Origin of the sequence: Leptospira limi (assembly GCF_026151395.1) — a bacterium.
GTDB classification, from domain to species: Bacteria; Spirochaetota; Leptospiria; order Leptospirales; family Leptospiraceae; genus Leptospira_A; species Leptospira_A limi.
The window spans coordinates 57,672-980,417 of sequence record NZ_JAMQPV010000001.1 but is presented as its reverse complement, the minus strand read 5'-3'; the positions used below and the strand labels follow the sequence as shown (position 1 = coordinate 980,417).

General features: G+C 37.2%; 854 protein-coding genes, 7 tRNA genes, 1 other RNA gene, 5 pseudogenes and 1 riboswitch (2 of these 868 running past the window's edge). Of the genes and pseudogenes, 437 read left to right on the top strand and 430 right to left on the bottom strand.

The genetic code is table 11. The annotated features are described in order from the left end of the window. Positions 1 to 308 carry the final stretch of a UDP-glucose 4-epimerase GalE gene (gene galE / locus ND812_RS04600; protein WP_265374464.1) on the top strand. The gene continues 661 nt to the left of window position 1, outside the view, so only the last 308 of its 969 coding nucleotides appear in the window; its start codon lies off the left edge, out of view; the stop codon is at positions 306 to 308. On the opposite strand, the gene ND812_RS04595 is transcribed toward galE, so the two are convergent. From ND812_RS04595 to ND812_RS04575, 5 genes are read right to left on the bottom strand one after another with little or no spacing between them, the layout of a single operon-like run. Continuing rightward, positions 303 to 1,091 (bottom strand): M15 family metallopeptidase, encoded by a 789-nt coding sequence (locus tag ND812_RS04595; RefSeq protein ID WP_265374463.1) that lies wholly within the window; start codon positions 1,089 to 1,091, stop codon positions 303 to 305. The genes galE and ND812_RS04595 overlap by 6 nt on opposite strands. A 26-nt stretch (positions 1,092 to 1,117) precedes the next feature. Next, positions 1,118 to 3,178 (bottom strand): ATP-dependent DNA helicase RecG, encoded by a 2,061-nt coding sequence (gene recG / locus ND812_RS04590; RefSeq protein WP_265374462.1) that lies wholly within the window; start codon positions 3,176 to 3,178, stop codon positions 1,118 to 1,120. Between the two features lie 5 nt (positions 3,179 to 3,183). Continuing rightward, a complete protein-coding gene (locus ND812_RS04585; protein WP_265374461.1) occupies positions 3,184 to 3,585 on the bottom strand; it encodes a hypothetical protein in 402 nt (133 codons plus the stop codon). Then, complete coding sequence (locus ND812_RS04580; protein WP_265374460.1) at positions 3,586 to 4,590, bottom strand: metallophosphoesterase family protein; 1,005 nt, start codon at positions 4,588 to 4,590, stop codon at positions 3,586 to 3,588. Then, entirely contained in the window at positions 4,591 to 5,271 is a 681-nt protein-coding gene (locus ND812_RS04575) for a hypothetical protein (protein WP_100725417.1), read from the bottom strand. It abuts the gene before it with no gap. A 56-nt stretch (positions 5,272 to 5,327) separates the two neighbouring features. Here ND812_RS04575 and ND812_RS04570 point away from each other — a divergent pair, with 56 nt between their 5' ends. Continuing rightward, entirely contained in the window at positions 5,328 to 6,329 is a 1,002-nt protein-coding gene (locus ND812_RS04570) for an NAD(P)H-dependent glycerol-3-phosphate dehydrogenase (protein ID WP_265374459.1), read from the top strand. Here ND812_RS04570 and ND812_RS04565 read toward each other — a convergent pair. From ND812_RS04565 to ND812_RS04530, 8 genes are all read right to left on the bottom strand, one after another. Further along, entirely contained in the window at positions 6,326 to 6,730 is a 405-nt protein-coding gene (locus ND812_RS04565; protein ID WP_265375902.1) for an MAPEG family protein, read from the bottom strand. The two genes, ND812_RS04570 and ND812_RS04565, sit on opposite strands and share 4 nt — an antisense overlap. A 100-nt stretch (positions 6,731 to 6,830) precedes the next feature. Continuing rightward, positions 6,831 to 7,649: an alpha/beta fold hydrolase gene (locus ND812_RS04560; RefSeq protein WP_265374458.1), complete on the bottom strand. Its 819-nt coding sequence runs from the start codon at positions 7,647 to 7,649 to the stop codon at positions 6,831 to 6,833. A gap of 32 nt (positions 7,650 to 7,681) precedes the next feature. After that, complete coding sequence (gene map, locus ND812_RS04555; protein WP_265374457.1) at positions 7,682 to 8,437, bottom strand: type I methionyl aminopeptidase; 756 nt, start codon at positions 8,435 to 8,437, stop codon at positions 7,682 to 7,684. Beyond that, positions 8,438 to 9,412 carry an arsenosugar biosynthesis radical SAM (seleno)protein ArsS gene (arsS, locus tag ND812_RS04550; protein WP_265374456.1) on the bottom strand — a complete coding sequence of 325 codons (975 nt, stop codon included), beginning with the start codon at positions 9,410 to 9,412 and terminating at the stop codon, positions 8,438 to 8,440. A 3-nt stretch (positions 9,413 to 9,415) separates the two neighbouring features. Continuing rightward, the gene (locus tag ND812_RS04545) at positions 9,416 to 9,754 is read right to left on the bottom strand and encodes an arsenosugar biosynthesis-associated peroxidase-like protein (RefSeq protein ID WP_265374455.1); all 339 of its coding nucleotides are present in this window, start codon (positions 9,752 to 9,754) and stop codon (positions 9,416 to 9,418) included. Between the two features lie 235 nt (positions 9,755 to 9,989). Continuing rightward, the gene (locus ND812_RS04540) at positions 9,990 to 10,766 is read right to left on the bottom strand and encodes an enoyl-CoA hydratase/isomerase family protein (RefSeq protein WP_265374454.1); all 777 of its coding nucleotides are present in this window, start codon (positions 10,764 to 10,766) and stop codon (positions 9,990 to 9,992) included. 1 nt (position 10,767) lies between these two features. After that, positions 10,768 to 12,816, bottom strand: coding sequence for an AMP-dependent synthetase/ligase (locus tag ND812_RS04535; protein ID WP_265374453.1), 2,049 nt, complete (start codon positions 12,814 to 12,816; stop codon positions 10,768 to 10,770). A gap of 68 nt (positions 12,817 to 12,884) precedes the next feature. Beyond that, on the bottom strand, positions 12,885 to 13,097 hold the full coding sequence (locus ND812_RS04530) for a hypothetical protein (protein WP_407658450.1): 213 nt from the start codon (positions 13,095 to 13,097) through the stop codon (positions 12,885 to 12,887). 166 nt (positions 13,098 to 13,263) lie between these two features. Between ND812_RS04530 and ND812_RS04525 the strand changes: the two genes are divergently transcribed. Beyond that, complete coding sequence (locus ND812_RS04525) at positions 13,264 to 13,494, top strand: hypothetical protein (RefSeq protein WP_100725929.1); 231 nt, start codon at positions 13,264 to 13,266, stop codon at positions 13,492 to 13,494. Between the two features lie 235 nt (positions 13,495 to 13,729). After that, positions 13,730 to 15,247 carry a MutS-related protein gene (locus tag ND812_RS04520; RefSeq protein WP_265374452.1) on the top strand — a complete coding sequence of 506 codons (1,518 nt, stop codon included), beginning with the start codon at positions 13,730 to 13,732 and terminating at the stop codon, positions 15,245 to 15,247. Positions 15,248 to 15,303: 56 nt separating this feature from the next. Here the strand turns inward: ND812_RS04520 and ND812_RS04515 are convergent, their stop codons facing one another. The 7 genes from ND812_RS04515 to ND812_RS04485 are packed head-to-tail and all read right to left on the bottom strand — an operon-like array spanning position 15,304 to position 24,448. Beyond that, on the bottom strand, positions 15,304 to 17,421 hold the full coding sequence (locus ND812_RS04515; protein WP_265374451.1) for an AsmA family protein: 2,118 nt from the start codon (positions 17,419 to 17,421) through the stop codon (positions 15,304 to 15,306). 7 nt (positions 17,422 to 17,428) lie between these two features. Continuing rightward, positions 17,429 to 18,385: an ABC transporter ATP-binding protein gene (locus ND812_RS04510; protein WP_265374450.1), complete on the bottom strand. Its 957-nt coding sequence runs from the start codon at positions 18,383 to 18,385 to the stop codon at positions 17,429 to 17,431. Further along, a complete protein-coding gene (locus ND812_RS04505; protein ID WP_265374449.1) occupies positions 18,378 to 19,367 on the bottom strand; it encodes an ABC transporter ATP-binding protein in 990 nt (329 codons plus the stop codon). Before ND812_RS04505 ends, ND812_RS04510 begins: the two co-directional genes overlap by 8 nt. Further along, complete coding sequence (locus ND812_RS04500; RefSeq protein WP_265374448.1) at positions 19,364 to 20,413, bottom strand: ABC transporter permease; 1,050 nt, start codon at positions 20,411 to 20,413, stop codon at positions 19,364 to 19,366. The genes ND812_RS04505 and ND812_RS04500 overlap by 4 nt, the downstream gene beginning before the upstream one ends. Next, the gene (locus ND812_RS04495; RefSeq protein ID WP_265358979.1) at positions 20,410 to 21,420 is read right to left on the bottom strand and encodes an ABC transporter permease subunit; all 1,011 of its coding nucleotides are present in this window, start codon (positions 21,418 to 21,420) and stop codon (positions 20,410 to 20,412) included. Before ND812_RS04495 ends, ND812_RS04500 begins: the two co-directional genes overlap by 4 nt. Before the next feature lie 3 nt (positions 21,421 to 21,423). Then, on the bottom strand, positions 21,424 to 22,470 hold the full coding sequence (locus ND812_RS04490) for a carotenoid 1,2-hydratase (protein WP_265374447.1): 1,047 nt from the start codon (positions 22,468 to 22,470) through the stop codon (positions 21,424 to 21,426). Further along, entirely contained in the window at positions 22,457 to 24,448 is a 1,992-nt protein-coding gene (locus tag ND812_RS04485; RefSeq protein ID WP_322113674.1) for a SpoIIE family protein phosphatase, read from the bottom strand. Before ND812_RS04485 ends, ND812_RS04490 begins: the two co-directional genes overlap by 14 nt. Before the next feature lie 131 nt (positions 24,449 to 24,579). Here ND812_RS04485 and ND812_RS04480 point away from each other — a divergent pair, with 131 nt between their 5' ends. After that, positions 24,580 to 25,035: a hypothetical protein gene (locus ND812_RS04480; protein ID WP_265374445.1), complete on the top strand. Its 456-nt coding sequence runs from the start codon at positions 24,580 to 24,582 to the stop codon at positions 25,033 to 25,035. On the opposite strand, the gene ispF is transcribed toward ND812_RS04480, so the two are convergent. The 3 genes from ispF to ND812_RS04465 are packed head-to-tail and all read right to left on the bottom strand — an operon-like array spanning position 25,032 to position 27,001. Then, a complete protein-coding gene (gene ispF, locus ND812_RS04475; protein WP_265374444.1) occupies positions 25,032 to 25,526 on the bottom strand; it encodes a 2-C-methyl-D-erythritol 2,4-cyclodiphosphate synthase in 495 nt (164 codons plus the stop codon). The genes ND812_RS04480 and ispF overlap by 4 nt on opposite strands. 1 nt (position 25,527) lies before the next feature. Then, the gene (gene nadA, locus ND812_RS04470) at positions 25,528 to 26,514 is read right to left on the bottom strand and encodes a quinolinate synthase NadA (RefSeq protein WP_265374443.1); all 987 of its coding nucleotides are present in this window, start codon (positions 26,512 to 26,514) and stop codon (positions 25,528 to 25,530) included. A gap of 19 nt (positions 26,515 to 26,533) precedes the next feature. Beyond that, on the bottom strand, positions 26,534 to 27,001 hold the full coding sequence (locus tag ND812_RS04465; RefSeq protein WP_407658449.1) for a hypothetical protein: 468 nt from the start codon (positions 26,999 to 27,001) through the stop codon (positions 26,534 to 26,536). 7 nt (positions 27,002 to 27,008) lie between these two features. Between ND812_RS04465 and ND812_RS04460 the strand changes: the two genes are divergently transcribed. From ND812_RS04460 to ND812_RS04450, 3 genes are read left to right on the top strand one after another with little or no spacing between them, the layout of a single operon-like run. Beyond that, positions 27,009 to 27,767 carry a hypothetical protein gene (locus ND812_RS04460; RefSeq protein ID WP_265374441.1) on the top strand — a complete coding sequence of 253 codons (759 nt, stop codon included), beginning with the start codon at positions 27,009 to 27,011 and terminating at the stop codon, positions 27,765 to 27,767. Positions 27,768 to 27,802: 35 nt separating this feature from the next. Then, a complete protein-coding gene (locus ND812_RS04455) occupies positions 27,803 to 28,381 on the top strand; it encodes a penicillin-binding protein activator LpoB (RefSeq protein ID WP_100719688.1) in 579 nt (192 codons plus the stop codon). Between the two features lie 16 nt (positions 28,382 to 28,397). Then, positions 28,398 to 29,807, top strand: coding sequence for a COG3014 family protein (locus ND812_RS04450; RefSeq protein WP_265374440.1), 1,410 nt, complete (start codon positions 28,398 to 28,400; stop codon positions 29,805 to 29,807). Positions 29,808 to 29,823: 16 nt separating this feature from the next. Here ND812_RS04450 and ftsZ read toward each other — a convergent pair whose 3' ends face one another. From ftsZ to ND812_RS04415, 7 genes are all read right to left on the bottom strand, one after another. Next, positions 29,824 to 31,014, bottom strand: a complete 1,191-nt coding sequence (ftsZ, locus tag ND812_RS04445; RefSeq protein WP_265374439.1) for a cell division protein FtsZ — start codon at positions 31,012 to 31,014, stop codon at positions 29,824 to 29,826. A 10-nt stretch (positions 31,015 to 31,024) separates the two neighbouring features. Further along, on the bottom strand, positions 31,025 to 32,263 hold the full coding sequence (ftsA, locus tag ND812_RS04440; protein WP_265374438.1) for a cell division protein FtsA: 1,239 nt from the start codon (positions 32,261 to 32,263) through the stop codon (positions 31,025 to 31,027). Position 32,264: 1 nt separating this feature from the next. Then, positions 32,265 to 32,996, bottom strand: a complete 732-nt coding sequence (locus ND812_RS04435; protein ID WP_265374437.1) for a cell division protein FtsQ/DivIB — start codon at positions 32,994 to 32,996, stop codon at positions 32,265 to 32,267. 112 nt (positions 32,997 to 33,108) lie between these two features. After that, entirely contained in the window at positions 33,109 to 33,474 is a 366-nt protein-coding gene (locus tag ND812_RS04430) for an LIC_10421 family protein (RefSeq protein WP_100719671.1), read from the bottom strand. A gap of 379 nt (positions 33,475 to 33,853) precedes the next feature. Next, positions 33,854 to 35,560 (bottom strand): caspase family protein, encoded by a 1,707-nt coding sequence (locus tag ND812_RS04425; RefSeq protein ID WP_265374436.1) that lies wholly within the window; start codon positions 35,558 to 35,560, stop codon positions 33,854 to 33,856. Between the two features lie 71 nt (positions 35,561 to 35,631). Then, positions 35,632 to 36,897, bottom strand: coding sequence for a DUF1574 family protein (locus tag ND812_RS04420; protein WP_265374435.1), 1,266 nt, complete (start codon positions 36,895 to 36,897; stop codon positions 35,632 to 35,634). Next, entirely contained in the window at positions 36,887 to 38,443 is a 1,557-nt protein-coding gene (locus ND812_RS04415; protein WP_265374434.1) for an MBOAT family O-acyltransferase, read from the bottom strand. The genes ND812_RS04420 and ND812_RS04415 overlap by 11 nt, the downstream gene beginning before the upstream one ends. Positions 38,444 to 38,556: 113 nt before the next feature. Between ND812_RS04415 and ND812_RS04410 the strand changes: the two genes are divergently transcribed. From ND812_RS04410 to ND812_RS04370, 9 genes are all read left to right on the top strand, one after another. Beyond that, positions 38,557 to 40,410, top strand: coding sequence for a RecQ family ATP-dependent DNA helicase (locus ND812_RS04410; protein WP_265374433.1), 1,854 nt, complete (start codon positions 38,557 to 38,559; stop codon positions 40,408 to 40,410). Positions 40,411 to 40,530: 120 nt separating this feature from the next. After that, positions 40,531 to 41,778: an amidohydrolase family protein gene (locus ND812_RS04405; RefSeq protein ID WP_265375901.1), complete on the top strand. Its 1,248-nt coding sequence runs from the start codon at positions 40,531 to 40,533 to the stop codon at positions 41,776 to 41,778. Then, positions 41,768 to 43,852 (top strand): sensor domain-containing protein, encoded by a 2,085-nt coding sequence (locus ND812_RS04400; RefSeq protein WP_265374432.1) that lies wholly within the window; start codon positions 41,768 to 41,770, stop codon positions 43,850 to 43,852. The genes ND812_RS04405 and ND812_RS04400 overlap by 11 nt, the downstream gene beginning before the upstream one ends. 42 nt (positions 43,853 to 43,894) lie before the next feature. Then, positions 43,895 to 46,294 (top strand): phenylalanine--tRNA ligase subunit beta, encoded by a 2,400-nt coding sequence (pheT, locus tag ND812_RS04395; RefSeq protein WP_265374431.1) that lies wholly within the window; start codon positions 43,895 to 43,897, stop codon positions 46,292 to 46,294. Between the two features lie 47 nt (positions 46,295 to 46,341). Continuing rightward, positions 46,342 to 48,303, top strand: a complete 1,962-nt coding sequence (locus ND812_RS04390) for a 7TM diverse intracellular signaling domain-containing protein (RefSeq protein ID WP_265374430.1) — start codon at positions 46,342 to 46,344, stop codon at positions 48,301 to 48,303. Positions 48,304 to 48,312: 9 nt separating this feature from the next. Further along, positions 48,313 to 48,885 carry a gamma carbonic anhydrase family protein gene (locus ND812_RS04385; RefSeq protein ID WP_265374429.1) on the top strand — a complete coding sequence of 191 codons (573 nt, stop codon included), beginning with the start codon at positions 48,313 to 48,315 and terminating at the stop codon, positions 48,883 to 48,885. Between the two features lie 57 nt (positions 48,886 to 48,942). Then, positions 48,943 to 50,157 (top strand): MFS transporter, encoded by a 1,215-nt coding sequence (locus ND812_RS04380; RefSeq protein WP_265374428.1) that lies wholly within the window; start codon positions 48,943 to 48,945, stop codon positions 50,155 to 50,157. Beyond that, entirely contained in the window at positions 50,150 to 50,764 is a 615-nt protein-coding gene (locus ND812_RS04375; protein ID WP_265374427.1) for a class I SAM-dependent methyltransferase, read from the top strand. Before ND812_RS04380 ends, ND812_RS04375 begins: the two co-directional genes overlap by 8 nt. 24 nt (positions 50,765 to 50,788) lie before the next feature. Next, positions 50,789 to 51,112 (top strand): DUF1330 domain-containing protein, encoded by a 324-nt coding sequence (locus ND812_RS04370; protein WP_265374426.1) that lies wholly within the window; start codon positions 50,789 to 50,791, stop codon positions 51,110 to 51,112. Here the strand turns inward: ND812_RS04370 and ND812_RS04365 are convergent. Continuing rightward, complete coding sequence (locus ND812_RS04365) at positions 51,109 to 51,618, bottom strand: acyl-CoA thioesterase (RefSeq protein WP_265374425.1); 510 nt, start codon at positions 51,616 to 51,618, stop codon at positions 51,109 to 51,111. The genes ND812_RS04370 and ND812_RS04365 overlap by 4 nt on opposite strands. 88 nt (positions 51,619 to 51,706) lie before the next feature. Between ND812_RS04365 and ND812_RS04360 the strand changes: the two genes are divergently transcribed. Both ND812_RS04360 and ND812_RS04355 read left to right on the top strand, forming a co-directional pair. Further along, complete coding sequence (locus tag ND812_RS04360) at positions 51,707 to 53,599, top strand: putative bifunctional diguanylate cyclase/phosphodiesterase (RefSeq protein ID WP_265374424.1); 1,893 nt, start codon at positions 51,707 to 51,709, stop codon at positions 53,597 to 53,599. Positions 53,600 to 53,697: 98 nt separating this feature from the next. Continuing rightward, on the top strand, positions 53,698 to 54,609 hold the full coding sequence (locus tag ND812_RS04355; protein ID WP_265374423.1) for a cation diffusion facilitator family transporter: 912 nt from the start codon (positions 53,698 to 53,700) through the stop codon (positions 54,607 to 54,609). Positions 54,610 to 54,866: 257 nt separating this feature from the next. Here ND812_RS04355 and ND812_RS04345 read toward each other — a convergent pair whose 3' ends face one another. Next, positions 54,867 to 55,523, bottom strand: coding sequence for a DAPG hydrolase family protein (locus ND812_RS04345; protein WP_265359006.1), 657 nt, complete (start codon positions 55,521 to 55,523; stop codon positions 54,867 to 54,869). 130 nt (positions 55,524 to 55,653) lie between these two features. Here ND812_RS04345 and ND812_RS04340 point away from each other — a divergent pair, with 130 nt between their 5' ends. After that, positions 55,654 to 56,319: a TetR/AcrR family transcriptional regulator gene (locus ND812_RS04340; RefSeq protein WP_265374422.1), complete on the top strand. Its 666-nt coding sequence runs from the start codon at positions 55,654 to 55,656 to the stop codon at positions 56,317 to 56,319. Positions 56,320 to 56,353: 34 nt separating this feature from the next. Here the strand turns inward: ND812_RS04340 and ND812_RS04335 are convergent, their stop codons facing one another. Further along, the gene (locus tag ND812_RS04335) at positions 56,354 to 57,430 is read right to left on the bottom strand and encodes an MltA domain-containing protein (protein ID WP_265374421.1); all 1,077 of its coding nucleotides are present in this window, start codon (positions 57,428 to 57,430) and stop codon (positions 56,354 to 56,356) included. A 210-nt stretch (positions 57,431 to 57,640) separates the two neighbouring features. Here ND812_RS04335 and rpmH point away from each other — a divergent pair, with 210 nt between their 5' ends. From rpmH to ND812_RS04295, 8 genes and pseudogenes are all read left to right on the top strand, one after another. Further along, positions 57,641 to 57,802, top strand: coding sequence for a 50S ribosomal protein L34 (rpmH, locus tag ND812_RS04330; protein ID WP_081431642.1), 162 nt, complete (start codon positions 57,641 to 57,643; stop codon positions 57,800 to 57,802). A gap of 26 nt (positions 57,803 to 57,828) precedes the next feature. Continuing rightward, positions 57,829 to 58,134: pseudogene (locus ND812_RS04325) on the top strand (ribonuclease P protein component); the annotation flags it as partial. Beyond that, a complete protein-coding gene (gene yidD, locus ND812_RS04320) occupies positions 58,131 to 58,358 on the top strand; it encodes a membrane protein insertion efficiency factor YidD (protein ID WP_015676762.1) in 228 nt (75 codons plus the stop codon). The pseudogene ND812_RS04325 and the gene yidD, both read left to right, overlap by 4 nt. Before the next feature lie 3 nt (positions 58,359 to 58,361). Next, positions 58,362 to 60,311 carry a membrane protein insertase YidC gene (yidC, locus tag ND812_RS04315; protein WP_265374420.1) on the top strand — a complete coding sequence of 650 codons (1,950 nt, stop codon included), beginning with the start codon at positions 58,362 to 58,364 and terminating at the stop codon, positions 60,309 to 60,311. A gap of 28 nt (positions 60,312 to 60,339) precedes the next feature. Continuing rightward, entirely contained in the window at positions 60,340 to 61,071 is a 732-nt protein-coding gene (jag, locus tag ND812_RS04310; protein WP_265374419.1) for an RNA-binding cell elongation regulator Jag/EloR, read from the top strand. After that, positions 61,064 to 62,449 carry a tRNA uridine-5-carboxymethylaminomethyl(34) synthesis GTPase MnmE gene (gene mnmE / locus ND812_RS04305; RefSeq protein ID WP_265374418.1) on the top strand — a complete coding sequence of 462 codons (1,386 nt, stop codon included), beginning with the start codon at positions 61,064 to 61,066 and terminating at the stop codon, positions 62,447 to 62,449. Before jag ends, mnmE begins: the two co-directional genes overlap by 8 nt. A gap of 81 nt (positions 62,450 to 62,530) precedes the next feature. Further along, positions 62,531 to 62,782 carry a hypothetical protein gene (locus ND812_RS04300; RefSeq protein WP_265374417.1) on the top strand — a complete coding sequence of 84 codons (252 nt, stop codon included), beginning with the start codon at positions 62,531 to 62,533 and terminating at the stop codon, positions 62,780 to 62,782. A gap of 75 nt (positions 62,783 to 62,857) precedes the next feature. Further along, positions 62,858 to 64,477 (top strand): hypothetical protein, encoded by a 1,620-nt coding sequence (locus ND812_RS04295; RefSeq protein WP_265374416.1) that lies wholly within the window; start codon positions 62,858 to 62,860, stop codon positions 64,475 to 64,477. A 50-nt stretch (positions 64,478 to 64,527) separates the two neighbouring features. Here the strand turns inward: ND812_RS04295 and ND812_RS04290 are convergent, their stop codons facing one another. Together ND812_RS04290 and ND812_RS04285 are read right to left on the bottom strand one after the other, a co-directional pair. Further along, positions 64,528 to 65,439, bottom strand: coding sequence for an ankyrin repeat domain-containing protein (locus tag ND812_RS04290; RefSeq protein ID WP_265374415.1), 912 nt, complete (start codon positions 65,437 to 65,439; stop codon positions 64,528 to 64,530). A 17-nt stretch (positions 65,440 to 65,456) separates the two neighbouring features. Beyond that, positions 65,457 to 67,190 carry a GMC oxidoreductase gene (locus tag ND812_RS04285; RefSeq protein ID WP_265374414.1) on the bottom strand — a complete coding sequence of 578 codons (1,734 nt, stop codon included), beginning with the start codon at positions 67,188 to 67,190 and terminating at the stop codon, positions 65,457 to 65,459. A gap of 26 nt (positions 67,191 to 67,216) precedes the next feature. Between ND812_RS04285 and ND812_RS04280 the strand changes: the two genes are divergently transcribed. Further along, entirely contained in the window at positions 67,217 to 68,353 is a 1,137-nt protein-coding gene (locus ND812_RS04280) for a DUF2804 domain-containing protein (RefSeq protein ID WP_265374413.1), read from the top strand. Between the two features lie 87 nt (positions 68,354 to 68,440). Here ND812_RS04280 and ND812_RS04275 read toward each other — a convergent pair whose 3' ends face one another. Continuing rightward, entirely contained in the window at positions 68,441 to 71,527 is a 3,087-nt protein-coding gene (locus tag ND812_RS04275; protein WP_265374412.1) for an efflux RND transporter permease subunit, read from the bottom strand. Positions 71,528 to 71,589: 62 nt separating this feature from the next. Next, on the bottom strand, positions 71,590 to 72,264 hold the full coding sequence (locus ND812_RS04270) for a DsbA family oxidoreductase (protein ID WP_265374411.1): 675 nt from the start codon (positions 72,262 to 72,264) through the stop codon (positions 71,590 to 71,592). Positions 72,265 to 72,316: 52 nt separating this feature from the next. On the opposite strand from ND812_RS04270, the gene ND812_RS04265 reads away from it, so the two are divergent. After that, a complete protein-coding gene (locus ND812_RS04265; RefSeq protein ID WP_265374410.1) occupies positions 72,317 to 73,501 on the top strand; it encodes an Acg family FMN-binding oxidoreductase in 1,185 nt (394 codons plus the stop codon). A 5-nt stretch (positions 73,502 to 73,506) separates the two neighbouring features. On the opposite strand, the gene ND812_RS04260 is transcribed toward ND812_RS04265, so the two are convergent. From ND812_RS04260 to ND812_RS04245, 4 genes are read right to left on the bottom strand one after another with little or no spacing between them, the layout of a single operon-like run. Then, a complete protein-coding gene (locus ND812_RS04260) occupies positions 73,507 to 74,310 on the bottom strand; it encodes an EAL domain-containing protein (RefSeq protein ID WP_265374409.1) in 804 nt (267 codons plus the stop codon). A 57-nt stretch (positions 74,311 to 74,367) separates the two neighbouring features. Continuing rightward, positions 74,368 to 75,330: a sulfite exporter TauE/SafE family protein gene (locus tag ND812_RS04255; RefSeq protein ID WP_265374408.1), complete on the bottom strand. Its 963-nt coding sequence runs from the start codon at positions 75,328 to 75,330 to the stop codon at positions 74,368 to 74,370. Positions 75,331 to 75,335: 5 nt separating this feature from the next. Next, positions 75,336 to 75,914: an LIC12231 family lipoprotein gene (locus ND812_RS04250; protein WP_265374407.1), complete on the bottom strand. Its 579-nt coding sequence runs from the start codon at positions 75,912 to 75,914 to the stop codon at positions 75,336 to 75,338. After that, on the bottom strand, positions 75,895 to 76,335 hold the full coding sequence (locus ND812_RS04245; RefSeq protein ID WP_100721321.1) for a hypothetical protein: 441 nt from the start codon (positions 76,333 to 76,335) through the stop codon (positions 75,895 to 75,897). The genes ND812_RS04250 and ND812_RS04245 overlap by 20 nt, the downstream gene beginning before the upstream one ends. Before the next feature lie 161 nt (positions 76,336 to 76,496). Between ND812_RS04245 and ND812_RS04240 the strand changes: the two genes are divergently transcribed. Beyond that, positions 76,497 to 76,910 (top strand): hypothetical protein, encoded by a 414-nt coding sequence (locus ND812_RS04240; protein WP_265374406.1) that lies wholly within the window; start codon positions 76,497 to 76,499, stop codon positions 76,908 to 76,910. Here the strand turns inward: ND812_RS04240 and ND812_RS04235 are convergent. Then, a complete protein-coding gene (locus ND812_RS04235) occupies positions 76,895 to 77,731 on the bottom strand; it encodes a YihY/virulence factor BrkB family protein (protein WP_265359024.1) in 837 nt (278 codons plus the stop codon). The two genes, ND812_RS04240 and ND812_RS04235, sit on opposite strands and share 16 nt — an antisense overlap. A 110-nt stretch (positions 77,732 to 77,841) precedes the next feature. On the opposite strand from ND812_RS04235, the gene ND812_RS04230 reads away from it, so the two are divergent. The 4 genes from ND812_RS04230 to ND812_RS04215 are packed head-to-tail and all read left to right on the top strand — an operon-like array spanning position 77,842 to position 81,391. Beyond that, a complete protein-coding gene (locus ND812_RS04230; RefSeq protein WP_012387307.1) occupies positions 77,842 to 78,003 on the top strand; it encodes a hypothetical protein in 162 nt (53 codons plus the stop codon). 51 nt (positions 78,004 to 78,054) lie between these two features. Then, complete coding sequence (locus ND812_RS04225; RefSeq protein ID WP_265374405.1) at positions 78,055 to 79,998, top strand: ABC-F family ATP-binding cassette domain-containing protein; 1,944 nt, start codon at positions 78,055 to 78,057, stop codon at positions 79,996 to 79,998. Continuing rightward, positions 79,998 to 80,339: a rhodanese-like domain-containing protein gene (locus tag ND812_RS04220; RefSeq protein ID WP_108960153.1), complete on the top strand. Its 342-nt coding sequence runs from the start codon at positions 79,998 to 80,000 to the stop codon at positions 80,337 to 80,339. The genes ND812_RS04225 and ND812_RS04220 overlap by 1 nt, the downstream gene beginning before the upstream one ends. 2 nt (positions 80,340 to 80,341) lie before the next feature. After that, positions 80,342 to 81,391, top strand: coding sequence for a 3-deoxy-7-phosphoheptulonate synthase (locus tag ND812_RS04215; RefSeq protein WP_265374404.1), 1,050 nt, complete (start codon positions 80,342 to 80,344; stop codon positions 81,389 to 81,391). Positions 81,392 to 81,433: 42 nt separating this feature from the next. Here the strand turns inward: ND812_RS04215 and panB are convergent, their stop codons facing one another. From panB to ND812_RS04200, 3 genes are read right to left on the bottom strand one after another with little or no spacing between them, the layout of a single operon-like run. Beyond that, positions 81,434 to 82,240 carry a 3-methyl-2-oxobutanoate hydroxymethyltransferase gene (gene panB / locus ND812_RS04210; RefSeq protein ID WP_265359027.1) on the bottom strand — a complete coding sequence of 269 codons (807 nt, stop codon included), beginning with the start codon at positions 82,238 to 82,240 and terminating at the stop codon, positions 81,434 to 81,436. Beyond that, positions 82,215 to 82,688 carry a 2-amino-4-hydroxy-6-hydroxymethyldihydropteridine diphosphokinase gene (folK, locus tag ND812_RS04205; protein ID WP_265374403.1) on the bottom strand — a complete coding sequence of 158 codons (474 nt, stop codon included), beginning with the start codon at positions 82,686 to 82,688 and terminating at the stop codon, positions 82,215 to 82,217. The genes panB and folK overlap by 26 nt, the downstream gene beginning before the upstream one ends. 4 nt (positions 82,689 to 82,692) lie before the next feature. Then, complete coding sequence (locus ND812_RS04200; protein WP_265374402.1) at positions 82,693 to 83,556, bottom strand: ATP-binding protein; 864 nt, start codon at positions 83,554 to 83,556, stop codon at positions 82,693 to 82,695. 233 nt (positions 83,557 to 83,789) lie between these two features. Here ND812_RS04200 and fcpA point away from each other — a divergent pair, with 233 nt between their 5' ends. After that, a complete protein-coding gene (gene fcpA / locus ND812_RS04195) occupies positions 83,790 to 84,692 on the top strand; it encodes a flagellar coiling protein FcpA (protein WP_100721484.1) in 903 nt (300 codons plus the stop codon). Positions 84,693 to 84,775: 83 nt separating this feature from the next. On the opposite strand, the gene ND812_RS04190 is transcribed toward fcpA, so the two are convergent. Next, complete coding sequence (locus ND812_RS04190; protein ID WP_265374401.1) at positions 84,776 to 87,319, bottom strand: ABC transporter permease; 2,544 nt, start codon at positions 87,317 to 87,319, stop codon at positions 84,776 to 84,778. After that, the gene (locus tag ND812_RS04185; RefSeq protein ID WP_265374400.1) at positions 87,316 to 88,104 is read right to left on the bottom strand and encodes an ABC transporter ATP-binding protein; all 789 of its coding nucleotides are present in this window, start codon (positions 88,102 to 88,104) and stop codon (positions 87,316 to 87,318) included. The genes ND812_RS04190 and ND812_RS04185 overlap by 4 nt, the downstream gene beginning before the upstream one ends. Before the next feature lie 555 nt (positions 88,105 to 88,659). On the opposite strand from ND812_RS04185, the gene leuS reads away from it, so the two are divergent. Next, positions 88,660 to 91,263 (top strand): leucine--tRNA ligase, encoded by a 2,604-nt coding sequence (gene leuS / locus ND812_RS04180; protein WP_265374399.1) that lies wholly within the window; start codon positions 88,660 to 88,662, stop codon positions 91,261 to 91,263. Between the two features lie 6 nt (positions 91,264 to 91,269). Here leuS and ND812_RS04175 read toward each other — a convergent pair whose 3' ends face one another. Genes ND812_RS04175 through thrC form a run of 3 tightly spaced genes read right to left on the bottom strand, consistent with a single transcriptional unit; the run spans position 91,270 to position 94,537 of the window. Next, complete coding sequence (locus tag ND812_RS04175; RefSeq protein ID WP_265374398.1) at positions 91,270 to 92,427, bottom strand: LIC10486 family protein; 1,158 nt, start codon at positions 92,425 to 92,427, stop codon at positions 91,270 to 91,272. Then, entirely contained in the window at positions 92,427 to 93,137 is a 711-nt protein-coding gene (locus tag ND812_RS04170) for a hypothetical protein (RefSeq protein WP_265374397.1), read from the bottom strand. Before ND812_RS04170 ends, ND812_RS04175 begins: the two co-directional genes overlap by 1 nt. 50 nt (positions 93,138 to 93,187) lie before the next feature. Then, positions 93,188 to 94,537, bottom strand: a complete 1,350-nt coding sequence (gene thrC / locus ND812_RS04165) for a threonine synthase (protein WP_265359032.1) — start codon at positions 94,535 to 94,537, stop codon at positions 93,188 to 93,190. A 95-nt stretch (positions 94,538 to 94,632) separates the two neighbouring features. Between thrC and lepB the strand changes: the two genes are divergently transcribed. The 3 genes from lepB to ND812_RS04150 are packed head-to-tail and all read left to right on the top strand — an operon-like array spanning position 94,633 to position 98,927. Then, positions 94,633 to 95,232, top strand: a complete 600-nt coding sequence (lepB, locus tag ND812_RS04160) for a signal peptidase I (RefSeq protein WP_265374396.1) — start codon at positions 94,633 to 94,635, stop codon at positions 95,230 to 95,232. 2 nt (positions 95,233 to 95,234) lie between these two features. Further along, positions 95,235 to 97,046, top strand: coding sequence for a penicillin-binding protein (locus tag ND812_RS04155; protein WP_265374395.1), 1,812 nt, complete (start codon positions 95,235 to 95,237; stop codon positions 97,044 to 97,046). Further along, positions 97,047 to 98,927: a motility associated factor glycosyltransferase family protein gene (locus ND812_RS04150; RefSeq protein ID WP_265374394.1), complete on the top strand. Its 1,881-nt coding sequence runs from the start codon at positions 97,047 to 97,049 to the stop codon at positions 98,925 to 98,927. On the opposite strand, the gene ND812_RS04145 is transcribed toward ND812_RS04150, so the two are convergent. From ND812_RS04145 to ND812_RS04120, 6 genes are all read right to left on the bottom strand, one after another. Beyond that, positions 98,917 to 99,984, bottom strand: coding sequence for an OmpA family protein (locus ND812_RS04145; RefSeq protein WP_265374393.1), 1,068 nt, complete (start codon positions 99,982 to 99,984; stop codon positions 98,917 to 98,919). The genes ND812_RS04150 and ND812_RS04145 overlap by 11 nt on opposite strands. Before the next feature lie 62 nt (positions 99,985 to 100,046). Beyond that, the gene (locus tag ND812_RS04140) at positions 100,047 to 101,543 is read right to left on the bottom strand and encodes a sigma 54-interacting transcriptional regulator (protein ID WP_265374392.1); all 1,497 of its coding nucleotides are present in this window, start codon (positions 101,541 to 101,543) and stop codon (positions 100,047 to 100,049) included. Between the two features lie 4 nt (positions 101,544 to 101,547). Beyond that, on the bottom strand, positions 101,548 to 102,675 hold the full coding sequence (gene prfB, locus ND812_RS04135; protein ID WP_265374391.1) for a peptide chain release factor 2: 1,128 nt from the start codon (positions 102,673 to 102,675) through the stop codon (positions 101,548 to 101,550). Between the two features lie 23 nt (positions 102,676 to 102,698). After that, positions 102,699 to 103,538, bottom strand: coding sequence for a hypothetical protein (locus ND812_RS04130; protein WP_265374390.1), 840 nt, complete (start codon positions 103,536 to 103,538; stop codon positions 102,699 to 102,701). After that, a complete protein-coding gene (gene purD / locus ND812_RS04125; RefSeq protein WP_265359037.1) occupies positions 103,539 to 104,816 on the bottom strand; it encodes a phosphoribosylamine--glycine ligase in 1,278 nt (425 codons plus the stop codon). It abuts the gene before it with no gap. After that, a complete protein-coding gene (locus tag ND812_RS04120; protein ID WP_265374389.1) occupies positions 104,806 to 107,490 on the bottom strand; it encodes a valine--tRNA ligase in 2,685 nt (894 codons plus the stop codon). The genes purD and ND812_RS04120 overlap by 11 nt, the downstream gene beginning before the upstream one ends. A 118-nt stretch (positions 107,491 to 107,608) precedes the next feature. Between ND812_RS04120 and ND812_RS04115 the strand changes: the two genes are divergently transcribed. From ND812_RS04115 to ND812_RS04090, 6 genes are all read left to right on the top strand, one after another. Continuing rightward, the gene (locus tag ND812_RS04115) at positions 107,609 to 107,758 is read left to right on the top strand and encodes a hypothetical protein (protein ID WP_012387282.1); all 150 of its coding nucleotides are present in this window, start codon (positions 107,609 to 107,611) and stop codon (positions 107,756 to 107,758) included. A gap of 31 nt (positions 107,759 to 107,789) precedes the next feature. Further along, complete coding sequence (locus tag ND812_RS04110; protein WP_265374388.1) at positions 107,790 to 108,236, top strand: thioredoxin family protein; 447 nt, start codon at positions 107,790 to 107,792, stop codon at positions 108,234 to 108,236. 13 nt (positions 108,237 to 108,249) lie between these two features. Beyond that, positions 108,250 to 108,777: a hypothetical protein gene (locus tag ND812_RS04105; RefSeq protein WP_244288748.1), complete on the top strand. Its 528-nt coding sequence runs from the start codon at positions 108,250 to 108,252 to the stop codon at positions 108,775 to 108,777. Positions 108,778 to 108,807: 30 nt separating this feature from the next. After that, the gene (gene wsfD / locus ND812_RS04100; protein WP_265374387.1) at positions 108,808 to 110,229 is read left to right on the top strand and encodes a glycan biosynthesis hexose transferase WsfD; all 1,422 of its coding nucleotides are present in this window, start codon (positions 108,808 to 108,810) and stop codon (positions 110,227 to 110,229) included. 194 nt (positions 110,230 to 110,423) lie between these two features. After that, positions 110,424 to 111,842: a flavin-containing monooxygenase gene (locus tag ND812_RS04095; protein WP_265374386.1), complete on the top strand. Its 1,419-nt coding sequence runs from the start codon at positions 110,424 to 110,426 to the stop codon at positions 111,840 to 111,842. After that, positions 111,799 to 112,584, top strand: a complete 786-nt coding sequence (locus tag ND812_RS04090; protein WP_265374385.1) for a M23 family metallopeptidase — start codon at positions 111,799 to 111,801, stop codon at positions 112,582 to 112,584. Before ND812_RS04095 ends, ND812_RS04090 begins: the two co-directional genes overlap by 44 nt. Before the next feature lie 5 nt (positions 112,585 to 112,589). On the opposite strand, the gene ND812_RS04085 is transcribed toward ND812_RS04090, so the two are convergent. Both ND812_RS04085 and ND812_RS04080 read right to left on the bottom strand, forming a co-directional pair. Further along, positions 112,590 to 112,901: a hypothetical protein gene (locus tag ND812_RS04085; protein ID WP_265374384.1), complete on the bottom strand. Its 312-nt coding sequence runs from the start codon at positions 112,899 to 112,901 to the stop codon at positions 112,590 to 112,592. Between the two features lie 80 nt (positions 112,902 to 112,981). Then, positions 112,982 to 114,643 carry a sodium:solute symporter family protein gene (locus ND812_RS04080; RefSeq protein WP_265374383.1) on the bottom strand — a complete coding sequence of 554 codons (1,662 nt, stop codon included), beginning with the start codon at positions 114,641 to 114,643 and terminating at the stop codon, positions 112,982 to 112,984. A 110-nt stretch (positions 114,644 to 114,753) separates the two neighbouring features. Between ND812_RS04080 and ND812_RS04075 the strand changes: the two genes are divergently transcribed. The 11 genes from ND812_RS04075 (at position 114,754) to ND812_RS04025 (ending at position 123,553) form a co-directional block, all read left to right on the top strand. Next, the gene (locus ND812_RS04075; protein WP_015677411.1) at positions 114,754 to 114,897 is read left to right on the top strand and encodes a hypothetical protein; all 144 of its coding nucleotides are present in this window, start codon (positions 114,754 to 114,756) and stop codon (positions 114,895 to 114,897) included. A gap of 118 nt (positions 114,898 to 115,015) precedes the next feature. Next, positions 115,016 to 116,188: an ACP S-malonyltransferase gene (locus ND812_RS04070; RefSeq protein ID WP_135662278.1), complete on the top strand. Its 1,173-nt coding sequence runs from the start codon at positions 115,016 to 115,018 to the stop codon at positions 116,186 to 116,188. Continuing rightward, a complete protein-coding gene (locus ND812_RS04065) occupies positions 116,188 to 117,144 on the top strand; it encodes a helix-turn-helix transcriptional regulator (RefSeq protein WP_265374382.1) in 957 nt (318 codons plus the stop codon). Before ND812_RS04070 ends, ND812_RS04065 begins: the two co-directional genes overlap by 1 nt. Before the next feature lie 10 nt (positions 117,145 to 117,154). Further along, entirely contained in the window at positions 117,155 to 118,066 is a 912-nt protein-coding gene (locus ND812_RS04060) for a 4-(cytidine 5'-diphospho)-2-C-methyl-D-erythritol kinase (RefSeq protein ID WP_265374381.1), read from the top strand. A 4-nt stretch (positions 118,067 to 118,070) separates the two neighbouring features. Further along, positions 118,071 to 118,146 (top strand) — tRNA-Gln (locus ND812_RS04055). Positions 118,147 to 118,173: 27 nt separating this feature from the next. Further along, positions 118,174 to 118,935: a sugar phosphate nucleotidyltransferase gene (locus ND812_RS04050; RefSeq protein WP_135639544.1), complete on the top strand. Its 762-nt coding sequence runs from the start codon at positions 118,174 to 118,176 to the stop codon at positions 118,933 to 118,935. Next, positions 118,932 to 119,873, top strand: coding sequence for a ribose-phosphate diphosphokinase (locus tag ND812_RS04045; protein WP_135639545.1), 942 nt, complete (start codon positions 118,932 to 118,934; stop codon positions 119,871 to 119,873). Before ND812_RS04050 ends, ND812_RS04045 begins: the two co-directional genes overlap by 4 nt. A gap of 17 nt (positions 119,874 to 119,890) precedes the next feature. Continuing rightward, a complete protein-coding gene (locus ND812_RS04040; protein WP_100719236.1) occupies positions 119,891 to 120,523 on the top strand; it encodes a 50S ribosomal protein L25/general stress protein Ctc in 633 nt (210 codons plus the stop codon). Positions 120,524 to 120,542: 19 nt separating this feature from the next. Continuing rightward, positions 120,543 to 121,106, top strand: a complete 564-nt coding sequence (gene pth / locus ND812_RS04035) for an aminoacyl-tRNA hydrolase (protein WP_100719237.1) — start codon at positions 120,543 to 120,545, stop codon at positions 121,104 to 121,106. Positions 121,107 to 121,133: 27 nt separating this feature from the next. Beyond that, positions 121,134 to 123,086, top strand: a complete 1,953-nt coding sequence (ftsH, locus tag ND812_RS04030; protein ID WP_135639546.1) for an ATP-dependent zinc metalloprotease FtsH — start codon at positions 121,134 to 121,136, stop codon at positions 123,084 to 123,086. Then, positions 123,086 to 123,553, top strand: a complete 468-nt coding sequence (locus ND812_RS04025) for an EVE domain-containing protein (RefSeq protein WP_265374380.1) — start codon at positions 123,086 to 123,088, stop codon at positions 123,551 to 123,553. Before ftsH ends, ND812_RS04025 begins: the two co-directional genes overlap by 1 nt. 4 nt (positions 123,554 to 123,557) lie before the next feature. Here the strand turns inward: ND812_RS04025 and ND812_RS04020 are convergent, their stop codons facing one another. The 3 genes from ND812_RS04020 to ND812_RS04010 form a co-directional block, all read right to left on the bottom strand. Further along, positions 123,558 to 124,412 carry a CAP domain-containing protein gene (locus tag ND812_RS04020; RefSeq protein WP_265374379.1) on the bottom strand — a complete coding sequence of 285 codons (855 nt, stop codon included), beginning with the start codon at positions 124,410 to 124,412 and terminating at the stop codon, positions 123,558 to 123,560. An 8-nt stretch (positions 124,413 to 124,420) separates the two neighbouring features. Beyond that, complete coding sequence (locus ND812_RS04015; protein WP_265374378.1) at positions 124,421 to 124,921, bottom strand: hypothetical protein; 501 nt, start codon at positions 124,919 to 124,921, stop codon at positions 124,421 to 124,423. 120 nt (positions 124,922 to 125,041) lie between these two features. Beyond that, positions 125,042 to 126,427: an SLC13 family permease gene (locus tag ND812_RS04010; RefSeq protein WP_322113673.1), complete on the bottom strand. Its 1,386-nt coding sequence runs from the start codon at positions 126,425 to 126,427 to the stop codon at positions 125,042 to 125,044. Positions 126,428 to 126,535: 108 nt separating this feature from the next. Between ND812_RS04010 and ND812_RS04005 the strand changes: the two genes are divergently transcribed. Further along, positions 126,536 to 128,956 (top strand): 1-acyl-sn-glycerol-3-phosphate acyltransferase, encoded by a 2,421-nt coding sequence (locus ND812_RS04005; protein ID WP_265374376.1) that lies wholly within the window; start codon positions 126,536 to 126,538, stop codon positions 128,954 to 128,956. 15 nt (positions 128,957 to 128,971) lie between these two features. On the opposite strand, the gene ND812_RS04000 is transcribed toward ND812_RS04005, so the two are convergent. The 4 genes and pseudogenes from ND812_RS04000 to ND812_RS03985 all read right to left on the bottom strand — a co-directional run. Then, positions 128,972 to 129,442, bottom strand: coding sequence for a DUF4442 domain-containing protein (locus tag ND812_RS04000; protein ID WP_265375900.1), 471 nt, complete (start codon positions 129,440 to 129,442; stop codon positions 128,972 to 128,974). Between the two features lie 5 nt (positions 129,443 to 129,447). Next, positions 129,448 to 130,344, bottom strand: coding sequence for a DMT family transporter (locus ND812_RS03995; RefSeq protein ID WP_265374375.1), 897 nt, complete (start codon positions 130,342 to 130,344; stop codon positions 129,448 to 129,450). Next, entirely contained in the window at positions 130,341 to 131,249 is a 909-nt protein-coding gene (locus tag ND812_RS03990; protein ID WP_265374374.1) for an AEC family transporter, read from the bottom strand. The genes ND812_RS03995 and ND812_RS03990 overlap by 4 nt, the downstream gene beginning before the upstream one ends. Positions 131,250 to 131,336: 87 nt before the next feature. Next, positions 131,337 to 132,971 (bottom strand): annotated as a pseudogene (locus ND812_RS03985) (acyl-CoA dehydrogenase family protein); the annotation flags it as partial. Positions 132,972 to 133,050: 79 nt separating this feature from the next. Here ND812_RS03985 and ND812_RS03980 point away from each other — a divergent pair. Next, the gene (locus ND812_RS03980) at positions 133,051 to 133,926 is read left to right on the top strand and encodes a molecular chaperone DnaJ (RefSeq protein ID WP_265374372.1); all 876 of its coding nucleotides are present in this window, start codon (positions 133,051 to 133,053) and stop codon (positions 133,924 to 133,926) included. Positions 133,927 to 133,956: 30 nt separating this feature from the next. Here the strand turns inward: ND812_RS03980 and ND812_RS03975 are convergent, their stop codons facing one another. From ND812_RS03975 to ND812_RS03960, 4 genes are read right to left on the bottom strand one after another with little or no spacing between them, the layout of a single operon-like run. Beyond that, positions 133,957 to 134,502: a YceI family protein gene (locus ND812_RS03975; protein ID WP_265374371.1), complete on the bottom strand. Its 546-nt coding sequence runs from the start codon at positions 134,500 to 134,502 to the stop codon at positions 133,957 to 133,959. A 22-nt stretch (positions 134,503 to 134,524) separates the two neighbouring features. After that, entirely contained in the window at positions 134,525 to 135,253 is a 729-nt protein-coding gene (locus ND812_RS03970; protein WP_265374370.1) for a hypothetical protein, read from the bottom strand. 26 nt (positions 135,254 to 135,279) lie between these two features. Next, complete coding sequence (locus ND812_RS03965; RefSeq protein WP_265374369.1) at positions 135,280 to 136,326, bottom strand: hypothetical protein; 1,047 nt, start codon at positions 136,324 to 136,326, stop codon at positions 135,280 to 135,282. Beyond that, the gene (locus ND812_RS03960) at positions 136,323 to 137,060 is read right to left on the bottom strand and encodes a SanA/YdcF family protein (RefSeq protein ID WP_265374368.1); all 738 of its coding nucleotides are present in this window, start codon (positions 137,058 to 137,060) and stop codon (positions 136,323 to 136,325) included. Before ND812_RS03960 ends, ND812_RS03965 begins: the two co-directional genes overlap by 4 nt. Between ND812_RS03960 and ND812_RS03955 the strand changes: the two genes are divergently transcribed. The 4 genes from ND812_RS03955 to ND812_RS03940 all read left to right on the top strand — a co-directional run bounded on the left by ND812_RS03955 (position 137,059) and on the right by ND812_RS03940 (position 141,030). Further along, complete coding sequence (locus tag ND812_RS03955) at positions 137,059 to 138,072, top strand: M23 family metallopeptidase (protein WP_265374367.1); 1,014 nt, start codon at positions 137,059 to 137,061, stop codon at positions 138,070 to 138,072. The genes ND812_RS03960 and ND812_RS03955 overlap by 2 nt on opposite strands. Further along, complete coding sequence (ligA, locus tag ND812_RS03950; RefSeq protein ID WP_265374366.1) at positions 138,073 to 140,088, top strand: NAD-dependent DNA ligase LigA; 2,016 nt, start codon at positions 138,073 to 138,075, stop codon at positions 140,086 to 140,088. 140 nt (positions 140,089 to 140,228) lie between these two features. Continuing rightward, complete coding sequence (locus ND812_RS03945) at positions 140,229 to 140,573, top strand: ArsR/SmtB family transcription factor (protein WP_265374365.1); 345 nt, start codon at positions 140,229 to 140,231, stop codon at positions 140,571 to 140,573. After that, entirely contained in the window at positions 140,560 to 141,030 is a 471-nt protein-coding gene (locus ND812_RS03940) for an SRPBCC family protein (RefSeq protein WP_265359059.1), read from the top strand. The genes ND812_RS03945 and ND812_RS03940 overlap by 14 nt, the downstream gene beginning before the upstream one ends. Positions 141,031 to 141,062: 32 nt before the next feature. On the opposite strand, the gene ND812_RS03935 is transcribed toward ND812_RS03940, so the two are convergent. From ND812_RS03935 to ND812_RS03925, 3 genes are all read right to left on the bottom strand, one after another. Beyond that, entirely contained in the window at positions 141,063 to 141,629 is a 567-nt protein-coding gene (locus ND812_RS03935) for a hypothetical protein (protein ID WP_265374364.1), read from the bottom strand. 102 nt (positions 141,630 to 141,731) lie between these two features. Then, a complete protein-coding gene (locus ND812_RS03930; RefSeq protein WP_265374363.1) occupies positions 141,732 to 142,181 on the bottom strand; it encodes a GNAT family N-acetyltransferase in 450 nt (149 codons plus the stop codon). A 38-nt stretch (positions 142,182 to 142,219) separates the two neighbouring features. Further along, on the bottom strand, positions 142,220 to 142,825 hold the full coding sequence (locus ND812_RS03925) for a YceI family protein (RefSeq protein ID WP_265374362.1): 606 nt from the start codon (positions 142,823 to 142,825) through the stop codon (positions 142,220 to 142,222). Positions 142,826 to 142,902: 77 nt separating this feature from the next. On the opposite strand from ND812_RS03925, the gene ND812_RS03920 reads away from it, so the two are divergent. From ND812_RS03920 to ND812_RS03905, 4 genes are all read left to right on the top strand, one after another. Continuing rightward, the gene (locus tag ND812_RS03920) at positions 142,903 to 145,131 is read left to right on the top strand and encodes an ABC transporter transmembrane domain-containing protein (protein ID WP_265374361.1); all 2,229 of its coding nucleotides are present in this window, start codon (positions 142,903 to 142,905) and stop codon (positions 145,129 to 145,131) included. 18 nt (positions 145,132 to 145,149) lie between these two features. After that, positions 145,150 to 146,487, top strand: coding sequence for an HlyD family secretion protein (locus tag ND812_RS03915; RefSeq protein ID WP_322113672.1), 1,338 nt, complete (start codon positions 145,150 to 145,152; stop codon positions 146,485 to 146,487). Beyond that, entirely contained in the window at positions 146,484 to 147,980 is a 1,497-nt protein-coding gene (locus ND812_RS03910) for a TolC family protein (RefSeq protein ID WP_265374359.1), read from the top strand. Before ND812_RS03915 ends, ND812_RS03910 begins: the two co-directional genes overlap by 4 nt. A gap of 77 nt (positions 147,981 to 148,057) precedes the next feature. Continuing rightward, positions 148,058 to 149,758 carry a cation:proton antiporter gene (locus tag ND812_RS03905; RefSeq protein WP_265374358.1) on the top strand — a complete coding sequence of 567 codons (1,701 nt, stop codon included), beginning with the start codon at positions 148,058 to 148,060 and terminating at the stop codon, positions 149,756 to 149,758. Between the two features lie 33 nt (positions 149,759 to 149,791). On the opposite strand, the gene ND812_RS03900 is transcribed toward ND812_RS03905, so the two are convergent. The 8 genes from ND812_RS03900 to ND812_RS03865 are packed head-to-tail and all read right to left on the bottom strand — an operon-like array spanning position 149,792 to position 155,501. Beyond that, positions 149,792 to 150,460 (bottom strand): DUF1003 domain-containing protein, encoded by a 669-nt coding sequence (locus ND812_RS03900; RefSeq protein WP_265374357.1) that lies wholly within the window; start codon positions 150,458 to 150,460, stop codon positions 149,792 to 149,794. A gap of 24 nt (positions 150,461 to 150,484) precedes the next feature. Beyond that, on the bottom strand, positions 150,485 to 151,225 hold the full coding sequence (kdsB, locus tag ND812_RS03895) for a 3-deoxy-manno-octulosonate cytidylyltransferase (protein WP_265374356.1): 741 nt from the start codon (positions 151,223 to 151,225) through the stop codon (positions 150,485 to 150,487). Between the two features lie 4 nt (positions 151,226 to 151,229). Then, a complete protein-coding gene (locus ND812_RS03890; protein ID WP_002972703.1) occupies positions 151,230 to 151,757 on the bottom strand; it encodes a flagellar basal body-associated FliL family protein in 528 nt (175 codons plus the stop codon). A 1-nt stretch (position 151,758) separates the two neighbouring features. Beyond that, complete coding sequence (motB, locus tag ND812_RS03885) at positions 151,759 to 152,592, bottom strand: flagellar motor protein MotB (RefSeq protein WP_012387231.1); 834 nt, start codon at positions 152,590 to 152,592, stop codon at positions 151,759 to 151,761. Between the two features lie 9 nt (positions 152,593 to 152,601). After that, entirely contained in the window at positions 152,602 to 153,384 is a 783-nt protein-coding gene (locus ND812_RS03880) for a motility protein A (RefSeq protein ID WP_265374355.1), read from the bottom strand. A 3-nt stretch (positions 153,385 to 153,387) separates the two neighbouring features. Then, the gene (locus ND812_RS03875; RefSeq protein WP_265374354.1) at positions 153,388 to 153,606 is read right to left on the bottom strand and encodes a flagellar FlbD family protein; all 219 of its coding nucleotides are present in this window, start codon (positions 153,604 to 153,606) and stop codon (positions 153,388 to 153,390) included. 21 nt (positions 153,607 to 153,627) lie between these two features. Next, a complete protein-coding gene (locus ND812_RS03870) occupies positions 153,628 to 154,707 on the bottom strand; it encodes a glycosyltransferase (protein ID WP_100719984.1) in 1,080 nt (359 codons plus the stop codon). Beyond that, a complete protein-coding gene (locus tag ND812_RS03865) occupies positions 154,707 to 155,501 on the bottom strand; it encodes an MlaD family protein (RefSeq protein ID WP_265374353.1) in 795 nt (264 codons plus the stop codon). The genes ND812_RS03870 and ND812_RS03865 overlap by 1 nt, the downstream gene beginning before the upstream one ends. Before the next feature lie 35 nt (positions 155,502 to 155,536). On the opposite strand from ND812_RS03865, the gene ND812_RS03860 reads away from it, so the two are divergent. The 4 genes from ND812_RS03860 to ND812_RS03845 are packed head-to-tail and all read left to right on the top strand — an operon-like array spanning position 155,537 to position 157,896. Next, entirely contained in the window at positions 155,537 to 156,553 is a 1,017-nt protein-coding gene (locus ND812_RS03860; protein ID WP_265374352.1) for a zinc-binding dehydrogenase, read from the top strand. Then, positions 156,543 to 157,079 (top strand): LEA type 2 family protein, encoded by a 537-nt coding sequence (locus ND812_RS03855; RefSeq protein WP_265374351.1) that lies wholly within the window; start codon positions 156,543 to 156,545, stop codon positions 157,077 to 157,079. The genes ND812_RS03860 and ND812_RS03855 overlap by 11 nt, the downstream gene beginning before the upstream one ends. Continuing rightward, positions 157,076 to 157,384, top strand: a complete 309-nt coding sequence (locus ND812_RS03850) for an LIC13255 family lipoprotein (protein ID WP_265374350.1) — start codon at positions 157,076 to 157,078, stop codon at positions 157,382 to 157,384. Before ND812_RS03855 ends, ND812_RS03850 begins: the two co-directional genes overlap by 4 nt. Positions 157,385 to 157,386: 2 nt before the next feature. Further along, on the top strand, positions 157,387 to 157,896 hold the full coding sequence (locus ND812_RS03845) for a hypothetical protein (protein WP_265374349.1): 510 nt from the start codon (positions 157,387 to 157,389) through the stop codon (positions 157,894 to 157,896). A gap of 7 nt (positions 157,897 to 157,903) precedes the next feature. On the opposite strand, the gene ND812_RS03840 is transcribed toward ND812_RS03845, so the two are convergent. Next, positions 157,904 to 158,839: an acyl-CoA desaturase gene (locus tag ND812_RS03840; RefSeq protein WP_265374348.1), complete on the bottom strand. Its 936-nt coding sequence runs from the start codon at positions 158,837 to 158,839 to the stop codon at positions 157,904 to 157,906. A 102-nt stretch (positions 158,840 to 158,941) separates the two neighbouring features. Here ND812_RS03840 and ND812_RS03835 point away from each other — a divergent pair, with 102 nt between their 5' ends. Genes ND812_RS03835 through ND812_RS03815 form a run of 5 tightly spaced genes read left to right on the top strand, consistent with a single transcriptional unit; the run spans position 158,942 to position 165,377 of the window. Next, positions 158,942 to 160,156: an aspartate kinase gene (locus tag ND812_RS03835; RefSeq protein ID WP_135653150.1), complete on the top strand. Its 1,215-nt coding sequence runs from the start codon at positions 158,942 to 158,944 to the stop codon at positions 160,154 to 160,156. 12 nt (positions 160,157 to 160,168) lie between these two features. Beyond that, positions 160,169 to 161,218 (top strand): putative peptidyl-prolyl cis-trans isomerase, encoded by a 1,050-nt coding sequence (locus ND812_RS03830; protein WP_265374347.1) that lies wholly within the window; start codon positions 160,169 to 160,171, stop codon positions 161,216 to 161,218. Continuing rightward, positions 161,218 to 162,768, top strand: a complete 1,551-nt coding sequence (locus ND812_RS03825) for a spiro-SPASM protein (protein ID WP_265374346.1) — start codon at positions 161,218 to 161,220, stop codon at positions 162,766 to 162,768. The genes ND812_RS03830 and ND812_RS03825 overlap by 1 nt, the downstream gene beginning before the upstream one ends. Beyond that, positions 162,743 to 164,362, top strand: coding sequence for a cytidylyltransferase domain-containing protein (locus ND812_RS03820; RefSeq protein WP_265374345.1), 1,620 nt, complete (start codon positions 162,743 to 162,745; stop codon positions 164,360 to 164,362). Before ND812_RS03825 ends, ND812_RS03820 begins: the two co-directional genes overlap by 26 nt. A 7-nt stretch (positions 164,363 to 164,369) precedes the next feature. Next, entirely contained in the window at positions 164,370 to 165,377 is a 1,008-nt protein-coding gene (locus ND812_RS03815; RefSeq protein ID WP_265374344.1) for a tetratricopeptide repeat protein, read from the top strand. A gap of 1 nt (position 165,378) precedes the next feature. Here ND812_RS03815 and ND812_RS03810 read toward each other — a convergent pair whose 3' ends face one another. Genes ND812_RS03810 through ND812_RS03800 form a run of 3 tightly spaced genes read right to left on the bottom strand, consistent with a single transcriptional unit; the run spans position 165,379 to position 167,749 of the window. Next, positions 165,379 to 166,050: a response regulator transcription factor gene (locus ND812_RS03810; protein WP_108960220.1), complete on the bottom strand. Its 672-nt coding sequence runs from the start codon at positions 166,048 to 166,050 to the stop codon at positions 165,379 to 165,381. Between the two features lie 11 nt (positions 166,051 to 166,061). Continuing rightward, positions 166,062 to 167,459 carry an NAD(P)(+) transhydrogenase (Re/Si-specific) subunit beta gene (locus ND812_RS03805; protein WP_265359078.1) on the bottom strand — a complete coding sequence of 466 codons (1,398 nt, stop codon included), beginning with the start codon at positions 167,457 to 167,459 and terminating at the stop codon, positions 166,062 to 166,064. Further along, the gene (locus ND812_RS03800) at positions 167,459 to 167,749 is read right to left on the bottom strand and encodes an NAD(P) transhydrogenase subunit alpha part 2 (protein WP_035983036.1); all 291 of its coding nucleotides are present in this window, start codon (positions 167,747 to 167,749) and stop codon (positions 167,459 to 167,461) included. Before ND812_RS03800 ends, ND812_RS03805 begins: the two co-directional genes overlap by 1 nt. Positions 167,750 to 168,228: 479 nt before the next feature. Here ND812_RS03800 and ND812_RS03795 point away from each other — a divergent pair, with 479 nt between their 5' ends. Beyond that, positions 168,229 to 169,932: a hypothetical protein gene (locus tag ND812_RS03795; protein ID WP_265374343.1), complete on the top strand. Its 1,704-nt coding sequence runs from the start codon at positions 168,229 to 168,231 to the stop codon at positions 169,930 to 169,932. 25 nt (positions 169,933 to 169,957) lie between these two features. Here ND812_RS03795 and ND812_RS03790 read toward each other — a convergent pair whose 3' ends face one another. From ND812_RS03790 to purF, 8 genes are all read right to left on the bottom strand, one after another. After that, entirely contained in the window at positions 169,958 to 170,746 is a 789-nt protein-coding gene (locus tag ND812_RS03790; RefSeq protein WP_265374342.1) for a PA domain-containing protein, read from the bottom strand. Between the two features lie 197 nt (positions 170,747 to 170,943). Next, positions 170,944 to 172,365, bottom strand: a complete 1,422-nt coding sequence (locus ND812_RS03785) for an SBBP repeat-containing protein (RefSeq protein WP_265374341.1) — start codon at positions 172,363 to 172,365, stop codon at positions 170,944 to 170,946. A gap of 81 nt (positions 172,366 to 172,446) precedes the next feature. Further along, on the bottom strand, positions 172,447 to 173,574 hold the full coding sequence (locus ND812_RS03780; RefSeq protein WP_265374340.1) for a DUF1574 family protein: 1,128 nt from the start codon (positions 173,572 to 173,574) through the stop codon (positions 172,447 to 172,449). Positions 173,575 to 173,583: 9 nt separating this feature from the next. Further along, complete coding sequence (locus tag ND812_RS03775; protein ID WP_265374339.1) at positions 173,584 to 174,834, bottom strand: MBOAT family O-acyltransferase; 1,251 nt, start codon at positions 174,832 to 174,834, stop codon at positions 173,584 to 173,586. 167 nt (positions 174,835 to 175,001) lie between these two features. Beyond that, positions 175,002 to 175,535, bottom strand: coding sequence for an SGNH/GDSL hydrolase family protein (locus tag ND812_RS03770; RefSeq protein WP_265374338.1), 534 nt, complete (start codon positions 175,533 to 175,535; stop codon positions 175,002 to 175,004). A gap of 99 nt (positions 175,536 to 175,634) precedes the next feature. Beyond that, on the bottom strand, positions 175,635 to 176,396 hold the full coding sequence (gene queC / locus ND812_RS03765) for a 7-cyano-7-deazaguanine synthase QueC (protein ID WP_265374337.1): 762 nt from the start codon (positions 176,394 to 176,396) through the stop codon (positions 175,635 to 175,637). Then, positions 176,397 to 176,771, bottom strand: coding sequence for a 6-carboxytetrahydropterin synthase QueD (queD, locus tag ND812_RS03760; RefSeq protein WP_012387208.1), 375 nt, complete (start codon positions 176,769 to 176,771; stop codon positions 176,397 to 176,399). It lies immediately after the preceding gene. After that, complete coding sequence (purF, locus tag ND812_RS03755; RefSeq protein ID WP_100719967.1) at positions 176,771 to 178,198, bottom strand: amidophosphoribosyltransferase; 1,428 nt, start codon at positions 178,196 to 178,198, stop codon at positions 176,771 to 176,773. Before purF ends, queD begins: the two co-directional genes overlap by 1 nt. A 41-nt stretch (positions 178,199 to 178,239) precedes the next feature. Here purF and ND812_RS03750 point away from each other — a divergent pair, with 41 nt between their 5' ends. The 7 genes from ND812_RS03750 (at position 178,240) to ND812_RS03720 (ending at position 184,931) form a co-directional block, all read left to right on the top strand. Next, complete coding sequence (locus ND812_RS03750; RefSeq protein WP_108960226.1) at positions 178,240 to 179,460, top strand: ribonuclease D; 1,221 nt, start codon at positions 178,240 to 178,242, stop codon at positions 179,458 to 179,460. After that, on the top strand, positions 179,460 to 180,086 hold the full coding sequence (locus tag ND812_RS03745; protein ID WP_265374336.1) for an NUDIX hydrolase: 627 nt from the start codon (positions 179,460 to 179,462) through the stop codon (positions 180,084 to 180,086). The genes ND812_RS03750 and ND812_RS03745 overlap by 1 nt, the downstream gene beginning before the upstream one ends. Positions 180,087 to 180,175: 89 nt before the next feature. Beyond that, positions 180,176 to 181,252 carry a vWA domain-containing protein gene (locus ND812_RS03740; RefSeq protein WP_407658530.1) on the top strand — a complete coding sequence of 359 codons (1,077 nt, stop codon included), beginning with the start codon at positions 180,176 to 180,178 and terminating at the stop codon, positions 181,250 to 181,252. Further along, positions 181,252 to 181,782 carry a tetratricopeptide repeat protein gene (locus tag ND812_RS03735; RefSeq protein WP_265374335.1) on the top strand — a complete coding sequence of 177 codons (531 nt, stop codon included), beginning with the start codon at positions 181,252 to 181,254 and terminating at the stop codon, positions 181,780 to 181,782. Before ND812_RS03740 ends, ND812_RS03735 begins: the two co-directional genes overlap by 1 nt. 78 nt (positions 181,783 to 181,860) lie before the next feature. After that, positions 181,861 to 183,072 (top strand): Crp/Fnr family transcriptional regulator, encoded by a 1,212-nt coding sequence (locus tag ND812_RS03730; RefSeq protein ID WP_265374334.1) that lies wholly within the window; start codon positions 181,861 to 181,863, stop codon positions 183,070 to 183,072. A gap of 48 nt (positions 183,073 to 183,120) precedes the next feature. Next, positions 183,121 to 183,426 carry an STAS domain-containing protein gene (locus ND812_RS03725; protein ID WP_265374333.1) on the top strand — a complete coding sequence of 102 codons (306 nt, stop codon included), beginning with the start codon at positions 183,121 to 183,123 and terminating at the stop codon, positions 183,424 to 183,426. Positions 183,427 to 183,590: 164 nt separating this feature from the next. Then, complete coding sequence (locus ND812_RS03720; RefSeq protein ID WP_265374332.1) at positions 183,591 to 184,931, top strand: adenylate/guanylate cyclase domain-containing protein; 1,341 nt, start codon at positions 183,591 to 183,593, stop codon at positions 184,929 to 184,931. Positions 184,932 to 184,973: 42 nt separating this feature from the next. Here the strand turns inward: ND812_RS03720 and gmd are convergent, their stop codons facing one another. From gmd to ND812_RS03705, 3 genes are all read right to left on the bottom strand, one after another. Then, positions 184,974 to 185,990 carry a GDP-mannose 4,6-dehydratase gene (gene gmd, locus ND812_RS03715; protein ID WP_100725525.1) on the bottom strand — a complete coding sequence of 339 codons (1,017 nt, stop codon included), beginning with the start codon at positions 185,988 to 185,990 and terminating at the stop codon, positions 184,974 to 184,976. A 203-nt stretch (positions 185,991 to 186,193) separates the two neighbouring features. Then, entirely contained in the window at positions 186,194 to 187,489 is a 1,296-nt protein-coding gene (locus ND812_RS03710; RefSeq protein ID WP_265374331.1) for a DUF1501 domain-containing protein, read from the bottom strand. Positions 187,490 to 187,498: 9 nt separating this feature from the next. Then, positions 187,499 to 189,334, bottom strand: coding sequence for a DUF1553 domain-containing protein (locus ND812_RS03705; protein ID WP_265374330.1), 1,836 nt, complete (start codon positions 189,332 to 189,334; stop codon positions 187,499 to 187,501). Positions 189,335 to 189,410: 76 nt separating this feature from the next. Here ND812_RS03705 and ND812_RS03700 point away from each other — a divergent pair, with 76 nt between their 5' ends. Genes ND812_RS03700 through ND812_RS03690 form a run of 3 tightly spaced genes read left to right on the top strand, consistent with a single transcriptional unit; the run spans position 189,411 to position 192,027 of the window. After that, on the top strand, positions 189,411 to 190,481 hold the full coding sequence (locus ND812_RS03700; protein ID WP_322113641.1) for a zinc ribbon domain-containing protein: 1,071 nt from the start codon (positions 189,411 to 189,413) through the stop codon (positions 190,479 to 190,481). 1 nt (position 190,482) lies between these two features. Next, complete coding sequence (locus ND812_RS03695) at positions 190,483 to 191,013, top strand: LIMLP_15305 family protein (protein ID WP_265374328.1); 531 nt, start codon at positions 190,483 to 190,485, stop codon at positions 191,011 to 191,013. Between the two features lie 15 nt (positions 191,014 to 191,028). After that, positions 191,029 to 192,027, top strand: coding sequence for an SPFH domain-containing protein (locus ND812_RS03690; protein ID WP_265374327.1), 999 nt, complete (start codon positions 191,029 to 191,031; stop codon positions 192,025 to 192,027). Between the two features lie 84 nt (positions 192,028 to 192,111). Here ND812_RS03690 and ND812_RS03685 read toward each other — a convergent pair whose 3' ends face one another. Together ND812_RS03685 and ND812_RS03680 are read right to left on the bottom strand one after the other, a co-directional pair. Next, positions 192,112 to 193,839, bottom strand: a complete 1,728-nt coding sequence (locus tag ND812_RS03685) for a patatin-like phospholipase family protein (protein WP_265374326.1) — start codon at positions 193,837 to 193,839, stop codon at positions 192,112 to 192,114. A gap of 15 nt (positions 193,840 to 193,854) precedes the next feature. After that, complete coding sequence (locus ND812_RS03680) at positions 193,855 to 195,186, bottom strand: MATE family efflux transporter (RefSeq protein WP_265374325.1); 1,332 nt, start codon at positions 195,184 to 195,186, stop codon at positions 193,855 to 193,857. 41 nt (positions 195,187 to 195,227) lie between these two features. Between ND812_RS03680 and ND812_RS03675 the strand changes: the two genes are divergently transcribed. The 9 genes from ND812_RS03675 (at position 195,228) to ND812_RS03635 (ending at position 202,942) form a co-directional block, all read left to right on the top strand. Beyond that, on the top strand, positions 195,228 to 196,538 hold the full coding sequence (locus ND812_RS03675; protein ID WP_265374324.1) for an amidohydrolase family protein: 1,311 nt from the start codon (positions 195,228 to 195,230) through the stop codon (positions 196,536 to 196,538). 30 nt (positions 196,539 to 196,568) lie between these two features. Beyond that, entirely contained in the window at positions 196,569 to 197,255 is a 687-nt protein-coding gene (locus tag ND812_RS03670) for a hypothetical protein (RefSeq protein ID WP_265374323.1), read from the top strand. After that, positions 197,252 to 199,069, top strand: coding sequence for a TrkH family potassium uptake protein (locus ND812_RS03665; RefSeq protein ID WP_265374322.1), 1,818 nt, complete (start codon positions 197,252 to 197,254; stop codon positions 199,067 to 199,069). Before ND812_RS03670 ends, ND812_RS03665 begins: the two co-directional genes overlap by 4 nt. A 4-nt stretch (positions 199,070 to 199,073) precedes the next feature. Next, positions 199,074 to 199,769: a potassium channel family protein gene (locus ND812_RS03660; protein WP_265374321.1), complete on the top strand. Its 696-nt coding sequence runs from the start codon at positions 199,074 to 199,076 to the stop codon at positions 199,767 to 199,769. 7 nt (positions 199,770 to 199,776) lie between these two features. Further along, on the top strand, positions 199,777 to 200,553 hold the full coding sequence (locus ND812_RS03655; RefSeq protein WP_265374320.1) for a cobalamin-binding protein: 777 nt from the start codon (positions 199,777 to 199,779) through the stop codon (positions 200,551 to 200,553). Between the two features lie 85 nt (positions 200,554 to 200,638). Then, positions 200,639 to 201,478, top strand: a complete 840-nt coding sequence (locus ND812_RS03650; RefSeq protein WP_108960242.1) for a MotA/TolQ/ExbB proton channel family protein — start codon at positions 200,639 to 200,641, stop codon at positions 201,476 to 201,478. A gap of 22 nt (positions 201,479 to 201,500) precedes the next feature. Further along, complete coding sequence (locus ND812_RS03645) at positions 201,501 to 201,920, top strand: ExbD/TolR family protein (protein ID WP_108960243.1); 420 nt, start codon at positions 201,501 to 201,503, stop codon at positions 201,918 to 201,920. A 1-nt stretch (position 201,921) separates the two neighbouring features. Further along, complete coding sequence (locus ND812_RS03640) at positions 201,922 to 202,344, top strand: ExbD/TolR family protein (protein WP_015677138.1); 423 nt, start codon at positions 201,922 to 201,924, stop codon at positions 202,342 to 202,344. 1 nt (position 202,345) lies between these two features. Continuing rightward, positions 202,346 to 202,942: an energy transducer TonB gene (locus ND812_RS03635; protein WP_265374319.1), complete on the top strand. Its 597-nt coding sequence runs from the start codon at positions 202,346 to 202,348 to the stop codon at positions 202,940 to 202,942. 261 nt (positions 202,943 to 203,203) lie between these two features. On the opposite strand, the gene ND812_RS03630 is transcribed toward ND812_RS03635, so the two are convergent. The 7 genes from ND812_RS03630 to ND812_RS03600 form a co-directional block, all read right to left on the bottom strand. Next, positions 203,204 to 203,587 (bottom strand): hypothetical protein, encoded by a 384-nt coding sequence (locus tag ND812_RS03630; RefSeq protein WP_265374318.1) that lies wholly within the window; start codon positions 203,585 to 203,587, stop codon positions 203,204 to 203,206. After that, entirely contained in the window at positions 203,584 to 204,114 is a 531-nt protein-coding gene (locus ND812_RS03625) for a hypothetical protein (protein WP_265374317.1), read from the bottom strand. The genes ND812_RS03630 and ND812_RS03625 overlap by 4 nt, the downstream gene beginning before the upstream one ends. Positions 204,115 to 204,198: 84 nt before the next feature. Further along, positions 204,199 to 204,600, bottom strand: coding sequence for a type II toxin-antitoxin system death-on-curing family toxin (locus ND812_RS03620; protein WP_265374316.1), 402 nt, complete (start codon positions 204,598 to 204,600; stop codon positions 204,199 to 204,201). Further along, positions 204,597 to 204,836 carry an AbrB/MazE/SpoVT family DNA-binding domain-containing protein gene (locus ND812_RS03615; RefSeq protein WP_265374315.1) on the bottom strand — a complete coding sequence of 80 codons (240 nt, stop codon included), beginning with the start codon at positions 204,834 to 204,836 and terminating at the stop codon, positions 204,597 to 204,599. Before ND812_RS03615 ends, ND812_RS03620 begins: the two co-directional genes overlap by 4 nt. Before the next feature lie 212 nt (positions 204,837 to 205,048). Further along, positions 205,049 to 205,894: an LBF_0142 family lipoprotein gene (locus tag ND812_RS03610; protein ID WP_265374314.1), complete on the bottom strand. Its 846-nt coding sequence runs from the start codon at positions 205,892 to 205,894 to the stop codon at positions 205,049 to 205,051. A 217-nt stretch (positions 205,895 to 206,111) separates the two neighbouring features. Next, the gene (locus ND812_RS03605; RefSeq protein WP_015677288.1) at positions 206,112 to 206,483 is read right to left on the bottom strand and encodes a phasin-related domain-containing protein; all 372 of its coding nucleotides are present in this window, start codon (positions 206,481 to 206,483) and stop codon (positions 206,112 to 206,114) included. 154 nt (positions 206,484 to 206,637) lie between these two features. Then, positions 206,638 to 207,930: a malic enzyme-like NAD(P)-binding protein gene (locus ND812_RS03600; protein WP_265374313.1), complete on the bottom strand. Its 1,293-nt coding sequence runs from the start codon at positions 207,928 to 207,930 to the stop codon at positions 206,638 to 206,640. Positions 207,931 to 208,064: 134 nt separating this feature from the next. Between ND812_RS03600 and ND812_RS03595 the strand changes: the two genes are divergently transcribed. Beyond that, positions 208,065 to 208,781 (top strand): MIP/aquaporin family protein, encoded by a 717-nt coding sequence (locus ND812_RS03595; RefSeq protein ID WP_265374312.1) that lies wholly within the window; start codon positions 208,065 to 208,067, stop codon positions 208,779 to 208,781. Positions 208,782 to 208,920: 139 nt separating this feature from the next. Here the strand turns inward: ND812_RS03595 and ND812_RS03590 are convergent, their stop codons facing one another. The 4 genes from ND812_RS03590 to ND812_RS03575 form a co-directional block, all read right to left on the bottom strand. After that, the gene (locus ND812_RS03590) at positions 208,921 to 209,352 is read right to left on the bottom strand and encodes an LA_2478/LA_2722/LA_4182 family protein (RefSeq protein WP_265374311.1); all 432 of its coding nucleotides are present in this window, start codon (positions 209,350 to 209,352) and stop codon (positions 208,921 to 208,923) included. A 103-nt stretch (positions 209,353 to 209,455) separates the two neighbouring features. After that, positions 209,456 to 210,193 carry a flagellar motor protein MotB gene (locus ND812_RS03585; protein ID WP_265374310.1) on the bottom strand — a complete coding sequence of 246 codons (738 nt, stop codon included), beginning with the start codon at positions 210,191 to 210,193 and terminating at the stop codon, positions 209,456 to 209,458. Further along, positions 210,190 to 210,846, bottom strand: a complete 657-nt coding sequence (locus ND812_RS03580) for an FFLEELY motif protein (RefSeq protein WP_265374309.1) — start codon at positions 210,844 to 210,846, stop codon at positions 210,190 to 210,192. The genes ND812_RS03585 and ND812_RS03580 overlap by 4 nt, the downstream gene beginning before the upstream one ends. A gap of 7 nt (positions 210,847 to 210,853) precedes the next feature. Next, positions 210,854 to 211,999, bottom strand: coding sequence for an LIC13341 family surface-exposed protein (locus tag ND812_RS03575; RefSeq protein WP_265374308.1), 1,146 nt, complete (start codon positions 211,997 to 211,999; stop codon positions 210,854 to 210,856). 97 nt (positions 212,000 to 212,096) lie between these two features. Between ND812_RS03575 and ssrA the strand changes: the two genes are divergently transcribed. Next, positions 212,097 to 212,446: a transfer-messenger RNA gene (gene ssrA / locus ND812_RS03570) on the top strand. Between the two features lie 356 nt (positions 212,447 to 212,802). Beyond that, the gene (locus tag ND812_RS03565) at positions 212,803 to 214,062 is read left to right on the top strand and encodes a hypothetical protein (RefSeq protein WP_265374307.1); all 1,260 of its coding nucleotides are present in this window, start codon (positions 212,803 to 212,805) and stop codon (positions 214,060 to 214,062) included. Between the two features lie 28 nt (positions 214,063 to 214,090). Here the strand turns inward: ND812_RS03565 and ND812_RS03560 are convergent, their stop codons facing one another. Then, on the bottom strand, positions 214,091 to 214,759 hold the full coding sequence (locus ND812_RS03560) for a DUF1554 domain-containing protein (protein WP_265374306.1): 669 nt from the start codon (positions 214,757 to 214,759) through the stop codon (positions 214,091 to 214,093). 397 nt (positions 214,760 to 215,156) lie between these two features. Here ND812_RS03560 and ND812_RS03555 point away from each other — a divergent pair, with 397 nt between their 5' ends. Further along, a complete protein-coding gene (locus tag ND812_RS03555) occupies positions 215,157 to 215,636 on the top strand; it encodes a hypothetical protein (protein ID WP_265374305.1) in 480 nt (159 codons plus the stop codon). Between the two features lie 165 nt (positions 215,637 to 215,801). Here ND812_RS03555 and ND812_RS03550 read toward each other — a convergent pair whose 3' ends face one another. Together ND812_RS03550 and ND812_RS03545 are read right to left on the bottom strand one after the other, a co-directional pair. Beyond that, positions 215,802 to 218,858 (bottom strand): chitobiase/beta-hexosaminidase C-terminal domain-containing protein, encoded by a 3,057-nt coding sequence (locus tag ND812_RS03550; RefSeq protein ID WP_265374304.1) that lies wholly within the window; start codon positions 218,856 to 218,858, stop codon positions 215,802 to 215,804. 127 nt (positions 218,859 to 218,985) lie between these two features. Beyond that, positions 218,986 to 219,468: a GyrI-like domain-containing protein gene (locus tag ND812_RS03545; protein WP_265374303.1), complete on the bottom strand. Its 483-nt coding sequence runs from the start codon at positions 219,466 to 219,468 to the stop codon at positions 218,986 to 218,988. A 268-nt stretch (positions 219,469 to 219,736) separates the two neighbouring features. Between ND812_RS03545 and ND812_RS03540 the strand changes: the two genes are divergently transcribed. Together ND812_RS03540 and ND812_RS03535 are read left to right on the top strand one after the other, a co-directional pair. Next, positions 219,737 to 220,288 (top strand): dihydrofolate reductase family protein, encoded by a 552-nt coding sequence (locus tag ND812_RS03540; protein ID WP_265374302.1) that lies wholly within the window; start codon positions 219,737 to 219,739, stop codon positions 220,286 to 220,288. 46 nt (positions 220,289 to 220,334) lie between these two features. Next, positions 220,335 to 220,835 carry a DUF1579 domain-containing protein gene (locus tag ND812_RS03535; RefSeq protein ID WP_265374301.1) on the top strand — a complete coding sequence of 167 codons (501 nt, stop codon included), beginning with the start codon at positions 220,335 to 220,337 and terminating at the stop codon, positions 220,833 to 220,835. 31 nt (positions 220,836 to 220,866) lie between these two features. Here ND812_RS03535 and ND812_RS03530 read toward each other — a convergent pair whose 3' ends face one another. Then, complete coding sequence (locus ND812_RS03530; protein ID WP_265374300.1) at positions 220,867 to 222,186, bottom strand: AAA family ATPase; 1,320 nt, start codon at positions 222,184 to 222,186, stop codon at positions 220,867 to 220,869. Between the two features lie 265 nt (positions 222,187 to 222,451). Here ND812_RS03530 and ND812_RS03525 point away from each other — a divergent pair, with 265 nt between their 5' ends. Beyond that, positions 222,452 to 223,042, top strand: a complete 591-nt coding sequence (locus ND812_RS03525) for a TetR/AcrR family transcriptional regulator (protein WP_265374299.1) — start codon at positions 222,452 to 222,454, stop codon at positions 223,040 to 223,042. Between the two features lie 47 nt (positions 223,043 to 223,089). Further along, positions 223,090 to 223,959, top strand: coding sequence for an alpha/beta hydrolase (locus ND812_RS03520; protein ID WP_265374298.1), 870 nt, complete (start codon positions 223,090 to 223,092; stop codon positions 223,957 to 223,959). A 24-nt stretch (positions 223,960 to 223,983) separates the two neighbouring features. Here the strand turns inward: ND812_RS03520 and ND812_RS03515 are convergent, their stop codons facing one another. Then, positions 223,984 to 225,549 carry a methyl-accepting chemotaxis protein gene (locus tag ND812_RS03515; protein WP_265374297.1) on the bottom strand — a complete coding sequence of 522 codons (1,566 nt, stop codon included), beginning with the start codon at positions 225,547 to 225,549 and terminating at the stop codon, positions 223,984 to 223,986. A 176-nt stretch (positions 225,550 to 225,725) separates the two neighbouring features. Between ND812_RS03515 and ND812_RS03510 the strand changes: the two genes are divergently transcribed. From ND812_RS03510 to ND812_RS03480, 7 genes are all read left to right on the top strand, one after another. After that, entirely contained in the window at positions 225,726 to 226,145 is a 420-nt protein-coding gene (locus ND812_RS03510; RefSeq protein WP_265374296.1) for a DUF3052 domain-containing protein, read from the top strand. Positions 226,146 to 226,391: 246 nt separating this feature from the next. After that, positions 226,392 to 228,065: a hypothetical protein gene (locus ND812_RS03505; RefSeq protein WP_265374295.1), complete on the top strand. Its 1,674-nt coding sequence runs from the start codon at positions 226,392 to 226,394 to the stop codon at positions 228,063 to 228,065. A gap of 11 nt (positions 228,066 to 228,076) precedes the next feature. After that, positions 228,077 to 228,556, top strand: coding sequence for an LA_3150 family lipoprotein (locus tag ND812_RS03500; protein ID WP_265374294.1), 480 nt, complete (start codon positions 228,077 to 228,079; stop codon positions 228,554 to 228,556). A gap of 278 nt (positions 228,557 to 228,834) precedes the next feature. Then, a complete protein-coding gene (locus tag ND812_RS03495; RefSeq protein WP_265374293.1) occupies positions 228,835 to 229,728 on the top strand; it encodes a bile acid:sodium symporter family protein in 894 nt (297 codons plus the stop codon). 1 nt (position 229,729) lies between these two features. Next, positions 229,730 to 230,695, top strand: coding sequence for an NAD-dependent epimerase/dehydratase family protein (locus tag ND812_RS03490; protein WP_265374292.1), 966 nt, complete (start codon positions 229,730 to 229,732; stop codon positions 230,693 to 230,695). Further along, complete coding sequence (locus ND812_RS03485; protein ID WP_265374291.1) at positions 230,685 to 232,466, top strand: Vgb family protein; 1,782 nt, start codon at positions 230,685 to 230,687, stop codon at positions 232,464 to 232,466. The genes ND812_RS03490 and ND812_RS03485 overlap by 11 nt, the downstream gene beginning before the upstream one ends. Beyond that, positions 232,463 to 233,662 (top strand): MFS transporter, encoded by a 1,200-nt coding sequence (locus tag ND812_RS03480; protein WP_265374290.1) that lies wholly within the window; start codon positions 232,463 to 232,465, stop codon positions 233,660 to 233,662. Before ND812_RS03485 ends, ND812_RS03480 begins: the two co-directional genes overlap by 4 nt. Before the next feature lies 1 nt (position 233,663). On the opposite strand, the gene ND812_RS03475 is transcribed toward ND812_RS03480, so the two are convergent. The 3 genes from ND812_RS03475 to ND812_RS03465 form a co-directional block, all read right to left on the bottom strand. After that, on the bottom strand, positions 233,664 to 234,893 hold the full coding sequence (locus ND812_RS03475) for a DUF2804 domain-containing protein (RefSeq protein ID WP_265374289.1): 1,230 nt from the start codon (positions 234,891 to 234,893) through the stop codon (positions 233,664 to 233,666). Between the two features lie 27 nt (positions 234,894 to 234,920). Continuing rightward, entirely contained in the window at positions 234,921 to 235,667 is a 747-nt protein-coding gene (locus ND812_RS03470; protein ID WP_265374288.1) for a methyl-accepting chemotaxis protein, read from the bottom strand. 153 nt (positions 235,668 to 235,820) lie between these two features. After that, complete coding sequence (locus tag ND812_RS03465; protein WP_265374287.1) at positions 235,821 to 236,165, bottom strand: hypothetical protein; 345 nt, start codon at positions 236,163 to 236,165, stop codon at positions 235,821 to 235,823. A gap of 133 nt (positions 236,166 to 236,298) precedes the next feature. On the opposite strand from ND812_RS03465, the gene ND812_RS03460 reads away from it, so the two are divergent. Together ND812_RS03460 and ND812_RS03455 are read left to right on the top strand one after the other, a co-directional pair. Further along, positions 236,299 to 236,463: a helix-turn-helix domain-containing protein gene (locus tag ND812_RS03460; protein ID WP_265374286.1), complete on the top strand. Its 165-nt coding sequence runs from the start codon at positions 236,299 to 236,301 to the stop codon at positions 236,461 to 236,463. 27 nt (positions 236,464 to 236,490) lie between these two features. Further along, positions 236,491 to 236,856 carry a TetR family transcriptional regulator C-terminal domain-containing protein gene (locus ND812_RS03455; RefSeq protein ID WP_265375898.1) on the top strand — a complete coding sequence of 122 codons (366 nt, stop codon included), beginning with the start codon at positions 236,491 to 236,493 and terminating at the stop codon, positions 236,854 to 236,856. A 20-nt stretch (positions 236,857 to 236,876) separates the two neighbouring features. On the opposite strand, the gene ND812_RS03450 is transcribed toward ND812_RS03455, so the two are convergent. Continuing rightward, a complete protein-coding gene (locus ND812_RS03450) occupies positions 236,877 to 238,079 on the bottom strand; it encodes an EAL domain-containing protein (RefSeq protein ID WP_265374285.1) in 1,203 nt (400 codons plus the stop codon). A gap of 229 nt (positions 238,080 to 238,308) precedes the next feature. Between ND812_RS03450 and ND812_RS18425 the strand changes: the two are divergent. The 3 genes and pseudogenes from ND812_RS18425 to ND812_RS03435 form a co-directional block, all read left to right on the top strand. Further along, positions 238,309 to 238,899, top strand: a pseudogene (locus ND812_RS18425) (ankyrin repeat domain-containing protein); the annotation flags it as partial. Next, positions 238,896 to 239,609, top strand: a complete 714-nt coding sequence (locus ND812_RS03440) for an RluA family pseudouridine synthase (RefSeq protein ID WP_265374284.1) — start codon at positions 238,896 to 238,898, stop codon at positions 239,607 to 239,609. The pseudogene ND812_RS18425 and the gene ND812_RS03440, both read left to right, overlap by 4 nt. Next, on the top strand, positions 239,599 to 240,240 hold the full coding sequence (locus ND812_RS03435) for an HAD family hydrolase (RefSeq protein ID WP_265374283.1): 642 nt from the start codon (positions 239,599 to 239,601) through the stop codon (positions 240,238 to 240,240). Before ND812_RS03440 ends, ND812_RS03435 begins: the two co-directional genes overlap by 11 nt. Before the next feature lie 2 nt (positions 240,241 to 240,242). Here the strand turns inward: ND812_RS03435 and ND812_RS03430 are convergent, their stop codons facing one another. Together ND812_RS03430 and ND812_RS03425 are read right to left on the bottom strand one after the other, a co-directional pair. Further along, positions 240,243 to 241,172 (bottom strand): response regulator, encoded by a 930-nt coding sequence (locus ND812_RS03430; protein ID WP_265374282.1) that lies wholly within the window; start codon positions 241,170 to 241,172, stop codon positions 240,243 to 240,245. Then, on the bottom strand, positions 241,169 to 242,785 hold the full coding sequence (locus ND812_RS03425; protein ID WP_265374281.1) for a sensor histidine kinase: 1,617 nt from the start codon (positions 242,783 to 242,785) through the stop codon (positions 241,169 to 241,171). The genes ND812_RS03430 and ND812_RS03425 overlap by 4 nt, the downstream gene beginning before the upstream one ends. A 100-nt stretch (positions 242,786 to 242,885) precedes the next feature. On the opposite strand from ND812_RS03425, the gene ND812_RS03420 reads away from it, so the two are divergent. Then, positions 242,886 to 243,959, top strand: coding sequence for a quinone-dependent dihydroorotate dehydrogenase (locus ND812_RS03420; RefSeq protein ID WP_265374280.1), 1,074 nt, complete (start codon positions 242,886 to 242,888; stop codon positions 243,957 to 243,959). Continuing rightward, positions 243,956 to 245,155 carry a 23S rRNA (uracil(1939)-C(5))-methyltransferase RlmD gene (rlmD, locus tag ND812_RS03415; protein WP_265374279.1) on the top strand — a complete coding sequence of 400 codons (1,200 nt, stop codon included), beginning with the start codon at positions 243,956 to 243,958 and terminating at the stop codon, positions 245,153 to 245,155. The genes ND812_RS03420 and rlmD overlap by 4 nt, the downstream gene beginning before the upstream one ends. Here the strand turns inward: rlmD and ND812_RS03410 are convergent. From ND812_RS03410 to ND812_RS03400, 3 genes are read right to left on the bottom strand one after another with little or no spacing between them, the layout of a single operon-like run. Further along, a complete protein-coding gene (locus tag ND812_RS03410; RefSeq protein WP_265374278.1) occupies positions 245,148 to 246,704 on the bottom strand; it encodes an FAD-dependent oxidoreductase in 1,557 nt (518 codons plus the stop codon). The two genes, rlmD and ND812_RS03410, sit on opposite strands and share 8 nt — an antisense overlap. An 8-nt stretch (positions 246,705 to 246,712) precedes the next feature. Then, positions 246,713 to 247,234, bottom strand: coding sequence for a hypothetical protein (locus ND812_RS03405; RefSeq protein WP_265374277.1), 522 nt, complete (start codon positions 247,232 to 247,234; stop codon positions 246,713 to 246,715). After that, positions 247,218 to 248,366 carry a nitrilase-related carbon-nitrogen hydrolase gene (locus ND812_RS03400; RefSeq protein WP_265374276.1) on the bottom strand — a complete coding sequence of 383 codons (1,149 nt, stop codon included), beginning with the start codon at positions 248,364 to 248,366 and terminating at the stop codon, positions 247,218 to 247,220. Before ND812_RS03400 ends, ND812_RS03405 begins: the two co-directional genes overlap by 17 nt. A gap of 81 nt (positions 248,367 to 248,447) precedes the next feature. Here ND812_RS03400 and ND812_RS03395 point away from each other — a divergent pair, with 81 nt between their 5' ends. From ND812_RS03395 to ND812_RS03370, 6 genes are read left to right on the top strand one after another with little or no spacing between them, the layout of a single operon-like run. After that, a complete protein-coding gene (locus ND812_RS03395) occupies positions 248,448 to 249,656 on the top strand; it encodes an argininosuccinate synthase (RefSeq protein WP_265374275.1) in 1,209 nt (402 codons plus the stop codon). Position 249,657: 1 nt separating this feature from the next. Next, entirely contained in the window at positions 249,658 to 250,140 is a 483-nt protein-coding gene (coaD, locus tag ND812_RS03390; protein ID WP_265374274.1) for a pantetheine-phosphate adenylyltransferase, read from the top strand. 18 nt (positions 250,141 to 250,158) lie between these two features. Then, positions 250,159 to 252,267 carry a cation:proton antiporter domain-containing protein gene (locus ND812_RS03385; RefSeq protein WP_265374273.1) on the top strand — a complete coding sequence of 703 codons (2,109 nt, stop codon included), beginning with the start codon at positions 250,159 to 250,161 and terminating at the stop codon, positions 252,265 to 252,267. A 42-nt stretch (positions 252,268 to 252,309) separates the two neighbouring features. After that, positions 252,310 to 252,723, top strand: coding sequence for a nucleoside-diphosphate kinase (locus ND812_RS03380; protein WP_012387121.1), 414 nt, complete (start codon positions 252,310 to 252,312; stop codon positions 252,721 to 252,723). 50 nt (positions 252,724 to 252,773) lie between these two features. Beyond that, on the top strand, positions 252,774 to 253,697 hold the full coding sequence (locus ND812_RS03375; RefSeq protein WP_265375897.1) for a polyprenyl synthetase family protein: 924 nt from the start codon (positions 252,774 to 252,776) through the stop codon (positions 253,695 to 253,697). After that, the gene (locus ND812_RS03370) at positions 253,678 to 254,451 is read left to right on the top strand and encodes a TlyA family RNA methyltransferase (protein ID WP_265374272.1); all 774 of its coding nucleotides are present in this window, start codon (positions 253,678 to 253,680) and stop codon (positions 254,449 to 254,451) included. The genes ND812_RS03375 and ND812_RS03370 overlap by 20 nt, the downstream gene beginning before the upstream one ends. On the opposite strand, the gene ND812_RS03365 is transcribed toward ND812_RS03370, so the two are convergent. After that, the gene (locus tag ND812_RS03365; protein ID WP_100716181.1) at positions 254,448 to 254,813 is read right to left on the bottom strand and encodes a response regulator; all 366 of its coding nucleotides are present in this window, start codon (positions 254,811 to 254,813) and stop codon (positions 254,448 to 254,450) included. The genes ND812_RS03370 and ND812_RS03365 overlap by 4 nt on opposite strands. Before the next feature lie 49 nt (positions 254,814 to 254,862). Here ND812_RS03365 and ND812_RS03360 point away from each other — a divergent pair, with 49 nt between their 5' ends. Further along, complete coding sequence (locus ND812_RS03360) at positions 254,863 to 255,096, top strand: ferredoxin (RefSeq protein ID WP_108960297.1); 234 nt, start codon at positions 254,863 to 254,865, stop codon at positions 255,094 to 255,096. On the opposite strand, the gene ND812_RS03355 is transcribed toward ND812_RS03360, so the two are convergent. Then, entirely contained in the window at positions 255,097 to 255,897 is an 801-nt protein-coding gene (locus tag ND812_RS03355; protein WP_265374271.1) for an alpha/beta fold hydrolase, read from the bottom strand. A 70-nt stretch (positions 255,898 to 255,967) separates the two neighbouring features. On the opposite strand from ND812_RS03355, the gene ND812_RS03350 reads away from it, so the two are divergent. From ND812_RS03350 to ND812_RS03335, 4 genes are read left to right on the top strand one after another with little or no spacing between them, the layout of a single operon-like run. Further along, positions 255,968 to 257,761 (top strand): ATP-binding protein, encoded by a 1,794-nt coding sequence (locus ND812_RS03350; RefSeq protein ID WP_265374270.1) that lies wholly within the window; start codon positions 255,968 to 255,970, stop codon positions 257,759 to 257,761. Beyond that, entirely contained in the window at positions 257,754 to 259,265 is a 1,512-nt protein-coding gene (locus tag ND812_RS03345) for a hybrid sensor histidine kinase/response regulator (protein ID WP_265374269.1), read from the top strand. The genes ND812_RS03350 and ND812_RS03345 overlap by 8 nt, the downstream gene beginning before the upstream one ends. 8 nt (positions 259,266 to 259,273) lie before the next feature. Next, positions 259,274 to 260,257: a phosphotransferase gene (locus tag ND812_RS03340; protein ID WP_265374268.1), complete on the top strand. Its 984-nt coding sequence runs from the start codon at positions 259,274 to 259,276 to the stop codon at positions 260,255 to 260,257. After that, on the top strand, positions 260,254 to 260,976 hold the full coding sequence (locus ND812_RS03335) for a nucleotidyltransferase family protein (RefSeq protein ID WP_265374267.1): 723 nt from the start codon (positions 260,254 to 260,256) through the stop codon (positions 260,974 to 260,976). The genes ND812_RS03340 and ND812_RS03335 overlap by 4 nt, the downstream gene beginning before the upstream one ends. Here ND812_RS03335 and ND812_RS03330 read toward each other — a convergent pair. Then, the gene (locus ND812_RS03330) at positions 260,953 to 262,305 is read right to left on the bottom strand and encodes a glucose-6-phosphate isomerase (protein WP_265374266.1); all 1,353 of its coding nucleotides are present in this window, start codon (positions 262,303 to 262,305) and stop codon (positions 260,953 to 260,955) included. The two genes, ND812_RS03335 and ND812_RS03330, sit on opposite strands and share 24 nt — an antisense overlap. 44 nt (positions 262,306 to 262,349) lie before the next feature. Here ND812_RS03330 and galK point away from each other — a divergent pair, with 44 nt between their 5' ends. Together galK and ND812_RS03320 are read left to right on the top strand one after the other, a co-directional pair. Beyond that, positions 262,350 to 263,519, top strand: coding sequence for a galactokinase (galK, locus tag ND812_RS03325; protein ID WP_265374265.1), 1,170 nt, complete (start codon positions 262,350 to 262,352; stop codon positions 263,517 to 263,519). Next, complete coding sequence (locus tag ND812_RS03320) at positions 263,516 to 263,908, top strand: STAS domain-containing protein (protein WP_135687561.1); 393 nt, start codon at positions 263,516 to 263,518, stop codon at positions 263,906 to 263,908. Before galK ends, ND812_RS03320 begins: the two co-directional genes overlap by 4 nt. On the opposite strand, the gene mtnP is transcribed toward ND812_RS03320, so the two are convergent. Continuing rightward, on the bottom strand, positions 263,905 to 264,768 hold the full coding sequence (gene mtnP, locus ND812_RS03315; RefSeq protein ID WP_265374264.1) for an S-methyl-5'-thioadenosine phosphorylase: 864 nt from the start codon (positions 264,766 to 264,768) through the stop codon (positions 263,905 to 263,907). The genes ND812_RS03320 and mtnP overlap by 4 nt on opposite strands. A 92-nt stretch (positions 264,769 to 264,860) precedes the next feature. Here mtnP and ND812_RS03310 point away from each other — a divergent pair, with 92 nt between their 5' ends. From ND812_RS03310 to ND812_RS03300, 3 genes are read left to right on the top strand one after another with little or no spacing between them, the layout of a single operon-like run. Beyond that, complete coding sequence (locus ND812_RS03310; RefSeq protein ID WP_265374263.1) at positions 264,861 to 266,294, top strand: DUF4139 domain-containing protein; 1,434 nt, start codon at positions 264,861 to 264,863, stop codon at positions 266,292 to 266,294. Between the two features lie 2 nt (positions 266,295 to 266,296). Then, positions 266,297 to 267,883, top strand: coding sequence for a phytoene desaturase family protein (locus ND812_RS03305; protein ID WP_265374262.1), 1,587 nt, complete (start codon positions 266,297 to 266,299; stop codon positions 267,881 to 267,883). 37 nt (positions 267,884 to 267,920) lie between these two features. Further along, positions 267,921 to 268,382 (top strand): MarR family winged helix-turn-helix transcriptional regulator, encoded by a 462-nt coding sequence (locus ND812_RS03300; protein WP_265359160.1) that lies wholly within the window; start codon positions 267,921 to 267,923, stop codon positions 268,380 to 268,382. A gap of 1 nt (position 268,383) precedes the next feature. Here ND812_RS03300 and ND812_RS03295 read toward each other — a convergent pair whose 3' ends face one another. Beyond that, the gene (locus ND812_RS03295) at positions 268,384 to 269,652 is read right to left on the bottom strand and encodes a formylglycine-generating enzyme family protein (protein ID WP_265374261.1); all 1,269 of its coding nucleotides are present in this window, start codon (positions 269,650 to 269,652) and stop codon (positions 268,384 to 268,386) included. A gap of 94 nt (positions 269,653 to 269,746) precedes the next feature. On the opposite strand from ND812_RS03295, the gene ND812_RS03290 reads away from it, so the two are divergent. After that, complete coding sequence (locus tag ND812_RS03290; RefSeq protein ID WP_265374260.1) at positions 269,747 to 270,358, top strand: hypothetical protein; 612 nt, start codon at positions 269,747 to 269,749, stop codon at positions 270,356 to 270,358. 3 nt (positions 270,359 to 270,361) lie between these two features. Here the strand turns inward: ND812_RS03290 and ND812_RS03285 are convergent, their stop codons facing one another. Then, positions 270,362 to 271,018, bottom strand: coding sequence for a hypothetical protein (locus tag ND812_RS03285; RefSeq protein WP_265374259.1), 657 nt, complete (start codon positions 271,016 to 271,018; stop codon positions 270,362 to 270,364). Between the two features lie 144 nt (positions 271,019 to 271,162). On the opposite strand from ND812_RS03285, the gene ND812_RS03280 reads away from it, so the two are divergent. Together ND812_RS03280 and ND812_RS03275 are read left to right on the top strand one after the other, a co-directional pair. Then, complete coding sequence (locus ND812_RS03280) at positions 271,163 to 272,446, top strand: homoserine dehydrogenase (protein WP_265374258.1); 1,284 nt, start codon at positions 271,163 to 271,165, stop codon at positions 272,444 to 272,446. Positions 272,447 to 272,450: 4 nt separating this feature from the next. Next, positions 272,451 to 272,822, top strand: coding sequence for an STAS domain-containing protein (locus ND812_RS03275; protein ID WP_265374257.1), 372 nt, complete (start codon positions 272,451 to 272,453; stop codon positions 272,820 to 272,822). Here the strand turns inward: ND812_RS03275 and hflX are convergent. Next, positions 272,809 to 274,365 carry a GTPase HflX gene (gene hflX, locus ND812_RS03270; RefSeq protein ID WP_265374256.1) on the bottom strand — a complete coding sequence of 519 codons (1,557 nt, stop codon included), beginning with the start codon at positions 274,363 to 274,365 and terminating at the stop codon, positions 272,809 to 272,811. The genes ND812_RS03275 and hflX overlap by 14 nt on opposite strands. 143 nt (positions 274,366 to 274,508) lie before the next feature. On the opposite strand from hflX, the gene ND812_RS03265 reads away from it, so the two are divergent. Further along, the gene (locus ND812_RS03265; protein ID WP_265374255.1) at positions 274,509 to 276,383 is read left to right on the top strand and encodes a HEAT repeat domain-containing protein; all 1,875 of its coding nucleotides are present in this window, start codon (positions 274,509 to 274,511) and stop codon (positions 276,381 to 276,383) included. Here ND812_RS03265 and ND812_RS03260 read toward each other — a convergent pair. The 4 genes from ND812_RS03260 to ND812_RS03245 are packed head-to-tail and all read right to left on the bottom strand — an operon-like array spanning position 276,370 to position 280,452. After that, positions 276,370 to 276,771, bottom strand: a complete 402-nt coding sequence (locus tag ND812_RS03260) for a response regulator (RefSeq protein ID WP_265374254.1) — start codon at positions 276,769 to 276,771, stop codon at positions 276,370 to 276,372. The genes ND812_RS03265 and ND812_RS03260 overlap by 14 nt on opposite strands. After that, the gene (locus tag ND812_RS03255) at positions 276,768 to 278,663 is read right to left on the bottom strand and encodes an ABC transporter ATP-binding protein (RefSeq protein ID WP_265374253.1); all 1,896 of its coding nucleotides are present in this window, start codon (positions 278,661 to 278,663) and stop codon (positions 276,768 to 276,770) included. The genes ND812_RS03260 and ND812_RS03255 overlap by 4 nt, the downstream gene beginning before the upstream one ends. Continuing rightward, positions 278,660 to 279,229, bottom strand: a complete 570-nt coding sequence (locus tag ND812_RS03250; RefSeq protein ID WP_265374252.1) for an anthranilate synthase component II — start codon at positions 279,227 to 279,229, stop codon at positions 278,660 to 278,662. The genes ND812_RS03255 and ND812_RS03250 overlap by 4 nt, the downstream gene beginning before the upstream one ends. A gap of 56 nt (positions 279,230 to 279,285) precedes the next feature. Next, positions 279,286 to 280,452 carry an acyl-CoA dehydrogenase family protein gene (locus ND812_RS03245; RefSeq protein ID WP_407658441.1) on the bottom strand — a complete coding sequence of 389 codons (1,167 nt, stop codon included), beginning with the start codon at positions 280,450 to 280,452 and terminating at the stop codon, positions 279,286 to 279,288. A gap of 123 nt (positions 280,453 to 280,575) precedes the next feature. Between ND812_RS03245 and ND812_RS03240 the strand changes: the two genes are divergently transcribed. Then, complete coding sequence (locus tag ND812_RS03240; protein ID WP_265374251.1) at positions 280,576 to 281,319, top strand: YebC/PmpR family DNA-binding transcriptional regulator; 744 nt, start codon at positions 280,576 to 280,578, stop codon at positions 281,317 to 281,319. A gap of 85 nt (positions 281,320 to 281,404) precedes the next feature. Here ND812_RS03240 and ND812_RS03235 read toward each other — a convergent pair whose 3' ends face one another. Beyond that, positions 281,405 to 281,650: a GlsB/YeaQ/YmgE family stress response membrane protein gene (locus tag ND812_RS03235; RefSeq protein WP_108960318.1), complete on the bottom strand. Its 246-nt coding sequence runs from the start codon at positions 281,648 to 281,650 to the stop codon at positions 281,405 to 281,407. Positions 281,651 to 281,738: 88 nt separating this feature from the next. Between ND812_RS03235 and ND812_RS03230 the strand changes: the two genes are divergently transcribed. From ND812_RS03230 to ND812_RS03215, 4 genes are all read left to right on the top strand, one after another. Beyond that, on the top strand, positions 281,739 to 283,088 hold the full coding sequence (locus ND812_RS03230) for an EAL domain-containing protein (RefSeq protein WP_265374250.1): 1,350 nt from the start codon (positions 281,739 to 281,741) through the stop codon (positions 283,086 to 283,088). Positions 283,089 to 283,095: 7 nt separating this feature from the next. Further along, positions 283,096 to 284,094, top strand: a complete 999-nt coding sequence (locus tag ND812_RS03225; RefSeq protein ID WP_265374249.1) for a response regulator — start codon at positions 283,096 to 283,098, stop codon at positions 284,092 to 284,094. Between the two features lie 36 nt (positions 284,095 to 284,130). Beyond that, positions 284,131 to 284,913, top strand: a complete 783-nt coding sequence (locus ND812_RS03220; protein WP_265374248.1) for an enoyl-CoA hydratase/isomerase family protein — start codon at positions 284,131 to 284,133, stop codon at positions 284,911 to 284,913. Between the two features lie 94 nt (positions 284,914 to 285,007). Beyond that, positions 285,008 to 286,972, top strand: coding sequence for a M23 family metallopeptidase (locus ND812_RS03215; protein ID WP_265374247.1), 1,965 nt, complete (start codon positions 285,008 to 285,010; stop codon positions 286,970 to 286,972). Here the strand turns inward: ND812_RS03215 and ND812_RS03210 are convergent. Further along, complete coding sequence (locus ND812_RS03210; protein WP_108960322.1) at positions 286,959 to 287,726, bottom strand: glucose 1-dehydrogenase; 768 nt, start codon at positions 287,724 to 287,726, stop codon at positions 286,959 to 286,961. The two genes, ND812_RS03215 and ND812_RS03210, sit on opposite strands and share 14 nt — an antisense overlap. Positions 287,727 to 287,834: 108 nt before the next feature. Here ND812_RS03210 and purB point away from each other — a divergent pair, with 108 nt between their 5' ends. Further along, entirely contained in the window at positions 287,835 to 289,139 is a 1,305-nt protein-coding gene (purB, locus tag ND812_RS03205) for an adenylosuccinate lyase (RefSeq protein WP_108960323.1), read from the top strand. A 141-nt stretch (positions 289,140 to 289,280) separates the two neighbouring features. Here purB and ND812_RS03200 read toward each other — a convergent pair whose 3' ends face one another. Both ND812_RS03200 and ygiD read right to left on the bottom strand, forming a co-directional pair. Beyond that, positions 289,281 to 289,937 carry an alpha/beta hydrolase gene (locus ND812_RS03200; RefSeq protein WP_265374246.1) on the bottom strand — a complete coding sequence of 219 codons (657 nt, stop codon included), beginning with the start codon at positions 289,935 to 289,937 and terminating at the stop codon, positions 289,281 to 289,283. Further along, the gene (gene ygiD, locus ND812_RS03195; RefSeq protein WP_265374245.1) at positions 289,937 to 290,776 is read right to left on the bottom strand and encodes a 4,5-DOPA-extradiol-dioxygenase; all 840 of its coding nucleotides are present in this window, start codon (positions 290,774 to 290,776) and stop codon (positions 289,937 to 289,939) included. Before ygiD ends, ND812_RS03200 begins: the two co-directional genes overlap by 1 nt. A 237-nt stretch (positions 290,777 to 291,013) precedes the next feature. Between ygiD and ND812_RS03190 the strand changes: the two genes are divergently transcribed. Beyond that, the gene (locus tag ND812_RS03190) at positions 291,014 to 291,415 is read left to right on the top strand and encodes an ester cyclase (protein WP_265374244.1); all 402 of its coding nucleotides are present in this window, start codon (positions 291,014 to 291,016) and stop codon (positions 291,413 to 291,415) included. An 87-nt stretch (positions 291,416 to 291,502) separates the two neighbouring features. Continuing rightward, on the top strand, positions 291,503 to 292,012 hold the full coding sequence (locus ND812_RS03185) for a VOC family protein (protein ID WP_265374243.1): 510 nt from the start codon (positions 291,503 to 291,505) through the stop codon (positions 292,010 to 292,012). 111 nt (positions 292,013 to 292,123) lie between these two features. Here ND812_RS03185 and add read toward each other — a convergent pair whose 3' ends face one another. Further along, positions 292,124 to 293,476 carry an adenosine deaminase gene (add, locus tag ND812_RS03180; RefSeq protein WP_265374242.1) on the bottom strand — a complete coding sequence of 451 codons (1,353 nt, stop codon included), beginning with the start codon at positions 293,474 to 293,476 and terminating at the stop codon, positions 292,124 to 292,126. Between the two features lie 156 nt (positions 293,477 to 293,632). Between add and ND812_RS03175 the strand changes: the two genes are divergently transcribed. After that, positions 293,633 to 294,826 (top strand): DegT/DnrJ/EryC1/StrS family aminotransferase, encoded by a 1,194-nt coding sequence (locus ND812_RS03175; protein WP_265374241.1) that lies wholly within the window; start codon positions 293,633 to 293,635, stop codon positions 294,824 to 294,826. Between the two features lie 3 nt (positions 294,827 to 294,829). On the opposite strand, the gene ND812_RS03170 is transcribed toward ND812_RS03175, so the two are convergent. The 3 genes from ND812_RS03170 to ND812_RS03160 all read right to left on the bottom strand — a co-directional run bounded on the left by ND812_RS03170 (position 294,830) and on the right by ND812_RS03160 (position 297,940). Further along, positions 294,830 to 295,516 carry a hypothetical protein gene (locus tag ND812_RS03170; protein ID WP_265374240.1) on the bottom strand — a complete coding sequence of 229 codons (687 nt, stop codon included), beginning with the start codon at positions 295,514 to 295,516 and terminating at the stop codon, positions 294,830 to 294,832. A 100-nt stretch (positions 295,517 to 295,616) separates the two neighbouring features. Next, positions 295,617 to 297,014, bottom strand: coding sequence for an NHL repeat-containing protein (locus ND812_RS03165; protein ID WP_265374239.1), 1,398 nt, complete (start codon positions 297,012 to 297,014; stop codon positions 295,617 to 295,619). Next, on the bottom strand, positions 297,011 to 297,940 hold the full coding sequence (locus ND812_RS03160; RefSeq protein ID WP_265374238.1) for a site-2 protease family protein: 930 nt from the start codon (positions 297,938 to 297,940) through the stop codon (positions 297,011 to 297,013). Before ND812_RS03160 ends, ND812_RS03165 begins: the two co-directional genes overlap by 4 nt. Before the next feature lie 185 nt (positions 297,941 to 298,125). Here ND812_RS03160 and cysE point away from each other — a divergent pair, with 185 nt between their 5' ends. Beyond that, a complete protein-coding gene (gene cysE / locus ND812_RS03155) occupies positions 298,126 to 298,842 on the top strand; it encodes a serine O-acetyltransferase (RefSeq protein WP_265374237.1) in 717 nt (238 codons plus the stop codon). Here the strand turns inward: cysE and ND812_RS03150 are convergent. Beyond that, the gene (locus ND812_RS03150; RefSeq protein ID WP_265374236.1) at positions 298,839 to 299,576 is read right to left on the bottom strand and encodes an SHOCT domain-containing protein; all 738 of its coding nucleotides are present in this window, start codon (positions 299,574 to 299,576) and stop codon (positions 298,839 to 298,841) included. The two genes, cysE and ND812_RS03150, sit on opposite strands and share 4 nt — an antisense overlap. A 31-nt stretch (positions 299,577 to 299,607) precedes the next feature. Between ND812_RS03150 and ND812_RS03145 the strand changes: the two genes are divergently transcribed. Beyond that, a complete protein-coding gene (locus tag ND812_RS03145) occupies positions 299,608 to 300,177 on the top strand; it encodes a hypothetical protein (RefSeq protein WP_265374235.1) in 570 nt (189 codons plus the stop codon). Beyond that, positions 300,152 to 301,375 (top strand): LIC10025 family lipoprotein, encoded by a 1,224-nt coding sequence (locus ND812_RS03140; protein WP_265374234.1) that lies wholly within the window; start codon positions 300,152 to 300,154, stop codon positions 301,373 to 301,375. Before ND812_RS03145 ends, ND812_RS03140 begins: the two co-directional genes overlap by 26 nt. A 40-nt stretch (positions 301,376 to 301,415) precedes the next feature. On the opposite strand, the gene ND812_RS03135 is transcribed toward ND812_RS03140, so the two are convergent. From ND812_RS03135 to ND812_RS03110, 6 genes are all read right to left on the bottom strand, one after another. Further along, positions 301,416 to 302,024, bottom strand: a complete 609-nt coding sequence (locus ND812_RS03135) for an anthranilate synthase component II (protein WP_265374233.1) — start codon at positions 302,022 to 302,024, stop codon at positions 301,416 to 301,418. Between the two features lie 9 nt (positions 302,025 to 302,033). Further along, positions 302,034 to 303,443, bottom strand: a complete 1,410-nt coding sequence (locus ND812_RS03130; RefSeq protein WP_265374232.1) for an anthranilate synthase component I family protein — start codon at positions 303,441 to 303,443, stop codon at positions 302,034 to 302,036. A gap of 113 nt (positions 303,444 to 303,556) precedes the next feature. Continuing rightward, positions 303,557 to 304,129: a superoxide dismutase gene (locus tag ND812_RS03125; RefSeq protein ID WP_265374231.1), complete on the bottom strand. Its 573-nt coding sequence runs from the start codon at positions 304,127 to 304,129 to the stop codon at positions 303,557 to 303,559. A gap of 106 nt (positions 304,130 to 304,235) precedes the next feature. Continuing rightward, positions 304,236 to 305,078: an inositol monophosphatase family protein gene (locus ND812_RS03120; RefSeq protein ID WP_265374230.1), complete on the bottom strand. Its 843-nt coding sequence runs from the start codon at positions 305,076 to 305,078 to the stop codon at positions 304,236 to 304,238. Positions 305,079 to 305,087: 9 nt separating this feature from the next. After that, positions 305,088 to 305,981 (bottom strand): LIC_10030 family protein, encoded by an 894-nt coding sequence (locus tag ND812_RS03115; RefSeq protein ID WP_265374229.1) that lies wholly within the window; start codon positions 305,979 to 305,981, stop codon positions 305,088 to 305,090. A gap of 21 nt (positions 305,982 to 306,002) precedes the next feature. Further along, on the bottom strand, positions 306,003 to 307,985 hold the full coding sequence (locus tag ND812_RS03110) for a beta-galactosidase (RefSeq protein ID WP_265374228.1): 1,983 nt from the start codon (positions 307,983 to 307,985) through the stop codon (positions 306,003 to 306,005). A 75-nt stretch (positions 307,986 to 308,060) separates the two neighbouring features. On the opposite strand from ND812_RS03110, the gene ND812_RS03105 reads away from it, so the two are divergent. Genes ND812_RS03105 through ND812_RS03090 form a run of 4 tightly spaced genes read left to right on the top strand, consistent with a single transcriptional unit; the run spans position 308,061 to position 312,265 of the window. After that, complete coding sequence (locus tag ND812_RS03105) at positions 308,061 to 308,915, top strand: Hsp33 family molecular chaperone HslO (RefSeq protein ID WP_265374227.1); 855 nt, start codon at positions 308,061 to 308,063, stop codon at positions 308,913 to 308,915. Further along, positions 308,912 to 309,370 carry a tRNA (adenosine(37)-N6)-threonylcarbamoyltransferase complex ATPase subunit type 1 TsaE gene (tsaE, locus tag ND812_RS03100; RefSeq protein WP_265374226.1) on the top strand — a complete coding sequence of 153 codons (459 nt, stop codon included), beginning with the start codon at positions 308,912 to 308,914 and terminating at the stop codon, positions 309,368 to 309,370. The genes ND812_RS03105 and tsaE overlap by 4 nt, the downstream gene beginning before the upstream one ends. Continuing rightward, on the top strand, positions 309,367 to 310,068 hold the full coding sequence (gene tsaB, locus ND812_RS03095; RefSeq protein WP_265374225.1) for a tRNA (adenosine(37)-N6)-threonylcarbamoyltransferase complex dimerization subunit type 1 TsaB: 702 nt from the start codon (positions 309,367 to 309,369) through the stop codon (positions 310,066 to 310,068). Before tsaE ends, tsaB begins: the two co-directional genes overlap by 4 nt. A 4-nt stretch (positions 310,069 to 310,072) precedes the next feature. Next, positions 310,073 to 312,265 (top strand): ribonuclease R family protein, encoded by a 2,193-nt coding sequence (locus tag ND812_RS03090; RefSeq protein ID WP_265374224.1) that lies wholly within the window; start codon positions 310,073 to 310,075, stop codon positions 312,263 to 312,265. A gap of 19 nt (positions 312,266 to 312,284) precedes the next feature. Here the strand turns inward: ND812_RS03090 and ND812_RS03085 are convergent, their stop codons facing one another. Then, positions 312,285 to 313,991, bottom strand: coding sequence for an alkaline phosphatase family protein (locus ND812_RS03085; RefSeq protein ID WP_265374223.1), 1,707 nt, complete (start codon positions 313,989 to 313,991; stop codon positions 312,285 to 312,287). 52 nt (positions 313,992 to 314,043) lie between these two features. On the opposite strand from ND812_RS03085, the gene ND812_RS03080 reads away from it, so the two are divergent. Beyond that, complete coding sequence (locus ND812_RS03080; protein WP_265374222.1) at positions 314,044 to 315,048, top strand: CapA family protein; 1,005 nt, start codon at positions 314,044 to 314,046, stop codon at positions 315,046 to 315,048. Here ND812_RS03080 and ND812_RS03075 read toward each other — a convergent pair. From ND812_RS03075 to ND812_RS03065, 3 genes are read right to left on the bottom strand one after another with little or no spacing between them, the layout of a single operon-like run. Next, the gene (locus tag ND812_RS03075) at positions 315,040 to 315,672 is read right to left on the bottom strand and encodes an L-threonylcarbamoyladenylate synthase (protein WP_265374221.1); all 633 of its coding nucleotides are present in this window, start codon (positions 315,670 to 315,672) and stop codon (positions 315,040 to 315,042) included. The two genes, ND812_RS03080 and ND812_RS03075, sit on opposite strands and share 9 nt — an antisense overlap. A gap of 11 nt (positions 315,673 to 315,683) precedes the next feature. Continuing rightward, positions 315,684 to 316,421: an SDR family NAD(P)-dependent oxidoreductase gene (locus ND812_RS03070; RefSeq protein WP_265374220.1), complete on the bottom strand. Its 738-nt coding sequence runs from the start codon at positions 316,419 to 316,421 to the stop codon at positions 315,684 to 315,686. Beyond that, positions 316,418 to 316,660, bottom strand: coding sequence for a hypothetical protein (locus ND812_RS03065; protein ID WP_265374219.1), 243 nt, complete (start codon positions 316,658 to 316,660; stop codon positions 316,418 to 316,420). The genes ND812_RS03070 and ND812_RS03065 overlap by 4 nt, the downstream gene beginning before the upstream one ends. A gap of 39 nt (positions 316,661 to 316,699) precedes the next feature. Here ND812_RS03065 and ND812_RS03060 point away from each other — a divergent pair, with 39 nt between their 5' ends. Further along, complete coding sequence (locus tag ND812_RS03060) at positions 316,700 to 317,275, top strand: Maf family protein (protein ID WP_265374218.1); 576 nt, start codon at positions 316,700 to 316,702, stop codon at positions 317,273 to 317,275. Here the strand turns inward: ND812_RS03060 and ND812_RS03055 are convergent. Beyond that, positions 317,259 to 317,489, bottom strand: a complete 231-nt coding sequence (locus ND812_RS03055) for a hypothetical protein (protein ID WP_100725605.1) — start codon at positions 317,487 to 317,489, stop codon at positions 317,259 to 317,261. The genes ND812_RS03060 and ND812_RS03055 overlap by 17 nt on opposite strands. A gap of 51 nt (positions 317,490 to 317,540) precedes the next feature. On the opposite strand from ND812_RS03055, the gene holA reads away from it, so the two are divergent. Further along, a complete protein-coding gene (holA, locus tag ND812_RS03050; protein WP_265374217.1) occupies positions 317,541 to 318,650 on the top strand; it encodes a DNA polymerase III subunit delta in 1,110 nt (369 codons plus the stop codon). Here the strand turns inward: holA and ND812_RS03045 are convergent. Together ND812_RS03045 and ND812_RS03040 are read right to left on the bottom strand one after the other, a co-directional pair. After that, the gene (locus ND812_RS03045; RefSeq protein WP_265374216.1) at positions 318,629 to 319,516 is read right to left on the bottom strand and encodes a helix-turn-helix domain-containing protein; all 888 of its coding nucleotides are present in this window, start codon (positions 319,514 to 319,516) and stop codon (positions 318,629 to 318,631) included. The genes holA and ND812_RS03045 overlap by 22 nt on opposite strands. Beyond that, positions 319,497 to 321,074: an LIC10012 family protein gene (locus ND812_RS03040; protein ID WP_265374215.1), complete on the bottom strand. Its 1,578-nt coding sequence runs from the start codon at positions 321,072 to 321,074 to the stop codon at positions 319,497 to 319,499. The genes ND812_RS03045 and ND812_RS03040 overlap by 20 nt, the downstream gene beginning before the upstream one ends. Before the next feature lie 129 nt (positions 321,075 to 321,203). Here ND812_RS03040 and ND812_RS03035 point away from each other — a divergent pair, with 129 nt between their 5' ends. Further along, the gene (locus ND812_RS03035; RefSeq protein WP_265374214.1) at positions 321,204 to 321,785 is read left to right on the top strand and encodes a lipoprotein LipL21; all 582 of its coding nucleotides are present in this window, start codon (positions 321,204 to 321,206) and stop codon (positions 321,783 to 321,785) included. A gap of 129 nt (positions 321,786 to 321,914) precedes the next feature. Here the strand turns inward: ND812_RS03035 and ND812_RS03030 are convergent, their stop codons facing one another. The 10 genes from ND812_RS03030 to ND812_RS02985 all read right to left on the bottom strand — a co-directional run bounded on the left by ND812_RS03030 (position 321,915) and on the right by ND812_RS02985 (position 334,080). Next, entirely contained in the window at positions 321,915 to 322,298 is a 384-nt protein-coding gene (locus tag ND812_RS03030; protein ID WP_100716261.1) for a PilZ domain-containing protein, read from the bottom strand. Between the two features lie 10 nt (positions 322,299 to 322,308). Next, the gene (locus ND812_RS03025) at positions 322,309 to 323,322 is read right to left on the bottom strand and encodes a tRNA dihydrouridine synthase (RefSeq protein WP_265374213.1); all 1,014 of its coding nucleotides are present in this window, start codon (positions 323,320 to 323,322) and stop codon (positions 322,309 to 322,311) included. Between the two features lie 15 nt (positions 323,323 to 323,337). Then, positions 323,338 to 325,869, bottom strand: a complete 2,532-nt coding sequence (gyrA, locus tag ND812_RS03020) for a DNA gyrase subunit A (RefSeq protein ID WP_265374212.1) — start codon at positions 325,867 to 325,869, stop codon at positions 323,338 to 323,340. Between the two features lie 19 nt (positions 325,870 to 325,888). After that, positions 325,889 to 327,808 carry a DNA topoisomerase (ATP-hydrolyzing) subunit B gene (gene gyrB, locus ND812_RS03015; RefSeq protein WP_265374211.1) on the bottom strand — a complete coding sequence of 640 codons (1,920 nt, stop codon included), beginning with the start codon at positions 327,806 to 327,808 and terminating at the stop codon, positions 325,889 to 325,891. A gap of 78 nt (positions 327,809 to 327,886) precedes the next feature. Further along, on the bottom strand, positions 327,887 to 328,210 hold the full coding sequence (locus ND812_RS03010) for a DciA family protein (protein WP_265374210.1): 324 nt from the start codon (positions 328,208 to 328,210) through the stop codon (positions 327,887 to 327,889). Further along, the gene (recF, locus tag ND812_RS03005) at positions 328,207 to 329,310 is read right to left on the bottom strand and encodes a DNA replication/repair protein RecF (RefSeq protein WP_265374209.1); all 1,104 of its coding nucleotides are present in this window, start codon (positions 329,308 to 329,310) and stop codon (positions 328,207 to 328,209) included. Before recF ends, ND812_RS03010 begins: the two co-directional genes overlap by 4 nt. Next, positions 329,310 to 330,428: a DNA polymerase III subunit beta gene (gene dnaN / locus ND812_RS03000; RefSeq protein WP_265374208.1), complete on the bottom strand. Its 1,119-nt coding sequence runs from the start codon at positions 330,426 to 330,428 to the stop codon at positions 329,310 to 329,312. Before dnaN ends, recF begins: the two co-directional genes overlap by 1 nt. Positions 330,429 to 330,674: 246 nt before the next feature. Further along, the gene (gene dnaA / locus ND812_RS02995; protein WP_265374207.1) at positions 330,675 to 332,000 is read right to left on the bottom strand and encodes a chromosomal replication initiator protein DnaA; all 1,326 of its coding nucleotides are present in this window, start codon (positions 331,998 to 332,000) and stop codon (positions 330,675 to 330,677) included. A gap of 217 nt (positions 332,001 to 332,217) precedes the next feature. Beyond that, positions 332,218 to 333,150 carry a hypothetical protein gene (locus tag ND812_RS02990; RefSeq protein ID WP_265374206.1) on the bottom strand — a complete coding sequence of 311 codons (933 nt, stop codon included), beginning with the start codon at positions 333,148 to 333,150 and terminating at the stop codon, positions 332,218 to 332,220. Positions 333,151 to 333,156: 6 nt separating this feature from the next. Further along, positions 333,157 to 334,080: a branched-chain amino acid transaminase gene (locus ND812_RS02985; protein ID WP_265374205.1), complete on the bottom strand. Its 924-nt coding sequence runs from the start codon at positions 334,078 to 334,080 to the stop codon at positions 333,157 to 333,159. A gap of 168 nt (positions 334,081 to 334,248) precedes the next feature. Here ND812_RS02985 and mnmG point away from each other — a divergent pair, with 168 nt between their 5' ends. Beyond that, positions 334,249 to 336,123 (top strand): tRNA uridine-5-carboxymethylaminomethyl(34) synthesis enzyme MnmG, encoded by a 1,875-nt coding sequence (gene mnmG / locus ND812_RS02980; protein WP_265374204.1) that lies wholly within the window; start codon positions 334,249 to 334,251, stop codon positions 336,121 to 336,123. A gap of 474 nt (positions 336,124 to 336,597) precedes the next feature. Here mnmG and ND812_RS02975 read toward each other — a convergent pair whose 3' ends face one another. Further along, positions 336,598 to 337,323: a hypothetical protein gene (locus ND812_RS02975; protein ID WP_265374203.1), complete on the bottom strand. Its 726-nt coding sequence runs from the start codon at positions 337,321 to 337,323 to the stop codon at positions 336,598 to 336,600. A 58-nt stretch (positions 337,324 to 337,381) separates the two neighbouring features. Between ND812_RS02975 and ND812_RS02970 the strand changes: the two genes are divergently transcribed. The 3 genes from ND812_RS02970 to ND812_RS02960 are packed head-to-tail and all read left to right on the top strand — an operon-like array spanning position 337,382 to position 339,779. After that, positions 337,382 to 338,125, top strand: a complete 744-nt coding sequence (locus ND812_RS02970; RefSeq protein ID WP_265374202.1) for an RsmG family class I SAM-dependent methyltransferase — start codon at positions 337,382 to 337,384, stop codon at positions 338,123 to 338,125. Beyond that, positions 338,118 to 338,879, top strand: a complete 762-nt coding sequence (locus ND812_RS02965; protein ID WP_135593212.1) for a ParA family protein — start codon at positions 338,118 to 338,120, stop codon at positions 338,877 to 338,879. Before ND812_RS02970 ends, ND812_RS02965 begins: the two co-directional genes overlap by 8 nt. Positions 338,880 to 338,882: 3 nt before the next feature. Further along, a complete protein-coding gene (locus ND812_RS02960; protein WP_265374201.1) occupies positions 338,883 to 339,779 on the top strand; it encodes a ParB/RepB/Spo0J family partition protein in 897 nt (298 codons plus the stop codon). On the opposite strand, the gene ND812_RS02955 is transcribed toward ND812_RS02960, so the two are convergent. From ND812_RS02955 to ND812_RS02940, 4 genes are read right to left on the bottom strand one after another with little or no spacing between them, the layout of a single operon-like run. Beyond that, positions 339,753 to 341,573: an ABC transporter transmembrane domain-containing protein gene (locus ND812_RS02955; RefSeq protein ID WP_265374200.1), complete on the bottom strand. Its 1,821-nt coding sequence runs from the start codon at positions 341,571 to 341,573 to the stop codon at positions 339,753 to 339,755. The two genes, ND812_RS02960 and ND812_RS02955, sit on opposite strands and share 27 nt — an antisense overlap. Before the next feature lie 4 nt (positions 341,574 to 341,577). Beyond that, entirely contained in the window at positions 341,578 to 342,048 is a 471-nt protein-coding gene (locus ND812_RS02950) for a YaaR family protein (protein WP_265374199.1), read from the bottom strand. Positions 342,049 to 342,056: 8 nt separating this feature from the next. Then, on the bottom strand, positions 342,057 to 342,410 hold the full coding sequence (locus ND812_RS02945; RefSeq protein ID WP_012390385.1) for a bactofilin family protein: 354 nt from the start codon (positions 342,408 to 342,410) through the stop codon (positions 342,057 to 342,059). Further along, positions 342,410 to 343,399, bottom strand: a complete 990-nt coding sequence (locus ND812_RS02940) for a M23 family metallopeptidase (RefSeq protein WP_100725620.1) — start codon at positions 343,397 to 343,399, stop codon at positions 342,410 to 342,412. The genes ND812_RS02945 and ND812_RS02940 overlap by 1 nt, the downstream gene beginning before the upstream one ends. Before the next feature lie 105 nt (positions 343,400 to 343,504). Between ND812_RS02940 and ND812_RS02935 the strand changes: the two genes are divergently transcribed. The 5 genes from ND812_RS02935 to ND812_RS02915 all read left to right on the top strand — a co-directional run bounded on the left by ND812_RS02935 (position 343,505) and on the right by ND812_RS02915 (position 349,539). After that, positions 343,505 to 344,314: a TatD family hydrolase gene (locus ND812_RS02935; protein ID WP_265374198.1), complete on the top strand. Its 810-nt coding sequence runs from the start codon at positions 343,505 to 343,507 to the stop codon at positions 344,312 to 344,314. Then, entirely contained in the window at positions 344,307 to 345,563 is a 1,257-nt protein-coding gene (gene serS / locus ND812_RS02930; RefSeq protein ID WP_265374197.1) for a serine--tRNA ligase, read from the top strand. Before ND812_RS02935 ends, serS begins: the two co-directional genes overlap by 8 nt. 303 nt (positions 345,564 to 345,866) lie before the next feature. Continuing rightward, positions 345,867 to 347,090, top strand: coding sequence for an OmpA family protein (locus ND812_RS02925; protein WP_265375895.1), 1,224 nt, complete (start codon positions 345,867 to 345,869; stop codon positions 347,088 to 347,090). A gap of 42 nt (positions 347,091 to 347,132) precedes the next feature. Continuing rightward, the gene (locus ND812_RS02920; protein ID WP_265374196.1) at positions 347,133 to 347,987 is read left to right on the top strand and encodes a substrate-binding periplasmic protein; all 855 of its coding nucleotides are present in this window, start codon (positions 347,133 to 347,135) and stop codon (positions 347,985 to 347,987) included. Between the two features lie 7 nt (positions 347,988 to 347,994). Next, positions 347,995 to 349,539, top strand: coding sequence for an alginate export family protein (locus tag ND812_RS02915; protein WP_265374195.1), 1,545 nt, complete (start codon positions 347,995 to 347,997; stop codon positions 349,537 to 349,539). 656 nt (positions 349,540 to 350,195) lie between these two features. On the opposite strand, the gene recR is transcribed toward ND812_RS02915, so the two are convergent. The 8 genes from recR to ND812_RS02875 all read right to left on the bottom strand — a co-directional run bounded on the left by recR (position 350,196) and on the right by ND812_RS02875 (position 353,977). After that, the gene (gene recR, locus ND812_RS02910; protein WP_265374194.1) at positions 350,196 to 350,804 is read right to left on the bottom strand and encodes a recombination mediator RecR; all 609 of its coding nucleotides are present in this window, start codon (positions 350,802 to 350,804) and stop codon (positions 350,196 to 350,198) included. Then, a complete protein-coding gene (locus tag ND812_RS02905; protein ID WP_265375894.1) occupies positions 350,782 to 351,147 on the bottom strand; it encodes a YbaB/EbfC family nucleoid-associated protein in 366 nt (121 codons plus the stop codon). The genes recR and ND812_RS02905 overlap by 23 nt, the downstream gene beginning before the upstream one ends. 20 nt (positions 351,148 to 351,167) lie before the next feature. Further along, positions 351,168 to 352,628 carry a DNA polymerase III subunit gamma/tau gene (gene dnaX, locus ND812_RS02900; protein WP_265374193.1) on the bottom strand — a complete coding sequence of 487 codons (1,461 nt, stop codon included), beginning with the start codon at positions 352,626 to 352,628 and terminating at the stop codon, positions 351,168 to 351,170. 131 nt (positions 352,629 to 352,759) lie between these two features. Further along, a tRNA-Ser gene (locus tag ND812_RS02895) sits at positions 352,760 to 352,846 on the bottom strand. A 45-nt stretch (positions 352,847 to 352,891) separates the two neighbouring features. Beyond that, a complete protein-coding gene (locus ND812_RS02890; protein WP_265374192.1) occupies positions 352,892 to 353,311 on the bottom strand; it encodes a nucleoside deaminase in 420 nt (139 codons plus the stop codon). Positions 353,312 to 353,333: 22 nt separating this feature from the next. After that, positions 353,334 to 353,407, bottom strand: a tRNA-Arg gene (locus ND812_RS02885). Between the two features lie 392 nt (positions 353,408 to 353,799). Then, a tRNA-Ser gene (locus tag ND812_RS02880) sits at positions 353,800 to 353,886 on the bottom strand. Between the two features lie 7 nt (positions 353,887 to 353,893). Then, a tRNA-Ser gene (locus tag ND812_RS02875) sits at positions 353,894 to 353,977 on the bottom strand. Between the two features lie 70 nt (positions 353,978 to 354,047). Here ND812_RS02875 and ND812_RS02870 point away from each other — a divergent pair. Beyond that, the gene (locus tag ND812_RS02870; RefSeq protein ID WP_265374191.1) at positions 354,048 to 355,205 is read left to right on the top strand and encodes a class I SAM-dependent RNA methyltransferase; all 1,158 of its coding nucleotides are present in this window, start codon (positions 354,048 to 354,050) and stop codon (positions 355,203 to 355,205) included. A gap of 63 nt (positions 355,206 to 355,268) precedes the next feature. Here ND812_RS02870 and ND812_RS02865 read toward each other — a convergent pair whose 3' ends face one another. The 6 genes from ND812_RS02865 to ND812_RS02840 all read right to left on the bottom strand — a co-directional run bounded on the left by ND812_RS02865 (position 355,269) and on the right by ND812_RS02840 (position 359,290). Next, positions 355,269 to 355,469, bottom strand: a complete 201-nt coding sequence (locus ND812_RS02865) for a YgaP family membrane protein (protein WP_108960377.1) — start codon at positions 355,467 to 355,469, stop codon at positions 355,269 to 355,271. Positions 355,470 to 355,512: 43 nt separating this feature from the next. Further along, positions 355,513 to 356,391, bottom strand: a complete 879-nt coding sequence (locus tag ND812_RS02860) for an alpha/beta fold hydrolase (protein ID WP_265374190.1) — start codon at positions 356,389 to 356,391, stop codon at positions 355,513 to 355,515. Further along, the gene (locus ND812_RS02855) at positions 356,372 to 357,391 is read right to left on the bottom strand and encodes a CE1 family esterase (protein WP_265374189.1); all 1,020 of its coding nucleotides are present in this window, start codon (positions 357,389 to 357,391) and stop codon (positions 356,372 to 356,374) included. Before ND812_RS02855 ends, ND812_RS02860 begins: the two co-directional genes overlap by 20 nt. Beyond that, on the bottom strand, positions 357,388 to 357,861 hold the full coding sequence (locus ND812_RS02850; RefSeq protein WP_265374188.1) for a WbuC family cupin fold metalloprotein: 474 nt from the start codon (positions 357,859 to 357,861) through the stop codon (positions 357,388 to 357,390). Before ND812_RS02850 ends, ND812_RS02855 begins: the two co-directional genes overlap by 4 nt. Then, positions 357,839 to 358,030 (bottom strand): (2Fe-2S)-binding protein, encoded by a 192-nt coding sequence (locus tag ND812_RS02845; RefSeq protein WP_100716258.1) that lies wholly within the window; start codon positions 358,028 to 358,030, stop codon positions 357,839 to 357,841. Before ND812_RS02845 ends, ND812_RS02850 begins: the two co-directional genes overlap by 23 nt. A gap of 162 nt (positions 358,031 to 358,192) precedes the next feature. Then, positions 358,193 to 359,290, bottom strand: a complete 1,098-nt coding sequence (locus ND812_RS02840; protein ID WP_265374187.1) for a glycosyltransferase family 4 protein — start codon at positions 359,288 to 359,290, stop codon at positions 358,193 to 358,195. 147 nt (positions 359,291 to 359,437) lie between these two features. Here ND812_RS02840 and folE point away from each other — a divergent pair, with 147 nt between their 5' ends. Together folE and acs are read left to right on the top strand one after the other, a co-directional pair. Next, positions 359,438 to 359,989 carry a GTP cyclohydrolase I FolE gene (folE, locus tag ND812_RS02835; protein ID WP_108960381.1) on the top strand — a complete coding sequence of 184 codons (552 nt, stop codon included), beginning with the start codon at positions 359,438 to 359,440 and terminating at the stop codon, positions 359,987 to 359,989. Positions 359,990 to 360,072: 83 nt separating this feature from the next. Beyond that, complete coding sequence (gene acs, locus ND812_RS02830) at positions 360,073 to 362,037, top strand: acetate--CoA ligase (RefSeq protein WP_265374186.1); 1,965 nt, start codon at positions 360,073 to 360,075, stop codon at positions 362,035 to 362,037. Between the two features lie 210 nt (positions 362,038 to 362,247). Here the strand turns inward: acs and ND812_RS02825 are convergent, their stop codons facing one another. Further along, entirely contained in the window at positions 362,248 to 363,279 is a 1,032-nt protein-coding gene (locus ND812_RS02825; protein WP_265374185.1) for a tetratricopeptide repeat protein, read from the bottom strand. A gap of 208 nt (positions 363,280 to 363,487) precedes the next feature. Here ND812_RS02825 and ND812_RS02820 point away from each other — a divergent pair, with 208 nt between their 5' ends. Then, positions 363,488 to 365,635, top strand: a complete 2,148-nt coding sequence (locus ND812_RS02820) for a sodium-translocating pyrophosphatase (RefSeq protein WP_265374184.1) — start codon at positions 363,488 to 363,490, stop codon at positions 365,633 to 365,635. Between the two features lie 167 nt (positions 365,636 to 365,802). On the opposite strand, the gene ND812_RS02815 is transcribed toward ND812_RS02820, so the two are convergent. From ND812_RS02815 to ND812_RS02775, 9 genes are read right to left on the bottom strand one after another with little or no spacing between them, the layout of a single operon-like run. After that, a complete protein-coding gene (locus ND812_RS02815) occupies positions 365,803 to 366,225 on the bottom strand; it encodes an Ig-like domain-containing domain (RefSeq protein WP_322113640.1) in 423 nt (140 codons plus the stop codon). A 21-nt stretch (positions 366,226 to 366,246) separates the two neighbouring features. Then, positions 366,247 to 366,672, bottom strand: coding sequence for a TRL-like family protein (locus ND812_RS02810; RefSeq protein WP_265374182.1), 426 nt, complete (start codon positions 366,670 to 366,672; stop codon positions 366,247 to 366,249). Continuing rightward, complete coding sequence (locus ND812_RS02805; protein WP_265374181.1) at positions 366,611 to 366,856, bottom strand: hypothetical protein; 246 nt, start codon at positions 366,854 to 366,856, stop codon at positions 366,611 to 366,613. The genes ND812_RS02810 and ND812_RS02805 overlap by 62 nt, the downstream gene beginning before the upstream one ends. Next, complete coding sequence (locus ND812_RS02800; protein ID WP_265374180.1) at positions 366,853 to 367,170, bottom strand: TRL-like family protein; 318 nt, start codon at positions 367,168 to 367,170, stop codon at positions 366,853 to 366,855. Before ND812_RS02800 ends, ND812_RS02805 begins: the two co-directional genes overlap by 4 nt. Before the next feature lie 6 nt (positions 367,171 to 367,176). Beyond that, positions 367,177 to 367,989, bottom strand: coding sequence for a hypothetical protein (locus tag ND812_RS02795; RefSeq protein ID WP_265374179.1), 813 nt, complete (start codon positions 367,987 to 367,989; stop codon positions 367,177 to 367,179). Between the two features lie 2 nt (positions 367,990 to 367,991). Next, the gene (locus ND812_RS02790) at positions 367,992 to 368,843 is read right to left on the bottom strand and encodes an SGNH/GDSL hydrolase family protein (protein WP_265374178.1); all 852 of its coding nucleotides are present in this window, start codon (positions 368,841 to 368,843) and stop codon (positions 367,992 to 367,994) included. A 2-nt stretch (positions 368,844 to 368,845) separates the two neighbouring features. Then, positions 368,846 to 370,102, bottom strand: coding sequence for a dicarboxylate/amino acid:cation symporter (locus ND812_RS02785; protein WP_265374177.1), 1,257 nt, complete (start codon positions 370,100 to 370,102; stop codon positions 368,846 to 368,848). A 39-nt stretch (positions 370,103 to 370,141) separates the two neighbouring features. After that, positions 370,142 to 372,985, bottom strand: a complete 2,844-nt coding sequence (locus ND812_RS02780; protein ID WP_265374176.1) for a DEAD/DEAH box helicase — start codon at positions 372,983 to 372,985, stop codon at positions 370,142 to 370,144. Next, complete coding sequence (locus ND812_RS02775; RefSeq protein WP_265374175.1) at positions 372,985 to 373,695, bottom strand: 7-carboxy-7-deazaguanine synthase QueE; 711 nt, start codon at positions 373,693 to 373,695, stop codon at positions 372,985 to 372,987. The genes ND812_RS02780 and ND812_RS02775 overlap by 1 nt, the downstream gene beginning before the upstream one ends. 75 nt (positions 373,696 to 373,770) lie before the next feature. Between ND812_RS02775 and ND812_RS02770 the strand changes: the two genes are divergently transcribed. Beyond that, positions 373,771 to 375,417: a VWA domain-containing protein gene (locus ND812_RS02770; RefSeq protein ID WP_265374174.1), complete on the top strand. Its 1,647-nt coding sequence runs from the start codon at positions 373,771 to 373,773 to the stop codon at positions 375,415 to 375,417. Positions 375,418 to 375,422: 5 nt separating this feature from the next. Here ND812_RS02770 and ND812_RS02765 read toward each other — a convergent pair whose 3' ends face one another. Together ND812_RS02765 and ND812_RS02760 are read right to left on the bottom strand one after the other, a co-directional pair. Next, positions 375,423 to 375,644, bottom strand: coding sequence for a transcriptional coactivator p15/PC4 family protein (locus ND812_RS02765; RefSeq protein ID WP_100716083.1), 222 nt, complete (start codon positions 375,642 to 375,644; stop codon positions 375,423 to 375,425). Position 375,645: 1 nt separating this feature from the next. Continuing rightward, a complete protein-coding gene (locus tag ND812_RS02760) occupies positions 375,646 to 376,569 on the bottom strand; it encodes an FAD-binding oxidoreductase (protein ID WP_265374173.1) in 924 nt (307 codons plus the stop codon). Between the two features lie 274 nt (positions 376,570 to 376,843). Here ND812_RS02760 and ND812_RS02755 point away from each other — a divergent pair, with 274 nt between their 5' ends. Next, positions 376,844 to 376,978 (top strand): hypothetical protein, encoded by a 135-nt coding sequence (locus tag ND812_RS02755; RefSeq protein WP_265374172.1) that lies wholly within the window; start codon positions 376,844 to 376,846, stop codon positions 376,976 to 376,978. 14 nt (positions 376,979 to 376,992) lie between these two features. Continuing rightward, entirely contained in the window at positions 376,993 to 377,517 is a 525-nt protein-coding gene (locus tag ND812_RS02750) for a DUF3015 domain-containing protein (protein ID WP_265374171.1), read from the top strand. On the opposite strand, the gene ND812_RS02745 is transcribed toward ND812_RS02750, so the two are convergent. The 4 genes from ND812_RS02745 to ND812_RS02730 form a co-directional block, all read right to left on the bottom strand. Beyond that, on the bottom strand, positions 377,514 to 378,158 hold the full coding sequence (locus ND812_RS02745) for a hypothetical protein (protein ID WP_265374170.1): 645 nt from the start codon (positions 378,156 to 378,158) through the stop codon (positions 377,514 to 377,516). The genes ND812_RS02750 and ND812_RS02745 overlap by 4 nt on opposite strands. Next, positions 378,133 to 380,295, bottom strand: coding sequence for a TonB-dependent receptor plug domain-containing protein (locus ND812_RS02740; protein ID WP_265374169.1), 2,163 nt, complete (start codon positions 380,293 to 380,295; stop codon positions 378,133 to 378,135). Before ND812_RS02740 ends, ND812_RS02745 begins: the two co-directional genes overlap by 26 nt. Then, positions 380,295 to 380,888, bottom strand: a complete 594-nt coding sequence (locus ND812_RS02735) for an HmuY family protein (RefSeq protein ID WP_265374168.1) — start codon at positions 380,886 to 380,888, stop codon at positions 380,295 to 380,297. Before ND812_RS02735 ends, ND812_RS02740 begins: the two co-directional genes overlap by 1 nt. 72 nt (positions 380,889 to 380,960) lie before the next feature. Continuing rightward, positions 380,961 to 381,527 (bottom strand): LIC20153 family lipoprotein, encoded by a 567-nt coding sequence (locus ND812_RS02730; RefSeq protein WP_265374167.1) that lies wholly within the window; start codon positions 381,525 to 381,527, stop codon positions 380,961 to 380,963. A 238-nt stretch (positions 381,528 to 381,765) separates the two neighbouring features. Here ND812_RS02730 and ND812_RS02725 point away from each other — a divergent pair, with 238 nt between their 5' ends. Continuing rightward, positions 381,766 to 384,222 carry a sensor domain-containing protein gene (locus ND812_RS02725; protein ID WP_265374166.1) on the top strand — a complete coding sequence of 819 codons (2,457 nt, stop codon included), beginning with the start codon at positions 381,766 to 381,768 and terminating at the stop codon, positions 384,220 to 384,222. 15 nt (positions 384,223 to 384,237) lie between these two features. Continuing rightward, complete coding sequence (locus ND812_RS02720) at positions 384,238 to 385,209, top strand: M23 family metallopeptidase (protein WP_265374165.1); 972 nt, start codon at positions 384,238 to 384,240, stop codon at positions 385,207 to 385,209. On the opposite strand, the gene ND812_RS02715 is transcribed toward ND812_RS02720, so the two are convergent. Then, complete coding sequence (locus tag ND812_RS02715) at positions 385,189 to 386,229, bottom strand: hypothetical protein (protein WP_265374164.1); 1,041 nt, start codon at positions 386,227 to 386,229, stop codon at positions 385,189 to 385,191. The two genes, ND812_RS02720 and ND812_RS02715, sit on opposite strands and share 21 nt — an antisense overlap. Here ND812_RS02715 and ND812_RS02710 point away from each other — a divergent pair. After that, on the top strand, positions 386,228 to 386,842 hold the full coding sequence (locus ND812_RS02710) for a hypothetical protein (protein WP_265374163.1): 615 nt from the start codon (positions 386,228 to 386,230) through the stop codon (positions 386,840 to 386,842). The two genes, ND812_RS02715 and ND812_RS02710, sit on opposite strands and share 2 nt — an antisense overlap. Before the next feature lie 94 nt (positions 386,843 to 386,936). Here the strand turns inward: ND812_RS02710 and ND812_RS02705 are convergent, their stop codons facing one another. Beyond that, complete coding sequence (locus tag ND812_RS02705; RefSeq protein WP_265374162.1) at positions 386,937 to 387,923, bottom strand: MBL fold metallo-hydrolase; 987 nt, start codon at positions 387,921 to 387,923, stop codon at positions 386,937 to 386,939. A 65-nt stretch (positions 387,924 to 387,988) separates the two neighbouring features. Continuing rightward, positions 387,989 to 388,561, bottom strand: a complete 573-nt coding sequence (locus ND812_RS02700) for a TetR/AcrR family transcriptional regulator (RefSeq protein WP_265374161.1) — start codon at positions 388,559 to 388,561, stop codon at positions 387,989 to 387,991. 166 nt (positions 388,562 to 388,727) lie between these two features. Between ND812_RS02700 and fliG the strand changes: the two genes are divergently transcribed. Further along, complete coding sequence (gene fliG, locus ND812_RS02695) at positions 388,728 to 389,741, top strand: flagellar motor switch protein FliG (RefSeq protein ID WP_004785217.1); 1,014 nt, start codon at positions 388,728 to 388,730, stop codon at positions 389,739 to 389,741. Between the two features lie 27 nt (positions 389,742 to 389,768). Here the strand turns inward: fliG and ND812_RS02690 are convergent, their stop codons facing one another. Then, positions 389,769 to 390,257 carry a helix-turn-helix domain-containing protein gene (locus tag ND812_RS02690; protein WP_108960404.1) on the bottom strand — a complete coding sequence of 163 codons (489 nt, stop codon included), beginning with the start codon at positions 390,255 to 390,257 and terminating at the stop codon, positions 389,769 to 389,771. A 362-nt stretch (positions 390,258 to 390,619) separates the two neighbouring features. Between ND812_RS02690 and ND812_RS02685 the strand changes: the two genes are divergently transcribed. Next, positions 390,620 to 391,576, top strand: a complete 957-nt coding sequence (locus tag ND812_RS02685) for a glycerophosphodiester phosphodiesterase (RefSeq protein WP_265374160.1) — start codon at positions 390,620 to 390,622, stop codon at positions 391,574 to 391,576. On the opposite strand, the gene ND812_RS02680 is transcribed toward ND812_RS02685, so the two are convergent. From ND812_RS02680 to ND812_RS02665, 4 genes are read right to left on the bottom strand one after another with little or no spacing between them, the layout of a single operon-like run. Beyond that, positions 391,573 to 391,917, bottom strand: a complete 345-nt coding sequence (locus ND812_RS02680) for a TRL domain-containing protein (RefSeq protein WP_265374159.1) — start codon at positions 391,915 to 391,917, stop codon at positions 391,573 to 391,575. The two genes, ND812_RS02685 and ND812_RS02680, sit on opposite strands and share 4 nt — an antisense overlap. Next, positions 391,914 to 392,240 carry a TRL-like family protein gene (locus ND812_RS02675; protein ID WP_265374158.1) on the bottom strand — a complete coding sequence of 109 codons (327 nt, stop codon included), beginning with the start codon at positions 392,238 to 392,240 and terminating at the stop codon, positions 391,914 to 391,916. Before ND812_RS02675 ends, ND812_RS02680 begins: the two co-directional genes overlap by 4 nt. Before the next feature lie 11 nt (positions 392,241 to 392,251). Continuing rightward, positions 392,252 to 394,894, bottom strand: coding sequence for an aminopeptidase N (gene pepN, locus ND812_RS02670; protein WP_265374157.1), 2,643 nt, complete (start codon positions 394,892 to 394,894; stop codon positions 392,252 to 392,254). A 13-nt stretch (positions 394,895 to 394,907) separates the two neighbouring features. Further along, positions 394,908 to 396,332, bottom strand: coding sequence for a peptidoglycan recognition protein family protein (locus ND812_RS02665; RefSeq protein WP_407658438.1), 1,425 nt, complete (start codon positions 396,330 to 396,332; stop codon positions 394,908 to 394,910). Here ND812_RS02665 and ND812_RS02660 point away from each other — a divergent pair. The 3 genes from ND812_RS02660 to ND812_RS02650 are packed head-to-tail and all read left to right on the top strand — an operon-like array spanning position 396,274 to position 400,046. Continuing rightward, a complete protein-coding gene (locus tag ND812_RS02660; RefSeq protein WP_174705058.1) occupies positions 396,274 to 396,780 on the top strand; it encodes a hypothetical protein in 507 nt (168 codons plus the stop codon). The genes ND812_RS02665 and ND812_RS02660 overlap by 59 nt on opposite strands. Positions 396,781 to 396,792: 12 nt before the next feature. Continuing rightward, positions 396,793 to 398,400, top strand: a complete 1,608-nt coding sequence (locus ND812_RS02655; RefSeq protein ID WP_265374155.1) for a GMC family oxidoreductase N-terminal domain-containing protein — start codon at positions 396,793 to 396,795, stop codon at positions 398,398 to 398,400. 44 nt (positions 398,401 to 398,444) lie between these two features. After that, positions 398,445 to 400,046, top strand: coding sequence for a tetratricopeptide repeat protein (locus ND812_RS02650; RefSeq protein WP_265374154.1), 1,602 nt, complete (start codon positions 398,445 to 398,447; stop codon positions 400,044 to 400,046). Positions 400,047 to 400,065: 19 nt separating this feature from the next. Here ND812_RS02650 and ND812_RS02645 read toward each other — a convergent pair whose 3' ends face one another. Genes ND812_RS02645 through ND812_RS02630 form a run of 4 tightly spaced genes read right to left on the bottom strand, consistent with a single transcriptional unit; the run spans position 400,066 to position 402,839 of the window. After that, the gene (locus tag ND812_RS02645) at positions 400,066 to 400,773 is read right to left on the bottom strand and encodes a type I 3-dehydroquinate dehydratase (protein ID WP_265374153.1); all 708 of its coding nucleotides are present in this window, start codon (positions 400,771 to 400,773) and stop codon (positions 400,066 to 400,068) included. Between the two features lie 5 nt (positions 400,774 to 400,778). Continuing rightward, positions 400,779 to 401,753 carry a KpsF/GutQ family sugar-phosphate isomerase gene (locus tag ND812_RS02640; RefSeq protein WP_265374152.1) on the bottom strand — a complete coding sequence of 325 codons (975 nt, stop codon included), beginning with the start codon at positions 401,751 to 401,753 and terminating at the stop codon, positions 400,779 to 400,781. After that, a complete protein-coding gene (locus tag ND812_RS02635) occupies positions 401,750 to 402,289 on the bottom strand; it encodes a UpxY family transcription antiterminator (RefSeq protein ID WP_265374151.1) in 540 nt (179 codons plus the stop codon). Before ND812_RS02635 ends, ND812_RS02640 begins: the two co-directional genes overlap by 4 nt. Continuing rightward, positions 402,276 to 402,839 (bottom strand): LIC_10042 family TonB-like protein, encoded by a 564-nt coding sequence (locus ND812_RS02630; RefSeq protein WP_265374150.1) that lies wholly within the window; start codon positions 402,837 to 402,839, stop codon positions 402,276 to 402,278. Before ND812_RS02630 ends, ND812_RS02635 begins: the two co-directional genes overlap by 14 nt. Here ND812_RS02630 and aroC point away from each other — a divergent pair. The 10 genes from aroC (at position 402,833) to ND812_RS02580 (ending at position 411,973) form a co-directional block, all read left to right on the top strand. Next, entirely contained in the window at positions 402,833 to 403,969 is a 1,137-nt protein-coding gene (gene aroC, locus ND812_RS02625) for a chorismate synthase (RefSeq protein WP_265374149.1), read from the top strand. The genes ND812_RS02630 and aroC overlap by 7 nt on opposite strands. A 15-nt stretch (positions 403,970 to 403,984) precedes the next feature. After that, a complete protein-coding gene (locus ND812_RS02620) occupies positions 403,985 to 404,725 on the top strand; it encodes a response regulator (RefSeq protein ID WP_265374148.1) in 741 nt (246 codons plus the stop codon). A 54-nt stretch (positions 404,726 to 404,779) separates the two neighbouring features. Further along, on the top strand, positions 404,780 to 406,228 hold the full coding sequence (locus tag ND812_RS02615; protein ID WP_265374147.1) for an NADH-quinone oxidoreductase subunit G: 1,449 nt from the start codon (positions 404,780 to 404,782) through the stop codon (positions 406,226 to 406,228). Next, complete coding sequence (locus ND812_RS02610; protein WP_265359262.1) at positions 406,215 to 406,742, top strand: NuoI/complex I 23 kDa subunit family protein; 528 nt, start codon at positions 406,215 to 406,217, stop codon at positions 406,740 to 406,742. Before ND812_RS02615 ends, ND812_RS02610 begins: the two co-directional genes overlap by 14 nt. Before the next feature lie 248 nt (positions 406,743 to 406,990). Next, positions 406,991 to 407,953, top strand: coding sequence for a hypothetical protein (locus ND812_RS02605; RefSeq protein ID WP_265375893.1), 963 nt, complete (start codon positions 406,991 to 406,993; stop codon positions 407,951 to 407,953). A 71-nt stretch (positions 407,954 to 408,024) separates the two neighbouring features. Beyond that, complete coding sequence (locus ND812_RS02600; RefSeq protein ID WP_108960419.1) at positions 408,025 to 409,239, top strand: acetyl-CoA C-acetyltransferase; 1,215 nt, start codon at positions 408,025 to 408,027, stop codon at positions 409,237 to 409,239. A 277-nt stretch (positions 409,240 to 409,516) separates the two neighbouring features. Next, on the top strand, positions 409,517 to 410,284 hold the full coding sequence (locus ND812_RS02595; protein WP_265374146.1) for an Lp29 family lipoprotein: 768 nt from the start codon (positions 409,517 to 409,519) through the stop codon (positions 410,282 to 410,284). A gap of 36 nt (positions 410,285 to 410,320) precedes the next feature. Next, complete coding sequence (locus ND812_RS02590; RefSeq protein WP_265374145.1) at positions 410,321 to 410,833, top strand: hypothetical protein; 513 nt, start codon at positions 410,321 to 410,323, stop codon at positions 410,831 to 410,833. 75 nt (positions 410,834 to 410,908) lie between these two features. Further along, positions 410,909 to 411,484: a hypothetical protein gene (locus ND812_RS02585; protein ID WP_265374144.1), complete on the top strand. Its 576-nt coding sequence runs from the start codon at positions 410,909 to 410,911 to the stop codon at positions 411,482 to 411,484. A 153-nt stretch (positions 411,485 to 411,637) separates the two neighbouring features. Continuing rightward, a complete protein-coding gene (locus ND812_RS02580; protein WP_265374143.1) occupies positions 411,638 to 411,973 on the top strand; it encodes a Zn-ribbon domain-containing OB-fold protein in 336 nt (111 codons plus the stop codon). A gap of 202 nt (positions 411,974 to 412,175) precedes the next feature. On the opposite strand, the gene ND812_RS02575 is transcribed toward ND812_RS02580, so the two are convergent. The 6 genes from ND812_RS02575 to ND812_RS02550 all read right to left on the bottom strand — a co-directional run bounded on the left by ND812_RS02575 (position 412,176) and on the right by ND812_RS02550 (position 422,813). Next, a complete protein-coding gene (locus tag ND812_RS02575; RefSeq protein ID WP_265374142.1) occupies positions 412,176 to 413,603 on the bottom strand; it encodes a TolC family protein in 1,428 nt (475 codons plus the stop codon). 1 nt (position 413,604) lies between these two features. Next, positions 413,605 to 416,805 carry an efflux RND transporter permease subunit gene (locus ND812_RS02570; RefSeq protein ID WP_265374141.1) on the bottom strand — a complete coding sequence of 1,067 codons (3,201 nt, stop codon included), beginning with the start codon at positions 416,803 to 416,805 and terminating at the stop codon, positions 413,605 to 413,607. Positions 416,806 to 416,815: 10 nt separating this feature from the next. After that, positions 416,816 to 417,928 (bottom strand): efflux RND transporter periplasmic adaptor subunit, encoded by a 1,113-nt coding sequence (locus ND812_RS02565; RefSeq protein WP_265374140.1) that lies wholly within the window; start codon positions 417,926 to 417,928, stop codon positions 416,816 to 416,818. Positions 417,929 to 418,020: 92 nt separating this feature from the next. After that, on the bottom strand, positions 418,021 to 418,374 hold the full coding sequence (locus ND812_RS02560) for a hypothetical protein (protein WP_265374139.1): 354 nt from the start codon (positions 418,372 to 418,374) through the stop codon (positions 418,021 to 418,023). A 256-nt stretch (positions 418,375 to 418,630) separates the two neighbouring features. After that, positions 418,631 to 420,259 (bottom strand): alpha-glucosidase, encoded by a 1,629-nt coding sequence (locus ND812_RS02555; RefSeq protein ID WP_265374138.1) that lies wholly within the window; start codon positions 420,257 to 420,259, stop codon positions 418,631 to 418,633. Between the two features lies 1 nt (position 420,260). Beyond that, a complete protein-coding gene (locus ND812_RS02550) occupies positions 420,261 to 422,813 on the bottom strand; it encodes a [protein-PII] uridylyltransferase family protein (protein ID WP_322113639.1) in 2,553 nt (850 codons plus the stop codon). A 30-nt stretch (positions 422,814 to 422,843) separates the two neighbouring features. On the opposite strand from ND812_RS02550, the gene ND812_RS02545 reads away from it, so the two are divergent. The 15 genes from ND812_RS02545 to ND812_RS02475 all read left to right on the top strand — a co-directional run bounded on the left by ND812_RS02545 (position 422,844) and on the right by ND812_RS02475 (position 441,898). Next, positions 422,844 to 423,314: a hypothetical protein gene (locus ND812_RS02545; protein ID WP_265374136.1), complete on the top strand. Its 471-nt coding sequence runs from the start codon at positions 422,844 to 422,846 to the stop codon at positions 423,312 to 423,314. A gap of 37 nt (positions 423,315 to 423,351) precedes the next feature. Further along, on the top strand, positions 423,352 to 424,551 hold the full coding sequence (locus ND812_RS02540; protein WP_265374135.1) for a glycoside hydrolase family 172 protein: 1,200 nt from the start codon (positions 423,352 to 423,354) through the stop codon (positions 424,549 to 424,551). Beyond that, positions 424,544 to 425,461, top strand: a complete 918-nt coding sequence (locus ND812_RS02535; protein ID WP_265374134.1) for a sensor domain-containing diguanylate cyclase — start codon at positions 424,544 to 424,546, stop codon at positions 425,459 to 425,461. Before ND812_RS02540 ends, ND812_RS02535 begins: the two co-directional genes overlap by 8 nt. 145 nt (positions 425,462 to 425,606) lie before the next feature. Then, complete coding sequence (hrcA, locus tag ND812_RS02530) at positions 425,607 to 426,638, top strand: heat-inducible transcriptional repressor HrcA (RefSeq protein WP_108960429.1); 1,032 nt, start codon at positions 425,607 to 425,609, stop codon at positions 426,636 to 426,638. An 11-nt stretch (positions 426,639 to 426,649) separates the two neighbouring features. After that, positions 426,650 to 427,222, top strand: a complete 573-nt coding sequence (gene grpE / locus ND812_RS02525) for a nucleotide exchange factor GrpE (protein WP_265359279.1) — start codon at positions 426,650 to 426,652, stop codon at positions 427,220 to 427,222. Between the two features lie 23 nt (positions 427,223 to 427,245). Continuing rightward, positions 427,246 to 429,180, top strand: a complete 1,935-nt coding sequence (gene dnaK / locus ND812_RS02520) for a molecular chaperone DnaK (RefSeq protein ID WP_265374133.1) — start codon at positions 427,246 to 427,248, stop codon at positions 429,178 to 429,180. 22 nt (positions 429,181 to 429,202) lie between these two features. Further along, the gene (dnaJ, locus tag ND812_RS02515) at positions 429,203 to 430,327 is read left to right on the top strand and encodes a molecular chaperone DnaJ (RefSeq protein ID WP_265374132.1); all 1,125 of its coding nucleotides are present in this window, start codon (positions 429,203 to 429,205) and stop codon (positions 430,325 to 430,327) included. A 24-nt stretch (positions 430,328 to 430,351) separates the two neighbouring features. Beyond that, positions 430,352 to 431,314, top strand: coding sequence for a Gfo/Idh/MocA family protein (locus ND812_RS02510; protein WP_265374131.1), 963 nt, complete (start codon positions 430,352 to 430,354; stop codon positions 431,312 to 431,314). Further along, positions 431,314 to 431,880, top strand: coding sequence for a YqgE/AlgH family protein (locus ND812_RS02505; protein WP_100720066.1), 567 nt, complete (start codon positions 431,314 to 431,316; stop codon positions 431,878 to 431,880). The genes ND812_RS02510 and ND812_RS02505 overlap by 1 nt, the downstream gene beginning before the upstream one ends. A 20-nt stretch (positions 431,881 to 431,900) precedes the next feature. Further along, positions 431,901 to 432,650, top strand: a complete 750-nt coding sequence (locus ND812_RS02500) for an SDR family NAD(P)-dependent oxidoreductase (RefSeq protein WP_265374130.1) — start codon at positions 431,901 to 431,903, stop codon at positions 432,648 to 432,650. 177 nt (positions 432,651 to 432,827) lie between these two features. Then, positions 432,828 to 434,252, top strand: a complete 1,425-nt coding sequence (locus ND812_RS02495; RefSeq protein WP_135594991.1) for a circularly permuted type 2 ATP-grasp protein — start codon at positions 432,828 to 432,830, stop codon at positions 434,250 to 434,252. Between the two features lie 9 nt (positions 434,253 to 434,261). Then, the gene (locus ND812_RS02490) at positions 434,262 to 435,230 is read left to right on the top strand and encodes an alpha-E domain-containing protein (protein ID WP_265374129.1); all 969 of its coding nucleotides are present in this window, start codon (positions 434,262 to 434,264) and stop codon (positions 435,228 to 435,230) included. Between the two features lie 2 nt (positions 435,231 to 435,232). Beyond that, positions 435,233 to 438,490 (top strand): transglutaminase family protein, encoded by a 3,258-nt coding sequence (locus ND812_RS02485; protein ID WP_265374128.1) that lies wholly within the window; start codon positions 435,233 to 435,235, stop codon positions 438,488 to 438,490. Next, positions 438,490 to 441,024 (top strand): circularly permuted type 2 ATP-grasp protein, encoded by a 2,535-nt coding sequence (locus ND812_RS02480; RefSeq protein ID WP_322113638.1) that lies wholly within the window; start codon positions 438,490 to 438,492, stop codon positions 441,022 to 441,024. The genes ND812_RS02485 and ND812_RS02480 overlap by 1 nt, the downstream gene beginning before the upstream one ends. After that, positions 441,017 to 441,898, top strand: coding sequence for a transglutaminase family protein (locus ND812_RS02475; protein ID WP_265374126.1), 882 nt, complete (start codon positions 441,017 to 441,019; stop codon positions 441,896 to 441,898). Before ND812_RS02480 ends, ND812_RS02475 begins: the two co-directional genes overlap by 8 nt. A 137-nt stretch (positions 441,899 to 442,035) precedes the next feature. Here the strand turns inward: ND812_RS02475 and ND812_RS02470 are convergent, their stop codons facing one another. After that, a complete protein-coding gene (locus tag ND812_RS02470; RefSeq protein WP_265374125.1) occupies positions 442,036 to 442,395 on the bottom strand; it encodes a Spx/MgsR family RNA polymerase-binding regulatory protein in 360 nt (119 codons plus the stop codon). A 50-nt stretch (positions 442,396 to 442,445) separates the two neighbouring features. Here ND812_RS02470 and ND812_RS02465 point away from each other — a divergent pair, with 50 nt between their 5' ends. From ND812_RS02465 to ND812_RS02440, 6 genes are all read left to right on the top strand, one after another. Further along, a complete protein-coding gene (locus ND812_RS02465) occupies positions 442,446 to 443,528 on the top strand; it encodes a UDP-N-acetylmuramate dehydrogenase (protein ID WP_265374124.1) in 1,083 nt (360 codons plus the stop codon). Between the two features lie 45 nt (positions 443,529 to 443,573). Beyond that, positions 443,574 to 444,596 carry an endolytic transglycosylase MltG gene (mltG, locus tag ND812_RS02460; protein WP_265359288.1) on the top strand — a complete coding sequence of 341 codons (1,023 nt, stop codon included), beginning with the start codon at positions 443,574 to 443,576 and terminating at the stop codon, positions 444,594 to 444,596. 38 nt (positions 444,597 to 444,634) lie between these two features. After that, a complete protein-coding gene (locus tag ND812_RS02455; protein WP_265374123.1) occupies positions 444,635 to 444,892 on the top strand; it encodes a hypothetical protein in 258 nt (85 codons plus the stop codon). A gap of 162 nt (positions 444,893 to 445,054) precedes the next feature. Next, positions 445,055 to 446,815: a hypothetical protein gene (locus ND812_RS02450; RefSeq protein WP_265374122.1), complete on the top strand. Its 1,761-nt coding sequence runs from the start codon at positions 445,055 to 445,057 to the stop codon at positions 446,813 to 446,815. A gap of 51 nt (positions 446,816 to 446,866) precedes the next feature. After that, entirely contained in the window at positions 446,867 to 447,436 is a 570-nt protein-coding gene (locus ND812_RS02445) for a hypothetical protein (RefSeq protein ID WP_265374121.1), read from the top strand. 107 nt (positions 447,437 to 447,543) lie between these two features. Then, a complete protein-coding gene (locus ND812_RS02440; RefSeq protein ID WP_265374120.1) occupies positions 447,544 to 450,528 on the top strand; it encodes a TonB-dependent receptor in 2,985 nt (994 codons plus the stop codon). A 59-nt stretch (positions 450,529 to 450,587) separates the two neighbouring features. Here the strand turns inward: ND812_RS02440 and ND812_RS02435 are convergent, their stop codons facing one another. Further along, a complete protein-coding gene (locus tag ND812_RS02435) occupies positions 450,588 to 451,415 on the bottom strand; it encodes a prohibitin family protein (protein WP_265374119.1) in 828 nt (275 codons plus the stop codon). A 24-nt stretch (positions 451,416 to 451,439) separates the two neighbouring features. Here ND812_RS02435 and ND812_RS02430 point away from each other — a divergent pair, with 24 nt between their 5' ends. Further along, complete coding sequence (locus ND812_RS02430; protein WP_322113637.1) at positions 451,440 to 451,934, top strand: ankyrin repeat domain-containing protein; 495 nt, start codon at positions 451,440 to 451,442, stop codon at positions 451,932 to 451,934. A 487-nt stretch (positions 451,935 to 452,421) separates the two neighbouring features. Here ND812_RS02430 and ND812_RS02425 read toward each other — a convergent pair whose 3' ends face one another. From ND812_RS02425 to ND812_RS02415, 3 genes are all read right to left on the bottom strand, one after another. Beyond that, complete coding sequence (locus ND812_RS02425; RefSeq protein ID WP_265374117.1) at positions 452,422 to 452,778, bottom strand: GNAT family N-acetyltransferase; 357 nt, start codon at positions 452,776 to 452,778, stop codon at positions 452,422 to 452,424. Between the two features lie 61 nt (positions 452,779 to 452,839). Next, positions 452,840 to 453,409, bottom strand: coding sequence for a class I SAM-dependent methyltransferase (locus ND812_RS02420; protein WP_265374116.1), 570 nt, complete (start codon positions 453,407 to 453,409; stop codon positions 452,840 to 452,842). A gap of 97 nt (positions 453,410 to 453,506) precedes the next feature. Further along, a complete protein-coding gene (locus ND812_RS02415) occupies positions 453,507 to 454,199 on the bottom strand; it encodes a nitroreductase (protein ID WP_265374115.1) in 693 nt (230 codons plus the stop codon). A gap of 148 nt (positions 454,200 to 454,347) precedes the next feature. Here ND812_RS02415 and ND812_RS02410 point away from each other — a divergent pair, with 148 nt between their 5' ends. The 4 genes from ND812_RS02410 (at position 454,348) to ilvD (ending at position 459,989) form a co-directional block, all read left to right on the top strand. After that, on the top strand, positions 454,348 to 454,929 hold the full coding sequence (locus ND812_RS02410) for a TetR/AcrR family transcriptional regulator (protein ID WP_265374114.1): 582 nt from the start codon (positions 454,348 to 454,350) through the stop codon (positions 454,927 to 454,929). Beyond that, a complete protein-coding gene (locus ND812_RS02405; protein ID WP_265374113.1) occupies positions 454,926 to 457,604 on the top strand; it encodes a TonB-dependent receptor in 2,679 nt (892 codons plus the stop codon). Before ND812_RS02410 ends, ND812_RS02405 begins: the two co-directional genes overlap by 4 nt. After that, a complete protein-coding gene (locus ND812_RS02400) occupies positions 457,601 to 458,242 on the top strand; it encodes a hypothetical protein (RefSeq protein ID WP_265374112.1) in 642 nt (213 codons plus the stop codon). Before ND812_RS02405 ends, ND812_RS02400 begins: the two co-directional genes overlap by 4 nt. Before the next feature lie 70 nt (positions 458,243 to 458,312). Next, positions 458,313 to 459,989, top strand: coding sequence for a dihydroxy-acid dehydratase (gene ilvD / locus ND812_RS02395; RefSeq protein WP_265374111.1), 1,677 nt, complete (start codon positions 458,313 to 458,315; stop codon positions 459,987 to 459,989). Positions 459,990 to 460,019: 30 nt separating this feature from the next. Here the strand turns inward: ilvD and ND812_RS02390 are convergent, their stop codons facing one another. The 3 genes from ND812_RS02390 to ND812_RS02380 all read right to left on the bottom strand — a co-directional run bounded on the left by ND812_RS02390 (position 460,020) and on the right by ND812_RS02380 (position 463,573). After that, entirely contained in the window at positions 460,020 to 461,045 is a 1,026-nt protein-coding gene (locus tag ND812_RS02390; protein ID WP_265374110.1) for a pirin family protein, read from the bottom strand. A gap of 53 nt (positions 461,046 to 461,098) precedes the next feature. Then, positions 461,099 to 462,247 carry a hypothetical protein gene (locus tag ND812_RS02385; RefSeq protein WP_265374109.1) on the bottom strand — a complete coding sequence of 383 codons (1,149 nt, stop codon included), beginning with the start codon at positions 462,245 to 462,247 and terminating at the stop codon, positions 461,099 to 461,101. 99 nt (positions 462,248 to 462,346) lie between these two features. Beyond that, positions 462,347 to 463,573, bottom strand: a complete 1,227-nt coding sequence (locus tag ND812_RS02380) for a PAS domain-containing sensor histidine kinase (RefSeq protein ID WP_265374108.1) — start codon at positions 463,571 to 463,573, stop codon at positions 462,347 to 462,349. A gap of 175 nt (positions 463,574 to 463,748) precedes the next feature. On the opposite strand from ND812_RS02380, the gene ND812_RS02375 reads away from it, so the two are divergent. The 7 genes from ND812_RS02375 (at position 463,749) to ND812_RS02345 (ending at position 472,223) form a co-directional block, all read left to right on the top strand. Then, positions 463,749 to 465,467, top strand: coding sequence for a hypothetical protein (locus tag ND812_RS02375; protein ID WP_265374107.1), 1,719 nt, complete (start codon positions 463,749 to 463,751; stop codon positions 465,465 to 465,467). Next, on the top strand, positions 465,464 to 467,482 hold the full coding sequence (locus ND812_RS02370) for a 7TM diverse intracellular signaling domain-containing protein (protein ID WP_265374106.1): 2,019 nt from the start codon (positions 465,464 to 465,466) through the stop codon (positions 467,480 to 467,482). The genes ND812_RS02375 and ND812_RS02370 overlap by 4 nt, the downstream gene beginning before the upstream one ends. A gap of 97 nt (positions 467,483 to 467,579) precedes the next feature. Next, positions 467,580 to 468,656, top strand: a complete 1,077-nt coding sequence (locus ND812_RS02365) for an alkene reductase (RefSeq protein ID WP_265374105.1) — start codon at positions 467,580 to 467,582, stop codon at positions 468,654 to 468,656. A 439-nt stretch (positions 468,657 to 469,095) separates the two neighbouring features. Continuing rightward, positions 469,096 to 469,449 carry an ArsR/SmtB family transcription factor gene (locus tag ND812_RS02360; RefSeq protein ID WP_265374104.1) on the top strand — a complete coding sequence of 118 codons (354 nt, stop codon included), beginning with the start codon at positions 469,096 to 469,098 and terminating at the stop codon, positions 469,447 to 469,449. 1 nt (position 469,450) lies between these two features. Beyond that, positions 469,451 to 470,419, top strand: coding sequence for an SRPBCC family protein (locus ND812_RS02355; RefSeq protein WP_265374103.1), 969 nt, complete (start codon positions 469,451 to 469,453; stop codon positions 470,417 to 470,419). A gap of 16 nt (positions 470,420 to 470,435) precedes the next feature. Beyond that, on the top strand, positions 470,436 to 471,827 hold the full coding sequence (locus tag ND812_RS02350) for an MATE family efflux transporter (RefSeq protein WP_265374102.1): 1,392 nt from the start codon (positions 470,436 to 470,438) through the stop codon (positions 471,825 to 471,827). Positions 471,828 to 471,848: 21 nt separating this feature from the next. Continuing rightward, positions 471,849 to 472,223 carry an iron chaperone gene (locus ND812_RS02345; RefSeq protein ID WP_265374101.1) on the top strand — a complete coding sequence of 125 codons (375 nt, stop codon included), beginning with the start codon at positions 471,849 to 471,851 and terminating at the stop codon, positions 472,221 to 472,223. A 414-nt stretch (positions 472,224 to 472,637) separates the two neighbouring features. Here ND812_RS02345 and ND812_RS02340 read toward each other — a convergent pair. Next, a tRNA-Gly gene (locus ND812_RS02340) sits at positions 472,638 to 472,708 on the bottom strand. Positions 472,709 to 472,790: 82 nt separating this feature from the next. Here ND812_RS02340 and ND812_RS02335 point away from each other — a divergent pair. Both ND812_RS02335 and ND812_RS02330 read left to right on the top strand, forming a co-directional pair. Further along, the gene (locus ND812_RS02335; protein WP_265374100.1) at positions 472,791 to 474,302 is read left to right on the top strand and encodes a carboxypeptidase M32; all 1,512 of its coding nucleotides are present in this window, start codon (positions 472,791 to 472,793) and stop codon (positions 474,300 to 474,302) included. Positions 474,303 to 474,321: 19 nt separating this feature from the next. Continuing rightward, positions 474,322 to 474,648, top strand: a complete 327-nt coding sequence (locus tag ND812_RS02330) for a hypothetical protein (protein ID WP_265356633.1) — start codon at positions 474,322 to 474,324, stop codon at positions 474,646 to 474,648. Here the strand turns inward: ND812_RS02330 and ND812_RS02325 are convergent. Beyond that, positions 474,624 to 475,052, bottom strand: a complete 429-nt coding sequence (locus ND812_RS02325) for a DUF423 domain-containing protein (RefSeq protein WP_265374099.1) — start codon at positions 475,050 to 475,052, stop codon at positions 474,624 to 474,626. The two genes, ND812_RS02330 and ND812_RS02325, sit on opposite strands and share 25 nt — an antisense overlap. 21 nt (positions 475,053 to 475,073) lie before the next feature. Between ND812_RS02325 and ND812_RS02320 the strand changes: the two genes are divergently transcribed. Beyond that, positions 475,074 to 475,409, top strand: coding sequence for a hypothetical protein (locus ND812_RS02320; RefSeq protein ID WP_265355745.1), 336 nt, complete (start codon positions 475,074 to 475,076; stop codon positions 475,407 to 475,409). Between the two features lie 11 nt (positions 475,410 to 475,420). Here ND812_RS02320 and ND812_RS02315 read toward each other — a convergent pair whose 3' ends face one another. Beyond that, positions 475,421 to 476,161, bottom strand: coding sequence for a hypothetical protein (locus ND812_RS02315; RefSeq protein WP_322113671.1), 741 nt, complete (start codon positions 476,159 to 476,161; stop codon positions 475,421 to 475,423). Between the two features lie 17 nt (positions 476,162 to 476,178). Then, a complete protein-coding gene (locus ND812_RS02310; RefSeq protein WP_265374097.1) occupies positions 476,179 to 477,078 on the bottom strand; it encodes a CPBP family intramembrane glutamic endopeptidase in 900 nt (299 codons plus the stop codon). Between the two features lie 78 nt (positions 477,079 to 477,156). Here ND812_RS02310 and ND812_RS02305 point away from each other — a divergent pair, with 78 nt between their 5' ends. The 5 genes from ND812_RS02305 to ND812_RS02285 are packed head-to-tail and all read left to right on the top strand — an operon-like array spanning position 477,157 to position 481,481. After that, positions 477,157 to 478,059: a peptidoglycan DD-metalloendopeptidase family protein gene (locus ND812_RS02305; protein WP_265374096.1), complete on the top strand. Its 903-nt coding sequence runs from the start codon at positions 477,157 to 477,159 to the stop codon at positions 478,057 to 478,059. Positions 478,060 to 478,105: 46 nt separating this feature from the next. Continuing rightward, on the top strand, positions 478,106 to 479,281 hold the full coding sequence (locus ND812_RS02300; protein ID WP_265374095.1) for an acyl-CoA dehydrogenase family protein: 1,176 nt from the start codon (positions 478,106 to 478,108) through the stop codon (positions 479,279 to 479,281). Between the two features lie 6 nt (positions 479,282 to 479,287). Beyond that, complete coding sequence (locus tag ND812_RS02295) at positions 479,288 to 480,319, top strand: phosphotransferase family protein (protein ID WP_265374094.1); 1,032 nt, start codon at positions 479,288 to 479,290, stop codon at positions 480,317 to 480,319. Next, the gene (locus tag ND812_RS02290) at positions 480,309 to 480,767 is read left to right on the top strand and encodes a hypothetical protein (RefSeq protein ID WP_265374093.1); all 459 of its coding nucleotides are present in this window, start codon (positions 480,309 to 480,311) and stop codon (positions 480,765 to 480,767) included. The genes ND812_RS02295 and ND812_RS02290 overlap by 11 nt, the downstream gene beginning before the upstream one ends. Next, the gene (locus tag ND812_RS02285; RefSeq protein ID WP_265374092.1) at positions 480,768 to 481,481 is read left to right on the top strand and encodes a histidine phosphatase family protein; all 714 of its coding nucleotides are present in this window, start codon (positions 480,768 to 480,770) and stop codon (positions 481,479 to 481,481) included. A gap of 14 nt (positions 481,482 to 481,495) precedes the next feature. Here the strand turns inward: ND812_RS02285 and ND812_RS02280 are convergent, their stop codons facing one another. The 4 genes from ND812_RS02280 to ND812_RS02265 are packed head-to-tail and all read right to left on the bottom strand — an operon-like array spanning position 481,496 to position 484,051. Beyond that, positions 481,496 to 482,191, bottom strand: coding sequence for a hypothetical protein (locus tag ND812_RS02280; protein ID WP_265374091.1), 696 nt, complete (start codon positions 482,189 to 482,191; stop codon positions 481,496 to 481,498). Between the two features lie 14 nt (positions 482,192 to 482,205). After that, positions 482,206 to 483,222 carry an aldo/keto reductase gene (locus ND812_RS02275; protein ID WP_265374090.1) on the bottom strand — a complete coding sequence of 339 codons (1,017 nt, stop codon included), beginning with the start codon at positions 483,220 to 483,222 and terminating at the stop codon, positions 482,206 to 482,208. 1 nt (position 483,223) lies between these two features. Beyond that, on the bottom strand, positions 483,224 to 483,511 hold the full coding sequence (locus ND812_RS02270; protein ID WP_100725711.1) for an acylphosphatase: 288 nt from the start codon (positions 483,509 to 483,511) through the stop codon (positions 483,224 to 483,226). A gap of 21 nt (positions 483,512 to 483,532) precedes the next feature. After that, positions 483,533 to 484,051 (bottom strand): RNA pyrophosphohydrolase, encoded by a 519-nt coding sequence (locus tag ND812_RS02265; protein WP_265374089.1) that lies wholly within the window; start codon positions 484,049 to 484,051, stop codon positions 483,533 to 483,535. 72 nt (positions 484,052 to 484,123) lie between these two features. On the opposite strand from ND812_RS02265, the gene sixA reads away from it, so the two are divergent. Next, positions 484,124 to 484,618, top strand: coding sequence for a phosphohistidine phosphatase SixA (gene sixA / locus ND812_RS02260; RefSeq protein ID WP_265356643.1), 495 nt, complete (start codon positions 484,124 to 484,126; stop codon positions 484,616 to 484,618). Positions 484,619 to 484,682: 64 nt separating this feature from the next. Beyond that, positions 484,683 to 484,754: transfer RNA gene (locus ND812_RS02255), tRNA-Pro, on the top strand. A gap of 91 nt (positions 484,755 to 484,845) precedes the next feature. Here the strand turns inward: ND812_RS02255 and ND812_RS02250 are convergent. Continuing rightward, a complete protein-coding gene (locus tag ND812_RS02250) occupies positions 484,846 to 485,136 on the bottom strand; it encodes an LIMLP_16025 family protein (RefSeq protein WP_407658435.1) in 291 nt (96 codons plus the stop codon). Positions 485,137 to 485,235: 99 nt separating this feature from the next. Between ND812_RS02250 and ND812_RS02245 the strand changes: the two genes are divergently transcribed. Then, positions 485,236 to 486,276 (top strand): arylesterase, encoded by a 1,041-nt coding sequence (locus ND812_RS02245; RefSeq protein ID WP_265374088.1) that lies wholly within the window; start codon positions 485,236 to 485,238, stop codon positions 486,274 to 486,276. A gap of 51 nt (positions 486,277 to 486,327) precedes the next feature. Next, positions 486,328 to 486,858, top strand: a complete 531-nt coding sequence (locus tag ND812_RS02240; protein ID WP_265374087.1) for a DUF1697 domain-containing protein — start codon at positions 486,328 to 486,330, stop codon at positions 486,856 to 486,858. Positions 486,859 to 486,936: 78 nt separating this feature from the next. Here ND812_RS02240 and ND812_RS02235 read toward each other — a convergent pair whose 3' ends face one another. Then, positions 486,937 to 487,527 carry a TetR/AcrR family transcriptional regulator gene (locus tag ND812_RS02235; protein ID WP_265374086.1) on the bottom strand — a complete coding sequence of 197 codons (591 nt, stop codon included), beginning with the start codon at positions 487,525 to 487,527 and terminating at the stop codon, positions 486,937 to 486,939. Between the two features lie 137 nt (positions 487,528 to 487,664). Between ND812_RS02235 and ND812_RS02230 the strand changes: the two genes are divergently transcribed. Further along, the gene (locus tag ND812_RS02230) at positions 487,665 to 488,414 is read left to right on the top strand and encodes an SDR family oxidoreductase (RefSeq protein WP_265374085.1); all 750 of its coding nucleotides are present in this window, start codon (positions 487,665 to 487,667) and stop codon (positions 488,412 to 488,414) included. Here the strand turns inward: ND812_RS02230 and ND812_RS02225 are convergent. Continuing rightward, the gene (locus tag ND812_RS02225) at positions 488,382 to 488,882 is read right to left on the bottom strand and encodes a crossover junction endodeoxyribonuclease RuvC (protein ID WP_265374084.1); all 501 of its coding nucleotides are present in this window, start codon (positions 488,880 to 488,882) and stop codon (positions 488,382 to 488,384) included. The two genes, ND812_RS02230 and ND812_RS02225, sit on opposite strands and share 33 nt — an antisense overlap. Before the next feature lie 134 nt (positions 488,883 to 489,016). Here ND812_RS02225 and ND812_RS02220 point away from each other — a divergent pair, with 134 nt between their 5' ends. From ND812_RS02220 to ND812_RS02210, 3 genes are all read left to right on the top strand, one after another. Beyond that, positions 489,017 to 490,693, top strand: a complete 1,677-nt coding sequence (locus ND812_RS02220; protein WP_265374083.1) for an acyl-CoA dehydrogenase family protein — start codon at positions 489,017 to 489,019, stop codon at positions 490,691 to 490,693. 122 nt (positions 490,694 to 490,815) lie between these two features. Next, the gene (locus tag ND812_RS02215; protein WP_265374082.1) at positions 490,816 to 491,685 is read left to right on the top strand and encodes a hypothetical protein; all 870 of its coding nucleotides are present in this window, start codon (positions 490,816 to 490,818) and stop codon (positions 491,683 to 491,685) included. 23 nt (positions 491,686 to 491,708) lie between these two features. Further along, on the top strand, positions 491,709 to 492,338 hold the full coding sequence (locus tag ND812_RS02210; RefSeq protein WP_265374081.1) for a hypothetical protein: 630 nt from the start codon (positions 491,709 to 491,711) through the stop codon (positions 492,336 to 492,338). A 60-nt stretch (positions 492,339 to 492,398) separates the two neighbouring features. Here the strand turns inward: ND812_RS02210 and ND812_RS02205 are convergent, their stop codons facing one another. Genes ND812_RS02205 through ND812_RS02195 form a run of 3 tightly spaced genes read right to left on the bottom strand, consistent with a single transcriptional unit; the run spans position 492,399 to position 494,830 of the window. After that, complete coding sequence (locus tag ND812_RS02205) at positions 492,399 to 493,085, bottom strand: START domain-containing protein (RefSeq protein WP_265374080.1); 687 nt, start codon at positions 493,083 to 493,085, stop codon at positions 492,399 to 492,401. Positions 493,086 to 493,087: 2 nt separating this feature from the next. After that, on the bottom strand, positions 493,088 to 494,344 hold the full coding sequence (locus ND812_RS02200) for a serine hydrolase domain-containing protein (protein ID WP_265374079.1): 1,257 nt from the start codon (positions 494,342 to 494,344) through the stop codon (positions 493,088 to 493,090). 12 nt (positions 494,345 to 494,356) lie between these two features. Beyond that, the gene (locus tag ND812_RS02195) at positions 494,357 to 494,830 is read right to left on the bottom strand and encodes a TIGR04452 family lipoprotein (RefSeq protein WP_265374078.1); all 474 of its coding nucleotides are present in this window, start codon (positions 494,828 to 494,830) and stop codon (positions 494,357 to 494,359) included. A 23-nt stretch (positions 494,831 to 494,853) separates the two neighbouring features. On the opposite strand from ND812_RS02195, the gene ND812_RS02190 reads away from it, so the two are divergent. Continuing rightward, positions 494,854 to 495,561, top strand: coding sequence for a class I SAM-dependent methyltransferase (locus ND812_RS02190; protein ID WP_265374077.1), 708 nt, complete (start codon positions 494,854 to 494,856; stop codon positions 495,559 to 495,561). Between the two features lie 114 nt (positions 495,562 to 495,675). Here ND812_RS02190 and ND812_RS02185 read toward each other — a convergent pair whose 3' ends face one another. Further along, positions 495,676 to 496,167 carry a tellurite resistance TerB family protein gene (locus tag ND812_RS02185; RefSeq protein WP_407658434.1) on the bottom strand — a complete coding sequence of 164 codons (492 nt, stop codon included), beginning with the start codon at positions 496,165 to 496,167 and terminating at the stop codon, positions 495,676 to 495,678. 120 nt (positions 496,168 to 496,287) lie between these two features. Between ND812_RS02185 and metG the strand changes: the two genes are divergently transcribed. From metG to ND812_RS02165, 4 genes are read left to right on the top strand one after another with little or no spacing between them, the layout of a single operon-like run. Beyond that, entirely contained in the window at positions 496,288 to 498,333 is a 2,046-nt protein-coding gene (gene metG, locus ND812_RS02180; protein ID WP_265374075.1) for a methionine--tRNA ligase, read from the top strand. A gap of 4 nt (positions 498,334 to 498,337) precedes the next feature. Further along, positions 498,338 to 499,630, top strand: a complete 1,293-nt coding sequence (locus ND812_RS02175; protein ID WP_265374074.1) for an adenylate/guanylate cyclase domain-containing protein — start codon at positions 498,338 to 498,340, stop codon at positions 499,628 to 499,630. Between the two features lie 2 nt (positions 499,631 to 499,632). Continuing rightward, positions 499,633 to 500,235 (top strand): phosphoribosyl-AMP cyclohydrolase, encoded by a 603-nt coding sequence (locus tag ND812_RS02170; RefSeq protein ID WP_265374073.1) that lies wholly within the window; start codon positions 499,633 to 499,635, stop codon positions 500,233 to 500,235. Positions 500,236 to 500,237: 2 nt separating this feature from the next. Continuing rightward, a complete protein-coding gene (locus ND812_RS02165; protein WP_265374072.1) occupies positions 500,238 to 500,594 on the top strand; it encodes a rhodanese-like domain-containing protein in 357 nt (118 codons plus the stop codon). 42 nt (positions 500,595 to 500,636) lie between these two features. Here ND812_RS02165 and ND812_RS02160 read toward each other — a convergent pair whose 3' ends face one another. After that, positions 500,637 to 501,110 carry a nuclear transport factor 2 family protein gene (locus tag ND812_RS02160; protein WP_265374071.1) on the bottom strand — a complete coding sequence of 158 codons (474 nt, stop codon included), beginning with the start codon at positions 501,108 to 501,110 and terminating at the stop codon, positions 500,637 to 500,639. 51 nt (positions 501,111 to 501,161) lie between these two features. On the opposite strand from ND812_RS02160, the gene ND812_RS02155 reads away from it, so the two are divergent. Beyond that, entirely contained in the window at positions 501,162 to 501,683 is a 522-nt protein-coding gene (locus ND812_RS02155; protein ID WP_265374070.1) for an SRPBCC family protein, read from the top strand. A gap of 12 nt (positions 501,684 to 501,695) precedes the next feature. On the opposite strand, the gene ND812_RS02150 is transcribed toward ND812_RS02155, so the two are convergent. After that, a complete protein-coding gene (locus ND812_RS02150) occupies positions 501,696 to 503,573 on the bottom strand; it encodes an alpha/beta fold hydrolase (protein ID WP_407658433.1) in 1,878 nt (625 codons plus the stop codon). Between the two features lie 91 nt (positions 503,574 to 503,664). Between ND812_RS02150 and thyX the strand changes: the two genes are divergently transcribed. The 4 genes from thyX (at position 503,665) to ND812_RS02130 (ending at position 508,071) form a co-directional block, all read left to right on the top strand. Further along, entirely contained in the window at positions 503,665 to 504,588 is a 924-nt protein-coding gene (gene thyX / locus ND812_RS02145; protein ID WP_265374069.1) for an FAD-dependent thymidylate synthase, read from the top strand. A gap of 69 nt (positions 504,589 to 504,657) precedes the next feature. Then, positions 504,658 to 505,353: a FecR family protein gene (locus ND812_RS02140; RefSeq protein WP_265374068.1), complete on the top strand. Its 696-nt coding sequence runs from the start codon at positions 504,658 to 504,660 to the stop codon at positions 505,351 to 505,353. Further along, on the top strand, positions 505,350 to 506,747 hold the full coding sequence (locus tag ND812_RS02135) for a hypothetical protein (protein WP_265374067.1): 1,398 nt from the start codon (positions 505,350 to 505,352) through the stop codon (positions 506,745 to 506,747). The genes ND812_RS02140 and ND812_RS02135 overlap by 4 nt, the downstream gene beginning before the upstream one ends. 10 nt (positions 506,748 to 506,757) lie before the next feature. Next, a complete protein-coding gene (locus ND812_RS02130) occupies positions 506,758 to 508,071 on the top strand; it encodes a protein-disulfide reductase DsbD family protein (RefSeq protein WP_265374066.1) in 1,314 nt (437 codons plus the stop codon). 59 nt (positions 508,072 to 508,130) lie between these two features. Here the strand turns inward: ND812_RS02130 and ND812_RS02125 are convergent, their stop codons facing one another. Both ND812_RS02125 and ND812_RS02120 read right to left on the bottom strand, forming a co-directional pair. Further along, the gene (locus tag ND812_RS02125; protein ID WP_265374065.1) at positions 508,131 to 509,072 is read right to left on the bottom strand and encodes an NAD(P)H-dependent flavin oxidoreductase; all 942 of its coding nucleotides are present in this window, start codon (positions 509,070 to 509,072) and stop codon (positions 508,131 to 508,133) included. An 18-nt stretch (positions 509,073 to 509,090) separates the two neighbouring features. Beyond that, positions 509,091 to 509,387, bottom strand: a complete 297-nt coding sequence (locus ND812_RS02120) for a hypothetical protein (protein WP_100725736.1) — start codon at positions 509,385 to 509,387, stop codon at positions 509,091 to 509,093. 36 nt (positions 509,388 to 509,423) lie between these two features. On the opposite strand from ND812_RS02120, the gene ND812_RS02115 reads away from it, so the two are divergent. Beyond that, complete coding sequence (locus ND812_RS02115) at positions 509,424 to 511,376, top strand: PP2C family protein-serine/threonine phosphatase (protein ID WP_265374064.1); 1,953 nt, start codon at positions 509,424 to 509,426, stop codon at positions 511,374 to 511,376. Between the two features lie 23 nt (positions 511,377 to 511,399). Here ND812_RS02115 and ND812_RS02110 read toward each other — a convergent pair whose 3' ends face one another. Both ND812_RS02110 and ND812_RS02105 read right to left on the bottom strand, forming a co-directional pair. Next, a complete protein-coding gene (locus ND812_RS02110; RefSeq protein ID WP_265374063.1) occupies positions 511,400 to 512,437 on the bottom strand; it encodes a zinc-binding dehydrogenase in 1,038 nt (345 codons plus the stop codon). Then, entirely contained in the window at positions 512,434 to 512,976 is a 543-nt protein-coding gene (locus ND812_RS02105) for a hypothetical protein (protein ID WP_265375891.1), read from the bottom strand. Before ND812_RS02105 ends, ND812_RS02110 begins: the two co-directional genes overlap by 4 nt. 161 nt (positions 512,977 to 513,137) lie before the next feature. Here ND812_RS02105 and ND812_RS02100 point away from each other — a divergent pair, with 161 nt between their 5' ends. From ND812_RS02100 to ND812_RS02070, 7 genes are all read left to right on the top strand, one after another. Next, positions 513,138 to 513,956, top strand: a complete 819-nt coding sequence (locus ND812_RS02100) for an adhesin OmpL37 family surface protein (protein ID WP_265374062.1) — start codon at positions 513,138 to 513,140, stop codon at positions 513,954 to 513,956. Positions 513,957 to 513,958: 2 nt separating this feature from the next. After that, positions 513,959 to 514,621: a rhomboid family intramembrane serine protease gene (locus tag ND812_RS02095; RefSeq protein ID WP_265374061.1), complete on the top strand. Its 663-nt coding sequence runs from the start codon at positions 513,959 to 513,961 to the stop codon at positions 514,619 to 514,621. Then, positions 514,621 to 516,063: an MDR/zinc-dependent alcohol dehydrogenase-like family protein gene (locus ND812_RS02090; RefSeq protein ID WP_265374060.1), complete on the top strand. Its 1,443-nt coding sequence runs from the start codon at positions 514,621 to 514,623 to the stop codon at positions 516,061 to 516,063. The genes ND812_RS02095 and ND812_RS02090 overlap by 1 nt, the downstream gene beginning before the upstream one ends. Positions 516,064 to 516,067: 4 nt before the next feature. Then, positions 516,068 to 518,518, top strand: coding sequence for a Rossmann-fold NAD(P)-binding domain-containing protein (locus ND812_RS02085; RefSeq protein ID WP_265374059.1), 2,451 nt, complete (start codon positions 516,068 to 516,070; stop codon positions 518,516 to 518,518). Then, positions 518,515 to 518,937 carry an NUDIX domain-containing protein gene (locus tag ND812_RS02080; RefSeq protein ID WP_265374058.1) on the top strand — a complete coding sequence of 141 codons (423 nt, stop codon included), beginning with the start codon at positions 518,515 to 518,517 and terminating at the stop codon, positions 518,935 to 518,937. Before ND812_RS02085 ends, ND812_RS02080 begins: the two co-directional genes overlap by 4 nt. Next, entirely contained in the window at positions 518,930 to 520,087 is a 1,158-nt protein-coding gene (locus ND812_RS02075) for a carbon-nitrogen hydrolase family protein (protein ID WP_265374057.1), read from the top strand. The genes ND812_RS02080 and ND812_RS02075 overlap by 8 nt, the downstream gene beginning before the upstream one ends. A gap of 99 nt (positions 520,088 to 520,186) precedes the next feature. Continuing rightward, positions 520,187 to 520,384 (top strand): hypothetical protein, encoded by a 198-nt coding sequence (locus ND812_RS02070; RefSeq protein WP_100725745.1) that lies wholly within the window; start codon positions 520,187 to 520,189, stop codon positions 520,382 to 520,384. On the opposite strand, the gene ND812_RS02065 is transcribed toward ND812_RS02070, so the two are convergent. Further along, entirely contained in the window at positions 520,381 to 521,508 is a 1,128-nt protein-coding gene (locus ND812_RS02065; protein ID WP_265374056.1) for a hypothetical protein, read from the bottom strand. The two genes, ND812_RS02070 and ND812_RS02065, sit on opposite strands and share 4 nt — an antisense overlap. Next, positions 521,505 to 522,125 (bottom strand): hypothetical protein, encoded by a 621-nt coding sequence (locus ND812_RS02060; protein ID WP_265374055.1) that lies wholly within the window; start codon positions 522,123 to 522,125, stop codon positions 521,505 to 521,507. Before ND812_RS02060 ends, ND812_RS02065 begins: the two co-directional genes overlap by 4 nt. A 67-nt stretch (positions 522,126 to 522,192) precedes the next feature. On the opposite strand from ND812_RS02060, the gene prfA reads away from it, so the two are divergent. The 3 genes from prfA (at position 522,193) to ND812_RS02045 (ending at position 525,628) form a co-directional block, all read left to right on the top strand. Next, on the top strand, positions 522,193 to 523,254 hold the full coding sequence (gene prfA / locus ND812_RS02055) for a peptide chain release factor 1 (protein WP_265374054.1): 1,062 nt from the start codon (positions 522,193 to 522,195) through the stop codon (positions 523,252 to 523,254). A gap of 76 nt (positions 523,255 to 523,330) precedes the next feature. Further along, entirely contained in the window at positions 523,331 to 525,022 is a 1,692-nt protein-coding gene (locus ND812_RS02050; RefSeq protein WP_265374053.1) for a S8 family serine peptidase, read from the top strand. Positions 525,023 to 525,025: 3 nt separating this feature from the next. Then, complete coding sequence (locus ND812_RS02045) at positions 525,026 to 525,628, top strand: hypothetical protein (protein WP_265374052.1); 603 nt, start codon at positions 525,026 to 525,028, stop codon at positions 525,626 to 525,628. Between the two features lie 25 nt (positions 525,629 to 525,653). Here the strand turns inward: ND812_RS02045 and ND812_RS02040 are convergent, their stop codons facing one another. From ND812_RS02040 to ND812_RS02030, 3 genes are read right to left on the bottom strand one after another with little or no spacing between them, the layout of a single operon-like run. Further along, a complete protein-coding gene (locus ND812_RS02040) occupies positions 525,654 to 527,264 on the bottom strand; it encodes an ATP-binding protein (protein ID WP_265374051.1) in 1,611 nt (536 codons plus the stop codon). Further along, positions 527,264 to 527,872: a chemotaxis protein CheX gene (locus ND812_RS02035; RefSeq protein ID WP_265374050.1), complete on the bottom strand. Its 609-nt coding sequence runs from the start codon at positions 527,870 to 527,872 to the stop codon at positions 527,264 to 527,266. Before ND812_RS02035 ends, ND812_RS02040 begins: the two co-directional genes overlap by 1 nt. Beyond that, the gene (locus ND812_RS02030) at positions 527,869 to 528,234 is read right to left on the bottom strand and encodes a response regulator (RefSeq protein WP_265374049.1); all 366 of its coding nucleotides are present in this window, start codon (positions 528,232 to 528,234) and stop codon (positions 527,869 to 527,871) included. Before ND812_RS02030 ends, ND812_RS02035 begins: the two co-directional genes overlap by 4 nt. A gap of 80 nt (positions 528,235 to 528,314) precedes the next feature. On the opposite strand from ND812_RS02030, the gene ND812_RS02025 reads away from it, so the two are divergent. Further along, on the top strand, positions 528,315 to 528,812 hold the full coding sequence (locus ND812_RS02025; RefSeq protein WP_265374048.1) for an MORN repeat-containing protein: 498 nt from the start codon (positions 528,315 to 528,317) through the stop codon (positions 528,810 to 528,812). Here the strand turns inward: ND812_RS02025 and metF are convergent. Both metF and ND812_RS02015 read right to left on the bottom strand, forming a co-directional pair. Next, the gene (gene metF / locus ND812_RS02020; RefSeq protein WP_265374047.1) at positions 528,777 to 529,664 is read right to left on the bottom strand and encodes a methylenetetrahydrofolate reductase [NAD(P)H]; all 888 of its coding nucleotides are present in this window, start codon (positions 529,662 to 529,664) and stop codon (positions 528,777 to 528,779) included. The genes ND812_RS02025 and metF overlap by 36 nt on opposite strands. 12 nt (positions 529,665 to 529,676) lie before the next feature. Beyond that, a complete protein-coding gene (locus ND812_RS02015; protein ID WP_265374046.1) occupies positions 529,677 to 530,492 on the bottom strand; it encodes an SDR family NAD(P)-dependent oxidoreductase in 816 nt (271 codons plus the stop codon). A 61-nt stretch (positions 530,493 to 530,553) separates the two neighbouring features. Between ND812_RS02015 and ND812_RS02010 the strand changes: the two genes are divergently transcribed. Beyond that, the gene (locus tag ND812_RS02010; RefSeq protein ID WP_265374045.1) at positions 530,554 to 531,309 is read left to right on the top strand and encodes a biotin--[acetyl-CoA-carboxylase] ligase; all 756 of its coding nucleotides are present in this window, start codon (positions 530,554 to 530,556) and stop codon (positions 531,307 to 531,309) included. Beyond that, positions 531,310 to 532,101, top strand: a complete 792-nt coding sequence (locus tag ND812_RS02005; protein ID WP_100725757.1) for a type III pantothenate kinase — start codon at positions 531,310 to 531,312, stop codon at positions 532,099 to 532,101. 3 nt (positions 532,102 to 532,104) lie between these two features. On the opposite strand, the gene ND812_RS02000 is transcribed toward ND812_RS02005, so the two are convergent. Genes ND812_RS02000 through ND812_RS01990 form a run of 3 tightly spaced genes read right to left on the bottom strand, consistent with a single transcriptional unit; the run spans position 532,105 to position 534,557 of the window. Next, positions 532,105 to 533,538 (bottom strand): ArnT family glycosyltransferase, encoded by a 1,434-nt coding sequence (locus tag ND812_RS02000; protein ID WP_265374044.1) that lies wholly within the window; start codon positions 533,536 to 533,538, stop codon positions 532,105 to 532,107. A 7-nt stretch (positions 533,539 to 533,545) separates the two neighbouring features. Further along, positions 533,546 to 533,884, bottom strand: coding sequence for an STAS domain-containing protein (locus ND812_RS01995; RefSeq protein WP_012390191.1), 339 nt, complete (start codon positions 533,882 to 533,884; stop codon positions 533,546 to 533,548). Positions 533,885 to 533,939: 55 nt separating this feature from the next. Continuing rightward, positions 533,940 to 534,557: a tyrosine-type recombinase/integrase gene (locus tag ND812_RS01990; RefSeq protein WP_265374043.1), complete on the bottom strand. Its 618-nt coding sequence runs from the start codon at positions 534,555 to 534,557 to the stop codon at positions 533,940 to 533,942. Between the two features lie 190 nt (positions 534,558 to 534,747). Between ND812_RS01990 and ND812_RS01985 the strand changes: the two genes are divergently transcribed. The 3 genes from ND812_RS01985 to ND812_RS01975 are packed head-to-tail and all read left to right on the top strand — an operon-like array spanning position 534,748 to position 537,501. Further along, positions 534,748 to 535,818 (top strand): toxic anion resistance protein, encoded by a 1,071-nt coding sequence (locus ND812_RS01985; RefSeq protein WP_265374042.1) that lies wholly within the window; start codon positions 534,748 to 534,750, stop codon positions 535,816 to 535,818. Between the two features lies 1 nt (position 535,819). Further along, positions 535,820 to 536,689: a magnetosome magnetite crystal formation protein family gene (locus ND812_RS01980; protein WP_265374041.1), complete on the top strand. Its 870-nt coding sequence runs from the start codon at positions 535,820 to 535,822 to the stop codon at positions 536,687 to 536,689. Then, positions 536,689 to 537,501, top strand: a complete 813-nt coding sequence (locus ND812_RS01975; RefSeq protein WP_265374040.1) for an inositol monophosphatase family protein — start codon at positions 536,689 to 536,691, stop codon at positions 537,499 to 537,501. The genes ND812_RS01980 and ND812_RS01975 overlap by 1 nt, the downstream gene beginning before the upstream one ends. Here the strand turns inward: ND812_RS01975 and ND812_RS01970 are convergent. The 4 genes from ND812_RS01970 to ND812_RS01955 are packed head-to-tail and all read right to left on the bottom strand — an operon-like array spanning position 537,482 to position 541,791. Next, positions 537,482 to 538,657 (bottom strand): glycosyltransferase family 4 protein, encoded by a 1,176-nt coding sequence (locus tag ND812_RS01970; RefSeq protein WP_265374039.1) that lies wholly within the window; start codon positions 538,655 to 538,657, stop codon positions 537,482 to 537,484. The two genes, ND812_RS01975 and ND812_RS01970, sit on opposite strands and share 20 nt — an antisense overlap. Before the next feature lie 2 nt (positions 538,658 to 538,659). Beyond that, positions 538,660 to 539,709, bottom strand: coding sequence for a glycosyltransferase family 4 protein (locus ND812_RS01965; RefSeq protein ID WP_265374038.1), 1,050 nt, complete (start codon positions 539,707 to 539,709; stop codon positions 538,660 to 538,662). Beyond that, positions 539,706 to 540,776, bottom strand: coding sequence for a glycosyltransferase family 4 protein (locus tag ND812_RS01960; protein ID WP_265374037.1), 1,071 nt, complete (start codon positions 540,774 to 540,776; stop codon positions 539,706 to 539,708). The genes ND812_RS01965 and ND812_RS01960 overlap by 4 nt, the downstream gene beginning before the upstream one ends. Position 540,777: 1 nt before the next feature. Further along, positions 540,778 to 541,791, bottom strand: a complete 1,014-nt coding sequence (locus ND812_RS01955) for an LIC_10202 family protein (RefSeq protein WP_265374036.1) — start codon at positions 541,789 to 541,791, stop codon at positions 540,778 to 540,780. A gap of 86 nt (positions 541,792 to 541,877) precedes the next feature. On the opposite strand from ND812_RS01955, the gene ND812_RS01950 reads away from it, so the two are divergent. Continuing rightward, complete coding sequence (locus tag ND812_RS01950) at positions 541,878 to 542,798, top strand: GDP-mannose 4,6-dehydratase (protein WP_265374035.1); 921 nt, start codon at positions 541,878 to 541,880, stop codon at positions 542,796 to 542,798. Here the strand turns inward: ND812_RS01950 and ND812_RS01945 are convergent. Further along, positions 542,756 to 543,952 (bottom strand): M48 family metallopeptidase, encoded by a 1,197-nt coding sequence (locus ND812_RS01945; protein WP_265374034.1) that lies wholly within the window; start codon positions 543,950 to 543,952, stop codon positions 542,756 to 542,758. The two genes, ND812_RS01950 and ND812_RS01945, sit on opposite strands and share 43 nt — an antisense overlap. A 3-nt stretch (positions 543,953 to 543,955) precedes the next feature. Then, complete coding sequence (locus ND812_RS01940; RefSeq protein ID WP_265374033.1) at positions 543,956 to 544,912, bottom strand: YjgN family protein; 957 nt, start codon at positions 544,910 to 544,912, stop codon at positions 543,956 to 543,958. Positions 544,913 to 545,079: 167 nt separating this feature from the next. Between ND812_RS01940 and ND812_RS01935 the strand changes: the two genes are divergently transcribed. After that, positions 545,080 to 545,364: an LIC_11321 family protein gene (locus ND812_RS01935; protein WP_265356700.1), complete on the top strand. Its 285-nt coding sequence runs from the start codon at positions 545,080 to 545,082 to the stop codon at positions 545,362 to 545,364. Then, positions 545,340 to 546,308, top strand: coding sequence for a patatin-like phospholipase family protein (locus ND812_RS01930; RefSeq protein ID WP_265374032.1), 969 nt, complete (start codon positions 545,340 to 545,342; stop codon positions 546,306 to 546,308). The genes ND812_RS01935 and ND812_RS01930 overlap by 25 nt, the downstream gene beginning before the upstream one ends. Here the strand turns inward: ND812_RS01930 and ND812_RS01925 are convergent. Both ND812_RS01925 and ND812_RS01920 read right to left on the bottom strand, forming a co-directional pair. After that, a complete protein-coding gene (locus ND812_RS01925) occupies positions 546,290 to 547,483 on the bottom strand; it encodes a pyridoxal phosphate-dependent aminotransferase (RefSeq protein WP_265374031.1) in 1,194 nt (397 codons plus the stop codon). The two genes, ND812_RS01930 and ND812_RS01925, sit on opposite strands and share 19 nt — an antisense overlap. A 1-nt stretch (position 547,484) precedes the next feature. Continuing rightward, complete coding sequence (locus tag ND812_RS01920) at positions 547,485 to 548,264, bottom strand: SDR family NAD(P)-dependent oxidoreductase (protein WP_265374030.1); 780 nt, start codon at positions 548,262 to 548,264, stop codon at positions 547,485 to 547,487. 87 nt (positions 548,265 to 548,351) lie between these two features. Between ND812_RS01920 and ND812_RS01915 the strand changes: the two genes are divergently transcribed. Beyond that, positions 548,352 to 549,575: an MFS transporter gene (locus ND812_RS01915; protein ID WP_265374029.1), complete on the top strand. Its 1,224-nt coding sequence runs from the start codon at positions 548,352 to 548,354 to the stop codon at positions 549,573 to 549,575. Between the two features lie 34 nt (positions 549,576 to 549,609). Here ND812_RS01915 and ND812_RS01910 read toward each other — a convergent pair whose 3' ends face one another. Together ND812_RS01910 and ND812_RS01905 are read right to left on the bottom strand one after the other, a co-directional pair. Continuing rightward, positions 549,610 to 550,530, bottom strand: coding sequence for a hypothetical protein (locus ND812_RS01910; RefSeq protein WP_265374028.1), 921 nt, complete (start codon positions 550,528 to 550,530; stop codon positions 549,610 to 549,612). Positions 550,531 to 550,533: 3 nt separating this feature from the next. Then, positions 550,534 to 550,998, bottom strand: a complete 465-nt coding sequence (locus ND812_RS01905; RefSeq protein WP_265374027.1) for a hypothetical protein — start codon at positions 550,996 to 550,998, stop codon at positions 550,534 to 550,536. 139 nt (positions 550,999 to 551,137) lie between these two features. On the opposite strand from ND812_RS01905, the gene ND812_RS01900 reads away from it, so the two are divergent. Both ND812_RS01900 and ND812_RS01895 read left to right on the top strand, forming a co-directional pair. Further along, on the top strand, positions 551,138 to 551,488 hold the full coding sequence (locus ND812_RS01900; RefSeq protein WP_012390172.1) for a VOC family protein: 351 nt from the start codon (positions 551,138 to 551,140) through the stop codon (positions 551,486 to 551,488). Positions 551,489 to 551,532: 44 nt separating this feature from the next. Further along, a complete protein-coding gene (locus ND812_RS01895) occupies positions 551,533 to 553,014 on the top strand; it encodes a hypothetical protein (protein ID WP_265374026.1) in 1,482 nt (493 codons plus the stop codon). On the opposite strand, the gene ND812_RS01890 is transcribed toward ND812_RS01895, so the two are convergent. After that, complete coding sequence (locus ND812_RS01890; RefSeq protein WP_265374025.1) at positions 553,011 to 553,703, bottom strand: LIC10067 family putative lipoprotein; 693 nt, start codon at positions 553,701 to 553,703, stop codon at positions 553,011 to 553,013. The genes ND812_RS01895 and ND812_RS01890 overlap by 4 nt on opposite strands. Positions 553,704 to 553,772: 69 nt before the next feature. Between ND812_RS01890 and ND812_RS01885 the strand changes: the two genes are divergently transcribed. Next, positions 553,773 to 554,546, top strand: coding sequence for an enoyl-CoA hydratase-related protein (locus ND812_RS01885; RefSeq protein WP_265374024.1), 774 nt, complete (start codon positions 553,773 to 553,775; stop codon positions 554,544 to 554,546). Between the two features lie 3 nt (positions 554,547 to 554,549). Further along, on the top strand, positions 554,550 to 555,074 hold the full coding sequence (dcd, locus tag ND812_RS01880; protein WP_100725779.1) for a dCTP deaminase: 525 nt from the start codon (positions 554,550 to 554,552) through the stop codon (positions 555,072 to 555,074). Positions 555,075 to 555,138: 64 nt separating this feature from the next. On the opposite strand, the gene ND812_RS01875 is transcribed toward dcd, so the two are convergent. From ND812_RS01875 to mpl36, 3 genes are all read right to left on the bottom strand, one after another. Continuing rightward, on the bottom strand, positions 555,139 to 555,663 hold the full coding sequence (locus ND812_RS01875; RefSeq protein WP_265374023.1) for a DUF2147 domain-containing protein: 525 nt from the start codon (positions 555,661 to 555,663) through the stop codon (positions 555,139 to 555,141). A gap of 226 nt (positions 555,664 to 555,889) precedes the next feature. Further along, positions 555,890 to 559,114 (bottom strand): SpoIIE family protein phosphatase, encoded by a 3,225-nt coding sequence (locus ND812_RS01870; RefSeq protein WP_265374022.1) that lies wholly within the window; start codon positions 559,112 to 559,114, stop codon positions 555,890 to 555,892. Between the two features lie 124 nt (positions 559,115 to 559,238). Next, complete coding sequence (gene mpl36 / locus ND812_RS01865) at positions 559,239 to 560,114, bottom strand: RlpA family plasminogen-binding lipoprotein MPL36 (protein WP_265374021.1); 876 nt, start codon at positions 560,112 to 560,114, stop codon at positions 559,239 to 559,241. Between the two features lie 108 nt (positions 560,115 to 560,222). On the opposite strand from mpl36, the gene ND812_RS01860 reads away from it, so the two are divergent. Continuing rightward, entirely contained in the window at positions 560,223 to 561,128 is a 906-nt protein-coding gene (locus ND812_RS01860) for a tetratricopeptide repeat protein (RefSeq protein ID WP_265374020.1), read from the top strand. 1 nt (position 561,129) lies between these two features. After that, on the top strand, positions 561,130 to 562,053 hold the full coding sequence (locus ND812_RS01855) for a tetratricopeptide repeat protein (protein WP_265374019.1): 924 nt from the start codon (positions 561,130 to 561,132) through the stop codon (positions 562,051 to 562,053). A gap of 71 nt (positions 562,054 to 562,124) precedes the next feature. Here the strand turns inward: ND812_RS01855 and folP are convergent, their stop codons facing one another. Beyond that, entirely contained in the window at positions 562,125 to 562,940 is an 816-nt protein-coding gene (gene folP, locus ND812_RS01850; protein ID WP_265374018.1) for a dihydropteroate synthase, read from the bottom strand. A gap of 93 nt (positions 562,941 to 563,033) precedes the next feature. Here folP and ND812_RS01845 point away from each other — a divergent pair, with 93 nt between their 5' ends. The 5 genes from ND812_RS01845 to ND812_RS01825 are packed head-to-tail and all read left to right on the top strand — an operon-like array spanning position 563,034 to position 568,957. Then, entirely contained in the window at positions 563,034 to 565,046 is a 2,013-nt protein-coding gene (locus ND812_RS01845; RefSeq protein ID WP_265374017.1) for an OmpA family protein, read from the top strand. A 1-nt stretch (position 565,047) separates the two neighbouring features. Next, positions 565,048 to 566,172: a DUF1577 domain-containing protein gene (locus ND812_RS01840; RefSeq protein ID WP_265374016.1), complete on the top strand. Its 1,125-nt coding sequence runs from the start codon at positions 565,048 to 565,050 to the stop codon at positions 566,170 to 566,172. Between the two features lie 27 nt (positions 566,173 to 566,199). Beyond that, positions 566,200 to 567,513, top strand: coding sequence for a histidine--tRNA ligase (gene hisS, locus ND812_RS01835; protein ID WP_265374015.1), 1,314 nt, complete (start codon positions 566,200 to 566,202; stop codon positions 567,511 to 567,513). Then, a complete protein-coding gene (locus ND812_RS01830; protein ID WP_265374014.1) occupies positions 567,510 to 568,043 on the top strand; it encodes a phosphatase PAP2 family protein in 534 nt (177 codons plus the stop codon). Before hisS ends, ND812_RS01830 begins: the two co-directional genes overlap by 4 nt. Beyond that, positions 568,040 to 568,957 (top strand): lysophospholipid acyltransferase family protein, encoded by a 918-nt coding sequence (locus tag ND812_RS01825; RefSeq protein ID WP_265374013.1) that lies wholly within the window; start codon positions 568,040 to 568,042, stop codon positions 568,955 to 568,957. The genes ND812_RS01830 and ND812_RS01825 overlap by 4 nt, the downstream gene beginning before the upstream one ends. A gap of 133 nt (positions 568,958 to 569,090) precedes the next feature. On the opposite strand, the gene ND812_RS01820 is transcribed toward ND812_RS01825, so the two are convergent. The 13 genes from ND812_RS01820 to ND812_RS01760 all read right to left on the bottom strand — a co-directional run bounded on the left by ND812_RS01820 (position 569,091) and on the right by ND812_RS01760 (position 581,886). After that, positions 569,091 to 570,218, bottom strand: coding sequence for a Re/Si-specific NAD(P)(+) transhydrogenase subunit alpha (locus ND812_RS01820; RefSeq protein ID WP_265355770.1), 1,128 nt, complete (start codon positions 570,216 to 570,218; stop codon positions 569,091 to 569,093). Between the two features lies 1 nt (position 570,219). After that, positions 570,220 to 571,152 (bottom strand): UDP-glucuronic acid decarboxylase family protein, encoded by a 933-nt coding sequence (locus ND812_RS01815; protein WP_265374012.1) that lies wholly within the window; start codon positions 571,150 to 571,152, stop codon positions 570,220 to 570,222. Between the two features lie 57 nt (positions 571,153 to 571,209). Further along, complete coding sequence (locus tag ND812_RS01810; RefSeq protein ID WP_407658425.1) at positions 571,210 to 572,091, bottom strand: M50 family metallopeptidase; 882 nt, start codon at positions 572,089 to 572,091, stop codon at positions 571,210 to 571,212. Between the two features lie 15 nt (positions 572,092 to 572,106). Further along, positions 572,107 to 574,476: a PP2C family protein-serine/threonine phosphatase gene (locus ND812_RS01805; RefSeq protein WP_265374010.1), complete on the bottom strand. Its 2,370-nt coding sequence runs from the start codon at positions 574,474 to 574,476 to the stop codon at positions 572,107 to 572,109. Then, positions 574,473 to 575,741, bottom strand: coding sequence for a hypothetical protein (locus ND812_RS01800; protein ID WP_322113635.1), 1,269 nt, complete (start codon positions 575,739 to 575,741; stop codon positions 574,473 to 574,475). Before ND812_RS01800 ends, ND812_RS01805 begins: the two co-directional genes overlap by 4 nt. After that, positions 575,738 to 576,892: a bifunctional glutamate N-acetyltransferase/amino-acid acetyltransferase ArgJ gene (gene argJ, locus ND812_RS01795; protein WP_265374008.1), complete on the bottom strand. Its 1,155-nt coding sequence runs from the start codon at positions 576,890 to 576,892 to the stop codon at positions 575,738 to 575,740. The genes ND812_RS01800 and argJ overlap by 4 nt, the downstream gene beginning before the upstream one ends. A gap of 51 nt (positions 576,893 to 576,943) precedes the next feature. Further along, on the bottom strand, positions 576,944 to 578,308 hold the full coding sequence (locus ND812_RS01790) for a HAMP domain-containing sensor histidine kinase (RefSeq protein ID WP_265374007.1): 1,365 nt from the start codon (positions 578,306 to 578,308) through the stop codon (positions 576,944 to 576,946). Continuing rightward, positions 578,301 to 578,975, bottom strand: coding sequence for a response regulator (locus tag ND812_RS01785; protein ID WP_265374006.1), 675 nt, complete (start codon positions 578,973 to 578,975; stop codon positions 578,301 to 578,303). The genes ND812_RS01790 and ND812_RS01785 overlap by 8 nt, the downstream gene beginning before the upstream one ends. A 71-nt stretch (positions 578,976 to 579,046) precedes the next feature. Then, positions 579,047 to 579,427 (bottom strand): hypothetical protein, encoded by a 381-nt coding sequence (locus ND812_RS01780; protein ID WP_265374005.1) that lies wholly within the window; start codon positions 579,425 to 579,427, stop codon positions 579,047 to 579,049. Between the two features lie 6 nt (positions 579,428 to 579,433). Further along, positions 579,434 to 579,790 carry a hypothetical protein gene (locus ND812_RS01775; RefSeq protein WP_265374004.1) on the bottom strand — a complete coding sequence of 119 codons (357 nt, stop codon included), beginning with the start codon at positions 579,788 to 579,790 and terminating at the stop codon, positions 579,434 to 579,436. Beyond that, entirely contained in the window at positions 579,774 to 580,256 is a 483-nt protein-coding gene (locus ND812_RS01770; RefSeq protein ID WP_407658422.1) for an RNA polymerase sigma factor, read from the bottom strand. Before ND812_RS01770 ends, ND812_RS01775 begins: the two co-directional genes overlap by 17 nt. Positions 580,257 to 580,342: 86 nt before the next feature. Continuing rightward, positions 580,343 to 580,717 (bottom strand): hypothetical protein, encoded by a 375-nt coding sequence (locus ND812_RS01765; protein ID WP_100716893.1) that lies wholly within the window; start codon positions 580,715 to 580,717, stop codon positions 580,343 to 580,345. Next, entirely contained in the window at positions 580,714 to 581,886 is a 1,173-nt protein-coding gene (locus ND812_RS01760) for a hypothetical protein (protein WP_265374003.1), read from the bottom strand. Before ND812_RS01760 ends, ND812_RS01765 begins: the two co-directional genes overlap by 4 nt. Before the next feature lie 12 nt (positions 581,887 to 581,898). Between ND812_RS01760 and ND812_RS01755 the strand changes: the two genes are divergently transcribed. Both ND812_RS01755 and aat read left to right on the top strand, forming a co-directional pair. After that, a complete protein-coding gene (locus tag ND812_RS01755; RefSeq protein WP_265374002.1) occupies positions 581,899 to 582,630 on the top strand; it encodes a hypothetical protein in 732 nt (243 codons plus the stop codon). Continuing rightward, on the top strand, positions 582,627 to 583,292 hold the full coding sequence (aat, locus tag ND812_RS01750) for a leucyl/phenylalanyl-tRNA--protein transferase (RefSeq protein ID WP_265374001.1): 666 nt from the start codon (positions 582,627 to 582,629) through the stop codon (positions 583,290 to 583,292). The genes ND812_RS01755 and aat overlap by 4 nt, the downstream gene beginning before the upstream one ends. Here the strand turns inward: aat and ND812_RS01745 are convergent. Both ND812_RS01745 and ND812_RS01740 read right to left on the bottom strand, forming a co-directional pair. After that, a complete protein-coding gene (locus ND812_RS01745; RefSeq protein WP_265374000.1) occupies positions 583,270 to 583,860 on the bottom strand; it encodes a hypothetical protein in 591 nt (196 codons plus the stop codon). The two genes, aat and ND812_RS01745, sit on opposite strands and share 23 nt — an antisense overlap. Position 583,861: 1 nt before the next feature. Continuing rightward, a complete protein-coding gene (locus ND812_RS01740; protein WP_100716889.1) occupies positions 583,862 to 584,197 on the bottom strand; it encodes an Mpo1-like protein in 336 nt (111 codons plus the stop codon). Between the two features lie 214 nt (positions 584,198 to 584,411). Here ND812_RS01740 and ND812_RS01735 point away from each other — a divergent pair, with 214 nt between their 5' ends. Further along, entirely contained in the window at positions 584,412 to 584,699 is a 288-nt protein-coding gene (locus ND812_RS01735) for an LIC10235 family protein (protein ID WP_265373999.1), read from the top strand. Position 584,700: 1 nt separating this feature from the next. Here the strand turns inward: ND812_RS01735 and ND812_RS01730 are convergent, their stop codons facing one another. After that, a complete protein-coding gene (locus ND812_RS01730) occupies positions 584,701 to 584,880 on the bottom strand; it encodes a DUF1289 domain-containing protein (protein ID WP_265373998.1) in 180 nt (59 codons plus the stop codon). 86 nt (positions 584,881 to 584,966) lie between these two features. On the opposite strand from ND812_RS01730, the gene flgN reads away from it, so the two are divergent. From flgN to ND812_RS01695, 7 genes are all read left to right on the top strand, one after another. Then, the gene (flgN, locus tag ND812_RS01725; RefSeq protein WP_265355780.1) at positions 584,967 to 585,479 is read left to right on the top strand and encodes a flagellar export chaperone FlgN; all 513 of its coding nucleotides are present in this window, start codon (positions 584,967 to 584,969) and stop codon (positions 585,477 to 585,479) included. Between the two features lie 9 nt (positions 585,480 to 585,488). Further along, a complete protein-coding gene (gene flgK, locus ND812_RS01720) occupies positions 585,489 to 587,402 on the top strand; it encodes a flagellar hook-associated protein FlgK (RefSeq protein WP_265373997.1) in 1,914 nt (637 codons plus the stop codon). A 5-nt stretch (positions 587,403 to 587,407) separates the two neighbouring features. Beyond that, on the top strand, positions 587,408 to 588,673 hold the full coding sequence (locus tag ND812_RS01715; protein WP_245918515.1) for a flagellar hook-associated protein 3: 1,266 nt from the start codon (positions 587,408 to 587,410) through the stop codon (positions 588,671 to 588,673). A 52-nt stretch (positions 588,674 to 588,725) separates the two neighbouring features. Next, positions 588,726 to 589,187 carry a flagellar assembly protein FliW gene (gene fliW, locus ND812_RS01710; protein ID WP_174705089.1) on the top strand — a complete coding sequence of 154 codons (462 nt, stop codon included), beginning with the start codon at positions 588,726 to 588,728 and terminating at the stop codon, positions 589,185 to 589,187. 3 nt (positions 589,188 to 589,190) lie between these two features. Beyond that, positions 589,191 to 589,430, top strand: a complete 240-nt coding sequence (csrA, locus tag ND812_RS01705) for a carbon storage regulator CsrA (protein ID WP_012390131.1) — start codon at positions 589,191 to 589,193, stop codon at positions 589,428 to 589,430. A 61-nt stretch (positions 589,431 to 589,491) separates the two neighbouring features. Further along, positions 589,492 to 590,166, top strand: coding sequence for a lysophospholipid acyltransferase family protein (locus ND812_RS01700; RefSeq protein WP_265373996.1), 675 nt, complete (start codon positions 589,492 to 589,494; stop codon positions 590,164 to 590,166). Then, complete coding sequence (locus ND812_RS01695) at positions 590,163 to 590,570, top strand: OsmC family protein (protein ID WP_265373995.1); 408 nt, start codon at positions 590,163 to 590,165, stop codon at positions 590,568 to 590,570. Before ND812_RS01700 ends, ND812_RS01695 begins: the two co-directional genes overlap by 4 nt. Here the strand turns inward: ND812_RS01695 and ND812_RS01690 are convergent. From ND812_RS01690 to ND812_RS01680, 3 genes are read right to left on the bottom strand one after another with little or no spacing between them, the layout of a single operon-like run. Continuing rightward, positions 590,567 to 591,394 (bottom strand): metallophosphoesterase, encoded by an 828-nt coding sequence (locus ND812_RS01690; RefSeq protein WP_265373994.1) that lies wholly within the window; start codon positions 591,392 to 591,394, stop codon positions 590,567 to 590,569. The genes ND812_RS01695 and ND812_RS01690 overlap by 4 nt on opposite strands. A 13-nt stretch (positions 591,395 to 591,407) precedes the next feature. Continuing rightward, entirely contained in the window at positions 591,408 to 593,642 is a 2,235-nt protein-coding gene (locus ND812_RS01685) for an alpha-glucosidase (protein ID WP_265373993.1), read from the bottom strand. Between the two features lie 60 nt (positions 593,643 to 593,702). Further along, positions 593,703 to 594,554 (bottom strand): sulfurtransferase, encoded by an 852-nt coding sequence (locus tag ND812_RS01680; RefSeq protein ID WP_265373992.1) that lies wholly within the window; start codon positions 594,552 to 594,554, stop codon positions 593,703 to 593,705. 172 nt (positions 594,555 to 594,726) lie between these two features. On the opposite strand from ND812_RS01680, the gene ND812_RS01675 reads away from it, so the two are divergent. The 5 genes from ND812_RS01675 to ND812_RS01655 all read left to right on the top strand — a co-directional run bounded on the left by ND812_RS01675 (position 594,727) and on the right by ND812_RS01655 (position 600,310). Then, entirely contained in the window at positions 594,727 to 595,602 is an 876-nt protein-coding gene (locus ND812_RS01675; RefSeq protein WP_265373991.1) for an LIC11113 family protein, read from the top strand. After that, positions 595,595 to 597,052: a S1C family serine protease gene (locus ND812_RS01670; RefSeq protein WP_265373990.1), complete on the top strand. Its 1,458-nt coding sequence runs from the start codon at positions 595,595 to 595,597 to the stop codon at positions 597,050 to 597,052. The genes ND812_RS01675 and ND812_RS01670 overlap by 8 nt, the downstream gene beginning before the upstream one ends. Then, positions 597,039 to 598,403, top strand: a complete 1,365-nt coding sequence (locus tag ND812_RS01665) for a PDZ domain-containing protein (RefSeq protein ID WP_265373989.1) — start codon at positions 597,039 to 597,041, stop codon at positions 598,401 to 598,403. Before ND812_RS01670 ends, ND812_RS01665 begins: the two co-directional genes overlap by 14 nt. Positions 598,404 to 598,465: 62 nt before the next feature. Further along, on the top strand, positions 598,466 to 599,371 hold the full coding sequence (locus ND812_RS01660; protein ID WP_265373988.1) for an ATP-binding response regulator: 906 nt from the start codon (positions 598,466 to 598,468) through the stop codon (positions 599,369 to 599,371). Positions 599,372 to 599,683: 312 nt separating this feature from the next. Further along, positions 599,684 to 600,310: a hypothetical protein gene (locus tag ND812_RS01655; RefSeq protein ID WP_322113670.1), complete on the top strand. Its 627-nt coding sequence runs from the start codon at positions 599,684 to 599,686 to the stop codon at positions 600,308 to 600,310. Here ND812_RS01655 and ND812_RS01650 read toward each other — a convergent pair. Together ND812_RS01650 and ND812_RS01645 are read right to left on the bottom strand one after the other, a co-directional pair. Next, the gene (locus tag ND812_RS01650; RefSeq protein WP_265373986.1) at positions 600,288 to 601,565 is read right to left on the bottom strand and encodes an oligosaccharide flippase family protein; all 1,278 of its coding nucleotides are present in this window, start codon (positions 601,563 to 601,565) and stop codon (positions 600,288 to 600,290) included. The genes ND812_RS01655 and ND812_RS01650 overlap by 23 nt on opposite strands. A gap of 3 nt (positions 601,566 to 601,568) precedes the next feature. Continuing rightward, entirely contained in the window at positions 601,569 to 602,576 is a 1,008-nt protein-coding gene (locus ND812_RS01645; RefSeq protein ID WP_265373985.1) for a phosphatase PAP2 family protein, read from the bottom strand. Positions 602,577 to 602,647: 71 nt separating this feature from the next. Between ND812_RS01645 and ND812_RS01640 the strand changes: the two genes are divergently transcribed. The 5 genes from ND812_RS01640 to ND812_RS01620 all read left to right on the top strand — a co-directional run bounded on the left by ND812_RS01640 (position 602,648) and on the right by ND812_RS01620 (position 611,951). Then, positions 602,648 to 603,469, top strand: a complete 822-nt coding sequence (locus tag ND812_RS01640; RefSeq protein ID WP_265375889.1) for a lysophospholipid acyltransferase family protein — start codon at positions 602,648 to 602,650, stop codon at positions 603,467 to 603,469. Positions 603,470 to 603,571: 102 nt separating this feature from the next. After that, the gene (locus tag ND812_RS01635; RefSeq protein ID WP_265373984.1) at positions 603,572 to 606,946 is read left to right on the top strand and encodes a methylmalonyl-CoA mutase family protein; all 3,375 of its coding nucleotides are present in this window, start codon (positions 603,572 to 603,574) and stop codon (positions 606,944 to 606,946) included. Between the two features lie 37 nt (positions 606,947 to 606,983). Beyond that, positions 606,984 to 608,684: a hypothetical protein gene (locus tag ND812_RS01630; RefSeq protein ID WP_265373983.1), complete on the top strand. Its 1,701-nt coding sequence runs from the start codon at positions 606,984 to 606,986 to the stop codon at positions 608,682 to 608,684. Between the two features lie 172 nt (positions 608,685 to 608,856). Next, the gene (locus ND812_RS01625) at positions 608,857 to 609,504 is read left to right on the top strand and encodes a hypothetical protein (RefSeq protein ID WP_265373982.1); all 648 of its coding nucleotides are present in this window, start codon (positions 608,857 to 608,859) and stop codon (positions 609,502 to 609,504) included. Then, positions 609,501 to 611,951 carry a C1 family peptidase gene (locus tag ND812_RS01620; RefSeq protein WP_265373981.1) on the top strand — a complete coding sequence of 817 codons (2,451 nt, stop codon included), beginning with the start codon at positions 609,501 to 609,503 and terminating at the stop codon, positions 611,949 to 611,951. The genes ND812_RS01625 and ND812_RS01620 overlap by 4 nt, the downstream gene beginning before the upstream one ends. A 43-nt stretch (positions 611,952 to 611,994) precedes the next feature. On the opposite strand, the gene ND812_RS01615 is transcribed toward ND812_RS01620, so the two are convergent. The 5 genes from ND812_RS01615 to gcvT all read right to left on the bottom strand — a co-directional run bounded on the left by ND812_RS01615 (position 611,995) and on the right by gcvT (position 617,892). Next, positions 611,995 to 612,771 carry a c-type cytochrome gene (locus ND812_RS01615; RefSeq protein WP_265375888.1) on the bottom strand — a complete coding sequence of 259 codons (777 nt, stop codon included), beginning with the start codon at positions 612,769 to 612,771 and terminating at the stop codon, positions 611,995 to 611,997. Positions 612,772 to 613,089: 318 nt separating this feature from the next. After that, positions 613,090 to 613,416 (bottom strand): (2Fe-2S) ferredoxin domain-containing protein, encoded by a 327-nt coding sequence (locus tag ND812_RS01610; RefSeq protein ID WP_265373980.1) that lies wholly within the window; start codon positions 613,414 to 613,416, stop codon positions 613,090 to 613,092. A 14-nt stretch (positions 613,417 to 613,430) separates the two neighbouring features. After that, on the bottom strand, positions 613,431 to 616,346 hold the full coding sequence (gene gcvP, locus ND812_RS01605) for an aminomethyl-transferring glycine dehydrogenase (RefSeq protein WP_265373979.1): 2,916 nt from the start codon (positions 616,344 to 616,346) through the stop codon (positions 613,431 to 613,433). Between the two features lie 16 nt (positions 616,347 to 616,362). Further along, positions 616,363 to 616,755, bottom strand: a complete 393-nt coding sequence (gene gcvH, locus ND812_RS01600; protein WP_135619853.1) for a glycine cleavage system protein GcvH — start codon at positions 616,753 to 616,755, stop codon at positions 616,363 to 616,365. Positions 616,756 to 616,779: 24 nt separating this feature from the next. Continuing rightward, positions 616,780 to 617,892 carry a glycine cleavage system aminomethyltransferase GcvT gene (gene gcvT, locus ND812_RS01595; protein ID WP_265373978.1) on the bottom strand — a complete coding sequence of 371 codons (1,113 nt, stop codon included), beginning with the start codon at positions 617,890 to 617,892 and terminating at the stop codon, positions 616,780 to 616,782. Between the two features lie 77 nt (positions 617,893 to 617,969). Between gcvT and ND812_RS01590 the strand changes: the two genes are divergently transcribed. Beyond that, positions 617,970 to 618,989, top strand: coding sequence for a synaptic vesicle VAT-1 family membrane protein (locus ND812_RS01590; protein WP_265373977.1), 1,020 nt, complete (start codon positions 617,970 to 617,972; stop codon positions 618,987 to 618,989). A gap of 333 nt (positions 618,990 to 619,322) precedes the next feature. On the opposite strand, the gene ND812_RS01585 is transcribed toward ND812_RS01590, so the two are convergent. Genes ND812_RS01585 through ND812_RS01575 form a run of 3 tightly spaced genes read right to left on the bottom strand, consistent with a single transcriptional unit; the run spans position 619,323 to position 621,343 of the window. Further along, positions 619,323 to 619,904 carry a hypothetical protein gene (locus ND812_RS01585; RefSeq protein ID WP_265373976.1) on the bottom strand — a complete coding sequence of 194 codons (582 nt, stop codon included), beginning with the start codon at positions 619,902 to 619,904 and terminating at the stop codon, positions 619,323 to 619,325. A gap of 60 nt (positions 619,905 to 619,964) precedes the next feature. Further along, on the bottom strand, positions 619,965 to 621,107 hold the full coding sequence (locus ND812_RS01580; protein WP_265373975.1) for a suppressor of fused domain protein: 1,143 nt from the start codon (positions 621,105 to 621,107) through the stop codon (positions 619,965 to 619,967). Next, entirely contained in the window at positions 621,107 to 621,343 is a 237-nt protein-coding gene (locus tag ND812_RS01575) for a hypothetical protein (RefSeq protein ID WP_265373974.1), read from the bottom strand. Before ND812_RS01575 ends, ND812_RS01580 begins: the two co-directional genes overlap by 1 nt. A 141-nt stretch (positions 621,344 to 621,484) precedes the next feature. Between ND812_RS01575 and ND812_RS01570 the strand changes: the two genes are divergently transcribed. Then, the gene (locus ND812_RS01570; RefSeq protein WP_265373973.1) at positions 621,485 to 622,090 is read left to right on the top strand and encodes an alpha-ketoglutarate-dependent dioxygenase AlkB family protein; all 606 of its coding nucleotides are present in this window, start codon (positions 621,485 to 621,487) and stop codon (positions 622,088 to 622,090) included. Here ND812_RS01570 and ND812_RS01565 read toward each other — a convergent pair. After that, positions 622,087 to 622,680, bottom strand: coding sequence for a DUF4269 domain-containing protein (locus ND812_RS01565; protein ID WP_322113669.1), 594 nt, complete (start codon positions 622,678 to 622,680; stop codon positions 622,087 to 622,089). The genes ND812_RS01570 and ND812_RS01565 overlap by 4 nt on opposite strands. A gap of 193 nt (positions 622,681 to 622,873) precedes the next feature. Then, positions 622,874 to 623,926 (bottom strand): SDR family oxidoreductase, encoded by a 1,053-nt coding sequence (locus tag ND812_RS01560; RefSeq protein ID WP_265375887.1) that lies wholly within the window; start codon positions 623,924 to 623,926, stop codon positions 622,874 to 622,876. Positions 623,927 to 624,284: 358 nt separating this feature from the next. On the opposite strand from ND812_RS01560, the gene ND812_RS01555 reads away from it, so the two are divergent. The 3 genes from ND812_RS01555 to trxA all read left to right on the top strand — a co-directional run bounded on the left by ND812_RS01555 (position 624,285) and on the right by trxA (position 627,548). Next, positions 624,285 to 626,147, top strand: coding sequence for a gamma-glutamyltransferase family protein (locus ND812_RS01555; protein ID WP_265373971.1), 1,863 nt, complete (start codon positions 624,285 to 624,287; stop codon positions 626,145 to 626,147). 10 nt (positions 626,148 to 626,157) lie between these two features. Continuing rightward, a complete protein-coding gene (locus ND812_RS01550) occupies positions 626,158 to 627,165 on the top strand; it encodes an MBL fold metallo-hydrolase (protein ID WP_265373970.1) in 1,008 nt (335 codons plus the stop codon). A 68-nt stretch (positions 627,166 to 627,233) separates the two neighbouring features. Then, a complete protein-coding gene (gene trxA, locus ND812_RS01545) occupies positions 627,234 to 627,548 on the top strand; it encodes a thioredoxin (protein WP_100716857.1) in 315 nt (104 codons plus the stop codon). Between the two features lie 11 nt (positions 627,549 to 627,559). On the opposite strand, the gene ND812_RS01540 is transcribed toward trxA, so the two are convergent. Next, positions 627,560 to 627,778, bottom strand: coding sequence for a hypothetical protein (locus ND812_RS01540; protein WP_265373969.1), 219 nt, complete (start codon positions 627,776 to 627,778; stop codon positions 627,560 to 627,562). A 236-nt stretch (positions 627,779 to 628,014) separates the two neighbouring features. On the opposite strand from ND812_RS01540, the pseudogene ND812_RS18420 reads away from it, so the two are divergent. The 4 genes and pseudogenes from ND812_RS18420 to ND812_RS01525 form a co-directional block, all read left to right on the top strand. Next, a pseudogene (locus ND812_RS18420) lies at positions 628,015 to 629,566 on the top strand (efflux RND transporter permease subunit); the annotation flags it as partial. A gap of 119 nt (positions 629,567 to 629,685) precedes the next feature. Next, positions 629,686 to 631,263: pseudogene (locus ND812_RS18415) on the top strand (efflux RND transporter permease subunit); the annotation flags it as partial. A 230-nt stretch (positions 631,264 to 631,493) separates the two neighbouring features. Continuing rightward, positions 631,494 to 632,168 (top strand): M15 family metallopeptidase, encoded by a 675-nt coding sequence (locus tag ND812_RS01530; protein WP_265373967.1) that lies wholly within the window; start codon positions 631,494 to 631,496, stop codon positions 632,166 to 632,168. A 22-nt stretch (positions 632,169 to 632,190) separates the two neighbouring features. Beyond that, on the top strand, positions 632,191 to 632,775 hold the full coding sequence (locus tag ND812_RS01525; protein WP_265373966.1) for a WG repeat-containing protein: 585 nt from the start codon (positions 632,191 to 632,193) through the stop codon (positions 632,773 to 632,775). 118 nt (positions 632,776 to 632,893) lie between these two features. On the opposite strand, the gene ND812_RS01520 is transcribed toward ND812_RS01525, so the two are convergent. From ND812_RS01520 to ND812_RS01505, 4 genes are all read right to left on the bottom strand, one after another. Next, complete coding sequence (locus ND812_RS01520) at positions 632,894 to 633,319, bottom strand: PH domain-containing protein (protein ID WP_265373965.1); 426 nt, start codon at positions 633,317 to 633,319, stop codon at positions 632,894 to 632,896. A 139-nt stretch (positions 633,320 to 633,458) separates the two neighbouring features. Next, on the bottom strand, positions 633,459 to 633,878 hold the full coding sequence (locus tag ND812_RS01515; RefSeq protein ID WP_100725826.1) for a MaoC/PaaZ C-terminal domain-containing protein: 420 nt from the start codon (positions 633,876 to 633,878) through the stop codon (positions 633,459 to 633,461). Between the two features lie 17 nt (positions 633,879 to 633,895). Beyond that, a complete protein-coding gene (locus ND812_RS01510; RefSeq protein ID WP_015676961.1) occupies positions 633,896 to 634,333 on the bottom strand; it encodes an FAS1-like dehydratase domain-containing protein in 438 nt (145 codons plus the stop codon). A gap of 13 nt (positions 634,334 to 634,346) precedes the next feature. After that, on the bottom strand, positions 634,347 to 635,213 hold the full coding sequence (locus tag ND812_RS01505; RefSeq protein WP_265373964.1) for an alpha/beta hydrolase: 867 nt from the start codon (positions 635,211 to 635,213) through the stop codon (positions 634,347 to 634,349). An 83-nt stretch (positions 635,214 to 635,296) separates the two neighbouring features. On the opposite strand from ND812_RS01505, the gene ND812_RS01500 reads away from it, so the two are divergent. After that, positions 635,297 to 637,630 (top strand): sulfatase family protein, encoded by a 2,334-nt coding sequence (locus ND812_RS01500; RefSeq protein WP_265373963.1) that lies wholly within the window; start codon positions 635,297 to 635,299, stop codon positions 637,628 to 637,630. Positions 637,631 to 637,678: 48 nt separating this feature from the next. Then, on the top strand, positions 637,679 to 638,947 hold the full coding sequence (locus ND812_RS01495) for a lysophospholipid acyltransferase family protein (RefSeq protein ID WP_265373962.1): 1,269 nt from the start codon (positions 637,679 to 637,681) through the stop codon (positions 638,945 to 638,947). Here the strand turns inward: ND812_RS01495 and ND812_RS01490 are convergent. Beyond that, positions 638,944 to 640,296 carry an OmpA family protein gene (locus ND812_RS01490; protein ID WP_265373961.1) on the bottom strand — a complete coding sequence of 451 codons (1,353 nt, stop codon included), beginning with the start codon at positions 640,294 to 640,296 and terminating at the stop codon, positions 638,944 to 638,946. The two genes, ND812_RS01495 and ND812_RS01490, sit on opposite strands and share 4 nt — an antisense overlap. A 106-nt stretch (positions 640,297 to 640,402) precedes the next feature. On the opposite strand from ND812_RS01490, the gene ND812_RS01485 reads away from it, so the two are divergent. Then, complete coding sequence (locus ND812_RS01485; RefSeq protein WP_265373960.1) at positions 640,403 to 641,320, top strand: phosphate ABC transporter substrate-binding protein; 918 nt, start codon at positions 640,403 to 640,405, stop codon at positions 641,318 to 641,320. 85 nt (positions 641,321 to 641,405) lie between these two features. On the opposite strand, the gene ND812_RS01480 is transcribed toward ND812_RS01485, so the two are convergent. The 5 genes from ND812_RS01480 to ND812_RS01460 all read right to left on the bottom strand — a co-directional run bounded on the left by ND812_RS01480 (position 641,406) and on the right by ND812_RS01460 (position 646,175). After that, positions 641,406 to 642,584 (bottom strand): right-handed parallel beta-helix repeat-containing protein, encoded by a 1,179-nt coding sequence (locus tag ND812_RS01480; protein ID WP_265373959.1) that lies wholly within the window; start codon positions 642,582 to 642,584, stop codon positions 641,406 to 641,408. A 434-nt stretch (positions 642,585 to 643,018) separates the two neighbouring features. Continuing rightward, the gene (locus tag ND812_RS01475) at positions 643,019 to 644,515 is read right to left on the bottom strand and encodes an adenylate/guanylate cyclase domain-containing protein (RefSeq protein ID WP_265373958.1); all 1,497 of its coding nucleotides are present in this window, start codon (positions 644,513 to 644,515) and stop codon (positions 643,019 to 643,021) included. Beyond that, positions 644,512 to 645,024 carry a hypoxanthine phosphoribosyltransferase gene (gene hpt / locus ND812_RS01470; protein ID WP_265373957.1) on the bottom strand — a complete coding sequence of 171 codons (513 nt, stop codon included), beginning with the start codon at positions 645,022 to 645,024 and terminating at the stop codon, positions 644,512 to 644,514. The genes ND812_RS01475 and hpt overlap by 4 nt, the downstream gene beginning before the upstream one ends. Then, positions 645,021 to 645,533 carry a SixA phosphatase family protein gene (locus ND812_RS01465; RefSeq protein WP_265373956.1) on the bottom strand — a complete coding sequence of 171 codons (513 nt, stop codon included), beginning with the start codon at positions 645,531 to 645,533 and terminating at the stop codon, positions 645,021 to 645,023. The genes hpt and ND812_RS01465 overlap by 4 nt, the downstream gene beginning before the upstream one ends. A gap of 45 nt (positions 645,534 to 645,578) precedes the next feature. Then, on the bottom strand, positions 645,579 to 646,175 hold the full coding sequence (locus ND812_RS01460) for a response regulator transcription factor (RefSeq protein WP_108960612.1): 597 nt from the start codon (positions 646,173 to 646,175) through the stop codon (positions 645,579 to 645,581). A 6-nt stretch (positions 646,176 to 646,181) separates the two neighbouring features. On the opposite strand from ND812_RS01460, the gene ND812_RS01455 reads away from it, so the two are divergent. Then, positions 646,182 to 648,614, top strand: coding sequence for an ATP-binding response regulator (locus ND812_RS01455; RefSeq protein ID WP_265373955.1), 2,433 nt, complete (start codon positions 646,182 to 646,184; stop codon positions 648,612 to 648,614). Here ND812_RS01455 and ND812_RS01450 read toward each other — a convergent pair. Genes ND812_RS01450 through ND812_RS01435 form a run of 4 tightly spaced genes read right to left on the bottom strand, consistent with a single transcriptional unit; the run spans position 648,606 to position 652,396 of the window. Then, entirely contained in the window at positions 648,606 to 649,178 is a 573-nt protein-coding gene (locus ND812_RS01450; RefSeq protein WP_265373954.1) for a DUF1569 domain-containing protein, read from the bottom strand. The genes ND812_RS01455 and ND812_RS01450 overlap by 9 nt on opposite strands. A 2-nt stretch (positions 649,179 to 649,180) precedes the next feature. Then, complete coding sequence (locus tag ND812_RS01445) at positions 649,181 to 649,918, bottom strand: TerC family protein (RefSeq protein WP_407658421.1); 738 nt, start codon at positions 649,916 to 649,918, stop codon at positions 649,181 to 649,183. An 18-nt stretch (positions 649,919 to 649,936) separates the two neighbouring features. After that, positions 649,937 to 651,430: a hypothetical protein gene (locus ND812_RS01440; protein WP_265373953.1), complete on the bottom strand. Its 1,494-nt coding sequence runs from the start codon at positions 651,428 to 651,430 to the stop codon at positions 649,937 to 649,939. Between the two features lie 27 nt (positions 651,431 to 651,457). Further along, positions 651,458 to 652,396: an RluA family pseudouridine synthase gene (locus ND812_RS01435; RefSeq protein WP_265373952.1), complete on the bottom strand. Its 939-nt coding sequence runs from the start codon at positions 652,394 to 652,396 to the stop codon at positions 651,458 to 651,460. A gap of 56 nt (positions 652,397 to 652,452) precedes the next feature. Here ND812_RS01435 and loa22 point away from each other — a divergent pair, with 56 nt between their 5' ends. The 8 genes from loa22 to ND812_RS01395 all read left to right on the top strand — a co-directional run bounded on the left by loa22 (position 652,453) and on the right by ND812_RS01395 (position 660,497). Continuing rightward, the gene (gene loa22, locus ND812_RS01430; RefSeq protein WP_207762644.1) at positions 652,453 to 653,025 is read left to right on the top strand and encodes an OmpA family outer membrane lipoprotein Loa22; all 573 of its coding nucleotides are present in this window, start codon (positions 652,453 to 652,455) and stop codon (positions 653,023 to 653,025) included. A 157-nt stretch (positions 653,026 to 653,182) separates the two neighbouring features. Then, the gene (locus ND812_RS01425; protein WP_265373951.1) at positions 653,183 to 653,536 is read left to right on the top strand and encodes a DUF3147 family protein; all 354 of its coding nucleotides are present in this window, start codon (positions 653,183 to 653,185) and stop codon (positions 653,534 to 653,536) included. A 67-nt stretch (positions 653,537 to 653,603) separates the two neighbouring features. Further along, positions 653,604 to 654,053 carry a DUF1801 domain-containing protein gene (locus tag ND812_RS01420; RefSeq protein WP_265373950.1) on the top strand — a complete coding sequence of 150 codons (450 nt, stop codon included), beginning with the start codon at positions 653,604 to 653,606 and terminating at the stop codon, positions 654,051 to 654,053. Positions 654,054 to 654,094: 41 nt separating this feature from the next. Beyond that, positions 654,095 to 655,048, top strand: coding sequence for an efflux RND transporter periplasmic adaptor subunit (locus ND812_RS01415; RefSeq protein WP_265373949.1), 954 nt, complete (start codon positions 654,095 to 654,097; stop codon positions 655,046 to 655,048). Beyond that, positions 655,048 to 658,167, top strand: coding sequence for an efflux RND transporter permease subunit (locus tag ND812_RS01410; RefSeq protein WP_265373948.1), 3,120 nt, complete (start codon positions 655,048 to 655,050; stop codon positions 658,165 to 658,167). The genes ND812_RS01415 and ND812_RS01410 overlap by 1 nt, the downstream gene beginning before the upstream one ends. Next, the gene (locus tag ND812_RS01405; RefSeq protein WP_265373947.1) at positions 658,154 to 659,440 is read left to right on the top strand and encodes a TolC family protein; all 1,287 of its coding nucleotides are present in this window, start codon (positions 658,154 to 658,156) and stop codon (positions 659,438 to 659,440) included. Before ND812_RS01410 ends, ND812_RS01405 begins: the two co-directional genes overlap by 14 nt. Before the next feature lie 179 nt (positions 659,441 to 659,619). Further along, the gene (locus tag ND812_RS01400; protein ID WP_265373946.1) at positions 659,620 to 660,087 is read left to right on the top strand and encodes a hypothetical protein; all 468 of its coding nucleotides are present in this window, start codon (positions 659,620 to 659,622) and stop codon (positions 660,085 to 660,087) included. 11 nt (positions 660,088 to 660,098) lie between these two features. After that, positions 660,099 to 660,497, top strand: a complete 399-nt coding sequence (locus ND812_RS01395; protein WP_265373945.1) for a DUF3703 domain-containing protein — start codon at positions 660,099 to 660,101, stop codon at positions 660,495 to 660,497. Between the two features lie 21 nt (positions 660,498 to 660,518). On the opposite strand, the gene ND812_RS01390 is transcribed toward ND812_RS01395, so the two are convergent. Both ND812_RS01390 and ND812_RS01385 read right to left on the bottom strand, forming a co-directional pair. Next, positions 660,519 to 661,115 (bottom strand): class I SAM-dependent methyltransferase, encoded by a 597-nt coding sequence (locus ND812_RS01390; RefSeq protein ID WP_265373944.1) that lies wholly within the window; start codon positions 661,113 to 661,115, stop codon positions 660,519 to 660,521. A 59-nt stretch (positions 661,116 to 661,174) separates the two neighbouring features. Then, positions 661,175 to 662,137, bottom strand: coding sequence for an LA_2444/LA_4059 family outer membrane protein (locus tag ND812_RS01385; RefSeq protein ID WP_265373943.1), 963 nt, complete (start codon positions 662,135 to 662,137; stop codon positions 661,175 to 661,177). A 152-nt stretch (positions 662,138 to 662,289) separates the two neighbouring features. Here ND812_RS01385 and ND812_RS01380 point away from each other — a divergent pair, with 152 nt between their 5' ends. Then, the gene (locus ND812_RS01380) at positions 662,290 to 663,903 is read left to right on the top strand and encodes a fumarate hydratase (RefSeq protein ID WP_265373942.1); all 1,614 of its coding nucleotides are present in this window, start codon (positions 662,290 to 662,292) and stop codon (positions 663,901 to 663,903) included. 111 nt (positions 663,904 to 664,014) lie between these two features. Next, complete coding sequence (locus ND812_RS01375) at positions 664,015 to 664,416, top strand: SRPBCC domain-containing protein (protein WP_265373941.1); 402 nt, start codon at positions 664,015 to 664,017, stop codon at positions 664,414 to 664,416. 61 nt (positions 664,417 to 664,477) lie between these two features. On the opposite strand, the gene fumC is transcribed toward ND812_RS01375, so the two are convergent. Continuing rightward, positions 664,478 to 665,857, bottom strand: a complete 1,380-nt coding sequence (gene fumC / locus ND812_RS01370; protein WP_265375885.1) for a class II fumarate hydratase — start codon at positions 665,855 to 665,857, stop codon at positions 664,478 to 664,480. A 140-nt stretch (positions 665,858 to 665,997) separates the two neighbouring features. Further along, a complete protein-coding gene (locus ND812_RS01365) occupies positions 665,998 to 666,330 on the bottom strand; it encodes a DUF2878 family protein (RefSeq protein ID WP_174705093.1) in 333 nt (110 codons plus the stop codon). Between the two features lie 162 nt (positions 666,331 to 666,492). Here ND812_RS01365 and ND812_RS01360 point away from each other — a divergent pair, with 162 nt between their 5' ends. Next, positions 666,493 to 666,933: a P-loop nucleotide/nucleoside kinase family protein gene (locus ND812_RS01360; protein ID WP_265373940.1), complete on the top strand. Its 441-nt coding sequence runs from the start codon at positions 666,493 to 666,495 to the stop codon at positions 666,931 to 666,933. Positions 666,934 to 667,040: 107 nt separating this feature from the next. Here the strand turns inward: ND812_RS01360 and ND812_RS01355 are convergent, their stop codons facing one another. Both ND812_RS01355 and ND812_RS01350 read right to left on the bottom strand, forming a co-directional pair. Continuing rightward, positions 667,041 to 667,304 (bottom strand): RNA recognition motif domain-containing protein, encoded by a 264-nt coding sequence (locus ND812_RS01355; protein ID WP_100716815.1) that lies wholly within the window; start codon positions 667,302 to 667,304, stop codon positions 667,041 to 667,043. A gap of 256 nt (positions 667,305 to 667,560) precedes the next feature. Further along, positions 667,561 to 668,052, bottom strand: a complete 492-nt coding sequence (locus tag ND812_RS01350; RefSeq protein WP_322113668.1) for an FKBP-type peptidyl-prolyl cis-trans isomerase — start codon at positions 668,050 to 668,052, stop codon at positions 667,561 to 667,563. A gap of 94 nt (positions 668,053 to 668,146) precedes the next feature. On the opposite strand from ND812_RS01350, the gene ND812_RS01345 reads away from it, so the two are divergent. Beyond that, entirely contained in the window at positions 668,147 to 669,823 is a 1,677-nt protein-coding gene (locus ND812_RS01345) for a Na/Pi cotransporter family protein (protein ID WP_265373938.1), read from the top strand. Positions 669,824 to 669,841: 18 nt separating this feature from the next. On the opposite strand, the gene ND812_RS01340 is transcribed toward ND812_RS01345, so the two are convergent. Together ND812_RS01340 and ND812_RS01335 are read right to left on the bottom strand one after the other, a co-directional pair. Beyond that, positions 669,842 to 671,818 carry a 7TM diverse intracellular signaling domain-containing protein gene (locus ND812_RS01340; protein ID WP_265373937.1) on the bottom strand — a complete coding sequence of 659 codons (1,977 nt, stop codon included), beginning with the start codon at positions 671,816 to 671,818 and terminating at the stop codon, positions 669,842 to 669,844. A 68-nt stretch (positions 671,819 to 671,886) separates the two neighbouring features. Further along, positions 671,887 to 672,213, bottom strand: coding sequence for an LB_289 family protein (locus tag ND812_RS01335; protein ID WP_108961011.1), 327 nt, complete (start codon positions 672,211 to 672,213; stop codon positions 671,887 to 671,889). Between the two features lie 125 nt (positions 672,214 to 672,338). Here ND812_RS01335 and ND812_RS01330 point away from each other — a divergent pair, with 125 nt between their 5' ends. The 9 genes from ND812_RS01330 (at position 672,339) to ND812_RS01290 (ending at position 681,048) form a co-directional block, all read left to right on the top strand. Further along, positions 672,339 to 672,809, top strand: a complete 471-nt coding sequence (locus ND812_RS01330; RefSeq protein WP_265373936.1) for an LIC_11090 family protein — start codon at positions 672,339 to 672,341, stop codon at positions 672,807 to 672,809. A gap of 85 nt (positions 672,810 to 672,894) precedes the next feature. Further along, on the top strand, positions 672,895 to 673,734 hold the full coding sequence (locus ND812_RS01325; protein WP_265373935.1) for an MbnP family copper-binding protein: 840 nt from the start codon (positions 672,895 to 672,897) through the stop codon (positions 673,732 to 673,734). 60 nt (positions 673,735 to 673,794) lie between these two features. Further along, positions 673,795 to 675,000: an MbnH family di-heme enzyme gene (locus ND812_RS01320; RefSeq protein WP_265373934.1), complete on the top strand. Its 1,206-nt coding sequence runs from the start codon at positions 673,795 to 673,797 to the stop codon at positions 674,998 to 675,000. An 11-nt stretch (positions 675,001 to 675,011) separates the two neighbouring features. Continuing rightward, on the top strand, positions 675,012 to 675,911 hold the full coding sequence (locus ND812_RS01315) for a hypothetical protein (protein ID WP_265373933.1): 900 nt from the start codon (positions 675,012 to 675,014) through the stop codon (positions 675,909 to 675,911). After that, positions 675,908 to 676,819, top strand: a complete 912-nt coding sequence (locus tag ND812_RS01310) for an LIC11086 family outer membrane transporter (RefSeq protein ID WP_265373932.1) — start codon at positions 675,908 to 675,910, stop codon at positions 676,817 to 676,819. The genes ND812_RS01315 and ND812_RS01310 overlap by 4 nt, the downstream gene beginning before the upstream one ends. A gap of 64 nt (positions 676,820 to 676,883) precedes the next feature. Next, positions 676,884 to 678,131, top strand: a complete 1,248-nt coding sequence (gene ccrA, locus ND812_RS01305) for a crotonyl-CoA carboxylase/reductase (protein WP_100716806.1) — start codon at positions 676,884 to 676,886, stop codon at positions 678,129 to 678,131. A 175-nt stretch (positions 678,132 to 678,306) separates the two neighbouring features. Further along, positions 678,307 to 678,738 carry a VOC family protein gene (locus tag ND812_RS01300; protein ID WP_265373931.1) on the top strand — a complete coding sequence of 144 codons (432 nt, stop codon included), beginning with the start codon at positions 678,307 to 678,309 and terminating at the stop codon, positions 678,736 to 678,738. A 98-nt stretch (positions 678,739 to 678,836) separates the two neighbouring features. Further along, positions 678,837 to 679,850, top strand: a complete 1,014-nt coding sequence (locus ND812_RS01295; protein ID WP_265373930.1) for a zinc-dependent alcohol dehydrogenase family protein — start codon at positions 678,837 to 678,839, stop codon at positions 679,848 to 679,850. Positions 679,851 to 680,130: 280 nt separating this feature from the next. Then, positions 680,131 to 681,048 carry a serine-rich family protein gene (locus tag ND812_RS01290; RefSeq protein ID WP_265373929.1) on the top strand — a complete coding sequence of 306 codons (918 nt, stop codon included), beginning with the start codon at positions 680,131 to 680,133 and terminating at the stop codon, positions 681,046 to 681,048. Positions 681,049 to 681,177: 129 nt separating this feature from the next. Here the strand turns inward: ND812_RS01290 and ND812_RS01285 are convergent, their stop codons facing one another. Both ND812_RS01285 and ND812_RS01280 read right to left on the bottom strand, forming a co-directional pair. Continuing rightward, entirely contained in the window at positions 681,178 to 681,594 is a 417-nt protein-coding gene (locus ND812_RS01285; protein ID WP_265373928.1) for a DUF2721 domain-containing protein, read from the bottom strand. Positions 681,595 to 681,735: 141 nt separating this feature from the next. Further along, positions 681,736 to 681,957: a DUF1858 domain-containing protein gene (locus tag ND812_RS01280; protein ID WP_012390037.1), complete on the bottom strand. Its 222-nt coding sequence runs from the start codon at positions 681,955 to 681,957 to the stop codon at positions 681,736 to 681,738. A 65-nt stretch (positions 681,958 to 682,022) separates the two neighbouring features. Here ND812_RS01280 and ND812_RS01275 point away from each other — a divergent pair, with 65 nt between their 5' ends. Together ND812_RS01275 and ND812_RS01270 are read left to right on the top strand one after the other, a co-directional pair. Further along, positions 682,023 to 682,427, top strand: coding sequence for a 6-carboxytetrahydropterin synthase (locus tag ND812_RS01275; protein WP_265375884.1), 405 nt, complete (start codon positions 682,023 to 682,025; stop codon positions 682,425 to 682,427). A gap of 452 nt (positions 682,428 to 682,879) precedes the next feature. Then, a complete protein-coding gene (locus ND812_RS01270) occupies positions 682,880 to 684,685 on the top strand; it encodes a PAS domain S-box protein (protein ID WP_265373927.1) in 1,806 nt (601 codons plus the stop codon). Between the two features lie 51 nt (positions 684,686 to 684,736). Here ND812_RS01270 and ND812_RS01265 read toward each other — a convergent pair whose 3' ends face one another. Further along, positions 684,737 to 685,354, bottom strand: a complete 618-nt coding sequence (locus ND812_RS01265) for a TetR family transcriptional regulator (RefSeq protein ID WP_265373926.1) — start codon at positions 685,352 to 685,354, stop codon at positions 684,737 to 684,739. Positions 685,355 to 685,508: 154 nt separating this feature from the next. On the opposite strand from ND812_RS01265, the gene ND812_RS01260 reads away from it, so the two are divergent. Next, a complete protein-coding gene (locus ND812_RS01260; protein ID WP_265373925.1) occupies positions 685,509 to 686,594 on the top strand; it encodes a flavin reductase family protein in 1,086 nt (361 codons plus the stop codon). Between the two features lie 41 nt (positions 686,595 to 686,635). Next, positions 686,636 to 687,817 (top strand): fatty acid desaturase family protein, encoded by a 1,182-nt coding sequence (locus ND812_RS01255; protein ID WP_265373924.1) that lies wholly within the window; start codon positions 686,636 to 686,638, stop codon positions 687,815 to 687,817. Between the two features lie 94 nt (positions 687,818 to 687,911). Here ND812_RS01255 and ND812_RS01250 read toward each other — a convergent pair whose 3' ends face one another. Continuing rightward, complete coding sequence (locus ND812_RS01250) at positions 687,912 to 689,624, bottom strand: acyl-CoA dehydrogenase family protein (protein ID WP_265373923.1); 1,713 nt, start codon at positions 689,622 to 689,624, stop codon at positions 687,912 to 687,914. 372 nt (positions 689,625 to 689,996) lie between these two features. On the opposite strand from ND812_RS01250, the gene ND812_RS01245 reads away from it, so the two are divergent. Next, positions 689,997 to 690,803, top strand: coding sequence for a dienelactone hydrolase family protein (locus ND812_RS01245; RefSeq protein ID WP_265373922.1), 807 nt, complete (start codon positions 689,997 to 689,999; stop codon positions 690,801 to 690,803). On the opposite strand, the gene ND812_RS01240 is transcribed toward ND812_RS01245, so the two are convergent. From ND812_RS01240 to ND812_RS01225, 4 genes are read right to left on the bottom strand one after another with little or no spacing between them, the layout of a single operon-like run. Continuing rightward, positions 690,752 to 693,862 (bottom strand): efflux RND transporter permease subunit, encoded by a 3,111-nt coding sequence (locus tag ND812_RS01240; protein ID WP_265373921.1) that lies wholly within the window; start codon positions 693,860 to 693,862, stop codon positions 690,752 to 690,754. The genes ND812_RS01245 and ND812_RS01240 overlap by 52 nt on opposite strands. 1 nt (position 693,863) lies before the next feature. Then, a complete protein-coding gene (locus tag ND812_RS01235) occupies positions 693,864 to 695,006 on the bottom strand; it encodes an efflux RND transporter periplasmic adaptor subunit (RefSeq protein WP_265373920.1) in 1,143 nt (380 codons plus the stop codon). Beyond that, positions 695,003 to 696,334, bottom strand: coding sequence for a TolC family protein (locus tag ND812_RS01230; protein WP_265373919.1), 1,332 nt, complete (start codon positions 696,332 to 696,334; stop codon positions 695,003 to 695,005). Before ND812_RS01230 ends, ND812_RS01235 begins: the two co-directional genes overlap by 4 nt. A 46-nt stretch (positions 696,335 to 696,380) precedes the next feature. Then, a complete protein-coding gene (locus ND812_RS01225; protein ID WP_322113634.1) occupies positions 696,381 to 696,776 on the bottom strand; it encodes a hypothetical protein in 396 nt (131 codons plus the stop codon). Between the two features lie 508 nt (positions 696,777 to 697,284). Between ND812_RS01225 and ND812_RS01220 the strand changes: the two genes are divergently transcribed. Beyond that, positions 697,285 to 699,243 carry an acetoacetate--CoA ligase gene (locus tag ND812_RS01220; RefSeq protein ID WP_265373918.1) on the top strand — a complete coding sequence of 653 codons (1,959 nt, stop codon included), beginning with the start codon at positions 697,285 to 697,287 and terminating at the stop codon, positions 699,241 to 699,243. Continuing rightward, on the top strand, positions 699,240 to 700,001 hold the full coding sequence (locus tag ND812_RS01215) for a hypothetical protein (RefSeq protein ID WP_265373917.1): 762 nt from the start codon (positions 699,240 to 699,242) through the stop codon (positions 699,999 to 700,001). Before ND812_RS01220 ends, ND812_RS01215 begins: the two co-directional genes overlap by 4 nt. A gap of 21 nt (positions 700,002 to 700,022) precedes the next feature. Here ND812_RS01215 and ND812_RS01210 read toward each other — a convergent pair whose 3' ends face one another. The 3 genes from ND812_RS01210 to ND812_RS01200 form a co-directional block, all read right to left on the bottom strand. After that, entirely contained in the window at positions 700,023 to 700,376 is a 354-nt protein-coding gene (locus ND812_RS01210) for a c-type cytochrome (protein WP_407658528.1), read from the bottom strand. Between the two features lie 50 nt (positions 700,377 to 700,426). Next, positions 700,427 to 706,339 carry a LamG-like jellyroll fold domain-containing protein gene (locus ND812_RS01205; RefSeq protein ID WP_265373915.1) on the bottom strand — a complete coding sequence of 1,971 codons (5,913 nt, stop codon included), beginning with the start codon at positions 706,337 to 706,339 and terminating at the stop codon, positions 700,427 to 700,429. A gap of 179 nt (positions 706,340 to 706,518) precedes the next feature. After that, entirely contained in the window at positions 706,519 to 707,493 is a 975-nt protein-coding gene (locus ND812_RS01200) for a cysteine synthase A (protein WP_265373914.1), read from the bottom strand. Between the two features lie 46 nt (positions 707,494 to 707,539). Here ND812_RS01200 and ND812_RS01195 point away from each other — a divergent pair, with 46 nt between their 5' ends. Genes ND812_RS01195 through ND812_RS01180 form a run of 4 tightly spaced genes read left to right on the top strand, consistent with a single transcriptional unit; the run spans position 707,540 to position 711,416 of the window. Then, positions 707,540 to 708,859 carry an MFS transporter gene (locus tag ND812_RS01195; protein ID WP_265373913.1) on the top strand — a complete coding sequence of 440 codons (1,320 nt, stop codon included), beginning with the start codon at positions 707,540 to 707,542 and terminating at the stop codon, positions 708,857 to 708,859. Between the two features lie 42 nt (positions 708,860 to 708,901). Then, positions 708,902 to 709,444, top strand: a complete 543-nt coding sequence (locus ND812_RS01190) for an SRPBCC family protein (protein ID WP_265373912.1) — start codon at positions 708,902 to 708,904, stop codon at positions 709,442 to 709,444. Positions 709,445 to 709,458: 14 nt separating this feature from the next. After that, the gene (locus ND812_RS01185) at positions 709,459 to 710,559 is read left to right on the top strand and encodes a family 43 glycosylhydrolase (protein WP_265373911.1); all 1,101 of its coding nucleotides are present in this window, start codon (positions 709,459 to 709,461) and stop codon (positions 710,557 to 710,559) included. After that, positions 710,556 to 711,416, top strand: a complete 861-nt coding sequence (locus ND812_RS01180) for a pirin family protein (protein WP_265373910.1) — start codon at positions 710,556 to 710,558, stop codon at positions 711,414 to 711,416. The genes ND812_RS01185 and ND812_RS01180 overlap by 4 nt, the downstream gene beginning before the upstream one ends. 8 nt (positions 711,417 to 711,424) lie before the next feature. Here ND812_RS01180 and ND812_RS01175 read toward each other — a convergent pair whose 3' ends face one another. The 4 genes from ND812_RS01175 to ND812_RS01160 are packed head-to-tail and all read right to left on the bottom strand — an operon-like array spanning position 711,425 to position 714,252. After that, complete coding sequence (locus ND812_RS01175) at positions 711,425 to 711,727, bottom strand: LIC_10421 family protein (protein ID WP_265356830.1); 303 nt, start codon at positions 711,725 to 711,727, stop codon at positions 711,425 to 711,427. Positions 711,728 to 711,781: 54 nt separating this feature from the next. Then, positions 711,782 to 712,798, bottom strand: coding sequence for a type I phosphomannose isomerase catalytic subunit (locus ND812_RS01170; protein WP_265373909.1), 1,017 nt, complete (start codon positions 712,796 to 712,798; stop codon positions 711,782 to 711,784). 11 nt (positions 712,799 to 712,809) lie between these two features. Next, the gene (locus tag ND812_RS01165; RefSeq protein WP_108960670.1) at positions 712,810 to 713,505 is read right to left on the bottom strand and encodes a DnaJ domain-containing protein; all 696 of its coding nucleotides are present in this window, start codon (positions 713,503 to 713,505) and stop codon (positions 712,810 to 712,812) included. Between the two features lie 27 nt (positions 713,506 to 713,532). Further along, complete coding sequence (locus ND812_RS01160) at positions 713,533 to 714,252, bottom strand: LIC_12936 family protein (RefSeq protein WP_108960671.1); 720 nt, start codon at positions 714,250 to 714,252, stop codon at positions 713,533 to 713,535. 119 nt (positions 714,253 to 714,371) lie between these two features. Between ND812_RS01160 and ND812_RS01155 the strand changes: the two genes are divergently transcribed. After that, the gene (locus tag ND812_RS01155) at positions 714,372 to 714,716 is read left to right on the top strand and encodes an STAS domain-containing protein (protein WP_108960672.1); all 345 of its coding nucleotides are present in this window, start codon (positions 714,372 to 714,374) and stop codon (positions 714,714 to 714,716) included. On the opposite strand, the gene ND812_RS01150 is transcribed toward ND812_RS01155, so the two are convergent. Then, on the bottom strand, positions 714,717 to 715,286 hold the full coding sequence (locus ND812_RS01150) for an LIC10729 family protein (protein WP_265373908.1): 570 nt from the start codon (positions 715,284 to 715,286) through the stop codon (positions 714,717 to 714,719). A 36-nt stretch (positions 715,287 to 715,322) separates the two neighbouring features. On the opposite strand from ND812_RS01150, the gene ND812_RS01145 reads away from it, so the two are divergent. Next, complete coding sequence (locus ND812_RS01145; RefSeq protein ID WP_265373907.1) at positions 715,323 to 716,255, top strand: bifunctional riboflavin kinase/FAD synthetase; 933 nt, start codon at positions 715,323 to 715,325, stop codon at positions 716,253 to 716,255. A 58-nt stretch (positions 716,256 to 716,313) separates the two neighbouring features. Here ND812_RS01145 and ND812_RS01140 read toward each other — a convergent pair whose 3' ends face one another. The 7 genes from ND812_RS01140 to ND812_RS01110 all read right to left on the bottom strand — a co-directional run bounded on the left by ND812_RS01140 (position 716,314) and on the right by ND812_RS01110 (position 724,589). Beyond that, on the bottom strand, positions 716,314 to 717,108 hold the full coding sequence (locus ND812_RS01140) for a hypothetical protein (RefSeq protein ID WP_265373906.1): 795 nt from the start codon (positions 717,106 to 717,108) through the stop codon (positions 716,314 to 716,316). Between the two features lie 8 nt (positions 717,109 to 717,116). Next, positions 717,117 to 718,631 (bottom strand): rod shape-determining protein RodA, encoded by a 1,515-nt coding sequence (gene rodA / locus ND812_RS01135; protein ID WP_100725883.1) that lies wholly within the window; start codon positions 718,629 to 718,631, stop codon positions 717,117 to 717,119. Continuing rightward, a complete protein-coding gene (gene mrdA, locus ND812_RS01130; RefSeq protein ID WP_108960677.1) occupies positions 718,631 to 720,568 on the bottom strand; it encodes a penicillin-binding protein 2 in 1,938 nt (645 codons plus the stop codon). The genes rodA and mrdA overlap by 1 nt, the downstream gene beginning before the upstream one ends. After that, on the bottom strand, positions 720,565 to 721,080 hold the full coding sequence (mreD, locus tag ND812_RS01125) for a rod shape-determining protein MreD (protein ID WP_265373905.1): 516 nt from the start codon (positions 721,078 to 721,080) through the stop codon (positions 720,565 to 720,567). The genes mrdA and mreD overlap by 4 nt, the downstream gene beginning before the upstream one ends. After that, positions 721,077 to 722,255, bottom strand: a complete 1,179-nt coding sequence (gene mreC, locus ND812_RS01120) for a rod shape-determining protein MreC (protein WP_265373904.1) — start codon at positions 722,253 to 722,255, stop codon at positions 721,077 to 721,079. Before mreC ends, mreD begins: the two co-directional genes overlap by 4 nt. A 70-nt stretch (positions 722,256 to 722,325) precedes the next feature. Beyond that, a complete protein-coding gene (locus tag ND812_RS01115; RefSeq protein WP_265373903.1) occupies positions 722,326 to 722,961 on the bottom strand; it encodes a hypothetical protein in 636 nt (211 codons plus the stop codon). 62 nt (positions 722,962 to 723,023) lie between these two features. After that, positions 723,024 to 724,589, bottom strand: a complete 1,566-nt coding sequence (locus ND812_RS01110) for a hypothetical protein (protein WP_265373902.1) — start codon at positions 724,587 to 724,589, stop codon at positions 723,024 to 723,026. Between the two features lie 691 nt (positions 724,590 to 725,280). Between ND812_RS01110 and ND812_RS01105 the strand changes: the two genes are divergently transcribed. Continuing rightward, the gene (locus ND812_RS01105) at positions 725,281 to 725,646 is read left to right on the top strand and encodes a lipocalin family protein (protein ID WP_265373901.1); all 366 of its coding nucleotides are present in this window, start codon (positions 725,281 to 725,283) and stop codon (positions 725,644 to 725,646) included. A 97-nt stretch (positions 725,647 to 725,743) separates the two neighbouring features. Here the strand turns inward: ND812_RS01105 and ND812_RS01100 are convergent, their stop codons facing one another. Beyond that, entirely contained in the window at positions 725,744 to 726,928 is a 1,185-nt protein-coding gene (locus ND812_RS01100) for a GAF domain-containing sensor histidine kinase (protein ID WP_265373900.1), read from the bottom strand. 359 nt (positions 726,929 to 727,287) lie between these two features. Here ND812_RS01100 and ND812_RS01095 point away from each other — a divergent pair, with 359 nt between their 5' ends. Continuing rightward, positions 727,288 to 729,498 (top strand): PAS domain S-box protein, encoded by a 2,211-nt coding sequence (locus ND812_RS01095; protein WP_265373899.1) that lies wholly within the window; start codon positions 727,288 to 727,290, stop codon positions 729,496 to 729,498. A gap of 96 nt (positions 729,499 to 729,594) precedes the next feature. Here the strand turns inward: ND812_RS01095 and ND812_RS01090 are convergent, their stop codons facing one another. Continuing rightward, on the bottom strand, positions 729,595 to 730,938 hold the full coding sequence (locus ND812_RS01090) for an adenylate/guanylate cyclase domain-containing protein (protein ID WP_265373898.1): 1,344 nt from the start codon (positions 730,936 to 730,938) through the stop codon (positions 729,595 to 729,597). Positions 730,939 to 731,509: 571 nt separating this feature from the next. On the opposite strand from ND812_RS01090, the gene ND812_RS01085 reads away from it, so the two are divergent. Beyond that, on the top strand, positions 731,510 to 732,784 hold the full coding sequence (locus ND812_RS01085; protein WP_265373897.1) for an adenylate/guanylate cyclase domain-containing protein: 1,275 nt from the start codon (positions 731,510 to 731,512) through the stop codon (positions 732,782 to 732,784). 133 nt (positions 732,785 to 732,917) lie between these two features. Here the strand turns inward: ND812_RS01085 and ND812_RS01080 are convergent, their stop codons facing one another. The 5 genes from ND812_RS01080 to ND812_RS01060 all read right to left on the bottom strand — a co-directional run bounded on the left by ND812_RS01080 (position 732,918) and on the right by ND812_RS01060 (position 737,157). Then, complete coding sequence (locus ND812_RS01080; protein WP_265373896.1) at positions 732,918 to 733,730, bottom strand: hypothetical protein; 813 nt, start codon at positions 733,728 to 733,730, stop codon at positions 732,918 to 732,920. A 31-nt stretch (positions 733,731 to 733,761) separates the two neighbouring features. Continuing rightward, positions 733,762 to 734,352, bottom strand: coding sequence for an LOG family protein (locus tag ND812_RS01075; protein ID WP_265373895.1), 591 nt, complete (start codon positions 734,350 to 734,352; stop codon positions 733,762 to 733,764). Positions 734,353 to 734,433: 81 nt separating this feature from the next. Continuing rightward, on the bottom strand, positions 734,434 to 735,249 hold the full coding sequence (locus ND812_RS01070; RefSeq protein ID WP_265373894.1) for a DUF4846 domain-containing protein: 816 nt from the start codon (positions 735,247 to 735,249) through the stop codon (positions 734,434 to 734,436). 2 nt (positions 735,250 to 735,251) lie between these two features. Then, entirely contained in the window at positions 735,252 to 736,274 is a 1,023-nt protein-coding gene (locus ND812_RS01065; RefSeq protein WP_265373893.1) for a zinc-dependent alcohol dehydrogenase, read from the bottom strand. Between the two features lie 55 nt (positions 736,275 to 736,329). Further along, a complete protein-coding gene (locus tag ND812_RS01060; protein ID WP_265373892.1) occupies positions 736,330 to 737,157 on the bottom strand; it encodes a hypothetical protein in 828 nt (275 codons plus the stop codon). A gap of 86 nt (positions 737,158 to 737,243) precedes the next feature. On the opposite strand from ND812_RS01060, the gene ND812_RS01055 reads away from it, so the two are divergent. After that, positions 737,244 to 738,884, top strand: a complete 1,641-nt coding sequence (locus ND812_RS01055) for an ankyrin repeat domain-containing protein (protein ID WP_265373891.1) — start codon at positions 737,244 to 737,246, stop codon at positions 738,882 to 738,884. Here the strand turns inward: ND812_RS01055 and ND812_RS01050 are convergent. After that, complete coding sequence (locus ND812_RS01050) at positions 738,881 to 739,306, bottom strand: ABA4-like family protein (protein ID WP_265373890.1); 426 nt, start codon at positions 739,304 to 739,306, stop codon at positions 738,881 to 738,883. The two genes, ND812_RS01055 and ND812_RS01050, sit on opposite strands and share 4 nt — an antisense overlap. Beyond that, positions 739,303 to 740,226, bottom strand: coding sequence for a hypothetical protein (locus tag ND812_RS01045; RefSeq protein ID WP_265373889.1), 924 nt, complete (start codon positions 740,224 to 740,226; stop codon positions 739,303 to 739,305). Before ND812_RS01045 ends, ND812_RS01050 begins: the two co-directional genes overlap by 4 nt. Before the next feature lie 66 nt (positions 740,227 to 740,292). On the opposite strand from ND812_RS01045, the gene ND812_RS01040 reads away from it, so the two are divergent. Further along, entirely contained in the window at positions 740,293 to 740,979 is a 687-nt protein-coding gene (locus tag ND812_RS01040; RefSeq protein ID WP_265373888.1) for a TetR/AcrR family transcriptional regulator, read from the top strand. Here the strand turns inward: ND812_RS01040 and ND812_RS01035 are convergent. The 3 genes from ND812_RS01035 to ND812_RS01025 are packed head-to-tail and all read right to left on the bottom strand — an operon-like array spanning position 740,954 to position 743,885. Continuing rightward, positions 740,954 to 741,538 (bottom strand): DUF6272 family protein, encoded by a 585-nt coding sequence (locus ND812_RS01035; RefSeq protein ID WP_265373887.1) that lies wholly within the window; start codon positions 741,536 to 741,538, stop codon positions 740,954 to 740,956. The genes ND812_RS01040 and ND812_RS01035 overlap by 26 nt on opposite strands. A 31-nt stretch (positions 741,539 to 741,569) precedes the next feature. Next, on the bottom strand, positions 741,570 to 742,505 hold the full coding sequence (locus tag ND812_RS01030) for an adenylate/guanylate cyclase domain-containing protein (protein WP_265373886.1): 936 nt from the start codon (positions 742,503 to 742,505) through the stop codon (positions 741,570 to 741,572). Positions 742,506 to 742,511: 6 nt separating this feature from the next. Then, on the bottom strand, positions 742,512 to 743,885 hold the full coding sequence (locus ND812_RS01025; RefSeq protein ID WP_265373885.1) for a PP2C family protein-serine/threonine phosphatase: 1,374 nt from the start codon (positions 743,883 to 743,885) through the stop codon (positions 742,512 to 742,514). Positions 743,886 to 744,142: 257 nt separating this feature from the next. On the opposite strand from ND812_RS01025, the gene ND812_RS01020 reads away from it, so the two are divergent. After that, positions 744,143 to 745,309 carry a GNAT family N-acetyltransferase gene (locus ND812_RS01020; RefSeq protein WP_265373884.1) on the top strand — a complete coding sequence of 389 codons (1,167 nt, stop codon included), beginning with the start codon at positions 744,143 to 744,145 and terminating at the stop codon, positions 745,307 to 745,309. Between the two features lie 19 nt (positions 745,310 to 745,328). Here the strand turns inward: ND812_RS01020 and ND812_RS01015 are convergent, their stop codons facing one another. From ND812_RS01015 to ND812_RS00995, 5 genes are all read right to left on the bottom strand, one after another. Then, positions 745,329 to 745,676 (bottom strand): slr1659 superfamily regulator, encoded by a 348-nt coding sequence (locus ND812_RS01015; RefSeq protein ID WP_100725912.1) that lies wholly within the window; start codon positions 745,674 to 745,676, stop codon positions 745,329 to 745,331. A 13-nt stretch (positions 745,677 to 745,689) separates the two neighbouring features. Further along, a complete protein-coding gene (locus ND812_RS01010; RefSeq protein ID WP_265373883.1) occupies positions 745,690 to 746,247 on the bottom strand; it encodes a slr1658 superfamily regulator in 558 nt (185 codons plus the stop codon). A 12-nt stretch (positions 746,248 to 746,259) separates the two neighbouring features. Next, positions 746,260 to 746,994, bottom strand: a complete 735-nt coding sequence (locus ND812_RS01005) for a class I SAM-dependent methyltransferase (RefSeq protein ID WP_265373882.1) — start codon at positions 746,992 to 746,994, stop codon at positions 746,260 to 746,262. 181 nt (positions 746,995 to 747,175) lie between these two features. Beyond that, positions 747,176 to 748,027, bottom strand: coding sequence for an LIC_13355 family lipoprotein (locus tag ND812_RS01000; protein WP_265373881.1), 852 nt, complete (start codon positions 748,025 to 748,027; stop codon positions 747,176 to 747,178). 40 nt (positions 748,028 to 748,067) lie between these two features. Beyond that, on the bottom strand, positions 748,068 to 748,700 hold the full coding sequence (locus tag ND812_RS00995) for a hypothetical protein (protein WP_265373880.1): 633 nt from the start codon (positions 748,698 to 748,700) through the stop codon (positions 748,068 to 748,070). Positions 748,701 to 748,769: 69 nt separating this feature from the next. Beyond that, a riboswitch (cobalamin riboswitch) is annotated at positions 748,770 to 749,016 on the bottom strand. A 146-nt stretch (positions 749,017 to 749,162) separates the two neighbouring features. Here ND812_RS00995 and ND812_RS00990 point away from each other — a divergent pair. After that, the gene (locus ND812_RS00990) at positions 749,163 to 749,924 is read left to right on the top strand and encodes a lysophospholipid acyltransferase family protein (RefSeq protein WP_265373879.1); all 762 of its coding nucleotides are present in this window, start codon (positions 749,163 to 749,165) and stop codon (positions 749,922 to 749,924) included. Here the strand turns inward: ND812_RS00990 and ND812_RS00985 are convergent. Together ND812_RS00985 and ND812_RS00980 are read right to left on the bottom strand one after the other, a co-directional pair. Then, positions 749,921 to 750,544, bottom strand: a complete 624-nt coding sequence (locus ND812_RS00985) for a TetR/AcrR family transcriptional regulator (RefSeq protein ID WP_108960707.1) — start codon at positions 750,542 to 750,544, stop codon at positions 749,921 to 749,923. The two genes, ND812_RS00990 and ND812_RS00985, sit on opposite strands and share 4 nt — an antisense overlap. A 283-nt stretch (positions 750,545 to 750,827) precedes the next feature. Next, on the bottom strand, positions 750,828 to 751,802 hold the full coding sequence (locus ND812_RS00980; RefSeq protein WP_265373878.1) for a sodium-dependent bicarbonate transport family permease: 975 nt from the start codon (positions 751,800 to 751,802) through the stop codon (positions 750,828 to 750,830). Positions 751,803 to 751,945: 143 nt separating this feature from the next. Here ND812_RS00980 and ND812_RS00975 point away from each other — a divergent pair, with 143 nt between their 5' ends. The 11 genes from ND812_RS00975 (at position 751,946) to ND812_RS00925 (ending at position 765,070) form a co-directional block, all read left to right on the top strand. Next, the gene (locus ND812_RS00975) at positions 751,946 to 753,520 is read left to right on the top strand and encodes a helix-turn-helix domain-containing protein (RefSeq protein WP_265373877.1); all 1,575 of its coding nucleotides are present in this window, start codon (positions 751,946 to 751,948) and stop codon (positions 753,518 to 753,520) included. A gap of 10 nt (positions 753,521 to 753,530) precedes the next feature. Further along, positions 753,531 to 755,138: a SulP family inorganic anion transporter gene (locus tag ND812_RS00970; protein ID WP_265373876.1), complete on the top strand. Its 1,608-nt coding sequence runs from the start codon at positions 753,531 to 753,533 to the stop codon at positions 755,136 to 755,138. A gap of 129 nt (positions 755,139 to 755,267) precedes the next feature. Beyond that, complete coding sequence (locus tag ND812_RS00965) at positions 755,268 to 756,110, top strand: TPM domain-containing protein (RefSeq protein WP_265373875.1); 843 nt, start codon at positions 755,268 to 755,270, stop codon at positions 756,108 to 756,110. 85 nt (positions 756,111 to 756,195) lie between these two features. After that, entirely contained in the window at positions 756,196 to 757,551 is a 1,356-nt protein-coding gene (locus ND812_RS00960) for a TolC family protein (RefSeq protein WP_265373874.1), read from the top strand. Then, a complete protein-coding gene (locus ND812_RS00955; protein ID WP_265373873.1) occupies positions 757,541 to 758,488 on the top strand; it encodes an efflux RND transporter periplasmic adaptor subunit in 948 nt (315 codons plus the stop codon). The genes ND812_RS00960 and ND812_RS00955 overlap by 11 nt, the downstream gene beginning before the upstream one ends. 3 nt (positions 758,489 to 758,491) lie before the next feature. Then, positions 758,492 to 760,438: an ABC transporter permease gene (locus tag ND812_RS00950; RefSeq protein WP_265373872.1), complete on the top strand. Its 1,947-nt coding sequence runs from the start codon at positions 758,492 to 758,494 to the stop codon at positions 760,436 to 760,438. Next, positions 760,435 to 761,061, top strand: coding sequence for a TetR/AcrR family transcriptional regulator (locus ND812_RS00945; protein ID WP_265373871.1), 627 nt, complete (start codon positions 760,435 to 760,437; stop codon positions 761,059 to 761,061). The genes ND812_RS00950 and ND812_RS00945 overlap by 4 nt, the downstream gene beginning before the upstream one ends. Positions 761,062 to 761,137: 76 nt before the next feature. Then, positions 761,138 to 763,111: a right-handed parallel beta-helix repeat-containing protein gene (locus ND812_RS00940; protein WP_265373870.1), complete on the top strand. Its 1,974-nt coding sequence runs from the start codon at positions 761,138 to 761,140 to the stop codon at positions 763,109 to 763,111. Between the two features lie 12 nt (positions 763,112 to 763,123). Further along, complete coding sequence (locus ND812_RS00935) at positions 763,124 to 763,435, top strand: PLDc N-terminal domain-containing protein (RefSeq protein WP_265356872.1); 312 nt, start codon at positions 763,124 to 763,126, stop codon at positions 763,433 to 763,435. Positions 763,436 to 763,451: 16 nt separating this feature from the next. Beyond that, positions 763,452 to 764,513 (top strand): multicopper oxidase domain-containing protein, encoded by a 1,062-nt coding sequence (locus ND812_RS00930; protein WP_265373869.1) that lies wholly within the window; start codon positions 763,452 to 763,454, stop codon positions 764,511 to 764,513. A gap of 2 nt (positions 764,514 to 764,515) precedes the next feature. Further along, positions 764,516 to 765,070, top strand: coding sequence for an SCO family protein (locus tag ND812_RS00925; protein WP_265373868.1), 555 nt, complete (start codon positions 764,516 to 764,518; stop codon positions 765,068 to 765,070). Here ND812_RS00925 and ND812_RS00920 read toward each other — a convergent pair. From ND812_RS00920 to ND812_RS00870, 11 genes are all read right to left on the bottom strand, one after another. Further along, positions 765,048 to 766,961 (bottom strand): sensor histidine kinase, encoded by a 1,914-nt coding sequence (locus ND812_RS00920; RefSeq protein WP_265373867.1) that lies wholly within the window; start codon positions 766,959 to 766,961, stop codon positions 765,048 to 765,050. The two genes, ND812_RS00925 and ND812_RS00920, sit on opposite strands and share 23 nt — an antisense overlap. Positions 766,962 to 766,966: 5 nt before the next feature. Next, entirely contained in the window at positions 766,967 to 767,620 is a 654-nt protein-coding gene (locus ND812_RS00915) for an energy transducer TonB (RefSeq protein ID WP_265373866.1), read from the bottom strand. After that, on the bottom strand, positions 767,617 to 768,018 hold the full coding sequence (locus tag ND812_RS00910; RefSeq protein ID WP_100728042.1) for an ExbD/TolR family protein: 402 nt from the start codon (positions 768,016 to 768,018) through the stop codon (positions 767,617 to 767,619). The genes ND812_RS00915 and ND812_RS00910 overlap by 4 nt, the downstream gene beginning before the upstream one ends. Positions 768,019 to 768,020: 2 nt before the next feature. Next, on the bottom strand, positions 768,021 to 768,635 hold the full coding sequence (locus ND812_RS00905; protein ID WP_265373865.1) for a MotA/TolQ/ExbB proton channel family protein: 615 nt from the start codon (positions 768,633 to 768,635) through the stop codon (positions 768,021 to 768,023). A 1-nt stretch (position 768,636) separates the two neighbouring features. Continuing rightward, positions 768,637 to 769,140 carry a hypothetical protein gene (locus ND812_RS00900; protein ID WP_265373864.1) on the bottom strand — a complete coding sequence of 168 codons (504 nt, stop codon included), beginning with the start codon at positions 769,138 to 769,140 and terminating at the stop codon, positions 768,637 to 768,639. Beyond that, positions 769,140 to 771,656, bottom strand: a complete 2,517-nt coding sequence (locus tag ND812_RS00895; RefSeq protein WP_265373863.1) for a TonB-dependent receptor plug domain-containing protein — start codon at positions 771,654 to 771,656, stop codon at positions 769,140 to 769,142. Before ND812_RS00895 ends, ND812_RS00900 begins: the two co-directional genes overlap by 1 nt. Next, positions 771,628 to 771,930: a hypothetical protein gene (locus ND812_RS00890; RefSeq protein ID WP_265375882.1), complete on the bottom strand. Its 303-nt coding sequence runs from the start codon at positions 771,928 to 771,930 to the stop codon at positions 771,628 to 771,630. The genes ND812_RS00895 and ND812_RS00890 overlap by 29 nt, the downstream gene beginning before the upstream one ends. 35 nt (positions 771,931 to 771,965) lie before the next feature. Further along, a complete protein-coding gene (locus tag ND812_RS00885) occupies positions 771,966 to 772,361 on the bottom strand; it encodes a hypothetical protein (RefSeq protein WP_265373862.1) in 396 nt (131 codons plus the stop codon). A gap of 15 nt (positions 772,362 to 772,376) precedes the next feature. After that, the gene (locus tag ND812_RS00880) at positions 772,377 to 772,751 is read right to left on the bottom strand and encodes an LIC20211 family lipoprotein (protein WP_265373861.1); all 375 of its coding nucleotides are present in this window, start codon (positions 772,749 to 772,751) and stop codon (positions 772,377 to 772,379) included. Positions 772,752 to 772,875: 124 nt separating this feature from the next. Then, on the bottom strand, positions 772,876 to 773,613 hold the full coding sequence (locus ND812_RS00875; protein WP_265373860.1) for a LytR/AlgR family response regulator transcription factor: 738 nt from the start codon (positions 773,611 to 773,613) through the stop codon (positions 772,876 to 772,878). 8 nt (positions 773,614 to 773,621) lie between these two features. Then, on the bottom strand, positions 773,622 to 775,547 hold the full coding sequence (locus ND812_RS00870) for a PP2C family protein-serine/threonine phosphatase (protein ID WP_265373859.1): 1,926 nt from the start codon (positions 775,545 to 775,547) through the stop codon (positions 773,622 to 773,624). Positions 775,548 to 775,636: 89 nt separating this feature from the next. Between ND812_RS00870 and ND812_RS00865 the strand changes: the two genes are divergently transcribed. The 3 genes from ND812_RS00865 to ahpF all read left to right on the top strand — a co-directional run bounded on the left by ND812_RS00865 (position 775,637) and on the right by ahpF (position 778,832). Beyond that, positions 775,637 to 776,554 carry a hydrogen peroxide-inducible genes activator gene (locus ND812_RS00865; RefSeq protein WP_265373858.1) on the top strand — a complete coding sequence of 306 codons (918 nt, stop codon included), beginning with the start codon at positions 775,637 to 775,639 and terminating at the stop codon, positions 776,552 to 776,554. A gap of 111 nt (positions 776,555 to 776,665) precedes the next feature. Beyond that, positions 776,666 to 777,229: an alkyl hydroperoxide reductase subunit C gene (gene ahpC / locus ND812_RS00860; protein WP_100744043.1), complete on the top strand. Its 564-nt coding sequence runs from the start codon at positions 776,666 to 776,668 to the stop codon at positions 777,227 to 777,229. Positions 777,230 to 777,272: 43 nt separating this feature from the next. Continuing rightward, a complete protein-coding gene (gene ahpF, locus ND812_RS00855; protein ID WP_265373857.1) occupies positions 777,273 to 778,832 on the top strand; it encodes an alkyl hydroperoxide reductase subunit F in 1,560 nt (519 codons plus the stop codon). On the opposite strand, the gene ND812_RS00850 is transcribed toward ahpF, so the two are convergent. Further along, on the bottom strand, positions 778,818 to 781,193 hold the full coding sequence (locus ND812_RS00850) for a PAS domain-containing hybrid sensor histidine kinase/response regulator (protein WP_265373856.1): 2,376 nt from the start codon (positions 781,191 to 781,193) through the stop codon (positions 778,818 to 778,820). The two genes, ahpF and ND812_RS00850, sit on opposite strands and share 15 nt — an antisense overlap. Positions 781,194 to 781,246: 53 nt before the next feature. Then, on the bottom strand, positions 781,247 to 781,675 hold the full coding sequence (locus ND812_RS00845) for a hypothetical protein (protein ID WP_265373855.1): 429 nt from the start codon (positions 781,673 to 781,675) through the stop codon (positions 781,247 to 781,249). 152 nt (positions 781,676 to 781,827) lie between these two features. Here ND812_RS00845 and ND812_RS00840 point away from each other — a divergent pair, with 152 nt between their 5' ends. Genes ND812_RS00840 through ND812_RS00830 form a run of 3 tightly spaced genes read left to right on the top strand, consistent with a single transcriptional unit; the run spans position 781,828 to position 790,692 of the window. Next, a complete protein-coding gene (locus ND812_RS00840; protein ID WP_265373854.1) occupies positions 781,828 to 786,897 on the top strand; it encodes an alpha-2-macroglobulin family protein in 5,070 nt (1,689 codons plus the stop codon). After that, positions 786,894 to 789,083: a transglycosylase domain-containing protein gene (locus ND812_RS00835; RefSeq protein ID WP_265373853.1), complete on the top strand. Its 2,190-nt coding sequence runs from the start codon at positions 786,894 to 786,896 to the stop codon at positions 789,081 to 789,083. The genes ND812_RS00840 and ND812_RS00835 overlap by 4 nt, the downstream gene beginning before the upstream one ends. Before the next feature lies 1 nt (position 789,084). Then, positions 789,085 to 790,692, top strand: coding sequence for a sulfatase-like hydrolase/transferase (locus tag ND812_RS00830; RefSeq protein WP_265373852.1), 1,608 nt, complete (start codon positions 789,085 to 789,087; stop codon positions 790,690 to 790,692). A gap of 1 nt (position 790,693) precedes the next feature. Here ND812_RS00830 and ND812_RS00825 read toward each other — a convergent pair whose 3' ends face one another. After that, positions 790,694 to 791,365, bottom strand: coding sequence for a TetR/AcrR family transcriptional regulator (locus ND812_RS00825; RefSeq protein WP_265373851.1), 672 nt, complete (start codon positions 791,363 to 791,365; stop codon positions 790,694 to 790,696). 158 nt (positions 791,366 to 791,523) lie between these two features. Here ND812_RS00825 and ND812_RS00820 point away from each other — a divergent pair, with 158 nt between their 5' ends. The 3 genes from ND812_RS00820 to ND812_RS00810 all read left to right on the top strand — a co-directional run bounded on the left by ND812_RS00820 (position 791,524) and on the right by ND812_RS00810 (position 794,009). Then, positions 791,524 to 792,201 carry an SOS response-associated peptidase gene (locus tag ND812_RS00820; protein WP_265373850.1) on the top strand — a complete coding sequence of 226 codons (678 nt, stop codon included), beginning with the start codon at positions 791,524 to 791,526 and terminating at the stop codon, positions 792,199 to 792,201. 46 nt (positions 792,202 to 792,247) lie between these two features. Further along, positions 792,248 to 792,655: a DUF5329 family protein gene (locus ND812_RS00815; protein ID WP_265373849.1), complete on the top strand. Its 408-nt coding sequence runs from the start codon at positions 792,248 to 792,250 to the stop codon at positions 792,653 to 792,655. Positions 792,656 to 792,833: 178 nt separating this feature from the next. After that, positions 792,834 to 794,009 (top strand): YncE family protein, encoded by a 1,176-nt coding sequence (locus ND812_RS00810; protein WP_265373848.1) that lies wholly within the window; start codon positions 792,834 to 792,836, stop codon positions 794,007 to 794,009. Positions 794,010 to 794,090: 81 nt separating this feature from the next. Here the strand turns inward: ND812_RS00810 and ND812_RS00805 are convergent, their stop codons facing one another. Then, complete coding sequence (locus ND812_RS00805; RefSeq protein WP_265373847.1) at positions 794,091 to 794,939, bottom strand: NAD(P)H-binding protein; 849 nt, start codon at positions 794,937 to 794,939, stop codon at positions 794,091 to 794,093. A gap of 165 nt (positions 794,940 to 795,104) precedes the next feature. Between ND812_RS00805 and ND812_RS00800 the strand changes: the two genes are divergently transcribed. The 3 genes from ND812_RS00800 to ND812_RS00790 all read left to right on the top strand — a co-directional run bounded on the left by ND812_RS00800 (position 795,105) and on the right by ND812_RS00790 (position 797,465). Continuing rightward, a complete protein-coding gene (locus tag ND812_RS00800; RefSeq protein WP_265373846.1) occupies positions 795,105 to 796,001 on the top strand; it encodes an AraC family transcriptional regulator in 897 nt (298 codons plus the stop codon). A gap of 722 nt (positions 796,002 to 796,723) precedes the next feature. Continuing rightward, the gene (locus tag ND812_RS00795) at positions 796,724 to 797,077 is read left to right on the top strand and encodes a hypothetical protein (RefSeq protein WP_265373845.1); all 354 of its coding nucleotides are present in this window, start codon (positions 796,724 to 796,726) and stop codon (positions 797,075 to 797,077) included. A 1-nt stretch (position 797,078) separates the two neighbouring features. After that, complete coding sequence (locus tag ND812_RS00790; RefSeq protein WP_265373844.1) at positions 797,079 to 797,465, top strand: hypothetical protein; 387 nt, start codon at positions 797,079 to 797,081, stop codon at positions 797,463 to 797,465. 141 nt (positions 797,466 to 797,606) lie between these two features. Here ND812_RS00790 and ND812_RS00785 read toward each other — a convergent pair whose 3' ends face one another. The 5 genes from ND812_RS00785 to ND812_RS00765 all read right to left on the bottom strand — a co-directional run bounded on the left by ND812_RS00785 (position 797,607) and on the right by ND812_RS00765 (position 803,844). Continuing rightward, positions 797,607 to 798,479, bottom strand: coding sequence for an RNA polymerase sigma factor (locus ND812_RS00785; protein ID WP_265373843.1), 873 nt, complete (start codon positions 798,477 to 798,479; stop codon positions 797,607 to 797,609). Next, positions 798,476 to 798,853, bottom strand: coding sequence for a DUF1304 domain-containing protein (locus tag ND812_RS00780; RefSeq protein ID WP_265356893.1), 378 nt, complete (start codon positions 798,851 to 798,853; stop codon positions 798,476 to 798,478). Before ND812_RS00780 ends, ND812_RS00785 begins: the two co-directional genes overlap by 4 nt. Before the next feature lie 88 nt (positions 798,854 to 798,941). Then, positions 798,942 to 800,549: a hypothetical protein gene (locus ND812_RS00775; RefSeq protein WP_265373842.1), complete on the bottom strand. Its 1,608-nt coding sequence runs from the start codon at positions 800,547 to 800,549 to the stop codon at positions 798,942 to 798,944. A gap of 280 nt (positions 800,550 to 800,829) precedes the next feature. Beyond that, on the bottom strand, positions 800,830 to 802,242 hold the full coding sequence (locus tag ND812_RS00770; RefSeq protein ID WP_265373841.1) for a hypothetical protein: 1,413 nt from the start codon (positions 802,240 to 802,242) through the stop codon (positions 800,830 to 800,832). 171 nt (positions 802,243 to 802,413) lie between these two features. After that, a complete protein-coding gene (locus ND812_RS00765) occupies positions 802,414 to 803,844 on the bottom strand; it encodes a glycogen/starch synthase (RefSeq protein ID WP_265373840.1) in 1,431 nt (476 codons plus the stop codon). A gap of 70 nt (positions 803,845 to 803,914) precedes the next feature. Here ND812_RS00765 and pckA point away from each other — a divergent pair, with 70 nt between their 5' ends. Next, a complete protein-coding gene (gene pckA / locus ND812_RS00760) occupies positions 803,915 to 805,507 on the top strand; it encodes a phosphoenolpyruvate carboxykinase (ATP) (RefSeq protein WP_265356897.1) in 1,593 nt (530 codons plus the stop codon). 120 nt (positions 805,508 to 805,627) lie between these two features. On the opposite strand, the gene ND812_RS00755 is transcribed toward pckA, so the two are convergent. The 8 genes from ND812_RS00755 to ND812_RS00720 form a co-directional block, all read right to left on the bottom strand. After that, on the bottom strand, positions 805,628 to 806,554 hold the full coding sequence (locus tag ND812_RS00755; RefSeq protein ID WP_265373839.1) for a hypothetical protein: 927 nt from the start codon (positions 806,552 to 806,554) through the stop codon (positions 805,628 to 805,630). Positions 806,555 to 806,731: 177 nt separating this feature from the next. Then, a complete protein-coding gene (locus ND812_RS00750; RefSeq protein WP_265373838.1) occupies positions 806,732 to 810,112 on the bottom strand; it encodes a chitobiase/beta-hexosaminidase C-terminal domain-containing protein in 3,381 nt (1,126 codons plus the stop codon). 198 nt (positions 810,113 to 810,310) lie between these two features. After that, positions 810,311 to 810,829 (bottom strand): DUF1993 domain-containing protein, encoded by a 519-nt coding sequence (locus ND812_RS00745; protein WP_265373837.1) that lies wholly within the window; start codon positions 810,827 to 810,829, stop codon positions 810,311 to 810,313. Between the two features lie 53 nt (positions 810,830 to 810,882). Beyond that, positions 810,883 to 811,821, bottom strand: a complete 939-nt coding sequence (locus tag ND812_RS00740; protein WP_407658418.1) for a hypothetical protein — start codon at positions 811,819 to 811,821, stop codon at positions 810,883 to 810,885. Positions 811,822 to 811,967: 146 nt separating this feature from the next. Continuing rightward, on the bottom strand, positions 811,968 to 813,545 hold the full coding sequence (locus tag ND812_RS00735; RefSeq protein ID WP_265375880.1) for a TPM domain-containing protein: 1,578 nt from the start codon (positions 813,543 to 813,545) through the stop codon (positions 811,968 to 811,970). A 132-nt stretch (positions 813,546 to 813,677) separates the two neighbouring features. Next, positions 813,678 to 814,487 (bottom strand): carboxypeptidase-like regulatory domain-containing protein, encoded by an 810-nt coding sequence (locus ND812_RS00730; protein ID WP_265373836.1) that lies wholly within the window; start codon positions 814,485 to 814,487, stop codon positions 813,678 to 813,680. A gap of 282 nt (positions 814,488 to 814,769) precedes the next feature. Next, positions 814,770 to 815,588, bottom strand: coding sequence for a carboxypeptidase-like regulatory domain-containing protein (locus ND812_RS00725; protein WP_265373835.1), 819 nt, complete (start codon positions 815,586 to 815,588; stop codon positions 814,770 to 814,772). Positions 815,589 to 815,607: 19 nt separating this feature from the next. After that, complete coding sequence (locus ND812_RS00720; RefSeq protein ID WP_265373834.1) at positions 815,608 to 816,429, bottom strand: LA_0442/LA_0875 N-terminal domain-containing protein; 822 nt, start codon at positions 816,427 to 816,429, stop codon at positions 815,608 to 815,610. A 230-nt stretch (positions 816,430 to 816,659) separates the two neighbouring features. On the opposite strand from ND812_RS00720, the gene eat reads away from it, so the two are divergent. Beyond that, on the top strand, positions 816,660 to 817,967 hold the full coding sequence (gene eat / locus ND812_RS00715; RefSeq protein ID WP_265373833.1) for an ethanolamine permease: 1,308 nt from the start codon (positions 816,660 to 816,662) through the stop codon (positions 817,965 to 817,967). Here the strand turns inward: eat and ND812_RS00710 are convergent. The 4 genes from ND812_RS00710 to ND812_RS00695 are packed head-to-tail and all read right to left on the bottom strand — an operon-like array spanning position 817,960 to position 823,522. Further along, a complete protein-coding gene (locus ND812_RS00710) occupies positions 817,960 to 820,035 on the bottom strand; it encodes an adenylate/guanylate cyclase domain-containing protein (protein ID WP_265373832.1) in 2,076 nt (691 codons plus the stop codon). The genes eat and ND812_RS00710 overlap by 8 nt on opposite strands. After that, on the bottom strand, positions 820,036 to 821,586 hold the full coding sequence (locus ND812_RS00705; protein WP_265375879.1) for an FMN-binding glutamate synthase family protein: 1,551 nt from the start codon (positions 821,584 to 821,586) through the stop codon (positions 820,036 to 820,038). Between the two features lie 41 nt (positions 821,587 to 821,627). Next, a complete protein-coding gene (locus ND812_RS00700; protein ID WP_265373831.1) occupies positions 821,628 to 822,026 on the bottom strand; it encodes a response regulator in 399 nt (132 codons plus the stop codon). Next, complete coding sequence (locus ND812_RS00695) at positions 822,023 to 823,522, bottom strand: PAS domain S-box protein (RefSeq protein WP_407658417.1); 1,500 nt, start codon at positions 823,520 to 823,522, stop codon at positions 822,023 to 822,025. The genes ND812_RS00700 and ND812_RS00695 overlap by 4 nt, the downstream gene beginning before the upstream one ends. 155 nt (positions 823,523 to 823,677) lie before the next feature. Between ND812_RS00695 and ND812_RS00690 the strand changes: the two genes are divergently transcribed. Further along, entirely contained in the window at positions 823,678 to 824,031 is a 354-nt protein-coding gene (locus ND812_RS00690) for a single-stranded DNA-binding protein (protein WP_265356909.1), read from the top strand. A 46-nt stretch (positions 824,032 to 824,077) separates the two neighbouring features. Here ND812_RS00690 and ND812_RS00685 read toward each other — a convergent pair whose 3' ends face one another. Continuing rightward, entirely contained in the window at positions 824,078 to 825,139 is a 1,062-nt protein-coding gene (locus ND812_RS00685) for a hypothetical protein (RefSeq protein WP_265373829.1), read from the bottom strand. 52 nt (positions 825,140 to 825,191) lie between these two features. Further along, entirely contained in the window at positions 825,192 to 825,698 is a 507-nt protein-coding gene (locus tag ND812_RS00680) for a DUF3332 family protein (RefSeq protein ID WP_265373828.1), read from the bottom strand. 129 nt (positions 825,699 to 825,827) lie between these two features. Between ND812_RS00680 and ND812_RS00675 the strand changes: the two genes are divergently transcribed. The 8 genes from ND812_RS00675 to ND812_RS00640 all read left to right on the top strand — a co-directional run bounded on the left by ND812_RS00675 (position 825,828) and on the right by ND812_RS00640 (position 833,098). Further along, on the top strand, positions 825,828 to 827,294 hold the full coding sequence (locus tag ND812_RS00675) for an MBOAT family O-acyltransferase (RefSeq protein ID WP_265373827.1): 1,467 nt from the start codon (positions 825,828 to 825,830) through the stop codon (positions 827,292 to 827,294). Positions 827,295 to 827,326: 32 nt separating this feature from the next. Then, positions 827,327 to 827,689 carry a PilZ domain-containing protein gene (locus tag ND812_RS00670; protein WP_265373826.1) on the top strand — a complete coding sequence of 121 codons (363 nt, stop codon included), beginning with the start codon at positions 827,327 to 827,329 and terminating at the stop codon, positions 827,687 to 827,689. Beyond that, positions 827,686 to 828,378 carry a Rossmann-fold NAD(P)-binding domain-containing protein gene (locus ND812_RS00665; RefSeq protein WP_265373825.1) on the top strand — a complete coding sequence of 231 codons (693 nt, stop codon included), beginning with the start codon at positions 827,686 to 827,688 and terminating at the stop codon, positions 828,376 to 828,378. The genes ND812_RS00670 and ND812_RS00665 overlap by 4 nt, the downstream gene beginning before the upstream one ends. Next, positions 828,375 to 829,127, top strand: a complete 753-nt coding sequence (locus ND812_RS00660) for a lysophospholipid acyltransferase family protein (RefSeq protein ID WP_265373824.1) — start codon at positions 828,375 to 828,377, stop codon at positions 829,125 to 829,127. The genes ND812_RS00665 and ND812_RS00660 overlap by 4 nt, the downstream gene beginning before the upstream one ends. 10 nt (positions 829,128 to 829,137) lie before the next feature. Then, on the top strand, positions 829,138 to 830,304 hold the full coding sequence (metK, locus tag ND812_RS00655; protein WP_100717569.1) for a methionine adenosyltransferase: 1,167 nt from the start codon (positions 829,138 to 829,140) through the stop codon (positions 830,302 to 830,304). 2 nt (positions 830,305 to 830,306) lie between these two features. Next, positions 830,307 to 831,272 carry a transketolase family protein gene (locus ND812_RS00650; RefSeq protein ID WP_108960760.1) on the top strand — a complete coding sequence of 322 codons (966 nt, stop codon included), beginning with the start codon at positions 830,307 to 830,309 and terminating at the stop codon, positions 831,270 to 831,272. Between the two features lie 16 nt (positions 831,273 to 831,288). Continuing rightward, positions 831,289 to 831,615 carry an ATP-dependent Clp protease adaptor ClpS gene (locus tag ND812_RS00645; RefSeq protein WP_108961024.1) on the top strand — a complete coding sequence of 109 codons (327 nt, stop codon included), beginning with the start codon at positions 831,289 to 831,291 and terminating at the stop codon, positions 831,613 to 831,615. A gap of 97 nt (positions 831,616 to 831,712) precedes the next feature. Further along, on the top strand, positions 831,713 to 833,098 hold the full coding sequence (locus ND812_RS00640) for a hypothetical protein (RefSeq protein ID WP_265373823.1): 1,386 nt from the start codon (positions 831,713 to 831,715) through the stop codon (positions 833,096 to 833,098). Between the two features lie 18 nt (positions 833,099 to 833,116). Here ND812_RS00640 and ND812_RS00635 read toward each other — a convergent pair whose 3' ends face one another. Continuing rightward, positions 833,117 to 833,995, bottom strand: a complete 879-nt coding sequence (locus tag ND812_RS00635) for a glycogen-binding domain-containing protein (RefSeq protein WP_265373822.1) — start codon at positions 833,993 to 833,995, stop codon at positions 833,117 to 833,119. A 155-nt stretch (positions 833,996 to 834,150) separates the two neighbouring features. On the opposite strand from ND812_RS00635, the gene ND812_RS00630 reads away from it, so the two are divergent. After that, a complete protein-coding gene (locus ND812_RS00630) occupies positions 834,151 to 837,813 on the top strand; it encodes a hypothetical protein (protein WP_265373821.1) in 3,663 nt (1,220 codons plus the stop codon). 3 nt (positions 837,814 to 837,816) lie between these two features. On the opposite strand, the gene ND812_RS00625 is transcribed toward ND812_RS00630, so the two are convergent. Then, positions 837,817 to 838,629 carry a WecB/TagA/CpsF family glycosyltransferase gene (locus ND812_RS00625; protein ID WP_108960765.1) on the bottom strand — a complete coding sequence of 271 codons (813 nt, stop codon included), beginning with the start codon at positions 838,627 to 838,629 and terminating at the stop codon, positions 837,817 to 837,819. Positions 838,630 to 838,755: 126 nt separating this feature from the next. Between ND812_RS00625 and ND812_RS00620 the strand changes: the two genes are divergently transcribed. The 3 genes from ND812_RS00620 to mtnC are packed head-to-tail and all read left to right on the top strand — an operon-like array spanning position 838,756 to position 841,902. Next, a complete protein-coding gene (locus tag ND812_RS00620; protein WP_265373820.1) occupies positions 838,756 to 839,781 on the top strand; it encodes a hypothetical protein in 1,026 nt (341 codons plus the stop codon). After that, on the top strand, positions 839,778 to 841,136 hold the full coding sequence (locus ND812_RS00615; protein ID WP_265373819.1) for an MFS transporter: 1,359 nt from the start codon (positions 839,778 to 839,780) through the stop codon (positions 841,134 to 841,136). Before ND812_RS00620 ends, ND812_RS00615 begins: the two co-directional genes overlap by 4 nt. A 37-nt stretch (positions 841,137 to 841,173) precedes the next feature. Continuing rightward, positions 841,174 to 841,902 carry an acireductone synthase gene (gene mtnC, locus ND812_RS00610; protein WP_265373818.1) on the top strand — a complete coding sequence of 243 codons (729 nt, stop codon included), beginning with the start codon at positions 841,174 to 841,176 and terminating at the stop codon, positions 841,900 to 841,902. On the opposite strand, the gene ND812_RS00605 is transcribed toward mtnC, so the two are convergent. Together ND812_RS00605 and ND812_RS00600 are read right to left on the bottom strand one after the other, a co-directional pair. After that, positions 841,899 to 842,129 carry a prokaryotic cytochrome C oxidase subunit IV gene (locus tag ND812_RS00605; protein ID WP_265373817.1) on the bottom strand — a complete coding sequence of 77 codons (231 nt, stop codon included), beginning with the start codon at positions 842,127 to 842,129 and terminating at the stop codon, positions 841,899 to 841,901. The two genes, mtnC and ND812_RS00605, sit on opposite strands and share 4 nt — an antisense overlap. A 13-nt stretch (positions 842,130 to 842,142) precedes the next feature. Continuing rightward, on the bottom strand, positions 842,143 to 842,715 hold the full coding sequence (locus tag ND812_RS00600; RefSeq protein WP_265373816.1) for a cytochrome c oxidase subunit 3: 573 nt from the start codon (positions 842,713 to 842,715) through the stop codon (positions 842,143 to 842,145). Positions 842,716 to 843,005: 290 nt separating this feature from the next. Here ND812_RS00600 and ND812_RS00595 point away from each other — a divergent pair, with 290 nt between their 5' ends. From ND812_RS00595 to ND812_RS00580, 4 genes are read left to right on the top strand one after another with little or no spacing between them, the layout of a single operon-like run. Further along, a complete protein-coding gene (locus ND812_RS00595; RefSeq protein WP_265373815.1) occupies positions 843,006 to 843,710 on the top strand; it encodes a c-type cytochrome in 705 nt (234 codons plus the stop codon). Positions 843,711 to 843,719: 9 nt separating this feature from the next. Further along, positions 843,720 to 845,069: a cbb3-type cytochrome c oxidase subunit I gene (locus tag ND812_RS00590; protein ID WP_265373814.1), complete on the top strand. Its 1,350-nt coding sequence runs from the start codon at positions 843,720 to 843,722 to the stop codon at positions 845,067 to 845,069. Between the two features lie 3 nt (positions 845,070 to 845,072). Next, positions 845,073 to 845,855, top strand: coding sequence for a CbbQ/NirQ/NorQ/GpvN family protein (locus ND812_RS00585; RefSeq protein WP_265373813.1), 783 nt, complete (start codon positions 845,073 to 845,075; stop codon positions 845,853 to 845,855). 9 nt (positions 845,856 to 845,864) lie between these two features. Then, positions 845,865 to 847,598, top strand: a complete 1,734-nt coding sequence (locus ND812_RS00580; RefSeq protein ID WP_265373812.1) for a nitric oxide reductase activation protein NorD — start codon at positions 845,865 to 845,867, stop codon at positions 847,596 to 847,598. Between the two features lie 38 nt (positions 847,599 to 847,636). On the opposite strand, the gene ND812_RS00575 is transcribed toward ND812_RS00580, so the two are convergent. The 6 genes from ND812_RS00575 to ND812_RS00550 are packed head-to-tail and all read right to left on the bottom strand — an operon-like array spanning position 847,637 to position 855,645. Continuing rightward, positions 847,637 to 848,863 (bottom strand): NnrS family protein, encoded by a 1,227-nt coding sequence (locus ND812_RS00575; protein ID WP_265373811.1) that lies wholly within the window; start codon positions 848,861 to 848,863, stop codon positions 847,637 to 847,639. A gap of 50 nt (positions 848,864 to 848,913) precedes the next feature. Continuing rightward, positions 848,914 to 849,498 (bottom strand): Crp/Fnr family transcriptional regulator, encoded by a 585-nt coding sequence (locus ND812_RS00570; protein ID WP_265373810.1) that lies wholly within the window; start codon positions 849,496 to 849,498, stop codon positions 848,914 to 848,916. Positions 849,499 to 849,553: 55 nt separating this feature from the next. Continuing rightward, a complete protein-coding gene (locus ND812_RS00565) occupies positions 849,554 to 851,557 on the bottom strand; it encodes a 7TM diverse intracellular signaling domain-containing protein (protein WP_265373809.1) in 2,004 nt (667 codons plus the stop codon). Beyond that, entirely contained in the window at positions 851,554 to 853,539 is a 1,986-nt protein-coding gene (locus ND812_RS00560) for a sensor histidine kinase (RefSeq protein WP_265373808.1), read from the bottom strand. The genes ND812_RS00565 and ND812_RS00560 overlap by 4 nt, the downstream gene beginning before the upstream one ends. Then, positions 853,536 to 854,459 (bottom strand): flagellar assembly protein FliH, encoded by a 924-nt coding sequence (gene fliH, locus ND812_RS00555; RefSeq protein ID WP_002973208.1) that lies wholly within the window; start codon positions 854,457 to 854,459, stop codon positions 853,536 to 853,538. Before fliH ends, ND812_RS00560 begins: the two co-directional genes overlap by 4 nt. 4 nt (positions 854,460 to 854,463) lie before the next feature. Beyond that, a complete protein-coding gene (locus tag ND812_RS00550) occupies positions 854,464 to 855,645 on the bottom strand; it encodes a FliG C-terminal domain-containing protein (RefSeq protein WP_265373807.1) in 1,182 nt (393 codons plus the stop codon). A gap of 113 nt (positions 855,646 to 855,758) precedes the next feature. Here ND812_RS00550 and ND812_RS00545 point away from each other — a divergent pair, with 113 nt between their 5' ends. The 5 genes from ND812_RS00545 to gatB all read left to right on the top strand — a co-directional run bounded on the left by ND812_RS00545 (position 855,759) and on the right by gatB (position 864,392). Then, positions 855,759 to 857,873 (top strand): adenylate/guanylate cyclase domain-containing protein, encoded by a 2,115-nt coding sequence (locus ND812_RS00545; RefSeq protein WP_265373806.1) that lies wholly within the window; start codon positions 855,759 to 855,761, stop codon positions 857,871 to 857,873. Further along, a complete protein-coding gene (locus ND812_RS00540; RefSeq protein ID WP_265373805.1) occupies positions 857,861 to 860,011 on the top strand; it encodes an adenylate/guanylate cyclase domain-containing protein in 2,151 nt (716 codons plus the stop codon). Before ND812_RS00545 ends, ND812_RS00540 begins: the two co-directional genes overlap by 13 nt. 85 nt (positions 860,012 to 860,096) lie before the next feature. After that, on the top strand, positions 860,097 to 861,572 hold the full coding sequence (locus tag ND812_RS00535; RefSeq protein ID WP_265373804.1) for an aldehyde dehydrogenase family protein: 1,476 nt from the start codon (positions 860,097 to 860,099) through the stop codon (positions 861,570 to 861,572). A 194-nt stretch (positions 861,573 to 861,766) separates the two neighbouring features. After that, the gene (locus ND812_RS00530; RefSeq protein WP_265373803.1) at positions 861,767 to 862,870 is read left to right on the top strand and encodes a bacteriohemerythrin; all 1,104 of its coding nucleotides are present in this window, start codon (positions 861,767 to 861,769) and stop codon (positions 862,868 to 862,870) included. A 58-nt stretch (positions 862,871 to 862,928) separates the two neighbouring features. Next, on the top strand, positions 862,929 to 864,392 hold the full coding sequence (gatB, locus tag ND812_RS00525; protein ID WP_265373802.1) for an Asp-tRNA(Asn)/Glu-tRNA(Gln) amidotransferase subunit GatB: 1,464 nt from the start codon (positions 862,929 to 862,931) through the stop codon (positions 864,390 to 864,392). A 7-nt stretch (positions 864,393 to 864,399) separates the two neighbouring features. On the opposite strand, the gene ND812_RS00520 is transcribed toward gatB, so the two are convergent. Genes ND812_RS00520 through cobT form a run of 3 tightly spaced genes read right to left on the bottom strand, consistent with a single transcriptional unit; the run spans position 864,400 to position 866,870 of the window. Then, positions 864,400 to 864,993 (bottom strand): histidine phosphatase family protein, encoded by a 594-nt coding sequence (locus ND812_RS00520; RefSeq protein ID WP_265373801.1) that lies wholly within the window; start codon positions 864,991 to 864,993, stop codon positions 864,400 to 864,402. Next, positions 864,978 to 865,805, bottom strand: coding sequence for an adenosylcobinamide-GDP ribazoletransferase (locus ND812_RS00515; RefSeq protein WP_265375878.1), 828 nt, complete (start codon positions 865,803 to 865,805; stop codon positions 864,978 to 864,980). The genes ND812_RS00520 and ND812_RS00515 overlap by 16 nt, the downstream gene beginning before the upstream one ends. Positions 865,806 to 865,811: 6 nt before the next feature. Continuing rightward, positions 865,812 to 866,870, bottom strand: coding sequence for a nicotinate-nucleotide--dimethylbenzimidazole phosphoribosyltransferase (cobT, locus tag ND812_RS00510; protein ID WP_265375877.1), 1,059 nt, complete (start codon positions 866,868 to 866,870; stop codon positions 865,812 to 865,814). A gap of 163 nt (positions 866,871 to 867,033) precedes the next feature. Between cobT and dnaE the strand changes: the two genes are divergently transcribed. The 3 genes from dnaE (at position 867,034) to ND812_RS00495 (ending at position 873,604) form a co-directional block, all read left to right on the top strand. Then, positions 867,034 to 870,531, top strand: coding sequence for a DNA polymerase III subunit alpha (dnaE, locus tag ND812_RS00505; RefSeq protein ID WP_265375876.1), 3,498 nt, complete (start codon positions 867,034 to 867,036; stop codon positions 870,529 to 870,531). 5 nt (positions 870,532 to 870,536) lie between these two features. After that, positions 870,537 to 871,643, top strand: coding sequence for a helix-turn-helix domain-containing protein (locus ND812_RS00500; RefSeq protein WP_265373800.1), 1,107 nt, complete (start codon positions 870,537 to 870,539; stop codon positions 871,641 to 871,643). Positions 871,644 to 871,714: 71 nt separating this feature from the next. Beyond that, the gene (locus tag ND812_RS00495) at positions 871,715 to 873,604 is read left to right on the top strand and encodes an AMP-dependent synthetase/ligase (RefSeq protein WP_265373799.1); all 1,890 of its coding nucleotides are present in this window, start codon (positions 871,715 to 871,717) and stop codon (positions 873,602 to 873,604) included. Positions 873,605 to 873,644: 40 nt separating this feature from the next. Here ND812_RS00495 and ND812_RS00490 read toward each other — a convergent pair whose 3' ends face one another. Beyond that, entirely contained in the window at positions 873,645 to 874,559 is a 915-nt protein-coding gene (locus ND812_RS00490) for a M23 family metallopeptidase (RefSeq protein ID WP_265373798.1), read from the bottom strand. Between the two features lie 45 nt (positions 874,560 to 874,604). Here ND812_RS00490 and ND812_RS00485 point away from each other — a divergent pair, with 45 nt between their 5' ends. The 4 genes from ND812_RS00485 to ND812_RS00470 are packed head-to-tail and all read left to right on the top strand — an operon-like array spanning position 874,605 to position 878,836. Then, positions 874,605 to 875,522, top strand: a complete 918-nt coding sequence (locus ND812_RS00485; RefSeq protein WP_265373797.1) for a sigma-70 family RNA polymerase sigma factor — start codon at positions 874,605 to 874,607, stop codon at positions 875,520 to 875,522. 36 nt (positions 875,523 to 875,558) lie between these two features. Continuing rightward, positions 875,559 to 876,269: a hypothetical protein gene (locus tag ND812_RS00480; RefSeq protein WP_265373796.1), complete on the top strand. Its 711-nt coding sequence runs from the start codon at positions 875,559 to 875,561 to the stop codon at positions 876,267 to 876,269. A 12-nt stretch (positions 876,270 to 876,281) separates the two neighbouring features. Continuing rightward, on the top strand, positions 876,282 to 878,099 hold the full coding sequence (locus ND812_RS00475; RefSeq protein ID WP_265373795.1) for a CHAT domain-containing protein: 1,818 nt from the start codon (positions 876,282 to 876,284) through the stop codon (positions 878,097 to 878,099). Next, a complete protein-coding gene (locus ND812_RS00470) occupies positions 878,096 to 878,836 on the top strand; it encodes a hypothetical protein (protein WP_265373794.1) in 741 nt (246 codons plus the stop codon). The genes ND812_RS00475 and ND812_RS00470 overlap by 4 nt, the downstream gene beginning before the upstream one ends. 6 nt (positions 878,837 to 878,842) lie before the next feature. Here the strand turns inward: ND812_RS00470 and ND812_RS00465 are convergent, their stop codons facing one another. Further along, the gene (locus ND812_RS00465) at positions 878,843 to 879,109 is read right to left on the bottom strand and encodes a sigma-54 down-regulated protein (protein WP_100717631.1); all 267 of its coding nucleotides are present in this window, start codon (positions 879,107 to 879,109) and stop codon (positions 878,843 to 878,845) included. Between the two features lie 122 nt (positions 879,110 to 879,231). Between ND812_RS00465 and mtnA the strand changes: the two genes are divergently transcribed. Continuing rightward, positions 879,232 to 880,305: an S-methyl-5-thioribose-1-phosphate isomerase gene (gene mtnA, locus ND812_RS00460; RefSeq protein ID WP_265373793.1), complete on the top strand. Its 1,074-nt coding sequence runs from the start codon at positions 879,232 to 879,234 to the stop codon at positions 880,303 to 880,305. Continuing rightward, positions 880,302 to 880,814, top strand: a complete 513-nt coding sequence (msrA, locus tag ND812_RS00455) for a peptide-methionine (S)-S-oxide reductase MsrA (protein ID WP_265373792.1) — start codon at positions 880,302 to 880,304, stop codon at positions 880,812 to 880,814. The genes mtnA and msrA overlap by 4 nt, the downstream gene beginning before the upstream one ends. 33 nt (positions 880,815 to 880,847) lie before the next feature. Here msrA and ND812_RS00450 read toward each other — a convergent pair whose 3' ends face one another. The 4 genes from ND812_RS00450 to ND812_RS00435 are packed head-to-tail and all read right to left on the bottom strand — an operon-like array spanning position 880,848 to position 885,108. Continuing rightward, a complete protein-coding gene (locus ND812_RS00450; protein WP_265356950.1) occupies positions 880,848 to 882,329 on the bottom strand; it encodes a DUF342 domain-containing protein in 1,482 nt (493 codons plus the stop codon). Between the two features lie 52 nt (positions 882,330 to 882,381). Beyond that, positions 882,382 to 883,419 carry an alpha/beta hydrolase family protein gene (locus ND812_RS00445; RefSeq protein ID WP_265373791.1) on the bottom strand — a complete coding sequence of 346 codons (1,038 nt, stop codon included), beginning with the start codon at positions 883,417 to 883,419 and terminating at the stop codon, positions 882,382 to 882,384. A gap of 6 nt (positions 883,420 to 883,425) precedes the next feature. Then, positions 883,426 to 883,941 carry a chemotaxis protein CheX gene (locus tag ND812_RS00440; RefSeq protein WP_135603726.1) on the bottom strand — a complete coding sequence of 172 codons (516 nt, stop codon included), beginning with the start codon at positions 883,939 to 883,941 and terminating at the stop codon, positions 883,426 to 883,428. After that, positions 883,942 to 885,108: a hypothetical protein gene (locus ND812_RS00435; protein ID WP_265373790.1), complete on the bottom strand. Its 1,167-nt coding sequence runs from the start codon at positions 885,106 to 885,108 to the stop codon at positions 883,942 to 883,944. 77 nt (positions 885,109 to 885,185) lie between these two features. Between ND812_RS00435 and ND812_RS00430 the strand changes: the two genes are divergently transcribed. From ND812_RS00430 to ND812_RS00395, 8 genes are all read left to right on the top strand, one after another. Next, the gene (locus ND812_RS00430; RefSeq protein ID WP_265373789.1) at positions 885,186 to 885,926 is read left to right on the top strand and encodes a class I SAM-dependent DNA methyltransferase; all 741 of its coding nucleotides are present in this window, start codon (positions 885,186 to 885,188) and stop codon (positions 885,924 to 885,926) included. A gap of 43 nt (positions 885,927 to 885,969) precedes the next feature. Then, positions 885,970 to 887,397, top strand: a complete 1,428-nt coding sequence (lpdA, locus tag ND812_RS00425) for a dihydrolipoyl dehydrogenase (protein ID WP_265373788.1) — start codon at positions 885,970 to 885,972, stop codon at positions 887,395 to 887,397. A 45-nt stretch (positions 887,398 to 887,442) separates the two neighbouring features. After that, entirely contained in the window at positions 887,443 to 888,150 is a 708-nt protein-coding gene (locus ND812_RS00420) for a YqjF family protein (protein ID WP_265373787.1), read from the top strand. 171 nt (positions 888,151 to 888,321) lie between these two features. Next, positions 888,322 to 888,666, top strand: a complete 345-nt coding sequence (locus ND812_RS00415; protein WP_265373786.1) for a winged helix-turn-helix domain-containing protein — start codon at positions 888,322 to 888,324, stop codon at positions 888,664 to 888,666. Further along, positions 888,653 to 889,201 carry a hypothetical protein gene (locus tag ND812_RS00410; RefSeq protein WP_265373785.1) on the top strand — a complete coding sequence of 183 codons (549 nt, stop codon included), beginning with the start codon at positions 888,653 to 888,655 and terminating at the stop codon, positions 889,199 to 889,201. Before ND812_RS00415 ends, ND812_RS00410 begins: the two co-directional genes overlap by 14 nt. A gap of 113 nt (positions 889,202 to 889,314) precedes the next feature. Next, complete coding sequence (locus ND812_RS00405; RefSeq protein ID WP_265373784.1) at positions 889,315 to 889,968, top strand: hypothetical protein; 654 nt, start codon at positions 889,315 to 889,317, stop codon at positions 889,966 to 889,968. A 284-nt stretch (positions 889,969 to 890,252) separates the two neighbouring features. After that, complete coding sequence (locus ND812_RS00400; protein ID WP_265373783.1) at positions 890,253 to 890,933, top strand: hypothetical protein; 681 nt, start codon at positions 890,253 to 890,255, stop codon at positions 890,931 to 890,933. A gap of 18 nt (positions 890,934 to 890,951) precedes the next feature. Continuing rightward, positions 890,952 to 891,521 carry a hypothetical protein gene (locus ND812_RS00395; protein WP_265373782.1) on the top strand — a complete coding sequence of 190 codons (570 nt, stop codon included), beginning with the start codon at positions 890,952 to 890,954 and terminating at the stop codon, positions 891,519 to 891,521. A gap of 238 nt (positions 891,522 to 891,759) precedes the next feature. Here the strand turns inward: ND812_RS00395 and len are convergent, their stop codons facing one another. After that, positions 891,760 to 892,404: a Len family endostatin-like outer membrane lipoprotein gene (gene len, locus ND812_RS00390; RefSeq protein WP_265373781.1), complete on the bottom strand. Its 645-nt coding sequence runs from the start codon at positions 892,402 to 892,404 to the stop codon at positions 891,760 to 891,762. 203 nt (positions 892,405 to 892,607) lie between these two features. On the opposite strand from len, the gene ND812_RS00385 reads away from it, so the two are divergent. After that, on the top strand, positions 892,608 to 892,910 hold the full coding sequence (locus ND812_RS00385; RefSeq protein ID WP_265373780.1) for a nucleotidyltransferase family protein: 303 nt from the start codon (positions 892,608 to 892,610) through the stop codon (positions 892,908 to 892,910). Next, on the top strand, positions 892,900 to 893,241 hold the full coding sequence (locus ND812_RS00380) for a HepT-like ribonuclease domain-containing protein (protein ID WP_265373779.1): 342 nt from the start codon (positions 892,900 to 892,902) through the stop codon (positions 893,239 to 893,241). The genes ND812_RS00385 and ND812_RS00380 overlap by 11 nt, the downstream gene beginning before the upstream one ends. A gap of 182 nt (positions 893,242 to 893,423) precedes the next feature. Here the strand turns inward: ND812_RS00380 and ND812_RS00375 are convergent, their stop codons facing one another. After that, a complete protein-coding gene (locus ND812_RS00375; protein ID WP_265373778.1) occupies positions 893,424 to 894,269 on the bottom strand; it encodes an alpha/beta fold hydrolase in 846 nt (281 codons plus the stop codon). A 48-nt stretch (positions 894,270 to 894,317) separates the two neighbouring features. On the opposite strand from ND812_RS00375, the gene ND812_RS00370 reads away from it, so the two are divergent. After that, entirely contained in the window at positions 894,318 to 894,707 is a 390-nt protein-coding gene (locus ND812_RS00370; RefSeq protein WP_265373777.1) for a DMT family transporter, read from the top strand. Continuing rightward, positions 894,704 to 896,545, top strand: a complete 1,842-nt coding sequence (locus ND812_RS00365) for a sulfatase (protein WP_265373776.1) — start codon at positions 894,704 to 894,706, stop codon at positions 896,543 to 896,545. The genes ND812_RS00370 and ND812_RS00365 overlap by 4 nt, the downstream gene beginning before the upstream one ends. Positions 896,546 to 896,602: 57 nt before the next feature. On the opposite strand, the gene ND812_RS00360 is transcribed toward ND812_RS00365, so the two are convergent. Then, positions 896,603 to 900,862: a beta strand repeat-containing protein gene (locus ND812_RS00360; RefSeq protein ID WP_265373775.1), complete on the bottom strand. Its 4,260-nt coding sequence runs from the start codon at positions 900,860 to 900,862 to the stop codon at positions 896,603 to 896,605. Between the two features lie 78 nt (positions 900,863 to 900,940). Here ND812_RS00360 and ND812_RS00355 point away from each other — a divergent pair, with 78 nt between their 5' ends. The 3 genes from ND812_RS00355 (at position 900,941) to ND812_RS00345 (ending at position 905,607) form a co-directional block, all read left to right on the top strand. Next, on the top strand, positions 900,941 to 902,134 hold the full coding sequence (locus ND812_RS00355; protein ID WP_265373774.1) for a CaiB/BaiF CoA transferase family protein: 1,194 nt from the start codon (positions 900,941 to 900,943) through the stop codon (positions 902,132 to 902,134). 75 nt (positions 902,135 to 902,209) lie between these two features. Further along, positions 902,210 to 903,301, top strand: a complete 1,092-nt coding sequence (locus ND812_RS00350; protein ID WP_265373773.1) for a metallophosphoesterase family protein — start codon at positions 902,210 to 902,212, stop codon at positions 903,299 to 903,301. After that, positions 903,298 to 905,607 (top strand): ATP-binding protein, encoded by a 2,310-nt coding sequence (locus ND812_RS00345; RefSeq protein ID WP_265373772.1) that lies wholly within the window; start codon positions 903,298 to 903,300, stop codon positions 905,605 to 905,607. Before ND812_RS00350 ends, ND812_RS00345 begins: the two co-directional genes overlap by 4 nt. Here the strand turns inward: ND812_RS00345 and tpx are convergent. After that, positions 905,591 to 906,106, bottom strand: a complete 516-nt coding sequence (tpx, locus tag ND812_RS00340; protein WP_108960817.1) for a thiol peroxidase — start codon at positions 906,104 to 906,106, stop codon at positions 905,591 to 905,593. The two genes, ND812_RS00345 and tpx, sit on opposite strands and share 17 nt — an antisense overlap. A 49-nt stretch (positions 906,107 to 906,155) precedes the next feature. After that, complete coding sequence (locus ND812_RS00335) at positions 906,156 to 907,283, bottom strand: LBF_2804 family protein (protein ID WP_265373771.1); 1,128 nt, start codon at positions 907,281 to 907,283, stop codon at positions 906,156 to 906,158. A gap of 56 nt (positions 907,284 to 907,339) precedes the next feature. On the opposite strand from ND812_RS00335, the gene ND812_RS00330 reads away from it, so the two are divergent. Beyond that, positions 907,340 to 908,428 (top strand): acyl-CoA desaturase, encoded by a 1,089-nt coding sequence (locus ND812_RS00330; RefSeq protein WP_265373770.1) that lies wholly within the window; start codon positions 907,340 to 907,342, stop codon positions 908,426 to 908,428. Positions 908,429 to 908,432: 4 nt separating this feature from the next. On the opposite strand, the gene ND812_RS00325 is transcribed toward ND812_RS00330, so the two are convergent. Then, a complete protein-coding gene (locus ND812_RS00325; protein WP_265373769.1) occupies positions 908,433 to 910,259 on the bottom strand; it encodes an ATP-binding protein in 1,827 nt (608 codons plus the stop codon). A 49-nt stretch (positions 910,260 to 910,308) separates the two neighbouring features. Between ND812_RS00325 and rsgA the strand changes: the two genes are divergently transcribed. The 4 genes from rsgA (at position 910,309) to ND812_RS00305 (ending at position 917,499) form a co-directional block, all read left to right on the top strand. Then, positions 910,309 to 911,262 carry a ribosome small subunit-dependent GTPase A gene (gene rsgA / locus ND812_RS00320; RefSeq protein ID WP_265373768.1) on the top strand — a complete coding sequence of 318 codons (954 nt, stop codon included), beginning with the start codon at positions 910,309 to 910,311 and terminating at the stop codon, positions 911,260 to 911,262. Positions 911,263 to 911,327: 65 nt separating this feature from the next. Further along, entirely contained in the window at positions 911,328 to 912,299 is a 972-nt protein-coding gene (locus tag ND812_RS00315; RefSeq protein WP_265373767.1) for a FecR family protein, read from the top strand. Next, entirely contained in the window at positions 912,296 to 913,909 is a 1,614-nt protein-coding gene (locus tag ND812_RS00310) for an LIC10124 family lipoprotein (protein WP_265373766.1), read from the top strand. The genes ND812_RS00315 and ND812_RS00310 overlap by 4 nt, the downstream gene beginning before the upstream one ends. Further along, positions 913,906 to 917,499, top strand: a complete 3,594-nt coding sequence (locus ND812_RS00305; protein WP_265373765.1) for a tetratricopeptide repeat protein — start codon at positions 913,906 to 913,908, stop codon at positions 917,497 to 917,499. The genes ND812_RS00310 and ND812_RS00305 overlap by 4 nt, the downstream gene beginning before the upstream one ends. Positions 917,500 to 917,575: 76 nt before the next feature. Here the strand turns inward: ND812_RS00305 and trmB are convergent, their stop codons facing one another. Then, on the bottom strand, positions 917,576 to 918,235 hold the full coding sequence (gene trmB, locus ND812_RS00300) for a tRNA (guanosine(46)-N7)-methyltransferase TrmB (protein ID WP_265373764.1): 660 nt from the start codon (positions 918,233 to 918,235) through the stop codon (positions 917,576 to 917,578). 48 nt (positions 918,236 to 918,283) lie between these two features. On the opposite strand from trmB, the gene ND812_RS00295 reads away from it, so the two are divergent. After that, entirely contained in the window at positions 918,284 to 919,231 is a 948-nt protein-coding gene (locus tag ND812_RS00295) for an MBL fold metallo-hydrolase (RefSeq protein WP_265373763.1), read from the top strand. Between the two features lie 16 nt (positions 919,232 to 919,247). On the opposite strand, the gene ND812_RS00290 is transcribed toward ND812_RS00295, so the two are convergent. Continuing rightward, positions 919,248 to 920,243, bottom strand: a complete 996-nt coding sequence (locus ND812_RS00290) for a hypothetical protein (protein WP_407658527.1) — start codon at positions 920,241 to 920,243, stop codon at positions 919,248 to 919,250. Positions 920,244 to 920,341: 98 nt separating this feature from the next. Continuing rightward, entirely contained in the window at positions 920,342 to 920,812 is a 471-nt protein-coding gene (locus tag ND812_RS00285; RefSeq protein WP_265373761.1) for an LIC_13246 family protein, read from the bottom strand. Here ND812_RS00285 and ND812_RS00280 point away from each other — a divergent pair. The 3 genes from ND812_RS00280 to ND812_RS00270 form a co-directional block, all read left to right on the top strand. Beyond that, the gene (locus ND812_RS00280) at positions 920,796 to 921,362 is read left to right on the top strand and encodes a hypothetical protein (protein ID WP_265373760.1); all 567 of its coding nucleotides are present in this window, start codon (positions 920,796 to 920,798) and stop codon (positions 921,360 to 921,362) included. The genes ND812_RS00285 and ND812_RS00280 overlap by 17 nt on opposite strands. Positions 921,363 to 921,408: 46 nt before the next feature. Further along, entirely contained in the window at positions 921,409 to 922,620 is a 1,212-nt protein-coding gene (locus ND812_RS00275; protein WP_100719767.1) for an NADP-dependent isocitrate dehydrogenase, read from the top strand. Positions 922,621 to 922,705: 85 nt separating this feature from the next. Continuing rightward, positions 922,706 to 922,746: the beginning of an adenylate/guanylate cyclase domain-containing protein gene (locus ND812_RS00270; RefSeq protein WP_265373759.1), read on the top strand. It continues 1,240 nt past the right edge of the window; 41 of the gene's 1,281 nt are visible here — the first part of the coding sequence; its start codon is at positions 922,706 to 922,708; its stop codon lies off the right edge, out of view.

Sequence of the window (922,746 nt, the reverse complement as noted above, 5' to 3'; positions counted from 1 at the left end):
ACTACATTCACGTAAGTGATTTAGCAAAAGCCCATGTTTTGGCTTTGAATTACATCATGTCAAAAAACGAAAGTTTAACGGTGAATTTAGGATCTGAATCTGGTTATTCCGTTAAGGAAATGACTGATTTATCAGAAAAGGTTGTTGGAAAACAAATTCCTCACAAAACAGGGCCTAGACGCTTAGGAGACCCTGCGAAATTGCTAGCATCTTCCAAAAAAGCAAGAGAACTTCTCAATTGGAAACCTATCTATAGTGATGCAGAAACATTACTATCGAGTATGTGGAATTTGTACAAAAATCTATAAATTCTGCGAACTGATTTTTTCACACTCCGGGTTGATGGACCTTACATAATCCAAAGCCCGGTCACCTAACACCTTAGCTCCCATAAAACTTCCGGCCAACTTGATCTCACCAGATTGAAATGATTTAACCCATTCTTTAGTGAGTTGGTTTGAGATGGGGGCATAAGACCAGTGCCATTTTTCTTCTTGGTAACCTTTGTTATTTCGTGTAGAAAGTGAACTGTATGGTTGGCAAAACCCATATTTGGAAGCATTTTCTTTTAGCCAATCATATAGAATTTTTCCCTTTCCGTTTGATTCAAAATAAGCATTATCCAAAGCATTTAAGTCAAAGTCGGTTCCCCAATGGTGACGAGATGTCCCAGGTGCACTTGAGAATTCTAAAATTAGATTAATGATTTCCTCTGGAGCCTTACCAGTGATCGGAACTCGCATCGCTTTTTTACCGGTGTATTTAGATTCCCAAATTCCTTTTTGGTGTGAAAAATTACGGAAACTAGATACTAAAAAAATATGTTGTTTATAAGAACTTGGCTTTGAGTCTTCGAAATCATTAATCATTTTGTGAAGTGCTTTTTTAACATCTGGTCTCAGGAAATGTTCTTTAGCATTTTCTTCTAATATAACAGGTGCTAATGGTCCAGGAGAATTGAATTTGCCGGTTAAATAGGAAACTTTATCAATACCCAAATACAAATCTGATTGAGTTTGTTTGACAGGTTTCTCCCCACATACACATAGTATTGAGAGCAAAAACAATAATAGATATTTCGTTCTGAACATAGTAAGGTTCATTTAAAAATTACCGATTAATTCGCAAATAAAAATTTGTCTTCACTGAATCGTATCCTGAGTTCAGATACCTCGCTTGGATCATCCAACGGAAGGGATGAAGCATCCTCTTTTGCTTCATCCAAAAGTTCACGGTCCACAACCAAATCAGCAATTTTAAACTCAGGAAGTCCACTTTGTTTGACTCCTAAAAGTTCACCTGGACCACGAATGGCTAGATCCTTTTCTGCCAAAAAATAACCATCGTTGGAAGTTACTAATGCTTCTAATCGATCTCTACCTTCATAACTGACAAAATCACCTGTCATTAAAATACAAAAACTTTCTAAATCACTTCGGCCCACTCGACCACGTAACTGGTGTAATTGGGAAATTCCAAATCGTTCCGCATGTTCCACTACTAAAATTGTAGCATTGGGTACATCCACTCCCACTTCCACAACAGTTGTAGTGACTAAAATTTGGATCTCTCCTGATTTAAATTTTTCCATAACGGATTCTTTCTCGACACTTTTCATTTTTCCATGTAATAATCCAATTTTCAGATCAGGGAAAATATTCGTGCGTAAGTTTTCATAAGCAACCGTACAAGACTCTAAATCGACCTTCTCCGATTCTTCAACGAGAGGGTATACGATATAACACTGTCTACCAGAGGTTACATACTTTCGAATTGAATTGTATACACCTGTTCTTCGGTCTTCTTTGTACCATCGTGTGTCGATGGGTTTACGACCTTTTGGTTTTGTTTTAATATTCACGAGTGTTAAGTCTCCATATAAAGTGAGACAAAGTGTTCTGGGAATAGGAGTCGCTGTCATCGCCAAAATATCGGGGTTTTTTCCTTTGGCACGAATTGTTTCTCTTTGGTCGACACCAAACTTATGTTGTTCATCAATCACTACCAGACCCAAATCAGAAAAAATAACATCTTCCTGCAACAAAGAATGGGTTCCAATGATGATATTAGATTCACCGTTTTTGATACGGCTTAATTTTTCTGACCTGGATTTTTTATTTTCACCACCTAATAACAGTTCAATCCCAAGGAATGGCATATTGCCCATAAATTTATAAATAGTTTGGTAGTGTTGCCTTGCTAAAATTTCTGTAGGTGCAAGAAAGGCCACTTGGATGTGGTTATCGATATAATGTAAACCTACAAGTAGTGCCGTAATGGTTTTTCCTGATCCAACATCTCCTTGTAACAGAAACGCTGAAGGTGAATCTGCGTTTGTTTTGGAGAGTATAGTCGTAACCGCTATTTTTTGATCTTCTGTTAATTCAAAAGGAAGATTTTTCTCTAAATTTACACGAGATGGTGAATTAGGGAGAGGCCACAACAATCGTTTTACTTTTTGGCGTTCTCTTTGTTTATACAATAAGAGTCTTTGGAAATAAAAAAACTCTTCATAGGCAAATCGTTTCCTGGAAACTTGGACTGTTTCCATCGTATCAGGAAAATGAATTTTACGAAATGCTTCATCACGACCGAGTAACTTTCGTTTTTTGATAAATTTAGAAGGAAGGTTTTCTCCGATCTCGCCACTTTCTAATACTTGGTGGATAAGTTTGCGTAAACCTTTTGAATCCAATCCTTCTTCTTTGAGTGCCTCAGTGGATGGATACAGGGGAATAATTCGACCAGCATGTATCGAATCCTCTGGATCATCCTTGTCTGATAAAAATTCATATTCCGGATGGATGATTTGATATCCTTTAAAATATTCCAATTTGCCAGAGATCACAACTTTTTTATCAATCGCGAAGAGTTTATGAAAAAAATTAACTCCACGAAAAAACACTAAGTTGATTCTTTCATTGTTTAAAGTACGAAAACCAACGAGTAATCGACTCTTTTTTCCGTGCACAATGTAACTATCTACAACACTTCCAAGTAAAGTGACATTATCACCTTGTTTTAAAATAATATCCTTTGTAAAATTACGGTCTAGATAACGTCTTGGAAAGTAAGTCAATAATTCGTAATACGTTGTAACTCCATGTTCCAACAAAACAGTTTTACGTTTCGGGCCAATGCCTTTTAAATTCGATAAACTTTGTGTGAGATCAAACATAGTATTTATATTTCATCCGTAGGTTTTGGTGGTCCAAATGGATTGTCATTCCCAACATTTGAATCAAGATTATTTTTTTCAGAATCTAAAATCAGATAACAATATTTGCATCCATATATTTGTGCCTGTTTTTTCCCTTCGCTGTTTGTATAAGTAGAAATTGCAGCATATAAATATTCATCTTTCCGAAGAACTGTTCCACAAACAGGACATAGGCGGAGTCTTGGCAAATTAGGATCTTTATCCTTACCATAAACCTTTCGTGGATCCCCCACGCGAAGATTTTCTTCTTTTTTAAGGCGTTCTTTTTCTTTATGGTTTAGAGATTGGTTGTCAACAGCAGAGAGCGCATATAAAAAAAAGGCTACAGTGAATAAAACGCCACAAATCGTCAGAAAGGTGACCATTTAATTTCCTCGAATGTAATCTTCAGAACTCACCGTTGAAATTGGATTTTGAGAAATGAGTTTTAATTGTTTTTCCGAACAATCCACTTCAATTAAGGTATGGCAAACATCTTCCTTTAATTGGCAAAGATTGGATTGTACAACATCTTTTCCTTCCATAAAAATTTCAGCATAATACCCACCTTCTTGGAAACCATGTAAAGAGTCCACAGCACCGAAGTTAGATGGATTGATAAAAACAGTATTTTTAGTTTTTTTAATTCCTTGGTCTTCGTGAACATGACCAGAGACAACAAGAGAAGGAGATTCATCATCTAAGTAACGACGTATCCCTTGGCTACCACACTTTCCTACTCCTGGAATGGTATCAAAATAACCATACGCTGGATTGTGTATCCAACAGATGTCAGGTAGTTCCTCCCGGAAAAAGTCCTCAGGTTCACTATAGTTTTTCCCATTTTTTGTATATTCATGAAATACAACTGTTAGTTTCTCAGGGATACCCGAAGTCCAAATGGGGGCACCACCATAACCAGAGACTTTAATGTTTTTAAAATCAAAACTTTTACGATGTAATTCCCTTTGGTACAATTCCGTGTATTGTAAATCCAAATCATAATTTCCCGGTAAACAATAAACAGGTGATTTTGCGTATTTCAAAATCAATTTTTCGATGATTTCATATTTTTCTTTCATCGTTTTGGCAGCTAACTTATACAAATCTCTATATTTTTGTGACTTTTCTACAATGGCAGTTGAATACTTTTCAGGAAAACGAATGGCATGAGTTGTGAAATCAAACGGAGTTGAGTCGTCTTTTCTTTCCGTTAACAAATAATACAATTCTTCTTGGACACCACAAAAATCGATGATACGATCAAAGGAAAAAAATGCTTTGTAGATGATATCTCCGGAAAAAAGGTACAAATCTGCTTCTGTTGATTGCAGAATTTTTTTTAGACCATGAAGTCCATCATGGATATCCGTAAGATAAATGATTTTCATTTATTCGTTTTCCCAAAGTAACATCTGAATATCCCTATCCTCTTCTATATAATCGATCTTAAGATATTCAGGACCAAAAAAATCTACTAAAGGTTTTAATATGGTAGAGGATCTCACAAAGATATACAATTCATTATGATCAGCGACAAGGTATTGGATTTCGATTTTTCCTGCTATGGTCGGAACCAAATTTAAAAAATAATTGAGATCAAATAATAATTCCCATTGTAAACCTGTGATCGATAATATATGGGGAGCCGCATGGATGATGGATTCAAATACCTTTTTTTTATGAAAAGGATCAATTTTTACAAACCACCTAACAAAATCAAAACGTCTCGGTTTTGTGTCCCATACACGGTATCCAACAATCTTTAACCGAGCCTTGTTATCTTTTACTAACACTGGTTTGAGTCGCACACGGTAACGAATCGAATTTACTTTTAGGATTCTTGCAATCCAAAGCCATTCCATCCTATAAGTCCCCGTTAAGATGACTTCCCCTTTTGCAGAGCCGACTTCCATACTTTCTAAATCGGGGTCTTCTGCGATGATTTCCGTTTGTATGACTTTTTTTAAGCTACCAAGTAATAAGGTAACCTTGTAATTACTCTTTGGGACCACTTTGGGTGGCAAAAAGAGATTGAGTGGGTTGAAACGGAAGAGATCCGTTAAAAGCATATATTAATTTTATTTTCTATTGCCTTTTTGGAAAGCAGATTTAGAATACTGAACTCATGAAGATTGGAATCATAGGTTCTGGAAGTTTTGGCACTGCACTAGGTAGTATTTTGGCAGATAAGGGTTACGACGTCACCCTTTGGACAAGAAGTGAGGAACAAGCACGTTCCATCAATGAAAACCATATGAATTCCAAACATATGCCTGATTTGGTGCTTCCAGAAAAATTGAGGGCGAGTACAGACCTCATCCAGGTAGTAAAAGACAAGGAAATGATTGTCTCCGCACCACCTAGCCATGCCTTATCCGGCATCCTAAAGGAAATTAAAGACCATATCCCGCATAAAGTTCCCATTGTTTCCGCATCAAAAGGGATTGAAAATGAATCCTTACGACTTGTCTCCGAGATTTTTGAATCAGAACTTCCAGGCCAATACCATTCTCAACTTTCCTATCTTTCGGGTCCCAGTTTTGCCAAAGAAATGGTAAAACGAGTTCCTACCATTGTTTCCATCGCTTCCAAAAACGAAGCAACCGCCAAACGTGTGCAAGAGATTTTTAGTTTCACATACTTTCGTACCTATTGGACTCCCGATGTAGTTGGTGTGGAAGTGGGTGGTGCTTTGAAAAACGTGATCGCCATCGCTGCTGGTGTTGCTGATGGCCTTGGGTTTGGTCAAAACACAAGGGCCGCTCTCATCACTCGTGGGTTAAACGAGATCACTCGGATGGGAATCAAAATGGGAGCAGATCCTATGACCTTTCTTGGGCCATCCGGTATGGGAGATTTAGTCCTTACTTGTTGCGGGGAAGCCTCCAGAAATCGAACTGTAGGTTTTCGATTGGGCAAAGGGGAGAAGTTAAAAGAAATTTTGGCATCGATGAACGAAGTAGCAGAAGGTGTCAAAACCACACTCTCCACCAAAAATCTCTCGGATAAATTGGGAGTAGAAATGGCAATCACTCAAGAAGTGTATCGCATGTTATACGAAGACAAAGACCCAAAAGAAGTTGTAAAAGCTCTAATGGGCCGTGACCTCAAACGGGAAGGTGTTTAAAGTAATTGGATTAGCAAAACAATGTATGTCACAATTTGGATCATATAAAATGTAAAACGGATGTTCACTGCAAGGACATTCGTTCCAATTAAATGAGTGAGGGATTGTAATACCCTTGCTCCTAAAATCACAAATCCTGCTTGGTTCACAAATTCATTTACCTTTCCTAAACTTACAGTTAAGAATACTACTGCTACAAAAAGTGGTAGGTTTTCCAAACTATTAAGATGAGCACGATTCAACCTCCAATTAAAATCACTTCCATGTTGTATACCTGCTGGAAATTCATTGGATTTTTTTTTACCAAGTAACACTTGTACACTTCGATACGTTATCAATGTAACTCCAAGACCCAAAGTCCAAAGAGTAAATAAAATCAATGCCAAATAGATGGGTCCCACAATTTCTCCTTTATCACCTTCCACCGATTCAGAGTGAAATGATACAGGCGAGAATACTAACTGACTCTGGTTCATTTGTAAACCAATTATTGAAAAAAATTTAACTGGGATAGGATTCTTTATCTCCCCATCCAATCGATTTGATCTGTTTCCAAATGGAAAGCCAACTCTTTGAAAAAAAATGATCAGGTGCTTCAAGAATTTCTACCAAACGCATATGATTTCGTTTTGCAAATTGGGATGTGAACTCTTTAGGAAACCATTTGTCCATTGCAGGTAAAAAAATTGTTATATCTGTTCTTTTTTCAAAATCAACGTTTTCCACCCGAAACCCTGGTAAAAACAAATTCTCTAAGAACTGAGCGAGTGAATCCAATTGTATCCTTGTATTTTTAACTGGAAAAGAAAGATGGTTTACCTTACCTGTTTCCAACCAAAGTGAAGTGGATAAAGTCTCTAATATTTGTTTGTTGGGAAATTCATCATCAGAAATGTTTGGTAAAAGTAACAAACGACTAAATTCTTCAATGGAATTTGATTCATACAAAAATTCTAAACTTTGGACACTATTTAGAATGGGAGATAATAAAAACAAATTTTGGAATTGTACTTGTTTTGCGTATAAAAGAAGTGCTGCGCCACCTCCACTATGTCCAATTCCATACAATGGTTTCCCAATATAATTTTGTTTCCTTAAATATTCATCTAACAGCGTAATGGCGGATTTTGGATCATATGTTCCATTGGAATCACCATGTGATGGTGGATTGAATCGGATTAATCTGAGTCCGTAATCGATAAGTTCTGATTCTCGTATACGAAAGGAACGTGCATTCCCACCTGTGCTCGGCCAAAGAATGAGAAAACCTTGTGCTTCTTCAGGTGGAACACCTTGTTCGATGATTTCTAGAGAAGACAAAGAATCTCCAATACCTTCAATCCAATCAAAAATTACAAAGTGGCAATGATGGGTTTACCATTTTGCACAATGACAGTATGCTCACATTGTGCTACGTAACTTAAATTTCCTTGACGGTTCCCTGCCACAAGGGTCCATCCATCTGCTTCTTCAAAAGCAGTTTGACTTCCTGTGGAGATAAAGGATTCGATTGCAAGGACAAGGCCATGGTTCAGTTTGCGATGGTCTCGTTTGTCTTCGTAAACCAACACTTGTGGTTCTTCATGCAGTTTTTTCCCAGTGCCATGTCCTGCTAAGTTTTTAATGACAGTGAATCCATTTTCTTTGGCAGCAGAATGTATCTCTTTTCCAATATTTCTTAAATAATTTCCAGTATACGCTTGTTTTGTGGCGCGCATGGTTCCTTCAATCGCGGTTTCACAAAGTTTTTCCAAATTAGGGTTTGTTTTTCCAACAACAAAGGAAATCCCAGTGTCAGCATAATACCCATCGAGTTTTGCAGACACATCCACATTCACCAAATCGCCTTCTTTTAAAATGGTTTCTTTTTTAGGAATTCCATGAGCAATTTCAAAATTAGTGCTGATACAAGTAAAACCAGGAAATTGATAATCAAACTTTGGTGCAGAATAAGCACCTGCTTTTTCAAACTCTTGTTTGGCAGCCATATCTAGTTCCAATGTAGATACACCTGGTTTTGCTAATAATTTTAAAAGTTCACGTACTTTTGCGACAAACTTGCCAGCTTTTAAAATCCCATGTAGGTCTTTTTCATTTTGAATCGACATTTATACAATTTCTCCACCACAACTAGAACCAGCTCCAGCTGTACAACCATAACAATGGTTTGCTACAACGATCTCTCGTCCTAGAAAGGAGTGCAAATCGAAATCTTTGATGTGTTTCACTTCTTTGGATTTTAAATCCAACATTTGGTTAAAATCACAATCGTAAACTGACCCATCATACCCAACTGATATTTGATCCAGGCACATGAGTCCATTCACTGTTGAAGGATTGTACGCATTTACCAATGTTTCCATATACATTTCAAACTTACCACTTCGGACAAGGGATCCTAAAAACCGATTGATGGGGAGGTTATTGATACAAAAGAGTTGGTTGAATACAATTCCATATTTTTTAGACAAACTGTCTTTGTATTCTTTTTCTAATTGTGTTTGTCCCGAACTTAAAAACAATCCATTGGGATTGTATACCAAATGGATGGGAAGTTTTGTGCCGTAACCAAGAGCATTTAACTTCTTTAAGGCGGTAATTGATTTCTGATAAACACCTTTCCCTCTTTGGTTATCAGTCACATTTTCCAACACCGAAGGTAACGACGAAACAATTTCAACCTCATTTTCTTTTAGAAATTCATACAACCATTCATAACCTGGTTCCTCTAAAATGGTGAGGTTACAACGATCCATCACTCGTTTCCCAAGGCGTTTTGCTTCCGTTACCAGATATTTAAAATGTGGATTCCCTTCTGGAGCACCGCCAGTGATATCCACTGTTTCGATCTCTGGAATTTTCGAAATGAGGTTGATACAAAGTTCCGCAGTACTTCTATCCATCATCTCTGTTCGAATAGGTGACGCATCCACATGGCAATGCCGACATGCTTGGTTACACCACTTGCCAACATTGATTTGAAATACCTTAATCGAACGAGCTTGGATTGGTTTTCCAACCGTTTTTAAAAATGGATTTCCGCTATAACCTTGTAAGGTGGAAAGTTGTTCGGTTAGTTCCATAGATCAAAAAGAAAGTTCGTCTATTTTGTTTTGCATTTGTACACTGTGAACTAAGTTGATCCCAGCAGCCATTGCCGCAGCTACATGCACCGCTTCATTCATTTGTGCTTCATCAGCACCTTTTTGGAGTGAGGTGGTTGTGTATGCATCGATACAATAAGGGCATTTCAGCGCATGAGCCACCGCCAGGGCAATGAGAGCCTTTTCTCTTTCTGTGAGTGCTCCTTCCGCCATCACAGCATTGTAATACCCAAAAAATTTATCAGCAAGAGCGCGATTTGTGCGCCCAATTTCTCCAAATTTTCCTAAATCTTTTGCATTGTAATAATGATTTTCTGCCATATTTTTCCCTTTCCGTATACTTTGGACGGATTCAAACCCAAGTCAAGGTTTGCCTTTTATTTAGAATGATTAAAAAATACGATTTGGTTTAAAATCTTAATCAAAAATTCCATTTGTTAAGGTCCAAAAAGTTATATTTTCGACTATCAATTCAATTTTTAAGAATAGTAGGAGTTCATTACAGCAAGACTGTATTTGACTTGGAATTCTGCCACATACGATTATCGATGTTCAATTAGGTTAAAAACTTGGGCCTACGTTTTTCGATGAGTGATAAAAATCCTTCCTGGCCATCGGGAGATAAAATCACTTTCGTGAATAAATCTGCATCCAATTGGAATAAGGATTCCATTTGTGTTCGGTATGGTTCTCGTAAGGCAGTTTTCATCCCACGGCTTGAATTGTATGTGAGTTTGGAGAGTGATTCGGCAAACTTCATTGCTTCAGGATATAAATCATCTGCACTAAACAATTCATCAACAAGCCCAATTTCCTTTGCTTCTGGACCTTTGATTTGTTTCCCTGTGAATAATAAATCTCGAGTGGCCTTTACTCCAACTAAGTCTTGCAATACGATGGTTGGAATCGAAGGAAAATTAAGACCTACAATTGCTTCTGAAAAACCAATCCTTCCTCCTTTGTCCACCATGTATCGGTAATCCGAAAACAAGGCAAATACAGCGCCAGCAGCCATACAATGACCGTTGATCACAGCAATGGTTGGAACTGGAAAATGAAAATAGGTTTGTGCCGTTCTTAACAACTGTTCAACGGAACGCCTGACATCAGATTCCGATTTTCCATACATGAGAGTGGGTTCAATCCCATTGGAAAAAAATTGTGTTTGTGCGGATGTAAATAATAAAACACGCAAGTTTGGGTTGTTTGCGTGTTTGTTTAAGATTTCTTGAAATGAAACAAAGGCTTCAAAATCAAATGTGTTCTTTTCATTGGACTGCATCTTGATTTCCAAGATGCGGTCTCCATGAAAGATCTCTGCAAAAGGAGTCATATTAACTGTTTTTGTAGAGCTCCAAAATTCTGTCTTTGTATTTTTCTGTAATCACATGTCGTTTCATCTTCATTAGGTTTGTGAGTTCATCCCCAACTTCAAATGGTTTTGTGATAAGAGTCACATATTGCACTTGTTCGAAGTTTTTGAATCCAGTTTTAACACTGTTAAAATTGCGAACTTCTTTTTTGTAGAAGTCCACTACCTTCGGATGAACAATGAGTTTCTCTGGACTTTTCTCTGTGATTCCATTTTCTTCTGCCCAAGGGATGAGAGCATCAAAGTCAGGAACAATGATTGCTCCGAGCACTTTTTGGTCTTGTCCCACAACCATCGATTGTTTGATGTAAGGTGACTCATCAATTTTGTTTTCGATTGGAACCGGTTCTACGTTTTCACCACCGAGTAAGACAATGGTGTCTTTTGCACGACCAGTGAGTGTAAGGGTTTTTTTGAAATTGATCATCCCAATGTCACCCGTATTCATCCAATTGTCTACGATGGTTTTTTTCGTGGTTTCAGGGTTTTTGTAATACCCTTTCATCACTTGAGGCCCTTTGATATGAACCACACCTTTGGCACCTAATTTACCGAAGATGATATTTCGTTTGTCATCAATATGGCAGAGAACATTCCCAGCATCATCTCGGATTTGCACTTGGCTGAGAGGAACAATGTCCCCAACAGAACCCATAATAGGTCGGTCAAACGTACGAGCCGAAATAACCGGTCCCGTTTCTGTCATTCCATACCCTTCGAGAACTGTAATTCCGATATCCATAAAAAAAGCATCTACGTGTTTTTGAAGGGCTCCCCCTCCCGAAAGTGTCGCACGTAAGTGACCACCCGTTGCTTGTCTGATTTTAGAAAGTACAATGCGATCAAGTGTGAAAGAGTTAAATAAAACTCCAAGACCAGCCAATACATAGAGTGGAGTTTTGAGAGCACTTTCTTCTGGTACCAAAAACTGAGAGGCAATAAGAGAAAGGATCGTCAGCGTAAACGGACCAGTTAACAACAATTTCACGACTGATACAACAGAATGAAACAATGATTGTAGGATATTTCTTCCTTCGTAATCCACTTCCCAACCTTTCAGAAATCGAATGGAAGCATGGTAGTGTTTGGAAAAAAAGTAAGCAACCTTAAACAAAAATCTTCTGACAGGAGGAGTTTGTTTCGGATCATTGATACGAGTGTAAATCCCGTTATAAATACTTTCCCAAACCCTTGGAGCAGAAGCCATAAAGGTAGGTCTTGCTTTTTGGATGTCATTACGAAGTTCTGTTACTTTTGTATAATAAGTGGATCCACCATTGATGATCGCAAAGTATTCCACAACTCGCTCAAAAATATGCCAAACAGGAAGGATGGACAACATACGATCATCTGGAGTTACCTTCGCAACACGTGGGACCACATAATGCATTTGGTGGATCATGTTGGAATGCATAAGCATTACACCTTTCGGCATTCCAGTTGTTCCTGATGTGTAAATGAGTGTGTACAAATCATCTGGTTTGATACCAGACATCCTTTTTTCCGCTTCTCGTTTTCCTTTGGAACGAAGTTCCCTTCCCTTTTCTAATAGGTCATAGAAGTGTAAAATCCCAGCACCTGACTTGAGTTTGGTGTCTTTGTCCATGATGATTACGGTTTTTACCGATTTCACCTGGGATTTGTTATTTTTGTATTTTTCGTAAACCTTATCGTTTTCCAAGAAAACAATTTTGGCTTCCGAGTGATTTAAAATGTAAACGATTTCCGAATCAGTGATATCAGATCCACGTGGAACGTTTGCTGCTCCAGCAGTTAACACAGCACAATCGGCTATGATCCATTCGACACGGTTGTCAGCTAATACGCCAACATGTTCCCTCGCTTTTACACCCAAATCAATTAGGGCTTCTGCAAGTGCGATACCATCTTCATAAAGTTGTTTATAGGTAAGTGCTTGGTAATCCTTTTGTGCATTTTTATACCAAAATGCTGGTCTTGGACCAAATTTTTCTGAGGATTCCTTATAAACTTCTGCTAGGTTATTTGCCATATCTCTCCATCTAAAAGCGGTCTTTATGATAGACTCTACTTTCAGATGGTCAAGAGAAATTTAGATGTTTAGTCCCAGTGGAACCCTTCGCGTTGGTGTCCTTTTTTCAGATGGCGTTTGCGTATTTCGTGGAGTTTGGTCAGTTGCGAAAGGTTCAGTAAGTTACGTGCCGCAAGTCCTTTTTGTGGGAGAAGGGATTCGTCTTCTGTGTTAGCAAAAAACTGGTTGGTTTTAACGAAGGAGCTTTTAAACTCCAAATTCATATCAGGATAGAAATCCATACAAGCCTCCGTGCTTTCCGGTTTCCGGGGTTTCTCTATTTTGAAGGTTCCCACCATCCGTGGTAGGTAGCCTCCCCCCAATATATGTATCGCCGAAATATGAATATCCTGAAGTAAAAAATTTTGCTTGTACTATTTTTTTTTCTCTGATTTTTGGTATTCGTTCATGACGATTCGATTAGAAAATTCTACAGGAAGACGAAGCGGGCGCTTTGTAGCTTACGAGTATGGAGAAGACCTATTTGGTACTCTGTATTTGGATAAGTTTTCTGGTCGCGAGAAAGGACGACTCATCGACAAATGGAGATTAAATGACTTAGGAAGTCTTATCCGAGTCCTCGATACTGAGATTTCTCGCAGGGAAGAAGAAAATTACGAACGACCACTTTTCCACTAATCCATCCTATGTTTTCCTTACTTTAAGGAAAAATAAATACAAATCCAAAATTCAGTTTTTATCCAACCGCCTTAGAATCGTTTCAATTTTTCGATTATCCACTTTCCTAATCTTTTTATTTGCCATTTCTTTTTGTTACCTAACCAAACTCACTTGGAAAGAATATGGATTATCCCTTCTCCCTTTATTTCCCTTTGTATACCTCGTTCGATTGTATTCAAATCGGAAGTCACAATTGGATTTTGCAAAACGTACCTTTCAATTTTTAGAGGAAGAACTACTCCGCCTTTCTGGAGATTATAAAAAATTAAAAACAAGAGAACTTTGGGAATATCCAATTGTTGTCAGAAACCATCCCCTATGCATTGATTTGGATCTTTGCACCAAACAAGGGTTTTTGGGAGTTTTTGACACCACCATCACAAATGAAGGGTTCCATACCTACTTATTCCGATTTTTACAAGAACCAATTGAAGATCAGTATACCATTCCAGACCAATCCTTTGTCAAAATGATTCTATCCAAAAAAAACAATGCTTTCCATTTGATGAGAAAGTATCTAGTTTTAGAGGGAGAACCAAACGAAAAATTTGAAATCCCTTCAACTAAGAACGAAGCCAATTTTTGGAACAAACGAAATTGGCTACGTTGGATCTTTCCTATATGGGGAATCTTCTCACCAATTTATATCACCTTGGGATTGTTATTTGATCTACCGTTCATTCCTATTTTATTACTCACCAATGGAATTCTATTTTTAAGTTATCGAAGAGAATCTACTTTGATTTGGAAGGAAATCAAAACATTAAGTCAGTCATCAGTTCGGTTTCAGAAAACATTTGTTTTTCTTTCGAAGGAAAGAAAATTCACAAAAAAAATGTTAACCAAAATAGCGAACCTTGGAGATTCTTCAGAACTTTTGGTTTCTCCTCTTCCACATTTGGTGTTAAATGTTCTATGTTTATGGGACCTTTGGAAAATCAAAACATTACAAAAATGGAAACAACAATATTCGTTCCATTGGAATGAATTACAAAACCAAATCATTAAAATTGATTCCATTCTCCCCATGGTCAATTTCGGATTTTTGAATCCAGAAGCAAACTTCGCAACAATCACAAATGATGGAACTCTTACATCAAATTCGCTTGTCCATCCAATGATTCCTAAAGGAAATCGTGTCTTTAATCCATTACCAAAAATGAATCCAGGGGATTTGATGATTGTCACTGGATCCAATATGAGTGGAAAAACAACATACATGCGATCGATCGCCATGTCTTTGTTACTTGCTGGATCAGGAGCACCTGTATTAGGGAATGGTTTTGAATACCCAGAGTTTCAAATCCATACCTTAATTCGTTCACAAGACTCAATGGAAGATGGGGTTTCCTTCTTTTATTCAGAAGTCAGAAGACTCGCTACAATCATACACAATGCAGACAATTCCAAGAAGGTCCCAATTTTATTTTTAGATGAAATTTTAAAAGGGACAAATTCAAAAGAAAGGTACATCGCCACACGTGAAATTTTGGCTGTCTTACGCGAAAAAAACTGCATCGTATTTTTAACGACACATGATCTGAAACTTGCTGAGATGAACTCTGCAAAACGATACCATTTCACTGAACTAGAAACCAATGGTAAGATGGATTTTGATTATCAGATCAGGGATGGAGTTTCTGGATCAACAAATGCTCTAAGGATTTTACAGAACGAAGGCATTCCCATTCGAAATGATAAGGAAAATTAAATTCAAAGAAGTGATTCAGGAAATTATGAACTAACTAATCACACAAAAAGAAAATGCTAAGGAGATTTCTCTTTGGTGTTTTCTTCTTTTTTCTCTCCTTCTTCCTTGCCACCAAATATAGATTTAATTCCTTTCCAACTCTTTTGTACACCGCCAGTTACGTTTTCCACTGCTCGGTTGACATATTCAGACATAGCAGATCCAGCTATACCTCCAACAGCTGCACCCGCTGGGCTTGCTAAAAAAATTGTGCCTGCATACACCGAACCTAACCAAATCGGATCAATGAAAGGTGAAGAAACTCCATAAGTTCCGCGGTAAATAATGGGAAGTTTTAATGCCTTACCTGCAACACCAGGAAGAGCAATCGTAAACTTCATATCAATGGCTTTGTTAAATCCAATTTTTCCACCACCTGAACCTGCGATGCCATCGGCTTTTAAGGCAAAATTTTTGATTTCAATGTTTTCATTGGCATACTGAAAATCAAACTTAAGTTCATTATAAGGGGTAGCTCTACTAAAATCGATTTTCTTTAAGTTAATCACACTACCAATGGAACTAATTGGTTTTAATATGTTTGTATAACTCAATAACTCTCCATTTTTTGCATTAATATTCCCAATGATTTGTAAATTATCAACTAAACCATCTTCGGTATCAGAAGGTGAAACAATTACAAAATCTGAATCGATACTTCCTGTAATTGGAGATATTTTAAAAATGTCTGATAAAACTGGCGCAATCGAAACATGTTTAATTTCACCTTTTAAAGTAAGGCCAACAGGTTGTAGCCAACGATATTCACCAGTACCGATTATATCTCCATCATATACTTTTAATTCGTATCGATTGATGTTTAATTTTCGTTTTGCATAATGAACATTTAATTTTAATGAATCTGCTTTAAAATCAACTATGGTTAGATTTCGAAAATGAAAGTTCAAATAAACATTCATTCGATTTACATATCCAGTATTTGGTAAACCACGGGTAAGGATTGATTTTTCAAAATCAGGATCGATCCAAATTTTACAAACTTTAATGAGACTAGGGACATCCAAATAATCGGAAGATCCTTCAAATGAAACAGTAGGTGAAAGTGGAGGTTTTAAAAAGTTTACGTAACCAGATCCATATAGTTTTGATTTTCCTTTCCATTCAACAATGATATTGGCAAAAGACAATTTATCTTCTTTACTATCATAATTCATAAGAGTCGATACATGACCATCAGCAAAAGTTTTACCATCTTTTAATGCCAAGTCTTGTACATGTAATTGATCAACTACTGCATAAATTTTTGATTCATCTCTTTTATAAAATGGGATTGAACCTGATGTTTTTACAAATCTTAAATCACCTCTTGTAAAAATGATTAAAATATCATGTAAATCGATACCTTTTACGTTTTGAAATTGGAACTCACCTTCTAATCTTAAAGTTTCATACGTTAATTTATCTTCGGTAAAAAGAATATCGACACTGAAAGTAATAGGTTCATTATTTAATTTTCCATACAAATAAAAATCAATATTCCGTAAATCATGGTCAAAACGAAGTGTGGTTCCCCAAAGGTATAAATTGATTTTTCGAGAATACAGTTTGTCATCGAATAAAATGGTAATGTTTTTAATTTCGATTTGATTTACTAAATTTGCAAAAGTCTTGGAAAAATAATGTTCTTCAGGTGTTTCTTCACTAATTTCATTTTGAACTTTGGATTTGTTTTTAGATGATAAATTTGTTTCCTCAAAAGTGTTTTCCGAAAGTTTCTCAAATAATGGAAAAGATTCATCTTTTTCTCTGGTGACTTCAATCGTGCCAGTATTTAAATATATTTTTCTTAACTCTAATGGTTTACCAACAAATACCCCATAATAAATTTCGATACGCAATTTTTGGACTCGGATAATTTCATCATCAGCTTTAGAGACTGTAACTTCATTTAACTCGATACCAGGGAAAGGGAAAAACACCGGTTCTGAACTTTTATAATTCACATTGAGTTGAGTCATTTTATAAGTAGACTCAAGAATTAGATTTTTGTAATAATCTGGATCAGCTAACAGCGGATACAATATAAAAAACATTGTCATTGATATGACAAAGATAAATGTTAAGAGTGTTTTCCCTATTACGCCTTTGATTGTATCTCGTAAAGATAATTTCACAACTAATTCATAACATCGGAAAGTGGCATTTCACACGATGTAGTTCTGAAGGATAAATTTCTTTTGGCTCTTCAGATTTGCAAATCTCTTTTGCAATCGGACACCTTGTATGAAACCGGCAACCTTTTGGCTGGTTCATTATACTTGGGATTTCCCCAACAAGAGGTTTTGAAATTTTGTTTCTTTGTTTTAAATCAAAACTAGCGGAAAATAAAGCTTTTGTATATGGGTGGAGAGGATTATTGCTGATTTCATCCCGGCTCCCTTCTTCTACGATTTGGCCTAAGTACATCACAGCTATCCGATCCGAAACATGTTTTACGATATTTAAGTCATGTGATATGAATAAATACGATAATCCATATTTTTCTCTTAAAAAAAGAAGGTTATTGATCACTTGGGCTTGTGTGGAAATATCCAAAGCAGATACAGCTTCATCACAGACAACTAAGTTCGGTTCCAAGATTAAGGCCCTAGCAATCGCAATCCTTTGCCTTTGTCCTCCACTGAATTCATGTGGGTACCGATGTAAGATGTCCGCTGGTAAATTAACTTCCGATAAAGCCTTGATTGCTTTTTCTTTTTTCTCCGCCAAACTCAATTTTGGAAAATGAATTTGTAAACCTTCTGTAATGATTTCTTCAATCGTAAAACGAGGGTTTAATGATGAATAAGGATCTTGGAAAACAACTTGGATTTTTCGTCTTAAAAGTTTTTGTTCTTCTTTTGAAATGTTTGTGATGTCTTGGTCTTCAAAATGAATGGAACCTTTGTCAATTGGCAATAAAGAAAGAATGGCACGACCAATGGTTGATTTTCCACAACCCGACTCTCCAACAAGTCCCAATATTTTTCCTTTCGGAATGGAAAAGTGAACAGAATCAACTGCTACCAGGCGTTTTGTCGAAAAGGAAAGAGATTGGGATTGTTTGTAAGAAACAACTAAGTCCGTTACATTAAGCACTTTCTTTTCCTCCGTATAAAAAACATTCCACTGTTTGTGAATCTGACACTATGGTTGGTTTCGGGATTGATGTAGTACAAATTTCTAATTTATCTTTACAGCGAGTGTGAAACCGACAACCACTTGGATACGATTTTGGTGAAGGAACAATTCCTTCAATAGTTACTAATTTTTTTCCAATATTTTCATGACTTGGATAGGCAGAGATTAAGGCTTTGGTATAAGGGTGTTTAGGAGAATCTATCACCATATCCACACTCCCTTGTTCCACAATTTTACCCGCATACATCACTGCAATCCTATCTGCAATATGGCTCACTAGACCAATATCATGTGATATAAATAAAACTGACATTCCATGTTCTTTTCTTAGTTCTTTCAGTAATTCGATTAACTGGAGTTGGATGGTGACATCTATAGCACTTGTAGGTTCATCTGCGATTAGGATTTTTGGATCACACATAAGTGCCATGGCGATACAAACTCTTTGTAACATCCCGCCAGAAAATTGGTTAGGATATTGTTCCAATCGATGTTTTGCATCTGTGATTCCAACTCGCTCCAATAGATAAATGGCCTTTTTCTCAGCATCTTCTCTAGAACCAAGTCCATGTAATAAAAAACTTTCAATTAACTGGTCTCCAATTTTGTGTAATGGATTGAGAGAAGAAAAAGGTTCTTGGAATACATACGCAATTTCCCTTCCACGAACAGACCTTAGTTTTTCACTTGATGATTCTAATAAATTGTTTCCTTCAAACAAAATGGAACCCATTGGATAAATGGTAGTGTTAGAGGGTAATAATTTGGTTAACGCCAAACATGTAATGGATTTTCCACAGCCGGATTCACCGACAAGTGCTAATGTTTCCCCTTTTTTTAAGTGAAAACTAATTCCGCTAACAATTGGCAATGTTCCATCATCCGTTTTGATTTGGACACTGAGATCCATTACTTCAATGGCTTTCTCATTGGGGTTCATTCGTAAACCACCTTATCTTTTGGATCAAAAGCATCTCGTAAACCCTCTCCCACAAAAGCAGAGAACAATATCGTTAAAAATAAGGCTACCGATGGAAACGTAATGAGCCACCAAGCAGTTAAACGTTCTCTTCCTTGCCCAATGAGTTCACCCCAAGATGGATTTGGAGCAGGGATTCCATATCCCAAAAAGTCCAAAGCTGATAAAACAGAAATCGCTGAGATCAAAATGAATGGTAAAAAGGTAACAAGAGGTGTAAGTGAATTTGGTAACAAATGACGCATGATGATGGAATAGGAAGAGGCACCTAAAGTTTTTGCCGCATCAACAAACTGTTGTTTGCGGAGCTTTAAAAACTCACCTCGCATATAATAACTGAGTCCAATCCAACTCAGTGATCCATAAGTGACGATTAGAACTAAAAATCCCCGACCAAAAAAAGAACCCATGATGAGGATCAAGTAGAGGAATGGAATTGCTGATAGAATTTCAATGATCCTTTGCAAAAATAAATCCAATCTTCCAACAAAATAACCTTGAACCCCGCCAATGAAGGATGCGAGTAAAATTTCAACGACGATGAGGATCAAACTAAATGTCATCGCCAATCGATACCCATAAACGATTCGTGTAAACACATCACGTCCACGATCATCAGTCCCCATCCAATGCCGAAATGTTGGTTTGGATGGAGGATTTGTTCCTTCTTCTAAACTATCTAAATTATCTTCATTCACACCAAATGGGATTGGTGGGAACACCATTCGATTGGAAGAATCTTGGAACCTTGGTTCTCGATTTAACTTTTTATAATTTGGTTCCGTTAAATTATTCCCACCAAATTTGGTTTCTGGATAAAACTGGAAAATGGGAAACGAGACTGAACCTTCATACAATACAAACAATGGTTTGTTGTTGATAAGAAGTGGGGAAAACAAAGAAATAAGATATGTATAAAAGAGCACAAGTAATGAATAATAGGCTCTTTTATTCTTTTTGAATTTTTCCCACTTACGAATGTTTGCTGGGTTTGATATAAATTTCATTCGAAATCAATCCTCGGATCGATCAAAATATAACAAAAATCAGAGACAATTTTGCCTATGAGACCTAAAAAACTTTGTGCGAGGAGTAGGCCCATCATTAAATCAGTATCCCTTTCTCGAACGGCTTCAAAGCTGAGTAAACCCATTCCATCAATGTTAAAAACAAGTTCAATGAATAAGGATCCAGAAAATATCAACGTTAAATTACTACCAAATCCCGTTGCAATGGGTATGAGTGAGTTTCGGAATGCATGTTTAAAAATGGAATCTGAAAAACTAAGACCTTTGGAAATTGCAGTGCGTACGTATTCTTTTGCAATTTGATCTAACAAACTATTTTTCATGAGTAATGTAAGAACTGCAAAACTACCAACCACATAACAAATCACAGGTAAAAACATATGAGCCAATCGATCTTTTACTTTACCCCAAACACTTAAATCCTCATAAAAATCCGATACTTCATGTCCCAATGGAAAAAAAGAAAAAACTTCTCCAGAAGCAAACAAATATAATAGTAACATCGCAAAGGCGAAAACTGGCAATGAATACGTAAAAAAGATAATAAAACTTGAAATGAAATCAAAATGACTGCCCTCTTTCAGTGCTTTTTGGATTCCAAGAGGGATACAAATAAAGTAGGTAAGAAAAAAACCTGAGAGTCCAAAAAACAAAGATACAGGAAGTTTTTCTACAATGAGATCAGAAACCTTTCTCGAGTGAAGTCTGGATTCTCCAAGGTCGAATTGAACAATTTGTTTTAACCAATAAAAATAGGCAACAGGGGCCGGTTTATCCAAATGAAGTCTTTTTTTGATGAGTTCAATTTCTTCTTGGGAAATTTGTTTGGTAGAAGCTCCCGCTAAATTACCCGCACCTTTGAGCTTTGCAATTTCACTATTTAATGGACCACCAGGTGCAAAATGTGAGATGAGAAAAACTAAAAATGTGATTCCTAATAGAGTCGGAAAAATTAATAAAAATCGTTTTAAAAAATATTTCCACATGGCTTAGAACTCCCACCAGTCTTTCGATTTTTGATAACCTTTCAATTCTAAATATCCTTTGGCTGACTTTTTTTCCGTTGGATCTTTGGCCAAAACCGCCCCTTCCCAATAGATGGTTTTTGTGGAATTACTACCATCAAACTCTTGTTCATTGAAAATGGGAGAAACAATCCACTCACCACCAGGGTATTTGATTTTCCAATGTAATGGGTATGTGATTTTTGATTGTTTACTCTTCCAGGGAGATCCAGTTGGAACCATTTGGATCTCTTTTGGATCATTCCAATAAGTTACATTACCGTTTGCATCACGATAGGTCCCAAATATTTCTGGTGTTTGTTCGGGTGATTCTCTAAACCGAAAAAATACATAATCACCACCCTTTTCATCCATGAGGCAAATCCAATCCCAAGCTGATTGGCCTTTTGCTAGAGTAGGAATGTTTTGAGATGATTTTTCACTCCATTCATGGTCCATCCATGAGTCTCCTGATAAAATGGTTTCTTGTTTCCCCAAAAAAACCAATTGGCCTTTGGTTTTTAGCCTCGGATAACTATAATAATACGAAAAGATATTTGGGTTTCGTTTTGATTTAATGGAAATTCCATTTTTCCCTTGGGACAAAACTTTTCCATTTCCTTCTAAAGTGAATTCAATTGCGATTTCATTTGATTTCGGTTTTGCTTTGATTAAGAATTTATCTTTGGAAAGAATTTGAAATTCGTATTCACCGCTAAAAATTCTACTTTGATTATAACCAGCAAGACCAGTTAAGTTCCGTTTAATGGTTTGTGCAGTTATATGTTTACGTCTCGTAAGATCTGAAATAGCAAAATGAACAGGAAATACTTCAGGATTCCAATTCTCACCATCAGAAAACTTCAATCGAAAAAAAGAAAGTTCGTATCCGTATGAATTTCCAGAGTCGGTCTGGAGTTGGCCTACAAAATAACACCACTCCAAACTAAAATCCGAATGGAAACTATGGTCTCTCGGAAAATTAAAATGAAATAAACAAAGAGAAAGTAAAATAACCTTAATTCGATTCATCAGGCAATGACTCCCACTTTTTTTCCAGTGGAAGGATATGTAAATACGTGGATTCAATGTATTTCATTTTATCAATCACATCTTTCATTTTTTGTTTTTGATTCAATTTGCGATAAAGTTGTGCTAAATTATATAAATTAGATAAGTTCGAATCATTAATGGAATAAGCTTTTTTCCATTCCAATTCAGCTTTTTCGTATTGTTCCACTTGGTAATAACAATAACCTAAAATTGCATGTGATTTAAAATGGTTGGTCTTAAATTTATTATAAGATTCCAACATCCCAATTGCTTCATCAAATTTTCCGTAGTATGCCAAAGCTTTTCCATATGCCAATTGGGTATTCAGTTCTCTTGGTAAAATTTGGTGTGCCTTTTCATAACAATTGACTGCAGAATTGTAATCTTTTTGATGATAGGCCTGATCACCTCGTCGTTTAATCTGATGAAACTCTTCCAGTCGTGGTGACAACTGTAATCCAAGTAAAGTGATGTCATCCATTGCATCTGTTCCCATCGTAAACTCTCTATGATGGTTCATGATGGATTCAACTGTCTCTTGGATTGAGGCATTTGCATTTTCTTCGATCAATTGTAAAAGTTTACTTTCTCCGAATGCATGACCAAGATCATTCTCAGCTTCTGTTAATCCATCTGTGTATAAGAATAATTTATCTCCAGGTTCTAATTGGAGGTGTAAGTCGCGGTATGTATCTCCAGCATCAGGAAACATTCCTAAAAATGTTCCTTCACCTTCGCAGACTTCTGCTTTGCCAGTTCGGTGGCGGAATAAAATGGGTCTTGGATGTCCTGCAATTGAATACACAACTTTGTAGTCAGAGTGGATGAGAAGGTAAACACAAGTGGTGTAACCTTGTTGTTTGACAAGGTCTAATAACTCACGATTGATTAATTTAAATGTTTCCGATGGTTTTGGCTTTTTAAAATTCGAAAATAACATCTTCGAAAGTGCAGTGATAAAGGCAGCTGGAACTCCGTGACCTGACACATCACAAACAGCAACACCTAACTTATCCGTATGGTATGGAAAATAATCGTAATAATCGCCACTCACTTCTTGCATCGGACTAAATCCTGTCCAAAATTGAATCCCATTCCAATCAGGGATAATTTCAGGTATCAAACCCTTTTGGATGTTTTTTGCAAGGCGAAGGTCCTTTGCCATGGAGAGTTGTTTTTTTTCTAACTCTTGTTTGAAAGACTTCAGTACTTCAACGGCTGCTTCCAAATCACGATTTTCAATCGCAAGTTCACGTGATTTACCAACAACATCTCTTACATCAACAATTGACATCTCTTCCAATGTTGTTTCTGAGCGAGAGGTAACCATTACACGATGGCGAGATGAAACATTTTCTTTTGTTAGATGTGATCTAGACAAATACAAAACTTCATCTTTCCATTCCAATTCGTATTCATTGGCGTCGGAACCAAATTGTATTTCCTCACCCAATTCTTTGTGAGAAACGTGGATGCCAAAAAGTTTGGTTTTTGTCATTCGGATATTAAATTCTTTGAGTTCAAAGAGAACAGCAAGGCCATTTAACATGCCTTGGAAAAACACTGCATCATACCATTTTTCTTGGAACTCAGGAAGGTATGTAAAAACGAATTTCACATGTTTGTCTGCAATAGGTTTTACATTTAAATAAACTGCTCTTGTTAGGCGACCAATCAATATAGGTAACCTATAGATCATTTCCAATAAATCAATCCTAGAATCATCATGTGGTAATAAATCGTAGGCATTGGTAATCAATGCTTCTGTCCCAACATGGTATAAAATTCCCGAAATATCCAAAGAGGAGGTAATTTGTTGGATGATTTTGTCTTCTAAGGACTGAGAAATCCAATAATTGGGATCTTTAAGAATACGATTGTAGGTGGTGTCATCTAAAATATCAGGAAAAGGGTTCGTGTGAATCGAAAGATTTTGTTCACGCTCATATACTTGGATGAGGCCTGATACTCGTTTTGATGATATTTCTCTAGCAGAATGCAGTGGCTAAACCCTCCCGAAGATTCCCCTTCGGTAGGAGAAAAATAAATTTCAATCGATCCCTAGGCAATAGATTTTTCAATGGAGATATGATTTGGTATCTAAGGGTTTTTGGAATCTTTCTCTTTGTTTTTGTTTTTGCTGTTTTAGGTCAAAAGGAAACTCGTCTGGAGCGTCATTGGGAGGTTAAATTAAAACCTGACCAAACCTTAAAGAATTTGTATGAATCCTTCCAACCTAAATCCTTTCGAGCCCCTGTAGTGGGTGAAGAATGGGAATCAAAATCTTTGGGGGAAACAGTGAAATGCAAAACAATTTCTGTCACAAATACACCGACAATTTCTTTCCAAATCGAAAGCCAAGGTTTCAAACATTACGAAGTGCTAAAAGAAACCTACCAACTGGATCCGACTGAGAACGGCGTTCGTATCCACGGAATTTTGGAAATCCAAACGGCTCCCAATTTCCTTTCTAAACTTTTGTTTTTATTCTTTAGCGATGCAGATTTAAACCACATCGCCACTTTGAAAGAAAAAAGATTTTAATGGTGTGTTTTTGTGCTCTCGATGAGCACAGTTGCCATCACCATCACACCTTCACTTCTACCTAAAGCTCCCATCCCTTCCGAAGTTGTCGCCTTAATGGAAACACAGTCTAACGGAAGTTTTGTGATTTTCGCCAAAGATGCATTGAGTTCAGCACGGATGGGATTTATTTTAGGATGATCACCAACATATGTACAATCTACATTGATGAGTTTGAATTTTTTTTCCTCTAGGAGTTCTAAACATTTATCAATGATCACAGAGGATTTCATATTTTTATACTGTGGGTCGGTGTCAGGGAAATGAACCCCAATATCACCAAGGGCCAATGCACCTAAAATAGCATCTGCCACTGCATGTAAAATTACATCCGCATCACTATGACCCAAAAAAGCAAATTCCGATTTCACTTCCACACCCGCAAGGACAAGGGGGCGAAATGGTTCATGGATTAATTTATGAAAATCGATTCCGTTTCCAACTTTAAACATATTATTTTTTATAACTCAACTCTAACATACGATTTACAGATTTTTGGGCAAGTGAAATCACTTCTGCATCCAAAAAGATTTCAAATTGTTCTTTTAGTAATGCATCTCTTACTTTTTCCAAAGTAATTTTTTTCATGTGAGGGCATGTTTGGCATGTAGAGACAAATTCTTTTTCAGGGAATTCAGCACGTAAATTATCTCCCATCGAACATTCTGTCACTAACATGATTTTATCAGTTTTACTCTTCCGAATGAAATCAACCATCTGCGAGGTCGAACCAGAAAAATCTGCTTCTTTAACGACATCTTCATGGCATTCAGGGTGAGTAATGACAGTGACTCCACCAGGAAACAAACGTTTTGTGGAGCGGATATCTTCTGGAGTGTACATTTCGTGAACCATACATCTGCCAGGATGTGAGATGATTGTTTTAGTCGTTTGGTTGCGAACATTGCCTGCTAAGTATTCATCCGGTAAAAAGATAACCGTATCCCCTTCCACAGCATTTACAATTTGTACGGCATTTGCTGAAGTACAACAAACATCCGTTTCTGCCTTCACTTCCGCCGAACAATTCACATACGTAACTACAGGTACACCAGGGTATTTTGCTTTTAACGCTTTGACATCCTCGCGTGTGATGGATTCAGCAAGAGAACAACCTGCTTTGGGATCAGCAATGAGTACTTTTTTTTCAGGAGATAAAATTTTGGCAGTTTCAGCCATAAAATGTACTCCATTAAACAATATCATTGAGGCGGTTGTTTCTTTCGCCATTTTGGAAAGATACAAAGAATCACCAATGATATCGGACACTCCCCAAAATACATCGGGTGTCATATAATTATGACCAAGGATCACGGCATTTTTTTCTTTTTTCAAACGGTTAATTTCTTCCGCCAATGGAAGTATGCGTTCTTCAATTTCATGAGGAAGGTAAATGGGATTTAATTTTTGAACCAATTGGTCATTTGTGACTAGTGACATTTTATACTCCTATTAACAATCATTGGAAAGGGTCAGACCCGAGTACGGTGTCTGTTTCACGAAGTCCCGAATCAACGGGTGGAACGGAATTCTCAAGAGAACCACACTGGTTCATTGCTTCTTGCCATGAAGTTTCCGCAGAGGAAGTTCCTGTACGTTGGACTCTTCTATATTCGGAATTGGAGGCAAATGAACTCTGGTTACATGCTTTTGCAATATTATAAGTTAAGTTGATTTTCGAAAAACAATCAAAATACAAGACAGCGACTGAATCCGTACTCAATTCTCTTGGCTGGATCTGTGCTTTTAATTTGGAGATTAGACCTGGGCAAACGTTTGTACTTATGTCAGCTACTGCCACACAATTTGCTTCTGTCAGAATAAATCTTTGACAAGCAGATTGCACAGGGCTCCCTTGAGTGAGTAACGTACTCAAAAGTTCTGAATTTGAATCTTCACTGGATTTTTTCGCACAGGCAAAGTCCATACACACAATGCCAATGAACAAAAAGAAAACCATCTTCATCCTATTCATCACAATTCTACTCTCCTTCTTACTTGGTGGTCTTGTCTATATCCTTTTTCTCAAAAAAGCCAAAGAGAATCCCAAAGAATCCTCCTTTGATTCACATTCCGAGATCTATTGGCAGAGGTTACAAAATCGCCCAGAGGTCCTAAAAGGGCCAGGGTATCCAAGTGACCTTAGGGATTTTTTGGAAACCATTCGAGGTAAGGAATCCTATCTATGGAATGGAGACAGAGAAGAAACATATCGTTATTTACTCCAAGAATTTCCAGATGAAAGAGGGCATGTTTTGTATGCTGTCTATGTCGCTTTTATGAATTGGAAGGACAAAAGTTTGGAAATTGAATCTTCTCCTTCCCTCTCCCAATATGAAAAACTAACGGCTGTAAATCGCCTAAAAGAAGAAATATTTCCCAAATTTTTAAATGAACTACTTTTTCCAAAACACCCCACTTCTCCACCTGTGATTTTATTGTCTTTTTTGGAAGATTACATTCAGAGAAATCCCTATAGTTATGCAAGAGAACGAAAACGAATTTTCCTTCGTAAAAAAGAAACACTTTACCAACAGGAAAAATGGGACATCCAAGCCTGGGAAAGCCCTTCCTTCTACCGACAGGTAGTCGAGTTACTCTATGAGAGGGAAATGAAGGAAATGTCCGAAGAGGAAAAAACTTTTTATCGTAGTTCTAAAATCGAGGAATTGAAATCGGATTTTTGGAATTGACAAGACATGTTTCCATCCCCCATATAAGTGGGGTTATGAAACAAATTCTATTCTCCTTTCTCTTAGTAGGATTCTTATTCCAATGCAGTTCCAGTCCCAAAAGACTCGACAATGCTGATGATTATATCTCCGACTCAGGTGGACTGACTAGCCAAGAATTGGTGAAAGCGGCCGAAAAATTAGCAGGCCAAATTGGGGAGTACTTCAAAGAAAACCCACATGAAGAAGGTGTTTTTGTGGCACACTTCCCTACACGTAACGATACATCAGAACAAATCCAAACAGAACTTTTTGACAATGCGTTTGTATCCAAACTCATCAAAAACAAAATTTACACAGTTCGTACCAAAACAAGAGAACAATCTCTCAATGAAATTCAGTTCAGTTTGTCCGGACTCACTTCCAATCGTTTATCCATTGGAAAACTGAAATCTCCTAACTTTTTTGTTCGCTGTGACATCAATGAAAACATGTTCACATCCAATGGAGAAAAAATCGTTGAACAGTCAATTAACATCGAACTTGTAGAAGTGGAAACCACCATTGCGGTTTGGTCAGAAAAGGTATCGTATAGAAAATTAGCAGTTCGAGGAAACAAAGGGGTTAGTTGGTAATCCCTTCCACTATTGCATGAAAAAATCATTTCTCTTTCTTTTTCTTCTCATTCTCGGTTGTGCCAGTGATTACAACAAAGTCATCCAAGCAACCGAATCAGCATACTACGGACAGGATTATGATTCTGCCATTCCTAAAATTAGAGAACTGTTTGAAGGTTCATCCAATAAGGACAAACTTCTATTTTTGATGGAAGCTGGTATGATCTTTCATACCAAAGGTGACTATGTCACTTCCAATAAAGTTTTCAAAGAAGCAGAAGACATTGCAGACAATATCAAAGTCAGTATGACGCGGTCTGGACTTTCGTTTATCCTATCCGATAACGAATCCAATTATACTGGGGAAGATTTTGAAAGGGTAATGATTAAGTTTTATATTGCGAACAATTACCTGTTACAAGGTGACACTAATAACGCAAAAATTTATTTCAGACGATTGGATTTTGAACTGAAAGAAATGCGTTTTTTGGCAGCAGAATACCGCCAAAACAATGCAGCTCGTCTCATCGATGCGTATGTATCTGAAAAACTTGGTCGTTATAATGATGCAAGAGTTCAATACAAAAATATGGAACAACTCATCGGCAAAAGCCAAAACCTAATTGCCGACAGATATATGTTAGCTTACCGCGAAGGAGATTCCTCAGACCAGTCAAGATACTCTGCAGGTCGATCTAGCTTACAAGCTTACAATCGTTCCATGCAAAGAACTTCACCTGAAAATGAAAAACTTTCAGAAGTCATCATCATTCACGAGGCAGGAAAATCTGCGATCAAGATGTCTAGGGGAAAACTCATTGAAGATGAATACTTTGCTGCTGCCCTTCGTGGTGCCGTAGAAGTTGGTCTTCGTGCAAAAGGAGCTGGTGCCTCCCTCGCTGGAGCCATTGCTGCGCTTTCTGTAGCAGAAAATCCAATTCCCATTTATAAAGAAAGAGACCCAAAAGGTTCCCTTCCCAAACGATATTACATCAATGGAGTGGATGTTGGGTATTCCGACATCATGAACAATTACTCCGAAACAGCGATGAACAATTTTAATGAGAACTACAAATCTCTCATTACCAAAAACTTAACTTCCTTATCTCTTAAGGTAGTGGCAGCCGTGATTGCTTCAGAAGCGATGGCAAGAGCCATTGAATCTGGTGGTAAAGGGAAAAATAATAATGACCTAGTTTCGAGTCTCATTCGTGTCGCAGCAGGGGCTGCCGCAGGTCTTGCGGTTTCACAAACCATTGCACCAGACCTTCGTTGTTGGAGGACCATTCCTTCCAATTTCCAAGTAAAACGGATCTTTTTAGCTCCTGGGGAATACGATTTTAAAGTAGAATCACCAGGTTCTGTTGTGACAAGTGCACCAAAAAAATTGTTAGTGGAAGAAGGAAAACCTTTATTCGTATCGGTGAGATCCTACTCCAACTAACAGTTCTTATTTTAAATTAATCATTTTTCCTACGTAAAAAAGCAGGAATATCATAATCCTCTCCATAATTTTGAAATGGGGAGGATTGTTTTTGTGCCCCAAAACTTCGATTCCCTTGGCGAATCCCTCTTGGGACTTCTGATTCTTTTGAAAATCCAGATTCTTTTTCATCCGATTTTTTGAGATAAACCATAGGGGAAATCGATTCTTCAGATCCAACTACCTTTTGTTCTCTCTGGTATTGTTTTCCTTTTTTAGAGAAACCTGTAGCAATCACAGTCACTCGGATTTGGTCGGATAGGCTTTGGTCTTCATTGAGACCAATGATGATATTGGCATCTGGATCTGCTTGTGCAGTGATAATTTGAGAAACTTCATTCCATTCATGGATGGTGAGATCGTTTCCACCAGTTACGTTGATGAGAAGTGATTTAGCTCCTTGGATGCTAGAATCTTCTAACAAGGTATTGTTGATCGCTTGTTCCACTGCCTCAGAAACACGTGTTTCCCCACGCCCTTCCCCTACTCCCAAAATCGCATCACCCGTGTCTTTCATAATGGTTTTTACATCGGCAAAATCCACATTGATAATTCCTGGATGGTTGATGATATCACTGATGCCACGAACACCATTTAACAAGATGTCATCGATCACCCGAAAGGCCATGTCCACGGGAGTATTTTTATCAACTACTTGGAAAATAGAATCATTACGAATGGTGATAAGGGTATCTACATTGGCACGGAGTTGGTCAATTCCTTGTTTGGCAAGTTCTGCTCTACGTTTCCCTTCAAATGAAAAAGGGACAGTCACAACACCAACCACTAAACATTTTAATTCTTTTGCAATGGCTGCAATGATCGGAGCAGCACCTGTTCCTGTTCCACCACCCATACCGGCAGTGACAAACACCATGTCGGCACCTTTTAAGGCAGCAACAATCCGTTCCTTATCTTCTAAAGCCGCTTTTTCTCCGAGTTCTGGATCACCACCAGCACCCATACCACGAGTCACTTTATTCCCCAATTGGATTTTGACTTCGACAGGAGATTTGAGTAATACTTGTTCGTCGGTGTTCATCACAATGAAGTCAACACCTGTCATTTTGGAGTGTACCATTCTTGTGACGGCGTTCATTCCACCACCACCAACTCCAATGACTTTGATAATAGCTGGGCTAGTTTTTTCTTCTTCTAGGTATAACATTCATTTTTCCTTAGAGATTATTCTCCATCCAACGACGAACCTTCTTCATCCATCCTTCTCCTTCGGAAACGGAATGCATGTTTTTTTGTTCTAAGTTTTGTATTTTTGAACTGTATTTGATAAGGCCAACCGCTGTTGCATATTCGGGGCTTGCAATTCTTTCCACAAGACCACTCATTCCTGCTGGTTTTGCACGACCTACAGATAATCGAAGTACTTCTTCTGCAGTGGATTCAATGCCTTGTAATAAAGAAGTGCCACCTGTTAAGATCACTCCTCCCGCCAAACTTGACTTATACCCTGATCGTACCAGTTCATGGTCGATCATTTCTAAAATTTCGCGAACCCTAGGTTCTAAAATTTCAACTAGTTCTTGGCGGAATACAGAACGAGATGGTCGACCTGATATGGATGGAATTTCAAATTTTTCTGTTGGGTCCACCATATCAATTCTTGTATGGCCATATCGTTTTTTGATGATTTCTGCTGTTTCTACAGTGGTTTTAAGACCAATGGAAATATCACTTGTGATATGAAATCCACCAAACGGTACAACGGAGGAAAATGCAATTCCTCCATCTACATAAATGATGATATCACAAATGCCTGCGCCAATATCAACAACTGCTGTTCCTAAATCTTTTTCACCAGCAGTCAAAATAGCTTCCGAAGAGGCAAGGCTTGATAATACCTTATCCATTTGCAAAAGCCCTGCTTGTTCCACACATCGATCAATATTATTGAGAGCAGTGTTTCCACAGGATACAATATGAACTTCGGCTTCTAAACGAACACCTGTCATCCCAATTGGATCTTTGATATTTACTTGGTCATCTACTTTGAATTCTTTTGTGAGGACATGAATCACTTGTTGGTCATTGGGAACATGTACAGCTTGTGCTGCTTCCACAACACGCATGATATCCATCTCACTTACAATCCGTTCTCTGTTGGTAACAGCAATGATTCCTTTTTCATTAAATCCATGTACTGATTTTCCAGAAACATTCACTACCACTGATGTTATCTCTTGGCCAGCCATGAGTTCTGCATCACCAAAGGCTTCTATAATCGACTTAGTTGTGGTTTCGATATTAACAATAGAACCGTTTTTGATCCCTGTAGAAGGATAAACTCCAGTTCCAATGATTTCAATTTCATGATCTCCTAATAGTCGTCCAATGACAACTTTGATAAGAGAAGATCCGAGATCCAAAGCAGTTATGATAGGTGCATCATCTTCAATCATATTAATGGTATACTGCGTCTTCTCCTCTTAAATCAATAGAGACTGCTTTGATGGATTCTGCTTCCATATAAGCAAGAGATGCATATAATTTACGAAATACGTTTAATTCTAATTTATCACCGATAAAAACTTTCATTGATTTTGGTGATTTTAAGTACATGGTATAATTACCGTCACGTTCAGCGACTAATTCAGAAATTCGAGTGAAAAGTGCAGGGTAAAGAGATAGGGCATATCGCATTTCTTTGGTAATATCAAAAATCTGTCTGCCTTCTAGTTTATGTTCTCCAACAACGAATGACCCGCTAATGACAATTAAATGGGTATTTAAAACTTGGTCTTTGGATAATATCTCCAAATTTTCATCCACTTCGTATAAAGAACTTCCTATATGTATGACAAATTCTGCGACTTTCTCCTCTATATGAACCAATAGAAATCCATCTGGATCTCTTGTGATTCGAACTTTTTTGATCCGAGGATGACGGGAGAGTTTTGTTTCCCAATCCTTCCAATCACTTATATTGGGTGACTCTGCATCCGTTCCTAAGTAAACCAAAAGGTTCGTTGGAGTCAGGTATTTTTGACCTTCCCATTCCACACGATCGACTGGTTTGACTGGCCTACCCCATCTAAATACCAATCCGAGAGCCAGAAGCCCTGAGAAAACAAGGAGGATCGGAATCACACGCCCAAATCGTTTTTCTTTGATTTCTTGGGGGGTGTCAACCATATATTGATTATGTCACATAGTTAGATAGTTTGGAAAGCATTTATCAGCAGGGCATAAAAAAAGGCCAGGCGAACCTGACCTTTCTCGCGAGACTCAATTGGAAATTGAGTGCTTAGTTGTGAGCTACCTGCATGGACTCTGCACGCATGTCCATAGAGACAGTTTGGTATTTTTTAGCTTCTTTTTCAAGAGCCTCAGCACGACGAAGAAGTTCTTTCTTCTCGTTCATTTGGCTAAGAGCTTTACCACCTCTAGTTGATCCAGCTCTATCACGAAGAGCTTGAGCCAATTCTGTTTTTTCTTTCGCAACACTTGCAAGGTATTCTGAAACTGCAGATTTTTGCGCTGGAGTTGTTGCTTGTTCAATCATAGCAGACTCCAAAAGCTCTAATCTTTCGTTTGTGTCTAAAGCATGTAGATTTGCTGTTGCAAGTCCCATTGCTAAGATCCCTGTTGCGATTATTTTTGTTGTTTTCATGTGATCCTCTCTAGATCTGGGAACCTCTTTTTCCGATTCCCTTTTTCTTTATGACTATACGATTCCAAAAATAAGGATTAATTTCAATCGTAAAAACTTCAAAAAAACCTCGATTTCACCGAAATCATGGAAAAATATTTCATTCTGGATTAATATTAATCAAATTCAGATTAATATTAATCATTTTGAGGGGTTTTGGGCTCAAAATGGATGGATACGAGTAAAATTGGTCCATTCTTTGGGTTAGGAACTATCAAAAAAAACACCGGCAGATGGGTGAAACTCTTGCCTCCCTAAAAAAAAGACCCTCGTTTGAGGGCCTTTTACCAAAGAACTTGGCTGGAAGGGACAGTTTCCTTCCCTTCCGCATTGGTTTGGATTAGTATTTGGTTTTGGTATAACTCAATTTTTTATTGAGGATGATCTCAACTGTTGTCACTTCCCCCGGTTTTACAACAATCTCAGAGTTTTCGAGTTTCATTTCTTCCATAAAACTGGCTCTGATTTCGTATTTCCCTGGTTTTAGATTGGTAAACCAAAAGTATCCATCCTTGTCTGTTGTGACCTTAAAGATTTGGTTCGTAGACACAACTGTTGGCATGTAAATTGGGTGTTTTTCAATCGGATTGTCCAACGTTTTGAAGAAAACTCTCCCCCGAATGGCACCAAATCCATCCATCGAACTCGTTGTATCGACTGTGACCGTTTGTTTCGGAATCACCGCAGTCGCTGTTTTGTAGATAGGGTAATTATCAGCACGGATTTCAATTTGGTGAACACCTGCCGGAAGGTTGTCTATCTTCACATTGTAGATATCGCCAGGGATCAGAGTTCCGTTCCTCGTGATAGAACCCCAAATCTTTGATTTTTCCGTTGTCACTTGTGCATTGTATTCCTGGTCATCCACTAACACTTTAATGGCACGCACTTTGCCTTCTGGAGTGGAAGACCTAAGTTTGCCTTGTTTGTTCAGTAGGTCATAAGGAGACTTCGTTGCTGCTCCGCCATACGACTTGTCTTTGATGATGGATGTCCGGATGAGGATGTTCCCAGTCGAGACAGAAGGAGGAGCTGGAGGTTCCACTTCCGTGATTGGTGGGATGACCACAGTCGTTTCATTCGCAGGGGTTGGTTCTGGCTCCGGTGTGACTGGAGTTGTGGTTTGGTTGTTGTTAGGTGTGGTTGTTTCCACAGGAGTGATGGGAACATTCACCACAACATTCGGTGGTTTTGGCGGAGGAGTTTGCGGTTGAGGGGCCCCAGAAAGAAAAATCCCTGCAGCATTCCCTGAAACTTGTGGGGTTTGTTCGTGGTTGAATTGACGAGCCATCCTCACAGTTTCTTCTTTTGCGACAAAAAATGCTTCTAAGGCAGTGACCACACTGTCTTTGTTGAGGTCGGCCTTTTCGAGTGCATTTCCAAAATTGTAAGTGAAGATACCATGGTTGATGGTTCCCCCTACTTCGATGGAAGTTTGGTCATCATCGGAAGAGGAAATGACGGCTTTGTCTTGGAAAAAATAATCTTCTGCATTTTGGCGGACAACCCCGTCATTGCCTTGGGCAATGGGAATTTCTGCGGCACCACGAGTGTTTTTTCCTTTTTTGGCAATCCCTCCCGAATAACAACAATCCATCACAAGGACTGTTTTGGGGGATTTGATATCTGTTAAAAATTCATTGAGTTCTTCATCGGAAATATGCGGTCGATCGTAACAAATTAAATAGTTACGCATTCCATTTTTGGCCTTCGCATCTTTCATGTACATCCCATGTCCAGAGAAATACAAAAATACAGAATCTTCTTTCCCAGCTACTTTTCCGATTTGGGTGATTGCATTTTTGACATTATCCCGAGTTACCATGGAACCTAACAGGACTTTGATATCCTTGAAGTTTCCTTTTTTTTGGATTTTCTCTTTTAAAAAATTCGCATCGGCTTCACAGAGATTCAACTCAGGGATTTTAGCAGTGTTCCCTTTGTAGTTAGTTCCTATGAACAACGCATAACGGTTCTGCGCTAGTATCGGTGATCCGATGAAATAGGCAGATAGAATACAAACAAATATGTTTCGAAACGAAAACATGATTGGGTTTCCTCTTATCCGAATGGAGTGCCTCATTCTCCAACACTCGAAATCGGAAATCAATTGGATTTTTATTTGGAAGATAAAAAACGAAAGACCTGAGGAAGAACAAATTGGCGGAATTCTTCGTTTACCCGTTTTTCTCCCCGGCAATCGTAATGGATATTATCTACAAAACGCTCTGCGGGGTAGGAAGATTCAGGAAAGAAGAAGAGTTTTGTAGCTGGATGGTTTTGGAAAAAAATGATTAACTTGGAAAGAAGAGCCTTCGATTCAGGAGACTCTTGGCGTTCTTTGATCCACGGCAAATATACCATTCCAAATTGAATGCCTTGTTCCTGTGTGTATCGGATCAAATCTTCTAATACGACAAAATCTGGATTAGGATCAAAATCAATGTTTGGATTTTTTAATTCCGCATCCAATTCCTTCCGAATCATTTCTTTTGAAAAAAGCACTAACTCTGGTTTCAATCGATTGGAAATATTATATTTCCCAAAATGACGAGTGATCTGGTCTTCGATGGTCAAATTGTCTTCGAGTTGGGAAGAGGATGGTTTGCATAAACCTGCTTCTATATTTTCACATGCTTCACAAAAGATGGATTTTTCTTTGTATTGTTTGTCTACTTTCCAATTGGATACACTAAGTGCATTTCGAATGGCACCGTGGAATCGGAAGGATTCGTACAAAAGTGGTGTGGCTTTCGATAAAATAAACAGTCGCTCTACACCAGAATATTGTTCTGCTAATTCGGCAAAGGTAAACTGGTGGAGGTATCTATGTCCAAAAAACTCCCAAAGGATTTGGTTGGCATCTTCTTGTTTCCCACTATAACTAATCACATTGGATTTTGTTTGTGGTCTAAAAAAGTTTTTTTCAATCCCTTCGTTCCATCTCCGTTTCATAAAGTTTGAGATGGTTTCATTTTCTTTCACAACCTTTGCGTCAGGATCGTACAAAGGAGGGCCGTAACCAGTTGCGTATAACTTTGGCGAGGCGGCAAACAAAACCATTTTTGGTTTTTCGTTTCCCTTTTTTAAGTATTTATCCAAAAAGAATCGGTAATATTTTGGTCCCATCGCAGGCAGACTATGGTTGTAAACAGAATACTCTGTTTTATTGTCTTTTGCATATCCGGCAAGTGCCATGGATCTTGAGTCACCTAACACGATGATATCGGCGTCACCTTTGCCAGATTCGACAAAGTTTTTCTTTAGATTGACAAAAAAGATTTCTGGTTGTTCTAAATAATGAATTCCCGTGACACGTACAGTGATTTCTAAAACCAAAAAGAATAAAAGAGTAAGACCTATGCCTAAAAATTTAGAACGCAAAGTAAATTACCTCTTTTCCGAATACTCCTCTTGTGAGGATGAGAAATGCCATAAATGATAGTACAAATGCTTGGATGAGTGGGTGTGTTAAAAAAATCCAATACCTTTCTTTTTTGAAATAAGTGATACCATCTAAGATAAGCAGTGGCAAAGAAATTTTGAAGTATTCTTCCCAAAGTCCAAACATATTTTTCACATTATTATTAGGAGAAAAGTCCCAAGTCCAAACACTTAAGGATTTCTGAAAGTAAACAAACATCATATTCGCGTCATAAGATCGAAATGCGACAGCACTAAATGCAATCAATGTTAAAACTAAGATTCGACTGAGTGTTCCCGTTAGGATCTGTGAAAGTTTAGAGGAAATGGAAATTGAGGAATCGATTGTTTTATCACCTAAATCTTCTTTCTTTTTTGCAAAGAAAATCAGATAAATCATGGTATACAAACCTTGTAAACAACCCCAAGTGATGAATGTCCAATTGGCTCCATGCCAAAGCCCAGACAAAAAGAAGATAACGCATAAATTTCGGTATTGGGCAAACTTTCCGTATTTACTGCCACCGAGTGAAATATAAATATAATCGCGAAACCAACGATTCAGTGTTACATGCCAACGATTCCAAAACTCTGTAGGTGTTTTAGAAAATTCAGGAGTTTCAAAGTTCACTGTAAGAGTCACACCAAGTAACCTAGAAATCCCTAGAGCAATAAAAGAATAACCAGCAAAATCACAATAAATTTGAGTCATAAATAAAAATCCGCCAGCAAATACTTGCGAGCCGTCCATAGACTGGATGATTGTTGGATTTTGCGTATAAAATGATTTGCCTGCAAAAAATACCTGATCTACATATGTAGCCAAATTATCAGCTACATATACTTTCATAAAGTAACCAAGTAGGATATCGTACAAACCTTTTTGTACACCATCTATGGTAGGAAACTTAGGTGCTTTGAGTTGGGGTAGTAAGTCTTGTGCCCTTTCAATTGGACCTGCTACGAGTTGTGGGAAAAAATTCACAAACAAAGCAAAATCAAAAAAATCTTTTTCAGCTTTGATTTGTTGTCTATACACATCAATCGTATACGACATTGTTTGGAAGGTGTAAAAACTAATCCCCACAGGGAGCACAATGTTTTTGAGTAAGTAGGTACTTGAATCTGTAGCCATACTACCTCCAAACCAAATGGCTATTTGGTTCCAAGAATCAACAAGATTCACTGCAAAAAAATCATAGTACTTCATGGTAAAAAGGAGGCCCAGATTGGCAAAAATCGAAACTGCTAAGTAGATCCTCCGAAACATTTGGTTTTGGGAGGATTCAATGGACCTTGCTGCCACATAATCAATGATGGTGCTGATTAAAATGAGGGTGAGAAAAAACCATTCCCACCATCCGTAAAAAAAATAAGAGGCAAACAGTAACCATAGGTTTTGTGCTCGGTATGCCCATTTTTGTTTTTTGGCAAACCAACCAAAACATAAAAAGACCGAATACACGATTAGAAAGAATAATAAAAATACAAAAGTGTTAAAAAGCATCGGTCTTCGTTACAATTTCAAGGTTAGCCGTTTCTGTAAAATTCAAAAATGAGCCCAAAAGGGAGAATCTTATCGTTGACCCGTTCCTATTTCCCATAAATCTAAGAGTTACTTTGGATCTTTTTTCGGAACTCAAAACCAAATTCGGTTTTTCAGAATTTCGCCCAGGCCAAAGGGAAGCCATTCAATCGGTTTTAGATGGTCAGGACACTCTTGCCATTTTACCGACTGGTGCTGGAAAGTCCCTTATTTACCAATTACCTGCTGCGATCCAAAAAGACAAACTAACGCTTGTTATATCTCCACTCATCGCCCTGATGAAAGACCAAATGGAAAGTTTACTTGCAAAAGGAATTCCAGCTGCCTTTTGTAATTCCACCCAAGACGAAGTGGAACAAATGACGATTCTTTCAAAAGCAGTCAGAGGGGAACTTCGTGTTTTACTCGTATCCCCCGAACGAGCACTCTCAAACGGGTTTTTACGAATTTTTCGTGAGATGAAACTATTTTCTTTGGTTGTGGATGAAGCACATTGTGTATCACAGTGGGGACATGACTTTCGGCCCGAATACCGCCAAATCCATGTTTTACGAGAAAGGCATCCGAATCCTAGTTTTCCCATCTTAGCTCTCACGGCAACAGCAACCGAAAAAGTACAAACAGATGTCCAGGCATCTCTTGGAATGCGTTCACCTAACGTTGTTTTATCTACCTTTTTTCGCCCCAATCTAAAATTCAGTGTGGAATACCCAAACCAAGAACGAGACAAAGCAGACCGACTGATGGAACTACTCGAACCTTGGAAGGATGGAAGAAAGTTTCCAGGTCGAGCCATTGTGTACTGTGCAACTCGAAAAAAAACAGACGAAGTGTATGATTTATTAAAAGACTTCGGGTTCTCAGTTGGAAAGTACCATGCAGGTCGAACGGATGGGATCCGAGAACGAACACAAAATGCCTATACTTCTGGAAAAGTTCCTATCTTAGTTGCCACCAATGCATTTGGGATGGGTATGGATCAACCTGACGTACGTTTGGTGATCCACTACCAAGTTCCTGCCTCACTCGAAGCATACTACCAAGAAGCAGGTCGTGCTGGCCGAGACAATTTACCATCGGAATGTGTTTTGTTTTACAAAGCAGGTGATGTAGCCACCCAAGTCTTTATGTTGTCAAAGGAGACAAACTTCAAAGGCGGAGACACTTTACTCAAATTTATCAAAGAATATGCAAACAATGAAATTTGTAGGCAAGTCCAACTTTGTTCTTATTTTGGAGAAACCATTTCTCCTTGTGGAAAATGTGATATCTGTACCGAAACAGGTGTTAGCATCAATCGAAGTAAATTTTTAGAATCTGAAAAAGTCAAAATTCAGAAAAAAAATGAAAAAAGAGAACACCCACTCTCAGAATGGGAAGAAGAAACCATTCAAAATTTTTTGAAAGAACACCCAGCAGTTTTTGGAAAAAACATCATTGCGAAAACTTTAGTGGGGAAACGAACTAAAGATGTATTACGTTATAGAATGGAACGAAATCCATTCCACGGCAAATTGGAAGGAATTCCTGAAGAAGCAGTTGTCGCAAAATTAGAAAATTGGGTAGAAGAAAAAAAAGTTTTGGTAGCTGGTGCTAAATACCCAAAATTATACCTTCCGAATTTTTCCAAAACAAAAGTGAAACAAGCATCATCTAACTCTGATGAGACGAATGGGAAACAAACAAAACTAAAAAAGGTTCCGACATTACATTCTCAAATCTTAAGAGAACTGATGAATTACCGTGATCGTAAAGCAAGGCAACTCAAATGGAAAAAGTTTATGGTCTTTCAAAATCCTGTACTCAAACGGATTGCAGAAAGAAAACCAAAAAACCTTTCAGAACTGGAAGCCACAAAAGGTGTTGGGCCTGCCAAGGTAGAACGATTTGGAAATGACATCATCGAAATTTTATCCAAGTGGGAATAATCCAATTCATTTCTCATTTACAAATCAACAATTGTCGATTTGAGATTTTCTTCCGTGAAAGTGACTGTAAATTCCCTTGAAACTTTCCTTCCCTCTTAGAATCTGCTGAATCAAAGGGTCATTATGGAAAAAATCGCAGGAAAAATCGTAACCCACGAGAGGGAATTTTTGGGTACGATCGAATTTGATGTCACAACCGGACTCATTACAAATGTTAAAGAAAATTTGGATCCGAATGCCCGTCGGTTTTCTGATGATTGTGTGATATTCCCTGGATTTGGTGACATTCACATTCACGCCAGAGAAGATGTGAGTGAAAAACATACTTACAAAGAAGATTTTTTATCAGCAAGTGCTGCTGCCATTAATGGTGGAGTGATCCATGTGGCTGATATGCCAAACAATCCAGTTCCACCCATCGATGATGAATCCTACTCCGCCAAACAAGCGCTCACCAAAAAAGCCCCTATCCACATTACATTATACGCAGGCATAGGTCCTCATACAAAACCACTCACAAAGAAAGTTCCTTATAAAGTGTTTATGGGTCCTTCCATTGGAGAACTTTTTTTCCATGACAACCCATCCCTCGAAGAAGTGATCAAACACTACCATGGACAGGATGTGAGTTTCCATTGTGAAGACCCAGAGATCCTCATCGCTAACCAAGACAAACCCACTCACGAAACAAGAAGGCCAAAAGAAGCGGAAACAATCGCAACTGATTTTGCTTTGTATTTGATTGAGAAATACAATCTGAAAGGAAAACTTTGCCATTACTCGACAAAAGATGGTCTTTCTAAGATCGTTTCAGCAAAAAAACGAGGAGTGAATGTTACCTGTGAAGTGACTCCAACTCATTTGATGTTTGATACGGAGATGTTAACAGAAACCAATCACAAATGGTTCCAAATGAACCCTCCACTCCGAGGCCGAGAAGATAGAGAAGCGATGGTGAAAGGGATACTTGATGGGCATATTGATTATTTAGCGACCGATCATGCACCACACTCCATCGAAGAAAAACAAAAAGGAACAAGTGGTATCTCACAATTGGATACATATGGACTTTTTGTCACATATATGATATTGAAATTAAACATTCCGATGACTTTAATAGCAAAAATCTGTTCCAAAAATCCAGGGGAGTTTGTAGCTCCTTATTTACCAAAACATTTTGGAAAGGGTGTTGGTATTATTAACGAAGGTTATGCGGCAAATTTTTCTATCTTAAATTTAAAAAAACCAGTTGAATTTAAAAAATCTATGATTAAAAGTAAGTCCGGATGGTCACCATTTGAAGGATTCCAATTTCCCGGATCCATCGAAGCGGTATATTATTTAGGCAAAGAAATACATGCGAAATGAGCCTTTAGGCAGTAAAATTCTCTCTGGTCTCACTGTTAAATCCCTTCTGACCGAATATCCCAATAGTTTCCAAGTATTGGATTGGGAAGGTAATTTTGTCTCTGTTACAGATCGTTTTGCCAGATTTTTAGAATTTGAACCTAAAGAAATTGTTGGAAAATCAATCCTTCATTTCACACAAGAGGACGACAAAGAAAATACTGAGAATACTTTCGAAAGTTTGGGCAAAAATCCGAATATTGTAAATTTCGAAAATCGCCTTGTGACCAAATCCAAGGAAGAAGTTTGGATCATTTGGTTACTTATCCCTTTGCGTGAGTCCAAAATCATTTTGGGTTTTGATCGTGATGTCACAATCCAAAAAGATATTTCCTTTGAATTTTTACTCCAACAACAAAAGTATAAGTCTATCTTTGACAACTTACCCATGGGCATCGCCATCACAGATGAAAAAGGTAAAATTGTTGAGACTAATAAAACAGCACGAACCTATTTTGACATCCAAGATGGGGAACTTCTCAATCGTACTCTCAACATTCGAAAGTACACTCTCATCCAACCAAACGGCACAAAAATTTACCCAAGAAAATCAAGTTTGATGCGAGCATTACGACACAAAGAAGTGATTCGTAATTTGGAAATCGGGATGATCAAAGAAGATAAAATCACTTGGTTTGATATTTTAGCAACACCGATTCCCATTGAAAACTTTGGACTTGCAGTTGCCTTTCTTGACATCACCCAAAGAAGGCATGCCGAAGAAAAAATTGCCTATATGGCATTTTTTGACCAACTCACAAACCTTCCTAATCGTAACTCTCTTATTGATAAACTATTTCCAATTTTCGAAGAAGCAAGACGACACGGTAATTTGGTCGGGATCCTTGCGATTGATTTGGACAATTTTAAAATCATCAATGATTCTCGAGGACATGACTTTGGGGACAAAATCATCAAACTTGTCGCTTATCGGATTCGTGAGAGCATACGTGTGTATGATCTCATTAGTAGACAAGGTGGTGATGAGTTTAATGTTGTATTACCTGACTTATCAAACGAACGTGATGCGGCTGTTATTTCGGAAGCAATCTTGGATGCAATGACCCATCCCTTTGTGATTGATGGGGAAAGGATTTTTGTTAATATCTCGATTGGGATCGCCTTATACCCAACAGACGGAAAAGATTCGAATACACTTCTTAAAAATGCTGACAGTGCATTAAACTTGGCAAAATCACAAGGGAAAAACTGTTATGTGTTTTTTACAGAAGAACTGCAGACAGTTGTAGCAGAACGTTTGGAAATCGAAAACCGAATGCGGATTGCCATCATTGAAAATCAATTTACTTTGATGTACCAACCCAAAATTGATTTGTATACAAAAAAACCTGTGGGTGTAGAAGCACTCATTCGTTGGCGCCATCCAGAACGTGGGCTCATCTCACCGAATGTATTCATTCCCATCTCTGAAGAAACAGGGATGATCCTTGCGATTGGTGAATGGGTGATCAAGTCTGCCATCCAAACGATGCGAGTTTGGAAAGATGCAGGAATCAAAGAGATTTCTATGGCTGTGAATATTTCCACGAAACAATTTAAACACGAAAGACTGATTTCTACAATCGCCGAAAATCTAAAATTATTCAAAGTGGATCCACATGATTTGGAAGTTGAGCTCACAGAAAGTTCAGTCATGGAAAATGCCGATGCCGCAGTTCGTACCATGCAAGAAATCCGAAAACTCGGGGCAAAAATTGCAATTGATGATTTTGGAACGGGTTATAGTAGTTTAGGTTACTTAAAAAAACTTCCCATTTCCTCTTTAAAAATCGATCGTTCCTTTGTATCCGAAATCACAACAGACAAAGACTCCAAAACCATCATCCATGCTGTCTCTAACTTAGCACATAACCTTGGTTTGAGTGTAGTTGCGGAAGGTGCCGAAACGGAAGAACAGGTGCAATTACTCGCCGAAAGTGGAGTGGACCAAATCCAAGGATTTTATTTTGCAAAACCGATGACTTCGGAAGATTGCCTGCATTTTCTGAAAACAGAACTTGGAATTTCGGATTGACCCGTTCGCTTTCCCACTGTTTTTAACAAATAAGGATTTCTCTTGAAACTTTCAGTTGATTGGTTAAACGAATTTACCCCGCTCTCCCAAATTCCTTTCGAAACGGTTTTGGAAAAAATTAATACATCGATTTGTGAAATTGACGATGTGGAAGAATACAAATCCCACCTAACATCAGTGATCACTGTCAAAATCAAATCACTGGAAAAACACCCCAATGCAGAGAAATTACAAACGACCATCGCTACCGATGGATCAAAAGACTACCAAATTGTCACTGCTGCCACAAATGTAAACGTTGGTGATATTGTTCCATTAGCTCTCCCTGGCACAAAATTGGATGGCAAAGAAATTTTGGATTCGGAGCTACGCGGAGTTCGTTCCCAAGGAATGTATTGTTCTGAAAAAGAATTGGGAATGGCATTAGAATCTTCAGGTGTTCTTATTTTTCCAAAGGACACAACTCTTGGTATCTCGGTTCGTAAATATTTTTTATGGGAAGATACAATTCTCACAATCGATAATAAATCCATTACACATAGACCTGATTTATGGAGTCATTTTGGTTTTGCAAGAGAACTCGCAAGCCAACTCCAAATCCCACTCCACCATTTTCCTCTCCAAGCAGATACAAAATGGAAATCAGGGAACGAAGGACTTACAGTAGAAACTTCCGAACATGCACATGCATATTACGTGACTTCTATCCAAAATGTAAACATCACAACATCGATTCCCAAAATCAAATCACGACTTGAAAAATGTGGGATTCGTTCCATCAATAATGTAGTAGATGTTTCCAACTATCTTTTGTTAGAACTTGGACAACCTACTCATTTTTTTGATCGATCCAAACTACAGTCAACTTCCTTTACTGTTTCCAAATCAAAAGATGGAGATAATTTAGCTCTCCTAGATGATACTTCTCCAACCTTACCAGGAAATATCCTTCTCATCCAAAATGGAACCACACCAGTAGCTTTAGCGGGAGTGATGGGGGGAAAAGATTCAGCAGTCACAGATGGTACAAAAAACATTGTGATGGAATCTGCTGTCTTCAAAAGGGAAGATGTTCGTTTTACCATTCGTAAAACCAATATCCGCACTGAATCAGCAGTACGTTATGAAAAAGGTTTAGATTCTTACACATGTTTGCCAGTCATCAAAAGAGCGGTTCAATTATTAATAGAAAACGGCAATCCGAATGTGAAGGTTTTCACTCCACAAGGTTTCAATCATACCGAATCCAAAACGGTAACCATAGAAACAAATTTACAATTTCTCCGCCATAAACTAGGAAAAAAGATCACTTTACCAGAAGTTTCTGACATCTTACAACGATTAGGTTTTGGAGTCACTACAAAAGAGGAATCCCTCTCAGTTGTTGTTCCTAGATACAGACAAAACTACGATGTAACAATTCCGGAAGACCTTGTTGAGGAAATTGGAAGGACAATTGGTTATGCTTCCATCCGAACGGAAGCTCTATCGATGGCAGTGGAAACTCCAATTCGTAATCCACTTCGAGAATTGGAACGTAGGGTCAAGAATTTCTTAGCCTTGGAAGTTGGATTTAATGAAGTTTACAATTATTCTTTTGCTTCTCCAACGGATGCAAAACTAGAATCAAATTTAGAATCCACTTCACTTAAAATTGCAAATGAAATGCCAGAGGAACATTCGATTCTCCGAAATAGTTTGTACCCAGGTCTCATCAAACAAGCAAAGTTAAACCAAGATCGATTTGAATCAGTCAACCTTTTTGAATTGGGGAGAACTTACCACAAACAAGGCAATGGTCCTGAGTTAGCAGATGAAAAACGTTGGATCTCCATTCTTTCCTTATCCAAACACAAACCAACTGACCTTGTTTCCATTGAACAAGAATTCTTAAAAATTAGAGAAACAATTACCGAACTTTTTTTATTCTTAAATTTACCAAAATTCGAATGGAAAAAAGAAACACGAAGCCATTTCCACCCTAATGCAAGTTTAGTGGTACATTATGATGGAAAAGAAGTTGTCGAACTTGGAATCCTTCATACTCGATTTGCTGATGTGTACGATATAAAACGTAGGGTCATTTTGTCAAAAATCAACATGGAAGTGTTAGCTGAAATTTGGGAAACCCATGGAAGGAATTCTCATTTCAATCCACCATCCCATTTTCCACAAGGTCAATTGGACCTTTCGCTTCTCATGAATGAATCGGATGCAACTGAATCCTTTGCCAACTTGGTCAAAACGTTACAAATTCCAGAATTAGAGTCTGTGTATGTCCAAACGATTTTCCAAGGTGAATCGGTAGGAGAAGGCAAAAAATCGGTTACGTATCGTTTCCGACTTATGTCCTATGATAAAACCTTTACCCAAGAACGTTTTAAAGAACTTTCAGACAGTTTGGTGACGACGGCAAAAGACAACGGTTATACCTTACGATAAATTTGCTTTGACAAATCCCAATTTTTATTGGGAAATCGTTCGAGTTTATGCGATTCATCTTTTTGATCATTCTATCGGGAACTTTGTTTTCCTGTTCCCGATGGGAGATCCAAAAGTCCATCAGTGACGAAAGTTTTACTCCCCAAAAGATTGATTATGCCATCCAATCTGGAAATGAAACCAACCAACAAAAACTCCGATGGACACCTATTTTCAAAAACACCTTAAGTTTAGGTTTCCAATCAGAACATGTGTACCTAAAAATAAAAGCCACAAATCTAACATCCGTTAATAAACTTATACTTGATTTAGGAAACCCACATTTAGATTTTATCCGAGTGTTTGAAGAAGGAAATCCAGAGCCCATCAAAGAAGGTGGAGATTTTATAGCTCATTCACATTGGGATGCATTTTCTAAATCCATTGCTTTTGAACTCAGTTGGCCAGCTGGCGAAACCAAAACACTCATTTTAGAAACTAAATCATCATCAAATATCAGTTATCTCATTCGCTTTTATTCCAAAGAAACTTTTTATCTAAAAGAGAATTTAGAAAATACAATTCTCGGTTTTTTTTATGGCACTATCTTTATCATGGTGATCTATAATTTATTCATATACTTTATCTTAAATGAAAGAGCCTACATCACCTATTCGGTTTCTATTTTTTGTAATTTATTGTTACAAATGTACCTAAATGGAATTTTAAATCAAATTTTCACTTTAGACCATCCAGAAATACACAATCGAATCGGTAGTATCATTGTGACTTGTTCTGCGATCACCGGTTGGACATTTGCCCAACAAACTCTAAACTTACGTGATTTTAATCCTTGGTCCAATCGACTAATCCAAGGTCTTAAATTCATCGTATTATTTTACATTTTAATTCCTTATGCCTATTTACCAATTGAGATCGCAGTTCGGATTGGAAATTTTATCGCACAATTATTCGTAGTATCCGTGTTAGTTGTAGCACTAGTAAACTACAGTACAGGAAATAAACAAGCTCGATTGTTTTTGTTTGGTTGGAGCACCCTACTTTTTGGAATTTTGATGTATACTTTGATGCAAAATGGAGTTCTTCCTGCCAATGTCTTCACGATTTATGGAAACCAAATTGGTTCCACTTTAGAAGCTGGCATTTTGTCTCTTGCGCTCGCGAATAAAATCAATGAGTTAAAAGAAGAAAAGGCAAATACACAAGCAGAAGCACTTGTTACTTTAGAAGAAAAGGTAAGAGAACGAACCAAAACCTTAGACGAATCATTGAACCTCATCAAAAAGGATTTAAACGTCGCCAAAAAAATCCAAAAAACTTTATTCTCTGATATCAAAACCAGTGATCCACGAATCCATTTCCATTCGTATTACCAATCTATGTCCGAAGTGGGAGGTGATTTTTATGACCTCACCCAAGTGAAAGCTGACTACTATCGAATTTTTGTTGCAGATGCAACAGGGCACGGAATCCAAGCAGCACTCATCACGATGGCGATCAAAGCAGAATATGAATCACTCAAAATGATTTATGATCATCCCGATGATTTGGTTTTTCATATGAACCAAATTTTCATCAATAAATACAGCAATATCCAAACAATATTTACATGTTCCGTCTGTGACATTGACTTAAAGAATAAACAGTTGTTTTATGCTTCTGCAGGACATCCAGACCAAATCCACCAAAGAATTCATGATATCAAACTTTTACCTAGAACTGGTAAAATCATTGGACTTATGGACCACACCCAATATAGGCTCATTGAACACCAAATTGAAGAAGGTGATCGGATCTTTTTATTCACTGATGGAATCTTTGAACAATTCAATGAAGAAAAAGAACTTTTCGGAGAAGATAGACTATACGAAATATTAAAAGAAAACTTAAAACTAAGCTTAGACCATACAATGGCAAAAGTGTTAAGTGAACTCTCATTGTTCACTGATGGACAAGCAAAACAAGACGACATTACATTTATCGGTTGCGAAATTCAAAGTCTCGGTTGACTTTGATCCATGTCCTACAATCAAATTCCTAATTTTGCAAAACCTTTCATCCATCCAAACGCCACAGCATTTGGAATGGTAGAATTTGGTAATTCTGTTTCGATTTGGCCTGGTGCTGTTGTTCGTGCTGACATGAACAAAATCAAACTGGGAGATTATGTGAATATCCAAGATAATTCTACTCTACATACAGATTCGACAAGTCCTATCTCTATCGGCGAATGGACATTAGTTGGGCACAATGTCATGATCCATGGATGCAAAATAGGAAGAGCTGTTCTTGTTGGAATCGGATCCATTGTTTTGGATAATGCTGAAATAGGAGATGGATCTCAAATCGCAGCTGGATGTATGATTCGTGGAGGGAAAAAAATACCACCACGTTCACTTGTTGTGCCCGATGGTTCCGACATTAAAATATTTCCAGGAAAAGCAAAACCAGAATTAACAGTAGCAGGTTGTATTGAGTATGCTCATCTTTCCGTACGTTTTGCACAAAATATTTTTGTACCATTTAAAAAAGAAGAAGAAGTACATTTTGTATCGCAAGCCAAAGAAATTCTGACAAAACTTGGAATTTAAACATGGATCGAATTGACTTTACTGCCTAAGGCTGAGAAATTTAAATTTTACTGATTCATGAATTCCTTTTTAAATAAAATCAAAGTTCTTGGTATCTTTTCCATTACCCAAACTGTATTCCAAATTGGGACAGTGATGATTATGGCAGTTTCTGCACTGGCAGGCCAAACCATAAGCCCATCTCCAGAATCCGCCTCACTACCCGTTTCGTTTGTGATCCTTGGAACTCTGATAGGTTTAGTCCCCGCCTCAAGGTTTATGAAATGGCAAGGGAGTAAATATGGACTTCTTCTTGGTACGATCATTGGAATCTTTGGTGCAATCCTTGCGGCGTATGCTATATGGGAAAAAAGTTTTGTTTTGTTTTCCATAGCTCACTTGTTATTTGGAATTCACCAATCGTTTATCCAATACCTTCGTTTTGTTGCAATGGAATCTGTGCCAAACCATGATAGGGCGAGTGCATTGTCTTGGATTTTAATCGCTGGAATCCCAGCAGCTTTTCTTGGTCCACTTGCAGGCTTACAAGGTAAAGAACTTTTTCCCACTTCCTTATTTTTGGGATGTTATTTAATCCTAATTGTTTCTCTTTCCCTACAATTTTTACTAATCACATTCTTACCTTCACCGAACAAACGTTTCACTACAGAAAACAAATCGGAACACCAAGAAAGAGAAAAAGTAAGGCCATTTTCCTACCATATAAAAAATTTAGGACTATGGGTTTCGATTCTCTCTACTTCTTTTGGATTTGGACTTATGGCAATGCTTATGACAGCTGTGCCCGTTGCGATGAAATCACATGGTCATGAAATGCATGCATCCACATTGGTATTACAATGGCATGTTTTAGGTATGTACATCCCTTCCTTTTTCTCTGGATTTTTAGTTCGTAAAATGACATCACCCTACTTGATCTTGTTAGGTGTTGCAGTCATGGGACTGGAATCAGTTTCTGCGATCCAAGGAACCGAATTTTTACCATTTGCAGTAGCACTGATATTACTTGGAATCGGTTGGAATTTTATGTATGTGGGTGGGACAAATTTACTTGTGGAACAATACCATCCAGCGGAAAAAAACACAATCCAAGCTGTTAACGATACGATTGTATATTCTATTGCCATCTTTTCCACATATAGTGCTGGTTATTTGGAACATAAAATAGGATGGTTGACTCTCAATCTAGTGAGTATACCATTCTTAGTGTTTGTATCCATCGTAACACTGTATTACATCCAAACCAAAAGAAAAACGATACACCATGAATAATCAAACACATTGGGAAACAATTTACACTGAAAAACAACCAAATGAAGTGAGTTGGACTCAGGAGATTCCAAAGCTCTCCTTACAATTGATCAATCATACAAATTTACCAACTTCAGCAAAAATCATTGATGTCGGTGGTGGAGAATCCAATTTAGTGGATCATCTTTTAGAGCTTGGTTACCAAAATCTAACTGTTTTAGACATTAGTCAAAACGCATTAAACCGATGCAAACAGAGATTAGGTGAAATTGGGAAAAATATTAAGTGGATTGTTTCAGACATCACTATATTCCAATCTGACATCAAATACGAACTATGGCATGACAGAGCAGTCTTTCATTTTTTAACAGATCCAGAATCCATTTTAGCTTACAAAAATAATTTATTAAAAGCTCTAAACAAAGATGGTGAACTCATCATAGGAACCTTTAGCAATGATGGCCCTAAAAAATGTAGTGGGCTTGAGATCAAACAATACACCGAAGAAACGTTAGCTGAAACCTTTTCCCCTGAATTTGAGCCCATTGAATTCCAAAGAGAAGACCACCATACACCTTTTGGTACAGTCCAAAATTTTGTCTTTGGTCGGTTTAAGAAGAAAATTTAGCTTAAAATATGTGAGAAAAACCTTATGCAAAAAGAAATTTTATCATTCGAAACGATTGTAGGCCTCCAAGTCAAAGATGAAAGTGTATATGCTGAATACCGAAACGCAATGAAAGGACTGTTGGAACAATATGAAGGTGGATTTCGGTATGATTTTAAAATTGCAGAAACTCTAAAATCCGAAACCGAAAATCCAATCAACAGAGTGTTTCTGATTTATTTCAAAACCAAAGAAAAAAAACTTAGTTTCTTTGCAGATCCTGAATATAAAAAGATTAGAGAAAAATACTTTGTTCCATCGGTCGAAAGTACAACGCAAATTGCAGAATATGATCGATATATAAATTAAGTAATCTTTCGACTCGCCTTAATTTTTGCTGCAAATTCTTTAGCCATTTCGATTCGCATTTTTCCTTCCGCAAACCTTCGTTTTTCGAGATCTGTTTCTAATTTTAACGGAGGCACTGGAGCAGGTTTTTTGTTCTCATCCAATGCAACAAACGAAAGATAGGCGGTAGTGGCTCTCACCATCTCTCCAGTGTATGGATTTTCTCGATTCACCTGCACACCCACTTCCATTGAAGTTGTTCCTACATAATTCACCATCGCTTTTAAATTGACATGGTCTCCAATTTGGATGGGTGTAATAAAATTGATTCGATCAATGCTGACTGTCACCGCTTCTCTTCCGGAATGCCTTTGGGCAGCCATGACTGCAATTAAGTCAATCCAACTCATGATTGCACCACCAAACGCGGTTCCGTAATGGTTGGCATCATTCGGAAGAACGACATGTCGAGTTTCTACGGCTGATTCTTGCGGTGACTTGGGAGATAATTCATTAGGAGAGGACACAATGAGGATAACTTAGTCTTGACGTTTTGTTTCGAAAAGACTTTTTTAAACATGCTGACCTTAGACAAATTTTGGAAGTAGAGGATAAATGATCACTGACAAACGAAATTACGTCTATTGGTTAAAATTCAGAAAGGACACAGGTCCCCTACTCAGGAGATTTTTAATCGCAGCATCTGGGCTATTTTTGGTTGCAGCCTGTTTGCATCTCACACCCCTCATTACGAAATCAGGTGAAATCGATTATATCTTTTTTGTTGTCGATTTAGGAATTTCAATCTTATTCATCATTGAATATTTATTAAAAAACAAAATTTCATTAGTCATTCGGGTTCTCACTTTAATCTTTACAGCAATCTTCATATCTGTTTTATCTTTTTTAAGAAGTGGATTACTCGGGACAGGTGAGATCTCTCTTGCCTTCATCATCATTTCTTTTTTTGTGTTTTTACCTCCCATTCCAAGCCTATTGTCAGCTTTATTCATTTCAATTGTCCCTGCTATTTTTGGAATATTTGTATACCAATCTATTGTTATATTTCCAGACGAGTTAGGAATACGGAATCAAAGTCCAAGAGAATGGTATTTTAAATCAGTAAGTTTAATCATTTTTTCCATACTTTCTGGTTTTTTGATCCAAAGGTTACGAGCAAAATTAATTAAAAATATTGTATATCTAAAAGAATCCAGAGCAAAGATTTTAAAATCAAAGCAATATATCGACAAACTTGCGTTTCATGACTCTCTCACACAATTACCAAATCGTTATTCATTTGAAGTATCCATTCAAAATAGAATCGATATTGGTTCAAAAGAAGCTTTTGTATTACTCATAAATATCAAAGGTATAAAAGTTATTAATGCATTACATGGAATCAGTTTTGGGGACCAGATATTAACACTAATAGGAAATATATTAAAACAATACACTTCTGAACGTCCAAATACAATCGTAGCTAGTTTAGGTGGAGATGAATTCATTTTATGGATCGAAAATTCTACCAGGAATCGGATTGAAGAAGCAATTGTCAAATTTGACTTAAATAATAACCAAACTCTAACACCAGATAGACTTGGCCATAGACTCCAATACCGAGTTTCTGGAATTCATTTTCCAACGGAAGCCAATCTTTTGGACGAGGTCATTCGAAAACTTTCCATTGCGATGAATGTAGCCCGGGAAAAGTCAATGAACCATTTGGTTTGGTTCGAACCAGAAATGGAAAAGAAAATCGAAAGGGAACAAAGACTAAAAAACCAACTGGAAAAAGCGATTGAGTTCAATCATTTTAAAATTGCCTACCAAGAAAAGGTAGATATTTCAAACCAATCTATTGTTGGGTTAGAGGCACTTGCCAGATGGACGGTGCCAGAATTAGGTGAGATATCTCCAGATGAATTTATCCCCATCATTACAAAATCAGATTTGATTGTTCCTTTCGGCAAAAAAATATTCGAAAAAGTAGTCAGTCAAATTCCAAGTTTACAGAAAGTATATGGCCATGAGATCAAAATTTCGATCAACATATCACCAATCTTCTTTTTATTTCCTAATTTTAATGATTATATCATCACCTATTTAAATCAAAATTCAATAAATCCAAAAAATCTAATCTTTGAAATTACTGAAGATATCTTTATAGATGAAATTGAAACCATCCAAAGTATAGTTTCTAACCTCAGGTCAAATGGAATCTCTGTTTCGTTAGATGATTTTGGTAAAGGATATTCATCACTACACTATATGCAAAAAATACAATTTGATGAATTAAAAATCGATAAATCATTTTTAGATGAAATTGCAACTTCCGATCGTAATTTTTTGCTTTTGGAATCAATATGCCATTTAGCAGACTCCTTGGGTTTAAAAACCATTGCAGAGGGAATTGAAAGAGAAGAACAAATCCAGTCTTTAAAAAAAACATCCTGTCATATCGTCCAAGGTTATCTTTACTCCAAACCTAAAATTCTATTTGAATGAAATCCAATTGCATTACTCACCTTAGAAATGTTTTCTAATCATTTTATCCCAACACTTTACTAGTTGCACACAAATTCAATCAGTGTTACATTAACCTTATGGGACATGGACACAATCATTCCAATCACAACCATTCACATACTGACATCTCTTCCTCTTCTAAAAACTTAGCTTGGGCTTTTTTCTTAAATTTATTCTTTTCCTTATTTGAATTGGTTGGAGGAGTTTATTCCAATAGCATCGCTATTATATCAGATGCGTTTCATGATTTTGGCGATGCTCTTTCACTTGCATTTGTTTGGTATTTACAAAAGGTTTCAACAAGACCAAATGATCTTCATTTTGATTATGGATACAGGCGTTTTTCGATATTAGGTGCCTTATTTATATCTGTATTGTTAACTGTTGGATCCATCTTTATGATCATTGAATCCATCAAACGATTTATTTCCCCTGCGGAATCAAAAGCTGATGCCATGTTTGTCCTCGCAATTGTTGGTGTTGTTGTGAATGGAATTGCGATGGTACGTTTAAATCGTGGATCTAGTTTTTCCGAAAAAGCTGTTTTTTTGCACTTCCTCGAAGATATTTTGGGTTGGGTTGCTGTACTCATTGGTAGTATTTTTATGTATTTTTGGAATTTACCTTGGTTTGACCCTTTGATGTCTCTTGGAATTGCAGTTTGGATTTTATTCAATGCTTATCGGAATACAAAACAAGTCATGCGTGTATTTCTGCAAGGAGTGCCTATCTCACTCAATCGATCCGAACTCATTGCACATTGGGAAAATATCAAGGGAGTCAAATCAGTTCACGATATTAAAATTTGGAGTTTAGATGGAAACCATCATGTTGCATCCCTTCATGTTTTGATGGACAAAAAAATAAACTTAAGTGAGTTTCAACTCTTAAAAGAAGAAATCAGAAAAGTTGCTTCTGAGTTTGAAATCATCCATACGACAATCGAACTTGAAACTGACGCAGAACAATGCAAACTCCAACCTAATTAAACTCAGTTTAGCTTCATAGGTTGGAATGAATCCATCGATTGTATCCTTTTAATCCACATGCGAATATTTGGATAACTTGTTAAGTCGAAACCGCCTTGATGAGCAACATGGGTATACGCAAATAAACTAATATCAGCAATTGTAAAAAGGCTTCAGTTTGTGTTTCTCCCTTTTTAATATTTAAATCAACCCATTCATATGGAATGTTGAGGAAAGAAGTTAGTAACTGAATTTTGTAACAATTACCTGATTGGTGATCACCGTAAACTTTCATTCTGACTCCTAAATAATTCGGGTAAAAAATTTTGGAACTGTCCCACTTCTTCAATATTATGTTTGATCCAATATTGACCATGTTTTCGATCAAAGAATAAAAATTCAAATACAGGTCTAAGAATTCGAAATGATATTCCCTTCCATCCAACAATCAAACAGTTTTCATAGAGTGTTCCATCCTTCGTTTCTTGGAATTGATATTCCATTCGGGCTATGGGAAGAATTCCATACAATTTAGGATTGTGGATAAATCCAGTTTCATCTAATTTTTCGATCGGACTGATGACATTCACCAAATATCGTTTTTGTCTTCCTAAGTATTCCACAATCCGTAACACCGCACCTGGCCCAATTTTACCCGATTCATTTGTTTTTTCATAACTGACATGAACATGATCTTCAGGATGCCAAACATGATATCGATCTAATACCTTACCTTGGTATTCCATTGTACCTTCCAAATGTTGGAACCACCAAACTAACATTCTTGGAAAAACACCTTTCAGGATATCATGTTTGATCCAATATTTGACCCTTCCATCTGCTAATATTTCCCGTCCCGATTCGGCTGATTCCATCGTCTTTGGATTCCACGTTATTCCACGATGAGGAGGTAACCCCAATTTTACAGATTTCATACCTGATTCTCCTTGGTATAGTGAATACTATACTTCCTTTCTTATAAGGTAAAGTAAACACTATACAAAAAATCAATCGAAAAAAATTCAGGTTAAGAAAAAATGATGTAAAACGAGATCAAAACCTAGAATGAAACTGACCTTAAAAATGCTACAAAGTGAATTTGCAGCGTATCAAAATCCACAATCTGAAAAAGAAAAAGAGATCGTAGATGCAGCAGAGGAAATTTTTGCCGAATTGGGATTTAGCGGTGCAACTACGGCAGAACTTGCTAAAAAAGCAGGTACTACAGAACGAACATTGTTCAAATACTTTCCGACTAAATTTGATTTATACAAACGTGTATTAGCTGGTCTTTTATTGTCGACTATTTTGCCAAATCATATGTCAGACTTAAAAGATAGAATCCAATCACAACATCGAAATTTTAAAGAATGGTTCATATCAATTTTAAAAGCTAGGTTTGAATCAGTTGCAAAAGAACCTCAAAAATTAAAACTTTTACTCGGAGCCATACTCTTCTCCAAAGACTTCGCTGAAATTTTTGGGCATTTATGGAAAACAAATTTATATGATACTTCGATTGAAGCTTATCGAAATTTTCAATTAAAAGGTGAGATCAAAAAGGATTTAGATCTCAATCAAATTGTCAGAGTCTCTTTTAGTTTAGGAGCCAGTTTTATCATCACAAAGTTTATATTAGCACCTAAGTTTCCGATTGATGTGGATCGTGAAATCGAATCTATATTTTCAATTTTTTACGAAGGTATATCCAACCGAAAGGAACAGAAATGAAGTATCATTTCAATAAACAAAGATTCGTTTGCTTTTACTTTTCTCTCTTTGGCACAAACAAAATGACTTTTCCCTTTGTGAGTAAATGATTGGCAATTTTGTCAACTCCGGTTTCATTACCCAAATAAAAATCAACTCTACCTTCTCCTTGGATGGCATTTCCTCTATCATGGACAAACACCAAATGATCGTTATATGTCTGTTGAATTGACTTAAAACTGACTAACACTGGAAATCCAAGAGGGATTTGTTTATCCATCGCAACAGAACGTTCGGGAACAAGTCGGATCCCTCCACTTCCCAATGGTCCGATCATTTGATCTGAAAGTTGTTTTTTCGGTAGGATCTCTTTTTCAAAGAAAATATATCTTGGATTTTTCCAAATGGCTTCGGAAACTTCTTTAGGATTTGTCTCCATACAAAATTTTAATTCATATGGTTTTAAACTTGGACAAACTCCTGTTAAATGAATAGCAGGACTCAAATAATCAAATCCATTGTCTGCGGCATAATTGATCCTAAATATTTCTTTTGTTTCTGTTTGGACAAGAGCAGATCCTTCCAATTGTGCTAAATGAAGATCGGTTAATGTTAGATACACAATCGGTTGGGAAACGGTTTTCCAATGGGATTCTTCTTTCCAATACTCTCTAGGATAAAATTTCGAATGAGTCTCTTTGGAATTCTCCTTTGGTGGGACAAGTGCTGGATACAAATAGTTTCCACTTGGTTTTGTTCTCCCTTGGATTCGCACTTCATAATAACCAGTGATGAGCGGAGATTCGGAATTGGGTTTCAATTCTACCTCTTTGAATTGTTTTCGAATCTCTTTTAGTAAATCTAAGTGTTTGTTTCCCTGAATTTGTTTTTGGATCTCTCTCAGTGGGAACAAAATATCATTGAGAGTAATGGTTTCCCCTTGGATTAAAAATTTTGTATCCATAGGGAGTTTTTGCAGGTATTGGATCGATTCTTGGATTGCAACTTGTAAGGCAATTGACTCTGACTTCTTATCTAGAATTTTATGATTTGGCTTTGTGGGTTTCGCAGGAAGGGTCCATAAAAACGGAACCAAATAAAGAGAGAATAGGCAAATGAGGAATCGTTTCATTCTGTCCATTGTTACAGGAATTGTTTCAACACGATGGAAAAAAGCGAGTCTAGTTTTATTGGCTAAAACCTGCGAAAATAGTCTTATGTCTCATAAGGTATGGAGTGTCCAATCATTTTTACCAATTCCCCTTGACTTCCATGGGGGTACCAAAAACCTTTCAAAAGACCTCATATTTTTGCGATCATATATAGATAAATTAGGTGTTTCATGAAACGTACATTCCAACCGAGTAAAATTAAACGCGTGAGAACTCACGGATTCCGAGCCAGAATGGCTACCCCAGGCGGAAGAAATGTGATAGCGAACAGAAGAAGAAAAGGACGCGCTAAGTTGACTGTTTCCGACGAAAAAATCGGGAGAAAGTTCTAATTTAGGAGCTTCCTTCGGAGACCCTTCGCGACCAAACCAGGATCCAGGAACTCTTTCGTCAGAATCGAAAAATGGGCAGGCCTCCACTTCGTTGGCTTGTTCGGAAAAACGGCCTTCCTTTTGCCAGTTTTTTATTTTGCCCCGATAAAACTCACAAAACTGCCGTTCTTCGCAACCGTTCAAAACGAATCCTCAGGGAACTGGTTCGGAAATATAATTCTGTTTTGCCAGTAGGATACGATTGTGCCCTACTTGTTCAGGTTGGATTTGCGAAGTTATCTAAGGAAGACCGAGAGGTTTTATTCCTTTCGGCACTAAAACAATTCCCATGAATCGGCTGTTTTTGTTTCTCATTTTCCTCTACAAAAAACTGCTCTCTCCACTATTACCTCCGTCATGCCGATTCACTCCTAGCTGTTCTGAATACGCCAAACAAGCGTTTGAAACCTATCCATGGTACAAAGCGTTTGTTCTTAGCATCATTCGAATTTCTAAATGCCACCCCTATCATGAAGGTGGACATGATCCTTTACCGAAATCTTATAACAAGAGTTAAACTATGCAAAACGATACCAACAACAGACAAGGTCGATTATTCCTCGCTTTATTTTTAAGTTTAGCAGTATGGATGGGAATCAATTATATCTTTTTTCCACCACAAACGCCGAAACCAAAAACTGTAACCGAAACCGCAAAAACAGAAGGTGCTGATAAAGAAAAAACAGCAACAACTGATCCAAAAGCAGAAATCAAAAAAGCCACAACGGAATCACCAAAACTAAAACCAGTCAAACCAGAAGAGGAAAAAACATTTTCTCTCAAAACTGATTCCTTCTTGGTTCGTTTCTCAAGTTTAGGTGGAAGGATCACAGAATACTATATCAAAGATCATAAAGAACCAGATGGTTCTGAATTTACGATCGCAAAAGATCCGAAATTCCAAATTGAATTTGATGGCCAAACAGAAAAAGCAGTGGAACTCACAAGAGGCCAAGGTTTTGACTTCAACATCATTGAAGACAAAGATACCATTCCTTATTCCGCATATAACCTCGTAAACTTTAGCTCAAATTATAATGCAGAAACAAAAACAGTTACATTCGAAGCACCATCGCTCGATGGTAAATTCACAATTCAGAAAAAATTCCAATTTTTCCCTTCTGAAAATTACTTTAAGTTCCATTTAACTTTAAAAAACAGAACTTCTGAGACCATTCACATCTCTCCAACTAAGTCTGATGTTTACTTTCGTTCCTTTAGTTCCCTTGGTCCCATCTTAAAGAAAAAAGAAGACTTCAATGACCGAGACAATGCACATTACTTCCGTTACTACTATTTAGATGGAAGTTTTAAAGACCATATTGATGGCACAACGACCCAAGGATTTTTTGATAATCTTTTTGGTTCCAATGAAGGTAAAGACCCTCGATATGAAATCAAAAAAGGTTCTAACGATAAAGTTGACTTCGTGGGAACAGGAAGCCGTTATTTCATTGGTGTCATTGACCCGCTAGATGATAAACCGGCCGGAGTCCTTTTAGATAACCGAAAAGGCAACGAAACTGGTGTCCTTCTTGTTTACGACAATTGGAAATTAGGACCTGGCGAGGAAGTAAACTTAGATTATGCAGCGTATGTTGGTGTTCGTGAGTTAGATGGAACAGCCTTCCGAGATAGCAAACTCGATCCAAAAATCAACAAAGACTCTGTATTTGCAGGTCTTAGTGAATCACTCGATAAATCCTTTAACCAAGGGATCACAACACCACTTCGAAACGGAATTGTTTGGATCTTAAAAAAGATCTATTTAGTGATTCCGAATTATGGATGGGCGATTGTCATCTTTGCAATTTTGTTTAAGTTAGCTTTTTATCCTCTGAACAAAAAACAAGCTGAGTCCATGAAAAAGATGCAAGAGTTATCTCCGCAAATCAAACTCATCAACGAAAAGTATGCGGATGATCCAAAACTCAAACAAGAGAAGACGATTGAACTTTATAAAAAGAATGGAACCAATCCTATGGCGGGTTGCCTTCCGATGCTCATTCAAATTCCGATCTTTATCGCTCTTTATACGGCATTCTCGGATACAGTAGACCTTTGGAATTCTCCTTTCCTTTGGATCAAAGATTTGAGTGAACCAGACACTGTGTTTACAACTCCAAAATTATCATTTATTGGGGCTCTTGCCATTAACATTCTGCCACTCATCATGGTCGCAACACAAGTCGTTCAGTCAAAAATGACAACTGTATCAACTGACCCTAACCAAAAGATGATGATGTATATGATGCCTGTCATCATGTTATACTTCTTCTGGTCAATGCCTGCAGGGGTTACTATGTATTGGACCATGCAAAACATTCTATCCATCGCTCAACAAGTGTATACAAACAAGTTTGTTAAGTCAGACGACAAAAAGCCAAATCCAAGTGGGCCAACACCTGCTAACAACACTTCTGCGGTTGCAAGACCAGGTTTTAGAAACCAAAACAAAAAGAAGAAATGAAATCATTGTTTAACAAGGAAGATCACAGATGAATAATTACATTTTCGAAGCCGAAGGAAAAACGAAAGGGGAAGCAGAAGATTTTACTCTCGAAACCCTTCGTCTCCAAGCAGGCGATTTACGATTCGAAGTAGTAGATTCCGGAAAGTCCGGCTTTTTAGGAATCACACAAAAAAAACCAGCCGTTGTACGCGCGTTTGTTGCTAACAACGATATCCCTTCTGAAAAAATCATACACGGTGTGATCATCACTATTTTGAAAAAAATGGGAATCCCCGCAGAAGTAGTGGGAATGGGTGATGTAGACGGAAAAATTTATGTCGAACTCACAAGCAAAGAATCTGGACTCATCATCGGAAAACGTGGAGGTACATTAGATTCACTCCAATTCCTCCTCAACTTGATGGTAGATCCAAAAATCCGACACAACCGAAAAATTGTTTTAGATATTGAATCTTATCGCGACAAACGCGAGTTATCTCTCATTCGATTGGCGAAGTCTATTGCAGCTTCTGTGATTAAATCAGGTAGATCAAAACTTCTCGATCCAATGAATCCTTTCGAAAGAAGAATTGTTCACATGGCGATCCAAGAAGACGAAAGAGTCTTCACAAGATCAGAAGGTAACGGAACATTCAAACGAGTCCGAGTGATTTCCGCAAAAGAAAAACATAAATACAAAGATTTGGAAGATCCTTCTAAAAAAGGTCTACCAGTGGAAGACTTTGCAGATGGAGTAGACCAAGAAGATCTTGATTGATACCATTGCGGCATTGTCCACAGCCCAAGGTCCCGGAGCGATTGGTATCCTTCGGGTCTCGGGTTCTTTGGTATTGCCCATCTCCCTTTCTGTTTTAGAAAAAAACGGAACTGCCCTCACAGAAACATTTTTACAAAACCAAAAACGCACCGCCATTTTTTGTGACTTTGTTGAAAATGGAAACCCCTTAGACCAAATTGTATTTTTTTATTTTCCAGCACCTAACTCTTACACAGGTGAAGATCTAGCAGAGTTCCATCTCCATGGAAATCCTATCTTATTAAAACGTGCCCTTCATGTCCTTTTTGATAAAGGAGCAAGACCTGCCTCGAAAGGTGAATTTACGAAACGTGCTTATTTAAATGGGAAAATCAATTTGTCCGGTGCTGAGGCCATTAGTCGACTCATTGAAGCAAGGTCCAAATACGAATTGGAACTCGCTCAAAAAAACGTATTTGGCGAAATCACAAAATTAAGTTCAAAAATCAGAAGTGATTTAATATCACTCAAAGCTGAATGTGAAGCAGAAATTGATTTTTCGACTGAAGACTTAACATTTGAAAGTTTAGAGCAAAGAAAAAACCGAATGGTGGATCTTAAAAATTTATGTTCTAAATTAATCAAAAACTCCGAACGAGCAGAATCTCTCATCTTACAATCGACTGTCGTATTATTCGGAGAACCGAATACTGGTAAGTCGAGCCTCATGAATTTACTCATCGGAAAAGATAGATCCATTATATCAGATGTACCTGGCACAACTAGAGATTATATCGCAGAAGAATTGAGTTTGGATGGAATCCCAATACGTTTAGTTGATACTGCTGGGATCAGAGAAACTACTGATAACATCGAACAAATGGGAATCGAAAGAAGTAAACGTGAAGCAGACAGTGCTAATGTGAAATTACTTTTGATCGATACTTCAGTTCCTTTCGAGATCGATTCGTTTCTAAATAAACATAAAGATCGTTTATTTGAATCAATTCTTGTAGCCAATAAAGTTGATGCAAAACATCCAACCTGGGATTTAAAAAATTTAGAAAACATCCAAAAAGAATACAACCTAACCATTTCAGAAATTTCCTGCAAAACAAAACAAGGAATTTCCGAATTACTGAATTTATTAAAATTAAAACTTACCTCTCAGGAGAATACGGAAGATTTAGTTTTGTTAGAAGACCGCCAAAGGTATCACATTCAAAAAATTGAATCTTGTTTATCCGAATCCATCCAACTCATGGAAAACAATGCTCCTGCTGAAATTTATATCCAAGAAATCAATCGGGCATTGTTAGAAATTGGTCAAGTAAATGGTGTCGTTGAAAATGAGGAAATTCTAGGGCGAATTTTTAGCAAATTCTGTGTCGGAAAATAATTCCGTGCAGATTTAAAATTTAATCTTGTATAATCATCGAATTAGTATCTAATTGGTCGCACATTCGATACGAGGTAAAAAATGAAAAAATTTCTTGTGATTCTCACTCTTTTCTCTTTCAGCAGTTTTGGTTTGTTTGCTCAAGCAGTGGCAGACGAAGAGCCTACTATGCAATCAGACGAGGCTTCTGAAACCGTTAAACCTAAGAAAGACAAAATGAACAATAAAGACGGTGAGAAAAAAGAAAAAAAGAATAACAAAAATGGCGAGAAAAAGGCTAAAAAAGCTAAGAAAGCCAAAAAAGAGAAAAAAGAAAAAAAAGACGCTGAGTAATCCTTTCTCTCTTAATCTTCAAAAACCCCTGGTTCCAGGGGTTTTTTTATTCCTCTATCCGATTTGAAACGAACCATGCATTATAAAAACCTAATTCTACCCGTATTCTTATTCTTTACACTCTTTCAATGTAACTCAACTCCCGAAAAAAATCCAGATTTGAAACTTCCGAATGAAGTTACATTTTCAATCAGACTAACATCAATTCCGCAAGAGTTAATAGGAGAAACCATTTCGTTATCATTCCAATTCTATCGTTGTCCAGACACAACAGCTAAAGAATGTTATGTTCCTATCTTAGAGAATAAACTTGAAATTGGAAAAATCAAATCGAATGTAACCACTGGAAAAACTAGTTTCACTTTGCCGAAAGCTTGGACACATTTCGCAATCCGAATCATTGGAATCGAAAGAGTGCATGGTAAATTTACACCTGGCCATAATCCATTTTGGTATTCACCCGCAAACATAGCAAAATCAGGTCCTAACATCACAAAAGAATTTCGATTTCTGTCGCAAGAGAACAAAATCCCAAACAGAATCCAAGAAGAGATTGCTAAAAAATTTTCTCCCATCCTTGTTTTCCATAAAGATAAGAAATACCTTCCGTCTAACATCGAAAAGTATTCCAAGTTCTTTGCTAAAAAAGAATACCCATTACCAGAAAAGGATATCCGCAGGAAAACCAAAGGGCAATCCACTTGGAACTACGTAGATTTTCCAGATTTTATACCAATCGAAAATCCAACCCATTTGTATTATCATGCTCGTTATGCACAATCGACAGTGTCTGGAACACAATCGGAAGCTTTACCTGGATTTCGAGATGATTTGAATTATTGGTACGAAGTTGGAAATGGGGATATAGTAATTTCCTATTGGATTTGGTATGATTGGAATGAAGGACCTACTCAATTTGGAAACATCCACCAAGGGGACTTGGAATCGTATGCACTACTCATTTCGAAAGAGGGAAAAGCAAAACGCATTTTACTCACAGGACACGATCATATTTTACTCGATACAGACTTTCGAAATATCAATTCCGTAAAAAATCATCCTATCCTGTACGTCGCAAAAGGAAATATGGGGGCTGATGGTGGAAACCCAACTTCAGCTTACGGTGGCTATACGGTAAAACTCAATGCTGGGAATTTTTTATTCAATTATATTTCAGATCCTTGGGACGTGTTTCCAACCTTTGACCCAAAGGAATCAATTCTTGTGATTCCAGCAGATCTTTCCGAAACAGAGTTAACATCTGTTAAAATAGGACCTGGAACACAAAAACCGAATCCTCAGAGCCAACCTAATTCAAATGAAATGGAAGGTTCTACAACTGTTTATGTGGATGCGCGGTTGATGGTAAAACAAAGAATCCAGAAACTTGTGATGTGGGAAGAACCAGGATGGGTGAACCAAAAAGCATTCCAAGACCCAGACGGCCACCATACAGTTGATCCATCTGTTGCATCGTTTTTTCAATTCCAAGGAAGGCTTGGCAAACACCCAAGGACTGTCTTAAAAATTACGGAACTCAAACAGTATGGTGCTTCACCAGAGAATGCACCTTTTAAAACCAATATCGAACAACATTTTACATTTGAACGTCCTAGAATGGAGCGAAACCATACAGACCGAGAAGGAAATTATGGTCCGAAATTTTATGGAGATGATTCCACTCCTCAAAAATGATAGGTTGATGTAAATTTAATTTAATTTAATTTAATTTGAATTCATTCAATTTAAATTAAATCCACTAACTTTGCTTTGGCGAGCTCTTCTGGTTTAAAGGGTTTTTCTACTTTGATGTATTGGATCATTTTCTCTCTTAGGGGATAAGAATCTCCTAAGATGGCCTTTTGGATCACAAAGTCTTTCCATGTTTTGAGACAATGCCCAAATTTTTCTCTGTCAAGTAACCTAGTAATCGATTCCTCATTTTCACCCCATACAAATGGATTTGCTCCCGCATAAAGAAGTTCCTTCAAAGACTCCACCCCATCACAAGAAGCAGATAAAAACAAAGCTGTGTTTCCAAATTGATCCTTTGTTTCTAAATTGAGACTATCATCTTCTAAAAGGATGGCACAAACTTCATCCAGATTCCTTTCTGAGGCTAAATGCAGTGCATTTTTCCCTTCTTGATCAAGATGGTCTTTCACTTGGGGAAAGGTTTTTAACAGATACAAGACAATCTCAAATCGATTCTCTACCACTGCTTCTAAAAAAATAGAACGACCGGCTTCATTCCGTAATGAGATCACTTCCTCAGTGATCCACGGATGGATGGACTCCCAAAGAGTTTCCATGGATTCCAAAACAGCGATATGAAAAATAGTATTCCCTTCTCTGTCTCGTGTGAGAAGGTTAGGTGAGTTTTTCCATATTGGTGAAGTAGTGATCAGTGCATTTAAAAATTGTGTGCGGTTTTGGCTGACCACATCAAAGATCACATTGCCAGGAGTTCGGTAAGGCGAATTGGGGTCTGCTCCCTTTGTGATCGCATGTTGGAACAAATCCACATTGTCAACTTTTAACATCCAAGTGAGAGCGTTAGTTCCATAAGAATCCAGTTCATTGGGATCGGCTCCTTCTTTTAGAAGTAAATCCCAATCTTCTATTGTACCTGACTTTGCAACATCAATGACACTCATTCTTGTAACGATAAAAGTTACTTAACTCTTGTCGATTTTTTAACCAGACGTTTAGTCGGTTTGAAACTAATGATTTTATCAAATCCGCGTTTCACTTCAAATTTTAAATAGGGAACGGATGTTTCCTTTGGTGGGATGAGGCTCATTGCTCTTTCGGACAATGCTGTGATGGTTAAACTTGGGTTCACACCTAAGTTCACAGTCAACATGGATGCATCGCAAACACGTAGGTTGTCATAACCAAACACTTTGTTTTCCAAATCAATCACACCTTTTTCGGGGGTTTCTGCCACGATACACCCACCCATGATGTGTCCTGTAACCGGAGCAGACAATAATGTTTCGTTGAGTGAACTTCGTGGAATCCCGCCAACAATCTCAGCCAATTTGCGAGTGAAGGCATTGGCGATCGGAATGTAAGTTGGGGTTGGTTCTCCAGTGGAAAGAGCGGATGTGATGGTCCTCTGGAAAGGCCAAATAAAACGACGTTTGCGAACAAGTCGTACGCTATTGTCCACAGTTTGCATGACAAGTAAGATGATTGAATTTTTTGCAAATCCAAATGGATTGTGAGCTTTGAGAAAGTAAATTGGATGGCGTAACATTGTCCAAAAAAACTTCAGTGGTCGCGGAAACTTCCCTCCACCATCAGTCATCACACTGGCAAGGACACCAAAAAAATCGGAGCCTTTCGAATACCTAACAGGTTCAATATGTGTATTTTCATCAGGGTGGACAGAAGAAGTGATGGCAATCCCTCGCGAATAATCTGCATGATTACTGGATGGGACTGTCACTGGTAAAACTGTTTCACTATTGGTTCGGACAGTATCACCTAACTTCTCAGACAAACGAATCATTTTGTTTTCCTGTTGCATTTTGAGAAGTAAACCAACAGTTCCCATCACACCTGCAGACAGAACAACTTGTTCGGATCGAAATTTTCGTTTTGGATAACCAAACCAACCTGTTGTACTGTTTGTTTCTAATTCATATCCAAATTCTCCACTAGCTTCTGGATCAGGAATTCCTTTTGCATTGAGTGGGATAAGAGAGGTAACTTTGGTTTCAGGTAAAATAACAGCACCTAACTTCTCAGCTAAATACAAATAGTTTTTATCGAGTGTGTTTTTAGCATTATGGCGGCAACCAACCATGCACCCACCACAATAATTACAAGGATCACGATCTGGACCATCACCATCAAAAAATGGATCCTTAGGATCATTTTTGTTACCAAAATAAATTCCAACAGGTGTTCTACGAAAGGTATCTTCTTTTCCAAATGATTTAGCAGTTTCCAACAATAAATGGTCAGGTTCCCATAATTGAGGATTTTCAGTTACGCCTAACATATGTTTTGCAACATCGTAAAAGGGCAATAATGCTTTTTCTCCACCCATTTTGGAATACAATGGTGAGTTTAAAACTTTACTAGAAGGAACATATAGAGTACAAGCATAGACAAGTGATCCACCACCTACTCCTGATCCACTCACAAGTAAAAAATCATTCAGTAGGTTGATCCTTTGGATTCCATAAAATCCAAGTTTTGGCATCCACAAATACTTTCGTAAACTCCAATTGGTTTTTGGAAAATCTCCAGCCTTCCAACGTTTGCCGGATTCAATGACCAAAACTTTATATCCCTTTTGAGAAAGACGATATGCAGAAACAGAACCACCAAAGCCTGAACCAACTATAATCACGTCGTAATCAAATTTTTGTTCTTTTGGAATGGTTTGGTTCATGGTTCGTTTTTCCTTGTTTGTGGAGAATGAGCGAATCCGATTCTCCGATTGAATTCATTTTCTGTCAATTCGCTCTTAGGAATTCTGAAAAAACTTCTGGTCGAATCAAATCATCGGTTTTGAATCGGTTCATGTCTGAAATCAAAAAACAAATTCCTCTGCTCAACTCCGATGGAACAATTACACAAGAAGGTTGGGCACGTTCACCCTATTGGACTTATAACAGAGAAAATATTGCCGCTTCAAAACTTAGGATTAAGGAATGGGATTATTATTCGGTGCTTTCTCCATCAAAAGAATACGGCATAACATTTACAGCGTCAGACTTAGGTTATGCGGGACTTTTTGCCATTTGTTATTTAGATTTTAAAAAAGGAATCTTCAAACAAATTGATACTTTATCGGTAATGCCACTTGGCAAAACTGGATTCCCAAGAGTGAATGATAGTGGAGTTGTTTCTTTCGAAGACAAAAAACTATCCTTACGTTTTGAAACGATTCATGGCAAACGAACCTTAGAATTTGAATCCAAAGATTTTGTAGCACCTGACGGCTCCCGTGGGATCCAAGGAAAAATTGAACTAACAGAACCAAAAATGGATACAATGAATATTGCCACCTCTTGGAAGGAAAACAGAAAGGCATTCTATTATAATACCAAAATCAATTGTATGCCAGCGACAGGTAATGTAGTCGTTGGAAACCAGACTCTCACATTTGATTCCAAAACAGATTTTGGTGCTTTGGATTGGGGGAGAGGTGTTTGGACATACAAAAATCGTTGGTACTGGAGTTCCGTTTCAGCTTGGATTGATGGAAAACCGTTTGGACTCAATTTAGGGTATGGTTTTTCAGACAGAACTCCTGCTTCCGAAAATGTCATTTTGTATGATGGTAAAATTCACAAATTGGATGAAGTAAAATTTATCATCAATACGAAAGATTATATGGCACCTTGGAAATTTGTATCCAATAACAACCGTTTGGATCTGGATTTCCAACCCATAGTGGATCGTAATTCATATATGAACTTTGTGGTCATTAAATCGGTGCAACACCAAGTCTTTGGAAAATTTAATGGAACAGTAGTATTGGATGATGGAAAAAAAATCAAACTAGAAAACGTTCTTGGATTTGCCGAAGATGTTCTCAATCACTACTAAAAAAGAAAGGGCGATCACAATTACTGTCATCGCTCTTTATCTTTTCTTTTTTAGAGTAATCGATCTATAGAAATCGAATCAGTCCGCTTATGCTCGTTTTTTTAATTTGTAATACGCAGAAAAACTAGCTGGGATAAAGATCAAGGAGCCAAATGTTCCAAACCCTAATCCCCAAGCCAGTGACAATGTCATCGGGATGAGGAGTGGGTCTGAACCTCCAATCGCATACGCTGTCGGAATCATCCCTGCCATGGTTGTCATCGTTGTTACAAGGATGGGCCTAAAACGTTCCGATGATGCTGTAATGAGAGATTCCAAAAGTCCCTCTCCTTTGGATTGGAATTCTTCAATCGTATCCACTAAGACAATCGAGGCGTTAACAATCACACCCGCAAGACCGATGATACCAATCATCGCAAGAAAACTGAGAGCCTTTCCAGAAATCAAAAATCCAAATACAACACCCACAAATCCGAGAGGGATCGATAATAAGATCAACACAGGTTTTTTGATACTATTAAAGATAATTGCAAGGATGGCAAAAATTCCAAAAAAGGCCAATACACCTGCAACTAACAAAGAAACCATTGATTTGGCAGTTTCTTCTTGTTCACCACGAAATTTGATTTTGTAACCAGGGTATTTTTTCCCGATATTTCCAAACTCATCTACAATTTTTCCATTTACGATGGATGAACTTGTAATCGATTCATTTACATCAGCAAGGACTGTAATTGCTTTTTCATAGTCATTGTGGTAAAGCGCTTCGATTCCTTGGACAGTTGTTTTTGTTGTGACTGCTGTAATCGGTGTTAGTAGACCAAATTTATTGGAAATTTGGATGGAATCTAAATCTTCTATTCCATCTCGAAAACGATCATCATTTTGGATGATGATTCGGACTTCATCTTTTCCTTTTCGTAAGTTAGAAGCTTCCAGACCTTCCATAGCAGTTCGCACATAATAGGCTGTGATCTCTGTATCAATCCCTGTGATCGCTGATGCAGTATCTTTTACACGGATTTGAATTTCTTCTCTACCTGGTTTATAATCATCATTGATATTGATGACACCTTCTTGTTTTCGAAGAAAGTCCTGCATCTCATTGGAAATTTGTTTTAATGTTTTGTAATCACGGCCTTCAATGGCAACGGTAACTGCGGCTCCAATCGGAGGTCCATTCACCACCAAATCCACCATGACCGAAATGGCATTCGGTAATTTTTTTAAATCAGGTTCCAGTTCTCCAAATATTTCTTGGGCGGTTCTTTTTCGTTCAGTTTCCGGAACAAGTATGATTTGTGCCATTCCCAATTGTTCCCCAATCCTTGTGAGTGGGTCAGTAGGATCCGTTTGTTGGATCCCAATTTTTAAAATGACACTTTGTACTTCTGATTTTGGAATTTTATCTAAAATGGGTTGGAAATATTGCAATTGTTTGGCGGTCTCTTGTGCCGAAAAGTCAGGCGGAAATTCTGCTCTTACCAGCACGTAATCAATCCCTTCTTTTGGGAATAGATTGAAGTTCATGAGACCTACTAAGCCACAAGATGACAAAAATACGATGAGGATACATCCAAGTGTTATGAATGGTCTTCCTACTACTTTGGTAATAAAATTTGTAAACTTTGTTTTTAAAGAATCAAAACCATTTTCCAAGATGGAACGAAATCGATCCCTATATTTGGATCTTTTTTTTGGTTCATTCGAAGTAAACTGTGCATACCGAACAGGTAATAAAAGAAAAGATTCAAACAATGATAAAGTCAGCGCAACGATCACCATAAATGGAATCTGCCAAATGAATTTTCCCATGATCCCGGACATAAATGCCATCGGTAAAAACGCTGCTACTGTTGTTAGATAAGATCCTATGATAGGAACAAACAATTCACTCGCACCTAAGACAGCTGCTTCTCTTGACTCAAAATTTTTCGAACGATACTTATAAATATTTTCAGAGATGATGATACTATTGTCCACGAGCATCCCAAGTGAAATGATGATCCCAAGCATCGAAACTAAGTTAAAGGATACATCAAAGATTGGAAATGCAATGGTGGTCGCAAATAATGTCAGTGGTAAAGATAAACTTGTTAAAAGTGAATCTTTAAAACTAAAAAACAAAATGAGTACTACAACAACTAAAAACAAACCTTGGAGAGAGTTTGTAATCACCACATCTAGTCGTTTGATTGCTCTTTTTCCTTCGTTATTTAATTCCGTAAATTGAATGTTTGCCGGAATTTGTTTCTTTAATTCTTCAATTCGACCTTGGACTGCTTCAACCGTTCGAATGATGTCAGCACTGTCTTTTTTAATGATTTGTAAAACATAAGCAGGCTCACCATTGACTACTGCGAGCACACGTGGTCTTTCATACGTATCTTTTACATTGGCAACTTGTGAAAGTAAAATTGAATTTCCCGTTTCATTTGAACGAATCGGAATGTTTTTGATATCATTGATTTCAGCAATCTCTCCAGTCACACGAATGTCTTGTGTGATGGGTCTTAAAAAAGAACCTGCAGGAACACTGATATTACGTTTGGAAATTGCATTGATGATATCAGAAAATCCAATGGTATATCGTTTTTTTAAATCTGGATCAACACGTATCCGCCATTCTTCTTTCCGTTTTCCAAACGCATCAACCCGAGAAACTCCAGAAACTTTTCGCATCTCATCTTCAATGAAACGCCCCATTTCTTGTAATTCCATTTCATCCATCGCACCATGGATTGCGATTTCTAAAACAGGAAAGTTCGAACTCTTTTGTTCCGTGACAATGGGTCGATCCTTTACTTGGGTTGGTAAATTGGTAACACGGTCCACAGCACGACGAATGTCATTCACAACACCATCAGGGTTGTTGTGTTCTAAATCGATTTTGATGCTAATATCGGATTCGGAATTTCGGGAAATGGAACGAACTGAATCAAGCCCTTCTACTTCGCGTAACTTCTCTTCAATGGGAATCGTTACTTTTTTTTCCACATCCACAGGGCTTGCACCAGGATACACTGTGAGAACACGCACTTGGCGAAAGTTGACACGAGGGAATGCTTCCCGTTTCATAGAAAGAACGGAAATGATCCCCGCAAGAAACAAAAATATAAAAACCAAGTTTGCAACTAACGGTTTATAAACAAAAAAATGGATAACTTTTCTCATAAGAACACTAATGAATACGAAATATTAAGATATTGACCAGCGAGTCAAGATGATTAGGAAATTTATTGACCTTTATTTCCAGATTCCCGCTCTTTTATGACGGTTTCGATCACTTCAACAAAAACGGAAGTATCCTGAGCGCCACTCACTGCGTATTTCCCACCAATGATAAAATACGGAACCCCACTAATCCCGTTTTGGTGGTAATATTGGATTTCTTGTTGGATATCGTTTTTCAATTTGGTATCTGAATAAATGGATTCGAATAAATTTCTATCTTTGTAAACGGGTTCGGCAACCTTCCAAACTGTTTCTTTGTCACTTAAGTCCAATGCTTCTGCGAAATTGGCAGCAAAAAACCTTTCCACTAAATTCTGTTGTGCTTCCAAACTGGGAAGGGCAGAAACAAGTGCATGTAAAACCAAAGTGTTTGTTGCCTTAGGTATGTTTTGGAATTGAAACTGAATCCCTACATCGTTTCCAATGTCAGTCAGTCGTTTCCAAGCTCCATCCAATCGATCTAAACTTCCAAATTTTTGTGTTAGGTGTAGTTTATAGTCAATCCCCTCTTCTGGAATTTCGGGTGATAACTGAAAAGGTCTCCATCGAATTTCAGGAGTGATGGTATTCCCTACAATTTGTAGCGCTTTTTCTAATTTCTTTTTGCCTACATAACACCAAGGACAGGCTACATCAGAAACAATATCGATTGGAAATAATTCAGAGTTGGTTGACATTTTAGATTAGACTCCACTTCATAATGGGAATGATTCTATATCCAGGAAAAAGATGAAACATAGTAGAGAAAGTTTTTTAAAAAAAAGTTTAGCGATTGGTAGTATCATTTCGTTTCCGTCGTTACAAAAAAGCCTATATGCCTTTGGGAGTGAAGAGAATCAAAAACACAGGGAAAATCCAATCGCATATGCAGAATCCTTAGGTTACACAAAACCCATCGATCAAATTTTGCTGACGGCAATTCTTGCACCAAACTCTCATAATTCTCAACCTTGGAAATTCAAAAAAACCTCAGATTCTGAGTTTTATCTCTATGGAGATGGGGACAAACAGTTACCAGAGATTGATCCTATCAATCGTCAATTTTACCATACACAGGGTTGTTTTTTAGAACTTTGTCACCTAACGGCAGATTCATTAATGTTTGATACTACGATCAAACTTTTTCCCAATGGAAAACCAAAATCAAATTCATTTTCCAAAACTCCAATTGCAAAGGTAACTATCCAACCCAAAACAGAATGTGTGCATGACTTTGTGTTTTCTGGTATTAACAAAAGGAGGATGAATCGATCTGTTTACTCTGGTGAACTTCTCGGAAATGCAGAACTTGAAGAAATACAATCCTTGGCTAGACCCTTTCTTCAAAACATACGCTGGACAAATGATCCTACTTTAATGAATTCCATCTTACCAATACTAGACGAAGCGTTTGCCATGGAAACCAATCGTTATGTATCCAATGAACTCAATCGCAAATGGTTTCGTTTAACGGAAGAATCAATGTTAACAAACCGCGATGGATTAACATTAGAAGGAAACGGATTGTCTGGTCTCAAACTTTGGTTTGCTAAAAAATTCTTTGTGGATTTATCGAAGGAAGCTTGGCATTCTGAAGATTCCAAAAAAGCAGGGATTGAAATGTTTCGTTCACAAGTGTATTCTTCAAAAGCGCTAGTATTTTTTTTGTCAGAGGGAAAGGACGATGAAACCACTTGGATCCAGACAGGAAGAGATTTTATGCGTTATACATTGTCATGCGGAGTCAAAAACATTGCCTTCCATACGATGAACCAAGCAGTGGAAGATTATCCTGAGAGCCGAGTTTTTACTAAAAAATTAAAACAAATTTTAAAACTAAAACCAAACGAGGAAATCCAATTGATTGCAAGGCTTGGTAGGAGTTCTTATCAGTTTGATTCTCTCAGAAGAGATTTAAAAAGTTTTCTGTTGTAAATGAATTACGAAAGAGAAGGGAATTGAATTTCGCCAGCGGATTCAAACGCTGGTTTTGAAAACAAATACCCTTGGTATAAATGAATCCCCATATCAACTAACACTTTCAATTCTTCCACAGTCTCCACACCTTCCGCAATGACGAGAATCCCTATCTCATGACAAACATCTGCGATGGCTTTTGTGAGTTTTCTGGCAACGGAATTGGTATGGATATTTCGAATGAGTTCCATATCCAATTTGATAAGATCTGGTTGGAATTTGGCCAGGAGGTTCAGACCCGAATACCCTGATCCAAAATCATCAATCGCAGTCAAAAACCCATATTTTTGGTAGGCTTTAAAGATATTGATAATATGATTGTGGTCTTGGACTTCTTCTCCCTCAGTTAGTTCGAAGACCAATCGGTTCAATGGAAAATTATATTCACGACTTGCTTCTAAAGTGGTGCGGATACAGGTCTCCGGTTGGTACACAGCATTGGGGAGAAAATTAATATTGAGTAAAGCTGGTATTTGGATTTGGCTTGCGAGTTGGATGGCTTTGATCCGACAAGACTGGTCAAACTGGTATCGATTGGTTTGGTTTACTTTGGAGAGAATCGAATACGCTGATTCCCCTTGTGTCCCTCGAACCAATGCTTCGTGTGAATATATTTTCTTTTGGTTCCAATCAATGATGGGTTGGAATGCCATGGAGAAGGCAAAATCCAGTCCAGCACCACTCCGGCATTCGGCACAACTGTATAACTTAGGCACTTTTCCATTGGGAGTGTCAATTAACTGAGCTTCAGGAAAACTTGGTCTCATCTTTTTAGGTTACCCAATTTAGACGGTATCGTCTAGATTGCAACTTTGTTTTAAAAATTAAAATTTAGGAAGTTTCATCACAAGATACCAAGTGACAACTAAAAATTGAAAGAAAGATGTTACGAATAAAATGGTATATGGTTTTGCCTTTACGGCTTTTAAAGAACCAATCCTCGCACCAAAGATCCCTCCAAAACTACCAATGAGCGCCAGTTCCCAATGCAATTTCCCTAAGATTAGGAATTGTACTGTAGTCCCAAACGATGTTAGAAAAATTCCTAGAAAGGATGTAGCAACGGCTTCTACAGGGCTCATTCGAAAATAATAAATAAATAATGGAACTGCTAAAAATCCTCCACCCACTCCGAACAAAGAAGAGAATAAACCAAAAAAAACACCTGCGAGTAAAACGACGAAAATTGATTGTTTCGTAAAATGAAATTCCGATGCCCCATGGGAAACAGAAGTTGTGTTCGTTTTAGAATCTGTTGCTGTTTGTGCACTCTCTTGTTTTACGACATGATTTTGATTTTCAAAGGATAAACTTTTGTAGTAAAGTTTCCTTTTATTGAATGCAGTGAATAAATTATAAACCGCAAGTAATCCCACAAAAATTGTAAACACAAACAAATATACAAATTCAGACAATGGAATTCCGTAATACAGTTGTTTACCGAGAGCCGTATCTTCAAACCTTCCAAATGCTAATGCTGCATATTGTGCAGATGGAATTGAGGTAATGAGCAATAATAAACCTTGTTTCCAAAGAATTTTATCATTTTTAAAATAAACATATAATCCAGACAAAGCAGAAACTGGCATTTGTGCAAGTGATACGGCAACAGCTTGAACAGCAGTTAGATGAAAAAAACTGTGAAAAAAGGGGGTGTAAATAAAACCTCCTCCCAAACCCAGAAAGGAGGCTAAAAACCCAACAAAAAATCCAACACTAAAAACTACAAAAATCCCTGGCCAAAATCCCCAGGCAAAGTGGTTAAAAATTTGAAAGGTTTCTTCCAAGTGGATTAAAAATATTCTTTTGCGTCTTCAAAGAACTTGAATGTCATTCGCTCAAATACCTCTTTCTCAGTCGCTGTCTCAAAGTTGTACCATGAGATTGGAACAAATAAAAGCCATTGTGCATAATTACGAAAGATGTGGTAATCATAAGTACCAACTTTTTTCCCATCTTTGTATAGTATGTACTGAACGTCGTAACCATCTTGTGTAGACCATGCTGGAAGTAGAGTTGCAGTAAGAGTTGAAACTCCTAAAAATGCAGTCGCTACAGGTGTGGGTGATCGGTAATTTACTTTTACGTTTACCAAATAACCAACCTTAGGTACATCAACACCTTCCACAGTTTTTTTAAATCTGGTTTTGTTTTCGAAGTAATTTTTTAAAGCTTCTCTTCCCCCTAAATTGAGTTGGGGAAATGTTGGTAGAACATATACAAAATTTGTGTCTAATGTTTTTTCTTCCGAAGGAAGGGGCAAAATTTTTGGATAATCTTTGTAGCTGATAATACAATTTGACACCAACAGGAAAAACAATACCGCTCCTGTGATGAATACAATATTTGATTTAGTTTTGGCTATGGTCATGTAAACCCTCCTCGTCATGCCTTCTTTCTAATTCTTCGTATAATTCTTCTTGGTCTTCCGTAAAAAATAATTCATATCCTATGCGCAAACATACTGGATCATCTTCCATCGAAACATTACTTGGTAAAATCAAGTTCATCACATAAAAGGTATTCGATTCTGCTTCTTCCAGAAACACTTCTGTTGCATCCCATTCATCAAATTCTTCTACATCTGGTTTCCGAAATTCCTTAAGGATTTCATCAAATGATTCTGTAATGTAGTTAAATTCGCCTGATTCGCTATCGATGATGAATTGTACATGGTGGCATCCAGGGCCCTCTTCTTCGAGAGGACTTAAAACCATACTTCCGCAGGCTGGACAATGAATTGTTGGGTCGATGGCACCACTAGGCCAGTTAATGTTGATGGTTTCGATCATAACTTACGAACCTCGAGTTCCCATGATAAGGACTTCACTTGTTTAGGAAACCTGAATTTGTTTCTCTTGGATTAAATTTGAACCCTATTAATCCAAACTCTTACAAAAAAAGAGATAGAGTTTGCCTAAAAAATGGGATTGTAAAATGAATTAAAAAAAGAATGGGAATAACAGCTGAATACCAATCTGCCTTCGCTTCCAGTTTTCAGGAATTTTTTGGAAATGCAAAAGACATTGGATGGGAATTATACCACCTAAACTCCGAACCAGAGAATGATTTTCCTTCTTGGTTAACCTTCACCATACGAAATCCGTTAGGTGGTAGAGCATTAGTCTTTCGTTACCACCATTTGGAACATAAATTTTATGCACATTTAAAAGTACAAGTAATCCCTGGAGAAGAAAATTGGAGTCTCGATCAGTTGTTCCATAAAAAAGGTTACACTGATTTAGATGCTGATGACATTTTATCGTCTGGAGGTGAATGGCTGTTTCATTCCTTGGCCAGACATTATTTTGGCATCATCATCTCTTATTGTCCACGGATACTGGAACCTGATTATTTTTTAGATTGAGATTTTTTCTTTCGATCATCCGAAAGAACTTGGTTCCACAAAAATCCCCAGATAAAAAATGTAGAGTTGATGTATGTATACAACATCAGTACTACCATTTTTGAAATTAAATCATACGCCAAAGAATAGTTCACACCTACGTTTTTCATTTTTAAATAAAATTGAAATCCAAAACTCATACCAAGAACAAGTAAGGATGCAAAAATGGCTCCTGGTAAATTTTCCTTTAACGTTGTTTTTGCTTTTGTGATATATGCATAATAAAAGGTAAATAAACCAATGCTATAAGGCAAAATGATGAGGGAAACTGAAAGATAAGGACTGTTTCTAAAAAAAGAAAACCGAAATGAACGGTATAACATTCGTTCAATGGAAACGATTCCATATGTCAGATAAAAATACAATACAAGTAAAACAAGTGAGATCACAAGGAGTCGAAAGTTAATCCACTGAGATGCAATAAACCCAACTTGAGTTTCATCCCTGGAAATGAATCGTAGTGCTTTGGAAATGGTTCCAAATATGGTCAAACTTGAAAAAAAGGAAATCGCGATACTAATCGCGATGACATTATAACTTTTTACCTTTGTTAGGTTTTCAACACTTTTGTCGATGGGTTGGAAAATGGGGGCTGGTAAAAATTTCCCAATTTGGTCCGTCATCAAATTGATGGTTTTTGGATCTTGGAGTAACCCAAGTAGGGTCACAAATACAACCAGTAAAGGAAATAGGGTCAAAAGAAAGGTAAATGAAAGTTCAGAGGCAAGGCCATGAACATCATACAAATACACTTCGCTGAAAAATCGACGGATCCGTTTCATGCGGTCAGTTTGCCAGTTGTCTGTATTTTTGTCTTATTTTTCTTGCCCTCTCCTATCTTACGGAAACTCTGGAAGAATCTCAGTGACGTACCTAAAAGGGGAAAACTTCCATGTCAGAAGAAAAAGAAAAGAAGAACAAAAAAATCGCGAAAATGACGGTTGAGGAAATTGACTCTGCCATTAAAAAGTCGGTTGAAACCATGAACGGCGAATCAAGCCTTTATGTGAAACACCTTCGCGAAAGAAAGGCGGAACTCCTAGCCAAGAAATAAGGTTAGTCCCTCCTAAATTCCCCGCCGAAACGGCGGGTTTTCGCAAACGCTTTGATCCAATTCATCCAAATCCACCAACACTTCGGTCCTAAAGTCCTCTTTGAGGGTTTTAGCTGGCATATCAAACCTGGCTGCCGCGTTGCCCTTGTCGGTCCCAATGGTTCTGGAAAAACCACACTTTTCCAAATGGCTGCAGGGAAACTGAAACCCGAATCGGGAGAAGTGATTCGTTCCAAACATACTGTTTTATCCCTCTTCCAACAGATTCCTGAATTTAATCCGGATACGTCTGTGATTGAAACCGTTCTCGATGAAAACAAATTGTATGCGGAATATGATGCCAAACGAAAGGCCATCGAATCCAAGTTTGAAACCACTGACCACGAAGATCCAGAATTTGAAACATTACTCCACGATCAGAGTGATTTAGAGGAATTTGCCCACTTACACGACTTACACGGTCTCGAAGCTCGCGCGAAAAAAATTCTATCGGGACTTGGTTTTGCCACTACAGACTTCACGAGAAAAACAAAAGAGTTTTCTCCAGGATACCACCATCGTATCGGTCTTGCGATTGCCCTACTCAATCCACATAATTTATTACTTTTAGATGAGCCAACAAACCATTTGGATGATAAAACCAAATCATGGTTAGCTGATTTTCTAGTTTCCCAAAACCAGGCCTTTGTACTTGTCACACATGACCCTGAATTTTTAAACCAAACAGTTGATACCATCATAGAAATCAATCCGCATGGAACGTTTGAATTCCAAGGAAGTTTAGAAGAGTTTTTTGAAGCCAAAAACGAAATCCAAGAAAAACTTAAAGTCCAATTTGAAAAAGAAGAAACATATTTAAAATCACGTATGGAATGGGTGGAACGTTTTCGAGCCCAAGCTACAAAAGCAAGACAAGTTCAGTCTGTCATCAAACGCCTGGAAAAACGGGACAAAGTAGACAATCCAGAAGATAGTTTTTGGAACCAAAAACCAGACTACCAATTCCAATTTGTCCCTTCCAGTAATATCATCTTACGATTAGAACATGCATCTTTCTCCTATCCAGACCGAAACACAGGTGAGAAAAAAACAATTTTTGAAAATGCAGAGATTGAAATTTCTGCTGGCGACAAAGTTGCGTTAGTTGGTCCCAATGGAGCAGGTAAATCAACCCTCATGCGCTGTTTGTTAGAACAACACAAACTTGATACGGGAAAATTGTACTATGGTCCCAAAACCAAACTTGGTTATTTTTCCCAAACCCACGGGGAAGATTTGGATGAATCACTGAACCTAGTGGAAACTGTCTTAAAAAAATACCCAGAACTGAATGAAGAAAAAGCAAGGACCCTTCTTGGGCATTTTGCTTTTCCTGGGGACGGAGTTTTTAAGTCCGTAAAACACTTATCAGGTGGGGAACAAAGTCGCCTACGTTTGGCACTTCTTGTCAATCACCCATCCAATTGTTTATTTCTCGACGAACCCACAAACCACTTGGACATCGTCATCCGAGAAGCCATCAAACGTGCTCTTATCGATTTTCCGGGAAGCCTACTCATCATCAGCCACGACCCCGATTTTATGAAGGGACTTTGTAACCGCACCTTCCAACTCTCAGGTGGAGAATTAAAAAACTTAAATTGTAGTTTTGACGATTACCTAAAATTCCACAAAGAAGACGAATTGGGTACAAATGCTAAGGACCAAACTTCCTCCAAATCAAAAAATGAGGAAAAAAAGCCCAATCCCCAAGCAAGCAAAAACAAACGAAAAAAATTAGAAAAAGAAATTTCCGATTTGGAAGTCCAAATAGAGAGACTGGAAAAAAATAAAAAAGACAAAGAAGAACTTTTACAGGACCCAGAGTTCTTTAAAAACAGAAGTTTTCAGTTGGAAATGGACACTTATAACGATATTAAAAGAGAAATCTCTCTCCTAACCAAACGTTGGGAGGAGGCAACACTAGAACTAGAGGAAATGGGCGGAGTTACATAATGGTACCGGAAATCGATGTTGTCAGTTTTAAAAAACGTCTGGATGCAAGAGCGGAAGGAAAGGATGATTTTTTTGTTTTGGATGTACGAAATCCGAATGAACAACAAATCGCACTCGTACCGGGTACAGACAAACTCATTCCCGTGAGTGAACTTGCAGCAAGGATTGAAGAAATCAAAAGCCAAATTGACAAAGAAATTTTGGTTTATTGTCGTTCTGGTGGAAGATCAGGGATGGCTTGCGGGATTTTGGCACAAGCTGGATTTAAATCTTATAAAAATGTTGCTGGGGGAATCCTTGCCTATTCTGACCTAGTTGATCCTAACATGCAAAAGTATTAATTATGAAACCAACAGCGAATTTAAGAATTTTAGAACAACACAGTCTCATTCCACCATCCGTTTTGATAGAAGAACTTCCTTTAACTGATGAAGCTTCTGATGTTGTTGTCAGAACCAGAAGTCAAATTTCAGACATCATTCACGGAAAAGACGACAAGCGTATGTTAGTTGTAGTAGGACCTTGTTCCGTTCACGACATTGGCGCTGTCATGGAATATGCAGAAAAGTTAAAACCAAAAATCAAAGAGTTTGAAAAAGAACTTCTCATAGTGATGAGAGTGTATTTTGAAAAACCTAGAACCACTGTTGGTTGGAAAGGTCTTATCAACGATCCTGATTTAGATGGATCCTTTCATATCAACAAAGGTCTACAACTTGCTCGTAAACTTTTACTCGATCTTAACAAAATGGGAATCCCTTGTGGAACCGAATTTTTGGATGTGATCTCGCCACAATACATCGCTGACCTCGTTGCATGGGGAGCCATTGGTGCAAGGACCACTGAAAGCCAAGTCCATCGTGAATTGGCTTCTGGACTCTCCGCACCAATTGGATTTAAGAATGGTACCGATGGGAATGTTCAAATTGCAATTGATGCCATTCGTTCTGCAAGTTCCAGCCACCATTTTCTATCTGTGACCAACCAAGGTAGCAGTGCGATTTTTAAAACTGCCGGAAACAAAGACACACATGTGATCTTACGTGGAGGGAACAAAGGACCTAACTTCGATGAGGCTTCTGTGAATGAAGTGGGTGCCCAAATTGAAAAAGCGGGTCTCCCACCAAAAGTGATGGTGGACTGTTCCCATGGCAATAGCCAAAAGGACTTTCGCAAACAACCGAGTGTTGTGGATTCTGTATCGGAACAATTTTCGAAAGGAAGCAAATACATTCTTGGTGTGATGGTTGAAAGTCATCTAAAAGAAGGAAACCAATCCATCGACGCCAAACCATTGACTTATGGGCAATCAATTACCGATGCTTGTGTGTCTTGGGAAACAACGGTTCCCATGTTTGAAAAACTAGCTGAGGCAGCAAACAAACGTAAGTAAGACTGCTTTCTCTCTCCGAGGTTTATGAATGTTTTTTGATGATTATTGATCTAAAAACACATGGGCTTCGGAAGGGTATTCTCTTTTCGTCACTTCCTTGTGATAGGCATTCACTGCTTCTTTCACGGCCCCACTTAAGTTCCCAAATTTCTTTAAAAACTTCGGATGGAAATCTTCATTCAGACCCAGTAAGTCTTGCATCACAAGGACTTGGCCTGAGGTATACTTTCCTGCTCCAATCCCAATGGTGGGAATGCGAATGGATTCCGTGATTTCTTTTCCGAGAGATTCGGGAACCATCTCGAGTAACAAAGCAAAGGCGCCAGCTTCAGCAATTTCTCTGGATTTACGGATCATTTTGTTCCGTGCCGCTTCTGTTTTCCCTTGGACACGGTGTCCTCCAAGGGTATGTACCGATTGTGGAGTGAGTCCCAAATGGGCAAACACAGGGATCCCAGATTCGGTCATCCGTTTTGTCAGTTCGATGATAAAGTCAGAGTCCCCTTCCAATTTCACACAGGAAGCATTGGTTTCTTTTAACACTCGGCCGGCAGAACGAATTCCTTCTTCGATGGAGGTTTGGTAGGACAAAAATGGCAAATCGGCAATGATCGTTTTGTCAGGAGCCCCTTTACAAACTGCCTTTGTGTGGTAAATGATCTCATCGAGTGTAACGGGAAGTGTGGACTGGTTCCCTTGGATCACCATTCCAAGCGAGTCACCCACAAGAAGGCAATCCACATCTGTGCGATTGAAAAGAGTCGCAAAGGTATAATCATAACAGGTGATGACAGAGATCGGTTCTCCGGCATCGTATTTCTTTTTATACTGTAGAATAATGTTTTTCATGGTTTAGTTCCGTAAAAAGGGCATAAACACCAATTTCACCCATATCTGTTAACAATTGTTTGATGAATGGTCTTGAATATAGTGAATGGTGGGGTAAATGTAAAAAATCAGTTTTCATCACAACAGCCTCATAAGTGAGAATGTCGATGTCAATTTCACGTGGTCCTTTCCAAGACCTACGTTTTCTTCCTAGTTTGTCTTCAATCCCTTGGAGTGAATCGAGTAAACATGGAAGTGTAAAGGCAGAAGATACCATTACCTTTACAATTTGGTTTAAGAAGTAAGGTTGGTTTGTGTTTTCTAACGGTGCGGTTTCCAATCGTTCAGATTGTTTTAAAATCTGTAACTCTGGTAAGGTGGAGATTTCCCATATTGCCTGGTCCATAAAATGGTGCCTGTCTCCGATGTTGGAACCCAAAGAAAGAAAGGCAATATTGGAATACTTCATGGTCTTACCTCTTCACAAACTTCGTACGATAATCAGGGCATTTTAATTCGATTTCTTTTGTCATTTCCATGAGTCGTGAGTAAATCCGACCTTGGCCACGGTCTCTCCATTCCACAAGAGAGTGATTGGATGTGAGAAGAGTGAGTTTTTCTTGTTCATAACGACTATCAATGAGGTCGTATAACTTTCGATTGTTGAATTCTGATTCCTTTTGGACACCAAAGTCATCGATCACAAGGACATCCACGTTTGCAAATTCCCGTTCGATGGAACGTTCTTGCCCGTGCGTTTCACTATCAGATTGGTAAGTATCACGAATCGCAGACAAAAAGTCTTTGTTTACTTTTGCATACTTACAAGTAATTCCATACCGAAACACAAGTTCGTTTAAGATCACACAAGCGAGTAATGTTTTTCCAGAACCTGTTCCTCCCCAAAGGTAAAATCCCTGTGGTGTAAAATCTGCATTCTTAAATTTATGAACGAGTTCGTTTGCCCAGTCGTGGGCAATGATAAATGACATATCAGGGTCGTTTGCAGTGTCCCCTATGTCAATTGTGGATAAAAATTGGAAACGGTACCTTGCCGGTATATTGGCTTTTTCTACCAGAGTTTCTAAATTGCGAAGGGAAAACCTTGCATTATGACAGACACAAGGGAGCATTTTGTCCAGTTTTCGATCAAAAGACATAAAAGGAGGTTGTCCTTTCGCCTCACATGTGTTACAGTCACTACCGATACAATGGCATAAAACAAGAGCTCCAGAACGAGATCCCCTCACATGTTCTGCTAAGGTAATGCCCACTCCTCCGCACGTTTTACACTGCGGATTTCCGTCTCGGATCGAAGTAATTTCGGATAAATTCATCTCCAATGAGCAATCTTCTTTAAATCACTAGGCTGTCAAGGAATGAGATTTTTTAGGTCTGGATCGACTTATGTCCCTTTAAAACCAAGAGTTTGAGAAGAAAAAGTTCACATTTAGGTTTTTTTCCTCTTTAATTCGTTATTATTGACTCATCCCAAACCGATACTTTCATTGAAGAAATAGATAAACCTATTTGTTCAAAATATTGAAAGAGACAAAAGGGTCACACGACTATGAAGATTATTAAGTATCTCCTTATTCTCCAACTGGTGTCCGGCTTTAGTGTGCTTTTCGCACAAACTCAGCCTGCGAACGCTCAAGAAAGCCAAGCGGCGAAAGACCAAGTCGACGAACTTCTCAAAGGCGAACTCGTTCCTGAGAATGACGATGCGGAACTCACTGAAGACCAAAAGAAAAGAAAGAAAGAAATTATGGAACAGGAATCTCTTTGGAAGAACCCTGATTTCAAAGGGTATAACAAAACTTTCCAAGAGTTACACCAACTTTCTAAAACTTTCGCGAACAACCAATTCCGTTTGGCTCTTTCAAACTACCAATCTGGTGTTAACACCATCATGAAAAATAGAGATTGGGTTGAACAGTACCGCAAAGAAGAAGCTGAGAAAAAGCGCTTAGATGAAAAATGGTACTGGCAAAAAGTAGATCGTAAAGCAAGAGAAGAGCGTGTTGTTTACCGTGAAAAAATGAAAGCGAAACAAGATGCACTTAACTACTTCTCTAAAGCGATCAATCACCTTGACGAAATTAAAAACCCTGACTTAAGAGAAAGACCTGAGTTCAAAAGACTTCTTTCTGATGTTTATCGTTCATGGATTATGGCTGAGTATGACTTACAAAACCTTCCTCAGTGTATACCAATTCTTGAACTTTACATCGAAATCGATGACAACGAGAAAGAATACCCTGCTCACAAGTATCTTGCAAGTGCATATAGCTTTGAAGAAAACATGATCAAAAAGACAAAAGGTCCAGATGATATGCTCTTCAAGTATCGTTACAAAAAGAACGTTCACTTATTACGTGCAACCGAGTTAAAATATGGAAAAGATTCTCCTGAATACAAACATATCGTTAACGTAATCAACCGAGATGAGGTTATTTCGGTAGCACAATAATCCCGAATACATCTCTTTCAATGAGAAAGCCCGGTTTCAAACCCCGGGCTTTTTTGTTTGGAGTGAATTGAATCGTTTTTCTACTATTTAATTTCCTTAAGCACCGTCTTTGTTGGCAATCGAAAGAAACTAAAAAGCCCTAAGCTATACAAAGTCACCGTCACAAAACAAATTCCCAAAAATACCAAACAAAGTTGTCCATAAGGATACACACTGCGAAGTTCCAACACGGATCGGTTTAATACTTCGTTGGATCCCACTGCATACACAAGTCCTAGGAAAAACGAAATCACGGAAACAAGGAATGCCTCTCGTAGGAAATGTTTTCCCATAAAACGACTGTTTGCTCCAATCACACGTAAGAGTGCAAATTCCCGTTTTCGTTCGGATTGGCTTGCATAGAGTGTGGTAAACACTAGAACAAAAGATGCAGCGAGGATAAACATCGTCATAAGCGCCATCATTTGTGTTACCTTCTCCAAAATTCCCATAAAGGCTTGGATTGTTTTTTCTGTATCAATCACAGTGATATTGGGAAACTGATTCACAATGACCTTTTGTAATTGGTAACGATCCGTTCCGTTGTCAATGAGTAACGATACAATATAAAACCTAGGAGCTTTTTCCAAAATCCCTCTGGAAAATAACACCACAAAGTTTGGTTTCATATCCGCCCAGTTCACCGAACGAAGGTTTGTGATTTTCCCAGTTACTTCTCTCCCTTGTACATTGAAGGTAAGCTCATCCCCGATGCCCGCTTGTAAATAGGTAGAAAAATCTCGTTCCACGGAAATTTCATTTTGGCTTGATTCTTTCCACCAACTCCCCTTGGTCACTTCTTCTGTATCATACAAAGAATCGCGGTAGGACAAAAAGTATTCGCGAGTTCTTGCTGTGGCTCGCCAGTTGCGGTCCATTGCATTTTTAATGGTGTCTTCTTTTTTGACAGGTTCTCCATTTACCTTGGACAAACGAGCTCCAATCACGGGAGCCACATATTGTTTTTCCACAGGGAACTTGGAGATGGCTTGGAGTAGTCCCTCTTTTTGTGTTTCACGGATATCGAGAAGGAACATGTTAGGCCTTCGTTCGATTTCTCTTGCTCCACTTAACTCAAGTAAACTTTCTTGTAAGATGAGAGAGAGTGTTAAGATAAAGAGTGCCGATCCAAGACCAATGATGGACAGGCGAAGGGCACCTGATTTACGTGTGACTTTTTTTGTAACAAGGCTCCACTCCTTCGATAACCATCCTAATTTTGAAATTTTTTGAAGGAAAGTTCCAAAGAGTATGTACAATCCGTACACAAGGAGAGGCAAGGTTAACAAAACAAGTGTAAAGAGGATGCCCTTAAAGATACTTTCTGTTTCTAAGATCGCAAGACTTGTAAAGAGAATGTATATCAAAACAAAACTACCAAATTGCCAATAGGAAGAGGATAAATTCCCACTTGTTTGTGATTCCACTTCTTTCAATGCTGCTAAAGGTTTTACCGACCTTGTTTCTAAGACGAGTGGAATCGAAATGAGGAGTGGCAAAATCACACCTAACACTAAACTCCATAAAAGAGACGATGCAGAAAGTCCAAGGATGACGTTTGTCCCTACCGACATGATCCCACTGATATCGGGAAATAAAGATTGGATGAAGATTCCAAGTAAAAGTCCAAAGACTGTTCCCAATATTGAAAGGATCAGAATTTCCGAAAATACTAACAAAAGGATGACATTGGGTTTGGCACCAAGGCACATAAGAATCGCAATTTCATTCCGTTTTTCAAGTAACCTTGTGCGAACTGCTGTATACACTGATATGGCTCCGAGAAAAAATCCGGCAAGAGCAAGAAGAGCCATATAATCAAATGTGTTTTTGATGAACTGTTGGGACCCAGAATTGACTTCTGTATTGTGATAAATGGTTAAGTCTTCTTTGATAAAGGACTCAAACTCTTTGTCCTTCCAATCCAAAGTATCGATGGATTCAGGGAATTGTAAATAGATCGTATAACGGATACGACTTCCTCGTTGCACAAGTCCTGTTTGGATCGCAGTGTCTTTTCGAATGATAGAACCAGGAGCCGAACCCACAAAGGAACCAACTGCACCTGGTTCTTTTATTACAACGCCAGCAAGTACAAGAAGGCTATCACCCAATCGAACTCGATCACCGAGTTTCAGTTTTAAGTTTTCAACAAGAGTTTGATCTAAGAGTACTTGGTTTGCTTTTAGATTGTGATACGCATTTTCTGGTTCGGTTTTCATTTCCCCGTAAAAGGGGTAATTTGTTTCGATTCCTTTTACGAAACTGAGAGAATTTTCAGAACCAGATTCATTGGAGATCATGGATAAAAATTGGATCGAAGCACTGGATTTAGCACCTTTTGGTAGGTGGTTTTTCAATAAATCCTTAGCATAATCAGTGATTTCCTGGGGGGATTGTAAGGCAAGATCGGCTCCCATAATGGATTTTGCCTCTTTCCTAATGGCATTTGCCGTATTGTCCTTATAGGAATGGATGCCAATCACAGAACCCACACCGAGTGTGATAGAGACAACAATGAGGATAGAATACCGAAACCGTGAAAAAAGCTCACGTTTTAAGTAAAAACGAAAGAGGGAAGCCTTCATCGACTCACCTTCTTTGTTTGTTTTGTCGTTTGTTTCTGTTTGGTGGCTCTTTTCAGAGAAGAGGAATTGGACTTAGAAGAATTTTTTCGACTGACCGACGATTTTTTGTTCTTCGAATCCGAGATGATCTCTCCATCTTTCATCTCGAGCACCCTGTCTGCTAGTTTTGCCACATCCGGATCATGTGTGACCACAACAAGAGTTGTTCCTTGTTTTTTGTTCCTATACAATAATAGGTCTAATATCGTTTTGCTATTTTTATAATCTAGGTTTGCAGTTGGTTCATCTGCAAAAATAATTTTCGGATCATTCACAAAACTTCGTGCAATGGCAATCCTTTGCTCTTCTCCACCTGACAGCTGTTTTGGGAAATGTGTTGCACGGTGAGACATAGACACAGATTCCAAAATGGTCTCTGCTTTATTTAAGACCTCTTTCTCTGAAAGTGATGATTTTAAGTACAATGGAATCCCAACATTTTCAATTGCATTGAGTCCTGGCAATAATTGGAAGTTTTGAAAGATAAATCCAATTTGATCGACACGTATATCTGCAAGTTTGGATTCATTTTGTTTGGTGAGATCAATTCCATCGAGTGAAACGATCCCTGTATCAGGTTTATCAAGGCCTGCTGCAACACCAAGAAGAGTGGATTTACCTGATCCAGAAGGGCCGATAATCGCTACAAATTCACCAGATTCCATACGAAATGAAATATTTTTCAACACATCAATCGTTTCTTCTTCGTTGTGAAATGATTTGAACACATTTTTAAATTCTAACACTAGGTTTTTCCCCCAAACAAATTACCATCTAACACATAACGCATGACTAATATCGGGCATTTATTCAATAAAATGCCACCTAACAACGATTTTTCAATTTTTTTTATAACAGTTATCTTTTTTTCAATTCTCATTTTCGTTCCAACTCTATTGCACCTCGGCAAAAAAAAACTTAGAAAAAATTCCTTATCTTTTTGTGTGTACATCCTAATTTTTTTTGACCCCAAAGGGTGGGTTTCATATAAAGTAACTTCATCGTAGTGTTTCCCCTCTCCCGTTTTTTGGGGATTTTTGGGAAGTTATGAACAGCACTGTCGATAAGCGGACTCATACAGGTAAATATAGAATGCTCGAATGCAATACAAAGATAAATACTGCAGACTTTATGAATGTGAAAATCAATAATGTTAAACCTTGTGCGGAATGTGGCTCCGTCACTACCCTTTATCAATACAATCTCTGCAAAGTTTGTTTGTCCAAGAGTTTCAAAAAGCTTGTAAAAATCATCGACTCCGTGAGAAAGTAGAATTAACTACACTTTCTCAACGTTAGTCGATGAATTATCCATTCCAAGATATTGAACAAAAATGGCAAAAATACTGGGACGACCACCAGACCTTTCGCACAAACGCACACTCATCCAAACCTAAATACTATTGTTTAGACATGTTTCCTTACCCAAGTGGTGCAGGTCTTCACGTAGGCCACCCAGAAGGATACACAGCCACTGACATTATCTCAAGACTCAAACGTATGGAAGGATACGAGGTTTTGCACCCCATGGGTTGGGACGCATTTGGACTGCCTGCAGAACGATATGCGATGACAACGGGCATTCACCCACGTACCACGACAAAAAATAACATCAATACCTTCCGTCGCCAAATTAAAAGCCTTGGCCTTTCCTATGACTGGGAAAGGGAAATTTCCACCACTCACCCGGATTATTACCGTTGGACCCAATGGATTTTTTTACAGATCTACAATTCCTACTTTGACAGGAAACAAAACAAAGCCCTTCCCATTGATACTCTCATCAAAACCTTGGAAACCGAAGGTTCTCAGTTTTTTGAAGGGATAGAACTTCCCAAAGGAATCCAATTTACAGGTTCTGAATGGAAATCCAAATCACGGAAAGAAAAAGAGGACATTTTGTCCCATTTCCGATTAGTGTATGAAGCCAATATCCCTGTGAATTGGTGTGAGGCATTGGGAACCGTTCTTGCCAATGAAGAAGTGGAAGAATGGACTTCCAAAGGGTATACAGTCGAAAGAAAACCCATGCGCCAATACATGATGCGCATCACTTCCTACGCCGAACGATTATTAAACGATCTTTCTCTCTGTGAATGGCCACCATCCACTCTCGAAATGCAAAGGAACTGGATTGGAAAGTCGGAAGGCTTGGAACTCAACTTTCACGTTCCTGCATTAAACAAAGACATCACGGTGTATACAACTCGCCCTGATACCATATTTGGTGCGACTTATCTGGTTCTTGCGCCGGAACATCCACTGGTCGCAGAACTCATAACTGCAGAACAGAAAAAAGCGGTAGAAACCTACCAAAAAGATTGTTCCTTAAAAAGTGATTTAGAAAGAACCGAACTGAATAAAGACAAAACGGGTGTATTCACTGGCTCTTATGCTAGTTTGCCAACGGATCCTTCCGTAAACGTTCCCATTTACATCTCTGATTATGTATTAATCTCTTACGGAACAGGTGCCATTATGGCGGTACCAGCTCACGACCAAAGAGACTATGACTATGCTGTAAAATTTCAACTCCCCATCAAACAAGTGATTGATGGAAAAATGGAACCAAACCTTGCTTTTGATTCCAAAGAATCTGTATGTATCAATTCTTCTTCCGCTGAAGTGCAGTTAGATGGAAAATCTTACAAAGATGCGTTCCAAACCATGGTTGTTTGGGCAGAAAAAAAATCGGTAGGCCGTAAAAAAATCCAATTCAAACTGAGAGATTGGCTTTTTGCAAGACAAAGGTATTGGGGAGAACCGATCCCTCTTGTCCATTTTGAAGATGGAACCCCAAAGGCATTATCGGATTCAGAATTACCATTGGTATTACCTGACCTTGAAGAGTTCAAACCTTCTGGCACAGGGGAATCTCCTCTTGCACTTGCAAAAGATTGGCTTGTGTATAAAGACCCAGTAACAGGTGAAATCGGCAAACGAGAAACCAATACGATGCCACAGTGGGCAGGTTCCTGTTATTATTATCTTCGTTACATTGATCCAAGAAACAATGACAAACTCATTGATCCAACACTTGAAAAGATGTGGATGCCTGTAGAAGTGTATGTGGGTGGAGCAGAACATGCCGTACTACACTTGTTATACTCTAGATTTTGGCATAAAATTCTTTTTGATTTGGGTCACGTATCCACACCAGAACCATTTAAAAAATTAGTCCACCAAGGTCTCATCCTTGGGGAAGACAAAGGCAAAATGTCCAAATCACGAGGAAACGTAGTCAATCCAGACGACGTAGTCTCTGAATATGGTGCTGATACTCTACGACTCTTTGAAATGTTTATGGGCCCATTTGAGATGTCCAAACCTTGGAGTAAAAATGGTGTGGATGGTGTGTTCCGATTTTTAAATCGTGTATGGCGACTCTTTCATTCAGGGGAAAATGAATCTTTTTTTGTGGAAGACATTGAACCAAACGAAGCAGAGCTCAAAACCCTTCACCGTACCATTAAAAAGGTTAAAGACGATATCGATGGTTTTTCATTTAACACTGCTGTTTCCCAAATGATGATCTTCATCAATGAGTTCACAAGTAATCCAAGAAAACCGAAAAAAGTATTAGAACCTTTCGTATTAGCATTGTCTCCATTTGCACCTCACCTAGCAGAAGAACTATGGGCAAAACTAGGACACAAAGAATCACTTGCTTACCATCCGTATCCAAAATGGGAAGAGAAGTATCTAGTGGATGCCAATATTACCATTGTTGTCCAAGTGAATGGCAAAATGCGTGGAGAATTTTTAGCACCTAGAGAAATTGAAGAAAAGGAAGCCTTATCCCTTGCAAAAGAAGTGGAAAAGGCAAAAGCTTTCTGGGTAGGAAAAGAAATCAAAAAAGAAATTTATGTCAAAGGTAAACTCGTCAACATCGTAGTTGCGGGTTAATTGATTTTACAAAATCACCATCACAAAAATCAAAACTCCAATGAGTACGATTGTGATGAATGCACCCATTAACATAAATAAGTTGGCACCTGAAGATTTTGTATCTTGTTGTGCATTCCCTACTTTTTTCTTTTGGGTTTGGCCGGCTCCTGTTTTGTTTCCTGTTCCAGCAATGGATGCAGGTTTTGGAATAGCTACCTTCACAGGATGTTCTTCAATCGAATGGAATAAATACTGATTTGGTCCTTCAGCAAAAATATGGTATTCGGTTTTGTTACTCGCAATCCCAAGGAATTTACCCACAACAGGTTCCTTTTTGATTTTACCTTCTTCGTCAATAAGACCCAATATCTGTGCATTTGTGAGTCCTTCTGGAGTTTCTGTTGGAACTCGAAATAAAATTTCCATACCTTCCATTAGGTTGTCGAACTCAACTCCATTAATAGGCGAGATAACCGTTTTCATATTGAGTTCTTTTGGAAAAGCGACACGAAATTGTGCAATTTGTCGATCCAAAGCAGAACCTTCACCTTTTGGAAGTTCGGTGGAAACAGAAGGAACAGAAGCATCTTGTGCGGCTGGTGCCTCGTCTTCTGGTTTTGGAATGGGAAGGATGACCCCTTTCATCGGATTTTCATATCGAAACTTTGCCGTCGAAATTTTATCTACTTCAGCTTGTAGTTTGATATTCCTTCCCTTGGTTGCCATAAGAATTGGATTTTCTAAAAGTTCTGTGATATGAGAAGGATCCTTCTTTTGCCAAAGGGGAAGGAGTTCCTCTAACTTCTCTTTGGTGAATGCTCGGTGAACAGCACGACCAATATTTTCAGAGATGGCAGGATCATAACCACCTGTTTTACCAATGTCACCTAAGTCTGTTGAAATTTGTACGTGATCCGCAAACGTTCGAATCCTACGAAAGGTAGGGGACGTTCCCACAACTGCATAGAGTTCCATAATGTGTTTACGTATGGAGGAAACTAAAATGAGAACCATTCCGTTCAAACTGTCCAAATCAATTTTTACTTTTACCAAGTAACCATCGGTGATTTTTCCTTGTAAAACTTCTTTGGCTTGTTCATCAGTAAACACGGCTTCTCTTGTTAAACCCAGAAGGTCTGCTTGTCTTTTTAATTGGTCTGCTTTTGTACTTAATTCTGACATTATTCTACAAACAGTTGTTCGATCATTCCATTTGATTTTGGTATTTCATGTAATGGAACTTCAACACGCGCGACTGTTTCCTTTTTCCTTTCTGATGAGTATATTGAAAATAAACGACGATCAAATCCAGATTGAGACAATAATATTTCTACCATTGTGATTCCCATTCCAGCTCCTTCTGTACTATCACCATGTTCCATAAAGAACTCGAATAGATTATCATACTTTTTAGCATTGATAAACTTTTCTTTTACCCTTTCTGCTTCAATTGGCAATAAAGGAAAATTATTTCGAATTTCTAAATCTATTTTGTCTTTTTTGTAAATACAAGTGATTTTAACAAAATGACCCGATTCTCTCATTTTTTGTTTATAAGTGGGAAATTTGCGTTCATTCAAACTCGATTTGAAGAGTTTCATTCCTTCTTCATAATCCTCTAATTTTTGGATGTTGAGTTGGAGTTCTTCGAAAATGATTCGTTTGATTGCTGCTTTCGTAGAATTGACAATTAATTCTTTTGCAGCAGTGTAGAAGAGTTCCATCAGGTCTTCACGATCCAGGGAACGCAAAATTCGTAACAAAATGTATTTGAGTTTTGCCTCACCTATGTCTCCCATCACATAGGTGATCATGGAAATTTTTTTCCCTGCCTCTACAGCCTGATCCACAGTTCGACAAAAATCTGGACTGAGAGAATTCTCTTGGGACATACCGGTAAACTTAAAAAAATTGCCAGTGAAGTGGAGATTTGTCTAGCGATTTATGTTTTCTTCAAATGTTTACCGAGGATTTCCATCACTCCCGATAAGGTTGGCTTACAAGGTAAAATCACATTCTTTAAGGTATCATCCACCTTTGGAATTTTCCCTTCGTGAAAGGCAAGTTTGAACTCGGTGAATTTGAGACCATTGGCAGTGGAGATCACAACAACAGACTCCCCTTGTTTGACTACTCCCGATTGGATTGATTTTAATAAACTAGCAAGTGCCACACCCGTGTGAGGATCATTATAAAGTCCGTACAAATCCCCTTTTGCACTTGCGTTCGCTAATTCTTCTTCCGTTGCCACCTCGACAATCCCATTGAATTTTTTCAGAACACGGATCGCTTTTTTCACGGAAACAGGGTCACCAATTTGGATCGCAGACGCTAAGGTTTTTTCTGCAGTGACTGGTGAGAACTCCGCAAAACCCTTCTTAAACGACTCATACAGAGGACTTGCATTTTTTGCCTGAGCAAGGATGATCCTTGGCAGTTTTTGAATGAGACCAAGTTCTAACATCATTTCAAATCCCATTCCAAGGGCAGAAACATTTCCTAAATTCCCACCAGGGATCACAACCCAATCGGGCACATTCCATCCGAGTTGTTGGGTGATTTCCACAGATATAGATTTTTGACCTTCGATGCGAAGGGAATTCATCGAATTTGCTAAGTAAATTGACTTTTCTTGAGTGAGTTCTTTTACAACTGCCATACAACCATCAAAGTCAGTTTCCAAGGCAAGTACAATGGCACCGTTGGAAACAGGTTGGATGAGTTGAGCCGTTGAAACTTTGTTAGCTGGAAGTAAAATAATGGCTGGAATTCCAGCTTTGGCAGCATAAGAAGCAAGTGCTGCAGAGGTGTCTCCCGTCGAAGCACAAGCGACTGCCTTAATGGGAACTCCATCGGCAATCATTTGGTTCACTTGGCTGACAAGAACGGTCATCCCTAGATCTTTAAACGAACCGGTATGAGAAACACCGCACTGTTTGACATGTAGGCTCTTTAAGCCAAGGTCCTTTGCAAAACGAGAAGCGTCGTATAAATGGGTTGTGCCTTCCCCTGAGGTGATGATGTTTTCCTCTTTGATTTCGGGGAGAACCCATTCTTTTTTGCCCCAAACCCCAGAAGCATTGGGAAATTGGCTGGAACGGAAGCGAGATTCAAAGGTAGACTTCCACTCTTCTGCTGGGATTTTTTTTAAGCTGTCTAAATCATGTTCAACATTTAGAAGTTCTCCACAACTGGAACAGGAATAGATGACCTGGTGGAGTGGGTATGTTTTGCGACAGGATTCGTTGGTGCATCGAAACTGTGCTCGGAATTGATATTTTGTAAGTGACATAGACTTCTCTAGGCTTCAGATTTACGGAAACTTCCTTTTCCATTCTTTGGAAAGGGGAAAAATGCACGAATGATTTTTATCGTTTTTTGATGGATATGGAAACAGAAACATTAGGCCCCCATTGGTGGAGTAAAATCAAACGTTACGTGAGAAGAAGCCTCTTTGTCTTCTTATTTCTCTGTTTCTTACTGTTTGTCCGAATCTTTTTATTCCAAATCTATTCTGTCCAAGGGAATTCCATGTTTCCTACCTTAGAACATGGATCTGTTGTTTTTGTCTGGAAGGGAGGGTATGCCATCTCTGCCAAATTTTTTGGAACGGAATTATTGTACACCGATCCAAGTATCAATAAATTAGACTTGGTCTTATTTGTGAGCCAAGAAGACGAACTTGTCGTCAAACGTGTGATTGGTTTACCTGGCGAATTTTATTCCATTGAATCAGGAAGGGTACTCATTGATTCCATGGAACTCTTGGAAAATTATCTGCCTAAAGGAACTTACACGAGTGAACCTTCTACTTCTGTATTTTTAAACAGACATTATTCTCCATTTCTTGCGATGGACAAACAAGGAAGGATCCCTCCTGGTTATTATTTATTACTTGGTGACAATCGTCAGTATTCAACGGACTCAAGATCCTTTGGACTCGTGCCAGTTGAAAGAATCAAAGGAAAGGTAATCTTTTATTTTTAACAATGACAGAATACAAACTTCGTTTTAAATACATCTTCTATTTTATCTTATCATTATTTGTCGTTTTGTTTTTCCGGGTTGTGTATCTCACTTACTTTAATGAAAACATCATCAATTTAAAAGCAAATAAATTTGTACAACGAGGAACCATTTACGATAGACGAGGCATCGAACTTGCGATCTCTCGAGAATCAGCAACCGTTGGAATTGATCCTTCTAATATTTATGATCCCGAACTTACCGCACAAGAGTTAGGTCCAGTTCTTGGAATTCCTACAAACAAACTGATAGAAACCATTCGAGACAAACAAAACTATTTTTTATTAAAAAGAGAAATTGAATTATCCAAAGCAGAAAAAATCAAAGCCCTTTCTCTCCCAGGTGTAAGAGTCGAAAAAGAATACAAACGAATTTACCCACAGGGAAGTCTTGCCGCTAGTTTACTTGGATTTACAGGTTATGATGATGATAAAGCCCTTTCTGGTCTTGAAATGTTATATAACTTGGAACTGTTATCCACACCAGATGCTGAATCTTCAAAAGGAAATAATGTTCACCTAACAATAGATAGCATCATACAATACCGATTGGAAAAATCCTTACAAAAAGCCTTTCTCCAAACCGCTTCCAAACGTGGAATCGGAATGATAATGGACACAGAAACTGGAAAAATCCTGGCAATGGCATCCTTTCCTAATTTTGATCCCAATCATTTCCAAGACTTTCCAGTGGAATCTCATACCAATTGGTCCATCCGGCATGTGTATGAACCTGGATCCACAATGAAAATTTTTATCGCATTGATGTTATTAAATGAAGGCAAAATTCTACCAGGAGAACGATTCCATTGTCCTGGATATATTGAAATTGGTAAAACGGTGATTCGTTGTACAGACAACCATGGCCATGTCAATTTAGATGAAATCCTTCAATATTCTTGTAATGTTGGAATTATCAAAGCGGCCCAAAAAATTGATGAGGCAACTTACTATCGTTATTTGGATAGTTTCAAATTTGGCAAAAGGACCAATTTTTCCATCCATGAAGCAAAAGGGTACCTCCCTCCACAAAACAAATGGAACAAAAGTACACCGTATTTTTTGTCGATAGGACAAGGAGTTTCGGTAACACCAATTCAGTTGATTACCGCTGCTGCTGCCGTCGTGAACGGTGGTATTTTATTTGAACCAAGTGTCGTTTCTCAAATTACCAATTCTTATGGTGAGTTGGTGCATGAATTTTCCACCAAATCTGAGTTAATAGGAATTAAGCCTGGTGCTGCTTCAAAAACATTAAATGCAATGGGTAAAGCAGTTTCCCAGGGAACAGGAAAAAAGGCCTATTTAGAAAACTACTTCATTGCAGGGAAAACGGGAACATCCCAAAAAGCGAAAGCAGGTGAAGGATACCAAGCGGGTTTGTTTACGGCAAGTTTCCTTGGTTTTTTTCCGGCCGACAAACCAAAGTATGTTGGTCTTATCGTATTTGATGAACCAGGTGGTGAGGCACATACAGGAGGAGGAATTGCTGCTCCCGTTTTTCGTGAAGTTGTAGAAAGTATCATTCCGATTGTAGAAAGAAGTGAAAAGGCATTGGTTTACCGATTACAGAACCAAAAAAACAAAATCTTTAAGGTAGATCCCAAACAAATGCCTGACATGACAGGCCTAACTGCATCGGAAGTAATCCAAGTACTAAAACAATTAAAAGTGAAGTATACTCTTGATGGATCTGGGTTTGTCAAATCCCAAGATCCAAAACCAAATACATCTCTTTCTCCCAATGTAAATGTAAAAATTGTCTTGGAACCATAAGTGAACGAATCCTTTCTTTCCAAAAATTTAGCCTGTTTACCTTCACAAGTTTCTGAGTTAATTCAAAATGATCACTCCATGTTGGAAGGTACTCATTACAAACGAGTCAAATCCAAAGTTGGTGATGATACTTTAGAAATTAATGGAGTCTGGATCCACAGCCAATTTGATCCGAAAAAAGAAGCAACACGTTTTGTTGCAGAACTCCCACACGATGGAACCGAACGTATTTATTTGTTGTTTGGTGCAGGAATTGGTTACATCATACCTTATTTATTAGAAAGATCCAAAGTAACGATCATTTGGATGGAACCTTTTTCGTTTCTTATACAAGAGACTTTGGCAAAGTTTGATTTTTCAGAAGCATTTTTAAGTGGTAAACTGGTTCTTGTTACAGGTGACAATTTAGAAGACCAACTTTCAGACGCAGTTAAGGGAAAGGGAACACATCCCATTAGTTTTGTTCCCCACCGTGGGTCTTGGCAATGGAAAGAATCAGAATACCTTAAATTGAAACTTATCGCCGAACAAATGTTCCATAAGAAGGACGTAAACTTAGCAACACTGACTCGGTTTGAAAAAATTTGGGCAAAAAACATTTGTTATAACCTACCTGAATTGTCAGGGTTTCGACCTGTAGCAGATTTATTTGGCATTGCGAAGGGAATCAAAGTTCTCATTGCTTGTGCAGGACCAAGTTTGTCCGAATCCATTCCTGAAATCCTTCGTTACCGAAACCAATTTTTGTTATTAGCCGTAGATACTGCAGTTCCCATCCTTACATCTTTTGGTGTAGATCCCGATTTAATTTATTCTGTAGATCCTCAAGCATTAAATAGCCAGTATTTGGAGGACTACACTGGTGAAGGGATTTTAATTTTTGATCCTACTTCCACATATATTAGCCTTAGATTGGAAAAGGGACCAAACAAAGGTTTTGTGACATCCTCTCCATTTCCATTACTCCAATTATTAGAAAAAACTGCATCTGGTGAAATTGGTTCCGTTCCCTTTGGTGGTTCTGTTTCCACAAATGCTGCAAGTCTTGGAACACTCATGGGTGCCGAGAAAGTGTATTTGGTCGGACAAGATTTAAGTTTTACGAAGGGTCTTGCTCATTCCAAAGGAGCAGTGTTAGAAGAAAGATTAAATTACTTAGAGTCTCGAAAGTTTCGGAGGGAAAAACACAATTACAAACAACTTTTTGCCCTTCCCCAAAAACAAGTTTCGGGAATTCAAAATGAAACCTATATAACCAACGAAAAGATGTTAATTTTTAAAAAATGGTTTGAAGATCATACCAAAGAAAACCCTTGGACCAACTTAACAAAGTTTGGTGCCAAATTAGAAGGGATGGAACATTCCAGTTTTCAAAAAGAATTTGAGAATACTTCCGATCAAAAACAAATCCAATCTGTAATGCATGTAAAAAAGTTGATCCAATCTAAATTAAAGGAAAATACTTCCTTTTTTGAACGATCATTACTCATCGAAGATATACAAAATACAATCACATCTTTAATCGAATTTCTGATCCTTGTGAGACAAGGCCTTACCGTTTCACAGAGGATATACCAACAAATCCAAAAAAACCAAATCAATCCAAAAACATTTTCAGAAGATATCAAACGAATGGATTTGATCGATGAGGAGGTATCTCAAAAAAAAGGATTAAATGAAATTTTGAGTTTGGGAATCCAAAGAGTGATTCTTACAATTACAGAAGGGTATGATGAACAATTGAGTTTGGAAGAAAAGGAAAATGCCCAACTAGGTGTAGCAAAAAAATCATTACTTTTATACGAAGGATTGTATGAGTCCATTCGTTCCACCAAACGGATGCTCACAAAATCCTTGTATCGTTTACAATCTAATCTTTAGGAAGGACTGATAATACAGTAAAGTCTACCCTTCTGTTTTTGATTCGGCCGGCTTCTGTTTGGTTCGTATCAATTTCTGCTGTTTCACCAAACCCTCGGTAGTCGAGTTGGCTTTGGTTCACACCATTTTTGATGAGTTCATCATAAATGAATTTCGCACGTTCGTCTGACAAAATTTTATTTTCGTCCATTTCACCGATGAAACAGGTATGCCCTTTGACTCGAATTTTAATTCCTGGATATGATTTTAGTGCTTCGGCAAGAGTTGCAATTTTATCAGAGGCAGTTTCTTCAGTTGCCATACTTTGTTTGATAAAACGAATTTGTAAATCATTGATATAACGAATGGCTTTGGCTTGGGAATCAAATCGATTTGAAACAGTTCCAGATTTTAAGCTAACACGTTCTAAAGACCGTGAACTAGACTCTTGTCTTTGTGATGTTACATTACCTGATTTGGAATCGTTAGCATTTGAATTACGATTACAACTTCGAATACCAAAGAATATGAGAAAAAGAAAAAATAATACAATCAGACCAATGACGATGAATTTTCCTAATTGGCTTTGTTTCGGAGTGATTTGGAATTTATTGAGTGCAACAAGTTCGTTGTATTCGGGAGTTGGTGCTACTTCGTAACCAGAGTCTTCGCTCGAATCATAAATTTCCATATAGGAAGATTCAGATTCATTTACAGAAATAGATGTTTTTTTGGTTCGAGTGGATTTTGATTTAGAAGAAGACTCTTTGGGATTCGAAGATTTGGATTGGCTTTTTTTCTTTGCAGCTGGAACAGAAATCTTAGCTGCCCACTTACGAATTTCAGATCGTAAGTATTCATCTGCATCAGGTGAAAATTTAAAATTGTCGCGGATGTGTTTTACAGTTCTTTTTTCAACATCAGTATAATCACCACCATCTTTGATGGCATCAAATAATGTTTTTGCGATGTTTTTGCCAATAGGAGCTTTGCTACGTTTGGTGGCCTTCTCAACGATTTCTAACAATTCATTGTCGTATTGTTTACCATTGATGGTACGGTAATAACTTTCTGCCACTTCGAAGCTCCTTTCTTATACTATCGACCAAAGTGGCCTATCGATCCATCCTTTTCTTAGGATCAAACGCTGAAACCGTCGAGAAATTGGTTATTTTTGAGCTTATATTGCAAAGATCCACGGCTGATCCCCAAAAGTTTTGCAACCTCTTCTTGGGTGGACGCCCTTTGGAAGGCTTCTTTGATCCAAATTGCCTCTAGTTTTTCAATCGCTAAATTCAAAGATAAGTTCTCACTTGGAGTGAGAATTTCTGTCCCCACACCGAATCCCGATACTTTCGTCCGTGTTTCTTCCTCACGTTTGCCATCTTGTTGGAAAGAATATGGCTCAAGCACTGTCTCTTGTGGAACAAGGACTGCATATTGAATGACACTTTGTAATTGTCTTACATTCCCACTCCACGGCATTCCTGTTAATGACTTTAGGGCTTCGGTGGAGAAAGATTTGTTTCTTCCATATTGTTTATTGTATTGGTATAAAAAATGGTGTGCAAGTAGTGGTATATCACCTCTTCTTTCACGTAACGGTGGCATACGAAGTGGAACTTCCGCTAGGCGGTAATATAAATCCATGGAAAACGTTTCTTTCTGAATGTCTTCCAAAAGGTCTCGTTTGCTACCTGTAAATATTCTGATATTTAGAACTTCGTCTTTTTTCTTTAAAGTTGGATTCGGAATGGTTTTATCACTTAAAGTTTGAAATAGTTTGTTTTGTAAATTGGAAGGTAAATCGCCAATTGATTCTATGTATAAGGAACCAGTATTGGATTGTTCCAATTTTCCTGGATTGAAGATTTTACCACTAAAACTTCCAAAAAGTTCTGCTTCCAATAATTCGTAACTGAGCCCAGAACAATCAACCGTGTGAAAGGGAGCATTTTTCCTTTGGGAAATATAATGTAGTGCCTTTGCTACTAATTTTTTCCCAGATCCCTCTTCTCCAATCATCATAACCGAAATATCGGAAGGACCTACTTGCCTAATTCTATGTTTCAAAAATAAAATGCTTGGATCATAACCTAAAATTTCTTCAACAGGGTCTTCTTCCCGTTTGGATTTTTCGAATGCTTCTTTTGCAATTCTTTCTTCTAAAATAACAATTGTTAATTGAGAAGCAAAGAGAGTAGCTTGGTTGATGATATCGGGTGAAAAAAAGTTTACTTTGTCTGATTCTAAATTGAGAACCCCTACAACAGAGTCTCTTGTAAGGAGTGGAATGGCAAGTTCTGAGCGAACCGTCTCAATGAGTTTTACATAATCTCTGTCTAATAAAACATCGGGAACATATGTGATTTCTCTTGTGGATGCAGCGCGACCAGTCACACCTAAGTTAAACGGTAGTTTTGCTGCAATTTTTTTCTCCCAGTCCATACCTTTGGCAGCAACAATGGTTAGGACTTTTTCTTCTTGGTCCATAATGGAGATACTTCCCGTTGAGGCACCAAATAAAGTAAGGGTCATATCCAAAATGAAATTCAATCGATCCGTAATATTCGGAAGTTGTTGGATTTCTTTTTGGATTTTCCTTAAGGCACCAGAAATATCCTGTTTCACAGACATGGGATTATACTTTAGCGTTTGCCTTCTGATTTGTCAGGTATTTTAAATAGGCAATGATAAAATCTTCCAGGTCACCATCCATCACCGCATGAACGTTTCCTGTTTCAAAATCGGTTCTGTGGTCTTTCACCAAGTTATAAGGATGGAACACATAACTTCGAATTTGTGAACCCCAAGCTATGTCACGTTTTTCCCCCGCTTTTTTGGCATTCTCTTCTTCCGCTTTTTGTTTTTCCATCTCATAAAGACGTGCTTTTAACATCTTCATTGCAGTATCACGGTTTTTAATTTGTGACCTTTCCATCTGGCAGGAAACAACAATTCCTGTTGGAATGTGTGTGATCCGAACGGCAGAGTCTGTGGTGTTCACGTGCTGACCACCAGCTCCCGAAGATCGATACACATCCACTCGGAGATCTTTTTCTTCGATGTTCACTTGGATATCATCATCCACTTCAGGTGTCACATAGACGGATGCAAAAGATGTATGCCTACGTTTATTGGAATCAAAGGGAGAAATACGAACAAGGCGGTGGACTCCCGATTCACATTTTAAATACCCAAATGGATGGTCCCCTTGGATGTAAAGTGTAGCGTTTTTGATTCCAGCGGTTTCACCCGGTTGGTAGTCCACAAGTTCTGCTCGGTATCCTTTTTGTTCACAAAACCTTGTGTACATACGAAGTAACATATCGGCCCAGTCTTGTGATTCAGTTCCACCCGCTCCTGGATGGATATTGATAAAGGCAGCTTTTCCATCATCTTTGCCAGAAAGAGCATCTAACATTTGCAAGTTTTCAAATGCCTCAAACATTCTTTCAAAATCATCGTTTAAAGATTTTAATCCAGATTCTCCCATCTCTTCCGAAGTGAGTTCGATTAAGTCTGGAAAATCTAAAAGTTCTTTTTTTAAATCCAACCATGGATCCAACTTTAATTGTAATTCGTTTCGTTTTTGAGTTACGTTTTTGGCTTGGTCAGGTGAATCCCATAATTTTGGATCGTTTGCCTTTTCAATTAAGGACACCAAACGATCATAATCCTCTTGGAAATTTTGTGCTGTCCAGTAGGTTTGAAATGTTTCTATCATTTCACTTGTTTGTTTTTTTAAGTCTTTTAATGATCTATCCATAATGCGTAAATCCGAAGTGTAGATTAAAACAAAGAATCTTTACGTAAACGTTCCACTTCCCATTGGAATGTGATTTCTCTCAGTTGAGGAGTATTTCCTTCTACAGTTCCCACTAGAGAATAACTCGATTCTTTTCCATAACTATCAGGTAACCGTTTCAGGATGAATTTTCCTGATTTGATGAGTTCGATTACATGAAGTAAAAATGGATCCTTTTCTTTTCGGCTCATCTCTTCCATTGCATAATAGAATGTAGATAAACCTTTATAAAACCAATCAATGTATTCGTTTTTGCCCCTTGGCCAAATTTGTTCCAATCGAATCTCTGATTCTTGTACAAGTGACTTACCTAAAAAAGGTTTTTGTAACACTCGGCATTGGAAATAAATTTCAAAATTTAAATCCCTGTCGCCACCTTTTTCAAAATCTACACCGATCCATCTGATCCAAGATTTTTTTTCTTTGATGGGAAGAGCAGGAATGAGAGCAAACAAATACCCTTGGTCTTTAAAAATCCTTTCATGAGCCAAATGTTCCAAAATTTCAAGTGGAATCATGTAATGACCCTTTGACCATTCAATCACATAAGGAATTGATTCTAATTGTAAATACTCTGGAGGAGTTTCCATGCGAGTGATATCACCAAACTGAGTTAAGATGAAGATGAAGGAAAGTAACTCTTGGCGACTTAGACTTGACAAAACACTGACAGAACCACTCAAGTTTTGTAGGGCTCTTCGGATCATCAAATGTTGTTGGAGTTGAGTTTGGTTTTCAGATAAAATAATCCCTAGGTGTTTTTCAAAATTGCGAAGTTTAGAACGTTCGCAAGATTTAAAATTTCCTGAGAGACTAAATGGCACTTACAGAGCTCTCCTACCAATATCTTTTCGATAAAATGTATTTGGTGCTTTTACTTTCGACAGAAATACATAACAATCATTAATCGCATCTTTTAAACTGGATCCAAACGATGTGATCCCAAGGATACGTCCACCACTGGCAAGGATCGTTTGGTTTTCTTTTTTTGTTCCTGCATGGTATACTACCACATTCCCTTCGTTTGGTGGAATTTCTAACACCATTCCTTTTTCAGGAGCATCAGGGTATCCTTTTGCCGCAAGTACAACAATTGCAGAAGACCCAGATTTCAATTTTAAATTCCTTTCTGGTAAATTACCTGTAGCAGATGCATAAAAAATCGGCAAAATGTCTTCATCAAGTAATCGTAACACACATTGTGTTTCAGGATCACCAAACCGACAATTGAATTCGACCACATTGGGTTCCCCTTCTTTTGTGATCATTAGACCCACGTATAATAGTCCTTTGTAAGGATGTCCTGCATTACGAAAGTCTTCTAACATTGGTTCGATGATTCTCGATTTAACTTTTGAAAGTACAACATCAGTCACAATTGGTGCTGGTGCATACGCTCCCATCCCACCTGTGTTTGGTCCAATGTCTCCATCGTAAGCACGTTTGTGGTCTTGGGCAGCAGGCAAACACATATACCTGTCTCCATCGGTAATGACAAATAAAGAAGCTTCTTCCCCTTCTAAAAAGGATTCGATGACTACTTTGTTTCCACTTTGACCAAATTTTGATTCTAAAAATATTTCATCTAATGCTCGTTTGACTTCTTTCAATTCAAAAGCAACTGTAACACCTTTTCCCGCTGCCAAACCATCTGCTTTGACAACCATTGGTAACATTTCTTTTTGAGCATAACTCCAAGCCGATTCATGGTCTGTAAATACAGCAAAAGAAGCTGTGGGAACTTTTGCTCGTTTCATCATTTCTTTTGCAAAATGTTTACTACCTTCTACCTGTGCACAATAGGCAGATGGACCAAAACAAGGGATACCAACTTCATCACACCAATCGGCAATTCCATTGACAAGTGGGTCTTCTGGTCCCACCACAACAAGATTTGTTTTGGAAATCTTTATATATTCTAAAAACTTAGATTTATCAGTAATGGAAATTTCATCTGCTCCAAGCAGGAGCTCAGTTGCAAATCCTCCATTTCCTGGGAATACCTTCAACGATTCCAAAGAGTTAGATTTTGAGATCACGTCCGCTAATGCGTGTTCTCTGCCACCACTTCCAAGAAGTAAAACTTTATATTTATGTTCCAATTTTTTCTAACGCCCTAATTGTACTTTCTAATTTCTCTTTCCAAGTATTGTATTTTTCTCTTTCTTTCTCAACTACATCTGGTTTTGCTTTTTCCAAAAAGGATGGATTGTTAATTTTGTTTTCTAACTTTTCCATTTCGGATTGGATTTGTTTTTTCTCTTTCTCCAATCTTTGTTTTTCCTTTTCGAAATCAAAAATCCCTTCGAGTGGAAGGATGATTTCTCCAATCGAGAATGCACCGACTGAGTCTGTGTTTTTTAATTCATAGGAATCTAAAAATTCCAAACTCTCTGCTTTGGATAATTGAAGGATGGATTTACTTTCTCGTTCCATCATTTCTTTTAATTCTTTATTTGCACATTTGAGGATGACCTTACATTTTTTTTCAGGTTTTACTCCGAGCTCAGCTCGCATGTTTCGAATTTTGGTAATGATCTCACGAACAAGTTCCATCCGAACCACAGCAGGTGAAGTTTCCGAAACTCCATAGGCTTTTGGAAATTCTGTTTTTGCGAGTTCCTTTGACTCCAGAAGGGAATGGATTTCCTCTGTGATGAATGGCATAAAAGGATGAAGGAGTCCGAGTGATTTTTTTAAAACACTTACAAGCACTTGGCGTGCTTTTTCCGCAGACTCTGGAGTGACATTTCCATACACACGAGCTTTGGTTAGTTCCAAATACCAATCGCAAAACGAACCCCATACGAAATCATAAATCGCATTCGCCATTTCAAAGAAAAGGTAACCAGAGTAAGCTTTTTCATATCGACCAAGCATCAAATCAAATTCATGTAAGATCCAAAGGTCAGTGTCTTCCAATGCATTTAAATCAGGTTCTTTAGGAGAAAAGTCCTCTGGCAAATTCATAAAAATGAATCGGCTGGAATTCCAAATTTTATTACAGAAGGAACGATAACCATCTAACCTAGATTCGTCGAAGAGAATATCTTTTCCTTCCGGTAACACTGCTGCCAAAAAGAATCGGAAAGAATCCGTTCCGTATTTGGACATCATATCCAAAGGATCTACTACGTTACCGAGTGACTTACTAAACTTCTTTCCGTCTTTGTCACGAACAAGACCATGAATAAGCACTTTATGAAACGGGACATCGCCCATAAATTTGAGTCCGTTCATAATCATACGAGCAACCCAAAAGAAGATGATATCAAATCCTGTGACGAGAACTGAAGTTGGGTAATACTGTTTGAGTTCTTCTGTTTTTTCTGGCCAACCAAAAACGGAAAATGGCCAAAGCCCAGAAGAGAACCAAGTGTCTAATACATCTTCGTCTTGTTTGATGGTGTCGGCAGTAATAGAGATTCCTTTTTTCTGAAACAATGAAATGGCTTCCTCTAAAGACTCAGCAACCACCATATCACCGTTTGGTGCATAGTAAGCAGGGATTCGGTGTCCCCACCACAATTGGCGAGAGATACACCAATCGCGGATATTTTCCATCCACTCAAAGTAGGTTTTTTCCCACATCTTTGGTTGGAACTGAACCTTTCCTGATTTGACAACTTCGATTGCTGGTTTTGCAAGGGTTTCAATTTTCACAAACCATTGTGTGGATAACAATGGTTCAATGACAGCCCCACCTCTTTGGTTATGGCCGACACTGTGGACATGGGTTTCTATTTTTTCAATATAACCTTTGGATTCTAATTCTTCTACAACACGTTTGCGTGCTTCAAAACGATCCAAACCATTGTACTTACCTGCATGGTCATTGAGTGTACCATCCAGATTCATTATGTTGATAGGTGTGAGCTTTAGTCGTTGGCCCGCTTCATAGTCATTCGGGTCATGAGCTGGTGTGATTTTCACAAGGCCCGATCCAAATTCTTGGTCCACAAAGGAATCAAACAAAACTGGAATTTCTTTTTCAGCGATTGGTAAAAAAACAAATTTATCTTTTAAAGCCGAATAACGTTTGTCATCTGGGTGAGCACAAACTGCCACGTCACCAAACATTGTTTCTGGCCTTGTTGTCGCTACAACAATGTATTCCCCTGCACTTAATGTTTTTGGGTCTTTGGATTTGAATTCAGCTTTTGGGTATTTGATATGATAAAGTTTGCCTTGTTTTTCCTTGTATTCTACTTCAATATCCGAAATGGCAGTTTTGGTAACAGGACACCAATTGATGATACGTTCCCCACGGTAAATCAAACCTTCATCAAATAATGTGCGAAATACTTTTATGACGGCTTTAGATAAACCTTCATCAAAAGTAAAACGTTCTTTGGACCAATCAACTGACTCACCGAGTAACCGTTGTTGTTTGGCAATCATTCCACCTGAGTGTGCTTTCCATTCCCAAACTTTTTCGATGAATCCTTCACGAGTAAAATCAGTTCTGGATTTTCCTTCTTTTGCCAGTTCGCGTTCCACAACAACTTGTGTCGCAATCCCAGCATGGTCCATCCCTGGAACCCAAACCACGTTTTTCCCTTTTTTCCGTTCAATGCGTATAATGATGTCTTGGATGGTATGATTGAGTGCATGCCCAATGTGTAAATTCCCAGTGACATTTGGTGGTGGGATGACGATGGAAAACGTTTCTTTGCGCGAAGTATCAGGAGCAAAGGTTTTTTTTTCTTCCCAGATTTGGTTCCACTTTGGTTCTACAGATTCAGGATCGTAACGGTCAGGTAGATGTGATTTCATAAGGTCGATCGATTTCTTGGACTTTACTATGTTTCGCAGTGAGTATTGGGGTCAAGGATGAAACAAAGTCTCTTAGGTTCGCATTGACAGAAAGCTGGACTAAAAGAATCTGGTCGGCATGAACGCAAAAACAGCAAAAATCCTCGGCAAATATGCAACCTTCAAAGGTGTTTCAGAGAAACAATTGAAACGTGATTGGTTGTCTCTTTCGCACATCGAGAAAGACAAAAAAAGACAAGAAATCTTAAAAGAAATCGCGAAAAAATAATCGAAGCGGAAGGATCCTTCCGCATTTTTTTATGGAACACCGATTCCAATCGATTCTCTCACTACTAATTTTGAGTATCACACTCTTACTTACTTCTCACTGCTCCAAACAAAGAGACATAATTCTCACCCAATACGAGTCGTCCTTAGCAAAAGCGAATTTGGAAAATCGGAAACTCATCGTTGTCTTTGGTGCCGATTGGTGTCCCGACTGTAAGGCATTAGATGGAATTTTTGCCGATCCAGAAACCAAAACTTTACTCGATTCAGAATTTGTTGTGATGAAGGTTGATGTTGGTCGATTTGACAAAAACTTAAGTCTCAATGAACAACTAGGAAATCCAATTCAAAATGGAATCCCATCACTTGTTGTTATTTCACCCAAAGGGGAATTCATAACCTCTACAAAAGGTGGTGAATTTTCTAACGCAAGTAAGATGACAAAAGAACAAGTACTCGCATATTTATATAAACTGTAAAAAGGGAAACATCATGAAACTAAATACTCCAATTTACCTCACTCATTCACTCTCAATTGGATTTAAACTCCTTTTCCTTTTTAACATTTTGGTTGTTTCTTCTCTCATAGCTGAAGAACCGACAATCCAAACTTTGAAAGTTGGTGACTCACTCCCTGAAATTCCTTATACCAACCAATGGGAAGAACCAAGTCCCATCCCAAAGGAAACCATTAAAGTATTCTTCATTTCAGATATGGATGCGAGTAAGATTATCCATCCCATCTTGGAGAAGGAAAACAAAGGGTATTTGGAATCCAAACAAGCAGTTCTCATTTCCGACATCCATAGAATGCCAAGCCTCATCACAAGATTTGTGGCACTTCCTAAAATGAAATCCTATCCATATACTCTTCGTTTGGTGAGAGAAGAAAAATTAGCGGATCCATTTCCTAGGACAAAAGGTTCCGTGACAATGATCCAATTAAAACAAGGGAAAATTACAAAAATTCAAATTTCGAATGTAGAAAAGGAAGTGAAGGATTTTTTAGAAAGTTTGTAATAGCCAAAAGTTAAGTAAATCCTATTCCAAATGGAAAAAATTTTTCAATCTAAGCTAAAAACTTATCTATATGATTCTATCCTTATCTTTTTTCTTATCAAATCTATATTCTTTCTTATTTCTTCACCGTTAAAAGGATATGCCAACAATTTTGATGCGAATCGATATACCAGATGTTATGCAGTTTTCCCAGTAGACAACTCACTGATCGAAAAAGCACATAGTAAACCGATCAGAGAATATGAATACAAAGGATTTTTTAACAATCCATTAATTGAATACGATTTTGACTCGTGTTTTGTTAGCACTGAACTCATTTTTCAATTCCCCACATTTTTATATTCATCCGTTTTGAATGAGAAATTTCAATTACAATCGATCGGTATCGTTCGTATTCTCTCTATCGTTATTTTTTTAAGTTTATTTCATTTGAAAAATCGACTATCTACTTTTCAGAAAGTCCAGATTTTAATATTAACGTTTTTAATTTCCGACCCAGCTGTTTTACTCTATTTTAATACATTTTATGCCGAACCCTCGGGTATCATCTTTTTAACACTTCTGTTCATTATCTTATCCCAACTTCAAATTAGTTATAACAATAAACTTAACTACTTTTTATTCTTCTTTGCCATTCTGCTCTTTTTTACGAAAAAACAATATTCTCCATTAGCCATTGTTTTTATAAGCGTAAGTATTTTTTATTTCCTTAAGAGGAATAAGACCAAAAGAAAAACACAACTTACAAAACATGTTACTATCTTAATCATAACTCTGGTTAGCAGTGTTTTACTTTATAAAAAAAGTCATTATGATGATTCATTTATTAAAGAAATTAATAAAACAAATACAATTTTAGGGTTTGTTTTTAAATATTCCAAACCAACACAAATTCAAGAAAATTTTCAATTAGACAAACAATGTGAGAATTACATTGGCAAAAATTGGTTTGAAGGCCAGTTCTGGAATGGTCATCCATGTCCTGAGATCAGGGACATCGGGTATTCAAAATTAATATTATTTTTAATGAAAAATCCAAATTTGTTTTTTGATTTAACCAATCAAGCACTCATTGAAACAAAAGGATGGATCAACTTTGAATACCAACAGACAGAAGAAGGTAAATTAGGGAAAGATATTTTTACTCTAAACCATCATATCATAGCATTACAAAGCAAGTATTTTACTTATTTATTCTATTTTCCTATATTTATCTTTATATTATTAAGTCCATATGTCCGGAAAAATTTTCCCGCCAAACATTACCTAATCACTATTCTGTTACTCTATCTTAGCTTTTATGCAACCATTTTCGGTGATGGGACCTTTGAGCTAACAAAACATTTGTTTGTTTTTTATTTTATCTTCTTATACTTTTATTGTTCCCTATCCTTCCAAATTTTATTTGTTTTTCTAAGGGAAACCAAATACCTATTTCGAAAGCCATTCTAATTCACATTTGATTTTTTTCTAACCATCGGGAATTTCACAATTTTACCTTTGGTTCAGGATCGATCTGTCGCCTATTTAAGCTCAATTAAGTTACTTTTTTCTATTATTGTGTAAAATCTACTTGATAACGATGTTCTTGATTCTAAACATTTGTCCCTAAAGTAAATCTGTAACAAGAGTAAGAGAGATCCCTTATGGCACTTCCTAAAGTATGTGTAATTGGAGCTGGTTCTTCTGGAATCACCGTCATCAAATCCTTAAAAGAACACGGCATTCCGTTTGATTGTTACGAAAAGGGAAGTGATGTTGGTGGCAACTGGCGTTACAAAAATGACAATGGCCTGAGTAATATTTATAAATCCTTACACATCAACACCCATCGGGACAGAATGGAATATCGTGATTTCCCAATGCCAACAAACTATCCCGATTATCCCAATCACGAGCCCATCCAACAATACTTTTTATCCTATGTAGACCACTTTGGGCTTCGCAAACACATCCAATTCAAAAATGGAGTGAAAAAAGTCGAACGTACAGAAGATGGTCTTTGGAGGATTACTCCAGAAAAAGGACCCACACAAATCTATGATGTGTTAGTTGTTGCGAATGGCCATCACTGGAGTGAACGTTGGCCCGACCCGGCTTTCCCGGGAAAATTTTCTGGACAAACCATCCATTCACATTCCTATGTAGACCCAAAAACACCTGTTAACTGCGAAGAAAAAAACGTAGTGGTTCTTGGCATGGGAAATAGTGCCATGGATATCTCGGTAGAATTATCGAGACCTGGTGTTGCTAAAAAAGTATTTTTGTCAGCAAGGAGAGGTGCTTATGTCATCCCCAATTATCTTTTTGGAAAACCATTAGACAAATTAACCGAATACACTCCGCATTGGGTTCCATTTTTCATCCAACAAACACTCGCTCACCTTCTGATTCGTTTTGGAGTGGGGAAAATGGAAGACTTTGGTTTACCTAAACCAGATCATAAATTTGGATCTGCTCACCCAACCATTTCCCAAGACTTACTGGTGAGACTTGGCCGAGGTGATATCAAACCAAAACCTGTGATCACCGAACTCCGTGGTAAAAAAATTGCCTTTGCCGATGGTACCGAGGAAGAAGCAGATGTTCTCATTTACTGCACAGGGTATAATATCAAATTTCCTTTTTTTGAAGAAGATTTTCTCTCTGCGCCAAACAATTATATCCCACTTTATTATAAGATGATGAAACCTGGAATTAACAATTTATTCTTTGTGGGCCTCATGCAACCGTTAGGTGCCATTATGCCACTAGCAGAATGCCAAGGGAAATGGATTTCTCAGTACCTAACTGGAAACTATGTTTTGCCATCCAAAGAAGAAATGGAAAGAAGCATTCTCAAAGATGAGAAGGCGATGAAAAAAAGGTATGTGAATAGTTCAAGGCATACCATCCAAGTGGATTATGATAGTTTTTTGTATGATATGAAAAAAGAAATGGAACAAGGTAAAAAAAGAGCAGCAAAGGAAGGAAACCATTTGCCAATCGAAGCACGTGCCATGTACCATTCAGAGAAGAGCCATGTTCTTTCTTCTCGCAAACAAAAACAATTGGTATCCAAGTAAAACAATCCATTTGTCACGTTCGTACAAACACACAATCTGTTTCCTAACACTTATTTTACTAGAAACAGGTTGTGCCTCCAAAGGGTATTCCTACCAAGGAAATCCACTTTTTGGTTGGATGGAAGCATCTGGGGAAGTGCGAACCACTGACCCTTTCCCCATCCTCAAACGGTATCCAACTTTCCATGCTATTGATTTTGAATTCCCTGTAGGAGGAAAGTATGCGGATGGGTATTACCTAGCGCAAAAGTTTGGAGCCGAAAATGCAAAGTTTGGTGGGAGAAAACACCTAGGTGAAGATTGGAATGCACTCACTGGTGGTGACTCTGATTATGCAGCCCCGGTTTATGCCTTTGGTAATGGAGTCGTTTCCGAAATTGCTGATTATGGTGGTGGTTGGGGAAAGGTGATTCGGATTGTCCACCAGCAGAACTTGCCAAATGGAAAATTCTATTATTTAGAAACAGTATATGCTCATCTCCACACAATCGATGTAGAACCAGGCCAACTTGTGAAAAAAACCGAATGGATTGGAACCATTGGCGATGCAGGGGGAAGTTATCCCGCCCACCTTCACTTTGAGTTACGATCCAAAATTGGTGCCCCGTTAGGTGGGGGTTATGGCCTGAATACGGACGGATTTTTACCACCAACGCGGTGGCTCATGCAATACGGTCCCAAAGAAAAGTCATTTAGCGAAGAGACATTCCAATGGATGGGAGAAAAAAACGGAACCCTTTGAAGGAATTAAAAACTCCTGATAAACTCCAACACTTCGTCTTCTTTTTCAGCATTTGTGTCATAAAAATTACAATGGATTTCGTATAAGTTTTCCTGATCTACTTTCTCAGACTTTAACGTTTTCACAAGAAAGTCAATTGAACCTGTCATCGAAATCATTTTTAAAGAAATTCTTAATATCGAAGGCACTTCAATGTCATAAGGATGGAAAAATTTGATTCCCCGTGCACTGATGTGTTTTTTCGAATCATAATCCTTTAATGATTCCAATTGAACTTCAAATGTAGAGGGAATTTCGGTATAATGATTTGGTTTCATGGTCTTCGTGTATACTGCAACAAACATTGGATACAGAATACTCGTATTCAATTACTATTTTGTTACGGATGTATAAATCTTTATGCAAAAACGACATTAAACCCAGCAAGTAAGACAAGTAAGATCACACCCCAAGCCAAAATCCGGGGATCCCAGAAGGCATTGGTTTTGTCTCTGTCTGCATACACTAACCCATGTAAGTCTCTATTTGGATCCTCATTTTCGATGAAACTGACAACAACCATCACTAGAAAACAAAACACTCCCGAATAAATAGCACCATAAAAATTGGATACCATATCCGATTTGTAAGATAACATTTTGTTAACATACAAAAAGTAATGCAAAAGCCCACTTGCCGTCCCCACTATCATCCCATAAAAGGCACTCCACTTTGATGCTTTTTTCCAAAACATTCCCAGTAAAAAAATCGAAATCAGTGGAGCATTAAAAAAGGAAAACAACAACTGAATGTAGTTCATGATGTTTTCAAATTGCATCGCAATGTATGAAGTAAATATGGCAAACACGACAGCAACCATCGTACTTTGTTTTCCTATTTTTAAATAGGTTTTGTCATCTTCGCCTTTGTTGATATAGGTTTGGTAAATATCGTAGGTAAAAATTGTATTCATTGCTGTGACAGAACTAGACATCCCCGCCATAAAGGCAGCGAGTAGTGCCGTTGTGCCAAGTCCTAACATTCCTGATGGATAAAAGTTCTTTAATAAAATCAGAAAACTTTTATTGTACTCTCCATTCATTTCTGAGGAATATTCAGCAAGTGCAATAAGACCTGGAATGACAGTGAGAAATGGTAAAAACAATTTAAACATCGCACCGATGAGTGGTGTTCTTCTTGCGGCTCTGTAATCTTTGGCAGCCATAGCCCTTTGCACCTCTGCAAACCCACAAGTCCAATAGGAAAAAGACAAAACAAATCCAAGTCCCACTGTGACACTAAGAACATCCCAACCAAGTTCATTTTGTCCACCAGGTAATCCTACCCACATATGTTTGTGAGACTCTGGTATTTTTTGCATGAGTCCATCCCAACCACCTAACCTTGTTAAACCGACAATGACCAATGGAAAGAGCCCGAGCACAGTAAGAAAAAACTGCATCACTTCTGTATAAATGGAAGAACTAAGTCCTCCGAAGTAAGTATAAATGAGAACAATGAGGGCACTAAATAAAATGGATAAGTGCGGGTTCCAACCAAATAAGGTTTCGAACACTAGGGATAAGGAATAGAGGTAAATTCCAGAACCTAACGCAAGTGATAACAAAGTGATGAGTGAATTTACGAGATGGGCAGGTCTGTTAAAACGGTAACGTAAGTATTCGGGAACACTTCGTATCTTTGTCGAATAATAAAACGGCATCATAAAGATCCCAAGAAAAATCATCCCTGGAATGGCACCTAAGTAATAAAAATGGAAGGTCAAAAACCCGTATTCTGCACCACTCGCACTCATTCCTAACAATTCTAAGGCGGAAATATTAGCCGAAATGAAGGCAATCCCAGTGATCCAACTGGGGATTTTCCGCCCAGCCAGTAAAAAATCCGTAGAATGGTTCATGGATCGTTTCAAAAGCATCCCAATCACCACCATAAAACCTACAAATACAAGGATAATCGCGTAATCAATGGGCTTTAAGGCAACAAACATAGGTTTGAAAGGGAATCCGAGAAAAAGACTTTGTAAAGTGGAAATCCCAAACTGGTGCCTTCCTCCCATATTTTCCTTAAAAATTTTCCAAAGTCGCCGACAAACCTAGTAACACTTTCTTTGAAAAAGACTTTTCGAATTATGTCACATTGATAGATTCGGAAACACCAGGAGGATCTATGTTCTACCTTCTCTTAGCCCTTCTCCATGAAGATTATGCTTCTGGGAGAATTGATTTTGCTACCTATTTTGAAAATACGGTCCTCCTTGCCCTCGACCACGAACGTATCAAATCCAATTTAGAACAAAGCAAAGCCGCCTAAATCGAATTCTCATATCCATATCCTGGGGGTGTACAACCAGTCCTTCCAGGAATTTTCTCCTTGTTCTGAGAAGTCCTCTCTGTACGGTAACAGAAAAATCATTTCTCAGGAAGATCCAATGACTTCGGCAAAACTCCTTACCGGTACCCTCCAAAATTCGCAAAAATTTTTCCTTCAATTCGGAGGACAGGGTTCCCCTTACCTCAAAGAACTCGTAAAATTGTATGCAGAACCAGAATTAAAAGAATTTTTCGAAACTAGTTTCAAAACTCTTGGTGAAATTGCGGCTCGAGATGGAAAAAACCCTCTCTTAAACGAAGGACTTGATTTTAAGTCTTGGATTGAAAATCCAGATGGAGCACCAAACGAAGATTATTTGGCTCGTGCACCTATTTCTGTTCCTGGGATTTTTATGACCCAAATTGCAAACTATGTTTTGGTTTCCAAACGTGGTTACCCTACAGCAGACCTCATGAAAGCAACGGGTGCAGCGAGTGGTCATAGCCAAGGTGTGATTGCTTCTGCACTCATCGGTCTTGGAAAAGAAGGTGCAGATTTCTTAAAAGCTTACTCTGACTTCTTAAAATTTGTTTTTTATCTTGGATTCAATGGACAAAAAGTATATCCTAACTTCCAAGTTTCCGAAGACATCGTCAAAGAAAACGAGGCAAACGGTGACAAAAACCCAGCACCAATGGTCGCGGTGATTGGTTACACAAAAGACGAACTCGAAGACCGAGTGAAAAAAACAAACGAATCTCTTGGACTCAAAGGACAAGACACAGTGTTTATCTCTCTTTACAACACTCCTGACTCCATGATCCTTTCTGCACTTCCATCTTCTCTTCTCGCCTTCCGTAAACAATGGAAAGCAGAAATGGACGAAAAGAAATTTAAGTTTGTCTACTTAAAAACTACTGCGCCTTTCCACTGCCCATTTATGGAATCTTCACTTGATAAGTTCAATGCAGAAGATGCTTCTGTGGTTCCATTCCCATACACTGGTGCTGATTTAAAGGTTCCTGTTTACAGCATCTATGATGGTCACAACTTACAAAAAGATGGAAACCTTCGTGACATCCTTTTCAAAATGGTACTCATTGAACCACTTTACTGGGATTTGGCGATCGCTCCTATTTTTAACGACAGTGCGATTACTACCATTATTGACTTCGGACCAAGTGTTGTGAGCCAAAGACTTACTGGTGGACATCTCAAAGCAAAAAACATCGAAAAACAATCTTTATGTGCTTCTAACGCAAAAGAACTAAAGGTGATTCTCGAAGTTTAATGAACCCTTCAACAGCTCGGGCCGCTTCTAAATTAAATCTAATCCGCCTTCTGGCTTCACATCCAGAAGGATTGTCATTAGAAGAAATCCAAGGAGTGACAGGACACAAATCCATATCCTCTCTCAAAAAAGATTTGGGAGAGTTGTATATGATTGAGATGTATCCTTACTCGCCAACTGATGCTGTGGATTTAGACTTTGATGGGGATAAGGTAAAAATCAGACTCCCCATTGCAGTTGATTCTGCCCTTCCCCTTTCCCCTAAAGAATGGGCAAACCTTCGCTCGTTACTTGTTTCTGATACAGGACAAAAAAATCCCTCAACCAAACAATCCATCTTACAAAAAATAGATTCTGTTTTGCCATCGGGAGAATGGTCACCTCATCAAAAAACAAAAGAGACCATCCAAGATGCCATTCGTTCCCAAAAAACTCTAACAATTGTTTATTGGAAACGCAACACTAAAGAAAAAGAAACTAGAACTCTTGCTCCATGGTTATTACTGGAAGAAAATGAATCTTACTTACTCGCGTATGATTTAAAAAAGGAAGGATTTCGTTCCTTCCGATTGGATTATATTTTAGATGTAACTCTTACCGATTTAGAATTTCCTAAAATACCAGAAACTGCTGGTGAGTTTTTAGTAGGTTTCCAACAAAAGTTCCAAAATGAAACAAGTTCCGAAACAAATGTAACTCTATGGGTGACAGACTCAGCTTCCTACCACTTAGGTCTCAAACTCCCTTTAAAAGAAACAGGGAAGACAAAACAAATTGGAAACACAATGTATCGACAGTTCCAAACTCCGATGCGAGATGAAAATTGGCTCATCCAAACCATCCTTGGGTATGGACCATCCGTTTTAGTCGCGGAACCAAAAGAAATCCAAGACTCCATCAAACTCCATTTACAATCCATTTCCCTTTTGAAACAAAACGAGTCCGTCTCACAATAGAGGTTATCTTTTGTTAACCACCACCCATGCAAAAATTAACATTGGTTTGGTGATTCCTTACAAAAGGGAAGATGGGCTACACGAAATCCGAAGTGTCTTTGTGCCGATTGACTTGGGTGATCCTATGGAAATCCAGATCCAATCCGTACCAAAAGGGGATGAATCTACATTTGAATTCCATTCCGTGAACCATTTACAAGGTTACCGGCATGCCTTGTTTGAAGCCGTTTCGGAACGAGGAGACCTTTCTCGGAATATCCTGACCAAATCCTTTGCAAAACTAAAACCCCATTTCAAAACACCTGTCCAAATCACCATCTACTTAGAAAAATTTCTTCCTCCGGAGGGGGGAATTGGTGGTGGGAGTAGCAACGCAGGTGTGTTTTTGCGCGAACTTTTCCCTTTTACAAATTTAAACCCGGAGGAACAGATCGGTTTTGCCAAATCCATTGGGGCCGATGTGCCTTTTTTCCTCCAAAGTTCTCCTTGTTTTGTGAGTGGGATCGGAGAGGTCTTGGAACCAATCTCAGTTGCCAAGGGTTATGGCATTTTGGCCATCCCTCCTTTTGGATTATCTACAGGTTCTATGTACGCAGGCCTTCAAAAAAGTTTACAAAAACCCTATGGTTCCGAAGTATGGAAATCTCTGGCAGAGGATTTAATTCGAAGTCTTCACGTCGGGGATTGGGCTTACCTGCAAAACAGGCTAGAGAACGAGTTTGAAAAAATCGCTTTCCAGACCCAACCCTTACTAAAGGAATTGAAATTAGGGTTCTTTGAGTCGGGAGCAGATTTTGCTTCTCTTTCAGGTTCTGGTTCTTGTCTATACGGCATTTACAAGGCAGAAGGGAAACGAAACGAGGCCCTTCCCAATGTTTCCAATCGATTCCCCGAAATGGAATTTCGAACGTTCTCTTTTTAGAAACTGGCCTGTAGCCAAGCGGTAAGGCAGCGGTTTTTGGTATCGCCATTCCCTAGGTTCGAATCCTAGCAGGCCAGCCAGTTTTAAAAGATCCGATAGAACGAACGATGAACCTACATAATACTGTAACTGCTGTTATTTTGGCGGCGGGGAAAGGAACTCGAATGAAGAGTGAGCTTCCCAAGGTTGCGGTTGTACTGAACGAATCTCCACTTTTACTCCACGTTCTTCGTAATATCGAATCCGCCGGCATCAACCGAAAGGTTGTGGTTGTCGGTTACCGCAAAGACATTGTCACAGACATTGCAAAATCTTTCCCAGGTGTTGAGTTTGCTGAACAAACAGAACAGCTCGGAACGGGACATGCAGTGATTTCTGCGGAGAAACAATTAGCACCATATACTGGTTATACGATTGTTGCTTGTGGTGATGCACCACTGATTTCTGCTTCCTCATTTTCTAATCTCATTGAACACCATAAAACAAATGGTTATGTGGCAACAGTTCTTTCTGCAAAAATGGAAAACCCTACTGGTTACGGTCGTATCATTCGTTCTTCTGATGATGGTAGTTTACTTCGCATCGTAGAAGAAAAAGATGCGAGTTCCGAAGAAAAAGCCGTAAACGAAGTGAATACCGGCACTTATTGTTTTAATACTGAAGATCTTTTTGGAGCACTCAAACAAATTGGAAACAATAATGCACAAAAAGAATATTACCTCACTGATGTGATTAAGATTTTCCGAAACGAAGGGAAAAAGGTTGGAGCACAAACTTTAACCAATGCTTTAGAAAGTCATGGAATCAATTCTCCAGATGATTTGGCACTTGCGAAACAATATATAGATAATGGGTTGGTTGGAGTATGAATCCTAGCGAAGTCGTAGTATTTTCTGGTAATGCAAATAGACCTTTAGCAGAAGAAATCTGCAAAAACTTAGGCATTCCAAATGGTCAAATCTCGGTGAAACGATTTTCTGACGGAGAAAGTTCTGTTAAAATCGAAGAAAACGTACGTGGCCGTGATGTATTTGTGGTTCAATCCATCAGTTATCCAGCAAACGACAGTTTGATGGAACTTTTACTCATCATCGATGCAGCAAGAAGAGCTTCTGCTCGTCGTATCACTGCTGTCATTCCGTATTATGGTTATGGACGCCAAGACAGAAAGGTAGAACCGCGGGTTCCCATTTCTGCTCGTATGGTTGCTGATCTAATCGAAACAGTTGGACCAGATCGTGTTCTCACAATGGACCTTCATGCGGACCAAATCCAAGGATTCTTTCGTATCCCTGTCGACCATTTGTATTTTTCACCAGTACTCGCAGAATACATCAACTCACTAAAGATGGATGATCTTGTGATTGTATCACCAGATTCAGGTGGAGCAGAACGTGCTCGTAATTTTGGTAAAAAAGTAAACGGATCTCTTGCCATCATCGACAAACGTAGACCAAAAGCAAACGAGTCAGTTGTGATGCATGTGATCGGTGACATCAAAGACAAAAACTGTTTGTTACTCGATGACATGATTGATACTGGTGGCACCATTGCCAAAGCGGCAATAGCACTCTATGAAAATGGAGCAAAATCTGTTTTGTGTTGTGCATCCCACGGAGTATTGTCTGGTGAAGCACCATCAAAGCTCAATGAGGCCAATTTTAAACAAATTGTTCTCTCCAATTCCATCGCCATTCCCGAGAGCAAAAAAATAAATCACTTGAAAACGCTCTCTATCGCCCCACTCTTTGCAAAAGCCATCGAGCGGATTCATAACGAAGAATCAATCTCTAGTCTGTTTTCATAACTTTAAGGAACATAATCATGGAAAAAATCACTATCAAAGCACAACCAAGAACTTCAACAGGAAAAGGTCCTGCCAGAAGAATGCGTGTGGAAGGTTTAGTACCGGCTAACATCATCGGAAACGGTGAGGCAAAATCGGCAAGTGTTGTCGAAAAAGAAATCCAAAGACTTATCGACTCCGGAATTCGTAAGGCAACTCTCATTGACCTTGAACTCGACGGAAAATCGGAAAGAGTTTTCGTAAAAGAAATCCAAAGATTTCCTCACACAGGACAAATTCGTCATATTGACTTTTACAAAGTGACTCCAGGTAAAAAAATCCAAACAACTGTAGCGATCAAAACTTCAGGTGTTGCAAAAGGATCAAAAGCTGGTGGTCAGTTCGAACACTTAGTTCACGAAATCAAAGTGAAGTCTACTCCAGAAGATCTTACTGACGTAATCACTGTTGATGTAAGTGGTCTTGATGTGGGAATGATGATTAAAGTTTCTGAACTTCCACACCCAAAATCATGGGAAATCTTAGTGAATGGTGATCCGATTGTTGCATCATGTAACAAAACGAAAGCGATCCTAGCAGCAGAACGTGCTGAAAAAGCAGAAGCTGATGCAAAAGGCAAACCAGCAGCTAAAAAAGCGGCTAAGAAGTAAGAACTACTTTTAAGAACCAATGAAGTTAATTGTAGGGCTGGGAAATCCTGGCGATAAGTATAACAACAATCGATCTAACATTGGTTTTAAGATTCTCGATGTCATTGCGAACAACATTGGCATCGAAATCAAAACTAAAAAGAAAAAATCACTCATTGGACGAGGCGACTTTGAAGGGGATGAAGTGGTTTTACTCAAACCACAAACCTTCAGCGAACTCTCTGGTGAGTCTGTCCTCTACATTGCCTCCTTTCTCAAAATCCAAGTCAAAGACATCGTTGTGATCCACGAAGATGTGGGACTGGAACTAGGCCAAATCGTAGTCACAAAAGGTGGCGAAAATGACACAAATCCTGGGGTAAACTCGATTTCTGTCTCATTACGTTCTCCTAACTTCATTCGCATTCGGATCGGCGTTCTTAATTCTAGCTACAATCCGAAAAAAAGAGAAGATTTTTTACGTGAAGATTTTGAGCCTTTAGAGAACCTGAGTTTGATACAGATCATCAATGACGCCGAAGCGGCGATTCGTTCGATTTCCATGGGGGATATCGACGAAGTGATTCAGAAATATCACCTTTGATTGTAGTCTAATCTTCGGAAGTCTTACATGAATAAAAACATCAAAACCGTATTCCTATTTTTACTCGTATTCCTTGTCATTTTGGCAACGGTTTACAAAGGCCAAGACTTTGCCGGTAAACCCGACGAAATCAGTTATTCCGATTTTTTGAATATGGTAGAACCCATTGAAGGAAAAAAACCCATTGGGAAAATCACTTCTAAAGATGGGAAAGACATTTCATCCAAACAACAAATCATCATTGATAAAGAACTCATTGAAGGTTGGTACATTCCTGAAAACAGTAAGGACAACAAACCAAAACCTTTCAAAACCAATGTAGCACAAGTGAACGATGATTTGGTGACAAAACTTCGTAAGTCACGCCTTAGTTTTACTGCAAAGTCCACTGAAGAAAATAAATTTTGGAGTGTTGTATCAGGTATCATTCCTTGGTTATTCGCTCTTGGGATCATTTGGTTTATCATGATGCGCCAACTCCAAGCATCTGGTAACAAAGCATTTACTTTTGGTAAATCTCGTGCCAAAATGAATGTGGATCCAAAAGTAAAAGTAACCTTTAATGATGTTGCTGGTTGTGAAGAAGCAAAAGTTGAACTTCTCGAAATCATTGAATTTTTAAAAGATCCAAAAAAATTCCAAGCCATTGGTGCAAGGATTCCTAAAGGAGTTCTCCTCGTTGGTCCTCCAGGTACTGGTAAAACCTTACTTGCAAAAGCTGTTGCTGGTGAAGCTGGTGTTCCTTTTTTCTCCATCTCTGGTTCTGACTTTGTGGAAATGTTTGTGGGTGTCGGTGCATCACGTGTGCGAGATCTTTTTGACCAAGGAAAGAAAAATGCACCTTGTATCATCTTCATTGATGAGATTGATGCAGTTGGTCGCCTTCGTGGTGCAGGACTCGGTGGTGGACACGACGAAAGAGAACAGACCCTCAATCAGATGTTAGTTGAGATGGATGGATTCGAAATGAATGAAGGTGTCATCGTGATGGCGGCCACAAACCGTGCTGATGTCCTTGACCCAGCCCTCCTTCGTCCAGGTCGTTTCGACAGACAAGTGATTGTAGACCTCCCAGACCTAAAAGGCCGTGAAGAGATCTTAGCCGTTCATGCAAAAAAAGTGCCTCTTGTTTCTGATATTTCTTTAAACTCCATTGCTCGCGGAACTCCTGGATTTACAGGGGCAGATCTTGCGAACCTCATCAACGAAGCAGCACTTCTTGCTGCACGTCGTAACAAAAAACGTGTGACCCAAGAAGAACTGGAAGAAGCTCGTGATAAGGTGATGATGGGACCGGAACGTAAGTCGATGTTCATCTCGGACAAAGAGAAAGAAATGACAGCTTACCATGAAGCGGGTCACGCTCTTCTTGGCACCTTACTGCCGTATACCGAACCAGTTCATAAAGTCACCATCATCCCACGCGGAAGAGCACTTGGACTCACTCAATCCCTTCCAGTGGAAGACAGACATTCCTATCGTAAAAACTATTGTTTGGATCGAATTGTGATGTCAATGGGTGGATACATCGCAGAAGAACTCATCTTTGGTGATCCTTCCAATGGATCTTCCAATGACATCCAACAAGCAACCAACATTGCACGACGTATGGTGTGTGAATGGGGTATGTCTGAAAAACTCGGTACCATCCACTATGGATCGGGTGAGTCTTCTCCGTTTATGGGAAGGGACTATGGGCATACTAGCAAACCATACTCAGAAGAATTTGCTGCCATGATTGACCAAGAAGTGAAACGTATCATCCAAACTTGTCTCGATAAAGGTCGTGATTTGGTGAAGAAAAACCAAAAGAAATTGGATGCAATTGCAAAGGCACTTCTTGCAAAAGAAACCATTGATGCACAGGAATTAACAGATATCGTACAACCTTCTTTTGATAAATTTTCTGATTCAAAACCAGGTGTTGGATCCAAAAAAGGAAAAGGATCTTCTGCTACAAAACCAGCTTATTCGGCTTAATGAAGTATTGGCTCTTTAAAACAGAACCAGATGTTTTTTCCATCGACGACCTAATACGAGAAAAACTTTCGTATTGGGAGGGAGTCAGAAATTACCAAGCACGTAATTACCTTCGCGATGAAGTGAAGTTAGGTGACTTGGTTTTATTTTACCACAGTCGCTTAGAACCCCCAGGTGTTGTAGGCATTGCAGAAGTGGCAAAAGAAGCAAGTCCAGACCCCTACCAATTTGATCCAAACCACAAATACTTTGATCCTAAACTGAAAGGTACGGAACCTCGGTGGTTTGGTGTTCACCTCAAACCTCATACAAAATTCAAAGAAATGATCTCGCTCGATCTTTTGAAAAAAACAAAAGGTTTAGAAAAGATGGTAGTGACCCAAAAAGGATCGAGATTATCGATCCAACCGGTCACCAAAAAAGAATTTGAGATTGTTACAAAACTAGCAGGCGTTACTGTAAAGTAACCAATTACGGTTTTCCTGTGAAAACCTGTACTGCTTTGACTTTGTCTACATCAAAGAATTTTTTATCCTTATAAAAATAAGCCCCTGCTCCCATATAATTAAACTCTGGATTGAGGATGTTCTTTCTATGCCCTGGAGAATTGAACCATACTTCCACCACAGCTTTTGCTAAACTTAAATAGGTATGGTTTGGAATAGGTGTTCCTGCCTTTGTGTAGCTGAAGAATTGACCACCATTTTGTGCGGGTGTGAAAACCGGTCGCCCACTTTGGTATTGGATTCCAAAAGCATTGATAATATTTTCAGCGGAATAAGTTTCTGAAACACCTACCAAATCCAATCGATCCTTTAGTGTTTCTTTTCCATTTACCGTGCTTGTATGGGAATAAAAATCATAAGTCACCATGTCTTGTGCATGTCCAAAGGCAGCTTGTTCACATCGTTCTGAATATTTAAATGGTCGCAAGCCCAATTGTTTTCTTTCTTTAGATGTTACATAAAAGATAGCAGCGTTTAACAAAGGATAGTCTACTTTTGCAAAATCAATTGTCGAATTTGCAGGGCCATAGGATGGAAATGTATCCTCATTAAAAGAATCATACTGTTCTACTTTCCATTTGTCGGAATCGGGAAGTTCCCTTCCATCTTCGATACTTTCTAAAAATGCTAAGTTAGGATCTTGTTTTTCAACAACTTGTTCTACCTTTTTAGGTTCTTCCACCACGACAACAGGAGCCTTTTTGACTTCTGGAGTTTTGCACAAAGTGAATACAATGAGAGCTAAAAAACTTATTCCAATAAGGGAAGTTTTTCTTCCTTTTTGTAGTGGTGTTTGGTTATTGTTTGTGTGTAATTTCATGGCAACTCCTATAAGTAACGGTTATAATCTTGTACGACATTATGAATTAGATTTTTTTCTTTATTGTATTGGATGGTTTTTGCTTCTTTGATTCCAGTTTCCCAGATAAACATAAATGGAATTCCAAACAATGTAGAGTGTTTTTGCCTATATTTTTCTCGGCCAATCAGTTTATCGTTTAAATAAAAATCTGCATGTAACACACGTTCTTTCGAGTAAATAGACGGTAATAATCCTGCAGTTCCTATCATAAAGATTGTTGATATCGACGAAACCCAGAAATGTTCGTATTCATTCACTTCACTGGTGTAAATGTCAATGTGATGGTTTGCTCTGACACCATCAGACAATACCCTTCCAAAATAACCAGTTTCTTCGAGGTACTTTGTATATAGTGCTGTGATTTCCCGTTTGTTTTTATTGTTTTCGGGAGTAGAAACTTTGATGGATAAAAGTGGGATTTGTTGATTAAAATCGGGCCTTGTGACAATGGGCACGTCTTCACTCATATAATTGTAACAAGATGAGAGAAAAAAAAGGGAACATAAGACTAGTAGTGCGAATTTTCGAAATCGAATCATAATTCGTGAGAAGGCTAACGGATGAGAAACCAAGGAAAAGTCTTTTTTTTAAAACCTAGAAAAATCCACAATGTGCAATTGGTGCAAAAGGATTCCTCCCACTACGGTAAAAAAGACCCATGCCACGATGGAAATGGACCCACCTATTTTTACCATTTCTAAACTCCGAATGCCACCATAACTGAAAGCCAATGCATTAGGAGGAGTTGAAACAGGCAATGGCATTGCGAGAGAGGCACCTATGGTTGCGCCTATGGCAGCCGGTAAAATGAGATCCGTAGGAAGTCCCATGGTAATGGGTAAGATCAAATTCGCAACACTTGTGTTACTAAGAAAACAAGAGAGAAATAAAGACAAAATTGAAAAAAATAAAAACAATCCTAACTGACTTGATTCACCTAACATTAACAAGGTTACGAAATGTTTGGCAAGTCCTGTTTCTTCAAATGCTTTTCCTAGGGCAATTCCACCTCCCATAAGGATTAAAACATCCCAGGATAAATTTCGAAATTCCTTTAGATCCAAAAGAGAAAATCCAAAAAAAACAATCACTGGAAATAATGCGACAGTTCCATTCGAAATTCCATGCCAATCAGAACTTATCCATCCGAGAATTGTGATGAGAATGATCATAATCGAGATCAGTTTTCTCTGGGAAGAAACAGAAGTGTTCTCTTCTCGCACTTGGATCAATCGAATTGATTGGATGGATTTTTCTTTTTTTAAGTACACAATGTACAAAATTCCAGCAAGAGCCAAAACGGAAAGGATGAAGACTGGAAATGCAAACGCCATCCAATCTAAAAATCCAATGTGAAACCCTTTTTCTTGTAAATAGGCAATGCCAATCACATTGGGAAGGGTTCCAACTGGTGTTCCAATCCCACCTAAATTTGCGGAAAAAGGAACCATAAACAAAATTGATTTTCGTAAAGGGCTAGTCTCATCCAAGGATTTCATCATGGAAGAGACTAGTCCTAACATCATGGCGGCAGTTGCAGTATTATTCATCCAGCAGGACAAAAAAGCAGTGGCAAAACCTAATGATAAAACTAATAAAAATGCTGAACCTTTCGTATTTTTGATCACAAATTTAGCAATGCTCACATCAAGACCATAAAAACTGATCGCACTGGAGATCACAAACCCACCTAAGAAGAGTAAGATGGTCTCCGAAAAATAACAAGATAAAAAAGTAATCGTTTTTGGAGCACCTGGACCCCAACCCGGAATCAACCAGACCAACTCTAAAAAAAGAACCAAAAATCCTGTGACATATAGTGGAATGAGTTCTGTGACCCAAAGGAAGGAAACAACCAATGCAATTGCTAAATTAATTTCTTGGGCGGGGGTGAGTCCGAGCCACGATTGGTATAAGCCAAAGATGGCTGGAAAAATGGAAAGAGTCGAAAATAGAAGGCCTGCTCGAATCATTGTGACTTGACGATTTACACTCACCTGATACTTTTTCGATAGACTCAATTCGTTTCAAGCAAACAAATACAATGAGACTTTCCCGAAATTTTTAAATGTTAATTTTTTATGCAAATAACCTATAACGACTTAAAACAAGCAGTTTTGGGTAGTGGCCCAATGGGTATCATTATCGCTTCCATACTGGCTGAAAAGTATGATTCAATTACTTTATGGATTCCTGACAAAGAATTTGTGGAACTCCTCAAGAAACGCCGCCAAACAGAAATTATGGGAAAGACAATTGAACTTCCCGATCACATTGACATCGTGTCAAGTTTAGATGCATTTGGGCGAGATGATTGGGCATTTCATATAGCTGTTCCTTCCCGATCATTTTTGGACAGTGTCCACAGTCTCATTGAAGTATTGGAACCATTTAATAATTATGTATTTTCCTTTTTGACCAAAGGAATTTTAGATTCTAAAAATCGTAAAAAAACAGGATTCATCACATACTCTCAATATTTACAAAACTACTTAAGTGAAAGGAATTTTAATAACGCTTCAGTGGCCGTTGTTAACGGACCTTCTCTTTTGGGCGAAATCTTAGAAGAAAAATTCAGTTTTTTTAATATTGGATCATCTGATAAATTCACAGCTGAGTATTTAGCTGAAGTTTATACATCCCATTTCATTAACACTTCAGTTACTGACGATGTGATTGGTATGGAAATTGTGGGAGTGGCAAAAAATCCAATGGCGATTGCCAGTGGGATTGTATCCTTACTGCCTCGTTATGGATCCAACTTACTTGGCGAAATTCTCTCAGTGGGTTTCCAAGAAGTAAGAGACCTTGCTATGCGTTATGGTGCAAGACCTGACACTGTAATGGGTAGGTCTGGACTCGCAGATTTTATTACAACTGCAACAAGTAACAAAAGTCGAAACCGAGGGTTTGGTCAAAAGATTGTCGGCGAACTTTTATCAGGTGGAGAAAAATTAAGTATCAAAGATCGAATTGAAATCTTTTTTGCTCCTCGTTCCTTCATTGAAAGAGAATCCACCAAATGGCATGATAACGTAGAAGGAACCTATGCACTCAGCATTCTCATCGAACTTGCCAATGAAATTCGCCTTCCCTTTACCCTTCATCGAACTTTATTCGATGTATTAACCCGTAAACAACCACCTGGTTCACTTATCGATTTAATCTGCGGCAAAAAAACAGAAGCAAAGAACATTCCACTTGTTGTTCAAAAAAAAGTTGGGCTCAATCTTACCTCTGGAATTGATTTTCATAATCTATTAGTAGATCGAATCCTAAAACAAATCAGCAATGTTCCAGGTACCATTAGCAGAGTGAAAAAACAATCTTCTGCTGTGATTGAATCCACTCAAAAACGACTTACAAAAGCGAAACGTAAAAAACAAAAACTAGAAGAAGTTAAGTTTGAATCAGAAATCGAAATTTGGCAACGATTCCAAAATTGCCAAAAAGATGAAGAACTCACTTCCATCAAAGAGTTGGTTCGTTTTTATGTAAATGAAATCGCCGATAATTATAGCCCGACAGTACGTGAGTCTGTTTTACGATTTGTTGCACCGATTCGATTGTTTTCTGGTGGTTTTCTCAAAGGTTCCATGATCCCACATATCGGTGGTAAAACGGAAGTTGTAAAAGCTCTCTCTTCCAAGTACAATTTGTTATATGCACCGACTCACAGATCACATTTAGATTCGGTTGAAGTTGCCTATTCACTATTTCATTTAGGATTACCTGTTCCTCGTTATGCGGCAGGCATCAATTTAATGTCCAATCCATTCTGGGAATGGATGTTAAAATCGTTGGGAGCTTATGCAGTGGATCGCGAACGAACTAGGAATAGTTTGTATCTTGAATGTTTGACACTATATTCACAAGTGATGCTTGAACAAGGAATTCCATCTTTAGTGTATCCTGAAGGAACTAGATCAAGAACAGGTGCAATTGTACCAGTAAAAACTGGTCTCCTAACTACAGCAGTAAATGCATTCCGAAGTTCCGGAACAGAGATTGTGATTGTACCGATCTCTGTCTCATATGAAACAGTTCCTGAAGATAACCAGTTTTGCAATATACCAGAAGAACTTGGGATGGCAGGATTTTTAGCAAAACGATCCAATGTTTACGTTGAATTTTGTGATCCGATTCCGATTTCGGAATATGCTCATACAGAAGATCCGACCATTGAATTGAGTTATCGCATCACAAAAGGTTGGAAACAATACCATAAGATTTTACCAAATCAAATCGTTGCAAAGATCATAGTGGAGAATGATTATTCAGTAGAAGTTTCTCAGAGTACAATGTTAATTGAAGACTTTATTTCAAGACATGAAGGTAATTATTTGATCCGAGATCCTGAAGAAATTTGGGAGAAAGGTAAAAAGATTTTAGAAAAACGTAAAATGATAGAAGAGGCAAACCGAATGGTTCATTCTAAAAATGACGCTCTTCTACTGTATTACGCTAGTATGATTCCTGAAGATGAAGACAAAAAATACTAATTATCTTTAGTTTGACTAAACATTTTGAATCGGAAGTTTTCCTCGTTTCCGAATGTAGATAGTTTTATCTAGTGTAGCAACTACACTATTCGATTCATCCAATATATTTGTGGTAAAATGAAATTCTCCTTTTCGTTTAACCTCAATTTCAGATTTGATCCTTTGGATTTCCTCATCTGGAATCAAAAATCTGGCTTTTACCTTTCCCTTACCTGGTTTGATAAAGGTCATTGATCCAATTTTATCCCAAACAATATAATCAGAACCTAGTGTTTCTAATAAAATTAACATAAAAAAAGGATCGCACATTGAGTACAAAGAACCACCAAAATGTACACCAACGTAATTTTGATTGTAAAAACTTAACTTCATTTCCACTTCGAATGAAGTTAAATCCTTTGCTATTTTTTTAATCCGTATTCCTGCACCAAGGTAAGGTGGGTAAAAATTATATAACCAAATTTTAAATCTTTTTTTCCAAGAGATAGGTCTCATGAAATAATTGATTCCTTCTTTTTGTGTTTTGAGTTGATAAGATAAACGGCTAACATTGCCAATGCACCACCAATGATAACTGGGATTTGTACCACTTCATCTAAAATGAAATAACTACTCAAATAAGCAGACAGAGGAACGATAAATATAAAACTACTCGCAATTTCGGATCCAAGCCTTGTTGCTGCATAAAAATAAACAGTTGTTCCAAAGGTAGTTGAGATCACTGTCAGATAAAAAATTGCTAACCAAAAGTTATAACCAAAATCCCAAACCTTCCAAAAGTTAGGGTCATTCCAACAGAATAAAAGTTCTATAATGGATCCAACTGCATAGACATAAAAACTATAAGTAATCGGAGACATTGATTTCCCTGTTTTTTGACTATTGAGTGAAAGTGTTGCCCAAACAAAGGAACATAACAAAAAGAATAAGTTACCAGATAACAAAAGATAATCGATACTTATTTTCCAAACCTGAAGAATTACCAATCCACCAATAAAACCAAAAAATAGTCCTAAAACTTGGCGTTTACTGATAGATTTTTTTTGAACTAAAAATACTATAAAAAACGTTACAATAGGATTTAAAGTTGTAACAAGTACACCACCTGCACCTGGTAATCCATTCTTTAAACCCAAAAAGAAAAATTGATTGTACAATGTGTAAATAATACCACCGATAAATACATTCCAATAATCTTTTCCTGATTTTAATCGGATTGGTAATCGCATAACAAACAAAATTGGGATGACTGATAAAAAGGTAGCAAGGAACCTCCAAAACACTAATACATGTACGGGCACAGAACCAGCAATTATTTTAGCAATGGGCCATGAGAATCCCCAAGAAACCATCGCAAGGATCAGAAGTAATAAAAATTTAATGTTCAAATGAAGTTTCCTTTAATTAAAAAATTCAAACAATATGTCGTTAGAAAAGACAGTGGAATTCCAATTCCTAACATAAGACTCGCTAAATGTGGTGAAATGTTTTTTTCAATGGTAATAACAGTTGAAGTGACCATAGGTGCCATGGCTGATTCCAAAAGTATGGTTTGGAATAACAATTGATCGTTTTGGATTGGTCTATACACGTAATAAACAAGAATAGGAGCAAATACCAATTTAAATCCTAATCCTAACAGTAAATACTTCCCATGGCCCGCAATTGTTCTCAGATCTAACATAAATCCAACTGAGACCAAAGCAAGAGGTGTCAAGGTATCACCTAGACGTAGTAATACAATTTTTAAAGAATCTGGATATACGATTTGCCTAGTTACTATGGCAAAAACCAAAGCATAAATAGGAGCAAATCCAAGGACTCGTTTGACCAAAGTTATGATATCCCATTTACCATCCATTGCAATGGAGGCAAGTATGATCCCAGGAAAACTTAATACCATAAAAGTACCAAGTTGGTCCGCAAGTATTCCATACCCTAACGATTCCTTACCAAGATAAGTTTCTAATAATGGAAATCCAACAAAGGAAGTATTTCCAAGTCCTGCTGTTAATACCAAACAGACAGTTGTTGGAAATGACATGATTTTAAGTTTGTACAAAATCAAAAAAAACACCAATGCAAATCCAAATACCAACCATGGCATTGAGGTTGGCATAATTGCAGAAACGTTGATTTTTAATTCATGGACATGGTATAAAACCAATGAAGGTAAAGAAATGAATAGGATAAATCCATTTAAAACTTTGGGAGTGTTTTCGGGAAACTGCGGTAGTCTACGAAAGAGTAATCCTAGACCAAAACAAATTCCTAATAATAAAAAATTTTCCATTCTATTTTAAAAAGAAAGGAAGGTCTCAAGCGCTTTAGGATCAAAAAATACTCCATCTTTTTGTCTTGGTGCTTCGATTCCATCACGAACCATTTCCGCATATCCTTTCGCAAAATATAAGTATTTTGTAGGTAGGTTTGCCTTAACGTCATGAACAGTTTGTTCTATCCATTCTGCCAATACGAATACTTGGTAAGTTAAATCTGCGATATAGACACGATTCATATCTTTCCAATCTTTGGACTCCTCTTTTAAACAATACGTTAATTCTTTTCGTTTTTCTTGGAAGATTGAATGAACAGTTTTTAATTCTGAAATGTCTCCCACATGAGTCGTTAATCCATCAAGTAGTGATTGGAATGCAGCATATACTTTTGGTTTTTGTAACGCATGCAAACAATGATCTGTAATGATCAAATGTGTTCCTTCCCAAGTTTCATTGATAATGGAATCATTATGTAATCTTGGCAATGGAGAAAAATCTCCTATAATACCATTTCCACCTAACGTTAAAATTGCTTTTTGTGTAATATAACTTGCTTGGGAGGAAGATTTGTATTTGAGAAGTGGAACTGTGATTTCTGCTGCATCATGACCTTTTTCTGTCAAATCCACCGATCGAAAATTGACAAAACTATTTGCAGTTTGTAAAATTTGCATCTCAGCAAGAGTTTTCACAAAGGATGGAAATTCTAAGATTTTTTTCCCGTAAGCCGTTCTAAACTTTGCATATTCGGATGCTTCCATTACAGATCGCCTAGCATTTCCACAGGAACCAAGACCTACATGAAGGCGTGATGTTTTGATGATATATCGAATTAAATTGACAAGTCCATGGCCTGGACGTCCAAATTCTTCTGCTTCCACTCGATCATAAATGATCTCTACCGTAATTTTTCCTCGAGAACCAATGATGTCTTTTTTGCGAAGGATATGATGGCCATTCAGTTCTCCATTCTCTTTGATCCTCGGAACTAAAAACATTCCTACAGTATTGGTTCCTTCCATTTTCGCAGTTGTTACCCACAAATCACCAGGATTGGAACAAAACCATTTTTCTCCAGTTAACTCCCATTTGCCGTTGGGAAGTTTTTTGGCAATGGTTCGGTTGGCAGATACATTACTCCCACCGACTCGTTCGGTCACATATTGTCCCGCCATAAAGTGAGAGGCACTACCTTTTCCAGCAACGAGAGGTAAGTATTTTTTCTTTTGTTCTTCTGTTCCTATTTTTTTCAATGCAAGGATCATTCCATCCGTCATTGCCAATGGACAAGCAACTCCACCTTCTCCATTTAGATTCATCAAATAAGTCAACGCATAACGATGGATATGTGTGAAGTCGTATTTCCATTCTGGGTGGAAGTCTAAATTGACAACACCATGGTCATAGGATATTTTCCGTGCTAATTTTTGTTCTTCAGAGTATTTTATAAAATCAATTCGTTTTCCTGTTCGATCATATTTGATCACTTCTCCATACTTTCCTTCTTTATGGCACTCTTCTGTGAGTTCATCTAAAATGCCACCAACCAACTCCCCGTATTTTCGAATGTGATCGACCATCGCTTCTTTGTGAGATGGACTGTATGATTCTGAATACCTTTCAACCATCCGTTGTAAGGCAGGATCCATATCGTAAAAATTCTTACCTCGTAGTCCTTTGTACTCGGAAATATCAAAAGGTTGTAAAGATGGATGTTCAGAAATATGGTGACTCATATCTCCAGTTCAGAAAATGGAATAGGATTCACTAGCAAAAAAGTCACCCCGATATGGAATTGGTTTAAGAGACAAATTTATGGTCCAAAAAACGGAAACAAAAAAGTCCAAACAGATTTTGCATGATGTCATTTTTGAACTGCAAAACGTTTCCGAAGCCATGCAGTGGTTTTTGTCATATGACCGACTTTCAGAACTTTTAGAAATCCGGAAGGAAGAATGCCTACGCAAAGTTTACCAGTTTAAATCGGCCAAACCGCAAATGACACTTTCTGGTGGATTCCATGAAGTTGATGGTGACTTACTAGTCGATTTTTTAGCTTGGAATTTAGAATTAGATGAAGTTGCGGAAGAATTTTTAAAGGGGGGTATTTTTTTTAGCGAACGACCGTTATATGAACTTCGAGAGTCTTATAAATCTCTCATCCAAAAAACAATCGCTAACCACAAATTGGACCAAGAACTTTTGCTTTTACTGACTGCTGCAACTATCGATTTTGATGATGCAGTGGATTCTTATTTGATGGATAAGTTTGAAATTGATTTTTTTGTTCGTAGGTCCATCCATCAATTTTTAGAAAAATATGAAATCCATCCAGAATTTGGTGCCGAAGAATTTTTGTATGAATATTTAAAAAGCCTGATCCCTACAAAAATTCTGAACTTTCGTGACATCACTCGAGAATTCCGAGATCGCACCTATTATGAATTATATGGTAGATTTAGAGAAACCAAAAAGAAAAAGAAGAAAAAAGCCGTTCAATCTGTATCTACAGAAGTAAAGGATTTACTCGCATTTTTTGATTTAGAACCTGGTGCAACAATTGTTGATGTAAAAAAGAAATTCAAAGAATTATTAAAAAAATACCATCCAGATATCAACAAAAAGGGAGAAGAGATGACCAAACGAATTATATTAAAATACAATCGTTTGGTAGAGTTAATTGGTAGCTAATTAATTCCAACTGAAAGATTCAAAACTGTTTTATTTGAATTGGAAAAGATACTTCACCTGAATTTCATCTTTTGCTTTCATAAAGAGTAACGATGGATTTTCCAAATCAAATTCAGAAAATTTTACGACGACAACACCATCCACTTGGAACTCACCTGCTTCCAAAACTTTTACATTCGCATCAGATGAAAAATCCCTAGTATTTCCATGGATCGTCAATTTACCTTTGATGGTATAGATTTGTTCGTTTGTTTTCGAAGGTAAAATCGATTCTATTTTAACTTGGATGAGAGGTGTATCGGGATAACCCAAAATTTCTTGCATATGGGAATCACGATTGGAATCACCAGATGAAATTTTTAAAATTGGAATTTTGATTTCAAACGGACTCTTAAGATTGTATTTTCCATTTGAAATTTGTAGGTTGGGATTGCCCATTTGTATTTCAGTGCAAACACCTGTTACATTTTTAGTTGTATGTTCGACTAAAAACTCAATCTTTTTTTTTGAAACTTCAAATGCATGTAATTGGAATCCAGACCATAAAATGATGAGTGTTATGATTAACTTTTTCATTCGAAAAACCATTTCCTTTCCTTTAAAACGTAATCACAAGCAATGCAATCGACATAGCACCAAATCCCGCCCAACCTACTTGTTCCATTTGGTGTGCTGCTCTCGGGCCTTCTTTTTCGATTCTTGCACCTAGTCCAGGTAAGAGTAACATGGAAGCTAAATGGATCGGTATCATTGCTTTGTGTGCAAAGATTGGACTATAAATTCTTGGACCATCGGTTTCGTTTTCAACATCCGTGTCAATTTTTGAAGGAGAAAAAAATGCCAAACCTGCCGTAATGGCATACATACTAAACGTTGCCATCGCTAAGTTTTTATGAAGATCACCAGAACGTTTTGCTTCCCATTCTTCATTTGCTTTTAAGGCAAAATACAATCCGGCATTATTGGTTGGGTCTTTGAGGAGAAAATAATCAGCGGCGATGCTATGCCGATTGAGAGGACTCAGTGCCACCAGATACATTGGATCGTTTGCCGCGTATTGTGGGTTTGCGAGAAGTAGACCTTGTGCATACTGGTCTGATTTCCGATACAGAGATTCAGACGCTTTATCACCTTCCAAATTGGTGGCTAACCAAAGGGCTAAGGTTGTTAGGCCAGCAATTTGGTGCCATTCTAAAAGATTCCTTCTCCTCTTCAGTGACTCTTTTGTGACAATTGGTTTTTGGTCGTTTTGTAAGTATGGTATGGACTGCGCAAATACTGTGGATGTATAAAATATACAAACCAACAGAACAAAGTATACTCTCATGATTTAATTTTTTGCAAAGGAACTCTTTATTGTAAATAGATAATCTTACCATCCCATTTATAAAATAGTGGGTACAATTTGCAGAGGATGGGTGAGCCAATCGAGAACAGAATCCAAATTCTTTTTTCCATGATGGATGCCGATTGCCAATTTTGAATGGAAAACAATAGCAGAATGGGTGTGGATAGGATTGCAAAAACACGCCCTGTATCATATGTCATCATGGAAAGGAGATAACAAAAAACAAATCCTAATAGAGAGATTGGCATTCGGTACATGATGTAAACCACCAGGGGCCATAGTCCATGGAATAGTCCAACTGTTCCAAGAAAAAATTCCGATTGGTTCATGCGGATAAATTCATTCCCCCACATTTGTGAAAATACAGAAACACGTGTTTGGTTCCAACCGATGGGTGTATACGTAAAAATAGAAACTAAAAACAACGTATATAAAACACTACTAAAGACAAAGGAATCAAATAAAATTTTGGCCTGATTTTTATGATAAGCCAGATACAATACATTCACAAGTAACACGAGTGACAACATCTGAAATAGATGATTGGTCATTCCTAAAAATAAAACCAAAGATAAACACAAGGTTTTTACCTTCGGTAAAAATTCCGAATGCAAAAGAATCAAATACAATGTTATCAGTAAAAATGTAAATGGATCAGAAAAACCAATCCAAGTTTGAAAGATTAAATATAGTGGGGAAGATGAGAGAAGGAAACAAACAGTTAAACCTAATAACCAATCAAATTGATAGGAAATCAATGCAACAAGAATGACCCCAGATAGGATTGTAATACAATTTAAAATGAAAACGAGATCCTCTGGTTTTGAAATGAAACCAGAAACCCATAAAATCCAAGGTGTCAAAAATTGATCCCATTGTGTATTTTCAGTCCAAGGATTCAGACTCAAGTGATACATACCAAAATTCAAAACTTTGGCTTCAAGCTTAGCAGCAAACAATAGTGGTGGTAACTTCAGTAAGATAACAAAAGTAACAATGCTCACTAAGAAAGTTTTGGTCCATCGGAAGGACAGTGTTAAGTGAAACTTCATTTTGGAATCGAGACTGGTATTGATCCTTTCCAAGTGCTCATTCCACTCCCTTCAATAGAATAGGGTTTTCCTAAATACTTGGGAGGTGTGTCCCATTGGATGTCCCACCAAGCAAGCATCCTTGCTGAAAATTCTCGAAAGAGATAATAGGTTTCTTTTTTATAGGTTCGTAAATTGCATTCGTAACCGTATAACTCTAGTTCTAACTCTTTTCCAAGATACATCGCTCTAGGTAAAAAAAAGGATTGGCTTACAAAAATTGCTTTGGTTACCAAAAATACTTCTTTTGCTCGGATGAGTGTATCCAAAGTCCGAAAACCAGCATGGTCCACAAAAATATCATCAGGTTTCACTTGGTGGGACAACATGTACTCGAGCATCGGACGAAGTTCGTTATAATCTGTTTTTCCATTATCACCAGAGAGTAAGATTTTTTTGACCTTACCCGCTTTGTAGAGCTCTAATCCGCAAGCCAAACGGTCCATGAGGATAGGAGATGGAGTTTTTCCATACACGGCAGCACCAGGAACAATGGCAACATCTGCCTCAGGGATTTCCGAAGGATGATTGGTGTGAACTGAGTTTTCATACAGAATCCAAAATCCCAAATTGGATGCCAATGTGACAAAACTAAGAATTCCAAAAATAACCAACAATCCCAGAAACAGGGATTTCCACTTGACCCGTGAAAGGAATCGGAGCGTCTTATTTATGTAGGAATCGCGGTTCGTCATGAAGAAAAAAATTAAAGAGATTACGTCTGTTTTTTCACAAGACAATCCGAAAATCAAGAAACAGATTGATAAGGTGAAAGAAAAAGGTCACCAACGGATGACCATTCTTGTCATCCCCCATGGTTACGATAGTTCCTTCCACTTCCAGATTTCACACTTTACCATCCTATTTTTTTTAGGCCTCACTTTAGGTCTATTGAGTTTAGCAATTTATGGAATTGTTGGTTCCAATAATACACAAACTCAAATCAACCAACTTTCCAAAATTTACGGAACGTATTTTGATACTTATATCACTCATGCCAATCAATTAGAAGAAATGAAGGAAGAGTATTCAAAACTCAACGAAAACATGTTGGAACTCTTTACTTTGATAGATGGGAATGATGATGAACTCTTAAAAATTCCAGCAGAAGATTGGATTGAATCATCAGCCATCGAATCCTTACAAAAAGAAGAAAAAGAAGACAAACAATTGGATGTAGGTCGTAAGTATCTAAGTGAAATTTACGAATTAAGACAATTAAAACATCGAATGGATAATTACCAACGATTGGCAGAAGCAAATTTTCAATTTTTATACCAAAGGTCTGATATCTTATCTCGTTCTCCATTGTTTAATCCAATGTATTCCTATAATTTAACATCTCCATTTGGAATGCGTAAATCACCTACTACTGGTTATTGGGAATACCACGATGGTTTGGACATGGCAAATGCTGTTGGAACACCTATCTATGCGTCTGCACCAGGGAGAGTGGTTCGGGTCACATACTCCAACGTGGGATACGGACACCATATTATCATCCAACATGATTTCGGCTTTAGTACGTTATACGGTCATTGTTCTAGAATTTATGTTCGTTCAGGACAAGAAGTAAAAGCTGGAGAACAAATTGCAGAAGTTGGAGCAACAGGAAATGTAACTGGCCCTCACCTTCATTATGAAATCTTTATTTCGGAAGAAGGAAAAACGGATCCAGAACAATACATGCAAGCGGGAGTATACTGATTGCCTAAAAAAACTAAAGCCGAAGATCCAAAAAAACGAATTTTGGAACTTCGTAAAGAAATCAATCGTCACAATGATTTATATTATAAAAACAATGCTCCGATCATTTCTGACAAAGAATTTGATCTACTTGTTAAAGAACTCCATAAATTAGAAAAAGAAAATCCCCAATTAGCAGATTCCTCATCACCTACAACACAAGTAGGTTCAGACCTTAGCCCTCAATTTAGTAAATTCAAACACAAAGTTCCTGTATTATCTTTAGAAAATACCTATAATGAATCTGAACTTTCCGAATGGTTAGAAAAAACTGGGAAGGAAGAAACCTATTCTTTGGAATGGAAAATCGATGGCGCCTCCATATTGTTATACTATGAAAATGGAAAACTTACACATTGTGTAACAAGGGGAACCGGTGGAATTGGTGATATCGTCACAGAAAATGTGAAAACCATTTCTTCCATTCCACAAAACTTATCTGAACCTATGAACCTCACAGTTCGTGGCGAAATTTTTATGACCTTCGCTGATTTTGAAGAATTTAATGAAGAGTATGGTGGAAAATTTGCGAATCCTAGAAATTTAGCCGCAGGTTCAATCAAACAAAAAGATCCACTCGAAGTCGCAAAACGCCCATTACGAATTTTTGTTTATGATGTTTATTTTTCTAGTTCAAGAAAAGGAATCAATTCTCATAAAGATATTTTAAATGTTTTAAAAAAAGAAAAATTCCCTTTGGCTCCGGACACAACCATACTTTCTGGAACTAAATTAATCAAAGAAATTGAATCGTTCCGTAAGAAAAAAGACAAAATGCCATTCCCAGTGGATGGACTTGTCATCAAACTTGATTCCTTAAACTTACGGGAAAACCTCGGAGAAACAAGCCATTCCCCTCGTTGGGCAAGAGCCTTTAAATTTGATGCTCTTCTAAAAGAAACTACGATAGAAGAAATTGATTTTGCCATAGGACGTACTGGTAAAGTCACTCCAAGAGCAAGAGTGACTCCGATTTCCCTTGCTGGAACTACAGTTACTTACGCCACCTTACACAACCAAGACTATATCGATCAACTTGGCGCTGGAATCGGTGCCAAGGTACTCATCTCCAAACGTGGTGAGATCATTCCCGCGGTGGAAAAAGTAACGTTTCCTCCCAAAACTGTTTTTGTTTTACCTAAAGAATGTCCGTCGTGTAACACAAAATTAACGAAAGTCGATGATTCCGTTGATTTGTTTTGTACAAATCGTCATTGCCCAGAAAGGAAACTCAACCAACTCATCTTTTTCTGTAGCAAAAAACAAATGAACATCGAAGGACTTGGCGAAAGGCAAATTCAGATTTTTTTTGAAAAAGGTTGGGTAAAAGACATTCCTGACTTATATACTTTAGAAAAATACAAACCTACCATACTAGAGTTAGATGGTTTCGGAGATAAATCTGTAAAAATCATATTTGATGCTATTGAAAAATCCAAAGAAAAAGACTTTCGATTCACACTTCCTTCCATTGGTCTAAATGAAGTTGGTCCAAAGGTGACTGAAATCCTCATAGAAAATGGTTATGATTCTTGGAATAAACTGCTCACTTTAGCTAAATCAAAATCAGCAACCGAAGAACTTACGGCGATCCATGGCATTGGACCACGAACCATAGATGCATTACTCACCCACCTCAAAGACAAAGAAACTTTAAAACTGGTAAACACCCTCATCAAACTTGGTCTTAAATTTGAAGCAGACCAAACCGAAAAAAGCGAATTACAACCGTTTGTTGGGCAAAGTTGGTGTGTCACTGGAAGTTTCGAAAATTTCCAACCTCGTGACCTAGCCATGGATCTCATCACAAAACATGGTGGTAAAAAAGTAACAGGGGTTTCCTCCAAAACTACTCACCTACTCTATGGGCCAGGTGCTGGATCCAAACTAGACAAAGCAAAAGAACTAGGCGTGAAATTGGTTTCGGAATCTGAGTTTTTGAGTTTATTGAAACAAGAAGGGATTAGCATCTCATAACTGGTTCATATTGCTTTCCCACCAACTATAGGCCAAAGATAACTCACTCCACCTAAACTTTTGTGACAATCCCAACACTTTGCACTTAAAGTTCAAAAATCTCCTTGACATGCAGGTATTTACCTGCATAATAAATTTACGTGCAAAAAGAAGGAAAAGGGACAGACCTCATTTTCAAGGCAATGGCAGATCCGAACCGGAGAAAGGTTCTAGACCTTCTATTCTCTAAAAATGGACAAACTCTGACCCAACTCTGCGAAAAACTCGACATGCAAAGGCAATCGGCAACCCAACACATTGAGATTTTGGTCAAGGCAAACTTGGTAACAGTGGTTTGGAAAGGAAGAGAGAAACTTCATTTTCTCAATCCTGTTCCGATTTACGAAGTTTATGAACGATGGGTACGTAAATTTGAAGAGAATCGTTTAGGATTTTTACACGAAATCAAAACACAATTAGAAGGAGAAAGCCATGGAACAATATAACTTTGTTTATGTGACATTTATTCTAAGTACACCAGAAAAGGTATGGAATGCAATCACCGATCCAGAAATCACAAGTAAGTATTGGTCAGATCCTTTGTCCAAAAATCCTGCTCATATCAATGTATCAGAATGGAAACTTGGATCGGAGTGGAAACATGTGAAGATGGATGAAACAAAAACCGTTGATATCGTAGGTAAAGTTTTGGAAATAGATCCTCCTAACAAATTAGTGATTTCATGGTCACGACCGAAAGATAAAGACGATGAATCAAAACACTCTCGAGTCACGTTCGAAATTTCCAATTATGCAAATGGACTTGTTCGATTGACTGTCACTCACTTAGATTTAGACCCACAAATGTTTAATGGCATTTCGTCTGGATGGCCAAGTGTTCTTTCCAATCTAAAAACGTACTTAGAAACAGGTAAGCACTTAGCAGGACATATCCATTTGTGAATCAGTTAGGAGTTATTCCATAAAAAATTGATTTAGTATTTATGAAATTCATTCACAAGTATCACATGCGTGTTTGAAAATTCATCGTAGGTAGCATGTAGTACAAATAATCCTACTAAATCTCCAAGTTTCGCTTCCGATCGTAAATAAGGAACCAATTGGGATTGGAAAATGAATAAAAAATTTTGGTCTTTGTATTTAAATTTTAACTTAGAATCATAAATGTGAATGATGGCTTTCATATTTGGATAAAAAAGCGCAAAGGTATCTCTTCTTCCAATTTCATCCGAATCCAAATTTTTTGTTGGATACGCCATCAGTTTTAAAATGATTTTGTTTCTCGAATTGAATATTTTCATTCCCTTAGAATTTTCTTCACTAAAACCGCGTTCAAGGAACTCATCAAACGAAATTGGAAGGTAACTGGAATATTGAAATCCAGGAGAATTGGGAGGACTGAGTAAATCGGGACCTTTGTAAAGATCCGATTCACTGAGCTGAATGGTATCGTTTTCATTTGAATTCTTTTGGTGATTGGTTTTCTGCTGTGTGTTACACCCAATCACAATTAGGAATAAGAATACAAAAATATATTTCATAAAATGCCTCGTAATGGCTTACAATCATTCTATTCCAATTTTATGTAAACAAATTCATAGAGAGGAAGTTTCTCAATTAGAGAACTAAAAAAATGAAAAGAATTAATTTAAAGGATACGTGAAGTGAATTACCTCTTCTGGAAGACCACCAGTAGATCTGTAAAAATCTAATGCATACTCATCGGCCAAATCTGCTTGGACAAATACTTCTTCCATCCCTTCTTTTTTACAATGTTCATTGATCTTTTTGATTAACGATTTACCAATTCCGTTTCGTTGCCATTTTGATTGTACTGCCAAATCAAAAATATAAACGAGTGGTCTTTCAGAATAATACTGTCTCAATAGATAAGCAGTGAGTCCAGCGATTACCTTTCCATCAAGTAATGTAACAAAAACAAAAAAATCATCTCGAGATAAAAGAGATTGAAGGTAACTCTCGTTTGGCATTTGAAACTGTTTCATTTCAAATACTTCTTCAAAAACTCGAATGAGTGCGACAAATTCATCCAACTCATTCGAGGAAAGTTTTTTTATCTTAATATCTAACATGAGTTAACAAAATATTATTTCTTTAAATCAAAACGATATTACTTACAAACTTTTTTCAATGTGGAAACTACTTTCACATCAACTGTAGGCCAAAGTTTACTCACTCCATCTGCATCTTTGTGTAAATCATTACACTCTGCATTTAATTTAGATAAACCTTGTGTTAAACCAAGAGTTGCCACATCCACTGTTCCCACTACTTCTACCGTATCATCTTTCCATACAAAGTTTACGGGAACTGATGTTTTGAATTTTCCAAATTGTAGGTGTAATTTTGCAGTGCCAGTTTCTCCCGATGTGAGGTCTGAAAAATGACCTGTTAATTTTTGATTTCCTTTTACAGATCCAAAGAAAAACTTTTTGATTTTGGCATCGCGATCTGGATTGGATGAGTTCACGGACGAACTGTCAATTTGGAATCGAATTTTTTCTGCGACACCAAACTTTGATTTGTCTTTCGTTTTTCCCGTAACTTGAATGTTATCAAATTTACCTTTAACACCTGTTTTTTCAGTAAACTTGAACGCTGTCCATTCTAAGTTGGTTTTGTTGGGATCATACACATATTCACAATTTTCTTCTGCAACAATTGGCCCCAAAATGCCGACAATGAATAAAGCTAAAATAGAATAAAAAATTTTCATAGAATCCTCTATCCAAAAATAGAAAATCAAAAACTAAGTTTTGTCAAGAGGAGTCTAAAGCACGAATTGAAATTCACATGTTAAAATTAATAAAATCGTTGCTTCGCCATTTCCGAAGCCAACTCTTTAAAGCAAAGGAAATCGAACTTCCAATACGACTTTCGACTGGTGAGTCTCTTGCTCAGTCCATTTTAGACTTTTTAGCCGAATCTTTAAGCATTCAATCAGTCCCAAGTCAAATATTGGAAGGTTTTCGATCCCTTCGCAGTAAATTCCCGCATGAAGCAAAACTGGAATTTCTGGATTACTTAATTGCAGCTTCTCACCAATACCAAATTAAACTTAACTTCGTCCAAAAATCCATTTTGGAAATTCGGAGTAATATCACCAAAGAAGCACCTTTTTTATTTCAAATTAAAAATAAGGAACTTGGTCTTCCTGAATTTTATGCGATTTTAGGATACCATGCATCCTCATACCTCATCCGACCGCTTCACAATCATATTGGTGATGAAGAATGGATTTCAGAAAAAGAGTTTCTTAAACTATTTGAAATTAAATCAACGAAGGATGTTGTGGATTGGATTGTCGCAGAACCATTGTTTCCTTTTTCATCGCAAAAGGAAACTCATTCCACATCTTCTGCAGTCAAAAATGCAATCAAACAAATTTATCATCTCATACGCATTGAGTCAAAAGATGTTTGGATTGTTTTTATTTATGGAATTGGAATTGGAATTTTATCATTAGTTGTTCCAGTTGCTACATCTTCCTTAGTCAATATTGTTGCCTTCGGAGTTTTATTACAACCAGTCATCATTCTAACTTTCTTAGTTGTCTTTTTCTTGGGTTTTGCTGGGGCAATGCAAACCATTCAGATTTATGTGGTAGAAATTTTACAAAGAAGAGTGTTTGTTAGGATCGCCACTGAGTTTGCTGTTCGTTTTCCAAGGATCAAACAAGATGCCTTGGACAAACACCATAATCCTGAACTTGTGAATCGATTTTTTGATACGATGACGATCCAAAAATCTATACATTCCCTTTTGGTTGATGGATTAGCTGTTGTGCTAACAACCGTTATTGGGTTTGTACTCATCTCATTTTACCATCCAATTTTTATTGTTTTTTCTTTGTTTATATTGGTTGTAGGTGGTTACGTTGTTATTTACCAATTAGGCAAACCTGCTTCTGAAAACTACATCAAAATTTCAAAGGAGAAGTATAAGGTAGCTGCATGGCTCGAGGAAATTTCAAGACATTCAGCTTTATTCCATTCTACGTTTGGATCTCATTTTGCGATTGAAAAAGCAGATTCCATCATACGTGACTATCTTTTTGCTCGCAAAAAATACTTCTCTGTTTTTATCAAACAAATCATAGGACTTGTCGGTATACAAGCGTTAGCAAGTGCAATCGTATTAGGGATTGGAGGGTATTTGGTCATTCATAGACAATTGACAATTGGACAATTAGTCGCCGCAGAGTTAGTGATTGCAAAGGTTCTCAATGATATATCCAAGTTTGGAAAACAATTGGATAGTTTTTATAGTTTAATAGCAGCCGTTGATAAAATTAATTCTGTTTTCCATTTGCCAACATTAACCGCCAAAACGGTTCCTTTTGAAATTCCGGAAGGCCCAATCCAAGTTCAATTATCAGGTGTCGATTATTCACTAGCCAATGGACATAAAATATTCAATCAATTCAATCTTAAAGTCCAAGCAGGAAAAACAATAGGTGTCACTTCCAATACACCTTACGATGCGCATATCTTACTTGATTTACTCAGTGGATTAAGAGAACCAAACTCAGGGATCGTTGAATACAACCATCAAAATATCCATGAAGTTTCAAAAGAGCAGATTCAATCGTATACAGTTCTCATCAGAGGGAATGAAATTTTTGAAGGAACGATTTTGGAAAATATCAGAGTGGGACGAGAAGAAATTTCTCTGATTACAATACGAGATCTTTTAGAAGATTTTGGACTTTGGAAAACAATTCAAACATTACCACAAGGAATCCACACACAACTGTTGACCTTTGGGCATCCATTTGACAATGTCCAATCTGCATTGTTAATGCTAACAAGAGTTATCATTGGAAATCCAAAGCTGATCCTGATCGACGGAATTCTTGACCAATTACCTCCACCTTTGTTAACTTCTTGTTTGAAAGTTTTGCTCCAGAAAAATCGGGAATGGACTCTATTCATTGTATCCAAATCACCAACTATTCTTGGACAAATGGACCAAATCCTAAGGTTAGAAGATGATTCTCATTCCTTAAAGGTTAATTCATAAATCACTATGAAAACAAATATGTCACCCAAATGGAAACTTCGCAAAAATCTGCCATCATATCGATTGGTACAAACTGCACTTCCGGCACAAAGTTTAGCCTATATCTTAACTGTTATTTTTTTTCTTAGTGTTCTCATCTTACTTTATGTTCCATGGCAACAAACCACTATGGGTTTTGGCCGGGTGGTGGCATATGCCCCGCTGGATCGCCAACAAGTAATTGAATCTCCAATAAGTGGTAGAGTTGTTAAATGGCATGTCCATGAAGGTACTCGTGTGAAAAAAGGAGATCCGATCATTGACATATCAGACAATGATCCCAATTTTATCACTAGGATCCGAGAAGAAAGAAATGCACTCTTACAAAGACTCGAAGCTGCACGTTCCAGAGAAGATAACATCCGTTCTAGGATTTTAAGTTTACGTTCGTCAAAAGGTAGTGCTGTGAGTGCAGCTGATTCTCGTATGATGATGGCAAGAGACAGAGTCCGTGCCAGCGAACAAGCCGTAGATGCAGCGAAGGCTGCCTTAAAAACAGCAAATCTCAATTTAGACCGCCAAAAACAATTATGGGAAAAAGGTTTAACCTCCAAACGTACATTGGAACTTGCAGAACTTGACCATACAAATGCGGAAACCGGTCTCGATCGTGCAAGGGCAACTTATGATGCTGCTGTCAAAGAGGAACGAGCGTTAAATAGTGATACAGGCAAAGTCCAACAAGATGCAGAAGCATCTATCAATGATGCAAAAGCATCACTTGCATCTGCACAATCTGAAGTTGCGAGAGTCTTAGAAGACCTTCCAAAATTAGAAGCTAGGTTATCAAGACAAGAAAACCAAGAAGTGTTTGCTCCAAGAGATGGAACCATCATGAGAATCCTTGTGAATCCTGACACACAACAAGTGAAAGAAGGTGATGGAGTTGCCATCCTTGTCCCCGATGCGGAAGACAAAGCTGTAGAATTATTTATCTCAGGAAACGATATTCCATTAGTTGGTGAAGGAAGAAAAGTTCGATTACAATTCCAAGGGTATCCAGTTTTACAAATCAGTGGTTGGCCCGAAACTGCTGTTGGAACTTTTGGAGGAGTAGTCAAACTTGTAGACATCACAGACAATGGATCTGGAAATTTCCGTGTCCTTGTGATCCCTGATAATGAAGATCGTCAGTGGCCATCGAGTCGTTACCTCCGACAAGGGGTAAGAGCAAAAGGATGGATTTTTCTAAATCGAGTTAGTGTTGGTTATGAATTGTGGAGAAGGTTCAATGATTTCCCTCCAAATTTACCAATGGATGATCCTGAAATGAAATCATTGTTAGATGAAAATGGAGGAGGAGAAAAGACAAAATGAAAACGCTATTAAATCGATTTTTATTGGCGTTGTTATGCCCTTTTGGGATGTTTTTTTCTTTTTTATTGGAAGCGGATCCAACAAAGGATCCCTTCGAATCCTTACATGGACCCAATATTTATACACAAGATTATATCAACCAACAACCTGGAGTATTAACTCTTTCTGAACTATTACGGTCGGTTGAGAAATCCTATCCTCTTGTTCTAGCTGCTGAAAAACTATTAACAGAAACAGAATACAATTATTTAGCGGCCGAAGGTGCTTTTGATTTACAATTCAAAGCTATGGGCACAACAAAACCAATTGGTTATTACACAAATAATGGAGCGGACACTGTGTTCGAAAAGCCAACTCCGCTTGGTGGGACATCTTTTTTTGCTGGATACCGCATTGGTCGTGGAAAATTCCCTGTTTATGATGGAAGAAGAGAAACCAATGATTATGGAGAAGTAAGAGCTGGTGCTGTTGTTCCACTCATGAGAAACCGTGAGATTGATAAAAATAGGGCCGACCTCAGGAAAGCAGACATTGATCGTAAACTTGCTGAGTTATCAATCCAAAAGTTAAAAATTGAAGTAATCAAAGAAGCCACCAAACGGTATTGGAAATGGGTTGCAAGTGGCCAAGAATACTTGGTCAACAAAGACTTGTTAGAGATTGCAAAGAACAGACAACAACAAATAGCCCAAAGAATCAAGTTAGGTGACATTCCCAAAATGGAAGGCACTGATAATGATCGCGCTATTTTACAAAGGGAGTCACAATTTGTATCTGCTGAACGTGAAATGCAAAAAGCAGCAATTGATTTGTCTCTATTCTTACGAGCTGCAGATGGAAATTTGATTTTACCAACCACAGACAGATTGCCCATAGGATTTCCAAAACCCATCGATTACAAAGGTCTTGAATTAGACAAAAGCATCAAAATTGCATGGAAGTTCCGACCAGAAATCCAGGACTATGAATTCAAACGAGAGAAAGCTCGAGTGGACCAGGACATGGGTTATAACTCACTCAAACCGCAAGTGGATTTGGTGGTAGCAGGATCTCAGGACTTAGGGCCTGGTTCAGTCACAAGGTCTAAGCCGGAACTAGAAGCTTCACTAGTTTTGAATGTTCCCATCCAAACAAGAAGGCCTCGTGGGATGATTGGAGCGGCAGAAGCAAAAATTGCCCAACTTGACCAAGAATTACAATTCTCAAAAGACAAAATCAAAACCGAAGTACAAGACGCAATCTCAGAAGTCATTGCTTCAGCCAAACGAGTGAACGTCACACAAAATGAAGTAGAACTTGCCAGAAAACTAGAAGAGATGGAACGGGAACGTTTTGCCTTGGGAGATTCTACACTTTTATTTGTGAATATTCGCGAACAGACAAGTGCGGAAGCTGCAGTGCGTGAAATTAAGGCATTGTACGATCATCATGTCGCGGTTGCCAACTTCCAGGCGTCTACGGCAACGATTTTGCAAAATTCTCCTTCTCCTTAGTCGTATTTCTTATGTAGAAAAAAAAACGACTTTCACATCTCACTGAATTCCTAAAATTTTCCCTAAAGAAGGTATCTATGCACGGGGAAGAGTCACTTTTACAAGACATTGGTCTCAGTATTATATTTGCTACAGTTTTGAGTCATATTGCTCGCATTCTCAAACAGCCGTTAATCCTAGGTTACATTATCGGTGGTGCGATGCTTGGGAAAGAGATGGGATTCGAACTCGTTACCAACGAAGCAAGTATTGAACTCATTTCCGAAATTGGACTCATCTTACTTCTTTTCATCATTGGTCTTGAGATCAATCTTGCGGAACTCGCTAAAATGGGAAAGGCGATGTTCACACTCGGTATCTTACAATTCACTTTATCTGTTGCTTTTGTATATTCTGTATTTCCATTTTTTGGTCTTTCTATTGGTTCTGAAAAATTTGACCTTCTTTATATTGCCGTTGCTCTCTCCTTAAGTTCGACATTAATCGTTGTTAAACTATTACAAGACAAGGTAGAAATCAACACTCTCTCAGGTAAATTAACCGTTGGGGTTTTGGTTTTCCAAGATATATGGGCCATTTTGTTTATGGGTGTACAACCCAACCTAAACAACCCTGAAATTTTAAAAATTCTATCTTCTGTTGGAATCATTGTACTACTGATTGCGTTTAGTTTTAGTGTCAGCCGTTATGTTTTAGCTAAGTTATACAAAGCATGTGCCAGTAGCCCCGAGTTAATACTTCTAACATCAATTATGTGGTGTTTTTTGGTTTGTGGGATCGCTGGAGAAGCTGGTCTTTCCAAGGAAATGGGAGCTCTTGTTGCAGGTATGAGTATTGCAGCTTTTCCTTATGGTGCCGATGTGATTTCCAAACTGATTGGTATCCGAGATTTTTTTGTGACTCTCTTTTTTGTGGCTCTTGGACTAAAAGTTCCGCTTCCCAGTTTAGAAGTGATTGGACTTTCTGCTGCGATTATCGTGCTGATGTTATTTGTTAGGATGATCACCATTGCCCCAGTCATCATCAAACTGAACAAAGGTGTAAGGAATGGGTTTCTTACGGCACTAAACCTTGCTCAGATATCTGAATTCTCCCTCGTAATCTTAGCGTTAGGTGCCGGTTTCGAACACATTACTCCCAAACTACAAGCAGTCATTTTAACTTCAACCATCATAGCATCCGTTTTATCTACTTACATCATTATGTTTAACCATAATATTGCAGCAACCTTCGAACGATTACTCGCTCGAGTGGGAATCTCTGACCAAACAGAAGACGCTAGTAATGAAGAGAAAGTCGGTCATGGTGGCCACGGTGGTCATGGAGACGGAATGGTGAGAGACATTATCGTACTTGGATACTTTCGGATTGCTCGTGCCTTTGTCGAATACTTAGAGGACTTATCACCATCCCTCATCAAACGGATCATCATTGCTGACTACAACCCTGCTTTCAAAGACGAACTCACGAACAAAGGGTTCCAGTGGGCGTATGCTGACCTTGCTCATCCCGATTCCTTATCACATATTGGGCTTCATGATGCTTCGATGGTCATTTGTACCATCTCTGATTCCTTTCTCAAAGGAACAAATAACAATCGTTTGCTTTCCACTCTTAGCAAATTAGCACCGAATGCAAAAATCATTTTGACGAGTGATGAACCGGGTGAAGCAAAAAAGTTAGTCGCTGACGGTGCACAAAAAGTAATTATCCCCGGTGTGATCACTGGTGAATTTTTATATGAATACATTTCGCGAGGGATGCGAAATAACAACTAAGAGAATTGGATGATCAAATGAAGTTTCAGAACCTTATCTGATTTTACTTCGAATTTCACTGAGAATTTCGATTTGAATCGCTTGGATTTTCATCATTTTTGACCATTGGTCCAGTAAAAGATGATCCACTTTTTCATGTAAGGTTCTGATTTCAATTTCAGATTTTAGATTAATTTTGTAATCATTCTCTGAACGAATTCTATCTTTCACCTCTTGTCTGTTTTGGCTCATCATAATGATGGGTGCTTGTATGGCAGCAACACATGACAAAATTAAATTCAATAGTATAAATGGGTATGGGTCAAAGGCATTGAAATAAAGATAAAAACTATTTCCTAAAATCCAAAGGATTAAGACAGAAAAAAAAGCGATAATAAATTTCCAACTTCCACCGAAGGATGCAACTTTGTCTGAAATTTTTTCACCCCATGTGATTGCTTCCGTTTTTAACGAGGTATCTATCGTCAAAATTTCGTTATCATTAATACTTTTGATAACTTCTCTTTCTAAATTTTCAATATTACCTTTTTCTTCTTCAACCAAATTGGTAATATACTTCATTCGAAATAGATTAAAATCATTTTTACAAATTTTACTTTGTTCATTCCAACCGGGAAAATCAGAATGAATCAATTCTACTATTTCTTCACCAATTCCAATGGCGCTGATCAATTGATTTTCTCGGAATGATTTTTGACACACAAAACAAATGTTATTTTCCATGGACTAAATCAGACCTTTCTCTTGGAACTCTCGCTTCACAACTTCTAAATCGGCAGGAGAATCCACTCCTAAATTGGCTTTCTCTGCAAGAAACACTCCTATCGTTCCACCATTTTGTAAGGCACGAAGTTGTTCCAAAGACTCAAAGGTTTCCCAATCAGAAGGAGGTAATTGGTTATAAGACATTAAAAAATCACGTTCATACGCATAGATACCAAGATGGCGATGGTATTTGGCATCACCTTTAAAGGAAGCAGGGATAGGAGAACGAGAAAAGTAATTGGCTCTTGCGTTTCTATCGAAGACCACCTTTACTTTGTTAGGATCTTTAGGATCTTCTGTAGGAGAAAAAGGAACAGCAGCAGTAGTCATTTCCCAATTGCGGTGTTTGGTTTTTAAATTCACCACTCCATCAATAAGGTCTGTTTCCATTCCCGGTTCATCCCCTTGGATGTTTACAATGATTCCGTAATTAGGAAACGTTTCTGCGACTTCAATGATTCTATCAGTTCCTGTCGGATGGTCGGGGCTTGTGAGAACAGACTCACCTCCAAATCCCAAGACAATATCATGGATTCGTTTGTCATCTGTTGCTACCACCAAACGGTGGAAAGACTTTGATTTTGAGGCATGTGTATAAGTCCACTGGATCATTGGTTTTGTGCCAATGAGGGCCAGTGGTTTTCCAGGAAATCTTGTACTCGCGTAACGAGCAGGAATCACACCGAGAATCTGGTCGGACATAGTCCTAGTTTACCAAGAACTCGGTAAAGTAAACCTCTTTGATTTTTCCGTTCGTCAAAATGTGATTTAAGTGGGCTTTGATTTCCTCACGTAAATCCAATTGATTCGTAATGGATTTTAGATCATCTTTTGTTTTACGAGCTATCACCAAGTTGATAATGTTTTGCATTTGAGCCACACGTGCCGCAAGTTCTGCAGAAAGTGCTGGTTGGCCTGATTCAAATCCAAGAGACATCTTCAACTTCACAAAGTGTGACTCTCCAACATCAGAAGTATTCACTCGGAACTCTTCCTGAAATGTGTAAACTTCCAAAGGAGGTGGAGCTTTCACAAGTGAGATATTCTTTTGTTGTTTGAAAACACTTGTTGCTGTTTTCTGAGCAACAAACATCGATATTACGGTTACAATGATAATTCCAAAAATGGCCGCAGCGATGTACAATAACCATTTGACAATGGGGGACATCCCAGCAGAGGCGGAACTACCTTCGGCTAACCCACCTTCTTCTTCATCTACTTCACGGTCACCCATGTTAAAATTCTCCTTCTACATTTGTTTCAGTGTTCGGTAAACGAGTGTCAGGTAGTCCGTATTTACTTTCTCCTGGTCCTCGTTTTGTAGACTTCTCAGTTAAAATGATGATATCCACTCTTCTGTTAAAAGCCTTTGCTTCAGGTGTACCTTCATTTTCCAATACAAGAGGTCTGTAGGATCCAAAACTTACTGCTTGGAACCAACTAGGCTCAATTTCTTCTGCATTGATCATAAATACAGTGGCGTTCACTGCCCTCGCTCCCGCCAAATCCCAGTTATTGATATATTCTCTTTCTTCACGACCAGGTCGACTCACTGGATTCACAGCATCATCATCACTATGCCCTTCCACGCGAACAAATCGTTCGAGTCCTTTGATAAGACCTGCAGCTTTTCTTAACGTTTCTCGGATAGCAGGCGTTAGGATAGCGGACCCTGGATAAAAATAATCAGCACCTACAAGAGATATCACAAGGCCTCTTTCGTTTTCCGAAATTCGCACCTTCCCTGCTTCTACTTCTGGTTTGAAAACTTCTTGTGCATCTTTTTTAGATTTGGATAAGTTACGACCTACCACTTGGGATGGCAAAGATTCAATTTGCATCCCCATTTCTTCCAAAGATCCTTTTGATAATGTTTGTCCACCTGTGAAAAATCCTGTGGTGGATTTAAATGCCGAGAGGATGATTTGCATTTCCTTTGCATCTGTTTTCCCTGTTGTATACAGAAGGATAAAGAAACAAAGGAGAAGAGTCACCATATCCCCGTAAGTTGCCATGAACTCAGGCACTTTTTGGATACATTCAGGGCATTTTTCTTTTTTGGAAGCCATGGTTAAGGATTAATCTCCATCATCTTTTAAGGCAACACGTTCTGCAGGAGTTAAGAAACTCGCAAGTTTCTCTTTTACAATCCTTGGGTTATCTCCCGACTGGATTGATAATGTACCTTCCACCATCACTTGTTTGATCACAAGTTCATCTTCTGATCTACGTGTTAACTTTCTTACTACTGGTGCTGCAAATAAGTTCTGTGCAAGAGATCCGTATAATGTTGTAATAAGAGCTGTCGCCATACCTTGTCCAATGGCACTCGCATCCCCACCACCTAAGTTCTTTAACATCCCTACAAGACCCACTAGGGTCCCAAGCATTCCGAACCCTGGCGCAAAACCAGCGTAAGCATCCCACCAACCACGACCATACGCATGACGTGATGCAGTGTTTCCAATTTCTGTTTCCATGATGTTACGGACAAGTTCGGGATCGGTTCCATCCACTACGAGTTGGATTCCTTTCTTTAAAAATTCTTCTGGTAATTCGTTGATATCATCTTCTAAGGCAAGTAAACCTTCTCGACGAGCTTTTTCAGAGAAACTAACAAGTGTCGTGATGAGTCCAGGTAAATCCGAAGGTGGATTTTGAAAGGCTTTTTTAGTCACCGCACCCACACCGATCGTGGATGTCCAAGGGAAAGAGATGATGGTAGCAGCAGCTGCCCCACCGAATGTAATCATGACGGATGGAATATCAATTAGGTCGGTGAGTGCAAGACCCCCCGAAACAACCCCAAGTAACATCAAGGCCACTCCTAGGGCCAAACCAATGACTGTAGCTATATCCATTTCTTATGTTTCCTCAGGCCTTTTATCACTCACTCGAGGCAGGTTGTGGATTCTCGTTTGGTAAGTGATTACCTTTTCCACAACGTCCGCAACAGACTCTTGTACAATGAATTTCTTTTCATTCACAAGAGTGATGATCGTATCTGGATTGGCTTCAATTGTCTCAATCAAATCTGCATTGAGAACAAATTCAGCCCCTTTGAGTCGGTGTAAAATGACCAAGAGATCCCCCTTCAGAGATTTCTATTTATGTCTATCGACTACCTTTCGAATTTCGCTTACGAATTTTTCTTCCGTGAATCGATTGATGGAATTTTGGAAATCCCAACGTTTGAATTGGATTTTTTCTGCCCGTTTGATGGCGTCGTTTAAGGATTTTACGGTCTGTTCTTCAAAAAAGACACCAGTTTTGCCATCTTTTACCGACTCGAGTGCCCCACCCTTTCCATAGGCGATGACCGGAGTGGCGTAAGCCTGGGATTCCACTGGTGTGATCCCAAAGTCTTCCATTCCTGGAAAAATGAACCCACGTGCCTTTTTGTAGAGTTCTACGACTTCCTGGCGCGGTAATCCTTTTTTCCATAGGATGTTTTTTGGGAGATTTTTTGTGAGTTTCCCCTCTTCCTGCCCCCCACCTACAAGGATGAGAGGTTTTCCATTTTCACGGAAGGCTTCGATGGCTAAGTCAATTTTTTTATAAGGAGCAAAGGCAGACACCATCAAATAATAATCATCTTTGGAATTGTCATGCACTCGAAAGTCTTGTGGCAAACATGGTGGATAAATGATTTTATAATCTCGTCTGTAATACTTTTGAATTCGTCTTCCCACAAAATGAGAGTTACATGTAAAATAATCCACACGGTTGGCAGAGGCAGCATCCCATGTTCGGAGGTAATTAGCTATGGATTGTAATAGGAAAAATTTAAAACCCTTCCTTGCCGGGAAATAATCATAATACATATCCCAGACATAACGCATGGGACTATGAACATAACTCAAATGAAATGTATCCGGGTGAGGGATCACTCCTTTTGCAACACAGTGAGAAGAACTGATGACAACATCATACCCTTTTAGGTCCAATGTTTCAATCGCTGTCGGAAATAAAGGCAAATAATATCGATAGTATTTTTCTTTGAACGGTAAATTGTTTGTGAAAGCTGTTGTGATCTTTCGATTTTCAATTCTTGCGTTGAGTTTGCCTTTTGAGTAAAAAAGACTAAACAAATCTGCTTCTGGATAAGCTTTTAACATACTATCGAGGACAACTTCTCCTCCTCGCATTCCAGTGAGCCAGTCATGTATAATTGCAACTTTCATTATTCTTGTGGTCCAATCCTTCTTCCTGTAATCGGCGTTGTACGGCCGTAATACGAGGCTGTTATTAAAAATGGTATAGGCATGGTGTTCTCCAAATTTCTAGAACTTTCCATATACCTTCTTCCTTCTTTTCCTATCGTTTCTGCGTCTTTGATGGTCGCAAGAAGTTCATCATACATCTCAGTACTTCCAATGATTTTGGGAATTGTACCTTCTGTTTGGTTTAATTTATCGGTGATGGACCGAAAATCCAATGTGATTTGTCGGAGGTCAGATCGATTTTCTTCCATCGTGGCAGAAGTTGCTTTGAAAAAATCATCAAAATACCTTGCGGATGGTAAGTAATCAGGAGATTTTTCCCCTTCACGAAACGTGGGTTTAAAAAAGGGACGTTTTCCGTCGGAACTACCTGGGTTGATATTGATAATCCTTCCTGAAAATAATGTCACTGTTTGGAAATCCACTTCATAATTATCCCAAAGGGTAAGTGGGTCCTCGAGTGCAATGTGTAATTCGATCGCATGATCGATGTTATGGTCAAGGAACCGTCTGTCAGGAACATCCATCAGTGGCCTTGAGTCAATATGGGCAACATACCCTTTTTGGATCCCAAGGATTCTAACTTCTGTCCCTTCTTTGATCCCATCGATACGTGAATAAAATAACGAAAGTCGGTAAGGGTATTTTTTAGTGGGTCTGTCTGGTTCTATGACAGTTGTAAAAAATGCAAAAACTAAAATCGAAAAAAAAATGATACCAGTGATGGTTTCGTTATTTAATTTTTTTGATTTCACGGGGTACTCAAAGTACTTTCCCTCAAAAGAAAGAGTTGGCAAGCAGATTTTCCGTGAGTGAATGGGATGAGATGAAAGCAGTCACCATCCTCAAATACGATGAAATCGAACCACAATTGGAACTCCGTGAAAAAGAAATTCCAACACCAAAAGAAAACGAAGTCAGGATCAAAATCCACCTCTCTCCCATCAATCCATCGGATTTGATGTTCATTCGTGGTTTGTATGGATTCAAAAAAAAAGCACCTGTCTCTGCAGGATTTGAAGCCAGTGGAACCGTCGATGCAGTAGGAAGTGCCATCAAAACTTTAAAAGTGGGGATGCCTGTTTCCTGTGTGGCCCCTCAAAATGATGGCTCATGGGCTGAGTATATGATCACAACGGAAGACAACTGTTTACCGTTAGTGGATGGTGTCACACTTGACGAAGGTTCTAGTTTTTTTGTAAACCCAATGACCGCTTGGGCGATGGTATCCCGATGCCAAAAAGAAGGACACCAAGCAATGATCCAAACGGCAGCTGCAAGTGCCCTTGGCAAAATGGTGGTTCGCCTTTGTAAAGAGAAAGGAATTCCACTCATCAACATCGTTCGAAAAAAAGAACAAGAAGATACCTTAACTGAAATTGGTGCAGAACATATTTTAAATTCCAGTTCACCAAATTACCAAAAAGATTTATTCAAACTTTCTAAAAAACTAAACGCAACATATGCTATTGATGCAGTCGCTGGGGAAACAGCACAATCCTTAGTAGAATGTATGCCTTATGGGGCAAAAATAGTTTGTTATGGTGCCTTGTCTGAAAAACCATTTTCTGTGAACTCAGGGATCATTCTTTTCCAAAACAAAAAAATTGAAGGATTTTGGCTGTCTTCATGGATTTATGAAATTGGATTGGAAGAGTTTCAGAAACAAGCAAAAGAAGCACAAAAATACTTAAAGACTGTATTCCAAACAAAAATTAACAAACGATTTAAGTTTGAAGAATACAAAGAAGGTTTAGAATTTTATAAACAACATATGACCGAAGGGAAGGTAGTGTTTGGTCCGTAACGTTGTAAAACAATTTGGAATCTATTTTTTTGGTTCATTGGTACTGATCAATTGTATCAGTGATACCAAAAAAAATTTAGAAAGCCTAAAGGCGTGTAAGTTTGATTTGGTGGACGTTCGTGTTGAATTGAAACCGAATCCTAGTTTTCCATTGATACCACTTCTTGATTTGTACCCCCAAGTATCTGTTACAAATCCAAATCCTACAAAAGTCAGCATTTACGAATTTGATTTGGATATCGAACTCGTAACAAACCAAGGCAAAGAATATATTGGAAAACTCCAAAATCAAACTCCTGTGGAAGTAGAACCAAATTCAGAAACACTTGTTGTTTTAAAACTAGTTCCCGAACAAAAAGGTTCCCTCCTTCCCAAATTACTTTTGTTAGCAAAACAATTGGGAGAGGCTGCAAAAAAAGGGGAAGAAGCAGAGTTTGAAATTTATGGAACCGTACAGATAGATAGTGTATTTGGAAAATTACCAGTCCCTGTTCGGGAAGTTTCTCGGATCAAACTGAAACGATGAACCAAAAACTTCTCTCTATTATTCTTCATTTTAACATCACTTTGGTGTTCTATAGTTGTATCCAACAACGAGATGATTTATTTTATTCTGCGCAAGAAGGGAACCAAAAGATTTTTGAAAAGTATACTTTAAAAAACTCAGCATGTGGTTCTAATAAATTACCTGGCGCACTTGCTTTAGGCAGAGTCAAAATCGACGATGCAAATCTTTGTTTTAGAGCCATTGAACTTACAACTTGCCCAGCTTGGAATACCGAAGGGTACACTCCCGATTCTTGTAAGGCGATTGGAACAAGTTTTCGTTAACTATGTGGCGTTATTTATTTGATTTATCAACTGCAGAAATGTTTCTGTTCGCAGCATTGGGACTCGCTGGTGTCTTTTTACTTTTATTTGGAAAACTTAGAAAAAAAGAATCAGCCTCCAATCAAAAATCAAAATCCAACTCCACTTCCTTAGAAAACAATCGAAACTCCGATGGAAAATCGAAAAAGGATCCCAAATCACCAAAAGATAACAACCTAAAGGTGATGGAAATTTTTGATTATAATGGTACAAAAATCCTCCACCAAGATGGAGCCTATACAGTCAATGACCAAGGTGTTGTTACCAATTATATGAATTGGAATCTACTACCATCAAAATACCAAATGATGGTGAAAGAACTCGACAATCGTTCGTTAGGGGAAAAAGGACAGGATTATTTTTTGGAAATGATCAATGGTTTTTATTATGTATCTCTGCCAGGAGGAAAAAAGAAAAGATACGACTCGATCCAAAGTATCCCAGCAGACATACGCAAACGATTGGGTGTATGATTTTAACTTAAGTCGATAACACTTCCACTTTCTTTTTGGTTTTAATTTCTTGTTTTTGTTTTCGAACAAGTGCCATCTCTTCTTTCTTAAGACGGTCTCTTTGAATGCCTTCTTCAATCACTTTTTTAGGTGGTTTTTTTAAGTCCCAAACAATCCCAAACCAACTTAATACTTTTAGAATGTAATACGTTATATCTATTTCATACCAATAAAAACCTTGGTTCACCGACGAACAGTAGTAATGGTGGTTATTGTGCCAACCTTCACCCATTGTGAGCAGTGCCAACCAAACATTGTTTTTACTTGTATCTCTAGACTCAAAGCGAACCGACCCATATACGTGAGAAAGTGAATTGATGGTCCATGTGGCATGGCCTAGGATAAAAGTGGATACAGCATAACCATACACAAGCCAAGCCCAACCACCAACAACATACAATAGAATTGCATAGGTAAGAGGAGGGATCCAGTGGTTACGATCGAGCCAACGTAATTCTGGGTATTTATAAAAATCGGGGATCAGTTTGGCTTCATAATCATTGTAATCATCTCTTAGAAACCAAAACATATGCGAATACCAAAATCCCTTTCGGCTTGGGGAGTGGATGTCTTTTTCGGTATCAGAATACTTGTGGTGGTTTCTGTGGTGAGCTGCCCACCACAAAGCACCTTTTTGCATGGACATGGACCCGATCCAAGCAAGGACAAATTGGAAAACTCGGGATGTCTTAAACGATGCGTGGGAAAAATAACGATGGTAAGCACCTGTGATTCCGAACATACGAAGGAAATAAGAACCAACCGCAACCAAAACTAGAGTCCAGGAAAACGGGACGGTAAATACCGTTAAGACAGTCGCTTGGACGAGAAAAAATAAAACGAGGAAAAGTAAAGGTGCCTGTTCTTTGACAACAGGTTCCACCGAAGAAGATGCAGAATTCATTCAATAACCTATACTTATTGGAGTCTTTCCAAAGGGTTTGGTTGCAAAAAAATTCATTCTACTTGATTCCCGATTTGCCTCTCCTACCCTGTCCATAAACCCATGTCATCGAAAATCGTTGTCCAAAAATATGGTGGAACCTCTGTTGGTGACACCACCAAAATACAAAATGTGGCGAAACGCATCAAACGTTACCACGACGAAGGCCAAAAGGTTGCTGTTGTAGTTTCTGCAATGGGACATACTACAGACGAACTGGTGGACCTTGCTGATCAAATTTCGAAAAACCCGCCAAAACGGGAAATGGATATGTTACTTTCTACTGGGGAACAAGTATCCATTGCCTTACTTGCCATTGCTCTCAACGAATTAGGAGTTCCTGCACAATCTTTTACAGGTTCTCAATTAAAAATTTTAACAGATGGAAACTTTTCCAATGGTAAAATTGAAATGATCGACAGGTCCAGAATCGACGAAGCCTTTAACAAAGGAAAGGTGGTAATCGTTGCTGGTTTCCAGGGGATCGATAAAGACGAAAACATTGTCACCTTAGGACGAGGTGGAAGTGATACTTCTGCTGTGGCTCTAGCAGCAGCCCTCGGAGCAGACGAGTGTGAAATTTATACGGATGTGGACGGTGTTTATACAGCCGATCCAAGAAAAATCCCAACTGCCAAAATGCACAAACAAATCACTTATGAAGAAATGTTGGAACTAGCAAGTTTAGGAGCTGGTGTCTTACATTCACGAAGTGTTGAATTAGGAATGAACTATAACGTGGTCATCCACGTTCGATCAAGTTTCCATGACAAACCGGGAACTTTAGTAATGAGTGAGGATAAAATTATGGAAAAAATGAAAGTGAGTGGAGTAACAGCAAAAAGTGACCAAGCGCGTGTTACGATTGCGGATGTAAAAGACAAACCAGGAATTGCTGCTGATCTTTTCACTCAACTATCCAACAAAGATGTCATCGTAGATGTCATTGTACAATCCTCACCAAGAGATGGAATCAATACCATTTCCTTCACGATTGCCAAAAAAGATATTGGTGCGACAAAACCAATCATCGAAGCCTATGCCAAAGAACACGGAAACGGTAAGGCAGAAATTGACGAAAATATTTCGATAGTTTCTGCAGTCGGTGTTGGAATGAAATCACATGTGGGTGTGGCTGCAAAAATGTTCCAATCCCTCGCAGAAAAAAACATCAACATTGAAATGATTTCCACATCTGAGATTAAAATCTCGTGTGTCATCAAACAAAACCAAGCGGAAGATGCAGTAAAAGCTTTACACACTACCTTTATTGGGTAGTTTTATGACCGTATGCAAAAAAGAATTCGAATCTCGCGTAACTTCGTTTTAGTTTTTGCAGCGGTTGTTTGTTTTGCTCTCGCTGTTCCCACAAAACCTCTCAACTCCTATGAATCACTCAATGCAGTTCTCGCCATTGTTGGTCCAAAATCCATATCCACTTTGGATTATGAAGAAGGTGTAGAGAGGTATAAAAACCTTTCTCGATTTTTCCCAAATTACCGCAAAAAAGGTTCTCTCCATTCGCAGGTGATCGACTTTCTCATTGATCGGGCTGTGGTTGATATCGTTGCTGAAGAAGAATCAATCCAAGTGAATGAAAAACGAATCGAAGCAGAAATTCAAAAAAGAATGGATGCTCAAGGGATCAGTGACTTAGAACAATTTAAAAAATCGGTTCAAAACCAATTTAATTTGCCGTATGACATTTGGTTGGATGACCTTCCTTACCAAATTAAAAAAGGACAACTATTACAAATTAAAGTAAGTCCTCCACTTCCTTCAGAACAAGAAGTACAATCATGGTATAACAAAAATAAGTCGAAGGTTGGAAATGAATTTAAGTTTCGTGAGCTTGTTTTTTCACCAGCCAATGGTTCCATTGAAGAAGAATCTCGTTTATTTAACGAACTCACTGAGATTAGAAACAAATCTATGAATGACCCTTCCTTTTTTAAGCTTGTGGCATCTGGTCCAAGAAATGAGTCTCGTTACCGATTGAATGGAGGACTTGTTAACTGGGTGCCTACATTTGAATTGTACAAAACCCAACCTTCCACTGCTTCTGTGTTAGCACAAGTCGGTGGACAAGGAAAATTCTCTGAAGTATTCCGTGACGATAGAAAACGATACTGTTTAGTATATATTGAAGGAATGAGACCAACACCTCTCGATGCTGTTAGAAAAGGGATCCAGGGATTTTTATTTCGTGAAAAGGAACAAACTTCTTTCGAAGAATGGGTTGTTGTCACACGCAAAAATATGGCAATCACAATCTTTGATCCAATTTACATCAAAGAACATAATATAAATAATCCCGAAGAAAAGTACAATTCAGATTAATGATCAATCGCAAAGAATACAATCCAAGTTTTGCCGTTGTTTATTTAGACACCCAAACACTTTCATTTTTAGAATCTAATTTTGATATAAAATTATTTGAAACATTTGTTTCAAAACTTCACAAAGTGTTTCCCAATTTAAATCTCCACATAAATGTGAATGATTCCGTTAAATCAAAGTTATTTGGTTCAAAATTCGTAAATTCATTTGTTTTTTACGAACCAAATATAACAGAAATTGAATTCTTCAAACAATTTGGAAGTTTATTACCAGAATCAGTTTTTAAAGATCCAGAATGGGACGAAGTTTGTTTTTTATATTTTACTGGAATTTCACCTTTACTCAACACATCGTTAACTGAAAAAATTTGGAATCGCCATAAAAACTTTTTTTCACAGTATTCTTATTCGGAAAACATTCCTCCTGGCCTAATTCCAACGGTGATCACTAGAGAATTTTTGAGTTCATTACCAGACCAACTAACAACCGATATTCATTCCTTTTTTCTTAAAAATATCAACCAATATGATGTAGATATTTTTTTCCAATCTCCTGATTTACGACAATTACGTTTGGATTTTCGTTATCATTCGGTACGCTCCAATATTCTCATCAACGGATTACTTGCAATTGCAGATGAAATTCCATACGAAGATTTACACTCCACTTTAAAACAAAATCCCGAATTGTTTCGCAGTTCCCCATCTTATATGGAATGGGAAATTTATAAGGGATGTGAACTGTCCTGTGTATTTTGCCCACGCGAGTTCGTTGATAAATCAAATGATGGAAGTTTTGTTCCACTCACTTCTGTAAAAACAATGGTTTCAAAATTCCAAAAGGAATTAACTTCTCCTATCACCATCAGTTTATCAGGAAATGGGGAACCACTTTTACACCCTGAGTTTACCTCAATTATAAAAGAAATCCTCACTCTTCCCCAACTCAAAGAACTCATCATTGAAACAGCACTATACAAAAATGTTGATGTTTTGGTTTCTCTCATCCAGGAACTAGACCAAACAAACAAAGAAAAACTTTGTATCATTACTAATCTCAGTACCTTAAAAGAAGAAACATACCTAACATTATATGGCAAAAAAGGACTTACTACTGTTTTAGAATCAGTAGATACTCTTTCTAAACTATTACCAAAAAATTCTTTATATGTGCAAATGATTAAGATGAAAGAAGTAGAAGATGAAATTGATCCTTACTTTACTTCATTTGAAAAAAAAGGAATCAACATCATTTTACAAAAATACAATCGTTTTGCCAATCAACTACCAGAACGAAGAGTCAGTGACCTTACGCCAATCCATAGAGACTTTTGTTGGCATTTAACACGCGATTTATATGTATCTGTAACAGGTGATGTTTCAATTTGTAAACAAAACCAAACTAAAATCATTGGAAATCTCTATACTGAATCCTTATCTGATGTTTGGAAAAAAGGCCATGACTCCTTTCGCCTAAGTTTTAATGGCGAACATGACAAAATCCCTGCACCTTGTTTGAATTGTGATGAGTGGTATACATTCAACGCATGATAGTTTTGCCTTCATTCAGGCAAGACTAGGCTCAACACGATTTCCAAAAAAAATATTAAAATCAATTCCTGAGGATTCAGGAGTCACATTTTTAGATCATATCCATCGGCGATTGTCAACCGTATTTGAACACAACCAAATCATCTTCCTCATCCCAGAATCAGATGAAGAGTCCATTCGATTTCTAAACTCCAGAGGTTATCTTTATTTCTGCGGATCTGAATTGGATGTTAGGGATCGATTTCGCAAAGCGGCAAAACATTTTGGTGCAAAACATATTTTTCGACTAACGGCTGATAATCCATTTATAGATATCAATTCAATTCGTTATTTATATGAAGCAATTTTAGAAATCAAGGACACTTATTATAGTTTGTCAATGAGTGGGTTACCTCTTGGAATGGGTGTGGAATGTTTTTCAACGGCTTCATTGTTTTATGATTCAGAAGAAACCCAATTGGAAAGACATATAGAACATGTATCCTTACACATAAAGGAATTCCCAGAAATTCATAAACAATATCGACTTTCTCCACCCCATTTACAAACACTAGACATCTTTCGAAAATTACAAAACGGTGAGATATCACACCTCAGGATCACAGTTGATGAGAAAAAAGATTTTGAAATGATCTGCAACATTTGGATTCAACTGGGAGAAACGAATCCTTTTTTTGGAGCAGAAGAAGTATTACAATTATATGATTCTAATCCAAATATTTATGATTTGAATGCAAACGTAGAACAAGTTGTATTTACACTTCCCAAAACAAAAAAAAACAAAAGGAGGGTTAATGTTTTATATGGGAACCCAATCCAATTCGGATACGGACACTTTGAACGTTGTAAATCCTTATCAATTTACTTACAACTGAATGGTTATGATGTTCAACTCATAGATTCATTTTTAGAAAAAGAATCAAACATTCCCCATATATTTGATACAAGGGAAATCGAATACCCAGTTCAAAATGCTTTTTATATCGATAACTTCAATCATCCACCGAACACAACCAATTCTACTTTTTTTCTCCCACACCCTTCCATTTCTATTCCGAATGAGGTTTCACTTTCCTACTATAGTTCACCATTGTCTGAACTCAAATCAACAATTCCAGAATCATCTGGAAAATTATTGGTTTATGCTGGACAATTGGATGAAACCGAATCAACACAGCTTGATGAATTTTTATTAAGGTTCCACCAATCCAAAAATCAAGTGAATCCACATTTTCATTCCATTGTGCGCATTGGTGGAAAAAAACCAAAGGATTCAAAAATTGAATACCAACCAAGAATTTCGTATTCAGAATTCCTCAGAGAAATTGATTCATCAGAATGGGTTTGCACATATTTTGGTCAAACGATGATCGAAGGAATGGCAAAATCCAAAAAGGTATGTTTAATTGGAATTTCTGAAATCCATGAAACTCTTGGTTTGTTTGCCGAACAAAAACTAGGAATTCCATACATTGCTTCCTTATCCAATCTGAATCAAATCGATCATTTTCCTACCAAAACGGACTCAAAGAAAATCAAATTGGTTCGCGATGCTCATACAAAAATTCTAAGTTGGTTAAATTCCATTAATTAAACACGATATGAAAATAAAACTTAAGCTCATCTTCACCCTATTCTTCTTTGTAAGTATTCAATATGCCTTAATTGCTGAGGATCAGGAATCGATTGAGATCAACGCAAAAATTGAAATCGAAAAGGTAAGTCGAAATATCATCAATGCTTTACGTTATGGAAAATTTGGTTTAGCAGATGCAGAGTGGAAAAAAATCCAATCAGAAGTTTACAAATCATATGCTGAGTACGATTATTTAAACGGAAGTTTGTTATATTCAAGAATGGAATGGCAAGAAGCCAAAGAAAGTTTAAATCGAACTCTAAAAAAAGAACCGAATCATGAAGCCGCAAGTTTCTTACTAGGTATGATTTATGCGCAAGAGGATAGTTGGTCTGAAGCAAAGGAAACTTGGTTAGAAACAAACCAAATTTCACCCTATAATCCTTTTTATCATTATAACTTAGGATTAGCGTACTACATTTTAAAAGATTACAATAATGCCATTATTTCTCTCAGCAAATCTTTGGAATACAAAGCCAATTATAATGAAGCAAAACTTATTTTAGCAAAAACCTATTTGGAACTTAACCAAGTAGAAAAAGCAAAAACAGAACTCGCTGCTATTTTAGAACAAGATCCAAAACATATATTAGCATCTCATTTAATGGGACGAGTGGTGTATTTACTCGAAAAAGATCCAAAAAAATCTCTTACCTACTTAAAAAATCCAAGGGCATTGGGTTGGAGAGAAAAAAAGGTATACGCTCGTTGTTATTTTGAAATGAGAAAATGGAGAGAAGCGGAGAATTTACTCAGACCAATTGCGTATTCACCGTTTGCTGACGAATACGATCAAAGTTTTTATCTTAACTTACTTCTCAATCTTGGCTTTGATGAAAGGGCTAACGACTTTTTTCATTTCATCCAAAAACAATCTCAAAACGAATCGAAAATTGCAGAAGCGTATAGAATGTTACTCTCTTCCCGTGAAGGAAAAGATTTACTCTATCACTACTTTAAATTGCGATATTAGATTACGAAACGACGATATCGGTTTTGGCTTGGGTGTATTTCCACTCCACTGCCACACGAATCAATTTTTCGTTTTCTGTGATGCTCAGTTTGGATTTGATTCTGGAACGTAAGGTTTCAATTGTAGAAGGTGCAAGTCCCATATTGGCTGCAATTTCCTTCACAGGCATCCCTTCTCCAATCATAAGAAATACTTCCAACTCTCGATTGGACAATCGATCAATTGGATCCTTTTCGTCTTTTTGAGAAGCACGATACAAATGCCCAAGTAGTCTTGTCGCTTGGGAAGAACTTACAAAATAATCACCCTTTAGTACGGTGTGAATTGCTTCTACAATTTGTGTGGTTGTATCTTCTTTGAACACGTAACCCATAGCACCTAGTTTGAATGCACGATCCACAAAGGTATCGTCCGTCAACATACTGATGATGATGACGGCAATATTTGGAAAAGTTGTTCGAAGTTTCTTCAGAAGTTGTAAACCGTTTTGGTTTTGTTTGAGTTGGATATCAATCAAAACAAGTGTAGGTTGCATTTGTTCTATATCGTTAAAGGCTTTTTCAATATTATCTGCACTTCCAATACACGCTAAATCATCAGATTTAGCGATTAGGTTTTGTAATGCATCTACTACAAGAGGATGGTCATCAACGATATAGACTTGTTTTTTCATAACTTCCGGCTCTAAGATTCTTTTAACGCTGCAATCATCTCTTGCGTAGCTTTTTTACCATCACCAAACAACATCAAACAGTTATCAGCAATGAAGAGTGGATTGGGAACTCCCGCAAATCCAGCACTCAAACTTCTTTTGATCACAACTACCGTTTTTGCATTTCCAACATCCAAGATCGGCATACCAGCAATTGGTGATTTTGGATCTGTTTTTGCAAGTGGGTTCGTTACGTCATTAGCGCCATTAACGATTACAACATCAACATTTTCGAAAGTACTATTGATCTCGTCCATCTCTTTCAATCGATCATAAGGAATATCTGCTTCAGCGAGTAGTACGTTCATGTGACCAGGCATACGACCTGCTACTGGATGGATTGCAAAAGTAACATCGATTCCACGAGCCGTTAAGAGTTGGTATAAATCTCTTACTGTATGTTGTGCTTGTGCCACAGCCATACCATAACCTGGAACAATTACGACACTTCTTGCAACATCAAGTAACATTGCCACTTCTTCTGCACTCGTTGATTTGACTTTACCTGAGTAAAAATCGCCATCATCTTTCATTTCTGTAGCGACAGCCCCGAATCCACCAAAGAGAACATTCGTCAAACTTCGGTTCATCGCTTTACACATGATTTGTGTCAGAATGATTCCAGATGCTCCTACAAGTGATCCTGAAATGATAAGCACATTATTATTGAGAACAAATCCTGTTGCAGATGCCGCGATCCCTGAGTAAGAGTTAAGAAGGGAAATCACAACTGGCATATCAGCTCCCCCAATTGGAATCACAAGGAAAATTCCAAGTAGTAAACTCACACCACTTAAGATCCAATAAATAGACTCATCTGTTGGTTCCATACAACCATACACACCAAGTCCAACTGCAGTGAGTCCGACTAAGATCTTAACAAGTTGGTCACCTGGGTAACGAACTGCTTTTTCAGTGATAAAACCTTGTAACTTTCCGAAGGCGATAAAACTTCCAGAGAAAGTAATCCCACCTACGATGGCAGAGAAAACAATCGAAACAATTTCCTGGTAATTCACTGCTGTCGCATATTTTGGAATCGACAATTGTAATGCAGCACCTGCTACGAAAACAGAAGCAATACCACCGAATCCATTGAGAACTGCCACAAGTTGAGGCATCGCAGTCATTTGGATTTTGATTGCGAGGATAATTCCAATCACAGATCCAATGAGAACACCAACAGCGATCCATTCATAAGAAAGTATTTCCCTGTCAAAGAGTGTTGCGACAACGGCGATGAGCATCCCCAGTGCACCGAGTAGGTTTCCCCGAGTGGCTGTCTTTGGATGTGCTAATTGTTTGATACCAATGATGAATAGGATGGAAGCAACGAGGTAGGCTAAATTTAAAATGCTGATGAGTTCCATTATTTCGGTGCATCCTTTTTCTTGAACATTCCAAGCATTCTATGTGTAACGAGAAATCCGCCCACAACGTTGATGGTAGCAAAAATAACAGAGAGTAAGCCCAAAATTTTGGTGATATTGCTCTCTTGGATTCCAGCAGCATACAATGCACCGATGAGGGTGATGCCGGAAATGGCGTTCGAACCCGACATAAGTGGGGTGTGGAGGATGGGAGGGATTTTTGTGATGATTTCAAATCCCACGAAGATCGCTAAAACGAAAATCGTGACGGCTGTAACAAATATTTCCATAAACTAGTAGTAGTTATGGAAAAAATGGCCATTTTGGAAACAATATTTTCGGGAATTTTACGTAAACTAGGGCCTCGTCCAGACTTTTGAACCAAATGTCCTGGGTTTGGAATGTGTTACTTAAATCAAATTCAGTACCAAATCCTCAGATTCCCTAAAAATCAAACAACGATTTTGAATTTCCAAGGAGCAAAAACATAAATGTTCCGAGTGATCCTGTGTGGAATCTGAAAATTTCATTGGAACGAATGGGAAAGATCTCAAATTGTATCCAGAACTCTTCAGAAGAGATACATAATAATTGTTAACTTTATTTTCCAGCAATGTCATTTCTACAGGTGGAAGTTCTGGGTATGGAAGTACAAGAATTATCTGTGTAGAACAATCATGTTAAAACCAAAGGTTCTTTAGGAAAAATAGATTCGTTAATTGTTTTGACAGAATTATAGGAACCACTACCCTCTTTGGTGGTTCCTAAGATGAAATTCTATTTCTTCCTTTTCCTTTTTTTATACCAATGCCAAATCAGCTGGTACCACACCCGAGTTTCAAAAGATAAAGGACATGAAATTCCAATTTCCGAAAGTGAATCAGTGTTTGCAAGAAACGGTGTTTCTTGTTTTATCTCAAGTATCCCCTTCCAGATGGAATCGGAAAATTCACAGACCTATTTGGCTTCGGAAAAACAAATCGATTTCCAATTCATCGAGAACATTCGAACCAATTTAAAACTCAAGAATACAAACTCAAGACACATCAAACAAATATATGGAATTCCTAATTCTTGGCCGTATTTAAAAGAGTTAGAATCGTTTCGTTCTAACAAAACATTCGAACGATTCAAACGAATCGAAAACTTGAATGGGAACCCAACCGATAAAAAAACTTTGTCCAAATATGCTGAAATCGTCGATGCAGACACATTTTTTTATACAAATGACCAAACTTACTTAGATCATGAAATAGAAAACTGTGATACATACTATCAATTGAATTATGCAAAAAAAGAAATCGATGACATTAACTCACTTTTATTTGTATTCACATTAGGTGTCATTCCAGCATTACAATATGAAAATCATTATTTTGTCGTTTCCAAAAGAAAATCATTAGAACCGAATCCAGAAATAACGACATACAAATTTGGTTTTAGAAAAGTAATCTCTTGGCTTTTTTTACCGACATTCAATCTTTTTAATGAAGTTATACCGTATAACCAAGATTATAGATTTTTTGACCATTCTAAAGACCAGTTTTTGGATTCACTAGAAAACAAATACAGCAATCCACTACCAATCAAATATTTAAATCCGGTATATGGAGACATTAGAGGGGATATTTATCGATCAGACTCTGGTTTATTTGAAACAATGATTCCTGTAGATGTAAGGTTTGCCGTGCTAAGAGATGGAAAAGAAAAAGTAAGTTTTTATGATCCAGTCCGTGGTCTCTACAAAATCCAAGCGATCAAAGTTGATGAGAAAATTGAAGCAGATGTGGTCTCCAATGGACTTGAATTTACATTGAAGAGTTTCATTAAAACAAAGTTAGTTGATAAAATCCAAAGACAATTCCCTCAATCAAATATCAAACATGAATCTTTCACACCTGAATACCGAAACGGAACTTACACATTTTTACTAGAAATTGACAAACCAGAATCAGCTTACGAAAGTGCCAAGAAAGAATTGTTTATTTTCTCTTGTTTTAAATTAGAAGACCGGATCTTCATCCTTTCAAAATCGTTACCGAATGTATCCAATGAACCAATTTCACAACAACTTGCAGAATCAGAAATCTTAAGTTTTTATGCGATCACCAAATTCCGTGCCAAATATAAGGAACCCAAACCAATCAACTTGGAAGTCAGTATGAATGATGCAAAAGGTAAATCATTAACAGATGTAGAAGATGAAAATGACGAAGAGGAAGAAGATGATGAAGAGGATGATGAAGAAGAGGAATTACCTGGATCTATTACTTCAAGTGAAATAGATTTGAATGGATTATTTGCCTTGTTAAAAGCAAGAACTCATATTCCTAAGGGAAAACTAGATATCAAACCTGGTCGTTTTAAATTCAACCAGGCAAGGATGCGTTCTCCTAAAATCACTCGTTCCAAATTCAATATAAAACCTGGACGAAGTAAAAATTTTTCGAGACCAGCCAAATGGAGAAAGTAGGAAAGACATTTACCAACGAATTCACCTATCGACGCATCGTTGCATTCGTGTTAAATGTTGCTAAATCATTCACAAGCGTAGTCCCAGCATTACCTGAAATGACGGTTGAGGGAATTGTGATCGAATTCGGTGTCGGATATGCATTTACAGCTGGAATTGTGTTCGATGCAGTATTATCATAATGGATGACAGCAATAGCTCCTGCATTTTGTGCGAAGATTACTTTTTCTTGAAAATTACAAGTTCCTCTTCTGATAATAGCAATTTTTCCCGTGATTTCATTTTGAATCGCAGAACATCCATCAGCTGGAATCGTATGAGTAAGCTGCCCATTTACATTGTAAGTGTAATTTGGTCCAATTGGCCTAGATGGAATTGTTTGATTCAATCGATCATTATTTAAGTGACTAATTCCAAAGCTAATTCTCACAGTTTTGCTTTTTTGATTTTTTTGTCCCGTAATATCATAGTCCGTTTTTGCTACATAACTCGTGGCAGTTCCTGATATTTCACCAGTTGAAACATTAATGCTTAATCCTGCAGGTAAATTTGGAGTGACTGAGAAAGAAACTCCAGTGGAAGGTTGTAAACCAGTAGGCAAAATTGATTGTGATGTACCGGTTCCTATATCACCCACTGAATACGAGAAATCAACATTCACATCCGGTTGTTCATTGGAAGTATCTCTATCGGAACTTGTATTGGAAGGTACATTCAATAATGCGATTAAAGAACTTAAATCCTCTCCGTTCTTTGTATTGCAATTTCCGAATATAAAAAAACTCGTCAATATTATCCATATACTTTTTTTCATCTAGGCACCACCTAGCATAGTAAAGTGTAAAGTTACCAATTTTTTCAAGACTTTTGATTTGATGTTTCTGAACTCAGAACGTTTGTTATGGTTTAAATCAATTTTTAGAACGTTTTTAGCGGTATTTTACAAATTTTTTCAAAAACTAAGGATTATCTTAATTTGAGCTGCTTATTTAAAATGAAATTGTATTCCAATCATTCATATTTGATGAGAAATGCATCGTATGTTCCAAGTTTGTTTTGGCCATCAAAACTACCGGTTGTAAATCCTGTGACATACAAAACACCGAAACGATCCGAGGAAATCCCTCGTCCCGTCAAATCAATGGATGTATTCCCTGATAATCGAATCCATTCTAAATTTCCATTTGCATCATATTTCGATAAATACGCATCATTATTTCCTAATTTGCTCACACCTAATAAGTTACCATTTGTTTTACCAAAACAATAAATATGACCGGAATTATCTGCGGAAAGGCCACTTACAAGTGTGACACTTGAACCACCCCCACCTAACAGTTTTGTCCAAATTTTATCTCCAAAAACATTCAAACGAGTTAAAAATTGAACTGAAGCTCCATCTATGGTATTTCCTTCCAAATTACCATTGGTGTCACCTGAGACGTAAATAGATCCTCTTTGGTCAACAGACATAGTTCGAATTTGGGTTGCAAAACCTGTTCCACCTATCAATTGTACCCATTTCAAATTACCATTTAAATCAAATGATACGATATATGAATCAGTGATGGAGCCAGGAGGAGTTTTATTAAAAAATTGAGCTGTTGCACTAATTTGCCCAGACACAATTAAAGACTGAGTTGTGGCTTCATACTGAATGCTTTGCCCATAGGAATTAATCCCACTGCTATCAAAAAGTTTAGTCCAAACTAAATCTCCTACAGGATTATATTTAAAGATGAAAGTATTTCGTGCACCTGCCGCAGATTGACCATTTAGCAGTTGTTCTTCTGTGTTTCCGGTAATGTATACATTTCCCCATGGGTCAGATGTGACTCCATATCCCAATGTTTCCCCACCAGTAGGGACAACTCTTGTCCAAAGAATCACTCCAGAACTATTAACTTTGATTAACAATGAACCAGCTCCAATTGATCCAAGTTCATTGAATGGAGTATTGGCAGATCCTATCAGGTATAAATTACCAAATATATCGATATGAGACAACTCCACATAAGTCGAACTTGTAACAGTGCTACCTGTCTGTTTTGCCCAAATCAATTGGCCATCTGGTTTGAATTTTGCAATCAGAAGATCGTTCTCTAAAGTGGGTGATATTTTGGTTTGTCCAAAAATAGATCCAGTGGTAGTTCCTACCATGTATACATTTCCACTTCGTTCTACTGCAGTTGAATTTCCAAATGTTTGGAAAGTACCGGATTGACCAAAAATTTTGGTCCACTGTTTATTACCTTGATTGTTTTGTGGTAGCTCAATACAATCCAAACCATTCAATATGCATTTTAAAATCTGTGTTTCCAAAAATGATTTTGATTGGAGATCAGCAGGATTATTCAATACGGATGGTTTACATTGAAATATAAAACTAATAAGGATAAAAGAATAGAATATGGAAATATACATTCTTATCATTCTCTGTCATTCCATGCTTAAATCTAGTCAGTTTTAAGAATATAACTTCTCAATTACTTACAAGTAACAAAATCTACCATTTTACTTCGGAATCCCTAAAACATTCGCCGTGATTTCAGGTAAACATCTGCCAGAAATATGGGCAGCATCTTGGTAATAATCACACTGCACTTTGCCTGATTCATTCAAATCCACAAAACGGATTTGTTTTTCATTTGCTATTGTTTCTATTTTTTGTTTCCATTTCGGATAAAAAGTAGCCGTGTCATAAAAATCATTTAGCTCTTTGTGAACTTTCGGAATCCATAAGATCACTTTGATATTATTTTTTTGGCAGCGGTCAATGATGTGAGATAAAAATTGGAAGTTGTTATCATTTTCCGTATAATTTCCATAAAATTCTTTTTTTAAAACATCCACTAACATAGATACTTTGATGTACTTGTCTGTATCATTAGAAGGAAAATTTTTAAAATCATTGAATTGATCAGGTTTATAAGGGGCTTCTTCTCTGTTTGCTTTTGTATCGAATGCGGCAGCAAATGGATCCACTGATCCAGCATTAGCTGGGAGAAATGTTTTTAACATTTCCATATTTTTATCTTTGGTTCCAAGTACATTGGCAGAAATCGCCTTAGTAGAGATTTTATAACGACTCAATGCAAATAATCGGGAAAAGAAAAATTCGTGAGCAAACTCTTTTGGTAACTCATCGAAATGTGCCAAAGCAAATTCTAAAGGCATACCTTCTAACAAAGTAATATGATAGAAACGATTATTTTTATTAAACGAAAAGGCTGATACTTCTAAAAAAACTATATCTGGTTTGTAGTTTTGTTCTAACAATTGATTGAATCGAGTATAATAAACCAAGGGATTGGATCCTGGTGCAGCATAAGTATAAATTTTATACTTTTCTAATTCTTTTTTCTGTTGTGATGATATAAATTCTGAATTTTGAAAGTAAGGCAATGATGCATATTGATAAAAATTCATCGAACGAGAAGTGCCAAATGCCCAAATTTTCTTTTTATCTTGGTATTTTACATTTCCTAAATAATCCGCACTCAAATTTTTAAGAGATTCAACATATGGATTTCCAACCTCTTCACCTATTAGGAAAGTTTTTATAGGAGGAATCAAGACCAATTTATCGATGGAAAAAAAGAGTAAAAATAAATATAAAATTCGGAATTTTCTAAGCTTCATGTGTCCGACCTAAAATTGAAAGTATATAAACTGAGTTGAATTTGATGACAATGTGAGAACCAAAATCCCACAAACGATTGCTAAACTTGGTAAAAATAGTTTTCGATATTGAAACTGAATTGCGACATTACGTTGAAAATATTCGTATGTATGGAGTAAAAATCCAACTGCTATCAATCGATATAACTTTGGAATCTCGGCAATATCGATACCTGATTGATTGTATATATTCTGGTAAATTGATTGAAAATCTTGGATTTTTTCAATTCTAAAAAATAACCAAGCAAAACACACCAAATGAAATACTACTAATCCTTTTATGATTCTGATAAGATAAGAAGAAGATTCTTTGTGCGGTTTGGAAATAATTCTTTCGAAGATCAAATAAAAACCATGAAGGGCACCCCATACTAAAAAAGTATAATTAGCACCATGCCATAAACCACCTAATACCATCGTGATCACTAAATTAAAATAAGTTCTCAAATTACCGAATCGATTTCCACCTAACGAAATGTATAGGTAGTCACGTAACCATTGAGAAAGTGTGATATGCCATCTTTGCCAAAACTCCTTAAGAGAAGTGGAAAAATATGGTGCATTGAAGTTTACAGGAATGTCATAACCCAGAAGTAATGCCAATCCTCTCGCAATATCACAATACCCAGAAAAATCGCAATAGATTTGAATCGCAAATCCATATACGGACAGTAGAGCGCTTAGGCCACTGTATGTTTCGGGATGGCTAAAAAATGGTTCGATGACAGGCGAAATATTATCAGCGATGATGACTTTCTTCAACACTCCTAGTAATATGAGATATCCGCCAGCATTGAATGGTAACTCGAGAAATCGTTTTTTGCTATGTAACTGTTTAAAAAAATCAGTATGCCTCATGATTGGTCCCGCAATCAACTGAGGGAAAAACATAATAAAAATAGTAAAATCAACTGCTGAAACTACAGATTGAATTTTCCCTCTGTATACATCGATTTGAAATGCAAGGATCTGAAATGTATAAAAACTAATTGCTAATGGTAAAACAATATTAGGGATAACGGATGTTACTTCTGAGATTTGTTGGAATCCAAAGATGTCCTGGATGACATTTACTAAGAAGTAAAAATACTTAAAAAAGACTAAGTTTAGTAAATTTAGGACAATGATCCCAGTAATTTGGATTTTGTTAAATTGATAACGAAAGAATTTATAAAATAAATAATTGAGAAGTACAACTAGAACAAAGTGGCATAAAAACAAGAGATCCAACAAGGATTGTCAATTTTTGAATTTTTGAGTTAACTTGCCAATAAATGGTGTAAAGGAAGACAAAAAATACGACAAAAACGAAAGAGTTAAATAACACAGAAATATCCTAATATTTAGTTAATACTCTAGATACGCTGACCTCGAGTAAATACATTTTATCATCTAGGTAAAAAATCGATCCATGGAATACGTGTTCGAAAATGCTCTAATGTTTTATCTGAAAGTTTTTGATACCCTCTCTCTGTTAGATGGTCCCCATCCAATAAGTCAGAACTTTTGATCCAAGTTTCTGGATCCAATCTTGGAACAAACTGAACCCTTTCCTTCATTAAAACATTCAGCCTTGATGCGGCTTCCATAGGCCAAGGTAATTCAACATACCAAATATTGATCGCAAGAATCTGATCACATCTAGTCTGGAGGTGTGTGAGAGCACGAATTTGATTTTGCACTGTAAATTCTAATTCAGATTGTTGTGGTGTAAAATTCCCTAGATAATCGTTCACACCCCCGTTGTATATACAGGCATTATATCTAGATTGGTCATTTTCAATTGCAAATAAGATATCAGTCGTTTTTCGAACGGGAAAAGCATTTTTAATCACAACAAATGGTTTTAGTTGTTCTTCTGCTGGCCATAAAGCCATAATACTATCACCAAACATCCCTAAAGTTGGTCGAACAAGGCTCAATAAAAGTGTTTCGTTGCGATTTTTTGAGTGATCACAATGGATAAGAAAGAAAAAAAGAAAGATGAATTTATATCTGCGCATGTTTCCTTTCTCATCTAATCAAACAAATTTCTTAGACAGAGCTGGATCCGGAATTCCCATTTCTAAAAATCCTTTTGCTCTTAAAATACAAGAATCACATTTTCCACAAGGTTTCCCAACAACAGGATCATAACAAGAATGCGTTAGGTGGAGAGGTGCGTTTACATGAATTCCCAGCTCGATAATTTCTTTTTTCCCGAGATGAAGTAGGGGTGTTTTAATTTGGATGGAATCCCCAATACCACTTACCCCTTTTTTGGTTCCGAGATTTGCCATCTTTTGAAAGGACTCGATAAACTCAGGCCGACAATCGGGATACCCAGAATAATCTAAAGCATTCACTCCAATGTAAATGGAATCATACCCATGTCCTTCCGCGAGCGACAAAGCAAACGATAAAAACAAAATATTACGACCCGGTACATAGGTATTCGGAATTTCCTTATCATTACCACTAAACAGTGATTTGGCGTTTTTTCTCACTTTGATCTTTTTTTCGGTGAGAGAACTTCCTAAAAAAAATCCTGGATCCAATTTTTGGATCACATGTTTGACTCCGAGTTCTTTTGCTATTTTTTTACTTTTGATGAGTTCAATTTTATGTTTTTGGGAATAATCGAACGAAAGTGCGAGGATTGGTAGTTTTTTGTTTTTGGGGAATCCAAATTCCTTTGCTGCAACATAAAGACAAGTAGTAGAGTCTAGTCCACCTGACAACAGTACGACGGCACCTTTTTTTTCAGATTGGGATTTGTTTGTGGAATCCGAAACGGAGACCATTTATTTTTTTGGCCCTCTATACACACAAGAACTTGTGCAAGTTTCGTAGAGAGTGATTTTATCGAGTAGTGGAAGTTTTGGTTTGAGTTGGTTCCAAAGCCAAACCGCAATGTTTTCACTTGTGGGATTTTCTAGGCCAGGCACATCATTTAATACATAATGATCCAAATGTTCGTCTAAGATTGGTTTGACGATGGATTTCAGTTCGCCAAAGTCCATAATCCATCCAGTATGAGGATCGATTTCACCCTTTAGATACACGGCAAAACGAAAACTATGTCCGTGCATTCGTTTGCATTTATGTCCTTCTGGGACATTTGGTAAAAAATGAGCAGCTTCAAAACCAAAGGTTTTGGAAAGTTCGATCTCTTCCATCACTCTTCCGTTGCGTATTCCGTAAAGAGTGACTTTTGGTTTCCCGCATGGTCTTGGAATTCTACTGGGTAATTAGATGTAAAACACGCATCACAAAAACCACCACCTTTATGACCTTCCACTGCCTTATGCATTGTATCCAATGTTAAATAGGCAAGTGAATCCACACGAAGGTACTTTTGAATTTCTTCAATTGTATGTGTAGATGCGATGAGTTCTTTGTGAGTTGGAATATCAATTCCATAATAACATGGGGCAACGGTTGGTGGTGCCGATACGCGGAAATGGATTTCTTTGGCACCAGCATTCCGGATCATTTTGATGATCTTACGGCTAGTGGTCCCACGCATTACCGAGTCGTCAATGATGACAACACGTTTCCCATTCACAACTTCCTTTACCACATTGTATTTAATCTTGGCACCGAAGTCGCGGATCTTTTGGTCTGGTTCAATGAAGGTTCGACCAATGTAATGGGAACGAACAAGTCCACTTTGGTAAGGAATGCCTGACTCTTCACTGTACCCAAGAGCTGCAATATTAGCAGAATCCGGCACTGGTATGATGACATCTGCTTCCACTGGCATAACACGTGCAAGCTGGCGACCAAGAGACTTTCTTACTTTATAAACCGACTCTTCAAAGATATACGAATCAGGTCTTGCAAAGTAGATGTATTCAAAAATACAAAGGCTAGGTTTTGCTTTTGGGAATGGATAAAGCGACCTCATTCCAGTATGGTCAATCACAACCATCTCACCAGGTTCCACATCCCGAACATATTCCGTTTCGGTAATGTCAAACGCACAAGTTTCCGATGCGAACACAATTGCTCCGTCAGAACGTTTCCCCATCACAAGAGGGCGAAATCCATTCGGATCACGAACGGCAATCAGGTATCTTGGAGTTAAAACTAACAAAGAATAGGCCCCTCGCACTTGTGCAAGAGATTCACAGAGAGCTTCAAGAAGGTCTGTTTTATGGCTTTTCGCCATTAAGTGGACAATCACTTCGGAATCGATAGTGGTTTGGAAGATCGATCCGTCTCTTTCGAGCTTATTTCGAATGTCCCAAGAGTTGACTAAGTTTCCATTATGGGCAAGTGCCACAGGACCCAAGTGAGATTCCACGCGGATCGGCTGTGCATTCCGAAGAAAACTCGCTCCCGTTGTGGAATACCGGTTGTGGCCAATGGCCGAATCCCCAATGAGCTCTTTGATCTTCGGTTGGGTGAAGATATTTGCCACAAGACCCATATTGGCATACCGGTATAAGTGTGATCCATCGGTTGAGACAATCCCACTGGACTCCTGGCCACGGTGTTGCATCGAGTACAAACCTAGGTAGGTAAAATTAGCAGCTTCCTTGCTATTGTAGATGCCGAATATGGCACATTCTTCTTTTGGTTTGTCAGATTGGAGAATCATTGTTAGAATGACAATTGCAGTATTTCCAAAATCCCAATTAGATGCAAATCAATTCCAACTATATTCTCGTCGATACAGCAAAAGCGTTAGATTTGGCCCTGATCAATCTAAGACAGTCCAAAATCATGTCGATTGACACAGAGTCTTCGGGTTATTACACATATTACCCCAAAGTTTGTCTCATTCAGATCAATTCCAATGGCAAAAACTACCTAATTGACCCACTAAAGATCACAAATTTGTCAGCTTTGGGTCCATTGTTTGAAGATCCCAATATTCTGAAAATCTTCCATTCTGCACAAGATGACATCAAAGCCCTCAAACGCGACTTTGGGTTCAAATTTGTGAACACGGCAGATACAATGATCAGTTCTCGTTTATTGTCTTTAGAACAAAGTTCGTTATCATTTGTCGTGGAACATTACCACAAAGTGACTCTCTCCAAAGTGGAACAAAAGTCGAATTGGGAAATCCGTCCCTTACAAAAACAACAACTTAAATATGCTGCTCTCGACACTGCCTATTTAGAATCCATTTGGTTAAAAATGGAAGAGGAACTCAAACGAAGGACATTATACGAAGAAGCAAAGTCAGAATTTGAATTCATTGCTTCTGAAGATTACGTGGCGAAGGAAGGAGAAGGATTTTCTCTTGGAAAATTTCCAGACATCCTCAACTTCACACCACTCGAACGAAGGAAAATTTTAGAACTCCTTCGTTACCGAGATGAAAAAGCAAAACGAATTAATAAAGCAAGTTTTCGTGTCTTTAATAATGATCGATTGTCACAAGCGGTTAAGGGACATCCAAACGAAGAAAAATGTGTGGAATGGTTTGGAAAAAAAGATGGAACCGAAATTTTCAAACTTTTGACAGCTGAATACAATGATCCTATTGATACTTCTGAACTATCAAAACGACATGGTGAAGACTTAAACGAAGACGAAAATCATAAATTCGAAAATGCTAAAAAATGGCGTCTCCGCATTATGCGTGCTAGACGAATGGAACATTCACTTCTACCTTCGAATAAACAACTCATCACAATTCTAAAAGCCGCTCCTAAAGATTTAGAAGAGTTAAAAGCCCTTCATGTGTTTTCCGATTGGAAAGTACAAAACTATGGCCCAAGTTTACTCGCTGCCATCCAAGGACTTCCTTTTGATTCGATGATCAACCGTTTGGTGGCGATTCGTTCCAAAGAAGCATTTGTTGCCAAACGTAGGAAAAAACAAAACCAAAACTCGAAAGACGAGGGTTGATGTTACCCTACGAGTCCTTTGTCGAAAAACTTTCAAGGGACTTTGATTCGATCCCAGAGACATCGGAAATTAAATCCGGTGTCATTTTCCCTTTGTTTGGTTCGAACACAACCGCCGAGGGGATCATCCTCACTGAACGTGCTAAACACTTAAAATCCCACCCTGGTCAAATTTCGTTTCCAGGTGGTGTGATGGAAACATCAGATTCCAATTTGCTTGTCACTGCTCTACGGGAATGGGAAGAAGAGATGGGTGTCAAACAAACCACTCTTGATGTACTCGGCAAATTAGAAGGACTCCACACACGCACGGGGTTTCATATCACTCCCTTTTTAGCGAAATACAATGGGGATTTTTCTTTTTCCAAAAACGTAGATGAGGTGGAACGAGTGATCCTCCTTCCCTTTTCAGAACTTTGGATAAAACCTTTTTATGCAATTGAGATTCCCAATCGAGAACCAAAACATTTTGCATATTATTTTGATTTGCCAGATGGACTTTTGTGGGGAGCAACCTGTGAAATGATCCTTCGTTTTTTGAAAGCCCATTCTTCCTTTGACCGAACACCCAAATTAGTCAAACCGAACCTGGCAAAACCTCCTTTTTTAGATCCCAAATCCCTCTAAGGTCATTTCTCGTTTTCGCCGATGATGTACAGGTGCAAAAACGAAAAGGTAAGAATTCAAAAAATTTACAGACTCATCCATCGGGAAGGTTGGTTGTATTATTACTTTTTTTGTTTTTTTCCTATTCATATTCCATTGATCCTCAAGTCTCAAATAACAAACGCTATGTGTTTATTTTAGATGCAAGTGGTTCCATGTCCGAAAAATGGGATGGCAAAACACGAATGGCCGTCGCCAAAGAAAAACTCATTCAAGTTTTAAGTGGACTGCCTAAAGATGCAAGTGTAGGTCTTGTGGCGTATGGAAATCGAATTGCCGGTTGCCAATCGGCAAGATTGTATCACCCCATCCAAAGAGGAGGAGCATCCGTTGTGAGCCAAAAACTTGCCACGATTGTCCCTGCCGGCTCTACTCCTATCGCACAAACCTTGCAAGTCGTAGGCGAATACTTGTTAAATGACCAAATTGAAACTGAAATTATTTTTATCTCCGATGGAGTTGAAAGTTGTGAAGGAGATCCGAAATCTGTTTTGTACAATTGGCGCCAATCAGGAAAAAAATTTCGCCTCCAGATCCTTGGCATCGACATTGATCCGAAGGGAGAAGAAGATTTAAAACGCCTATCCATTTTAGGAGAAGGAAATTATTTTCCATTAAAAGGACCAGAAGACTACGACCGTTCTTTCCGAAAGATATTTTCCCATTTGCAAACCACAGAAACAAATGGAAACTTCACAAACATTCCTTTAACACTACCAATAGATTCCTCACTCCCAACAACTCCAAACACTGGTAAAATCCAAATCGTCAATATCTTACCGTATGAAGATGGATCCGAAAATGGGTATATCGTAAATTATGAATATTCTGCAACCCAACCTACTGAATACATGATCCAATTTTATCTCTACCCTGCGGATGAAAAACACAGGAGTTTTCCCATCCCTCCACTTCGGGAAAGGCGAATGGGAGACCTCGTTAGCCAAAAAATCGAATTGAAGTTGGGCAAAGAAGGAAAAGGAAAATTTGTGGTCCCCTTACCTCCTGGAAAACGAATGAAATCATCCCTCGAACTCTGGGATATGACAGGGGTTCCCAAAATTATTGCCCTATCAGAAGAAAAACCCATTCACGATAAATCCAATTTTGACCGAAATGAAAAGTAATGAGACAGAATTCTAATATTCGGAAGTGTTTTGTTCTGGGAATTGTATGCCTTTTCTGTTTGGGATTGGGAGTTTTCCATCCCCTTCTCGCTGAACGTTCCACCCAATCTGTTTTTGCCAAAGAAAGGGACAAACAAGCAGACCTTCTCTACCAAAAAGCAAAAGAATTTTTAGAAGACCGTAACCATTACCAATCAGTCGAAACTTGCAAAAGTTTTTTGATTTTGTACCCTGGGCATCCCAAAACGAGAGAGGTTCGAAAAACCTTAAGTGCCAATTACCGAATGACTGGGGACACTTTGGCTCTCGCAGAGAATGAACTCAAAATCTACAAAGAATTTCCCAATACAGAAGAAGGTTTAGAATCATATTTATTGTCTGGGAAAGCCTATGTGCGTATGGGCAGAGAAGACAAAGCGTATCAGATTTTTCAGGACATTATCAAAAATACGTATTCGAGTAAAATTGCCCAAGAAGCAGAATTAGAACTGACTCAGATGGAAATTTTAGGAGAGAGTAAAAATAAGTAATTTTTACGAAAATATTGCCCTAGGGATCTCCGATAATAAACTAGGCACGTTGAGCAAAAAGGGTCCAGAGATTTAAGAATGTCGTTTTTTCAAATGGTTACTTTCCCAGCGAACTCCTACATCATTGTAGAGGGGAAAAAGGATGCGAACAATTTCTATATCATCCGTGAGGGGAAGGTACGTGTCACTCGTGAGACAGCTGTTGTTGGTGAGGACCCCAATCAGGTTTTAGGACCCGGTGACTTTTTTGGTGTTGTGGCTGCAATGAGCCAACACCCACAGATCGAATCTGCTACTTCCCTTACCAATGTATCTTTAATCTCTGTTAGTTACGACCAATTTGGAACTCTCATCCAAAAATCAACTGCAGTTGCGATGAATATCATTCGTTTCTTCTCCATGAAGTTACGACAATTTGATACAACAATTACCAGGTTATCCTTTCGAAATGCTGTTGAAGAAGATCCAAACGAACTTTTTAAAATTGGGGAATATTATTTCCAACAGCAAAATACATCACACGCAACCTTTGCTTACCAAAGTTATTTAAAACACCTTCCCAATGGTCAATTTGTTCCGCAGGCAAAACTGCGATTACAAACCATAAACCAACCTTTCCAATCAGCTCCCATTGATTATACAAAGTTCAATCGAAATTACAAAGACAGTGAAATGATCTTTTGTGAACATGAGCCTGGTAAAGAACTCTTCATCTTACAAAGTGGAAAGGTTAAAATTTCAAAAATCGTAAACCAAAACGAAGTGATGCTCGCGGTGCTTCAGGCCGGGGACATTTTTGGTGAGATGGCAATCTTAGATAATAAACCACGTTCTGCTTCGGCAGTGGCTGCGGGTGATGTGGAACTTCTTGCCATTAACAAAGCCAACTTCGAAGGCATGGTAAAAGCGCAACCACAACTTGCGACCCGACTCATCACACTTTTGTCCGAACGGATTTGGATTGCTTACAAACAATTAGCAAACCTTCTCCTCAAAGACCCACAAGGTCGAATTGTGGACACACTCATGACCCTCGCAGAAAAAAATCGAATCAAAGTGGCGCCGAAACAAGCCTATAATTTTGAGATTGGAACCAAAGACCTTCTGAAGATGGTGGGACTCACTGATCCGAAGGACGAACTAATCATATCCGATATCATGAAAAATAATAAATTTATTCGAATGGATATGGGAAAAATTGTTTGTTCCGACATGGCAGAATTAGAAAAACTCGTCCAATTCTATCATAAAAAGGCTAATATGGAGAATAAGCTCAAGAAGTTGAAATAACTTCTTGCCAAACGATTTCTCCTGACCTATGTTAGAGGCCAAAGAAATATGAGCGATAAGATATTAGTGGAAGAAAAGGGAAACACGATCCGTGTTCGCTTTATGGACCAAATCCTAGATGGAAATGCACCCGAGTTGCGGGAAATTTTAGCGGAGATTTTGGAAAAGAATGTCCAAGAAATTTATTTGGATTTGGAGAAGGTTGTCATCGTGAGTTCCCTCGGGATCTCTCGTCTCCTTTCGTTTAAGAACAAAGCTGACGAAAAGAAAATGACAGTTAAAATTGTAAACATCCAAGACAAGTTAAGAGAAACTCTGAAAAAATTGATGTTAGATCAGTTTTTTGGAATTTAATTCACAACAACAATCCACTCTTTTTTAAAACCCCACTCGGTATTCCAAACACATCTCATCGTTTGGAATTCCATTGGGGAAGTTTGCGTTTTTAGCAACTTCTTAACGATTCACTTCACATTTTGAATTGATTTTCTTACTGTTTCCTTTTTGATTCAATCCCTATGTCCAGACGCGTTCAGAAACTTTTATACCGGATACAACTTACACACCTCACCAAAGGTTTGAATGATGAAACTGCCCGCGCGTTACGAGTAAATGCGACATTCCAAGTGGTAATGTTTTTATTACCAACTCTTCTTATTCCCGTCATCATCTTTACGGAACCTAAAGAGACTCATCTCACATCTTTTATTTCTTACTTTTTACTCGTGATTCCTCTAGGTATTGCTCGTATTTTACTCTATCGAGGTAAATTTACTCTGAGTGCTATCATCACTTTGTTAACTAGTAATTTTCATATTCTATCACTAACTTATTTCCAAGCAGATGATCCCGCACCCTTGGGATTTTTACTTTTTTCAATTATCCCCTTTATCATGATTCCGAGAAAAAACAAATACATTCGTATTTTCTTTGTTAGCTTGTCTTCATTTTTATTTTTAGGTTCAATGTATTATTATAGAGTCATGGGTGGAGAGGGACTCTATGGTCCACCAAAATGGATTGTGCCTGCTGATTATCTAATGCCTCCACTCGTTATGGTTGTTTACTTTTTTATACTTTTAATCAATCAATTTGTAAAAGCAGTAAACAAAGCAGAAGACAAACTCATTGCAGAAAATCATAAATCTGAAAGTTTATTGTTAAATATTTTACCAATGGATGTCGCACGAGAATTAAAACAAAATGGTGTGAGTAAACCAAAACATTTTAAGTCTGCCACTGTTTGTTTTACTGATTTTGAAGGATTTACTAAAATTGCAGAGACATTAACACCGACAGAACTTGTAGAAGAATTGGATCGATGTTTTTCCTATTTTGATAGCCTTATGGAACGCCACAATTTGGAAAAACTCAAAACCATAGGAGATAGTTATATGTTTGTTGGTGGAATTCCAAAACCAAACAAAACACATGCTGTTGATTCTGTCCTTGCCGCACTTGAAATCCAAGCCTTTATGAACCAAATGAAGGAAATCAAAGAAGGACAAGGATTACCTTATTGGCAACTTCGACTTGGAATCCATTCAGGAGAACTCATCGCTGGTGTGATTGGCGATAAGAAATTCGCATACGACGTATGGAGTGATACAGTCAATACGGCAAGTCGGTGTGAATCTTCTGGAATGACTGGAAAAATCAACATTTCAGCTGAAACCTATACTTTGGTGAAGGATTTTTTCCAGTGTGAATACCGAGGAGAAATTCCAGCAAAACACAAAGGTCAAATCCAAATGTATTTTGTCGAAGGATTACTTCCCGAATTACAAAGGGAAGGGCATTCCAAAATTCCGAATCAAGAATTTTTCAATCGATACAAAGCACTCGGAGATAAACCCTAAGATTAGTTCTTTTCTCTTAGGATTTACCTATGTGGACTGTGTTTAAAAACCTTGTGCTTTTAAATCTGCTTCCATCATAATTTTCACAAGTTCTTTGAACTTTACTTTTGGTTCCCAACCTAATTGGCGTTTTGCTTTCTCAGGATTTCCAATGAGTAGTTCTACTTCGGTTGGTCGGTAGTACTTTGGATCAATTTTGACAAGGACTTGGCCAGTTTTTTTGTCCTTTCCAATTTCGTTATCTTCCTTTCCTTCCCAAACCACTTCATACCCAGCAATTTTGTAAGACTCTTCAATGAATTCACGAACTGTGTGAGTTTCATTGGTAGCCACAACATAATCATCTGGTTTCTCTTTTTGTAACATCATCCACATCATTTCAACGTAGTCAGGAGCATATCCCCAGTCACGTTTTGAATCAATATTACCCATCGTAATGAAAGGGAGTTTGCCAGCTTTCACTGCAGAAACTCCAAGAGTGATTTTTCTTGTAACAAATGTTTCTCCACGTCTTGGAGATTCATGATTGAATAAAATTCCATTCGATGCGTGCAAATTGTACGCTTCTCTGTAATTCACAACTGCCCAATACGCATATAATTTGGCGACTGCATATGGGGATCTTGGATAAAATGGTGTTTTTTCTGTCTGTGGAACTTCTTGGACAAGTCCATATAATTCAGATGTGGATGCTTGGTAGAATCTTGAGTTAATGCCTGTTTGTTTGATAGCATCTAAAATTCTTAATGTTCCAACCGCATCTACTTCTGCTGTGTATTCAGGTACTTCGAAAGACACTTGAACATGAGATTGAGCAGCTAAATTGTATATTTCCGATGGTTGGATTTTTTCAAGAATACGATTGAGATTGGAAGAATCAGTGAGATCCCCATAATGTAAATGGAGTTTTGGGTTTCCATGAAGGTGTTCAATGCGGTTTCGATTGAATAAACTCGTTCTGCGGACGATACCATGGACTTCGTATCCTTTTTGTAAGAGGAGTTCTGCTAAGTAGGAACCATCTTGGCCTGTGATTCCTGTGATAAGTGCTTTTTTCATAGATCAGTGAACAGTTTTTCAAAATTCTTTCGAAAGAAAAGGAAAAATGGAGAAAGTCTGGCGAATAATCCCAAATTTCCCACCAAAACAAACCATGTTCCCTTCGGTTTTGGGGGATACGGAACAAAACTTCCAACAAATTTGATAGGGTTTCTGTGAAATGGGCAGGATGGGAAACAAAACTGCCCAAAATGAGGACTGGTTCAAAACAAGTCTTCGATGATTTTGGCTTTTTTCGTTGTGAGTAAAAAAGGTCGTCCAAAGGAATTGGTAAGTTCTGCCTCTGGGTCCACTCCACTTGCTTTGTAAATGGTTGCGATGAGATCCCTTAGATGCACGGCTTCATTTGGTTTTGTTGGTTTGGCACCCAGTTCATCTGTTTCTCCAAACACAAATCCTTTCTCAATGGGACCACCTCCCAAAAGAGTGGACCACACTTTGGGATGGTGATCACGTCCATCCCTCGATCCAACATCTGGTGTACGTCCAAACTCACTTGTTAAAACAAATAACGTTTGTTTGATGAGGCCGGTTTGGTTTAGGTCTTCGAGAAGAGCTGCAATTCCCATATCAGTATCTTTCATAATTTTTGTGATTTGAGCTTTGTTACCTGTATGGGTATCCCAACCTCCAATCGAAATATGGATGAAGGGAACTTCTTGTTTGGCGAGGCGTTTCGCAAGTAACATTGCCTTTCCTTGCCAGGTGGTTCCGTAACGGGCTTTTGTTTTTTCGTCCTCTAAACTAATTCGAAAACTATCAATGTCTTTTGAATTTCGAAATTCTTCTGCTGCCATTAACATTTTTTTCCAATGTTTTGTTTCCTTCGATGGATATGTTTTTGAAAATTCATCGTTCATAAAGGAAACTAAGTCTTTTCTTCTTAAAAGCCTTTCATCAGAAAATTTACCATACGAAGGATTAAGATGTTGGATGGGTTCATCCACATTCCCCACATGATAACCAGAATAGTTGATTCCTAAAAATCCAGAATTTCCATTTTTGCCACCTCTCCCACCAATCGACACATAACTTGGAAAATACGAAGATTTAACTTTTGATTTTTTGGCATAGGCAATCACAGATCCAAAATGAGGAATGTCGGGAAATCCCATCGCTTCTGTCATTCGGTAACCAGTTCCAAGTAACATTTGTGCAAATCCATGATCTCCATCTTCACTCCAAGTAGAGCGAATGATACCTATCGAATGGAGTTGTTTTGCAGTGAGAGAAAACGGTTCGAGTAAGGAAAGGCCGGAGATACTAGAAGGTACTTTGCCAAAAGCACTATTTGGTTTTGGATCCAAGGTATCCACATGGCTCATCCCTCCCATCATCTCTATAAAGATAACTGATTTTACCTTTGATGGCAGTGTGATGGATTCAGGTTCTTTTTCATCTTCATCAGCACGAAGAGAAACAAATGGATTTTGGGAAAAAAGAAACGATCCCATTCCAAGACTCAACATTGTTTTATTTAAAAATTCTTTGCGATCCATTATGGTTCCTTAATTGATATGTTGGAATTCTTGACTATTTAAAAGAGCCCAAAAGAGATCTTGTAATAAATCTTTGTCAAAGACTGTATCAGGTTTTGTTTGGTAGGTTTTGATTTTTTCAATTTCCCCTTTTGTTGGAAAACGTCCTAACAATCGAAAGTACAAATTTTGAATCACTAGATTCATCGATTTGGACTGATCAAATTCGGCCTTTACAAGGGATGGGTTATTGCCAAAATCCCAAACTAATTTGCCAACCACTCGTCCATTCATTAAAGTTAACATCTGTTCGATTGTGAGTTCAGAAATGTCATCCGATATATCTACTCTTTGACCAGAACCAAATACAGCAAGGATGGAATGATACGGTGCAGGCCTTTCGACTTCCACTGCGTTTGAAATTTCTTTTGGGTTGTCTAAAGGAATTCGAATGGTACCTACTCCTGTTAAATCATATGGTTTTTGGCCCATGAGATTGGTAAAAAAGGAAAGATTTCGTTCTCTGATGTTCCCTACTTTTTGTAAGTCAGAAACTCGTATAAGAGAGTTAAGGAGTTGGTCACTGTCCAAACGTTTTGGAGTAAAAAATTGGATTGGATCATCCTTTCCCGATTGGTTTGTGACACTACGCATGTAAGCATTGGAAGTAACGATGTACAATACCAATTCTTTTAGTTGTAGTTTGTTTGCTAAAAAGTATGAGTCCAAATGGTTTAGAATCTCTTCTCCTTGGACCACTGTATCTTCATTCCAATCATCAAGTGGTGTAAAAAAACTCCATCCCATAAGTTCAGTCCAAATACGGTTAATGATTACCTTTCGGAACCTGTCATTCGATTTGTCGGTTAACCATGACGCAAAAACCTTTCTTCTATCCTCACCTGGTTTTAGCTTTGCTTCCTTACCATCTAAAAACTTAGGTCTTACCAGATCTCCTCCAGGTGCATCATCAGTATGAGGGAAACGAAGGCCCAACTTAGGTTCGAAATACAAAGTAGCATATTCAAGTTCGTGTTTTTTTTGGTAGTCTTTCCTCTGTTCGTCGGTCCATTTGTTCCAATTGTCTCGGTTCCATTCATTATTTTTATCTTGGAGGTTTTTTTGTTCCTCCATTGGCAAATGAACTTCTAACTCTCTCGGAACATAACTGATTGATTTTCCATATCGATTGGCTTCCCAACTACCATCTCGAAAGTATTGTTGGCTAAAAAAAGCAGCGAGTGCATAATAATCCCTTCTCGTAAAATCGGGTATATAGGGATGGTCATGGCACCTTGCACATGCCACTCGTTTCGCATAAAATAGTCTACCAACATACTCTGCTGTTTGTAAAGGATCTGCTCCATCACGAATGTAAAAGATGGTGGCCGGAGATTCTTTCACTGAACCAGTGGAAAGAAACATTTCTGTTACCAACTGGTCGTATGGTTTATTGGAATGAATGGAATTGGCTAAGTATTGGAAAAAAGTTCCTGTTGGGATTTTTCTCCCTTTGGATTTATCACGGAACATGGCAGCAAATTGATTCCCCCAATATTCGGCAAATTCTGGCTGTTTTAAAAAACGAACCACAAAAGATTCTAATGTTTCCTCTTTAGAATTTTCTAATTCACTCCATTCCGAAACATTTGGAATCACTCCACGTAAATGTAGAGATAATCGACGGAAGATTGTTTTTTTGTCCGCCTTTTCTATATTAGGTGATATCTTAAGATACAAATGATCCAATGGATGAACTGCATTCTGTTTTGAACGTGAAAAAACATAACTCAAAGATCCAACGAGGAACAACACAGATGGAATGAGTAGAAAGTAATTTCGGATTGGAAGGAATACCATTCTCATATGGCAAAGATTCTATGTTGGATTTTGGGAATTGAAAATATTTTTCTTGCAAAAGTCAATTTTTTGCGGATAAACCTTGGTTGCGATGGCAGAAGAAAAAATCTATGAAATGCTTTGGGACTGCGAATTTTGCGGTTCTAAAAAGTTACTGGGAAAAACACATAGGCACTGTCCAAATTGTGGAGCCACTCAAGACCCAAACCGAAGGTACTTTCCCAAGGAAGAGGATAAAGTTGCCGTCCAAGACCATATCTATTATGGTGCTGATAAAGTTTGTCCCTTTTGCCAAACTGCGAATGGAGCCAAAGCAACCTTTTGTGGGAATTGTGGTGGTTCATTAGATGGTGCCCAAAATGTAAAACTTCGTTCCGAACAAGATGGTGTCACAGAAGACTCTGTCCAAAAAGCAAAAGAAGATTTGGCATTCCAAAATTCTGAATGGGTCAAACCACATCCCAAAACACCTAAATGGGTTCTTTGGATGCTTGGTTCTATTTTGTTTGGTGGAATCGGTTTTGTATGTTTGGGTATCTTGTGGACTGAAAAAGTCGAACTCCAAGTCACTCACCATGAGTGGTCTCGCACCATTGCCATAGACCAATTCAAGCCAGTATCCGAATCAGATTGGTGTGATTCGATGCCAATGGGAGCCTATAGTGTTTCCAGAAGTCGGCAGATCCGAAGTTATGATAGTATCCCTGATGGCGAAGATTGCCATACAGTTCGTAAGGACAAGGGTGATGGTACTTTTTCCGAAAGTGAAAGTTGTACAACCAAGTATCGAAAAGAACCTGTATATGATTACCATTGTAGTTACCGTATTGATAAATGGGCCTTCGATCGTAATGCAGTAGCAAAAGGATTTGGCACAACACAGGAACCATATTGGCCTACGCCACAAATCAAAGAATGTGCAAGCACTTCCATTGGTTGTGAACGGCTTGGTAAAAAAGAAGAGAAGTATTTGGTTTATTTTGTTGAATCCAGTGGGGAAACCAAAGGTGAAAAACATGACTGTGAGTATGATATGACAAAATGGAAATCAGTTCTACCGAAAGCACAATACCAAACAGAAAAAAGTGTCATTTTTAATTATATCACTTGTGACAGCATACAGATGTTAGATGAAAATGGAACAGAGGAATAAAATGGACCAAACTTGGTTAAAGACAACTTTAGAACGGTTTAAGAATGAACAAGATCCGATTCGGAAGTTTTTAAAAGAAACAAAACTATTTGAAGAGGCACTTGCCAACCAAGAGTTTGAGAAAACAGATTTACTAATCCGAAAGGAACTTGGTGGTTTACTGACAACATTCAAAGAAAGTTTTCGAAAACTGGAAGAAGGTTTTGTTCAAAAAGCCCAAATCCAAAACATCGGTAAAACCAATTCCGCGACAACCCTACTCGATCGAATCATCATGAAAGTGACTTCTGCAGGGTATGGTCTGAATGGACTAGGGACAGGAGTTCAAGCCACTTCCGCTGAAATTGAAAAGGTTCTCAATCACGACTTTTCAATGTTGGAAAAAGTTGGGGTTTTACAAAAAGAAATTTTAGAAACGTTACCAACTTCATTTGCCACAAACCCAGAAGCAGCGATTGAAGCGATTAACAAACTCTTACTCGATTTTGAATCACAATTCGAAGCAAGAAACTCAATCTTTTTAAAAATATAAAATAAGGAACAAAACATGGCACTAATAGATAGAATTAAGTTTGAAGGAAATCCAAGTGAAATCGTTTGGAAATACCCATCTGATGAAATCAGCACGGCGGGACAACTTGTAGTCGATGAAAACCTAGAGGCAATTTTTTTCAAAGAAGGAAAGGCTCTGGATACATTTGGACCTGGAACTCATACTTTAAAAACAGGGAATATCCCCATTTTGGAAGCTCTCGTCAATCTTCCGTTTGGTGGGAAAACACCTTTTACAGCAGAAGTGTATTTTGTAAATAAAGCGATTATGGCCCTAAAATGGGGAACCACCACACCGATTCCACTTGAAGACCCAAAGTATAAAATTGTTCTCAATATACGGGCATTTGGTGATTATAAATTCCGTATCAAAGATTCAAGGTCGTTTTTACTGAATGTAGTCAAGGGTGGAAATCGAACAACCAACGAAGCGATTGATGAATTTCTAAAACCAAATATCGTACGTGGGATTGGTGATTTTATTTCAGAAGTTATTTTGAATAATAATACTTCTGTTGTAGAAATCAATAAATACCGCGATGAGAGTTCAACTGCTGGCCGAGTGAAACTTGCTCCCGAATTTGAAAAGTATGGGATTGATCTTACGGAATTTAACGTATCTTCGGTGAACTTTGACCAAAACGATCCAAACTACCAAAGGATCCAAAAAATCATCACAGACAAATTTGAAATTGATATGTTAGGTGATAAGTACCAACAGAAAAAAATGTTCGATATTGGCCAAGCTGCTGCAGAAAACGAAGGCCAAGGTGGTGGTGCCATGGGTGCAGGAATGGGCATGGGTATGGGTATGAACATGGGCCAAATGATGGGCAATATGATGAACCAAGGTGGACAAAACCAAGCTGGTGGAGCACAAGCAGCTAACGATCCAGCGGCAAGGATTGCGAAACTCAAAGGTTTACTCGACCAAGGCCTCATCAGTGCAGAAGAGTTTGAAACCAAAAAGAAGGAGATCCTTTCTTCTATTTGATCCTACAAATTGCTTTCCTTTAAATTTTCCAATCCTACCTTACAACTCGCTTTGTTTGAGTTAGGTGGGATTGGGAATCTAAATTTACGAAAACAATTGTTTGATTTCGGCTAAGTTGGCTTCTGCTTCTCTTTCCCCTTTATCGATGATCTCTTGGTATCTTGCAAAATCAAATAACTGAAATTCTTCCAAATGGAAATGAACAAATAAATCCATCTTGGGACGTTTGAGTCGAGTGATCTCTCTACCCTCTAAGGTGATGGTCCTTGTCATAATCTGTAAAATGGGTGGGTATTTTAAAGTATCCCAAATATATCGGAAAAAACCTTTTTCAGTGGTATTGCGGTCTTCAAACAGTTTCACTGGGACAATTTCCTGTAAAGGAGAGACGTTAATTCCCATGACAACATCAGCACCTTTGGAACGGATGAGATTTTCAGGGACATTATTGATCATACCACCATCGACTAACAACTTTTCGCCGAGTCGGTATGGTGGGAATGCACCTGGTAAACTCATTGCACTTGTAAGAGCTTCTGTAATTGGACCTTGGTCAAAGATATGTTCTTTTCCTGTTTGTAAATCGACTGCAGACGTAGCAAAAGGAAGTGGAAGTTCTTCAATCCTTTGGTCTCCAAAACCTTTTTTGAGCATTCGTTTCATACGTTTGCCCTTAAAAAAAGCAACCACTGGAAGTGTTGGATCAAATGCACTTTCAAGACCACCAAAGAAATTTTTTATCATCTCTTCGATTTCTTCAGGACTATTTTTCCTTGCATACAATGCAGCAATCACGGCTCCCATGGAAGCACCCGAAACAAAATCAAAATGAATGCCTTCTCTATGTAAGACTTTAAGAAGTCCCACATGGGCAAGTGCTCTTGCTCCTCCACCACCCAAAGAAAGTCCTCTCGTTTTTGAAACTAAGTAACGTGCTAACGTATCTTTTTGGTAAAATGTTTTGAGCGATTGGTCTTGTGGAAGGTAACTTTTTCGCACTCCACTTTCCATCATACGAATGGCACGACCTTCAAAATTACGAATCCGACTTTTCCAAAACTGAATGATCTCTTCTTTTTCTTTGTAAAACTTTTCAGGTTCATCTTCCCAAAATACTAAAAAGTCTGACTGAACAACTAAGTAATGTAAGTCGACTCTAGAAGTGGATTCGTCAAAGTAGATATGAAGAAGAGGTGTTTTATTTCTTAAATTGGAGAGATATTCAGAAATTTGTGTGGGGTCCATTCCCTTAAATGTAGAAATCGGAATGGCAGAAGATAGTTTTTTAGTGACTTCTCCATATTCGTCTAAAAAGGTTTTTACCTTTTCACCAAAATGGTATTCTGGTTCTAAAGGAATATGAACACATAACCTTCGTAAGCCTGTGAATTTATCTTTAGCATTGGATCGGTCTAAATTTTCACGCATCCTTGTTCCCATCATTTGGATGATGTTTTGGGCAAAGATTTTTTCTTGGGATGCAAGTTGGAGGAATAATTTACCGTTTAACACATACACAAGTGTATCAATAACAGCAATGGCGGAAGTAGAATGATTAGAACTGGAAATGAGTGAGTTTTCAGCTAAGACTTGGCCTGAACCTACATTTTCTAAAAGGATTTCCCCATACCGTACGATGTAGATGGATTCCGAAGACTCTCCCTTGTAATAAAGAGCTTCGTGACTTCGGATGAGTTTTTCTTGGACATTGTTGGCAAGTCTTGTCAAAACAGATGTGGGAAGTTTTTTGAAAAGCTCCACAGATTTTAAAAATTTCTGTATCGCTTGTCGCTCTAATTCTGTTCGTTTCATTCTTCCCTCACCTTATTAAATTCGTATACTTACCCACTCCTTTCTACGAAATTTTCCGACAAAAAGCACTGCCATGAGTAAAATCCAAATAAAAAACGCAGACCAGATCCCAATCGTTCCCCATGCTAGGACAATCCCGAATAAATAAGCAAGAGGTAACATGATGAGAAAAGATACTATCAAATAAACATACATCACATAGTACATCATCCCTGCACTTCGAAGTGCTGATCCAACGACCATATGATAGGCATCACCCACTTGGATGAGTGCCACAATGCACAAAGCAGGGTATGCTTCCTTCATAACTGTGGGAACATCGGTAAATAAACTGATGAGCCATGGCCCACCTACGATAAAAAAGAGCCCCATACTTCCCATCACAATTGCTGAGAAAGTGGCAGAGCGCATTGTACCTTCATAAGCCAAACGAATTTTCCCTTGGCCCATCGCTTGGCCAAGAATTGTAGTAGCTGCAATTCCAAAGGAAAAACCTGGCATAAAAGACAAACTAAGACACGTTAACACAACACTCGCGGAAGCTAGTGTTGTTGTGCTGATCATACCAGCAATTTTATAAAAACCAGAGAATGCAAAGTTTACGAGTGTGCCTTCCAATGCAGGTGCAAAACCAACTATACATAGTTCTTTTATAATTTCGTAACTAGGTGAAAATATTTGGTAACGAAAGAACTTGATCACGTCCTTTCGAAAGAAATAAAATACAACAACAAGGAGAGATGGCACCGAACTCAAACTAGATGCAATCGCCGCACCTTTGACTCCCAAAGCAGGGAATCCCCAGTTTCCAAAAATCAGTAACCAGTTAAAAAAGATATTCGTAACAGCAGCGACAATTGAGGATATCATTCCAACTTGTACAATACCAATTCCGTCAAAAAATCCGCGTAAGGCGAATCCAACAAAAAATAAAACTGTTCCGACAAATCGATATGATAAATATACTCCAGCAACCTCGATCACTTCTGGATCATCACCAATCCAAGCCATTAAATTTGGAGCATAAATGTATCCGAAATATGATAATAAAGAACCCAAAACCAATGATAAATAAATTGAATTAACAAGGGTGATTCCAACCCCTCTTTCATTTTTCTCACCAAATCTTCGTGCTACGATGATTTGAACTGCCATGGATCCACCCATGAGAAAAGCAAAAATGGAAAAGTAGACCATACCACCAAATCCGACAGAGGCAAGAGGCACTTCCCCTAACTTACCTACCATAGCAGTATCCGCTACCATAATGGCTGTATAACTGATCATTCCAAAAAAAACAGGGATTGCTAAACTAAGAATTTTCTGATTGAGTCTAGTTGGCTTCAAGATGCGTCTAATTTTGTGAAGCATAGTTTTGTCATTTTTATATGTATATCGATCTACACAACCACCTTTATGGATGTTTACCCCCTGAAACATTGTTTCGAATTGGAAAAAATAACCCTAACCCAAGATGGCATCTATATCTAGAGTCATTTGAAAAAGCATATGGAATTAAAATTCGTCCCTCTACCTTCTTTGATGATTATGCGGACATAAAAGAATTTTCGAAACTATATCATTTTAAAGAAAAAGCCCCATTTTTGCATTTCCAAGCAAAGTTTAATCTGATTATCGCCTTAGTAAAGTTTGATGAAAGGGAAATAACAGAGGTCTCTCATGATGTCGTTTTTTCAAATAGTTTAGAAGACATAGGTTATGCCGAATACCGATTGATGTTTGGAAAAGAAGAGCCTAAAGAAAGTTTTTATACCAAACTAATGGCTTCACTTGAAGGTTTGAAAAAAGGAGAAGAGTCAGCAAAAAAAGCAGGAAAACCGATCCAAGCAAAACTTGTGATGTCTTTACATAGAGATCTAAATTTTGAAAGGCATTATGATTGGATGAAAAACTGGATGGAAAAAGAATCTCTCATTCGAGATGGACTTGTTGGCATTGACTTCTGTCATATTGAAGAAGGATTTCCTCCAAAAGATAAACAATCTTTTTTTCATTCGATCAACAAAGACAACAAAGCAGAACCTAAAACTGCATTGTCGATCCTCTACCACGTAGGCGAAAGTTTTCGAGACAAAACTCCATTTTCTGCAGTACGTTGGATCGTCGAATCGGCTGAATATGGGGCACATCGACTTGGACATGCTCTTGCACTTGGTATTGGTTCTGATTATTTTTTAGGAGAGGAACGCACAGAACTTGTTTCTGAAGCAAAAGACCAAATAGAACACGAACTAATGTTTTATGACGAAATCACCACCTATGGTCCGTTTTATGCAAAAGAAGAACTAGAACTAAAACGAAAAGAAATCAAATCAAAACCTGATACAGAAATAATGACGATTCCTTTTGATGAAACTCAGTCCCAATACCTTCACACCTTTCAAAACTATGCGATGTCAAAAATAGCAAAAACAAATGTTGTGATCGAATGTTGCCCATCTTCGAATTTGTATATAGGAATGTTAGAATCCCATATCGATCATCCTATCACTCGGTTTTTACAAAACGATGTCAAAATTACGATTGGATCGGATGATCCTGGTTTATTTGGTACAACCATGGAAGAAGAATACAACCATGCACATACGGCAGGAGTATCAAAAAAAGACTTAGAGTTGATACGTTCTGTCTCATTGGACTACCGTTCCACGAAACTTTCCGGGCGTGATTTGGATTGACCCTCACAAGGATCAAGTAAACTGGAATGTATGCGGATTTTTTCCCAATTTTTTGTGCCTATGATTGTTTTTACTTTGGTGTTTGGACCCGTTTATGGGCAAACCAAAGAAGGATTTTACGACACAAATAATTATGACCTAAGAAACATCCCAAATTCCGATCCCGAATCAAATATTCTGAAGGATGTCACTCTTCCTCCAAAATTTGAAACACCAGTCCTTGCTACACCTAAAAATGTTAAAACACAATACAGTGGGATCGATTCTATACCAGGAGCGGGTTCCCTAATGAACTCTCGAACCACTGGTAATTCCAGTCAGAATGCATCCAATCCTTATAGTCTGACCAATGCTCAAAATTCTCCGATCAATCCTCTTACCGGTGAAATCAATGAGCAAGCCTTACAAAACCAATTGCAAAAAAGTAGAACCAAACAAGAGTTAAAGAAAAAACAAAAAGAAGAATTTGATGAAGATGCAGTTTATGAAGAAACAAAATTTCGTCGAGGTTACATCATATTCTTCTTAACTTTACCTTTTGCACTTGGCGCATCGGCCGCAGTTGCAGGAGCATTTGCAGTGGAAAAAACAATTGTTGGTAGTATCATTCTTATTGGTGGTTCTACGGGACTTTCTGGTACCAATGTATATCTAGATCAAAAAAGACTCGAAGAACATCGAGAAAAGAAAAAGCAATTAGCAGACGTTAAACCTTGAAGTCCAAACGTATTTTTGTTTTTTTACACCATCTAATTCAATACTTACAAGTCCAAAGATATGAAATTCGTAAATTTTATATGGAATACATTCGGCCGATAGGCAGAGTGTTTTATATTTTTTTTGGTTTTTTATCGGTTACTATTTTAATTTTAGATTTTGGTTTTTATTATCCGGAAGAATGGAAACCATATGTTACTATCTCCATCCGAACTCTCGTCAGTTTTTTTATCTGTTATGAAACTTTACACTTAACTTTTACAAATAAAAAATGGAAGGAATATTTAAACATACATAAGATTGAACTTACCATTTTATTGATGTTAGGTCTAGAAATGATCTATGAAGAAAACATCATTCAAATCTTAAAATCCTATCACATTTCTGGTAATGACACTACATTGATTTTTTTATCAGCAAATCAGTTTTTATTTCTATTTTCCAATTTAGCTCACTTCTTTCGTTTATCCAAAAAAAGAGATTCCAAAAAACTCAACCCATCCATCGTTTTTGTCATTTCTTTTGCATTTATCATTTTTGTTGGAGTGTGTTTTTTACATTTTCCTAAATCAACTCTCGTACATGTAAATACAATCGATATCATATTTACTACGATAAGTGCAACTTGTGTAACAGGATTATCGACGGTTGATATTAGTAGTCAGTTTACACTCACTGGTCAGCTTGTGATTTTACTTCTCATTCAAGTTGGTGGACTAGGACTCATGACTCTAACCAGTTTTTTTTCCATTTTTTTAACTGGAAAAGGTTCCGTAAGTGATACCTTGATGATTAAAGATCTTCTTTCAGAAGAAACAATGGGTCGTGCAAAGGAAATTTTAAAACAAATTACATTACAAACTTTATTCATCGAAATGATTGGTGCTCTATTTCTTTTTTATAGTTTTCCTGAAGACTATCCTCTTCCTTTACCTGAAAAAATTTATTATTCAGTGTTTCATTCGATTTCTGCATTTTGTAATGCTGGTTTTAGTTTAATGCCAAATGGATTGGCAACAGATGCTTTTAAAGAATCGGAAGGGTTTTTATCAGTTATTATGTTACTCATTGTATTTGGTGGTTTGGGTTTTCCCGTTATCTACCAATTAAGAACAAAATTATCAAATCCATTTGATCCTAAGTTTCGCTGGTCAATTACATCTAAACTTGTTTTTTTCGTAACGGGATTCTTACTCTTATTTGGAACAGTAAGTTGTTATTTCCTCGAAAGTCAATTATCCTTAAATGGTTTACCGATTGAGAAACAGATATTTCATTCTTTATTTTATTCGGTGACCACTAGGACAGCTGGTTTCAATACTTTTGATTTATCTTTAATGGGATATCCGATGACATTCATTTCATTTTTTCTAATGTGGGTTGGTGCATCTCCAGTTTCAACTGGTGGAGGGATCAAAACAACTACACTTGCAATCTCATTTATGAATATTAGCAATCAGGTTCGAGGGAAAGAAAAAATGGAAATTGGGCACCGAATGATTGCTCATTCAACAATTGCAAGAGCAAGTGCAACGATTGTCTTATCTTTATTTGTTATTTTTATAGCGATCTTTTGTCTTTTACTTACAGAAAATGCAAATTTTATCGACTTATGTTATGAAGTGGTTTCCGCTTTTGGAACTGTCGGGTTAACAAGAGGTTTGACTCCTCATTTATCGGATTTTGGAAAAATCTTAATTTGTATAGTGATGTTTGTAGGAAGAGTAGGAATCTTAACTCTACTCATTGCCTTTTCTAAGAAAGTAGATCATATTTCTTACGAATATCCAAAAGAATATGTAGTGGTTGGTTGATACTATGCAAAGAAAAAAAATTGCAGTGATTGGAATTGGAAGTTTTGGGAAACTATTTGTTCGTTATCTTTTTGAGGATGGACACGAAGTCATTGCTATAGATAAAGATCCAATCGTTATAGATTCGATAAAAGATTTTGTAACAGTAGCTGTTACTTTGGATGCAACAGATGAACATGCTCTCCGTTCTCAAGGAATTGGCGATGTTGATTATGCTGTAATTGCATTAGCTGACGATTTTGAAACTTCCATCATTTGTGCTGATAGTTTAAAAAAATCTGGAGTTAGTTTAATTTATGCAAGATACCAAACTGATCTTCAAAAAAAAGTATTAGAACTATTAGGTATACACGATTTATTCAATCCGGAAGAAAGAGCAGCAAAAAGTATGGCAGAAACTTTTTCATTTGCAGGAATGCGATCGAGTTTTCTATTATCAGATGAATATAGCGTAGTCGAAGTTACCGTTCCCAAAAGATACATCAACAAAACAATTGCGGATGCAGACCTAAGACACAAATACAACATCAATGTGATTACAATCAAACGACCAACAACAAATAAAGATTCAAAACGCACATCTGATTCAAAAATTGAGAAAATATTAGGGATTCCTCATGGAAATACTGTTCTCCGCGAAGATGACATTGTTGTTTTATTTGGATCCCAAACAGATCTTACAAAATTTTTAGAGACTTAAAAATCAAATGGGTCCAGAAAGAATCATCTGTTTAACAGAAGAACCAACAGAGATGATTTATCTGTTAGGCGAAGAGCGGCGAATTGTAGGAATCTCTGTTTATACGGAAAGGCCTGTCCGTGCCAAAGAAGAAAAAACAAAAGTTTCCGCTTTTATCAGCGGCAATATCAAAAAAATACTCTCTCTTGAATCAGATCTTGTCATTGGATTTTCTGACATCCAAGGCCAACTCGCAAAAGATCTCATTGAACGCGGGTTAAATGTCCTTATTTTCAACCAACGTTCTATCAATGAAATTATCTGCAATATGCAAATCATCGGAAACCTTGTAGGTCAGTCTGAAAAAGCCAAATCCATCACGGATGGCTGGCAGAAACAAATCCAAACATGGCAAAAGGAAAACGAATCCATTTCTAACAAACCCACTGTGTTTTTTCAGGAATGGGACGAACCCATCATCACAGGGATCCAATGGGTAAGCGAAGCCATCGCACTGGCAGGTGGGATTGATAGTTTCTCCCACCTAAAAGATCGCAAATTAGCGAAAGACCGTATCATCCAAGCAAATGATGTAAGAGACGCAAACCCAGACATTTATGTTGGCTCATGGTGTGGGAAGGATATGGACAGGGATTGGGTGAAAAACAAACCCGAATGGCAAACAACAGGTTTTATCCAAAACAACCGAATTTATGAGATGGACCCAAGCATTATATTACAACCAGGCCCTGCTTTATTTTTAGAAGGCATTCCAAAACTCAGAGATCTATTTTCAAAAGCTTAATTACCCTCTTTGTCATCCAGCTGTCATCTAAATGTAACAGAGATATTCTAGATTTGAAACATATCAATCAGATATGGAGACATTCATGAACGTTTCATGTAACCTGGCAAAGAAAAATATCACTTTGTCCTTTGTGATCGCACTTATCACAATTTTTACAATTGTTGGAAAAATCGAAGCACAAGCGAATCCTACAACACCTAGCACAGAAACTACGCAAACAACGGAAGCACCACAGGAAACCCCTGCACCAGTAGCACAAGCACCAGAACAAACTCCTACGCAAGATTCAGAAATCGGACTCGTAAAATTATTTGTAACTGGTGGATGGTCCATGTGGCCACTCTTACTTTCTTCTATTGTTGGTTTCGGAGTGATCCTCGAAAGGATGTACTTTTTCTTCACCGCAAAATTAATTAGAAAAGGTTACAACCAAGACTTACAAGATGCCATTGATGCTTCTGGTATGCAAGGTGTTGATGAATTCTTAAAAGCAAACGAAGGCCAAAAAATCACTGACGTATTAAAAAATGGAATGGAAGTTTCTCAAAACGATCCTGAAATTTTTGCTGCTGGTATCGAAAGAGAAGCAGGTGAAGTGATGACACTTTTAGAAAAAGGACTCACTGTTCTTTCTGCAGTATCAACCATTGCACCACTTGTTGGATTCCTTGGAACTGTATCTGGTATGATCAATGCATTCGATGCAATAGCAAATGCTGACCAAGTAAACGCAAAGGTAGTTGCTGGTGGTATCAAAGAAGCCCTCATTACAACTGCTGCTGGTCTTATCGTTGCGATTCCTGCAATGACATTCTACCAATACTTACAAGGCCGAGTTGGTTTTTTTACATCTGAAGTAGAAGAAGCAGCAAACAAAATCTACAAAGAATACTTAAAACTTAAAGCCGGAAAAAAAGCTTAAAACATACGGTAAGAAACTAACCATGATTAAGTTAAAGAAAAAACAAGAACTAGAGGAAATTTCGGCAGCATCCATGTCGGATATTGCCTTTCTACTCTTGGTATTTTTTATGGTAACAGCAGTATTCTTTGTAAAGGAAGGATTGAATATTTCCCTTCCACGCAAACAATCCGAACCACAGCCATTTTTACGTAAAAATGTATATGAAATTTTAGTCACACAAGACAGATACAAGATGCGTAACCCAGCTTTTGGAACCAAAGAATATGTTAGTTTACAAGAATTTCGTGATGACCTGAACCAAATGGAAATCCCAGATCTTAAAAACAAACTAGCACTCATTGTTACAACCGGTGATACCAAATATGCAAAGATGTTGGATGCTTTATCAGCAGTGCAACTTCGCGGATTTGAAAAAATCTCAGTGAGAAAGAAGAAATAATATGTTACGAAGAAAGAGAGTCGCACCTTCAGTTCCAGTAAGTTCGATGGCAGACATTGCCTTCTTACTTCTCGTGTTCTTTATGGTAACCTCCGTACTAGATTCCGATCCTGACCTTCCTATTAATTTACCAGATGTTCCTGGTGGAGAGCAGTTAAACAAAAAGATCGCCAATCTTTACTTAACGGCAGATGAAAAAAGAACTGTTTATTTCAATTCAGTGAAGATGGAATTAAACGAAGCGATGAGTGAAATCAGAGCCAAAATTTCCACAACACCTGATCTTAAGGTTTTGATCCATGCCGACCAAGACTTAACTTATGAAGAATTAGACAATGTTTTTGAAACTCTCCGAGAGATTGGTGCCTTAAAGGTTTCTCTTGTTACCAAGACCACCCAAGGTGGCGGATTAAAAGGTAAGTAACGTGAGCGGAACAGTTGTTACACAAAAAAGATCCAAACGAGAAAGAATCCATAGATTCATTGATCGTTACCGTATGGAAACGGGTCTTGGAATTTCTGCCGTTATACAGGCGTTAATCATACTTTTTTGGTTCACACCTCATTTGGAAACTGATAGTTTGGATGATCTTGTGGAAGAAGTTGCCTTTATCGACAACGTCCAAATCCAAGAACCCACAACCGATTCCAAACCAACTGATGGTGACTTTGATCTAACTGACAAAGAGAAAGAAGAAAAAAAAGAAGACCCACGTATCGCAGGAGCCTCTGATCCAATTGTATCTGGAGCTACCTCACCAGTTGATTTATCACCGAATGTGCGCCCCGAATATACTTCTGATGCAAAAGCTTTAGGTGTGACGGGAACCATGACATTAGAAGTGATCATCTCCAATACAGGGGAAGTACTTCGTGTTAGATCCGTAGGTAAACAGTTAGGTGGTGGATTGGAAGAAGAAGCGATTAAAGTCTATCGCAGAAAACGTTTTTCCCCATCCGTATTAGAAGGAAAACCAATTACTGTAAAAGTACTGGTTCCAATTCGTTTTACGTTGAATTAAAAGGAAAGCCACTGGTAAAATTGAGTAGTGGCTTTTTTTATCATTATTGGCCTAAATGTGATGATCAGATTAGATTGATCATTATCACTTGAATTGCTTTGTCTCCCAATCTTGGATGATTTCAACTTTCATTTGATTCATGATTTTAAACCTTAAGGATGAATAGCCAAAATATAAATCTTTATACCGTATAGCTTCATAAGTATTTTCATCTTCCTTTCTAAGGTAATCTATATCTCCGCTTAAATGAAAACAATTCTTTCAAATTGGACTTATTGAATATTCCAAGAAACATAAATTTTCGGAAAAGGCGAGGTAATAAAAAAAGCGACCATCATCAAAATTGTTTAATTGTACCAAGTAGTCATCTTGTAATGATTTTTTGTCTTCAATAACTGCATAATCTTTGAAACATTTTTCTGTGTCTTTTTGCAAAATGAATAATTCTTTTGATAGTGTCCCCATCCCAAAGAATAATTTGGAACTCAGATAACCAACATTCCATTCGTGATTAAAATCAATCTGGTTGATTACATTTAAATTTACATCTAGACAACTATTTTTACGTCTATTTGATACTAGAATCCTGTTATCATAAAGAAATATTTGCATGGATGAATCAGTATCCATTTGAAATTTACTCATAATTTCCCCATTTTATTTACCTTTAGTAACTCACCTCCATACCCATCATTTTCAGATCCAACACTACCGAAACGAAGAACATATATATCTTTCCCAGATCCTTGGAAAATTCCAATATATCTCTCCCCTTTATCTTCCGAGCAATTTACATTATCTATTTTATTATAGTTTAAATCTTTTTTCTCACCAATTATATGAATTCTACAACCATCAGCGACTAATAAGGTCTCATCTCCAATGGTCAAAAATTTGCTACCTCGATTTGATCTTATTGCGGATAAATCATTATATTCACCGATGTGGATCAATTCTTGATTCTTTCCTATTATAAAAAAATCATCTATCGTATCATAATCTTGCATAATTCCGTTTAATAAATTTCTATTGATTTTTGCCCTTTTCAATACGACTACTTGATTCTGGCTTGAAACATAATATTTATCAAAAGGTATGTAGACTACTCCCTCTGCTCTTATCGTTCCGCAGTTAAGCAGAAATAGAAAAAGAAACGTCTTTAATATTTTCATATACATTCGAGTTACCATAAAATTAAAAAGATTATAATCTTACACTTTCATTTTGAACGCCAAATCATTTCATCAATCCAATACTTACCGTTCGTTTCTAACCTTCGATACCTGTTGCAACCACTTGGCCAACTCATCCTCTTTCATCGAACCATCTGCTACTTTTAAAATCGTGATCACAACGTCTTCTTCCGAAGTGTCTATCAGGTAACCATTCATCGCAAGGAATACATACATCAAAAGAAACGATGTTCTTTTGTTTCCATCCATAAAGGGGTGATTTTTAGCGATGCCAATTCCAAGGGATGCTGTGAGTTCGAAAATCGAAGATTCTGGCTTGTAATGCCACTGGTTCTTTGGTCGATCCAAAGCCGATTCAAGTAAACCTATATCACGAGTGCCTAATGCACCACCGTGTTGTTTGATTTGGTCTAAATGGATTGCTTCTGCAATGTTTCGGTTTAACCACTTAGGTTCCCGTTTCATTTCGCCAATTCTTTCAAGGCATTCCGATATTTTTTAGAAGCGTCTTGGTACAATTCCATGGCTGATTCAAACTCAGGATCATAGGGAGACAAAAGGATGCCGTTTTCTGTTTCAACAAGAAAGACAGTGTCCCCTTCATGGAGGTTGTATTTTTCCAAAATGATTTTTGGGATGGTTGCACCAGATGAATTCCCAATTGCGCGAATCGTCGTTTTTTTGACAGCTGAACTATCCATGGTTATAACATTAGTAATAACAAAAAAGGATTCAATCGATTTTTGGGGTATTTACAATTTAATCTTCGATTCGCGTTTTCCAAATGCAATCATCTAAGATTTGTTTGGGGCGAATCCACCACTGTTCCAGTGGTGGACCGGGCTCTACGCTTCAATCTGCAAGGAATGCAGGATTTCCGCTACGATCCCTTTCGCAAACAGGTTTAAGGAACTTACTTCCCAGGCTCCGGTAATTCTAACACCTTATCTACTTCTTCCATAGGTTTCACAGGAATTTCGATTTTTTCGATTCGGATTTCATGTACAAAATCTCCATCTTCAAATTTATCTAAGATGGAAATCCTTCTTGGGTATTGTTGGTTGTTCCATGGTTCATAAAATCCATATTTTAAAACACCTTGGTAAAATCCGAATAATTCTCGGTAGGTAAATTCCATCCATTCCAAAGCACCACTTTTTTTCTCAAAGTATCCTACATATTGATCCGTATCAGGATTGGCATTCATCTGCACTGATGTGAAATAAACTACTTCGTAACTTTGATTTAACTTCTCTTTTGTGCCTGCATATTGGATAATTGAGTAATCTTTTAATCGCCATGGCAAAGTGAGATAAAGGCGTAATGATTCTAAATAGATTCTAACTTCCGTATCATCGCTATACACCTTACCAGTGTCAGCTGCGATTTGGTAGGTGGTTTTTTTTTCTAATCCATAAATCAGGCCTTTTTTTTCTCCGCCAAGAAACTCAACCTGCATGGCATCTGCTTCAAAATCAAGATGCACTCGCATCCTCACTTCAGGCTCTTTGATGGGAGTAAAAAAACGAACAAAGTTAGAATGCCAAACATCCTTAATGGTAAATTGAACTTGTTTGTATTGTTTCCAATCACCAGGGGTTAATTCTTTGATGGGTGGGTTCGTAACAACTGCTAGGCCTTTCTTTTTCAATTCCAAATCCACTTTGTCATATGACAAATGAGGTGGTCTTAAGTCTGCTGTGCCACAAGAAACAAATAAAACGAGAGAAAATAGGATCAGAAAATTAGAACGAAACATAAAGGTAACTTGCATCATAAATAGAAAGATGTCAATAGGGAAAGTGAAAGGAAGTAAACCTTATGACAAAGGTTCATTCACATTTCATATGCATCTTACATTGTTAGACTGGATATGGTTAATCAGTTGGAAGTGATTGGGGAAAGAATGAGTTGAAAAAACAAAGAAGAAAGAAGAGAAAAGGCCGGAGATCCGACCCTCTCTTTGTAAATGATGATTATGCTTTTGCAGCACCTGTTTTTTTGATCGATTCTGCAACTTCATTGATTTTTGCTTTTACAGATTCAATTTTTCCTTCAGGCATTTTTGCTTTGATTTCTTCAGCAATTTTGTTGTAGTTTTCTACGATTTTAGAACGAGTTTCGTCGTAGTTTTTTCCAGCAACACTAGAGAATTCTTTAATGTCTGTTAGGATTTTGTCCACAGATTGGCGGATTTTTACTGATTCCTCAGTATTGTCCAAAGCACCTTTAGAAACTAACTCATTGTAAGTAGATTCCAATTGTGTTTTTGCTTTTTCTAAACCTTCTTTTCCAGATTGAAAAAGACCGATTCCAGCGTTAAGAATGTCCATGATTTGTTTTTCCATAATTTAGCTCCTGGTTTTCACCTATTTGTGCAATGCACAATACAGTTATGTGCGTTGCACAAATTTAAACAAGTATTTTTTCTAGGGTAGATCGTTTTTTTTGAAAATTTTTTCAGATCTCGGAGGAGGCTCTAAACGAAAGGAATCACCAGGTTTAGATTTCTAAAGCACTGATAGGTTCTTTTTGTTGGGCCATGATGGATTCCAAAAACTTCACGTATGCTTCGCGACCAGGGTATTCCACTTGGTTGACACCGGTTTTGACAGCAGCTTCCGCCACGGCAGGTGCTACATGGTATAACACGCGTTCGTCTAAAGGTTTTGGAATGATGTAATCTTCCCCAAATCGAATTTCCAATTGGTTATACGCTTCACATACTTCAACAGGAACAGGGATTTTTGTGAGTTCACTGAGAGCATATGCGGCGGCTAATTTCATTTCCATGTTTACCACTTTTGCACGGACATCAAGTGCCCCACGAAAGATAAAAGGAAACCCGAGTACGTTATTCACTTGGTTAGGATAATCACTGCGACCCGTTGCCATGATGAGGTCTGGTCTTGCACGTTTTGCATCTGGATAAGGAATTTCAGGGTCTGGATTGGCAAGAGCAAACATCACAGGTTTCTCAGCCATTGTTTTCACCATCGCTTCTGTCACAACGTTAGCAACAGAAACTCCAATGAATAGATCGGTTCCAGGAAAAATATCTTCTAGTGTTTCTGCTTCTGTGTTACGAACAAATGGAAGTTTTGATTCATGTAAATTGGTACGTTTGTGATTGATAACACCACGAGAATCTAACATAAAAATAGATTCGTGTCTCACTCCAATATGAGTTAACATCTCTGCAATGGATATGGCTGCAGCCCCTGCACCATTGATAACAACTTTTAAATTTTCTGCTTTTTTACCAGTAATCACAAGTGAATTGAGAAGTGCCGCAGTGGATATAATTGCGGTTCCATGTTGGTCATCATGGAAGACTGGGATCTTCATACTTTGGTCCAAAGTTTTTTCAATGTGAAAACATTCCGGAGCACGGATGTCTTCCAAATTGATCCCACCAAACGTTGGTTCGAGGGCTTTTACAATGGTGATGAATTTTTCAGGATCTGTTTCGTTGATTTCAATATCAAACACATCGATGCCTGCGAATTTTTTAAATAAGACTGCTTTTCCTTCCATCACTGGTTTCCCAGCGGAAGCTCCAATATTGCCAAGACCCAAAATGGCAGTTCCATTGGTGATGATCCCAACTAAATTTCCACGGTTGGTATATTCATAAACGAGATCAGGTTGTTTTTCAATTTCAAGGCAAGGGTATGCGACACCAGGTGAGTATGCCAGTGACAGGTCATAACTGTTCTCCGTTGGTTTTGTCGGAACTACTTTGGTTTTTCCTTTCGGAAACCTAGAGTGATACTCAAGCGCGTGATTTTTCATGGTCTATTTTCCCATGATTTATGATTCAATGGAAAATCCTAGAATAAATTGAGGGTGTAACCCTTCAAAAAAGGTTGTCAGTGGTTCTCTGTCCCTTTAGATAAAGTCCTCACCTTTGGCGTGAGGAGGGTATTTTGGAACTGGTTGGCGAATTTTTTGGAACTGCTGTTTTGATTTTATTAGGGGATGGAGTTGTCGCAGGTGTTTTATTAGAAAAATCCAAAGCCAAAGATGGTGGTTGGATAACCATCACCTCTGCTTGGGCTTTGGCTGTTTGTTTTGGAGTCCTTGTGGCAAAATCACTCGGAAGTCCCGGAGCCCACTTGAATCCAGCAGTGACTCTCTCTGTTTGTATCCAGTCGGGTGATTATTCGATCTTATTACCCTATAGCATCGCTCAAGTCGCAGGTGCTGCCCTCGGAGCCTCTCTTGTGTACTTACATTACCTTCCCCATTGGAAAGAAACAAAAGACTCGGGGAAAATCTTGGCCGTCTTTTCGACGGAACCTGCCATCAAACACACTCTTTCCAATGTGATCAGTGAAGGATTTGGAACTTTCCTTCTCATCCTTGGAATCCATGCAATCTTTTCTCCCGCAAACGGTGGGGCAAATGGAATTGCGGGTACGGGTTTTGTCGCCCTTCTCGTTTGGGCGATTGGACTTTCCATGGGAGGAACCACTGGGTATGCGATTAACCCTGCTCGTGACTTAGGCCCAAGGATCATTCACACCATTCTTCCCATACCCAATAAAGGAAATTCAGGTTGGAAATATGCATGGCTTCCCGTAGTGATTCCGTTAGTTGGCGCGGGAATTGCGGCTTTGCTGATTCGATATTTTATTTTCTAAATCTGATAAAGAAGTCACAATTACTATGCTTGTGAAACTCTAAAGTTAGATCCTAATAATCAGTATGTGTTAGAGTTTTTATTATGAATAAAATTCAAACATTCTTATAGATTTTCTTTTAATGACGAAATTTAATAAATTATCGATTTTGAATTTGTTGGAATGTAACACAGGCATTGATGGAATCCATTTTTCCAGATTGTAAATCCGAACAAGTCATGGCCATTACCAACTTGTGACATTCTACGTAAGACGATTGGATTAACTTAGGATCGTTACCTATCAATTTGTATGCATTACTTTCACGGAATCGTTTTTGGCAGTTTGATTCTTCCAATCGACCTTCCGTAAATTTTTTTAAATTTTCAGGAATTGATTTCCATTCTGTGTCGGCACATTCACGAAATTTTTTACATAATTCAGATGTTAAACCCAAGGATTCATTTTGCCATTCAATGTGATTGATACCTTTTTCTTTTTTGCAAGTTACAAAGAGTAACAACAATAGACATAAACTTGCAAATTGTTTCAAATTGATTCGGTGTTTTGTGACAATTAAGATTGGATTCATTGTGTTATGCCTATAAAGATTCTGATACAAAAATGATTTGGAACTGCTTTGCTATCGTTTTATTCTTTCTAAAATTGAAAAGAAAATTTGTTAACATTTTCTATCATTTCGCATTCTCTACTGTTTCTTTTTTTCGAATTAAAATTTCGATCCGTTCTTCATTCGCTTTTTTTTCAGGTGTGTCGGAAGTTTTAGATTTTTGAAACATCGCATAACCTTGTACAGATACTTTTTCCTTTGGAATTCCGTATTCGTTTACCAACTTTTCAGCGAGTAAGGAAGCACGATTGGAATGATAATCCCAAGAGTTTTGGAATTTGGATTTATCAATTTGTGATTCGTAAGGAATATGAACACGAACAACAATATCAATATCCATTCCTTTGGATAAAATAGCCAACTGTTCAAAGGCAAATTTGAGATCGGGATCGGTTTTGAGTACGTCATCCGAAGCTAGGTCGGAACCGGCAAATGTTAATTTTAGCTCTTCTGTTTCAGCAAGGCCCAGTTTTAATTTTGCCTTTTCTTTAAGAGTTTTAAGTGCAAAACCAATTCTTTCCCAAAGTCGAAATACTTCCGATTTTGGTACCATCGTATCATCTTCTAAAATCCCTGAACCACCATCAAGAAGTGCACCTACGGAACTTACATTCAATCCAAATCCTAGTTTGATGTCTTTAGCCACTTCGTTCAATCGTTTGGAATCTACTTTACTCACGGCATAAAGAATGATGAACAATCCCAATAGAAGTGTAATCATATCAGCATAGGTTAACAACCAACGATCGTGAGCTTCTACATGTTCTTCTTCTTTGGAAACAAAACGGGATCGTCTTCTCATAATTCCTCTTTAAGAGATGGAAAGGCTTGGAATAAAAAATCCCACTCTTTCTCTTTGACCAAAACATAAAATTCGTCGAATAACGTCTGATTGACGGGCAAAGTTGCATAATAACCTTGTTCTACTTTTTTAAAAAGTGGGTATACACCAAGTAGTTTAGACATCATCGCAGCAGGTTTGATGATATAAGCACTAACAGGTTTATGCGCAAGTTCGTAAAATTTTTTTAAATTGAACAGTACCACTTCTAATTGTTTTTTACGAAGTTCTCGTTTGTCCAATTCGCAAAACAATTGAAAGTATTCGTCTTGGCTAATTTCGTTTCCATAGACCCAACCTTTTTTTAATAAAAGTTTTGCCATTTGGATATCTAATTCATCTGTAATTGAGTTTAATTCCATCAACCTTTCGATACTTTCACGAGTGCCTTCTTTTAGCATGTTTTTCACTTTGTCATAAGTTTGGAATGCTAAGTTTTCCCATTCTTCCTTACCATCCAAATTATATACCGTTTCAAAGAAAAACTTTGCCATAGCAATTGTTTCTGCTCTGTGGAAAAAATCAGTATAAAACAACTGAAATCGTTCCACTTGGACTCGAACAATTTCTCGCCTCGCTACTAAGATTTCCTCTGTGATTTTGTTTGATTTCATCTCAAAATTAATTTGTCATCCCATTCAAAATGTAAGATGGAAATCCTTGTTGGTCTCTCTCAAAAGGTGCGATTGAATATTGATTGGGAATCGAAATGATTTCTTGGTAAAACTTATATGTTGAACGAAATAAAATTCGAGGAATTTCCTTAGAACTTGGAGTGTAATAAAATTTTACACCATAACGAAAGTTATTTGCCCATCCTTCCTTTGTAACTTCTAATAATGGATATTCCGCTGGGATTTTTTTATTTTGAACCACATTGTATACAATATCTCCCTTTTTATACAATCGGACACCTTGTGTTTCATTTGCCAACCGAAGAGATCCAGAATCTGGAAAAGAAAGAGAGAGATATGTTAAACTCACATAATTGCCCCTGTTCTTAAGTTGTAAGGTCACAAGAGATTCTTTTCCTATTTCAAACTTTGGTTCTACTTCTAAGGATACAAAAGAAGGAACAGGTTGCATTGGAAGGTTTGCAATCATTTCCCATCCATTAAACACAAATTCTTGTGAATAATTCGGATTGGTTGGAAAAATTCGAAATGACTTGTCTTTGGCACTGTATTCAAACTCAACACGTTTGCTACGTTTCAATTCTTCATGTTCCTTGAGTTGGTAACCGTCCCAAATTTTTTTGCCCTTACGATATCCCATTGGAACTGAAAATAAACCTAACGGAGGTTCCTCGGACAAAACTTCTATGAATACAGAATTAAAATTATCTCCAGGCAGTTCTGCAACGACAACACGTCTCAAACAATCACCAGCAAACGTTGGTTTTTCTTTTCCTGAAATGGATCCAGCCAACCATTTGTTTTGTTTGCCGTCATAATACATAGGTCCTAAATCTTTTAGAAAAAATTCTAACTTCCATAAAAAGGTCCAACTTGATCCCTCTTTCCGAAATGCGGACAACACTTCACTTTGCCCAGACTGGAACAAAACAAGCGTTTCCATTTCTTGTGTTTCATCCAAATTGATTTGTTTTTGCCCAAGGATACGGATGGGATCTCCCTCTTCCTTTCCATAAACAGCCAAGCGGATTTCCTTATCGGAAGGGTGTTCCTTTTGGGAACAAAACGGAAAAAAAATCAGGAGAAAAAAGAGAAAAGACAATGAATAGAAGTAAGAACGGGAAAAATTCATAAGGATACAATCATTCCAGCACACTAAAACCTCAATTCAACCTTTTTTGCTTTTCGGTACAATCCAGACGATTATCATCGTCTAAGTAGTAAGAATTGGGGACGACATTGGTTTCGACTGTTGTTGGCTTGGATTCAGTGGCACGTAGGGGTGAGGGACCTCTTAAAAACCTTCAAAACAATAACTGCAAATAACGAATTTGCTCTAGCAGCTTAATTTTAAGCTCTACGGTTTCGGTGGCTGTTTCCTTGGGTGGCCTAGAAACCGACACCTCTCTAAGGACCTTTCGGATTTGTTGCCCGCTTCGAACCGGATTGAACTCTAAGTAGGATAGGAATTAGTCCCCCGTTTGTAGGGTAAGTCTTTCCGAAATTTATTTGCAAACTAAACGTGTAGAAGCTGCGTTTGAGGACGATAGGACCCGGGTTCGACTCCCGGCGTCTCCAAAGTTTCATTTTAAATATTTTACAAATCAATTTCATCTAACAAAAAAATTACGACGGGAGTCGAACGACCGCAGCAGAGAGAAATGGTAGCTCGCGGACTGGGACACCCCTGTCTGCGTGCGTTAAGCCATTTCGTCCTGAGCACACGATGTGCGAAGGCTGATGCGGGACGGGCTGGAACGTGTTCGACCTGGACGGGAGAACCGTCGAAGCCGACTCACCGAGCGTCTCCAAAGTTCGGATATTCATTGCTCGCGTTCGCCTGGCCCTCCCTGGCCAGAGCTCCCGCCCGCACCCATCCATGGGTGCTTTTCGCAATAAACACCCTCACAACGGTTATCACACTATCGAGTTTAAGTGATTTTTAATGAATACGTAAGGATTTTTACCAATAGAGTTTATAACCTAACGCAAAAATATGCTGGTTATTTATTCATTCGTTTGAAACATGCGTTAGTGGAAACTTTTTTTAGATATATTATCTTTTCATTATACTTATTCTCAATTCCGATATTATCCCAAGAGACAAACCAAAAACTTCCGGCAAAAAATCTAAATTCAAAACTTTCCAATGATGGCGTCCAAGAATTAAAAATTAAGTTTCAAAATGATCAGACAATCATTCCTCTTACACCAAAAAAACCATATGAACCACCGAAGGAATTTTCGTTAAAGAAGGAAAATGGTTCCCGTTTCCTTACCTTTTATCCTGGTGTACAAGCAAATTTAACGGACCTTACCATCCAATCCGATACAGGTGGAAATGCAGTCATGAAAGATGACCAAAGGATGGACCAAAATCTAACCTTTCTTTACGACTTAAAATCTCCTGAATGGCAAATAGGTGAAAATTGGGGTTTATTCATACTAAATCGTAACGTAAACTTTAGACAATCAAAACAAAAAATAACAGATGTCGTTGCTACCAACAGTTCATCAAGTGAAGATTCGAATTCTTCCAAGGACTCATCTCCTATCAAACAATACACCAATAAGGATTTAGGAACAGAAACGTATGGTAGTTACCACATGTTACTTCCTGCAATCTATTTTGGAAAAAAAGGGAACGACCACTTTCGGTTAGGTGCTGGTTTTGGATATTCAAAAGTCAATATCCAAGGTACTGCAGATTTTAATGATGGAAATGGTTATTTTAACAATTTTCTCGTATTTAGTTCAGGTCGAAATTTAGATGAAAAAATCGATAATATGGGAAGGTATTCATTGCTTAATAATGGTAACATTGATGCAGACCCATACCGTGTTTACCTATTGTCACATTTGTCTTCTGGAAATAACTTAGAAGCACTTGGTCTTTATACTCTGTTAAAAGGTGATGTGAATCCTAAATCAATAGATCCATTACTCGCTTTGTTCTATTCTCAACTCACAGGAAACCAACTGAATCCTCTCGAATTGTATGCTCTTTTGACATTAGGAATAGGACGTGTGAACTCTTCCTCCAATTATGCAAAAAGTTTTTATGTATTTTGGGAAATACCAATTGGAGTAATCAATTGGCGATTAGGTATTGGTGGACCATTTTATAATCAAAATGGTTATAAAATTTCACTTACTACCATTGAAATGTCTTTTTATACTCCAATCGAATTCTAAACCTCATTTGATTGAGGTGAGCCTTTTTTTATTGTTCCACACAAAGGATAACGGAAAGTGCATTACAACTCCCTAATGTAGAAGTAAAAATTGATGTGCCCGTTGCTGCAACACCAGAATTGTTTGTACCGGTTCCATCTGTCCAACGATTGCAATGGTTATTTGTGCGTGTTGTCCAACCACCGGTTGCAAGACCAGTATGTATGCTTGATAGTGCATTTACATCAACATCTAATAATTGTGAAGTAAAGATTCCAAAATTATCAGTTACCGCAAACTTTTGGGAATCCGCAGCTCTATAATAAGAAGTATTTGGCTTTAAGATCCAATCTTTATGTTCTGTATTTCCACCTGTGGTACAATTTGAAGTTGTACAGGCAATACGGTTCAGATCATCCACAAGGAAGGCCTTATAGACGGCTCGACTTGGAAGTGGTGGTTTTTTAGCATCACTCATACAGATTGCATCAGCACCAGTAATCCCTTCTCGATTTCCAACATACGTTGAACTTGTTGTATAAAACCTACATTCAGTACAGACAGGAACGGGGATGTTACAAGTAGAAAGTTGCCCCGTGAGGCACAGAAGTGTTTCATTTTCCTTAAATGCATCGGATTGGATGTCACTCGGATTGTTGAGTGTTGGCTGTGTGCATTGGAAAAAAAGGAAAATCAAACTCAAAAACAAATAATGCATACTTTGATTATAAGCACATATGTTTTCGAATCAACTACGAAATCGTACCTTTCTAAATCATTTTGATTTCAAACAATATTTGGAATCAAACAAAAATCCGAAACAATCGAATGAGAAAATCAACAATTGTTTAGAATCAACTTAAGATCGCTGTTCATGATCTATTGATTGTTAGCTGGAATCAGTAACGTTATCTTTGATAGAGACATTTGTTGAGTGATTAAGATCAACTTGTTTTACGTTCGATTCCAGTCCCTTCTAAACTAATCTTGACAATTTCTCTTAAGGATTTTATTGATTGGAAACGGAACCAATATGCCTTTTGATCTCATCATCCAATGCCCTTGGTGCAAATCACAATACATAGACAAAAGTTTGAGTAACTGTAAAAACTGCGGTGGGACGGACACTTGCCTATTCTTACAACTCTGACGAACTTGGAACAGAACCTCCCAAAACACCGAGAGCCCTACCCAATCAATTTGTAAGAAGGATCAAATACACAGGGAATGTGATGACCCTCATTGGAATTTTTTTTACGATCCCATTTTGTTGGACAATTCTTTTACCTATCATTGGAATCTTTTGTTGGCGAAAGGGATTACAAACTGCCAAAGACGAACTGCTACCATTAGAACTTGGTACAGCAACGGTAGGTGAAATCACAGAAATACGAAAAGATTACACTCAGTCACTAAACGGAAAATCACCCACTGTTGTGGAATTTTTATTTGAAGCCAATGGCCAAAAACATGTCGGAAACGTTGGTAATATTTATGAATCAGTCCATCTAACAAAAAAAGTCGGTGATAAACTTTGGGTTGTTTATATGCCAGATGAACCGACCAAAAGTAGTGTTTGGCCACCGTTGGTTTGAACAATTTAGCGAACGTTCGCAGATGCTTAGATTTGAGGTATTTTGTTTCAAATACAAATAGATAAGGAATCTATATTAGGTAATTCAAAACAAACAACAGCACCTTAAAAAATTAAAATGCTATTGTTTGCATTGACTGAGATTCTTAAATTGAAAATCGATTTGTTACGGATACGGATTTGTTACAGTAATCAAACCAAGTTTGTCTAAAGTAAATTCAAGTTCTGGATAATAATTTCCCATTAAATTTCTATTGGACCCACTTCCATTTATATCGCAATAAGTATAATTTAACCCTTTATCAATAGAAAATCTTGCTACATAAGATCTGGATCGAAGACCTCGATACACATTCAATTTTGCCATATACTCAGCGTTATTGGTATCCATACTCCATTCGGTCTTATTGTATTTGGCAGGTGTAAAGTACCAAAATGGATTTGTGCGAGGATCGGTTCCTGTTGGACCCATGCCAATTTCACCAGATACAGCTGTATTTTCTACTGTACTACTTGTGAGTCCCGGATAATAAACACGCGCATAAATCATCTCAGTATCTCCAGGCACAGGCATTGTAATAGAAGATGGATATTGAATGTTGCAGTATGGAATTTCTCCATTCGCTTCCCCTGCTCCGTTTTTTACAGCTGCCATTTTAAATTTACTATAATATCGGAAAGAATGAAAAGGTAAATTTTCTGTAACAATTAAATCCATCAAATATCCATTACCAACATTGATCGGTGTAAAATTGCATGCGTATTTAAGATTGTATTCGTTCCAATCTTCGGCCTTTGCACATGTAATCGGAATATTACCATTAGGTGTTTCAAAATGAAATTGTGCCTGTTCACTAAACCAACCCATCAGAAAGAGTTTGTATTGTGTAGATATACCAATCACATCTGGAGAGATTACACCATGAAGCCAAATCGTATAAATTTTGTAATCAACTCGAGTTCCAGTTGGGCTGATTACAGTTAGTTCGCCTGAAAGCATTCTACCTTCCGATAAATTAACTCTAATCATCTCATCTGCAGGATTGAATGGAACTAGTTGAGGAAGTGCAGCTGTATATACAACTGCAGTAGTATTTTCAGTCGTGTAGGTCGGTATAAGGAAAGGATTCTTAAGAGTATTTGGAATATTTAATGTAATTGATTTTTCTGTTTCATCAATAACACCTTTTGTTCCAGATTCTGGAACTTCAAACGATGTAAATTTAGGTATCAATTCCCCAATCGTAAAATTTCTTACAAGTTCATTAGAAACATTTCCTGCATGGTCTTTTGCCAAAAACCGATATTCAATCACAGTATTGTTAGGTGTGATGATTGATCCTGTATATAATTGGCCATTCTGAATGGTTCCTGATCCATCAAACGATGGACTAGTTCCGTTTGTTGTGTAAATGATCTCTTGGCAACCTGAATGAAGGTCATCACAATTGATTGTCAGTGATTGTGGGAGAGTATAGGTACCATTGTTAACAGAAGCTGTGATGACTGGATTAGAAAAATCTAAAACATATGAAACGGAAGACGACCCATTTGTTCCGATTAAATTCGCCACACAAACCAAAACTGTTTTGTTCCCTTCAGCACCTAACGACGCAACTGGAATTTCAGTTGTAACTGATTCATTGGCCGCCACTGTTCCTGAAACATTTGTTCCTACGAGAGGAGTTCCCGCTGCACATGAAGTGCCAAGTTTCAAAAGATAATTTCCTGCCTTATCCGACTTCCAATTGATTGTAGCGGTTTGTCCAGATTTTAAATAGGTAGAAGGAAGAACACTATTGATTGTGATTGTTGGAACAACAGTATCCACCGTATAAGTTTCACTATAAACAACCGACTGGTTTCCTGCTTGGTCGCAAGTCCTTACTTTAAATGTTGTAGTGGTTTGATTTGGAGTTGGGATTGAAGTTGTGTATACACTACCAGAATTTACTGAACAGTTGGCACCAAATGATGGTGTAGTTCCATTTGATGTATAGATCACTTTGGAACATCCTGCACCACCAGTATCAGAACAATTCAATACAATTGATTGTACAGATCCATAATTTCCACCAGATGGGAAAATTGTGACACCAGGAGCTGTGTCATCTCGGTTAACCGTTGCAACACCAAAACCTGTTATTCCACTGCTTGTCACACATATCCGAAGTGCATTTGAACCTAAATTTAATGATGAAGCAAGTATTGAACCAGAAGTTTGGTTCACATTAGCTGTCACACTTCCTGAATATAAAACAGTTCCCGAATTACAATCAGCTGCATTCTTTCGAATGGAATATGTCCCTGTTTTTGAAGATTTCCATTGGATCTCTGTCGATAATACGGAACCAGAGAGTGTACTTACATTTTGTGCCGAAATTGAATTTACAGTGATGACGGGTCCAAGTGAAGGTACCATCGGGTCTTCAAAGTTAGGTGCTCCATCTCCGTCAAAATCTGCCGTAGGAAAAGCAGCAGTGATCGGATCTGTTCCCAATACTGCTACTATTTGATTGATAAAAGGTCCAAGAATTCCCGCATTGGCTTGGTAATACTCGCTAACACTTGCATATCCGTAGTCAGCAAAATTTGCCAATTCCTCTATCACTTTATCAGCAACGTTGGAAACTGGATTGGGATTGGTTATGATTCCACTCGAAACTAGCCAAATTTGAATGTTCAATCCAACTCCGAATGAAAAATGAATCACCTCCACCTTCATTGTATTAGATGAATAATCCACAGATACTTTTTTCATTTTCTCAAGAGTGGAATCATCTTTTATGTAATACATACCAACACTACGTTCTTCGATACCAGCTTCTGGCAATCGTCCTTGTTCGTAGTTAATTGTTAAATAAGTGGGCTTTAAGAACTTTAACCCTTCAGGCTCAAATTTAAAAACAGGACTTGTTGCTCCATATTCGGAAGGAATGGAACCATTAGGGTTAACATTCCGAGAAATAGTGATGACCTTTGTTTCTGAAAGTGCACCAGCCGGAATTTCAAATGAGAAACTACCATCAGTAGCTTGTAATGTACCACCACTCGGTCCAACCTCCCCAGATACACTTCGAGATGATACTGGATTGGAACTAAAAAGTCCTAAAAAGGAGGCTAAAAAAGAAGGTTGGTTTTGTTTCTCTTGCGGGAGTAAAAAACCGATACAACGAAATGAGGAGATACCTAATAATAGAACGATCAGTATTTTTGAATTCATTTTTCAATTCCTTTTCAAATGTGCGTGTTTGTGCCGCGGGTACTCAGAGTCTTTCTGATACTAGCTATTGTCAACGAATTTGTTAGGTGATTGTAAGTTCCAAAACTCCATCAATTTCTCAAGGTATCTACGTTGTGTGCTGAATCGGAATATAAACCATTTCTTCAGATTCTGGATCGTCGTTTCTATATTTCTCTCCCATCACTTCAAAATGAGGACGATTGTCTAATTGGAAGCCAGAATTAGGTAACCAATTCATAAAGATCGAATGGAAAAAAGGTCCTGCGTCACTCGGTAATCCTTTGTAAACAAATTCTGCATACAATCCACTCACAAGTGTATATCCTTCTGTTTCCGGAGGCAGGTCGGAAAACTTCGAAACTTCTACGACTGCCCATTTTTGGAACTTGGAATTGGGATCAAACGATTGAAAATAATTCGTCGGATATACTGAGAGAGAAATGAGTTCATTTGAATTTCGATGTAAGATTATAGGGATGATCGGTTTAAACGATTTCCATAGTATCGGAGTTAATGGATTGGCTAGAGACATCTCCAATTTTTTCCCAACCAAATACTTTTGTTCTATTGTTACGATCTTTGTTTCCATCCAATTCGATTTCCATACTCGTTCCTAAAAAAGCAACTACCATTCAAAGCGAAAAATAATCGAATCAATTAACATCGATTTGAGATGATAATATATCTTTTTGAAATAAAAAATTTACGCTATGTTTGTAAATGAATTCCCTACACATTGCAAACTTCTTGACTTCAATTCAAAAAACAGATATACCTTTTGGAATGAAAGTTGATATGATACATTTTGTAACATTCATAACAATTACCATTTAAAATCAGTATAAAAGAAGGTCATGATGAGAAAATTAATTATGTGGAATTTAATAACCTTAGATGGATACTTCGAAGGTGAAAAAAATTGGGACCTTAGTTTCCATGGGCTTGCTTGGGGAAAAGAACTCGAAGACTTCATTTTAACACAACTGCGATCAATCGAGATTCTTGTGTTTGGTGCAACAACTTACCAAGGAATGGCTGATTATTGGACAAATGCTCCAGAAGATGAAGGAGAAGTTGCAAAATTCATGAACAATCTCCCTAAACTTGCATGTTCCACAACGCTCCAATCTGCAAATTGGAAAAATACCACTATCGTCAAAGATGCAGTGAAAGAAATATCAAAATTAAAAAACGAAGGTTCAGGGAATATGTTTGTCTTTGGAAGTGGAATCTTATCGGCATCTTTGATGAAAGCAAATCTATTCGACGAATACAGGATTTGCATCGCACCTGTATTTTTGGGAAAGGGAAGAAAATTATTCCAAGAAGGCATACCAAACATTCCTTTAAAACGAATTGAAACAAATTCATTTTCCTCTGGTGCAGTGATCCTTCGTTATACACCTTAGATATATTGCAAATTTAACAAACAAAATCCAAAAAGGAAAATTCATTATGACCACTAACAAATTCAATATTTCTTTAGAAGAAGGAGCACATAAACATTTAAAACAACTCATTGGGCAATGGCAAGGAACCACAAAAACTTGGTTTGAAAAAGATGAATTGGCTGATGAATCAGCAGCAGAAACCACCATCACAAGCATATTAGGTGGTCGGTTTATTTGCCTAGATACCAAAGGTAGTTTAGAAGGGAAACCAATCGAAGGAAAAATGATCGTCGGATATGATATCCCTTACCAACGTTATACGAGTTCTTGGATTGATAGTTTTCATATGGGAACACAAATCATGTTGTCTAGTGGACCACAAAAGGGAAATGGATTCGTTATGACAGGATCGTATGGTAATCCAGAATATGGAGAAGACCTTTGGGGTTGGAGGACAGAATTTCAAATCCTAGGTGAAGCAGAATTTTCACTCACAACCTATAATATCAGCCCAAAAGGAGAAGAGGCAAAAGCAACGGAGACATTTTATAAAAAAGTAAATTAATGATCACAAGGATTGTATTTAACTTTTTGGTTTAAATTCCAAAAAGTTTTCCTATCACTTCTTCATATTCTTTAAATGCTTTCGAGTTTTTGTTTTTTAAAGTATAGGGAGATGGTCCATTTTGATCAATGTGTAGAAAAAGAGAAGTTGAAATTTCGTGATGGTGTTTGATTTCAATCACTTCATCAAATAGTTTTAAATACCATTTATCTTTTGTTAATTTTCTAATCTCATCACGCCTTACATCATCAAAATGTTTTTTACTCGTTTGATCCGTATATGCATTATTAAAAAGAATGGGTAAAACTTCTGGCCCATTCCCATTTCTCTCATACCATACTTCTGGAATAAATTTCTCTATTACTTGAACTGCATTATGGATTGCTTGGGCTGCTTGGTAGTTTACAGGTATTAAAACTGCATCCGAAACAGAAACACCCATTTTACTAAAAAAACTCCAGTTTGTCGGACAATCGATCAAGATATAATCAAATTTACCTCTGCTACTAAACATCTCCAATAACTTTCTAAATTTCTTAATCATAGAAAGGCTTATTGATTTAGTCGCATACGTAGAACTATCAAAACGTTCATCACCTTTGATGATGTGTAAATTTTTTCTGATTGGAATTGTTTTGATTCCCTCCTTGATTTCTTTACCAAGTAAAATATCAAAGATACTTGTGGATGAATCCATCTTTTTATGATCAATTTTAAAAGAATCGGTTAGATCTCTTTGTTGAGGGTCTAAATCAATGAGTAATACATTTTTCCCTTTTTCCGCTAGTACTCCTGCAAAGTTACCTGTTGTGACTGTTTTACCAACTCCACCCTTATTATTATAAATAGCAATAATTGCAGAATTAAAACTTTCTTCGTATTGAAATGGTTTTTTTAAATATTTTTTTAAGGTGGAAATCGATTTATCTGTATTTGATTCTAAGTTTAAAATTTCAGTTAAGGGGAAAATAATATTTTCTTTCCTTTTGAAAATCTGTGCGTTTTTGCCATTGATCAATAATCCAAATGGAACCTGCTGCAATTCTTTTGAACGCATATATTCAAATAATTGAAATTTAGTATCCAAGTAAGGTTTTCCGTTAGGATCAGATAAATTTACTGAATTTGATTTTGTTTCAATCACTAGAAATGGTTTTTGATCTACATAACAAACAAAGTCTGCTTCACCACAATTTTTTAAGGATACTTTATCTCGAAAGTTTTCATTGTTAAAACCGAACAACTGAATTAGTGGTAATACCAATCGAGTTTCTACTTCTGATTCTCTTCCATTTTGTTTGAGTGATTTTATAATATTTGAAAATTCGTGATTCTTTTTTTGTGATGCCATACGATGGTGTTACAAGATACTAACTGTCATTATTCTAAGATTCCAAAAGAAAAGGCAAAACATATTTCTACCAAATTCCCACACCAATGTCCCTGATAAACCGAATCTCCGCGCCAGGGACTGTAGCGGACATCCTTTCGAGAAACGAAAGATGGAAGCGTAAGGCCCGGTCATGTTTCAATTGGATCTGAAATTCCTACCTTTTGAGGCACCCCAACCTCAAAAAAAGAGTTTACAAAATTAAACGAACGATCGTACTAATATTATGAGCAAGGGCGAAGAGACAAAATCATTGATTTTAGACCGGGCTGTTCAAATTGCAAGTGTGCATGGTTTGGAAGGGCTTACCATTGGAACACTTGCGGAAGAATTGGGAATGTCCAAAAGTGGGCTCTTTGCTAAATTTTCTTCGAAAGAAAATCTCCAAATCGATGTTTTGCGAAAAGGGAGTGAACTTTTTCGACGTTATGTGTTATACCCCGCTTTAAAATCCAAACCAGGAATGACAAGATTACGGAATGCGTTTGTAAGTTGGCTTGATTGGTCCAATCGTTCTGATTTGCCTGGTGGATGTTTGTTTTTGGCATCAAGTTCTGAGTTTGATGACAGACCTGGGATTGTGCGTGATCATTTACGAAAAATCCAACTCTCATGGCACTCTTCCTTAAAACAATTTGTGGAAGAAGCCAAAGAAAAAGGAGAGTTAGATCCGAAAACAAATGTGGAGCAGTTGGTCCAAGAAATTTGGGGGCTTGTCTTATCCTTTCATTTTTACAATCGATTATTGGAAGATAAATCTTCCGAAAAACGAACCAAACAGTGTTTTAACGAATTAATCAAACGACATATGAAATAAACGAATACCAATTTGGATGCGAAAACAAAGGAATATAGGAGAATTTTATGAATACAATTAGCACGATCGTTCGTTCTTTAAACGGAGAATACCCAATCCCCATGGAAAAAAAATGGGAATTTGCAAAAAAGAATCCGACTTGGATAGGATTTGTCACCGTTCAAAAGTTTTTGAAAACCCAGAAACAAAGTCCTTCTAGAAAGGAAATGGATGTATTAGAAAAAGCAACCAAATCAATGTTACATGTAAGGGAACATAAAATTCAATATTATATTTGGAATTCGGAAGGAGATTCAAAAGGAACTATTTTACTCATCCATGGATGGAATGGTCATACTGGAAACTTTTCAAGGTTCATCCCATCCCTCATCGAAGAGGGTTATAAAGTTATAGGAATAGATTTACCGGGCCATGGATTTTCTTCAGGCCGGTATTCCAATATTGTCTTATCTGCAAAAATTGTAAAAGAACTCACAAATCAGATTGGAGATCCTAATTTTATCATTACACATTCTTTTGGTGGAGCTGTTGCGACAGTAGCACAAGAGTTAGGTGTCAGTGCAAACAAATTGGTTTATATTGCACCACCATCCAAATTGGAATTATTGATCCAGGATTTTAGTAGGCATTTTGACTTAACGGAAATGGAAGAAATCAATATGCGTTTGGTTTTGGAGAAAAAAGTCAAACGAACCATGGCAAGTATTGATTTAGAAACTTCTGGTCCCAACTTTAAGAATCAATTATTAGTCATCCATGACCGAGATGATATTGAAATCCCTTACAGTATGGGTGAGGTAGTTGCAAGATCATGGAAACAAGGAAAACTCATCACAACAAATGGATTGGGTCATAAAATGATATTACGATCCGACACAGTGAGGGATGAGATACTTAACTTTCTAACGAATCACTAACATTCAAAACATTAGGATATTTTTTTATTGATTCCCCATAGAAGCCAAGGTATTGGCTTCTTCTTTGATCATTTGGATATGTTCTTCTAAGTCTTTTGAAGCACGACTGATTTCATTCACTTCCATCTCCAATTGGATGATTCCTTTGGAGGCTTCTTTTTGACCTAATAATTGTTCTTTAGTGGATCCCGCAATCTGATTCGATAATTCTCTGATTTGAGACAATTCCGATAAAATGGAAGACAAAGTGTTCCTTTGTTCGATATAGAGTTGGTTCATATTTTGGATTTGCACTAAAGTTTGGTTTAGGCGATCAATTTGTGATTTTGCGAGTTCACCTGTATTTTTTGATGCATTCCTTGCATTGGTGATGATCTCTTTTGAACTTTTGACAACACTTGATATACGTTTTACGTTATTCTTTGTAAATTCAGCGAGTTTACTCACTTCATTGGCAACTACAGCAAAACCTTTACCAACATCACCCGCACGAGCAGCTTCAATGGAAGCATTTAACGCAAGTAAGTTTGTCTTTTCTCCAATTTCTGCAACAATATTATTGATTTCATTCACTTGGTCAAAAGAGGCTTGGATGGATTCCAAATGAGATGCAGTTTGGTCTGCCACTTCTGTGACGGACATACTTTCTTTTTTATTGATTTCTGCAATTTCCACAAGTTGTTCACTTTGGATTAATATTTGGTCAACTGTCTCTTTTAATTCTACTGTATCAGCAACCATACTTTGTACTTTATTATTTTGTTCTTCAATGGAAACTCCATTGGATTCAAAGGAACTTGAAAGTTCAGAAATCACAGCAGTGATCTCTTCCAAAGAAGCCGCTTGTGATTCTAATTTTACAGATGTATCGGAAACAAATTTACTAAAATTACTAATCGAAGATTCCAATTTGAGTGCAGCATTTGCAGAAACTTTACTTCGTTCTTTTGTTTGGTGAAGGAGCACTTCTGCTTCATCTGCTTTGATATCCGCTAAAGAACTAATTTTTGTCAAAAGTTGGACTAATAAACTGACAATGTATCCAGCGATCATGATGAAAATCGGTTTCATCACTTCTCCTGCTAATCCAACATAACCAATATCTTGTGATTGTTTTGGATCCACTGAAAGTTGGACACCACCGACATTCACCGCAACTATCAAAGCTATCGCCGATAAGACAGAACCTAAAAGTGAGTTCATCAAAACAAATTTACGATCTCCTAAAAATCCAGAATAAATCGCGTTAAAGAAAAAGATAAAATACACAACTGCATTCGAAAGAGCCGCTTCTGCTTCTTCTAAACTCAACGTACAATCTAAGATAATGGTTAATGATAAAACTAATGTGTCCATTAAGATGAGAATTTTATGAAACCAAGTGGGTGGGTTTGTTTTTTTTTCTAATACATAAGCAAGTGCACAATAAAAACCCATTGTACAAGTTCCAATCATATGGATGAGGTACATCTTCGGCTGGAATTCATCTTTGGCCCCAATCATGGCAAGTAGGAAGAGTAATACTAATCCAAAACGAATTCGGTTGATGATGATTTTTCCCTGTTTCCAAAGATCTGCGATTGATAACACTCTATACCCTCAAAATACAAACTTACCTATTCTTTTGGGAATTTAGGCAATAACTTGGTGATCGACAATAGTCTACTAAAAAAAAGGAATGAATCTTACTGTCGAGTTTGAATTTTGAACTTATAAATTGGATTTTTTATCCTCACAGGATCATTCTCCAATGGGAAAGGAATGTGATGGTGGCAAAACAAGCGGGTTATTCTGGAAAATCGGTCATTGAAAAATTGGGAATCAAGGGCAATATGTCCCTCTATTTTCTAAATCTACCAAATGGACTCAATTTGGTAGATTGGGGGGAAATGCCTGTAACTGTCAAAATTACAAAATCACTCGTGAAGGAACTCGACTTCATCCACTGTTTTTTTACCTCACTAGCAGATTACCAAAAATCACTCCCGAAACTCCAATCCCATTTAAAACCCACCGGTATGATATGGGTTTCTTGGCCTAAAAAAACTTCCAAAATTGTTTCTGATTTAGATGAAAACAAAATCCGGGATTTTGCCTTGGGTTTGGGACTTGTCGACATCAAAGTCTGCGCGATCGATCCCATTTGGTCGGGTCTCAAGTTGGTGATCCGGAAATCAAACCGCTAATTCTGGAAACGTTTCGAATTTGGAATCGTTATAAAATTGTCACAAAACAACCCTTCGATTATGACAAACTTCCATTTTCGAAAAAAAATGCTCACCAAACGGGCAGTTTTGCTCCTTGTAATCAATTTGTAATATTCTTGTCATCCAATCATAACATGGATTCAATATGTTTGTAACCAGACTGAAACATTGTAATGGAGGTATCCTCTATTGAAATGAATCCAAATCAGTACAGACAAACATCGAATGAATACCATCAGAAAAGTACCTTTGGGACTATTGCTATTTGTTAGCTCACTTTCTGCCGAAGCAGAAGTGACCCGCACAAACGAGTCAAATCCCGCAGAAAACCAATCGAGAAAAACACAAACGAAAGTTTACCAAGAACTTTACGAAGACACGGAAACTGGGCAAATTTACTCAAAACCAGGACCCAATCGTGTGAAGGTGGAATACAACCGTCCCCTTTCCAACGGAAATGCCACAACCTTACCCGATGCATTTGCACACAGGCCCGATGATACGGCAAAAGAGAAATTAACGATTTATGGCCGTATCCAATTTAGAGGAGTCTCTGGTTCCGAAGATTCTCTCTACAACAATGGTCATAGAGATTTTAATAACGTGGATTGGAACTTTCGACGTTTACGGTTAGGTGCTCAATACGAAAACGATTGGTGGGGAACTAATATCCAACTCCGATTGGAGAACATGTTGAATCGTCCTGATATTGTCCAAACAACAAGTACATTAAATTATTTAGATGCAAATGGTCGACCAGCAACAACGAGTTATGTATCCAACACAAGATTAAAAGACAATCGTGGATACATTCACGAAGCATTTGGGTATGCAAAAATACCTTATGCTGGATTACGTTTTGTCTTTGGACAATTGCCAACTCAGTTCAGCCGTGAATACTTACAATCCTCAGCTAACTTCGTAACATTAGAACGAAGTATGATCGTTAATGCCATTCCACAATTTGATCATGGTGTTATGATCCAAGCAACTCCACTAAAAGAATTAGATCACAAATGGGAACGATACTTACAAGTTTCCTTAATGGTGAGTAATGGAAAAGGTGGTGGTGGTGATTATGGTACTGGTAGAAGACAAGACTTAACAACTGCAAATCGTTATGGAGCAATCAATACTTCTCCTATGTATTATGCACGAGCACAAGTGAATGTGTTTGGTGGATTAAAACGAGAATCCGACGGAAAAATGGTGAATTGGCAAGAAGGAGAAGAAATTTTCCAACGCGAGATGAAATGGTCTTTGGGTGCCGGTTATCTACAAACCCAAAACTTAATTACACCAGCACTCTACGTTCCCGAATACACTCCTGGCACAACAAGTGGAATTCAATTATTAACATCTCAAGGATCGAATCCGGATCGAGGAAGTTTAGATGCAAATGGAAATCCAAACTTTTTAGTTCAGAATTCCGTACCTACATTAGCTCGACCAAAAATGGGATTAGTAGGACATACTTACGATACAACGTTTACCTACAAAGGTATTTATTTATCTGGTGCTTATACAAAGTTTGGTGGTGCCGCATCGAATGATTTATATGGATACCATGGAACTATTGGTTATAACATTCCATTTTTGGATCGTTATTATATCATGCCATTGCTAAAATATGAATACATCCAAGGAGATTTTAATCGAAACGGTAAGGTAGATCCTACAGATTCTTTAAGAGTGTATTGGGCAGGTTTGAACTTGTTTGGCGATAAACATCACTTCAAAGCACAACTCTACTATCAAATTTTAGGAAATCAATTTGATGTAAATCCTAATACGGGAAACTCAATGCCAATTGATGATAGACGTGTTTATTTACAATTCCAAGCAAACTTTTGGACGGGAGTTGTTTCTCCAGAAGCTTACAGTTATAGGCCAAACTAAAAGGAATATTTATGAAAATTAAATTAACATTCATGATCAGAATCATTTTAACACTTTCACTTTCTTTATTCCTTTTAAATTGCCAATCGAAGGAACAAGACAGAGATGGTATATCTTCCCTAATCATCAACAATATACTCAATGGTGGAGTCGATAGAAACAAGTCTCTTGTGATTATGGAAGTCGCTGATTTAGGTGGTTCTTACACAGGAAATTGTTATGATACTTTCCAACTTAATGGTGGAAATATTGGACCTTTATCTTATTTCAATACTCCACCAGGTGGTTCTGGAGGATTATTGAACACAAACATTAAAAAATACAATGTATCAACATCAAGTTGTACTGATTTGGGATTTGCAAGTGGAACTAATTTTGGTTCCACATCACAAAGGCCTAACCCAAATGATGGCTTCACATTTAAACTGTATACTTGTGATCCCAATAACAATCCTTGTTCGAGATCTGCGATTACGGCATCTGGTTTTTAATCAAACCAGATTCACTCGCTATTTAGATAAATTATTAGCTACACAAAAGGATAAATCCACTATCCTTTTGTGAAATTTGTCATGATCCCACTTATTTTAATCCATTTACTACTAAAAATGTAACGAAGTGTTCAGAAATAACTTTGGTTTCTGACTCTAAGATGATAAAAAAAGATAGAATCTCTTCTTTCTGATTTAGAATATTACTCCGATGAACATCCGTTCATAACTCAATTGGTTAATGTTTGGTTATGAAGGTTCGCTAGGAATATTCAAATATGAATTATAACAATGATTACCAAATTGTTTTAGGTTTGGTTTTGGCTCTCATGATCTTTGGAGTTGCCTTAGAACTTCGTTTCATTGCCTTTAAGGCTGTTTTACAAAGACCTGTAGCTGCCCTTGCTGGACTCATTGGCCAAGTGATTTTTTTACCTTGGGTCACGTTGCTTATCACGCTGGTATTGGATCTTCCTGCTGGAATTGAATTAGGAATGTTGTTAGTTGCCGCAAGTCCCGGTGGAAACCTATCCAATATCATTACCCATCTTGGCAAAGGAAACACTGCTCTTTCGGTAAGTATGACCGCTGTTTCTAGTTTATTTGCAATCATTACATTACCACTTAACTTTACATTAACGGCAAATTTAAATCCAGTCACTTATGCTATGATTTCTGGTTCAGGAGATCTTAGGATCGATAGTTTGATGATTGTCAAAGGATTAATTGTATTATTACTAATTCCATTATTGCTGGGAATGTTCTTAGGAAACTTTGTCACTGGTTTCGCTCACAAAATCACTCCATTTTTTAAACGTGTTTCATCCTTTGCGTTTTTAATCTTTCTCATCGTTGCAGTTGGTGGGAATTGGAAGATATTTTTAGACAATCTTGGGTTTGTCTTTGTGATAGTTGTTTTTCATAATTTCATAGCTTTAATTATCGGGAATTTAATCGCGAGAGTATTTTTACAAAACGAAGCAAACAAACGTGCCATTACCATTGAAGTAGGAATGCAAAATTCAGGACTTGCCTTAGGCCTCATTCTAACACAATTCCATGCAGAGCCAAACATGGCTTTGGTGGCTGCGTTTTGGGGAATATGGCATATAATCTCTGGTTTGATTTTAGTCTCATATTGGAAAAGCCGACCACCCGTAGAAGGAAACTAATTTGAAGGTTTTAGTGACAGGGGGAGCGGGTTATATTGGATCCACGCTCATCCAACATTTATTAAATACCTATCCAACTTGGCAAATCATGGCAACGGATATCAAACCGATGTCTAAGTCATTTGTTTCTTCCCAATTTGAATTTCAAATTTTGGATATCAGTGATCGAAATTCTGTTGTTGATTTGATCCAAGACTGGAAACCCAATTCGATTGTCCATCTTGCATCAATTCTCAATCCCCCGCCAGGAATGAGTGAGGAAACGCAGTGGAAAATTGATGTTCAAGGCACCAAAAATGTGTTAGATGGAGCAGGATATGCTCGAACGGAACAAGTGATCATCACAAGTTCAGGTGCAGCATACGGTTATCATAAAGAAAATAAAGAATGGATTGAAGAAACAGACCCCATACGAGGCCATTCGGCATTTGTATATTCCAAACACAAACGAGAAGTGGAAGAATTATTAACAGAATACAGATCCATATTCCCTCAACTCAAACAATTGATCTTAAGACCAGGAACCATCCTTGGCAAAACAGTGAATAATCTCATTACCGATATGTTCCAAAAACCTTTTGTGATGGGTATCTTAGGCCACAAAAGTCCATTCGTGTTTATTTGGGATGAAGATGCAATTCAAATCATCACCAAAGGTATAGCCGAAAAAAAGGAAGGTAAGTTTAATTTAGCTGGAGATGGAGCTCTCAGTTTACAAGAGATTAGTAAAATGATCCGAAAACCATATGTTCCCATTCCTGCTTTTTTGTTACAGACCTTGTTATGGGTACTTAAGAAACTTCGGCTCACACAATATGGTCCCGATCAAATTGATTTTTTACGTTATAGGCCTGTATTATCAAACACACAATTAAAGACAGTATTTGGCTATATTCCCAAGTACAATTCAAAAGAGACATTCATAATGTATTTAAATGCCAAAGGAGTTCCATATGATGAAATTTAAATTTTTTGTATTTGGATTAATATTCACCTATTCTTCGTTATTTGCAATCCAGTTGGATATCAAAGATAGTGATGGAAAAAATTTAGATCTTGTTATGGTTACGATTAAAGCCGAAAAACCACAAGTGCCTCCTCGTGATGATCATGGTTATCCACCTGAAAGACTTGAGTTTATGATTACACCAGAAGTGACAATGTTTACAAATCCCAATGGTAAGGTAAATATCTCATTTCCTTATGCACCAAAAGTAAACATTCGATTACGTAAAATTGGTTATAAAGATGTCAATTTACGTTCCTATTCCAATCAGAGTTCTGTATCATTTCGAATGGAAAAACAAACAGATTTAAATTTGTTAGTAGGACAATACCCTTCTAACAGTTGGGTCGCAGCACTTAACTTTGGTGAAGACAAAGACTTAAGAAAAACATATTTAGAACAATGTGGTTTTTGTCACCAACAAGGAAGTTTTTTCATGAGAAGAGCATTCTCTGAAGATGATTGGGAAGAAATCATCAATCGAATGATGGGTTATGGCGCAAGACCTCATGGGAAAGCTAAGAAAAAACTTCCAAGTTTACTTTCAAATGCATATGTTGATTTGCTCAAACACCCTGAACGTGTGTCACCTGGTCGTCCATGGGGAAAAGAGTTATATGGAGCAGTCATCAGAGAATGGCCTATGGGTGATAGTTTCTCCCAAATGCATGATTTACTATACCATAAAAAAACAGGTCTTGTGTACGTAGGTGATAATATCCAGGACCGTCTTTGGGAAATTGATCCTAACACAGGTAAAACGGTAGTATACAAAGTTCCAAAACAACCAGATGATGAGTTGGGTGGTCTATTACCAGGAAGGTTACGATCATTTCAAAAACATGAAACCTATGTTGGTTTACATTCCCTTGCGGAATCTCCAATTGACGGAAATATTTTTATCACTCCTTCCTTACAAAAACGAATCACAGAGTTTGATCCAAAAACCAAACAGTTCAAAGACCATATGTTTCAGAATGGACTTTATCCGCATACTATTCGTATTGACGATGAAGATCGAGTTTGGTTTACGTTAGCACTTTCAAACCAGGTAGGTATGTTTGATCGTAAGGATCTTTCTTTCCACTACTTCGATTTACCTGCAAGAACCAAAAAAGAAAGTTTTAGTTTATGGATCAGTGGATTCATTGTGAAACTGATGAATTGGGGTTTTCCAATGCATTTGTTACCTGTAGATGAACGTGTGAGTGGAATGCCACTGCCATATGGGATTGATGTTGCACCTGATGGAACTGTTTGGTTTACAAGATTACACGCTGATACAATTGGCAAAATCAATCCGAAAGATTTTTCCTTTCAGGTAATTGAAACACCATTCCAAGGCCCACGAAGACTTCGAGTAGATCGAGACAATCATGTATGGATATCCGTATTTCCAGAAGGATCAATCGCTAAGTACACTCCAGAAGATGGAAAGTTCAAACTGTACCCACTTCCAACAGCAGTAGATGGCGTGGAAACACCTTATTCTCTGAATGTGGATAGAAAACGTAATCTTGTTTGGGTCACAGGAACATCATCAGACAATTTGATGGTAATGGATATCAAAACAGAAATTTGGAAAGTATATCCAATGAGTCGAAAAGTTACATTCACTCGTGATATTGAATTTTCACCGGATGGAAAAGCTTATTCTTCGAATGGTGCTTTCCCAAGTTGGCAAATTGAAGATGGGCAACCTACTCTTATGGAAGTTACACAGGCAAAATGAGTTCCTCTAATACTTACAACCAAGGACATATGATTCGATTTTTGTCCGCATCCTTCTTGGGTTTTTTAGCTGGTCACCTAACGAACTATAGTGTAATATTATATGCACAAGATGTTTGGAACCAAGATGCATTAGCAGGAATTGGATTTGGACTATGTTTTGGAGTTCCCTTGGTACTAGGATGGTTTGCAGGAGCCTGGTGTGATTCTCACTCACCACAAATTTTAGCACAAATTGCCCATGGTTCGTTTTTAATCGCACTTGGACTATTAAATCTTTCCTCACAATTGATTGGTGTCACTTCTGTATCTTTATTTTTATTTGCTGCTTTTTTTGTTGGAGTGGGTTGGTCAATCCTTGCTCCCGCTAGGATGTCTTTACTCGGCCGATTGGCAGGAGAGAAACAAAAAAAGATGGCAGTGATATTTAATGTGCTCGTGATGTTAGGTTTTGGTTCTGCCCCACCCATATTGGCGTTTTGCAGAAGTATTGGTTCTTGGCAAATGGTTCACATCACTGGTGTTATCCTATTTTTAATTGCAATGTGTTTACTCATCGGGATCAAAACGGAAGGACAAGGAAAAACTTCTTCTGCTTGGGATAGGATTCTACGTGGGGTATCTTATGCAAAAAACCATACATTACTTAGACAAACACTTTTATTTTCGATTGTGATCTATTGTTCAATGGGACCAGTCCAGGTGATGATGCCTAGGTATGCAAAAGGTGTCTTACAATTGGGTGAGATGGAACGTGGATTCTTTTTAGGAGCCCTTGCCTTAGCTTTACTTTTGGGAGGAGGAACTTCTTTAAAACTGGCAAAACCGTTTGGTTATGGAAAACTAATTCTCACCTCTGGATTGTTATGTGGATTAGGTCTTTTAGGCATCGGACTCAGTTCACATCTATGGCTTTCCATCGGTTTATTACTCGTGAGTGGATTTGGTGCTGGGGCTAGTATCAGTTTGCTTGTTGCCATCCTTCAATCAGAAGTGAGCCAAGAATACAGAGGAAGGTTAATGAGTTTGTATACAATTACAAGCCAAGTGGTACCTGCGTTTGCTGGATTTTTATCGGGGATCATTCTTGTAAAAGTTTCGATTCCAACAGCAGTTGTATCAGCAGGAATTATATTAACCCTGATTGTGATTTTTACCACAATCAGGTTAAAAACACTTCGAAACTATTCGATATGATTTACCATTGTTGGTACATTTGTTCGGCAAAACCAAACAAGTTTTTAACTTCAAGTTTTGTTCCGTTATCTAAAATCACATAACCATTATAAACTCCGAAGGCTTTATTCAAATACGCTTCGGTTTTTAGTAATTCAAAGATTTCAGAAATTGAAAAATTTTGAATCAGTTGTTTTAAAAAACCGATCATACCCATAAGATCTATATCAGAATACAATAGATAAACTGGAGTAAAGTTTAACTCCAATCTACCTTGGTTACTCACAAATTTCCAAGGTTTTTTGTAATCTGTAACATCATACTTCCAAACTACTTTATCAAGTTTATGAACTTTTCCCTTATAAACAATACCGTTTTCTGTAGCGTTTTTAGGATCTCCAAATCCATAACCTAAATTGAGACTAAGAAGTTCTCCACCGACCATTCCTGCGCCTGCTGCCCAAAGCCATTTATTTTTCTCGGGCCAAGTACCTCTTCCCCAATCTAACACTGCGTAACTATTTTCTTCAAAATCATAAGTAGATTGATTGTATAGGATCGTACCTTTACAAATCAAACTTGGCATTTTGTACTCGTAAAAGAAATCTGATTGGGAAAATGGAGTGATGATTGCAAGAGCTTCATTTGATTTTTCAGTAAATTCAAAATTACCTTGGATAGTTTCGTTAGAGGAATCACCTTGGATTGAATAAGTGATGATTCTTTTGCCTTTTTGTTTTTGAATACGAATGAATTGTTTTCCTTTCGTAAATTCAATTGGATCCGTAGTATTTGTTGGAAAAAAAATGGCACCTGGTCTCACAAGTTCTGTTTTCGAAAATATTGTTTTACCTGATTTAAATTCCAATAACTCGATGCTACCCATCGCTAAATTTCCAATATCAGTTACAGTGATAGCACCACCGAAATTTTCATTATAAAATGTGTAATGTTCCCATCGTTTATAACGTTTAGGTTCCGCTTTGATGTATGATTCGTTAATCTGAAAGTGTGGAAATCTCGACCAACCTGAAACATTAAGAGTACCATCTTCTTTGAGAAGAGCTACAGAGGAAGTGTATTCAATTTGTTTTGTCTCAGTCGCATCTGGTTCAGGAATCACTTGGATGATTTTTCCATGTTCATCAACCACTTGGTCTGGTGATAATTTACTCTTTGAACACTGCAAGATTGACATTATCAAAAGGAAAACTCCTATCTTTTTAAGAATTTGAAATCGTTTTTCTAACATGAATATCTCCAAAAAACAAGTTTATGATTATGATTCGCTTAACGTCAATAAATCTAAAGATTGGGCTCTGATTTGTTCCACATATTGTTCTAAACTTCTAGAAGCATTTGAAATTTGGTTCACTTCGTTCTCTAATGCCATAATGCCTTTATTGACTTCTGTTTGACCAGAAATTTGTTCTTTGGTGCTAAATGAAATTTGAGTCGATAGATCATTGATTTCAGTTAGTTGGTTAATCGTATCAAAAATGATTGATTTTTGTTTTTCAAATAATCGATGCATATGACTCACTTTTTCAGTTGTCATTTCTAGTTTTTTAATTTGATTGGTTGTCAAATTTCCGGTTTGGATGGAAACTTCTGCAGCATCATAGATAAATTTTCGAGAATGGTTAACAACATCAGAAATCATTTTTTCGTTTTTTGCAGTAAAATCAGCAAGTTTACTGACTTCACTAGCCCGTGCCGCTTCAATCGAAGCATTTAATGCGAGTAAGTTGGTTTTTTCTCCAATTTCAGCAATGATTTGATTGATTTCATCAACCTTGTCAAAGGAAGTTTTGATTGAATTTAAATATTCACTTGTTTTCTTTGAGACAACTGTAATTTCAGAGGTATCCTTTTTGTTTTCATTTGCGATCGTGATTAATTCTTGGTTGATCATACTAATGGTTGCAACCATTTGATTTAAATCATTGGAACCAGAAAACAAATCAGTAATTTTTCCATTTTGATCATCAATGATTTTTGCATTGGATTCAAATGAAGAAAACAATTCCGTATTAATCGCTGTTACTTGCTCTAATGAAGCAGCTTGTGATTCTAATCTTTCGGCAGTATGAGAAATATAATTGGCACAACTTTGAATCGAGTTTTCTAAATTTTTTGCAGAATCCTGGATGATTTTTTTCTGTTTTAAACTCTAGTTTTACAAATATTCAGATTCTTTTGCTTTTTCGATCCCTTTGTCACTGATCGAAATGAGCAAAGCAATCAGTCTAGATAGTAAGATCCCACTCACCATCACAAAGATCCCTTTCACGATTTCCGCGGATGTACCTACATATCCTGTCTGAATGTATAAATTTGGATCTTCAGAAGGAATGAGTCCTCCAAAGTGTACTGAAATAAAATAAGATAGGATGACACCAAAACTTGCTAATAACCCATTAAACAGTACAAACTTTGGATTCCCTAAAAACCCAGAATAAATGAGGTAAAAATATACAACAAGTAGAACAGCAGTGTTGTTCAATGCGGATTTTGCTTCCATGGGTCCCATCTAACAATCAATTGATGTATTAATTAAATGGATTCGGGTTATCTTTGACCCCTATCCAAAAAAGAACATCCCATATGAAAATGGGTTTGGATAGGTAAACCATTTGAGCGAAAGGGCTTCTAAATTGAATAAAAGCGAAGAGATCTTATCTGCTGCATTAGAATTGTTTACGGCGAAAGGGTTTGATGGAACGGCTGTGCCCCTCATTGCAGAACGAGCCAATGTAGCTGCGGGTACGATTTACCGTTATTTTGCTAGTAAAGAAGAACTTGTGAACTCACTCTTTTAAAAATGGCAAGAAAGTCTTTATTCAAAAATCAGAGATAATTTTCCACACGATGCAGGGCCAAAAGAACAATTCCATCAAATTTGGAAATCCATGGCCGAATTCCAAAGAGAAAACCCTGTGGCGTTTGATTTTTTAGAAATGCAGTACAACCTTCCCTATTTAGATAGGGAGAGTTTCGCAAAACGTGCGTTACTTCTAATGTTTCTCACTCGATTTGCTCATGACAACCGAGATATACTTATCAAATTTCCACCAGATGCACTCATTGCGATCGTATGGGGAGCATTTGTTGGACTCGTAAAAGGTTCTCGGAATGGAAAAATAAAATTGGATGATCAATTCTTAAAAGAAACAGAAGACTTACTTTGGAATGCAATTAAACTTCCAACGTAAATATTTTGAAGCATTTCTAATTATTTCCCATCTTCCAAAACTAAATCCACAAAAAAGGAATATCCCATTTCATTTACATGGGAAAATACAATTACTTTCTTTTTTAATGTTTTGTCCCAGTACGGGTCACTGACTTGCCAATTGCCATTGTCACGAAACACTTGTTTGACGTGCTTATAAAAAAACGGCATATATGACCAGTTTTTCTGCAAAAAAGCCATGTTCTCAATAAATCCAGAATCATTCGTCCTTTCATAGTAAGGTGAAACTTGGGTTCCTTGCCAATCTGTTACATATACTCTTTGGATCATCGGATCCAATTTGAAGAAACTTTGCGGGTCAATGATCACTCGATTCCCTAGCGTAATAGTTTTTAAAGGAAGTGACATCAACTTAGATTTGATTTGTTTTTCAAATTCAATTTCTTTTGCTACTTCGATTCGTTTTGCTTCGTGATACAAATGTAAATGGGGAACGACAACATCCCTTATAGTTTGTTTATCTTCTTTGTATTCTAATGGTTTTCCTAAAAAATAACCTTGTAAATATGTCGCACCAGAACTGACTGCTTGGTACAATTCTTCCTCTGATTCAATTCCTTCAAATAGTAACTGAGAACCAATGCTAAGTGAAATTTGTTTCAAGTATTCTAAGATTGACTGGTATTCTCTTTGTTCAATAGACTTCTTTAACAAATTTAAATCGATTTTGATAATATCTGGTTTTATTGCACCTAACCTTTCCAAGTTGGATGATTCTGATCCCACATCATCCAAAACAATACTAAATCCTTGTTCTCGCAGTAGTTCCACACCAGCTGCAAGAACATCGGTCCCATAACTTCCAGATTTTTCTGTGATTTCCACAACAATCTGATTGAGTGGGATTCCAGATTCCTTTACAATTTCAGCGATGGGAAGTGAGTTCCCTTTACTCTCTTCATACTCCAAAATCACCTGATCTGGTGACATGTTCACAAAAAGTTGGTCATTACTATCTTTGATTTTATCCAAGGAAAGACCGAGTAACTTACGATCGATCACAGTCATCCGTAGCGGAGTTACCTGTGGATCCATAAATTCAGGAACCACTACAAGTGAACCTTTCTCATCTCGGACACGGCCTAGAGATTCGTACCCGATGACAGTCTGTTCTTCCACAGAAAAGATGGGTTGGAGTAATGGGACATATTGTTTCTCTTTGGTTCCTGCCATCATGTTCATCAAATGTCTCCCTGTTCCAATTTCTGTTTTAACAGATTTTTATTCAATAAATTAAACATATTTCGATCGAATCTTGTTCCATTTCCAGGCAATCTTCTGATTTCAGAGATGTCTTGACCCAAGTTTCGCTTTCCCTTAGACTCTCGCGAATGCGATACACAAGCCTAGTCCTCACCTTTGTTTTCATCACATTGGCAACGAACGCGCAGTCAGATGTCAAATTCCCATCCATTCCATCACAGCAGATATAGACTGGTATCCTGGCGATGAGGTCAAATTAAGTCGTGAAGAATCTGGTCATGCACCTAACTGGATTTTAACGATTGACAGTGCAAAGTTCATAGACCAAGGAAAACGAAACACTATTTTGTATGGAAATGCCCACGGAAGGATCCATGAATTAAATGAGTCCATTTTGAACCAAAATAGTAAGATAAGTCTTGTTGAAGAAAAACCAGCTGGGCCCATTATCTACATTCCACAAAGTAATTCGGAAGACTTACAAGTGAAAGATAGACAAACCATTCGTTCTATGGCAATTACACCGAATGGATGTACCGCATTGGAACAAGCGATTACCAATGAGAATTGGCCAGCCACAAAAATCCTTTTGAATGTCGAAACCGATATCAATGGATGGGACAAATATGGTGCTACGAAATTACACAGTGCAATTTTAAATGAAAAATTTGAACTCATCCAACTCCTACTCGACGCAGGTGCCGATCCGCAAAAAAAAGACAAATGGGGGAAAACTGCGATTGAGTTTGCCGAAAGACAAAATAATCACAAAGTTTTAAAACTCCTCAAAAAAGAATGAAACAAAAAACAAACACTCGGTTTTTACCAAAAGGCTTAACCATCTTACATGAAGACCGAGATATCCTCGTCGTTGATAAACCGGCGGGACTACTCACCATTGCAACTGATTCTGAAAAATCAAAAACTGCTTACGCTTCCCTTATGGATTATGTAAAAAAAGGAAGTGATCGTTCCAAAAATCGAATTTTTATCGTTCATAGATTAGACCGTGATACTTCTGGTGTTTTGGTATTTGCTAAAACAGAAGTCGCCAAACAAACATTACAAGAAGATTGGGACAATACCAAAAAAGTTTATATCGCAGTTACACATGGTATATGGAAACTCAAACAAAGTTCCATCCAATCTTATTTAACGGAGTCAAAAGCCCACCGCGTTTATTCTGTTGATGATCCCAAACTCGGAAAGTTTTCTGAAACAAAATACAAAGTGTTAAAAGAATCCAATTTGTATTCCCTTCTCGAAATTGATCTCATCACTGGTCGAAAAAATCAAATTCGCGTACATTTTGCAGAAAAAGGTCATCCCATTGTCGGAGATACTAAATATGGAAACGAAACAAAATCCTTTCCAAGAATGGCACTCCATTCATATTCCATCACCTTGACTCATCCTTTTCAAAAAAAACCATTAACATTTATAACCAATATACCAAATTTTATTACAGGACTTGTGGGTGGTTACGAAAGGATACAAGATGAAACATAAAGGATTTATTTTTGATATGGATGGAGTGGTTGTTGATAATCACAAATTTCATTTCAAAGCATGGATGGAATTTTCCAAAAAATACAAATTTCCTCTCGATTCCCAAATCTATCGAGATACTTATAATGGAAAAACCAATGCTGATTTATTCAGAATGATTTTTGGAGAAATTTCTTTAGTGGAAATCCAAAACTACGGTGCCGAAAAAGAAAACTTATACCAAACCTTATACAAACAAGAAATGAAACCTCATCGTGGAATCATCGAATTCTTTCAGTATTTGAAATCCAACCAAGTCAAGTTAGCTCTAGGAACTTCCGCACCAACCATGAATGTCAATTTTACGTTGGATAACCTTAACTTACGATCTTACTTTGATGTCATCATTGATGGTTCCATGGTGACTCAAGGCAAACCTCACCCTGAAGTCTACGAACTTTGTGCAAAAGGACTTGGCCTTAGTCCAAAGGACTGTATCGTATTTGAAGATTCGATTGCTGGATTACAATCTGGAAAGGCCGCAGCTTGTACCATTGTAGGTGTTGCCACTTCCCATACAGTCGAAGAACTAAAAAATCATGTGGACCAAATCATTTCTGATTTTACTGATCCACTAGTGTTTTCATTATAAATTTATTCCTGAAAGTCAGTGAGTAAATTACTAGTTTTGTTGGTTAAATCGATGCGTATAATGGCCGTTCTGCCTTCATCAATGTAGGTAAGATCATCAAAGGATAATTTTTTTGCCATAAAGATTCCACGACCATGCGTTTTGAAAGCATTTTTGGTCATTGCTTCAATCGACAAATATCGTTTCCAATCAAATCCTTTCCCTTGGTCACTGATGCGAATTTCAATGCGCTCTTCGTTTCTTTCAAAGGTTACCTTTACAAACTTTTCTTTGTACTCAGGTGTATCTAACCTTCGAAAAATTTCTTCCATCAATTTATCATTATCATGGAGTTCCGATTTTTCCTGGTATGAAATTCCTAAATTCCCATGTTCAATTGCGTTGTTTAGAATTTCCATGATCCCGGTTAACACACGTTCAGGATCGGGACAAGCATTGGCAAGTAAGGGAGCAAGTTCATGAGATTCACGAATGGACCGAATCCTAAATTCACCAGTAACCATATGGCGAAGGGCACCCATTCCTTTATGAAGGTCTTCTTTTGCCCTTTGTAATTTGATAAAATGTTCAACAGCAGTTTGCACTATGCGAACAAGAAGGGCACGTGAATATGGTTTTGTTAAATAATAAAAAGCACCTGCATCAAGCCCCTCTGTCATATCGGTAATGGAACTCATAGCAGTTTGGAAAATGACAGGGATATCTCGGTACTTTTCTGATCGTTTGATTTTTTTTAGGAGTTCGATCCCGTCCATCTTTGGCATCAATCGATCCAAAATAATGGCATGAAAAACCATCGAACCAGAGCTTAAAATTTGGAATGCCTCTTCTCCATCTTTTGCTTTGACAACAGTGAATCCTTTATCTGACAAAGACTCGTCAATGATCATTAAATTGATCATCTCATCATCAACAGCAAGTAAATTGATCATCGAAATCCTTCACGGGAACTTGGTATTAACATTGTAAAAACTGCTCCCTTATCTTCATGATTTTCAGCATATAACAATCCGTTGTGATCATTTACAATTTCTCTTGAGATCGACAATCCGAGCCCAGTTCCTTTGGTTCCAGCTTTTACTTGTTTGGATTGGATGAACTTTTCAAAAATTTTATCTAAGTCTTCGGAAGGAATTCCTGGACCGTAATCTCTGATTTGGATGCCAATTCCTTTCACATACGACTGAGATTTTCTTGGAATAAATTCTCTTTTTATCAAACTAATCTCAATATTAGTGTCATTTGGAATGAATTTTAATGCATTGGAAATGATATTTCTGATCACTTGTTGGATCCGCTCATAATCGAATTCAGCTTCCCAACGTTCTTCATTATTCAATAAAACAACTGTGATCCCTCTTTTTTCCAAAATTGCGCGCATTTCGTTGATCACAAATTTGGTAGTTTCCTTTAAACAATTCCGTTCAAAAAGATATCGCATTTTTCCTGATTCTAATTTGGCAATATCTAATAAATTTTCAAGAAGAGCGAGTAGCCGTTTCCCTGAGGAATCGATGATGTGAAAGTATTCTTTAATTTTTTCGGGAGGAACAGTGGCTGATTTTTCCGCTCCTAGTTCCGCATAACTTAAAATTGCATGGATTGGAGTTTTTAACTCATGTGAAATATTGGCAAGAAACAGAGACTTCATATAGGAAGCTTCTTCGGCAATATTTTTGGACATTTTTAAGTCCATCGTTTGTCTTTCGACCAATTCTTCTAAATGATTTCTATATTGGTATAATTCCTCTTCTTGGAGTTTTCTTTGGCTAATGTCTCTCAGAATTCCCGTAAACATTTTTCCAGATTTTGTTTTAAATTCTCCTACCGAAAGTTCACATGGAAATATTTCACCTGACTTCCGTTGTGCGAAAACATCTCGGCCTACACCTATGATATGAGTTTCCCCTGTTTCTTTATACTGCCTCAGGAAATCATCATGTTTATCCTTGTAATCGGGAGGAATGATGATTGTAACATTTTTTCCAATTACCTCCTCTTGTTTGTAACCAAACGTATTCTCAGCTGTTTTATTAAAAAACTGAATGATTCCTTCATCATTGATGATCACAATGGAATCAGCAGCATTCTGAGCCATAGAAAGAAATCTAGATTCACTTTCTAAAAAAGCATTTTCTAAACGTTTGCGTTCTGTAATGTCACGATGGTTGGACATGATATAACCATCATATAAAACCACAAACCTAACTTCCACATGACGAATATTAGGTTCCTCTCCATACGAATACTCTTTCCAAAATACTAAACTTTTTTTGTCAGATAAGTAAGCGAGAGCTTCCGATGTGATTTCACGTAAATAAGGAGGAAGACCAACACTGATATGTTGTCCTAAAAGTGACTCTGGTTTATCTCCAATATTGACAAACCTTGAAGTTTTATAATCAACGATGATCCCATCACGATTAATTTTAAGCCAAAAGTCTGGGTTTGATCTGAGTAAATTTTCTAATTCCCGGAGAACTTCTTCCTGGGGAAAGGCAGATGGATTTTGCCAAATACGAGATATAGGGGAATTAGATGGCATCAAGTACTGTCCTTGGAAGGAATATAGGAAACGTCGCTATTTTCGGAAAGAAATTGTAAGAAATCATGGGGAAAAAAGAATCAACGTAAGGATTTTTCCCTTGTTTTACCACCACCTGATCAAACCCATTCTCTTTCATTTAGACCCTGAATCAGCGCACCATCTAGTCGCTACTTTTCTTTCTTTATCCAAAAAAATCCCATTTTTCCATAAAACTCTGAACCTTCTTTTCCAATACAATTCCAAACGTTTAGAACAAACCATCGAAGGCATCCATTTTCCAAATCCAGTTGGTCTTGCGGCAGGATTTGATAAAACAACAGAACTTTTCCCTACCATGATCCACATGGGTTTTGGATTCATAGAAGTGGGAACCATCACTGCAAAAGCACAACCTGGGAATGAACAACCAAGATTATTCCGTTTTCCAAATGTAAAAGCTCTCGTAAACAGAATGGGTTTTAACAACCCGGGAGCTGACAATGCCGAGATCCAATTGAAAAAACAATCCAAAATGGGAGTACGAGGGATCAATGCCGGAAAATCGAAAGTTACGGCCTTAGAAGATGCTGTCAGTGATTATGTTTACACTTTTAAAAAACTGCTACCTTACGGGGATTATGCGGTAATCAACATCAGTTCACCAAACACACCTGGATTACGTAGCCTACAATCCAAACAAAGTTTAATTGATCTTATCGTTGGGATCCAAAAAGAATTTTCAAACTCATTCCCTATTCCATTGTATTTAAAATTTGCTCCAGATCTTTCCGAAGAAGAACTCATCGAAAATCTCAATGTCTGTCTGGATTACAAAATAAGTGGTGTAATCCTTACCAATACCACTCTCGACAAACAAATCCTAGGTGAAACTAATCCTCCTGAAGGTGGTTTATCAGGTGGCCCTTTATTCCAAAAATCACTTCGATTTGTATCTCTTGCGTACCAAACTCTAAAAGGGAAAATTCCCATCATCGGTGTGGGAGGGATTGATTCGGGAGAAAAAGCCCTACAGATGATCGAAGCAGGTGCCAATCTCATCCAAATTTACACTGGTTATATTTATGAAGGTCCTTTTTTACCGTATCAAATTTGTTCCTATTTGGATAAAGTAATGAAAGACCGTGGATACAACTCCATTGACCAACTGGTCGGTTCAGGAAAATCAAAATGAACACAACAAAAACTAACAATCCTATTTGTACTCATTTCGGAACCTGTGGTGGGTGTAACTACCTCGACATTGAATACACAAAAGAACTTCGAAAAAAAGAACAAAACATAAAAGAACTTTTTAAAACGTTCCGTCATGTGGAATTCAAAACCATAGTTCCCAGTCCCTCTCCAGAATACTACCGTCACAAAATCCAATTACCTTTTGGCCGTCGTATTGTCGGAAACAAAACCTTACTCACACTTGGACTTTTCAACCGGGAAGCAACATTTGTCCTAGACCAAACAGAATGCCAAATCCAAGACCCAGGATTAACAGAAGTCGCACTTGCCGTCAAACAATGGGCTAGGCGAGAGGGATTACTTCCTTATAATGAAAAATCCAAACGTGGTATGATGAAGTACCTTGTTGCAAGGAAGTCGTTTTCCACAGGCGAAATCATTCTGGGAATTGTGACTGCTAAAGAAGATTTACCTCATGCTAAAGATGCATCAAAAAGACTTCACACTGCCATCCAAAACCGAATTGGAAAATCGGGCAAATTTGGTAAATTAGTGGGAATCATCCATAACATCAATACCAAACACACAACGATGGCTCTTGGTCGCGAAGAACATCTGTTATGGGGTAGACCATATATACACGAACATTTTGGAAAACATAAATTTCGTGTAGGTCTTTCTACCTTTTTGCAAGTAAATCCTATCCAAACACCGAGTTTATACAATTTGGTTCTGGATGAGATAGAAAAAGACTCACGTGTGATCGATGCTTATTCAGGGATTGGAACTATTTCCTTTTGGATTGCAGGCCAGTGTAAGGAAGTCCTTGGCATCGAAGAGAATCCAAATTCTCATAGAACCTCTTTGGAATCCGTTAAGTTCAATAAAGTACATAATGTTCGGTTTCGTAAAGGAAGAGTGGCAGAAGTATTACCATCTCTATTTGGAAAAAACTATGATACCATTGTGATCGATCCACCGAGAACAGGCCTTGGTGCAGACGTCGCAGAGACTATCCTCGGTATGGGATTTAAAAAGATTGTCTATGTATCTTGTGATCCCATGAGCCTCAGAGAAGATACAAATCTATTAGCAAGACAATATTTTTTGAATTCGTTACAGCCAGTGGACATGTTCCCAAGAACGGATCATGTGGAAACAGTGGCAGTGTTCAGAAATAAAAATCTCATATAACTTCCGTTATAAACTCTGATGCTTTTTTACTAAATGCCATAATCGTAAAACTTGGATCCACACTGACACCTGTTGGAAACACAGAAGAGTCGGCTACAAAGAGATTCTGAAATCCATGCACTTGGTGTTTTGAATTGACTACGGAAGTTTCACTCGATTTTCCCATCCTACAGCCTCCAGCAGGGTGAGGCGCCGCCATCGGAAACTCTGCTGGCCTCCAAGCCAAAGCATCAATTTCTTCTTTTTTAGGTAACTTTGTGTATTTCCTAAGTTTCATTCCAGCAAGGAACACCTCTTTGGCACCTGCTTCAAAATTCAATTTCATTTGTTTGTACGTTAGATCGCTAAATATTTGTTTGGTGGTATTTCCAAACGGATAATGAACTTTCGTTTTACCAAAAAAATCAACTTCGATGGATCCAAGTTCTCCATCCACATCATCAATCCAACCAATGGTACCACCCAAATATTCTAGTTGTTTCATATAACGGAAGTGATCTTTTCCAAAACTTGGAAGTAATGCGGCAAGGGTTCCTGGTTGCAATTGGTTTGGCATCAGCATATACCCACCTTCTTTGTAAGAACCGTTTTGGAATTTTGCCAATCGAAAACCTTCAACGCCGTACGCTGCAGGAATATTTCGCCATTGAACAATTGGCTCTTCATACAATGCATGCACCATCGGAGAAGGGTTGATGGCCAAAAATTTTCCAAGAGATGGAAGTCTTTTTTTGAGACCATTTTTCAGTAAAAATTTGCTACTTCCAAACCCTCCTGCAGATACACAAACGGCTTTTGATTGGAAGCGGAGTTTCATCTGGGTTGGTCTTAAGGTACGTCTGTCGATCACCACAGCTTCTAGTCCCTTCACTTGGTTTCCGACAATTTCCAATCGTTCAGCACGTAAATCAGTATACACGTCAGTTCCAAGTCGAACAGCACTTGGAATATGAGTGATCAGTTGGGATTGTTTTGCTCCGAACATACAACCTTGCATACAATGGCCAGATTTTTGGCATTTTTTCCTTGCTTGTGGGACATGATGCCCTTCCCAACCTAATCGTTGTGATGCGTTTCGAAACAATCGATTCATGGGATTAAAATATTCTTCTGTTGCAGGTGTGACATGTAAGTCTGTTTCTAATTCCAACCAATATGGATTTAAGTCTTCGGGGAGATGGTAGTCGATCCCGTATTTACGATTCCATAGGAGTAGGCGATCTTCGGGAGTTCGGTAACTATCTGCCCAGTAATGAACCGATGCTCCGCCTAAATTATTACCATACACTAAATTAATACCACCATCACTTGTGGTGTGAAAATTCCTTTCTGCAGAAACTTTTCCTGCCATATTCAATTCATTGTTATCAAAGGTTCCTGTATGGTAGTTTCCACCTTGTTCGAGGAGAGCCACTTTGATCCCTCGTTTCGAAAGTTCATAGGCCATCGTTGCACCACCACAACCGGAACCAATCACTACCACATCTACTTGGATGACTTCCCCTGGTTGGTAACTTTTATAATCGCGATACATCCCTGATTTTTTCATATGATACCTTAATTTCCTTTGAGTAAATTATGGTAATGAAGTCTTGCCTCACTCCATTTCTCAGGTGGATTCGCAAACGGACCTGGGTAAGAGATCGATTCCCAAGTGGACTTATGACCATAATAAACAAGGCAAACCAGAAGTTTTAAGTTCCCAACAACAGCACGAACTGTATCGGAATCGGTTTCCACCCAAAGCTCTAATAACCGAATCCGTTCCTCAGGTTCTAAGTTTGAAAAACAACAAAACCTTCCGTAAAAAAATGGAAGGTATTCCAAAACCATAACAGCAGAGTGAAAATCTTCTTGGATTTCCTCAGAAACAAAGTACAACTCTTCATCTAATCTTCGCATAACGTTTGCTTCCTCTAAATTCGGCATTCCAGTTTCCCCGATAGGCAGAACAACCTCAGCAAAACTCGTAACAGTTTTGGATTCAGATTCGCTAAAGTAAAAGGTTTTGATTTTCGATTTGATTCCTGCACAAAACAAAAGCAATGTGAGGAATGTTTTCCTAGAGATAGAATACATATAGCCTACCTTGATTTTTTTCTTCTTTAACCAAATTGTTCACTGGTTTTCCCATCTTTTGGAAAAATGCATCGCCACCAGCGGTCATATCCCAAATTTCACCTCGAAAAAATACATTGATTCCAAGTTTTACATTGGGAACTTTTAGCCGACCTAACATTGCATATTTTTTCCATGCAGTTTTTTCTGTGATGGAACCTATATCTTTTGTTGTTACATCTTTTGGATTCGCATAACCATTGTATCCATTCCATTTTGTCTGCCATGCATCCCTTGGAGCAACAAACGAAGGAACCACTAAAATATCTGCTTCTGAGTTTTCTAATTCTTTGTACACTTCAGGGAACCAAGAATCAGCACAAATCATCGTATATAATTTTCCAATAGGAGTACGGTATGTTGGATTTTGATCCAAAGTTCCTTCGACTAAGAATTGTTTTTCTTCTTCGATCGGAAAGAGTTTACGCACAATTTGTTCATCCACTCTTCCGTCAGGGTGAAAATAAAAACTCACATTCTCCAAAGGACCATCGGTAGGAGTGATTTTTCCTTCTACCACTTTAGGATGAGGTAATACAATGGAACCTGCAACAATTGCCACTCGGTATTCCAATGCCAAACGTGAAAAAATCCTTTGGTAACGATCGGCCATTTGCCAAGCTTTCATCCGAAAGAGAGTTTCCTTTAAGTGGTCTTTCGAAAAAGAATTGCTAAAGAGATAATGCCATAAGAAGGAACCAAGATTTTGTTTCACTAACTCTTCCATCGCATCAGCAATGGTTACCTTACCAAAAATGGATTTATCTTCTGCTGTAACAACGAGCCAAGTACCGAGGTATTCTGGTAATACGAAAATAGATCTGTCCACATAGATGGTTTCGTTTTCTTTTGCTTTTTGAAAGTATTCCTTCAAACTCGAATAAAAACTCTCTTCCGTAGCGTAACTATATTTGTTTAAGTAAGGTTCCAAACCAATGACAGTTCCACGTTTGCCTTTGCCGTCTATTTGTATGAAAATTTTTGGTTTGGGAAGGGCATCGGAAAGAACACTCGGTTCCACTTGCTGTTTTTTGCATTGGATGTTGGATAATCCAATGGACAGAAAAAGAGTCAAAGAGACAAAAAAACACATCCACCAAATCTACACTAGTATTTCAATTCAGACAATATTTAATTGTGTTCTTGGTTTTTTCTTTTATTTTGACCTTATTCTATGAAAGAGAAACCTGCTCCCAAAAAAATCGTTCTCGCTTACTCAGGTGGACTCGACACCTCTGTCATCCTTGCTTGGTTGAAAGATACCTATGGTTGTGAAGTCATCGCTTTTTGTGCCGATGTTGGCCAAAAGGAAGAACTCACTGGCCTTGAAGAAAAAGGTAAAAACACCGGAGCATCCAAGGTATACATCCAAGACTTACGTTTGGAGTTTGCACGTGATTTTATTTTTCCAGCCATTCGTGGGAATGCCATTTATGAAATGCGGTACTTACTTGGAACTTCTCTCGCGCGACCTCTCATCGCAAAAGCGATGGCAGAAGTTGCTAAAAAAGAAGGAGCAGATGCTTTTTCTCATGGAGCAACTGGTAAAGGTAATGACCAAGTACGTTTTGAACTTACTTTCAAAGCTCTTTCGCCTAACTTACAAATCATTGCTCCTTGGAGAACATGGAATTTTGGTGGCCGTGCAGATCTTATTGAATATGCAAAGAAAAAAGGAATTCCAGTCCCTGTAACAGCCGCTAAACCATACAGTATGGATAGAAATCTTATGCACCTTTCCTTTGAAGGTGGGATTTTAGAAGATCCATTCAATGAACCAAAAGAAGACATGTTTATCCTAACTGTTTCACTTGAAAAAGCTCCAGACAAACCAACTTACCTGGAATTAGATTTTGAAAATGGTGATTGTGTTGCGATTGATGGAAAAAAGATGAACCCACTCGAAGTAATGGAAACCTTAAACGAATTAGGTGGAAAAAATGGAGTAGGTCGTGTGGACATCGTTGAAAACAGACTTGTTGGAATCAAATCTCGTGGTGTCTATGAAACACCAGGTGGAACTATCCTCCACATTGCTCACCGAGATTTAGAATCTATCACTCTCGATAGAGACACCCAACACAAAAAAGACGAACTCTCTCAAGAATTTGCCAGATACATTTACAATGGACAATGGTATTCCAACCAGATGAATGCACTTCGCGCTTATATGGATTATACTCAAAAGTATGTCAATGGAACTGTTCGTATCAAATTGTACAAAGGAAATTGTACGGTTGTCGGAAGAAAGTCCAACAAATCATTGTACAACGCAGGCCTTTCTACATTTGAAAAGGAAGAACTCTACAACCAATATGATGCAGAAGGTTTCATCAATTTGTATGGACTACCAATGAAAGAATGGGCAAGGGTGAACCACTAAGATGAAAAATATCGCCGTATACCCGGGTTCGTTTGATCCATTTACAAATGGTCATTTAGACATTATACGGCGTGCCCATCCTCTTTTTGAAGAGATCATCATCGCCGTTGCCATCAATTCCAAAAAAACATCTTTATTCTCTCCAGAAGAACGAGTGGAGATGATTGGAAAGGTATTCAAAGGTTGGGACAAAATCAAAATTGATTCCTTTGAAGGACTTACAGTAGATTATTGTAAGGAAAAAAATTCTCGGGTCATCCTTCGGGGCCTTCGCGCTGTCACAGATTTTGATTATGAATATGCAATTTCTCTCATGAATAAAAAATTAGCACCAGAAATTGAAACTTATTTCCTAATGGCTGACAATGAGTACTCTTTTGTGTCGTCCACAATCGTCAAAGAAGTAGCAAGACATGGCAGAGCGGTATCAAACCAAGTTCCGGATGTTGTTGGCGAAGCACTTGTGAAAAAATTCTCCGTTTGATCGGAACCTTGAGGGTCTATGAAAACTCGTTCTTCTGTTTTTTACGGTTTCACTTTACTTCTGTTTGGATCCTTAGGTTATTATTTACTCCAAGCTGGGAGTGCCTTAGAAACCGCAAAAAATCTTACTGTCACGGCGAGTGAACATCTAGACACCGAAAATTTCTTCAATCGTTTTCATCATCCCTTAGCCTTACTCTTCATTCAAATCATCATAGTTTGTGGAAGTGCTCGTTTTGTTGGTTACCTCTTCACCAGAAAATTAAAACAACCATCTGTCATGGGTGAAATCGTAGCTGGAATTTTACTTGGACCATCCTTACTTGGTTATTATTTCCCAGAAACTATGGGATTTTTATTCCCACCTGCTAGCCTTCCTACACTCGGCACCTTAAGCCAAATTGGTCTCGTTTTGTTTATGTTCATCATCGGAATGGAATTAGACCTTTCTGTTCTCAAAAACAAAGCCCACTCAGCGATTATCATCAGTCATGCGAGTATCATTTTTCCCTTCTTTTTAGGGATGATTTTAGCGTATTATTTTTACACTGATTATGCACCCAAAAACGTAGGATTTTTATCCTTTTCACTTTTTATGGGAATCGCAATGAGTATCACTGCTTTCCCTGTCCTTGCACGAATCTTACAAGAACGAAACCTTACACGTACACCACTTGGCGCCATGGTGTTAACATGTGCAGCAGCTGATGATATCACTGCTTGGATTTTACTTGCGATCATTGTGACTATCTCCAAAGCAGGAAACTTAAACACTGCCTTATTTACGATTGGATTGTCTTTTGCGTATATCTTAACTATGATTTATTTGGTAGCACCCTTCCTCAAACGATTGGGTTCGATTTATATTTCACGCGAAAACCTAACAAGAACAGCTGTTGCTCTCATTTTGATGATTTTATTTTTATCCTCACTGACAACAGAAGTGATTGGAATCCATGCGCTTTTTGGCGCCTTCCTTGCGGGTGTCATCATGCCTGCGGAAGGGAACTTAAAAAAACTCATCGCTGAAAAGATAGAGGATATAGCTGTAATTTTATTCCTACCGATTTTCTTTGTGATCACAGGCCTCCGTACTGAGGTCACACTTCTGAATGGATCTCACCTTTGGCTTGTGTTTGGACTTGTGTTACTTGTCGCTGTAGTGGGCAAGTTTTTAGGAAGTGCCTTTGCTGCAAGGGTAGCAGGATCCAATTGGGAAGACTCTTTATCCATAGGTGCTCTCATGAACACACGAGGCCTGATGGAACTGGTTGTCCTCAATATTGGTTATGATTTAGGAATCCTTAGTCCTGAAATATTTGCTGTGTTTGTGATGATGGCTCTTGTCACAACTCTTTCCACGGGACCACTGCTTGACGGAATCCAAAAGTTTTTCGCAAGGACTGCAAACACATCCTCTCCAGATAAACCATCAGATAGTAAACTTAGAGTCCTTGTTGCTTTTGCCCAAGAAAAAATGGGCAAAAGTTTAGTCAGGTTTGCTTTTTCCTTATCGGGAAACCAAAAGAAAAATTTGGAACTCATCGCTTTGCACATTTCACCTAACGACTCCCTTTCGAATGAAGAAATCAGGAAGTATCGGGATGCAAGTTTTGAAGCGATTCGCCAAACAGGTTCAAGTTTAGGCATCCAAGTCCAAACCGAATATCGAATTACTGATAATGTCACATATGAAATCGTAAACTTTGCCAAAATCAAACACTCGGACATCCTCCTGATCGGAGCGGCAAAACCATTGTTCTCGCGTAGTTATACAGGTGGAAAAATCAAAGGCATTCTGAACTACTGCCCCGCAACCGTTGGGGTTCTCATAGACAATGGCCTGGAAACCATTGAACGTGTGGCCATCCTATACAAAGGGGATAAAGACCCCATCTTAGGATTTGCTCAAAAACTCACTTCCTTAAAAGGGATGAAATCAAACAAAATCAAAGTGGAAAACCTGATCCAACCAGAAACGGATTTGAACCCATATCCAATTGCGATCAACCAAATCACAGGCTATTCACTGATCCTCATCGATTTGAATGTTTGGGAAGAGTTAGGTTTTGAAAAAATGGACCTTCTCCCTACTTCTTTTCTTTTGGTACGTTTTTTAACCACCTAAAGATTCGATTGCTTTTTTCGGTTTCTCCAAGCAACTGGAGATATGGAAAGAACTTTTATCATGCTTAAACCCGATGCAGTGAAAAACAAACACATCGGTGACATCCTTCAAAGAATCGAAAAAGAAGGATTTAAAATCCTAGGAATGAAATTCCTAAAACTCAGCCTTGAAGACGCAAAACAATTTTACGCAGTCCATGCGGCTCGTCCCTTTTACAATGACCTTTGCACTTACATGGCATCTGGTCCTATCGTAGCATGTGCTCTTGAACGTGACAACGCTGTTGCTCACTGGAGAGATGTAATTGGAGCTACTGACCCTAAAGAAGCAAAAGCAGGAACAATCCGTGCACTTTTTGCTGAAAGCAAAGAAGCCAACGCAGTTCATGGTTCTGACTCTGTCGCAAACGCATTACAAGAAATTGCGTTTTTCTTCAAAGGTTACGAACTTAACTAAGTTCTTTATCAATACAAGGATCGGTTCTAAATCGGAACCGGTTCCAGTCCATCGTGCCAATCACCTTCACCGAAATCTTACAAAACTCCAAACAAATTTTTGATTCATTTTTTGAATCATATACACCAACTTTATTTTCACCAAAATCTCGCATAACGGAAGCTTGTTTGTATAGCCTAAAGGCAGGTGGAAAAAGAGTAAGACCGATTTTTGTTTTAAATTCATTTTTTGAACCAAACAAATTAACGCAAAGCATCGAAACTCAAAACCATTCTGTTTTACTTGCCTCACTCGCCGTTGAATGCATTCATACCTATTCGTTAATCCATGATGACCTACCTGCAATGGATGATGATGACACACGCCGGGGTAAACCAACTTGTCACAAACAATTTGATGAGGCAACGGCCATTTTAGCTGGTGATACTCTCAACTCCCTTAGTTTTTATCTTTTGTCCATGATGGATTCCGAAGATCCATTTCTCATCCGTGATGCCATACAAATCCTCCACAAAGGTGCAGGATTGAAGGGAATGATCCAAGGACAGATGGAAGACATCGAGGAAGAAAAAAATCCAAGTAAAACTGACCAAGAATCGAAATTACTCTCCATCCATGAAAAAAAAACAGGCGCTCTGATCGAATCATCCTTTTTATTAGGCAATCGATTACGACCTGATTGGAAAGAAAGAGAATCTGTACTGTCAAGTTATGCGAAAGAAATCGGGCTTTTATTCCAAATCACAGATGATATCCTCGATGTAGAAGGAAATTTAGAAGAACTTGGCAAAACTCCAGGAAAAGATGCAAAAGCAGGGAAATTGACGTATCCAAGTTTGTATGGAATGGAAAAAACAAAATCTCTCAGGTCCGAATCTGTCAACAAAGCGATCTCACTTGCAACTGAACTTTCTTCTATGAATCATGAATTCTTTTTAGGACTACCTAAGTACATTGCAGAAAGAAAAAATTAGACTGGATACATTTCTCGTAAGGGAAGGTTTTGTTACCGATTTAAAATTAGCTCAATCTTTAATTCTATCTGGTTCTGTTCTCGTGAATGATACAGTCATTTCAAAAGTGGGAACTCTGATTACACTAAAAGATAAGGTTAGAATCAAAGAAAAAATCAAATCCTATGTTTCGAGGGGTGCCTACAAACTGTTAGGTGCATTTGAACACTGGAAAGACATTCAGATTGATGGAAAAACATGTATAGATTTGGGAGCTTCCACAGGCGGATTTTGCCAAGTGTTACTCGAAAAAGGTGCTTCCAAATTATTTGCAGTCGATGTGGGATACGGTCAATTGGCTCAAAAGATTGCCAATGATCCAAGAGTGACTGTGTTCGACCGCACCCATTTAAAAGAATTACCACAATTATCTATAGAACCTCTCACGAACGAAACTTGGATCACAATGGATCTTAGTTTCATTTCGTTGGTCCCTGTATTTTCATTTCTGCTACTTTTATTTGAGAAATACCCAGAGACTCACTGGAAAGGAATCACACTGTTTAAACCTCAGTTTGAAGTACATCCTTCTAAATTAGAGAAAGGTGTTTTGATTGATTCGCAATTGATTGGTTATGCGATTAGAAACGTTTGGCATCAAATCAAACAATCTGATCCAAAAATTAGATTTATTGGTCTTATGGAATCTCCCATCCAAGGAGCTGACGGGAATCGAGAATTTTTAATACGTTGGGAAAGGAAATGGGAGCACTAAACCATAAAACCAGTAACGGCTTCTTTTAATTGGTCCGTTGAAAATGGTTTCATGAGATAGGCATAAGACGGATTCTGGTTGATTCGTTGTTTTGAAGTTTCATCCAAAAATCCGGTCAAAAACAAAACAGGAACTGAGAATTGGTCACGTAAAGATTCGGCCGTCTCGATGCCATCAAGTGATCCTTCTAAATTGATATCCATGAGAATTAGGTCTGGCACCTTTTCTGAGACAATTTGGAAGGCCTCATCCCCAGAAGGTACAACAGCTATCACATGAAAACCAAACGATTCGATTTTCTGTTTGATATTGAGTCCGAGGAATGGTTCATCCTCGACGATGAGGATGTTCTTTTTCGTCATATATGCTTTATTTTATAGGGGGGGGTCTGTTAAAAAGTAAAAATACTGTATGGCAGATAAAAGTATCAAACAACCCGAGAATGTACCAGGAAAATACTATGTCGACCAGACTTGTGTTCCCTGCAATGACTGTGTGAAAGAAGCTCCGAGCCTTTTAGAATACAATGCGGACGAAACGCACATTTTCTTTAAAAAACAACCATCCAATCCAACTGAGGAAAAACAGGCAAAGGCAGCCATGGCGATGTGTCCTGTCGATGCGATTGGGGATGATGGAGAGTAATTAAGAATTATAGAATTCTCTAATATTCTTTGCCACAACATCTGGTTTTTCTAAATGAATCGCATGTCTTATTTTTGGAATCCATACCAATTTACTTTTTTTGATATAAGATTTCATTTGTTTCATCATATATGGTGGCGTGATTTCATCTTCAGCACCTGCTAATATCAAAGTTGGAATTTTAATCTCTTTCATTTTAGCACCGAAAAAAATCTCATCTTCTCTTCTGAGAGTGTTTTCTTGTAAGTATTCATTAGGTTTATCATTCCAAATTGTAACCAGTGTATGACGAAATAAATAACCTGGTTCAGGAAACTCTTCACCGTATAAATAACGTAACAACAATACCACTTGGCTTTCCGTTTTTGGAAATAGAATCTTACGCATTTTTTCACGTTCCGGGTGGGCAATTCCACCTGGTGCGAGTAAAATTAATTTTTCCACACGGTGATTTCTGTCATGGAGGACCAAATGTTGAGAGATAAGTCCACCCATCGAATGTCCAACCAATCTGATTTGGCTCAAGTTTAGTTTTTCTAAACATTCGAGAAGTAATTCCGCCCAAACATCGATTTGGTAAAGGTATTTGACAAGTGGAAGTTTACTCTTTCCATATCCTGGCAAATCAAAAAGGTATAATGGAACTCCATCATTTAACAATTCTTTTACGACTCTTCGAAATCCAAAACTTTCATCGAGTAATCCATGAAAAAAAACGATCGGTTTTTGGTTACCTTTCCCAAACTTCCAATAGAAAATTTTGTGGCCTCCTAAGTTGACATAAGAGGGAATTCCACCCATATTTTTCATTGATTTACGTCTCTGGGACTGATAATTTCGATAAAGGCTTCGGTAAAAAATTTTAAACATAATGTTAGAAACAAAAATTCACAAGTTATCGGAGTTACTTTCCCATTCCTCGATTCCCTATCTTTTCGTCGATCTTAAATCCCAAAATGTATTGTATTGTCATGATCAAATTAAAAATCTTTTGGGTTTGAATGTTTCTCTTCCATGCCCAATGGATCTAATCTTCGAAGATTCAATCAAAGTATCCACTTTACTAAAACAAAAATCGAATCAAAAAGGAAATCACCAAATCCGATGTAAGAAGGCAAATTTAGAAACTTTGCCAGTATCTGTTCAGTTTTCATCGGTTGATGATGTTTTGAATGATGAAGTTGAAATTTATATTCTGTACATTCAATGGAATCAAATCACTGAGACTGTTCACCATCCACAAAATGTGGGATTAGAGATTCCATTTTTAACAACAGATTCATTCGGAAATGTACAATTTGCGAATACACGATTTTTAGATTTTTTTTCCATCTCGTTGGAACAAATCCAAAAGAAATCCATCTTTGAACTTCTCTCTTTACCTGAACCCGTTAAATCAAATTTATTAAAAACCAATATAAAACATGATATCGATATTTATTCTGGTTTAGGTGAAAAACAAAAGTTTCAGTTGCAAAGTTTTGTAACGCCAAATTATTCAAACAGCATTAATAATATCACTATACTTTTGTTAGATTTATCTTCGCTACAAAATGCAGAAAATACAATCAGGTATGGAGAAGAAAAATTAAAAACCTTTTTTGCAACAATTAATAATGGATTTGTAATCGTTAACCAAGAAGCAATTATCATTGAAGTAGCTCCTATTTTTAAGTTTCTATTATTTCAACTATTGGCATTTGAAGTAGGAGAAAATATTTTTCAATATTTTGATTTAAGTGAAAGAAATAAACTGATTGAAGTTTTAAACTTATCAATTTCTTCACAATCGACTCAAAGAGCCGAATTTGATTATTCGTTATTAGGTGAGGATCGAACGTTCGAAATAAAGTTTATTCCTGTTAGAAAACTGAATCCTAATGATAAAAAAGTAATGTTAGTATTTTCTGATATCACTGAGACAAAACGATTAGATAGACAATTAATTGAATCAATGAAATTTGCAAGTATTGGGGAGATTGCCGCAGGACTTGCGCATGAAATTAATAATCCCCTCCAAAGTGCATTACTCTACCTTGAAGATTTAATTACCGTCGATGAAACTGATCCAAATGAACGAAAGAATATCCTTCAGAAAATTGAAGCGGCAAATTTAAGAATCCGCGACTTGGTAAAGGCTCTGCTTGACTTAGGCCGAATGGAAAGCCCAAATCGTGATTTTGTTTCACCTTATTACATACTCGTCAGAACAAGTGAACTTGTCGAGGTGAGTTGTCGTAAAAAGAATATACAATTCACAAGGCATGCTGGCCCCAATTTACCTGGAATTTTTGTACGTTGGCAGGAAATCGAACAAGTGTTGATCAATTGTGTGGTAAACTCGATTAATGCTTTGTCAGAAATGGAAATTCCCAGAGAGAATCCTCGAATTGAGTTGGGAATTGATTTTCTTAGGAGTCAAAAGAAAGACTGGGTTGTATTTTCTGTGGAAGACAACGGACCAGGAATCGATGACGATACATTGGAAAAAGTTTTTTTACCCTTGTTCACGACAAGGCGAAACAAACAAGGAACAGGATTGGGTTTATCAATTTCCAAAAAAATCATCGCCGAACACGGTGGTGAGATTTATATCAAAACAAAGAATGGTGTAGGAACAAAGGTCGAAATCTTTTTGCCTGCTCATGCGGATGAAAATGGATAAAATATTAATTATCGATGATGAAGAAGACATTCGTATCGCCTTAAAACGTGTTTTATCACGTGAAGGATATCAAATTGAACTTTCTGAATCTGCATCTGATGGTGTGAAACGAATCGAATCCGGGGAATCCTTTTCATTAGTGATTTCAGATATTTTGATGTCAGGAATGTCTGGTATCGATTTCACAAAATTTATAGCTGAAAAAAACATAAACTTACCTGTAATCTTAATCACTGGAAATCCAAATTTATCATCAGCTGAAGCTGCCATCCGTTATCACGCTTATGAATATATATCAAAACCAGTCGATAGAACCCAATTACTATCAGTCGTAAAACGAGCATTAGAAGTAAAAAACCAAAAAGATTCAGATTTAGAAAAATTATTGTTATCCGAAAAATTAGAAAAAGCCCTTCGGACTCAGAATCTAGATCTTAACCGTCAAAATGCTGCAATTTTGAATGCAACATCAGATGCGGTTGTTACTATCAATCACAAACTAATCATTGTATCAGCAAACAAGGCGAGCTTTGATATGTTTCGATTTCATTCTCCACTAGATTTAATAGGACAGAATGTACGAATTTTATTTACTGAAAATAAAATGCAAAAATACATGAGTCAGGTTTCTAATGTATTAAGCCAAGAACCAAATAAATCAACTTTGCAACTTTCTGATGTAACATTACAACGATCGGATACTTCGACATTTCTGGCTGATATTGCAATTTGTTCTTATAGTTTAGATGGTGATTCTTTTTATACTGGTGTTATCCGTGATGTAACACAAAAAAAATTGATGGTGGAACAGTTGATCCACTCAGAAAGAAGAGCATTTTTATCGGTAGTTGCTGCAAGTATTGGACACGAAATCAATAATTCGTTAACAGCCATCCAAGGATTTGTCGAAATGGCTTCACGCGAAAATGCTGATCAAATGTTAAAAGATCGTGCTCTAAAAGTCACTCTAAACCAAACAGAAAAATTAAGAGCTTTAACTTCAAATCTTTTGCAATTGGGAAAATCAGTAAAATCGAATACGGAGAAAATTGAAATCCTTAATTTAAATTCAGAAATATCGTCCGTCTTACAAGTGTTTAAAGAAACAGCGAAACTCAAATACTGTCAAATCAAACGAGAAGATTCTACCGAACCAATTCCAATTCGGATGAATTCGGATCAATTTGCATTATTACTATCAAACATTTTATTAAATGCAGCGGATGCAACAAACAATATTGGAACGATTGAGATCAAAGCATATTCCGAAGACAAAAAGGGCCATCTAATTGTAACAGACGATGGTGAAGGGATGTCACAAGAAACATTGGATAAGATTTATGAACCTTATTTTACCACGAAAGAGTTGGGTAAAGGAACGGGTTTAGGAATGTTTGTGGTCAAACAAATCGTGGAGAATTTTGAAATTGTATTACAAATTGATTCTACTCCAGGACAAGGTTCCAAATTTCATTTTATTTTTCCAGCGGTTTCCGAATCCTAGTTCGTAACGTGCAAACTGGAATCAATGAAACTCAATTAGATTTTATCCATTCTCGTTATGGAAAAAATTGTAACATCACACCCTTACAAGAAGAAGCTTCCAGCAGAAGATATTTTCATATTTCTACAACAAAACATACTGAAGAAGTCGTTTGCATTGATGAATCAGTAAACGAAGACTTTATTGTGTTAAGTCAATTTTTAGCTGAAAATGGAATTCATGTTCCAAAAATTTTTGAAAAGAATGAAACCATAGGCATCATTTGTATGTCTTTTGAAGGAAAGTTGGATTATAGTTCCTATAGTTTAACCGAATACCAAAATCACTTTTCCAATCTAATTGAATTGATTTTAAAATTACAAACACTGGATCCGCCTGGTTTCGTAAAAACAAGAAAGTTTGATACAGAGAAACTAAGTTTTGAAACAAATCTAACAATTGAAAAGTTTAATGCATTTAAAGAAATTTATAAAATCAAAACTTCCCTAACAAATGAGGCTATGGCTTTTATTGAAGAGACAGTTGGTTATTTAAATCAATATCCCATCAATGTTTTTACACACCGAGATTTTCATTGTCGAAATCTTTTACGATCACCAAATTCTGATTATGTATTAATTGATTACCAAGATGCACGTATGGGTGTACCTCAGTATGATTTGGCATCAATTTTGTATGATGCTTACTATCCACTACCAAGAGAATTTCGGATGAAGATGCTAAAATACTTTGAAGAAAGAAATATTGACCAGACAAAAAAATTCAAAGATACATTTTATCTGCAAGCTCTACAGAGATCATTTAAAGCACTAGGCACATATTTTCGAATGGTAACTGATCATAAAAAAGACAAATTCAAACCATCGATAGTTTCCTGTTTGAACCAATTGGAAGAAATCATCCAATTAGGTATGTTCCCTGATTCGCTTTTCATTTTTGTGAGGAGTTTAAGAGATGAGTTAATTTTACAAAGGGATTTTAAAAAATTATGAATGCCTTTGTACTTGCTGCAGGTTTTGGCAAACGAATGGGTTCTCTTACTCAAAATACACCTAAACCACTTTTACAAATCCAATCGATCACCTTAATTGATTATGCATTATACTTATTACATCTTTGGAAAATTCAAAAAGTATGGGTCAATGCACACTACTTAGGAGAACAAATTCTCGATCATGTAAAAAACTTCACTGGTTTTCCTTTAGATGTCTCGATAGAGAAAGATAAAATCTTAGGTACAGCTGGAGGAATTCGCACTGCTTTACCACAAAATGCTTTTTCTGAACCAATTTTGCTGATCAATCCCGACACTTTATTATTCCCAAATCCTGAATTTACACCTAAACGAAATTTGGCGACGGGAAGCAAAATTCATTTGTATTTATTGCCAATTCCAGAGGGAGAAAATTATACACAAATTTCTATTGGAAAAGATGGCGCATTGGAGTTTGGTAAAGGTGAGTTTTATTATATAGGACTTTCAGTGATTGATCCATCTAGTTTATCCAACTTAGAAAAGAATCAATATTATGATTTGTCTGATATATTCCGAGAATGTGCAAATAACGGTGAGATTACCGGAGAAATATTCCCCGGTAGAGTTTTAGATTTGGGTACGAAGGAACTATGGGAAACTTACCAATCCAAAGATATTTTTGGTTCCAGCCTAATGAATATAAAATCATTCTTACGTCGGACTAATATGACTTAGAATTTCCTCTTTTCGTTTTTCATATCCCTTTTTTCCGAGTAGAGCAAACATATTGTTTTTATAATCTTCCACTCCAGGTTGATCAAATGGATTTACACCTAACATATAACCTGAAATAGCACATGCAAATTCATAAAAATACATAAGTTCACCCAAAACTTCTTCGTTGATAGTAGGCAGAATGATTTCGATACATGGCACTCCCCCATCTTTATGTGCAATCAGAGTCCCTAAAATAGCACTCTGATTTACTTCAGAAAGTTTTTTCCCAGCTAAATAATTTAATCCATCACTATCATTTGTTTTTTCGGTGAGATAAACATCTTGTTTTGGAGTTTCAATTTTTATAACAGTCTCCATTAAATTCCTTTCACCGTCTTGGATGTATTGACCCATAGAATGTAAATCTGTTGTGAATTGAACTGAAGCAGGAAAAATACCTTTTGCATTTTTTCCTTCACTTTCACCAAACAACTGTTTCCACCACTCTGCCAAATAATGCAATGTCGGTTGATACGAAACAAAAATCTCAGTTGTTTTTCCTAATCCATACAAACCATTTCGCATTGCAGCATAGAAACTAGCTAAGTTACCATCTTTGGATGTTGTTGATTTTAGATTCGATTCCATCTGTTTTGCACCATCAATTAGTTTGTTGATGCTAAATCCAGCTGCCGCAATTGGAAGTAATCCAACAGGCGTAAAAACGGAATACCTTCCTCCTACATCATCAGGAATGACAAATGTCGGAAATCCATATTCATCGGCTAAATGTTTGAGGGCACCCTTTGATTTGTCAGTAGTTGCAAACACTCGATTTTTAATGTTTTCTTTTCCATATTTTCTCTCTAACAAAGAAAGTAACAACCGGAAGGCGATCGCTGATTCAGTTGTTGTTCCAGATTTAGAAATCACATTTACAGAAAACTCTTTGTTCTCTAAAAATGCTAGTAAACGGAAATGATAATCTGCATCCAAGTGATGCCCAGCGTATAAGATTTTGACCGTTTTCTTTTGTGTTTCAGGATGACTGAACTCGGGAGTGAGTGCTTCGATGACTGCTCTTGCACCCAAATAACTGCCTCCAATACCAACAACGACTAAGTATTGCGAATGGGATTGGATGGTTTCAGCAGCTTTTCGAATTGCCTGTAATTCTTCTGAATTCATTTGGCTCGGTAAGTTTACCCATCCTAAAAATTCTTTCCCTAATCCAGTTCGATTTAATACAGTTTGACGAGCTGTTTCTGCCCTTTCTAATTCTTTTTCCAGATGATTTTGCGGGAGGAAGGGTTTCACAAAACGATCAGAAATTTTTAGATTCGACATGGCACCTGTCCTAAAATAAAGTATAGCATCGAAAGGAAGATGAAGTGGATTCATTGAGAAGTAAAGAAAATTTGAATCAATTTGAACGTATATTTGGAAAAACAAATACAAATCCGCGTTTGTTTGAAGCCCCCGCAAGGATCAATATCATCGGGGAACATGTGGATTACCTAGGTGGAATCGTTCTACCTGCAGCAATTGATTTTTCAGTCCAAGTATTTTTACGTCCAAATCAAACCAATCTGTATCGATTTCATTCCATCACTTATAACGAAACGATCACCATCAAAAAACCTTTTTTATCCAATCAGAATGCACCATGGACAGATTATATAACTGGAGTGATTTTTGAGTTGGAAGCCGAAGGACATTCCATTCCTGGTTTTGATTTATTAGTCGATGGAAATATCCCGCAAGGTTCTGGCCTCTCATCTTCAGCTGCTTTAGAAGTCGTAACAGGTTTTGCGATTTCTGAATCCTTTGGACTGGGAATCAATAGAGAAAAAATAGCGGTCATCGGACAAAAAGCAGAAAACAATTTTGTTGGCACCAAGTGTGGGATCATGGACCAATTCATCATTGCAGTGGGAAAACAAAATGATTGTATTTCCTTAAACACTGATAATCTGAATTATTCTTATCACCATTTTGAATTAGGTGAACATGAATTTTATCTCATCAATTCCAATGTAAAACATAACTTAAAAGACAGTGCATACAACCGGAGACGGTTAGAATGTGAATCGGCATTGCAAAAAATTCAATCCAAGTTTCCAAATTTTAAACAATTGTATGATGTTACCTTAACAGATTCGGAACTAAAAAATTGTAACCTCACTCCAGATGAGCTCAAACGAACAAGTCATGTCATTTCAGAACGAGAAAGAACAAAACAAGTCATCCAAGGATTGGAATCGAATCAATTTGTATCGGTGGGATCTGCGTTGTATGAAGCACACGAATCCTTATCTAAAAACTTTGAAGTCTCATGTGATGAAACTGACTTCATTGTATCCAAACTTAAAGATTTACGAGTCATGGGCGCAAGGATGATTGGTGGAGGATTTGGCGGATGCGTACTCGTACTAGACAAAAAGGAACGTTTTGCCAAAATAAATGAAGAAATGAAAAAAAGTTATCAACAAAAATTTAACCTTGCGTTAGACTTCTACAAGTTTCAAATCTCGGACGGAGTGAAGGAAATTTCCATATGATTGATAATTGGGATGATTATACCGTAGAGAGTGGTGACTTCAAAATGGAAGTCCTACAACAAAAATTTGTCCCACTCCCAGACTCTGCCGTTTATTTTGAGTTATCGGGAGAAATAAATTTATACAATTCCCAAGTCATGAAAGAAAATCTAGAAATTCTAATTTCAAAAGGAATCAATCATATATTTTTGAATTTTGAACAAGTTAGTTATATTGATAGTTCTGGCTTAGGAGTTTGTTTAGGAATCCATTCAAGACTCGTAAAACAAAAAGGATACATTCGCATTGTTTCACCGTCTGAAAAGGTTCGTTATGTTTTAGAACTTACCAAATTAAAAAGCCTGCTCCAAATTTTTCCGACATTGGAGCAAGCTGTTGCACAAGTTTAGAAGTAACTTGGAAATAAAAATTTTAATTTTTTAATCTGTTCCGGATTTCGTTTTTCTGGAGCAGTCACTAAAGAAAACTTTGTACTTCCCACCAAACTAGAATCATCCGACTTACCTAAATGGTCGATCAAAGTAGATAATAATTTTTTTGCAGTGTCTGCGTTGGCACTAAGGTTCGCAAGAACCATTTCCAATGTTACATGTGCTTCATCTTCTTTCCAACAATCATAATCGGTAGACATACAAACCATTTGGTAAAGTATCTCTGCTTCTCTCGCTAATTTTGCTTCAGGTAATACTGTCATGTTGATGATATCAGCACCCCAAGATCGATACATATGAGATTCTGCACGAGTTGAAAATAAAGGTCCTTCCATACAGATTAATGTTTTGTTTGTATGAATTGAAAGATTAATTTGTTTTGCTGCTTCTTCTACTTTTTTTGCAAGCCCAGATGAGAACGGATCAGCAAAAGGAGCGTGTGCAACCATTCCATTTTCAAAAAACGTTGCATGTCTTGCTTTTGTTCTGTCTATGATTTGGGAAGGGATTACAAAATCTCTTGGAGCGATTTCCTGTCTCAAACTCCCAACTGAACTAAAAGCAATAATTTCCTCTACACCTAACTGTTTTAATGCGGCAATGTTTGCACGTGCGGGAACTTCACTTGGATTTAAAAAATGACCTTTCCCATGTCTTGGTAAAAATGCAATTTCTTTCCCTTTAAAACGACCTATTGTAATTGTATCTGAAGGTTTTCCCCACGGTGTATCAGGATGAATTTCCTTAAGAATTTCCATTCCATCGATTGAATAGAGTCCTGTTCCACCAATTACCCCGATTTTTACTACATTTGTCATATGAATCCTCTTAAAGTGCAGTTTTCCCCTAACGATTTTAGTTGCATTCGTTTTTTAAGTTTTCAGACTGTAGAATGCTCATGGGAGAGTACATGAAATCCAAAATCGTAACCATCACAAGTCTTTCATTTTTATTATTTACCACAACCACCATCACTTCTGACAGTGCCTTTGATTTATCAACTGAATCTGATCGTAAGTCGGTGAGTGTAACCATTTATAATGGTGGGATTGGACTCGTAAGAGAAACAAGAGTTCTCAATCTTTCAAAAGGAATCAAAACATTACGATTCGAAGATGTGCCTTCCCAAATCATTCCACAAACTGTGAGAGTAAAAGGGGAAGACCCAAAAAAACTAACTGTCTTCGAACAAAACTATGAATATGATTTAATCTCTCCTGAACGGCTTATGGATAAATACATTGGGAAAGAAGTTACACTTTACCAGGATGGAAAGGAAAAAACTACCTCCGTGAAGGCCAAACTCATTGCCAATAATGGGAGTCCTGTTTATCAAATCGGAAATGAAGTCTCTTTGGGATACAATGGACGTGTCACTGTTCCAACGATTCCAGAGAACTTATTCGCTAAACCAACGTTAGTTTGGAAATTAAAGAATGAAACTGAGAAAGAACAATCAGTAGAAGTTTCCTATCAAACCAATGGGCTCGGATGGTCAGCGGACTACATTCTTGTTTTAGACAAAGAAGAAAATGAATGTGGTCTAAATTCTTGGGTCACACTCAATAATAACTCAGGTGCTGAATTTAAAAATGCAGTACTCCAACTAGTGGCAGGCAAAGTTAATTTAATTTCCAATAGACCAGCCTACACACCACAACCACGTTATGTAAAAAAAACAATGGCAAAAGAATATGATGAAATGGCTGATTCTGCTCCTGAATTTAACCAAGAAAATCTTTCTGAATATTACCTCTACACTTTAGACCAACCAACAACAATCGGATACAACCAAACCAAACAGGTTCAACTTTTCCAATCAGAAGGAATTGAAATCAAAAAGTATTTTGTTTTCGAAAATCTTCCCATGTATGAAGGAAATGAAAAAAATTTTAATAACGCTACGATTAAGTATATTTTTAAAAATGCTAAAAAAAATAACTTAGGAAGACCACTGCCTCAAGGAACCATTCGTGTTTTTAAAGCTGATTCCAAAGGAAGACAACAATTACTTGGCGAAGACACAATTGACCATACACCTGAAAACGAAGATGTAAAAATTAAAACTGGCCAAGCATTTGATGTTGTTGCGAACGGAAAACGTCTTTCCTATGAAGTGTTTAAACTATCTCGAGGTGATAAATCTTCTTATTCGGTTGAAATTCGAAACCGAAAAAAAGAAGCGATTGAAATTCGATTTTATGCAAGTTTATGGGGAGATTGGACTATTACAAAATCCTCCCACAAATTCATTAAAGAATCCTCTACAAAATCCTATTCTGATGTTCCACTCAAAGCTGGTGAAACAGTGACTTTGGATTATACTGTTGAGACAAAATACTAATCATGGAAACTAAATTCGATGTCATCATCATTGGATCTGGAATCGGCGGGTTAACCGCTGCTTCCATTTTGTCACAGGTCGCAAACAAAAAAGTTTTAGTCCTCGAACGTCATTTTAAGTTAGGTGGTTTTACACACACCTTCAAACGTTTAGGAAAGTATGAATGGGATGTTGGAATCCATTACATTGGTGATTTGGCCGAAGGTTCTATGTTAAGAACCCTCTTTGACTCTGTCACAAAACGTGGAGTCCAATGGAAAAAAATGGAAGAACCTTTTGAGGTCTTTGATTACCCAAACTTCAGTTTTCCAGTTTATGGAGAAAAAGAACGGTTTCGGAATGATCTCAAATCCAAATTCCCCAAAGAAGAAAAGGCTATCGACCAATACTTCAAGGATGTAGAAACCTTCACACAATGGTTTGGTAGGCATTTCACTCTCAAAGCCTTACCTGCTTTTTTTGAAAAGGCAGCAAAGTTATTAGGGTTAGACCATATCAAAACTCCCTACATCACAACGAAAGAATACATGGACTCTCATTTCCAAGATGAGAACCTGAGAGCTCTACTCTGTTCCCAGTGGGGTGATTATGGCCTTCCCCCCAAAGATTCTTCTTTTGCCATCCATTCTATGATAGTGGCCCATTACTTTAACGGTGGTTATTTTCCGATCGGTGGATCTTCCAAAATTGTAGATTCAATTGAACCCATTGTCGAAAAAAATGGTGGTGCGATGAAAATCCTCCACACTGTAAAAGAAATCATTTTGGATGGTGACAAAGCAATTGGAGTGAAGGTGGATGTACAAAAAGGTAAAACCATCACCGAACATAGTTTTTTTGCTGATGAAATCATCTCGGATGCAGGTGCTTACACCACTTACAAAAAACTTTTACCAAAACAATATTCCGAGGCATTTGGTTCACCCTTAGAATCTTTGAGTACCCAAGGTACTACATCCATTACACTCTACATTGGTTTTAAGGAATCACCAACCAAACTTGGATTTCACGGAGAAAACCATTGGATCTTTCCAACTGTAGATCATGACGAAAGTTATGCGAAACGAAACGACTTGATCCATGGAAAACCACCGATGATGTATTTATCATTTCCTTCGTTAAAAAATCCAGAAGCAGAGGGCCACACAGCCGAAGCGATTAGTTTTGCTGATTATACAAACTTCGCAAAATGGAAGGAAGAACCTTGGAAAAAACGGGGAGAAGACTACAACGAATTAAAGGCAACTATCACAGAGGGGATGTTGTCGTTTTTGGAAGAACGGTTTCCTGGTTTCCGTGACTTGATTGAATTTACAGAACTATCCACTCCCATCACCACTGAATACTTTACAGGCCACAAAGAAGGTTCCATTTATGGACTTTCCTGTACACCAGAACGCTTTCGCCAAGAATGGTTAGGAGTAAGGACAACTGTCAAAAACCTTTACTTAACAGGCGCAGATGCTTGCTCGCCAGGAGTGGCGGGTGCCCTTATGGGTGGTGTAGCTGCTTCGTCTGTAGTGCTTGGTCTTTCGGGCACTCTAAGGCTCATGAAGGAACTTTTCCAAAAGAGCCAAGAAACCGATTGACAAATGGTTTGAGATTTGATAGTTTGATATTAAACCAATGGGAACAAAATTCAAAGGCTCTAAAAAGGAAGTACAAGCACTCGATGCGTTTATCAAATTAAAACGTGCGTCCGAGTCCTTGTCTTCCAGACTTATATCTGAATTCACCAAATGGAATATATCGGAAAGCCAATTTGGAGTTTTAGAGACTTTGTACCATTTAGGTCCCCTTTGCCAAAAAGACTTGGGAGATAAAATCCTCAAAAGTACGGGAAACATCACTCTCGTCATCGATAACTTAGAAAAACGAAATTTGGTGGAACGAGTCCGTGGAGTGGAGGACAGAAGGTTTATTTCTGTCCACCTAACTGGTGAAGGAAAAAAACTAATCGAACAAATTTTCCCTGACCACGTAAAACGGATCACATCTGAATTTGCTGTACTTTCTCCTGAAGAACAAGATGTCCTTGGTAAAATCTGTAAAAAACTCGGTAAAAAAAACGAGACTTGTCCTAAATAATTTAGTCTCGGTAATCCATCACCAATCGAAATCCAGCTCGCCTATCTTCACTTAGGTTAGGAATCCCACCATAAGATCTAGCACTTGCCGTCGCATTTTTGGCGGAATCGGAATAAGATCCACCTCTCACTACTTTGTAGATTTTTCCAAAGGAAAAGTTTTTGATATGATGGCCAGGGTACAGTTGGTAATCGCTGGATGTCCACTCTGCTGCATTCCCACACATTCCAAGTGCCCCGTAAGGGCTTGCACCTTCAGTAGAAAGTTCATAAACAGACTGTGTTTTTCCAATTTTTGATTCTCTCGTATTACAATACAAGGAATCATATTCATCACCAAATGGATATTTGGAGGCAATAATTTGGTAACCTAAAGTTTCATCTCGGTTTGTATATTCCACAACTCCTGGACCACGAGCCGCTTTTTCCCATTCCCATTCTGTAGGAATTCGTTTCCCCGCCCAAGCTGCATATTTTTCTACCTCGCGGTATGTAAGATGTACAACTGGATGATCATCTTCTCCTTCAGGATACTTACCACCAATCCAATGTGGAGGTGATTTGGTATTCGTTTGTTTTAGGAAAAAATCGTATTCAGCATTCGTAACTTCATACTTATCAATATAAAAAGAAGGAATTTCTTTTAAACTAGAAGCTTTTGGTTCTAAAAAGTAAGGGTTAAAACTATCAGAGGAAGGGTCTGTTCCTTGTCCGTATAAAAACAAACCTCTAGAAACCAAAACCATTTCCTTACGATCTTTCGGATGAAAAACAGTTTTACGAGGAGAGGTATACCTTCCTTTAAAAAAAGCATCTGGTTCTGTAAAAAAATCTTCTTCCACATAACTTGCAATATAAGCATCGGTAGTGATTTCTTTCATTTTTGAATTAAGATCTGGTTTATAATCACCGACTAACACAACTTCGATAAATTGATTGTTTTTACTGATATTTTTTTCTTCCCAAATGGTATCTCTTACAATGAGCAAACCTTGTTTGATTTGTGTGAGCTTTTGATAGACTGGAAACTCTTTGGTTTCCGCAAAAAGTGCTTTTAATTCTGAAACTGAATACTTTGAAATCTTTTGGTTTCGATAAATGCGTACTTTGATCCAAAGTCTATTTTTATAAACTCCAGTCACTTCACCTTTCCAAAGTTGGACTTTCTTTTTTGTCGTTGCGAAGGGTGATTCTTCCGACGTTTCCTCTTCCGAAACAAGGGGTGTGAAGAAAAACCCCAATACGAATAGAATCATTAGTAATTTTTTCATACTGTCTTTTATCATCATCGGCCGATTTCGCCGAAACCTTTTGATTGAAATTTCCTGTGCATGTATACAATCAGTGGGAAAAGGAAATGCAAAATTGATCGAGTTTCAATACAAACGGGAAAAAGAAAACATCCTCATTTCCTTAAAAACTGATTCCACACAAATTGGAACCTTTCACAGGATTGCAACAATCATTTATGCATTAAAAATGGACATCATTTCTGGTGAACTTAGCACAGTCATTGAACAAGGAAATGAATATACGATCGATTCGTTTATTTTGCAAGCAGATGGTGGCGATACAACAAAAGTGGCATTCCAATTAGGAATGATGATGGATTCTGTTTTTTCCAAAAATGCAAAATTTGAAGAGATTCTCGAAAAATTGCAGATCCAAGAACCAGCCGTGGCGACTTTTTTTAAAGAAACTCCTGAATTCATCTTCAGTGATCTTCCAGAAAAAAACCGAACATGTTTGTATTTAGAAAGTAGTGCGGGAAGAGGTTTGTTGTATTATGTTTCGCGAATCCTGATGCAAAATCAAATCAACATCTTGAGTGCAACCATTGAAACAGATATGGAAACGGGGAGAGCGAAGGATAGTTTTTATTTAACAGATGGTTCGGGGCAGATGTTTGCCTCTTCTGACTTAGCTTTAAAAATCAGAAGAGAAATTCTTGCCCCGATCCAATCGAACTCTCGTTAGAGATTAGTTTTTACAAAGAACCTTAAGAGCAGTCGCTTTGTCTACTTTGGGAGCTTTTCCATTAGAAAAACGGTAAGCCAAACCAGACTTTTTGTCTATTTCAGTTTTTGTCCAAAATTTATCTTCGCTCGTTTTGATCTCATTTGGTGCAGTTGCAGCAAATTTAACCAAATCCTCTTTGGAAGGAACCACCCCACCTACTGATTTACAATACGCAGCTGCTTCTGTGAATTTTTTAGAAGCAATTTTATCCACGAGAAAACCTGAGGAAGCCACTTCTTTTGGAGCCTCTTCTACTTTCTTCTCAGGTGTTTCAGCCACTGGTTTTGTTTGAGCGTCAACCGGTGCTTTTGGTGCTTCCGCTTGTGTAGTCGCTGCAGGAGCCTTTGGTTTTAGGTATTTGACATACCCTAAGTATCCGATTGCGAGGATTCCCGCTAACACTAAAAATAGATACACTCCATTGCCAGATTCTTTCGTTCCATGAGAACTTTCTGAATGGGAAACAGGAGACTGAAGGGAAGCTTGTGCCGATTCGTCATTTCCGAAAAGCGAAGCGCTTTCATTTCTTGTAGATTGTTTCTTAACCGTATTTGTTTTCTTGGCCGCTTTTTTAACAGCCTTCTTCTTAGCGGCAGATGATGATTTTTTCGTTGCCATAATGATAATCCTTATTGCCGAGACAATTCTAATTATAGTTATCTCATAAAAACAGAAAAAGCTGAAGAACTTCTTCTCAATTTTGTTTTTTTTTAAAATTTTTTTAAGTGTGTTTCCGTTTCTCCTAAGAAATCGTGATCCTAGATGAAAGAAGTTCGCATTGGTCTATTGGGTGCCGGAGTTGTCGGCACAAGTCTTCTCCAACTCTTGGACAAAAACCGAGAAAAAATCCAACGTCATTATGGAATCAACTTACAACTAACAATCATTGCTACCCGTAACCCGGCTAAACTCCAAGGTAAAACGAACATCCCCGTCACAGACGACGTACTTTCTGTTACAAAACGTTCGGATATTGATATGATTGTTGAATTGATAGGCGGTACCGACACCGCATACCAAGCCGTACGTTCTGCCCTGGAAAATGGAAAAACAGTCATCACAGCAAATAAGGCATTGTTATCTGAAAAAGGACGCGAACTTTACCCGATTGCCGAGAAAGCCAGTGTTGAATTAGGGTATGAGGCTGCCGTGGCAGGATCCATTCCCATCATTCGTACATTACGAGATGGACTTGCTTCTTGTGAATTTGAAGTGATCTGTGGGATTCTCAATGGAACCACAAACTTTATTTTAACCAAAATGGAACAAGAATCTTGGGACTATGCAACAGCTCTCAAAAAAGCACAGGAACTTGGATTTGCCGAAGCTGATCCAACCTTTGATGTGGAAGGGATCGATGCAGGTCATAAAATCAGCTTGCTCGCGAGCCTAGCATTCAGAGAATACGTTTCCTTCCAAACAGTCTCCGTGAAAGGGATTTCTGAATTACAATCCATGGATATCCAAGCAGCACTTTCCCTTGGATATAGGATTAAACTACTCGGAATCTCTAAACGAAGTTCGGCGGGGATCTTAACAAAGGTTCACCCTACTCTTGTACCACTCGATCATCCACTCGCAAATGTGATGAACGAATCCAATGCTGTGTTTTACAAAACAAAAGAAGCGGATTCTGGAATGATGACAGGTAAGGGAGCAGGTGGAATGCCAACTGCTAGTGCTGTACTTTCAGATATCATTTATTATGCCTCCCGTTTAGGAAGTAAAGACATCGCAAAAGAAAACAATCTTTTCCCTGAAGGTAAACGATTCCCAGAACCTGAGAATTTAGTTAGATACTACCTACGTTTTTCTACTGTGGACAAACCAGGTGTTCTTGCCGAAATTTCCCAAATTTTAGGTCGTCATAATATTTCAATTGCATCCGTCCAACAGAAGGAATCCTCTTCGGAACCTGTATCAGTGATTGTCGTTACTCATGCAGCAACAGAAGGTGAATTTCAAAAATCGTTAATGGAAATTGACACGATGAAAAACATCATCAAACAAAAGACTGTTGCCATTCGATTGCTGGAGAACCTCTAAACGTATGACAAAGTTTACCTTCCCTTCCCTCATCATTGAAACGGAATCCATCCGCATCAAAGGGGAAGTCGTGCAAGTAGTATCCTTTGTCGGCCAAATCACGAATACCAACGCTTATGAAATCAACCGAAGCATATCTTCTGTTTTTGAGGATGGGATTTACCAAATTATTTTAGATTTGAGTCAATTGGAATACATCAATAGCATTGGTGTAGCAACACTGATCAGTATTATTAAAACTGTAGAAGCACAAACTGGAAAAATTAAAATTGGAGGCTTAAATCACTTTTTAGAAAACGTAATCCAACTCATGGATCTACCCAAAAAATTACAAATTTACAATACCAAAAAAGAAGCCATTCTCAATTGGATGTAACTTCCAACTGTTTTTGTTCCTTCTTTTTCCAAATTTCATACTCGATCAAATCAAGGAGCTTAGAAAGCCCTTCCCTTGTAATGGAAGAAACCAACAAAGAACCATTTTTCTGTAAATTGCCATATGTTTCTTCATCCAATCCATCCGCTTTATTAAAAACAACCATCCGCGGAATTTCATTTAATTGTAACGAATTGAGGATGGTATCAACTGCATCCATCTGCTCAGAGTAATTTGGATTGGTCACATCCACCACATGTAATAATAAATCCGCATCACCTAATTCCTCTAAAGTAGCTTTAAAGGCTTGGGATAAATCGGGAGGAAGGTCATGGATAAAACCTACTGTATCAGAAATGATGATCTCTCGTTCTTCGGGAAACCGAATACGCCTTGTGGTTGGGTCTAAGGTTGCAAATAATTTGTCTTCCGCGATCACTGTTGAATTCGTAAGAGCATTGAGAAGAGTTGATTTCCCTGCGTTGGTGTAACCTACAATTCCTACGATCGGAATTTCATTTCGAGAACGAGATTTACGATTGAGTTCCCTTCTTCGTTTGAGGTCTTTTAGTTCATTTTCCAAACGATTGATTTTTTCTTCCACTCGTCTGTTTCCAATCTCTAGTTTGGTTTCCCCAGGTCCTCTACCACCAATACCACCCGTTAGGCGACTCATGTTATCATCCAGTTCAGAGAGTCGATTTTTCAGATATTTAAGTTGGGCAAGTTCTACTTGTAATTTTCCATCACGGGACTTTGCATTTTTGGAAAAAATGTCTAAGATGAGTTGGGTACGATCGATGATTTTTAAATCACTAGCATCAGAGATTTTTTTTGCCTGAGAAGGTGTGAGTTCCAAATCAAAAATTAGATGTTCTATGTCTTTGTGAACAGAAGTTAAAATGATCTCTTGGAGTTTTCCTTTTCCCACAACTGTTCTGGGATCGGGATCTCTTTTTTGCATATAAGTATCCACAACATGGATCCCTGCAGTACGACAAAGTTCCTTTAATTCAGCCATGGAATGTTCAGGAGAACGTTTCATTTTTCGGACATCATAAACACCCACAAGGAAAGCGCGGTTTTCTTTTTGTGATTCCTTCAGGTTAGATGTTTTTTTTGTAAATTCAGATTCGAGTGCTTCTACTTCGTCCGAATAACCGTACTTAATTTGTCCTGGGTATTGTTTAGGAGAAAGGATCCAAGGTTCTTTGGCATCGGGGTCTGGATTGATAAAGGCCGAAAAAAAGAATTTTGGAATTCCATCTTTATCCACACAGGCTGCGGTAATGGAATCAAAACGGTTGAGAACAAGGTCCATTAAATCTTCTTGGTTTAACGGCTGTTCCTTGAGATGTGTATGGAATAAACGAAGGCCACGCAAACGGGAATGAGCAACTCGGTAACGGTCTAAATGGGGAATTTCGATGGAGTGGTCGTTGCCAACAATCAGATGAGTGACATAACCTGTCCTCTCTATGAGAAGGCCAATTTGCCTTCCGATTTCGACAGAAATCTCACCGACGAGCCTTGCGAGCTCCATAGAGATGATAGAATCCTCTCGAAGTCGCCTTTCGGAGAGAGATTTTAACTTTTTTAGCTGGTTTGGCTTAAGACCAGCGAGGTTGCCGCTAATTTTACTTATAGTACGTATCCGATATTCAAAGTATGGAAGTAGGCTATCATATGTTTCAAAAGGGTCAAGACATAATTTGGAAAGGCAGTTTGTGGGTGCTCTTACTCTTTTTCTTCAGTTGTTCGACTTCAAAACCCTTCCAATTAACAGATGTTTCTCCGAAGTATCGTGAATACCAAGGTAGTGATTTAGATCCACATAAAACAAAAGATGTTGTCATTCCTGTTACAAATAATAGAAAGTATGATTCCTTTATTGAAGAAGCACATAGAACTATCGCATTATTAGAATTTGGTGAGAATATTGCCTTACGTGCTGATAGCAAAAAAACAGTAGGGGAAGCAGTTGATAAAGAAATGCAAGCAGCTGCCTATTTGGAAGAAGATTTACCTAACGTAATCACTCGGTTACCAGAACTCATCCAAACAAACCAATCTTTAATTGATAGTACTCCAAATGATTTTGATGGACCAATAATTGGACGAGTTTCTCGTGAATTAGGAGTTATATTGGAGTCATTACAACAATATAGTCCTAAAGCGATTGGAATTCAAAATGCAATCCGTAATCTAAGATCAGATTCCAATAATTATAACCAAGGCAGAGATATAGCTGAACCTGAAACCAAAACGGGAACAGAAGATCCTATTCTTATCAATACTGATACTCAAACTTCCAAAAAACCGGAAAAGATAACTGTTAAAAAAGAAGATTCCTCCAATAAAATTTCCATCAAACGATTGAATCGCAAATCCAAAGTTACAGGAAAAGCGACGGAACAAATCAATGAAATGGTAAAGAAGGAAGAGGAAGAAGTCCTCTCTGATGAAGAGAAAAAAGACAAAGAATATACAGAACAAATTCGAAATGGACTTGTTCAGGTTTTCCGTTGGGAATACTATCGTAAGCCGAAAAATCTTGAAAAAATTCTCGCAACTCATCCCATTCCAAGAGTTCGATCTGCGGCAGCCCTAGCCCTTGGCCGATTGAAAGCTGGTCGTGTTACCTTACAATCTGCGATCGATAAAGATGGTTACCAAGTTCGTCCTGCAGCTTACAAAGCTCTTTCTGATATTGGTGATAAACGTTCTTTATCCTATTTTATTGCAGGGACAAAGGCAGAAGACCCTGAAGTAATAGCTGTCAGTTTTGAAGGACTTGGAAAAACTAAGGATCCTGCTGGCCGTGAATTAATTTTAACACAAGGAATTGCATCTGAATATGTAGTTATTGTATCTGGTGCGTTACGTGGACTCGCCTATCATAAATTAGATGCTGATGTTGAAATTTTTGCTAAATTTTTAAAATCGCCGGAACAGGAAATCAGAGAAGCAGCAATTGAAGCTCTTGCCATTCATGGTAGCCGAGAGAGTTTACGAATCTTAGAACGTGTGGCCGCAGAAGAACCTACATTAACCATGATGGCGATCGATGAAATAAGCAAAAATCCTTCTCTTTCTGCGACATTCGCATTGATTCGATTGAATGAATCTTTAACCGATGAAAAATTCACAAAACGGATTGGTGAAGCCCTCCTTCGAAGAAAAGCATTTGGAAAGTATGCGATCATTCTTGTTGAAGATGATTATCTAAGATCAGAACCTAATGAAAGGTCCATTCCTTTATCTTATATTAAAAACAAAGAAATTGGTCTCATCCTATCAGAAACCAAAAAAGAATTCGCTGTTCGGATTGGTGAAGACATAGTCACAGATAAATACATCCAAATGAAAATGGAATCTACTTTACCTGGAGCAAGGAGTGCTTTTGTAACAGGTTGGGTGTTTTATCCAAAAATTGATATCATTGAAGTAAAACAATTAGGCAGTGATGGAAATTCTGGGAAGTATTCTCAGTTAAAAAAAGGAAAACACAAAAACTTGTTTAATCCAATTGAGGAAATTAAAGTTCCTAGAAAGGAGTAGTTTTATCTTTTGAGAGAATGGTGGGAACCCATTCCACCGTTCCTTGTTTGAGTGGAACCTTTGGAATCATCCAATGTAATCCACAAAACCAAGATAAAAAATAAGAAGAAAACGGCATCACTCCCCAGACGTCAAATCCCGTGGATGCGATTACCATTATTCCTTTGTATCCTGATTTGTAAATTTTACGCATCATCCACAATCCAGAAGTTTGAGTCTCCATTGTGACATCGGAGATGATCATATCGTAATCATTGGACTTCGTAAATAACTCCAAACCTTGTTTTGCATCAACTGCTCTGTCGGAAGTTATTTTTTTACCATCCAAATATAATTTTAGATTGTTCGCATAGCGGTCATTATCATCAACAATCAGAACTTTTTTCATATTTGGATCTCCGCATCCGCAAATTGACTATCATATAGTTTTTTATAAATACCATTTTGTTCAAGTAAAGAATCGTGATCACCTTGTTCCTTGATCTCACCTTCTTCAATGACAACTATGTTTTTGATTCGCCTTACGGTCGATAATCGATGTGCTATGATAAAAGTTGTACGATTTTGAAATAGTCTTTCGAGGGCTCGGCTCACCAAACGTTCCGATTCAGCATCAAGAGCACTAGTCGCCTCGTCTAAAATCATAATCTCGGCATTTCGTAATAATGCCCGAGCAATGACTAAACGTTGCCTTTGCCCACCACTTAAATCCAATCCACGTACACCAATCACGGTATCATATCCGTTTTCCATTTTAGTAATAAAATCATGTGCATTCGCTAATCGAGCAGCTCTTACCACTTCCTTTCGTGTGGCTGCCCCAGTTCCGTAAGCGATGTTTTCGGCTATGGTGCCGTGGAAGAGGAAAATTTCTTGGGTCACAATTCCAATTTTTTTGCGCAGGGACTTGAGTGAGTATTGTTTGATATCGATTCCATCAATTTTGATCTGTCCTGCTGTTGGATCAAAAAAACGTGGAACTAAATCCATCATGGTGGATTTTCCAGAACCACTTGTTCCTACAAATGCATAGGTTTCGCCAAGTTTGATATCTAAGTTGATTCCTTTGAGAACTTCCTGGTTGGTTCCAGGATATGAAAAATGGATATTTTCGAATTTGATTCCGTCTTTGATTTTTTCGAGTACAGTTTCATCACCATGTTCGATTACTTCTGGGTCACGATCGATGATTTCAAAAATTCGTTTTCCAGCAGAATTGGCTTGAGTGATTTTTCCTACCATTTGCGAAAGTTGAGTGAGTGGTCTCATTAAAAATAATAATGTTAGAAGAAAGGCCATAAACTCACCTTGTGTGAATTTGCCAGAATAGATAAATTTGGCACCTAACGCAAAGTATCCTAGAACCACAATCGAAGAAGTGAGTTCAACAAGACTTGGTGCCATTTGGAGATAAAATTGGCCTTTAAATGTCCTTCTATAAACTTTAAAATTAATATTATCAAACTTTTTAAGGTCTTGTTTTTCTTGTCGAAAGGTACGGATGACTTTGATTCCAGATATAAACTCTTGGATATGCCCATTGAGATCTGCTATCTTCTCTTGGAACCTAGCTGTTGATGAAGAAATTTTTCTAGTAAACAATGTAACTGGTAATATCACAACAGGAACTGTCAAACAAGCGAGAATCAAAAGATCAGAATTCAGATAAATAAGAATGATTAAGTGTGTTAACACATAAAAGAAATTGATTACCGCATCACGTAAGTTACTTGATATAACGGCTGCCACAATTTCTGCATCATTGATCACACGGCTCATGATAAGCCCAGTTTTTTCTTTGTAAAAATACGTGAGAGGTAATTTTTGTACCTTTTGGAATAACTCTTGCCGTATATCTCGAACCGCTTTGTAACCAGCTGTAGCTATACAATAAACAGATAATAAATAGGTTCCCAATTTCAAAAGATACAATGGAAACACTGCAATACAAACTGCCCAAACTACTTCCTTGGGTTCCATGTTTTCTGTATAAGCATTGATTTGGAGTTTGGCAGAGAGGATCAATCGTTTGATTCTTTCCAATCCATCTAAACTATCTTCACCTAGTAAAACTTCCTGAACTAAAATAGTTTTTTCAGGTAAAGTTAAATCCAAATGAAAACGATTGTTTTTGTCACTACCAAGTGAATCAAAAAGAGGAATGAGTGCAGTTAACGAAATTCCATTGAGTACAGCTGTTAAGAGAGCAAATACAAGTCCCAAAACAAATCTTTGTTTATAATGAACGCTATAACTCAATAATCTAAAAAAATATTTCATGAATGAACTTCCTCATAGAAGTTACGAAGAACGGTTTCCCCATATTCAGTGAGGATGGATTCAGGATGGAACTGTACCCCGAAGACCTTTTTCCATTTTCTGTGACGAATCCCCATGATCACACCATCTTTCGTTTCTGCTGTCACTTCCAATTCGCTTGGAAAATTCAGTTTTGAAACCGCCCATGAATGGTAACGGTTAGCCAAAAAATGGTTTGGGATGTTTTTAAAAATCCCCTCTCCACTGTGTTCAATGGGAGAAGGTCTTCCATGGTAAATTTCTTTGGTTTGTTCTAATTTTGCCCCAAAGGTTTCCGCAATCGTTTGGTGGCCGAGACAAATTCCAAGAATCGGAACTTTTGGATACAAAGTAACAAAATGTGACATGAGTTTCCCAGAAGTTTTTGGTAAACCAGGTCCAGGTGAAAGAACAACAGCTTGGTATTTTTGCAGGGTATCCAATGGTAAATTTTCGTCATTTCGCATTACAGATGTTGGTGCGATTTTGGTTAAGTATTGGAATAATATATAAGTAAAGGAGTCGTAGTTATCGATGAGTAAAAACATATTAGGATAGGAACAGTGGAACTCTTTTCAAATTCCACTGGTCCCGATTCCAACTTTTAAGCGTTTGGAGTTTCGATCCCAACTCCATCGTTGAGGAATTTCGAGATGATCACTCTTTGGATTTGTGAAGTTCCTTCATAAATTTGGAAAATTTTTGCATCACGCATCAATTTTTCAACTGGGTATTCTTCGTTGAATCCGTATCCACCAAAAATTTGAACCGCATCTGTTGTGACACGCATTGCCATATCGGCACAAAAAACTTTCGCAATGGAAGCTTGGTATGTGTTACGAAAACCATTGTCGATGAGCCATGCTGATTGCCAGCATAGTAGTCGTCCTGCTTCAATATCACGAGCCATTTCTGCGATCATAAAACTAACACCTTGGTTAACGGAAATTGGTTTCCCGAACGCATTACGAGTGTTTGCATACCGAATGGAATGGTCAAGAGCTGCACGAGCTACACCAACTGCTCCAATTGCTACTGCCGGGCGAGTTTGGTCAAATGCACCCATTGCAATTTTGAAACCTTCCCCTTCTTTACCGATCATATTTTCTTTTGGAACTTTCACATCCTCGAAAGTAACACCTCGAGTGTCGGAACAACGTTGACCCATATTCTTTTCTTTTTTACCGATGATGATTCCAGGAGTTTTTGCATCTACAATGAAGCCTGTCATTCCTTTGTGCCCTGCGTTTGGATCTGTCTTCGCAAGGACAAAAAACCAATCTGCATGTCCTGCATTTGTGATCCACATTTTAGATCCGTTGATGATATACTCATCTCCGACTCGTTTTGCAGTGGTTCGAATTCCGGCAACGTCAGATCCTGCACCAGGTTCTGTTACTGCATATGCTGCGAGTGTAAAATTTTCAGTCATTGGTTGGATGAATTTTTTCATCACATAGTCATCTGCACCTAACAATACTGGAGCGAGTGCTAAGTTGTTTGCAAGGATCGCAGTTGCCATCCCAGAACATCCATAAAATAATTCTTCTGAGGCGATCAGTTCATCCAACACACCAAGTCCTGCACCACCATATTCTGCAGGGATGTGCATGTTCATAAGACCCACATCAAATGCTTTTTTCAAAATCTCTTTTGGATACTCACCTGTGTGGTCATGGTGTTCCGCTTTGGGAATCATTTCATTTTTTGCGAAATCTTTGGCTAATTCGCGGAGGGCTTTTTGTTCATCGGTGATTGAAAAGTCGATCATGGGTTGCCTTATAGATGTTTTTTTACAGTACTTTGGAATTTTCTCTATGAGTCAAGAAACTAGGGCGACTTAAATCTGTTGAAAAATCTTTTGAATCCAAAATTCTAGCCATGGGAGACAACAATGTCAGGACACTCGAAATGGGCGACGATTCGGAGAAAAAAGGGAGCCATTGATGCCAAAAGAGGCGCCATCTTTACAAGGATAGCCAAAGAAATTTCTGTGGCAGCCAAAGAAGGTGGTGGTGACCAAGAAGGAAACCCAAGATTACGTTTAGCCGTCACAAAGGCAAAAGCTGCCAATATGCCTAAGGACAATATCGAACGTGCCATCAAAAAAGGTACGGGAGGCCTTGAGGGTATGGTATACGAAGAGTGTCTCTACGAATGTTATGCTCCTGGTGGTGTTGCCATTATGGTCGATGTGCTTACCGATAAAAAGTCTCGTACAACTCCCGAAATCAAAAGCATTTTAACCAAACTTGGTGGATCCCTTGCCAATGCGGGCGCCGTTTCTCGTTTATTTGAGCGAAAAGGCCAACTCACTTTAAAAGCAGATCAAATATCAGAAGAGGCATTGTTTGATTTAGCATTGGGGGCAGGTGCCGAAGACATCCAAGTCAATGATGGCATGTACGTAGTCCTCACTTCTCCATCCGAATACGAAGCAGTTCAGTCTTCCTTATCTTCCAAAGGTTTGAATATGGAAGAGTCGGAAATCAAATACATTCCCATGACAACTGTCGAAGTGAACGACAAAGAAATGGCAGAAAAAATCATGAAACTCATTGAAAACCTAGAAGCAAATGATGATGTGCAAGGTGTGAGTTCCAATTTTGAGTTAGGTGAGGGAGTCGAACTCGACTAATCAAAAAAAGTGAAGCAGAAGAGGGGACTTATGTCGCCCTCTTATTTCGCAAGATGATCAGATCTGAAAGATAAACCGGAGAATTCTATTTTCTTTTGATCATCCCAGCAATGATAATCAATAAAATAGCTCCAACAACGGCAACTATGAGTTCCGCGATGAGTCCGTAAGAACGAAATCCAAGCAGACCAAACACAATCCCGCCTAAAAAGGAACCTACAACACCAATCACTAAATTGGCGATGATTCCAAATCCCTTTCCACGTAAGATCCGACCAGCAAGCCATCCAGCCGCAAGACCAATGAGTAAAAACCAAATAAAACTAAACATAAGTGACTATCCTTGTTGCCTTTTCTATTGAATTCTCATAAAATTACAAGACGTCGTGAAAGAATCAAATCATATACGAAGGTAACATTTGAAAAATCAACTTTTAACTGGTCCTTATTATTTTGGAATGAAAGACTTGGAAGTGTTTAAAAAACATTTCATCCAAGAAAATAAAGGGAAACCACTCTTTCTCATTCGGTTTGAAAATATCACAGGCATTGAACTCACTGAATTTTTAGATTTATTACGCACTGAATTTTATTCCTGTTTGGACCTAGAAGATATTTGTTTCGGATTCCATTACTTTGAAAAACAAAATATTCTACTCATGGGAATTTCACCTCTATTTGAATGGGATATTGAAAAGTTTCCTAATATTGAAAACTCTGTCGGAAAATTCCAACAACAATGTATCCAAAACAAAATTGTTTCGTTTCATTTTGGAGTTTCAAGAACTCAGTCCAACTTTATTTCCGATAACGAAGAAATCTTTGCCGAACTATTTAAATCTTCTGAAAAAAATCTCAATGATAACTTAGTTCGTTGGAGTTGGACTTACTACAACAAAGCAAACACTTATATCTCTGGATCTGTGCATGAAGCAATGATCCAACCGACAGTTATTTTTAATCCAAAAGACAAAACCTATTCTGTAAAAGGAGGGGAAGTTTTTTTGGGTGGTGGTGCTTATATTGGTTATAAAGATTTAATCAATGACATTCCCGCCGACCAAGACCTCAATCGGATTGAACTTTTAATTTTAGAAAAACTGATCATTGCATGTGAAGGTGCGCCTGGTCTTTTAAAATTTAATATCTCACCTCAATCTTTAATTGATACATTTTCACAAAACGAACGTGTTGACCGACTCAAAAAATTAATCTTAAGTAAAGACCTGTCTCCTGAAAACATACGATTCGAACTGGTAGAAAAACCATACGACGAATCAAAATACCAATTAAAAGACGTATGCCATGCGTTTTATTCTCATGGAATGAGTTTTGCTGCCGATGACTTTGGCGTAAAAAGTCAGTCACATCAAATCGTATTAGATTTGGGAATTATGATCAAAGAATTCAAATTGGACCCAATTAGTTTTAAATTTAAAATTGAAGAAGACCAAATTAAATTTTTAGACAACTTAGCTTTTATCGATTATTGCAAACGATTAGCTGACAACCGAGAAGCTGTCATAACAGCAGAAGCTGTAGAAGATTTTGATACATTACGTTTCCTTATGGAACACCAAATTTATCAATTCCAAGCAAATATTTTATTTGGTAAAATGACAGTTTCTGATTACAAACGAGATTTTGATTTACTCCATTCCATACACGAAGATGTTGTGAAAGAAGTATTGACAGACAAAATTTTATCGGAAAAACAAAAGAAAGTTGGTAACTTGTTTTTAGTCGCATCCGAAGAAGGACTCATTTAAAGTTTTTATGCATTTTATCATGGCAATTGAAAACGATCCAAATTCTTCCCAAGATTTGGAAAACATTTTCCTTGGATTAAGACAAAGAGTTGTCATTACAAAATTTTCCCAAACTGTCCAAGAGTATGTAAAATCTTCAAATCCAGACATCATTCTCATGGGTTTGACCTTCAAAGATAAAAAAGAGTTAGAATTCATCCTGGAATTACGACGTGATGTGATCACTCATAACATTCCAATATTAGCAATGATTCCAAAGGAAGACACAAACTTCATTGCTAATCATAAAAAACTTGGATTTACAGACTATATAGTAAAACCATTAGCCAAACAATCTTTACTCGATAGAATCCATTCTCATATCGAAGAATATAAGTTTAGTGAATCTTCAAAAACTCGTGACAATGTATCCTTTGTCGTTGTTGACCGTGGACAGGATCGTGTTTTATTCCAATGCCGCGCGAATCTAAAAAGATATGTTTTTCCTGAATTTAAAAAAATATTCACACTCAATTTTTTAAAATCCATTCACACCGAAAGAATTTGTTTTGATGTTCGTGTAGTGCCTGAGCTTGGAAAAGATGAAGTAGAAGTTTTTGAACGCGTGATTAAAATTTTCCAGAATCATGAAAAAGTAATCTTCATAGCAGGCCGACATATGGGAGCCTTCATTGAACATTCAACTGATGATGAAAAAATGTTAGTATTTATGGCTCCAAACGAATACGATGAATACGTTAAAATGGAAGAGCTAAAAAAGGAAGAACTTCGTAAAAAAGAGAAAAAGGAAAAATTTGCAAAAGACTCAAACAAAGAACCAAATCAAAACAATCCTGTTCCTCCAACTAATTTAGGTGATGTGAAAATTGAAATCAACACCAATCCAGAAGCAAATCCAGCAACAATTGTAAACGATACTAATCCTGCAGATAATCTTCCAACTCCAAAAGAAAAAGAAACTTCGGAACCAATTCCTGGACCAGAACAAGCGGAAAATTCAAAATAGTACATTCAATAACAAACGTAATTTAAGAAGAGAAACATGAACTACAAAAGAGAAGTAATCGATCTACCAAATGGCAAAGGAGAAATCATTCGTTTTCAAATGAATGAACAAAACTCACTAACTGGTCAAAACATGCGTGATCTTGGTGAGATTTTAAAAGAAATCAAAGCAGATCCAACCAAACGAGGTGTGATTTTAGGAACAGACAATCCAAAGTTTTTTTGCAATGGATTAGATGCAGAAAATTTACTCTCAACACCTAGAAACAAACTGATTGATGAAGTTGGTGGCATTGTCATTTTATTTGGTGAGATGGTTCAATTTGATAAACCACTCATTACTGAAGTAACAGGTTATGCTATGGGTGGTGGTGCAGTGATTACAGTTGCATCAGACTTCAAATACATGTTAGATGGTAAATGCCGTATTGGATTTACAGAAGTGAATGTAGGCCTACCACTACCGGCAAGTTTTATTGATCGAATCAAAATGTGTGTGGAACCAAGGTATTGGGCAGAAGTTTGTTTAGAAGGAACAATCTACAAAGCACCTGAAGCTAAAAAAATTGGTTTGATTGATGAGATTGCTTCTTCTCCAGAAGAAGTAAGAAAACTATCACTTAAAAAATTAGAAGCACTTGCAAAAGTTCCTTCGTCTGCATACCGTGCGACAAAAAATACTCTCAACGCCGCTTTACTTCGAAATTTGGAACAGTATAAAATTGATACGACCAAATCTTTTGAACAACCTGGAGTTGTAGAAAATCTACTAGAAGCAATGACGGCATTAAAGGAAAAAAGACGACCTGTTTTCCAATAAGTAAAATTGATGGAAATAATGGGGAAGAATTCTAATCCCCTTTATTTCTTATAAGTGTTTTCACCATAGATGCCGAAAATTATAGTGAAATCAGATGTTGCGCTCTTTCGTATTTGTCCTCATAACTAGTTTTTTTCCAATCTTAGCAATATCGTCTTCTGATTTCCCACCAGGATTTGTTTTAAAGAACCCTTATGTATGGCCAGTGAAAGGATATGATTCAATAACAGGTGCCTTTGGTGAATTTCGAACGGGACATTTTCATATGGGACAGGATTTTTCTACAGGCGGCAGGATTGGAGTTCCAATACTTGCTGCGGCAAAAGGAAAAGTCACACGTGTACAAAGAAGATGGACTAGCATAGGTTATGCGCTATTTCTACAACATGACGATGGAATGACATCTCGTTATGGACACCTTCACAAATTTGCACCGAAGGTTGTAAAACAAATCCTAAAATCCAAACAATCAAAACGATTCAAAGATAGAACCGATTTTGATATAGCACTTCCAGAACCTGTTGAAGTAGAAGCTGGAGAAATCATTGCTTTTTCTGGTGATACAGGAGTTGGTCCACCTCACCTACATTTCGAATTATTCAAAGACAATGTATATTACAATCCAATGCACTTTGGACTTGGTTACAATTCTGCAGAACCAATCGTATTTAATACGTTAAGGATCACTCCACAAACTCCACGAACTTTCATCAATGGTAGAAATGAAACAATAGAAATTCCTTTTTATGAAACGAGTGGAAATCGATTTGAATTATCTGAATCTCCAACACTTTTTATCCAAGGGAAAGTAGGGATCCAAATTGCTATCCATCAAAAATCCAATAATAATCGACTAGGTATTTTCACCTTGGATATGTTAATTGGTGATAATGTTTTGCAAGGTTTTCAATTATCCAAAATTTTAAAAGAACATACTAGAAAAAATGTTTTACTATATGACAGCTCTGTCAGTAAACCTAATGGAAATCCATTTTCCTATTATTTACATACAAGAGATGGAAATGATTTATTAGGAATGCGAAGTAATGGTCGTGAACAGGGTATCCTCGATAGTGAACAAATGAAAATGGGAGAACCCAAAGAAGTTACCATTCGAGCTACCGGTATGGGTGGACAAATGTCACTCGCTTCCTTTTATGTTTTGAAAGACCAAGGGGATTATAGCCACATCGTTACTAAAGAATGGAAATACAATGTGTACTACGATCGTTACACGACATTTAAATCCAAAGATACAAAAGTAGAATTGTTTTTTCCAGTGAATGCTGTGTATTCCAAAGCATTTTTTGAAATTGAAGCCCAAGAACAAATCAAAATCAACACACAAGGCCTTAACCAACTTTCAAGTGTTTATAAAATAGGTCCTGACTTTAAAGATTTTAATTTGGGATATGACCTTTATGTAAAGGTTCCGAAAACAAAGGATATCAACTCGGCCGATTTATACGAAGTATTATCGGATGGGAATGTAAAAAAAATAAATGGTTCTTCCTTTAGTTCTTGGGGACAATTTTTCAAAGTAAGACTCAGAAAAACGGGACTTTTTGTTGTTCTTTCTGACCAAACACCACCAAACATCTATTTGCATGAATTGATGAACAAAACTGTTTATCCAAGGGAAGACTTTGCGTTGTACTTAAAAGCTGTGGATATCGGATCTGGAATTATGCCTGATGGATTCGATATTACCGTAGATGGAATCCCAGGAAAGGCAGAATTTTTTCCTAAAGATGGAAGACTTGAAATATTTGAACCAGAAAGTTTATACGAACCAGGTAAACATACTGTCCTTGCGAGTGTTAGGGATTTTGCTGGAAATTGGAGTTCGACCGTTCGATATGATTACGAAATCCAAACACCTCCAGTAGTAGAAGAGAAGAAAAAACAAATCACTGAAACAATTTCTGTAGAAACTTCAAAAGAGAAAAAATCAACAAAAGAGTCAAAAACAAAACAGTCTTCGCCTAAGGTGCAAAAGGTGGCAAAACCAATCACGATCGCACCAAAGGCAAAAGATAAAAAGTCTACATCCCGATAGCAGCACCACCGTCAACACGGAGGTATGTTCCTGTGATGTAAGATGCATCATTGCTTAAGAAAAACTTCACAGCAGATGCGATCTCTTCCTGTTTTCCAGGACGTTTAAGAGGGATCACAGCAGGATCAGTTAACTTTTCTTGTACTTCTTTGGAAAGAGTTCCAGTCATTTCTGTTTGCACATAACCTGGGCATACAGCGTTTACAAGTACGTTTCTTCCAGAAAATTCACGTGCAGATACTTTTGTAAGAGCAATCACACCCGCTTTAGAAGTGGAGTAGTTAGCTTGGCCAGGTTGGCCAGTGAGTCCTGATACTGAAGAAATGTTGACAATTCTTCCAGAATCAGACTTGAGGATGAGTTTACTTGCTGACTTAGTCATCAGAAAAACACCCTTACAGTTTACATCCATTACAAAGTCATACTCTTGTTCTGACATACGAATGAGTAAGTTGTCTTTTAATACACCAGCATTGTTTACAAGGAAATCGAGTTTTCCAAATACTTCTTTTGTTTTGCTAATCGCAGCATCACAATCTTCTGGTTTTGTTACGTTACAAGCAACACCGATTGCTTTCACACCGAATTTTGCTTCTACTTCTCTTGCAGCTTCTTCAATTTTTTCCTGATTCAAATCAACAAGCACCAAACTTGCACCATGCGATGCAATTCGGTTTGCGATTGCTCTACCCAAACCAATGGGAGAGGCAGCTCCCGTTACCAGTGCTACTTTTCCTTCGAATTCTTTGGACATATGCCCCCCTAGGATTTATTACTAGATTCTAAACATGAAACTCGAACATCGTTCGGCAATCGTAAAATTCCCAGTTGAAACGGAAGTTTACACTGAAAGACTGCCCTTATGATCGATCGTTATAGCCATCCTGAAATTTCCGCCATTTGGGAATTAGAGAACAAATTTAAGATTTGGACAGATATTGAAATTTATGCCTGCGAAGCCCGTGCGAACCGAGGAGAAGTCCCAAAAGAAGACCTCGAGACCATCAAACAGAAAGCAAAATTCAATGTAGAAGAAATTCTAGAGATTGAATCCAAAGTACACCATGATGTGATCGCATATTTAACCAATTTAAACTCTTATATAGGACCAGCAGGCCGTCATGTTCACTTTGGACTTACTTCCAGTGACGTTGGTGATACTGCACTTTGTGTCCAGATGGTGCAAGCGATGGATCTTCTCATCCAACGTACTGAAACATTATTAGAGACAACAAAACAAAAAGCAAAAGAGTACAAAGACCTTCCTTGTATCGGACGTTCCCATGGAATTCATGCAGAACCAATGACACTTGGCCTTAAGTTTGCTCTCTTCTATGCAGAGATGACTCGTAACTTGGAACGAATGAAAGATGCCCGCGAACAAGTTGCAGTTGGTAAACTTTCAGGAGCAGTTGGAACTTACTCCAATATTGATTTAGAAATTGAAGAATATGTATTAAATAAACTTGGACTTAAAGTAGATCCGATTGCCACCCAAGTGATCTCGAGAGACCGACATGCATTTTACATGTCTGTTCTTGGCGTGGTCGCTGCGAGTTTGGATCGTATGGCAACAGAGATACGTCTCTTACAAAAAACAGAAGGGCGAGAAGTGGAAGAACCATTTGCTAAAGGACAAAAAGGATCCTCGGCAATGCCTCATAAACGAAATCCTGTGGTTTGCGAACGAATTTCGGGGATCTCTCGCGTCATTCGTTCCAACGTCAACGTTGGATTACAAAACGTAGGACTTTGGCATGAAAGGGATATTTCTCATTCTTCTGCAGAACGAATAGTTTTACCTGATTCTACAATTGCACTCGATTACATTTTAGAAAAAATGAATTTTGTCCTCAAGGGACTCCATGTGTATCCGGATGCCACAGAACGTACGTTAAATGTCACAAGAGGACTCATCTTTTCTCAAAAAGTACTGTTGTGGCTCATCGAAAAAGGTGGGATCACTCGCGAAGATGCCTACTTAATCGTTCAAGAAAATGCAATGGCTGTTTGGGCAGACCAATCCAAAAATCTTCGTGACCTATTGAAACAAGATCCGAGATGTTCTGCCATCCTAAAGGATAGCGATTTGGATGAGATTTTCCAAATCAAACCATATTTAGAACGTATCCCACTCATCTTCAAAAGATTGGGAATTACAGACTAAAACAAATTTTTAAAAGTACATTTGATTTCAAAACTTTGGCTAGGTGATATGAAAACGATCCCTAGCCTTTTTATTTTAATCCTAAGTAATATTGAAATGAAATTCATGATCTAAACTAATTTTTGATATCGTTATTTCGATTCACATCTCTTGTAATTGTTCCACAAACCAGTTCACTAAATCTTTCAATATTTCCCTGGAAATGGTATGACCTTCTGGGTATTCTTGGTAATTTGGCGCTCTTCCCGACAATTCCAAAAACTCTTTTGCACTTCTGGCGGCAGTAATGGAGATTACATTGTCATTGGTTCCATGAGCAATGTAGATGTTTTGTTTTTTAGTTTTATATGATGTTCCGATTTTCTGTTTCGTTTCCTCTAACAATCTCCCACTGAGAGCAATGATTCCTCTGAATCGATCGGGGTGTTCCAATCCTACTGAATAAGACATCACAGCGCCTTGGCTAAAACCACCAATCCAAACATTGTTTTCATCAAATTGGAACTGACTCTTTGCATATTCTAAAAATTCCAAAATCTTTTGTTGGCTCACTTCTTGTTGTCCAATATCAATTTTAGGACTCCCACCTTGGAAGGAGATTTCATACCAACCAAACCTGTCTCTCCCTAAAACAAGAGGCCCTCTGATTGAAATAACAAGTAATGATTCAGGTAAATCATCAGCTAACGAAAATAAATCTTTCTCATTGCTTCCCACTCCATGTAACAACAAAAGAAGCGGAGGGTTGGTTCTGGGAACTTTCGGATTTCGGACTAAATACTCGAGTGGAGGATTCATCATTTTAGATCTTCCTTTTCATTTAATTGCAGATTGGAATCCAATCGAACGGAAGTCATCGTCAAAGCTCCAGCCACTGGTTTGTCATTAAAAAAGGAAATTTTGTCCGATGGAAACTGAGTTCCGATCGTATACAATAAAGGAAGGTAATGTTCTGTCGTAGGAATTGCCCATTCAAATTCTTTTCCTTTATTTCGGATGGAAAATAAGGATTGGGTATCACCTGATAGAATCCAATCTTTTACTTTTTGGTTCACTGAAAGTGCCCAATCAAAACCATAAACCTCACTCAACCGATCCCATGCCACCATACGGAGGTTATGCACAATATTCCCACTAGCAACGATGAGTACACCTTGTTCTCTCAGTGGAGAAAGTTCCTTGGCGACTTCGAAATGTTTTTCTGGCGAAAGTTTGTAATCCATACTCAATTGTACAATGGGTACATTTGCCTTGGGATACATATGTTTTAATACACTCCATGTCCCATGATCCAAACCCCAATCATAATCCAGTTGGACAGATTGAGATTTAACAAGGGATTGGATTTCCTTTGCCAAACTTGGATTACCAGGAGCAGGGTATTGTACTTCAAATAATGCTTTTGGAAATCCACCAAAGTCATGTATGGTGGGTGGATGTTCCATCGCTGTCACAAAGGTTCCATCTGTTAGCCAGTGTGCCGATATCACAAGAATCGCCTTTGGCTCAGGAAAGGTTTTCGAAACAATGCGAAGACCTTCGACAAATTCGTTCTCCTCAATTGCATTCATAGGACTGCCATGTCCTAAAAATAAAGAAGGAAAGATCTCACTCTTTTGTATCTTGTCTGTATCCATGAAAATCTCCCTCTGTTCCATTGAGAAAACTGTTGTTTTGTCTGGAAATCTGAACCTTATAAATAGTTTAATATTAAACTATTTATTGTCAATCTATTTTGTTCCATAAAAGTCACTTTTTTCCATTATCAGAAATTTTCTGATTTTCTTAATTTGAAACTGCTGATTCCATTCTTCGATTGGAGAGTTGTACACTCTGTTCGTATCTCATTTCGTTAAAAAAAGGATTAAGTCCCAATGTCTCCGAAACAACAAATAGAAATGATATTACAGGAATTATTTTCGAATCCCAAAAGCAAAATGATCCCAGAGGTTTTTGCCTCCGACTACATCGCACACACTTCTAAAAAGGATTATGTAGGTTTGAAAATTGTAAGCCAATGGATCCAAAACTTAAATCGATTTTTGTCGGACTTAAAAATTGTAAGGTTAGAATTCATCTATGAAGCGAAGGATCTTGTTGTATGGAAACGAACAATCTTAGGGAAAATCAAACCTTCCAAAAAGAAAAATCTACCAGCTGGAAAATTGATTAAATGGGATGAGATGATCATTTCTAAATTCAAAGGAAATCAAATTGTCGAAGAATGGATTACCAGTGAATTTCTAGGTACCTTACTTCCAAAAGGAAAAACTTAAAAGTTGCGTATTCGTATCCAATTTCAAAATCAAACCAATTACTGAATCTTGATTCATTTTAAAAAATTACTAATTGAGGAACTTAGAATGGCCGCACCAAAAAAGAAAAAACAACTCACAAAAACCAAAACCGCGAAAGTACAAATAAAAGTATCACCAGCAAAAACAAACCCCATCACACCATTTTTGATGTTTAATGCAAACTTAGAAGAGGTTACTAAATTTTATTCAGGCATTTTCAAACAATCTAAAATCATTTCAGTAAATCCAATGCAGGCAGAGTTCATTTTAAACGGACAAAAATTTTCAGCTTACAATGGTGGTCCTGAATTCAAATTCTCATGGGGTGTTTCCTTTATGATCCATGTAGAAAATCAAAAAGAAGTCGATCATTATTGGAATGAACTTTCAAAAGGTGGGAAAGAACTTATGTGTGGATGGGTCGAAGATAAATTTGGTATGCTATGGCAAATTACACCAAACATTTTATTAGAATTGATTTCTCATAAGGATCCAAATAAACGAGAAAAAGCGACTCAGGCGATGTTAAAGATGCAAAAAATTGACATTGCAAAGTTAAAAGAATCAGTGAAATAAATGATTTCAATTCACTATACAAAATCTAATTTTTATATAGTGAATTAGATTCCGATCATTATCTTTCGAATCAAAATCAAATTACAATTGCACACTTCCAAAACCTCGTGATTAAACTGAGATTGTTTGTCTTTCTGAAATTAGATTGTATTTTACCTTAATTTGATTGATTTTCTCTTCCATCGATTTCCACAAAGTTTCCTTCTCTGGATGGAAGGTACAAAGTACACCTTGTCTCACCAAATCAATGATCTCATCAATAGAGAAATCTAAAAATCGATACAACTTAAAAAATTCATATGTTAAATTGACATTAAAAATATCTGGATCGTCAGTATTGATACAAAGCATCAAACCTTGGTCATAATAATAACGTACTGGGTGGTTCTGTTCTTTTCGCACATACTTTCCCGTAAAAACATTTGATGTGACACAGATTTCGATTGGAATTTTGTTCTCTTTCATGTAACGAACAAGTTCAGGATCTTGGATGGCAGATGTTCCGTGTCCAATACGTTCCGCCTTACATAGATTCACTGCATCCCAAATTGCCCAAGGACCATCATCTTCCCCTGAGTGAGCAACACATCGTAAACCAGACTCACGTGCAATTTTAAACACATCTGCATAATCTTTTGCAGGACCCATGAGTTCAGCTCCACCGAGTCCAATTCCAATCACTTCTTTGTGTTTCAAACCTAACACACGTTTTAGATTGTTCATTGCATTTTCAGGGCCAAATGATCTAGAAACGTCAACAAGTAACCGAATGGAGATTCCATCTTTCACTTCGATTTGGCGAATGCGATTGACCATCACTTCTACCATTTCGTCAAAATCCAATCCGTTTTGAATGAACTTGGAAGGAGCAAAGAAAGCTTCACAATATACGATGTTATTAGAACGAAGGTAGTCAGCTAAACTATCAATGAAGTATCCTAAATCGGTTGCCTCTTTGACAGAGCCTTGCACAAAAAAGAAAACTTGGATGAAACCATTGAGGTCTTTGAAATTGTATTTATCTTCAAATTCTTGGTCTGTGACTTCGATTCCATTTTTTTTGTATAAGAACTTAAGTGTTTCCTTATTCACACAAGCTTCTAAATGCAAATGGACTTCCGTTTTTGGAATTTCGCGAATGAAGTTGATTACATCCTGCTCGTTTGGATGAGAAACAGAAAGGTCACCAGCAAGGAGTGATTTTCTTTCTTTTAGAAGTGTTGATTGCTCTGGACCATCCATCCCTTCTTTTGGCAGAAGCCATAGGGGTGGGTGTAGGACAGGCAATTCCATTAGAGACACTCTTTCATTTAAGAGAGTGTTAATTTGTTTATCAAAAGTAAGTTGGATGGTTGGCGAATACGGCCTGTCAGCTGGTAATCGACTTTTAAGGCGGTTTAATTCCGCAATATCACGGTCAATGACAGCAATGCGGCTAAGGATTTCAGAAAAAGGAACTTCCATGTTCCAGGAAAGAATGCCGAATTTGATGAGTGCCTACAAGTAGATTTTTAAACCGTGGGTGAAAATCCCTATTTAGGTTTGAAAAATCCCGTCGATAGGAAGTTTGGGAGCGGAAAAGACTGGAAATTTTTTCCGAATTATGTCGTATAAATGAATATGCTCACATCTCGTAAAACCTTCCTACCGTTTGCACTTCCTTCCATTTCAGAAGATGCAATAGAAGAAGTGGCTCAGGTACTCCGATCAGGATGGGTTACCTCCGGACCAAAAGTAAAACAATTCGAGATGGAGTTTGGTGATTTTGTTGGCAGTAAAGAAACAATCGCCGTCAATTCTGCAACGGCTGGCCTTCATTTAGCACTCGAGGCAATTGGACTCACGACAAACGATGCTGCCATTACAAGCTCTGTTACCTTTACTGCCACTGCTGAAGTTATCTGTTATTTTGGAGCGGAACCCATTCTTACTGATATCGATCCCATTCATAACGTAATGACTCCTGAAACCTTAGAAGCAACCATCAGCGCTAAGTGCAAATGGAATGGTAAAGAACTAACGAGTAAAAAAACAGGGAAACGAATCAAAGCAGTCTTACCTGTACACTTAGCTGGTTATACATGTGATATGGAAGCCATTCTAGGCATTGCAAAAAAATACAATCTCTATGTGATTGAAGATGCTGCACATGCCTTCCCAGCGGTTCATAAAAACAAAATGATTGGAACCTGGGGTGATTTTACTGTTTTTAGTTTTTATGCTACAAAAGGCATTACCACAGGCGAAGGTGGAATGATCACCACAGATCATAAGGAGTTTGCCGACCGAATTCGTAGGATGCGTTTGCATGGAATTAACCGTGATGCATTCAATCGACCTGGTTGGTATTATGAAGTCGTGGATGCTGGTTATAAATATAACATGACCGATATTGCAGCTGCACTTGGTGTCATACAACTTAAGGAATCACATGGATTCTGGGAACGAAGGACTGAAATCGCAAAACATTATAATGTTGAATTTTCTGGACTAAAGGGAGTCAAACTACCTAAAGAAGATGAAAACGGGATTCATAGTTGGCATCTGTATCGAATCGAAATTGATCCGAAATTGGCAAAAATTGGCCGAGATACTTTAGTTGAAGAATTGAAAGAAAGAAATATTGGAACAAGTTTACATTTTATTCCTATCTTTGAACATCCTTATTATAAAAAGACGTTTGGATTCCAAAGAAAAGAATATCCTAACGCATGTCAGATGTATGATAAATCAGTTTCATTACCATTGTTTGCAGGAATGACAAAAACAGATGAAAAAGACGTAATAGATGCTGTAAAAGAATTATTATCGTAGATATTAATTTTTGCTCGGATTGTTTTTCAAACTGGTCCGGAATTCATAAAACTCTGGATCATACAGTTTGATTAAATCAACTAAACCCAATATAAATTCTGTATCAGTGCCATCTGCCTTTCTGCGAATCCAAAATCCTACAAGTTCCTTTACAATTTGAGAATCCATACTCTCATCACCAGTAAAAATAGAAAACTTGGCTGCTTCTTCTGGATCTTCGTTATCAGTGTAAGCAGGGTATAAAAAAAGGATAAAACGATCCAAATAATAAGGATCTAACCTGGATTCTTCAACTAACACTAAATAACGATCTGCTTCCTTTCTGAAAAATTTAGGATTTGAATCTAATTTTTGGTAAACAATGAAAAAATCACGAGCTGTTTGTTTGAACCAACTATCATAAACCGGTTTTGTTAATTGTAAAAACTTAGGTTGGGTTTTTGCAGGTAAAAACAAATTCCTAATTCTTCTGGGAAATTCTGGATTATAATGTCCAAATTGGTACTGATCATTTAGTTCCAAATAATACTTAGAATGAGGTCCATCTAAGAAAATTTGAATTCCTAAATATTCAGAAAGTTTTTTTAAACTGATAACTGTTTGTAGTTTGCAGAAAATCCTATGATAGGAAATTTCTTTTTCACAATACAATCCAATCTTTGGAAATTGGATCCATGTTGTTTCAATCAATTCTTTAAATTTTTTCTCTTGAGAAGAGTCTACCTCCTTTACTAAGAAAGGGATAGACGTTTGGAAAACCGTACATGAGAAAAAGAAAACTATGACAAGTTTACTTAATTTTATAAGTAATTTCTGCAGGTAAATTCTCCCATTCCGAATTTGAATCTTTACGAAAGTATACTGGAGAAATAGAATTTTTAAGATTCAAACTTTGGTATAAAATCAAATCCGTTTCTTTTTTTTCAAAGTATCGTTTATCAGTGTTATTTCCTAACCCTAAATCAGCTATTGGAATCCAACCATAACCTAATAAAAATACAGACAATGAATCTTGAATGGACTTTGGTTTTCCTTTATCGAATCGAATCATACGGAATGATTGAACAGGAATACCACTTTCTTTCATTTTTTCTTTAAAATCACTTATACTAACACTTGTTTGTCTAGTTTGGTAAATTAAATCTAAATAGTCTCTTGGAAGTAATTTAATGTCTTCCTGTGGTTTTTCGTAAAATGGTGTTACATCGCCTGGATACGTTGCTTCTTTCTCTAAATAATCATCTGTTACATAGTATTTAATAAATTGGTTTTTAGAAGAAAATTTATATTTTACGATCTGCTCACCTGGTAAATCTTCAATGGACAATTTTTTTAAATGAGCTCTGTTCCTTTGAATGAAGGACGGTGCATACGATGAATCGCTGAACTTTACTCCCCTGATCCGTTGTTGTTCATTAGAAGGAGGGTGTAAAATTGCAATTTGGGCTTTTGATAACGATACTGAATCGAGTTTAAATTTTAATGTTACTTCTAAGTTAAACTCTTCTTCTCCTGAAGCGATGAAACGTTCTGTTTCAATGAAGGGAATATTCTTGATTTCTTTATTTTCACGATCTACAACCCAGAGTTTTGATCCACTGAGTAACACACCTCTTACAGATCGTAAATTGGTTTTAATAGAACCTGTAATTTTTCCGGTTTTTGTATCGTATCTGTAAATGCTATTATCTGCTGAATCAGAGATCCATAATGAATCCCTACCATAACAAATATCTCTTGGACGTGTGCGATCCGTAAAAAATCCACCGATTAATAGAGAAGTGGACTGGTCATAAATCTGCACCTTACCTGAATCTAAATCCAAAATATAATAATAATTTCCTACACTTGCAATTCCCGCTACATTTGCTAACGGAATTGAAATTTTATCCGTAATTCCACCTGAATTTGGATCTAATTTTAAAATTTGCTTTGGAGCTACGACTAATATCTTTCCTTCTCTAGAATCAAAACTGATTCCTCGTAAATTCGCCAAACCAAGATTAAAGATCTCTTGTTCACCTATTTCATTAATTTTAATGATTGCACGTCGATTTGTATCTATATACCAAAAATTTACACCATCCCAAGCTAAACCATATGCTTTATCAGAAAGTTTGTATTCTTTACTTTCTTGTGAGAATAATGGTAATGTAAAAATGAATAATAAAATCCAAATACGTTTCAATCGCTTATACCTACTGTCTTAACTATCAGACGAAATAGATCATCGAGTAAAGTAGGATTATCATATTCAGAACCGATTATGATTGGTTTTGGAACGAAAATAATTAGGAAACATACTAGCATAAAAATACCAAACAGGAATCGAGTTTTACCGATGCCGTACTTTGCATCTTTGATGAATGGATGTTCTACCTTTAACACATAATAGATTAGAAATCCCCAAACTAACCATGTGAAGTGAATGAATGCAAATATCAAAAAAAATCCAAATAGAATATGTATCCATTTTCGATATGATTCACCAAACATTGAATAAATAACATGTCCACCATCTAACTGTCCAAAAGGAAGCAAATTTATAGCAGTCACAAGTAGTCCCACCCATCCTGCTTTTGCCAAAGGATGTGCTTGGATATCCATAGTAACAAAATCTATTGGTCCAAGGATCCATTGTGTGGAAAAATAAGTGAATGCGCTGTCTCCGAAAAACAAAAACCCAGACCGATCAAAATCGGAAGGTATCTCCACAACCTTTGATAGAGAAATACCAATGGTCCAAGCCACTAATGATAGAAACAAACTAAGGGCAGGTCCCCCCACTCCTATATCAAACAAAACTTTTTTATTTGGGATTTGGTCATTGATTTTGATCACAGCACCCATTGTCCCAATAGGACCAAATGGTAAAGGGATAAAATAAGGTAAACTTGCTCTAACACCATAATACCTTGCCGGTAAATAATGGCCCATTTCATGAGCTAATAATATGAACAATAAAGACACTGAATAAGGCCAATTCTCAAAAAAATAGAGTTTATAATTCTCTAATGTTTGTGGGATCTCAGGATTCAAAAAAATATCAGAATAAGTAAGAGTGAGAAATGTAAGAAAAAATAATAGAATGTGAGTTGTTTTATTAGATTCCAAGGCCGAATCACCTAAAAATAAATTTATGAATCATTCAATCGAAAATTCTCAAAGAATCAATTAGATTCCGATAAAAATCCGAGAAACAGAATCGGAGAGAAGTTAGAAGTATTAGAAAAATATTGTTCCACTTTCTTTTAGGACGCTTAGAACTGTCTAAGGATTAGTCTTTCTCCAACAAATCGATGTTTGAAAATATTAAAATTATAAAAAAATTTGATCCGGCCGCAAAATCGTATCTGGAAATTATTCTTTGTTACCCGGGTTTGCATGCACTTTGGTTACACAAACTAGCGCATCTTCTATATCGTCTTAGACTTCCTATCATTCCGAGACTCTTCAATTATTTGACTCGTTTTCTAACTGGAATCGACATCCATCCAGGAGCAAAAATTGCACCCGGGGTTTTCATAGACCATGGAGCCGGTGTTGTCATCGGAGAAACAGCCATCATCGGATCTGGATCCTTAATTTTCCAAGGTGTGACCTTAGGTGGAACTGGTAAGGAGACAGGCAAACGTCATCCAACGATTGGCAAAAATGTAGTGATCGGAGCAGGTGCGAAAATTCTCGGAAACATCACAGTAGAAGACCACGTTCGTGTAGGTGCTGGGTCTGTTGTGATGCGTAATGTCCCTGCAGGTTGTACTGTAGTTGGTATCCCGGGTAAAGTTGTAAAGGCTGGAGATGGCACTTCAGATAGCATGGAACAAATGTTAGAACACAACCAAATGCCTGACCCTATTGCAAAAGTTTTTTCTGTCCTACTTGAGAAAGTGGAAACACAACAACAATTGATAAACAAACTTTATGAGAAACAACAATTATTAGAGAAATCCAACTCAAATCCTCAAGAAGATGATTTATTTTTACAAGAATTCATTCATGGAGATGGAATCTAAAATTCTTTTAACAATTCTGATTTTTTCTTTTGGTATTCTTCATCCGTAATTAATTTATTTTTCCTCATCTCTTCTAAAGTTTTCAATTTATCCGGAACGGATTTCCAATTTTCTTGAGGAATGGGAGTTACATCGTCTTCTTTCGGATAACGGTAAATAGGTGGATCTGGCATAATTTCTGAATTTTTATAAACGATCACATTTCCATAAATTTGATTTTTGATTTGAGTTTGATCCCGGTATAAACTTATGGAATCTTTATTTTTGAGCCATAATTCTGGTTTAAAAATTGGTTTAATTGGTCTTGGTTGGAAAATCACCCAATCTTCAAAAGCATATTGAGTTGGGAAGGTGATATTGGTATTGATCTCTTGGAATAAAATCACAATTCCATTTTCTGTACCCATAATGTAAAAACTGGTTTTTAAGATTTTTACATTGGGAGACAATAGATCATCAATCTTGAAAATACATAGGTAGACTTTCTTTTGGTCTTGCTCATTTATTTTTTGTACAAATCGTTCTATTTCTGATAAATAAGACTCAGGAACTAAGTGGTCCCAGTCTTCATAAGCCAATACCCCTCGTTTGTATTGGATCGATGACAAAATTTTAGGTACGTCACTTAAATGGGCACTGCTAAGTTTTAATTGGCTCAATTGTGTTGGAAATAGTTGCTTCCAGTCTTCTTCCTCAACTTCAAAAAAGGCAATGGATGCTGTGGAATCAATCAATTTGATTTTTTGTTGGAATTGGGAGCAGGTAATGTTTGATAATAACAAAAACAAAAGAAAAGTTAATTTTGAACTTGCCGTTAATAGATTTATGAACGATATTTTGAAAGTGCAAAAAAATTTGATCCATTTATTTTTGCTCTTGTTCTTTCTTCCAATCAAAGCAGATTCCATACCACAATTTCAAATGAAGGATCAATATGGGCAATCGTATTCTGATTCTTCTGTCAAAGGAAAACCCGTTGTTTTGATGGGATGTTTTTTGCGCGATGTGGAAGTGTGCAGGAAACAAGGGCGAAAACTCTATTGGAAAATGCAAAATTTATTATGGAAGGATAGTAACAAAGTCAATTTTTTGCTTTATTTGGACCTAAAAGAATCAAACAAAATTGTTGAAGACTACATTGAAGAGTCTAAACACAAACAATATGAAAATATTTTGTTAGATAGGAAAGGACAACTAACAAATGGTTTGTCAAAGGGAGAGGTTTACATTCGAATCTATAACAAATCAGGAAAACTCATCTCTTCCTCATACCAATCTCAAATTGAGGAAACACTAATCCAGGAAGTATATGAAATTCTTAAAAAAGAAATTTAATCTCCAAACACTTTTCACATTGGTCTTCATTTGCATAAGTTCTCATAATTGCCTTAATAAAAATCTCGACCAATACCAATTCTGGACTGGATATGATCATCTACAAAAATCAATTAAAACAACTGCTAAAAATGAAGTTCTTTTTGCAGCACTTGCTGGATCATTATCAGACGAAAATGAATCCCAACTATTAAAGAATTCCGATGGATTTCCAATGGTTACTCTTACCGGAAAAAAAGACCAAAATCAAAATTGGAATCTTAGATGGTATGAGTTTGATTCTAAAAATTATGATTATTATGCTAATGTGACTTTCACACCAAAATCTTGGGATGAAAAAGAAATATACGCTGTTGATCGAAAAATCATTCATAAACTGAGTGGATACCAACCGAGAGACTTTTTCAAATGGTTGAATGAATTTGCTCTAATAGTGAATGATCATAATGCATATCAGGAATTAAAATCAAATTCCAAAAATCTACAATTCCTCTGTAGTGTTATGTATTGTCATACCACGGAAACTGCCGAGTGGCAAACTTTAGAATTTACATTGAATGAAACCACAAAATCCAAATTTCCAGGATTTTACCAACGAACAGGTAGCAGGTTAGAAAAAACAAAATTTAATATCATGATTTGGGATAAAGGAAATCCATCCCATCGACTCAAAATAACAAACCAAGGAAAAACTTTAATCTTCCATTTCCCCGTGAACCCACCTAAGGATTATTTTCTTTCGCCTCAGGAAATTCACTTTTTAGGTGATATCGAAATTCGTTCCTTTGGGATCACATTAAAAATTGATAATTTAGAATACAGACTCAAAACTTTATTTGAAAAAAACGTGGATACCCTACACGGAAGTTTCATAAGAATTGGGAAAAAAGAAATCAATGGTAACTTTTTCTATGTAATCCCTCAGGGATTCGTTAATTTTTTTATCCCAGGAAATATGGATGAATACTTTGATGAATTCTTTACACTACTCATACAAGGTACTCAAGGCAAAGGTGGATCACAATTACATGCCAAATTTGAAAAAACGAAACAAGGTCAAATAAACACGATTACCACTTACAATGAGATTAAACGTAAAAAGTTTTCTTTGTTTGGAAATGATGATTCACAAAAAGCAAGTAATGATTTTGATTTTTTTGCTTCTTGGGAGGAAGCAATGTTAGGTGATCTCAAATAAACGAAACTGAATTTTGAGTTTCATGACTCGTATTTTTAGATTATCTTCCGTTAATAAAATTTCGAAGTAGTTCTTTGCCTTCTTCAGACCCAAAGGATTCCGGATGGAACTGCACCCCTTCTATTTTAAAGGTTTTGTGGCGTAATCCCATAATCTCACCTTTTCCTTCACCTGAAGAAACACGAGCAGTCACTTCCAAATCTTTTGATAAAGAAGATTCTTTTGCCACTAGTGAATGGTATCTCATAATTTCAATATTCTGTGTGAGACCTGAAAATACACCCTTACCGTTATGCTCAATCGGAGATAATTTTCCATGCATTGCAACATTTGCACGAACTACTTCTCCACCAAACACAGTAGCCATTCCTTGCATACCCAAACAAATTCCTAAGATAGGAGTTGTTTTTCCTAATTCTTTTAAAATATCAGCACTCACTCCAAAATAGGCTGGGTCTGCTGGATGGCCTGGACCAGGAGATATGATTATTTTATCATAGTTAGCTTGTTTGATTTCAGAAAATGATTTTTCATCATTGCGAATCACATCCAATCGAAATGGAGTTTCTCTTTCTTCTAAAATCTCGCCAATGATTTGGTATAAATTATAGGTAAAGGAATCGTAATTGTCTAAGATAAGAACTTTCATTTTGTTTCCCTACCCTTTTCCTTTTGATTCTGTAGGTATTGGATCTTTGTGTAAATCTAAAGCCTTACGAACGGATGCCATTTTATTTATGATCTCTTGGTATTCATCTTCCGGTTTGGAATCATAAACAATACCACCTGAAGCTCTCACAAATCCTTTTCCATCATTTACAAAAAAACTTCTAATTGGAATGGCAAATGTACAATCACCATTGAACCCAAAACTCCCCACAGCTCCACCATAAGGCCCGCGTGGAGATTTTTCAATTCGTTCAATGATTTTCATGGATTCTATTTTGGGTGCACCTGATAAGGTCCCAGCTGGAAAGGATGATGCAAGACCAGAGAACATATCTTCCTTCGAAGATAAAATACCTACCACTTCACTTGAGATATGTTGTACATGTGAGAAACGTTTGATATCAAACCTTCTTCTCACTTTTACAGTTCCAAATTTTGCAACTCGACCAATATCATTCCGATGGAGATCGATCAACATATTATGTTCTGCAATTTCCTTCGGATCCATTAAAAGTTTTCTTGCAAGGATTGTATCTTCCTTTGCATCTTTGCCACGTTTAGTGGTGCCTGCAAGAGGGAAAGATTCCATTTCCCCTTGTCTCAATCGGAATAATAATTCCGGACTTGCACCAAGAATCACTCGTTTATCAAATTTCACATAATACATATGAGGTGATGGATTGATATCTCGAAGGGTTTCGTAAATGGCTAATGGATTACCTTCTACTGAATATGTTTCTTCAAAACCAATTTGGCATTGAAACGTATTTCCTGCTTTGACTTCCTCTAATGCTTCTTCCACCATTTGTTTGTGTACGTCTTTGGAAAGACCATCACTTACAATGGAAACTTTTGCTTTTGGTTTTTTGGTATTTGGTTTTTCCAATGAGCCTAGGATTGATTTAACAAGGTCAATGCGATTGTTCCCGTTATCAAAATAGATGAGTTCACCTGTAAATTTATCATAAATTAGGCCATCTAGATACATACCGAAGATCATAGCTGGAAAATCAGGATGTGGTTTTAAGTGTAATTTGGGTTCGAAGAACTGCATACTTTGGTAACCCAAGTATCCAACCAAACCTCCCGCATAACTAATGCTTAATGAATTATAATCTGTAATGTTTCGGAGAGCAAAATAGGGATTCTCAACGTTGTATGGTTTCCCATCAATTTCGAGAACACCTGGTTCGCCTTTGATCAGATGGGAAGGATCAAATCCAATGACAGAATACCTTGAGTCGTACTGGTTATCTCCCGCTGATTCCAAAAGAAAACAATTCTCGTATTTCTCTTCAATTTCCCGAAAGAGTTCCCAAAACTCGATCCCTTCCGGTAAACTTAAAGAAGTGTAATTGGGTTTTTTAGGAATGGAGATTTTCGGAAGTGATTGGCTCATAGTGTACTCAATGTTTGTTACCAAGATTCATTTTGAATCAATTTTAGAAATAAAAAAGGCAGGAGCCGGATTCCGGAACCTGCCTTTTCTGGCTGAGGATGAGAATCCTGAACTTATAGATTTTTGTTTGCGAAATCCCAGTTTACCAAATTCCAGAATGCTTCTACATATTTTGGACGAGCATTACGGAAATCAATGTAGTATGCGTGTTCCCAAACATCGATTGTTAAAAGGGCTTGCAGACCATCTTTGAGCGGGCTACCAGCATTGCTTGTATTCACGATTTCAAGACCATCGCCTTTTTTCACGAGCCATGTCCAACCAGAACCAAAGTTTGTCACAGCAGATTGTGTGAACTTTTCTTTGAATGCATCAAAAGATCCAAAGGATTTTGTGATGAGGTCTGCTACTGCCCCTTTAGGAGCTCCTCCACCGTTTGGAGAAAGAGAGTGCCAATAAAAAGTATGGTTCCAAACCTGAGCGGAATTGTTAAAAATTCCTCCAGTGGATTTTTTCACGATGTCTTCTAAACTTGCATTTTCGAATTCTGTACCTTTGATGAGGTTATTTAAATTGGTAATGTAAGTTTGGTGGTGTTTTCCATAATGAAACTCTAAAGTTTCTGCTGAAATATGGGGAGCGAGTGCATCCTTTGCATAAGGAAGTTCTGGGAGTTTATGTTCCATGGTGGTCTCCTGATGGATCTAAGTGTATTTGTATTTTGTCTCTAGTCTCATTCACAAAAGCAAATCGTAAACTAAAAAAGTAGAATGATTCTAATCATTCTCTCTATCAATTTCGACTGACGGTAGAACGAACTGTCTTCAATAAATTTAAAATTTCTGAGTGTAAGACCCCGTTGGATGCTACTAACTCAGGAAGTCCTGTATAGTAATGAACTCCATTTAAGTCAGTTAATTTCCCACCGGCTTCTGATAAAATGACAGAGATCGCTGAAACGTCCCAATGTTTCACTGTTTTTTCCCAAATGGCATCCATAACTCCCTCTGCAATGAAACACACATCCAAAACAAAGGAACCAGTTCGGCGAAAGGAACGTGCATAGGTCAAAAATCCCGACAAATCAGCCATAATCTCTTGGATCATGTGGGCTCTTTTGGTAGGAAGGTTGGGAGAAAAAATAGCACGGTTGAGTTCCGAAACACGCGATGTGACAATTGGTTCGCCATTTTTAAAGGCACCTTCTCCCATCACAGCGGAATACACAGATTCTTGAGGTGGGACAATCACCACTCCTCCGACCGGTGTGTCTCTGTGTTCTAAACCGAAAGAGATTGCATAGAGAGGAAGTCCTCTCACAAAATTCATGGAACCATCCACAGGATCGAGAACCCATTTAAACTCTCCACCATCGATGGGTGGTTTGTCTTCGCAAAGAATTCCATCTTTGGGAAAGGATTTCTGTAAAAATCGAATGAGAATATCACCTAACTTTCCATCTGCGGCATCAATTCTTTCTTTTTCATCTGCATCTGTATCAGATCTAATCGCAGATACTTCTCTTTGGATTTTTTTAGCTTCATGGATGATTCCCATGGCATTTGCTTTAACATACTCGATGCGTTTGATTGTCTCATCGACAGGGAAATTGATCGTTGGTGAAGAGATACCCATTGTAATTACTTATCCATTATCGGTTAAATTTTGATTCACTTTCCATAAAATATTCCCAGACTTAGAAACGGTTCTTTCAACTTCGAAGGAAGAAAGATATTCATGAAAAGATTTTAGTGTTTCTTCTGGAATGGTTTGGTTTGTATTTTCTAAGATTTGATAAAATTTCTTAAATTGGTAAATTGTCGTTGGAAGACTTGGATTTAAAAAACGTAACGAAAGAGAAAGGTAATCAATACCAATAGGACTATAAATCCTCCCCAATTTCCAAATGTCTGTCGTGATTCCTAACTCTTCTCTGATTTTAGATTCGGTATCAGAAAAGTCGATTTCATCAAAAATTTCAGAAAATTTCCGAATTGGTTTGTTTTCGTCTCTTTCAGATTCAACACGAAACTCTCCTCCTTGGAATCGTTTCGCTTCAAAATCAAGAACGTTTTCGCCCTCTTCCTTAAGCGTTTTAATCGGTATAACCTTAACCTGAAAATACAATCGATCTGTTACAATCGTTGGTGTCATATTTTGAGAACCAGCTCGTTTGACTTCCTCTGATTTGGCACCACCCAAATATAACATATCAACAGAAAATACATATAAAAACTGGTAAGGTCCAAACATCATTGGCCTGACAAAAAACAATTTACCAGTTTCTCGTTTTGGCCTCGGTTCAGGTAACAAACTTGTACCTTCAACTGCTTCTGGTAAAAATTTAATAACAGTTTGAACAAAATCCTTGATATCACCAAACTCTGGATCCGTGATAGATGTTCCATGGATTGTAAAACGATCAGAAAATTGAATGTAAGGTGAATGTAAATTATCTACATAAACATCCCCGACTTTATTTTTTCCTGAAACATCTCCCAACATTCGATTGATGGATCTATAATCTTGTACTTTCATTTCTCGTTTTCAAATATGATTCTATTTTTCAATTTTTTTGATTTTATATCCAAAAGGTTTTAAGATAGATAAACCAGCCAATTTATATTGATTCGAATGGTTCATTGTAATTTCATAATTAAAACGTTTTCCCTCTCGGATATGCCTTTCAATTGTGGAACCAAGTAAACCAAATCGAACTCCTGCATCTTTCAGAATCCGACGATAGAGAAGGACAAAACTTTCAGGCGTTAAGGAAGTTCCTACATAATAGACCTTTCCTTTTCCAAATTGATTCACTGTGATGGCTGGTTTTCCTGAATAGAATTTCTTTTTGTCACGGTAACGTGCTAAAACTTTTGCCGTTTTTGGTTCCAAAATTTCGCAAAATTTGGAACCCTTTAATGGCCAAACTCCCATTCGAATTCCTACCTTAGTTGTGGCAGGCGCTTCAAATTGAAATACTTCTACTCCTGCCATCTCAGCAAACACACCAGGAACAGGTTCTTCTACCATCCAGTGGTCTTTATCCTTAATTCCCGATCGATACCCTAAAACCAATGTTCCACCTTGTTTCACATAGGATTTTAATTTCTCAACAATCGTAGGATCGAACATTGTATAAAGAGGAAGTGTGAGAACTTTGTAATTTGACCAATCCATATCGGCATGAATTGGTAATGAATGTGCATTTACATTTAATACATTCGTACCAGCAAACCAAGTTGCAAGTTCTATATCATATCCCACTTGAGCAAATGGAACTGGCGCAAAACGAAGGCCATCACTTAATGGTTGGTGTTTATAATTTCTTGAGTTTTCAATATCATGTAGGATCGCAACCGTTGCTGGGTAAGGTGAATCAGCAACATCTTCCGCAAATTCTTTGATATCTTCTATGGTTTGTTTGAGTTCATAGTATTTGGAAGTTTTTCGTTTCCCATGATCTAAAATTCCATAACATAACTGTTCTTGTCCAAACCTTGCAGTGCGGTAACGAAAAAAATAAATTTGATTGGCACCATTGACAATCGCTTGTGTTAACCAAAGTCCAATTTGGCCAGGAGGTGGTAGATAACCTAACGTATCATGGCCTTGTACACCTGAGAATTGTTCCATCACTGTATATGGTTTGTTTTTAAGTCCTCGTGAATATTGTTGGGTGGCGGTGACCAAAGGATGAGGGTATGGTTCTTGTTGGTTCCCCCAAACAGGATAATTGTCCCAAGACACATAATCTAGTTTTTTGAACATTTCGTACATATCTGTCACAGGTAAAAAAGGTGAAGGATATAAATTAGTAGTGAGTGGTTTTCCTTTGCTGTACTTACGAAGGATCTCCGCTTGAAAATGGATGTAGGAGACTAGTTCATCTGATTGAAAACGGTAGTAGTCTTGGATCATTGCAGGATTATAATTACTCGCTACATGTGCACCCGGGAGTGGGATTTGGTTCCAATCTGAATAAATCACACCCCAGAAAATATTCCCCCAACGTTTGTTAAACGAGTCTAAAGATTTATATTTTTGTTTTAACCAGACTCTGAAATTTTTTTCTGCAAGTTTTGAATAATCTACATCTGATCCTTCATGACCAGGTTCATTATCAATCTGCCAGCCTATAACTGCAGGATGGTTTCCAAAATGTTTTGCCATCGCGGTGACAATTCGTTCTGTAGCTTTTTTATAAGCAGGAGATGAAAAACAAGCTTGGCGTCTTGTACCGATCCCGCGTATGATTCCATCTTTTGAAACTTGTACAATTTCCGGAAATTTTTGGTACAACCAAGGAGGGAACGTTGCCGTAGGTGTGCCTAATATAGCAGTCATACCATGGCTTTGAATTTTTTCTAAAACTGCATCAAACAAGGAAAAATCATATTTACCTTCTTGGGGTTCCATGATTCCCCACGCAAATTCTGCGAGGCGAACCGATGAAAGACCCATTTCTTTCATGATTTTAAGGTCTTCATCCCAGTCCTTAGGGTTCCATTGTTCTGGGTAATAACAGGCTCCAAAGATCATATTTTTCCTTTTTGCGATTGCAGAATCTATCTTGTGACACAGACTGAATCAGAAAACACCCCTTTCAATCAAATAATGTCTGACAAAGTTATTTTAGGAATCTCCAATACTCATCATTACCGATTTACCATTGTAAATCTAACCGAAACAGCTAAGGAACCTATGTTTCTACATTCTCTTAACAAAGAAATGTCTGTTTTTTTATCCAAAACCATGATGGGAGCCCTATTCCTCGCGGAAATGACGAAGAACCAACAGAAAGTCAGCATCCAATGGAAAGATGAATCCAATAAACAAGCATTAGCCTATAGTGATCGTTATGGAAAAATGAAATCCGTTGCTTATTCGACAACCCATGCGGAAGGAGACATTCGTAACGAATTTATCTTGGGCCAAGGGATTATGAAAGTCATCCGTTGGGATTATGAATCCGATACCTATCAATCCTACACCAATTTGATAGAAGATACGTTTGAAGCTAACTTCATTAAATACCTCACTGAATCAGAACAGATCCGAGCTTTAGTAGGTATGGATGTAACACCTTTTGATTTTCCAGGAAATGATTTTTCCGCAAAAGGTATTTTCTTTGAAGCATTGCCAGAAGCAACTGAAGAAAGTTTTGTGTTTTTACGAAATAAAATTGATTCACTTATTACAAAGGAAGCGTTTTGGAATCTTGGGATTGATTCGATGTTAGAAACATTGGAGAAAGAAATTGGTTCTTCATTGGAAGTTCTCAGTAAAGAGACACCTGAATTCTTATGTGATTGTTCTAGGCATAAAGTTGCTGATATCATCGCATCTCTAGGGGAACAAGAAGCAAATTCTATCATCGATGAGATGGGTAAAATCGAAATCACTTGTGAATTTTGTCGAACAGCCTACCAATTTGATTCCTTCGATGTGGAGAAATTTTTTAAACAATGAAATCGAATTTTCTCTCATTGAGAGAATCTGAGTTACAACCTGTTTTTTCTACTTTGGACACCATCATCGATTCTTTTCTAATCCAAGGAAAAAAACCTATCCTTCTATTTTCGGGCGAAATGGGTGCGGGAAAAACTACATTCATTCGAGAATGGTTTTCCCGTTATGGAACAAATAGTTCAATCAATTCTCCTACATTTTCACTTTATAATATTTATGATTCGCATAAGATGCGTTTGGTACATTTTGATTTATACAGAATTCATTCTTTGGACGAATTAGAGAATTTGGGATTTGAAGAAATCTGGGGGAAAGAAGATGTAACAGCCATTGAATGGTGGCAAAAGGCCGAAACCCTCCTCCCAAAGGAAAATCGAATTTATATCACTATCACATCAGAGAATTTTGAGAATCGTTCCTATACCATCGAATGGTCGTCTGAGGAAGTTAGATGAATCTATTGTATTTTGATACAACACAAGATTGGATTCAAGTTTTAGTTGGATCCAATGATGGATTTTCGAATATGAAAATCGATGCACAGATCATGGAAACCTCACCAAAAGAAGCTTCGTATCGTTTGGTAGAAATGATTCAAAAAGTACTTACTCAAGCCCAAATCAAAAAACCTGATATCATCATAGTCCCCAATGGTCCTGGATCCTTTACTGGAATACGAATCACAGTGACGACAGCGAGAGATCTAGGACAATTATGGGAAATTCCTGTAATGGGATTCGATACGGCTCATTTCTATCTAATTGGATTAAAAGAAAACAATTCTCAAATTGAATTCCAGAATCCAAATCAATATACAAACCAAAAATCGATCATTTGTTTAGATGGAAAACAAGGGAAATACTATACAAAGTTTTGTGATGGTGTTTTTTTTAGTGAAACAAAAGACCAAACTCCAGAGGAAATCAGACTTTGGCTAGAAACTGAGAAAATAACACCTAACAATTGGTACTATACGGGAATATTGCCTAGTTTTTATCCAAAAGATGCTATAAAAATTGAAGCGACAAATCTAAATTTATCGTCTATACTGCAATATAGTTTCGAACAAATGAAACAATCTAACCTTAATGATTATACTTATTTAACACTCCTTCCCAATTACATCCGTGGGACATATGTAGATCAAAAATGAATTTATGGATACCTATAAAATACAAAGAAAAATCATCGAATACCTAGACCAAAAAGCTGGTAAAGATATCACAAGACAAGAGATCAAAAAAAAATTCACCGAATCTAGTGAATTCAAACGACCCGACCCAAATTCAAAAAAAGTAAAATCTTTTAAACGAAAAGAAAAAGTTCCAAGAAAGGAAATCGAATTTCTCATCGATCAACTTTGTAACCTTCTAGAGGAAGAGGGTTTACTCATCCCAAACAAAAAGTATTTCACTGTTGCGAATCCGTTTCGACTTACTGGTCGAATTTCAATTTCAAGACGTGGTGATGGTTTTATTTCCTTACCCTCCAAAAATGAAATTTTTGTCCCTGGGCCACTCACAAACACAGCGATCACAGGTGACAAAGTAGAAGTAATCCCACTTGGTGTTGGTAAAAAAGATCGTTTAGAAGCAGAAGTAACCAAAGTTCTCAAAAGAGGTCGTATTCTCTACCGAATGAAGGTAAGAGAAAAAACAAACAAATTTGTGTTTGGAAATTTCTTAGATATGTTAGGAGAGGGAAAAGAAGGAGTCTTACATGTTAAATCCATCCTGAAGGATAGTTTTGATGCCATCAATATCAATGATGTATTGATAGTTAAGTTAAAAGAAGGTGCAGAACCCCAAGACAACCTTTACGATGTAAGTTTTATACGTTTTGAATCGGATACAAAGGAAGATTCTGACTTACAAAGGATCTTAATGAAATACAATTATGATCCAGTTCATCCGGATTTTATTCCTTTAGATTTTCCTGAGGAAGTATCAGAAAAAACAGTCTCCGATTGGAATAGCCGAACTGACCTCCGCGATTTATATGCCGTCACAATTGATGGAATCACAGCAAAGGATTTTGATGATGCTATCAGTTTTGTCGATGAAGGAAATCGACTGCGAATTTGGATTCATATTGCTGATGTTTCCTATTATGTAGAGAAAGGATCAGCTTTAGATAAAGAAGCATATGAAAGAGCAACTTCGGTATATTTAGCTAACCGTGTAGTTCCAATGTTACCTCCAATTCTTTCAGAAGACCTATGCAGTCTCGTTGCGAATACCAATCGATTGGCGTTCACGGTCGAGATGGAAGCAAGTAAAACTGGTGAAATTTATAACGCAAAATTTTATAAATCCATCATTAAAGTGAAACAACGTTATACCTATGAGATGGCGGAAGAGGAAATCAAAGCCCAAGATCCAAATAATTGGATGTACCAAGTTTCTTTATTCACTGATGCTCTCCGGAAACAACGGATGAAAACAGGACGGATTGATTTAAATCTTCGCGAAACAACAATCACATGGAATGAACGAAAAGAACCGATTGGAATAGAGAATAGAGAGCGACTTACAAGTCATATTCTCATTGAAGAACTCATGTTATCCGCAAACTTAAAAGTAGATGAATTTTTGAGAAAAAAGAAAATCCCAACTCTTCATCGAATCCACGAACCAATGGATGAAGAAAAGCTTGAAACATTGAATCATTTTCTCCAACTGAATGGATACAATGTACAAATCCATGATACGAGTTATGCGGAAATCATGAAGGCAGTAAAAGAAATCCAAGATAATTCCGTCGGAAAAATTTTCAATTATCTACTCCTCCGAAGTTTTATGCAGGCGTATTATGGTGCAGACCCACTTGGACATTGGGGATTAGGATTTAAAGACTATTGCCATTTCACTTCTCCCATCAGACGTTATCCTGATCTAATCGTTCATAGAGTTCTGCATGCAACATTACTCGAAGGTGAAAAAGAATATTCAGACAATGAAATTGCTGTTATGGGACTTCATTGTTCTGAAGAAGAGAGACGTGCTGCTGATGCAGAGCGAGACATTGTTAAAATTAAGTCATTTCGTTATTTAGAATCCACTGGGATCAAAGAATTTAAAGGATTTATCGTTGGAATAAGGCCTTCTCAAATCTTTGTGGAACTTGATATTTCAAATTTGGAAGGAGTGCTCGATAAATCAGAGTTTACTGATGAGTTTGAAGTAGTGATCAAAAATGATTTTTCCTTCTATTCTAGAAAGTATTCAAAAATCTTTTTTATCGGAGATCCTGTGACTGTTAGTTTGGATCGAATAGACTTTGAGGAAATCAAAGTATTTTTAAAACTCAAAGACTTTAAAAAGGATGAACCTACCTTAAAGAAAAAATAAATATTTTACCGAATGGATCCTAAAAGGATACATTCGGTATTTCATTTCGTCTCCAAATTTTCCTGAAAAATTTCCTATCCTTCACCTTGATTGATAAAATTTTATCAATGATCATATCTTCACTTATATTGTATTGTTCCATCAAATCTTTGTTTAATGATAATTGCGAATGGGTGACCCAATTGATAAGCGAAACTTTGTTTCTTTCAGATTCAGGAAGAAGTTCATTCACATTAGCAAAAAATGTTTCATGGGTTAAAAAGAGTCCATTGGATATTTCCGGCATTGGAGCTGCACCATGATCAGCCGTAATTAACAAAACAAATTTATCGCCATAGTGTTTTCTTAAAAATTCAAAGATTGTTTCAATTTCTTTATCTGTTGCATGTAAAACTTGTTTTGCCTCATGAGTTTCCCACCCATACAAGTGACCAACAGCATCCGTTGCTTTTAATGTTAAATATGCTAAGTCAGTGATTCCATCTGTATGTTTGTTTTGTTTTAATATCGTTTCCTCGATTGTATCTCGAAATAAAGCACCATCCATTTTTACCTGGAATTCAGAAGCTTGGAAATGGTGAATTTTTGAAAGTAAGTCAATTGGATCCTTTGCATCAAAATGTGTCTTGATTGAAGATTTATTTTCTAAATAAAATGAATACAGATTATATTTCTGTGAAGCCAAAGGTAATTGGAACGCATTGGAATAAGTTGACCAAGCTAATTTTTTCGCATCTTGCCAATATACATAATCAGCATCTGGAGTGACTGATTGGCTTGCACTTTCACTTTGTTTGTATTCTTTACCGTGACCAGCCATTCCAACAGCAGCACGATTCGCATAACAATGGCTAATAATGACTGGAAGATTATTCTGAGATAGATCCCACTCATCAGAAAAACTCGCAGATTGTAATTCGCTTAAATCAAAGTTTTTATTCATTCCTTGGTAAACTGGTCGATGGTTCACTTTACCTTCAACATAGGTATAAATTTCATTTGAGAAGATTTTTGCATCTTTAGGAAAAGTTCCTGTTCCGATCGCCATATGTCCCACCGCTGTATGGGATTCTAAATGAATTACTTTTCCCTTTTTAAAGTAAGTTGAATTTGAAGACAAAGACTCCAAAAATGGATAAGATCCTTTGTGTGCCTTATAGAGTTGTCTACCACCCTGGTCTACAACAATCGTAACAATGATTTCTGGTTTTACATCTGTATTTTTAAAAATCTTATTAAAAGCATGTAAAGGTATCTGATTTATAAATTTATAATTTAAGATTTTTGCATAAATAGATGGAATGTGTTGTTGGAAAATTTCATCTGAATACACTCCATTTTCAAACCATTTTGGTCCATAAATCCAAATTGGAATTTCAGTATCGTATGAGTATTGTGTATAGTGAGAAGTATAATTGACTTCCTTTGAAAAATGTTCCTCTTCAGTATCTAAATTCCAATCAGAATTGAGCTGGTCCCATGATAGTTCATGTTCTGCTAAGATATTTTTGATTTCTTCTTTTGAATAATGTGAAAGAGTGATTGCGTCTCTTGCTTCCCTATCAAATATATTAAACGGATAAGGTGCAAGAATCAGATCTGTATCAGGTTGCATGGAAACAAAAGCTGCGCGTTTATAGTCCTGTTCCCATTTGCAACTAGATAGTATAAAATAAATTCCAATGGCAAATAAGATAAATAATTTTTCCTTCACACTATTATTCACAGTTTCATTCCTTTCTTGCTACACTCTTCCAGATTTTACGCCCATTCGGCAAGTGAGAATTAAATTTGTCGGTGATCTAATGTGCCATTCTTCTCAGATCACTTCTTATCTTGATGTGAAAACTAAAACATATGATTCCTTTAAAAGTTTCGAATATGTTGCAGAATCTTTACAAAATGCAAATCTAACATTAGGTAATCTAGAAACTACCATTACTGAGAAATCAAATGAATATTCAGGTTATCCAAGATTCGGAACTCCTGTTGGATATTTGAATGGTTTAAAGAATGCTGGTTTTGATATTTTATCTACTGCAAATAACCACTCAGCTGATAAAGGATCTTACGGAATCGACACCACAATCCAGAAAGTAACTGAGTATAATATGATTCCAATTGGTTCTTATGTTTCTCCTGAAGATTTCCAGAAACGAAAAGATTTAATTCAGGATGTTAATGGGATAAAAATTGCAATTTACAATTATACATATTCTACGAATGGAATTCCTGTTCGTGATGGGCGTATTGTCCGCATCCTAAATGAAGATCAAATTCGAAATGATGTAAAGTTCGCAAAAGAACAAGGAGTTCATTTTATTATCTTATGGTATCATTACGGTAATGAGTATGACGAATCTCCCAATCATTCTCAGCAAAAATGGGTCAATATTGGAATGGATGCTGGAGCCGATATTATTATCGGTGGCCATCCTCATGTTGTGCAGAAAATAGATTTTCACCAAGATCCTAACACGAATGAAGATAAACTTATCGCCTATTCTTTAGGAAACTTCATTTCAGCGCAGAACAGACAGTATACGGATGGAGGTATTATTTTATCATTTGTTTTGGAAATTGGAGATCAAAATCAAAAAAGAATACTCAATCTTGAAAGTGAACCTGTTTGGGTCAATCCACGCGATTATAAAATCATTCCGATAAACAAATACAGGAATTTTGAACTTCCAACAAAATTACCAAAACATTTAGAGAAACGGATGTATGATTTTGATTCACATATCCGCAAAATTCCTGGATTGGGAATCAATTCATTCTAAATTGTGAATTTCGTTTTTAATTTCTTCATAGCCCTTACCTGCTCGAATCAATTCTATTGAATCATCATTAATTTGGATCATGGTGGATAACTCTGTTTTTACAATTCCCCCATCCACAATTCCTTCAACGAGATTGCCATAGATTGCATCTAGATCATCTATATCAATTATGAATTCATCATTGCTAAAAGCCGAAGTTGAGGTAAGAGGAGAATCATGAATCTTTAAAAGCTCTTGTAAATATATATGGTCTGGAATACGAATGCCAATCTGTTTATCTTTATGATGGGCAATGGAGGGTTTTGGTAAATTCTTATTCGCTTTTAATACGAATGTAAATGGACCAGGAGTTACACGTTTCATAAAACGATAAGCAGAGTTAGGTAAATATTCGATAAAATGGGATGCCATTGAAATATCTTTGCATAAGAGGGAAAGAGGTTTGTCTTTTGGCAATTTTTTGATCGAGTATATTTTTTCTACTGCTGTCTTTGAATGAGCATCGGCTATGATCGCATAAACTGTATCTGTAGGGAAAATATAAATCCCTCCATCCTTCAACCTTTCTGAAATTTGTTTCAGTTTGCGAACTTCAGGATTTTCTGGATGGAGATAAATGATCATAGAAAATTCTGCTATTGAGCAGTTAATCCCCCATCAAGGACAATGCATTGTCCTGTCATATAGGAAGAAGAGTCTGAAGCTAGATAAATAGCGGCTCCCAAAATATCTTCTGGTTTTCCTAGTCTACCCATAGGAATTCCAGCTAATACTTGTTTCATAATAAATTCTTTATCCTTAATCATATCGGTCATATCAGTATCGATCAGTCCCGGACAAATCACATTCACTCGGTATCCATTATTACACCACTCAATGGCAAGTGCTTTTGATAATGTGATAACAGCTCCTTTGGTTCCTGAATAAACAGATGCAAGTTTACTTCCAACCATTCCTAAGACAGATGCAACATTGATGATATTTCCACCTTCTTTTTTATGGTGTTTGTAATACGCTTGGCAATTTCTGAAAACACCAACATAGTTAGTTTGAACTATGTTTTGTAATTCATCCTCTTTAAAACCAGAAGCGGGTGTATTTGTTGCGATACCTGCATTATTGATTAAAGTATCCAATCGGCCATGTTTAGCTTTAATTTGACCTATGACTTCGTAGGCAGAACTTTCGCTTCTCACATCCAAGACAACACCATGGATCCCTTCTTTTTCCATCCAATGGATTGATTCTGGTTTGGAACCGGCACCATAGACAATGGCTCCTGCATCACGAAACCCAAGTGCTAACGATTTTCCGATACCTCGGCTTGCACCTGTAATTAAAATTGTTTTACCTTTTACATCAAATAAATTCATTTTACCTCATGATTGGATGGATAACATTCGCTAGCTTGTGGCTTTGTATCTTCCATTAATTTTTTGTAGTCTAGTGTATTATCATCTTTTACTAAATCCCTTCGTATATAATGGGTTCCCTTTTCATAATAATCAGCAATGGGATTACAATCTTGAATGTCTTCTGAATAACCCCGTTTACAACCAACCACTAAAACGAATGCCCATATAAGAATTGTAAAAAATCTTGGACTCACCATGGACTAACTAAACAATATCCCTTAAGGAATAGCAAGAAATTGTTTGTTTTAAAATCGGCATCTCCTAGAAGAAAACAAATCCTGTCTGATTTGGGTTTTTTATTCCTCATCCAACCCGAACACATAGACGAATCTCAATATGAAAATGAAAATCCACTACAATATTTAGAACGAATGGTTCACTCTAAACTGGGAATTCATTTTGAACCAAACAATCTTTATTTGGCATGTGATACGATCGTGGTCCATAAAAATGAAATTTTCCACAAACCTGTGGATGGATTAGATGCGTTTCGAATTCTCAAATACCTATCAGGAAAAGAACATTCAGTCTTTTCGGGTGCTGTTATTAAGCATAGTTCTGGAACTGATTTTTTTTTCGAAGAGACCTTAATCCAATTTAAGGATTGGAATGACTCGCAAATTCAAACTTATATCAAAGAATACAAACCATTTGATAAAGCTGGTTCTTACGGAATTCAGGATAAAAATGGACCCGTAAAAATGTGGAAAGGATCTTATCTGAATGTGTTAGGATTTCCATTTCGTAGTTTTTTGGCACGCCACGAACTTTGGATCCATTCGTGGGAAGATAGTTTTATGCGTAAAGATTAACTAAATTTCCAGGTTTGTAACTGGCTTTGGCTTCTGGAGTGGATTGGATCTCCTGAGCTTGATTTTTCGTTTCAGAACTTGGGAATTTTGGCTGGTAGGAGCGGGATTGGATCGCTTCCACTTGTTCCACTGCTTGCGTGTTGTATGTAGGAGAAACATACATATACGGTTCTCCTAATCCTGAAACTCTTGCCACATTACTTGAGATTTCCATAGTATGATTATCGCCTCAGTCCTGTTGTTAGATTAGACCAGATTCAAGAAAATGGAAACAAAAAAATCCCAAGCAAGAGAATATAACTCCCTTTTCCAATTATTCAAGACACCCGGAGCTCAAATTCCCCAATTCTTCGCTTATGCAGGTGAAGATTCTTATGAGTTTGAACTGATTGTGGAACATTACAGGGAAACTCTGCAAAAAACTTTGGGTGATTTTGAAGTCATTTTGATTGTATCGGAATCTGGCGAACAGGCCAAATTATTTGCAGAACTATTTACTCCTGATATGTTTTACCCAAGAAAACTAATCATCATCAAAAATGCTACTGCACTCTTTAAACCCATTTTAGATACCAAAACAACCAATGAGTGGAAAGACTTTGCCTCTGGTTTTCGAAAGAATATCACTTCTGTTTCCGATGAGATTTACACCCTCATCCATTACGATGGAAAAGATGTCCCTAAAAATTTAATCGATTTGTTCCAAGGAACTTTGAGTTTTTTTAAAACAAAAATCTTATACCCAAATGATTATCCAAAAATTTTTAAGGAAGTATGTGAGCAAGAGCAAGTTCATTTTGAACAAAATGCAAGTGAGGAATTTATACATAGAATTCCTGCAAATGTTGGTGCTTACATCAAAAGTGTAAAAAAATTAAAACAGTATTTACACCGTTCAAAATTTACAATCGATGATGTGAACACAGTGTTATTCAGTCAAAATGAATTGAATACCAATGTATTAGTTGAGTCTTTGATTCAAAAACGAAAGGTCGATTTTTTCAAAGAGTTCACTAAATTCAATGATCAGAATTCTGAAATATTAAACTTTTTAACAAGGCTTACTTATAAGTTGGATGAAATCCGAAAAATAAAAGTGATTCGTTCCAGGCATAATGGTGAAGTGCCTATTCCAATTATGGATGAACTTTTAAAAACTTCTAGTTTTTCAGAAGCGCGAAAAAATTTCGTAAGGCGTCAATTGGTAACAGACTCTGCTAATTTTACGGATAAATTATTGGACCAATTTTATGATATTGTGATTGAGATGAATATAAAATTTAAATCAGGTTTGAGAGATGAAGAAGGTAAAAACTACTTCATTCAAAAGATCATGCATTTGTTTTCTCTCCTTCAAGATAAATCTTCCAATTGAAATTCATGTAATTTCCGATACAAGTTACGCTCAGAAATTCCCAATAGTTTTGCAGCCTTCTCTCGATTACCTTTTGTATAAATTAAGTTTGCCTTAATGATTTCCTTTTCATATTGCTCTAGGCTAATGCCAGGTAAGATATTCAAATCAGATAATGAATTTTCGAAGAAGTGAGGTGGAATCTGTTTCCAATGGAGTTGTTTTCCGGAAGAAAATCCAACCAAAGCAAAGATGAGATCCTTTAATTCCGTATAATTTCGGTTAAATATTTTGTTTTTAAAAAAGACAAAAAAATCTTCATCTAAAGTTGATACTTTTTTATTGAGACTTTGATTCGCTTCAGACAGAAACTCATATACGAATAGTGGTAGTTCCGAAACCCTTTTTTTTAAATTTGGTAATTCAAAACGAAAAGATTTAAACTGTTCATAAAAATCAGAATATATATTCTTTTGATTTAGGATTTCCATTTCTTCCGAATGAATTTCCCAATACAAATATACTTTTGATTTTTCGTTATATTTTTCAGCCTTCCACCACTGTTGTAACAAAACGATCTCTTCTTTTTTGGCTTTTGTTAACCAATCTAATACAACCGTTACATTCTGTTTAGAAGACTTTATTTTATCTAAGTTTTGTTCAAATGAAAACGAATAAGAAAAATCAAAGGAGATAATAGAAGAATCAGGAATAGTTCTTTTTTCTAAACTTCTTTCAATCCAAAAAGATTTACCGATTCCTCTGTCCCCAACGATTAAGATAGGCAATGTAGAGTTCGAAATTTCTAACCATTGTTTTTTGATTTTTTCAATGTCAGAACCTTTCGTTATCCACTCAAGATTAGCCTTATCTTTTCTTAATGACACTCACTGTTCCTTGTAGATATCCATTAAATTCTCTAATTTTATTTACATCTAAAAACTTTTTAGCCTGAGAGGGTTTTACCATCAAAGTTTTCGGATAAGAATAATTTGTTTTTAACAAGTTAGTTTCTGCTGGGACATTTTTAATCCCCCAAGTTGATAATGGGTCCAATACAAAGGTAGTTTGGATTAGGTATTCCTTTCCCTTTGCTACTTGCACATCATAAGGTAGTTGGATCCAAATGGCTTCTCCTTTTGACTCAACAAGTACCGTTTGGAATCTATCCTTTTCTAACAACTCAGAGTTAGATTCCATTCTTAATATGGATTCTAAATCAGTTTTAATTTCTTCCTTTTCCAAAACTCTTTTTTCACTGATTTTCTCATATGCCATATAAAGATTATAAGGAGTGACAACATCCACTGCTGCTCTTACAAGAGAAGCGTCATATTTTTTGATATTGTTTTGGTTCCATTGGAATGGAAATTGTAACTCTTCTTGTGATGAATATACATTAAATTGGTTTAAGTATAAGTATTCGTATCCATCTTGTGTTCCAATTTTTTGGTAGTCTGTAATGCCAACGATTCTGGAATTACTTGCCTTCCCTATTCTCTGCAATTCACGAATGGTCGAAAGATCTGAATGATTTGGAATTAAGATAATTGGTTCGATTTCCATATGACGGAGATCATTGAGTGCCATAATGATAGAACCAGATTTGTCTTTTACACTAGAGGAAAGTAAAAGGAACAATTTTCTAGATTCTTTTTTACCAGTCGAAAATTTACCTTTTAAACCTTGTAATGCTCCTAAAACAGATTCAGATTGGTTTGATCCTTGCCACCCTGTTTCTTCCATAATTTTTTTAATTTCAGCATGTTCTTTGGTAGGAGGTATAGTGAGGGTTTTGTCTTTTTTGACTAATGTAACACCCAAGTACAAACCATCTTGGTCATACATCGAGTTTAAACTTTTTACTATGTCTTTTTTATAATAGGCGTATGATGAATGAACATCGATGAATAAATTGATCTCGTAATAAACTGGGTTTTTGCTTTTTTTCTCATAATAACGAGGAGGTAAAAATCGAAAACTTTTCTCATTATGTTTTTCATACGCCATAACAAAATTCGAAATTAATTTAGATTGGATGATTTGTTTTGATAAATTTTTACAATTGAAAATTACCGTTTTTACTAGGATTGGATTTCCAAAGTCAATCTGATCCTGGACAACAAAATGAGAATCCCATTCACTACAAAAGGAATTAAAATCCTGATCTTTCAGATCCGCTTCTTCATTCCATTCGGTTTCATTCAGATAATTTTCTATTAGTTTAGGGTCAGTGATTTCAGTAAAAAAATTTCGTTTTAAATAATGTCGCGAAAGGCGGGACAATTCATAACCAGCCTCACGTTTTGACCCAAGAACAGGTGGTACTTCTCCCGAAATATAAGCAGGCAGGATAGAAATTTCTTTCGCATAAACATTTTTAGGGAAGAACGCAAAAAAAATAAGCAACGATGCAATAACATGCAAAGATAGGAATCGAGACATAAAATTAGAATTGGTCTATAATGAGAAAATGTAAATCTTTATCCTACAAGTGAAATTCGTTTTCTTTGATAAAAGATTGACAAGCGTTATGAATCAGATCAAATTCTTCGGAAAAGGAGTAGATTCTTTATGAAGAAATCACTTATCGTATGTGCCTCTCTAATCGCATTTGTTGTATCTTGCGGATCCAATGATGGAGGCAGAAGAGACGCTACGACCGTAGGTAAAAATGGTTGGATTTTTGAAGGTTGGGCTTGTGCCCCAGACGCGGCGGCTGCAAAACGTGGTCAAAGCCCTGCTGAGTACTGCCAAGGAAAAGAAAAAGAATTCGATTATCTTTACATGAAATTTTCTGCACGTGCATCTGACAAAGCGATCAAAGCTAATTCAGTAGCAATGAAACAATCCACTTGCCGTGAAGCAGCTCGTTTACAAGTTGCTGGTGATGGTTTGAAAAAAATCTTAGGTGAATACTTAGAACAAGCTTCTGGTGTGTCCGATGGTCAATCTACTGGTTCCGTAATCGTATCTGAATCAAAAGGTATTATCAAAGGTGTTGGAGTTTATGACTGCTGCTCTCTAAACAATGAAACAGGAATCTGCGCAAACGTTGGTGAGCCTGAAACTTGGGAAGAATGTCAGTGTGTTGGTTACCTCAGATATGCGGGTGGACAAAAAGCTCTCGAAGCAAAAGCAACTGCTGCTCAGTAATCTGACAATAGCGCTTTGTTACGAAAAAGCCTCCCGTAAAGGAGGCTTTTTTTATGCCCTGATCACCTAATCATTATTGATTCTTTCGAATAGAGACAAGATCACTATCCAATAGAAACAGTTTCTATTTTATTTTTTCACTTTTGGATCAAAGTAATGTTTGTGAATGAACTCTTGGACTACTTTGTGTTCGGAAGCAGCAAGTGGTTTAAAAATCACAGAAGTAGTTTTCCCTGCTGTACGATGCACCGTTCCTAAAATTTCGAGTGGATTCTGATTTAGCGAAAATTGAATTTTTACCTGGTCACCTTCATAGAAAATTGCTGTTGTTTGGAATGCAAGACCACCTGTTCCCAAATCCGAAAGGTGTCCCGTCACTGGGCCAGACTTTGTTTTTACCAACTCTACAGTGCAGGGAACATCTAATTTCACTCGAGCATCTTTTCTTTTTTGTTTTGCTCCGCCATATTTACTATAACTATCGGAGAATATCGATTGTTTTGAATCCGCCATTTCAGTTTCCTTATACAAGAGTTACAAACGTTTCACAGTTTATATTCTCGTTTTTGATTTCGCTTGTTTCCAAAAATTTAGAATCCATTTGAACGGATTCTAATCTATCTTTAAATTCATCCACGGAAGTAACTGTTAACAGTTCTCTTTTTGTATCTTCTGGGAATCCTGTATTTTCTATATATTTTATAAAATGTTTTCTAAATAAAACCAACGCATAATCATCATTTGATGGATAAAAGTCCAACATCAAATCTAGGTGTTCAAGAATCACAGATTGAATTTCAATCCATGGAACCAACTCTTTTGGAGTGTTGCCAAAGACCCAAGGATTTCCAATTGCTTTTCTACCAATGAGAACTAAATCAACGCCATATAGTTTCTTTTTTTCAATCGCTTCCGCATATGTTTTCACATCTCCATTTCCATAAATTGGTACTTTGGCTCGTGATTTGATTTCACCAATTGCATTCCAATCTGCAAAACCAGTATACGCCATAGCCTTTGTCCTTCCATGTACAGAGATTGCAGAAACTCCAGAACCTTCTAATACTTTGACTGTTTCTAGATAATTCAAAGAATTAGAATCCCAGCCCAATCGAATTTTAGCAGTCACAGGAAGACCGGTTCTATTTCGAATCCCTTCGATCATAGCACCCGCTAAACGAACATTTTTCAAAAGACCAGCACCAGATCCATTATGTGATACTTTTGCTACAGAACATCCCATGTTTAAATCAATGATATCTGGTTTTCGTTCGGCTGCAATTTCGGAAGCATTAACAACAGTATCCAGATCCGAACCAAAAATTTGGAAAACAAGAGGTCGTTCCAATTCTTTGTATCGAAACATATCCAAAGACTTTACATTTCCAATTTTAATTTGTTCTGTTGAGACAAACTCTGTGTAAGAGAATGCAGAACCAAACCTTCTAGTGATTTGTCGGTAAGGGCTATCGGAAATGCCAGCCATTGGTGATAAAGCTACATCACCTTCGATTGTTACATTTCCTATCCTTACCATATTACTAATGCCTAATTACGATTCCGCTTGGTCCGAATCTGTTTCACGAACGACGGCAAAGTCTTTCACAAAATCTTCATCCTTGGTATTCACAACTTTCACTCCCATAGCAGATCTACCTACCATGGAAATTGTTTTCACTTCAACACGTATCGCCATACCTGATTGTGTGATCACAAGAAGTTCATCTTCTTCTTTTACTGAAGAGATACCAACAGCCCTTCCATTTTTTTCGCCAATTTTGAGGTATGTCATACCTTTTCCACCGCGACCTTTGGTAGAGAATTCTTCGAAGTCAGTTCGTTTTCCAAATCCATTTTCTGAAATACAAAATAAATGGGTGTTCGGTTCCACCTTTGTAATTCCTGCAATGGCATCATCATCTTCCAACTTCATTGCCGTTACACCAGATGCTGTTCTTCCTTGGGATCTGAGTTCATTTAAATTCATTCGAATCGCGAGTCCATTTTTACTACCGATAAACACATCGTAGTTATTTGGATTGGCGATCACATCAATGAGTTCGTCACCATCTCGAAGTCCAATGGCAATGATCCCTGATTTTTTCGTATTTGTGAATTCATCCAATTGAATTTTCTTCACAAATCCTTCCTTGGTGACCATGAGAAGATACGAGTCATCAAAATTTCTGAAGGTGAATAAAGAAGTAATCATTTCATCATCATTAAGGTTGATCACAGCCTTTAATGATTTCCCACGGGCTTCTTTTGAACCAATTGGTAATTCATAAACTTTGAGTAGAAATGCCCTTCCCTTATTAGAAAATAACATTAAGTTATCATGAGTCATCGCACTACTTAGTTTTTTAACAAAGTCTTCTCTTTTGGTAGAGATTCCTTGAACACCTTTACCACCTCGTTTTTGTCGGCGGAATGTATCCATCGGAAGTCGTTTGATGAACATATCTTCAGATAGTTGGACAACCACTTCTTCATCTGCTATCAAATCTTCTGCATTAAACGTAGAAGATTCCAAAGACTCTAAACTGATTTCTGTTGAGCGCGTGTTCCCAAAGGATTGTGATACTTTTCCAAGTTCATCACATATGATTGATTTTACTCTCTCTGGTTTTGCCAAAATGTCTTCTAGATCTGCAATGAGAAGTCTCACTTGTTCTAATTCATCAATGATTTTTTGGACTTCTAAAGACGTTAATCTTTGAAGTCGCATTTCTAAAATGGCATCAGCTTGTAATTCAGATAAAGCAAACGTAGCCATGAGGGAACTTTGAGCTTCTCTTACATCTTTTGAAGCACGAATGATTTTAATCACTTCATCGATATTTTCTAAAGCGATCCTGAGTCCCTCTAAAATATGGGCTCTTTTTTGAGCTTTGTCTAAATCAAATTCTGTTCGCTTAACAACAACTTCGCGACGATGTTCTGCATAAGATTTTAAAATTTCTTTTAGCGAAAAGATTTTGGGTCGATTGTCCAAAATCGCAAGCATAGTGATTCCATAACTCACTTGGAGTTGTGTTAACTTAAACAATTGGTTTAGGATTACTTGTGCATTGGCATCCTTTTTCACATGGATTTCTACACGAATTCCCTTTCGATCGGAAAGGTCTAAAATTTCAGAAATCCCTTCGATCAGCTTTTCATTCACAAGATCACCGATTTTTTCGAGAAGGTTCTTCTTGTTTACCTGATAAGGAATTTCATGGATAACAATGATCTCTCGACCTTTGTTATTTTCAATGATCTCGACTTTGGAACGAATGCGAATGGAACCTTTGCCCGTTGCATAGGCTTGGTACAAACCTTCTCCACCAATGATGATACCACCTGTAGGGAAATCAGGGCCCGGTAAAATCTTCATAAGCTCAGGTAGAGTGATATCCGGATTTTGAATCATCGCGATCACTGCATTTACAGCTTCTTTTAGGTTATGTGGTGGAATATTGGTAGCCATCCCCACAGCTATTCCCGTAGATCCATTGACTAAAATATTAGGAAAGTTAGCTGGTAATACGTCTGGTTGTTGTCTCGTATCATCAAAGTTAGGTGAAAAGCTAACTGTATTTTTTTCGATATCTTTGAGAAGTTCTTCCGCAAGTTTTGTGAGTCGTGCTTCTGTATAACGATAGGCCGCAGCATTATCTCCATCGACAGATCCAAAGTTACCTTGGCCATCAATCAATGTTTCTCGCATGGAGAAAGTTTGAGCCATACGAACCATGGTTTCGTAAACAGCAGAGTCACCGTGTGGGTGATAGTTACCGATCACTTCCCCGACAATTTTCGCTGACTTTACATAAGGTCTATCCGATCGCCATGCTCTTTCGTTCATCGCATGAAGGACACGTCTATGAACGGGTTTTAAACCATCGCGCACATCAGGTAAAGCTCGACCTACGATGACACTCATCGCATAATCAAGGTAAGCTTCCTTCATTTGGTCTTCGATTTCTACCGGAATGACCCTGACACCAGCTTTTAAGGCACCGGCTACGTCTGGTCTACCGGATAAATTGAGTGCTAAGGTTTTGTTTGATTCGTTTTCTTGGCCGTTTTGTTCGGTCATTTGATTTTCCTAATTCCGATTAAAGATCTAAATTTGCTACTTTGTACGAGTTCGCTTCAATGAAACGACGACGAGGTGAAACTTCATCACCCATCAGGATATTGAATGTATCTTCTGCTTCCACAAAGTCTTGTAACTTTACTTGTAACATGACTCTTTCTTTTGGATCCATAGTAGTATCCCAAAGTTGTTCCGGATTCATCTCTCCAAGTCCCTTGTATCGTTGGATGACAACTTTATCATTCGGTCTGGCTTTTAAGATTTCATCTTTTTCTCGGTCTGTATATACATACACCGCTTCTTTACCAAACTTCAATAGATACAATGGAGGTTGTGCTACATAGAGAGAGCCGCGTTCGATAATGGGTTTCATATAACGGAAGAAAAACGTTAATAACAAAGTTCGAATGTGAGAACCATCCACGTCGGCATCTGTCATGATGATGATTTTTCGATAACGGAGTTTTTCAACATTAAACTCATCATCACCAATTCCGGTTCCCATAACAGTAATTAATGTACGGATTTCTTCATTCGAAAGGATTTTATCCAAACGAGCTTTTTCGACGTTTAGGATTTTACCTTTGAGTGGAAGGATTGCTTGTGTATTCCGATCTCGTCCTTGTTTAGCAGATCCACCCGCAGAGTCCCCCTCCACAAGGAATAGTTCGCAATGTTCGGGATCTTTTTCGGAACAGTCAGCAAGTTTCCCAGGAAGGCCACCACCTTCTAACACTGTTTTACGACGGGTGAGGTCTCGAGCTCGCCTTGCAGCTTCTCTTGCTTTTGATGCTAAGATACATTTTTCGAGAATCTTTTTAATGATCGCAGGATTTTCCTCAAAGTAACGATTGAGTCCTTCTCCTGTGATGGTTTGCATTAAACCTTTCACTTCAGCATTCACTAACTTTTCTTTTGTTTGTGAGTTAAACTGAGGTTGTGGAATTTTAATGGAGATCACAGCACAAATCCCTTCTTTAATGTCATCACCTTGCAAACCATTAGGTTGTTTTTTGAATAAGGTTTGGTCTTTTTTTAGATGGTCGTTTAGAGTTCTAGTGAGAGCAGTTCGGAAACCTTCTAAGTGTGTTCCACCTAAGTTGTTATTAATGGCATTGGTAAAACAGAAAATATTTTCACTATATGTGTCGCAGTATTGAAGAGCGATTTCTGCCCAAACGTTTTCTTTTTCACCGACAAAGTGTAATACTTTATGTAGTGGGTGTTTTGATTCTGTAATGTATTCCACAAAGGAAACAATTCCACCATCAAACTTAAATTCGTGTTTAGCAATTTCTTCTTTTCTTTGGTCTTCAATGCGAATGAGAAGTCCTTTATTTAAAAAAGCAATTTCTCTAAACCTGGCAGAAAGAGTATCAAATGAAAAATCAACAGTCGTAAAGATGGTATCATCAGGTTTAAAGCGAACGACTGTTCCGCGGTGTGATGTTTCGCCGATGATTTTAACATCTTCGATGGGAACCCCTGCTTGGTATTTTTGATAATGGAGTTTACCTTCTTGGTGAACTTCCACTTCCAAATAGGTAGAGAGGGCGTTTACAACAGAAACCCCTACCCCGTGTAATCCTCCCGATACTTTATACGCATCGTTTTCAAACTTACCACCAGCGTGAAGGATAGTAAGAACTACTTCGATGGTTGACTTACCTTTGTCAGGGTGGATCCCAGTTGGAATCCCTCGTCCATTGTCTCGGACTTCTATGATATTTTCTGGTAAAATACGAACGTCAATTTCAGTACAATGGCCAGCCATTGCTTCGTCGACAGAGTTATCCACGACCTCATACACCATCTTATGGAGGCCCGACTCATCTTGGGTTCCGATGTACATTCCGGGGCGTTTCCGGACCGCCTCTAGACCTTCTAGGATCTTGATTTTTGAGGCTGAATAGGCGTTTTGATCGGTTTGGTTGGACATAGAATTTTAAGATACCCTATAGGAAGTATCCTAGAAACACTCTCGAAGGGCAAGTGAAATCAGGGGGAAACGGAAGGTTTAAGACCTTGGATTTTGAAATTCATTTCCCGTTTTGAAGTGGATTTTTTCCAATAAAACTGGGCTTGTGATTCGATTAATTTTTAGTAAAAGTTCCGATTTTTGGAACTCCAATTCTTGGGAGACCATAGAATGACGACAAACGACTGTCAGTTTTTTACCATCAATGGATTTTGGAAAACTCTGTTTGCCAAAAACTTCTCCGACAATGTCGTTCCATTGTAATCGAAGTTTTTTTAGGATTTGGTCTTGGAAAACGGATTCCCTATCAAGACCAAGTTTTTCGAGACTTTGGAATAGTTCAGAGAGTTCTACTTTCTTCATATTCCAGTGAGCTCCTTCACTTTACCTGATTCGATTTGGTATATTTCTTTATCCACTGTTAGGTTTCCAACATATTCATTGATTCCTTCTAAATCCGTGGTTGTAAAAAATGCCTGACCACATTCCGAAATTAAATTCACAAAGTATTCCCTTCGTTTCACATCCAGTTCCCTGATGATATCATCTATGAGAAGAACGGGTGCTTCACCAGTTGTATCACGGATCATTTGGAAACAGGCTGTTTTTAAAGCAATGACCGCACTTCGTTTTTGCCCTTGGGATCCAAAACCACTTAAATCTTTATCATCAAATCCTATCGGTAAAGTATCACGGTGGTTTCCACAACTTGTGTAACCAATGGCTTTGTCTTTTCTTAAGTTATCGAATAATCTTTGCCTATGTTCTTCTTTGGAAGATACATTTGGTTTATAGGTAAGATAAAATGGATCTTTTCCGGAACTAAGTTGTAAAAGATTTTGGTGGAAGTAACCTGCTAAAGTTTCGATGGTTTTTGTTCGTATCTCACGAATCTCTGCATCATGCTCAATGATCGGTTCATCCCAAATTCCAATTTCACGATCACTCGCATTTTCTTTTTTTAAAGCAGCATTTCGTTGTTTTACCAATCGATCATATTCAATGAGTTGTTTTAAATAATAACGATTTGTAGAAGAAATGAATGCATCTAAAAATCGGCGCCTTTCCACATTCCCATCTTCTATGATGAGGATATCAGGAGGGCTCATCACAATCGAACGAAAGTATCCTACATAGTCGGAAATTTTTTTAAACTCTTCTCCATTCACTTTTAGTTTTTTTCGTTTCGTATGGGAATGTTCAATTCCATATTCAAAAAGATATTCATTTCCTTCCGATTCGAATTCAGCGCGGATGAATGTGTCAGATGTATCCCAACGTAAAAGTTGGTTTTGATCTGATTCACGAAAACTTTTTAAGTAAGATAAAAGGGAAATCGATTCTAGTAAGTTTGTTTTGCCTTCTCCATTGTTTCCAATGAAAAAGACAAGACGTGATTTGAATGTGAGTTGTGTTTCTTCGTGGTTACGAAAATTCTTAATGTAGATTTTCTTAAGAAACATTAAAGTTTCATTGGCATGATGACAGAAACAAAGTCACTGTCAGAAGGATCCTTAAACAACACAGGTGCACTGGAAGTTGTGAATTCCAATATGACTTCAGGGTCATCTACTGCTTTTACCACATCACTTAAATAATCCCCTTTAAAGGCAATAGTGATTGCTTCACCATTGTATTCAATTGGCATATTGTGATCAAACATCATGGTTCCAGGATTGGAAGAGCTGATGTTGACATTTCCTTTTGTAAAAGCCAATCGAATTTGTTTTGATGGTTCTTCTGCAGAGATCAATGCTTGTTTTAAGAATGTTAAAAAGTCAGCTTTCACAACACGAACCGATTCTGTAGTTTGTTTTGGAATCACTTGTTCGTAATCAGGGAAGTTTCCATCAATGAGTTTGAATAGAAGTTCTACGTTTCCTGAAGAAACATAAATTTGTTCTTCAACAAAACCAATTTTTGCTGTTTCCTTTCCTTCCATCATTTTGAGCATTTCGCGAACTGCTTTATGAGGAATGATCACTCCATTTTTGAATGGGAATTGTTTTGGAAATTTACGAACAATTTTAGATAATCGTCTACCATCTGTTCCAACCACAATGAGATCCGTGTTATCTGGTTTTAAAAATAATCCATTGAATACAAAACGTGTTTCTTCAATCGCCATTGCATAAGAAGTCTTTCGAAACATTTCTCGAATGGTTTGGCAAGGGAATTCAACCACACTTGAGTCTTCTACTTTCGGAATGGTTTTGATATCTTCTGAATCGATACCGTTCACTTTGAACTTTGTATCCATTTTTCCAGAAGCATCAGTGATAGTGGTTTCTGAATTTTCTGACTGCTCTGTAGTTGTGAGTAAACTTGTATCAAAGTTTAAATTTTTAAAAATACTGGAGAGTTGTTTTGCAGGAAGGGATGCCGTTCCTTTTTCTCCGATGGTGGAAGGTACTGAAGTTTTGATTGCGATCTCTAAATCCGTCGCAGATAAATACACTTCGTTGTCCCCAGTTTGAATTTTTAAATTGGAGAGAGCAGACTTGATCTCTCGAACTGAGATCACTCCATCCACTGAGTTAATTGCTTTTAGGAATTCTGTAGTATTGACAGTGAATTTCATTTTTCCTCTTCTTCTTATTTATATTATATATCTTTATATATATTATGTCGTTTCCGTTGGTTCTGTCAGTATGTCGATAAAGCCTGGAAAGTTCAATTTTTATTGAATTATGTCAGTTTTTTTCCATTTGGCAAGTGTGAATATTTATGTCCCTTTGAACAGTTTATCGGAGAAAGTTGGAACCATAAGTCCTAACTATGTCCTATCGACAGTTTATCGACAGACTTTCGCGTTGTTAGTCACAGTTTATTGGAAGCTAATCTTGTGTTTGATGGACTGATAGAGATCTTCCCAAAGAGGTTCGGATGCCTTTCGTTCTTTAAATTTATCGATCCCATGAATGACTGTCGAATGGGTTGTCGAAAATATCCGACCAATTTGCGCTTTTGGTACATTTAATACATCGTGAAGGAGGAGCATACAAAGATGGCGTGGCGGAATGAAGTCAGCTTTTCTGCTTTTGCCGATTAAATCCTTTCTTGCTACATTTGTCCTTTCACAAACCAAATCAATGACCATATCGGGGCTAAACCCAATTCGTTTTTTATTGGTGAGAAATCGAGCTTCGGCAATTTCTTTGATTTTGTCTTCGGTGAGTAAAAAATACTCATACGCTTTTTTGTACATCACCAAATCATTTACAATGCCTATCAGAGCACGGGAATCACCTTCTAAACGTTCGGCGAGCCAATGGAGTAATCCATCACTGGCAGGAATATTGTATTCTGAAAAATTAGATTTTAATAATGACTTTCGAAGTTCCAAATCATGGGATTTGATGTCGGCTTGTAATCCATGCACAAAGCGAGATTTGAGCCTTTCATGGAGAGGAAGTTCGTAACTAGGTCTGTCTGATGCGATGACAATTTGTCTTTTGCGATCATATAAAAAATTAAAGAGGGCAAAAAACTCTTCTTGGGTTTTTTCCGCTCCACCATTCAAAAACTGAATGTCATCAAAAAGTAAAACATTATATGACTGGTAACGAATCTTAAATGATTCCAAAGATTCTCGATTGTTTTGTCTGACAGTAAAAATGAATTCATTCAAAAACGAGGTACTATTTACATACCTAACTGTTTTCCATGGATCCTTCTTTTTGATTTCATTTCCAATTGCGTGGAGTAAATGTGTTTTGCCAACACCAACTGGCCCAAACAAATACAATGGATTGTATTTTCCAGGATGTTCCACTACACTTTTCGCGGCAGTGAAAGCAATCCGGTTGGAATCTGAAGTGATATAATTGCTAAAAATATACTCGGGATTAAGGTCTGAGTCGGAATCATCAAATTTGGACTGGATGACTTCTTTTAAAACATGTGAAGATGTCTCAGATTCTGTGAGTATCGTTACTTTAAATTTATCTCCAACGACTTGGTAGACAGCATCTTCAATGAAACTCAGATATTTTGTTTCCACATGGCGTTTGATTCCGCTCGATGGGGCCGTTAAGTGAACCACTTGGTTCTCCCATTTGTCAAATCGAAGTGGTGCAATGAAATTGGAAAAGTACTTGGGAGGTATCTGTTTCGATATTTCTTCTAAAATTTCTTCCCAACGTTTGTCCAAGTTTCTCCGCCCTAAATGTGAAATCGGGTACTATACTTTTAGCAAGTAGGCAGAATTCAAATGAAAAATCGGGAAACGGTCCAAACTGTTAAAAATAGTCGAACCGAATAAAAAAATTATGTCCCTTATTCTATTTGACAGAAAATTGCCGTATGTTGTATGTTAGGTGTTCTTTATTCCTTCCTATAGAAGGTTCATTCAATTCATTTAAATTTGATTAAGTTGCAAGTCGTAAGAATAGTTGTGATAAAAGAACGTACTCTAATGCAGGAATTTCATAATGGAGTTTCAATTTGAAATCGAGGATGGCTTCGATTCTTCCTATATTGGCCTCAAAGTTTTTTTGTCTGTATTCATAGAGTAATAACAAACAAATCATTTCTAAAAAATCAATTCCAGTGAGACCTTCTTTATTAGAACGAAACTCACCTAATTGGTCTCTTACCCAATTTTCCAATTTGAATAATAAAATCGAATCATGGCAATGTTCTCTTACGTTTTCATGCCATTCTTCTAAAAACTCATCTGCAATTTCAAATGGGTTGAGTGATCCACCATAATACAATTTTGATTCCGCGATTTCATTCCTTCTGATTTTTTTAATCTCTTCTTGTGGTAGGTAATGAAACGGAATACAAACAGATCGTGATACGATCGTCTGTTTTAAATTGTGAAGGTCATTGACTATGAGAATGAATTTTGTATGTGGTGGTGGTTCTTCTAACGTTTTTAATAAAGTTGTTTCAGCTTCATTGTTGATACGATTGGCTTCTGGAAATAATACAATCCGATAATCGGATGTATGTGGTTTATAAGGAATTCTTGCAGATAGAAGCCAACGAATCGTAAACTCTTCAGGGTCCTTTTCTTTTCCAATCGCAATATTTTTTCGACGAGGAAATTGAATGTAATCGGGATGAACACCTCTCATAAATTGCCTACAGGAATCACAAATCCCACAAGAGGTTCCTTCTAAACAAAGGATTTGCCTTGCGAATCTTTCTGCAGCAAGCCACTTCCCTACTCCATCAGGTCCGTGAAAGATAATGGATCCAGGTATTTTGGAACGGTCTTTTAAAAAGGATTTTATATATGTCAGTGCAACGTCTTGGCCTGACACCTGCTCGAATGAAAACAAAGCGTCAGCCATTTTATCTTAATACACCGGAGTCAGCCAATTCATGTAACTTGGTTGTTCACCACGTACGGTTTCAAAAAAGATAGATTGGATTTTTTTAGTGATCGGTCCTATGTTTCCATTTCCGATCACACGTCTGTCCACTTCTTTTACCCAAGCCACTTGCACTCCTGTTCCTGAAAAAAACAATTCGTCAGCGATGTAAAGTTCAGATCTTGCGATGTCTCTTTCGATAACTTGGTATCCCAAATCTTTTGCGATTTGAATGATACTTCGTCGTGTGATTCCTTCAAGAATGGAAGAAGGAATGGTTGGAGTGTGGATCACACCATCACGAACGATGAATAAATTTTCGGCAGAACCTTCTGATACAAAACCTCTTGCATCAAGAAAGATTGCTTCATCCATTCCATTTTGAACTGCTTCTGATTTTGCTAACGCTGAGTTTACATACCCACCACTTACTTTGGATAAAGTTGGTATTTGGTTGTCTGAGAATCGTTGCCAAGAAGACACCATAGTTGTGAGACCATTTTGTGTGTCTAAGTAATCATCAAGTTTCAAAGCATACACAGTGATGTCTGCTTTCACATCATGGAAACGTGGTGATAGTTGTAAGGCTGATGTATAAATGAAAGGTCTTAAGTAAACATTTTGTTTGGCTTCATTTTTTCTCAGAAGATCCAAGATGATAGATTGGATTTCTTCAGGTGTGATTTTGATTTGAAGTTGCATGATCTTTGTGGAGTTCACAAGTCGTTTACAATGTTCTGGTAACCGAAACACATATAGATTTTTTTTAGCTTCGTTGTAGTAACCTCTGATTCCTCCAAAGACACCTGTGCCATATTGGAGAGCGTGGGTTTGGACACTGACTTTCGCGTCTTCTGACGGAACAATTTTGCCTTCAAAGTATGTATACGGAAATGAATTCTGAGCCATTGAGATTCCTATCCTTCCAATCTTCAGGAGTTTCAAAATTAGAAAATGAATTTTATCTTTTTTTCTCTCGAAGCATACGCCGATGGTTTTGATATCGTTCTAGAGAGTGGTCTTAACTCTCCTTATTTTTCATAAGACATAAGAATCGTTACACTAAGAAGACATAATATGAATCCTTCCTTTTATCCCAACCAATTTGATTGTATCGTTGTAGGCGCAGGACATGCCGGAACCGAAGCCGCTTATATCTCAGCCAAAGCAGGCCTCAAAACTTTACTCATCACAATGAACTTAGATACAATTGGGCAGATGAGTTGTAACCCAGCGATTGGTGGAATTGCAAAAGGACATATGGTGCGAGAAGTGGATGCCCTTGGTGGACTGATGGGTCGAGTGATCGACCAAACAGGGATCCAATTCAAGATGTTAAATACATCCAAAGGTCCTTCCGTTTGGGCACCACGTGCACAAGCAGAGAAAAAACAATACCAACTGATGGTGAAACACCAATTGGAAAAATTACAACACCTCTCCATCAGACAAGATACAGTTGAAGATTTGATTGTGGATGGAAACCAGGTGACTGGTGTCATCACAGGTCGTGGGTTTACGTTCTATACAAATCATGTGATCTTAACCACGGGAACATTTTTATCGAGTGTGATTCACATTGGAACTTACCAAAAAGAATCAGGAAGGATTGGCGAACCAACCACCAAAGGTTTGTCTCACACATTGGCACGATTTGAATTACGACTTGGTCGTTTGAAAACAGGAACTCCTGCTCGTGTTCATAAAAACTCCATCAACTTTGATGGACTCGAAATCCAAGACGGCGATGAAAACCCTCGCCCGTTTTCTTTCTCCACAAAGAAGATTGATCGCAGACAAATTCCTTGTTACATCACTTACACAAACGACACCACTCATGAACTGATCAAACAGAACTTAGAATTCTCTCCTATGTATTCAGGACAGATCAAAAGTATAGGTCCAAGATATTGCCCTTCCATTGAAGACAAGGTAGTTCGTTTTGCTGAGAGAGACCGTCACCAAATCTTTATCGAACCAGAAGGTTACGAGACAAACGAGATGTATCTGAATGGTGTCTCCACAAGTTTACCTGAAGAAGTGCAATGGAAGTTTCTACGAAGCATCAAAGGTTTGGAAGAAGTAGAACTCATGAGACCTGGTTATGCCATCGAGTATGATTATGTAGATCCAACGGAACTCAATCCAACTCTCGAAACAAAAAAGGTAAAAGGTCTTTACCATGCGGGTCAGATCAATGGAACCACTGGGTATGAAGAAGCGGCAGCCCAAGGACTTGTTGCCGCTTATAATGTGATTCGGTCTGTGAGAAAAGAAGAACCAATTTTGTTCAAACGGAGTGAATCTTATATCGGAGTTCTTGTGGATGATCTTGTTTACAAGGGTGTGGAAGATCCTTATCGAATGTTCACAAGCCGTGCTGAGTATCGCCTACTACTCAGACAAGACAATGCTGACCAAAGACTTATGCAGTATGGATATGAGATGGGTCTTGTCGAAGAGTCTTTGTATAAAGAGATGAAAGATCGATATGCAAGAATTGAAAAAATCAAATCCCATCTTTTTGTTTCTGCGATGAAACCATCGGAAGAGCTCACAAAACTCTTAGAAGAAAAGCAGATCACCAATTATAAATTTGGTCATACCCTTGCTTCGTTTTTGAAACGTTCGGATATCAAAATTAAAGACATTGAACCGATTGTTTCTGAACTTTCGATTTTGAATGAAGATGAAAAAGCGGTGTTGGAGATGGAAATTAAGTATGAAGGGTATTTGAAACGAGAACTGGAAACGATTGAATACCGTAAGAAGTTTTTAAACTTCCAAATTCCTACCGACTTTGATTACGCAAGTGTGAAAGGTTTGAAAACAGAAGCGATCGTGAAGTTAGAAAAACATAGACCACTCAATTTGGAAACTGCCTTACATATTTCAGGAGTTGATCCATCGGATGTGGATTTACTTCTTTATCATTTGGTCGATCGAAGATAAACGAGAGGAAACTGATTTTTCCAATTAGCACATCTTTTACGAAAGGATAGAAGACTATAAACCAAGAAGGTTTCCCTTCTTGGTTTTTTTATGCCTAAAGGGACTCACTAGAGTTTTAAGAAAACGTAATCATCAAGAACAGTTTTGATCATAGGGGATTCAGACTTGTTTTAAGGTTAAGAACAACCATACCTCCCCTTATTCGATGTGCATCCAAAGAGAACAGATAATACCAGAAGTAAACTAAGCCGTGACTCCTGGTTGATTGATTCAGAAACAATTGAATCTAAATTTTGAATTTCTAAAATGGATTGATTGAAGATAAGAACGAGGCGAACCTCTGGAAAGCAAGAGATGAATTGTTTCCGAAAACTGTTTCGTTAAAGAGGAAGGAACAGTAAAGATTCATGAGACTGGTGTTGGCAAAACTTTCTACTTTGCCAACGGAATTAGATAGGAGAGATTTCTTAATACTTACTCGTAAACAAGGACATGTGTTTTCTCTAGGATCCAGTTATCTCCCTGTTTCACGTGAAACGAGTGGGACTCTAAACTTCCATCCGATTTGTATTTCAATTTGTGAACCCTACGATTCTCGCCTTGGAAAAATTCCCTTTCGACTAAGTTGCCTTTCGTATCAAATTTGAAATGGATTTCACCTAGTCCCTTCTTCTTATCGTCGGTTAAATATTGGATTTGTACATTAGGTCGTTTCGGATCGATTTGGAAACGAAAGGATTCGGTGTCTTTGGTTTCTAAATTTTTACCTTCGGCAGCAAAGACGTTTCCTTCTCCATCGCTCTCAATGGAATAAACCATCACGAGTTTTCCTTCAGCATCTTTCACGTTCATCTTTTTCAAAGCACGACCTTTAAATTGGAAGTCCTTACGTTCGACAAGGTGACCGCCATTATCATACACTTCTTCACTGGTTAACAATCCATCTGTATAACGGAAGGTTGTCTTTCCATCTCCCTTCCCTTCTTTGTCTGAATAAGATTCGGAGATTAATTTTCCATCTGAGCTGTATTCATATTCTGCAACATAAATCACTTGGCCCTCGGCATTACGAACGATCTCTTTGTTTGGAACTTTTTTTACCTTTTTGAAAAGGTAGGCATCTTTGTGGGACCATTTGCCTGGAGTGTAACCTAAGATGGGGAAGGATAAGATGATGAAAAAAATAAACAATCGAAACATGGAAATGATTTCTCCTACAGGAGACATCGGCGAAATTCTATAAAACGATAATACGATTATGTCAGAAAAAACTATCCAAGAAGAAATCCAAACGATCATCCCAGAACTCTTTCCATTAATCGAACCAGAATTTGATTGGGAGCTTGTGAAAAACTTTTATGAGTTTTTAAAACGAGATAATGAGAAAGGGGGATTCTTTTCCAGAAATGATTCAGAAAAGATTCTAGAGAGACATATTATAGAATCGATGATCTTTGTTTGGAAATTGAAAACTACAGGATATGTTTCACGTGAAACAAATGTAGCTGATGTCGGAACAGGACCAGGTTTGCCTGGATTTCTATTTGCGCTCTTGAAAAAAGCACCGCATGTCTTCTTAGTAGATTCTCAAAAACGAAAACTAGCTTTGTTGGAAACGGAAGTCACGTCTGGAAGTCTTTCTAAAGTTTCAAAACGTGTTGAGTTTATCTATGCGCGCACAGAAGAGATCAATTCTAATTTCGATGTAGTCACTTCCAGAGCTATGGTTCCCTATCCTTACATCGCGGAAGTCACATCGAGAATGGTAAAACAAAAAGGAATCTTATGTCCCTTTCTTGCGCAACCGTATCCAGATCTGGAAAAAGAAACAGAGGTCCTGATTAATAATGGGTTTGTGATGAAAAAAGAAATTCCCATTCCTGAATTAGAGTTTGTTGGAAAGAGACATATCAAAATACTGCAAAAGAATTCACTTCCGAAAAAGGGATACCCCCGTGACTGGAAAGAAATCGTAAAGGAGACAAAAAACAAGAATGGGTAAAATCGTATCGATCAGTAACCAAAAGGGTGGCGTTGGAAAAACAACGACTGCGATCAACTTAGCATCCAATCTTGTTGATCTGGGAAAAAAAGTTCTTCTACTTGATATTGACCCACAGGGTAATTCAGGATCTGGACTTGGTTTAGAAGTACAATCACTGAATAAAACAACTTATGAAGTAATGATCGGAGAGTTATCAGCTAGAGAGGCGATCCAAAAAACTTTTGTTCAAAATCTAGATATCATTCCATCGAATATTAACCTTTCAGGACTTGAAGTAGACTTTCTTGGAATTGAGAAAAAAGAATTCAAACTCAAAGATGCTCTTGCTTCCATCAAAGAATCTTATGATTATATTTTAATCGATTGTCCCCCTTCTCTTGGCGTATTAACCATCAATGCACTTTGTGCTTCTCAATCAGTGATGATCACTTTACAAACAGAGTACTTCGCACTCGAAGGACTTTCACAACTTATGAGAATCATTTCCTTAGTGCAGTCACAATGGAATCCTTCTCTTGCTCTTGAAGGTGTTCTTCTTACGATGTATGACAAACGTACGAACCTCGCAAACCAAGTTGCAGATGATGTGAGAAACTATTTCAAAGAAAAAGTTTATGAAACTGTCATTCCTCGGAATGTAAAATTATCAGAAGCACCTTCCTTCGGTAAACCTATCAACTACTATGATCCTGATGGTGTTGGTGCAAAAAGTTATAAAAGTTTAGCGGAAGAAATTGTAGGGAGGGCATAAGGTATGGCACTCGGCAAAGGAAAAGTTTTAGGAAGAGGACTTGGTAATTTAATTCCAGTCAATGAGAACAATGTTGAAATTTCTAAGGACGAACAGTCGGGTCTTAGAGAAATCAAAGTATCTGAAATAGCTCCAAACCCTCACCAACCTAGAAAACAATTTTCAGACGCATCTATCCAAGAATTATCATATACAATTGTGGAACATGGTGTGATCCAACCCATCGTTGTTCAAAAAAATCCATCTGGTTCAGGTTTCCTTTTAGTAGCTGGAGAAAGAAGATTACGTGCGTGTAAACTTGCAGGTTTTGCAAAGATACCAGCGATTGTTCGGGATCTATCCGAAGCAGATATGATGGAACTTGCCCTGATAGAAAATATCCAAAGGGAAAATTTAAATCCAATGGATGAAGCGTATGCTTACCAAGCCATCATCGACAAACGAGGGTTAAAGGTTACTGACCTGGCCACTCGTGTGGGTAAAAACAGAGCAACCATTTCCAATTTGATTCGACTCCTTGCATTGCCAAAACCATTACAAGATTGGGTGAAGGAAGGGAAACTTTCAGAAGGACAAGCGCGCCCTCTTCTTTCGATTCCCGATTCCAAAAAACAATTTGAGGTCGCTCAAAAAGTGATCACAGAAGGTTGGAATGTTCGTGAAGTGGAAAACTATGTTTCTAATCTTTTGAACCCTGATAAAAAATCTAATTCCTCGACGAGTGTATCTGACAAACGTGATGCAAGCATTGTGAAACTAGAAACAAAGTTAAGGAATAAATTTAGTTCTAAGGTGGAAGTGTCTCATAATGAAACCAATGGCAAAGGTAAAATTGTTTTTTCCTATGCCAACCTAAGTGATATGGAACGAATCTTAGAGCAACTCGGTGTGAAATTGTAATTTCGCTAAACGCTCATACAACTCACTTGTTCGTAAGAGTTCGTCGTGTGTTCCAACGGACTCAATTTCTCCTTCCTTAATCACAACAATTTGATCTGATTTCACAACTGTCGAAAGACGATGTGCTATCATAATGGTTGTTCTTTCCTTTACTAGAAAATCCAAAGCTCTTTGGATCATCTGTTCGGATTCTGAATCAAGTGCTGATGTCGCTTCATCGAGTAGAAGGATTCTTGGATTTCGGAGGATGGCCCTTGCGATTGCAATCCTTTGTTTTTGTCCTCCAGATAATCTTGTACCCAAGTGCCCTAAGTTCGTATCAAACCCATCTGGTAACTGGTTTAAAAATTCCATCACATAAGCATTTTCTGCTGCAGTTTGGATTTCTTCGAAACTTGCATTCGGTTTTCCATAGGCTATATTCTCTCGTAGGGTTCCACTGAAGAGTATTGGTTGTTGGGGAACAAATCCGATGAGGGAACGTAAGTCTCCTAACTCTAAATCTTTAATATTGATTCCACCGATGGAGATGGAACCTGAAGTTGGGTCATAAAAACGTAGGATGAGTTCGAATAATGTACTCTTTCCTCCTCCTGATGGTCCAACAAGAGCTGTGGTTTTATTGGCAGGAATTTCTAAATTGATTCCTTTGATGGCTTTCGATTCCGGACGTGAAGGATACGAAAATGTTAAATCCTTTAAAAGGATTGTAAGTCCATTTTGTTTCCCTGAACCGTTTTTTAAAACTAAAGAGTTTTGGGAATGGAATACTTCTGAAATAGGTTTTGCAAGAATTGGATTTTTGATTTCAGATTCGGATAACAAAAGTTCCATGAGTCTTTCTGTTGCACCTGCTGCTCTTTGTAAATCTCCTAGAACTTCAGACACAGCTCCTACACTGTTTGCAACCATGATGGCATAAAAGGAAAATGCAATGAGTTCTCCCCCTGTGATTTTTCCTTCGAGGACATCTGTTCCACCAACCCATAACATAAAACTAATTCCAGTTAGAATGAATAAAATGACAGTTCCGATGAGAAGTGCCCGTTGTCTAATTCTGGCAACTGCAACGGTAAAAGCATCTTCGACGGTTTTGGAGAATACATCGATATCTACTTTTTGGTGGTGGAAGGATTGTAAAATTTTGATGTTGAGAAGGGATTCGCTTACATAGGTTCCAATATTCGCAATTTTATCCTGAGTGTTTCGAGAAAGGTTTCTCACACGTTTTCCATAGAATAGAATGGGAAACACAATAAAGGGAACACTGATAAGAACAATCATAGTGAGTTTTGCATTGGTGATAAAAAGAAAAATAATCCCACCGACAAACATCAAAATATTTCGGAGAGCAATCGAGGCAGAAGAACCAATGACAGTTTGGATGAGAGTAGTATCGGTTGTAATTCGGGATTGGATTTCCCCAGGAGAGTTGGATTCAAAAAAACTGGGATGGATGAAGATGATGTGTTTGAATACATCAATGCGAATGTCAGAAGCGACTCTTTCACCGATCCATGAAACTGTATAATGCCGAATGTAAGTTCCAATTGCAAGGAGGATTCCAACGAAGATGATAAAGACAAGAGCATAACCTAATTCTTGTTTGGATTTAGCAGAGAATCCTGCATCCACTAAATGGCGTAATCCTTGTCCAAGACCCAAAGTAACCCCCGCTGTAAAAAGGAGAGCAAACGAAGAGAGGATCATTTGGATTCGGTATGGTTTTAAATAGGAAAAAGTTTTAGAAAGGACTCGGAGGTTTTTTGACTTAGGTCGGTCAGGTGTTTGCAATGAATTATCCTTTTAGATCAATGAGTAGACCTCTGATTTCATCTAATTGTTTCAAAATAACAAAGGCACTGTTGTTGGGTGAAAACATGGTTTTTGCCAAAAGGTCCAATTTTTCATCCACTACCTTCACATAACGAACGTCTTTTTGGTCATTTCGTCCGCGTTGGGGTGCTTGCATCACTTTGTAGTTTTTTTTGAGAATGAGTTCGGCTATTTGTTTGATATGTTTTTTGTACGATTCGAGGTTTTTGTGATTGGGATCTTTGATTAGGTCTTTTTCCAAATCAGGTAAATCTTTCCAAAGTTCATTCAGTTCTCTTGTTTCTTCTTTTCCAGAAGGAACAATCGATTCTAAAATTTCTAAAAAACTTTGTTTGGCTTCATCGACGGGAGCAAAGGAACCATTGAGTTTTTCTTTGGAACCTTTTTTTGCCTGAGTCGAGACCGACTTGGGGTTGTTGTTTTGGATGATCATAAACCCGCCTAATGACGAGTGGGGTTAATTGTACATTTCCCGTGGAACACTACACCTTCTTCAACGATGAGGCGAGGAGTGACAATGTCCCCTTCTAATCGACAACTTGAAAGTAGTGTTACACGTTCTGTTGCATAAATATTTCCGCGGATTTCTCCACCAGCAACCACAACTCGTGCTTTGATATCAGTATCGACGATTCCTGACTTTCCGATGAGGACCTTTCCTGTAGTTTCAAGAACTCCACGAAATTTTCCATCGATACGGATGAGACCAGGGAACTTAAATTCACCAGTGAACTCAGCCCCTTCTCCGATGATGCTATTAACTAAAAATTCTTCTTCTGTTGATGGATTCGACATTATTCTTGGATTTGGTTGAGAAACGAAAACGGATTCAACGCTTGGGTACCAACATGTACTTCATAATGAAGGTGGTAAATCGGATTTTCAGGCGATTTTCCGACATATCCAAGAATGTCACCCTTTGAGAGTTTTTCGTTTTTCTTCACACGGATTCGATCTAAATTTGAGTAGATCGTTTTCCAACCAAATCTGTGGGAAATTTTTACATAATAACCAGTCGCTGGTGAGTATCCAGTATCAAACACTAAACCAGGTGCGGTAGCAATGACTTCTGCTCCTGGAAAAGATCCAATGTCCAAACCACGATTGATTTCTTCTTTGCCAGTAATTGGTGAGATGTACTTTCCAAAGGGAAACAATACATACCCTTTTGTGGGCCAAATCGATGGTGTGTTTTTAATGATGCTTTTTCTTTTTTTGATGAGTTTGATAATTTCTTCAGAAAGCTCTGATGATAATTTTAAATTATGAATGTCTTCTTTAATGCGAAAGGATTCATCTGTGATGTCAGTTTGAGGTGTTCCTTGTAAAGCAAGGAATTGTCCCGCTTGTCCACCCATCCCTTTTGATACGCGAGATGGATCTCCACCTAATTTGATATAAAGGTTAGAGATACGGTCATAGTAGTATTGGATGGTTTCGTGAAGAGAGTTTACCTCTTCTTTCATCTTAGATGATTGTCTAATAAAGTCTTTATTGGTTAAATTGAGTTCTGTGAGTTGGTGGATGGATCCACTATGAGATAAAACGTTTACCGCACTGATGACAAGTAACACTACCATGATACCAATGAAGATAGAAATGGCCTTGTAAGAGATGACAAAGTTAATGGTTTTTCGGTCAGTATGAGGAATGACCATAATGGTCAGTTTTTCACGACCTTTTTTGTCCAAATCTTCGTAACGTTGGGACAACTTAAGCTTCCATTCCTGGACTTTATACCGAAGTCGGTAAAAAATTAAATGTAGTCTTTGTTTTACTTCCACGTTCGTTATAGACCTACGATGATTTAAACAAAAGTTAATCTACCCACTATATCTTTCGATTGAATTTTCATTTTCATCCAGTGGAAATTACAAATCTTGCTATTTATGGGATATTCGTTGATCGACACACATTGCCACTTAGACATAATTCGAGAACAAGGACAAAGTATCGAAGAAACCCTGGAGAAATCCCGAATGGCTGGAGTAGACCAACTGGTGCAGATTGGCATTGATCTACCAAGTTCCATCGAAGCTGTTCGTATTTCAGATATATACTCTACAGATGAATTAAAGATTTCGTATTCCATTGGATGCCATCCAACAGAAACTCATGAATTCCCTAATGCCGATCAAATTTTAGATTTAGCAAAATCCCGAATGAATGATCCTAAGTTTGCAGCGATTGGTGAAATTGGTATGGATCTTTACCATGACGCAAGCACTCGTTCCCAACAAAATGATGTATTGCGAAAGTTTCTGGATTTTTCTTCAGAGTACCAAATGCCCGTTGTCATCCATTCACGAGATGCTTTTCAGGATACGTATGAAGCATTAAAAGAATATAAGACAAAAGCATTTGGAGTGATCCATTGTTTTACTTATGATTATGAAGCTGCAAAACAATTTGTTGATCTTGGGTATTATATTTCTTTTTCAGGAATTGTTACGTTTAAATCAGCGGTGGAGATCCAAGAAGCTGCCAAAAAAATTCCACTCGAATCCATTTTGATTGAAACAGATGCACCATTTTTATCACCAATGCCGCATCGTGGGAAAAGAAATGATTCTTCGCATTTACCCTTTGTATTGGAGAAAATGTTTTCATTACGAACAGAACCTAATACAGAAGTAGCAGAACGTATTTATAAAAATTCACTAAAATTTACAGAAAGAAAGGCTTATCACCATGCTTGATATCAATCGTATTGTTCAGAACCCAGAAGAACTACTTTCCACCTTACAAAAACGTGGTGTTGTCTCTACTGACATAGAAGCAAAAATTAAATCTGTTTCAGAGAAACAAAGAAAATTAAAATTAGAAGTAGAAGAACTCCGTGCGGAACGAAACCGCGTTTCAAAAGAAATAGGAATTCAAAAATCACAAGGAAAAGATATTACTGAAATTTCGAATTCAATGAAAGGAGTTGGAGATCGCATCAAAGCAATCGAAGAAGAACTTTCAAAAGAAGAAGAATCTTTACATGATCTTAATTTAGGACTTCCTAATTTATTGGACCCTTCGGTACCAGAAGGGAAGTCAGAAGAAGATAACGTTCTAGTCAGACAATGGGGTGAAATCAAAAAATACTCTTTTGAATCAAAAACCCATTTTGATATTGGGGAAAAACTAGGTATTTTTGATTTTGAGCGTGGGGTCAAACTTTCTGGTGCAAGGTTTTACACCTATCGTGGCTTAGGTGCAAAATTAGAACGTGCGTTAATGAATTTGATGCTCGATACGCACACATCTGAAAATGGATATGAAGAAATGTGGGTTCCTGTTCTTGTGAACGACGAATCCATGACGGCTACAGGCCAACTCCCAAAGTTTGCGGAAGATTTTTATCGATTGGAAAAAGATGGATTGAATCTCATTCCAACAGCGGAAGTGCCTCTTACGAATTATTACCGTGATGAAATCATCCAAGAAAAAGAATTACCGATCTCTGTTTGTGCCCACACATCCTGTTTTAGAAGAGAAGCTGGATCTTATGGAAGAGACACACGTGGGTTAGTGCGAGTTCACCAATTCCAGAAAGTCGAACTTGTTAAATTTGTAGAACCTGAGAAGTCAGTGGAAGAACACGAAAAGATGTTAAAAGATGCAGAATCCATTTTGCAAAAATTAAATCTGCCGTATCGTGTGATGTTACTTTGTAGCAAAGATATGTCGAGTGCTTCCTCCAAAACATATGATATCGAAGTGTGGATGCCAGGACTTGGACGATTTATGGAAATTTCTTCTGTTTCGAACTTCAAAGACTATCAAGCAAGACGAGGAAAAATTCGATACAAGTCAAAGGAAGGAAAAAACCTGCTCGTCCATACTTTGAATGGTTCTGGTCTTGCGATCGGTCGAACACTGGCAGCAGTGATTGAAAACTACCAATTAGAAGATGGAACCTTCCAAATTCCGGATGTCTTAAAACAATATATCCGATAAGAATTTTTGGGCAGATGACCGAGGTGTCAAATGCCCAATCAACTCACTCATCCAAATTTCGTTTTTGCGATCAAAAAACACAAATCCATTATATTCATTAAATCTGGTATTAAACGTAAATCGGTTAATAACTCTGGATGTGGAATTAAACGAATTAGTATTAATATAGCAGCGAAAGTATTTAAAAGAGCTACAAATAACGCATCATATTTTATTTTTAAACGCATTACGAATCAATCCCCTCAATTTTTTCATAAACAAAAACTCATCCAATGGACGATCGGTTTATTTTTTACATCTTTGATGGCTTCATCTGTATTTGCCCAAACAAAGGAAGGTGAAGATACTTTAGTTGTGAGTCCGATCAAAGGCCCTATCAATTCAGAATTTCAAGAGTTTGGTCCAACTATGACTCCTGATGCAAAAACTTTATATTTTTATTCGAAACGATCTGAACGCAGTTATACAGAAATTTTTAAATCAGAACGAAAGAAAGATGGAACATGGGATTTTCCTGAAGAAGTCAGTGTTTTAAATTCTCCTTTCGATGACCAGAGTCCGTTTATAACTCGCGATGGAAAAATGATCCTTCTTTCATCCAATCGAGATGGATCCATTGAAGTGATGTTAGCAGATGGGAAAGTCGGTATTTCGAGAGATTTGTATGTTTCCAATTGGAACGGAAAAACATGGTCTGTTCCTACTGCTTTACCTGCCCCTATCAATACTGAGGAAATTGAAGAAAATCCGCACTTGTTAGGTGATACTCTCCTATTCACTCGTTACCCGTTCGGAAAACCAAACTTAGCAAAAATTTATTATAGTCAGTTTAAAAACAATCAGTGGACAAATCCGAAACTTTTGCCTTCACCTATCAATGAACAACATGCAACAATTGCAGCTGCATTTAATGATGATGGTAAAATTCTTTTTTTCTCATCCAACCGTCCTGGTGGATTTGGTGGTTTTGATTTGTATATGGCAAAAATCGAAGGGGAAGAATTTAAGGATGTTGAGAATTTAGGAAGTCCTATTAATTCTTCTGAAGATGAAGCCTATATTGTGTTTCAGCAGGTGAAAAAAACCTTTCTATTCTGCCGGCGAGTGGAAGGAAAATCATTTGATATTTTCACAGCATCAGTTCCTAAGCAGGAAAATTTGGTTCAAAAGAAATTAGAAGAAACAAAGAAAATTTCTCTCGATTCTGTCTATTTTGAAAGAGCCTCTTCCATATTAAAACCAGAATCATCAATTCCATTGGATTCGATTGTAGATTACCTTCATGAGAATTCTGAACAAAAAATGAAAATCATCGGACATACTGACCTGACTGGAACTTTTGAAGACAATATGATCTTATCTAAAGAAAGGGCTGAATCCGTTAAACAATATTTAGTCTCTAAAGGTGTAGATCCTAACCGATTGGTGACAGAAGGAAAGGGACCCACTCAACCGATGGTTCAGGGAACAGATGAAGCATCTTCGAAAAAAAATCGAAGGACAGAATTTGTCTTACTAAATCCTTAATTTTTCCTTGCCGTTTCTCTTTCCAAAAAGAAGGTTAATTGGATGTTCCCTAATAACCATCGAAATGTTTGGAAAATATTGGTAGCCTTTCTATTTGTCCCAACATTACTTTTGGGACAATCCAGTCCAACTCTGGAAAAAATAAAAAAAACCAAAACATTAACGGTATCCGTTAATGAATTTTACGATCCATTTTATATTGAAAATCCAAACGATGAGTTTCCTGGACTAGATGTTGAATTGGCGCAGGAATATGCAAAATTTCTAGATGTTGATTTAAAGATTATTCCCTTACGTACGTTTGACCAGCACGCTCGTATGTTAGAAAAAGGAGATAGCCAAATTGCAATGGCTGGAATCTCTTCTTCTATCAATCGTTTCCGAGATGTTTATTTTACAGATCCATATTTAATTTCGACACCTGCTGCTTTAGTGAATCGTACAGCACTTCCACCAGAACCGGAAGGACAAATTGTAACGGTCCAACTATTTAGAAATTTAAATGATTTAACGAACATTACAGGAATTTCCTATTCAGTTTTAGCAAATAGTTCCAACCATCAATTTTTACGGGAAGCATTTCCTAAGGCACAAGTTTTTTCTTATTTCACAAATGAAGCAGCCTTAAACGAATTAAAGAAAAATAACGTAAATGCTTTTGTAGCTGATTCATTTTACATCCAAGCATTACTACAAAAAGATTCTTCTCTGCGAGCTAATTATTTACCAATATTAGGGGTGGTACAAGAAGATCACATTAGTATGGCAATTGCAAAAAGAGACATTGAATTTCTTTATAACCTTAACTTTTTCATTAAGGAACTCAAACGAACTGGCAAAATCCAACAGTTGATTAACAAATATTTTAAATCAAACAAATGGGTAAAAAAAGAGTAATTTGAAAATGTTCACTCGTTTACTGACTGTTTGTATTTTATTTCTAATTCCATTGGGATTCTTATATTCGCAAGAAGAAGAGTCTCAAAGGACTATTATGAATTTTAACGGTTCGTTTCGTGTTCGAGCTACAAATGTTGGAAGAGATGTTTTACTGGAACGTAAAACTCCGGTAACACCAATCACAAATTTAGATAAGGAAAATGCTGATCGATTACAATCAGAGCAAAATACTATTCAAACTGATTTAGAGAGAAGACAAAAGGGTTTACCGAGTCAAATTACACCTCGAAAAGAAGACGTAAGTTATTATGACTCGCGTTTTCTTTATAATATGAGCTTTTCTGCAAACAAATATGTGGAAGGAATTTGGGGGATGCAGGTAGGAGATATTCCATTCGGGGGTAAAGGCTTAAGGTCAACAGGGCCAGATGGATTTGATCCTGGATTAGTGGGTCCAGGTTCAGGTGGGGAACGAGGTCGAACTTCTGCTGTTAACGTACAAACTAACTTTTTGTATTTAAATTTTAGAATTCCAGAATCAGGATTGTTTATCAAAGTCGGACAACAATTGTTTAGTTCCGCACAAGGACGCGTTTTATTCTCTACTGGAACTGGAGTTAGTATTCTAAAAAATTTTCAATTTCTACGCTTATCACTAGAAGGTGGAATCCTTCGTGCTAGAGACCAAAGTTTTTTAGATGTAGATAAAAATGGTTTTGCTGATAAAAATTATCAAAGTTCAAATATTTACTACAATCGTTTAAAATTTGAGTACTTTAGGAATATCAGAAATGAAGTGTATGCATACTTTTTAGATGATAATGATAAATCAGATAATGAAACAGCAAGACTCGCATGGTATGGTTTACACAATGAATTTAATTTTCAGAAATTTTCCTTCATTGTACATGGTATTTTGAATACTGGAACAGTAAAAAAATTAAAACCTATCAATGATTCAAACGATGTAACAATCTATAACACTACTCAAAGGCATTTTGTGAAAGGTGGTATGTATGATTTTCAGTTCACGTACCGTTGGAATGAATCTTTAAATTTTAATCTAATCGCCTTAGGAACTACAGGGCGACCTGGTTACGATGCAAATGGCGAAGAAGCAAATTTAAAAGGAAATGGTTATAGAACTCTAGCACCAGGGTTTTCCATTTCCAACATTGCGACTGACTTTACTGGAGGTTATGCTTTATTCAATGGATCCAGTTTTTCTGGATTGAATGAGTATGGTTTGTATTCCAATATCATCGCATTCGGACCATATCAATTTACATTAGGTTATTACCAACTATGGGCAACAAAATCTCCCGAAATTAAAATTAACCGTGAATTCAGTGAACGGAATGGATACCAAACATCTACCTATATGGGTATGGAATATAATTTTAATATTCGTTACAACGTGACATCCGATTTCCAAATTATTTTTCGTTCAGGTTATTTTGTCGCAGGTGATGCGTTGTTTGTTTTATTAGATTCAAAATATGGTCGTGTGTTACGAGAATCGTTTATTGTGTTTGAGCACAGGTTTTAAAGGAAACCAAAAATATTTTATATGATCGTTTATGTTAATGCATATAACTATTCTTAGAATCCTAACTCTTTTTACTTTAAGTTTCGAAACATTGTTTTTGATTGATCTTTGTTATCTAGAAGATATCGAAGTAAAAGGAATCATCCAATATATTTCTTATTCTAAAAACCCTGATACTTGTTTTCATCATTGAAAAATATTCACCCAATTCATGAACCATCTGCTTATCTGTTAGCAGATGAGTTAGAGAAAGAGTTTCTTGTGGATGGGAATAAAGCTATTTGTGAAGAGTTTAGAAAAAATGATGAAATTACATCTCTATACCTTTATTTTTCAAAGATATTCAATCACCCGAGTGAAGTGGAGATCATCACGCAAAAATCTGATCATTTCTATGAAACACCATTCTTAATTAATTATCAGTTTTTTTTACTGCACAGCTTTTTTTAGCAGTGATCATCATCCAAATTTTGGGGTTTAAATTTCACTATCCCAAATCAGTATCGATTCCCATTTATATAGTTTTAATTTATATTTCGTTAGCTGGTTATTTCGAAATTGAAAGAAAAATAAAATTTCATTTCTTTGGGGAAAAATTAGAATTTGAAATTGTAGAATCAAAATAGATGCAAACTCATTTAACCCAAAGAAAATAGTTATAATGTCAATCGAGACTTGATTGCTTTTCCTAATGTATACTGGTCAGAATATTCCAAAGTTCCACCTATTGTAATCCCGTGAGCAATCCTTGTAATTTTGATTTCCATCGGTTTGATCACGGTTGATAAGTAAGAAGCAGTTGCATCCCCTTCGAGAGTCGGATTTGTTGCAATGAGAACTTCCTTGATCTCACCAGTATCCAATCGCGACATGAGTTGTTTGATGCGCAATTGTTCTGGTCCAATTCCATCCAATGGAGAGATGGCTCCATTTAAAACATGATATTTTCCAGAGTATTCTTTTGTGTTTTCGATGAAAAAGATATCCTCTGGTTGCTCCACAACACAAAGAATTCCGTTATCCCTTCGATCAGATAAACAAATAGAACAAATTGATTCCTCTGTAAGCCCTCCACATTCATCACAAAATCGAAGTTTGGTTTTAGCTTCTTCAATATGATGTAACCATGATTGGAATGTACTAGGGTCCATTCGTAAAATATGAAATCCGATACGAGTGGCACTTTTTTTTCCAATACCAGGAAGGCTTGAAAATGCTTGGATTAGTTTTTGGAATTGTGGATCAGACAGGAGGAAACCCTCCATCCTTCTGGATTTGATTGAAGACACCCTCAAAATCACTAGGATTAAAACCTAAGACATTTTTCATTTCGTGTGCCATGGTCTCTTTTGCCTTTCGTTGCACTTCGTTAGTTGCTGATAAAATCAAATCTTCTAACATTTTTTTATCATCCGCATTATACATAATGGGATTGATATTTAAATTTGTAAGAGTTCCATCCGCAGACGCAGTGACTTCCACCATTCCAGCTCCGGCTGATGCAGTGACTCGAATCTGCGCGAGTCGTTTTTGAAGTTCTTCTTGTTTTTCTTTGATGTTTCCCAGTTGCGAAAATGCTTCTCGCATCTGTTTCATTTGGTCAAAAATTCCCATACTAACCTTTGGACTTATAAATTTTTAAATTGTTTTGGATCCACTTCCATACCAGAGAATTTTTCTTTTAATAATTTTTCCATATCCTCAGGGTGATTTCCACTTGTACTTGGTTCTTTGGTATTTGGATTCTTATCCAATGTGGGTGAATTCGGAATTTGTGTTTTTGTTTCTGGCGTTGGTGATTCTATTTTTGCAATAGGTTGTGTACTTGGGTTTGGAATCGGTTTTTCCTGATTGGGAATAGGAGTTTGGATTTGTTTTTTAACCGATTCAATCCCATCAGGAAGGGTGCTAATGTCCCCCTGCACTAGTTTTGTTAATTCTGAAATTTTTGCTAATAATCCGGAAACACTTGGTTTCTCTCTGTCCAATATTAATTTTCGAAATTGAATTTCCAGATATACTTTCATCTCATACGAACTTCGAAGTTTCATTAAATTCAATTTTTCGTATACGGAAAAAATTCTTTCAGCAAGTAAAACTAAAATTTCACGATCAAGTTCGCGGTAGTTTTGTTTGAGTTTTTGTAAATCTTCTTGGGGAATGTTAATTGATTCACGATCAGCTAAGTTGTCTTTGATGAGAAGTAGTGAATTTAAAAATTCGATAAAATCCCAAATAAATTTGCTAAGATCAATTCCTGCTTGGAATAAATTTTCCAAAGTTTCGAAAATTTGAGCACTTTGCGAGGTATCGATGAGTTGGTTCAGAAAATCAGTAAAGGTATCAATTCCATGATACCCAATCATTTTTCTTAATTTAGCTCCTGTTAAATTCCCGTCAGTGAATATAACCGCCTGTTCCATAAAGGATAAGGTATCTCGAACAGAACCATCACCTTTTTTTGCGATCCAAAATAATCCTTCCGAATCGTATTTGAGTCCTTCCTTCGTACATAATGTTTCGATGTAAGATTGTAAAACGGTAACTGGTACTTTTCGAAAATGGAAGTCTTGGCAACGTGATAAAATTGTTTCAGGGATTTTATGATACTCTGTTGTTGCTAAGATGAAAACGACATGAGCAGGAGGTTCTTCTAGTGTTTTGAGTAGTGCATTGAAGGCAGCTCCACTGAGCATATGTACCTCATCCAAAATGTAAACGCGGTACTTTCCCCCCATTGCATTGAATTTTACATTTTCTCTTAATTCACGGATATTATCAACGCCACTGTTGGATGCTGCATCAATTTCAAAAACATCATTTGAATTTCCTTTTGTGATTTCTAAACAAGAAGTACATTCATTACAAGGTTCAACACCGTCTGGGCGTTCACAGTTGAGTCTTTTTGCAAGGATTCTTGCGATGGTTGTTTTTCCGACACCTCTTGGCCCAATGAAGATATAAGCATGTCCAATTTTTTTCGATTTAAATGCGTTTTGTAAAGAACCAACAGCAAGGTCTTGGTAAATCACATCCCGAAAGAACTGTGGTCGGTATTTTCGAAAGAGTACTTGGTGGTTTTCGCTCATTTAGTTCTTTGTTTTACTTTTTGTAAGATTTGAATTTTGGATTTCCCTTTGAGTATGAAAATTCATGGCTTGGAAGCAATGAAATAATTTCTAAGTGAGGTGCAAATTTAGGGAGTTGTGGGTGAAAAAAGTGGCGGAGAGACCGGGATTCGAACCCGGGGTGCTTTTGGCACACATGCTTTCCAAGCATGCACAATAGACCACTCTGACATCTCTCCAGTGATTTCTACTGCCTTCCATAAAAAGAAACGGTCTTAGGAATTCTACCTTTTCTCTTTGAAAAAACTAAGAAATTCAAATTTTATGTGCGACTTTGGTATGAGAGTGCATTTCGGAAAATGGTTCAAGAGATAAATGGATTCTGTTGTGTAAGAGGAAATCCCTTCTCCTGGTTTTGCAGGAACAAAGTATACTACCTCTGGAAGTTTCACTCGTAAAATAGCACCGGCACAGAGTAAACATGGCTCCAGAGCAGTGATTAAGATATGGTCTGAAAGATAACGCCCATCGGTAAGAGAAAGTGCAGCTTCGATGGCTAAAATTTCGCTGTGTTTTGTTGGATTTAATGTTTGTTCGACGGAATTAAATGAGGAAGTTAAAAACTCCCCATCTTTTGTTAAAATTTCCGAATAAGAAGGGATTTCGTTTTTATGTTTGGAGATTTCTATTGTGTATCGTTTCAAAAACGATTCATAGATGTCCACGCGCGCCCAAGAGGATTTGAACCTCTAACCTTCTGATCCGTAGTCAGATACTCTATCCAGTTGAGCTATGGGCGCAATGAATGCTTGGAGCATTTTTACCCAGTCCGAAAGAACGGGTATCACTATGGTTTTTTGCAAGCGGATGGAGTAAATCAAAAATCCCGCAATTCCTAGATAAAGTAGTACGGAAATGAGATGTAAGGTAGTCGCGAGGTAAAGTCCCACAAATGGAAGGAGTGATAGGATTTGTGCGAGAACAATTCCTAATAAAAACAAACAAGTATTAACCGCAGAATACAAAGAAAGGGTCACAAATTCAGGAAATTGGCGTTTCCAAGTAAAAATGGGAACCCAGGAAAAATACAAAGGTAGAGCCGCAAAAATTTTTGCCGCCTCATCAGTCAGAAGGTAGGTCTTAATTTTCTGGATTTGTTCTTTGAATTGGGTGAATTTCATGGCGGTAACAACGGAGACGCAGGGATTCGAACCCTGGGTACGATTGCTCGTACGACGGTTTAGCAAACCGCTCCTTTCGGCCACTCAGGCACGTCTCCAGCGACTCGGAGAAGGTAGGATTCGAACCCACGGTGGGATTACCACGACGGTTTTCAAGACCGCTGCTTTAGACCACTCAGCCACTTCTCCAAGAGTACCTATCCGTTATGTTAAATGCGAGTGCAGTGTCAAATGAATATTCAATGAATGGTCTACAAGAATGGAAAAGTTGCAGATAAAATTAGAAAAGTGGGCGAATGGTGGTTACTGTCTAGCTCACTATGATGGGCATGCAGTGTTTGTGGAAGGTGGGATCCCAGGTGAAACTGTGGACATAACTCTTACCAAACAAGGCAATAAGGAATGGTTTGGTATTGTAGATTCAGTGATTGAATCCTCACCACTCAGGGTTCCTTCTGACTGCCCTGTGTATTTAGAATGTGGTGGGTGTAGTTACCGGCACATTTCCTACGAAGAGGAAGTGAAAGTGAAAACTTCCCTATTGGAATTTATGTTCCCGGAATGGATTGGAAAAGTAGAGGTGGCAACGGGACCAAGTGTTGGGTATCGCAATAATGTACAATGGCAAATGGAAGGTGGACAAATTGGTTTTTTTGCAAAAAACACCCACCGGATCATTCCTAATTCTTCCTCTATTTGTAAAAATGTCGATAAACGGTTGTTAATTGAAAAACCAAACGACTTTGGTATTCTTTCCAAACAAAAGCCAAAACAAACCCGATTGCCAAAAACGCAAAACAAAGCGAATTCCCTATCCTTACGTTTGTCCCAAAACGCAGTGGTGCAGTACGAAAAAGAAGAAACAAAGTTTGAATTTTTGAGTACAAAACTTACGGTACCTGCGAAAGGTTTTTTTCAAATCAACCAATTCTTAGTAGAAACTTGGATTCAGAAAATTAAGTCCTTGTTACCTAAGGATGCAAATGTTTTGGAACTGTTTTGTGGATGTGGAACCATTGGCATTACCTTACGCGATAGAATCAAATCGCTTTATGGAATCGAATCTCATGAAAAAAGCATTCAATATGCAAATCAAAATGCAAAAGCCAATGGAATCACAACCTATCAATATGCAGTTTTGGATTTGTACCAAAAACATATACCCAAAGATCTTAAAACCTATCCTACATGGATCGTGAATCCACCGAGGGCAGGTTTATCCAAAGGAATCATTGAAACAGTGGAAATGTTAAAACCAAAGGAAATTGTTTATTCCAGCTGTAATCCAAGTACTTTGCGAAGGGATGTAACTTCCCTGAAAGAGATTGGTTACGAAATGGACTATTTGAGTTTGTTTGATTTTTTTCCGAGGACGAATCATTATGAGGTGTTAGTGCGATTACGAAAACGGAAATGAACAACTCATTTTGTTCTCAATGAGTTGTTATCATTTGGTAGAAATGCAAAGGAAAATCTAAGTTTATTTTCCTTTGGTTGTAATCTTAAAAGGTAGGTATGCTGGACAAAATCCAATTGCTGAAGTCGCAATCATCACTAAACCAATTACGAACAATACAATTGCAGTGGTTCCTTCCACAACACCACCCAAATACAAACCGCCTAAAACAAGGCCTACTACAACACGAATGACTCTGTCATATAATCCCATATTTTGAAACATACTAAGTCTCCTTACATAATCTGACGATTTTTTGGCAAAATTTCTATCTATTTTTTTCTAACCACTCTATGATCAGTTTGGTGACTTCTTCTCTTTTTTCCCAATGGAGGAAATGACCAGCATGATCAAATCCGATCTTTCGAAATCCACGTGGAAAATCAGATTCATTTAATAGGTGTTCAAATAAATTTTTATGAAAACACCCATCATTCAATCCATAAAGCACTTGGGTGGGAACTGTAATATGTGTATCAAAAATTCCTATGATACTTTCTCTCCCTGATTCTGTGAATAAATCATTTAAGTTTCGGTAATACGCCAGAGCCGAGGAAAGGATCCCTGGATTTTGGAAATTCGATTTGATTTCGGCCAAATGGTCCTGGTTCGGCGTGAATCCAGGTGACCAGTCTTTCCATAAAAAATCAACCAAGGCAAATTGATTCGAACGAATGGTTAATTCTGCTAAATAGGGAATTTGAAATAGAGCAACATACCACGAATGGAATGTTTGTAACGGCGCCCAAAAAAAAGAATCTTGAAAGGTTTTGAGTAACGGGACTCCCAAACTTGTGATGGATCGAAAACGATTTGGATAGTACATTCCGGCAGCGTAGGCAATGATTGCTCCCCAATTGTGTCCCACAAGATGAACAGTATCCCATCTGCGATCATCCATCCATCCTAAAACATCATTCACTAAATCAACAACATGTAGTTTGTTCGCATGTGAAATAGTAGATGGTTCGTATCCTCGCATCACAGGTGCTATACAATGATAGCCTTTTTTAGCGATCGATTCCATGATGGGAGAAAATGTTTTATGGTTATCAGGAAAACCATGTAAAAATAAGACAGGGTCACCAGAACCTGTTTCTAATGTGGTAAATACAGTGGATGAATTTCTAATTTCCGAATGATGCATTGTTTACCAACTTTTCTTTAGATTCTGTTTTTCGGAAAAATTGTAACACAATCTCCCTCGTATCCAAGTCCTTACTTAGGTATCCATATTGTTTTTCATTTTGGTAATAAAATCCATTAGGCCAAATATGCCCTCCACCAGGAATTAAATAACCTTCCACAACATCGTCACCTGAACAATCGGACAGTTTCGAATATTCAATGTCTCGTTTCCAAAAACGATTCATATGACGTTTTTTTGTTTTGATTTCTTCTTTGCAGGGAAAGGCAGAACTCCAATACGAAAGTGAATCTACAAATGACAAAACTTCACCAGCCGGAATTCGTTCCGCTTTTGGACTCATATCTTTTGGTATGGATACAATTCCTCCTGTATAAGGAACAACATCATCAGAGGTACCCATGATAAAACCAATTGATTTGATTGGTGGTTTGGGACAAATTTCCGTTAGACCTTTGGATGTTACGGCAGCAACAGAATATCCCGAACGGAACAAATCATTTGCTTCACATAACAAACGTTGTGTCATAAATCCACCATTGGAAATACCTACTGCATGGATACGACTTGTATCCACAGGTATTTTTTTATCGAGGAAATAGACCATATCCCGAAAAAATTGAACATCTTTTGTGTTTCTTTTGTCAGTGAGAGAATGTGGAATTTTCCTTCCATCATTCCATCGATTCCCATATCCATCGGGATAAACGACAATAAATCCATATTCTTCCGCTTTTTCTGTCATGCGTGAAAGATAAATCATTCCCTCACCGCTTCCTCCGCCACCATGTAAAACAAAAACAACAGGTAAATTCGATTCATTTCTATTTTTAGGTATGTAATAACGGAAATTACGGATGATCCCATCAGAGACTATGGATTCCAAAGTATGGTCCTTTACTGGAACAATGGTTGGAAGAGATTTACAAAAAAAAGAAAATGGAATCGCTAACATAAATACATTTGAGTAAAGGAAGATACGTCTTACAAATCCCATCATATAAATTGGGACTCAAAGTATTGAATTGTTTCTGCGACTTTGGAATCTCCCTCGAGTGGATACTTCGGGTGGAATTCTTTATCGACGGTTGGATCGTAGGGACCAGATTTTCCTTCAAAACAAACAGCTACATCTGTCAAACAGACCAAACTATGCCAAACACCAGGTTGTAAATCGATCCCTCGTTTTGGCCCCTTTGAAGATAATTTGTGGGATTCTTTGATTTTTCCATCCTCTGAAAAAATTAAAAATCCAATTTCCCCTTCGAGTACAACAAAGGTTTCTGGTTTAGGGTCCGACAAATGTCTGTGAGGTGAAATATATGTATTCTTTGATAGAACATTGAGAAACCTTTGGTACACTTCCTTTTGTTCGTGGAAGTTATGATTTGTTCGTTTTCGTTCTGCGTTTTGTGCTTTTGAAATGAGATTTCCGATTAAGTCGGAATCAATGATTTGTATTTCCTGCAAGTTGGCCTTCCAATTCTCGTTCGATGAAGGCTAACATATCCGGAACACAAGCCGTACAAGTATCTGCCGCTCCCATCTCACGGGCAACTTCTAGTATAGGGCGATTTGTTTCTTTGACAACATTTAAGATGCTTTCAAAGAAAACTTCTGCACAGTGACACTTGATCATGGTTCTGAGAATCAGTCTCTTGCACAATTACAAACATGACAAGAATTTTTCCTGGTTTAAAGTTGAAATTTTTGCATTTAGAAAGGACCAAGACACGGGACATAATCTAGAATCGTATCAATTGAGAACATGAAATGCGGCCTTTGCAGTTACTGCAAAAAACTATCCCAATTGTTTTTTGTACAAAACCTCGAGAGTTTTTAATGCATTCGTCCAAGTAAACGATTTAGCATTTTCTTTCCCGAAGTTTCTCAATTCAGAAAGACGAGTTTTGTCTTTGAGAAGGGAAAGAAGTTGGTCGGAAAAGGAAATTGGTTCTTTAGGATCAAACGCTTCAAACCCTTTTCCTAACACTTCTGGTAACACCGTCGCATTGGAAGAAAAAACAGGAGTTCCCATTGCTTGTGCCTCCAATACAGGAAAACCAAACCCTTCAAAGAGTGAAGGATAGACAAACAAAGTTGCTCCTTGGTAAGCTAGTGGTAACTCGTCATATGCTAGATGAGAGAGAAAATAAATTCGATTTGGATTTTGTTTTTGGAATTCCAATAATTCTTTTGGAATTTCCTTACTTATCCCACCAACCACAAGTGGAAGTTTGAGGTGTTTCTCATTCCATAACGATTCCAATTGTGATAATAAGAATGGAAAATTTTTGTGAGATTTGCCGATCCCAACGGTAAAGAGATACTGTTTTGGTAATTTATGTTTTTTAAGAAACACGTCCAGTTGTGACTCTGATCGTTTTGAAAAATTTTTTAAATCAATCCCGTTATAAATAACAGTAATTCGATCCCTTCTATAACCAAAACTTTTCATTAGATCTTCTTTTGTATAATTAGAAACCGTGATTATCGTTTTGGCAAACCACTGAATGGAACGAAAAACAATTTGCAGATACAATCGTTTTACAAAAGAACTATGGGTTTCCTTAAAGTGATAAGGGATTAAGTCATGAATGGTAACGATACATTTACGAAGGTACTTGAGTGGAATATTAAAATGGGGTATGTCCAATACATCCATCTCCTCCATTTTGGGATGGCCTAAAAATTCCCTTGGTGAATAAATTTTTGTTTTGTATTCTATGATTTCTGCATGTTTTGGAACTTCATATTTTTTGAGAAGGATAGGATCTCCGAATAGATAAAGTTTGGCGTCCTTTTCACTTAAAGGCCAAAATTTTAATATATGTTGGATGCGAATTCCTATCCCAGAATTTTCGATCATCCTTGCATCGTAGCCAATTTTTTTTTGCATTTGTTTGATGATTATGTCCTTTCGAATCAAAAAAAGGAAATGTATCTTTTCCTAAGAAGCCAAGTCTAGTCAAATAAGTAGTGAATATTCTGCATTCAAATTTTGAAGGGCAGGTTCACATAGAACTTACTTTCAAAAAGGAATCGGATGGAAAACTTAATCGAAGAAATCCTGAAACAAATTGGTGAAGACCCAAATCGAGAGGGTCTTGTGAAAACGCCCAACCGAGTCAAAAAGGCGTATGACTTTTTAACCAGCGGATACAAAGCGGACATCAACCAATTGGTAAACGGGGCTATTTTTGAAGAGAGTACAACGGGAATGGTGCTTGTTCGTGATATCGAAATGTACTCTTTATGTGAACACCACTTACTTCCTTTTTATGGAAGAGCACATGTTGCATACATTCCAAATAAAAAAATAATTGGGATTAGTAAAATTCCAAGAATTGTCGACGTATTTGCCCGTAGGTTACAAGTTCAGGAACGACTTACCGACCAAATTGCACAAGCCATCCAAGAAACTTTGGACCCACTGGGAGTTGGTGTTGTCATCAAAGCAAAACATTTGTGTATGATGATGAGAGGTGTCGAAAAACAAAACTCGGAACTATTCACTTCTAGTTTGCTTGGTGTTTTTAAAACAGATCCTACCACTAGAAGCGAATTTTTAGATCTGATCCGAACCGGTTCCCACTAAGTTCATTTTTTAAATTCTTTTTTTACGATTCATGCTGGACTTTTTTCTAAAAAAGTTCAGTCTTTTTCCTCTAGAGGGACACTATGCCGAAAGAAAGAATCGTGGCACCATCCAAAGAATTTGCCAAATTTGCAAATGTTAGCTTAAAAGAATACAAAGCCAAATACAAAGAATCGATTGAAAAACCAGAAAAATTTTGGGCCGAACAAGCGAAACGCCTAACATGGTTTAAAAAATGGACAAAGGTTTTAAAACATGATTTTGCCAAAGCCAAAGCAGAATGGTTTGTCGGCGGAAAACTAAATGTTTCCTATAATTGTTTGGACCGTCACCTGGATTCACCTCTCAAAAACAAAGCTGCACTGATTTGGGAAGGAGACAATCCAGACGAATCAAAAGTTCTCACTTACCATGATCTACACCGTGAGGTGAATCACTTTGCTAATGTTTTAAAAAAGTTCAAAGTGAAAAAAGGGGATCGTGTCCTCATTTACCTTCCTATGATCCCTGAACTTGCAATTACTACGCTTGCTTGCACTCGCATTGGGGCAGTGCATTCTGTTGTGTTTGGAGGATTTTCACCAGAAGCCCTACTTGGTCGTATTGAGGATTGTAAACCAACACTCGTCATTACTGCTGATGGTGGATACCGCGGTGGCAAACCCATTGAACTGAAAAAAAACGTAGATGTTGCCTTATCAGAAACCAAGTTCCAAGTGAATGATGTCATCGTTGTCAAACGAACTGGAGACGAAGGTAATCTGAATTGGAAAGAAGGCCGTGACCATTGGTACCATTACCTCATGAAAGACCCAGAGGTGAAAAAGGAATGTCCCGCTGTTCCTATGGATTCTGAAGATCCACTTTTTATATTGTACACCTCCGGTTCCACAGGGAAACCAAAAGGTGTCTTACATACGACAGCTGGTTATTTGTTAGGTGCAAATCTTACGTTTGCAACCATCTTTGATTATAAAGACACTGACACCTACTGGTGTACGGCAGATATAGGATGGATCACAGGCCACAGTTATATTTTATATGGACCTCTTTCCAATGGAGCCACGTCTCTGATGTTTGAAGGGGTTCCCAGTTACCCAGATATGGGTAGATTTTGGGATGTGATTGATAAATACAAAGTTACAGTATTTTATACGGCACCAACTGCCATCCGTGCACTCATGCGAGAAGGACTTGAACCAATCAAAAAACGTTCACTCGCATCACTACGGTTACTCGGATCAGTGGGAGAACCAATCAATCCAGAAGCTTGGGAATGGTATTATGCCAATATTGGGAAATCAAAATGCCCAATTGTTGATACTTGGTGGCAAACAGAAACGGGTTCCATTATGATCTCAGGAATCCCGGGAGCAATCCCACAAAAACCTGGTTCGGCCAGTTGGCCTTTTTACGGAATCCAACCAGTCCTTGTGGACAATGAGGGTGTGGAGATCAAAGGCAAGGGAGAAATCTCAGGTAATCTCTGCATCGCAAAACCTTGGCCATCCATGATGCGCGAGGTGTATGGAGATCCGAAACGATTCTTTGATACTTATTTTTCCCAATTCAAAGGGTATTATTTTACGGGAGATGGAGCAAACCGAGACAAAGAAGGTTACTTTCGTATCACGGGAAGAGTCGACGATGTGCTCAATGTTTCAGGTCACCGCATTGGTTCAGCAGAAGTAGAAAGTGCCCTTGTCGAACACAAATCCGTGGCAGAAGCTGCGGTAGTTGGTTTTCCCCACGATATCAAAGGCCAAGGGATTTATGCCTATGTCACTGTGAAACAAGGGGTTGTAACAAACGACCTATTGAAAAAAGAACTCATTGCCATGGTGGAAAAAATGATTGGGAAAATTGCAAGACCCGACGTGATCCACTGGGCACCAGGACTTCCCAAAACTCGTTCCGGGAAAATCATGCGTAGGATCTTACGAAAAATTGCCAACAATGAATTTGATACATTAGGTGATATTAGTACCCTTGCGGATCCATCTGTAGTACAATCCTTAATTGATGATAAAAAGAAATATCATAGTTAAAAAGATCGTTTCGTAAGCGTTCACTCCTTCCAAAAACGAATTTGGTTGTTTTGGTTTTGGGAGGAGCTCTTTTGATGGCGATTTTAGAATCAAATGCATAGTTCCAATATTCAAACGTAAATTCTGTGTTAGGTATCTCTGAGTCGGTAACCAGAGATTGAAGATTCTAGTTCCTTGTTTTGGTATTTTAAAAACTATAATTAGATTCCTCTATAAATCTTGTGGTAGAGCGGCAAACGGGCCCATCACACGAAGGAATTCCGATTCTTCAAATTCCAAATCACGTTCCTTTAGTTTCCTACGGTATTCATTTGCCTTGGTTTCATCTCGCGAAGAAAACCAATGGATCGCAAAAAGCAAATATTCTCTATTTTTTCGATAGGTCGAAACATGGTTTTCAAGATCAGATCCAGTGAGCTGTTTTTGGTTTTGGAAATCTTTGACTAAGGAATCAATTGCTAAGGTGTCACGGTCTTTTCCAAGATTCGCATAACTTTGGCGGATGAGAAATAAAATTTCCTTGGCATCTGAATTTGGATCATATTTGAGAAGGTTGTAAAATCCTCGCCGAAATAAAGTTAAGGACTCCAAATACCTTTGTTTTTCTTGTAGGTAAACTCCATAACGTGTGAAGTATCTTGTTTCATTTAGAAAAATTGTAGAAGTCCAAATGTAGGCTTGTTCAAGTGAGTCTGAATTTCGACCACGCCTTGCTAAGATCAAAGTTTCATACATTCCTTCTTCTCGTGGAAAGTAAACAAGGTATCGTAAACTTAAATCATCAGCTACTTTCCATTTTCTATTTTTGATGTTTTTGAGAAGGCTAGTTTGTAGGGCATCTTTTTCTGAGACAAACGTATTGTCATTTTCCAAAGTTTGGATGTACTTTTCGTAATCAGCTTCTAACCCCAATTGGCGAGAAAGGATAGCGGCTAAGTACAATCTGTACTTCGCATTTGGTTTTTGTTCTAAATACAATTTTGTATAAAAAAGTGCTTCTCTCGGTTTTTTCTCTTTTTCATAAAAATCGGCAATGTACAATACCAAATCCAATTGGTCTTTTTTTCGTTTGATGGATTCTTCGTAAGCATGGATTCCATCAAAAATCTGGCCTAATTTCATATGGGCCTGGGCAGATAGATTGTAATACCTGTAGTCGGGGTCTGGGTTTAGTTCTTTTGCTTTGATGAGAAAATCAAAGGCTTTGGCAGGAGTTTCTTGGACAATTTTGTCCTCTGCCATCCGCAGTAGGTCCTCGTAACCATAAAACGCTTTTACGGGATTTAAGGGCTTTGGTTCAGCTAAAATTGAAGGTAAGACAAGAAATAGACTTGTTACCAGAACACTAAATTGCCATATTCTCCTAGACCGAAGTATCATCTATGGATTCTCATCGGTCATCTTCTAAAATATCTTAGAAATACAAATAAACAATCTCAAAGAGGATCTCATGAATGTAGAGTTAATCATTATCGTCATGGCACTGGTCTCCATAGCCACGGCGATTTTCTACGCCGCACGTGTAATACGTATCCAAGTGGGTGTAGAGGGTGGCAACGACAAAGAAACCGCCAAATTAAAAGAAATCTCCGCCGCGATCGCAGAAGGGGCTATGGCCTTCCTTCTCAGAGAATACCGTGTCATTCTGCTTTTTATCAGCTTCATGACGGTTCTCATTTATCTTTTATTAGATAATCCCAACACAGAATTCAATGAAGGAATTTATACTTCGATCGCTTTTGTTTCGGGAGCCCTCATTTCTTGCCTTTCTGGATTTATCGGGATGAAAATTGCGACTGCCGGAAACGTAAGAACTGCCCAAGCAGCAAAAACATCTCTCTCCAAAGCGTTCCGAGTTGCATTTGACTCTGGAGCCGTTATGGGTTTTGGGCTTATTGGTCTTGCTGTTCTTGGCATGATAGGTTTATTCCTCCTTTTTACAGGTTCCAATCCAGCTGTTGCTAAACACATCCTCATGGAATCTCTTGCTGGTTTTGGTCTTGGTGGATCATCAGTGGCACTTTTTGGTCGTGTGGGTGGTGGTATTTACACAAAAGCCGCAGACGTTGGTGCTGACTTAGTTGGAAAAGTGGAAAAAGGAATCCCTGAAGATGACCCTCGTAACCCTGCAACGATTGCTGATAACGTTGGAGATAACGTAGGTGACATTGCTGGTATGGGTGCTGACCTTTTTGGATCTGCTGCGGAAGCTACTTGTGCTGCTCTTGTGATTGGTGCAACGGCTTCAGCTCTTGCAGACAATAACTCTGCTCTTCTTTATCCTCTTTTAATTTCTGCGATTGGAATTCCTGCATCCCTCATCACAACGTTCTTTGCGCGAGTGAAAGAAGGTGGAAACGTAGAAAAAGCTCTCAAACTCCAACTTTGGATTTCAACATTCATCGTAGCAGGTGCGCTTTATTTCGCAACAGACATGTTCATGATTGATAGTTTCCAAATCGGAGACAAAACCATCACTAAATGGAATGTGTACACTTCAGTCGCATTAGGTTTGTTTGCTGGTATGTTCATCGGTTGGATCACTGAGATTTATACGTCTCATTCTTACAAACCTGTGCGTGAAGTTGCTGACGCTTGTGATACTGGTGCTGCTACCAACATCATTTATGGATTAGCACTTGGTTACAAATCCACTGTAGTCCCTGTGATTTTACTTGTGATCGTAATTGTGGTTTCCAATATCCTTGCTGGGATGTATGGAATTGCGATTTCAGCAATTGGTATGATCTCTACAATTGCCATTGGACTTACCATTGATGCTTACGGCCCTGTTTCTGATAACGCGGGCGGAATTGCTGAAATGGCAGAACTTGGAAAAGATGTTCGTGATCGAACTGACAACCTTGATGCGGCTGGAAACACTACGGCAGCTGTAGGAAAAGGTTTTGCGATTGGTTCTGCAGCTCTGACTTCACTTGCCTTATTTGCAGCGTTTATCACAAGAACTCAAAACGCTTCCAAGGAAATGGGAGAAGGTGCGATTGATTTAACTTCGATCGAACTGCTTGATCCATTGGTATTTGGTGGTCTTCTCTTTGGAGCGATGCTTCCGTTTATCTTCTCTGCCATGACAATGAAATCAGTTGGAAAAGCAGCTCTTGATATGGTAAAAGAAGTTCGTCGCCAATTCAAAGAAATCCCTGGCCTTATGGAAGGAAAAGCAAAACCAGAGTATGCAAAATGTGTGGATATCTCCACTTCTGCTGCTCTACGTGAAATGATCCCTCCAGGACTTCTTGTACTCCTTAGCCCAATTGTTGTGGGTTATTTGTTTGGTGTGAAGTCCCTTGCAGGTTTACTTGCAGGAGCTCTTGTTTCTGGTGTGGTTCTTGCGATCTCTTCAGCTAACTCAGGTGGAGCATGGGACAACGCGAAAAAATACATTGAAAAAACTGCTGGTGGAAAAGGTTCTGAAAAACACAAAGCTGCAGTTGTAGGTGATACAGTAGGTGATCCGTTTAAAGATACATCTGGACCTGCAATCAACATCCTCATTAAACTGATGGCAATCACCTCACTCGTGTTTGCTGAGTTTTTTGTGACAAAAGGTGGGATCATTTTAAATTTCTTTAAATAAGAGGTGAAATGATTTCAGAACATTGGTACTTTCGATTTGAAAGTACCAATACGATCAAAGGAATTCTATCTTTCTAAATTAGAGGAACAGATTTCTAGATCATCCAATCTCCGAAAGAGTGATTGGATTTTTGGAAAAGCCGGCGTACAATCGTCGGCTTTTTTATTTCATAAGGTTGTAAAACTAAAACTAGTATTGGTTCCTAAGGTGAGTCCAAAGGTGGATTGGATGTTTTGGTTTAAGGTGATTGTGTAAGTAATCCCTGAAGTAAGTGCACTTGATGGCGTGAGAGTGATCGTACGGTTCGATGATCCACCGGTCAGGCTTGGACAAGAGGGAGAGCAGGAAATATTCGTATTGAGAGAGGTGGAATCAATTGCTTGGGTCATGATGATGGTGATCGTAGGAGTCAAACTGACACCTGTGGCTCCATTGACTGGTGTTGTGGACTCAATGGTAAAGGTAGCAGAAGTTTGCGTGACAAGGGGTAAAACAAGAATACCTAGTAAGGAAGGAGATGGTTCCGGCAAACAATGTACGGAAGAAAAAACAAATAGAAATAACAATCTGATTCTTTTCCACATGACCATTGGCTCTATCCTTAGTTTCGACTAATTTCCTCTCGTTACCGTACATAGTTTTGCGTAAATCCCGAAGAAATTATAGGTTTCTAATTCAATTGACGTAATTTCTTTGATGTTTCCTTGCCTTTGTGCCATTTCGATCGATGCGTCCCCATAGGCGACGAGTCCTAAATAAGATTTCGAACAAGCGAAGCCTTCCTTGGAAGAGGAGATTCCTGTTTCCAACATGGAAATTCTTTGGTTTTCGTACAACAATCCTTGGGTACCAAATCCTGAACTCGCACATTGTTGGAAAAAAAAGGGCAGAATAAAAAGGAAAACGCGAACGCTTCGTTTGGAAACGGAATTTGTTAATAATCGTTTGTATATAACTCGGTAGGGAATTATGAAATTATTTTTGCAATTCTTGGTCCAATAGGTTTGAAAGTTGGTTTTGTAAAAGGATGATATCATCATAAAGTTTTTCGATTTGTTCTTCTTTTTTTCGAATTTTTGAGGACAAAGCTTCTAGTGATTTATTGGGATTTGTGTTCTTTTTGGAATGAAACTCTTTTAGTTTAGATTCAATTTCTTCGTAAATCAAACCACTCTTTAATTTCTTCGAAAACTCTTTCAGTGAATCAATGTTTTGTTTCATATTCCTGTTACCCGCAAACAAAGTTCTTGGAAAAAGAAATACTGATTTTTATAAATATGATCTACACTATGAATTTCTTTTAGCTGGGATTTTTTTGTTACCCATTCATAACTAGCATTCCCTACACTCACAAGACCAAAATAATTGGTGGTACAGGACTCTACGTAGGTATCCCCGGGAACTGGAATTTTTCCAGGGGTATACCATCCAGATTGTCCTTTGTTTTGCAAAACGGTGAAAGATGGATTTCCAATTTGGATACTAAGACAGTTTCCTAAAAAAAAAATCCATCCAACACTTAGGAATTTCTTCATACAAAATTAGTTAGTGTCAAAAAAGTAAAAATAGGAAAATCGAATCCCTCGGTCCATTGCATTATCTGCTTTTGGTAGCATACCAAACATAAAGCTGAAACTAAAAGTTCCCAGACTTTCTGTATTCATGGAGATACCTGGGAAAAAATTAAAGTAACGCAGATTTTTATCGGCAGTTTTATCAATCGGTTCTCGGTATTCTAATTCGGTGAAGATGCGAACTGAGTCTGCAATGCCGAAAGATGGTGCGATACCAACTTGGTAATACCGTTTGAATTCATCTAATTTTGATTCACGTCCTTGTTTGTTAGTTTCTGTTTGGAAACGAAGTTCGGTCATGATTTGGAAAATGCCATATTTATAACCAAGTCCGAAATTGGGGCGGATCAAATAATACTCAGGATTTTCATGTTCCCTGAATACGGAATTTCGTTTTTTATCGTAGATACGGAGACCACCACCAATTAAAAATTGGGAATTTCCAGCATCAAAAATCTTACCATATTTGAGACCAACATTGTATCTATCCCAAGTAACTTCCTTGGCCGTATCCGTTTGTGAATATTCTGTCCTTCCCAATGAGGAAATCACAGAGAAAGATTCACTAAACTTATATTCCCCTTCGACACCAACGTTTTTGCTAATCTCTTTTACTTGGTTGTAATCTTTGTCCCAGTAACTTATGTTTCCTCTCACTTTCGAATACACTGCAACAGGTTCAATTTGAAGAGGGTGCGCAAATCCTTTGTTATTAAACTGCGAGAATACACTCGAAACAAAACTGAAAAATAAAATTAGAAATAAATATACATGTTTCATGGTTATAGTCCTATATTTGTGAATGGGTAAATCAATCTCGCCAATTTATCTGCTAGAAGTGTATACCCTAAATTATTGGCATGAATACAATCTAACATCAATTCAGCTCTTGAAGCAGGTTTTCCACCCAATGTATTTCTTAAATCAACATAAATCAGTGAAGGTTCCTCTCTTGTGATATCAACAAGTAAGTTGTTAAAAGCATCAAGTTGAGTGGAAGTAAATACACCTGCATCAGGAACAATCAGTCCAATTCGATCGAATTTAGATTTACAACCTTCATCTGAACTTCCAATCACTGGCGACATATATGGATTTGGATAATCATACCCATGAATGATCCACTTGATTGGTGGACCACCAAAACGAGAGATTTTATATGCATTACCGGTGATGATGAGTTGTTTTAAATTTGCTTTGATGGTAGCAAATCTTTGAGCTTGGACAGCGCTGATATTTCCAATGTATTCATTTAGATTCGCCTGGATATCATTTCCACCTAATGAAAGTAAAACAACTTTCATATCAGCGCCGCCTTGGTCGATCACTTGGAACTGGAGTCCTTGGCTAACAACTTGTTGTAGAGTTTTTCCACCCAAAGTTGCTCCCGCAAATTTATAATTGTATCGATTTTCTAATTGAGGTCTTAGGGTTTCGACAAATGGAAAACCTAATAAAAGGTCGGTCCAACTATCACCAATGATTCCCGTTTTTGCTGGTGTTTCTCCATTACAAATTGCAAGGGTAGTACATAGTAAATTTGTTTCAAAATCATTTACTGGATCCTTTTTTTTGTCACAATGTATGAGGAATACTGTGACCCCAATTAAAAATATGAATCTAAGTTTTTTCATAATTATTTTTCTTCCTTCCAGATATGGTCCATGATATAAGCGCAAGAGAGGTCGCCGGTCAGATTTACTGAAGTTCTACACATATCCAAAAAGCGGTCAACACCAAAAAGAATTGTAATACCTTCTATGGGTATATGGAAGGTATAAAGGATGGAGGAAAGAATTACGAGACCTACTCCAGGTGTGGCTGCTGTTCCAATGGAAGCTGCTGTTACTGTTCCAACTAACAAAAACAAATCAATTGAACTTAATTCAATTTGGTACACCTGGCTTAAAAATACAGTGGCAACTGCTTGGTATAGGGCTGTTCCATCCATATTGATAGTGGCTCCCAAGGGTAAAACAAAATCAGCTACTGTTTCTTTTAGTTTTAACTTCTCTTTTGCGACTTTGAGTGAATAAGGCAAAACAGAACTCGAACTGGATGTGGAAAAACCCAAAATTGGGATCTCACGAATTAAGTAAAAAAAATAGATTGGGTTTTGTTTTGTAAAAACGAACACTATCAATCCATAAAATAACAAAATCAAAAATAGTCCAACTAACACAGTCAAAATGTATGTAATCAAGCCCATAACTAATGTAAAACCAATTTGAACCATGGCATAACTCATCAGGCCCATTACAGCGAGTGGGGCAAGTTTCATTGCCAAAGAAACCACCCAGAGGCAAAAACTTTCCAAGGAATGACAAAATGCTTTGAGGGCTGTTCCAGATTCTTTGGATGTTAGAAAAAAAATTCCTAACATCATTCCCAGAAATACGATCGATAACATTTGTTGTTTCGACCAAACATTAATTATGTTTTTCGGGATGATATTTGTTATGATTTCAGGAATCGATTCTTCCTTATCCTTAGATACATTGACCGAGATGGAATCTGTCGTTGATGGATATTGAATTTTGTTTTGGATTTGGTTCCCAGGTTTGGAAACCAAAGTAAGCGAAACACCAATGCTTACAGAAATAATGGTTGTGAAGATAAAATAAATTAATGTTTTACTGCCCAAATTCCAAAGGTCTTTCAGATTTTTTAGACTGGAAACTCCTAGTGCAATGGAAACAATCACAAGTGGAATCATGATCATTTGTAATAGGTTTAAAAATATATCACCTGGAAGTTTAAGCCATGGTAAATAGGGATTTATCGATTCTTTAGAAACGATTCCGGATTCAGGATTTAAACTAATTCCTAAAGATAAACCTAACACTAAAGAGATGAGAATTTGTTTCCAAAAGGCAATTTTGGGAAGTGACATTCCCAAATTTTTTCCTTTTGAAATTCTATGTAAATGAATTTAAATGCAGATATACGTTTGGAAAAGTTGGATCCTGTGGAAAATTTTCGCTCCATTTTTAATTTTGCGCATTTCTACAGTGTATTCATCCTTTGCCCTCTGGATTTCCTTCATTGTTTTATGAAGCACTGCTTTTTTTTCAGGTCGGTTGTCCCATTTGTAAGCAGCTTCTTGGCGCATTAATTTTTCTTCCAATTGTCGAATTGTTTTTTGGTGAGAGAGTTCTACTTTGTATTCTTCTTTTTGGAAAATGGAGAGTGTTTCTTTACGTAAGATTTCTTTTTTGTTCTCTGCTTCTGATTCTACGATGGGATAACATTGAATAAATGCTTCTTCGAGTTTGGAAAGGGCGATTTCCTTTTCAGGTACGTATGTTTTACCCTCCATCCATTCCTTGGGTTTGTCAGTGAATACAACAGATCTCTTTTTTTTCAAATCGTATTCAATGAAAAATAAATCCTTTCGTTTGAGCGAAAAATCAAACTCAACTTGGAAGACAAAAAGGATTTTTTGACTCAGATCTTTGGAGTATAAGTATTTTTTCTTACGACCAACATCACTTTGAGTTAAAAGTTCTGTTACCTTCTCCACAAATGGATGACCAAATGCCATAAATTCCAAAGAATCATTGGTAAGTGCTAAATCAGAATCAAAAGTTGCTTTTTTAACTTTTCCTTCTAAATTTTTATACTCATAAGCTCCTTTGCTAACGGCCGTTAAGGAACCAGGGAGTTGGTTTTGAAAAAATTTAGATCCTTCGGAAACCACTTCTTCTAGGTGACTGTTATTCCATTCTCTTTCTTCAAGAGTGTGATCATAATAATCTTTTAAATTAAAATCCAATACCTTCGGTGTAACAAGGGCATTCAGTTTTTCAAAACCTTTTTGAGCAACCTGGATACGAAGGTCAAATTCGGTTTCTAATTCTTCTTTAGTTTTTGTACCTGTGATAAATTTCATCAAACTAGAGTTAAAATCTAATTCTTCTTCGATTGTACCGAGTAAATCATCGGAAGCACCAATGGATTCTTCAAACAAACGGATTTTATTGGTTAATACTTCTAAAATTCGTTCGGCTACAGTGTCTTTGGATGCGAAGTTAAAGATATACACATTGTCTTTTTGGCCAAAACGATGGATCCTACCGATCCTTTGTTCAATTTTTAAGGGACTCCAAGGAAGATCGTAATTAAACAGTATGTTAGCAAATTGTAAATTTCGTCCCTCTCCACCTGCTTCTGTACAGATTAAGATTTCGTAGTCTTCTTTGAATTTTTGGATGGCGACTTCTTTTTCATCCATACTCAAAGATCCATGGAAAGGAGAAACTTTAAAGTCTGGTTCTAAGACCGATTGTAAATGGTCTTGTGTGGTTCGAAATTGAGTGAAGATGATGAACTTTTTATGACCTTCTTTTTTCAATCGATAGAGAGTTTCTCTGAGTTTCTGTGTTTTTTTATCTTCTTTGATTTGTTTTCCTAAATGGATCAATCGATTGAGCGTGAATAATTCACGTTTAATCCTTTGGAAACTAGACATCTCTTCGTCTTCCAGTTCTGTGATAAAATCTTCCACACCTTCTGTTTCATCTAAATCCCAATCATCAAGGTTTGTTTCATGTTCCTTCATGTAATGGAATTTGGATTCCAACATAAACTTTCTTTTTTGGAGAGCGGAGAGTAAGGCAATGACAGATGAATCGAGTAATTTTTGGAAAACCACCATTACAAATCCAATAGCACGGTTTTTAGTTCCCATCGCCATATTGTATTCACGTTTTACATACTCAGTGGTTTCATCATAAAACGCCCGTTCAATGGGAGATAAATCGATTCGAACCGTTTTGGCAAATCGTTTGGTAAATCCACCCACTTCCACTTTCCGACGGCGGAGTAATACTTTGGAGATTTTTTCCTTAAGATCCCCTTTTTGGCCAACAACATAATCGTTGATAAACGTGTGATAAGGACCCAAAATATTTGGATCAACAAGATGTAATAGGTAAAATAACTCTTCTAATTTTCCACGAAATGGTGTGGCAGTGAGAAGGAGTAAACATTCTGTTTTACGTGCAATTTTTTCAGCAAATAGATAACCACGTGTGATTTTAGAATAATCACGTCGGAGCCTATGTGCTTCATCGAAAACAACAATGTCCCATTTAGTAGCCAAAATTTCTTCTGCATACCTTGGGTTTTTGATAAAGTCGATGGAAGTAATGATTTTATTAAAATTTTTCCAATGATCAGGTCCGTTTGTTACAAAATTACGGCGACGAACAATCGCAAATTCTTCGTTGAATTTGTTTTTCATTTCTTGTTGCCATTGGACAAGTAGAGGTGATGGAGCTACAACTAACACACGCTTCAATCCTCGTCGAAACATCAATTCTTTGACGGCAAGGCCGGCTTCGATGGTTTTCCCAAGGCCCACTTCATCAGCTAAAATGAAACGAGGTTTTAAACTATTGGCGACGATAAAAGTGGATTCGATTTGGTGAGGGAGTAATCGAGTTCTAGAATTCGAAAGTGATGAAAGTTTATTAAAATTATAAGTAAGTTTGAGTTGGCTTGCGGTAAGAGCAAGGTCCATCGCTTTGGGAAATTCTTCCCAAACTCGAAGTGATTCCGGGTATTGGTTTAAAAAATGTAAATTACGATTGGATTTATTGACAGTTCTAAATAATTCTTTCGATTCGAAGAATAATTCTACTGAGGTGGCAGTTTCTTTTGTAACTTTTGCGAGACCTAACTCTGGTTCGTCGATTAAAAACCCATACTCTTTCGATTGTTTTGGTTCAACCGTTGTTTCAAAATCTAAACTTAATTGAGTAGGGATGTCCATCAAACTCCTTTCTGATTTCCCCAAAGTACTTTATGAATCTGAAGCGACAAACGACACTTAGGTGGGTTGTCTATTTTTATCCATTCAACTAGTTCTTTGGCATCCACTTCACCGTGGACTGGCGAATACAATATATTTGTCTGTATTTTTTGTTCGCGAATGACTTCGATACTTCTCTCAAAGTCGATTCTATCTCGCACAACGAACTTAATTTCGTCAAGTGAATTATGTCTCTTTTCTAAGATCCTGAAATTTTCTGAATCCATACGATTTTCCATCCCGGAACCAGGTAATTTATAATCCATGGTGAATATAAAAAATGGATCGAGGGTGATTTTTTCACTACCATTGGTTTCCACACGTGAAGCTGGATAAGGTTTTCCATTTTGTTTACGGTAGGTATAAATATGTTCTGCAATGGAAATTGATAAGTCCCGGTTTTGGCCTTCTAAAGGTTCACCACCGGTAAGCAAAATTTGGAATCCATGTTCTTTGTCGAATTGTTCGATTTCTTCGATGATGGAAACGAATGGTTTAGATTCTCCTTGGTTAGGGCCAAGTGCATAGGGAGTGTCACACCACAATGCCCTTGATTCTGTTTTACCACAACGTAAACTACACCCTGCAAACCTTACAAAAACAGTAGGGATTCCTTGGGAGATTCCTTCCCCTGAAATGGATGAATAAATTTCATGAATTTTTCCGTACATGGTCGTTTCCCTTCCTGTCAGTTTCTTTGAAATTGTTCTTGCGAAAACATTAATTCGGAATTTGCTTTTGAGGTTATGTTTTTAGAAGCAAAATTGGAATACCCAATCATCCTAGAGAGAGAAATCCAAGAAAACCATCTCTTGTTACGATTTCGAACTCCTGCCAATCCCAAGGTAGAAGATCGAAAACCTCTCGTGATTGGGCTTGCCATTGATAAAAGTTGGTCAATGAAAGGAGAAAAAATGGAAGCAGTGATTGATGCTTCTTGTGCTCTTGTCAATTGGTTAACGAGACATGATGCTGTTTCCATAGTAGTTTACTCTTCTGATGTTCAACTGATCCAACCAGTCACTCACCTAACAGAAAAAGTTTCTGTCACTGATAAAATTCGAAACATTCAGGTGGCAACATCTACCAATTTAAGTGGTGGATGGTTATCTGCACTTAAGAGTCTTACTCAAACCAAAATTCCCAATGCATACAAACGTGTATTACTATTAACCGATGGAAATCCTACATCAGGACTAAAAGAAAAGGAAGCTCTTGTAGGTATTGCTAGTGATCATTTAGCAATGGGAATCTCTACCACAACGATTGGTGTGGGGAATGATTTTAACGAAGAAATGTTGGTGGAAATAGCAAAGGCAGGTGGGGGTAATTTTCATTACATCGACAATCCAGAAAATGCATCCGATATCTTTTTTGAAGAATTTGGTGACATTGGAGCTTTGTATGCACAAGCAATTGATGTAGAACTCCAACTAGCACCAGGTGTTCGTTTGAAACAGATATTGTCAGAAACAACCCACCAAGTGTTCGAAGAATTTGATGAATTTATTGGAGATGCCAAAACCATTTCTCGTCAAAAAATCAATCTACAGTTAGGAGATTTGAGAGCTGATGACCTTCGGAATTTGGTATTACGATTAGAGATTGATGATCGTGTTCATAAAACAGAAACTCCCTTTTGCGAGGTGAATGTTTCCTATTACAATTTATTGAAACAAAATCATTTAGAGAACGTAAAAGAGTCCTATTCGTTTGAAAGAGGAAAAACCAGAGGAAAACAAGACCCAGATGTGCTTGTTGAAATTTTAATTGCCAATGCAACTTTGGGTATCAAAGAAATCACAGAGTTTGTGAAACGAGAACAAATAGAAGACGCCAAAACGATGTTATTTGGCTTAATCCAAGATATCAGAAATAATCTCCATTTTGCACCGAATGCATTAGGTTCATTACTCAATAGATTATTAGTATTGGAATCCAAAATGGCAACCAAGTCTGATGATTTACATAAACATTTATTCATGAATTCACAATTTTTATCAAAAGGAACTGATAAAATTGATTTAAAAGATGTAGTGGTCCATGACCAAATTTTTGAATACCAGACAGTCGGTGATATTGATTTGTATAAATGCCCTGAGATCAAACAACTGATGGAACAAAAAATTGCAGAAGGTTTCCGTTATATGATCATTGATTTTTCCAGAACGTCTCACATTGATTCTTCCGCAATCGGTATGGTAATTCAAATTGTGGGATGGTTACGGAGGAGAGGTGGAGAACTTGTTGTCACAAACATTCGTGACTCAGTGAAAAAAATCTTTGAGATTACGAGGTTGTACAATCACATCCGAGTCGCAGAAAATTTGCCCTCTGCAAAAGAAATTTTACAGAGGATCGTTTATGCGAATGAAGGGGATCAAATCATTTGAATTGGTTAGGCTAACCAGCGTTCGGCTTCCTCAATTGCTTCTTTTAATTCACTGACAAGAGTTGGTGCAATGGCAATCCCTTTCTGGGTTGGTTTTAATTCTCCATTGGGATCTGTATACCAAACTCGAATGTTAAAAAAAGTTTGTCCTTTGTATTCGGAAATCTCCACTCGGATGACTTCCCCTCTTCCCTTGTCAATGTCTCGGATGATTCCTGTTTTTGCCATGTTAGTACGTCTCTACAAATAATTGTTCTTTTTCTTCTAGGTCTTTTTTGAATGCTTCGTAAGTGATCTCAGTTCCGCATGCAGACATGATTTCCTGAATCACTCCCTTCTCCATTCCCTTAGGACCGCCACAAATATAAAACTTACCGTTTCCATTCACAGCATTTTTAATGGCTTCGGCATTTTCTTTTGCACGGTGGGTGATGTACATCTTTCCACCATCAAAACTGTTTTTTTCTTCGCGGCTGATTGCGGTAACAAAATGAAACCTAGAGTGTTCTTTTGCTTTTTCTTCAAAATAATCACGAAGGACAATTTCATCTGAATACGGTGCTCCGTAAATGAGCCAAAGTTGGCCTTGGAATTGGATTAGTTTTTGGACGAGTAACTCTTCCACCATTCCAAAAAAAGGACTGATCCCTGTTCCGGTCGCAAAAAAGAAAATATCACCTTTAAAATCCGTCTGTGGTAAAAGGAATTTTTTCCCTGCAGGACCAGTCATCGTCACCACATCTCCAGGTTTTAAGTCGCAGATGTAATTGGAACAAACCCCCTTATGGAGAAGGTTTCCGTTTTCATCATACACATTGTCACGTTTGACGATGAATTCGATATTGTCTTTGGTTTGGCCAAAACTATAGGATGGAGACGCAATGGAATAAAGCCGCACCGTATAACTGGCATCAGCTAGGCCTTTTGCTTGTTTTTCTGGGTCTTGGCCTGGAGGAATGATCCCAGCACTTTGCCCAATCATATACGGGTAAACAGAATGGTCGATGGCAACTGTGATGCGGTGGACCGCGGCCTCACCTTCTTTGGATTGGCGTTTTCCTTTGCCGAGTTCGGGAGTCAAACGGGTGTTTGCTAAGACTTGGGCTTGGATGGGATTGGATTTTTTGAATAAATTAATCTGAGGGGTAAGCAAAGTCGTCCTCGTAACAGGTGGTTTTACGTCAAGTTTGGCAAGGTTGGGGTTCGGGAAAAGGAGAACTTGGATCTTTCATTTTTCGTCCGAAGAATTATGTCTCTTCCTTGACTCAAAATTTGGATTTTTTAAACTTTAGTCATTCCGGCTCTCCCGCCGATCCTTAAACCAAAGGGAAATCATTTGCATGAGATCGACAGAAGTACAAGAAAAGAAGTCCTATCCATTTCCTAGCTCCGTCCTTCACCAAAAATTGGAGAATTTTACGAATACAATGCTCCAATCTCTGCAAACTGAAACCAAAACTGAAACCACATGGGCTGTGATTTCTATGACAGGTGAGGTTTTAGCCCGTGGTTCCGAGCACCCTCACATCGACCATAGTTCCGAGTCCCTTTTTACATTTTGAACTAGGAGTTGTTTATGCATACATTTCGGGGCAGGACATTTCTTTTTCTCCATATAACATTTATTAGTTTAGTTTTACTTTTTACCAATCAACCCATGCAAGCAGAGCCTTATGGAATGGCAGGTTGTGGACTTGGTTCCATGGTCCCTGTTTGGAAAAATGACATTGGGCAAGTTCTAGCTGCGACAACGAATGTCAGTTTTTCATCACAAACGTTTGGAATTACTTCAGGTACATCCAATTGTACAACAGATGGAATTGTGAAACAAGAAATGGCACAGGAAGTATTCATTGCTTATAATGAAGGTACGTTAGAGTTAGATGCAACAAAAGGGAGGGGTGAAAGGATTAGGGCTATGGCGACTCTACTTGGTTGTCCAACTCATGCAAATGAATTGGGCAAATTAATGAAAGAAAATCATTCGTATTTATTTAGTATGACAGATTTGGAAAATCAATATCGATCCAAGGAAATTTTAACTCGTCTTAAAACTCAAATTGCATCGCATTCCAATTTAAAAACTGTTTGTATGCATTAGTCGCGTATCACTCGGGAAATTTCCGAATTATAACGATACGCAGCATCTGATTGGCTTAAAAAACCATAAGCACCTAATTCAAATAAAAACGAAGCTGTGATTCCGTAACCTCCATCCGGTACAGAGTCACATCCTTTTTTACCCGCAGGGTGGATTTTCCAATCACGGGTATTCAGATAAGGAAAATCATCGGGGCAAACCACATGGCTATAATTTTTACCATCTGCATGCCTAGCTTCATGTAATAAAACGAGTAGCCGATCCAATCGGTTGAGGCTAAAAAACCCCCTTCCCAAAAGAATTTCTCCGTCTTGGTACATGGCAACGTAATCTCCAGTGGAACCAAATGTATATTTTTTGCTGCGTGATTGGATCCAACGGGAAAGTTTTTTGCCCGAAAAAGGAAATTTAAAAAACGATTCGAACTGACTGTGTCGGTTGTATGTGGTTTTATCAATTTTGATCCGTTTAGGTTCTAATGTTTCTAAATAAGCAAACGTTTCCTTTAGAATTTTATTTTGTTTTGCATTTAACTTCGATTCATCGGAAAATAGAGGTTGGTTGGAGAAAATAAATAAAAAAATGCCTAAGGGTAAGAGTAAAAGCGAACTGAATTTAGAATGTAGCTTGGAGTCCGCCATAGTAAAACCTTGGACGAATAGGATTGTAAGTAAGCTCGTATTGGTCCAAAACATTGTCTACTCCTAAAAATAGCGACATCCTCCCTTCAAAAAATTTTTTCTCCATTCGAATGTTCAGAAGTGTAAATGCTTTTCCATACACCACTTTGTTATTTTCTTCAACACTCTTTGTTTGTTGGTCAATGAGAGCTGTGCTTGTCCCTGCCGTAAAATCATTCGTAGTGCTATAAAATGGACGTTTATCTAGCCGTTTGGCGCGAAGTGCAAATTCCCAACCACCTGGAGCATTCACAAAAAAGTTCATAGTACCTTGGTGGAGGGCACGACCTTCTAAAGGTCTATCCGTTGTTAGGTCCCTTGTATCAGTCTGGTTATATCCAAGTTCTAATGCAAAATACTTTAAAAAACGAACACGCGATCCAGCTTCCACACCTCTTGTATACGCGCGTTGCACATTTTTTAATTGGAAAGTGGCAAATTCACTGGTACGAGTTCCAAAACTATATTGGATTAGGTCGGTGATATCATTTCGAAACACACTGAGGGATAATGTCCAAAATTTATAAGGAGTGTATTCGAGATCAGCATTCACTGTGGTTGATTTTTCGGGTCGGAGTTTGTCATTTCCTTCGACGGTATAACCAACACCTGGGTTTTCAAAACGTAAGTACAATTCGCGAAACGAAGGTGGTCGAAATCCTTTTCCATAACTGGCACGAAATACAAGATTACTTGTGATATCGACTTTTGTTGCAATTTTAGGAGTAGTTTGCCCGCCAAATTGTGAATCCACATCATGCCGAACTCCAGGAACTAATCGCCAAACAAAACCTTGGCGCCAAACTACCCATTCATCTTGGATAAAAGCAGCACGTCTTGTTCGGTATGCATTCCTTCGTTCCAATCGATCTGTTTGTAACTCTTCGGAAAACGATTCAAAACCAGCTGTGATCATATGATCTTTGTGAACTTCATGATCTATCTGTGCGACACCTTGCGAAGAAAATTCATTGGTAATTTCTTTTACATCGAGCTCATTCGAATTTCTTTGGTCCAATTTGTAATGGTTTTCCCAACGAGAAAAATTACCTCGCAGAGAAACCATATTGCGTTTTCCGTATGTGTATTCAAGAGCACCTAACGCTAAGAAGTCGTTTGTCATATTTGTACGATCAAACACACCACCAGTTGCTCTTGAATCGACACCAGCTTGGTTACGATTTAAATAGTTTATTCCAGTTTTTACTTTGAATTGACCATCCGGATTAAATGTCATGTTCCCTCCAAGACTATTGTCTTGGAAAGAGTTTCCTGTGGTTGCAGGAGTCCTCGGATCTAAGTCGTAAGCTGCGGATTGATTGAAACCACCAAAAAAATTAGTCGCTACAAAATCATTTTTGAAACCAACATCGGCGATCATGTTTTTTTCGCCCTGAGTTCCGAAATTCATTTGCCGGCCATTTCCATAGGAAGTACGGAATTGGTAATGTTCTGGTTTTTCTGCTTGTTTGGTGATGATATTGATCACACCCCCAATGGCATCGGCTCCGTATAAAGAAGAAGAACTACCTTTTACAATTTCAATCCGTTCGATATTTTGCACTTTAAATCGAGTCAAATCGATTGTGTTGTTGAGTCGCCCTGCAACCCGTTGTCCATCCACTAAAAATAATACATACTTCGAATCAAGGCCCAACATTTGAACTTGTGATCCGCCAAAAAATGGAGTTACATTGATTCCAAGTTGGGTATCTAACACCTCACCTAGGTTACGCGCACCTGTTTGTTCAATTCGTTTGCGGGAAATTACTTCTGTGGCAACAGCTGAGTCTTTGAGGCGACGTTCTCCACGGGAACCAGTAACAACAATTCCGTTTTTATTTTCTAACTCTTTAAATCGATCTTCTTCTGTGTTTTCTTCCTGTTTTGTTTCAACAGTCCCCGTTTGCGTTTGTTCTTGTCCTGTTTCAGATTTTGTATCAACAGGAGGAGCCGGTTGTGAATTAGGTGCCGTGATCTCTGTGTTAGGTGTTGGTTTTGTCGTTTTTCCATTAGTGCGAGTTTGCGCACGGAGTTCCCCTAAAAAGAGTAAAAACAAACAAATGATAGGAAATAGAAAATGTAGATTTGTTATCATTAAGGAAGTTTTTTCCAACGGATAGTGGGATAACCTGAGGTTCCTGCATCACTATAATAATTTTCTATATGAACAGCGTAAGTTGATGCTCCATTCCCAGAGCGGATGAGAAAGATATCAGGTTTTGGAGTTAAATTTCCGATTGTGTAAAAATACCACTCGGTTACAAGAGGATTCCCTACATAAACGGCACCAGCTCCACCTATCCCTTGGGTTGTAGTGGAGATGTCTGTGGTGAAACTTGTACAACCTTGTGATGTTGCCGATGTGGAACTAGCAATTCCAAAATCAGTTGTATTACTTTTACAACCACCACCTAGTCCAAACCGATTGGTATCACCTGAATTTGTTGCCACCTTATAGCGATTAAATGCAATATCCCATGTTAATGTATCTTTCTCTGAAAATGGAATTTGTTTATTCGATTCAAATTGGAAATAGATATAAAAATCTAAATTGGTGGCGTTAAATCTGGTTGTATAACTCCCATCCCCATTGGAACGGGAGAATACAATTTTATCCAAGGCATTAGGATTTCCTGCATTCACTAAACTAGTGATTAAATTATTCACTAACAAATCTTCATCCGTCAAAGCAGACTTCTGCCTTGCGCAAAATGAAACACTTAAAAGTAATAATCCGATGCTTAGATTACGAATCACAGTTTATGGAGAAAAAGTATAGTTAACTGCTGCTGATTGTCCATTTCTTGGAATTGCATAAATGAATACATAATATCCACCTGCACCAGAAGTTCCATTAAAGGTAATCGTCGCAGTGCTGTTTGCAATTTTATAAGACGAAGGAAATTCACTACTGGAATCGGTTGCTCCTGAAATTGAAAAATTAGAAGGAGTACTTGCTAAATTGGAAGGAGATAATGGACAAGCATCCGCTTTATATACAATGATAAAAGCACTTCCATTCACAGTCACAGTAGTTGAAGCATCCGAAGTGAGTTTGATGGCTGCTGTTGTGTGTCCTACAATTGGCACAGATCCGAGTTTTGAGATTGTTCCGGACGTAGTCCCTGTTATATCAGTTGTCCATGTGTTGATTGTTGCTTTTCCTGATGCAGAGACAGAACAATCCCCAGCAGAGGTTGTCAGAGCAGCTAGTGCCGCAATCGTCACAGTGTCTTTGTTATCTTCTTTTTTTTCACACTGGAAGGTGAGTCCACCTAAGAGAGCCAGTAGAAGTAATGTTTTAAACTTTGTAGCTAAGAAATTCATGAGAACCTCGGTCTTTTTTATCCAAACTTCCGTACTGTTATTGAGAATCAATATCATTTTATAGAGAATGATCTTTTTTTCAAACCATGACAGTACTGTGACAGAAAGAGTCTATTTTCCTTATGTTTGGTCATACGGTACTCACAAACAATGGATCGATGGCTCTCATGTCGCATACGCGTATGGTTAAAAAAATCTATTGTAAGGAAAAGGATTTTTCGTCTACTATGCCTAGATCATGTCACTGAAACAAATCACAATCTATATTGAAGAATCTGATCATAACTTCTACAATCGGCTGTTACGTGACATAACGAACATTGAAACTTGTCATGTACATAGTTTCCCATCAATCTTAAAAATCAAACCTGGCTCTATCCAAGAATCAGCAGTGTTTTTATTTTGGAATGATTCCAATGCAATGGAAAAACAAAAATTTATTTTTGAACATTTTCCCGAATCCCCTTATATTATTTTATCACCTAACATTCTTTTACCAGAACAACTTTCTCAAGTTGCGCATCCCACATTTTTGCATTTAACAGAGCCAACATATTCAGTAGGTACCTTGGATTTGGTCTTAAACTTCGCAGAACGCTTGATAGAAGATATGAACCGATCGATTGCCTATGATAAAATTCGCGAGAAGGTTGTTGTTTTAGAAAATGTCTTTGAAGAGTCATTGGACATTTTAATGCAAATTGACCCAACTACCAAACAAATCATCAATGCGAACAAACAAGCAGTTGTTGTTCTGGAATATACATTAGATGAGATTATTGGAAAAGAATTTTCTTACTTTATGCCACCAGTTGAAGTAGATGAAGATACTGAGTTTGAAGGAAACTTGATCGAAAGTGCTGCACTCAGAACAAAATCTGGGAGATTGATTCCTACAGAGTCTTCTTTTCGTTTGTTTCCAGTGAATGGAAAGATGGCAATATGGGCAACGTTCCGAGATATCACGGAACGGAAACGTTCTCAAGAACAAGTCAAAAACCAAAAAGCCTTTTATGAATTTATTTTGGATAATTTGGATTCAGATATTGCCGTGTTAAATTCAGATTTTGAATATGAATACACAAATCCCGTATTTTTATCTAATAAAGAAATCCGTAAGTGGTTATATAAAAAAACAGATCTCGAACTTGCTGAAAAATTAGATTTACCTCCCGAGTTTTATGAACGAAGGAAAAAATTCCTAGATGTCGCTGCAAAAGAAAATGAGATTGTTGAATTCGAAGAGCTCATCCAAGACCATAATGACAAATTAACTTATCTCTTAAGAAAGTACATTCCGATTGATGATTCCGAAACTAAACAAAAACGTTTTATTAGTTTTGGTGTAGATATTACGGAAAGAAAATTATCGGAAGAAAGAATTACCTACCTAGCTTATTATGATGCATTGACAGGATTATCGAATCGTACTCTTTTTATTGATCATGCGAACCAAGCTCTAAAGAATCATAAATCAACCGAAACCTTACTAGCGTTTTACTTTTTTGATATCGATAATTTTAAATTCATCAATGATAGTTTGGGTCATACCAAAGGTGATATTTTATTACAAATGGTAGGAGCAAGACTCAAACGAGTGATGACAGAAGTGGATACCGTTGCTCGTTTTGGTGGAGATGAATTTGCAATTCTGAAAGTTGATGTTCCAAATAAAAGTGCGGCTGCTGAGTTTGCGCAAAAAATTTTAGATATCTTAAGCCAACCATTTCATATCATGGGAAGAGATTTGTTCACAACTGTGAGTATGGGAATTGCTCTTTCACCTAATGACGGTGTAACATCTGCCGAGTTACTAAAAAATTCTGACATGGCCATGTACAAAGCAAAAGAATTAGGCAGAAATAATTATAAATTTTATACAAACGAACTCATTTTACGATCCGAAAAACGTTTGTACATTGAAAACTCACTTCGAAAGGCCATCCAAAACGAAGAGTTAATTTTATTTTTCCAACCTAAAATCTCTACGATTACCAACCAAGTTTGTGGAGCCGAGGCTCTCATCCGGTGGAAACATCCAGAAAGAGGTTGGGTTCCACCGATTGAATTCATTCCCGTTGCAGAAGACTCGGGTATCATCGAAAGAATTGGGGATTGGGTTTTAGAAGAAGCTTGTCGATTGAAAAAAACTTGGAGTGAAAAGAATCTACCAACTTTTCCACTTAGTATCAATGTGAGTGGTAAACAACTAGCGCGCGCTAACTGGTCTCATCGTGTACAAGCCACAATTTTACAATTTGGAATCAATCCAGAAGAAATTGAATTAGAGCTTACTGAAAGTTCGATCATGGAGAATCCAGAAAAAAGTATCGAGGCATTTGAGTATTTATCCGACCTCGGTATCAAAGTTTCGATTGATGATTTTGGAACTGGTTATAGTTCACTGAGTTATCTCAAAAAAATCAACGCTGATGTGATTAAAATTGATCGATCCTTTGTTGTAGATTTGGAACTCAATGAAGATGATCGCGCTATTTGTAAGGCAATCATCAATATGGCACATTCTCTTGGTTTAGAAGTGATAGCGGAAGGTGTTGAGAACCCTGCACAAAGGGATTTGTTACATGACTTGGGTTGTCATATGATCCAAGGGTATTTATACAGCAAACCATTACCTGAGCCAGAATTTGTTGCGTTTGTGCAAAAATTTAACGAATCCGCCAAAACAAAATAGCCGAAATTTGGAGAGATGGTTCGTTATCTTTCAATATTCTTCATAATCATTTTCTTTGTCCAAGCAGTACCTGCTGAATCTCGTGAGAATAAAAAGAAATCCCCCAAACACACAATGTCTTCAGGAAATTATTATGTAAAAAAAGAAGAGAAAAATTTTTCGCTACTCATGGAAGCTCGCAGGTTTGGCCGTGGTGAGGTTATCTTTTTACGATTAACTCCAAAAGATAAAAAATGGATCAACGAATCCTACAAAGTAAGTTGGTTAGGCAAGGATGTCATTTTAACCAAACGCGAAAATAGTATGATCGCATTTTTGCCAATCTCTCCTGACACTCCAGCAGGAGCAATGACCTTAGAGATTGTTTCCAAAATCTTTTTTGTCAAACGTGGACAAAAACAATACCAAATTATCTTAGAACCAACTAAGTTCCAAGTGATCAAAAAAAACCAACAAATCAAAGTCGATGAAAAGTTTGTCACTAAGGAATTGCCGAAGGAAGTATTGGATTTTATCCAAGAATGCAAAAACGCAAAAGAACTTGCCTTTTCAAAATCAAGCCAATTACAATTCCAAAAGAATTTTAAAAATCCTTTAGAGTCTATTTACATCACAAGTAAATTCTATGTAAGACGCGATTATAATAACAAACAAGGTCGTCCTCATGGAGGTGTTGATTTTAGAGGGAAAACGGGAACTCCTGTTTATGCCATTCAAGATGGAACAGTTGTTTTAGCGCAAAAAACATATTATGAAGGAAATTTTACCATCATCGATCATGGGAATAAAATCTTTTCTTTTTATATGCACCAAGATGAAATCAAAGTAAAAGTTGGAGAACAAGTGAAACAAGGGCAACAGATTGGAACAGTAGGGACTACTGGTATGTCCACTGGCCCTCATTTACATTTAGGTGCAAAAATTAATGGAGTGTTAGTTGATCCACTTTCACTCATTGCGTTACAATCAATTTCTGAATCGAATTGATGCTAAAAATTCACGAATGACTGATTCGTGAATTTCTCCTTTTTCTAAATTTTCAGTAATATGTAACAAAAGTTTATCGTGATTATTTGTTTCTATGATCATAAAACCTGTTTTTGAATAACGGGGCCGTAACAAATCATAAAATGTCCAAAATTTACTGACTAAGATAAATTCTTCGATTTCTTTTTGTTGGATTTCTTGTAAGTCCTCGATGTCACCTTTACTGACTTGTATTTTTAAAAATTCTGAAAATTCTTGGATCGCTTGTTCTTTTTGAAACCCAACATAATCAGGAAAATAAAAAATCCTTACAAATGGATACCGTTCTGCATCATGATCGCTAAATGATAAAAGACCAGCAATTTGACCTACACCTGTTTTGTTTTCCAAGGTTAGATCATCTGGTTTATAAAAAAACATTCCCTCTGGTAATGTAAAACCAAATTGAAGTTCTTCATTCCAATGTTCTTTTTCATTGGTGATAACCCAATTGTTTAAGTTTTTTTCTTCTATTTGGTATTTGTTTTTAAATAATAAATACGCAGATAAAACCTCAGCACCTTGCAATGCTTTAAATGAAATAAAAGCATTACTTGCAACAAGACAAAACGCAAGTAAAAGCCTTGCATATTCTGTTAATTGTAAGATCCGAATGAAAAATGCGATGATGACAAAGATAAATAAAAAGACGGTTCCTGCTTCAAACATCAACACTTCTGCTAACCAAAGAGCAAAGATAAAGAGGATTAACACTCCAATTTCAACCAATGGATGAAACGTTTCTCTCCAGTACAATTGGATGATATATAAACTTATATAAGTAATGAGAAGTCCGACGAATAAAGAGACCAAACATAAAACTAACACATAATGCCATGGAAGATGGGATTCGTGATAAACGAAAAATGGTATCACCAAAATCGCATACAATACGAGTAAATTTTTTGTGGTGCTTGGTGAGATAAATCGGACAAAGAAACCACTTGCCTGATTTTTGATTTTGTTTAGTATTTGGTTCATGTCAGCGATCACAGACTTCTTTCAAAAAATCCAAAACCAAATTGTTGAAATCCAAACTACGATCAATCAGATCAAAACCAGTTGGGAAAACTTTCAAAAGTTTTGGGATTTATTTTTTACATTAGTCCCCTGGGAAGTTCTCCTTTTACTAATCTTTTCTGTCATCCTCCTTTCTATTTTTAACTCAATCTCTCCAAGTACACCAAAAGCCAATTTGACTGTTTCGGTAGTTTTTCTTTCTGCACTTTGGCTCTACTTTTGGGGTTTGTTTGCCAAAGAAGTATCCTATAGCAAGGTCATCATTGCTTCGTTGTATATCCTTGTGCCTTTACATGCTATTGGTATGGGCCAATGGCTCTATGGTATTGGCAAAAAGGTTTATTGGAAAAAAAGACGAATTGCTCCCAAACAATGGGATGCAGCTCTCCACCAAGTATCACTTGACTACCACGAGTTTATGGGCAAAGCACATGGTTATCACAATGTGATCCAAGAAAATCGAGACTCCATTCAAAAAGAAATCGAACGATTGGAACAATCCTTACAAGGGATCAAAGGACTGTTACTCCAAAAGAAGTCGGTGGAGACGGAAAACAAAGATACAAACGGGTAATCTTAAAATTTGGATTGGGGAATCTAAATATGATTTTCAGTTTCTTTCATTGATTTTGAAACCCCAATGGATTTTACCTTTCTAATTTTGTTGATCACTCCATTGTCAAAAGTTTGGTTCCACCAATTACTTTTGGATAAAACCCAAGCGGGAATTGTGAATCATAGTCATGGGCAGGGATCACTTTGAGTCCAGGGTTATCGATTAGAAGCTGATGGACACGAGCGATTTCTTCTCCTAACTCTTTTGTATCAAAATCGACAATCCATCTTGCGCCACGAGGTTTGTGTTTGAGATTCACAAATCCTTCTTTCCGCCAAACAATATCACCTGTTAAAAAGTATGTTTCTCCATTTTCTGTATGTAAAAATAAACCAACTGAACCTTCACTATGACCTTTCATAGGAACAAAAACAACAGTTCCATCTCCATACCAATCGATACTTTTCGCATAAGATGCATAAGGTGTATTTGAAAAATTTAAATATTTCCATTTTACCGATTCACCTTCATATTGTGAAGGAATGTAACCTAATTCAATCTTTGGATTGTTTAATTCTTCTTTCACACTATGAATCTTTGCATTTGGAAAATCCTTAAGCCCACTGGCATGGTCCCAATGTAGGTGTGAAAAAAATACATCTTCAATCGAATTGATATCAACTTTATTGGATTGTAATTGGGATTTTGTTGTTTCAATCAGTTTGTATTCCATTAATAGTTTTAAGTAAAAAGGAAATACGGCGAACTGTTCTTCGATATTGGTTCCAAGGCCAGTATCAAAAAGAAAATTTCCCTTTGGGTGTTGGATGTAAAAACTGGAATGGGAAACAGTGACCATTTTCAAAATTGAGCCACCTTCAATCACAAACCCTTCTAGAGTTTTTGCTTCTCCCGTTTTTAAGATGGAAAATACCAAATTGGATTTACCCTTCGGTTTAGGAATTTGGTTAGTGATTGGATTTGAAGATACATCCCATTGGATGTTTTCATTCGGATATCCTAAAAAATACAATGTAAAACATACCAAGACAATGATGGTAAGTATCGAGATGGACTTTTGTTTTGATAGAGGTTTCATTTGTTTCATTTCCTATATTTAATTGTAACGTTGATTTTGAATTCTAGATGAAATCGTTTTTCATTTTAAGTTTTGAGCAAAAGATCTGCGGTTTTTTGAGCCATTCGAAGAGGTTCGGGAGACTTTTGGAGTTTTGACAAGAGAAGGGCTCCTTCCCATAAGGAAAGGATGGAAACAGAAAGTGTTTTTGCAACTCTCGGGTTGTACCCATTTTGAATTAGGTAAGATTCGATTGTTTTTGACCATAAAGCATACACCTCTTTACAAGCATTTGCCACAGGGATTGATTGATTCGCAGCTTCCATTGCTGTCGTGGCAATGGGACATCCTTTTCTGTAATCGCTTGTTACAATTCGATCTTCCAGAGCAGAGAACACTTGTTTGATGGCATGAGTTGGACTTTCACTTTTTGAGAGTATGAAATTAAAAAATTCATTTAATTGTTCTCCTGAGTGTAAGATGGAAAGACTTGTCAGTTCCTCCTTCCCACCAGGAAAGTGAAAGTACAGTGAACCTTTGGGAGTATCTGTTTCCCTTCCCAATTCGCTAAGGCCTGTTGCTTCATACCCGTTTTCTTCCAAAAGTCCGGCCATGACCTCAATGATCCTTTGTTTGGTAACACTTCCTTTTTTGCCCACAAAACCCATTCGTTAAAAAAATAATAGACCGGTCAACATAAAAAATTCCCGTATCCAGTGAGAAACAAAATTTGGCAGAAGGTAGGAAATTTCTCTCAAGAATAAATCTCATTGTTTTTTTCAGAGTCCGCCGATAAACTAAGTAGTACGGATTTCGGGACGAAGTATGATCAATAAGAAGCCATCGCTCACAGGAAGACAAAAGGCCGCCATCTTTTTGGTTGCGGTTGGAAACGAAGTGGCCTCCGAAATCTTTAAACACCTTCGTGAAGACGAGATCGAACAAATCACGTTCGAAATTGCTCGTTTAGATAAGATCACTCCTGAAGACAAAGAGAAGGTACTCGTTGAGTTCAATGAACTCATGATGGCACAAGAGTTTATCACCAATGGTGGTATTGACTTTGCACGGGGACTACTTGAAAAAGCACTCGGGAACCAAAAAGCCATTGATATCATTAACCGGCTCACTTCGTCCTTACAAGTAAGGCCTTTTGACTTCATTCGAAGAACAGACCCGGCTCACCTTCTCAACTTTATCCAGGGGGAACACCCTCAGACCATCGCCCTTATTTTATCCTATTTGGATCCGCAAAAAGCATCCAATATCTTATCGAACCTTCCACACCAAATCCAAGCGGAAGTGGCCAAACGGATTGCAACGATGGACCGTGTGTCACCAGACGTACTTCGCGAGGTAGAACGCGTGTTAGAGCGTAAACTCTCTACACTTGCTTCTGAAGATTATACCTCTGCTGGGGGTATTGATTCTGTGGTGGAAATTTTGAACTTAGTAGACCGTGGAACAGAAAAAACCATCATCGAAGCCTTGGAAGAAGAAGACCCGGAACTTGCCGAAGAGATCAAAAAACGGATGTTCGTATTCGAAGATATCGTTTTACTCGATGACCGTGCGATCCAAAAGGTAATGCGTGAAGTCGATAACACAGATTTGGCGAAAGCACTCAAGTCCGTAGATTCCGAAGTACAAGATAAAATCTTTAAAAACATGTCCAAACGTGCTGCTAACTTACTCCGAGAGGATATGGACTTTATGGGTCCTGTCCGTTTGAAAGACGTGGAAGACGCTCAGCAAAAAATTGTAAACATCATCCGTAAACTGGAAGAAGCGGGCGAGATCGTTGTGGCTCGTGCGGGAGAAGACGAACTTGTGGTTTAGTCCACAGGTTTCGTTTCGAATTTTTCTCTAGTTACTTCGGTTGCTAAATTTTCCCCACTTCGGTGGAAATTCAACAAGTGCATCCTTTGTGCTAATTTCACCACGTTCCAATTTTTGATTGAGTGTGATGAGTTTGTGCAAACTTCCCATCGAAAAGGAAAGTTCTGTCACATCAAAATCATCTAACCGTACTTTGGCATTCCGGCAGAAAAGTTTGAGTTCCGAAAGTATCAAAGTGACTCTCGCATTGGCATAACGAGCGACAATTTCTTCAAATTCTTCCTCATTAAAAAATTCTCTTTCTAAATCGTAATCAAATTCATTTCGAATGAGATCAATGAGTGATAGACCAAGCTCTTTAGAGACTAAAACGACATAATCAAATTTAGAGCGGATCCACTCTTCTGATTCCAATAACTCAATGGCTGATCTTGGAATATTCAATTTTTCTGATAATTGAATGCGTGTGAGATTTCTTCTCTCTCTATAATTTCTGAAATGATTTACTTTTTCCATGAGTTCCCAAAAAAAATTGTAAAAAAACGTTATTTACGTTCTGAAAAGGCTCCAAAAACGTTAAGAACGGTTTGGATGAATAAGATTCGCATGGATAAGGTTGACTTAGATTGGAAAATTTGCGTTACGCTGAAATTACGCTAAATTTCCTTTCTGGAGCCACCACCGATGTTACCGTAGGTGGTGTGCTCGTTTTTTCCATTCTTTTCCTTTTTGAGACTGGCAAAAGAAGACAAAAAGAAACAATCCATTCAATTTTTCAATCTGCGAATCATTTCATTTTTTTTGTAAAATCGAAACTTTTTTCTTACTTGATGCAATAAAATAAATCAATGGAATTTTGCAAAAGCAGGTAACCTTTGATGAAATTGATTCTCTCATTTAGTAAACTCTACATAGCCGTGAGTTTTTTTAGTTTGTTAGTTGTGAATTGTGCTACAGTTGAAACTCCCAATCGTTTGCGTAAAGACATCGACTTACAGGGACACCGTGGTGCACGCGGATTAAAACCAGAAAATACATGGCCGGCGTTTGAAGAAGCAATCAAATATAAAATGGTTACTTTAGAATTAGATACCGTTTTAACAAAAGACAAACGTGTGGTCATCCATCATGATTCTGATACCAATCCAGTCATTTGCCAAAATGTTGATGGAACTCAAATCCAAAAAAAATCATTATATGAACTTACACTTGCTGAATTACAAGCATTAGATTGTGGTTCTAAACAAAATCCTAATTTTCCAAAACAAATTCCTGTACCTGGAACAAAACTTTTATCACTCGAAGAATTTTTTGAATTAGTTTTGAAACACGAAAAAAAAACGAAAGAAGTTTATGAATTCAATATCGAAACCAAATTTCCAGATGATGGATCCGCACCTGATAGTTTAGTCAAAGAACATACTGAAAAACTCATTCAAATCATAGAAAAATATAAAGTGGTAGAGCGTTCGACAATCCAATCATTTGATATGAGAACACTTTCAGTGTCGAAACTAAAGAATTCAAAAATTAAAACTAGTGCGTTGTTCGTACCAACATACTTCCAAGGATTTTTAATGACCATTGGACTTGGGAATGGATATAGGGAGACAATTCTTGGTTTAGCAATAGAGAAACAAGCAGATATCGTTTCACCATATTTTTTATATGTAACACCAAGATTTGTCAAAACATCTCATGACAAAGGGATGATGGTGATTCCTTGGACGGTTAATACCGAAAAGGAAATGAATCGTTTGGTAACTTGTGGTGTTGATGGAATTATATCCGATTATCCAGATATGTTAGATAAAGTGGTTCGTAAAAAGAACTAAATCCCCCAAACAACCGTACATAAAGTAGAATAGAGAGAGAGGTAATTCGTTGCCTCTTTTTCGATTCGGAACACTTCTTGGATTCCTCCCTCTTGTGCTGCTGATAAAATGCTACCATCTCCCGTCACATAAAAGAATCCAATCCGTTTTAAGCATGCTTTTCCTTGTTTTAATGACTGTTTAGGGAGAGGTCTTTCCGAAACAGCAATTGTATAGGAAGCATATAGAAGCCCTGTTGGACCTAAACCTTGTGGTTGGCCTAAATTAGCGCAAGAGCTAAGGTATCCTAAGAGGATCAAAAAGACAAAATAAAATTGAATCTTTTGAAGTTTCACTTTCACTCGTTTCCAGAGATCTCAACACATAGGTTGGCATACACACCAAGTACAACAAGAGTTGTCCAATTGGTTTCAGTGACAGTTTGGATTTTGGACCTAGATTTTAGAAATTCAAAGGATGCATTTCCAAATGAAAATAATCCAAGAATGGAATGGACACAGGAAGTGACTCGTCTTTTAGAAGGTTCTCCTGTACCAAATACGCCGATTTTTGTTTTTGTAAAAATAAATCCCCTTGGACCAAATCCTGGTGATGCACAACTAACAAAAAACAGCTGAAGTAGAATCAACAATATGAAACTCAATAATATTTTTTTTTGAACCAAAGTTTGATCCTTTATTGAGTCATTAATTCTTTATGTTTGTATTTCATTTGAATGCATTTCTTCTCTGAATCGATTTGTTTTAGTAAGGTTTTTTTCACTGGTACTGGCAATTTTGGGTGATTGTTTGTGAATTTTTTTAAGATTAATAAAGTTTCATCCGTACAAAAATCGGGTGTTAAACTTTTTGCAAATGCATCCAAGTAGTTTTCATCATCTGTATGTTGGAACTTGTCCAAAGCATCAAAGTATTGGTCTAAAAATTGAAGTTGGATGTTTTTTTGGTATTCTGGAAATAAAGAATAGGAAACCACTCTAAGTGTAGAAGAGGAAAGGTTACTAGTCTTTGGATTTAATAAGACTTGAATCCATTTTTGTTTAACTTCTGGATTTGGTTCTGAAGCTTCTGCTGCTAAACTTGAATTCACACCTCGACTGGAAGGATCCAATTTTTTTTCACGATCAATGAAGGATTGAATTTTATTTCGGTCTTGTTCGAGAGAACTAAGTTTGATGATCATACTCCAACGTAAGTCTTGATCGAGTTTTAGGCCTGAAAAACTGAGTTTATTCTCCAAAATATCATATAATCTTTTTTGGCTCACTTCGGTATAAGTTGAATCGATGAGTGACAGAAATAAATACCTTTGTTCATCACTTCCCGCTTTTACTTTTTTTAACTCATCTAAAAGAAAATTTTGTAAGGAATCTAAATTCGCGTTACGTTTGGATTCTGGAAACCAAAATCGGCTAGTTAGGTATGTATAACCGTTATCACTCGCTAACTTGGATAAAATCCATCGTTTGATTTTTGTATCAGTTTCGATTTGGTACAAACGAACTGAACTGTCTTTAAATTCATCGAATGTGATGTTTGCAAGTGAAACTTGTCTGAAGTAGTCAGTCCATAAGATAAGTTTTCGCATTGGGTCTTTGTCATACTCCAATACAAATTCTAAATTTTGTTTATTAACATCTGTCCATTTCCAAATCACAAAGTCATGATCTTCGGCATTGAACAAAACATAATCAGGGCAGGATTTTACTTCTAGAATGGCTTCACTCGATCTACCGGAATAAACAACAGGGAATTGTTCGTATGAAACTTGTTTGTTGGTTTTATCAAAAAAATAGAGACCTAAAATTGTTTTATGATCACGTAGTTTGTTCTCAGGTCCAGGAGCTGATTGGATAATTTTTCCATATAGATGATTATCTGCACAAACGGTTGTGAGTTCAATTTGATTTGTACCTTTAGTCTCTAACCAATCTTTGGACCATTTTTTCATAGAGAACCCACTCACAAATTCGAGTTCTTTTAAAAAATCGAGTAAAGTAGAATTGGAATAAGAGTATTTTCGTAAATAGTTTTGAACTCCTTTTTGAAAACTTTCTTCCCCTATAAAAAACACTAATTGTTTGATTACAGAAGCACCTTTTCCATAGGTAATGCCATCAAACTGTGTAAATGCTTCTTCGGTATCATTTACCTTTGCTTCTACTGGATGGTTTGTGCTATAACCATCTTCTTCATAAGCCCATTGTTTCATTTTTTCAAAAAAACTAATCCATGTTTCTTGGAATTCGGAATTTTTAGCTTGGGCTAAACTTGCCATGTAAGTAGCAAAACTTTCGTTTAACCAGAGTCCATTCCACCATTTCATTGTGACTAAGTCCCCGAACCACATATGTGCCATTTCATGTAAAATCACATCGGATAAATTTTCTCTTTGTGAACGTGTCATCGGAGAACGTGAGACAAATCGTTCCGAAAAGGTAACGGCCGCTACATTTTCCATGGCTCCAAAATTAAATTCAGGCACAATGACTTGGTCGTATTTTTCGAATGGATAAGGAATCCCGAAGTAAGAATTAAAAAAAGCAAATCCTTCTTTTGTAAACGTAAACCAATCTTTTGGCTCTACATATTTCGCGAGAGATTTACGAACAAAAAGGCGAAGTGGAATGGATTCAGCCTTGTCTTCCCAAACTTGGTATGGACCTGCGTGTAAGGAAAACACATAAGTTGAAATTTTTTTCGATTCAGGGAATTGGTGTAAGACTTCTTCTGGATTTTCCGATTTGTTTTGTGATGTGGGAAGAGTTGTGGAGATTACTTTCCAATTTTTTGGTGCTGTTACTTGGAGTTGGAAGGTTGCCTTTAGATCTGGTTGGTCAAAACATGGAAACATTTTATTTGCGTGGAATGCTTCAAATTGTGAGTAGATATATGTTTCTTTATCGTCAGGGTCTAGGAATTTGTGGAGTCCATTCCCCGTTTTGGCATAAGGTGTTTCAAAGGAAACAGAAACTGTGTTGTTTCCAATCATCAATCGATTCGAAGGAAGTTGGATTTGTCCTTTTTTATATTCAAAATCAGTAAGCGCCTCTCCATTCAAAATGATGGATTTGATTTCTCCTTGGAAATAATCCAAACGTAAGTCTCTGATTTTTTTTCCAACAAACTGGATGTTAACTTTCCCCGTAAAACTTTCTTTAGGTGAGAGATTGATTTCTAAATTGTATTTTATATTTTCAATGGTCTCGTATCGGTATTCAGCTTCTTGTAAAGTAAGGTGATAGTTTGGTTGGTTAAACTTACAATGGATTAAGAATAGTAAACTTCCAAGAGTAAAAATGCTGAATAGTTGTTTCATCGGATTTTCCTTATTATGGTTGAAAATTGCGGTATAAAATCGCCCAGTCCATAGCACTTCGATTTTTCCATTCTGGTTCTGGAAAGTATTTCCCACCAATCGAATTTAAGATGAGCTCCATATATTCTTCCCCTGGATCAAAGTCTTTTGCATTCAGGAAGATCGAACCACCCCATTTTTTTTTGGCTTGGGTATGGCTAAAAACTCCACTCAAATCTTCCAACCTTTCATTGGATAAAGGAATTTTGTATTTAGATGTTAGTTCTAATACAAGGTCTTTTACTTTTTGGATTTGTTCTGGTTGTTTGAGTAATTCTTCTGTGTCTTTGGCAACAATTTCGATTTGGATACAATTGTCATTTGTCCCGGTGGCTGCGGCCGCTCGGTCTTCAATCACATCCACAAGTTGGTAGGCTTTTCCATTTGTATCAACCATGATGGATGCAGTGAGGTTCCTTGCTTCTAAGGTTCGAAGAGATCGAAAGTAATCTGGAATCGCAGTATAATGTAAGACCACACAACTTGGTTTGATTTTCCCGCGGAACGTATACTTCACCCTGTATTCTTCAGGTGTGAAACCTTTGTCTGTTTTTTCTAATTGGGTAAAGATGATTTTTTCCGCTTTGGTGATCCCTCGTCCATTGGTTGGATGGAATGATTCCTTCAAAAGGTCTTTGTTCTCTTTTTTTAAAACCCAACCTGTAACAAATCGATCTTTCCAATCATCCTCTTCATAAAAGGTCCCTCCAATTTCTTTGAGGATTTGATTGAGTGCTAACTCACTTCCACAGGGTGAAAAATCCACAAATCCACCAAACCTACGTTTGGCTTGGTTGTGAGTGAAAATTCCTTTTTTGGAAATAATGTCAAAATTGGATTTGGGAATGTACAATGATTCAGCCAAGTATTGGATGGTTTTTTGTAACACTTCCCTTTGTTTGTTTTGGTTATAGAGAGTTTCTTGAGTTCCTTCATAAACGATATGGATGGATTCAGTATCGATTCCAGGTGAAGCAGTCCATTCCCGAGTTAAAAACATCGGATCTCCATATATGGTTCCATTGGAATCAATGTACAAATGGAATAAAAATTGATTCTCAACTGACAATCGAAAGAAATCAGAGAACTTTCGTTTGCCTGAATTGTGCAAGATGATTGCTGAAATTAAGTTTTGGTCTCGAGGTTTCGCTAATTTTTGCCACTGGTCTTTTTTGATCCCTTCTGCTTCAGAGAAAGGAATTAAATTAGGAATTTGGATGGTTGTGAAATTTGGTGTCCTTACAAAAAAACGACTGCATCCTGTCGAAATAAGGAAAATGAGTGATATTTTTACAAGATTCTGACACAATGGGTTCAAATCTAACAGAAGGAAATGAGATTTGGAGCCACATACACCATTCCTACTTTCACGAAATCGTTTCTTAAAATTTTCTCTCAAATGTTTTGCCTTAACCGCTGTTTCCATACAGGGTGTGAATTGTGGTCCAGGAGTGAACACTCCCACCCTTAGGGGAATTTCACCAGAACAATACCACAGTTTTCGCAGTTTGCAAGAAGTCTTCTTACAAGACAACCCCATTCCAAATTTTGATTTAGGACTTGCGTTAGATAATTATGTATATGGACATCCATATCCAATAGAAACTGAAAGCGTTATACAGCTGTTAGCTAGTGTTCCATCTTCTATTTTAGCAGCAATGGCACTTGATTTTTCTTTTACACCGATTGTCAAACTACCACCTGAAGAACGTATCAAACGGTTGCTTGAATGGAAACATTCTTCACTTGGAATCAAACGTGGTGTTTACGCCATCCTCAGACAAATTTCATTTTTCCTTCTCAGTTCTGACAAAGAATACCAAAAATTTGTCGGTTACATCCAATAAGGCGGACGATACATGGGAATCTCAATTCATAACGAAAAAATCATCACTCCAAAAAAACACGCAGAAACAATCAAAACCCACCAAATCCAAAATGGGAAATGGGAACTAACTGCGGATGTAGTCATCATTGGATCCGGGGCAGGCGGAGCAGTTGCCGCAAGAGAACTTGCAAAAAATGGATGGAAGGTTATCCTGATTGAAGAAGGTAGTTACTTCACTCCCGCTCAATTTAGTTCTGACGAATTTGTATCACAAGCAAGACTCTACCGAGATGCTGGATTTATTGTAACCGAAGAACAGACGTTATCAATTCTACAAGGTAAGTCTATTGGTGGTTCAACAACCGTAAACTGGCAAACATCTCTTTACCCTCCTGATTATGTTACCAATGAATGGAACGAACGATTTGGGTGGCAAGGGTATTCGAGAGAAGAGATGGATCCTTATGTTTCAGAAGTACATGAAAGATTAGGTGTACACGAAGTACCAGATAACTTGATCAATGCAAACAATAATGTATTACGCGTTGGTGGCAAAAAAATTGGATTAACTCCACAAGTTTTAAGAAATAATAATCGTGGATGTATTGGTCTTGGTAGGTGTGGACTTGGTTGCCCAATCAATGCTAAACAATCTACGTTTCTCACTTGGATACCTGATGCGATAGAAGCCGGAGCTACTGTTGTTTCCAATATGCGTGCTGTTAAAATTCGGGATGGAAAAATCAAAACAGTGGTTGCCGAATTTACACCCGATGCATATGAAAAAGCACCAACTGAAATCATTGAAACCATGGAAATCAAAGCACCTGTTGTCATAGTGAGTGCGGGTGCGATTGAAGGACCTGCTCTATTACAAAGGAGCGGAATTGGCAATGGATGGGTAGGAAGGAATTTAAAAGTCCACCCAACGTCTACGATCTTCGGCAAATTTGATTCCGAAATCAAAATGTTCCAAGGCCCACCACAATCCGTTGTGATTAAGGATGGTCATAACCAAAATGGAACTGGTTATGGTTACTGGTTAGAAGCGGCTCCTTACAGACCAACGCTTGCTTCTTCTTTGGTTCCTTTTTACGGCAAACAACAGTTTGATGTCATGAAAGATTATACAAAGTACAATGCTGGTATTGTTTTAGTTCGTGATGGTGCGGATGGCGAAGCCAATGCAAGTGTGAAGTACAGTTTAGGAAGAAGAAAAGTCTACTTTGAACTCACTCCAACTGATGGATTGAATATGTTAAAAGGATTAAAAGCATTAGCGGAAGTGACTGTGGCTGCTGGAGCTAAAGAACTGATTTTTCCTTTCACACGTTTTACAGAACCATACAAAGTGACTGGAAACGATAACTTTGATTGGATTCTAAAAGAGAGCACAAAACCAGGTGATTTGACAGTTGGATCTGCACACCCACATGGATCCATTCAGTCTGCAAACGACCCAGAGAAGGGAGCAGTTGATTTAAATTTGGAAATTTATGGTCATAAAAACATATTTGTCATGGATGCCTCAGTTTACCCTACAGGACTTTCGGTGAACCCACAAATAACGACCATGAGTATCGTTCTCAGAGCTTCGCGTAACTTAGCGTCGCAAAAAGAAGAAAGAACGAAGATCTAACTTTTTTCCAAAAATCCCTTTCATTCCCATGGGTTCCAACTAGTTTGGAATCCGTGCGGAAATATCTTTCCTTAGTTCTCAGTTTTCTCATCTTTCAAACTACAGTCTTTCCTATAGACAGCGATGCTATGAAAGAAGGTAAAAAGGCTTTTTCAAAAAAAGCTTATGGCGAAGCCATTAAAAAATTTACCAAACATGCCGACTCACACCCGCAAGACGGTGAAGCTTATATGTACTTAGGATATATCTATGAATACAAAAAAGATTATCCGAAATCCATTCAAAATTTTCGAAGAGCTGCTGATTTGGATTTGGACAAAGACCAAAGAAAAACAGTACTTCTAAAATTAGCTTTGTTTTTTAATTACCACCAAGATTGGAATTTATCAGCCACGTATGCATCACGTTACTTAAAGTATGATCCTAAAAATGAAGAAGTTCAAAAAATTTATAACCGTGCTGTAGGAAATAAAGGAAATCCTTCTTCCACAACACATACATATACACAACATACAAAAATTGAACCCAAACATCCAGAAACCAAGAATACTGAGAATAAAAAAGACCAAGTAAAAAAACCTGATGAAAGTATTGAGGATAAAGAAACTACTAAACCTAGTGAATCTTACGAACAAATTTTAGCAAACCAACCTCATTTAGAAGATGTTCGTTGGGATTATGTTTTAGCGTTATTTGAAGAAAAAAAATATGATAAAGCAGAATCGAATCTAAACATATTAATCGAAAAAAATCCAACACGTTCGAGATACCATTACAAAATGGGTATCATTAAGTTAAGATTGGATGATCCTAAATCAGCCATTGATTCCTTTGAAAAAGCAAAAAAAAATCCATTCTCAAAAGATACAAATGTGTTTTTATATTATGTATTTCTAAATGAAGGGATAGCTTATCAAAAATTAGCAGAAATTGAAAAAGCAGAATTATCCTTTCAGGAAGCTTTCAGACAATTACAAAAAGACACTCCACTACTTGCACTTGCAAGGTTATACGAACAAAAATCTGATTGGGAAAAATGTATCCAATCATCCGATAAAGCACTTTCCTTTAATCCCAATCAAATTGAATCCCATATGTTTCGTTTTGTTTGTATGTTTGAAGCTGGTAATAAAACTAAAAAATTTGAAACTAGTTTCGCAAAATATTCTGAATTCATTAAAATGAAATTTCCAGATTTATCGCAAACACCTGAAAAATTTCAAGTAGGGTTTTTAAAATTAGCGCGAAAATATACGGAAAACAATGCTTTTGATACAGCCGAAAGTTATTTTGCCGTTTTGGAAAAAGACCAAACTATTTCCAATGGAAGGGAATACATTTTTTATAGAGGAAGGAATTATTTTTACGGTGGGAAAGTTGATTTAGCAATTCCTTACCTGCAAAAAACAAATGGTTCTTCTGCAGCACACTATCTCTTGGCACGTTGTTTTGCGAAGAAAAATGACATCACCAAAACGAAAGAACAGTTTCAGCTGGCAGCGGATTTAAAACCTGAATATTGGACATCTGCAAATTTAGAAAAAGATTTCAAAGAAATTTGGAAGGAACAATCGTTCCGTGAATTTATCAATACAAAAGGTGGAAAGGTATCAGGAACGAATCTTTCTACTCCAGGATCAAATTAATAACGAATAGGAAGAACCATTATTCTTCCTTTGCTGAATGTGGGCTTTTGAAAAGGTCCGCACGTAGTTTTTTAAAAGTATCGACTGAAATTTGACCAGGTGCCTTTGGTTCACCTAATGTCATATAGGTGAAAGATGAATTAAACTTATCACCAAATACTCTTGATATAATTCCAAGTTCACCCATACAAATTCCGATCATTGTTTGAGTTTTTGATAAAAGTTTGATATCATTTAAAAAGTCTGCTGTTTCTTCGATGTTCTCTGGTGTGATTGCAAACTTATAAATGGGATTCTTTTTTTTGACCGGTTTTGATTTCGCAATGAATTGGTTCATTTCATTTGCTAAAATTGATTTTTTAAAAGAATGATAAGAATAAATGATTCGATAGTTTAAGGTTTCATAATTTCGAAAAATTGTATCTTCTCTATTCAGTTCGATATCCAAATAATTGGCATTGTCATTAAAATCTTTAATGATACCTTCCACATCTTCTGGGAATAATTTCACATAGGATCGAACACTACTGTCTTCGGCTCTTCTATATGTAAAAAGCACTGGTAAACCAAGTGCTTTGATTTTCTTTTTCATTTCTTTTTGGATGTAATTTCTAGAGAATAAATCCAATCGAACTTCGATGACATCTACATCTTTTACATCTTTTTTTTGAAGGTGGCGTAATTCATCCTCACCGACTGAGGCTATGATTTTATAAGAATCTGGCATAAAGTTTATAATCCTTTTTGTAATAAATCGTGGAGAGAAATCATCCCAACAAAAATCCCATTTTCATCCACAACAGGAGCAACAGAAATTGGCCTTTCACGTCCTTCCATTTTGATTAAAACATCATATGCTTTTTCATTTGGTCGAAAACTATTTGGATTTGGGTTCATCATTTCTTTTGCGGTTACATCAGGCGATAATGTATGTTTTGTGAGATATTTACGAATGTCATAATCGGTAATGAGTCCTACAAGTTTTGAATTCGAATCCACAACTCCAGTAGCACCAATTCCTTTTTCTGTAATTTCTTTTAAAATAGTTTCTAGGTTTGCATCAATGGGAATAGAAGCGTTTCTGTCTCCTTTTCGCATCACGTCAGTTAGATATAAGGACAATCGTTTACCTAATCGGCCAGCAGGATGGTACAATGCAAAATCGTCTGCTTTAAATTCTTTTAGTTCCATTAAAGCAACTGCAATCGCATCTCCGAGTACTAGGGCTATGGTTGTACTGGAAGTAGGAGCAAGATCTAAGGGACAAGCTTCTTTTAAAACTGGTGTGATAATGACAGCGTCCGATAATTCGGCTAACTTAGATTTGGCATTTGCAGTGATACCTACTATTTTTGCTCCGATTTTGCGGAGGGTTGGTAGGATATAATTCAGTTCTTCAGATTCACCACTTTTTCCAATGGCGAGAACTACATCGTCGGGTCCAACAATTCCAGAATCTCCATGTGATGCATCTGTTGGGTGTAAAAAATATGCTGAAGTACCAGTCGAAGAAAGTGTGTGTGAGATTTTTTTGGCAATATCACCAGACTTACCAACGCCCGTCACGATTACTTTTCCTTTTGATTTTAGAATCAGATCGATACAGTCTTTCACTGATGGGTCTAGTTGTTCACGGAAGTGAACGAGAGATGAAATTTCATCATCAAGTGCTTGTTTTACGATATTTAAAGTATCTTTATTTGTCATACAAGTAATTCCTCCCAAGCTAAGTGATCCATATTGATCTCATAAGAGAAAATGGTTTCCACACCAGGAATTCTTAAAACAACAAGAGTTTTGTTTTTTACTTTTAGAATTTCCATGGTTTTACCAGCAAAAGAACCATCGATCACTTTCACCATTTTGCCTTTTTGAAATAATAGTTCTCTGTTCATTTTCAAAGATTCCGCATAATCTTTAAGGCCTTGTTCCAAAACGTCCAAATCATTTTGTTCCACAATGGCTGGTTGCCCTTTATGAAATACAAACTGAACTGATCCAGGTAGCTGTAGGACCTTATTTTTATCTCTCCAATACACAATCTTTACAAAAATATAAGAAGGTAATATTGGTACTTGGATCCATTTGAATCGATCTGTCCATTTTTTCCGTTCTTTCCGTATTGGTAAGTAGTTTTCGATTTTGTATTTGTTCAGAAGTTCACTGAGTTTTTTTTCTGCACGTGGTTTGGTATAAACAATATACCATGCACTTTCTTCCGATTGTGGATTAGTCTCTGACATCTAAACGGAACCTAATGGGTAAAACAAATTCTTTGCCTTTGGTGTATTGGAACTTCCAATCGGAAAGTTGGCGACGCACCTGTTGATCAAAAACCGCATACCTACATGCTGTGACCACTGCAATTTTTTCCAAACTGCCGTCTTCTTTCACAGAAAGTCGGTAGACACAATGATCTTCTAGTTTTTGTTCCAATGCCAAACTGGGGTAACTGAGACAATTTTGGAATTCAGAGATTTCATCTTCTGTGGTTTTGGTCCCATCATTCTGAGATTGTTTTGGCGAAATAGATTCCTTACTTTCTCCCAATCCAGTTGAAAAATGAAGTTGGAAAGAGGAAAAATTTCCGCCTTCCTTGAGTTTGATGTGAGTAGAATCTATGTCACTTCGGTATTCCATTGCCAAATAAGACAAAAGAATGAATACATGCACCCCAATGCTAAGGGTGATTGCCTTATATTTGGGTCCTTCAAAGAGTAAATGCATTCCAAGTTCATGAAAAACTTTATTGGAGAGAATGCAATCTCCATTTTCATTGTCCGTATATGCCATCAAGTTGGGGAAAAATTTTCCGAGTATCTACCTATGGAGAATCTCACGGAACATCCGTAGGAGTTGTTGTGGATGGAGTGCCAGCGGGACTTCCATTTCCAGAAGAAGAAATCCAAAAAGATTTAACACGCCGAAGACCAGGTCAAAATGATCTGACAACTCCGAGGGATGAAAAAGATCGAATGGTAGTTGAGTCTGGAGTTTTTGAAGGCAAAACCACTGGAAGCCCGATACTCATGAAGGTAAATAACCAAAATACCATTGGCAGTGATTATGATGAGATGGCACATGTGTTTCGCCCGTCTCACGCTGATTATACTTATTCTGAAAAATATGGCCACCGAGCCCATGTAGGTGGTGGTCGTTCCTCCGTTCGCGAAACCATCGGTCGCGTTGCAGCTGCGGGTCTTGCCCGAGTGATTTTAGAAAACGAATTGGGCATCTCAACTGTTGGATTTGTGGATTCGATTGGTCCCATTGATTCCTTAATTACAGAAGATGAATACCCAATCTCACGGGACATCGTTGACCAGTTTCCGACACGTTGTCCAAAACCTTCTGCCAATGATGAAATGGAAACTCTCATCCGTAAACTCCGTGATGAAGGAGATTCCGTTGGGGGAGTTGTGAAAGTTGTGGTTCGTAATTTACCTCCAGGACTTGGAGATCCCGTTTATGATAAGTTAGATGCTGATTTGGCCAAAGCCATTTTATCCATTTCGGCTTGTAAAGGTTTTGAAGTTGGATCTGGATTCTCGGGTACTCGCCAAACAGGAAGTACGCACAATGATGAATTTTACATCGAAGAAGGAACAGGTAAAGTCAAAACAAGAACCAATCGTTCTGGTGGAATCCAAGGTGGAATTTCGAACGGAATGGATCTTGTCATTCGTGCTGCTTTTAAACCAACTTCTACAATCAAAAAAGAACAAAAAACTGTGAACGACCAAAATAAAGAAACTATTCTTAAGGCAAAAGGTCGTCATGATCCATGTGTGTTGCCAAGGGCAGTTCCGATTGTCGAAGCTGTCGTAAACCTAGTTTTAGTTGATGCTTACTTATACCAAAGAGCCTTACAACCAAAATGGTTTATGAAGTATGCGAATTTAAACGCCATTCCAAACCAATAAAGGAAAACGAATCAAATGAATCGCCCCAAAGTTTATAAAATTTTACTCTTAGAAGATGATGAAAGTAGTGCAAAATTATTATTACATACTTTAGAGAGATATAACTTTGATGTGACTCATGTTGTAGATGGAATGTCAGGTCTTACCAAAATCCGAAACAATAGTTATGATTTGATCATCAGTGATGTGAATATGCCCTATTTGGATGGAATCAGTTTTCTCGAAAAAGGAAAGGACATGTTAAAAATGACACCCGTCATCATGTTAACAGCCGTTGGTGAAAAAGACCAAGTGAAACGGGCAGCATACAGCCATGTCACTGCTTATTTATTAAAACCTATAGCAAACCAAGCACTTCTAGAAAAGATTGCACAGGTCTTACAACTCAAACCCGAAAACATTATCGATAAAAAGGAATTTCCATTACAAATCAATGTGATGGAACTTTCCATTTCACAGATGCAACTCGACATCAAAGGTTGCCCTGGTAAAAAATCCACAGACGAGATTTATGACAGGTTTATGCTTACCTTAGCAGGAAGGGGTAGTTTCACCAATTTGAGAATCAATCTCGATAATGCTTTTTTTTATGAAGTCCGAGCCTTACAAATTTTAGATGATTTGATCGGCAAAATTCTAAAACAGACCAATATCAGAGCCAGTTCCCTGTTTGTAGATTCCGAATTTTTTAGCAATCACGTAGTGGACTTACAGCCATACGCGTATCTTTCCGAGGTAAATATAATTTCCAAATGAAGGTTTGACAAAATCAAAAGACCTAAGTCTAATCAAACCTAGGGGGTCTGTTCTTTGGTTAAGATAAAGATAGACGGAGTCGAATACGAAGTCGACGAAAAGAAAAACCTCATTGATGCAACAAAAGAAGTAGGAGTAGAAATTCCCTACTTCTGTTACCACCCAGCTCTGAGCATTGTCGGTATGTGCCGTATGTGTCTCATTGAGATTGAAGGTGTGCCGCGCCTACAAGCCGCATGTAATACTCCTGTAAAAGAGGGAATGGGTATCATTACCAAATCCGATCGTGTGAAAGAAGCACGAGCAGGTACCATGGAATTCCTTCTCGCCAATCACCCGTTAGATTGTCCTGTTTGCGATAAAGCAGGAGAATGCCGTTTGCAAGACAATGCATTTGGTTCTGGGTCTGGCCATTCTCGTTTTGAATTTGAAAAACGAAATATCCCTCAAGAAGAAATCGGAACCAATCTTATCATCAATCACAATCGATGTATCGTTTGTTATCGTTGTGTGCGGTTTGAAGAAGAAAAAGTTGGGGAATCTAACTTAGGCCTTTTTGAAAGAGGGAACCATTCCATCATTGGTCTTGCAAAATCAGAACCAATTGATCATAACTACCAAGGTGCCCTTGCAGACATTTGTCCTGTGGGAGCCCTTCTTAATAACAAAACACTTTTTAAATCACGTGTTTGGTGGTACAAATCGCACAAATCCGTATGCCATGGTTGTTCCACAGGTTGTAATGTAACAACAAACGTACGAGACAATAAAATGTATCGATACATGGTACGTGAAAATTTTGAACAAGGAATGTTTTTCCTCTGTGACAAAGGTCGGTTTGATTTGGATTGGATGAACGAAAATCGTTTGTTCAGTTATTTGGAAAATGGAAAAAATTCCACATCACAAGTGGTGGTTTCCAAAATTATTGATCGATTAAAAGAAGCAAAATCCATTGCCGTTCTCGGTGGAGCTCACGAATCCAACGAAACTTTGGCAACACTCAAACAAAACCTAAATTCCCTCTCACAAGCATTAGGTGGTAAATCCATCCAATGGGAAACTCGTGTTACGGATGCACAAAATAAAGAAACTGAACAAGTAGACTTTTTACTCACAAAAGACAACCACCCGAATACAAAAGGAGCTATTGACTTAGGTCTCACAACTCCTTCTGGAATTACAGGGATTGTTTCAGCAGTCAAACAAGGGTCGGTGGACTTAGTGATCCTCATCAAAGAATCCATTCCAGAAGGAATTGATCCAAACAAAGTGATTTGTTTTGATACCAATTTGACTGAAGCTGCAAAGAACGCAAGTTTGGCGGCACCAATTCAAATTTTCTGTGAACGAGAGGGAAGTTTTACCAATAAAAACGGCCTCAAACAAAACTTTGAGAAGTCAATGAATCCCATCCAAGGGTTGTTAACCTCTGCCGGTGTTGTTGAGCAAATACTGAATACGATGACTAAAAAAATGGAGGTATCCGTTGGGAACCGTTAATGTCGTCAACGTAGCCAAAAAACACCAGTTTTCTTGGTATGAAAAATTTTACTTTTGGTCCATAGGCAAAGGCCTTTGGATCACACTCAAACATTTTGTAAAAGTTGCTTTGTTTAACAAACAGGTAACGATTGAATACCCTGATAAAAAACGTCAGTATTCCACTCGGTTTCGCGGGATGCACTCGATGAAACGAGATGAACAGGGTAGAGAACGATGTACTGCTTGTTTTTGTTGTATGTGGATTTGCCCTGCCAATGCCATTCACATCGAAGCTGCAGAAGTGACTTCAGAACGCCAACACCTCCACCCTGAAGATAAATATGCCAAAAAATTTGAAATCAATTTACTCCGTTGCATCTTTTGTGGGTTATGCGAAGAGGCATGTCCGAAAGGAGCCATTTATTTGGATGGAACGGGTGAGATGGCGGCCGACAACCGAGAAGATTTGTTTTTGACCAAAGAAAGAATGATGGAAAAAACTGGTGGTCCCATCCTCGGACAAAGGAATTAAGATTTCACTCGTTCCACGAAACAAAAACCCGGAATTGTATGGAATAAGGACAGCCGGGTTTTACCTCTAACCAATTCAATCCATTATCTGTGTTTTCCAAAATTCCTTCATTCATTACCTATTTAGTCAGTTCGCATGTACGATCGGTTCTATATTTACGTACTTGCACGTTAGTTTCGAATGGCTGTAATTTTCCTTTCGTATGGAAATTTTGGATCTCTTTGATTTTTTTCATTTGTTCCTTTGGAATGGGTATTGGAATTGTCTCTCCTTTGGTTGCTGAAACCACCATCATTGAAAACGAAGAAGATGAAAAACGTGTCTTAGAAAACCATGCCTTTGAAAAATTGCGTTTTGGTTTAGCCAATCATATCCATTATTACAAAGTCAAAAAAACAAAAAATACCGTTGTTGAACAACGGTCTGGTCGGAAACGATTGTATGATCATAATTTGATTTTACGGTCGATGTTTCGGAATCGAATTCTGCACCACAAGTATGGATCCATTGGAAGGTTGTTAGACGGTGCTAGTTTTATCGATTTTGGCAGTGCTATCTTGTATGAAGAAGGTGCTGTAACAGTAAGAGACTTATACGAAGACCAATTCCTCGCTCGTTACATCAAAAAAATTGTGGCAACGGATATCAATGACCCTGAATACGATCACACCCGTTACATTGAAATTCATTTCACGGAACGAGATCCCTTTCCTTTTGCCTTCAATGAAATCCCTTACCGTTTGGATGACCCTTCCTACATTCGCATTTTGACGAAACTTTACACACCCAACGAATTTTCGCCTGTGATCTTTCGGAGCACCAATTCTGGACCTGATTTGTTTTATACTGTCGAGGAGATGAAGGAACATTTTCGCTCTGTTTTGGATGCCAATCCACACAGGACCATTTTGTATTTCTTCAATCGTTACATTTTCTTCCGAACTCCCTGTGAATCCAAATTCCAACTCATTGGAACCATCGATGAAAAGGTCGGTGTGAACCATAGTTTTAGTGCCTGGCGCTATGTGGACTGGAATAAACGGGAATTTGCAGAAGCAATCGACCCCAATTTTCGGTACATCCGAATCGCCGACGAACGGACAGAAAGCAAGGCAGACCGGTTTGATGCGATGATTTCGGGGTATTCTTGCCAATTCCAAGCGAAAATGAAGTACTACCGTCACAAATTCACAAAAACTATGACGAAATGATGATTTTTTTACTTTTCTTGTGAGGCGAACTCTGTACGTTTTTCCTAGAACACCCAGAGAGAGGTAAACCCATGGGGAATTCCTATATTATTGATGCTGTCCGAACTCCGAGAGGAAAGGGCAAAAAACGCGGGACACTTGCATCCGTCCATCCACAAGAATTAGCTGCTGCCACATTAAAAGCCATCCAAACCCGAACAGGAATCGATCCAAAAACGGTAGAAGAAGTTGTAATGGGTTGTGTATCCCAAGTTGCTGACCAAGCTGCTTGTATCGCACGTTATGCGGTTATGGCAGCTCATTGGCCAAAAGATGTTCCTGGTTATACAGTAAACCGTTTCTGCGGTTCTGGATTACAAGCACTTAACAACGTAGCAAACCATGTTGCTTCTGGAGCAATGGAAATTGGCGTTGGTGGTGGAGTTGAATCCATGAGCCGTGTGAAAATGGGTGATGATATGCTTGGTCGTGATTTTAACGTAGGCAACGATAAAATTGCAGCACACTACAATCTTGTTCCGCAAGGAATCTCTGCTGACTTAATTGCAACAAAGTATGATATTTCTCGTGAAGAAGCAGATCGTTTTGCAGAATCTTCCCAACAAAAAGCTCATGCAGCAATCCAAAATGGTTACTTCAAAAAATCTGTGATCCCAATTACATTGGATGATGGAACTGTTGTTACAGAAGAAGAGAACCCACGATTGGAATCCGATTATGCTTTCCTTTCTGGACTTGGTCCAGTTTTCAAAACAATTGGTGAAAAAGAACTCGATGCAATCGCACTCCGTTCTTATCCAGAAATCAAAAAAATCAATCACATTCATACACTCGGTAACTCATCTGGTATCGTGGATGGTGCTGCTGCAATTTTAGTAACGAATGATGATGGATTAAAAAAATACGGATTAAAACCACGTGCAAAAATCCTTGCGACTGTTGCTACTGGTGAAGACCCAACCATCATGTTAACTGGTCCAGTGTCTGCTTCTCAAAAAGCATTAAAACAAGCTGGTCTTACAGTAAAAGACATTGATCTTTGGGAAATCAACGAAGCTTTCGCATCTGTTGTGTTATACGTAAAGAAAACACTCGGAATCGATGAATCCAAAATCAACGTAAATGGTGGAGCGATTGCGCTTGGACACCCACTCGGAGCAACTGGTGCAATCCTTACTGGAACTGTTCTTGACGAGTTGGAAAGAAGAGACCTTCGTTACGGACTCATCACACTTTGTATTGGTGGTGGAATGGGCATTGCGACAATCATCGAACGATTGAAGTAAAACATTCTAGTTCATTTCAACTGGGAACACGTTTGGAACTTGCGAAAGGCAGGTTTCAAACGTTTTTTTTTTAATTGGCTCCATATCTCCTATCCGCAAAAACCTTCATAAAATAACAATACTTTAGAAAATCCTAATTTTACAAATATACATAAGTATAGTCTAAAATCGAATGTATTTACCAATTTGGATGATCAACCTACAGTTGTTAGATTTTTTTATACATTGATATAAAAATCTGTTTACAAATAAAATCAAATATGCAACTGATCTACAGATGCGAAAAATAATCTTTCTTATTTTTACATTAATTAGGTGTTCTTCTTACGAAAGTTATACTGTATCTGACTTACAATACACTCAAATTTCACCTGCAAAGAAAATTGCCTTAGTGGGTTTTCTTCCTTATAATTATCTAATACAAAAAGACCGACAGGGTGAACTTTATCGGTCATCAGCAACTATCGATTATGAAAATTCCATGAAACCGCTTTTTCTAGATGGAAAAGACATTATTAGTTATGTTTCTAGGAACGGTAATTCAAAAATCACAAGAGACAATTGTTTAAATTTCGTATATTCGTATTTAGATATTGTAAAAGCTTCTGGAAAAATGGAACTTCAGAAATTTATAGACTTTGAATTAACTCCAGATCTTTCTAAATCGAAATGTATCGTAAAAACTGAAAATATTGATTTCTATATTCTTGGAATTCCTGGTAAACCTATCAATCCTTGGAGAAATTATGATGAAAGTATTTTTGGGTTTTTCAAAAGTGCTTTTTCGGTGTTAACTTTTTTTATTTACCCAACTAAACAAGTCGAACCGGTAAATGCTTCTTTTCATATTTATGATTCAAATTTAAATCTCATCGAAAAATTTGAATATCAAAAACATGTCATAGTAACTACATCTTGGTGGTTTAATTTAAATTTAGATAGCAACAGAGTATCTAAAGATATTGTGTCAAGTATAAGGTTATCACAAGAGAGTATTACTAAAGAGTTTTCGTATGATTTCAATGTAAAATATAAAAAAAAATAATGTAAGGAACCAATATAAATTTAACGGATGAATAAAATGAGATATAACATAGGATTACTATTCTTACTAGCTATAGTTTCTCTTCATAACTGCGTTTTAGTGCCAGATTATTCAAAGAACTTTAGGAAATATGAAGTTAAGTCAGTGAAACGATCTATTTCGGTAAAAAAACCTGATAGTAGATTTGAATTTTTTGCAAAGGACTTTTATTATGTTTTGGCTGCATATTTGATAGAAGAAAATTTGAAATATTCGGAACTGTTCTCTGAAGTAAAAGAGAAAGATGGCGAATATCTCCTTACAGCAGAGAAAATTGAGGATATAGGCTCCGATGATAGCATAGAAGTAACGTATTACATTAAAGTGGAATATTCCTTATATTTAAATAGTAAGTTAGTCTTTAAGAATATTTATGAGGGTTCTGCAATATCGGAACCTTCGGAAAATTTAATGTATGGTTTTAGAGCGAGATTGGCAAGAGAAAGAGCACTCCAAGTTACAATGAATAAATTGCTAGATGATTTTGTTAACATGAAAATTTTGAAATAGTATAATAGTCATTAGTTTGTAATTTCTATTTTAAGTATTTGCAAAAGTTAGAGTTTTTTTAAGGAAGGTATTTAAATGTTTAAAAAAAAATCCATTTTATTATTAATTTTATCACTCAATCTGATTTCGTATTGTGCCTCTTTTCGAGAGAACAATATTTCTACTGTAAAAGATAGTGATTATAAATCTAACAAAGACGAAAAAATAAAAGTCTTTCGCAAATGGAAATATCAATCGAATGGTCCCGATGCGATTCCTAGGGCTGATTTTCATAAAAGCTGGTTTGATAAAGCAATTGTAGATTCTGGATGTTGCGTCATTGTTGAAAAGCCAAACGAAGCCACATTGATTGTTGATGGAATTGCTGCTAACCACATTCATCCGATGAGAGATTTTTTCAATTTATTAAGTGTTGCTACAGGTACTGTTTTACCTTATTGGGCAACAACAAATGTTGATATTCAAGTAACAGTAGTGAAAGGTAATAAGCAATACGAATACAAACTAAATGATTCTTTTACTATGGTACAATGGTTGCCTATGATTTTTGCTTTTCCATTTACTGGTACACCAATTAAAAATAGAGACGAACTATATTTAAATACGTATCAAGAGTTAGTTGTCCAGATGAAAAAAGATGGAATCATTTAGATTCAATTTAACAGACAACTGCCATTGGATGCCAAAAAGCAAGGATAATGATCTTATCTTATTTGCAAATTGGCTTTAAGTATTTTTTCTTAATTCCAAAAACTCTTTAGAAACAGTTTGCATTTAATTTCGGCAAATATGAGTAATGGAACTATGAGCGCAACAGTCACATTGACTGGCATTGTTTGTAACAAATGCCATTTTAAGGTAGCGGAAGTATTAGATGGTTGCCCATCGTGCGGAAGTGAATTGATCGAAACGGTAGAGTTAAAACCAACTGGTCATATCGTTTCTTTTACCATTGTGCATGTTGGGTTTGGTCACATGGCAGAAAGAGCTCCTTATGTTCTTGCGATCGTTCAAACAGAAGAAAATGTAAAACTCACTACTGTAATCGAAGGTGTAAATGATTTTGCTACTGTGAAAATTGGAGACCAAGTTCGTTTGAAAACAATCGATGATAAAATTGGACCTGTCTTTCAATATTGATGACTTTTGGAAGTTGAATATCAAATATGTTATGATAAAAATTTGATCGTAATATATTTTGCAAGAACCATAAGACTATCAATGAATTCAAAGCAAACATGATCGAATTGAAATTGATTTGGAGATTGGAAATTTTTAGTGTTGGTTCATTGCTATTGAAGTAACCAACACTAAGCAAAGTGATTAAATTAGAATTTTCAAACTAGAAACTTCCATTTTTCCTTTCGGCATCCATTTCTTTCTGACCTCGCCACCCACCACCAAGAGCTTTATACAATCCGACATTCGCTTCTAATAGATTGTATTTTAATTCAAGTGCTTCTACTTGGGCTTCTAAAAAATCTCTTTGGCTAAACAAAACATCGATGTAATCAATTCTACCTGCTTTAAATAAAATATTCGAAATCTCAACGGACTCTCTTAGATTTTGAACCTGTTTATTCTTTGCATCATACTTCTGAGATAAATTTTTGATTTTCACAATTTGATTTGTTACTTCCGTAAATGCTTTTAGAAGTGAAACTTCATAATTGTAAATGGCTTGGATTTGTAGGTTATTTGCTGTTGCATAATTTGCTTCAATTGCTTTTCGATTGATGAGTGGTGCAATGATACCTCCACCTAACCCATATGCTAACGAAACAGGAGTCCCTTTGAAATGTTTTGAATTAAACGCTTCATATCCAATATTCCCATCAATTTTAAGTGAAGGATAGAACCTTGCTCTTGCTACTTCAATGTCTAATTTTCGCGATTCTAAAACCAAACTTGCCTGTTTGATATCTGGTCTGTTTTCTAAAAGATCAACAGGAACTGATTTTTGAATTTCAGGAAGTGTAATTTCCAAAAAGTCATCAGACTTCCTTGTAATTCGTTCTGGGAAACGTCCCAAAAGAAAATTAAGTCTGTTTTCAGTAATGGCTATTCTTTGGACAATATCGTATTTACGAGCAAGGTTTTTTGCTACCTCAGCTTCAAACCTTTTTACAGCCAGGGATGTTGTTCTACCAGCTTCCCTTTGTAATACGACCATATCTTTTACCTTAGAGAGAACTTCAATATAGTTCTCAATTAATGTTAATTGATTATCTAGTGATTTAAGTTCGAAATACGTATCTGAAATTTCTGCAACTAAATTGGTAACAACGTACCGCTTACCTTCAATACTTGCGAGGTATAGTAGGTAAGCGGATTTCGTTGCATTCCTTAATTTTTTCCAAATGTCAATTTCCCAACTCATTACGAGCCCACCATGTGCAAATAATGTCGGTGAATTGGCGTTAGGTGTGCTAAATCTCTCTTTCTGTTCGACTCCTCCGTCCGCTTGGAGAGATAATTTTGGTAAATATTCCCCTTGTCTTGAAAACACTTCGTTGTTCGCGATACTAATTTCTTGTTCTAGAATTGCGAGTTCCTGATTGTTTTCAATCGCAGTGTCGATTAATGATATCAATTGTGGTTCATTAAAAAACTGGTTCCAAATTTCGGTTTGTAACTTCTGAGCTTTCTCAGAAGATTCCCAATTTTCAAATTGTTCTGGAAGTTTTAAATCTTCCTTATCTCTTTCATAAAGAGCAGGAATACAGGAAACATTCCATAAAATTAAGAATGTGATAACGATTCGTTTCATCTTATTTCTTTCCTTTCCTGGATTTTTTACGTTCCAATTCAGAAGTTTCATACATTCGGTCTGATTCAGAAAGTGGCATGTTGTCTTCATGGTAAATTAGATTTTTGCCTTTTGCTATGTTTGCAAAGATAATGTAGAGTCCGGGCACTACGATGACTCCAAAGATCGTTCCAAATAACATACCACCTAATGCACAGGCACCAATCGTGTGATTGGCGATCGCACCAGGACCTGTCGCTACAACGAGTGGTATCAAACCAGCCACGAAGGCAAACGAAGTCATCAAAATAGGTCTAAACCTTGCTTTTGCTCCTTCTAACGCTGCATCAAACACACTAAGTCCTGATTCTTGTCTTTGCCTTGCAAACTCTACGATCAATACGGCGTTTTTACCGAGTAAACCAATTAACATGATCATCCCGATCTGGGCATAAATGTCATTCGCAAGACCTAACAATCGTAACAAGAAGAAGGAACCAAAGATTCCTGGTGGGAGTGAAAAAATTACGGAAAAAGGTATGATAAAACTTTCATACTGTGCAGATAACACAAGGTATACGAACACAATCACAACTATGAAAATGAAAATGGCTTCATTTCCGCGAGAAGCTTCATCGTAAGATAGTCCTTCCCAACCTACTTCAAAACCTTTTGGAAGATTTTTGGATACTTCTCTAATGGCATCAATTGCATCACCGGTTGTGTAACCTTTGCTAGGTAAAACGTTGATTACAGATGATGTATAGGCATTGTACCTTGTGATCTCGTTTGCACCTTGTTTTTGTTCAAGGGACAAAAAGGAAGAATATGGAACCATTTCCCCTTTGTCATTTGGAGTAAATAAGCCAAGAATATCTGTTGGTAATCTTCTATATTCTGGTGCTGACTGAACATATACTTTAAAGAACTGATTGAATCGAATGAATCCTTGTTCATATGTACTTCCAACTAGGATGTCCAAGTTGTCCATTGCATCACCAATGTTGACTCCTTTTTGCATCGCAAGTTTTCGATCAAGTTTCACTTCCAATTGTGGAAATTTTGCTGAGTAAAAGGAAAAAAGACCTGTAAGTTCCTCACGTTTTTTTAAGTCTTCCATAAACTCAACGTGAACTTTATCGAAGGCTGTATAATCACCACTATTGGTTTTATCCAATAATCGAAACATAACTCCACCTGCTGCACCAAATCCAGGAACTGCTGGTGGTTCAAAGAATTCGATAATGGCACCGAAATTCTTTGTTTTGTGCTCTAGTTCTTCCATTACATCATGGACAGAGTTTTTTCTTTCAGACCAATCTTTTAAACTGATGAGACATGTTCCTGCGTTGGATCCTTCCCCTTCCGTTAGGATTTCGTATCCTGCAAGTGAAGCCACTGAATCAACACCTTCAATCTTTAAGGCAATCTCTTGGAGTTTTCTTGCGACATCATTTGTTTTTTCAATGGTTGATCCCGGTGGTGTTTGGATCACTGCGTAGATCATACCTTGGTCTTCTCCAGGTACAAACCCTGCAGGAACCAACTGCGATAAGAAAACAAAACCAACCGCAAAGAACAGTAATAAGGAAACAATAAATACTTTTGAACCTGAAAATCTGTGCATTAAGTTCACATATTTTTCTGTCATAATTTCAAAGTAAAAATTGAATTTTTCTAAGAAAAGATCAATGGGGTTATGTGTTTTTTTGTTATGATTATGAGGTTTTAAAATCATCGCCGTTAGAACAGGCGTTAAAGTTAAAGCGACAATACCAGAGAGCACAATTGAAGTGGCCATTGTGATCGCAAATTGACGATAAAAAACCCCAACAGGACCTGGTAAAAAAGTTACAGGCACAAATACTGCTGTCATGAGTAATGTAATCGCAATTACAGCTCCACTAATTTCACCTAATACTGCTTTTACGGATAAGTACACACTCAAATGGTCTTCGGCCATTTTCGCATGCACTGCTTCCACAACAACAATGGCGTCATCCACCACAATACCGATCGCAAGAACCATCGCAAATAATGTGATTAGGTTAATGGTAAGTCCCAATGCCATCATAAAAGAAAAGGCACCGATGAGGGATACGGGAACCGCAATGATAGGAATTAACGTTGAGCGCCAATCACCTAAAAAGATAAATACAACGATCGCTACTAAAATAAAGGCTTCTACTAATGTATGGATAACTTTTTCGATAGCTGCATCGATAAAGTTCGACACATCATAACTTAATTTGTAATCCATTTCTGGTGGAAAAGTTTGTTTTAACTCTTCTAGTTTTGCTTTGATATCTTCAATAACAACTTTGGCATTACTACCTTCCGTTTGTTTGAACATAATCGCGGCAGCAGGATGACCATCAACATCGGAGTAAATATTGTAAAACTCACTATCTAGTTCAACCTTTGAAATATCTTTGAGGTAAAGCAACTCACCTCCATTTTTAGCACGGATGATGATATTCTCATATTGCCCAGGTTCGTTAAACCAACCTTCATAGGTAAGAGTGTATTCTAATGATTGTGCTTGTTTTCCAGAACTTTGACCGAGTCGACCAGGTCTTGCAATGATACTTTGGTCTTCAATTGCCTTCATTACTTCGGCAGTTGTCACATTATAAGCACGCATCCTATCCGGATTTAACCATACGCGCATCGCATATTGTCTCGTTCCTAAGATCTTTGCTTGTCCGATACCATGAATCCTTTTTAATTCAGGTAATAAAAACACTGTCGCATAGTTGTATAAGAATTTCTCACTCGCCTTAGGATCTTTACTGTATAAGTTTACATACAATAACATACTTGGTTGAACAGGTTGTACAAATATACCTTCCAAACGTACGAGTTCTGGAACACGATACATCATCTGGTCTACCCTAGTTTTCACTTGTACTAAGGCATCATTTGGATTTGTTCCTGGATCGAATAATACTTGTATGATTGCATCTCCAGAACTTGTGGAAGAAGAAATCATATACCTCATTCCAGCAACCCCGTTGATTGCTTGTTCCAATGTTGTAATCGTTGATTGGACTAATACTTGAGCACTGGCGCCTGGAAAGGATAGAGTGATTGTTACCCGAGGAGGGGCAATTTCGGGGAATTGTGATACTGGAATGTTCTTTATCGAAATTAATCCAACAAACACAACTAAAACGGATATAACTATGGCGAGAACTGGTCTCTGGAGAAATTTTGAAAACATAGAATATCTCCTAGTGAGCCTGTAACTCGAAACTTTTCATGACGTTCTCACGAGTTTCGATGTTAAATTTTACAATATCACCATCATGAACTTTACCAAGTCCTTCTAAAAGAATGATGTCGCTCTCAGTAATACCTGATTCTACGACAAACAAGTGAGGAATTTCGTTTGAGACTTTGATCTCAGTCGATTTTAACTTACCTTTACTTGATATTGTGTATACATAACGTTTATCTAATACTTCAAAAGTAGCCTTTTGTGGAATGAGTAAGGCTTCTTTTAAATTTTCTTTGATCACAACGTTTCCTGTTTCTCCATGACGTAATAATCTTTCTGGATTCGGAAAAGTTGCTCTAAAAGGAATGGTTCCCGTTTCACTATCGAATTCTCCTTCGATTGTGTCAGCGTTTCCTTCATGGTTGAAGTATTCACCATTTGCCATTAAAAATTTAACTTTTAATGGTTTGTCTCCTGATCTGCGGGCATTGGAAAAATTTAGGTAATCTTTTTCTGATACATTGAAATAAACCCAAAGTTTTGAAATATCAGAGATAGTAGTTAAAAGAGTTCCTTCTTCCACTAAACTTCCAAGTCGCACTTGGAGTCGATCTGTGATCCCAGTGAAAGGGGCAGTTACAGTAGCCAAATTTAAGTGAACTTGTGCCAATTCCATGGCTGCTTTATTTTTTTTCAATCTAGCTTTGATTAGAGATAATTCTGTTTGGGATACAACATTCTCTTTGAATAACTTCTCAGTATTCTCAAATTCAATTTGAGTTGATTCATATTCTGCTTTAGCTTTTTCGTATTGAGCAGTAACCAACATTGGCATTACCTGAAAAAGTTTCTGACCTTGTTTTACGATCTTACCTTCATCCATATAAATATGGGTAAGGTATCCTTTCTCGAACGCTCTGATTTCGATTCGTTGGATCGCCCTAACTTGCGCTACATAGTTTTTATCAATGATTACATCTTGTTTCCATGGATATGTGGCCATGAGTGCGTTTTTGTCTTCATGGTTCTTTGAATGACAATTCATCTGAAGAAAAGATGTTAATAAAAATACTGTTACTAGTATCTTTGAAGTGAAAGAGTGCTTAAGCCCTTTGAGAAGTTTCATTGTGTCCCCACTTTGTCTAACTTTTGTTAGGCAAAATTTAAAAAATCATCGAACGCATTTTGGATTGCGATCTACCGAGAAAAAAATATATGTTAAGCGATGATGGGAGGTGCGCGGTCTTTGACGCTATTTTTAGCTAAAAATGAATTTGGAAAAGTGAATAAGACAAGTTTTAGTTCAGTGTAAAATGTAAGGGAAATTTTGAGAAAAAAAGCGAATGAATGACTTAATTCGTTTTCACGGTGGGAATTAATTTCAGCTTCTTCCTCACTTACTTCTTTGATGACATAAGAAAAATCGTATAAACTACTATGTTTGTAAGTTTGGTGATTTTGGTAGGTGTCTCGATGGGATGCATAACCCTCAGTATTAGTACTGATGAATACAAAGGAGAGAAGCAAAATTGCCAATCGACTTATCAATGTATTTACCATCATCAAGCGCATCTAATGTCAGCGAATTCCCGAATCGTTTATTGTCAACAGTTTAGCGAACAGTTCTAGGTCTCAATTAAAAACAAAAACACTGCGCCATTTACGACTGGTCTGTCGTAGTGTCGATTGTAGCGGAAATCCTTTCCTCTCATCATTAGACATCGAATGAGAAAAAAAGTAGGCAAGAATGCAGCTGAAAGCGGGGCCTTTTTGCAATTCATGTTATGTGATGAAACCAACTAAGGCACTCGAGGCAATTGGATGTAATTTATTTTGCAAATATGACTGCCTCATTTGGGTGTAAAATCAAATCACCTGTATCCAATTCTTTATCTAACTCAAAAGATGCATTTCGATTTTTAGAACTGAATAAAATTTGGTTCAAATTCCATTTTCTTGGGTAAGAAACTCGAACTGGTTTGCTTGAAAAGTTCAAAAAAATATATGTCTCATCTTTTCCTTCTCTCCTTCTGTAGTATAATGCTTGTTTGTCGTCGCTCAATATGATTTTTAATTTTCCTTTACGAAGTGATTTTCGATCCTTCCGTATCTGAATCAGTTTTTTGTATGTGAAAAATAGAGAATTTGGATCCAGTTTTTGAGATTCAACATTCAGCGTATTGGAATCTTCATAGAGGGGAAGCCAAGGTTTGCCTGTTGTAAATCCAGTTGTTTCGGAACCATCCCAAGGCATAGGAATTCTTTCGGGATCCCGTCCAGGATGGAAAGGCCAATACCGTTTACCAACTGGATCTTGGATTTTATTGAATGGAACTTTTTGGCGTTTCATACCAATTTCCTCTCCATAGTATAAGAAAGGTGTTCCACGTAATGTTAACATCATGCAAGCGGCAAGTTTGGCACGATCCAATGTATCTTCACCCTTCTCGTAACGAGTGATGTGCCTTGGAAAATCATGATTGGATAAAGTATAATTTGGCCAATTATCTTCCCCTAATGCTGATTCAAAGTCTTTGACAATTTGGTAAAATCGTTCCGCTTTCCAAGGCGAAAATAAAAACATAAAATTAAAGGCAAGGTGAAGTTCATCATTACGACCACAGTAAGTTGCTGGAAGTAAAACATTGCCAGGGAAGTCTTGCATGATTTCTCCAACAAACATACGTTTTTCGGTATAAGAATCCAAAAGTTTTCGCATCCTTCTTAAGATTCCATGCATTTCAGGTCGGTCACGATCGTATGTATGTACTTGTTTGTCATAAGGTCTTGGACCTTTCATAAAATAAGAAGCATTGTTTCGAAAAAATTCATCTTTTACATATAAGTTGACAACATCTAAACGGAATCCATCCACTCCCATATCGAGCCAGTATTTCATCATCCGAAAGATGGCGTCTTCCACATCCGGATTACGCCAATTGAGATCAGGTTGTTCTTTTAAAAAAGAGTGAAAATAATATTCACCAGTACGTTTGTCATATTCCCAACCAGATCCACCAAATGCACCCAACCAATTGTTAGGTGGCCCATTATGGTTTGCTTGTTTCCAAATGTACCAATCTCGTTTTGGACTGTTGACAGACGATCTGGATTCAATAAACCAAGGGTGGAGGTGGGAAGTATGATTGACTACCAAATCCATGATAATGCGAATCCCTCGTTTATGAGCTTCTTTTAACAGACGTTTGAAGGTCTGAATATCTCCAAATACGGGATCTATTTCCTCATAGTCAGAAATATCATAACCAAAATCAAACATAGGAGAAGGATAAACTGGAGATAACCAAATAGCATCGATACCAAGTGAGTCTTTGGAACCTGCTAAATAATCCAAACGTTGGATGATTCCCTCGAGGTCTCCGATCCCATCTCCATTGGAATCTTGGAAACTACGTGGATAAATTTGATAGATAACTGCTTCTTTCCACCATGCCATATTAAAAACTAATCTCCATGATACCTTGGTTATCTTTGACTCTTGCTACCGAGAGAATTTTTTCCTTAATCGAAAGGAGTAGGCCAGTATCTTCTATTTTTTTACCATTTTTAGTTTGGATGTGAAAGGAGTCATATGCAAAATCAGCACTTGTCGAGATTCTAACAAAGATTACTTCCAATTCAAAATCGATTAAAGTTTTGAGAATACGATACACTAAACCGATTGAATCAGGTACTCTTACTTCTAATACAGAATAAGTATCTGATAAATCATTTGCAAACTTGACTAGTTCTTCCACCATTCCTTCCGGAATTTGTGGTAAGGTTTTCCAAATATTGGTAGTCGAAGCCAAATCTTCAATATTCACTTTCCCTTCAATACAATCGGCAAGAGTGGACTCAATTTCGTTTATTTGTGGTTCGGCGATCTCTCCACTTCCGAATTCATCTGTGATTTGCGCTTGTAAAATCAAATGTTCATTTTCGCTTCGGAATAATCTGAGTCCTACTAAATTTAATCCAAGACTGGAAATAATTCCTGATAGATACAGTAACATTCGTTTGTCTGCCTTAGCAAATAGAGACAATGTAACAAACGCAGGTTCTTTTTCAGAAATTAATCGAAACGTAGAACCTGATTGTATCCATTCATGTAAAAATACAAAATGTTGGTAGACTCTGCGTGGGGTATTATAGTTCAAATAAGAAGTGGGACGAATTTGCATCCCAAACGAAACAATTTGTTCCGCTTGTTCTGTTGTAAGTCCTTCTTTTTCGATTAGATAGGATTCAAGAGTACTCTCGATGCGTTCTTGGTTGTCAGGTCGATTGGTTTTGTTTTGTAAGTATGTCAATGTGGAAGTAAATAAAAAATGTAAAATTTCTTTTTTCCAATTGGTAAGAACTGATTGGCCAACCGATTTTGTATCAATGATTGTCATTACATATAACAACCGCAAAGTGTTTTCATTGGAAAATTGATTTGCAAACGAAGAAATTAGATTTGGGTCATAAATATCTCGTTTGGATGAGAGTTCAGACATGACGATATGTTCTGCAACTAAAAATCGCAAGAGTTCTGTATCTTCTTCTGAAAATCGGAACCTTTCCGCGATGATGAGAGCAAGTTCGGCGCCGTATTGGCAGTGGTCACCTTCTTTTACTTTCCCTGCATCGTGAATCAGGATTGCTAAAGCTAAAATTTCAATTTTTTCGCAAGAATTAAATACGTCTTGGACTTGTGGGTCTTCCCATAAATCAGCAATCAATACATCTAACTCACGTAATATGAGTAATGTATGTTCATCAACTGTGTATTGGTGGTGGTAACTAAAAAGGGGAAAGTTGGTACAAGCTCCAAATTCGGGAATGAGTTTTCCTAGTACGTTACATTCATGCATAAGTGTGAGTGTATGCCCAATACGTTTTTTGTGGCGTAACATCTCCATAAAACAATCCAAAACCGATTTTTGGTTTTTAAAATCATCATCGAGAAAATGAGATGCAAAACGGATTTCGTTTAAATCGATTCGAGATGGTTCCTCTTCGTTTTTTTGTGATTCGTTGAAAAATTGAATGATGTCATCGTATAAAGTATCTGGATTGGAAAGTTCTTTGTGGATCCGTTTTTTATTCAGATTGGTTTTTTCATCTAAATAGGTTCCAATATAAAAATAAACATCCTTTTGAGCTTTATAAAATTGGCTCATAAAACGTTCTAAAGTTTTAATTTCATTCTTAGGACCAAATCCTAAAAACTCAGCAACTTCTGCCTGTAAGCCTAAATCTAACCTGTCATTTTTACGGCCACTGATGATGTGGAGAGCGGATCTAGTTAAGAGTAAAAAATCATAAGCTGACAGTAGAGTTAAACTATCACCAATTAAATAAAAATCAAAAATCCCACCATCGGCACTATCGGCGAGTGGATTTGTTTTTTCGATCCAATACATTTGTTGGATGTCACGAAGTCCTAATGGATCGTTTTTAATATTGGGTTCTGAAAGTAAAATTGGATTATAAGAATTGATAATTCTTTCTCTGAGATAAGAAAGTTTCCATTCATTGTATTCTTTGATGGTTTTTTCAGGAATTTTGCCCAGGAATTCGTTTTTAAATTTTTGGAATAAAACTTCTGAACCTACAAGAAACCGAGCATCAAGTACAGCGTGGTAGGTTTCGATTTGGTTTAAATATAAAAATGATTCTTTGATCGTACGGCAACTATGACCGACTTCCTTATCATTGTTATATAAGAAGGTATTGATTTTGGAAATGATATCACTTAAGATTTTGTCTGAAAGTTTTCCATCATGAAGGTATAATAAATCAATATCCGAATGAGGTGCGAGTTCCCTTCTTCCATAACCTCCTACTGCAATGAGACAGAGGTGGTCTTTTATGGGGATTCCGTTTGAAACTTCCAAAAAAACTTGTCGTAAGGAATCGTCGATCAGGTTACTCAACTGACGGGTGAACAACCTTCCTGAAGAGACTGTTTTGGCTTTTGGAAAGGTCCGTTGCAGTTTTGCCTTGAGTTCTGATTTCATCATGTAAAGTTTACCTTATTGGACAACTTTAACATGAATCCGAAGATTAAAATCACAATTCAGTTTATTTTCAGCCATCTTTTAGCTTATCTCCTTGTCTCCATCCCATACTTTCAATTGGTAATGAAAGAGTATTATGAAGGTGATTTGGCTGTGTTTCCTCTTTTTTTGGTTACATCGAGTGATGGTGCAGCTTGGTCGAGAGCAATGACTTGGTTATTTCCAGCCTTACTCCTCCAAGCTCTCTTAATTGTGAGTTTTTTACATCTGATTTGGGACTGGTTCCAAACTCAATCTTTCAACAAACAAATGTTTGTATTGGTATGGATGAGAACCATTTTAGGTGGACTGGCAGCAATTTCACCTTCTGTGGGAAGTTTGGAAGGGATGGTGTTTATGATTTCTGAAGTGACTCTTTCGATCCATCTGTATGTTTTATTTGAAATTTTTTTACAGTCAATTGTCCAAGCGGGAATTTTTCTTTGGTTTTTGAAACGCTTTTAATCCTTCAAAGGAAATAGTTTTTTTAAGTTAGGTCATTATGGTTACGAATCAAACTTCATTTGGATTCCGTTTTTGGGTATTTTTGTTTGTTTTTGGATTTAAATTCGCCAATCCTTTGTTCAGCGATGGGTGGGAGTCTTCCATTTGGAAGGAAAAAAACTACCAAAACAAACGAATCTCAAGTGCGGATCCAACAAATGGAAATGATGATTTTATTAAAATTCCAAAAAAATCAACCATCACGATTGCTGAAATCAAAGGCCGTGGTGTGATCAAACACATTTGGATGACATTGGCAAGTAAAGACCCTATGGCACGGAAAAATGTTGTGATACGCATGTATTGGGACAATCATTCTTTTCCATCAGTAGAGGTTCCGTTAGGTGAATTTTTTGGACAAGGTTGGGGAGAAGAATACATACTCAATTCGTTACCACTTGTCGCAGCACCCAAAAAAGGAAAGTCAATGAACTCTTACTTTCCTATGCCATTTGAATCAAGTGCGAAAATTCAAATCGAAAACGAATCAGATGAGGATATTAGTAATTTTTACTTTTACATTGATTATGAAGAATGGAAATCACCTCTCGATTCCTCTTTACGATTCCATGCTCAATGGAACAGAAGTATCACCAAACCGAACACTTCGAACCAAAAGGAAAATGAATGGGGATTGCTTGGGGAAACTGAAAAAACAAAATTTGTAAAAGAAAACTACTTCTCTGTCCTCGAAACTGAAGGAAAAGGCCAATTCATTGGACTTAACTTATATGTGGATTCTCCTACTCCTCTGTGGTATGGCGAAGGAGATGATCTAATTTTTATAGATGGTAACCAAACAACTGCTACACTAAAAGGAACAGGAACTGAAGATGTATTTAATACAGCTTGGTCACCGAAAGAAGTGTTTATGCATCCTTATTTTGGATACCCTAGGGTTTCTGATTCAATAGGATGGTTGGGCAGAACCCATTTGTATCGATTTTGGGTAGAATCCCCCATTCGGTTTGAAAAAAATTTCCTATTCTTATTGGAACATGGTCATGCAAATTCCTTGACCTTAGATTTGATCTCTGTTGCTTATTGGTATCAGAGTCTGAATCCAAAACCAATGAAGGTTTTGCCGAAAAAAGAATTTAGGGTGAACCAACCCGAGATCAATTTTCGTCATATCCATAAATGGCGAGATTCATTCCGAAGTGAAAAAGGAAATGGGGTAATTTGGGGAAATGAATGAGTTTAATACAGAAACACTGGCTAAGGAAATTGTTTCCCAATCCATCGATGCAATTGTCGTTTTAGACACAAACCAACAGATATTATTTAGTAACATAGCGTTACAATCGTTAACTGGATATTCAGAAGAAGAATTGTTTGGTAAATCATTTTCTTTTTTATTCCCTCCGAATGAAAAAGGCGAACAAACATCAATAGAAGCATTTGTTAGTTCCAACGAAGCACATTACATTGCAGGATTTTTAAAAGAATTAGAACTCATCACAAAACCAAAAGGTACGATTCCAGTGGAAATTCGTGCTTTTACCATCCACCAAGAGAACAAAGAGTACTACGCGGCAATCATCCGTGATGTGAGAGAACGTAGGCGTTTAGAAGAACAAAAAAATATACTCATCAATAGTTTGAAACGTTTGGCCTATATGGACGAACTTACGATGTTACCAAATCGTCGTTCCTTCGCAGATACCCTCCAAAAAACGATTGCTACAGTCAAACGCCGTAATCGGGAATCGGTGCTTGCGGTAATGGACATAGACCATTTTAAAGTGATCAATGACACCTACGGACATGACATTGGGGATTTGGTACTCAAAAAAATGGCCAATATCTTTGTGGATTGCCTCAGGGAAGAGGACACTGTGGGAAGACTTGGTGGAGAGGAATTTGGGTGTATATTACCAGACACTACCACCGAAGGGGCAACCATCGTTCTCGATAGACTCCGCGAGTCAGTTGAAGCACATAGGTTTTTTATCTTCGATAATTATTACCTAAATGTAACTCTAAGTATTGGTTTTACGAAAGTGCATCCGATTCAGAAACCAGAAGAGACACTAAAATTTGCAGACATCGCCCTCTACCAAGCTAAAAACCAGGGAAGGAATCAAATCCAAGTCTATCCCGTTTGAAAAATTTTAGCAGTTTCTTTGAAAGTCTGCTAAAATTCGCAACTTGCGTGGACATCGTGCTTGACGAAAAAAACGGAAATTCGTAAACTTTAAGCATAGATTAGCACTCTAATCATCAGAGTGCTAAAGGAAGTGCTTGGAGGCTATGGACCTTTCCCCTAGACATCGTTCCATTTTGAAAGCATTGGTTGAGGAGTTTGTTTCAGACAACAAACCTGTCGGCTCCAAAACCCTTTCTGAAAAGTACGATATCGGACTATCACCAGCCACCATTCGTTCCTGTCTGGCAGAACTCGAGGACATGGGTTACATTGTAGCCCGGCATACTTCGGGTGGTCGGGTGCCAACAGAACGCGGTTATCGGTTGTATGTGGATAGCCTTGTGACGCTTTTTGAGCTCACAATGCGTGAAAAACAAAGGATCCAAGAAGAGTATCTTCGGATGCAATTTCGTTTGGACCAGGTTCTCATTGCAACCTCCAAGGTTCTCGCTTCTCTTTCGCAATCGGCAAGTGTGGTATTAGGTCCGGAAGGATCTCTCGACACATTAAAACATATAGAACTCATCCATGTAAATGGAGGAGAAGTTCTTATGATCCTTGTTATGCGGTCTGGAACTGTGCTCAATCGAAATATATTTTTCGATTTTCACATCTCACAAGAGAGTCTGTACCAAATTTCAAGGTATTTGAATGATAACGTCAAAGGTTTTGATGTTCATGAAATTCAAAGTAATCTGATCCCTCAGATGATGTTGAAAAAAGAAGGCCCGGAAGGATTTTCTTTGTTCGCTCCATCGATTGCAAGAGCAATGGGAACAGATAGTATGTCTGTTGATAACTTGTATATCGATGGATTAAAAAACTTATACGAAAACTTTAAGGATGAAGAGGAACAATTAGAAAACATCCTGCATCTATTCGATGAAAAACAGTTCCTCAAAGAGTTTTTTAGTGATTATGTTCCGATGGATGGTGTTTATACCATTATTGGAAAAGACGGTAATGAAAAGTTAGGTGGTGTTACCATCATCACAACGAATTATCGTATGGGTGAAAAGAGGATAGGTTCAATGGGAATCATTGGTCCTCAGAGGATGAATTACAATAAGGCATTACCTTTGATTGAATTCACTTCGAAGTTAGTTTCAGAAATGATAACGAAATTGAGCAGGTAGTAGGAGGCGAAATGGCAGAAGAAACGAACCAATCCCTAGAAGATCAAAATGTGCAAGTCGATGAAGGGCAAACTATTTCTGACGAAGCCATTGAACAAGCAGTAGAAGGAGCTGAAAAAGAACTCGATAGTGCAAAAAAAGAAATCGAATCTTTAAAGGACTCTTGGCTCAGAGAACGTGCGGAGTTTCAGAACTACAAACGTCGAACAGCTAACGATTTGTTAAATGCAAGAAAAGAATCCATCAAGAAGTTTGCAGAAGGACTGACAGGTGCATTGGATAATTTGGAACGTGTTTCGAATGTTCCGAACCAAACACCTGAAGTGGTTGCTTTTGTTGAAGGCATCAAGATGGTACAAAAGGAATTTTATTCCGTATTGGAAAGAGAAGGAATCAAACGATTAGATCCAAAAGGAATGCCGTTTGACCCGATGCTCATGGAAGCAATTGCTTCCGAGGAAAGTGCAGAATTTACTGAAGAGACTGTTGTTGAAACTTACCAAGCTGGTTATTACCACGAAGAAGGTGAAAACAAACAATCAATTCGTCCTGCACGTGTGAAAGTGGGAAAACCACAAAGTTAATATAAGTAAGAAGGAGAAAGACTATGTCTAAGGAAAAAATCATAGGTATCGATTTAGGAACCACTAACTCATGTGTGGCGGTTATGGAAGGTGGAGATCCTGTTGTCATTCAAAACTCTGAAGGGGCAAGAACCACTCCTTCGATTGTTGCTTTTACAGCAAAGGGTGAAACCATTGTTGGTCAATTTGCAAAAAACCAAGCAATTACAAACGCGGTAAATACAATTCGTTCTGCGAAACGTTTTATTGGCCGTCGTTTTAACGAAGCTGGTGATGAAGCAAAGATGGTATCATACAAAGTGATCCGTGCTGGAAATGATGGTGTGAAATTTGAAACCGTATCTGGTGAATTCACACCACAAGAAATTGCAGCTCGTGTCCTTCAAAAAATGAAGAAAACAGCAGAAGACTTTCTTGGTCATGAAGTAAAAAAAGCAGTAGTTACTGTCCCCGCTTACTTCAATGACGAACAAAGACAAGCAACGAAAGACGCTGGTCGTATTGCTGGACTTGAAGTAGAACGTATCATCAATGAACCAACTGCTGCGGCTCTTGCTTATGGTTTTGATAAGAAAAAAACCAATGCAAAGATCGCTGTATACGACTTAGGTGGTGGAACATTTGACGTTTCGATCCTAGAACTTGGTGACGGTGTATTCGAAGTAAAATCTACTAACGGTGATACTCACCTTGGTGGAGACGACTTTGATAACGTGGTCATGCAATGGATGATCGACGAATTCAAAAAACAAACTGGAATCGATATTTCTGGAGATAAAAACACAGTACAACGCTTGAAAGAAGCTGCTGAAAAAGCTAAAATCGAGTTGTCTGGAACATCTTCCACTCAAATCAACCTTCCATTCATCACTGCAGATGCGTCTGGTCCAAAACACTTGGATATGACTCTCACCAAAGCAAAGTTTGATGAAATCACAAGATCTCTTGTCGAAAGAACTCGTATTCCATGTATCAATGCATTAAAAGATGCAGGTCTTACTGCTAGTGAAATTGATGAAGTCATCCTTGTGGGTGGATCCATTCGTATCCCTGCTGTCCAAGCACTTGTAAAAGAAATTTTTGGGAAAGAACCAAATAAATCTGTGAACCCTGATGAAGTGGTAGCAGTTGGTGCGGCGATCCAAGGTGGTGTTCTTGCTGGTGATGTAACAGATGTATTGTTACTCGATGTTACTCCACTTTCTCTTGGAATTGAAACTCTTGGTGGTGTGATGACAAAACTCATCGAAAGAAACACAACCATTCCTACAAGAAAATCCCAAGTATTCTCTACTGCGGCAGACAACCAAACAACTGTTTCCGTTCACGTATTACAAGGGGAACGAGAAATGGCAAGTGCCAACAGGACACTTGGTCGTTTTGACTTAGTGGGAATTCCTTCTGCTCCACGCGGAGTTCCACAAATCGAAGTGACTTTTGATATCGACGCAAACGGTATTGTTCATGTATCTGCAAAAGATTTGGGAACAGGTAAAGAACAAAAGATTCGCATTGAATCTTCTTCCGGACTCTCTGAAGAAGAAATCAAAAAGATGGTAAAAGATGCAGAAGCTCACGCAGAAGAAGATAAAAAACTTCGCGAAGCCGCTGATACTAAAAACGAATTGGAAGCAATTGTTTACCAATTGGAAAAAACCATCGGAGAATCCGCTGACAAACTCGATGAATCAGAAAAACAAAGAGCTCAGGACGAAATCAAACGCGGCCGTGAAGCAATGGAATCTGGTGATCTCGAACGTATGAAAGCATCTAGAGATTCAATCCAACAAGTTGCAATGCAAATTGGACAAAAAATCTATAGCCAAGCAGGTCCTGAACAAGGAGCTCCTGGTGCAGAAGCTGGTGCTGGTGCAAACCAAGACACTGCTGGTTCCAATGCAGGTGGCGAGAAGGTAGTCGATGCAGATTACACTGTCGTGGATGAAGACAAAAAATAAATAGAGATAAAGAAGTAAAACTATGAGCGACCGTGGTTACTACGAAGTATTAGGCGTTTCGAAAGGTGCCTCTGATGATGAGATCAAGAGCGCCTATCGTAAGTTAGCCATCAAATATCACCCTGATAAAAATAAGGGTGATAAAGAAGCGGAAGAAAAATTCAAAGAGGCTACTGAAGCCTATGAAGTGTTACGCGATCCGCAAAAACGCCAAGCTTATGACCAATTTGGAAAAGCTGGTGTGAATGCAGGTGCTGGAGGAGGGTATGGAGCTGGTGCTTATACCGACTTCTCTGATATCTTTGGAGACTTCGGTGATATCTTCAGTGAATTTTTCGGAGGCGGAGGTGGTGGTAGCCGCGGTGGTGGAAGAAGGTCTGGTCCTCAAAGGGGATCAGATCTCCGTTATAATTTAGAAGTCAGTTTAGAAGACGCTGCTCTTGGAAAAGAATATAAAATTGAAATTCCAAGACTCGAAACCTGTGCAGATTGTTCGGGTTCCGGCGCATCGAAAGGATCTTCTCCAACTGTTTGTCCTGATTGTTCAGGAACAGGCCAAGTGAGACGAACCCAAGGATTTTTTAGTGTCACAACTACTTGCCCACGTTGTAAAGGAAAGGGAAAGGTCATTTCCAATCCTTGTAAGACTTGTAAAGGTGAGGGCCTAACAGAGAAAAGACGAACCATACATATCAAAATCCCTGCTGGTGTAGAATCTGGAAGCCGACTTAAAGTTTCCGGCGAAGGGGAATCCGGTCCAAACGGAGGCCCAAGTGGTGATTTATACGTAGTCACTCATATTAAAAAACACCCAACGTTTGAACGCCAAGGAAATGACCTCATCGTTCAAAAATCCATTTCTTTATCTATGGCTTGCCTTGGTGGAGAGATTGAAGTGCCTTCCATTGATGGAAAAACCATCCAATTGAAAATCCCAGAAGGGACGGAAAGTGGACAAATTTTCCGCTTGAAAGGACACGGAATTCCATACCTCGGTTCTTATGGAAAAGGGGACCAACATGTGATCATCAAAGTCGAAATTCCTAAGAAACTTTCTAAAAAACAGAGAGAACTGATGGAAGAATTTGCTCGTGAGTCCGGCGAAAAGGTCGGCAGCGGGGGAAAATCGAAGTTGTTTTTCCGCTAAACCTTTAAAATATTGAGAGCATCTATGGATAAAAAAGTCCGACTCGGAGTCATTGGTACAGGCCATATGGGTCAGTACCACGTAAACGTTGCCAAACAATTAACCGATGCAGAACTCATCGGTATATTTGATGCCAATGCGGAACGTGCCACACAAATTGCTGAGAAACATAAAACAAAGGCATTTGGAACGATTGAAGAATTGTTGAAAGAAGCGGATGCAATCATCATTGCAGCACCAACTTTCTTACATCACAAAATCGCCAAACAGGCGCTTACTGAAAAAAAACATGTTTTGGTAGAAAAACCAATTTCCCAAACAGTCGAAGAAGCGAAAGAACTCGTAACCTTATCAAAACAAAACAATTTGATTTTGCAAGTAGGTCACGTAGAACGATTTAATGGTGCGGTACTTGAGTTAGGTAAAATTGCTGAACACCCAATCCTCATTGAATCGAGACGGATCGCTCCCTACAATAGTCGAATTACTGATGTTGGTGTGGTTCTCGATATGATGATCCACGATATCGACATTGTTCTTAACTTAGTAAAATCAGATGTAACAGAAGTGAAAGCTGTTGGATCTTCTGTTGTTTCGAACCATGAGGATATTGCGAGTGTGGTTTTAAAATTTGCAAATGGTTGTGTTGCTTCGCTCAATGCTTCTCGTTCTTCTCAGGCAAAAATTAGAACTCTTAACATTTCCCAAAAAGATTCGTATGTATTTTTAGATTTTACAAACCAGGAAATTGAACTGCACAGACAAGCAAGTTCAACAACACAACTGGGAAGTGGAGAAATCAAATACAGACAAGAATCTATTGTGGAAAAAATCTTTGTACACAAAGATAACCCTCTTAAACAAGAACACGAACACTTTGTAAAATGTATTAAAGGAGAATCCGAACCGATGGTGAAAGGTGATTCCGATATTAAAACATTAGAAGTGGCATATCGTATCTTAGAAGAAATTCACGGCAAAAAATAATGACAGATCATCCTGATTCAACGCGCGGAAAGTTACTCATTTCCAATTCTAGTGTGATTCAGGATTTTTTTCATAAATCCGTTGTCCTCATGGTAGACCATGACGACGACGGGGCCTTTGGTCTCGTGTTAAACAAACCCACTGACCAAACAATGGAATCACTCATCAAAAACCTACCAGATACAGTTCATTCCAACAAACCGGTGTATGCTGGTGGACCGGTAGACAATTTGTTTGTATCTATTTTACATAATGGAAAACAAACAGCGGATCCAGGAGTAGAAGTGGTTCCAGGGATTTATATGGCTCGAAGTTTTGATACAATGTTAGAAGTTTTATCTTCTGACCAAATCCAATTTCGTGTCTTACAAGGTTATGCTGGTTGGTCTTCTGGACAATTAGAAAGTGAATTTGACAGGTTGTCTTGGGTTGTTTCTGATTTAGTAGATGATTCCATCGTATTTAAAGAAGATGATTCAGAATCGATTTGGCGAGAAGCTCTTCGAAGTAAAGGTGGAATTTACAAATACTTTGTAGACCATACCAAAGATCCTTCCCTTAATTAAAGTATCATCACACAATAATCATGAAACTTGCTTCTAAAAAAATTGTATTAACCAATGGATCATCTGAATTAGGAAAAGAACTTTTATCAATTTTACTTTCCCAAGGTGCCTTGGTAGTTGTTGGAGATGTAACTCCTGAAGAAATTCCAAATCATGCAAATTTACAAAAATACAAAATAGATCCATCAAAACCTGATCAGATTGAGAGATTAATTGAATCTGCAATTGAAACATTAGATAAAATCGATGTGTTTATCATCAATTCAGAGGAATTAACATTTGCCGAAGATGATAAGGAAAATTGGAACCAACTAAAACATTTATTCCAAACAAATTCTCTAGGACCAATTTTTGCGATTCAAAAGTTGACAAATCTTATTTCTGTTGGACTCCATATCATTTCTGTTAGTTCTAATGTTTCCATTTATCCCACTCCCGGTTATGGATTGTATGGATCTTCCAAACTCGCTTTTGATTATTTTTGGGATTCTTACCGCAAACAAATTGGCAAATCTTTCCAATTCTCTCGTGTGTTGGCTGATGTGCCTTCCAACTCAAAACCCAACCAATTGGCAAAAAAGGTGGTTCAGTCAATTTTGAGACCAAAACGATCTCGGTATGAATCTTGGAAACTTTGGTTTCAGGTTCTTTTTCTTCGATTTTTGCCTTTTTCACAATTTTTTCGCAGTTTCTATTATGGATTTCGCTTAAAAGAAGAGAAAAGAAAGAAAAATTCACCCTCTCACTCTGCCCTAACAACAGAAGTTTAAACATTCTGTTGAGATATTATACACTCTCTTCTACCTTCCTCCCTCGTTGCTGATTAAATAAGCGTAAATCCCACTCGTTTTCGATTTCTTATGTCGGATAGGGCAGAAACTCCTGGTTTCCCGACATTTTTTCCATTTGGTACAAATATTGCTATTTAAGTTAGCAGAGGCCAACCCATGTTTATCGCAGACTATAGCGCAAAAAATATCTATGATGAGATGTTTTCCAATGAAGGATTTCCACGTAAAAGTTATGATTTTGTGAAAACAAAAATGGAAAGTTTAGGTGGTATTGAATTACTCAAACGGAGTAGTTCCGCCGAACGTGCATTAATGTCATTAGGGATCACCTTTACGTTGTATGGTGATGGTGGCGAACAAGAAAGGATTATGCCCTTTGATGTCATTCCTCGAATCGTACCAAGTGAGGAATGGATTAATATTGAAAAAGGATTAAAACAAAGGATCCTTGCACTGAATTTATTTTTAAATGATATTTATGGCGAACAAAAGATTCTTAAGGATAAAATTATCCCGCGGGATATCATAGAGTCTAGTACTGGTTTTCTCAAACAATGTATAGGATTAAAACCACCGAAAGACATTTGGATTCATATTACAGGAACTGACCTTGTTCGTGATGGAGCAGGTAAATTTCATGTATTAGAAGATAACCTACGTTGCCCTTCTGGTGTTTCTTATGTATTGGAAAATCGTGAGGTGATGAAACGAACCTTTCCCGAACTGTTTGAAAAGTTAAACATCCGCCAAGTGTATGATTATCCTTACCACTTACGTTCCATGTTAGAAAATCTAACAGATGCCAGTGATCCAGTGATTGCTGTCTGGACACCAGGTGTTTATAACTCCGCTTATTATGAACATAGTTTTTTAGCCCAAAAGATGGGTGTGTATTTGGTGGAAGGATCGGATCTTGTAGTGGAAAACCATAAAGTTTACATGAAAACAACAAAAGGTCTCCGTAAAGTAGATGTAGTGTATCGAAGAATCGATGATACGTTTATGGATCCATCCAGTTTCCGTGAAGATTCCTTACTTGGAGTCAAAGGGATATTTGAAGCTTATAAACGAGGAAATGTTGCCCTTGCCAATGCACCAGGAACTGGTGTAGCGGATGATAAAGTAATTTATTCTTATGTGCCAAAGATCATTAAATATTACTTAGGTGAAGATTCTATCATTCCAAATGTTCCAACGTATCTATGTTCAGAAGATTCTGATCTAAAATATGTATTGGATAATATTCATAACTTGGTTGTCAAAGCGGCAAATGGTGCAGGTGGGTATGGTATGATCATTGGTCCAAAATCTTCTAAACAAGAACAGGAAGATTTTAAAGAATTAATCAAAGCGGATCCAAGAAACTATATCGCGCAACCAGTTTTAAATCTTTCAACAGTTCCCACATTAATTTCAGATAAAATTGAATCGAGACATGTGGATTTAAGACCGTTCATATTGTACGGTAAAGATATCTATGTTATGCCTGGTGGATTGACACGAGTGGCTTTACGTAAAGGTTCTTTAGTTGTGAATTCATCCCAGGGAGGCGGTTCAAAAGACACCTGGGTGTTAGGATAAGGTGTTTTTATGTTAAGCCGAGTTGCCGAATCAGTTTTTTGGATGAATCGGTACATTGAGAGAGCGGAGAACTATTCTCGTTTTATCGATGTCAATCATCAATTGTCTTTGGATTTAAATGAAGAGGTTCCAAACCAGTGGTTACCATTAGTGCATACTACTGGTGATTATGAATTATTTGCTAAAAAATATTCTGAAACCTCTCCTGTGAACGTGATTCGATTTATGACCTTTGATGAAGAGAATCCGAATTCTATTTTCCAATGTTTATCAAAAGCACGGGAAAATGCCCGTACAATTCGTGAAAACATTTCCACATCGATGTGGGAAGTATTAAATGAATTTTACCTTTATGTAAAAGACTATCGTAAACTTTATTTGGAAACGAATGGCGATCATGGAGATACTTTGTCCATGGGACTGTCGGATTTTCTAAGTACGGTTCGCAAAAGTTGCCAAAGTTTTTATGGATGTTCTGATGCTACGATCTCTCACGATGAAGTATGGAATTTTGCTTTATTAGGAAGATTTTTAGAACGTGCTGATAAAACCACTCGTATCTTAGATATGAAGTATTTTATTCTCCTTCCATCTGTCCATGATGTCGGTTCTACATTGGATTTACTACAATGGTTATCGTTATTAAAATCTGCAAGTGCGCATGAGATGTACAATCGCAGGTATAAAAAAATCGATCCGACGGATATTGCAGAGTTTTTAATTTTAAACGATACTTTCCCAAGATCAATAATCTTTTGTATCCAAGAGATGCAAGAAGCCTTGGAAAAAATTTCGGGATTAAAGGAAGGTTTACCTCGAAATTCTGCTCAAGACGCAACAACGGTTTATTTAAATAGATTACGATCTGAAAATATCAAATCAATTTTTGACAAAGGATTACATGAATATCTGGATGATATTCAAATTGAACTCAATCAAATCGGATCGAAGATTGTGGAACGATTTTTCACCAACTAATTATGAGTATACGAGTTGCCTTAACACATATCACAACATACCAGTATGATAAATCGATTTCACTATCTCCACATGTGATTCGATTACGGCCTGCACCGCATACAAAGAATCATATTGTTTCCTATTCTTTAAATATTTTGCCTGAACAAAAATTCTTGAATTGGCAACAGGATCCATTTGGCAACTACCTTGCTCGTTTGGTGTTTCCAGAAAAAACCAACATTTTGCAAGTAGCAGTTGATTTGGTTACCGATTTGAAGGTCATCAATCCTTTTGATTTTTTTGTCGAAGAGTATGCAGAAAATTATCCCTTTTCTTACGATAAGATTCTTAAAAAAGAACTCACCCCATATCTCAAACCAAAAAAACCAGGAAAACTTTTAACTTCTTACCTGAAGTCGATCAAAATAGACAAAAAAAGAGTCGTTGAATTTCTAGTGGCACTGAATGCAAAAGTTTACAATGACATCGGTTATGTGATACGGATGGAACCTGGAGTTCAATCAACTGAAGTAACTCTTTCTAAACGAATGGGTTCATGCCGTGACTCTGCATATTTACTCGTACAAATATTAAGACATCTTGGACTTGCTTCTCGTTTTGTATCGGGTTATCTCATCCAATTGAAGGCAGATGTAAAATCGCTAGATGGTCCATCGGGTACAGAGGTTGATTTTACTGACCTTCATGCGTGGGCAGAAGTATACTTACCAGGAGCAGGTTGGGTTGGACTTGATCCCACATCAGGTTTATTCACAGGAGAAGGGCATATTCCACTTGCAGCCACTCCAGAACCTGAATCAGCAGGTCCCATTTATGGATTTGCTGAAAAAGCAAAAATGGAATTTTCATTTTCAATGCACGTGGAACGTGTATTGGAAACTCCTAGAGTCACATTACCTTATTTGGAAGAAGATTGGAATCGTATTCTTAAGTTAGGTGATTCAATTAATAAACGAATTAAAAAGAATGACATCCGATTAACAATTGGTGGCGAACCTACTTTTGTTTCTACGGAAAACAGAGAAGCCCCGGAGTGGAATTTTGATGCTCTTGGCTTTGAAAAATATTCCAAATCGGAACAACTCATCAAACGATTGGGAAAACATTTTGCAGAGGGCGGATTACTACAATATGGACAAGGCAAGTGGTATCCAGGGGAACCAATTCCAAGATGGGCAATGATTTCTTATTGGCGCAAAGATAAGGAACCATTATGGACAAACCCTCATTTACTTGCCGATGATCGTTACACTGGATCGGCAAACACTGATGATGCGAGAAAATTTATTTCAAGTTTAATCAAATATCTAAATGTATCTTCTGGTTCCGTTTTACCTGCTTATGAAGATAATTTATATTATCTATGGCAAGAATCGAATTTGCCTGAAGAAACGGAATCTTTGTTAAATGGTTTAAATTCTTATGATGTTTTGGAAAGAGAACGGATTATAAGAGTTTTAGACCAAGGCCTTCATAAAGAAGTAGGGTATGTTTTACCTTTGGATTTTGATGCATTCCAGAAGGTATGGAAATCAGATGAATGGAAATTTCGCAGGAAAAAGATGTTCTTAATTCCGGGAGATTCACCAATTGGATTACGGTTACCATTACAATCGTTAAGTGGTAAATCGTATTATACGAATCCTGAGGATCCATTTTCTCCAAAATCAGCTCTTCCAAAGGTAAAAGAATTAAGCCAATATCCTTTATCTATCGCCAACGTAAGTTATTCATTGGGTGGTGTTCATACTCGCACAGCATTGTGTGTGGAGCCTAGGAATGGCAATTTAAGAGTATTTTTACCTCCAATCCAATCCTTAGAAGGTTGGTTACATCTGATCTATGCTATTGAACAAACTGCTTTAGAGACAGATTTACCAATTGTGATCGAAGGATACGAAGCACCTAATGATCCAAGGTTAAATCGATTTAAGATCACTCCCGATCCAGGTGTGATTGAAGTTAATTTTCATCCCTCGAGTCAGTTTGAAGAAATTGTAGAAAAAACAAAAATTCTGTATGAAGAAGCTTATCAGTTACGTCTTACGGCTGAAAAATTTTTAATCGATGGAAGGCATTCAGGGACAGGTGGTGGAAATCATATCACGTTAGGTGGTGAAACTGCGAGTGACAGTCCATTTTTACGAAAACCATCTTTGCTTAGAAGTATTGTGTCATATTGGCAGAACCATCCAGGGCTTTCCTATTTATTTTCTGGATTATTCATTGGACCAACCTCACAATCCCCAAGGGTTGACGAAGCACGGAATGATTCACTACATGAATTAAAGATTGCGTTTCAACAAATTGATTCGAGCAAAACAACTCCGCCTTGGTTATTGGATCGATTGTTAAGGAATATATTGATCGATGTAACAGGTAATACACATAGAACAGAGATATCGATAGATAAATTATTCGATCCAGGATCTCCAACCGGCCGTCTTGGGTTGATTGAAATGAGAGCATTTGAAATGCCACCTCATTTTCAAATGAGTGTAGTCCAACAAGCTTTTATGATGGCGATCATTTGTAAGTTTTGGGAAGAACCATACTATGGAAATCCAATCAATTGGAACACAGAACTTCATGATCGTTATATGTTACCATACTTTGTTTATAAGGATTTTAAAGAAGTTATCTTTGATTTACAAAACCAAGGTTTTTCATTTTTATCAAAAGATTTTGATCCTTTTTTTGAATTTCGATTTCCTCAATATGGAGTCTGCTATTTAGATGGAATGGAAATTGAATTGAGAATGGCTCTTGAACCATGGAATGTGTTAGGTGAGGAGAATACTTCTCAAGGAACATCTCGTGGTGTTGATTCAGCCACTGAAAGAGTACAAGTGAAAATAAAAGGATTTCATCCTGAACGTTACAAACTCAGCTGTAATGGTTATGAAGTTCCATTGCAGGCGACTTCGGTTCAAAATGAGTTTGTTGCAGGTGTTCGTTTTAAAGCTTGGAACCCTGTTTTTACTTTACATCCGCAATTGCCATCACAACAATCATTGGTATTCGATGTTTACGATACTTGGAATCATCGCTCACTCGGAGGTTGTACTTACCATGTTTCACACCCTGGGGGTTTATCTTACCAAACAATTCCAATTAATGCTTATGAAGCGGAATCCAGAAGGATTTCTCGATTTTGGACTCACGGTCATAAAATAGGAAAAAGTTTGCCACCTGTTCGTTTGGAGAATAAAGCCTTTCCTTGTACCTTAGATTTACGTATGGTTACTTCTAAGTAATGATGACAAAAGATCCCTATCATCTAATTGACAATTATAAAACCATACCTGGTGTGTATGACGAATTGTATGATGCAGATGGTCAAATTCGAAACAAATATAAATTCTTAGTCAAATCTTTCCAAGAGTTAGGTCCTGCAGAATTAATCAATCGTAGGCGTGATACTGATCGAATCTTAAGGGAAAATGGAGTTACCTATAATCTCTATCAGTCAGAACAAATTGAAGCGAAAGAAAGACCTTGGGAACTCGATTTATTTCCTTTGGTGATGGAAAGTGAAGAGTGGAGAATATTAGAAAGAGGATTAAACCAAAGAGCAGATCTTTTGGATGCCCTAGTACGTGATGTATATTCCAAAAGAAGATTGTTATACGAGAAAAAAATTCCACCTGAAATATTATTCAACGAGTCATCTTTTTTGCGAGCTTGTGACGGGATGTATGATTCGAATCATTTTTTAGCAAAAAATCCTGCATTATTATTTTTTGTTTGCGATTTGATCCGTGCTGCTGACGGAAATTTTTATGTTTTAAATGATAGAGTACAAGCTCCATCAGGTTCAGGGTATTCATTAGAAAATAGAATTGTTCTTTCTCGAATTTTTCCAAGTATGTATCGAGATGCGATGGTTCATCGTGTGGCTGTTTACTTTCGATCCCTTCGCAAATCTCTAACTCAATTATCAGGTGTTAGTGGAAGAGAACCCGTAATTGTTTTGTTAACTCCCGGTCCATCCAATGAAACTTATTTTGAACATGCTTATCTCGCAGGATATTTAGGTTACACTCTTGTACAAGGTGAGGATTTAACGGTTCGAAAGAATAAAGTGTACATGAAGACTGTTGAAGGGTTACAACAGGTAGATTTGATTTTACGCAGAGTAGATGATGATTTTATGGACCCTCTGGAGCTAAAGGGGGATTCTTTATTAGGAGTACCTGGTTTGTTAGAATCAGTACGTTCTGGAAATGTAAAAATAGCAAATCCAATTGGAACAGGATTTTTAGAAAATCGTGCACTATTACCTTTTTATTCAGAGTTATGTAGATTTTACTTAGGTGAAGATTTATTACTTCCTATGGCACCAACCTATTGGTTGGGTAACAAAGAACAATTTCAATTGGTTTTACAAAATCCAGAGAAATATGTTTTTAAAACAGTATCAAGAACTGATGAAGAAACTCCTGTAACTTTCGTTGAACTCAGTGGAGAAAGAAAAGATAGTTTTTTACAAAAACTAAAACATGCTCCAAAAAGATTTATTGCTCAAGAAATGATTGAATCTGCCACAGTTCCTGTGTTAGGTGAAAATGGATTTCGTCCTGGCCGTGCCATTATGAGAACTTTTGTATCTTCTTCTGGATCCGGCTACCAAACTATGGCGGGTGGTCTAGTTCGAGTTTCTCCTTCTCTCGATGAATTTTTTATTACAAGCCAACGTGGTGCTTGGAGCAAAGATTTGTGGGTCTTGTCTACTGAAACTCAGAAAGAAGAATCGTTACTTGTACCAAAATCGGACCAAATTTTAATCTCTCGAAAAAGTTCAGGTGTTCCAAGCCGAGTTGCAGACAATTTATTTTGGTTAGCTCGTTATCTAGAAAGATCGGAAAATCAAACTAGAGTGATACGAGAAGCAGTTTTCAAAATCCTTCAGGTTGAAGATGGCTATGAAAAAGAATCTTTAGAGAATATTTTGAAATTGGTAACACATGTTACAAATAGTTATCCGGGCTTTTTGGGAGATGATTCTGGAGATCTTTTTGCAAATCCATTCCCAGAATTACAACGATTGACAGTTGATAAAAATATTGTTGGTAGTTTAGGTTTTCACTTAAGGAGTTTGGTGATCGCTTCAAAATCAGTAAGAGATCGTTTATCTGATGATATGAAGAAAATCCTTCTTCATTTGGAAGACCAATCTACTCATAATATTGAATCATATGATCAAATCATTGATTTCCTCCAAAAAATTATTGTTAACTTATCTTCACTTACTGGTTTATCATTTGAAAATATGAGTCGTGAAGCAGGATGGTTCTTCTTAAACTTAGGTCGAAGAATTGAACGATCAATTAACATGATTCTTATGTTGCAAGGTATGATCCAATGGAAAAGTTTTGAAGACAAATCTTCCTTTGAGACATTCTTAAGAATCAGTGACATACGCCTCACATACAATCGAAGGTATTCCGGAAAAATTGACCAAGAATCTGTCTTAGACATTTTACTGTTTGATACAACCAATCCTAGATCATTGGCTTACCAATTAGAACAGATCAATGGAGATTTACAATTTTTACCAGGTAAAGATAAAAAAATTGTTTATTCGGAAGATAGAGCAGCATTGCAATTGTATACTCATTTCAAAATGAAAGATATTGCCATTTTCTTTGAAGCAGAAACTCCATTAACGGCAGTATCTGTATGGTTAGAAGAGTTACATGGGTATTTAAGACTTTTATCAGATGCACTTTCTTCACGTTACTTCAATTACACAGAAGAACAAACTAGAATTGGTGATACCAATGGCTGATTTTAGAGTGATTCATAAAACAAAATACAGTTATGATGATTTAGTAGCTTATTGTCATAACATGGCACATATGTATCCACTAACCACAAACCATCAGGATTGTTACAGAACTCATGTAACAGTAAATCCAAAACCAGTTGTGTCTTCCTTTAGAAGGGATTATTTTGGAAACCAAGTTTTTTTATTTTCGGTTGAGGACCCACATCGCTTTTTAGAAGTTGTAGTTGAGTCAACTGTAAGAACACATCAAAGTTTTGATTTTGATTTATCAAAATCTACTCCTTGGGAAAGTATTCATGAAATCATCCATGAGTCAACGCTTGATGCCGACCTGCAAGCAATTGAATTCCTTCAGCCGTCTCCCTATATTTCTTCGAAATCAGCTTATGCAGATTTTGCAAAATTTCTATTTAGTGAATACAAACCAGTTTATGTCGCTGCACTTGAACTAACGAGATATATTTTTGAAAATTTTAAATATGATCCAAAAGCAACTAATATTAATACTCCACTAGAACAAGTGTTAATGGAGAAAAAAGGTGTTTGTCAGGATTTTTCTCATTTGATGATTGCCACCTTACGTTCGTTAAAAATTCCATGTCGTTATGTAAGTGGGTATTTAGAAACGTTTCCTCCTCCTGGAACTCAAAAATTACAGGGTAGTGATGCAACGCATGCTTGGGTATCCGTGTATTGCCCAACACTTGGTTGGTTGGATTTTGATCCTACGAATGGAAAATTGATTACGGAAGAATATATCATTACAGCAATTGGTCGTGATTACTCAGACGTTTCCCCTTTAAAAGGGATTTTGTTTGGCGGCGGCAAACACAAATTGAAAGTTGAAGTTGATGTGATCCGCGAGCAAATATGAACTTTTTAAAAGAATAATTTGTAAATTAGAGAATCAGTTTGTTTGAATCGATGGTATGTGATAGAGAGGACGTATTGGGTGGCGGGTCTAGTTCCCCACCCTAATCAGGGCGGGGATACCAATTTCCCGCAACTCACCTAAAACTGTTCCCCCCATTCCCCTTCCTTAAAACCTACCAAATACCATCCGTCTCCAACGACAAACGGTCTTTTCACTAAATTTCCATTTGAGGATAGTTCTTTATAAATTTGGTCTTCGTTAAGTTTTCCCAATTTTTCTTTCCAATTTCCTTCGCGGTAATCTTTGCCAGAGGTATTAAAAAGTTTTTTAATATCACCTAAGTATTGTTTTGCTTTCTTTAATTCAGTAACTGAGGGTGGAGTTTCGCGAATGGGAATTTGTTCAAATTCGATTTTTTTGGAATTTAAATATTTGAGTGCATTTCTGCACGTACTACAGCCAGAATATTCGTAAACTTTCAGTTTGGATCGACCCATAGAACCGATTTTCTTACTTACTATTTTTGAGGAAACTTTTTATTGGAACTATGTTGGTCCAAAATAATATCCCTCTCGCTCCCTTTACAACATTTCGATTAGGTGGTGAGGCAAAGTATTTTATATCGATCAAAACAATTGAAGATATTAAAAATGCGTTAGTCTATTGCCAAAATCAAAAACTCCCGTACATGATACTAGGTGGTGGATCAAATACAATCATTCGAGATTCTGGATTTGATGGAGTTGTCTTAAAAATACAAATTCCTGGTATTAGATGTTTAGATGCAAATGAATCATCAGTTATTTATGAAGTAGGAGCTGGGGTCATCTGGGATCAATTTGTTGAATTTATCGTCAAACAAGGATTAACTGGAATTGAATGCTTATCTGGAATCCCAGGATCTGTTGGAGCTTCACCCATTCAAAATATTGGGGCATACGGCCAAGAAGTAAAAGATACAATCATTTCGATTCAATGTTTAGATGAAGCTGGAAATGAAATAACAATCTCTAATGAAGACTGTAAATTTGCTTATCGTAATAGCGAATTTAAGTCTGGAAAGTTTCGAAATTGGATTGTATGTTCTGTTACGTTTCAATTATCAAAGCAAAAAGAACCTTGTATTCTTTATCCAGAGGTAAAAAAACAATGGGAAATTTTACTCTCTGAAAGTAAAGAACACAAATTGAATGAAAACTTACGCACTACACAATTAGAATCTCTAAGAAATTTGATTATAGGATTGAGGAAGAAAAAATCCATGGTGCTAGATGAAAATGATCCTAACACGCGTTCAGCTGGTTCTTTTTTCACAAACCCAATCTTAGCAGATTCAGAGATTCAAAATTTTTTAATCCAAGCTAGCAATTTAGGATTCACTGATCCGCCAATCTATAATGAATCAAACGGAACCAAAAAACTTTCGGCAGCATGGCTCATTGAACATTCTGGAATCAAAAAAGGTGATATTTTTCCAGGCGGAGTGGGTATCTCCACGAACCATTGTTTGGGTCTAATCAATATAAATGGAACCGCAAATGCATTATTGGCCATGGCGGAATCGATCCAAAATCGTGTGTTTGAAACTTTTTCCATCCATTTGGAGAGGGAACCAGTCGTAAGACCCTAAAAAAGATTTGGTAATTGTCGATAGTTGCAGAAGGATGGGGAAGGAATGAACTCAAAAGTTAAAAAATACCTGATACTTTCAGGATTAGGTGCTGCTTTACTCTTAGTTTTGGCACTCATCAGTTTTTTCGTCGTGGATGAAATAAAGGGCGGAGCTGTTGGAGACGGTCAAAACAAATACGAACTCATCATTGATTCCGGAGAACCTTCTTCCAGTGTTGTAAGAGAATTAGCAAGTGCTGGAATGATTAAATCTAGCGTATACTTTAATTATCTCATCAAATTTACAAGAGCTGGAAACAAAATCAAACAAGGTGTTTATGACATCAATGATGGAATGAGTTCTCGTAAGATTTTAGATGTCATTATTTCAGGAAAAGTTAAACTCATCACATTCACTGTTCCTGAAGGTTATAACAATCGCCAGATAGGTGATCTCTTAGTCACAAAAAAACTAGCTCCATCACGAGAAGAATTTTTAAAAGTAACTCAAAGCCAAGCATTACTTACAAAATACAATATTCCTGCTAAAACTTTAGAAGGTTATTTATTTCCTGAAACATATTCAGTGCCATTAAATTATCCTCTTGAACGCATCACTGAAATGATGATCAAACGGTTTTATAAAAAATTGGAGACCATCCCTGAAGCAAAAGGAATCAAACCCGCAGATCTACATTTTAGAGTTGTACTTGCTTCGATTGTGGAAAGAGAAGCTGTGAGAAAAGAAGAAAGACCTATGATGGCTGGAGTATTTCTCACCCGAATTGAAAAAAACATCAATTTAGAATCATGTGCCACCATACAATACTTATTCGATAAACCAAAAAAGAGACTTTTTGAGTCTGATTTGAAAATTGTATCACCTTACAATACATATATGAATGGTGGTTGGCCTCCAGGTCCAATTTCGAACCCAGGATTACCTGCACTCGAAGCATCCTTTCGACCAATGAAATCTGATAAATTGTTTTTCCTTTTAAAACCAGATGGATCACATTATTTTTCTGCGACCTTCAAAGAACATTTGGAAGCTAAGAAAAAATTCATTGATGTTTTGTATCAATAGATTCAAAAAGTATAATAAAATGGTAATTCAATAGATTCATGGATGAAAACATTGTCGAATTGAATATCGCGATCGGAGGAATTTCCAAAGAACTTTTGGATGTACAAAAGGCTTTGGATGCTTACCGTGAAAAACAATTACGAAAAGAAGCTATAGATGAAGAAGCAATTGTTTTTATCACCAAAGCCGAACGTGTAATCGAAAAAGCAGAATCTGGCGAACTACAATTAACTCCTGACCAAATTCGTAGAATTAAAAGTAATCTCATTAAAATTTTAAACCGCCTCCATACATAATCATTCTTTCATGAAACCTTTACCAAACCTTCACCAGCTTGTCATCCCTCTGTAACAAATAAAGAACATAGTTTCTATTGCTAGAGGGAGAATTTTTGCGAATCCCTTTCCGGGAAGACCCGCTAGCAAAACAAATTCGAATTTTTTCGAAAGAGGAACAAAATGAAAAATTCATTCAAAAAAAGCATGGTGCTTCTTTTCATCGCGATGATGGGATTCACGATGATCAATTGCCCAGGAAAGAAAAAAGATGATACTGCATTGTTTCTTGGTTTAGCAGCTTTGTTAAACCAACCAGAATACACTGTAGTTATGACAGGTACTCTAAAAACATCTGGTGGACTTCCGATCAAAGATGGAAAAGTGACAATTGCAGATTCCAGTGGAATTTTATCTAGTGGCCAATCTGCTTTATCTGACTTTACAACTTGTCAAACTAACTCATATGTAGCCGCGGCAGGAGCAGGTGCTCTTGATGGAGAATTTGTGATTAGCTTTAGATTAACCTCTTTAACAGGTAATCTAACTATGTCAGCAGTAGAAGCAGTTGGAGCAGATAATACGACAGCCTGTTCTACAGTAACAAACTTAGCTTCAACAGCTTTTACGAATTCATTAGGTGACGGAACATTAGGTGTGGATATAGACTTGAGCAACCGAACCAACGTTAATGCATTTCCCATTACGGCAGCAGGGTATTCTGTTACTGTTAAATCTGTGAATGTATTTGTAAAAGGCGAATATCCAATTGTTAGCCCAACGGTAGGAGAGAACGTATGTGATGGTCGTCGATTACTTGGAAGTCCAACTATCAAAACAGGATCTATTTCTGGTTCTGAGACTTGGTCTGGTGGTATCCTTCTCCAAGGAACTGTATTTATAGAATCTGGTGCAACAATCACAGTAACTCCAGGAACTGCCATTTTTGGACAAAGAGGATCCTCTATTTTCTTCAAACAAGGATCAAAATTAGTTTCAAATGGTACTGCTGCTGATCCTATTTGTTGGTCTTCCGCGGCGTCACTTGGTTCACGTTTTCCTGGAGATTGGGGTGGTCTTGTTGTCATTGGAACAAGTGGTGCTTCTAGAGCTTCGAACACAGAAGGAACAACGCCACAAGGTTATGGTGGGGCAATTGGCTCCGATGTTGAAAATTTGAATATGTCTTATAACATTGTTGAGTTTGCAGGGAACGAAGTGGCACCTGGAGACGAGTTAAATAACCTTTCCATTTATGCTTCTAAATCTGTGCTAAGTCACGTTCAACTTCATAGGGGTTTAGATGATGGAGTTGAGGCTTGGGGAGGATCTGGAACATGGTCAAATCTCTTAGCAACTGGTGGTTTGGATGACGACTTCGATTTAGATGAAGCATTCACAGGAACTATGACAAATTTAATTGGCCACAAATACCCATCTTCTTGTGGTGGTTCGTTCTCAACTGACCCGCATGGATTTGAGATGGACGGAACAGATGCAACAAGTGGTGCAGGCGGAACTTGTGCAGGTTCGCTTAGTCGTTGTACTAACCCAACAATTACAAATGTAACATTGATTGGAGCAGGTATTGCAGGCGGCCAAGGAATGAGATTGAGAGAAGGATTTGCAGGGACAATCAATAGAGCGATTATCTTTGGGTTTGCTGATGCTGCGGCAGTGAGTACATCAACTTCTGGAACTTATCCTGCGGTGAGTGGAACGATTGCAAATCTTGCATACGAAAATGGAAAAACAACTGCCATTACTCCAACAGGATCAACTACTATAACGACAACTCCGATTACATCTGACGGATCAACATCAAATTGTGGATTTGGAGATGCTAAACCTGACTATAGAACAATTAGTTCATTATCAGGAACGTATGTGGGTGGTGCTTCAACAGAATGGTACAGAGATTGGGCAGTTTTTAGAGCTCGATAAATATTTTAAAACTTTACCTAGTGGCCTTATCAAAGGTCACTAGGAGTTAAGATGCGTAAACTCCTTCTATTAATATCCTTATTAAGTTTTTCATTTTGTAGCCAAGAAGATTGGCGTGAACAAATGGAAGCTGAAAATCAAAAAGTTATGTTTCAAGTTGAAAAAGACCACCAAACTATTAGAGCAAATGCTTCTAATAAAGGTGATTGGGAAAAATCTTCCAAAACTAAAGAACTTGCTATCCAAAATTTTTTAAAAGAAGTCATTCAAAACAAATCACAATATGATTACTATGTGACCTGGGACGAAAAGATGTCCGTAATTTTTCCTAATACATTAGGCAAAGGTACTCTTTTGGATACAACACCATTGGTAGAGTATAAAAAAGTTTTAGAAACGAGAGAAACATTCGCAATCACAGAAATTAAAAATCGCATTCAGGATAAGGAATATAAAATCACATCAATTGATTGGGAAAAACCAAGATCTTATGGTGCTATCGTAGGACACAAACCTAAAACAATAAAGATTCAAATTGAAAATCAAGTCATAGTCCTTGATCAAATTAAAATGGTATTTGAAACAAAATCAGGTTATAAAGTGGGAGTGATTGGACCTTAGTTTTTGTAATCCGTTTGTAACAATTAGTTCACATAAACGTAACTCAATCTAATCCCCTTTTCATTTACGTACACGTAAATTCTAGAAGCTTGGCTCTGAAGGAATTTATGAAATCAATCAAAACTCTTCTTACATTATCCTTATTGGTTTTTATTTCAACTTTTGGCTTATCTGCTCAAAGTAATGGATCAATCCGAGGAACTATCATTGATTCTGAAAACGGAGAACCTGTTTTTGGCGCGACCATTGTTATACGATCTGAAAAAAAATTTGCTAAAACTGATTTTGACGGAAAATACATTTTAGAGCTACCACCAGGCACTTACCAAGTTGAATACCAAATGTATGGTTATGGTCCACAAAACAGATCTGTTGTTGTAACCGCTGGAAAACCGAGTCAAATGAATGTAACATTTGGTGCACAAGTATTACAAACTGTCGAAGTGAAAGATCGTGCCATCAATGAATCTGATGCAGCTCTATTGCAGTTACAAAAAAAATCAGCAACAGTCTCCGATTCAATTGGTGCTGAATCGATTAAAAAATCACCAGACTCATCAGCCAGTGATGTTATCAAACGGGTTACAGGAATTACAATCGTTGGTGGAAAATTTGTATTTGTTCGAGGATTAGGTGAAAGATATTCATCTACTTATTTAAATGATGCATATATTCCGTCAACAGAACCGGATAAACGAGTTGTTCCTTTAGATTTATTTCCAGCTTCTTTAATCAAAAATATTAGAGTGATTAAATCTTTTGTTCCAGAAGAGTCAGGCGAATTTTCAGGTGGTTTAGTCAAAATTGAAACCAAGGAATACCCTGACCAACTAACAGTAAATTTTGGAATGGGTGTTGGATACAATTCCAACACAACTCGCAATAAATGGTTAACGTTTAAAGGTGGCGATTTCTTTGGAAGACCAACTGCAAACCAAGAGCTTCCCTCTGCAGTAAAAGCTGTTCCAGAATTTTTGCCGTTTGAACCTGGATCGCGTTTTGGTGGTCTGAACCCAACGCTTGTTAATGTTGGTGGGGTTACCTTTCCTTCTCAATGGTCACCTGATCAAACAAAAGCACCTTATGATAAAAATTTTAATTTTACAATCGGTAATACATTCAAATTAACTGAATCGGGACAACGATTGGGTGTAATTTTTGGAACAACTCATTCTGTTGACTATCGATTCAAAAGACAAAAAGATGTACGTTATATTCCTGGTAACCCAGTTAACCTTGCTGTAAAAGAGTTAACGACAGTTACTCCATTGCAAACGCAAGATGCTGATATCTATTTAGAAGAAAGGCTTTTCGGTAATAATTTAAACTTGGCGTATGAACCGACAGCTGGACAACAATTCTTTCTAAAGAATTTTTACTCAGTTTCTTCTGAAAAATCAGTAAGAGAGTCCGTTGGAACAAATAATATTGATAGTTTTCAATTTTTTTCCCAAACAAATGATTTCATCAGCCGTCAACTTTTCAATACTAGTTTCGGTGGTAAACATGCTATCAATTTGGGTTCGATGAGTCGACCTCATACATTAGATTGGCAAATGAATTATGGTGAAGCAAAACGTGATGAACCAAATTTAACACAACAAGTATGGAGAAGGCCTCAAACGAGCCCAGTTACAACCATTCCAACAAGACTTGGAAATAACCCCGATGGATCCAGATTCTACTCAACATCGAATGACACAGTGAGAAGTTTCAGTGTAGCTTATGAAATTCCATTTGATCAGTGGAATGGGTTAAAATCTTCATTTAAATTTGGTGGTTCCGCACTCGATCGATTTAAGTCGTTTACCTTTAGAGAATTTGGTTCTAAATCTAATATTGGAACAGGAACTGGTGATCTTTACTTAGTACCAGGAGAAATCACATATAACCCTATTGAATTCTTAAGAACTAATAGTTCCGGACTTGCTAACCGAACATTTTCGGAAAGACAAGTGGAACCAAATGCTTACGACGCCTACCAGAAGTTACATTCTTACTTCTCTCAATTTGATTTACCATTGTTTCCAAAATTCCGATTCATTGGTGGTGCTCGTTATGAAGACTCCTACCAAAAAGTAAAAACATTTGTTTTAAAAGAACAATTTGATGTGAGAAGACCGGGATATGGTTGTGACGTTGGATCCGAAGGCGAAAGAATTCTATTAGTTAAGAATAATATTTGCTCTGCTGATAATAATGGTGTTGGAGAGATTCGAACTAAGGATGTTTTACCTAGTGTAAATTTAGTATATGAATTCCTTCAGGATCAAAATTTACGATTTGGTTATTCTCAAACTCTTACAAGACCAGATTTTAGAGAATTATCACCTTTTGCCTTTACACCATATTTTGGTGGTGATAGAATTCGTGGTAATCCAAACCTTCAAAGAACATATATTCATAACTTTGATTTTCGTTATGAATATTTCATGGGTGGCTCAAACTATGTTGGAGCTGGTGCTTTTATCAAAGATTTATCCAATCCGATTGAGTTAATTGGACAACCGGTTGCTGGTCAAATTTCTCCATTTTTTACTTATGCAAATGCAAGTCGCGCTACCATTCGTGGTGTTGAGTTAGATTTTAGGAGAGAGTTTTTCGATAAATTTAGATTTGAAACAAATGTCTTCTTCATCAAATCACTTGTTAATGTGATTTCATGGGAACAATACACAGTAGCTAAAGCTGGTCTTTTGGATCCGATTGATAGAAGTTTTTCCTATGATCCTACCAATATAAGAAGACCTCTACAAGGACAGTCTGATTTTGTAGCAAATCTTAAATTCGATATTTTCCTAAATAAATTGAAAACGACAACATTAGGTTTTTACTATAATTACTTTGGCGATCGAATTTTCGTAGTGGGGGCGAATGGAACACCTGATGCTTACGAAAGAGGGGTTGGTTTAACAGATATCGTTTTTTCACATAGAATGGATGATAAACTCGATTTCAAATTTGCTGCGAAAAACGTTACAGACCAAAGGTTTAAAATCTATGTTAAAGATGAATTGCTAAACGATGAGAAACTCTTTCGTTCCTACAGAGAAGGTGTTTCCTTTTCTATGTCAGCTAGTTATCGATTTTAAAATCAAATCCAATTCACCAAACCCCGCATAAGTGGGGTTTGGATTTGATCCAATTCTTTTTATTTTCCCTCTGTATTCACAATAATAGGCAATCCATCTTTCCCGTTCGGTACGAATATCAATTTATTATTTGGATTTTCCATTGCTTTGAGCTGGATGTATTTTGGAGTTAATGAATCAGATATCATCTTTTGGGCTTTGGCCTGAGCTTCTGCTTCAATTAACACTGCTTTGGCTTTACCATCAGCTGTGATTTGTTGGATTTCAGCATCACGTTTGGCAATGTTGATTTCAAACTTCATCTGCTCTTGTTCTTGTTGTTTTGTGAGTTTACTTTCGATCGCTTTTAATATCGAAGGACTATATTCAACATCATCAATGATTACATCATCAATTTCGACATGTTTAAATTTCAATTTTTCAGTTAAAGATTTTTTAATCTGCGCGGAAACATTGGGAGTCTCTTTCGATATCGATACCATATTATAAGCTGAGAGTATATTTCGAATTGCTGTTCTGAACTGGGGTTTGACTACCTTGTCGTAATAGTCCCTACCTATCTCCATTTCTAATTCGTAAATTTCATTTTGAATGGGTCGTATGATGATATTGGCAGTCACAGTGATTGTCAAATCGTCACGAGTCAATACCTCAACCTTTTCTTGGTAACTGCTCCATTGGATTGAGTAAACGTAGACACTGTTCCAAGGCATATATGTTTGTACGCGAGACTCCAAAGGTTTTTGACTGAGACCGGAGCTATAAGGCCTCCACATCAGCCCAACCTCACCTGGGTTGATGATCGAAATACAAGAGATGAATATCATCCCAAGTAACAAAACAGGAACGAACTGGAAACTTAGCAGAAAAATGGATCGACGTTTCATAGTTAAACTATTAGACTAAAACAGATGTTCCAAATCTTATCGAGCCGAATTTTCAAAAATATCTTTCCATTTCTCATAATTTTTCTAATCGCTGTGGTTGGGAATGGGTGTGTGGAGGATGAAACTGTCGTTAAAAATCCTCCAAGCCTGGAATTACGTCTCTTCCATGCGGTTGAAAAAGGGAATTTAGAAGAAGTCAGATCTTTATTAGCCCAAGGAGTTTCCATCAATGCAAAAGATTCACTCGGAAATTCCTCGCTCATCAAAGCTGTTGATGAGGAAGAAATGGAGTTGGCAAAGTTTCTGATCCAAAAAGGAGCAAACGTAAACCTTCGCAATACAATGGGTGAAACAGCTCTTTACCGAGCCGTGTTCCGTGGTAACTTGGACCTTGTTAAACTTTTAGTAAAAGCGGGAGCTGAGACAAAGGCAAAAACAGTAGGCGGAGTTAGTATTTTAGAACTAGCAGAAGAACGTGGAGAAGAGGGCATTTTGAAGTATTTGGAAAGTATAAGATAAAATTTACAAATATTTCAAGTCAATTGCCGGAAGATTCATACAAACAACGATTTTATCTATTAAATTTGAATTTAGTTCAAACTTAAGAATGTTTTCGTAAAAAACAGGAGGTATCCTAACAAACAAATCGTCACGGAAACTAAACTGACAACAATTAACAATGGTTTTTTCAAATTAAACATATTTCACTTCTTAAATTTAACATAAAATAGATGTTAAATCTAACGAATATGAGATCGGAACTAGTCATTTAATTTCAATTAAAATTTTATTTCATAGATTAAAAATAAATTAGAAGTTTCTAATGTTCCGTTAGATGATAGGGTATATGATTCCTTGAAATGCGAAGATTCAATTTCCATGGAAATAACTAATTTTTACCAATCATTTGACAAAAATAGAATAACAAATAATAAACCATGGTCGGCTTATGAGTACAAAATGAACTCATGTCGATAGTTTTTGGTGTGGATTTAATTTTTAGGTATTAAAGGTAATTGGTAGGTAATGGTAGGACCATTTTTTGAATTTGTTTACTTCCGATTTTATGATAAAACTCCTTTGCACCTTCATTAAAGTCACTAGCAATCCAGCTTATATCGGATGCGTTCATTTCTTTTGCAATGGTAAGAAGAGAATTCATTAGGTTTTTGCCTAAACCAAATCCTCTATCAATTTGCTCTACATAAAGATCATTAAACCTTGTTTTTCTTATGATTTCTTTGTTAGTTGTAACCAATCCCAAAGAATCTCCTAAGTTCCGATCAAATTCTGCTTTATTGATAATGAATTGGAAAATGTGATCAATATCCAATTCATTGGCTTCTCTAATTTTAAAATTCATCGTCTTTCAGATTCAATGTAAATTTCATAAGTTCAAACTACATGATTAAATTGATTCACATTTAAATCTTTCGAAGTACTAACCTGACAATACTTGCTTTGCCTCTATGGAAAGGACTTTCATTGAGTTCAGTTTCAAGTGTTTCTTCATACTCAACATTCATTTCTGAAAAATCCATTCTTAGATCTTTTAGTTGGTATAACATATCGGGGTCTTTTGGTCCACCTGAAGTATACTTTAATTGTTCAGGAGAAAAACCTTCTAACAGTAAAAGACCACCTGGTTTTAAAGTTCGTACACAATTTCGATGAACAGTTGTTCGTATCGATTTATGAAAATGACTATAAATCAGTGCGACCATATCCATTTGTTCGGGTGCGTAAGGATACGTTAATGCATCAGAAATTTCATAATGGAAAGTGACATTTTTTTCTTTAGCTAATTGGATGGCTTTTTGTCTTCCCGCTTCTGACTGGTCAAATGCAAACACATCCCAACCAAGACTTGCAGCAAAAACTGCATTCCTTCCTTCACCTTCACAAGGAAAAAGGATTTTTCCTTTTTTTAAATTGGGAAGTCGAGAACGTAAAAACTCATTCGGTTCTTTTCCATAAATATATTCTTCGCTCACATAACGTTCGTTCCAGAAATCTTTGTTATACATACTCAACCAACTTTTGATTTGTTATAGTATCATATACCAAAGATTCAGAATCCAAAATGATTTTTTAATAGAATCGAATTAAATCAGAGGCTTCTTCTCTCGGTGTATGGTATCGATTCAAATCCGAATCTGCTTTTGGATAACCAATGCTTAAACCCATAATCACTTTTTCTTCTTTCGGCAGATCCAGTGTTTCACGAACCACTTCAGGGAAAGCACCTAATGCAGCTTGTGGGCAAGTTCCAAGTCCTTCTTCTCGCGCAAGAAGCAAAACAGATTGTAGGAAACAACCCAGATCAATTCCGACAAAAAAATTAAGATCAAATTTGGATGTGATAAAAACGGCGGTGGGTGCTCCAAAAAAACTAAAGTTACGAAGCATAAATTGGTCTCTTGCTTCCTTGTCTTTACGATCGATGCCAGCAACTCCATATATTTTCATACCCAAATCAAACATTCGTTTTTTGGCATCACTAGGATAAGATTCTGGCCAAGAAGTCTCGGGAGTAGGTGCAGATTCCTTTGCAGTTTTTGTTAGTTTTTCTGCGAGTAGTTCTTTTTTGGCTCCATTGACAATGTGAACCTTCCAAGGTTGGGAGTTTTTCCAACTGGGACTTCTTAAAGATGTTTCAAAAATTCTCTTTAGAATTTCCTCTGGAATTGGTTTTGGATCATATTCTCGGATGCTATGACGAGTGTTCATTGCTTCGGAAACAGTTTTTGATACTTCATGAATGGAGATTAATTCTTGGTTCATCGTACACCTAAAGAAAACATACATACCAGTCGGTATGTATTTGCAAGGATTTTTTATGTGCGAACTTCTAGTTTGGAACAAAAAAATTGAACAGACTAGTCGGTGTATTTCTTGATTGGATTTTGTTTATCCTCATTTTAGGACAGAAATGAAGAAGGAACCGACTAAATTACGTCTCTTGGCTGTCAGCCGAAACCTTTTTCTAAAACAAGGGTATTCAGAAACTGGTTTGAACCAAATTGTTGATGAGGCAAAAACGGTGAAGGCAAGTTTGTACCAACATTTTTCGTCAAAGGAAGAGTTGGGAAAAGAAGTCCTCAAAATTTATTCGGACGAAAATCTAAATTTACTCAAAACCTTAATGAAACGAAATCCAAAACCTTTAGACTTCATCAAAGCTTGGGTGCGAATCCTTTCCAGGGAAGCTCGGATGTCACAATTATTTGGTTGTGGAATGGCAAATTTTCGTGCCCAAATCAATTCTGAAGAAGTTCACATTCGCTCTGAAATTGAAAGGATCGCCAACCAAACGATCGAATGTTTATCTGAATTTCTGCAAAATTCAATCCAAAATGGATATATTTCAAAGAAGGTGGACCCAAATTCACTCGCAAAACAGTTGTTTATTGTGTATGAAGGGGTATTGCAGAGTTACAGATTATTAGATGATAAAAAATCATTAGACGAACTATATAAAATCGCTGAAAACTTAATCCCTATCTCAGAATGAAATCTATCATTTTTCACTCCACAATCCGATTGATTGTCTTGTTTCTTTTTGTCTCTACGATTGGAACAATTCCGGTTTTTGCAGAAGGAAATTTAGAAGTTTCAATCCAAATTGTAAAATCTAATTCAGGGAAACCAGTTCCAAATGCAGTAGTGATTTCGAAAAAAGGAAAAACAAGTGGTATCTCAAATGCAGAAGGGATCGCCAAACTACAGTTTCCTGAACCAGGTTATTATGAGATCAAAGTTTCCACTGCTGATAGAACCGAATCGTTATTCCGTGAAGTTCGTTTCAAAGGACAGGTGATTCTTGTTTCAATCTCGGAGACAAATCTCTCAGGAATCGTGGTGAGTGGTGAAAGGGATAAAACTCCACTCTCTCGGTATGGCCTTGTCCAAGAAGAAATCAAACGTTTACCTGGAGTTTCGGGTGATTCCTTAAAAGCCTTACAAACCGTTCCTGGTGTTGTCATTGGTGCACCAGTTGGAATTTTGCCATCTGTATTTACCAATATAGGAACCAATTTACTCACAGGAAATCCCTACTCCAATAGTGAAAGGGGAGACTTATCCTTACGAGGTGGAGGTACCAGACAAAACCAATACTATTTTGATGGGTTCCCTCTTCCTTATCCTTTCCATTTGGGCAACCAATCCTCTGTATTAAATAATAATTTAATCAAATCATTTGACGTATATACAGGTGCATTTCCAGCAAAGTATGGTTATGCGACTGGAGGGATCATTGCCATTGAAGGTACTGATCGAGTGGATGAGAATAAAACAATCATCAATGTAAATTTATTTTTATCTGATATTTATAACCAAACAAAAGTATTACCTGGTCTTGCCATGATCAGTTCTGGACGAAAAAATTATCCCAACTTAGTGCTTCTCCAAGCATACCCACAAGGGATTCCTGATGATGCCAAATTTGCAGAATACCATGATTACCAATGGAAATTGATTTGGGATGTTCATTCAGACCATCGAATCACATTCCAAACATTTGGAACGAGAGATAGACAAGCATACACAAAAGCACAGGCCGATTTAGAAAGAGGTGGTGGAGACCCACGACCACCGACTGGCCTTGACAGAATGTTCCGAACTGATGCTGTGCGTTATGTTTGGAAAGGGAAATCGTTTCGAAATACATTGTCTTATTCACGTACATGGTTTGATGAATTTTTTGAACTCCGATTCACAAATCCTCTCACAGCAGAAAATATTTTCGGATTACAAAATAGAACCTCTGATACCATCACTTACGTACAAAATTCATTTGAGTGGGAATTATGGGAGGAACACTTAAAATTTGAAGCTGGTGTTCAGGGTCGATTTCGTGAGACAACTTTAAAAGGTGAAAATATTTCGTCTTACAACCGTTTGTTTTACAATATTTTTAACGACTTGTTGAATTCCAATGCAGCGTTTCGTTCTGTGATCGATGGTGATCGAATTCGTTACCGTGAAAAGTCTGCCTATGCAGAATTCCAATTGAAGTATGGAGGATTTCGTTTCACACCTGGTGCAAGAGTAGACAATTATTCAGGAAGTAATGAGAGTAATTTAGCACCTAGAATTACAGCTGGTTATGTATTTGATTCAACGAAGACAAGTATTATGGCTGGGCATGGGATTCATTATAATGCACCTGTTTCAGTTGAGGCCTTATCAAAAAAATCCGGGAATCCAAATTTATTCATGGAGAGAGCAGAGCATAATTCTTTGGGAATCAGCCAGGAATTTGCAAACAATTGGCAAATTAAAATCGAAGGTTTTCGGAATATATTCCAAAACATCATTGTTCCGGATGCTTATATAGTCGATCCTTATGCACTCAATAATGATACACGTATCTTCGTAAATGAGACGGCAAAAGTTCTAGCCAATCCAATTACTCCTAAAAATTTAAATTACTCTAACGCTGGTTATGGGTATTCTGAAGGAGTGGAGATTTTTTTGAAGAAAACAAGAGACCCAAGAGAACAATCAGGATTGTTTGGATGGATTTCTTATACCAATTCGATTACAAAACGTATCAATAACCAATCGAGACTTACAAGTGATGAGACAAGGAATCGAACCTTACAAAACAGTTCTAGAACCTTATTGGCACAAACGAAACTTGGTACTAATTACATAAACTATTATGATGATAATAATTTAGAGATCATCTACAATAATGACAAACAAGAATTGTACGACCTCGATAGAACTCATATTCTAAACTTAGTTTTCGGCTATAAATTTAATCCAGAATGGATGATTGGTGGACGCCTTCGTTATTTTTCTGGAACTCCATACACTCCCATAACAGGAGCTACACGAGCAAGCCAGGCAGCAACATTTGGACTCAATCTATATTTTCCTAATTATTCAGGAAATTATAATAGTGATCGTTTTTTACCATTCCACCAATTTGATTTGCGCATTGACCGCATTGAAAACTATTCATGGGGTTATATCAACACTTACATTGAATTTGTGAATTTTTATGGTCGGAGAAACCAAGCAGGTTTCGAATTTGATAATACTAAAAATTACCAACGAAACCAAAATCCAAGCCCTACTTATGATACAGTGAACTCTCCTTACATTGTATCCCAAACACCCAATGGAAAGATGGCCATCATTCCTCTAATCAATATAGGGATGGAGGTGAGATTTTGAAACAGTTGTTCATCATCGTAATATGTATCATGACACTTCCATCCTGTTTTGAAAGTGGAAAGGATGTGCAAAATAGGAAGGAGGAACAACAAACTTGGATCCTAACAACATTGTATTGGCAAAGGAATTCTGGCAATTGTATCAAACTTGATTCGAATACGAATTCTAGAACTTGTAGCCGAAGACCATTAGGAATTTGTAATGTGAACCAACTCATTGTGACACAGGCAGAAGTTAATTTTCTCCTAAACGAAACAAAAAACTTACAAAACCGTGTCCCAGATTGCCAAGAATCAATTTTACAATCGGGAATTTTAAATACAAAGGCAACCACAAACGCAAATACAGACAGCTTTAAAACTAGATACGGATTTACCATAACGGAATCCTGTGAAGTTGCTGGCGTTCAACCTGCAGTAGGAACACAACTAGCCAGTTTTGTTCAAATCCAATGGTTGGAATCGGCAAGAGGTAAAATTGCAAAAGCAGCAAAAGCGATTGTTGCGAATGGATTTTTGCCCCAATCATCTCGAGATAAGGCTAACAGTTGTTTGCAAATAGAATTTTTAGAATGGGAAAAAGATTTAGCCCAAGCGAACAACGACAACAAAATCCTGATCGAAATGTCACTACCTTAAAATTGAAAATCCGCTTTCCTTTCTCTAAGACTCTACCATTTTGACTTTAATCCCAAGGAAATTGTAAATTATGAGTTTGAATCGATACAGCCGCGTTTTAACCCAAGATGAATCTCTCCCAGCATCCCAAGCCATGATCATTGGTTCAGGAGTTCCCTACGAAGATTTAAACAAACCTTTTATAGGCATAGGTAGTACAGGTTTTGATGGGAATCCTTGTAACATGCATTTGACAACACTTGCTGCCTTACAAAAAAAAAGTGTCATCGATACAAAACAAATGGTTGGTCTACTCTTCAATACAATTGGTGTGAGTGACGGAATTACCAATGGAAATGATGGGATGCGTTTTTCCCTTCCTTCAAGAGAAATCATTGCTGATTCTATCGAAACAATTTCTGGAGCTCATTTTTATGATGGGATCATATTCACTGCTGGTTGTGATAAAAATATGCCAGGTGCTATCATGGCGATGGCTCGTCTCAACCGTCCTGCCATTATGGTGTACGGTGGAACCATCAATGGTGGTCACTTTAAAGGTGAGAAATTAAATATTGTATCGGCTTTTGAAGCTTACGGTAAAAAAATTAACGGGAAAATTTCCGAAGAAGATTTTAAAGAAGTCATCAAAAATTCATGCCCAGGCCCTGGAGCTTGTGGAGGGATGTACACAGCTAACACTATGGCAACTGCCATTGAAGTGATGGGATTGAGTTTACCATACAGTTCGTCTTCTCCTGCACGAAGTGAAGAAAAAAAGAAAGAATGCCAAGAGATTGGAAAGTATATGTACAATCTTTTAGAAAAAGACATCAAACCTTCCGATATCATCACTCCAAAATCAATACTCAATGCTTTACGTGTCATCACCATCCTTGGTGGTTCTACAAATGCAGCTCTCCATATGATCGCCATTGCACGTACGATGGGAATCAATTTGGACCTCGACCAAATCCAAAAGGTAACGGATACAACACCACTTCTTGCTGACATGAAACCAAGTGGAAAGTATTTGATGGAAGATCTGTTTGCGATTGGTGGGACTCCTGCCATCATGAAATTTATGCTGAAAGAAGGAATGTTAGATGGTTCTTGTATGACAGTTACAGGAAAAACCATTGCAGAAAATTTGGAATCACTTCCAGACCTTCCAAATGACCAAGACTTACTCCGACCAGTGAGTAACCCCATTAAAAAAGAAGGCCACATACAAGTGTTATATGGTAACATCGCCAAAAAAGGTGCAGTTGCAAAAATCACTGGTCATGAAGGGGAAATGTTTGAAGGGAAAGCCATCTGTTTTGATTCCGAAGTGGAGGCAAACGAAGGTATCCGAGATGGGAAAGTGAAACCTGGCCATGTGGTTGTGATTCGTTATGTGGGTCCTAAAGGTGGACCAGGGATGCCTGAGATGTTAAAACCAACCTCTGCCATCATTGGAGCAGGCCTTGGTGATAATGTAGCCCTCATCACTGATGGAAGGTTTTCTGGAGGAAGCCATGGATTTGTGGTAGGTCATATTACTCCCGAAGCGATGGAAGGGGGAGAAATTGCATTGGTGGAAGACGGTGATGTTATCTCCATTGATGCACGTACGAACAAATTAGATGTAAAAGTGAGTGCGGAAGAACTAGAAAAACGCCGTGCCAAATGGAAAAAACCACCTTACAGGGTGACTAGTGGTTATCTGTGGAAGTACATCCAGATGGTGAAGGATGCAAGTACTGGTTGTTTGACGGACCGGTAATTTTACCGATCCTTTGTACTCACAGATTTATTAATTTGAATTTGTGGGTGTTTCTTCTTTCCCGTTTGCGTGTTTGGCAAACCTGCCTTTGCCAACATGCACGGGATCATATGAGTCCCAAGGCCAACCACCAAACTGAGTCCTGCGGTAATCATCAAACGCTTGTTGGATTTCCTCTTGTTTGTTCATTACAAATGGTCCATATTGGACAACGGGTTCTGCAATTGGTTTTCCTTCCAAGATCAGAATCCTTCCAGCTTCCGAACCATTTCTAATTTCAATCGTCTCGTCTGCTTTTAAGTTGTACATATGTTTTCCAGGTACTTGGGTTCCATCGACAACGAGTCCTTCACCACGGAAATAATATACGTTACGGTTGTTTTCTTTTGAAGTTGCTGGTATCACAAATTGAACTTCTGGGTCCAGATCCAAAATGTAAATTCCCACTTCGTTTGCATTATCTGCTGCCCATGAATTGGGCGGTGGGTCTAATGCTTTGTCACCAAACAAAGAACCTGCAACCGTTTTGATTTTGACCTTTTTATGATTTGAATCAGATAAAATTTTTATAGGTATATCTTCGTTCCAAAACATTTTGAAATGTGGGTCAACAAACTTATGTTTAGCGGGTAAATTGAGCCAGATTTGGAAAAGTTCAAGGGTGTTTTCTTCTGATTCATTGATGAGTGGAAACATCTCAGAATGTTGGATCCCCGCTCCTGCCGTCATCCACTGCACATCACCATCACCATATCGGCCAGCAGCTCCCTGTGAATCTGCGTGGTCAACCAAACCACGCTGAACAACTGTTACAGTTTCAAATCCTCTATGTGGGTGACCAGGAAAACCAGGAATGGTCTCTCCATGATACATCCTCCAACCGTCCTTTCCAACAAAATCTTGTCCAATCTGGCGTCCTTGTAAGGATGCATTGGGACCAAATTTTCCATTGCCGTTGGGATAAAAATCTTCGTGGTGTACGCAGAACAAAAATGGGTCAGAAGTTGGCCATTGGAAGTCTAGTTTTTGAGCATATAGTATGGATTTGTGTTTCATTTTGTCCTATCACAAAAGGGATCACCCTCTAATGATAAGACAAGGAAACGATGTCAAAAGTTTTTAACAAGAGATACATTCACACCAAAAGATCCAAATTCTTTGGAACTTTGTGAAGAATTTAGATCTGGCACAGAGCTGAGTTCCACAGGAGTTTTTCCTTGGCCTAAATTAAATCCAGTTACTTCCGAAACACTAAAAGAGGAAATTTGATAAAAACCACCATATTTGATTCCCAAAGTATCAAAAACTTTCCACACAAGTCCCATCTCCAAGGAGACCGAGGCACCACCTAGTCCACGCATCAATCCTTCTTTCGATTGGAATGCAGTTAAATCAGTTTTGGAAACAGGCGAGCTAAAAACAACTTGGTTACTTGCATTTAAACTACCTGTGGAAGATGTTTCAATTCCATAACTTAATAGTTTTAGTTGGCCAGCAAAGATTGTTAAATCTCCAATCATGTAAAAATTGAGCCAATCCGTGATGGATGCAGCAAAACCATAATTCATTCCATAATTTTTTGTTCTAAATTCTACAGAACCTGTTGAGAACGCATAACCTTCTGTTACAGTTTGATCGCCAGTTCGTAAAAATGGAAATTTTAATTGGAAGGATTGAAATGGGCCTCTGGATGATAATTCAGAATAACTGAAACTAAATTCAGAAGATGTAGAATCAGTTAAATAGTTAATGGGTCCTAAACCGATTTTAAATCCAACTTCATTCACACCTGATCTAACTTTATCATTTAGGTAAAGGCCATTTGTACTAAAACTAGTTCTTGAATCGTTGTATTGTTCTCCTTTCGCATAAACAAATCCGATAAAAAAATCTTCTGAAAATTGATGAGAGTATTTAATGCGTGGTGAAATTGTGGAGGTTGGTCTTGATTCCGCACTCTCTGTGATAATACCTGGAGGGTTTAAATTATTTGTTGTGTTGCTGCTGTTCACAAAACTGGAAGCGACACGTGCAGAGTTGAGAATACTGGAGACTGATTGTGGTCCACCTTCGGAAGGAGTTTGCACAAATTCACCAGCAAGTTCTAATACAGCAAGTCTCGATCCAAAAAACGATTTTTTGGGAGTGGGACTCGCGGGAGGATTTGGTTCTTGAGTTGGTTCGGCAACTGGTTGTGCCACCAATGGAAGAGAGAAGAATAAAATGATGATAAGGTGAAAAAACAGTGTACTTCGCATTCTTTCAAAAAAGTAAATCTTTGAAACTGTTTCTATCAAAAAAAATTTGGAATGACAAGTTGGCTTAAAAAATCTGCAAACATTGGAAATAATTTTCTTCTAGATTGTGTGTTGTCCTAAATCAAAGTAAAAAGTAGTCCCTTCTCGTAATCCACTTTCTACCCAAATATTTCCACCATGTTGTTCTATAAAATCTTTACTTAAGATGAGACCAAGTCCAGTTCCAATTTCCTTAGCCGTTCCAGGAGTTGAAACCTTTTGGTCTAAACGAAACAAAGAATTGATTTGATCCTTCGTCATTCCAATCCCTTCATCCTTTACGTAAAAACAATGGTTTTTAGAATTAGTATCATTCTTTAAATGAAAAGGATTACATCCGATTTCAATTGTTTGGTTTTGATTGCTATACTTGATTGCGTTTGAAATTAAATTACGAAATATTGTTTCGATCATAAAAGAATCAGCAATCAATTGAAATGTTTTTGGAATCTGATTCTTGAGTGATAGATTTTTTTTATGAATGGCTAATGAAAAAAGATCAATCGTTTTGTTAACTAATTCATATAAAGAAATCAAAACAGGTTGGAATGTGATCATTCCATTTTGTGTGCTTGCCCAGTGGAGCAAATTTTCCATTAGAGAATAAAGTTTTTCTGATGATTCATTTAAAATTTGTAAGTTAAAAAACCTATCTTCTTCGGATAGTAATGAAATTTTTTCACTTAAACTTTTGGTAAACTCTCTATGGGATCCTAGAGGCCCTCTCAAATCGTGAGCAATGATTGAAAAAAATTTATCTTTTGTTGCATTTAATTCACTCAATCTAAGTGCTGCTTGTTTGAGTTTCGATTCATTTAATTTATGTTCGGTGATATCACGTGCAATTGCACAATTATATTTTTTACCATCGTATTCTACTAAGTTAACAGTCACTTCAATTGGAATTGATTTTCCATCTTTTCGTTTATTGATTGTTTCTAAAGTAAAAGATTTTCTCTCTAAAATATCTTGCCAATGTGCATCCCAAATCTCTTTTGTAAAGAGAGGATCAACTTGAAACATTGTCATCGAAAGAAATTCCTCCTTCGAATATCCGAAATTAATACAAGCCGCGTTGTTAACGAAAACATACTTGCCATGTTCATCCAACCACAAGATGGAATCAGAAATGGTATCGATCGAAAATTGAGTAAAATGAAGTAAATCGCTAATCTTAGTTTGGTGGTTATTTTGGCTTATTTGAGACTGTTTTAGAGTTTGATTCTCCTGTTCTAATTTTTGGATCTCAGCGAGGAGGACTTCGTAGGATTTTTGCGAAGTAGGCATAAGGAATGACTTAGTTTACAAAGCTTACAAAAAATTGCCAAGAACTATGTGAAATTCAATTTAAGAATCCAATACTGGAAATTGACTTGACCAAGTAAAAATGATCAATCTAACTAAACAGCCTCTAGTTATGGCTTGTCTGTATTGTCAAAATGGTTCAAAAACATTTTCCCGTATGGAACCTATCCAGGAATTGAGCCAAACTCCTAATTTTCCGATCCATGACATTGTAGGAGAAACACGAAATCCCTTCCGAGAAATTTATGAATGTACCAAGTGCCATCAGTATTGGTGGATCCGGGTAAAAGGAACGGGTGACCCAAGGTCCACCTATCCAGAGTATTACGAACAAACGGCTGAATTAATTGATGACCAACGTTCAGAATTGATACGTTATCCATCAGTGGAATCTCTTTTGAGTTACGGTGGATTAAACTATCCCTATTCGTTTTTTACCGAAGTTTTGGAAAAAATTGCAGTAACGGAAAAAGATTCACTCAAACAGATATTTTTAGAAAGAACTCAAAATCTACCTAGTTCGGCAAAACTAGCCTTGCGTACTTGGTTTCAAAAGGAATTTCCAAAGGAATTTTTAGATGAGAAAACAAAAGGTTTTCCATACAAAGCCAATTTACTGCACTCGATGCGAGAAGGTGAATCCATTTTGGTTACTGAGTGGATCACACTCGATCAATTTGTGATCCTTTCTGTTTACGATGAAGCGTATACACTCACGGCTTTTCATTTAAATGAAAAAAAAATCCTTTGGAGTCGGCCAGTCAAACGACCGTTCTTGGAAGGTATGTCCATCCCATATTTGTTCTATCAGTCTGGACATTTGTGTTATTACCAAGGATTTCAAAAAGGATCAGAATATGATTCCAAACTCAATCGTCCGAATGAGTTGTTATTATTTGATCTGAATGGAAAATTAGAAATTTCAATTCCACTTGCCTTTCGTTGTTACGACGTACTGTCTACAGAAGAACGAGATGTATCTGAATACCGAGTGGTTCATAACTTTTCTTTTACCATCATCGAAGAAATCTTATACCTTCCTCATGGGAATGAAATTTATATTTACGATCTAAAATCAAAAAACCAGATACATACCTTAAAAACTCCCAATGGTGATGCCTTTACTGGTAAAACATTCATTACTGAAACAGGGATCATCCTGTTTCACACATTAAAGGGAGTATTTGCAATTAACAATGAGTATGAAATTGTATTTCATTACAGGTCAAAATTCCATCCTGTTTTGATTGATTTAAATTTAAATTTTTATTATTACTATGCAATCATAGACAATATCCAAACGGGTGAACAAAAACGTTTTTCAAAAACGCAAGATTCGGGAATCAATATACCATTTGAATTGGCATCTCTTCCTATCGAATTCAAAGATAAAATATTGATTCCATTTGTTTGGGACAAATCATATTTGTTAGATGGAAAACTCAATATCATAAAGGAATTCGAGTTTACATGTACTGATACCTTAGGTCCCCATTCTTTTAGTGTAACAAAATCACCCATTCTCGTCGTAGAAGACAAACTTGTTTTTACAAATGATTACCATTCTATTGTTATGATAGATGAATTAGGAAATGTATTGAGTCATTTTCCAATCCAATCAGAAGTACTCCAATTGTTTAGTTTTGATGGAAAACATACTGTTGTAGTTCTTTCTTGTTATGATGAATACAGTGACGAGAATCAAATTGATCTCATTTTACTCAGTCAAAATGGAGAACAATTACTTCGAAAATTGTTCCCAGGTCCTGAAGGATTGAGTGCAAATTTCAATGGATTTATCATCTTTGCACAACAAAATCTGATTTATTCATACGATATGTTTCAGGAAATTGAGTTAACAAAAAGTCCAAAATGAAAATTCAAAATCTTTTCCTACAATGTTTGGTACTTTTGTTTTGCTCCGAATTGTCAGCAGATGAATCCAATGTCAATCTAATCCAAATCCAAGAAAAACCAATTCACTTAGCAAAGTATATGTATGTCTTGGAGGATACCAATCATCAAATTGAATTCCAAGATTTGAAGGTAAATGTTTCCAAATATCCTTTTCATCAAAATCCAAATGCTAAAGAAGCCTTCAATTTTTCGTATTCTAAATCAACCTATTGGCTAAAGGTGAAAATTGTAAATCCATATGATCATGAATATATTTCTAGTTTGGTTGTGAGTTATCCAAGATTAAAGACATTGGATTTGTATTTTGAAACAAATGAAGGAGTGAAACACATACGTTCTGGTTATGTTGTGGCATCAATGGATCGACCCTATCCGTCTAGGAATTTTGTTTTTCCAATTATATTTCCAAAAAATACAACTTCGATGATTTACTTAAAAGTACAATCTCCAAATGCAATTAACTTACCAATTCAACTTTGGAACCAAAAATTCTATGACCGGCATGAAATCGATGATCATGTTTTGCAGGCGATTTATTTTGGAATGACACTCGCGATGATCGTGTTTAACCTTTTTGTATTTTTCATTTTAAGAGATATAAGTTATTTATTATATGTTCTGGTTGTATTAAGTTCTGCGATTGCGATTGCAACTCATAATGGAATTGCTTCCGAGTATTTATGGAACAACTCACCATGGTTAGACCAATATGCCATTAATCTGCTGATTTCCGTTGTATTGATTTTGTTCCTGATTTTTATGCGGACATTACTTCAGACTAAAAAAGTTTTACCGCGACTTGATCGAGTGAATTCGCTACTAATTTTAATTCAGTTTTTGCTCCCAATAATTTACATTATTAACTTTGATATGTTTATTAAATGGTTAGTTTTGAGTCATACGATTACTTCTTTATGGATTCTTATCATCGGTGTTCTTTGCTCAATTAAAAGACAACGGATTGCCTATTTTTTCCTTTTAGCCTTTGCTTTTTTATTCCTTGCACTCATCATTTCCACATTAAGAGCATTAGGATACATTCCTACAAATGTATTTACAATGGAAGGTCCACAATATGGATCTGCTGCTGAGATGATGTTACTTGCCTTTGCATTGGCTGATCGTTACAATTTTATCATTAAAGAAAAAGAAATCGCTGAAAACAATGTCAAAATCAACTTAGAAAAATCCAATCTAGACTTGGAAGAAAAAGTAAAAGAAAGAACATATAAACTTAACCAAACACTTAGTGTATTAAGAAGAGATCTATTTGTTGCTAAAAAAATCCAGGAAAACTCTATCTCTGTTGATGTAAAACTATTAGAACAACTCAATTTTGTTTTCAAATACCTTCCAGTTTCAGAAGTAGGTGGTGATTTTTTTGACATCACACATCTTAAGGATTCGCGCTTTAGAATTTTGGTAGCAGATGCAACAGGCCATGGAGTCCATGCTGCTATGATTACAATGGCGATCAAAGGTTTGTATGATCCAATTAAAGAATTTGAACTCACTCCAAGTAAAATAATGGAAATTTTTAATGAAGAATTTATGGATAATTTTGTTTCATTAAACAGTTTGCTGACTGCAATCATCATCGATATCCACTTTGAGGAAAAAACAATTCAATTTGCTTCTGCTGGTCATCCTTCTGCCGTATTAATACAAAATGGAAAATTGAAACTATTAGCAAAAACAGGAAGGATGATTGGACTCAAAAAACAAACCCATTATGAAAATATCGAACTTAAATTTGAATTAGGAAATCGATTGTTTATTTTTACAGACGGTGTCTTCGAAGCTTTTAATCAAAATGATGAGGAATTTGGGGAAGAGAAACTCCATGAACTTTTTTTGAAAACCACTCATTTGTCTTTGTCTGAGGTGGAAGAAGAACTATTGAAATCTCTCCAAAATTTTCAAAATGGTCAGGACAGACAGGATGATATAACGATTTTGGGTTTTGATTTATAGGCTTATTTTTTTTCGAAAAAGGTTTAATATTAAATTATTTTATATCAAGTGAAGGGAGAAAACCGTCTATTTTCTAAAGGATCCAATAGGAAATTATATGAGTTTGTTGTTTGAAAAAGCAAAATTAGGAAATTTAGAATTAAAAAATCGTGTCGTAATGGCACCCATGACAAGATCGAGATCAATTGGAAATGTTCCCGGTGAAATCGTAGCCACATACTACGAACAAAGATCGGAAGCAGGACTTATCATTACAGAGGGAACCTCACCATCTCCGAATGGTTTAGGTTATGCGAGAATCCCTGGAATTTTTTCAAAAGAACAAACAGAAGCTTGGAAAGTTGTTACTGATAAAGTTCATAAAAAAGGAAGCAAAATTTTTGTTCAGCTGATGCATACTGGTAGGATCGGCCATGAATTCAATTTGCCAAAATCAGCAAAAGTTCTTGCACCTTCTGCCATCATGGCAAAAGGCAAAATGTGGACTGATAGTAATGGTATGGTGGATCATCCAACACCAAAAGAGATGTCTAAAGAGGAAATTCAATCTACGATTCAAGAATTTGTTTTAGCATCTAAGAATGCGATCACTGCAGGATTTGATGGAGTTGAATTACATGCAGCAAACGGATATTTGTTGGAACAATTTTTACACCCTTCTTCTAATCAAAGAACGGATGAATATGGTGGCTCAATTGAAAATCGTATCCGATTCATTCTTGAAGTGACCAAAGAAGTTTCTGATGCCATAGGAAAAGAAAAAACTGGAATCCGCTTATCTCCTTACGGTGCCTTTAACGATTTATTTCCATTTGAGGAAACTCATGATGAGTATTCTTTATTGGCACAAAAGTTAAATGAGCTTGGTATTGTTTACATTCATTTGGTGGATCACTCATCAATGGGAGCACCAACTGTAGAACCAAAAACTGTTTCTGCAATCAGAAATAATTTTAAAAACACTCTTATACTAAGTGGAGGGTATGATTCACAACGTGCGGAAGCGGACCTCTCATCAGGTAACGCTAATTTGGTGGCATTCGGAAAACCATTCCTTGCAAACCCAAATCTTGTGACTAAATTCCAAAAGAATTTACCTCTTGTGAATTTTGATGAAACAACTTTGTATACTCCCGGAGAAAAAGGTTACATCGATTATCCAATTGTTTCCTAATTGATAAAAGCGCTCATTTTTATGGGCGCCTCAATTTGGACTTTAACAGATGCTAAATTCTATAAAGGAACGGGCTCCTACGGGGTCCGCTCTCGCTCCCGTCCAAAGAGGTTTCACCTCATTGGACCTAAAGCCCTCCAGATCCCTGGCGCATCACCGATCCAAACTCAAAGTACTTCCGAATCCAAAAGTTTTGGGTTGTTAAGGTGAACTTTTTCAAAACAAATTTTCGTTTTTACCAAAATCAGTTTTCTTCGTAGCTACTTTGTGATAGAGAGGACGTATTGGGTGGCGGGTCTAGTTCCCCACCCTAAATCGGGCGGGGATACTCATATCCCAAGTGTACCCAAACAAAACCCAAGAACTTCTCAATTTTTAGTAATTCAGATTGACGAAATCAACATCATTGCTTTATTTAGCTAAAAGGTTAATTAACTAAATGGTTAAATTAAAACAAACGGAAGAATCCTTAAATTCTACCTTCCAAGCCCTTGCTGATCCAACGCGTAGAAAAATCCTCATGCAACTTGTCTCTGGTGAGGCGACGGTATTGCAATTAGCAGAACCATTCCAAATGAGCCTACCAGGAATTTCAAAACACATAAAAGTCTTAGAAAGAGCAGGTTTGATTGAAAGAGGGAAATCGGCACAATACCGCCCTTGTCGGATCAAAGCGGAAGCATTAGAAGAAGCTAATTTATGGTTACAACAATATAAAAAGTTATGGGAAGAACGTTTTGATCGTTTGGACCAATACTTGATGGATTTACAACAAACAAAAGGAAAAGAATAGAATGTACCAAAAAGAAGCCATTCTCACATTAGAGGAAAAAATCGTAAGATTAGAACGCACATTTCGGGCACCATTAAAACTAGTTTGGGAAGTTTGGACAAATCCTCTACATATTGAAAAATGGTGGGGACCAAAAGGATTTACCAATCCGATTGTTGACTTTGATTTCCACGTTGGTGGATCATATCGAATTGTGATGAGATCTCCAGAAGGAATCGATTATCCAGTCAAAGGAAAATTTTTAGAAATAACACCTTATCAAAGTTTTGTGATGAGTGATTTAGTTGATGAACATCCTGATGAATGGGTGAAAGAAGTTCAAAAAATCGCTGGAGTTACCGGTGATCGTTCCATGTTAAATTCGAAGTTGCGAGTATTATTTGAAGAATCGAATGAAATAACAAAGGTTATACTAATAACGGAATTTATGTCAAACCAAATCCGCGATGGATTCGCAAATTCTGGTATGAAAGAAGGATGGTCACAAAGTTTCGAAAAACTAGAAGAACAAACATTACCTGAAACCAATGAATTGATAATTGAAAAAAAATTAGCACATCCAATAGCAAATGTTTTTGCAGCATTTGCAGATCCAACCAATATAAATCTCTGGTGGGGACCAAATGGTTTTACGACATCAACTGAATTTAGAGAATTCAAAGTAGGTGGTAAATGGATTTATACTATGAAGGCACCCGATGGAACTATTTATCCAAATTTAGTTCAGTATAAAGAAATTCGAGATGGCGAATATTTAGAATATATTCATGGATCCGGCTCAACTGATAAGGATGATAATTTCATTGTAAGGATCACGTTTACTGCGTTATCAGAAAATCATACCATTATCAAAATGAAAATGACCTTTCCGAATGCAAGTGTCAGGAACTCAGTAGTTGATTTTGGAGCAATTGAAGGTGCTCACCAAACATTGAGTAGATTAAATCAATTTCTGGATACGAATTCTTAAGATCGGAAGGTAAAAAATGACAAGTGCTAGTTTATGGGAAGATTTAAAAAGTGCATTATCTGGTTCTGAGGAAGATTATACTGAAATCAGTTTAAGAAAGGCAATATTTCTATTATCTGTCCCAATGATTTTAGAACTAGTATTAGAATCTGTTTTTGCAGTTGTAGATATTTATTTCGTAGGTTCGTTAGGAGCTTCTGCCGTTGCAACTGTTGGACTCACAGAAACTTACCTATTTCTTCTTTATGCAATCGCAATGGGATTATCTTTTTCCGTTACAGCCATTGTAGCTCGACGCATTGGTGAAAAAGAAAAAGATTTGGCTGGTATTGCCGCAATTCAATCGATTTGGATTGCGATCTTATCTTCAATTCCATTTTCTATCGCAGGAATTTATTTTTCTAAAGAATTGTTATTACTAATGGGAGCTGATGAATGGGTCCTAAATGAAGGACATCAATATATGCAATGGATGTTAGGTGGTAATGTCATTGTTATACTATTATTTTTAATCAATGCTGTTTTTCGTGGAGCAGGGGATGCCGCCATTTCGATGCGTGTACTTTGGCTTGCAAATGGATTAAATATCATTTTAGATCCAATTTTTATTTTTGGATGGGGACCAATTCCCGCTTTTGGGTTAACAGGTGCAGCAATCGCTACCAATATTGGAAGAGGCATTGGTGTGTTATTTCAATTGTGGCTGTTATTTCGAGGTGGAAAACATATAAAAATAATGAAAAGCCATCTTAAAATTGAATGGGAATCGATCATCGGTATTCTCAAAACTTCATTGGGTGGTATAGGGCAAATGATAGTTGGTATGACATCATGGATTTTTATCATGAGAATATTGTCTGAATTTGGAAGTCAGACCGTCGCCGCTGCAACGATTGCCCTGAGAACGATGATGTTTACTTTAATGCCATCTTGGGGGATGTCAAATGCTGTTGCCACTTTGGTAGGGCAAAATCTAGGAGCTGGAAAACCAGACCGAGCAGAACAATCAGTTTGGGTTACTGGTTTATGTAATATGTGTTATTTAGTATTAGTGTCTCTAATATATTTTTTCTTAAGTGAAAGGATAATTGGGATTTTTACTTCTGATTCAAAAGTAATTATAATAGGATCTGAGTGGTTACGCATTGTATCTTACTCGTATTTTGTTTATGCTTGGTGGATGGCAGCAAGTCAGGCTTTTAATGGAGCGGGTGATACCATGACTCCTACTAAAATTAATGTAATCTTTTTCTGGATCATTCAAATTCCCTTAGCATACACATTAGGAAAATATTTTGAATTTGGTTATAGTGGAGTTTTTTGGGCCATGATGATATCTGAAACATCAGTCGGTATATATACACTCTGGCTATTTACAAAAGGAAAATGGAAAGAGACAAAAGTTTAATCTATCTAAAGGAAGTTTAAAATGAAATCTAATAAACCTGAAAATATAGATGAATATATACTTTTGTTTCCAAAGGAAATTCAAATTAAATTGAATCATGTCCGAAAAATCATTCGAGAAGAAGCACCTAATGCAAAAGAGGCGATAAAGTATGCAATTCCAACGTTTATTCAGAATGGGAATTTAGTCCATTTCGCCGCATATAAAAATCATCTTGGATTTTATGCACTCCCATCAGGGAATATTAAGTTCCAAAAAGAAATTTCTAAGTATAAATCTGGAAAGGGATCGATTCAATTTCCAATCACAGAACCCATACCAGATGAACTGATACGAAAAATCGTAAGGTTCAGAATCAAAGAAAATGAATCGAAAGAAAAAAAAAACAAAAAATAGAATCCAGAGATCATTTTAAGAATATTGTAGGAAGTGAGACCTTCATTGTCAGATATTATTATTTCCTTTTCTAAAGTATGAACTTTTTCTAATTTAAATTTTTAAAAACGTACTTCTGGTTTCTGAAATAAGACCTTTGTGATAGAGAGAACGTATTGGGTGGCGGGTCTAGTTCCCCACCCTAAATCGGGCGGGGATACCGATATCCATTCTGTAAGCACCATTCCCAAGAATATCGAATCAAAACCATATCCTGTCCTTACTGCGCTCCGAGGCACGGCGTCGCTCGTCGAAAGCCATCGTGGCTTTCTTTCTGTTTTGTTCGCTCCCTATGGGTCGCTCACAAAACAGCTCGCGCCACTGTTCGAGTCAATTCGTTAGAAAATTGTGATTGGTTAATTGGAGAGTTTGTCATGCGGGCGAAGGGACTCGAACCCTCGCCAGAAGCTTGGAAGGCTGCTGTGCTACCGTTACACCACACCCGCGACGTATATACATAGTTTTGTCTGAGGGTTAAGGGTCAATGATTTTTGGTTCCAGAATGTATGGGTCGAAGAAAATGAGTCTATGGCCCTCCCTCAAGCGCTCGAAAATTATCGAAAACAATATCGAAAAATCAAACTTTTCCAAGATATTTCATCCGTTCTCCACTGGGACTCAGAAGTGATGATGCCAGAAGAAGGACGAGAGTATCGATCAACTCAAATTGCTGCTGTTGCGGAACTCACCCATGAATGGATGACGGATCCATCTTTTTTGGAGCTCATTCAATCTGCGAAACTAACCACAAAAGAACTTCCAGAATCGGAAAGGTCATTATGGAATCGTGAGCTTGAAATATTGATGGAGGAGAAAGAAAAAGCAGATAAATTGCCATCTGAATTCGTTGCTGAATTCGCAAAACTCACCAATTTAGCACATGCAGAATGGGCTGAGGCAAAAAAGGAAAAAAACTTTAAATTATTTTCGGACAGACTTGAGGAATTGGTTACATTATCCAAAAAACAGGCAGATTACTTTGGTTATACGACAGAACCTTATGATGCTTTATTGGATTCCTATGAAAAGGGTGCCAAGGCAAACCAAATCCAAATTTTATTTTCTGATTTAAAAAATTCACTTATTCCGATTGTATCAAAGGCTCCAAGGTTCGAAAGTCCGTTCAAAAAACCAATACCAATTGCCAATCAAACCAAATTCTGTAATCGACTTCCTGCCATTTTAGGACTCACAAAAAAAGAATCAAGATTAGACATTAGTAACCACCCTTTTTCCACAAGTTTAGGAAAAGGGGACAAACGAATCACAACTAGATATTCTGAAACCGATCCATTATCTTCCATCTTCGGCGTGTTACATGAGACTGGTCATTCTTTATATGAGTCTGGATTGTCTACAATGCCAAATTGGCCAAATCCATTAACGGAGTATCTAAGTTTAGGAATTCACGAATCACAAAGTCGCCTGTGGGAAAACCAAGTGGGAAGGTCTTTACCTTTTTGGGAATTTATGTATCCCATTTTATTAAATGACTTTGAATTGTCTGAATCAGAACTTCCTTTTCAAGATTTATATAAATATATCAACAGCACGGAAAAATCTAAGATACGAGTGGAAGCAGATCAGGTCACATATAACCTCCATATTATATTGCGATTTGAGATCGAAAGAGATTTGATCAATGGCAACATCAAAGTCAAAGATTTACCAGAAATTTGGAATTCTAAAATGAAAGAAAGTTTTGGAATGACAATTGAAAACGATGCAGAAGGAGTTTTACAAGACATTCATTGGTCTATGGGAGTCTTCGGATATTTTCCAACATATACTTTAGGAAATATATTCAGTGCACAATTTTTTAAAAAATTTACGCAAGAATACCCCGATTCGCATAACAAATTTGCTTCGAAAGGTGATTTTTCGGATTTATTATCTTGGTTACGAAAAAACATTCATTCCAAAGGAAAAATCTTAACGATTGAAAATTTAGTTTCGGAAGCTACAGGCGAACTGGCAAATGCGAAGTATCTTATTTCATATTTAGAAGAAAAAGTAAAGGAAGTTTCAATATCCAATTAATTGAATCAAAGGAATCACTATGTCTGGATCAGAACAAGTATTAGAAAAACTCAGTCAACTTTCGTATTTTGATAATTTAGCATTATACTATTTGTGTAATGAAACACCTCCACAAACATTGGCATTAGCTTTTTTACAGATGGACGAAAAGATCGCAGGATCAATGTTAGGTGTTTTGGATTTGCAAAGAAGAAAGTATGTTCATGAACTTATGGCATTACAAAAAGATAGCTCAGAAGAGTCAAAAAAAGCCGCCGCAGAAGGATTGTTACTCATTGCCGACGGCCTTATTTCAAGAAATTTAATTAGTAAACAAGGTCATTATTTTTTCGGAACAAAAAAATAATACATCCCAAGTCCTAAATAAAACCAACCTGCCAGAAAACTCACTCCTCCAAAAGGAGTGATGGCACCAAGAATTTTAAGTCCTGTAATTGCTAAGGTATATAAACTAAAAGAAAAAATTAGAATTCCTACCAAAAACATCCAAATCGATATTCTAAGATATTTTTTTGTTTTCTCGGATGTCTCATTTTGTTCAGAAAAGATTAACATCAAAAATACGAAAAGAGCTGTAATACTATGATAAAAATGGTATTTATTTCCAGTTTCAAAGGTGATCATAAGATCTGGTGGTATGATTTTTTTCAGACCATGTGCTCCAAAAGCACCAATCGCCACAGCTAAAAAACCAGATAAACAAATGAGTAAGATTAAAACTAAATCGGATTGCTTCTTGACAAGTTTCATATTTGATACTTCCTATTGCCTATGACTTCAGATGTATCCGGAAAGAATACTAAATTTGTAAGAGTTTGGCGACAACTCAATGTAGACGATGTAAAAAAACAATTACTCTACATCGATGATCTTTACGGAACTTGTGGAAATTGCAAAAAACTTGGTCTCAATTACCTCAAAGATAAAAAATGCCCAGATTGTGGAATTACTTTCAAATATCTAGCAACTAAATTGAGTAAGGTGGCAGATATTGCCAAAATTTTGAGTAGAATTGAAAAAGAAGGATTGGAACTAACTCTCATTGAAAGAGAAGATTTTGAAAGATCAAGTGCCTCGGATGCAGCACGTGATCTTTTTAAATCATAAAAATTTTTTAACTAAAACTTAAAAGACCAACCAAATTGTGCTGTTTTATTGTGAGCAGCTGTATCTTCCCACGCATCAAATGCTCGCACAACTCTCGTTACTGCCATTGCTGCAAAAATTCCTACAGCATTTGGTGATTCCCAAACATTTCCTGGTCCTTTTGCATTCAACATATGATCATAAATATTCTTTTTTGGTAAATTCTCTTGTGCATATAAGTATGCACCACCTACTAAAATCAAATCACATAAGAAATAAATACTCATACTAACAAATGTATCACGATTTGTGAATAGTGGAGAATTCCAAGAATTATAACCAACAGAGGCCATAGGTGTAATTAAATTTAAACCTTGGGAAACAATATGATATTTTTCAGTTAAGGGAACCGCTGATTCGTGAGGAGGTTTTTGTAACAATTCCTGTTCCAAAATTTGTTTCCACATTTTTTCCTGACCCCTTCTTGGAGATTCGATTCGGATAATGGAATCGGGTGAAGTTTTCCCGACTTTTCCAACATAGATGTTAAAGTCATATGGATTACTCCAACGATTTCTATATCGATACATAAATCCTTGGGTTTTTTCGTCGGCATAAAAATCTGGATCTAACTTGTTGAGAAGTGCAAGCAGCCGAATATTTACATCATCCGGTCCACCTAATACTTCTACGGTCTCTCCTGCAAAAATCGATTTAGGAGAAAAACATAAAAGTAATAAAAGTAACAATACTTTTGTTATGCGAGTGTTCATTTTTAATTTTAAAAAATTCATGATTGGACCACTGGTAATTGAAGATATGCATTGATTAATCCTAATGAATTGTATGTGGCATGGCAAGCCATCGCAATCCAGAGATTTCCTGTTTTAATGTACAAATAACCAAAAAACATTCCTACACCACAAATGATGAAAGGAATGGCAATGGAAGTACCTTCTCCATAATGTAACCAACCGAATAATAAGGATACAATGAGTAGACCTTCTTGGGTTAATCCTTTATCAATGAAGGCTTTCAGCAAAAAACCTCTAAAAAAGATTTCTTCCAAAATTCCTGTAATGATACCTACAACATATATTCCCCATGCAAGTAGATAACCATTTCCATGAATGGATTCGTATAATTTTTTTGCAAAAACACCTGATTCTAATGGAACCGATAATTTTTCAAGAATCACACCAAATACTACCACTACAAAAAAACAAATGAAACCATTTGTGATCCCTCGTAATAAAATGGGAATTGAAAGTTCATCTTGTAAGTTTGTGACAGGGATTTGTAATACTTTTTTGTATAATAAATAACCAAGCCCCACATAACACAAAAACCATGGAACTGAGTGTCCTAATAAGTAATATGGTTTTTCAGAAAATACAATTTCATAGAATTCGCTAAGTAATATGTTGGGATTTTCGGTGATTTCTTTTTGAAATTGGTCTTTGATTGGATTTACTACTTTTTGGTATTCCACCAAAAGTCCTGAAAAATCTAACTTACCTTCAGAGTATTCTTCATAGAGAGGAAGGATTTGTTCTTCTGGGATCCTGTGGTTTAAGACCGAATGGTTTACAAACGCCAGAAAGAATACGGAATAAAAAAAGGAACAAACATAAACGAGACCCAAAGAGTAGGCAGTGAGCCGAAAGATCTCAAAAAATCGATTCTGCATCTGCCTTACAGTTCCTCAATTTCGGCAAGAATCGTCATCGTTTTTTTGAGAAATGGCCGATAATCATTTTAGAAGATTATGTCTAATCGCCTTATTTTTCTGAAATGGACTGTGATTTGGATCGGTTTTGGAGCCGTGACGAATCTATTTCCTAGTCCTCTTACATTGGCCAACCTAGAATATTCGAATCCATCTTTAAAAAACCTCCGTTCCGAAATCAAAGAAAACCTGAGAATTTCAAAATCTGGAACTAAAAAAGAAATCCTCATCCCACTCAAATATTACGAATACAAAGTGAAAAAGGAAGATAACTTTTTCAAAATCATGGCACGAACTGGCATGGATTTAGAAACTTTGTCCTCCGTTAACGAGCTCAGTTCCCCTCATGATTTATCACAAGGGATGATCCTTGAAATCCCAAATATGCGTGGAACATTCCATCCAGAAGAAACGGATGGTAGTGACAAAACAAAATTGCTTTTAGCAGATAAATACCAAATTGATGCAAACAAATTGCAATATGATTCCGAACGAGGTAAGTGGTTTTTACCTGGTATCTCAATGGGGAAATCAGAAAAATCTTTCTTTTACGGATTTGGATTCCAGTTTCCACTAACAGCCGCTATTATCTCATCAAATTTTGGAAAACGATTAGATCCTTTTACTAAAAAGGAAACGTTTCACGGTGGTTTGGATATGGCCGCCAAACAAGGATCAGATGTATTTTCTTCAATGGATGGAGAAGTTAGTTTTGTTGGTGCACAAGGTGGATATGGTAATCTAATTATTATTAAACATATTTTAGGTTACGAAACTAGATACGGACATCTATTGAACTTTGCTGTAAAACATGGACAAAGAGTCAAAAAAGGCGAAAAAATTGGGGAAGTAGGTCAAACAGGTAGAGCGACCGGTCCACATTTGCATTTTGAAATTAGAAGAAATTCAAAAAGAGAAAGACCTATTTTTCGATCACATTAAAAAAAGATTTTACGATCTATCTTGATTGTGTTACTTCTTGGATTCAATGGACTTTGAAATTCCCCAAGAAGTTGAAACACTTCGTAAAAACATCCAATCTTTTATAACGGAAGAAATCATTCCTCTGGAAAAACATTATGATTATGAAAAAGGTCGAATGCCAGAAGATATCAACCAACAAGCACGCGCTAAAGTAAAATCGGCCGGGTTTTGGACACCTCACCTTCCTAAATCAGAAGGTGGATTGGGTTTAGATTTAATTGGAACCTGTATTATTTTTAGTGAACTTGGTCGTTCTCCCATTGCTCCTTATATTTTTAATTGTGATGCTCCAGATGAAGGAAACATGCATTTGTTGTCTCTTGCAGCATCAGAAAAACAAAAAGAATTAATTTTACATCCACTCATCAAAGGCGAACTACGCACTGGATTTGCTATGACTGAACCTTCCCCAGGTGCAGGATCAGATCCCACTTCTTTGCAAACCAATGCAGAAAAACAAGGTGATAAATACATTCTCAATGGACGTAAGTGGTATTGCACTGGCGCAAATGGAGCAAAGTACCTCATCGTAATGGCGAAGGTGAATGGAAGTTTTCGCAAAACAACAATGTTTCTTGTGCCAACTGATGCGAAAGGTTATAAGATGGTACGTGAGATAGAACTCATGGGTTCACACGGACCCGGTGGGCATTGTGAACTCAATTTTGAAAATGTAGAAGTACCTGAAGATATGGTTTTAGGTAGGGTAGGCGAAGGTTTTCGTTTATCGCAGGAAAGATTAGGACCTGCTCGTCTCACCCATTGTATGAGATGGACTGGGATGGCAAGAAGAGCCCTTTCGATTGCGCGAAGTTATGCGAAAGAAAGAGAAGTTTTTAGCTCACGGATAGCCGATCACCAAGGAATCCAGTGGATGTTTGCTGAACGTGCTACTGAGATCGAGATGGCATTCTTATTAACATTGAAGGCAGCTTGGTTATTAAAAATGGGTAAGGATGCAAGACAGGAAACTTCCATGGCAAAATGGAAAGTCAGTGAATCATTGTGTAATACAATTGATATGGCGATCCAAATTTGTGGTGGAAAGGGATATTCAAGAGACTTACCACTCGAATTATTTTATCGAGATGCACGCGCTGCAAGAATTGCAGATGGCCCTTCCGAAGTTCATAAAATGGTCATTGGTCGCAATTATGTATCGGAAAAATGGGATTTTTAAAGATTCATGGATATTAAAGAACTGCAAGAGAAGGTAGAACATCACCTAACTTTAGTATGGAAAGAGCCAGTTCAGATAACTGAGATTTTCCATCTAAGTGGAGGAGCTTGCCAAGATAATTATGCTTTGGAAATACAATCCAAATCTTCCAAAAAATCACTTGTTCTTCGCACTGATAAGGGGGGAAGTTTACTCTCTTCTTTATCGAAACGGGATGAATTTAAAGTAGCGGAACTTGTATACAATGCAGGAGTCAAAACTCCAACGCCAGTTTATTTAGAAGAACAAACTTCTATTATAGGTACTCCTTTTTTTCTGATGGAAAAAATTGCTGGAAAAGCGACAGGTCGTTTCATCACTAAAGATAAAGAATTAGATACCTATCGTAAAACAAAAATGGTTTCTGATTTAGCATCAAATCTTGCAAAACTTCATACAGTAACTCCAGAATCTGTTAAGGAAGAAGACCTAAAACAAAAACTCAAATTAGTCACAGTAGAAAATTATATTAGCCAAGCGATTACCGATTTAAGACAGTCTTTAGACGAATTACCAGAAGCTCATCCTGCGATTGAATTATGCCTCAATTGGATGGAGTCACATGCACCAAACATTGATAAAATTGTTTTAGTTCATGGTGATTTTCGCACTGGTAACTTTATGATGAATGCGGATGGTCTACAAGGAATCTTAGATTTTGAATTTGCCCACTTTGGAGATCGACACGAAGATATCGCTTGGTTGTGTATGCGTGATTGGAGATTTGGTCGTCTCAATAAAGAAGTAGGTGGATTCGGCGATCGAAAGGATTTTTATAAAGAATACGAACTTACCTCTGGTATCAAGGTTGATCCATATAAAGTTTCCTATTGGGAGATCATGGGAAATGTTCGATGGGCCATTGGAAGTGCACAACAGGCTGAAAGGCATTTGTCAGGCAAAGATAAAGGAATCGAACTTGCTTCCATCGGAAGAAGGACAGCAGAAATGGAATGGGAAGCAATGCGTCTCATAGAGGAATTAGAAAATGCAATATAGACCTGATACAAAAGAATTACTCTCTAGCATTCAAGATTTTATGATGAAAGAATTATTACCCAAACTAGAAGGTGATGATTTATTATCATATAAAACACTAGTTTCTTGGAATATGTTAGGTGTCATTGCAAGAGAAATCGAAAATTCAGAATATACCAATCTTTGGTCGGAAATTTTAAATCAGAAATTACGAATCTCAGATTTGGAATCCAAATACGATTTAGAAAGTTTTCAAAAATTATCCAAAAAAGAAAAATACCAAGTTTTATATCATTGGAATCAAAGTTTAGCCCAAACCATTCGAAACCAATCAAACCAATCAAACCAAACGAATTCAAAAACTAATTCCTCTCAAATTGATACATCCCCAAAGGGAAAAGTATGGAATTTGGTTAAAATACAATTAAAAGAAAACCTATCAGTTTCCAATCCGAGGTTCCAAGTATAGATGTCCTATTTATATTTAGTTCGTCATGGTCAAGCGGATCGACTTGGAAAAAATTATGATCAACTAACAGAACTAGGTTGGAAACAAGCAAATCTTTTAGGCGAATATTTTAAACTCCAAAGAATTGAATTTGATTCTGTATATACGGGAACCTTAAACAGGCAAAAACAAACTGCAGATGGAATCATTAAAAGTTTTACCAATGATCAATTTTGTATCCCAGATCCAATTGAAAATTCTGCTTGGGATGAATTTGATTCTAGGATGTGGTTAGGCATTGCGGCCAAAATCCGAAATGCGAATCCATCTTTTGCAAAATTGTATGAATCATATAAAAATGCATGGGAAGAAGGAAAAGAAGAAACTAGGCATTATTTTCAGGAGCTCATACAACTAGTATTGGCCGATTGGGTAAATGGAGTTTGGGGTTCAATCGAACCATACACGTTTGAAGAATATGTTGAAAAGGTATCAAAAGGTCCACTCCAAATCCCTGCTGATGTAAAAAGTACCCTTGTTATTTCTTCAAGTACTCCTATCGCCATTATGATGGGACTAGCTTGCAAAATGAATTATAAAGAGTTTCCTATATTTATGAAATCCATTTTAAATTCCTCTTTAAGTGTGTTTCGTCGTGAAAATCATCATTGGGAACCTGTTAGTTGGAATGGAACTCCCCACTTACAAAATCCAGATTTGATTACAATTGTTTAAGAATGAAAAATGATTTATGGTTGGGTAAAGGAAGACAATAATTTAACTCGATTTTTTGCTTTTTGTCCCCAACCAGATCTCGGATAATTTTTGTACAAATGATCCATTGCAGCTAGTTCTTCTTCATTTGTTTTGCTATAACGAACTGAAATTTTTGGTTCTTCTTGGAATTTAAAATCAACAGTCACATGAAAACTCCCCATAAACACAACAGTACCGGGTTGTAAATCCACTCTTGATTTCCGAATCTCTTCTGGATCAAAATCAATATCGATTTTATTGGCTTGTTTAGTGCTACTAAAAGCAAAATCTGAGGCACCACGATTGAGTAAGTGGACAGCATCAAAAATTTCGTACTGGCCTTCTTTTAGGTTTTGAAAGTAATAATAATGTTCAGAACTTTCACTATATTCGATTGCTTTTTCACCTTTTCTTAATGTTACTTTTTGGAACCTTGGATCAATCAATTCATCTAGTATCATCTCATCTTTAACAATCGTCATATGGACAATAATTAAACTACTTTGAGAATTTTTTGGGCCAAAACTTGAGCACTCGGGAAATAAATAGGTAACCAATAGTAAAATTAAAAATTTACGAAAAATTCCCGAAGTAAACGATTCCCATTTTGAGATTTGTTTTTTATCCGAGATTAAATCGTTTTCAGAATTGCGATCAGTTGGATTTGTATTTTCCGAGTTGGAGCTCATATCAAAATAGGTCCTTAGCCCATTGGGTATTGAATTTTTTTGGATACAGCATTAATCTCGGATAATATTTCATCAGATAAAATAACATCTGTAGCTTTTAAAGATTCTTCAAGTTGTTCCACGGTATTCGCACCAATAATTGTAGAGGCAACAAAATCATGTTGTTTACTCCAAGCAACAGACATCACTGTGACACTCATCCCATATTTATTTGCAATTTCCATCAATTCTTTTGTAGATGCTAACGTTTGTTCATTTAAGAATCGGTTGGACATTCTTTTTTGTCTTTCCCCTTCTGCCATATACCGAACAAAACGAGCTCCCTCCGGTTTTGTAGTACCATTGTATTTTCCAGTTAACACTCCTCCTGCCAATGGAGAATAAGGTAACAGGGAAACACCTTCTTTACGACAAACTTGAGCTAATTCATCTTCAAAACGACGATTGAGAATTGAAAAATTATTTTGGATGGAATCATATCGGACTAAATTGTATTTATCCGATGTCCAAAGACTTTTCATGAGTCCAAAAGAAGTTTCATTGGAACATCCAGCATATCGAATTTTACCTTCTTCTTTCAATTCGGTGAGTGCTTCCATTGTTTCGTCATAAGCTACATCATGATCAGGCCAATGAGTTTGGTACAAATCGATAGTTTCGACACCTAACCTTTGTAAGGAACCTTCAATGGCACGTCGAATGTGATGTTTATCAAGAGCAGTTTTTCCTTCGCGTAAAGGTGGACTAAACCATCCATGCCCAGGACCAGCAACTTTTGTTGCTAAGATGATTCCATCTCTTGGTTTTGTTTTTAGCCATTTTCCAAAAATCTCTTCTGTTCGGTGTACCCAAGATTTTTGAGGTGGTACAGGATAAATTTCTGCTGTATCATAAAAATCAATCCCAGAATCATAAGCTTTGTCTAAAATTCTAAACGCCTCATCTTCGTTACATGAGGAACCAAATGTCATGGTTCCCATACAAATTTCAGAAACCACCATACCTGTTTTGCCAAGTCTTCTTTTTTTCATGTTATTTCTTAATTAAAAAAGTTTTAAATTGATTTTTGGGATCACTCCATTCAATGACATGATCCTTTACCTTTGCTTTTGTAGGTCCTCGTTGCATTGCTCTGTATAAATCTTCGATAAAAAGTTTATCACCTTCTACAACTGCTTCCACTTCCCCATTTGGTAAGTTTTGAGTATAACCTTTGAGTCTCATTTCTTGGGCTTTTTGTAGGATATAATAACGAAATCCAACACCCTGTACGGTTCCCCGTATTAAAATTCTTGCTCTTGCTTCTTCTGATTTTCCCAAAGATTGTCTCCTACAATTACCTTACTTTGATTTAACATTCTCTGCAATGTAATTTTGAATCGCCGATTTAAAAAGAGGAACAAACTTTTCATAAACAGGGCGTTTAAAATCAACAACAGCTCGGATTGTGTCCTCGATTTCCATATGGATTACGGTCAAAAACTCTTGTTCATGGTGAACCAAATCACATTCTTCTAATTCCCCATCCCAATAAAACAAAATCCATCGTTGTAATTGACCACGAAACTTTTGTAAATGAGAATTGAGTCCTAAAGAGTTTGGAAAATCATATGGAATCCAATCAGGGTATTCAGTTACATAAATAGCTTTTTTGATTCCAAGCTCTTCATATAATTCTCGTTTTGCGGCATCTAAATAATCTTCTTCTTCATCGATTCCTCCTTGAGGAAATTGCCAAGATCCAGGAAATTGAATCCGTTCTCCCACAATTACTTTTCCCAAAGAGTTAAATACTACCATTCCTACATTTTTTCGGTAGGGTTTGTTTGTCATAAATGTTAGAATGTCTCTTTCATCCATTTTCGCAAGAAAATCCTTAATTTTTTGTTTCTTGGGAAATCCTTAGTTTCAATCTTGGGATTAGGAGATAGTATGAAGATCATTTTGGTTCGTCACGGTGAGGCAGAAAACTCCACCCCTACCATTTCCGATTCACAACGAGAACTAACCGATAAAGGAAGAAGTGACATTCACAAAATCGGTAAATTTATTAAAAACTCATCTTTATCCGTCAAACAAGTCTATTATAGTCCATATACCAGAACCAAACACACTGCTGAAATTCTTTCCGAAGAATTAAAATACAATGGAGAAATGGTCGCATCTGACGATTTAGCAGCCGGTAGAGGTTGCACCGACATTATATCTTGTTTGGTGAATTTTAGTAATTCCGACACTGTTTTGTTAGTTGGTCATAATCCAGATATCACTTACTTCGCAGCCAAATTATTAGGGAATTCTAGTGTAGCAGAAAATTTAGTTTTCCAACCTGGATCCACAATTGCCATCAATGTTGCGCGAGAAAAATTTAACCATGGCCAAATCATTTGGGCGATTTCTCCTGATAATTTAGGTACGGAATCCTAAGTTAAGTCTTCCGTTTGTAAGGCTTGACCAAGAGGATCTGTTCAGGTTTTTGGATTTCATAACACGGGGTGTAGCGCAGCGGTAGCGCACTTGTCTGGGGGGCAAGGGGTCGCCGGTTCAAATCCGGTCACTCCGATGTTTGGTTAGTGTTTGTGCAAAAAACCCAGCAGGTTTGAGCACAAACCTGCCGGTAGAAAATTCAGGATGGTGAGATGAAAAAATAAAACTTAAGAAGGTTTTTGATCGTTTGTTTCTTTTACCTTGTCTAGATACTTCACAACATTGTCTTTGAGTTCTTCGAATCGAACAATTCCCCAAGCAACTCCCATTTTCACTTTTAGGGCTTTATCACTTGTGTCACTTTCCCCTTGTTCTTTCAATTTTTGAAAGTTGGTTTCGAATTGGCTTTTTTTCTCGTTAAGATCCACAACGAGTTTCTCCCATACTTCTTTGGAAGTTTTAACAGCACCAATTCCAGCGTTCACGATATCTTGTAGTTTGTTTTCCACGTTGCTCATCGGAGGGGACTCCTTCTGGATTCCATTATTTTGCACTGCACAATAATGTCGAGAAAGAAATTGATAGTGGAATCTGAATTCTTACGGTAAACTACTCTCATGCGTTTGACTCCTTTTCGGCTCTTTTTCCTCATTTTTTCCATTTTGGTCTCCCTTTTCAATTGTGGAGGCCAAATCCAAGAAAAACCAATCGTTGGTTGTGAACGAATCTCAGGTACACCAGGCCCAGAAGACTTCGATATCATCCGAGAGTCCTCAATCGTAATTGTTTCCTCTCATGAAAGGAGGAATGGACTCAAAGATATAGGTGCTTTGTTCGAAATTTCATTCTCGGATCCCAAACAGAAATTGTTAGCCAAAAAAGTAGAAACGAATTACCCAGAGAATTTTAGGCCACATGGAATTAGTTATGCGAAAGTGAAAGGAGTGGATACACTTGCCGTGATTTCGCACACACTCCAAGAAGATATCCCACATACAATTGAAATATTCGAACGTTCAAAAGCAGGAAAATGGACTCATACAAAAACATTAAGTGATCCATCTCTTACAAGTCCAAATGATTTATTCATGAATGAATCAGGTGAAATTTTTACATCCAATGACAATGGAACAAGCCAAACTTTTAGAAAGTATTGGGATATGATCATTCGGAGTGGTCGAGCTGATGTATCCTATTATGATGGAAAAACTTTTCAATCATTGGGAGTTCCTGTGATGTTAGGAAATGGAATATACATTCGTAAACAAGGCAAACAAGAGTTATTGTATCGATCTGTATTTTCGGAAAAACAGATTCGATTGTATGAAGTAAATCGTGAGGATGGCAGAATTAGTTTAAAGTATTTAGAATCCATACCAATTGGTGCAGGGCCTGATAATATTTTAGAAGACGATTCGGGGATGTTATGGGTTGCAGCACATGAGTCCGCTTACAAATTCATTCGGCACGTGATGAACCGAAACAATTTAGCTCCCACTCGTGTGTTTAAAATCAACCCAGAAACGAAAGTAGTAACCGAGGTTTATGCAAACGAAGGTGCGGAAATTTCTGCTGGAAGTACAGGTCTTGTTTATAAAGACAAACTACTCATTTCACAGGTATTCGAAGATTTCCTTTTGGTTTGTCCAAAACCTTAACGAAATGATCTGGGAATTTGATCAAAAGTAGAGATTGGCTTTTAATTCAGGATGAAATACATCGCACTATTTAGAGGAATCAATGTAGGAGGGAATCGAAAAGTTGATATGAAACAATTAAGAACCCTCTTTGAATCCTTAGGCTTCATTCAGGTTTCGACTTATATTAACTCTGGTAATATTCTTTTTGAATCAGAGTTAGATACCAAATCCGTTTTAATGAAAATTCAAAAGTGTTTTCAAAATACCTTTGATTTTGAAATCCCAACCATCGTTAAGACGGAAAATGAAATGAAGAAAATCGCAAAGGCCATTCCAGAAGATTGGCTAAATGATCCAACACAAAGAACGGATGTTGCGTACTTGTTTCCAGAATTTGATTCAAAAAGATTGATAGATGAACTACCTATTAAGAAAGAATTTTTAGAGATCCGATATGTAAAAGGTGCCATCGTCTGGAATATCAAAAGAGAAAATGTAAATAAAAGCCAACTCGCCAAACTAATTAGTCACAAATTGTACCAGTCAATGACAATCCGAAATGTAAACACTGCTAGGTTTCTAGCTGGAGAACGAAAGTAATTGCGAAACTTTTGTTTCTGGTTTTCAAAGTTTAAATTTGGAAACCGGATCATATCGATTTCATGATTTAAATTTGTTTTAACCTAATCCTTTTAATACTGCCTCTATCGTATCCGCTAATAAAGTTTCACGATCTACCTCGCAATGTTGAGCAACAAGTTTTGGGTGGGTAAAAGCTGTTCCAGCAGAAATCAGAATGTCAGTGACTAACTTCACATCTCTCTTTTTGATTTTTTTTTGGTTTATGGCTTCTGTCACAAGTTTACCCATTTGGTTTTGCATATTGGACAAGTGGGTTTGAATGAAGGGTTTTGACTCTTCTGCTGCCATATCAAATGCTTTATACAATTCAGGATCCAGTTTTACTTTTTCCAATTTCATTCGGTGTAAATTAAGAAACCATGTCAGGATCTTTTGGATGGGGTCCCTTTTTTCTGTTACAAGCAAATCTTGTTTCTCATCCAATTTTGTTAGCCATCGTTCCGAAACAGCATCAAAAAGTGCAGTTTTGTCTTGGAAATGGGAATAGAGAGCCGCATGGCTAATCCCCATTTCTTTGGCTACATCCACCAATCGAACTTTTTCAAATCCTTTGGCACGCATTTGGTCGATCGCAATTTCCACTGCCTTGTCTTTGATTTCCGTGGCTGTTAAACCGGTTCTTGGCATAAGGAAAGTTTCCGGAGAAAATCGGGAGGGTCAATCTCAAATTACAAAACGAAAAAAATGTCAGTTTGTAAACTTACGGACTTGACTTTTTGTAACTTACAAAATATTATTAATGTAAGTAGGGGTGGTACGAACCAATGCAATTGAATGGAAATACAATCTTAATAACAGGTGGAACGAGTGGGATAGGCTTCGCACTCGCAAAACGATTCTCTGAACTTGGAAATCAAATTCTTGTTTGTGGAACAAACGAAAAAAAAATGGAAGAGATCAAACGATCTTTCCCTAATTGGGGCACATATTGTATCGATATTTCCCGTCCGGAAGAAAGAGAAAGATTATTCTATGAAACGACGAAAGATTTTCCAGAACTGAATGTTTTATTTAATAATGCAGGGATCCAAAGGTATCCAAAATTAAATGAACAAGAACCTTGGAGTCTTCTTGGAAAAGAAATTGATGTAAATTTAGGTGCACCGATTCATCTTTCGATGTTATTCGCTAAACACTTGTTTGCAAAGAAGAATGCGGTCATTTTAAATACGACTTCTGGTTTATCCCATATACCTTTGGCGTATGCTCCAGTTTATAGTGCCACAAAAGCGGCATTACATTCCTTCACATTGACCTTACGATTTCAATTTCGTAACCATCCCATTGAAGTCATTGAAGTTTCTCCACCGATGGTTGATACCGATTTGGGAATCCCTAACACACATACGGCGGGACTCAATTTGGATGAGTATGCGGATAGTGTGATCGAGGGACTAAAAAAGGGAGATTTAGAAATCACCACTGGTTTTTCAACAGTGACAGCGAATGCAAGTCGTGAACAAAAGAATGAAATCTTTTTATCAATGAATTTGGCTCGGAGTACTTCCAACTAAAGAACGACCTACAAAGGCACAAGCGATGGCGTCCCAAGAGTCGTCGTGGCCTTTTAGGTCTTTAAAACCTAAAATCATTTGGATCGCTGCCCTAACTTCTTTTTTGGTGGCGTTCCCTTTGGCAGAAATTCCTTTTTTGATTTGAGTGGCTGTTAATGACACCATGGGAATTTGATTTTCGCCTAAGGTGAGTAAAATCACACCTCGAGATTCTGAAACTTTCATTCCTGTTGTTGTGTTTTGTACGAAAAACAGTTCTTCCACAGCTGCCCATTCCGGTTTGTGTTCGGTGAGAATGGCCTGGAGTTCCCTTCGGATTTGCAGTAAATTATCAGGAGAAGGGGTTTTGGGTGCCACTTCAATTGTCCCATAGCCCAAAAGCGTCGGGTTACGGCGTAGTCCCTCAGGGAAGGACAAGATGGCATATCCCACTCGGTGGGACCCTGGATCAATTCCGATAATTTTCAATTATTTCTTTCCTAAAATCTATCTTCGGGACAGTTTTCACCAACTCAAACCCAAAACCTAGTCTAAAAATGAAAATGACAGGGTACTTTCCTTCCGTATAGTGGAAGAAAACCACCCGCAGGAACGTTAAACACATGACCGCAACGGCAGTGAAACTCGAAAAATCCCAGGCGGAGAAGGCATTGAACGCCCAAGCCGCCCTCCTCAATGAAGTTACGAAACGACTCGCACAGAAAAATTCCGACAACGGTAAAGTTTCCATTAGCAAAATGGACAAAACGCAACATGTGTTTTACCAACTTGCTTGGATGACAGCACAACAACGTGTAGCTGAAAACTTCATCGTATATGCTTGGGACGCTTCCAAAGGAACTGGTGAATTGGAACAGAAAATGGCGCTCACATTTGTGGCGGAAACTGTTTCTAGCATACGTTCTGAATTGGCTGCTCGACCTGCAGAATATGAACTTACATACCAGGAATTATTTTCCAAATTGTTTTCCGATGAAATCAATGCGTTCGTTGAAGCCGCATCGAAAATGGAAAACTACGAAGCCATCGTAGATAAGATCGTTGATCTTGGACATTTTGGTGCTTATGGACTTTCGGAAGACCACGAAAACTTCCGTGGAATTTTCAAAGACTTTGCTGAAAACGTAGTTGTTCCTCACGCAGAACATGTTCATAGACATGATGATTTGATCCCACAAGAGATCATCAATGGCCTTCGCGACATGGGATGTTTTGGTCTTTGTATTCCAGAACAGTTTGGTGGAATCCAACCAAACGATCGCCCTGACAACATCTCTATGTTAGTGGTAACAGAAGAACTCTCTAGAGGCTCACTCGGAGCAGCAGGTTCCCTCATCACTCGTCCAGAAATCATGTCGAAAGCTCTCCTCAAAGGGGGAACTGAAGAACAAAAAAACAAATGGTTACCACTTCTTGCATCTGGTGAAAAATTTGCAGGGATCATGGTAACAGAACCTAACTACGGTTCAGATGTTGCCGGAGTTTCCGTAACAGCAAAAGAAGTAGAAGGTGGATTTGTCATCAACGGTGTGAAAACTTGGTGTACATTTGCAGGGTATGCAAACTTACTTCTCATCCTTTGCCGCACAGAGTCTGATCCTAGTCTCAAACACAGAGGTCTTTCGATCCTTCTTGCTGAAAAACCATCCTTTGAAGGACATGAGTTCAGCTACAAACAAGAAGGTGGTGGGTCCATCCAAGGAAAAGCAATCGGAACGATTGGTTACCGTGGAATGCACTCTTACGAAGTATCTTTTGAAGACTACTTTGTTCCTAAAGAAAACCTACTTGGTGGTGATGCTGGTCGTGGAAAAGGTTTTTACTTCCAAATGGAAGGATTTGCTGGTGGAAGGATCCAAACTGCAGCTCGTGCCAACGGTGTGATGCAAGCAGCTCTTGAAGCAGCACTTCGTTATTCCCAAGAACGTAAAGTATTCGCAAAACCAATTTACGATTATACATTAACTAAGTTCAAAATTGCGAAGATGGCAATGATCACCCAAGCAACTCGCCAATACACAAACTATGTAGCAACGTTACTCGATGACCACAAAGGCCAAATGGAAGCAACACTTGTAAAATTGTATGCATCCAAAATAGCTGAGTGGGTGACTCGTGAAGCAATGCAAATTCATGGTGGTATGGGTTATGCAGAAGAATATCCAGTATCACGTTATTTCGTAGATGCTCGAGTATTCTCAATCTTTGAAGGTGCGGAAGAAGTAATGGCCCTTCGCGTTGTAGCGAAAGACCTTCTTGACCAAGCACTCGCTTCTTAAAAAGAAAATCTTCTGTACCGAAAGGAATTTCCCTTCGGTACAGAACCACTCAAACATTTGTCGAAATGTCATAAAACATACGACATCTACTGTTAAAAAGCCTGAACTTTCAGGCTTTTTTTATGCCTATCGCAAAAACCAAATGGATAAAAAACTTTCTCTTATTTGAAATGAAGTCTAACGTATTACCAGAATCTTATTTCTGTTATATGAAGTTACATTTTGTATTTTATATTTTTACTCTATTGGTTTTGAACGTAACGTGCAAAACTCCAATGCCAGAACTCAGTTCTGAAGCAAAACTTTCGAAAAATAAACCAATATCCATTCGTTGGACAACGACGGATCCCATACTTGCAAAAGTATTTCCTGAGGTTTTTCCTGTTCCACCTGCAATTCTCATTGATGACCAAGTGAACGTTGCAGATTTAACAACGGTTCCTTTGCCTCCTCCTGATCCAAACCAGTTGCATCAACTTCCGCAAAAAAAACCACATAATCCGAACGAACTTCCACGATGGGATCGCGGATTTGAATTAACCAATATAGATAATTTAACGCTTGTCATTCGAAATGAAAGCCAAAGGCCTTTCAAAAGTATTGGGATTAGTTTATTAGCTCTTACGATGGTCTACTATGGAACAATGGAAACAGAAGCGGAGTTGGTCTGGACATCTGGGGAAACAAATTTACATCGTATTTCTTTTTTATCTACTTATGAAACGATATGGGCACCTATGCCATTTTATATCGGTACTGGCTCGAGCGTCATTGCTCCCATGTTAAACGCAAATCGATATCCTTCCAATTTACAAAAATACTGTATCCAAGAAAAACCTTCCAAACTCCGTGAGTCTTTGGAGCAAACTCATTCTGAAAATTGTAAAGAGTATGAATTGTTTTTAAGGAGACTGTTTTTACAGAATTATGAAGTGATTCATTTGCAACTGACAGAATGGGAAAAAAGAAACCAAGATTGGTTCCAACCATAATCATGTAAGTTCAATTGATACAAATGAGACTCTCAAAAATTACAGTCCAAACTTTTTTGCTTAGTATTTTTTTCCTTCCGTTTCAATTCCTTAGTTCAGTATCCATTCCGAAAGAAAATTGGAATATTGTTTTGTATGGAGGGATTTTTACAACCACAGACCTGATCCCAATTGTTTTTCGGCAAAAAACAGACTATAAAGAATCTTATATAGGTACAATTGGTGTTAGTCGGCCGTTGGATTATCGAATTCGTTGGTTTGATTTTTTATGGGAAACAAACATCACGAAACATTTTAGTGGAATGAACCATTGGGAAACAAATACATTCTACATTATTAAAATCAATCGTATCTATGATTCTCCGATTAGTTTATCCTTAGGAGAAGGATTATCTTTAGCATCTGAAAATCCAAAATTCGAAAATAAGGCCAAGGGATATTATTGGGAATCGGGTATACAAAAGGATGCGATTGAATCGAGGGCACTTCTCAATTATATGATGGTAGAAGTCAGCACTTACCTTCCGATTGAACGAAAAACAGAATTATTTTTACGGATCCACCATCGTTCTGGAGTATTTGGATTGTACTGTCCACCTGATCCAAACTGTGGTTCCAACTTTGTTTCTTATGGGCTTCGAACTGCTTTTTAACCTACGAATCCATTCATCATTCATGGATTCATAGGGTTCAATATTTGTTTTTATATAAAACTAATTAGATGGGTTCGTAACTGTAGGTTCCTTAATCCAATCATATTTTGCTTCTTTGTGTTTTCCTTGTTCGACCAATGATTTTAAGTTTAATAGAGTTTCGTAAGGAGTGTCTGTTAGTACTAGGTTGATGACTGATTGTGGTACAGATCCACCTGGCTCAAAATGTGCTTGGTACTCAATTTTGAGTTTCCCATTGGCTAAGGGAGTGAGTTTCCAATACCCTTCAAACGCTGGCATTCGTGTCACACCAGAAGGTGCAGATTTTGCATTTGAATCCAATCGTTTCATTTTCATTGTAGTTGTGAGAGTTTTATCATTTTGATCAAAACTACGATCCATAATGACATCTCGGTCATTGACAGGCCATGGTGCTCCATTCCTTAGATATACAGATGATTTTTTTTCGGATCCAGAAAGAACTGTCAGCTCTTTGCATTGGTGGTATAAGTTTTTACAAGATTGTGGATCCACAAGTAAGGCAATCACTTGGGAAATCGAAGCATCAACTTCTGTTTTACCTAAAAACTCTTCGATATTGGAGCCAGCGACTGGTCTTGTTAGAACTTGGATTCCTTTTTTACGTTTTGATTCTGACCACTCTGGTGTTTGTGCCAAGAGTGGAATCAATTGAACGAATAGGAAACATCCTAGTATGAATTTGAAAACTGTTTGTTTTTGGATCATGGTTACCTGCCTATTTGTGAATGAATGATTGGTCTCACTGTTTCAGCAAAGAATAATGAGGTTGAAGAAGGTGGTAACAAACTCAATCCATTTTTTCTACCAATATTATTTACTGCTAAGATCGCCATGTAATTTCGATTTCGATCCAACCAAGGGTAAAAACCATTGATTCCTATACTATGGGAAATCAAGTCTTTATCACATTCTGCGGGAACATCCGTAACCGTACAAAATCTCCAATTTCCCAATCCATATTGCCATCGGTATCCAAATGCAGAAAATTGTGAATATCCAATCTTTGCTCCATTGTATTGGTCAGACAAAATCTCTGTTACGGACGTTGTTGATAAAAAATTTGTTATATTTCCACCAGAGGAGTTTTTAGCAGTTCCATTGGTCAAAAGTGCGTTCAACATACGTGCATAATGTTCCGGAGAAATGGATAATCCATATGCCCCAGACAAACTTCCATCGGTATCGGTTCCCCCTCTAGAATTCCCTCGCCAAATTGCTTGGCTTGCATCCCATCCAAGTGGAGTTAGGATTAACTGAGTGTAAATTGTGTCCCAAGTTTTGTTACAAGCAACTTCTAACATACGTTGTGCGACAGCCATATGGTTGGAATTGTATTGGAATAAGGCTCCAGGGGTTCCAGTTGATTGGTCTCGAATCTCGCCTACACAGGTATCTTTTTGGGTGGATGTAGCACCAACTGGTAAGGTAGAGATACAGGTAGCCTGCCCAGATCCATTACCACCCCCCGCATTCAATCCAGAAGTAAAAGAAAGTAATTGGCGTAAGGTGACGTTTGCATATGTTCCTGTCCAACCTAACACTTGTGCTGTTGTACGAGATAAAGAAATTGCCCCACCGACAGCACCATTATTACATGTTCCAGTTGTTACTGTCCCGCATTGTGCATATGTACCACTATTTGTGTTACAATCTATGACTCTCATAGCTGTAATTGCGGTGACCCACTTGGATCCAGAAGCAATTGGTTTATAAGTGCTATAATCGAGTACAGATTGTCTCGCATAAATCCGAGATCCATTTTGATCAAAGACTTGGAAACTTGCACCTTCATCTGTTGTTCTTGCGTATTGGTCAAAACAAGAATCCAAACTAAAACAGGATCCAAAAATTCCAGCGATTAATGTTGCTTGTGTATCTTTGTCAGTTGAAACAGGCTTTTGGCATTGAAACAAAAACAAAGATACACTTGTAAAGGCGATTCCAATTAATTTTTTATGATTCATATTGATACCTCGTTATAATCGAATTGGTTCGATTGTGATTATTTTTCCTGTTTTTTCCAAATCACAGGATGCGAACTCAGGAAGTAAATAAGCATCTCTTATGACTCCACCTGTAGTTGTTAGCCCATCATAGATACTTCCCAAAACTAATGCACCTTTGGTGCGAATATCCGATTCACATTGTAGAACCGACGATTCCATAAAGGATTCTTTATCCTCAATTTTGGAAATGTATGAGTACAAAATTTTTGCTAAGAAACCGTTTATGATGAGAAGTGGTGAGATTGGTCCTTGTCCACCTTTCATACCGGATTGGGATAACCAAAATGAAGTAGCTGTCGACTCCGCTTCGAAAATTGCATCGGATATTCTTTTTTTGGCTTCAGATCCTTTTACAGCGCCATAAGTGGGAATACCAATCCCTTCTGTTAGCATACAATTTGTCAAAAAGACAAAGAAAAGAATGGAAAGAATGATTTGTTTCATAGAAAAGGGTACCTCATACCAAAATGAAAAGATGGGAACAAACTAACCTTCAGACTTTGGTTCGCATTCCAGAACCTGAACTCATGGTCGAACCAAATCAGGTGGATTCGTATGCGAATGCTGGATTTGAAACAGCGCACTCGATGATCATTAAACATTTTCAAAACAGACTTCCTCTTAAATTTTCGCCACGTTCGGTGGTAGATTTAGGATGTGGGCCTGGAGATATGTCTTCTCGATTATTCCCATTATTTCCCAATGCCGACTTCACTTACTTAGATGGTTCCAAATTAATGTTAAATTATTGTCAGAAGCGTCTTTTTACGTTAATCGGTGAAAAAAGAAACAATAAAATGTTTTTTAAAAACGAACTTATTCAAGACTTTGTTCCCGAATCCAGTTTTGAACTAGTGTTCTCAAACTCACTTCTCCATCACATTCACAATCCATTTGAGTTTTGGTCTGCGATCCAGAGGTCCATTGATGACGATAGTTTTATCTTTGTTTGCGATTTATTACGTCCCAACTCAAGATCAGAAGCATACCAACTAGTGGAGCGTTATGCGAAAGATGAACCAGAAGTTTTAAAAACAGATTTTCTAAATAGTTTGTTTGCAGCTTTTCGAATTGAGGAAGTAACTGATATGATTACTTCGATTCGTATGAGCCATAAGTTGAATGTAGAAATGATTTCAGATAGACATTGGATTTGTTATTCGAAACCAAGATGATTTACTGAAAGCGAAACCAATTCTTAGGTATCAAATAACAAATCGTTTCCCATCCCTGGTCTTGCATCATAGGATGAAATCCAAATAACAGAGAACGAAAGTATCGTAATAAACTTACGAAAGGTATTTTTTTTCGACTCTTACTTTATCCATAGTACTAATTTTAAATTCTTTCGCTAAGTCTTCTAAGAATTGGGTTTCTGCTTGGTTTAGTGAACCGTCAGATGCCACAATACATACTGCATCCTCGAAAAAATTTAGAGCATATTCATCACTGTCGGCTACTACCTTTGAAATGGTTTTCATCGGTAGAGGGTTATCAAATGTTTTGGAAAGAATCTCTAATACTTGTTTTTTCTGAGATTGGAATCCACTGAGTAGACAATCTGGTTCAAACAGGACATTCACTAATTCACCAACGATTTCCCCTTCCTTTTTTTTGAATTGGCCATCCGCATTACAGGCGTAGGACCACAAACTCAAAAGTACTTTTGCATATTCAATGTGTAGGTCACTTTCAATATCGAGGGTTTTGTGAATGGATTCAGGGTGACTCTTTTTATTGCCCTTGACTTGTTTCAAATTTTGAACGATTTTCTTAGCCATAACAAACAGGAAGTTTATGGTGAATCTCCCTTCCTTCAACTTCATTTTTTTCCGCTTTTCTTGATTTTTCTCAAAAATAGGCTGAATTGGAAAATCCCGTTAGGAAACTGGAATTAATCTATGTCGAAACACATTTTAGTTACAAGTGCTTTGCCCTACGCAAACGGCTCTATCCACCTAGGTCATATATTAGAAGCTGTCCAAACAGACATTTGGGTGCGATTCCAAAAGTTAATTGGAAATGAATGTTATTTTTTCTGCGCGGATGATACACATGGAACTCCCATCATGATTGCCGCTAAAAAAGCAGGAAAAACCCCTGAGTCCATGATTGAGGAAGTACAAAAGGAACATTATAAAGATCTGACTTCGTTTGGAGTGGAGTATGATAATTATTACACAACCAATTCTGAGGAAAATCGAAAGTTCTCGGAATCAATTTATTTAACCCTCAAAAAAAATGGACATATTGTTGCTCGGAACATTGAACAGTCGTATTGCGAACATGACAAAATGTTTTTACCTGACCGTTTCATCAAAGGGACTTGTCCAAAATGTGGAGCAAAAGACCAATATGGTGATTCTTGTGAAGTTTGTGGAACTAGTTACTCACCAAAAGACTTAAAAGATTCCTATTGTTCCATTTGTGGAACCACTCCTGTCTTAAAAGAATCAAAACATTTGTTCTTTAAATTACAAGACTTCCAAAACCAATTAAAAACTTGGATGGAAGAAGGGAACCGTTTGAACGAAGGTGCCCAAAAGAAATTACAAGAATGGTTTACATCCGGTTTGCAAGAGTGGGACATCAGCCGTGATGGTCCTTACTTTGGTTTTGCGATCCCAGAAGAAGAAAACAAATACTTTTACGTTTGGTTAGATGCGCCTATTGGATATATGGCTTCCTCTTTAAATCACCTAAAGGATGAGAAAAAATTCAATGAGTTTTGGAAAGATGGAAAAGGGGAGATTGTCCATTTTATAGGAAAAGATATTTTGTATTTCCATGGTTTGTTTTGGCCAGCGATGCTTATGGGTTCTGGTTACAAAGCTCCGAATCAATTGAATGTACATGGATTCTTAACAGTGAACGGAGAAAAGATGTCAAAGTCTCGTGGAACATTTATCAATGCTTCCACGTTTGCGAAACATTTGGATATTGAACACTTCCGTTTTTATATGGCATGTCGACTTAGCTCTGGTATGGAAGATGTCGACATCTCCTTTGATGATTTTGTTTCCCGTGTGAATTCCGACCTAATTGGAAATTTAGTAAATTTGGTATCAAGAGTTTCTACATCAATTTTGGACAAGATGGATCGTAAACTTGGAACATTATCAGTCGAAGGAAAAACCTTAGTCTCTGAATTGCTCGATAAAGAAACTGAAATCAGGGATGCCTATGAATCACGTAACTATTCTAAGGTGATGCGTGAAATTACAGGTCTAGGTGATAAAGTAAACAAATATGTAAATGATTATGCACCATGGAACTTAATTAAAACGGATGTGGAAAAAGCAAGGGAGATTGTCACAACTTCTCTCCATTGTGCAAAAATCCTATTCACCTACTTGGCTCCCGTGACTCCAAAAATTGCAATAGCAATTAAGGAATTATTCCAAGTTCCGGATTTAAATTTTTTAAATCTGTCTGAAACCATTGAAAACAAAACTCTTGGCCCATACCAAATGTTATCCAAACGAGTTGAGGAAAAAAATATTTCACTTATGATCTCAGAAACAAAAGAAGCCTTTGAAAAATCAAATCCTAGTCCATCAAAACAGGAACCAAATAAGTCAAATACAAACGAAACAAAAGTAGGTACAGTTTCCGAGGATGGATTTATTACCATCGATGAATTGTCCAAAGTGGAACTGCGAGTGGGCCTTATCAAAGAAGCAAATCCCGTCGAAGGTGCCGACAAACTTTTGTTTGTAAAAGTAGATTTAGGAGAAAAAGGAATCAAAAACGTATTTGCGGGAATCAAAGCAAGTTATTCAGCCGAAGAGTTAGTTGGTAAAAAAGTAGTTGTTGTTGCCAATTTAAAACCACGCCAAATGAAATTTGGATTATCAGAAGCGATGTTACTTGCATCAGGTAAAGAAAAAACTTTATCTTTATTTGTTCCAGATCGAGATGCAAATCCTGGTGATCTTTTGAAATAAATTCATGCCAACAAAGTCAGAACAAATATTAAGGGAAAAAGAAATCCAAGGGATTAAATTTAGTCTCTATGGGAAAATGATTATATTCAGTCTCCTTACTATAGGAACTTTCTTTGTTGCTCAATCCCTTTCCGAATTATTTACGATTACATTAATTTCTGTAGGGCTGAATGTAGTTTTGTATATACTTTCAAAATTCTTGAAGAAAGGTAAATTCGTTTCATTTGTTGGTTTGTTTTGTGTTGTGATCGATTTGGTGATCATCACAATTTTACCTTTTATATGGTATAATGCTGTGGGTGGAGAATCCCAAGTTCCAAGAACCTATCTCATTAAAACTTATCTGCACTTTATCATTGCAGGAACACTAATCATCAATGCATTTAGCATACAACCCATGTATCCAATGTTATATGCTTTGGGAGTTGTGATAAGCCAAGCTGGGATTTTAGTGTATGCCCAACAGGACCCTAGGTTTATCAGTACAGAGAGTTTTAAGGAAGCTTTCCTTGGTCCAGCTGCACATGTAAACAACTACATCATGTCCATGGGGATTATAGGAGTTTTGGGATTCTTTTTGGCTTACCTTACTTACCGTGTTAGGCGAACTGTACTTTCTGCCGTAACAAATGAAGTAAAAATGACACAACTCACTCGTTATTTTTCTCCTAATGTAGTTGCAGAATTAGACCAAGCAGGGGACGAATTTTTCAAACCTGGTGGAAAGGAATCTACGGTTGCTGTTTTATTCTGTGATATTGCCAATTTTACTCAAATTTCAGAAACATTAGGTCCTGAAAAAACCATGTCACTTTTATCCGAATACCATAGTTTTATGTTAGAGATAGTATTCCAAAATCATGGTACCTTAGATAAATTCATTGGCGATGGGATGATGGTTACTTTTGGAACTCCGATTCCTTCTAAAGATGATGCAACTAACTCAATAAAAGCCGGAATCTCCATGATACAAGCATTAGCTGCCTGGAATCAAAAGAGAGAATCCAATGGAGAAAAATCTATCTCCATCCGAATAGGGATTCACTATGGTTTAGTTATTGTTGGAAATGTAGGGGTTGAAAAACGGCTAGAATATACAGTGATCGGTGACACAGTCAATGCAGCTAGTCGACTTGAAGCCTTGGGTAAGGAACTAAAACGTAATTTTTTAATCTCAAGAGAATTATATGACCATACATCTTTAGAATTCAGGCAGACATTAAAAATTAAAACAATGGGTACTCTTTCTTTACGTGGTAAGACAAAAACTACCGAAATCCTAGCAATTGAGGTTTGATCATGATCCAAATTCCAAGTGACAAAGATATTGTGATCCTAACAAAACCTAATTTTTTATCCCACGATGTATCCGTGAAAGTTTTGAATTCAAAACAAACTGTGTCTATGATCCAAGATTTTGATTTCGAAAAAAATCAATTGTTTGTCGATTGTGACGAAGATTGTTTTTTAGAAATTGATTCTTCTGTAAAATTATCCACCAAGCAAATGTTATGGGAAAATGGTAAATTATTACTCAGTCAGAATGAATTGGAAACATTAGTAAATTCAATGCCACCACTCTCCCCTTTTTTAGCCCAAGATTTGACAGGAAAAGATTTGATGTTGGCTTGGGGGAAAAAAGAAAGTTTGCTTAGTGCAATTGAATCAGGTTTTGGTACATATTTTAGTCGCTCAAGGAATGGAAAATGGGTGAAAGGGGAAGAGTCGGGCCATTTGCAAAATCTCAAACAGATTTACCTCCATACGAATCCTTTTTTTGTGCAGTATGTCGCCGACCAAGTGGGAGCTGCCTGCCATACTGGTTATTATTCTTGTTTTTTTAGAGAACTTGGTCAGAATGACTCGGTTTCATTCGTCTATTCTAATAAAGTAGGAGAGTAATTTTGAATCGAATGATCCTCATTGTTATCGTAACTGTCGCTGTATTATTCATCATTTTCCAATTGAAGAAAACTTCTGGAATGGACCAATCACAACTCAAAGAAAAAATTGATGCTGGTGCTCTTGTTGTTGATGTGAGAACCGTTGCTGAATTTAATTCTGGCCATTTCCCTACAGCCAAAAATATTCCAATCGATGAAGTATCCAAACGAGTGGATGAATTCGGTGATAAAAACCAAACAATTATCGTTTATTGTGCGTCAGGTGGTAGAAGTGGAAGTGCAAAATCCTTTTTAGAATCGATTGGATACAAACAAGTCATCAATGCTGGTGGACTTTCCAATATGCCAAGTCCATAAATGGGATTTGGTTTGTTTACCAATCCCATAATTAGTACCAAACTACATACGTTTACGTTTCATATACAATTGTAATCCGGTGACGGCTTCTTTTTTTACTTTGTTGCCAAGAGCCGGCCACCAACCGAGTAAATATCCAATAGGTCCCATCGCCATTCCTAACCACTTCCACATAGAAAATTGGTCTTTGTGTTGGATGATCTTACCATCTTTAAAAGTAAATTTTGCTTGGATTTTGTTTTGAACAAGTCTACCTGTTTTACTAAAACTATAATCAGCTTCCCAATTAGCAGAACCCTCTGTTTCATTCGCTTTGATATTCGAGAATCGAATGGTTAAATTTTGGCTCCTTTCAAGTAACATGAGCCACATGGCTCCAGCTTCTTTTCCTGTTAATTTTCCAAAAGCAGGGTCTTCAAATTGAATCTCTGGATGGTAAAGGGACACCATGGTTTGTCCATCTTTGTTTTGGAAGGCAGTGTAAAACTTTTGAATTAACTCTTCATTTGCGTTCATTGTGGAAAAGATTATGATTGATTTGATTGCCACTTAGCAAGAAAAAAAGTCATGAAACGGATTCTTCTTTTTGCTTTTGGAACAAGTTTTTTGCTGATTGGGCTCGTTGTTTTATTCCTTGCTGTTGGGTATTTCCAAGAATCTAAATTTCACAAAGAAACAAGTGAGTGGCTGAAAGCAGAACCAGAGGACATTTGGAATTATATTACTGATATCAACGACCTTCCCAATCGCAGGAAGGAAGTTGTAGCGATTAAAATTCTAGAATCAAAACCAGATGGTACTCCCACAAAATGGTTAGAAACTCCTGATATGGGAGGGTACATGATTTTTGAATTAAAAGAGATGATCCCTAATCGTAAGTGGAAGATTGAACTAACGGATGCTAGTTTTAAAATGCGTGGATCTTGGACTTATCTTCTAGAACCCAAAATTCCTGGAACACTTGTGACTGTGATTGAAGATTCTGAAATCACAAGTATTCCTGTCAGAGGGGCTTATGTTCTATCTGGTCGTGACGCTACCTTATTAAAAGAAATGGAGCTGATCCGAAACAGATTTAGCGGACGTTAGGGGAATCAAAGATTATTTTAATCCTTGGATCCATTCATCCATCCCTTTACATATTTTTCTAACAGTTTCCCCATGGAAAATGATTCCAAGGTGTCCCTGCTCATAATAAGTGGTTACCTTATTTTCTGATTTTAGATCTTTTAATTCTATTAAACTTTCTTCTGGAACAATTTTATCAACAGTTCCCACTACACTATAAATTGGCATCGTGAAGTTGTTGAGAAAATTTTCAGTGTAATTGATTCGACCGTCATTCGACCAAAAACTTTGTTCATTCGATATTTGGCTTTGGAAAAATTGCATGATCACAGATACTGATTCTTCGCAAAACACGTCTTCCATTAGAAAGTACCATTCAGGTGGAGTAATTTCCTTATATCCGACAAAGTCTTTGATCGTTAACACTTTTGTGCCAATATTATAACTAAAACTACGTAGACTTGAATGTAAATTTAAGATCAATTTGAAAAACTTTTTCAAATCAATGGTTTGGATGGTTGCTTGCATGGAAAAACTTGCCATACTTAGAATCATATCCGAAATCATTTTATGAGGGAGCAGACTAAACCCACGTTTCAAAGTGTCCAATCCAATAAAATTGGATTTTAAACTAATATAATTGGGCGAAGTAATCGAAACAATTCCTGCAATGTATTCTTCTGGTTGAGGTAAATTGAACTCCTCTTTGAGTTCTTTGATCTTTTCATAGGAAGAAACATAAAACCTTGGGATCATTCCTCCCATACTGTGTCCAACGACGACAGTTCTTTCGCTTGGATAATGCCAACGAATCCATCGTAACACTTCTGGAAAATCGTCTTGGATGTAATTGTCAACCGTCCAACCTTCTTTTTTCCCATGTTTTGGCATGGTTTGCCTAGATCTTCCTCTCATATCCATTAGGAAAACCCGGTATCCATACTTTAAGGCTAACTCTTTTGCAAGTTTATCCATCACGGATCGCCTACAAAAAAATCCTGGAATCAAGAGTAAATTTTTTCCTGTATTGTTTAATTTTTCAGGAGTAAAACTTTTTAAAGATACCGCATAACCATCAGTCGTTGGTATGATGAATGAAGCATCCATCCTATATTCAATATTATATTGATGGGATTTGAATATAATAGAGGTTACTGGTTCTTTTTGGTCCTTAGTCGTTGTATAAAAAAGATTTCGAGAGTTAGAAACTGTATCAGCTTTTTCGATATTTTTTTGGGCTATGTAATGGTCGTTTCCGGATTCCATTTCCTTTGCCACAACAAATTCGATGACATCAAAAAGTGAATACAATTGTAAGGTGAGAGGTCTGATTTGATCTTCGGCAATTGGATCTTTTGTGATCCCCCACAATATCCCGATTGGATTTTCATTCACAAAAAGTGGAATCCCAATAGCATGGTTCATGGTTTCAGAAAGAAGTACCTTTTTTTCAGGATGGATTTCTTCTTCCTTTAGGTTTACAAAAGTGACTTCAGGACGAAGTCCTTTATTAAAATCAATGATCGCTTTTCGGATAAAACGTGCGGATTCGTTCCTTGGGTCAGCTAAATGAATGGGTCTCGATTTTTTGATGTATTCCTCAATGCCAGGAATTTTCCTTCGTTCTGCAATTTCTTTCAGTTTGAAGTGAGTGGCAGTGGCCACAATTTTCATCTCGTCTTGGTCGATGACTTCAAAAATGGAAAAATTAAAAATCGGATCATCGTTAAAATCAACGAGGGAAACCATTTTATTGGTGAAGGATTGCCAAATATTTTCCAAAAATTGGAAGGTTGTTTTTGGTACCGGAAAAATATAAATTTTGTCCGGGCTAACCATGAGATTTTTGTTACTTTCTCTGGAGGAAATTTTGATCAAACGATCTTCCAACGTATTTTCTTCAAGTGCCATTTAGCATCCTTTCTATTTATGTGCCTGTGCGGTACGCTATAACTCTATTTTCGACTTTTCATATGCCTGTGAACTAAAAAATAAAGCTAATATGCAACAATCTGATTTCGAATCCATTCCAAGAGTATCCGTTCCCGATTTAGACTACATTTTAGGAAAACCATTCCCAATTTTGGATGATGGGTTTGTCAGACTCGTTGATTATATGGGTTCAGATGAATCCATCGTTCAGGCAGCACGCGTTTCGTACGGAAAAGGAACAAAAAAGGTAAATGAAGACCGTGGGCTCATTCGGTATTTGATGCGCCATCGCCATAGCACACCATTTGAAATGTGCGAACTCAAGCTACATGTGAGAGTTCCCATGGACACTTGGCGCCAATGGATTCGCCATAGAATGGCAAATGTCAATGAATACTCTACGCGTTATTCCGTAGCCATCGATTCGGCTCAAACAACTTTACCTGGTGAGTGGCGAGTACAATCCGTAGGGAACAAACAAGGAAGTGATGGATTTTTAGAATTATCCAAAGGTGACCACCTAACAAAGCGAGAAACGGAATTCCAAAAATTTGCAAATGATATTTATAATGAAAGATTGGAATTGGGTGTTGCACGTGAACAAGCAAGAAAAGATCTCCCACTCGCAACATATACAGAAGCTTATTGGAAAATTGACCTACATAATTTACTCCATTTTTTAGCCCTAAGAATGGATGACCATGCCCAACTAGAAATTCGGTTATTTGCTAAAACCATCGGTGAACAAATTGTTCAAAAATGGGTACCACATACTTGGGAAGCGTTTGTGGACTATCGATTGAGTGCCCTTCATTTGACAAAATATGATTCCGAGATCATCGCAGCTCTAAACCTTTCAGGAAAAGAAGGAGCACGTAAAAAAGCAATCGAACTAGGAATGTTAGACGAACAAGGTTCTACTGCTAAAAAAAGTAGAGAACGAGAGGAATTAGAGTACAAATTATCACAATTGGGTTTTGCCATCCCTTGGTGATCAGATTCTAAACCGTTATTTTTGAGAATTTGATTGATAATTTATTTCCCTGTGTTTGTTAGAGTGATTATGAGCCTCAAAATCTCTCTAACACTCTTATTGTTCCTCCTAACATCAATTTCCCTTTCTGCTGAAGAGTTTGCTGTTGCAACTTTTACACGTGGAAAGGTAAGTTTTTTACCTGCCTCTGACACTTCTAAACTTTGGAAAACTCTCAAAATAAACGACGTGTTAAGACCAGGTGATCGGATCAAAACTGGCAATGGTTCCAAAGTGGATTTTTTGTACCAAGAGACAGAAATCAGAATCCAACCTAACACAGATTTTACCTTAAAGGAATGGAACTCCGATAAAAAAGTAGCAAAAGCCTATGTCCAAAACGGTGCTGCCTGGTTTCGTGTAAACGGTTTCAAAAAAGGAAGTTTTGAAGTTTCCACACCAACTACGACAGCAGGAGTTCGCGGAACCGCATTTGGAGTGTTTTTCGAAGAAAAAGAGAAAAAAGGTTATACTTGTGTTTGTGAAGGACAAGTTAACATCAATGGAATCGATTTTGTAAAAGGTACTGGTGGTGCTAAAAAAGAAGGTGCTACCGAACTTGAAAAAAATGAGTACAAAGAGATGATCACAAAAGACGGAGCAACCGTTTTACTCAATGAAAAAAGAAAACAAATGCCAATGTTAAATCGTTGTCTACCATGCCACAAACCTATTGGTTGGGAAGATAAAAGTTTTACACCGGATGAAACCTACGGCAAAAAGTGAAATTTTTTTCTAGGTTTATCATTGTATTTTCCTTCTTCATCTATCCCGTATTAGGTGAAGAAGTAGTTACAACCAAAAAAGAAGAACCTGATGGTTACTATGGATTAAAATTAGGGGCCATCATCACTCCCACTGCTTCAATTCGAATCCGTGACAAAGCATCAGGTGCAAACGAACTTTCTCCCACTGATAAAACTGGATTTTCCATGCCTTGGACAATGTTTTCGATTTCCAAAGAATGGGAAGAATTAGGAATCAAAGCAGAATTTTGGGGCGAAATTTTAAGAAATGATGCACTCACAAATGATACGTCTGTCGGAACTGGAAATAAATCGAATCCTTATGTATTTTTAGTTAGGCGAGCAAATCTCGCAAAAACGTTTGAGATTGGAACAACAAAACACCAAATCCAGTTTGGAATGTTTGAACTTCCACATATGTTTTCTGTATGGTCAGGAAATTATGATTGGCGGTATTTTGATAAATCACCTTTAGAATCTCTTGGATTTGCAAAAGACCCTGTCGATTTAGGAATCAATTATATTGGAAAATGGAGATCATTTTCCTTGCAGACTGCAATTGTCAATGGAGATGGATACAGAGAAGTTCAAAACACAACCAATACCGGTTATGATGTAATCGGAAAAATAGGTTGGGATCCTTCCTGGACTGAAAATTTAAAAACAGGCATCCATCTGCTTGGGCGAGCATCGAATGCATTTGGTTATGCGAATGACGAATGTAGGGAAGGACGAACCAAATGCCTTTTAGATGATGGAAATCCAAATACAAAACGACAAGGACCTGTTTCATTAAACCAAGAACAAGTCATTGCAATCGAATCGCATCTCCTATGGAAGGATATCATCAATTTGGGACTTGGCGGGATGTTCAAAAAACATTTGGGTGGAAAGATTGTTGATCGTATGGCACCCTACCAACAAGGAACGACCATTCCCGAATCAACAGGCAAAGGGGCTTACCTTTGGTTAGGGATTGGGAATGGTACCCTTCGGTTGGTAACAAGGGGTGAGATCGCAACTGGAGGTCCAAACCCTGGACTTAGGGCAACAGAAACCGTAGAACGGGAACCTTGGGTAAGGTTCCAACCTGGTGCAACAGAACCAAGGTATTCTGACCAGTCTTATTATATTGGAAAACAAATTTTTGGAGAATGGTTGTTTTCCCCGTCAACTCGGTTTGCGATTGGGTATATGGAAGTCCGATCGTATGATACAAAAGGGGAACCCAATAAATGGTATGTAGACAGTACCGGGGAATCATCAAATCGTGTCGAATATATAGGACAGTTTTCAAAACCTACAACGTTTCCAATCTCCGAATATGGTAGATTGGATCGCAGTATTGTATTGAAAGCGACAACTTCGTTCTAAGATAAAATATATGTTTTCTGAAATCCAAACCTTCATTGAATCGCAATTGTCTTCCGGCAATTTTTCTTTTTCCACAGCTTTATTTTTAGCTTTAGGTGGTTTATTTGCCGGGTTACTTCCTTGTGTTTATCCATTGTATCCGATCACGGCTGGAATTTTAAAAACTAGAGTCGCCAAACACAAATGGTCGCATCCACTCGTGTATTATTTTGGTTTGGCCTTGATGTATGCGATCTTCGGATTGATCGCAGGGGTCAGCGGGGGAGTTTTTAACTCATTTTTGCGATTTCCTGAAACTCAATTGGTTTTAGCAATTTTGTTATTTGTCTTGGGTTTAAGTGTTGCTGAATTTTTATATTTTCCATTCTTTTCTGGTGATCTAAAAAATTCGGTTAACGTAAATTATGCGAATACATTCTTTTTAGGAATGGGAGCTGGATTGTTGTCTTCACCTTGTGTTGGCCCTGTTGTTGTTTCCATACTAGTCCAACTCATCAATTACCAAACAGAAGGATTTAAAATTTTACCGATCCTTTTTACTTCATTTAAAATGTTTTTATTTGGAATGGGTCTTGGGATTCCATTTTTAATGATCGGTGTATTTGGATTGTCACTCCCTAAATCGGGAAAGTGGATGAAATACATTCAATGGTCATTGGCGATACTCATCTTCTATTTTTCTTATACATACCTTGAAAAGGCATTTGATTTATGGGGATTAGCAAAAGGATTAAGCTTAAAAGTTTTTCTCCTTTGGACAGTGGCTCTTTTGTTTTTGTACCTTCAAAAAAAAGAAGGAACAACTACAGAAAAGATGAAACAATCTCTCTATCAAATTGTATCCATCACTGCTTTACTCATTTTGTTCTTATTTTTGAATCTATCTTTATGGAAACAAAACTACGGAAATGCAGTTTCCAATTCAAATTCTTCAAACCAAGAAATTAAGGAAGAACATGGAAATTTAGTTTGGTACCGCAATGAAAGTGATGCACTTAGATTAGCAAAAGATAAAAATATACCAATTTTCATTGATTTTTATGCAGATTGGTGTACGAACTGTAAAGAATTTCAGAAACTTACACTGACAAACAAAGAATGGAACGAAACCTTTCGTAGGGATGTAATTTTGTGGAAGGTTTATGATACGGATTCTATATTTGAAACATTTGTCTCAAATCCAGAGTATCCCGAATTAAAAATTGGATTACCTTTCTTTTTGATTCTCAGTCCAGATGGAAGACGTTTGTATAAATCCAATGACTATTTGGATACAAAAGGAATGATTTCCACGATCCGAAATTTTTCTAATAATCTTAAGTAATTCATTAAAAGCGAATCAGCCATTTCGTGGAAGATTCGCATAATATTTGTTTTGTGAATTTATCGAGGGAGTGAGTTAACAGTTTGCAAATATTCATTTGCAATTTCTTTTACAATCTCTCCAGCCGGTTTCACTTCTTCAATTTGGGCAACTCCTTGGCCAGCAGACCAAATGTCTCTCCAACGTTTGTATTCTTGTTCGATTGCTTTTTCTCCACCTGCATGTCCCGCGGCAATTTTTTTAGGTCCGTCTTCCAATATTTCTGGTGAACGTTCCACTGATTTGGCCAACCAATTGGCAGGGATCCCTGAAATTTTTTCAGTATATACAATCTCATCTGGACTTGAATCAATTAACATTTGTTTGTATTCATTTTGTGCCCTCGATTCTGGAGTTGCTATAAATCGTGTACCAATATAAACGGCATCTGCTCCTAGAGAGAGTGCTGCAGCCATTTGTGAACCATTGGAAATGGCTCCTGCGGCAATCACTGGAAGTCCTGTTTCTTTTTTAAGATAAGGAATGAGAGCAAACGGAGTGATTGCACCTGCATGTCCACCTGCTCCTTGTGAAACAGCGATGAGTGCATCTGCGCCAGATTTTGCGACAATGTTAGCGTGTTTGAGGGTTGTTACATCACAAAATAATGTGGAACCATTTGCTTTAATTTCTTTGGCGATTGTCCTTGGAGTTCCTAAGCTTGTGATGATTAACTCTACTTTTAAATCCATCACCACTTCAAATTGTTTTGCCCAATTAGGATTATGTTCCTTATGTAAAATTAGATTCACTCCAATCGGTTTTTTTGTTTTCGAACGTATTTCCAGAATCCCTTCGCGTAACTGTTCTGGAGTTCTGTAATTGAGAGAAGGGAAACACCCAATACCTCCTGCTTCTGAAACGGCAACTACTAACTCCGGATAGGAGACAAGGAACATTGGCGCAGCGATGATCGGCAGATCAATTTTTAGCATTTCGCTAATTTTTGTTTTGATTTTCATAAATCTCCTGTTATACGATTATGGTTGGGTTGGTTTTGGCGTTAGGTTGGGAAGGTCTGACGGATACCGACCAGATCTTGGAATACAACTCATTGCAAATCCCTGGATGATGTAACAGATTGAATCTTGCGAAATGCATTTAAGAGATTTCTGGTATTCGAGGCCATCAATCTCAGTGGCTATCGAATAACATTCCATTTTGTCTTCCATGAAGAGTTGTTGGGGTGTTTTGTTCTCTTGTGCCAATAGAGCAGTAAGAGACAATAAGAGTAGAGGGAGTAGATAAAAAAATGATTGGAATCGTGTGCGATTCATTGAACGTTATCCTGCTTTTCCTATAGGAACTGAAAATTGAAAGAAGTCAAACCTTATAAATCCTTTCTGGTTCCAATTCAATTTGTTCTTTTTTTCCTTTTGATTTTTTTTATTCAAAACTGCTTTGACCTTCATTCCGAAGGCAAACAAGAAATCCAATTACAACAATCTATTTATCTGATTGACAGGTACTATTATTGGTCTTCTGAAGAAATTTTAGACCCAGAAACGATCCAAGAATCAAAATGGTTACCAATTTCTGATAAATCATTAGGCTTTAAGAAAAAGGAAAAAGAATTTTTATATATCAAATTTAGTGATCAATTCATACGACAACTTCAAAGCCCAATTCTATTTATGGAAATTGCCTTAGAAACGTTTAAAGTTTTCCAAGGAAAAGAGAATGTTTATATTTCAAAGGAATTTGATTTTATATTCCCACATTTGATTCCACTTAGTCCTGAACCAAAAGGATTTATATACATTCAATTCCAATCTCGGTATAAAAATTTCATTGGATTAGATCGTGACATTATTTTTAAAAATCATACAAAAGCATTGATTGATTTGTTTATGGAAAATCTTTCTAAAACTTTTTTTTCCCCGATATTGTTAGTGTTATCTTTTATATTCATGGGATTTTATTTTTTGCGCAGAAAAGAATTGATTTTTTTAAATTTTTCAATTCTACTTTTGTCTGCTTCGCTCATCGAAGTCTTAAATGGATTTGTTGGATTTTCATTACGTCAGTATGCTTCCTATATCATTCCAATAACATTTCTCAATTTCACTTTTTTCCCTTTTGCTTTTTTGTTATTTTTGATCTCAGTATTTCCTCCTTTCTTTAAGAAAATTTTTAAGCTTATCGCGATTTTACATATCTTCGTTTTTTTATTATCTATGGTACGTAATTATGAATCAGGAATTTCTTTTTTAAATAGTGAGGAAGATTATAATTGGATTGTTGTATTGGAAGCAATCGTAGCCATCTTATCTTCTTTATATGTATTTTTGAAAGGGAATCGGCAAATTAGAGAAATTATCTTAGGCATCCTTGTCATCGTCTTTGCAGGACTCCATGATACACTTGTGGATTTAGAAATTTTGAACTACAAAATTCGATTCATTCACTATGGTTTTTTTCTAATGTTGGGATTTTTTGGTTATTATGTGTTCAAACATTATTGGGAATTGTTGCATTCAATCAATCGAATGAACACCGAATTGCGAACAAAAAATAAAGAACTCCAACGATTGATTCAAATTGATAAAGATTTAGCCTTAGCACATGCCTTACAAAAATCACTATTGTCTTCTAAATACAATGAGGACGATAAAATTCGTATCATTGGATTTTCTCAAAATTTGGAATCTGTTGGAGGAGATTATTTTGACCATACAAAAGATAGTATGGGCAATTGGGCTTTTTTAATCGCAGATGTGTCTGGTCATGGAATTTCGTCTGCAATGGTAGCTGCCATGTCTAAAATGGCATTTGTAGGTGCAGGCCCCTATTTACAATTTCCAGCAAGGGTATTTCACCTGATGAATCGCCACTTGGTTGGAAAAACAAAAAATCTCTTCATTACCGCTTCTTATCTTTTTATCGATACAGAATCATATACAGCTACTTTTAGCAATGCTGGGCATCCTAGTTTTTACCTAATTCGAAACACTGAAAACGATGTAATACAACTGACTGCAAAGGGAAAACCATTAGGTCTTTTTTCCCAACAATCTTATGCAGAAGAAACTGTATGGATCCAACCTAAGGATAAAATATTACTCTATACAGATGGAATTTTTGACTTATTAAATGAATATGGAGAAAGTTTTGGCGAAGATAGGCTCAAATCATTGTTATGGGAATATCGCTACTACAATATCCAAGATATATCGAGTATCTTACAAGATTCCTTATTTCGTTTTTCCAATGGTTGGAAACACCAAATGGATGATTTAAGTTTTTTACTCATAGAAATCAAATAGCAGATTCCTTAGATTTTAATTGGCTAAAGCTCCGGATTAATGATGAAACGAATCGGATTTCCTTTTTTTTCTTCCAATGCATGTAGGTATTCATTTGTATCTTCCAATTTGTGAATTCCACTGATGGACTTTGTCAGATTTAGTTTTTTATCTTTATAAAGTTGTATGAGTTCAGGGATGGCCCGTCTATCTGATCCATAGGAACCTGTAATTCGGATTTGTCTTTCGATGAGAAAAAATGGCATAGGAATTTCGAGTTTGTTTCTGCCGATGCCTACTAATACAATCCTTCCTCCACGATTCATGGCTCGGACAGAACTTTCAATATTTGGCATAAAACCTGTAAAATCACATAATAGGTCAATCCCACCAGACTTTTCTTTTAGAACCTTGCCCACCTGCATATTTTTTTCGACTAATATCAGTTCGTCGGCACCATATGATTTTGCATTTTCTAAACTTCCACTATCAATATCAATTGCAAAAATTTTACCTGCCCCAAGTGCTTTGGCAATTGCAACAGCATGGATTCCGAGTCCTCCGCAACCAATAATTGCAACAGACTCTCCTGCTTTCAGTTCGCCTTGGTATTTGATTGCATGGTAAGGAGTAGAGACAGCATCAGCTAGGATTGCACCTTCAGCAAAGGGAATTTCGTCAGGCAAAACATGTAAGTATCTTTCCTCTGTTTGGATGTATTCTGCAAAACCACCTCTTTGGTTAAAACCAATCACTCCAATGTGTTCACAAAGATTTTCTCTCCCCGCCAAACAATGTTTACATTTCCCACAAGAGGTTCCTGCACTCACAACAACTCGGTCACCCACTTTTAATTTTGTGATTTGTTCACCAATCTCAGTGACCACACCTGAAGTTTCATGACCAGGAACACATGGAGTATATGTTGCCTTCATTTTTCCATGTAAGATGAGATGAATGTCTGACCCACAGATCCCACAAGCTTTTACCTTCACTTTCACTTGGTTTGGTAATAATGGTGGTAATTCTAATTCTTGGATCTCTAAGAATTTAGATCCTTGTGGTAAAACAGCTGCTTTCATAACATAATTCCATCAAGTTCAGATAAGAACTCACTTGTATCGGATTCGTTCAATTGTTCCAAGGTAAGTTCTATGATATCGTTTAAATAATATTTCAAATTTTTGTATTCCAACAAAAACAGTTTTAAATTTGTTTTTTCTTCGTCAGAGAGACGATTTTCCATCTTCAATTTACAAAGAGCCAAAACTCCGAATGCAGATTTGAGTTCATCTTGATTTGATGCAATGGAAAACAATTCTCGGATGTCAAGTTCGGCAAAAGTAGGGAGTAAATCGGATATCAATTCCATAGCGCCAATCGGAATGGTACGGTCCAAAGATTTGACATAATTCAAAAGTACACGGTAACTCTTTGAATCTCCAACATAGGATAAAAGATAAACCATACCCGAAAGTAGAACCTTATGGTAACCCCAGGAAAGCCTTCCTGAGTCCGCTTCTCGGATAATTTGGTAAATCATTGCCCAAACGTTTTTATCGTTATTGGCTGCCAATTTCATCAATTCTAAGAGGCGATTTTCCCAGACAGGTTGGTCCATCTCCAATTTTAATTGGTCAATGGCTTCTAAGGGAGAAATGGGTAATGATCCTAACTTTTGCACAGTTTCCTCTCGACATAATTCTAGAATATGAGACGTATATGTCTTTTCTTTTTTATCATGCTAATGTTTTCTCTGAACGGCCGAAACTAGTTGCATAGATGAAACGTTTTTCGGTAATACTACTGCTTCTCTTCATTGCAATGGGAGAGACAACGCCGGACCAATCTAGTTCTAAAGCGACTCAGTTAATTCGTGTTAGCTATGGACTTAAGGATAACTACGAGTTTCTTCGCATTTTAAATTCAACAATCAGCAATCGTGGGACAGAAGACCAAAAAAAATACTTCAAACGATGCGTACAACACCACATAGAGTCCGAAATCCTTCATTTACAAATGGATTTGGGAAATTCATACGCAGAACTACGTAGAACGCAAGGTTTACTCATACAATTGTACATCAATGTTTTGGAAGACGAAATTGAAGAGTTAGAAATTGAGTTAGGCAGACTGGCTCGACTTGCCAATGGAAAAGAAAAAACAGAGAGCAAATTATATTTGCGATTAGGTTATCGCGAAATTGCAGTTGCGAAACAAAAATTAATCATTGGAAAAAACATTCGTCCTTATTTGTATTTGATGAAATTACAGGAGTTGGCGTATTCCTTAAAATCATTAAAACAAGCAGAGAAGTACATTGTTTTACTTGGATTGTTACACGACTCTATTGACGAATTCGATAAAGAAAGCCGATCTTTCGAAGCTATGGCCAATGAAGTAATTCGAATCATTGTAAATGACAAAGAGAAGTATTTGCGATTATTGTACGATAGTCACTTTGATTCATATGGATCTCTCAATTATTACGAACAAATTTGGAAACAACCCGATTTACATGAACTAGCATCTGGAATTCCCAATTTTGATCCTGCTTACTTTCGAAATCCAGAAGAAGCAAAAATCCCAACCTTCAAATAGTTATGCGATCATTCATTTGGGAATTTCCATTAACCGCTAGTTTTGCCTTATTTTTATTCTTATTGTATCCGATTGTTTCCATTTTTATGCCAAACTTGGTAACGGAATATTTTATTGCAACCCCCGGTGAATTCGAGCCACTCAATTGGATATTATCCACTTTTTTCCACGGATCTGGAGCCCATCTTTTATCCAATTTATTTTTCCTATTATTACTTGGTAGGGTTGTTGAGAAACGAGTTGGTAAAAAAAGATGGTTATTGTTTTATTTTATGGCTGGATTACTTTCAGTGTTAGGTGATGGAGTTGTGCGAGGGTTTATTTTAGGAGATAAAACACCTATAGTTGGTGCGAGTGGATCTATTTCAGGTCTCGCTTCCGCGGCTACTTTGTTATCACCATTTCGATTTCCAATTTCCAAAACCAAATCGATTCCATTTCCAGTATTTTTGTTTGGTTGGATGATGGTTTACTCAGATGTGACCAATGTTTTTGCGAGAGATAATGTGGCTCATTGGGCACACTTAGGTGGTTTTTTCTCAGTATTTGTGACAAGTTATTTATTAGGGGAAAAAGAAAGGCAAGAAATCAGACAAGGCTTTCTTCTCAACTTTACCTTTTTTACATTGACTATCATTCTTCTATTTTTTATCAACAATAGGTAATGAATCTAAAATTTAGAGCAAAGGATTATCTCTCCAGTGACTCCTTTGAATCGGCTGAATACGAATACATAGGCAATCAGAAAGACGGATGGGAAATCAAACGAAATGGTGAACCCTACCTCCAATTAGGTCCAGGTTACATTCCATTAAAAACAATCTCATGTGGTGTTTGTTCCACCGATATCGATCGGAGATTTTTACCATTTCCTCTCCCTCAAATTATCGGGCATGAGGTATTAGCAGAAGGTCTCGAAGAAAACCATGGCAAACAATTCGTAGTTGAGATCAACGACACTTACGAAGCTCGAGGTGATAAAGAACCAGATTTATTTTGTAAGGAAGGAATTCCAACACACTCACCTGAACGCAGGGTTTTAGGAATCGATCGATTGCCTGGTGGTTTTGGACCTTATATCCTTGCTCCGATAAACGCAGCTATCAATTTAGAAGGAGTTTCTCCAAAAGCGGCTGTCCTTATGGAACCATTTGCTGCAGCCTTACAAGCCATCATAGCTTCTCCTCCGAAAAAAGGAGACCATGTTGCTGTTTTAGGTCCTAGACGATTGGGGAGTTTAATCCTTGCTGCACTTTCATCCTACCGCAAATCCAATCAATCGGATTTTCGCATAACTGCGATTACTCGCCATGACCACTTGGTCAAATTATCGAAAGAAATGGGTGCAGATGATGTGATTGATCTTCGCATAACAAATGTAGAAAATCTAAAAAACAAATTTGACATCGTATATGATACAACCTCTACTCCGTCGGGATTTGAATCTGCCATCCAAATTGCTAAAAGAGAAGTCCACTTAAAAACTACCAATGGCCAACCGATGGCAGGGATAAATCATTTAACAGAACTTGTGGTAGATGAATTGTCCATTCTCCCATTTTCAGAACAAAATACAAAATTCCATTGGCAAAACGAAACAAGAACAAACAAAAATATTTTTGTTTTCGAGAACGTTTCGGAAGAAATTAAAACCAAATTGAAACAAGATTTTAATGTTTATGTAGGGGATGAAAAAACCGCTGAAACCATTTTATCTTCCAAGGAATTTTTTGATCATTTGCCAAGATTTGATGTAGTAGCTGTTTCAAACCCGAACGAAATAGGATTTGCCATTCGACCAAACCCAAATCATGAAAATTCATTGGTGCGGCCAAGAGGGGCGATCCTTGTAGATACTACCAATTCCAATCAATGGCCTGCCGATCAAAGTTTGGTAGGTGAATTTTTTAAAGAGGGAAAAGAGATTCATAGTTCCCGTTGTGGTGATTTCCATATGGCGATATCATTGTTACGAGAGAATCCAGAAATTACAAAATCATTAGAGACAAACTTAATTTCACATCGATACCCTGCTGATAAATTGGAAGAAGCATATAACAAAGCAAAAGATCCATCGAGTGTAAAGGTAGTTGTTGATTTCCAATAACCATATGACTTCAGAAAAAAATATAAAAACATCTCTCGGGCCAACTCTTCATCAAATTGATGAGGGATTATGGGAAATTGACTTAACCAATCTTCGGATTTTTTTTGGACTTTCCATCCTGTCACGGACGATTGGTGAGGAGATTGGAAACTTATTACAATCGTTACCAGGTGATTTAGCATTCACTTATAAAATTAATCCAAATATCAATCATGAATTAGTGGATATGCATATCCAACATGTTCAAGTATTTGCAAGAGCTGGAATTTTAAAAGATTGGGTATTATTCAGAGAAGAATTTGAAGAAAATTTACGATTTGTATTTGGATCTTTCCAACAACAATCGATAGCAAAAAAAATACACCCAGAGTTTTACGGTGAAGATCCAAATAGAAATTCAACTATAGCATTATTATTTCCATTTGATACTGATTTTATTCATCCATCTGGATATTATATACTGATGGAAAGAGTACAAAGCCAAAGCCGAATTGGAGATTTTTTCCTCCGTATAACGATTGATTCACGAGAAGATGGATGTTTAAATTTAAAAAATATCCCTCACGAAGTTGTAAGTGATGTACATTCTAGAACGTATATTGCTGGTGCATCGAAGATAAGTGAATCCCTAAGTAATGGAATTATCAATGTTGCTCAGAAAGGAGAAACATTTTACGAAGAGGAAAATAGTCATTTTAGTAAGGTATTTTCCCAGATTGAAAAAACACCTCTGGGGAAATTATCCAATATAAATTTTTATTGGGAAGAACAGTATCGTAATTTGATTTTAAGCTCAGATCCAAGTGTTTCATTATCTATCTTAAAAAAACTCTTTTTGCTTTTAGAAGATTCATCAGCATCTAAAAAAATAAAAGAAGGGAACACCTTAAGAGCAATCATTGGAAAAACATCAATTTATGTAGATCTCTCTCGGCTCGACAGAGTTTTAAACTTTAGTTTTAATCAGAAAAGAACTTTAGTAGATCCAAGTTTCTATTTAAAAAGAATGCCGATATTGGAAACCATTGCCAATGGAAAAGGTCACAAATTTTCATTTGAAGGCATAAATATATTTCTCATTCACCACATAACGTCTGAAATCATTTCCTTAATAGAAACCTTCAGAAGATTGAAGGCGAATTCATTAAATGTTGCTTTTGTTAAGTATGGTGGAAATATTCCTCCAGTTTACTTAGATATATTATTGGATATTCCTACAGAAACGTTTTACATGGCTGGTTTGGAATTTAAACTCACGAAAAATAATACACCCTATTATGGAGTATCTCCTCTTTACAGTGATTTTGAGATTCATACAAATTTTCGGCATAAATTGGAAGAGGCGAAGTTAGGTTTTTTCGATGCTATGCGAAGATTGTCTACCTATTTGTTTTTAAATCAATTATTGCAACTTGTTGAGAAGAAGGAAAAAATCATTTTGATTGAAGATGGTGGTTATGTTGCTCCAGTTCTTAATGAATTTGCATTAAATGATGTTACATTGGGAGAAGTTCTTTCTGAATATTGGGTCGAATGCAAAAACAAATCATTACTTGATAGAAAATTTTCGGAAATTTTAAAAGAACATGTAATTGGATCTGTCGAACATACTAGAAATGGTTTCGACAGACTCACAAAAATTAGGGATGAGAAAAAATCTCTCGTTATACCTGCCTATTCAATTGCAGTTTCAAAAGAAAAAACTTTGGAAGAATCCAAAGAAGTAGCACGTTCCATTATTAATGCAATTGAGAATACATTACATGGAATTGGTAAAGTTTTATCGAAAAGAAAAATACTCATCCTTGGAGCAAAAGGTAATATTGGCGGATTTTTAAAGAAATATCTAATCGGAGGTTCTTTACATGAATCAAACTTAGATGTTTTGGAAGTTGATCGAAAATTTGAAATAGAATCAACGTATGTTAAAAAATCATTTCATACAATTGCTGAGACAGAATTTTCTAAAATCGATTTTGTCATTGGTGTAACAGGTGAATCTATTTTACAGCCAAAAGACTTTGAAACTTGGATATTGGAGAGTGAACACAAACAATTATTTTTAGCTTCAGGTTCGACAAAAACAATTGAATTTGCAAACTTCATTCAGTGGACAAATGAATTAAATACGAGTGAAAAACCTAAATTAAAAGATAAAAATCTTTCCATTACATTTCTAAGAATATTAGATCCACAAACACAAATGGATTTGGGTTCTAAAATTATTTTTAAAATTCCTGAGATGAACTTAGAAAAAGAAATATACCTAATCAGTGATGGAAGTCCTGTTAACTTTTTATTTTTTGGTGTACCAACAGAATCTATGGATCCGATTATTTCGCAATTAGCAAGTGTCTCTTTAGGAATGGTTAACCAATACAAAACAAAAAAACTTCCCTCTCCGGAGTTATATGCAGTTGATCATCAAATTGATATTTGGGGAAACTTATTGTGAGTAAACACGGTTTTTTTCAAATTACCCAAAAGCTCTTTTTAAGAGATGGAAATTCTTTATTAGTATTACGTGATCAAAAATCTGGTCATGGTGACCTCCCTGGTGGAAGGATGAATGAAGATGAATTTTTTGAAGACTGGATGGTAAGTGTATACCGAGAAATTAACGAAGAATTGGGTGAAAATATAAAAATTGAAGTAAACCCAAGACCAATTTTTGTTCATAAACATATGGTTAATGAAGGAAATTTCCCTTGTATCATTATCGCATATGAGGCTAAATTAATACAAGGGAACGTTCAATTATCAGACGAACATGATTATATGGAATGGGTAAACATTCACTCATTTGATCCCAAAAAACTTTTTTCGGAGTATATGTTGGATGCTGTCCAACTTTATTTAAATCAATATGCATAATCTTTATGTGCCTCCTTATAAAATTTTATTATTTATCGTTCTCTTCGGAGTTGGATATGGTTCTGCAACTTTTATAAAAGAACATGATATGAATCTTCCATCTCCAAAGTTAGAAGTACCAAAATCTGACTTTAGTTTTAATTTCGATTTCAAATTCAATTTTGATTTTAATTTTAGCAAACCTGAAGTAGATGAAGAAATTCAAAAACCTGAAAAATCATGGAATGATGTAACCATTCAAACGAATGGAACAGATCGAAAGTATGGTAATTTAGTTGGAATACAGTTAGTACTAAAACCGGAAGATTACGTAAAAGAGGAATGGTGGCGTGAAAGAATTGAAGAAACTTTAATCAAAGGAAAATCTTCTGGAATTTTTGATCGCAAAACTATCGTTATCTTTCCAGAACATTTGGGTTCTGGCCTTGTTTTTCTAAATGAAAAATCTAGATTCTTATCTTCTGACACCTTGGAGGAAGCTCTCAAAACAAAAGGTGAAAATTTTACCATTAAAGATTTATTATTATCCAAAGCTGAATTGATGTCAGAAGTGTATGTCAGAACATTTTCGAATTTAGCAAAAGAATTTAATGTACCCATTTTAGGTGGGACCATTGTACTTCCAAATCCAAAAATTGTAAAAGGCAATCTGGTATTAGATCCAAATGGCCCACTTTACAATGTCGCAATTCCATTTTCTGCAGATGGAAAATTGATGGAACCGATTGTGAAAAAATCCATTCTTACAGAAGATGAACTCAAAGTATATTCTGCTGGCGAAACTAACCAAGATCGTATTTGGATTGTTCCTGGTTGGAAAGTAGCTATTTTTATTGGGCAAGATGTTTTCGATTCTAGTTTGTATAGTCGCCTAACAGGAAAGGCTATTGATGGATTAATTTCTCCATCAGCTGTGTTTCCGAAAATGAAGTGGTCAGATAAAGATTTAACGGATTCGAATATTTGGAAACAAGAGGGTATGCCTAAGTACATCAAATCGACAAGAGCGCAAGATCTGGTCCAAGTGTTTCTATCTGGGCATTTATTTGAAAATCACTGGAATGGAAAAACTTTCAATTTAAGAGATTTTACTTTTGAAGACCAAGTGATTTCGGTAGAAAGCCCTACAATCTTAAATTTGTACTTTTAAAAATAGATTCGTAATCGATAAAATTTGAGATTTTAATTTTGGCTTTTCCATTAAAATCCGTTTGACAGGGCACCGAATTCACAAAAAATTTTCAGAGTTATGCCACAGAAGTCCCTTCCTAAAAACGAATTCTACGTAAAATGCCCATTGTATGCAAAAGGCCTTTCTGTATGTCCAAGTTCGAAGGATCGTTTACAATCGGAAGATTTGAGTCGATTGACTTCTCATTGTGTTCAGGATTTATATAAGGCTTGTGATATATTTTCCGCAAAAAAAGAGAAAGAACAAGCGGCTTAGCCGTCGTTGAGTTTCCTCACTTTTTTAAAATATTCATAAACTTTCCAGTCTTCTTCGCTAAACGTTAAATCATCTAACACAAGTTCACCACGAATACTTTCGTATACGATTTTATCTCCAGCAACACCCCATAACCGATCTAAAAAAAATGGGAAATGTTCCTTTTTTCCCGTTACTTTCCATTTCATCGGTTGGTTGGGTTCATTCTGGTTGGTAGTAATGAATTCATCCTTACCTGTAAGACGCCACGAATATGCTTCTCTTGTCACAATAGGAATTCCGCGATTGATAGAAGGAGATCTTCCTTGTTGGTAGTTGACTTCCTTTAAATATAAGTCTCCAATTTTCCCACCAACTACGTAACCTGAATTGCCATTATGATAATAAAATTTTGGTAGGACGATGTCCTTTGAGAGAAGTGAAACTTTTTTTAATTCAATATTTAAAAAGAAAAGATGATAAGCTCCGCCTACACCAGACCAAACTAAGTATTCATTTCCGATAGGAGATATATGGTATTGTATTTTTAATTTTGGATAAGGAGAAGGAAATAAATCATTGGTTAGGAATTTTTCAGGTTTTGAAATCTTCCCAGTTTTTTCGACGAAGAGCTGGTTCTCAAAAAAATAAAAAATTAAATCGCCTGAATTCGAAATCGCCATACCTGTTTTACATGGAATATGAACGATAGATTCATGTTCTAATGAAGAATCCATTGTTGAATATCCAAATAAGGCACAACCGCCATATTGTTTTAACGGATATTGGACAACAACATAATTCCCATTAGCTGATACTTGAATGGAATCTGGTCTTAGTTTTAGTTCAATTGAATTCCGATTATCATTCACTAAGTCTCTGAAGTAAAGTGTTTTGTTTTCGGTCCATACGATTTTGGATCGGTCTTCTGATAATGCAAATAGGCGAGGTTGGTTTGGTTTATTTTTGGAAAGAATTTCTGCATTAGACCGATTCGCTGACAAACGGTCTTGTAATAACACCAAAGCCTTTTCGTATTTTTCTTTTGAGATTAGGTCTTCAATTTCGGAAACTAAAGATTCGTGTTTTGATTGGCAATAACTGAAATTTAAAAAAGTAAGAATTAAGATGAAATGAAATTTCACTGAGACTCCAACATTTCCCGGATTTCATCCGAGTGAATTTCCTTTGAGAAAAGTTCCATCGCTGTTTTCCCAACTCTTTTTGTATCATAATAGGCAAATGTACCAGTGACTACGGCCCCACCAATGGGTACCCAACGTGCAAACTGTTTTCGGATGATCGATTTAGAAATCATAATTCCTAATTTTTCGAGTACAGTTTGAAATACTCTAACGGTTGTTGGGCGAATTAAAATTTTAAAACTTGATTCCTCGATAATTTTGCGAAAAACGTGAGCTCCTCCATGTTTGAATAAACAATAAAGAAGAAGTTCTTTTGTCACTTGAACTTCCTTTCCGTAGAGAGCTGCAATGTCCATGATGAGATGGCCTTGGATCCGGTAGACCATTAAGAGCTCTGGTAGAATGCTGAGTATTCCCAGAGGACCTGGGGGGAGGGAACAGGTAGCACTTATGAGTCCTGATTTAAAAGAAGCATTCTGAACAAGCTCATTCAATATTTCTTCGGGAGGTTGGATTGTGGGAGCATAGGGACTACGATAATCCTCAAAACCTGCAAATAATTCGATGAGGCCTTCTAAAAATCCATTGGATTTGCCCTGAGATGGTAGTTCGTTCACGGGTTTCTTAAATCCTCGTTAGATTTTGGTTTATCAAAAACAGGCATTCTGTATCCTTTCCATAGACATGATAGATAGATTGAAAAAAATTCAAGAAAAATACCTGCGTATCGAGGATGAGCTCGCCAAGGCCACCGCTTCGGATACTTTGAAGAATCTATCGAAAGAAAGATCTCGCCTAACGCCCGTATATACAAAAGCAGATGAATATCTAAGAATTACAAAAGACTGCCAAGATGCAAAATCATTATTAGAATCCGAAAATGATCCAGATATGCATTCTATGCTAAAATCAGAGATTGAGGAAGGGGAAAAAAAATTAGAGGAACTTGCAAAAGAACTCGAAATTATGTTATTACCTCCCGATCCAAACTCTGGAAAAAGTATCCTTGTCGAAATCCGTGCTGGAACGGGTGGAGAAGAGTCGGGATTGTTTTGTGCAGATTTGTTTCGTATGTATAACAAATATGCAGATAAAAAAGGCCTACGTACAGAAATCATTGATATGAGCCCGACGGGGATTGGTGGTTATAAAGAAATTGTATTTTCATTGGATGACGATAGGGCATATGATTTATTTAAATTTGAATCAGGAACACACCGCGTACAACGGATTCCTGAAACAGAATCAGGTGGAAGGATTCATACTTCTGCTGTAACTGTTGCTATTCTTCCTGAAGCAGAGGAGAAAGAAGTTGAAATTAGAGATAGTGACCTTCGAATCGACGTTTATCGTTCGTCAGGTGCTGGTGGTCAGCATGTTAACACAACAGATTCTGCTGTAAGGATCACACATATTCCAACTGGAATTGTCGTTGCTTCTCAAGAAGAACGTTCTCAAATTAAAAACCGTGATAAAGCAATGCGCGTATTACGAGCTAGGATTGTCGACCAAATGGCTGAGACCGCCAAACAAAGTGCAGATGCATTAAAAAAAGCACAGGTCGGATCGGGTGATAGGTCCGAACGCATTCGGACTTATAATTTTCCACAAGGACGTTGTACGGATCATAGGATTGGATTTACGAGTCATAATCTCCCTGCCATAATGGAAGGAGATTTGGATGAATTAATCGATGCATTAATCCAAGAAGATCGGTCTAAACGATTAGCAGAAGCCAAGGCATAAAAAAAGGTTTTTTCTAACAGATTTCGATTGAATGATCTTCCTTGGTTGTTATTCCTTATGGTAGGGTAATGGTTTCATGAAATTTGGAAAGTTTGGATTAGTTACATTCCTGATTCTCGGTTTGGTTTATGGGAATTGTAATCCTATCAAAAAGAATGATCCATTCAGTGATAATTTAATTTTACTCCTTTTGATCAATTCGATTCTCAATGCTAGGGAAGTCGATTGTACTTTCTCTTCAGCTGATACAGATCCCTTTTATTCCGACCAATGGCATCTGCAAAACCTTGGACAATTCGGTGGCACCCCTGGCGAAGATGCACGGGTCAAAACTGTTTGGGACCAAGGTTATTCTGGAAACCAGGTAATCGTGAGCGTTGTCGACGATGGTTTGAACATAGTACATGAAGATTTAAGTGCAAATATTTCTGTCACAGCTCGTGGCTTAAATATGTTTAACAATACCTTCAATCCCTCCCATTCTTACTCCAATAGTTTTCATGGATCTGCTGTTGGAGGAGTGATTGGTGCCAGAGGTGGCAATGCAATTGGACTTCGGGGTGCCGCTCCTTGTTCCAAATTGGTTGGTGTCAATATTCTAGAAAAATCAACAATTTATACATCCGACGAATACCGCGCAATGGTCAATGAATCAGGGAGAGTTTTTATCTCAAACAATAGTTGGGGATCTCCGGACATCTATGGTTGGTTATGGCCATCCAGCAGTTTATGGCAACAAGGCATCAACGAAGGTGTAACTCTCGGTCGCGGGGGGAAGGGTACGGTTTACCTTTGGGCAGCAGGGAATGGTGCCAATGGTGGAACTGTCGCATCACCGGTGCTAGTTGATAACGCAAACTATGATGGGCAAGCAAATTATTATGGGGTTATGGCGATAGGTGGAATTGGGGAAAATGGAAAAAAAGCAGCCTATTCTGAGTCAGGTGCGAATCTTTGGGTTGTTGCGCACACACAAGGGAACAATACAACTGCTTACACTACAGCAATTTCAACTACGGATGCCACCGGTGTAAATGGATTAAATGCTGGCGGCACATCAGGAGATTACACCAATTCAAGTTATACGAAAAAATTCAATGGAACTTCATCTGCGACTCCATTAGCTGCCGGAGTGGTTGCATTACTCCTAAGCAAAAATCCAAATTTAAGTTGGAGAGACGTACGCGAGTTAGTTGCTTATTCTGCCAGAAAAAATGATGCTTCGGATACTGATTGGACTACCAATGCAGCTGGTCTAAATATCAACCATAAATATGGATTTGGTGCTATTGATGCACAACAGTTACTAGTCCGTTCAAATTCTTGGTCTCCGATCGGTGCGGCACTTAAAACGGAAACAATGAGTTCAATCACACCAGGTACTTCGATTCCAGACAATGATTTAGTAACTGGCGCCAATGCATCATATTCAGTTTCCTCATCCATTTCTTACATAGAATTTGTTGATGTAGAATTTACAACGAATCACACTTATTTTCCGGAATTAAAAATCACGGTTACCTCACCTAGCGGCACTGTGAGTGTTCTTTCGGAAGTCCATGCATGTCGTAATCCATCTAATAATTCAGGATGTACTTCTGGTAGTACATCCATAGCCAATATGACTGGTTCCTCCACCTATCGTTTTGGCTTAACTCGTTTGCTTGGTGAAAATCCAAATGGAAGTTGGACTATTCGAGCCTATGATGGCGCAGCTGGAGACACTGGAACCATCCAATCAGTGCGATTGAAAATTTACGGAAGGTAAACAATGAAATTTAAACATCTTAATTCCTTCAAGCGATTCCAAAATTCTTTGGTGTTTATATCGATTGGTTTTGCCTGCAGTTCATTTTTTTTATGGGATCCTTTAGTCGCAAAAGAACCACCAAACCAAATTACATTTACGGAAGGTGGAGTTCAAAAAACATTTTATAGAAATTCCAATTTGGAAGCAGAATTCATTGAACCGAGTCAAGCGAATTCTTCGCAAAACAAAGGTTTGGGCAATCTTAAGGTAAAAGGTGGATGGAATTTAAGACAAGTTGGGAAACCTTTATTGAGTCAACAAAAAGGCAAATCAAATATTCCAACAAAAGTGACCGAAGTCTATAATACAGGTGCAGGTTATGGTCCTAATATTGTATTACCAGGGATCATTATTGTTAGATTCAAATATGACCAATCTAATGAATCAATTTCCAAGTTAGCTCAAAAATATAAGATTGTGTTTTTGCAACAATTTAATCCTCGCATTGTTAGTTTCCAAACAGAACCAGGTTATCTTTCCGTCGAAATGGCAAATGAATTATTAAGTGAAAGAATTGTTTCGGAAGCATATCCTGAAACTGCTGTCGAAAAAGTCTTAAAATAGAAAGTGAATTTGGAATTTTAAATTCTTAAAGTGCTAAGTAAAAATGGATGAGCTTTAGAATTTCTAATTTGCGAACTGGTTTGGATAAGTAAGAAGTAATTCCAGCTAAAAAACTTTTACTGATATCTTCTTTTTGTACGTTTGCTGAAATTGCAATGATAGGAACCATAAGAAGCGAATCTATATTTTGATTTTGTTCATAACTTCTAATTTCCTTTGTCGCTTCAAGTCCATCCATTTCAGGCATTTGCATATCCATTAAAACGATATCAAATTTTTCATTTTGAAATTTTTCTAAGGCATCCTTTCCGTTTTTTGCAATCACAAGTTCGATTGGATATTTTCTTAAGAAAGTTTTAATGATGAATACGTTCTCCTCTGAGTCCTCTGCCAATAGGATCTTACATTTAGGAAAGTTTTCTGGCTCTGGTAATTCTAAGTCCAACCAATGTTGGTGGATATTAGAATCTCTATGAACTAATCCTTCATATGGGATATGGATTGAAAATTTTGATCCTTTTCCAAGTTCACTTTCTACAAAAATATCACCTTTCATCATTAAAATTAATTTCTTTGTGATTGTAAGCCCTAGTCCTGTTCCGCCATATTTTCTTGTCGTAGAACTATCCACTTGGGTGAAACTTTCGAATATTGAATGTAATTTTTCATTAGGTATGCCAATTCCAGTATCTTCTACTTCTAACTTTAATACTTTATTACTTTTGTCTAAAGATGCATTAACACTGATACTACCTTTCTCTGTAAACTTCATAGCATTTCCAATTAAATTAATCAAAATTTGTTGGATGCGAGTAGAATCACCTTTTATAGTTTCAGAAATATTTTCACTGACTGTATAATAGATTTTGATACCCTTCGCTTTTGCTTTCATTAAGAAAAGGGATATAGTTTCTTTTAATAAATCTCGAATTGAAAATTCTATGGATTCGATTTCTAACTTACCTGACTCAATTCTAGATAAATCAAGGATGTCATTGATGATATTGTACAATGCCTTACCTGAATTTCGAAGGACTGTCAAATACTCAACTTGTTCTTCAGAAAGATTTGTTTCGGCTAATGTATCAGCCATTCCTAAAATAGCATTGAGTGGAGTCCTAATTTCATGACTCATGGACGCTAAAAAATCCGTCTTAGCTTGAGATGCTTTTTTTGCATCAACTTCCTTTTCTTTAGCAACTATCATTTGTTCCCTTAATAATTTTTCTCTAGTTACTTGTTGAGAAACATCCGAGATTTGGATCATACAAAATGAATTTATTTCATCTTCGATAGAAATGGGAATGATGTGCAAATATTGATAAATCCTATCATTTTTTAACATCTTTTGTTCATTTTCGTATAAAGGGAACGGATATGGATTTAAAGTATGTGTAAGTATGGAATACTGCGAAAATTGTATACATTGTTCAATTGATTTAAAAGTTCTAGTTCCAACTAACTCTGGAAATACGTCAGATATTAATTTGTTTTCGAGATCTTTTTCTGAAAGATTGGAACTCTTTAGAAACCATTGATTGGCAATTACGATTTCATAGTTTTGATTTAAAATCAGAATTCCTATTCCTGATTTTTTTATAATTGTTAATAAGTGTTTTTCGGTTAAAGAACTCACTACTTTAGCTTTTCAATCAATACTCTGGATAGATTTTTGATGCTGTCAAAATTTAGAATAAAAAATATATAACCTTTAATTTCTTTACCTTTTAACTGATAGTCGATGAACACTAATAAGATAGAATTGTCTTCATTAGTATTTGGATTTCGATTTAATAATAATTCCTCGTATTTCCCAGAAAAAAATTCAGGTATTTGTGTTTCAATTTTGTAATTGGACATTTTTGCTAAATTAGACAAAATTGCATTTAGGATAATATTGCCAATTTCACTTAGTGCATCTTTTTCAAATTGTGAAACTTCATTGAGCGCTACATAGTCTTTCATCATCATTTTCACAATTTCTAAACTAGCACTTTTATGGAACAATAGAAATGCAGATCCGTTCCCAATATCACCAACAAACTTTTGTTCGACTGTGCAAACATCCTTATTCGCTAGGTTTTCAAAGTTTTTTGCTTCTGCTTCGGTAATTAGTTTTAAACTAGGAACGGTTAATAAAATTTCATCAGAGATCATTTCACTCATCAATTTTGCAGCTCCACCTAAGCTGATATTGAATAGTTCACATAATGAATCTCGTTCTAACTCTGTTAGGTAGTTCATATTTTTTCTAACATAGGAATGATTTTTTCAGGTGTAACCGGTTTTTCGACAAAATCAATTCCCAAATCTTTGGCTCGATTTTTGATTGCATCTTGGATGTTAGCAGTCACTAAAACGATTTTTGAATTTGGATAGTTGGATTTTAAAATCTCAGCCAAATCTAAGCCGGAAATTGTCCCTGGCATATTTTGGTCCAAACTGAATAAATCAATGTCCGGATGGTCTGGTAAAATAGATTTTGCCTTATCAGCTGATTCAGCTTCTAAAATTTCCCAATTGGGTTGATTTTCGGAAATGATTTTCCGAATCATTAATCGAGTGACTGTGCTATCGTCAACTATAAGTGCTTTTTTTTGTGACATATGGATTGCCTTAATTTCAAACTAGTTTTAGATAAGCATGAATACACTTAGTCGACGAAATATTGTTAAGTAAGCCATCCATGCGTTCTAAATTCTTTATATTTTTATTTTTTTACATTTTTGTCTTTTGTAAGTCGAACCAAAAAATATGTGAAGGCGAAAATTGCCGTAATGGGAAACACTCAGTTTCCTTTGAAAATGGCGACTTTTTTGAAGGTGAATTCATTGAGGATACCAAACATGGGTTTGGAATTTATCGATATGCTAATGGAGATGTCTTTGAAGGTGAATACAAATTTGGTTATAAAGAAGGATTAGGATCTTATCGTTATAACAATGGAGATCAATTCAAAGGAAATTATCTCAAAGGCAAAAGAGATGGGTTCGGTAAATATATTTTTGCAGATGGATTCATTTTGGAAGGTACTTGGTCGCAAAATGAATTGAATGGAAAATGTAAAATCACAAATGCAAAAGGTAGTTTGGTGCTAGAAGGATACTGGCACCAAAATCATTATATTGGTTTTAAACCAAAAGAAGGATCAAACGATACGATCAAAATTTCGGATCCCGAGTGATTCGTAAATCTTGCGTGTGGCCTTTGATTTGTTGAGAGTATACATATGAATTCCTGCAATTTTGTGATCTAATAAATCGCGGACTTGTTCCGTTGCCCAATGGATCCCAACATTTTCTGCATAGGCATCATCTTCAGCACGTGACAATGACTTCAATAGTTTTGCAGGAAAATTAGTACCAAGGGATAATTCTGCCATACGTGCCATTCCTTTCCTGGAAGTAATTGGCATGATACCCGCGATGATTGGAACTTTGATTCCAGCAATCTCACATCGTTCTACAAAATCATAAAAATAATCATTATTAAAAAACAATTGGGTGCAGATATAGTCGACACCTTGGTCAACTTTCCATTTTAAGTATTCAATTTCTTTTAAACGATTGGGAGTGGAAGGATGACCTTCTGGAAATCCAGCAACTCCAATCCCCATATTTGGGTAATTCCCTTTGATGAAACCGACTAATTCTCCAGCGTATTCAAATCCATTTTCTGTTTTTTGAAATTCATTTTGGCCCTTTGGCGGATCACCACGAAGAGCCATGATGTTGTGGATTCCACTTTTTTCATATCGTTTTAGGATCTCACCAATTTCTTCTTTGGTAGAACCAACACATGTAAGATGGCTAACAATTGTTAAACCAGTCTGCTCTTGTAATTTGACGACTAAATCGTGTGTTAGGTCACGAGTCGAACCACCTGCACCATACGTGACACTCACATAAGCAGGGTTCATTTGAGAGAGTTCTTGGATATTTCGGAACAAATCCTCTGATGCTTCCTCATTTTTGGGAGGGAAAAATTCGAAGCTGATAGTAGTTTGTTTTTTGCCGAGGATCTCAGAAATGTGCATAAAACCTATCCTCTAAACAGGAATATTTTTCTCAAGCCCCTTGTTGGCAAGTAACCAACCTTTTGACGCTTTTGTTTTTACTGCAAGCCAGAGTGAAAACTTCGGAAAAAGAGCGGGCATAATCACAATAGTAGACCTGAGATACGATGGGACAAGGACTTCACCAGGATTTTTCACAATCGCCTTGCAGATTGCTTTTGCTACTTGGTCAGGTTCAATCACAGGAGTAAAAAAGGAAGGTTTGACACCATCTATCATTCTGGTTTTTGCCATTGATGGACAAATCCAACTAACACCAATTTGAGTTTCATATAATTCCATTTTTAAGGCTTGAGAAAAACCTACCATTGCGTGTTTGGTTGCGGAATAAGTGACAGTTCCTTCTGTTCCAAACTTACCCGCAATACTTGCTAAATTGATGATACATGCTTCTTTTTGTTCTCTGAGAATTGGCAAAGATTCATAAACCAATTTCATTGGTCCATGAACATTGATTTGTAAGGCTTTTTGCCAAACAGAAAAATCCTTTCCTTCAAAAGGACCACTCGGAGCAATCCCTGCATTGTTAATCAAAACTTGGAAACTGAGTTTATTCTTTCTGATTTTTTTGAAAAGATTTCCGATATCATCTTCTTTGGAAAGATCACAAACATAACCATAAAATTTTCTACCAGACGTTTCCACTTTCTGTTGGATTTCTTTCAAAAGGGATTGGTTGATATCAACTCCAATGATATCGTTTCCCTCTTTTGCCAATCGTTCTGCTGTTAGAGCACCAATTCCCATTCCACAGCCTGTAATCAAAATCGTATTTCCAGATAATTTCATACCATGACTCTAATCCATTTTTTGGTTTCGTCAATCGGAATCATATAGGAAATAGACTCAAATGCAATATCGACTTTTAAAACCTGAACTAGGTCATAGATTACAGTCTGTAAATTCCACAAACGAATGGATCCGAAATCCGGAAGTATCTTTTGGATCTTGGGTGATTGCAGAAGAACAGACTGCAGGAAAAGGAAGGGGCCAAAATTTATGGCAGTCGTTAGGCGAAGAACCATTGATATTCTCTGGGAAAATCAGAATTTCAGCAGCGGAAATTTCTTTGCCTTTACTTTCGATTTTTATATCTTCTGCATTACTCAAAACCATTTTCCATTTTTTTCCGGAACGAGAAGAAGATACAACAATCAAATGGCCAAATGATATTTATAAAAAAGAAAAGAAAGTAGCTGGAATTTTAGTACAATCTGAGTTTATCAATGGTGTTTATGATGTTGTGATCGGAATTGGACTCAACTTTTTTGGACAATCTGTACCTGAAGATTTAAAAGAGAAAGCTACCTTTTTGTGTGATTCTCAGTTGGGAGAAGGTGATTTAGAAAGATTTGTAAATCATTTAGTCATAGGGATTAACCAAGCTGTGATCACACTCCTTGACCAAAGCCAAGTTTTAAAAGATTTAGTATGGATCGAAGATCATTCTCTATTAAAGAACAAGGTCATTGAGACGGAATGGGATGAAAGAATCGTAAGAGGACGTGTTTTGGGAATTGATGAATTAGGATTCCTTCTGATTATGACTGAAACTGGCCAAAAGATTGAGCTTATGGACACTTCACCAAAATTTCGGATGATATAAATGTCAGAATCACCATTATTATTAGTTATCGATGTTGGAAATACTAACACAGTGTTTGGAGTTTTTCGTGAAGGTCAAGAGACACCAGATTTTCACAAAAGAACTGTTACGCGAAGGGATCGAACTTCGGATGAATTAGGTCTATTTCTGAAGGGATTTTTAACCCAAGAGAACGTAAAAGCAGACCGAGTCAAAAAAGCAATTTATTCTAGTGTTGTGCCTTCTCTCAATCCGATCGTAGAAAGGATGTTAGAGGATTGGTTTGATGTAAATCCACTCCGTGTTCATTACCAAATGAATTTAAACTTTGGTATCAGTTACCCTAGACCATTTGAAATTGGTGCGGATCGACTTGTCAATGCTGCTTATTGTGCCAAAACCTATCCTGGAAAAAAAGCCATCTTGGTTGATTTGGGTACGGCGACTACATTTTGTGTGATTAGCGAAAAACCAGAATATATAGGTGGTGTGATTGCGCCTGGATTAAAAATATCCATGGATGCTTTAACAAGAAACACAGCACAACTTCCTCCTATTGTATTTGGTTCTCCTTCTCGTGTATTGGGTGAATCAACTGTAGAATCAATCCAAGCAGGTTTTTTCTTTGGGTGGATTGGCCTTCTGAAAGAAATCGTAAGAGCCATCAAGGAAGAACATCCTGGTGATTATGTAGTAGTGGGAACCGGTGGCCTCGTGACAACAATCCATGCTTCGCATAACCAAGTATTTGATGAAATTGATCCAATGATGACTCTCAAAGGATTAAAAATTTTAGCCGATTTAAATTCCTAAGATTTATTTTCTCGTATAGACGATCGTTTTGTAATGTAACCAATGATTTGATGGAACTGGTATATCCCATTCTTTCCGAATCCAGTTCCCTTGTTTTAAATAATCTTTTATGGTTTCATTAACAAGATTTTCATCATAAAAAATAAAACTATCACGAGAGTGAATCGTTTTGATATAAGTAGCTGATGGAAGTTCCAGTTCACCTGGGATAAATTCTAAAATATCCAAATCAGGACGTTTGGATTTGAGATAAAAATATGGGTCTGGCAAACTCTGAAGGTAAAGTGCTTTTGAATTTGCTAAACTTTTTTCAATCCTTTGGAAATGCAAAGTTTGGATTTCGTTCGTATCAGATTTTGACCAATGGATCGAAACCATTAAAACCATAGCAAGTAAGGATACAACAATTCCGACATATGGAAGTTTGTTAAATATCGATTTTTCTTGGAGTAATAGTGCCATTCCGAAAGCTAAAGGGAAAAGACTATGGTATACATACCAACCTTCGGAAGAAGTATACAAGGCTACAAAAACAGACAAATTCCAAACCCAAAATAAATACCATAAATTCATTTGTTTTGTTTTGTCTTGGAAATGTTTGAAAGTAAAAAAACTTAAACATATTAATTGTAAAGAAATGATCAGCAATCGGATTTTAGGAAATCCAAATCCAAAAGAAAAAATCTTCAGTTTGTCTATGAATGTAAAAGTTTTGAGAAGGTTTTGTTTTCTCGTAAGTTGAGCACCAAACTGAATTTGAAACCATTCCCAATTTGGATGGATATAATAAATCCAACCGAATACTGGCAAAACTCCACCTAACAAAAACCAACCTATTTTTTTGAAACCAAAATTTTGATAAATTAAGTAAAGAGTGATGAGTCCAAAAGAAGCACCAATGGGATGGGATAATGCCGAAAAGGATAACATCACACCTGCGAAAAAAGGGTTCCAATTGGATTTACTTTTGTTTGTTGCAAAGAGTAAACTCAGGATAAAAAAACATGCAGTGAGTGCTTCCATCCGAGCGACGGTTCCAAAACGAAACACTAGAAGTTCCCAAAGTACACTTGCGAAGGCAATTTGAGCTGCCATCTCTGAAATCGAAAGTCTTTTTAATAAATGGTAAAATCCTAATGCAGTTAAGTAAACTATACAAACATTCGCTATGCGAAGAGTGGTTAACGTATCAGGAAAAATAGATAATGTAAAACCTGAAAATAATAAATAACCAGGTGGCATCCATAATGTTTTGGATTCCATTCCTGGTATGAGTCCAGTAAGGACCTCTGTTTTTAAATGTCCTGAATTCGCAAATGAGATGGCAGGAGAATAAAATAAAACTTCATCTGGCCATACAACAGGTAATACACCTAAGTTGATACCAACTTGGAAACAATAGAGGAGGGAGATGAATAGAAACGAGGCGTAAGCCACGTTCGTTCTACTTTGAGAGAGAGTTAACGGCTTCTTGTTCCGTTTCGAAAACTTCAAACAAATCGAGTAGCTCCACTACATCAAAAACCTTTTTTACAGGCGGAGTGATGCAACAGAGTTTGAGTTTTCTTCCTTGTTTATCGAGTTCTCGAACCATACCAACAAAGATACGAATCCCAGAAGAGGAGATATAGGATATAAGCTCCAGGTTGATGATGATGTCACCGTCCCCGTTTTGCACGTCATCAGCTAATTTTGCCTCAACCTCATCAGAATGAGTAATGTCTAAACGACCATTGAGGTGAACGAGTGTGTGCTTTCCGATTTTTTTGGTTTTTATTTCCAAAGCGAGCCTACTTGGAGACTAGAATCTTTGAAAACACCAAAGGTTCAAGAAATTTTTACGCTGCTTGGTTTCTGTTTCTCGTAAAAAGTCGAGGGTCGTTGTGTTCAGCCTCTGGGATATGCAACATAATCCTCTGACGAGTGGAACGAGACGTCCTATGGCCTAAAAATTCTTGGATTTCCCAAACGGGGAAACCCTTTTGGTACAAATCAAGAGCAATCACATCTCTCAAAAAGGGAATATGGATTTCTCTGGAGATGAGGCGGCTTGCATTTTTGAGAATTTTTTGTATCGTGCGTGTTCGCAAAACTCCATCCCTTCCCGGGAATAGATAATCACTTGGTAAAAACTCACACGAATACCGATAGAGTTCGATCGCAAAATTGGGTTCAAGAAAGATATTGCGCCTACGGAGACGACCACCGTTCTTTAAATGGAAACGATTCATTTCTGAATTAAAATCAGCAATCTTCAGATGAATGAGTTCAGGTAATGATAAACCCGTACATACTAAAAATTTGATGATCAAATAGTGTAGATGGTTTCGGCACCTAAGTTTGTTGAGTAAATTTCGGACTTCTGTTTGGTCTAATAGAGAGTTATCAATTTTACAAACATCAACAGTAAGAATGTGTGGGAGTAAGGTTGGTAGTTTCAAATTAGTATTTAGCATATTTTTCTTGTGGAATGTATCAGAGTATAACAATCCATGCAATTAAATTGTCACCAAACCGTAGTTTTGGATCGCTATTTTTGAAGAAATAAATTTCCTAGTTCATGTTTTTGCACGCTGTATTTTTCTGCTTGATTCCATTGTAAAAAACGATTTTATCATTGGGAGAAACGATAAAGGATCAAAACAAATGGACTCGCTGGAACTCAAAACAAATGACCCGGAACTACAACTGACAAAAGAAGACATTCAAAAAGTTGAGGAATTAACCGGACAAATTAAACTCAATAATCCAAATGACATAGTTTCTTATGGATCCTCTGCCCAAGCCAAGGTATCTGATTTTGCTGACAAAGTTTTAGCTGAAATTAAAACCAAGGATGCTGGTTATGCGGGAGATTTATTAAATCAATTATTATTTAAAATCAAAGATTTGGACATGGATAGTTATGCGGGAGAGGGAAGTGCTCTTTCTAAAATTCCATTGATAGGTGGATTATTTGATGTTTCTCGAAAATTTTTAGCAAAGTTTGAAGATCTAGAATCTCAAATTGGTAAAATTGTCGATGAACTGCATTCAGCAAGAACCAATCTCACAAAAGACATAACTCTATTGCAGGCGTTATACGAGAAGAACTTAGAATATTTCAAAGAAATTCAAATCTACATTGCCGCAGGTGACAAAAAGATACAAGAGTTACGCGACAAAATTCTTCCTGAAATGTTGGAAAAGGCAAAGGCTCAAGGTGATACCTTAGCATCCCAACAGTACCAAGATATGGTTCAAATGGTGGATCGTTTTGAGAAAAAAATTCACGATCTAAAACTCACTAGAATCCTTTCACTACAAACAGGCCCACAAATCCGATTGATCCAAAGTGGAAACCAAGTGTTGGTTGAAAAAATCCAAAGCTCAATTTTAAATACAATCCCACTATGGAAAAATCAAATTGTGATCGCTCTTGGTTTGATGCGACAAAGAAAAGCCTTGGAAGCACAAAAACAAGTGTCAAAAACCACAAATGATTTGATTCAAAAAAATGCGGAGATGTTAAAGTCAGGTACAGTTGAGATTGCAAAAGAATCAGAAAAAGGAATCATTGAAATTGAAACACTCAAAAATGTGAACCAACAATTGATCGAAACGATTACCGAAACCCTAAAAATCCAGGAAGATGGTCGTCAAAAACGAAAGTTGGCGGAACAAGAGATGATCAAAATCGAATCCGATATCAAACAAAAACTTTTGGAATCTAAATAGAATGACAGACATACAATTGGAACAAGACCAAGAAGAAAAAAAGTGGGCCAGAAGGGCCCATATCTCTACTTTACTCACGTATCCGATGGCATTATTGCCATTCCCCTTTTATTTTTCCTCACTTGGAGCAATGGTTTATCCATTTGTGATGTGGTTATCTCGTGGTAAATCATCTTATTCCGCAAAACAATCATTAGAATCAATGTATCTCCAAGCACTTCTATCTCTTGGATATTTTGGCTTTGGAACCAAGTTCGGTGATGACCGAGTATTACTAGTGTTCTCCTACGTATTTATGGCTTTTTTACATGTTGTTTTTTTAGGAATTGCCATCTATCGAACAACAATAGGAAAACCACACCATTATCCATTTAGCTTTTTTCCGTTACTATTTTCTTCCCACCAAACAAAGGAAAATTGGAATGAGTTAAAGAAAAAATTTGAAGATAAAGTGGAATTTTCAGAATATAAAACGCAAATGGAAAAGTTAGATTCCTTTCGAATATCAACTGAAAAAGATGCAAAATTACTTACGGATACAAACCTACAAAGTTTGAGTAATGAGTATTTGCATTCACTTTCAGATTTAAGAGTGAAACTGGCAGAGGATCCACTTTCGTATCGGAAAGCAAAACAATTCTTAAACTATTTTCCAGAAACTGTTTCCAAAATTCTGAGTCAATACATCAGAGTGAATCAAAATACAAATACACCTGATGCGGAAAAAAGAAAAACAGAACTCAATTCCTTGTTAAGTGAAGTGATCAAAACCACGGAACAAGTTCGGAACAAATTGAAAGCAGATGAAACCCTAAATTTAGATGTTGAGATTACCGCTATGAAGAAAAACATCGAATTTGGTGGGTATTAATGCATTCTGAATTACTTGATAGATCCTATCATTTTCTAAATTTTTTACCGAATGTTGCGGACTTCCTCGTTGAAAAACACAAGGAATCAAATTTAAAAGTAGATGAAAAAAGTTTATACAACCTAGTAACAGAAGCTGACCTTAAAGCAGAATCGATGATCCTTGAGGAGATCCAAAAAAATTTCCCATTGGATGGAATTTTAGCTGAAGAACGTGGTGCTATCGACGGTAGTTCAGGGTATACATGGGTAATCGATCCGTTGGATGGTACAACAAATTATACACATGGTTTACCTCTCTACGGTGTTTCCGTTGGAGTTGTCGAAACAGAAACTATGGCACCAGTGATAGGTATGGTTTTTTTTCCTGAACTAAATACGTATTACCATGCAATCAAAGGCGAAGGTGCCTTTCGTGAAAAAAAACAAATTCAAGTATCCCAAACAAAGTCGATGAAAGACTCTCTTTTTGTAACAGGATTTCCTTATGATAGAAATTTATCATTGGATACACTCATGCAATATTACAAATCGATTCTACAAAAATCGAGAGGAATCAGACGAACAGGTGCCGCAACATTAGACTTATGTTGGTTAGCTGAGGGAAAATTTGAAGGTTATTACGAACTTGGTTTAAAACCTTGGGATATGGCTGCAGCAGGACTCATTGTAATGGAAGCAAAAGGAAAATTAACTTCTATGGATGGTAATGATTTTTCAATCATGATCCCAAGTTTACTAGCAAGTAATGGTTACGTACATGAGTATTTGTTAGCAGAGTTTGAAGGGCAAATCAACCGAGTAGTTTATTGACCATTTGGTTGAGTTTTGTTTGAATCACTTCCTTTGAAAAATTAGCGAGTACATACTTTCTACCATTTTTTCCTAATCGTTCTTTCAGATTTTCATTTTCTAAAAGGTAATCCAACATCCTTTGGAATGAAACTTTATCCGAATAATACAATCCACCTTGACTTCGAATACAATGACCTTTCATTACTGATGAGTTAGCATTTACCAAAACAGGTTTTTCCTGAAGCCAAGATTCCATAATAGAAATAGAAAAACTTTCATAAGCAGATGGATTTATCAGAAGATAAGATTTTTGAATCTCAGAAATTTTTTCTTCTTCTGATACATATCCTGAAAATAGAATCTCTTTTTCTTTTGAAATATCCATTGAAAACACTGAACCTAAACATTTGAGATTTACATCCGTTCGATGGCTTAGGTTTTTCCAATCATGATAGTCTTGGAATAGTTCAGGATAACCTTTCGCTGGTTCAATTCGGCCAATCGTCAATAATTGGATTGTATTAATTTTAGATAACGAACGTTGATTTGAATTAAAGTGATCTTCGACGTAAGTTCCAATTAAAAAGTAATCCTTTGTTCGTTGGTTCGTATAAGATTCGTATACTGCTAATTCTTCAGGAGCATTAAAACTATAGATATAGTGATTTAAGTATGTTTGTTTATAAATTGGTAATCGGAACGGAGGTTCTGCATGGAATGTTGGAACAATCACAAAGGGAATTTTGAGTAAAGGAATACTCATAACTACTGGATAATATAAATACCCAATGAGTATGATTAAATCATATTCAAATTGATTTTTTGAAACATAGTCAATTAAGTCTGGAGAATAAGGACCTTGTTCTTTTATGAAATTCATTTGGTCTTTCATTGAGACCGTTTCACCATCGACCAAACATTGATTTAGTAATTTATTCATGTAATCAATATTTCGTTTTTTTCTGACTTCAAAACGAATGACTTTATATCGATTTTCGTTTGTTACGCCTATTTCAAATTCATTTTCCCAAGTAACATAGTTTTTTGCAGAGGTTGTACAAACAGTTACATCATGTGACTCTGATAATATATCTACATAATCAAAGGCTAATTTTTCTGCACCACCTGATGCGTTTTGTAAAAATCGAGGTGTAATGAATAGTATTTTTGCCATGTTTAACTTTTGATTACTTCTAACAAAGGTAAAATGCTCGTAGATTTTAAATATGTATCAAGCCTTACGTTTTGATGATAAATGAGGTTATTTCGATATTCTGTATTGGTAAAAATTTTACTAATATCTCTCGTTATTTTGTCAAAGTTTTTAGTTTCAAAAAGAATTCCAGAATTTCCGAGTGTTTCTGGAACAGCACCGGCAGCATAAGCGACTACAGGCATTTGAAAATGCATTGCTTCCATTAATGGAACACAAAATCCTTCATGTTCACTCATAGATAAAAACAAGTTACTTTCTTGGTAAATTTGTTTCACCATAGTTTCATCAACATAAGAGATGATTTTTACTTCATTCTGTAAATCTAATTGTGAAATCATAAAATTGAGTTCATCTAAATAAGATTGTTGGTCAGGGTTACAAAATCCTAACATACGCAGTGAAAACTGATTCCCGAAATTCGATTTCCAGGTTCTCGCAAAACGAATTAAATCATCCTGGCATTTGTTAGGCGCAATTCTTCCTACAAATAAGAAGGATGGAAATTGAAATGTTTTCAATTTTGATTCAATGTGATTGTGGTCCCATTTTTGAAAATTTAGATGCAATGGAAACAGTTTTGCATGTTTGAAACCTAAATGAATGAGTTCACTCAAATTAAAATTGGAAACAGCAAAAGAGTGGTGGAAATTTTCTCGAATGACCTCCAGGTCTTCTCTTCCTTTTCTCAGTAAATAACTGAAACGCAGGTCATAGGGTTCAAAAAAATTTTCAGGCGTTACGTTATGATAAATTAGAATTTTTTTATTTGGGCATTGTAGCAAAAAATCTAATACTTTTGAATGTATGGAATGATGATAAACGATTACATCATTAGACTGAATTTTTACCTTTGCAATTTTTTCCGCATACTTACGGTCACTTGACAAAACATTTTCAGCATAGATTTTTCCTTGGTAACCTTCCTTTGCCAAAAGACGTTTGATTTCTAACATCTCTTGGGAGATTGCATCACCTAACTGAAATCCTGCGGAAAATTGATGAATGTTCATTTGATACCACTTTTTAAAATGCCCGAGATCACAGACGAAAAAGGATATTCATTGTAATACTTCAATGCAGAAAATTGATTTTGAATGATTTCATTATATTTTTCTTTTTGGCATAGGGTTTCTTTCATGGTCTGAACAAGTGATGGAAAGTTTTTTTCAAAAAAAAGTTTTCCCCCGTTACGCATTGTTTCCGGTACAGCACCAGCTGCATAAGCAAATACAGGAATACCGGATCCAAATGCTTCTAAGATAGGCAGACAAAATCCTTCATGTTCACTCATGGATACAAAAACGCTAGTTTGATTTAGAATGGAAAGAACTTCTGAATCGGATTTTCCCATTACAAAATGTACCTTATCTTCAAGTTGGAACTTTCTGACTGTCTCTTGTAATCGATCGAAATAACCATCAAATGCTCCTATGATGGATCCAATACAATAACACTCTGCCTCTGGGAATTCTTTTAACCATTCAGATGTAAAACTGATTAGATCTTCCCATTTTTTTTGAGGTGAATATCTACCAACAAAAGCTAAAGAGAATTTGTTCTTGGAATATATATCAGAATTTGGAAATGTATGGTACCTTTTACAAATTGGTAAAATATATGGATTTCGAAAATTGTAGCTGCTTAATGTTTCAAAATTAAACTGAGAATCACACCACACTGAGTCGCAAATAATTGATAAACTTGCTAGTTCCAAATAAGATAATGATTCAAACTTTTCCATTGCATGAAAAATATCTTCTGTTGTCGTATGTTCATAAAATCGTGAAGGAGTCACATTATGAAATCTTAATATTTTGATGCCAGGTATGTTCTGAAATAATGTGTAGGGGTATCCAGAACCACCATAGTGGAGAATATGGATATCATCAGAGTGAGTTGGATGATTAAATGAATCGACTAAGTGAAACTCACTGATTAATGGTTTTCCCTTTCTCGGTAATCTAGTGATAAAATGTGTTTTATAACCTAAATTTTGAAATACTTCAGATAAGCCGATGGCATCATTTCCGACACCATCCGAATCTTTCAGTTCATCTAAATGTTGGAAAACATTCATTTTAGAATTTTGTATATCGGAATACTTTTGTATCTTCTGTTACAGATAGATCTCTTAAGGAATTAAATCCTAATGTGTTTAAATAATTTGGTAACATTTCCAAATTGATTTCCGATATTTGTAAGTCTCTAAATGGTCGATTATTAAGTTCGGGTTGAATGGAAACAGAAAAATATAGATGGTTTCCTTTGTTTAATAAATAAGAAATTTCTGCAAAAATTCTTTCAATGAAATATGTTGGAAACCTATTTAAAGGTAAATAAACTAAAACATCAAAATTTTGCATTTTAAGTTGTGACAAAGGGAATATTGATTCGAGGTAATGTATGTTATGCGAAATTTTGCTTTTGATCAATTGATATTGTTCTGAATTTGAAGTAATTGATTGGAATGGAATTTTTTGAATTGATAATTGTTTAAGGATTTCACCCCATTCCGGAAACAAAATTAAAACTTGTTTTGAACTTTTTAAATCATCTACTGTAAGATTCCAATTTGGATTGATGCCAGCATCTACAAAAAAGGATTCGGTTGCCCAACTAAAATTAGGCGATGTAGTTTGATTTGAGTTTAATAAATGATCGCGGTAAAAACCATCAAATCTTCTTTCAATGAGTTCCATTCTTTTCCCTAAACGTACCAATTCATGGAGTACGGAAAAAAAAGCGCGGATTCGATTTTCAGAAAGTTTTTTATCAATTTGGCTATAGACAGAAATGATTCGATTGATGATAAATTTGACGGGACCACGAATGTACCAAAACTTCGGATTGGAAAACTTGGGACTCGAGATTCCCTTTTCAAATAAATGTGCGGTTCCCGCCGGGTCAAATTTTCGAAAACCAAGAGGGGATTCTGGTTTGTAACTGATTTTTGTGAGTTCCGACCAATGGATCTGGTGGTTTGGATCCAATGGAATTTTGGATTCTAATGATTCTACAATTTCTTGTACATTAATCTGTGGGTCTCTGATTTCGACAAAGGGGGATGGATTGAATTTCTTTTTGTCTTCCACAGTTTTCTTTCTTTTGTTGAGAGGATTTGAAAAATTGGAAGAATGGCAACTAAATCTTAGGGTCAGATCAGAAAATTCCCTTATATATGAAAAAAAAACAAACTTTAGTCACCGGAGCCAGTGGATTTGTGGGAAGTTATCTTCTTCCAGCACTTAATTCCCACGGCAATTATGAAATCCATTGTTTTGAAGGTGATATACGAGACCGGGATTGTGTTTCCGACCAACTGAAGAAAATCCAACCCGATATTTTGATCCATTTAGCAGCCCAAGCTTTTGTTCCGAATGCGATAGCCAATCCATGGGAGACAGAAGAAATTAATGTGGGTGGAACTTTAAATCTATTAGAAACCCTCCATCGGTTGCAAAAACCATGTAAGATGTTGTACATTTCCTCAGCAGATGTTTATGGGAAACAAATCGTAGATGTACTACCTCTGAAAGAATCGTTGCTACCAAAACCTGTGAACCCTTATGCAGGCAGTAAATTAGCGGCAGAATCTTACTGTCGTCAATATGCTGAATATAGTCCTTATGTTTCCGTTGTGATTGCTCGCCCATTCAATCATATCGGGGTAGGGCAACGAAAAGAATTTGTGATACCTAACTTCTGTACTCAAATTATCGAAGCAAAACACCAAGGTAAAAAAATGATTTCAGTAGGTGATTTAGAACCTACTCGTGATTTTTCCCATGTGAAGGATATCGTTGATGGTTATTTGACTTTGATCGAAAGAGGGGAATCAGGTGAAATCTACAATATATGTTCTGGTGAGGAACATAGTGTACGATCCATGGTCGAAGAACTCGTAAAGTACTCTGGCGAATCGATTCAATTCTCTGTGGATGAAAGTAGAGTTAGAGTATCTGAAACTTCCAGAGTTTATGGTGACAACACAAAATTAAAAACATTGGGTTGGACCAACAAACACAGTATAGGCGAAACACTCAAAGAAATTTATGATCACTTGGAGTCAGAATTTTTAAAATCCAAACAAGCAGTTTGAACTTCTTTCCAAGTACTATCCGAAACTACTTTTTTAATTGTTCCTTTTTTGCCTTTTTGAATGAGGGATTCCAAAGTTTTCATTCTTTCAATAGTTGCAGGGTGTGTGCTTAGAAAATCTGTAATTTGATTTGTTGTTGATTTTTCATCTTTTGCATTGGAAACCTCATCCTTGTCTTCGGATTCAGATTCACCATTCTCTAACTTTTCCATTCTTTTGAAAAAACGAAGTAGTCCATCTGCTGAAATGTTTTGAGATTTTAAATATTCGATAGATGATTTATCAGCTTCTGTTTCAAAATCTCTTGAAAATTTTAAAACTAATATAGTGGAACCTATTTCAGTAAAGGTTTCTAAAAATTCCATATTTCCAAGTCCAGGACCTACCACCAAACTGATCGCAAGTGATGTTCCACCTGCTTTTACCAAATTTCGCATATGATGGCGTTTTTCCACATGTGCTATTTCATGAGCTAAAACACCTATCACTTCCTCTTGTGAATCAGCATCATTTAACAAACCAGAAAAAAAGTAAATTTTACCATTTGATAATGCGAAAGCATTAGGGATTGTCGAACTTAGGACTGAAACTTCGAATTTGTGTTTACTATCTTTTGGAACAATTTTTTTTAATGCCTCAGAGAAAAAACGATCGGTAGCCTTTGTATCACATTTTTGAAACTGTGCTTCCATTTTCAATTGTACCGAATCCCCTAAGGATTTGTCCATTGAGAGAGGAATAAAATTCGTAACAAACTCCAATCCTTTAAAGTAAAAAAAGCCAACAATTGTCACAATGAGTAAAGATAGAATCCCAAGTACAATTGGATTCATTTCTCGAATGGAATAAAATAAGGCACTTGCATGGCTTTGGGATTTTTTATTTTGGATCCAGATTTTTTCTAATAATTTAGTTTCTTCTTTCGTACAAAAAATTTCTAAAATGGGGCTTTCTTTCCTCTCATCAGGGAGAAGTATCAGCTTACAGCCCTTATGCGTCCGAGAGAATTCTGCAAACTGGGAAATGGTTAATTTATGATGAGTATCAAATGAAGTAAATTGAATGGTTTGGCCATGGACAAGAACGGTCCCTTCTTCAGGGACCGCCGAGACACCATTGAAATATCGTGATGTAAATGTTTGATTTTGAAACAATGTTTATGATAGGAAGGCTTCTAAAGTTTCTGCAAGTGCTTCCAAACCTTCCGCGGTAGCATTTGCCTGTGTATCTGGTTGGGCAGAAATTGTTGAGAAGTCAACTTCAGCTTCTAAACTGACTGATTCAATAAAGAGTTTCGTCAATCGAACCACAGCCCAAGCAAATCCAATACCTAATGTGAATAGAATGATCAAATATGCGATCAGAAAATTGACAAAAATCTTCCCGCCTGTGATATCAGATCTAAACTTTTTACCTTGGAAACTAGTTCGATTCCAGATATAGTTTTGCACATCAGCTAAAAACCATGAATAATAGATACCAAGTGTGACAATGCTAAGTAAAAATCCTTTCAAATACAAAAAGAAAATTTCCTTACCATCAGCTGAGAAACCAAAATTGGTATTTCCAAAACGAGTTTTGCTTTGGATATAAGCTTCTTTTTCTGCAAAAAACCAAGGGTAATAAATTCCTAAAGTAACAATCGTTAAAAGAATTCCTTTTCCATAAAGTTTTGCAACTTCTAAGATCTTTCCATCAAAACCAAACCGAAGGTTACGATATCCAGTGCGTGAAGTAATGTATTTTCGGCTACCAACAATGATGATCGGAACTAATGCTAAAATAACTCCAATGTACAATACGATACCAATGATCGTAGCAAAGTAAGGGACAGGGATTTTATTGGCAATCCACAGGATGATCATGATTGCGATGTATAATACGATAAAAATTCCTGCTGCTTTTAAAAAGCCTATGAAACGTTCTTTTCCTGTTCCGTGAAACGAAAACCGTTCTCCAGCCCATTCTAAATTTTCAGCCATAAACTTTTGAACGTTGGTACGAGCCCAAAAGCTATAAATCCCCAAAGTCACTACTGTGAGAAACATATTCTTCAAAAATAAGATGAAGAGTTGTCCGCCAGTGGCGTGGTATTGTAGTCTTGTGTTGTTCATTGATTTCCCCAATGGATAATAGTGTGCAGAGTATCCACTATGTTCAAAAAGGGTAAAGAAAAATATTTCCTATTGATTCGAAATACAGATTATACGGTTGAACAGAATTCACTATTTTTATAAATTCATAGAACTGGAACCTTTGGGGGTCAGTCTATTTGTGTAGAATGCGTACATCTTTACCCTTTTTCCTGATCTTTGTTACAATAACGACCTTGTGGTCAGACCCAAGGCAGGAATTACCTCCAACACTTGGAGACTTAAAAGGCCAAGATAAATCGGTAAGGCAACCACCTGATCGAAAAGACAAAAAAGGTTGTTGTAAAATCAAATACCCCGCTGGAGGGTATGACTTCTTTCTGGCAACGGAAGAAGATTGTCGTGCGAGTTTGTATTTTGACAGGTTTCTGGGAGAAAACAATACACTATGCTTTCGTTGGGAAGGGGATTAGAGATAGCTGAATTTATGGGTGTGCGTGAACAAGTTTTACAAACATTAGTCAAGATTTTTCCAACGTATGATGCTTCTCTTGCCATTGCTGGTGGTGGGTGTAAGGCTTTTTATGCGCTTGGTGTTGGTAAAACCTTACGTGAGTGGGGAGTTCGTTTTACTGAATTATCAGGAGTCTCTGCTGGTGCTGCTATGGCACTTTGTATCCTCTCACAAACTGAAGAAGAGTCTGTTGAATACTTCGAAGAAATCACAAAACGGAATTCACGTAATTTTCATTTTTCCAATTTACTGAGAGGAGAATCAACGTTCCCTCATGAAGATATGTATAGACGCACAATTCGATTTGGAATGCGTTTTGATCGTGTCTTAGAATCGGGTGCAAAAATTTGGATCCATTCTGTGAAAGCCCATCCGAAAGAGGATTCACTCAAAAATAAATTTCGATTAGCAAGGTTGATTTCAGAAACTGGAAGAGCCTTTATTTTAGATGATAGAGATAGGTCTGAAGGGATTCCAGCAAATCGTACCGCCGAAATCATTAAAAAATGGAATATGGAAGATGTTGATTTCACAGAGAAAGATTTTGTAAATCCAGAAACCATTGAACAATTAATCCTAAATTCTTCATCCATTCCTCCGATTGTAGACTTTCAGTCTGTAGGCAATGAATATTACCTCGATGGTGGACTCACAAATAATATGATGATCGAAACATTTGCGCCAAAGGCAAAAATCATTGGAATTCATTATGAGTCAAATACCATTGTAGGTAAGGATCCAGATTTACTTGCTCGCACTTTCCTCATTACACCATCCAAACCACTTCCCATCACTTCTTTTGATTATACCAATCCAAAAGGGGTTCGAGAGACCTTTGAGTTAGGTAAGGCAGATGCTTTAGCTAAAAAATCAGAAATTATCAATTATTTAAAAAAGGACTGAAGAGAGTTTAGTCCTTTTTCTAAAATTTCTTCTTCCGTAACGAGAGACATCACAAGAATACATCTGTTATGCGAAAATCCATACCAAGAACCTGGATGGAATAAAACGCCAGTATTGAATAAAATTTCCCCAACAATTTTCTCATCTTTTGTATCGAGATTTAACTCGAGTAAAAAATACCAACCTGCTTCTATTGGGTGAACTTTTTTACAGATGGAAAAATGGCTCACTAAATCTTTACAGATCGAATAGTTTCGCATAATTCGTGTTCGAATGCGATTTTGAACCATAGTTTTCCATGGTAACAATTCTTTAGTTGCCAGTTGGACCAAGGAATTTACCGAAAGGTAAGTATCTGAAATGAAGCTGAGTTTTTTCTGGATTTCTGTTTTGATTGGTTCAGGAGAAAGATTGAGGATCCAAGCCAATTTGGTTTGAGGCAAAGCTAACATTTTGGAAAAACCATTGCAAACAAAAAGTGGAAAATTTGGATTTGAGGGAAGGTGATGTGAATCTCCAAAAAAATCATAGGATTCAAACACTTCGTCAACAATCACTGGGATTTGAATGCCAAATGATTCCCATTTTTTCCAGAAGGTTTCCGTCGTTTTGGATCCTGTCGGATTCGAAGGACTTACCAAAACAATGAGTTTTGTTTTGGTACTGATTGAATTCGCAATCGTTTCAGCATCGTAAACCCAAGAACCATCAATTTGATTTTCTTTTAATTGGTAATGTACTTCCTTTAAATTTTCTAATCCAATCAGAAAACTAAATAATGGATACCCTGGGTTAGGGGTTAATACTTCATCTCCTGGATTTGTGAGCAATTTAAACAGATATGAATATGCTTCCGATGTACTCGCTGTTAAATGAAAACTAGAAGCACTTACTTGGAATCCACGATTTAGATAGATGGAACTAATTTCATTCCGAGTTGATTCTAAACCTTCTGCTATTGGATCATAAATGCTAGAATTCAAATTAGAAAGTATATGAGTTAATACAGAAGGTGGAAACTCTAATCCCATTTCTGTAAGATTAGAATTTCCTAAATCTATGATTGGTTTTCCAGACTTGATTCTTTCTGTTTTAATTTGGTAAATTGGATTCTCTGTGTTTAAATCACCGAGTAAACCAAATCGATCCGAAAAGTGGAATTGTTCTTTGGTCAAATCATCCAACTTTATTCAATGATTTTGCAATTTTACGAATGATGATTCTGGGAGTGATCCTAACGGATTCTGCCAACAAAAAGTTAATGAATCCTGGAATCTTCACTACTCGTTTTGCAAACAAAGCGTTTAAACCGATCTCAACAACATCTTGTGAATTCATTACCAAAAAAGATGATTTGACTAACTTACTTCCCGACATATTGGCTCTTTCGAAAAATTCTGTTCGTGTCGGACCAGGACAAAGACATGAAACTGTTATTCCGTAATCCTTTACTTCTTCAGCAAGACCTTCACTCAACGACAGTACGTATGCTTTTGTAGCATAATAATTTGTCATCAGTGGGCCCGGTTGAAAAGCAGCTGTGGATGCTACATTTAAAATATAACCTTCTTTATTTGTTACCATGTCTTGCAAAAACAAATGGCATAATTCTGCGAGAGTTGTCACATTCAGTTGGATCATTTTAGATTCTTCTGAAAAAGAATTTTTGTGAAATTCGCCATTCAGTCCATAACCAGCATTGTTAATCAGGCAATTAACATTGATTTTTAATTTTTTAACGGCTTTATAAACTTTTTCCGCAGCATTCGGTAGAGATAAATCTTCAGCGATGACAACTCCTTCCAATCCATACTTTTGTTTGAGTTCACTAGCAAGGCTTTTGAGTCTGTCAGCACTCCTTGCTACCAAAATTGGAGTATAACCTTTTTTTGCCAATGAGTGGGCAAAATCTTTTCCGAGACCTGTCGATGCACCTGTAATTAAAGCATATTTCATATGAGAAATTTATTTCAGTTTCGAAAACTTGGCAATTCTTAAATAATTTGTTTTGGCAATTTTGACTACCTGGTCAATATTCGTATTATGAGCCAACATCTTACCCATCCGCTTCATACCATCCAAAAAGAAAGAGCCATAATTTTTATTTTAGCCGCACTCCAATTTTTGCACATCCTGGATTTTGTCATCATGATGCCACTTGGACCAGTTTTTATGCAGAGTTTCAAAATTAATTCTGCTGCTTTTGGATTACTTGTATCTTCTTATTCAATCAGTGCGGGTGTATTCGGATTAATTGGAGCATTGTTTTTAGATTCCTTTGATCGTAAAATTAGTTTACTCGTATTATTTTTTGGTTTTTCATTTGGAACTTTACTATGTGCGGTAGCTCCTAACTATCCATTTTTTCTTTTTGCAAGGATCATTGCTGGAGGATTTGGAGGAATGATTGGAGCAACTGTTCTATCCATCATTGGAGATATCATTCCTGTGTTTAGACGAGGAACTGCAACGGGAGTGGTGATGAGTTCCTTTTCTGTTGCCTCTGTGATTGGAATTCCAATTGGATTATCCTTAGCCAATCGGTATGGATGGCATTTCCCGTTTTTATCTTTAGCGATTGCAGGTTTTTTGATTTTGCCGATCGGTTATAAGGTATTACCAGCAATCCGTTATCATCTAGATTCTGATGAACATCCAAAACAATCCCAGCTAAAGTCACTCAAAGAAGTGCTTCTTAAAAAAGACCATATGGCACCTTTTATTTTTATGGTTTTTTTAATGTTTGGTGGATTTACTATCATACCTTTTTTAAGTCCATTTTTGGTATCTAATGTTGGTTTGGCGGTAGATGAATTGCCATATATATATTTTTTTGGTGGTTTATTTACTTTTTTTACAAGTCGTCTGATTGGAAAACTAGCTGATAGGTTTGGAAAGTTAAAAGTATATCAAATTATATCAATATTGGCTATTATTCCCATCGTATTAGTTGTTACTTTAACAAAAACCTCTCTGCCTATCGTTCTCGTCATCACAACTGTTTTTATGATTTTAGTTTCAGGAAGAATGGTGCCTGCATTTGCGATGGTAACATCTGCTGTCGAACCACGAATTCGTGGGAGTTTTATGTCAGTGAATTCTGCCATTCAACAGATTGCTTCAGGAGCTGCATCTTACGTGGCTGGATTGATTTTAGTGCAAACATCCGACCAACAGTTTTTGAATTATGAGTTGGTTGGAATGATTTCTGTATTTAGTTTATTGTTTAGTGTTTATCTGGCAAAAAATATTAAAATTGCCGGATAGGTAATTTTGAAAAACTAGCTAAAGTTAGATTATACTATAATTCTAATTTTCCAGTTTCAAGAAAATCGATGATCATACGTTTTTGAGATGGTGTGATCATCTTTTTTTCTAAAAGTTGATTTAATATTTCTTCGGCAGTTCCAATTTCGATTCCACTCAATTCAGAGAAAATATATTGAAAGTATTTATCGATTCTATGATCAGAAATATAGGATGTGAGTTTGGAACTTGTTTCCAAAATTAAATTTTGACGACGAACCAATTCTTCCATCGTTGATAAAATAATGGAAACTTCGGGATCCTCTGCAAATAATTGCATCATATGATCGTAAATTTTGGGAGATTGTAAAGGAAGTTCATAAATTGAATCTCCTAAGGCAGTGTACAACGATTTTTCTTCTTCAAAATCCAATCCAGTGTATTTGTTTAAGTTTGATACAACTTCGGATGGAAGGATAGTTAAAAATTGACAGGCATATTCTGGTTCTTTCAAATAACGAACAAAATATTGAATCAAATCACAAATTCGTAAATAACTAACAAAGGTCCAATATTTGAAACTTCGAATATCAAACATATGTTTTATGGTTTTTTCTCGTTTTAGAGTTTCGCGAAGATTCATATAATTTTCAAAATCAACTTTAAATAAATAACTTAAAGTATGATTGGAAAATGATTCTATGATTTCACGTACTAAAGTTGGCTCACCTATATATAAAAAATAAGTGATTAGTTCCAGGTTGTCTTTGTTGTTCCAAAGAAATTTCTCTAAATTTTTTGCAGGAATTTGTGAAAATGCGGAAAAACCGATTTTGAAAGTTACTTTATCTTGTAAAAATGCTTCTAGTTTGTTTTTGGCTATACAATCTTCGTCTACGTCTTGTTTAACGAATGAATGCCTGCAGCTTGGGGGGCAGGCTTCATATAGAGATGTTCCTAAAAAGCATTTTGGCATGGATTATTGCATCAACTCTCCACAATCTCTCATTTCAGGAGCATATGGATTTTTTACTTCTTTCCCAGTCATTAACCATGATTTATCGACCATTGGACAATAAAATCGATTGTACTTCAATTGATTTGGTACCTCGGCTTTCATTTGAATCAATATTTCTTGGATTTTGGAAATTTTTTCATAACTAGATTCTAAATCACTCTCATTTGATGGTATGTTGGTTAGAATCTGGTCTGCCCAAGATTTTAATTTTGGATGGCCAGTTGTACCCAAACTTTGAACCGATTCAGAAAATTCTTTCCAAGTCGGCATTGGATTTTCTTTCAAATATTCTTCTAAGATTGTTTGGTTTTTCGCAAAAACTGTTTCCACTAGTTTTTCATGGTTTGGCGAGAAGGGAACGACTTCTTCTTTGCAGGATTGGGCGAAAATGGCTAAAATGAGGAGTGAAATCCGAAATACTTTCATAATTTGATTCTTTTTTCCTATCTTGGAATTGGAATTCAAATTTTACAGGCGAGTTTGTTGGAAGGAAATTGCTTTTTTCTCGACAAAGCCGCTTTTTCAAGCATGATGACAGAAAAGTTCACGAAGGTGTAATTCCATTATGATTATTGTAGAAGGCATTGGCCACGTCAGTATCCCCGTCTCCCAACTCGACACCTCTATCGATTTTTACCGGGACATTTTTGACTTCGAAGTGGAGACAAAGAAGGCTACTGAGGCAATTCTTTCTCTCGATTCGTTCCGAATTCGTTTGGTGAAAGCAGAAGTTTCCGACCGATCTCTTCCTATCCTTAGTTTTGTGATGGATGTGGATGATTTTACAGAAGCAATCAGCGAATTAGAAGAAAAGAATGTAAAGATTATCAAGGGACCTGAGGGAACCGATTCTGGAGAAAGCCTTACCTTTGCTGATCCAAGTCAAAATTTAATCGAGATTTTTTACTCTAACTAAAACCTGTTGCTTTTTTAATCTTTTATTCGTAACATCCTCTTGGTATGTCGCAAGAGTTTCGAGGGGATGATCACGAGATCCAATTCATTGCTGATTTTAAGAAAGGTTATGTATACTTTCTAAATAATTTCCAAAACATCGTTGGAAGTTTTCTCCAATTCTTAAGCACAGGACTCACAGAAGCAAATAAACGTGAGATCTTACCTTTCCGAAAAACCCTCGACCAAGAACTAGACAAATCACAAAAAAAAATAAAAGAAATCATCTTTAACTTAGATGAAAAACATCTCTTTGCCCAAGTAAGGAAAGATTACTCACGGTATTTTTCAAGGCATATTGAAGATGCCAATCGTGATGACTTCATTCAGTTCCATTTAATCTTTGAGATGTTGAGATATTTCCTGATAGAAACCAAAGAAGGTTGGGAAAAACTAAAGTCTGCTGTTCAAAGTAACCAATTTACTGATTTAGAATTTCAAAATAATGGACTACTAAACTATCGAATCCTTCCTGCTCTTGAAAAATTATTTCATTTAGAAATTTTGCTCAAACGTATGAGTTTTATTTTACAAATTGATAATCCAAATTGTTTAACAGAATTCAAACCGACAAAGCCAAAATACCGAGATAAAGGAAGTTACCGTCTTTCCTCCGTTTTTGAAGAATCATTATATGATAAACCTAAAGAACTAGAACCTGAAGATTCTGGAATTGAATATAAAGCAGATGAAGTCATAAACAATCATCAGGAAAAATCGAAAGATAACTGGAAGTCCATCAAACAAAAAATCAAAGCAGAAGGTGAACTCAATTACATACAAGCATATGGAAAGTACACTTGGAACTCAGACCAACACTATTTTTTTAGATATGAATTAGATAAATATAATGCGGAAAAAGCATTATTTAAAAATGCAATTAGTTTAGATTCTCATTTAGGTGCAGACGAACAGGTTTTACGTTCTGAATTAATTCGTTCTATGACAAGTATTGAAAAAAAAAGTAAGTCAGCTGATGATTTTGAACTTGAATACCAAACTTTTTTAAAACAGTTTTTTACTTTTTGTGAAAATATCATTCTGATGAATATGATGTTACCTCCTCAATTTAAATATGTTTTTTTATTTCATTTAGGTCCATCTCACTTCTATATGATTGCCAAAAAGTTCCTTATGGAGGTGAACACTGGTTATATCCATGCCAGAGGGAATGATGGTAAAAAAGTGATTCGTGTGATTCCAAGTGAATATGTAAAAAAACATGTAATCGATTATTGGAACGAAGTAATTTTAGCAAATGTAGGTGAAGAAAAAAATAACTTAGCCTTACTTAAAAAAATTACAGAAATGATCGAAGAGAAGTATAAAGAAATTTCTAGACTCGTGATTAAAAATTATGACGACCTTGATCCTGAAATCAAAGCATCAATACCTAGAGAGACAATTTTTAGAGAGTATATGAATGAGTGGATGGGAGCAGCGAATCTTATCGTATTCAAACGATTTGTGAAGAATAAATCTTACTAAAGAACTAAACTACAGGTAGCAGATTCTGCAGTAACGTAAAACTGCGTTGCAACTCCTGCAGGAAAAGGGATGATGGGGTTGTTCTGAAGTACATAATCGGTAGCTTTGCAGGAACGACTAAACACTCTAACAGTGACTACACTGTCACAACCGATCGTTAAGCTTCGAGCACTTAACAATGTGTCTGTTCTATATGCCTTCGTCTCATTTCCATCATATTCAACAGAAATTCCTTGTCCTTGTTTGAGTTCAATTTCGGGGCCATATACTTTATTGGTCACTGCATAACAGTCTACAAAAAATTCTGTGCCGGAACAATTCACTCCTTCCTTCGAATTTGGCAAACAAGATCCACCTGATTTTGAAACCGTTATATAACCGGAGTAAGTACCGTCTGGAACTTTTGTATAAAGTTCTGTTCCAAGATTTAATGTGATGGATGCAAGTGTATCGTTGAAACGAACTACGGGATCAATTCCAAAATTTTCACCTTTGATCACAACTTCCGTCGCACTATACGTTGCATTCGAGTTATTTTGAGCAGGAGTTCCAATCTGTGGAGTGACAGATGATATGACAGGTGCAGAGGTTAATAAAGCAGCCAACGGATCTTCTGAAGACGACTTCACGCAGGAAAAACTGTTTCCAAACACTAACGAGAATCCGATTGTGTATAAAATCCTTCTCATGGTACCCACTTCCATTATCGGATATTTTTTAGAAGATTCATTTCTATTTTTTACCACACAGGAAATTCTATGAACACTGTCTCCATCCAAACGATCGATACTTATGTAGCATTCATTGAACTGAACAGGCCCGAAGCAAAAAATGCGATTTCCGTGCAATTTTTGGCAGATTTACACCATACCATTAAAGTAGTACAGAAGGAAAAATTTCGTGCTCTCATCATTATGGGAGTAGGAGATGCTTTCTGTTCCGGAGCTGACTTAAAGGAACGAAAAAACATGTCTGAACCGGAGGTTAAAAAATTTCTTCGCAATATTAATGTTTGTTTTTCTGAATTAGCTAACTTATCCATCCCAACAATTGCCGCAATTAATGGTTATGCCTTTGGTGGGGGACTGGAATTGGCTTTATCATGTGATATTCGTTATGCGAGTGAATCTGCTGTCATGGGTTTAACAGAAACAAAATTAGGAATCATTCCAGGAGCTGGTGGTACACAAAGATTATCTAGAATCGTCGGAGAATCAACGGCGATGGAGTGGATTTTTTCTGGAAAAAAATTGTCCAGTGCAGAGGCTCTGAGCCGAGGATTGGTCTCTAAAGTAGTGAATCCTGAGGATTTGAAGGATTCTTCTCTTGCCTTAGCAAGGGAGATTGCGGAATCTGCACCTATAGCTGTTTCTGCATCCAAAAAGGCAATACGGCAAGGATTTTCATTGCCGATGGAATCAGCCTTGCAGTGGGAACAATTATGTTATTCTGAAACGTTAACAACAAAAGATAGGTTAGAGGCCTTACAGGCATTTGCTGAAAAAAGAAAACCTATTTTTAAGGGAGAATGAACTTTGATTTTAACTGGGAAAGAAATTTTAAAACGATTAGGTTCTGATATTAAAATTGAACCATATGATGAAAAACTGTTAAACCCAAACTCATATAATTTAAGACTTCATGAGGATTTGTTAGTTTATTCTGAATTTCCTTTGGATATGAAAAAACCTAATCCAGTTCAAACTTTAAAGATACCTGAAGAAGGATTGTTATTGGAACCCGGAAAACTTTATTTAGGAAGGACCATTGAGTTTACTGAAACACATAATTTAGTACCAATGTTAGAGGGTAGATCTTCTATTGGAAGGCTTGGAATGTTTGTCCATATCACAGCTGGGTTTGGCGATGTTGGTTTTAAAGGTTTTTGGACTTTAGAAATCCAAGTGACCCATCCATTACGTGTTTACTCTGGAGTCCAAATTTGTCAGATTTTTTATCATACTGTTGAAGGTGAAATTAGTGAATACAAATCGGGGAAATACCAAGCAAACCAAGGAATCCAACCTTCTTTGTTGTATAAAGACTTTGAAAAAAAGTAAAAAGTTTAGGTGAGAACCAATTACCTGCCAGCCAAAGCGGTCGGCAGGTTTTGTATCATTTCAATTATTTTTTAGTTTTAAAAGTACAATCCCATTTCGGATCATCTAAGTTTACACCGCCAAGTTTCACCCAATTATTTGTTTTTCCGATAAACGTAATGGAACAGAGAGTTCCTTTTAAATCTAATCGGTTTCCACCTTCTAGTGATGTGAATTTTCCACAGTATGTTTTTCCATCGCGTGGGTTATAAATACGGCCGTTTTTATAAACACCTTCACCAACATAATCAAAACCAGTGATGAAAACCATACCTAAATTTGGACGTGTTCTCAACTTTGGATCTTCATTATTGTGATCTAAGTAAGGAGTGCCAGGTACACCTTTGTCTTTGTCTTTCTCAGGGTATGCATTGTCTTTGATACAAACTGTTTTTCCACAGTATTTATCACCACACTTGAAAATTTCGATGACCGAATCTTTCTCTGGTGGAAGGTATCTTCCCAATGCAACATCAGCATTTTGAGCAAATAATGTAGTACTGGATAGAAGTACAACTGCCCATACACTTAATACAATTCTTAAATTCATACAGATCCTTATTCTAAAAAATGGATTCGCTTATTTTGTCAGATTTTCGTATGTATGGCAAGCTGGTTTTTAAAAATTTTAAACATTTGAATCTAAGAAAATGCATAGTGTTCTTAAAACAAAAAGAGCCAAAATGTTGAGATTCATTTTAGCTCTTTTCTAATTTCTAAACTTTATAACTAAAATTTAGAATCTATGTCTATGGAAAACTTAATTCTAACCTCAATTAATTGAGGCTAGTTGCTTTTTCTAATAATTTAGAAAGTTTGACCACGTTTTTATTGGTTGGATCGATTGACTGTGCCCTTGTGACATAGGTAAGAGCTCTGTCTACATTTCCTAACAATCGACTAACATCTGCAAGGTTGATCAAGTTTTGGAAATTTTCAGGGTCATATTTTAAAGCTTCTTGAGCTGCTTTTAGAGCACGTTCATAATTCCCTAATTTTTTCTCTGACATTGCAAGGTAATACCAGTATTCACCAGAACCTTCGTTCTCTTTTAAAAACTCAGTCAAAACTTTTGCAGCAATATCGTATTCTTTTCCTTTATAACTGACCAGTCCTAAGAATTTATTGAGTTTTTGGTTATAAGGATCAGCGAGGAATGCTTTTTTCATTACGGTAATGGCACGTTCAATTTCACCATTTTGGTAAAGTGCTTTTCCTTCTTCAAAAGCACCAACAGTTGTAAGTGCCTCATCCCAATCATCACCTGGTGTGTCGAAAAAATCATCAATTGGTTGGTTTGCGATTTCGTCTTTTGGCGAAGTATGATGAATCGGTGATTTTTCACTTTTAAAGACCACACTCAACATAGAGATATCGTCTGTGATATCTCCTGAATTTTTCACAAGTCTTTCGACTTCATAGATATCACCATCAGCTTCTTCCACAAAACGTAAAACCATGGTTTCATCTTCATTGATTGTTCTAACATCTTCATCAGGAGTTAAATCAATATCATCACGACCATCGGAACCAAGGATGAGTTGGTCACCTGGCAATAATTGGAAAGACTGTACTTCAAATGCATATTCTGAATCAAGTCCAAGTTTTCTAAGTTTTAATTCACTTTCAATGAAACTTGCTTTGCCATCTCGGTATAAAATACTATAAGGGTGTTCCGCATTAAAATACCAAACCTTTCCAGTTTCCTCATCAATGAGCATAACAGTAGCCGAAATTACCATCGTTCCACTAAATGATTTGAAGACTGCATTTACTTCTTCATAAACATCAGTTAGCCATTCTTCCGGAGTACGGTTTAAAATTCGTTTGTTACCAGCGGAACGTGCCATAATGGAATTCATCACAACTCCCATTACAAGCGATCCACCAGCACCTTGCATGGATTTACCCATTGCATCACCGTTCATCACCATTGTATAACGACGGAAGTCATCAGGTTTTCCTAATTTTAAGTTTCCTGTAATACAAATATCACCACCTAAGTCTCCCGTTTTGTTACGGAATTCAAAAGTTTTCTTTTGGTGCACAAAAAAATCACAACGAATGTTTTCTGATTTGTTAGCATTGAAGAACAATGGTTTTGCAAGAAGTGAAGTTAAGAAGTAGTCTCCATCTTGTTGAACTTTTAATCGATGGATCTCATCCATTTTTTCTTGGAGTTCTTTTGTTCTTTCTTTTACTTTTTCTTCCAAGTTTTCTGCATAATCTTGGAGTTCTCTTCTGGCGTCACGGATGGAAGATACCATTCCGTTAAACGATTCGGCTAAATATCCAATTTCGTCATTTACTTTGATAGGCACTTCAACTTCTAAATTTCCTTGGTTTACCTTTTCTACCCCAGCAAGTAGAGCATAAAGTGGATTCACAAGGGCAGATCGAAAGAACAATGGAAATACAACCAATAAGACGATCATTACAATTGCAAGGATCACAAGTTCTAGTTTGGCAGATTTGTGCATGTAATTTCTGTAATCGCGGTAATTAAATCCTACTTCCAGATTGATTTTCTTTTTCGCATCATAAGTCATATAAGCAACGTAATGCGAAAGTCCATCCAAATCTTTACGGTAGTGACGAGTTAAATCTGGCTTAAAATAGCGGAAAAATTTTAACATTTCCACTTTTAAATCACGGCCAGAAATTTCTTTTCCATCCCATTTACATTCTTCTACATGTTTGAGGATTGAGTCTCGGAAAGTATCAACATTTTTGACCTTTTCGATGTATTTGACACCTTCTTCACAGAAGGTATCTGGATCAATATCTGCCAATTTGTTGGTATTAATGAATGTACGTTTATTTAGTTTTTCAATGAGTTTGGAAACTTCTGTTTTGAGTTCGTTTCCTTCCAAATCTGGATTATCACTTAAAAAATGAAGAATAGCATCCTTGTAACCAGCAAAGTAGTAAGGTGTTTTTGAAATTAAAGATGTTAGAGAATTTCGGTACTCAGAATCTCCTAAGGATACCAGTTCATTGTATAATGCTGTATTGTACAAATCTGCTTGGACGAGTGGAAGATCTAAGGTAACATTCGAAGGTAAATATGCTTTTTTAAGATTCTGTCCATTGGAATCGTATTCAATCATAAAGACGATGTCCTTTGATCTTTCTCCACCTTCTGCTACACGTAAGGCTTTTTGAATGGCGGTATTATCAAAGGAAAGTTCCTTTTCTTGGTCCACCAAATACGAGAAAGCCTGCATGATGAGAAGGATTGTAACAAAGGAAATCCCCACAATTTTGGCCATAAACGTTGTACGTTCTGTACTGTTGTTGATGAATGTAATCGTGATGATAAAGAATGAGAATGTGAAAGTTAATACAATTGCTGTAAGATAAGTCGATCTTTCCATGGCCCCATCGCGACTCATAACATTTGTTATGTTTGGAACTACTGCGGCGATCAAACCTGCAATCATAATAATTAGGAGGGTACTTCGTTTGTCTTTTTCTACATTTAACAATCTATAACATGGTAATCCAATAAAATTGATAAAAGAATAACCAGCGATGAATAAACTTAAAATTCGGCTGGCACCTTCTGAATTAAAATCCCAATGGTGAGCAGTAAAATGGTATTTCCTTTCCCCTTGGGAAACACTTACTAGAAACCATAATACAACAACAACAGCAATTACGTATGAAATGACTTGGATAATGTTTGCGATTTTATAATCTCTATTATCGGGAAAACGAAAGAAGTATTGTCCAAAATGGATGATACCAAAAATGATAATTCCACCTGTTATCCAACGATGGTAAGAGGCAATCGGATGGTAGTAAAAAGCACCTAGTAAATATCCAAGCTGGAAAAGTGCTAAAAATAAACATGCTAAAGCTAAGTGTTTGGTTGCGACAGTTTTGTCTTTTAGTGAAAAGAAAAATGTTGCCAAGACCGCAAGGAGGACAGTGACAATTAAACTACCGAATGTATAATAATTTGTTAGTATGTGGTCAACGGATAATGTGCTTTCCATAGGGTCTTCTAGATGTTAATTTAATACGAAATCGTAACAGGCGGATATGTGAAATCAATTCATTTTCCACCGTCTCCGAGCAAATCAGGACTGTACTTTTTTGCTCGGAGGAAAGGGGAAATGTCTAACGGGTAACGATGAAACAATCAATTCCGTCGTATTTCAATTTTGATTTGAGGGATTCTGCCTTCGCACGGTCCGAAAAATCACCAACTTGAACGACATATTTGCCATCTCTTGGTGTGACAAAGACTGCTTGGTTGTATTCAGACTTAATGGTCTCTTGGTACTTAATCGCTCGTTCTTTTTCTTGGAAAACACCAACTTGTACAGTGAATCCTTTGCCACTTACCAATGGTTTTGTAGCACCAGGTTTGACAGGGGTGAGTTTTTCTGGTTTTGTTGGGGCATCATCTAAAAGGTCAGAATCATCCAAGTCATCTGCCAATTCATCCTCACCTTTTTTTAAAACCTTAATCCCAACTTTGGTGACACCTTTGTCTTTAAATTCTAAGATTTCAGCAGTTTTCTCAGATACATCGACAATCCTTTCATCTACAAAGGGACCTCTATCATTAATCCGAACCACAGCTTCTTTTTGGTTCTCTAAGTTTTGGATTTTTACTACGGTTCCAATGGGTAATGTTCTATGAGCCCCAGTCATTTTCATTCTGTCAAAAGGTTCACCGCTGGCAGTCGGTCTACCTTGGAATTTTTGTCCATACCAAGAAGAAAGACCAACTTCATCAAACTGAGTCGTCGGTTTTTTTGTTGGTAATTCAGCTTGTGGTGAAGTAGTGCTAGGTTTGGACTTTGCATCTAAATCATCCATAATTGACCTTGCAACAGGGTCATTGGAACCAGCTGGTTTGGATTTTTGTGAACGTTCAAAAAATATATCTTCTGGATCACCGGAAGCACTATAATCCCGTCTCGTAGCATCTGCAGTACTGCAGGATACGAACCAAAATAGAATGGTAATGAGTATGAGCCTTTGCATATTTTTCCCCTTTCTCTGGACTCTTGTGTGTACCTTTCGGTTTGTTTTTCCAATCTCGTGATAAAATTTCTATGGGGAGAATCGATTCTGAATCGATAATCGCTTTGTATGGCACAGGAAATCCAGACTCTATTCAATGAAGCAGTGCGTTTGGAGCGGAATGGTGAATGGGACCGTGCCGAAACCCAATACAAATCTTTATTGGAAAAAGATCCAAATTACCATCTTGCCTTACAAAACTTAGGTGTAATTTACGCAAAACAAGGCAAACACGCAGACGCGATCCCTCTTTTTTCAAAAGCATACAAATTACATGCGAATGTTAAAAACAGTTACAATCTGGCTGTTTCTCTTTATAAACACAACGAAACTGAAAAAGCGATTAGTTTCTTAAAACAAACCTTATCCTTTGAAAAGAAGTTTATCTCAGCTCATTTATTACTCGCCCAAGCATATCAAAAATTGGGAAACGATGAGAAAACTGAAGTGTATTTGAACAATGTCATCAAAATTGAACCTAACCATAAATCAGCTTTAGGAGGGCTTGCGATGTTTTATTACGAAAGGAATCGTTTTCCAGAAAGTTTAAAAATGATTGAGCGTTATTTGATTTTATATCCGGGGAATGCTCAGTTAAAAATCATCCAATCCGAAATTTTGGCCAAACAAGGGAATTATAAAGCATCTGCAAATTTACTAACAACTATGGTAAAAGAAGATGCTGGGTTCACACATTTTAATGAAAGTTTACAGTCTGCCTGGCAAGAAGAAGACCAAATTGCAAAAGAAAGTTTGGAAAGAATCCAATCAAAAGCCAAAAAGAAATTAAAAGAATTTAAAACGAAATTAGAACTCTCCAAAGAAAATCCAGAAGAATTTTCACCCCCAGATCCGCAAGAGGCATTAGATCTAAGTTTGTTGTATCTTTTCAATGGAAACCCAGAAAAAGCGATGCAGTATTTAGTATTTGCACAAAAGATGAAGGAAAACGCAGATTCAGACGGTACTTCCTAAATTGAAACCTTCCATTTATTTTTCTTTTGCCATTTTTTTGATTTTAGGATTGGAAAATTGTCGTTATCCAATCGCCAAACAAGATGTACTCGAATCAGATACCTTATTTTTAGAATCTACTGATCCAAAAGCAAAAGAATGTAATGAAGAAGGAATTCGTTTCACAAAATCCATGCAGTTAGATTCTGCCGCTGCCACTTGGGACAATTGTATACTATCAAATCCTAACGATGTATCTTTACACCTCAATCGATTACGATTTTATTTTTTGTTAGATGAATATGAAGTTCTAAAACAGAAGGTAACCAAAGAGTCACCTTCTCGTAGTTCGGTTACTTACCAATCAATTTTAAAAGAGTTAGAATTTCGGTTACGATTGGAAGAAAAAGTAATCCTTTTGGATGCACTCTCGCGTGTCAAAGGTTGGGAATTATTTGCTTATGAAGAACTTGCTAATTATTATCTACAAGTTGGAAATTTCCAATTTGCAGAAGGTTATTTTAACCAAATTTTAGAAGTTGTACCATTCCATGAAAATGCTTTGTATGGAATGGCAGACATTCAAGTCCACAAAGGGAATTGGTATAGTTTACTAGATTATGCAAAATCATTAGAAGTTTCTGCAAAAAAAAACAAAGATTTCCATTTTTACTTTTTAAAAGGGAATTATGAATTGGGGCGGTATGAGATCGCGCTCAAGTGGGCTGAATCAGCTTCTACAAATGAAAAATCAGATATCAATTTTTTGGAACTTTGGAGAGACACACTTCTAGTTATAAATGACAATCCAAAATGGGATTCCTTGTTACCATATTATCGTAAAGCCAAGGAAAAAGGATATTCAGTCCCTGAATCAGTTTTTTTCCCAACCTTATCGAAAGAAGGGAAAGATGTTCGAAAGGCAATTCGTTCTGGAAGAAGTTAAACTAAAAACAATTTTCTATTCATAATCATTGATTTTAAAGGAAAGAATGAATTCATCACTTAGGATTGGATTTATTCATTTTCTTGGCATAAGTTCCAAATTTTTTCTGCTTGCCTCAACTTAAGGACGTTATGCGTTCGAATGAATGGAATTTTATTTTTTAACAAATGAAGTTCACATGCGAGGGTGGCAAATTCTCGGTCTTCAACAGGTAAGTTTCCCAATACATTTCCTAAAAAAGACTTTCTTGAAACACTTACCATGAGCTGAGGGAATTCTAATTTTAAGATTTCTAAGTCTTGCAAAACTCGAAAGGAAACCATTGGGTCATCACTCAGGAAAAATCCCATTCCAGGATCAAAAAAAATTGCAGACTCCTCGATTCCTAGAGAACATAACTCATTCCTTCTGTCTCTGAAGAAAATTTGAATTTTTTTGATTACTTTTTCAGGTGATAATGTAGATTTAATTCTCGCAATATTTCTGTTATGCGAATGCATGATGATAAATTTTAAATCAGGGTATTTTTGGCTATATGATTTTAAAAAATCGCGGTCACCTTCATAGGTAAATCCTGTGATGTCATTCAGGCAGCGAACACCTGCTTCAATTGCTTTTTTTTGGACTTCGGGACGAAAGCTATCCAAACTGATTCGAACACCTTTGGGAACAAAGTAACGTATCACTGGTTCCACACGGTTCCATTCTTCCTCTTCTGTGACCAAACTTGCAGCTACATTTGAGGACTGCCCTGAAACATCCAACCAATCGGCACCTTCTTGTAAGAGTTGTGTACCTTTTTTGATGGCCTCATCTGGATTTAAATACTTCCCTCCATCACTAAATGAGTCAGTTGTTATGTTTAGGATTCCGAAGATTTCAGCCATGATTGTGAAGATTCCTTAAGAACCTCTCACTTAAAGCCATATTTTTCCCTTGGCAGAAAATTCCGATCAGCCGATACATAGGAGAGACGGCAGATGAAAAAATTCCTTGTTTCCTTACTGATTTCGGTGTTTCCAATCCTCGGCCAACCACTTCCGAAAGTGAAGGACGTAAGGTTTTACCCACCTCTCAATACTCAAAATGTGGAATACAATCCAATTGTATCACCAACAGGCAGGTATTTGGTCTTCCAATCCAACAGACCTGGTGGAGAAGGAGGAATGGACCTTTGGATTTCTGAAAACTTAAGTTTTCCTGACCGAATGAAATTGCCTGTCTGGTCAGCTCCTAAAAATTTCAGAGAACTGAATACTACCAATTTTGAAGGAATGTTTTCGATTCTTTTTGATGAAGAAGAAAAACCTTACGAACTATACTTCACCTCAGTTCGAGATAAAACACAAAAAGATGTCAAAAAAAACCGAGAAGGTTATGACGGATTAAATATTTATTATACAAAGATCAATCAAAGAACAGGTCTTTGGTCTGTACCCACTCATGTGAATGAAATCAATTCAAATTTTGAAGATAAAATGCCTGCAGTTTCACCTGATGGATGTTCGGTTGTGTTTTCCTCCAATCGGCCAGGCGGACTTGGTGGATTTGATTTATGGATTTCAAAACGGGAACCAATTACAAAGGACACAGAAAAAAATCCTGATAAACCAAAAATCAAATGTAGAGATGGTATTTGGCAAAAACCTATTTCACTTGGTCCTGTGATCAACACAGGTGAAGACGAAATCAGTCCCAACTTTCATTGGGATGGGCTTAGATTGTATTTTAGTTCCAACCGTGGCGATAAAAATAGAAAGTTCAGTTTTTACTATAGTGAATTTAACGAAGCCAATGGGCAATTTGAAACACCTAAATTATTAGGCAATCCATTTAATACCAACCAACCATTGTCAGGCGAATCGACGGGTTTTCCTTTCGATACACCTTCTGATTATTCCACTTATAGCCTTTGGGAAGAAAGTGACAATGAAGGGATATCGGTAACGTATGACGATCTTTGGTTTTATTTTTCATCCAATCGACCTGGTGGTGAAGGCCAATTTGATATTTATCGTACAATGGTTCCAGAGGATTTGAGAAGGACCTATGACTTCGTATTCCGCGGTCTAGTCTTAGATGGATCGGAAGCCATAATGATTGGTTTAGATTCAACCTTAAAAATTTATGATGATACAAAACCAATCCAAGTGATCACATCAAAACGAATCGGTGGGGATCTTTCTTTAGAAGATGTAGAAAACTTTCGTACGACAATTAAAACAGGTAAACTCTACCGAGTGGAAGTTTCTTCACCAGGATTCCATCCAACAGAGATATTGCTCGATCTCCGCGGTAATGTGGGAAAAGACAAAGAACAATATTCACAAATCATTTTGCAACCAATTCGGCCTGTTAAAGACAATCGACCTGACAAAACCATACAAGGAATCCGATTTGTAGTAAAAGATAAAAAAACAGATTTAGTCATACCAAATGCAATTTGTTTTTACTTTGATGATTTGACACGTAAGGGAAAATCTTTATCAGCTACTGATGGTCATTTCGATTTAGAGCAAACACCTACAATGGACTTTGAGATATTGGCTCGTGCCAAAGGGTTTAAAGAAGAAACCTTTTTGTTTTCAAAAGATAAAATCCAAGAGATGTCAGGTAAAGAGACAGTATTGTACCTTCGAAATTTAAAAGACTTTGATGATTTGTACAATACAATTATTTATTTCCCGTTCAACGAACGAACATTGAGTGATGAGGATAAGAAAAAATTGGATCTTTTAGCGGACTTCCTCATCCAACATAAAAATGAAAAAGTTGAAATTGGTGGGCATACCGACAATATAGGGAATAAGGAATACAACATCAATCTAAGTGAAGATAGAGCTCTCTCTGTTTACCAGTATTTGCGTTTGAAAGGTGTACCAAAAGAACGAATGAAAGTGCAAGCTTATCATTATTCACAGCCAATTTCAGACAATGAAACAGAAGAAGGAAGATCTCGCAATAGACGTGTGAATTTTAAGAAGATAGACTAACATGATCAATCGAGTCAAAATCCATTTCGACCAAGAACGCGAGTATGTTCCTCTAGAAGCCGTCCGTGTTTTGCCTGAATTTTTCAAACAGATGATGGCTGGAAATGGATTATTTCTCAAAGGTTATGATTCCCCGGCGAAAGTGAAATTTAAAGGGGAACGTCCAGATGGAGCACATATCTGGGAATTGGAAACAATGCCAGAAATGATTGAGACCATTTTTACAATCCAAGCGACTCCAAGTTTTCATGTAGAAATTGATTACGAAATCCAAAATCAAAAAGATAATCTTTTGCTTGGAAAGGCTATTGATCGTCGACAAACGTATACAACTCGCCAAGATCCCCGGAATGAAAAAGTAAGAGGGAATGTTGTTGCTTCCAATTTTTTAATTGCAAAAACAAATATCGATTTTTCTAAATTAACCGGCGTTAGTTCGCAAGTCATTCTATCTGACATACAAAAAACCGTTCTTAGAAACTATCCTCAGTCGAAAGTGGTTTTTATTTCATCCTCAACTCATAGTGATGAAATTGATTTATTGAAGGAACATAAAAAACCAATTTTTATTTTGGATACTGAAACATTCGAATCATACAATTCGGATGAGGTATTTGACCCTAAAAAGACTTTTGAAGATGAGTTTTTACTAGATGATAAGGTAAATGAATATAAGAAGAAAAAAATAGGATCGTATATTTATTATCCGTTATTCATACAAATGAAGGAAATGCATTTTTTTGCATACCTCTCATTAGAAACCGAAAGAACAAGAATCCCAAGCGAAGTTTTGGATTTGTTTAAAGAGGTTGAACGTACGTTTCAGGAAAGAATTATGGATTCAAATACCCATATTCTTGATATCAAACAAAACGTTTTGAACGTTTCTCGAGGTGGAGTTGCCTTGGAAATCAGTGATATGGAAATAGTAAAAGCACTGAAAGTGAAACCTTCGTTTACCTTAGACATCAATTTTAAATTACAAGCACCAATTCGGATGGCAGTGGAATTACGCCATTTAGAAGAAGTGAACGATTTTTACCGTTTAGGCGGTAGGATCACTGGTGTGAGCGGAGACAAAAAAGCCAAAGAGATTTACCATAGTCTCATTGATTTTTTTAATTAAACTTCGTGGTTCAATAGGAGCCAAACATTGAAAGAACAGAAATTAACTACAGAAAATTATAAGGGAACTCGGGATTTTTATCCTGAGGATATGCGCCTTCGGAATTATCTTTTTTCTGTCATGAAAGACGTCGTAAGGTCTTATGGATATGAAGAGTATGACGGCCCTATGGTCGAATCCTTAGATTTATACCGAGCAAAAACTGGTGAAGAAATTGTAGGAAAACAAATTTATAACTTTATCGATAAGGGTGATCGCGAAGTTGCCATACGACCAGAAATGACTCCTACGGTTGCAAGAATGGTGGCAAAAAAATTACGTGAGTTACCAAGGCCAATTCGTTGGTTTTCCATTCCTAATTTATGGCGTTATGAACAACCAGGCCATGGACGACTCAGGGAACATTGGCAATTAAACGTTGATATGTTTGGCGTTGCAACGAGTCGTGCAGAGTTAGAAATATTATCCCTTGCCTGTGACATCCTCTTTGCATTTGGTGCTCCTCGAAATAGTTTTAAAGTTACCATTTCTCATAGATCATTACTCGATGAATTTTTGTTAGATGGATTAAAAGTAAGTCCAAACCAAGCACATGAAGTTTCCAAAATTTTGGACAAAAAAAACAAAATCACGCAAGACGAATACATCACTCTTGTTTCCAAAACCATTCCGAATGATAGCTCTGCTGTTTCAAAAATTGATTTGTTTTTAAATTCAACTGTGGAGACACTCAATCAAATCCCTGGAATTAAAGAAGAAACTCTGAGTGCAATCAAAGGATTGTTTCAAGAGATTAATATGATTGGTTTAGAAGACATTGTCCATTTTGATCCTTCTGTAGTAAGGGGATTCGATTATTATACAGGATTTATTTTCGAAATCTTCGATTCATCACCACAAAATAAACGTTCCTTGTATGGTGGTGGAAGGTATGATAATCTCATTGGATTATTTTCCAATGAAGAGTTAACAGGGATTGGTTTTGGGCTGGGGGATGTAACGTTACAGAACTTTTTAACAGTTCATAATCTATTGCCTAGTTTTAAAAATGATGCAACTGTATACATTCCGCTGTTAGATGATTCTTCTTTTGCAGAAAATCACAATTTTGCTAAACAATTACGAAAAGAAAAGATCAATGTCGAAGTTTCCTTAGTTTCTCAAAAAATGGGAAAACAACTTTCTTATGCTGAAAAAAAAAGATACAGATGGATTTTGCTCCGTGGTGAGGACGAAATCAAGGCTGGTACCGTAACATTAAAAGACATGGCAACAAGAGACCAATTTACATTTAGTTTCTCGGAAGCACTTCAAAAGATAAAAGAAGAGCTTTTGAAATGAATTGGATTAGCAGAGTAGATTTAAAGTTATCCACTTGGATACAAAAACACTTACATCATAAAAACCTTAGTTGGGTTTTATCTCGAATCAATCGAGGAGAGATGTTTGCATTGGTTTTACTGCCACTTATGTTTTTAAGTGAACTATACAAACCTGTTTATCTTAGTCTGCCATTTGTTTTGGTTTTTACGTATATGACTGATCGATTGGTTTTGGTATTAAAAAAGTATTTCGCCAGAAAACGTCCACTAGTGAGTGTTATGGGTAAAGTGGATTCAAATCCAGATATGAAACATTCGTTTCCATCTGCACATAGTGCAAATTCAATTGTTGTTGCAACAATACTAGTTTTTGCATTTCGAGAAACACCCTATTTCTTTTTATTTAGTTTGTTTGCTGGAGTGGGAAGGTTGATCACCTTACACCATTTTGTTAGTGATATTATTGGAGGATGGGTCATAGGCTTTGTGATTGGACTTATTGCAGTAACAGTCCATTTCTTTTTATGGCCATATTTGGTAACCTTATGAAATACATCGGATACTTTTTATCATTCATCGTAGTTTATTCATTTTATTTTCCCTTTAAGATTTTGCCATACCAATGGTGCCTTTCTTATGGGATGTTTTTAACGAACTTAATTTATCAATTTGATAAAAAACATAGGAAAGTAGCTGCAGAAAATATTCGTTTTGCATTCCCAAATTATTCAGAGGATCAGATTTTAAATTTGGTCAAAGCGCATTATCGTCATTTGGGCATTTTACTTGCACACACTCTATGGGCACCTCGTATGACGCGCGCTTGGTTAAATAAGTATCTTGTTCTTGATGAATCCAGTTTAAAAATAGAAGAAGATACCAAAAAAGAAGGTGTAGGAGTTATTTTAATTTCCGGACATTTTGGTACATGGGAAATTTTAGTACAGTTTTTAGGAATCCGTATGAAGGGTGGTGGTATTTACAAAAAAGTTAGAAATCCATTTGTTGATACCTTGCTGAAAAGGATGCGATCTAAAAATGGTGTTGTTTTAGTTCCTGTTGAAGAATCCACACAAGTCATCAAACTACTCAAACAAGGGTATTGGATTGGATTTGGTGCAGACCAAAACGCCGGTAAAGCAGGCATATTTGTTCCTTTCATGAATCGACAAGCCTCTACGTTTGTAGGTCCAGCTCTCATGGCATACCTCACTGGTGCCAAAATGTTATATTATTCTGTGTTAGCTGGTGATAATGGTAAGGTAATTGTAAGAGTAAAAGACCTTGGATTTGTTGATAAAAAGTTATATCCTAAAAAGGATGATGTGATTCGCCATTATACAGAACTTTGGACAAAAACTTTAGAGGAAGAAGTTAAGTTATTCCCTGAGCAATACTTTTGGGTACATCGTAGATGGAGAACCCAACCCCAACAGATCGATTCGAACTCAACTTCAAACTAGGTTATTAGCTTTAAATTTTCTGGAACTGTAGACTTGGATTCATTCGATCCAAATTTAGATATCGATAAAAGACGATTTTTGAAGGAAAAAGAACAGAAAAAGGCCAGAAATATTTCTGGCCTTTTTCATTAGATTACTCTCCTAAAAGAGCAAGTGTTGGTTTGTGTCGGATAGAACCATTTTCAGCAATCATACATGCATTGATGATTTCATCTTCTAGGTTGATATTAAATTGTTTTTCTTTGTTCACAAACAGTTTGAGAAAGTTCACAATGTTCTTTGCATACATTTTACTTGCATCCATTGGTTGTGTACTTTGTAGGTTTGAATTCCCAATGATTGTGATCCCTTTGTAAACAATGGTTTTATCATTTTCAGTTAATTCACAGTTTCCACCGTTTACTGCTGCAAGATCTACAATGACAGAACCTTGTCTCATTTTATCAACCATCTCTTTTGTAATCAGAAGAGGTGCACGTTTTCCAGGAATGAGCGCCGTAGTAATGATGATATCTGCTTTTTCGGCAAACTTTGCAATTGCTTCTTTTTGGCGTCTTTGGTAGTCTTCCGATTGTTCTACCGCATAACCACCAGTATTGGATGCATCTGCTGCACCTTCCACTTCAACAAACTTCGCACCAAGTGACATACACTGTTCTTTAACTTCTGGTCGAGTATCAAAAACATCAACTACTGCACCTAAACGACGTGAGGTTGCAATCGCTTGCAAACCTGCAACTCCTGCTCCAAGGATTAATACACGTGCAGGTGTAATTGTACCAGCAGCAGTTGTTAACATTGGAAAAAATCGACTGTAGTTAGACGCAGCAAGTAAAACTGCTTTGTAACCAGAAACCGTTGCTTGGCTACTGAGAACATCCATAGATTGTGCTCGTGTAATCCTTGGGATCGTATCCATCGAAAAGATTTTGAATGAAGCCGCTGCAATTTCTTTCACTTTTTTAGGGAAAGCCAATGGTGATAATGTAGCGATGTACATTTTATCTTTTCCAATCTTTTTAGCACTCGCTTCATCTAATGCATGAATGGAAACTACGATATCGGAGCCAGATAAAATAGAATCTCTCGATTCCACTGTTGCACCAACATCTTTGTAGTCTTGGTCTGAGAAAAATGCGCTGTCTCCAGCTGTAGTTTCAATCGCAACACTGAAGCCTAACTTTTTCAATGGATCAATCACATCTGGTGTGATTGCAACTCGGTTTTCATACGATGGTTCTTTGATTACGCCTATTTTCATTTTATACTCTTTTGCTAAAATATTCGATGGTTTTTTTTACACCTTCCACGAGTGGAACAGTGGTAGTATAATTCAGTTTTTCTTTCGCCAAACTTAAGTTTGGCTTTCTTCTTGTTGGATCATCTTGAGGGAGTGGAAGGTAAATTATTTTTGATTTACTTCCAGTTTCTTTGATCACTAGTTCTGCTAGTTCTTTGACAGTAAATTCACCGTCGTTACCTAGATTGACTGGACCCACAAAATTTTCAACGTTCATCATATCGATGATACCTTTTACGAGATCATCCACAAAACAAAAAGACCGAGTTTGGCTTCCATCACCATAAATCGTGATATCTTCACCACGTAACGCTTGTACGATAAAATTACTGACAACCCGTCCATCATCTGGTATCATTCTTGGGCCATATGTATTAAAAATGCGAATGACTCGGATTTCAACCCCATGTTGTCTGTGGTAATCAAAACACAAAGTTTCTGCCACACGTTTCCCTTCATCGTAACAACTACGAATACCGATGGTATTCACATTTCCCCAATACGACTCCGTTTGAGGGTGTTCGAGTGGGTTACCATATACTTCTGAAGTACTTGCTTGTAGGATCCTTGCTTTAACTCGTTTGGCAAGACCCAACATATTCATCGTACCTAACACGTTTGTTTTTACGGTTTTGATGGGGTTACTTTGGTAATGGACAGGTGATGCAGGACATGCCATGTTATAAATTTGATCCACTTCTAATTTGATTGGATCTGTGATGTCGTGACGGATGAGTTCAAAATTAGGATTGGAAAGTAGGTGAGTGAGATTTTCTTTTCTACCAGTGTGAAAATTGTCTAAAACAATGATTTTGTTTCCAGCATTGAGCAGTCTTTCTGCTAAATGAGACCCGATGAACCCAGCTCCCCCCGTTATGAGAATTCTTTTTGCCATTGAGATTCTATATTTGTGAAGTCGGTGTCCTACGCAAATGAAAATTTGCGATAAGGACTAACCTTGGTTGTCTTTCGATGGAGGGTCTAAGAAGAAATTTGGAGGTAAAACGATCCCACTTTCTGGATCAACCCCCCGTTTTTCCAACCAAAGTTTGGCTTCTGGTGAGAGTTCTCCAGGGAATCGTTCAAATTGTTCCACAGGATCTGGAGAATGGTGGACTTCATCGTGAGAAAGAGAAGTTCGGAGAGACATAAAAATGATCCCAATGCTAAGCAAAGACCAAAGTGTTGCGATCAAATATCCCAATATCAAAACCACTGTTGGAATTTCTTCATTTTGTAAATCTTCAGGTCCAAGGCCTGCCATCCAAAAGGCAAGGATTCCCGCATCGGTTTCTGCGAGCCGTTCCGCAAAATCAGATAAATCATATAAAGAATACAATGAAATGCTAGTACCTAAAAAAACGAGGGAAAGGATCGAGGTAGTTTCACCTAACATTCCTAAAACTAAAATCCCAACTCCCCAGAAAATACCTGTAAAATAAGCTAGATCACCTAATTTTGAATACAACACGCTGACAGAAATCAAAAACAAACCAAACAAAATCATTGTTTGGCGAGCATGTCGGCCTTGGAAACCCAAACGTAACAAAAATGCTCCAACAATGGATGATCCAATGTATCCTGCCGATACGACTAAGATAAAAGAACCTCGAAAGGATGCAGGAACTGCTATGGTCTCTCCACCTTCATTACCGTGAAGAGTGATTCCTTTCACAACACCACCGCTAAAAAGTGCGGCCGTTGCATGGCAGATTTCGTGAATCAAAACCACAAACTCTTTTAAGTACGAAGTGAATTGGTGGTCCCAAAACGCGACTAAACTAAGGATGAGCGATAAAAAAATGACAAATTTAACGGGTTTTTCTGCCATCATCGGTTTAAGTATCGGCTAGTTGGGGCTAAAAGAAAGACCAATAAATGTAATATCGTCTGATTGTTCCCGATTTCCTCTGAATTGTGTCATTCTTTGGTCGAGTAAAGAGGGGAGTTCTTTGACCGTTTTGTCTGCATTATAATGTAAAAAATCAATAAGAGTCTCCTCTCCAAATATTTCATCTCGTTCACTAAAGGCTTCTGTAATCCCATCTGAATACAAGAATAGTTTGGTTCCTGGTAAAAGTTTTAATTCTTGAACATGGTAATCAGTTTCCAAAATACCTAACACTCGTTGAGTTTTAGAATGTAATTTGATTTGTCCATCAGCACGCATTTCTATTAAGGAAAGATGACCTGCATTTACATACTTAAATACATTTTCAGTTGAGTCGAATATTCCACCAAGTAAGGTCATAAATTCATTCCCTTTGTATCTCGCACGAAAAAAGGAATTAATTTCTCGGAATAATCCTTCCAGTGAAGTACCATTTCTAAGTTGTTCCCTTACAATACCCTTGATGGCACTCACTAAAAATCCAGTTCCAAGTCCATGACCAGCAACATCACCTAACAAAACAATCATTTTGGTATTAGAAATAGGGATAATGTCTAAATAATCTCCAGAAATACCAACAGCGGGTTTTGATATATAACCGTAATCAATCCCTTTTACTTCACTAGGTAAAATCAAACGTAAAGTGTTGTCCACAATGGAAGCTGTTTGTATATCTCTTACAATTTTACGTTTTTGAATTTCATCTTCCAATAAACTATAGTTTTCAAGTAACATTCCCGAAATTTTCACAACTTCATTAATGAATTTTAATTCACCAATTGAAAAATATTTTTTATCTAATTTTTCTCCGATCAAAATCATAGCTTGGATATTCTTTTTGTTTGAGGAAGAATCATAAGCTGGAAATGCCAATTGAACATGTAATCCTTTCAAAAAATTATAAAGTGTTTCTCTGAGCCCAATTCCATATTCTAAATGTGAGGTTACAGTGACACGATCAGTACTTTTGAAATAATTCCATATCTCAGATTGTGGGGAGATTCTCATAAAATCAATATTTCTGAGATCAGTATTTGCAAATTGATCACCTGGAATAAGGATGATTAAATTGGAAACATTTACAGTTTCCTTCACAGTTTTGTTAATCGTGAGAATGGTTTTTCTCATTGATAATGGAGAAGATAACAATGCTGTGATTTTATTGATACCCGCACTGAGTTTTGGATTTTTCTCAAAAAACCAATAATCAAAAAGTTCCTTCACTTTCAGTTTCAGGGGAATTAAATATGCAGTTACCAAAAATAAAAAGATAAAATTAAAAACCCATCTATCTCTTAAGTAACGAATGGGTAAAAGATAATCTAAGACAAAAATAGAACCAATATAGGTTCCTAAAATAATACCAACTAAAATTAAAGTAATAATACTAGGTGTAAAGATTACAAACGATGGAACAAATGTATATCGATATGTCCCATAGAAAAAACTTAGTATAAATAATAAATATGTATATATAAAGAATGATCGGTGAACATAAAACCAAGGATAACCATCAAAAAACAAAATACTTGTAGGTAAGGCTACATAGATGACAATAGAAAATACTAAAACCAATCGTTTTAGAAGTGCTTCTTCTTGAGGTTTTGATCGTATCAACTCAACGACATTTGCAATGATATTAATTGATCCAAATAAAACAGTGATTGCATGTGCAACAACTCCTATTCGTTCAATCAGAATTAAATCATACTTCTCTTGTGATGCAATCATTGCCATAATGAAAGATATCAACACTTGTGGTAATAACCATTTTGAATTAATTTCTTTCCCTCGAAGGCGATAGATTAAATGGTATTGTAAAAAACTTCCTAAATATAAGGTTAAAATGAATAAAAATATGGAATTTTTGAAAGCGAGTACAAATACATTGGATAATATAATTAATCCAAAATTAAAGAAAAATCCAAATATTAATGCATCTCTAGTTGAATAATAAAAATAAACAGCAATTGCTAAACTAAAAAATGCTAAAAATAGATCAGAAAAAAAGACACCCAAAACATCTGTTTTGCGAATATTCTTTAATTTAAATTCTTGTTCGTAAATTTCTCCCTGTGAGTTTTTAAGTTTTAATGTATAGGAATCTATTCCAGACAAATCACCAATGGATTCAAACCTTTCCAAATCGGAAGTGACAATTGAATTTCCCCAATGGGTTTTATTTTCTTCACCAATATTAACAATCAGTCCTGATGGGTAATAATAAAAGGGAAGTTTTCTTGAACTATTTTGAATTCCAATAATCGAAAAAAACAGAATAAGGAAAAATAGTAAAGAGGAGAGGATTGTGATTGCCAGTTCTCTCATTGTACTTCCAACTCTTTAAAATTAAACTTTAATACAGGTTCTCCACGCTGTTGTATGATGATGGGGCCTTTGTCCATACTAATCATATTTTTCCAACCCATACTCGCTACAACTTCTTCCGAATTTCTGATAATCTTAAATTGTTTTCCTTCTTGGATAATATAAAGTTCAGAATAACCAATTTTACCTATGATCATTTCATAGTTTTCTTTCCAGTCTAACTTTTGAAAGGTGGATTGGATTAGAGATTTAATGTCAGAAAAACCCTTCAATAATTTTAATCTAGATTGTGAATATACCACACCTAAAATATAAGAAAGAATAATGCCAATGTGTTGGTAGGATTTTCCTGCATTTAAAATGACAAAAAACCAACTTCCATCTTCTACTTGGAAAAATTCGATTAAGTTTCGATTGGTGCGTTTGAACGGTGTAATCTCCCAACCAAGAATATTCGGAATTGTTCCTGTTTCTAATAAATTTTGGACACGTACAGCATACTCAGCTTCTTTTTGGTACTTTTTATTTTCAGAGATGTGATAAGAGAGGATATGATTATGGATTGTGAGTGCAGATTGACCTGCCAATAAAGACAAACTGTGACTGGCGTCTGAATTAGGAATATTGGATACCGCTATGAATCCAAATAATTTTTCTCGAAAGATAAATGGATAAATATAATTGGCATGTAATTCCATGAAGTCATTGTTAATGCTTTCATTTGAGAATGTATTGGCAACAGATGCCCCGTTACGATTGGCTAGTAAAAACGATTGAAAGCTCGCTTTTACTGAAATGTCTTTTGTGGGGCTCAATTTTTTTTGTCTTCCACGAAAGTAGGAGTGAAAGGCAAAGGTTCCATTTTGAGTTAAAACCGCCATCGTACCAGATTGACTGCCTGTAATTTTAACCATATCGGGAAAAACATTTTTAATCAACGCATCGAAATTAAATCGTTTGATGGCTTGGCGGTATGACTCTGCGTCTTCTGTCAAATATTCTGATAAAAACTTTGTTCGCATATACCTCGCTAATCGTTCAATTAAAGGCAGATATAAAATGAGAGCAAAAGCACTTGTCAAAAGCAGGGCTAATTCCAATCGATAAGACATGGATTCAGGTATTTGAACTAAGATGATAAAATAAGAAACATACACTAATAAAATAAAAACAGTACGAGTGAATAAATTAGTAACCGAAAGTTTTAATTGGTAACTTGACGGTAAAAAAAATTTCAATGAATTTTTTATCTTAGCTAAACTCATGTTGTGTAATAAGCGTTTTCTTGGATGTATCCTTCCGTAAAGTCACAACTCCAAAAAGTTTTTTGAAAGTTACCTGTATTGAGATCAACCGTAATGAAAATTTCTTCATTCGATTTTAAATACTCGGCTAACTTTGATTTGGTCTCATTGCTTGCGCCTTTAACAGAAATCCCTCCCAATTGGATTTCTAAGTGATCATATGGAATTGGTTCGTCAAAAACTTTACCAATTGCCATGATGAAACGTCCCCAATTAGGATCCCCACCATATATGGCAGTTTTGACGAGAGGTGAGTTTAATATTGATTTTCCAATTTTTGTCACTTGGAGATTGTCTCTTCCATTTTTAACAGTTAGTTCAATTAATTTACTCGCGCCTTCACCATCTCTAGCAATTTTTTTGGAAAGTTCTGTAGCTATGTCTTTTAACATAGATTCAAAATCCTGATCTGGGATGCTTCCTAGTTTACCAGAACACATTAATACAACTGTATCACTTGTGGAAGTGTCTGAATCTATCGTGATACAATTGTATGTTTGATCCACAACACGTTTTAAAATTCCATTTAAATCTTTTGATTCAGGTAAAAAATCACAAAGGATATATGATAACATCGTCGCCATATTTGGTTCGATCATACCTGCACCTTTTGCAATCCCGTACATCACACCCTCATTTCCGTTATGCGAATAAGTTCGGTAGGAAATTTTTTTCTTTGTATCTGTCGTCATTATGGCTTCAGCTACTTCATCTAAATTTCCAGGTTTTAAGTTTTCTTTGGCAGTTGTGCAGGCAGTTAAAATTTTTTCGATAGGAAGAGGGACACCAATTACTCCCGTGGAGGAAGGTAAAATATCTTCTTTTTTGATTTCTAAGGATTTTGCTAATGTTTCGCAAATTTGATACGAATCCTTTATCCCTTTTTCGCCTGTTGCGACATTGGAATTTTTTGAATTGATGACGATGGCTTGTAAGTAACCATCTTTGATATGATCACGGCCAACATAAATGGGAGCTCCAGGAAAATTATTCCGAGTGAATACCGCAGCCGCTGAGCAGCGAACTTCAGAATAAATCACAGCAAAATCTAAACTTGTATCTTTGATTCCAATATTTTTGCCAAAGGAGTAAAATCCCAAAGGATACTTCATAATTACCTACCGGATACCAATATTCTATCCGGGGACTTCTCTTACGAGAATCTATTTTTTAGGAAAAACAAAGGAGAAAATGGATCCACCCTTTGGATTGGGAGACACAGAAACCTCACCAGAATGTAACCTTGCAATGTGTTTTACAATGGAAAGCCCAAGCCCAGTCCCACCCTCTTTTCTTGAGCGGTTGGTATCTACTCTGAAAAAACGTTCAAAGATCCTCTCTGCATCTTCAGAAGAAATGCCAATGCCTTGGTCGATGACTTGGATCACATTTTGTTCCTCTGTGGTGGATGCTTTGACAATGACACTGGAACCTTCTGGACTATAAGCAGAAGCGTTTGATATCAAATTTACGAGTAAATCTTCCAATAACAATCGATCTGCTCGAACCTTTAGGTCAAATGGAATGTCGAGAACCAGGTTTTGTTTTTTCTGAGAATAAATCACACCAAGAGATTCTGAAACATTTTTGACCAATTCTAAAATGGAAACATCAGTCAGATTTAAAACTGTTTTGTGGTTTTCTAATCTTGAAACCGTTAACATATCTTCTACAATACGTATGAGCCGATCTGTGTTACGAAGAATGGCATCCAAAAATTTTCGTTCATTTGAATCAGGTGGTAGTTTTAGTTTATATTCTAAAGTCTCCGCATAACCTTTGATAGATGTAATTGGGGTTTTTAATTCATGGGATGCGTTTTGGAAGAATTGTTCTCTTATCAACTGGTTTTGTCTGTCTTCTGTTATATCAGAAATCACTCCAATATATAATTGAACCATCGCATCTGATTTAATTGGATAAATTCTTGCTGTGTAAAAATGAAGTCCATCCTGGAATTCAGTTTTTCCTTCTTTTCCCGATTTGATTTTATCGGTGATAAAACTAAGCAGTTCTTTGTTTTTGATTGAGGGAATAAATTCTTTGAATTGTGAATTTTTTTCAATTAAGGTTTCTGCAATATTTCGATTCAAAAATAGAAATTTATGATTTCTATCAATTGCAAAAACACCTTCTTTTAAATTTTGAAGTAAATAATTAAACTTTTCCTTTTCAACTGTAAGATCTAAGAATTGAACTTTAAGTCGCCTTGCCATTTCATTGATGGAGGATGCAAGTGTTGCCAATTCACGAATGTCAGGTGATGACAATTCAACACCAAAATCACCCGCATTGATTTCTTTTGTTTTTTTCTCAACCGTTGCAAGAGGATCTGTGATTCGCATTGCAATGTTTGTTGAAATATAAAAAGTCCCAAAGATAGCAATGAGTACAAAACCAAATAGGATAAGTGGTCTTACGGCTGGGACAACCAAATCATAAATATAAAATACACCCAATGCAAGGGTCAAAAGTACAAGTAAAAGACCCCAATTGAGAAGGAGAAGTGTTGAAAAAAAACTACGCATCTCGGAATCGATAACCGACTCCGCGGATCGTTTCGAGTCGTTCTTTTTCGGAGAGTAATTTATCTCTTAGTCGTTTGATATTCACATCTACTGTTCGATCGGTGACAAAAACGTCTTTGCCCCAAATTCGATCTAAAAGTTTGTCTCGTGAAAAGGCAACTCCTGGATTTCCGGCAAACAGCTGTAATAATTTAAATTCGATTAACGTTAGGTCAATCTCGGTTCCTTCAACAAAAACTTTGTGAGCCGTTGGATTGATTTGGATTTTTCCAGTGGTTATGGTTCCCTGTACTTCTTGGTTTGGATCTATTGTTCTTCTTGTAACTGTTCTAACTCGTGCAACAAGTTCCCTGATATTAAAAGGTTTACGGATATAATCATCTGCACCTAACTCAAGTCCGAGTACCACATCGGTTTCACCCGTTTTGGCTGTGACCATTAGGATTGGGATTTGTGGGTACTTTTCTTTGATCCTTTTACAGAGATCCATACCACCAATACCAGGTAACATTAAATCTAATATAATGCCATCAGGGAGATTCTTTTCTAAACGAGGGAGGACTTCCATTCCATTATGGCAAACTTCCGTTTGGAATCCTTCTTCTTCCAAATGAAATTGGATGAGGCCGGCAATGTCTTCTTCGTCATCTACAATCAATATTTTCATGAATTGCCTTTAAAATAGCAGGGATTCATTACAAAAAGAATACAAAATGATGACAAAAAATCGATTCCCGATCATTTGCCAAGCATTTGGTTGATGTCTCGGATTGCTTTTCGTTGGCGAAGTAGTATCAACCCTAAAAATCCAGTGAACAATAGGAAAGCGAGTACATAGACCCAGAGTAACGATCTTAGCCGCGCTTGTTCTTTTTCGATCGCTTGGATTTCTTCTAAATGCGAAATGAGGAAGTAAAAATGATCTGCTTTTGGGTAGGATTTTTTCACTTCCGACCGTAAATCGGAGACAAGAACCTTTGCCTCTTCTTTGGAAAGAGATTCCACTAAACGGATCGACTTGTCTAGGTTCATGTTCAAAAAATCTTCTGCTGATGGGAGTGGTTCTGCAGACAATGCGGAAACGATTAAAAATAAGAAGGAAAATAAAAGACCTTTCACAAACGTTTAAACCTCTTCAAATCCAAGTTTCTCTTTCCATGCATTCAGAAAAGGAATTCTTGTGTTGAGGAGTAAAAAGCCAAGCACTAGGGAATAAAAACAAAAAAACAAACTCGAACTAATCAGGAGAGGGAGTAAATAAATGGAACTATCATCTTGTTGGATGGAAAAAAGCATAGTTCCAAACGGAATCAGTAACAACAAAAAGGAAACAAAGAGAGAAGAGAATAAAAACTTAAGAGGTAAAATTTGGCTTAACACTCTGACTCTGATGATAGAAGGAACTTCCATGTGTTTTAGAAGTGGATCTGGCTCAGAGAAAATTCCGTCAGGAAAAATAATCTGTTTATCCTTCGATTTCATGAGACCACCATTTCCTTAAAAGTTCCTTACCCCGTGAGATATGACTTTTAATTGTATTCAGTTTGATATTGAGATCGTTAGCAATTTCCTTTAATGGTTTGTTTTCAAAATAATGCAAATGGATCGGAAGTTGGTATGATTTTGGGAGTTTTGCAATGAGGGAATGTAATGTATGATGAGTTTCTTCTTTGTCTAAAATTTCGGCAACAGATGGTTTTGATTTGTCTGCAACAGTTGATACGTCTTCTGTCCAATCAGTGATGAGATGAGATTTCTTTTTGCTAACTTTAGTTAAGCGAAATTTTGCGATTTGAAACAACCAAGTTGAAAATTGAGCTTCTCCACGGAATTGGCTTAAGGATTCGTAGGCTTTGAGAAAAACTTCTTGGGTGAAATCTTCTGCTTCTTCTTCCGATAAAAAAGCTTTGCGTGCTTGGGAAAATACCATCCCTTGGTACCGTTTCATCAGTACTTCAAATTGAGAAACATCTCCACGTAAAACGAGTTGGATAGAATTCCAGTCTTCGTCGTTACATTTCCGTTTGGTCTCTGTTACCGGCTCAGTTTGTAAAAGGTCAAGAGACCGAGTCCAATTGCGAATGGGATTAACCCTCCTAACATCGCCATAGAACGACCTAAGACGAGTATAAATACAAACGATAACGTAAATCCAGTGAATGTCAACAAAAGACCTAGTAAAAATGAATACAATCTGATGTCAAAACTCCATGGTTTGTACTGACCTGACTGGATCAGTGCCATTTTCTGTTTATGCCACCATTGGAACAAAAAAAACAAAAATGTGGTCCCAAAAATGATCCCAATGTGAGGGACTAAATACAAAGCCAATCGATAGGGATCAGAACCACCTTGGTTTTGTATCTCTCTTAATAGTGTAACGATTGTTTCATACTGTTCAGGTGTCATGAAACAGCTTCTCCAATTAAATTTGATGCGTATGTACTAAGAAGTGACATACCTTCTGATTTGTCACATTGGAAAATTTGTAATCCAATATTCGTGGTCTCATTGTCTCCTTTTTTTAGACTTCGTAAACTTCCAAAAAATGTGTAAGGAGAAGAGTTGATTTTTAATTGGAAAGAAACTGGTGAACCTATGGGTCTTCCATCGATATTTGTCCCTTTTGGAATAGTCATTCCAATCCCACGACCATCTTGGCTAATGTCTCTAACGGGCGTTGTGCGAATGATTGTTTCCCAATCTTTTGCATAAGCAAATTCAAGTTGGAAAACAAATTCTTCTGCTTTTTGGTCTAAAAAGCTAAGTAAGGGGCCAATACCCTCGGGACCTTCGATATTAGATTGTAAAACCGGATTACCTAAATCAGGTAAATTGCTGATGATTTCGAAGTAACCTAATAGTACCTTACCATTGGCAAAAAATGGAAAGATTAATGTAGATTTTGTATTGCTGAGAAGTAACGAATCCAAATAGGAACGGACGTACATTTCACTCAATTTTTTAGGGCTATAAAATCCGCGATCAGTATAAAAAATCCTCCGATTCGCATCACGGACATAATACGGAGCTTTCGATGTAGCGAGGGCTTCCATTAACTGTGTGTCAGCGGCATAATAAAAACCAATTTGGACTTTTTTGATAAAGTAACCAAAATTCGTCAGCACTTGTTCTAGGTGGATTTGCCACTGGTTCAATGTTTGGTTGATGATAGATGTTTTTCCGTAAATGGAAATCACTGTCCCTAAATCCGCAGTTTGAGCCATCTTTAAATCATAAGCGGAAATGTCTTCGATGGCTGCCCGTTTTGCGGATCGTTCTAAAGGTTCGATTAAAATTTCGTATACTTGTAACAAATCGTCTTGGTACGGATTCACAGGTTTGACTCTAAGTTCCACACGATTTTCTTTTAGGACACAAACCAAGGATTTGGGTTTTGAGAACATGGGTTCCGTTGTTTCGATTGTGATGTGCACAGATTTTAAGATATCATTGACTGCGACTGGATTGGTAAGTGTGAATTTTTGATTGGTGTCACGGTCTTGTAGAACCGTAGTTGTCAACTTGGAAACAATCCCTAAAAGTGTCCTTTGGTCAGTCAGTCTATATTTTTTCATGGTCTAATGAGTATGATACGTAAAATCCTAATTTTCGCCATAGTTTTTCCATCCTTTTTGCCTCTTTTGGCAGAAAAACCTAAATACCAATATTTTGGTAAGGCATACGACCTAAACACAGGAAAATATGTTTATTCGGACAATCATAAAGAATATTATAATAATGGAAAACACACTCATTCTGAAATCCAATACAAAGACGCGAATGGAAAAGTATTTGGTTCCAAACACATTGAGTTTGATCAAAATTCAGAAGTACCAACCTTTAAAACCGTTGATGATAGAGATGGTTATACGGAAGGAGCCGATGTAAAAGGGAAATCGGTTCGTTTATTTTTTAAACGTAAAAAAGAAGATCCTCTTTCTGAAAAAACATATACTCCTAAAACACCTGCAGTGATGGACGGAGGATTCGATTATTTTGTAAGGAACAATTGGGAACCATTGTCTAGAGGAGAGAGAATGTCTTTCCACTTCATCGCTCCCGTACAACTTGATGATTATAAATTTGCGGTTTTAAAAATCAAGGATGGTGAGTGGAAAGGCAGACCAGCCCTTTACCTCAGATTAGAAATTGACAACTTCCTTTTGAAACAAGTTGTGAAACCATTCCTTTTGGTGTATGATGTGCAAACTCGTCGGATCTTACAATTCGAAGGTCTTTCCAATATCAATGACGAAAATGGAAAAAGTTTGAAAGTGAAAATTGTTTATGATTATCCAAAGGATGTATTGGAACCTTGACAAAGCGGAGTTTCGACCAATTTTTTAAAAACCCACGGCAATGGAGGGAAGATTTGGTTGCGGTCGGTGGTGATTTCTCCGTCGATCGCCTGTTATACGCATATACACATGGCATTTTCCCTTGGTCTGAGGATCCTATTCGTTGGTATTGTTTGGATCCTCGTGCCATTTTTGACATTCATCGAGTTCATTTTTCTAAAACCGTTCTTCGCAAAGTAAGGCAAAAAAAATTTCGTATCAGTTTTAACGAAGCATTCGCGATTGTCATGCAAGCATGTTCTTATCGGGAAAAGGATAACACTTGGATCACTCCTGGTTTTATTGATGGTTATTTGGAACTCCACAAAAAAGGTTGGGCGCATTCCGTTGAAGTATGGAATGCAGAAAATGTTTTAGTTGGTGGAGTGTATGGAGTTGCGATCGGTAAGTTTTTTGCTGGAGAAAGTATGTTTTCCTTTGAATCGGATGCAGGAAAAATTGGCCTCTTTCATTTGTTTGCAAAACTGAAAGAATCAAATTTTGAGTTATTTGACACCCAACAACTCAACCACGTGACTTGGCAATTGGGTGCTTATGAAATTCCCAAACTCTCTTATTTGGATCGATTGGAACGTTCTATCGAAGATATGGTTCCTTGGATTATTCCACCTTCACACGACTGATTTCATCTAAATCTACTTTCCAAAGTTTTTGTAATTCTTCTGTTATCCTTTCCCATTCTTTTTCTCCAATCATAGGTGCTTTGAATGGATCAAAATTTGGATGATTCTCAAAGAACTTCGCAATCTCCATTTGTTTCATCGTTGTTCGGTAAATCTCAGCTTCTTGGATTTCTGTTTCTGGATTTTTTTCTCCTTGGATGAAGAAAGGTTTGGAAAGGCTAAGTGACAATAAATCGAAATGGTGGAGGTTCAAAACATATCCAATGCGTAATAAAACCAAACTATGGTATTCGGTCAGCACCTTGCGGTACTCAGATGGATCATTGAATGTTAAAGCACTGTTACTACCATATGTGACATGAACTTCGTTCTGTTTGTCTTTGTTAAGCGTTGATTCAATGTTTTTAAATTCTGTTCCCAGTATTTTTGGCAAAATTGTTTCAGCAAAAGGAATGAGGGAACTTTTGTTTTGATCACGTAAGGTTGTGATTTCTTCTTTTGTGATTTCTCTCGGGCGACAACCCGAGAGCAAAACAAGAGTTATCATCAAATTGAGAACTAGATTCATCTTAATTTTGTTTTGACTTAATTTTGGCAAATTCAACATCAATACGTCCTGTTAACATTTTGAAGTACATCATCCAATCAGAAACAAAGGAATAAATCGGGTATGTAAATGTTGCAGGGCGATTTTTTTCGACAAAGAAATGTCCGATCCATGCAAAGAAATACCCACTAACAAGCGCCAAACCTAAGATATACAACTTAGCAGTTGCAATAAATCCTAGAATACAACCTAAAGCAAGACTTGAGCCGACAAAATGTAACGCACGGTTAAACGGATGGCTATGTTCTTCTAAATAGAATGGGAAAAAATCTTTGAGTGTTTTGTACTTCTTTTCCATAAATTGGTCCTTTCTCTAAACCTTAGTCGATCTTTTCACTTTGCCAACACAAAAATCATTCCAAATATTAGAGTTTGTCCCTAGTTTTTGAATCTATATTCGGGAATTCAGATATGATTTTAAAATAGAGTTGCACGTTTGTGGGTACAAACTAATGTGCATTAACATTTAGAATCTAACAGAGAGTTAAATTTAGCAAAAAGTAGGAGAATGTATGAAGCCTAAATCGATTAAACCGGATGAGTTAAACAAGATTTTTTCCGAATTAAAAAAAGGAGAGGAGTCTTCCATCGGAAGTTATTTGGTAAAAGGAGTTCGTCTTCAAATCAGTAAATACAATTTATCAGGTGCCGAACGAGTTCAATTGTTATACAAAAGAAGAAGAGCACAAGGTTTGTGTATTGTATGCGGAAAAAAAGTCACAAAGAAAAATCCATCTACAGATCAACTTTATAGACTCTGTGAGGAACACCGCAATAAGATTGATAAAGGTTCTAAGTAATCTATTCTTTGGTAGAGTTTCCCGCCTTTCTATGCGGGAGCTCCTGCCAGACAGCTTCTCTTTCCTCATCGGTCATACTGGACCAAGCCCCGATTTCTTCGATTGTTCGGTAACAACCAGCACAAAACCCAGATTCTGGATCCATCATACAGATTTTAATACATGGTGATTTTCGAGACATAGACCTGAAAATAGTAAATTTTTATAAATTTTCCTAAGCTAGTTTGGGAATCCGTCGATCCTTCCCATAAGGGAAAAGGAATTCGCATGTTGGATTGGGTAGAATCACTTAGAAGTTTATTTACTACAGAAATAGACTGTTACAAGCGCCTTTTGGATTTGGAAGGCAAAAAAAGAAACGCCATCCACCAAGCGGACGGCAAATCACTCGAGTCCTTTGTCAAAGAAAGTTATCATATCATGGTAGAAGCCTCTGAATTGGAACGAATTCGGATGAAAACCATAGAAGATGTCTATGAAAAGGAAAAGTTTCAAAAAGACGAATCTTCCATCACACTCACTCATTTTTTAAACCAAATGGACCGTGAGTCCAATTTTAAACTCAAAACGTTTGCGTTAGAACTAAAAAAAGTGGTGGCAGACCTTAAGGATGCCATCATTACCAATGAAAAACTTCTACGAACCAGAAAAGAATTTTTACAAGCAACTGTTGACTCACTTCAAGAGTTATCCCGTGAAAAGGTGTATACCTCTCACAAACAACCAACAAGGCGTGGGCAGAGCCAAAAAGGCGCGATCATTTTGAACGCGACTGCCTAGGAGAATCGTATGGGATCCACATTCCAAGGTATAGAAATCGGAAAACGAGGACTTTCGGTCCACCAACAGGCGATCCAAACAACAGGTCATAATATTTCCAACGCGGATAACAAACATTATGCGCGTCAACGAGTTGTCATGAACAGTATGGATCCGATTTATGATCCTGCATTTAATCGAGCAGAAGTTCCTGGCCAAATTGGGCAAGGGGTAAAAATTTCCGAGATTGAACGAGTTCGTGATAATTTTATTGATGATCGCATCATTGATTCCTCTTCCTTAAAAGAATATTGGGGCAAAAAAAATGATTATTTGTACCAAGTAGAAACAGTTTTTAATGAGCCAACGGGAACGACACTTAGGTCCATGATGGATCAGTTTTGGTCTTCTTGGGAAGACCTTTCGAATTATCCTGAAGAAACTGCTCACCGTGCTGTTGTGCAAGAAAAAGCCGAAGCACTTGGTTCACGTATGGAAGATGTATATAGAAAACTTTCTCTTCTCCGTGACCAATCGAATCGGGAAATTGAAGCAAAAGTAAACCACCTCAATACTGTTTCTGAAAACATCAAATCTCTTAATGAAAAAATTACAAAATCACAAGCATTAGGTGACAATCCCAACGACCTTTTAGATAGAAGAGACGAACTTTTACAAGAATTAGCTGGTATGGCTGATATCACCATCGGACGTAGCGATGAAGATGAACTGATGGTTTTTATTGGCCAACAAATCCTCATCCAAGGTCAAAAGGTTCACAAAATTGATTTGGTAGGGAATCCAAACAATGATGGACTACTTGATTTAAAATGGTCTGAAACTGGAGATACAGTTCTCCTCCGAAAAGGAAGTATCCAAGCCCTTTACGAAATCAGAGACCGAATCTTAGTCGAAAAAATCAATGCTGTGGATGCACTTGCGATCAATGCCATGGATGTCATCAACGAAATCCATAAAGATGGATTTGGTCTCAATGGCAAAACCAATGTGAACTTCTTTGAACAAAGAGCCCTTGCTACCAATACCTTCGGGGAAATCGATACTGATGGTGATGGACTCAACGATAAAACAGCAGTCTTTCGTGTGACAGGTCGCACCTCTCTTGATCCTGATCGCCCCATTGGAATCTCAGGGACCATGCGATTTTTAAAAGCAAGTCCAGGTGGCGAAACAGAAATCCTTGTACCGTATTCTAAAGATGATACTTTGAATGCAGTCATCAAACGAATCAATCGTTCGGAAACTGGTGTTGTGGCATACATGTCGCATGACAACCAATTGGCGCTAAAGGCAACTACAAACCCACAAGACAAAAAAGAAAACTTTATGATCCGCCACTTGGAAGATTCAGGAGAACTCCTTGTTGGTCTCACTGGCATTTTGACTGCCTCAGGAGTATCTGGATCCTTTGATTACCGAAAAATTGGTGAGATCAATAAGTTCCAATCCAATGCGCAAGACATTACTCTCACACCGATGTACCACCCATCTTCCTTTTTTAAGATGTCTGACGAAGTGAGAAATAACCCTGCAAACATAGCAGCTGGTCGGGGTAAAGATGTGAATGGATCTGGTGATTACAATTCACCAAACGGTCAAAAAGACGGATCCAATGCACTTCTTATCGCAGCGGCACTACGAGAAAAACCAGTGATGTTTGATTATTCTAAAACAACGGATGATTTTTATAACTCACTGATTTCAAGACTGGGAACCGAGGCTCGTGAAGCAAAACAAGAGTATACGACACAAAACGAACTCATGGTGGAACTAGAAAACATGCGTCAGTCCGTGATGGGTGTGAATTTAGATGAGGAGATGGCCAATATGGTGCAGTTCCAACAATCTTATAATGCCTCGGCTCGTATGATCTCCACGCTCAATGAAATGTTAGATACCATCATAAATAGGTTAGGTGTATAATCATGATCAGAATCACTAACATGATGCAGAACAATTCCTTGGTGCGGAACTTAAACCGCCACCAAGTGGCAATGGATGAAACCCAAACGCAACTGGGGACTGGATTAAAAATCCGTAAACCATCGGATGATCCGGGTGCTGCCACAAACCAGATGTACTTTCGATCTCGCCTCAATGAACTTTCACAATATGAAGAAAACATTGGGGATGGTTACCAACGTCTGCAACAGATCGATGGTGTCCTCGATAAGATGGGTGAAATTTTCCAACGGGTACGTGTTTTAACCGTACAAGCAGGCAATGGTATCTACCAAGGTGACAAAGGGTTTGAACTCGAAGTTGCCATTGGAAAAGAAATTGACCAACACTTACGTGCTATAGTTGATCTTGCCAACGCACGTGATGCGACGGGACAACCTTTGTTTGGTGGTCATGTAATTGAAAGACCTCCATTTGAACCAATTGAATCAAAAATTAAGGGTTTGCAAGGTCTAGAACTGAAAAACCAATACGTGGGTGTGGAATACCGCGGGGACATTGGCGAACAACTCCGTGAGATTGAAAAAGGAGAATATATCCCTATCACCATCCCAGGTAACAAAGTGTTTTGGGGAACAAACGTCAGTGTCACTTCCAAAGTGGACAACTCTGCTTACCAAGCTACTTCTGACCAAAAGTTCAAAATTGATGGAGTAGAAATCCATATCTCTGTGGGTGATACCATTGATGATGTGATTGATAAAATCAATAACGCTCCTTTGGAAGTAAAAGCAAGTAAACTGGCACAAGATAACATTTCCATTTCTTCCACAGCCCCTCACCAAATTTGGCTAGAGGATGTAGACGGTGGAACTGTGTTACGTGACATTGGACTCATTGAACCAAGTGCCAGTGAACCACCAAATAATTATTCTAAATCAGCAACGGTAACAGGACTTTCTGTTTTTGATACTCTCATCCAACTTCGAAATGACCTCATCCAAAAAGACCAAGAAAGAATTGGTGGTCGAGATTTAGGTGATTTGGACTTAGCTTTAGAAAATATTTTACGCCACCGTTCTACTATTGGTGCACGTATGAATCGTTTGGAACAACATGAAGAACGAGTTTCTTATGATAAGATGTACATGACGGAATTACTTGCTAAAAATGAAGGAATTGATTTTCCGGAAACCATCATGAACATGAAGTGGTTAGAAACAATTCATAGTTATGCGCTCAATGTTGGATCTAAAATCATCAAACCAACTTTGATGGATTTCCTAAGGTAATTGAGATTAAATGACAGGCACATTAGAAAGATTAGAAACAACAGGAACTAGAATGTCGGTAACGATTCATACAAAACCTTTCGGAACCATCCAAGTGGATTCAAAACAAATTCTTAAATTCCCACAAGGGTTACTTGGATTTGAAGAATTTGATGAATATGCACTGATCGAAGAAAGTGCAGAAAGTCCATTCAAATGGTTACAATCCACAAAAGAGTCGGGTCTTGCATTCATTGTAATCCAACCTGAACTGTTTATGAATCATTACAAACCTGCAATCAGCGACGAAGAGTTACATGATATTGGTTTAACGAGTTGGAAAGATGGGATTATTTTTCTCATTGTGACCATTCCCCATGACAACCCAAAAGGTATGACTGCCAATTTACAAGGGCCAATTATCCTGAATGGGAAAGAAGGAAAAGGAAAACAATGTATTTCTAGAGATGAGAACCATCCAATTCGCAAAAATATAATAGAGTCAATGGAAGAAATGTCTTCCGAAAAGGTTTAGCTCGTGTTAGTTTTAGCAAGGAGAAGTAACCAATCCATAATGATAGGTGATGACATTGAAATTGTCATCGTTGATATCAAAGGGGATCAAGTGAAGATTGGTGTAAAAGCTCCTAAAAATGTTTCTGTACATAGAGCAGAAGTGTACAAAGAAATCCAAGAAGAGAACAAAAAAGCTGCAGGTACAAATATCAAACCTGAAGACTTAGGTAAATTGGGAGACTTATTTAAGAAGAAAACTTAACTTGATCTTTCTCTAATCATAACATTCTCTGGAAACAAACTCCAGGGAGTGAATTTATCTCTTGAAACGAAAAATATTAGTTTGGCTTTTACCACTGATTATTGTCTGGCTACAACGATTCGTCGGCCTCACATCGCGATTTCGCATTTTCAAAAACGAACAATACGAAGAAATATTTAAAAATAAAAAACCATACATCTATTCCATTTGGCATACGAACGTATTGTACTCTCCTTATCTTCATCGAAATAAAAAAGTTGCTGTCTTAATTTCAGAATCGAAAGACGGAGATTTTATCAACCAAGTGGTTCACCGTTTTGGGAATTCTAGCATTCGAGGCAGTAGTTCTAAAGGTGGATCAAAAGCATTAAAAGCAATGATCCAACATTTAAAAAAAGGATTACCTGCTGCATTTACTCCTGATGGACCAAGAGGACCTGCGCTAATTCTACAACCTGGAATCATTGCAGCTGCACAAGTCACACAAGTTCCGATCGTTCCTTTTCATTATGAGTGTTCAAGACAATGGATTTTGGAAAAAGCATGGGACAAACATAGGGTTCCAAAACCGTTTACAACCTTTGTTGTTTCGTATGGGGAACCAATTTACGTGCCACGTGAATTAAACGAGGTGGAATTTGAAAATATGAGATTGAAAGTCGAAGAAGCTATGTTAAAAAATAGAGAGAAAGCGATTCAGGAAGCGGAACGAATTCGTACAGGAGAGTCCAAATGACAGCAGTATTTGAAGACAAAGTAATCGTCACAACTGAAAACACAAAATACGAAACCAAAATCACAAAAGGCAAACACCATTGGATAGCAGACGAACCAGCAGATAAAGAAGGCACGGATCTTGGTCCTATGCCAACAGAACTTCTTGCATCTTCCTTAGGAGCATGTACTTCGATTACGATTCGAATGTATGCCGACAGAAAAGGGTATGCTTTAGATTCAGTTTCTGTCCAAGTAACAATTGATAAACGGTCACCTGAGGATCACAAATTCATTCGCGAAGTCACTCTCAAAGGAAATTTAAAACCAGAAGAAAGGGACCGATTGTACTCCGTTGCCAATGCGTGCCCTGTTCACAAGATTCTCACTGGGAAAATCGAAATCGATACTCTTTTACTCCCTTAAACCCACAAGGGGATGACAGTGGCAGATCCCCCTGTCCATTCGATCTTTGTGTGAAAGTGTTTCCCTTCTCTGATCCTTGGGACTTTGGCTCCATTCACGTAAAAAGTCCCACCCGTATATTCATGTGTTTCCCTTTCTTTGGTTTTGCTAATGGAATGGTGCATATGGCCAGAAAGGACAAGGGGAACTTTTTTCCCAATTGATTTGGCATATTGAATGGCTTCCGTTAAATCGGCATCACCCCAATCACCACCTTCCTTTTTAAATTCAGCACCGTACATCGCATTTTTAGCAGAACCTAGCCCAAAAGGCCCGTTATGCGAAAGGAAGAGTAAATGTTTTTCCTTTGTTCCATCTATTAGGCGTTTGTATGTCTCAATGGAAGTTTCCATATCTGTAACATGATACGTTTTTTTTAAGTGAGGCAAAAAACTGAGTCCTCCACCCATGGCATGTGGTCGACCTACAATGAGAGACAAATCCAATTCTTGTGACAAAACAAGTGAACTATATCCAAGGATTGTGATTGGTTTCACTCGTTCGGATAGTTTTTGTAACCTTCTACCTTGCCCCAAATAACCTGATTGGATGAGAAGATTGGAGTGTACAATTTCTCCAATCACGGAAGTGAGACTTGTTCCATCCCAATTACCAGGAATCATATACGCGCGTTTGGTGAGACCTTGGAAGGAAACCTTTCCTAGTTTTGGATTCCCTCTTAAGTCACCTGTAAAAAACAAAAAATCATAATCAGACTCATTGAAGTATTCAATGTCTTTTTGGTTCCAATAACCGTGGATATCTCCAATCAATGCAAATTTCATTTGGGTTGGATCCTTAATTCTTATTCCGTATACTGTCTAAGGAAGAACGAATGAGACCTTCTGATTTTCCACCAACTCTGATAAAAGCAGGTGGTTTACCAATCGGTGCAGAGACTTGGATTTTTCGATTTCCTTCATACGTTGTGCCTGTCCAAAAATGTGTCCATTTCCCTCGAGGTAAATACACATCTTGTACAATTTCATTGGATTCCACAACAGGCGCGACGAGTAAATCATCTCCTAAGAAAAACTGGTATTTGTAATTGAGAAGAATTTTGTCCTCTGGTTCCACTATGGCATTGTGTCTCACAACAGGAAGTCCTGTTTTTGATGCTTCATCCACCAAACTTTGGATATATGGTTTTAAGGCAAAGTGGATCCTTGCAATTTTAGCAAAGAGTTGGACTGTATCCTCATCTCCAAGTGATTTGGTTCCGTCAGGTTTTGTATAAGTATAAACTTGCCAGTTTTTAAGAGGTCTGTTCCCTTCATGAGTACGAAACACCGGGGTAAAAGCAGAAACTTCTGCCCATCGGAGTAATAGTTCTTTTGTTCGGTGGTAGTTTTTTAATGGATTGGAAATGGTTGTGTAACCACCAATATCACTATGGTTTAACGCATAACCGCTGATACCCGATGTTGTAAGGCCTACGATGGAAGAAGGGAGTCCATCATTGGTTCCAAAACTGACCATTTGATCCCCTTCCCAAAAAAGAGTGGAATAAGCATTGGAATAACTATAACCTGCTCTTGTAAAAAAGACAATTTTTCCTTCCATCCCTGCTTCTTTGATGGCTTCACGATTGATCCTTGCCCAATCCACTGGGTATCGGTTATGGTACACTTTTGCATCCACACCAGAGTGAAGTTTTGCATCATAGGGTAACCATTCTCCGAAGTCGGCCATCCATCCAGAAAGACCCATTCCAATTAAATTCTTTTTTATGAGATCTTTTGTCCATTTCACTGCCAAAGGATTGGTAAGATCGATAAGGTATGCTGGAAAACCAACTGTTTGGATGAGGTAATCCTCACCTTTCGCATTTTTAACAAGATAACCTTTGGATTTAGCTTCTGTGAGAAGAGGGTTCGTAAAATCATCACCAGGTTTTTTGGGGTCGGTATCTGCTAAGAATGAATTGATATAACCTAACACCTGCACGTTTTGGTCATTCATTGATTTAACAAATTTTTTGAAATCTGGATAGAGGGTTTCATCTGCATACCAGCGCCATTTGAGTTGGTCACCAAAATTGGTAACTCGCCTTCCGCACCAGTCTTGGATCCATAGTGCAGTTACAGGGTTACCAGCGTCTTTAGCTTGTTTTACGATAGCAGAAACTTTTTCTGTTCCCCCTTGGACACCTAACCAAGTACCGTACGCCCACTCGGGGAGTTTGGGAAAACGACCTGTTTTTTTCGTATAGGTTTCGATGAGTGATTTGGCAGAAGTTCCAAGCCAAATGGAACCAGAAATAGATTTTTCGGATTGAAAGTCCCAAAATTCTACCTTGGTTTTTTTGGCGTGATCAAAATCAAACTTCGCATAACCACTGTTCTCAAAAAAGACAGATCGATTTTCAGAACTGATATAATGGGGGATCGGGGCATACGTTGTGTATGCATTCCCACCAGCTCCTGCGAGTAAATTGGCCCCTGTGGTGATGGGTTGGTCTCCACGTCCAATTCCTTGTTCTTCTGTGAAAAAAAAGGGTTTTTTCCCTTTGAACTCATCATAAGTGAATTGTTCCCCGAGTCCAAAAAACTTTTCATCTGGTTGAGACGCATACACAAGTTGGATCCGATTTAGGTTTTCATCAGATACAGTGATTTTGAATTCAATTTCGGTATCAGATTTTGCGGCAAAGCTGACTTCGTAATTGGAAGAACAATTTTTCCCTGTTAATTTACCAAGGATGGTAATTTTCCCAGTTTCTTTTTTGATGGAATCCACCGTTTGTTCGGAACAAGTCCGTTTGGTTGACTCTTCAAATTTAAAAGAAGCCATTCGGTATTTGGAAATGGTTTCTACTTCGGATACAGATAAGAAGGGTTCATCTAGCGACAGTTTAATGAAGTTTTTGTCAAAGGATGTGTTTTTGAGAACTAGCTCAGTTGGTTTTTGGATCCATTGGATTTGTTTGGAAACTTGGAAGGTTTCTTCCTGAATGGGAAAGGGAGTGAGAATATGAGAGGCACATTCTAGGAATAAAAAGATACAACAAAGGGATAAAAAACGAAAAACCATCGGATCCTCCAAGAGCGAGAGCTTAGTGAACCGATGGTCTTAAGTTACGTAAATCTTTTTTTAGACTTTCTTTCGATCAACACCACCTACCCTAGGAGCTGCTGCTTGTGCACCTTGTTTGGCACCAAAAACGGCAACGGCTTGTTTGGGTAAGTTGGACTTACGCCATTCAAACCAAGAACCTTGGTAGGTTGTAACATCAATGTATCCTGCCTCTCGTAACATAAGAGCTAACAAACAGGACCTGGCACCATTGTAATCATAAATCACAGTTGGCCTTTCGGGCATAAATGGAAAACCATTCAGGCGTTTTTTGAAAATAGAACGTTCGATGAGATTTGCTTCTCCATCGTACAAATTCCTCCAATCCCAAAGGAAAGCTCCTGGCAAACGGCCACAAAGAGTTCCTTCTTCTGGAGCAGTGAGACGAGGTAGGCGACCTTCGTATTCTTCCATTGTCCTTGCATCAAAGATTTGTAATTTCGTAAGATTTCGTTCCATAAAGGCTTTATCAACAACACCTTCAATTGGTTTTGCCTTATCCGCAACAGGAGGTTCCATTTTGAGTTCTCCTTTTGCTTTTTTACCATTTGCAGGCCATTTTTGACCAAGAACATAAGCATCTTTGATTCCCATTCCGCGGAGTAAATACACCATACGAGTGGAAAACATCCCCATCCCTTCATCAAAAACGATGATTCGAGTCTTTTTTGATTTTTGAAACTCTTGGACCACTGTAGCCATTGGGCCATATAATTTTTTTTGGGATTCAGGGTCAGAGCCGAATGCTTTTTTGATAAATGGATAGTAGTAGGCACCTTCTAATGTTTCTTCTTCATATGCTGATTGGGAACGACAATCGATGAGGAAGTCACCAGGTTCTATTTCGGTTTTAAGAAAGTTCCAGTTCAAAAAAGTATTCTCCTATTTCTTACATTACTTTTCCCCCCCTCGAATTTTTGAAAGTCTGAAAACCAAAAAAAAAATTCAAAGCTGGTCTGGGACATAATGAGAAAAGAAATCAATTGTTCGAGAGTTGATTCCGAGGGGTATAGAATCCGATACTAAAGATAGTCGGTAAACCATGAATTGGCATGTTTCAATATCATTCTCAGTCATTTTAAGTCTATTTTCGTTAGCCAATCTATCTGCTGACAAAAATCCAAAAGTTCATTCGTTACAATCTTTGAACGATGAAATCATTCATTGGAAACAAGGTAAAATTTCAAAAAACTTCCAACAAAATATTCGGAATCGTAGTGTTTACCCTACGAACGAAGAGAATTGCCAACTGGAGCTGGCATCTAAAATTTCCTCGGTAACTTATTACAGACTCAGTTGCCAAGGAAGTGAAGAACCAATTTTTATCGAATTTTTATCTCAGAACAGAAACAATTTACCTAAAGAGGAATTCCGCTTAAAGTCTGTTCAACGAATTGGAAAAAAACAATATTTGGAAATCCAATCAGGATTTAATTTTGTTGGATCTAACGCAAACGAAAGTACAAAGACTAATATTGATGATACAGATTTAGATTACCCTCAAAAAAAAGTAAATCAGATACGAAATCAAAAATCTACCAAGGTAACCTCTTACCAACCAATTCAAAATCCAAACTTGTTTTATTTCCAATCCATTGCGGAAAATCCAAAGAGACGAAAAGAAGTACCTTCCAATTTAGAAATCTTTTTTGATTCTTCCTGTCCGCTGGAATTTGTAGAAAAAGACCAAAGTTTTTATTGGGATCAAACAGTTTCTTATGTTTTTCGCATCACATGCGTTAAAGACTCTGTCTATCGATTTATACGTGCCCCTTCTGCACCTTCAGGTGAATTGATGGTTTCGAATACCATTTGGAAAGATCCAAAACCAGGAGAACGAGTTTTAGGGAAGGCTCTTCTAAAAAAAATTTCAGAAACTCAAATCATTTGGGAGAAAGTAATTCTGTATTATGAATAAAATCATCTTAATTTGTCTCAGTTTATTACTATGGAGTGAGACAGTCTTTTCACAAACTGAATCAGAACCTGCAGTGGATTCAATTTTTCGTTCCGTAGTCCTCATACGGAATGAAGGGTTTAACACTGAAAATAAAACCCAACCTTGGATGAAGAAAAATCTTTATACAGGGTTTGGCTCAGGATTGGTATTACCCAACCAAACTATCTTAACCAATGCACATGTAGTTCGTGATGCAAAGCGAATTTTAGTTAAGAGTAGTTTCACTAAAAAAGAATACTTAGCGGATGTAAAATTCATTGGTTATGATTGTGACTTGGCATTATTACAAGTGAATGATCCCGATTTTTCGGAACAAACAACTTCATTAAGTCTATTGGAAGGAATTCCCAATTTAGGATCGGATGTATTGTTATTGGGTTTTCCAAATGGTAATGACAGTTTATCCGTCGAAAAAGGATCCATCTTACGTTTTGAAAAAAATCGATACACCTACTCTGGGTTAGATTATCGAAATGTATTAAAAATAGCAGCAAATATCCAACCAGGCAATTCTGGTGGACCCGCTGTTCAAAATGGAAAGGTTGTTGGTCTTGTATTCCAGATCAGTACGTTAGAACAAGGGATTGCGTATTTGATCTCCAATGACATCATCCGTCATTTTTTAGAAGATATTAATGATGGGAAATATGATGGGTTTCCAAATCTAGGATTTACATTCCAAAATGGAAATCCAAAAAGTTTAAAACAAGCGATGAAAGTACCTGCGAGTGAAACAGGAATTTTTGTGAATCGAATTTATCCTTCTTCTACATTTTCGAAAGTATTAAAAGAAAAAGATTTTGTGACGGCTGTGGATGGAATTTCCATCTCAAATGATGGTGAACTCACTTCTTCCAATAAAAAAGAATTCATCATTGATTGGATTGAAGACAAACAATTGAATTCAAAGGTTTCGATCAGTTTTTATCGAGCAGGGAAAGAAAACCAAGCTGAAGTCAATTTACAAAAAAACTATGCATTGGAACTTTATCGAGATGGAACGGAAGATTATTTTTTGCAGGCAGGTTTTGTTTTCCAACCAATTACACGATCTTTTTTCCACTCTGAAGACGGTGATTTAGATAGTTCCTTACAATACCACTACAGTTACTTTATCCAAGACCTCCTCTATCGTTATACAACAAGAGATATTGTATTGAGTTATGCATTTAATGATCCGGAAACATCGAAATATAAAAAATATAAATACAAAGTTGTAGAGTCGATCAACGGACGAGTTCCAAAAGATTTAAGTGAATTTAAAACCCTGTGGAAAGAAAATAAACGAGGAATGATTGTACTAAAATTTAGAGGAATGGATCTTCCTATTGTGTTACGACCTGAATCCATTTACCAAATGAACCAACGTGTTAAAAAAAGATATGGTGCCAATTATGAAGAACTTTAAGTCGATTGTCCTTGTATCATTTTTAGTATTGATCACTTCCAATGTTTTTGCGGAAGAATTTGAAGATAAACGTGTCATTGAAGCAAGGGTAACCTTTCAGAAAATTAGCCACCAAAATCCATGGTTAGTTGGTGAACCATTCAATCGCAAATTAAATATCATCCACTTAGGAAAGGGACAGTTTTTTGGTGTCACTCTTTCTAAACAAAACCCCGTATATGCAGAATTTGAATCCTTTGATTATTCAGTACCAAAATTGGCAATCAAAGCTTATGATGGAGAGACTGGGTTTCTATTATTAGAATCAAAAGGAATGCAGAAATTACCAAAACCTGTAGGATTGGATTTAAAACTGACAGACAAACATTGTCCCACTGGAAAATCTCGATATGTTTATTTGCCTTTTTCAAAAACTCCAATCAAAGTTTTGATGTTGGATCAGAAAAAAAAAGAAGAGTCTGATTTTTTCTTCAAAAATCAATTGTTATGCGGGATTACTATTTCTGATTTTTTAATCCCAACCGAATATGTAGAATTGTTTTTACGATCTGGTGGTAAGTCATTTCCGCACCCAGGATTCTTATTTGATGTAAATCTAACTCCTTCAGAGAAAGAATATTATTCAAAATCATTTCCAAATCCACTTTTAGTATCAGAAGTGATTCCTGGAGTTGGTCCTGCTTATAATTTATTCCCCGGAGACTTGGTGACTATGATCAACTCGTTTCCGCTTACAAAAGTGGATGAATGGGACCGTGCTGATAAAATCTTGGATTTGTTATTACGTAAACCCGATGGACGTTTGCGAGAATTAGGTGAAACGATCCAACTGAAACTACATCGTAATTTTCAAAGTCTCAGTATTTCATATGATTTAAGGGCCTATGATTCTAATGATTTTTTAATTCCAGAAGAAGCAAAAGATCGCAGACCATTGTATTTGATTGTAGGGGGATTTTTCTTTACGGAACTTTCCAATGCATATCTCAAAGAATTTGGCTCGGAATACAGGGTGAAGTCGGAAAAAAAATTGGTGTATCTGTCTGATTATTACCAGAAGAAAGTCCACCCAGTGAGGGAAAAAATAGTAATTCTCAGTCGTGTTTTCCCCCTAGAAGGTAACCTAGGATACCAGGACTTCCAAGATTTAGTCTTGGAGAAGGTAAATGGAACTCGCATTAGCTCCCTTAGCCAATTAAAAACTCTTTTACAATCAGAAGAGTCCACCTACTACGCGTTTGAATTGTCTGGAGGAAAAATCGCCTTTTTTACCAAAAAGGAGATTCTGGAATTGCAACAAGAGCTTCAGTCTACCTATAAATTGGGACGTTCATATAACTTGGAAGACTAAATTTCAAAAATAGATTTACAATAGTTAATGGTAGGGCATTCTAACTCACTAAGCCATTCCTTATGAAAATCTTATTTGTTGACGACGAAGAAACAATTCGTGAATTGTTTTGGGAATACTTCAAAGATGAATTTAATGTTACATTAGCCTCCGACGGAATGGAGGCTCTTGCTATTGCCAACCAAAACACTTTTGATTTAATCATTTCTGACATCAGCTTACCAAAATTAAATGGAATCCAATTCATTCAAAAATTAAGGGCCGATGGAAACCAAACTCCCTTTTTGGTAATTACGGGAGACAGTGACATTCAAATTGCAATTGATGTGTTTCGTATGGGAGCCGTTGATTTTTTTCTAAAACCATTTCGAATGGAAGCTCTTCGTTCTCGGATTAAAAAATTTGAAAATGCAGACATTGATCTCACCTTACTTTATAATAGTGGTGAGATTACACAATTCAGTGGTGACTGCAAAATCAAATTAAAACCACAAATTAAAAAGTTAACATCGTACATTGCATTTTTAACCAAACAAATATTAAATTCTCCACATGCTTCACCTGAAGATTTAATCTCCATAAAAATTGTATTGTATGAATTATTGGCAAATGCAATCGAACATGGAGTTGCGGGTGTGAGTTATGCTGAAAAACAGGAGTGTTTAGAATCTAACCAAGATTATTTTAAGTATGTTGATGAAAGATGTGCCGGTAACAATTCATCCGTTTTTGTAGAGTTACTAATGGATGATGTTGGTGTTACGATTGTGATTCGAGATGAAGGGAATGGATTTGCAGTTTCTCAAATTCCCAATCCAATTGAGAATCCAAGTGCCAATTTAGTCAGTGGACGAGGGATTTTTTTAGCAAAAATGAATATTGATTCTATAGTTTATAATGAAAAAGGAAATGAAGTTCGATTTTTTAAAACTTGGAATCGGATTGCTGGAATTGCCAATCAAAACTGAATTTTCATAGTCTTACTCATGCAGGCTCAATTTTACATTTCGAGCACATTAAGAATCTTATACCAATTACTGATTGATTGTTCTTTTTGTCTCAAACCGTAGAGAACTAGAAGGTTTTGATTCTCTTTCAATCCCGATGTTCATAATGCCAAACACTCCTTGTTTCCAAAAATGATTGGGATTGGAATTTGCCTCCGGATACAACGGAAGACTGGAATTCGGAACTATATTTTTCAGTCAGAATCGGATTGGGTACCAAGGAAGTGAAAAAAAGAAAGAATGTGGAAAGAAACAATCCCGATACTAGAAGGGATGAAGAAAATACTTTTGAAATATCGGCATGGATTTCTTCTCATTTTCCCTCTACTGTTGGTTATTTTCTCTTACAGGGAAGCTGATACTCGTTTTTCCTACGACCTGAGTCGATTTTTTGAAAAAACCGACCATAGTAAAGAAGAGGCAGTCATTGTTTCTTATTTAACACAAAAAGATTCGTCCAAAATTTCCTTGAGACGTAAAAAAGAATTAGCAAGAGCAATCGTAAGGTTTTCGCAAAAATTACAATTACCAGATGGTACTTTGTTAGGTGATTATCCTCCAGTTCCTTCCTTATTTTTGTTAGCTTGGGCAAAAACAAGAACTGACTTTCAACCTATAAATGAAAAAGGGTATGGCATTTTAGCACTTTCAGAATTCTTCGTAAGAGAATTTGAAATGTCATCTGGTGCAAAAATCAATAGGGACTATGACATTCAATTGGACTCAATCCAATTTAAGATTGTAATTTTGAAACTCAAAGAGTATTTAGCGGAAGGAAAATCTGTAAAAGACGCCTATCAGTTGTTATACAAAAATAATATCCCACCCAATGAATGGGAAATTCTTATCTCAAACTATAAAAAAATCTACGAATACGTTATTTCCGAAAGTAAGCCATAAAATATCCAGTCAGTAATAACCAAGATACAATTTGACCTAAAAATAGAGAAACAGCAGCTCCGTTTGCACCGAAGTCTGGGATGATCCAATAGTCAAACAAAGCACCAAATAATAGTCTTAATAAGGCAAGACCTGCGAGTAATCTAGGTAATCCCAAAGCAAATAATGCAGTTCCTAGTGGAGCAAATACCAACTGTAGTAAGAAATTGGGATATAGAATTTTAAAAACGGAAATTGAGTTCGTATACTTTGTTCCGAATAACAAAGTTAAAATGGGTTCAGCGAGTAAAATTCCTGGAGCCAAACAGATGGCTATCATTCCGCCTAAAAAAACGGATTTTTTAAGAACAGTTGGGAATTCTTCTGTTTCCGCTAGTCTTGCCATTTTTGGATAAATGATAGAGTTAAATGTTGCAAGAATGATGATAAATCCACTAAACAATTGTAAGGCGGTTCCATAGTCGGCAACAATTTCAGGTGGATGAAATTGATTTAAAAAGAAAATTTCCATCCTATCCGATAAAATTGCAAATATGGAAGCTGCGAAAGCCCATAAATTAAAAAGAAGGAGTTTTTTTTCGTTCAATCGGACTTCGGATGGATCTGCTGAAAATGAAATCTCTTCTTTTCCAAAAAAAATAAAAAACAAAAATAAAACAAATATTGGTGCGATACAAAAGATCGCAAGAATATCCATATAAGTTAATGGGTGTTTGTTTGTTTCAGAAAAATAAATCAGTAAGGCTAATCGAATGATATTTGGAAGAGGATTCCAAAGAGATAATGATTTATATTTCCGATAGGATACAAATAAACTTTCAAAATAAGAAATGAACGAAATAATAATTCCGCCAAATAACAGAAGTAAGAGGACTAAATAGTTTTCGTTACTCGTAAAATAAGCAATGATTGTAATGACTGATAAGAATAAAAAAGAATAAAATTTGATTCTAAGAGATGCATTTAAAATGGCTCCTGGATTTTCTTTTTTTTCGGCCAATGGTGAGATGTATTTGATGAGTGCATTGGGTAATCCAAATTCAGCAATCGCAAGGACAACAGGAAGGAATCCTAAAAAGTATTGTAGTTTTCCATTTTCCGCTTTGCTCAGCAAATTGACGGAATAAATCATAAATACAAGATTGGTGACTGCCGAAATTGCCTTGGAACTACTGACAAAGAAAGAGTTTTTTAAAACTCCTTCTTTCATCAATTCGACTTTGAGAAGTTGGAAGATTTTTTTAATTTTTTGCATGTACTAGTTTTGCAAAAACTTTCCTTTTTGAATCTTCTGTAAAACAATTGGAACAATGCATACCAATGCAAAACTAACCACTAGGTAACGAATGTATCTTAGAAACAAATCATCTTTCCAAACTGTTTGTTTAATCAAAATTCCAGGGATTACATAAAACAATGCCATCACAATGACCAAGATGAAAAGTCTTACAAAAAATGTTTTCCAAAAAACTGAAAAAACTTCGGAGCCGATTTGGAAATTGATGGTGGGCATACTCCAATTCAAAAATTCTTTTTTGCTAAATCGCGGGTAAAATAAGATTCCAAGCCAAAATCCACCTAGAGCACCACTCGCCATCAAAACTCCAGATAAACTATGGTGGTGTTCCTCTGTTAAGAAAGGAGAATCAAGTGTAATCGGTAGCAAAGTAAGTACAATTCCCAATAAACCTAAGGTTCTATATTGGTTTGTAAACAGAAACGATTCTGCTTTCTTTGTGTAATATTTATTTAATAATAATAAAATAATGATTAAGTGTAAAACACCCAAACCAAATCCTAAAGTCACGTCCCCTAAATAATGTACTCTTAGATACATTCTGGAAAATGGCATAAACAAAATGATGAGTATAGACAAAATTCGAAACCATAATTTGGGAATACGATACGCTAACAGACCCCATACGACAATCGCTGAATATACATGACCAGAAGGTAACCCAAACGCTTTTTCATCAAATGTTTCTGGATATGGGAATGGTCTTGGGCTTTCCATATAGAATTTGCACAGTGAAACGGCAATCCCTGATGTCAGTAAACCCAAAGAAAGTTCAAAAGCAAGTTTTGGTCGGTAATAAAGATAAACAAAAGAGATAAGACCAAGGAAAAAACTACTTCCACCCAAATAATGGCAGATGGTAGAAATCGCAAAAAAGATTCCTCCTAGGGATGGATCCAAGATGTGTAAGGCATCGAGTGGACCTGATGAGAACCATGGGGATGTTTCGGCTAAAAAGAGTTCTTTCATAGGATTTTCCATCTAAGATGAAAATCGAACTTGATTTCATAAAGTTTTATTTTCAAATATGTGATGTTTCTATGGAACCTAACCAAAATCCCGCTGATATTTTAGAAAGTTTGTTTGTGATTCCTCGTGAGGTGCCAAAAACCATCCTCCGTAACCTTTTAGAGCTCATTTATGACGTAAAAGTAGCTGGTTCCGAGAATATCCCTGAATCAGGTGGGGCTCTCATTATCTCCAATCATACCGATTATTTGGACATTCCTGTCCAAGGTGCCTTTGCGGATCGTAAGATTGTTTATTTGGGAAAATATGAACTTTTCCATCCCCAAGAAGAGATTATGGCCATTATCAACCATAAAAACTCACCATTTCATTACCCACCCCTCAGTCTCACAAAACCTGTGATTGAGATTTTATTGAACTCACTCGGAAGTGTGGTGAAAAAAAATCTAATCAATTGGGGGAGTATGCCCATCATTCGCAATGCCGCGAAAGAGTCAGAAATGGACAAACGAGCTGCGATGGAATACTATGAAAAACTAGAGAACTATATGGTAGACCTCATGAAAGAGGGAGAACTGCTTTCCATTTACCCGGAAGGTTCACGTTCCGAAACAGGAGAATTACAGTCCTTTCGTGCCATGGCTGCAAAACTAGCGATCCGTGCAGGTGTTCCCATCATTCCATCTGGGATTGTGGGTGCGACAAATATGTCAAAACCCAAGGCTTTTCTCACTGGGGATGCGTTCAAAACAAAGATTCGTTACCAGATTGGAAAACCCATTCCACCTTCAGAATTTCCGACTGGCCCTGAGAAAAAAGCCGCCAAGGAACTCACCGAAATTTTGGAAAACAAAGTGAGAGAATTGATGAAACAGGCAGAATCCATCCTTTAGTTTGGACTTTTAACGAAAATATGGCATGATCTGAGTAGTTATGTCATTCTCGTCACATTTTCCAATTGAATCCAGGACTATGCTCATAGAACGTTGTTCTCTATGGACACCGAAATTCTGACATACTTCCCTCAAAACAAAATCCGCTTTGTGACGGCGGCTTCCCTTTTTGACGGACACGATGCTTCCATTAATATCATGCGTAGGATCCTACAACAAAGTGGAGTCGAAGTGATCCACTTAGGACACAACCGTAGTGTCCAAGAAATTGTCCAATGTGCCATCCAAGAAGATGTTCAAGGAATTGCGATCACCAGTTACCAAGGTGGCCATGTAGAATACTTCCAGTACATGATTGATTTGTTAAAAAAAGAAGGGGCAAGCCACATACGGGTGTTTGGTGGAGGTGGCGGAACCATTTTACCTTCTGAAATTCAAATTTTGCATCAATACGGTGTTGCTCATATTTATTCACCTGATGAAGGTCGTACCTTAGGACTTCAAGGTATGATCAATGATGTGGTCAAACAATCTGATTTCCCAACACCACTATCATTTAACGGAGATTTGGCGTCACACATTCAAAAGAAAAACTATTTAGCATTAGGGCAAGCCATCACACAGATGGAATTTTCTCTTTTACAAGAAAAAACTAAGTATTCAATCAACTTGGAATTTCCACCTGCCAAAAAAACGATTCCTGTACTTGGGATTACAGGAACAGGTGGAGCTGGAAAATCTTCATTAACGGATGAGCTCGTTCGTCGTTATCTGGATGACTTTCCAAACCAAACCATTGCAATTTTATCGGTAGACCCTTCCAAACGAAAAACAGGTGGTGCACTGCTCGGAGATCGTATTCGTATGAATTCCATTTTTAATGAAAGGGTTTACATGCGTTCATTTGCGACAAGAGAAGCAAACATTGCTCTAAACCGAAGTGTCAAAGGGGCTATTCAAATTTTAAAGTCTGCTGGTTATGACCTTATCATTGTGGAAACAGCAGGAATTGGGCAAAGTGATTCTGAAATTACAGAAGTGGCAGATGTTTCTTTGTACGTAATGACACCAGAATATGGTGCGGCCACTCAATTGGAAAAAATTGATATGATCGATTATGCGGATGTGATTGCGATCAATAAATTTGATAAACGTGGTGCCCTTGATGCATTACGAGATGTTAAAAAACAATACCAACGTTCTCGAAATTTATTCAATGATTCCGTCGATAGTATGCCAGTGTTTGGAACGATTGCATCGCAATTCCAAGATGCAGGAACAGATGAATTGTACGCTCATTTGATGGGAGTAGTGATTCAAAAATCAAAATTAGATTGGAAATCAAAATACCAAAAAAACCAAGTTGGAAGAGAAGCATCTGTTGTTTTACCTCCAGACCGTGTTCGTTACTTAACAGAAATCAAAGAAGAAATTGATCGAAATGCGGAATGGATCAAAAAAGAGTCAGACCTTGCTCGTTCCGCCTACCAACTGAAAGGTGCTATAACCTTACTTTCCAAAAAAGGAAAATCAGTAATAGATTTGGAATCTGAATATCAAACTACTTGGAATTCCTTGTCTGTTGATTCGAGGAATATCATAGAAACTTGGTCAGAAAAAATTGAATCTTTTCGTAAGGAACAATATTCTTACTTTGTCCGTGGCAAAGAAATCAAAGTTGATAATTATACTGTATCATTAAGCCATTTGAAAATTCCAAAAATTGCCACCCCACGATTTGTGGATTGGGGTGATATCTTAGAATGGTCTTACCAAGAAAACTTTCCAGGTTTTTTCCCATATACGGCAGGTGTGTATCCATACAAACGAAGTGGAGAAGATCCAACGCGTATGTTTGCTGGCGAAGGTGGACCGGAACGAACCAATCGAAGGTTCCATTATTTGAGTTCTGGTATGTCCGCCAAACGTCTGTCAACTGCATTTGATTCTGTGACATTGTATGGAGAGGATCCAGACATTCGACCTGATATATATGGAAAAATTGGAAACTCTGGTGTCAATGTTGCCACATTAGATGATGCAAAAAAACTGTATTCAGGTTTTGATCTTTGTGATCCATCTACTTCTGTATCCATGACGATCAACGGACCTGCACCTATGGTCCTTGCTTTTTTTCTCAATGCAGCCATTGACCAGGCATGTGAAAAGTACATTCGTGCGGAAGGAAAAACAGAAGAGGTAACATCCAAAATCAAATCCATATTTGATTCAAAAGGATTATCTGTTCCCAAGTTTGATGGAAATTTACCAGAAACAAATAATGGTTTGGGATTGCTCTTACTTGGAGTTACGGGAGATGAAGTCCTTCCCAAAGAAACTTATGAAAAATTAAAAAAAGATGCTCTTTCCCAAGTGAGAGGAACTGTTCAAGCAGACATTCTTAAGGAAGACCAAGCTCAAAACACATGTATCTTTTCGACAGAATTTGCCTTAAAGATGATGGGTGATATCCAACACCATTTTATACAAAACCAAGTTCGAAATTTTTATTCCGTATCCATCAGTGGATACCACATAGCAGAGGCAGGTGCCAATCCAATCACACAGGTTGCCTTTACTTTATCAAATGGATTTACTTATGTGGAATATTATCTTAGCCGTGGGATGGACATCAATGACTTTGCTCCAAACTTGTCCTTCTTCTTTTCCAATGGAATTGATCCCGAGTATTCAGTGATTGGTCGTGTGGCAAGAAGGATTTGGGCTAAAGCAATGAAGTTCAAATACAGAGCCAATGAACGTTCACAGATGTTAAAGTATCACATCCAAACTTCAGGAAGGTCACTTCACTCTCAAGAGATTGACTTTAATGATATTAGAACCACATTGCAAGCATTATATGCAATTTATGATAATTGTAATTCTCTTCATACCAATGCATATGATGAAGCAATTACAACTCCTACGGAAGAATCAGTACGACGAGCAGTTGCTATCCAACTTATCATCAATCGTGAGTTAGGTCTTGCTAAAAATGAAAATCCATTACAAGGTGCCTTCATTATTGAAGAACTTACCAACTTGGTAGAAGAGGCAATTCTCACCGAATTCAATCGATTGACAGAACGTGGGGGAGTGCTTGGTGCAATGGAAAGAATGTACCAAAGGAATAAAATCCAAGAAGAGTCCCTCCACTATGAAACTTTAAAACACACTGGTGAATATCCAATTATCGGAGTGAATACTTTCCTCAATCGAAATGGTTCCCCAACAGTGATTCCGGGGGAAGTGATCCGTTCGACAGATGAGGAGAAACAACAACAAATTGGCAATTTGAAGGCATTTCAAAAAGCTAATGTTGGCAAAACGGAATCCGCGATCACAAAATTAAAACAAGTAGCTCGTGCCAAAGAAAATATCTTTCAAGAGTTACTAGAAACAGTGAAAGTGGCGTCTTTAGGGCAGATCTCACATGCGTTGTATGAAGTGGGAGGTCAGTACCGCCGCAATATGTAAAAGGATGGGGTAGAAAAAATCTACCCTTGGTAATGTTATGATTTCCTGGGATTTGATTAAAAAACACAAATTGGGAATTCCTCTCTTATGGGACATCACAATGGTGTTTGTTGTCCTGGGAAATTTGGCTCTCATCATGTTTGATTTGAGTTATCTAAGCTTAAGGCCATTTTATTTTCATAAATTCCCAGAAATCCTTTCTATGTATGACAAACCTATATTAGGGATTGAGCCACATCGGACTACAACAGCTTACACTGATTTGGTGGATGATCTTAGATACCTTACTCAATTGCGAGATGATGAGTTTCGAGAAAACCAAAGAAAAAACACGAGAGAAGAAATTTATAAAGTCCTAACAACTCTTAAAACACAAGTTGCCAATGAAAAATTTGATTCACTTTATATAGGTTTTGAAGCGGCACTCCAAATCGACGATATCCAATTTCGGCGAAAAAAAGTAGAAGAAATTCTTCTCCAATTGAATGACTTCTTTAGTGTGATGGAAGAGACAGATGAAATCACAACTTTAAGTGAACTTTCTGAAAAATATGCTTTTATCAATCGTTTGAGCATTGAGACCAATGAATCAAAAGAAATTTTGTCGATTATTCAAAAAATGGACAAACGAATGTTAGAGATTGTGGAAAATAATCCATTTGCCATGTCTGGACAAACTCAATTTCTTTTGGATATTCAATCAAAAATTAAAAATGAATACCAAACACATAAAACAAAAGCACGAGATTTAAAACTAAGACAAGAATTAGACCCAATTTTAAATCGGGATCGAATTCCATCCACGGTTGTTGCTTTTGCATGGTTTTGGAGAGACCAAAATCGATCATTGGAACAAAAAATTGAGTTTTTTAATGCAAACTTTCGAGAATACTTTGCACTCAATTATTACCGAGCAATTTCTTCGGATGGAACTCCAGTTAACAACTATTTATTGTTAGACGCTCCTTTTTTATTCTTCTTTTTGGCGGAGTTTATACTCAGTTGGTTGTTAGCCATCAAAAACAAAACATACATTGCTTGGTTTTTATATCCTATTTACCATTGGTATGACGTTTTGGGACTCATTCCAATTGTTGAATTTCGTTTTTTCCGTTTAGTTCGTGTTTATAAAATTTATTTAATGTTACAAACCAATCAATTCACTAAAATATTGGGAAATGATTTGATTAGTAAAACATTACGTTATTATTCAAATATCATTAAAGAAGAGATATCCGATATTGTTACCATTCAAATTTTAACAGAAACTCAAAACGAAGTTCGCTCAGGAAATTCGCTTGATCAATTGGTAAATGCCATCGACCAAAACCGAACAGAGTTAAAAAAAGTTGCATTAAAAAATATAGCACAATCAGCACAAAATCCAAATCTACAAGCGTTGGTTCAGAATTTAGTAACGGAAATATCAGAAAGAGTATCAGCCAATATGAAACCCATTTCTTTACTTCCAAAAGAAATGCAAGCAAACCTAACAAAACAAATTAGTTTGACCATTTATTCTGCGATTTCACAAGCTACAGTTGCAATGGCAACTGATCCATCAGGTCGAAAATCCATAGAGAACCTAATTGATTATTTGATAGATGAGATGATCCTTGTTGCACAAGACCCAGATATGGTTAAACTCAATACAAACATTTCTGTTGCTCTCATTGAAAATATGAAAAAATCTATTGGCGAGAAAAAATGGCTTAAATCAGAGATTGGAAATAGTTAATTCAGTTTTACAATTTTAGAACTGGAACATTTCTTCCATTTTTCGAACGGCGTTTCTACTAAAAAAAATGTCTTGTTTTCTTTCGGAAACAAGATGGAATCTATCCACTTTGGTGTTTCTGGTAAAGATATTTCTATCCTTGGCCTTCTGGTCAATTGTAGGAGGAGAAATCATGGCGAATCCAAATCCAGTGGAGACAATAGATCAAACTGAATCTACTGATGAAAATTCGAATCCGATTGCACAATCAACAAATCTGAAACATAAAAAAGTGAATACGAAAACCAATTCGAATTTATCTTCCTCTCGACCTTCTAAAAAACGAAACCGAACAGTAACAATTAAACAAAATCTGAATCTGAAACAGAAAAACGGATCTAAACAGATTCAATCACTTCATCCAAATTTGAAAAACCATAAAGGCAATTGGAAACCAATGGATTTGGTTTGGGAAGAAAGTTCTGGAGCCGTGGCACCCGAATATCGGTATGCAAAACAATTCCACCTGTGGACAGACTCTAAAACAATTCTCTTAACTCGAAAAATTGTGAAGAATGGGAATCTTCAGTTAGAAGAAACAAAAGCAATATCTCCAATTCAATATGAAAAATGGATGAATCGTTTTTTAGAAATGGGTATTTCACAATTCCCATATGAAGAGATTCCTGAAGAAAAAATCACTGGGATCAGTTATAATTTTGTAGAATTTCAATTTGGATCCACCAAATCAAAGTTTTATTATCGATTAGAAGAAATTCACCAACCTGACTGGGTGCAAAAAAAGAACATTATAAAGTATATAGAAAGGATGAAACCATGAATCTGAAAATAAAATCATTAATACTCGGAGTTGTATTGTTCTCATTTCATACAACTTTCGCCGAAGAGTTTGACCCAAGTAGTGTCCGTTCCCCTGGTTGTAAACCTGGAACATTTTCTTGTGGTTACATCCCCAGTCCCAAAGAAGTCCAAGATACAATTCCACTCAAACGAGATTTTAATTCGTTTGAAGACTTACCAAGTTCAATTGACTTATCATCCCTAATGCCTCCTGTAGGAAATCAAGGAAGGCAAAATAGTTGTGTTGCATGGGCTACTGGTTATGCGATCAAATCATATCTTTTAAAAAATAAAGGCCAAAGCACTGAGTATGATCCACCTTTTGCTGGTGGAAAAGGAAACTTTGTGTTTTCACCAGCCTTCATTTACAACCAACAAAATGGGGGAGAAGACAAAGGATTATACTATTACAAAACGATGGAATTCTTAAAATCCAATGGTGTTGCGCCATGGAGTAGTATGCCTTACACAGACAAAGATTATTTGTCACAACCAACGCAAGAATCTAAACAAGAAGCTCTCAATTATAAAATAAAATCTTTTTCTCGATTGAATTACAAAAATCCAGACGAAATCAAGCGCGTATTAGCTGGTAAAAATGTTGTAATGGTTGGTATGATCATCGATGATGCATTTTATAAATTGAAAGGTTCAACGGTTTATGATGCGAATAGTGGCCAAAGTTATGGTGGCCATGCCATGACAATTGTGGGATATGATGATAATAAAAAATCAAAATCGGGCAAAAAAGGTGCATTTAAATTACAAAACTCATGGGGAACAAACTGGGGTGATAATGGATTTGGATGGGTATCTTATTCAATGTTAGCCAAAGTTGGACAAGAAACTTACGCCATCATAGATGAACCAGCACCACAGAATACACCTACACCAGTTGTGAGTGTCAATCCCGCTAAAAAACCTATTTTAGCTCCAACTGAAATCAAAGTTTCGAAAGGTGACTTTGATAATAAAATTCTACTGACTTGGAAACACCAAGAATCTGCAGTCGCTTACCTAATTCAAAGAAAGGAAGAATCTGATTTTTACGACTTAGCATATTCAGACAAACCAAGTTTTACCGATTTATCTGTATCACCAATCTCTACTTATGCGTACCGAATTTTAGCAATTGGAGCTGAAGATGTTTCAGTTGCATCATTAGAAGTAGAGGGATTTACATCGTCGGAACCAACACAAGATGGAAATTTGACGCAAGTTGTAGGTCTTAGTGGAGTTGTTTTTTCGAATGGAAATACAACAAGTGTCCAATTGGCTTGGTCAGAAATTGATGGTGTCACAAACTATACAATTGCTAAATCAGATTCAACATTTAAATGGAAAACCATAGGGACAAGTAAATCACCAGACTATGTAGATAATTCTCCTAAATCAGGTGAAGTGAATTATTACCGTGTCAATGCTGTAATCAATTCCAAATCATCGGATTGGAGTGATTCCATTGCCGTTGAAGTAGCAAACCAGTCTTTATTACCAAACCAAGTAAGTAAGTTGTCTGCATCGAACGGAGATTATGCAAACAAAATCCAGTTAAATTGGAAAGCTGCTCCTGGTGCTAAAAATTATTTTTTATTTCGATTTGATGAGAATGCAGAACCTTCAGGTCAATTTGAAGTATCGGGTACTTCTTATACAGATTCAGATACAACCATTCAAAATGGAAGATCATTTCTATATACAGTTATTTCTGCAAATGACTTAGGTTATGCGGAACCTAGTGAAGTTGCATTTGGAAAAACAGACCCTGGATTAACAAAACGTGCTGGTGGTGTGACACTTCCTGCTCCAAAACAATTGATCACAAATCCAGTTGGAAAAGACAAGATGGTTAGTTTGAAGTGGGATTCGGTAAAGGATAGTTTTGAGTATTATATCTATCGAAAACCAATCCAAAATGGCAAACCCGGCAAATTGGAATTTGTTTCAAGTGTGGATTCTAAAAAGACAAGTTTTTCAGAAGTGTTTCCTGGGAAATCTGGAGATCTCTTCTTATACTCAGTGCGATCCAAATCAGAGTTTGGTGCTGAATCCAAAGATTCTAATTTTGTTTCGGTTTTTTGGAATGAACCAAAATCCGTTGTAAAAAAGAGAGCCATGTCTCTAGAGGAATTGCCAAATCAATTTACGGGAAAATGGACTTCTATGTATTGGAATCCAAAATTAGGCCCACAAAACTTGCAGATGGAAATCACTGGTAACGGACAAGATTTTGTCGCAAAATTAAAGTTAAATGATAAGGAAATCAAACAATTTTCTGGATCTTGGACGCCTGGCAGTAAAATGATCAAAACAAAAGGATTTAGTTTAGAACTTTCCAATGTATTGGATGGTAATTCGTTAGTTCAGTTCCAATCCATTAAGGAGATTGAAAATGGAATGGAACTGAGTTTTGAAAAAGAAAATTAATCGAGTTAATTCCCTTCTAAAAAGGGAATTTTAAATTTTGTTTTTAAATGCTTTGTAAATACAGCCAAAGTGCTTTTAGCTCTGTATCTGTTAATTTAGCTAAACTTTGCCAAGGCATTGGAAACTTGATCTCTGATCCATCTGGACGTTTTCCTGTTCGGATGGATTCAATAAAACTAACCTCTGTATAATGAGAAAGTCCTGCTTTCGTAATGTTTTGTGCTGGTGGCCATTCAGGAGGAGCTCCTTGGATAGGACCACCGACTAACTTCATTCCATGGCATCCAGTGCAAGTAGCAGCAACATACTTACCATATTCTAACGATACAGTAGGTTTTAAATTTTCAAGATGATTTGTTTCATGATTGATTTGTTCTGCTGAGACTAATACGGGAATTTCTCCGATGACAAATAAAAATCTGCCAAGTGGTCCTGGTTTGATCTCTCCTTGTTCTTTGTCCACTGGAGCGGAAGATCGAAGATAAGAAATTAATTTCCCTACATCTTCATTTGTCATTCCATGAAAATCAGTGGATGGCATGAAGATGAGTGCACGTCCATTTTTTCCAACACCATGGCGAATGGCGACAGCCAATTCTTCATCTGTTCGATCGTTTAAAATTCCGCCTTTACCAGCTGTTAGGTTTGCACCTGAAATTGTTCCAATTGCGGGGTCATCGATAAAAGTTCTTCCACTTCCATCGACGTCATGGCAATCACCACAACCTCGAGATTGGTAGAGGCGTTTGCCTTCTAGAATGTCTTGGTTGGACACAAATTTAGGAACAGGAGTAGGTTTTACGGAGTATGTTTTTCCCATCTGGTTGTTGCTGATGAGATAAACAGCAGTCACAAAAACGGAAAGGACTAAGATCACCGTTACGAAAAAGATAAGGAGTATTCGAGAAATTTTTTTCATAAGTGGAGGAATTGGATCTTAGTGGGGGAATTGGTCAAGTGGGATTTTGGGGGGAAGTTGCGAATCTGGTCTCCCCGCCCTGATCAATGGGTGGGGTTATCCACCCGCCACCCATTGACGCCAACCTACCATCAAAACCTTTTTGATGCCAGTTTTCTACACATCGCCAAAAAAAATAACTAACAAAAGTTCATGTTAGGAGTTCGCTGTGGTCGTGTTTTAGGTTGGGGTATTGTCAGCGACAGTGAGGTGGTTGTATTTGTCTGGTTGGTCTGTCTTTAAGTAATATTCTAAAATGGTTTCTACATCAGCTTCTGATTTCATGTTAAACCACTTGCCTTCAGGGTACGATACTTGGATCGGTCCAAGTTCACAACGATCGAGACATCCCGATTTTTGAACCCGGAACTTATATTCTATTCCTGCTTTCGCCGCTTTTTGTTTTAATAATTTGAGAAGTTCAATAGAACCCTGGTTTCCACAAGACACCCGTTCGCCGGGTGCCCTTTGGTTTTCGCAAACAAAGATATGTTTTTCGTAAAACATAATTGATTTAGTCCTTATGAAACGACGTAGTTTTCCATCGGGATACAGGAACAAACTAAGTTCCGATCTCCGTACACATTGTCCACACGTCCTACACTTGGCCAAAATTTCCGTGAACGAAGCCATGGAAGCGGATATGCCGCACGTTCCCTTGGATACGTATGATTCCAAGCATCACTGATGACCATGTCTGCTGTGTGAGGAGAATTCTTCAGTGGGTTATCTTCTTTGGAAAGAACACCTGACTCAATGTCTTTGATTTCCTGTGCAATCGATAACATGGAATCAATGAATCGATCCAACTCTTCTTTAGATTCTGACTCAGTTGGTTCTACCATGAGAGTTCCTGGAACAGGGAATGACATGGTTGGAGAGTGGAATCCGTAGTCTATCAAACGTTTTGCGATATCTTCTACTTCTATTCCACTTGTTTTTTTGAAGCCGCGCATATCCAAAATACACTCATGAGCTACAAGTCCTTTGTTTCCTCGGTACAATACTGGGAAGGCAGATTCTAATTTTTTGGCAATGTAGTTGGCATTGAGGATTGCAATTTTTGTAGCATATCGTAGGCCTTCAAAACCCAACATCGCAATGTACGCCCAAGAGATCACAATGATAGATGCTGATCCCCAAGGTGCTGCAGATACCGCCCACTGGCTGTTATTCGATCCATTTTCGACAAGACTATGCCCTGGTAAAAAAGGAGCTAAGTGTTCAGCAACACCAATCGGACCAACTCCCGGACCACCACCACCGTGTGGGATACAGAATGTTTTGTGTAAGTTCAAATGGCAAACATCAGCACCAATATCACCAGGTCTTGTTAATCCCACCTGTGCGTTCATGTTGGCACCATCCATATAGACTTGACCACCATTGTCGTGGATGGTTTGGCAAATTTCTTTGATGGAAGCTTCGAATACGCCATGTGTGGAAGGATAGGTAACCATAAGGGCACCTAACTTGTCTTTGTATTCAATTGCTTTTTTCTTTAAGTCTTCTACATCAATGTTTCCATTTAGATCACAATTGACAGGAACCACTTTGAATCCTGCCATCACTGCAGAGGCAGGGTTTGTACCGTGAGCAGAGATTGGGATAAGACAGATGTCTCTGTGCATATCATTGCGGCTTTGGTGGAAGTTACGAATGGCAAGTAAACCAGCGTATTCTCCTTGCGAACCAGCGTTTGGTTGGAGTGAAACTTCGGCAAATCCTGTGATTTCACATAACCATTTTTCCAATTGGCTAAAAAGAGTACGGTATCCTTCTGTTTGGTTTTCGGGAACAAAGGGATGGATGTTCGAAAGTTCTGGCCAAGTGACTGGATACATCTCTGTTGATGCATTGAGTTTCATCGTACAAGAACCTAATGCGATCATGGATGTGGTTAAGGATAAATCTTTTGCGTCCAGTCTGCGAATGTAACGTAACATCTCTGTTTCCGTATGGAAACTATTAAAAACTGGATGAGTTAAGTAAGACGATTTTCTTTCAAGCAGTTCTGGAATTTTCCATTCTTCTTTTGAAGTTAGGTCTTCTAATGGAAAATGAAGGGCTTTGTTTTCGTTAAAGACTTCAAGTAAATCTTTGATGTCCTTAATGTTTGTTGTTTCATCTAAAGAAATGCTTATGACGTGACCAGAAACTTGTCGAATGTTGATTTCTCTTTCTTCTGCATAGTGGATAATTTCTGCTGATGAGATTTTAGAAAGTTCTACTCGAATGGTATCAAAGTAAGGTTGTGAGATGATTTTGTATCCTAACTTTTCAAGTCCAGTTGCGAGAATGGTTGTCATTCTATGAACACGAGAGGCAATTTGTTTTAAACCTTTTGGACCATGGTATACTGCATACATGGATGAGAGCACTGCCAGTAATACTTGTGCTGTACAAATGTTAGATGTTGCTTTGTCTCGGCGAATGTGTTGTTCCCGTGTTTGTAAACTGAGACGGTATCCTGGTTTCCCTTGTGAATCTTTGGAAACACCGATGAGGCGGCCTGGCATATTTCGTTTGTATTCTTCTTTCGTAGCAAAGTAACCAGCATGAGGACCACCAAAACCAAGTGGCAATCCAAAACGTTGTGTGGTTCCCACAACAACGTCTGCATTCATTTCGCCTGGTGATTTTAAGATGGTGAGTGCAAGTAGATCAGCCGCCACAACCGTTTTGGCACCTACTTTGTGTAGGCTTTCAATGAATTCACTAAAATCATAAATGGTTCCATCAGTAGATGGGTATTGGACAATCGCTCCAAAAAAATCATTGGAAGGAACCATCTTTTTAAACGAACCAACAACAATGTTGATTCCAAGTGGAATGGCACGAGTGCGGATCACATCTAAGGTTTGTGGGTGAACGGATTGCGAAACGAAGAAAGATTTTCCTTGGCTGTCTTCTTTTAAAGAATACAACATATTCATTGCTTCTGCAGCAGCTGTTCCTTCATCAAGGAGGGATGCATTGGCAATTTCCATACCTGTTAAATCTGTGATCATCGTTTGGAAGTTGATGAGTGCTTCCATCCTTCCTTGCGCAATCTCTGCTTGGTACGGAGTGTACGCTGTATACCAACCTGGATTTTCTAAAATGTTTCTTTGGATCACAGGTGGAGTGATACAAGAATAGTATCCAAGTCCCAAATAGGATCTGTAGATTTTGTTTTTCGAAACAATCTTCTTTAAATCTTTCTGGAGGGCATATTCACCAATTGGTTTTGGTAAATCGAGTTCCTTGCGTAACCGAATGTTTTCGGGTACGGCATCACTAATCAGATCATCCAATTCCTTATAACCAATGGTTGAAAGCATTTCAGAAACAGTTTCTTCTGTCACACCAACATGACGCCGTAAGAATGTGTCACTTGGTTCTAATGTTTCTTCGTAAGGGGAATGGATGGGCGATGAAGGTTTTACGGAACTCACTTGAAAATAACTCCTATTAATCCAGTTTGGAAACGTATTCTTTGTATTGAGCAGCGGAGAGTAGGCCTCCTAGCTCTGATGTTTGGATGTTTTTTAATTTTACCATCCAAGTATCAAAAGGTTCAGCATTCACAGATTGTGGATTGGAACCAAGAGACGCATTGGTTTCCACTACCTCTCCCGAGATAGGGGAATATAAATCTTCTGCTGCTTTTACAGACTCAATCGTTCCTAAACTATCTTTTGCTTTGATTTGTTTTCCAGGTTTTGGAAGGTCGATGAAAACAATGTCACCTAATGCGTTTTGTGCGAAGTCAGTGATTCCAACAAGAGCCACATCTCCCTCTACTTTTACCCATTCATGTTTTTCAGTATAATAATAACCGTCTTTTGCTTGTGTGTCTGCCATGGTTTTTTTCCTTACATCTTTGGTTTAGCGATTGTTTCGGACACTGCCTTGGATGAAGGCACCAGTCTCTACTTTAGCCAATTTCTTCTGCCCACGAATCTCCACAAATACTTCCGTTTGGTTTTTTGTGAATTCGGTCTGAAGATAGGCAAGTCCTAGGGATTCCTTCCGGCTTGGGGAGTGGGTTCCTGAGGTTGATTTGCCAATTTCTTTCCCGTCTCCGGAAAAAATGGGAAAATTTTCGCGTAAAACGCCTGGTTCCATCAATCGGATCCCCACAACTTTTGCTTTTGGACCATTTTTTTTATCTGCGATGATACGTTCATACCCTAGGTAAGGTTTTGATTTTTCTTTTACGATGAAATTGATTCCAGATTCTACTGGAGTCCATTCTGCGTTCAATTCATGTCCATACAATGGATACTTTGCTTCTAAACGGAGTGTATCACGTGCACCAAGACCAACGGGAACAAGTCCCAAGTTTTTTCCTGATTCTAATAATTCTTTCCAAAGAGTGACACCCAATTGGTTAGATGTATAGATTTCAAATCCATCTTCTCCCGTATAACCGGTGCGAGACACGATGATTGTCTCTCCTTTCCAATTCATTTCTGTAAAATGATAATAAAGGATGGAAGATAAATCTTTTCCTAAGTAGTTTGCAAAAATTTCATCTGCTTTTGGGCCTTGTAATGCAATTTGGTGCCAATTTTTACTATCATCAACTACAGTTACGTTCCCTTTTACATATTTAAGTAAATGTTTGGTAACGGCTTCATAATTGGATGCATTGGAACAAATCATATATTTTGAATCATTGAATTTATAAACAGTGATATCATCAACAAGCCCACCATTCTCATTCACAACTGCATTGTATTGCACTTGGCCATCTCTCATGGAAGAAATGAGATTACAGGTGACCGATTCTAAAAATTCCAAAACATCTTTGGCATCTCCGGTGACAAAAATTTCACCCATATGGGACACATCAAAGAGACCTGCGTTCGATCTAGTTGTTAGATGTTCTTGGATGATTCCTGTATACTGAACAGGCATGTCCCATCCGCCAAAAGGAACCATCTTGGCTCCCATTTCTTTGTGAATTGAATGTAAGGGTGTTTGTTTTAGTTCCACGGTATTCTCTTATGTAGACTCTTATACCATAGAAAAATGGTTTCATGGTACTGGAATTGAATTTTTTTTAACTCATTATGCAAAGAGAAGCCTACCGCATCGAAAAAACTGGATCCATCCGCAACTTACAAAGAAAAAAAGAACTCTTACCTCCTCCAGAAGGAGATGAAGTCACAATCGAAGTGAAAGCGATTGGACTAAACTTTGCAGATGTTTTTTCAGTTTATGGTTTGTACTCAGCAACTCCAAAAGAAAGTTTTGTTCCTGGATTAGAATTTTCAGGAAAAATCATCAAAATAGGCCCAAATGTTAAGGATTTTGAGGTTGGTGACCTTGTTTTTGGTGTGACTCGCTTTGGTGCATATACAACTCATCTCAACATTTCAGAAAAAACAATTTTTGCACTTCCAAAGGATTGGAGTATGCAAGATGGAGCATCATTTGCAGTGCAAGCACTCACTGCATACTATGCACTTGTTCCACTCGCACAAGTAAAAGAAAGAGATCATGTATTAGTTCATAGTGCTGCAGGTGGTGTTGGTATCATGGCAGGTCATATCATTCAGAAAAAAAAAGCAATTGCGATTGGACTTGTAGGTGATTCTCGTAAGTTTTCGATCCTAAAAGAGGTTGGTTATGAAAAATTTCTTGTTCGATCTCCTCATTTTAAAGATGAAATGAAAAAAATTCTAGATGGAGCACCATTAAAAATCGTTTTAGAATGTTTAGGTGGTCGTTATTTTCAGGACAGTTATGATCTTTTAGCACCAATGGGAAGACTTGTAACGTATGGAAGTGCAAACTTCACACCTTCAAAATCATTCATCAATTGGTTTTCAATCGTGTCTTCATACCTCACAAGACCAAAAATTGATCCATTATCAATGATTTCAGACAATAAATCGGTCATGGGATTCAATTTAATATGGTTGTGGAATGAAATTGATGATCTACGAAAACATTTTTCGGATTTAATGATGCATTCTTTACCAAAACAAACGATTGGGCATGAGTTTACGTTCGATTCTTTGCATGATGCACTCCGTACAATGCAATCAGGTCAAACAATTGGTAAGATTATTATCAATGTTCCGTAGAATGAGTATTAGCCTGTTTTTTTATTTTGAATAAAAATTCATGCAAAAAATAAAATTTCTTTACATTTAAAATGATATGATTTAATTATGTCGTATCAATTCACTCTCTGTTTGCCAAGGACAGCCGTGTTTTGAAATCAAAAGATAAGGACGATCACAATGGTTGCTAAAAAGAAAGCCGCAAAAAAGAAAGCCGCTAAGAAAAAAGCTGCAAAGAAAAAATCTAAGAAATAACTTAGATTCGATTCTTCCTTCGAAACTATCGAAGTAAGATTGTGTGAACCCGCAAAACCTGCGGGTTTTTTCATTTATAAGGGTATCAACGGGAAAAATTTACGCAATTGCCCTTGTAAAACCCCTTCTCGACATTAAAAAACCTGATTTTTTCTCTGAATTTGATCTTTCAATGCCAATGAATTGAAAATGATCCTTCTTATTAATCGAATCAAAGAGTGCTTTCATGAGTGATTCAATGTTAGGATGGATCACATTCTTATAACTTTTTCTCGAATGATCCTTTCCCCATATTTCTAAATGGTCATTGTCTGGCATTTTAAGGATGAGAGAAGGCAAATCATAACGTTTGATGAGCACATTGCAGACTTCTTCGAATCCATACTCAGTGATGGAGCTAAAATCAAAAAAAACAAGTAAGTAGAGGATGTTGGTTGGTTCTAATCTGCCATTTTCATCTGAAATTTTTTGGATTCCATCTAAAACTACGTAACGAAGATTCTTTGATTGGATCCATAATTTTTGGTCTTCGTGGCGTTTTAGATTCACTTCTTCCGAAAACCGTTTCTGGAATACGGTAGAGAGGAAAAATCCTGCGGAATCTTGTCTTTCTTCGAGGATTCTTTCTAAAGAAAAGGGTTCAAACTCTAAATTGAAATACTTTGTATACGTCTCTGCCATATCATATTGAGTAACGGACAGATTTTAGAGTTTGATTCGGATTTTTTTTAAAAATTAGAACTAGAATTCTAACATTCGCCTTTCGGAATCATGAAAAAAAGTATAACCTTCTTTTTTCCAAGTCTCCCAAAACTTTTGTGACCCTTCTCTCATAAAACAAATTCGTTCTTCAGTTGATATTGGAGTTAAAAAAAGAAAGTTTGCACGTTTTCCATTCTCAGTGATGAGTCCGTTCAGTTTTGGCAACAATTCATTCGAACCTTGGTCGAGTTCATCTGTGATGTTTCTAAACACAAACCAATTGAAATCCAAATACAATTGATCAGGATCTTTGCGTGGATTTTGAATCGTATGCGAGTGACCAAACCAAATGCCTGTATTCCAAGGAAACTTCACCATCTCACCTAAAACATGTTGGATCCATGTTTCTGATTTATCTGGAGAATCTTTTAAGAGTTGGATGGCAAATACAAGTTCTATACGTGAAAAGTTTTCATAGTCTTTGTGATAGAGTTCAATACTTGGTTGGTTTTGAACACTCATCCCAATCGTTGAAAAAATTTTAATCCCTGGAAATTCTTTGGGTAAAAAGGAAGCAATTCCAAGTGATGGATACTTTCCGCCATCTGCAGACCAATAGGTCTCGTGTTTTCCAAGTTTAGATTCCAAAAACTCCAATCTTAGTTTTTGTGCTTTTTTCCAATGGTCTTTCTCAGCAACAGATTCCCAGTATTTACGATTCCCTTTTACACGTTCTGCAATCACACCATTGTTCGGATCACCGAGTGGAGACGCTGTGGGTGCTTCTTCTTTCGCAAACTTCGAATAACCATGAATGCCTTTAATTCCAGACCAAGAGGGAAGGAACGCTTGTAATTCCTCATCAACAAATAAGGCAACTGCATCACCTTCTTCTGACCAAATAAAATGGATTTGGTCTTCCGATAAAGTAGACTGCGCTTTGGGATCGGTGATTTCTGATTGTGTTAATACTGGAGCAAGTCCCAAATCAAAATCTTCTTCCTTTCTCGCATCAGGTGCATCGATTAAGTTACGAACCCAAAGTGTTTTCATCGGCCACTCTGGATTGTTATGTGATTGTAAGTATAAATAAATGGTTCTTCCATCATCTTCTAGGAAGGCAGTAAAAGAACCGTAAGGATTTGCTTCTTGGTATAAAACTTTTGGGGTGATGGGATTCATTAAAATTTGTGTGGAACCACTTTCTCTTTAAATTTTGCGAGTAGTTTGGAAATGGTTTCATCCATTCCACTTTCAAAGTAAATATCAGGATAATACCCAGAAGCATTCTTAAGCCCAATGAGTTCCGGTTCGTTCCATTGGCGGTATCCTTTTAAAGAGTTCCAAACCTCTTCGGAAGGTATGGTGTTTTCTTTTTTGGCATCGATGAAAGCTTGTATTGTTCGCGTAGGGGTCATACTATCGTATAGATTCTAATGGATCGAAGGGAATCCAACTAAAATTTTCCACAAAAAGGAATGAAATTTAAGTGATTTCTAGTATGTTGTTCAAGGGCAATCTCAAACTCATTTTCCATATTCTGAAAAAACCTTAGGCAAATGAATTTATTCCAACAAAATCCAACAACCAATCTTCTGCCTTTTGACGGAACTTTGTTGTACATCCCAGATTTTTTAGATTCAGAAACGAGCCAAAATTATTTTGAGACCTTTCAAAATTCGATCGAGTGGAAACAAGATGAATCGATCCTATATGGCAAACACATCATCACGAAAAGGAGTGTTGCTTGGTATGCGGAAAATGGATTTTCGTATCGGTATTCGGGAACAACCAAAACAGCCATCCCTTGGACAAAAGAACTTCTCAGTTTAAAAGAACGAGTCGAAACAAAAACAAATGAAACATTCAATTCTTGCCTCTTAAATTTATACCATGATGGAAGAGAAGGAATGGCGTGGCATAGTGATGATGAAACTTCTCTCAAACAAAATTCAACGATTGCTTCTGTGAGTTTGGGGATTGAACGTATTTTTAGATTCAAACATAAGAAAAAAAATACTCTTGTGGAATTGAGATTGGAACCAGGAAGTTTACTGCTAATGAAAGATGAAATCCAACGCCATTGGCTTCATTCTTTACCAAAAACTCTCAAAATCAAACGGCCTAGGATCAATTTAACCTTTCGCCAATTTGGGAATATTTAAGAGTTTAAATATCCTTGTTTGGATAATAATTCTTTGTAATCATCATCCGATTTCAGATTCCATTGGAGTAATGTTTTGAAAGGATCTCCACTCAATCCTAAAGATTCACAAAAAGCTTGTTCTGTTTTTTTACCACTTTCTTTTAAGTGAAGAATATTTTCGCGAAATGATTGGTTTGCAAAATTTAAAAATCTATTTTCAACCATCATATGAATCCATGCATATTGTTCGGTTGGTTCAATTGATTGTGCAAATATTTCGTAATTAAATTGAGGGGTGGAGAATCGACAAATTAATGTTACCCGAAGGGAGATTGTTTTTTCGGAAAAGGAATAATTGGGCAAATTTCGAAACTTTGCATAACAGATTTTTTGTAAATGAGAAGGAACATTGAATTTCGCCAAAATATCAACATCACTGGTCTTGGTATCAATTCCGATGGGGATTGTTCCAGCAAGTGTAGGTTTAAAACCAATTAAGTTTTTTAGAATTTTCCATTTCTCTAAATCCTCCCACAACTCCTGTTGTCTGGGATTTCCCATCCGCAAGTAGTCAGGTAACAAAAACGGATTGGTTTCTAACGATTGCATATTATGTCTCATGTGTCCGGTACCGGCCCCCACCCTAATTGGGTGGTGGAGGTGGGCTTGTGGGTGAAATTTCCTGCCCGAACTCCTACCATAAAATCTAACGCTTGTCTCTTGGGAATTCAAACTTACCTAAAATTTTCAAGAAAACTTCGCAGTTTCACCAATCCTCTTCCAAGTATGTTACGTTGAAAGGTTACAACAATCCAGCACTTTCCATTTGGTTGACATGGTCAATGATCGTTTCCTTTAACGAACGATAGGTGAGTCCTAAATCCGATTTGCTGTATTCATTACTTAAGTTTAAAGGTTGCCCAATATTATTTTTTGTATAACCCCAGGATAAACCAAAAAATGGACCAATGAGATAAACGAGTGCTTTTCGAAGTGTACCAGTTGGAACGGAATATTTGTTTCCAAAATTTTCCTTAATGATTTTTGCAAAACCTAACATAGGTAAAACTTCGGCAGAAGTGATATGCCTTCCTTTCGCATTGGGATTAAATCCTGCTAAGATATGAGCTTTTGCAACATCTCTTACATCCACAAATCCCATTTTTGTATCGGGAACACCCGTACGAAAAATCCCTTTTAACATGTTTCGCATAAACTCAACACTAGTTCCATCCAATCGTTTGGAAACTGATGGGCCCATCACAAAGGAAGGATTGATGACAACTAAATCCCAACGTGATTGTTTCTTTTGAATTTCCCATGCTTCTTTTTCAGCCAATGTTTTGGAATAAGCATATGGTTGGTGAGTCAAACTACTTGTTGTATTCCAATGATCTTCTGTAAATGTTTGGTTAGGAACTAACAAAGAATCTATATTGTCTCCATGAATGGCGGCAACACTCGATGTCAAAACAACTCGTTTGACTGATGGGATTCGATTACATGATTCCAGAACATTCCTTGTCCCTTGTAACGCGGGATCAATTAATTGTTTTTTTGCATCTTTGACACCTGCCACAAAAAAAGGTGATGCAGTATGGATGACCAACTCGGCACCTTCTATGGCTTTATCAAAACTACCATCCATCATTAAGTCAGCTTCAAACAAAGTTAGATTGTCTTTGAACTTTTCTTTTAGGTCCAATAAATGTTGAATTTTTGAAGTATCTTTTATACTTCGAATAGTAGTTTTAACTTTCTTTCCATCTTCTAACAAATATTTAACGATCCAGGAAGCAATGTATCCTGAACCTCCAGTGACAACAACGGGCATTTCTGCATTGATCGATTTCATATTACGATTTAGACTCAATTCCTTCCTTTTTCGAATGTAAATTGAATGGGATCATACAAAACAAAAATTGCCTTTGTTTGTTTTTGTTTGGCGAGACCCGGTGGGCCCGGGCTTTTCCGGAGTCCGCGTTCGCTCCCGTTTCACTTTTCCACACAGTGGCAAAGTGAAACCAAGTCCTCCAAATCCCTCTCGCTTGCAAATCAAAGTTAAATGGTAGTCTTGCGCCCCGGATCGCAGCGGAAATCCTTTGTGAAACAAAGATTGAAGCGTAGAGCCGGTAATGGCGCCCCAAAAAAATTATTCGACATGAAATAAATTTCATTTAGAGTATTAAAGAATTTCTAGTTATAGGTTACCCATGAATCGATTGATCCAACACACCTTTTTCATTATTTGTTCACTGATTTTCTTCCAATGTTTAGGAAGCAGAAGGCCTCTTGTGCCTGGTTATGTAGACCCACAAGGAAATACTCGTAATGTAAGTGTTGGCAATCGATATATGGTAGCTACAGGAAATCCAATAGCCACAAAAGCAGCGATCAAAGTATTGGAAGAGGGTGGTAATGCAGTGGATGCTGCTGTTGCAGCCTTATTAGTGTTAAACGTAACAAATGGTGAAGCCGCTAGTTTTCCATCTGTTGCACCAACATTAGTTTACGATAAAAAATCGGGGCAAGTAAAAAGTTATATAGGAGCAGGTACAGCTCCAAAAAAAGCAACAATACAGTGGTTTAAAGAGAAAGGTTATGAGGTGATGCCAAAAAATTCTATCTTGTCACAATTGTTGCCCGCATCACCGGATGTCATCGTACGTTTGTTACAGGATCATGGAACCAAATCATTTTCCGAATTAGTGGAACCAGCAATACGAACGGCAGAAGAGGGTTTCCCAGCAAACAAAATCCTTGTGAAGAATTTAGATTTGCCACTGTATAAAAGATTGGGTTTTACAATTTTAATGCCATATAACTCCGAAGTGTATTTAGAAAAAAAATGGTGGTATTCCATTCGTGAAGGTGAACTAACAAAACGAAGTGATTTAGCTAGTACCTGGAAGTTGATGGCAAATGAAGAGAAATTAGCACTTAAAAATGGAAATTCCAGAAAACAAGCATTAGAAGCTGTAAGAAATTATTTCTATAAAGGTCCAATATCCGATGTGATTGTCAAACTTCACGAAGAAAAGGGTGGTTTGTTTACTAAGGAAGATCTCACAAATTATTCTGGAGGATGGGAAAAACCAGTTGTAGGTGAGTTTCGTGATTACCAAATTTTAGCAAACCAAACTTGGACACAAGGTCCTATTGTTCCGATGGTTATGCAGATGTTAGATGGTATCGACTTAAAATCTATGGGCCATAATTCTCCTGAATACATCCATACTGTCTCACAAGCCATTGAACTTGCCATTGCTGACCGTGAAACGTATTTTGGGGATCCAAAGTTTGTTGATGTCCCAATGGATGGATTGTTATCAAAACATTATGCGAAAATGAGACGTTTACTTTTCCAAAAATCTGCATTTGGGAAAACTCCTCCTTATGGTAATCCTTGGTTGTATTCCAAACAGAAACCCAAGTCCACAAAAACACCTGCTAACAATGAAGAGAATCATTCCGTAAGTGAAATCAAATATGGAAAAGATACTACGTATATAAGTATCGTTGATTCATTTGGAAATGCAGTGTCCTTAACTCCAAGTGATTTTCCTCAGTCACCGATGGTTCCTGGAACAGGACTAACCCTTGGCATACGGATGACTCAATTTCGTTTGGATCCAAATCATCCATCCTCGATTGTCCCTGGCAAACGGCCTCGAATTACACCTAACCCAGGTATGGTTTTAAAAAATGGAAAGTTATGGATGAGTTTTGGAACACCTGGTGGTGATGTACAAAGCCAAGCAATGATTCAGTTTTTTTTAAACATTGTTGTGTTTGGAATGGACCCTCAAAAAGCAGTCGAAGCTCCGAGGTTTCGTTCCGTCAATTGGCCCGATAGTTTTTCTCCACATGTTTACCGGCCAGGAGGAATCGAATTGGAATCATCTTTATACCAAGCGGTTTCCGATTCATTGAAGGAAAAAGGGTATAAGGTGTATGAAAAAGGAAATTTTGATAATGATTTTGGTGCTGTATGTGCTGTGTTAAATGACGCTAAGAACAGAAGATTATTAGGTGTTGCGGACCCGAGAGAAGTATCATGGGCGGAAGGAAAGTAAGGGTATACAAATGATTCAATGTCCAATGAGAATCCTTTTCATTGGAATTTCTTTATTCTTATTTGTAAAATGTAGTTTTCAGGCTTCTGGAAACTTAAGTTCTTATGAATCATACTTTCCTCATGAAAATCCAAATACAATCATTGGAAAAGGAAAGATCCGGGCCACTTTCTTAGGCACTTCATCGATCCTTTTGGATGATGGTGAAACACAAATTCTGACGGATGGATTTTTTTCGAGACCTTCTTTATGGAAAACTGCCTTTTCTAAAATAGAATCAGATCACCTCCTGATACAATCTGTTCTAGAAAAAGCAAAGATCTACCGATTAAAAGGAGTTTTTGTCTGCCATTCTCATTATGATCATGTAATGGATGCACCTTATGTAGCTAAGTTCACCAATGCAAAGTTATATGGATCTAGTTCCACGATGAATGTTGGTATAGGTGCCGGTTTAAATCAAGAAAATATGGAATTGTTCCAGTTGAGAAAACCAATCAAACTGGGAAAGTTTTCTGTTACCGTTTTAGAATCAAAACACACTCCGCCTTTTAAGATTTTTGGTAAAACAAATGCTACTGACCCAAATTTTCCAGATATCACTTCACCTCTTTCCCAACCTTTAAAAGCAACGGAATACATAGAGGGAGGAACCTTTGATTTTCTCATCCAAAATGGAAAACATAAGATCTTAATCAAAAGTAGCACAAATTATGTGGCGGGTGCCTATGATCGAATCAATGTGGACGTACTATTTTTAGGAATAGCACAATTATCATTACAACCAATCAGCTTTCAAGAATCCTATTATAATGAAACTGTGCAAAAATTAAAACCCCGATTGGTCGTACCCATCCACTGGGATAATTTTTTCTTACCTTTGGCAAAACCATTGGAACCGAATTTAAAATTAGGCGATGATTTTGATTCGAATATGAATCTTTTGTTACAAAGGACTAACAAGGATCAAATCCAAGTTCAGTTATTACAAGGTTTTGAATCCATTGATTTGTTTTAGATGGATTAATTAGTGATTTTTTCTATATACCCTGATGGGTATATAGTCTAATGATTAGGAGGGAGAATATGTCAGAGACCTATCCCAAAAGTTTTGAAACCTTACTCCAAACTCATGAGAAACCAATCCTTGTGGATTTTTGGGCACCGTGGTGTGGACCATGTAAGATGGTGGCACCAGAACTCGAAAAACTTGCCAAAGATTGGAAAGGGAAAGTTTCCATCATCAAAGTGAATACTGATGAAAAACAAGAAATTGCAAACAGATATGGAATTTCCGGAATCCCGACATTTATTTTATTTAAGAATGGGAAAGAAGTTCATCGTATTTCTGGTGCTATGCGAAGTGAAGAGTTTAAAAAAGTCTTCGGTGGTTTCATTTAGCGAATCTTTATTTACGATGGAGCAATCAAAAGAGAATCAGATAGCTTGATTCTGCTGAGGTAATACTTTTTGAAGAAAGTAATCTTTACTCTTTTGTCATTCGTAATGTAACTCTGTAATAATGGCCCCGTCGAAACATCGATTGTCATCGAACGGATCCAAGCTGCATCATCTGCTCTTGGAACAGAACCAATCAATATTTTCATTTCTGGGAAACATTGGAAATTCATCAATTGAGAAACCACTACAAACCCAAATTTCAATATCGAGTTATGTCAAAAAAAACTTTTTCAGAACCAAACCCAAGAACTTCTACTTAATTTATATACCATCGAGGCAGTATAATCAGTCTCATTAAAGAACCACCCTGTTAGATGTTTAAAGTTGACCATCTGGTCAGTTTTTATTTTTATTTGCGTTGCCAAGGACTGGGGAAAACTATGTTCTTAGACCCCTGGAGAATAAGATGAGCTTTGCTGAGCTTTCGATAAAACGACCCATTTTTATTACCTGCACAATCGTTTTGATTTTGATTACAGGTTATCTGTCCTTAAACAAATTGGGAGTCGACTTATTCCCCAATATTACAATTCCAGTCGTAACTGTCACGGTTCCTTACCCTGGAGCGGCACCAAACGAAATCGAAACCTTGATTGCAAAACCAGTCGAAGACGAATTGTCTACGATCTCTGGTGTGAAACGAATCAAGTCCATCTGTAACGAAAGCTTGGGGACTGTAGTTGTTGAATTCACTATGGAAACAGATGTGAAATATGCGGAACAACAGGTTCGTGACAAAGTTTCTGCCGTAAAACCAAAGTTACCCGATGATGCAAAAGAACCTATCATCAGAAGGATCGACCCTGCCGATCAACCAATTATCATCTTAGCGTTAAGAGCGGATCTTCCTGAAGCTCAAATTTACGATATTGCAAATGAAGAGATCAAACAGATATTACTCACAACACAAGACGTGGGAAACATCACCATCTATGGTGGACGAAAAAGAGAAATCCATGTAGAATTGGATCGAGATAAATTAAAATCCCATATGATTTCTGCTTCTATGGTTTCCAATCGTTTGGCTTCTGGTGGAACCAACATCCCAGCAGGTAAAGTAAGCCGCTCCGACAACGAATTAGTTTATAGAACCATCAATGAGTTCAAATCCCCTGATGAAATTCGTGACACACCACTTTCTCTTTTTGGAAACGAAGTACCGATTAAAATAGGTCAGTTGGGAGAAGTAAAGGATACGATGGAAGATGAAGCTTCCCGTGCTTACTTTAACGGAAAAAAGGCGGTCTTTCTTCTTGTATATAAACAATCAGGAGCAAACACTGTTGCCGTTGCTAAGGCGATTAAAAAACGAGCAGCTGATATCAATGCAGATTTAGCAAGACGAAAAGGATCTCTTTTCCTTGCGATCGCAAACGACAACTCAACTGCTATCGAAGACAACATCTATGATGTAAATGAAACAATCTTTATTGGAATTGCCCTTACCATCATCGTAGTATTGTTATTCCTCGGAAGTGTCCGTTCCACGCTGATTACAGGGCTTGCATTACCGAACTCGCTACTTGGAGCCTTTATCTTGATGGCGATTGCAGGTTTTACAGTCAACGTAATGACTCTACTCGCACTCAGTTTGGCGGTTGGACTTCTTATCGATGATGCGATTGTGGTGCGGGAAAATATTTTCCGCCATAGAGAGATGGGAAAAACCGCAAGACAGGCATCCATTGATGGAACCAAAGAAGTAACTCTTGCCGTCATCGCAACAACAATGGCGGTCATTGCAGTGTTTATGCCGATCGCGTTTATCAGCGGGGTTGTCGGACAGTTTTTAAGAGAGTTCGGACTTACCATTTGTTTTGCCTTACTCATTTCGCTTTATGATGCCCTTACCATTGCACCTATGTTATCTGCATATTTTGGTGGAGTTGTTGCGGGTCATGGTGGTGGTCACGGAGGAGGACATTCTTCCAAAGAAACAACGACTTCCAAATCTAAGAAAAAATCACAAGATGCCCAACTCGCTTATGTATCTGGTCCCACTGAACCAGGGAAAGTTGCTCAGGTATTGACCTTGATTTTTACCCCCGTTCGCATCCTTCTAAATGTATTGAATTTTGGATTGGAAAAAGTTTTGGATGTTTTCAACAGATTTCAAACAAGACTAGAAAATCTTTATGCAAAAATATTAAAATTCACTCTTCGTTTTCCCCTTTTAATTATCTCTGGTGCAATTTTTCTATTCGTATTCAGTATCTTTCTTACCAAGTTTATTACAAAAACTTTCTTACCAGCACAAGATCAAGGTAAGTTCCAAGTGACATTGGACATGCCACCTGGCACTTCGGTTGATAAGATGGCTACAGTTGCAAAAGAAGTGTATGAAAAAATTTCTGCACATAAAGAAACAAAACAAGTAGCAATGTTCAATACAAACCGAACCACTTCTATGTTTGTGCAAATGGTTCCTTCAAAACAAAGAAAAGTAAATACAAGCCAATTCAAAGATGTTTTAAGAAAGGAACTGGCAGTCACTCACCCTTACGCGACTCCCATCGTAAAAGATATTGATAATGTCGGCGGGGGACAAAGACCTTTCGTACTGGTTGTGAGTGGACAAAAAGGTGAGGACGTACAAGAATACGGTTTAAAACTTTTAGAAAGACTAAAAAAATCAAAAGCTTTACTCGACGTCGATACAAGTTACAGAGCAGGTTCCCCTGAATTTCGAGTGATTCCTGATCGCGCCAGAGAAGTAATGTTAGGTGTTTCTGGATCAGCAATTGGTATGGAACTTCGAACTTTGATCGAAGGAACAACTCCCGCTGTATATAGACAAAATGGTGTGGAATATGATATCAGAGTTCGACTCAAAGAAGGCCAAAGAAACTTAAAAGAAAGTTTCTATCAATCGTATGTGCCGAACTTCAACAACATCATGATTCCAATCAAAAACGTTGCTACTTCCGAAGAAACAACGGGACTTGCGACAATCAACAGATTGAACCGAAACCAGTCTTTGGAGATTTATGCAGACATGGCTCCGGATGGTCCAGGAATGGGTGGTGCGATTGAAGAGATAACCAAAATCACGACAACGGAACTTCCTCTTCCTTCTACAGTAAGAATTAATTATCTTGGGCAAGCCGAAAACTTCAAAGAGTTAGGTTCGTCGATGGCGATTGCGATGGGACTTGGTATCCTATTCATCTACATCGTACTTGCTTCTCTCTATGAAAGTTTCATCACTCCGATTGCCATCATGTTAGTATTGCCGCTAGCGTTATGTGGTGCCTTCATTGCACTTTTCCTAGCCAACGAGTCGATGAATCTTTTTTCCATGATTGCGCTGATTATGCTCATCGGTGTCGCTACCAAAAACTCAATTTTACTCGTGGATTTTACAAACCAGTTGATCCAACAAGGAACTGAGATGAAAGAAGCGATCATTGAAGCGGGCCGAGAAAGACTTCGCCCGATTCTCATGACCTCATTCGCGTTAGTTGCTGGATTTTTACCGATTGCCATCGGTTTGAACGAAGCTTCTAAACAAAGAACCAGTATGGGTTGGGCACTCATCGGTGGTGTGATTTCATCTACGCTACTCACTCTGGTTGTGGTTCCCGCTGCCTTCTCTTATATTGAAAGATTAAACAATTTCATAAGAAGACATTCACCAAACCCAGACGCAAAATAGAATCGTAGAAATTTCATTTAGAAAATTCTTTTCAACAACCCCATGCATTTGGGGTTTGTTGTTTTAAGAGCATCATCCACAAAATAATTGTGATTTTCTGGGCACCATCTCTGGCCATCAGTCGACGAGGGCGCTCCTTCTGTCCAGGGTGCATGTATCAATACATTGTAACCTGAATTTCCAATAAAAAATCTTGAAGATGTTAGAAATAGTATGCAAAATAAAAACCAATGAACCGAATCACAATCTTCATTTGTATGGGAATTTCTTTTTTCTCTTTGGTTGGCGAGCCCAAGGAAAACAAACTGGTTGTTTTAGACCGTAAGGCATATGAACAATCCGTACAAAAAAATTCCAATAAAGAACTCGTTAACTTAGAAACGAAAATTTCTGGCATTACTCTGGATATCAAATATGCCACTACCGATAACTTTACCAAACAAATCATCTATAAAATACCCAAAGCTTTTGCGAGAAAACCAGTCGCAGATGCACTAAAGAAAGCCAACCTTGATTTTTTACAACTTGGCTATTCCATAAAAATTTTTGATGCGTATCGACCTTATGCCGCCACACTCAAATTCTTCGAAATTGTAGGAGATACAAGGTATGTCGCTTCACCTAAAACTGGATCAAAGCATAACAAGGGTTGTGCGATTGATTTAACTCTAGTGGATCAAAAAACAAAAAAGGAACTTCCCATGCCAACGGAATATGATTCCTTTCGAAAGGAAGCTTGGGCCGAAGCTCCCGTTTCCGATCCCGAAATTTTAAAAAATCGTACGATCTTAATAAATACACTTAGCAAATATGGCTTTCGAGTGAACAAAACGGAGTGGTGGCATTTTGACTTTTTGGAATGTAAAGGATTTGAAGTGTTGGACATTCCGTTTGAAGGATTATAAGATTAGTTTTTAGGAGAGTTTGATGTTAAAAAAGTATTTATTCATTACGTTTTTGCTTTTGACTGGATCCTTGATTGCCCAATCCAAAGGGATTACTTCCTTTGAAGAAAACGGTTTGTTTGGTTTCAAAGACAAAAAAGGCAATGTCATCATCAAACCTCAGTACGAACAAGCCATGGAATTTACCAAATCGGGTGTCGCTTTCGTAGTTTCGAAAAACAAATGGATTTGTATCAATACAAAGAATCAATTTTTATTAGAAACTTTTCTCTATGACAATGGCCCCGATTACATTGTTGGATCGCTCGCACGGTATGTGGAAGAGGGAAAGATGGGTTTTCACAATGAACGTTGCCAAAAGGCTATCGAGGCAAAGTTTGATTTTGCCTACCCTTTTGAAAATGGAAATGCCATTGTATGTAACGGATGTCAGCTGCAACCTGACGGGGAACACAAAAGAATTGTGGGAGGGAAGTACGGAATCATAAACAAAAAAGGCAAACTAGTCCTTCCGATCGAATATGAAGCAATTCTATCCGTTGATTCTAAAAAACGGAGTGCGGAAGTGAAGCAGGATGGGAAATCAGTGACGGTGAAGTTACAATAGAGGGAACTCGGGGGGAATAGAGCGGATTGGTGTACAATTTTAAAATGGATGATTTAAAAGAAAATAAAAACTAAAATTGACTTCATAATTTCCTTATTGTGATTCGCGCCCACAATCCTTATTTTAAATGCGGAGTCAACACCGGTAAAAAGAAAGAATAATCTTTTTTGCCGACTTGGATCAATCGAAATGTTTCACCTTCAGTTTCTAGATAGATTTTTCCAAAGAACCATCCTTTTTTTGTGCTACAAGTTTTGATCGAATTGAATTCGATTGGAATGTGAGTAGGCTCACTAAAGGCTGGATTCCGTAACAAATGAAATCTTTTATTTGTTAAAACGAATAACCATTTTCCTGCACTGTAGCGTTTCTGTTTGGTTTCCAGAATGCTTATGGTATAACCATCGACGATTTCATCTTCCTCTAAGAATTGGTGGAGGATTTTGAACTCTGGAACGTAGAGGTATAATATATCAATGTTGAGATGAGGAAGGTGAGAGATAAGGGAAAGTATTTGAGATTTGACTGTGTTTTCGCTTAACATGTAGGATTCCTTGGTATCTGTTTTCCATTACTCTATTGAATCTACGATGATTGTTTGTAGTAAGAATATTCCTCAATCAAACACACAGAATCATGAAAAAGTTTTAAATTCATTCCATGACCTGTGTGTTATTAGTTGACTAGACTGCGTTAACGACTAAATCTCCACCAGCTTTTACTTCGCCAGCTTCGTTTTTTGCTTCTACAAGTACGGTTACAGTTTTTTTACCATCTTTTTCAAATTTCTTTTTGATGGTTCCCACAATTGTGAGTTTTTCGCCGAGTTTTGTCATAGCTTTGAATGTCACACCAAAGTATGCGATGTCTTTTTGGTCAGCCCAAGAAGTACAAAGTCTTCCTACTTGTGCCATCACATACATACCATGTGAGATGGTTCCATCGAGTCCTGCTTTTCTTGCGAAATCAGGGTCGTTATGGATTGGGTTAAAATCTCCAGATGCTCCCGCATAACGAACTAAATTTGCGTGTTCGATCACAGGGATATCGAGTGGAGGAAGAGTTTGACCAACTTCTACTTTATCAAATTGAATTTTTGCCATAGTTTGCCTCCTTGGAATTAATCCTTACGAATGAAAATCGCCATCTCTGCTGAAAGGATTGGATCATCTTTTTCATCATAGATTGTTGTTTTGAAAGTTACAATTTCTGCTCTTCCCACTTTTACGTCGGAGATTTCTGATTGTGCGTACACTTTGCCCGGATAAAGGATTTTGTGGTACGTATATTCTTCTTTCAAGTGTAGGATTTTGGAAAGGTCGATACCGAGTTCTGCCATATCGTTCCAAATCTTTGGGTAACCCCAAAACATGATGACGGTAGGGAAAGTTGGTGGAGCAGGAACATCTGAGTATCCTGCTTTTTTTGCTTCTTCTACATCAAAATAGATTGGGTTTTTTTCGTTGATGGCGAGGCAAAATTCTTTAATTTTTCCTCGTTCCACTGTGAAATCAAAACGATCTAGTTTTTTTCCAACTATATCTTTTGTTATTGCCATTGGCATTTTCTCCTTAGTGTTTGTCGATCCATGCAACTAACTCTTTAAAGACGAGAGCTCTGTCTTTAGGAAGTTCGTTCATGGTTTCATGGTATAAATCATCAAAAAGTCTCATGGTTTTGTCTTTTGAGGCTACACGTTCAAATGCATCCACAGTTCCTTCTGGAAGAGCAATTTGATCTTGTTTTCCATGGAACATATAAATAGGAACTTTGATTTTCTCTGCAGATTCCAAAGCAAGTGTGTAACAATTGAGAAGGTAATCACCAAGATACGTACATACATTTCCATGTACGAGTGGGTCTTTGACATAAGCATCCACAACCGATTTGTCACGTGAGATGAGATTCACATTGAGTCCCGTTGGGATGGTGAGTGTTGGCAATGCTTTTGCTAAAAAACCACCAGCTGCTTTTTTGATGTCCATCACAAGGTCAGTTTTGACTTTGATCGGAAGGGCACTACAAATGTAAGCATCCAAATCATTTTGGTAATTGTCAGTAGCTGTATAAAGAAACGTAACCGCAGCTCCCATCGAGTGTCCAAGTAAAGTAACTTTACTGACACCTTCATTTTGTTTGGCGATATCGATGAGTTGTTTTAAGTCTGCAAAAAAATCAGAAAAATGGGTAATGACTCCTCTGCGTCCATCGGATTTACCATGGCCTCGGCAGTCGATGAGGTAAATGGCATAATTACGTTCCGCCATTGCTTCTAACAAAAAATTATAACGTCCGCCGTGTTCCCCAATCCCATGGTGGACGACGAGCACACGTTTGACTCCTGACTTAGGTCGGTAGATCTGGTAATAAATTTTACCACCATCTTTGTTTAGAAAGGTAGACTCCACGCGGGAGTAGGCTTGTTCCCAATTACTCATAGATGTCAAGGATGGACGATGGAAACCTAAAAAGAAACAACTTTTCCTATTCTTAGGAAACCTGTTTTGCAAACTGGTTCCAAATGCGAAAGATCCTAACCTTCGCCCCCATCCTTTGTTTTTGTCTCATTCAGTGTTTGAACAAATCGGAATCCCGTTTCCCAGTGGATTTGGTTTTGGAATTAAAAAATGCTAAGTCCAAATTCAAAATCGGAACAGACAATCGCACATACCATTGGAAAAAAAATCCAGGTAGGCAAAGTGGTCTTCCCCTTTCTCGAAAATGGGAAAATACACAGATCACGTTCAATACGAACAAAGACATTTTTTTAAACCATTCCCTTGATGCCATTTATTTCCCACCAGGCCAAGAATACCAATTTACCCTTCCAAAAGGCACATATAAATTTTCATCGCATGCTGGTTTGTTAGGCGAAAAGGAATTCCAACCTTCTGTCTCCGGAAAATTGAAATTATATACCCAGTCCCAAATCCTCGAAGAATGGGATTTCACTGGAACCACTAGAGAACAATGGAATAAAAAAGAAACGTTAGTTACGCTCGAAGGTGATTTTCGCCTTGTTTGGGAAAGTAAAGATAGTGATTTGTATATCGGCGAACCTTTGTTATATCCAAGCGAATGGTTAGATACACTGGTTTCGGCTCAAAAACCTAAGTCGGTAATCCTCATAGTCATCGATTCTGCAAGGAAGGATTTTATTGGAGCTTACGGTTTTCGCCATTCCGTAACTCCTATCATTGACCAGATGGCAAAAGAATCAGTGTTTTTTGAAAATCCTTTTGCCAATGGAAATTGGACAAAACCTTCCATGATGTCTTTTTTTCATTCCGAATATTCGTCTAACCTTGGTTTGGGGAATTCTTGGTTTTCGACAAAACCATACCAACGAAAAGTGTATTACGGTAAAAAAAGAGACAATTTAGCTAAAACCTTTCGGGAAGCTGGTTATTATTCCAAAACCATTATGAATAATGTTTTCTTTTTGGATTATACAACTGTAGGATTGGATTTGGGGTTTCACAATTCCTACCAAGTCGGGATGGACATTGTGGATACGGAAGTTCTCACAAACCATGCGATTGAGTTTGTGACAGAAAAAAAAGACATCCCTTATTTTTTGCACTTTAATTTGAACACACCTCATGCTTCCTACACACCTCCCCCAGAAGATATGAAGGTTGTGAGAAGTATCATTCCTGATTCGGAATTTTTTCGATATGAATCTCCCGTGCAACGTTACTTAGGTGAGATGCATTATACGGACAGAGAAATTGGCAGGTTAATTGCAAAACTAAAAGAACTAGGAACCTATGATGAGACCATGATCATTGTGACTGGGGACCATGGGGAACTTTTTAGTCCAGAACATGATTATAGTTACCACTTCATTATGCAAACCAGGTTTGGCCATGGGGAAACTCATTATGATGAAGAAATCAATGTGCCATATTTTATCAAACTTCCTAAGTCGATTGTGGATAACATAGGAAAGAACACTCAAATTCGAATTTCTGGCCAGTCTTCTTTGTTATCACTCGCACCAACCATTTTAGGGTTTTTGGATTTATTACCTAAAAATTCGACTTACCAAGGTGTTGATTATGCATCTTGCATTCGAAACTCGACTCCTTGTCCTAAGGAATCCTATATTTATACAGAGGGACGAATGTCAGAATCTGTTAGAACTGAGAATTATAAATACATACGTAGGTATCCAGGTTTCACAACCGTTAGGCGAACTTCAGCAGGTGAACCTCATACCATGGCAGAAGAACTTTACGACTTAAAACAAGATCCTAAGGAATTAAGAAACTTAAGTCTTGAGACAGAAGGAGAAATTCTTTTGCAACAAGCAAGAGCGGACTTCCGACGTGAAAATTTTCTCAAACGGAATGGACTTCGGATTTGGATCCCTCCTTGTGAGGAAACTGTCTGTCGTGATACTATGTCCATGAGTGTACAAGGTTCTGTATATGATTGGATTGCTCCTCCAACTGTCCAAATCGCATCTGGTTCCGCAAAAACAATTTCTGTAACAAAAGAATCGAAGGATCCAAAGGGTACTAATGAATCCAAGGAAGCAAAACAGCCTATGCCCGAGGAAATCATTCTGCGGACAGTAAACCCAGAACTCGGTGCCTTTTTCCAATTCACACGGAATGGAAAAACGATCCCTGTTCGTTTTGGAAAGTATGGTTTGGAATTCCAAAAGTCCATGACTCACATCGAAGACTTGATTATATCAGAACGACAACCTGATGGTTTGTACGCATCTCCTCTTCCATGGGTTTATAACGATGGAGCATTCAGTGGATCCGGTGAGTCCGAAGTACAAAAAGAGATGGGAAAGGAAGTGAAAAAAATATTAGAAACCTGGGGATACATTCACGAATAATTGCTCGTAGGGAATATGGCTTTTTCCTTAGTCTAATTACACAGTTCTATGAAAGATACCTTTATCGCTCCTCGTTTTGAATTTCCTGTTGCTTTGGGATTGGATTTGGGTTTTCCCATTCTCACAAAACTTTTTATTAACTTGGATGGAGTGGTGATTTCGAAAGAAGATGAAATTCGCCTGAAAGAAACAAAAGATAAACGAGTTGTGTATCTTTTTAACCAACCCACGGATATGGAATCCATCATCGCTTATCAAGTTGCCAATTCCATTGGAACAAGATTTCATTACATGGCATCACGTAGTATTTTCAATTGGGGATTTGGAATTGTAGGTGAACTCATCAAACGTGTTGGAGCATTTTCGGTTTTACATGGAAGTTCCAATCGAAAGATGATTCGAACCACCAAACAAATATTATCCGAGAATAGCGGAAAACTCGTAATGTATCCTGAAGGGATTATGTCAGGAGAAAATGATAATTTGGTTTCCTTTTTACCGAGTACGGCCCAACTCATTTATTGGGGATTAGAAGAAGCCAAAAAAAAGGATCCCCATGCGGAACTTTATTTACAACCAACCTTTGTGAAATATAAAATTTCTGGCACAAGAGATTCCATATTAAAAGACATTGAAACATCTTTATCACGGATCGAACGTAAGTTAAAGTTGTACCCAGGTGGAAGGACAGTGCTTCGCAGGTTTTTGACTGTGGGTCGTGTGATGTTAGAAGAAACGGAATTTGAACTTGGGATCCCAAAATCAGAAATCAATGGAAAGGATTTTGATTATCGATTGGGAAGGGCAAGGCACACTGCTTTGAACTTGGCAGGTCAGATCTTACATATCAAATTCCAAGATTCAGACAATGCCATCCAAAAGATCCGAATTTTATTCCATGCTTTGGACCGAATTGATGCGGGCATTCCATTGGAATCTACCCCCAAACACCTAACGGATCAAAATATTCGCCGAGCCAAACAATTGGTAGAGACAGCCTATGCATTTCTTATCACCCAACCCAAAAATCTCATCCAATGGCCGTCAGCAGAACGCCTTATGGAATGGATATGTAGTTTTGAAAGGCATATATTCGGAAAATCAGAAATGAGAGCAAAAAAAGCGTATGTTTACGCATCGCGTTCCATTCCGCTTGCTCCTTATTTTGAAAAATACAAAACAAACAAAAAAGATAGTTATCCTTTGTTACTTGGTGATATCAGAAAGGAAATGGAAAAACTGATGGAACGTGGCAAAAAGGAAAGTGAACCTTTGGTCCCACCTTATTCAGTAGGACTTGATTTACAAATTGGTTAATCGAGAACGAGTGTGATTTCTACCCTTCTGTTTTTGTGACGATTTTCTTCTGTATCGTTTGGCACGACAGGTAAATCATCAGCATACCCTCGAAAGGAAATTTGTTTTTCATCCATTTTGTAATTATCAACTAATGAATGTAAAACGGACTTTGCCCTCTCTTCAGATAATTTTTGATTGTACTCTTTTTTTCCAATATTGTCCGTATGACCAGAAACTCTGATTTCACGATCGGGGTATTTTTTTAAAATTTCTGCAATTTTGGCAACTGCGGATTCTGCATCAGGTTTTAATTTACTATCATTAAAATCAAATAAAATGGAATCCAATGAAAACACGATCCCATCTTCGGAAGTACGTACTTTTACAGGCAATTGGTCTGCAATTTTGTTTGGGTCTTCACCTTCCGTAATGGGAGTGGAAAGCGAATTTGGATCTGGATTTTGATTCCCTGGTTGATACGAAGGTCCAATTGGAACACCATTTGGGTATCCATCTTTTGTATAACCTACAATCAAATCATTTAGGATATCTTCACGAATGGACTCTTTATCTTTTGCATTCACTTTGTTCCGTAAAAAATAAACACCTTTGATATGAAAGTTTGCTTCTTGGACTGTGCCATTTGGATAAATGAAGGTATAAGAAAGTTTAACTTCTTTGAATTCGGGAACGCCTTTTGTTGCATTGAAATAAACAGTCCCTGTTGCAAAACCAAATATCTTGTAAGGCACGTTAGGTGCCATCTTGTCTGATTCAGATTTTGAATAAAAAATTGGATATGTGTATGTGATTTTTTCACAATTGCCTGAATAGTTCCCTTCTTTCCATGGAAAAATTCCTTGGAAGGTATATTCGGGTGTGACTTTGACTCGGATACGTTCACTAGAAAAGTCAAAAGACTCTTCAGCTGGTAATTTCCAAACATCGGATACAGAAACCGCATTTTCAGGGAATGATGGAAAACTACGAAGGTTTGGCATGATAAATTCGTTAGGTACTTCATAACGACCATTTCGAAAGAGTGTAAAATCGGATAAAAATTCTTTGTCCTTCCAAAAAGGACCTGAAGTTTTACCATACCTAATATAAGTATCAAACCATGCATTCACCAAACAAGAGTCTTGCGAACATTGTTTGGTTTTCATCACAACTCGGTTTTTATCTTCTCGTTCAACGGTTTTTGTTCCTACACGAAAGAAAACATCATGGTATTCATTCAGTTCCAATACTTGGTTATTGGTCCATTTCCACTGGAACTGGGTTTTTTCAGGCGGGCCTGCAAACAAATCCAAGAATGGTAGGATTGTTACAAAACAAATGAGGATCGAATGGCCTTTGGTCTTCACTTTGCAAAGATCGGGGTTTTTTTCGAAAAACTGAGAGGGGTTTTGGAAAAAACAACGGGTTTTTGCGATTGACGGAGGATTGAATTTGGGCTTTACCTGATTTACGATGAAAAACCTTTCTCTGCTTTTTTACATTTTGATTACAATTAATTTTGTCGCATGTAAGGACAAACAAACCCTTAAAGTTGCTGGATCAGAAACCATGAATAGTATGATGCGATTTTTGGGTACTGAATATGAGAAGGTCAATTCAAATGTTCGTGTAACAGTCGAAGGTGGTGGTTCGGAATCTGGAATTGACCGATTACGAAAGGGAGAAATTGATATGGCAGTTTCTTCTCGAGCACTGAACCAAGCTGAGTATGATGATTTACGAAAAACTGGAAACCTGGAAATTGTACGTCTAGCTTACGACGGTGTGGCTCTTGTTGTGAATCCAAACAACCCTGTTTCCAAACTCCACCTGGTGCAAACATCTGATATTTTTTCTGGGAAAATCAAAAACTGGAAAGAAGTAGGAGGCCAAGATGCACCTATTTCCATCGTAATTCGAAATGACAAATCTGGTACACAAGACTACTTTCAAAATCATATTCTAAAAAGAAGGGATTTGGGTGATAAAGAATTTAATACCTATAAATCCAATGTGTTTTCACCCAATGCTAAAATTGTGAAGGACAATGCTGAAATGGCAAAGTACATCCAAGAAAATCCAAATAGCATCGGTTATATGGGAATGGGTTCTGCTCTTGTGGATCACAAAGATAAGTTAAAAGCACTTGAGTATGCAAAAACATCATCAAAAGATGAACCCTATGTGACTCCATCCATTCGTAATGTTTATGATCGTAAATACAAACTAGCTCGTGAACTATTTATCATCTATAAAACAGACCAAGGTGATAAAATAGATGCCTTCGTGACGTATCTCACAAGCGAACAAGGACAGGTGGCTGTGTTACAATCAGGGTATCTAAGGTCTTCGTTGCCCGAAGTGGAAGTTTCTGCAGAGCCAGTGAAATAGTGGATAGGGAAAAACCACTCAAATTTAAATACGAAACCAAATCGTTTCATACGGTCAGCAATGTTTAGCTGGCCGAAATCTGTTACTATTGGCAAGAAGTAAGACCAGTTGATCCAAAAGTTTCATAAGCTCCAATATTCCAAAGAGTATTCACTGAATTCATTCTAGGTATTTCTTCTTTATCGTTAATAGAAATATTTAACGAAGTAAAATCCGTTGAAAGATCTGTTCCTGCACATATTGCAATAGATGAATTCTGTAGTCTAAAGTCCGTTCCACTTACAAATAATGGATTTTGGGAAATTGATCCACTGCCAGCAACTGCATTTACATAATTTCCTGAGGTATTATTCCAAACATCATTATAAGTTGAAGTTACAACACCATTTGTATTGTGGATTCCATACTGACCGTTTACAATCATATTATTTTTGATTTGAACATTAGTCCCAGTTCCGTTGATTTCAATGTTCTGGCCTCCATTACTCAATGTATTACTAAAAATTTTGACTACTGAGTTTCCCATTACATAAATTCCAGATGTAGAGCCACCTCGGATGACATTGTTGATGATTGATAAAGAAGAATTGTTTACGTAAATTCCGTATGCATGTGGTGAGGTCGACCAAATATCATTATTTAATACTAATGAAGCATCACTGTTTGATATACTAACTCCAGTTGAAGTCGTTGAGACACCATCAATCGTATTGTTGCTTAAGGTAATATTTGAGCGAATGTCGATAGCAATAGAATTCGAACTATTCTTTCCTAGAATATTTAGACCATCAATCTTCATTGATTTGGTGCTATTAGCTTCAATTGTAACAGAAGTATTTGCAGTTCCAATAATTCGCGTTCTATAAGTTAGGTTAGAGCGATCTTTATTATTTCTGTTTTCCCAATTATTAACATCATATCCACCGAATAACGAAATACCGTTAGGAACATTTAGACTTTCGTTGTAAGTGCCTGCAGCAATCTTAATTTGTCCGATTAAATTTTTTGATTTCATAACTTCGATGGCCTTCGAAATCGTCAGGAAAGGTGAATTTTGATCCCCTGAGTTTGAATCCGATCCATTATTATTTCGCACGTAATATATCGCCGAGTTATTTTGATTAGCTGAATTCTCATTATTTACAACTGCTAATAAAATCCCTAGATCAATAATTGAGAGGTTTCCCTTGGTTTTTCCAGGAATACAATTGATTAGACAAAGTAAGATTATTGTTCGTGCTAATAATTCACATATATTTTTCATTTGATGGTAAGTAATTATATAATTATATAAAAATCAATCATTATTTACGCATAACGAGTGAAATGTTATTTAATATGATTAACGAATACCTGGATATTTACTTATTCAGATACTTACATTCCGACACAATTGTCGAAACTTAAATCCATGAGTAGATAGAAATAGCAGGCTGAGTTGAAAGATGCTTATGAAATAAAAAGTTGAGTAATGAAATCCTGGGATTTGCTGTCGCAGGGATTTGCAAGTGTTGCCTCCTTGCAATTTTGAAAAAAAACAAGAACAATTGCCAACCAAATCAATCGAATCTTCATATAACAAATAGTTAGCGATTCATATGCCAATATTACAAGATGTTTTTATAGATTTAAATTTAGTCTCATGAATTGGTTTTTAACTTAAACGTTTCAGGAATACTCCTAAGTGGTCTACCTCCTTTATCCTTTGTTAAAAAGTTGTTTCCACTTGGAAGGTGCTTTTAATTGATTTCGACTTAATTGGAAAACTGGAACGGGTGTGCCTACACCCTTTAAGGTTGCCTTTTGTTTGCGAAAGTAATAACCATGTTGTTTTACTAAATCTTCTGGTCCTGTTGCATTCCAAACAGATTCGCTTAACCAAACTTCACCTGATTTTGCAAGTCCTTGGACACGAGCGGCAATATTCACTGATTGGCCAAAGTAATCGAGTCTTTCGTCATTGACGACTGCTAAAGCAGAACCTTCATTGAGACCTACTTTTAGGCCAATCTCATAACCTTCTTTTTTCCAATCAAAGTTCATCAACTCGATACGTTGCATCATTTCGAGGGCTGCTAATAGTCCTTCCGTGGGAGTGGAAAAAGTTGCCATGATGGCGTCTCCCATCGTTTTAACAATGGCACCTTTGTACTTTCGCACAATCTCTGTTAGGATACGAAAATGTTCCTGAACCAATTTATAGGCAAAGATGTCACCAGCTGTGTCATACATTTCAGTCGAACCTTTTAAGTCTGTGAACATGATCGTCAGTGATTTCACATTCAAGTTTAAATCTGGTGAAAGTTTTTGGATACGAAACAAATCCCGAAAGGACTGGTTATTAAGTAACATCTTCGCTGTGAGAAACTGATGCCGAATGGTTGGGTAGGAATTGGCAATCCTTTCAATTTCTTTAGGATTGGGTGTTAATACATTGAGTCCCACTGTAAACCGAGTGCGGTTATGGATCGTAAAATGGTGATGGCCAGCGGGAATAGTTACCATATTTGGTTTCATACCACTTTCCATTAAGTCAACCAAGTAAGATTGATTATTAGGTGGTAAATTGGGATCAACAGAAAATAAACACATTGTGTTTCTGTCGATGCTTACAAATTGAATGAGATGACCTTGGAGTTCCCCATACTTTGCATCATATTCAAAACTATAAGATCCATCAGGGATTAGTTTCGTATAGTCTTTGATTGAAGATTGGATCCAGTCTTTTAGTTCAGTTGATTTATCAAAATTTTCGGAAAAAAAATAACGAAAGTAATTTGTAACATCAATAAAGGGATCAATTTGATGATTTTGTAACGATGGATGGATTTGAAATGCAACTTCTACTTGGTCATCTAGAAGTGTTGGAACCACAATATTACAAGATACACAATGGAATTCTTTTCCCTCAATTTCATCTAATTTGTGATGGCTGTGAACAATTCCGCCGCACATTGGACAAATCAAATTATAAGCAAAATCGAATAATCCAACCTTTGCTGCATGTACAAAAAAATCTACAGAATCGTTTTCGTCTAACTTATGATCTGTGGCAAATTTGAGAGGATTCACTCTCAGTAATTTCCAATCATCTGAATGGTGAACAAAATTTTCTGCTATTTTTAAAATTTCATGTTTGATTGTTGGAAACGTTTTAAGTGTATCAAATTTTTGTTTTACAATTGCATCTTTCACTCAGTTCCCTCTAACTTCGCAACATATGGTAAATTTCTATATTTCCCTTGGTAATCTAATCCATAACCAACCAGGAATTCGTCCTCAATGATAAAACCTGGATAATCCACAATGATATGTGGATTTGCCTTTTTTTGTTTCCAAAAGAGTGCTGCTACTTTTAGATCTTTTGGATTTTGATTTTGGACTTCTGTGAGCAAATATTCTAATGTTTTTCCTGTATCGACGATGTCCTCAACTAACAAAACTGATTTGTTTTGTACTGATTTTTTGAGTTGTTTGGTGATTTTTAAGTCTCCAGAAGAAGTTCCGTCCCCGTAGGATGACGCGGCCATAAAGTCTACTTCATGTGGGATCAGAATGTCACGACAAAGATCCGCGGTAAAAATGAACCCTCCATTGAGAATTCCAATGACAACCAGGTCTTTGCTTAAAAAATCTCGAGAGATTTCCCGTGCCAATTCTTCGACACGGTGATGGATTCGTTCTTCTGAATAGAGTGGTTTCATTCTTTTCCTATTTGCCCAGGGATCCAGAATACTACTAATTGGCAACTTCCCCAACTAAGATTTTTCCAGGAATCGTCAGAAAAATTGAGTCCGAGAAAGGATGCTGTAGGGAATTTATGGAAGAGGGATTGTTCTTTGTCTCCCAAAACGAGGGCAGAGCCAAATGCTTCCAAACTTGGATTGTGTCCCACTAGGCAAACAGAACGAGTGCTAGATGATAATCCATGCAAAACAAACATAAGATCTTCTTTATCTGCATCATATAAATTTTCACTGATTTCGGGTTTGGGAAATCGAAGGATTTCCTTACGAAGTGAGGAGTAAGTTTTTAAAGTTCGTTCTGCAGGTGAGACCAAACATTGGTCAAACTCAAATCGACTTTCTTTTAAATAGTCACGTAGTGCTTTTGATTGGATTCGACCTCTTCTGGACAAAGATCGATCTAAGTCCGTATCGTAAGGTTCATCCCATTCAGACTTAGCATGCCTGAGTAAATAGATATGTTTCATACGAATAGAGTATTCGAAACAATCCAAAGGGAAATAACGAAATCGCTATTTTTGTATTTCTTTTTCGTATTTGGAAATGAGTTCGTTATTATTTTTACAGGAAAATTTTGTCCGCATTTGGTTTAAATGGTATTCGACTGTTTTCCTGGATTTTTGGATCCGGTCAGCCACTTCGTTTTGAGAAAGTCCTTGGACTAAGAGGTTTAGGATTTCCATTTGGAATGGTGAAAATGGAAGTTGAACTTTACTCACTCCATCCGATACAAAAGATCCACCTTTCATCACAAGTTGAATCACTTCAGGGAGTTGCGAAATGGGGTCTGACTTAAGCATGTATCCGTCAGCTTTGGATTTGAGAGCATCTTCCACATACACTCGACTGCCATGTAATGAGAAGATAATTACCTTGGTGGGTTGGTGTTTTTCTTTGATTTCTCGCAAAACATCAATGCCATTACGGTCGGGAAGATCAATATCGAGAACCAACAAATCAATTGGATTTGATTCGATGAATTGAAACAAATCCGCAGCCGTTCGAAATTCTCCGGCAAGGGAAAAGAAAGGATTGGATTTCAGGATAGATATGATTCCTTCAGTGACAACGGAATGGTCTTCTAAGATGGCAATTTTAACGGATTCCACAACCTTATGATTTTCAGAGTCTCCTTCTCATCTATCCAAAAATCTTTTTCTGCCACAGTAAAATTTTGTCGTTATCCCTTAATTTTTGGATTGGTCCTTCTCTTCACCTCTTCCTGCCACTTAGAACTCTCCCCAACCTTACTTGCAAAAGATGGTGTTTTGGATGGCCGGAATCTGAAATTGGCAACGGACACAGTGAACCTAATTGGGAAATGGGAATTTTACTGGAATGAATTTTTAGAACCAAACTCTCCTTCTCCTAACAATCGATCTTTTATGCAAGTGGGTGTTCCTTGGTTTTCCCAACACAATGAAGATGGGGAAGATTATCCAAGTTTTGGTTATGCTACCTATCGATTGACAATCCTTTTGCCCGAAGGAGAAACCACTCAAGAACCATTCGCTCTTCTTGTGCCCGTACTTCATAGTGCTTACAAAATATATGCAAACGGGTCATTGGTCGCTGAAAATGGATCCATTGGAAAAAATAGTGAAACTCATGTTCCATCCTTTCATACCAAAATTGTCCCTATATTAAATGGTAAAGAAAAAGTAGATTTGGTGATCCATATATCCAACTTCTCCCATAAATTTGCAGGGATTCATGGGATCATTCGATTTGGAAAATTACAAAACATAATCCAAGTTTGGAACAATTACAATTCTGCTTCTTGTATCATTTTAATTTTTATGGGAATCCTTTCCATTTATCATGCGTTAGTGTATTTGATCAATCGATCAGAAAAAAATGCATTACGAATGTCATTTGTTTATTTGGGAATTTTGATTCTTAGTGCTACACTAACAGAAACAAGAATCCTCTTTAACTTTTTTTCAGATGATTACTGTATCCCTTTGTTTCGGTTTTCAAGAATTGGTTTTGTAATCGTTTTGTTTTTTGGAGGGAGTGTTTTATTAAATTTAGCACAAATGCGTATCTTTAAAAAAATGTTAGTGTTATTGAAAGTATACTCACTTACATTTCTATTGGTCTCAATTTTAACACCTATAAAACATTTAGCTTTAGTCAGTTATTATTTTGAGTATCTATCGGCGATTTTTGTTCTATTAGGCTTGTTTTCAGTTTCACTTGCATTGTATTTCCAAAGAAAAGAAAGTAAATTGTATTTTTTTAGTTTGTTTCTCGCAGTATTAGGTGGTGTCATTGATATCATTTTAATTTCCCATCCTAATTTTGGTTTTAGACCTATGGGATTATTTTCTTTGTATTTTTTTATCATTCCACAAACACTTGGTGTGACATTTGGACTCGTTCGTGTTTACAAACGATCTGAGTCTATCTCGAAAGAACTATACAAAAGAAAGGAAGCTCTTGAGAAAAAAGTCAAAGCCCGAACTGCTGAATTGGAAAAGGCAAACCGATGGAAGGCTAATTTTGTTTCCTTAATTTCACATGACCTACGTTCGCCGCTCAATAGTGTGAACCAAATTTTAGATGTGATCGATTTTAGTTTTAGTGAAACATCAGAAGAGGAAAAAAAGAAATTTTTAGAAATTTGTAAAACTGGTGTGACCCAATCTATAAAAATGTTGGAACAACTTTTGGATGTAAGTCGATTTGATGCATTTGGAACCAAACTGATGCAAACTCGGTTTTCAGTGAATGAGTTGTTAAACGAAATCATTGAATCAGTGGAACCATTGGCAACATTGAAAGGAATTCGAATCCAAAAAGATACACCCATCCAAGCAGAAATTATAGCCGATCGGATTTTGATTGGAGAAGTGTTTAAAAATATTCTAACAAATTCTATTAAATATTCATACCTCAATTCTGAAGTTTGGTTAGGTGTTTCTTTCAAAGGAAAATGGCTTTCTGTTGAAATTCGTGATCGTGGTCTTGGAATGAGTGAGGAACAAATTCATAAATTAACTGGGGAAGAAAATATCAAAAGTACCCCAGGAACAGCCGGTGAACGTGGAACTGGTCTCGGCTTACGATTGTGTATGAATATCTTAGAGGCACATTTTGGAAAACTGAGGATTAAATCAGTTCTTGGCGTAGGTTCCTCATTTGAGATTTCGTTATCAAAAAGTACCAAATCCGTTTTACTTGTTGATGATTCAGGTAATTTTAGATCCGATTTAGCAGAGGTTATGCGAAGAAACCAATGGATTGTAATTGAAGCGGGCAATGGGGAAGAAGCTCTTTCTCATTTGGGAAGGATCACTCCTTCACTTATCATTACTGACTTACACATGCCAGGAATGAATGGAATTTCTTTGATTCATGAATGGGAAGGAAAACGAAATCAAAATCAAAAAATTCCAATCATTCTGATAAGTTCTGATGCACCTCTTTCGGGCGGAAATTCCTTTCTTGAGGAAGAGGGTTTAGAAACAATTGTATCTGCTTATTTATCGAAAATGTACAAAGCAGACGATTTGTGCCAACAGATCGAAATGATTTTAGTGTAACAAACGTTCCATGTGATTTTTGATATGAAGAGTATGGGCTACGTCATATTCTTCCTTCGTAAGATCTCCATACGCAAAATGTGGTCGTAAAGATGACTCTGGTGTTTTGGAAAAAAGTTCAATTGCTTGTAACAATCTTTTGGCACCTACTTTGATTTCAGTTGCATTATTAATTTCTTCAGCACCAGGAATCGGTTCTTCCAATCCATGGTTCATTTTGTTTTTAAAAGCAAAAACAGAAAAAGCAATTTTTCCCACGGACCCTCGGAAGAGAGAAGATTTCATTTCCGGGTATCCCTTCATTGAAAATTCAATACTCTGTGCGCAGTGGGCAAACATCTTACCAACTGACCAATTCCCTTGTAATTTTAATTCGGTGGGTTTTGTTAGATATGCAGAAACCAGTGATTTGTAATCTTCCAAATCTTCTGCTTCTAACCAAGGAGATGTGACTTCACTTGTTATACTTTCTTTCTCTTTTCCATCATTTGATTCTCCGAATAATGGAAGTTGTGCAATGCTAATTGTAAGAGCAGTTCGTTTGATAAATTCTTTACGTTTCATCTTCATTTTCCTCTGAGTGTGATTGGTTTTTCCGACTTGGAACGTAGTTTCATATTTAAAAATTCTACGATCACAGAAAAACTCATCGCAAAATAGATATATCCTTTCGGAATATGGAAACTCAATCCTTCGCCTAACAGAGCTACACCAATTAAAATCAAAAAACTAAGGGCAAGGATTTTGATGGTAGGGTGTCTGTCTACAAAGTCAGAGATACTCCCACTCGATAATAACATAAATCCAACAGATAAAACCACCGCTGTGATCATCACACCCAGTTGGTCTGTCATTCCAACAGCGGTGATCACTGAATCCAATGAAAAAACAACATCCAAAATCAAAATTTGAAGGATCACTTGGGTGAAAGAAATTTGCTTTTTAGAATCATCACCGACAATTGAGTCACCTTCCAATTTGTGATGGATTTCTGTTGTGGATTTTGCGATGAGAAAAAGTCCACCTAAGATGAGTATGATGTCTCTGCCACTGATTGAATATTCAACGAATGTAAATAGTGGAGTGGTGAGTTTCATGATAAACGATAGAGAAAATAAAAGCAAAATTCGTGTTCCCATCGCAAGTATCAGGCCAATTTGCCTTGCTTTTTTTTGTTTGGTTTTGGGTAACCTGGCGGAAAGGATCGAAATGAAAATGATGTTATCAATACCCAAAACAATTTCTAAAGAAGTTAAGGTGAGTAGGGCAAGCCAAAGTGCTGGATCGGAAAGAAATTCTATCATGACACGACCCAAACTGATCTAAGGAAAACTAGAATCAATCGAATTCTTGGGTTTAGAATTTGTAGCGTGTTCATTTCTTCGAAAAAAATACCAACCTTCACATTCCTTTGTGATGGTAACATCCTTCCAGTCTTTCAAATTTTCTTTGGATTCCGTCACACCCCAAGGAAACGAATCAAAAGTTTTGTTTTTGAAATCACCATCCCAAGAAGTATTGGCAATCCAAGGGTAATACACACCGTCTTTTGTGAAAGGAACGAGAGTCCACTTGTTATGGGAAAATGCATGAACGTATTTGATTGGCCAGTAGGTGGCGGCACCTGGAATTTTAGGATCAAATTCTGACAAACACTCCATTCGATGATTCCGTTTTCCTTCACCTTCTTTCACTTTGGCGACAAGTTCTGAATGTTTTCCGAGATAAAACAAAAAACAAGCAACTGACAACACAATGGGAATTCCAAAACGGAATAAGGGAATCCGTTCCAAAATCCGAGAGCTAAAAAATAAAATTCCAAAAGGTAAAAAATACAGATAACGTATGTTAAGTTCTGTTTCGATGAGGAATAAAAAAAATACAGTGATGAAAGGAGATAAAAACAAAATCAAATCAAGTAGGAAATCCATCTTATGATTCCTTACGAGTGATATGAATAGGTAAAAAATTCCGATCACCAAATACCATTGGAACCATTCCGAGAGGAGAGGTTGTTTGGAAACGGATTGTACAAGACCTTGCCAAACAAAACTTGGGTCTAAGACAATGGAATGGAAGGTAGAATTGAGTTTGGAGAGTAATTGTAAATTGTTCGTGTCGATGGTTCCAATTCCGAAATAACGAAGTCCTTTCCCAATGGATTTTGCTAGCAAAATTCCCACCAAACTGATGCTTAATGGTCCAATGCTTTTCCATCGTAAATGAAGGACAGCATAACAAATCAAAAAGGGAGCGATGTTGACAAAAAACCAATACTCCGATACCCAAACCATTGTCATGAGGAATAAAAATGGTATCCAAACTTTAGGTTTTGTTTGTTTCCATTGTTCCAATAAAACCAAAGTCCATGTCGCAAAAAATAAGATCATGGCATGGAACCCTGGCAAATAAAATTGCCCGAATAAATTGGGGTCGTACCCTGCTAAGACCAAAAACCCAAGAGCCACTAAATAGGAATATCGTTTTGGCATTCCCAATTGTTTGGCAAAGGTAAAGGGCAAAACAAAGGAAATAAATCCAAAAACCAAATGGAAACCATACACAGAAGGTACTAAAGGAAATAACAAAATCGCGATGAGAATCTCTGGAAAAAGATAAGTACACGGGGGAAGGTTCCAACCACGAATGCCTGTAAAACCCCCAGCCCATACATCCCGCGCAAACAAATAGGGATATAAAACATCACTATCTGTTCCTTCGCCCAAATGGTTTTCATACACAACATCGTAGAACAGATGAAAGCTGGCAAAGAGCACCAAAAGGAAAAGGATTGGTTTAAGGACTCGAAAGTTCATTTCAAAATCAATTTTGTTCTATGTTCCCTAGTAACTAGGGCATTTTCGTTCAAAGATTTTAAAACGTTCTGGAAACTCTAGTTCCACAACAATCCGTTTGTCTGGTACAAAGGGATGTGGGAAATCCAATTTTTTAGCAAAGAGAAGGAGTCCGTATTGTGTGTAATCTTTTGCTGACCTAGAGTACAAACTGTCCCCAACCACAGGGCATCCTATTTTTGCCATATGAACACGGATTTGGTGGGTCCGACCTGTCTCAAGACCGAGTTTCATCAAACTAAACTTTCGCCCTGTTTGTGTTTGCACAATTTTTTCAGTTTTGTAATGAGTGATGGCCATTCGCCCATCTTCTCTGACACACATCTTCACTCGCTCAACAGGGTGGCGGCCAATCGGCATACTGATTGTGCCTTCGGCTTCCACAGGTGCTTGTAACACCCAAGCATAGTACGTTTTATCCACAAGACGATCTTGGAAGAGTTTGGATAAGGCAGCATGGGCTCTGTCTGTTTTGGCAATGATGAGAACCCCTTCTGTTGGTTTGTCCAATCGATGGACAATACCTGGACGGCGTTCACCACCAGTACCAGATAAGTTCTTAAATTGGTGGAGGAGACCATTCACAAGAGAAGGTGAATCATCACCAGGTCCACTGTGGCATGCGATCCCCGCTTTTTTATGGATCACCATAAACTCTTCTTCATCATACAAAACAGGGATATCCATCGGGATGGGTTCCAATCGAGAAGGTGGTCTTGCAATGACATCCACCACATACTCTTCGCCTAAAGTCACCTTATAGCCGTTTTTATGGACAACTTGGTCCTTTGTTTTGTTGGTTACAAAGCCAGAATCGATCCATTTTTGAACGGTTGAACGGCTAAGATCGTCTCCAGCGTTGTCTTTTAGGAAAACGTCTAAGCGACTTTGGTCATAATCTTCGGAAACAGTTACAAATATTTGCATTTTCGGTTGTTATCTAATGAAAAGAACTAAACTATGGAAACATTAAGGTAGGTCAACTGATGAAAAAAGGATTTTTTTTAAGCCTCATCCTCCTCGTAGGTCTTTCTATTTCATTCACGAACTGTTCGTCTTCTGAAGAAAAAGAAACTCCAAAAGAAACAACGTCCACAACTACGGACAACACAACTGCAGTTTCTTCCAGAGATCTCAATGGAGCTCTTTTGGACGAAATCAACGTAGCACTCAAAGACTACCGTTACCCAGATGGCGTTCGTCGCAGAGGTTTTAGCTACAAACAAGCAGACATCCAAGCAGAAGATTTCAAAACTTGGGCAAAAGACAATGTTGCTTATATTAAAGACGCTCTTGCAAAACTTCCTGACAGTTATGCAATCGAAATCACTGGTCACGCAGATGCATCTGGTCCAGAAGAAGCGGAAGGTGCTAAAAAAGGAAACGGTTACTACTCACAAATCCGTTCTGATGCTGTAAAAGCAGCTCTCGTGAAACAAGGGATCCCTGCAGAAAGAATCGTGACAAAAGCTGCTGGTTCTTCTAAACCAATTTCTGGTTTTGATGAAAAAGACGCGATCAACCGTCGTGTGACTTTCCAAGTTGTTTCTAAATAAGAAATTCTATTTTCTTACCTAGAGACCTTTCTCTAAATGAAGCCCACCATTTGGTGGGTTTTTTTATGTCTTGAAAATGGATATGGATCAATTCACTGGGTTGTTGAAAATTTAGGGCGCCTCGCAATGGTTATGCGAATCAAAATTAGGTAAGATCATGGTTTATATCATTTTTAAATATGCAATCACAGCAGCACTTGTTGTTATCATTTCCGAGATTGCCAAACGGAACGATCGGTTGGGAAGTTTGATTGCTTCCCTTCCTTTGGTTACGATTCTAACACTCATTTGGTTGCATGTTGAATCTGCCTCCACTGAAAAAATTTCAAATCACGCTTATTATACTTTTTGGTTTGTGATTCCTACGTTGCCCATGTTTCTGGTTTTTCCAGTACTCAATCATATGTTTGGATTTTGGGTTTCCATTTCCTCCAGTATAGTAATCACAATAGTTTTATTTTATCTGTTTCATATCCTAGTAAGTCGTTTTGGAATTCATTTGTTTCCCTGACAAACATAATGGAAAAATAAGTCGTAAAAGATTGGATACAAACAAAGATCAGAAGGAGGATTTACCCATGCCAAATTCAATCGAAGAATACATTGAGTCATTACCTGAAGGGAAAAAAGAATCCTTTCTCCAATTGCGAAGTGTCGTAAAAAAAAATCTGCCAAAAGGATTTGAAGAGACCTTCCAATACAATATGATTGGGTATGTAGTCCCTAAAAAAACCTATCCTGCTGGTTACCATGCCAACCCAGAACTAGCTCTACCGTTTCTCCACATTGCTGTGCAAAAAAGTGGACTTGCTTTGTATCATATGGGAATTTATGCGAATCCAACTCTCTTAAAATGGTTCCAATCGGAATACCCTAAACATTGTAAAACCAAATTGGATATGGGGAAAAGTTGCATTCGGTTCAAAAAATTAGAAGACATCCCTTGGAAACTCATTGCTGAACTTGTTTCTAAAATGAGTCCTAATGACTGGATTCGAGTTTACGAAAAAAATACTTTTTCAAGTTGATTTCAATTCTCAAACTCCTAGTTTGAAAAAAGTGATGTTTTATGTCTAAATCCTTTTTTCTCTTTTTGACGGTTGTTTGTTTAGTATCTTGCAATCAGAAATCGGAAGAGAATCGTCCCCGAATTGCAACATTCCATACTTTAGAAGATGGAGTCATCATTAAAAAATCAGAAGGTGAACTTCCCTCTACAATCTCCATAGCAAACGTTGCTTATCGAAATTTAGGATCAGGACTTTCGATTCCTGTTCGTGTGTCAGTCGTATGTGTTACTTCCAAAGAAACAAATTATTCCTATCATTTTGAGACCGAAGAACAGTCGTTAATCTATTCTGAATACTTAAAAAGTAAAGCAGCCCTATTTGGTGCAAAAAAATCTTATTCACGTTTGAAATACTTGGTGGAAAACCAAGCTGCTGCGGGCAAAGAATTGAACGATGCAAATGTTCAGTTACAACAAATGGTAGCATCCATGGATGAAAATTTAAACCGATTACGAATGCAAGGCATTCCTATCGAAAAGTTAAATAAATTGAAACCAGGTTATATTCTGATTGTAGGCGACATCCCCGAAACAAAATTAAATCGAGTCAAATTACAATCAAGAGTTTTCATTAAGTTTTCTGCATTTCCAGGAGATCGTTTTGAAACAAAAATTGATTCCATTTCTGATGTCATTGATCCGGTCAGTCGCACTGTTAAAGTTTTAATTATAACAAAAAATCCAGGGAATCAATTTAAACCTGGAATGTTTGGAAATGGACATATTGAATTGGACAATCTGGAAGCATTGTCTGTTCCAAATGAATCTATCATTTTAATTGGTGATACAAGTTATCTTTTCAAACAAATCGATGTGAATACGTTTCAAAGAGTACAAGTGGAAACAGGAATCGAAACAGATGAATACACACAAATCTTGTCTGGTTTGCAAACCAATGATCGTGTTGTTTCTCATGGTTCTACATTATTAAAAGGACTCAGTTTCGGTTACTAATGGGATTCATTCGTTTTTCACTGAAAAACTCTCCGATAGTATTATTTTGTTTTTTAATGATTTCAGCTTTTGGAATCTATTCAGTCACACATCTTAAGATAGATGCCTATCCTGATGTTTCTGATACAGAAGTGATCGTGATCACAAAATTTGATGGTAGAGCTTCTTCTGAAGTGGAGAAACTCGTAACAATTCCCTTAGAACGAGCATTAACTGGAATACCTGGGCTTACCACAACACGTTCACAAAGTATTTTTGGATTGTCAGTCATTCGGTTAACTTTTAAAGACCACACTGATGAATATTTTGCGAGAAACCAAGTTAATGAAAGGTTAAAATCAATCCAATTGCCAGAAGGAACAGAAGTTCCTGAACTTGGTCCATTAACTTCTCCTGTGGGTGAAATCTTGCGTTATGCAGTGGAAGCTGATGGCATGCCTACGATGGAACTTAGAAGTATCCAAGATTGGGAATTGGCTCCACGAATCCAACAAATCCAAGGTGTTGCAGATGTGATTACCTTTGGTGGTGACATCAAAGAATACCAAATTGAAATCAATCCCATCAACCAAGACAAATATAATGTTTTTTTACGTGATCTTGTTTTGGCAATTGAAGAAAACAATGCAAATACTGGTGGAAATATATTTAAACATGGTAACCAAGCTATACCAGTACGCGCATTAGGTGCAATCGAAAACGAAAAAGATATAGAAAACATTATCGTCACTGAAAAAAAAGATGTTCCCATTTATGTAAAAGACATTGGAAAAGTGAGAGTGATCCCTCATCCTCCAAAAGGGATTCTCGGTTATCGGTTACAATCTGGAACTGAGACCAATTCTGGAGTCCAAGGCATCATCATGATGCGTAAAGGAGAAAACCCATCTGAAGTATTAAAATTAGTAAAAGAAAAACTTTCTAGTTTAGATGGTTTTTTAAAAAACAAAGGTGTCCGCATTCGAATTTTATATGATAGGGCAGAGTTAGTATCCAATACTTTAAAAACTGTAGTTCGTACGATGATGGAAGGGATTACAATCGTAATGATTGTATTGATCTTTTTGCTTGGAAATTATCGAGTTGCACTGGCAGTTGCCGTAACCATTCCTTTTTCATTATTATTTTCATTTTGTTTAATGAATTTAATTGAAATACCCGCAAATTTACTTTCGTTAGGTGCAATTGACTTTGGTATTATTGTTGATAGTTCCATTGTTATTATAGAAGGAATTATAACGACGATTGCGATTACATCTGTCTCGAAAAAAAAATTGCCATTGGATGAAATCATCCTTCGTTCTTCTGACCACACCGAAAAAGAAGTATTCTTTTCAATTGTTGTTATCCTATGTGCTTACCTTCCGATTTTTCTTTTTGAAAGAGTAGAAGGTAAATTATTCAAACCCATGGCCTTTGGTTTGGCTTTTACATTGATAGGGGCATTGTTATTTTCACTCACAGTCCTTCCTGTTATTTTTTCAAAGTTTTTCCAAGACGAAAATCGTCGCCAAACAAAAGAATTTTTTTTATTATCGCAAGCAAGATCATACTTCGTTCAATTCCTTCATTATCTCCTCAACCATTCCAAAAAATTAGTAATCCGCACTTATGTTGTTGTGATCGTACTTGTAATTTTAGTTTTTATGGGATTGGGAACTGAATTTTTACCTGAATTGGATGAAGGTGCCATTAATTTTAGATGTAAATTGCCAACTGGAATTCATTTGGATAAAACGGCGAACGTTGCGAATTTATTAAGAGAAGCAGTGAGCGAATTTCCAGAAGTAAAAATTGTAATCACTCAATCAGGAAGGAATGATGATGGGACGGATCCTTTTGGTCCAAATCGAATTGAAGGACTGATTACTTTGGAAGATTATTCTAAGTGGAAAACGGTTCATTCAAAAGCAGAAATGTTAGAAGTTTTAAAGGAACGTTTTGAAAAATTAGTTCCTGGGGCAAAATTCAGCTTTTCACAGCCAATTTTGGATAATGTTGCAGAAGCAGTCACTGGTTCGGCTGCTGATTTGTCTGTTCAACTTTCTGGTAGAGATGTTGCCGTATTATGGCAAAAAGCAAATGAAATTGAATCCGCCTTAGAAAAGTTAGAAGGTGTTTCGGCCATTGGAATTGAACAAGAAGGTCCCAATACAGAACTAAGTATCGCCATTGATAGAGAAGCGGCTGCAAGAGCGGGAATTAATTTTTCCGACATCCAAGATATCACAGAAATGGCGATTGGTGGTAAAGAAATCAGTAAATTGTATTTGGACAATCATATTTATAACATAACAGTTCGGTATCCTGAAGAATATCGAACATCTGTTAACTCGATTGGAAATATCAATATCAAAAGTAAGTACGAAAGCAAATACCCACTGTCTTCTGTTGCCAAGTTGGAATTGAAGGAAATGCCGGCCAAAATTGCCAGGAAAAATGGAAATCGAATGGTTTCTGTTTGGATCAACATCGAAGGCAGAGACCAAGGTGGATTTGTAAATGAAGCAAAAAAGATTGTCGCAAAACGTATCAAATTACCAGCCGACGTCGAAATTGAATGGGGAGGACAATTCGAAAACCTAACTCGTGCAAGTAAGAGACTTATGGTTGCAGTTCCTCTAACGTTTGTTATTATACTCTTTATCTTATATTTAATGTTTCACAATATCTCTGATAGTTTACTTGTTATGTCCAGTATTCCAGTTGCAGCACTTGGAGGTCTCTTTTTTCTTTTTTTACGTGGGATGCACTTTAACGTATCGTCTGGTGTTGGTCTCATTTCGTTATTTGGAATTTCCATTATGGGTGGAGTATTATTTGTCTCAAATTTTAACCATGCGAAAGAAAATAGAGAAATTAAAACTGAAACTGATTTAAAGGAAATAATTTCGCACGTTTCTGAAATTCAATTTCGACCTAGATTTTTAACTTTAACAACGGCAATCATTGGTTTATTACCTGCAATGCTTACGAATGAAATTGGGTCTGATATCCAACGACCTATGGCAACAGTGATTGTAGGTGGATTATTGTTCACTTTGGTCATTGGAAATTTTACAATCCCGTTACTTTGTTATTTAAGTGAACAGAGAAAATTACTTCATGCGAAAAATTAGATTTTATCAAATCAAAAATCGATTTGTACAATTGTTGGTTGTATCTGTAATTTGTTTTCCTCTTTATGCAAATGATAAACTAAAAAAAGAATTTAATTTTGACCAAGCAATTCAGTATGCACTCGCAAATAACAAACAAGTTGCAATTGCAAAGTTTGAAATTGATTTTACAAAAGCAGATCGGATCACAGCTGGTTTACGACCAAATCCATTTTTGAATATTGTTGCTGATGTTTTACCTTTTAATCCATCTTCAAAACAATTTGATCCCAATCGCAATCAATATGGTGTTAGTTTGGGTTTTGTGATTGAAACTGCTAACAAACGAGAAGAACGGATCAATGTCGCCAACAAAAGACTAAAGATGGATGAGTTGGTATTTTTGGAAACTTTGCGAAAAATATCAATAACCACTGGAAATTTATTCATAGCAACACTTGCAGCAAGGGAACGTTATCTTTTAGCCGAAGAAAATTATAAAAATTTAGTGAATATCGTTGAAATCAACAGAATCAGATTTAAGAGAGAAGACATTTCTAAATTAGAATTATTGAGATCTGAAGTTGCACAAGATCAATATGCGGTAGCGAGAGTTTCTGCACAGGTAGAATATATTAAATTAAAAAACGAACTTATCGTATTTCTTGGTTTAAATCCAAGTGAAATTGATATTGTGTTAGCTGGTAATTTAGATTCGTTAAAACTACTACCAAAAATTGATGCGAACCAATTATTAAAATTAGCAACTGAAGGAAGGCCTGATTATCTTGCATTAGTGAATGCAGAAGATATTGCATTGGCAAATATGAAACTGCAAAGAGCAAATGCAGTACCAAACTTTAGCATTCTATTTGATTCACTCGTGCAACAAAACCAATATATGTATGGAGTGTCTGCAAATTTGGAATTACCTGTATTTTCTAGAAACCAAGGCGAAATTGCAAAAAGTGAATCAGCCAGAAAACAAGCTGCCATATTTCGAGAAGAGTTGTATTTAAACTTAGCAAAGGAAATGGCGATTACAGAAGAAGAAATTAAGATTAGATTTGAAGCACTCGAACAAATGAGACAAATCTCATTATTAAAATCACAACAAGCAGTCAAAATTGTAGAGTTAGCATATAAAGGTGGAGGTTCCACCTTACTAGAGTTTTTGGATACTACTCGATCCTATAATGAAACAAAGTTAAAATACATTGATGCCTTAGTTGAATATGAAAAGGCTTTATTAAATCTAAAATACATTACAGGATTTGATTACGAACCAAATTGATTCATTGAAAAACAATTTCATCAATTGTGAACAATAGAAACTTTTTTTGTAATTATAATTTGGACAATTATTAAATAAGATAGATTCATTTTGTATCTTTCTGATTTCATTTCGTTTGGTAAAATGTATAGAAGGGTATTTACCTATAGAATTAAAGTGGAAGAAAGAGTCTAAAGGTTATGAAAGTTGAATATTTTACGAAGTGGGAAAAAGACTCCCATTTAATCATCACTCGATTATCTGGTTTTGTAACAGAGTTGGATGTAAAAGAATGGGAACTTGGATTAAAGCAAGTGTTTCGAGATTTACCGAAAGGAACCAAGTTTAAAATGTTTGTCAATTTACATGGTCTAAATCCTAGTTCTGTCTCTGCTCATAAAGCCTATCGAAATGTAATTCCACTTTTACTCAGTCAGTATGGATGGAGGATTGGTTACTTGGATTTGTTTGAAGAGGCAAATGATTTGACTATTTCAAAAACAAACGATAGCGAATGTTATGCGGCTGTACATTGCCATCAAGACGGATACAAAATCCAAGAATATGAAAGAAGATTTGGAAAGGGAAATGAACATTATTATGAAGATCCCGTATTCTCTGAAGCTTGGATTCGTAGTTATGAATACCCTGCATTGATCTCTTCTTGAAGGAACTAAGAATGAAACTAAATGTATTGATGCCGACTAATTTCAAAATTGCCTATCAAAAAGAGATCCAAAACTATAGGGATAGTTTGTCACAAAACAATGATTTGGCTGCCTGGAGATTTTTGGAAAGGGCACATATCATTGGACAATATTATCCAGTTCCTCATACAGGAAGCCATTTCAGAATGTTGCTTTTTGGGATTCGTAAAGGAGACTTCAAAGAAATCTATGGTCAATTCATTCGTATGGTCTTTGGTTGGATTGGGAGTTTGTTCAACCGAATTCCAGTTGGAAATACGGGAAGTGCATCAGTACCGATTTTTGCTCCCATGCCTATCCCTGATGACTTACGTTCCCTTCTTCACAATGCAGATACCGAAGCAAAAGGTCTTTCTGGATTCAAAGAATAGTTGTTTCGAATCAAAATCGTTTTACTTTTCTGCGATTAGTAGAAATAAAGATGCATCATGGTTCATAAAAACTTTTTTTTCTTCTAAGATAACATTTGAACTCACAGTTTGGTATCCGATTGTTGTTAAGATGGATTCCAAATCTTCAAGTTTGAATCCAGTATGAATTTTTGGATGGGATACCTTTTCATTTTTACAGAAATCGACAATCAATAATTTTCCATTGGGTTTTAAATGGTCATAAGGAAATTTTAATATCGATTGTGTATCTGGAATATGTAGGAGTACCAAAGACAAAAGGATATTGTCTACAAGGAAAGACTTGTCCAGAGCCAAATCGGAAGGTGACATTGTTTTCGCATTTTTAATACCTTGTGAATTGATTTTGAAATTTGCCACTTCCAACATAGAAGAGGAGTTATCACATAACATAACATTTTTGTAATGGGAACACAATGGGATTCCCAAAAGTCCAGTTCCACATCCAAAATCTAATAGTGAATTTTCATTTGTATTCTGAAGGAAAGGTCCTAATTGATCTAAAATGCATTTTGCCAATTGGATACGATCATCGGTATCGTATTGATTGGCCATTTGGTCAAAAACATTTGTTTCCATAATGGTTCTGTTTAGACTGTCATTCGTTTCTTACCAAATCCTTGGTACATTCTAATTCTTTAAAAACTCACCATCATTCCCAAATAAATTCCACGCAAACGATCAAAGTTTTCTGATTTTTTAGGTAAATTGATTTCCCAATCACCAGAGAAGGATGGGTTTTGTGATCCAATGTTTGTTGTTGTACGACTGAATTGGACTTCGTTGTAATTTAGATAAGAGAACTTCGACATGATCATATTATAACCCACAAAAAATTTCATATTCGAATGGAACGAATAGGAAAGTGATCCATCCCATTCATAACCTCTAAAGATTCCTTCTGTGCCAGCAGTGGACAAAGAATATTGGAAACGGTCTTCCATTAAGTTGGGTTGTTTGAAAAATCGAGTGCCTTGTGTATAAAACACATCCATTGTTAGGTGGAATGCCAGATCTTGGGTGAGTTGGTAGACTGTTTGGACAGAGGTTTGTGGGCCGTAAGTAAAAAAATATTCTTTAAACGTACCTTGTCCTAAATAATTTCCATAGAGGTAGCGGTTGATATTCCGAACCCCACCTCCCAGATACAATTTCCAGTCCTTTGCTGGTAAAAATGTTTGGTAAAGGTTCAGTTCAAATTCCGACCTTGCCATGGGAGAAAGATAAAATCGTGATAGGTTTCCTCCTTGGGCCGATTGTTGGAAGAGTAAGGTGTTTGCGTTTACAATTTCAATTTCAAAATAAGAAAGATCCACTTTGAATCCTTTCTCTACATTTTCATAACTGAATACAAAGGGAATGAGAACCTTTCCATTTTCTTTGAGTGCCGTACTGGAACGAGTAGGAACAATCGATTCATTTTTATCTGTGAGGGAGGTGTATTCGTAAGGAAGGTATTGGTAGGTCTGTCTTTTTAAGAGCAAACTCCATTCTGATTTTTTGTTTTTTCCATCGAATATGGGAGGTTCCATTTCTCTTCCTTGTGCAAAAATCATTGAAGAGACAGAAACAAGGAATAGATAGATTAGGTTCTGTTTCATTTTTCCTTGTTATAGACTGATTTTGGAAAATGGAAACGATTTTTTCCATTCGCATTTTCCTCTTTCGCCTTGGTGTTTCTAACAGTGGTCGCAAAAATTCATTTACGAAACGAGGAATCCCGCGAAATTAGAAGTTATAAATAGAGGTTTCCATGCCAGATTTTTTTTACGCCGATCCTTTCCCCTTAAAAGAAGACACCACTGAATACAAATTATTAACAAAAGATTTTGTAAGCACTGTCCCCTTTGGTGATAAAGAAATTCTAAAAGTAGAACCAGAAGGCCTCACCTTTCTTGCAGAAAAAGCAATGGAAGATGTTTCATTTTATCTAAGAACAGCACACCTGGAAAAAGTTCGCAAAATTTTAGACGACCCAGAAGCTACACCAAATGATCGTTTTGTGGCAATGGCACTACTTAAAAATGCAGTGATTGCGGCAGACAAACAACTTCCCTCCTGCCAAGATACGGGAACAGGCATTGTCATGGCAAAAAAAGGGGAATATGTCATCACTGGCGGGGATGATGCGGAAGCTCTCTCACGTGGAATTTATAATACATACGTCAACCGGAACCTTCGTTATTCGCAAGTTGTCCCACTAACGATGTATGAAGAAGTGAATTCAGGTTCCAATTTACCTGCTCAAATTGATATTTACTCAACTCCAGGTGATAAGTATAGTTTTCTCTTTTTGGCAAAAGGTGGTGGTTCCGCTAACAAAACTTATCTTTTCCAAGAAACAAAAGCATTACTCAATCCAACATCGCTTGAAAAATTTATAGCTGATAAAGTATCAAACTTGGGTACCGCAGCTTGTCCGCCATATCATATAGCAGTTGTCATTGGTGGCACATCTGCTGAAGCAAATTTGAAGACCGTAAAACTTGCATCAGCTGGTTATTTGGATCATTTGCCGACAAAGGGAGACAAATTTGGATCAGCCTTCCGAGACATTGAATTAGAAGAAAAAATGCTCGCAGCTGCTCAGAAATCGGGAATTGGAGCTCAGTTTGGTGGCAAGTATTTGGCGCATGATTTTAAAGTCATTCGTTTGCCACGTCATGGTGCCTCTTGTCCTGTGGGACTTGGAGTGAGTTGTAGTGCGGATCGAAACATCAAAGCAAAAATTACAAAAGATGGAATCTATTTAGAAAAACTAGAATACGACCCAGCAAAATTTTTACCTACCATTGATGAAGTCGATTCCAGTGCCGAGTCGGTGCATATTGATTTAAACCAACCAATGCCTGAAATCTTAAAGGTTCTTTCAAAATACCCAGTTAAAACGCGTGTTATGTTGTCTGGTCGCCTTGTAGTAGCACGTGATATTGCTCACGCGAAACTAAAGGAAAAGTTGGATAAGGGTGAACCACTTCCAGAGTATTTTAAAAACCATCCAGTGTACTATGCAGGTCCAGCGAAAACTCCAGAAGGGATGCCATCAGGTTCCTTTGGTCCAACCACTGCGGGTCGTATGGATAGTTATGTGCCTGTGTTCCAAGAAAAAGGTTTTTCGATGATCACTCTTGCGAAAGGAAATCGATCAAAGGTAGTGACAGATAGCTGCAAAAAAAATGGTGGGTTTTATCTTGGATCGATTGGTGGCCCTGCAGCATTACTTGCAAAAGAAAACATCAAAAAAGTAGAAGTATTGGATTTTCCTGAATTAGGAATGGAAGCAGTTTGGTCCATTGATGTGGAAAACTTTCCTGCCTTCATCGTTGTTGATGATAAAGGAAATGATTTTTTCCAGATGTTAAATTAATTGTGAAAGTGTACAGTTGATTCGCTTTTAGGATTCATACAAAATGAAAGGTTTTCAAAGATTCAAAATCGATTCATTATCATAAAATTCTGACTTTCATATCCTAATTATATGTGTAAAACAATCAAACAGAAAGTAAAATTCAAAGCTTCTCCTGAAACGATCTACGAATATATTGCGGATTCAAAAAAGCTGACTTCTCTTACAGGGGAAATTGCAATCATCGGCAAAAAAGTTGGTAGCTCCTTTTCGATCATGAAAGGAAAAGTTTCCGGAATCATCGTCGATCTAGCTCCTCCAAAACGAATGGTGCAAGCATGGAGAAGATCCGATTTTCCCGAAGGAATTTTTTCAATGGCAACTTTTACATTGAAACAAACTTCTGAAGGCGGAACAGAAGTTATACTCACACACCGCGGTGTTCCGAAGGAACTAATCCCTGATGTGGAAGAAAGCTGGCGCCAAAACTATTGGGATAAAATTCGCAATGCAGTGAAAACTCAGTCTAAGTGAGATTACAAACATAAAACCATACCCACTCAATGCAGTTTGTATATTCGAATAGAAAACAATTTCATACCATCTCATTTGGTTTCACCCAAGTATCAAATTCTTCTGCCGTCAAAAATCCCAATTGGATCCCTGCTTCTTTTAAGGATAGGTTTTCGGCATAAGCCAGTTTCGCAATTTTGGCCGCATTGTCGTATCCAATGTGTGGATTCAGAGCTGTGACTAACATCAGTGAGTTTTCTAAATTAAATTGAATTTTGGATTCATTTGCCTCAATTCCATCAACACAATGTTTGGCGAAGGAGAGACTTGCATCTGATAGTAACCGAATTGAATTGAGGACATTGAAGACAATCAGTGGTTTGAAAACATTGAGCTCAAAATTTCCAGAAGCGCCTCCTATGTTAACAGCGACATCATTCCCAATCACTTGTGCACAAACCATAGTCAGTGCTTCGGATTGTGTTGGATTTACCTTCCCTGGCATGATCGAGGATCCGGGTTCGTTTTCTGGAATTTTAATTTCACCTATCCCTGATCTTGGTCCAGAAGACAACCAACGAATGTCGTTTGCAATTTTCATTAGAGATGTTGCTATGGTTTTTAGAATTCCGCTTACTTCCACTAACGAATCGTTGGCGGCAAGTGCTTCAAATTTATTAGGAGCTGATTCAAAAGGAATTCCTGTTTCGTTTGCCAAGGTTTTTGCCATTTTGGAAGGGAAGTTTGGATGAGTATTTAGACCAGTTCCTACTGCAGTCCCACCGAGAGCAATTCTGTATAGGGAAGGTAATACACGATGAATCCGTTCTAAACTATATGTCAATTGTTGTGTATACCCAGAAAATTCCTGCCCTAATGTAAGAGGGGTTGCATCTTGTAAATGAGTCCTTCCTATTTTAATGATATGTTGGAATTTTTCAGATTTTTCTTTGAGTTTCGATTCTAAGAATTTTAGATTTGGTACAAGGTGATGGATCATCATTTCTGCAGAAGCAATATGCATGGCAGTTGGAAAGACATCATTGGAACTTTGTCCTTTGTTCACATCATCATTAGGATGGATGGGTGATTTGGAGCCAAGTGGGCTTCCGAACATTTCATTTGCACGATTTGCAATCACTTCATTGGCATTCATATTGGTTTGTGTCCCAGAGCCAGTTTGCCAAACAGAAAGTGGAAAATGATCATCTAACAAACCATCAATGACTTCTGTTGCGGCTTTTACGATTAGCTTTGATTTTGATTCCTCTAATAGTCCGAGTTCAGTATTGATGATGGCTGCGTGTTTTTTGATAAGTCCCAAGGCACGAATCATCTCTCTTGGAAACTTGTCTTTTCCAATTTGAAAGTATTGGAGGGAACGTTCTGTTTGGGCTCCCCAATACCGAGAATTCGTTACTTCGATTTCTCCCATTGAGTCTTTTTCCATACGTGTTTTGATTGGTTCCATATAGACTTTCCTTCATTAGAGTTTTTGAATTTGGGCAAAAAGAAGAGAATGATGAGATGAAAATGAAAAATAAAAATCGAAAAGGAAATCCTCTCTCAGTAAAATTTTACTGAGAGAGGTATGTTTGGCAATTAACTTGGCTGGTAAAATGCTAAATAAGCAGCAAAAAGTCCCATAATCGGGAATACAAACCAAAGGATTTTTGCATATTTCGCATTTTTATATGCTAAAGTCAGTAGACCACCAAACGCAAGCCAGATGACAATCTTTAAGATGATCCAAACTGGAAGAGCTGAGTGAGAAATATCTCGAAATTTCATGAGTCCAAAACCAGCAACAAGCAACAAAAGTAAACCAACTCCGTGAGAGATCGCAACAATGGCTTTGAATTTGTTTTCTGACTTTTTTCCGCCATTGATTGAATAAAGGGTTACTCCACCTAATGACAAAAATAAAAGAAACATTCCGAAAATATGAATTAGTTTGTACGCCTCGTATGACACAAATGACTCCTTGTAACTCTCACAATTCTTTCAAAACTGAGTTTTCCTTGCGAGATTTTTCTAAGTTCTTGCGGAAGAAAAAGAACTAGGAATTCCCAGTGACAAACAGATAGTTTGGAAGTTATGGAACCAGATCCAAACTCTCATCCACTCGTACCACCCAATCAAAAAACATTACTACTTTTACGTGGCATTCCGGGTTCTGGGAAATCCACACTTGCCAATCAAATCGCAAAAACAAACGGTGCTCCCATATTTTCAATCGATTCCTATTTTGAAAATGAAAAGGGTGAATACCATTTTGATTATACCAAAAATCATTTGGCATATAAGGATTGTGAATCCAAAACAAAGGATGCATTGGAAAATGGAGTTCCCTTTGTCATTGTCGATCACACATTCACATTAGAATGGGAAATGAAACCTTACGAAGATTTGGCGAAAAAGTATGGGTATTTGTATTCAGTTGTCACTGTCGAAAATCGACATGGAGGAAAAAATACTCATCAAATTCCAGAGGAACAAATCGAGAAGATGAAAGTTAAGTATAAAGTGGTTTTATAAGCAATTTGAGTAGAATTGGTAATGAATGTTTGGTTACAAAAACCAAAAAAAGCAAAAAAAACCGCCGTCCAACCTAAGTTAAACGACGGTTTTTAAACAAACTTGGATTATCTCCAGTTGTTAGTTTTAGGTTTTGCGATGTTTACTTTCATCTCACGGTTAAGGATGTTTTTTCCGTTAAGATCTTTGATCGCGTTGTCAGCTTCTTTTCCGTCTTTCATTTCGATGAATCCGAAACCTTTAGAACGACCAGAATACTGATCAGTGATGATTTTTGCAGAAGTTACTGCACCGTGTGCTGAAAAAAGCTCATTGAGTTTTCCTTCAGTCATATCGTAAGAAAGGTTGCCAACATAAATGTTTACTGACATAGTTTTTGTCCTGTTTGTTAAAGTTGACTCGGGAATTCTAGATTTACAATCGTCGGGACCCTATTAGGGATTTTTGGTAAGAACTCCAGAAAAATGCAGGGAAAAACTTGGGAAAGCTACCAGCGTGCAAGCTTGAAAGGACTACTTCGGCGGTGAAAATCAACAATACTCTGAATCTTCTGTCAGTGTAATTACCCTTTCTAAAAAAAGCAATCTGAAAGAAGACTCAGAGGGAAAATAACGAAGGATTTCGTTTTTAGTGGTGGTGGTGTCCACCTGGGCCATGTACGTGTCCGTGTTGTTTTTCTTCTTCAGTTGCTTCGCGAATGGATTTGATGGTGACATCAAAATGAAGGGTTTCACCAGCTAACGGATGATTACCGTTCAATATCACTTCTGCATCTCTTACTTCTTGGAGATATAGAATCATTCTACCTTCAGGTGTATCTGTTTGGAATTCCATACCCACTTCTAATTCCGCTTCAGGTGGAAGTTCTGTTTTCGGAACTTGGAAAATGAGTGCTTCGTTATATGTCCCATAACCTTCTTCAGGTGGTACAGTGACATTTTTTGAATCACCATTCACAAGACCTTCTAGTTCTTTTTCCAGTCCAGGGATGATATTTTGCCAGCCGTGGAGGTATAATAGCGGTTCATCTGATTGGTCCAGAGTTTCTCCCTGGGCGTTCTTTAGGTGATAGGAAAATCCTACAACCATTCCTTTGCTGATCGTTTTTGACATATTGATTACAATCTATATACGGAAAAAAATACTGCAACCGAATAAAAGGTTGGTACCAAATTGTAATCAAAGAAATTGAACCCTGGAAATATCAATATCTATGAATTGGCCGTTACTCATTCAAGTTTTAGGTGGGCTCGGGGTTTTCATCTATGGGATGAAATTACTCAGTGAGTCCTTACAACGTGTGGCAGGAGATAGGCTTCGATCCTTTCTTTCTTCCATGACACGAAATCGTGTGTCTGCTGTTTTCAGCGGATTATTCATTACCTCAACCATTCAATCGAGTTCAGCGACCACTGTGCTTGTTGTTGGTTTTGTCAATGCCGGTTTGATTTCTCTGGCACAAGCCATCGGTGTCATCATGGGAGCCAATATTGGTACTACGATCACAGCATGGATTGTTTCCTTTTTGGGATTCAAATTTAACATTGCTTCCTTCGCTTTACCAGCGATTGCCGCAGGAGTTGTGCTAAACTTCTCAAGAAAAGAAAGTCGATCGGGTTGGGGAACGTTCCTCATCGGATTTGGTTTTTTGTTTTTGGGATTGGACTACTTGAAGTCTTCGGTACCTGATAGTGCAAAAGACCCAGAAAGTTTTGTTTTCTTACAACAATTCACAAACATGGGATTTAATTCGATCTTGTTGTTTGTTTTGATTGGAGCCTTGCTAACAATTGTTATCCAATCTTCTTCTGCATCTACAACCATCACCATTACTCTCGCATTTTCTGGTTATATCCCAATTGATGCAGCTTATGGTATGATTCTTGGTGAAAACATCGGAACAACTATCACCGCCAATTTAGCGGCCATTCCAGGGAATCGAAATGCAAAAAAAGCAGCTTTAGCACATACATTATTCAATGTGTTTGGTGTGGTATGGGCTCTGCTTTTCTTTAAAATTTTCACAGGGATTGTTGATGATTTGATTCCTGGTGATCCACTCACGGATAAAGAATCTACAAGATTCCATATTTCTTTATTCCATACGATGTTTAACATCACTAACACTCTCATTCTCATTTGGTTTGTGAACACCATTTCCAAAGTGGTGAGTGCGATTGTAGATGGTCTTGCATCCAAAACTGGAAAAGAGAAAGATTCCATTCGATTGTTGCAAGCTGGAACTGTGAAAACAACAGAACTTGCAATGGTGGAACTCGTAGAATTTACGAAAAAAATCATACGTGATACCTATGATTTCCTCCGATTGACCGAACAAATTTTACTCCAACCGTATGATGCCGCAAGGATTGGACAAGTTCTCAAAAAAGAAGAAGAACTCGATCAAGTGAGAACGGAAGTGTTAACGTACTTGAACCAAGTCCAAGAATCAGGGATCACTGGTAACTACGCAAAAGATGTACTAGGGATTATGGAAAGAGTAAAAGCTGTGGAAGAGATGGGAGATAATTTTGCATCAATCGCAAGAAAAATCCGTAAATCACACAGACAAAAAGTTTCTTTCGACAAAAACTTTGCAAACTCTGTAAAAGACCAAATGGACTTACTCAAACACCATTACGACATCTTACTTGTGAACTTGGAACAAAGTGAAACATTTGATATCCTTGGGAATCCACAAGTGCGTAACCAAAGTCGTGAGTATCGTTTCCAAATGATACGATCCATCAAAAAGAATGATTCAAAAGTGAAGAAGAAAAAGTACCAGAAAAAAGACAATCTGTTGCCTGCACTTCTTTACCGAGATATTTCCAGAAACTTAGATAATATTTCAAGGTTACTCAATGCAGCCATTTATGCGGACGTTTAGTCCGTATATTTGTTTCATTTAAGTAATTTCAAATAAAAGAAATGTAATATCGTCGTCTGCGGGACCTTCTTTGTTTCGCAGGCGAATGTGTTCATCAATCCCACCATACAAAGATTCAACGGATTCTGATTTTCTTTGCAGTAACCAATCTAGAAGAGCTTCTTCTCCTGAGTCACCATTTTCCCAAAGGTCCCAAATCCCATCCGTGAATAATAATAACTTATCTCCTTTTTGGATGGAATGAACCTCGTCCGAATACAATCCTTCTTTGGAAAAACCGATGAGTTTTCCTTTTGGTCGAATGACATCGATGGACTTGGAATTTTCATTAAACTTATACAAGGCGGGGTGACCTGCATTGGCAACTTTTAAGACTTTTTGTTCCAAATCGATAAAGATGGCACTTGCAGTCAAAAATTGGTTTTTGTAGTTTCCGGCAAGCGCTTGGTTGATACTTTCTAACACTTTACCAGGTTTGTTTGCAAATGCTAAAGTTTGCATATAGGCAATTTTTAACATGGCAGCTTCGATTGCTGCAGGAACACCATGACCAGTGACATCAGCAATGAGACCGCAGATTTGTTGTTTTCCATAGACTGTTAAGTCATAAAAATCCCCACCAACCAGTGAAGCTGGGAAATAACCGGTTTTGATCGAAAGGCCAGGGAATTTCGGTAAAATTTGTGGTAAGGTTGATTCTTGGAGTTTTTGAGCGAGTTTTAACTCTTTGCCATAAGCGATTAACTTTTGTTTGTTGATTTCAGCTTTTAATTGGATCCTTTCTTTTTCTTTTTGAACAACGGAAATCCTATCACCAAGTCCAAATGCCATAAGTAAAACTTCAATTGCAGTTGCCGCTTGGAATGCATTTTCCGTAAAAACATTTACTGGAAAAAATCCCATGTACTTTAATACAGTGCTCAGTCCACCAATGATTAACATAAAGTAACCGAAAAAATAATAACGCGCGGGTGGAAATTTTTTTACAAACGAAACATAATAAGATACAAATAGGGCATAAAACGCTAAGAAGGAAGATAACAAATCACCAAATTGGTTTAGCTCACGGTAAGGTAAAAACGGTAATAATAATAAACATACCATTGGAATGAGAGACAAAGACATAAATCCAATGTACAACCGAGGAGCATTCTCCTTTAAATTCATGAAGGTAATACTCATTGGAAAACAAGAAAGTAAGAATAAAAAATATAAAAAATTATGAGCATTATAAACTAATTCAGGTGAATTCTGAAAAAATAAAACCGGCAATAAACCTTGAAGCGAAAGTTGGAATAAAATGGCTGCAAAGATCAAATAGTTTACATAAAAAATATATGCCTTATCTCTTACCATAAAATAGACAAATAAGTTATATAAACTCATCACACATACGATTCCAAAAAACATTCCCTGCAGAAGGATATCCAAGGATTCGTAGGAATCAAAATGTTTTTCCTCTGCAACCATAAGTGGAACCGACACAGAACTATCTGTTTTGATTCCTACATAATAGGTGACTGTTTCACTTGGTAACAATTCAGTTTCAAAGCTAAATCCTCGGTAATCTTTGTCACGATTCTGAAACGGAAACTTACGACCTTGGATGTTTTGGTTAATTTCACCTGATTCACGTAAGGCGAAAAATTGAACCTGGTCAAGAAGAGGGTATTTGATAAAGGTGATGGTACGTTTGTTGTGATTTAAATCATTACGTAGTATAAAACAAAACCAATATTGTTTTGATGTGTTTCCGAAATTGGGAACAACACCATTTGCGGAGGTAACAAGATTGGATTTGAATAAAGATTGAACTTCCGTTAGGTTTGAGGTTTGGGATTCGGTGGAAGTAAAACTTAAGTGGTGCGATAGATCTGTTGGTTTTCCTTGGTTTGTCGAAATTGGAAAAACGTTTGCTTTAGGACAGGAACTATCTTGTGCCCAAAGTACTGAATGAAAGAGACATAACAGAATGAAGGTAAGTGTCTGTTTCATACGGGAAGGTCACTAGTATAAGACGACGACCTTCCTTTGTAAATCTGTTTGTAGGGAAAAAATACGAATTATGCAGTTGCTACTGAGATTCCTGCTAAATTTCGCAGGGCATCGTATGCTTTTTCTTTTTGTTCTACTTTGGTTTTATTCACTGCTTTTCGAATGATCACATCCCATTGTTTCTCTGGGTGTTCCATTTTCATGTTCTCTAGCAGTTCCAAAATGTTTTCATCATCGGATGCATTGAAAATTTCATCTGAATCGTAACGGAACATTCCAAAAAGGGCATCAATGTAGTCACCTACACTCATTGCTTCCTTCTCACCAGTTTGGATCTTTTTCTTTTCTGCTTTTCGCAGTTCTCGTTCTCTGCGTTCCAGTTCTGTGCGTTTCATCGTAAGGGCCTCTAGCTTGGTTGCATTTGGTTCCAAGACCATCTTTTCAAAGGGCAAGACTGGGAACACTCAATTTGTCCAAAAATTGTGTCGATTTTTGGTATAACTTCGAAAGATTGGGGTAGATGGTCTCCATTCGTTGGATTTCTGGGCTTTTAACCTTAGTACTAACTACCCAATTTTTCTTTTTGGGGAGTGGTTTACTCGGGTATTGTTTGGAATCGAACTCCAAAATTTGTAAATGTAACCACGGATCAAAAAACGAAAAACACAGTAGTAATGAAGACCAACTTTTTGTTGAGAAACAAATGGATGTCATTACTACTTCGGAAAATGGGAACCACTCTCATGCAAAGGAATTGGCATTAAAACCAAATTGCCATGATGCAAAAAATGGCGAGGCACACCTTTGTTCTTGTGAAAAAAAGAAAAAAGATGCGATGTCTCTTCGTATGCACCACCAAACAATGGACAGACCAAATTTTACATTTGGACTAACGGTTCCAATTCTGTTTTCTTATCTAGTTTTTGAGTCTCCTTCCACTCTAGAGGATGGAAAATTACCTACCTTACTCCGACCACCACGTAATACCTAGGGAAATCTTTCCCACAGTTTAATTCCTGCAGCCGGAATTTAGGCCGCATATGAACTAAAACAGAATATTGGAATATTAGGTATTTATGAAATTATTAAAAACAATTCTCGTCTCTCTCTTTCTTTTCAACTTCGTGTCTTGTGATACAAATTCGAATTCGGATGACAACCAAACTTTGGCATTACTCGCTTTATCAATGCCACAACCTGTAAACTTAAATTTTGAAGCAACCGCAAATGGGCAAACTTTGGTGACTGGTACAAACATCACTGCTGATAGTAGAACAGTTCAATTTCGGGATTTTCGATTTTATGTCTCTGATGTTAAATTGGTCCGTGCTGATGGCTCCACAGCCGATGTTACTCTTTTAGCAGACAATGTTTTCCAAACCAATGGAATTGCATTGGTTGATTTAGAAACAACTCGAACTACGGAAACCAATACAAAGGTAACGGGAAGTGTGGCGTCAGGGAATTACACAGGGGTACAGTATACAATCGGTGTACCTGAAGCCTTAAATCATTTAGAAAGTACAAACCAAAAGTCTCCATTGAATATTAGTAGTATGTATTGGTCATGGACAGGTGGTTATAAACATGCCAACATTGAATTTACTTATGATGGAACCAATTGGACAAGTTTACATTTGGGTTCTACTACTTGTAGTGGTGCTCCCAATTATGGGAATTGTGCAAAAAAATTCCGAGCTACAGTTCAATTGACAGGTCAATTCAATGCTGGGAATCAAAAAGTTTCAATTGATGTAGATAAGTTGTTAAACGGACATACATACGGTGCCATGGGTATGTGTATGCCTGGAGATGGTTCTGCAACATGCCAACCATTGATTCGAGCATTCGGATTGAATGAATCAAATGGTTCTTCCGATGGAACATATACTCAAAGAATTTTTAGTTTAAAGTAAGTATGATAGAAAGAGTTGGTATAGAAAGATTACCAACTCACAATGATTAGGTATCAAAGTATGAAGTCTAAATTTTTAATTTTATGTATAGTGATGAGCGTTTTCTCGCATTGTAACGTATTGCCTTTTCAGAAAAAAGAATCCAACGACAATATGCTTTTGGCGGCCATTGGAATTTTGGCAACTGCCTCGGATTGGGTTTGGGACCTACCGCCTGGTTTTCCCGTACCAAGTGTACCTTCTGATAACCCGATGTCTCGTGCAAAGGTCGAACTGGGAAGGCATTTGTTTAATGAAAAAATACTTTCAGGTGATGAGAGTATGTCATGTGGAAGTTGCCATATCCAATCCCTAGCCTTTGCTGATGGAAAGGATTTTCCTACAGGGATTACCAATGTCGCTCATCCTAGAAATTCACAACATTTATCCAATGTTGCTTATCTGCCTCGATTGACTTGGAGTAACCCTCGGATGACGAGTTTAGAAATCCAAGCACGTGCACCTATGTTTGGTGAGTCTCCGATTGAACTTGGACTTTCTTCGAATGTGTTTTTGGATAAACTTAGAGCCAAATCAATTTACCAAACTTTATTTAGGAATGCTTTTGGAAATGCAGATATTGCTGTCAGTGAACAGAACGTACGATTTGCCATTGCGAGTTTCCAAAGATCGTTGATTTCAGGGAATTCTAAGTATGACCAATATGCATTTCGGAATAATAAATCAGCATTAAACGCATCTGAAATCAGGGGGATGAATCTTTTTAATGGAGAAGTGGCGGAGTGTTTCCATTGCCATGGAGGGTTTAATTTTACGGATACTTCCTTTCATGGTGGGGCAAAAGAGGAATTCTTTTACCATAGCAATGGAATCCATGATGATGCGTATTATGCGGGAGTACCTAGCAATAAACGAGGGTTATTCGACCTTACGGGAATTGCATCCGATACGGGAAAATTTCGTGCACCATCACTTCGTAATATAGGTGTTACGTATCCATACATGCATGATGGAAGTTTTATGTGTGATAATGCAAATAATCCCAACATTACCAGTGGTAAAACAAAAACAGATTGTGCAAGGGACGCATTGACCAAGGTAGTGGACCATTATCGTAGTGGAGGTCAAAACCATACTGTCAAAGATTCCACTTTGATTCGTGCCTTTACCATTACCAATTCCCAAAGAGATGATATGGTAAACTTCTTATTAGCACTGACTGATGAAGAGTTTTTGACGAACCCTAAATTTGCGAGCCCATTTTGAAAGCACCTAACATGAAAAATCAATTGGCCCTGATATTGTGTTTGGGTCTTGTCTCTCAATGTACATTTGGTTCCGTTGGGAATCGAGAAGAAGAAAAATTAGTCATCCTCCAAAACCTAATTTTTTTCAATAACAACCAAACGATTCCTATTGGAACGTATTTGCGAAGTTATGATGACCAGGCTGATGATAACATTAATCAGTTTAGCCTGACAAGCCCTTCGCCAACATCTTACAATATTTCAATTCTAAGTAGCACCTACATCAATTGGGAAACGGGTACATACCGGATTAACCCACCGAACCAAATACTTGGAGTCTCAACAACAAGTTCCGAAAGGAGTACTGCCGTTGCCAAAACGCATACACCGTATACCATTCCTTTGGATTTGCCAGCAGATGATTTGTATGGAAAATCTTATGCGTTTCTAAGCGCAGGAACCGTTTCCAATATCACTCAATTCAATAGCACAATGGAAACGGGGGCAAGTTTTTTGTTTCCCAATACCAAGGTAACGAACATGCCTCTTGGGGTAGTCGCCATTGCCAATGTTAGTTGGGAAGAGATTCTGCTTAGCTTGACCGTTGATACGATTCCATCTTCTGTATCAAAGAGTTTTACAATTTTATTACCTCAAGGGAATAAATCGATTACTCCAAAATGTAAAATCCCTATTAAGGTGGGTCGGAGTTCCAATATAGAAATTTTATTTTCTTTGTCTGGGATGCTTTCCGATAGAACGGCTAATTTAGTCACTACCCGTTTCATCAATGATTTATATGCTTTGCCGAATGGTTCAGTCATCTCCAAAGTCTCCAACGTAAGTTTATACAATATCCTGCAACAGAACTTGCAAGCAGAAGACATTGTATTTAGTTTTCCTGGTTGTTTCCCGGGAGTTGAAAGATGAAACAGATTGTCATTGGATTCCTTTTGTTTATTGGTTCAGTTGGAAAATTGTTTTCACATCACACGGGTTCGTCGGATAGTCCCAATGCAACAGCAAGGTTTGTCGACCCATTCACTGGGAAACGAGAAAAACCAACTAACTATTTGGTGATGACACAAGATTATTACCAATCCACGAGAGAAAATAGCCATCTATTCACCACTACTGCCTTTGCTGAGTTGAATTTTTTTGATGGAAGGTTTGCTTTAAATGCATCGGTTCCTTGGAATTATTACCAACAAAGAGGAAGAGAAGATGCAGCAAGGATTGGGAAAACATATTTAGGTTTTAAATACCAACCGTTTTTTGATTTGGACAAACCGTACTTTTTTGTGATCGAAGGTTCTGTTGGATTTCCAAGTGGTCCCGATACGGATCGGTTCACGGGAGGGAATTATTATACTGGAACTGGATTTATCAAACTTGGATACCTGTATGAAAAATGGTCGTTTGTGACTAAGATCGGTGGACTGAATCCACTTTCGAGACCTCAACCAAGTAATTTACAAGACAACGATGGGATACCGTTTTATTTACGAAAACCTTCGGCCACTCCACCAGAACCTGAGTATGAATTTAAAAAAACGACTCTTATCTCCGCGTATGTGACCTATTATTTGATGCCAGAGATTTCTCTTTTCACTGGGATATTGTATCGGAATCCATATAACGGTGTGGATTATTCGAAAGAACATGACAAAGCCAATCCTTCCTATTTTACAGAAGCAAGTGGTGGGTTTTCTTGGAATTTTTCAGAAAAATATAATATGAGTTTAGCATACCGTTATCCATTACAGCGTGATCGAGAGTATAGACTCTACCAGTCTGCATGGACCTTTGCCTTCTCAATGGAGTGGGGAAGCGATTGACATTTCATGCCTTTTTTAAAACGTTCTAAGAAACTGTATAAATCTTAATCGTAAAAGGTAATCTATGAGCAACGTAGAAATCGTACCAGTAGGGGAACTACCTCCTATTGGAGTCGTGCCAAAAAAAATGCACGCACAGGTCATTCGCCCGGAACGTTACGGCGAACCGAAAACTTCTTTCCAATCAGAAGTCATTGATGTTCCGGAGATCGGTCCCAACGAAGTTCTCGTAGCCACTATGGCTGCTGGGGTGAACTATAACAACGTTTGGGCGGCCTTAGGTTACCCTGTAGATGTCATTGCTGCACGGAATAAAAAGGGTGAACCTGAAAAATTCCACATCGGTGGATCTGATGCCTCTGGTATCGTGTACAAAGTTGGTTCTGAAGTTAAAAATGTAAAAGTGGGTGATGAAGTAGTAGTCCATTGTGCGATGTGGGATCCAAAAGATCCATGGGTTCTTTCTGGCAAAGATCCAATGTATGCACCTTCACAAATCATTTGGGGATATGAATCCAACTGGGGATCCTTTGCACAATTTTGTAAAGTACAAGACCACCAATGCCTTCCACGTCCTCAGCACCTAACATGGGAAGCTTCCGCAGCATATATGTTAGTTGCAGCAACTGCTTACAGAATGTTACACCACTGGAAACCAAATGATGTAAAACCTGGTGATGTCGTTTTAATTTGGGGTGGAGCTGGTGGACTTGGTGCCATGGCGATCCAAATTGTTAAAGCTGCTGGTGGAATTCCAATCGCTGTGGTTTCCTCAGATGATAAAATTGAATTCTGTAAAAACTTAGGTGCAACGGGTGTGATCAACCGTAACAAGTTCAAACACTGGGGTGGACTCACTTCTGATATCAACAAACCAGAAGCATTCGTTGAGTGGACAAAACAAGCTCGTGAGTTTGGTAAAGCGATTTGGGACATTGCAGGAAAAGGCAAAAACCCTCAAATCGTTTTTGAACACCCAGGTGAAACGACACTTCCAACTTCCGTATTTGTTTGTGAAACAGGAGGTATGGTTGTGATCTGCGCTGGAACCACAGGTTTTAATGCGACAGCTGACCTTCGTTATCTTTGGATGAGACAAAAACGTCTACAAGGTTCACACTTCGCTAACGACGACAACTGTCGTGACCTCAACCAATTGGTGATTGATAAAAAAGTGGATCCAGTTCTGGCACAAACGTTTACTTTCGATCAAACTGGTGAGTGCCACCAATTGATGCGCGAAAACAAACATCCAGCAGGAAACATGTCGATCCTCGTTGGTGCAAAAACGACAGGTTTGGGTAAGAAGTAATTCTAATCCGAGCTTGTAATTAGAGTAGATTTCCCCGCCCGTATCGAACTGGGTGGGGTTATCCACCCGCCACCCAATGGCTCCTTCTACCACACAACATCCGTTTTGTGAATTCGAATTCTAAAATTCAAAATTTTCTTTTCCAAAAGTTCATCTTTGAACAAAGCAGGTATCTATGTTCCCAAGAATCAATCTCATCACCCTTGGAGTTTCTGACTTAAACAGAGCAGTTCATTTTTATGAAACGGGCTTAGGATGGAAAAAATCTAAAGAGAGCAATGAAAATGTAGCATTTTTTCAAATTGGAGCTTTGGTCTTAGGTTTGTTTGGGGAAAAGGATTTGGCTAATGACATTGGAATCCCTTTTCAAAATAGACAAGGGTATTCAGGTCTAACATTAGCTCAAAATGTAGAAAGTGAAGCTGAAGTAGATCGAATCATAGACGTAGTGCGTAAGTTAGGTGCAACGATCCTAAAAGAACCTCAAAAAGTGTTTTGGGGTGGGTATAGTGCTTATTTCAAAGATTTGGATGGTCATATATTTGAAGTTGCTTACAATCCGTTTTTCCCTCTCAATGAAAAGGGAGAAATTGAATTAAAGCAATAACGTATGTTAGTGATAGGATTAGCGAAAACATATCAACAAATCATACAAAATCGAATCTATATTGAGTGAAGGAAACAACGGAAAGGTTAGTAAATTTTATGAAACAAGCTGAGATCAAACAATTTGGACTAGAAAATTTAAAAATTATTGAGGTCACTGAACCTAAAATAGTTGGTCCGACAGATGTTTTAGTACGATTGTATGCAGCTTCTTTAAATTACAGAGATTCACTTGTTGTCGAAGGAAAATACAATCCTAAATTTCCGTTACCACTTGTTCCATGCAGTGATGGTGCAGGAGAAGTGATACAAATTGGTTCACAAGTCACAGAATGGAATGTGGGAGACAAAGTCCTACTTACCTTTGCTCCTAAATGGATCTCTAAAGAAGCAACTCATGCAGAAATTCGACACACGATTGGCGGACCTTTGCCCGGTACATTACGTGAATTGGCTGTTGTACCAGAAACAGGTCTTGTTAGAATGCCGAATCATCTCAGTTATGAAGAAGCGGCCACCTTACCTTGCGCTGCTCTCACTGCATGGTCAGGGCTTTTCCAGTATGGCCAACTCAAACCGGGTGAATTTGTCGTCGTACAAGGAACAGGTGGAGTATCCATCTTTGCTCTACAGTTTGCAAAAATGGCAGGTGCAAAAGTCATCCTCACTTCCTCGAGTGAAGATAAATTACAAAGAGGAAAAGATTTAGGAGCAGATTTTCTAATCAATTATAAAGAAACCAAAGATTGGGGAAAAGAAGTGAGGCGTATTACAGGTAAAGTAGGAGCTGATCACATCATTGAAGTAGGGGGAGCTGGGACACTCGAACAATCCATTGCCGCCTGTCGTCCGTTTGGTGTCATACATTTGATCGGAATTTTGGCTGGTCGATCGGGAGAGTTAAACTTACTCCCTGCAGTGATGAACAACTTAAAGATCCAAGGCCTAGTCGTGGGTGGAAGAAAAGCGTTTATGGAAATGAACCAAGCGATCGAACAATCCGGACTAAAGCCAGTTGTAGACAAAGTGTTTCCATTAGAACATTCTGTGGAAGCGATTCAATACTTACGATCTGGTTCTCATTTTGGGAAGATTGTGATTTCAATTCCTTAAGATTTGGAATCATCCTCTTAGCATCAAAATTTTAGGTCTGATGCTAAGTGCAAAATAGATTCATTCAAAATCTTTTCATTCATTCCTGTTTTTAGCTGCACACTTTTATAAAAGAGAAATAGAGGCGTCTTTTGTATTTAGGGTTTTCCCTGAATCGTCTTGAGGTTTGAATATAGGTTCGTATAGATTCCGTTAGGAGATTTATTAATCGATTTAAAAGTCTAACGGATAATTGTTGACGAAAACCTAACAGTTAGCACAAATTACGCTAGGTTAAATTATGAAAATTATCTCTGTTTTTTTTGCTTTTTTATTTTTTCTTCAAAACTGTTCGTCACCTAAGCCGGAACTCAGTGTTGAAGATACCTTATCATTATTAATATTCACATCGTCTCGTACAACCGTTACAAGTGGCAACGGTACCGATGGTGCGACCTGTACTTCAAATTCCCAATGTGCCACTGGATTTACTTGTGTCAGCGGATTCAATTTAGATCAGTCTACAACAACGAGCAGATGTAAAGCGATCCCAGCTACTAGTGGAAGCATCGTTATCAATGGAACGGCTTCTACTGGAACAATTACATCAAATTCTCCTTTAGTAGATTTTGATTTAACAGTTACTTCTGGTGGAAATCATATCATTACGGCATTCACTTCAACAAGTACCATAGATTTAGTCTTAGAATTAACAAATGCAGCTGGTGTAACTCTAGTTACGTCTACTGACACAAATACTACTGGTTCAAGTAGAGAACGGTTGAAAGAAAATTTGTCTGTTGGGTCTTACCGAGTAAGAGTTAAAAGTTATTATGTTTCCGGAACATTTGGTGGCAATGTAAGAGTACAAGTAGCCAATAACCCATCATCAGTTTCAAGCGGAGGAAGTTGTAACTTTTTAGCGAACGGTAACTGTTATGATTTTTCTGTCGGAAGTACGCATACTTCTGGACTTTGTTCGGGAGGTACATATAGTGCGACCAATAGTTGTGCAACTGTCAACGCGGGTGCTTCGCCAACGATTAGCGCTAGGTGTTTGTTCTCAATTAATGGATCCACTGCCAATGGGCAAGGACTAGTGACTAGAGTCTATTACAGTGCAGGTACTGGAGTTACTTCTGCTGTAAGTTATTCAACTGCATCTGGGGATTGTAATAGCACAACAATTGATACTCTAGGTCGTGTCATTTTTCAATAAAATCTCAAAAATGATGGTGAGATAAAAGGAATTTGATCTCACCAAACATTAATAATCCAGCTATCATTTTAATTTTGATGGTATGTAACATTACTTTGAAACTTTCTGATTCTTGAGTCGATTCGAGCATCATCTCTCATTTTTTAATCCAGAAATTTTTCCTAAAATCGATTCACTTTCAATATCAAGAGCGGTCACTGACATTTGTATTTCAATCAATGCTAGTAGTAATGAAACGATCATAAAAAATAAAGATACTGAAAAGAATATCCAGGCTACCAAGTTATAAAACGGAATCATCCCAAGGGAACAAGTGCAGAGGATTAAGCTCAAAATTCCTGCACTCTGAGAATATAAAATAAGTGAAATTCGAAAGCGTAAATTTTGAATTTGTTTGATCAGAACTTCAGATTTGGATGTTTCATATTCTGCTAAGAGTTGTCTTGCTAAACTGGCCAACCCAAAAAATCGATTGGTAAATCCTAACATGAGAAGTGAAATTGCAGGAAACAACAATCCAGGTATATTGTATGTTAAATTATCCAAGTGATTCCGTACGAGTTTAGTTTGTAACGTTAAAAGAAAGGTTGGTGGTAAGGATCAAGGTTGGTGTAAATTCATCTCACACCAACTGATACCAAAGTAGGATTGGGGCCGATGGGATCGACCCAAACAGAGTACTTGTGACTACTCTTCAGCAAACAAATTGTTTAATGAGTCAATGAGAGTGTCTACTTCCACTCCATATCCCATACAAACTTGTTCAATTGTTTCCACTTCATTGATGGAACAGTGGGAACATCCACCTAAGTGGTAACTTGAGAAAACAAGCCCCGCTTCCGGATGGATGGCAATTGCTTCGCCTACGGTCATTTCTTTAAAAAAGCGTGGTTTTGTTGATTCAGTCATCTTCTTTGAGCCCTCGAGAGGAATTTACTATACAAATATTGGACTACGTTCTATTCGTCAATGGAATGTTTACCCAAGAAAACGGGAAATTTTATGTCCGCATTGAAGGTCGGTTTGAGTCCGCCCATTTCCTCTACCAGTACTTTGCCGATGGCACTGACGAGCCAATCCACGGCCATTCCTGGAAAGTAGAAGTGTTTTTAGAAGGAAAAACGAACATCCGTGCAGATGGAATTTCTTACGATTTTTTGACCGCTCGAAACAAACTGATGGAACTCGTTCATTCCATCGACCATATCCTCATCAACGATCACCCCGATTTTAAAGGGATCAATCCCACATCAGAAAATGTTGCACGATGGTTTTATTCTGGATTGAAGAAGGAAGTAAAGGAATCAGAGGGAAAAATTCGTAGGATTGTCATCCATGAAGGACCAGAAAATTTAGCATTTTATGAACCGGAAACCTAGTTTCACATAGATTTTAGTTAGGTGAATGCATTTTAACCATTCCAAAAGCAAAGATTTACCTAATTACGCAAAAGACTTGAGAAGTTTTGTAGTTGGTCATCAGGTTCAAAACTGAATTGTTCTCCTATTAGAAATTTAAAATTGGCCAACTAACATCATCTCATCATTGGGGAATCAATTTACTTTCATTTCCAGGCAAAAACATTTCAATAGTGAACGCTTCAAATGACTGAATTCTATTGGTTTGTTTCTTAATTGAATAGCAAAAAAATTCAATTCCATTTGATTTCATCCCACCTAACATATTTTATAAACTCGGTCTTGGACTAACGATCTTTTTGACTGATTTCGATTTATTGCATATCGTACGTTTTTTTTTGATTTTTTTTTAATCTATATTAGATTGCAATTCCCAGGGCTAATTTTAAGCTTCGGTAGAACCCGTACCACCAATGCCAACCACCGAGATCAAACATAGTTTAGGTCACATTCTCCTTGTTGAGGATGAGGCGATTTTGGCGGTCTCACAGGCAGAATTCCTTAAAATCAAAGGTTATTCCGTACAACATGTATCCAATGCTTTGGATGCAATTGATTGTATTTCTTCCGACGAAGAAGTTGATCTGATACTAATGGATATTAATTTATCTGATGAGCTAGATGGAATCCAATTAGCCAAAAAAATATTAGAAATCAAAGAAGTTCCTATTTTATTTGTGAGCGGATATTCTGACCAAAAAATTTTAAATCGAGTGGCTGACTTAAAACATTATGGTTTTATTCCCAAAATTACAAGCCCTGACATTTTAGAATGTATGATTAAGTCTGCTCTAAAACTTCATGCGGCAGAACAAAGTTTGGCATTCCGAGAAAAAGAACTTAGGATTACGTTTGAAGCAATGGGTGATGGACTTATTGTTTTAACTCCAGAAGGAAAAATCAGGGAAATTAATGAAAAAGCCTTAAATATGTTAGGTTACCATAAGAACGAATTGATGAATAAGGATTTGTCTTCGTTTTTGTTTTTGGTACAAGCAGAATCACGTATGCGCGTTTCTTATTCATTTAATAATGAGAACGATCAATTTTTAGAATCGAAAAGAAGAAATAATTTAATCATCATCTCAAGTAAAGGTCGAGAAATAAACGTTACAGAAACGATTTCTCCAATTTTAGATTCAAACAAAAATTTAAATGGGATTGTAATTGTTTTTCGAGAGAATCCAGAGACTCCAGTTCTTGTTCCACCCAAAGATAGTGAAAGTCTATATGCAAAAGTGTTCCAACTCAGCCCAATTGCAATGGCTATCTCTACCATAAAAGATGGAACCTATCTCGATATCAACCCTGCGATGGAATCCATTTTTCGCTTTCAAAAATCACAAGTGATAGGTCGCAAAACAGATGAGTTTAAAGCCTGGAGTAATCCTGTTCAAATTGAGAAATTAAACGAAATTTATAGAGAAAATGGTCGTTTGTCAGGGGAAAGAATGTCAATCCATCACTCGGATGGAGTCCATCATGAAGTTCTTGTTTTTAGCCAGGCAATTGAAATTGCAGGGGAACGATTTATCCTTTGGTTTAATCTTGATGTTACTAAGATTTTGGATATTGAAGGTAAATTAGCAAAATCACTCGAAGAAAAAGATGTTCTGTTAAAAGAATTACAACACCGCGTGAAAAATACTTTGGCGATTATTTCTGGATTACTCAATCTAGAATCTTTTAAAGTTGAAAATGAACTCGCGAAACAATCTTTTTTAAATGCACAGTCACGGATCATGTCGATGTCAAAGGTATACGAAAATTTATACCAATCAGAAGACTTGGAATCTGTTGATCTTCGTAAATACATTGAAGACTTAGTTTACAGTTTGCATGATATTTTTGTTCTGAATCCAAGTAAAATTCGTTTTGATGTGAAACTGGAAGACATTCGGTTAGACCTAAAACGTACTCTGCCATTAGGATTGATCTTAAATGAACTTTTGACAAATGCCTTAAAGTATGCTTATCCAAATGAGAAAGGTGGAGATATTCGAATCCATTTGTCTATCTCTAATCAAAATGTCATGTTAACAGTTGGAGATGATGGAGTTGGATTACCAGAATCAGTCAATATTGAAAAAGGAAATCATTTTGGTTACGAGCTTATCCGAAGTTTGACTTCTCAACTCAAAGGTGTTTTTTCTTCGGTTTCCAAAAAAGGAGAAGGTTTGAACATCATCATATCTTTTCCATTACACAACAAAGAATAATTGATGCCTTTTTACGTAAGTTCGATCTGAATTCTTTTTTGTTTTAGAAACTCATCTGTTCCTTTGTTTTCTACCGCGGATTGTTCCAATGAACACGAGACGGACTTGTTTGATCGTTTGTAATTTTAACTTTCTCATCTCTGAGTGTGCATCATCTTCTAAATCCAAATAATCAGAAGCCATTTGGAAACAGATACTCACAATGAGTTCCGAAGCAAATAATGTATCATCCATCGAAATCAATTTGGGCATTCGCATGTCCTTGGCCAATTCATGGGCAATCCTCCGCATGGCTTCCCGAATGTTCTCACGAATTTTACGATTCCCACCTGTCCTTTCCCTGGCAATGAACCGAAACAAGGACCTGTTATGGGTCACGTAGTCAAAAAAATACCCAATGGTGAGTTGTAGTGCCGAACGATAGGCTCCCTTGTTTCTGGCATCACCGACAATGAGTTGGATCCTTTCCCCACATTCTTCCACTAAATGCAGCCCTAATTCTTCCATGGACTTAAAGTGGCGGTAGAACGCTGCCGGAACAATTCCAGCATGTGCAGTGACCTCTCGTAGGCTCAAATCACCCAATCCTTTCTCTTCTCCCATCAATTGTAGGGCACTTTCCAGAAGTTGAGAGTGGGTTTTTTGCTTTTGAGTGTCGCGTTTGTTCATACTGGGGTGATAAACTGAGTAAACGATTGTTCACTTTTTTTTGAAAAGCAAGGAAAATTTGCCTGATTTGGGTTGACATATTGAACGTTGTAAGTTAACACTATTAGATAACTCCGTGAACACGTGTTCACTTAAAAGCGAAAAAGAGGCGAAAATGAAAACATTTCCTTTTATCTACAACCAACCGAAGGAATTTCTAAACTTCCTTCAACCGAAAGAGTGGGCAGATTTTCTCCTAGGCGAATTGAATCCTAGGTTTTCTGTCACTACAACAAAAGCAAAAGTAATCGACATCAAAGAAGAAACAGCTGATGCAAAAACTTTTGTCTTAAAACCAAACTGGTTATGGAAAGGTTTTTTATCTGGCCAACACGTTCCTGTGACAGTTGAAATTGCTGGAAGACGAGTTACTCGGTTTTACTCTTTGTCTTCTCATCCAAATGAAAAATATTTACAAATCACTGTTAAACGCCAAAAGGGTGGTTTGGTTTCAAACTTTTTGAATCAAAACACTAAGAAGGGAGATATTTTAGACTTAGGAGAAGCTTCAGGCGAATTTGTTCTCTCCAAAGAACTTCCAAAAGAATTACTTTTATTAGCAGGTGGAAGTGGAATCACTCCCATCCATTCGATTTTAAAAGACTTACAAGCATTAAACTATAACGGCAAAGTGACACTATTGTATTTTGTTCGTTCGGTAGACGATATCATACTAAAATCATCAATTGATTTATTAGAAAAAAACAATCAATGGTTAACCGTACAATACATACTTTCTGATGTTCCAAAAGAAGGTTATGTTTCTGGTTTTTTAACAAAAGAAATTTTGGATCAGTATGTTCCGAATCTAAAATCGACATCTGTTTATGTTTGTGGTCCATCACCAATGCAAACAAAAGCACTTTCCCTTTTGGAAGGTTTACCTGTAAAATCTGAACTTTTCCTCTTACCAGGTCAAAACCTTACAAATGTGAAAAAAGAGGGAACCGTAGATGTATACTTGTCTCTTAGTCACAAAACCATCCAAGTAAAAGGTGAACGTTCCATCCTTGATGAACTCGAAGAACAAGGAATTTACCCTCAAAGTGGATGTCGTATGGGGATTTGCCATACATGTGTATGTAAAAAACAGGCTGGTTCCGTAACAGATTTATCAAACGGTGAAAAATCACAGTTAGGTGAAGAAAATATTCAAATCTGTGTGTCACGAGCTGAATCCAATTTGGAACTCGAACTTTAAATTAAGACAATTAAGAAAAGAATTTATCATAGGATAATAAAATGAGAACGATTAGCAAAAAATTAAACAAAGAAGAAATAGAAGCATTTGGAAAAGAAGTTGATTCACTTCGAGAAGAAGTGATGGCAAAAGTAGGAAAGGAAGATGCAGATCACATCCGATTTATCTATAAAACATACAGATACACTGAAGTTTTAGGAAGAGGATTGATTCACTTTAGTTTCGAACCAATTTCCTTTGTGGCTGGAACATTGTTGTTATCAATTTCCAAAATCATTAATAATATGGAGTTAGGTCATAACGTTCTCCATGGACAATATGATTGGATGAACGATCCAAAGTTTAATTCCAGAACCTTTGAGTGGGATATCGTTTGTAATGCACACCAATGGAAGTTTTACCATAATTATATGCACCATACTTATACCAATGTTTTGAACAAAGATCATGACTATGGGTATAATTTTACAAGATTAACAGAAGGTCAAAAGTGGAAACCAGTCCACCTAACACAACCTTTTACAAATTTATTCTTAGCATTAAATTTCCAATGGGGAATCGGTGCACATGGTTACCGAGTTGAATACTTAGAGACTCCTAAAAAGTTAAGAAAGAAAAAAACTTTGAAAGATTACAAAGCAGTTTTCTTTAAGAAAATTGAACTTCAAATGTTGAAAGATTATATTTTGTTTCCTGCACTTGCTGGTTTAAATTTTCCAAAAGTTATATTAGGAAATTTATTAGCAAACTTAATCAGAAACCTTTGGACTTACGCTGTGATTTTTTGCGGACATTTTACTGAAAACGCAGAATCCTTTACCACTGAAGAAATAGCAGGTGAGACAAAAGCACAATGGTATTTAAGACAATTGAAAGGTTCTTCTAATCTTGAAGGAAATAATTTGTTTTATACAATGACAGGTCATTTGAGCCATCAGATCGAACACCATATGTTTCCTGATATGCCAGCAAAACGTTACCGTGAAGTTGCACCAAGATTAAAAGAAATTTGTGCAAAGTATGGACAACACTATAACACTGGAAGTTTTGTGAAACAATTTGGATCTGTATGGAAACGAATCATTGCCTATTCATTCCCTGATCACATTGCAAATAAGGTTATGGGGAAACGTAAGAAGTATTTAGAACCTTCCATCGTTTTAAGCCAACCAAGTTTCCAAGTTTCTCTTCCAACAGAAGAGAAAACAATATCACTCACTTAATCTGAACAATCTTTTGGTTTTCCTCCCCGTCGCAATGGAGGAAGACCATTCCTTTCCTTTCTCGTGGGCCCTCTATCATGGAGGGCCCTTTTTTTTATGCCGATTTTAATTTGATATGGTTGGCTGTAAGAATCGCATAACTGTCATTGTGAAATTCTTTGCACCATTTTGTTCGAAGTTCTTTTCTAGATTTTGATTTGTTTTTACTTCGTTCCATTAAGTATCCGATCACCACTCGAGCTGCTGATTCAACGACTTCAAAACTATACGCTTCTTTTGTTCCCTGGTCTTGGATCAATTTGAAAGTATCAACTACCGATTCAAAAAGATTCCGTATCTCAGAGAGTGATTTGTTTCCTTCTGAACCTTTTGCTAAATGGTCTAAATAAGCACGAAACGTTCCCGTTCCACTCATCCCAGACGTAATTCCACCGATTGCTGCATTTACTTGTATTTGTGTAGTTCCATCATAAATATTTGTAATCCTTGCGTCGCGATATAATCTTGAAAGATCATAATCTTCTGTATAACCTGATCCACCTAATACCTGTAATCCGTCATAAACTAAGTCATTGCACATTTCTGAGTTATAATACTTGGAAATTGGTGTGAGTGTGTTCGCAACTTTCTCCCAAAATTTTGCTGTTTTACTTTCTTCCGTTGAAACTTCTCGGCCATCTTCATACCAATAATATTTATCAACAGAATAGGCAGCTTCCACCATGAGACAACGCATACCAGCAAGTTCTCTCTCCATACGATCTAACATTCTTTTTACAGCTGGGATTTCATAAATTGGCTTTCCAAATTGAATTCGTTCGTTTGCATACTTCAGTGCTTCTTCAAATGCTGCTGTTACAATTCCAGTTCCTTGAGAAGAAACACTGAGTCGAGCTCCGTTTAACATACCCATCACATATTTTACAAGACCAAAACCTTCTTTTCCAACTAAATGGCCTTTGCTATTTTCAAATACAGTTTCGCAAGTGGCAGATGCTTTGATCCCTAATTTTTTTTCGATCCCTTGGATTTGGTAATCTTTGTTTTCAACAATAAAAAAAGATAAACCTCTTGCTCCACTTTCTTGCGTACCTGTTCTTGCTAATGTAAGTGTAATGCCAGGGCTTCCATTGATACCACAAGCTACAGTTTGGAAACGTTTGGTACCATTGAGTAACCATTCTTCTCCATTTTTTACTGCCTTGGTTGTGATATTGGGTAAGTCGGAACCAAAGTCAGGTTCTGATAACCCCATCGTGACTGTATAGTTACCTGAAATGAGTTTTGGAATCCATTCCTGTTTCATCTCCTCTGATGCACATACTTCTAAGATTGCCGCAAGTCCCATACTACCAACAGCAATGGTGATGGAACTATCAGATCGGTACATGATCTCTGCGATCATCGCTTTGATGATACTTGGTACTCCAAGTCCACCATATTTACGTTTAAAGGCAGCAGGTCCTAGTCCAGCATCATGATACATTTGAATGACATCGACCATCTCTTTTGGATGGACCACATCTCCATTTTCAAATTTTAAGCCTTTTGCATCAACTGTAGAGGCAACTTGTGAGACATACATTCCACTAATTTCACCACAAGACTTGAGTATCTCTTCATAATAAGCGATTGCTTCTTCGACAGATGTCGGAGCCATTTCTAATCTGATATTTTTTGTAGATTCATAAAGTTTCGCATCGGAGAACTGATTTTCGTATATAGGTACAATTTCATTCCAATTAATTAAATCATAGAAATGTTCTTTTAAGTCTTCGTTGCTTTGGAAGTAATTATTTTGGATCATTTTTTATCCTCAGGTCAAAAAGATAAAACGAAGCAAGGTCTTGCGATAAAAAAAAACCAACTAACAAAAAAATATCATTTTTGAAAGTTTTGTGAACCGATCGGTTCTCTGCGGAAATGAATAAAGTAGACCGATCGGTTTCTTGGGTGTGGGAGAAATTGTCGAAAAATAGTAAATCGAAAGTTAAAAAAATATACTGAAATGGGAAAGGATCCAAATACTTTTATTTGAGAATCCCAAAAGCAACAAAATTTATATCAATTTATGTATTGAATCAGATAAAATTTCTACTTTCATCACCTCAGTTTATATCTAAGATTGGAAAAGTTGATCTTTGGATTCTAATCCATTTCAAGGATCAAAAGGAGATTTATGAAACTGTTCCTTTCCATATTAGCAATGATGTTGGCGTTCCAGTGTAGTTCACTACCGACTTCTGAACTGCCAGTCAAATCAACTGTCACTTTGAGTCCGTTGGAATATAAATTGGATGGCAAGACATACGAAGGTTTTATGGCTGTTGATTCAAGTATCACTGGCAAACGACCTGGAATTCTCGTGATTCACGAGTGGTGGGGTGTCAATGAGTATCCAAAACAAAGAGCAAAACAATTAGCAGATTTAGGTTATGTTGCTTTTGTTATGGACGTATATGGAAAAGGGATTCTCGCAAAAGACCATGTGGAAGCGGGAAAACTTTCAAGTGCAAATGGTGATCCAAAAGTTCTCCTTAAAAAAATCTACAAAGCAATCGATATTTTAAAATCAAATCCAAATGTTGATTCTACTAAAATTGGTGCGATTGGATATTGTTTTGGTGGAGGCGGTGTCATTGAACTTGCATTAGATGGCGCTGATCTGAAAGGTGGAGTTGTTTCTTTTCATGGAATGTTAGGAAGCAAAAATTTAGCAACTGGTGTTAAAAAAATTAAAAGTAAAGTTTTAGTTCACCATGGAGCAGATGATCCTTTTATACCAAAAAATGTTGTAGAAACGTTTGTAAAAACAATTACCGAAGCAAAGGCTCCAGTAACGTTTGTTTCACATCCAGGCGCAGTTCATGGTTTCACTCGACCAGGTGCTGAAAAACATGGATTACCTGGTCTAGCTTACAATGAAAAAGCAGATTACGCTTCTTTCGAAAGTATGAAAGACTTTTTCGCAAAAAACTTTAAATAAACAATCGGTAAAACGAATAGGGTTAATCCACTTGCAGTGATTAACCCTCCAATCACGACAGTTGCCAATGGTCGTTGTACTTCGGCACCTGGTGATGTACTAATTGCCATTGGAATAAATCCAATGGACGCAAGGAGTGCTGTAGTCAGAACAGGTCGAAGCCTAGAAATCGCTGCTTCTTTAATTGCATCTTCCAATTTTTTACCATGATGCTCAAGCGATTTGATAAAACTAATTAATACCAAACCATTTAAGACTGCGATACCGAATAGAGCAATGAATCCAACACCAGCAGAGATACTGAATGGTAAATTTCTTAAATACAATGCCAAAATTCCTCCAGTAATGGCGAATGGAACATTGAGAAAAATGATAAACGCTGACATAACTTCGTTAAATGCAAAGTATAAAATCAAAAAAATTATCAATAGTGTGATTGGAACCACAACTAACAAAGTATTGGTTGCCGATTCAAATTTTTCAAATTCTCCACCTAAAGTAAAATGATAACCTGCAGGAAATTTTATCTTTTCGGCTAATACATTTTTCACTTTTCCTACCGTTGAAACCATATCGCTACCTCTGATATTAAATTGCACTAGTGCGTAACGGTTTTGGTTTTGATGGTAAATTTGAACTGGACCATCTTCGATCTTAATATCTGCCAGTTCATGGAATGGTGCAAATTGATTCTGTCCTACATTTACAGGGGTGTATTTGATTTGTTCAGGATCAGAATTGATATCTGTTTTTACTACGATATCAAATCGTTTCATACCTTCATAAACGATCCCAGCTGGTACACCAGATGAAAATGATTCAGTAATGCGATTGATATCTGTAATATTTAAGTTGTATCGAGCCAATTTTTCTCGATTCGGTTTAATCCTGAGATACTCCAAACCATATAATTGTTCGATTCTTAAATCGGCAACTCCTTCGATGTTTTTAATATGGCATGAGATATCTTCTGCAATTGATTTAAGTATTACCAAATCATCACCAAAAACTTTAATTCCAACATCTGCTCGAATGCCCGCCATGATTTCATTATTTCTCATTTCAATCGGTTGTGATAAACCATAAGCAACTTGTGGCGAAACTCGTTGGATAATCTCCTCTAACTTGTGTTCAATATCTTCTTTTGATTGTTTCCATTCAGATCTTGGTTTCATGTCCAAATACATATCTGTTTTTTCGACACCCATTGGTTCAATTGCGAGTTCAGGAGAACCAGTCCTTGATACAATTTCAGTAATTTCAGGAATTCCTTTTAAGATTGCAGATTCAATTTTTGTAGAAGAAGCCAATGATTCAGTTAAAGTAGTGGATGGGTAACGACTAATTTCGATGAGTAAGTTTCCTTCATCAAGTTTCGGTAAAAACTCTCCACCTAATCGAAAGAAGAGAAAAATTGAGACAATAAAAATACTGATCGTAGAATACATGATTTTATTTGTATCTTTGAAACAATATTCAAGTTTTGGAATGTACCAATTTTGAATTTTTTGGAAAAAAGCAGTTTTGGAGTCTTCTTTAATGTCTGAATGCAAAAAGAAGGATGCTAGAACAGGTATGATTGTGAGAGTAAGGATAAAGGAACCAATCAAAGCAAATAATACTGTAGTTGCCATTGGTATAAACATTTTACCTTCTGTACCACTGAGTGTTAGAATTGGTATATAAACGATTCCAATGATAATTTCGCCATAAATTGTTGCTTTCCTAACTTCAATCGTTGCTTCAAGAATTGTATCTCTTTTTTCGATAGGTGTTAACGATCGTTTTAGCTCCTTTACTCTTAAACCTAATCTTCTATGTGAGTTTTCGATTAGAATGACTGCACCATCGACAATTAAACCAAAATCAATTGCCCCCATAGACATTAAGTTGGCTGGTAAATCCCTTACGAACATTAAGGAAATCGCAATGAGCATCGCCAGTGGAATGACTGATGCAATAACGAGTCCAGATCGAAAGTCACCTATCATTAAAAACAAAATAATGATAACAAGCAGTGCTCCTTCCGATAGATTCCATACAATTGTTTTTAATGTATTTGATACCATGATGGAACGATCATAATAAGGTTTTATTTTCATTCCTGTAGGTAAGGTTTTTTCAATTTGTGTTATTTTTTCTTTTACAGATTTTGTTACTTCTAAGGAATTCTCTCCGAGTAACATCAAAGTTACGGCCCCTACAACCTCTGATTTTCCAGAAGAAGTAGCTGCACCTTTGCGTAAACGTGGGCCTTCGACAATCTTTGCAACGGTATTCAAATAGATGGGAAAACCATCTTTCATTTTACCGATTTGTATTTTTTCAAAATCCGTGATTGTTTTTAAAAGCCCATCACTACCAACGATAAGTTGTTCATTTGATTTTTCAATATAACCACTACCCGTTGATAGGTTATTGGCTTGGATTGCAGTGATAATTTGGTTGAAAGAAATTCCCAAAGAAGCTGCTTTTAATGAATCAACTATGACTTGGTATTGTTTTGTTTTGCCTCCAAAACTATTCACTTCCACGATACCTGGAACTGTCTTTAAGGCGGGATTGATATACCAATTTAAATAGGTTGTTAACTCCATTTGAGTATGGAATTGGCTTTCGATTGTAAATTGAAATACTTCTCCTAATCCTGTTGTGATTGGTCCAATTACTGGTTTACCATATATAGCAGGAATGTTTTCAGATGCTTCAGTTAGTTTTTCACTAACTAATTGTCTACTTTTCCATAAGTCTGTTCCATCTGCAAAAACTGCGGTTACCAAAGAAAATCCGTATCTAGAAACCGATCGAACTTCAGTTAAGTTTGGAATTCCCGTGATTGCACGTTCAACAGGTAAGGTAATGTATTGTTCGATTTCTAAAGTAGATAAAGAAGGAGACGTTGTAATGATTTGAACTTGAACATTTGTTATATCAGGAACAGCATCAACTTTTAAATGTTTTAGTGAGAAAAAGCCACCAAATACCAGTAATATGGTAGATAGTATGATTAATAAGCGATTATGCAGTGAGAAAGATACAATTTTAGTTAAAAATTCCATATCACTCACCTCCACCAAATGTGTCTTTGAACAAAATTGCTTTTAATTCAAAGGCACCTTTTGTGACAACCTTATCTCCTTCTTTGAGTCCAGAGATTACTTCAACCATTTTGTCATTTGTACTACCAGTTGTCACTTCTAACCATTGGTATGTTTCTGGTTTGGTTTCTATAAATACATATTTAGAATCTTGGTACGATTGAATTGCATTTTCGGGAATTTGAATTCCTGTCCTTTCATTCACACTGAGAATAGCCTTTCCAAACAATCCAATTTTTGCTTTTTTGTTTTGGTTTTTAAAAACAACTCGTGCATGAACAGTTCGAGATCCAGGATCTACTTTTTCACCAATGTGTTCTAATTTTCCATAAAAGTTTAATTCAGGATAAGCATTCAATATAATATCAGCCGGTATCCCTTCTGATAAATATTTTAAATCATTTTCATATATTTTTGCTTGGAACCAAAGATTGGTAAGATTGGCAATGGTTGTAAGAATTTGATTTCCTGCCACAATTGATCCTGGAACTGCATTTCTCGATAAAGCTAGTCCAGACCTTGGCGAATAAACAATATATTGCCCCGTGGAACTATTATCGATACTTATTCCGTTCGCACGTAGATTTTCTTCAGCTGAATTTTTCTCTGAATCAATCACTCGTAAATTTGCTTCCGCATCAATTTGTTCTTGTTTAGCCGCTAAATTCATTTTTACGAGTGAACTAATTCTTGTTAAGTTTTGTTCAGCTGCATTGTATTTAGATTTTGCAACGAGATAAGTAGATCTAAGTTTTGCAAGTTCTGGAGAGTCAATGGTTGCTAGTTTTTGGCCTTTTTGAATGGTATCACCTTCAACAAAATAGACATTTGTTACTCTACCTGAAATTCTGGCGGGAACATCCATAATGTCATCAGGGACAGCTTCTGTTTCACCTGTAAGCTCAATGTTAGTGTGAATTTTATTTAGAGAAACTAATTCGACTTCAATAGAAATTGCTTCTCGCTGTTCCCTTGTTATATGAAGAATATTTTTGTTTGTGGAAATTTCTGGAACAGATGTTTTGCTTCGGCTAGTTTTCCAAAAATAAATAACGCCAATTAATAGAAAGATAGAAAAAAGGATGAGTTTAAAATTAATTTTCATGGTCGAACTTCCATTGTATTTGTTGGCAATCCAAGCACTCGTATTAACTCAATTTGAGATACTTCATATTCTGATTTGGTGCTTAGATAATTTAGTTTAGTTTGTAATAAGATTCTTTGTTGGTTGATTGCATCGATAATTTTTATTTTACCGAATCTGATGGCTTCTTGTAGATTGTTTAGATCGGATTCCGCTCTTTCTAGTTTGTTTTCGTCATAAAGTTTTACTTCATCAGCTAGTGTGATAAAATTTGTAAGTGCAAACAATACTTCTTGTTTTATATTTCTTGATACAGATTCTTTCAATTCTTTTGAGCTATCGATTTTAGAAGAGGAAATGATCGATTCTCCTTCATAATCTCGCCAGACGATCAGAGGTATCGTTAACATCCCGCCTACGACTCTTTCATTAAAGCCATCGTTTTGCGCAAAAGCACCCAAACTCACATTTGGAATTTTTTGTTTTCTAACTTCGTTATGTCGGAGTAACGCTAGTTCGATTTCTTTTTCTGTGAGAAAAATTTCTGGTCTATGTTGGTATGCTATTTTCACCAACTCAGATTTGTCTTTAGGTAAATCGTTTGGTAGTTTCCATTGGAATGCATTTAATTGTATTAACTCAAATGGAAATCCAAGCAAAACTTCTAATTCAGACTTTGCATTTTCATATTGCCTTTGTGATAAATTCCATATTTTAAAAATTCGAATTTCTTCGGCTTCTGATAAGGATTCGTCAATTCCTGGTGAAAGTCCTTCGTTAATTCTAGCTTTAGAAACTTTTTTAAGTTCCTTTACCAAATTTAAACTATATAAACTGTTTTCCTTTTCCAAAAAAAGATATCGAAATCGTGTTAGTTTTTTTAAGGCTTCGAATTCTAAGGATCGTTTAACGGACTCTAGACGATATACTTGCGCTCTAAATTCTTCATCGGCGATTTTGATGGCGATTTCTCTTTTGCCATTGGTGTAAATTTCCTGATTCACCATAACTTGAAAGTTATTAGCTGTGGTAAGTGTGGATCCTATGATTGGTCCCGCTGTGTCTCCCTTTCTATTGGCCACATAACCAGAAAAAGTTGGATTTGATGGAAAATAATAGGAGGCGATTTTTTTCCTTCCGGAAATTTCCTTCAGTTTAATTTCCTCGATTCGAAAATCAGGATGCCGATTGACGATACAAATACTCAATTCTAACATTGAGTTTTGATTCTGACATGAATTCCCAAGACTTTCTTGGGATTCGATTGTTGAATTAAAAATTGTAGGCATCAACAGTAATATTGAAAGCCAATTCAATTTAATATTCTTTGAAATTGAAAAATAAAACATGGAACCTCCCACGTAAATAACGCAAGTAAACGGATGTGCGAAAGAACTAGGTTATATGTTGTCTTGGAGGTCTGAAAAGATAAGATAGAGTCGAAAATTTGGGTATAGGAAATTCATTCAGTTCAAAATATACTTTATGTAGATTGATTAAAATATGGGAAATATATAAATTCCAAGTGATGGAAACTATGGAATTACAAGGGCAAGAAAAACAAACATGTTCGGAATGTTCTCCATCGTCGCCAAGATCGTGACCTGGATCGATGCCAAGTGTATGGTCTAAAAAAGCATAGGGACATCCACTTTCTGGAGTTCCCAAGGAGCCACAATTCACTTCATTGTCGACAATCCTTTGGTACATAAAATTGGCTGAAAACATCAATACAAAACAAAATAGAAAACTTTGTTTGAGTGCGTTTTTTTGCCATCCGAAGGGTTTCATACTATTATTGAAAGTTTGGAATCTCCTTTGCTGTTTGCAATAACTTATCTATGATTTCAGAGACACAAACCGGTGAGACGTGACTCGAATCGACAAAGTATTTACACTCGAAATTTCCGAGATTTAGCTAATATGACGAATATTTTTAGAATTTGGATTAATAATTTTTCCAGTATATCTCTTTAAATTTGATACACTGAAATAGAAAATATCCTAACATTCAATACCAAAATCAGAATAGTAAATTATTCCCTATTGAAAGTTAGTTAAAGTAAATTTTAATGTGAAAATTTTTTCTAAGGTGTCAGTATGAGAGAATGGTTTTACGCTGATTGAGTTGAAAATCTAACTGATATCCTAAATTAAATTACACCTCTAGTAGAATTTAAAAATAATCTCTTCTCCTGGTAGAGTTTTTTCTGTGCTATCGATAGCAAATTTTTTTCTACGACTCATTTATGGAACATACTTGCCTTAATATTGAAATTGGATAAGATCAGTTCTCAAGATGTCGCAAAATCCTATATGGACTCCCATTTATCATTCGAACAATCTCACCAAATTCCAACATCGGCTCGAAACAAAATTGGGAAAATCCTTTCCTGATTATGTTTCCTTCCATCAATTTTCGATCGATGAATCGCAAATTTTTTGGAAAGAATGGTTACAAGAGTCAGGACTGATTCTAAAAACCCAAGCAACCCAAACTTTCGTGAAGGGGAAACAGTTTTCGGAAACAAAATGGTTTCCCGGTGCTACTTTTAATTTTGCTGAAAATTTACTGGAGAAGGGGAATCCAAACCAAGAAGCGATTGTGTTTTACGGGGAAGACGGAGCTGTACAACGGTTAACGTTTCATGAATTGAAATTAGAAGTCATTAAATTACGTAAACACTTACTTTCGTTAGGAATTCAAAAAGGAGATCGGGTTGTAGGAATTGTGCCGAATGCTCCCATTTCTACGATTGGAATGTTGGCAACAACATCGTTAGGTGCTATTTGGTCGAGTGCTTCACCCGATTTTGGAGTCAAAGGTATATTAGATCGATTTGAGCAAATTTTCCCTAAGGTTGTGATCTCTGTGGAATCCTATTCGTTTAAAGGAAAAGAAATTTCGATCATTGAAAAATTGGAAGAGATCACCCAAACATTATCCAGTGCAAAAAATTCCGAATTCAAAGAAACAATTCTATATGAGTTTATGAATCCAATCAAAGATTTTGGTAAGATTAAAAATCCGATTCGTTACCAAGATTTATCACCAACAAAAGATGAATCAATTGATTACGTACCTATCAGTTTTTCAGATCCAGTTTACATCATGTTTTCATCAGGAACAACTGGTCTTCCTAAATGCATTGTCCAAGGTGGGGGAGTATTACTCAATCATACCAAAGAACTAGCGTTACATTGTAATGTATCAGAAGGGGATCGGTTTTTTTATTATACAACCTGTGGTTGGATGATGTGGAATTGGTCTCAATCTGTATTGGCATTGGGTGCAACCTTGTACCAGTTTGATGGGAATCCATTTTATCCGAATTGGGAAACCCTTTGGAGTATGGTAGAAAAAGAATCCATTCAAATTTTTGGAACCAGTGCCAAGTACTTATCTGTTTTGGAAGAAGAAGGAATTTCAGTAAAATCGAAATACTCACTTCCAGATTTGAAAGTAATTCTTTCGACAGGTTCTCCCTTACCTGTTTCTGGTTTTCAGTATGTATATGAAAAAATCAAAACAGATGTTCAATTATCTTCCATCTCAGGCGGAACTGATTTGAATGGATGTTTTGCTTTGGGAAATCCCAGCTTACCTGTGTATGCTGGTCAAATTCAATGTAAGGGTTTGGGAATGGATGTCCAAGTTTTTGACAGTATGGGAAGATCTGTCACTGGAGAAAAGGGCGAATTGGTCTGCTTATCTCCATTCCCTTCAATGCCTTTATACTTTTGGAATGATGAATCTGGAGCTAAATACAAAGCAGCCTATTTTGAAACCTATGATAATATATGGTGTCATGGTGACTTTGCTTCGATCACTCCAGAGAATGGTGTCATCATCTATGGAAGATCAGATGCAACACTGAATCCTGGAGGAGTTCGTATCGGAACTGCTGACATCTATTCCGTTGTTTCTAAAATTCAAGAAATTAAGGATTCGGTGATCATCGGCCAAGACTTCAAAGATGATGTTAGAGTTGTCCTATTTGTTGTATTAGCAGATGGAGTCCAACTGGATGATGGATTGGTTAAACAAATCAAAGAACAAATCAAAAATGAAACTTCGCCTAGGCATGTTCCTTCAATCATCTTAACGGTACCAGAAATTCCCTATACGATCAATGGCAAAAAGGTAGAAATTGCCGTGAAACAAACTGTTGCTGGTCTCGAAGTAAAAAATAAAAATGCTTTAGCAAATCCGAATGCACTCGATTTTTTCAAAGAAAGAAAAGAGTTAATGGAATGAATCGATCTAAAATCCGTATTTCACTCATTTTTGGAATTGTCTTTTTTACATTCCCAATCAGTGCGCAAGCTGAAAAATGGAAAACCTGCCTACGTACACATTGTATCTCCTTCCATTTACCATCGAATTGGTATTTAACCAACCGAAAGTCAAATGGAAGTTCAACTAAGTTTGATCATTTTCGAACTAGTCCATTAAAGGAAGAGTCGGGGAGAGAAATCATTCCAGCACTTGTGATTCTTTTTAAAGAATCGGAAAAACAACAAGACCTCGATCCAATCATTTTTCATTTAGAGTCCAAACGATATATTCTTGTTTCAAATGTGAAAGAATATTATAATTTACAAAAATTAGTAGAAAGTAAAGAGAAAGAAATTTACCAATTTCTTGGATTATTTGGAAGTTTTAAAGACAAAGAAGATACAATCGTCCAACATTATATCACCTCCACTGCAGGAGAATTTGGATTTGTCATCATAGTAACTTGTTTTGAATCAGTTTACCCTCAGATCGAAAAAGATATCAAAATATTTCTAAATTCATTGGCCTACGAAAAAAGAGTCTCTCCATGGAACTTTGTTACCGTAAGTGAACAATTGATGAAGGCAAAACAATTGGAGGCAAATGCCGATACTCGTCTAAAGACTAAAAAAATTGAGGAAATATCAATTGCATTGGGCGAGTTAGATGATGCCTGTGAGTTGGGATCCATGACTGCTTGTGAATTATTTTCAAATTTAATGAATGTGGGACGTTGAAGATTTGTTTCCACTGAAACGTTAACGATTGTTCTTTTGCATTTTTAGAATGTAATCGGCTAAGGCATCAATTTCATTTTTACGCATATGTGAGTATGCTTTCATATAGGTTCCAGGGATTCCATTTTTGATGCTGTTTGCAATGGATTCTTTGGAGGAACCATTCAGATAGGTTGTACGATCTTGGAAATTAGGAATCCGGGTTTCTCTTAGTAGATGTGTCCGTGTACCTCTTCCATTCCCTTCAGGTCCATGGCAAGAGATACATCCATTTTGAATGTACATCGCCTCAGGTAAAGGGACGGTGGTTGCTTTCGGTGGAGGTGGTTCTTTGGTGATAGAATCATTTTCTGAATTACAACCAAATTGAATCATACAAAAAAAGAGTCCGAAACAAAGATACCGATAGTGAACTTGTTGCATCTTCAATCGCAATACACCGAAGCAGCAGACAAATCAATATTGTATTTTTGAGATAAGTAACAGAATACAATGGTACGACCTGGATTGGATAAACTGACATTGTAATAGAGAACTTCACTGATATTGCCAGAGAAAAAATTACCAGGACTAGAGTTAGAACCTAAATAAAGATTATTTTGTGAGTAGGTTTTACTTGGATCTGTAGGGATACCAATTGCATATCCACTTGAATACATACCAAAAGATACTCCATTTAATTGTTCTGCTGCTATCAAATAGGGAAAGTTTGTATAGGGAAATTGGATGTTACTCGAGCCAACAATTCCATCCGATGGTTTTGCCATTCGAATATTGTCTCCATCAAAATAGTATGAGACACCGGGTGTTGCTGATTCAAAAAATGTATCATTGGCGTTGGCTGTTCTTGATAGGGCGATGAAAAAAGTAGAACTATTGGATGGAATGTTTGCTGCACTACCACGGAATAAATACTCAGAATTGCCTGCGTTAAAATTCACAGTAGGTTTATTATTGAAACCTGTGTTATTATAGGTTGGAGATGCACCTCCTGTGAAAAAAGAAGCCGCGTTTCCACTTCTGTCATGCCAAGTGGTGATAGGTGAATAATTGGTTTGATTTGAAAAACTATCGGCACTTAGGTGAAGTTTCAAACTGCTTGTTGCCGGATTTGCATTCCAAGTGATGACTTGTTTTGGATCATAACCTGATAGAGCTTGGATTTCCATCAGCGTTAAAGCTCTGTTATATACCAGAACTTCATCCAATTGACCATTAAATCCATTGGTTAAATCAGATCGAATTCCAATCGTAAAAACATTGGGATTTGTATCCCAAGTATTTTTAGTTTGGCTGATGAGTTTTGCTCCATTATGGTAGATAGTAGCAGCATAACTTCCTGCAGGACCTTCAAATACACCACAAAGGTGATGCCAAACATTTTCATGGTTATAATAAAATTCTTCTACATCGTTTAGATAACCTGAAAAAAAGTATTTAGAACTAGTATTACCAGCACCTAACGCAACCATGCGATCTGTTGAATTGGGCCCAATACTAACCATAGTCCCTGAATTGAGGGTCGCTGATTTGTACTGAACACAAATTGTTCGTGGTTGGGAATTTTTTGGTAGGGATGAGGTTGTAGTGGTTACATTTAGATAAGTACTTCCATTTGTATTCAAAGCGGAAATTCCATTTCCATACTTGTCGGACACAAGAGTTGCTCCTACACTTGTGGTTGGATTTCCGAATCCACTTACATCATCAAAATTTTTATTAAAATCGTAACGGGCAACTAAACCGTTGGGGATTTGTGCCGAGAGAGTTCGGACTTCCTTTTGAGAGAGTGCTTTTGCATAAATTTTAATTTCATCTACTTTTCCCCCAAACATATGACCAGGAAACGAAGCCATTCGACCTACATAGAGTCCAGTTCCTGTTGTTGTATTGATAGACGAACCAATGTTCACTGGTCCACTGATTTCCACTCCATCAACATATAACCAACCATTGTTACCGTCAAATGTACCACAAATATGAGTCCATCGATTTAATGGCAGTGTATAAGACGGATACAATTCTCCGCCGCCGAGACCACCAAACCGAAGTTTTAAGTCACCAGTAGGGGATGCTCTGTACACATTTAGAATGAATTCAGTGGAAGGACCTGCACTTCCATATGTGATGAGAGGGGCATTATCTCCCATATTAGGATAGGTTTCTAGGTTTACCCAGACACAGATACTCCTTGGTTGTGTTCCATGTGGTAAACCCTGTTCCGAGCCCAGTAAGTATCCGCCAGAAGACGCAGAAATTCTGACTGCAGTATTATTTGTTTTATTGATTCCAGTTGAATAGTTTGTCAGTGGACCATAAAAAGACAAACTTCCACCAAGAGGTCCTTTTGATGTGGAGTCTCCTGAAAATTGGTATTGAGCTGCCAATTGGATTGGTCGAGATGCATAGGAATTTCCAACCAACGTACTGTCTGCATTTTTTGCTAAGTCATTGATCTCTCCTTCATTGAGTTCCCTGTTATAGAAACGTAAATCAGCAAGTCTACCTGGAAAGAAAAAGGAACCAGCTGAGGAAACACCAACTGTAAAATTTCCTGAAACGGGATTTGTACTTAAGGTTTTTTCAAACACTAAGTTTCCATTCAGATATACTTTGTATAAATCGTTACTATCAACAGTTAATGCAACATGGGTCCATAAGTTAGGTATGACAGTTACATTTGTAGAATCAGGGAGCATACCACCGCGGTAGATTGCTAATTGGTCTTTTGAGTCTATAAACAATCCATGGCCGTTGGTTGTAAAATCACCGTTATAAAAAATTACTTTTCCAATTCCAGAATTGGTTCCATCCCATAAAATCCATCCTGCCATAGTGATTTTATTGACCGACAAACTGGGAGAAGGTGCAGTTCCTGCATTTCCTATGGAAGTACTCGCGGCTCCATTTAGTTCATTAAATCTACCGTTTCCAAAGGTTGGACTTCCGATCGAAGTAATTGTTTGGTTATTTACAAAATTGTAATTTGAACCATTTAAAGGATAATAAGATTGTAAACTTTCAGACTTTATGGTTCGAAGCGCATTTACAGTTCCAAAAACAATTACATCACCAAGGTTGGAAATGTATTTTGGTGATTGAATGGACGCTGATACACCAACTCCATTGATGAGTCCTGTGTTTCCAGAACCTGCTATTGTGATCACTTCACCAGTGCCACTATGTACCCTTCGGATCAAATGATTTCCATAATCGGCTACATACAAAAAGATACCATCGGAAGTGATCCCGTGTGGTAAATTGAAAGAAGCATCCGTTCCAACGGCATCAATGTACCCATTGGTTGAATTCCCACATAAAATGGTTGTAACGCCTGTTACCTTGTGAGTTTTTGTGATGTTGTAGGTTCCTAAATTGGTAGCATATAAGTAATCACCGATGATGGTAAGTCCTTCTGGAAAACTGATATCTCCTCCGGTAACAAGTGTCGTGACCTCGCGGGTACTTAACTTGATGACACGGATTGCTGAATTATTCCGATCCGCGATGTAAAGTTTATTATCGTCAATCACAATGCCAGCAGGTGATGCAAATCTGGCGGCAAGTGGATCTGTTGCATCAAGATTTGCATTGGCTGGTGAAACCACAGTATCATCACCTGCAAACGTCTCCGCATAACCAGAGCTAATTAAAATACGTTTGATACGATTACCCAATGTTTCTGTGACATACAAATATGTGCCATCTGTTGTGATTCCCTTGGGAAGATTGAAAGTTCCACTCATACCTGATCCAGGAGTATTTCCTGCGGCACCATTTCCAACCAGAGAGGAAACGGTATTGGTCATTGGATTAAAGACACGAATTTTATGATTACCAGAATCTACGATAAAACCTTTTGTTCCATCATAGGTGATGCCACTGATATCATTAAAACTGGATGCGGGAGCAGGGCCATCACTTGCTCCACTCCCAGCTACACCTGCTGCCGTTGTCACATCTCCTTTATAATAATGGATTTGCACAGGTGCTTGTTTTTTTAATCCGATTGCATTCCCATATCGATACCCTGCCACACAATTCACTGCGACATTGGTGATGTTGGCACCTAACATAGTGCCTTGCATGTTTGATTGAACTGCACAAACAAATCCTGTAGGTTCTTGGGTGATTTGGATTTCATAACTAGTCCCACTGCTGATCGGAGTCGCAAAAGAAATGGGAGTAGAAGTTGCACCTGCAGGAACATTGATTGTATCAACACCATTGGTGACAGTTAGGCCTGAAGGTAAAGTGACAGAACTAGTAACGTTTCCACTCATGTTGTATTGATTTACGGAACATGAGATCGCGATATTTGTGATCGCAGTATTGGAAACTGTACCATTTGCATTTGTGATATTACAAGTTTGCCAAGGATTTTGTGGACCTGATAAGACTGAGACCGTAAAATTTGTACCGGTTGGTAAAGCCGTATTGAATGTAAACGTTCCATTACTTGCAATGATTAAATCATCACCACCATTATTCTGTAAAACAAAAGTATTGGTTCCAAAGGGTGTTGTGAGAGAACTAATCGTTCCACCAACAGTATAAACATTTGGTTGGTAATTGGTGCTCAAAACATCACTCTGTGCATAATTTACTCTGCACATTCTCGCCTTTACATTTTGAGAAACTCCAGGTGTCGGAAAAATATAATTCCCAAGAACACCAGTATTACATGTGTTGAGTGTAGGGCCACAATCTGGATCCGCAGGTACAGCAGCTGCCGCAGTATGACAAACCCATGTGGAACCCGTTGTTGTACTTGAGAAACTTACATTTTGGCCAGAGTCCAGAAAGGATCCTGTCGCCAAACTTGGAGTTGGTGTCGCGACTTTGAGTGTATAAGAAGCAGTGACAACTTGTGATTCCACCCAACCTACCTTACAATGGATCACTTTGACCACTGCTTGGTTGTTATCTGTTATCGTGACTGTGGATGTTGTCATTGTTCCTGAAGCACAAGTTGGATCCGCTTGAGATCCATTTCCAATTGTGTATCGATACTCGGATCCTGGGATCAAACTGGAAATGGTAACAGTCCCATCATCATTAAAAAGAGAGCCACTAACAGGAGAAAAACTCGGAAGTGTTAAACTACAATTGAGTACAACATTGGACATATTGGATACAATCCCTGAATGAGTGGCACCAGAAGTAATCGTGCAAGTTTGGTTAGGTGGATTTGCAAAAACGATTATCTGATAATCTACTCCACCTGGGATGGTGCTCGGAAATGTAAAATTTGTGACACCTGGGTTAATGGTGATCGATTGGGTAGGAAAAACAGGAGATCCTCCTGTTTGCACCAAATCTAAAGTCACAGGCTCACCTAACACACTAGTTGTAGTGCCTCCGGGACTTGAAACAGTACCACTGACTAAAAATGCGTTACTACAATTGACAGCAAAGTTTGTAGGTCCGTTTCCTACTGTTACTGTAATAGACGATAATGTACAAACTCCAGAAGTGATGACTCCTCCTGGGTTATCAACGGTTACAGTAAAATTCCCACCACTTAAATAAGTGCCTGGGAAGGCATAAGTCCCATCAGCTGTTACATTGATTGTATTGGAACCATCTAATGTCAGTTTTAGTTCATTCCCTACAGTGAGTGTGCCTAAAATCCCAATGACTTGGGCGCTGACAGCATAAGAATTGGTTGTACAATTGATGCTTACGGATATGGGTGAAGCTACCATCGTACCATTTGTGACAACAGGTGTTGTTATGGAACATGTTTGGCTAGGGTTAGTCGGTTGATTTATAATACTGAAATTATAAGTCTCACCCACAGGAAGTGGTGGAAAGGAAAAACTTGCGCTATTGACATTGATAACATCGGTTCCAACGCCTGTTACATTTTGTAATTGTAATCCATTCCCTGAAAGTCCAGTTGCCGTTCCACTGATGAGATACAAAGCACTCCCACAAACTACTTGTATCCCTTCAATGTTACCACTGAGAACTGTTCCTTGGCCTGAAGAAACGATACAATTTTGGATAGGGGAACTCGGAGGAGTTTTGACCGTTACTTTATAATTGGCACCAGAATTTATTTTTTTAGTGAAGGTATATGTACCATTCGTACTGACATCCATCACTTCACCGTTATTTTCGATTTGTAATCCAGTTCCGAGTAAACCTGAGACTTGAAAACTAATGGAATAAGATAGGGTATTGGCTTGGAGAAACCGAAAGGTTGTAAACGTCTCGAGTAAGGAACGGTTGATTGTAGGAAACGAACATCCAAAAGTAGGAAACAAAAATAAGGATATGATGAATTTCTGAAGGAAGTTTTTTCCGTTGATCCAATCCATCCGATCTAACAATTTCATTTCTAAAGAAGAATAACAGCTGAGAGGTGATTTCGTCTAGAGAAAATCTAAATTTTTAGAAAATAGAATTTGTTTCCTCTATAGACCAAATCGTCAATTTACAAGAAATTCTGTATTAGGGAATCTTCTTAAGTTTCTTCTCGCAATTCACCTGATTTTGTCTCATTCATGTTTTAATCTAGGCCTTTTGATTTTAAAAATTCTGGATTGTAAATTTTGGACTGGTATTTGGTTCCTGTGTCACATAACACGGTCACGATGGTGTGCCCTGGTCCCAATTGTTTCGCAATTTGGTAAGCAGCTGCCAAATTAATCCCCACACTCCCTCCCATAAACAATCCATCCTCTCGGAGTACTTTTTGTAAGATACTAAGTGCCTCCTTGTCATGGATACGAACCGCGTCATCGGCTGGCATTCCTTCCATATTTTTTGTGATCCTTCCTTGGCCAATTCCTTCCGTGATCGAAGAACCTTCAATGGTGATGGTTCCTGTTTTGACATAGGAATACACACCAGATCCATGTGGGTCACAAACGATACATTTGATGTTTGGATTTTTGGACTTAAGATACAAAGCGGTTCCAGCATACGTACCACCAGTTCCGATGGATGTGGTCCACACATCTATTTTCCCTTGGGTTTGTTCCCAAATTTCAGGACCAGTGGTTTCAAAATGTGCGTTTCGATTGGCAAGGTTATCAAATTGGTTCGCCCAAAGTGAATTGGGTGTTTCCTTTGCAATTTGTTCTGAGACACGTACGTAATTTCCAGGATTGGAATAAGGAACTGCTGGAACTAGAATCACCTCAGCACCTAATGTTCGTAACATTTCGATTTTTTCTTTCGATTGGGTTTCTGGAATGACAATGATCGTTTTGTACCCTTTTGCATTACAAATATGAGTGAGCCCGATGCCTGTATTCCCAGCCGTACCTTCCACAACGGTTCCCCCTTTTTTGAGAAGGCCTTTTTTTTCTGCGTCTTCGATGATGTACAAAGCGGCTCGGTCTTTGACAGAACCACCTGGGTTTAGGAATTCTGCTTTGCCGAGAATTTCACATCCAGTTTCTTCACTTAATGAATTGATACGTATGAGGGGAGTATTTCCAATTGTGCCAATAAATCCGTTTCTAATATCTGTTTTCATGAGAATACACTTGACTCCTTATCATTAGACATCAATTTCCAAGTTTATGTACAAGTCCCTTCGTCAGTGGTTTGCACCAGCACCCGCGATCCCACAAAAATCGAAAGAAGAAATTTCAACTCTTTATCCAAAACTAAGGTTCCAAGTATTAGAATCGACTTTCATTGGTTATACGGTATACTACTTAACACGTAATAATTTTTCTCCCGTTTCGAAAGAAATTGGGGAAGCATTGTCTTATTCCAAATCTGATTTGGGTGACATCTTAGCCGTAACTGCCATCACTTATGGAATTGGAAAATTTTTTATGGGTGCACTATCCGATCGTTCCAATCCTAAAAAATTTATGGCAGTAGGATTATTACTCACCGCCATTCTAAATTTTTCATTTGGATTTGCGAATCATTATTGGATCCATTTAATTTTATGGGGAGCCAATGGACTTGTACAAGGAATGGGTTGGCCTCCCTGTGGTCGATCCCTGGGGCATTGGTATTCGGTTAGGGAAAGGGGTACTACATTTGCTTTTTGGAATATTGCACATAATATTGGAGGGGGGATTGTAGGAGTTGTTGCTTCTCATTCTGCAGCAAAATTTGGTTGGCAATATGCTTTTTTTGTACCAGGTGTGATTGCCTTACTTGGAAGTGTTTATTTATACCTTCGACTTGTAGACACACCTCAGTCTGAAGGACTTCCGCCAATAGAGGAATATCGAAATGATTATCCACCAGAAGAAAAAGAAAATCATGAATCAGAATTAACCACCAAACAACTGATTGTTGAGCAAGTATTATTGAACAAATACATTTGGTTATTTGCCATCATCAATTTTTTTGTTTATATCATCCGATATAGTTTAATTGATTGGGGTCCAACATATTTAAAAGAAACAAAAGGTGCTGATTTACTCGGAGGAGGTTATTCCACTTTGATTTTAGAATTTGGTGGAATTGGATCTACTATTCTTATGGGATGGGTATCCGACAAGTTTGACGGAAGAAGGGGAATGGTTAGTTTACTTTGTATCATTCCTATCTTTTTTGCATTTTTAGGAATTTTATTCAATCCTCCAGGTAATATTTGGATCGACTATGTTCTGTTTGGTTTGATTGGTTTGTTTATTTACCCACCAGTGATGTTGTTAGGTGTAGCGGGTATGGATTTTACATCCAAAAAAGCGGTTGGTACGGCCGCTGGTTTTATTGGGTTATTTGGATCACTCGGACGCACCGCACAAGGGAAAGGAATTGCTGTTTTATCAACAAATTATTCCTGGGATGTTGCCCTTGGAGCAATTCTAGTTTCCACTCTCATTGCAATTTTCCTATTGTTTTTTAGTTGGAATTTACGTCCTAGAGGTTAAATCAATTGACGAACGAATTCTTATGAATTCAATTTACGTGTTATGAATCTAGGTAAAAAAATCTCAATCGGAATCATTGGAATCATCGCTGTCCCACTTGTCTTGGCAATATTTTTACCATCAAGTTACCAAGTGGAAAGGACAATTGACATAACCAAACCAGCAAGTGATGTGTTTGCATTCATTCGTTTGTTAAAGAACCAAGACCAATACAGTGTATGGGCAAAACGTGATCCCGATATGAAAAAGATTTTTAAAGGGGAAGACGGAACAGTTGGTTTTGTTTCCCGTTGGGAAAGCCAAGTGAAAGACGTTGGTGTCGGTGAACAAGAGATTAAAATGATCAATGCCGAAACATTAGAGATGCAAACCGAATTACGATTTTTTGAACCGTTTGAAGGAACTGAGAGAAGTTATATGAAAGTTTCTTCTTTAGATCCAAAAAAATCAAAAGTAATTTGGGGTTTTGATGGATCCATGCCTTATCCATTTAATTTGATGTTACTCTTTATGAATTTTGAAGAAATGATTGGGAATGATTTTGAAGAAGGTCTTTCCAATTTAAAACAAGTATTAGAAAAATAAGGTTTATTTCCGCTTTGAACAAACAAAACATCTATTGGCAACTCTACCAAGAGGATCCCATCATCAAACCAGGATTTCCATCTCCGATCCTGGCAGATCCTAGTTTTTTATTCCCTGAATCTTGCCCAGATGGTCTATGGCATCTCTTTGCACATAACATCTTCGGTGTGTTAGAGTATGTTTCTGAGGATGGTATCCATTGGAAAAAAAAGAAATCCATTGTTCGAAATGCAATGCGGCCTTTTATCTATTTCGAAGATGGAACTTATTATTTGTATTATGAAAAATACAAATTTTTACATGTCCTCATGTCTTGGTTTCCATATCGTAAATGGAAATCAAAAATTGAAGTGAAAACGAGCAAAGATTTAGTCCATTGGTCAGCTCCTAAAACCGTTATCGTACCAAAATTTCCATTTCATAAAGATCCAAACTATGGTGAATCTGTTAGTAATCCATGTCTTTTAAAGTTTGGAAATAAGTACAGAATGTACTTTTCATCATCACTTGTGATGATTCCTGATTGTGGTTTTTGTGAACCAAAGTACATTACGGTTGCAGAAGCCAGTTCCCCACTTGGTCCATTTTCGTATTTTTCAGATCCGATTTTGTCACCTAACGATATGGATCCATTTTGTAATTTGGGAGCCGGTTCTATTAAAGTAATCCCTTGGAAAGGTAGATACTTAGGGTTTCAAAATGGAATTTTTTGGAATCCCGTAAGGAAGGAATCTTGTTCGGCAATTCTATTTTTACAAAGTGAAGATGGAATCAATTTTGAACGAATTAACCACACACCAATTCTTGGTCCTACTGGGCGAGGTTGGAAAGCAAGCCATGTGTATGCATGTGACGTGAAGTATTCGGAAGCAGAAAATATTTTTATTCTCTACTTTAATGCAAGAGACAAAGCACATTGGACAAAGGGAAAAGAAGCCATTGGACTCTTTGTTGGAAAGGTGGAAGAAACAAAAGAGAATCGTAAATCTAAGTCCACTTCCAAATCAAAAAAACAGGTGAGTCGTTCCCTTAATAACAAACCGAAAGAGAAAGCGAAAGTGGCCACAAAAAAGATTCTATCAAAACCTAAATCAAAGAAGTCTAAATCCAAATGACAAAATCACTGATCGGACATTCAAAAGACTTAGGAGATAATTTTATCATTCGTCGTGTTCTTCCTGCCTTAGAAAAAAGGTCAGTGGGACCCTTTGTTTTTTTTGATCACTTTGGACCTGTACCTGTTGTCACTGGTGAAGAACTTGTTGTCCGAGCCCATCCTCATATTGGACTTGCTACCATTACTTTTTTGTATGATGGATTGATCACACACCGAGATAGTTTAGAAGTAGAGATGGACATTCGGCCCAATGAAACCAATTGGATGGTCGCTGGGTCTGGTATTGTTCACAGTGAACGATCTAAGTTTGATCCGAAATATGAAGTATTGGAAGGAATACAAACTTGGATTGCACTCCCTAAAGAGAAAGAACAAATACCCCCAAGTTTTCAACACCTTTCTGAAACAGAAATCCCTATGATGAAACAAAAAGGATTAACTTTTCGTTTGTTAGGTGGCAAGTTCTTGGATTTAGAATCATCTGCAGTTGTACATTCACCACTTTTTTATGCGGACATCGATATAAAAATGGATGCTGACCAAATAGAATGGCAACTCTCTTCTGAAGAAGAAGCTGGATTGTACATTGCCAGAGGTGCCATCGAATCAGAAGGGGAATCTTACGCGGTTGGAAGTATGGTTTTATTTGAAAAGGGAACGAAAGTATCCTTTAAAGCAAAACAAAACAGTCGTTTGATGTTACTGGGAGGGGAACCTCTGAAGGAAAAACGTCATTTGTATTGGAACTTTGTCGCAACTAGCCAGGAATTGATTGATTCTGCTAAGGAAAGATGGGTAAAGGATGAATTTCCAAAAGTTCCAAACGAAACAGATCGGATTCCTTTACCCAACTAAATTTTTTTTTATTTTAAAGCATCTGCTGCTTTTTTGTATTCGTCAGCTTCCGCTCGGAATTCTTTTGCAAGATTCAAACAATGTTCTTTGAATTTTGCTTCGGAAACTGCTTTCCCGCCTTTATTGCCAGCCATCTTTTCGTGGCGTTTTGCATTTTCTTCTTTTTCTTTTGCCATTGCATTTAGGTAGGAACGTGCAGCTTGTTTACTTTCTGGGGAATTTGCCTCTTTTATCATCAAATTCTCAAGATCAGACAACGCAAATAGCGAAGTGGAAGCTAACACGAGTAAAATGGAAATAAGTTTTTTCATAGAACCTCTCTTAACACCATTATACCAGATGAGTAGAAAAGTCAATAGGTCTTGTTATTGATATTTTACAGTATCTGTGCCACTGGACATAAAAGCAAGTTTTGTCCCAGGGGTAACACATGCTTGAATTGTCTCAGTAAAACCAGAAGCAGTCACAAAAAAAGTTTCTCCAGTTCCAACCGTTCGATTGAGTTCTGGAAAATAAATGGATCCAGAAACCGTGAAAAATATTCCAAAACAAATTGGATCAGATAACGGGGAAAAGGTGAAGTTTTGAGCTTGGTTGAATTCCCAAGATTCAAGCCTGAATTTGTCATTTGAAGTGAATAAAAATCTAGAGAAAGGATGGTAAGCTATAAGTTCTTTTTTTAGTTTTTCATCTCCATTAGATTTTGAAAAATTTAACACGGAGAATGCTTTTTCTAAATGTAATTCTCTTGGTTTACCATCGTCTCCAATTCTTCCGTAATCATAAACTCGGTAAGTAGAGTCAGAGGATTGTTGCACTTCTAAAAGTAAAACTCCACCACCTATCGCGTGTATGGTCCCTGGATTTAAAAGAAATACATCGCCAGGTTTTACTTTCCATTTTTTGAGAACAAATTCACCTAAATTTTCTTTAACGAGTGCTTCATATTCATTACGGTTTGTATGAATGTCAAATCCTACAACCAGTTCTGCCCCAGGATCTGCTGATAAAACATACCAACATTCTTTTTTACCATTGGACTGTGGATCATATTTGAGCGCATAATCATCGTTTGGGTGAACTTGGACAGATAGTTTTTCTTTTGCATCAATGACTTTTACGAGTAAGGGTAAACCTGAATTGGAAAATGGTTTTCCTAAAACTTCGTTGGGTGCTTTTTGAATGAGTTCGGTTAGTGGAAGATTTGGAAATTCTGGGTTTTGGATTTTAGAAACATCAGAACCATAAACGGAAACTTCCCATGATTCTCCAATCAATCCTTCTGGGATACTTCGTCCCATGTGTGATTCCAGTTTCCTGCCACCCCAAATTTTTTCTTTATAAATTGGGGATAGAAATACGATTTTTGGAATCCTCTCCATTGGTTTCCTTTTTAGACAGCGGTCTTTGTCCGTAAAGGGATATTTTTATGGATGAGAAGTTTCACCCGTAGGATTTTTTTCTTAAAATGTGTGAAGGAATCGGGACGAAATTTGGAAAGATCAAATTCAAAGATTTTGGATGGGAGAAGAGTCGAAACTGGAAATTCTACATTTAGTTTTCGGTACCCTTTATAACTACCACGGCCATTGCATGCAGAACAATGTGGGTCACTGCCCATACAATCACGACATACAATCCGAACGGTAAGTGGGATCACGGCAATCACAGGACGCACAGTTTCCGATTCTTTTAAATCAATCACCAAATCATAATCAATGCCCGTAACCTTCCTACGATCTTTATTGCGAAACCCTTTTCTCATAAGCCCACGTTTAGCAAGGTCAATGATCCCTGTTGTAAACCGTACACGGGACACTGGTAAAACAATTGGATGTTCTTCTAGTTTTCGTTTTAAAAATGCTTTTGCATAATTCTTTTTAAACTCATCATCATACTGTTTTCTTGAATCTCCAGTAAGAGTTTGGTAGGCAAAATAAATGGTTTGGAACTTGGCATAAGATCCAGAGATGGGATTGTCAGGGTGGTAAAGTTTTGCGAGACGACGGAAAGAAGACTTAATTTCTTCCGTCGTAGCTCCAAAGGGGATTTCTAATGCTTCGTATAGATTGGTGTTTTGCGGTGGCATTAATTAACAAATCCCACCTAAATTCAACTACGGCTCTTCGAAATCTCCACTCACAGAGATTTCCATTACGGATTCAGAAACCATTTTAGTTTCGAGTTTTCCTTTTGCTTGGATGTAACGATCAATGTTTCTTGCTACTTCACGAAGCCTGTCACGGTAAGCGGTTGCCAATCGAATTCTTTCCCATGGGCTTTGGATTTTTTCCAATTCATAATTGAGAGTGTTGTCGTCAGCGTTTGTAACAGTTCGTACGGAAAGGATTAGTCCTTTCACTCCGCCAGCTGTACTGTTTTTGAGTTCGCGGTAGGTTGTAACTGGGTCTTTTCCTTTCTCTGTTAATGACTTACGGGACCAAAAGGAAAGTTCATCAAGGGAAAAACCACCACCTTCAGCACCACCGCCACCTTTTAGTTTCATTACAAAACGGCTGTGCATCACATAACGTGGCTCATAAGGTAAGTGGATTTCACGTGCGCTGGAAACTTGACCATAACGACTGTCTTTGATTTTTTTCTCAAAGCTAAGGAACTTGATCTTTTCATTGATCATGGCGTGGTAATCATCCACTTCCTTACCGATACGATCGATTTTTTGTTGTTGTTTGGCATTATATGGGATGAGAGCGATGCTTCCATCTGGATTCAATTTGTGGGAATCTGCTTGGCTCACAGGTTCATTTTTTTCATCCGCGGCAAAAAGACCAACGGTGAAGAGGAAGGTAAAAATTAAGACAAACGAGGTACGCATAAGAACTCCCAGATAGTAAACTCTATATCTATTTTCGACTTTTGAAATGAAATTATTAATTTGTTAAAAATAAGGTTGAACAAAAAACGTAAAAACAGGAGGCTAGCGGTAGGTCTCCCATGGAAATAAATCTGAAAAAGAATGCAGACGCTTTTGTGATCAGCATTTCCGGAAGTTTGGACATTTACACTTCCTTGGATTTTAAAAACTTCCTAGAAACCAATATCCCAAACCAACCTTCAAACAACCTCCACGTCATCATCAATTTAGAGAAATTGAACTACATCGACTCTTCTGGGATTGGAATGCTCATCAAACAGCTGAATTATGTCCAAGAATTGCAAGGGAAGTTCTCCATTGCCAATATGAAACCGGCAATTGAGAAGGTATTTAAGGTAGCAGGGCTTACCAGTTACTTCCAAACCATTGGGGAAGACGAATACCGCGAAAAATACGCGGTATAATCAATCCTTTTCGTCCAAACGGTTTTCGACAACAAACGCATCCCAAATCCCCCAAAAACGGCCGACAGAGTTTTGACTCGGCACTAAATCTATGTAAATTTTGCCATCTGGGTATTCAGAAGGTTCCAATGGGATTTCCACAGGATTCTGGAAACCCTTCGTACGTTCTGTCAGGATGGCACGTTTGGGTTTTCCGTTCACAAAAATTTGTAATTTTCTAGGTTTGAACTTTGATCCCCTCAGTGGTTTGTACATCGTTAAGTCCAAATACAGGTACACTGTGGATTTTGTATCACTTGGTTTTTCTAATAAAAAACGAAGTCCCGACTCAGGCACCATCCGACAAATGGAATCTTGTAATCCCAGGTAGGGACCATCTGGTTCCAATTCGTAAGACTGGTAGATGGCCCATGTTTTCAGTTCGGGGAAGGTAGAAATGTCTTCGGGTAACAATCCTTCCTCCAATCCAAATTCTTGTTTGGGAATTTTCGAATCGTCTGCAGGGAGTGCACCACTCGTTGATAAAAAGATTGCCGTAAAGAGAAGGATTCGTAGTTTCAATGGTAGCACCTATTCCAAGTATCGGATTACGAGACAAGTCCCCCTTTGAAAATTATTCGCTCTTTAGAATCGATCCAAAATGAATTCCAACAAGGCTCTTCTTTGACACTTGGAAATTTCGACGGAATCCATGTGGGCCACCAAACACTTTTGTTACGGACTGTGGAAAAAGCCAAGGAACTTGGGATTCCTTCGGTTGTGGTTACCTATTATCCAAACCCAGCAGTTGTGCTTGGGAAAAAACCAAATTTTAAATACCTTTCCTCTGAAAAAGAAAAAGAGGAACTCATCCGTGGGTTTGGGATTGATTACCTCATCGTTTTAGATTTTACCATCTCACTTTCGAAAATGTCTGCAGAAGACTTTTTAGAAAAAATCATGATCCAAACTTTACATGCCAAACACATTGTGATTGGTTATAACCATTTTTTTGGAGCTGAAAGAAGGGGAGATTTTACACTTCTTGATTTTCACAAAGCTAATTATGGTTATGCGGTTGAGTTAAGAGAAGCAGTTTTAAAAAAAGACAGTAAAATTTCATCCTCTTTGATTCGAGGTTTTCTCGACAAAGGAGAAATGGAAGAAGCAAAGATTTTACTCGGACGAAATTATCATATTTCTGGAACGGTGGTGGAAGGTGCCAAACGTGGTCGAACCATTGGATTTCCAACGGCAAACCTCCAAGTCCCCAGTGATAAACTTTTACCATCGGTGGGTGTGTATGCTTGTTTTGTGAAGTTTGATGGAAAAGACCACAAAGGAATGGTAAATATTGGATTTAATCCCACCTTTGACGGATTAGGTTTACATGTAGAAGTAAATATCTTTGATTTTGACGGAAATTTATACGGCAAAGAAATTGAATTGGAAATGGTAAAAAAAATCCGAGACGAACAAAAGTTTGATGGGATTGATGATTTAAAAAACCAACTTAACAAAGACAAAGAAACAAGTTTGTCTATTTTGGCACTTCGATAAACTCTGTGCAGCGCACGTCGATAAACTCATAACTCAGTGTGGTGTAGGTCGGTAAAAGTTATAGGTTGATGACGTGGTATAGTTTGCCTTTCCGTTTGATTTTACCTACAATTGATTTGTGATTGGATTCTTTTTCTAAGATGGCATCGAGAGAGGTTTTGGAAATGGCCCAATCTTCCTTTAACTCATCAAAATAAAAACCACATTCTTGTTTGTCAGAATTTTTCATTAGGATGACATGTTTTTCTTTGGATTCCCCTTCTTCCATGAGGATAAATCCAGGGCCTGGAAACATAGGAATCAACTTGTCTTTGATTTTGATTTGTTTTTTGAAAGCAGGGATATTGCGTAAAACTCGGTATGGTTTTTTCGGTAGGAGGAAATGTACCTCTTCTAACACATAACAGACGAAGGTTAAGTTTCCACTGTTATGGTTTTTGAGATTTCCTTTTAATGAAACTTGACTGTTTTCTTTTTGGATTTCTTTTTTTTCCACCATGTGATGGGCAATTTTGGAAATTCGGTTTTTTAAAGCAGAATCTAAAAATTCTATTCTGTCTTCGGATTTGATTTTATCTAAGATGTGGTAAAGGGAATCAAATTCTTTTTGTTTGTATTCATTTTTGATTTTGAATTTGAGAATTTCAGCACTGAGTCGTTTGCTTCGCTGTAAAAAATAAGGAGACTCATTTGATTCTGAACATTGGATGAGTCTTTCAGACAAACTCACTAACTTGGAAATTTGTTCGTTCACTTGCCGTTCCAAACCTTCCAAATGGATGAGTTCCTCTTCCAACTTCACTTTGGTTTGGAAGAACTCATCTGCATTCAGAATTTTTTTGGTAGGTTTCATTCGAAATCTTAGTTCGCAAATTTACGTTTTTTAATCGATAAAATGATTCCAACTGCAGTCATTGCCATCACTAAGTGGGATCCACCATAACTCATAAATGTAAGCGGAACACCTGTTACTGGGAGAAGACCAATTACAATTCCAACATTGATGGCAATATGGAAAAAAATCATCGCAACAATCCCCGCAGCAAGGAGAGATCCAAACCTGTCCTTACTTTCAAAACTGATTTGTAAACCACGTAGAGGAATGGACATCAAAAAGAATAATAATAAGACACTTCCAAAAAAACCAGTTTGTTCGGCCCAAGAAGCAAAGATAAAGTCAGTTCCTGATTCGGGAACATGAGGGATTCTTCCTTCTGTCATCTCTCCATGGAAGAGACCTTTTCCAAAAACTTTCCCTGAACCTACAGCCGGTTTGGAGGCACGGAGTTGGTACCCTGCTCCTTGTTTGAATTGGTCTGGGTTTAAAAATGCAGTGAGTCGGATCACTTGGTTTTCTCGGAAAGGAATGGATTTGTGAACTGCTATGGCCGATAAAACAGAAAGCCCAAGGATACCAATGGTGATGTAATAATTTCTAAGATGACGTGAACCACGAGCAATCCGTATAAAAATCATCACAAGGCTAATGAGTGTTAACGTCCCACCGAGACCAAACATAAAAGCTTCATTGGATAAAATTTTATATCCAATACTTGCGTATTCATCTTTTACAATTTCTGCTGCTTCTCGGATCATTTGTAAGTTTTTTGGATTTTCAATTCCAGGAAGAGTGAGCCCAGATACTTTTTTTCCATCTAGAATCAGCCAAATTTTTCCTTGGAGTTGGTTCACAAGTGATACTAGTTCTGTTTTGTTGTCTTTACGTAGTAAGTCAATGAGAGGTTGTACCAGTGTAAGTTGTGAGTAGGCTAAGTACATCGGAACCATGAGGGAAATTCCACCGAAGGTAAGAAGGGATCCAACATGTAGAATATCTGCACCACCTAAGTACAACATAGTAAATAACATTGGTAAAAAGGAAACTGCTGTTCCAAAGTCTGGTTGTAAAATGATGAATAACATTGGCACCAAACAAATGATAAACGGAATGATCAAAACTGTAATTTTGTGCATCTCCTTTTCTTTCATCACTAAGTACTGGCCAAGTAAAATCACCGTTGCTAATTTTGAAAACTCTGAAGCTTGGAGAGTGATTGGACCAAGTTTTAACCAAGACCTGGCACCACGACCAGATGGTAGATAACCAATCCCAGGGATGAGTGTTATGATCAGAAGGAAAATGGAAAATAGGTAAATGAAAAGAGCATAGGAACCAATCAATTGGTAATTGATCCTCGACATAAACCACATCGCAATGAGACCCACAAACACAAAGGAAAATTGTTTGTACCAACGACCAAGTCCATCAGCTGTATTTGCTTCTTGAGTGTAAAGAGTGAGGACTCCCGCCATCGCAACTAACACAACGGAGAATATTAAAAAATAATCGAGTTTTTCTGTATTACGATCAGCCATTAAAATGCCTCTTGTTCGACTGGTGCTTCTTCTTCCATGGTTTTGGCACGGGATCTATCAGTTCGAGGGAAAGATCCAGGTGGGAAAGCTGCTTTAAAAACTTCCCTTGCCGCAGGAGCCGCAGATGCTGCACCACCAACTCCATATTCAACGAATGCAGCAACTAATATCTGTTTTTCGACAGGTGCATTCACGGGTGCATAACCAATGAACCAAGCGTGGTTTGAGGAAGATGCTCCTCGACGTCTTGTTTGTGCCGTTCCTGTTTTACCTGCAATCTCAGGTAACGTTGGTGAATTGAGAACACCAGATGCTGTTCCTGAATATCCAACCAAATACAATCCTTCTTTTAATGCTTCTACAGTTGATTTTTTGAGTGGAATATCACGTAAAATGGTTGGTTCTGTTTTTTGAATGAGAGAGTTATCAAGTGGGCTTCTAATTTCGGACACTACGTACGGTTTGTATATTTTTCCGTTGTTGACAACTGCCATATAAAACAATGCCATCTCAATTGGTGTGACTGAAATAAATCCTTGTCCGATGGATAAGTTTACTGTATCTCCATCAAACCATTTGTTGCCATAAGTTCTTTTTTTCCAATCGGAACTTGGGATAAAACCAGTGGCTTCTCCAGGTAAATCAATTCCTGTTTTTTTATCTAAACCAAATAACCGAGAGTAGGCGAGGATTGGTTCTGCACCCAATTTATAACCAAGTTGGTAAAAATACACTGAGTTTGATTTTTCAAGTGCTTGTGCTAAATTGAGATCCCCATGGTTTTTTTTGTCCCAGTTGTAAAACACTTGGTCTGGAACCCCTTTGAAGGTTGACTTTAAAGTAAAACTTGCTGGGCAAGAAAAGGTTTGTTTGGGATCAAAATTGATTTTATGTTCACTCTCCATGGCAGCAAGTCCCACCAAGGTTTTGAATGTTGAGGCTGGAGGGAACCTGGACTGGATAGCTAAATTCAAAAACCCGCCATTGTTTGTGACACGAGTGAAGTGGTTGGAACGTTCGAGTTTATTTTTCCCAGACAAAATATTCGGATCATAGGAAGGGTTGGAAGCCATGGCTAAAACTTCACCAGTAGTTGCTTTGATCGCAAGGACTGTTCCCCTAACACCCTTTAGTGCTTTGTAAGCAGCAATTTGCATGTCTCTGTCGATTGTGAGGATTAAGTTATTTCCAGGGACAGAGTGTTCAATGACACGTTCTTCTTCGATGTTACCTTCGGTATTTCGTTTCTGTATGCGAAATCCATCTTGGCCACGAAGCGTAGTGTCGTAAAGGGATTCAATTCCCCCTTTTCCAATCAATTGGTAAGTTTTGATTTCTTTTTCTTGTAAGTCACTTGTTGTTGGTTTCCCCACATAACCGGTCACATGCGAAAGAGCTGGTCCCATGTGGTACACCCGGGCAGGTGAGGAAACTAAATACACATAACGATTGATATTATCTAAAACTAAAATGCGTTCTTGTTGTTCCCTGGAGATCCCTTCCAGTAACACAAAAGGTTCTCTTGATCGGATTTTTTTAATCAATCGTGATTCTTGTAATTCTTTTTCGTAATAAACGATCGGAATCGAAAGTGCTTCACAAAATTTGTAGATGAACTCTTTTACTTTTTTGGCATCGTTTTTGAGTAAACTTGTATTCAAAATCACATCAAGAGATGCGGAATTGGATACAAGAGGTTGGCTTGTTTCTGGTGTTAAAAAGTTTCGATCAAAAATATTACCACGATCTGCAGGAATGGATTCACTTCTGCGGACAAATCGTTCGGCTTTGAGAGAGTTTTCGCTCCCTTGTACAATCTGTAAGTTGAACAATTGTAAAATATACGCAGTTAACGTAAATACGATCATCCCTGTAAAAAAGTACAATCGTTTACGGAAACTTGCTTCTAAACGAAACTCAGATGCCGACTGGCTCATTGCCGCACCTCATCTCCATCCAATCGGTATGCCCAAGAGAATAAAAAGAATAATGCAGGTCCTAAGAACGCATTATAAAGAGAAACATACAAAAAGGAATAACTATGGTTTGAGTGAAAGAACATTAAGAATAACAAATAAGTGATGAGTCTTGATACAAAGGTAAGTCCCAAAACATAAATTGTGATGGAGATATAGTTTTCTGTATAAGAACTTCTAAGACCTTTCCCAACGATGTAACCAATGATTGAATAGGAAAAAGAATGAAGTCCAATTTTGTAATACACAATATTGTCTCCACCAATTTCACCACCAAGTGCAGTATCGGTGAGTAAGCCTCCGAAAAATCCTAACCAAAGTCCGTACATAGGTCCTTTTCTGAGTGCAAAGAACACAACAAAAATGACCATAAAATCAGGACGGATTGCATTACCTAATTCGAATACATTGGATCCATTTAGAAAATGAGCGAGTAACATTCCTATGATGATAAATAGTTTATCTAAAATCATGGGTTCACCTCCTTAGGTCCTTCCAAGTTTTGCGGAGAAGGTGATGGTTCAGAAGGTGAAGTAGGATTAGAGTTTGGAATCGTACGACCTGTGTTTGGTGTGCCATATGTACTAGGGTATCCAAAACCTTGGGTTCCTTGTTTTTTCTCTTTTTTATTATAATCTTTTTCTTTAGGGAAATCAATTTCACCAAAGTATGGCCCTTCAATTTGAATTGTTTTTTCAGCAGGCCACTCTTCTCGCCATTTTTCAGGTAATTTTTTTAAGACAATCACGTGTAATAATTTATCAAATTCAACAAACGGACGTAAGATGGCAGTTTTAAAGGAACCATTTCTTGGTCCTTCTTCGATGATGGTTCCTACTGGAATGCCAGGAGGGAAAACTCCCGATCCACCAGAACTAAATACAGCCTTTCCAATTTTACTAAATCCTTCTGTAAACATTGTGTTCTGTGAAGTTGGCGGAGGGTTTGGTCCCATTGGGAAATTGCCAATGGCTTTTGGATCAATCACAATCCCAGAATCAATATAGTCTAACAAAACATCTGTTCCGCGTCCACTGTTTCCATTGAGGGAAGCCCATAAATTGGTTCCAGGGATGGAGACTCCCATTGAAAAATTGGAATTGATGATGGGTTGGATGACAGCAGATCCTTTTGAGACGGCAATGATTTTACCAACAAGAGCTTCTGTAAACTTGCCTTTTTCATCTAACGCACGTGCTACGACTGGCATATAAGGTTTAATTCCCGATTCGGAACCTTTGTTGATGATGATGGTTCGATAGATGGCATTCAAACGAACACTGAGAACTTCAGCACGAACCGATGGATATTCGGTTCTGAGAGGAAAGTTTAACTCTTGTCTGAGGATTGCATTTTCTGCTTTGAGGCGTTCTACGTCTTTGGAGAGTTGGCGGTATTCTTCCATCACGTTCAAACAAGAATCACGCTCTTCTCTTACCCGTTCAAAGGACTCGAGTTTGTTATAACTACTTTTGATGAGGGATCCAAAAGAATCAAAGGACCCAGAAAAAAAGTCGCCTACACCCTGAAAGCTGGCAATCCCTCTTACCATGAAGTTGCCGTTCCAAATTAGGGAAGTAAAGGAAAACAGGAATACGAAAAGTAGGGAGAACAATTCGTCATTTTGATTGATGCGATTCCACTTCATGGACTTATGTCACATTAATTTTCGAGGAAAGAATATTTCAAGCGAGAATCGGAAATGGTCCGTTTTTCATTCAGGAAGTTTCTGGCCTATGGTTGGGACGGAAGTAGAAGGTGAAACTGGTCTCCATTTGCACACTGCCATGGATGGATTGGAAACCTTTTGGTTCCCTATACACCGTAATCTTGGTATGGTTCGGTGCACTCGTGTTTCGTTTGGTTGGACTGAACCTGATTCTGACCTCGGTGAGTCCTGGGTCGACCACTTGTGCCAAGTAAGAATCCTTTCCCCAATGCACGAGAACAAACTCTCGGACCCCAAAGACTGGTGATTTTACGCGGGCAGTTCCCAAAAATTTGGCCACGAGGGATAAGAAGGTTCGTTCTTCCTCCCTGTCGAGTTGTGAAACAAATTGTAAGAGGTGGGCCCTTAAGTATTCTTTCGCATGGTTGTGGGCAAGGAGTACACGGTGGTGACGGTCCAACTGGTTGTAAAAAGTTTGCAAGAGGGAACGTTCCACTTGGTTACAACCGGCGCGGAAGGCTAGGCGGTCGAGGCGTTTACGATGCATTTGGATGAGTTCATACCTGTGGGTGAAGTAGGCACTGATCCGAAAGGCAAAGTAAAAAAATAAGATGAGACCTACCAGTTGTAGGAGAACTAATTCTGGATTTCCCTTCCAGATCCAAACTGGTTTATCCGAAAACATTGATTGTTAGACGAAAGAGAAACCCGTTAGCACCAAGGTGACTTGAATCTTGGAGTGAATCTTCATTGTTTGATTGGGGCATACTGATCAATGGTTATGCTTGGATTTTCAAATTTTGATTTTAGAATGTACTTGTTTGCAATTTGAGTCAATGGAATTGGCTCACCAGAATATTTACTTTGGATGATGCTGATCTCAGTACCAGGGTGATGTTTACCAACTTCTTGGATCATTTCGAGGAACGATTTGTCTTCAAAGGCAAATATACTTTTACCTGACAGATACAAATCGGATAGACTCATCAGAGCTCCCATATCACGGACAAAAACAAGTTCAGTTTTATTTTGTTTTAATAACGTGTAGTTTAAATCATAACCCTTATAGATTAAAAAGGAAAAATTGAAACTCATGAGGAAAGTGACAATACTCCAACCATAAAGAAAACCGAATCCGATTTTTTTAATTAATGTATCTAGATGCACCGTATGGAAAATCAAAATGACTAAAATTGGATATAAAAAATAGGCAAATCGTAATCCTAAATAATACGTTGCCGATGTGGGTGAAACAAGTAATAAAATGGGAAGAGCCCAAAGGAAGGTATACAGAAATTTAATTTCAGACCTTTCCTTTTGATAACGATGGAAACGGAACTGAAACAAAGTAAATACCAAAATTGGCATTTGAAACAATAGAGGGTTAAAGTAAAATGGAGAATAAAAAAATAAATTTCGAATGAGACCTGAAATTCTTTCTCCAATCGAAACATAGTGTATGGGATCAAATGCTTTAATCCCAAGTGGATGGTGTACCAATACTTGGTTGAGTATCAATATAGGAAGAATACTGGAAATGATTCCAAAGATTGCAATCATCACTTGGTTCATTGGTTTTTTGATTCGATCCACCGAAAGATTGTAAATTGCCAATGGATACACCAATAAATTCACACATGTTTCTGGTCTGAATAAAAAGAGAAGTCCAATGAAAAAACCACTCATCCAAATTTGGTGTTTGTTAGGTTTTAATAATAACCTATAAATAGCAAAGAGGAATATAAAACCTGTCAGTATATGTTCTTCTAAATCAAAAACTGCTGTTCCATAGGAAGTTCCAAATCGAATTAGGACCATCGAAAGTAAAATTTTCCAAAAATCTAACTGGAGGATTTTTCCAATTTGATACATCCAATACAGCATGAAGGCAACAAGTATGTGTTGGAAAACGACGATTCCAATTTGCCCACTGAAAATCGTTGGTAAATACATAATATAAGAAAGTACGTATGGAAATAGATAATAACAGGAGTCGTTTTGAATTGTGATCACACCTGATTTTTTAGTCTGAACAAAATTTGGATCAAATTTTTTCCCAGGATAGGAACAGGTAATATCTCTAAAATTTTTAGCTTTTAAATCTTGGATTTGGATCCATTTAAATCCAGCATCACCGTAAAAATGGAAATCAAAACCGTTAAACGATTGTGGATTTACTTCCATGTTTAATTCGATCAGATTTTTTTTATGAATTTTATGGATTTGGAAGATTCCGATGAAAAACGAAACAAAAGTGGAAAAAACAATGAGCAAAAGAACAATTTTTTTTTCATTCATTAATCGGAATGTCATGATCGTAGTACAATCGTCTCAGATTTTAGTTTCATTTTGATGATCAGTTGAAACTTAAATTTATATTCTTTGGATCTGCAATTCATTTTATTCCATAAAGAAGAATCTGGATCAACAAACACTCGCAATTTTCGAATCCGAGAGGATGGAATCTCTAGAAGTCCAGAATGAATCGGTCACCAACTCAGAAAAAATACATTGCTGTTCTCGGTGAATCATCAAAAATTTCGGTCGTCATTCTCAATGACAACGATAAATACAAATCCATTATTCATCCATATCAATGAACCGAATGCCAACCACGTTCTTTGTACGGCACTACTTACTTCTACCGATTGCTTTCCTTGAAAGCTACAAAGATCCAAAACTTAAAAAAAACTCAATACTCGTAACGCGTTATACCCTTGATGGAAATACAGAAACAACTTGGACACCAATTCAATGGTTAGCTCAGGAAGTGTTGGCACAATTCTCACAATAAGAAGCTAGTAAATCGTGTCTGGGATTGAATCATGATTCGTCTTATATATGTACGGAGTATTCAAATGAAGAAGTTTTTTTTGTTATTATCTTTGCTATTTACTGGGTGTTTGTCAGTCCCTGAAGGTGTTGGTACCGTGAAGGGCTTTGAGCTTGAGAAGTATCTTGGGAAGTGGTACGAGGTAGCAAGGCTTGACCACTAAGGGGGCTTGTGGATGTCACCGCTCAATATTCAAAACGCATCGATGGCGGAGTAAAAGTCATAAATCGTGGGTATGATCAACTCAATCAGGAATGGAAAGAAATTGAGGGGAAAGCCTTCTTTCAGGATACGACTGACAAAGGTTTACTCAAAGTTTCATTCTTTGGGCCGTTTTATGGGACCTACAATATTATTGCACTTGATAAAATCAATTACAGTTATGCCCTTGTCTGCGGTCCCAACAAGTCTTATCTCTGGATTTTGGCAAGGACTCCGGAGATTTCGAAAAAAATCACCGACGACCTTTTTGTCAAGGCTTACTCTCTTGGTTTTGATACTTCCAAACTGATTTTTGTGGAGCATTCCAGAAAGTAAAAATAGAAACGTTCAATCAGCTCAATTCCTCACCTAAGCAATTGAAGCGGAATACGGAAATGTATAGATGCGAGCTATTGCCTTTTTCCCGCATTGCTTAAGAACTTTCAATGGGCAGGTTGATGAGAAATTCACATCCCTTTCCTAAATCTGAAGTGACTGAAAAGGTTCCCTTCAATTCATCGACAAGTAATTTCACGAATTTGATTCCAAATCCGTATCCCACTTCGCCCGCTGTCCCTAATGTTGAATTTGTGTTGTCTAAAAATATTTCGTTGATTTGCTCTGTTGTCATTCCAATTCCAAAATCTTTAATGCGTATAACGGCTGATTGATTGACGGAATTCAGGATATCAAAATGAATCTGTATCTCACTTTTTATCGGTGAAAACTTGATTGAATTCGAAACTAAGTTTCCAATCATTTGAAAGAATTTATTTTTTGGAATTTTTGTTCTGTATAAATTTGGATTTATATTGAAATTGATACTGATTTGTTTCGTTTGTGCCTGCGCATAAAACAAACTTAATAATTGTTCGGAAAATTCCTTTATCGTGATATCATTGTTAGATGTACCTTCATCCGTAAATTCACTCATTAGATCATTTACCAAATTTAATACAGAATCACTACTTTCCTTTATCAATTTCATATTCGAAAGATATTCCATCATGTCTATTTCTTCTTCTTGGAGGATGATATCAGCCAATCCCGATATACCACCGATGGGTCCTCGGATATCATGTGCTAAAATTTTATAATTTTTCCATAATTTGAGATTTTTCTCGGTAATTTGGTGAATAGTGTTTTTGAGTTTGATACGAAGCGTCACTTCTTCGGCGATGATTTCTAAGAGTTTGATTTTATCAGGAGAAATTGAATTATCTTCTGTATCGATTACGCAGATGGATCCTATATTATATCCTTTTAAATCAATTGGAATTCCGTAATAGTATTTAAAGTAAGGACTTTGAGTGACAAATCCTTTCTCTTTGAACCTCGGGTCTGACCTTAGGTCTTTTACTTCTAGATGTGAATTGTTTAAGATGGTAAATTGGCAAACAGTTTCTTCTCTTGGAGTCAGAGTAGAGGGAAATCCAAAATCACCAATTGTCCACTGGTGTAATGCATCAATCAGATTGATATGGGAAATAGGTGTTCCAGTGATCTTTGCAGCCAATTCCGCGAGTCCATTAAATTCCTCTTTTAAGGAAACATAATCTAAGTTTAAATCTGCTAATTGTAGTAAGCGAGGGATTTCATTTTTGGGAATTGTTTGCATGGATTGATTCCTAATAAATTCACGTTTCAAAATAGACCAAAGAAACCAGGAAATAAATTAATAAATATCGCACTTTGGTTTTCATTTGGATTTGACATTTAAATGTTTTTCATCGAATTTATTGAGTGAATCAAATCACCCAAGTATTTTTTCTTAAAAAATACTTTGATGTGTATCTCTATTTGCGTTTCCCATCTGAAACTTCATTTTCGTCTTGGCTCAATGGCAAAATTCAGATTATGCAAGCTTTGTGTTTTTATAGGAAACGGGACATGGATTTTCAATGCGCAAACAGTGGCTATTTTTTAAGTTGAATTGATTTACTTTTTTTGAGGCAAGGATCACAAGAGGACTGAGAGATGGATATAAAATCAATCATCGAAAAAGCTGTGGATGAATCTATAAGCGCCATTGCGATTTCAGAACCACTTGGTAAAATCGTTTTTATTAACAATGCATTTCTACATTTTTTAGGATATACATCGAAAGAAGAAGTAGTCGGTAGATTTGCAAATGAGTTTTGGATACCCTCTGATTATGAAAACAATGTGATCGTTTCTCTTTCAAAAACTGGTTCTTATTTTGGAGAACTGCAAGCAGTTAAAAAAAACAAATCGATAATGAATGTTGTGGCCCAATTTAATATTTCGAAATCTTTTTCGAATGAGATTCAATACATTATTTTTAGCTTTTTAGAAAATTCAAATCTCAAAAGTATATCCGATACGATCCGTGAAACAGAAAATTATTATTCGCAGATACTCGATTCCATCTCTGATTTTATTTTCTGTAAAGATACTAATTTTAAAATGACCTATGTGAACAAGGCCTGTGCTGATTACCTAGGTATCAAAAAAGCAGATGTCATAGGCAGGTATGATATTCCAGAAAACAAACAAGAATTCATTGAAGAGTATCACAAAATCGATTCTTTTGTTTTTCAAGAAGGCAAACAATTTAAAATAGAAAAAGAACCTCATTTAGGTAAAGATGGTTTAGTCCGTTATTTTAATACCGTCAAAACTCCGATCCGAGATCAGTACGGAAATATCAACGAACTTGTAGCGGTTGCACGAGATATTACCGATTCTGAAGACATCTTGGGAAAATTAAAATTAATCACGGAGATTACATCTGATTATGTTTATACTGCAAAAATCATTGAAGGAGAAATCATTGCTGATTGGAGCTCAGGAAATCTCTCAAAAATAATTGGGTATACAGTTGAGGATATTCTAATTCTCGGGGGATGGATCAAAATCATTCATCCAGATGACTTAGGTATCGTTGGAAATCGTGTTTCTGAAATTCTCCAAGGTCAAGTTGGTGTTTCCGAATACCGGGTTTTTGCAAAAAGTGATGAAGTTATATGGATTAGAGATTATAGCAAACCATTGTATGACGAGTTTGGTAACTTATCCAAATTGATTGGAGCATCTAAAAATATTACCATTGAAAAGGAAGTTGAAACTAAGCTCAAAGAAAGTAACGAACGATTCAAAGCATCATTAGAGGCTTCTCTTGAATCCATTTATTTTTTATCGGTAGTGAAAGACGTGCATGGAACGATCATTGATTTCGTTTTTAACGAAATGAATGAGAAAGGGGCAAACAACTTAGGAGTCCCAAAAGAAGAACTGATTGGAAAAAGAATTTGTGAACTATATCCGATCAATTTAGAAAATGGCTTTTTTGAGCAGTATAAACAAGTTTTTCTGACAAAACAACCGCTTGAACAAGACTATATAATTCCTGACGGATATTATACGCCTGGTCATTTCCATCACATCGTTTTGCCTACTACCGATGGGATTGTTATTTACAATCGTAATATATCAGATCTCGTCGCAAAAAATAAAGAACTAGAAACTTTAGTTCAAGTCACCAATAGACAGAATGAAAGGTTAAGAGAGTATACTTATATCACTTCTCATAACCTTAGGGCACCAATTGCAAATATATTAAGTTTATGTAATTTACTAAAAGATGATCCAAGTGATCAAGTTTTAGTCCAGATGGTCGAATCTTCCGCACAACAGTTGGATCATATGATGAAAAACTTAAATGAATTGCTAACAATTGAGAAGGATTCCCATTCGCTCGTAAAAAAAGAAATACACCTTCAAAAAGAAATTCAAAATCAACTTTTGTTATATGTTTCTGATAAATCGAATCAAACTAAAGTAGACGTAATCATTCCAAAAGACTTATTCATTTTTACCATACCAGTTTATTTTGAAAGCATCATTAATAATGTTTTATCCAATGCATTTAAATACATAGCTGACAAAAGTATTGGGTTTATCCGAATCGAAGCGAATGAATCCGATGAGTTTATCATTCTAACAATCACTGATAATGGTATTGGAATCGATTTGGAAAAATATCGAAATAAAATGTTCAAAATGAATTCAAGGTTCCATCCTAATATAGAAGGGAAGGGCATGGGTCTTTTTCTAACAAAATACCAACTTGAATCCTTAGGTGGAAAAATTGAAGTAGAGAGTCAAGTTGACAAAGGAACAAGTTTCCTTCTTTTCTTTCCAAAGATACAAAGAACTAATGTTTAAAATGGCCAAACTATTTTATTAACTTGCAAAAGGTTACCTCATATTTATCTTATTGTATAGTTATTTGATCTCTGCGAAGTAATATAATCATTCCTTTTATTTCTTTCCCATCAACCTAACTAACGATCCTAAAGCCGTCTCCCAAATTGACTTCAATTCTGCACTCCATCGATCTCCTAAACTTTTTTCTAAGGCATAGAGAAGGCTTGGTGCTATTTTTGCAAAATCAGTTACCTGAATTCCCATCTCTTCATGCATTTTCCCTAAATTTTGAAGTTCGATATGGTTCTGGTTCAAATTTCCAAATTTTTCAATTGTTTTTCCAAACATAGCCAGTAACTTTTTGGCTTGGGATTCCATATCCGTATTTTGGAAAAATTTTTGGAACTCTGGTTTGGTATCGAGAAAGTGAATATAAAAATCCCGAGCTAAATTTGGATTCAGTTGAACCGCCAATTCTAGAGATCGTTGTAATTCTAAGATTTGATCTTTTTCTTTAAAACCTAATACAGAGTAAACGGCCATCCTTTCCGTTTTTCCTCTGAGTTTTGTAAGAATCTTTTTGTCGATTTGGATTTTGTCAGAAACGAATTGGTAAATTTCGTCAGAGATTAAAAATTTTGTTCCCGTTTTTTTGTTCAGAGCTTCCAATCTCGAGGCCACGTTGACGGTATCTCCCAGTACGGTTTGTGATTTGTGATCCGAATGACCTATATCACCGTATATCACCTGACCTGCATGCAATCCCAAACGAATTTCAAACTCATGGTGGAAACGTTCTTTTACATAAGCATTGAATTTTTGAAGTTGGTCAAACATGCGAAAACAAGCACGTAATGCTTGGACAAACATTTGTCTTTTTGCATCTTCCAATGTAAGTTGTGATGTTTGTAATTTTGTTTTGTCTAAAAAGAAATAAGCAAGGATACCGTCCCCGATGAACTTATCGATAAATCCACCATTGTTAAGGATTGGATCACTCATCTCTTGGAAAAATCGATTGAGAACAAATACAACATCATATGCTAAACTTGACTCTGTAAAAGAAGTAAAACCTTTAATGTCTAAAAATAAAATTGTCGCATAACACTCTTCGCCTGTTTTAGAATTTTTTGTTTCGGAAGTTATGTTCTTAAGATCTTCTTCATCGCGAATGATCCTTTGGACGTCGACGTTTCCAAAAATTTCTGTTTGGCATGACAAACGAATTTCTTTAGGCCAACCTTTCCGATCGGCAATTGTTTTTTCTCTTTCATTCCTTTCACTAAGAAAAGCCAGCCCATCCGAAACAAAAACACGACAAGTTGTGCATCGCGCATTTCCGCCACATAAATGATATAGCGGAAAATTATTTGCGATTGCGGTTTCTAATATGGTATCGCCTGAACGTTTTATTTTTAAAGTTTTCCTTTCTGGTTCTAAAAATGAGAGATCAAACATTTGGTTTTACCTTTTGAAATAGAGTTGCGAGTATTCGAATTTTGGAATTTTCTCCAAACGGTTTTACATTTCCTATTAGTAAACAACTCTTTTGATTGTTTTCTTTGCTAGATAAAAATAAGAAACCGAATATAAAATTTTCCATTTTTGATTTAGAAAATTGATAGTTTTACCTTACTTAAACTGTGCAGTGTTTCCAAAGTCAAAAACAATATTACCTGAGTTAGTTTTTTCAAATTGTCAACCAAAGTTTTCTGATCTTAAATTGGAGATTGATCTGTTACAGGTGTGGGGAATCGATCGAAGACTTTCGAAGACTCAAGGATTTCCACTCACATTTTTATAGTAATTTTTACAGACTGGTTTCAAAATTTGGAACTTTTGTTAGTTGATGTAAAAACCAATTCAAAACAAATCTTTAAATTATTCCGATAAATCTCAACTTTTTGTTACCACAAAAATGGCAAAGGAGTTGGAGTGAATTAGGAACTAAAAATTTCCTAACTCTAAACAAGTTAAAAACATATTAATTTTTTATTTCCAACTTATCCGCACGTCCGAAATTGAGATCATGGAATCGAGTAGAGTTCTCTTATTTGAAATCTTAAAATCAGAACGCAAACGTGCCAAAGCGCTATTTTGGCTTTTCCTCTCTGGAGCCGTAGCATTAATATTCCAAGTGCTCTTTATCCGAGACGATCTATTAAGTAAGAATGTACAGCCATTCCCAATTTGGGTTCCTCCAGTTTATTTTCTTTTTAATACCTTATATGCATATATACTTTTAAGAATTTTGGACTCCAATATACGTGATGGTAGAATTCCGCCTATCTCGATTCGTTATGTAGGCGCCCTAGTAGAGAGTAGTATTCCCTCTGGACTCTTGTTATATTTGGGAATCAATTTGGAAATACCAATCTTAGCACTCAACTCTCCTCCCGAGCTTGCATATTTTTTCTTCATCATTTTAGCTACGTTACGTTTGGATATTGGTTTAGCTATTTTTATAGGATTTGTATCTTGGGCAGAATATTTAGGAATTGTTTATTATTTTCTTCAAAATACAAAACCAGGAGCAGTGGATCCATTATTATATTCATTCCCAATTTACTTTGGTAAGGCGAATATTTTTTTAGTCGGTGGATTTTTATCAGCTTTTGTTTCGAGACAAATTCGAAATAGTTTTATCAATAGTTTGGCGGCAGAATCAGAAAAAAATCAAATCCGTGTTTTGTTTGGACAACATGTATCTCCAGAGGTAGTGAATACATTATTGCACCAAAGAGATGATTGGAATGGTGAAGAAAAACACGTTTGTATTTTATTCTTTGATATACGTGATTTTACAAAATTTGCAGAGACTCAAAAACCTACAGACTTAATCCAATTTTTAAATCGACTTTTTCAAGATGTAATCATATGCATTAACCAAAATGGGGGAATAGTAAATAAATTTCTTGGAGATGGTTTTATGGCAGTATTTGGTGCCCCAATTTCCAATGGAGCTGACATCCAATCTTGCGCGAGAGCTGCAAAGGAAATTCGAAAATGTATTCAAAGTTTGGTGGAACAAAAAGAAATTCCTGCGATTAAAATCGGAATGGGAATCCATAGTGGGGAAGTTGTCACTGGAACTGTAGGATCTCGAGATCGGAAAGAATACACTGTCATTGGAGATGTTGTAAACTTGGCTAGTCGTTTAGAACAATTAACTAAAGAATACGGACGTGATGTGATTCTATCCGAATCGGTTGCATCTTCCTTGGTGCCCTCCTCCGTAGAATTGCTAGGAGAAACCCATGTAAAAGGTAAAGAAAAACCCGTAAGAGTTTATGCTTTACTATAACAGTAATATAGTGTTTGATCGAAGAAATTAGAATTCATTTTTTAATTCGATTCAGAGTTTTTTCACTACTTCAGGATTTTTGAAGAGAAGGAAAAATAAGATTTTTCATAAGTTTAATCGGAGATACTCTAAGTTAATCCATTAAATCCACTTCTTCGAATGCTTCTGTTTGGTGGCGAAACATCCAAAGTTTACTTCCTGCATAAAAATTAATAAATCCATCTCGCATTTCAAATTGTGAAATACTTCTTAGTAATAAATTCTGTTCGAATTGCATCTCGGTGGGTAAATCCATCACAAGGATACGGCGTGTTGTGATGATAGCCACTTTCTCATGGAGATTGGCAAAAGCACGAAGGCTTTCTTGTTCGAGGCTAATGGTATCCCAATGGTTCGTATAACTGTTGTAAATGTAGAGTTTGCGCTCACTAGCTACAAGTGCCGCTTTATGACCCATGGCAACTTGGTATCGTTCTTCGCCAAAGATATGGCCCTTTTCCCATTCGGTGCTTGTATTACTCACACCTAACAGGTTTTTTTGAGAAACAATCATACAAATATCACCGAAACATTTGGAGTAACGAATATGTTCCCCTCTTGTGGAATACGAAACTTCTGAGCTATCGGATAAAAATGCTTTAAAGGACAAATGGCCTTCCACAAAGTTAATCGTTGTTTGGATATAAGGGTAAGCAGTTTTATCCGTAGGTCCATTGGAAAAGACTGTGATATCTTGTTTTACGGGAACTGAAGGAACATGTAGATCTGGGTGTGGTCTTTGTTGTGGCCTTTGACGATTTTGGCCAACCGTATCATAGTAGTGAATGTCTCCATCATAATGGTCAGGGTTCGCAAAAAGAGAAGGAATGAGTCCGATCGAAACGGAAATCCCGATGATGACCACAGGTAATTTTAGAGTCTGTTTTGAATGCGACCAAGAGAACATAAACTTAGGTTTCCTTCCCGATGAATCTTCATTAAATGGTATCTTTCGACAACCATTTCTCTGTCTTAGACGGAGAATAGTTCTGCAAATGAGTGAGTAGGTCTTTGGTTTCCCTTAGGACAATTACGAGATCCATATTTTCCTTTTTCAAAAATCCAGAATCCACCATCGTATGGAACATTTGGACAAGTGAGTCATAAAACCCATTCCAATTCAATAATACAATGGGTTTATTGTGAAGTCCCAGTTGTGACCATGTGACCACTTCAAAAAATTCTTCCATGGTTCCAAAACCACCAGGTAACACAAGAAAGGCATCAGAACGATCAAACATAATTTGTTTCCTTTCGTGCATCGATTCCACTTGGATGAGTTCTGAAAGTCCGATATGTTCGATTTCCTTTCGTTTCAGAAATGTTGGGATCACACCAATGACCTTGCCATGGTTCTCCAAACAACCGTTTGCCACAGCTCCCATAAGTCCCACACTCGCACCACCATACACAATTCCCATTTGGTGTTTTGCTAGGATTTCACCCAAAAAGTAAGCTTCCTTGTGATAGGAAGGGTCAAGGCCAGAAGAGGAACCACAGTAAATTGCGATGTTTTGTATCAGAGCCATCTGAAAGACAATGTAGAAGTTCCATAGGAATTGCAAAGTGAAAACTGAAATTTAGAATCTGAAACTGGGAAAGGAGTCAGATTATTTGTGAAAACCGTAAAAAGCCTTGGCCATAAATTCCCATTCAGGTGTTGGAAAAGAATCCCCTTGCGGTAAGGCAAACCATGGAGATTTGGTTGTATCATTTTTTAAGATATGCATTTCCTGGGAAGGCATATAACTTTGTGCTAACAAAAATAAGGTGTTCCCATCTGTTGATTGGACTTTGTCTACAACCATCACAACATGCCCTGGTGAACCTGCTTGGATCCATACATCCCCTGGTTCCAAATCTTGGAGTTGTTTTTTCTTAAGTTCAGATTTGAGTGAGATAGTTCCCGCATAACTATAAATAAATTGTAAATATGTTTCGAACACATCGCGGTTTGTTCCTTTTTTTGCGATCCCTTCTTTCCAACTGGTTTTATTTCCCTTCACGACCACTCGGTCACCTTTTGCAAATCTAGAAAAGGGAACTAACATTCCATTGCTGATGGTAAATTTGATTTTTCCCCATTCCTTTCGCGAATATAGATACTCTGCCCGAAGTTTCATGACCGCATCAGCACATTGGATGAGGTCTGTTTCCAGTAAGGGAAAATCTAACACAGCTTCATGGACTTGGTTTTGTTTTTTATTTCCATTGTACAAAAATACAGGGCTTCCTTTTGGTTTTAATGGAAAGTTTTGTAGGTAAGTAGAAAAACTTTCTTTTGGGTAAGTGATTCGACTGTATCCGTTAGGTGGCGTGAAACGTTCTTGTATGGATTCGGAAAAAATTGGTGAAACTAAAAGAAAAGGGATAAGGAAACAAAATCCGTATCGCAAATCTAAATTGAATTTTAGTCCAAATTCCAATCTCAACGAGTTACCACCAGTTTGATTGATTCTTCCAACCATGCTTCTTTTGCCTCTGAAAAGGAAACAATTTTTGTGACAATTTTTTCAGGTGTAAACATTCCATTTTGGATTTCGGGGTAAAGTGCTTTCATGGAATCGAGTGACTCCACTCTGCCGATATGGATTTCCGCACCTTGGTTGTACATCTCCAAATACGGAATTTCAAAACGATTGGTCCAAAAGATCGATGCCGAACTTAGGATAGCATTTTTTCCCATGGAACGAGTGGCAAATTCCCAACCTTCTTTTGTGGCAGACGCATCGCAAACCAAATCAAACTTTTCACTAGGTTTTGGAAACGTAGTTACATGTGTAACAGGGATTCCAAGAGATGTGGCAAGTTCAATCCTACTACGGTCAGTGTCCACATACAATACTTCGGCTTTTTTTGTTTGGTGGAGGTAAAGAGCCGTGTAAAGTCCAATGCTCCCCGCGTTCCCACCAACTACGAGTGTTTTAGGATCTTTTTTTCGTTCTATAAATCGACCAGCTAACTTCCAAACTTCGGCAATATTATCACTCAGACTCGCAATGCCCACTGGATTGATGTTAGGATCCATAGGAAGTAACATTTGTTTTGCGTAAGGAACTTTGATAAGTTCCGATATTGCACCACCTACATTGTGGACACCAGGTGTCATTCCATAGGCGGATGTATAAGGAACCGATTCACATGAATTGGTATGTATCGATAAACACGATGGACATGTCCCACAGGAGATTTGGAAAGGAATTGCAACCACTGATCCAATTTGGAATTGTCCACTGATATCGTCCGATAGAGATTTGATCCGACCAACAAACTCGTGTCCTACGGGGAACGGTGCACGGAATAATGTTTCTCCTCGTACGATGGGTAAATCCAAATCACAACGAGCAATGGCGATGGGTTCTACAAGTGCTTGGTTTTCACCTGTGATGGTAGGGGTTTCTACTTCTTCCCATTCAAGGATCCCTTTTTTCCGAAAGACTAGTCTTAACATTTGAAGCTCCGTATACCGAACGGTCTACTTTTGAACTTTTCTCAAAATTTGGCAACTAAAATTGTTGGAACCAGTTTGGCAATTTTGGCATCCCGGTTTCTTCCCAAGTCCAATCACCAAGGACAGTGACAATTGGTGATTTAGTTTGTAGTGCTTTTACGAGTCCACGTGTAAGGTCTTCTCTTACGGTGGGTCTGTAAGCAGTGCCGAATTGGCTTTGAAAGGATTCTTTTTCGTGTTCCCAAGCATAGGATAGGAAAAAGTCCATAAACTTCTCGTTAGATGATTCAAATTTGTTTTTAAGTTTTAGAAGGTCAGGGTGGTTTGTTTTTTTCATTGTCCTTTGTAAAACGATCGAAATTCCTCTTACACTTTTAGAAAAAAATGTCCCAGCTCTCACAATACGGCGTTTTGATGGATTCTCTATTGCCCATAGATCGGCCTTGTATTTTGCAATTCCCATGGATCCATAAAATGCAAGAGTATGGCTTAGCCAATAAAACGCTGAATAGGCGACGGTGAGCTCCGGTGCAAATTCCTTTTCCAAACTCACCATGGGATCCAAACAAATTCCTAAGGTATTGTTGATTTGTTCCTTTGTACTTTCTTCAATGGGAAAACCAACCTCACCAAGTGCCGGTGTGTAAATGAGAGCCTTAATCTGTTTGGGTCTACCATGTTTTTCAAAATCTTCTAAGATGGAATTTGTAAGCCCAGGTTCTGCTCGTTTTCCAAATAAGGTCAGATTTGCATTCGACACGGGTTCATTTGTTGTTGTGGATGTAATGATAAAGGCATTTGGGTCTGAGGTGCGGATGGCTTGGATGGCACTTTGTCCGGCTTCCCCCGAACCACCTATGATTAAATATTGATTTTGTCCCATGAATCCCTACCTGAATGTTTTAAAGGTTCTAATTTTCGATTGATCATGGTAAAGTCTCTTAGATTCTTTATCGGAACAAGCGAAATATGAAAACGATTTTATCCTGCTCCAATTGTCTCAGCGGTCATTCCATTTCCTCATCCAAACTGGAAGGCAAAAAAGGAAAATACCGATGTAAAAAATGTTCCATTTGGAACCATTTTGATTTTCGAAAGAACCTCACTGGTGAAAGATCCGACTCACTCGTGTTATTTGATCTAAATTTTATAGGTCAAATTCCCAACCATACCCTTCAAGGACAAATATTTGGAAGGTATACCACAAACTTTGTTTCGGAATGGTCAAATGAAGAGTTAGTTTTTTTGAAAGACGAAGAGGGAAACGATGATGATGTTCGGATTTCACTTTCTGGACTTCCTGAAATTGTTCGTTTAAAAAATTTTGATTATGATATCACAACAACGACACCTTCCAAAACTCTCAGTATCATCATCAATCATAATGTGAACACTGCTCCCGTTAGACTTTCCTTAACTGTGGAAGATTATGACCATGCACTTGTTAATGGAAAATTGTATTTAGCAATTTCTGATGAGTGGAATACCTTTTTGCATGGTAGTTTTACAGCTACCCATGTTTATAAAATTGAGTTTGATGAATATGGTGTAGCAAACAAAGAACTTCCCGATTTTATCACAAGTTATTTAGCATCAAAAATCTATGCGTTGTCTGGTAATATTTTATTATTACAAAAACATTATCCAACCTTAACAGAAAAGGAAAAGGATGAATTACTCACACTTGTGATGTACCATTGGCCTGAAAACCAAACAACAATTTCGGAAGTACATTTCAAAGAAACAAACATCCAAGCAAAATTCCAACTCACACAGCGTAAACTGAACGAAACATTTATCTTTTTAATCTCCAACAAGTTAAAACCAAATGCAAACCATTGGCACATCATCCATGATGTTGTTTGCCATTCAGAATCCGAACCAATCTTCATACCCATTCTCAAATCAAAATTTCCCGAGGAATACCGCCTAAACTTAGGAAATCAATTAGAATCAAAAAATGAAGACAAAACCTTGGATTGGTTAGATGAAGATGATGTTTATTTATTAGATTCTTTTGTAAGAACAGTTGGATCCTTAGATTATATCATCAAAGATTCCATTCGCAATCCACTTGGTTTTACGTTATTACAAGAGGCATTCGTACGTTCTAAATTCAAATCTTGTATGCGTTTATTGGAAAGAGGTGCAAACCCCAATATTTTAGATGCTAATGGAGAATCTGCCATCTTCAAATTATGCCAAGACAACAAACTACGTTTACAAGAAAAAACTGCACTCATGGATGAACTCATCAAACGTGGTGCTCAGGTAAACTTACAATCGGTAAATGGAATGTCACCTCTTCATTGGTGTTCTGTTTTTGGAGAACCAAGTTTGGCAAAACGACTCATCCAAGCAGGTGTTGATATTCACATTGCGGATCAGATAGGCAGTACAGCACTACACGAAGCTTGTAAATTTGGTAATTCTTCTGTCCTAGCTTTATTACTCGAATCGGGAGCAAAGGCAAATGGAAAAAACTTAGAGGAAAAAACGGGACGTGATTTAGCTTTTGAAAATTTAGAAATTGCGGAATTGGAATCAGACGAAGAGAAAAAGAACCGTTACCAAAGGGTTCTTTCTCTCCTTGATGTATATGGTGGCTAAAACCCAAATCGTTTTGTTTTGATCACCTTAACTACTAAGTACAATACAAGACCCACTGGACCATAATAGAAAGTGAGGAAATGAATGGGAACAAGATACAATCGATGGATTCCAATTGATTTTCCATCTTCTGCTTCCCAAGTTCCGATAAACAAATCAAACGATAGATAATGCACCCATCCAGCTAACAGGAATGTATCGTTAGTAAATAAAGAACGCACTGATTCTAAACTCGAAAAATTCCCTTCTGCTTTTCCAAATCCTAGAGAGAGGGCAAAAATGTATAACCCTCCAAGAATTAGACCCGAAATCAAAACGCGAAGGTATGGTATCACCTTATTTTGGTTTGGTGTAAGGATTAATACTATCCAGGAAAGGAGTGCAATCGAATTTGCAATCGTAAACATAAGAGATTGGTTCATGTGGTTACCTTTGTCACAGAGAATTTTGGAGAGGAAAAAAGACGAATGGAGAGTGTCGTCAGAACTAAAACAATCAAACCATAACTACCTGTAAAAAAACGGTGGAAACCAAAAATCGAGTATCCCATCAAAGTTTGAACCACCATCAGACCATTCAACATGAGTAAAAAAACTCCAATCAAACGGATGATCATCCTATGTTCTTTCCTTTCTGTAAGTGGCATAAGAAAAGCCGCCAATACAAACAAAACTTGCATCACATGCATTCCAAAAAAATGAGGGACTCGCATGTCACCAATCACCGTACTCCAACCAAAAAAATAGAGGCCTTGTCCTGCCTCCCCCTTCCCAAAGTTATGTGATCCACTTGTTTGGTAAATTCCTTGTTTCATCAGTTCCAATTGTTCTGGGCGTGGAGTTGTCATAAAAAAACCAATGATCATTCCAAAACCAGCGATGAAAAGACCCCAAAGTAGACTTTCTTTCACTGCTTTTGGAATCTGTTTTTGTTTGAAGATGGGTAGGATCATTCCCAAATGGAAAAGCCAAAATATGGAAATACTGGTTCCCATAAGAGAAAACACAATTTGGTTCCAAGTATTGGATACATTAAAATGGCTATTTTCTCCTCTGGCTGCTTGCGCTGTGATGAGGATAATTTCAATGGCAGAGGTGATGGTGAGTGCAATTTGAGTTTTTCGATTAAACCTCCAATCTGCCAAAAATCGTTCCATAACCCAAAGGGTTGAAAACGAATAGATCCCTAAGGATAAAGTGAACTTGATCGGTTTGATCCAAAGATTCACCCCCAAAAGGGTTCTTGTATCTAATGAAAGCAGGGGAATCATGGTTATCGTGAGCACTGCCATTGAGATTCCATTCCAAAAAAGTGGTTGTCTTTTGATGTTGGTGTATTCCATAATGTAGACAGTGTAAACCTAGATGTAGGCTCTGTCAACATAAAAAGTATACATTGTAAACATTTTATGAAACCATTCAAAAAACAAACAACACCTAAAAAGACGAAAACTCCCACTCCAAAACCTTCTTCGTCCCAAACAGCAGGTTACCACCACGGGAATTTACGAGAAGAAGTATTAGAACACTCTCGGAAGGTTTTAGAAAAAACAGGAGTTTCGTCTCTAAGTCTTAGGGACATTGCTTCTGACTTAGGTGTGAGCCATACGGCCCCCTACCGGCATTTTCCCAAAAAAATGGATCTACTCCAAGCATTAGTTGCTGAAGGTTTTCGAGAACTGGCACTTGCGATGAAACGGGCTTGGGACAGTTCGGAGGATCCACTTACAAAAGTACGAAAAGCTGGAGAAGAGTACATTTATTTATTACTCAATAACCCACGTAGAACAGAACTTATGTTTGGTGGTGAAATTTATGTTTCCGGCGATCCATTGTCTGACGATTTACGAGAATGTGGAAATGAAGCATACATGGGTATGTTTCGAATTGTTGAATATGGACAAAACCAATTGGTCTTAAAAAAATCAGTACCAACAGCAACACTCATGATGAGCTTTTGGAGTGGAGTACATGGATTTGCCGTACTGAATGAACGAAAATGGAAATCGATCCAATCTTCTGAAGAGGAAAAAAAGTCCTTTCAAAAGGAAGTTTTACAGATTTTGGAAATTATGATTGAAGGGACACGTCTGTAAAGTAAACAATTCTACTTGTGATGATGGTGGAATCACCTTCCGATTCTAAAGTCACTTCCATTTCCACAGGATAATCTTTTAATACCATAATGAGACCAATCCCTGAACGACTGGACTCAGGGTCATTGGATTCTATCTTTTGGAAGTACAATTTCTCTAAGTCCTTTGCCGAAAAAATTTCTTTTAAACTAGATTCATAAGCCGATACATTTGATTCATTTGTTTTGTTTCGGACTAACATCTCAAAAGATTTTCCACGATGGATCAGAGAAATTTCAATATCTGCTTTTTTATCATATGAATACTTGGCTGCATTTTCCAAAAGTTCGTTGAATACAGTGGAGATCGAATTGACAATCTCTGAATTTTTCATATCCATCGAATCGGTTGGTACATTGGGTAAAAAGGAAAACCCATAGAAATAACCGATAAAATCGGAGAGAATTCCAATACGGCGCCAGTATCGCATCAAATCCAAAGGTTTTAAATGGATTTCTATAATGGACTCTGGTTCTTTTTCAGAAAAAGCAGTGTGAGTTAGATTGCCATATTTTCGCATATTCGTAGTTCAACTAAGAAATGTAGCGGAATTACTTCAATGCCGCAAGCGCTTTTTCTAATGCATTTTGCATTAATCGGCGTTCTTCGGAGTTTGTGCTGAGTTTGTCAAAGTGTAATGGTTTGAGAAGGAAACCTTTTCCATCAAATTTTAAGAATGGATTGTCCTTTTTATCTTTATCATCTTTGAGTCCAATCACCTGAAACGTTTCAATTGGAGTGTGAACACCCTTTACAACAATTTCCCCTTTGGGAATGGTATCGATGTATTCGTCTATCAGTGATTTGGTTGCATTTGAAATCAATATTTCTCCTGCCTCTGATGCATGTTCCAAACGAGAAGCAACATTCACAGGACCACCAATGATGGTGTAATCCATCCTTTCGTTTGTTCCAAAATTACCAACAGTCACATAACCTGTATTGATTCCGATTCGACAGGTTAAGTTGTGGTTGATACCAGATTTTCTCCAATACTCGTCTAACGCAGGTAAACTATCACGCATTTCAATTGCCATTTTGACACAGTTTAATGCATGAGCTTTGTCGTTTTCAAATGTTGGTGCACCAAAAAAAATCATGATGGCATCACCAATGAATTTATCGATGGTTCCACCGTATTTAATAGCGATACTTGACATTACATCCAAGTATTGGTTGAGACAATCAGAAAGGATTTCTGGTTCAATTGAATCTGTAATGGTAGTAAAACCAACAATATCAGAGAAAAAGATAGTGAGTTTTCGCCTTTGGTGGGAAATCGATGTTTCCACTTCTGCACCTGTGATCATCTCATACAATTGAGGTGAAAGGTAACGGCGCATACGATCCAAATACATTTGGATCTTTTTGTTATTCTCTAAGAGTTCGTTCTCGATTTCTGTAGAATGATCAATGATGTTTTGGTAGAGAACTTCTAACTCCGCGTATTTGGCTCGTTCCTCTTCCAAAACTTTTTCATTGTCCATAAAGTCCTAGCCTCGTTTCCTCATGATCATGATTGTGATGTCATCATACACATCCATTCCATCTATGAATACATAAATGTCTTGGAAGATAGCTGCTAAAATTTCATCCGTTGATGGTAGGTCCGCATGTTTTTCCAAGGATTCTATCAATCGATGGGATCCGAACTGTTCTCGTTTTGGATTTTCTGCTTCTGTTGCCCCATCTGTATAGAGTAAGATGATATCCTTTGGTTGTAAAGGAATGGGTTTTTCATGAATGAATTCATCAATGGATTCTGTTAGACCAACTAACATTCCATTGTCGACAGTATCGATGATTTCTGTTTTTTTCGAAGCATGGCGGTATACCATGATGGTTTCGTGTTGGCCAGCTGTTGTAAACACTCCATTTTTATAGGAAAATAATGAAAGTGTTAGGTTACGAATGTCATTCATCCTCATATGGATGTTAGAAAACAAAATGGAGTTGATGGAGCGAAGTGATTCGCGCAAGGAAATCACTTGAGATCGTAAGGTTGTGATAAATGCGGACTGTGTCATGAGCATCACAACACCAGAAGCAAGTCCATGGTCTGTTACGTCTCCAATACCAATGTACACCGTTCCATCTTCATGGTGGACAACATCATAATAGTCTCCACCCACTTCGTTTGCAGAGTCCATCCTAGCTGAAATTTCTAACTCACCAATTTGTTTTAATTCCTCATTACGGGGAAGTACCATGGCTTGGATTTGCCTTGCTACGTCTAATTCCATACCGAGGCGCATGTTCTCTTCAAGGATGGCTTGTTTTTCTGTATTAAAAATTAAGTCAGCTTGTTCTTGTGTGGTTCGGGATGTGTTGAGGATGGCGTATAAAATCAAACCACCAGTCACAACCATATAGAGTAAGATGAGAAAAATTCCCATCGGTACTGCACTGACAAGAAAGAAGGAACTATTTTCTTCTAAGAAGTTTGGTTTGAGATACTGTGACAACTCCATGAGTTTTGCATTGAGGTCAGTCATCTCAGGATAAAAATAAATGGTGAGTGATGCATACTCAACAATGAGTACAATCACTGCAAAGATGATAGTCTTAGTATTATTACGTATGGATGCAAGAGCGATGAGGATGAAGAAGACATAAATCATCGGAGCTGCATACACAAGACTTGGGTTTTTTTGGGAGTAAGCCGTATACCCTGTAACAAATGTAAGGAGAGTGATCTCTAAAAAAGATGAAGAGAATTTAAATATATTGAGATATTTACCCGACTTCTTTAATGAATACAGAACTACGAAGTTGTAACAGAGTAAAACTAAGATGGCAGAGATTTGGTAATAAAACTCTACAGGAGGACGACCCGAAAGTAGTCCGAGTGTGGCAAAGATAACCAAAAATCCCAGGAAAAAAAATCGGAATTTTGTGGCGAAGGTTTCGGCCCTAAATTCCCCCTGGAAGGCAATCTCTTTAAGTTGTTTCTTGTAGTAGTCCGAGAGGACGAAGCGATTTTCGTTGGAAGAGGATTGCGGCATAGAGTAAAGGTTTCTTTCTTTAAATTTCGTTCTAGAGAATGCGGAAAATTAACTGATAACGTCATACATTTTGCATAAATTGCAAATGATTTTTCAAATTTTTAAGGAGGACGGCGCGTATGAGTCATATCAAAGTCCATTTGGCAACAACGGAAGAAGATCGTAATAAAATTTATCACCTCCGCTACGATATTTATGTTCAAGAAATGAACAGGGTCCAGGAATATGCGGACCATACTACCAAAATGATCAGAGAACCGTATGATGAAACGGGCCACCTTTTCCTCGCTGAAACGGAAGAGGGTGAGATCATCGGCACCGTTCGTATCAACTTCCGAAGGGATGGGAGTTTGGAATGCGAAGACTTATATGAAATGGATCTTTTCCGCCCCTTTTACCCTGACAAAGTTTCCATGTCGACCAAACTGATGGTCAAACGCGAATACCGTCATACAGCAGCCGCGAGTATGCTTTGTATGAAGATTTATGAACATGCTAGAGAAAATGGGATCGTCATCGATTTTATTGATACCAATCCACATTTGGTGCGACTGTACAACCAAGTTGGATATCGGATGTACAAAAAAAACATCCACCACCCTGAATATGGAATTGTGATTCCCATGGTATTCTTGTTAGACGATAATGAATACTTAAAACAAATTCATTCACCATTCCTTCGTTTGGCGAAGAGATTCCCTGCTGGAACTGAACTTGCTCATTTGTTTGAAACCAAGTTCCCTGAATACAAAGACATTCGGCCTCTCTTCTCAATGGAAGGAGATGAAGTTTGGCAAAATATTGTTCATGATATGATGCTTCCTCCAAGCCAGTTTCTCTCGTTTTTACGAGGGTTTACGGAGGAAGAATCTAAAAAACTTCTCTCCATGCTTGATTTAATTGATTACGAAGATGGTGATGTCGTGTTCCACCAAAACCAAGAAAGCCAAGGTTTGTTTTGTGTATTGGATGGAAGTGTAGAAGTTGTGGTGAATAGAGAAGATGGAGTTAGATCTACCATCTCCATTTTAAACCAAGGTGAAATTTTTGGGGAACTTGGTTTTGTAGCGAAGTCCAATCGAAATGCTGATATCATTGTAAGGGATCATGCGAAACTTCTCATCCTCACACCCAATGAATTTCAAAAATTGGAAATCCAAAGTCCCACATTAGCGGTAAAATTACTGACCAACTTGTTTGTGATTTTAGCGGAGAGGTTCAATGAAATGTCCCGCCGCATGCTCGAATTTAGAAGGTTGTACGAGATGGGCGGAAGTTCGAGGTAAATGGTGAAACGTTTGTGGTTTAGGAAATTTCCAAAACCACTTGGTCCCAAAGTTTTTTGAAGTTTGAGAGAGATTTTGACTGCCAAGAAACATTGAGGGATCCTTGGATTTTGATTTGGTACGTAGCACTTTTTCTAGAATCAATAATGAACATGGAAAGGGTAGTGATCCCCGAACTGTTCACAAATTGAAGTTCGCGAAAGTCCATCGTGAGGAGTGCCCCTTGGCATTGTTTGGCTACATCTCTTAAAAATAATTTGATAGGTTCATAAGCGGGTAAGTTCTGCAAGCGGATAGATCCAGTGAATTTGACAGTCTTAGTGGCTTCGTCGTATTGAATATTGTAATCTAAGTCTTTGATTTCCATGAAGCTTCGCCTATTATATCTCTTCTACGTTGATAATTGCTCTTACCGTGATTTCATGAGTATCGGCATCGATCTCAGTGAAACTATAACCAAAACGAACAGGATAGTCTTTTAACATCATGAGAAGACCAAGTCCAGACTTGGTATCTCCATCTTCTTTGGTTTCGAGTGTAGAAAAATACATCTCCTCCACGTTTTCTGATATGAGTTTGTTCACAAAAAGCTCAAAACTATCTCTTAAGGTTTTTGACGCCACATTTAAAACATCAATTCTTAAAAGATTTCCATATTGTTTTAATTCTACATTGATTCTACCTTCTCTTGCTTTAGAGAATTTAGAAGCATTTTCTAAAAGTTCATTGATGATCGTGGAAAGTGAATTGGCTTTGGTTTCACTTGCTTCGTAACAATACGAATAAAATCCTGCAACGAAATTGGCTGTGAGACCACATCGGCGCCAATAGGTGGTCATATCGATCGGTTGGAATACCAATCTCAGTTGGCCATCCGCAGGCAAATTTTCTGGAATGATGTGGTATTCACCGATGATGATGGGTGCCTTAGGGTTCAATTTTGCCTCCGTTTATTTTTGGTACAAATGCGTTTCTAATTTGATCGTGAATTTCACACGATTGGACATGTATTCTGATTGTAATTTGGAATATAAATCCTGCATCCCATCTGGATGTCCCATAAAAGACATCATAGACCATCCTGTCATCATTCCCAAATGAATTTTTGGGTATTCGACTGTCGGTTTGTCATCATTGCCATCATTGGATGCGATAAAGTCGGTTCTATGTTTCAATTGGAAACCCAAAGATTCCATCATTCCCGGAATTTTTTCCATCACAAACCTGTCAGCAGGGTGGATGGTTGCATGTTTGGCAACCATATCCAAAAGGACCTGTGGGCCAGTAAAGGTTTTGTCATTTGGACAATGGATGAGAACCTTCCCGCCTGGTTTTAACACTCGGTAGAATTCTTTCAGAGCTTTTTCAGGTTCTTTGATGTGGATGAGAACCATCGAATTAAAAATAAAATCAAAATGATTGTCTGGGTAATCCAATGAACGAACATCAGAGACCTTCCAGTCTACTTTTGGATACACCAACTTACAGTATTGGACCATATCCTCGGAGATGTCACAAGCAGACCATTTGAGGTTTGGATTTTTCTTCATGAGAAAACTGGTGAGAACACCTGGACCCGCTCCCGCATCCAGAGCCGTACCCACTTCTTTTTGGTACTCGATGGAATCTAAATATGGCTCAAGCAGGAGCTTCAGGAGGTTGGCCTGTGCTGATAATCTGGGCATCTCATCCTGAATGGATATTTTTTGTGTATAAAGGTTTTCGCTCAAAGTGAATTCGCCAGAGGAGTGGTTCTAAATAAAGAACTCTTTTTCAAAATTGGTCAACTGAAATACGAACTATTTTGGACTGTTTTTTACAAATGGTTCAGAACAGTGAACCCATCTGACATAATTGCTTTGGTACCTATTGTAATTCGCGAGCAACAACCCCATCAATATCACTTCCATTATAACTGCCTGGTGGCCAAGGGAAATTGCTACTTGTTGCTGGGTTGATTACATTACTTGCGGATGTGATTTTTACGAATTTAAACCCATTCGTTTTGATATCGTTGGCAGCAGTTGTATCACAATTCACATCGTTTGGATCACTTGGATCTAAATCATCCAAATCAAATCCGTCCCCACCACCAAGAAGGAAAGACCCGCCGGTATTGACAAATAAATCCTCGTTTGACAAGGGATTGGTGGTCATATTGAAGTACACAGGTCTTAGGCCACCAAACTTTGTCCAGCTGGCAATTAGATTGATATTTCCGGCCGTATAACTTGGATTAAAACCACAATAAATGGATCCATCACGGGAGACTTGGATCACAGAGGGATCCATGGCATAGGTATTGGTATCTCCAGAGATCCGAAAACTATTATCATAAATAATAAAATCTGTGGCGTCTGGGACATTTTTGACAGTTCTACCTCCCCAACTGAGAACCATCGTAGCACCTGCCCCTGTAGTCTCTAATGCATAAACATCAAGAGACCCAACTAGTTCACCAGCACCACAAACTCCATTGATGGCTTTTTTCGGATCAGAAAATCCAGATACATTGGCGGAGGCACTGACCACCGTATTGGCAAGGAATATGTCGGAAGGGAGTGTTGATTTAGGACAAACAGAAGCATTGGCACTTGCCCCAAGTAAAGGAATGAGTGCTGCCAATTTTTCCTCCGATGACGACGACTGAGAAGGTTTGCAATGGAAAGTCCACAAACAGGATAGAATGAGGAGGAAATGAATTAGTTTTGTTTTCATCTTGGTTGTGGTGTCCTTTCCAGTTTAAAAAAAAATCTATTTAAAGTCCAGTCCAAGTTGAGTTTTCGGTTCTAGAAAGTGCCCGGTTAAATGTAAACCCAGCGCAACCGTTTGTGGAGTAATTCGTTGCATTACTTGTGATCGTACTGTTTTGAACTTCTGCTAAGGTTGCTTTTCCATAAACTGCTTCACAAAAATAAAAACATCTAGCTGCACTTAGTTCACAACCAGTAGTTGTCACAGGTGTGTAATCGATTCTACCAAAAGTGGAATTAGAAGAGTTATTTCCTCCAGGTGTGTTTTGGTAATACATTCTTCGTGTGGATTTATCGAAGGATAAAATTCGATAGGTTGTATCCCCACCGCCAAAGTAATCAGAGTTTTTTTCAAAGCCTGAAATGATACTACCGGAACCATCTGGATTTGTCGCGATGATGAGCCTTCCCGTTAAGGAAGCTTGAGTCACTTGTTTATTTGCATCATACGTATAACCTGCGTTCCATTGTCCATTGTATTCTAACAAAAACGAAGTTGATAAGGCACTGCCTGCAAGTAGTCCAACCAATAGATTTGTTTGTGAATCAGATTCCGGAACTTGTTTTTCCATTTGGCAGAAGGAAAAGGAGAAGAGTAGTCCAATCAAGACTGTCGTTTGTAAGTGTGTTCGTTTCATATACGTTTCCTAAATTTTAAAAAGTTTAGGGAACTCCTAAGCAATGAAAGACAATGAGTGATTCCTTTGGAGTGATCCTCCAAATGGAAAAGTATCCTTGTAAATCTTGTTTCGGGTGCCCCGATGCCTTCGGGGCCCCTTTCCTCCAAATGGTGGGCATTTGGATTCAGTGTGTAAAGTTCCATTTCCGCGAGGAATTCTTTACGGGGAAGATCTGGCTCACCAAACAGTTGTTTGGATTACAGTTGCGGGTCAGCACAGGATTTACACCTGTTTCCTCCCTGAAGGTATTTTCCAGGTTTTTGTGAAGCTATGGATTGTCAAATTTTTAAATCCAGGATTTCTACTAACATATTTCGTACAAATTGAAACTGAAATGTATTCAAATTGTAGCCAAAGATTTTGTGATTCTTTTGCAACCAAATTGGAATTTTAGACACATACCAATTAAGAGGAAAAGATATGTTTTATTATGTCGGAAGGTCTATTGGTTTTGTATTGATGTGGATTGTGGTGAAACCCATGAGATTAAAATACGGAAACAAAAAAGTAGAAATTCAGAACGACTTCATTTTACGTCAGTTAAATGGTAAATCTATGATACTGATTTCAAATCATATCAAACCACGAAATAAATTTTTAAAAATCATCACAATGCCTTACGATGCATTTGTTATTCGTGGAGTTCTTAAACGATATGGAATTTATACAACTGCGTTAACAAGTTATGATTCAGGAATGGGCAATAAAGGCAGAAAGTCAAAATGGCTCAAACGAAAAGAACAAATTGTCAAAGGGATTGTTAAATCAATCGACTTAATTCCCTTAAACCGAAATGAATCAGACCCAGTGACAATCAAAGATTTCCAAAGAAGGATTAAAAAAGGGAATTTGGGAATTGGAATTTTTCCGGAAGGGTCTTGGTACCGAGGGTTTCGTAAATCTCGAAAATTATTTCCAGGTATGGTGGTACTGAGTAAACGTTACAATTTGCCAATTGTTCCTTTGTATTTAGATGCATACAATTTAAACAAACCAATTCGGTTAACTGTTGGAAATCCTGTCTGGCAAGTGAATGATAGTAATGAAACAATGGCATTTATCAAATCGGAACTGATCAGACTCAACCAAGTTGGAAAAAATCCAGTCGTTCAAACAGAAGTCACCCATAATGGTTTGGACACTGATGAAGAAGGGATGGAAGTATCACCTAGCATTAGCTAGGTTGGTTTTTTGCTAAGCAGTTTCTGAAAGTAGGAAATTCCTTCTTCGATCGGATTTCCTGCTCCTTTTCTTTTTCGGAGCATACCTGTCATATCCAAAACAATCACTCCATACATCCAACTCCACATCAACCTTGCAATGGCAGGGTATTCGTTTTTAGGGTATGGAATTTCGCCAGAATCAAAACCAATTCTAACTGTTTCTAAAAAAAACCGATAACTTTTTGGAAGTTGAGGGAATGCCTTTCTATGAACTCCACCATAGTCGGTAACAAACATTACTTTGTGAAGTTCTCGGTTGTTACTGGCAAAATGGAAATAGGCACGTGCAATCGCGGCCAATTGGTCAAAGGCAGATCCCGTTTTGACATCAGCACTTGCTTTTTTTAACATCGAGAGGAGCTCATCCTCTCCCGTTCGGATCAAATCTTGGACAAGATCAATTTGGCTTTCGTAATATGAATAGGGGCTTGCAACGCTACAACCGAGCCTGTTCGCAATTTTACGCATGGATAACCCATCAAGCCCCTCTTCTTTTAAAATGAGGAGGGATACATCTCTAATTTCCTCCCTGGAGAGGCTATTGCGAATCCTTCTTTGTTTGTGGTGGGCTTCCAACATGGACGAATCTCAGTTTTGCTTCCACGGTATGATAATCCAGCGAAAAATCGAACGTTTTTCCTAAAATGCGACGTTGATCTGGGCATAGACCATGTAGGCTTCTCGTCCGAGTTGGTTTTTTGCCTGTAAGTAGTTTTGGTTTTCGGGAACTTTTTTTTCTACAAGTTCTGAAAAAAGGGAACCACTAGAAAAAACCAATATGTATCAAAATAAGATAACACTTCTTTTGGGTACATACATATTGATCTCTTCTAATGAATTGTTAGGTGAAATTAGTCCTTTCTTATAATCCTTTCAATACGTAGAAATAAACTGGAATACCGATGATGATATTGATTGGGAATACAATCGATAAAGCAACTGTTAAGTAAATACTTGGACTTGCTTCCGGAATTGAATCTTTCATCGCGGCAGGAACTGCAATATACGAAGCAGATGCACATAGTACAACAAACATTAATGCATCACCAACTGGCATCTGAATGATTTTTGTCAAAAAGATCGCAATCACTACATTGATAAACATAATGATGAGTGTTGATCCAACTAAGAAAAAACCAACTTTTTTTAACTCGCGCATTTGTTTTGCGGCATCAATCCCTTTATCCAAAAGGAAAAATGTAAGAAGTCCTTTGAAGATATCTTCTGTAAATGGTTTTGTAGTATTCCATCCAGATTCACCTGACAGATAACCTACGATTAGAGCACCAATTAAGATATAAACTGATGAACTAAAAAAAGCTTCATGTAACAATTGTTTCCATTGGATTTTTTCAGAGGGATTTCCGTTTTGTTTTTTCTTACCGAGGCGATCGATGATGACAGCGATAACAATGGCAGGTGATTCCATAAGTGCCATTCCAGCAACGATGAAACCTTGGTATTCAAATCCGTAACTGTGTAAAAATGCACCTGCTGTTACAAACGTTACCGCACTAATAGATCCAAAACTTCCGGCAAGGGCAGCAGAATTAGCATGGTCTAACTTCAATCGAAAGATGAAGTAAGAATACACAGGAACAAAACATGCCATAAACATACATGCAATCAATGTGAGCAAATGTTCTTGAGCGAATGGCGATTTAAATAATTCGTGCCCACCTTTAAAACCAATGGAGAACAATAAGTACAAAGAAAGAAATTTTGATACTCCTTCTGTTATGCGGAGATCCGATTTAAAAAATACAACACCCATTCCTAAAAAGAAAAATAGTACAGGTGGGTTTAAAATATTATTCAGAGCATTGTGCAAATCCATTTTTGTCCCTCTTTTTCTCCATGATTTAAGACTCCTAATTTGTCCAAAATCATAAAACTGGACAAAAAATACTTTCGATTTGAAATTCATCAACATTGAATTCGCTTTCTTGCTTATGATTTATTTGCACATTGGTGAAATCCATGCGCATTCTCTTCCGTGTTTACTTCTCCTTAGTCATTCTACTAGGAACGGATGGATGTTTATGGAAACCAGAAGCGTTTTACGGAACAAATATCAGCCATTCGGTAGAATTTTTGGCGCCAGTCAAAGGTGATTTGCCTACTATATGCACCAAAAGCTCAATCCAAACTTTGAAACAAATGTTTTGGATACAGAATGAAACTGAGGATTCTTTAAGAAGCAAACGTGCGCTACATGGCCAATGGTTCCATTTTCAATTGAAAAATGTAACAGATATGGTTTCCGATTTCAGCGTTCTCATCCAATGGATCAACATTCCCTCTGCTGAAATCTGTTCGGAAAACCAAAAAGGAGAATTTTCCGATACATACAATGGATATGTTTGGGAAAATTGGCATGGACTATTGTCACCCTTCCCAAATTTTAATGTTTCCTTAGAACCAGGGGAAACACGTGATTTTTATCTTTTCCTTGTCTCAAATGAGAATCTAAATTTCCCCATTCGAACGGTATCCAATACGAGTTATCGTTTCATTGTACTCTTTCGATTTTTAACTTTTTTGTTTTTTTTGATGGTAGGGATTGTTTCCAGTGGTTGGGCAATTTCTGAATTCATCAAATCAAAAGAAAAAATATATCTAATGATTCTCTTTCATTTTTTATTATTTTTCTTTTTAGTTTATTCTGTCCATGGAAAGGAGTTATCTACCGTTTTAGGGAATGGAAACAACCTATTCACACACTCATATTACTTACTGTTATCAATTAATCATTTTGTATTCTTTTTATATCTTTATAGTTTTGTTAAATTTACAAACGAAAGTTTAAAACATCCAATTTTATTTTGGTTGTTTGCCATCTCTGGAATTTTATATCTTCTTGTTCCCATTTTCCCAAGAATGTATGAGTATAGAATTTTTATCCTACTCACAATCTTTGGGTCCGCAGCTTATTTTTTACGTAACACCCATATTATGCTCTTCACAAACCAAATTAATGAAGAAAAAAGTTATTTTTTAGGTTGGGCATTCTTTTTGTTTTTATTGTTTCTAAAAACTTTATTCCATTTTGATTTTTATCCTTACCAAGCTTTTTTCATTTATGCTGCTGTGTTTTACCTTCCTTTTTTGACAGCTGGTAGTTTCTTATTTTTAAGAAATTATGAAAAACGAGATAAGACAAAAACAAGATTTCGAACATTCACGAATAAAATTGATACGAGAGAGTATAAAACAAAATTAGAATCATTATTAGAATCAGACAAAATTTTTCTGGATATTGACTGCAATGAGGAGATGATAGCGGGACGTTTGGGTCTAACCTATCACCAATTAAGCGAGTTGATTAATATTGAGTATCAATTTAATTTTCCTACACTATTAAACTTATACAAAATAAAAGAAGCAAAAAGAATATTAATCGAAAAACCAGAATTAAACGTCGCTACAGTTGGAAAACTATCTGGTTTTGGTTCGAGATCCGCATTTTATTTAGAATTTAAAAAACAATGCGGAGTGAATCCTAATCAATTCAGAAAGTCTTCGTCTCATGATAAAAAAGATAAACTTAATTAGGAACTCTCTAATGAGCATAGATAAACCAAAAGATTGGTTACCTGGACTTAAAGAAAACTGGCGATCCGATATTGTGTCCGGTTTTGTTGTGTTTCTCATTGCACTCCCACTTTGTTTAGGAATTTCACTCGCCTCTGGTGCACCACCTATGGCTGGAATTTTTTCTGGAATTGCAGGAGGTCTCTTTGTTTCTTTTATGAGTGGATCTCATCTGACAATCAATGGACCTGCTGCTGGACTCATTGCAGTTGTATTAAATTCGATTTTTGTTATGGGTGGTGGAGATGCCAAATTAGGATTTGAGATCACTTTGGCAGCCATAGTACTTGCAGGATTGATTCAGGTACTTTTGGGAATCTTAAAGGCGGGAAATCTTACAATCTATTTCCCGATTTCCGTTGTACATGGAATGATGGCGGCGATTGGAATTATCATCATATCAAAACAGTTTTATGTGGCTCTTGGAATTTCGCCAAATGCCAATACTATTTTAGGACTTCTTTTGGAGATCCCTCCAAGTTTTGTGCATTTGAATCCTGAAGTAGCTATGATTGGTATTTCTGCGATTGTGATTATATCATTGCTTACAAAAATACAAAACCCTCATTTTAAAAAACTACCTGCACCTCTGGTAGCAGTGTTAGTTGGAATTATTTTGGGTTTTGTTTTTGGATTGGCAGATGAACATTCTTATACGTTATTAAATCAAACATACAACATTGGTCCTGAAAAATTAGTGAATTTGCCAAATCATATTTATGAAAGTTTCAGTTATCCAAACTTTTCTCATTGGAAAGATGGAAACTTTTGGATTATGGTCGTGACAATCGCATTGGTTGCAAGTATAGAATCATTACTCACAGCAACTGCAGTTGATAATACGGATCCTTACCGTAGAAAATCGAATATGGACCAAGAACTTGTCGCAAAAGGGATTGGAAACTTTTTTTTAGGATGGATTGGTGGATTACCCATTATCGCTGAAGTGGTAAGATCTTCTGCAAATATTGAAAATGGAGCCAAAACAAGATGGTCCAATTTTTTTCATGGTTTGTTTTTATTATTATTTATACTCCTCCTTCCTGGTCTCATTCATAGAATCCCATTAGCATCACTTGCTGGTATTTTAATTATGGTTGGGTTAAAACTGGCATCACCAAATGTTTTTAAAGAAACTTATAAAAAAGGTTGGGACCAAATTGTCATATTTTTGGTAACCGTTGTGATCACAATCGTAGAAGACCTGTTAGTTGGTGTGTTATGCGGGATCATTACTGCAATTTTAATCCAAATGTACTTTGGAGTCAAATTTCGTTATATTTTCATTGCTAACATTAAAATCGAATCAAATAATAAGATACACACTTTATATGTTAAACATGCACTTTTGTTTTCCAATATGATTTCCTTAAAACTACTACTTCGGAAAATATCATTTGGGGAAAGGATCGATGTAAAATTTGATGAAAATGTAAAGATGATTGGTTTTTCAGCAATTGAATTTTTACAGAGTTTTAAACGTGATTATGAAGAACGTGGTGGGCAAGTTAATTTGATTGGATTTGAAGATTTAAAACCAATCTCGGCATATTATGGTGCCACACGTATTCATAAGTAGTAAAAAAATTCTTGTAACTTTTTTTTCCTAAACCAATCTCCTTTTATGCAAAAGTTATTGGTTTTTTTCCTTTTGGTTCTGCCTATCTTTCTTTTTTCAAAGGATGTCCCTAGGTTAAAATCTAGAGTCATGGATGAAACTTGGACACTCCATTCTGAATATATTGCAGCAATAGAAAAACAATTAAGCGATCATGAAAAAAAGACATCCAATCAAATAGTTGTGTTCGTTACACCCTCGTTAGAAGGAGAAAATTTGGAAGAATACTCTCTGAAAGTTGCCGAAACTTGGAAACTTGGACAAAAAGGAAAGGATAATGGAGTGTTGCTATTTGTTGCCCTTGAAGATAGAAAACTAAGGATCGAAGTTGGTTATGGATTAGAAGGTGTTTTAACGGATGTTTTGTGCCATCACATCATAGAGAATGAAATCAAACCTTCTTTCAAAAAAGGAGAATATGATATTGGGATACAAAATGGAGTAAATGCTATCTTGAAATCAATTGAAGGAGAATACACCATACCTGAAAAGGAAGACTTTTCTCATCTTGGACCACTTTCCTTTTTGGGTGAAATAGCTCCTGAAGGTCCTGAGATGCCAATTGGATTAAAAATTTTCATATCCATTTTTGTAGTAAGTATTCTTGGAGTTTTTACTTACTTTGCAGCGAACGCTCCTTATGTTGGTTGGTTCATTTATTTCTTTTTGTTTCCTTTTTGGAGCATATTTCCAACTGCAATTCATGGAGCAAATATCGGAGCAATTGTATTCCTTACATATGCAATAGGAGTAGGACTTTATAAACTTTATCACCTTTTGACACCACATGGAAGAAAACGAATGCGAAACAGTAGTTTCGCAAGTGGTTCTCGAGGTGGTAGGAGTAGTGGATGGTCAAGTGGGGGAAGTTCCGGTGGGTTTAGTGGAGGAGGTGGGAGTTTTGGTGGCGGTGGAAGTTCCGGCAGTTGGTAGTTCAAATTGTTAAAAAAATCCATTCCACCGTAGTTTTTTTCATACTGATGGGAACTTTTTCCATTATAGATGGGTTTAGTATATAGTGAAGTTTGTTTGTTACTATTTATCTTTTGGTTTGGTCTTCAGTTTTGAAATCTCAGCGCAGGTGACAAAACCGATCCAATTAAAAGATCTTTGGCAAAAAGCAGTGCAGTTTAATCCCGATTATCTATCGGTAAAAGCAGATTATGAAAAAGCTTTTTATGAAAATGAAAAAAGTTATGCAGGGTATTTACCAACTGTCAACGTTTTGGCTTCTGCAAGGCAATCATCAGCTAACTTTAGCGGATCTGGAACCGTCAATGACCCTTTGATCAGTGGTGGAGTGAATAATAGTAACACACAAACCCAACAAACAAATACAGGTGAATCTAGGCCTACTGCGGTCAATCGATATTCTGTTGGGCTTAGCACAAACCAAAACCTTTTTTCAGGATTTCGTGATAAAAGTGGAATTGAAAAAACAGAAGCATTATTACAAGCAGCCAAACAAACATTAAATGACTCGAGATTGAAAATTTGTTTTGAGTTAAAGTCCGCTTATTCACAAACATTGTATGCAAAAGAACTTTACCAATTATCTTTAAAAATCAAAGAGAGACGCATTAAAAATCGAGACTTGGTTAAACTTCGATATGAAGTTGGTAGGGAACACAAAGGTAGTTTTTTATTGAGCGAATCATTTGTAAAACAATCGGAATACGAGGTTTCTTTTGCAGAAAGACTATTTCAGACCAATTGGAAAGAAATCGAACGAATCATTGCGACGCCAGTTGAAGTATCCTTGGACGTACCTCTAGTATCAGAGCCTATTGTCGAAATTAAAATTTCCGAAAAAGAGAAGTCGAGTTTACTTGATGCCCATCCTTCTATTATGGCGGAACAATCAAAAGTGCGAGCTGCCCAAGCAAATATTGGTATCGCGGAAGCCGGTTTTTATCCAGACCTCAATCTCAGTGCAACAGTGACAAGACAAGATGATGTTTGGTTACCAAAACCAAGAAATTATAGTTTTGGAATCAACTTGACCTATCCATTGTTTAATGGTGGTAGGGACTATTATAATGTAAAAATTGCAAAATCTGAATATGAAAAGTCAATTCACACGAGAGATTCAAAAAAGAATTTACTCACCTTTTCATTAGAACAATCGTATCTAAATTTTATAAATGCTTCGGAGCAATTATTAGTATTAACCGAATTTTATAAGGCTTCCGATACAAGGGCAACAATCGCAAGGGCACAATATTCCAATGGACTGATCAGTTTTGAAAATTGGGATATCATAGAGAATGATCTAATCAATCGGGAAAAAAATTTGTTAATCGGTAAAAGAGATCTTGGGCTAGCAGAAGCAACATATCTACGTAATTTAGGAAAGTGTTTTGATGAAAATTAAACTTTATGTTTCACTTTTTGTTTTAATTGTATTCGCGGTATTGTATTTCACATTTGGAACTGTTAAATCAAAACAAGAATTCAAAATTGAATCCACAAGTGTGACTCGAGGTGATTTGATTGTTACTGTTCGAGCAACAGGTACTGCAATTCCTAAAAATCGATTAGAAGTCAAACCCCCCATTGCAGGAAGGATTGAATCCATACTTGCAGAGGAAGGAGAACATGTAGGAAAAGGAAAAATCCTAGTCTGGATGAGCTCAACCGAAAGAGCCGCATTATTGGACGCAGCTAGAGCTAAAGGCAATGATGAATTGAAAAAATGGGAAGATTTTTACAAACCAACTCCAGTAATTTCACCATTACGAGGTTTGGTGATTGCTTCCAATATAAGCACTGGGCAAACAGTGACACAACAGGATATTTTATTTGTTTTGTCTGATAATTTAATGGTCCAAGCAAAAGTAGACGAAACCGATTTATCAAAAATAAAGATTGGGCGAATTGCCAATATAGTAGTAGATTCATTTTCCAATGAACCCGTTCGTGCTAGAGTAAAACACATTGGTTACGAAGCAGTGATTGAAAATAATGTTACGATGTACAATGTTGATTTGGAATTGTTTTCGATTCCAGAATTTCTACGAAGTGGTATGTCGATTACTGTCGATTTTATAATTTCCGAAGAAAAAGATGTATTGTTAATTCCAAATGATTATGTGAAAAGAAATAAAAAAAATGGAATGATCTTACTCAAAATAGAGGATTCATTGCAAGAAACGAATGTTACCATTGGAAATTCTGATGACCAGAATACTTCCATATTATCAGGATTAGTGGAAGGTGACCTGGTTTACCGTAAGAAAAAAATACAAGAGTCAAAAAAATCCAATGCAAGTGGTGGTCCTTTCTCATCTCCAAAAGTTCCAAAGAGATAACATTTGTTAGCAATAGATATTAAAAATCTATCGAAATCTTACAAAATTGGAAATTCACAATTTGCTGTTTTGAATCAAATCAATTTAGAGATCAACCAAGGTGAGTTCGTAGCGATTATGGGTCCGTCTGGATCTGGTAAATCGACATTATTACAAGTAATGGGTTTACTTGATCATGCAGACATTGGCTCATACCGTTTATTTGGGAAAAATGTTGAAAAAGAATCTTCCAATGTTCTTTCTGATATACGTGGAAGTTTGATTGGTTTTGTTTTCCAACAATTTCATCTATTGTCTAAATCAAATGCACTCCAAAATGTTTGTTTGCCTTCTCTTTACACAGAAATTCCAAATCCAATTCAAGTTGGAGAAATTCAGTTAACAAAAGTTGGCTTACAAAATAGAATTTTCCATACGCCTAACGAGTTATCAGGCGGTCAACAGCAAAGGGTTGCAATTGCCAGAGCATTAATCAACGATCCTCCCATCATTTTTGCTGATGAACCAACAGGTAATTTGGATTCCAAAAGCAAAATTGAAATTATGATGGAACTCAAACGGCTTCATGAAGAGGGGAAAACAATCGTAATGGTCACTCATGAACCTGAGATGGCAGATTATTGTGATCGTATTATCCGTGTGAGTGATGGGCAAATTACAAACGAAGAGATAAAAAGAAAATCAAAAATGGTTCCGACATCGAATCAGAATTTTATGAGACGGAAAACGGGTTGGAGTTTGGTTAATGGTCTATTGAAACAGTCTTTATTTTCACTCACATCCAATCGTCTGCGTACCTTTTTATCAGCATTGGGAATTTTATTTGGAGTTGTTTGTGTCATTTCCGTGATGGCTTTGGGTGAAGGAGCTAAAAAGTCTGTTGAGGAACAATTTTCTTCGTTAGGTGCAAATTTAGTTATCGTTAGAACGGGTGGGATGAGAAGTGGAGGAGTTTCTCTCGAAGCAGGGACTGTGAATCGTTTGGATATATACGACGTTAAAGCCGTTTCAAAAAAATTTCCAGAAGTGAAACAAATCTCGGCAGTGGTAAATGGAAGAGCCCAGCTTGTCTTTGGAAATCGAAACTGGAATAGTTTTGTAACAGGAGCCAGTGCGAACTATGAGTCACTTAGAAATTTAGAACCAACAGAAGGAAGATTTTTCACAGAAGAAGAAGATAACAAACGGAGTCTTGTATGTTTGGTTGGGAACACAGTAGTCAGGGAATTATACGAAGGCAAAAATCCCGTTGGAACCTACTTAAAAATCAATCGAGTATCGTTTCGAGTCATAGGTCAATTGCCTGAAAAAGGTTCTACCGGTTTTCGTGACCAAGATGATGTTGTATTGGTTCCACTTAACACAGCCATGCGACGATTGTTAAACAAAGATGCCGTTGACAATTTAGAGATGGAATTGGATCAAAATGAATCTTCTGAAAATTTTATATCTCAGATTAAAAGTTTTTTACATGAAAGACATGGAACAAACGAATCGATGGGAAATATCTACCAAGTTATGAGTATGGCAGATATCCAATCGGCAGTTTCTGAAACCAACCAAACGATGTCTACCTTACTCATTGCTCTGGCTACAGTTTCTTTATTAGTTGGGGGTATTGGTATCATGAATATTATGTTAGTTTCTGTAAAAGAAAGGACAAAGGAGATTGGTTTAAGAAAAGCATTGGGAGCAAGAGAATCTGATATTCGCATTCAATTTTTAATTGAATCAACTTTGACAAGTCTGACTGGAGGATTTGTAGGCTTAGTTTTTGGGATTTTCACAGTGTATTTTTTGCAGGAATCTTTTGGCTGGACAATTGTTTTATCCTTTCCTTCTATTGGTTTTGCCTTTTTATTCTCAATAACGATTGGAATTATATTCGGTTGGTGGCCATCTGAATATGCTGCTAAACTGAGTCCTATTGTTGCTTTAAGATCTGAATGAATACCGTCATCAATCCCAGAAAAATCCCTCAACAAAAACGTTCCAAAGAACGATATCAGAAAATTGTTGATACGGCTATACAGCTATTAGGTGAAGTGGGATATGATGATTTAACTACGGATTTGATTGCAGAAAAAAGTGGCATATCAGTTGGTTCGATCTATCAATTTTTTCCAAACAAAGAATCCATTATATATTCACATGCTGAGAATTCATATTTAATTATGCATGATTTGTTCTTTGAAAAAGTTACCAAAGAATTAAAAAAGATCAAAAAGTTCACTCCTGAATTTGTCGATTTTACATTGTTTGCGTTTGAACAAACATTAAATGAAGTGAAAGGTTATCGATTGATCCATTCAATTTTATACACGAATGAAGCATTATTACATTTAGATATTGAAAGTAATGAGAGGTTTGCAAAATCCTTAGCCGAAAAAGTGATATTGGTTATGTTTCCAAAAGTGAACAAAAAACGATCGTTTTATATCTCACTCATGATTGTTGAGGCAGTTGATTCTGTTATCAAAATTGTCCATCGAACCAAAAAACCTTCTGAGAAAAAACAAGTTTTGGCGGAACTCAAAACCTTACTTTTAGTATATTTTTCCACTTTTCAATGATTTAACATTGACAAAGTTTTAACACAATTCTAAAATTCTCCAAATGTGAGGACTTCCTCATGTTTCGGGAATAACTATGGAAAAAACCAAAAAGACATTGATAGGGATCTTAATGGCAATCTTCTTAACCTTCGGTTTGAATTTTTGCAATTCGGAAGATCCGGCAAACTCGGCTTTTGTTCATGTGACGATGATGGACAATGCCTTTCATCCTCCAGTGATTCGCACCTACAAGGGTGGGAAAATTCGTTTTGTGAACGAAGGAAATAATCCACATAACGCTATCTCCATTAATAAAGATTGGTCGACTGAAACCAGTTTTGGCAACTTAGCAATGTTTCGTGGTGCACATACAGATGTGTTTTTTCCAGAAGAGGGTGTGTTCCCATATTTTTGTTCCTTTCATGCATCTCCTGATGGAAAGATTGGAATGACGGGTGTTGCTGTCATTGGTAATGCAAGTTATAATCCACAGGCAAATACCTCAAAATCGAAAATTTCAAAAACATGGACAGGTGTGACAAGAAAGGTTCCTTCTCAGTATAAAACAATTCAAAACGCTGTTGATGCTGCATCTCCAGGAGATTTGGTTTTAGTAGCTAATGGAATATATAAAGAAGAAGTCACTGTAACGACACCATCCATCACCATTCGAGGAGAAGATAGAAACCTAACCATTATCGATGGTGAATTCCTTCGAGGTAATGGTATCATGGTTGTTGGAGCCGATGGTGTTGCAGTTGAAAATATCACAACTAGAAACGCAACACTCAATGGAGTATATTGGACTGGAGTAAAAGGTTATAGAGGATCTTATATTACAGCATACAATAATGGTGATTATGGTGTGTATGCATTTGATTCTGTTGATGGTCTCATTGAACATTCCTTTGCATCTGGTTCTCCTGACTCAGGTTTTTATATTGGTCAGTGTAATCCGTGTAATGCGATCATAAACGATGTAATTTCCGAGAATAATGCCTTAGGTTATTCAGGAACAAATTCAAGTGGTAATATCTATCTTTTGTCTTCCATTTGGAGAAAAAACCAACTAGGAATTGGCCCGAATACATTAGATCGTGAATTATTACCTCCACAAAAACAAATGGTTGTGAAGAAAAATATAGTTTATGATAACAATAATGCAAATGCACCTTCTAAAAAATTGGAATATCCTTCCATAGGGAATGGAATCGCACTGCTTGGTGCATTGGAAAATGTGGTCGAAGGAAATTTAGTGTTTAATCATAACAATTATGGAATTCTTGTTACGATGAACATTGATGAAAACATTTGGATTTCTAATAATAATATTGTTAGAAATAATCAAGTTTACCATTCAGGTCGAGGAGACATTGCACTTAGTGGTCCTGTAAATGTTGGGAATTGTTTTGAGGGAAATACTTATGGAGTATCAAGTCCTCCATTTTTGGAATCCTTACAATCTTGTTCAGGAATTCGGTACCCACACATAGGTGATCTGTCTTCTAGTATTGGGCTACTTGCTTTGTTTGTGCAAGCAAACTTAAAAGAGTTTGTATTAGGTTCCTATAAAAACCAACCGATTCCACCTGCACAATCCAATATGCCAAAAGAATTATTGGCAAAGGTTGTTCCTGCTCATGATGTTTTTGAAACGAATAAGGGACTCATTGATACAGCAGAGTTACCTAAGATGGATCAAAAAGATTTTGAAGCACAGACTAACAAAATGTATACCTCTGGATGGAGAGTCCACTTTCCTGGAACTCTGAAAACATGGTACTTTCATATTATGGGATACCTACTACCGTTTGCAATTTTTGCTGCATGGACAGGTCTTGCAATGTTAGACAGATTTTCCATTGTTGGTGCGAAAGTAGATAAATACTTTTGGTTGATACTACTTTTACCATTTATAGGATCGTTGGTTTATTTATTCTCCAAAGATTCAAAAATTTCTCCGATAGTCAGAAATACTGTCGTATTCGGTGGGATTCTATTGTTTTTAACTATACTGGCTTACGCTGGTTATGCGATGACTGCGGTGACGGAACCGTCTATAACTTAATAGGAGTTTTTTATGGAAACAAATTTTGCAAATCCAGGTTTTTGGACATATTTTATCGGATCGTATGCGTATTACTTGCCATTCGTTTTAACAATGGTTTGGGCTCCTCTAGCTTTGTTTGGTTTATCGAAACAAAAGGATATGACAACGATCAAACAAGTGATTTGGTCACTTGTGATATTGGTTGTTCCCGTAATTGGTCCTGCTTTGTATTTACTCTTCATCGATACAGAATATGAGAAAAAATTCAAACAGATTGCGGTAGGTGGTGGACTGGCAGTATTTGTAATTGTTTGGGCATTAAGTTTAATCTCTCACATTTAAAATAGGATTGAAGACTATGGATCGGAAAAGTTTTTTAACTACAATTGGATTTGGTGTGATGGGTTTTGTGGGATCAATTTTTGGTTCCATTGGCTTTAACTCTAAAAAATCCAATGAGTTATGTGCACCTTCAGATCCAACTTCTTCGACAAATTTTGGGATCGTAACTACTCCGAGTGTCAGTGATAATTATCAAAACTCCATTGGAGTTGCAGGTAGTTTACGTGGAACAAATACATATGGGAGTATGGCACACCCTCCTTTTTTTATCAAAGAAGATTATACGGAACGTTTTTACTTTCCACCTAACTATAGTAATGGTAAGAATAAAACAAAGGATTTTAATCTAAATCTTTTTCCATTGAGTGTTAATATTGCCCATAATGTAAATTACCAAGCATGGACATTTGATGGAATTGTTCCAGGTCCAATCCTACGTGCCAATTTAGGGGATAATCTACGAATCCACGTAAAAAATTCAAGTCCTGACCCACACTCACTTCATTTTCATGGAACGCATGATCCATTGGAAGATGGTTGGGAACCAATTCCTGCTTTTGGAGAACGTACCTATACGATTGAAGCGGGTCCGATAGGATTACACCCATACCATTGCCATGTGCCTCCTCTCATGGTACACACCGCCAAAGGTTTGTATGGTGCTTTATTGGTAGATCCTCCTACCAAACGAAAACCAGCTCATGAATTTGTATTAACTTTTTCTGGATGGGATACCAAGGGCCAAGGAAAGAATGATTTTTATACTTGGAATGGAATTGCTGGGATTTATGATCGATACCCAATGAAAGTTCCCGTTGGGGAACGAGTTCGGTTTTATATCCAGAATATGATGGAAAGAGAACCTGTAATGACTTTCCATTTGCATGCACAAACTTTTGATATCATCAGAAGTTTAGGTTCTACTGTTCCTGATGGCCATTCTGATGTGGTAACAATAGGACAGACAGAACGAGTTGTGATCGAATTTGTTCTTAAGAAGAAGGGTCGGTATATGTTTCATCCTCATCAAACGCATATGGCTGAAAATGGAGGAATGGGTTGGATCGTAGCTGTTTAATTATGATTAGACTGATCTATTTTATTTTTATTTTTTTCGTTAGTTTTGGATGCCAATCAAAAAATGCACTGAATCAAGAAGTATGGAATCGGTTAGGATTTGTTCTTCCCGATGGCCACAGTTTAAACCCACAATTTTGGTCTGAGAAAAAGTCGGTATTATACTTTGGATTTTCACATTGTCCAGATATGTGCCCACTAACATTGACAAATTTTGGTAGGGCCTCATTGATATTGGGGGAACGTGCTAAAAACTTTCAATTTGTATTTATTACATTGGATCCTGAAAGAGACTCTCCGGCTACTTTAGAAAAGTATGTAAAAAACTTTCCCAGCAAAAATTTAACTGCTCTCTCTCCGAACGTTGAAAGTTTAGAGACTTTGACAAAAATATTTGGAATTGTGAAAGAAAAGGTTGGAGAAGGAAATTCTTACAGGATTGATCACTCCAATTTTATTTATGTATTGGATCAAAATCAGAAAACCATCAAAACATTTCCAGGTGGGGTATCTGGAAATGCACTTGCAACTGAACTTAGGAAGATATCTGAACTTTAGAAGTTAATATGATTTCGATTTCTGTTCTTGTTCCTTCTGGATAATTTTTTGTAATTTCAAAGCTAAAGTCAGTGTAAAGATTTTTGAGTCTTTCTTTGATGTTTCCTAAAGAACGACTCATTAACTTTTGTTTGTCTGATAATAAATCATCTGAAATTCCTGTTCCATTATCGTACACAACAAAACTAAACACTGAATCTTTGATCATCTTTGCATGAATGAATAATTGGAATTGTACAGCTGACGTACTTCTAAATCCATGTTTAAATGAATTTTCAATGATAGGTTGTAACAACAAAGGAGGTAAAATAACGGAAGAAAAATCCCCAGTTTTTTTAAAGTCTATTTGAATTGTATCATAAAATCTAAGTTTTTGTAAGTGTAAGTAGTCTTCTAAAAAATTCCACTCCTCTTCGAATGGAATCCAATCTCTGTCTGTTCTGTCAGAAATAAAACGGTAATTATTGGCAAGACTCATGATCGCATCACCAATGAGTTCTGGTTTGATTTTGTGTAATGCATGAATTGTATTCAGTGAATTAAACAAATAATGTGGATTCATTTTTGTTTGTAATGTTTTTAACTGACTTTCTTTTAGAGTTTTTTCAGCTTTTAGTAAATCTTCTTTGTAGAGTAAGGCTTTTTGCCTGTCGTTAAACAATGTTCTTTCCAAAGCAAATCCTTGCGAGATCACTCCAAATAAAACACCCCAAAAAACAATTCCTGAAGGAGAAGTATCATTGTATTTGATTGCTAAAAATATTTCTAGAATCACTAAGAATAAAGTAATACTAAAACCAATGAAGTGACCAAGTGCTTCCTTACTTCCTTTTTTCCAAGCTTCATACGTGATAAAAATTGGTCCCAAGATATTGATCAAATTGAATAAGATAAAAAAACTGCGAGTACTGATGAGAAATGAATGAGAAATATCCGAAAACGGAAGGGAAAATACTAGTATAGTTGTCAGTGAACAAATAAAAACATCAATGTAGATTAGGTAATCTAACGCTTTGAATGATCCACTTCCGAACAATCTCCTAACACCTGATAACATTGGTATAAATACAAAGTTGGCAGAAATAATAGATAAAACATATAATGTTTGGGTATTGGTAAATAGGTAACGAATAAATTCATTTGAGGTTAATCCTAAAATTCCAAAACATAGAGAAAAAGAAGAAAAATCTAGGAGTATGTTGTATTGTTTTTTGTATTCAATAAAATAGACTAACGCACAAATGATTCCAATCATCATAAAAAATGAATGAAAAAAGATGGTGGTTAAATTTTTTAAAGCGATCTCTCGGTAAAGGGCAGTTTGTTTTCCGATTAAATTGTCAATAATGGTGATAGAAAATAGAATACCTTTTTTATGAAATAATCGTAAATAATAGTATTGTGATTTATCCTTTGGGATTTTTACCCAGGAAAACTTAGATTGGAAAATATTTGGTAAATACTGTGTATCCTTAAATTCTCCGTATTTAAAAATGGATTCACCAAATTCATTAAAAATTTCAATGTTTAATCCTGCATGTTCTAGTAGGAAATGTAGTTCTTCATTTTCAATCGTTGAAAAAGATTTTGATCTTAGCCAAATGTACTCTGAATCCGTAATTCGTTTGAATTCCTCGTCATTAATCCAACCCGATGAGGATAACCAATACACTTTATGCATTTTCTGAAAGTCAATTTGGCCGGAATCATCTGCTGGAATATCTCCAACAAAATAATCAGCATTTTCAGATAAGTAGTATTCGGAAATCGAATTGTCTTTAGGTTTTAAAAGTGAATAAACATAAGAAGTAATCGAAACAGAAGTAATTAAAAACAATAAGCAAATTGATAGATATGGTTTTTCTAAAAATTTGCCTATTGTAATTCCCATTTAAGTTAGTCTTCAAGTGAGAAAGTGATCGGCAAACGATGCGCCATTTTTTTGGGTTGGCCTTGCACATAACCAGGGCTAAAACGTACTCTTTTAATCAGTTTTAAAGCAGCTTCATCAAAACCATACCCAGCTCTTCCGGATACAATTTTTGCGGATTGTAGACTTCCGTCTTCATTAACTTGGACAAGTAGTACCACTTGTTTTTCCATTATGTTCGCTGCTTTTGCTTGAGGTGGAAAGTATTCCTTTAAATCAAAGTCGATGATAGCAGTCGGCATTTTGTCTCCATTAAATGAAAACAAATAACCATCCTTGTCAGTGCCGTTCCCAGATAATTGATTTGGATTGATATCAGAATTGTCTGGTTCGTCCGCCTTATCTTTGTTACTTCCTTCAACCCATTCTTGTTTTTCAATAGGTGCTGGTGAAGATGTGCCTCCAATTAACTCTGGAGGAATCTCTTCAAAATTTACATCTACATCCTCAAAAGCAGAATCTTCTACAACTTCATCCCCTCTGAGTTGGCTGATTCGATACCCTGCATAAGTTGCGGTATGAATGAATAAACTTGCAGCCAAACAAATATGAAAGACACGTTCCTTATTTTGTTTGATAGAAGATTTGAACTTAACTAAGAGTTCAACAAAACGATTCATTTTTTTACACTGAGGGCGATTTTTGTCACTCCGGCTTTTCGGATGATTCCCATCAGCTCCGTAATTTTTCCATAAGGCAAACTCTCATCAGCAGATAATGTCAAACGCATGTTAGGTCTAATTTTGGCTTCTCTTTCTAAGTTTCGAACAAGGCCTGTTATATCAGTGTCTTTTCCTTCTAAAAGAATGGCACCTGTTTTGGTTATTGCTACTTGAACTGATTCCGCTACGTTTGGATCGGCAGCTTGCACTTTTGGTAGATTAATATTTAAACTTTCTTTTTTTAAGAAGTTTGCTGTTACCATAAAAATTACGAGAAGAACTAAAATCACGTCCACCATGGGAGTGATATTGATACTTCCGATTTCTTCGTCTTGTGGTCCTGATGCTCCAGCCATAATTATACCTTTGTCTTATTCATTTGATAAGAGAGTAGTTCTTTTTTCAAAATTTCAAGGTTTTGCAAAATCACCTTTGCTTTTCTGGAAAAGTAATTATTTGCCATTACCACAGGAATCGCCACAGCAAGACCAGCAGCCGTTGCAAGGAGTGCAGTTGAGATAGAACGCATCACAACCTCTGCACCAGAGCTACCCAGTGTCCCTAACCCATAGAATGCTTTGATGACACCAAGGACAGTTCCTAAAAGTCCGATAAAGGGAGCGTTATTTCCTAACGTGTTTAAAATTGGTAATCGTTTTTCTAACTCTAATTTCTCAGATAAAATTTGTCCTTCTAGGCTTTCATCTAGACCTTTACGTCCGAGTTTTAATTGTTTTAATGCAAATTGAATGAATCGGTTGTAAATTGATTCTTCTCCCGCATCCGTTTTCCAATGAATTTCAGGTTCTTCTTGGAGTGAGTTTCTAACTTCAGATAAGTAATCTTCATTTTTTTTACCCAAAGTTTTTTTATAGTAAATAAGTCTTTCGGCAAACACAGCGAGTGCAATAACACTTGCTACTCCCATAGCAACAAAAACTAATTCTTCACCTAATTCTACATATTCCTGCATGTTAATCTCCGTCTTGAATGTTATTAAATAAAAAATACAAAGGGATTTGATCGTTTGATATTTGATTGTTTGTCGTACCAAAACAAGATCGCAAACAAGCAGTAGCAGTTGGACTTGTAATACTTGCTTCGATCAGTGCAGTAAAACTTAATTGTCCACATGTTCCCGCATCTGTTTTAGTTTTCCAATCAGTCGATTGGCAATTAAAAGAACAAGTTTGCGCGATGCTAGATAAATTCTTATACAATGGACTCGTGATTAGACCTTGGCAGGTTTGTGTTTTTACTGTCGCACTGGTTGACGTAAAACTTGCCCCTACTGCAGTATAATTGGCTTGGAAACAAAGATCTTTGTTTGTGATCATTGATTCACAGGTTTCTTGGGGGGCATTTGGGGTAGCCAAGTATTGAAGTAATAATGTTTCTTTATATGAATCTTCAAATTTTTTATCTTCGGCACAATTGATAAAGATAAGTATGACAACTAAAAAAGGTAAAAATTTCATTAGAAATGTACCTCCATACCTACGTTGAAAAATGGAATTACGGTTCCACCAGGTAATTGTAGAGTTCCGAAAGTATCGTTTTCTCTTGGATTTGTAGCAGAGAATGGTTTGGAATTATCAAAATCGTATCCATTTTTGTTTTTACGCATATATACGTTTACAATTTCTAAATACCAGTTTAAATATCCCCACGAATAATTTTCAAAAACATCAAATCGAACATCTAACCTGTGATAATCGGTTCCCCTTTTGACATATCCATATTCTGACGTGTATGGATTGTTGGAATACTGTGGATTCCAATAGGTTAAACCATTTAATGGGTTAGAAAATCTTCCACCATCATCACCTACGATAGGTCTGGAAGGTAATGAAGTCAAGTAACTCCATCGACCACCAATTTGGTATCCTTCATTTACTCTCCAACCATAAATTACGTTTGCAACATGAGTACGGTCCCAAGGTGCTAACTGTTCCACTGAATTTGGAAAATAAGCTGCTAAGATTTTTCTTTCGATCCCACCAACTTGAGTTGTATCACCATCATAAATCTGATACAAGTTAGAATTTTGAAAGGATTGTGACCAAGTATAGGAAATCCAACCGAACCAGTCACGAGTTCCAGGCCTTGCATTTTTGCGGATGAGTAATTCATAACCATGTGACCAACCAGAAGCTCTGTTGGAATAGTTTAGGGGACGGTTGGCTACAATAGGTTGTGATAACCATCGTGATTTATCGGGATTTAATCCAACAGGAGTAGATACATATGGATCATCTATGATTGTATCAGTGAATTCGTTTTTAAAAAACTCTGCTTTCACTTGCCATACTTGGTCAATTTTTTGATCAATCCCTGCACTTATTTTCCTTGCACGTTCGAATCTTAAATCAGGGTTACCTGTTTCTGAGTTAAAATTTGTAGTCAGTGGAAAACGAGATACATCTCCACCACTTCCATAAATAGTCATACCCTTCCCAACTTCGGGAAAAGTATAGGAAGCAGTTGCTCTTGGGGTTAAAGCACCGTTCCCAGTCACTTGCACATAGTCATACCTAGCACCAGGTTCGAATAAGAAGTTTCCGAATTTAAAATGTAACGTAGTATAAGCGTTGTAATATGGTGATTTACCTTGGATATTGATTGGTCTTCCCACAAAATCAGGATTCGCAGAATTATAAGGGTTAGGTGATGGGTTTGTTGGGTCTCTGAGTGCAACTTCGGTTCCATAATCTCGGAAGGAAAATCTACGCACTTCGGTTCCGAAATCAACTTTTAGGAATTTTGTTGCTGTCCAATAAGCATCTTGCCTAACACCAACATAACTTCCTCTTTGGTATTGTTTCCCTTGAATGGAACCAACGCCAACATTGTATTCACCAATTGGATCGAAGTTGATTAATGTGATTCTATTTTGGAATTTATCTCCAGGAATCCAAGTATAACGGAGTGCTGTGGTTCTAAAACTTTGTCCGAAACTTGCTTTTGCGCCTCCAAGTAACGCAAGTTGCGACGAAGTAGGATCGTTTGCTGGTTTGTTAGGAACATTGATAGCAAAGTTATCTTGTGCTGTTAAATTATAAAAAGAAATTTGGTGTTCAGGTGTAAAGTTATGAACATATTTGATCTGCGAATCATTGTACCTCGGTAAACGGATTCCTTCAGGCAATAGTCCACTGGCACCTAAAGTTTTATCGAGGTAACCTAATTTTCCTGCAATTGCCAAATAACCCTTTCCACCTGATGTTGGTGTTGCTGCATACGCGGTTGTGTTCCAGAGAGATACTTGGAATGCGCCTTTTGTTTTTTGGATAGAATCAACAGTTTCTATTTCGATAATACCACCAGTCGCATTATTGAAGTTTGCTGGATATGCCCCAGAATATAAGTCAATTGATTTGATTAAATCATTGTGTATTACAGACGTTAGTCCATCTAAGTGAAACGGGTATAAGATAGGTAAATCATCATAAAGATATGTATTCGCAGCAGGATTTGCCCCACGTACGATGATTCCATTTGCACCACCTCCAAAGCCAATGTTAGGTATCACACCTGGTAATGTTTCTAAGGCTCTTAATGCCTCACCAAAAGTACCTGGCATACGTTTGATTTCATCGTATCTAACTTTTGTCCTGGAAGCTACAGTTTTTTCTCTTTCACCTTCGACTACAATCCCTGACTTAGGTGCTGTCGATTTTTTTTCAGTATAAATAGTTCTTGATTCATCTTCATTACCAACTGAAATTCGAATCTCCTGAATTCCAGTGTCACGTAACAAACGTAATGTGTATTCTCCAGAAGAAGGGAATTCTAATGTAACATTACCTTCGGCATCTGTTTGTGCAAATTTTTTAGTTTCAAAAATTAGTACAGAAAGGTTTTTTTCCGCTATTTCCTTTTTAGGATTAATCAGTTTTGCTTTGATGCTGACTGCATATGCAGGGAAACCCGATAAAAGAAATAGAATCGCAATCAGAATTGAATTATTTAATTTGAACTTTGCTGATTTCATTGAAGTTTAAATACCATGGGATATCGCCCGTTTCTTTTTCGAGATAAATGAGAGTACAAACAAGAGGGTATCCTAAAAAAGGACATTCTGTTCGGGTAATAGCTATCGTACAAAGATCTAAATTTCTTCGGATAGGTTTGTTTACGATCACAAGTGGAGGATTGGGAAGTGGATTTCCACATTTCTCCGAGGCAAATTTAGCCGCCGCATACACTTGGCTCTGAGCATCGCTTGTTTCCACACGATCAACACCAGATCCACAATTAAATATCATGAAAAAGGTAAATGATAGTATTCCTAAGTGAACCTTCATTTACTCTCCTTCTGAATCCCTGGAGTATCTTCTTCCAGTTGACCAACTACATCTGCGGTAACGATAACAACAGTCACCAGGCCTAAAGGAAAATATGACTTGTCTTCTCTTTGTATTTTGATATTGATTAGAGTTTTGCCAGTAGGATATTTTTCCAAAATTTGACTCATCGCCAATTCTACATTAGGTGCTTTTGTAACTGGGATCATTCCTAATAAATAAAATGCTGAATCTTGACCAGTTCCCTTTCCTAAAATTTTAAATTCTGTTGATCTGACTACTGTTGCGGAGTCGTATAGATGGATTTCCTTAGGAACATGTGAGCCAATACAACCTAGTAATTGAAACGACATTAATAGAAAACTAACTGGTATTAACTTTTTAAAAATCATATCCAATTACTCAATTTACTTTTTTAACTTCGTTGGAGTTTGTGAGTTTGTAAATTTTACCAAATCACCTTTGATATTAAATCGATATCTGGTAATCGGTCCAAAAATCGATTTATCATTCCAATACCGAATATTCACAAGGGCGTCGCCTGATTCTTCTTCCATAACTTTCTCGTATAAATCGGCGACTGGAGGTTGGGTAATGGGCAATCCAAAAAGTACAATGTCAAATGCATACCAAGTAAAGGTTTTATCTACAGTTTTGATTGTTTCGTAGGGAGTATTCGGGATCGGTTTGTTACTTGTGGCAATTCCTACTGAGGATGAGGCACAATTGGATACAAAAGATAAAAATAAAAAAGAGAGAACCAATAAAATAATTTTTTTCACAAGATAACTCCGTCCATGTTCATTTCGCATGCGGGTTGTTAGAGTCAATGGAATAATTCGTAGTTTCTTTATTCCCTACTTGAATGGGAATGAACGCTACTTATACGGGAGTGAATTAAAAAAATTAGAGTTTTAAGGCTTCTTTGAGGGACTGTGCATAAGAACGTCCAACTGGTAATGTTGTCTCATCCTCATTTTTGAGTTGGATAGTATAGGAACCACCCTTGTCATATCGTAAACATGCCACATAACTCAAGTTCACTAAAAAACCTTTATGGATTCTAATGAATTGAGAATTTGGCAGTTTTTCTTCGATTTCTTTCAGTAATTTTGGAGTTTCATAATCTTTTTGCGTTGTGTGGATCACGCAACTTTTGTTATTTGCTGAAATAAATTGAATGTCAGGGAATGGTAACAAAAATACCGCTGAATCAGACTGGATTTTTAAATGGATTTGGTTTTTGTTTTCTTCGGGAATTGTTTGTTTTGATTCCTGTAAAAATCGAAGAGCTTTTTCTACTGACTTTCGAAATCTTTCAAAAGAAAATGGTTTTAATAAATAATCTGTAGCCTCTAAATCAAAGGCTTCTACCGCATGTTCACTATAAGCGGTAGTGATCACAAAAAATGTAACTTGGGAGCGATTGGATCTAAGGATATCCATACCGTTGATAACGGGAAGATTGATATCCATAAATACAATATCAAATTTTTTCTCAGTCAAAAGTGAGTTTGCTTTGTCACCACTTTCAGCAATTCCAGCTAACTTTAATTCGGGACAATTCATCACATAATCCATCATTAACATCCTAGCTGGATATTCATCTTCAATGATTAATACTGAATAAGGTGCCGATTCCATATAAATAATTAAATTATATCAACAAAGAAAAAGGTGACATCGTCTTTCAATTCTGCATCAGAATATTTAGTAATTTGAACAACTATTTCTTGCGATAATGATTTGATGTCTTTGTTTTTACCTTTCTCTAATAAATCAAGAATTTTGCCTTCACCAAATAATTTATTTTCTGCTCTAGCTTCTGTTACTCCATCCGTAAAAAAGAAATACCGATCACCTTTTTGAATTTGGTGTTTCCATTCAGTGAACGTAAAAGTTTCCTTCCATCCGATGATCGGACCTTTGATGCTCATAAATTCAAACGATTTGCGAATTTTGTTGTATAAAATTGGATTTGGATGCCCTGCAGTAGAAAATATAATTGTATTTTCTTTTGTATCAACTAATGCACAACATGCGGTAATAAAATAACGACTCACTAGAGAAGTGAGTGCTTGGTTCATATGTTCCAAAATTAGTTTTGGAGAGTGAATGGATTTGGTGGATTCACGAAATTGCACTTTTACCATTGATGATACAAAAGCGGCTGGAACACCATGCCCAGCAACATCTGCGATGAGTAAAATTAATCTATTTTCATCCAACTCAACCCAATCATATAAGTCTCCTCCAACTTGCCTCATTGGCAAATAGGTTGTATGGATCCGAATCCCTTTAGTATTCGGATGATTTTTTGGTAACAAATAACTTTGGAGTTGAGATGCAAAAAATAAGTCTTGTTCGAGATCTTGGTTTTTTTCGCGGAGTTCGATGGTTCTTTCGCGGACTCTTTCTTCCAAATCTTTTGTGAGAATCGAAAGTTCTGATTCGTTTTTTGCATTTCGATAGGAAATGGCGACACCAGAAAGAATCATTAGAATTAAAAATCCATATTGAGTTAGGTATATATTTTTACCAGAAGTAACATCAATAATGATATCAAATGTTGCTCCAATACAAATACAAACAAAACCTACTGATAAAAAGTAAGCTTCCGTTTTTTTGGCTCGTGCTGCTCGAATCACTGCTCTTAATACAAAAAAGACTACTAGTAAAAGTGTAAATTCCCAAATCCTCAATAACAAAATTCGAGTAGGTAATTCAATATCCCAAGTTTGGAAAAATGCAACGGAGATGAGAAAAATTACTAACAACCGTTCTTTTAAATAGAGTTTGTTTTGGAAAAGTGAATAACTAAATAAAAATATGGAAACTGGCAATAATGTTTGCGACGTAAAAAATACTTTTAACCAAAAGAAAAAACTAAAATCTGTATATGTATAACTAATATTGAGTAAAGGCAGTCTCCACATAACAAAGAACAAAGTAGATAACAATAAGTAAAAATTTGTTTTAGCTTGGCGTTTCAACAGAATTGAAAAAATTTGATAAGCTCCAATTCCAAAAAATAACATGATAAAACAAAAATCCCTTCCATCTTCCAAGAGAATCAGTTCTTGTAATTTGTCATAATTTCCCATAACAGGGATTCTTCTGAAAATACCACCTTGGAATGTTTGGTTTCGAAAATGGATTTCGATTTTTAATTGGTTTGGAGAATTTTCTTTGAGTACTTCATTGGGAATGTAATAAAGTCGTTTGTAATACCAATTGGGAAGATAAGAACCATCGGGTAAAATTTTACCTGTTTGACCCAGTGAGATTCCATTCACTATGAGTGTGTCTATCTCCTGGACACGGTCTAAGTAAATACCTAGAGGTTTTTTGTTTGGTTTGAATGTAAAAGTGGTTTCATAATAACCGTGAACAGGAGGAAGAAATCCTTGTGAGGAGAGACCTTTTCCTACTTTGATGGGACGTGTGGTTTCGCTTGAGGTAAATGTCCAATTTTCAGTGAGAGATACGATCGTATCAGCACTGATGCTAACAGGTTCTGCTACGAGGGAAAGGATCGTAGAGAAAAAAATTGGGAAAAAAAATGAGAGAATTCTCATTGCTATCCGCTAAAGATATTGTAGTTTGAAGGGAATGCAAGTTCAATTTTGGATTAAGCCATGAAAGGATCGTTTTTTTAAGGAAATTTATGACAATTACTCAACTTCGATACATAGTAGCTTTAGATCAGTTTAAGAGTTTTGCAAAAGCCGCCGAACATTGTTTAGTTGCTCAGCCTACTTTAAGTTTACAGATCCAAAAAGTAGAACAAGAACTTGGTTTTGATTTATTTGATCGAAAAAAAAATCCTATCATCACAACAAAATTAGGTAAAGAAGTTGTCGAACAAGCAAAATCAACTTTGAAGGAAGCTGACAAATTATTTGAAATTGCTGGTCAATGGAAAGATGAACCCGCAGGGAATATATCACTCGGTATCATACCGACAGTGAGTAATTATTTAATACCATCGATTTATAAAAAGTTACAATCTGAATTTCCGAAAGTTAATTTTCGAATTTCTGAATTACCAACACTTACCATCATTGAAAAATTGGAATCGGAAGAGATTGATTTAGGAATCCTTGCAACTCCACTCAAAATTTCCAATATCGTTGAACACCAACTTTATTATGAACCATTTGTTGTATATTACCCAAAGGATGCAAAAGAGAAATCTACTTCAGTTTCAATGAAGCATATTGAAAAGTATCCATTATTGGTTTTAGGAGAAGAACATTGTTTTCGCCACCAATCTTTGAAGATTTGTAATCGGAATGCTTTAGCAAAAATTGAAAGTGGAAGTGTTGAAACCTTAAAGCGGATGGTGGATATGGGGATTGGAGTTACCTTATTACCAAAATTAGCAGTTGATAAGGTTTCGGAACGAATAGTTCCTTTTCAAACACCTGAACCAGCAAGAGAAATCAGTTTGGTATATAAAAAAGGATTTTATAAAACAAAAATCTTAAATAAACTTACAAATTTAATTCTGAGTGTGATCCCAAAAGAGTACCATAAAAAAGAGAAATTCAAAGTCATTGGGGTGTCCATAGGCCAAGATTAGATCCGATCAATCATTCTCATAGTTTTTATAAATTAGATCATTTATAACATTTATTTTACAAATGATCTAAAATGGACTATATTCTTCTTAACAAGAAAAGGAGAATTTTGAATGTCCAATATCAACACACAAATTCCAGACTTTACAACGGAAGCTTTTCACAACGGTGCCTTTAAAAAAATTAGTAAAAAAGACGTACTTGGAAAGTGGTCTGTTTTCGTTTTTTATCCAGCAGACTTTACCTTTGTTTGCCCAACTGAACTTGGTGATGTAGCAGATTATTACGAAGAACTTCAAAAGATGGGTGTAGAAGTATATTCTGTTTCAACAGATACTCATTTTGTTCACAAAGCATGGCATGAAGCAAGTGACACAATCAAAAAAATCAAATTCCCAATGTTAGGTGATGCCTCAGGAAAAATCACAAGAGGATTCGGAGTTATGATTGAAGACGATGGTCAAGCACTCAGAGGAACATTCGTAGTGAACCCAGAAGGAGTCATCAAAACTGCTGAGATCCACGATCTTGGAATCGGAAGATCAGCGGAAGAGTTGGTTCGTAAAGTACAAGCTGCTCAATATGTTGCAAACAACGACGGAGAAGTATGTCCTGCAAAGTGGAAACCAGGTAATACAACATTGAAGCCAGGTCTTGACTTGGTAGGAAAAATCTAAATAAAATTAGGCGGGTTTTACCCGCCTAAACTAGGAGGAAGTTATGTTAGATGAATCAACAAAACAACAAGTAAAACAATATTTTGAAAGAATTAAAAACCCGATAACAATTCAATTGTATTCTGGTGAACATGAAAAAAGAGAAGAACTTGTTAGTTTTCTAAATGATATTTTGTCATTGAGTCCACTTATAAAACTTGAAAACTCAAATGATTTGTCTGATGGACTCCGGTTTTCCATATTGTCGAACGGTAACCCAACAGGAATCCATTTTTCTGGAATCCCAATGGGCTACGAATTCACATCTTTTATTCTAGCGATCCTACAATCAGGTGGAAATCCGATCAAATTAGAAGAAGGGATTTTGTCCGCCGTTTCGAAGTTAAATGGTGAATTTCGATTTGAAACCTTTATATCTCTAGATTGTCATAATTGTCCAGAGGTTGTGCAAACCTTAAATAGTTTTGCCTTGGTGAACTCTAACATTTCTCACAATATGATTGATGGCGCGATGTATCCAGACTTGGTAAAAGAAAGGAATATCCAAGGAGTACCTGCTGTTTACTTAAATGGGGAACGGTTCCTAAGTGGAAAAGCAGAAGCATCTGTTATCTTTGATAAACTTTTGGAATTATATTCCGTTCCTTCCGCAATTGATTCGAACGAGGAAATGGAAAGTCCAAAACAAATTTATGATGTTACCGTAATTGGCGGTGGCCCATCGGGAGTGACTGCTGCAGTTTACGCAGCAAGAAAAGGATTGAATACCCTTGTCATTGCAGATCGATTGGGTGGGCAAGTAAAGGATACATTGGGTATAGAAAATATCATTTCTATTCCTTATACAACAGGTCCAGAACTAACTCATGTGTTAGCTGATCAGCTTGATAAAAATCAGATTAAGAAAAAAGAAAATGTACGAGTACAAAAGATTGAACCAGGGCAAATCAAAATCATTCATTTGAATACAGGTGAAAAAATCCATACAAAAACAGTTATCCTTTCAACAGGTGCTAAGTGGAGAGAACTGAATGTGCCTGGTGAAAAGGAGTATGTTGGCAAAGGAGTTGCATACTGTCCCCATTGTGATGGTCCATTTTTTAAAGATAAAGATGTGGCTGTTGTTGGTGGTGGTAACTCTGGAGTGGAAGCAGCTCTTGATCTCAGTGGGATTGTAAAATCTGTCACTTTGGTTGAGTTTGGTGATAAATTAAACGCAGACAAAGTATTATTAGATAAAGTGGCTAGCTCGCCCAATATAAAAACTCTAATTAAAGCGCAGACAACAGAAATCCAAACTGGCGAAGATAAAGTGACAGGATTAACCTACAAAGATCGATCGACAGAACAGATTTCTACAATTCCTTTAGATGGTGTATTTGTCCAAATTGGACTTGTACCAAACAGTAGTTTTGTGAAAGATTTAGTTGCTACCAATCGGTTTGGAGAAATTTTGGTCGATGAAAAATGTAAAACCAATGTGGATGGCATATTTGCTTGTGGAGATGTTACCAACACTCCCTACAAACAAATTATCATTGCCATGGGAGAAGGTGCAAAAGCAGCAATTAGTGCTTTTGAGTATCTTTTACACGCGGCCTGAAGTTAACCATTTTTCAACAGTTTCATACAGGTAGGCGGCGGAAATTGGTTTGGTCAAAAAATCATCCATTCCAGATTCCATCGCCGAATCTTTAACAGAATAAAACGCCCCTGCTGTTAAAGCAACAATTGGGGTTTTTTTGATTTGATCCTTTTCTAATTTTCTAATTTCAATTGTGGCAGTGTATCCGTCCATAATTGGCATTTGTAAATCCATTATGATAAGATCAGGTTTTTTGATTTGAAATTTTTCTAGTGCATCTACTCCATCTACCGCATAACGCAAACTAACATTAGGGTATTTTTTTTGTAATAATTTGGATAATAGTTTACGATTCAATTCATTATCTTCTACAACTAGGATATCATTCTGAAATTCTGGTTTTTGGATTTTGGTTATTTCGTCGTTTGTTGAAGGTTTTTCAATGAATATAGATTTAGCAGTCTCTCCGATGGATTTCGATTCTAATTTCAATGTAAAACTAAACTTACTACCTACATTTAATTCACTTTTAATGTCGAGTTGTGAATTCATTTTTAATAATAGTTCATTCGTAATTGATAATCCAAGTCCAGTGCCACCGTACTTTCTTGTAATGGATGTATCTGCTTGCGAAAACGTGTCAAAGAGTTTTGATTTAGAATTCATGTCGATTCCAATTCCTGTATCAGCTACTTCAAACTCAATGGTTACAATCTCTCCAATTTTTTCTTTTTGAATGATTGTTACGTTCACGGAACCTTCATGGGTAAACTTAATAGCATTGCCAATTAAATTAGATAAGATTTGACGTATTCGTAATGGATCTAATGCAAGATAGGTTGGCAAATTTTCATCGATATTTAACTGTAATGCGATTCCTTTAGTAGCTGCCGAAACTTGAAATAAATCTACCGTTGATTGTGCTAAATCCTTCAGATTTGTACTAATGGATTCAAATTCAATTTTGCCAGAGTCAATTTTAGAAAAATCAAGAATTTGATTTACTAACTCTAATAAACTTTTTCCTGATAAAAATATATTTTTTAGATATTCTTTTTGTTCTTCTTGTAGTGGAGAATTGAGCAAAAGTTCAGTAAAACCAATGATTCCATTTAGCGGAGTTCTAATTTCGTGACTCATATTTGCCAAAAAATTACCCTTCGCTAAATTCGCAGCCTCAGCTAATTCCTTTGCATGACGTAATGTATACTCTATTTTTTTTGTTTCTGTAAGATCTGTATTAGAACCTAACATTCGTATCTTGTTTCCAGACGCATCTCTTTGGATATAACATCTAGATAATACATGAACGTAATTCCCTTTACGTTTTTTCATTTGGAAAGTAAATTCAAATGTTTCTCTTTGTGAGGATAATATATTCTCTAAAAATTCACTTACCCAACCTACATCGTCAGGATGGATCAAACTTTGCCAATATCCTATTGGAACATTTTCGGGTTTTTCATTATTGCCAAATTCCAACCACCACCTTCTAGAATAAATAACTGTATTATTGATTAGATCCCAGTCAAACCATCCATCGGAGCTAACCTCTAATATAAGCGAATATCTTTCATTATATTCTTTAAGTGCATTTTCAGCTAATTTTTGTTCTGTAATATCTTTACTGGCACCTACAATATATTTAAATTGTCCATCAACTTCAACTGGTGTGAGTTCTGTGATCCAAATTTTTTTTCCTGCAGGCATCGCAAAACTCTCTTCGTAAGAGATAGTTTTTTTAGCTTGGATTGCTCTTTTAAAATTATTGATAACTACATTTCCAACTTCTTCCCCTAAAAGTTCAATAGGAGTTTTTCCTTGGATCATCGTCTGTGTGATCCCGGTTGATTTTTCATAAGCTAAATTGATACGTCGGATGATAAATTGTTCAGTTTCCATCAATTCAATTAAAAACATGGAATCTTGAGTACCATTAAAAATGATGTTATTTTCGAATAATAGATGTTTGGCGTCAACTGACTCATCTGCGAATAAGTTTTGTAACGGAAGTAAATCAGAAATATCTGTAACTATTCCATCAATACGATACGAATCATTTAATGGATTATGAATTAATCTTCCTCTGCATTCAATGTATTTGATTTGATTATCCTTGGTTAAAATTCTAATTCTAAGACGAAATTTCTTATTTTTGCGAATCGATTTTAGCGCGTGTTTGATTAAGTTTCTATCATTCTTATAAATAAAATTTTGCCACGATTGTTTGTTTTTTAAAAAATACTCACTATCATAACCTGTGAGTATCTTAATGGAAGGACTTGTATAAAGAATTTCTAATTTTGGATATCCTATCGAAAACACAATATCCTCAAAATCTGACAATATTTGGATTTCGAGGGAAGGGTGAGTTGCCATACTTTCCATGGGACGAAAAAAATTCGGGAAAGATAGTGTTTTTACAAACTGTACTATTGTTTTTGGATGAGAAAAGGTAAGGCGAGTGATGGCGCAAATTTTGGATAACTCATACCTAATAATGTACCATCACTTAAAACTCGAAATTCATCCACAATAAATGGCCAAGGGAATGGTGCTTCATTTGTATAACGTAAAAATAAAGAAGTTTGGCCATCAATTGGTGATTTTTCCAAGGATACCAACATCCTGAATTTTTCTTGGAATGTTGTCTCACCAGATTGTAAAAACAAGTTTGTTGCCGTTTCATTCCCACGAAAGGACTTGCCCCACCAATTTCGAAAATGCAAATATTGTAGTCCAGTTTTGGAAGTCCATTGAAACCATTTTGGACCTAACCATTGGATTTGAAAATTTCCGGTAGGTATGGAAGACGGCGCATTTAATGATCGGTATTGTTTTTTGTAAGCAAAGAGTGACATCACCATTAATCCAAAGTAATAATTTTGAAAGCATAGCGAATTTCAGGATAACAGAAAAAAAAATTGGAAAGAAATTCTCTTTCATTCAGGAAAGACTTGGCAAGTTTAACCAACAATCGTAGAACAGAGAACATTCGGTTTTTGGAGTTTGTATGCGTAAGTTGATTCTATGGTTTTTGATGTTGTTTTTCTTCGTTTCATGCCAATCAATTAGTGGCGTTTTTAAATCCATCAAACGCACAATTTTTCCAAGTAGTTGCCGCTTAGAAGTAAAATTAGATACAACGGATTTAAAATATTTAGATAATTTATGGGATTATAAAATCTTTGTTTCGGAAGACACTGAATTTTCGGATTTAGTGGAAGCAGTTACCATTACTCCTAAACCATCCGTTGAATCAAATTTTGGATCATCTTTTATTAGTCGTGAATTCTCATTAGATCATTGGAATTTCGATGAAAATGTCGAATACCAAATTACAATTTCTAAATTTTATGCAACTAACGATTGTTTTCTCGAAAATCCTGTTAGTTTTACTTTGCCGAAGATGATTCGTAGACCTTCATTTTCCTTATTCAATGAAAATATATTTGAATCGAACTTAAACAAAGTGTTACCAATTGCAATTGCCAATGTCCCTGATTTTAAAGTTAGATCAGCAACAATTACAGTTCCTATTTTGGTCAATGCGATTGCAAGTTTAGGAAGTGGTTACTATAGTTATGATAAAGAATTGAGTTGGAAAACTTCTACATGGAAATCAGGTGAAAAAGTTAATTCATACAGAAACCAAGGAATGGACATCGACTCCTATTTTGGTTCCAAACCGAATAGCAAAGGTTGGCTTGCTTTAGAATTAGGTGCTACTGTTGTTGATGAAAGTAATGAAGAACGTTACAAGATTGAAAGTATCTTTTTACAATCAACAAATTTGGGTATTACCACAAAGGAAGATCCTAATAAATTGCATGTTTGGATCCATACATTGTCCAATGCAGTTCCAGTAGCAAATACAAATATCAGTTTATATGTCAAAGGGAGTTTAAAGGGAAATTGTAAAACAGACCAAGATGGTTATTGTACTGTTCCAGCGATTGCAAATAATAAATTAATGGAATATTCTGTTTTGATTGCAGAAGAACCAGCCGGAGACAAAGCATTTCTACATTTTAACCAGACACATATTGATGGTTATTCCGAATACAATTCTGATGATCACGTCAAAGGGAAAATATACTTTGACCGAAAGTTGTACCGACCTGGTGATCGAGTGGAAATCAAAGCTTATCTTACGGAGCGAAAAAATGGAACATTGGTACCATTTGCTTCTAAATCCGTACACGTAAAAATTAGAGATTCACAAGGTAAAGAAGTTTCAAATCAAAATACAACAACTACTTCACAAGGTGGTGTTGTCTCCAGTTATGTTGTTTCGGATGATGCAGGTTTAGGGCATTATTCGGTATCCATCTCGATCCAAGGTGATAATGATTCCGTCACATATGATACCTTCCAAGTAGAAGAGTTTCGACCAGTGAATTTTATGGTAAATGTTTCGTTAGCGAAACTTGCCAAAAAAAATGAGAATATCAAAGGAACCGTTGAAGGTAAATACATGTTTGGCGCTCCTATGGCAGGTGCCAAAGTAAGTTATTCAGTTTTAAAACGTAATCGTTTTGTTTCGTTTGAACAATTTCCAAGTTTTGATTTTTCTGAGACATGGTATGACTATGAAGATGAATATAGTGACGGTAATTCAGATTATGTAGCTGGATCAGAAGGTGTATTAGATAACCAAGGAAATTATAAACTTGATATACCTATCAAATCTTTAACTCGTAAATTTGTTACCGATGGAGAAGAAATCGAAATTGCCGACCCTTTTCACTTAGTTGTAGAATCATCAGTTTTTGATGTAGATGGAAAAACTGTTACAAAATCGGCTAATATCCCATACCAACCATCCGAAACCTATGTTGGATTAAAATGTAAAGATCGTTACCAGTCTTTAGACAAACCTTTTCAGTTTACAACAATTGCAGTAGATGCAAATGGAAAAGCTGTCGCTGGTGATGATTTAAAAGCTTACATCATCTATAATGATTGGACTTCTGTTTTATCTCAAGGAATTGGAAAATATTTCTTCAGAAGTAACCAACTAACAAAAAAAGTTGTAGAAGTGAAAAGATTTGCTTCGAAATCAGAAGGAGTCAATTTTGATTATCGAACAAAAGATCCTGGAAGTTATACAATTTTAGTACTGAATAAAGACAAAGTTTTTTCGCGAGTCGACTTTTATGCGTATCAAAAAGAATCCTATTACACTTGGGACTTCCGAGGAGACGATTCGATTGAATTACGTTCTGATAAAAATGAATATAAAATAGGAGATAAGGCAAAAATTTTAATCAAGTCTCCACTTCAAAATGCTCGTGTGATTGTCACAGTAGAAAGAGATTCCATTTATTATAAAAAATCCTTTTTAATGAAAGGGAATAGTGCTCCGATCGAAATTCCAATAGAAGATATTTATCTTCCCAATGTTGAGGTAAATGTAGTATTACTCTCCGGAAGATTGAGTGCTCCAGAAGGATTATCTGGCGAAGATATAAAAGAATTCAACGAGCAAGACTTAGGTGCTCCCAAGGCAAAAACTGGCTCGATCACTTTAAAAGTAGATTTGGGTACCAAAATTGCACCTGTTACGGTTAGTACAGATAAACCTGAATACCAACCAAGAGAACAAGTAAAATTAGCTATCAAAACTACTCCAGGTGCCGAACTAACTATTTCAGTTGCTGATAGGGGAGTATTAGATTTGGTTGGATACAGTTTCCAATCACCAATTCAGATTTTCTATCAATATTGGTACAATGTAATCAAAACATTTGAACTTCGTTCCATGATCATCAAACACTATTTATATGCAAATAAGGGAGACAGCCCTGGTGGAGATTATGGCGAAGATTCGGGAGGTGGTTTTTCTGCTGATTCTGAGTCTGGGGCAAGAAAAGATTTTCGACTTACCGCTTATTGGAATCCAGTTGTCATCGCGGATCAAAATGGGGAAGCAAATTTAAATTTTACTCTTCCTGATAATTTAACAACCTTTAGGGTAATGGTAGCATCTGCTTCTAATGGAAAGTATGGTGTGACCAATTCTGAATTTTTGGTTAAAAAGAATTTAGTATTACAAAAATCGGTAGCAAGGTTTATACGTGTTGGTGATAGTTTAGAGTTAGGTGGAAGTATCACTAACAATACGAAAGTTAATGGTAAGTTTAAATATAAAATTGAATCAAAGTTTTTAAATGATGAGAAAAAGTGGACTTCAATTGAACTGAATGCCGGACAAACAAAAGAAGTTTTAAAAACCTTTCAAATTTCAGAATCACAATTTATCAAACTTAAACAAAACAAACCAAATGAAGACATTCAGCTTACGTATCAAATTTCGGTAGAACCAGAGAATGAAGGGACTTTTCTTTCATTCAAAAAATCAGACTTATCAGATTCCTTACTTGTCACTTTACCGATCAAAGAGTTTGATCCAGTTACGTCTGTTCAATTTTCAGGTTATACAGATTCTGAATTTAAAACATCGATTCCGTTTCCTAAGAAAGATTCAATTTTATTGAACAAAGGTTCATTGGATATACGTATCTCTGGGACTGCTCTCACAGCACTTAAATCTGCCTTTGATTTTTATGAATCAAATCCCTATTTTTGTATGGAACAAAGGACTTCTGCTTACTTACTTTCGTTAAGTTCTGGTGAATTATTAAGGGAATTCCAATACAAAGCACCTTCAAAAGATGCGTATGACTTCAATCAAATTGAAAAATTGTTTTTGGATGAAATGTCAGAATTTCAAACTTATAACGGTGGTTTTAAATTGTGGAAAAGTTATGGTCGAAGTGGGTATCCTTACTTAACAGCATATGTGATTTCTGTTATGCAATTAGGAAAGGAAAAAGGCAAACGAACAAATTCGATTGCGTACCAATCGGGAATCAAATTTTTAGAAAGTTATATTAAAAGTCCAACAGAGACTTCAATCGATTCTTACCAAACTTTAAGTTTAATCTATTCTGTTTTTGTAAAAGAGAAAAAAGATGTAAGTTCCTTAGAAAAAACGCTGATAGATCATTTTGAAGAATTAAATCCAAAATCACGAGGCATTTTCTTAACTGCCTATGCAGATTTTCATAAGATCGATTCGTATCTTTCGGATCCCACATTCAAAAAACTTTATGAAGATTTTGTAAGTTATATAGAATATGATAAAGAATTGTTCATCGTAAAACCTATGAAGAAAAATCCTGACGAATATTTTTATTATTCGTATTACAATACTTCTTCTGTCCTCGGAAACTATTTACGATTACTTTTACGTGTTGATTCGAAAAACCCAAGAATGGTCCAACTCGTAAATGCAATCATGATGGATCGTAATAGAAGTTTTTGGACTGACAGTCATAGTGTTGGAACTATTGCCTTAGCCTTGTCTGAATATCGGAATCGATTTGAAGCAACGAAAAGTGAAACTGAGGGAGAAGTTGTTTTTGGAGAAAAAACAATTATCGACGAATCGTTTTCTCCAACATCTGATTCTATTTTCAAAGAAGAAATTTCATTTGATCGTTTATTTGATGGGAATTCTGTTTCTACAAAACCAATTACATTTAAACGAACAAGTGCTGAAGGGAGATTGTATTTTCAAACACGTTTGATGTATGTTCCTGTGAAAGAGACAACTCAGGAAAAATTTAATGGATTAGAAATCAAAAAAACAATGTATCGCATTGATGGAAGAGATTCTGATGGAAATCCAAATTTAAAAGAAGTTTCAAACTTACAAAGAGGTTCCACTTATTTAATCAAACTCAAAGTATTGAGTAAAAAAGACCAAGCATTTGTAATCGTTATCGATCCAATTCCGAGTCATACTGAGATAGTGAATACATCCTTTTTGACAGAGAAATCATCCGATGCAGAAGATGCTGATGTTACAGAATCTAGTTATGGTCAGTACACTGAGTATCGAGATGATCGAGTGATATTCTCTGATGATTTTTTACGCAAAGGAGAGACGGAATACAAATACATTCTGAGACCTGTTGCGAAAGGAAATTCTATACTGCCAGCATCAAAAACATTTTTGATGTATCATCCACAGTTTTACGGTAATACAAGTTCGCTTCGGGTAAAAGTGGAGTGATTTGGAATTTTATACTTAGAATCAAAACCTTATTCTTCCTGATACCTATCATCGGAGGAATATGGTTTGTTTTAAGACCAATCCAAATTGATGATTTTAAAAAAGAAGTAACAACACGTATTTTATCCAAAGATGGTAAATTGATTGGTAGAACTCAAAATCATACATTGTCCAAACAAGATTGGGTTCCAATAACCGAGTATCCAAAATTTGTTTCAGAAATTGTTTGCATTGCAGAAGATAAACGATTTTTTTCACATCATGGGATTGATCCTTTTGCTATAATCAATTCGTTATATTCATTTTTCATTACAAAACAAAATCGCGGTGGTGGTTCCACCATCACGATGCAGCTGGTTCGAATTTATCATGCAAATATTCGATCGTATCCTATTATCATTCGTAAATCATTTGAAGTTTTGGAAGCCCTTCGTTTTGAATTGTGGTTAACAAAACAACAAATTTTAGAAGCTTATTTAAATTCAGTATCAATCCATTCTAATTCTGTTGGATTTCCTTCTGCTTCCCTTACTCTTTTTGAAAAAAATGTACGATTTTTATCCTTAGATGAAACAGTTTATCTAACAATTTTAATTCGAAAAAATGTTTCGAACGAAGATGAGATCAAATTTCGATACAACCAATTACGAGTCAAAATTCCATTCTCAATACCAATCCTAAATGATCCAAATGAACTAGTTCAAACCAAACTGCAAAAGAAAATGCAAAATTATGATGATTCATTCACTGGTGAAAATCAACATTTTCTCAATTGGATCAGAAGCTTACATTTGGATCCAAAGGAAGAAATGGTATCAACTATTTCATCTGAATTAAATGCTGAAATCCATTCTATTGTAAATTCAGAACTAAATGTATTAAAAAAATGGAATGTAAATAATGCATCGGCAATCATTTTAGAGAAAGAATCAAATCAAAATTCTGCCTTATCACTTGTAGCAATGATTGGATCTAAAAATTTTTTTGAAGATGGAATTGGAATGGTAAATGGGACAATTGCATTTCGTGATGCTGGAAGTACATTAAAACCATTGTTATATGCATTAGCAATTGATCAAAATATATATTCTATCAATTCAATTCTAGTGGATGAAAAATATTCATACTCATTGGGAACAGGAGAAAACTACCTTCCGAGAAATGCGGACCTCCGTTATTGGGGAAATTTAACATTAGCAGAAGCTTTGGCAAATTCTCGTAACATACCGGCCGTTACTACCATCCAATTGGTTGGTGTTCCTAATTTTTATCGATTTTTAAAGTTAGCGGGATTTGAAAACTTAAAACAATCTCCTAGTTTTTATGGGCCTGGACTCGCTTTAGGAACGGGAGGTGCTAGTCTATTGCAACTTTCGCAAGTCTACGGTGCTTTTATGTTAGGTGGAATTCTTCCAAAAATTAAAATTGGGAGTATCAATGGAAAATCAATATTTTACGGTGAATCACATCCTTTGGTATCTGAAGAAACAGCCGAAGAGATTAAATTTATACTCAATGATTCAAAACTAAGACAAAAGGCATTCGGGAAAAGAAGTTATTTAAATTACCCATTTCCGGTCTCAGTCAAAACGGGAACCTCCAAAGATTATAGAAATTCTTGGACTATTGCATTTAATGATCGCTATGTGGTAGGTGCTTGGGTTGGAAATTTTTCTGGCGAAAAAACAATGGATGTTTCAGGTTCCTTTGGTGCTGGAAGAATTGTACAAAATATTTTTCGATTGCTTATGAAGGAAAAGGACAAAAAGCAATATGCACCTAAACTAACAGAAGTTCGATCATTTTGTAAAATTTCAGGTAAATTGGCAAATTCCAATTGTCCTTCGGTTGTTTTGAATGTTAGAAAAAAAATAACAAATCTGCTTCCATGTGAAGAGTTACACAATAATAAAGATTCTTCCATAGTTGGTGTAGGATTTGTGTATCCGGGACAAAGCCAAGTTTTTTTATACCATCCTGGATTTGAACGAGAAAAACAAAATATTCCAATTCGGATCCGTGAATATCAGACCTTAAAAGATCCCAAACTAATTTGGAACCAAACGATACAAGTGAAGTTATCAGGAACAGGGGAAGGAAATGTTAGCATTCAAAGAGGAAAACATAGTTTAGAATTATTTGATGGACCAGAAATAAAGGCAAATGTTCAATTTGAAGTTAAATAATTTGAAACATATTTTAAAATCACAAAAATACCAATGGATTCTTTTTTATTTGATACTATTTAGTTTCCATTTTCCAGGTGAGTTAATTTGGTCTGGATGGACTTATTACCATGGAGTTTTCCTCCATATTTTGTTTTTAATTGGTGTCATTCTAATTGTTTTGAAACTACTTCAATTCAATTTCTTTGTAAAAAATTTCACACTTTTAGTATTTATGGTGCCATTATTACTTGTGTTAAACTACCAATGGGTATACCAAACACAATTCAACTTTTCGTTATTTGGGTATGCGGTTCAAAATTTAGGATTCCTAAGGAAGGATTTTTTTCCATTTTTGCACGAATGGTCAATGGTACATTATTTTCCTTTTTTAATCCTCATCTTTTTTTTTGATCCTTTTTTGGTGTTCACGCGGTATCGTGTGAATCCAACTTTTTTGTTACTTGTTGTGTATTTATTACTATTGTTCCATTCAAAATTGTATGTTCAAACTTTGCCCACCATTCATCAAAAACAGAATCTAAAACAAAAGGTGAATCAATTTATAAATCATATTCCAAATGATACTCATATTGTAATGATTGTACTTGAGGGTGTTTCCAGAAAACACTTGATAGGTGTAAATTCAAAATTTATCAATTTTTCTTACTTAGAAAATTCACATTTTTTGATTCCAATACCACATACTTCTAAAAGTTTATTCACATGGATGACAGGAGAGTCACAGCTAAACAGTTCGAGAATTGAATCTACAAAACAGATGGAAGGAGAAAGTTTACCAACTCTTTTAAAGCAAAAATATTTTTACGAAACAAAGATGATTTATACTCAATCAATTTATTTCGAAGGTATGAATTTATTTTTTCCCAATGTATTTCAGGATGTCCAAGACAAAACTATATTAGAAAAAAAATTAGGTACTCCAAATGATTATTTCAGTTGGGGGATGGATGATCGAGTTGTGCTTTCAGAATTCAAACATTTGGATCTTGGTTCTCATCCATTATTTATTATGGTAGGCCTTAGCCAAACACATAGTCCTTATTTTAGCTATTCCAATAGAGATGTTTCGTTACCAAAAGTTTTACGACATACAAAAGCATTAGAGGAAAATATAAATTTAATAGATGAATTGATTTCCTTTATTAAAACCAATTCTAATAAAGAAACATTCCTCATCATTACAGCAGACCATGGTGAAAGTTTTGGTGAAGGAGGTGCTCATGCCCATAACTATTCTTTGTATAACCAAGAGATAGATGTTCCCTTTTTGATGTACAAAATACAATCTAATGAATTGTACATTCCAAAATTAGGTTCATCAATCCACTATAAAGAAACTTTATTGGATCTATTACAACAAGAGGCGAACCGCAAGGAAAATTCTCAGAATTTTTTTAGTTCCAAATACAAATTAGATTTAGTTTTAAAAACTTGGAATTCAGAAATCCAAAGAGGGTTAGTATTCGATCAGAAGAAATACATATTTCACAATGATAAAGATATTTTATATGAAATGGACTTAGATGAAAAAAATCAAAAGAAAATTTTGGATCCAAAATTAAAAGATAAATTGATAAAAAAAATGTATGAGTTTATGCAAAACTAAACTAAATTCCAGAATGTCCTTTTAATAAAGTTAGGATGGACATTTCTAAAAATTTTTTATAATCCAGCATAAAAATTTCCAATTCTGAATCCTTTACAGCTTCTTTCACTTGGTTGGAGGGAAAACCATGTGACCAAGATCCAACTGCTAATGCGTGGCATTGCATCAAAAATAAAAACCCTGATTGTTCTGTAAAAAAAGGAAAGTAATGGATGAGTAGAGGTAAAACGGAATTGATTTGCGTTTTTAAATTGGATTTAAATTCGCGAATGGTTTGTATACTCGCGTTTTTTTCTAAAATAGTCGGTACAATGGGAAGTAATTTTAAAAAACGTGTATGTCGATCCATTGAATTCACAAACCAATTCGAAAATATATTCGCATCCATTTTGGGAGTCTTACTTAAAAACTCATGTAAATCCATAAACCAAGATTCGTAATCAGCACTATGGATCCTAAGGCATAAATCTTCTTTCGTTGGAAAATATAAATACAAAGTACCTTTTGCAATCTTTGCACGTTTTGCAACTTCATCCATGGAAAGTTCAGACCAATCTTTTTTTTGGAGTAGGGATGCAGCAGCTTGTATGATCGAAGTACGTTTCGAAAGTTTATCTTTCTCTAAAACAGCTCTCTTTTTAGGTGAACGTTCTATGACTTGCACTCGACTCATACTTCCAAACTACGAATCTTATAAAAATTATGCTATAAAAAAATTGAAATTGACTTAAGGTCAATTTCAGATGACTACTAGTCACGAAATTGAATTCAGTCGGAAAATAGTAAAATCTTAGTTTGCAATTTTTATGAATTAAGTTCAATTGAATCATTGTGTGCGGGCGTTTTGGATATACCATTATCAAATTGAAAGATGGAACCGAAAAATGGATTCGATTGATCCAAGGTACCCAAGTTTTCGACATTCAAAAGGTAGAAGACACATTCAGAAAGTCACCAAACTTTGAATACTATCCAAGTTCGAATGCACCTGTCATCCATTCCCTTTCAAATCAAGGTGAAAATACATTAGAGTTAATGCAATGGGGGGTACAACCAAATTGGTCACCAAAACCAATTTTTAATACAAGAGAAGAACGATTGTTCTCTACGTCTTTTTGGTCTAGTGCTGCCAAACACAATCGGTGTATCATCCCTGCTTCTTTTTTTAATGAATGGAAATCCGAAAAAGGTACAAAGATTAAATATAAAATTTATCCAAAATCTGGAGAGAGTTTTTGTTTTGCAGGAATTTGGGGTGAGATTCCCAATACTTCCCATCAAAAATTTTGGTTTAGTATTTTGACGCAAGAAGGAAACTCTCTGATGAAGGAAGTTCATAACTCTGGTGGGAACCAAGGTCGTCAGCCAGTTCACCTAACTGAAGATTGTTGGGAAAGTTGGTTAGATCCTCGAATCAAAGAAGAAAACCAAATCAGAAATTTAATCCAAGCTTATCCTTCTGAATTTATCATTGCGGAACCAGAAATCAATGAACCGATGTTATTTTAATTGCCTGATTCAAAATCTGAATTCATTTTGATCTATCAGTAAATCCATGAAAAAGTTCCCTGCTCTATTTTTTTCTTTTTTCCTTATCTTATTCATTATTTTCGAACAACCACTTGTTTCAGAAGCTAAATCCTGTAACACTTATTCTGAATCCGAAAAAATTGAGATCTTATTAAAAAGAATTGGAAACTTCAATGGAAACTTCATTCGAAATGGTGATTCACATAATGCAAAGGATGCAGAGAACCATTTACGTTACAAATTAAACGAAGCCAAAAATTCTTTTTTTGCTCCTGATCCGAAAGATTGGACTGCAAAACTTTTTATTGATAAAGTAGCATCAAAGTCATTTTTATCTGGTACTCCTTATAAAATCCGTTATCCAAATGGAAAGGAAATCTTGAGTTCGAGTTGGTTGTATGAAGAACTGAAAAAAATCGAGACTTGTCTTTAACGATCGATTTGTTTCACTCGAAGAGAAATGTTTAGATTTGCATTGATTCAACGGAATAAGAACCGATTCCCAATTTAGATTTTTAGTAGAATTTAGAAAAAAATTTACAAACTTGAGTTGTAAAAAGAACAAATTTGAGATAGTGTGATTCTCCATGTCCAAACATTGGGAGAGAATGATGTTTCCATACTTTGTTACGAGTGTTATTTGTTTCTTTTTTGTTGGCAGTTTGTTTGCACAAACAATTGAATCGGAGTTTGTGTACAATACCAATTTTGATGTTCGACCAACATTTGTAGAATCAACTAATCCATATTTTGTCAATGGTGGTAAGTGGATTTATATTGGGAAAACTGCTGATTTTGATGAACCTGGAATCTATTTTTACGATACAACCTCAAAACAAAAAATTTATAAATCCATCCCATTAGAAGCATACTATCTGACGCATACCACAGATTTTATTGGCCAAATCGAGAACAAAGGCAAACGTCTCCCTCTAACTATCTACGAATTTTTATATTACGAAGAAGGAAATCATCGTGCAGGATTTATCCTTGAAAACAAAGCAAAATCATCAAAAACAAAAAAATACTACTATGTAGGTTGGGATTTAACTGCAAATAACATCGATGTGGTGGAACCTATCTTTGAGATCTCAGAGGAGGATTCAAAATCCTTTGCACAAAGTTCTTACATCGGTTATTCTGAAAAAGACCAAGCAGCTTATTTTACATTCGCTGTGGATGCAGATCTTAAAGATGATGTATCAGAAGATGTATCTGCCTTCATTTACAAAATTCAAAATCAAAACTTAACGAAACTAAAGGAATACAAATCTAGATTTTACCCGTATACACCTGAATTCCATCCAGAATCAAATCAAATTGTCATTGCAGCCTATGCAGAAGCGTTTCAAAATCGAGACCCACTTGGTTATTTATTACAATTAGATACCAATACATTCCAATCGTTTTCAATCCCTTCCACTCCTTATGGAATCTGTTTTTCAAAGGATGGAAAAACTTTGTATATGGCTGCTTCCGATACTGGTGAAGTGAGAATTTATAATACAGGCAACTTAAACGATGTCAAAAAAACGAAGTGGGGTACTCACGGCCATCGATTAGGATTTTGGAAAGAAGGGGAACTGGTTTGGGTTCGTAATTCTGGACTAAATATATATGATCCCAAAACATTAAAACAAAAGAAAGTAATCCCAACGAAAAAATTTTATAAAAACTTTGTGAATGTAAGTGGATCCGTATTTCTTCCGTTTCAAAAATTATTACTTAGGAATATTTTGGAAGACCCAAAAGGGGGAGCCTCAAGCAGAATTTTGATCGCTGAATGATAGGAATGCATAAATCTCTTACCCACATCCTAAAAGATTTTATAGTTTGTGGGTAAGGGGGAAATGATTTAGAATTGTTTTTTATTTCCAAGCACTCGCATGGTCTTCTGCATATTTTTGAAATGATATTGGATCGTTTCCAGTGATTTGTTTGACAGTATCAATGATAGGCGCTGAGAATCCTTCTTTTAACGCACCTGCAATCATCACTAAAAAAGCCGCATAATCTTTTGATAGTCCAGCGGATACCAAAGAATTTTCAAAAACCTTTGGATCAACATCATTGTATTCAATGTTTTTCCCACTAACAGACGATAAATTCTTTGCTACTTGGTAATGATCAATGGATTCTTTTCCAGTGAGTGTGAGTGCCTGTTTTTGAAAATCATTAGTAGTCAATAGTACGGAAGCAACGGATGCAATGTCTCTCGCATCTATAAAACTAACATTTGCATTTCCTCCAGGAAAATAAATCTTTTGATCCTGTTTGATGCCTGCAATCCAAAACGTATGAAAGTTTTGCATAAACCAATTTGGTCTTATGATGTTCCAAGAAAGGCCAGATCCTTCTAATAAGATTTCTGTTTTTCGGAAAGGTGCTTCTGGTGGTGCATGGTCCACTCCCATCGCTGTCATCAGTACAATTTTTTTCAATCCAACTTGTTTTGCTTTTTCAATCCAAGGAGAAAGAATTTCATATTGGTTTGTTTCACCAGGAGGGCTTAAAAAAAATGCAGCATCCACTGATTCTAAAATTTCTATCCCTTTTTTGGGATCCTTTGAATCTGCTACCACCCAATTCAGGTTGGTTTCTTTTGTTTGTGCTTCCGGTTTTCTAGAACCAGCAAAAACTTCATGACCTTTTTTCTGTAATTCTTTGACGAGATACCCACCAACAAGACCTGATCCACCATATACAAATACTTTCATCGTTTGTTACCTTATTTCCTCAGATTCAATTTTCTAATTCTTCTTTTGAATCTTATATAATCAGTGTATCACAAAAAACTATACTTTCTATGTCGAAAAATATTAAAAATATATCCAAAAGTATAAATTAATAGACAAATGGTAGAGAATTGCTAATTTTTACCTATGGATTTACTCTCAGACATTCTATTTTCTGCAGGTTGGAAAAATGACCTTTTGTCCAAAGGCCAAATCTTCGATAGTTTTGGATTTCACTTCCCTTGCGAAAAAAGTGGCGGATTCCATGTAGTGACACAAGGCAGTTGTTATGCGAGAATAGGAAATAAATTAATCCCACTCAAAAAAGGTGATTTATTATTTATCACAAGAGGGATACAACACGAGTTATTATCTGATCCAAAAGCAAAAGTTGTTACCATTGAACGATTTTTGAATGAGAAAAATAACCAAAAGAAAGAGCAAATTCCAGTCACTACCTTTGTATCCGTTCGGTATGAAGTGCCTAATGGACCTGTCCACCCACTTCTCATGGAGTTACCAGATTTTATCTATATTCCATATGAAAGTATCCAAAAACACCACTCGCTTGAAGATTTTATTCAAATCCTTTCGAAAGAACTAGAGCTAAATCTTGGAACTGACTTAATTGTACAAAGATTAACAGACATTATGCTGTACTATATGATTCGTATTTGGTTACAACAAGAGGAAAATTCACCTTCTGGTTGGATCAAAGCCTTTCATGATAAAACAGTATTGTATGCTTTAGAAAAACTTCACAATGCATATGCAAAGGATTGGACAATCGAATCACTCGCAAAAGAAACTGGGGTATCTCGCGCAAACCTAGCTAACAAATTTCGGGATGTATTGGGAATTCCTCCAATGGAGTATTTGGCAAAACTGCGTATGGAAAAAGCAAAAGTTTTATTTCAAAAAGGGAATATGGGTTTAGAGGAAATTGCACAAAATGTAGGTTATGCATCAGCTTTCTCTTTTTCCAAAGCTTATAAAAGAATTTATGGAAATTCACCTAGCAGAGAATGGAAACGAGTTGTGTAATAAAGTTCGAATACTTTCTAATTGATTTTTTTGGATAAAAATGTTGGTTGGTATCGAAAGTTTTTGGAGCTTTCTTAAAAAACCTGTTTTTAATTTCATAATTATTTTTCGGATTTGTTTTTCAAATTCGTGGGTACAATCAATTCTATTTGATCAAAGTTTGCAAAATCAATGATTCCTCGAACTTACTCCCAATCGGAATATTCCATATTCTAACCTAGTTTTACTTGTACGGCCCTCATGTTTGGGATATTTTTGTTTGAGGCAAAATCATTCGCTAAATGGATATTCGATTCGAAAAAAAGCCAAACTTTTTTGGAACTTGGATTTGGGCATTGTATTGGCTACCAAAGAATGGTTTATCTACTATACTTCAGATCTCGACCTTATTAATAAATTAGGGTAAAGTTTCCAAAGCACGACAGGTAGGTAAATTTTGTGAATCGCTAGTAAAAAAGCGAAATACCCTACATTTTTACAAGACCAAATAAATTATTGTCTCATTCAAAAGAGGCACGACTTGTTAAGGTTGTGATTCCTAAACCGTGTGGTCAAACTCCAGCTTCACAAGCGCTAATCAAATCCAACTAACACCGAAAGAAAATTCAATTCAAGTAGATCGTAATTTCACTGGAGGGTATTTGCTTTTGTTAATTGGTGTTTACTTTTTTGTTGACGTATAACAACTTCTCTATTTTCTAATTGCAGGCGAGGAGAAACGAATGAGAAAAATATCATTATTCTTCATTGCAATATTAACAATTGCAATGGTTAACTGTAGCACACCTACCGTTAAGTTTATGAGTACAAAGCCAGTTGTCACTGGTAAAAACGTAAAATATGAGTTAATTAATAGTTCCGTGACGGCTGTTAATGTTGTATTTTATATTATAGGAATTAAGATTGGAGAGTATAAAAACTACTCTACTCTTTTAGATGAAGCACAAACAAAAAATTCCTGCGATTTGGCAAAAAATGTTCAGTTGAATTTTTCAAGAAACGAGCAGGCATTTATTGCAACTGAAAGTTATAGTGTAGTGGCTGAATGTTGGAAGTTGACAAAAGGAGGAAAGTAAGTTGAAGGCATTAAAAAATAAAGTTGTTTTAATCGTTGTGATTTTGTTTTCTTTTATGTTTGTTGCGAATTGTGTTAGTGTCCAAGGAAACTATGCATTTCTTTCAGAAAAAGAAATCGATTTTAATAAAGATTATGAGAAAAAACCGCAGACAATTAAAGCGGAATATTCAATTCCTTTTGTATTGTTTCCATTAGGTGATACTAGAGCATCCCGAATGAGTTCAGAAGTGATTCAAAAAGCTTGCAAGGAAAACGGAGTTGAGTTTTTAACAAATACTCAAATCAACTCAAGTTCTTATTACTTTTTCTTATACGGAGAAGTGAAATATGAGCTCGTTGGTGATGGTTGGATTGAAAAACAAGCTCCGACTAAAAAAGGAAAATAAACTTTCCATTCTAGGGACAAAATGTCCCTAGAATTATTAAATTTTGATCTAACAAACTATTAACAATTGTAATAGTTTGCCTTTGACGGAGATTTCCATTTAGATTTCTTTTCCAAAGCTTATAAACGAATTTATAGAAATTCAACTTGCAGAGAATGGAAACGAGTTGTTTAACAAAGTTCGAATACTTTCTAATTGGTTTTTTTTAGGTAAAAAATTTGGTTGGTTTCTGTAAATTTCAGCTGCCTTTCGGATTTTGGTAGTTTCTGGTAATAGAGGTTTCATCTGTTTCCATCTACCATCGAGTTTCATCTGTTCCGATAATTTTAAATAGGATCGAATCCTTCCAACCTTAGTTGCATAACGAATTCTGTTTTTACATTGGCATGGATTTGTACTCTTACTTAAACTACATTCTTTTCCCAAAAATTGTTCTAATTGGTTTCTTGCTCTTGATAATAATTGTCGATAGGATTCAGGTTTAATTCCCATTACGAGTCCACCTTCTTCACTCGAAATTGAAAATACATCTCCCAATAAATAAGCCATCCTATACTTACGAGTTAAACTTTGTAACATCGCATATGTACAAGCTACTTGCACATGTAAAACCATATTCGAAACATCAGAATTTGAATCCTCTTCTAAATTGGATCCGGAGTGATCCATTGAATGAGAAGGTATATTGTATTGAGTTTTGTGTAATTCATCACGGATGTTTCTAAAGTGAATGTGTTTTGTTTCTAGATTTGACTTTTTAACATTGATGAGGTGGTTACTGGCAATCTTATAAATCCAAGTGGATAGTTTGCTCTCTCTTCGAAATCCACCCAGATTTGTAATCACTTTAACTAAAATTTCTTGTGTGGCATCCTCTGCATCTTCAGGGTTCCATAAAAATTTTAGAGCTAAGGAAAAAACTTTTGGTTGGAAGAATTTTACCAACTCTTCCAACGCCTTAGTTTTACCTTGTAAACAACTCTCTAAAAGAGCGATATGTGGATCTTCGATCATCGTTTATGATTGGCCAACCAATGTACAACTAATGCTAAAAATGCGGGTAATCCTTGCGAAAACAAAATCGAAAATTTTGCAGTTGCAGATCCATAAATCCCCGCCACCACAACACAAACGAGAAAAAACAAAATCGTTTGGAATTTTTGGTTTTGTTCTTTGATGAAAAACAGTGCCCAAAACAATCCTGCAGCCAAAAACCCATTGTACAAACCTTGGTTTTTTGCGAGTTTTGCAGTGATTTCCGCTGTTTCAGGTGTGAGTTGGAATACTTTCATTCCAAATTCTGTTTTCCATAAGAACATTTCCAATACCAATATAAATACATGTTCTACCGCAACAAATCCAGTCAATATGAGAGAAGTGAGTTTCATTGAATCCTCCTAATGATTCCTTTCTCTCTTGTGACAACTGGATTTGTCGGTTGTGACAAAATTTGGAAAAAAAATTTAAAAAAATCAACTACGGTTCTTCGTATGCGGGCCTTGTTGTGACCTCCATCGTCCCTATTTCAGTATTAATATCGATTGTATTTTGCAGACGTACCATTCTACCCCCACAAGACTCTTTGGCTACAGCAACATTGGTTAACAAATCCTCTGACGTTGGAGGAAAATTATTTAAGCCAGTTTCATAGTGAATCGATTGGTAATAACCATTTGCACCAGCAATATTGAGTGTTGTTTTTTGGTATGGATTGATACCTTTACCTGTAATTGGAATGGAAAATCCAGTAAATAATGCACCACTAACTGGCGAAAAAGTATAAGCCTTTAATAAATTATTGGATGATAGATAACTTAATTTCGGTGCTAATTCAACTATATCAGATAATGTTGAACCTAAGAATTGATTCCATATTAAATTGCCATTTCGATCAAATTTGGAAAAGATCGCATTTCGAAAGGATGTCGTGCCAGAATAAAGTTGGAAGGAATGAAAAGATGAACCAAAATCTCCAGCTGAAACTCCTGTTGTATAAACTCCATCGGAGGCAATGATTGCTTCTGAAATATAACCAAGTGTATGATTTGTGCTATTGGTTCCAAGATAAGTAGTATTTACCATATCAAAATTACTAGTTGAGAGTTTTGTTACCATTGGTCTTTGGAAATTATAAGATGGTAATGGATGACCAGTGTAACCTATATAATTGTCCTCAGCACCACCAAAGATAAGAATCGTTCCTTCACCAAGGTAGGTTGCATCTTTTATGATGGTTTGGCCGTAAGAAGGTAAGTATCTTTGTTTGATTGGATTACCTGATTGCGAGATGACTCCCCAACCAATTTCTTTGTTTCCTGTATTAGTTGCGTCAGATGGAACAACCATGGAAGGAAATTCACCGAATCCAACAGTATCAGGTGTCATTGAAATCCCAACGCCATTAAAAAAGAAATGAATGTTGTCTCCTTCGTCCGTAATAAGTACAAATCTACTCTCGACAATGGAATTGTCAGCCTTATCTAGATAAGTATTCCATACTCGATTTCCACTTTGATTATATCGCACCATATGTAACGAATTGATGTTTGATTTACTTGAGATGGGACTGCCTTGTGATGTACTTTTCACATAGGCCGAAGTCACAATGTCTCCATTTGACAATTCAACTGCTGGAACTGTAGATTTATCATCCGAAGCAACTGTTATGATTCCTAAATAATCTAACCATTCCACTTGGAACGATTTTCCATTGATTAAAAAAATAATCGCATTTATATCTGTTCCTGGTGTACCCGAATAGGAAAAATTTTTTCCATTAGGATTGCCATTCCAAGAGACTGACTCAAATACTCCCGCAGTCACTAAGAAGTTCCCGCTCTTCAGTTTCAACAGTTGATAGGGATAAATTTTGTAAGTACCCGATCCAAATCGAATGGTTCCACGTAAATCTGTATTACATAACCCTCGTAAGTATTCTTCCCATAGTGCTGTTTCGAAAAAACCACGAGACCTTGGATCTTTTGGATTGTTGAGATCCAAGGTGCACTGGGTTAGAAGGCCAAGTATCAGAAAGAATTGTAATGTGAGATTCGAAATAGTTTTAAATTTTATTTTTGAATTCATTTGCCGGACTTCATTTTCGAGAAAAGTCTCTTTTTTGATTTCACCATTTGGCAAGTTCTGGTTATTATCTCAATCCTTTGCCGATTTCCCTAGATAGAAAAATCTTTTCTGAGTGCGTGTTTCTACGAGCCGAAAGTCACTACAAATGATAACAGGGATTCTGCGCCAGCGATTGCAGCGGAATTCATTTTGCGAAGCAAATGATTGGAGCGTAAAGCGCGGTCGTGTTAGGTTTGAATTTATGTCAACTAACGAATGCGAGGCGCCCTATCTACTTTACTTAAGGAAAGTTGACATTTTCAATTGAAATTTGAGTGTTTTCAGGAAAGTTTGCCGATGTGAACTTTGTGTAGTTAAGACGGACAAGTTTACCCGAACATACTTCTTTCATCACTTCTGTTTTTTCCTGCGTTGGTGAAGTTAAATTGGATTGGTAATTGAATCGATTAAATTCTCCTGATAGAGGATTAACGAAGATGTCAGCAAGAGGATAAACACCAGTGGCGACATCGATGATTGAGTTAGGTGATGAGGTATACCTTCCTGTAGATGTAGAACTAAGAGTGCGAAATATTAATTGTGATGAAGATAATAACAAAGGTTCAGATTCAGAGAAATCAACGGTTGCCTCTGAATTACTTCCTAAAAAACTATTCCATAAAAATGTACCATTCGTATTAAACTTTGTTAGAAGAAAATGTTTGATTGTACCATCGGCTGCAACAAGAGGTTCTGTAGGGGAACCGAATGTGTTTCTAGCATTACCTAAAAGAAAAATTTGATCCTCTTTTAAGTAGAAGCGAAACGGACCATAATCTCCTTCTGCTGGAATTCCAAAATATTGATACCAAATAATTGTTCCATCATTTTCATTAACTTTCATTACAAAAGGTGTTTGCGTATTTATATTGGGGTGAATGGTACCGTTGGCACCTTGAGAGGTTGTGCCAGAAATAAATAGTCCATTTGTATTTGCATCAACTCCAAACACATAGTCGCCACCTGCACTCGTAAAAAATCTTTGGAAATTCATAAATCCATTTTCATTTACTGCTAAATGGATAAAGTCAGAATCGGAAGTTCCTCCGAGAGATGTATTAATTATCGCAGGGCCATCGACAAAGGATGCATGGCTTACTGATGTAGTATCCCATACATTTTCAATAAACACATGTAAGCGGTTTGATGTATCCATCGCAGAAACGACGGTTTCTCCGATACTTGGTGAATCTAGATATGTATACCAAACACGTGTTCCATTTTCCTTGATCCTTCCAACAAATAAAGAAGGAAGTCCGATACCTGATTTTGCATTCAGAGGACTTGGCTGAGAAGCACCTGTGACGATCATAGCAACCGATATATCTCCATTGGAATATCGATTTAAATTTGGCTTAAAATAGGTTTCGACAGTCGCTTCCCCTAGGTAATCAACCCAAATGATGTCACCATTTTCTTTAGATACACGCATTAAAAAAGTATTAAGTGTGATACCATTCGAACCCGCAAAATTATTTGTGACTCCAATTGGAGAACCAGGTAGTATATACTGTCGTGTTACACCCGATACCAAATAATCACCATTCGATAAAACCAAGATGTCGGAACCTGTGGTTTTACTTGTACCTGTTCCGTAGGTTTTTTTCCAAGTCTTGAAGTTCACACATTGGTCTGATGAAAGAAATAGCTGCATAAGATTTGTTAGGAAAAAATCTCTTGAGGTTGGGTCATTTGGATTGTTGAGATTAAGTTTGCAATGGGAAAAGAAAAATAGAAAAACGCAAAAGAAATAAAAAATAGAGTTCATCGTCTATTTTTGATAACATTTGAATGTGATGAATTTGTTAAATAAAAATAATTTATTTCATTCTAAAAGTGTAATGGCTTTTTGATAAATAAAATCATACTCTTTTTTTCGTTTGGTCCAAGTCCAATCTAAATTCATCACGTTATTCACTACAGATTTTTTATCTGTCGAGAAATACAGATCTTTTGCTCGTTCTAACGCATATCCCAGCGAACTAGCGTCACTCGGTTCAAAGACAATACCTGTTTTGAATTTTGGATCCGTCGATTCTTCCACTGTATCTCTTAAACCACCCACTCGGGAAACAATCGGAATGGATCCGTAAACATGACTATACATTTGGTTGAGGCCACAAGGTTCAAAGAGTGATGGCATGAGGAAAAAATCACTTGCCGCTTCAATTTTGTGAGCTAGAGTTTCATTGTATCCTCGGTAAAAATAAAACACATCTGGTAGCACATCTGATAAATGAAAAAATGCTTTTTCGGTTTCAGGATCCCCTGAACCTAAAACCACATAACGGTGTGGAAGGTGGCGTCTTTCCAAAAATGCCTGTAAAAAAGTGGGGAATCCTTTTTGGTAGGTGAGTCTACCAATGAGACCAATGAGTGGTGTTTCTAATGGCAAATGAGGTCTACCAATTTCTTCATAAAGAAGTTTTTTGTTTTTTAATTTCCCTTCTTCCCAATCCTGAACCGAGTAGGTTTGGAAAATCCGTTTGTCAGACTTTGGATTCCATTCGTCGGCATCAATTCCGTTTAAAATTCCTGTATAATCCGATCCTCGTTTTTGTAAGGCATAACTGAGGCCAAATCCATTGGGTTCCTGTAATGTTTCTTCTCTGTAACCTGGACTTACGGTTGTGATTTGCCCTGCAGACAAAATCCCTGCCTTCATATAATTGCATTTTTCATTGTGGTCAAATGGGCTAGTGATCAGGCGAAAGGGATCTTCTCTCAAAAATCCAGTCATCCAAAAGGGATGGTCCCCTTGGTAAGCAAGGTTGTGGATCGTAAAAACAGAAGGAATGGAATGGATCGAATTTTTTTGTAAGGCGAGAGACAATGCAGTATGCCAATCGTGGGCATGGAAGGCATCTACTTGTAAGATTTGGCTTAGCGCATAACAAGCGTATGAAAAAATGGCAAAACGGTAATGTTCATCTGTCGTTCCATAAATGGAATCCAAACCACGAAACAATTCAGAATCAAAAAAATACAATTTGATCCCGGATTCATCTGCTTCCCGGAACCTTGCTTTTGTGAGTAAACTTACCGCAACGGTTTCCTCACTGGCATCTTCGGGGAGGATGGTCTTATACTCTTTGCCTGTCCAGTTTGGCTCTTTCCCCAATGATCCAATGAGAGGTAATGCGACATAAACTTTTTCGGACTTAGCCTGTTCTTTGGTAAGGGAGGCGAGCATGTCCGCAAGACCACCCATCTTGATGTAGGGAAAATATTCTGCGGATGCGTGGAGAATCTTCATTTTCTGTTATTGACACCGACTCGCAAAGTAAGAAGCTAGAAAAACACAAAGTGAAATCGAGGAGAGATCCATGTCAGTATCTACTAATCTAAAAGGCCTTGCTGAACTCGGCCTAAAACCGTCCGAAGTCTTCCATAACTTATCATACGAAGAAATTTACCAGCACGAATTGAATAACAAAGAAGGTGTTACTTCCGATAATGGAACGATGATGGTGGATACCGGGATTTTTACGGGTCGTTCCCCTAAAGACAAGTACTTTGTCGATGAACCTTCTTCCCAAAACAACATTTGGTGGGGACCAGTAAACACGAAAGTTTCCGAAGCAATTTTTAACGAACTCTACGCAGAAGTAACCAAATTCCTCGATAACAAAAAATTATACGTATTTGATGGCCACGCAGGAACAAACGACGACACACGTATCTCTCTCCGTGTTGTGACTGAAAGAGCTTGGCAACACCACTTTTGCACAAACATGTTCCTTCGCCCAACAAAAGAAGAACTCGCTAAACTCAATCCAGAGTTTACCATCATCAACGCATCTGGTTACAAAAACGCAAAATACAAAGAACACGGTCTCAACTCCGAAGTGTTCGTGATCTTCCACTTAGCAAAAAAAATCTGTATCATCGGTGGAACAGAATACGGTGGGGAAATGAAAAAAGGGATTTTCTCTGTCATGAACTACTACCTTCCACTCAAAAACGTTCTTACAATGCACTGCTCTGCAAACGTTGGAAAAGACGGAGATAGCGCACTTTTCTTTGGTCTTTCTGGAACAGGAAAAACAACTCTTTCCACAGACCCAAATCGTAAGCTCATCGGTGATGATGAACATGGTTGGGACGATAACGGAATCTTCAACATTGAAGGTGGTTGTTACGCAAAAACCATCAACTTAGATCCAAAAACAGAACCAGAAATCTATGCAGCCATCCGTCGTGATGCACTCCTCGAAAACGTTGTGTATGATGCGACAACGAAAAAGGTAGATTATTCTTCCGCTGCGAAAACAGAAAACACTCGTGTTTCGTATCCAATCTTCCACATCGACAACATCCAACCAGGATCCAAAGCAGGTCACCCAAACACTGTGATCTTCCTTACTTACGATGCTTACGGTGTATTACCTGCAGTGTCTAAACTTTCCATCGAACAAGCGATGTACCACTTCCTTTCTGGTTATACAGCAAAGGTTGCAGGAACAGAGCGCGGTGTGAAAGAACCTCAAGCAACGTTCTCAGCTTGTTTTGGTCAGGCGTTTATGACCCTTCACCCAACTTTCTATGCAAAACTACTTGGTGAAAAAATGAAAAAACACAAAGTAAATGCATACCTCATCAACACAGGTCTTGTTGGTGGAAAGTATGGTGTTGGAAAAAGGATGAACCTTCCTGCAACTCGCCAAATCATCAATGAAATCCTCAACGGAAACATTGAAAAATCCGAGTTTGAAAAACACCCAGTATTCCAAGTGTCTTTCCCTAAATCCGTAAATGGTGTGGATTCTCATATCCTAAACCCACGTAACGCTTGGGAAAACAAGGAAGAATACGACAAAACAGCGCAAGATCTTGCGAAACAATTTGTAGAAAACTATAAAAAGTATCTCACTGGTTCCAAAGAATTTGATTTCAGCCAATACGGCCCAGTAGCGTAAGTTTGTTGGGTTTTACATAGGCCGCCTAGTGTAAGCTAGGTGGTTCTGGACTCCCTTTTGAAGCAAAGGGAGTATGTGGGGAAAACCATCCTTGAGAAATCTTGGATGGTTTTTTTTATTTTAATGGGTGTTCGAGATCCCGAAGTAAAACGAATTGTGTGTATCAATCGCCCTTTCAAAGGGACTTCTGCTCGACACATACAATTCGTTGTCCGCTCCGTAATAGGTATAATTCCTTTGCTCAAAATTGATCGAACGGATTTTGGATTGGTTTCGCATAAAACCAAAATACAATCTGATTTGGTCATATACTTTGTAAGAAAGAGAAACCTCTGCTTGAAATCCTAAGATTTCCGTAATGTTGTTTGGATTGGTTTTTGCAAGTGTAAAGTAAGGGCCCACTCGACCATCGGATGAATACATAGTACTGGATCTTTGGTTCGCATAATCCCTGTTCCCATATGTGACGTAAGGATCAAATCCTAAATTGAATTCTAAACCATCAAAAATTTGAATTTTACTCCGCAGTGGAATGGAAATTCCATACGAATTGATTTTGTCATGGCGAATGTTGTAAGCAAATTCATAATTCTCCACTTGGTACATTCGATCTATTTTTAATAAACCAAGTCCAAAATAAAAAATTTGGCTTTCAATCGGCATATAGAAAAAATGAAAACGATATTCTTGCCTTTGGAAATTTCCATACGGGATCGCTGATGGAAAGAGACCATTACTATTGGAATAAAATGTTTTTCGATATGGATCATCAAGTTTGATATTTACCATATCAAATTCGAATCCAAATTGTTTTTCCGGATTTCGATACTTAAAAAATGGCAAATACACCAAATCTTTGTTATTGCGGAGATCCGATTGGTTATAACCGATGATTCCCTTTGTCTCAAAAGGGACGTAGGTAAAATTTTGTCCTTTGAGGCCATATTCATAGGTTTTGAGATTTGATTTTCGCGATTCACTCACCTCTTGTGCCAAGACAAAGTTGGTAGAGAGAAACAAGAGAAAGAGAAATGGTTTTAGATTCATTGGATTCCTTGGGGGTTGTTTGTTATGGATTGATAGATGATAATGTGCGCCTCGCATTTGTTTGATGATCCAGATTCATCGAACACCGACCGGGCTCCCTTCGGGGTGCGCTAACGCTCCCGTCCCCCGCCATCTAACGATGGCAGGTGACCAAGCCCTTCGGATCCCTGGCGCGGGTTACCAGATGAAGAGGGAGGGTTTGTTGGAGTTAGCATTGTTTTGGGTGATAACTAAGAGTTTTCCATTAATATGATCCATGACAGCAGTGGGCAAATAACCTGAATTAGTCCCTTGCCCTACCGAAATATCTGTATGTGAGCAGCTAGTACCATCTAAATTACACCTGAAGAGACTAGGTTTGTTATTGTTTGCAGCGTTTTGAGTGACTACCATCAACTTTCCATTGGAATGATCAATAATTGCCTTTGGGCTAAAACCCGAATTAGTCGCTTGTCCATTAGAAATAACTGTATGGGAGCAGCTAGAACCATCAAGATTACACCTAAAAAGACTTGGTTTGAAATTATTCGCTCCATTACTTGTAACAACTAACAACTTTCCATTTACATAATCAATGATTGGAATTGGGCTAGAACCTGAACTAGTCCCTTGACAAGTAGAAATATCTATATGGTAGCAGTTAGTACCATCTAAATTACATCTGAAGAGACTAGGTTTGAAATTATTCGCTCCATTACTTGTAACAACTAACAACTTTCCATTAGAATAATCAATAATAGCATTTGGGCTATAACCTGAACTAGTCCCTTGCCCAACCGAAATATCAGTATGTGAGCAGCTAGTACCATCTAAATTACACCTGAAGAGACTAGGTTTTTTATTATTTGCTTCATTTTGAGTAACAACCAACAACTTTCTATTGATCTGATCAATGACTGCGGTCGGATACATACCAGAATTAGTACCTTGTCCGGAAGAAATATCTGTATGGGAGCAACTAGAACCATCTAGATTACATCTAAAAAGACTTGGTTTGAAATTATTCGCCCCATTAATCGAGACGACTAACAACTTTTCATTTACATAATCAATGATTGGAATTGGTGTATTACCAGAATAAGCTGACTGTCCGGCTGAAATATCTGTATGGGAGCAACTTGATCCATCTAAATTGCATTTGAATAGACTGGGTTTTGCATAGTTTGCATCATTTCGTGTAACGACGATTAGTTTTCCATTGATATAATCAATTACAGCAGAAGCTCTATGACCTGAACTATATCCCTGCCCTGCCGATATATCAATATGTACACCTGTTTCACTTGTCCCCGGTGGTGTTACTGTCGTCAAAGCACTCGCTTCCAATAATGAGAATGAACTGGTTCCCACAGTGTTACTTGCCACCACCCTAAAGTAATACAAAGTCCCACTCGCCAAACCTGTGATGGTTGCATAAGAATCTGTCACAGGCCCATAACTTGTCGAAGCCGTCGTCACTCCTGGACTTGTGCCATAGTAAACAGTATACGAAGTAGCACCACTCACTGGCCACCATTGTACAACGGCACTCGTTCCACCAGCTTGAGCTTCCACAAACGTTGGGGCATCTGGTGGGCCCAAATAAAAACTATGGTCCCCACTTGAACTTAAATTTCCTGCTAAGTCACGGGCCAGGTAACGCACTTGGTTACTCCCATCGGAGAGCGCCATTGGTGTTGTATAAACAGATCCATTTGTCACTGCTCCACTGCCATCAAACGTTGGTTCAGTGCCGTTTAAGGTATATATGATTTTGTCACAGCCACTTTCGTTTGTATCGGAACAACTGAGTTGGAGTTGGGTTCCCGTTGCAAAAGGACCAGCACCAGAAGGGGAGGTCATCGTTACGACAGGAGCAGTTGTGTCTTTCCTTGTCGTTCGGTTGGTGGATCCAAAACTTCCGACTAGGTTTGCCACACATATGCGAATCGTATTTTCCCCTTCTGTAAAATGGGAGTTTGCGATGGTTGACACCACTTCACTGGACGCGGTTGAATTCCCGGTGACATTAGAATTGTTACTTGTATTGGAGAGAGCCGTTCCAGTTGAGCAGTTCGTTCCTCCTAATCGAATTTGGTAAGAACCAGCTTTGGATGTTTGCCAGCTTAATGATACATTAGAAGTACCATTGATTGCCTGAGTATGTGAATTGATGGTAATTGTTGCCACTTCTGTATCTACGATATAATTTTGTGAAGCCACATTGGATACATTCCCAGCAAGGTCACGGGCAATAAACTTCGTGTAGGTGGTTGCCCCATCTGACATGGCAATGGCTGTATTGTACAAATTTCCACTGGTGATGCTTCCCGTACTTCCTTGGATACTGGGATTTGTCGGAGAAGAGCCAACTAATACTGAATAGGCGATTTTATCACATCCAGAGCCTCCTACGTCCGAACAAGAAGCAGAAACAGAAGTCGCCGTTGCATAACTCCCTCCACCTGGATTTGTGGTGACTGTAGGTGGTGTGTCATCTCGCCTGATGTTAAAGGAAACAAATCCAGTTAGTCCATTGGATCCTGTAACGCAAATCCTATAGGTTTTGGTTCCTTCGCCTGTAAAATTAGTATAGGAACGTTGGAAGGTTTGATCGTCATCGGCAGTCACATTCCCCGATGCCACTTGAGTTCCAGAGGCACAATCGCTCCCTTCACGGATTACATATGAACCAGAACGATTGGATTGCCAAGTTGTTGTAGAACTTGTAATGGCACCGGCTTGGGAGCTAATCGCAGTTGCCGTTTGGCCTACTAGAGTAAGTGCAGGGACTTGGGAATCAATCGTATACGTAATATTTAATGGTGCCGAAAGGTTTCCTGCCAGGTCACGACAGATAGCTTGTAGAGTATGATTTCCTTCCGTAGAAAGGGAAATGGATTGGGAAGAGCGATTCACCACCGTTCCCAGTTTTGGTGAAAATGTTGGAGAAGAAGCGTCCATCGTGTATACAATCGAACCAGGAGCTCTGTTATCAGAACAAGTGAGCGTAGTAGTTTGCGCCGTTGAATAAGTGCCAGCTAACAAAGAACTGGTGAGAGTAGGAGGTGTTGTATCACTTAGGATTGTGACAATGGCTGTGTCATTCGGTGTCCCATCACCGTCAGTATCAAACCCAAGTGGATTTCCATTGGAATCAACAATTATGACCACAGGATTTCCTGTTCCACCTGGGGCTGTCATTAAAAATCCAGGAGGGTTTGGACTGATGTAGTAATCGGCATTGCCGTCTCCATTGCTGTCAACTGCATCGGGAATTCCATCACCGTTTGTATCGAGAAGGATAAGATTGGGAGTAGTGTCACCTGTTAGGTTGATCCCATCGGATACACCATCCCCATCTGAATCTACTAGAGTGGCGTCTGTTTTCCCATCTCCCGAAAGATCAAGTGTAGTACCAGGGGATAAATCCTGAGAGGTACTCGGATTCCCTCCCATCAGTCCAAGTAAAAAAACAAATGCATTGAAACCCTGTTTCGAGGAACCATCGGGGAGGATTCCAACACATTGGCTCGAAAAAAGAATTAGAACAAAAAGTAAGTAAAGTTTATTTCGCATAACAGAGTCCGTTTTCAAATTCAAATTTCCAAATCTATATTCGGAAATTCTAATCAAGCAAAAGGTCTCCATGCTCTCAATGGAAAATTACATAGAAGGAAAAAAAATAAAATTTTTCCGTTAAAAACGTTCTGAAAACGCGTTTGCACCGTTTTCAGCGGTTTTGCGAAGCTTGATGAGCTGTATGGATGTTTTTTTTTATTTCTTAAATGGCATCTCACCTAAATAATCTTTTTTTCCAATCTCCACACCGTTATGACGGAGAATCGCATAAGCAGTTGTGATGTGGAAATAAAAATTGGGGATCGCATGGTGGGTAAGGTATTCCCATCCAGTTAAGTATTGTCCTTCCCATCGTGGCTGGGACACTTTCATTTCTGAAACTGTTTTAAAATCTGATTCTTGGTAACTATCCAAATATTGGAGAACCGATAGGATCCTTGTTTTCAGTTCATTTAAATTTGATTCTATATCTTCGTGTTTAGGTGCCTCTTTTCCTGAAATACGAGCCACACAAAGTTTAGCAGTATCACATGCAATTTGGATTTGTTTTGTTAAAGGAAATTGGTCAGGGAACAGTCTTGCATTCAGTAAATTTTCAAAAGGAAACTTTTTGGCTTCCGCATGGGATTCCGCTTTTTCTAGAATATTCAGTAAATTTCCAAGTCCTTTTTTGAAGGATTGGACAGAGATTTCGAAGATCATGGATTGATTCATAATTCTATTCATTGGAAGAGAACAAACGAAATCAATCCATTAAATCAAAAAATCTAAATGGCAATACCACCAGAGAGGATTAACTCTAAAAAGCCAAAATTTTGTGAGGCACGATTGGAACCTCCACTTGTTAACACATCGGTGAGATCAATGTAACCACCTTTACCACCAAATTCAATGTAATATGTTCTAGAAAATTCATAGCGGGTAGCAACATATCCAGAAACTCCATAACCAGAAACATGGAAGTTATTGTTTTGTCCTTTACCTAACACGCGTACGTCGCTACGGCAAACCACTGGTCCACCACCAATAGAGGATATCAAACTAATGCCACTAAGTCCATCAGCTGAAGTATAAAGGGGAGTAATCCAACCAAAATCTAAAAATAGGTAATTCAAACCATCGGTATGTTCATACTTTAGTATATCAGGTGTTAAAGTAATTGTTTGGTCCCCACCATGGTATCCCGCCATCTCTTGGACATGTCCAGGAAAAAGATAAATGAATGCTGCTGCTTCCGGTGATAAAGCTAGCTGGTTTTTTGGGATCACTCCAGGGTCTATATAACCTGAATATTTGACTGTCTGTCCTGGTGTGACTACATACTTCATATGATCTTGGCCGAACGATAAAAAGAAACGATCTGTAAAGTAATAGATAAACTTTAAATTGTACTGAGGGATTTCAAATTTTGAAGGATTTAAATAAACGTCTGCTTTGAATGATTCTGGTTTGTCTCTGGCATCAACAGCTTTTAAAGTATAACGGTACCCTGGACCACGAAAGTTGATATCACTTTGTGTGAAATAATCTCGGTTATAACCCCATTGGACATTCCATCGACCTTTTTTATCATGGATGGTCAGCGGGATTTCATTTTCCTCTGCCCCAAGGGAGGGGTTTAGTAAGAGACATAGAAGGAAAATCGAAACTGTAGCAGGAATAGAACCACACACTCGCATGATTCTGAGAGGAATCGAATCGAACATAATGTCACATTCTAAATCTTAATGAAATTAGAATAGGCGAATGTATGTTCGGTTTCGGAAAAATTAGAGTTTTTTTCAGTAGGGAAAAATACTATATTTATATCCTACTTTTTCGTTCTACTTTTGCGGACGGGAAATCGAAATCCTTAGTAACTTCCACCGCTCCCTCCACCTCCGGAAGAACCGCCTCCAAAACTTCCTCCGCCTCCACCCCCTCCACCACCGGAGCCAGAACTACTTTTTTGTTTTTTGGGAATGGTTTCATATTCGATTTCACTGTGTTTGCAATGAGCACAATTTCGTCTGACTTCCACTTTCCCCGAACTACTGTAAGTTGCTTCGGAGAGTATCCGACTGGATTTACAAACATAGGTTTCAAATTTACACTCAGGACAAACCTTGATTTTAGGAAACGAAGTGCCTTTGTAAATGTATTCTGGATCGATGTTACGAAATTTTAAGATGGAGTGATTGTGGCATGATTGGCAAACCCAAACATCATAGTCAACAGAGTTGACAATTTCTTCCGAGATTTGGCCGTCCGACAAATGTTTGTTATCTGCTTCCTCTGAAAGTTTGGTCATCGTTGATCCGCATGTTTCACATTTTCTCGGAATATTGCGGATAGCTTGTAATCTCGTGTTTAACTTTTTCATTCGATGGTCGCCAAGGAAAATAAAGTAAACAATGATACTTGCGATAATGAGAAAGATCGAAACAGGGAAAAGAGCCTCTCCCAGATAAAGGGATAGTGTTGTAATCACTAAAATCAGAGGGCTAATGACAATTCCATAGTATAAGATAAAATCAGTTTTGAGAACAATGTGGTATTTGGCAGTGGGAGAAGGCAAAATCCAAACGATAAGTCGTTGTAAAAGATTTAACAAAATAAATAGACCCAAATAACCAAGAACAAAAGTCGATTTAAAATGAAAGGATTCTTCCTTTTCTAATCTTTCCGTTTCTTCATATTTTTCATTTAAGAGCCGAGATTCCTCATCAGTCAAAAAGAAATTGGAAGTTGTATTGTATGTGTCAATCGTCTGTTCGAATATTTGTTTTTCTTCTGAAGTGAGGTCAGTAAACTTCTTACCTTGGTAATCATATAAATTAGTGCGTACAACTGGATTAGAATCAACATTCTCGGATGGAGTAGAACTTGCATCAGAGGGAAGGGAACTTTCCTCTTGTTGGGAGATTAAATTTTCTACAGCGATTTCAGGGTGTTTGAGCTTTTGGATCAAGGCTGCAACAGTCTCGACATGGCCTTTTTGGAAATTGTCCTCTTTAAAAGAAGGGATTGTATAAGTATCAATGATCCTTTTGACAGTTGCATCAGGAAGGTCACCTTCGAGTCCGTATCCAATTTCGATTTCGATTCTCCTTTGGTCAATGACGTGCAAAATTAAAATTCCATTGTCTTTCCCCTTTTTCCCAATTTTCCAATGATTGAAGAGTGCCACTGCAAAATCTTTTGGCACATAACTGCCGATTGTTGGTAAAGTTACGACTGCAATTTCTAACCCAGATGAACTTTCTTCTGCATTGATCAGACTGTCAATGGATGTAGTATCTGTTAGGACTCCGGCACCGTCTTCCACCCAACTGTTGCGAAGTACTTTTGGGTTCGGTACTTTGGTGACAAGTGTATCAATGGATTCTTCATTTGTATTGGAACATTGCAAAAATAGTGAAAGGGCAACAAACAATGGAAACAGTGCCATCGAATGCAAACGAAAAGGTGAATCCGAATCGTTTCTGTTTATTGCTTTCGGTAATTGTTTGGAATGAGTAAGAATTGACTGCATCACGATCTGAAAAATCTAGATGGAATTTGTTTGTTTGTCAAGTATGAGTTAAAGTCCACAAGGGTATTCACATGTGAAAACTATAGTCCTCGGTGTAAGTGGTAATCCTGAATTAGATCCAAAAATTCCAGGACCCAAACTGACTGTATAGGTTGTCGTTTGCGATGAATAACCAGAAACTAAAACGATCATTGAATCCACTTCAAAACTAAGGTTACCAAATGTAAAAGAAGGTGAGATAGATACATTTTGGGTGAGCCATGCTAATTCCTCTCCTTGGTTAGGAGGTACGGGAGGTTCCGAAAAATATAAATAGAGAGCAGATGGACCAACTTGTCTAGTCGATCGATGAAAAGGATCCGATTCAATTAATTCGAAAAAACTAGGTTGGTTTCCGGGGTCATATACAAAAAAACTTGATACTTCAACTTCAACGGAATTGTTTTTGATTTCTAATACACTGATGTCACCAATTGATGTTATCAAAACAGTAAATATAAAATATGGGGAATTGTCCTGAGTGACCGAGAAGGTAGTGGTTCCTGACGAAAGTCGGATGAAAAAACGACCAGTTGCATTTGTTGTAACGGTTGAATCTAGACCTTCTAATTCCGATGAGCGATTCATCACTGTTAGGACTGCGTCAGGAACGGCTGTCCCGTTTTGATCCCGAATTTGACCAGTGAGTGATAACGCAAACGGTGCTTGTGTAAGTCCTAAAAGTGTAAGGTTAGAAAAAAGTGAATTTTCTTTAGTCGGATCAGGAAAAATGTATTTTTGAACGAATGGATTGAAATAACAGTTTGAAGAACCAAGTAATATAAGCCATATAAAAAGCAAAAATTGCAATCGTTTCATTTCGCATCCTCATCTTTCCTCATATTGGATCTTTTGTGAAAATATAGAATTAAATAATGATTGAGTCAAAATATTTAGTCAATAAAAAAAACATTCTGAAAAAATCATGATTAGAAGCTTTGGTTTAAAAATACTTATTTAATATTATGAAATAATAATATATTGATAAGATAGGCAATGAGTATCTAAAATTTTTTGATTTGATTAGAGAAAGAAGTTTTGCAAGAAGAGTTGGAAGGAAACATGATGAAATTTGATAAATCAATTAGTCTTGAAAAAATTTTATGGCAAAAAACTAATTTGAAATTGCATCATAGTTTGTTTTAAGCTTTTTCCTGATAAGGATTTTATACCTGGCAAGAGTGTTATCGTATAAGTTTGGAAGCTGTAAGATCCCGGATTCACTTGGATATCCACTTGATTCCCGCTTACACTTGTTGAAAAATAGGATAATGTTGGTGATATCAGTATATTATCAATTCTCCATTGATTTGCGTCACTTGGAACTTCTAGATTTTCGGAAAAAGAAAAATTGAAGTCATTTCCAATTGTCGCCGTGTATATTGGGTTATTACTGACAATCAATCCATTATACGGATTTGATGAAGTTAAATCAAAGAAAGAAACGTTCCCCAAAGAAGAGCTATACATTCCCAAATTCAATACTGTAAAACTAGAATTACTAATCGAAATTAAAGAAACCGCTATAGGAGTTACGAAAAGTTCAATCGTAAATGTTGTTCCCGAGAACTCGACTTGAAGATTCATTGTTCCTTCGGAGCCAATTAATTTAAATCGACCCGCTGAATCGGTAGTGCTAACATTTGTTGGATCAGTGGAACCAAAAATTCGAACTGTTGCTCCTGAGACCCCTGATGGACCGCTAAATATTTGACCTGTGACAATCATTGCAGAAGGTCCTAACCCAAGAAGACTTAAAGCCGCTGGATTCTCTTCTTTCTCAGCCGGATTTAATAGATCATAAACAACAGGATTCAAATAACAGTTTTGGAATAAAAGAATCGGTACAACAAAGATACCGAATCTTTTGCTGAAATTACGAAAAGAGAAATTTGTTATTTGTATAGATCTAAGATTCATGATTCAATACTTCTCTCCGTTATTTTTTCTTTTTCAATGCTTCTAAGTCTTTTTCAAGTAATTCGAGTTCGTATTTTTCTTCAGCTTCTTTTAACTCTTGTTCGGTTTTGATTTGTTCGACGGCTTCTTCTTTGATTCGATTGATTTCCGAATCTGATACCATACGATATCCATTCCCTTCACAAACATCTACGATAATTGTTTTTCTTGTAATTGTAATCGCAAATCCACCAAGAAGTGTGATTGCAAGGTCTTTCCAAGTCGATGTTTGGCGGATACGAACAGGTCTACTATCTTTGGGTAAGAGAACATCCCAATCTGGTTCAGAGAATCTTAAACCACCAAACAACCAAAAATACTCAGGGTATTCTTGGAACGTTTGGCATTTCGCTGATTCGGGTGCGAGTGTAATCATATTTCCATCGGCTATAGAGGTAAGAACAAATGAATCTCGCAAACTATGTGCGACTTTTGTTCCTTCATTTGTTTTCGATCGATTTAATGCCTCTTGTTCTGCGAGGGATTCACGTCTTTTACGTATCTCTTCTTGTTTTGCAGCGATTGCTTTTTCTTTTTCTAATTTTCGTTTCTCTTCTTCTTCTTTTCTGATTTTTTCTTCTTCCGCTTCTGCTAAGTCTTTATAGAGAATTTTCAAGACTGATTTTTTGGAAATCACCATGTGTTTCCCATCTTGTGTATCAATTTCAACATTCTCAACGTTTTGATTTGTAATGATTCCTTTAACAGACTTTCCTTGTTTCAAAAGAACTGTTTGAACAGCATGAAGAGGTAAAAATAGAAATAAAAAAAGGATAAGGAATGTTAGATTGCAGTTTCGCATTTGAAAATACCGATAAATCTAGGATTTCTCCTATAAATATCAGTCTCTTTCTCAATTGCAATTAAGAAATTTAAAGATTTTTGGAAATAGCGTGTCAAATTTGTAACAAATGATTCCATCGAACCAGTGTTCTATTTAGTCATTCCATACGTAAAAAAATAGGAAGACATAAATCATACTAAGAACATACCAATGTGGAATTAACTACAATTTCAATCGAGAGAGTAAAAATGAACGAATCCCCAAAATTACACAAAGCCCTTCATTCTGTGCATTTATGGGGAATGGCAGTTGGACTTGTCATTTCTGGAGATTACTTCGGTTGGAATTTTGGATGGTCAAATGCAAACGTTTGGGAGTTTGGAATTTCGATTGTATGGATTGCCATTTTTTATGTAATGTTTGCTCTTTGTTTTACGGAACTAGCTGCAAGTATCCCACAAGCAGGTGGTCCTTCTGCTTATGCAAAACGCGCATTAGGTGATTCATTTGGATTTTTTACTGGTTATCTCGTATTAGTTGAATTTTTATTAGCACCACCTGCCATTGCCTCTGCCTTAGGTGGATACATTCATTTTTTATTTCCTATCATTCCTTCCTTTTATGCAGGCATTGGGATGTTTTTGTTATTGTTACTTATGAATTTAACTGGGATCAAACAAACTGCTCGTTTTGAGTTATTTGTAACTCTCATTGCTGTGATTGGACTTTTATTGTACTTAGGATTATTGATCCCACATCTTTCAATGGATCAAATTCCGACTTGGAAAAAGGAAACAAATGTTTCTTTTTCGGCAGTATTCACTGCAATTCCTTTTGCGATTTGGTTTTTTTTAGCTGTGGAAGGAGTTGCGTTAGCAGCGGAAGAAGTAAAAAATCCTGCGAAAGACATTCCAAAAGGTTATATTGCAGGTATCATCACTTTACTTTGTTTAGCAGGTATGATTTATGGATTCACAGCTTCGGTAACAAATACAAAGGACATTGCTAACATTGAATATCCTTTGTCCTATGTATTAAATTCTTTATACGGATCCGAATCAATTTGGCCCATTTTGTTTACCTTTATTGGATTGTTTGGACTCGTTGCTTCGCTTTTTGGGATCATTTTGGGCAATTCAAGGTTGTTATATGCAATGAGTAAGGAAGGTTACCTTCCAAAGTATTTATCTCAATTGACCAAAGGATCGGTTGTCCCTCAAAACGCTGTGATCTCTGGTGGAGTTGTCGGAATTTTTTGTATGTTGTTTTTGAATACCGCAGAACTCATCACCATATCAGCATTAGGTGCTTGTGGGATGTATTTACTTTGTTTGGTATCTTATCTTTTTTTACGAAAAAGAGAACCTAATTTGGATCGACCTTACAAGGCCCCTTTGTATCCAATTTTGCCTTTCATTGCGATGTGGTTTGGTGTTTTTGCGTTTGGATCTGTTTTTTATTCAGAACCAAAATTAACGATGGGCGTTTTTTTAGTTGGGATTGTCTTGGGAATTGGGTATCGGTTGAACCACTTCCGAAACAAATTAATTAACTAGTGCCAAACTCGAGTTTGGATTTTTGAAGTGCATCTCTACAACGTTCTAAAAATAGACGGGATACTGAATCATCAGGATTTTTATCCAATAGAGATGCAAAACCTTCTTTTGCTTCTTCAAAATCCTCCCTACGATAGGCATCGAGGGCAAGAGTGTAATCGTCTTTACAAGCAATCAAACGTTTCGATTTTTCTGGCTCATATCCATCTAACACCTCAACAACAAAAACCGATTCTGTTTTACCTTTGATATTCACTCGATCGAGTAATCGGTAGTGAAACCCTAAATTGTCAGATGCCTCGATAAATGTTTCCGCACTGATGACGATCCTAGAAGAGAATAGTTTTGTGATCCCTTCAATCCTAGATGCTAAATTCACTGCATCAGAAATCACGGTACCTTCCATCCGTTTGTGTTCACCTAAAATTCCGAGGGTTAAATTTCCCGTATGGATTCCTATCCCAACTTCAATTGGAATATAACCACAATTTGCTCGATGGCTATTGTAAATTCTAATTGCCTCTTGCATTTCAACAGCAGCCTTTACCGCATCACTGATATTATATGGAAATAACGCCATGACTGCATCACCAATGAATTTATCAATAAACCCATTATTATGACGGATGATTGGTCCAACACGTTGTAGATAACTATTTAGAAAATCAAAGTTTTCTTTTGGAGTGAGTGTTTCAGAAAATTCAGTAAAGGATCGAATGTCTGCAAATAATACAGTCATTCGTTTTTGAACTTGGTCTCCTAAGTCAACTTGCCGGATGTCATTTTTTCCTAAATGGTATAAAAATTCAGTGGGAACAAATCGACTAAAGGAAGAACTAAATTGTTTTTGTTCTTCGGCAAACTCTAGGGTTTTGATGATGTTTTGTCTAACAATTCTACCAAAAGTAAATACTTGTAAAAATACAAAGATCACAACTGTGGAAGGACCAATGTAAGTGGTATGGATCACTGCTTGTGCATGTAAAACATCGTTACTCGCTCCAATCAGAATGAGTCCAATTCCGAATAACAAAGGTTTTGCTTCCATCCTGCTTTTTTGGTACGCTTGGAATAAATAATACAAAATAAAAAGTCCATTTAATACAAACGCAATTGGGTAAATGGAGGCAGTTTCTGTGAAATAGACTGGTGGCAAAATAAGCCCCAGAGTTAAGATCGCAGAGAGAAAGTAAAAAACATTCCCTACCTTTTTAGAAAAGTCATACGGGAAAATTGTATAAAAATAATGATAGAGTAGAGGTGCAGACCAGTACCAAGATACATACTCCAATCGAAGTAGTGCCCAGTACGGCATATCAATGAATTCGAGTACAATTCGTTCGCCTGTTGATATGGTTCTGAGTAATACAGCTAAGGAAAACAAAAAGATTCCTAAGGTTTGCCTTCCATCTCGATTGTAAAAATACATAACTAAAAAGAAAATCCCAACAAAGGCAAATATTGAGGACAAGATTGTTTCATTTATCTTGTGTTTGGTGAGACGATTCTCTGCTTTAGTGTATGATGACAAAACAATGTCGTTCCAGATTCCACCCTTTCTGTGAACATAATTGGCTACATACAGATCAATCGTGAGGTTTTTGTTATGTGGTAAAACAACAATGGTGGACTTAACCATCGGAACGAACTGATTGGTGTTACTGGCCGGTATCCCCGATCCTCCGTAGTACTTTCCATTGATGTATATTGCATAAGAGGTGTCCTGTTCATGCACTGTAAGTGCCATTGTCTCTTGTAAGTCTTCTGGTAATTCTAGTTGCATGCGAAAGGTTGCATGACCAAATCCAGAAAGATTACCATAGTCCATTCGGTATCCATTCCAATGATTAGGCAGATTGAGGATACGATCTAAATTTGATTCTTGGATGTTGTCTGGAGAAGTATTCCAAAAAAACTTCCATTCCCCAGTTAGAGCCACAAAAGGTTCCAATTGAAACGAATGATTCTTTAAACTGATAAACCCATTTTTTGCTTCTTTATTTACATTCCTTTCCTCTGATAGACAACTAACTAGGAATAAAAGAGATATCAAAATGAGTTTTTTCATCTAAGCTTGTCGTTTTGGAAAAACTGTATAATCCTGTAATTTTGTAAATTTCACTTCATCTCGTTTGTATCCGAGTAATCCTTCCAAGGTTTGGTAACGATTCATTCCCATACTGATTTCGATGTCTTGGCCTGTAAATTGTCCTGGGTGTTCGTATCCACAAGAATGTGCCAAACTTAAAAGTTCTTTTCGAAACCCTTGGATGTATTTGGCAGCTCGTTTGCCCTTGATTTCTGGATCAACTCCACGTTGTAACCACCAGTTTTGTGTGGCAACACCAGCAGGACAATGGTCTGTATGGCATTTCTGGGCTTGGATACAACCAATCGATAACATGGCTTCCCTTGCGATGTTAATGAGATCACAACCCATGGCAATGGCGACAACTGCTCGGTCAGGAAAACCCAATTTTCCCGAACCTATCCATACAACTCTGTCAGACAAACCTTCTTTTTGGAACAAAGTATACACTCGTTGGAATCCTATTTTAAAGGGTAAAGACACATGGTCTGCATATGTTAGTGGGGCAGCACCAGTTCCCCCTTCACCACCATCGATGGTGATAAAATCTGGACCTTGTGAGGTACGTTTTATTTCTTCTGCTAATTCTTCCCAGAATTCAATTTCACCAACTGCACTTTTGATCCCAACAGGCAAACCTGTTCCATTCGCTATTTTTTCGATAAAGGACACTAGTTCTTTTACATTTGTGAACTCACTATGAGAGTTAGGTGATATACAATCTTTTCCTTCAGGAACATGTCGAATTGAAGCAATCTCTGCGTTAACTTTTTTAGCAGGTAAAATACCACCTTTTCCTGGTTTGGCGCCCTGTGATAATTTGATTTCAATCATTTTTACGCAGGCATTTTTTCCGACTTTTTCTTTTAAAACTTCTAAGTTAAATTTTCCAGAATTGTCTCTTGCACCAAAGTATCCAGTTCCAATTTGCCAAACAATATCGGCACCTTCCATATGGTAGTGGCTAAGTCCCCCCTCACCAGTGTTATGGTAAGCACCAGAATCTCTTGCTCCACGGTTGAGAGCTAAGACTGCGTTTTTTCCAAGGGAACCAAATGACATTGCCGAAATATTGACAATGGAATAAGGTCTGTAAGGGAATTTTCGGTTCGGCCCAATGACCTTAAGGCAGGGAATACAACTCGGGTCATTGTTGTGCACATATGCTTTCGATTCAGGATAAGGAAATGCTTTGTGTTTAATGATGGGATAACCAGGTTCATATTGAATCTCAGTCGTTCCAAATCCAAAATTATTATTTTGGCCTTTGGCAGTTGCGTAAATCCAACTCCTTTCTGTGCGGTCAAATGGTCTTTCTTCTTTGTCATTGGCTACCCAGTACTGCCTGAGTTCGGGACCAATCATTTCTAAAAAGTAACGTAACCTTCCAACGATGGGAAAATTCCTTTGAATGGTGTGTTTTTTTTGTGTGATGTCCCGAATGAAAACGAGTGCAAAAAATAAAAATAGTCCGGCCCAAGTGGCAGAGAGAGGGTTTGTTTCGATCCAACTCAAAATTGTATTCATCATTTTTGCATCCATATCTACCCTCGAACTAAGTTATTGACAAGCTAAGATTGTAGATGAGCCAAAGAATCCAAAAGTTTTTCTTTGGTAAATGGTTTAAAAATATAACCAGAGACATAAGGAATTTTTGCCGCCCTTTCTGTATCCGCTTCGTCAACCGAAGAACTTACCAGATAAATTTGAATTTGTTTTAGGAATTTGGAAAGTAAAGGTTCCATCGCTTCTAAGAATTGCCAACCATCCATAAAAGGCATATTAATATCCAAAAATATAATATCAGGAAGTGTTGATGTGTTTTCCAGTTCTGATTGGAAAAAACTGAGTGCGTTCTCGGCATCCGAAAATACCAAAACTTCACCAGCAATGCCAGCATTGGATATGATCTTCTTGGTTGTGAATTGGTAAATTTTGTCATCATCGATGATACAAATTTTGGGCGTCATGTGTTAGCACCCCCATTCGGAAAATGAAGTAAAAACGTGGCACCTTCCCCAGGTTTCGATTTGACTTCAACTCTTCCGCCCAATGATTCCATCGTATATTTCATTAAAAATAAACCGAGACCTTTCCCACTCATCTGACGATGAAAAGTCTTCTTCAGCTGAAAAATTTGATCCCCATACCGAGATAAATCAACCCCTAATCCATTATCTGAGAAGGAAATTGTCGTTTCGGAACCCATAGAAAAGGATTCCACTCCAATCCGAAGTTCCCGAGAAGGATCAGCAAATTGAATTGAATTGCTGATGAGTTGTAAAAATAAGGTTTCTAGGTATTCTTTGGAAACAAAAACCAATTCTTTTTCTGTCACATTCAGTTCAATGTGGACGTTTTTTTTCTGGAATTCCCCTTCCATCAGTTTTTGCACTTTTTGAAAGGTAGGAAGGATGGAAATCCATTCAGGTTGGTAATTTTCCAAACTTTGGATCTTTAGGGTTGTGATTAATTCGGAAAGTACGGTTTCCAAATTTTCAGTCACTTCTTCCAAATGATTTTGTAATTCCTTTCTTTCTTCTTCTACATCTGTTATTTTTAATAAATCCAATAAACTCCTGAGATTACTCACAGGTGCCCGTAAATGATGAGAGATGATTTGGTTATAAGATTGGAGTTGTTTGTTTTGGATGAGAAGAGAATTTTTAGTGGCTTTTAAGTGTTCATTGTTTTCTAAAAGCAGAGATTCTGTTTTTTTTCGTTCGTCAATATCGATTATTTGTGCTAAATAATAAATTGCTTTCCCTGAATCATCGCGTAACACAGTGACTGTGATGTATGCCCAAACTAAATGTCCTAGTTTATGTACATATTGTTTTTCTATGGAATAATGATCGATCATTCCTTTTTGGACAGAATCTCTATACCGTAAATTTTCTTCTAGTTCTCCTATGGAACTAATTTCAGAAAAATGTTTTCCTAATAGTTCAAAGATTTCATAACCTAAAAATTTTGCGAAGGCTTCATTGACATCGTCGATGTAACCATGTGTGCTCGTTAATACAAGTCCAATGGGGGAATCACGGAATAAGGTTTTGAATTTACGTTCGGACAAAGCTAAGTTTGCATCGGATTCTATTTTTTCTGAGATATCGCGAGAAGATGTATGGAGGTATTTTTTTCCTGAAATGGAGTGAGTGGTCAATCGATTGTCTGATTGTAACCAGATATAAGTTCCATTTTTATGTAAGTAACGGAAAGTGGGGTGGATGTTTTCGTCACCTCGCAAAAGTGGTTGGTGTGATCTTTCAAAAATTAATCTTCTGTCATCGGGATGGAAAAAATCATATGGATTTTTTCCAACGAGTTCCTCTGGTTCATATCCGATGATTGATTTTGAATTGGGGCTCACATAAATGTAAGTCCCATCAGTTTCATGTAAACATACCAATTCTCGGCTAATCGAGGTTAGTAATTGCAATATTTCGGAATCGGGAAGTGCCACACCCTAATTCAATAAGAGAAGAATCCGGTTGTCTATCCCAAATCAGTTTTTTTTAGAATGAATAAAATCACTTGAGATAACATTTTTTTGTACCATCATTCAAGTTTTTCACCTAAAAGAGATGTGGCTAATAAAACTGTAATAGGGATACTCAAATGAAAAATCTATCGTACATTATCTTGGATGGGAATCTAACTTCTGATCCAGAGGAGAAAACAATTGCTGGAGGTAAGTCACTGGCACAATTCACTGTGGCAGTCAATCACTCTCAAAACAACCCAGATGCAAAGGAAAAGGATGATGTTTCCTTTTTTGAAGTGGAAGCTTGGGAAAAGTTGGGAGAAAACTGTGTGGAGTACTTAAAAAAAGGAAGTAAAGTGACTGTGATGGGCAATTTAAAACAAAACCGATGGAAAACTCCAGATGGCGAAAATAAATCAAAAGTGAAAGTCACGGCATCTACTGTTCGATTCGATAGTATGAAGAAACGAGAAGAAAAAGTAGCATAACTGGAACACGGGTGTTTGTTAGACCAAGCACCCGCGTTTTTGAATGTTATGGAGTTGTGATGGTTCTCTTTTTATGTTTTGTATGAGTTGGAGAATCAAAGATAGAATGGTTATCATCTTTTTCCAATTGTGAATTTTCTTTTGATTCCTCGGTTCTTTTGTCTTCTTCTACCATCGTTTGTTTTCCCAATTTGCCAACGGAAAGAATTCGAAAATACCGCGGTGAAGATACTAAGTTCCATTCTCTGAAGAAAAATTTGGTAAATGTATGCTTTGGTCCATACGTTCCATTGGAAGAGTCAATTTTTGATTTAATATTTGTTTTAAATTCTGTCTGCTCTTCTGAGGTTAAGTTTGGGAACTGTGCAATTTCCCCATTGACATAACGATTTCTCAAAATATCCAATTCACGTCGATTCCGTGAAGTTACATCATCGAAAAATTTTTGTTTGGCGCCAAAACAATTTCCGCCATACGATTCACAATTTGGTTCCAAATAAGGTAGAACATAAGTTAACTCTAAATAAATACTAATGTATTCTCCTGGAGAAGGAACTTTCCCTTCAAAAATTTCGAGTACCTGGGGAACTGTGTCACGATCGGAGTATTGTCTTTCGATGGCCTCTCTTGAGATCCTAGTTTCTGGAGTTGTGCTATTCACCTTCACTGGTTTTTTAGATTCGCCAACAATCACCTTATTTCGCATCACTTCTGTTTTAGTTTCCAAAATTTCATAGGCTTGGAAGTTAACAGGTTGTTTTGCGATGATTTCACCTTTTTGGTTTAAGACGACTATGTGATGGTCTATAATGGTGCCAGCGATGATTTCTTCTATGATGCTGATTCCTGCATCTTCAAAAAATAAATCCAATTGGATAAAGGGAATTTTGTTTTCTGAATATTCAACACTCACTCCTGGCTCTTGGGTGAGGGGTTTTTTGGAATTTGATTCCTGGCCTAGATTTGCCTCTTGTTTAGTGATCATTTTGATTCGATTCAAATTGATTTGTTCGGATTGTGTTGGGAAGTTAGGAATCATCACCTGTTGTGGTGTTTGGCACATCCAAACAAATAGCAAAAGCAATACGACAAAAGGAATTCGTTTCATATTTTAAAGTATCGGCTAAGGATTGCCCCTAAAATTAGGGGCAATGATGGTCTTAGATGTGTTTTGCACTCATTGGAGGAAGGATTGGTCCACTCACTTGTTGGATTTCTACATACTTACCATTGATCAGTCTGTATGCTTTTTCTGGTTTTTCTTTTAAAAAGTAAACTGACTCAACACCTTTTGCGGTAGGAGCATCCATTCTTAAAACTTTACCCCATTCTGTGTAGGTAAGAGTGATGGTTTGTCCATTTTCGCTATATTCTTTCACTAGTTTTCCATCAAAGTCATACTCCGCCGCTGCAATTGGATTATGGTCAGTCCAGAATTCAATTAGGTTGAAAACAATAATGTCCAAGAAACTTCCAATTCCATACGCAATGTATAAAGGAAAAATCATTAACAAGGAACGAAAGAAACTTGCTAATTTACCCGATCCAATTTGAATCCCAGCATTAAAAGAATATACTGCCTTAATTGCACCAAATTTTCCAAAACAATTGGAAAGTAGGCCGAAGGACAATAACCCGACGAGCGCTGTTTTAAATACTTTTTTCATTTTCTACCTCTATAGTTCTTAGCTGAAAACTAGTGACCAATCATAAGTGAAATGCAAATGTTCTGCAAGTCGAAATGATTGACAGTGGTATTTTTTCGATGATTCTGGTCTGAATAGAAGGCAAACCCATTGATCTTTTCTGATTTTGAATACTTTGTCTTCTTTCTTTTTGTCTTTTTTACCGTTTGGTATTTATTCCCAGCACTCTTTTCGAACCAATCTAAAGAAACTCGCATCTTACATATATTCCTACTCATCAGTAGTTATTTTTTCTACATGTCTTGGGATTATCGTTTTGGGGCACTGATACTTTTATCCACAGCCATTGACTTTTATGTGGGTCTCAAACTTGCAAATGAAACGAGAGAAAAAGTAAGGTATTATTTATTACTCTTTAGTTTGGTTACAAACTTAGTTTTTATCCTAGGATTTTTTAAATACTATAATTTTGTAGTGACTTCTATGAATTCCGTCACCAATGGATTGTTTGGTGGCGATATGTTACCTGTTTTAAAAATCATTTTGCCAGCAGGGATTTCCTTTTTTACATTCCAATCATTATCGTATACGATTGATGTGTATCGCAAAGAGATACCAGCGGAAACTGATTTTATTCGCTTTGCATTATTTGTGAGTTTTTTCCCACAACTTGTTGCAGGTCCCATTGTTACAGCAAGGACCTTTATGCCCCAGTTGTACAGTCCTAAAAAATTAGAAGACATTGAATTTCGAGTTGCAATTCGTTTTTTTATGTTAGGTTATTTTAAAAAGGCCGTACTTTCTGATATGGTTGCACCAACAATTGATGCCATTTATGCAAATCCAGCAGGTCATCATGCTTATGCCTTGCTCATTGCGGCCGCTCTAGGAGGAATCCAAGTGTATTTGGATTTTAGCGGGTATTCGGATATGGCCATCGGCAGTGCCATGTTACTCGGTTACAAATTGCCTACCAATTTTAATTTACCATTTCTCGCCACATCTGTTTCCGGCTTTTGGCGAAGGTGGCATATGACACTCAATTCTTGGTTACGTGACTATATTTACATCCCAATGGGTGGAAGCCGTGTAACTTCCGTACGTCGTAAGTTTAATTTATGGTTTACCATGTTTGTGAGTGGGGTTTGGCATGGTGCGCAATGGACCTTTGTGTTTTGGGGGTCTCTCAATGGATTTTTTTATGTTTTGGAAGAAATTTGGAAAGAGTGGTTTCCGGACAAAAAAGAAACTACTTCTGGCCAATTTTCGTCACTCGTTCAAATTCCTGTTTGGCTGTTTCAAAATGTACTCAATAATTCCATTTTCTTTTTAGGTGCGGTTTTTTTCCGCTCGCTTACTTGGGAAAATGCTTGGATCCATTTAAAAGGGATTTTCTTTTTCCAAGATGGAAATTTACGCCCCTATATGTGGAAAGATTTCCTATGGATCATTGGTTTTCTGGCGATTGGACATGCCATTGGTTATTTTCTCTTCGAAAAGGGGAAAGGGAAAAAAATCCCTGCCAGTTTTGAATTTGCGATGTATCCAATTCTGTTTCTTGTCTTAAATTTAGCTACACCCGAAAACTCTGTTCCGTTCATCTACTTTCAGTTCTAATTTGCTTTTTTCGTTTCCAATTCTAGGAATCCATGTATTTTGTTGCTATGGAAAGTGAGCGAAGGCTTCCCAGAATTTCTCCAGGTGATTTTTCCGAGTTTGAAGTCCATTTGGATCTCGAAGGAATCACTCTATTTGGAAAATTAGGAAACATTTCTGAAGAAGGACTTTGTTTTTTGGGAGAAGACGATTTACTCAGTGATGAAATCGAATCACTAGTACTCGGGAGTATTGTTTGGTCAAAAGGCACAAAACGGTTGTTTTTTGAAGGTACCATCATGTGGACCCAAACTTCCAAAATCAAAAACGTCATTTATCATATCGCTGGAATTCAATTTGTAGAAAAAATCAATTTAAATGACTCAATGCTCGCAAGAAGTTTGGAGATAAAATGAAAATATTGTTACTTGGTGGAACAGGACTTGTCGGTAAACAAGTGTTATTGTCTCTTCTCTTTTATCCTCAGATCAAAAAAGTGATCGTTTGGGCTCGTCATTTTGAGAACTCATCCAAACCAAATCTTCCCATTGAAGTGATAAAAGTCACTTGGGAAGATTTCCAATCAGGAAAGGTAAGTGTTCCCGACGGAATTGATGCCGTGTTTTGTTGTTTGGGTACTACCATTAATAAGGCTGGGAGTCAGGAGAAATTTAGAGAAATTGATTATGAATATCCACTCCTTGCCGCAAAACAAGCGAAGGAAAAAAATGTCCCAGGTTTTTATATCATTACAGCGATGGGCTCTGATGCTCACTCTTCCATTTTTTACAACCGAGTGAAAGGAGAATTGGAAAAGGAATTGATGGCACTTTCATTTCCCTTTTTAGGAATCTTTAGGCCTTCCCTTCTCATTGGAGAACGAGACGAACTTCGGATCGGAGAAAAGGTTGGTGAGGTACTTGGCCACATCATTCCATTTGGATTATTTGGTTTAAAAAAATACAAACCCATCCAAGCAGAATATGTTGCCAAATCTATGATTTATTCGTTGTTACATGATAAAACTACAGATCCATCCAAACCGATGGTAAAAATTTATGAAAACGATATTCTGTGGGAGATAGGTAAGGACCATTCTTTTTGATTCCAGATAATAAACAAAAACCCTATTCCAAAACAAAATACATCATTTTCAGTTTTGTAGTTCACTTCATTGTAAGAGTTTGGTATCTATTTGTAAGAAATCAAAAGTTGATCATCCCTCAGGAATCAACAAATGTCATCGAACAAGGAAAGGATTACATCATCGCAGTGTTTCATGAAACAACACTTTCTTTGTACAGGCACGCAACTGAATACTTAAAACGAAAGAAAAAAGCGGACATGGTAGCACTTGTGTCCCAATCAAAAGATGGTGAAATTATCCACCAAACATTTGCTCGTTCAGGCCTTCGTTCGGTGCGAGGATCCTCTACAAGGGGCGGAACAGGTGCGTTTCGCAATATCCTAAAGGAAATGAAACAAGGTGCGGTTCCCATTTTCACCGTCGACGGACCCAAAGGCCCAAGAAGGGAAGTAAAACCAGGTGTGATCGTGACAGCCTCACTCACTGGATTTCCCATTTTGTATCTACATTCCTGTTATGACCGTGCTTACGTATTTCGGAGTTGGGACCGCCATTTTTTCCCAAAATTTGGGGCTAGGCTCTTCATCCAATATGGGAAACCCTTCTTTGTTCCCAAGGGTCTCACAGAAAGCCAAATCGAAGAATATGCTAAAAAATTGGAAACGGAAATGCAAACGAATGCGGATTCACTGGAATCATTTGTGCGTGGACTCTTTCCTGACAATTCTATTGACGTACCACCTAAAAACGAAACTTTAACCAAGTAAGGTAAAAAATATGTCCTCTCTTAAAAACTATATCTTCACTTCCGAGTCCGTATCTGAAGGACACCCGGACAAAGTCTGTGACCAAATTTCTGATGCCATTCTCGATGCGTATTTAGCCCAAGATCCAAAGTCCCGTGTAGCTTGTGAAACCCTTGTTACGACAAATCTTGTCGTCATTGCTGGTGAAATTACTAGTAAGGGAAAAGTAGACACCCAAGAAATCGCACGAGATGTGATTCGCAAAATTGGATACAACGACATCAATATGTACTTTGATGCTGACTTTGCAGTCGTTGCTTCACATGTCCATGCACAATCTCCAGACATTGCCCAAGGGGTAAACGAAGGAGAAGGTCTTCACACGGAACAAGGTGCTGGTGACCAAGGATTGATGTTTGGATTTGCCATCGCAGAAACTCCAGAGTTAATGCCTGCTCCACTTTATTATTCACACAAACTCCTCGAACACCTATCGGAACTTCGCCATACAAACAAAATTGAATGGTTACGACCAGATGCAAAATCACAAGTTACCATCCAGTACGAAGATGGAAAACCAAAACGTGTTGATACCGTAGTTATTTCCACACAACACAAACCTGGTGTGACTCATAAACAAATCGAAGAAGCAGTGATCGAAGAGTGTATCAAAAAAATGATTCCAAAAGAATTGTTAACTAATACTCGTTACTTTATTAACCCTACTGGAAAATTTGAGATTGGTGGTCCACATGGTGATACTGGTCTAACCGGACGTAAAATCATCGTCGATACTTACGGTGGAATGGGTCGCCATGGTGGTGGTGCATTCTCTGGAAAAGATCCATCTAAAGTAGACCGTTCTGCAGCATATATGGGCCGTTACATCGCGAAAAACGTAGTCGCTGCTGGTCTTGCTCACAAATGTGAAGTACAATTAGCATATGCAATTGGTGTCGCACAACCTGTATCTGTTCTTGTGGATACATTTGGAACAGGAACTATTTCTGATGAAGAAATTGCAAAGCGTGTACTTGCAAACTTCAAACTCACTCCAAAAGGAATTGTAGAAGGTTTGGATCTCCTTGGAAAAGGAAGAAAATACCAAGAAACTGCTGCTTACGGCCATTTTGGTAGAACTGGAAGTACATTTACTTGGGAAAAAACTGACAAAGCTGAAGCGTTAAAAAAAGGATAATCATGGGAGCACCTAGCCAATCAACAGCGGACAAAAAAGCAACAAGAGATGCATACGGCGAAGCCTTAGTTGAGTTAGGTGCATCAAGGCAAGATATAGTCGTTTTAGATGCGGACCTTTCTGGTTCTACTAAAACTGCTGACTTCAAAAAGAAGTATCCTGAGAGATTTTTTAACGTAGGTGTCGCGGAACAAAACTTAGTTGGTCATGCGGCAGGTTTAGCTCTTTCGGGATTTGTTCCATTTGCCTCCAGTTTTGCAATGTTTTTATCTGGTCGTGCCTGGGAAGTTGTAAGGAATAGTGTCGTTTATCCAAAGTTAAACGTAAAACTTGTAGCTTCTCACGGTGGAATCACTGTAGGGGAAGATGGTGCTTCTCACCAATGTATTGAAGACTTCGCAATTATGCGTGTCATTCCAGAAATGACTGTCATTTGCCCATCTGACTTTAATGAAACCAAACAAGTGATTCACGCCATTGCTGATTACAAAGGCCCTGTGTACGTGAGAGTGGGAAGACCTGCCATTCCAGTCATTGAACGTGAAAACTACAAATTCCAAATAGGAAAAGCAGAAGTGATGTCGGAAGGTAAGGATGTTTGTATCATTGCGAACGGAGTGATGGTGAACGAAGCCATGACTGCAGTAGGACTCCTCAAAGAAAAAGGAATCCATGCCACTCTACTCAATATGGCAACAATCAAACCTTTGGACAAAGAGGTTATCATCGCCAAAGCAAAAGAATGTGGTGCAGTTGTGACTTGTGAAGAACACAATGTCATTGGTGGCCTTGGTTCTGCTGTCTCTGAACTTTTATCGGAAGAATACCCTGTTCCCGTCATCAAAGTGGGAATGAAGGATAGTTTTGGAAAATCAGGAACTTGGAGTGGACTTCTCGATTATTTTGGCCTTCGTGCAAAAGATGTAGTTTCCCACGCGGAACTTGCCATTTCCAAAAAGAAAAAATAAGGGAAAGGCTTCGGTCATGACCGGTTCCGGAGCATCCCAACCTTCTATCTTAGAAGAAACCGAAATCAAACCAACCAAAAATGACGGCCCATGGAAGGTCGTTTTGTGGGATGACGACCATCATACCTATGAGTATGTCATTGAGATGCTCATGGATGTTTGCCAAATGACTTGGGAAAAAGCCTTCCAACATGCTGTGGAGGTGGATACCCGCAAAAAAACCATCGTCTTTTCTGGGGAATTAGAACACGCAGAGTTTGTTCATGAGCGGATTTTGGAGTATGGTCCTGACCCTAGAATGAGTTCCTCCAAAGGATCCATGACCGCAACATTAGAACAGTAAAATAATGATCGTCATTTTGTTCCATGAACTCAATTAAGAATTTTAAAATGAAATCTAGTTTATTGATCAATTTCGAATGAATGAATCATATACAAAAATGAAACGAATCATAGATGATATGAAGTTCAAACTAATCGAATTGTTCGCCAAATCTTTTCAAAATTTTAAGGAAGATTTTACTACTTCTGGTACAAACACAAAGAATCATAGTTTCATATTATTTTTTTCTAATTTTCTTTTATCATTTTTGATCCTAATTTTGAGAAAACCGGATTCAATTCTGAATGCTCAATTATGGGCTGAAGATGGACAAATATTTCTCCGAGATGAATGGGTTACTGGATTCCCTGATACAATCTTTTTTCTGTATGCGGGATACATCCACTTAGTACCTAGATTCATTGCATTTTTTGCGAATTTGTTTCCCTATGAATTGATACCTTTGGTATTTAACCTTTCTGCTATTTTGATTTCAGCGATTTCTGTTTCTATTTTTTCTCTCACTAAGTTTCGTTATATCCTAAGAAGTGATTTTTTAAGAACAATTGTGATTGTTTTACTTTGTTGTTCACCAGTTGGAATAGAATCAATTAACAATATCACCAATGTACATTTTTTCCTGTCTTTGGGGGTTTTTCTTTTGGCTATCATTGGTGGTGAATTAAATGGATTCAGTTATCTATTGATCACAGTTTATGTATTTTTGGGGATTTTTTCTGCTCCATTGGCAATCTGTTATGCTCCTCTATTTTTAATTCGTCCATTCCTTTGTAAATTTGATCGAAAACGTTGGGTATACCTAGTTTTGTTTCTGATTGGATTGGGATACGGAATTTTGATGTTTTATTTGGGTTCTAGGGATTCAGTGGTTGGCATTGATTGGAACTATTTCGTAAACCTAATCCATATCGAAAAATTAATTCGATTGATTGTCGCAACCTACTTCATGAACACGAATTCAGTAGAATTCATAACATATCATAAGTATTTCTGGATACTCGAACTGGTCTTACTCTACTTTTATTGCAAAAAATTCAAAATGCAAGGTGTTCAAACTTCGATATTGTTGGGCAGTTTTTTGATAACCGTTTTGATTCCAGTCTTACTTCGGGGTGGTTTGTCATTAAACGCAGAGCAGGCCACTTATACGACACTCGTGAATGGGGCAAAGGAATCATTTTATTTTTTAAATGTCATTAATCTGATGATCAATCGGTATGGTTTGGTACCATATTTTATGTTCTGTATTTTGACCTTTGTATTGTTATTCGACAAAAATAAAATTCAGACAACTGTTCATTTACCAATTCTCGTGGTTGTTGTATTCCTTTTTGTAATTCGAAATTCAATTTTCATCAAACCATACGAAGATTTAAAGTGGGATCAGTATGCGGATAAGGTTAAAAACAAAACTGATGTTTCGATCCCAGTGAATCCAATATGGTTTCCCAAAATTGAAATCAAAAAAGAATCGTGGAAATAGGAAAAAAACTTTTAATCTTCACATCTTGCGTTCTAAAGCATAGTTCCGCTCAGGAACCAAAAGAGATGAAACAGATTCATTTGTATCGATTTTTATATTCGTAGTTGGATTGTAAGTATCTAACACAGTCTCACCATCTACGATGAATTGGTAGTGATACTCACCAGGGAGTAATTTTTTCTCTAAGGTAAAAACCCCTTTGCGATCTTTTTTCAAAAAATCATGTTCAGGGTTCCAATCATTAAAATTTCCAACTACACGAACCACTTCTGCATTTGGTAAATAAATTTGAAATTTGACTGTACGCAGATCACGTTCTTCGTTTGCGGAATCTTCCAATACCATCGTTTTTGTTTGCCGATCTGTGTCTTTAGAATCCAAAACAAATCGTGAATAATAAGAACCCGATCCATCTTCCACCTTATCAAAGTTTTCTGGATCATAAGTAAGTAGGCCGTTGACTCGAAATTTATATTCGTATACAGGATCTTCTTCGTAACTGTCTTTGATTTGGTTTGGTTCGATGACTGTGTAATAAATTCCATATTGGTTCCGTTTCATTTCGGCACATTCCCAATTGTTAAAACTACCGCAGATTTCCACAGATTCATCTCTGAGGCCATTATAGGTGAAAAGAATCCCGCGGTGGAGAAGGTTCCCACTCGAAACATAGGATTCGACATCAAGATAACGAATGTAACGTGGTGCGATGTTTTTCTTCAGACTTTCCAATTGCCAAAGGTAATAAACCGTGTCTTGGTCTTCGGTTTCATCTGACATTTCGAGTTCTCCGGAAGAAAAACTTCCGATCCAATCCATGCCATCGTCGGCAAAAATTCCAATACCTGTCAAAAAGAGTAAAATGAGGGCAATTCGGATGAATTTGGATTTCAACATAGTGCAGATGTCTCTTGTGTCCTTTGTCTTTATTTTCGGCAGGATTGAAAAAAGAGCGTGAAAGGTTTTTTCATTCGAGAATCATCTGACATAATAAAAAAAATATTCTGTCATTTTAAGAAGGGGCCGATAATTCATTAGGAATAGACCTTCGCATGGCTGAGCCGATAGACAAATTGAGTCCGGAAGAAATTACACAAATCGAGACGATGTTTTCGGCTCTCAATAAGAACCCTATGTCCTCGGAAGAGCTCAACCCGATGGCAAAGGTCTTACGTGAGAAATTAGGATATACCAATCCATTTGCTGGCAATGAAGAGCCAGAACCTACTGACGAAGAACCAAATGATGCTCTACCCGATGATTTCGGTGGGGATGATACGACTGCAGGTGACACCTCAGATCCATTTGCCGGGCTTGATGATGACGACGACTTTGGTCCACCTAAACTATCCAGTTCCCAACCTGAAGAAGACGATGGGATCGATTTAGATGAATTATTAGGCGAAGATAGCCCTAAACCCAAAGAAACAACTCCTCCTCCTACTGATTTTGATGATTTGGGAATGGATGCACCCTCAGATGATTTGTCTGGGAATGAGGATCCATTTTCAACACCTGCGGGTGACGATGCCGATCCATTTGCAAACCTCGGTTCTCCCAGTGACTCTGAGGCAGGTGCCGATGATCCTTTTGCCAATTTAGATGCGATTGATGAAGCACCCATTGAAGAAACAAAAGCGCCAGAAATTGGTGATGATCCCTTTGCCAATTTAGGCGGCGACGACGATTCAATTCCAAAAACAACCGACGAAGACCTGTTTGCTGGATTTGATTCAGGTTCTGATGAACCACAAGGTACAAGTGATGATTTTGATTTTGGATCTGGTGGCGAAACTCCTTCGGGTGATGATCCATTTGCAGATATGGGATCTACCCCATCCGATTCAGGTGCTGGTTTTGGTGATGACCCTTTTAGTAGTTTAGATTCTCCATCCTCTGATGTCCCTTCCGGTGATGATCCGTTTGGAGATTTGTCAACACCTGCCTCGTCTAGTGAACCTTCGTTTGGTGACGATCCTTTTGCCGATATGGGATCCACTCCAGCCGCAACTGACGCGGGAACAGGTTTTGATGATGATCCTTTTGGAAGTATGGATACTCCATCTACTTCTGCTAGAGAACCCGAACCTGCAGATATAGGTGGTGGATTTGATGATCCATTTGGTGACTTGGGTGTGGGAATGGAACCACCAAGTCTTGATGATGATTTAGCTGCTCCTTCATTTGATGACCTAGCACCTTCCATTGATGATATGCCAGTTTCCGCCATGGACGACTTTGGTGGAAATGATGAAGGTCCTGGTGGATTTGAAGAAGACCTCATGTCACTTGGCAAAGAGGAAGAACCTGAAGAATCTCTTGAATCCAGTTTAACGGATGAAGAACTTGCGGTCATCCAGTCTGAGTTACTTCGTTATCCTCCCAAATTAAGACGAACCATTATTGATGCGATCGTCAACCAACGTATCCCTGTTCGGAACCAAAAAGAAATCATTGAGCTCATCAAAGCCCAACAAAAACCGGAAGACATTGCAAGTTTCTTAAGTGGCCTTCTTGGCGAACGTGTAGAACTCAGTGATTCGAGTGGAAAATTTGCGGCAGATGGAGTTCCCATCATTGCCAGTAAAGATGCATATACTAAAGAAGGTGCAGCTCGTAAACGTGAGTTAATCAGAAGGACAATTTTATCTTCTGCAGCAGCTATCTTTTTAGTATTTGGAATTGTTACTTTATGGAAGTATGTAATCGTTCCTTACCGTGCTAAAGCGCAGTATGCACTTGGACTTGAAAAAATAGAAGAATACAGTTATGAAACTGATGCTCTAGAAAAGAAAAAATTACTCGCTGATGCTGAGAATTATTTTATCAAAGGGGAAGAGATTTTCCCACATAACTTAGAGTTTTTGAATAAATATTGTACTGCTTATACGAAAGCCGGTTTGTATGAAAGAGCGTTTGAAAAATGTTTTGGGAAGGTAGAACCAGATTTTGGTTATGAACCAGAAGACAAGGAACACAAACGTGCTTGGGAAAATCGTAAAGAAGTTCCAAACATCAGTTTTGCAAAAAAAACGGAATGGAATGATGCAGGTGTCGAAACTGCAGGTAGAAGACCACTTCCTGAACTTGCATTTTATTTAACCTCTCAAGACAAAGTTCCAAGAAAGGTATTAAAAGCAGGTGCTTACATTGCATCACGCCTCAAATACAATGTGCATGATATTGATACATATATTGCACTCGGAAACTTTCATTCCTTTCACAGAAAAGACTTTATCGAAGTTCCACCTGGAAGTAATCGCAAAAAATATAAAAATGATCAACTTGCAATCGAATACTTCAAACGAGTGTTTACCGATGGGGGAGACCCTGATAATGTTGATGCCATTGCTGGTATTGCAAAAATTTTCTATAATAAAGAAGAGTTTGGAACGGCTGTTAAATACTATAACGATATCATTGAAAAGTATCCAAAAAATCCAATTGGACACGGTGGAATTTTATCTACATATATTGAAATGTGGAAACGTGACAAAAACCCACAATATGTTTTAAACCACCATAGACAAGTTCGTAATGCTCTAAATATTGAAGACGAACTTTCACTTTTTGTTTTGGCAAAACTTGCTTCCTTTTATATTGATTTAGATTCTGAAGAAGTACGAATCAAATACAACATCAATCCAGAAGACCAAGTCACAGGCATGGAGATTGATGATAACGTAGAATACCTTCTAAACATCGCTTATGGCAAAGATGGTGGTTCCAAATTTGCGGAAGGTTATTACCAAAGAGCACGTTTTTATTTCAAAAAAGAAGAAGCGGCTCGTGCTCTAAAACAATTAGAACTAGCATCAACTTATGATATTAGACATTATTTAGCAGTTTTACTGATGGCTGAATATTATATCCAAACTGAAAATTATGATGAGGCTGTTAAACTTTTAAAAGAAGCCGATGATCGATACCAAAACTATCGTGACCGATTAGGAGAAAGGGACGAAGATGAAACCTTACTCGAAGGAAGTCCAGGAAGGATTTCGTTTAACTTAGGTAAAATTCAATTTTTGGAAGCAGCTGGGATAAACGTAACAGACAACATACGAGAGTTCCCTGGCAAAAAAATCTATCCAGAACGAAGTATTGGAACTCTTTCTTATGAAGAAAAAGAAAGGCGAAATGGTCTTTTTATGGCACGTGAATCATTTCTCGCAGCACTTGACCGTGATATTTCCAAAGATCCAAAGATTGTTAGAGAATGTTATTATTATTTGGGTTGGATTGATTATAACCATGGTGACTTTGCTCAAAGTTTAGATTTTTGGGCAGAACTCCCTGAAGAAGATATATACAATAACCCAACCTTACTCTTTGGAAAGGGAAATGCATTTTATTATACAAGACAATACAATGCAGCACTTGGCAACTATCTGAAGTTAAAGGATGATTTTGAACTGAAGGAACAAAGCCTTGGTCGAATTGACACTGAAAACTCTGATCATAGAGAGGTGTATGAGACTTTAACGGCTCTTTACAATAATATAGGTGCAGTGTATGAGAAAAAACAGGATACCATCAATGCACTCAAATACTATTGGAAAGCAATGGAAACAGCACGTAAAATTGGTTCCGTAAGTGAAATTGCAAACTCGAATAAGGATTTGGTTTTTGCTAGAGCCAAACTAGATAGAGAACCATTGTTAGAAGACTGGTTAGCTCCTACACTGGATCGATTGGCTCAGATTAAAAAATAAACGTTATTGTTTGCGAAAACGTTCGCGAATTCCAAGTAATAGAAAGTAAAACGTTTCCCACATACGTCGGATTCGGTATGGTCTTGCGATAATTCTCCATAACCAGATTAGACCACGTTCCTTAAACCATTCAGGGGCTTTTTTGTCAGCACCAGATAACATATCTAAGGCGCCACCTACACCAATCACAACAGCTTTACCAAAATAACCAGTGTTGTTTTCGATCCAAATTTCCTGTTCAGGGAAGTCCATAGCAAGGAAAATGATATCGGGTCCAGTTTTACGAATGGCTTCTTTCACTCGCATTTCACGTTGGCGATCTAAATGGCCTGCGTGCCTACCGACAATTCGAACCTTCGGAAAGTGTCTTGTGAGATTAAAATAAATACGTTCTACGATTTCGTCTTTTGCGCCAAAAATAAAGGCTGTGAACTCTTTGAGTTCCGCAAGTCGGATAAGATCCATCATCACTGCAATCGGTGTGACTCTTTCTTTTAGTCGGCCTTTTGTCATCCAACCGATTCCCGCACCTTCTACTAAGATGGTACCTGCTTTTTCGGCGATACGGTGGAGCGATTTTTTAGGGCGCATCCTCATGAGTTTGATCGGATCTAAGAATAAAACATGGTGCATGCCTTCTTTTTTCTCAAGCACGCGGAAAAGTTTCGCAATCGCTTCATCTGTTGTGACATTGTCTATTGGAATTCCTAAAACATTCAATGTTTCTAACTTGGAAACATCGATATTTTGGTATTCTAGTAGTATATCTCTCTCGTCTTTTGAGGAATTGTGAACGATTTCGCTCAATTGCTTCATGTAGCCAGGTTTTCCTTTCCTATCTAAAGCATTATGTCCAGTACCCTCTCTTGTCGCCTCTAAATTTTTAAAAACTTTCGTTTTTTCACTTGGATTGGAACCGAAAGAACGAGAAAAAGTATCAAAATGTTTCGTAGCAATTGTATTCTCTATTTAGTCCTCTTTCTTCTCTCAAGCGCAAGTTATGCGGAAAAAATTTCCATCTTTGGAACCATTCAAAATGGTACCACAAGAGGATTCGGAAAGGCTGATTCCATTCGGATGATGGCTTTACAAGGTGCAATGGTTCCACTCGGAGAAATTGGTCCACAGTCTGGAAAATTTCGATTCCCAGAAATGGATTTACCGGAAGGCGCACCCATCCTTTTACAAGTCCAATACCAAGGCGCAAATTATAATAAAATGATTCCGCCAACCACTAAGTTTCGTACTTCTCCTCAAGAAATAACCGTATATGATTCAGGGGCAGACCGAAAACAAGTGGCGATTAAAAGCTTAATGCAGGTTATGCGAGAAAAAAAAGGTCTACGTATTTTTAAATTATTCCTCATCGATAATGTCAGTAATCCACCAAAGTCGTATGATCCAAAGTCAGGTGCATTGGAATATTCGGTTGCGAAAGGAGCAACGGAGATTATGGCACAACTCCAACAACCTGGTAATAAAATGGCCATTCCACTCGGTGTACCCGATGGTCCAAATGGCGGACGAATTTTGGACCGAGCTGTTTTACCTGGAAGTTCCGAATTACAAGTTTCTTATTTGATCCAAAACTCTGAAGATTCATTCAGCGAACGAATGTTAATTGAATCAGAAAACGGTAAATACCCTATCTTTGTGAAACCACAAGATATGGTAGTGGAAACAGGTGAAAAAACACCAGTGGTGAAATTAGATAAAGATGTTCCAAAAGGTCTCAGTGCTTATGTATTAAATGCACTCGAATTTGGTACAATGGTTGAATTTCGTTTTGTTGGAGGAAAGGCACTTCCAACAATGGCAAATTCTCCTAACCCAGAAATTTGGAATGGATCTATCCTAACGAGTTGGGATTTATCTACCTTTGCGATCATTGGATTCTTAGGACTTTTATTTACACTGTCTTTTATTTTTGTCTATCGCAAACAATCAGAAAGGAAAACCAATTTATGAACCAAAAAAAATCAAAACAAGAAACCACCTATCTTCGGTTTTTTGGTCTTGCAGAACTTGTGAACCATGGCGCAAGAGGGATTTTAGCCTTCTGGATGATTTTAGGTATGGCCTTCTTTCTGTTTGGTGATCAAAACTTAATTGCTCCCAATATGAAAAACATTGGAGCTTCTTTAGGAATCACAGATCCAAATGAAGTGGATTGGAAATTTGGTGGGATCATTCCTGTTTTGTTTTTTATATTGGGTGGACTTGTGTCATTGTCTATGGGGTATCTTTCCCAAGCATTTTCACGAAAAAATTTGCTGATCGCAACAGTTTTGTTAGGTGAAATTCCTTGTTTGTTGACTGCCTATGCTCAAAATTATGACCAATTTTTGATATTGAGAACGTTATGTGGATTTGGACTCGGTGGAATTTTCCCTTTACTTTTTAGTTTGATCGGAGATTATTTTTCCAGCCAATCTCGTGCCATTGCCACTGGGTATGTATCATTAGCAATGGGACTTGGTGTGGGAGTAGGTCAGCTGTTAGGTGGTATTTTGGGTGGAGCAGATCCCATCAATGGATGGAGAACATCTTTTATATATATGTCCGCACCTTCTTTTTTCTTTGTTGCAGTTTATTTATTTTTCTGTAAAGAACCAAAACGTGGTGGAGCAGAAGAAGTGGGTGCTGATGAACTTTCTCACAAAATCACTCTCAAAGACTTTAAATTACTATTCGAAAACAAAACAAATCTAGGTGCCTTTTTACAAGGACTTCCTGGCTGTATCCCTTGGGGTGTATTTTTTGTTTATTTAGCAGATTATTATGAACATACATACCACCTAACAAAAGAAGTTTCCGCTGGTATGATAACTTTTGCTGCAATCGGAATTTTTATTGGAACTTTTTTTGGCGGAGTGCTTGGACAATTTTTGTACAATATCAAAAAAACCTACCAACCATTATTATGTATGGGAACGACTTTCTTTGGAGTATTCCCAGCTATCCTTTTGCTCTACTCGTTTGATATCGTTCCTCATATGGGACTCTTTATAGGTCTCAATGTATTAACAGGGATTATGATCTCAGTTACTGGCCCAAATGTCAGAGCCGTTTTACTCAATGTAAATGAACCAAAATCGAGAAGTGCGATCTTTTCAATCTACAACCTAACGGATGATTTAGGAAAAGGTCTCGGACCAGTGATGTCAGCTGTGATTCTTGGACTCACACCGGATAGAGGACTTGCTCTTTCCATCTCAATTTTATTTTGGATTCCATGTGCCTTAGCTTGGTTTTTAGTTTTATTCAATTATGAAAAAGATGAAAAAGCTATGCATTTGTTAATGAAACAGAATGTTTCCTAATATGGATTCATTCATAAATTGAAAACAAATAGATACAATGCAAATCAAACATAACTTACTTGATATCGAAGGGACAACGGCACCAATTACCTTTGTCCATGAGATTCTTTTTCCCTATGCAAAAAAACACATCCATTCCTTTTTAAAAAACTATCAATTTTCAGAAGAGAAATGGAAAGAAATTCAAATAGAATACCAAAAAGATTTTTTTTCTAATGATCCATCATTCATTCAAAAATTTATGGTGGAAAACTCGAACGATCAAATACCAAAGGAACTTTCTATCAATATGGTTTCTTTATATTTTGAATATCTCATTGAGAAAGATCGTAAATTTGGTCCCTTAAAAGAAGTACAAGGTAAAATTTGGAAAGAAGGGTATGAGTCTCATGAGATCAAAAGTACAGTCTATGAAGATGTTCCCAAATTTTTAAAACAATCCATACAAGAAGGAAAACAAAACCATGTGTATTCGTCGGGATCCGTGGAAGCGCAAGTTTTAATTTACCAATATTCGGTGTTAGGTGATTTACGTGAGTATTTTACTTCCTATTTTGATACAGCGGTAGGTGGAAAACGGGAAAAAGAAAGTTATTTAAGAATTGCCAACACACTCTCTGCACTTCCCAGTGAAATTCGTTTTTTTACAGACATTGTGGAAGAAGCGGATGCGGCAAGTGTAGCAGGGATGCAAGTGGTCATTTTGAATCGACCAGGAAATTTGCCTCAAAAACCACATTCGTTTCCCATTTGGGATCATTTTTAAGTGAAATACCAGATCCCAAACGAATACACAAAAATCAAAGTTGAGAAAATCAACTTCCAAAAAAAATGGGCTCGTACTAAATTCATAAATACATAGGATATCAATAGGAATTTGAGTGCACTCATCAATACCAAATTCCAATTACCTGGTACAAACGACCCCATCCCGTAAAACGACAGATATACGATTGTGAGTAAAATCATATAAGTAAATACAATTCGTAACATAAAACCTTCTTCCTTATTGGATCAAATACAATGCTGGGTATAAGATAAGCCAGATCAAATCACACATATGCCAAAAAATTCCTCCCGCTTCCAAATTCGCAAGGGTGATGGTTTTTCGGTTGAGAAGAACAATTGATAAGATGATGATTCCTACTGCCACATGTAAGTAATGAAAACCTGTGAGTAACCAGTAGTAACTAAAGAATATACTTGTATCTAAGGTATAACCTAAAGTCCATTTGTCATAAAACTCGAGACTTTTGAGGAACAAAAAGGCAAATCCGAAGAGAATTGCACCTAACATACCATAAAGAAATTTGGTCTCCTTATTGTTTTCTTTTGCATAAACACTTATGGCTAATAAAAATCCACTCGTTAACAGGAAAATTGTATTCCAGAAAGCAAATTCTCTGTGCAGAAGTTTTTGCATCGTTTGGAAACCATCTGGATTTTGAGTTTTGTCATAGACTAAGGATCCAATCCCCATACAGAAGGTGATTACTTCCACAAATACAATGAGCCAAATGAGAATTCCCCCAGGAGGGTACCAAATTGAATCATTTTCCTCGGTAGTAGTTTCGTTCATGCATTCTCCTTAAGTCCTATAGAAATTTAAAATAATCGAATATTCAACTAAAATCACATGCAAAAGGGATCCGAATGGTTCCAAAATTATGAAAAACGTTCAAATTGTCCGGTTTGCGCCACTATTTACCCTTTTTTAATTGTTTAAATGATTCTAAATCTTATTCAAAATCAATTCCGTTCGGTATATTATGTATGTTAACACAGGATTTTTATTTAGAACTTGATTAGAATCAAGGCAATTTGTATAATCTGCACTTACATTTGTAAAATGGAAAAAAGGAGGTAAGGATGCTTTCAAAATCGCAAGCAAGGGCATTCTTTCTGGGTGGAACTTTTTTGTTCGGTGCTATCTTTGTGTTCCTCACAATTGATACCTTGCGACAAAATGATACCCGTACCAATGCGCAAAACTTAACAGAAGATGTGCTAAAAGGGAAAGAGATTTGGGAAAAAAACAATTGTATGGGTTGCCATACCTTACTTGGAGAGGGAGCATACTATGCACCTGATTTGACAAAAGTGGTCGAGAGAAGGGGAGTTAGCTGGATCGATGTATTCTTAGATGATCCACAAGCAATGTTCCCTGGTGAACGTAAGATGGTGAAATACAATTTTACCAAAGAAGAAAAAGGCCAAGTTATCGAATTCCTAGATTGGGTTGGTAAAATTGATGCCAATGGTTGGCCACCGAAACCAAATATCCCAGTTGGTTCAATTTCCACTGCCGTACCTCCACAAATAACTAACAATGTTGTGAAAGTTTCTCAACCAGAAAAGTTTTCTCAATTATGTGTCGCCTGTCACGCAGTAGGTGGCAAGGGAGGAAATGTTGGACCTGCACTTGATCATGTAGGATCAAAGTTTGATGTCGATTATCTCAACCGATGGTTGATTGATCCACAAGTGATCAAACCGGGAACAAATATGCCAAAGTTGCCGTTAAGTGATACAGAAAGAAAAGATATAGTGACTTATCTTTCTGCATTAAAATAAGGAGAAACAATGAGATTCCAATCACAAAAGGTCGCATATTGGTTTTTTGCAACTTGTATGTTACTCTTATCTTTACAAATCGTTTATGGTTTTATCATGGGGTTTGCTCGTATTGGTTTTGATGGATTACATGATTACATTCCATTTAACACTGCTCGTGCAACACATACCAACTTATTAGTTGTTTGGTTATTAACGGGATTTATGGGTGCTGCTTATTACATCATCCCTGAAGAATCTGATCGTGAATTGTACAGTGTCAAACTTGCATACATCCAACTGATTTCTTGGGTTGTGGTGGGTGTTGTTGCCATCATTGGATTCCACTTTAATTGGTGGGAAGGTAGAAAGTTTTTAGAGATTCCAAGACCACTTGATTACCTTGTCGTTGTCAATGTTCTTACCTTTTTATTCAATATCGCCATGACCATTTGGGAGGCCAAAAAAAGGAGTACAACACAACTTGTATTATTCTTTGGTCTGTTATGTGCTGCCTTACTTTATCTTCCAGGTATGATTTATTTCGATAACCAAACCTTGGATTCTTACTTTCGATGGTGGGTTGTTCACCTTTGGGTAGAGGGAGTTTGGGAACTCATCATGGGTGGTATCTTAGCATTTTTACTCATCAAACTTACGGGTGTGGACAGGGAAGTCATTGAAAAATGGTTATATGTGGTTGTTGGTCTCACCTTCCTTTCTGGAATTTTAGGAACAGGACACCACTACTACTGGATCGGAACTCCAAAATATTGGCTTATGGTCGGTGGAATTTTTTCTGCCTTAGAACCACTTGCTTTCCTCGGAATGGCAATTTGGGCTCTCAATATGTATCGCAAAAAAGGAAAAGACCATCCTAACAAAATTGCACTCTATTGGACACTTGGAAGTGCGATGATGTCTTTCATTGGCGCGGGTTTTCTTGGTTTTGCACATACTTGGCCATCGGTTAACCAATGGACACATGGAACTCTCATCACAGCAATGCACGGTCACCTTGCTTTCTGGGGAGCCTACGCAATGTTAGTGTTAGCTGTTATTTCTTATGCAATGCCAAACATGACGGGTCGTAAACTATTCACCGGTATGTCTGGATATTTAGCATTTTGGGCATCCAATATTGGAATGGTAGGAATGACTGGAGCTTTGGCAGTAGCAGGGATCACTCAGGTGTATTTGGAGCGTAAATTGGGAATGGACTTTCTTGTGGTTCAAAAAGAAATCGTTTTCCATTTTATCGGAATGTTACTTGCAGCTACATTATTTACAGTCGGAATCACATATTTCATTGTTGATTTCATTCGACATGGTCTTCCTTCCAATGAAGCGATTGGCAAAAATGTAGGTGATATAGATTAACATATGTTAACAGCAAAAATTCCCTATTACGAACCGACTGGTAAAGAAGTGGAAATTTTTCAAATGGCGGCGGAGAATACTCTGCCGCTTTTGTTAAAAGGACCTACTGGTTCTGGAAAATCTCGATTTTTGGAGTTTATGGCACACCAAATGGGTCGTAAACTCATCACGATTTTATGCAATGATGAAACCTCCGCAGTGGATTTGGTGGGACGATTTATCGTTAAAGGGGCAGATACTGTTTGGATGGATGGACCTCTTACCACAGGTGTCAAAGAAGGTGCAATTGTGTATTTGGATGAAATTGCAGAAGCAAGACCAGATACTCTTGTGACTATTCACTCATTAACAGACCATAGACGGACATTATTCATTGAAAGAAAAAATGAAGAAATCATAGCACATCCAAACTTTTTACTCGTAGCTTCCTACAACCCTGGTTATCAAAAAGGGTTTAAAGAATTAAAACCTTCCACCAAACAACGTTTCCTTAGTATGGATTTTCCATATCCAAAACCATCTGTGGAAGAAAAGATCATTATTGGGGAAACAGGGATTTCTGATTCCATTGCCAAAAAATTAGTACAATTTGCAAATTTAGTTAGGAAAAAACCAGAGTTGGGACTTGCAGAAACAGTATCGACACGTTTGCTTGTATCATGTGCCAAACTGATAGGGAAAGGCCTACCATCTCGCCTTGCTGGTCGCACTGCTATCATACTACCTTTAACGGATGATGAAGATACAGTGACTGCCTTACAAGATAGTTTTGATTTAATCTTTTAGGAATTCATTTTGGAATGGGATCAGTTTGTATTCTACCAAGGTCATAAACTTTGGAAAAAACTTAAAACAAAACTTACACCTCCAAGTCCATACTATCCATATCGTATGGAGACGGAAGAAACTAAAATCGTTCGTTATCTACAAACTTTACGAAAAGAAACCACCTCCATTGTGTATGGTGGTGAGGCCATCTCCCTTGGAGAAAATTTCCTTAAATTTCCAGAAACAATCTATTGGTATTTAACAGAAAGAGAAACAAAAATACAAATACGGATTCTACTTGCATATTTATCATTTTTAAAAGAAGAACATACTGACAAAACCAGTTTGGGTAAGGAAACTTTTTATCAACTGTTTCGTTCTTTTCTGAAACGATATCCTGGTGCATATTTAGATTGGAAAGAAATTCGAAAAGATCGATTGATGCTTAGAAAAAAGGACCCAAAACAATACCAAAACATTGTTTCCTGTTTTTATCATGCAAACACTTCACTTTCTAATTTGAAAATGAACTTTCCAATAGGTAAAGATTTTATTTCGGATAAACAAAAACAAAAAATGGAATCGAAAGAATCCAAACAAAAGTTAGATCCAAGTGAAGCAGAATTACTGGAAGTAGATGAGAAAAAAATCGAAGAATATACACTTGGGCACAACTTTGAAAAAATTGAAACTGTAGAAGAGTTTGATGGACAGTGGCGAGACATTGATGGCGAAGAAGATATGGAAGAAGAGGAGGCTCTCGAGGAACTCAACCTAAAACATATCATTCGTACAGAAGATCCCGTTCATACCACAAGGACAAGTGAATCAGGTGCAGGAACCTTGTTGGAAATTTTGGAAGACACTAGTAAAGAAAAACCTTTTTTATATCCAGAATGGGATTACAAACAAAAAAAATACAAACCTAATTATTGTTCTGTGGTTGAAGAATTTCCAAAAACATTGGATTCTTCTTATGCAATTGGAGTCTTGGAAAAACAACACCGCACCCTATTATTATTAAAGAAAAAAATGACTGCTTTACTCAATCAAACCCGTATGAAAAAACGTTTGGTAGCGGGTGCTGACATAGATTTAGACGCGCTCGTTGATCGTTATGCAGACTTAAAGGCTAAAAAGAGTCCATCAGAAGCAATTTATATGAATCCTATTCGAGATGTATCCGATATAGGATTGTATTTTTTAATGGATTTGAGTTTGTCTACCGATTCTTGGATTCACGATAAACGAATTTTGGATGTGGAAAGAGAAAGTTTATTACTGTTTTCTGAGTGTTTGGAAGAATTAAAAATTCCATTTGGTATTGCTGGTTTTTATTCTCGTACTAGAAATCACAATCAATTTCTACACTTAAAACAAATGAACGAATCTTGGATGGTGGTCAGAGATCGTTTAGGTCCTTTGTCTCCCATCGGTTATACAAGAGTGGGTCCTTCACTTCGTCATACAAATTCACTCTTAAAAGATTCCGGGTACAAACAAAAATGGATCATCTTAATTACGGATGCAAGACCAAATGATTATGACCAGTATGAAGGTAAGTATGGTATTGAGGATGTGAATAAAGCTGTGGGTGAATGTTTGTTAAACGGTGTACAGGTGTATACTTTGGCAATAGGAACAGAGGAAAAACCAACTATCCCTGCGATGATGCGAAATGCAAGTTATCAAATGTTATTCCATCCAGAAAGGCTCCTCGATTCCTTACAGGAATTTTTTAGAAGAGCCATTAAGAGTTAAGAGTGAATGGGAAAGAGAATTATATTTGAATCTTTTAATTAAGAAGGTTTTCCATCAGGTCTAGGTGTATAAAGAATGATTGTATACTGGACAACATAGAAAACAAAACACAGAATCCAGCCAATGCCTGAAAGGTAATATGCATACTTGTGTTGGTTGAAGAGTGGTAATAAGACTCGAATCACAACACTTACATTTAAAACAACATAAGCAAAAACAGTGAGAGGAGATGCCACGATTGCTCTACCAGTATGACCCAAACTCACTCTTGTGATCATACCATAAATAAAAACGGCAAGACCACCAACTGTTAGGCTATGGATTGCTGATGAAATTGGAAATAGATTTAATTCTGCTAAACTATAGAGTAAAAATCCAAGGCATACCCAAAAGTAACCTAAATACAAAATCCAAAGGATAGGCCTTTGGTAAGATTTCCAAGGTTTCCATGAAATGTAACGAATTGTATTTGAGGCAAATAAAGAAAATCCAAAGATAAAAGAAATCATTCCAAAAACAGTGAAACCTGTCCCTTGTAATAAGGAAATGGAACTAAAAATGTACCCTTCGAAATATGATTGTATGAGTTTTGCTAGATAAAAAATAAATGGATGATAGATTAGAAAAGTTTCTAATTTTGGCATTCGTTTAAAAGAATACCCTTGGATTACGACTCCTGAGAAAAATGGAACAACTCGTCCGCCTATGATGAGTATCAAAAATAAAACAACAAAGATGCTTAGATGGATAAAAAGTAAAGTTTTCTCCGGATCTATAATGGAATAAGCAGATAGAGCACTCATAATATGAAAAATAGTAAAAAGTGCATAATGGTATAAAATGGGTCTGTTGTGTTTTTGGGTAGGAACAATCAACTTTGGAACAAGCAAATAGATGACCATGATATCCGAACAGATATCAAATCCAAAAGAAAGGTAACTTAAAAAACCAAACGAATAAAATGAAAATCTTCCAAGTAACCAAAAGACTAATAAGTAGAATAAATTTTTCCCTTTTAGGATCGTTGAATTTGTCCAATTTTGAACAGCAGTGAACAAAAATCCCAATACGATGGCTTTGGTAAAACCGAATACCATTTCGTAGGAATGCCAGTGAATCGCATTGATGTGAATTGGATTTTTAAGAATATTCGAAAGTATGAATAACCAAATTGAAATGACCAAGATTCCGAAAACTGAGCCAAACCAAAAAAATGGGCGAAACGCTGTGTTCCAGAAACTGTTTTGAAAAAAAGATTGTTTCATACCTTAATACTAATTGAAGACAGTATCATTTCATTGATACAAATCAAGTACTAAGCTAAAATTTTCAGGAGTCCTTCTTTGTCTAAAATTGTAATCTCACCTTTTTGTGTATCAACAAGTCCTTGGTCTTTCAGCTGTTTTAAAATTCTTGAGAAAGTTTCAGGTCTTAAGTAAAGTAAGGATGCCATCTGAGTTTGTTTTAGGGCAAGGGAATCGGGTGTTCCATAAAATAAGAAATGAGCTACTCTTTGCATTGCATCCATGGTGAGACCACGATTAATTGCCAAGTTTAACGTCTCGATTTTATTCATCAATGAGTGCATTAGAATGTGGTTAAGTTCAATATTAGAATTTAGTCGATTTTGAACTTCAGAAAGTGGCATTCGTAAGATTGTGCTTTTTTTTGTAAACCTTGCAGACGCTGGATAAGGAATTCCTTGGATAACAGCCCACTCTGCCACAATACATACTGGTCTGAAAAAAGTTAGAGTTACTTCATTCATATTCCCATCATATTTAAAAACCTGTAAGTCACCATTGACAAGAAGGTCCATGTGGGTGACTTCATCTCCCGCATGAAATAAAAATTCATCTTTATCATAAGTTAGTTCCTTACATCCTGCAAAGGCTTTCATTAAGGATTCAGGACTAGATTTCGTAATGTATTTAATAATCATTGAAACAATTGTTTTATTTCTTCTTTTTAAAGTTAGGAATTTTAATTTCTGTTTCCTTTAAAAATTTCCAAATTCTCTTTAGAGTAACTCTCCAATCCTCTTTTTCTGATTTTTTAGAGTTTTGGTTTTGTATCCCGACTGAAGTTGAATCTTTGATGGGTTGTAATTCTGAAACAGGGACAATTGCTGAGATTCCCAAATCGATTTTTAGATATTTTTTCTTGATGATTTTGAAGTCAATTTTCGCACCTAACAAACGTACGATTTCCAATATAATCGCCCACTTTACTTTAATTGGGGTGAGTTGGTTGTAATTTTCGGACAATTCATTGTATAATTTTTGAGCCACCTTGGAATTACTGTGGAATAATAAGAATCTAAAATGAACATTCCCCTTTAAATCTTGGGTGATAATTAAATCATTGTGATTAAATTCTTTAAATGGAGGAAAGTCCACTAGTCTCACTACAACAGAGTTAATTAAATCTAAACTATTTAGAATTTCAGTTTCTGGATTTACTTTAATTGAATATGTAATGTCATCTTCTGGAATTACATCATTGATAAAGGATACAAAATTTACTTGTTCTTTAAATGGAACTTCTTTTAGTACTTCCAATCTTGAGAGTTCAATGATATCATCCATGACGTTGTCAATGGACGATTGGACTTCAATCACTTCTTTTACTAAGTTTTTATCTTTGGTTTTTTGAGTAGATTCTCTGTACTCTGAAAGTTTATCTTTCATTAATTTTAATGGACCCGAGATCATTGCATCCATATAAAAGAAAATTTTTTCTCTGAGTGAATCGGCTTCTTTTAATCTGTCATATCGATTTTGGAGTTTTCGTTTCATCATCAAAAACTGAAATCGCAGAGCAAGGGTCATTAAAATTAAATACACCAAAAAACTAGTTTCAAGTGAAGATGGTGAGTTTAAATATCCTCTTTCAATTAGAATCTCTTTTAGAATTGAATAGAGTAGGTAAACAAGAGCCAATAAATGGATTGTTGATCCTCTTTTTTGTTCACGGAATTTTAGTATCGTTACATAAATTGCGTAACCAATCACCGCAAGTAAGTGGATATCCCAATACCCAATGAAGTTATACCAAAACACAGGGTTTTGGATGATGAGAAAAACGAGGATAAAGAAAAATTGAAAGAAGAGGTAAATTCTTTGGTATTTAAATGGTTTTAATTCGAAAAAATCTTGGATGAATTTGATAAAACCATATGGCAATATAAGTAAAAATGAATATTCTAGGAATTTTAAAATAGCAAAATGATTGAAGATCAAAAATCTAACTTCGTTTTTGCATAATTCATATCCTGAGAAGATAAGCGCCAGTATGCTGAAACTTAAGTATTCTTTATTCTCTCTTAGATTAAAAAAGTTAATAAAGAAAAACAATGCAATGAAAAGATAAAAACCTACGAAAATTAGTTCGACAAGTGAATCATATAAATTTCCGTTTATTGCTTCTTCGTAAGTGACAATTCGGATTGGCCCAGTGATGATCCCCGCCGAAGTGGAAAGTGATGAATCAATTTTGATGATTAAAACATTTTCCCCTTCGAGTAATAAATCATGTGGAATAGGGTAGATTCTAGGCCTTCCAAACGAATAGTCTTCAGGATCTTTGCCAAAAGCGGAATTGTTTTTACCGATTAACACACCATTAACGAAAACCTCATCTGATTGGTACACTTTCCCTAATTGTAAGGCTAACGACTTTTGGTGTTGTTCTGTCGTAATTTCAAAACTTTTCCGAATCCAAATAGATCCCTTATAAGATTTATTTAAATTACGGAAATTGTTGGGAACAGTTGTAATGTCCAAATTATTTGGATTAAATTCTGGATTTAATAAATCTGCACTATCATTAAAATATATTCCCCAATCTTCACCATCTAACCTTAATACAACGGTCGATTCGTCAGTTGTACGGGAACAATTAAGTGAAATGAAACAAAAACAAAATAGAATTAGGCGACGGAATGGTAAGGATATCATTTTTTTGGTTTTTCTGGGATACGAATTGTAAACTTGGCTCCCATTCCTTCGCTTGATTTTAAACTAACGGTTCCAGATAAAAAGTTGGTTGAAGCTTCTACTAAAGTTAAGCCAATTCCTGCGCCAGGGATTTCATTTTTTTTGTCACGATAACCTCGGACAAACTTTTGAAAAATAGTTTCCATTTCTATTTGGCTAAGTCCCATACCTTCGTCCATCACAATCAATTGATGATATCCATCTCTATTGAAAAATTCAATATGAATGTCTGTTTTAGGATCCGTGTATTGGTATGCATTCTCTACCAAATTTCTTAAAATGCAGAATAATAATTCTTTAGGAAAATAAATTTCTAAATCATTTGGTTTTATATCAATATATGTATTTTTTCGATGTTGGCCCAAATGGTTTTCTACACTGGCAACGCAATTTTTTACAAACTCCGAGACAGAAAAACTTTCATAAAATGGAATATAGTCTCGTTCTTCCAGTTTTCTGAGTAAAATTGCTTCCTCAACCATATAACTCATGTAAGATATATGATCTTCTGCTTGTTTTACTGGATCTCCAATTTGTTTTGTGTTCGCAACTTTTGATTTTTTCTTAACGGCTTTTTTGGCAGATGGTTTGACCACATCTTTCGCAATAGATTTACTTTGATTGGTGGTAATATTCTCAATCGCGGATTTGATTTTTTCCATTCCCGATTTAAATTCGGAAGATAAGTTGATGAGAAATCCAGTTTTGACTCTCTCCATTTGGATGAGTTCTTTTTCTTGTTCTATAAAATTTTCCAATCCTTTGACGATATCGTTTGATAATTGGATCGATATCATCACAAGAAAAATTAAAAAACCTAAGTATAATGTTCCGGGCATGGAAATGATGATTTCCAAAGCGGACAAACTATCGATTAATATTGTAGGTAATAAACAAGCGATCCCAATCAGTATAAATTTTACCTTTTTAATATTTGTTTGTCCATTTTTAATAAATAAGTAAATCACAAGTCCCATTGCAATTGGTAATGCATAATTAAAGAGAGCAATCACCAGGATCCATGTTTTTGGATTTCTGAAAAATAGAGTGATGATAAAAAGTACAGATAAAAACACTTCATAAACAAGTAACACAATATTACGTTTCAACTTCAAATATTGATGCATGAAGTTAATAAAAAATGCAGGTAAACAGATGAGGACTAAAAGTTCTGCAACATATGACCAAGTGAAACTTTCAAATAAAATATCTCTGTGTTGTGTGCGGATGAGAACATAAATTCCCATAAAAATTGAAAATAATGCAAAAAAGAAATTTTCCCCAGCTCTTCCACGAACAATGGAACCAACTAAAAAGTAAATCCCCATAAAGATAAAAACATAACCACAAACCATCGCAAAAAGTTCTTTTGAAAACACATCTTCACGTAACATACGTTCTTTTGCAATTGTGGGAGCTTCCTTTAATCCATTTAGATTTGTGGCTGCATAAATCCGAATGGCCATCACATTTAATCCTGGTTTGAGTAAGTGTGTAGGAAGAGAATAAATTCTGATTTTTTGAAAATCTACTTCTAATTTAGGTAAAACAGTTCCTGTTTTATCAATCAAAGTTCCATTTAAATAAAACTCATCGATGTCACGAATTCTACCTAATTGGATGGCTATCGGTTCTACTGGGGTTGTATAATTGTCAGGTAAATAAAAAGAACAACGATACCAGTGGTACCCTGTTAGGTTTTCTGTTTTTGAAATTCCATAATCCGGAACGGAACGTTTGACCCAAAAACTTTCTTCAACTGACTCATCACGCCAATCTAAATTGTCCCCTTTTCTAAATAACCAATCTGTTTTTAAAACCACTGGTTTTTCAAAGGATGTGATCATGGTTCCACATGGTTCCGCCACCAAACTTACTAAAGTTGGTGACAAAAACAGTAAGAACCCAAGGAAAAATTGGGAAAAACGGGTTTTCGAAATCATATTGGTTCTACGTTTCGAATTGCCTCTTCAATTTCTTTGAGCTGAGTGGAAATTCTTGCGTCGATTGCTCCCACATCTGTTTCGATGATCACTCCACCACGGTCGACTCGAGAGTCTTCGTAGATGTTTACTTTTCTGAGTGATTCCATTAGTTTAATGAGTTCGTCTTTATGAGCTGTTGTGAGTTCTAGGTCAGCGAAGTTAACACGAATGTCGATACGGTCACGGTCTTTAATTCGTTTCATCGCTTCACGAATGTTATTGAGTACAATTTCTTTACGTTCAATGATTTCGTCTTTGATAACTTTTCTTGCAATGACAAGAATCATTTCCACCATTTGTTTTTCAGAAGCGGCAATCATCTCTTCACGAATGTCGATTGCTTTACCAATGATAGTTCCCAATCGGTCAATGAGTCGTCTTACTTCCCCTTGGCCTTTTTTAAAACCAACTTCACGTCCAGCATCATATCCTTTTTGGTAGGCTTCGTGTTCGATCTCAGCCTGTTTCATTTCGGCCTCTTTGATCATACGTTCGACTTCCATCTTCGCACGATCTAAGATTTGTTCCGCTTTGGCTCGGCCAGAATCTTCTTCTAATTTGATTTTTTCTTTTGAGTCCTGAACCATTTGGAAGGCTTTGGTTCTACCTTCTTCTTCAATGGCCTTTGCTTGTTTTTTAGCATCTTCTAATAATTGGCGGACTTGTTCTTCTGTTTCTTGGCGATACCTTTGGAGTTCGGCTTCGATCTCTTCGATCGATGGTCCTTGGTATTGTTCGATGATATTCCCTTCTTGGTCTATCTCGAAGTCTTCTTGTTCATCGGTCTTATGAAATTTTTTGTACTTATCAGGAAGTTGGATTTCAACTTCTTCTTGTAAGTCGGCAATTTGAATGGGTTTAAAAACTAGTTTTGCCATATCCTTACTTCAATCTCCAAAGTTTCACTTTGCCTTCATCCATTGCTTCCCGCAAACGATCTAAGATCCCTTTTTGGGCTTCTTCAATCTCTGCCAGTGAAACAGGACCTAACGAATCCCATTCGATCTTTATCTCTTTCACAAGCCAAGATTCCAAATTGGAATACACTTGGTCACGAAATTCGGTCTCAACACCTTTCAATGCGCAAGCAATGACAAGGGGATGGATCTCAGAAAAAAAACGAGTGAGACTTGTCCTTCCCAAATGAAGGAGGTCTTCCAAACGAAAGTAGTGTTCTACTATAGTTTCGGCATATTCTGGGCTTTTTTTCTGAATTCGTTCAATTAAATTTTGAGATGGCAAAAAAGGAAGCCTGGTGAGAATTTCCCCCGCGGTTTTGGCTTTGCGGCTTCGGATCTTGGAAACCGGCATTTTTTTCTCAATGAGTTCCATTTTGAAGCGTAGGAAACGATCGAGTTGGTCACGTTCCCTGTCTGAGTGGAAGTCAATCTCGGCAAGTGCCAAAATGATCTCTTCTCTATGGGATTCTGGGTATTCGGCAAGGACTTCCGATGCTGATTCTGGGTCCGAAAAACTGAGAACCCTTGCCACTACTTCGGGAGATTCATCCCGGGTCAGACTTTGGAGCAACTCAACGGAAAATTTTGGCAACTCAGTCCAAAGTGGACCTGATCGTTTGTTCTCCTCTTCTTTGAGGATCTCTTCTAATAACGAATAGAGTTCGTTAGTTTCGGGATTGCCACCTGTCGGAATGCCACTTGGAAAAGAACCAATCACGTTAGCCTTTGGGGTTTGGTAGTCGGCAGAATATGTTGTTTTTCCCCCTAAAGCGTTAGGTTTTGCGAACTTTGGATTCTTGCTACCAAGGGTAGGCAATTCTGCCTCATTTTGTTGCGAAATGCTAGGGTTAGGTTTCCCTCCTCCGGGGAACGGTTGGTTTCCTTGGGCCACATTCGAACGGATTCCCTTTTTTTGAAGGAAATGGGTGAACGAGAGTAAGATGTCCTTTTCTTGGCCTTTTGTGGGAGAGGGATTGGTTTCTACCTTCAGAAGTAGAGACTCGATTTCGGCATCAGTCAGATGGGCGAACACTTCATCCGGTAAGTATTGGCCTAAAATTTGGTATGCCAGTGCGGCTTTGTTGGGACCGGAGGAATGTGCCATTTAAGAGACATAATAGCTTACTCAGTACTTCGTACAAACTAAAAAATATTATTTTTTTCATTTTGAAAACTTCCTTTCCAAATAAGGGTCTGAAATGTCTCTGAAGGATAGGGATGACCCTCTTCAATCGCATCACACTTTGTCTCGTTTTCCTTACTGTGGCATGCCAACTTGTGACTCCCTCTAAGGAAGTTACTTCTGGTACACTCGACCTTCGTTCCTTCCCATGGAAAACAGGAAAGTCTATCAAACTTCAAGGGGAATGGAAATTTTATCCTCATACACTGGGTGAATTGACACCTGATGCCAGTTATACTTTTCTCCCGGTTCCATCACTTTGGAATGATGTTCCCTTACGTTCGAATATGATCGATGGGAAGGGGTATGGAACTTACATACTTGATATTTTACTCCCTAATGAATCACAAATATATTCGCTATACCTCCCGGAAGTGAGAACGAGTTTTCGTATAACTGCAGCTAATCGAGTAGTGCTCTCTGGATTTCCAGGTGAAGATAAAAATACAACAATTCCATCTGCACAAGGACAAAGTTTTACCTTTGTCACCAAGGATCACATCCAAATCAAAATCGAAGTCAGTAATTTCCATCACAAGGAAGGTGGATTACCAAATGCACCAATTTTTGGAACTGCCGAAACCGTACAAAACTATATTTTAGCTGAGAGTACAATGGACATTGCACTGACTGGTGCCTTGTTTATGTTTGGATTGTACCATTTTATTTTGTTTTTCTATCGTAACAAACAAAGAGAGGCATTTTATTTTGGATTCTTTTGTTTGGTATTTGCCTTTCGATTGCCATTTGTAGGTAGCAAAACCATTTATGCGATGTTTCCAAACATACCTTGGGAACTTGTTATCTATATTGAGTATGCATCCGTATTTGTTTTGGGAATTTTGTTTTTATGGTTTGTCGATGGACTTTTCCCGCGATTCATTGAAACAAAACTCATTCGGTATTTCAGTGCCTTCGTACAATTCATTCTGGTATATGGACTCATCATCAAACCAGAGTTTTATACAGAATTCGAAGTTGTCTTCCAAGTGTTAGGAATTGTGTATGCAGTTTTTCTTGGAATACGTTTGTACCAAATGGTGGCAAAAGGTTTACCCGATTCTCATATTTTCTTTTTAGGGTATTTGATTTTATTTTTTGGATTTGTGTATGATGTATTTCTCGCTTACACAGGTGAAGGGGAATCGTCATTATCACAAATTGCAGTATTTTTATTTTTTGGAGTTCAGTCTACAATTGTAACACTTCGTACGGCTAGAACCTTTCGTAAAAAAATTCTCCTGAAAGAAGAATTTGAATCTATTAACGAGCAGTTTATATTAACAAATCGATTTTACGCAAAATTTATACCAAGAGATTTTTTGACCCATTTAGGAAAAGAAAGCATCGAGGAAGTGAAGTTAGGTGACAGTAGCGAGCGAGAGATGACAGTTTTGTTCGCGGATATTTGGGAATATTGGGATATCATTTATTCCATTCCACTTGAAAACCGAATTTTATTTACAAATTCCTATTTGGGACGTATAGGACCTTGTGTCCGCAAAAACAATGGATTCATCGATAAATACATTGGAAGTGCTATAATGGCATTATTTGATGGCGGGATACAAAATTCGATCAAAGCTGCAGAAGATATCCAATGGGAATTGGAAAAATACAATGAGAGAAGAAGGGGTTTTGGTTATTTACCATTACATGCAGGGATTGGAATCCACTCTGGGGATACGATGCTTGGAATTTTGGGAGAAGAAGAAAGGCTCGAGTCAACTGTGATATCAGATACTGTCAATTTGGCGAGCCGTATCCAAGGATTAACTAAAAAGTACAATGCTAGGATTCTTGTAAGTTTAACCTCACTGATGTTACATGAGGATTTAGATACAATTCCTTATCGAATTTTAGATTTTGTTCGTGTAAAAGGCAAACAAGAAACCGTTATGATTGCCGAAGTATTGATACCTGGGATCGATTCTATTTCGGATCAGAAAATAGCCTATAGGGAACAATTTGAAGCAGCGATTTTTGATTACGAACGTGCTGATTTTAAATCAGCTTTAAATGGATTTAGAGAAGTCCATACAAACAACCCAGATGACATCGCCGCACAAATATATATCGAAAGGTGTGAATACTACCAATCAGCAGGTGTTGGGGAAGACTGGGATGGAGTATCCGCATGGGAAAAATAAAACCAATTCCAATGTCATTTCCATTCTTTGGGTTACTATTTCTAATCGTTATCCAGTTCTCGTGTAATTATAGTAATGCGAAAGAAGCAAAGCTTGGATATTTAGAAATCCCTGAAGTATATGTAGAATCTAATAAAAAAATTTCACTCAATGGGGAATGGGAATTTTATTGGAATGAATTGTATGGAGATTCCTTATTTCAAAAAATTGAATCAAATCAGAAAACATATGTAAAAGTTCCCTCGTCTTGGAATTCTGTCCGTCCAGAAGGGGAAGGTGGAGATGGATACGCTAGCTTTCGATTGTTAGTTAAAGTGCCTGATCCAAACATTCGTTACTATTTGAGAGTCCAACCTGCGACAAGTGCTTATGAGTTGTACATCAATCGGCAAAAAATTGCAAGTTCTGGTGTTGTTGGTATGGATGAAATTTCGGCAAAACCAAAATACCAAATTCAATATGTATCATTCCAACCAGAATCCTACGAACAAGAAATCATCTATGTTGTAAGTAATTTCCATCACGCACGCGGAGGTTACCGCAAACCAATTGAAATTGGTACAAAAGAAGTCATCCAGAATGAATCATTAATTTATTCTGCAGGTGAAGTTTTTGTTTTTGGAGCAATGCTTACGATGGCATTATACCAACTAACAGTATTTTTCTTTCGTAGAGAAGAGAAAAGTTCTTTGTTTTTTGCACTTTTTTGTTTGTTCACTGGTTTACGATTGGTTGTGTTAGATAATTTTTACATTGTGTATGCATTTCCTGATTTTTCTTGGAAATGGATGCAGGTATTGGATTATACATCTGCGCCACTACTTGTTTGTTTTTTCTTAAGTTACCTTCGTAGTTTGTTCCCTGGAAAATCAGAAGTTCCAAATTGGATGTTAAAGTTTTGTTGGAGTTTTGGTATAACATATGTTTTGTTTGTTTTGCTAACAGATCCAAAAATATTTACTACAACCAATATAGTTTCCCAAGTTTTTATTTTATTTTTTAGTATTTGTTCCTTTTATGTAATCCTTCGAATTTATCGCCAAAGAAAACGAGACAGTAGTTTGGTGTTTTATGGATCTCTTATTTTAATGTTGGGATCCACTCATGATTTGATGGCAGGAAATTATTGGTTTCAAGCCCAACCTCTGATGCCATTTTCACTATTTGTTTTTTTTCTGTTTCAAAGTATCCTACTTTCTCGACGAAATGCGCGTTTTTATTCCTCTATGGATACACTAACGAATGAATTGATTGATGTAAACAATCGTCTTGAAGCATCAAACAAAGTTTATGCGAAATTTGTTCCTTTACGACTGATCCAACTTTTTTCAAAAAAATTGGATTCTAAAGTAAAACGAGGAGATTTCATCGTAAAACAAATGTCAGTTCTTTCTTCTGATATCCGCGATTTTACAGCAATTTCGGAAACATTGAGTCCGGAAGAAACGTTTCTTTTTTTGAATGATTACCTAAAACAAGTTGGTCCTATCATCCGTTCTCATAATGGATTTATCGAAAAGTATGTGGGCGATGCCATCTTTGCACTTTTTGAAAAAGAACCGGAAGATGCATTGTCTTCGGCGATCCAAATGCACAAAATGATTGCTAAATGGAATGCAGAAAGTCATAACCACCGAGTAGGTGAGATCCAAATCGGAGTTGGTATTCACTTTGGTGAACTTATGCTTGGGATTGTAGGAGAAGAACAACGGATTGAATCAGCAGTTCTCTCTGACTCAATGGGTGTTGCCAATTCATTAGAATCGATGACAAAAAAATACGGAGCAAAAATCATTTTAAGTTTGGATGCTCTTTTGGAATTAAAGGAACCTGATTCTTACCCACATAGATTATTGGATTTTATTAAAATTCCAGCCAAACAAAAGTTAATTGGAATTGCTCAGGTGTTAGTTGATGGAGTAGAGGAAACATTCCATTTAAAAATCCAAACGAAAGAACTATTTGAAGAAAGTGTAAATCTTTTTTGGGACGGTGATTTTAAAGGAGCGGAATCAGGTTTTAGTTCTGTTTTAAAACAAGATCCTTCTGACAAGGCAGCTTACCTTTATTTAGAACGGGCAAAACTATACATCCAAAATGGGCCTCCACCTGGTTTCGGAAAGGGGTTTTTGGCATAAAAAAGACATAGAATCGCCCTCAATTGTGAAAAAGTTCTTGAATTTCCTCTCTAACTGAACGAGAGTCAGTAATACGGAGATTCCCATGACCCAAGCTACTCTTTCCTCGGCCAATGTAAGCAACACTGCCGTCATTCAAACCAAAAGTTTTACTCCAAAAGACATAGACCGTATTTTTAATGCACAAAAGAAAAAGTCACACGAACTTCGTTTGACGAACTTTAAAACTCGAATCCTCAAACTTAAAAAATTAAAGTCAGCTGTCTTAAAGTACCAAACTGAAATCCAAAAAGCACTTCATTCAGACTTTAGAAAATCTGCTGGTGAAGTAGACATTACAGAAATTTTACCAACGATTGCTGAAATCAACGATGCGATTCGACATGTAAAACATTGGATGCGTCCGAATAATGTGATGACTCCACCAACTCTTCTCGGAGCAACAAGTCGTATTGTTTATGAACCAAAAGGAGTTTGTCTCATCATTGCTCCTTGGAATTATCCATTCCACTTAGCGATTGCTCCACTTGCGGCTGCCATTGCTGCAGGAAACACAGTAATGCTAAAACCATCTGAGTTTACTCCCAACACAGCAAATGTGATTAACTTAATGTTAGGTGAAGTATTCTCTGAAGAGGAAGTAGCGGTTTTTGAAGGTGATGTGAGTGTTGCAACTGCATTACTTGAAATTCCATTTGATCATATCTTTTTCACTGGATCTACACCTGTCGGAAAAATCGTTATGGCTGCGGCTGCCAAAAATTTAACTAGTGTTACATTGGAATTAGGTGGTAAATCACCTTCCATTATCGCAGAAGATGCTGACATGAAAGTGGCTGCTGAACGAATTATGTGGGGTAAATTTCTCAATGCAGGCCAAACTTGTGTAGCACCTGATTATTTACTCATTCCGGAATCTAAGATTGAAGAATTTGTAAAACATGCAAAGGAAACTACTGAAAGTTTCTTTAAATCGAAACCTGAAAATTTTACAGCAAGTACAGATTTTTGCCGTATCGTGAATGCAAAAAACTTTTCGAGAGTTTCATCTTATATCGATGATGCAGTGAAAAAAGGTGCAAAAATTGCTTACGGTGGAGAAGTTAGAAGTTCTGACAACTTTATAGCACCTACAATTCTCACAAACGTATCGTTAGATGCAAAAATAATGGAAGATGAAATTTTTGGACCAGTACTTCCAATTATCACTTATAAAACATTAGATAATGCCATCCACGTTATCAATGAAAGACCAAAACCTTTGGCTTTGTATATTTTTACAAAGAAAAGTAGTACTTCGAAGTATGTTCTCAGAAGAACAAGTTCAGGTGGAGCGGTAATCAACGATGTAATTTTACATTTGATAAATCCAAACTTACCATTTGGTGGCGTGAACCATTCAGGTCATGGTAGTTACCATGGAATTTTTGGATTCAAAACATTTTCACATGAAAGGTCTGTCTTACAAACACCAAAAGCTTCCATTGCGAAAATGATGTACCCACCTTACTCTGGTTTCGTGAGACTTATGGTGAAACTCACTACAAAGTTTTTTGTATAAAACAAAAATACTTTCTTAAAACAAAAATCATTCCCGAGTTTTTCTCGGGGATGATCGTCATATTTTACAACGTGTGACAAAAATCCCAATACCCATATTTGGAATTTTGTTTCATTCTAAAATCATGATAAATATCAACTTAGGATTTTCCTCAATTTCCGTGACAACATTTGGTGCCGGAATTTTGTGGAATCATGCAAAAGGATTCTTCCGCGCATCTTGATTCACTTCGTATCACTTGGTTGAGTGAACCCTTTCATCTTGGCATTCCCATCATTGACTTACAACATGTATGGCTTGTGCATATCATTTTAGAGTTAGAAGAAGAAATCGTAGAGGCCGAAAAAACAAATTCAGATATCGATGTTCATTCTTCCTTTCGAAAGGCCCTGGATTATGTGGCGGAACATTTTGCTTTGGAAGAGGATATTTTGGAACATTTCAATTATCCAAATTTCAAAGAACATGTACTCGGACATAGAAAATTTGCTGAGCGCCTAACAGAAAAATACTATGAGGCCAAAAATAGCCAAATGGCTGCACTTGGGATTTTACAGATTCTAAAAAAATGGTTGTTCCAACATATTCTACATGATGATACAGATTATGCAGAATTTTTTAAAGCGTCTAGTTTTGATTTAAAATCTTATTGTGTCCAGTTATTAAAGTCTGGAAAATATCCGGTTTCTAAAGAACAACTATTGATTTACCAAAATATTGTACAAATCGATACCACAAACATTCCTTTACATGAACAGACTATTGATACGATCCAAGAAATTCGGAATATTTGGAAAACCTATAATTTATCAACTGGTATTCCCATCATAGATTTACAACATATTTGGTTACTCAAGATGATAGTAGAGCTAGATCATTCCTTGAAGTTAGGTGATGGTTCAAGTGAAACTTTTCATAAAGTCATCGCAGAAGCAATTGAGTATACAAAAGATCATTTTGGTGTGGAAGATAAAATTATGCGTTACTTTCGGTATACGGATGTTGTGCAACACATGAACCAACACAAACGTTTTATTGATTTTATCAAAATGAGAAATGATGAATATAAATTGGGAAATCCTCGAGTCGGATTACATTTGGTGCAAGATCTTAGAAATTGGTTACTTTCACATATAGCGCTAGAAGATAAAAAAATTGGTCTGGCATTTGAGTCGAGGGTGAGAGAACTTTCCGAGTTCACCAAAAAACTCCACCAAAGTGGGGAAATTGGGATCTCAAGAGAACAAAAAAATCTATATAAATTGGTATTACAAACGGTCCCAGACCCCTTGGATTAAAATCTGACGGAATTTGAATTGCCAGGTTCATTTTCCGTGAAAATCCTGTTACCAAACCATGGAATACGAAGTCATCATCGGTCTGGAAGTCCACGTCCAGCTCAATACCAATTCAAAAATTTTCTCCACTGCCACTAACGAATTTGGTGGTAGTCCCAATACTCATATTTCGCCATTATGTGTTGCGCTTCCAGGCACCTTGCCTGTGTTAAATGAAGTTGTACTAGAAAAAGCAGTAAGAGCAGGTGTGGCTCTCGGTTGCGAAATTACACAATTCACTAAATTTGATCGTAAAAATTATTTTTACCCTGACCTTCCAAAAGGGTACCAAATTTCACAATTTGATAAACCGTATGCAACCAAAGGTGGGATTCATATCCAATTGAAAGGGGAAACGGAAGAAAAGTTCCTTCCACTCACTCGGATCCATATGGAAGAAGATGCGGGAAAACTCATCCACTCACATGATCCATCCATCAATCGATCTTACGTGGACTATAACCGCGCGGGAACTCCACTCATCGAAATTGTATCAGAACCAGACCTTCGTTCCTCTGATGAAGCTTATGCCTATCTAAATGAATTAAAAACCATACTTCGTTATATCCAAGTTTCGGATTGTAACATGGAAGAAGGTTCCCTTCGTTGTGATGCCAATGTATCCATTCGTCCCAAAGGGGAAAAAGGATTTCGTACACGGGTTGAAATCAAAAACCTCAACTCGTTTAAGGCCGTAAAACAAGCAATCGATTATGAAGTGGAATGGCAAAAGGATGTTTATTCTAGAGGTGAGTCCTTCAAACAAATGACAAAACTTTGGGATGCCACTCTTCTCAAAACAATTCCCATGCGTTCCAAAGAAATGAGCCATGACTATCGTTATTTTCCGGAACCAGATCTACCAACGATCCAAATTTCGGATTCGTTTATTGAGGACATTCGAAAAACACTTCCAGAACTTCCCAGACAAAAAAAGGAACGTTACAAGACTGCGCTTGGTCTTCCTGAATATGATGCTGAAGTCTTAACAAGTGAAAGGGAAATTGCAGAGTACTTCGAAGAGGCTCTTGTGATTTCTGGTGATGCTAAAAAAACATCCAACTGGGTTAAAGATGAAATCTTAGGAATTGTGAATAAAGAAAATATTTCCATCCAAGAATTTGCGATTGATCCAGTCAGGATTGGGAAACTAGTGAAACTCATCAATTCAGGTGAGATCACGGGAAAAATTGCCAAAACCATTTTTGAAGATATGTTAACTTCGAAAGACCAACCAGAAACTATCGTCGAGAAAAAAGGTCTCAAAGTCGTTCGTGATGACAAAGCTTTGGAAGAAATTGTCATTCGAGTGTTAGAATCCCAACCCGAATCAGTAGAAGGTTGGAAAAATGGAAAGGATCGTGTGTTAGGTGCCATTGTGGGTGGAGTGATGAAAGAAACAAAAGGCAAAGCCGACCCCAAACTGGTAAACGAATTGATCCTTGCCAAATTAGGCCCGTTAGGTGAAAAAAAGAAGGTGTAAAACCTTCTTAAATTTCAATTTTATGAACTGAACCAAAATCCACTGGGGACTTAAATGCTTCCTCATGTGGAATTCCATTGATCCGGCAGAGGATGGCTCGAATGGGTCCGGAATGGCATACAACAATCATAGAGTTTAGTGTTTGCTTGTTTTTTTCCTCCCATTTTTGTTTCAGAATCCCATTTGGTTTCCAATCCTCTAAAAACAAATCCACTCGTTGGATTAGATCGGTGAAAGCTTCTCCATTTGGAGTTCGGGCATTCACAAAGTCTTTCATCCAAGGAATGGTTTCTTTTCTAGGAATTTCTTCCCATAGTTTTCCATCCCAATCACCAAAATCCATTTCTAACAAACGTTCATCGGTATGGATTACAAGATCCAATGGGTTCTGCTTAGGATTGTATTTAGAGAGTAAGGCATTTGCTAATTTGACTGCACGAGGTGCTGGGCTAACTATAAAATGATCAAAGTTAGGTGGCAGGTAGGGAAAAGTTGAATCGGCCGTATCTTCCACAGGGTATTTGAGTGGAAAATCGGTACGGCCATAACAAGTTCCCTTGGGCGCTATGGTTTCTGGGTGGCGGATTAAATAAAGTTCCATATAAATACTCCTGAAATCCAAATACAAGTTTCCACAACTTGTTGGACTGCTCCAAGACAATCCCCCGTAAAACCTTGGATCCATCGTTTCATCAACCGAACCATATAAATGTAACTAGGGATGATACACAAAAGGCTCAAGAAAAAATTAGGATGTAGGTAAGCAAGAGACAAATACGGTAAAACTCCCAAAAGACTTGCAAATAAGATTTGGGGCCAAGTGATTTCTTTTGCCATCGGTTTGGCATATCCTTCTTCCTTTGCATATGGCAATAGTTTCATTACAAAAACTGATAAAAAGCGACTGAGTGTGTGGGCACTTACAAAATACAACCAAACGATAATTAGATGAAAGTCGTTAGTAAGATTCGAAATCATTGGAAGGTTTTTTCTTTGGAAATAGGAAAAGGTTTCGTATGCTCCAAGTACTTTTAGCAAAACAAGAAGACATATTCCTACAGCACCAAAACTGCCAACACGGCTGTCTTTCATAATGCGCAATATATCTTCTCTTTTCCATCCTCCACCAATCCCATCACAGAAATCAGAAAACCCGTCTTCGTGAAACGCACCTGTTAGGATCAGTAAAAAACCAAGAGAGATTGTGAAGCCGATCGTTGGTCCAAATAAAAAATGGAACAATAGGAATACGACAAATTGTATACTACCAAGTAGTAAACCAACACTAGGTGAATATTTTATCGAATGGTGTAACCATTCTTCTTTGAATCCAATCCAATTTGGAGAAGGAATTCTTGTCAGAAAGGCCAAACAAATAAAAAACAAACGAATTTCTAAAAGAAGGTATTGGATCATATTTTATACTTTTTTATCTGCATCGCTTACCCCTGCATCAGCAAAGGAAGCCATTTCATTCAAAAATTGAATGCTGAGTTCGACAAGCGGGTAAGCAGCCAAAGCACCACTTCCTTCCCCTAATCGTAAATTTAGTTTTAGTAGTGGGTTAATTTGGTAATGATTCAAAACAATGATATGGCCTTCTTCATCTGATACATGAGAAAAAATTGCATAGTCCTTTACATTTGGATCTAGATGGTAAGCTAATAAATACGCAGCGGTAGTGATAAAACCATCCACAAGAAATAGTTTTTGTTCGGATGCGACACCTAACATCGCACCAGCCATCATTCCGATTTCAAATCCGCCAAATTCGGAAAGAATTACAATTGGATCCGTTAATTTTCCTGTTCTTTGGAAAGCACGTTCTAAAATTTGAAGTTTGGATTGTTTTCCTTCTGGATTTAAACCTGTTCCTTTTCCAACCAATTTTGAAAGTGGAATTCCTGTTAAATGAGATAAAATCATGGAAGCAGAAGAGGTATTCCCAATTCCCATCTCACCAAATAAAAATACATTTGTTTCTTTGTATTTATTTTCTAATATCAAATTGAATCCATTCTGTATACATTGGTAGGATTCTTCTTTGGACATTGCTTGTGTTTTTAAAAAATTGGATGTGCTTTTGCGAATTTTTTTGATCAAAAGATTTTTTGTGGAATCATCCCAATCATGATCAACTCCAACATCGACAACTTCTACTTCAATCTGACTGTGTTTCGCAAATACATTGGCACATGCCCCACCATTTAAAAAATTAATGACCATTTGCCAAGTGACATCTTTTGGATATAGGGAAACTGGTTCTTCCGTAATCCCATGATCACCAGCAAACAAAATTAACTTCGGATTTTTGAGTCTTGGAGAAGTGGTGTTTTGAATCTCTGCAATTTGTAATGCAATCGTTTCGAGTGCACCGAGAGAACCTAATGGTTTTGTTTTGGTATCAATTTTTTCTTGGATTTTATCTCGCAAAACATGGGTTATAGGGCTAATTTTTGGTAGGGAAAATGGGGACATAGACAAAACCAGTTTGTGTAATGCACTGACACCTTCCATCGTTTTTGGGCTTGGATGGATTTGGCAGGTTTGGGAATTGGCATTTTGGGCCAAAAAAAATCGAAAATCCTTCCCTTGGGGCGCTTTACGTACGGGGGCATCGGCTTTACTATGTCACCAAGCCATGGAAGATTTTGCCCACCTGCATCTGCACACTACCTATTCCATGTTGGATGGTGCCATTCGAATCAGTGATTTGATGAAACGAGTGAAAGAACTTGGTATGAGTTCTGTCGCTATCACTGACCACGGCAACATGTATGGTGCCATCGAATTTTACAAAGAAGCAGTTAAACACGAAGTCAAACCTATCATCGGTTGTGAATTTTATGTGACTCCCTCAAGGAGTGCAGAAACCGAGTTAGATGAAATTGCTGATGGTGGAGCTTATCACATCATCTTATTGTGCAAAAATGAAATCGGTTATCATAACATCATCAAACTTGCTAGCCGTTCGTTTACAGAAGGTTTTTATCGCAAACCACGCATCGATTATGATTTATTAGAACGACATAGTGAAGGCCTTGTTTGTTTGACAGCTTGCCTTGCTGGAGAAGTGAACCGGAAAATCCTGGAAGGTAAGGAAGACAAAGCGTATGCGTTAGCTGGTCGATTGCATGAGATCTTTCGTAAAGAAGATTTTTATATGGAAATCCAAGACCATGGAATTCCAGAACAAAAGATTGTTGCTGAAGCTGTCATTGGTTTTTCCAAACGAACTGGTATCCCACTTGTTCTCACAAATGATTCACACTTTTTAACAAAAGATGATAGAGAAGCTCAAGACATTTTATTACGCATTGGAATGCGCAAAAACATCGATGATGAAATGCGCTTTGGGTTTAATGAAAATTTTTATGTAAAATCTCCTTCAGAGATGAAGGCACTTTTTCCCAATCATTTAGATGCTTACTATAATACACTTGCCATTCGTGATAAATGTTCTTTGAATTTCCAATTTGGAAACCCATTACTCCCACCTTTCGAAGTTCCACAAGGGTATGATACAGACAGTTATTTAGAAAAATTGGTTTGGGAAGGGATTTTAGAAAAATACAAAGAAATCACACCCATTGTCAAAGAAAGAACTGAATATGAAATGCAAACCATTCGAAACATGCATTTTGCAGGATACTTTCTCATAGTTCAAGATTATATCAATTTTGCAAGGCGAACAGGGATCCCAGTAGGACCTGGTCGTGGTTCGGCGGCGGGTTCCATCATTGCCTATGCACTCGGAATCACAAATGTAGATCCAATTCGATACAATTTGTTATTTGAACGATTTTTAAACCCCGATCGTAAGGATATGCCTGATATTGATACTGACTTTTGTGTAGAACGTCGCGAAGAAGTGATCAACTACATCAAACATAAGTATGGTGAAAACCGAGTTGGCCAAATCATTACATTTGGATCTCTTGCTGCAAAAGCGGCAATTAAAGATGTGGCTCGAGTTTTTAATGTACCATTTTCAGAAGTGAATGAGATGAGTAAGTTATTTCCTAAAAAATTAGGAATTACCATCCAGGAAGCAGTTGAAACTTCAAAAGACTTACGTGATGTGGCAGAAAAATCTGATCTCAATAAAAAAGTATTTTCCATTGCTCAAAAATTAGAAGGTAACTATCGTCAGGTGGGTAGACACGCAGCTGGTGTTGTCATTGCACCAACTGCATTGGAAGAAATTGTGCCATTGTCAACGGTTAGTGAACCGGGACGTGATGGGCGTTCGATTGTCACACAGTACGACAAAAACATGTCAGAACAAGTGGGACTCATCAAAATGGATATTTTAGGTTTAAAAAACTTAACTACCATCCATCATGCCACACAATTGATTCAAAAAAGACATGGGATCAAACTTGATTTGGATACCATTCCACTCGATGACCCGGCTACTTTTAGTTTATTACGAAAAGCGAATGTGTTAGGTATTTTCCAGTTGGATTCTTCCTCTGGGATTCGTGACCTTTTTGCAAAAGCACAGGTGCAAAAATTTGAAGAAATAGCCGCCTTACTTGCGTTATACAGGCCTGGTCCCATGGGATCAGGGATGTTAGATGACTATTTAGATCGTAAAAACGGAAAGAAAAAAGTAATTTTCCCACATGAAAGTTTGGCAGAAGTACTCGGCGAAACTTATGGTGTTGTTGTTTACCAAGAACAAGTAATGGGTATCTCTAGGATCATGGGTGGATTCTCTGTGGGAGACTCGGATGTTCTTCGTAAGGCGATGGCTAAAAAAGATAAATCCAAATTACCTGCCTTAAAGGAAAAATTTGTAAAAGGTGCCATTGAGAAAAAGATCAATGAAAAGTTAGCTACCGAACTATTCGAACAATTAGAAAAATTTGGTGAGTATGGTTTTAACAAATCCCACTCGGTTGCCTATGCATTTGTGACTTACCAAACTGCATACCTGAAAGCAAATTATTCCATTGAATATCTCACTGCTTTATTATCGGGAGACCATTCAAAGATCACTGATGTTGTGAAATACATCAATAATGCAAAAGATATGGGGATCAGGATCTTAGGTCCAGATTTAAGAGAATCGGGAATTTCATTTGAGATCACAGATGACAAAACGGTTCGATTTGGATTGTCTTCCATCAAAGGGGTGGGAGAACTTGCTGCAGAAAACATCATCAAAAATCGTAATGAACTTGGTGGTTACAAACAACTCAGTGATTTTACAAAAAAATTAGATACTCGTCTTGCGAATAAAAAAGTATTAGAGTCACTCGCACAAGGTGGAGCGTTTGATTCTTTTGGTTATACGAGAAAAACAATTTTTGAATCTACAGATATCATTTTAAACTATGCCAACAAAAAACAAGCTGAGGAAAAAGAAGGTCAATTTTCATTGTTTGGTGGAGCGAATGGTGGAACGGAAGAAAACTTAAATTTACCAAAAGATGGTATTGAGTGGAATGGGGATGAACTCCTTCGTCGTGAAAAAGAAACAACGGGTTTGTATTTGTCCGGCCATCCACTTGATAAATTCACAGAACAACTCAAAAGCCTAAACCCAACTTCCATTGAAAATTTAGAGGAAGTTCGACCGAAATCTAAAGTGGAAATTGCTGGTGTATTATCCAAAAAAGTTGTTAAACTTACAAAGAAAAAAGAAGAATTTGTTAACTTTATGTTGGAAGACCAAACTGGTGAAATTGAGTGTGTAGCATTTCCAAAAACTTACGCAGAATTCAAACATCTTTTCACTGAAGACAACACAGTATTTATCAAAGGAATATTAGAACGAATTGATGCCGATGAATCAGAGTTAAAGGGTCAAATCATTGTTAATAAACTAGAAGAGCTCAATTCCGTTACGATTGAGAAAAAAATGGAAAAAACTCTTCATTTAACAATCAATATGAAAGAAGAAAAAAATCGAGATGTGATTTTAAAACTCCAAGATATACTTTCTGTTCATAGAGGGGCCTCTTCTGTATTTTTTCATTTGATTGGAAACGGTGATGAAAAAAAAGTCATTCGTGCTCATGATCATTTTTCCATTGAAATCACAACGGACCTGATGAAGATGTTAACAGATATATTAGGAAAAGGTGCTGTGCGTTATACCGTTGGAGAAGAAGTGAGAGTTTACGGGTAATTTCTGTGGGAACAGAATCTATTTCCCTCGTTTTATTATTAGAGTTTTTGTGGATGGGATCTGGTGCCATCTTTTGCCTCATTTGGGCATTGTCTAACATCATCAAAAATCGAAAAAAATCTGATCTGCTTTGGTCCTTTATCTTGTTTTCTACAGGCTTATGGTTGTTAACTGGAGCCTTTATGTTCACAGGATTTTATTACCAACTTCCTTCTATAGTTTTTATCCATATCCCCTTTGTATTTTTATCTGCTTCGTTTTTATATCACTATTTGGAAAATTTGTTTTTAGAGAAAAAAATCAACCTACATTGGTTTTCGTTTTTTCCTTCCTTTCTTTCTATTGTATTCCTGATTCCATATTACCTGGAATCAGATGTAGAAAAAATAAATATATTAAATACAATTACTACTACTGAATATGGGAGTATACTGACGGGCCTTAATTTTGGAATCAAACTCTCCATTTTGATTTCTGTTGGAATTTTTTTAATCCGTGAATGGATTCCCAATGTTCGTTTGTCGGTATTTTTTACGAAACGTGCAATTTATTCGTTAGTATTTATACTTTTGATATGGATTGATTTACTTGTAGGAAGTATTGGTTTTAGTTTTCAAATTTCACTTTTTCGAAAATTGAGTGCTTACCTTTTACCCATCCTTATGTATTTTTATTTTTTCACTCGTGAATTATGGGAACCATTTGTTTCTGATGTTCGCGATACCATTCAAAAAAATAAATACGAGAAATCGAAGTTGGTTTCTGTCCCGCTTGAAGTAATCGATCAAAAACTATTCGAATTGATGTTGGAAAAAGTATTCTGTGATGAGGACCTAAGTTTATCTAAATTGGCTGAGTTAGTTGGAGTGAAGTCAGGACAATTGTCTGAATACTTTCATAAACGATATGGTTTTGGTTTTTACAATTATATCAATCAATACCGGATTGAAGAAGCAAAACGTTATTTGTTGGAACCAAATGAACGAACCATTTTGTCCATTGCCGATGCAGTCGGTTTTAATTCCAAATCCACTTTCAATCGGGTTTTCTTAGAAAAAGTGGGAGTCACCCCAACAGATTTCCGAAAACAATCAAAACTTTCCGAACCATAAGTCTCAAAGAATTCTAGAGGACGACGAATCTTTTTCCATCGATTACTCTTGTATCCAAAAGAGGAATATTGATGCGAACCATGATCGATTTTTATTTAGATCTCCCAAAACGATTTGGGCATAAAAAAGCGTTTGGAACCAGATTGGGTCCAGGTGTTTACCAATTCAAAACCTATATGGAATTGTTAAATGAAGCAAAACATTTGGCATTAGGACTGAGTGAAACTTTGTCAGAAAGAGACAAAGTCGCTATTTTTGCTGACAATTCTTATGAATGGATCCAGGCGAGTATTGCAACAACTCTCCTTGGCGCAATCGACGTACCACGTGCTTCGGATGTTACCGACCAAGATATATTATACATTCTCAATCACTCTGAATCCAAAATACTTTTCGTAGAAAATGAAACTGTATTTGAGAAAGTGATCAGGTTGGAAAAAGATTTAGAATTTCTAAAAGAAATCATTTTATTTTATCCACCAAAACAAAACAAAGAACTCAAATCCAGAAAAATTAAAATCAAAACCTTACAAGAATTAGTGACAATAGGAATTCAAAAAAGAAAGGAAGACCCTTCTGATCAAATATTTTTAGAGAATACGATCAAAGAATCTGATTTGTTTACAATGATTTATACATCAGGAACAACCGGAACTCCTAAGGGAGTGATGTTAACTCATGGAAATATCTTATTTCAACTTAAGAACTTACCGTTGAGTTTGAAAAAAGGTGATAAAACACTTTCGATATTACCCATTTGGCATATTTTCGAAAGGATATTTGAAATCTTTAGTTTATCGTATGGAGCTTGTACTTATTATAGCAGTGTTCGTACACTCAAAGAAGATTTAAAATTTGTAAAACCCAACTTTATGGCTTCTGCACCAAGGTTATGGGAAAGTATTTATGGTGGAATCTTAGGTACTTTAAATAAATCTTCGTTAGTCAAACAAAAGATGTTTCAACTTTCGATGTTTTTTGCGAAACGATTTTTTCACTCAAGACAAGTCATTACTGGGAATGTACTCGATATCCATCCAATGGTGGTATGGAAACAAATCATACGCTTTGTTTACCATTTGATTCGTTTTTTTATCGTGTGTTTTCCATATTTTATTTTTGACTTTTTAGTTTTATCCAAAATTCGAAACGCAACTGGAGGAGAACTCAGAGGTTCCGTATCGGGAGGAGGCGCATTACCATTTCATGTAGATGAATTCTTCAATATGATTGGCATTCCAGTTTTGGAAGGTTATGGAATGACAGAAACCGCACCAGTCCTTGCAATGCGAACCTTTGAGGAAATCATTCCAGGTTCAGTTGGAAAAATATTTCCACATACAGACTTACGACTTGTCGACTTACATACAGGTGAAGTTTTCCTAGATACCGAGATTGGAAAATTTGTTTATGGAAGAAAAGGGGAAATTCACGTTAAAGGGAAACAGGTTATGGCAGGTTACTATAAAAACCCTGAAGCGACAAACAAGGTTCTCGTTGCAGGTTGGTTGAATACTGGTGACTTAGGTATATTTACTTCAAATCATAATTTACGTATTGTAGGTCGTTCCAAAGAAACAATTGTATTGCTCGGTGGCGAAAATGTGGAGCCAGTACCCATTGAATCCAAAATTTTAGAGTCTGAATGGATTGACCAATGTATGGTTGTTGGACAGGACCAAAAATTTTTAAGTGCACTTGTTTATCCCAATCTAAATCGATTTGAAACAACGCTAGGAAAAGAATTTTGGAAAGATAAAGATGTGATCCAAAAAATGGAATCAGAGATAAAATCAAAGATTAATTCTCAAACTGGATTTAAATCGTTTGAACGAGTGGTTGGTGTGATTGTGATCCCAAAACCATTCGAAGTAGGTGATGAACTTACTGCTAAGTTATCACTCAAACGCCATGTGATCACAGAAAAGTATAAAAATCAAATCCATGCTCTGTACGAGTGATTGGTATTCGTGGGTGTTTGAATAGGAGTTTGCTGGAGGGTTAATTCCCTCCACTTATCCTTGTGATGTTGATACTGAAGTTTCTTTCTCCTTCATGACCAGAAAAATCTTTTGTTTGCACTTTGATTGTATTTTCGCCGGCTTTGAGATTCAAAACTCCTACCAAATAACGGTCCTTAAAGAATAAATCATCAAAACTATGGCCATCTTTTGTTTTCCATTTGGAACCATCAAACTGAAGGGATTCAAAATTTGCCACTTTGTATGTTTCACCATTGAATAAGTATTTCACTTCTTTGATACCTCTTCGTTGGCTATTTTTGATCCCACCATCAATGATACTCACTGTAAGTGGAAATGCTTTGGATACATTGATATTGTCACCATCATTTAGATTGGTATAATTTTCTCCTACATGGATGAACAAATTGGCGATTTGAGGAGGCATATTGTCTTCGACAGGAGGTAAATAGGAGAGTGGGTCGAGTAATGTCTTTCCATAGTCTTTTCCTAGAACAAAGTGTAAATGTCCGCCTGTTGAGTGACCTGTGTTGCCAGAGATTCCAATTGTATCACCCGCTTTCACTGGTTTGTGATTTTTGACTAGTTCGTTCCTTGTTCCACCTAAGTGGTAATAACCGCTCACATAACCATTTTTATGTGCAATCCAAACAATATTTCCCGAACCTCTTTCATCCTCAAAAGGATTATCTTCCGCATAACGAGAGTATAAAATGAATCCATCTCCCATGGAACGAACGGGTTGTAAAACTGAGGAAATGTCTAAACCATTATGAAAGTGGTCTTTTCTCGATTCACCAAAAGTACTCGTGATTAGGGAGGAGAGTTCCAAACCTTGGATTGGCCAAACAAAATTAAGTTTCCCTTCGGACTTCTGTCCCTCAGCGAAAATAAAACTTGCCAGAAGAGTCAAAATCACAACAATACGTTTCATGTTATTAGAAGTCTTGGGGTGGGTTCCTTTTTAGGAAAGTAGTTTATGGAACAGACTTCTTATTCCACCGAAGAAATTTTGGAACTTGTCAAAGAATGTGGGACTGGCAACGAAAAATCCCTACAAAAGTTTTTTGATCATTATTCCCAAGATATCTATAATTTTCCCATCCGTGTCTTCCATCTAACGGAAGATGATGCTTCCGACTATTATATTTATGCCTTTGAGCGTCTCAAAACTGGAAAACGGTTTAAAAGTTTTGTTGGGAAATCGAGTTTTAAGACTTGGTTTTTTTCCGTACTCCGAAACTTACTCATCGATTGGCAACGCACCAAACGTGAGGTGAAAACCCAGACAGTTTCCAAGGTCAATAAGGAAGGAAAGGAATACAGCACTATCGAAGACGAACCCGATAAACGTGCCGATGCCCTTGCTCATGCCCTTGATGTCTCAGACCAATTCCAATCCGTACTTTCCACAATTAAAATGGAAAATCGAATCGTATTCAAATTGTCTTTTGTGTACTACCTTCACCTAGACCCTGAAGAAATATTCTACATTGCTCAAAAAACGAGCCGACCTGAGGAAGAGATTCGTTCTGAAATTTTGTCGCTACGAGAAGAGTTATCCAACCGAGAGGAGGAAAACCTCAAGATGGAAGACAAAATCACTTCTTTGTATTTGAATATTCTAGATTTAAAAGAGCAGAAAAAACAAAAGGCCCAGGGTGATTCTGTAGAAGCACAATATTATAAAGAACGATTGGATCATGCCCTTGCGAAAAAGTACGAACAACGTAAAAAACTGATCGAAAAGAAACAAAAAGGTCACTTCCTCGTTCGAACTCCTTACCGGGAAATTGCTCGAATCTTAGGGATTTCCGAAGGTGGGGTAAGTGTCACCCTGCTCCGTGTACTCGAAAAAATACAAAAAAAAATGCATTCTGTAACGGGAGAGTCGTGATTTCCTTCGTCATACAATATACCGTGGAGGGGCCACATGGAAAATCAGGACTTTAACGCAGAATCATTGGAAATTGCTCGGGAATTATTCCTAAAGGGTTCGTTTCCTAGTGAGGCTGAGTTGCAAGATCACCCAGACCTTTGGGACGCATACTGGTACTGTGAGGAATCCTTTTTTGCAGAATTGAGAAAAGAGGTATGGAAGGAAGATGCGTTAGCAGAGACCTTTCTCCTGCAAAAAGCTGAAAACACTGTTCACCGAGCCCAAATTCCATTCCCTGAATACTTAAAAGAATACACACGAACTCGTTTATCTAGTCCTGAATCAAAAGACAATTTGATTGTCCGCCTAACACAATCGGGGATTCGAGTGATCGACAGCCTCATTGAGTCGTTCCAAATCCGAGAGACAATGGAACTGGCACCGATGATGCGCTCAGCATCCGCTGATGTACGTTCAGAAAATACAAATTCCGTTATATTTGAAGAAACCACAAAAGAAAACCAAAAGTTCTATTACCAGATTGTAAAAGAAAATGAGACAGAAGTTTACCTTTCCGTCAAAGCAGAAGGAAGTTCTGGGTTCCAACAAGTAAACCTTCGCAGGGATGGAAGGTTCATTTTATCGAACAAAATCAATCTGGATGGCAGTGCCAGTTTTTCAGGGTTAACCCCTGGTAGTTACACCATAGAGTTTGTGGGACCTAATCTTTCAAAATCGTTTGACTTGTCCATTCTCCTTGGTTAGCTTCATGGGAGAATGCTCTCCCTCATCATAGATCGTGTTGGTAATGTCAATATCTTCAATGTTTTAGAGGATAATCTTCCAGTAGAAGAATCCCACATCCAATCTACGTTAGACGATGATTTGATTTTAGAGTATTTGGGAGAAGTGGAACGTCTTGTCCATGTTTCCCAATCCGTATTGTCCAAACCCAACCAAATTTTAAATGTTGATATCTTACAAGATTTGAAAGTACTCGGGGAAACTTTTTTTCAACAGTTTTTCCCAACCTCTATCATCGAAAAATTAAAAAACACAAACAAACATAGCATCCACTTTAATATCGATCCAACACTAGCTCTTGTTCCTTGGGAATTATTACATGATGGAACGAGTTTTCTCTCTGACAAATTTCGCATTGGAAAAACGATTCGTGGTGGTCTACATCGTTCCACTCATAAAGAAAATCGTAAAATCAAAATGCTCATCATTGCAGATCCAACAGAAGATTTGCCACATGCCCAAAAGGAAGGAGAAGTATTATTTTCAGTTCTCAGCCAAAAAGTACCAAACCATCTCCTCGAATTAGAATTCATAGGTGGAAAACAGGTCACCAAACTCAAGTTACTTTCTCTTATCAAAGACAAACATATCATCCATTATTCAGGCCACTTACATTTTTCCGATGACTCTCTTGAAAATGGTTGGTTATTGTCGGATGGAAAAGTTCTCAAGGCACGTGAAATTAAATCAACAGGTATTGATACTGATTTAGTATTCTCTAACTCTTGTATGTCGGCAAAATCTGCAGGTAAAAAATTAAATACAAACATTTTAAACCAATATGCAGGAGCTTTTTTGACTGCAGGAATCAAAACATTTGTAGGAACAAATTGGGAAATTTTAGATAATGAAAGGACAATCGATTTTACTGTAAGATTTTATACATATCTATTTTCAGATAAATCTGTTGGAGAGTCCTTATTCTTATCGAAAGAATTTGCAAGACGTAATTACCATGCGAATGATTTAACTTGGGCTAATTATTCTTTATATGGGAATCCTGATTTTGCAATGTTTGTGAAAGAAAGAAGGAATTTTCATTCTGCAAAAATTTTAAATCCAACTGCTGTACTTGAGTTTTATCCAACTCCAATTGCCGCTTCTTATTCTAAGTGTAATCATTTGAACAAAAACAAAACGGTTGATAAAACAAATCTCCTCAATTTGATTCGATTGTTTGAATCGATAAGCCAAGTGGTAGGGATGATTGTATTTAGTGATCATGCTTCTCATGCAATGAACAAATCCATTCCTAATAATTTGGATGATGCTGTTACAATTCGTAAATGGTGGGAACTTGTTTATAGTTGTGTATGGGATTTTCAAAAGTTAAAAATTACGAGTATATTTGATTCTGCTCTTCCCGTTTTACACGAACAAAAGGAAACCATTTTTAAAATCTTAGGATGGTTGGAAGTTTGGGAAGAGAGTGATATCAATGCGGAAGAATTAGAATCTTACCAAATCATTCTTCAGTTTTTTTTAGAGAATATGTTATTGGAATTTGCGGAACTAGAACGAATCAGTATCTTACTCGTTTCGGAGAACAATAACCCACATTTTTATTTTAAAGGGATCAAACCATCTTATTTGTATCCGACTTCCCACGGATCTCGTGAAAAACTTTTAGAACAATTGTCACATCACAAAGGAAACTTAGTGTTGTTACACGAAAGCAGAAAAATGGTAATCCCATTTCAAACCTATTTCAAAGAGAAAAAGGAAACTGGTGAATTGGAACTTGTATTCAATGGTCTCATTCCGTTTGTAATCGGAGCAAAACAGAATTGAGTTTATGCCATCCAGAACGAGGGAATGTTTCCTGTGGTGCCTGTTGTGGACTTTTTAATTTAAAACTTACAACCAAAGAATTCAAAAATTTACTCTTAGAACGAACAACTGAATTTCATAACACTGTCAATTTTGATATCAGGCATACATTTCCCATCTACCGAAAAGAAAGAGAAACCAAAGAGTCAAATCTACCTAAAAAAGATGAAATGACATATAATTGTCCATTTTTGGGTTATGTAGACGACACCAAACAAAGAATAGGTTGTATGATCCACCCTATATTTACAGGAGATCCCAAAAGCCAAAATTTTTCATTTTATGGAACATCCATTTGCCAAGCATATGACTGTAAAACGAAGGAAAATGCACTCGCTGAATTGTGGGAAGTATTGTTTGTCGAAATTGCGAAAGATTCAATTGAATATTCTTTTTTATCCGCAGATCATATCTTTACTTATGCAGTTGAGAAATTTTTTGCCCATTCAAATAAGAATGTAGAAGAAATGTTTCAAACCTTTCGATTGGAACTTGTAGAATTGTTTCGATTACGATTGGCTACATCCATTCAAAAAAATTTCACATCCTTTGAAATCAATTACGATGCTTTTTTGACCTTAGAGTCTGTTTGTTTGTATTTCGAGTCGGAACTAGGAATGGATTGGATACGTTGGAAGGAAGAGTGGGAAAAGAAAAACCCGAATAGAGGTGAAGTATCCGGGTTTTTTGATAAGTGATTTGGATTATGCTTTTGAAGTAACAGTTGCTACTTTTGCTTTTGCTTCCGCAACAACAGTGTTAGCTTTTCCAACGATGGTTTCTACTTGAGAAAGACCTTCTTGAACGTATTTTCTAAGGTTTACAGAAATTTCGCTTTGGTCTTGAGCACCTTTCGCTGCTAAGTTTTGAAATTCTGCATTAATGCTAGAGAAAGCTTTTTCTGCTTCTACTTTTGCAGTGTTTACTGCGCCTAAGATAAAGTTTAATCCGTCTTTTACTTGTTGTTCCATTTTCATTTCCCCTTTTTTCGGTTCTCAGTTGTGCAATGCACTATTCCTTTTTGTGCGCTGCACAGAGATCCGTCAACCCGTTTTTTCATTTTTTTCCTGCATCGCACAAAAAAAATGGAAAGATGCCCCAACCGGAATTTTTACCCATCCAGTGGAAATCCACTTATCTCTCCTTACTTGACCAAAGGGCCTTGCCAGGCAAAAAAGAATTTTTAGAAATAAAGTCAGTTGAAGAAACAATTATGGCAATTCGTGAAATGGCTGTTAGGGGAGCACCAGCCATTGCCATCACTGGTATTTTTGGCCTTACACTTGGTGCCAAAAAAAAATCAGGTAAAGTAAATTCTCAAGAAATTGAATCTCTCATCAAACAAGTGTTTGAGTCTAGGCCAACAGCAGTGAACTTAAGTTTTGCTTTACAAGAAGCAAAAAAACGAGTGGAAGGGGAAACTCTTTGGGAATCCATCCAAACAATTTGGGAATCGTATGCACTTGAGATGATGGTGGAAGATCTAAACGCCAACCAAACCTTGGGAAAAAATGGAGCAAATTTATTTCCCAAAAACCAGGAAGAGTTTCATATCATCACTCATTGTAATACAGGTGCGTTGGCAACAGCAGGTCATGGAACAGCACTTGGTGTCATCCGAAGTCTTCGTGACTTAGGAAAAAAGGTTGTTGTTTATGCTGATGAAACAAGGCCATTTTTACAAGGTTCAAGGCTCACTGCTTTTGAAATGATGGAAGAAGGGATCGAATGTTATATCATCACAGATGGAATGTCTGGATGGCTCATGAACCACAGGAAAATTGACGCAGTCCTTGTTGGTTGTGATCGTGTTGCGGCCAATGGAGATACGGCGAATAAAATTGGTACGTACAATTTAGCAATTGTTGCCCACGAACATAATGTTCCGTTTTATGTTTGTGCAACAAAGGAAAGTTTTGATCTCAATTTAAAAACGGGGGAGGAAATTCCGATTGAAATGCGAAAGGAATCAGAAGTAACTCAGTTTGATTTTTTGAAAACTCCAGAGGGAAAGTATTTATTTCTGGAAGGGAAAACCTCACCCGTAGGTGCAAGAGCTCTCAATCCGTCGTTTGACATCACAAAGGCTAAATTTATCAAAAACTTTATTACAGAATTAGGATGTTTTGTACCTGGAGAGATTCTCATTCGTCTAAAGAATGTATGACGGAAAAAGCGATTTTAGGTGGTGGGTGTTTTTGGTGTACGGAAGCAGTGTACTTACGCATCCAAGGTGTGATTTCCGTAGAATCTGGTTATGCAGGTGGTCAATCACCAAACCCAAGTTATAAGGAAATTTGCACTGGAACCACTGGCCATGCCGAAGTGATCCAAATTGAATTTAACCCAGAAGTGATATCCTATTCAAAAATATTGGAGATTTTTTGGGCGTCACATGACCCAACCACACTCAACCGGCAAGGGAACGATGTAGGAACACAATATAGATCAGTTATTTTCTATTTGAATGAAAAACAAAAGGAACTTGCAGTCGAATCCAAAAGAAAACATGCTTATATGTTCCCTGATCCCATTGTCACTGAAATTTCACCTGCTCCCACTTTTTACAAAGCAGAAGATTACCACCAAAATTATTTTACATTAAACCCACAAAATCCGTATTGCCATTATGTGATTTTCCCAAAATTGAAAAAATTGGGACTAAAGTTAAATTGATAACAGTGCGACTAATTCAGGTTAGCCGACTTATCATTTGCCTTTAAAGGCTGTGAGCATTGCTTTGTCTTGGTTTGGAAAAAAGTTCATTACAAAAGCTGATTGTGCTTTGGTGATTTTTTCCACTTGCCTTCTGTATTTGATGACAGCTCCAGGGTGAGCAGTGTTTCGTACTACCACTTTTACATTGTCTTGGTTGTAACGAGCACCTTTTAGTTCTTCAATTTTTGATTTGAGTAACTCAACGGTTTTGTTTTTTTTCTGATAGGCATCAAAGATTTCTTTGAACTTTTCTTTTCTGGCATCATCAATTTTTCCACGAGAACGTTGTACCACTTCTTTGATCTTTTGGATTTCAGGTACAAGTGCTTCCAGTTCCTTTTCCATATCGGAAAGGCGAGAACTCCCTTCTGTAAGAAGTCGGTCATTTTTATAATGGAATCCAACTTCTACAACTGTGTCCATTTGTGCTGAGGAACCGAGTGAGGAAACGGTGATTCCTTGGTAGGAAATTAAATCACTTCCAATGATAGAAGAGGATTCCCCAGTTAAGATGATATTCCCCAAACAAAGGATTCTACTTCCTAAAATAAAGTTTTCGATGATACAATCGCCATCAATTTCAAGGTTAGCATTTTCAACAAACTTTGCACGAAGATCACCTTTGATGCGGATCACTCCCTTACCTTTTGCTTTCACTCCACCTTTGACTTCTAAATCTTCACCAACAACCACATCAGAAGATTCAACGTTTCCATCTAAATAAAGGGAACCTTGGCAGTTGACAATCGCACCTTCTTCAATGGTTCCTTTGACACGGATGGTACCTTCAAAATTGATATTCCCTGTTCCTAATCCAATATTACTTTCAATATTTAACTCAGGAGATACGGTAAGAGAAGTGTCTGTTGAAAATACCACACCACTTAACGTGGCAAAGTATTCTTTGAGTTGTCTACCTGGTTTTTCAGGGTCATCAATGGTTTTAGGCAAAACATTTTTACCCAAGGTGAGCCTTGGTCTGTCAATAGGATTCGGGTAAATTGGATTTCCAAGGACGTCTGTTCCTTGTTCTCCCGCCACCCCTTCAAATAAGGTAGCAAGTTTTTCCCCTTCTTTTACGTGAACATATTTATTGATATTACGAAAATCAGCCGAACCATCTTCTTTTAAAACAACTCGTTGGGCTCTTGGAAAATAAAACTTAATCCAACCACTTTCCCCTTGTTTGGCGGGAATCCCTTTCCCAACAACAAACGTAAAATCCTCTTTTACCTTGGTTGGATCCTTTAAAATTTTATCAATTTCGAGGGCAGCTAGGTCCACATCTTTCATCAAAATGCGGTCTCTATGAATGGACGCGTTATCTAGTGCTTCATAAATGAGTATATTGCTCATAGAGCCACCTAACAGCCAAACTGGTTTGACTAAGAGAGTGGCTGTCAAACGATCCTCGGAGATTTGGATCTTGAGTCCTCGTTCCGGATTGAAGTCCGGTGCATTTTTTACGTCCATTCTGACTATAGTATCGGCAGGTTTTTTAGGAGAATCGACAATTTCTGTAGTGCTATTGGTCTAACCAATGCAGAAAACTTCCAAAAGTTTGTAAGAGAGCAGGGACCCCAAAAATTTGGGAATGGAGAGGGAGACTGTCTCCGTGGGTAAGGGCAGTGGAAGTCCTGTGGACATAAGGGATCCCTTTCCCTTTGAGGAGGAGGGCCAGTTTTTCCGATTCTTCGGCCGAGATGACGGGGTCTGTTTTTCCATGCAGAAGGGAAACTGGGCCACTTAACATTTCCAATTGGTAAAAAGGAGAAAGGTTTTCTGGCATTTTTTCGGGAACTGTGTCCAAAACCCGTTGGGCCAAACTGATCCGAAAGGTTCGATCGTTGTGGACTTGGTCAAAAAATTCTTTCGCAAGTTTCGAAGATTTGTTTAAATACAATTCGGACTTGGCATTTTGCCCTGTTCGTTTGAGTCCATTGTCTAGGGCAGCTTCATAATACACGGACTCGAGTTCTTCTGCGAGTTCTCGTTCGAAACGGTGGAGCATATTATATAAAATAACATACACAGCGTACGGATCTACTTCGTAATGAGAAAATACAAAAGGGACTGCTTCCAAAAAGTTACAATACCCACCTATGAGCATACTCGATTTGATTTTATCACGAGTATTGGATCTGGAAGCAGCAATGATTCCCATTCCCGCAGAAAAACTAGCAGATAAATACCCTAAGTCATTACCGTTAAACAATTGTTTGTTTGAATGAATCTCTAACATCAAATTTTGAATATTGGAGATGGTAGTTTCTTCGATTTTTAATCCTTTGACTTCCGGAAGTTCTGGTAATATGACACTATGCCCTGTGCTTGCGATGTTTTCTGCTAAGTCGATGATCCTTTGGTCATCAATACCCATGGCACTCATTCCATGTTGGATGTAGACACCAGGTAAGGATGTTGGATCAGTGTATTTCGGATAAAAAAGAAAACTACGACGTCCCGTTTCGGATAAAGTGAATTCTTTTCGTTCGAGAGATTTTTTTTGTTTTAGTCCGGCATAACTCAAAATTAGAGGGAGAGCCAAAACATAGGGTTTCATTCGACTTTAGTTTTGGGGAGTGGGGAATTTTTCCAACAATAAAATCAGATACAATCTTCCCATGTATTCATCCCCACGTCGGTCTTTTAAGTTAAAGATGAGAATGTATTGGCGAAAGTGTTCCAGTGAAATCGGAACTAGTTTGTGATTTAAATTTTCTGGTGGCAAGATATCAATTTCGTAACGACCAAGACGCATTTCTGTAATCAATTTACCTGCAATTTGATTGGCAAATTCCATCATGATGGATGCAGAGTGGGCTCTGGAAGTTGGATCAATTTGGAAGGCTTTGGCTATTTTTGGTAAAAGTTTGAGTTTAGTATAACCATCGAGTGCTAAATAGAGTTTTCCATTGATATCACCCACAAATTCGACAAGGGTACAATTTTCAAAACATAGCCCTTCGTTTTTGGAAGGACCATATGCTTCTCTTTCAGCAAACACGAGTAAGGTTTTGTAAAAATGGTCCGGTAATACTTGTGAAACCGTTAAAATGAATTTTTCATCGATGAGTGGATCCATTTAAGCAGCGTGGTAGAGGATACTCTCTTCTAAAGAACTATATGCTTTTTTGATCCAAGCATCAAACCGTAAATCAGGAATGAGTGGATTGGAATAACCTAGTGCCACTTCGGAAGGGTAACCCAATTGGTCTAGTTCCTCAATGAATTGTTGGAAAAAAGAAGAAAAAGATTCTAGGCGTTCGTTGGGAATGAGAGCTGCATATAAGTCTTCTTCCAATTGGAAAAGTCCAAGGCCGAGTACAGATTGTATGATTCCCATATGGTTAAGTCCGATGGCAAGTTCCGATTGGAAATTGGTATCAATGAACTTCAATAAAACCAAGGTCTTTTTTTCAGAAGCCTCAAAGGAAGCTTTTGCCATTTGGTAAAAATGGGAAACCGTATATAGTTTTGTGAACGGGTGTTTGGTGACTTTTGCGTATTCACGTTTTGCCAGTATTTTTTCAGACAAATTGGTTGTTTCTTCCCAAAACACTTGGATGTCTTCGTTTGACCAACTTTCTTTGGAAGTAAAACATAAAAATCCAAATAAATTCGCGTTGATGGTTAATGGAACATATAACTTACGTTTGTTTTTGGAAATCACAGGTAGAGATTCTCTAATTTGGTTTTCTTCCCATTCATTCCATTCAACAGGATTATCATCTGTTTCGACTAACATTTCTGACTTCTGCCAGTAACATTCCTTAAATTCTTTTCCATCAAAGTATACATATTGGATGGAAGAGAGTTTAGTACTTGTGAAGGGAAACGGAAATTCCTTTACCGTATCACAAAAAAGATTTCGTTCTTCCAATCGAACCGATTCTCTCGCAAAAAAAATAGGATCCACTTTCCATAAGATTTCTTTTGGTTTTGGTTCTTCTGTTACATCATTGGAGGCTTCCTGCGTTTGTGTAACTTGTGTATCAAAAACTCCTTCCGAAGCAAAAGTTTCCTTTGATTCGTTCAGTGGACTTACCTTTGTATTGGATAAGACATCTTTGCTTGATGCACTAGTTTCTGGAGAATTGGTTAAGGACTGTAAATCCAAACTGTACAAAAAGAGAGTGAGGAGAAGGCATGAAACTGTGAGAAGAGTGAAACTCACCCAGGAAAAGTAAAATAGGGTTTGTAGGGTCACACCAATGGCAAAAAAAATAATAGGAATTGTATATCGTTTCATGGTACCTTAGCCGTTACTCAATATAACGGGTAAAATGGGGATTCGCTAAACTGATTTTCCTTTTCCGCTAGGGGCAAATGAAACTCTATTCCGAATTAGCAGAATACTATTTTACCATCGAAGAACCTGGCCGAAAGTTTTCGGAAGAAATCCTTTTCTTAAGAGAAACATTCAAGCGACATAAAATTTATTCCGTCCTCGACATTGGGTGTGGGACAGGGGAACACATCAAAGAATTACAAGGGATGGGTTTCAAACCACATGGTGTCGACGGATCTCCCCGGATGCTCGAGATTGCAAAAGCAAGATTTCCACATTGTAGTTTTGAACTTGGAAAAATGGAAAACTACGTCGCCAAACAACCTGTTGATGGAGTGATTTGTTTGTATGGAACATTTAATTATTTAGTCAATGATGATTTGGTACAAAATTTCCTACGAAATTGTTATAAAAACTTAAAACAAGCTGGGTTACTTGTTTTGGAAATTTGGAATGCAGATCCCATCCACCGCATCAAACGCAAACCCATCACCACTGTAAGCAATGTAAGACAAGGGACAACATCCATAAGAAGGAACCGCGGATTTCGGTTAACAAGGGCAGATGACATTGCCATCGTAGAAGTGAATTATGTTTATAATTTAAACCAAAAGGATTTAAAAGACAAACATACCATGCGAGTGTTTCATTTCCCACAAGTCAGGAATTTCTTAGACGAAAACAAATTTGATATCTTAAACGTGTATAGCAATTACGACGGAGAAAAGTACATCAAAACAGGCGCAAGGATGCTCATCGTCGCCAAAAAGAGGTCTTGACTTTCTTTTTTTAGTACGGTATCTCATTCTATCGGGAGAACGTATGTCCAATTCAAACCATTTCCAAGTGATCGTGATTGGAGGAGGGCCAGGTGGTTATGTCGCTGCCATTCGCGCTGCCCAACTCGGTTTACAAACATGTGTTGTCGAACGCGACAAACTCGGTGGAGTTTGTTTGAATTGGGGTTGTATTCCCACCAAAGCATTGTTAGAAAGTGCACATGTTTTAGAACATTTAAGGGAAGCATCTAAATTTGGAATTTCGGCAGACAATATCAAAGCCGATTTTGAGGCCATCATCAAACGTTCACGGTCAGTGGCAGACCAAATGGCAAAAGGTGTTGAGTTCCTCATGAAAAAAAACAAGGTCACCGTAGTAAATGGTGAAGCAAGTTTTACAAATGCAAAAACCATAGAGGTGAAATCCAACACGGGTGAAACTTCATCCCTTACCGCAGATTATTTTATATTGGCAGTAGGTGCCAAAAACAAATCCCTACCTTTTTTACCTTTTGACGGCAAACGAGTGTTATCTGCAAGAGAAGCCATGGTGGAACCAAAGGTCATTCCCAATTTAGCCATCATCGGTGCAGGTGCGATTGGTGTTGAATTTGCTGATTTTTATGCAAGTATGGGATCTAAAGTCACCATCATCGAATACCAAGACCACCTACTTCCGAATGAGGACAAAGAACTCTCTGGGATACTCGAACGTAGTTTTAAAAAACGAGGGATTGAACAGTATTTGAGTTATGGTGTGGAGACAGCAACTGTTTCTGAAAAAGGCGTTGAACTCACGTTACTTGACAGAAATTCAGCTAAAAAAGAAAAATTAAACTTTGATAAGGTGATTGTGGGAGTGGGGATCACACCAAATACAATGACCATTGGCCTAGATGCGATTGGAGTGAAATTAAAAAATGGGTTTGTGGAATATGTAGGAAACTATAGATCCACCATAGATCATATTTATGCGATCGGTGATTGTATTCCGACACCTTCGCTTGCCCATGTGGCAAGTGCGGAAGGGATTCGTGCGGCAGAGGACATCTCCATTCGTATGGGAAATCCTCATCACATCCAAATCCAACGTTTGAATTATGCATACATACCAGGTTGTACGTACTGCCATCCAGAAGTGGCGAGTGTTGGTCTTAGTGAAGACAAAGCAAAAGCGATGGGCCACGACATTAAGGTAGGTAAATTTCCATTTTCAGCGAGTGGACGTGCCCAAGCCCAAGGGGATACAACGGGAATGGTAAAAATTGTGTCCGATGCCAAACATGGTGAAATTTTAGGAGCACATATCATTGGGCCTGGAGCAACTGAACTCATCGCAGAACTGACACTAGGTGCCAATATGGAAATTACTGTGAGGGAACTTGCCAATACCATCCATGCTCACCCGACTCTCTCTGAAGGGATTATGGAAAGTGCTGCAGCAGTACTTGGTGAGGCGATTAATATTTAAGAGAGTGTGTAAGGGAATTAGAATCCACCCACTTGTGAATTCTATATGAAAGAACCTATCCAGACGATCTTACATACAGTTGGCCACAGGCCATGGCCCATTCCTAACCCTTCCTGGTTTTGGTACCAAGAATGGAACGAAGTTATTTTTTTGCATTACCAAGTGAATGGGAAACGGTTACGAGAACTTGTTCCTCGGCATTTGCAATTGGATCAGTTTGATGGCGAACATTGGGTATCGGTGGTAGCCTTTACCATGGATCGAGTACGTCCAAGGTTTACCTTCCCTATTCAATTCCTTTCCACATTTCATGAAGTGAATCTACGTACCTATGTGACACGTGATGGCAAACCCGGTGTGTATTTTCTCAGTATTGAAGCAGAAAAAATCCTACCAACAATCTTTGCGAGGTTGGCTTCGGGACTACCATACCAACATTCTCCGATCATTCGGACAAACGATTCTTACACATTGCGTGGGAAACGTTGTGAGATTGGAATTGAATTTTTAAAGAAAGACAGAATCGACTTTCCCTCTCCAAAAGAACTTTGGCTTACGGAGCGGTATTCATTGTTCAGAGGGAAAAACCCAGAGGAAACAGCAATGGATGTGCACCACAAACCTTGGGAATTATTCCAAGTGGAATTTATGAAATTAAATCTTCGTTATGCGGCTTACGATGGGTTAGTCAATTTTGGGAATCCAAACCTATGCCATTATTCACCAGGAGTGCAGGTGCTTGCTTGGTTGTAGGGGTAATGGGAAGAGGATTCGTAAGCTACGTCCAGTTCCAAAATTCCTTTGGAGTTTAAAGTTGTGCTATTTCACTAATCCCGATATGATATCTCTCTCTATGGACTAGTTTTTAGCTTATATGGACTATTTTTTAGTTGATAATCATTGATAGATTGATACAAATTAGCAATGATCCTTGATGGAATATTTGGAAATAAAACTGCATCGAGAGTATTGTTGCACCTATTTCATTACAATGAAATTCATACGGCCGCAATTGCGAAAGACTATGGCGTAGCTTCTACACCTATCCGAATGCAATTGGAAAGATTCGAAAAAACCGGTATCATTGTTGCTAAAAATGTAGGAAGAACCAGGGTTTTTTCCTTTAATCAAAAATCCCCTTTCGTTAAACCAATAAAGGCAATTCTAGAGATATTTTATCATTCTTTAACAATGGAAGAAAAGGAAAAAATATTCTCCACAAGAAGAAGACCTCGGGAAAAGGGAAAACCAGTTTATGGAAGAACCTAATTGGTTAGAAGTTACTGAGGAAGAGCTTTGGAAATTTGTTGGATGGCATCTTGCAAATCAAGGGATCCAATCGGTTTTAGTTGGAGGTGCAGTTGTTGCTATCTATTCAATAGGAGCATATCGTTCCGGTGATTTAGATTTGGTTGAACCACTATTATCAAAATCATCTGAAATTCAAACTATAATGGAAAGCATAGGTTTTAAAAAAGTAAATCGCCATTTTGTTCATCCAAAGTGCAAACATTTATACATTGAATTCGTTTCTGCACCAGTATCGATTGGAGATGATTATAAAATTGTTCCAGATGAAAAAGAATTTCATGGTAAAATTCTAAAGATTTTGTCACCTACTGATTGTATTAAAGATAGACTTGCTTCTTACCTACATTTTAACGCACGTGAATGTTTAGACCAAGCTTTACTCGTCGCGAAGAATCAAAGATTTGATTTACAAAAAGTGAAAGAATGGTGTTTGAATGAATCTAGTAATGGAAAAGAAGTTTTTGATGAGTTTGTAAATCTGTATCATAAATAAATTCTTACCTAGGAACTTGTCCTAACCTTGCGAATATAGTTTGAGAATATTTAAAGCTGATCAAAAATCAGATTTAGTTTCGAAACTTAACTATAGAAAGTAACCAAAACCAAGTGAAAAAATACCTCTTCATTTCCCTATCGTTCTTAACCCTTCTTCTGTTCCAATGTTCGACTTCCGATCCCAAAACGTGGGAAGCAGATGTGTTGACTGACGAAAATTATGGATACTTTCGATGGCATAATTCCATCCGAGATGGTTATGTAGTGGTAGAGACAAAGGTATTCCAAGATCCAAAGGAATGCCATGAGGAATACAATTGTTCAACACAAGATCATATCAAAAAGATTGCGAATCTCCGGCCGTCAGATCCTTCCCTAGCGATCCCTCTAAAACTAGGAGAGTATTATGCAATCACAAAACTCAGATACGGTGATGTTTCCTTCTTTCGCTGTAAGGCAAGTGATCTAACAATTTATCATGGCTTTCAATTTAGAGAACCCTATGATCCAAAAAATCCAACGGTCCCTTACACCTCGAACACATGTGAATTTTTAAGGGAAGACCAAGTGGTTTGCCCTTCCATTCAGATGACGAAGAAAAGCATCCAAGAAATCAAACTCACTACAGGTGAGACCAGAGGGAAATCGATATCGTTTCGGCATCTTTTGGAACCGAATATGATCTTTTCCACCATCAGTTTATTGTATTGTGGGCCGGTATTAAGAAAGATAGATTTTATTACAGTTGAGGAGAGAAGGTATTGAGATGGGGGGAAACAATGATCGGGGAATGTATCGTCTCGATGGCAATTGCAATGCTCCAAATGAATATTGAAGCAACGAATGTTGATTTGATTCGCTGAATTCTTTAAAAAGCCATCGCTTCCTGATTTTAGGATAGACTTTACGATCTGTCAGTTGTAGTTTATCCCACGGACATTCCGAATAAAAGGGAAATAAAAGTGAATTATCTATTGCAAAGGACTCTATCCTTATTCTTCGTCTGTTTTCTCATGACTTGCTCTACAACTTCAGACAAGATTGCAAAAATGTCAGATGAAGAGCTGATTCATGAGTTATCCTCTCGGTCATATCGTTTTTATTTGGAAACAATAGATGCAAAAAATAAAGTTAAAATTCCCGCTATAAAAATGAACGGGAAGGGGCAATACTTGCCTGGAGACTTACTAAAAGTTTGTTCAATTAAAAAATTGAAATACTTGTCGATTGAGTCAGGTGTATTGCCTGAATTTAGTCAGGAAGAAATTCAGGCATGTAAAAATTCGAACTTACATACAATTCTAATAGACAATGTCAAACTGAACAACCTTCAGATTTGTGAGATTGCGAAAGGTTTGAAGGCTCCAAAGATAAGAATTGATTTTAATTATATTCCTTTGACAGATTCAGAACTCGCATGTGTTTCGCAAATACAAAATTTGGATACTTTTATCGTTTGGGAAGGAGCGAAAATTACGGATGAAGGCATGTGCCAATTTTCTCAAAATGCAAAAAATCTTACTTTCCTTCGAATGGATGATATTGATTTTCTAACAAAAAAAAGTACGGATTGTATGTTAAACCTTCCCTCTCTCAAAGATGTCATCTTAATGCGTTGGAAAAAAGTTCCTGAGAGCCAAATGGAGAAGTTTGTCTCTGCCTATGAAGCAAAACACAAACGAAAGATTGAAGCATCCATTTACGATCCAGTTGGTTATGAAAAACCATAATCGATTTAGAATAGCATCGTGAAAAAGATCTACTTACTGATTGTAATCTTTCCGCTAATTTTACTAGAGGCGGAGAAACCTAATTTAATCAAAAGTTACCGTGGGATTCGTTTTTATCCAATCAGGCAAGAACAAGTGGAATCTCTTGTCATCTATGTTCCGAAAATGACGGAGAGATCTGATTCAGTGCAGGAACAATTCAAATATCCAATCACCTTTTTCAAGGCTGATTGCAAAGAAGTTTCCGAATGTTTTTCTCTACTGATCGATGTATCTATCATTGATGATTCAATGAAATCTTTTGATGAAATTGTTTCCGAGTCAAAACAAAAAGACTTTCGATTGGCTCCTACTTCGCTGCCTCATTGGAAACAGTATCTTCGCTACACAACAGAGCCGATGGAGATCCTTTATGGCCCAGGTGAAATCATTGGAAGCAAGGTAATCGCCTTTTATTACCATAAAAAATACCAAAAAACATATCGTATCACGATCAATATGATCTACACTCCAAATTTTTCAGAGAGAGATTGGAGTGAAATTACCAATCATGCAGTTTCCATTCTGAATAGTGTGACAATTCGATAAAGGGTAGTGGAAAAAGTTTTTGAGAACCAATCGGAATGTAAAGTCGTTTGAATCGGAGGAGCGCCTGAAATAAAGTTTAAATTGAATTCGGTTAAGTAGGATTCTGAAGAAATTTACAATGCGTGTATAAAAAATAATCTTTAAATTACCAGAATTTGAAACGAATTCATAGGAATCAAATTCTGGTGTCGTTCATCCTTTATTATAAAAAATTACTTTTTACAAATTTAGCAAGAATCTACTGCTCTACACAAACAATACTTTTGGTGAGATTACAGGTATCTGTTGTCGTATCGACTAATGTCGTTGTGCTTGCACCAACAACTCCTGTTACTCCATTTACTCCTGCATTTGTAATTGTCCAATTCGTGCAGTTATCACTACTATTTGCTATATTTCCACCAGTAATTGTCATACCTGTCCAGAAGCGAGTTCCATTTGCGCCGAGTGCAAAATTTATTTGCATTGTTGTATTGGAATCACGGAAGATTTTATTCGAAGTAGTCGTTGAACCAGTTGTATTGGATGCGTCGGTACTGTTATAGTAGAAAGTGTTTGCTTTTAAAACCCAATCAGTATAAGTCATTGATCCAGTAGGATTTCCAATCGCTTCTCTTACACCAGGAACAGTTATCATTGCTTTGTATGTTTTGCCTTGTATTCGATTTGAATCTGCATTACAAACTGCATCAGCACCTGTGATGCCTCCAATTCCGATTCTACCACTTCTTAATGAACTGGATAAAAATATGTGACATCTGGTTGAACAAGGAGCAGAAGCGGATTGTGCAAGGAGGAGGGCGAATAAGGTTGTGTCGTCGTTATTGTCTTTCGAAGTGTTGCAAGCGCTTAGAAAAGCACTAGCAAAAACAAGGAATACCAAGGAATACCGTTAGATCCATTTTGTTTGCCGTTTTTCATAAATCCCAAATTGGATCACTGTTTGGTGGTTAGCAAGAAAAAATTGGATGGTGATTGGACGATCAGGCAAACCATTTCAGCGGAAAATACAGGGGTCAGATGTTTGTCGGAAGATGGCTTGACAAACGTTGACTTTCAATCAAAAAATTAGACAAGAGCTTACAAATGTTTCCCTTATCAAAGAACCAAATTCTCACTAAGTTGAAGGACGAAAAGGCGATATTGAGTCGCTTTGGAGTGGCTCAAATTGGGCTTTTTGGATCATTTGTTCGAAACGAATCCAATGAAAATAGTGACATAGATATCCTGGTCGAATTTTTACCAGAACAAAAAACCTTTAGAAATTATATGGATTTGAAAATCTTCTTAGAAGATAGTTTTCAAAGAAAGATAGATTTGGTGATTAAAGATTCGCTGAAAGTTCGGATTAAGGATCAAATTCTAAAAGAAGCAGTATATGCCGCGTGACATCATTGTTTTGATAGAGGATATCCTCAAAGCGATCGATGAAATATTTGAATTTGTCAATGATGTTACCGATTTAAATCAATACCAAAATGATGTACTTCGAAAGAGGGCCGTAGAAAGGAATTTGGAAATCATAGGTGAAGTTGTCAAAAAAATTCCTGATTCGACTAAATTCGAAAATCCAGACGTTGAATGGAGACAAATTGCTGGATTACGAGATTTTATCGCGCATGGTTATTTCGAAATTGATGTTGAAATCATTTGGAATACAGTCCAAGTCCATTTAAAACCATTCCGAGAACGAATCAAGCTGATCAAAAATCAGATTTAGTTTCGAATACATAAAATAATAAAGAAACAAAGTTCCCCCCCCCCCCGCCAGCGATTGCAGCGGAAATCCTTTTTGCGTAAGCAAAAAGATTGGAGCGAAAAGCGCGGTCACATTTTCCATCAAATGAATCTCCACCAAAGGATTGTGAGGCGCCCTGCTCTTCCATCTTCAAGATATGTATCTTAATCTTCTTTCATATCCAAACATCGTTTCATCCAATTCCATGTTTCTTCTGGGCGTTCGAAGGGAAAAAAATGGGTGAAACCTGGGAAGATGGTCACATCCGACTTGGGGTGTACTTTTGTGAGTAGGTTTGCATATTTAGGGCTACAGACTTCGTATGTTTCGGGTATGGCGATGTGGTTTTCCGTTTTGATGCCATAGAAGTTTTTGAAGACATGGAAATGGGCGTGGCCAAAAATTTTGGCTTCGACTCTTGGGTCACAACAGAGTTTGACTTCGTCTTCGTTGCCCGTTGGTACAAAACAAGAATTGAGATAATCTTCGAAGATGGAAGGATCAAATTTGGCAAAGGCTGGGAACTTTCGAAATGACCGCCTAACAAGCTCTATGGATTTAAAATGTGTCCTTCTTTTTTTGGCACCTTTGGCAAGTGGATTTTCTAAAAATTTAGAAAGTAAAATGAGTTTCCAACCAAGGATGACGGGATCCATTGCTATTACTTTTGTAAATCGTTCGGGTTCTTTTTTTGCTGCGAGTAGTGAGGAGGCTCCGCCAAGGGAGTGGCCGATGATTGTTGTTTCTTTTACCGATCCATGGTCGAGGAGGGAAAGGATTTGGTCGCGGAATACATTCCAATTATGGAAGTCCAGTGTGAAGGCAGAACGACCATGGCCAATGAAGTCGGGTGCAATCACACGGTAGTGTTTTTTTAATTTTTCAAAATAAGTTTGGTAACAACCTGCACTATAGCCATTGGCATGACAAAAAACTAGGGTGGGGCCTGGTGTTTCTGAATCGAAATACGCAGTATCCCAATTTTTGTATCGAAAGGATTTAAGTTTCATTTTTCTATTTGACCCTTGCTGATTTGCATCGGATTTTGTCTCTATCCCATGCAATTCCAAGTCATCCTCTTCTTCTGTATAGCTGTATTCTTCAATGCATTGGCGAATATTTTAATCAAAACATCTTCTATGCAAGACAAACAAGTCACACCTGGAGAAGGGTTTTGGAATCTTGTGTTTACTGTATTTAATCCTTATTTTATCGCTGGACTTGCAAGCTTCGGATTGGCGTTGTTAGGTTATCGTTATGTTTTGGGTAAGGGATTGAAGTTATCCTTGGCGTATCCTGTGTTTACTTCCAGTGGATTTATCATTGTTCTCATTGCTTCTTCTGTTTTTTTTAAAGAACGATTGAATTTTACACAGTGGCTCGGGATTTCTTTTATTTTAGTGGGTGTATGGCTAACCGCCTTGCAGATGTTTGACGTTAACTCTTGAGCTCAAAATTCATTCGTACTTCTTTTGATTCGTTTTTTCCTTCCTTTCTCTTAAAACTTTTTTTATTTCTCCTACTTTCCCTCCTTTGTGTCTGTCAAAAAGAATCTGCCAGACCAGAAAAAAACCTTCTGGTTGAGGAAGGTGGTAAACACGCAGATTCCAAACCAAATGTCATTTGGATTGTGATTGATAGCCTTCGGGGTGATATTATTGGGCAATATAATGTTACACCTAACTTAGATTTGTTTGCAAAAGAAGGAATCCAATTTGATTTTCATCTTGTAAATGCTGCTTGGACGAGACCTTCCACCTTAGTTTTTTTTACTGGGAAATATGCATCAGCCAATCCTGTGAATTTTTGGGATTACCCAACCACCAAATCCGAAGTGGAAGCCTTTTATCGTTCCGAGAAAAAACCTTTGCCCAAGCTTTTAAAAGAATTCCAATACAATACGGTGATGGTTGGGAATAATCCTTTTTTGACCGATAAATTTGGGTTAGGTGTGGAAGTTGGGTTTGATTCTTTATATGATTTTTCGAACTACAGTGAAGACACAAAAAAAATAACCAAAAAAACAATGGAAGTATTGGAAGAAGTTTCCACCCAAGAAAAACCTTTCTTTTTATTTTTAAATTACAATGACCCTCACAAACCCTATACACCTCCTTTGGGATTTACCAATCGTATCAAAACAAGTGAATCGCTCGACGAACGGAAGTTAAACTATTTGGGAGAAGTTGCCTTTGTGGATGAAGAGTTGGGTAAGGTGTTTGCCGATCTCAAAACTAAAAACCTTTGGGACAACTCACTGATTCTCATCACGGCCGATCACGGGGAAGTGATGCATGCTTCGCACGCTATCTCTCCCTTTACTGGAACCAATACCTATTATGGCCATGGACAAGATTTATTTTTAGAGAATATCCATGTCCCACTGCTCATCAAACTCCCTCATACCGTAAAACAAAAAACAGTGAAGGAGATGACAAGGTCCATTGATTTGTACCCGACAATCCTGGATTATGCGGAACTTCCCATTCCCAATTCCATCCATGGTTTGTCACTTCGTCCGATCATCGAAGGGACAGAGACCACCAAACGAACCTATTATGGGGAAACTCGGTTTACACAAGGGTATGGGGAAGGAAAGGAATTTTTATTACAAAGGTCTTACAGGTTCCATGAATTGGGGAAATTTTGGCAAGGTTCAGTGGGGAATGAATTTTATTTGTATTTCGATACAACAAAAGATCCGAACCAAATTAGTCCCATTCGTATCAACCAAATGGAAAATATCGGTGAACTTAAGTTAGATGCAAAATTAGAAAAAAAAATCCAAAGGTTTTGGAAACAAATTCGATCCATGGAACCAAAACTCCCTTTGTACCACCTTTGGATTCGACCAAACCCATTGGAAAAAGATACAGAGATCCAAATCAAGGTTCAAAGTGGAATCCTGCGGTTGGCAAAATTCCCAAACACTGTGGTTGTAGAAGAGAAAGGAAAACTGGTTAACATCCACACCAAAGATTCACAACCTTTTCAAATCAGTTTTGAAGTGTATCCTGATGTGAGTTTTCCTGAGTTCCAAGTTTGGTTCGGAAAAAAACAAGTCCCGAAATCGGACATTCATGTTGGGTATTTTGGAGTGTCCATGTCTGCTTGTTCCAAAGACTGTGATCTGTTATACGAATCACAATCCATTCGTCCCATCATTCATCCTGAAACCAAGGTCCATTTTTGGAAAGAAGGTGGGCAAAAAAAATCCTACGAAAGTAAACAAGAGTTAGGAACGGATGCTTTGGATATCTTAAAAAAACAAGGCTATGTCCAATAGTCCTTAGAGAATCATCAATACGCCCTCTTGATTCTGTTTGGATCGAAGAGAATCTACTTAGTCATTGTCCTGGTTTGTGACAGATAGGTTTGGGAAGGACTCAGCATTGAATCCAGACCCACCTCCCGTTAATGATCCAAATAAAATCGAATACAATACATTCCCATCGACAAGCGCATCATCTACACCTGTGATCACAACATTTTGAAAGGTATTCCAATCACTGGAAGTAAAGGTCAAATTTGGTACAGACGTTGTCCCTTCAGCAACATTCGAACTGGATACACCGATCGTGACATTCGATGTGGGCCTTGCTCGCAAACGCACTTGGAAACGAGATTGGCCACCGGCTTCCGTAGTGATTAAGTTAGGTGATGTGACAAGTCCTCCTTGGGCATTGGGAGAGGTTCCGCAGGCCACCATTGGATTTGGGTCTGTGCATGGAATGATATCATATAGATTGTACAAATGTACACCTGGAATGGATGAAGGTGTAAGTGCGCTATAAATGGTGGAAGGCGAAAACCCAGTTCCTGATTCACTCGAAGTGAGTTGAGGAGTGATGTTATAATTCACATCCAAAACATCTGCCGTGTCTAACCCAAGGATTGTGACCAGTTGTCCCGTTCCAAAATTGGAAGGTGTGAAGGTAAGTGGTGCCGTTGGAAATTGGACAAGTCCACCAGGTGCTGTTGAGAAGTTGATGGTAACATCGGCTGTGGGTTGTGAATTTAGATGGATGTAAAACTGAGAACCGGCCCCAGATTGGGAAGTGATGACTGACGCTGGGGAAAATCCAGAAGTGGTGACACCTGCTGTGTCATTGTCGTTTAACGTAAGTTCGGGGTAGTTTGCGGATGGATAAGGATTTACAGTATTGTAAAATCCATCACTGGAAGAAAGTACACCTATGATGATGGGACAAGATACGTTTCCATCATCTACTGAATCATCAAAGGGTGTGATTGTAATCGTATTATGGGCACCAATGGAATTCCAATTGGCACTTGTGATGGTCACGAGGTTCGTGGAAACAGAAAATTGAGAAACAGTGGGTCCTGTAAACAAAGTACAAGGAAAACTGGAAGAAAGAGAAACGGGAATGGTCACATCATCTGTTGGTGCTTGGCTGAGTAAAATATATATAGAAAAGGAGGCAGCATTTTCAGCACGCACCATGACTTGCGGTGTGATGACTGTCACTGGATTTTCCGAAACACTATAATTCACAAGACTTGCCGTAGTTCCCATACTTGATAAAAAACTGTCATACCAGGAAGGAAAGGATCCAGTTTCGGTTCCTGAAACTGTGATTGAATAATTTACATTTCCATCACTTAAGGCATCTGAGACTCCCAAAATTTCAACGGGAACGGATGTACTCCAATTGGCATCGGTAAAAACATATTGTTTGGAGCTAACGGGAGTTCCGCTGTCACTGATCATTCCTTCTGTGTTATCGGAAGAGGTTAAGGTGACAGTCACTGAATTTCCTGGAATGGGTCGGCTCCCAAGTCGTAAACTATAAAAGGTAGAAAATCCAGACTCGGTAGTGAAGTATGGTTGGCCTGTATCTAAGGTAAAAAGAATTTTTGGAGAAGGGTTATCATTGTCTGTGATATTGATGGTAACATCATTTGGATTCATTCCTTCATAATCGGTTCCAGATCCAGATATGGCACCTAACGTGAGTGTATGGGTCCTGGTATTGGATTCATTGATGGCATCATTCACAACTGAAATCGTGACCGTTTGGGGTGATGCATAATTTAAATGTGTAAACGTTAAACTTGATGGTGAAACTGTATACTGCGTGGAATCAGGTAAGGAAAAGGTTTCGGCTGTAATGGGAATGGTAACAGATCCACTTGTACAGTTTGCCAAATTACTAGGTGTATCACAAGGAGCTGCATTGAGTCGTACAGTAAATGTGGCATCTGGATCTCCTTCCGTGAGATTTAGTGTAGTTGCAGAAAAAGTAAATCCCTTTGTATCATTGTCTGTGATGGTCACCACCAAATTTCCGTTTGTATCAGTATAACCAGGAACTGCACCTGTTGGATAAAGCCCCGTAAAATACGATCCATTTGCTTGAGGGATCTGAATGGTAACGGGTATATCTCCATCATCAAACGAGTCACTGACCGATCGAATGGTAATGGTTTGTGGTACATCCCATCCACTTTGACTTGTATTCCCCGTATAACTAGCGGCTTGCGAATTGGTGGGTGTAAAGGTTAATGTGCGAGAAGCCGCCACGCCCGATGTACTATTGAGTAATACAGCTTCCGTTCCATCGGAAGACATGATAGGTCCAATGGTCACATTGGAATTGGGTTTTAAAGACAATCGAATTTCAAATGTGATGGTGGATGTTCCGTTTTCTGTGATGGAAGATGCCGATAGATTTTGGATGCGAACCAGAGGCTCATTACTATCTGTATTGATGGCTGTAACGGCTGGAATGGCCATCGAATTGTATTTGGGATCTGTAGAACTCGCATTACTAAAGTTGATGTTTACATTTTGATCCCCATCATCTACACCATCTAACACAGAAGTAATGGTGACAGTTTGTGGTGTATTCCAATTGGCGGTGGTAAAGGATAAGGAAGATGGTGAGACCGTGATTTCTGAAGTGTTACTAGAAGTGATGGAAGAGAGATTTACCGTTTGTGTGGGTTGTGAATTTAATACGACTGTAAACGTTTCGGTAAAGGGAGTTCCATTTTCATGTACCACAAGCCCACCAACTGGAGTGACTGTGATACCCGCAGTATCATCGTCAGTGACAGAAATACTCACTTGTGCCGGGGGAGTGATGCTGTTATACACAGGATCTGCTGTTCCACCTGTATCGACAGATCCAAATTGTAAAGTCACTGTCCTTGTATCTTCATCGATAGAATTATTATTGGTAGTGATTTGGACCGTTTGGTCAATGTTCCAATTCGCATTTGTAAACACCAATGTATTTGTATTTACATTGGTTATGGTATTGTTTTCGTTAATGCCTGTTAGTGTAACTGTGAATCCAGGAGGAGGTTGTGAGGAAAGGCGAATGGCAAAATTTAAAATCCCACCATTTTCTGAAATCGTCAATCCTCCTGGTGAAGTGAGAACAAATCCTGGAACATCATTGTCGGTATTTGTTACCGAAGGAAACACCGGTCCCGCCAAACCATTGTAATCTGTGTCGGTTGATGTTGCCGCGCTGGAAACGATGGAGACTGTTCGTGAACCATCCACTATGAATTCATCAACACCAGTGACAGTAATGATTTTGGGAGTGAACCATTCCGATGGAGCAAAGGTAAGGGAACTAGGACTTGCGGTGCCTTCCGTCCCGGGTGTAGCAACAATGGAGGGAATGGTGACTGCATGGGTGGGAAGTGTATTTAATACCACTCCGAAGGTGACAGCACCTCCTGCTTCCGTTGTTGTGAGACCTGACAAGTTTACAACTGTAAATCCAGCGATATCATCATCCACATTGGTTCCCGTGATGAGGGGGACAGGTTTACCCATGTAAGCTGGGTCAAAGGAAATGGTTGGGTCAGCCGAAATCTGAAACGTACTATCATCCACACTAAAGTCGTCAACACCCGTGACAGTTACCGATTGGGGCACATCCCAGTTATTAGGTGTAAATACAAGTTCAACAGATTCAACAGTAGCTTCCGTTGTATCATTGGAAATAAAATTACGAATGTAAACATCTTGCATCGGCCTTGTTTGCAAAACATAAGAAATACGGCCAGTTTCGCCAGTTTCTGATGTGAGTAGGCCAAAGACAGGACTTGCGGCCACACCTGAAGATTCATTGTCAGTGTTCACAACGAGTAGGACGGGCAGTGCTTGGGTGGAAAAACGAATGTCGGAGGTTAAGATACTTCCTAATTGTACTCGGTAATTTTGGTTCCCATCTGACAAAAGATCGTCAACTCCCGCCAAACGAACTGTATGCGGTGAGTCCCAATTGTCTTCATTAAAATCGATAAAAGTATCTGATAATAAAACACCTTCGGTTGGATCAGAGATTGTAATGGGGCCAATTCTCACTGAACTGTTCGGTTCAATGTTCAAACGAAGTACGAATTCTGCTTGTTTTCCATTTTCACTCGTGAATAAAAAATTCGGGGCTTCATAAATTACAGAACCTTGTCCGGACGCTGAAACAAAAAAGGAACCGAACAACATCTGGAGATTAACAGAAGTTACCGATTGGCAGGAGAAAAGGAAAAATAGGAGGAAGAGGTAGGCATGCGAGAACCTTTGTTTGAACACGAAACCGAATTGTCCTCTTCTGAATCCCATTTAGGGTTCTCCCTCTCTATTCTACGAGAAAAAAGCCCGAAATCAGAAAAAAATTTCTAGGAAATGCAATAAAACCAAATGAAACAAAATTCAAACCCAAATGCAAAAGGACCACTCGCTGGAGTGAAGGTAGTCGATTTATCATTACTCCTTCCAGGACCACTCTGTTCGCAACACCTTGCGGATATGGGAGCAGAAGTGATCAAAATTGAAAACCCTCGTGCCTATGATGGATCACGTGCCATGTTCAAAGGGAAAACAGGATACCCTGCACTCTTTATGATGCTCAATCGAAATAAAAAGGCGATCACGCTTAATTTAAAACGAGAACAAGCAAAAGAGATTTTATTCAAATTATTAGAAGATGCGGACATCCTCTTAGAAGGGTTTCGACCAGATGGTATGGATAAGATGGGAATTGGTTATGATGTCTTAAAAGAAAAATTCCCACGGCTAATTTACTGTGGCATTTCTGGTTACGGCACAAGTGGTAAGTACGTAGACTTTGCTGGGCATGATCTCAACTACTTAGCGATCTCAGGTGTCCTTGACCAAACAGGAAATCCTCCAAGACCAGCGGGTTTCCAAATGGCTGATGTGGGTGGCGGGACACTCACTGCATTATCTGCCATCCTTGCTGCCCTCTACTACCGAGAAAAAACAGGCATAGGCCAAAGGATTGATATCTCGATGACGGATGCATCGGTTCAATTCATCTCTTTGTATGGTGGGATTTTGTCCGCATCAGGTGAATCTCCAGAAGCTGGAAACGATATCCTTTCTGGTAAATTACCAAACTATAATGTGTATGAAACCAAAGAAGGTAGGTATGTAGCACTTGGTGCTTTGGAAGATATGTTTTTCCAAACTTTTTTACGTGCGGCTGGTTTGGATACGTTAACAAAAGAGTATCCAATGACCGAGGAAAATATTCCTGTCATTAAACAAAAGTTAACCGATTATTTTAAATCCAAAACTTATGCTGACTTACAACCTATTTTTGATAATACAGATGCTTGTTTGTCTCCTATTTTGAATATGAAAGAAGTTTCACAGGACCCTCATATGAAAGAAAGAGGGATGGTACTCGAGAGGAATCATCCAAAGTATGGACCTATTTTACAATTTGGTTCTCCCTTTCATTTTTCAGAAACTCCGTTTGTGTACCGGAATGATCCACCAGAACATGGGGAACACACAGAGGAAATTCTCACCCAGTTGGGATTTTCCAAAGACACGATTTCAGGATTCAAAAAAGACAGAGTCATTTAACGGGTCTTGCTTTTTTAATCGAACTTCTGTACTTTGTCCTAGGGGGGAGGTATACTCTCCCTGAAACAAATGTATATGAAGTACTTACAAGTATCAGACCTCCACCTTTCCTCAGCCTCAAAAGAAGAAGAATCGTATTCTCTCGCAGTCCTCAAAGAAATTTTTGAAACAGCAGAAACAAAAGCTTGTGAACGAGTACTTTTTTGTGGGGATGTTTTTAATACATTTCCAGACCTGGAAACCTTACGGTCTGGGTTTTTAAAAGTTGTCTCAACTTATTCTGGACTTGTTTATTTTTTACCAGGTAACCATGAGGTCTTAGAAAAAAAGGGAAACCAAAACACATATTCCGCCTATGATTGGTCCAAAAAAGTCATTGTACTCGACCAACTCCCTTTTACATTATTCGAAGAAAATGGAATCGAGTTTGTAGCCATCCCCCACCAAGAAAACTATTCCGAAATTTTACTCAACCCCCCTCCAAGAAAAAAAACACAAATACGCATTGGTCTTGCCCATGGGACAGTATCAGGTATGAGTTTCACCGGCCTACAAGAAGAAGAGGAAGAAGGTGGATCCTACTTAGACCCCAATTTACTACAAACCTTAGAATTGGATTATTTGGCAATTGGCCATTTGCATAAACATCGATTTGGCAATGTCGGAAACTGTAATGTTGGTTATGCGGGTTCATCTCGCGTTTGGAGAAAAGGGGAAGTGGGACCAAGAGGTGGAATTTTACTCGAAGTCAAACAAGGAAAACTTCATACAGAATTTGTCCCTTGGTTATCAGCTGGAGAATACCGCGAAATCATTGTGAGTCTGGATACAGATGGAAATCCAGAGTTTAGCCCAGAAGAATACTTACAAAATACAAATCCCAATGATTGGATTTGTTTTCGGTTTGTTGGGTATGTGGATTCGATGGAAGGAAAACAAAAATTCCAAGAAACCATCCTTCAGGAATGGAAATCAAAATTTAGAATTTGTGAATTTGATCCCGATGAATCTCAAATTGTTGTCATCCAACACATTTCAGAAAACGAGTTCATCAAACAATTTTTAGATAAAATGAATGAACGAAAAAGCCAAATGGATCCGAGTTTGTGGAGACATACTCGCGTAACAGGCATTCGTTTTATTTTAGATGGAGGAAAAGTAAAGTGAAACTGAAATTAGAAAACTTCGGAATTTTTTCCTCAAAAGAATTTCCCATCGAACGGATCACCGTGTTTACAGGTCCCAATGAATCAGGAAAAACTACCATCTTAGACGCGTTTGTATCAGCCCTTGTCAAAGTGGTAGGTAGTACAAAGTATGGAACCATCCTCAATGCCAGATACCAGGCCAATCGAAAATCCGATTTGGGTGTGTCCAAACAATCACTCTCTCAAAATTTATACTTAAACTCCCTTGTGATCCGAGAAGGGAATATGGATGTGGGATCCGAAAAAGAACTCATCCAAGTCATTGAACAATCCATCTTTGATAGTGGTTATAATCCAACTCACTTAAAGGAAATGGCTGAACAACAAGTGGCAAAAACTGGTGTACGAAAAGTTGCCAAAGACTGGATGGCTACACTTTCTGAATTAGAATCCGCCAAACAAAAGTTTGATCTGAGTGAGCGAACTCTAACCCAAATCGCAAATCAATTTGCCGAACTACCTACTTGGGAATTGGAACGACAATCCAAAAAATCCGAAGTAGAAGCATTGACAATCGAACGAACAAATCTCCAAAAACAATTCGAAGAGTTAAAAGAAAAAGAACTCCACTCGGAAGCAGACCGCGTGTACCAACAAATCCTACAATGGGAAATGTTTATATCAACTAACAAAGGAGAGGTGGCTGGAATCCAAGTGGATGCGGAAAAAAAAGCAAAAGAACTTGAAGAATCCATTCGCTCCAAAAAACAAAAAATTTCCTTACTAAAAGAACAAATCGGATCTTTGGAATCGAAAATCGAATCCATAAAAACTTCCAAAACCCTATCCGAAACCAAATTCCAATCACTTGAATCTTATTACCCATCCTTTGAAACTTGGAAACAATCGGTGAACAAATTCCAACAAGATTTTCCTGTTGTTTCCGTTGTCACTTGGAATCCAACAAACAGGAATTTGGCGTTTGGTTCCTTAGTAGGAGTCCTCATTTCTCTGATTGCTGTTTTATTCACTGACTACGGTTTTGGGATGTATCTACCACTTATTCTCTTTTTAGGACTCACTTTGTTTTTTGGAACAAAGATGAAAGATACCCGTTTGGAAAAAGACGAATCCAAATGGAACGAAATGGTGAGGCGAATTGCCATTGAGATGGAAACAAAAACACTAGGCGAATGGAAACCAGATTCTTTACACTTAGATTCCCTGCAAATGGCTTTCCAAAGATATGATCGGGAATACACAAAACAAAAGTTAGAACAACAATCACTCAAGGAACAGATCACAAAACTTGAGTCCGACATAGATTCCTTACAAAACCATTCCAAAAAAGAAAAACTGGAATTAGAGGAATTGGAAACTTCTCTAACCAAACTCTACCAATCCTTGGGAGTGAAGTCTTTGTCGGAACTGAGCGAACGTTTGGTGGAAACACGCCTCAAACAGGACAAAATCAAAACCTTAGAAGACAACCTTCGTTTAGAAGGAAAAAAATGGGGAACCACTGATACCGAAACTCTCAAACTCAAACTCAAAGATAAAATTGCTGACTGGGAGAAAAAAGGAATTGGAAAAGGGTTTGAACTCGAAGATCGCACAAACAAACAAAGGTTAGAGTCGGTCATCCAAGAACGATCAGAAACCATTCGCCATTTGGAACAAAGGATTGTAGAGTTAGAAAAAAAATTAGAGACTGGAAAAGCAGTATTGGAATCCCAAATGGTTCCTGCCCAAAAGGAATGGGAGAGTTCTAAAAAAACTCTTGAGACAAAAGAAAAGAAAAAAGCAGAACTCGAAAAGAATTACCAAGCCTTCGAAGTGCTCATTGAACTCTTTTCAGAAATGGAAGCGGAGAGTACGGACAAAATGTCTTCTCTTGTTCGTTCTTTACAACATAGAATGGATGCCATCAAAGGATCTCTTCCTACAAAACAAATCAAATGGGATGGATTTTCAGATGAAATCCAAGTAGAAACAGAGGCAAACGAAGGTAAAATGGGATTTGGCCAATTGTCTACAGGAACTCGTGAACAAATATCCTATGTATTACGTTTGGAATATGCATTCCGGATAGGAACTCAATACAATCTCCCCTATTTATTGTTAGACGAACCGTTTCGTCATATGGACAATGTTCGGCGAAATGCCGCTTTGGAATATACCTTACAATGTATTTTGAATGCAGGTGAGGAATGGAAAGTGGTGTTTTTTAGTTTTGATGAGGATTTGGTTACGACAATCAAAGGATTGGCAGAAAAGTGGAAACTTCCCTGCCAGATCCATTCTTTAATTAAACCAGTTTCTTAGCTTCTGCAAGAACGGTGTCATAATTTGGTTCACTTCCGATTTCAGGAACAAGTTCCGTATACCGAACGACATCGTTTTTATCCACAACGAATACGGCTCTAGCAGAAAGACCAGCAAGTGGACCACCAGAGATATGGGTTCCGTAGTTTTTGGAAAACGAAAAATCCTTAAACTGAGAACCAGTGATCAGGTTGTCTGAATCAATGCCTTCTGTGGAACAAAAACGTTTCATCGCAAATGGAAGGTCACCAGAAATAATGAGAGTTGTGATTCCATTTTCTTTTGCAACTTTTTCATTGAACTTTTTAGTTTCGATAGCACAAACAGGAGTATCAAGGCTCGGTACTGCTACGAGGATTTTTACCTTTCCTGCTAAATCTTTTAAGGATATATCACTTAAATCTTGTTTGGCGACTTTAAAATCGGGAGCTTTGTCTCCTGGTTTTGGGATGGATCCTTCGAGAGGTACAGGATTTCCTTTGAGTGTTACTTGAGCCATATTTTCTCCTATGTTTCTATTAGACTAAAACATGAGTCTCTTAGGTCTTTCATTCTTTTGGAAGGATTTTTTCCATCCAAAGAAAAGATTCTGTTAGTTCTCCTTTTTGGATGGTCGCACTTAAAAAACGCACACGTTCCAAAATCCAAGAAGGTGAGTGTTCACTGAGGCCGACAAAGGCATTTAATTCTTCTGCATTTAATTTTCCATCAAAGGAAGCACATATGGCAAAGACAGATACTGGCCATTTTTTCTCTTCTGTTGTAAGACCTTGTAACGACAAAACAAAATGTTCCCAATCATCCAGGTTTTGTAAATTTGCTCTTTTGGGCAAAAGCCCAAGTAACCCAAAAAGTAGGTATTCAAAATTGGGATGGAAGGTTTTGGTATAGACGATGGAAAGGGCCACAGAACGTAACACCGATTCAATGAGTTTTGGATTTCGGTTTTTTGCTTTGATTTGGAGTAAAATGGAATCTGCTAATTTTCGTGTGATGATCCGTTTTCGGAGTTCAAAAAGAATCATGTAGGTGGTGACAGCATCCCAAATCCCTGTGATGGGACCTGAGATGTATTCAATGAGAAACCGTAAACTTGTCCTACCCAATATTACTTTTAACATCAGTTTTGCGAAGATATTGGAAAGGAATACCTTACTTTTGTAGAGTAATGTACGAAAGAACAAGGCCCTCTCGTTTAAATGTTTATAAGGATCAATTCCATACAAACGGATCCTTGGGTCAGGGATTTCCAAAACAAGTCGTGCCATCATCCCAGGAATCGGTGTGATGAGTTCGGGTTCGTCTGCAAGTTCCACATCAGCTGCTTTTGCCATCTGGTAAGAAAGATAAAACCCCAATCGAAACAAGAGGTAAAACTCAATCACGGTCACGATGGTGAGTAAAGATACAAACCAAAAGAGACCTTCATACGAAACCTTGGAGAAGGATTCGAAAGAAATAGGAGGTAAATATACAGAAAGGTACACAAAGAGTATGGAAGGAAAAAATCCAATCCAAAAGGACCAAAAACTCCCCCAAAAGAGGAGCCGTTTCGAAACATTCGAAAAACCTTTCTCTCCCTCGGACTTCTGTTCTTTCGTAAGAGTACGCAAGGAAATGAGAACTCGGCGCCCCCATTGTTCTAAAATTCCAGGTTTGTAACGTTCTGTACTCATTTTTTTGCAACCGGAATCGGATTCTGGGCTCCTACTCCATGGAACAGGAATTTTCTATGACGACACAAGCTGAAATCAAAGTCAAAAACCCAATCGATTGGGTGACCACGATTTTTTTACTCACATCACCACTCGTTGGTATTTTCGGAACCCTCTATGTGTATCTTTATGAATCCATTCATTTAGGAACTTGGGCACTCTTTTTGTTTTATTTTTTTGCAACAGGTATGGGGATTACAGTCGGTTACCACAGACTTTTTTCTCACAAAGCCTACGAAGCCAAATCTCCCATAAAACTTTTGTTATTATTATTTGGAGCGGCCGCGTTTCAATCTACGGCTTTAGAGTGGAGTGAAGACCATCGTATCCATCATAAATTTGTGGATACTGACAAAGACCCATACTCCATTAAAAAAGGTTTTTGGTATGCTCATATTGGTTGGTTATTTCGCAAACGAAAGTATGTAGGACAAGGGATTCAAGATTTGATGAACGATCCACTTCTGGTTTGGCAACACAAACATTTTTATTCGATTTCAATCTTTATGTGTTTTATCCTGCCAGGTCTTATCACCATGTTATGGGGATCCTTTTTAGAAGGATTTTTTGTCGCTGGGTTTTTACGTTTGTTTGTGGTTCACCAATTTACCTTCTTTATCAATAGTGCTTGCCATGTTTGGGGAGAAAGAACATTTTCCAAAGAACAAACAGCCCGTGACAATTGGATTATCGCCTTTTTTACGTTTGGTGAAGGATACCACAACTTCCACCACGAATTCCAAATGGACTACCGCAATGGAATCCGTTGGTATGATTATGATCCATCCAAATGGATGATCAAATTCCTTTCTTTTTTTGGACTCACTTACAATTTGAAAAAAGTTTCTGAAGAAAAGATCTTACAAAAAACGATGTTTATCAAAGAAAAGGAAACTTTACACCAGTATGCGAATCTTGGTGAAGAAAAGTTAAAAACTTGGTCAGAACAATTGGCTCATCTCAGAGAAACGGCCATCACAGAATACCAAAAATGGTCCAAAGCAAAACAAACCGCGAATGAAACCGAAGCAGGACTTTCCAAAAAGAACTTTGAAACCACAAAGGAAAATTGGGAAAAACTCTTAAGTCGTCCTCTTTTTTCGTAATAACTTACCCTCTCACCTCCCTAAAGATTTCTTTAGGGAGATTTGGCACATCACCTGGACCCACTAACGGTAAGTAGACCATAAATAATGTTCTACCGGGGGACGATTCCACTTCAATCCTACCTTTGTGTTTTTCGATGATTCCTTTCACAATCCCAAGCCCAAGACCTGTTCCTTCGCCTTGGTCTTTTGTTGTAAAAAATGGATCCCAAATTTTGTCTTTAATTTCAGTGGGGATCCCTGATCCATTGTCTTCAAAACTAACCATCACATATTCTTCTCCAATCCTTCTGGAAGAAATAATGAGTTTTGGGTGTTCTGTTTTTTTCATCGCATGGATGGCATTGGTGATGAGATTTGTCCATACTTGGTTGAGCTCATCCAAATTACACCGAACAGGAGGAATGGTTCCGTAATTTCGTTCAATTTCCACACCATGTTTGATTTGGTTTTGCATGATCACAAGTGTGTTTTCAAGTCCTTCATGTATGTCTGATACTTCGTATGAATTTTGGCCTAGATGGGAATAGTATTTTAAAGCCTTCACGATCCTCACAATATTACGAATTGCATATTTGATATTTTTGATATTACGTTGTAGGCTTAATGTATTCTTTAACATCTCAAAAGTTTCTTTTCCACCTGATTTCCAAATACGTAATAATTCTTCTTGCATATGCATGAGGTGGTGATCGATGAGAAAGGTTGCAAGATCAGTAGCATCGTTTTCCGGCATTCCATCTTGGATGAATTTGAGTTTGGTTTCTTTTTTGAGTTTGAATTTGTCTTTTGGATCAATTTTGGAACTAGGATCTTCTTTGACAAAACTGAATAAGATATCCAAATACAAAGAACGAAAATCAGGATTTTGGATGAGGTGGGTGATGTCACCTAAGTGGGATAAGACGAAAACTAAATTGGCATCCAAATTGTCTGCTGCACCATTGATGACGGCAGCTGGTGTGTTGATTTCATGAGCAATTCCTGCTACCATCACCCCAAGAGATGCCATTTTTTCCGATTGGACAAGATGAGCTTGTGTTTCTTCTAACTCCTTTGTTCTTTCTCTTACCTTTGCTTCCAAGGTTTCAGTTAAGTTTAGCAACTGTTGGTAAATCATTGAATTGGAAAGGGACATGAGTGAAACCGAAAGGATATCTAAAATGATTTCAATTTCTTCTAAATCGTAAATTTTCCCTTCTTTATGTTTTCCAAGTAATATAAAACCCACCAAACTTGACTTAATCGAAAGGGTTGCTACCAACTCCGAATGGGTGTCTTTAAAAAAATGTAATGCTTCTTTCGCGATTTTTTCATGGCTTGGGGAAACAAATTGCATAAAGTTTTCTTTGATATGAATCCCTTCTCGTTCTGATAACCAAAGCAAAAATGGATTGAAGACCGGAATGGATGGTAAGTCAGAATGTTGGTGGTCTTTGGATGTTAGGAAAGGCCTTGGTCTAAATTGGCCTTCCTTTTCATCCCATGTATACACTTGCACAAACTCTGCAGGAATTTTAGAAGCTAAAAATTGGCTAATGGTTTCACTGATTTGGTCTGGGTCATTAAAAGAGATCAGTTCTTCTTTGAATTTTTCGAGGGCAAAAAGATTTTGCACCAACTCATCTCGTTTTTTCGGTTTTTGTTCTGTTGGTCTTTCGTTTTTAACAAGGGGAAAGAGGAAGAGGGATACAGTAAGTAACCCCAACCCAAAACATCCAAATACCAAAAATGTAGCCGCTTGTAAAATGCCTAATCCGTAAGCACAGGCAAACCAACCAAAAGTGGATAAGAGAATGATGGAAGAACGAAAGAAAACTTGTATTTGCATGTCGATTGTATACAATGTACGAACTAGAATATTTTGGTGTTGAATCCACTTGGGTAAAGAACTATTTACAATCGCTCGTATCTTTGGTGCCTATTATGAAATTTATTCAGAGGCCACTTCTTATGCCCTAGCTGTACTCAAAGGAAAACTTCGCCTCAAAAATTCAAACGAACGCCATCCCTTCGTGGTGGGTGACATGATCCTTGCTGAAAAATCGTCGGGGGAAGAGTGGGTCATCTCAGAACGATTGGAACGTAAAAACTACCTCACTCGCAAAAGTGATAAAGGCGACAGTCATGTGTTATGTGCCAACTTAGACCAATTGGCCATCCTTGCTTCTTGTAAAGACCCAGAAACAAAACCAGGGTTTATTGACAGGCTTCTTGCAGCTTCCTACCATACAGAAATTCCACCTCTGATCATTTTTACAAAAAAGGATCTTGTTTCTGAAGAAGAGATTACAGATAGAGAAACCTACTATAGAGAGTTAGGTTATGATGTCATGAGTGTATCCCTACTTTCGGAAGAATCGATCCTACCTCTATGGGAAAAAATTAAAGGCAAACGTACGTTCCTCTGTGGAAACTCAGGTGTGGGCAAATCCACGCTCATGAACCACCTCCACCAAAAAACCGTCCAACGAACCAATTTGGTAAGTGGTTCTACAAAAAAAGGAAAACACACCACCACCAATTCCTTTGCTCTCTTTTTGGAGGGTAATACCGTCCTCATCGACTCCCCAGGCGTCAAAGAATGGGGGATTTTACACCTCACTCCAAACGAACTTTGGGAGAGTTTTCCTGAATTACGCAAAGTTAAGGAAAGTTGTCAGGAAATTTATTGCTGTGAACTGGGTTCTGAGTGTCCAATGCGTAAATACATGAATGAAACCATGGACGAAACCCGAAAAAAGAGCCTCGAATCCATGATCGAAAGTTTGGAGAACCCCTACCGTGTGACCCGCAGGGACCATTGGTCAAAAGCTGTCACAAAAAGATATTAGGGAAAAGAGTTGCCAAGGCTTCAGTTGTTATCTATTTTAAGAATGTTATTTCCGGAGGAAGGAATATGAAACGTACAATCATACAAAAATTGTCGGTTTTGGGATTTGTGGCGATTTTTGCCATGTTTGCCGTAGCTTGCCAAAAAGACTCAAAAGAGACTGTAACAAACGTTACAGATAAAAACCAACCAGCTAGTAATGTGATCATTGCCTTTGTAAAAGGTGATGTAGTCGTATTAAGAGAAAATGGGCAAATCAAACCAAGCTTAGGTGATACATTGACTTCACAAGACACAATTGTTACAGGTGAAAATGGATCTGTTGAACTTTTGGTAGGTGAAGACGGTGTTCTCAAACTAAACAAAAATACTTCCCTTAGCGTAAGCCAAGCATTTGCTGCAAACGATGGAACACGTGAAACAGAAGTAAACATGCAATACGGAAAACTAGTAACTGTTCTTCGTAAAGAAAGAAAAACAGAGTCTTTCAGTGTTGTGACTCCAACTTCTATCGCGGGTGTTCGTGGAACGATCTTCCTTACCAATGTAGAAAATCCTTCTGCTAAAGGTGGAAACGTAGCATGCGGATCCTCAAACTGTGTTGTAAAGTATACGGTTCTTGATGGTGCGGTTGCGATCCGTAAATCAAACTCTGATAATGAAATCGTAGTCGACAAACAAAAGTCAGCTGAAGTGGCTTCTGACACAAAACTTTCTGATAAAATGATCAAACCAATGGACAAACAATCCTTAGGTGAAATGAAAGAAATGTTAGTGTTTGAAAACACAAAAATGTTACAGTTTGAGTCTCTTGCAAATGAACTCAAATCAAACAATGAAGAACTTCAAAAGATGAATCTAGGTTCTTCTGTCGAAGAATTAGAAAAAGCAGCAAAAACTCGTGAAATCACCAAATCAAAGTCAGATGAAGTGATCACTACTGCAAAATCAATTGAAGATTCTAAATACATTAAAAAAGATGTGCAAAAAGATTCACTAAAATTAGCTCCTAAAGAGAGTTTTGATAAGACGAAATGAGATATGTTTATTTACCGGTCCTTTGTTTTTTAGTCGGTTATTGTTCTTCGGTCACAAAGATCGAAACACTCAATCGAAGTTTTACAAAACCTAAGTTTGTCACTCCAGATCTTGGAGAGTCTGAACCCCTTCCTTCGGGTAGAGATTACAGAGAACGACTGGTAAATAAATCAACCCCAAGTTTCACTCTCCTCTGGAAACAAATTCCAGAGGGGTTTTCTCCATCTGACTTAGCTCTATTAGAAGAAAAAATCCTTTTCCCTCATTCCAAATTGGGTGTATACCAAAAAGCCCCGATCAAACAAGATACCAAGTTTTTCGAATCGAATGATATCGATATCATTCTGGAACTGAGCCTTTCCAAATCAGTGGATCGAATGACAGTGGACGTCCAATACAAAGACCCTGTTCTTTCGCAAAACTTCGGTAAGGCGGTTTTTGTTTACCAAGAAGAAAAAGAACCAAAAGCCAAATCAACAAAATCCTTCGATGTCTTTCATGGAAAAAAACACCTCCTCCCTTTAACCGAGTTTGTCCCTGCTTATTTTCTAGAGGTTTCTTCTCCTTCTGTTGATGAATTACGAAATTATTTTACAGCTTCCTTGCAAGGGAAAGTTTCTGTTTTCTCCACATCTCCCGGCACAACCATTTATCTGGATGGAGTCGAAGTGGGAAAAGCACCTTTACTCAATTACACACTGATCAACGGTAAACATATACTTTCATTTGCAAAACCTGGTAAAGACCAAGTAAAACGGAATATATTAGTACGAGCTGGGAAAACAACAAGAGTATTCCAAGAATGGAATGATGATATTTCCCAAGGAACTGTCGTTGTTTCTAGTTTCCCTCCTGGGCTTGATGTTGTCATTGATGGCCAAAAAAAAGGTAAAACACAATACGCTGAATCGGGAGTTCCTTACGGAAGTTATCCGGTCCAATTCATTCGTACCACTACCGACTCCCATTTTGAATATGCAAAGGCAGGAATCAAAATTCGACCAAAACAAATTACATCAATTGCTTTACCAATTTCTTTGGAAGATGGAGTGGGTTGGGAATCTGAAGAATTTTGGAACCTGTCAACACCTTCACCTAACTTCTCTGCAACATTTCCAGGCAAATTGACATTTGCAAAAAACAAAGAGTTACCGAAGGGTTGGTATGGAGTTTTTTCCGAAGACCTCATTCCTGATTACCTTGAAGTTGAACTCATACTAGATTTAAAAAAAGAATACAATGGTGCGCTTGGGCTTTCAATCCATGACCATTCTCAAAATTCGATTTTAGTGTATGTAGACCAAACTGATTTTCATATCGTGAAGTTCTCACAATCTGAATCAGAAGCACCAGTTCGTTCCTCATATCGATGGAATAAGGAAGATGAACTCAAAGGCCGTAGCATAAAGTTCACAACTGATATTGAGAAAAAAATGATACGTTTGTATTTGGGTAACAAAATGGTTGAGGAATTTCCTTGGAATTTTGAATCATTTTGGAATTTAGGTGTTCTCACTCCACATAATGCCCCTTTGGTGGGAGTCCCACTCAGAGGATTAAAAATCCAGTACCCAGACATGGTTAAGTTTGAACAAAGGTTCCAAAAATGAAACAATTGATTGTTGTATCCGTTTTACTCATCACGTTTATTGGCTGTCGTTCTCGTGATTTCCAGTCTGTCACTGTAAAAGATTCTGTTGTCGAAAAATCAAATGCAACGGATCGACAAAAAATCGAAGAAGCTAGAACTCTTATCGCTGATGGAAGTAATGAATTCCAAAAAGGAAACATTGATGTTGCCTTAGAAAAAGCAAAATCTTCGATCCAAACTTTTGAACTTGTGGAAGGATATGCATTACTTGGTGCATCCTATTACCAGTTAGGTGAATATGAAAATGCCAAATCTGCGTATGAAAAAGGGAATAATTTAGACCCTCAAAATGAGAAAATCCTTATCGGACTGGGAACAGTTCAGTCCACTTTAGGTGAAAATGAAGCTGCACTCAATACGTACCAAACTCTCAATAAACTAAAACCAGAAGAATCCATTTACACATACAAAACCGGACTTTTATTAAAAAACTTAGGTCGTTACCAAGAAAGTTTGGTCACTTTAAAGTCATTAGAAGATAAAAAAGATTTCCCATATCCGATTGAATTACTCAATCAATTAGGTGATGTTTGTTTAGAACTAAAACGATATGATGAAGCTGAGAGTTATTTTGCAAAAGCTGAAAAATTAAATCCAGAACTTAAGTCTGCAAAAGACGCAAAACTTTCCACTAAAATTGCTTCTCTCATCCAAAGAGGAAATGATTTTTTAAACAAAAAAAATTATACAGAAGCAACTAACGAATTCAAAAAAGCTTCGGAATTACAGCCTCAAAATGCTTCGGTATGGTCCTTTTTAGGGAACGCACAATTATTAAATGGAAAATTAAAAGAGAGTGAAGAGAGTTTTAAAAAATCTATCTCCCTCTCTGATACAAATGCTAATGCGTACGTTGGTCTTTGTAACGTTCTCATTCAAACACACAATTATTCAGATTGTTTAAAAACTTCCAGACAAGCCTTACAAAAAGTTCCTAAAAACGCTGAGATTCGCAACAAACAAGGGATATGTGAGTGGAAATGGGGTGAAGTAAAAAAAGCAACACTTAGTTTCCAGGATGCATCCGCTTGGGATCCAAACTTTATTGAACCAAAAATGAATTTGGCCTATGTTTTGATTGATTCTGGTCGTTTTGATGAAGCATTAGATGTTTTAAAAAAAGCGGAAACACATCCAAAAGCAAAAAAAGAAGACATTCGAAAAGCGAAAGTCTTAGCAGAATCACAAAAATTCATAGCAAGTGGAGATACTTTTTTACGCCAAGGAAAACGCAAACAAGCGTTTGATGAATATGGCAAAGCAATGGGTGTAAATCCTGAAAACCCAGCCGTTCAAAATGCCTTTGGACGTGGTTACTTTGCGTTTAGTGAATACAAAAAAGCAGAAGGTTCTTATTTAGAAGCTTACCGTTTGGACAATGCCAACCCAGGTGCTTTACAAGGTCTTGCTCGTGTGTATGCAAAAACGGGTGAGTCCAAAAAAGAAAAAGAATACATTAAAAAATTGGAAACTCTTTCCGCAACAGATCCATTTAGTGCCATCACACTGGGAAGGATTGCAGAGGATGCAAGTAAGTGGGATGAAGCTGAGTCCATCTATATGGGACTTAAGAAAAAGTTTCCTGGAAATGAAGCAGTGGATTATCGATTGGGAAGTTTGTACTACAAACGAGCTGTCGAGGAAAATACAAAAGAGAATTATACAAAAGCAAACGAGTTCATTCAAAAATCCAAAAAATACACAAAGGACATTCCTGAACTCATTGAAACTGAAAAAACTGTTTCGGAGAACTCTCGTTTTGCGGAGATATTACCATTAGTCAAAGAAGGTAATACACTTTTTAATCGTAAAAAATTCATTGAAGCAGTAACTCCTTACCAAAAGGCATACGACCGGGTGCCAAAGGCTTCTCTCCTTGTTAAAATCGCAGAGTGTTATATAGAAAAAGGGGAGGAGGAAAAAGGCCTCTCCATTTTAGAAAATGCTGTAAAATCCAATAAAGAAAATGCCATCTCTTTCAAAGAAGGGATTTATTCTTTCTACTATAAAAAGGGCGAACTCAAACGTGCCGAAGATGGTTTCTATGACATTTTAAAAGAAAAACCAGATTCTTATTACGCCTATTACATGTTAGGCCTTGTTACCATGAAGCGTAAAAATTATGAAGCAGCGATTGGTGAATTTGACAAAGCAATCCTAGTTAATCCAAATTTTGCGCCAAGTAATGTCGCAAAAGGTCTTGCGTATTATAAATTGAACCAAATGGATGCTGCCAAACATGAATTTGAAAAGGCAAGAGCCAAAGATTCTGAATTTGGACTTTCTTCTTATAACTTAGCAATTGCTTATTTCAATGAAGACCTAACAAACGAAGCAAAATCAATCCTTGAATCCATTCGTAAATCAGATCCTGATTTTATGGATGGTGAAATCCAATTGGCGTACATTTACTTCAAAGAAAACAAATTGGATGAAGCTGAAAAAACCATTGATCGTGTTTTAAAAGAAGAACCATCTGCAGAAGCAATGTTTGCCCAATTCCGTATCTTGGATGCAAAACAAAAACAATCTCCATCAGAGAAAACTAAGTCTAAACGAAATGCAGTGAAAGAGAAAATCTTACGTGAATATGGTGAAACAAAATACGCAAGGTTACTTCCTTCGGATGCTTTAGATGATGAACCACTCCATGTAACAGATCTCAATTTATCGGGAACACCAGTTTCGACTCCGATTGTATACCCAAATCGTATTATCGTAAATTATGGTACTGCGATTGTAGGTTATGACCGTATCACCAAGGAACTAGTTTGGAAACAATACACTTCTACTCCATTCCAGTTGCTTGTGGCGGGTAAAGAACTTGTGGGAATTTCCAATGATACTGCTACAAAAATTTATCCTGAATCAGGAAAGATGTCTTTCAAAAAACAGGTATTAGCTGGTTGGAAAGTAAAACAAGGGTCAGCTGACAATAATGGATTTTTTCTCTTACTGGAAAAAGATAAATCTCCCAATCGAAAACTGGTTCGTACCAATCCAAATTTAGAAATACAAGAAGAATGGAATGGAAATGATTTTGTTGGATTCTCTCTTAATGGGGAAGGAAAACTATTTGTGATTCGTGATACTAAAAAAGACTTTCTAGTACAAGTTTTTGATCCATCTGTACCAAACGAAAAGGAATCTAAAGTATCACTTCCTATCGCCAAAAAAGACACAAAAGAGTCTGCCAACTTCTTAGGTTGTCTTGAGGAATCTTGTTTGGTTCAACTCGGTGGCCAAATCTACGAAGGCACTGAAAAAGCAAAATTATATGCCATCGGCAAAACAGAATCGGTAAGATCTGTTTTAAAAAATCCCGACTCACTCCTAGTGAATACAGAGAATACCACTTATCTTTGGAAAGGTGGTTCAAAATGGAAAGATTCATACCAAATCGAAGGTGATTTTTATTACCCTATGGATGGTTTGGTAGTTGAAGGAAGATCGAAGGAATTGGTCATCATCAAAGGAAAGGAAAAAACACCTGTTCCTTGGAAAGGTGATCGTGACGGTTTGCGAATCAGTACGGTGACTGTAGATTAGAGTGTGTGGTTAAACGACTCAAATCAATTTTCTGACACTTAAATCGATAAAGACGGATGGAATGCTATAAAACGAATCACAAAGGTTTGGTTCGTTTTAAGTAATAAATCCGTTTCCCTTCATTTCGTTTTTCCGTCTCAAAAAATGAAATGGGAAATCCAGGCCTCTCAAATTCGTATTCTTTGTCCTTCCATAAAAACTCAGGAAATTTTCGAAATAGGGAGATGGTTTTTCTCGCATAGGGACCATAGTCTGTCGCAAATAAAAGTTCACCACCTGGTTTTAACAAACTAGATATTTGTTGTATCATATGAGGTTGCATCAGTCTATTTTTATGATGCTTTTTTTTTGGCCATGGATCGGGAAAATTGATAATGATTTTGTCAAAAATTTCTTTCTCAAGGAGTTCATCGAAAAACCATTGGAAGTTAACGGTCATATAACGAATATTTTCCAAACCTAACGTTTTTCTTTGTTTTTCGGTGTGGATGATGCGGTTTACCTTTTTTTCCATGAGTAGGTAACCTGTTTGTTGGTCATTTTTTGCCAATTCAATGGCAACTTCACCCCAACCAGAACCTAACTCCAAAACAAAGTTTTTGGTGTGAGCAGGGAAAGAATTTTTTAGGTCGATTTTTTTCCCGCGTTCGTTAGGTTGCAGGAGATAGTCAGACTTGTAGGAAGATCTAATGGTAAACTTCCAAAGTTTTTCTTGGATTTCTGGATTAACTAACAATTGCTTTTCTTCCGATGATTTAATGTCAGGATTTTTAAAAGGAACTAGATGAAAATAACTCTTTTTGGTGTGCGAGGTAGTCTTCCCACTCCGATTTCAAAACAGGAACAACGAGAAAAAACCTTAAAGATTCTGCATTTAGCAAAAGAAGAGTGGAAAAAAGACCCAAACGGTTTTTCCGAAGAGGAGTTTTTAAACCATCTACCGATCCCTCTCTCACAAGACTTAGGTGGCAATACAACTTGTGTTTTTATCGAAGGTGATGGTGGAGAAAGAGTGATTTTGGATATGGGAACAGGGTTACGAGTACTCGGAAACCAGCTGGCATCTGAAGCCTTTAGTGGAAAAGAGATGGACATTCATATCCTTGTCTCACACACACATTGGGATCATATCCAAGGATGGCCATTTTTCAAACCAGGGTATTCACCCTCAGTGAACATACATTTTTATTCTTGTATTCCCAATTTAGAAGAACGTTTGGAAAGACAACAACACCCTGAAAACTTTCCAGTTACCTTCCAACAAATGGCTTCTAAAAAACATTTTCATTTATGGAAAGAATTTGAATCTTATATGTTAGGTGGTCTAAAAATCATTCCTTTTGGACTTCGTCACCCAGGTTCGTGTACGGGTTACAGGATTAGAGAAGGTAACAAGATATTTTTATTTTGTACGGATGTTGAATACCGTGAAGAAGACAGAGAACATCTATTAAAGATGAAACCCCAAATTGCTGGCGCAGATCTTATCATCATTGATGCACAGTATAGCACTTCCGAAGCAGAGAAAAAAATAGGCTGGGGGCATACAGCTGTTAGTAAGGCTGTTGAATTCGCAGAAATGATGGAAATTCGATCAGTGGTTTTAACCCACCATGAACCTGACCATACTGACCATGAAGTGGCAAGGATCATCTTAGACGAAGCACGTTTACTAAAACCAGGTGGTATGCAAGTACACATAGCACATGAAGGCCAAAAGTTTATTTTATAAGAATCGGTACCATTGATTATTCGTTAATTAAATAATTGGAATGGTAACCTTTTGCTTCCCCTGAATATTCAGGGCATTCTAATTTAAGTTCTGCATACCAATGGATTTGGTAGGGTTTTGCAAAAAACAATTGGATGAAAAATCGTAAAAAAGAAGAAATATTTTCCAAGGCACTCATTGTTGCAATGGGACGAGTTCGTTTTACATTCAATCTACAAGTTTCATTTTGGAAGTATAAAATTTCCGATTTTGGAATCGTATAACCGGAAGTAGGTTCTTTTTCCCATTCTAAAACTTCTACCCTCTCAACTGTTCCTTCTAAGATTAAATTTCCTGAAGGATTGAGAACAGCAACTCTACGGAAAAATTCACCTGGGAAATTAGAATTTCCAATAAAACCACCTGTAAAAATTCGATAATTGTCTTTTGTTTGGGAACGAACCAGTTCCCATTTTTTGGAAAACTGATAAACTGCTTCATTGGTAAGGATATGTTCTAGCCCTCCAACACCTTTTACTTCTTCTGTGACATCTTTGTATCGAATGGTTCCTGTGACACTGGAGTAGGAAAAAGGGATGTCTGCTTGAACGAATTTTCCTTTCTCTATTAAAGGGAATTTACCTTTGGAAATGGGGACATTGCCTCTACGTGGTTTGTAATCCAATTTGATTTCCCAATCACCGTAGTTCATATAAAACGAATACACTCCGTTTTTATATTCCATCCAGTTTTCACCACTTCGTTGGTAAAACTGTCCTTTTTTAAATTCATACTCTTCTGCATCAAATTCGCGAGTGGAATAAAATACAGGTTGTTCTTTGGTTTTTAACAGTAATGAGATTCCATTGTTGAGGGAACCTGGACCAAAATTACTCACAAGAAAGGTTGCAAACAGATTGTACTTTTCATTCCGAAAGGTAAAATTCCAACCTTGCAGGTAACCTTCTTCAGGGTAGTGTTGTGTTTTAAAATCTTCAGCAGAAATGTTTTGGGTTAAACTCACAAATACCAAAACAACCAAGAGGAGATTACCAATGTTACTCTTCCATCGCACCGACAAAGACTAATAGGACCTGAAAAAAGAAGCAAGGTTTTTCTTGGGGATTTCCTTTAAATGGACAAAAGAGTTGGAACGGAGATCGAAAAGAGATCACCCAAACACACTAAAGAGAACACAGGGTGTTCTGTATTTCCAATTTGTCGTAAACGCTCTCTTTCCTCGGCAATACCATCTACATGGATCCAAGTTTCCGTTTCCTCATTGGGTAAAATGCGGCAAGCTACCTGGTATTCGAACTGGCCAATCTTCGCAAAAAAGATTTGGACAGAGTTTGGATCAGAATCGGCAAGAAGGCGCCTAAATCCAAATTGTTTGGACTTGGTTTCCCCTCTCATTTCGTAATAATGGTTTAGAATCCTTAGGATGTGTAAAAACTCTTCTTTTTTCGAAACCAATTCATGCCAGGATAAATCATTGTCATTCATACCAAAGGGAGGTAAACGAGAGAGTGACTTGGTTCTTAAAAAAGGATTCTCACTTGAAAAATACTTTCCCCTATCCAAGATGAACGAAACAGACATGGTCACGGAGATCTTAGAAATATTCTGGAAAGAGAAACTTCGGTTCGCCCAATACTGTTTTGATGAATTGGCTAAAATGGATGCCAAATCCTTCCAAGAAAAAGGGAAAACCGGGAAATCAACCCTTTGGGTGTTAAACCAAATGGTATCCTATGACAAAACGTTTCGGTTTTATTTGCCTATCTCACTCAAACTCAGTGGTTTTTTCTTTTTCCATAGTTTCAAAGACCAGGAAATCGAAAAAGATTTGGAAACCATTCGCGATCGTTATACTCCTCCTGCATTTCCGGCTCATTTTTGGGAAATTCACATTTCAGAAGCCAACCAATTAAAAATCAAAGCAAATGATCCTTTTGTAGCCGAACATTGTGAAACCTGGAAAGAAGTTTTACTCCAATTAGAAGCGAAACTTTCTCTTGTTTCGGAATCGGACGCTTATAGAAAAAGATATACATCCTTCACTGGAATCCATACCATTTCAGGAGCGATCAATAATTCGACAGAGTTCTGTCATTATATTTGGAATCGTTATATGGGAAGTCCCAATTAAGTTTTATAATTTTAAAGTTAAAATAGTATGAGTTTAGGAGAAATCAATGGGAAAAATTAAAGTAAAAACACCGTTAGTCGAGTTAGACGGCGATGAAATGACAAGAATCATCTGGAAAGAAATCAAAGATCGTTTCATTCACCCTTACTTAGATATTACATTAGAGTATTATGATCTCGGTGTAGAATATCGTGATAAAACGGATGACCAAGTAACTGTTGATTCTGCTAATGCGATCAAAAAACACGGTGTTGGTGTGAAGTGTGCGACAATCACTCCAAATGCTGACCGGGTAAAAGAATACAATTTAAAACAAGAGTGGAAATCACCTAACGGAACAATCCGTGCAATTTTAGATGGAACTGTATTTCGTAAACCAATCATTATCAAAAACATTCCAGCGGCAGTTAATTCTTGGAAAAAACCAATTGCGATTGGTCGCCATGCATACGGTGATATCTATCGTGACGTAGAGATTCTTGTAGATGGTCCAGGAAAAGTAGAACTCGTTTATACAGATGCATCTGGAAAAGAAAAACAAAGACTACTCGTAAATGAATTTAAAGGTGCAGGTGTTGCTCTTGCGATGCACAACTTGGATGAGTCTATTAAGTCTTTTGCAAAAGCATGTTTCACATATGCATTATCTGAAAAAATCAGCATCTGGTTTGCAACAAAAGATACCATTTCAAAAAAATACCATGCTCGTTTCCGTGATATCTTTGATACGATGGCAAAAGAACAAGAATCTGCAATGAAAGCTGCAGGTATCACTTACAGCTATTACCTCATTGATGATGCGGTTGCACAAATCATGAAAAACGAAGGTGGTCAACTTTGGGCTCTCATGAACTATGATGGTGACGTGATGAGTGATATGGTTGCTTCTGGTTTTGGATCTCTTGGACTTATGACTTCCGTTCTTGTGTCCCCAGATGGAAAATACGAATACGAAGCAGCTCACGGAACTGTGACACGTCACTACCGTAAGTATCAAAAAGGGGAAACTACTTCTACAAACTCAGTAGCATCTATTTTTGCTTGGACAGGTGCCCTTGCAAAACGTGGAGAACTCGATGGAACTCCAGATGTAGTGAATTTTGCTCACAAATTAGAAGAGGCAATCATCGAAACAATTGAAGGCGGAGAAATGACAAAAGATCTACTTTCCCTTTCAACAGCAGCAAAGAAAACAGAATTGGATACTTTTCAATTCATGGAAGCTGTACAAAAACGTTTGGATGCTAAACTCAAATAAACAATACGATTCACCCTGTCATTTGGCGGGGTGAATTTCTTTATTTTCTTGCCTTCTTTCTTTTTCCTTATCCAATAAACATTCCATGACAAACGAATCCAAGTCTTTACTCGATAGTTTTATGGA

Coding starts and splice junctions, on each gene's coding strand:
- ND812_RS03360 (WP_108960297.1), top strand. CDS start 254,863: ATGGCAGATAAAAGTATCAAACAACCCGAGAATGTACCAGGAAAATAC.
- hrcA (WP_108960429.1), top strand. CDS start 425,607: ATGGACCTTTCCCCTAGACATCGTTCCATTTTGAAAGCATTGGTTGAG.
- ND812_RS00445 (WP_265373791.1), bottom strand. CDS start 883,419: ATGAAACCCTATGTTTTGGCTCTCCCTCTAATTTTGAGTTATGCCGGA.
- ND812_RS01615 (WP_265375888.1), bottom strand. CDS start 612,771: ATGGGAAAAACATACTCCGTAAAACCTACTCCTGTTCCTAAATTTGTG.
- ND812_RS02125 (WP_265374065.1), bottom strand. CDS start 509,072: ATGAAAATCAAAACAAAAATTAGCGAAATGCTAAAAATTGATCTGCCG.
- ND812_RS03850 (WP_265374350.1), top strand. CDS start 157,076: ATGAACCAAAAACTTCTCTCTATTATTCTTCATTTTAACATCACTTTG.
- recR (WP_265374194.1), bottom strand. CDS start 350,804: ATGGAGGGTTTCCTCCTGTCTGATCCACAATTCCAAAAACTAATCCAA.
- mreD (WP_265373905.1), bottom strand. CDS start 721,080: ATGATTTTAGATAAACTATTTATCATCATAGGAATGTTACTCGCTCAT.
- ND812_RS04335 (WP_265374421.1), bottom strand. CDS start 57,430: ATGAAACGATTCCTCATTTGCCTATTCTCTCTTTATTTGGTTCCGTTT.
- ND812_RS03130 (WP_265374232.1), bottom strand. CDS start 303,443: ATGAGCCAATCACTTCCGAAAATCTCCATTCCTAAAAAACCCAATTAC.
- ND812_RS00845 (WP_265373855.1), bottom strand. CDS start 781,675: ATGTCACTCTTTGCTTACAAAAAACAATACCGATCATTAAATGCGCCG.
- ND812_RS03840 (WP_265374348.1), bottom strand. CDS start 158,839: ATGAATTCTGCATCTTCTTCGGTGGAACCTGTTGTCAAAGAACAGGCA.
- ND812_RS01990 (WP_265374043.1), bottom strand. CDS start 534,557: ATGCTAAATACTAATTTGAAACTACCAACCTTACTCCCACACATTCTT.
- ND812_RS01660 (WP_265373988.1), top strand. CDS start 598,466: ATGAAAATCTTATTTGTTGACGACGAAGAAACAATTCGTGAATTGTTT.
- ND812_RS02160 (WP_265374071.1), bottom strand. CDS start 501,110: ATGAACGCAAATGAAGAGTTAATTCAAAAGTTTTACACTGCCTTCCAA.
- ND812_RS03990 (WP_265374374.1), bottom strand. CDS start 131,249: ATGGAAAATTTTTTATTATTAGGAATTTGTTTTGGTCTAGGATTACTC.
- ND812_RS04295 (WP_265374416.1), top strand. CDS start 62,858: ATGCATTATAAAAACCTAATTCTACCCGTATTCTTATTCTTTACACTC.
- ND812_RS01555 (WP_265373971.1), top strand. CDS start 624,285: ATGAATCGATTGATCCAACACACCTTTTTCATTATTTGTTCACTGATT.
- ND812_RS00595 (WP_265373815.1), top strand. CDS start 843,006: ATGCTTTCAAAATCGCAAGCAAGGGCATTCTTTCTGGGTGGAACTTTT.
- ND812_RS00910 (WP_100728042.1), bottom strand. CDS start 768,018: ATGGCTGGAGCATCAGGACCACAAGACGAAGAAATCGGAAGTATCAAT.
- ND812_RS01730 (WP_265373998.1), bottom strand. CDS start 584,880: ATGTCTCGAAAATCACCATGTATTAAAATCTGTATGATGGATCCAGAA.
- ND812_RS03140 (WP_265374234.1), top strand. CDS start 300,152: ATGAAATTCTTAAAAAAGAAATTTAATCTCCAAACACTTTTCACATTG.
- ND812_RS02730 (WP_265374167.1), bottom strand. CDS start 381,527: ATGAATTTCTTAGCTACAAAGTTTAAAACATTACTTCTACTGGCTCTC.
- ND812_RS04010 (WP_322113673.1), bottom strand. CDS start 126,427: ATGATTCGAGCAGGCCTTCTATTTTCGACTCTTTCCATTTTTCCAGCC.
- ND812_RS03560 (WP_265374306.1), bottom strand. CDS start 214,759: ATGCATTATTTGTTTTTGAGTTTGATTTTCCTTTTTTTCCAATGCACA.
- ND812_RS01040 (WP_265373888.1), top strand. CDS start 740,293: ATGAAACCATTCAAAAAACAAACAACACCTAAAAAGACGAAAACTCCC.
- ND812_RS02355 (WP_265374103.1), top strand. CDS start 469,451: ATGTACCAAAAAGAAGCCATTCTCACATTAGAGGAAAAAATCGTAAGA.
- metF (WP_265374047.1), bottom strand. CDS start 529,664: ATGCACATTTCTGAGATCCTCGGCAAAAAACAAACTACTATCAGCTTC.
- ND812_RS04260 (WP_265374409.1), bottom strand. CDS start 74,310: ATGAGACCAAGTTTTCCTGAAGCTCAGTTAATTGACACTCCCAATGGA.
- ND812_RS00975 (WP_265373877.1), top strand. CDS start 751,946: ATGCGCATTCTCTTCCGTGTTTACTTCTCCTTAGTCATTCTACTAGGA.
- ND812_RS03440 (WP_265374284.1), top strand. CDS start 238,896: ATGAAACAAAAAACAAACACTCGGTTTTTACCAAAAGGCTTAACCATC.
- ND812_RS01045 (WP_265373889.1), bottom strand. CDS start 740,226: ATGGAATACACCAACATCAAAAGACAACCACTTTTTTGGAATGGAATC.
- ND812_RS04535 (WP_265374453.1), bottom strand. CDS start 12,816: ATGGCAAATAACCTAGCAGAAGTTTATAAGGAATCCTCAGAAAAATTT.
- fliH (WP_002973208.1), bottom strand. CDS start 854,459: ATGGCAAAACTAGTTTTTAAACCCATTCAAATTGCCGACTTACAAGAA.
- ND812_RS00325 (WP_265373769.1), bottom strand. CDS start 910,259: ATGCAAATACAAGTTTTCTTTCGTTCTTCCATCATTCTCTTATCCACT.
- ND812_RS02230 (WP_265374085.1), top strand. CDS start 487,665: ATGCAATTGAATGGAAATACAATCTTAATAACAGGTGGAACGAGTGGG.
- ND812_RS02755 (WP_265374172.1), top strand. CDS start 376,844: ATGCTCCAATCTCTGCAAACTGAAACCAAAACTGAAACCACATGGGCT.
- ND812_RS01760 (WP_265374003.1), bottom strand. CDS start 581,886: ATGAAAAAATATAGACTGACTGACCAAAGGACACTTTTAGGGATTGTT.
- ND812_RS03645 (WP_108960243.1), top strand. CDS start 201,501: ATGATTAAGTTAAAGAAAAAACAAGAACTAGAGGAAATTTCGGCAGCA.
- ND812_RS01885 (WP_265374024.1), top strand. CDS start 553,773: ATGAACACTGTCTCCATCCAAACGATCGATACTTATGTAGCATTCATT.
- ND812_RS01610 (WP_265373980.1), bottom strand. CDS start 613,416: ATGTTTTACGAAAAACATATCTTTGTTTGCGAAAACCAAAGGGCACCC.
- ND812_RS02050 (WP_265374053.1), top strand. CDS start 523,331: ATGAAATTTGGAAAGTTTGGATTAGTTACATTCCTGATTCTCGGTTTG.
- ND812_RS02005 (WP_100725757.1), top strand. CDS start 531,310: ATGTCAGAATCACCATTATTATTAGTTATCGATGTTGGAAATACTAAC.
- ND812_RS01520 (WP_265373965.1), bottom strand. CDS start 633,319: ATGTTAAGCGAAAACACAGTCAAATCTCAAATACTTTCCCTTATCTCT.
- ND812_RS00295 (WP_265373763.1), top strand. CDS start 918,284: ATGAAAATAACTCTTTTTGGTGTGCGAGGTAGTCTTCCCACTCCGATT.
- ND812_RS03630 (WP_265374318.1), bottom strand. CDS start 203,587: ATGAGTAAATTTCAAATGGATACTGATTCATCCATGCAAATATTTCTT.
- ND812_RS02030 (WP_265374049.1), bottom strand. CDS start 528,234: ATGTCACAAAAAAAAGCACTTATAGTTGACGATAGCACAGTCACTCGA.
- mpl36 (WP_265374021.1), bottom strand. CDS start 560,114: ATGCAAAGGCTCATACTCATTACCATTCTATTTTGGTTCGTATCCTGC.
- ND812_RS01645 (WP_265373985.1), bottom strand. CDS start 602,576: ATGAAAGAACTCTTTTTAGCCGAAACATCCCCATGGTTCTCATCAGGT.
- ND812_RS01940 (WP_265374033.1), bottom strand. CDS start 544,912: ATGAACAACACAAGACTACAATACCACGCCACTGGCGGACAACTCTTC.
- gyrB (WP_265374211.1), bottom strand. CDS start 327,808: ATGTCCAACCAAACCGATCAAAACGCCTATTCAGCCTCAAAAATCAAG.
- pth (WP_100719237.1), top strand. CDS start 120,543: ATGAAGTTAATTGTAGGGCTGGGAAATCCTGGCGATAAGTATAACAAC.
- motB (WP_012387231.1), bottom strand. CDS start 152,592: ATGGCTTCCAAAAAAGAAAAATGCCCTGAATGTATCCAAAAAGTGCCT.
- ND812_RS01675 (WP_265373991.1), top strand. CDS start 594,727: ATGAATTGGCATGTTTCAATATCATTCTCAGTCATTTTAAGTCTATTT.
- ND812_RS03500 (WP_265374294.1), top strand. CDS start 228,077: ATGAAAATTAAATTAACATTCATGATCAGAATCATTTTAACACTTTCA.
- ND812_RS00705 (WP_265375879.1), bottom strand. CDS start 821,586: ATGATGAATACAATTTTGAGTTGGATCGAAACAAACCCTCTCTCTGCC.
- ND812_RS01050 (WP_265373890.1), bottom strand. CDS start 739,306: ATGAACCAATCTCTTATGTTTACGATTGCAAATTCGATTGCACTCCTT.
- ND812_RS02790 (WP_265374178.1), bottom strand. CDS start 368,843: ATGAAAAAACTTAGATTCATATTTTTAATTGGGGTCACAGTATTCCTC.
- ND812_RS02070 (WP_100725745.1), top strand. CDS start 520,187: ATGCCACAGAAGTCCCTTCCTAAAAACGAATTCTACGTAAAATGCCCA.
- ND812_RS01970 (WP_265374039.1), bottom strand. CDS start 538,657: ATGGCAAAAATACTATTCATTACACCTCGATTTTTACAAAACGCATCA.
- ND812_RS04020 (WP_265374379.1), bottom strand. CDS start 124,412: ATGAAATTACACACAAACAATAACCAAACACCACTACAAAAAGGAAGA.
- ND812_RS03915 (WP_322113672.1), top strand. CDS start 145,150: ATGTCACCCAAATGGAAACTTCGCAAAAATCTGCCATCATATCGATTG.
- ND812_RS02630 (WP_265374150.1), bottom strand. CDS start 402,839: ATGGCATATACGGACAATGAAAATGGAGATTGCATTCTCTCCAATAAA.
- ND812_RS02965 (WP_135593212.1), top strand. CDS start 338,118: ATGGGTAAAATCGTATCGATCAGTAACCAAAAGGGTGGCGTTGGAAAA.
- ND812_RS02645 (WP_265374153.1), bottom strand. CDS start 400,773: ATGCCAGATTCTTATAAAATCATAGCCTCAGTCGGTGAGGATGAATTA.
- ND812_RS02575 (WP_265374142.1), bottom strand. CDS start 413,603: ATGAAACGAATCGTTATCACATTCTTAATTTTATGGAATGTTTCCTGT.
- ND812_RS00635 (WP_265373822.1), bottom strand. CDS start 833,995: ATGTTGAAATCCAAATTCATCCGAATTGCCCTCATTTTACTCTTTTTG.
- ND812_RS02375 (WP_265374107.1), top strand. CDS start 463,749: ATGGAACCTATCCAGGAATTGAGCCAAACTCCTAATTTTCCGATCCAT.
- ND812_RS01290 (WP_265373929.1), top strand. CDS start 680,131: ATGAAAATTATCTCTGTTTTTTTTGCTTTTTTATTTTTTCTTCAAAAC.
- ND812_RS03580 (WP_265374309.1), bottom strand. CDS start 210,846: ATGAAATCAAACAAAATCACAGAGGAAATCTTAGTAGCGAGGCGAGAA.
- ND812_RS01155 (WP_108960672.1), top strand. CDS start 714,372: ATGGAAATAAATCTGAAAAAGAATGCAGACGCTTTTGTGATCAGCATT.
- ND812_RS03135 (WP_265374233.1), bottom strand. CDS start 302,024: ATGAAAGTTCTTATCTTAGACAATTACGATTCCTTTACCTATAATTTA.
- ND812_RS00685 (WP_265373829.1), bottom strand. CDS start 825,139: ATGAAACGAATTCCTTTTGTCGTATTGCTTTTGCTATTTGTTTGGATG.
- ND812_RS02560 (WP_265374139.1), bottom strand. CDS start 418,374: ATGCGCTTGATGATGGTAAATACATTGATAAGTCGATTGGCAATTTTG.
- trxA (WP_100716857.1), top strand. CDS start 627,234: ATGTCAGAGACCTATCCCAAAAGTTTTGAAACCTTACTCCAAACTCAT.
- ND812_RS02820 (WP_265374184.1), top strand. CDS start 363,488: ATGAATGTAGAGTTAATCATTATCGTCATGGCACTGGTCTCCATAGCC.
- ND812_RS02290 (WP_265374093.1), top strand. CDS start 480,309: ATGCAATATAGACCTGATACAAAAGAATTACTCTCTAGCATTCAAGAT.
- ND812_RS03525 (WP_265374299.1), top strand. CDS start 222,452: ATGAGCAAGGGCGAAGAGACAAAATCATTGATTTTAGACCGGGCTGTT.
- ND812_RS02480 (WP_322113638.1), top strand. CDS start 438,490: ATGATGACAAAAGATCCCTATCATCTAATTGACAATTATAAAACCATA.
- ND812_RS03670 (WP_265374323.1), top strand. CDS start 196,569: ATGCGGATTTTTTCCCAATTTTTTGTGCCTATGATTGTTTTTACTTTG.
- ND812_RS03535 (WP_265374301.1), top strand. CDS start 220,335: ATGACCACTAACAAATTCAATATTTCTTTAGAAGAAGGAGCACATAAA.
- ND812_RS03720 (WP_265374332.1), top strand. CDS start 183,591: ATGTCCAGACGCGTTCAGAAACTTTTATACCGGATACAACTTACACAC.
- ND812_RS03365 (WP_100716181.1), bottom strand. CDS start 254,813: ATGACGAAAAAGAACATCCTCATCGTCGAGGATGAACCATTCCTCGGA.
- ND812_RS01455 (WP_265373955.1), top strand. CDS start 646,182: ATGATTTTCAGAGTCTCCTTCTCATCTATCCAAAAATCTTTTTCTGCC.
- ND812_RS02620 (WP_265374148.1), top strand. CDS start 403,985: ATGAATCGCCCCAAAGTTTATAAAATTTTACTCTTAGAAGATGATGAA.
- ispF (WP_265374444.1), bottom strand. CDS start 25,526: ATGTTTAAAGTTGGAAACGGAATCGATTTTCATAAATTAATCCATGAA.
- ND812_RS02655 (WP_265374155.1), top strand. CDS start 396,793: ATGGGAATCTCAATTCATAACGAAAAAATCATCACTCCAAAAAAACAC.
- ND812_RS04080 (WP_265374383.1), bottom strand. CDS start 114,643: ATGGGAGGAAGGCACCAGTTTGGGATTTCCACTTTACAAAGTCTTTTT.
- ND812_RS01670 (WP_265373990.1), top strand. CDS start 595,595: ATGAATAAAATCATCTTAATTTGTCTCAGTTTATTACTATGGAGTGAG.
- ND812_RS03280 (WP_265374258.1), top strand. CDS start 271,163: ATGAAAGAAGTTCGCATTGGTCTATTGGGTGCCGGAGTTGTCGGCACA.
- ND812_RS02425 (WP_265374117.1), bottom strand. CDS start 452,778: ATGAATTTTAAAATTAGAGAAGCCAATGAATTGGATATTGATCACATT.
- ND812_RS04570 (WP_265374459.1), top strand. CDS start 5,328: ATGAAGATTGGAATCATAGGTTCTGGAAGTTTTGGCACTGCACTAGGT.
- ND812_RS01590 (WP_265373977.1), top strand. CDS start 617,970: ATGCAAAGAGAAGCCTACCGCATCGAAAAAACTGGATCCATCCGCAAC.
- ND812_RS00690 (WP_265356909.1), top strand. CDS start 823,678: ATGAAAAATCTATCGTACATTATCTTGGATGGGAATCTAACTTCTGAT.
- ND812_RS02720 (WP_265374165.1), top strand. CDS start 384,238: ATGGTTCGTTATCTTTCAATATTCTTCATAATCATTTTCTTTGTCCAA.
- ND812_RS01655 (WP_322113670.1), top strand. CDS start 599,684: ATGAAGAAAATACTTTTGAAATATCGGCATGGATTTCTTCTCATTTTC.
- ND812_RS02855 (WP_265374189.1), bottom strand. CDS start 357,391: ATGATGGGATTTGTAAGACGTATCTTCCTTTACTCAAATGTATTTATG.
- ND812_RS04085 (WP_265374384.1), bottom strand. CDS start 112,901: ATGAAACCAAATCATTATACCGAAATTCCCTCTACATTTGAAGTTCAA.
- ND812_RS02785 (WP_265374177.1), bottom strand. CDS start 370,102: ATGTCACTTCCCAAAATTGCCTTTTGGAAACAAATTCTCATCTCTTTA.
- ND812_RS02250 (WP_407658435.1), bottom strand. CDS start 485,136: ATGAGCAACGTGGAAAACAAACTACAAGATATCGTGAACGCTGGAATT.
- ND812_RS02105 (WP_265375891.1), bottom strand. CDS start 512,976: ATGGACCAACCTGTCTGGGAAAATCGCCTCTTAGAATTGATGAAATTG.
- fcpA (WP_100721484.1), top strand. CDS start 83,790: ATGAAGATTATTAAGTATCTCCTTATTCTCCAACTGGTGTCCGGCTTT.
- ND812_RS00710 (WP_265373832.1), bottom strand. CDS start 820,035: ATGAAAAAACTCATTTTGATATCTCTTTTATTCCTAGTTAGTTGTCTA.
- ND812_RS04190 (WP_265374401.1), bottom strand. CDS start 87,319: ATGAAGGCTTCCCTCTTTCGTTTTTACTTAAAACGTGAGCTTTTTTCA.
- ND812_RS03410 (WP_265374278.1), bottom strand. CDS start 246,704: ATGAAAAAATCAGGGATGTATCGCGATTATAAAAGTTACCAACCAGGG.
- ND812_RS00850 (WP_265373856.1), bottom strand. CDS start 781,193: ATGGCAACTCACCCTTCCCTCGAAATCCAAATATTGTCAGATTTTGAG.
- ND812_RS03215 (WP_265374247.1), top strand. CDS start 285,008: ATGTTGCGCTCTTTCGTATTTGTCCTCATAACTAGTTTTTTTCCAATC.
- ND812_RS01055 (WP_265373891.1), top strand. CDS start 737,244: ATGAAAACGATTTTATCCTGCTCCAATTGTCTCAGCGGTCATTCCATT.
- ND812_RS03975 (WP_265374371.1), bottom strand. CDS start 134,502: ATGAAAAAGTTAATCATAACACTCATCATTTTATGGTCTGGATTCCAA.
- ND812_RS03730 (WP_265374334.1), top strand. CDS start 181,861: ATGTCGTTTTTTCAAATGGTTACTTTCCCAGCGAACTCCTACATCATT.
- ND812_RS04200 (WP_265374402.1), bottom strand. CDS start 83,556: ATGAATTTATCCGAAATTACTTCGATCCGAGACGGAAATCCGCAGTGT.
- ND812_RS00925 (WP_265373868.1), top strand. CDS start 764,516: ATGATTAGACTGATCTATTTTATTTTTATTTTTTTCGTTAGTTTTGGA.
- ND812_RS04425 (WP_265374436.1), bottom strand. CDS start 35,560: ATGTTTTCGTTTCGAAACATATTTGTTTGTATTCTATCTGCCTATTTC.
- ND812_RS04105 (WP_244288748.1), top strand. CDS start 108,250: ATGAAACTAAATACTCCAATTTACCTCACTCATTCACTCTCAATTGGA.
- ND812_RS01015 (WP_100725912.1), bottom strand. CDS start 745,676: ATGGAAATCAAAGACTTAGATTACAATATTCAATACGACGAAGCCACT.
- ND812_RS00520 (WP_265373801.1), bottom strand. CDS start 864,993: ATGGAACTTTATTTAATCCGCCACCCAGAAACCATAGCGCCCAAGGGA.
- ND812_RS00680 (WP_265373828.1), bottom strand. CDS start 825,698: ATGAAAAAAGTATTTAAAACAGCGCTCGTCGGGTTATTGTCCTTCGGC.
- ND812_RS01385 (WP_265373943.1), bottom strand. CDS start 662,137: ATGAAACAGAACCTAATCTATCTATTCCTTGTTTCTGTCTCTTCAATG.
- ND812_RS02100 (WP_265374062.1), top strand. CDS start 513,138: ATGAAACGTTTTTCGGTAATACTACTGCTTCTCTTCATTGCAATGGGA.
- ND812_RS00545 (WP_265373806.1), top strand. CDS start 855,759: ATGACCCTCTTCAATCGCATCACACTTTGTCTCGTTTTCCTTACTGTG.
- ND812_RS02200 (WP_265374079.1), bottom strand. CDS start 494,344: ATGAATCATAAAAAATTAATTGGAATCGCCTTTACAAGTGTATCTTTG.
- ND812_RS01765 (WP_100716893.1), bottom strand. CDS start 580,717: ATGACACCTGAACAGTATGAAACAATCGTTACACTATTAAGAGAGATA.
- ND812_RS01565 (WP_322113669.1), bottom strand. CDS start 622,680: ATGCAATCGTTAGAAACCAATCCGTTTTTGTTACCTGACTACTTGCGG.
- ND812_RS02600 (WP_108960419.1), top strand. CDS start 408,025: ATGGGGAATTCCTATATTATTGATGCTGTCCGAACTCCGAGAGGAAAG.
- ND812_RS01510 (WP_015676961.1), bottom strand. CDS start 634,333: ATGGCAATAACAAAAGATATAGTTGGAAAAAAACTAGATCGTTTTGAT.
- ND812_RS02410 (WP_265374114.1), top strand. CDS start 454,348: ATGAAGAAGGAACCGACTAAATTACGTCTCTTGGCTGTCAGCCGAAAC.
- ND812_RS04285 (WP_265374414.1), bottom strand. CDS start 67,190: ATGAACCAAACCATTCCAAAAGAACAAAAATTTGATTACGACGTGATT.
- ND812_RS03820 (WP_265374345.1), top strand. CDS start 162,743: ATGAGTGGTATACATTCAACGCATGATAGTTTTGCCTTCATTCAGGCA.
- ND812_RS01410 (WP_265373948.1), top strand. CDS start 655,048: ATGGGATTCATTCGTTTTTCACTGAAAAACTCTCCGATAGTATTATTT.
- ND812_RS04040 (WP_100719236.1), top strand. CDS start 119,891: ATGGAAAAAATCACTATCAAAGCACAACCAAGAACTTCAACAGGAAAA.
- ND812_RS01805 (WP_265374010.1), bottom strand. CDS start 574,476: ATGAGAGAACTGGCAATCACAATCCTCTCCTCTTTACTATTTTTCCTT.
- ND812_RS02920 (WP_265374196.1), top strand. CDS start 347,133: ATGTTCCCTAATAACCATCGAAATGTTTGGAAAATATTGGTAGCCTTT.
- ND812_RS00590 (WP_265373814.1), top strand. CDS start 843,720: ATGAGATTCCAATCACAAAAGGTCGCATATTGGTTTTTTGCAACTTGT.
- ND812_RS00650 (WP_108960760.1), top strand. CDS start 830,307: ATGGGAGCACCTAGCCAATCAACAGCGGACAAAAAAGCAACAAGAGAT.
- ND812_RS03590 (WP_265374311.1), bottom strand. CDS start 209,352: ATGAATCCAATCTTAATTGTCACAAAACACCGAATCAATTTGAAACAA.
- folK (WP_265374403.1), bottom strand. CDS start 82,688: ATGAAGTATTCCAATATTGCCTTTCTTTCTTTGGGTTCCAACATCGGA.
- ND812_RS01190 (WP_265373912.1), top strand. CDS start 708,902: ATGAATCTAGGTAAAAAAATCTCAATCGGAATCATTGGAATCATCGCT.
- ND812_RS04245 (WP_100721321.1), bottom strand. CDS start 76,335: ATGATCGAAACCATCAACATTAACTGGCCTAGTGGTGCCATCGACCCA.
- ND812_RS02990 (WP_265374206.1), bottom strand. CDS start 333,150: ATGGCTGACGCTTTGTTTTCATTCGAGCAGGTGTCAGGCCAAGACGTT.
- ND812_RS02205 (WP_265374080.1), bottom strand. CDS start 493,085: ATGATCCAAAAACAAACAGTTTTCAAATTCATACTAGGATGTTTCCTA.
- ND812_RS01480 (WP_265373959.1), bottom strand. CDS start 642,584: ATGAAAAATATATGTGAATTATTAGCACGAACAATAATCTTACTTTGT.
- ND812_RS02335 (WP_265374100.1), top strand. CDS start 472,791: ATGGCCCTCCCTCAAGCGCTCGAAAATTATCGAAAACAATATCGAAAA.
- ND812_RS03225 (WP_265374249.1), top strand. CDS start 283,096: ATGCATTTTATCATGGCAATTGAAAACGATCCAAATTCTTCCCAAGAT.
- ND812_RS01630 (WP_265373983.1), top strand. CDS start 606,984: ATGATTTCCTGGGATTTGATTAAAAAACACAAATTGGGAATTCCTCTC.
- ND812_RS01425 (WP_265373951.1), top strand. CDS start 653,183: ATGGTTTATATCATTTTTAAATATGCAATCACAGCAGCACTTGTTGTT.
- ND812_RS04455 (WP_100719688.1), top strand. CDS start 27,803: ATGAAACAAATTCTATTCTCCTTTCTCTTAGTAGGATTCTTATTCCAA.
- gatB (WP_265373802.1), top strand. CDS start 862,929: ATGGAATACGAAGTCATCATCGGTCTGGAAGTCCACGTCCAGCTCAAT.
- ND812_RS04580 (WP_265374460.1), bottom strand. CDS start 4,590: ATGAAAATCATTTATCTTACGGATATCCATGATGGACTTCATGGTCTA.
- jag (WP_265374419.1), top strand. CDS start 60,340: ATGAATAATTACATTTTCGAAGCCGAAGGAAAAACGAAAGGGGAAGCA.
- ND812_RS00775 (WP_265373842.1), bottom strand. CDS start 800,549: ATGAATTCAAAAATAAAATTTAAAACTATTTCGAATCTCACATTACAA.
- ND812_RS01380 (WP_265373942.1), top strand. CDS start 662,290: ATGCCAGATTTTTTTTACGCCGATCCTTTCCCCTTAAAAGAAGACACC.
- ND812_RS01140 (WP_265373906.1), bottom strand. CDS start 717,108: ATGAAACCTACCAAAAAAATTCTGAATGCAGATGAGTTCTTCCAAACC.
- ND812_RS03055 (WP_100725605.1), bottom strand. CDS start 317,489: ATGGAAATCTCAAGTAATGTGGCAAGAGTTTCAGGATTAGGAGAACCG.
- ND812_RS01265 (WP_265373926.1), bottom strand. CDS start 685,354: ATGAACAAACGCGACACTCAAAAGCAAAAAACCCACTCTCAACTTCTG.
- ND812_RS00560 (WP_265373808.1), bottom strand. CDS start 853,539: ATGATTTCGAAAACCCGTTTTTCCCAATTTTTCCTTGGGTTCTTACTG.
- ND812_RS02240 (WP_265374087.1), top strand. CDS start 486,328: ATGAAATACATCGCACTATTTAGAGGAATCAATGTAGGAGGGAATCGA.
- ND812_RS01415 (WP_265373949.1), top strand. CDS start 654,095: ATGTCTAAATCCTTTTTTCTCTTTTTGACGGTTGTTTGTTTAGTATCT.
- ND812_RS01930 (WP_265374032.1), top strand. CDS start 545,340: ATGCTTTCGTTGGGAAGGGGATTAGAGATAGCTGAATTTATGGGTGTG.
- ND812_RS00995 (WP_265373880.1), bottom strand. CDS start 748,700: ATGAAACGAACACACTTACAAACGACAGTCTTGATTGGACTACTCTTC.
- ND812_RS03785 (WP_265374341.1), bottom strand. CDS start 172,365: ATGATAAGAATGTATATTTCCATATTCTATTCTTTTATCCTTATTAGT.
- serS (WP_265374197.1), top strand. CDS start 344,307: ATGCTTGATATCAATCGTATTGTTCAGAACCCAGAAGAACTACTTTCC.
- ND812_RS02245 (WP_265374088.1), top strand. CDS start 485,236: ATGCGTTTGACTCCTTTTCGGCTCTTTTTCCTCATTTTTTCCATTTTG.
- ND812_RS03690 (WP_265374327.1), top strand. CDS start 191,029: ATGGCACTAATAGATAGAATTAAGTTTGAAGGAAATCCAAGTGAAATC.
- ND812_RS01625 (WP_265373982.1), top strand. CDS start 608,857: ATGGCGAATCCAAATCCAGTGGAGACAATAGATCAAACTGAATCTACT.
- ND812_RS01280 (WP_012390037.1), bottom strand. CDS start 681,957: ATGACTGAATCAACAAAACCACGCTTTTTTAAAGAAATGACCGTAGGC.
- ND812_RS01365 (WP_174705093.1), bottom strand. CDS start 666,330: ATGTTTCTTTTATTTTTGTCATTAGGTGGAGTAACCCTTTATTCAATC.
- ND812_RS02545 (WP_265374136.1), top strand. CDS start 422,844: ATGAATCCGAAGATTAAAATCACAATTCAGTTTATTTTCAGCCATCTT.
- ND812_RS00385 (WP_265373780.1), top strand. CDS start 892,608: ATGTTTCCCTTATCAAAGAACCAAATTCTCACTAAGTTGAAGGACGAA.
- ND812_RS01300 (WP_265373931.1), top strand. CDS start 678,307: ATGTTCCCAAGAATCAATCTCATCACCCTTGGAGTTTCTGACTTAAAC.
- ND812_RS03110 (WP_265374228.1), bottom strand. CDS start 307,985: ATGATCTTTGGAGCCTGTTATTACCCAGAACAATGGAACCCTAAGGAC.
- ND812_RS03105 (WP_265374227.1), top strand. CDS start 308,061: ATGTCTGACAAAGTTATTTTAGGAATCTCCAATACTCATCATTACCGA.
- ND812_RS03405 (WP_265374277.1), bottom strand. CDS start 247,234: ATGTATTCTATCTCTAGGAAAACATTCCTCACATTGCTTTTGTTTTGT.
- ND812_RS02345 (WP_265374101.1), top strand. CDS start 471,849: ATGAAATCTAATAAACCTGAAAATATAGATGAATATATACTTTTGTTT.
- ND812_RS02445 (WP_265374121.1), top strand. CDS start 446,867: ATGCGTAAACTCCTTCTATTAATATCCTTATTAAGTTTTTCATTTTGT.
- ND812_RS03705 (WP_265374330.1), bottom strand. CDS start 189,334: ATGAGAATGGTATTCCTTCCAATCCGAAATTACTTTCTACTCATTCCA.
- ND812_RS00475 (WP_265373795.1), top strand. CDS start 876,282: ATGCTCTCCCTCATCATAGATCGTGTTGGTAATGTCAATATCTTCAAT.
- ND812_RS01080 (WP_265373896.1), bottom strand. CDS start 733,730: ATGTTCTCTTGGTCGCATTCAAAACAGACTCTAAAATTACCTGTGGTC.
- ND812_RS01465 (WP_265373956.1), bottom strand. CDS start 645,533: ATGAAACATATCTATTTACTCAGGCATGCTAAGTCTGAATGGGATGAA.
- ND812_RS04380 (WP_265374428.1), top strand. CDS start 48,943: ATGAATTCCTTTTTAAATAAAATCAAAGTTCTTGGTATCTTTTCCATT.
- ND812_RS03600 (WP_265374313.1), bottom strand. CDS start 207,930: ATGAAAAATCACGCGCTTGAGTATCACTCTAGGTTTCCGAAAGGAAAA.
- ND812_RS03520 (WP_265374298.1), top strand. CDS start 223,090: ATGAATACAATTAGCACGATCGTTCGTTCTTTAAACGGAGAATACCCA.
- ND812_RS02150 (WP_407658433.1), bottom strand. CDS start 503,573: ATGGCACTTGAAGAAAATACGTTGGAAGATCGTTTGATCAAAATTTCC.
- ND812_RS01235 (WP_265373920.1), bottom strand. CDS start 695,006: ATGAAAATTAATTTTAAACTCATCCTTTTTTCTATCTTTCTATTAATT.
- ND812_RS01275 (WP_265375884.1), top strand. CDS start 682,023: ATGTTTACCCAAGAAAACGGGAAATTTTATGTCCGCATTGAAGGTCGG.
- ND812_RS02550 (WP_322113639.1), bottom strand. CDS start 422,813: ATGATGAAATCAGAACTCAAGGCAAAACTGCAACGGACCTTTCCAAAA.
- ND812_RS04050 (WP_135639544.1), top strand. CDS start 118,174: ATGAACCTACATAATACTGTAACTGCTGTTATTTTGGCGGCGGGGAAA.
- rodA (WP_100725883.1), bottom strand. CDS start 718,631: ATGGCTGATCGTAATACAGAAAAACTCGATTATTTTTTAATATTCTCC.
- ND812_RS01420 (WP_265373950.1), top strand. CDS start 653,604: ATGCCAAATTCAATCGAAGAATACATTGAGTCATTACCTGAAGGGAAA.
- ND812_RS03300 (WP_265359160.1), top strand. CDS start 267,921: ATGGGAACAAAATTCAAAGGCTCTAAAAAGGAAGTACAAGCACTCGAT.
- ND812_RS01180 (WP_265373910.1), top strand. CDS start 710,556: ATGACAAAATCACTGATCGGACATTCAAAAGACTTAGGAGATAATTTT.
- ND812_RS03210 (WP_108960322.1), bottom strand. CDS start 287,726: ATGTCCAAAGAATTCGAAGGAAAAGTAGCACTGGTAACGGGAGCTGCC.
- ND812_RS00305 (WP_265373765.1), top strand. CDS start 913,906: ATGAAACAATTGATTGTTGTATCCGTTTTACTCATCACGTTTATTGGC.
- ND812_RS01845 (WP_265374017.1), top strand. CDS start 563,034: ATGAAAAAATTCCTTGTTTCCTTACTGATTTCGGTGTTTCCAATCCTC.
- ND812_RS03425 (WP_265374281.1), bottom strand. CDS start 242,785: ATGCCATCTAATTCCCCTATATCTCGTATTTGGCAAAATCCATCTGCC.
- ND812_RS01225 (WP_322113634.1), bottom strand. CDS start 696,776: ATGAAACCCTTCGGATGGCAAAAAAACGCACTCAAACAAAGTTTTCTA.
- ND812_RS03805 (WP_265359078.1), bottom strand. CDS start 167,459: ATGGAACTCATCAGCATTTTAAATTTAGCCTACCTCGTTGCTTCCATC.
- ND812_RS01800 (WP_322113635.1), bottom strand. CDS start 575,741: ATGAGTTTAGCTAAGATAAAAAATTCATTGAAATTTTTTTTACCGTCA.
- ND812_RS04240 (WP_265374406.1), top strand. CDS start 76,497: ATGGGAATAACAGCTGAATACCAATCTGCCTTCGCTTCCAGTTTTCAG.
- ND812_RS01160 (WP_108960671.1), bottom strand. CDS start 714,252: ATGCGTACCTCGTTTGTCTTAATTTTTACCTTCCTCTTCACCGTTGGT.
- ND812_RS03035 (WP_265374214.1), top strand. CDS start 321,204: ATGAAGAAATCACTTATCGTATGTGCCTCTCTAATCGCATTTGTTGTA.
- gcvH (WP_135619853.1), bottom strand. CDS start 616,755: ATGGCAGACACACAAGCAAAAGACGGTTATTATTATACTGAAAAACAT.
- ND812_RS02010 (WP_265374045.1), top strand. CDS start 530,554: ATGCAATATCGACTTTTAAAACCTGAACTAGGTCATAGATTACAGTCT.
- ND812_RS02810 (WP_265374182.1), bottom strand. CDS start 366,672: ATGATATCATCCTTTTACAAAACCAACTTTCAAACCTATTGGACCAAG.
- ND812_RS03435 (WP_265374283.1), top strand. CDS start 239,599: ATGAAACATAAAGGATTTATTTTTGATATGGATGGAGTGGTTGTTGAT.
- wsfD (WP_265374387.1), top strand. CDS start 108,808: ATGGAAAAAATTTTTCAATCTAAGCTAAAAACTTATCTATATGATTCT.
- ND812_RS03750 (WP_108960226.1), top strand. CDS start 178,240: ATGCAAATCAATTCCAACTATATTCTCGTCGATACAGCAAAAGCGTTA.
- ND812_RS02470 (WP_265374125.1), bottom strand. CDS start 442,395: ATGGGTCGATCCAAACTGAAAGTTTACGAATATTCTGGCTGTAGTACG.
- ND812_RS03385 (WP_265374273.1), top strand. CDS start 250,159: ATGAAAACTCGTTCTTCTGTTTTTTACGGTTTCACTTTACTTCTGTTT.
- ND812_RS02640 (WP_265374152.1), bottom strand. CDS start 401,753: ATGACAAATAAAGATACTTTAAATATCGTAAAACAAGCACTTGATGAT.
- ND812_RS04095 (WP_265374386.1), top strand. CDS start 110,424: ATGGCACTTCCTAAAGTATGTGTAATTGGAGCTGGTTCTTCTGGAATC.
- ND812_RS01905 (WP_265374027.1), bottom strand. CDS start 550,998: ATGAAAGTATTTCGGATTTCACTCCTCATTTTAGCCATTTTCGCCCAA.
- ND812_RS04290 (WP_265374415.1), bottom strand. CDS start 65,439: ATGAGTGTCATTGATGTTGCAAAGTCAGGTACAATAGAAGATTGGGAT.
- ND812_RS00780 (WP_265356893.1), bottom strand. CDS start 798,853: ATGAAACTCACTTCTCTCATATTGACTGGATTTGTTGCGGTAGAACAT.
- ND812_RS01035 (WP_265373887.1), bottom strand. CDS start 741,538: ATGCGAAAATATGGCAATCTAACTCACACTGCTTTTTCTGAAAAAGAA.
- ND812_RS00970 (WP_265373876.1), top strand. CDS start 753,531: ATGAGCATAGATAAACCAAAAGATTGGTTACCTGGACTTAAAGAAAAC.
- ND812_RS02925 (WP_265375895.1), top strand. CDS start 345,867: ATGGCTTCATCTGTATTTGCCCAAACAAAGGAAGGTGAAGATACTTTA.
- ND812_RS01580 (WP_265373975.1), bottom strand. CDS start 621,107: ATGAATCCCATCACCCCAAAAGTTTTATACCAAGAAGCAAATCCTTAC.
- ND812_RS02565 (WP_265374140.1), bottom strand. CDS start 417,928: ATGAAACTTCTCAAAGGGCTTAAGCACTCTTTCACTTCAAAGATACTA.
- ND812_RS00770 (WP_265373841.1), bottom strand. CDS start 802,242: ATGCAGCTATTTCTTTCATCAGACCAATGTGTGAACTTCAAGACTTGG.
- ND812_RS01685 (WP_265373993.1), bottom strand. CDS start 593,642: ATGGTTTTTCGTTTTTTATCCCTTTGTTGTATCTTTTTATTCCTAGAA.
- ND812_RS01620 (WP_265373981.1), top strand. CDS start 609,501: ATGAATCTGAAAATAAAATCATTAATACTCGGAGTTGTATTGTTCTCA.
- ND812_RS03495 (WP_265374293.1), top strand. CDS start 228,835: ATGAATTATAACAATGATTACCAAATTGTTTTAGGTTTGGTTTTGGCT.
- ND812_RS00410 (WP_265373785.1), top strand. CDS start 888,653: ATGGAAGAACCTAATTGGTTAGAAGTTACTGAGGAAGAGCTTTGGAAA.
- ND812_RS01090 (WP_265373898.1), bottom strand. CDS start 730,938: ATGTTTGATCTCTCATTTTTAGAACCAGAAAGGAAAACTTTAAAAATA.
- ND812_RS04530 (WP_407658450.1), bottom strand. CDS start 13,097: ATGGATTTCTATCCTGATATGAATTTGGAGTTTAAAAGCTCCTTCGTT.
- ND812_RS01355 (WP_100716815.1), bottom strand. CDS start 667,304: ATGTCAGTAAACATTTATGTTGGCAACCTTTCTTACGATATGACTGAA.
- ND812_RS00785 (WP_265373843.1), bottom strand. CDS start 798,479: ATGATCGAAGATCCACATATCGCTCTTTTAGAGAGTTGTTTACAAGGT.
- ND812_RS01485 (WP_265373960.1), top strand. CDS start 640,403: ATGAAAAACCTTTCTCTGCTTTTTTACATTTTGATTACAATTAATTTT.
- ND812_RS01815 (WP_265374012.1), bottom strand. CDS start 571,152: ATGGCAAAAAGAATTCTCATAACGGGGGGAGCTGGGTTCATCGGGTCT.
- ND812_RS01530 (WP_265373967.1), top strand. CDS start 631,494: ATGAACCGAATCACAATCTTCATTTGTATGGGAATTTCTTTTTTCTCT.
- ND812_RS02510 (WP_265374131.1), top strand. CDS start 430,352: ATGGATAAAAAAGTCCGACTCGGAGTCATTGGTACAGGCCATATGGGT.
- ND812_RS02780 (WP_265374176.1), bottom strand. CDS start 372,985: ATGGACATCCCTACTCAATTAAGTTTAGATTTTGAAACAACGGTTGAA.
- ND812_RS04110 (WP_265374388.1), top strand. CDS start 107,790: ATGGAACACCGATTCCAATCGATTCTCTCACTACTAATTTTGAGTATC.
- kdsB (WP_265374356.1), bottom strand. CDS start 151,225: ATGTCCGACCAGATTCTCGGTGTGATTCCTGCTCGTTACGCGAGTACA.
- leuS (WP_265374399.1), top strand. CDS start 88,660: ATGAATTATCCATTCCAAGATATTGAACAAAAATGGCAAAAATACTGG.
- recF (WP_265374209.1), bottom strand. CDS start 329,310: ATGTTTCTTAAGAAAATCTACATTAAGAATTTTCGTAACCACGAAGAA.
- ND812_RS03065 (WP_265374219.1), bottom strand. CDS start 316,660: ATGGTGAGTCCAAGATTTTTTACAATTCTTATATGGGCATTCGTTTTA.
- ND812_RS01405 (WP_265373947.1), top strand. CDS start 658,154: ATGCGAAAAATTAGATTTTATCAAATCAAAAATCGATTTGTACAATTG.
- ND812_RS04120 (WP_265374389.1), bottom strand. CDS start 107,490: ATGAAATCACATCTACCTGACCGTTACGATCCTGAATCTGTAGAACCA.
- hflX (WP_265374256.1), bottom strand. CDS start 274,365: ATGGAGCTCGCAAGGCTCGTCGGTGAGATTTCTGTCGAAATCGGAAGG.
- ND812_RS00620 (WP_265373820.1), top strand. CDS start 838,756: ATGTTTCGTAGCAATTGTATTCTCTATTTAGTCCTCTTTCTTCTCTCA.
- ND812_RS03245 (WP_407658441.1), bottom strand. CDS start 280,452: ATGATCGACTTTTCAATCACCGATGAACAAAAAGCCCTCCGCGAATTA.
- ND812_RS03605 (WP_015677288.1), bottom strand. CDS start 206,483: ATGGAAAAACAAATCATGGACATTCTTAACGCTGGAATCGGTCTTTTT.
- ND812_RS00945 (WP_265373871.1), top strand. CDS start 760,435: ATGAATACCGTCATCAATCCCAGAAAAATCCCTCAACAAAAACGTTCC.
- pckA (WP_265356897.1), top strand. CDS start 803,915: ATGTCAGTATCTACTAATCTAAAAGGCCTTGCTGAACTCGGCCTAAAA.
- ND812_RS02120 (WP_100725736.1), bottom strand. CDS start 509,387: ATGAATCGCACACGATTCCAATCATTTTTTTATCTACTCCCTCTACTC.
- ND812_RS03380 (WP_012387121.1), top strand. CDS start 252,310: ATGGAAAGAACTTTTATCATGCTTAAACCCGATGCAGTGAAAAACAAA.
- ND812_RS02490 (WP_265374129.1), top strand. CDS start 434,262: ATGTTAAGCCGAGTTGCCGAATCAGTTTTTTGGATGAATCGGTACATT.
- ND812_RS01695 (WP_265373995.1), top strand. CDS start 590,163: ATGACAGCAGTATTTGAAGACAAAGTAATCGTCACAACTGAAAACACA.
- ND812_RS02535 (WP_265374134.1), top strand. CDS start 424,544: ATGAATGAGTTTAATACAGAAACACTGGCTAAGGAAATTGTTTCCCAA.
- ND812_RS03265 (WP_265374255.1), top strand. CDS start 274,509: ATGTTTCAAAAGGGTCAAGACATAATTTGGAAAGGCAGTTTGTGGGTG.
- ND812_RS04450 (WP_265374440.1), top strand. CDS start 28,398: ATGAAAAAATCATTTCTCTTTCTTTTTCTTCTCATTCTCGGTTGTGCC.
- ND812_RS00735 (WP_265375880.1), bottom strand. CDS start 813,545: ATGGCACTGTTTCCATTGTTTGTTGCCCTTTCACTATTTTTGCAATGT.
- ND812_RS01000 (WP_265373881.1), bottom strand. CDS start 748,027: ATGAAAACAAAACTAATTCATTTCCTCCTCATTCTATCCTGTTTGTGG.
- ND812_RS02800 (WP_265374180.1), bottom strand. CDS start 367,170: ATGAAGAAATTCCTAAGTGTTGGATGGATTTTTTTTTTAGGAAACTGT.
- ND812_RS00420 (WP_265373787.1), top strand. CDS start 887,443: ATGAAAGAACCTATCCAGACGATCTTACATACAGTTGGCCACAGGCCA.
- ND812_RS00615 (WP_265373819.1), top strand. CDS start 839,778: ATGAACCAAAAAAAATCAAAACAAGAAACCACCTATCTTCGGTTTTTT.
- ND812_RS02635 (WP_265374151.1), bottom strand. CDS start 402,289: ATGTCAGAGACTAATCCACAATCGGAAGAAAGTGCATGGTATATTGTT.
- ND812_RS02085 (WP_265374059.1), top strand. CDS start 516,068: ATGACTTCAGAAAAAAATATAAAAACATCTCTCGGGCCAACTCTTCAT.
- ND812_RS00890 (WP_265375882.1), bottom strand. CDS start 771,930: ATGATATTTAATTGTGGATCTGGTGTTGATCGTGTGGAAACAAGCGAT.
- ND812_RS01560 (WP_265375887.1), bottom strand. CDS start 623,926: ATGAAATCGATCAATGCAGAAATGCCCGTTGTTGTCACTGGAGGTTCA.
- ND812_RS03620 (WP_265374316.1), bottom strand. CDS start 204,600: ATGAAACGGGAACCTAAGTGGTTAAACCGAAACATTGCAGAAGCAATC.
- ND812_RS04585 (WP_265374461.1), bottom strand. CDS start 3,585: ATGGTCACCTTTCTGACGATTTGTGGCGTTTTATTCACTGTAGCCTTT.
- ND812_RS02605 (WP_265375893.1), top strand. CDS start 406,991: ATGGGTATTGGAATTGTCTCTCCTTTGGTTGCTGAAACCACCATCATT.
- ND812_RS01690 (WP_265373994.1), bottom strand. CDS start 591,394: ATGAAATTTGCATTGATTGGAGATATCCACGGTTATTGGAACCAAAAA.
- dnaJ (WP_265374132.1), top strand. CDS start 429,203: ATGAGCGACCGTGGTTACTACGAAGTATTAGGCGTTTCGAAAGGTGCC.
- ND812_RS03530 (WP_265374300.1), bottom strand. CDS start 222,186: ATGGCATCACAAAAAAAGAATCACGAATTTTCAAATATTATAAAATCA.
- ND812_RS03585 (WP_265374310.1), bottom strand. CDS start 210,193: ATGAGAAGACGATCCCGTTTTGTTTCCAAAGAAGAAGAACATGTAGAA.
- ND812_RS01170 (WP_265373909.1), bottom strand. CDS start 712,798: ATGGAGAGGATTCCAAAAATCGTATTTCTATCCCCAATTTATAAAGAA.
- ND812_RS01960 (WP_265374037.1), bottom strand. CDS start 540,776: ATGAATGTTTTCCAACATTTAGATGAACTGAAAGATTCGGATGGTGTC.
- thrC (WP_265359032.1), bottom strand. CDS start 94,537: ATGTCACTTACAAAATATCAATTCCGAGCACAGTTTCGATGCACCAAC.
- metG (WP_265374075.1), top strand. CDS start 496,288: ATGTCGAAACACATTTTAGTTACAAGTGCTTTGCCCTACGCAAACGGC.
- mtnP (WP_265374264.1), bottom strand. CDS start 264,768: ATGACAAATGTAGTAAAAATCGGGGTAATTGGTGGAACAGGACTCTAT.
- ND812_RS00310 (WP_265373766.1), top strand. CDS start 912,296: ATGAGATATGTTTATTTACCGGTCCTTTGTTTTTTAGTCGGTTATTGT.
- ND812_RS00585 (WP_265373813.1), top strand. CDS start 845,073: ATGTTAACAGCAAAAATTCCCTATTACGAACCGACTGGTAAAGAAGTG.
- ND812_RS03295 (WP_265374261.1), bottom strand. CDS start 269,652: ATGAAAAAATTACTAATGATTCTATTCGTATTGGGGTTTTTCTTCACA.
- fliG (WP_004785217.1), top strand. CDS start 388,728: ATGATCAATAAGAAGCCATCGCTCACAGGAAGACAAAAGGCCGCCATC.
- ND812_RS01540 (WP_265373969.1), bottom strand. CDS start 627,778: ATGAATTTCCAATGTTTCCCAGAAATGAAAATATTGATTGGTTCTGTT.
- ND812_RS02960 (WP_265374201.1), top strand. CDS start 338,883: ATGGCACTCGGCAAAGGAAAAGTTTTAGGAAGAGGACTTGGTAATTTA.
- folE (WP_108960381.1), top strand. CDS start 359,438: ATGGAAAACTTAATCGAAGAAATCCTGAAACAAATTGGTGAAGACCCA.
- ND812_RS02370 (WP_265374106.1), top strand. CDS start 465,464: ATGAAAATTCAAAATCTTTTCCTACAATGTTTGGTACTTTTGTTTTGC.
- ND812_RS03025 (WP_265374213.1), bottom strand. CDS start 323,322: ATGGTAAGGATAGGAAATGTAACAATCGAAGGTGATGTAGCTTTATCA.
- ND812_RS01890 (WP_265374025.1), bottom strand. CDS start 553,703: ATGAGAAGGATTTTATACACAATCGGATTCTCGTTAGTGTTTGGAAAC.
- ND812_RS04435 (WP_265374437.1), bottom strand. CDS start 32,996: ATGGTTGACACCCCCCAAGAAATCAAAGAAAAACGATTTGGGCGTGTG.
- ND812_RS02795 (WP_265374179.1), bottom strand. CDS start 367,989: ATGAAACATGTATATTTATTTCTAATTTTATTTTTCAGTTTTGTTTCG.
- ND812_RS01215 (WP_265373917.1), top strand. CDS start 699,240: ATGAATCGATCTAAAATCCGTATTTCACTCATTTTTGGAATTGTCTTT.
- ND812_RS03395 (WP_265374275.1), top strand. CDS start 248,448: ATGAAAGAGAAACCTGCTCCCAAAAAAATCGTTCTCGCTTACTCAGGT.
- cysE (WP_265374237.1), top strand. CDS start 298,126: ATGTTTGAAAATATTAAAATTATAAAAAAATTTGATCCGGCCGCAAAA.
- queC (WP_265374337.1), bottom strand. CDS start 176,396: ATGGTCTCCGTTTCGGATTCCACAAACAAATCCCAATCTGAAAAAAAA.
- ND812_RS04155 (WP_265374395.1), top strand. CDS start 95,235: ATGACAGAATACAAACTTCGTTTTAAATACATCTTCTATTTTATCTTA.
- ND812_RS04075 (WP_015677411.1), top strand. CDS start 114,754: ATGTTCTACCTTCTCTTAGCCCTTCTCCATGAAGATTATGCTTCTGGG.
- ND812_RS02130 (WP_265374066.1), top strand. CDS start 506,758: ATGTTTTCTGAAATCCAAACCTTCATTGAATCGCAATTGTCTTCCGGC.
- ND812_RS01095 (WP_265373899.1), top strand. CDS start 727,288: ATGGATATAAAATCAATCATCGAAAAAGCTGTGGATGAATCTATAAGC.
- ND812_RS01270 (WP_265373927.1), top strand. CDS start 682,880: ATGCCAACCACCGAGATCAAACATAGTTTAGGTCACATTCTCCTTGTT.
- ND812_RS04495 (WP_265358979.1), bottom strand. CDS start 21,420: ATGTGGAAATATTTTTTAAAACGATTTTTATTAATTTTTCCGACTCTA.
- ND812_RS03695 (WP_265374328.1), top strand. CDS start 190,483: ATGGACCAAACTTGGTTAAAGACAACTTTAGAACGGTTTAAGAATGAA.
- ND812_RS04090 (WP_265374385.1), top strand. CDS start 111,799: ATGTTCTTTCTTCTCGCAAACAAAAACAATTGGTATCCAAGTAAAACA.
- ND812_RS03335 (WP_265374267.1), top strand. CDS start 260,254: ATGAATGCCTTTGTACTTGCTGCAGGTTTTGGCAAACGAATGGGTTCT.
- ND812_RS00440 (WP_135603726.1), bottom strand. CDS start 883,941: ATGGATCCACTCATCGATGAAAAATTCATTTTAACGGTTTCACAAGTA.
- ND812_RS03845 (WP_265374349.1), top strand. CDS start 157,387: ATGTGGCGTTATTTATTTGATTTATCAACTGCAGAAATGTTTCTGTTC.
- ND812_RS02725 (WP_265374166.1), top strand. CDS start 381,766: ATGTCACTGAAACAAATCACAATCTATATTGAAGAATCTGATCATAAC.
- ND812_RS03815 (WP_265374344.1), top strand. CDS start 164,370: ATGAAAATAAAACTTAAGCTCATCTTCACCCTATTCTTCTTTGTAAGT.
- pepN (WP_265374157.1), bottom strand. CDS start 394,894: ATGAAACAACTATTCAGCATTTTTACTCTTGGAAGTTTACTATTCTTA.
- mtnC (WP_265373818.1), top strand. CDS start 841,174: ATGCAAATCAAACATAACTTACTTGATATCGAAGGGACAACGGCACCA.
- ND812_RS04540 (WP_265374454.1), bottom strand. CDS start 10,766: ATGACTCCTTTTGCAGAGATCTTTCATGGAGACCGCATCTTGGAAATC.
- ND812_RS02950 (WP_265374199.1), bottom strand. CDS start 342,048: ATGATCATCCAAAACAACAACCCCAAGTCGGTCTCGACTCAGGCAAAA.
- ND812_RS00565 (WP_265373809.1), bottom strand. CDS start 851,557: ATGATATCCTTACCATTCCGTCGCCTAATTCTATTTTGTTTTTGTTTC.
- ND812_RS03710 (WP_265374331.1), bottom strand. CDS start 187,489: ATGGATCGCAAAGAATTTTTAAATAAAACAATGTTGAGTCTTGGAATG.
- ND812_RS03450 (WP_265374285.1), bottom strand. CDS start 238,079: ATGAACATGATGGCAGGAACCAAAGAGAAACAATATGTCCCATTACTC.
- ND812_RS03960 (WP_265374368.1), bottom strand. CDS start 137,060: ATGACGAACCGCGATTCCTACATAAATAAGACGCTCCGATTCCTTTCA.
- ccrA (WP_100716806.1), top strand. CDS start 676,884: ATGAGCAACGTAGAAATCGTACCAGTAGGGGAACTACCTCCTATTGGA.
- prfB (WP_265374391.1), bottom strand. CDS start 102,675: ATGGATAGATCATTAAAAGACTTAAAAAAACAAACAAGTGAAATGATA.
- ND812_RS00730 (WP_265373836.1), bottom strand. CDS start 814,487: ATGAAACGATTGCAATTTTTGCTTTTTATATGGCTTATATTACTTGGT.
- ND812_RS04065 (WP_265374382.1), top strand. CDS start 116,188: ATGAACCCTTCAACAGCTCGGGCCGCTTCTAAATTAAATCTAATCCGC.
- ND812_RS04390 (WP_265374430.1), top strand. CDS start 46,342: ATGCGATTCATCTTTTTGATCATTCTATCGGGAACTTTGTTTTCCTGT.
- ND812_RS00435 (WP_265373790.1), bottom strand. CDS start 885,108: ATGAAACGATATACAATTCCTATTATTTTTTTTGCCATTGGTGTGACC.
- ND812_RS02775 (WP_265374175.1), bottom strand. CDS start 373,695: ATGTACGGAAAAATTCATGAAATTTATTCATCCATTTCAGGGGAAGGA.
- ND812_RS01495 (WP_265373962.1), top strand. CDS start 637,679: ATGAAAGATACCTTTATCGCTCCTCGTTTTGAATTTCCTGTTGCTTTG.
- ND812_RS04385 (WP_265374429.1), top strand. CDS start 48,313: ATGTCCTACAATCAAATTCCTAATTTTGCAAAACCTTTCATCCATCCA.
- ND812_RS01310 (WP_265373932.1), top strand. CDS start 675,908: ATGAAACAGATTGTCATTGGATTCCTTTTGTTTATTGGTTCAGTTGGA.
- ND812_RS01505 (WP_265373964.1), bottom strand. CDS start 635,213: ATGAGTAATTGGGAACAAGCCTACTCCCGCGTGGAGTCTACCTTTCTA.
- ND812_RS02690 (WP_108960404.1), bottom strand. CDS start 390,257: ATGGAAAAAGTAAATCATTTCAGAAATTATAGAGAGAGAAGAAATCTC.
- ND812_RS02380 (WP_265374108.1), bottom strand. CDS start 463,573: ATGCCTACTTCGCAAAAATCCTACGAAGTCCTCCTCGCTGAGATCCAA.
- ND812_RS01980 (WP_265374041.1), top strand. CDS start 535,820: ATGACAGACATACAATTGGAACAAGACCAAGAAGAAAAAAAGTGGGCC.
- ND812_RS03880 (WP_265374355.1), bottom strand. CDS start 153,384: ATGGATATAGCTACAGTCATTGGTTTGGCCCTAGGAGTGGCCTTGATG.
- ND812_RS01395 (WP_265373945.1), top strand. CDS start 660,099: ATGAAACTAAATGTATTGATGCCGACTAATTTCAAAATTGCCTATCAA.
- dnaK (WP_265374133.1), top strand. CDS start 427,246: ATGTCTAAGGAAAAAATCATAGGTATCGATTTAGGAACCACTAACTCA.
- ND812_RS00645 (WP_108961024.1), top strand. CDS start 831,289: ATGACCGGTTCCGGAGCATCCCAACCTTCTATCTTAGAAGAAACCGAA.
- ND812_RS01790 (WP_265374007.1), bottom strand. CDS start 578,308: ATGCGTAGTTTTTTTTCAACACTTCTCCTTCTCAATTGGGGTCTTTTA.
- ND812_RS04500 (WP_265374448.1), bottom strand. CDS start 20,413: ATGAAATTTATATCAAACCCAGCAAACATTCGTAAGTGGGAAAAATTC.
- ND812_RS00350 (WP_265373773.1), top strand. CDS start 902,210: ATGAAGTACTTACAAGTATCAGACCTCCACCTTTCCTCAGCCTCAAAA.
- ND812_RS02195 (WP_265374078.1), bottom strand. CDS start 494,830: ATGAAACAAATCATTCTTTCCATTCTTTTCTTTGTCTTTTTGACAAAT.
- ND812_RS00605 (WP_265373817.1), bottom strand. CDS start 842,129: ATGTTACGAATTGTATTTACTTATATGATTTTACTCACAATCGTATAT.
- ND812_RS02840 (WP_265374187.1), bottom strand. CDS start 359,290: ATGCAAAAAAAAATTGGCTACGATGCAAGGATGATCGAAAATTCTGGG.
- ND812_RS01220 (WP_265373918.1), top strand. CDS start 697,285: ATGTCGCAAAATCCTATATGGACTCCCATTTATCATTCGAACAATCTC.
- ND812_RS04415 (WP_265374434.1), bottom strand. CDS start 38,443: ATGCTTTTTAACACTTTTGTATTTTTATTATTCTTTCTAATCGTGTAT.
- ND812_RS02140 (WP_265374068.1), top strand. CDS start 504,658: ATGAGCCTCAAAATCTCTCTAACACTCTTATTGTTCCTCCTAACATCA.
- ND812_RS01775 (WP_265374004.1), bottom strand. CDS start 579,790: ATGAAATCGAAGGATAAACAGATTATTTTTCCTGACGGAATTTTCTCT.
- ND812_RS01330 (WP_265373936.1), top strand. CDS start 672,339: ATGGTCTCCATTCGTTGGATTTCTGGGCTTTTAACCTTAGTACTAACT.
- ND812_RS00575 (WP_265373811.1), bottom strand. CDS start 848,863: ATGAAACAATCTTTTTTTCAAAACAGTTTCTGGAACACAGCGTTTCGC.
- purB (WP_108960323.1), top strand. CDS start 287,835: ATGATCGATCGTTATAGCCATCCTGAAATTTCCGCCATTTGGGAATTA.
- ND812_RS01570 (WP_265373973.1), top strand. CDS start 621,485: ATGAATTTATTCCAACAAAATCCAACAACCAATCTTCTGCCTTTTGAC.
- ND812_RS01785 (WP_265374006.1), bottom strand. CDS start 578,975: ATGAAAATATTGATTGTAGATGACGAAGAAGACATTGCCGGCCTCATC.
- ND812_RS01640 (WP_265375889.1), top strand. CDS start 602,648: ATGGAACCTAACCAAAATCCCGCTGATATTTTAGAAAGTTTGTTTGTG.
- ND812_RS01915 (WP_265374029.1), top strand. CDS start 548,352: ATGAGCCAACATCTTACCCATCCGCTTCATACCATCCAAAAAGAAAGA.
- map (WP_265374457.1), bottom strand. CDS start 8,437: ATGTCGATTCAAAATGAAAAAGACCTACATGGGATTTTAAAAGCTGGC.
- ND812_RS02945 (WP_012390385.1), bottom strand. CDS start 342,410: ATGTCGAATCCATCAACAGAAGAAGAATTTTTAGTTAATAGCATCATC.
- ND812_RS03735 (WP_265374335.1), top strand. CDS start 181,252: ATGAGACAGAATTCTAATATTCGGAAGTGTTTTGTTCTGGGAATTGTA.
- ND812_RS03350 (WP_265374270.1), top strand. CDS start 255,968: ATGTTAGAAACAAAAATTCACAAGTTATCGGAGTTACTTTCCCATTCC.
- ND812_RS03640 (WP_015677138.1), top strand. CDS start 201,922: ATGTTACGAAGAAAGAGAGTCGCACCTTCAGTTCCAGTAAGTTCGATG.
- ND812_RS01375 (WP_265373941.1), top strand. CDS start 664,015: ATGTGTAAAACAATCAAACAGAAAGTAAAATTCAAAGCTTCTCCTGAA.
- lpdA (WP_265373788.1), top strand. CDS start 885,970: ATGTCCAATTCAAACCATTTCCAAGTGATCGTGATTGGAGGAGGGCCA.
- ND812_RS01195 (WP_265373913.1), top strand. CDS start 707,540: ATGTACAAGTCCCTTCGTCAGTGGTTTGCACCAGCACCCGCGATCCCA.
- ND812_RS01100 (WP_265373900.1), bottom strand. CDS start 726,928: ATGCAAACAATTCCCAAAAATGAAATCCCTCGCTTACTACAATTAGCA.
- recG (WP_265374462.1), bottom strand. CDS start 3,178: ATGTTTGATCTCACACAAAGTTTATCGAATTTAAAAGGCATTGGCCCG.
- ND812_RS01295 (WP_265373930.1), top strand. CDS start 678,837: ATGAAACAAGCTGAGATCAAACAATTTGGACTAGAAAATTTAAAAATT.
- lepB (WP_265374396.1), top strand. CDS start 94,633: ATGGAAACAGAAACATTAGGCCCCCATTGGTGGAGTAAAATCAAACGT.
- ND812_RS02385 (WP_265374109.1), bottom strand. CDS start 462,247: ATGCGAAGTACACTGTTTTTTCACCTTATCATCATTTTATTCTTCTCT.
- ND812_RS00480 (WP_265373796.1), top strand. CDS start 875,559: ATGGAAAATCAGGACTTTAACGCAGAATCATTGGAAATTGCTCGGGAA.
- ND812_RS02765 (WP_100716083.1), bottom strand. CDS start 375,644: ATGGCAAAAACAGGAATCATCCGAGACATTGACAAGGGAAGAGGGGAA.
- ND812_RS03810 (WP_108960220.1), bottom strand. CDS start 166,050: ATGAAAAAACAAGTCTATATCGTTGATGACCATCCTCTTGTAGTAGAT.
- ND812_RS03745 (WP_265374336.1), top strand. CDS start 179,460: ATGTTACCCTACGAGTCCTTTGTCGAAAAACTTTCAAGGGACTTTGAT.
- ND812_RS01110 (WP_265373902.1), bottom strand. CDS start 724,589: ATGACATTCCGATTAATGAATGAAAAAAAAATTGTTCTTTTGCTCATT.
- ND812_RS01920 (WP_265374030.1), bottom strand. CDS start 548,264: ATGAAATATGCTTTAATTACAGGTGCATCGACAGGTCTCGGAAAAGAT.
- ND812_RS03925 (WP_265374362.1), bottom strand. CDS start 142,825: ATGAAAATTTTTTATTCTATTTTAGCTTTATTCATTGTCGGCATTTTG.
- ND812_RS01875 (WP_265374023.1), bottom strand. CDS start 555,663: ATGAATTTAAGAATTGTATTAAGTGTATGGGCAGTTGTACTTCTATCC.
- ND812_RS03260 (WP_265374254.1), bottom strand. CDS start 276,771: ATGAAAAAAGTTCTGATTGTTGATGATAATGACCGCTATGCGAACAAT.
- ND812_RS01335 (WP_108961011.1), bottom strand. CDS start 672,213: ATGAAACGCACAGAACTGGAACGCAGAGAACGAGAACTGCGAAAAGCA.
- ND812_RS04140 (WP_265374392.1), bottom strand. CDS start 101,543: ATGTCTGTGAAACAGGATATTTCTGGTGCCTTAAGGAAAATCCAAAAA.
- dnaN (WP_265374208.1), bottom strand. CDS start 330,428: ATGAAATTCACTGTCAATACTACAGAATTCCTAAAAGCAATTAACTCA.
- ND812_RS00430 (WP_265373789.1), top strand. CDS start 885,186: ATGAAACTCTATTCCGAATTAGCAGAATACTATTTTACCATCGAAGAA.
- ND812_RS00400 (WP_265373783.1), top strand. CDS start 890,253: ATGTCAGATGAAGAGCTGATTCATGAGTTATCCTCTCGGTCATATCGT.
- ND812_RS00640 (WP_265373823.1), top strand. CDS start 831,713: ATGAAACGAATCATAGATGATATGAAGTTCAAACTAATCGAATTGTTC.
- ND812_RS02330 (WP_265356633.1), top strand. CDS start 474,322: ATGTCTGGATCAGAACAAGTATTAGAAAAACTCAGTCAACTTTCGTAT.
- ND812_RS03070 (WP_265374220.1), bottom strand. CDS start 316,421: ATGAATTTATTTGATGTAAAAGGTAAAACAATTTTAATTACAGGTGCA.
- ND812_RS02935 (WP_265374198.1), top strand. CDS start 343,505: ATGGGATATTCGTTGATCGACACACATTGCCACTTAGACATAATTCGA.
- ND812_RS01390 (WP_265373944.1), bottom strand. CDS start 661,115: ATGGAAACAAATGTTTTTGACCAAATGGCCAATCAATACGATACCGAT.
- ND812_RS00825 (WP_265373851.1), bottom strand. CDS start 791,365: ATGAGTCGAGTGCAAGTCATAGAACGTTCACCTAAAAAGAGAGCTGTT.
- ND812_RS01360 (WP_265373940.1), top strand. CDS start 666,493: ATGGAACCAGATCCAAACTCTCATCCACTCGTACCACCCAATCAAAAA.
- ND812_RS01005 (WP_265373882.1), bottom strand. CDS start 746,994: ATGCCCAGATTATCAGCACAGGCCAACCTCCTGAAGCTCCTGCTTGAG.
- ND812_RS00285 (WP_265373761.1), bottom strand. CDS start 920,812: ATGTCTGTTTCGTTCATCTTGGATAGGGGAAAGTATTTTTCAAGTGAG.
- ND812_RS01515 (WP_100725826.1), bottom strand. CDS start 633,878: ATGGCAAAAATTCAATTTGATAAAGTAGAAGTTGGTCAAACTCTTCCT.
- ND812_RS01450 (WP_265373954.1), bottom strand. CDS start 649,178: ATGAAACGTAAAGAATTTATCAAACGAACTGCTCTTACAATTAGCATT.
- mrdA (WP_108960677.1), bottom strand. CDS start 720,568: ATGAGCCAGTCGGCATCTGAGTTTCGTTTAGAAGCAAGTTTCCGTAAA.
- ND812_RS00765 (WP_265373840.1), bottom strand. CDS start 803,844: ATGAAGATTCTCCACGCATCCGCAGAATATTTTCCCTACATCAAGATG.
- holA (WP_265374217.1), top strand. CDS start 317,541: ATGGAAACAAAAAAATCCCAAGCAAGAGAATATAACTCCCTTTTCCAA.
- folP (WP_265374018.1), bottom strand. CDS start 562,940: ATGGCTGAAATCTTCGGAATCCTAAACATAACAACTGACTCATTTAGT.
- ND812_RS01255 (WP_265373924.1), top strand. CDS start 686,636: ATGAGAACGATTAGCAAAAAATTAAACAAAGAAGAAATAGAAGCATTT.
- ahpF (WP_265373857.1), top strand. CDS start 777,273: ATGTTAGATGAATCAACAAAACAACAAGTAAAACAATATTTTGAAAGA.
- ilvD (WP_265374111.1), top strand. CDS start 458,313: ATGAGTTTGAATCGATACAGCCGCGTTTTAACCCAAGATGAATCTCTC.
- ND812_RS01315 (WP_265373933.1), top strand. CDS start 675,012: ATGAAAAATCAATTGGCCCTGATATTGTGTTTGGGTCTTGTCTCTCAA.
- ND812_RS03930 (WP_265374363.1), bottom strand. CDS start 142,181: ATGTTAGATATTAAGATAAAAAAACTTTCCTCGAATGAGTTGGATGAA.
- ftsZ (WP_265374439.1), bottom strand. CDS start 31,014: ATGTTATACCTAGAAGAAGAAAAAACTAGCCCAGCTATTATCAAAGTC.
- ND812_RS02265 (WP_265374089.1), bottom strand. CDS start 484,051: ATGGATGAAAGAGACATTCTAACATTTATGACAAACAAACCCTACCGA.
- ND812_RS03175 (WP_265374241.1), top strand. CDS start 293,633: ATGCTCACATCTCGTAAAACCTTCCTACCGTTTGCACTTCCTTCCATT.
- ND812_RS03010 (WP_265374210.1), bottom strand. CDS start 328,210: ATGAAGAAAGTAGAACTCTCTGAACTATTCCAAAGTCTCGAAAAACTT.
- hpt (WP_265373957.1), bottom strand. CDS start 645,024: ATGAAACCACTCTATTCAGAAGAACGAATCCATCACCGTGTCGAAGAA.
- ND812_RS00965 (WP_265373875.1), top strand. CDS start 755,268: ATGGATGAAACTTGGACACTCCATTCTGAATATATTGCAGCAATAGAA.
- ND812_RS02750 (WP_265374171.1), top strand. CDS start 376,993: ATGCATACATTTCGGGGCAGGACATTTCTTTTTCTCCATATAACATTT.
- ND812_RS00720 (WP_265373834.1), bottom strand. CDS start 816,429: ATGCGAAACTGCAATCTAACATTCCTTATCCTTTTTTTATTTCTATTT.
- ND812_RS00415 (WP_265373786.1), top strand. CDS start 888,322: ATGATCCTTGATGGAATATTTGGAAATAAAACTGCATCGAGAGTATTG.
- ND812_RS01500 (WP_265373963.1), top strand. CDS start 635,297: ATGCGAAAGATCCTAACCTTCGCCCCCATCCTTTGTTTTTGTCTCATT.
- ND812_RS02175 (WP_265374074.1), top strand. CDS start 498,338: ATGCCAACAAAGTCAGAACAAATATTAAGGGAAAAAGAAATCCAAGGG.
- ND812_RS03475 (WP_265374289.1), bottom strand. CDS start 234,893: ATGTTAGAAAAACGATTTCAAATTCTTAAAAAGATAGGAGTTTTCCTT.
- ND812_RS00665 (WP_265373825.1), top strand. CDS start 827,686: ATGAAAATATTGTTACTTGGTGGAACAGGACTTGTCGGTAAACAAGTG.
- ND812_RS04345 (WP_265359006.1), bottom strand. CDS start 55,523: ATGAAATCTGTAAAATTGGGGTTACCTCCTCATCGTGGAATAACGTGG.
- ND812_RS03955 (WP_265374367.1), top strand. CDS start 137,059: ATGAAGAAAAAAATTAAAGAGATTACGTCTGTTTTTTCACAAGACAAT.
- ND812_RS02405 (WP_265374113.1), top strand. CDS start 454,926: ATGAAATCTATCATTTTTCACTCCACAATCCGATTGATTGTCTTGTTT.
- ND812_RS03550 (WP_265374304.1), bottom strand. CDS start 218,858: ATGAATTCAAAAATACTGATCGTTCTATTATTAGGTATCTCCTCATTT.
- ND812_RS02325 (WP_265374099.1), bottom strand. CDS start 475,052: ATGAAACTTGTCAAGAAGCAATCCGATTTAGTTTTAATCTTACTCATT.
- ND812_RS02350 (WP_265374102.1), top strand. CDS start 470,436: ATGACAAGTGCTAGTTTATGGGAAGATTTAAAAAGTGCATTATCTGGT.
- ND812_RS00930 (WP_265373869.1), top strand. CDS start 763,452: ATGGATCGGAAAAGTTTTTTAACTACAATTGGATTTGGTGTGATGGGT.
- ND812_RS00805 (WP_265373847.1), bottom strand. CDS start 794,939: ATGAAAGTATTTGTATATGGTGGATCAGGTCTTGTTGGTGGGTATCTC.
- ND812_RS02555 (WP_265374138.1), bottom strand. CDS start 420,259: ATGGCATGGTGGAAAGAAGCAGTTATCTATCAAATTTATCCACGTAGT.
- ND812_RS02870 (WP_265374191.1), top strand. CDS start 354,048: ATGGAAAAGTTGCAGATAAAATTAGAAAAGTGGGCGAATGGTGGTTAC.
- ND812_RS02310 (WP_265374097.1), bottom strand. CDS start 477,078: ATGCAGAATCGATTTTTTGAGATCTTTCGGCTCACTGCCTACTCTTTG.
- ND812_RS02320 (WP_265355745.1), top strand. CDS start 475,074: ATGACTTCAGATGTATCCGGAAAGAATACTAAATTTGTAAGAGTTTGG.
- ND812_RS02825 (WP_265374185.1), bottom strand. CDS start 363,279: ATGGCAGAGGACAAAATTGTCCAAGAAACTCCTGCCAAAGCCTTTGAT.
- ND812_RS00380 (WP_265373779.1), top strand. CDS start 892,900: ATGCCGCGTGACATCATTGTTTTGATAGAGGATATCCTCAAAGCGATC.
- ND812_RS01320 (WP_265373934.1), top strand. CDS start 673,795: ATGAAGTCTAAATTTTTAATTTTATGTATAGTGATGAGCGTTTTCTCG.
- ND812_RS03920 (WP_265374361.1), top strand. CDS start 142,903: ATGTTAAAATTAATAAAATCGTTGCTTCGCCATTTCCGAAGCCAACTC.
- ND812_RS00370 (WP_265373777.1), top strand. CDS start 894,318: ATGCAATTCCAAGTCATCCTCTTCTTCTGTATAGCTGTATTCTTCAAT.
- coaD (WP_265374274.1), top strand. CDS start 249,658: ATGAAAAATATCGCCGTATACCCGGGTTCGTTTGATCCATTTACAAAT.
- ND812_RS01575 (WP_265373974.1), bottom strand. CDS start 621,343: ATGACCCCTACGCGAACAATACAAGCTTTCATCGATGCCAAAAAAGAA.
- ND812_RS03120 (WP_265374230.1), bottom strand. CDS start 305,078: ATGGGTATCTCTTCACCAACGATCAATTTCCCTGTCGATGAGACAATC.
- ND812_RS02415 (WP_265374115.1), bottom strand. CDS start 454,199: ATGAACCAAGAATTAATCTCCATTCATGAAGTATCAAAAACTGTTTCC.
- ND812_RS01985 (WP_265374042.1), top strand. CDS start 534,748: ATGGACTCGCTGGAACTCAAAACAAATGACCCGGAACTACAACTGACA.
- ND812_RS03575 (WP_265374308.1), bottom strand. CDS start 211,999: ATGAATTTTTCCCGTTCTTACTTCTATTCATTGTCTTTTCTCTTTTTT.
- ND812_RS02915 (WP_265374195.1), top strand. CDS start 347,995: ATGTTCACTCGTTTACTGACTGTTTGTATTTTATTTCTAATTCCATTG.
- ND812_RS03400 (WP_265374276.1), bottom strand. CDS start 248,366: ATGTGTTTTTTTGTCTCTTTGACTCTTTTTCTGTCCATTGGATTATCC.
- ND812_RS00875 (WP_265373860.1), bottom strand. CDS start 773,613: ATGGAATCGGCACCTTATTCAGTATTAATCATTGAAGATGAATATCCA.
- ND812_RS03115 (WP_265374229.1), bottom strand. CDS start 305,981: ATGAAAGTACAAGATTATAGATCCATCAATCGAATGTTGGGAGATGTT.
- ND812_RS04340 (WP_265374422.1), top strand. CDS start 55,654: ATGAAACTGACCTTAAAAATGCTACAAAGTGAATTTGCAGCGTATCAA.
- ND812_RS00535 (WP_265373804.1), top strand. CDS start 860,097: ATGACCCAAGCTACTCTTTCCTCGGCCAATGTAAGCAACACTGCCGTC.
- ND812_RS03250 (WP_265374252.1), bottom strand. CDS start 279,229: ATGTTTTTACTCATCGATAACTACGACTCCTTTACTTATATATTATTC.
- gmd (WP_100725525.1), bottom strand. CDS start 185,990: ATGAAAAAAGCACTTATCACAGGAATCACAGGCCAAGATGGTTCCTAC.
- ND812_RS02190 (WP_265374077.1), top strand. CDS start 494,854: ATGAAAAGATGGGAACAAACTAACCTTCAGACTTTGGTTCGCATTCCA.
- cobT (WP_265375877.1), bottom strand. CDS start 866,870: ATGTCCCCATTTTCCCTACCAAAAATTAGCCCTATAACCCATGTTTTG.
- ND812_RS03870 (WP_100719984.1), bottom strand. CDS start 154,707: ATGAAAGTTGCAATTATACATGACTGGCTCACTGGAATGCGAGGAGGA.
- prfA (WP_265374054.1), top strand. CDS start 522,193: ATGATAGATAGATTGAAAAAAATTCAAGAAAAATACCTGCGTATCGAG.
- ND812_RS01400 (WP_265373946.1), top strand. CDS start 659,620: ATGAAAGTTGAATATTTTACGAAGTGGGAAAAAGACTCCCATTTAATC.
- ND812_RS04070 (WP_135662278.1), top strand. CDS start 115,016: ATGACTTCGGCAAAACTCCTTACCGGTACCCTCCAAAATTCGCAAAAA.
- ND812_RS01740 (WP_100716889.1), bottom strand. CDS start 584,197: ATGGAAAAGAAGTACAAAACACTCAAAGATTTTTTCCCATTCTATTTA.
- mtnA (WP_265373793.1), top strand. CDS start 879,232: ATGCCCCAACCGGAATTTTTACCCATCCAGTGGAAATCCACTTATCTC.
- gyrA (WP_265374212.1), bottom strand. CDS start 325,869: ATGACCGAACAAAACGGCCAAGAAAACGAATCAAACAAAACCTTAGCA.
- ND812_RS00840 (WP_265373854.1), top strand. CDS start 781,828: ATGCGTAAGTTGATTCTATGGTTTTTGATGTTGTTTTTCTTCGTTTCA.
- ND812_RS03940 (WP_265359059.1), top strand. CDS start 140,560: ATGGAACAATATAACTTTGTTTATGTGACATTTATTCTAAGTACACCA.
- ND812_RS03910 (WP_265374359.1), top strand. CDS start 146,484: ATGAAAACGCTATTAAATCGATTTTTATTGGCGTTGTTATGCCCTTTT.
- ND812_RS00800 (WP_265373846.1), top strand. CDS start 795,105: ATGGATTTACTCTCAGACATTCTATTTTCTGCAGGTTGGAAAAATGAC.
- ND812_RS00275 (WP_100719767.1), top strand. CDS start 921,409: ATGGGAAAAATTAAAGTAAAAACACCGTTAGTCGAGTTAGACGGCGAT.
- ND812_RS00530 (WP_265373803.1), top strand. CDS start 861,767: ATGCAAAAGGATTCTTCCGCGCATCTTGATTCACTTCGTATCACTTGG.
- ND812_RS01030 (WP_265373886.1), bottom strand. CDS start 742,505: ATGGACAATGAAAAAGTTTTGGAAGAGGAACGAGCCAAATACGCGGAG.
- grpE (WP_265359279.1), top strand. CDS start 426,650: ATGGCAGAAGAAACGAACCAATCCCTAGAAGATCAAAATGTGCAAGTC.
- ND812_RS02455 (WP_265374123.1), top strand. CDS start 444,635: ATGGATGAAAACATTGTCGAATTGAATATCGCGATCGGAGGAATTTCC.
- ND812_RS04375 (WP_265374427.1), top strand. CDS start 50,150: ATGAATAATCAAACACATTGGGAAACAATTTACACTGAAAAACAACCA.
- ND812_RS01900 (WP_012390172.1), top strand. CDS start 551,138: ATGATTATTGTAGAAGGCATTGGCCACGTCAGTATCCCCGTCTCCCAA.
- msrA (WP_265373792.1), top strand. CDS start 880,302: ATGACGGAAAAAGCGATTTTAGGTGGTGGGTGTTTTTGGTGTACGGAA.
- ND812_RS03625 (WP_265374317.1), bottom strand. CDS start 204,114: ATGAAAATATTAAAGACGTTTCTTTTTCTATTTCTGCTTAACTGCGGA.
- ND812_RS02975 (WP_265374203.1), bottom strand. CDS start 337,323: ATGTTTCGATTGTTTATTTTTTTCATCATCTTATCCTTCCCCATCTTA.
- fliW (WP_174705089.1), top strand. CDS start 588,726: ATGTCGGTAACGATTCATACAAAACCTTTCGGAACCATCCAAGTGGAT.
- ND812_RS01840 (WP_265374016.1), top strand. CDS start 565,048: ATGATCAATCGAGTCAAAATCCATTTCGACCAAGAACGCGAGTATGTT.
- ND812_RS01810 (WP_407658425.1), bottom strand. CDS start 572,091: ATGATGGCAGAAAAACCCGTTAAATTTGTCATTTTTTTATCGCTCATC.
- ND812_RS00625 (WP_108960765.1), bottom strand. CDS start 838,629: ATGAAGCAATTGAGCGAAATCGTTCACAATTCCTCAAAAGACGAGAGA.
- tsaB (WP_265374225.1), top strand. CDS start 309,367: ATGAATCTATTGTATTTTGATACAACACAAGATTGGATTCAAGTTTTA.
- ND812_RS02280 (WP_265374091.1), bottom strand. CDS start 482,191: ATGAGCTCCAACTCGGAAAATACAAATCCAACTGATCGCAATTCTGAA.
- ND812_RS00980 (WP_265373878.1), bottom strand. CDS start 751,802: ATGGATTTGCACAATGCTCTGAATAATATTTTAAACCCACCTGTACTA.
- ND812_RS03980 (WP_265374372.1), top strand. CDS start 133,051: ATGGTCCAAAAAACGGAAACAAAAAAGTCCAAACAGATTTTGCATGAT.
- ND812_RS00895 (WP_265373863.1), bottom strand. CDS start 771,656: ATGAAATCAGCAAAGTTCAAATTAAATAATTCAATTCTGATTGCGATT.
- ND812_RS02970 (WP_265374202.1), top strand. CDS start 337,382: ATGTCAGAAAAAACTATCCAAGAAGAAATCCAAACGATCATCCCAGAA.
- flgN (WP_265355780.1), top strand. CDS start 584,967: ATGTTGGATTGGGTAGAATCACTTAGAAGTTTATTTACTACAGAAATA.
- ND812_RS00490 (WP_265373798.1), bottom strand. CDS start 874,559: ATGAAACGTATTGTTGTGATTTTGACTCTTCTGGCAAGTTTTATTTTC.
- ND812_RS01965 (WP_265374038.1), bottom strand. CDS start 539,709: ATGAACATTCATCAATTTTCCGCAGGATTTCAGTTAGGTGATGCAATC.
- ND812_RS02210 (WP_265374081.1), top strand. CDS start 491,709: ATGAGACTCTCAAAAATTACAGTCCAAACTTTTTTGCTTAGTATTTTT.
- ND812_RS02845 (WP_100716258.1), bottom strand. CDS start 358,030: ATGATCAAGTGTCACTGTGCAGAAGTTTTCTTTGAAAGCATCTTAAAT.
- ND812_RS00465 (WP_100717631.1), bottom strand. CDS start 879,109: ATGGAACAACAAGTAAAAGACGGATTAAACTTTATCTTAGGCGCAGTA.
- flgK (WP_265373997.1), top strand. CDS start 585,489: ATGGGATCCACATTCCAAGGTATAGAAATCGGAAAACGAGGACTTTCG.
- ND812_RS00810 (WP_265373848.1), top strand. CDS start 792,834: ATGTTTCCATACTTTGTTACGAGTGTTATTTGTTTCTTTTTTGTTGGC.
- ND812_RS00750 (WP_265373838.1), bottom strand. CDS start 810,112: ATGCGAAATAAACTTTACTTACTTTTTGTTCTAATTCTTTTTTCGAGC.
- ND812_RS00570 (WP_265373810.1), bottom strand. CDS start 849,498: ATGAAAGCCTTTGCAGGATGTAAGGAACTAACTTATGATAAAGATGAA.
- mnmG (WP_265374204.1), top strand. CDS start 334,249: ATGAATCCTTCCTTTTATCCCAACCAATTTGATTGTATCGTTGTAGGC.
- mltG (WP_265359288.1), top strand. CDS start 443,574: ATGAACTCAAAAGTTAAAAAATACCTGATACTTTCAGGATTAGGTGCT.
- ND812_RS03480 (WP_265374290.1), top strand. CDS start 232,463: ATGAGTTCCTCTAATACTTACAACCAAGGACATATGATTCGATTTTTG.
- ND812_RS03310 (WP_265374263.1), top strand. CDS start 264,861: ATGAAATCCAAAATCGTAACCATCACAAGTCTTTCATTTTTATTATTT.
- ND812_RS03800 (WP_035983036.1), bottom strand. CDS start 167,749: ATGGAAATATTTGTTACAGCCGTCACGATTTTCGTTTTAGCGATCTTC.
- yidC (WP_265374420.1), top strand. CDS start 58,362: ATGCAAAACGATACCAACAACAGACAAGGTCGATTATTCCTCGCTTTA.
- ND812_RS01735 (WP_265373999.1), top strand. CDS start 584,412: ATGAAGCCTAAATCGATTAAACCGGATGAGTTAAACAAGATTTTTTCC.
- ND812_RS00740 (WP_407658418.1), bottom strand. CDS start 811,821: ATGTTCGATTCGATTCCTCTCAGAATCATGCGAGTGTGTGGTTCTATT.
- ND812_RS00600 (WP_265373816.1), bottom strand. CDS start 842,715: ATGAACGAAACTACTACCGAGGAAAATGATTCAATTTGGTACCCTCCT.
- ND812_RS03510 (WP_265374296.1), top strand. CDS start 225,726: ATGGTGGCAAAACAAGCGGGTTATTCTGGAAAATCGGTCATTGAAAAA.
- ND812_RS02860 (WP_265374190.1), bottom strand. CDS start 356,391: ATGCATCATTCGGAAATTAGAAATTCATCCACTGTATTTACCACATTA.
- ND812_RS01435 (WP_265373952.1), bottom strand. CDS start 652,396: ATGCAAATATTTGTAACTGTTTCCGAAGATTATGACCAAAGTCGCTTA.
- ND812_RS01830 (WP_265374014.1), top strand. CDS start 567,510: ATGAATTGGATTAGCAGAGTAGATTTAAAGTTATCCACTTGGATACAA.
- ND812_RS04270 (WP_265374411.1), bottom strand. CDS start 72,264: ATGTCAACCAACTCTGAATTATTTCCAATCGATATTGTTTCTGATGTA.
- ND812_RS02485 (WP_265374128.1), top strand. CDS start 435,233: ATGAGTATACGAGTTGCCTTAACACATATCACAACATACCAGTATGAT.
- ND812_RS04235 (WP_265359024.1), bottom strand. CDS start 77,731: ATGAAACGGATCCGTCGATTTTTCAGCGAAGTGTATTTGTATGATGTT.
- ND812_RS01345 (WP_265373938.1), top strand. CDS start 668,147: ATGAATTGGCCGTTACTCATTCAAGTTTTAGGTGGGCTCGGGGTTTTC.
- ND812_RS03430 (WP_265374282.1), bottom strand. CDS start 241,172: ATGATCAATTTACTTGCTGTTGATGATGAGATGATCAATTTAATGATC.
- ND812_RS04175 (WP_265374398.1), bottom strand. CDS start 92,427: ATGTCAGAATTAAGTACAAAAGCAGACCAATTAAAAAGACAAGCAGAC.
- ND812_RS04230 (WP_012387307.1), top strand. CDS start 77,842: ATGTCAGAAGAAAAAGAAAAGAAGAACAAAAAAATCGCGAAAATGACG.
- ND812_RS00795 (WP_265373845.1), top strand. CDS start 796,724: ATGAGAAAAATATCATTATTCTTCATTGCAATATTAACAATTGCAATG.
- purF (WP_100719967.1), bottom strand. CDS start 178,198: ATGATTCTCCAATCTGACAAACCAAAAGAAGAATGTGCCATATTCGGC.
- ND812_RS02045 (WP_265374052.1), top strand. CDS start 525,026: ATGAAATTTAAACATCTTAATTCCTTCAAGCGATTCCAAAATTCTTTG.
- ND812_RS01200 (WP_265373914.1), bottom strand. CDS start 707,493: ATGAAAACAGATATTAGAAACGGATTTATTGGCACAATTGGAAATACT.
- ND812_RS03610 (WP_265374314.1), bottom strand. CDS start 205,894: ATGTTTCGTTCTAATTTTCTGATCCTATTTTCTCTCGTTTTATTTGTT.
- ND812_RS00335 (WP_265373771.1), bottom strand. CDS start 907,283: ATGAGTACAGAACGTTACAAACCTGGAATTTTAGAACAATGGGGGCGC.
- ND812_RS00885 (WP_265373862.1), bottom strand. CDS start 772,361: ATGATTTTTAAAAAGTTAATACCAGTTAGTTTTCTATTAATGTCGTTT.
- ND812_RS03675 (WP_265374324.1), top strand. CDS start 195,228: ATGTATATCGATCTACACAACCACCTTTATGGATGTTTACCCCCTGAA.
- ND812_RS02450 (WP_265374122.1), top strand. CDS start 445,055: ATGAAAAATTCATTCAAAAAAAGCATGGTGCTTCTTTTCATCGCGATG.
- ND812_RS03255 (WP_265374253.1), bottom strand. CDS start 278,663: ATGAAATATTTTTTTAGATTATTGAGTTATAGCGTTCATTATAAACAA.
- yidD (WP_015676762.1), top strand. CDS start 58,131: ATGAATCGGCTGTTTTTGTTTCTCATTTTCCTCTACAAAAAACTGCTC.
- ND812_RS01910 (WP_265374028.1), bottom strand. CDS start 550,530: ATGCCAAAATGCTTTTTAGGAACATCTCTATATGAAGCCTGCCCCCCA.
- ND812_RS04360 (WP_265374424.1), top strand. CDS start 51,707: ATGATCACTGACAAACGAAATTACGTCTATTGGTTAAAATTCAGAAAG.
- ND812_RS04355 (WP_265374423.1), top strand. CDS start 53,698: ATGGGACATGGACACAATCATTCCAATCACAACCATTCACATACTGAC.
- acs (WP_265374186.1), top strand. CDS start 360,073: ATGCCGAAAGAAAGAATCGTGGCACCATCCAAAGAATTTGCCAAATTT.
- ND812_RS02090 (WP_265374060.1), top strand. CDS start 514,621: ATGAATCTAAAATTTAGAGCAAAGGATTATCTCTCCAGTGACTCCTTT.
- ND812_RS01860 (WP_265374020.1), top strand. CDS start 560,223: ATGGCACAGGAAATCCAGACTCTATTCAATGAAGCAGTGCGTTTGGAG.
- sixA (WP_265356643.1), top strand. CDS start 484,124: ATGAAGATCATTTTGGTTCGTCACGGTGAGGCAGAAAACTCCACCCCT.
- ND812_RS01440 (WP_265373953.1), bottom strand. CDS start 651,430: ATGAACTTTCGAGTCCTTAAACCAATCCTTTTCCTTTTGGTGCTCTTT.
- ND812_RS03240 (WP_265374251.1), top strand. CDS start 280,576: ATGTCAGGACACTCGAAATGGGCGACGATTCGGAGAAAAAAGGGAGCC.
- ND812_RS04370 (WP_265374426.1), top strand. CDS start 50,789: ATGCAAAAAGAAATTTTATCATTCGAAACGATTGTAGGCCTCCAAGTC.
- ND812_RS03780 (WP_265374340.1), bottom strand. CDS start 173,574: ATGAAGCTTAGAAAATTCCGAATTTTATATTTATTTTTACTCTTTTTT.
- ND812_RS03040 (WP_265374215.1), bottom strand. CDS start 321,074: ATGTCTCGATTCCTATCTTTGCATGTTATTGCATCGTTGCTTATTTTT.
- ND812_RS02185 (WP_407658434.1), bottom strand. CDS start 496,167: ATGGCTAAGAAAATCGTTCAAAATTTGAAACAAGTCAAGGGCAATAAA.
- queD (WP_012387208.1), bottom strand. CDS start 176,771: ATGGAAGAGATCGAACTTTCCAAAACCTTTGGTTTTGAAGCTGCTCAT.
- ND812_RS01075 (WP_265373895.1), bottom strand. CDS start 734,352: ATGGCTCTGATACAAAACATCGCAATTTACTGTGGTTCCTCTTCTGGC.
- ND812_RS04170 (WP_265374397.1), bottom strand. CDS start 93,137: ATGTCCCAAGAGAATTCTCTCAGTCCAGATTTTTGTCGAACTGTGGAT.
- ND812_RS04480 (WP_265374445.1), top strand. CDS start 24,580: ATGATTTGGTATCTAAGGGTTTTTGGAATCTTTCTCTTTGTTTTTGTT.
- ND812_RS02295 (WP_265374094.1), top strand. CDS start 479,288: ATGGATATTAAAGAACTGCAAGAGAAGGTAGAACATCACCTAACTTTA.
- ND812_RS01935 (WP_265356700.1), top strand. CDS start 545,080: ATGCGTACATCTTTACCCTTTTTCCTGATCTTTGTTACAATAACGACC.
- ND812_RS01650 (WP_265373986.1), bottom strand. CDS start 601,565: ATGCAAAAAATTAAAAAAATCTTCCAACTTCTCAAAGTCGAATTGATG.
- ND812_RS00900 (WP_265373864.1), bottom strand. CDS start 769,140: ATGAAATTTTTACCTTTTTTAGTTGTCATACTTATCTTTATCAATTGT.
- ND812_RS01115 (WP_265373903.1), bottom strand. CDS start 722,961: ATGTTTTCGGATAAACCAGTTTGGATCTGGAAGGGAAATCCAGAATTA.
- ND812_RS04015 (WP_265374378.1), bottom strand. CDS start 124,921: ATGAGTGAAGACGTGCCCATTGTCACAAGGCCCGATTTTAATCAACAA.
- ND812_RS04215 (WP_265374404.1), top strand. CDS start 80,342: ATGAAACCAACAGCGAATTTAAGAATTTTAGAACAACACAGTCTCATT.
- ND812_RS03125 (WP_265374231.1), bottom strand. CDS start 304,129: ATGGAACATAAACTCCCAGAACTTCCTTATGCAAAGGATGCACTCGCT.
- ND812_RS02300 (WP_265374095.1), top strand. CDS start 478,106: ATGGACTTTGAAATTCCCCAAGAAGTTGAAACACTTCGTAAAAACATC.
- ND812_RS02095 (WP_265374061.1), top strand. CDS start 513,959: ATGCGATCATTCATTTGGGAATTTCCATTAACCGCTAGTTTTGCCTTA.
- argJ (WP_265374008.1), bottom strand. CDS start 576,892: ATGAAGTATCCTTTGGGATTTTACTCCTTTGGCAAAAATATTGGAATC.
- ND812_RS01230 (WP_265373919.1), bottom strand. CDS start 696,334: ATGTTTTATTTTTCAATTTCAAAGAATATTAAATTGAATTGGCTTTCA.
- ND812_RS02815 (WP_322113640.1), bottom strand. CDS start 366,225: ATGGTCATGTGGAAAAGAATCAGATTGTTATTTCTATTTGTTTTTTCT.
- ND812_RS01745 (WP_265374000.1), bottom strand. CDS start 583,860: ATGAATCTAGTTCTCAATTTGATGATAACTCTTGTTTTGCTCTCGGGT.
- ND812_RS01825 (WP_265374013.1), top strand. CDS start 568,040: ATGAAATACATCGGATACTTTTTATCATTCATCGTAGTTTATTCATTT.
- ND812_RS03320 (WP_135687561.1), top strand. CDS start 263,516: ATGATTGATAATTGGGATGATTATACCGTAGAGAGTGGTGACTTCAAA.
- ftsH (WP_135639546.1), top strand. CDS start 121,134: ATGAATAAAAACATCAAAACCGTATTCCTATTTTTACTCGTATTCCTT.
- ND812_RS02440 (WP_265374120.1), top strand. CDS start 447,544: ATGAAATCAATCAAAACTCTTCTTACATTATCCTTATTGGTTTTTATT.
- ND812_RS03545 (WP_265374303.1), bottom strand. CDS start 219,468: ATGGAAACAAAGATCGTAACAATAGAACAAAAGTATTTGGTTGGGAAA.
- ND812_RS02580 (WP_265374143.1), top strand. CDS start 411,638: ATGAGCGCAACAGTCACATTGACTGGCATTGTTTGTAACAAATGCCAT.
- ND812_RS04400 (WP_265374432.1), top strand. CDS start 41,768: ATGCGAAATGAGCCTTTAGGCAGTAAAATTCTCTCTGGTCTCACTGTT.
- ND812_RS02715 (WP_265374164.1), bottom strand. CDS start 386,229: ATGAACCAAATACTAAACAAAATCAAAAATCAGGCAAGTGGTTTCTTT.
- ND812_RS03725 (WP_265374333.1), top strand. CDS start 183,121: ATGAGCGATAAGATATTAGTGGAAGAAAAGGGAAACACGATCCGTGTT.
- ND812_RS01870 (WP_265374022.1), bottom strand. CDS start 559,114: ATGGAAAGCACATTATCCGTTGACCACATACTAACAAATTATTATACA.
- ND812_RS02305 (WP_265374096.1), top strand. CDS start 477,157: ATGTCTAATCGCCTTATTTTTCTGAAATGGACTGTGATTTGGATCGGT.
- ND812_RS00870 (WP_265373859.1), bottom strand. CDS start 775,547: ATGAGAATTCTCTCATTTTTTTTCCCAATTTTTTTCTCTACGATCCTT.
- ND812_RS00550 (WP_265373807.1), bottom strand. CDS start 855,645: ATGGCACATTCCTCCGGTCCCAACAAAGCCGCACTGGCATACCAAATT.
- ND812_RS02025 (WP_265374048.1), top strand. CDS start 528,315: ATGCGTTCTAAATTCTTTATATTTTTATTTTTTTACATTTTTGTCTTT.
- ND812_RS04465 (WP_407658449.1), bottom strand. CDS start 27,001: ATGGACTTTGCCTGTGCGAAAAAATCCAGTGAAGATTCAAATTCAGAA.
- ND812_RS00865 (WP_265373858.1), top strand. CDS start 775,637: ATGACAATTACTCAACTTCGATACATAGTAGCTTTAGATCAGTTTAAG.
- ND812_RS03905 (WP_265374358.1), top strand. CDS start 148,058: ATGCACGGGGAAGAGTCACTTTTACAAGACATTGGTCTCAGTATTATA.
- ND812_RS02465 (WP_265374124.1), top strand. CDS start 442,446: ATGTTGGTCCAAAATAATATCCCTCTCGCTCCCTTTACAACATTTCGA.
- ND812_RS03190 (WP_265374244.1), top strand. CDS start 291,014: ATGTCTCCGAAACAACAAATAGAAATGATATTACAGGAATTATTTTCG.
- ND812_RS03825 (WP_265374346.1), top strand. CDS start 161,218: ATGATCAATCGCAAAGAATACAATCCAAGTTTTGCCGTTGTTTATTTA.
- ND812_RS02500 (WP_265374130.1), top strand. CDS start 431,901: ATGAAACTTGCTTCTAAAAAAATTGTATTAACCAATGGATCATCTGAA.
- ND812_RS02475 (WP_265374126.1), top strand. CDS start 441,017: ATGGCTGATTTTAGAGTGATTCATAAAACAAAATACAGTTATGATGAT.
- ND812_RS04250 (WP_265374407.1), bottom strand. CDS start 75,914: ATGACCATAGCCAAAACTAAATCAAATATTGTATTCATCACAGGAGCG.
- rpmH (WP_081431642.1), top strand. CDS start 57,641: ATGAAACGTACATTCCAACCGAGTAAAATTAAACGCGTGAGAACTCAC.
- ND812_RS00745 (WP_265373837.1), bottom strand. CDS start 810,829: ATGAATCAATCCATGATCTTCGAAATCTCTGTCCAATCCTTCAAAAAA.
- ND812_RS02390 (WP_265374110.1), bottom strand. CDS start 461,045: ATGAAACACAAATCCATACTATATGCTCAAAAACTAGACTTCCAATGG.
- ND812_RS03965 (WP_265374369.1), bottom strand. CDS start 136,326: ATGAAGTTTCACTTAACACTGTCCTTCCGATGGACCAAAACTTTCTTA.
- ND812_RS02170 (WP_265374073.1), top strand. CDS start 499,633: ATGATCCAAATTCCAAGTGACAAAGATATTGTGATCCTAACAAAACCT.
- ND812_RS03795 (WP_265374343.1), top strand. CDS start 168,229: ATGAAATTCTATTTCTTCCTTTTCCTTTTTTTATACCAATGCCAAATC.
- ND812_RS01525 (WP_265373966.1), top strand. CDS start 632,191: ATGTTAAAAAAGTATTTATTCATTACGTTTTTGCTTTTGACTGGATCC.
- ND812_RS00955 (WP_265373873.1), top strand. CDS start 757,541: ATGAAAATTAAACTTTATGTTTCACTTTTTGTTTTAATTGTATTCGCG.
- ND812_RS00360 (WP_265373775.1), bottom strand. CDS start 900,862: ATGGGATTCAGAAGAGGACAATTCGGTTTCGTGTTCAAACAAAGGTTC.
- ND812_RS03285 (WP_265374259.1), bottom strand. CDS start 271,018: ATGGCAACGAAAAAATCATCATCTGCCGCTAAGAAGAAGGCTGTTAAA.
- ND812_RS01340 (WP_265373937.1), bottom strand. CDS start 671,818: ATGAAACAGACACTTACCTTCATTCTGTTATGTCTCTTTCATTCAGTA.
- ND812_RS00985 (WP_108960707.1), bottom strand. CDS start 750,544: ATGTTGGAAGCCCACCACAAACAAAGAAGGATTCGCAATAGCCTCTCC.
- ND812_RS02705 (WP_265374162.1), bottom strand. CDS start 387,923: ATGAAACCTCTATCAAAACAAAAGTCCATCTCGATACTTACCATCATT.
- ND812_RS02075 (WP_265374057.1), top strand. CDS start 518,930: ATGCATAATCTTTATGTGCCTCCTTATAAAATTTTATTATTTATCGTT.
- ND812_RS03505 (WP_265374295.1), top strand. CDS start 226,392: ATGAATACCATCAGAAAAGTACCTTTGGGACTATTGCTATTTGTTAGC.
- ND812_RS03830 (WP_265374347.1), top strand. CDS start 160,169: ATGCAAAAAAGAATTCGAATCTCGCGTAACTTCGTTTTAGTTTTTGCA.
- ND812_RS00725 (WP_265373835.1), bottom strand. CDS start 815,588: ATGAATCTTAGATCTATACAAATAACAAATTTCTCTTTTCGTAATTTC.
- ygiD (WP_265374245.1), bottom strand. CDS start 290,776: ATGGATACAGACAAGATACAAAAGAGTGAGATCTTTCCTTCTTTATTT.
- ND812_RS00815 (WP_265373849.1), top strand. CDS start 792,248: ATGAAAAAGTTCCCTGCTCTATTTTTTTCTTTTTTCCTTATCTTATTC.
- tsaE (WP_265374226.1), top strand. CDS start 308,912: ATGAAATCGAATTTTCTCTCATTGAGAGAATCTGAGTTACAACCTGTT.
- ND812_RS01165 (WP_108960670.1), bottom strand. CDS start 713,505: ATGCCACCGCAAAACACCAATCTATACGAAGCATTAGAAATCCCCTTT.
- ND812_RS02365 (WP_265374105.1), top strand. CDS start 467,580: ATGAGTTTGTTGTTTGAAAAAGCAAAATTAGGAAATTTAGAATTAAAA.
- ND812_RS04545 (WP_265374455.1), bottom strand. CDS start 9,754: ATGGCAGAAAATCATTATTACAATGCAAAAGATTTAGGAAAATTTGGA.
- ND812_RS02805 (WP_265374181.1), bottom strand. CDS start 366,856: ATGAAACAAAACATTGATTCACTGAAAGAGTTTTCGAAGAAATTAAAG.
- ND812_RS00280 (WP_265373760.1), top strand. CDS start 920,796: ATGAACGAAACAGACATGGTCACGGAGATCTTAGAAATATTCTGGAAA.
- ND812_RS03355 (WP_265374271.1), bottom strand. CDS start 255,897: ATGGGTGGAATTCCCTCTTATGTCAACTTAGGAGGCCACAAAATTTTC.
- nadA (WP_265374443.1), bottom strand. CDS start 26,514: ATGTCACTAGTCACAAATGACCAATTGGTTCAAAAATTAAATCCCATT.
- ND812_RS04525 (WP_100725929.1), top strand. CDS start 13,264: ATGACGATTCGATTAGAAAATTCTACAGGAAGACGAAGCGGGCGCTTT.
- ND812_RS01755 (WP_265374002.1), top strand. CDS start 581,899: ATGATACGTAAAATCCTAATTTTCGCCATAGTTTTTCCATCCTTTTTG.
- ND812_RS04275 (WP_265374412.1), bottom strand. CDS start 71,527: ATGAGAAAAGTTATCCATTTTTTTGTTTATAAACCGTTAGTTGCAAAC.
- thyX (WP_265374069.1), top strand. CDS start 503,665: ATGCAACAATCTGATTTCGAATCCATTCCAAGAGTATCCGTTCCCGAT.
- ND812_RS02315 (WP_322113671.1), bottom strand. CDS start 476,161: ATGAACACTCGCATAACAAAAGTATTGTTACTTTTATTACTTTTATGT.
- ND812_RS00450 (WP_265356950.1), bottom strand. CDS start 882,329: ATGGACGTAAAAAATGCACCGGACTTCAATCCGGAACGAGGACTCAAG.
- ND812_RS01585 (WP_265373976.1), bottom strand. CDS start 619,904: ATGGCAGAGACGTATACAAAGTATTTCAATTTAGAGTTTGAACCCTTT.
- ND812_RS00375 (WP_265373778.1), bottom strand. CDS start 894,269: ATGAAACTTAAATCCTTTCGATACAAAAATTGGGATACTGCGTATTTC.
- ND812_RS04265 (WP_265374410.1), top strand. CDS start 72,317: ATGAAACATAGTAGAGAAAGTTTTTTAAAAAAAAGTTTAGCGATTGGT.
- ND812_RS01065 (WP_265373893.1), bottom strand. CDS start 736,274: ATGTTAAGACTAGTCTTTCGGAAAAAAGGGATCCTTGAATGGGAAGAA.
- ND812_RS04575 (WP_100725417.1), bottom strand. CDS start 5,271: ATGCTTTTAACGGATCTCTTCCGTTTCAACCCACTCAATCTCTTTTTG.
- ND812_RS01635 (WP_265373984.1), top strand. CDS start 603,572: ATGGACACCGAAATTCTGACATACTTCCCTCAAAACAAAATCCGCTTT.
- ND812_RS02985 (WP_265374205.1), bottom strand. CDS start 334,080: ATGGCTCAGAATTCATTTCCGTATACATACTTTGAAGGCAAAATTGTT.
- ND812_RS02710 (WP_265374163.1), top strand. CDS start 386,228: ATGTCAGCGATCACAGACTTCTTTCAAAAAATCCAAAACCAAATTGTT.
- ND812_RS04025 (WP_265374380.1), top strand. CDS start 123,086: ATGAAGTATTGGCTCTTTAAAACAGAACCAGATGTTTTTTCCATCGAC.
- ahpC (WP_100744043.1), top strand. CDS start 776,666: ATGTCCAATATCAACACACAAATTCCAGACTTTACAACGGAAGCTTTT.
- ND812_RS03030 (WP_100716261.1), bottom strand. CDS start 322,298: ATGGCGGATTCAAAACAATCGATATTCTCCGATAGTTATAGTAAATAT.
- ND812_RS01250 (WP_265373923.1), bottom strand. CDS start 689,624: ATGATCCAAAATAATTACTTCCAAAGCAACGAAGACTTAAAAGAACAT.
- ND812_RS02495 (WP_135594991.1), top strand. CDS start 432,828: ATGTTTATCGCAGACTATAGCGCAAAAAATATCTATGATGAGATGTTT.
- ND812_RS00330 (WP_265373770.1), top strand. CDS start 907,340: ATGACGACACAAGCTGAAATCAAAGTCAAAAACCCAATCGATTGGGTG.
- ND812_RS03075 (WP_265374221.1), bottom strand. CDS start 315,672: ATGATCATTTATCTCCATCCAGAAAATCCTGAAGTTCGCAAACTGAAA.
- ND812_RS04115 (WP_012387282.1), top strand. CDS start 107,609: ATGAACGCAAAAACAGCAAAAATCCTCGGCAAATATGCAACCTTCAAA.
- ND812_RS03185 (WP_265374243.1), top strand. CDS start 291,503: ATGGCCGCACCAAAAAAGAAAAAACAACTCACAAAAACCAAAACCGCG.
- ND812_RS04220 (WP_108960153.1), top strand. CDS start 79,998: ATGGTACCGGAAATCGATGTTGTCAGTTTTAAAAAACGTCTGGATGCA.
- ND812_RS00920 (WP_265373867.1), bottom strand. CDS start 766,961: ATGGGAATTACAATAGGCAAATTTTTAGAAAAACCATATCTATCAATT.
- ND812_RS02215 (WP_265374082.1), top strand. CDS start 490,816: ATGCCTATCGCAAAAACCAAATGGATAAAAAACTTTCTCTTATTTGAA.
- ND812_RS04005 (WP_265374376.1), top strand. CDS start 126,536: ATGCAAATAACCTATAACGACTTAAAACAAGCAGTTTTGGGTAGTGGC.
- ND812_RS00905 (WP_265373865.1), bottom strand. CDS start 768,635: ATGCAGGAATATGTAGAATTAGGTGAAGAATTAGTTTTTGTTGCTATG.
- ND812_RS04430 (WP_100719671.1), bottom strand. CDS start 33,474: ATGAAAACAACAAAAATAATCGCAACAGGGATCTTAGCAATGGGACTT.
- ND812_RS01210 (WP_407658528.1), bottom strand. CDS start 700,376: ATGATTCAATTTGGTTGTAATTCAGAAAATGATTCTATCACCAAAGAA.
- ND812_RS03655 (WP_265374320.1), top strand. CDS start 199,777: ATGGGTCCAGAAAGAATCATCTGTTTAACAGAAGAACCAACAGAGATG.
- ND812_RS03835 (WP_135653150.1), top strand. CDS start 158,942: ATGTCATCGAAAATCGTTGTCCAAAAATATGGTGGAACCTCTGTTGGT.
- ND812_RS03485 (WP_265374291.1), top strand. CDS start 230,685: ATGAAATTTAAATTTTTTGTATTTGGATTAATATTCACCTATTCTTCG.
- ND812_RS03970 (WP_265374370.1), bottom strand. CDS start 135,253: ATGAGAGTATACTTTGTTCTGTTGGTTTGTATATTTTATACATCCACA.
- ND812_RS00355 (WP_265373774.1), top strand. CDS start 900,941: ATGAAACAAAATTCAAACCCAAATGCAAAAGGACCACTCGCTGGAGTG.
- ND812_RS03345 (WP_265374269.1), top strand. CDS start 257,754: ATGGATAAAATATTAATTATCGATGATGAAGAAGACATTCGTATCGCC.
- ND812_RS02035 (WP_265374050.1), bottom strand. CDS start 527,872: ATGAACTACCTAACAGAGTTAGAACGAGATTCATTATGTGAACTATTC.
- ND812_RS00485 (WP_265373797.1), top strand. CDS start 874,605: ATGGAACAGACTTCTTATTCCACCGAAGAAATTTTGGAACTTGTCAAA.
- ND812_RS04460 (WP_265374441.1), top strand. CDS start 27,009: ATGCCAATGAACAAAAAGAAAACCATCTTCATCCTATTCATCACAATT.
- ND812_RS00915 (WP_265373866.1), bottom strand. CDS start 767,620: ATGAATCGTTTTGTTGAACTCTTAGTTAAGTTCAAATCTTCTATCAAA.
- ND812_RS03145 (WP_265374235.1), top strand. CDS start 299,608: ATGTTTGATAATAACAAAAACAAAAGAAAAGTTAATTTTGAACTTGCC.
- tpx (WP_108960817.1), bottom strand. CDS start 906,106: ATGGCTCAAGTAACACTCAAAGGAAATCCTGTACCTCTCGAAGGATCC.
- ND812_RS04045 (WP_135639545.1), top strand. CDS start 118,932: ATGAATCCTAGCGAAGTCGTAGTATTTTCTGGTAATGCAAATAGACCT.
- ND812_RS00670 (WP_265373826.1), top strand. CDS start 827,327: ATGTATTTTGTTGCTATGGAAAGTGAGCGAAGGCTTCCCAGAATTTCT.
- rlmD (WP_265374279.1), top strand. CDS start 243,956: ATGAACACAACAAAAACTAACAATCCTATTTGTACTCATTTCGGAACC.
- ND812_RS01820 (WP_265355770.1), bottom strand. CDS start 570,218: ATGAAAATAGGCGTAATCAAAGAACCATCGTATGAAAACCGAGTTGCA.
- ND812_RS03330 (WP_265374266.1), bottom strand. CDS start 262,305: ATGTCGAATCTAAAAATTTCTGATCGTTTTGTGAAACCCTTCCTCCCG.
- ND812_RS01770 (WP_407658422.1), bottom strand. CDS start 580,256: ATGAAACGGTACCAAGGGATGGTATTTTCCCAAGCACGCAAAGCTTTT.
- ND812_RS02275 (WP_265374090.1), bottom strand. CDS start 483,222: ATGAAAAAAAGAAGACTTGGCAAAACAGGTATGGTGGTTTCTGAAATT.
- ND812_RS00940 (WP_265373870.1), top strand. CDS start 761,138: ATGGAAAAAACCAAAAAGACATTGATAGGGATCTTAATGGCAATCTTC.
- metK (WP_100717569.1), top strand. CDS start 829,138: ATGTCCTCTCTTAAAAACTATATCTTCACTTCCGAGTCCGTATCTGAA.
- ND812_RS02360 (WP_265374104.1), top strand. CDS start 469,096: ATGGTTAAATTAAAACAAACGGAAGAATCCTTAAATTCTACCTTCCAA.
- ND812_RS03305 (WP_265374262.1), top strand. CDS start 266,297: ATGGAAACTAAATTCGATGTCATCATCATTGGATCTGGAATCGGCGGG.
- ND812_RS01060 (WP_265373892.1), bottom strand. CDS start 737,157: ATGGGACAAAATCAATATTTAATCATAGGTGGTTCGGGGGAAGCCGGA.
- ND812_RS02590 (WP_265374145.1), top strand. CDS start 410,321: ATGAGATATAACATAGGATTACTATTCTTACTAGCTATAGTTTCTCTT.
- ND812_RS02015 (WP_265374046.1), bottom strand. CDS start 530,492: ATGAAATTATCTGGAAATACGATTTTGATTACAGGCTGTGGAATGGGA.
- ND812_RS03890 (WP_002972703.1), bottom strand. CDS start 151,757: ATGGGTGACCGTGAAGTAGATGAAGAAGAAGGTGGGTTAGCCGAAGGT.
- ND812_RS03540 (WP_265374302.1), top strand. CDS start 219,737: ATGAGAAAATTAATTATGTGGAATTTAATAACCTTAGATGGATACTTC.
- ND812_RS00700 (WP_265373831.1), bottom strand. CDS start 822,026: ATGACGCCCAAAATTTGTATCATCGATGATGACAAAATTTACCAATTC.
- ND812_RS00630 (WP_265373821.1), top strand. CDS start 834,151: ATGGCTGAGCCGATAGACAAATTGAGTCCGGAAGAAATTACACAAATC.
- ND812_RS01895 (WP_265374026.1), top strand. CDS start 551,533: ATGTCGCAAGAGTTTCGAGGGGATGATCACGAGATCCAATTCATTGCT.
- ND812_RS02595 (WP_265374146.1), top strand. CDS start 409,517: ATGCGAAAAATAATCTTTCTTATTTTTACATTAATTAGGTGTTCTTCT.
- ND812_RS02435 (WP_265374119.1), bottom strand. CDS start 451,415: ATGAAACGTCGATCCATTTTTCTGCTAAGTTTCCAGTTCGTTCCTGTT.
- ND812_RS01445 (WP_407658421.1), bottom strand. CDS start 649,918: ATGATAGAATTTCTTTCCGATCCAGCACTTTGGCTTGCCCTACTCACC.
- ND812_RS03935 (WP_265374364.1), bottom strand. CDS start 141,629: ATGAAATATATTTTTGTATTCTTATTCCTAATTGTGATTGGGTGTAAC.
- ND812_RS01950 (WP_265374035.1), top strand. CDS start 541,878: ATGAAAAAAAAACAAACTTTAGTCACCGGAGCCAGTGGATTTGTGGGA.
- ND812_RS03465 (WP_265374287.1), bottom strand. CDS start 236,165: ATGGAAGCAAAATCCGCATTGAACAACACTGCTGTTCTACTTGTTGTA.
- ND812_RS03660 (WP_265374321.1), top strand. CDS start 199,074: ATGCAAAGAAAAAAAATTGCAGTGATTGGAATTGGAAGTTTTGGGAAA.
- ND812_RS00990 (WP_265373879.1), top strand. CDS start 749,163: ATGTTTTATTATGTCGGAAGGTCTATTGGTTTTGTATTGATGTGGATT.
- ND812_RS02865 (WP_108960377.1), bottom strand. CDS start 355,469: ATGTTTCAAAATATGGGATTATATGACAGAGTCATTCGTGTTGTAGTA.
- ND812_RS01325 (WP_265373935.1), top strand. CDS start 672,895: ATGAAATTATTAAAAACAATTCTCGTCTCTCTCTTTCTTTTCAACTTC.
- ND812_RS03685 (WP_265374326.1), bottom strand. CDS start 193,839: ATGAAACGAACAGAATTAGAGCGACAAGCGATACAGAAATTTTTAAAA.
- ND812_RS02685 (WP_265374160.1), top strand. CDS start 390,620: ATGAAATTGATTCTCTCATTTAGTAAACTCTACATAGCCGTGAGTTTT.
- dnaX (WP_265374193.1), bottom strand. CDS start 352,628: ATGAGCGAAAACCACCAAGTACTCTTTCGAAAATACCGACCACAGTTC.
- ND812_RS01175 (WP_265356830.1), bottom strand. CDS start 711,727: ATGAAAAAACTTATTTCCATTTTACTCGTGTTAGCTTCCACTTCGCTA.
- ND812_RS03220 (WP_265374248.1), top strand. CDS start 284,131: ATGAACTACAAAAGAGAAGTAATCGATCTACCAAATGGCAAAGGAGAA.
- ND812_RS04280 (WP_265374413.1), top strand. CDS start 67,217: ATGAGCGAATCCGATTCTCCGATTGAATTCATTTTCTGTCAATTCGCT.
- ND812_RS02235 (WP_265374086.1), bottom strand. CDS start 487,527: ATGCCAAGAACCGGTTTAACAGCCACGGAAATCAAAGACAAGGCAGTG.
- ND812_RS02585 (WP_265374144.1), top strand. CDS start 410,909: ATGTTTAAAAAAAAATCCATTTTATTATTAATTTTATCACTCAATCTG.
- ND812_RS00755 (WP_265373839.1), bottom strand. CDS start 806,554: ATGAATCTAAAACCATTTCTCTTTCTCTTGTTTCTCTCTACCAACTTT.
- ND812_RS04505 (WP_265374449.1), bottom strand. CDS start 19,367: ATGAACCCCAATGAGAAAGCCATTGAAGTAATGGATCTCAGTGTCCAA.
- ND812_RS03650 (WP_108960242.1), top strand. CDS start 200,639: ATGAACGTTTCATGTAACCTGGCAAAGAAAAATATCACTTTGTCCTTT.
- dnaE (WP_265375876.1), top strand. CDS start 867,034: ATGGAAGATTTTGCCCACCTGCATCTGCACACTACCTATTCCATGTTG.
- ND812_RS02110 (WP_265374063.1), bottom strand. CDS start 512,437: ATGAAAGCAGCTGTTTTACCACAAGGATCTAAATTCTTAGAGATCCAA.
- ND812_RS02155 (WP_265374070.1), top strand. CDS start 501,162: ATGAAACGGATTCTTCTTTTTGCTTTTGGAACAAGTTTTTTGCTGATT.
- ND812_RS03090 (WP_265374224.1), top strand. CDS start 310,073: ATGGATACCTATAAAATACAAAGAAAAATCATCGAATACCTAGACCAA.
- ND812_RS02740 (WP_265374169.1), bottom strand. CDS start 380,295: ATGATAACAAATCTACATTTTCTATTTCCTATCATTTGTTTGTTTTTA.
- ND812_RS02220 (WP_265374083.1), top strand. CDS start 489,017: ATGACCGCAACGGCAGTGAAACTCGAAAAATCCCAGGCGGAGAAGGCA.
- ND812_RS03200 (WP_265374246.1), bottom strand. CDS start 289,937: ATGAATCCTCCACTCGAGTATTTAGTCCGAAATCCGAAAGTTCCCAGA.
- ND812_RS04300 (WP_265374417.1), top strand. CDS start 62,531: ATGAAAAAATTTCTTGTGATTCTCACTCTTTTCTCTTTCAGCAGTTTT.
- ND812_RS01260 (WP_265373925.1), top strand. CDS start 685,509: ATGAAAACATTTCCTTTTATCTACAACCAACCGAAGGAATTTCTAAAC.
- ND812_RS02285 (WP_265374092.1), top strand. CDS start 480,768: ATGTCCTATTTATATTTAGTTCGTCATGGTCAAGCGGATCGACTTGGA.
- ND812_RS02505 (WP_100720066.1), top strand. CDS start 431,314: ATGACAGATCATCCTGATTCAACGCGCGGAAAGTTACTCATTTCCAAT.
- ND812_RS03275 (WP_265374257.1), top strand. CDS start 272,451: ATGACAAAGTTTACCTTCCCTTCCCTCATCATTGAAACGGAATCCATC.
- ND812_RS01550 (WP_265373970.1), top strand. CDS start 626,158: ATGATTCAATGTCCAATGAGAATCCTTTTCATTGGAATTTCTTTATTC.
- aroC (WP_265374149.1), top strand. CDS start 402,833: ATGCCATCAAGTTGGGGAAAAATTTTCCGAGTATCTACCTATGGAGAA.
- arsS (WP_265374456.1), bottom strand. CDS start 9,412: ATGGAACTAACCGAACAACTTTCCACCTTACAAGGTTATAGCGGAAAT.
- ND812_RS02430 (WP_322113637.1), top strand. CDS start 451,440: ATGTTCCAAATCTTATCGAGCCGAATTTTCAAAAATATCTTTCCATTT.
- ND812_RS00540 (WP_265373805.1), top strand. CDS start 857,861: ATGGGAAAAATAAAACCAATTCCAATGTCATTTCCATTCTTTGGGTTA.
- ND812_RS04490 (WP_265374447.1), bottom strand. CDS start 22,470: ATGAATCGAATTAAGGTTATTTTACTTTCTCTTTGTTTATTTCATTTT.
- ND812_RS02770 (WP_265374174.1), top strand. CDS start 373,771: ATGTTTTTAGAAGCAAAATTGGAATACCCAATCATCCTAGAGAGAGAA.
- ftsA (WP_265374438.1), bottom strand. CDS start 32,263: ATGATTGAAGATGATGCACCTATCATAACTGCTTTGGATCTCGGATCT.
- ND812_RS01020 (WP_265373884.1), top strand. CDS start 744,143: ATGAGTCATATCAAAGTCCATTTGGCAACAACGGAAGAAGATCGTAAT.
- ND812_RS01665 (WP_265373989.1), top strand. CDS start 597,039: ATGAAGAACTTTAAGTCGATTGTCCTTGTATCATTTTTAGTATTGATC.
- ND812_RS00935 (WP_265356872.1), top strand. CDS start 763,124: ATGGAAACAAATTTTGCAAATCCAGGTTTTTGGACATATTTTATCGGA.
- ND812_RS03615 (WP_265374315.1), bottom strand. CDS start 204,836: ATGGATAGTTCAGCTGTCAAAAAAACGACGATTCGCGCAATTGGGAAT.
- ND812_RS00495 (WP_265373799.1), top strand. CDS start 871,715: ATGCGAACCATGATCGATTTTTATTTAGATCTCCCAAAACGATTTGGG.
- ND812_RS01240 (WP_265373921.1), bottom strand. CDS start 693,862: ATGGAATTTTTAACTAAAATTGTATCTTTCTCACTGCATAATCGCTTA.
- add (WP_265374242.1), bottom strand. CDS start 293,476: ATGGAAGTTCCTTTTTCTGAAATCCTTAGCCGCATTGCTGTCATTGAC.
- ND812_RS01975 (WP_265374040.1), top strand. CDS start 536,689: ATGCATTCTGAATTACTTGATAGATCCTATCATTTTCTAAATTTTTTA.
- ND812_RS02570 (WP_265374141.1), bottom strand. CDS start 416,805: ATGTTTTCAAAATTTCTCCAGAGACCAGTTCTCGCCATAGTTATATCC.
- ND812_RS01085 (WP_265373897.1), top strand. CDS start 731,510: ATGGAATCGAGTAGAGTTCTCTTATTTGAAATCTTAAAATCAGAACGC.
- ND812_RS01245 (WP_265373922.1), top strand. CDS start 689,997: ATGAAACTGTTCCTTTCCATATTAGCAATGATGTTGGCGTTCCAGTGT.
- ND812_RS03790 (WP_265374342.1), bottom strand. CDS start 170,746: ATGAAAAAAAGTATATGGATAATATTGACGAGTTTTTTTATATTCGGA.
- ND812_RS04595 (WP_265374463.1), bottom strand. CDS start 1,091: ATGTTCAGAACGAAATATCTATTATTGTTTTTGCTCTCAATACTATGT.
- eat (WP_265373833.1), top strand. CDS start 816,660: ATGAACGAATCCCCAAAATTACACAAAGCCCTTCATTCTGTGCATTTA.
- ND812_RS02745 (WP_265374170.1), bottom strand. CDS start 378,158: ATGGCGGACTCCAAGCTACATTCTAAATTCAGTTCGCTTTTACTCTTA.
- ND812_RS00315 (WP_265373767.1), top strand. CDS start 911,328: ATGAAACGTACAATCATACAAAAATTGTCGGTTTTGGGATTTGTGGCG.
- panB (WP_265359027.1), bottom strand. CDS start 82,240: ATGAAAAACATTATTCTACAGTATAAAAAGAAATACGATGCCGGAGAA.
- mreC (WP_265373904.1), bottom strand. CDS start 722,255: ATGAAGTGGAATCGCATCAATCAAAATGACGAATTGTTCTCCCTACTT.
- ND812_RS02540 (WP_265374135.1), top strand. CDS start 423,352: ATGGTTACGAATCAAACTTCATTTGGATTCCGTTTTTGGGTATTTTTG.
- ND812_RS03235 (WP_108960318.1), bottom strand. CDS start 281,650: ATGTTTAGTTTTATTTGGTTTTTACTCATTGGTCTTGCGGCTGGATGG.